Origin of the sequence: Bradyrhizobium diazoefficiens (genome assembly GCF_016612535.1) — a bacterium.
In the GTDB taxonomy this organism is placed as follows: Bacteria; Pseudomonadota; Alphaproteobacteria; order Rhizobiales; family Xanthobacteraceae; genus Bradyrhizobium; species Bradyrhizobium diazoefficiens_C.
The window spans coordinates 169,550-1,068,464 of sequence record NZ_JAENXS010000001.1 but is presented as its reverse complement, the minus strand read 5'-3'; the positions used below and the strand labels follow the sequence as shown (position 1 = coordinate 1,068,464).

The window sequence follows — 898,915 nt, the reverse complement described above, 5'->3', positions numbered from 1 at the left end:
TGGAATACACCGATGCACTCGGCAAGTTCCTGCCCGACCAGGACCGTCCGAACGAGGGCGTGTTCTCGTTCCAGGACGACGACGAGCAGTGGATCAGCTTGCGCTATGATCTGACCGCGCCGCTGGCGCGCTATGTCGGCGAGCGCTACGGGACCGACGCTCTCGTCTTGCCCTACCGCAGCTACCGCGTCGGCTATGTCTTTCGCAATGAGAAGCCCGGCCCCGGCCGCTTCCGCCAATTCATGCAGTTCGATGCGGATACGGTGGGCTCGGCAACGCCTGCTGCGGATGCCGAGATTTGCATGATGGCTGCCGACACGATGGAGGCGCTTGGTGTTGCGCGCGGCCAGTACGTGGTGAAGGTGAACAACCGCAAAGTGCTCGACGGCGTTCTCGAAGCCATCGGGCTCGCGGGTGAGGAGAACGCAGGACGCAGGCTGACCGTGCTGCGCGCGATCGACAAGCTCGACAAGTTTTCCGCCGACGAAGTGCGCAAGCTGCTCGGCCCCGGACGATGGGATGGCGGCGAAGAGGGCAAGGGTGACTTCACGAAAGGCGCCAATTTGAGCGTGGCGGAGGCTGACGTCGTTCTCGCCATCACCAAGCCTCGCGACAATTGGAAAGAGGCTATTGCCGCGGCGGAAACCTACCTTGCCAAGAGTGAGGTTGGTCAGGCCGGTGTGAGCGAACTGGAAGAAATCGCCAAGCTGGTCACGGCGTCGGGTTACGGTGTAGACCGCATCAAGATCGATCCGTCAGTCGTGCGCGGTCTTGAATATTACACCGGCCCCGTCTACGAGGTCGAACTCCTGCTCGATACCAAGGACGAGAAGGGCCGCCCGGTGCGCTTCGGCTCCGTCGGCGGCGGCGGCCGCTACGACGGTCTCGTCTCGCGCTTCCGCGGCGAGCCGGTGCCGGCGACCGGCTTCTCGATCGGGGTGTCGCGGCTCCAAGCCGCGCTGACGCTGCTCGGCAAGCTCGACACGCGTCCGGAATTCGGGCCCGTCGTCGTCACCGTGTTCGACCGCGACCGCGTCGCTGACTATCAGAAGATGGTGGCGTCCTTGCGCACCGCCGGCATCCGCGCCGAGCTCTATCTCGGCAATCCCAAGAACATGGGCAACCAGCTCAAATATGCCGACCGCCGCAGCAGCCCCTGCGTGATCATCCAGGGCTCGGATGAAAAGGCGAGCGGTGAGGTGCAGGTCAAGGATCTGATCGAAGGTGCCAAGGCTGCCGCTGCGATCGCTTCCAACCAGGAATGGCGCGAGAGCCGTCCGGCGCAGTTCTCGTGCAGCGAGGCCGACCTCGTCGCGAAAGTGCGCGAAGTCCTGGCGCGCCATGACGTGAGCTGGGGCTAGCCATTCGCAACTGCCGTCATGCCCGGGCTTGTCCCGGGCATCCACGTCCTGTTTGATGGCAAAGAACGTGGATGGCCGGGACAAGCCCGGCCATGACGGAGAGAGACAAGAGGGAGCAAACAAAATGCCTGAGATCACCGTCAGCATGGCCGTGGGCCGCACCGATGAACAGAAGGCCGGCATGATGCGCGACATTACCCAGGCACTGGTGAAGAATCTCGGCGTCGACGCCGACGCTGTCGTCATCCAGATCAACGAAGCCCCGCTCGCCCACAAAATGAAGGGCGGCAAAACCTTCGTGGAACGCGCGGCCGCGAAGAAGTAGGCGCGGCTGCAACCGGAATCACAGCTCTCGTCCCGGCCCCCGTGCGCAATTGCGCATTAGGCCGGGACGACACTGAGCAAGAACAATGGACGCACGCGACTTCATCAAGATCGGCATGAGCGCCGAGCGCACGCTGGTAGTGCCGGTGGAGCGCACGGTCGGGCATTTCGTGCCGGGCATGCCTTTTGTCTACGCCACGCCGATGATGATCCTGGAGATGGAGATGACCTCGGGCGATGCCATCCGCGCCGCGCTAAGGCCGGGCTGGGTCACCGTCGGCACCGAGGTCGACATTCGCCATCTCGCCGCAGCGCTCGTCGGTGCAACGGTGCGGACCACCGCGAGAGTTGTCGCGGTCGAGCGCCGCGTCATACGCTTCGAGGTTGAGGCGTTCGAGGGCACGCGCAGGCTCGGCGAAGGCCGCCATGCGCGCGGGCTCGTCAATGTCGAGATGTTCAACAAGCGGCTGGGGGCGAAATAGCGGCGGGCATCGGTATCGTAGGGTGGGTTAGTTAGCGAAGCGTAACCCACCGCTTCTGTCTCTGCGGAAACTAAAGAGGTGGGTTACGCCTTCGGCTAACCCACCCTACGACACCTCACTACTTCGCCAACTCCTTCGACCGCTTCGTCGCCGCGGCAATCGCGCGGATCATCAGGTCGCGCAGGCCGGGCTCGCCCATCAGCACCCCGAGCGCCGCGGCCGTCGTGCCGCCGGGCGAGGTGACGTTCTGGCGCAGCGTTGTGGAGGGCAGCTCAGACTGATGCAGCAGCTCGCCCGAGCCGGCGACGGTTTCGCGCGCGAGTTTCGTCGCCAATGCCTCGGGCAATCCCGCCTCGACGCCGGCGCGCGCAAGCTCTTCGGCGAGCAGGAACACATAGGCCGGGCCCGAGCCGGAGACCGCGGTCACTGCGTCCATCAGGCTTTCATCGTCGACCCATTCGACCGCGCCGGTGGCGCGCAACAGCGCATCGGCGACCGCGCGCTGCGCGACGCTGACCTCGTTCGCTGCGACCGCCACCGTGATGCCCCGGCCGATCGCAGCCGGCGTGTTCGGCATCGCGCGCACCACGGCGCCGCCGCAGACCTCTTTGAGCGAGGCGATCGTGGTTCCCGCCATGATCGAGACCACCGAGGTCTTGTCGGAGACGAACGACTTCAGCTTGGCCCCGGCCTCGCGGAACATCTGCGGCTTCACCGCGACGACCATCGTCTCGACTTGGCCTGCCGTCTTCACATCGGGATTGATCGCGACGCCCTTGGCGGCCAGCGCGGTGATCTCGGGCGAGATGTGTGGATCGACCACCGCGACGCGGCGCGGATCGAGCCCCCCCGCAAGCCATCCGGTCAGCATAGCGCCGCCCATCTTGCCGGCGCCGGCAAGCAGGATGGTGCCGGTGATGTTCTGGAGAGTGCTGTTAGCCACTGCGGTCACCACGAATTCGGTGTCGTCCCGGCGAAGGCCGGGACCCATAACCACGGGTGGTTCTAGTGGATGGAGGTGTTTGCAACAAGCAGTGTGCCACAAGGGGCATCACGCGGTATGGTCCCGGCCCCCCGTGCGCAATTGCGCACTAGGCCGGGACGACGGCGAGGAGAGAGCGGTGGCTCACTCACCGTGCTGAGGAAAACCTTACGCCTCGCCCACCGTATCGAACATCGCCGCGTCCATCGCTTCCGTCGTGGTCTTGCCCGCCCACACCACGAACTGGAACGCCGGGAAGTAGCGTTCGCAGGCGTGGATGGCGCCGGCGAGCATGGCTTCGCATTGCGCGGTCGACGCGATCAGTCCGCCCGGCAGCACCAGCGCCTGGCGGTGCATGATCATGCCGGTATTGGTCCACAGATCGAAATGCCCGACCCACAACTGCTCGTTGATCGCGGCAACTAGCCGCTGCACCTCGCCCCTGCGCGCGACAGGAATCTTCATGTCGAACGCGCAGGCAAGATGCAGCGCTTCGATCTCGCCCATCCAGGTGAATGAGATCTGGTAGTCGGTCCATTGTCCCTTCGAGACAATCGTCAGTTCGTCTTCGCCGGAGCGTTCAAACGGCCAGTTGTTGCTGGCAGCGATATCCTCGACCACCGCGAGCGGATGGCTCTTGGAATCGATAGTGCCTTCGAGCAGGGACATGCCGTCTCGACCTCTTGCCTTTTTGTTGTCTTTGATACGCACGCGGTTGGTCCGGCGCGCGCTTCCTCAACCTCGTTAAGGGCAATCTCCTCGGAGTCGCTTTAGCGATCCCTTCGGAGTCGCTGTTGCGATCTCTTGGGAGTCGCTCTTGCGATCCCTTCGGACCAGCGCGGGCTTGTCGCGGATCAACTGATGTGATTTGCGGAATCTGCGCAACCGGGTCCCGAGTCCGTCCACAAGTCAGGACTCGGTCGTCCACAGCTCATCTCGGACACAATTATTAATTTGAGAACAAATCGGAATCGGATCAGGCGACCGCAGGTTCAATCGTTAATTCCGCCCTGCGAGGGCCATACCCGCCATAGCGGAATGGGACCATGCAGGTTTTTGCTGCGGAACCCGCTTGCTGCCGCCCCGGACCGGCGTCATATTTGCTCCCAGGCCGTTCATCCCGGACGGCCGATGTTCTCAGGGCGGGGTGAAAGTCCCCACCGGCGGTAAAGGTCGAAAGGCCTAAGCCCGCGAGCGCCTTCCCCAAGGGTTTTCCTGAAAAGGATTTTGCCGAAGGGAAGGGTCAGCAGATTCGGTGCAACTCCGAAGCCGACGGTTAAAGTCCGGATGAAAGAGAACGGTCGGTGGCAGACGCATCGCAGGATGCGGCTGTTTGTCGTTCCGTGTGCCCTGATTCTGGTCCTTTGAAGGAAAGCCATGAATCAGATGTTGCAAGATCCCCAAGTCCAAGCTTCCGAAGTCAACCAACCGCCGGTTCCACAGGAGCCGGCGCCGAAGCACCCGCATTTCGCAAAACCGCAGCGGGTGGCCTTCGTGCAGGCCTGCTGGCACCGCGACGTGGTCGAGGAGGCCCGCATTGCCTTCATGAGGGAGGCAGAGGCCCGCCACCTCACCCATGTCGATGTGTTCGAGGTGCCGGGCTCGTTCGAGATCCCGCTGCATGCGCAGGTCCTCGCCAAGACGCGGCGCTATACCGCGATCGTCGCGGCCGGCCTGGTCGTTGACGGCGGCATCTATCGCCACGAATTCGTCGCCGACACCGTGATCAAGGCGTTGATGGACGTGCAGCTGCGCACCGAAGTGCCGGTGTTCTCCGCGGTGCTGACACCGCAGCAATTCCACGAGACCGAGGTGCACTACGATTTCTTCCGCAGGCACTTTGCAATCAAAGGCGTCGAGGTCGCGGCCGCCTGCGCGGAGACGTTGCTCGGCCTGGAGCGCTTGCGCGGCCAGGTCGCAGCGGGAATTGTGTGAGCTGCCCCTTCGCACGCCGCTGATTGTCAATTCCGCCGCCGTCCCTGTAAGGTCGGCGGCGGGAGGAGGCCGCTCCGTGGAGACGGGGCGGCCGACAAGATCATGTTCGAAGGACACGATCCCTATCTCGTCGCGCTCTCTGTAGCGATTGCGAGCCTGGGTGGCTACACCGGCTTTGCGCTTGCGGCTCGCATCCGCAACACGCCCGGCGCCAGCAACCGCCTGCTGCTCGCGGGTGCCGCGGCGTTTCTGGCCGTCGGCATCTGGACCATGCATTTCGTCGGCATGCTGGCCGCGCCGCTGCCGCCGGACACGGTCTATCTGGTGCTCCCCACCATCATCTCGTTCCTGATCTGCGCGTTGGTGGTCGGCATCTCGCTTTTCTTCGTCTCGATCGGCGAACCGTCCCTGAAGCGGGTGGCGTCGTCGGCCGTGCTGCTCGGCGTCGGCATCGCCAGCATGCATTATGTCGGGATCCATGGACTGGCCGGATCCTTCGCGATCGTCCACGACCCGTCGATGGTGCTGCTGTCGATCCTGGTTGCTGTCGTGTCCGCCTATGGCGGCCTGCGCGCCTTTCTGGCGCAACAGGAAGGTGTTCGCCTGATCGTCAGCTCGATCGTCTTCGGTGTCGCGGTCTCGGGCATGCACTACACCGCGATGCTCGGCATGCATTTCGAGCCGCTGACGGGGGCTGGGCATCACCATGTCAGCGGCGGCCTTGCTGCATCGCAGCAGGTGCTGTCGATCATCGTGGCCGTGCTTTGCTTTGTCATCGCCGCCGGGTTCTTGCTGTCGCTGGTGCCGGATCGGCGGCAGGCGCAGGTGTCTCCGGCGGCCGATCCGGTTTCGCCGTCAGTCGCCCCTGCCGAATCGATGGCCGCCGCCGCACCGCCGCGCCCGGTGGGGCCGCTCGGCGGCCTCGGTCAGCCGCCGCGCGCACCGGCGCCACGGCTGCCGGTCGAGAGTGCTGATGGAACGCATTTCATCGAGACGGCGACCGTGCGCAGCGTGCGGGCGGACGCACATTACACCCGCGTCCATGACGGCACCCGTGAGCGGATGTGTCCATGGTCGATCTCCGAAGCCGAGGCGCAGCTCGATCCCTCGCTGTTCCTGCGGGTGCACCGCAGCCATATCGTCGCCATCCCCCATGTCGCCCTGGTTCGGAAGGAGGGCGACGGCGCCGTGCTCGAGCTCGACGGCCCATCGCCGCACCGGGTGCCGGTGAGCCGGGCCAAGATTGCCGAGGTGAAGGCGCGGCTGGGGCTGGTGAACCGGCGGCAGGCCTGAGCTGCACTGGAGGTGCGCTCCCTCCCTCGCTTGCGGGGGAGGGTCGGGGAGGGGGTGCTTCCGCGTCGAGAGAGCCCCCAAGAGGGGAGAGCCCTCACCCGCCGCGCTTCGCGCGTCGACCTCTGCCGCAAGCGGGCGAGGTTGCAGCGAGATCGCGGCTCATACGTCGCTCCCCCTGACGCAATTCGTGCGTTCCCCGCCGCAACTCGTGCGAAATCCGCTGTTCCGTGCCGCTCGTGTTGCGGCTTCACCCCGCCCGGAGTGACCGTCCCCCAACGTCCGCGCCGTCACGCGCCAGAGGACGACGAGGAGGAGATGATGATCCCAGGCTCATTCAGCTATCACCGGCCGGCGAGCGTCACTGACGCCGTCAAACTCTTGGTCGACCTCGGCGAGGATGCGCGGCCGCTGGCCGGCGGGCATAGCCTGGTGCCGATGATGAAGCTTCGGCTCGCGACCCCCACTCATCTGATCGATCTCCACGGCATCGCCGCCCTGAAGGGCATAAGCCGGGACGGCAATCTCGTCATCGGCGCGATGACGACCCAGCACGAGCTGCTGGCCTCCGACGAGGTCGCCAAGTCGATGCCGATCCTGCACGAGGCGGCCCTGCTGATCGCCGATCCGCAGGTGCGCTACCGCGGCACGATCGGTGGCAATGTCGCCAACGGCGACCCCGGCAATGACATGCCGGCGCTGATGATGGCGCTGGGGGCGAGCTATCGCCTCGAAGGCGCCAGTGGTGCCCGCGACGTCCTGGCGGCCGATTTCTACCAGGGTGCCTATTTCACCGCGCTCGAGCCTGGCGAGATCCTCACCTCGGTCTCGGTCCCCGTGCCCGCCGCCGGCCACGGCTACGCCTACGAAAAGCTCAAGCGCAAGGTCGGCGATTACGCCACCGCGGCCGCCGCCGTCGTGCTGACGATGGCGGGCGGCAAGGTCGCGACCTGCACCATCGGTCTCACCAATGTCCACGAGACGCCGCTGCTTGCCGCGGACGCCGCCAAAGCGGTGATCGGCACCAGCCTCGATGCGGCCACGCTGAAGAAGGCCGCTGCGGCTGCCTCGGCGATCATGTCGCCGGCCGCGGATGCGCGCGGTCCCGTCGAATACCGCAAACATGTTGGCGGCATCATGGTGACGCGGGCTCTGCAGCGCGCAGCCAGCGTTGCGAAATAAGGGGAGGGGATCGATGGCGAAAACACATGTGACCATGAAGGTGAACGGCGCCGAGGTCGAAGGCCTCGTCGAACCGCGCACGCTGCTGGTGCATTTCATCCGCGAGAATTTGCAGATGACCGGCACCCATATCGGCTGCGAGACCACCCATTGCGGCGCCTGCACCGTCGATATCGACGGCATGTCGGTGAAATCCTGCACGATGTTTGCGGTGCAGGCGCAGGGTAGCGACATCATCACCGTCGAAGGCATGGCTAATGCCGACGGCACGCTGTCGGCGCTGCAGGAAGGTTTCCGCATGATGCACGGCCTGCAATGCGGCTTCTGCACGCCCGGCATGATTGTCCGCGCGCATCGGCTGCTGAAGGAGAATCCGTTGCCGAGCGAGCCGGAAATCCGGATGGGCATCTCCGGCAACATCTGCCGCTGCACCGGCTACCAGAACATCGTGAAGGCAATCCAGTACGCTAGCGCCAAGATCAACGGCGTGGAATTCCAGGAGGCCGCAGAATGAATGACCTCACTCCCACGCGGGAACAACGCACGGCCGCACTCGAAGGCATGGGCTGCAAGCGCAAGCGCGTCGAGGACATCCGCTTCACGCAAGGCAGGGGCAATTACGTCGACGATGTCAAGCTGCCGGGCATGCTGCACGGCGACTTCGTCCGCTCGCCGCATCCGCATGCGCGCGTCAAGAAGATCGACGACAGCGAAGCGCTGAAGGTCCCCGGCGTGCTCGCGGTCATCACAGCCGAGACGCTGAAGACCGTCAACCTTGCCTGGATGCCGACACTCGCCGGCGACGTGCAGATGGTGTTGGCTGACGGCAAGGTGCTGTTCCAGAACCAGGAGGTCGCCTTCGTCGTTGCCACCGACCGCTATGCGGCCGATGACGGCATCAACAAGGTCGTGGTCGAATACGAGCCTCTCCCCGTGTTGGTCGATCCCTTCAAGGCGATGGATCCCGACGCACCGGTGCTGCGTGAGGACCTCGTCGGCAAGATGTCCGGCGCGCATGGTCCGCGCAAGCACGACAACCACATCTTCGAGTGGACCGTTGGCGACAAGGAGCTGACCGACGCGGCCTTCAACAAGGCCGAAGTCACCATCAAGGAGATGATCTCTTATCACCGCACCCATCCGTCGCCGCTGGAGACCTGCCAGTGCGTCTGCTCCTTCGACAAGATCAAAGGCGAGCTGACGATCTACGGCACCTTCCAGGCCCCGCACGTGATCCGCACCGTGGTGGCGCTGATCGCAAAGCTGCCGGAGCACAAGATCCACGTGATCGCGCCCGACATCGGCGGCGGCTTCGGCAACAAGGTCGGCGCCTATCCCGGCTACATCTGCGCAGCCGTTGCCTCCATCGTCACCGGCAAGCCGGTGAAATGGGTCGAGGACCGTATCGAAAACCTGACCGCGACCTCGTTCGCACGCGACTACCACATGACGACCGAGGTCGCTGCGACCAAGGACGGCAAGGTCACGGGTCTACGCGTACACGTGCTCGCCGATCACGGCGCGTTCGACGCCTGTGCTGATCCGTCGAAATGGCCGGCCGGCTTCTTCAACATCGTCACCGGCTCCTACGACTTCCCGACCGCGCATCTCGCGGTGGACGGCGTCTACACCAACAAGGCGCCGGGCGGCGTCGCCTATCGCTGCTCGTTCCGCGTCACGGAGGCGGCCTATTGCATCGAGCGCGCCATGGATATTCTGGCGCAGAAGCTCGACATGGATCCGGCCGAGCTACGGCTGAAGAATTTCATCAAGCCGGAGCAGTTCCCGTATCACTCGGCCCTTGGGTGGGAATACGATTCCGGCGACTACCACACTGCCATGCGCAAGATGATGGAGACGACCGGCTACGCCGCGCTCCGCAAGGAGCAGGCGGAGAAGCGCGCCGCATTCGCGCGTGGCGAGACCCGCGACATCATGGGCCTCGGCATCTCCTTCTTCACCGAGATCGTCGGCGCCGGGCCGTCGAAGAATTGCGACATCCTCGGCATCGCGATGTTCGATTCCTGCGAGATCCGCATGCACCCGACCGGGGCCGGCATCGCGCGGGTGGGCAGCAAGAGCCAGGGCCAGGGCCACGAGACCACTTGGGCCCAGATCATCGCGACCGAGATCGGCATTCCCGCCGACAACATCATGGTCGAGGAAGGCAACACCGACACCGCACCCTATGGGCTCGGCACCTACGGCTCGCGCTCCACGCCCGTTGCCGGCGCCGCGATCGCCATGGCCGCGCGAAAGATCAAGGCCAAGGCGCAGATGATCGCGGCCTACAAGCTCGAGGTCCACGAGGACGATCTCGAATTCGACATCGACGGTTTCCGCGTAAAGGGCCTGCCGGAAAAGTTCATGTCGATGAAGGATATCTGCTGGGCGGCGTACAATTCGGTGCCGCCGGGCATGGAGCCGGGGCTGGAGGCGGTCAGTTATTACGATCCGCCCAACATGACCTATCCGTTCGGCGCCTATCTCTGCGTGATGGACATCGACGTCGATACCGGCGTGTACAAGGTCCGGCGCTTCTACGCGCTCGACGACTGCGGCACCCGCATCAACCCGATGATCATCGAGGGCCAGGTGCATGGCGGCCTCACCGAGGCCTTCGCGATCGCGATGGGCCAGGAGATCCGCTACGACGAGGTCGGCAATGTCGTCACCGGCTCGTTCATGGACTTCTTCATGCCGACCGCGGTGGAGACGCCGCACTGGGAGACCGACTTCACCGTCACCCCGTCGCCGCATCACCCCATTGGCGCCAAGGGCGTCGGCGAGAGCCCGAATGTCGGTGGCGTGCCGGCCTTCTCCAACGCCGTCAACGACGCGTTCTCGTTCTTAGGATCCACGCATATCCAGATGCCGCACGATTTCTGGCGCAACTGGAAGGCGGCGAAGGATCTGGGCGCGGTGGCGTAGCGATGAAAGGCCGTGACGAGATCGCGCAAGCTTTGGCTGCATCCGGCTACATCGCCGATGCGGATCTGGCGACCGCGATCTCGCTGATGCAATTGTTGCGGCGTCCGCTGTTGCTCGAAGGCGAGGCGGGCGTCGGCAAGACGGAAGTTGCGAAGGCGCTCGCCAAAGTCCACGCAACCGAGCTGATCCGGCTGCAATGTTACGAGGGCCTCGACCAGTCCTCCGCGCTCTACGAATGGAACTACCAGCGTCAATTGCTGGCGATCCAGGCGCATCGCGGCAGTGACAGCATCGAGGACCAGGTATTCTCCCAAAAATACCTGCTGGAGCGGCCCTTGCTCGCCGCGATCCGCCGCCCGAAGGCACCGGTGCTGCTGATCGACGAGATCGACCGCGCCGACGACGAGTTCGAGGCGTTCCTGCTGGAGCTGCTCTCGGACTTCCAGGTCTCGATCCCCGAGCTCGGCACCATTCCCGCAATCACTATTCCGCATGTGGTGCTGACCTCGAACGGCACGCGCGAGCTGTCCGACGCCCTGCGCCGGCGCTGTCTCTATCACTATGTCGACTATCCCGACGTCGATCGTGAGACCCGGATCATCCTGGCGCGCGTCATCGGTGCGAGCCCGTCGCTGTCGCTCCAGATCGCGCGTCTGGTCGAGGGCATTCGGAAAGAGGAGCTGCGGAAGGTCCCAGGTATCGCCGAGACGCTTGACTGGGCAGCCGCTCTCGTCGGACTCGATATAACCGATCTGCACGACGCTCCAGAGACCGTGCACGAGACGCTGATCTGCCTGTTGAAGACCCACGAGGACCGTGCACGCGTCACGCCGGAGGTGACGCAGCGCCTGCTCGGGAGGGTCGCATGAGCTGCTGCGGCTCCAGTCCCGGATATGACGATCTCGACGCGGTCTCGCGCCTGGTGTCCGCGAAGGTCGCCGCGTTCCTGCGCACCTTGCGCGATGCCGGCTTTCGGGTGGGGCTCGCCGAGGGGCAGGATGCGGCGACGCTGATGTCGGCAGGCTTTGCGGCGCGGCCAAATCTCCTACGCGCGGCGTTCAAGCATCTGTTCTCGGCGCGCAAAGCCGACTGGGACAAGTTCGATGGGCTGTTCGATGCGTTCTGGTTGGGCAAGCGAGTCCGCTCGCGGTCGCGAACCGTCGGCTCGTCGCAAGGCGCCAACAGCCCGTCGCTGAAGGGCTTGCAGGACAAGTCAGCAGAGCAGGGCGGCAGCCAAGCGGTCGCCGATCAGGTGCCGTCGTCGGACGACGCGCCCGAGGCGGGCAGCGGCGAGGGCCGCATGGAAGGTGCTTCGCGCACAGACAACCTCGCCGATGTCGATTTCAGAAAGCTCGGCGATCCCGACCTGGTTACGCAGGCCCATGAAGCCGCAGCGCAGCTCGCCAAGGCGATGCGCACGCGACTGACGCGGCGCGATCTGGCGCGCCGGCGCGGCTACCGGCTCGATCTCCGCCGCACCATTCATCGCAACATCAGCCATGGCGGCGTGCCGATCAGCCTCGTGAAGCGGCAGCGCAAGGACAAGCCGCTGCGGCTGGTCGTGCTGCTCGATGCCTCCGGCTCGATGAGCATGTACACGAGCGTGTTCCTGCGCTTCATCCACGGCGTGCTCGACCAGTTCCGCGAGGCCGAAGCATTCCTGTTTCACACGCGGCTTGCCTATGTGTCCGACGCGATGAAGGAAAAGGATGCCGGCCGCGCACTCGACCGGCTCTCGATCATGGCGCAGGGCGCGGGGGGTGGCACCAAGATCGGCGAGTCCTTGCAAACCTTCAATCGCTGGCACGCCGCGCGCGTCATCCATTCGCGCAGTTGCGTCATGATCGTGTCCGACGGCTACGAGACGGGCGATGCCGCATTGCTCGGCCGCGAGATGGCGGCGCTGCACCGGCGCTGCCGCCGCATCGTCTGGCTCAATCCGATGATGGCGTGGGAGGGCTATACGCCGGAGGCGCGGGGCATCAAGGCCGCGCTACCGCATGTCGATCTCTATGCGCCCGCGAATTCGCTGCAAAGCCTGCGCGCGCTCGAACCCTATCTGGCCAAACTCTGAGGACATGTCGATGACCGCTCATGTCGAAGTGCTGAATCTCGTGGCGCAGATGAAGGCCGCCGAGCGCGCCTTCGTGCTCGCGACGGTGGTGCGGACAGTGTCGGTGACCGCGGCGAAGGCTGGCGCCAAGGCGATCATCGCGGCCGACGGCACCATCGTCGCGGGTTGGATCGGCGGCGGCTGTGCCAAGGGTGCGGTGCTGAAGGCGGCGCGCGAGGCGCTCGCCGACGGCGAGCCGCGCATGGTGTCGGTGCAGCCGGAAAACCTGCTGGCCGAACTCGGCGTCAGCGCGGGCGAGAGCCGCGATGGCGTCCGCTTCGCCAGCAACATGTGCCCGAGCAGGGGCACCATGGACATTTTCGTCGAGCCGGTGCTGCCGCATCCCTCGCTGGTCATTCTCGGTGCGAGCCCGGTTGCGCTGTCGCTCGCGGCGCAAGCGCGTGCGCTTGGCTATCACGTCACGCTCGCCGCTCCTTCCGCCGACCTTACAGCGCAACCGGACGCCGACGTGATCATCGACGGCTACCAGCTCGGCGAGCTCAACGAGGCAAAACGCTTCGTCGTGGTCTCGACGCAGGGCAAGGGCGACGAAGCAGCCTTGCGTGCGGGCATCGCGACCAGGGCCGACTATCACGCCTTCGTCGGCAGCCGCCGCAAGATGGCCTCGCTGCGCGCCAAGCTGATCGCGGAAGGGACGAGTAGCGCCGCGATCGATGATTTCAAGGCGCCGGCCGGCCTCGATCTTGGTGCCATCACGCCGGAGGAGATCGCAATGTCGATCCTCGCAGAGATCACGAGGGAGCGCCGGCGCGGCCACCGCGCCGCCAATCAATCAGTCAATAGAGAGTGAGACACCGACCATGCAGATGAACGACAGCCAGCGTATCCCCGCCTCGCGCGAACAGGTGTGGGCGGCGCTGAACGATCCCGCTGTGCTGAAGCAGTGCATTCCCGGCTGTCAGTCGCTGGAGGTGACCGCGCCGCACGAGATGACGGCGACGGTGGTCTTCAAGGTCGGCCCGGTGAAGGCGACGTTCAGCGGCAAGGTGACGCTGTCCGATCTCGATCCGCCCAACGCCTATCGCATCTCGGGTGAAGGCTCCGGCGGTATCGCCGGCTTCGCCAAGGGCGGCGCGCTGGTGCGGCTGGAATCCGAGGGCGCTGATGTCACGGTGCTGCACTACGAGGTTGACGCCCAGATCGGCGGCAAGCTCGCCCAGCTCGGCGCGCGGCTGATCAACTCGACCGCAACGAAGCTCGCCGGTGAGTTCTTCAAATCGTTTGCCGAGGTGGTGAGCGCGAAAGCCGAGGCAGGTTAGGTGCCGTAGGGTGGATTAACCGAAGGCGTAATCCACCAGCCTTCCATCCACGTGCAAAGAGAGGTGGATTACGCTGCGCTAATCCACCCTACAACGGCCGCGCAGGCCGGTCCTCAACCCAGCGACACGCCCGCCTTGGCCCGGCTGATCCCGAGGGTCAGGATGCGATGCAGGAGATCCGGATATTTGAGCCCGGCATGTTGAGCCGCCGTGGCGAACTCCTGGCTCTTGGCGATCTCGGGGTTGGGGTTGGCTTCGATGAAATACGGCGTGCCGTCGGCGGCGAGGCGAAAATCGATGCGCGCGTAGCCATCGAGGCCAAGCGCCCGGTAGATGCGTTTCGCCGCGCGCTGGATGCGCGCGGTGATTTCGGGCGCAAGGTCCTTCGCCGGCCCGTCGACGATGCCGACGCGCTCCTGATAATCGGTGTCGTGCTTGGCTTTTTCGGTGGCGATGTGGCGTGACCTGTGCCCGCCCATGCTGCCGAATTTCAATTCCCAGATCGGCAGGACGCGTAGCCGGTTGTTGCCGAGCACGCCGACATACAGCTCTCGCCCCTCGATGAACTGTTCGGCGATGGCGGCGGATTCGACCCGCTCGTGGATGAAGGCGACCCGCTCCGCCAGCTTCTCGTCGGTATCGACGATGGACGCCTGCGAGATGCCGAAGGAGCCATCCATGTTCAGGCTCTTGACGATCAGCGGCAGTGCAAGACGCGTCGGACGTTTCACCTTGCGGCGCATCGGGAAGACGGCGAAGGCCGGCGCCGCAATCCGGCGGTAATGCACCAGCGTCTTGGACAAATCCTTGCCGCGCGCCAGGATCAGGCCGCGCGGATTGCACCCGGTATAGGGGACCTTCATCAGCTCGAGATAGCTGGCGATGTGCTGGTCGTAGGCGACGTTGTTGTGGAATTCCTCCAGCAACGTGAAAACCACGTGCGGCTTGAACTCCTCGATCGCCACGCGCACCGGCTTGATTTCGTCTTGCGCGCCGAGGGCGCGAACCTCGTGGCCGGCCGTGCGCAAGGTGCTCACCACGTCATATTCCGTTTTCCATGCGTTGATTTCCTGCGCGGTGTGTCCGTCGCTTGAATCCGGAGGCATGAAATCCGGATGCATGAGGACCAGAATGCGAAGGCGTCTCATAGCGCGATCCATTTGCGCCGAGACGGGCCAAACATCGCGTGCATCGTCTTGGCGGTCACGAGGACGGTGAAATCGAGAACGAGCTTCTGTTCGGGGCCAACCGCGCGCAGATCGAGCTCGCGGCAGCGGGAGATCATGTTGTCGAGCACGACATCGAGCGTGAGCTGGTTCTCGCCCGTCCATCGCGCGACCAGTTGCCTGATCTGGGCGCGGTGCCGCCGAATCAGGACCGCAGCCGGTTTTGACCGGTGATGCCGGGGATCGGCGGAAAAGAGCCTGGAGAGATCGCGGTCGTAGGTCTTCGGCGGGGTGAAAGCGTAGAATGCCTGTTTCTTCTTGTAGTGGTCTTCGAGCGTCTGGCTCAGACTTCGCAGCGGATCGATGCGCTCCCGCGTCGTGATCAGCGGCCGCTTTCCCGCGATCTCGCTCATCAGCTCGTCGACATATTCGAGCTTCTTCAGCGCGGGCCAGCCGGCATATCGCGTTCGCCAGTTCGAGCGCGGCCGCAGCCACACCGCAAACGTCTCGGCGAAGTCTTCGTCCGGGTGGCTTTGTGCGTACCAGAGCCGAAGGTGCTGGACGTAGCGCCTGCTGGCCGGATTGGGACGGTAGTAGCGCGGGTAGTGTTTCGACGACGGCCCGAACAGCTGCTGCCAGCGCCGGCGCCGCTGCAACTGGAAGCCGTGCTGCATGGCATGTCCAGCCTCGTGACGAAGGATAGCCATGCACTCGCGCCAGGTGCCGCCCTCGACGTCGAACATCATCTTCTTCTCGAGCTTCATCAGGCGGGGATGGGCGAGATAGAAGGGGATGGCGATGCCGGGCACACCTCCCGGGCTGAACCATTCGCTCGAGATCCATGTGTGCGGCCGTAGCCGGATGCCTCGCTCTTCCATCTCCTCGTGGAGCGTGCCGACACAATCTTCGAGCCAGGTGCCTTCGACCGTAACCCTCAGGCTGGAGAGGCGTTGCTTGAGCAACGCGTCATCCGACAGTTTTTCCCAAGCAAATTTCCGGTGCGGCATCAGGCGTCCAGAGGGCAGAGATGACTCGGTCTTTGGATGATGTCATGGGCGGCAGCCGGCAACAACCCGTGGGCGGGGACGTGCTGCGGCGCGTCAGAACGCAAGATCGTAGGGTGGGTTAGCCCTGCAGATGCGCGAAGCGCATCTGCTCGGCGCAACCCACCAATGTCTGTCTCCGCGGAAGCAAAAGAGGTGGGTTACACCCGGCGGCCTACGCTTCGCGCAGTCCGCAGGGCTAACCCACCCTACGGAGTCAGCGTGTTCAGTCGAACAGGCTCGACACCGACTCTTCCGCCGCCGTGCGCGCGATCGCGTCCGAGATCAGGCTGGCGATCGGGAGGGTGCGGATGTTCGGCGCCTTGGTCACCGCATCCGTCGGCAGGATCGAGTCGGTGATGACGAGCTCTTTCAGCTTCGAGCCGGCGATGCGAGCAGCCGCGCCGCCGGAGAGCACGCCGTGGGTGATGTAGGCGTAGACGTCCTTGGCGCCCTTGGCGATCAGCGCATCGGCCGCGTTCACCAGCGTACCGCCGGAGTCGACGATATCGTCGATCAGGATACAGGTGTAGCCGGAGACGTCGCCGATCACGTTCATGACCTCGGACTCGCCGGGACGCTCACGCCGCTTGTCGACGATCGCGAGCGGAGTGTTGATGCGCTTGGCAAGGCCGCGCGCGCGCGCCACGCCGCCGACGTCGGGCGAAATCACCATCGTCTTGGAGAGATCGAACTTCTCCTTGATGTCGCGCACCATCAGCGGCGCCGCGTAGAGATTGTCGGTCGGGATGTCGAAGAAGCCCTGGATCTGCAAGGCATGGAGGTCGAGCGTCATGACGCGGTCGACGCCGGCCTGTGTAATCAGGTTGGCGACGAGCTTGGCCGAGATCGGTGTGCGCGAGGCGGATTTCCGGTCCTGCCGGGCGTAACCGAAATAGGGGATCACCGCGGTAATGCGATGCGCCGAGGAGCGGCGCAGCGCGTCGGTGATGATCAGCAGCTCCATCAGGTGGTCGTTCGCGGGGAACGAGGTCGATTGGATGATGAAGGCATCCGAGCCGCGGACGTTCTCCTGGATCTCGACGAAGATCTCCATGTCGGCGAAGCGTCGCACCACCGCCTTGGTCAGCGGCAGGTCCAGCCCCTGCGCGATGGCTTGCGCGAGAGCGGGATTGGAGTTGCCGGAGACGAGCTTGATGGAGCCGTTCTTGGCTGACATGGACGCTTCCTTCCGCGCTTTGCTGGATACGACGTTCAACATCACAGAATACCCACTGGCAGCACGGTTACGACGGGCGAGGAAATATCAGGCCGGGGGCTCCAATGGCAACCCGGGATGCTACGTTTTCCCTTCGAAAATCCTGAGTCGGGCCAACAGCTTGGCCGCAAACTGGGCCCGTGGTTTAGCGGTGCTTATTGCTGGGCGTAGCCAAGCGCCGAGGCCGGCATCTCGGGTGCTGACGCCTCCGGTATCACGCTTGCCACGGCTGGTCCGCGCAGGCCCGGAACCGAGCCGGGCGTGTCCGGCGCTCCGTTGATCATATTGGAAAGTCCGCTGAATCCGGCCTGGGCGATCTTCCGCAGCACGAGGTCGTCGGCGGCTTGCCAAGGATCACGCGTCGCGTCGCGGCCGCCCTTGGCGGCGGTCAGTTCCTCGCCGGAGAGGCGCAGCGCTCGCTGCTGGTTGGCGTCATAGACGTCCCAGACCCAGGCGATCACGGTCTTGCCGCGCACCACCTGGGCGGAGAGGTAGCTGCGCACGCGGTAGGCAGCCGTCCCCTCGCGGGAGACGATCGAGAGGCTGCGCAGCTTGGATTCGCTGTCGAGCACGCCGACCATGCGGTCGAACACCTGCGGTGGAGGCCCGTCGATGGACTCGAAGGTAACCGTCGCCCCGGAGCCGGCGCTCGGCGCCATCGCGTAGGAATTGCTGGGTGCGTTGCCGCCGGCGCAGCCGGCCAGCACGGTCGCCGCTGCCAGCAGCATGACCGCCAGCACGCGCGAGCCCGCGCGGCGCAAGATGGATGACGCTTCCCTCATTATGGACGGCAGCGATATCGTTAAAATCGATTAAGGTCTAGGGCAGAGGCGCCACAGATCCGGTGCATAACGGGCGCCAAGCTTGCGCATCGCCCCGGAATGAAACGACGTTGCCGGTGTGTTCACCCCTCCAACGCGATCGCGTGGATGTGACGGCCGTAGTCCGGCTCCTTGCGATGCACGGAGCGGCGATAGCTGAAGAAGCGCTCGTCGGCATAAGTGTCGAGGCCGAGATCGTCGATCATCAGGATACCGGCGGCTTCCAGCCGTTTCCGGATGAAGCCGGCGAGGTCGAACATCGCGTGGCCCTCGCGCACCGACGGGATGAAGAACACTGCGTTGTCCGCATCCGCCTCGATGAAGCGCGCCACGAACTCGTTGCCGACTTCGTAGCTGTTCTGCCGGATCAAGGGACCGATCGCGGCGATGATGCCGCTGCGTGTGGCGCCGAGCTTCTCCATCGCCAGAATCGTGGATTCCAGCACGCCGGTCAGTGCGCCTTTCCAGCCGGCATGGGCGCCGCCGATCACGCGCGCATTGGGATCGACGAACAGCACCGGGCCGCAATCGGCGGTGGAGACGCCGAGCGCGATGCCCGGCGTTTTGGTCACCAGCGCATCGCCCTTCGGCCGCGGGCCATCTGGCCAGGGTGCGTTGGCGACGAGGACGTCGGGTGAATGGATCTGATGCAGGCTGAGAAAGCGCTCCGGCGCAACGCCGACATGCTCGGCCATGCGGCGGCGGTTCTCGGCGACATCGGCCGGGTCATCGTTGGAGCCGAGCCCGCCATTGAGCGCGGCATAGATGCCGTTGGAGACGCCGCCTTCGCGCGTGAAAAAGGAATGGCGCAGGCCCGGCACCGCCGACAGCAACGACGAAGCAAGAGTCATCAATTGCCTCCGGCCTGTTCGAGATCGCTGAGGCCCGCTAATCCCGCCAGCCGCGGCTCCGAGATGCCCAGCACCTTGAACATCGCGCCCATGCCGCTGCGGCCCGTATCGGTCAGCCGCTTCAGCGCCACGGAAATGTCGGTGGCCACTTCCGGCGTTGCTTTCTGCATCAGCGCCGCCGCGCGGGTCTCGATGCCGACGCGCTTGAGGAAATCGCCTTGCGTCACCGGGCCGTGCACGCGAGCGCCGACGTCCTCCGCCGCGCGCGCGAGCGCCTGGAAGTCGACATGGGCGGTGACGTCGGCCTGGCCCGGCGCCTTCAGGGGATCGGTGAAGGTGTGGCGTGCGATGGCCTGGAAGGTATCGCCGGCGTCGCTGCGTAGGTGGCCGTAATCGATGATCAGCGCCGCGCCGTCCTGGTCGCGCACCCGTGTGGCGAGCTTCATGATCTCGGAATCGGGGCGCCATTCGAACACCGCGCCGACCGGCGCTGCGCGCACCAGCGGCGGCAGCAGGACGTCGAAGCGCGGCGTCGGCTCGGATGCGGCGCCGAACTGAAGCTTGCCGTTGGGATCGATCTCGATCACCCGCTCGTGCCAGCCGTCCTCGCGCTTGACCATCTGGTGGATCGGCAGCACGTCGAAATATTCGTTGGCGAGGACGATGCTCGGGCCTTCAGGCACGTCGTCGATGCTGTCGTGCCAGGCGATATTGCGCACGTTCGCCAGCGTCGCGCTCTGCCGGTCGCGCAGCACTGGATTGACCTCGACCATGTGAACGTGAAGCGCCTGGTAGAGTGGCGGTAGCACGCGCAAGGCGCGCAACGCGTCCGCCATCATGGTGCCGCGGCCGGGGCCGAGCTCGATCAGCCGCAGGAATTGCGGCGAGCCCATCTGCTTCCAGACCGAGGCGGTCCACAATCCCAACAGCTCGCCGAACATCTGGCTGACTTCGGGCGCGGTGGTGAAGTCGCCCTCTCGTCCCAATGGATCGCGCGAGACATAATAGCCGTAGCGCGGATGCATCAGGCACAATTCCATGTATCGCCAGACCGGCATCGGGCCTGAGGATTTGATCAGTGCCTTGATCTCATTGAGCAGCGGCTGTTCGGTCACGATCTGTCTTCTCGGAATGAATTAACTGATGGTATCGAGCGCCTTCGGCGCACCGCGCCTGACAGCCCATACAATAAGTATACCGCCGACAATAAGCATGGGGATCGACAACAGCATGCCCATGGTTAATCCGCCCCAGAGAAAGCCGAGCTGGACGTCCGGCTCGCGGAAATGCTCGCCGGCGATGCGGGTCAGGCCATAGATCAGGATAAAGCTGCCGAGGATCATGCCCGGCCGTTTCAAGGCGCCAAAGCGGATCATGATGGCGAGCACGGTGAACAGCAGGATGCCCTCCATGCCGGCTTCATAGAGTTGGCTCGGATGGCGCGGCAAATGCGAGGGATCGTGGGGGAAGATCATGGCCCAGGGCACGCTCGCATCGGTGGCGCGGCCCCACAATTCGCCGTTGATGAAGTTGGCGATCCGCCCGAGGAACAGCCCGATCGGCCCGACTGCGGTGGTGATGTCACCGAGCGACAGGATCGAGATCCGGTTGCGGTGGGCAAACCACATCACCGCGACGACGCAGCCGAGGAAGCCGCCATGGAACGACATGCCGCCTTCCCACAGCCGGAAGATCGCGATGGGATGCTCGATGAAGAACGGCAAATTGTAGAACAGCACGTAGCCGGTGCGGCCGCCCAGGATGATGCCGAGCGTGACCCAGAGGATGAAATCGTCGACCTGCACCAGCGAGATCGGCGCCGGCCCGCCCCACAGGCGCTCGTTCTTCAGCAGCGAGCGTGCGTAGAGCCAGCCGATCACGATGCCGCCGATATAGGCCAGCGCGTACCAGCGGATCGCAAACGGCCCGATCGCGACCGCGATCGGGTTGAAGGACGGGAAGTCGATCAGAAGAAGCTGCATCGCGCCTTCTATTGCTGGACGAGGTTGCGGCGATAGAGCGCCAGCAGCCGCTCCCAATGCCGCTCGGCGGCGTCGCGGTCGTAGACCGGGCGCTTGGGAAAGGCGAAGCCGTGATGGGTGCCGGGATAGATCTCGACCTCGGCTTTCGCGCCGCTCATGCCCTCTTTGACCTTCTCGATAATCTCCGGCGGCGCGTAGACATCAGTCTCGGCGCAGGCGAAATAGAGCTCGGCCCTGGTCTTGCCTGGAGCCAGATGCGGGCTGTCGTCCTGCTCCGTCGCGAGTTGCACACCGTAGATCGAGGCGGCGGCCTTGACGCTTTCAGGGAAATGCGTGGCGGCGTTGATGGCGTAGCGGCCGCTCATGCAGTAGCCGACGGTGCCGATGATTTTGGTGTTCGCGGCCGGCTGGCCTTCGGCATAGGTGAGCAGCGCGCTTGTGTCGTCCATGATCAAGGGAATCGTGAGTGAGCCCATCAGCGCGAACATGCGCTTGCGCTCCGGTGCGTTCGGATCGGCCGGCAGCGCGCCGAGCTCCATCACGCCGGAGCGGTAATAGAGGTTCGGCAGCATCACGTAATAGCCCGATGTCGCGAGCCGGCGCGCCATGTCGCGTAGCTCTTCACGGATCGCCGGCGCGTCCATGTAGAACAGGATGACCGGGAACGGTCCGCCGCGCTCGGGATGGACGATGAAGGTCGCGGTGTGGCCGTCCTTGGTGGGAATTGCGATCTGATGCTCGATCATGTCTTGCGTTCCGCTTTGTGATTCTTGTTATGCAGGGACGTTGAATACGATTGCAAGGAAACCGAGGCATGACAAGGATACCGCCGCGCAGCCCTTGAACCGGCCTCCGCGGATTGCCATTGTCTTTCCGCGCGTTCGCGCAAAGTTTATCGGAGGCTGCCAGGAGACCGACATGACCCAGACCACCAACCGGTTTTTCGACGAGATCGGCCGCCTGATGAACGATGCCGCCGGTGCGGCCCAGGGCGCCAAGCGAGAATTCGATACCGTGCTGCGCAACCAGGCCGAAAAATTCCTGCGTGACATGGACCTGGTCAAGCGCGAGGAGTTCGAGGCGGTCAAGGACATGGCCCGCCTGGCGCGCGAGGAGAACGAAGCGCTGAAGGCGCGGATCGCGGCGCTGGAGGCCAAGCTCGGCGGGTAAAGCCGGTATGACGGCGCCAGGGTGGGAACCACCCCATTCTCCTTGTCATTTCTGCATCTTCCGGGTAAAAGCCCGCCAGTTCGTGGCCCCCGCACCCCTGGAGGCTTGCTGCGAACGATGCCATGGGCCGCGCTGCGGCCCATTAACTTTTGCAAAAACAAGGACTTAGACTATGGCGACGACCGTCAAGGAATTGAAGGCGACCGCACGTCCGAAGAGCGGCAAGGGGGCCGCCCGGGCTGAGCGTCGCGCCGGGAGAGTGCCCGGAGTGATCTATGGTAACAACCAGCCCCCGCTCCCGATCTCGGTTGACGATCGTGAACTGCGCCAGCGCATCCTCGCCGGCCGGTTCCTGACCACGCTGGTCGACGTCGAACTCGACGGCAAGAAGCACCGCGTGATTCCGCGCGACTACCATCTCGATCCGGTCAAGGACTTCCCGATCCACGTCGACTTCATGCGACTCGGCGAAGGCGCCACCATCCGCATCAGCGTCCCGCTGCATGTCGTGAAGGCCGAAGGTTCGCCCGGCGTGAAGCGCGGCGGCGCCGTCAACATCGTCGCCCATGTGATCGACCTCGAATGCGGTGTCGAGAACATCCCGCAGTTCATCGAGGTCGATGTCGGTTCGCTCGAAATCGGTCACTCGCTGCATCTGTCGGACGTCAAGCTGCCGGCCGGCGTGAAGGCGCTGACCTCCGCGGACGCGACCCTCGTCACCATCGTGCCGCCGTCCGGCTACGCCGAAGAGCAGAAGGCCGCTGCTGCGGCTGCTGCCGGTGGCGCTGCTCCGGCCGCGGGTGCTGCTCCGGCGGCAGGTGCTGCGGCTCCGGCCGCGGGTGCTGCTGCTCCGGCGGCTGCTGCCAAGGCTCCTGCTGCCAAGGCTCCCGCCGGCGGCGACAAGAAGAAGTAATCTCTCAAAGCTGGCGCGCGGTCTTTGATCGCGCGCCGAGCGAGGGGCGCGCCGCGTCATGCGACTGTTTGTTGGGCTCGGCAATCCCGGCGCGAAATACGCACGTAACCGGCACAATATCGGCTTCATGGCCGTCGACGAGATTGCGCGGCGTCATGGTTTCGCACCATGGCGCCGTCGTTTTCAGGGCGAGACCTCGGAAGGCGCGCTCGGACCCGAGCGCGTGATCCTGCTCAAGCCGACGACCTACATGAACGATTCCGGCCGCAGCGTTCAGGAGGCGGCAAGCTTCTTCAAGATCGCGCCGGGCGACACCACGGTGTTTCACGACGAGCTCGAATTGCCGCCGGGCAAGGTGCGGGTGAAGATCGGCGGCGGCATCGCCGGGCATAATGGCCTGCGCTCGATCTCGGCGCATATCGGCAACGAGTATCGCCGGGTGCGGCTCGGCATCGGTCATCCCGGCGTCAAGGAGCTGGTGCATGGCCACGTGCTGTCGGACTTCGCCAAGGCCGACAACGATTGGGTGGCGACGCTCTGCGATGCAGTTGCAGAGCACGCCGCACTGCTCGCCAAGGGCACGGACGCGACCTTCGCCAACAGGGTGCATCTCGCCATGCAGGCGAAGGGATTTTTGACCAAGGACGACAACGGCAAGGAATAACGCTCGTGGGATTCAAATGCGGGATTGTCGGGTTGCCCAATGTCGGCAAGTCGACCTTGTTCAATGCGCTGACCGAGACGGCCGCGGCGCAAGCCGCGAACTATCCATTCTGCACCATCGAGCCGAATGTCGGTGAGGTCGCGGTGCCCGATCCGCGGCTCGACAAGTTGTCGGCGATCTCCAAGTCGGCGCAGATCATTCCGACCCGGCTGACCTTCGTCGACATCGCCGGTCTCGTGCGCGGCGCCTCCAAGGGTGAAGGCCTCGGCAACCAGTTTCTGGCCAACATCCGCGAGACCGATGCCATCGCGCATGTCGTGCGCTGCTTTGAGGATTCCGACATCACCCATGTCGAGGGCAAGATCGCCCCGCTCGCCGACATCGAGACCATCGAGACCGAGCTGATGCTCGCCGACCTCGACAGCCTCGAGAAGCGCGTCGACAACCTCACCAAGAAGGCCAAGGGCAACGACAAGGACGCCAAGGAGCAGCTCGACCTCGTCAACCGCACGCTGGTGCTGCTGCGCGAGGGCAAGCCCGCGCGCCTCGTCGAGCGCAAGGCGGAGGAGGAGCGCGCCTTCGGCATGCTCGGCCTGCTCTCGTCAAAACCCGTGCTTTACGTCTGCAACGTCGAGGAAAGCTCGGCCGCCACCGGCAACTCGTTCTCCAAGGCGGTTGAGGAGCAGGCGGCGAAGGAAGGCGCGGTTGCCGTCGTCATCTCCGCCAAGATCGAATCCGAGATCGCTACGATCTCGCGTGACGAGCGCGCCGACTTCCTGGAGACGCTGGGTCTCGAAGAGGCCGGACTCGATCGTCTGATCCGCGCCGGCTACAGGTTACTCGACCTCATCACCTATTTCACGGTGGGCCCGAAGGAAGCGCGCGCCTGGACCATCTATCGCGGCACCAAGGCGCCTGGCGCGGCCGGCGTAATCCACACCGACTTCGAGAAGGGCTTCATCCGCGCCGAGACCATCGCCTATGAGGACTATGTTGCGTTCAACGGCGAATCCGGCGCGCGCGATGCCGGCAAGCTGCGCCTCGAAGGCAAGGAATACGTCGTCGCCGACGGCGACGTGATGCATTTCCGGTTTAATACCTGAGACGGTGGGTTACGCCTTCGGCTAACCCACCCTACGATTTCTGCGCGCGCCTCACCGCACCCCGCCGCCCTGGTCCCGGATCGCGCCGAGATGCTCGTTGATGCGGAATACGATCAGGATCAACTCCGCGGCGATGCGCGAGAACACGATTCCGACGACGACGCCCGCGATCGATTCCAGCACGACCAGAAAGCCCGCGAACGGACTGATCGCCATCGCGGTGAGGCCGGCGAAGATTCCGGAGAGTCCGAACAGGCAGATCACGCCGATCACCAGCCAGTAGAAAGTCTTGATGATCGTCGGCGTGATGAAGCGGTCCCATTGAAACAGATCGCTGAATGAAAACATCTCTCTCCCCCGGGCAAATCGTGTCCCCCGGCCGCGTCAATCCGACAATGAGGCAGGTCCGGCCCGACTCGCCGAATGTAGCACGAGCTATGCGAGCCGGCGGGTTGAGATTGCCGCAAAGTGCGGCCACAATCTGTCCTTCCCGCAAAGCATTGCCAAGATGACCCTGACCTTCGAAGATTTCCCGCCCGGCCGGTATGGAACGTTCGGCCCGCGCCATGTCACCCGCGACGAGATTTTGGCCTTTGCCGCCGAATTCGATCCGCAACCGATGCACCTCGACGAGGAGGCCGCCAGCAAGAGCATGCTGCGCGGCCTGTCCGGTTCGGGCTGGCACCTCTGCTCGCTGATGATGCGGATGATGGCCGATGGCTTCATCACCCGCGCCGCCTCGCTCGGATCGCCCGGCGTCGACGAGGTGCGCTGGCTGTCTCCGTTGCGGCCCGGCGACGACCTCATGCTCGACGTCGACGTCGTGGAAGCCCGCACCTCGAAGAGCAGGCCGAGCCTCGGCATCGTCAAGTTCAAATGCACCATGCGCAATGCCAAGGGCGAAGCGCTGTGTGAGATGACCTCGCCGATCCTAATCGGGCGGCGCGCGGGAGCGGTCTGATGGCATTCTTCGAGGAGATCGAGATCGGCGATCGCCGCGAGATCGGCGCCTATCATTTCACGGCGGAATCCATCAAGACCTTCGCCGCGAAATTCGATCCGCAGCGCTTCCATCTCGATGAGGAGGAAGGCAAGAACTCGCTGTTCGGCGGGCTCGCGGCGTCCGGCTGGCATGTCGGCTCGGCCTGCATGAGTCTGCTTGTCGCCGACGGCCAGCGTCTGGCGCGCGAGGCTGCTTCGCGCGGCGAGGAGATCGCGGTGTGGGGTCCGTCGCCGGGCTTTCGCGACCTGCGCTGGATCAGGCCGGTGCTCGCTGGCGACACGGTCTCCTACGCCAATGTCGTCATCGAGAAGCGCACCTCCGCCTCGCGCCCCGGCTGGGGCATTTTGTCGGCCCGCACCACCGGCACCAACCAACGCGGCGAAGAGGTCTATTCCATCACCGCCTCGGCCTTCGTGCCGATGCGCGGGAAACCCGGTTAGACCTGTTCCAAAATGAACAGCCGAAAAGAGCGCGCCAGTGTTGCCCGCGCGCTATGGACGCGATTCCGGCCGGCTGCCATAAGCCCTCCCAAGATGGCTGGTCCCTGCGAAGCAGCTGCCGGAACCATCGAGTTGCTAACCAATTATGAACCTGTCGCTGTCTATTTGAACGAACTGGGCAGACGACAGGGGACGAGCACAATGGCAGACCGCGGCGCACTCAAGCTGGTCGGATTTATCTTCGCTACCGCCACGCTGGCCGTGATGTTGATCGCCGGCATGGTGGTGAAGGGCTACGCCGATGGCGCCTACACCCTGGAAGCCTCGACGGTCGAAGCGAGCCGTTAAGAGTTCGTTAACTCCGCGGGGCCACGAAGCGGCCCCGCCCTCAGCGGCTATAGACGAACGCCAAAATCGCGATCGCAACAGCGAGCAGCCCGACAAAGCGCAGCATGATGGTTCCGAACTGGTTCGGCGCGGGCCGCAACGGTATCGGGTCCATGTTATCGGGCCGAATGCTTTCCATCTGAAAATATCCCCTCGCCCGGCCTTAGGCGGCACGAGCGCTTGGCATTGGTCGCCGGGAATGGGCGGACGGTTCAAGAGAGTGTGGCCCCAGAATCAAAACCACCGCGCCCCTTCCGGAGCGCGGCGGCTGGTGATGCTTGCTGCTTGCGATCAGCTGTTGCGCAGGCCGTCAGCGGCGCGCTTCCACTGGGCGACGTTGTCGGCGATCATGCGGGTCGACTTCATCGCGGCCTGGCTGAGCTGGGCGTAGCCGGAGATCTCGCGCTGGACGCGCTGGCCTTCGGCATGGAGCAGGTCGCGCAGGCTCTCGAGCTCGGAGATCAGATTCTCGATCTCGGCGAGCGAGGTGCCGGCGACGCGCTGGATCAGCGAGTTGACGTTGGTGACGGTGGCTTCCGCGCTCGGATCGAGCGGCGGCGCGTCGGCGGTGGTCGCGGCCGGCCGGCGCAGATAGGCGATGTCGTTGCGGACGAAATCGCGGATGCCGGCTTCGACTTCCGTCACGGCGGCGAGGTTGGTGTCGACCGTCTCGGTCTCGGTGGTTTCGGTCTTTTCCGGACGCATGGCGTTCATCGTTATTCCCCTGTTCGCGTTGAGCGCAGCGCGAGTGTCCCCCGCACGACGATGTATGTCAGGCCGGTCCATCAGGGCGTTGGATTTTGACCGCAACGGGGCCGAGATGCGGCAAGGGCGGACCATTCGGGGGCTTTGACGTGGCGCATGGTTACGAGAGTCTAAAGAAGATTCACCAGCTCTTCTTGAAGCCTGCGGTCAGGCTCTTGTTGATCGCGCCCTGCGAGGTCTCGCCGACCGAGCCGGAGACAGTGACGTTGTCGAACAGCTTCTGCTCGGCGCCGACCTTGCGCAGCCATTTGTCGTCGGTGGTCGACATGGTCTGGCCGGCGGTGATGCTGGTGCCGGTGTCGGTAATGGTGACCTTGGCGGACTGGTCGGTCTCGTAATTGCGGGTGATGTGCCCGCCGACGCCGGGCAGCGCGGTGGTGCCCTGCTGGTTGACGCTGTAGCCGTTCTGAAGCGTCAGCGAATAGTCGTTCGACAGCGGCACCGACTTGGTGAGCGAGGCGCCAAGCCTGCTCTGCTCGGCGCCGGGATCGACGCGGGCCTCGACCGCGGTCTTATCCCAGACGGGGCCCGCGCCCGGCGCGGTCGCGGCGGCCCAGGCGCTGCCGGAGGATTGCGGCAGGTTGCCGCCATTGGCGGCTTTCTCCGCCAACAGCTCCGACATTGTGGTCGGCTCTTTCGCGACTGTCATGTCGGCGCCGATGCGGGTGTCCCAGAACGAGGAGACCGACTGCTTCACGGTCACGGCCGAGGAGCCGTTGGCGTTGGCGTTGGTCGACCAGTTCATGCCGTTATTGGCGGCGGCCTTCGCGCGCTTCTTGGCGGCGATGATGTCGTTGAGCGTGCCGGCGTCGATGGCGAGCTGGCTCCAGTCGAGCTTGTCGACATCGATGCCTTTGAGCACGTCGGGATCGTTGACGTCGGCGGTATCAGCGGCCTCGCTCTCCTCGTCAGGCGCGGTGGCGGTGGGGGCGGGGGAGAAGGGCGGAATGATCTGCGCCTGGGCCGTCAGCACCGAGCCGAAAATGAACGCGGCCGCCAGCGGCAGCCTGATCCAGCCAAAACCTGTCGAGAATTCCATTGCCTTGCCCGCAAGCCCAGTTCGCGCAGAGGATGCGGAACTATCGTTGCAAAATTGTGGCGCCAACGACACCCCAAATAACGAACCAACGGGCCGCGCGAAAGTCGCGCGCCCGATGACGAGCTTCTCCACGACGGCATCCGGCGGGGCTGGAGGCCGGAACGCGTCGCGGCAGCATCAATCGATCGGTCCCGAATTGCGGAGCCCGTTGGTGTCCCCTTCAGCCGACGCTGGTCATCTTTGGCAGATGAATGGCGCGGCCGAGTGCCTGCTCGACCAGGTCGAAGGTGTCGATCAGCACACGCATGTTGATGAGCCGGTCCGCCCTGAACTGAGCGAACTGCGCGACCCGCAAGCTGATCGGCTTGTCGGAATCGAGCGCCGTCAGCGAATAGCGCAGCATCGAGGAGGCGGAATCGACGCCGAGCATGATGCTCTCGCGCTCGAAGCGGCGAACGTGGAAATTGTCGGCGAGCTGGCGGATGACCTGGAGCACCGCCGCCTTGCCCTCGCGTGCGCCCAGGAACGGAAACATGTCGATCGGACCATAGATCGCCCACGCGACGTCCTCGTCGATCAGGGCCTCGATGTCCTCGAACTGCCGGTCGTTGATCGCGCGGTGCAACGCGCGCGAGAAACGCCAGAGGCTGTGCTCTGTCATTTGGGGCGTCCTGAAACTGGCTTGCAAAAAAACGAAAAACAACCCCATGCACAGTAGGCGCAGCGGGGTCGTTCAATTCATTGGTGTACGAACAAATACGGGATTTCGGCCAAAACGCAATTCACGTTTTCGCAATGCAGAATTGAATGCGTTTTGTGAGATTTACAATAGAACCCCGTATTTTACCGGTCCCGGCCCGCCGACCGGTGCAGCGCACGGCGCGCCTTGCCGTGCAGGGAGCACTGGAACCCGAACGCGCCCGCGCCCGTTGAGACGCCGACACCGCATCCGGAGACATCGACCATGAAATCCCCGCTCATCGCCATCGCCGCAGTACTTCTCATCTGTGGCGCGACATCCGCCGCCGATGCCAAGGGCTGCATCAAGGGCGCCATCGTCGGCGGCGTCGCCGGCCATTATGCCGGCCATCACGGCATGCTCGGCGCCGCCGCCGGCTGCCTCTACGGCAGGCACCACGCGAAAGAGCAGCAGGACAAGCAGCAGCAACAGAGCCAGGCGAACGGGCAGGGCAAGCTGTAAGTTCTCGTCATTTGGGCCGCGCGAAGCCGCGAATGCACCGGCGGTCGGCCCCCTCGCCCCGCGCGCGGCGGGGCAATGGCAAATGAGTGAACTTGGCGGGAAGCTTGCCTGCCGCCATCCTTCGAGACGCCCGCCTCCGGCAGGCCCTCAGGATGAGGAGGGAGCGCGCGGCCGCAGCTTCCACGGCACCGATGCCACTTAGCCTCATCCTGAGGAGACCGCGGAGCGGTCGTCTCGAAGGACGAGGCGCGCGCTCAGACCGCCGATAAGACGTCATATGCGATCGCCCTCCGCAAGCGGGACGAGGTGAAGAGCAGCCCGTGACCCATCTCACATCATCCGTCTCCCCCTGCGGCTAATTTCATCCGCATGTCATCAGGGAGACGTGCCATGGCCATCATCGCCGCCGCGAGAAAGCCCCGCCTGCACAATGCGCTCGAAGCCTTTGCGCTGACCGCGATCCTCCAGAGCTTCCCGACCTTCGCCACCGCCGCGCTGCTGCTCAAGCTGTTCGGCAACCGCGACCTCGTCGGCGACCCCGGCGTCGCCATCTTCGTCGTGTTGGCCTCGGCGGTTCATGCGGTGATCGCGGTGACGCTGGGGCCGATGGTCCCGGCGCTCGCCAGGCTGCTCTACGAGCCGAGTTTCTTCGATCCCGATTTGTCGCTCGCCGACAAGATCACGGAATGGCGCACCCATCCGGCAGCCTCGATGCAGCTCGTCGCGATCGTGCTGATGCTGTCGGTGATGGCGGTGGTGACGGCGAGCGTGGGGTGAGGGGTGCTCTCCACTCGTTATTCCGGGGCGCCCAAGCGGCGAGCCCGAAATCCATTATACCGCTGCAAAAAACCTGACTATTCGGCCGAGTACGCTTCTTGGGCGGCTTCCTCCAATAGGCGCTTCACCTCAATCTCGTCTTCGCCGAACGTCACCATCACATCGGGAAAGCCGATTAGCAGCAGCGGGCATGGATTACCGACGCCGCGTTGTACGCGGTCGTGCAGCTTGCCCCAGTGCGTTGTTGCGGCCCCGAACTTGTCACTGACAAAGTGATCCACCCAAGCTTCGCGAAATGGCACCGGATTCTTCTTGCGCGTGACCCGCTTCGTGACTTCTGCAATTTGTCGCTTTGTTCGGTTTAGGCCGATCCGCTCCATGTCGTCGTGGGAGTTCACCTGATGCTCGTCGACGAAACGTCTGACCAATCGTTTCATCGCAGCTTGCAGGCTGCTTCCTCGAGTGATGATGATACCGAGCGAAATGGCACCATCGGAATGAAGTCTCTTGAAGTTCTCGAGGTCGCGATCGAAGAATGGACCTTGTTGTTCCATTCGATCTCGAGGGCGATCGTGCCGGCGTTGAACGTTCTTACGTGATCGATTTCGTGTGATTGCGCTTCGCGCTGCACGCCATCGATAATCCGTTGGACGACAAAATTGTGCTTGCGCCACTCGTGAGCCGCGAGCGCTCTTCGGAGCCGCTGTGTGCCCTTTGTCTCGCCACCCCCGGATCCAATAATTTCTTCAATCGGAATGGTCGAAGCTTCAAGTACGCTTTCGAGCTGCTCGGCGACCTCCGGGAAGTCGACGCTGAGGATAGCTTGGGCATGTGAACGGAATTCGACTTCAAATCCCCGTTTTCTGAGGCGATCAAACATCTGCTCTCGCAGTCCCCTACGAATCTCAAATAATTATCCACTATCCATCTTGAGAACGTAACATGAACACGCTATTATGCGCCCTGCTTGGCGCGTATATCGCTGGACATGGCTAAGACCTTGGAGTCGCCGATGCTTTCCGCCGGTGAAGATTTGCTGCGCTTTGCCGCAGATCGACGATTTTCGACAATCCTAGCAGACCCTCCGTGGCAATTTACGAACAAGACCGGAAAGGTCGCCCCCGAGCACAAGCGCCTTTCGCGCTACGGGACGATGAAACTCGACGAGATCAATGCGTTGCCGGTGGCGGATATAGCCACTCCGACCGCGCATCTGTATCTTTGGTGCCCTAACGCGCTGCTGCCCGATGGGCTGGCCGTGATGAAGGCGTGGGGCTTCAATTACAAGTCCAACATCGTCTGGCACAAGGTCCGGAAGGACGGCGGCTCGGATGGACGTGGCGTGGGGTTCTATTTTCGAAATGTTACTGAAGTGATCTTGTTCGGGGTCCGCGGAAAGAATGCGCGCACGCTTGCTCCCGGACGTCGACAGGTGAACTTGCTTGCAACGCGGAAGCGTGAGCACTCGCGCAAACCGGATGAGCAGTACGATATTATCGAAGCTTGTTCGCCTGGACCGTTTGTTGAGCTTTTCGGTCGCGGCACCCGCAAGGGGTGGAAGACATGGGGTGATCAGGCGGCGGATTATAAGCCTACGTGGAACACGTATGCCAATCACTCGCAGGCGGGCTTAACCGCGGCGGAGTGACTCCCGCCAAGTCGAGATGCTTCTTCACGTATCTGATGTCTTTCGCCGTAAGGTTTAGTTTTCGGCGGCCATTGACTTACGCAAGAGTAAGTGCCACGTTCAACGGGCTTCTGTGAGCTTCGTGCGCAGCTGTGCACTGAAGGGATCCGCAGAGTGAAACCGAAAGGACACTGCAATGACCGCTGGTCATGGCACCGCTACTGGTGCGTTTAAACTTCCCTACAGCTTGATTCGAAACCTGACGTCGCCTGACGAAAAGGCGAACGGCGTGCAGACGTGGTTCGCAAACGTCAGCGCGCGGGATGTTCTCAAGATTGGAACAGAAGATAATTTGCGTTCCTACATAGCGGAGCATGCGCAGTCGAAACGTAATCCGGTACACAAGCAGATTCAGAATACGATTGAAAATTTGCCTGATCGGTTCATCAATCGTAACTCGGGAATCACCATTACATGTACCGACTGCGAGGTCGACGATTCTAAGAAAGCTGCTCACCTTAGCAATGCGAGCATCATCAATGGGGCTCAGACGCAAGGCGAGTTGAGGCGCTACCTGACGAGTGACGAAGGTGAAGATGCCGATTTCATGGTGCGCGTTGAAATCATCATGGAGCCTGCTCACGATCAGATTGTAGAAATTGCTATCGCCCGAAACACAGCGACTTCGGTCAAAAGCGTTTCACAGGCGGGAGCTCGAGGCTACCTAACCGAACTGAAAACGTCGGTCGAAGGTGCGCTGCCAGGCGAAACCCTGCAGATGAGTGAAACCGATACCGCCGGCCTCAATACCCAGGCAGTATTGCAGTGGTCCCGGCTACTGATGCCGCAAAAGATGCTCGGAGCCGGCGCACCGCGAAATTTCGCGTACAAGCAAGGCGGCAAGTGCCTTACTGACTTCAGCAATTGGGCATCCAACGTAAAGTCTGATGCTGCAATGAAGAAAATGTATGACTTCACTGTTCAAATCGGCCCCATTGGTATTTGCGAATATCGCTATTGGGAGCAGCATGAAGGTTGGAATGGTCATCGGCTTCACGAATACGGAAAGAGAAGCGATAAGCCACACGGTGGGCGCCCGATAAAGCGCGACAAAACCAGTGGGAAGGTCGTATGGGTCGCGCCGGGGATCCTTTTTCCTATTATGTCCGCGTTAAGTGCGTTTGTTCGCCAAAAAAATGGCAAGTGGCTGCTGGAAAAGCCCAAACTCTTCAAAGAAGAAGAGTTAATTCGGCGAGCTGTCCAGCAATTCCGAGCTTTGGATCGGGATGTAGCCGTGATGGGTCGCAGTGAGGCAGCTTATGACGCCCTGAGCATCTACACCGAGACCATTGCTACCGTTTTGGCTGATAAATAGACGCAAAGATGGGGCGGTGTGTTTCGCCGCCCCATTTTTGGCAGATGTTTCGGCTGCTGCAATCAACTTAACGGCCCTACCTCTTCTTCCACCCACCCCGATGCCCCGGCGTCCCTCCGCTTGACCGCGGCGCTGGCCCGAACTCCGGCCCCGACTGCTTTGAGTCGGTCGGCTGGATGATCCGGCTCGTGCCGCCGAACGGCTTTGACGGCAGCGTCGCGCTCTCGCGATAGGGCAGCGATTCCGGGCCATGCATCTCGTCGAGATGCGGCTTGTGCACCTTCGAGCCGCTGCCGCCGCCGCCGCTCGCTTTCAGCGCCGAGCTCACGGTCTTCTTCTTCATCGCGTTGACCGGCAGGTTTGCCGCGTCGCCGTATTTCTTCGCACCCGCATAGGCGCCGGCCTTGCCTGCGACCGCGCGTTGCTTGACGGTGGGGTCGTCGACCACGGCGAGCTCGGTAGCGCGCAGGCGCTTGACTTCGTCGCGCAGGCGGGCGGCTTCCTCGAAGTTCAGATCGGCGGCGGCCTCGCGCATGCGGGTTTCGAGATCGCCGAGCACGGCTTCGAAATTGTGGCCGATCGAGATGATGTCGTCGGTCATGTCGTGGCCGCCGACCTCGACCAGCACGTGGTCGCGCTCATAGACGGAGTTGAGGATGTCGCCGATCTGCTTCTTCACGCTCTCCGGCGTGATGCCGTTGGCGGTGTTGTACTCGACCTGCTTTTCGCGGCGGCGGTTGGTCTCGGCAATGGCGCGCTCCATCGAGCCCGTCATCTGGTCGGCATAGAGGATCACCTTGCCGTCGACGTTGCGCGCGGCGCGGCCGATGGTCTGGACCAGCGAGGTTTCGCTGCGCAAAAAGCCTTCCTTGTCGGCATCGAGAATGGCGACCAGCGCGCATTCGGGAATGTCGAGGCCCTCGCGCAGCAAATTGATGCCGACCAGCGCGTCGAAGGCGCCGAGGCGCAGATCCCGGATGATCTCGATGCGCTCGATGGTGTCGATATCAGAGTGCATGTAGCGGACGCGAATGCCCTGTTCGTGCAGATATTCGGTGAGGTCCTCCGCCATGCGCTTTGTCAGCACCGTGATCAGCGAGCGGTAGCCGGCCTGGGCCGTGGCGCGCACCTCGCCGACGAGATCGTCGACCTGAGTGCGGGCGGGGCGGATGTTGACCGGAGGATCGATCAGCCCGGTCGGGCGGATGACCTGCTCGACGAACACGCCGCCGCTCTCGTTCAGCTCCCAGCCGCTCGGCGTTGCCGATACCGCGACCGTCTGCGGCCGCATCATGTCCCATTCCTCGAAACGCAGCGGGCGGTTGTCCATGCAGGAGGGCAGGCGGAAGCCGTATTCAGCCAAGGTCGCCTTGCGACGGAAGTCGCCGCGGAACATGCCGCCGATCTGCGGCACGGTGACATGGCTTTCGTCGGCGAACACCAGCGCGTTGTCGGGCACGTATTCGAACAGCGTCGGCGGCGGCTCGCCGGGGCGGCGTCCCGTCAGATAGCGCGAATAGTTCTCGATGCCGGCGCAGCTGCCAGTCGCCTCCATCATCTCGAGGTCGAAGGTGGTGCGCTGCTCCAGCCGCTGCGCTTCCAAAAGGCGGCCCTGGTCGTGGAGCTGGTCGAGCCGCATCTTCAATTCGGATTTGATCGACTTGATCGCCTGCACCAGCGTCGGGCGCGGCGTCACATAGTGCGAATTGGCGTACATCTTGATGAATTCGAGCTCGTCTTGCTTATGGCCGGTGAGCGGATCGAACTCCTCGATGGTCTCGATGGTGTCGCCGAACAAATTCACGCGCCAGGCGCGGTCCTCATAGTGTGCCGGAAAGATGTCGATGACGTCGCCGCGCACGCGGAAAGTGCCGCGGGTAAAATCGGCCTGGGTGCGCTTGTATTGCAGCGCGACGAGATCGGCGATCAGCTGGCGCTGGTCGATGCGCTCGCCCTTCTTCAGCGCGAAGGTCATCGCGGTGTAGGTCTCGACCGAGCCGATACCGTAGATGCAGGACACCGAGGCGACGATGATGACGTCGTCGCGTTCGAGCAGCGCGCGCGTCGCCGAGTGGCGCATGCGGTCGATCTGCTCGTTGATCGAGGAATCCTTCTCGATATAGGTGTCGGTGCGCGGAACATAGGCTTCCGGCTGATAGTAGTCGTAGTAGCTGACGAAGTACTCGACGGCGTTATCGGGGAAGAAGCTCTTGAACTCGCCATAGAGCTGGGCGGCCAGCGTCTTGTTCGGCGCCAGGATCAGGGCCGGGCGCTGCGTCTTCTCGATCACCTGCGCCATGGTGTAGGTCTTGCCCGAGCCGGTGACGCCGAGCAGCACCTGGGTGCGGTCGTTACGCTGGATGCCCTCGACCAGCTCGGCGATCGCGGTCGGCTGGTCGCCGCGCGGCTCATAGTGGGACTTGAGCTCGAAGCGCACGCCGCCTTCGGATTTTTCCGGGCGCGGCGGCCGATGCGGCGTCCACACATTCAGGGAGCCATCATCCTTGCGGAACTCCGGACGGCCCTCGCGGATCAGGGATTCCAGCGCTTCGGCCGTGGCCTTGACGCCGAGCGCCTCCATCTTGCTGCGCGGCGGCCGCGCCAGCGCCTCGGCGTCGTCTTCCTCGGTGGGAAGGCCGAGTTGGCGGGCCAGTTCGGGATCGAGTGTCGGGATCGTGGCGGAGGTTCCGTAGTTGGCCTGCGGGCCCTCGTCCAGCCCGCCTCCCGCGCGCGGGGGAGGGTTGGGAGGGGATGGAAAATCCTTTGGCGTCGACGCGCGCGCCCGATGCGCGGCGGCCTCGCCGCCGGCGCGGCGGTCGCGCGAATTGTCCGGCGGCGGCCGTAGCCCGGTGCCCGAGCCCATGCCGGCATCGCCGCGATTGATCGCGGGATTGAGCAGTTCGGCCAGCGCCGGCCCGATCGGCCGCACGTCAGGCCGGTGCGCCTTCGAGTTGGGAGCCTTCGAGGTCGATGTCTTGGATTTGGGGGATTTTGGGGGAGCAGGTTTCTTCGCCATGCTCCGAATATGGGACGAGTCCGCCGCTCAGAAAAGGGCGAAAGCCGGCCTGTGCGCAGGCTGCTGACAGCAGGTTGGCAGCAGGCCTTGCTCTCACGCCGCCGGCAGCGGCCCGTCGCCGTCCACGACCGTCAGGCGCGGCTCGAGGATGTCGAGATGGATCCCGCCGCAATCGGTGCAGCGCATGGTCCAGTACTCGCACCCGGCGCGGCCGCCGATCACACGCAACACCGTGAGATCGCCATCGCATTCCGGGCATATTGCCAGCACCTTGCGCGAATAAATTCTCGGCTGCGGAGCGTCTTCGAATTCGATGACTGACATGAACCTGTCCCCCTGTTGCGCCGCGCTGTCGCTCGGTCCTGTTGCCGTCTCGCAGGCTTACTCGTCGTCGCTGTCGTCGGCGCGCCGGCGGAAGCGATCGATGTGATGCTTGGCGTCGGCGATCGCAGCGTCCGGATCGGGCCAGGCGAAGCCGACTTCCATGGCCGGGAACAGCACGCCGTCGATGGCAACCGGGCTGAAATCGGCGCGCCGGATCCGGGCGTGCCACAGTCCCTTGCCAGCTTCGAAGGATTCGATGTCAAAGCCGTCGTAGAGGGTCGTCATTGGTAGTCCCCAAATGCTCTTGTCGGAGGGTTAGAGGACCACGTTTGCGGATTTCGGACTGTGAAGCCGTTCACAAGCCGCCGGCTTTTTCACCCGATCGGGTGAGGGGCAGAGCGTTTTCGAGCGAAGTGGATACCGGTTCGCGTGAAGAAAACGCGTCAAAACGAGATTCTAACCCCGTCCGGCGCGTCCGAGCCGCCGCGGGCGGGCCGCGGGTTCCGCCGCCACCCGCATGATCCAGCGCCGGAACGCGGCAAAGTCGCGCTGTTCGGTCTGGAAACTGCGGTAGAGCAGGTACCAGCGCATGCCCTTGGGCACCGAGAGGTCGAATGGCGCCACCAGCCGGCCGGCGGCGAGATCGTCGTCGATATAGGGCCGGATGCCCATGGCGATGCCGAGCCCGTCGGCGGCGGCTTGGAGTGCCTGGCCGTAGAACTGGAACTCGGGACCGCGCGCATTGATGCGCGTGACGCCTGCGGCCTTGAGCCAGATTGGCCAGTCCTCCGGCGAATGCGTGACGCGGATCAGGCCGGGCCCCTTGAGGTCGGCCGGCCGCTTCAGTCCGTTGGCAAGACGGGGCACGCAGACCGGCGTCAAATCGCCTGCGAACAAGGGTTCAGCCACGAGCCCGGGCCAGTCGCCGGTGCCAAGCTTGATGCCGCAACTCCAGTCCTCGCCGAACGGCACCTCGGCGCCGCCGGTGGTGAAGCGCACCTCGATGTCGGGCTCCTCGTTGCGAAAATCCGACAGCCGCGGGATCAGCCAGCGCATCGCAAAAGTGTGGCCGACGCCGATGGTGAGCACGCGCACGCTGGACGGCGCCGTCACCTGCGCGGTGAGGCTCGCGAGCGCATCGAAGATCGGCGTCAGTCCGTTCTGATAGGCGCGCCCCGCCTGCGTCAGCACCAGTCTGTTGGCCTTGCGCGCGAACAGCGCCACGCCGAGCCGCTCTTCCAGCAGATGCACCATGCGGCTGACGGCGGCCGCCGACACGCTGAGCTCGACGCCTGCCGCAGCAAAGCTGCCGGTCCGCGCCGCCGCCTCGAATGCCTTGATGCCGTTGAGAAAGAGCAGCCGCCGCAAACGCAAGACCCTCAGGAAAGCTGATGCCAGGCCAAGATAACTCAGTTTGCGCAGAAGGGGCAAGCGAGGCACGCTCTCTTCGCCTCTCCCCGCGTGCGGGGAAGAGGCCGGAATTTGCGACAGCAAATTCCGGGTGAGGGGGACTCTCCGCGAGTCCGTCTCGCACCGTCCCCGTTGAGACTCCCCCTCATCCCACCCTCTCCCCGCAAGCGGGGCGAGGGAGCGAAGCAGCTTGCGCCCCTTACGCGCCCACCACCGGAGAATTCCTTCGTGACATCAATTATGATCGCTGCCCTTGGATTGCTGATGGTCGCCACTGCATTCTTGTCGGGGCTGTTCGGCATGGCGGGCGGGCTGATCCTGATCGGCGTGTTGCTGGCCTTGATGCCGCTGCCGACCGCGATGGTGCTGCATGCGATCACGCAGATGGCCTCGAACGGCTGGCGCGCCCTGCTGTGGCGGGCGCATATCCGCTGGCGGCCGGTCGCGAATTATATGGTCGGCGCTGCCATCGCGCTCGGGGCGTGGTCGCTCACCCGCTACGTGCCGGACAAGCCGACGGCGTTGTTCTTGCTGGGTGCCACGCCGTTCATGGCGCGGCTGCTGCCTTCGAATATCAAGCCTGATCCCGATAGCCTCTGGCAGGGCACCGCCTATGGCACGATCTGCATGGGCTTGATGCTGATGACCGGCGTCTCCGGACCGCTGCTCGACACCTTCTTCCTCGGTGGCAATTTCGGCCGGCGCGAGAAAGTGGCGACCAAAGCGATGTGCCAGCTCGTCAGCCACTTCACCAAGCTGATCTATTTCGGCGGCGTGATCGACCAGGCCGCCACGCTCGATCCCGTGCTTGCCGGCGTCGCGATTCTCGCCTCGATGTTCGGCACCACGCTGGCGCGGCGCCTGCTCGAAGCCATGACCGACCAGCAATTCATTGCCTGGTCGAACAAGCTGATTACCACCATTGCCTGCTACTACATCGCCTATGGCGGCTGGTTGCTGCTTCGCACGCCGGTACTGGCTGCCTTCGACAAGGGAGGTTTGCAATGAGCGAGACGGCCGACCCGCTGGTGCTGGACTTCGTCGAATGGGTCGCGCGCGAGCCGCGCGCCTATGCCGAGGTGATCTCGACCTGGAAGACCTCCTGCCCGCGTCTCACGATCTGGGAGGACGCCGCGGATCGCGGGTTCGTCGCGCGCGAGACGCTGCCGGGCATCGGCCTGACCATCGCGGTGACCGCGGATGGCGAGAGGCTGTTGCGCGCGCACGGGCGATGACCTCACGCGCCCGTCATTGGCAAGACCATTGACTTGAGGCGGGCCCGGCGCGAGCTTCATGCAGCCGCATCTTCTTGCGAAAACCTTCCAGCCCGGGACATCCAGCCATGATCGATCTGTATTATTGGACCACGCCGAACGGCCACAAGATCACGATGTTCCTCGAGGAGACCGGCCTGAACTACAAGGTGATCCCGATCAACATCGGCAAGGGCGAGCAATTCAAGCCCGAGTTCCTGGCCGTCGCGCCGAACAACCGCATTCCGGCAATGGTCGATCACGAACCGAAAGGCGGCGCCAAGCCGCTGTCGATGTTCGAATCCGGCGCCATGCTGCTCTATCTCGCCGAGAAGACCGGCCGGTTTCTCCCGACCGATCTCTACGCGCATTACGACGTCATTCAGTGGGTTTTCTGGCAGATGGGCGGCCTCGGCCCGATGGCCGGCCAGAACCATCACTTCCGCAATTATGCGCAGGAGAAGATTCCTTACGCGATCGACCGCTACGTCAACGAGACCAATCGCCTCTACGGCGTGCTCAACAAGCGTCTCGCCGATCGCGAATTCGTCGCCGGCGACTATTCGATCGCCGACATGGCGTCCTACCCCTGGGTGGTGGGCCATGCCAATCAGGGCCAGAACATCGACGACTTCCCGCATCTGAAGCGCTGGTTGGAGGCCATCCGCGCCCGTCCCGCCACCGAGCGCGCCTACGCGCTGGCGAAAGAGATCAATCCGAACTTCGGCAAGCCCGCGATCCGCACCGACGAGGAGCGCAAGATTCTGTTCGGGCAGACGGCGTCGGTGGTGCGATAAGTTCAATTTCTCCGTGATGGCCGGCTTGTCCCGGCCATCACGCGTTGCCGCGCGTAGGGAAGACGTGGATGCCCGGGACAAGCCCGGGCACGACGACTGAAATTGTTGTACACGGTTGCTTCCATAATGACGGAACACTTGCCATGTCGCTCAAACTCTTCGAACTCGTCGGCACCGACGCCGCGCGTCCCTTCAGCCCCTATTGCTGGCGCACGCGGATGGCGCTGGCGCATAAGGGGCTGACGGCGGAATCGCTGCCCTGGCGCTTCACCGAGAAGAGCACGATCGCGCCGCACGGCTCAGAGAAGGTGCCGGTGCTGCTGCATCATGACGAACCGGTGGTCGATTCCTGGGCGATCGCGAACTATCTCGAAGACAATTTTCCGGACCGGGCGTCGCTGTTCGGCGGCGAGGGCGGCCGCGCCATGGCGCGCATGCTCAATGCATGGGGCGACATCGCCATCGTCGGCGGCATTTTTCCACTGATCATCGCCGACATCCCAAAGAATCTCGCCGAGGTCGACGCCACCTATTTCCGCCAGTCGCGCGAGGCGCGGTTCGGCAAGTCCCTGGAAGAAGTCCAGGCCAGCCGCGACACCGGCATTGTCGCGTTCCGCAAGTCGCTGGAAGTGATGCGGCAGACGTTCAAGACGCAGCCCTTCATCGGCGGCAGCGCGCCGAACTATGCCGACTACATCGTGTTCGGCGGCTTCCAATGGGCGCGCGTGGTGAGCCCGTTCAAGCTGCTCGAGGCCGATGATCCGGTTTATGCATGGCGCGAAAAACTGCTCGACGCGTTCGACGGCATGGCGCGAAAGTCGCCGGGGTTTCCGATTTAGCTGATCGCAGGGCGGTGGGGTTAGCCGGAGGCATAGCCCGACGTCCCGTCGTGCGGCTTTGCGTCAGAACTTGTAGGCGAGGCCGACGCGCCCGATGTCGCTGTGCAGCTTGGTCGAGACGTTGAAGGTGGCGGTGTTGAGGTTGCCGGTCGTGACCAGGCCGGAGGTCGAGACGGAGCCGAGGTCGACATGCAGGTACTCCGCGCTCAGCACCCAGTGCGGGGTGACCGCATAGTCGACGCCGGCGCCAACAGTCCAACCGACCCGGGTCTGGCTCACGGCGGCGGCCTCGAATTCGAAGCCGGCCCCGCGCGGCGAGAAGCCCACATAGGTGTTCGAATATTTGACGTCGCCGACGGCGAGACCGCCGGTGACGTAGAACAGCGCCGTGTTGACCGCATAGCCGAGGCGTGGGCGAATAGTCGCAAGCCAGTTGGTCGAGACGCTGGTGGAGAATGCCGCGGAGCCGGCGCCGAAGGCCAGGAACGGATTGCCGGCCGTTGCGGCTGTCTTGTTGAAGTGGAACCACGAAATGTCGCCTTCGAGCCCGGCGACGAAGCTGCCCCATTGCTGATTGTACCCGGCCTTGGCGCCGACGATCGCATTGGTGGCCGACAGGCCTGGTGAACCAAGTGCACTCAGGCCGGGAATGTCGGCCGGGAGATACAGCGGAGACGCCCCATTCACGATGCTGAGACTCGGATCGGCCTTGGTCCAACCCGCACCGGCCGTCCCGCCGACGTAGAAACCGGTCCAGCTGAACGGCGCGACCGCCGGGGCGGCCTTGTAGACAGGTGCCCGCATGTCGGCCGCCGACGCGGCAGTGACTGACAGCATTCCGCCCATAGCGGCCAGCAGCGCAAATCTGATGAAGCCGGTCTGTGCCATGAAAAATCCCCAACGATAAAATCTCAGGTAGAAAAACTAGCAAAAGTCTCGCCTGTTTGAGGTGACTGAAATGTCACGCTCTACCTCATTTATCGCGGCTCCCAGCGCCGCCGAGACCGGCGCGATCATGCTTGTAACGACGCAACAGAGATGGACGCGACAGAGATGTTACGAAATTGCGGGTTCCCGCCCGCAAGCCACATGGAAGTCTAAGAGCGACGTCAATACGCCACGAGCGCTGAGGCTACTTCGCCGCTTCCGCCGCCTCGCGCAGACAATTCCGGCACCGGCAGTCCTCGTGATCGACGGGCATCGGCAGGCGCGCCGCTTCCTCGGCGCACCAGCAGTCCGCCGACAGCCCGCAGCCGAATTCGGTGCCGCACCGGGAACAGGCGAGGCGGCGCGGGGCCGGTTGCGTGAGCGTGATTTCTTTCGGATTTGTCATGATTTACGTCGAAGCTTTGCCGTCATTTTCATGTCGGGTTCATCTGTCGCTGCGGTATATTAGACGCCGCACGCAGACCAGGGAAGCGGTTGGCAACGTGCGAAGGACACATCGATGGCCCGCGATTCGCAAGCCGCCCTCGTCGCGCTGAACCGCTTCGGCTTCGGCGCCCGCGGCGGAGCATCCGGCGATCTCATCAATGCGGCCTCCGATCCCCGAGGCTTCGTCAAGGCGGAACTGGCGCGCCCCTCAGGCGTGCTGCTGGAGGCGCCGGGCCTGCAATCGACGCCGCAGCTCGGTCAGGCCGTGTTCGCCTATCAGGACCAGGTCAAGCAGGCGCGCGAGGCAGCCAAGGCCGCCACGCCCGCTGAAGCGCCTCCGCAGGCGCCGGCCGATCAGAAGCCAGGGCTGCGCCGCAATCTCTCGCTGAATATGGTCGCGACCGAGATCGCCGGCCAGATGGCCGAGGCAAAACCTGCCGACAACAAGCCCGCCGACGCTGCGATGAAGCCCGACGGCATGCAGCCCAATGCCGCCGCGCCGGTTGCCGCAAAGCCGTCGCCGCAACCCCTCAACGTAATCCAGAATACCTTTCGCGCCGAGGCCCTGGCGCGGTTGCAGCGCGCGATGATGGCTGATTGCGGCTTCACCGAGCGCCTGGTGGCGTTCTGGTCCAATCATTTCTGCATCTCCGCGAGCAAGGGCGAGCTGGCGCGGATGTGGGCCGGCGCGTTCGAGCGCGAGGCGATCCGTCCGCACGTGCTCGGCCGCTTCGCCGACATGCTGAAAGCGGTCGAGCAGCATCCGGCGATGCTGTTCTTCCTCGACAACCAGCAATCGCTCGGACCGGATTCGCGCGCAGGCCAGAACCGCAAGCGCGGGCTGAACGAAAATCTCGCGCGCGAGATCATGGAGCTGCATACGCTCGGCGTCGGCGGCGGCTATACGCAGGAGGACGTCACCTCGCTCGCGCGCATCATCACCGGCTGGACTTTTGCCGGCCGCAAAGGTCAGCTCGGGGCGCCCGGCTCATTCGCGTTCAACGCCAATGCGCACCAGCCGGGGCCGCAAGCGCTGCTCGGCAAGACCTATGAGGCGACCGGCCTGGCGCAGGGCGAGGCTGCACTGGCCGACATCGCGCGGCATCCTTCGACTGCGACTTTCATCGCCACCAAATTTGTCCGGCACTTCATCGCCGACGATCCGCCGCCGACGCTGGTTGCGCGGCTGCGCGATGTCTTCGTCAGGACCGACGGCGACCTCAAGGCGCTCGCCACGGCCCTGGTCGATTCCAACAAGGCCTGGCAGGCGCCGCTGACCAAGATGCGCTCGCCTTACGATTTCCTGGTCGCGAGCGGCCGGTTGCTCGCGCGCGTGCCGGAGGATCCCGGCTTCTATCTCAACAGTCTGAACCTGCTCGGTCAGCCCTTGTGGACACCCGCGGGGCCTAACGGCTTTCCCGACACCGCCGCCGCCTGGGCCGCGCCGGAGGGCATCAAGCTCCGGCTCGATATCGCCTCGCAGATGGGCGCGCGGCTTGGCAACAACATCGATCCGCGCGATCTGCTGGAATTCGCCGCCGCCGACGCGGCGTCGGTTGAAACCCGGCGGACCATCGAGCGCGCGGAATCGCGCCAGCAGGCACTGGCGTTGTTGCTGATGTCGCCGGAATTGCAGAGGAGATGATGATGATCGACTGCGTCGAAAACCGGCTCCTCACCTCGCGCCGTGGCCTTCTGCTCGGCGGCGCCTCCTTCGCGGCCTGGGCTTATTTGCCGAAATTCGCGCGCGCCGCGGATGGACGCGATCCCCGGCTGGTCGTGGTGATCCTGCGCGGTGCGCTCGACGGGCTCGCCACCGTCGCGCCGATCGGCGATCCCGATTATGCCGGCCTGCACGGATCGATCGCGCTCACGGCGGATGGCGCGCATCCCGCGCTGATGCTCGACGGCTTCTTCGCGCTGCATCCGTCGATGCCGGAATTTGCGCGCATGTATCGCGCGCAGCATGCCGCGGTGGTCCATGCCGTCGCGACGCCCTATCGCGATCGCTCGCATTTCGACGGCCAGGACGTGCTCGAGAGCGGTTATGCCGGTCCCGGTCGCGTGCAGTCCGGCTGGCTCAACCGCGCCCTCGAAGCGCTGCCGCGCGGCGAGCGCGTGTCGAGCGGTCTTGCGGTCGGCCCCACCACGCCGCTGGTGCTGCGCGGCAATGCGCCGACCGTCGGTTGGGCGCCGGTGGCGCTGCCGCAGGCCGATGACGACACCGCGATGCGCCTCGTCGATCTCTATCGGCATCGCGATCCCGCACTGGCCTCGGCGCTGTCGCAAGGCCTGCAGTTAGAGAAGGCCGCCAGCGGCGATGAGATGAAGCCGAAGCCCGGCAATGCGGTTGCGCAAATGCGGCAGGTCGCGCGCGGCGCCGCCAAGCTGATGGCCGCCGACGACGGTCCGCGCATCGCCGCACTCGCTTTCGACGGCTGGGATACGCATGCCAATGAAGGCGGCCCGGTCGGGCGCCTCGCCTTCCTGCTCGGCGGTCTCGACGGCGCGCTCGCCGAGTTCGAGAGCGGCTTGGGTGAGCGCTGGCGCGACACCGTCGTCGTCGTCGCCACGGAATTCGGCCGCACCGCGCGCATCAACGGCACCGACGGCACAGATCACGGCACGGCGACCGTCGCGCTGCTCGCCGGCGGCGCGGTGAAGGGCGGCCGCGTCATCTCCGACTGGCCCGGCCTCAAGCCGGCCAACCTCTATGAAGCCCGCGATCTCAAGCCCACCATCGATCTGCGCTCGGTGATCAAGGGCGCGCTGCAGGGTCAGTTCGGCCTGTCGGATCAGGTGCTGGCCCAGACAGTCTTCCCGGACAGCGCCGCAGCGAGGCCGATGAAGGGGCTGGTGGCTTAGAAGCCGCCGCCGTCATTCCGTTCCCGCGCCTTGCGGCGCGTCACGGAATGACGACATGATCGCCTGAGCATCAGGAGAGACCACCCATGTACATCGCCATGAACCGCTTCCGCGTCAGCAAGGGCTCCGAGTCCGACTTCGAGCAGGTCTGGCTCTCGCGCGACACCCATCTCGACAAGGTGCCGGGCTTCGTCGAATTCCATCTGCTGCGCGGACCCGAGCTCGAGGACCACACGCTGTATGCATCACACACCGTGTGGGCCAATCACGCGGCGTTCGACGCCTGGACCAAGTCGGAAGCGTTTCGTGCCGCGCATCAGCGGGCCGGCGACAACAAGCCGCTCTATCTCGGCCATCCCCAGTTCGAAGGCTTCGAGGTGATGCAGACGGTCGGGCGCGGCGCCAAGTAGCGCCGTGCGCCAAAACGTCAGCCTCTGGTGATCTTGTCGATCTCCGCCATATCATCCGCGCAGAGCTGCCAGGCGATCGCCTTGACGTTCTGCTCGACCTGCTCGACGCGGGTGGCGCCGGCGATCACGCTCGACACTTGCGGGCGTGATGCGAGCCAGGAGAAGGCGAGCTCCAGCATCGAATGGCCGCGCGCTTTCGCAAAGGCCTGGAGCTTCTCGACGATGTCCTCGTTGCGCGGCGTGACGTAGCGGTCGCGCAGCGCCGGCGCCTTGCCGAAGCGCGTGTCGGCGGGGGCGGCAGTGCCGCGCTGGTATTTGCCGGTGAGCAGGCCACTCGCCAGCGGGAAGAACGGCAACAGGCCGAGCTTGTATTCCTGCGCGGCCGGCAGCAAATCCTTCTCGATGTCGCGAACGACGAGGCTGTACTCGTCCTGCGCCGAGACGAAGCGGCTGACGTTCATCGCGCGCGCGGTGAACTCGGCTTCCGCGATGCGCCACGCCGGAAAGTTGGAATGGCCGATGTAGCGGACCTTGCCCTGGCGGACGAGATCGTCGAGCGCGCGCAAGGTCTCTTCCATCGGCGTCAGCGGATCGTAATCATGCTGCTGGTAGAGATCGATGTAATCGGTCTTGAGCCGCGTCAGGCTGGCCTCGACCGCGTTCATGATGTAGCGGCGCGAGGCGCCCTGCTTGGTGCCGTCGGTCGCCATCGGCTTGGAATATTTGGTGGCGAGCACGATGTCCTTGCGGCGGTCGCCGAGCACGGTGCCGAGCACGGTCTCCGAGCCGCCCATGCCCGCATAGATGTCGGCGGTGTCGAATAGCGTGATGCCGAGATCGATCGCGCGGTGGATCACCTTGCGCGAGGTTTCCAGGTCGGTGCGCTGGCCGAAATTGTTGCAGCCGAGCCCGACTGCGGACACGCGCAGGCCGGAGCCGCCGAGATTACGAATTTCCATGGGAGGTCCTGTCAGGAGAAAAGCAGGGCCATTGTGACCGCGGTGCGTCGCAGCGGCAAGCACTTGCCTGCGTTGCAGCCATGCCGAAAGAAACGGCGGACAAAAAAATGCGGCCCCTGTCAGACGCGGCGACTGACGGGGACCGCTTGGAGCGCTTGATCGGTGACGGGGGGCCTGATCAGACGCAGGCGCAACCTAGTCCTCGAGTGTTACGCGCGGGTGACAGGCAAAGTTATCCACAGGCAGCATGAGCCGGAAAAGTGCGCAGCGGTTTTCCAAAAAGATCATGCTCAAAATACAAGCCTGGATCAGAAGATCTTGCGATAGACGATGAAACCGGAGCGTTCCGCGACCTTGTCGTAGAGGCTCTGCGCGGTGACATTGGTCTCATGCGTCTGCCAATAGACGCGCGGCGCACCTGCGAGCTTCGCGCGCTCATAGACGCCGTAGATGAGTGCCGAGCCGACGCCCTTGCCGCGCGCGGCCTCCGACGTGAACAGATCCTGCAGATAGCACGACGGCTCGATTGCCGTGGTGCTGCGATGGAACAGATAGTGCGTCAGCCCCAGCAGGCGGCCATCGCTCTCGGCGACCAGCGCATGCACCGGCTCGTAGGCATCGAAGAAGCGCTGCCAGGTCACGCGCGTGATCTCGCCCGAGAGCGCGGTCGGCCCGGAACGGCCGTAAAAGGCGTTGTAGCCGTCCCACAGCGGCAGCCATTGATCGTAATCCTGCCGTGTGACGGAGCGAACGGTGAGTGACATCTGGAAATTCCACGATCGATGAGGCGCCCCTTCATACGTGATGCGCGCCGTGTTGATCAATCGCGGTGTTGCGTTACTCGGCGACGCGCAGATAGCGGATCAGCTTGCTCCCCGTCGGATCGCGCAGCGAGCGATAATAGTCGGCGCGCGAGGGCGTATCGGTGTGGCGCACGAGGTCGGTGACCGGCGTGGTGCTCAGCATGCGGCCGCCGTCGGGCAGCGCGGTGCAGACGAAACGCAGGACCTCGCCATTGCGCAAGTTGATATTGATCGGCGTGGCGTCACCGATCCGCACCATCTCCATGCGCTGCGCGATGAAGACGCCCAACTCGTCCTCGGGCAGTTCGAACGCGCCGGTATCGCGGCCGTGATACATCAGCGCGATGAAGGGCGGCTTCTCGTCGGCTTTCTCGTTCGGCAGCGCGAAATAGTCGCGGAACGCGCGGTTGATGAATTCGGCGCGGGTCTCGGCATCGAGCAGGACGATGCCGATATCGACCTGGTCGAGCGCCGCCGACAGCCGCGCCGCGGTGGCGTGGTTGCGCCGCTCGGCGGCGAAGGTGCCGAGCAGGCGCTCGCGCATCAGGCCGGTGACGGCGGCCGTGCCGGCCGTCGTGAGCGCCAGCAGGCCGAGCCGCACGAGATCGGCCGTAGCAAGGCCCGGCAGGGCGGGGTGACTGAGCGCGAGCAGCGCCGCGCCGATCACGGCGATGGCCGCGCTGCCAAGCGCCGACGCGACGCCCGCGAGCGAACCGGAAAGCGCGACGATCCCGACGAACAGCGGCGCAAGCGAGAGAGCGGGAGCATGACGGTCGAGCAGGATCGCCAGCAGTGTGGTCGCTGCCGTCAGCACGGGACCGAAGATGGCACGCCATCCGAACCGCATGGGCCTGCCTCGTTCCTCCCCGAACCAGATAAGTCCGTCAGACTGACCGATGGTTACGCAAGCGCAATGCGATTTCGTACGGTACGCTTAAGAGGGGCTTGCGTGCGCGCCCAAAGCTTTCGGATGATTTTAGACCAAATGCGCGTGCATGATGCGCTGTTGCCGCGCGGGCGTGTTCAGCGTCGATGTGCCCGGGCCCTTGCGAGTGCCGACGAAAATCAGCAGTGACGCCGCGACCAGGATGGCCGCAGTCAGGGCGATTGCAACGATGACCACAGGCGATTTCATCGATGTCCCATCGCGATGCCGGTCGGCGCGGGCCGCGCGGCACCTTGAAGGCAGGTCCAGGATGAAACGGGGATCAGACCGCCAGGCCCATCGCCATGGTTGCCTTGGTCGTCAGCACTGTCAGGGTGACGATCAGGCACAGCGAGAGTGCGGCGACGGCGAGTGAGGCCGCAACCGCGTTGGTCAGCCGGGAAGACGAAACGGTATCGGTTTGGCCCTGAAAGCCTGCCGTGCCGGACGCCCGAATCATAGTCTAAATCCTTCAACGTGCGAGCGAATCACCCGCGACATCGAACAACTTCACAATTTCAACTGGCAATATTGCGGCGACTACCGCGCCGAAAATGGCGGGATTGCGGCAAAGGTTAACGCCATCCCCGCTATTTCTTAACGTCGCACCGGGTTTTCAGGCGGTTGCAGCTATGCTGGCGGGGTCGTCGACGTCCGCCGGCCGCCAGTCCATCGCCACGAACCCGGGTGCCGCCTCGACGCGCTTCAGCCAGTCCCGGACCGCCGGGAAGGTCGAGAGGTCGAAGTCGCAGCGGTCGGCGACATGGGTGTAGCCGTACAGCGCGATGTCGGCGACCGTGAGCTGGCGGGCCGCGAAATAGGCGTTGGTCTTGAGGTGGTTCTCCATCACCTGGAGCGCGCCATAGCCGCGCTCCATCCAGTCCTCCAGCGCGTGGGTCTGGAGGTCGCGGCCGCCCTTGACCAGCGACAGCCAGAAATAGGCGGCGCCGATGTTCGGCTCGAGCGCGTGCTGCTCGAAGAACATCCATTGCAGCGCGTCGGCGCGATCGATGCGGTTCTCCGGCGCGAGCGGCGTGCCGACGGCGACGTACCAGAGGATGGCGTTGGACTCGGCGAGATAGCGGTTGTCGCCGACCTCGAGCAGCGGCACCTGGCCGGACGGGTTCTTCGCCAGAAAGTCCGGCGTGCGGCTCTCGCCACGCAGAATGTCCACCTCGACCGCTTCGTAAGGCAAGTTCAACAGCGCCAGCGCAAGGCGGACCTTGTAGCTGTTGCCGGAGCGTTGCATCGAATAGAGCTTGTACATTCTGGGAGTTCGATTCCAAGGGAGGGAGGCGCGGCGCTTGTTGCCCCGCAACGCGGCTAAACAATGATGCCGATGCGAATCCGCCGCAAGGGCTGCCCCCCAGAAAAACTCGAAAACTCTACCGCACCGCAACGCCACGGAAGATCATTTTGGTGCGACGCTGCAAATCAGATCACGCTTGCGTCAACATGCACGACGCATCGCTCCGCGCGATCGTGCGCAGCGGTGAAAGGTCGTGATCCCTGCTCCGGGGCTGACCGATCAGTCGCAGATCTCGCAGGCGCAGGTCTCGCGCGTCAGCCCGCCGTCAGTCTTGTGGCGCTGGAGCGGCGCAAAATTGCTCCGAGGACAAGCCTTGGCGGATATGAGCGATTTCGGCGGCAGAGTTGCGGAATATTGCGGGAAAACGCGCCTCCAACCGCTCGAAATTCGTAAACTTTTTTGAGATCGGGCCGAAGTTTCTTGCGGTGCAGCGGCACACGTTTTAGGGTGGCTCCATTCCCACAATTGGAGTCGTGAGGCCAAAGGGTTCACGACGCTTGTCAGGAGATGACGATGTCCTTCCTTGCCGCTGCGCTCGACCGTGTGAAGCCGTCCGCGACCATCGCGGTCACGGATAAAGCACGCGCGCTGAAAGCGGCGGGCCGCAACGTCATCGGCCTCGGCGCCGGCGAGCCCGACTTCGACACGCCCGCCAACATCAAGCTGGCGGCGATCCGCGCCATCGAATCCGGCAAGACCAAGTACACCGCGGTCGATGGCATCCCCGAGCTGAAGGACGCGATCATCGCGAAGTTTCAGCGCGAGAACGGCGTCGTCTACAAGCCGAACCAGATCATCGTCGGCACCGGCGGCAAGCAGGTGCTCTACAACGCGTTGATGGCGACCATCAATCCGGGCGACGAGGTGATCATCCCGGCGCCCTATTGGGTCAGCTATCCCGAGATGGTGGCGCTCGCCGGCGGCGAGCCGGTGCCGGTGGTCTGCACCGCCGCGGCCGGCTTCAAGCTCCAGGCCGAAGCGCTCGAGCGCGCGATCACGCCGAAGACCAAATGGGTGATCCTGTGCTCGCCGTCGAACCCGACCGGCGCGGCCTACACCAGGGCCGAGCTCAAGGCGCTCACCGACGTGCTGGTGAGGCATTCCCATGTGTGGGTGATGACCGACGACATGTACGAGCACCTCGTCTATGACGATTTCCAGTTCACCACCGTCGCGCAGGTCGAGCCGAAACTCTATGACCGCACGCTCACCGTGAACGGCGTGTCGAAGGCCTATTGCATGACCGGCTGGCGCATCGGCTATGCCGGTGGTCCGGCACAGCTGATCAAGGCGATGTCGACGATCCAGTCGCAGTCGACCTCGAACCCGTCCTCGATCTCGCAATGGGCCGCGGTGGAAGCGCTGAATGGTCCGCAGGACTTCATCCCCGCCAACAACAAGGTGTTCAAGGAGCGCCGCGATCTCGTCGTCTCCATGCTCAACCAGGCCAACGGCATCGAGTGCCCGCGTCCTGAAGGCGCGTTCTATGTCTATCCGTCCTGCGCCGGCACGATCGGCAAGAAAGCGCCGTCGGGCAATGTGATTTCCAATGACGAGCAGTTCGTCACCGAGCTCCTGGAGACCGAAGGCGTCGCGGTGGTGCAGGGTTCGGCCTTCGGCCTCGGCCCGGCGTTCCGCATCTCCTACGCGACCAAGACCTCGGACCTCGAAGACGCCTGCAAGCGCATCCAGCGCTTCTGCGGTAACCTCCGCTAAGCTCGCAGTACCGATCCGACATGAAAGGGCCCGCGCTGAGCGGGCCCTTTTTCTTTCACGTCCGCGCGATCTGGCACGCCCACGACTAATGTGGCATAGACCATCGTGCGGCTTCCTGCCGCGCCCTCCAATGCTCGCATCACATTCATCGCCGGAGACATTTCATGCGCCGCTCACTCCTCCTCGCCGGACTCACCGTCGTGAGCCTGGTTGCCTCCGTTGCAAACAGCGGTGCGCAGCAGCGCATGGTGCGGGTCGGCGTGCTCGAATGCCGTGGCGGCGCCAGCGTTGGCTTCATCGTGGGATCGGTGACCAATCTCGGCTGCGTGTTGCGCGCCGACGGTTTGCCGGAGGATCGCTACGTCGCGACGATCCGTAAAGTCGGCCTCGACATCGGCATTACCCAGGAGACCACGCTCGCCTGGGGCGTGTTCGCGCCGGTCGACCGGCTCGGGCCCGGCGATCTCTCCGGCAATTATGCCGGCGCGCAGGGCAGCGCCTCGGTCGGCGTCGGCCTCGGCGGCAACGTGCTGGTCGGCGGCTCCAACAATTCGATCGCGCTTCAGCCGCTCAGCGTTCAGGGCCAGGTCGGCCTCAACGTCGCGGCCGGACTCGCGAGCCTGGAACTCCGTCCCGGCCGTTAGCCGAGATGTTCGTTCACCTCTCCCGAAGGGAGAGGTCGGAGCGCATCGAAAGATGCGATCCGGGTGAGGGGTTACAGTCTCACTGAATGCTGCGGCCCCTCACCCGGATTGCTGCGCAATCCGACCTCTCCCCGCTGGGGAGAGGTGGAACACCAGCCCTCAGACTTGATCTAACTGACGACGCACCGCAGCGACGTTTGACGCTTGCCAAATCTCGGGGACGGGCAGAGCATCTGCGCTTGCCGACCCAATCATGGGCCGAGCTCCACACCAAGGAGGCGGCGAAATGGGACAAGACGTCAGAAGTCCCCGAGGTCCACGGTGCATCGCGCTGGTGGGCCCTTTCCAAAGCGGTAAAACCACACTTCTCGAAGCGATCCTGGCGCGAACGGGCGCGATCCCGCGCGCCGGCAGCGTCGACGCCGGGACTTCGGTCGGCGACGCCAGTGCCGAGGCCCGTCATCACAAGATGACCGTTGGCCTGACTGCTGCCACCACGAGTTTCATGGGCGACAGCTACACCTTCCTGGATTGTCCCGGTTCCGTCGAGTTCGCCCACGACATGCGCGCCGCGTTGCCCGCGGTCGACGCCGCAATCGTGGTCTGCGAAGCCGACGAGAAGAAGCTGCCGCAGCTTCAGATCATCCTGCGCGAGCTGGAAGAGCTGAAGATCCCGCGCTTCCTGTTCCTCAACAAGATCGATCGCGCCAACAAGCGCATCCGTGAAACGCTCGCAACGCTCCAGCCGGCCTCGCGCGTGCCGCTGGTGCTGCGCCAAATTCCGATCTGGAAGGACGAGCTGATCGAAGGCTTCGTCGATCTCGCGCTGGAGCGCGCCTTCGTCTATCGCGAGCACAAGGCCTCCGAGGTGATTGCGCTCGATGGCGGCAATCTCGATCGCGAGAAGGAGGCCCGCTTCTCGATGCTGGAGAAGCTCGCCGATCACGACGACGCGCTGATGGAGCAGTTGCTCGAGGACATCCCGCCGCCGCGCGATGCCGTGTTCGACGATCTCGCACGCGAATTGCGCGAAGGATTGATCTGCCCCGTGCTCATCGGCGCCGCCGCGCGTGAAAACGGCGTGCTGCGTCTGATGAAGGCGCTGCGCCACGAGGCTCCGGGCGTTGCGGAAACCGCAAAACGTCTTGGCGTGCCCTCCACAAAGGATGCGCTCGGCTTCGTCTTCAAGACGCTGCATTCGCAGCACGGCGGAAAACTGTCGCTGACGCGGCTGCTCGCCGGCCATCTCGACGACGGTGCCACGCTGCAATCTTCCTCCGGCGGGTCGGGCCGCATCTCCGGCATCCTCGCCGTCAACGGCGCCTACGACACCAAGCGTGCCGCGGCGGAAGCAGGCGACACCGTGGCGCTCGCCAAGCTCGATGCGATCAAGACCGGCGACACCGTGTCGAGCGGCAAGACCGCGCCCGCGGCACTCGCCGCCACCGAGCCGACGCCGCCGGTGCTCGCAATTTCGGTTGCGGCCCCCGACCGCAAGGACGACGTCAAGCTCGGACAGGCATTGGCGCGGCTGCACGAAGAGGATCCCTCGCTCGTCGTCGTGCAGAACGCTCAGACCCATGACACCATACTGTGGGGACAAGGCGAGATGCATCTGCGCGTGGCCAGCGAGCGGCTGCGCGACCGCTTCGGCGTCAAGATCACCTCGCATCCCCCCGCGATCGGCTACCAGGAGACCATCCGCAAGCAGGTCACCCAACGCGGCCGTCACAAGAAGCAGTCCGGCGGTCACGGCCAATTCGGCGACGTCGTGCTCGACATCAAGCCGCTGCCGCGCGGCGAGGGCTTCAAGTTTACCGAGAAGGTGGTCGGTGGCGCGGTGCCGCGCAACTACATCGGGGCGGTGGAAGAAGGCGTCGTCGACGGATTGACGCGCGGCCCGCTCGGTTTCCCCGTCACCGATTTGCAGGTGACGCTGACCGACGGCTCCTATCACAGCGTCGATTCCTCCGACCTCGCCTTCCGCACGGCGGCGCGGGTCGGGCTCAACGAAGGCCTGCCGCTATGCCAGTCGGTGCTGCTGGAGCCGATCCACGTGGTCGAGATCGTCTGTCCGACCGACGCCACCGCCAAGATCAATGCGATCCTGTCGGCACGGCGCGGCCAGATCCTCGGCTTCGACACCCGCGACGGCTGGAGCGGCTGGGACAGCGTCCGCGCCATGATGCCGGAAGCCGAGATCGGCGAGCTGATCGTCGAGCTGCGTTCGGCCACGGCAGGAGCGGGCAGCTTCACCCGTCAGTTCGACCACATGGCCGAAGTCACGGGGCGTGCCGCCGACCAGATCATCGCCGCACATCAGCACGCAGCGTGATCGGCGTCGCGCGGTAAGGCGTGCACAGCTTTCTCCTTTCCTCGCCCTTGCGGGGAGAGGAGCAATAAGGCCGCACCCTCTCCACTCGTCATTGCGAGCGAAGCGAAGCAATCCAGGAGCTTTCCGCGGAGGGATTCTGGATTGTCGGCGCCGAACCTGTTGCTATGGGCGGCGCGCTGGTGTTGAGCGCGATCGTGGCCGCGGCGATGCGTCGCTCGCACGCTTGACAGATCCCGCGGGACGCGAAATGGATCGCCTCCGACACGACCCGAGGGAGGACGACTGTGACCAAGGCTCCCGCAGCCTGCTTGATCGGATGGCCGGCAGCGCATTCGCGCTCGCCGCTGATCCATCATTATTGGCTGCGCACGCTGGGCATCGACGGCGGCTATCTCATCGAGGCCGTCCCGCCCGAGGACTTGCGCGATTTCGTGCTGCGGCTGTCGCTGCGCGGTTTTGTGGGCGCCAATGTCACGATCCCGCACAAGGAAGGCGTGCTGGCGCTGTCGACGCCCGATGCACGCGCGCAGGCCGTGGGCGCCGCCAACACGCTGTGGTTCGCCGATGGCGAGCTGCGTTCGACCAACACCGATGTCGAGGGTTTTCTCGGCAATCTCGATGCCAGCGCGCCGGGCTGGGACAAGGTCGACGAAGCGCTGGTGCTCGGGGCGGGCGGCTCGTCGCGCGCGGTGGTGTTCGGCCTGCTCGAACGCGGCTTCAATCGCGTCCATCTCGCCAACCGCACTCTTGCGCGGGCCGAGGCGCTGGCCGCGCAGTTCGGGCCGAACGTGCATCCGCTTGCCTGGGACGGGATCAACGAAATCCTGCCGCGGGCAAAACTTCTCGTGAACACGACCTCGCTCGGCATGCATGGCCAGCCCGCGCTCGAGGTCGATATGGCGCGGTTGCCGCAACAGGCCGTGGTCGCCGACCTCGTCTATGTCCCGCTGGTGACGCCGCTGCTCGCGGCCGCCAGGGCCCGCGGGCTGAAGACCGCCGACGGGCTCGGCATGCTCCTGCACCAGGCGGTGCGCGGCTTCGAGCTGTGGTTCGGCCAGAGGCCGCAGGTGACAGCGGAGTTGCGCGCGCTGGTCGAGGCCGATCTCACAAAGACTTGAGAGAATAGTGTGCGGTCTCCGGCGTTCACTATCCGTGGGGACAATCGGAGACATTCATGAGGATCCAACGTGCAAATTTCACGCGCCCGCTCATCGCCGTCGCGATGGTGGCTGCGTCCACCCTCTGTGCAGTCGCGCAAAGGGCGCCGGTGCCAACGCGCGTGCGCGGCACCGTCGAGAGCGTCGAGGGCGACTCGATGCTGGTCAAGTCGCGCAGCGGTGAAGACGTCAAGCTTCACATTGCATCGGATATGCGCGTATCCGGGATCACCAGGATTTCGCTCGCCGACATCAAAACGGGTTCGTTCATCGGCGCGACGACCGTGCCCGGGCCGGACGGCGGCCAAAATGCCGTCGAGGTGCACGTTTTCCCGGAAAGCATGCGCGGTACCGGCGAGGGCTCCCGCCCCTGGGATCTGAAGCCGAATTCCAGCATGACCAATGCCACGGTTGCGGAAAGCGTCGTCGGCAACGACGGGCATACCCTGCTCGTCAAGTACAAGGACGGCGAGAAAAAGGTGTTCGTCTCGGCCGATACGCCTGTCGTCACGTATGTGCCCGGCGAGAAGTCCGATCTGAAGGCCGGCTCCAAGGTCATCGCCTTCGTCGAACAGCTCTCGGACGGATCGCTCGAAGCCAACCGCGTCAGCGTCGGCCGTGACGGACTGACGCCGCCGATGTGAGGGACGCGGACAAACTTGTAGGGTGGGTTAGGCGAAAGCCGTAACCCACCGCAAATGCGGATCGAAGTTGGTGGGTTACGCTCCGCGGCTGCGCGTCGCGCAGCCGCGGAGCTAACCCACCCTACGGCGCTACGGCGCCACCGCGATCACGTGATCGTCGATCTCGTCGATCTTGTTGACGCCGCACAGGCCCATGGTCGTGAGCAGCTCTTTCTGGATGATGTCGATCGCCTTGGCGACGCCGGCCTGGCCGCCGGCACCCAGGCCATAGGCGTAAGCGCGGCCGATCATGCAGGACTTTGCGCCGAGCGCCAGCGCGCGCATCACGTCCTGGCCGGAGCGGATGCCGCCGTCGAACATGATCTCCATCTTGTCGCCGACCGCATCGACAATCTCGGGCAGCACCTCGATCGAGGACGGCGCGCCGTCGAGCTGACGGCCGCCATGGTTGGACACGACGAGGGCCTGCGCGCCGGTCTTGGCCGCTTCCTCGGCGTCTTCGACGTCCAAAATTCCCTTGATGATGAGCTTGCCCGGCCAAATGCTGCGGACCCACTCGACATCCTTCCAGTTCAGCGACGTGTCGAACTGCGACGCGGTCCATTCGGCGAGCCGATTGAGATCCTCGGTATTCTTCACGTGACCGGCGATGTTGCCAAAGGTGCGGCGCTTGCCTTGCAGCACGCCGGCGACCCAGGCCGGCTTGGTCGCGAAGTCGATCAGCTTCGACAGCGACCATTCCGGCGGCACCGCCATGCCGTTCTTGATGTCGGCGTGGCGCTGTCCGATCACCTGCAAGTCGACGGTGAGCACCAGCGCGCTGCACTTCGCCGCCATCGCACGCTGGATCAATTCCTTGATGAAGCCGCGGTCCTTCATCACGTAGAGCTGGAACCAGAACGGCTTCTCGACATTGGCGGCGATGTCCTCGATCGAGCAGATCGACATCGTCGACTGTGTGAACGGGATGCCGGCGGCCTGCGCCGCGCGGCAGGCGTGGATCTCGCCGTCGCCATGCTGCATGCCGAGCAGGCCGACCGGCGCCAGTATCAGCGGCATGGCCGATTGCTCGCCGAGGATCATAGTCGAGGTATCGCGCTTGGAGACGTCGACAAGGATGCGCTGGCGGAACTTGATGTTCTGCATGTCCTCGCGGTTGGCGCGCAGCGTTTCCTCGGCATAGGAGCCGCGGTCGCAATAGTCGAAGAACGCCTTCGGCACGCGGCGCTGATGCAGCGCGCGAAGATCGTCGATACAGGTGATGTGCTTCATGAACGTTCCCCGGCCGTCTTGTATCGGAAAGTCTTGAATTCGGCGTCTTGCATCGGAAGGTTTCGAGGTCATCTAGCATGGTTGGATGCACAGCCAAATCGTTTGCGAGAGGGGCGCCATGACCAAGCCGCACGCCGCACCGACTCCGGAAGAGATCAAGGAAAAGCAGGATCTCGAAGACGCACTGGAAGAGGGTCTGGAAGAGACCTTCCCGGGCTCCGATCCCGTCAACGTCACCCAGCCGGCGCCGAGCCGCGGGGATAGTCATGTGAAGCGGTCGGACTAGGGCTGGTTCCGCCCCGTTCCGCCGATCAAACCGGAAATATAATGCTAACAATAAGTTACCGGGGTGATGGCGGCCCCGGTTCCGTAATGATTCATCATATTTTTTGAAGCCAATTTAGCCGCGCAGGCATTATAAGACCCCAGCAAATCAGGGATGCGGGTCCCGCCAGGGCACCCGAAGGTTGCAGTGGGGATCCCTGGTTGTTGCGTGGGGGACGATATGAGCCGCAAATATTTCGGGACGGACGGGATCCGGGGCCGCGCCAACGGACTGATCACGCCGGAGCTCGCGCTCAAGGTCGGCCAGGCCGCGGGCCTCGCGTTTCAGCGCGGTGACCACCGCCACCGGGTCGTGATCGGCAAGGACACCCGCCTGTCCGGCTACATGATCGAATACGCCATGGTCGCAGGCTTCACCTCGGTTGGCATGGACGTGCTGCTGGTCGGCCCGATGCCGACGCCGGCGGTGGCGATGCTGACCAAGTCGATGCGCGCCGATCTCGGCGTCATGATCTCGGCCTCGCACAATCTGTTCGAGGACAACGGTATCAAGCTGTTCGGCCCGCAGGGCTTCAAGCTCTCCGACGACGTCGAGAAGCAGATCGAGCAACTGCTCGACGAGCCCATCGACAAGAGGCTCGCACAGAGCGCGAGCCTCGGCCGCGCCCGCCGCATCGACGGCGTGCATGACCGCTACATCGAATTCGCCAAGCGCACGCTGCCGCGCGATCTGTCGCTCGACGGCCTGCGCGTCGTGGTCGATTGCGCCAATGGCGCCGCCTACAAGGTGGTGCCGGAAGCGCTGTGGGAATTGGGCGCCGACGTGGTGCCGATCGGCGTCGAGCCCGACGGCTTCAACATCAACAAGGATTGCGGCTCGACCTCCCCGGAAGCGCTGTCGAAGAAGGTGCGCGAGATGCGCGCCGACATCGGCATTGCGCTGGACGGCGACGCCGATCGCGTCATCCTGGTCGACGAGCGCGGTCATGTCGTCGACGGCGACCAGCTGCTCGCGGTGATCGCGCAGAGCTGGAAGGAAGATGGCCGGCTGTCGCGTCCGGGCATCGTCGCGACCGTGATGTCCAATCTCGGGCTCGAACGTTTCCTCAAAGACCAGGGGCTCGATCTCGTGCGCACGCCGGTCGGCGATCGCTACGTGCTCGAGCAAATGCTGAACGGCGGCTACAATCTCGGCGGCGAGCAGTCCGGCCACATCATCCTGTCCGACTACGCCACCACCGGCGACGGTTTCGTCGCCGCCTTGCAGGTGCTGGCCGTGGTGCAGAAGCTGCGCCGGCCCGTGTCCGAGGTCTGCCACCGCTTCGATCCGCTGCCGCAGATACTCAAGAACGTCCGCCACAAGGGCGGCAAGCCGCTCGACGATTCCGACGTGAAGTCGGCGATCTCCGATGGCGAGAAGCGGCTCAACGGCCACGGCCGCCTTCTGATCCGCTCCTCCGGCACCGAGCCGGTGATCCGCGTCATGGGCGAGGGCGAGGACCGCATCCTGGTCGAGGACGTCGTCGACACCATCGTCTTGGCGCTGGGACAAGCCGCGGCCGCTTGAGGCCGATCGCGAAGCACGATCGTAGCCCGGATGGAGCGAAGCGAAATCCGGGGTTCGCGGTCGCGGATACAGACGCCCCGGATTGCGCTGCGCTCCATCCGGGCTACGAACTCCCACAAAGTGAGAGGGTGAGACACGCGCATTCCAGACATTTGCGATTGGCGGTGGTTCCACCGCGGCTTGCATCGTAACTAGCAGCTCGCGGCAATCTGCCGCATCGGGATGCTCCAGTGAACAAGCCTGTCGTCGTCTCTGAGGAAACGCTGACCGAGCCCGTCGTCGGCGACGCGACACCTTCTGCCGCCAAGTCGGCCGCCGGGCCGGCCTATGTCGTGCTTGCCGGCATCAGCTTTTCGCACTTCCTCAACGACACCATGCAGTCGCTGATCGCCTCGGTGTATCCGATCCTAAAGGACACCTACGCGCTCGACTTCGCGCAGATCGGCATGATCACGCTGGCCTTCCAGTTCACGGCGTCGCTGCTCCAGCCGGTGGTCGGCCACTACACCGACAAGAAGGCGCAGCCTTATTCGTTGTCGATCGGCATGGCCTCGACCTTCTTCGGCCTGCTGCTGCTCAGCGCCGCGCACCAATATCTCGTCATCCTGATTGCCGCCGCCCTCGTCGGTCTCGGCTCGGCGGTGTTTCATCCCGAATCCGCGCGCATCGCCCGGCTCGCCTCCGGCGGCCGCTACGGGTTTGCGCAATCGGTGTTTCAGCTCGGCGGCAGTTTCGGCACCTCGATGGGACCTGTGCTCGCAGCCCTGATCGTGGTGCCGTTCGGGCAGGGCAGCATCGCATGGTTCTCCTCGATCGCGTTTCTCGCCATCGTCGTCCTCTGGCGCATCGGCCGCTGGTACGAGCCGCAGATCAAGGCGAAGAAGACGGCGGTGGTCCAGGCTCATCCTGACGCGCCGAGCTCGCGCCGCGTTGCCGTCGCGCTCGCCGTGCTGGTGGCGCTGCTGTTCTCGAAGCAGCTCTACATCTCGAGCCTGTCGAGCTACTACATCTTCTATCTGATCGACCGCTTCGGCGTGTCGACGCAGACGGCCCAGATCTATCTCTTCATCTTCCTGGCAGCGAACGCTGTCGGCGCGTTTTTCGGCGGACCGCTCGGGGATCGCTTTGGCCGCAAGATCGTGATCTGGATCTCGATCCTCGGCGCGCTGCCGTTCACGCTGGCGCTGCCCTATGCCGGGCTCGCTGCGAGCGCGGTGCTGTCAGTCGTCATCGGCCTGATCATCTCCTCGACGACGTCGTCGATCATCGTGTTCGCGCAGGAGCTGGTGCCGCATCGCTTCGGTATGATCTCGGGCGTGTTCTTCGGCGTCGCCTTCGGTATCGGCGGCCTGGGCGCCGCGGTGCTCGGCAAGCTCGCCGATCACACTTCGATCGAGTTCGTCTATCAGGTTTGCGCCTATCTGCCGGCGATCGGATTGCTTGCGGTGTTCCTGCCCAAGCTGCCGCGGCACGTGCGTTAACAGATCCTGATTTGCCGCATTGCGGCTTCATCAATCGTTAGCAATTGCGGCGCGCATCTGCCGCATTTTTGCAACGCTTCGGCCCGCATCCGCGTGTGGGTCAGAAAAAATCAACCTTAAAAATTAGGGTTAAGTGGCGCTTAAACATTTGGTGCGATCGTCCGCCTGTGAGTTTCCAGAAAGTGAGGTGCCCGTATTGCCTCACCGGCCCAAAAGGACGAAGCCAATGCGTAGCGTGAAGTCTCTCCTTGCCGCAGGCGCGGCATCACTGATCTCGTCGATGGCGTTCGCCGCCGATATGCCGATCGCGGCACCGCCCCCCATGTACGCGCCGGTCGCCCCGCCGTCCGACTTCGGCGGCTGGTACCTGCGCGGCGACGTCGGCATGACCAACCAGAGCGCCAAGCGCATCGACAGCGCGACCGCGGCTGCGTTCCCGACCACGACGAACGGGCTCGGCTTTGACTCCTCGCCGCTGTTCGATCTCGGCGTCGGCTATCGCTTCAACAACTGGTTCCGTGCCGACGTGATCGGCCAGTACCGCGGCAAGGCCAATCTGCACGGTGCGGACAACGTGATCGCGCCCGGCTTCGTCGGCTCCGACAGTTATTCCGGCAGCAAGTCCGAGTGGGTCGTCATGGCCAACGCCTATGTCGATCTCGGCACCTGGTGGTGCATCACCCCGTTCATCGGCGCCGGTGTCGGCGGCTCCTACAACAAGCTCAGCGGCTTCCGTGACGACGGCATCCAGATCGCTGGCGGCGTGCCCTCCAGCAGTGCGACCTACTTTGCCGACAACGGCAAGTGGAATTTCGCCTGGGCCGCCCATGCTGGTCTCGCCTACAAGGTCAATCCCGGCTTCACCGTCGAACTGGCCTACAGCTACATGGATCTCGGCGACGCGGCTCCGGGCAACTTCCGCGCCTACGACAACAGCATCTCGGGTGCGTCCACGATCAAGGTCAAGGACATCACCTCACACGACATCAAGCTCGGCGTCCGCTGGGAGCTCAACAGCCCGCCGGCCTATATGCCGCCGCCGCTCGTCACCAAGGGCTGATCGCAAGCCTCATCGCTTAACGTCTCTTAACGGCGCGGGATCATTCCGCGCCGTTTTGCTTTGCGTATTTTTCATGCTGCGGCAGCGACGACAGCCTCCGGCGCAACCATTGGTTAAGGTTAACGAGCCATGATCACGAGCGAAAGTTCGAGTTCGATGGAGCGTTCGATGCGTAGGCTTTTCTTGGCGGCGGTCATGTTGGGAACGGTGTCTGCCGTGCATGCGGCCGACATGCCGGATCTGCCCGTCTTGCGCGGCAGCTTCACCGACGGCCTGAGCACGGCCAGGGTCAACTGGGAGGGCTATTACGTCGGCGGCCAGGTTGGCCACGGCTCATCCGACGAGAATTTCAATGGTTCGACCAACAACATGGTCGCAGCATTGGTTGCCAATAACGTCATCCAGGAAACCGGGGTAGGGCAGTGGAATCTCAACCTTGGTAAGCAATCCGCCCGCTCGACCAGCTTCGGTGGATTTGCCGGATATAACTTGCAGTATGACGACGTTGTTATCGGCCTCGAGGGGTCGTATCTGCATGGAACGTTCGGCGGCGCGGCCAGAGCCAGCCAGGGACCGCTAACCTTCGGCCCGCTCAGCGACGCCTTCTACCATACGGTTGGTGCCACATCGACGTCTGCAATTTCCATTTCGGACCTGGCAACATTGCGAGCGCGGGCCGGTTACGCCTATGGAAACTTTCTGCCCTATGCCTTCGGCGGTCTCGCGCTTGGAAATGCCGACATCTCCCAGTCTGTCGTCGTCACGGACCGCTATGCCGCAACCTTTGCGGGCTCGCAATCGTCATGTTCGGGAGCGACCCCGCCGGTATGTTATTCGTTGAGTTCAACGAACGCCCAGCACAACCATCTCGTCTATGGCTACTCGGGCGGGCTCGGTGTGGACATCAATCTGTACGGCGGGTTGTTCGTGCGGGCGGAGTACGAATACATCCGCTTCACGTCCGCAGTCGACACCAGCATCAACACCGTTCGCGCCGGCCTCGGCTATAAGTTCTGACGGCTTCGCTACGCCGCGGTTGACAGGTTGGCTATGTCCTGATGCTCTGCCGCCCGACATGGGGCGGCAGCGATGCAGATTTACGGCGACAGCAATTCCGGCAATTGTCTGAAGGTGAAGTGGGTCTGCGACAAGCTCGCATTGCCCTATCGCTGGATCGAGATCGACACGCGCAAGGGCGAGACGCGCAACCCCCAATTCCTGAAGATGAACGGCGCCGGCCAGGTGCCGACCATAGCCTTCGACGACGGCCGCACGCTGGCGCAGTCCAATGCCATCATTCGCTATCTCGCCCGCGACAGCGCGCTCGTTCCGCGCGATGCCTTTGCCGCTGCCAAGATGGACGAATGGCTGTTCTGGGAACAGTACAGCCACGAGCCTTATATCGCGGTGTGCCGTTTCCAGCTGGTCTATCTCGGCAAGCACGTATCCGAGCTCGATGCGGACAAGGTCAAGCGCGGCTATGCGGCGCTCGACCGCATGGAGCAGCATCTCGCCGCGAGCCGCTTCTTTGCAGCCGAACAGGTTTCGCTCGCCGACGTCTCGCTGCTCGCCTATACCCGCCTCGCGCATGAAGGCGGCTTCGATCTCGGCCGCTATGCGGCCATTCGCCGCTGGATCGGCGAAGCCGAGGCGTATCTTGGTCTTTCGCCGGCGCGTTGAGTTCTGGAGTTTTTTCACATGAGCGATAAGTCCGTCACCATTCGTCGCGCGCGCCGCCAGGACGTCGCCGCGATTGTCGCGATGCTCGCCGACGATCATCTCGGCCGCGCCCGTGAGCGTATCGAGGACCCGTTGCCCGCTGTCTACTACCAGGCATTCGAGCGGGTCGAGCGCAATTCTGATCTCACGCTGGTGGTTGCCGAGAGCGAGGGCAGGGTGGTCGGTTGCCTGCAACTCGCTGTATTGCCGGGCATCAGCTCGCAAGGCGGCATTCGCGGTCTGCTCGAGGATGTCCGCGTTGCCTCTGATTGCCGCAGCCGCGGCATCGGCGAGCAATTGGTGCAATGGGCGATTGCGGAAGCGAAAGCGCGCGGCTGCAATCTGGTCGAATTGCTGACGCATCAAAGTCGCGTCGACGCGCAGCGCTTCTACAAGCGTCTCGGATTTGCATTGAGCCACGCCGGCATGACTGTCCGCTTTTAAAGCAGGTCGTGGCGGGCGTTGCACTGGCTGAAAAATCCGATCACGCATTCGTTCATCTTAAGAGCTGGTAAACTACCCGTCTGTCGTTCACGTTGTTCGAGGAACGAATGGTGCTACGCAGCGTCAGACACCGGGCTCGGTCGGTTCGGGGATTTCGATGACAAGCTATTCCATGATCAAGGTCGGCAACGACTACGTTGTGCAGGCCAATGACAAGTGCATTTTGAAAGTCGGCAGCCGCCGCAAAGCCGCGCAATTGATCAGCGAGGCCACGGACTTGCTGAACGCGCTCGCCTTGGTCGAAGCGCCGGACATTGCGCCGGAGGCGCCATCACTCCAGCGTGAGACGCCTGAACTTCCTTGACGACTCTCCCTGTTTCCCGTATCAGCCGCGGCGGGACACCTCCCCCCAACGGGAGGCTTACTATCTGGAAGGGTAGATCATGACTGTAGCGAAGCCCGCTTCGCGGCCCGACGTGCCGCATTTCTCCTCCGGTCCCTGCGCCAAGCGCCCCGGTTGGAACGCCCAAAATCTCAAGGACGCAGCGCTCGGCCGTTCGCATCGCGCGAAGGTCGGCAAGACCAAGCTCAAGCTCGCGATCGATCTGACGCGCGAAGTGCTTGAAGTGCCGGCCGATTACCGCATCGGCATCGTGCCGGCCTCGGACACCGGCGCGGTCGAGATGGCGCTGTGGTCGTTGCTCGGTGCGCGCCCCGTCACCACGCTCGCCTGGGAATCCTTCGGCGAGGGCTGGGTCAGCGACATCGTCAAGGAATTGAAGCTCAAGGACGTCACCAAGCTCAACGCGGCCTATGGTGAGATTCCCGATCTTTCCAAGGTTGACCCCAACAGCGACGTCGTCTTCACCTGGAACGGCACCACCTCCGGCGTGCGGGTGCCGAACGCCGACTGGATCAGCGCGACCCGCGAGGGCCTGACCATTTGCGACGCCACCTCGGCCGCGTTCGCGCAAGATCTCGACTGGGCCAAGCTCGATGTCGTCACCTTCTCCTGGCAGAAGGCGCTCGGCGGCGAAGCCGCGCACGGCATGCTGGTCCTGTCGCCGCGCGCGGTCGAACGGCTCGAGACCTACAAGCCGGCCTGGCCGCTGCCGAAAATCTTCCGCATGACCAAGAGCGGCAAGATCAACGAGGGCATCTTCGTCGGCGAGACCATCAACACGCCGTCGATGCTTTGCGTCGAAGACTATCTCGATGCGTTGAACTGGGCCAAGTCGATCGGCGGCCTCAAGGCGCTGATCGCGCGTGCCGACGCCAACACCAAGGTGCTGGCCGATTGGAAGGCGAAGACGCCGTGGATCGACTTCCTGGCCAAGGACGCCGCAATCCGCTCCAACACCTCGGTGTGCCTGAAGTTCACCGATCCCGCGCTCACCTCGCTCTCGGACGACGCGCAGGCGGAGTTCTCCAAGAAACTCGTCGCGCTGGTCGAGAAGGAAGGCGCGGGTTACGACTTCGCCTACTACCGCGATGCGCCGGCGGGCTTGCGGATCTGGTGCGGTGCGACCGTCGAGGCCAAGGACGTCGAGCTGCTGACGCAGTGGATCGACTGGGCCTTCGCCGAGACCAAGGCGCAGCTCGCCAAGGCGGCCTGAGTTTTCTTTCTTAGCCTCTCCCCGTTCTTGCGGGGAAAGGGAGAAGTGCTCCGAGACATTCACCCAATCCGGTCTAAGGCCCTTCCCTTGAGGAAGGCAGAGGACACATTCCCATGACCAAGCCCAAAGTTCTCATTTCCGACGCGCTCTCTCCGGCTGCCGTGCAGATCTTCAAAGACCGCGGCGTCGAGGTCGACTTCCAGCCCAACCTCGGCAAGGACAAGGACAAGCTCGCCGAGATCATCGGCAATTACGACGGCCTCGCGATCCGCTCCGCGACGAAGGCGACGGCCAAGATCCTGGAGAAGGCGACCAACCTCAAGGTGATCGGCCGCGCCGGCATCGGCGTCGACAATGTCGAGATCCCCGCCGCCACGGCCAAGGGCATCATCGTGATGAACACGCCGTTCGGCAATTCGATCACGACCGCCGAGCACGCCATCACCCTGATGCTGGCGCTGGCCCGCGAGATCCCGCAGGCCGACGCCTCGACCCAGGCCGGCAAGTGGGAGAAGAACCGCTTCATGGGCGTCGAGATCACCGGCAAGGTGCTCGGCGTCGTCGGTTGCGGCAACATCGGCTCGATCGTCGCCGACCGCGCGCTCGGCCTGCGCATGAAGGTGATCGCGTTCGATCCGTTCCTGTCGCCGGAGCGCGCCAAGGACATCGGCGTCGAGAAGGTCGAACTCGACGACCTGCTCAAGCGCGCCGACTTCATCACGCTGCACACCCCTCTGACCGAGAAGACCAGGAACATCATCGACGCGGCCGCGATCGCCAAGATGAGGAAGGGCGTGCGCCTGATCAACTGCGCCCGCGGCGGTCTCGTCGACGAGCAGGCCGTGGTCGATGCACTCAATTCCAAGCACATCGCGGGCGCCGCCTTCGACGTCTTCGTCGAGGAGCCCGCGACCGCGAACGTGCTGTTCGGTCATCCCAACGTGATCTGCACGCCGCATCTCGGCGCCTCCACCACGGAAGCGCAGGAGAACGTCGCGCTCCAGGTCGCAGAGCAGATGTCGGATTACCTCCTGACCGGCGCGATCTCGAATGCCGTCAACTTCCCCTCGATCACCGCGGAAGAGGCGCCGAAGCTGAAGCCGTTCATCGCGCTGGCCGAGAAGCTCGGCTCGTTCGCCGGCCAGCTCACCGAGAGCGGCATCCGCAAGGTCGAGATCACCTATGAGGGCAACGTCGCCGAGATGAAGATCAAGGCGATCACGTCCGCGGTGTTGTCGGGTCTGCTGCGGCCGATGCTGGGCGAGGTCAACGTGGTGTCGGCGCCCGTCGTCGCCAAGGAGCGCGGCATGGTGGTCGACGAGATCGTCCGCGCCGCCCAGAGCGACTATGAGAGCCTGATCACCGTGAAGGTCGCGACCGAACGTCAGGAGCGTTCGGTGTCCGGTACAGTCTATCACGACGGCAAGCCGCGTCTGGTCGACATCAAGGGCATCCGCGTCGACGCCGAGTTCGGCAAGTCGATGATCTACGTGACCAACGAGGACAAGCCGGGTTTCATCGGCAAGTTCGCGAGCCTGCTCGGCGATGCCAAGATCAACATCGCGACCTTCCATCTCGGCCGCGTCGCACCGGGCTCCGATGCCATCGCGCTGATCGAGGTCGATGGCGCCGTGCCGGCAGACCTGCTCGCCAAGGTGCAGGCGCTGCCGCAGGTCAAGCAGGTCAAGGCGCTGACGTTCTAGTCGAGCGCTCACCATTTGCCGTCATGGCCGGGCTTGACCCGGCCATCCACGTCTTGTTGCTCGGCACGAAGAACGTGGATGCCCGGGACAAGCCGCATGACGAGCGAATGGAGTGGTACTCGAGCGCCGCGGAATGACGCCCATCATATATTCCGACCTGCGGAACAACGCCGCCCGAAAGGGCGGCGTTTTTGTTGATGCAGCGCCGCGCTTTATTCTTCCCGCGATCCCCAAACTTTGTGTACCAATGGCGCCGAGAACGCCTCGTTCCAACGCCTCCGTACCAATGTTCGAAAGGGAGAAAACAATGCGTGAAGCCGTCATCGTTTCCTACGCGCGCACGGGCCTGGCCAAGTCCGGCCGTGGCGGGTTCAACATCACGCCGCCGATGTCGCTCGCGGCGCACGCCATCCACCATGCGGTCGACCGCGCCGGCGTCGAGAAGGATTACGTCGAGGACTGCTATCTCGGCAATTGCGCCCATGGCGCGCCGAACATCGGCCGCCAGGCCGCGCTGCTCGCCGGCATGCCGAAATCGACCGGCGGCGTCTCGGTGAACCGCTTCTGCTCCTCCGGCCTCCAGACCATCGCGATGGCCGCCAACTCGATCCGCTCCGACGGCGCCGACTGCATCGTCGCCGGCGGCGTCGAGAGCATCTCGATTCCCGGCGGCGGCTCGCCGAAGGAATGGGTCGACCCGGAGCTGCTCAAGACGGCGCCGGCGATCTTCATGGCGATGATCGACACCGCCGACATCGTCGCCGAGCGCTACAAGCTCAGCCGCGAATACCAGGACGAATACTCGCTGGAATCGCAGCGCCGTATGGCCGCAGCCCAACAGGCCAACAAGTTCAAGGACGAGATCGTCCCGATGAAGACCAAGATGAAGGTCGTCGACAAGGCAACCAAGGCCGAGAGCATCGTCGACTACGTGGTCGATCGCGACGAATGCAACCGTCCGGAGACCACGCTGGAAGGATTGGCGAAACTCGAGCCGGTGAAGGGCCCCGGCAAGTACGTCACCGCCGGCAATGCCAGCCAGCTCTCGGACGGCGCCGCCGCCGTGGTGCTGATGGAAGCCAAGGACGCCGAGAAGCGCGGCCTCAAGCCGCTCGGCCGCTTCGTCGCCTGGGCAGCCGCGGGCTGCGAGCCGGACGAGATGGGCATCGGGCCGATTTTTGCCGTGCCGAAGCTGTTGAAGCGTCACGGCCTGAAGATCGACGACATCGATCTCTGGGAGCTCAACGAGGCCTTCGCCAGCCAGTGCCTCTATTCGCGCGACAAGCTCGGCATCGATCCCGACAAGTACAACGTCAACGGCGGCTCGATCGCGATCGGCCATCCCTTCGGCATGACCGGCGCCCGTCTCACCGGCCATCTGCTGCAGGAAGGCGCCCGCCGCAAGGCCAAGTGGGGCGTGGTGACCATGTGCATCGGCGGCGGCCAGGGCGGCGCGGGCCTGTTCGAGATCTATAGCTGAGATCGCGCGATATGAATGTGAAAGGGCACGGCGCAAGCCGTGCCCCTTTTGTTTTTGGTCCCACCCAAAGCGAAATCGTTCGAGTTCAACCTGTGCGGGCATTGTGTATGGCAGGAACAGGCCGGCTCGCGCCCTCTCCTTATTCGCGATGCCGAGGAAATCTTTGCCTCGCCGGGCGTTAAGCGCGACGGGGCAGTTGGAGGAGAACGCTCATGCGGACAACAATGGCAGCAATCCTTATGACCGTCCCGCTCATCGCAGGACCGGCGCTCGCGCAGCAGACGACGCCGAACTCGAACCTGCAGAGCGAGGCGGACAAGGGCATCAAGACACAGAACTCCGGCGCCTCGGGCTATGTCGGAGAGCAGGACAAGCCCGGGGCGGCTGCGAACATGCCGGGAGATCGCAATCGCGCCGATACGACAAATGGGGTTGCCACCTCCCCCAGCGCGCAGAATTCAGGGGCAGGGATCGCGGGTGCTCCGGGCAACAAGAACGGTCCGCCCGCGCATACCGGAACCGTCGGTTCGAACTCCCAAAATAAGTCGGTCCAGGAGCAGGATCCCTCGAATGTAAAAGGTTTGCCCGGCAACAAGAGCGGTCCGCCGGCAAAGCGATAGCTGCGGCGCGCGAGCGGAACCCGCTCGCGAGCGACCGCGGAACGCGCGGCCGAGGATGCAAGATCGGTCCCGCCGGAGCTGAGATCGCACCATAGTAAATGCGAAAGGGCACGGCTCACACCGTGCCCCTTCTTGCTTGTGCGCTACACCAAGGCGCTTGCGTTTGAGGTCAGTGGGCGGGCGTTGCGGCCACGGAGACTGTGTCGCTGGGGCCGACGCCGGTCAGCCGGACGACCGCGGGTTCGGCGCGCGTGAAAGCGAAGTGCGGGGCACCACCCGGCTCGGTGTACAGGCCGCCGGTCGTGAGCGGCTTGACCGGCGCATCGCCCGGTCTGGAGCCATAGCCGAAGTACCAGGCGCCGGAAATCACGGTGGCGAAACGGTCGTCGCGGTGGGTGTGGGGCGCGATCACCGTGTTCGGCGGCACGTGAATCTCGAGCACGTACGGGCCGGGCTTGGCGGGGTCGCCATACAGCAGCACGGTGCGGATGCCGGTGATCCCCGAGGTACCCGCGCCGGCGCCGGACATCGGCATGGTCTGCGTCTGATCGAGCGACAGAGCCGTTTGCCCGAGATGTCCTTCCCTCTCAGCCGCCGGATGGCCATCGAGGAAGTCGTGGATCGACGCCACCGTGGCCGCCGGCTGCTCTTCCATGAGCCAGTGCCCGGAGTTCGGGATGACCCGCTCTTCGACATCGATGGCGGCTGCTTGTGCAACGACAGTCATCGTCGGACCGAAGGACTTTTCGCCACCGATCGCCAGGACCGGCATCGGGAGCTTTCCGTGCGCCGCGAGCCAGGCGCGGTTGTCGACGGCGTCCTGATCGAAGGCGGCGAACTGACGAAAGCCCGCGTGCATGCGCCCTGGCGCGGCGTAGAGTTGTGCGTAATGGGCGCGCAGGTCCTCGGGGAAATGCGCCGGGTCGGCTGAGAACTCGTTCCAGAAGCGGTCGAGGTAGATGCGCTCGCGCCCCGCGACCAGGCGCTCCATATCCGGTCCGCCGAACCGGAAATGCCAGAGTAGCGGGCTCTTCAAGATCTCGTCCCAGGGTCCGACGCCAGGCAGCGGCGCGTCCATCAGGACCAGCTTCGTCACCCGGTCCGAGTGTCGCGCGGCGAGAGCGTAAGCGACCATGTTGCCGATGTCGTGCGCCACCACATCCGCCCGCGGCGCATGCAGCGCGTCCATCACGCCGGCGATGTCCTCCGCCTCGTTCACCTTGTCGAACCCGGTATCGGCGCTGGCGGAAAGTCCCATGCCCCGAAGGTCGGGCACGATCACGGTGTGGGTTCGGGCGAGATCAGCCGCCAGCGGCGCCCACATGTCGCCCGTGTCGCCATAGCCGTGCAGCAGCACTACCGCCGGGCCCGTCCCGCCGACGCGGACATGGATGGTGGTCCCGTTGGTGGCGATCTCCTGGGTGCGGAAGTTTTGTGGGAAGTCGGCGCCGGCCCCGACGGCGGGGCTCGTCATCAGGGCGGTCACCGCAGCGCTCGCAAGGGCAACGCCGCGGAAAAGGCTCGGAAGGGTCATCACGTGATCTCCTGCTAGTCTAGTGCTTTTTCGTATGGTGCAGGGATAGACCGGACCACCAAGCCAGATTAGTGAGTATTTGGGCCAAACGTTTTTGAATGGAGCGCAAAGGTGGTCGCGAGCGGCGTTGATCGGGCGCGGGAACTTGAGGTGTTTGCCGCGGTCGCCGCCGGCGGCAGTTTCTCTGCCGCGGGGCGCGGCCTTTCGCTGACGCCCTCGGCGGTCAGCCGCACCATCGACCGGATCGAGGCGCGGCTGGGCGCGCGCCTGATGTTGCGAAGCACGCGTGCCCTGACCCTGACTGCCGAAGGTCAAACCTACCTCAGCGCGGCCCGCCGAATTCTGGCGGACATCGATGAAGCCGAACGCACCATCGCCGACCAGAGCGCGCCGCGGGGCCGGATCAGGGTCAGCGCCGCCGTCGCTCACGGAAGGATCTGCATCGTTCCGCTGCTCGAGGAGTTTGTTCGCCGCTATCCGAGCATCCTGATCGACATCAATCTCAGCGACGGGATCGTTGACGTGGCGGCGGGTCAGGCGGATGTGGCGATCCGATCGGGGCCGCTGGCGGACAGCTCTCTGACAGCTCGTCGCCTTGCCGAAAATGGTCGGACGATAGTCGCCTCACCCGGCTATCTGGCTCGGCACGGCACGCCTGCGGTGCCGGAAGACCTGCACAACCACAATTGCCTGAACTTCAACTTCCGCCGAGCCGAGCCGATGTGGCCGTTCCGCAAAGCGGGGACCGACTACGGGCTCACGGTTCACGGCACGATCCAAGCCAATAGCGGCGAGACGCTGGGTCAGCTGGCACTCGACGGCGTCGGAATTGCACGCGTCGGCAATTTCAGCATTGGCGATGCGATCGCCACCGGGCGGCTTGTATCCCTGCTGGACGCGTTCAATCCCGGCGATGTGGAGATATTCCACGCGGTCTTCGTGGGCGGCGCCAACATGCCGGCGCGAATACGTGTTTTTGTCGACTATCTGGTCGAGCGCCTTGCTGGCTCCCAGGCCAAGCCCACCAATAGACCGTGAACAAACGTACTTCCGTGTCCAGCCGCCAATCGGCGAGCTCTGGTCTCGTCTTTCTCAAGCCCGCGCCAGGGCCGGCGCGAACACCACCTCGATCAGCGTGCCGTGACCTGCGCTCTTGATGTTGAACTGGGCGCGGTTGGCTTCGACCAGGGCCTTGGTGAGGGAAAGAGACAGCGCCGAATTGTCCGCGGCATCTCCGGGCGGCGGGGTGCGGAACGGCTCCATGGCGGCGGCGACTTCCTTCTCGCTCAGGCCATGACCGGTGTCGCGGATGCGAAGCGCGATCTCACCGCGGTCGGACAGCGCGGTCGAGACGATGACTTGGCCGCCGGCGCTGGCGAGCCGGATCGAGTTCGAGATCAAATTCATGGTGACCTGGCGCAGCGCGCGCGCATCCGCCGTCACCTGCGGCAGCGCATGCGCGAGCGAGGTGCGGATGATGATGCGTTCGCGGTTGGCCTGCGGCTGCATCACCGTGACGCAGGCTTCGACGAGATCGTTGAGGTTGAGGTTGGCGAAATTGAGATCGAGCTTGCCGGTCTCGATCCGCGACAACTCGAGCAAATCGTCGATGATGGTGATGACGCGCTCGCCGGAGGCGCGGATGTCCTTCATGTATTCGCCATAGCGCTCGTTGCCGAGCGTGCCGAAACGTTCGGAGATCATCACCTCGGCAAAGCCGATGATGGCGTTGAGCGGCGTGCGGATCTCATGGCTGATCCGCGCCAGCATGTCGGCCTTGGCATTGGCGGCGCCATCGACCAGACGTCGCGCCTGCGAAAGCTCGCTCTCGCCCTTCTTGCTGTGCGAGAGATCGCGGAACACGGCGAAGAAGTTCGGGCCGTCGGGCCGGGTGCGGCCCATGATCATGGCGAGCGGAAGCACGCCGCCCTTCTTCTCACGCCCCAGCACCTCGCGGCCGTGGTCGAGCAGGCTTGCGATGTCCTGGCTCTTGAGGCTTTCGAGATAGTCGATGACGATTTGCTGGCTCTCCGGCGCGAACAGCGTCACCAGGTTCTGCTGCATCAGCGCCTCGCCGTCATAGCCGAACAGCGCTTCGGCGCTGCGGTTGCAGGCGTGGATGTTGCCTTCGGCATCGAACATGACGATGCCCTCGGCCGTGGTGTCGAGGATCGCGGCGAGATCCTCCGCATCCGCGTCGCCGGCTTCGAGCTCGGCCTCTGGCTCCGGCAGATCGGGGATCGCCACCACCGGCTGCGGCAGCGCGCAGATCAGCGCGTGCGCGCTTTCGCCGTTCCAGTCGATCGCGTGCAGATGCGCTTCAGTGGTCGCCAGCGGCTGCTCGCCATTGGCGAGCGTGGCGCTGATCGTCACCGGCGTGCCGGCCTGCGAGGTGCTGCTGGCTGACGATACGCCCGGCTCGACATAGAGCGCGTCGAGCCCGCCGGCATCTTCCAGCGCGGCCAGGCTGGCATGGCCCATGCGCGCGAGGAAGGCGGGGTTGGCGTAGAGCAGGCGATCGAGCCGGTAGATCAGGACGCCGGTCGGCACCAGATCGAGCAGCGTGCGGTCGCGCACGCTGTCGCCGCGCGGCGGCGGCGCGGGCTCGCTCAGCCATTCGACGGCGGCTGGCGGCACTTCAGGCTCCGGCGCCGTTGGTTCGGGCGTGATCTCCGCAGCCGGCGGTTCGGCCGCAATGGACGCCATCGTCTCGCGCTCGCGCTCGAGCCGCTCGGACAATTGCCGTGCGAGCTCGTTGAACGCGCTGTTCTCGACCGGCGTCAGCGTCGGCGATCTCTGATCACCAGGTGATCTCTGATCGCTGGGCGACCGGGGATCACCGGGGCTGCGGAACGGCAGGACATTCGGAGGCGTTTCCACTGGCGGTTCCGGATCGGTTGGATGTGAAGTCGCGTCGGTGATGGGGGCGGGCGGTTCAGGCTCAGTTGCAGTTTCGGGCTCAGGTTCTGGCGGCGGCGCGACCAGAGGCGGCGCCTCCGGCTCGGCGTCCGGCTCGACCGCATCTGCCGAAAGGCCTTGCGCCATGCGCGGCTCGGCGAACAGCTCGTACCGCCTAAGCGCATCGAGCCGGTTGAGGGCGTCGAGATCGCGGCAGACGCCAAAGCCCTTGAAGCCCGCAAAATTGCGCTCGCTGTCGTAGACCGGGAGACCCGCGAGCTCGACCGGCAAATGCTCGCCGCCATCGGCCGGCCAGTTCACGGTGATGCCGGCCCAGGTGTCGTGGCTCGCCAGCGCCTGCGCGACGCGCCCCTCGGGATCGAGCGAAAATTCGTCGGCGATCTCGCGCCAGGGCCGGCCGAAGCCGGCCGCGGTGTGCGGACCGATCAGGTGGATGAACTCGCTGGTTGCGAGCACGAAGCGCCCTTGCGCATCCATCTGCCACAGGAAGCGCAGCGGATGCTGGCGCGGTGCTTCCACATGTGCAGTCGGCGGCTCGACCATGGCCGCCGTATTCGGCGTGGCCTGCGGCGACACCATGGCCTCGGCCAGGTTTTCAACCGGAGATTCGGCCGGCGTTTCGACCGGCTCGGCGAATGGATCGAAGTCGAACACCGCAATTCCGGACGTGGCCTCGCTCGGCGGCGGCGGCGCGCTCGGCGTCTCGACAATCGGCCGTGCAGGCTCGACCGGAGCTTCGGGTGTGGCGGCCGGCGTGCTCTGAACCGCGACCTCTACCGGCACCGCGTCCGGAACGCTCTCCGCCGCCGGCGCGGCTTGTGCCGCCGCAGGCTCGATCAGCGCGACGAGCCCGATATCGGCACCGCTGCCCACCCGTTGCAGCACCATGGTGCCGATGCCGATCGGCAGCGCGACGCGGCCGTGGGCGAGCGCATCGCTGCGCGCCTGGTCGAGGCCGGCTTCGCCGAGATCGCGGAAGCCGAGCAGTGGGCGGGCGGCCTCGCTCGCGCCGACGAACAAACCATCCGGCGCAAAGGCCGCCATCGGCACGGCCGCGCCGTCGACGAGGCGATGCAGCCGCTCGACCAGCGGCATGGTGCGGCCGCTCGCCGCCATCGCGGTGACGAGCACACCAGAACTTCCATCGGCAAAATCGAGCCGCGCACAGGCGCAGGTCATCAGCGTGCCGAGCGCCGCGCCGAAGCCGCGCAGCCGCTCCAGCCGGATCGCGCCGCTGGCGGACAGCCGTCGCGCCAGTTGCGCGACCTGGCGGCGATGGCTGTCGGCGGGGCCGAAGGTCTTTTGGGCGAGGGCGGCCGCGTTATCGGCGCCGAAGAATTTTGCGCCGACCGCATTGGCCCACAGCACCCGCGTGCCGTCGAGCGACCAGAGCCACGCCGGCAGCGGCGCGGTCGCATGCACGGCCAGCCTGGGATCGCCGATGCCTCGCAACTGGAAATCCGAATTCGTCATCCGACCGGCTTCAAGTCTCGCTATCACGCGCAAGGCTGCCGGGAATGGCAGCCTTAAGAAAGGGTTAGTATCGCGCGCAGGCGCGGGCAGGTCCACGGCCCAGCCTATGAGGGGTGTCCTAATGCCGCGATAACCTTAATGTGGCTGAACCCGCAAGCCGCTGCGCAGTTGCATCCGCAGGATTCGCGATGACCGCGGGCGTCATACCGGCAATACCGTTCGCCGCTAGCCTCTGCCCGCGGGCGCGTGGGGACGGCCGAAAGGCCGAAGCAACAGCATAGGAGTGGCAATGACCGACCAGACACATTTCGAGCTTCCGCCGGAGATGCGATCCATGGCGGAAACGAGCTTCAAACAGGCCCGCGACGCATTCGAGAAGCTTCTCGGCAACGCCCAGGCCGCCGCCGGTTCGCTGGAGGAACACGGCGCGACCATGCGCGCCGGCGCCAAGGATCTCAGCACAAAGGCGCTCTCCTTTGCCGAGGCCAATGTGCAGGCCGCCCTCAACTACGCCCAATCGCTGGTTCACGCCAAGGACCTCTCCGAGGTGATGCGGCTGCACGGCGAGTACGTCCAGGCCCAGATGAAGGCGCTGGCCGATCAGGCCGGCGAAATGGGCCAGATCGTCCATCGCGCCGCCATGGATGCGACGACGCCGAAGCATTGAGCTGGGCGGCCGTTGGTGGCTTGAACTATCCGTGCCGCGGGCTCGGTCACCTCGCCCGCTTGCGGGAGAGGTCGGCGCGTTCCGGGCGATGCGAAGCATCGTCCCGCGCGCCAGGTGAGGGCTCTTTGCTCATCGGGGCTGTCCCATTGCGGAAACACCCTCTCCCCAACCCTCTCCCGCAAGGCAAGCGGGAGAGGGGGCGAACCGCCCCTCGCGGCTCGCATCGAGATACCTCAACCCCCGGTTCCCCCACCCGGGAACATCACCTTCACCGGGATTAAATTTCGCAACGCACCCCCGGATCGCGTTGCGCCGCACAATGTTGACATGTTAGGCAGGGATACTACTGGGCGCTGGACGAGCCATCTCGTTGTTTTGCGTATCCGGTCTTCGCATCGCTGAATTGAGGCCCAGATCGGGGCCCGGCGGGCGCGCCAGAAGGCTCACTCCATTTTCATTATCGTGAGGACAACCATGACAGGTGCGACTGATCCATTCTCTGCCTCCGTCATTCCGTTCGAGGTTCCGGAGCAGATGCGTGCGTTCGCCGAAAAGGGCGTTTCGCAGGCCCGCGAAAACTACGCCAAGTTCAAGGACGCCGCCGAAAGCCACAACGGCACCGTCGAAGCCGTGTTCGCCTCCGTCTCCAAGGGCGCGAACGAGTACACCGCCAAGCTGATGGAGTTCATGAAGGCCAACACGACGGCCCATCTGGACTTCACCCAGCAGCTGTTCGGCACCAAATCGCCGACCGATGCCTTCCAGCTGTGGACCGGCCACGCCAAGACCCAGCTCGAGACCTTCCAGGCCCAGGCCAAGGAGCTCGCCGAGATCGCCCAGCGCGCCGCGGCCGCGACCGCCGAGCCGATCAAGGCCGGCGCCGCCAAGCTCTACACGCCCCCCGCCGCCTGAGCGGATTGGCGTTGAATTGACTAAAAAACCCGGGCCGCAGGGCCCGGGTTTTTTCACCTCGCCCGTAGGGAGAGTTCGGATCGCCCCCCGGCGATGCGAAGCATCGTCCGGCGCGAGCCGGGTGAGGGGTTCAGGTCTCACGGGGTAAATCGTGGACAGCCGATCGAATCCAAGGATTTGTCGTCCTAGAGAGGCGCGATTATCGGGTTTTGCGGCCTTGCCAAAAACGGCCGTTGCACCTAGTTTCCGCCCCGTCCAGCCCCCAGGTTGCCGGCCCTCACCAGGGCGCCCCAGGGCGGCTCGCAAGGATGCAGTTGTAGCTCAGTTGGTTAGAGCGCCTGTCTGTGGAACAGGAGGTCGGTGGTTCGAGCCCACCCAACTGTACCAGTGCAATCAATACGCAGACTGAAATTCCCCCTAAGCCGCCCAAGGGTAGCGATGAGCGGTATTCGCTTTCTGTCGTTCTTGTGGTCAGGCCAAGGTTCGATTCCCGAGAACCTCCCCACAGCCCGCAAATGCTCTTTTCCTGGAGCAATATCGCCGCATTGTCCTGTCTCGATTTCGCCTGAATCCGAGCGCGGATGGAACCCATGGGAACCTCGCCATGGCCGAGATCTATGCGCTCTTTTCCGGTCGTGATTTTATCGTCCGCTACGTGGGCGAGACTGCCGGCACGCGCGAGGACCGATTTCGGGAACACCTCAAATATGCCAGCGGCGTGCTACGCCAATGGTTTCTAGAGGAATGGAAACAGGGTTATCCGATTCGATGCGCGCTCCTCCAGCGCTGCAACTACGGGGAACGGTTCGACACAGAGACCCTCTGGATCAATCGGTTTCCCACTCTGCTAAACGAACGCAAGCATTACCGCTGGTGCAGTCTCACCGCTCCGATTGTGCCAGCGATCGTCAAACACCGCCGTCGCTACCGATACAACGTAGCCGGCTTCCGTGGCGTGCACTACGATGTGCAGATGGATCGGTATTTCGTGCTTATCTATACTGGTCGCGGTGGACGCTGGGGGAGCGTTGAATGGGCGCGTGGCGATGAGGTGCCCGGCCTTACCGCCTCGCAAGGCGGCAACATTTGGTTCTCCGATCGCACATCCGCATTGATCGCCCGTGATAAGCAGCGCTGGTGGAGATCGGTGCAATATCTCCCCGATGTTCAGGTTGAACATGATTTCGAAGGGTAGGTTACGCGATGAGTTTAAGAGGTGTCGCTTTAAGCGCGATCAGTGAATTTGACCTCCAACGCCTGATCCAAGCACAGGTCCCGGAAAGGCGCGATATCGAATACAAAGCTAATGTTTATGGTGGGCAAGATAAGGACCTCAGTGAATTTCTCGCTGACGTATCATCGTTCGCAAATACTGCCGGTGGCGACATCATTATTGGAATGACGGAGCAGGCTGGTCTGCCTACGGCTCTTTCCGCACTCCAAATCGATGCTGATGCCGAGGTCTTGCGGCTAGAAGCCAGCGCGCGCACAGGACTGCAACCGCAAATTTTCGGCTTTGCTGTGCAAGCTGTGCCAATCACAGGGGGCGGGCACGTTTTGGTGCTCCGCATTCCGCGAAGCTACAATCAACCACACCGGGTCGTCCGTAAAGGAAGCAACAGATTTTGGGCGCGATCATCAGCTGGTAAATACGAGCCGAACGTTGACGAACTCCGTGGTCTCTTCACTCGGGCGCCGCAATTAGCCGATCGCATTCGCAATTTTCGCTTTGATCGTATTGCGAAGATTGTTGGCGGAGATACGCCGGTTCCGCTCATGGGCAGTCGCCCTCTCGTATTACACGTTGCTCCGCTGTCTGCCTTCGACGGCTCTCAGTCATTTCGTCTTGATATCAACCAGGCTCCACAGCAGCTCTTTACCGCGTTTTCACCAATAGGCGGCCAAGCCGGCGACTTCCGTATCAATATCGATGGTTGTTTGGTGCTCTCGAATCGTGGAGCAGATGGGCGAAGCCATCGCGCTTACGTGCAGGCCTATCACAATGGAATTGTTGAGGCTGTGGACTCCGTGTTCGCGACGGGTGGCGGAATAGGGCAAAATCCCGATCGTCTCACTTCGATCCGCACCGAAGGCACCATTGTCAGAGAGTCCCATGCCTATCTGCGATCGCTCGTTGCGCGCGATGCGGCTCCGCCCTATGTTCTGCTCGTCAGCTTGATCGGGGTGAAGGGCATTCCCTATTCTTTCGCCATGGAGCCCGGCACCTTATTCGAAGATCAAGCAGGAGTGCTTGATCGGGACCAGTTCCATTTCGCCGAGCAAATCATAGACGACGTGCCTCTCGATCCATACGAGTACGCGATATGTCTTCGGCCATTGCTCGACCAAATCGCGAATGCGGCTGGAAGGGCTAGAACGCCATCTTTCGATCAAGATGGCCGCTTTCGAGTTCGTATTTAAACCGACGTTTGCGCGAGTGTTGTTTAGTTGACAGTGCACAAAACTCAACGTCAATTTCATGCACTGTCACCGAGCTGCAGATATTCGGGGCTTTCGACGCTTTCCTTCTCCCTCACTCGTTCGCGTCGCCGGTGTCGTCATTGCTCGAGGATACTGGCCCGGAGTTACGGTGACAGTGCATGAAACTTCCACGTTCGGCACGACAGTGCACTTGATCGTTTATCGGGTAATCACGCAATCACCATCGTCGCGTCATCAAGATAGAACGCGCCCACACGCTCGATTCCGGAACTCCCTGAACATCCGTTCAAGAAAGTTTCCAGACGGAAACCGGAACGTCACCATGCGCGATTTGTTTTCCCGCCGAGGGGTAACTAACACTGGAGAAGGGAACATGAAGAAGCTGTCTTACGTTCTCGCCGCGGCTGGCATCGTGGCTGGTATGATCGCGACGCCGATCGGACGGTCGTGATCAGGCGACACCATCACTACGATTGGGACTAACCGGAAAAGGGCTCCCCGAGGGGAGCCCTTTTTTGTGGGTGCAGCACTTGTCACTGCACCACGTGTTCCCCTGCAAATGCGATGTGAGATTGATCCGCAGTGTTCCCGAAACCTTTGTTGGCTCGCGCAATCGCGAGCGGCGCGAGAGGAACGGTCGTCGGCGGCAGGGATTGGTTCGCGTGTCAATCGCAGACATGGAGAAAGACGATGACGCACTTGAAACGACTGAGCGTGGCTGCCGTGATGGCCGCGACTGTATCGCTCGCCGCATCAAGCCCGAGTCTCGCCGCGGGACGCGGACCCGGCTGGTGTACGCCCAGCAGCGAAAGCGCTGTCGGAGCCGCAGGCCCCGCAATGAACGGCGGCCAACTGGCAGCCGGCGTCGGTCAATGCCGGAGGCTTGGCAGCTATCACCACACCTACAGCTACCGAAGTCCCGGTTACGCGTATGGCTACGCCGAGCCCGGCTGGGGAGCACCGGTCGACGAGCCGGATTACTGGTAATCGAATCTGACGCTATGGCGCAGGGCGCGGCGCGGCTGGCACCAGCCGCGCCGCTGCCGCGATCGGATGTGCCCGATGCGGAGCAGATGACGCAACGGCACCTGCGACACCCAATTAATCAATGCCGTCACCGCAATCACGGACTGTCACCGTAATCGAAACGAGATCAGAGCCGGCTGAGCAATTCGGCCTTCTTCGCTTCGTACTCGCTATCCGTCAGGATGCACTTCTTGTGCAGTTCGGCGAGCTTTTCGATCAGCGAGACGATCTCGTCGTGCTGCACGGGCGGTGCGCCGAACTGGTTCGGCGGCGAACTCGCCATTGAACTCGCTATGGGCGGTGGCGGAGGCGGTGGCGGCGCTGGCATCGGCGGCGGCGCGCTCTGCGCGGGCTGCACCCAGGGATCGGGTTGGCTGGCATAGCTCTGCTGCGGGGCGGCGCCCGTATTCATGCTCCTGTTCATGGGGTTGACCCGCGGCAGGTCGGCGAGGCGCACCAGCCCGAACTGACTGGTGAAGGTGATCGACTGATCGCCGCTTTGCTGTTGCGAAAAACCGCCGATCTGGTGCTGGCCGGTATCATAGACCGATACCTGACCATTGATGTCGACGGCCAGCCGTCGCGCCGCGGGAAAATAGGCATAGCGCAGATTGTTCTGGCCGCCGGTCGAACCGGCCATGCCGAGATCGGCGGGCCACCAATTGTTCGATGCTGCGGGTACGAAAAGGCTCGCGCCGGTGTTGCCGTAGCCGTTGCTTTGCTGCTGGTGGCTGCCTCCGCTCTGGCCCTGCCAGCCGCCGCCACCACCGCCGCCTTGGGATTGGCTCTGGCTTTGGGCGGGGATCTGGAACAGCGGTTGGCCCTGGATCAGGCTCGACAATTCCTGGCACAGCGAATCGACACGGCCCTTCAGGTAGTTGTTGAACATGTCGCCGATCATGATCATCCCGCCCATCGACCATTGGCCCATGCCGCCGAATTCGGGATGATTGAACTGGGCCTGGTTGCCGTAACCGGCCGACACCGCGAGCAGCATGCACAATACGGCGTCACTCGAAAATCCGTGCCGGCGCGCCACATCATCGACGATCCGCCGACCTTCGTCCGTCAATTGTTGCATGAGCTAGCCTTACCTGGACGCGCGTTCGTCGCCGAACTGAGAGACGAGCAGGACCTATCACACAAGCGGCACCTCCGATAGGAACATCGGGTCAAACCCGACGTCGCCGTTCGCGCAAAACCACGTCGTCAGTCCGACACACAAGGAGAGGCACTATGGCGGGTACGATCCAATTCCAGCAGGTCATCCCGATCCTGCGTATTTTCGACGTTCCGAAAGCTGACGAGTTCTACCTCGGCTTCTTGGGCTTTGGCGTCGATTGGGAGCATCGGTTCGACGCGAATGCGCCGCTGTACCGGCAGATTTCTCGAAACGGGCTTGTCCTGCATCTGAGTGAACATCACGGAGACGGCTCGCCGGGCGTGCAGCTGCGGGTCATGATGCAGGGTGTTCGTGAGTTCAATCGCGAGATCAACGCGAAGGGATACCGCTACATGCGCCCGGGCCTGGAGACGACGGAATGGGGCACGATCGAATCCAGCGTTATCGATCCGTTCGGGAATATGATCCGCTTCTGCGAGCGGATCGAACGGCAGGAAACGTCGGTCGTCTCCACGACGTAGCGGGAGACAGCGATTGTCTCTCGCTACTTCGCTCCGGCTCGATGCCTTCTGCCTGATCGCGCGTCAGACAATGATGGCTTTGATGAGCGCGGTGTCCGCGAACTCGGTCAGCTCGATGATTTTGCCGTCCTGGAACTTGAAAAGATCCAGGACTTCGGTGTTGAAAACCTTCCCGCTTGGAGCGTGTCGGATGACAAGGCGGGACCGTATGGCAGCAGAATTTCCCTCAACCAGTTCGGCCAGGATCTCGCGTTTCTCGAAGGCGAAGTGCGCGATGAATTGACCGAAGGCCGCAAGCAATGGCTGGGTGCCTTGCACACGTCCTGTCAGGTGCAGTGCGCTGTTGTCGCCGATCAGGTTGAACAGGCCCTCGGGATGAAACTCTGCCACCAGGCCCTTGACGTCGCCATCACCGCGCGCAGCGTAGGCGCGCTTGATGACGTCGAGCATGTCCTCGCGAGGTCCCATATCCGCCTCCCAGTGGTGCATGTCACCGCAGGATAGTTACCTTTGCGTGCAAAAGCAAAATCTTGGCGCGGCTTACCTGGCCACCACCACCATCACCAGCAACGTCACCGCCGCCAGCAGCGTGCACAGCGCCACCGGACCCGAGACCGGGGTTCACCAGGCGCTGATACTGCACCGCAAAGATGTAGGCGTTGGCGCCGGTCGGCATCGCCGCGAACAGCACGACCACGCCTGTCACGATCGGCGGCAGGTTCAACAGCTTTGCGAGCACGAACGCGACCGCCGGCATCGCCAGCAGCTTGAGCGCGCTCATCGCGGCGACGCTTCTCATCTCGCCCTTTAACCTCGAACCGAAACAGCGTGATGCCGAGCACGATCAGCGCGGCCGGCGAGCCCGCCTGCGCAGTCTGGAGCGGCGCGGGTCTGTGTTGGTCTTCGGAAGCTGCGTTTTACCGCTGGAGATATCGGGCAGAGAATCTGGCGAGTGACTCCGTTGGAGATACCCGTTCTGGAGGGGATATTCGCCTGTAGGTCGTCAGCGAACGAGAGTTCGTTCCAGGTCTTGGCCAGATCGTGGGCGCGACGCTCGAGGTCTTTGGCGGCAACCAGGACGCCCGTTCCGACGACATCGATGGCCGCAGTGATACCTGCGGTCCGAACATCGCGGATTGCTTTCTGGCGCCAGGGCTTCCTGACCACGAGCGCCGTGAGGCCCGCAACGACGAGCGCAAGCAGCGGAAATAGCATTGCGATGATCGGGTTGGTCTGGCTCATTCCAGGCCTCCGAGGGGCAGCAAAATGTAGGCCACGCCTGCCAGAATGCAAATCCCGCCAATGCCATAGACCAGACCGACGTCAGTGTTTGCCGGCAGCACGCCGAACAGGAATTGGGCGGCTCGGACGAACAGGCCGGCGGTCAGAACGGCGGTGGCGAGGGTATTAAACCAGTTGGCCGTGAGCTTCAGGCGCTCGTTCTGGATCTCTTCCGGCGTCACGTTTCGCCCTCCAATTCCGGATCGTAGGTCGTCCTTATAGAGCTGCTCGCGTTCCGCTGGCGAGTCGTCGAAATGGGTCTCAACTAGATCAATCCGAGACACGTGGACGCTCTCGCGCATCTGCGTGTCGTAATTTATCCCATGACAAACGTGTTTTTGGACAAGGACCGGCGTCGTCACCTCACGCCCGTTACCACCATCACCACCACCGGCAACGTCACCGCCGCCAGCAGCGTCCCCAGCGCCACCGCGCCCGACACCGGGTTCACCAGGCGCTGATATTGAACCGCAAAGATGTAGGCGTTGGCGCCGGTCGGCATCGCCGCGAACAGCACGACGACGCCTGTCACGATCGGCGGCAGGTTCAACAGCTTTGCCAGCACGAACGCCAGCGCCGGCATCGCCAGCAGCTTGAGCGCGCTCATCACGACGACGCTTCTCATCTCGCCCTTCACCTCGAAGCGAAACAGATTGATGCCGAGCGCAATCAGCGCGGCCGGCGAACCCGCCTGCGCGAGCAGCTCGATCGTCTTGTCGACGACGGGGTTGAGGCCGAGGCCCGTGAAACGCCAGACGACACCGAAGCCGATCGCGAGCATCAGCGGATTGCGCGCGAGATCCGCAAGCACGGGGGCGATCACCGACAGCGCCGAGCCCGTCCGCTTGCGGCTGACAAGCTCCATCTGCAAAATGCCGCAGAGCCAGAGCAGCGGCGTGTTCACCGACAGGATCAGCGCCATCGGGCCGGCGGCCTCGTTGCCCAGCGCCGAGAGCGTCAGCGGAATGCCGAGCATGACGATGTTGCCGTAGACCGAGCCGATCGCGAACACGACCCCGTCCTCGCGGTCCTCGCGCCGTTCGCGCAAGACCGCCGAAATCGTCAGCGCCGCAATCCAAATGAGCGCGAGCGCACCGTAATAGGCGCCCCACATCCGCCAGGGGCTGACATCGGGGAATTCCGAGATGACGATGGTGCGGAACAGCAGCGCGGGGATCGCGATGCTGAAGGCGAATTCGGAGATGCCCTTGTGCGCGGTCTCGGAGACGAAGCGAAACAGCACCGCCGCATAGCCGGCCGCGATCAGGGCGAACACCGGCGCGACGATCAAAACGGTGGCCATGCGGTCCTCCCCTCACGGGGAGACAGGCCGACCACCCCACGCGCTTGTCGATGATGCCATCATGCCGGTGTTTTGCCCGACGTGTCAAAGGAAATTCGTAAAATCCGCAGGCGCGGGAAGGTTCGCAAGGCCGCCAGGGCCCTGGCTACGGTGCATGGGGTTGTTTTCGCGTTTTGACCGGAGGGGGCGCCCCACCCACCGCCATCATCCCCCGCGAAAGCAGGGATCCAGTACGCCGCGGCTTATCGAGGAACTACGGGGGCCTCTGGAATACTGGGCCACCCGTTCAAGGCGGGGTGGCGACAGCGGAGAAGACGGCAGGCCACCCGCCTGTTGCCCGGAGCGCACAGCTGCCCGTATTCGCCCCGGCCCTCGTTGCCAACCAACGCCCGTTCACCCACTATTCTCCCGACTCGCATTTTGGGAGGATCGATGCCGGCGTTTCGCTTGAAGACATCCTTGGCTGCGGCAACCTTTGGGATTGCCCTGGCCGTTCTGGTCCAGCCGGGCACGGGCTTCGCCTACACGCCCGAGCAGCAGCAGGCCTGCACGCCGGATGCGATGAACCTGTGTGGCGAGTTCGTTCCGAACGTCGATGCCATCACCGCCTGCATGATCCGGAAGAAGGCGCAGCTGTCGCCGCAATGCGCGATGTTCTTCCGGCGGGGGCCGGAGCCGGTCGCGGGTGCACCGACCAACATCAAGCCCGTCGTCGCCAAGAAGACCAAGCCGAAGGCCAGGAAGAAAAAGACCAACGACGGCTAGCGAGGCGCGTTCCCTTCGCGAAACTCTCGAGCCCCTCGCGTCAAAATGACGCGAGGCCGCACCAGCCACGCGACAGCCACCGGACTCGTTTTGTTCGCGTCCCTCGCGCGCGAACCTGCAGCAATTGCCGTTGCGTTCGATGGCAAAGACCAGCGCGAGAGTATGCCCGGTGAGGTTGCAGGCCCGCCTTTCCCGCGTGATTGCCTCAAAACGCACATTGCCTGCGTGAACGGCGATTCATGACGGTTCGTTTCCGTCGTCGCGCGGCGCAGTGTGACTCAAAAGCCAACACGCCTTGTTATTTCGTGGCTGTAACGCCACCGCCGACAAATTTTTCTTTCACGAATCAGCGCGGTGATTCATTTTCGCCATCTGGGGTCAATCTGGAGGCCAGAGGTATGAACGTTATTGTTTTTGCATCGCGTAAAGGCGGCTCGGGCAAGAGTACCCTGGCCGCACATCTCGCCGCGCAGATCAAGGCGACGAAGCCTATTCTGCTCGTCGATGCGGATCCGCAGGGCTCGCTCACGCTGTGGCACAAGTTGCGTGGCACCAACGAACCGCCGATCAAGTCGGCGGTGAACTCCGTCAGCGGCATCGTCTCGGCTGCCAAGCGCGACGGCTATGAATGGGTGTTGATCGACACGCCGCCGAACCTGTCGGCCGTGGTCGACGACGCCATCAAGAACGCGACCATGGTGGTCATTCCGGCGCGGCCTGGCGTGTTCGACGTCAACGCGGTGCAGGAAACCATCCAGATGTGCCGCGCGGCGCGCAAGCCCTATGCGGTCGTGCTCAACGGTGCACCGGCGCGTCGCGACGAATCCGAAAGCCCGATCGTCACGATTGCCCGCGAGGCGCTGGCGAAATTCCGCGCTCCGGTGTGGGGCGGTCAGATCACCAATCGTTCCGATTTGTTGATGGCACTCAGCCACGGTGAAGGCGCGCGTGAGTATCAGGCCGAGAGCCGTGCTGCTCAGGAAATTGCAAGGCTGTGGGCGGCGATCGAGCGTTCAGTGAAAGCTATTCGCGGCACGGTGTCGGCTTCCGGCGCAATGCACAAGCAGGCGGCATAATTTCATCAATCATTTCCCCGGACAAAAAACGCGCGGATGTCCGCGCGTTTTGCGTTTCAGGGACTGATGGTGAAGTTACGCCACCATCAGCATGTAGAACACGATGACCGGCGACAGCGTCAGGATCACCGACCAGATGCCGACGGCCCAGAGGATGTCCTCGGTGGAAAAACCCTGCTGTCCGGCGTCGTCAAAGCCCTGCTGTCCGGCGCCGTAATGCGACGCCGCATCATTCTGATTGTTCAAGTTCGCCCCCGCGATTTCTTCGCTTATGAGGTGAACGATACGGGGGATGTTTTAAGATTCCGGCTCGCAACTCCGCTCGCATTTTGAGCGCATTTGTGACCTCGGCTTAACCATGCAAGCGGTCTCTCGTCATCAGGCTAGCCAAACCCGAAACAGCAGCACCGGCATCAGGCCGAGCATCACGGCCCAGAAGCCGAACGACGACACCACCAGAATTCCCTGCAAGAGATCGGCGGGCGCGAAGATTTCAGCCGCCGTCGGGCGAGCACGTTGCCCCATGGTCGTTCCCCTGTTTGAAGACTTTGCGGCGGAACGATAGGCGCCCTTGCGTAAACGAGGCGTGGATGCGCCATGCGGCGGATGCGAAGGCCGTTCGCGCCGCGTTAACCACGGGCACGCTCTTTCACGCCCTCTCCCCGCGAACAGCGGGGAGATGCGACAGGAGGAGCTACGCCGCGATTTTCATTCGCCGCTCGATCTCGCGATCAAGTTGGGCTGCGAGCTCGCTGCTCACCTCCACCATCGGCAGGCGTACCTCGGGGCTGTCGATCAGGCCGCATCGCCACAGCCAGTACTTCGCCGGCGCCGGGCTCGGCTCGGCGAACAGCAGGCGCGTCAGCTCCGCGACCTCCTGCCAGCGCGTCAGCGCCGCATCCTGGTTGCCGTGCTTCAGCTCGGCATGGATGGCCGCGAATGTCGCGGTCTCGAGATGGGCAGACAGCAGAATGCCGCCGTCGGCGCCGTCACAGAGCGCCTCGAAATAATTCGCGTCCTCGCCGGTGAGCACGCGAAAGCCCGCCGGCCTGTCGCGCAGCAGCGCGATCGACTGCTCGCGGCTTGCGCCGCAATCCTTCAGCCCGACGATGTTGGGATGCTCGGCGAGCCGCAGCAGGGTCTGGTTGGTGATGCCGACGGCGCAGCGATAAGGAATGTTGTAGAGCGCGAGCGGCCAGGCGGCGTGATCGGCCAGCGCCTCGAAATGCGCGAGGATTCCGCGCTGCGACGGCCGCACGTAATAGGGGCTCGCAATCAGGTAACCGTCGATCGGCCAGTCCGCGGTCTCGTCGAGGCGGTCCTTCAGCCGCGACGTATCCGCGCCGGAGAGGCCGAGGCAAATCGGCACAGTGCGGCGGCCGGCCGCCATCTCGTCGCGGACGATGGCGACGAGGCGTTCGAGCTCGGCGTCACGCAGCGTCATGCCTTCGCCGGAGGTTGCCCCCAGGATGAAGCCGTCGACTGCCTGTGTGCAGTAGTGCCGCGTCAGCCGCCGCAGCGACGTCTCGTCGAGACGACTGTTCCGAAACGGCGTCACCAGCGGCAGCCACAGCCCGTGCATGTGTGTTTGCAGATCAGTCATGTTTCTTCTCCTTCTCTGAAAAAAAACCTGAGACGGAGGGCACATGAAAAAACCCCGTCCAGGCGGCGGGGTTTTCGGGACTTGTTGCGATGACGAAGCGTGTCTAGCGCGCGCAAAAATCCGAGGCCCCGGGATGGGGACCTTTTTTCGAGACGATGGCGCACGACTTCGTGATCATTGGCAAATGATGCTGGGTATGCCCAAAACTGTCAATACACGCGGAGGGCGAATACCGAATTGGACGGAAAAAAAGCCGGGCTCAAGAGAGCCCGGCTTAAGGTATTGGCCACGTGAGGCCGACACAATCACCTTCCAAGAGGGATTACTGAACTCCCGCGCCACTGGAGGAGGGGGACAAATGCGCAACGCGAAGGCTCAGCGTAGAAACATTATGGGCTTGACCCGCGCCATGCAGCAAGCGTCCAAGCCGCATGTCAGACATGCGGAAATCAGGAAGGCCAGCGCTGCGCCTTGCTCACCACGAAGTCGCGGAACACTTGCACACGCGCGACGGTCTTCAGCTCTTCCGGATAGACGAAATACGTATCGAGCTGGATCGAATCCGATTCGCCGAACAGTTGTACGAGACGACTCTGTTCTTCGATCAGATAATCCGGAAGCGCCGCGATGCCGAGGCCCTGCTGGCAGGCGCGGACGAGGCCGAGGATGTTGTTCACCCTGAAATAGGCCTCGCGCGGACCCGAGCCGTTGCGGCCGGCTTCGACCAGCCAGTTGCGGTTCTGCAGGTGCGGCGCGAAGTTGCCGTCGGCGAGCGTGATGATGCGGTGGGAGTCGAGCTCCTCCAGCGTCCGCGGCGTGCCGAAGCGCTTGATGTAGTCCGGCGAGCAATAGGCGTGGAAGCCCATCGCGAAAAGCTTGCGCTGGATCAGATCCGGCTGCGTCGGCTTGCGGGTGCGGATCGCGACGTCGGCCTCGCGCATCGACAGGTCGAGCTCCTCGTCGGTAACGATCAGCGAGATCCGGATCTCCGGATAGAGCGCGGTGAATTCACCGAGCCGCGGGATCAGCCAGTTGATGCCGACGCCGGGCGTGGTGGTGATCTTGAGATCGCCGCTCGGCCGCTCGCGGCTGTCGGTCAGTTTCGCGCGCGCTGCCTGGAGCTGCATGAACACGTCATGCGCGGTGCGGAATAGCAGGTCGCCTTGCTCGGTGAGAATCAGCCCGCGGGCGTGGCGGTGGAACAGCGAGACCGAGAGCTCCTGCTCCAGCGCCGAGACCTGGCGAGAGACCGCCGATTGCGACAGGCCGAGCTGCTCGCCCGCATGCGTGAAGCTGCCCGCTTCCGCCGCCGCGTGAAACACCTTCAGCTTGTCCCAGTCCATGTCCGTAAATCCGTCGCGTGTTCGAGGCATGATCGTTATTCCGCTGCCGCGCGCTCGCTGGCGCGCAGGGCCAAGAATCGTTCGGCCTCGAGCGCTGCCATGCAGCCCAGGCCTGCGGCCGTCACGGCCTGGCGGTAGGTCTCGTCGGCGACGTCGCCGGCGGCAAACAGGCCGGCCACCGAGGTCGCAGTCGAGTTCGGGGCGACCTCGACATAGCCCGACGATTTCAGCTTGATCTGGTCTTTCACGAGCTCAGTCGCCGGCGCGTGGCCGATGGCGACGAAGACACCGTCGGTCGGCAAATCGGTCAGGGCGCCGGTCTTGACGTTCTTTAATCGCACATGAGTGACCTTGTTCGGGTTCTCGGTTCCGCAGATCTCGTTGACGGCTGAGTCCCAGACCACCTTGATCTTCGGGTGCTTGAACAGACGCTCCTGCAGGATGCGCTCGGCGCGGAAGTGGTCGCGGCGATGCACGATGGTGACCTGCGAGGCATGGTTGGTGAGGTACAGGGCTTCCTCGACCGCGGTATTGCCGCCGCCGACCACCACGACTTGCTTGTTGCGGTAGAAAAAGCCGTCGCAGGTGGCGCAGGCCGATACGCCGCCGCCCTGGAATTTCGTCTCGGAGGGCAGGCCGAGCCAGCGCGCTTGCGCACCTGTGGCGAGGATCACGGTTTCGGCGAGGTAGACGTCACCCGAGTCGCAGGTGAGGCGGAACGGGCGCTGGCCGGTCTCCAGCTTGGTGACCAGGTCGGTGACGATCTTGGTGCCGACATGGACCGCCTGCTTCTCCATCTGTTCCATCAGCCAAGGGCCTTGGATCACGTCGGCGAAGCCCGGATAGTTCTCGACGTCGGTGGTGATGGTGAGCTGGCCGCCGGCCTGCATGCCCTGGATCAGGATCGGCTCGAGCATCGCGCGCGCCGCGTAGATCGCCGCGGTGTAGCCGGCGGGCCCTGAGCCGATGATGACGACCTTTGCATGAACAGGAGCGGACATTTCGACGGACGCCTTTCACGGGGGATTTGCAGCGCGGGCGCGGAACGTGCCGGGAGGCCTCACGGAGGCGCTGAAATATCAGAGCTAATCTAAGCCTTCTGGTGAGCTATGCAAGAATTGCATTCCCAATCGGCGGATTTTTCCAACAAGGAACAAAAGTCGGCTGGGGTGAACGCGCAATAAAATTGCGCAAGCGGGCGTGACTGGGCTATGAGGATTGCATCAGACCACCCGATACCGCCATAAAGGCCAGGAGTTCCAATCACGTGTCGCGGAACCTTGACGAGATCGACCTGAAAATTCTCACCGAGATCCAGGCCGACGGTCGAATCACCAATGTCGAGCTTGCCAAACGGGTCGGTATTTCGCCCCCGCCGTGCCTGCGCCGGGTCCGGGCGCTCGAAGAGGAGGGCTACATCCACGGCTACCGCGGGCTTCTGGATGCACGAAAGCTCGGCTTCGACGTCACGGTGTTCGCTGCCGTGCACCTCTCCAGCCAGGCGGAAGCGGATTTGCGCGCCTTCGAGGAGTTCGTCCGCGCCGAGCCGCTGGTTCGGGAATGCTGGATGCTGTCCGGCGAGGTCGATTTCATCCTGAAATGCGTGGCGCCGGACATGGCGACCTTCCAGGATTTCGTCACCCATCTGACCGCCGCGCCCCACGTGCGCAACGTCCGGACGTCGCTGGTGCTGCACAACTCAAAATACGAGGCGGCCGTGCCGCTGGATGTAAAGGGAAGAAGATAGCAACGGCAACGCAAAAACAAAAAGGCCGCGCAAATCGCGCGGCCTCTTCTAACTTCAGCGGCAAATCCTTACCGCCACTCCACCTTGGTGATTTCATACGCCTTGGCGCCACCGGGTGCGTTGACCTCGACGGTCGAACCCTTCTTCTTGCCGATCAGTGCGCGCGCCAGCGGCGAGGTGATGGAGATACGGCCCTTCTTGGCGTCGGCCTCGACCTCGCCGACGATCTGCCACACCGCCTTCTTCTCGGTGTCCTCATCGACCAAGGTCACGGTGGCGCCGAACTTGATGGTGTCGCCGGAGAGTTTGGAGATGTCGATAATGTCGGCGCGCGCGAGCTTGTCCTCGAGCTCGGCGATGCGGCCCTCATTGTGGGACTGCTCTTCCTTCGCAGCATGATATTCCGCGTTCTCCGACAGGTCGCCGTGCGAGCGCGCCTCGGCGATATGCTCGATGATGCGCGGACGGTCCTCGGACTGGCGCTTCTTCAATTCTTCCCCGAGCGCGGCAAAGCCGCCCGCTGTCATCGGAACCTTTTCCATCTTCTCTCTCGTCCTTCGATCGTGCGCCCCCAAAACGCGGATGGGCGCCCGCAACCTTGATTCGTCGGTCTTTCCGACGCTCGACGCCTGAGCGGCCGGACGTCGACAGATATGGGCTTGGCAACGGAACAGAACTGTCACATGATCGGACAGTTCCTCCGGCCAATGTGGCTTCATCGCCAGTCACTTAGCGGAGGCTGGGCCGTCGCTAATGATCAGGTCTCTGAAAAGTAGCTCTGTAAGGTCCGAACCTCAAGGTCCCCGCCCAGATAGGCCCTGATGCCCTGTGCGGCGGCCACCGCCCCGGAAAGAGTGGTGTAATACGGCACTTTATGCAAGAGGGCCGCGCGCCGCAGCGATCGGCTGTCGGCCAGCGCCTGCGGGCCTTCGGTGGTATTGAAGACCAGCTGGACGTCGCCGTTGGTGATGGCGTCGACGATATGCGGCCGGCCCTCCAGCACCTTGTTCACCTTCTCGGTCGGGATGCCTTCGTCGGTCAGGAAGCGCGCCGTGCCCGACGTCGCCAGCACCTTGAAGCCGAGTGAATGCAATTCGCGAACGGCTTCGGCGATTCGGGTCTTGTCGCTTTCGCGCACCGAGACGAACACCGTGCCCTTGCGCGGCACCCGCGTGCCGCCACCGAGCTGGCTCTTGGCAAAAGCAACTGCAAAGGAGCGATCGATGCCCATGACCTCGCCGGTCGAGCGCATCTCGGGACCGAGCACCGTGTCGACGCCGGGGAAGCGGGCGAACGGAAACACCGATTCCTTCACGCCGACATGCTTGAAGTCCGCCTTCTTCAATTTGAAATCGGCAAGCTTCTCGCCGGCCATGACGCGCGCCGCGATCTTCGCGACCGGCGTGCCGACCACCTTGGCGACGAACGGCACCGTGCGTGAGGCGCGCGGATTGACTTCGAGTACATAGATATCGCCATCCTTGATGGCATATTGCACGTTCATCAGGCCGACGACGTCGAGGCCGAGCGCCAGCTCGCGCGTCTGCCGCTCCAGTTCCTCGATCATTTTGGCATCGAGCGAGTGTGGCGGCAGCGAGCAGGCGCTATCGCCGGAATGGATCCCGGCTTCCTCGATGTGCTCCATGATGCCGACGATGAAGGTGTCCTTGCCGTCGCAGAGGCAGTCGACGTCGATCTCGGTCGCGTCGGACAGATAGCGGTCGAACAGCAGCGGGTTCTTGCCGAGCACGGTGTTGATCTGCCCGGTCTTGTCGTTCGGATAGCGCGCCTTGACGTCGGCCGGCACCAATTCCGGCAGCGTGCCGAGCAGGTAATCGCTGAGCTGGTTTTCCTCGCGGATGATCTGCATGGCGCGACCGCCGAGCACGTAGGATGGACGCACCACCAGCGGCAGGCCGAGATCGGTGGCGACGAGGCGGGCCTGCTCGACCGAGTAGGCAATGCCGTTCTTCGGCTGCTTCAGGCGGAGCTTGTCGAGCACGCGCTTGAAGCGGTCGCGGTCCTCGGCGAGGTCGATCGCATCGGGCGAGGTGCCGAGGATCGGCACTTCGGCGGCTTCCAGCGCACGCGCGAGCTTGAGCGGAGTCTGGCCGCCGAACTGCACGATCACGCCATGCAGCGTGCCGTTGCTGCGCTCCTTGGCGATGATCTCCAGCACGTCCTCGGCGGTGAGCGGCTCGAAATAGAGCCGGTCTGCGGTGTCGTAGTCGGTCGACACCGTTTCCGGGTTGCAGTTGACCATGATGGATTCATAGCCGGCATCATGCAGGGCGAAGCAGGCGTGACAGCAGCAATAGTCGAACTCGATGCCCTGGCCGATGCGGTTCGGGCCGCCGCCGAGGATGATGACCTTCTTCTTGTCCGAGGGCGCGCTCTCGTCCGCGGGCGCGCCTGCGAACGGCGCCTCATAGGTCGAGTACATGTAGGCCGTGGGTGAAGCGAATTCGGCGGCGCAGGTATCGATGCGCTTGTAGACCGGACGGACGGCGAGGGCGTGGCGCTTGGCTGTCACCTCCGCCTCAGTTGTTTCCGCGAGCACCGCGAGCCGCGCGTCGGAGAAGCCCATGGTCTTGAGCGAGCGCATGCCGAAGGCGTTGCCCGGAAGGCCGTTCTTGCGAACCTTCTCCTCTATGTCGACGATGCCACGCATCTCGCTGAGGAACCATGGATCGATCTTGCAGGAGTTGAAGATCTCCTCGTTGGACCAGCCGAGCCGCATCGCCTGCGCGACCTGCAACAGGCGATTCGGCGTCGGTGTTCCGAGCGCGGCGCGGATCGCGTTTTTGTCGTCGCCGTGGCCGAGGCCCTCGATCTCGATTTCGTCGAGGCCGGTTAACCCCGTCTCGAGCCCGCGTAGCGCCTTCTGAAGGCTCTCCTGGAAGGTGCGGCCGATCGCCATGACCTCGCCGACCGACTTCATCGACGTCGTCAGCGTAGTGGAAGCCCCGGGGAATTTCTCGAAAGCGAAACGCGGGATCTTGGTCACCACGTAATCGATCGTCGGCTCGAACGAGGCCGGCGTGGCGCCCCCTGTGATGTCGTTGGCGATCTCGTCCAGCGTGTAGCCGACCGCGAGCTTGGCCGCGACCTTGGCGATCGGGAAGCCCGTCGCCTTGGAAGCCAGCGCAGAGGAGCGCGACACACGCGGGTTCATCTCGATCACGACCATGCGGCCGTCTTCCGGATTGACGCCGAACTGCACGTTCGAGCCGCCGGTCTCGACGCCGATCTCGCGCAGCACCGCCAGCGAGGCGTCGCGCATGATCTGGTATTCCTTGTCCGTCAGTGTCAGCGCCGGAGCAACCGTGATGGAGTCGCCAGTGTGCACGCCCATCGGATCGAAATTCTCGATCGAGCAGACGATGATGCAATTGTCCTTCTTGTCGCGCACCACCTCCATCTCGAACTCTTTCCAGCCGAGCACGGATTCCTCGATCAGGACTTCGTTGGTGGGGGACGCGTCAAGGCCTCGCTCGATGATGTCGAGGAACTCTTCCTTGTTGTAGGCGATGCCGCCGCCGGTGCCGCCCATGGTGAAGGAGGGGCGGATGATCGCGGGCAGTCCGATCTCGGACAGCGCCATCAGCGCCTGTCCCAGCGCATATTCCTGATAGCGCTTGCGACGATCGCTCTCGCCCAGCGTCCACTGCCGATCGTGCTCTTCAAGCGCAGCCCCCGAGAGCTTCTCGCGTTCGGCCTGGCGTTTGTCGCGGAAGGACTTCTTCAGGGCGGAGGCGTTGGCAAGCCGCGACTTCGGCGTCTCAAGCCCGATCTTGGTCATGGCCTCGCGGAACAGCTGGCGGTCCTCGGCCTTGTCGATCGCGTCGGCGGTGGCGCCGATCATCTCGACGTCGAACTTGTCGAGCGTGCCCTGCTGACGCAGCGACAGCGCGCAGTTCAGCGCGGTCTGTCCGCCCATGGTCGGCAGCAGCGCGAAGCCGCCGGGAACGACGTGACGTTCCTTCTCGATGATCTTGGCGACGATCTCGGGCGTGATCGGTTCGATATAGGTCGCATCGGCCAATTCCGGGTCGGTCATGATCGTGGCCGGGTTGGAATTGACGAGGACGATGCGATAGCCCTCTTCCTTCAGCGTCTTCACCGCCTGCGTGCCCGAATAATCGAACTCGCAGGCTTGGCCGATCACGATGGGGCCGGCGCCGATGATCAGGATGGTGGTGATGTCTGTACGTTTGGGCATCAACTCTCGCCGAAGTGGAATTTGGGCACAAAAAAAGGGCGCGCGGCTGCGCGTCCCTGTGGCCGAGAGCGCGTTGGTCTCCCTCGCGCGCGGGTGGGTCTTAGACCAGTTTTCGGGGCGGCGAAACCCCGAAAAACGCCCCATCAACCGGCAATTTTGACGGATTTCGGCCGCGCCTGCCAGCCACGGGCGAGGTGTACCAGAAGCGAGGCCGCAACGCTCGATCCGCCGATCCAGCCGAGGTCGTTGGGCGAGAGGGCGGCCAGCACCGCGCCGCCCAGGGCGCCGCCGATGGCGAAGCCGAGATACATCGCGGAGGCGTTGAGCGAGAGCGCGATCATCGAGGCCTGCGGTTCGATCCGGATGATGCTGGCGACCTGGGCCGGATAGAACGCCCAGCCCGAGATACCCCAGAGGAAAATCGTGCCCAGCACCGCGTAATGCGCCTGCCCCGGCAAAAGCTTCAGGACCAGCGAATGCAGAATCAATGCGGTCGCCATGCCGGCAAGCCCGAGTGCTGCGGTGGTCGTCGTGCCCAGCCGGTCGGCCAAGACGCCGCCGAGCATGTTCCCGATCGCGGCTGCGCCGCCGAACACCAGCAGCGCCAGGCTGATCTGCGAGGCGTCGAAGCCGAGGCCGCGCAACGGCACCGCGAAATAGGTGAACACGGTGAAGCCGCCGAGCGCCCATAAAATCGTGATCACAAGCGCGATCAGGACATTGCTGTGACGGGCCACCGCCAGCCTTTCGCCGAGCGAGGCCGTGTTGCGCGGCAAGCCGCGGGGCAGGCCGAGCAGCAGGGCGGCGAGCGCCACCGCGCTGATGACAGCGACCATCGCAAAAGTCGCGCGCCAGCCGAACAGGCTGCCGACGAGATTGCCGAGGGGAACGCCAATGACGGTCGCAACCGTGAGGCCCGAGGTGACCAGCGCCACGACCCGGCCGCGCCGTTCGGGCGAGGCGACCGCCACGGAAACGGCGAGCGCCGTCGGCATGCAAAGCCCAGAGCCGAGGGCCATCAGCATGCGCGAGGCCAGCAGCAGGGCATAGCTGGATGCGACCACCGCCGCGAGATTTCCGGCGATGAAGGTCGACAGCGCCAGTGCCAGCACCGTGCGGCGGTCGATGTTGTTCAGCGCGACCGCCAGGATCGGCGAGCCTACGGCGTAGGTGAGGGCGTAGGCGGTGACCAATTGGCCGGCGGCCGGGACCGAAATCGAGAGATCGTTGGCGATTGCTGGTAAAAGCCCTGCGATCACAAAGCCTTCGGTGCCGATCGCGAAGGCCGCCAAGGCCAGCCAGAATACGCTCATTGGAGCCGATTCCTATGTTCAATGTTTATTGAACTATTAAACGCGGCGACTTGGGAGTCAATTGGTTCAAGAACTATTGAACATTGTGCCTGCATCGCTATGATTCCCGGGCCATGAGCCGCACACCTCTCCACCCCGCCCGCGAGCAGATCGAACTGCCGATGGTTCTGGATTGCCTCAGCGATCCGATCCGATTGGCGATCGTGTACCAACTCGCCCAGCAGGAACGTGTCGGCAGCGAACTCCGCTGCGGCGACTTCAATGGGCTCAGCGGCAAGTCGAATCTCGCCTATCATTTCGCCAAGCTGCGCGAATGCGGCCTGATGCTGACGCGTGTGGCAGGCACCAACCGGTTCATGCGGCTGCGCCGCGAGGATCTGGACGCGCGGTTTCCCGGCCTGCTCGATGCCGTGCTCAACTCCGCGGCCAAGGAGGCGGACAGGCTTCAGCTTATCGCCGAGTGCGATGTGGTTGAGACGGATTGAGGTTTGAGCGGGCAGTCCGTCTTCGCTTGCGCTTCGCTCCAGCTTCGCCGGACACGCTTCGCCCCTCTCGGGTCTTGCGTGGCTGCGCCACGCGTAGCCCGTAGGGCGAAGCGTGGAGACCCGGCCTGGATTTGAACCAGGATGAAGAGCGATGCACTGCTCTCGCGTAGACGCTTCCGCCACCGGGCCGCCGCGATCATTGCCGATCGGGCTGCGACAAGCCACCTCAGCCAATTGTTAAGATTAACGGACCCCGGGAGCTCAACGGACGAGAGGCGGCCGGGCGATGAAGGTCATGCGCCATCGGTTATGGCCGATATTGGTGTTGGCGCGCTGTGCCGCGAACCCGGCCGCTTTTAGCTTGGCCGAGATCTCGTCCTCGCTGTAGCGCTTGAGCCCGATACGCGCGCGCAGCTGACGGTAATCTGACAGCGCGGTGCTGATCAGTCCGACCAGCGCGTCCTTCAGGAAGCCGTGGCGCAGGCCCAGGGAGAGCAGCGCCGTCACATCCCGGCCCATGCCGACATGGGGTTGGAGGATGTCGCCGAGCACCAGCTTGCCGGACGGCTTCAGGATGCGCCTGACATTGATGAGCGCCGCATCGAGTTCCTCCGCCGTCATGTATTGCGCGACCGAGTTCATCACGACGAGGTCGATCGACTGGTCCTGCATCGTGCGGACGTCGTCGAGCGAGCGGACGCGGATCTTGGTGTTGGGCGCAAACCGCGCAATGAGCCGACCGCGCACACCGGGCGCGGGCTCGGCCAGGATCAACTTGCCGCAGGCATCTGCCACCTGGCTAGCCGACAGCGCCTCGCCGCAGGCATAGTCCAGCACGGTCGCCTCGGGCGAGGTGATGTAGCCGATGATGTCCCGCGCGATGATCTGGAAGTGCAAATCGCGATGCAGCTTGCTGACATAGATCGTATGCGTCGAGTCGTAATAGTCGATCCAATCGTCCATGATATCCCGCCCGGCGGTTCCTACCCAGGAACCGCGCTGCCCGCCTTGCGTTAGGGGTGCGACGGCGCGCCGTCAATGTCCGCGTCCTAACAGGAAGGTTTCCCGTGAGCAAAGCCCCCAGCAAGGTCTCGCCCGATCTCGACACCCCCACCGATCTGTCGCCCCAGGCGACCAAGAAGGTCTCGGAGGCGCTCAACGTGCTTTTGGCCGATGCCTTCGCGCTTTATCTCAAGACGAAGAATTTCCACTGGCATATCAGCGGCCGGCATTTCCGCGATTATCATCTGCTGCTCGACGAGCAGTCGGACCAGATCTTCGCCACCACCGACCAGCTCGCCGAGCGCGTCCGCAAGATCGGCGGTACGACGCTGAAGTCGATCGGCCAGGTCGCCAAGCTTCAGACCATCAAGGACAATGACGAGGACTACGTCCCGCCGCGCGAGATGCTGCGCGAGCTGATGCAGGACAACAAGCACGTGGCGGCTGCGATGCGCAAAGCGCACGAGGTCTGCGACGACGCCGGCGACGTCGCCAGCGCCAGCATCCTCGAGGTCTTCATCGACGAGACCGAGCGCCGGACCTGGTTCCTATTCGAAGCGACGCGGCAGGAAGGTGGCAATGAGGCGTAGGGCTTAAGGCGCGCTGCCGTAGGGTGGGTTAGCGAAGCGTAACCCACCAACCCTGCCGACGCGGAAATTGCCGACGCGGAATTAAAGAGGTGGGTTACGCCAGCAGATGCGCTTCGCGCATCTGCTGGGCTAACCCATCCTACGATGCCGTGCCGTGCCGTGCCGCTACCGCCACAGCCGCATCAACGCGCCGTGTTTGCCCGTCACCGGATCGGCCGGCGGCAGCGCGACTTTAGGAATCGTCTGCAACGCCTTGGCGTGGTTCTCCGGCGTCGCCCGCGCGATCTCCATCTTGCTTCCCGGCGGATAGGCGCCGATCACGCAGAAATCGTCGCTTGCTTCGATGCACTGATGCCCGGTGCCGGCGGGCAGGATCGCGACGTCGCCGGCCTTGATCTCAAGCTCCTGGCCGTGATCACCGCCAAAGCGAACGCGGGCATGGCCGCGCGCGACGCCGAGCACCTCATGCACCGTGGCGTGGTAGTGCAGGTAATCGTAGATGCCGTTGCGCCAGGTGCCGCCCCAATTGTTCGTTTCGAACAGGTTTTCGATGGTCTGCTCCGGCTGCTTTGGATCGAGCTGCACTGCGGCCTGGTAGACCAGGAAGGGGAGGATGTTGTTCGGCACGAGCCCGTCATCCTCAAAGACGATGGCGAGCGGTTCGGCATAGTCGCGGACGACGGACATGGCTGGGCTCCTGCGAAAGCCTGATGATCGTTAACGAAAGGCGTGAGACGCTGTTCCTTCCAACGAAAATGCCCGGGACCAGGCCCGGGCATGATGTCGTCCTAACGATTGCGAAGCATCGCAGCTTACGCGCTCTTCTTCTGCCGCATCAGATCGGCAAAGCGCTGGAACAGATAGTGGGAGTCGCGCGGGCCCGGTGAGGCCTCGGGATGGTACTGCACCGAGAACACCGGCTTGCCGTCGAGCTGGATGCCGCAATTTGAGCCGTCGAACAGCGAGATGTGGGTCTGGGTCGCGCCCTTCGGCAGCGTCGTCTCGTCCACGGCAAAACCGTGGTTCATCGAGGTGATCTCGACCTTGCCGGTGGTCTCGTCCTTCACGGGATGATTGGCGCCGTGATGGCCCTGATGCATCTTCCTGGTCTTGGCGCCGACGGCGAGGCCGAGCATCTGGTGACCGAGGCAGATGCCGAAGGTCGGCGTGCCCGACTGGATCACCTTCTGAATCACCGGCACCGCATATTTGCCGGTCGCGGCCGGATCGCCCGGACCGTTGGATAGGAACACGCCGTCCGGCTTCATCGCCAGAATGTCTTCAGATGACGTCGTCGCCGGCACCACCGTCACCTTGCAGCCGACGCCGGCGAGCAGGCGCAAAATGTTGCGCTTGATGCCGTAGTCGATCGCAACGACGTTGAATTCCGGATTCTCCTGCCGGCCGAAACCCTTGTCCCACAGCCAGGGCGTCTCGTCCCAGGTGAAGCGCTGGCCGGAGGTGACCATCGGCACGAGGTCCATGCCCTCGAGGCCGGGCCATTCGCGCGCTTCTTCCTTCAGGCCATGCAAATCGAACTCGCCGTCCTTGGCGTGCGCGATCACCGCGTTGGGCATGCCCTTGCCGCGGATCAGCGCGGTCAGTGCGCGGGTGTCGATGCCGGAGAGGCCGATGATGCCGCGGGCCTTCAGCCACTGGTCGAGGTGCTTGGTGGCGCGGTAGTTGGAGGGATCGGTGATGGCGGTGCGCAGGATCACGCCGCGCGCGCCAGGCGTCGCGGCCATGTTCACCGTCTCGATGTCTTCCTCATTGGTACCGACATTGCCGATATGAGGGAAGGTGAAGGTGATGAGCTGGCCGGCATAGGAGGGATCGGTGAGGATCTCTTCATAGCCGGTCATCGCGGTGTTGAAGCAGACTTCACCAACGGCGTGGCCTTCGGCGCCGAGACCAAAGCCCTCGAGCACCGTGCCATCGGCGAGCACGAGGAGCGCGGTCGGTTTGTGGTCCGGCCATGCGGTATCGTTGTCATGTTGTGTCATGAGCCCGCTTCATAAGGCCCCCACGCGCGCCCGTCAAAGCAGGAAACAACGGATTCACATGCGTTTTTGCATATTTGACAGGTGATCTCAGGCACTTAAGCTCGATTTGGCAATTTTGCGCCATTTTGGCCCGGCGACGGGGAAACAATAAACCATGCGTGACGGGTCCGGTATGGCCTCTTTCCCGCGAACGGCCTAGATCAGGCGTCGGATATTCGAAGGGATCACGATCATGTTGCGCGACGACATCAACAATGCGGTCAAGGAGGCCATGAGGGCCAAGGAAGAGCGCAAGCTCTCCACGCTGCGCATGGTCAATTCGACCATCAAGAACGCCGACATCGAAGCGCGCGGCAACGGCAAGCCGCCGCTCAGCGATGCCGATCTGCTCGGCGTCTTTCAGAAGATGATCAAGCAGCGCCAGGAATCCGTCGAGCTCTACGACAAGGGCGGCCGCGCCGAGCTTGCCGCCCAGGAGCGCGAGGAGATCGCGGTGATCTCGGCCTATTTGCCGAAGCAGATGTCGGACGACGAGGTGAAGAAGGCAATCGCGGACGCGATCTCGGAGACCGGCGCCGCCGGTATGAAGGACATGGGCAAGGTGATCGCGGTGTTGCGCGCGAAGTACGCCGGCCAGATGGATTTCGGCAAGGCCAGCGGTTTGGTGAAGGCCGCGCTGACGGGCTAGACGGCCGCTCCCGAAAGGCCTGCCAGGAGCTGACAGACTATCATCCTCGTCATGCCCGGCCTTGTGGCGGGCATCCACGTTCTTCAAAGTGGCGAGAAAGAACGTGGATGGCCGGGACGAGCCCGGCCATGACGAGAACCTCCGATGAGCAGGGCCTCTCCCATGAGCAACATCAAACCCTTCAAGATCGCCATCAGCGACGACATCCTCGCCGATCTCAAGTCACGTCTCGCCCGCACGCGCTGGCCGGAGGCGGAGCTGGTCGACGACTGGAGCCAGGGCGCGCCGCTGAAATGGATCCAGGAGATCTGCACCCATTGGGCCAACGGCTACGACTGGCGGGCGCGTGAGGCAAAACTCAACCGCTTCGCGCAATTCACCACCGAGATCGACGGGCTCGACATCCACTTCCTGCATGTCCGCTCGAAAGAGCCGTCCGCGCTGCCGCTGATCATCACCCATGGCTGGCCCGGCTCGATCGTGGAATTCCAGAAGGTGATTGCGCCGCTGGTCGATCCGGCCGCGCATGGCGGCGATCCCGCCGACGCATTTCACGTGATCTGCCCGTCGCTGCCGGGCTTCGGCTTCTCGGCCAAGCCAAAGACCACCGGCTGGGGTGTCGATCGTATCGCCGCGACCTGGGCGAAGCTGATGGGCCGGCTCGGCTATATCAGCTATGGCGCGCAGGGTGGCGATTGGGGCTCGGCGGTGACGACCTCGCTCGGCGCGCAGGATGCGGAGCATTGCGCTGGCATCCACATCACGCTTGCCTTCAACGCGGCGCCGAAAGTCGAGGGCGAGCCGACGCCAGAGGAGAAGCGCGCGCTCGCCGGCCTCAAGCACTATGTCGATCTCGATTCCGGCTACTCCAAGCAGCAATCGACGCGGCCACAGACACTCGGCTACGGCCTGACGGATTCGCCGAGCGGACAAGCGGCCTGGATACTGGAAAAATTCTGGGCCTGGACCGATTGCAACGGCCATCCCGAAAACATCTTTGACAAGGACGAACTGCTCGACAACGTCATGCTTTATTGGACGACAGCGACGGCGACGTCTTCCGCGCGGCTCTATTGGGAGAGCTTTGGCAAGCGCCGCACCAACCCCAAGGTCACCGTGCCGACGGGCGTCGCCGTATTCCCGAAGGAGATCATCACGCCGGTGCGGCGCTGGATGGAGCCGAATTTCCGCAACATCACGCACTGGAGCGAAATGGAGAAGGGTGGCCATTTCGCAGCCTTCGAGCAGCCGGGGTTGTATGTCGGCGAAGTCAGGAAGTTCTTCGCGACGGTGCGGTAGCTCCCACCGTCATGCCCGGGCTTGTCCCGGGCATCCACGGTCTTAAACTGATCGCCAAGAAGACGTGGATGGCCGGGACGAGCCCGGCCATGACGACGCTGCCGGGAAACGACCATGCTCACCGAAGCCAGGACCTACGACGAGCTCTATCAAAATTTCCGCTGGGACATTCCGGCGCGCTTCAACATGGCGGAGGCGTGTTGCGATCGCCACGCCGACGGCAGCGGGCGCCTTGCACTGGTCTATGTCGATGAGAATGGCGCCACCACGCGTACCTCCTTTGATGAGGTCGCCGAGGCGTCGCGCCGCTTCGCCAATGTGCTGAAGGCCGACGGTCTCGCGCGCGGCGACCGCGTCGCGGTGTTCCTGTCGCAATCGCTGGAATTGCCGGTGGCGCACATGGCGGCGTTCCGCTCAGGCCTGATCTCGATCCCGTTGTTCGCGCTGTTCGGCGAAGACGCGCTGGAATTCCGCCTGTCGAATTCGCAGGCCAAGGCCATCGTCACCGATGAAGGCGGCTGGGAGAAGCTCGCAAAAATTCGCGATCGCCTGCCGGACCTGAAGAATGTCTATGTCGTCGGCGAAGGCGCGCCCGCAGGCACGAAACCGTTCTGGGATGCGGTGAAGGCCGTTTCGCCCGACTTCGCCCGGGTCGACACCTCATGCGACGACCCCGCGCTGATCATCTACACCTCGGGCACCACAGGCAATCCGAAGGGCGCGCTGCATGCGCACCGCGTCGTGCTCGGTCATTTGCCGAATGTCGAGATGTGTCACAATTTCCTGCCCAGGCCCGGCGATCTCATGTGGACACCGGCGGACTGGGCGTGGATCGGCGGCCTGGTCAACGGCCTGTTCGCGTTCTGGTATCACGGCATTCCGCTGATCGGGCACCGCGCGCGAAAATTCGAACCGCAGGCGGCGATGCAGATGATGGCCGATCTCGGCGTTCGCAACGTCTTCCTGCCGCCGACGGCGCTAAAACTGATGCGGCAGGCCGGCGTGACGCATCCGGGCGTCAAGCTGCGCAGCATCTTTACCGGCGGCGAATCGCTCGGCGGCGAGCTGCTGGGCTGGGTGCGCGAGACCTTTGGCATCGACGCGCACGAGGTGTTTGGCCAGACCGAGTGCAATCTCGTGATCGGCAGTAACTCAAATCTGTTTCCGATCCGCCCGGGTTCGATGGGCAAGGCGACGCCCGGCTTCGACGTCCGCATCGTCGACGACAAGGGCGAGGAGCTGCCCACGGGCCAGCGCGGCATCATCGGCGTGCGCCAGCCATGTCCCGTCACCATGATCGAGTACTGGCGCAATCCGGAGGCGACCGCGAAGAAATATGCCGGCGCCTTCCTGCTGACCGGCGATCTGGGCGTGCAGGATCAGGACGGCTATTTCTGGTACGTCAGCCGCGAGGACGACGTCATCACCACCGCCGGCTATCGCGTCGGCCCGTCCGAGATCGAGCACACACTGATGAAGCACCCGTCGGTGGCGATGGCCGCCGTGGTCGGCATCCCCGATCCGATCCGCACGGAATCGATCAAGGCCTGGATCGTGCTGCGCCCGGGTTTTGCGGCGGGCGATGCGCTCGCGCGCGAGATCCAGGAGTTCGTGAAAGTGCAACTCGCAGCCCACGAATATCCGCGCTTCGTGGAGTTCGCCGAGACCTTGCCGATGACGGCGACAGGCAAGGTGCTCCGACGCGAGCTGAGGGCGAGGGGGTAGGCTCAATCATCGAAGGAGAGAGCCAGAGCTATCCCCCCGTGCCAGGCGGCGAATGCCGGATGAGGTCAGTTCGAGTTCGCCGAGCCGCCTGATCGCATACCGAGGTTGACCAGACGTTCGCCGCGCACTTGCGGAGTCTCGCCTTGCGCCTTCCTCAAAAGCGCTGCGCGCGCGAGAAAACGATAGCTAATTGCAGCGATTGCGCGCACGGTGTGCGAATGTCGGAAAAATCGGTCGTCTCTGCGCACACGCGGCGCCACGATTATGCGCGCGCGACGTGAAGCGACTCATTCCTCACATCGGCGCAGCCGACTCATCGCGACGGCGATCGTTGCGGATCTTGCCCGTTCCCGCGGGTCGGTCGGACGCGGCAGGCTCGTGCCCCAGATGCCAGAAAGATTCCATCGCCGTTCGGCATTGGGTCGAACGCCAACCGAAAGCACCCGATGCAAACTCTCTCTCCACGGCATGTCAAGACAAACGAAGCGCTCCGCCTCGGCGTGGCGTCGGGCTGGTACGCGATCAAGGTCAGTGGGACCTTTGTCTCGGGCCCGCACGACTCGGAAGGCGACTGTCGTCGCAAGATCGACGAGATTGATCCGCCGCCAGTGAAAAAGAAGCGATGAGGGCGCAGGGGCAGGCCGCTACGGCGTCTTGATCCCCATCGCCTTCAACGCTTCGAGCATCTTCATCGGCGGCACCATCTTGATCTGTGGCGCCTTGCCGGTTTCCAGGAGGCTCTTCAATCCCGACAGGATCGCGGGCCAGCCGGTGCGACCGCCCGACAGGATGTCGTCGCTGAGCTCGCGGTCGTGGCGTTCGCTCATGGTGAGACGGACGGCCTCACCGGCTGGCTCGACCTCGTAGGTGACGAGCGTGGTGCCGAGCTTTGCGACGAGGTCGGGCCAATTGACGTTCCACGTCACCGTCAGCTTGTTCGGCGGATCGTATTCGAGGATTTCGCCGGAGATGTGCTCAGAGCCGTCAGGCGCGCGCACGATGAACGTGCCGCCGAGCTTCGGCTCCATCTCCACCGCAAAGCCAGAGAAGTACTTTCGGCTGAACTCCGCTGAGGTCAGGGCCTGCCATACCCTCTCTGGCGTCGAGGCGATGTAGATGGTGTAGACCGTCAGCGGCTTGAATTGATCGAGATTCATTTTGGGTCGAACCCCTTGTTGAGCGCGGCGCGCGGAATGCCAAGCAGCTTGCCGGTCTCCAACAGGCTCTTGAGCTGGGACAGGATCGCCGGCCAGCCATTGGAGATGGCGCCGAGATATTTGCCACCCTCGACGAAGCCGTCATGCAGCACGGTCAAACGCACCAGCGAGCCGAACGGTTCGAGGGTGAAGACGACGCGTGAGATCGGCTCGCCGCGCAGCTCTTCGAATTTCTGGTGCTTGAAGCTGTAGGACAAGCGACGCGGCGGATCAGCCTCGAGGATTTCGCCGGAATCGGTTACCTCGCCGTCGAGCGTGAGCGCGAAGGGCGAACCGATCTTCCAGTCGGAGCGGACCTCGGTGTCGAACCAGTATTGCCTGGTGAACTCGCTCGATGTCAGCGCTTGCCAGAGCTTCTCCGGTGTGGTCTCGATGTAGGTGACATAGACGAATTGCGGCTTACTCATCGCGCTTCTCCAACTGGCGTTTCAACTCGCTGAGCGCGGCGAGCTTGCCGCGCTCGAATTTCCTGATCCAGCGCCCGCCGATCTGGTGGATCGGCACCGGGTTGAGATAATGCAGCTTCTCGCGTCCATGCCTGATGGTCGTGACCAGATTGGCCTCTTCCAGGATGACAAGGTGTTTCGTCACCGCCTGGCGCGTCATCTCCAGGCCTTCGCAGAGCTCGTTCAACGTCTGGCCGTTCCTGGCGTGAAGCCTGTCCAGCAGCGACCGTCGCGACGCATCGGCGAGCGCTTTGAAGACCTCATCCATGGCGGCGATAATAGGCAACCAAATGGTTGCATGTCAAGATGGTGTCTTGGGCGCGTGCAAATGGCTATGCTAGACTTGCATCTCAGCCAACGCAGATTGGTTCCGGGAGGACTTTGATGTTCCGTTGCGTCTTGACTGCTGTCGCTCTCGTCCTTTTCGCCGGCAGCACTTTCGTCCAGGCCCAGAAGCAGACCATCGGCGCGCCGCCCGAGGCGTCCAACATGAAGCTGGTCGGCACCAACGATCTCCAGGCGCGCAGCGCCTATCAGCCGACCATCCATCATCAGGGCGACCGCTGGATCGCCTATATCGGCCACCATGGCGGCACCGACGACGTGCCGGCCCCCGTCAATCCGATGACGGGCCAGGCGGAGCCGAACGGCACCTCGATCGTCGATGTCACCGATCCCGCGCACCCCAAATATCTCAGGCATTTGCCGGGTCAGGAAGGCAAGTATGAATCCGGCGGCGCGCAAATGGTGCGGGTCTGCGACGGCAAGTCGTTGCCAAAAGGCGATCCCAACGCGGTTTACATGCTGCGCACCTTCGGCAGCGAGGCGCATGAGATCTGGAACGTCGCCGATCCCGCCAGTCCCGTGCTGATCACCCGCATCGGCGGTTTGAAAGATACGCACAAGAGCTGGTGGGAATGCGATACCGGAATTGCCTATCTCGTCTCCGGTGCGCCTGATTGGCGTACGCGGCGTATGACCCAAGTCTATGACCTCAGCGATCCCGCGCATCCGCAGAAAATCCGCGACTTCGGTCTGCCCGGCCAGGAGCCAGGATCGACCGGGGCGGTGCCGACCGAGCTGCACGGGCCGATCTCGACCGGCCCCAATGGCAACCGCGTCTATTTCGGCTACGGCACCAACAAGGGCGGCATTCTGCAGATCGTCGATCGCGACAAGCTCCTGAACGGACCGAAGCAGCCGACGCCGGACAATCTGCGCTATCCCGAGATCTCGCGGCTGCCGATGTCCGCGTTCAATGGCGCCCACACCACGTTTCCGATGCTCGACATGCCCGTGGCGGAATTCGCCGCGGACAAGGACGGCAAGACCCGCGACATCGTCATGATCGTCGACGAGGCGATCCTCAACGAATGCGGTGAGGCGCGGCAGATGGTGTGGTTCGCCGATGTCACCACCGAAACGCGGCCGATGATGATCTCGAGCTACACCGTGCCGGAGGCAAGCGGGCAGTTCTGCCAGCGCGGCGGCCGCTTCGGCTCGCATTCCTCGAACGAGAGCATGGCGCCGGTCTATTACAGGAAGATGGCCTTCATCGCCTTCTTCAATGCCGGCGTGCGCGCGCTCGACATCCGCGATCCCTATCATCCCAAGGAGGTCGGCTACTTCATTCCGTCGATCACGCCAGCGACCGACAAGCGCTGCATCCCGGTCGAGGGCGGCGAGCGCTGCAAGGTCGCGATCCAGACCAACAATGTCGAGACCGACGACCGCGGCTACATCTACATCGTCGATCGCGCCAACACCGGCCTGCACATTCTCGAACTGACCGGGCCGGCCCGCGCCGTCGCCGGCCTGCCGAAGAATTGACGATGCGGTGCGTCGCGGCGATCCTGGCTGCGGTGATCGCGCTCGGCGCGTCCGGCGTCGGCGCGTATCAGCTTGCGTCGCAGCCAGCGCCGATATCAGCGCATTGGCGCGAACGCGCCTGGCCGTTCCCGCGCGACGGCTGGCCCGCGGGCCGTGCGTTTCGCTGCGAGGGCGGCGGCTGTGACGGCGCCGAGCTCTACGTCCGCGCCAAGCGCGGTTTCTGCAATTGCGACAGCGGCGTCGCCGATGACGACGAAGTCGATCGTGTCGCCGATCTCGATTTGATCGCCCCGCGCTTTACGGCGACTGCGCCCGGTGAAGTGGTGCATGTTGGTGAGATGCACGGTCGTGCGCGGCCCTATGAGCTCGCCATCTATGACGGTGCGCGCCACGCCGCGATCGGCATCGCCGTCTCACGACGCTGCGATCTCTTCGTCGCGGCGGCGCAAGGACGTGGCGAAGCCAGCGCGATGCAGCGTGCGGCGCTTGCGTTTCTGGAGACGCAGGAGATGAAAAATTGGGTCACGGCGGCGCTGGACGGAATGTGAGGGCCATGCCTTAATGCGCCAAACCACCCTCAGCTTGAGCCTTCCCAGATGTCCATGCAAGCCTATCTCGCCTTCGTCGCCGCCTGCATTGCGCTCGCGCTGCTGCCGGGGCCGATCGTCACCCTCGTGATCGCCAACGGCCTGCGCCACGGCACACGCGCGGCGCTGACCAACATTCTCGGCGTGCAGATGGGGTTGTTGATCGTCATTGCCATCCTTGCGGTGGGCCTCACCTCGCTGATGGCGACGATGGGCTATTGGTTCAACTGGGTGCGGTTTGCGGGCGCGGCCTATCTGGTTTGGCTCGGCATCAAGCTGATCCGCTCTCCAGTCGAGGGCGTCGACACCGACGCGCCGCCGCCTCCCCCTCGCGGTGGCTTCCTTTTGCAGGGCTTTGTCGTGGCGCTGTCGAACCCGAAGCTGCTGGTGTTCTTCGGCGCGTTCATTCCGCAATTCATGGACATGAGCAGGGATCATTTGTCGCAGGTCCTGGTGCTCGGCGTCACCTTCATGGTGCTCGCCGGCTTGACCGACGGGATCTACGCGCTGCTCGCCGGTCGGGCCCGCAGCTTTTTCTCGGCGCGCCGCACCCGCATGATGTCGCGCGTCTCCGGCGGCTTCATGATCGGCGGCGGCATTTGGCTGGCGCTGACCCGAGCCAAATGAGCTGACGGCACGGTTTGAACCTCTGCCCGCGGCGCTGCGTCCAAGGGAAGCATTGCCGCTGCCGAAGGATTTACCGTGCCGAATTTGCCTCCACTCGTTTACGCGATGCTGCTGGCGCCGCTCGCGCTGATCCTGGTTGCGGCAACCGTGAAGACCTGGCAGGCGCGTGAGGCGCGGAGCTGGCCACAGACCGCCGGCAAGGTCGTCACCTCCGCCGTCGAGCTGCGCGAGGTCAGGGTCCCCGACGCTGACCGCGAGGAGGGCTATCGCATGGACAGCCGCAACTTCGCCAACGTCGTCTACGAATACACCGTCGACGGCCGCAAGCTGAGCAGCAACCGTATCTCGATCGGCGAGGACCTTGGCAATTCCGAGATCGGCGAGAATCTCGCAAAATATCCGGCCGGCAGCATCGTCATGGTCTATTACAATCCGCGCCATCCCGATCAGGCGGTGCTGGAGCGCGATTTGCCCAAGGGCCTGTGGGGCTGTCTCGGTCTCGGCACGGCGATCGTGCTTGCGATCGTGTTCGGCTCGGTTTTCGGCCTCAACAAGATCTATCAGTATGTCGCCGGCCACGTCGCGCGGCCAGATCTGTCCGTCATGGTCGTCGTCTTCGGTGGGTTCGGCTTCCTCATCGCGCTGTTCGCGCTTGCGGTGCAGCGGCAGGCGTCGACGGCGAAGCGGTGGCCCGTTGTATCAGGCACGATCAAGCTGTCGAAGATGGAGCAATATCACGCGGCCACCGGGCCAGGCGGCGGCCGCGGTGTCGAGATGTTCGGCAAGCGCATGTTCTACACCTATAGCTACCAGAACGTCAGTTACACCAACGAGTGCGCGCGCGTCGCCGGCGAAACGCCGTCCGCTTCCGACAAGATGCTGCAACGCCTGCTGTCGCGCTACCAGGACGGCGCCAGCGTCGAGGTCCACGTCAATCCCGACAATCCGGCCGAGGCGAGCATCGATGCGGGCGGTGGCGGCGCTATCATCTATGTGCTGTGGGGCATCGCCGCGATCTTTGCCGCACTGGCGCTGTTCGTCGCGACGCGCCGTTAGCCGGCCAGTCTCTGCGCCCGCAGCTCCACCTCGATCTCCGCAAAGATCCGCGCCAGCCGCTCCGCCCATTGCTGCTGACCGGATTGCTCCGCGATCAGATCCTGGCGGATCTCGATGCCGGTGTTGACGAGGCCGCGGGCCTCGCCGTGCACGGGGATGGTGTAGTCGCTGAGATCGCTGACCGCATAGGGCTCGTTGTCGCCGACCACGAGATCGCCCTCGGCACGCAAATGTTTCAGCAGCAACTGCGACAACACCCTGTCGCGATTATAGAGCGCGCCGATGTGCCAGGGCCGGGCAACGCCGGCGTAAACCGGCGTGAAGCTGTGCAGCGACACCAGCACGGTCGGCCGCTTGTCGTGCAAGCGGCGGTTGATCACAGCGTCGATGCGGTGATGATAGGGCTCGAAAATCTCGCGCCGCCTTGCCGCGCGCTCGCCTTCCGAAATGCCTTCGTTGCGCGGGATCGCGGTTGCCTCGGATATCACCGGGATCGAGCTCGCCACGCCCGGCGGGCGGTTGCAGTCGATTACGAGCCGCGAATAGCGTTGCGCGATGAGATGTGCGCCCAGCATCTCAGCCAGCCGCTCGGCAACGCCGGCGATGCCGATGTCCCACGCGATGTGCCGCGTCAATTCGCTCTCGGCGACGCCGAGATCGCCGAGCGCGCGCGGCAGGATGCGGCCGTAATGGTCCGAGGTGAGCAGGAAGGGCGATGTGCCTGCCGCATTCACCTCATGCACTGGCGGAATGTCACCCTCGCCAAGGAGTTGATCCATCGCGTCGGCTGTGTCTAAAGCCATCCTGATTGCCTATGGAAGAAGCAGTCACCCCAAGAATCGGGCAGAATTGCTATAGATTGATCCGCCCAAACTCACCATGATTGACTGACGATGCCGCTGCTCACGATTCATCACAAGACCGAATATCGCTACAACCGCCCCGTGGCGTTCGGCGAACACAGGATCATGCTGCGTCCGCGCGACGGGCACGATCTGCGCGTGCTCGCCTCCAGGCTCAAAATCTCGCCCGAGCCGATGTCGCTGCACTGGATTCATGACGTGTTCGGCAACTCGGTCGCGATCGCCAATTTCGACGAGCGGGCCGAAACGCTGACCTTCGACTGGCACGTCACCGTCGAGCACAATCCGGTCGAGGAATTCGCGCTGACGCCGGACGATCCCGCTTTTTTCTACCCCTTCGTCTATGACGACGAGGAGTTTCCCGATCTCGTCCAGTACATCACGCCGCAATATGCCGATCCCGACGATGAGATCGCGGAATGGGCCCGCGGCTTTCTCGACGAGGAGGCGCCGTCGCCGACCTTCAAGATCCTGAGCGGCATGACGCACGGCATCCGTGAGCAGTTCAAATACCGCAAGCGCCATGAGCCTGGCACCCAGCATCCGCTCGAGACTTTGCAGTCGGGCACGGGAACTTGCCGGGACTATGCGCTGTTGATGATCGAAGCACTGCGCCATCTCGGCTTCGCCGCGCGTTTCGTGTCCGGCTACATCTTCGTGCCGGAGGATATCGAGCAGCATCATGTCGGCGGCGGTTCGACGCACGCCTGGGTGCAGGTCTATCTGCCGAGCGCAGGCTGGATCGAGTTCGATCCGACCAACGGCATCATCGGCACCCGTGACCTGATCCGGGTCGCGGTCGCCCGCGATCCGCGTCAGGCGATCCCGCTGCATGGCGTCTATATCGGCTCCGCGGGTGCTTTCGAGGCCATGGACGTCAACATCAGAGTGGTCTCTGACGATCAAGCGAGCGACGAAGTGATGGAGGCAGAAGTCACATAGATGGACATCAGGGTCGGCTTCGAGATCACCTACGCGGCAGAGCAGCCGACACCGATGGTGATCATGCTCAACATCCACCCCTCGCGTCAGGCCGACATCATCGGCACGGAGACGGTGGTCGCGGAGCCCGACGTTCCCATCCGCTTCTATCATGACGGCTTTGGCAATGTGTGCGGCCGCCTCGTCGCACCCACTGGCGGCGTGACGCTGAAGGGCAACGCACTGGTGCGCGACAGCGGCCGGCCCGACGACATCATGCCGGGCGCGCAGCAACTCCCGATCGAGCAGCTGCCGAACGAGTTGATGCTCTATCTGATGCCGAGCCGTTATTGCGAGACCGACAAGCTCACCGACGTTGCCTGGTCGCTATTCGGCAAGACCGAGCCCGGCTGGAAGCGTGTCGCCGCCATCACCGAGTTCGTGCACGAGCACGTCACCTTCGGCTACAAGCACGCCGATCACATGAAGTCCGCACACGACGTCTACCAGCAGAAGACCGGTGTCTGCCGCGATTTCGCGCATCTCGCTCTCACCTTCTGCCGCTGCATGGGCGTCCCCGCGCGCTACTGCACCGGATACATGGGCGACATCGGCATTCCCAAGGATCCGTCCCCGATGGATTTTTCCGGCTGGTTTCAGGTCTGGCTCTCCGGCCAATGGTTCACCTTCGATGCCCGCCACAACGCCCCCCGCAAGGGCCGCATCCTGATGGGAACGGGGCGCGATGCCGCTGATGTCGCGCTGTCCACGAGTTTTGGGAGGATGGAGTTAAAGAAGTTCGTGGTGGTGAGTGATGAGGTGGCCAGCGCGGATGTGAAGGTGGGGTGAAGTGTTGCTCCGCGCTCGTCATTGCGAGCGTAGCGAAGCAATCCAGTCTGTCTCCGCGGCGGAAGTCTGGATTGCTTCGTCGCAAGAGCTCCTCGCAATGACGGCGTTGAGAGTTTATAGAACCCCCATGACCTCCGATCGTCTCTTCGTCTACGGCACCCTGATGCGCGGCTTCGACCATCCGATGGCGCGGCTGCTTGCGCAGCATGCGGATTTTCTCGGTGAGGCGCGCTGCCGTGGCTGGCTCGTCCTCGTGAAGCACTATCCCGGACTTCTTCTCTCCGATGCGCCGTCCGACATCGCGCACGGCGAGCTCTTCAGCTTGCGCGCGGGCGACGAGCTCCTGCGCGAGCTCGACATGTACGAGGCCTGCGGCGAGGGCTTTCCGGAGCCGACCGAATATCTGCGCGGACTGGTCGACGTGACGTTGCCGGACGGCACCGCCGAGAAGGCCTGGACCTATATCTACAACTGGCCAGTGACGAATCTGCCGCGCATCGAGTCCGGCCGATTCCTCGAGCACTAAGCCGACAGCACTTCCTTCGCGACGCGAACGTCGACCTCGCGCTCGACATAGGTCCACTCTTCGGTCCGCCTGAGCATTCCGACCAGCTCCTCGAACAGCGAGGCATGGGCCGGCGCAAATTCAAACCAGGTCAGGAAATCGAAGGGCTCGCCGAGGTCACGACAGTGATAGAGTTGCCGCGCGATCGCAGGCAGAAAACGAAAACTGCTCGCGATGTGGTGCGACTTGTCCTCGAAGATCTTGCGCCGCTCTTCCTGCGTCAGCTCCCACCAGGCCTGCGATTTGCGGATCGGGATCAGCGCCGCGCAGGTGGCCTCTGGCCTGCCGAGGCCGGCCTGCACGCTCACGAGCTGCTGCTTCTCGGCGCGCTCGGTGTAGCGCAAGCTGCTCGGCACGCCGACCAGCCGCCACGCATTGCGCGAGGGCACCAGCGGCAATGAGACGGCGTCGCCGTCGATCACCGACAGCGCCGGCATGAAGGGCAGGGGCTCGCCCGTCACTGACGATACCGAGGTGACGCGCCAGCCCCCGCTCTGGCCACCCCGAAAGGTCCTGAACATGGCCCATGGAAGCGTGGAACCGGGCGGGGTTCAAGGCCTCTCTCCTGTCATTCCGGGGCGGGGCCCCTGAATCAGGCGCGCTTCTTCGGCTTGGACTTCTGCTGCATGTAGGAGCGCAGGACGGCATTCATGCGCCGTTGATAGCCCTCACCCTCGCGCTTGAAGAAATCGAGCACGTCTTCGTCGAGGCGGATGGAGATGGCTTTTTTCTTCGGCGGCATGACCAGGACGGCGTCCGACCAGTCGACGTCCTTGAATTCCGCCCAGTCAGGATCACTTGCGATCGAGGCTTCCAATTCCTCGTCCGTCATCGCATCGACACGGGCCCAATCAGTGTTTCCCTTGCGGCGATCGCCCCATCGACGCTTCACGATATGCTCTTTTTTCATCGGGCCTCGGCCGTCGCGCTGAAATGATGCGGATCGATTTGTTTCGTCGCGTAAAGATCACAGTCAGAATTTGATCGTTGAACTCTCCAATCGCGATCCATCGCTCCTCGTCGGCACAATCTGATGGTTTGATCACAATCGGGCCGTAGAAGATCTGACTAGCGTCATCAAAGCTGACGCCATGTTTGGCCAGATTGGCCCGGCCCTTCTCTTCGTCCCATTCAAACCCGGCAGGCGCGAGAGAGCTCAAATCCGGCATCAGTATCTCTGTATATACAATCGTATTTCTGGAATATCAAGCCTGTGGATATGGACGGAACATATGAGGAACATTAAATAAGCGATTGAAGCAAGGCAAGCGTTCGCCTTTCTGAGGTGGGCGCTTCATGCGGCCGAGCCTGACAGAGTTCCATTCCGCCATGCGCTTCACGCCCCAATTCCTCGACGAGCTGCGTGCCCGGCTTTCGGTCTCCGAAGTCGTGGGCAAGCGCGTCAAGCTGAAGAAGGCCGGGCGGGAGTGGAAGGGGCTGTCGCCGTTCCAGCAGGAGAAGTCGCCGTCGTTTTTCGTCAACGACCAGAAGGGGTTTTACCACGACTTCTCCTCCGGCAAGCACGGCGACATCATCAGCTTCGTGATGGAGACCGATGGCCTGCCGTTTGCCGAAGCCGTCGAGCGGCTCGCCAGCATGGCCGGCCTGCCGCTGCCGGCGGTGACGCCGGATGCGGCGCGACAGGAGCAGCGGCGTCGCACGCTGCATGACGTCATGGAGCTCGCCGCCAAATTCTTCGCCGAGACGCTGGCCTCGCGCGTCGGCGCCAAGGCGCGCGGCTATCTCGCCGACCGTGCGATCTCTCCGTCGACGCAATTGCAGTTCCGGCTCGGCTATGCGCCGCCACCGCCCGAGCGCTTCGCGCTGAAGGAGTATCTCGGCAAGCTCGGCGTTTCCGTCGAGGACATGATCGAAACCGGGCTCCTTGTCGCCGGCAACGACATCCCCGTGCCCTATGACCGCTTCCGCGATCGCGTGATGTTTCCGATCACGGATCTGCGTGGCCGCGTCATCGCCTTCGGCGGGCGCGCGCTGGAGAAGGACGTTCCGGCCAAATATTTGAATTCGCCGGAGACGCCGCTCTTCCACAAGGGCGACAATCTCTACAATCACCAGACCGCGCGCAAAGCCACCCATGACGGCAGCGCCCTGATCGTGGTCGAGGGCTATGTCGACGTCATCGCGATGGTCACTGCGGGTTTTGCCGGCAGCGTGGCGCCGCTCGGCACGGCGCTGACCGAGAACCAGCTCGCGCTGCTCTGGAAGATGGCGGACGAGCCGATCCTCTGCTTCGACGGCGACAAGGCCGGGCAGAAGGCGGCCTATCGCGCCGCCGATCTCGCGCTGCCATTCCTCGCGCCGGGCAAGAGCCTGCGCTTTGCGCTGCTGCCGGAAGGGCAGGACCCCGATGATCTCGCGCGCTCCGGCGGTCGCGGCGCGATCGAGGAGGTGATCGCGGCAGCGCGTCCGCTCGCCGACATGCTCTGGTCGCGCGAGCTCGAAGGCGGCAATTTTGCCACGCCTGAACGCCGCGCCGCGCTGGAAGCGCGCATCAGGGAGCTCTCCAACGGCATTCGCGACGAGGTGGTGCGCCGCTATTATCGCGAAGATCTCGCGCAGCGGCTTCAGCGCACCTTCTCGCCAGACAGCAACCGCGGCGGCTTTGCCGGCCGCGGCAATTTCCGCGGCAACGCCAGTCGCCCATTCCAGCCCCGCGGCGGGGGAAGTGCGAATCGATTCGGCAGCCAGGGATTTGGTGGGGGATTTGGGGGAGGCCGCCGCGGCTCGCCGGGGCCGACCCAGATTCCCTCCGGCCCCTACCAGGCCGCGAGCCCGCAGCTGGCGGCGAGCCCGATCATGCGGGGCCAGCGCAGCGCCATCTCCCGCCGGGAGGCCCTGATCCTGCAAAGCCTGATCAACCACCCCTGGCTGCTGCATGATCACCTCGAGGAGGTGGCTGCCCTGGAGTTCGCCCACCCCGAGGCCCACAAGCTCAGGGCAGGCATCATCGCCGCTTTCGCCAACGACCATCATCACTCGCCGGACCCCGGCGCGCAGGCCGAGAAGATGCGCGGCGACATCGAGAAGAGCGAATTTTCAAAGATTCTTCAAAGAGTTGAGGGTGGAATCACCACAGCGGCGGTGTGGGGGGCCCGGGAGGGTGCGGCACGGGACGACGTTCTTGCCACCTGGCATCAGCTCGTTGCCTTGCATCGGCAATACCATTCACTACTTAGAGAGCTGAAGGACGCCGAGCTGGCCTTGGGGGAGGACCCCAGCGAGGCCAATTTGGCGTGGTTGCGTGACGTGAAGGCCCGGCTGGCCGAGGTCGACGGCACCGAGGCCCTGATCGAGGGTTTTGGCGAGCTGTCGGGCCGGTTCCAGAAGAGCGTGTGATGAAAGAATCATGCGGACGGCCGGGACTGGAACCGCTAAAAGACTCGCCAAATCCAAGGTTTGGCGGCAAAAACAGGGTTAATCGAGGCTTAACGGTCTTGTAGCACTTTGGCCCCCAGGCGGCCGCAGGCAGAACAGACGCGTCAGGAATGAATCCGCGCAATAGCTGTTGGCACTTCACCTGCATCCGCTGCGACAAAGAGGCTCACGAAGCGTTAGGCAAATCCGGCGAGAGGAAGGTCGGGGTGGCGATATCTGTGCGCGCCGCCCTTTCCGTGTCGCGATCTGACGAAGCGAGAGCGTCGAGCAACAGGTTCAAGTGATTTCACGCGGGCGCGCGCGCGTCTGCATGAAACGCGTTTAGGAGCAATGGATGGCCACCAAGGCAAAGACGCTGCAGGCGAAGGACAAGGAAAAAGACGACAAGGCAGCGGATGCTCCCGAGAAGGATTCCCAGGACGCGCCCTCGCCGTTGCTCGATCTGTCCGACGCAGCAGTGAAGAAGATGATCAAGCAGGCCAAGAAGCGCGGCTTCGTGACCTTCGATCAGCTCAACGAAGTTTTGCCGTCCGACCAGACCTCGCCCGAGCAGATCGAGGACATCATGTCCATGCTCTCGGACATGGGCATCAACGTCACCGAAGCCGACGATTCTGAAGCCGAGGAAGACAAGGACGAAGGCGGCGAGGACGAGACCGACAACGAGCTCGTCGAGGTCACCCAGAAGGCCGTCACCGAGGTCAAGAAGAGCGAGCCGGGCGAGCGCACCGACGATCCCGTGCGCATGTATCTGCGCGAGATGGGCACGGTCGAGCTCTTGTCCCGCGAAGGCGAAATCGCGATCGCGAAGCGCATCGAGGCCGGCCGCGAGGCGATGATCGCGGGGCTCTGCGAAAGCCCGCTGACCTTCCAGGCCATCATCATCTGGCGCGACGAATTGAACGAAGGAAAGATCTTCCTTCGCGACATCATCGATCTCGAAGCGACCTATGCCGGCCCCGATGCCAAGGCCGGGATGAACACCGCGATGATCGCCGGTCCCAACGGCGAGAACGGCGGAGCCCCGGCCGAAGGCGGCCAGGCCGCAGCCGTCGTGGGCGCGCCCGCGCATGTCGCACCGCCCGCCGCACCGCCGTCGCCGACCCCGTTCCGCGCCGCGCAGCCCGGCGCCGCCAACGTCGAAGGCGAGAAGGATCCTGCGGAAGCCGCCGCCGAAGGCGACATGGACGACGACGACGAGTTCGAGAACCAGATGTCGCTTGCGGCCATCGAGGCCGAGCTCAAGCCGAAGGTCGTCGAGATCTTCGACAAGATCGCCGAGAGCTACAAGAAGCTGCGCAAGCTGCAAGAGCAGGACATCCAGAACCAGCTCGAGAGCACCTCGCATGGCCCCTCGCTGTCGCCGCACCAGGAGCGCAAATACCGCAAGCTCAAGGACGAGATCATCGTCGAGGTGAAGTCGCTGCGCCTGAACCAGGCGCGTATCGATTCACTCGTCGAGCAGCTCTACGACATCAACAAGCGCCTGGTCTCGCATGAGGGCCGCCTGATGCGTCTCGCCGACAGCCACGGCGTCGCGCGCGAAGATTTCCTGCGCAACTATCAGGGTTCGGAGCTCGATCCGCGCTGGCTCAACCGCGTCTCGAAGCTCTCGGCCAAGGGCTGGAAGAACTTCGTCCACCACGAGAAGGACCGCATCAAGGACCTCCGCCACGAGGTGCATCAGCTCGCGGCGCTGACGGGTCTCGAGATCGTCGAGTTCCGCAAGATCGTGCACTCCGTGCAGAAGGGCGAGCGCGAAGCCCGCCAGGCCAAGAAGGAGATGGTGGAAGCCAACCTCCGTCTCGTGATCTCGATTGCGAAAAAGTACACCAACCGCGGCCTGCAGTTCCTCGACCTGATTCAGGAAGGCAACATCGGCCTGATGAAAGCGGTCGACAAGTTCGAGTATCGCCGCGGCTACAAGTTCTCGACCTACGCCACGTGGTGGATCCGGCAGGCGATCACGCGCTCGATCGCCGACCAGGCCCGCACCATCCGCATCCCCGTGCACATGATCGAGACGATCAACAAGATCGTGCGCACGAGCCGCCAGATGCTCAACGAGATCGGCCGCGAGCCGACCCCGGAAGAGCTCGCCGAGAAGCTCGGCATGCCGCTTGAGAAGGTCCGCAAGGTCCTGAAGATCGCGAAAGAGCCGCTGTCGCTCGAAACCCCGGTCGGCGACGAAGAGGATTCACACCTCGGCGATTTCATCGAGGACAAGAACGCGATCCTGCCGATCGACGCCGCGATCCAGTCGAACCTGCGCGAGACCACGACGCGTGTGCTCGCCTCGCTCACCCCGCGCGAAGAGCGCGTCCTGCGCATGCGCTTCGGCATCGGCATGAACACCGACCACACGCTGGAAGAAGTAGGGCAGCAGTTCTCGGTGACGAGAGAGCGTATTCGCCAGATCGAAGCCAAGGCGCTGCGGAAGCTGAAGCATCCGTCGCGGTCAAGGAAGCTGCGGTCGTTCCTCGACAATTAAATTCGGATCGTCGAGTCGATCCATCCAAACAAAAACGGCAGGCTATATGGCCTGCCGTTTTTTTGCATCTGGCTGTCTGACGAACAGATTGTTCGCCGGACGAGGGCGTGTACTCATAAACGGTCGAATGAGAAGTCCCCCTAACAAGGCAAAGCGGACCAGATAGGTTATTGCGAGTATTGCCGCTTCTGGACCCATTGCGGACTAAAGCAAATTGCGCGATCTACGCCTTCGAGGTACATCAGGAAGGTTGCCCCTTCTTTGGCGCGAGTTGTCAGGAATGTTAGCTACGACTGATTTGGCTTTTCTTAGCACGCTCGAAAACTGGCTGCGCTCTCGTCCGGAAATCCTTGTGATGATCCGTTATTCAGCGGCAGCCGGAAGGAAAGAGTTTGAGTTCTTTTCCTCGTATGAATCTCTCGCTAGACTGCTCAACCAGCTACCGCCAATCACGTCGATCATCGCGTTTCGCGAGCCACAGCTTCCACTGCGAGGACTTGCAGACGCGCATTTCATCGCGACTTGCTTGAGTTCTCTTTCAGATAATTCGGAATTCCTGGTGGTGGAGACACAGGGAAGAGATAGATATTGGGCCGCTGGGGAAACCCACACCGAATTGCGCGACGAGTTGCAGGAGTTGATGGGCCGTCCAGTCGCCGTTGGGCCGTACCCGCCTTGGCTTGTTGACAACGATGAGGTGATCTCCGCTGTCGTGCCGGACGACGACGGCGTCGTTGAACGCGGTGTCTATTGAGCGCCGATCACGCTTATGCCTGATGCTGATGGGTGAGTGGCTTCCGCTCGTGGCCCTCAGCCGACCAAGGTGAGCCCGTTACAAACGTCGGCTATTGGTCGCAGACCGGAAGTCCCACCGCGCTTGCGCTGAGCGCTGCTTTTGACCCATAACGGACAATCGATGAGCATCTCGTCGAGAGTCGGCACATTTTCTGGGGTCGCCAATCCGTTCTCTCGCGGCGTGGGGGTACCGGCCTGTTTCGACCAACGGTGGGCTAGTTTCATTCTAGCGGCGGCTTAAGCTCCATCTCCGCCGCCGCCCATCCCCGGCAGATCGCTGCCACCGTTGTCTGTCCGATCTCGTGACGTCTTCGTGCCCTGCCGAACCGCAAAGCCGATAAACCCGACAAGAGCTATGAGGGCGAGGAGTGGTCCTATCCAATTTGGCATCAGCTTCTCCCGTTAGACCGCCTCAGTTGGCGACCTCTTTTATATCATCCTAAGCGTGCAATGTGGCCTGTTGGCCCAAAACGGACATGGTCACCCGGTGATGTCTGCTTTTTGCGGGTAAGCCGACATGCGGATTTAGAGTACATGCCCTAATACTTGCATTTCGCTCCGCCGAGCAGCGAAAGGTCACCCATGTCCGCGCCTAACCTCACCATCTACTACAACACCCGCTGCCCCGTCTGCGACGCCGGCATCGACTGGCAGCGCAACAAGCTGCTGGCGCTGGTGCGTGCGGGCACGGTCGAATTCAGGGACATCAACGAGCAGCCCGATGCGCTGGCGCAGTCTGGCGCTTCGCTCGACGATATCAGGCGCCGCCTGCATGCGACCGATGAGGCCGGCCGGCTCATCGTTGGTGCGGATGTCGCGATTGCGCTGTGGCGGCTGACGCCCGGCGAGGGGTGGCTCGCAGCGCTGTTCGGCAATCGCGTGGCGCTGCCGTTCACGCGGTTTGTCTACGACCGTTTTGCCGATCTGCTGTTTGCCTGGAACAAATGGTGCGGGCGCTGGTGAGCGCCTGCTAGTGTCGGCCTACTTCTCCTTCGCTCCCCCCTTTCGATCCATCCCATCCCTTTATTTGTCATTTTTTGACCGCGATCGCCCACCACGGTTCCCATCGTGCATCACGCTTCCGATCAATCGCCCCCGCCCGACGAGACCGCGATCGGCATCATGCCGGCGAGTGCCGCCGCGACTTGGCCGCCACTCCGCCGTTTCATCGTCCGCGAACGGCGCCTTGGGCGCATCATGGCACGCCGCCGATCGACGGCGGCCCTTTATGAATTCCTTCGCTTCGGCATCAAGCAGGGCTGGGCCTGCCTGTTCGGCGGCATTGCGGTTGCGCTGATGATTGCGACCTGGCGCTACTATCCCGCAACCGCGCCGCTGGCGCGTTACGATTTCCTGTTTCTCTGCATGATCGTCGTCCAGGTCATCCTGCTCGGGACGCGCCTGGAGACGCTGGATGAGGCGAAAATCATCTTGATCTACCATGTCGTCGGCACGGTGATGGAGATCTTCAAGACGTCGGTCGGCTCCTGGATTTATCCCGAGCCGAGCTTCTTCCGGATTGCCGGCGTGCCGCTGTTCACCGGGTTCATGTATTCATGCATCGGCAGCTATCTCTGCCGCGTGTGGCGGTTGTTCGATTTCCGCTTCGATCGGCATCCGCCGCGCTGGGCGCTCGTTGCGCTGAGCATCGCGATCTACGCCAACTTTTTCACCCATCACTACGTGCCGGACCTGCGGATTGTCCTGTTTGCCGCGGCCGCGCTGCTGTTCGCGCGCACGACGATCTATTTCAAAGTCTGGGACAATTACCGTTCGATGCCGCTTCTGCTCGGTCTCGCGCTGGTGACGCTGTTCATCTGGTTCGCCGAGAATATCGGCACCTTCACCAAGACGTGGCTCTATCCGTCGCAGCAGCAGGGATGGGCGATGGTTTCGCCGGCCAAATTCGGCTCGTGGTTCCTGCTGCTCATCATCAGCTACACGCTGGTGAGCCTGATCAACACGCCGCGTGTTTTGGCCGGATCGCGAAGGACGACTCCGGTCATGCCCGAGTTGGAAGCAGTCTAGTTCGGTCGGGCCAGCGGCCTCGCTCACGCAGAAGCACGAGCATCGCCGGCGCACGAGGGGCAATGCTTATGGCGTTACTTCTTCTTCGCCGCGACCCGATCGAGGCTCTTGATCTCCAGCGGCGGGCGGCCGGACTTTTCGGCGATCTCGCGGTCCTGCTCCATGATGAAGCCACGGGCCGGCTCGTCGCCGTCGAGCCCGCCAAGGAGCTCGGCCGGCACGCGCCGGTTGGAGCGCTGGGAGCCGTCTTCATAGAAGACGTTGAAAAAGGCGAATTCGCCCTTGGGATTGGTACCGGGTTTTTTGGCCATGGCGGGCTTGTCGTCGATAAGACGGCCGCAGTCAAATGACTTCGCGCGGTTGTCGACATTGGCGTCGCGGCCGAAGCTTCGGCGGAGCTGGCCGTGCAACCGTCTGATTGGGCTTGTTTTCCGGGGAGAGCTGCGGCCTGGAGCCTGCGAGCGGCCCTTCACCTCAATAAACGGCGGGCCGCAAAGCCCGCCGTTTATTTTTGGTCTTCAGCGTCGCCCGGGGCTGGCAGGGCAACAACCTAGAATAGAAGGCTATAGCGGGCGCCTTGCCATGGCAAGGTAAATCGTCGTGTCGCCGGTTGTCGCAGCAAGCGCATCAGATATGCAGGTGACGTCATCGCGGTTCCCGCAATTTCGAAAAAGCAAATGCTTGGATCATCGAAGCAGTTCGTTCATCTTGCCCGGTTCTCGCAATGCAGCGAGAACGCGCGCGGGTCGCCGGGATTGAGCGGCAGGAGGCCTGCGAGCACGCGTAGCGGGATGTCGGTGTCGTCGGACATGATGGTGGTTCGCGCTGCGCTCTCCGGATGGGCGCGGGCAGGCGTCGACCCCGGAGTCTGCGATGTTGGTACCATACCCCTGTTTTGCCCGACGGGTCAACCATGATTCGGAAAAATCGTAAGAGAGCGTCGCGGCGCTCCTACTGTGCATGGGGTTGATTTACGGTTTTTGTTTTGGCGCAGTTAATCGCGGATACCGATATGATCGGTGCTGTGTCGCTTTGACCCGAATCCCGTTCCCGGGCATGATCGCGCGCGCTTTCGCGGTCTATTGCATGAGGATTTTTTCGTATGTTGAGATTCGCCTTGATGGTCGGACGAGGCTTCGCCATCGCCTTCATCCTCTCGCTCGCCGGCGGGTCGGCTGAGGCCGCGCGTTGCGGCGGCGACTTCAACAGCTTCGTCGCCGGCATGGCGGCGGAAGCGCAAGCCGCAGGCGTCTCGGCGGGCGTGACCAGTGCGGCGTTCAGCGGCATCACCCAGGACGGCGCCGTGCTCGCCTTCGACCGGCGCCAGCGCTACACCTTCAACAAGACTTTTGAGCAGTATGTCTCGACCCGCGTTGGCCCCGGCCGCATCAATGGCGGGCGTGCGTTGCTCCAGCGTCATGCCGCGCTGCTGTCGCGCATCGAACAGCAGTTCGGCGTGCCCCGGCAGATCCTGGTCGCGATCTGGGGGCTGGAGAGCGATTTCGGCAAGGGCGACATGGGCAAGCTGCCGGTGATCCGCACGCTTGCGACGCTTGCGCATGATTGCCGCCGCACCGAGCTGTTCCAGGGCGAGCTGCTCGCTGCCCTCAAGATCGTGCAGCGCGGCGACCTGCCGCTGCGCGACCTCATCGGCGCCTATGCCGGCGAGATCGGCCAGACCCAGTTCCTGCCGTCGTCCTACATCAAATACGGTGTCGATTTCGACGGCGACGGCCACGTCGACCTCCGCCACAGCGCCGCCGACGTGCTCGCCTCGACCGCAAACCTGCTGCACACCAACGGCTTCAAGATGGGCCAGCCCTACGGTGAGGGCACACCCAATTTCGATGCGATGCGCGAGTGGAACAGGGCGGTAATCTACCGCAAGACGATCGGGTACTTTGCGGACCGGCTGGCGAGGCAGTGACTTTACCCTCCAGAGGAGGGTGGAAGAGTAGGCGCACTCACTTCCCCTTCGCCATCTTCTCCAGCTTCCGCTGCAACGGCGCCCAGTACGTCCCGGGGCGGAAGCGCTGCAAGACGTCCATGAAGCGGGCGTCGTTGCCGATCAGGATGCGCGGCTCGTTTCGCTCGATACCCTTGATGATGCGCAGCGCGGCGTCCTTCGGCGTGGTCCGCGCCGCGGTCTCGAACCGGTCGATCATCTGCGCGCGGCGCGCATTGTCGGTGACGCCGGTGCCGGTGCGGGAGCTGCGCGCGATCGCCGTGGCGACGCCGCCGGGATGCACCACCGACAGTCTGACGGGGCTGCCGGCGATCGCGAGCTCATGGCGCACGCTCTCGGAGAAGCCGCGCACCGCGAATTTGGCCGCCGCATAGGCCGACTGTCCGGGCGGCGCGATGATGCCGAAGATCGACGAGACGTTGACGATATGCGCCTCAGACCTTGTCTTCAGGTGCGGCAGGAAGGCGCGGGTGCCGTGCACCACACCCCAGAAATTGATGTCGAACAGCCAGTCCATCTGCGCCTGGTCGATCTCCTCGAATTGCCCGAGCAGCGCCACGCCGGCATTGTTGACGAGGATGCCGAGCGCGGGATGCGCCGCGATCGCTTCGCGCGCGAATTGCGCGATCTCGGCAGGCTCGCTGACATCGACGCGATGCACGCTGACCTTGCGCGCTTTGTCGCTTCCTTGGCCGATCTCGGCAGCGAGGCTCTTCAGCCCGGCCTCGTCGCGGTCGGCCAGCGCGAGGTCGCAGCCGCGGCTTGCGAGTTCGATGGCGAGCGCGCGGCCAATGCCGCTCGCCGCTCCCGTAATGGCGGCAGCGCCGCGAATCGCCGTCATGGATTCCCCCGTCAAGCCTCAGATAAGGAACTATGAGCTACATTTTTTCAGGATGGAACCGAACCGTATGCGAACTCGCTCCTTAACACACGTTAGCTGGACGAGGCGGCAGCATTGGGAGCCACCGATGGGACAATTAGAACCATTTACGGCAATAGCACTCGTCGTTGAAGATGACGCCATGCAGCGGGAGATGCTTTGTCTCCTGCTTGAAGAGAGCGGCTATCAGGTCATTCAGTGCGAAAGCGCGGAAGCCGCCGAGCTTGTGCTGGAGAAGAATGCCGGCGCACTTTGCCTGATGCTGACCGATGTGCAGCTTGCGGGCCGCATGAACGGCGTCGAGCTCGCGCACGTCGCCAGGGACCGCAATCCGAAGCTCGACGTCGTCGTCACCTCGGGCCGCCCCCTGATGCAGCCCTTGCCCGATGGCGCGAAATTCTGGGCCAAGCCGTGGGCGCCGCTCGACGTCCTGCGCGAGGCCGAGATCGCGCAGCTGAACTAAAGCGCGTTCGCGCCTTGGTTCTTGCTCGACCGGGCGACGCTGACCGTGTCGTGACTTCTCCGGGCCGGGCAGAGATGTTAGGGACAGGACATGTCCTGGTCTTTCCTGCTCACCTCGCTGATCGTCGTCGTGTCCCCCGGGACCGGCGTGCTTTACACGCTGGCTGCGGCGCTCACGCGCGGCTCCCGCGCCAGTGTGGCCGCCGCCTTCGGCTGTACGCTCGGGATCGTGCCACACATGATTGCGGCGATGCTGGGCCTCGCGGCTGTGCTCCACACCAGCGCGCTGGCCTTTGCGGCGCTGAAATGGTGCGGCGTCGTCTATCTGCTCTACATGTCCTGGCAGGCGCTGCGAGAGACGGGGACCCTTGCCGTCGACGGCGAGATCAAGGAGCGCTCGAGCGGCCGGGTCATCGTCACCGGCGTCCTGATCAACATCCTCAACCCAAAGCTCTCGATCTTCTTCCTCGCCTTCCTGCCGCAGTTCGTCGCGGCGGACGAAGCCCATGCGCTGGCGCGGATGCTGGAATTGAGCGGCGCCTTCATGGCGATGACCTTTGCCGTGTTCGTCGTCTATGGTCTCTGCGCGGCCTCGGTGCGCGAGCGCGTCATCTCCCGTCCGGCCGTGATGGGCTGGCTGCGCCGCTCCTTTGCCGCCGGCTTTGCTCTGTTAGGTGCCAAGTTGGCGTTTGCCGAACGTTAGCCAAAAAAAAGCGGGCCTCGCGCCCGCCGTTTTCAATCTCTCAAGCTGACCCAACGCCCGGGCGGAGCCAGGCTCCACCCGGACGAACAAAAAGAAGCAGCGTTACTTCTTCTTCGCAGCCTTCTTGGCCTTCTTCTTCGTCGCCTTCTTCGCCTTCTTCGCTTTCTTAGCCATAGTATCCTCTCAAGGGTTCATGGTTAAACGCGACACGAGGGATGCTCGGCGGAGGGCCAGCCTCGCAACATCCTCGGTGACGAACTCAGCAGATTCGCAGGTCTATGCCCCGCGCTGTCACATCTGTGTCATTACGTTATCCACAGCTCAGATGCATTTTCGGGTGATTTTTGGACGCGAATCCGCATCGCGATGCATGCACTGCGACAGTGCATGGACGCGGCGTGCCTAACGATCTGATAACCGAGACGCGCCGTTCATGAATCCAAAACCAAAGGCGTGCTTTCGACGATCTCAGTGAGGTTCCGTTAAGCGCAACCCGCGCATGATCCTCCGCAAGAACACGGGGACGGGTCATGGACAAACTTCTGCCAGCAAATGGGGGCGGGACGCTGCGCGTGGTGCAGGCGTCATGCTGAACGTGCCGACGCTTTGGATAGTCTTCGTCGTCAACTTCTCGGCGCTCGGCCTGATTTGGGCCTATGTGACGCGCTCCTATCCGAAATTCGAGGCAGCGCGATACTGGATGGCATCGGCGTTCGTCGGCGCGGCCGGCGCGATGACCGCTCTGGTCCGCATGTTCGTCACGTCTCCTGCGCCGCTTCTGTTCGGGGCCGCCGGCATCATCGCGGCGAGCTGCCTCGCCGCCATGGGCATCCAGCGCTTCTATGGTCGGCCGGTGTCCTGGCGCGCCATGATTACGACGAGCGTCTTCAGCCTCGGCGGCACGCTGTTCTTCCTGGTCGTCTTCGACCACATGCAGCTCCGCATGCTCAGCTATACGCTTGGTCAGTCCGTTCCGCTGCTGCTGGCGTTGCGCCTTCTGATGTCGCCGCAGGGAGGGCGCGTCAGTCCCGGCGCCTGGCTCGCCAGCATCGTCATCATCACCATCATCGCGATCTTCGTGGCCCGCGCGATCGGCAATCTGCTCGGCGGCGATTTCTCGGCGGTGGCCGGCAGCCAGAGCCATGCCGTCATGGTGCTCGGGCTGCTGTTCCTGTCGATGACTCTCAATTTCGGCTTCCTGCTGATGGCGATGGATCGGCTGCGCAACGAGGTCGCCGATCTCGCGCTGCTCGACGATCTCACGGGTGTCGCCAACCGCCGCCATCTGCTGCAGCGGCTGTCCGAGGAATGCGCCCGTTCGGAGCGCAGCGGCGAGCCATTCTCGCTGCTGGTGATCGATCTCGACGGCTTCAAGGCCATCAATGATACTCATGGCCATGCCGCGGGCGATGCCTGCCTCAAGCACTTCACCCTAATGGCGCAGACGCGGCTCAGGCCGGGCGACATGCTCGCCCGCACCGGCGGCGACGAGTTCTGCGTGGTGCTGCCGTCCTCCTCCATGCGCGAAGGAGCGCTGATCGCCCGTCGCGTGCTCGAGGTCTGTCGTCAAGATGCCGCCGGCTGCTCTGGTAACGACATCCCGATCTCGATCTCGATCGGGGTTGCGGAATGGGACCACGGCATCGGCCAATTCCCGGACCGGTTGATCGCCCACGCCGACCATGCCCTCTACGCCGCCAAGAAGAACGGCAAGAATGATTTTGCGATCTATGATCCGGCCCCATCGCTGTCGCCCGGGGCGCTCGGTTCGAACGAGGCCGCGCGCAAATTCGCGTAGGTCCTGCTAAGTTGGGTCCGTTGTTGGACCCCTGTGATGATGTCTCGCCTGTTCGCGGCCGTTTTCGCCGCATTCGCCCTGATCGCGCCCGCCGCCGCAATGGATGCCGAGCTTGCAAAGCTCGCGCGCAGCACCGGCACGCCCGACATTCCCGGCCTGAAAATCGTCTGGCTCGCGCCATGGGGCGATGTCCGTGACGCCCATCCCTGGCGCAACATCATCGTGCACCAGACCGAAGGGCCGGCGGGCTCGGCGCGTGGCGGCGCGCAAGAGCAGTCCAGGAATCCCACCCGGCGCGGCGTGATGGTCTGGGTCGAGACTGACGGCACCGTTTACTGGTCGGTCGCGGACAATCTGGTGCCGACCCATACCGACGGCGCCAACCGCAACGACAACAAGTACATCGACAACACGGCCACCTTTCATCAGGTGGTGCGCGACAATTCGATCGGCGTCGAGTTCGCCGGCAATTATCCCGACGTCACGATCGGCCCGACCACAGCGCAGGTCGCGGCCTGGAAGGTCCTGGTCCAGGTCCTGCGCGCGCGTTACGGCATTCCGCTCGATCACGTCTATGCCCACAACTGGATCGACTACAAGGATGCCCGCTATTGCGAAGGCTGCTGGCTCGCAACGCTGGCAAGGATTTGGGGGGAGTAGGAGGTGCACTCCCTCGCCCCGCTTGCGGGGAGAGGATTGGGGTGAGGGGGAGTCTCCGCAGGGATGGTGGGAGTTGGACTCGCGGAGAGTCCCCCTCACCCGAATTTGCGCTTTGCGCAGATTCGACCTCTCCCCGCAAGCGCGGCGAGGTGAAGAAGAGGCGCCGTGACCCTACACCGGCTGCGCCATCCAGCCGAACAAGCGCCGGATCAATCCCGGCTGCTCCGGCAATTCCGGCGGCCCGTCCGCGGCCAGCACGCGTTTGAAGAAGTAATCCAGAAAGACCATGTCGTTCGGCTCGGTGACGGTGAATTTTTCCTCGCCGAAATACACGCTGTAATTAAAGAAGAACGGCCCCATGATCGGGATCGTGGCAGTCGAGGCATAGTCCTTGGAGATCACGAACTCCGATGGGTCGAGGCCGTGGTCGCGCATGGTCTGCTCGACCAGCGGCAGCTTGCGCATGAACTGGGCGGAAAAGCCGCCGACGGTGGATTGCAGGATGATCGACACGGGTGCGTGTCCGTTCTCTGGATGTGGCCCGATAGTCTTGGGTCGGTCGACCCGTCAGGTGCGTTCAATGTGCCCCGCCGGTGTTTCCGCCAAAATGCTGCAGCTCACACACAAACAAAAAAGCCGGCGTTGCCGCCGGCTTCCTTGTCGATCCGCCAATTCCTGGCGCGGAAAAGCTTGCGCTCAGAGCGCGGCTTCCAGCGCGGCCTGTTCGGCCTTTGCAATCGTGCCCTTGACCGCGGACTGCACCTTCTCGAAGGCGCGGACCTCGATCTGGCGGACGCGCTCGCGCGACACGCCGAACTCGGCGGCAAGGTCTTCCAGCGTCATCGGGTCGTCCGCAAGGCGGCGGGCCTCGAAGATGCGGCGTTCGCGAGCATTGAGCACGCCCATGGCGCCGTTCAGCGCGTCACGGCGGTGATCATACTCCTCGTGCTCCGCCATCAAGGCTTCCTGGTTGGGCGTATTGTCGACCAGCCAGTCCTGCCATTCGCCGGCTTCGCCGTCGTCGCGGATCGGTGCGTTGAGCGACGCGTCGCCACCGAGGCGGCGGTTCATGTCGATCACGTCCTGATCGGTGACGCCGAGGCGCTTGGCAATGATCTTCACCTGGTCGGGGCGGAGATCGCCTTCGTCCAGCGCGTTGATCTTGCTCTTCGCCTTGCGCAGGTTGAAGAACAGCTTCTTCTGATTCGCAGTGGTGCCCATCTTCACGAGCGACCAGGAACGCAGGATGTACTCTTGAATCGACGCCTTGATCCACCACATCGCGTAGGTGGCGAGACGGAAGCCCTTCTCGGGCTCGAAACGCTTCACCGCCTGCATCAGGCCGACATTGCCTTCCGAGACGACCTCGGAGATCGGCAAGCCGTAGCCGCGATAGCCCATGGCGATCTTGGCCACGAGCCGGAGATGGCTGGTGACGAGTTGGTGTGCAGCGTCGCGATCATCGTGTTCGCGCCAACGCTTGGCGAGCATGTATTCCTGCTGGGGTTCCAGCATCGGGAACTTGCGGATTTCGCCGAGGTAGCGGGAAAGGCCGGATTCTCCATTAAGGACCGGCAGTGCAGCGGTACGGGCCATTGTTAGCCCCTCCAAAGGTTCAGGCCCCCGATAGCGGCGGGCCAGGCAGACGACCGCTTGGTTAAAGCCGATCGTAGCTGCGATGTTCCGCGTTGGTCATTTCCAACGCAGGCGCAATATACGCCATGGAGGGGCAAAAAGGGAAGGATTGCTGACGTCACGTCCCCGTGTGGCAGCTATAACTTTTTGTAAGGTAAGGGTTTTCTCAAAGCCCCTGCGTCATAGCGCCGCTTTCAGAGCGCCTTCAAGGAGAAGCAAATCCTCCGGCAGGCTCGCCTCCCAGTGGAGTAATTCTCCAGTCCTCGGGTGCTCCAATACCAGAAGGTAGGCATGCAAAGCCTGCCGGCCGAGGACGGTCAGGGCGGCCTGCGATTCCGGGCCCAGCTGGTTCGCCTTGGTCTTGAAATGCGGGCCATAGACCGCGTCGCCCATCAGCGGGTGGCCGATATGGGCGAGGTGGACGCGGATCTGGTGGGTGCGGCCGGTCTCGAGCTCGCAGGCCAGCAGCCCCGCGATCGGTTTGCCGTCGCGCCCGGCAAAACTCTCCAAAAGCTCCCAATGCGTCACCGCTTCGCGGCCGCCCTGGCGCACCGCCATCTTCTCCCGCGCATGCGGGTGGCGATCGATCGGCGCATCCACCGTGCCGCGATGGCGGCCCGGCAGCCCCCAGGCAAAGGCCATATAGCCGCGCCGCATTGATCCAGTGCGGCCGTGGTCGGCGAATTGCGCGGTCAGCGAGGCGTGCGCGAGGTCGTTCTTGGCGACCACCATCAGCCCGGTGGTGTCCTTGTCCAGCCGGTGCACGATGCCGGGCCGGCGCACCCCGCCGATCCCCGACAGCGAGGTGCCGCAATGGGCGATCAGCGCGTTCACCAGCGTGCCGGTCTCGTGGCCGGCCGCGGGGTGCACCACCAGCCCCTTCGGTTTGTTGATGACGATGATGTCGTCGTCCTCGAACACGATATCGAGGGCGATATCCTCGCCTTTCGGCTCCGGCGGGGCCGCCTCCGGCACGTCGATTATGATCGTATCGCCGGAGGCGACGTGATAAGCGGGGTCGCGGACCGGGGCGCCCCTGTGGCTCACCGCGCCCGCCAGAATCAGGGCTTTCAGCCTTGATCGCGACAGCTCGGGAAGGCGCGCCGCCAGCACGCGGTCGAGCCGGGTCGAGCCCTCGTCGCCTTCGACCACGACCTCCAACCTTTGCGCTGAACCTGAGCTTTCCATGACGATTTCTGATACCGCTGTTCCCGATCCGAGCCCCGAGCAGGCCGCGCTGTTTGCGCGGGTGCGGCGGATGATGCTGATCGCGGGGTTGACCACGGCGCTGGCCATCTGCGCCATGCTGATCGCGGTGGGCTACCGCCTTTTCAAGTCGGAGGGAAGGGCGGCCGAACCCGTGGGCGACGTCACCGCCACCCTGCCGAAGGGCGCCAAAATCGTCTCCACCGGCGTGGCCGGCGACCGCCTCGTGGTGACGCTGGATATCGGCGGGGTCACCGAGATCCGCACCTTCGACGCCCATACGCTGAAACCGGCCGGAAAGCTGAAATTTGGCAATGAGCCGTAAAAGGCAGGTTCAGTCCTTGCGGCGGACAAATTTCGAGGTTATTGGCTAGCCCTCACGCTCCCTTCGTCTAGCGGTTAGGACGCGGCCCTCTCAAGGCTGAAACAGGGGTTCGATTCCCCTAGGGAGCGCCACGCAAATCTTAAGCCCGAAAATCTTAAGCCATTGAAAAGTTGGACACTCTAAGCAACCATGTGAGCTTGGAGAGGCCGCCCTGCTACACACTCGTAGCCCGCAAGGTGGTCAGCAATGGCGACTTCGAACGACATGCATCGGCGTTCGTCCGGCAACGCGTTTCGCAACAGGCCGCCTGAAGCGCCGGTCGGAAAGTCCGCGCCCGCTCGCGATGAACCGAGCGCCGCAGCAGCTGATGTCTTGGCAGAGTTCAACCTCGCGGCCGTGACATGGCAATCCTGATCCCAAGCCTGGGTTTTGCTCGCTTCGACACCCGCGGCGAGCTGCGACTCGCGGAGCGCCTCAAGGACTTCCTCGAAGAGAACGCTGTCGTCTGGCACAACCTCCCGGTAGGCCCTCAAAGCCGGCATCCGGACTTCATCATCGTTCATCCAGCGAACGGCCTGCTCGTGCTTGAGGTGAAGGACTGGCGCCTGGAGTCGATCGTGTCGGCCGACAAAGCAAAGGTCGAGTTGTTGACGAGCCGTGGCATCGTGCGCGAGATCAGTCCCCTGGAGCAGGCTCGCAAGTATACGTTCGACGTCGTGCGCACGCTGGAGCGGGATGGGCAATTGCTGTTTCCGGCCGGCCACCGCTTGATGGGCCGACCGATTCTTCCGTTCGGCTTCGGGGCCGTATTCACGAACATCACGCGCAAGCAGTTCGATCAGACCCATCTCAAGGAGGTGTTCGCCGAGCATCTATGCATGTTCAAGGACGAAATGACGGAAGGGGCCGACCCCGAAGAATTCCGGTCCAGATTGTGGCGCATGGTTCATCCGCGTCTCGGAGAGCCGCTGTCCATGCCGCAGTTCGACCGGTTGCGTGCGCTGCTCTTTCCTGAAATCCGCATACGCCAGATTGCCCTGCCTCTGGACGAACCGGTGGCGCCCGATCCATCCGACCGGACGCTTGCGGTCATGGACATGCATCAGGAGCAGATCGCGCGCAGCTTGGGAGAGGGGCACCGAATCATTCGCGGCGTCGCCGGATCGGGCAAGACGCTGATCCTTGCCTTTCGCGCCGAATATCTGGCGCGTGCGGCGACAAAGCCGGTGCTGATCCTGTGCTACGCCAACGGCATCGCCGGGCGACTCGAGGATGCCATGCAGAATCGCGGCGTGGAGGATCGTGTTCAGGTCCTTACCTTTCATGCTTGGTGTTACCGGATGCTGCGGACTTACGGGATTGCCGTGCCATCCGAGCGGGAATATCCGGACTATGCCATACGACTGGCTGCGAGCGTTTCGGAGGTCATGAAGGCTGTAGATCAGGGGCATATCCCAGCGGAACAGTATGACGCCGTTCTGATCGACGAGGCACACGATTTCGAGCCGCAATGGCTCGCGCTCGCGGCCAGGATGGTGAACCCGCGCACGAAGGCGTTGATGGTCGTCTATGACGATATCCAGGCCATCTACAAGGGACGAGAGCGCCCGGTGTGGAAGCAACTCGGAATTGAAGCGACGGGCAGAACGACCGTACTGAAAGTCAATTACCGCAACACGGCCCAAATCGTTGCCTTCGCAAGACGCTTCGCTTCGGACGTTATTGGCGCTCCGGGCACGACGGCCGGCGACGAACACGCTATCCTGTTGCCCGAAGATGCCGGTCGACAGGGGCTGGAGCCAGACGTGCGGCGGTGCGTGAGCATCGATGCAGAAGCTCACTGTGTCGCCGAGTGGTTTCTCGACCGGAAAAAGGCTGGATACGAGTGGTCGCAAATGGCGTGCCTTTACCCGGAGCATTGGATCGGGGGGCGAGTCGCACAGATACTCGCCAGGCATGATGCGCCGATCGATGTGGCCAAAGACAATCGGAACAGGGTTTCGACCAAGCAAGTGGCCGTACGGTTTTTGAGCATGCACAGTGCCAAAGGGCTCGAGTTTCCGTGCGTCGCAATTGCAGGCTTGGGCTTTCTCGGCCGCCACGGCGAGACGGTCGAGGAATGTGTTCGCCTGACCTACGTTGGGGTTACCCGGGCGACTCACGAGGCGCTGTTGACGTACTCGAGTGAGTCGGCGCTGGTGCAGCGGTTGATCGCGTAGCCGATCAGGCCGACCGACGCCATCCTTCCGCAGTCAAAGCTTCCAGCTCAGCGAAATACTCATCATTCGGATCGTGGTCGGGCTTGGCATCGTCGCCGTCCAAATTGATTTCGCGCATCAGATCGTTGAGATATCCAATAAGCACCGAGCCGATCGCATGCACGGCTTCGTGGCGATCGAGCCCTTCGGACATCAGTCGCTGCGCCGCGCGTTGCACCGGCAGCTCGGCATCTGCAATCTGGTTCTCTACGATGGCGTGAATGACCGCGTGCAATTTCTCCCGCGGATGGCGGATCCCGGCACGTCGATGATAGCCCAGCACAGCGTCGATCCGTTCTTGTTCGTTCAGTGCAAGCCATTGATCGGGGATTGGCTCCGCGAACGGATCGTATCCTCCGATCGCTGCTTCCTACCAAAGCTCTGATCGGGCGACCTCACGCGCCTGCGGATCAACTTGACGCAGTCCGGATGATGGCTCGCTCGCACTTTGTGAGTTGAGGCAGCACTTCTTGAACTTCTTGCCGCTGCCGCAGGGGCAAGGGTCGTTTCGTCCGACGCCTTTATAAGGATCGACCATGGAGCATGCCTTCACTCATCCTCGCCCCAGCCAACCGCGTACTGCGGAAGGCCTCAATCTAGCGAATTCCTCGGCTGAGGACCATTGAGCGATTTCAGTTCCGCCACCGCTCATCCGGACCCGATGAGCGAGCCTAGCCGGGCTCGATATAGGCGAGACGATCCATGACGCCGTCGGCCAGTCCGACCTTGTAAACGGCTTCCGCGAAACGCCTGTCCTCGGCGACCTGGCTGAGCTTGCTGTCGGCCACGCGCCGCGGCAGCATCATGCAGATGGGCTTGAGCATTTCGATCTCGAAAGGAACGTTGACGCCGGCGGTCATCGAGAACGTCTCCGGAGTGAGCAGCCGGGTCGCGAATAATTCTCCCTCTTCCATCGAATGCTCGAGCCCGACGTCGATCAACCACACCTTGGAGTTCCGAAGGATATCGGTGGCGATCAGGCCTATAATGTCGTGACGGCGCTCGACCATGAGTATCGCAAATTGCGACGAGCGCATCGCTTCCAGCATTCGCCGCTCGTCGGACTGCGCTTCGAACCTGGCCGATTTCGCATAACGGTCGATCGCGCGGGAACGATCGGCCGGGGCGGTGTAGATGGCCAAGTCGTAGATGTAATAGGCCTCGTCCGGGTCGTCGAGAATCAACGTCTTTCCTTGCACCAATCCGAGGCGACGTGCGCGATCGAGCAGTGTGTCAGGAGATATGGACTTGAGCACCTTGTCATTAAGGTATTTTGAGAGTTCCCGCAGCTGGAGATACCGGGCGAGAAGATCGTCGCGTGTCGGGCGATTCTCACCATCCCAGGGCAAGGTCAGTTGCCGTTCGGTGCGGAGCGGGGCCCTGCGGTTCTCCCGAGTAGGACTGTTGCTCGACATGGTAGGCGCTCTCCACCGATTCGTGCAGCGGTGAATCTCCGAATTCGCCCCGAGAGCGCCAACGGATTTCACACGTCGTTTTCAAACCGCCGCAAAAGCCACGATCTTCTTGATCTGCGGTGCGAGCACGTCTTCCGCCGTTTCGAGGTCGAAACGCGTCTGAATGTTCATCCAGAACGCCGCTCCCGTCTTGAAGAACTTGCCGAGCCGCAGTGCGGTGTCGGCCGTGACGGGCTTTTCTTCGCGCGCAATGCGCTCGATCCGGGTGCGCGGCACGTTTAGAGCGGCTGCGACCGCGTAGGGCGTCAGCTTGAGCGGTACGAGAAATTCTTCACGCAGGATTTCGCCGGGATGAATCGGCGGAAGTTTTCTTGCCATCTGCGAACTCCTTTTGACTGGCCGCAGCCAACCGGCCCGACTAGTGATAGTCCACGATCTCGACGTCTTTGGGGCCTCGGTCGGTCCATCTGAACACGATCCGCGATTGATCGTTGATTCGGATCGAGTGCTTGCCCGCCAAGTCGCCCTTGAGAGCTTCGAAGTGGTTGCCGGGAGGCGATCTCAGGGCATTGAGAAAGCTGGCGGCGTCCAGCATGATGAGCTTCCGGCGTGCGACCTTTGCGAGGTCCGCCGGAAAACCCTTCGGGATCTTGCGATCCTGAAGGATCGGCCCGGCGAACTTCCCCTTGAAGCTCCTGATCATCGCTATACGTATCCTGTCGGGATACGTGTGTCAAGGCTATCGTATCTCCATGAGATACTAATTGCGAGCGGAGCGCTTGGCGCAGGTCCGCCAAGCGTACGGACCCACAATGATATGTTGTTCCCAAACCCTATCGCCGGATCAGCCGCACCACATCCTGCCTCAGCAGATAGAACGACACCGCCAGTAGAACGACGTCCTTCATCAGAAAGGGGACGTTGCCTGTCATCGCGGGGAATCCTCCCGCAGCGACGTCCCAGCCGTCGGGCATGAACGGAATGATCGTGACCGTCGCGATGAAGGTGCCGGTCGAGCCGAGGGCGCCGAGGATGCCGAGCCGCTTGTCCCAGAAGCCGGTGAGCAGCAGGATCCCGAACGTCCACTCCGAGGTGCCGAGGAAATAGCTGGCGCCGGCGTGGCCGAAGACGGGATAGAGCCACCAGATCAGCGGGCCGTTGCTGATGAACGGGACCAGTCTTTCGAACTCATACGGAAACCACTTCTGGTAGCCGAAGAAGAGAAACATGATCACCATCGAGGCTCGGACAAGGTGGTAGTCGAGATCTTCCGTAAGCAGGCCGGAGTTTTGCAGCGCGCGGACGAGCGGACTTTGCGCGGCGGTGGTCATCGTGGTCATGGTCGTGATCCCTTTCATTGATGATCGGACTTGGCGCGGTCGCTTCATGCGACCGCGGGGAAGTCGATCTCGGTGTCGTTGATGCGGTTGAACACGTTGGTGAAGACGGTGGTCGCAAATGCCAGGCTGATCTCGACCAGCTGCTTGTCGGTGTAGCCGGCAGCCTTGATGGCGGCGAAATCCTCGTCGCTGACCGTGCCACTGGATTGCGCGAGCTTGCGGACGAAGCGGATCAGCGCATCGCGCTTGTCATCGCCGGTCGCCCGGCGCTCGCGGATATTCTTCAACTCTTCGGGCTTCAGGCCCGCGAGCTTGCCGAGCAGGCTGTGTGCGGCGACGCAGTAGTCGCAACCGGCGACGCCGGAGATGACGAGCTTGATGGTCTCCTGGTCGCGCTTCGAAAGCGAACCCGAAGCGAGCACGCTGTCGGCGAGCAGGATGGACTTGAGCGCATCCGGCCCATGGGCGCCGATCGCGGCAAAGGTGTTCGGCACGCTGCCGATCGCCTTGTTGATCTGGCCATAGACTTCAGCGGTTGCGCCGGTTGCGGTGTCGAGACTGGGAACGGAAAGACGGGACATTGTTGGCACTCCTTGTTGGCGTCGGTGAACGTTTGCAGGGGTGACAATAGGGTCTCGTTTGATACTTTGAATGTCCATAAATCTCGAATAGATGCTCAATGGTCTCAAATTGGATCGTTCAGGAGATCGCGATGGATTGGCTGAGCCGGCTGCTCGAGATGATGCCCGTGCGCGGGCGGCTCGACCTGCGCTGCGCCTACGGCGCGCCATGGCGCATCGACCAGGGACCGGGCGAGCCGAACGAAATCCCGTATCACGCCGTGCTGGCCGGCTCGGCGACGCTGGACGATCCGGCAGGCGGCCGGCCGCTGCAGCTGAAATCCGGCGACATCCTGCTGCTCCCCGGCAATCCCCGACACGTCATGCACGACGGCAGCGGAGCCGCGCCGCTGCCGGCGCGCAACCGCGCCTCGCTTAATTTCACGATCAGCGAAAATCCCGGCGCCGGGCAACGGCTCGATCTGTTATGCGGACACTTCGCCATCGCGCCCCCGCATGACCGCTTGCTGCGCAGCTATTTGCCGTCGCGCCTCGTCGTGCATGCCGGCACCGATGCCGGCGAAACGGACACGGCGGGGCAACTCACAGGCCTCGTGACGCTGATGCGCAGCGAGTCCGCGGACGACCGTCTCGGCGGCCGCGCCATGCTGAACGCATTGTCGAGCGCGATGTTCGCGCTGGTGCTGCGGCTCGCCAGCCTTACGGACGCCGCGCCGCGCGGTCTGCTCGCCCTCGCCGGTCATCCGCGCCTCGCGCCGGCCGTGGCCGCCCTGTTCAATGAGCCCGCGCGCGCATGGTCGCTGCCCGACCTGGCGCGTCTGTGCGGCATGTCGCGGGCGACGCTCGTGCGGCAGTTCCAGGAGAAGCTCGGGCACTCAGCCGCCGATCTCCTGACCGACATCCGGATGGCGCTCGCAGCGAACGAGCTGAGAAAATCGTCGTTGTCGACCGGCGCCGTGGCGGAAACTGTCGGGTATCAATCCGAAGCCGCGTTCCAGCGTGCCTTCAAAAGCCACATGGGCGTCAGCCCGGCAAAGTGGCGCAAAAGCCAGGTGCCCGGCCCGGTCCAGTCCGTGCGAGCATAATGCATCGGCTTCAGTGGAGGTGGTCGTTGCTACCGGAATCTGCCTCTATGCGGCCTCAGCGCGGAGGAGTGTGACGATATGAGCGGTTTGGTGATCTCTGGCGGCCGGGTGGTGGATCCCGCGAGCGGAATGGATGCCGTCGGCGATGTGGCGGTGGTGGACGGCAAGATCGCCGCCGTCGGCTCCTCGCTCGGAGGCGCCGAGCGGGTCATCGATGCGACCGGGCTCGTGGTCGCGCCCGGCTTCATCGACCTGCACGCTCACGGCCAGTCGATCCCCGCCGACCGCATGCAGGCGTTCGACGGCGTCACGACGACGCTCGATCTGGAAGCCGGCGTGCTGCCGGTCGCCTCCTGGTATGAGCGCCAGGCGCGGAAAGGCCGCGTGCTGAACTACGGCGCCGCCACCAACTGGGCCTTTGCGCGCATCGGCGCGATGACGGGCTCGAACGCGGAAAGCTCGCTGGAAGCGTTCGGCAATGCCATGCGCGACCGCCGCTGGATCGACAACGTCGCGAGCGATGCGGAAGTCGCCGGCATCCTCGAGCGTCTCGCGCGCGGCCTGAACGAAGGCGGCATCGGCATTGGCATCTTGAATGCCTACGCGCCGGGCGCAGGCGTGCAGGAGTTGACCGCGGTGTGCCAGCTCGCCGCGCAGCATAACGTGCCGACCTTCACCCACGTCGCCTACATGTCGCGCATCGATCCCGAGAGCGCGGCGGAGGCCTATATCCGCCTGATCGGCTATGCCGGCGCGACCGGTGCGCACATGCACATCTGTCATTTCAATTCGTCGAGCAAGACCGACATCGAACGCTGCCGCGTACTGGTCGAGAAGGCACAGGCGCAGGGCCTGCCGATCACGGTCGAGGCCTATCCTTACGGCACCGGATCGACCGTGCTGGCGGCGGCCTTCTTCAGCGATCCCCAATTCGTCGAACGCAACGGCACCGGCTATGATTCCGTGCAGCGTGTGACCGACGGCTACCGCTTCCACGACCGCGAGGAGCTGCTCAAGGCGCAGGCCGAGGAGCCGTCCTCGCTGGTGCTCTGGCACATTCTCGACACCGAGAACAATTCGCATCATCGCGACCTGCTCGACATGTCGGTGCTCTATCCCGGCGGTGCGATCGCCTCCGACGCGATGCCGTGGACGCTGTCGGATGGAACCACCTACAAGGGCGATGTCTGGCCGCTGCCGGATGACGCCACCTCGCATCCGCGCTCGGCCGGTTGCTTCACGAAGTTTATCCGCGAATGGGTGCGCGAGCGCAAGACCGTGTCGCTGCTCGAAGGCGTGCGCAAATGCGCGCTGATCCCCGCAGACATCCTGTCGCAAAGCACGCCGGCGATGCACGCCAAAGGCCGGCTTGCGAAGGATGCCGATGCCGATATCGTGGTGTTCGACTACGAGAAGCTGTCGGATTGCGCGACCTTCACCGCGATGAACCGTCCGTCCGAAGGCGTCCGGCACCTCGTGGTCAGCGGCGAGATGCTGATTACCGATGGCGCGCTGGACGTCGCGGCGCGGCCCGGCCGTCCGGTGCGCCGTCCGGTCGTCGGGAGCTGATCCATGCCGGTCCCTATTCTCCTGGTGACGGGCTTTCTGGGGGCGGGCAAGACCACGGTCGTCAACCATCTGCTGGCCAACGCCGACGGGCGGCGCATTGCGGCCGTCGTCAACGATTTCGGCGCGATCAACATCGATGCGGAGTTGATCGCGGGCGCGAGCGACGGCGTGGTCAGTCTCGCCAATGGCTGCATCTGCTGCTCGCTCGAAGGCGACCTGCTGCGCACGCTCTCGAGCCTGCTGCGGCGTGATCCGAGGCCGGACTACATCGTCATCGAAACCAGCGGTGTCGCCGATCCCGCCGATATCGTGCGCAATCTGATGGATCCCGTGATTCTGCGCGAGGCCCCGCTGGAAACCGTGCTTTGCGTAATGGACGCCGCAACGTCGCCTTCTGCACTCGATGATGCGCTCCAGCGGTCGCAGCTGCGCGTCGCCGACATCGTGGCGTTGAGCAAGCTGGATCTGGCCGACGAAGGCGCGGGGGTGCGGATGCGGGAAGCCATCCGCGCGCAGCGCGTTCCTGCCGTGGTGGTCGATGCGCAACACGGCGAGATTCCGTCCGCGCTGCTCTTCCCCGCGAATGTCGATCGCGCGCCGGCTTCACGCGAGCCGGGACCAAAACGTCCGGCAGAAGAGCGCTTCGAGACGTTGAGCTGGACCTCGGACCGGCCGCTCTCGCTGCCGCGCTTGCAGCAGACGATCGGCAAGCTGGCGCCGAAGCTGGCGCGCGCAAAGGGCTTGTTCGAAACGATCGAGCAGCCCGGACGCCAGATGGTGTTTCAATTCGCCGGCGGCCGCGCGACACTCGCGCCGGGCGAACCGCCGACTGAAGGCGTGCCGCGTGCGCGCATCGTCTTCATCGCCGAGCTCGGGGTGCTCTCAAAGGCCGAGCTCGAGGGGATCATGGAGACGTGCGTTGTGGGCGGGTAGTACGATTCGCGCCAGGCGCAGGCGCACTACCTCAACTCTCCCGACGCCTCAATCCTCGACCGTCAGTCCGTTGCCGTGCACATACCATTCCGCACGCGACGACCACTGCACGTGCCGGTCGGGTGTCGCGCCCAGCGGCTCGTCAAACGCGCCGGCGTGGATGATCGCCTCGCGTCCGCTGCGTGTGAGGTGCGGCATCGGGCTGCCGCAGGTTTTGCAGAAGGCTGTGGCAAAACTGCGCGCGTTGGGCAGATCGAAACGGGCGACGGATGCTTCCCCGCGCAGCCAGCGTAGCGCGCTCGCATTCACGATCACCTCGCAAGCATGCGCGGTACCGGTTGCCTTGCGGCAGCGCGAGCAATGGCAGTTGAGGAAACGCTCGAAGGGACCATCGACCTCGAACGCCACCTCGCCGCACAGGCAGCTTCCGCGGAAAGGCGCCATGGTCACTCCCCCTCCGGCTCGGCCGCCTTCTCGGCCGCCTCTTCCGCGTGAACCGGCGCGACGCCGTGCGCGCCGCGCAGTCGGATCATCGTGTCGATCATGTCGACCTCGATCTTCAGCATGTCGAGATCGCGCGTCATCTCGCGCACCTCCTGGCCTTTGCGCGCCAGTTCCTCGGAGACGTCGACGGCCATCTTGCGTTCGGTCACGTTGCCCTGTGTGTTGACGAACAGCTTTGCGCGCATCCATTCGAGCCGCGCCCGCTGGGTATCGCGCTCGAATTTCCTCTCGGCGTAACGGCGCCGCGCCTCTGCGTAGGCGCCGACCAGCGCGGTTTCCGGCAGGGTCCACAATTGCTCGACGGACATGGTCATGCCGTTCAGGTCCCGGGTTTGGCTCGGCGGAGGTTTGCTCCGCGTCCGATCAGACCCTTCCGGCCGGCAATTCTCAAGAGGGCGGCGGCAGATCCGCGCCCGAAAAGCTTAGGCAAACTGTGCGAGGCCGTGGCCGACGGACCAGTTCTCCGCCGGCGCGTCCAGCACGTTGACGAACACGTCCTCGGGACGGATGCCAGGATCGTCGCCGAGCAGTTCCGCGATCCGGCGATACAGCGCCTTCTTTTGCTCGGGCGTCCGCGAGGCGAACACGGTGATCTGGATCAGCACGGCGTCGTCGCTGCGCTTGACGCCGTAGGCGTTGCCGCAGCGGAAGTTCGCAGGCGACAGCTCGCTGATGGTCATGAACTCGTCACCCTCGGGCACGTTCAGTGCCTCGCGCATGGCCCGGTAGAGACCGTCGAGGATCGCCTGCCGGTAGGCATCCGGCCTTCCGGCGCGCATCGAGATGTGAAGGAGAGGCATGATCTGGTCCGTTTGCATGCGGGCGATCGGCCAAGGCGCACGCAAGCGCCGGCCGTTCGGTCCATTGACGAAATGGGCTATCAATCCCAACTAGTTTTTTGACACGATGTCTAGAAAACATATTCTTGACGCCGTGTCAAATATTGCGAACGAGGCAGAGGAGCATGATTTGAGGCCGCGCGAATTCGATCACGACGACGTCCTGCGCATTGCGTTCGATCAGTTCTGGCGCAACGGCGTGCGCGGCACCTCGCTCTCGGACATCGCACGCGATGCCGGCGTCCAACGCGGCAGCCTTTACAATGCCTTCGGCAGCAAGGAGGCGCTGTTCCTCCAAGCCTATGAGCGCTACGCTGGCGATTATCTTGTCGCGCTGCGAAGGGCGCTCGGCGCAGGCTCGTTACGAAAGCGTCTCACCGCGTTCTTCGACCTGACCATCACGAATTTTCGCTCCGGCTCGCCGCCGCGCGGATGTCCGACGACGCGAGGCCTGATGGAGCTCGGCGCGACTGAAGGCGGGGGACTCGACGAAGATGCACGGAGGGCTTTTGCGAATCTCGTATCGCGCATCACCGCGCTGGTCCGCGACGCGCTGGCGGCGGGCACCGAGCGCGGCGAGTTCAGCGGCAATCCGGCAGCCGCGGCGCTGCACATCATCACGGTGACACGTGGCCTCGCCGTGCTCGAACGCGCCTTCGATGACGAGCCCCAGTTGCGCAAGATCGCCGCCCACACGATCGACCTCGTGCTCGGCAAGGGCGGGCGATAGGTGCCAGCAGAAAGCGACCGCGTTGACGGCCCGCAAATCGCTCCCAAATCATTTCGCGGGGCCTGGCGGAACCCGAATGCTTAACGCTTTGCTAAGGCGATCGGGATAATATGGCATATCAGCCCTGCCAATTTTTGCGAGCACCGATGATTTTCTCCCGCATCAGTTTCAAGCTGGTTCTCATTGTCGGCATCAGCCTCCTCGGCATGATCGCGCTGGCACCGATCGCGCTCTCGACCTTGCGCACGCAGATGATCGCGGATCGCCAGGCCAAGACGCAGCAGATGGTCGACGTCGTCTACGGCATTCTGACGCACCAACAGAAGCTCGAAAGCGAGGGAAAAGCCACGCGCGAACAGGCCCAGGCCGCCGCGATCGCCGAGATCAAGAGCCTTCGCTACGACAAGGTCGAGTATTTCTGGCTCAACGACATGAACGCGAAGATGATCATGCATCCGATCAAGCCCGAGCTTGACGGCAAGGATCTCTCCGACATGAAGGACCCGACCGGCAACCGGCTGTTCTCGGGCTTCGTCGATGTCGTCAAGAAGCAGGGCGCCGGCTTCTACAGCTACCTCTGGCCGAAGCCCGGCTTCGAGCAACCTGTTGCCAAGATCTCCTATGTGAAGGGCTTTGCGCCCTGGGGCTGGATCGTCGGCACCGGCATCTATCTCGACGACGTCGACGCCGTGTTCCGTCAGAATGCGATGACGTTTCCGCTGGTGTGCCTGGCCGTGTTCGCGCTCGTGCTCGGCGCCTCCTTCGTGATCGGCCGCAGCGTGACGAGGCCGCTGGCGAAGGTCACCGCGCTGACCGAGCGTCTTGCCGCCGGCGACAGCGCGTTCGACGTGCCTTACACGAACCGTCGCGACGAAGTCGGCGGGCTCGCCAAGGCGCTCGCCGTGTTCAAGGACAACGCGTCGGCGGTGGGCCGGATGCATGCCGAGCAGCACGAGGCCAAGCAGAGGGCCGACGACGAGAAGCGCAAGACGATGACCGATCTCGCCGGCAAGTTCGAGGCGAGCGTTCAGGCCGTGGTCCGCGACGTCTTCAGCGAGGCGCGCGCGATGCAGCAGGCAGCCCAGGGCATGTCGGAGACCGCGAACAAGGCGACCGATCGCGCGAGCTTCGTCGCCACCGCCTGCCAGCAGGCCTCGACCAACGTGCAGACGGTGGCTTCCGCCGCCGGGCAATTGTCGTCCTCGATCACCGAGATCAGCCAGCGGGTCGCGCAGGCCGCGTCAGTCGCCGACAAGGCCGCCGCCGATGGTCAGCGCACCAACGATACCGTGCAGGGGCTCGCTGCCGCCGCCCACAAGATCGGTGAGGTCATCGACCTCATCAACCAGATCGCATCGCAGACCAATCTGCTCGCGCTCAACGCCACCATCGAGGCGGCCCGCGCCGGCGAAGCCGGCAGGGGCTTTGCGGTGGTCGCGAGCGAGGTGAAATCGCTCGCGAGCCAGACCGCGAAGGCGACCGACGAGATCGGCGCGCAGATCACCGCGATCCAGGCCGAGACCAATCAGGTGGTCGGCAACATCGAGAGCATCCGCGCCACCATCATGGAGGTCAACGAGATCTCCTCGTCGATCGCAGCCGCAGTCGAAGAGCAGGGCGCGGCGACCGCCGCGATCGCCCACAGCGTGCAGGAGGCTGCCTCCGGCACCGACCAGGTCTCGCAAAACATCTCCGGCGTCAGCGATGCGACGGCCGAGACCGGCCAGGCTGCCGGCCTCGTGCTTCAATCGAGCGGGCGTCTGACCCAGAAGCTGCAATCGCTGGAGAACGAGGTCAGCGCCTTCGTTGCCGGCGTGCGGGCGGCCTGAAGCCACGACCTCTTCGCGTTTTTCCGCGTCACGGCATCGGCCGTGGCGCGGAAAACTGTTTTCCTTGACATGACCTCTGCCGTGCTCGACCTCTAACGATGTCGAAGGCACGCGTGTGCCCGCAGAAAAGCCACACGGGAAAGACGTCATGAGTGCAGGCCTCAACGAAAAGGACTACCTCGCCAACTTGCGCGGCCTGTGGGACAAGGCGTGGCCCAAGGGCATGCCGCGCTCGCCGAATTATCTGCATGGCGAAGTCCCGCTGACGGAATATCTGCGCGCCTGGGCGAAGCAGAGCCCGGCGCGACCTGCGGTGATCTTCTACGGCCACGTCACGACCTACGCCGAGCTTGACTGGCAGAGCGACCGCTTCGCGGCATTGTTGCAGGCGAAGGGCGTGCACAAGGGCGACCGCGTCGCCGTCTTCCTGCCGAACTGCCCGCAATTCCACATCGTGTTCTTCGGCATTTTGAAGCTCGGCGCGGTCCATGTTCCCGTGAGCCCGCTGTCGCGCGCGTTCGAGCTGTCCTACGAGCTCAACGACACCAAGGCCGAATTGATCGTGGCGCTCGACCAGCTCATCCCCGTCGTCGAGCAGGTTCGGGGCGAGGTGAGCCTGCGCGAGATCATCGTCACCAGTTTTGCCGATGTCGTTCCCGCCGCGCCCGCATTTCCGACGCCGGATTCGATCCGTGCGCCGCGTGTCGCGATATCAGGCGCGACCGATCTGTTGCCCGCGCTCGCAGCACAGCCCGCGCCAACGCCGCTGCCGCCGCCCGGCCTCGATGACGTCGCCGCGCTCAACTACACCGGCGGCACCACCGGCATGCCGAAGGGCTGCGTCCATACACATCGTGACATGGTCTATACGGCGGCCGCCAATTACGGCATCTCGGTGCTATCGGACGAGAGCAGCGTGTTCCTCTCGTTCTTTCCGGAATTCTGGATCGCCGGTGAGAATTTCGGCCTGATCTTCCCGCTGTTCTCCGGCGGGACGCTGATCCTGCTGGCGCGCTGGGATGCCGTCGGCGCCATGGCCGCGATCGACAAGTACAAGGTCACGATCACGGCGATGCCGGTCGATGGCGCGGTCGAGCTGATGGACCATCCGCGCTGGAGCGAGTTCGATCTGTCGTCGCTGAAGCAGGTGCGCGTGGTCTCCTTCGTCAAGAAGCTGAATGCCGATTATCGCAAGCGCTGGAAGAACCTCACCGGCACGATCCTGATGGAGGCGGCCTGGGGCATGACCGAGACCCACACCTCCAACACGTTCACATCAGGCTTCCAGCACGACGATTTCGATCTCAACAATCAGCCGATCTTCGTCGGGCTGCCGGTCCCCGGCGCCGAGTTCAAGATCACCGATTTCGAGACCGGTGAATTGTTGCCGCTCGGTGCGGAAGGCGAAATCCGAGTGCGGACGCCGTCGCTGCTCAAGAGCTACTGGAACAAGCCTGAGGCGACCGCCGAGTCGCTGATCGATGGCTGGCTGCGCACCGGCGACATCGGCGTGATCGACAAGGACGGCTTCCTGCACTTCCTCGGCCGCCGCAAGGAGATGCTGAAGGTCAAGGGCATGAGCGTGTTCCCGCCGGAGATCGAAGCCTTGCTGGGGCAGCATCCGAAAGTGCTGGGCTCCGGCGTGGTCGGGCGCGACGATCCCGACAAGGGGCAGGTGCCGGTAGCCTATATCCAGCTCAAGCCGGAGGCCGTCGGCACCGTCTCCGCGGAGGAGCTGCGCGCCTGGTGCGCCGAACGCATGGCCGTCTACAAGGTGCCGGAGGTGCGCATCATCGATGCCCTGCCTTTGACGGCCACGGGCAAAGTGAAGAAGCAGGACCTCGATCCCAACCGTCCCGCCGCCGTCTGAGTGAGAGATCTGATGTCGTTCAAAAAACTCCTGATCGCCAATCGCGGCGAGATCGCCATCCGCATCGCGCGCGCTGCGGCGGACGCCGGCATCGCCACGGTTGCGATCCACCCGGCCGATGACGCATTGTCGCTGCATGTGCGCGTTGCGGACGAGGCGGTCGAAATTCCCGGTCGCGGCGCGCGGGCCTATCTCGACATCGAAGCCGTGGTGAAGGCGGCGACGCGCGCCGGCTGCGATGCCGTGCATCCCGGCTATGGCTTCCTCAGCGAGAACGCGGCGTTCGCGAAAGCCTGCTCGGATGCGGGTGTTGCCTTCGTCGGGCCGAAGCCGGCTGCGCTGGAACTGTTCGGCGACAAGGTCGCGGCGCGGCAACTGGCTAAGCGTTGCGGCGTGCCGATCATCGCCGGCACCAGTGGTCCGTCCTCGCTCGAGGAGATCACCGCGTTCTTCACCTCGCTCGGCAGCCATGCGGCGATCGTGATCAAGGCGATGGCCGGCGGCGGCGGCCGCGGCATGCGCGCCGTCGAGAACGCAGCCGATCTCGCGGAGGCCTATGCGCGCTGCCAGTCCGAGGCCAAGGCCGCATTTGGCTTCGACGGCGTCTACGCCGAGCGGCTGATCCGGCAGGCCCGCCACATCGAGGTGCAGATCATCGGCGATCGTCACGGCGCGATCTCTCATCTCTGGGAGCGTGAATGCACCATCCAGCGCCGGCACCAGAAGCTGATCGAGGTGGCGCCGAGCCCGTCCCTGAGCGACGGTTTGCGCGGCCGTATCATCGAAGCGGCCAGGCAGCTGGCGACAGCCGCGGTTTACGACAATCTCGGCACGTTCGAGTTTCTCGTCGACGGCACTGCCGAGGACAGCTTTGCCTTCATCGAGGCCAATCCGCGGCTCCAGGTCGAGCACACCGTCACGGAAGAGGTGCTCGGCTTTGACCTTGTCCGCGCCCAGCTTGCGGTTGCCGCGGGCGCAACATTGGCCTCCCTTGGCCTGGCGCAGGGCTCGATCCCGAAGCCGCGCGGCTATGCCATGCAGCTCCGCGTCAACATGGAGACGCTGGACGAAACGGGTGCGACGCATCCGACCGGTGGCGTGCTCGCATTGTTCGAGCCGCCGTCAGGCCCCGGCGTCCGCGTCGATAGCTTTGGCTATGCCGGCTACAAGACCAGCGCGGCCTTCGACTCGCTGCTTGCAAAAGTCATCGTGCATACGCCGGGTAACGCCTGGCATGAGGTCGTGGCAAAAGCTTCGCGGAGCTTGCGCGAGTTCCGGATCGACGGCGTTGTCACCAACATCGCTTTCCTCCAGGCGGTGCTGGCGCACCCGGATTTCAGGATCAATCGCATCGCGACGGACTTCATCGATCGCAACATCGCAAAGCTGGTCGAGGCGGCCGATGGCGCGGCCAAGCCGCTGTATTTTGCCGCAGTTGAGCGAAGTGGCGCGCACGCCGCCGAGGCCCACGTCGCCCAAGTCGTACCTGAAGGCGCGGTGATGGTCGCTGCGCCCTTGCAAGGCACCATCGTCACCATTCAGGTCAAGCAAGGTGAGGTCGTGCGCCCGGGCCAGCAGCTCGCCGTGATCGAATCCATGAAGATGGAGCATCTGGTCATGGCCGAGCAGGGCGGCCGTGTCATGAAGCTCGTGGCCGGAGACGGCGTCACGCTGATGCATGGCGAGCCGATCCTCTATCTCGAACCGCTCGACGTCGCGGCCGATTCCTCGGCGGCGGAAGCCGCTGTCGATCTCGATCACGTCCGCCCGGACCTCGCCGAGCTGATCGCGCGCCAGGCCAACACGCTCGATGCGAACCGTCCGGCCTCGGTCGAGCGCCGCCGCAACACCAACCAGCGCACGGCGCGCGAGAATGTCGCGCAGCTCGTCGACGACGGTTCGTTCATGGAATACGGCAGCCTTGCGATCGCGGCGCAGCGGCGCCGGCGCAAGCTCGAGGATCTTATCAAGAATACGCCAGCCGATGGTCTTGTGATGGGCGTTGCCACCGTCAATGCAGAGAAGTTTGGCCCCGATGCCGCGCGCTGCATCGTCGTGGCCTATGACTACACCGTGCTCGCGGGCACCCAGGGCCACATGAACCATAAGAAGATCGACCGCATGCTCACGCTTGCGGAAGATTGGCGCGTGCCGCTGGTGTTTTATGCCGAGGGCGGCGGCGGCCGGCCCGGCGACACCGACCGCCTCGGCATGACCGGCCTCGACGGTCCGTCCTTCGTGCAGTTCGCAAGGCTCTCCGGCCTCGTGCCGGTGATCGGCGTCGTCTCCGGCTATTGCTTCGCCGGCAACGCCGCGATGCTCGGTTGCTGCGACGTCATCATCGCCACCAAGAATGCCTCGATCGGCATGGGCGGTCCCGCCATGATCGAGGGTGGCGGGCTTGGCGTCTATCATCCGGCCGAGGTCGGCCCGGTCTCATTCCAGTCGCCGAACGGCGTCATCGATATCCTGGTCGAGGACGAGGAAGAGGCAACGTCCGTCGCGCAAAAATACCTGTCCTATTTCCAGGGCGCGGTGACAAATTGGGAAGCCGCCGACCAGCGCCTGCTTCGTCGCGCCATCCCGGAGAACCGCCTGCGCGTCTACGATATCCGCACGGTAATCGACCTCGTTGCCGACAAGGACAGCGTGCTGGAGCTGCGCCGCGACTACGGCGTCGGCATGATCACCGCGCTGATCCGCATCGAGGGCAAGCCGTTTGGCCTGATCGCCAACAATCCGCGTCACCTCGGCGGCGCGATCGACGCGGACGCCGGTGACAAGGCCGCGCGCTTCCTCCAGCTCTGCGACGCCTTCGACTTACCCGTCGTCTCGCTGTGCGACACGCCCGGCTTCATGGTCGGCCCGGAAGCGGAGAAAACCGCGATCGTGCGCCACGTCTCGCGTATGTTCGTTACCGGCGCCAGCATCACCGTGCCCTTGTTCGGCATCGTGCTGCGCAAGGGCTATGGGCTGGGCGCGCAGTCGATGATCGGCGGCGGCTTCCATGCCTCGTTCTTCACGGCGGCCTGGCCGACCGGCGAGTTCGGCGGCATGGGTCTGGAAGGCTATGTCCGCCTCGGCTTCCGCAAGGAGATGGAGGCGGTCGCCGACCCCGCCGAGCGCGAGACCTATTACCGCAACAAGGTCGCCGAGCTCTACGCCAACGGCAAGGCGGTCTCGATCGCCTCGGTGTTCGAGATCGACAACGTGATCGACCCCGCCGAGACGCGGCGCTGGATCATGGCGGGCCTCCGCTCGGTGCCGAAGCCGCCCGTGCGGACGGAGAAGAAGCGGCCGTGTATCGACACGTGGTGAGGGCACTGCAGCAAGGCTTGCGTCCCGGTTCCCAATTGACATCCCCGCCTGTGGTGCCAGACTTTGCATAATAATACAGGGTGGAGACGTCCGCGATGGCCAGCCTTTCGGCCTCGAACCATGTCGCCCGTGTCTTGTCCGTCGCCAATCATGTGGCCGATGTCGACGCGGAGTCGCGGATCGCGACCTCCTGGCGGCGGTGTCTGATCGGCCACAAGCTCGACCCCGCCCGTCAGGGCCCACCGCAGACGCTGACCGAGGCCGAAGTCCGGCACGTTGTCGAGCCGATGGAAGAGACCATCCGGCTGCTGACGCCCGAGCTCGACGATCTCGCCCGCGTGCTGCGCGACGCCGGCTATTGCGTTAATCTCGCTGACGCGAATGCGACGATGCTGTTCAGCCGCCTGCCCGGTGAGGCCGACGCGCGGATGTTCATGGACTGGAAGATCTATACCGGATCGAACTTTGCCGAAACGTGCGAGGGCACCAACGGGCTCGGCACCTGCCTTGCCGAGCAAAAGCCGATCCTCGTGCATCGCGACGAACACTTTCGCGCGCAGTGGCACATGTTCTCCTGCGCGGTGGCACCGCTGTTCGATCAGGCCGGGCGTCTCGCCGGCGCGGTCAACATCACCTCCTGCCGCGAGGATCTCGAACGGGCCGCACATCAGCTTGCGCTGGCGGTGACGATGGAGGCGACGCGGCGGATGGAGGGTGCGATCTTCCGCGATCATTTTCGCGACGCCTGGATCGCGACCGTGCCGGGCGACGGCGGCAGCGGCCTGCTCGCCTATGACGACGACCATCGCATCGTCGGCGCCTGTCGTTCGGCGCGTGCATTGCTGGGCCTCACTGACGGCCTGATCGCATCCGGCATCGATCTGTCGCGCTACATCAAGCTCGATCATGCGCGCAACTCGGACGAAATCGTCGAGCTGCGCCGCGCCGATGGCCGCCCGCTCGGCCAGGGCCATGTCGCCGCGCCGCAGCGCGCAAAATCCGCCGCGCTACGCCGCGATGCCTCCGTCGATCGGTTCGATGCGTTGCATCGGCTCGCAGGCAATGATCCCGGCCTGGTCAAGAGCGTGAAGCGGCTTCGCAGCATCGGCGATCACAATCTGCCGGTGCTGCTGCATGGCGAGACCGGCGTCGGTAAGGACGTGTTCGCACGCGCCATTCACGCCGCGAGCAACCGGGCCCGCAACAATTATGTCGCGCTGAACTGCGCGGCGATGCCGGAAAGCCTGATCGATGCCGAGCTGTTCGGCTACGAGGCCGGCGCCTTCACCGGCGCGCGCCGCGACGGCTCGAAGGGCCTGATCGTGCAGGCCGACGGCGGCACGCTGTTTCTGGACGAGATCGGCGACATGCCGATCGCGCTCCAGACGCGGCTCTTGCGCGTGCTGGAGAACCGCGAGGTGTGGCCGCTCGGTGCGCTCAAGCCGGTGCCGGTTGACATCCGATTGATCAGCGCCACCCATCGCGATCTCGGCCGCATGGCCGAGGAGGGCGCCTTCCGCGCCGATCTCTATTTCCGCCTGCGCGGCATGGATGTGCGGCTGCCGGCCCTGCGCGAGCGTGCGGACAGGGATGATATCATCCGCCAGATCGCGCGCGAGGAGGCGCCGAACTGCCGCCTGTCGGATGAGGCCTGGTCGTTGCTCTCAGCCTATCCCTATCCCGGCAACATGCGCCAGCTCCGCCACGTGCTGCGGCTCGCCGGCTGCACGGCGGAGGAGGGTGTGATCACCGATGCCGACCTCGATCTGCCGCCGTTTGGCGGGAGGACGGTGGGAACCGATCTCGAAGCCGCCGAACGCGCGACGATCGTCGAGGCGCTGCGCAAACACGGCGGCCGCGTCACGGAGGCCGCCCGCGCGCTGAAGCTCAGTCGTGCCACGCTGTATCGGAAGATCAAGCAGCTGAAGATCGAGACTGCGCAGTAAGCGCTGTGCTTTACGAAAAGTCGCTCCAGCTCAGATGCCGCGAATCGAGGTCGCCGACTGAAACGGTGCCACGGATCTCGTGAGGCACGTGGAAACTGCTGCGCAGATACACCAGCGGTGCTGCTCCGTCGGAATGCGACGCACTGCGCACCTCGCCGACGAAGATCGAATGCGTCCTGGTCTCGAATTCCTGCGCCAGCACGCAGTCGAATGCCGCGACCGCATCCGTCAGCACCGGCGCGCCGGTCTCACCGCGCGTCCACTGGCCGAACGCAAAGCGGTCGTCGCCGTTGACGCCTTTCTGGCCGCTGAAGGTCAGCGCCAGCAGCGCGTGATCCTCGTGCAGAAAATTGATCGCGAAGGCGCCTTCCTCGCGGATGCGGGCATGCGCGCTGGCGTTGCGGTTGACGCAGACGATCAGCGACGGCGGATTGTCCGACAGCGAGCAGGCCGAGGTCACCGTCAGGCCGGTGCGCTTGCCGTGCTCGGCGCCGACCGTGACCAGTGCGACCGCGCCGGCGCATTGGCGCATCGCCTGCTTGAAATCCTTGGCGTCGACGCTCACGCGGAAATCTCCGAAAATCAATGCGGGTGCGGCAGGTTCGCGCCGCACCCGCATCGGGTCAAGCCGCCTTCTTCGCGGAGCCGAGATGCTTCAGGCGCGGCATCACTTCGTTCTTGAGCAGCGAGAGCGAGTGGTGCCAGGCTTCCGACTTGTGCTTGTAGTCGAAGCCGAACACGCAGAGCACGCCGAAGCCGCCGACCTCGTCATAGATCTTCTCGATCTTTTCGGCGACGGTCGCGGGCGAGCCGACGACCCAGTTCCGCTTGGCGCAATATTCGACGGTGACGTCGCTATCCGGCACGTCGGGGGTGTGCTTCAGATAGTCCTTGAAGCCGAAATGGCCGAGCAGCGGCAGGAAGTACTCGCCCATCATCCGGCCCATCATGTCGCCGGTCGAAAGCTTCCAGGCCTCCTCGTCGGTGTCGGCGACAAAGACTTCGCGCACCAGACGCCAGTCCGCGCGGTTCGGCTTGCGGCCGGTCTTGGCGGCCCCGATCTCGACGGAGTCCCAATGGCTGCCGACATAGGCCGGGTTGAGGTTGAGGCTCATCGGGATGAAGCCGCGCTCGCCCGCGAGCTTCAGGGTGTCCGAGTTCTTCGACAGCCCGGCAACGCCGATCGGCGGATGCGGCGCCTGCAACGGCTTGATGTGGGGTTTCAGGAAGTCGAACATCGTGTCCGGCTTGGTCACCGTCCAGAACTTGCCCTTGTGGGTAAAGGGCGCAGGATCGGACCAAAGCTTCAGGATGATCTCCAGCGCCTCCCGGGTCATGTCGCGGTTCTGCCCGCTCATGCCGTCGACGTTGAACATCGCCCAGTCGCTCGGTAGCCCCGATGCCGCGACGCCGAAATTGAGCCGGCCCTCGGAGAGATGGTCCAGCATCGCGACGCGGTTGGCGAGCTCCGCCGGGTGATGATAGGGCAGCAGGAAGCCGCCGGGTCCGATGCGGATCTTCTTGGTCTGCATCAAGGCCTGCGCGATCAGCAGGTCCGGCGTGGGATTGGGTTCCCAGGGCGCGGTATGGTGCTCGCCGATCCAGGCTTCCTGATAACCGAGCTCGTCGAGCCAGCGCAGGACCTGCAGGTCCCAATCGTGTCCTTCCTTCAGGCCGCACTCCGGCGGATGCGAAGGCATCGTGAAATAGCCGATCTCCATGGGTTTCCTCATCTGATGTTGACGCGTCTTGTCGCGCGTTCCGGGACGTAAACAGATCAGCTTCAGCAAGCGGTGTGCCAGCGCGTCCGGCGCCTCAGACCTGCGAGAAAAGGCTGGTTTAGGGGGGCAATAGCCGATATCCCGGGGCAGATTTGCGGGAAGCCCGTCTCATTGTCGCGAGACGGCGTCTTGGCCGTGAGACTTAAAGGATACGATTCGAAATGACCGAACCCGCTTTTGTCGCGGTGGACTGGGGCACCAGCAGTTTCCGGCTGTGGCTGGTCGATCACGCCGGCCAGGTGCTGACTGAGCGCCGCAGCGACGAGGGCATGATGGCGGCGGCCAAGGCCGGCTTTGCCGCCGTGCTGCAGTCGCACCTTGCCGCGATCGAAGCGCCCAATCATCTGCCCATTCTGGTCTGCGGCATGGCCGGCGCGCGCACCGGCTGGGTGGAGGCCGGCTATGTCGACACGCCGGCGCCGCTCGCTGCGCTCCTGAAGCAGGCGGCGCGTGTGCCGGGCGAGGCGCGCGACATCCGCATCCTGCCCGGCATCGCGCAGCGCGACACGAAAGCGCCGGACGTGATGCGCGGCGAGGAGACGCAGCTGCTCGGTGCGCTCGGCCTCGATGCCATGGGCGAGGCGCTGGTCTGTATGCCCGGCACCCACTCAAAATGGGTCCGGGTGAAGGACGGCACGGTCGAACATTTTTCGACGTTCATGACCGGTGAGCTCTTCAGCGTCGTGTCGCGCGAGACCATTTTGTCGCTCGCGGTCGCAGGCGCCGATGATTCCGAGGACGTCGCGAGCTTCAAGGCGGCGGTGAAAGCCGGCTACGAGGCGCCGGCCTTTGCCGCAAACCTCCTGTTCGGTGCGCGCTCGCGTCAGCTGCTGTTCGGCGGCACGCCGGCCGCGGCGCGCGAGACGCTGTCGGGCACGTTGATTGGCGTCGAGCTCGCGGCAGGCCTTTCCGGTGCGTTGCCGGAAGCCGGCATCACGCTGATCGCTTCGGGGCGGTTGGCGATGCTGTACCGGCTGGCCTTCGACGCGTTGTCGGTGGCTGTGAACCCGATCGATGCGGATGAAGCAGTGCGTCGCGGCCTGTCGATGGCCGCCGCGGCGATCTGGACCAAATGAGAGGACCTTTGCGATGACCGTTCCCTTTCCGCCGATGAAACGTCCGCTGGTCGCGATCCTGCGCGGCGTCAAGCCCGAGGAGACCGAGGCCATCGTCAGCGTGCTGATCGAGGCCGGCATGACCGCGATCGAGATTCCCCTGAACTCGCCGGACCCGTTCCGCTCGATCGGCACCGCCGTGAAGCTCGCACCGGCCGGCGTGCTGATCGGCGCCGGCACGGTGCTGGCCACCGCGGATGTCGATCGTCTCAACGACGTCGGCGGCACGCTGATGGTCTCGCCGAATGTCGATACGCAGGTGCTCGCGCGCGCGCACCAGTACGGCATGATCACGCTGCCCGGCGTGTTCTCGCCGACGGAAGCGCTGCTTGCGGCGCGTTCGGGCGCGTCGGGCCTGAAGTTCTTTCCGGCGGGCGTGCTCGGCGCATCCGGCATTGCCGCAATTCGCGCGGTGCTGCCGGCCGGCGTGATGATCGCCGCTGTCGGCGGCGTCTCCGACCAGAATTTTGCCGAATACATCAAGGGCGGCGTGACGGCGTTCGGGCTCGGTTCCAGCCTCTACAAGCCCGGCATGAATGCGGCGGATGTTGCCGATCGCGCAAAGGTGACAATCGCGGCCTATGATCGGGCAATTGCGAAAGACTGAAGCTGCAATAAACAAGCCGTGATGCCGTCACGGCCGGCTTCTATCCTATCTTGCGCTGCCGGCGAGATCAGGAGACCAACATGGCGATCAACAACATAGCCGATCTGTTCGTGGCAACGCTCGAGCAGGCCGGCGTCAAGCGCATCTACGGCATCGTCGGCGACAGCCTGAACGGCTTTACCGAGGCACTGCGCCGCCGCGGCACCATCGAATGGATTCACGTCCGCCACGAGGAGGTCGCGGCGTTCGCCGCCGCCGGCGAAGCCGAGATGACCGGGAGCCTTGCCGTGTGTGCAGGCTCCTGCGGCCCGGGTAATCTGCATCTGATCAACGGCCTGTTCGACGCGCATCGCAGCCGCGTTCCCGTGCTGGCGATCGCAGCGCAGATTCCGTCGGCCGAGATCGGCGGCGGCTATTTTCAGGAAACCCATCCGCAAAACCTGTTTCGCGAATGCAGCCATTATTGCGAGCTGATCTCGGATCCGAGCCAGCTTCCCTTCGTGCTGGAGAACGCGATCCGCGCAGCGGTCGGCCTGCGCGGCGTCGCCGTCATCGCCATGCCCGGAGATGTCGCCTTCCGCGCGCCGCCGAAGCGCGCGATCTCGACGAATCGCGGGCTCGCGCTCGCCGCACCGAAGGTCGTGCCGCAGGCCGACGAGCTGAAGGCGCTCGCGGATCTCCTCAACGGCGCCGAGCGCATCACCCTGTTCTGCGGCCGCGGTTGCGCCGGCGCACATGCGCCGCTGATGCAGCTTGCGGAAGCGCTGAAGAGCCCGATCGTGCATGCGCTCGGCGGCAAGGAACACGTCGAATACGATAATCCCTACGATGTCGGCATGACCGGCTTCATCGGCTTTTCCTCGGGCTATGCCGCCATGCACGCCTGCGACGCGCTGGTGATGCTCGGGACTGATTTCCCCTACAAGCAGTTCTTCCCGACCGACTGCCAGGTCGCGCAGGTCGATATTCGGCCGGAGAATCTCGGCCGGCGTTGCCGGATCGATCTCGGCCTTGTCGGCGACGTCAAGGCAACCATCGAGGCGCTGCTGCCGCTGCTCAAGACCAAGACGCAGCGCAAGCATCTCGACGACGCGGTCGCGCATTACAAGAAGGCGCGGGAGGGGCTGGACTCGCTCGCCAAGGGCACGCCCGGAGCCAAGCCGATCCATCCGCAATATCTCGCAAAAGTCATCAGCGATCATGCAGCCGACGATGCCGCGTTCACCGCCGATGTCGGCACGCCCACGGTGTGGGCGGCGCGCTATCTCGACATGAACGGCCGCCGCCGGCTGATCGGCTCGTTCGTGCATGGCTCGATGGCCAACGCCATGCCGCAGGCGATCGGCGCGCAGGCCTCGCAGCCCGGCCGTCAGGTGATCTCGCTCTCCGGTGACGGCGGCTTCACCATGCTGATGGGCGATCTGATCACGCTGACGCAGATGAAGCTGCCGGTGAAAGTGGTCGTCTTCAACAACGGCGTGCTCGGCTTCGTCGCGCTGGAGATGAAGGCCGCCGGCTTCGTCGACACCAATGTCGATCTGGAAAATCCAGACTTCGCCGCGATGGCGCGCGCGATGGGCATCTTTGCCAGGCGCGTCGAGGACCCCGGTGAGCTCCCGGGCGCGATGAAGGAGATGCTGGCCCATAACGGCCCGGCACTGCTCGACGTCGTCACCGCCAAGCAGGAGCTGTCGATGCCGCCGACCATCACGACCGAGCAGGTCAAGGGCTTTAGCCTCTGGGTGATACGCGCGGTGATGAACGGCCGCGGCGACGAGGTGCTCGATCTCGCGAAGACGAATCTGCTGCCGCGCTAATTTCGGCTGAGGGCGTTTGCTTCACCTCTCCCCAACGGGGAGAGGTAACTCCGACTGCGCTTCCTCAGCCCCGCTTCGCTGACGGCACGGGCAGCCGTTCGTGGCGGCGCTGGAAGCGCTGCCAGTGCAGCACGATGCCGATCAGCAGGGCCGGGATGAAGCCGAGCACGATCAGGAAATGCGGCAGCTCAGTCGGTGAGATGAATGCCATGGCGATGTCGGAGATGATCCACAACGCGGCAAACATCACGGCGAAATCCGTCCGCGGGCAACGGAGATAATAGAATACGGCGGTGATGACGATGGCGGGGCCGATCGCAATGCCGATCATGACCGCCGTCAGCTCCTTCGGCGTCAGCGCGTCGAGCACCATCGACGCCAGCAGCCAGAGCGCGGCGAACATGGCAACGATGTCAAGCGGATGCCGCAACCCAATACCTCTCGCGGGGAACGCGCTATCGTTGTGGCCGGAACTGCGGCCGTCAAGTAAAATACGCCTATTCCTCGTCGTTTCCAGGCGTCGGGCGCAGCATGAAATGACCGAAGGCAGAGGCGATCGGCTTGTCCGGATCGTCCTGCCAGGCCCGCGCCTCGAACGCGACGATACGCCGGCCCTGTTTCACGATCGAGACATTGGCAATGGTGTCCAGCGCACGGCCGGAGCGCAGATAGTTGATCGTTAACCCGATCGGCTTGGGCAGCGTCGCGATGCCGAGCTCGCGCCGCACGCCGAGGATCGCGGTGGTCTCGAGGAAGGCGCCGGTCATGCCGCCGTGGATCGCGGGGAGGATCGGGTTGCCGATGATCTTTGGCGAGAACGGCATCGTCAGCGTGCCGTCGTCGTTGACGCGAATGCCGAGACAGCGCGCGAACGGGCTGTTGGCGAACGGGCCGTCCGGATCCTCCGGCGCCTCCAGCGTCGGAATGCTGCGCGACTCCATCCTGCGGTCCGCAAGCATGTTGGTGCGGTTGGCGCCGATCATGAAGCAGGCTGTCGCGGTCGCCACCGGATCATCCTCGGAGTCCTGGTAGGCCGTGGAGCGCACGAAGGCGATCGAGCGGGTGGTGCGGGTGCAGACCGAATGCGCCTTGATGGCGAGGCCGGGCGTCGCCGGTTTCTGGTAGTCGATGCGCAAATCGAGCGTCGCGATCGCGCTGGTGCCGTCGAGCGCGAGCTGCACTGCCATGCCGCAGCTCTCGTCCAGCATCGCGGTGACGACGCCGCCATGCAGCACGCCGGTCTCGGTGTCGCCGACGAAGACCGGCCGATAGGGCAGGCTCGACCAGGCCTCGCCCGGCGCGAACCGGTCGAGCTGGAGCCCGCTGATATGGCCGTAATCGGAGCGGCGGCCCTTGATGGCCTCGGCGAGTTCCTCGAAGGGAAGCGCGGACGGTGATGTGGACATGGTGACGTTCTAGACCAGTGCCGTGCGCCGCGCAAAACCCGCATGCGTCGCCGGACAGTGGGTCTGCAAGGTCGGCTTGCAAGCCCGGTTTGGCCTCGACAGGGCCGGCCGAAGCAACGATGGTGGGCGTCCGTTCCCTGCCCGCGAGGAGTATTCCATGGCTGACCCCGAAACACCTGCCGCCAACCAGGGGCCCGTCACCATTTCGAGCTCCAGCTCCGAGCGGGCGCCGATCATCTATTTCGACGGGGCCTCCTGCTTCGGCCATCATAACGGTGCCATCCAGATCGAGCTCGCCGCGAACCTGCTGCTGCCGGTCGGCGCCGCCGTCAGGGTCGACGTGGTCCAGACCGCGCATCTGCGCTGCAGCCCGGCCGCGGCGCTCGCCTTGCGCGAAGCGCTCGATAAGGCGCTCGCAATGTTGAAGCTAGGGCAGCAGCAGCCGATGGAGGCGATCCCGGCGATGAAGAATTGAGATCGCGATTGACAGCCATTTGTCTTTGCGCCACCTTTTACGCAGGTTGATACGACCTGCCGGTTGCCCCCTCGTGGAATGGTGAACGTATCGAGCCCTGATCGGCTTCCCTTTGCCCGAGCGACCGGGTCAGCAACGCAACCACCTGACACTCCTGGATCGCTCATGCAGAGGACCAACCGATGCGCGATTTTCGCGATGCCAAGGCCATGGCGCAGACCCTGCGCGAATCCCTGACCACCAAGACCGTCACCATCAGTCACAGCGAGAGCCTCGAACTGGTGTCGAGGATGCTCGGCGTTGCCGACTGGAACACGTTGTCGGCCCTGCTTCACGCCGAGCGCCGTGACACGGCTGTGCCGATTGCACAGTTGAAGACGACAACGGCGGTCTATCCGGCCATTCCGTTGCGCGATCTCGTTCCATTTCCGAACGCGACCTACCCGCTGTACGTGGCACGCGAGAAAACGGTCCAGGCCCTGAACCAGGCGTTTGAAGGCGGTCGGGAGGTCGTGGTGGCGATCCAGCGAGAGGCGACCGTCGATGAGCCTCGTCTTGCGGATGTGTACGAGATCGGCATCCTGGCCCAGCTGCTCGAACTCGAACCGCTCGGCGACGGCACGCTCAGGGTGCTGACGCGTGGACTTCGACGTGTTGCGCTACGCAGCTTTGCCGCCGAAACGGTCGCCTATCAGGCCGAAGTCGCTGACGTCGCCGAGGGAGCGGTCCGCGATGCGCGGGATCTGATCCGACGGATCTATCAGCGCTTTCAGGATTACACGGCGGCGCACGGAATTCTGGTGCCTGACATCTGGCTGTTCTTCGATCAGACCCGTGATCCCGGACAGATCGCTGATATCGTTGCGACGAGGATGAAGTTGCCGGTCAGGGACAAATACGAGCTGTTGGCGACGCTTGATCCCGTGAACCGGCTCGAACGCATCGAAGCATTGCTCGACCTGCCGCAGCGCCCGGTTTCAGCAAATTACGCGGTCACGCTACGGAAGGCGCTCAATCACGCTGATCGGCGTCACCATCAATACGCAACGCTTGAGCATCTGCTACTCGCCCTGATCGATGATGCGGAAGCATCCGCTGTGATGCGGGACTGCGACGCCGATCTCGCGGGCCTGAGGCAGGGCCTCGTGCAATATCTCGACAACGATCTCAAACATATCGTAACCGAGGTCGGTGGCGCCGAGCCCACGGCGGCATTCAATCGCGTCGATCAGCGCGCCGCGCTCCACGCCCAGGAGGTGGGTTACACCGCCGTGACCGGCGCGAGCGCACTAATTGCCCTGTTTCCGGAAACGCGAAGTCCTGCGGCGCGTCTGCTCGCAGAACATGGCGTCTCGCGCGGGCGTGCTGACAAGGCGATTGTACGGATGGCCGGCAAAGACAAAGGCTAGCGCAGCTACGCCTTGGTCACGTGGACCTTCGGCGTCTTCCCGCCATTCCACTTGCCTTCGAGCGCGCGCTCGATCTGGGCGGCGAGCTGCAGCAGCAGGCCGTCATTGGCCTGCTTCCCGATCGCCTGGATACCGAGCGGCAGGCCGTGGTCTTGTGCCGCCATCGGCATCGAGATCGCCGGCATGCCGCAGAGATTGGCGAGCGGCGTGAATGCGAAGAAGCGCCAGAGATTGCCGAACCAGTCGAGCACGTCGGGATTGTCGGAGATGGTGAGATATTCCTTGGTGCCGACCTTCGGCGTCGGCAGCGCGGTGATCGGCGTCAGGATCACGTCCCACTGCTCGAAGAAGCTGCCGAAGGCACGCGAGGTCGTGTTGAACACGCCTTGCATCTTCGCCCGATCGGCGAAGCTGGTGTGCCGGCCGGCTTCCCAGATCCGGATGTTCATCGGTTCGATCAGATCTTCCGGCGGCCGCTCCAGCCCGCGCGCGGCCAGCATGTTGGAGATCACCACCGAAAAATTCGAGATGTAGCAGGTGGTCTGCGCCGCGAAGGCGGCGCGGAAATCGAGCTCGGGCAGCGCGTAGTCGACGTGATGGCCGAGGCCTTCGAGGAAGCGGCCGGTCTTCTCGAGCTCGGCTGCGATCTCAGGCGTTGCGGTGTAGTCGCCCCAGGTGTGGGACAGCGCGATGCGAAGTTTCGACGGATCGCGCTTGATCATCTCGGAGTATGGCTGCGCCGTGGTCCAGAACGGCATGAACTCGCCGGGCGCGGGCCCGCGGGCGTGGTCGACGAAGGCTGCCGTGTCGCGCACCGAGCGCGACTGGCAGCCCTGGATCGAGACCAGGCCAGTGAGATCGGACATGTGCGGCGCCAGCGAGAACACGCCGCGCGAGACCTTCAGCCCGATATTGCCGTTGACGCCGGCGGGAATGCGGATCGAGCCGCCGCCGTCGGTCGCGTGGGCGATTGGCACCACGCCGGCCGCAACCATCGCGGCGCTGCCTGCCGACGAGCCGCAGGTGGTGTAGTCGGTGTTCCAGGGATTGCGGGTGACATAGACCGCCGGATTGTCGGCCGAGCTGCAGACGCCGAATTCCGGCGTCGTGGTGCGCCCGATCAGGTTGAGGCCGGCCTGGCGGAGTTTGCCGGTCAGGAAGGTGTCGGCGCTCGCGCGATTGCCGCGCATCAGCAGCGAGCCCATCTCCTGGAGCCGGCCTTTCATGGTCGGACCCAGATCCTTCATCAGGAAGGGCAGGCCGGCGAACGGGCCGGCGAGATTGGCACCGTCCCTGGCGGGATCGGCGATCACGTCATCGAACAGCTCGACGACGCCCGACAGCGCCGGATTGACCTTGGCAACGGCGGCTGCGGCCTGCCGTGCCAGGTCCTTTGCCGTCAGCTCGCCCTTGCGGACTCGCGCCGCCAGGCCAACGCCATCGTGCTGCGCCCATTCATTCCAGCTCATCGGCAAAGTCATGAAGTCCAATCCTCAAGGTGCAGCGTCACCTTTTTCGCAAGGGCGCGGGTGAATCAACTGAGCCGGCGCGAAGGGCAGGGTTGCACCGGGCGGAGGGGTCCGCGTCAGTAAGACAGTCGCGCGATCACCGCAACCGGGCCGCCGCCAGCCGGCCCCTGATGCTCGGCACCGCCGGAGACGTAGACTGCGCCGCTCCCGGCAAGGCCGGCGATCAAGCCGCCGACCGCGGCGCGGGCATGGCGTGTCGAGCTGATGTCGGTGTCTTCCAGCATGGTGTGGCGGTAGCCGCGCACGGTGCCATCAGGCGAAGCTTCGGCTTTGGCGAAGATGTTGACGAGCTCGCGGCCAGCGGCAGCTTGCGGGGCGATGCCAGGATCAACACCAAGATCCACACCAAGATCCACACCAAGGCCAACACTCTTCATCGCTGATACCACCGCAGGCGCGTCGATCGCGTCGCTCATCACGGCATGCCCGATCTCGAATTCGCTCACGGATGCGTCCGAATTACCGAGCACGATGACGACATTGTGCATCAGCTCGATCCCTGATGAGGTCGAGGCGACGTTCGAGAACAAATCGTAGCGCCGCAGCACGTCCTCGTCACGGATGTCGGAGGTAACCTCGCCGAGCGCGACCGCAACGCCGAGCGCGGAGGCGCCGCGCGAATAGGCCATCGAGCTGTAGGCGCTGGTCGTCGCGGTCTTGTTGCCGCGCATTGTCGCCGCCTCGATACGCTCGCTGGTCAGCAGCGGGCACTTGATCTGGACGAAATGGACATCAGTGGCATCGCTGATGCCGGCCTCTTCCATTGCGGCCTTCACCGCCTTGGCGGTCTCGGCGATCTGCGCGGAGCGGCCGAGCTCCTCAGGCAGGAAATCGCGGGTCTGCGCCATGCCGATGCTCAGGCGCTTGCCGGAGATACCGGCGGGCGGCCTCTCAACCTCGTAGCGTGTGAACACCGCGATGTGCGGGCTGAGCACGCCCTCGGTCCCGCCCGATATCACGAAGGCGATGCGCTGCTCGACCTCATGCGGCGTCAGGCCGAGCTTTGGCGCCAGCGCCGTGCACAGCGCGGCGACCGCATATTCCCGGGTGAAGTCGTTGACGCCGCCATTGCCCTCGGTCTTGCCGAGGATCGCCAGGATGGATGCCGGATCGATGGTGCCGGACCTGATCAGGCTCATGAGGCCGGAGACGTCGCCGGGGCCCCTGGTGGCGACCTTGAAGACGCCGACCGATGAAGTGCGCATTGATAGTCCTCAGAGTTCGGTGGTCCGGCGGAGCAAACAGCCGTGGAAGCGGGCCGGATGTCAAGCCGCAAGCCGTAGCCCGGATGGAGCGAAGCGCAATCCGCGGTGGCGTCCCCGCATTCCGCTTCGCTTCATACGGGTTACAAGGGATTGCGTTGCCCGAAGAGACTGAGCAAGAACTACTAATTATCGAAGTCAGGCCAGCGTGGGCCGGCTGACTGCGAGGGGAAGCTCTATATTTGTCCAGAGAGCGGCTAGAGCAACCTGGATGCACGTCAAAAGGGCTACGCGGGTCCATCGGCAAGTAGCACGCGTCTTTGCGAGCGCGGCCAGAAGCCCGTCGAACCCAAGAATGTTGAGCACGCGGGTGAAATTGTAGCAGAGCGCCATCAGACTCCACTCGCCGCGGACCTTGTCGAGGCCGCGGACCAGGAAATGACGATAGCCGGCACGGCATTTGAGCGTGCCAAACGGATGTTCGACGATGCCAAAACGACGGCGCATCAGCTCGCCCGCGCCCTGCATCCGCGCGCGATGACGTTCGAGAACGTCTTCATGCTCCCAGCGACCTATCGTCCGGTAAGCCGCGTTCGAGCCGAGGCAACGGACCTTGAGCGGGCAGGTCCTGCAGATCGCCCCGCGCGCCGCGTAGCGGATCTCGATGCGGCCACTGGTGTTCTCCTGCCTGCTCTTCATCGGATGTAGCTGATGGCCGCCGGGACAATGATAGGTGTCGGATGCGCCATCATAGTTGAAGTCCTTGAGGGCGAAGCGGCCTTGCTTTTCGAGCCGGGCGTTGCCCTCCGGCACCGGCACATAGGCCGTGATGCCATCGTCCTCACAGGCCTTCAGTTCGCGACTGCTGTAATAGCCCTCATCTGCCAGCGCCTGCAGGGTCTTGACCTCGAGGGCTTCCTTTGCCGCCATGGCCATCGCATGGAGCTGGCCGACATCGCTGCTGTCGTTCACCACCTCGCTGGCGACAATGAGCTTGTGCTTGTCGTCGACGGCGGTCTGCACGTTATAGCCTGCGACCCCCTGGCCGCTCTTGACCAGAAGCCGGGCATCCGGATCGGTCAGGGACAACTGCGTCTGGCCATTCTCTTCCAACCGAGCAAGATCGGCTTGTGCGCGCGAGCGCTTCGCCATCAGTGCCGCGACCTTCGCCCCGATGTCGCCGCCATCTTCACCGCCGCCATCGGGCCCATCCTTGACCGCCTTCTTGGCTTCCGCGGCGTCATTGTCCTCAAGGGACTTGCCGTAAGCCTCGATCTCCTGGTCAAGCTTTGCGATCTGATCGGCAAGCCTCTTGCGCGTAAAGATGCTGGCCTTGCTGGCGTCACCATGGAAGAACGAGCCGTCAATCGCAACAACGCTGCCGCCGACAAGACCGAGTTCGCGCATCAGCAGCACGAAGCTGCGGTTGGCCGCCTTCAGAGCCGCCCAGTTCTCCTTGCGGAAGTTGCCGATCGTCCGATAACCCGGCTTCAGATTCTTCAGCAGCCAGATCAGTTCCAGATTGCGGCAGGCCTCCCGCTCCAACCGACGCGACGACCTGATTCGGTTGATGTAGCCGTAAAGGTAGAGCTTCAGCAGATCGGCCGGATCGTACGGCGGCTGGCCGACCTCTTCAGCCTTGCGCTCAGCATGGCGAAAGCCGAGCTTGGCAAGGTCGAGGACACGAACGAAGCTCTCGATCGCCCGGACCGGGTTGTCCGCCCCGACATAGTCCTCAATCCGGGCAGGAAGCAGACTGGCCTGGTCGCGGCTCTCGCCGGTCTTGAATGTGCGATTCGTCATGAACAGAATCGTACATCAACTCCCCAAAATGACGAGTTCTTGCTCAGTCTCGTCGGGCAAAACACCCAATCGCTGGTCAATCCGTCGCTCCAAAAATATTCCACTTTATCGAAATTCGGATTTGTCGTATGTATCCGCCCATCCTGATCCGGCGAAGAGGGGCGGTCGTACGTCGTCACGAGCCGCGGATCGGGCTGCGGTGGACGCGAGCGGCGCCGTCGCGGATGTGAGCGCAGGGCGGGGCAGTGGATTGAGCCGAGCCCCATGAGCGACTTGCAAGCCGCGTTGTACGAACGGCGCCCAATGCCTGTGACGCTCTCGGGCGAAGCGGGACTTGTCCGGCGAAGCCTTTTGGCGAAGCGGGATGCTTGCGTACGGCAAAACCGTGTGGTCCTGGCCGTCGTCGCTACGGCCAAGTCTTGCGGAGGCGGCATTGGCGTCAACCGGCGCGGTGCCGGCGAATTCCGTGAGGTGACGGAGGCAAAAAGAACTCGTCTCCGGGGTGAGCACGGCATAAGCCGTCCGACCATCGCGCAGGGAAGGCCGTGTGTTTGGCTACACCTGTATGCTGCTGTGCGGTCTCTTTGCGCTACACATTCGCGCAGCAGACCGCGGGTGCGAGGTCAGCACCCGGCCTTCCCTGCGCCCTTTCTGTCGAGAGGGCGATGAGGAGAGCAAAACTCGGGCGAAACGCGCCGCGAGAGCGAGAAGGTGTGTCTGCCAGTTAAAATGTGCATTGGAGGATGCGATGCCGCCCCTCGCTCCGTCATTGCGAGCGCAGCGAAGCAATCCAGAGTCCTTCCGCGGAGGGATTCTGGATTGCTTCGTCGCAAGGGCTCCTCGCAATGACGTGTGGAGGGAGCGTGCGCCTCAACTTCTGCTATCTGGCCCCGCGACATTCCCACGATTGTGGCGAGATCGCATCGGTTCGACCAAAAAACCTCTGTCGACGGTCTGTCGCAGTACCTTGATGAATCAACCCCGGTTGGTCCATAAGCGGCGTCCCGCGGTCGGATTTCGGTCTGCGTCGCGGGCTTGGCTATAGAGGGATCGTCGCGTGGCAAATATCAATCAGAAAATTGCGCAGGAGCTTGGGGTCCGGGCGGAGCAGGTCGAGGCGACGGTGACGCTGCTCGACGGCGGCGCCACGGTTCCCTTCATCGCGCGCTACCGCAAGGAAGCGACCGGTGCGCTCGACGACGCGCAATTGCGCACCCTGGAGGAGCGCCTCGGCTATTTGCGCGAGCTCGAAGACCGCCGCAAGGCCATCCTCGAATCGGTCCGCGAGCAGGGCAAGCTCGATGCTGCGCTGGAAGCTTCCATTCTTGCCGCCGACAGCAAGGCGCGCCTCGAAGACATCTATCTGCCGTTCAAGCCGAAGCGCCGGACCAAGGCCGAGATCGCCAAGGAAGCCGGCCTCGAGCCGCTCGCCAACCAGTTGATGGCGGAGTCCGGCAACGATCCCAAGCTCGTCGCCGAAGCCTACGTCAACGCCGAGAAGGGCGTTGCGGATGCGGTAGCCGCGCTCGACGGCGCCCGCGCCATCCTGGTCGAACGTTTTGACGAAGACGCCGATTTGATCGGCGTGCTGCGTGAGGAGATGTGGACCAACGCGCGCATGGCGTCCAAGGTGCGCGACGGCAAGAAGACCGAGGGCGAGAAGTTTGCCGACTATTTTGATTTCTCCGAGCCGCTGACCAAGCTGCCGTCGCATCGCATCCTCGCGATGTTCCGCGGCGAAAAGGAAGAGATCCTCGACTTGCAAATGCAGGCCGAGGCCGAAGCGCCGCCGCCCGGCGTGCCGGGTGCCTATGAGCTGAAGATCATGAAGCGGTTCGGCATCGCCGATCTCAAGCGCGCCGGCGACCGATGGCTGATCGACACCGTGCGCTGGGCCTGGCGCACCAAGATCCAGGTGCATCTCAACATCGATTTGCGCATGCGGCTGTGGAATGCGGCCGAGACTGAGGCCGTGCGGGTGTTCGCCTCGAACCTGCGCGACCTGCTGCTGGCAGCGCCCGCGGGCACCCGCGCCACCATGGGTCTCGATCCCGGCTTCCGCACCGGCGTCAAGGTCGCGGTCACCGACGCGACCGGCAAGGTGGTCGATACCGCCGTGATCTATCCGCACGAACCGCAGCGGCAGTGGAACGAAGCGCTCGCAATCCTCGGCAAGCTCGCGCTGAAACATCGTGTCGAGCTGATTGCAATCGGCAACGGCACGGCCTCGCGCGAAACCGACAAGCTCGCGGCCGATCTCGTCAAGGGCCTCGCCGAACTGAAGATGTCCAAGATCGTGGTGTCGGAAGCCGGCGCGTCGGTCTATTCGGCCTCGGCTTTCGCTTCCGAGGAATTGCCTGATCTCGACGTCACCTTGCGCGGTGCCGTCTCGATCGCCCGCCGTCTCCAGGATCCGCTCGCCGAGTTGGTCAAGATCGAGCCGAAGGCGATCGGCGTCGGCCAGTATCAGCACGATCTCGGCCAGGCCAAGTTGGCAAAGTCGCTCGATGCCGTGGTCGAAGACTGCGTGAACGCGGTCGGCGTCGACGTCAACACGGCCTCCGCACCGCTTCTGGCGCGCGTGTCGGGCGTGGGCGCGGGCCTTGCCCAGAGCATTGTGGCGCATCGTGACGCCAACGGCCCGTTCAAGTCGCGCAAGGCGCTCAAGGAGGTGCCGCGCTTGGGTCCGAAGGCGTTCGAGCAGTGCGCCGGATTCCTGCGCATCCTCGGCGGCGAGGACCCGCTCGATGCCTCCGGCGTGCATCCGGAAGCCTATCCAGTGGTCCGCCGTATCCTTTCCGCCACCAAGAGCGACATCAAGGCGCTGATCGGCAGCAGCGAGATCGTGCGCACGCTGAAGCCGAAGGATTTCGTCGACGAGACCTTCGGTCTGCCGACCGTGACCGACATCCTGCGCGAGCTCGAGAAGCCCGGCCGCGATCCGCGCCCCGCGTTCAAGGCCGCAGTGTTCATGGAAGGCGTCGAGGAGATCAAGCATCTCAAAAAGGGCATGATCCTCGAGGGCACCGTCACCAACGTCGCCGCGTTCGGCGCCTTCGTCGACATCGGGGTGCATCAGGACGGCCTCGTGCACATCTCGGCGATGTCTAAGACCTACATCAAGGACCCGCGCGAGGTGGTGAAGCCTGGCGACATCGTCAAGGTCAAGGTGCTGGACTTCGAGGTCGCACGCAAGCGCATCTCGCTGACCTTGCGTCTCGACGACGAGGTCGGCGCCAAGAAGGATGCCCCCGGCATGCAGCGCGACAACAATTCTCGCAGCCCCGCCCGCATGACCTCGTCGGCCCCGCGCCAGCAGGAATCCTCTGGCGGTGGCGGCGCGCTCGCCGAGGCGCTGCGTCGCGCGGCGGAGAAGAACGGCGGCAAGCGGGTTTGAGGCGTTTGGGGCGAGGTCTCGCGGCTTGCTCACCTCTCCCGCAAGCGGGAGAGGGAGCGAGAGAGCTTGCCTCCCTAACATCCGCGTCAGAATCTGGCGCATTTGTAAATTGAAGGCGCCTGCCCATTCGTCTCATCTGATCATCCTCGTGCGGCGCGGTCACCGCCGCACTGCAAGGAGGATGGTTCGATGAACAACAGGATGCTCAAAGGTCTCACTGCGGCGACGATTGCGGCAGTCATGGCGATCGCTTCGCCCGTGCTCGCCCGAGGCGGAGGTGGAGGCGGCGGCCATGGCGGCGGTGGTTTCGGCGGCGGCGGTCATGGTGGTGGTGGCGGCTTCGGTGGCGGGATGCACGGCGGAGGCTTTGGTGGCGGCATGCACGCTGGCGCCTTCAGTGGCATGCATGTCGGCGGCATGGGCGGCGCGCACTTCGCTCATGTCGGTGGACCAGGCCTTAATGGAGCTGCCTTCGGCGGCGCGCGGTTCGCGCATGCGGCGATCGGGCCGCGCTTCGCCGGCGCCGGCAGGCCCTTCATCGGCCGTCACGCCTTCTTCTTCCACCACCATCATCTCCGCCGTTTCGCCGTGTTCGGCGCGCCCTACTACTATGACAATTATTACGACGATGGTTGCTGGCGCAGGAGCTTGACGCCCTCCGGGTGGCAATGGGTCAATGTGTGCGGGGATTCTTGGTACTAGCATCGCCGGACCGCACCATTGTCGCGGTCGCCACCGGGCGGTTCCGTCCAGCCCCGGAACGGGATAGCCTGGTGGTGATCGTCGCGCGGAGTTTGTCATGAGCGGAGGCCACCGCCGTATCCTCGTCGTCGAGGACGATCCGGAAACCGCAGGCCAGCTCGTCGAGGAGCTGACGATTTCCGGCTATGACGTCGATCTCGCCGCGACGGGCCGTGAGGCGCTGAGCCACAGCGCTGCCCGCGATTATGCCGTGATCACCATCGACCGAATGCTGCCCGACATCGACGGCATCACCGTCATGAGGCAATTGCGCGATGACGGCGTTGCGGCCCCCTTCCTGATCATCTCCGCGCTCGGCGAGGTGGACGACCGCGTGCGCGGTTTGCGCGCCGGCGGCGACGATTATCTGGTCAAGCCGTTCTCCTTCGTCGAGCTGCTCGCACGCCTCGAGGCGCTCGGCCGCCGCAGCGAGACCATCGCCAAGGAAACTATCTTGCGCGTCGGCGATCTCGCCGTCGACCTGATCGCGCGCAACGCCAGCCGCCGCGGCCGCAAGATTCCGCTGCTGCCGCGCGAGTTCCAGCTGCTCGAATATCTCGTGCGCAACGAGGGCCGCGTGGTGTCCCGCGCAATGCTGCTCCAGCATGTCTGGGACCTGCATTTCGATCCCTCCACCAACATCATCGACGTCTATGTCGGGCGTGTCCGCCGCAAGGTCGACGATGCCCAGGCCTATCCATTGATCCACACCATTCGCGGCATCGGATATTGCCTCCGTGCTCCTGGCTAATACGCTTCGTTCCTCGACCTTCCGCCTGGCGCTGATCGCGATCGCGATCTTCGGCCTGATCGTGGCGGCGATCATGGCCTATGTCTATTTTGGCACGCTCGCTTATGTGCGGAGCCGGGCCGGCGATGTCGGCGACCACAGCGGCTTCATCGCGATGCTCGAGCTCGCGATGATCGCGGTTGCCGTGCTGCTGGTCGTGCTTGCCGGCCTCGCCGCCGTGCTGGTGACGAGGCGTACGGTCGGGCGGATCGAGGAGATCAACGCCACCAGCCGCGCCATCATGCTGTCCGGGCTCGACCGGCGCATTCCCCTGCGCGGCAGCCACGACGAATGGGACCGTGTCGCCGAAAACCTCAACCAGATGCTCGATCGGATCGAGACGCTGATGGGCGAGGTCAAGCAGGTCAGTGATAATGTCGCCCACGATCTGCGCACGCCGCTGACGCGCATGCGGGGCCGGCTGGAAAAGGCCTATCATGCGCCGCGCGGGGATGAAGCCGATGCCGCGCTGATCGGCGACACCATTGCCGATCTCGATGCCGTGCTCGGCATGTTCGCTTCCATCACGCGGATCTCGGAGATCGAGACCCGCGCCCGCCGGCGCGCCTTCCGCGCGCTCAACTTGGCCGAAATCGCAGGCGAAGTCGTCGAGCTCTACGACGCTGCCGCCGAACAGGTCGCGACGCGCCTGACCCTTGGCGGCCACCGCGATGTCGCCGTGACCGGCGATCGCGACCTCTTGTTCGACGCCATCGCCAATCTGGTCGACAATTCGATCAAGCACGGCCGCGCCGGAGGAAAGGTGACCGTGACCTGCCGCAATGCCGCCGACGGCGCGATGATCGCCGTCACCGATGATGGCCCGGGCATTGCCGCCGATCAGCACGATCACGTGTTCAAGCGCTTCTACCGGCTCGAGCAGAGCCGCTATACCCCGGGCAATGGCCTGGGCTTGAGCCTTGTGGCGGCGGTGTCGCGCCTCCATGGCGCCGAGATCGCGCTGCATGACAATGCGCCGGGCCTGACGGTCCAGCTCAGCTTTCCGGTCGCGCTATAGCTCGATCACGCCGCGGCGTGCTGCATGCGCCACCGCATCGGTGCGGCCGGTGGCATCAAGCTTGTCGAGCAGCGAGCCGACGTGGAATTTTACCGTATGCACGGAGATGTTGAGCTGCCGCGCGATCATCTTGTTGGAGGCGCCTTCCGCCATCAGCGCCAGCACGTCGATTTCGCGCTGCGTCAGCGCGATGTCGTCGGGCATGACGCGCGGATCGCGGGCGACGATCGTCGCCGTGGCCTGCTCGCCAGGCACGGCAAGGCGAAGCCCCGCGACACTGCCGAGCAGCGTGGCGAGGCGGTCGGCGAGCGCGGGATCGTCAATCTCCAGCGACAGCACGATCTCCGGCGTCTTGTCCTCGCTCACGCCTCCGGCCTCTCGCCGATCGTGACCTTGAAGCTCGCCGGCTCGCCGCCGCGGCGGACCGCGACGTCGACCACCTGGCCGACGCTCGCAGGTCCCAGCGTCCGCAACAACGCGCGCACGCCGGACAGCTTCTGGTCGTTGACCGCGACGATGACGTCACCCTGGCGGATGCCGGCCGCGGCCGACGGGCCGGCCTTGTCGACATTCATCACCATCGCGCCGATGCCGTCGTCGAGCCGCAGCGGCTGCAGCCCGAGCCCGAGATAGCCGCGGGCGATGCGGCCGCGCGTCTCGAGCTGCGCCGCGACGCGCTCGATCGTCGCCGTCGGGATCACCAGCACGCGCCGCGGCCCGAGCACGGCCATGCCGAAGGCCTCTCCGGATGCGTCGAGGGCAAGGCCGCCCTCCTGGCTCGGACGCAGGCGGACATCAAGCTCGATCCGCGCATCGATCTCGCCGCCGCGCAGGGAGCGCCAGCCTTGGCCGGAGAGCGACACCATTCCGAGCGTCGCGCTTGACGCGTCGCGGTTGGTCGCGACCACGACCGAGAGTGTGCCGAGGGCAGGGATCGTCGATGCCAGCTTGACTGGGGCGACGTTGGTATCGGCACGCAGCAGCGCGATATCGGTCGTGTGGTCGCGGCCGACGATCCTGGCAGCAGCGGTGCTGCCGTCGGCAAGGACGATCTGAACGTCGCCCTCGTCGGCCAGCGCCTCGTCGGCAGTCACGATCAGGCCGGGCTTCCAGACGAAGCCGGTTGAGCGGGAGCGATGCGAATGCACGGAGACGACGGATGGCGCGATGCGCGCCACGACATCCGCGATCGCGGACGACAATGAGGACAGAGGAGTGGGATCGGTCATGCAAGACTCCTTTGAGCTGTAGGGCTCCTGTAAGCTGTCCACAATCTGGGATGTCGCGGGCGTTTGCGAAACTGCCCGGGTGGCCAGTCCTCCGAAGGAGCCACGGCCGACGAACATGTGATTGGGAGCCGCTCACGGGAACGTGTAGCAATCCCCAAATTGCGCCTTACGGCCTCAAACCCTTTCAGCGAGTCTCAACCGATGACCATCGACCTCACCCGCCGCACCCTGCTGCAACTCGCCGGCGCCACTTCGCTCGCGATGGCCGCGGTGGCTGCCGCGCGCGCCGAGGGCCATCCGCAAGGCGGCGGGCCGACCTATGCCAGCCGCACGCCGATGCGGGTCGGCATGTTGACGTTGCGTGTGAAGAATCTCGACAAGGTGGCGGACTACTACCGCGACGTGATCGGGCTCACCGTGATGGAGCGCTCGGCCACCGCTGCTAGGCTCGGCACGGCCGGCATCACGCTGCTGGTGCTGGAAGCCCGTCCCGACGCTGCGATCGAGCCGCGCAATGCCGCCGGCCTCTACCACACCGCCTTCCTGATGCCGACGCGCAAGGACCTCGCGCGCTGGTTGGTAGCAGCCGCCTCGCATCGCGTGCCGTTGTCGGGCTTTGCCGATCACCTCGTCAGCGAATCCGTCTATCTCGACGACCCCGAAGGCAACGGTATCGAGGTCTATGCCGACCGCGATCCCTCGCAATGGCAGTGGAGCGAGGGCAGCGTGAAGATGGCCACCGACGAGCTCAACATCCCCGACCTGTTGTCGCTGACCAACACGCGCGTCAGCGACTATGCCAGGGCCCCGGAGGGGCTGCGCGTCGGCCACATGCATTTGCGTGTCGGCGATCTCGTGCAGGCCGAGCGCTTCTATCACGGTGCGATTGGCCTCGACCCGACCCGCAGCCGCAACGGCGCCGCGTTCCTGTCGTCGGGGCGCTATCACCACCATCTCGGCATGAATATCTGGCAAAGCCAGGGCGCCGGCCAGCGCGACGACACCACGACGGGGCTCGCCTGGTTCTCGCTGGTGACCGAGAAACCGGAGCTGCTCGCCGCGCAGCAAGAGCGCCTGCGCCAGGGCGGCGCCCGGGTAGTGCAGCTGCCCGATGGCCTCGAGGCGATCGATCCCTGGGGCACGCGGGTGCGGCTGCTCAAGATTTGATCAACGGCGCAAGCATTGGTAATACCCGTCAGGCGCAAACCAGCTTTCCGGAGTCCGCATCTGACATGTCCGACTTCCACGGCGTCTTCCCCTATCTCGTCTCGCCCGTCGATGCCGAGGGCGCGGTGCGGACGAACGTCCTTGCAAAGCTCTGCGACGACCTGATCGGCGCCGGGGTTCACGGGCTGACGCCGCTCGGTTCGACCGGCGAATTCGCGTATCTCGACGCCGCGCAGCGCACCGCGGTCGTGCAGACCACGATCGAGGTTGCGAACGGCCGCGTGCCTGTCGTGGCGGGCGTTGCGTCGACCTCGACGGCGGATGCGGTGGCGCAGGCGAAGGCCTATCAGAGGCTCGGGGCCGACGGCATTCTGGCGATCCTCGAGGCATATTTCCCGCTCGCCGATGCCCAGGTCGAATCCTATTTCCGCAGCATTGCGGATGCCGTCGACATTCCGGTCGTCATCTACACCAATCCGCAATTCCAGCGCTCCGATCTGACCCTCGACATCATCGCGCGCCTCGCCGAGCATCCGCGCATCGGCTACATCAAGGATGCCTCGACCAACACCGGCCGGCTGCTCTCGATCATGAATCGCGGCGGCGATGCTCTGCGCGTCTTCTCGGCCTCCGCCCATATCCCGGCCGCGGTAATGCTGATCGGCGGCATTGGCTGGATGGCGGGACCGGCCTGCATCATCCCGCGCCAGAGCGTCGCGCTCTACGACCTCTGCAAGGCCGGCCGCTGGGATGAGGCTATGGGGCTCCAGCGCCGGCTGTGGCGGATCAACGAGGCCTTCGCCCGCTTCAACCTCGCGGCCTGCATCAAGGCCGGGCTGGCGATCCAGGGCTACGACGTCGGCGATCCCGTCCCGCCGCAGGCCGCACTGACGGCTGATGCGCGCAAAGTGGTGGAAGCGGCGCTGCGGGAGCTTGCTTAAGCCTCTCCGTAGTCGTCATGGCCGGGCTTGTCCCGGCCATCCACGCCTTGCTCCTCCAAAGACAGAACGTGGATGCCCGGGACAAGCCCGGGCATGACGAAAGTGTGGGATTGGCCGTCCAAAAGCGCGGCTGGTCTCGCCTGCCTCGATCCGCTAAAAGGCAGCCCGCATTTCAAGAGACCCTGAGGACGAGAGCGGAATGAACATTCTTCCCGGCAATTTGCGTTTCGGAGCGGGCCAGCCCGTCAAGCGTTTGGAAGACCAGCGGCTGCTCACCGGGAAGGGGCAATTCATCGACGACAAGCCGGCGGACGGCGCGCTGTGGTTGCATGTGCTGCGCTCGCCGCATGCGCATGCGAAGATCGTCTCGATCGACACCAGCGCCGCGGCCGCGATACCCGGCGTCACCGCGATCTATACCGGCGCCGATCTGATCAAGGACGACGTCGGCACCATTCCGACCCTGAGCATCTTCAAGCGTCCCGACGGCAAGCCGATGACGGTGCCGCCGCGCCGGCTGCTCGCCCATGAGGTTGTGCGCTACACCGGCGAGGCGGTCGCGGCGGTGGTTGCCTCGTCACGCGCAGAGGCCCAGAGCGCGGCCGAAGCGATCGTCATCGAGTATGACGTGCAGCCGGCGGTGGTCGATCCCGTCGAGGCGGTGAAGCCCGGCGCGCCGGTGGTATGGCCGGATGCGCCCGACAACATCGTCGGCGCCATGAGCTACGGCGATGCCGCCAAGGTCGACGAGGTCTTTGCGAAGGCGGCGCACACGGTCGAGCTCGATCTCGTCAGCCAGCGCCTGGTGCCCTCGGCCATGGAGCCGCGCTCGAGCATTGCCGAGATCGATAGGGCGACCGGCCGGCTGCTCCTGCATGTGCAATCGCAAACCCCGGCGTCGACCCGCGACGTGCTGGCGGAAGCCGTGCTGAAGCGTCCGAAGGACAGCGTCCGTGTGCTGGTCGGCGATATCGGCGGCGGCTTTGGCCAGAAGACCAACCTCTATCCCGAAGACGGCATCGTCGCCTATGCCGCGACCAAGCTGAACAGGAAGATCCGCTGGCGCGGCGACCGCACTGACGAGTTCGTCGGTGGCACCCATGGCCGCGATCTCACCTCGACCGCCTCCTTCGCACTGGACGAGAAGGGCAAGGTGCTGGCCTATCGCGTCAAATCGATCGGCTGCACCGGCGCCTATTCGTCCGGAGCGGGCAACATCATCCCCCTGGTGCTCGGGCCCTTCGTGCAGACCGGAGTTTACGACCTGCCGCTGGTGCATTTCCAAGTGAAGTCGGTGATGACCCACACCGCGCCTGTCGGCGCCTATCGCGGCGCTGGCCGCCCCGAAGCGGTGTTCATCGTCGAGCGCCTGTTCGACGCCGCCGCGCGAAAAATCGGCATGGATCCGCGCGCGATCCGGAAAGTGAACTACATCAAGCCGGGCCAACTGCCCTATACCAACGCGGCCGGCCAGGTCTACGATTCCGGCGCCTTCGCTCACATGCTCGATCGTGCCGTCAAGCTTGCGGACTGGGACGGCTTTGCCGCGCGCAAGAAGGCGGCGAAGAAAAAGGGCCTGCTCTATGGCCGCGGGCTCACCTCCTACATCGAGTGGACCGGCGGCCGCGCCCATACCGAAAAGGTCAGCCTGCACGCGACCTCACAGGGCCGCGTCATCCTGCATTCCGGCACCATGGCGATGGGGCAAGGGCTGCAGACAACCTACACCCAGATGATCTCCGATACGCTCGGCATCCCCATGGACAAGATCGACGTGGTCCAGGGCGACACTGATCTGGCGATGGGTTTTGGCAGCGTCGGCTCGCGCTCGCTGTTCGTCGGCGGCACGGCCGTGGCGGTCTCCTCCAACGATCTGATCCAGAAGGCGCGCGAGAAGGCGGCGAACGTACTGGAGACTTCGGTCGAGGATATCGAATATCAGGGCGGCATGCTCACCGTGGTCGGCACCGACCGCCGCATCAGCCTGTTCGACATCGCCGAGAAGGAGACCGGCGCCAAGCTCAGCGTCGATTCCGAGGGCGAGGTTGACGGGCCCAGCTGGCCCAATGGCACGCATATTTGCGAGGTCGAGATCGATCCGGAGACCGGCGTGTCCAAGGTGGTGCGCTACACCACCGTCGACGACGTCGGCGTCGCCGTGAATCCGATGCTGGTCACCGGCCAGATCCATGGCGGTGTCGCGCAGGGCATCGGCCAGGCGCTGTATGAGGGCGTGTCGTATGATGCCGACGGCCAGCTGCTGACCGCGAGCTACCAGGATTACTGCATCCCGCGCGCCGACGACGTTCCGCCGATCGTGGTGACGCTTGACGATTCCGCGCCGTGCCGCACGAATCCGCTCGGCGCCAAGGGCTGCGGCGAATCCGGTGCCATCGGCGGCCCGCCCTGCGTCACCAACGGCGTGATGGACGCGCTTGCCGAACTCGGCATCACCCAGCTCAACACGCCGCTGACGCCGCAGAAGATCTGGCAGGCAATCAAGGACGCGAAGGTGGGTTGACAGCCCGGTGGCATAGCCCGGATGGAGCGCAGCGAAATCCGGGGCCGCCCGCGGTTGTTGTCCCGGATTGCGCTTCGCTCCATCCGGGCTACAAGTGCTAAATCCCCAACATCATCTTCGCGATGATGTCGCGCTGGATCTCCGACGTGCCGCCGAAGATCGTGTAGGCCCGGCCGTTGAGATATTCCGGCACGATTGTCAGCATGTCCTCAGGCAAAACCGGCTCGTGGTTGAGCTTGTAGAGCGGGCGCATCGGCTCGACCGCGAGCGCGTCGTGGCCGATCACGTCGACGCCGAGGCGCGTCACGGCTTGCCGGATTTCGCTGTTGCGCAGCTTCAGGATCGACGACACCGCGCCGGGGTTCTGCCCGGTCTGGAGTGCCGAGAGCACGCGCAGCTCGGTCATTTCCAGCGCGTCGATGTCGATTTCGACCTCGGAGATGCGCGTGGCGATATCGGGGCTGTCGATCGCGCGACCCGTCAGATCCGACTCTGCCAGATCTGAGATCGCCTTCAGGCCCTCGCGCAGCTTGGCGGACGCAATCCCGGAGCCACGCTCGAATTCGAGCAGATATTTGCCGTAAGTCCAGCCCTTGCCTTCCTCGCCGACGCGGTTCGTCACGGGTACGCGCAAATCGTCGAAGAACACCTGGTTGACTTCGTGATCACCACCGATGGTCAGGATCGGCCGCGTCGTAATGCCCGGCGTCTTCATGTCGATCAGGATGAAGCTGATGCCGTCCTGCTGCCGTGGCCCGTCGCCGGTGCGTACCAGCGCGAACATGCGGTTGGCGTGGTGCGCATGCGTCGTCCAGATCTTGGTGCCGTTGATGATGTAGTCGTCGCCGTCGCGCACGGCGCGCGTCTTCAGCGAGGAGAGGTCGGAGCCGGAGCCCGGCTCGGAATAGCCCTGGCACCAATAGTCCTCGCCGGAGAGAATCCGCGGCAGATAGAAATTCTTCTGCTCGGGCGAGCCGAAGCCGATGATGACGGGCCCGACCATCTTCACGCCCATCACGTTGACGTTCGGCACGCCGGCGCGTGCGGATTCGGTCTCGAAGATCCAGCGCTGGGCCGGCGTCCAGTCCGGGCCGCCATGCTCGACCGGCCAGCCCGGCGCGCCCCAGCCGCGGCTGTGCAGCGCGCGCTGCCAGGCCATGCCGATATCGGGATCGGAGAATACCGAGGGCGTCAGAGCTGTCGCGCGCTTCATTTCGTCGGTGAGATTCTTGGCAATAAAATCGCGCACCTCGCTCTGGAAGGCGCGCTCCTCAGTGTTGAACGACAGGTCCATGATGCGCTCCTTGTGTCAGGCAGGCTGGGTGGTGCGGCCAAGCTGGGCGTAGCGGGCATAGTGGTGCGCGCTGCCACCGAACAGCGTGTCGAAGGCGACCAGGCGCTTGAAATAGGCGCCGACCTCGAGCTCCTCGGTGACGCCCATGCCGCCGTGCAACTGGATCGACTGCTCGCCGACAAAACGTGCGCACTTGCCGATCTTCGCCTTCGCGGCCGACGCGGCGCGGGCACGCTCGACGTGCGGGGCATCTGCCTTCAGCGCGGCGCGCAGCGCCATCGCGCGCGCTTCGTCGACCTGGATCGCCATGTCGGCAAGGCGATGGCGGATCACCTGGTTGGCGGACAGCGGTCGGCCGAATTGCTTTCGGATCTTGGTGTAGTCCAGCGTGGTATCCAGCAGCGTCTGCATGATGCCGACGGCTTCCGCGCCCAGCGCAGCCATGGTGCGATCGACGGCCCATTCGATCGCCGGCAGCGCATCCTTGCCGCCGCCGAGCAGTGCGTCCTCCGGCAGCTGCACGTCCGAGAGTTCGATGTTGCAGGCGCGCCCGCCACCGAGCCGCGGATAGTCGGAGATCGCGAGGCTTGGTGCCGTTGCCGGCACCAGAAACAGGCCGATCCGCCCCGATCGTGCCTGATGATCATGGATATGCGCGGAGACGATGATCTCGTCGGCGGCGTGGCCGTCGAGCACCGCGATCTTGCTGCCCGCGAGACGCCAGCCCTGCGCCGTCTTGTTCGCGACGGTTGCGATCTTGGCGAGATCGAACCGCGCGGCGCGCTCAGAATGCGCAAACGCAAGTTTCAATGATCCGTCCGCGATCTTGGGGAGGCTGGCCTGCTTCTGGGCTGTGCTGCCGCATCTGTCGATCAGTGCGGCCCCGAGCACGACAGTCGCGACATAAGGCTCGGACACCAGCCCGCGGCCAAAGGCTTCCATCAAGATGCCGATCTCGACCGGCCCGCCGCCGAGGCCGTCAAACTCTTCCGGGATCGGTAGCGCCAGCCAGCCGAGCTCAGCAAACTGCTTCCACACCGCCGGGCTGAAGCCGAGCGGATCGTTCGCCGTCTTGCGGCGGTGCTCGGCATCGTAGCTCTCGGCCACGAAGCGCTCCGCGCTCTCGCGCAGCAGCCGTTGCTCGTCACTGAGGTTGAGGTCCATGGCGTCTACTCCGCGGCCGCCGGCTTGCGCACGGAGGGATGCAATCCGGACGGATCGACCACCATGCCGAATTCTTGGAGATTGTGGGCGTGACAGAGCTGATGCAACGCAAAGGCCTGGTCGATCGCGGCGGGCTGCCCCATCACGTCGACCGAGCGGTTCACCGCCTCCTTGGTCAGCTTCAGCGCAAAGGACGGCTTTGATGCGATCCTTCGCGCCAGCTCCAGTACCCGCGCCGACAATTCCGCGCGTGGCACGACCTTGTTCACCATGCCGAGCTGATGCGCCTCCTCGGCACTCCAGCTATCGGCCGTGAACAGAAATTCCTTGGCCTTGCGCGGGCCGAGCTCCCAGGGATGCACGAACCATTCGACGCCGCAGACGCCCATGGTGACGACGGGATCGCAGAACCGCGCATCGTCGCTGGCGACGATGAGGTCGCAGGCCCAGGCCAGCATCAAGCCGCCGGCGATGCACTTGCCGTGCACCTCGGCTATCATTGGCTTGGCCAGATTGCGCCAGCGCCGGGTGATCTGGAGATAAATTTCCTGCTCGCGCGCGAAGCGGCCATGCGCGTTCGCCTCCGCAAAGCCACCCCAATTTCCAATCGGCGGAAAATCGACGCCGGCTGCATTCTTGCCGCCGGGGCGCAGATCATGGCCGGACGAGAAATGCGGCCCGTTGCCGGCGAGGACGATGACCTTGACCGTGTCGTCCTGCACCGCCGCGTCAAAGGCGGCGTTGAGGTCGTAGGTCATTTGCAGGTTCTGCGCATTGCGCGCGTCGGGCCGGTTCATCACGACCCGGGCAATCGCCGGCTCCGGCCGCTCCACGAGGATGGTCTCGAACGAGGACATGGCGCGCTCCCTGCTGTTTTTGTCTTGTTTGCCAAGATTGTTTTGCCAAGAGTTGACTATGTCGCCCGGTGATAGGCAAGGGGCTTGCGTCAGCCGGCTGCTTTTCGCCGTCCGCGTGGGATAGCTGGCGCCATGCGCGTTCAATCTGGTAGTTTGCGCCCGATTCCACCGGGAGAAATTTGATGCGCAAGATCCTGACCGTGCTGGCAGCGCTGGCCTCGCTCAGCCTCACCAATTGCGGCTACAACGCGATCCAGAGCCAGGATGAGCAGATCAAGGCCAACTGGTCCGAGGTCGTGAACCAGTATCAGCGGCGCGCCGATCTCGTGCCCAACCTCGTCAACTCGGTGAAGGGCTTTGCGCAACAGGAAAAGGACGTGCTGCTCGGCGTCACCAATGCGCGCGCCAAGGTCGGCAGCATCCAGGCGACGCCCGAGGTGCTCAACGACCCCTCCGCCTTCCAGAAATTCCAGGCCGCGCAAGGCGAGCTCTCCAGTGCATTGTCGCGACTCCTCGTGGTCACGGAGAATTATCCGCAGCTCAAATCGGACACCCTGTTCAGGGACCTGATGTCGCAGCTAGAGGGCACCGAAAACCGCATCACGGTCGCGCGCAACCGCTACATCAAGTCGGTGCAGGATTATAACGTCACCGTCCGGTCGTTCCCGAACAACCTCACCGCGATGATGTTCGGCTACAAAGAGAAACCGAACTTCTCGGTCGAGAATGAGAAGGAAATCTCGACCGCGCCGAAGGTCGATTTCAACCCGGCGCCCGCGCCGTCGAAGTAAGCGCGTCCGGCTCCGATGCGCGCTGTCAAGGCCTTCCTGCTTACACTGCTGCTTGGCTGGGCGTTCTCCGCTTTGGCCGATGTCGCCGTGCCGCAGCTCACCGGCCGTGTCGTCGACCGGACCGGCACGCTCTCCAGCGGTGACATCGCCGCGTTGTCGCAAAAGCTCAGCGATTTCGAGACAAAGAAAGGCAGCCAGATCGCCGTGCTGATCGTGCCGACGACAGATCCTGAGACGATCGAGCAATTCTCGATCCGTGTTGCCGAGGCCTGGAAGATCGGCCGCAAGAAGGTCGACGATGGGGCGATCCTAGTCGTCGCCAAGAATGATCGCCATCTCCGCATCGAGGTCGGCTACGGCCTCGAGGGCGCGCTCACCGACGTGACCTCGCGACGGATCATCGACGAAGTCATCACGCCGAAATTCAGGGAGGGCGACTTCGCCGGCGGCATCTCGGCCGGCGTCGACCGGATGATGCGCGTCGTCGATGGCGAGCCGCTGCCGGTTCCGTCGCGCAGCGTGAATTTCGCCAATCTGGACGAGATCGGGCCGATGGTCCCGGTCGCGCTGTTTGCTTCGCTCGTTGTCGGCGGATTTCTGCGCGCGCTGCTAGGGCGATTGCTGGGCTCGGTTGCGACCGGCAGCGTGATCGCCATCCTGGCGTTGCTCATCATCGGATCCGCAGGATGGGCCTTACTCGCCGGCATCGTCGGCTTCGTGTTGTCCTTCATCGCCGATCTGTTTCCGGCATCGACGGGGTCGTCGCGCGGCGGTTCGTGGTCAAGCGGTTCGTCGTCGGGAGGCGGCTGGAGCAGCGGATCATCGTCCAGTGACAGCGGCAGCTTCAGCGGGGGCGGCGGCGGCTTTGGTGGCGGCGGCGCGTCGGGGAGCTGGTAGTCATGAGCATTGGGCGCATCACCCGGCATCTCCTCCAGCACCATTGGCGCGCCAGGCGAGTGTTTCCGCAAAGCGTGCTCGATCGCATCGAGCAAGCGATCGAGCAGAGCGAGACGACGCATTCCGGCCAAATCCGCTTCGTCGTCGAAGGCGCGCTCGACGGCTGTCCGCTGTTTGGCAATCAACATGCACGCGAGCGCGCGCTTGATGTGTTCTCGCATTTGCGGATCTGGGATACCGCGCACAACAACGGCGTGCTGATCTACCTGCTGCTCGCCGACCGCGACGTCGAGATCATCGCTGACCGTGGCATCGATGCGAAGGTCGGCGCGGCGGGTTGGGAAAACATCTGCCGCGCGATGGAGACGGAGTTCAAGTCCGGCCAATTCGAGCGCGGCGTGATCGACGGCATCGCGGCGGTGTCGCGCGAGCTGGCAAAGCATTTCCCGCCGAGTGGCCCGCATCCGAACGAGCTGCCGGACAAGCCGGTGGTGATGTAGCCCAGTGTCGTCCCGGCCTAGTGCGCAATTGCGCACTTGGCCGGGACGACATTGTGGATCAATCATCCAGCTTGTTCAGATCCCGCACCGACTGCATGATCGGCTCGAAGTTCGAGCGCGCGTCCAGCGCGTCGAACAATTGCGCGGTGTCCTCGAGCAAACCATGCGACCGTGCAATGGCGATGCGGACGTCCTCCTGCGGCGTGTCCGACAGCCTTCCGTGTCCCGACAGCAGGATACTGGTGCTCAGCCCCTTGATTCGCTCCAGCGATTGGATGTAGTCGGAGATGCTGCCGGAGCCGAACACGCCGCCCATCACGCCGCCGGGCATCAGCGTGTCGGCGGCGAACAGCAGGCCCTTGTCCTGCTCAAACAGCGTGATGCAGGCCGAGGTGTGGCCCGGCGTGTACATCACGTTGAGGCGGAAATTGCCGAGGTCGATCAGATTGCCTTCCTCGAGCCAGATGTCGATGTTAACGGGCACGTTCGGCTCGTTGAACATCTTGCGCAGCATCGAGAAATCGTCGCGCAGCATGATCTTGTTGGCGGCGAGGCGATGGGCTGCGACGTAGGTGCGCCGCTCGTTGAAGTGCCAGGCCGCGCCGATATGGTCGAGATGCTCGTGGCTCAGCACCACCATGTCGATCTTCTCCGGCGGGCAACCGACGAAGTTGAGGCACTCGACCATCGCCGGATAGTTCGAGGACAGGCCGACATCGATCAGGATCGTTCGTGCCGAGCCGCGCACCAGATAGGCGTTGGCGGCGCGGTTGGAGAAGCGGATCTGGTAGACGTCATCGGCAGCCTGGATCAGCGAGCAGGTGTCGTTCTTCGTCAGGATCGGGAACGAGGTCGGCTTGCGGTCGCTCATGGTTGCGCCGCCTGGTAGATGACGGCGTTGGAAGCGCGCAGGCGCTTGGAAAGCGCGTCCATCACCATCAGCGCAAACGCCGGCTGCTGGCTGACGAGATAGACGAAGCGGGCGTGGTTGATCCTCATCACCTTCGTGTTCGGCGCGGAAGCAATCGCCGTCGCCGAGCGCGCCGAACCGTCGATCACGGCCATCTCGCCGAAGAACTCGCCCTTGCCGAGCTTGATGATGCTGGTCTTGCTGGCGCCATTGAACTTGGCGATCTCGACCTCGCCGTCGAGGACGACGAACAGTTCGCGGCCGGTCGAGCCCTCCTCGAAGATGATGTCATCGACACCAAAGGCCTTAATGCACTTCTCGATCGCCATGGCACTCCCAAAGCCCCTTCTGGAGTTCTTCTGGATGACGGAACGGCCCATGTTAGCCGGGGAACGGTGACGCGCAAACAGCCCCTTCGGCTGAGATGGCTGCCTACCGCAGGGCAACATGGGCTGACAAATTGTTGCACGCCGCCACGCCGGTTCCTCTTTCCGGACCCAATTCGGCCTCGGACGAGTTCCTAAAATTTCGGTAAGCGGGTCCCGAGGTAAGGAATTCGCAAGCAATGAAAGTTACCAAAAGGTCAACCTAGACTGGAGTATTTGAGCCGTGACCGAAGCAACGCCCGAATTGGCCGGCCAAAAGGCTGGTGAGCGGACTGGTGAAGCCGCCGCATCCGCGCCGCAGGCCGTCGAGGCTGCCGCCGGCATTGAGGCCCCGTCGATCGCCCCCGACCATGAGGCACCGCCCAAGCCCGATCCGGTCATGCCGGACGCTCCGAAGGTTGAGCCGCCAAAGCTCGAGGCTTCAAGGATCGAGGTGCCCAAGATCAACGCTGCGCCTCAGGCCGCACCCGAGTCCGAGCCCAAGCCCGGCAAGCTGATTGTCATGGCGCCCTCGGAGCGGTCCTGGGACCGTGAAGAGTTTGCCCCGCATGTGAAGGCGGACGATTTGCGTGACACCGGCGGCAAGCGCCGCCTGTCGGCGATGGCCGCGGTCGTGGCGATCGCAGCCAGCGTCGGCGCCATCAGCGGCGCGCTCGCGACCGCCGGCATGATGCATTTCGCCAGCCCGGCACCGGCGCAGGTGGCGGATACCAGCGCGCTGGATGCGTCCGTCGCCCGGATCGATGCCGACGTCGTGGCGCTCAAGGCCAATGTCGAGCACACCTCCAAGACCGGCCTCAGCCAGTTCAACCGGGCCAACGACCGTCTCGACAAGCTCGAGAAGGCGCAGGCCGAACCGATGGCCAAGCTCGCAAAGCTGTCCGAGACTGTCGACAAGTTGCGTGCCACACCGCCCGCTGCCCCCGCGCAGGCTGCAGCCGCAGCGCCCGCCAAGGAGACCACCGGCTCGATCGCGCCGACCCAGGTTGCGACGGCCGCTGCCGCGCCGGCTCCTGTGCCGGCCGCACCCAAGACGGAAGTCGGCCGGCTGCCGACCATCGAAGGCTGGAGGCTGCGCGATGTCGCCAATGGCGGTGCGCTGATCGAGGGCCGGAATGGCCTGTACGAGGTCTATGCCGGCGATCCCATCCCCGGCCTCGGCCGCGTCGATGCGATCCGCCGCCAGGACGGCCGCTGGGTGGTCGTCACCGCCAAAGGCCTGATCGTCGCGCGCTAGACTAAGCGTCCGATTTCCGACTCATCACAAGAGGCGCTTCACCACCGCGTGAAGCGCCTTTTTACTTGAATACGCAAAGCCCCGCGGTGTTAGTGGAGGCATGAGCCGCGCGTTGCGAATTGTCGTTGCTATCGCCGTATTGTTCGGCGGGGGTAAGTCGTCAATGGCAGCGGAGAACGCGCCGCTCGTACGCGGCACCGCGATCACCGATCCCGATCTCCTGAAGAAGCTCGACCAGAACGATGCGCTGACGATCTCGCGTCTGTTGCAGCCGGAGCGGAACGCGAATGTTCCGCTGACGAGTGATCTGCTGTTCGCATCGCTGCCCCAGCTCAAGGAAATTCCGCCGGCGATCGACGCGGAGTTCGATCGCTACATCGGGCAACACAAGCTGGCTTCGCCGAGCGAGACCATCGGCGTCGGTGAAGGCTTCGACGTCCAGCTGTTCGACCGGGCCAACCTGAAATCTGCCAACACGCGCTTCGTGCTGGCCGGCATCGTCAACCGCATGGACCGCGCCTATGTGTCGGAGGAGTCGTGCGGTGAAATCCGACTGATCTATCGCCTGGCCCGCTTCGAGACCCAGCCGGACGGCAGCAAGACGGCGACGCGCCTGCCGATGACGTTCAACCTAGTGATGAAGGCGCGCGATGCGGGCCAGACCGATCAGAGCGGCAAGCCCATCACCTGCGCCGAGGTCGCGCGGCGCTGGCTCGACAATGGCGATTGGCAGGGGCTGATCGGCAGCCGCTCAGCCCCCTACGACGCGATGATCGACCGCATCGAGACCAATATCCAGATCTCGATCTCGCCAAAGTCGGCGCTGCACGATTTCCGCTCCGACTATCTGCTCAAGGTGTTCAAATACGACGCGGCGACGAAGATTTTCGTGGAATCAACGCTGGAGAACCAGATCGACCGCGACCGCATCATGGCCGACGACGCGCTCCGGCGCGACTTCAAGGCCTGGCTGCTTACCCCTGCGAATTTTCGCGACTTCGATCGCGGCACCGTGCTGATCCCGGAGAAGTATCTCGCCAAGGCTGCGATCGCGCCGACACCGGCCGGCTTCGATGCATCGGATCTGCAGCCAGAATTCGGGATGATGCAAGGGGAGGGGAAAGGGGAAGGCAAAGACGATCCAGTCTTCACCGACAACGATGTGGTCGGCGCGCTGAAGCAGGCGGCCACGCGCGGCATCACCATGGAGAACATCCGCTCGGTCGCAGGCTTCCAGCGCCGCCTCAACGATGTCACGTGCTCGGGCTGCCACCAGACCCGGGGCATCGGCGGCTTCCATTTCCCGGGCGTGGACTGGCTCGCGGACAAGCCGTCGAACTCCACCATCGTGCCGGCCTCGCCGCATTTTGTCGGCGATCAGCCCCGCCGCCGCGACATCCTGACGGCCTTTGCCGCCGGCAAACGCCCTGATTTCTCACGCGGTTTCGCCAGCCGCCCGCAGACCCGCGGCAGCTCGGAGCTCGCCGGCACCGAGTACCAGGATGGCTGGGGCGCGCATTGTTATTTGCAAGGTCCGGGATCGGGAACGTCCGACAAGAGTTTTACGTCATGGACCTGTGCTAAAGGTCTCACCTGTCAGGCTGCTTCGGCATCGAGCCGCATCGGCATGTGCTTCATCAAGACGCGTTAGCAAAATAACGATTTGGATGGCTCATGACGGATACCAGCGAAGCCAACAAGGAGCGCAATTGCGAGATCGCGCGGAACGAGGAAGCCAAACAGGTCACCGGCAGCATCCGCGTCAGCGCCACAGCTGTCGCGGTGGTCGTCATCATCGGCGGGATCCTGTTCACGCTCGGCTGGCTGGCGCTGAAATAGTCGGGATTCTCATTTCGCGTAATTCGTCATCCGCTTGCCGGGCAGGAGATCATAGGCTGATTTCCAGCCGGGTAGCGCGGCCATGCGGCCGAGCCAGGCGTGGATGGCGGGATGGCTCGTCGCAAAATCGAAGCCATGCTCGTCGCTCGGATAGTGCAGATAGGCCATCATCGAGATATCGGCGACCGTCGGCTTGCCGCCGATCGCAAAGGCGTTGTGCTGGAGATGCCCGTCGAGAATGCCGAGGAAATCCTCGAGGCGCCGGCGAAAGTGCTTCAGCACCTGCGGATCGTTCTTCTCGGTGAAGTCCCGCATGAAGCGATAGGTCGCCATGTAGCCGGTTAGCTTGTGGTTGTCCCAGAACAGCCAGCGCAGCAGCTCGAACTTTTCCTGCTCCGTCTCTGCGCCGAAACGCCCATATTGTTCCGCGAGCTTCAGCAGGAGCGGCGCAGTCTGCGTCATCTTCACGCCGTCGACTTCGAGCACGGGAATTTCGCCCATTTCGTTGACGGCCTTGCGCCACTCTGCCGTGCGGGTCACGCCGCCGCCGAAGTCGGTCCAGACCGGCTCGAACATCTCGCCGCAAAGCGTCAGCATCAAAGCCAGCTTGTAGCTGTTGCCGGATTCGGGGAAGTAGTGCAGGCGATAGCTGGGCATGGGACCTCACGCGGCGCGATGTTGCCGCGAGGTTATAGCGGGATAGCACGGCATCGTCATTGCGAGCGTAGCGAAGCAATCCAGCAATGCATCTGTGATCGAGGCGTTGCCACACACTCAGTGTCGTCCCGGCGCAGGCCGGGACCCATACCGCGTGATTTATCGATTGTGATCGGTCGGACTACCGAACAACCAGTCTTCGCCAAACTACTCCCTGGGGTTATGGGTCCCGGCCTTCGCCGGGACGACGGCGGAGTATGCGGTGAGCATTCGCCGCTTACCCCACCGCCCCCTTAGACCTCAGCTGCTTGATCGCGGCCTCGTCGTATCCCACACCACGCAAGATCTCGTCACTGTGCTCGCCGACGCCGGGCGGCTTGCGCGGTTGCACCTTCTTGGTGCCGTCGATCCAGATCGGGCTGGAGATGGTGAGCATGGTGTCGTTCTCGAACGGCACCAGCACCTCGTTGTCGAGCATCTGCTTGTCGTTCGGAATGTCGTCCAGAATGCCGACGATGCCGAACACCAGCCCGTTGCCGTCGAGGATCTTGCGCCATTCGGCGAGATCCCTGGTGGCAAAGGTCTCGTCAAAAATCTTGATCAGCTCGATCGAGCGGGCGTGGCGGTCCGGCTTGGTGGCAAAGCGTGGATCACTGATCAGGTCCTCGCGTCCGAGGCATTTGGCCAATGTCGGAAACTGCTTCTCCTCGCTCAGCAGCGACAGGATCAGCCAGCGGCCGTCCCTGCACTGATAGTGGTTGGCAACGGCATTGAGCGCGCGCTCGCGCGGGCGCCGCTCGCCGAACTTGGCGCCGCAGAGTTTGGCCTGTGCCAGCACGCTCGCAGCCCACACGCCGTTGGCCATCAGGTTGGAGGCGACATGCGAGCCCTTGCCGGTCTTCTCGCGCTGATAGAGCGCGGTGACGATCGCGCTGTACAGCGCCATGGCGCAGGGATGGTCGCCCATGCCGGCGACAGAGCGGGCCGGTGTCGTGTCGATGTCGGCGCGGACGAGGTCCATCAGGCCGGAGCGCGCCCAATAGGCGTTGCTGTCGAAACCGGGCTTGTTGGCTTCCTCGCCCTTCTCGCCATAGCCGGTGAAGGAAGCGTAGATCAGCCGGTCGTTGAGATGGGCGAGATGGTCGTGGGTTATGCCGAGCTTGGCGCGTACCGGCGGCGGCATGTTGGTGATGAAGACGTCGGCCTCTTCGACCAGCTTGTAGAGCACGGCCTGCGCCTCCGGCTTGGAGAGGTCGAGCGCGAGGCTCTTCTTGTTGCGGGCTTCCAGTAGCCACGCGAAATTGTGCTCGCCGGTGGGATAGCCGGGCAGGTTCGGCAGATTGCGGTAGGGGTCGCCGGCGCCGGGCGGCTCGATCTTGATCACATCGGCGCCGAAATCCGACAGCACGGTCGCAGCCGCGGGGGCCGCGATGAAGCTCGCGCAGTCCAGAACCTTGAGCCCCGCAAAAATGCCTTTTTCCATCGCGGCGTTGCTCCCTCGCTCTTGTTGTTTCCCGCTGGCTGGAATTCGCGCGGGCAGGTCATGGAAGCATTAGACTGATGTTTCGGCGGGATGCAACGCTCCTCGCGGGCCTTACTCCTCCCCTGCCAGCAAGGCTGCATTGCCGCCGGCCGCGGCCGTGTTGATGGTGACAGTCTGCTCGGTGGCGAAACGCGCGAGATAATGCGGGCCGCCCGCCTTCGGACCGGTGCCGGACAGGCCGTTGCCGCCGAACGGCTGCACGCCGACGACGGCGCCGATCATGTTGCGGTTGACGTAGATGTTGCCGACCTGAACGCGGTCGATGATGGCCTCGACCGTGTCGTCGATGCGGGAGTGGATGCCGAGCGTCAGCCCGTAGCCGGTGCGCTCGATCGCCTGCAACACGTGCTCGAAGCTTTCGGCGCGGTAGCGCACCACATGCAGGATCGGGCCGAACACCTCCTCGGTGAGCTGGCCGGCATCACGGAGTTCGAAGATGTGGGGCGCGACGAAACAGCCCTCCGGCGCGATGCCTGCGAAATGCAGCCGCGCTTCGCTCTTCATTCGGGCAATGTGCGCATCAAGCCGCTGCCTGGCCTCGAGGTCGATCACGGGGCCGACATGGGTCGCGACATCAGCCGGATCGCCGATTTGCAGTTCGCGCGCCGCGCCCGCGATCATCTCGATCATGCGGTCGGCAACGTCCTCCTGCACGAACAGCAGCCGCAGCGCCGAGCAGCGCTGGCCGGCGGAACGGAACGCCGACATCACGACGTCGTCGGCGACCTGCTCGGGGAGTGCGGTGGCATCCGCGATCATGGCGTTGATGCCGCCGGTCTCCGCGATCAGCGGCACGATCGGCCCGTCCTTGGCAGCGAGAGTCCGGTTGATGGTACGCGCAACCTCGGTCGAGCCGGTGAAGACGACGCCAGCAATGTCGGCGTGCGCGGTCAACATGGCGCCGAGGCGGCCGTCGCCGGTGACAAGGTGCAGCGCGCTCTTGGGAATGCCGGCCTCGTGCAGCAGCCGTACGGCCTCGGCCGCGATGCGCGGCGTCTGCTCGGCCGGTTTTGCCACGACGCTATTGCCGGCCATCAGCGCGGCAGTGACCTGGCCGAGGAAAATCGCCAGCGGAAAATTCCACGGCGAGATCGCAACGAAGACGCCGCGGCCGCGCATGGCGAGCGCGTTGCTCTCGCCGGTCGGGCCCGGCATCGCCGTCTCGTGGCCGAACAGCTTGCGGGACTGCGCGGCATAATAGCGGCAGAAATCGGCGGCTTCGCGCAGCTCGGAGAGCGCGTCGTCGAGCGTCTTGCCGCCCTCGCGCTGCAACAGAGCGATGAACTGCGCGCCGCGGCTCTCCAGCAGATGTGCGGCCTGCTCCAGCGCCGCTGCGCGCGTCGCCGCGGGGGTCCGGCTCCAGGCCGCAAATCCTGCGCGTGCCGCCGCGATCGCCATGCCGGCCTGCTCGGGCGTTGCGTCAGTGACCGGCTTGAGTTCGGGGGTTGCCGCCTTGACGCCGGCCAGCAGCCGGTCGAGTGCCGCGCGTTCGCCGAATTCGATGCCGCCTGAGTTGTGGCGCTCCGGCGCGAACAGATCGCCGGGCAGCGGGATTTTTGCGTGATGCGCGTGATCGGGACGGACGATGATGTCCACCGGACGCTTCAAGAGCGCCGTGACCGGCACGCGGTAGTCGGCCGCCTGCGCCACGAAAGACGAGTTGGCGCCGTTCTCGAGCAGCCGCCGCACCAGGTAGGCGAGCAGGTCGCGATGGCTGCCGACCGGCGCGTAAGTGCGGTAGGCGATGTCGGGGTGATCCTTGGCAAGCTGCTCGTAGAGCGCCTCGCCCATGCCGTGCAGGCGCTGGAATTCGAAGTAGCCGGCATCGCCGGCGAACTCCAGCACAGTTGCGACGGTGAGGGCGTTATGGGTCGCGAACTGCGGGAAGATGCGCGGCCGCAGACCCAAAAGTTTCGCAGCGCAGGCGACGAAGTTCAGATCCGTCATCGCCTTGCGCGTGAATACCGGATAGCCGTCGAGCCCGCGCTCCTGCGCACGCTTGATCTCCGTGTCCCAATAGGCGCCCTTGACCAGCCGCACCATCAGCTTGCGGTCATGCGCGCGCGCCAGCTCGTGAATGTAGTCGATCACCGCGCTGGCGCGCTTCTGATAGGCTTGGATCGCAAGCCCAAAGCCGTCCCAACCCCTGAGCGAGGAATCGGCGAGCGTTGCGGCGATCACGTCGAGCGACAGCTCGAGGCGATCAGCCTCTTCGGCATCGACGGTGAAGTTGAGGTCATACGCTCTAGCGCGTCGGGCCAGATCGAGCAGTTGCGGCACGAGTTCGGCCATCACACGGTCATGGCTGATCGCCTCGAAGCGCGGATGCAGCGCCGAGAGCTTGACGGAGATGCCGGGCCGGTCGGGCAGGGATTGGTTGCCGGCCGCCTTCCCGATGGTTTCGATCGCGCTGGCATAGGCGTCGAAATAGCGCTTTGCGTCGGCCGCCGTGCGTGCGCCTTCGCCGAGCATGTCGAAGGAGTAGCGCGGCCTCTCGCCGGAGCGCGCCTTACCTCGCTCCAGCGCCTGCTCGATGGTCTCGCCCAGTACAAAATGATTGCCCATCAGCCGCATCGCCTGGCGTGTGGCGGTGCGCACCGCGGGTGCGCCGAGCCGCTTCACCAGCCGGCCGATGGTGCCATCGGGCGTCTCGCCGGGCTGGATCACCCGCGCCGACAGGCCGAGCGCCCAGGCGGAGGCGTTGACCAGGAACGCCGTGGACTTGGTCTCGTGATGGATGAAATCGCCTTCGCCGAGCTTGTCCTCGATGAACTGGTCGGCGGTGCGCGCGTCCGGCACGCGCAGCAGCGCCTCGGCCAGCACCATCAGCGCCAGGCCTTCCTTGGTCGAGAGCGCAAACTCCCGCAGCATATCCTCGACCCCACCGAGGCGGTCGTCGCGCTTGCGGATCGCCTCGATCAGCCGTGTCGCGTTGCGGTCGATCTGCGCTTCCTGCGGCGGGGCGAGATGCGCGGACGGCAACAGGCGCGCGGCGATCTCGGCGTCATCGGGCGCATAGGGGGCGGAGAAGGGCGGTGGGATGATCGGCATGGCGTGTCCTGGGGCTGGAGGGCCAGAGTAACGCCCGCACCGTGGCGGTTCGATAGTCAAATCAGGGTGATGGAGGAGATCAAGCGCGACGCACCGTTGCCGGTGGGCTGACGACATGCGGTCGCGATTGTCATTGCTGCGGCGTTGATCGAGCGGTCTTCGCGGGAAAATAGCTATCCTTGTGCAATCGCAACGCCTGTCGTCGAATGCACTGAACCGTCTTTTAAAATTTTCTTGGCCTCACTCCCGGACCGAGCCGGGAGGCAGCAGGAGCCGCGGGCTTATACTTTGAGGTTCTCTGCGGATGTCTTGCCCCGGTTTGCGATCTCTTCATATTCAACCGTCTGTCCCTCGTTCAGCGAGGACAGGCCGGCTTTCTGCACTGCCGAGATATGCACGAACACATCCTTGCCGCCCGACGCAGGCTGGATAAATCCATAACCCTTCGTCGGGTTGAACCACTTGACCGTACCTTTAGCCATCACGACTTCTCCGCGGGTCTTCCTCCGAGATCGCGAACCGCCAGTCCCCGCCAACCGGCCGGTTCGGTCCTAACAGGATACGCGGAATGTGGCGGGCTTGGTAGATCAAACCACATCGGCAATTCGCGGAAATTCGCTCAACTTCGCGGCGTTTTTGCCGGTTTTGCCCGTTTCACGGTGAATTGGCCCGCGCACGTCGGGCCCTTTGTCAATAAGTCGCGGCGAGATAGTCCACGATCTTGCCAACGTCTGCATCGTCGATCGGTGCGCCATAGACCTTGATCATCTTGGTCACCTCGGCCTGCCAAAACCCCTTCTTGTCCTTCATCGGTGGCTGCGTGCCGATGTAATCGGCCGAGTGGCAGGCGCTGCAATTGCCCTGCACGATTTCGAGATTGGGGCCAGGCTTGAACGCGGCGACCTCGTTGGGGAGCTGGTAGTTGACGGGGGCCGCGATCGTGGCGCCCAGGCCGGTGGTGAGGGCAAGCGAGACGATGAGGAGAACGGTGCGCGGCATGATAATTCTCCTCAGGCGACGCTGACGCGGGTGGTTTCGACGACGTTGCGCAGATAACCCGCCGGGTTCCAGCGCGGCGTCTCCGGCTGTGTCTCGCCGGAATTGCTGGTGGCGCGCACCTTGAGCTCGTAGCTCCCTGCCGCGAGCCTCACCGGCAGCTTCCATTCCCGGAACGAGTAGTTGCCGAGGTCCTTGCCGAGCTTGGCGGCTGTCCAGATCTTGCCGCCATCAGTGGAGACCGACACGTCCTTGATGCCCTTGCCGCCGTCGAAGGCGATGCCGCGTAGCGTCGTGCGTCCCGGCTTCAGCTTGGCGCCGTCGGGAATGCTGGTGATAAAGGAGCGGATGGTGAAGCGGTTGATCGGGATCGTTGCCTTCGGCGCGGTGCCGGGCTCGATCGAATTGTTCGGCGTATCGGGGATGCGATAGGCCGATTTCATCCAGAAGCCGTCATAGACGTTGTCGACGACGGTGATCTCGTTGAGGTGCTTGACCCAGTAGGTGCCGTAATAGCCGGGCACGACCAGGCGCAGCGGAAAGCCGTTGAGGAACGGCAAATCATCGCCGTTCATGCCGTAGGCCAGCATCACCTCGCCATTGGTGGCGTGATCGAGGTCGAGCGCCTTGGCGAAGTCAGGCGTCTTGTCGCTGACCGGACCGTCCATGCCGCCAAACACGACCTGTTTGGCGCCGGCCTGCACGCCGGCCATCTCCAGCACCGTCTTCAGCGGGACGCCGCGCCAGCGCGCATTGCCCATCGCGCCATTGGCGAGCTGGCCGCCGGCGACGCGCGGCTCGAAGAGGCCGCGGCTGTTGCCGGAGCACTGGTTGACGGCGACGATCTCGGTCGCCTTCATCTTCCGGATGTCCTTCAGCGACAACTTCAGCGGCTTGTCGACCTTGCCCTTGACCTCGAGGGTGAACTTGTCGGGGTCGAGATTGTAGGGGATGTCGGCGAGGTGATAGCGCACGAAGAATGCGTTGTTTGGCGTGATCGGGCCGTCGTTGAACACCGCGAACGGCGTCTCGAGCTGCGGCGGCCGGCTGGTCAGCCCGATCATCGGCCGCTTCTGCGGATATTTCACCAGCGGCCGTTCGCCATTGGCGAATGGTAGGGTGACGGTGTCGAGTGCCAGCGCTTTGGTGGAATTCAGTGTGGCCGTAAGTGCGGCAAGGCCCGCTCCTTTGAGCAGGTCGCGTCGATCGAACATGTCGTCTCCTCCCGGAGCATTTCGTTGGCTCGCGGTCATCACCGGGAAGCCTGCTCCCATCTGTCGCAACGACTCAGGTGAAGTCAATTCGTGCTTTCGCAGCAAACCCATGCCGTTGCGCTGCAACAAGCCGGTGTTACGTTTGCAGCGAGATTGCGCCGAGCTGTAGCCGCGTCGGACCGTGTGCTCCCTCGCCCCGCTTGCGGGGAGAGGGTTGGGGTGAGGGGGAGTCTCCGCGGGGACGGTGAGAGTTGGATTCGTGGAGAGTCCCCCTCACCCGGAATCCGCGCTACGCGCGAATTCCGACCTCTCCCCGCAAGCGGGGAGAGGTGAAGAATCAGGCCGCGACGCGCTCGTCGCCGGCGATGAGAGCGGACAATGCTCGTGTATCCGCAACCACCCGCACGACCATCGGCTCGTCGCGGCCGCGGATCGCGACCTCCTGCTTCGGCAGCGCATCGTCTTGAAGGCCGGCGGTGCGGCGGATCTCTTCGGAGACGATCGCCTCGCAGGCGAGCGTCTTGGTCATGTCCTGGAGACGGGCTGCGACGTTCACGGCATCGCCGAGCGCGGTGAAGACGATGTGGTCGCGATAGCCGATGTCGCCGATGATGACCTCGCCGCCGTGGACGCCGATCCCGAAGCGGATCGGCTGGCGCAGGTCGTGGCTCAGGAGCTCGTTGAGTTCGTCCACATGGGTCGCAATGCCGGCGATGGCTTTCAGCGCCTGCCGGCAGGCGGTCTGCGGGTCGCTGCTGAGGCCGAACAGCGCCAGCATGCCGTCGCCGACGAACTGGTTTGGCTGGCCGCCATTCTCGATCACGGCCTGCGACACCGCGCCAAGGAAGCGATTGACGATGAACACGGTGTCGAACGGCAGCCGCTTCTCGGCGAGCTGCGTCGAACCGCGCATGTCGACGAACAGGCTGACGAGATAGCGCTCCAGGCCGATTCTGGCAGGCGAGGACGCATGCGCGTTGGCCGACAGCATCTGCGGCATGAACAGCTGGAAGAAGGACAGATCGGAGTTCGGCCGCAGCTGGCAGGCGAGGCGGATCGAGGGATCAGCAGTGCCGACGCGGGCTAGCACGAAGGCCTCGCGCTGCGACGGTTCGGGCAATGTGCCGTGGTCGCCGATGATGCGGATGCGGCAGGTCGAGCAGCGGGCGCGGCCGCCGCAGACGCTGGCATGCGGCACGTTGTGGCGCAGGCTCGCTTCCAGCACCGAGAGCCCCTTGGGCACGCGCACCGTCTTGCCGTTGCCATAGGACAGCGCGATCATGCCGCCGCGCCGCTCACGCCAGCCGCGCACGCCGCGCCCGAGCAGCACCAGCCCGAGCAGGCCGAAGTAACCGATCGTCAGTCCGCCGGTAATGCGGTCGAGCGTATCGGCCTGCGCGAACGTGCCGACCTCGCGCCGCGTGTAATTATGCGCGCGCCATTCTCCGTCCTCGCTGTCGGCGGCGACACTGCGGCCGCCCTGGTAGATGCCGAGCAGCGCCAGCGTCGGGATCAGTACCGCTGCCGCCAGCAGATACGGCGCCGCGCGAACGAAGAACGGTTTCAGCCGGAGCCAGAAATAGATGCCGATGCAGCCGTGCACCCAGGCGACGATCAGCAGGGTCGTCATCGTCCACAGCCGGCCAGGTGCCACGACGAAGAACAGATACAGCTCCTGCGGATAGAGCTTCTCGTGCCCGTACAGGGTCTGGCCGAGCCGCACGCCGATCACATGCGCCATGACCAGCGCCGGTATGCTCAGCCCCAGCACCAGCTGCAGCGGCTCGATCGTCTTCCAGCGGAACTGCCGGCGCTGGAACAGCGCATAGACGCCAAGGCCCATATGAGTCAGCGCGGCGCCATAGAACACGATCGCCACGGGCAGGAACTGCCAGAACGCCGTATGGTAGTAGACTCCGATCTGCATGGCATCGACCGAGATATTGCCGAGCGCATGGTTGAGGAAATGGCTGACCACGTAGGAGAACAGGATGACGCCGCAGACCAGCCGCACCTGCCGCGCACTGGTCGAGCGGACGAGTTCGGGCAATCGTGAAAGGGCGGTCGCGGCCATGATTCGGTTGTACCAGTTCACTGAGGAGAACAGCCAGCGGAGAGTTAAATTCCGCGGGCGAACGGCCAGCCGGATCACTTAAGCGGCAAGATGACGAAATCGGGTGGGCAAAGGCGCCTTGGCGCCGTGCCCACCATTCCTCCATCACTCCCAATGGTGGGCACGCTTCGCTTTGTCCACCCTACGATTCCCGGCACGACGGACACACGCAGCAACACCCCCCACATTGACTCCCCCTCCCAAGTCGGGGAAAAGCGCGGCCGTGACGATCGCTCCCGACATCACTGTGAAGCCCGACGGCGCGTCGCGCCGGCCACTCGTCATGGCCGTGCTGGTGATCGCCGCGATGACGGTGCTGCGCATCGTCTATGCCTCCGCGATCGAGTTGCGCACCGACGAGGCCTATTACTGGACCTGGTCGAAGGAGGCGGCGTTGAGCTTCCTCGATCATCCGCCCGGCATCGCATGGCTCATCCGCTTCGGAACCGCGATCTTCGGCGACACCACGCTCGGAGTCCGCTTCGGCGGCATCGTCGCGATGCTTGTGACGCAGCTTTTGCTCGCCGACATCGTCCGTCGCCTCACCCATGATGTGCGCGCGATCGTGGTTGCCGTGTTGATGCCGGAGGCCGCGCTCTATTACGGCCTGCTGATGGCCAAGGTCGCGCCCGACGTCGCCATGATCCCGTTTGCGGTGGCGATGATGTGGTCGCTGGTGCGACTGGCGCAGAGCGGGGACGGCCGCTGGTGGCTCGCGGCCGGCCTGTTCGCGGGCCTGTCGCTGCTGTCGAAATTCACCGCGATCATGTTCGCGCCTGCGGTCGCGGCTTTTCTGCTGGTGCCGGATTGGCGCTGGCGCTGGCTGCGCAGCCCCTATCCTTATCTCGCGGTGCTGGTCGCGATCGCAATGTTCTCGCCGGTGCTGATCTGGAACGCGCAGCACGATTGGGCCTCGTTCCGCTTCCAGGGCGTGCGCGCCACCGCCAATTACGGCATCTCGCTGCGCACGATTGGCGATTATATCGGCCTGCAATTCGGCCTCGTCGGTTTCGTCATGCTGCCGGTGGTGCTGTCAGGCCTCGCCATGACAGCGTGGCGCGGCTATCGAACGCGCGAGCCGGTGGCGATCCTGTTGTCGACCGCAGTGCTGGTGCCGTTCGCTTATTTCTTCTTCAAATCGTTGACGCTCAGGGTCGGCGATACCTGGCCGATGTTCATGTGGCCGACAGGCTTCGCCGCTGCCGCGGTGAACCTCGCAATGATGCCGAAAGAAGGTTGGTCGGTGCGGACGATCCGGTCGAGCATCTTCTGGGTGAAGGCGGCGCTGGTTCCGGGGATCGCCTTCGTCGTGATTGTGTTCCTCTATTACGTCGCCGCGCCCTGGAATTTCCTCGGCAAGATGGATCCGGTCGGCGCCGAGGCCGGCTACGAACAGGTCGCGGCGCGCGCGCAGGCCGCACTCGACGAGACCGGTGCGACCTGGATCGCGACCACGGATTACCGCACCTACGCCATGATGCGCTGGCTGTTCCGCGGCCGGGTGCCCGTGGTCGAAATCAACGAGCGTGGGCGCTTCCAGGATTTCCGCGATCCCGGCATGGACCGGATCAGGGGGCACGCCGGGATCTATATCGGCCGCCAGCCCGATGATCATTCGCCTCTCTGGGAGTCGATTTCCGCGACGCGCGCACCACTGGGACAGGTCGAACGCCGCTGGCGCGGCGTCCTGATCGACACCTACACAATCGACAAGCTTACCGGATGGACCCCGGAGCTGTCTCCGTCAAAGGACTCGCCGCTGTTTCAGTGGCGGGTGCTGGCGGGGGAGTTTGAAGCGCGTTCGCACGCCTAGCGCGGCTCTTCTTCCTCTTTCCTTCGCAGCAAATCCGTCGCGAGATCCGACAGTTTTGGCGGCGGCAGCGCTGCAAACGGCAGCGGCCTCGTGACGTCGATCGCGGCCAAACCCAGCCGCGCCGTCAACAACCCGTTGAGCATGCCTTCGCCCAGCCGCTGCGACAGTTTTGCTGCAATCCCGTGGCCGAGCATCTGCTGCACCAGGCTGTCGCTGGCGGCGAGGCCGCCGGTGATGGCGAGGTGGGCGATGACGTGGCGGAGCAGGCGGATCATGCCGAGTGCGCCGGGCCGACCGCCATAGAGGCGGGCCAGCTGACGGATCAGCCGGAGCGAGGCCACGAACACGAACAGCACGTCGAACAGTGCGCGCGGCGAAACGGCGGTGACGATCGACACCCGCTGCGCGGCCGACGACACCAGCCGCCGCGCCTCCGCATCCAGCGGCGACATCAGCTCGCGCTCGGCGAGGCGGATCATGTCGGCGCCGTCGATGATCTCGCCGGCATGGCTCTCCAGCGCGGCGCGGGCGCGCGCGAGCCGCGGATTCTGGTGCGCGATGACGATCAGATCCCGCACGATGGCGCGGCTCTCCTTGCGATCGTCGCTGGCGAGCACCTCTGCGGCGCGCCGATGCAGCTTCTCGATCGTCGCAAGACGCGCGAGCCCGAACGCCTCGCGTCCGATCACCACTGCAAGCGCAAGCGTGGTGACGAAGGCGAGCGCAAGCCCGACAAAGCCGAGACTCTCGCTGCGCGCAAACAGATCCTCGATCAAATGCACGACGCCGAGCCCGGTACCGAGCAACGTCAACCCGGCGACGCCAGACCAGAACAGCGCGCCCCAGGGGAAGCCGCGTCGCGCAGGAATCGCGGTTTCGACGGGTACGGGCAGCGTGGCCGGATCGGGCTCCGGCGTGATCAGGATCGTGGCGCGACTGACACGGCTCGTCTCGTCCGCTTCGGTGACGACGACGCCGGGATCGTCGAGCCGGAACGTCGCCGGTCGTCGCGGCTTGGATCGATCGTTCATGCGAGCTTGTCTCCGATCAGGAACTGCAAGGCACGGTCGAGGCGGATGTGAGGCAGTGTCGGCTCGTTCGTTCCCTCGCGCTCGAGCTTTGGCGGACGGAAGCGCAGGAAGCGGAAGTCGCTTTTCTCGGCGGCTTGCGTCGACAATCCGCGAAACGCATCGGTGCCGTTGAACAGCGGTTCGGGATCGAGCGGCAGGTCGCCCGGAAAGGTCGCGACCTCCGTGTTGCCGTCGAAGAACTCGCCACCGGCGCTTTCGCCTGCGGCCGGTGTTCCCAGGATCGAGGGTAATTTGTCGCGGCCGTGCGCGACCTCCGCCTCGCGTGTGGCGCGGACGGCGGCGAGTGCCACCACATCGATGCTCGCCCCGGTGTCTTCCGCGCGTGCCGCGGCGCGGGTGACGGCACGGCGCAGCACGGCCTCGAGCCGGTCGTGGCTGGAATGATGCAGATGATCAGCCTTGGTCGCTGCGAACAGGATGCGGTCGATGCGCGGACGGAACAGGCTGGTGAGGAACGTGCTGCGACCGATGCGGAAGCAATCGAGAATGCCGGCGAGCGCCGCTTCGAGATCGTGCAGCGCCTCGGGACCCGAATTGAATGCGGCGAGCGCATCGGCGAGCACGATTTGGCGATCGAGCCGGGCAAAATGATCGCGGAAGAACGGCCGCACCACGACGTCCTTGTAGGCCTCGTAGCGGCGCACCATCATCGCCCAGAGCGATCCGTCCGGCGCCTGCCGGCCTGCGGGTACGTCGAGCGGTGCAAAAGTCAGCGCCGGCGTGTCGGCGAGATTGCCGGGCATGAGGAAGCGGCCGGGCGGCAGCAGGCTCATCGCAAAGCGCTCGTCGCGGCAGGCGCGCAGATAATTGGTGAAGAGCTTTGCGGCTGTCAGCGTCGCCTGCTCGTCCTCGCGCGCTTCGGGCTTGAGCGTTGCCAGATGCGCGTGCCAGTCCGCGGCCAGATGCGCGCGCGGCGCCTCGCGCGACAGCGCCAGGCTCTCCGCCGACCATTGCTCAAAGCTCTTCTGAAGCAGCGGCAGGTCGAGCAGCCATTCGCCGGGATAGTCGACGATGTCGAGCGTCAGGGTGCGGTCGGCGCCGTTCTGGCGCTGGTAGTCGATGACGAGACGCAGCTCGCTGATGTCAACCGTCGAGTTCGGCCAGCGCCGCGCCTCGATCAGCGCGCGCAGATGGCTTTCATAGGAAAAGCGCGGCACGGCGTCGTCCGGCTGCGGCGCCAGGTCCGCCCGCGCGATCCGGCCCGAGGCATAGGCCTCGAACACCGGAAACCGGCCGCCGCGCGTCAGCCCGTGGATCAATGCGGTGATGAATACAGTCTTACCGGCCCGCGACAGGCCGGTGACCCCAAGCCGCACCGTCGGGTTGAAGAAGTGCCCGCCATAGTCGATCAGCGCCCGGGTCGACAGGCGCGCCTCTTCGACCATATCCTGGAAACTGAATGCCATATGAACGTTGATCGATCTCGGGCGGGGCAAATACGCAAAATGGACTAGTCACAAAAGTGGCAACTGCCTGACGAAAATCAAGCTTCATACTTCCACCGCCTTCTTGGGCAAAGCAGCCATTGAACGCTGCGTTAACTGCGAAAGACCAATATTGGACACTGATCGACGCTTTCGGACCGCCATGCCCGTCTTTACGCTGAAACAGTTCGCCTCGAACTCCGTCCATGCCGCCGCCGATGCGATGGGCTGGAACTACGACCGCGCCGAGGTCATCGCTGACGGTATCATCCATGCCATCGGCGTGCTCTCCGGCGTCATCGCCGCGACCGTTCTGGTGGTGCTGGCGGCGATCTATGCCGATGCGACCGACATCGTCGGGGTCTCGATCTATGTCGCCGGCCTGCTGTCGATGCTGGTGCTGTCGGCGACCTATAATCTCTGGCCGGTCTCGCCGGTGAAATGGCTGCTGCGGCGGTTCGACCATTCCGCGATCTATCTCCTGATCGCCGCGACCTACACGCCGTTCATCCTGGAGGTGAAGGACAGTGTGTTCGCGCTGATGCTGCTGGTCTGCGTCTGGTGTGTCGCGATCGTCGGCATCGTGCTGAAGCTTCGCTATCCCGGCCGGTTCGACCGTGTCGCTGTCGGCATCTATCTTGTGATGGGCTGGAGTGGGATGATGCTCTATGGCCCCGTGGTCAAGGCGCTGCCCGCGCTGGTGCTGGGTTTCATCCTGGCGGGCGGCGTTCTCTACAGCCTCGGCGTAATCTTCCACGCCTGGCGGCGGCTGCGTTTCCAGAACGCGATCTGGCACGGCTTTGTCTTGGCCGGCGCGGCGTGCCACTATACCGCGGTGCTCGACCTCGTGTTGAGCTGAGCGCGTCCCGCGCAGCGGGATAAGACAAATCAAGAAAACAGGAGACGTCGCATGCAGGTGACCGGCAAGGTCGTGGTCGTCACGGGCGGCGCCAACGGCATCGGCAAGGCGCTGTGCGAGGCCTTTCACACGGCGGGGGCGGCCAAGGTCGTGGTCGCGGACATGGACGCTGCGAATGCGCGGGCCGTCGCCGCCACGGTGGATGGCGCGGCCTTCAAATGCGACGTTGCGCAGGAGAAAGATGTTTCGCACGTCATCGATGAGACCGAGCGGCAGTTCGGCCCGATCGAATTGTTTTGCTCCAACGCCGGCATCGGCGGCGGCTTCGATCCGATGTCGGCGAATGCCGGCGGTGCCTCCGACGAGCCATGGCAGCGTAGCTGGGCGATCCACGTCATGGCCCATGTCTATGCGGCGCGGCATCTTGTCCCCCGCATGAAGGCGCGCGGCGGCGGTTATTTCCTCAACACGATCTCGGCCGCGGGCCTGCTGTCGCAGGTCGGCAGCCCGGCCTATTCCACCACCAAGCACGCCGCGGTGGGTTTTGCCGAGAACCTCGCGATCTCGCACAAGGCTCACAACATCAAGGTCTCGATCCTCTGCCCGCAGGGCGTCGACACCAACATGCTGCGCTCGATCCCGAAGGGCCCGCAGTCCGGCGACGGCGACCTCACGCCCGAGCAGGTGGCGAAGGATGTGCTGGCCGGCCTCGAGCAGGAAACCTTCCTGATCCTCCCGCACCCCCAGGTGCTCGGCTACATGCGCAAGAAGACCGAGAATTACGACCGCTGGATCGGCGGCATGGCCAAGATCCAGGCGAAGATGCGGGAGGAGTTCGGGAAGTAGAATCTTGTAGCTCGGATGGAGCGCAGCGCAATCCGGGAATCACCCCCGAAGAGACAGCCCCGGATTTCGCTTCGCTCCATTCGGGCTACGGCACCGTCAATGCTTCTGCCCGTACAGCACCGGCACCGCCGAATCGACGACGACCTCGACCAGGCTCGTCCCCTCGTGCGCCATCCCGCGCTTCAGTGCCTCGCCAAGCTCCGCGGCCTTGCTCACGCGCACGGCATGGCAGCCCATGCCTTCGGCCAGCCGCACGAAATCGATCCCCGGCAGCTCCAGTCCCGGTACGTTCCTCACCTGCATCACCTGGCTGAACGAGCGCATCGCGCCGTAGCCGGAATTGTTGATGACGACGATGGTAAGCGGCAGGTTGCGCTGCGCGGCGGTCCACAGCGCCTGGATCGAATACATCGCCGAGCCGTCGCCGATCAGGCACACCGTGCGGCTGTTCGGCTTGCCGAGCGCCATGCCCACGGCAGCGGGCAGGGAATAGCCAAGGCCACCGCTCGCCATGGTGTAAAAACTGTCCTGGCCGCGCATCGGCATGAACTTTTGCATCGCTGGCCGATGTGACGGGACTTCCTCGACCAGCGACGCGCCATCCGGCATCGCCTGAGACAGCGAATGCAGCAGGAATTCGACCGGCAGCGGATCGGCTGCCTGCGGCGCCAGCGGCAAGGTGCGTCCCTTTGGCGTGGCGCGTTTGCTCTCCGGCAGCATGTCGAGGAGCGTAGCCAGCGCCGGCTTCATGGTCGCGATGATGCTGGTGCCGACCGGCGTCACGGCGGCGGCGTCTGGATCATCGGTGATCTGGAAGATCGTCGCGCCGCCATCGAAGATCGCCGCATGGCCCTCGACATGGAATGTGAACACGGGCGCGCCGATCACGACAACGACATCGTGCTCGCGCAGCGCATCGGAGAGTTGCGCCGGTGACGCATGCAGGAAGCCCGCGAATTGCGGATGCCGCTCGGGGAACGAGCAGCGCGCCGAGAACGGGCTGACCCAGACGCTCGCCTTGGCCTTCTCGGCCACGCGCACCATCAAATCGACCGCACCGGCGCGATCGACGCCGGGGCCGACGACGAGGGCAGGGTGTTTTGCGGAACCGAGGGCTGCGACCAGCGCTTTCATCGCGTCGGGCTCGGGCCCGATCTCGCGGCTGACTTTGCGCGCCTCGATCGGCGCTGCCGCATGCGCCCAGTCGTCGACCGGGATCGACACGAAGGTCGGCCCGCAGGGCGGCTGCATGGCGGTGTAATAGGCCCGCGCGATCGCGGCCGGCACGTCCTCGGGCCGCGCCGGCTCGACGCTGTACTTCACATAGGGGCGCGGAAATTCGGACGCGCGCTCGGCGTAGAGAAACGCCTGCAACGGCAGGATCGAGCGCGCCTGCTGGCCCGCGGTGATGACGAGCGGCGTCTGGTTGCGATGCGCGGTGTAGATGTTGCCGAGCGCGTTGCCGACGCCGGCTGCCGAATGCAGATTGACGAAGCCGGCATTGCGGGTCGCCTGCGCATAACCGTCGGCCATGCCGACGGCGGAGGCTTCCTGGAGCGCCAGCTCGTAATCGATGTCATCGGGCCAGTCGCTCAGGAACGGCAGCTCGGTCGAGCCGGGGTTGCCGAACACGCGTCTGATGCCGAACGAGCGCAGCAGGTCGAGCGTGGCCTGCTTGACGGTGACGGACTTGCTGCCGGTCTTGCCGTTCTTGGACATGGTTTCCATCCCCTGTTGTTTGTTGGCGCGCTACCATCCCCCGTCCTTGCGAGGAGCCCTTGCGACGAAGCAATCCAGAATGTCGCCGCGGGAAAGGTCTGGATTGCTTCGCGGAGCCTGTCATCGGGCCGCGCTTTGCGCGGACCCGTTGGCTCGCAATGACGGGGAGGACGCAGCGGTGTTCTACCACACCGCCGTGCCTTTCATCGTCGGCTGCCCCTCTGCGTTCGCCGTCCACAGCTCCATGCTGTCGCCGGCATCGTTGGCGTTGATGGAGAATTCTGACCCCTCGAACAGCGGCTGCACGCCGCGATAGGTAAACTTCTTCGGCGGCTTGCCGCTGCGGAGTTTTGCCGCCATCTCGACGATGAGCGCCGCCTGCAAGGGCCCGTGGAAGATCAGGCCCGGATAGCCCTCGACCTTGGTGACATAGTCGCGGTCGTAATGGATGCGATGGCCGTTGAAGGTCAGTGCGGAGTAGCGGAACAGCAGCACGGGATCCGACACATGCGTCTCGCGATGCTGCGCCTTCGGTGGCGGCGGCGCGGTTTTGGCCGTTGCCGGCGCGCTGCTCGTCACCTCGCGATAGACGATGTCCTGCCGCTCATGGATGGCTGCGCCGCGTGGCGAGGAGATGCTGTGCTCGACCGAGACGAAGCACAGCGTTCCGGTCGATCCGGTCTTCACCTGCACGTCGGCAATGCGCGAGGTTCGCGTCGATTCATCGCCGACGCGCAAGGGTTGCAGGAACTCGATCTCGCCGCCGGCCCACATCCGGCGCGGCAGCGGCACCGGCGGCAGGAAGCCGCCACGGGTCGGGTGGCCGTCGGGGCCGAGCATCGACATCGGAAACACCGGCTGCGCCAGGCACCAATGCACCGTGAACGGCGCGGCATCGCCCGCCTTGGGCTCGCCGACCTCCTGGAATAGCGTCGCGCGCAGGCCCATCACGAGCTGCGCGGTGACGATATCGGTGGCTTCCGTGCTGCGGCCGATCCATTGCCGCAAATGATCGATGTCGAGCTTCTCGGTCATGACGCCTCGCTCTTGTTATGACTTCTTGGCAGGTTTCTCGCCGATCGCAGGCACCGCGCCGTAAGCGCGAGTCTCGCCGACGACGATCGGCGCCGGCGCGGGATAGCTGACGCGGCCGTTCGGCGTGTCGACCTCGATGCGGCGCAGATGCGGATGATTGGTGAGATCGGCCATGGTGTTGACCTCGGCAAACGCGATGTCGGCGTCCGACAGCCGCTTCAACAGTTCGTCGCGCGTCATCTTGCCGAAGATATCGGCAACCGTCGTGTCGGTGAAGTCGCGGTTGCGCACGCGCTCGACCATGTTGGCGACGCGGGGGTCCTTGGGCAGGTCGGGCTGGTCCAGCACCTCGGCGCAGAGCGTCTTCCACTCACGCTCGCTCTGGATCGAGATCAGAATGTCCTTGCCGTCTTTCGAGGTGAACACGCCATAGGGCGCGATCGAGGGATGACGCAGCCCCATGCGTTTGGGCGGATTGCCGGCCTCGGAGTTGAGCAGCGGCACGGTGCACCAGTCCGCCATCACGTCGAACATGGAGATGCGGATGTCACAGCCCTTGCCGGTCCGTCCGCGTGCGATCAGCGCCTCCAGGATCGCCGCATGCGCGGTCGCGCCGGTCGCAACGTCGACGATCGACATACCGACGCGCGAGGCGCCGTCGGGATTGCCGGTGATCGAGGCAAGGCCACTCTCGGCCTGGATCAGCAGATCATAGGCCTTGCGGTGCGCGTAGGGGCCCTCGTCGCCATAGCCGGTGATGGTGCAGGAGATCAGCTTGGGATAGTCCTGCAAAAGCCGCTCGCGCGAAAAGCCGAGCTTGTCCATCGAACCCGGCTTGAGGTTCTGGATCAGCACGTCTGCGCTCGCGATCAGCTTCTCCAGCTCGGCGCACCCCTCTTTGGTGGCGAGGTCGACCACCGCTGATTGCTTGCCGCGGTTGAGCCAGACGAAATAGCTGCTCTGGCCCCTGGCAGCCGCGTCGTAGCCACGGGCGAAATCGCCTTCCGGCCGCTCGATCTTGATGACCTCCGCGCCGGCATCCGCCAGCCGCGACGAGCAGAACGGCGCCGCCACCGCCTGCTCGACCGCAATCACCCGAATCCCGTCCAATGCTCCCATGATGGCTGCCTCAGTACGAGCGGGGCATGCCGAGCACGTGCTCGGCGAGGAAGGACAGCACGAGGTTGGTCGAGATCGGCGCCACTTGATACAGCCGCGTCTCGCGGAATTTGCGCTCGATATCGTACTCCTCGGCGAAGCCGAAGCCGCCATGGGTCTGGACGCAGGCATTCGCCGCCTCCCAGGACGCATCCGCCGCGAGCATTTTTGCCATGTTGGCTTCCGCGCCGCAGTCGAGCCCGGCTTCGTATTTGCGCGTGGCTTCCTTCACCATCAATTCAGCCGCGCGCATCGCGGCGTAGGCCTTGGCGATCGGGAACTGGACGCCTTGATTCTGGCCGATCGGCCGGCCGAACACGCTGCGTTCCTTGGCGTAGCTCGTGGCCTTGGCGATAAACCATTTGGCGTCGCCGATGCATTCGGCGGCGATCAGGATGCGCTCGGCATTCATGCCGGAGAGGATGTAACGAAAACCCTTGCCTTCCTCGCCGATCAGGTTTTCCGCCGGCACCTTCATGTCGGTAAAGAACACTTCGGTGGTGGCGTGGTTCATCATGGTGCGGATCGGCCGGATCTCCAGACCGTTGTTCCTGGCCTCGCGCATGTCGACGATGAAGACCGAAAGTCCATCCGTGCGCTTCTTGACCTCATCCTTCGGCGTGGTGCGCGCCAGCAGGAGCATCAGGTCGGAATGCTCAGCGCGGCTGGTCCAGATCTTCTGGCCGTTGACGATGTAGCCGGCATTGCCGTTCTTGCGCGCAAACGTCTTCAGCGACGTCGTGTCGGTGCCGCTGGTCGGCTCGGTGACGCCGAACGCCTGCAGGCGCAATTCGCCGCTCGCGATCTTCGGCAGGTATTTTGCCTTCTGCTCGTCATTGCCGTGCCGCAGCAGCGTGCCCATCGTGTACATCTGGGCGTGGCAGCCGCCGCCGTTGCAGCCGGCGCGCTGGATCTCTTCGAGGATTGCCGCGGCGGCCGAGAGCTTCAGACCCGCGCCGCCATATTCCTCGGGGATCAGCACGGAGAGATAGCCGGCCTGCGTCAGCGCATCGACGAAGGCCTTGGGATAAGCCATCTCGCGATCGAGCTTGCGCCAATATTCGCCGGGAAACTGCGCGCAGAGTTTTGCGACGGCTTCGCGGATGTCGGCGTGATCTTCGCTGTGGTGGTCTTCACTCATGGCGTTTCCCGTTGATAGCGGCAGTTAAGATAACGCCGGCCGATCCTCTGGCGTTGTGAAAACAATGCCAGCCCCCTATGCTCATTTGCTATAGCGTATGGGGTAGCCTTCCAGGATTGGCAAGCATGGATTTCCGGCAGCTCAGGACCTTCAGTTGCGTGGCGGAGCTCGGCAGTCTCTCGAAGGCCTCCGACACGTTGCGCGTGGCGCAGCCGGCGCTCAGCCGCCAGATCAAGCTTCTCGAGCACGAGCTGCGCGTCGAACTGTTCACCCGCAACGGTCGCGGCATGGTGCTGACCGAGGCCGGCCGGCTTCTGCTGGCGCGCACCTCCGGCATCGTCCGCCAGATCGACCAGATCCGCGACGACATCCAGTCGGTCAAGGGACCGCCGTCCGGCCAAGTCGTGCTGGGCCTGGTTCCGACCGTAAGCTGTGTGCTGTCGGCGCGCTTTGCGCGGCGCTGCGTCGAAAAATTTCCCGGCATTTCGCTGCGCATCGTCGAGAGCTATAGCGGCCATATCGTCGAATGGCTGCATCGCGGCGAGATGGATCTCGCCATCCTCTACGGCCGTTCCGCCGATCTGCATCTCGACGTGCAAAGTCTCGGCCGCGACAACATCGTCGCCGTCGGCCCGCGCGGCTGCGGTCTCGCGCGCAGGAAGAGCGTCGATATCGGCTGGCTGCTGCGGCAGAGGCTGGTGCTGCCCAGTCATTCCCACGGCCTCCGCGCGCTGATCGAGCACGCCGCCGCCCAGCGCAAGATCAAGCTCAACGTCCAGTTAGAAGCAGATTCGTTTCGCGTGCTGACGAGCCTCGTCGAGGAAGGTCTCGGCTTCGCGCTGCTGCCGCCCTCGTCGGTGCACGGCGAGGTCGCGGACGGACGGCTCGAAACCGCTGTCGTCTCCAAACCGATGACGCGCGAGCTCATTTTTGCCTCTCCGATCGACCGCCCGGCCTCGACGGCGTCGCTAGCCGTCACCGCATTGCTGCGCGACGAAGTCGCCGCCTGCCGCAAGGAGGGCGTGTGGGACATCCGGCTTGCCTAAGGTCGTCATGCCCGGGCTTGTCCCGGGCATCCACGTTCTTTGTGCCGCTGGGCAACGCGTGGATGGCCGGGACAAGCCCGGCCATGACGCCGTAGACAGCTGGGGTTCCTTCAACGCGGTTTAGGACAGAAGGCCGCGAGCGACCCCATCGCATGTTGTGCGAGCTGTCATGCCGAAATTTTATAGCTGTAGGTGTCGCAGCGTTCGCCGCCTGAAGTGTGACGCGCATACGCATCCAAAATCTCGTCATTACGAGCGCAGCGAAGGAATCCAGATTGTCTCCGCGGTGGGATTCTGGATCGCTTCGCTGCGCTCGCAATGACGGAGGAGAGAGCCTACCCCGGAATCCTTACCGGCAGCGACTCGTATCCCTTGATGAAGCTCGAATAGATCCGCTTCGGCTCGCCCACCACCTCGATGCGGTCGAACCGCTTCAGCATCTCCTCCCAGACGATCTTGAGCTGGAGCTCGGCAAGCCGCATGCCGACGCAGCGGTGGATGCCGAAGCCGAAGGAGAGATGGGTGCGCGGCCGCGGGCGGTCGATGATAAACTCGTTCGGCTTCTCGATCATCTCCTCGTCGCGGTTGCCCGAGACGTACCACATCACGACACGGTCGCCCTTCTTGACGTGCTTGCCGCCGATCTCGGTGTCCTGGAGCGCGGTCCGCCGCATATGCGCGAGCGGGGTCTGCCAGCGGATCACCTCCGGCACCATAGTGTCGATCAGCGCTGGATTGGCGCGCAGCTTGTCGTACTGCTCGGGATTCTCGTTCAGCGCCAGCACCGAGCCGGTCATGGTGTTGCGCGTGGTGTCGTTGCCGCCGACGATGAGCAGGATGATGTTGCCCATGAGATTGTCGGGGTCCATGAAGCGCGTGGCGTCGCTATGCGCCATCAGCGACAGCAGATCGTTGCGCGGCGCCGAATTGACGCGCTCGTTCCACAGCTTCGACATGTAGGCGTAGCACTCGTCCATCTCGCGGCGGCGCTGTTCGGCGGATTCGACGATGCCGCTCTTGGGCAGCGCGGTGGAGACGTCGGACCAGCGCGTCAGCTTGCGCCGCTCTTCCCAGGGGAAGTCGAACAGCGTCGCCAGCATCTGCGTCGTCAGCTCGATCGAGACCCGCTCGACGAAATTGAAGGTCTCGTTGCGGGGAAGATTGTCCAGCACGGTCTGCGAACGCTGGCGGATCAGCTTTGCCAGCTCGTCCAAATGCGTCGGCGTGAACATCGGCGACACGGTCTTGCGCTGCGACGAGTGCTTGGGCTGGTCCATGGCGATGAAGCTCGGCCAGTCGTAACCCGCCGGCACATCGCGGATGCCGATGCCGCCGAGCGTCGAGTCCGAGGAAAACATGCCGTGACTGGTGTCGACATGCATGATGTCGTTGTATTTCACAACCGACCAATAGGGCTCGATCGGCGCATTGGTGCAGTAATGCACCGGCTCTTCGTTGCGCAGCCGCTCGAACCACGGCCACAGCGTGTCGTCCTGGAACAGCCGGGGCGCACCGGGGTGGAATTGTGCCAGCGGCGTCGAATAGGCCTCCTCGCGGGCCCGGCGCATGCGTTCGGCCTTGTCCACTTTAACCGGCGCTTGGACGTTCATGGTGGTGGCTCCCAGTTGTTCTTTCGCCTCTCCCCCCGCGCGGGGAGAGGCCGGAATTCGAGCGAAGCTTGAATTCCGGGTGAGGGGGACTCTCCGCGATCCGGTTCTCACCGCGTTCGCGGATAGAGCCCCTCACCCCAACCCTCTCCCCGTAAGAACGGGGAGAGGGAGTTGATTCACGCCGCAATCTTCACCGGCAGCGTTTCCAAACCCTTTACGAAACTCGAATACACCCGCTTGGGTTCGCCGACCACGTCGATTTGGTCGAACCGTTTCAGGATCTCTTCCCAGATAATCTTGAGCTGAAGTTCGGCGAGCCGCAAGCCGACGCAGCGGTGGATGCCGAAGCCGAAGGAGAGGTGGGTGCGCGGGCGGGCGCGGTCGATGATGAAATCGTAGGGCCTCTCGATCGCCTCCTCGTCGCGGTTGCCCGAGACGTACCACATCACGACCTTGTCATCTTTCTTGATCTGCTTGCCGCGGAATTCGAAATCGGCGAGCGCAGTGCGGCGCATATGCGCCAGCGGCGTCTGCCAGCGGATCACCTCCGGCACGAAGCTGTCGAGCAGCGCAGGATTTTCGCGCAGCTTACGATATTGCTCCGGATGCTGGCTCAGCGCGAGAAGCGAGCCCGACATGGTGTTGCGCGTGGTGTCGTTGCCGCCGACGATCAAGAGGACGAGATTGCCGAGGAAGTTCCTCGCGTCCATGTCGCGCGTTGCGGGGCCATGCGCCATCATCGAGAGCAAATCGCTCTTCGGCGGCTGCTCGCCGCGATCCTTCCACAGACGCGCGAAATAACCCGCGCATTCCGCGAGCTCGGCCTGACGTTCGTCCTCGGTCGCGACCAGTCCGTCGGGACCGGGAATGGTGGTGGCGATGTCCGACCAGCGCGTCAGCTTGCGACGGTCTTCCCAGGGAAAGTCGAACAGCACCGCGAGCATCTGCGTGGTGAGCTCGATCGAGACCTGGTCGACCCAGTCGAAGACCTTGCCGCGCGGCAGATTGTCCAGGCACTCGGCCGAGCGCTTGCGGATGTTGAGCGCGAGATTGTCCAGATGCGTCGGCGTGAACATCGGCGCCACGGTCTTGCGCTGCGCGGCATGCCGTGGTGGATCCATCGAGATGAAGCTCTCGCGGCGCAGGTCGGGATCGATGTCGCGGATGGTGATGCCGCCGAGCGCGGAGGCGGAGGAGAACACCGAATGATTGGTCTCGATCTCCATGATGTCGTTGTAGCGGGTCACCGACCAGTACGGCCCGAACATCGAATCCTTGCAATAGTGCACGGGATCTTCGCGGCGCAGGCGATCGAAATAGGGCCAGAACGTATCGGTCCTGAACAATTCGGGATCGCCCGGATCGAATTGCGCAAGCGGCAATGTCGATGCCCGCTCGCGCAGTGCGTCGAGCTTGGCCGCGCTCTCGATGGTCCCGTGCATGACCGTTCTCCCTGGCGTGAACCGCGCGATTTTCTTGAATTCTGCTCTGCGGTATTTGGCTTGCAATTACAGCCGGTTGTCTGCGTCGGAGCAAGAGCGAGTTTTACCACATCCAACCGTCGCGAGAGGTGGGGAGAGGTGCGTAGGCCGCCATTGATGCTGTCCCGGATTACGCTTCGCTCCATCCGGGCTACGAAACGTGACCCGCGGCACGCCGGTCAATCTGCACCATGCGAGAAATCGATCGAAACCGGGGTAAAATCGAACCCGGCCATCTTGGGGATCGACTAATCTCTGATCTATAGTTTGATCGAGCCAACTCCGCATCCCGAGGTTGCCGCCGTGAACGACATGCAATGGGCCCCCACCGGCTCCGAACCGGTCCCGCCGCCGCTGCCGCCCACGCGGGTCGACTTCACCGGCAATCGCTCCGAGTTCCGAAAAATGGTCACCAAGGGTGCCATGCTGGAGCTCGTCACCTTCGGCTTCTACCGGTTCTGGCTCGTCACCGACATTCGCCGGCATCTGTGGTCGAACACTGCGGTCGACGGCGACGCCGCCGAATACACCGGCCGGGGCAAGGAGCTCTTGATCGGCTTCCTGTTCGCGCTTGCGATCCTGGTGCCGATCTACCTTGCATACTTCCTGGTCGGCATCGAGTTCGAGCGCTGGCAGGGCTTTGCCTCGACGCCGCTGTTCATCTCTTTCTACGCCTTCGGCCAGTTCGCGATTTTTCGCGCGCGACGTTATCGTTTGACCCGCACGGTCTGGCGTGGTGTGCGCTTCTGGATGGACGGCTCAGGCTGGGTCTATTCGTTCCGCGCGATGTTGTGGGGTCTGCTGGTGTTCCTGACGCTCGGCCTGGCGCTGCCGTGGCGCGAGGCGTCGCTGGAGCGCTACAAGCTGCGACATACGCATTTTGGCGACCTCCAAGGCGATTTCGAAGCCGACGGCTGGACGTTCTTCAAACGCGGCTGGTGGCTGTGGCTGCTCAGCCCGATTGCAATCGTGATCTTCCCGCTCGCACCGTTCTTCTACGCCGAATTCAAAGCGCGCGAATGGCGCTGGTGGCTCGACGGCATCCGCATCGGCGGCGTGAGCCTGTCCTCGAGCTTGCCGCACCACGCGTTCTACGGCTTGTACTGGAAGGTGGTCGGCTGGTGGCTGCTGCTGAGCACGATCTTTGGCCTCTACATTGCCGGGGTGATGGCGCTCGCGGTCAAGCTGAGTGGCCTTCCGGTCGAGCAGGTCCTCGGGCCCGGTGGTCACGCCAAGAGCATTCCCATGCTGGTCATGATGGTGGTCGGCTATTTCGCCGTTGCGCTTGCTCTCAACATCGTCATGCGCGTCTATCTCCAGCGCGATCTCTGGGCCAAGGTGCTGGAAACCGTCGCGGTGCACGATATCGGAGCGGCGGCCGATGTCCGCGCCAGCGGCGAGCTCGCCAGCGCACTCGGCGAAGGCTTTGCCGATGGTCTCGATGTCGCGGGATTCTGAGCTGTGAGTGAATTGTCCACCGAGGCCCCGGCGCAGTCGGCCAAGCCGACGATCTTCTTCGACGGCGTGTCGAGCCGCCGGCGGCAGGTGACGTTGGCCCTCGGCGAAGCACTCGAGATTCTCGAGGACGGTGGTACGCCAGTTCGCTGGGTCTACGCAGACATTCGCCGCGCCGACAGTCCCTCCGGAATTTTACGTCTGGCCTCGACATCCGCACCGCCGCTGGCGCGGCTCGAAATCCGCGACGCCGCACTCGCCGCAGACGTGACCGCCCGCTGCATGCGTCTCGACGAGCACCAGACCTCGCGCCGCGGTGTCGCAAAAATCGTCGGCTGGTCGTTGGCTGCCGCCATCTCAATCGTCTGCGTCGTGCTGTTCGGTGTGCCGCTTGCCGCGGATCGCCTGGCGCCGCTGGTGCCGAAACCGATCGAGCGGCGGATCGGCGATGCGTCCGAGGTTCAGATTAAGACCATCTTCCGCGGCGGCGCCTGCAGCGAGCCAGCCGGGCAGGCCGCCTTTTCCAAGCTCGTCAACCGCCTGCGCGACGCCGCCGGGCTCGACGACGACTCCATGACGGCCGGCGTGCTGCAGACCTCGGTGCCGAATGCATTTGCGCTGCCCGGGGGCAAGGTCTTCGTGCTGAGCGGTCTGCTCGACAAGGCCGACAATCCGGACGAGATCGCCGGCATCCTCGCCCACGAGCTCGGCCATCTCAAGCATCACGACAACATGCGCGGCCTGATCTACAACGGCGGCACCTCGTTCCTGATCGGCCTGTTGTTCGGCGACGTCACCGGTTCGTCCGCCGTGATCTTCGCCTCGCGCAGCGTGGTCGAAGCCTCCTATTCGCGCGAGGCCGAGACCAACGCCGACACCTTCGCGATCGAGATCATGCACAGGCTCGGCCGCTCGCCGAAACCCGCGGCCGAATTGATGTTCCGCATCACCGGCAAGGAAGGCGGCTCGAGCTTTGCGACGCTGCTGGCGAGCCATCCGCTCACCGAGGACCGTCTCGCCCGCATGACGAGGGAAGACCGTCCCGCCAGCGGGCCGCCGCTGCTGACGGACAAGGAGTGGCAGGCGCTGAAGGGGATTTGCGGCAGCGGGAAGATCTAGAGCGTTTTCGAGCGAAGTGGATGCCGGTTCGCGTAAAGAAAACGCGTCAAAACAAGAATCTAGAGCCCCGTTCCGATTCCATCGGAACGGGGTTGTAGGCGCCCGCGCTGCTATCTCGTTCCGTAAGCGCGATCGCCGGCGTCGCCGAGGCCCGGCAAAATAAAGCCGTTCTCGTCGAGACCTTCGTCGACCGCGGCCGTCCAGATCCGCACGTCCGTATGCAGGCCCCGCAGCCGCTCGAGTCCTTCCGGCGCGGCGATCAGGCAGGCGAGGCGGATGTCCTTGGCGCCGCGCTCCTTCAGCCGGTCGATCGCGGCCACGGCCGTATTGGCGGTCGCGACCACCGGCGTCACCACGATCGCCAGGCGCTCGCCGAGATCGGACGGCGATTTGAAGAAATATTCGACCGCGGCAAAACTGTGCGGCTCGCGGTAGAGCCCGATATGGGCGACGCGCGCGGTCGGCACCAGATCCATCATGCCGTCGACGAACGTGGTGCCGGCGCGCAGCATCGGCACGAACACCAGCTTCTTGCCGGCGATCTTGGCCGAGTGCATCGTCGCCAGCGGCGTCTCGATGACGGTGTCGGTGAGCGGCAGGTCGCGCGTCACCTCGTAGCACAAGAGCATGCCGATCTCCTTGATCAGCTCGCGGAACGACTTTGTCGAGATCGATTTGTCGCGCACCAACGTCAGCTTGTGCTGGACCAGCGGATGATCGACGATCGTGACGCCTTCCATGATCGGATGCTCTTGCTTCTTCCCTTCTCCCCCTGTGGGAGAAGGTGGCGCGAAGCGCCGGATGAGGGGTCAGAAAACCGTGCCGTCGCTGATCACCTTGAGCGGCGGGGCACCGTCGGGACGGCGCGCGAACGCGATGGCCCGGCCTGCGGCCCAGGTGCCGCCTTCCAGGACGCTGGCGAGCGGCAGGGACTCCGGCGTGCGGCCGAGCTTGGCGCGCACCAGTTCGGCCAGACGGTCCAGCAGCGCAACAGTGAGCGCACGCCATTCCACCACGAGCATCGAATCCACCGCATGCGCGCGATCGGCGTCCGCTGCATCGCGCAGGCGCAGCACCTCGTGATCCACGAACAACCCGCCATTGCGGTATTCGGCGAGCCCGGTCAGGCCGTCGATGTCAATGACGTCAAATCCGGCGCGCTGGAGCGGCTCGATCAGCGAATAGCTCAGCCATTGCGATAGCTTGTGCAGCGGCACGAGGCCTGCCGTCCCGTCCTCCGCCCTAAGCGCCGGGTGGCGCCAGCAATCACCGAGCGGGACGCCTGCGAGCTCGAGCCGTGACGGCCAGATCGGCCCGAGCTGGTTGAGCACCGCGGACAGGATCGCGGGCGCGGGGATGGCGCCGCCCACAGCCTGTGCCGCGATGTGGTCGAACAAGCCGCCCGGCCGCGGCGAGTCCTGCGTGCCGAAAACATCGGCGCGCGCCGCCACCTGCCGGCCCAGTCGCCGCAGCAGATCGGTGCGCCCGTCGAGGCCGAGCAGCGGGTTGGCGTCGCTCGCTTGAAATGCAGACGTCAGTGCGGCGAGCGGCAGTTTTGCGAGCACGCCGGCATCGACCCTGAAGGGCGCGCGCGCATCACCCGAAAACAGGCCGCCGGCAAACATGTCGAGGCTTGCGATCGCGAGCCCCTCGGATCGGCCAATGCCTTGTCCGGTCACAGCGTCCCGATATCGCCACGCGGCACCCGCGCCGGCGTCGAGCAGCACGCTGACGATGGCGAGGTCGAACTCCGCGCGCGCGCGCGCCGCGCGATCAGGCCACGATGCCGCGTCGGCCAGCTGGGCCCAGCGGTCGACGCCGCCGAACACAAAGTGCCGCCATCGCGCGTGGAAGGGAATGTCGAGCGCCGGATAGGCTTTGCGCGTGACAGCCAGCACGGCTTCCGCGACGCCGTCCATCCGATCGAGATCGATGGTGAAATGGGTGAGCCGATCGCTCAGGGCCAGCTCGAGCATTTGTCCGGCACGCGTGCGAACCGCCTTTGCGGTGAGCAACGCACGTGCCTCTCGTTCCAAAGCGTCCGCCATCAATCGATCAATATTTTTCCAGCGAACGCCCGACCACGCCGTCGACGTCCTTTTCCGGCGCAATGTCGGTGGTGTAGTAGCCGGCGGCTTTCTTGGCGGCGATCTCGACATGGGCGTCGGCGGGGATCAGCTCCAGCGGGATCGGCACGCGCTCGACGATGTCGATGCCCTGCGAGGTCAGCGCATCATATTTCATGTCACTCATCGACAGGAAACGGTCGATGCGCTTCAGCCCGAGCCAGTGGATCGTATCCGGCATCAGCTGCTGGAAGCGTGCGTCCTGGACGCCGGCGACGCATTCGGTGCGTTCGAAATAGGCGGCCGCCGCATCGCCGTCCTCCTGGCGCTTGCGTGCGTTGTAGACCAGGAATTTGGTGACCTCGCCGAGCGCGCGGCCTTCCTTGCGGTTGTAGATCACGAGCCCGAGCCCGCCCTCCTGCGCGCCGCGCGCGGATTCCTCGATGCCGTGGATCAGATACGGCCGGCAGGTGCAGATGTCGGAGCCGAACACGTCGGAGCCGTTGCACTCGTCATGCACGCGGCAGGTGATCTTGGTGCGATGGTCCGGCAGTTTGGTCACGTCACCGAACATGTACACGGTGGTGCCGCCGATCGGCGGCAGAAAAACCTTCATGTCCGGTCGGGTCACGAGCTCAGGGAACATGCCGGCGGTCTGCTCGAACAGCGTGCGGCGCAGCTCGGTCTCATTGGTTTCGAAGCGCTCGGCGAGGCCCGGCAGATACCAGACCGGATCGATCGCGATCTTCACCACCGAGACGCTGCCGTTGGCGTGCACGACCTCGCCGTCGGCGCGCAATCGCTTCGCGGCCAGCGCCTCACGGATCTCTGGCAGATCCAGCCGCGCCCGCGTCACCGCGATGCTCGGGCGGATATCGATGCCTTCGGCGATGTCCTTGCCGAAATTCTCCGCGACCAGATGCCCCCAGGGATCGAGCGCGACGATTTTTGCGGGATCGCGCCATTGCTCGAACGGCCCGACGGTCGCGGCCGGAAACGTGTTGGTGAGGTCGGGACGCCGGATCGGGTCGAGCGCGCCGGCGGAGACGGCGAGCGCGCGGTACATCGCATAGGAGCCGCCATGGCTGCCGATGACGTTGCGGTCCTGCGCGCGCGACACCGTGCCGATGATCGGTCCGCGGGCGCGCGCGTCGGCTGCACCCCAGTGAATCGGGAAGGCGGCTTTCCGGCCCGGCTCCGGATGGGAGGTGAGGCGGATGTGGTCGGTACGGTTCGCGCGGCTCATGGCCAAACTCCCAAAAAGCCAACGGCCCGCCGCTCGGACGGGCCTGGCTCACTCGCGCTACCGGAACAGAGCTCCGGCGACGCAATCCAACATATTGTAGCGGCCAGCCACGACAGACAAGTTAATCGTTCGGGGTGGCCAGCGGCCATCCCAGCGCTCGTCCTGATGGGCGAACGGCGCCGGAATGCATCCTATATGTATGTAATTGTTTGAATTTTTGAAGGGCCGCCCCGGCACCCTCCAAACAGGCGACTGGATAAAACCTGCATATTCGGACATATCGACCGGATCGGCTCTGCCCCCGGAGAACACCATGCCCAGCGCCAGCTACATCGATCCCCGCAACGGAAAGCTCTATCCGCTCGACCAGCCGCGCTGGTGCTCGGACGAGCGCACGCCGCTGCTGGTGACGCCGCGAGCGGGGATTTCGCGCGACGACATCGACGGCCGCACGCGGTCGCTCTGGCGCTACCGCGCGGCGCTCTCGGTCGAGATCAAGAATCCGATCACGCTTGGCGAAGGCTGCACGCCGCTGGTGCAGCAGGCTTGGGGCGACCTGCGTCCGTTCTTCAAGCTCGAATGGTTCAATCCGACCGGCAGCTTCAAGGACAGGGGCTCGGCCGTGATGCTGTCCTTCCTTCGGCAGATCGGCGTCGACGCCATCCTGGAGGACAGCTCCGGCAATGGCGGTTCGTCCATGGCAGGTCTCGGTGCGGCAGGCGGCATGCGCGTGAAAATCCTCGCGCCTGCCTCCACGTCGCCAGCCAAGATCGCGCAGGTGCGCGCCTACGGCGCCGAGGTGCAGCTGGTCGAGGGCCCGCGCGAGGAGTCGGAGGCCGAGGCCATCCGCCAGTCGAGCCAGACTTTCTATGCCAGCCACAACTGGCAGCCCTTCTTCCTCGAGGGCACGAAATCGCTCGCCTATGAGATCTGGGAAGATCTCGGTTTTCGCGCGCCCGACAATGTCATCGTTCCCGTCGGCGCTGGCAGCAGTCTGCTCGGCTGCGCCTTCGGCTTCCGCGAGTTGTTGAAGGCGGGCCAGATTGCAAAGCTGCCGCGCCTGTTCGCGGCTCAGCCGCTGAATTGCTCGCCGATCGATGCAAGCTTCAGGGCCGGCGTCGATACGCCGGTCGCGCGCGAGGTCAACAAAACCATCGCCGAAGGCACCGCGATCAAGAATCCGCTGCGTCTGCGCGAGATCATCGGCGCCCTGCGTGAAAGCGGCGGCGGCACCGTTGCGCTCACCGAGGACGAGATCGTCGCCGCGCTGCGGCGCCTCGCCCGGCAGGGCCTGTTCGCCGAGCCCACCAGCGCGAGCGCAGCTGCGGCGCTGGAGAAACTGTCTGCTGTTGGAGCCATCAAGGCGAGCGAGACCACGGTGTCCGTCCTCACCGGCACCGGCCTGAAAGCCGCAACCACCGTCGCCGATCTCGTGCAGTAGGGTGGGTTAGCCGTGCGGCTGCGCGAAGCGCAGACCGCTTGGCGTAACCCACCGCGTCTCTCGACGCGGGCGACGAAAGAGGTGGGTTACGCTGACGCTAACCCACCCTACGCGCCGCGCTCGCAATGACGCACCTCACTCCTTCAGATCGTTCACCCTCTTCACCCAGGCGCGCACGTCGGTGAGGACTTCGGGCAGCACCGACCTCACCTCCAGCACGGTCATGCCGGGCTTGATGCGAGGATCATAGAGCAGATTGAGGATGTACTGGTCATAGACGTCGAAATAGCCCATCGACACATTGTCGTTGAACATGGTCCACGGCACGCTCGCGGTGTCGTTGATAGGCCCAAGCGCTTGCAGCAGCTCCTCATAGGCGCAGTCGAGGAAGGTGAAGTCGCTGACGTCGACGGTGAGGATGACGTCGGAATGCTCGATCTCGAAATTGTCGTTCTTGCGGAAACCGGACAGGCATTGCGGGTCGAGCGAGGTGCGGATATCGCGCGCCTTCTCCGCGCCGTAGAAGCTCGTGATGGTGCGGTAGAGGTCGCGGTCGCGCACGAGCTTGACCCGGACATTCGCGGCTTCGGCGGTGTCGATCATGGCGATGTCGAGATGCTGCACGCGGGTGCCGATGTCGGCCACGACTTTAGCGAGCTGCGCCTTGCGGTCGGCGCGGTCGGTCTCGGCGAACACGCGCACCGGCCCGTCGAACTTGCGGATGCGGTCGACGCGGCCGGCGAGGTGGTATTCGGCCCCGAAGGCGGTCTTCAGAAAGCCGTCGACGATCTCGGCGTCGGTGAAGCTCTTCTTCTCGGCGCGTTGGCGCGAAACGATCGCAGGCAGTTCGCCGGCGGCGGTCATGGGTGCGATGTTAGGCACGCATGTGAGCGCTGCAAGCGTCAGCAGGGCGAAGCGAAGGGCGGGCGAGGGCGGGTTGAGTGCGCTCATCGTTACGCAACGCTGCCGTATTCGCTGCCTGCGCACAAGCCTGCAAATTCACGCGCTGCGGGTTCCCATAGTGCGTCGCGCTCCGCTCAACCTCTCCCGCTTGCGGGAGAGGTCGTCGCGTAGCGGCGGGTGAGGGTTCTTTCCTCTGGGAGATTGTCCCGTTGTGGAGAGACCCTCTCCCCAACCCTCTCCCGCAGGCGGGAGAGGGAGCGCACTCGTGCATGGAGGCAATTGCGCCTCAGTTGTTGAGCACCACGACGGTGGTGCCGACCCCGACGCGGCCGTAGAGGTCGGTGACGTCGTCATTGGTCATGCGGAAGCAGCCAGAGGACACGGCTTGGCCGATCGTCTCCGGCTCGTTGGAGCCGTGGATGCGGTAGAGCGTCGATCCCAGATACATCGCGCGGGCGCCGAGCGGATTTTCGATGCCGCCCTTCATGTGGCGCGGCAGGTCCGGCCGGCGCGCGATCATCTGCGACGGCGGCGTCCACTCCGGCCATTCCTTCTTGGCGGTGATCTTGTGCACGCCACCCCAGCGGAAGCCGTCGCGGCCGACGCCGATGCCGTAGCGCAGCGCCTGGCCGTTCTGCAGCACCAGATAGAGCCGCCGCTCGGCGGTATTCACCACAATGGTGCCGGGGGCATAATTGCCGTTGTACATGACGGTGGTGCGGGGGACCGGGTTGGCGCCGCCGCGGAAGAAGTTCGGGCCGCCGCCCATGATGTCGCGGGTGTCGAACTCCTCGGCGAACGCGCCGCCAGCGGTGGCGGTCAGCAGTGCGATGGCGGCAATTGGTGCGGCAAAAAACCGGATCATTGTATCCCCCAGCAAAAGATCTTCTCAACCAACGCCAGAGGCCATATTCGCCGGCATTTCGCAAGCCACGGCCCCGTGAGGGCCGTCGTCTCCCGCGGTTGGCGTTACCAAATCGGCAACCGCGCCAATTTGCTGAAAAAGCTTTACCGGCGCGTCGTCATGCGGGGCAGGGCCGCGATGCCGGCACTTGCTTTGACCGGGCTCGCGAACAATGATTGATCGGACGGATCACTGGAATTGGCCGGTTGCGGGAGCCTTGGAATGACGGGAGCCTTGGAATGAACGGTGCGGAAAGCCTGGTGCGGACGATGGTCAAGGGTGGGGTGGACGTCTGCTTCACCAACCCGGGCACCTCCGAGATGCATTTTGTCGCAGCGCTCGACCGCGTGCCGGGCATGCGCTGCGTGCTCGGCCTGTTCGAAGGCGTGGTGACGGGGGCGGCCGACGGCTATTTCCGCATGAAGGGCACGCCGGCCTCGACGCTTCTCCACCTCGGCCCCGGCCTCGCCAACGGCCTGGCCAATCTGCATAACGCCAAGAAGGCGAATTCCGGCATCGTCAACATCGTCGGCCAGCACGCGGTCTATCACATCGGCTATAACTCGCCGCTGACGTCCGACATCGAGGGCCTGGCCCGGCCGATGTCGTCCTGGGTCCGCACCTCGCCGGATTCGAAATCGATCGCCGCTGACGGCGCCGCGGCCATCGCCGCCGCCAAGAGCGCGCCGCCGCAGATCGCGACCCTGATCCTGCCCGCCGACACCGCCTGGAACGAGGCCGACGGCATTGCCGAGGTGCCGGCCGAGCAGCAGCGTGCCAGCTACTCGCCGCAAGCGGTCGAGCAGGCCGCAAGGATTTTGCACGGCGACGGCGAGGGCACGCTGCTGCTGATGACCGGCAGTGCGCTGAGCGAGCAGGGCCTGGCGCAGGCCGAACGCATCGCCGCCAAGACCGGCTGCACCGTGATGGGCCCGACCTTCCGCCCCAGGATGGCGCGCGGCCGCGGCCGCTTCTCGATCGATCGCATCCACTACGTGATCGAGAACGCGTTGTCGATGTTGGCCAAATTCCGTCACATCGTGCTGGTCGAGTCCGACGATCCGGTGGCGTTCTTCGCCTATCCGAACAAGCCGAGCATTCTGAAGCCCGAGGGCTGCGACGTGCATCGCATGACCTCCTGGGGCGAGAATTCGGTCGCGGCGCTGGAAGCCCTGGCCGGCGCCGTGAAGGCCAGCGCGAAGGACGTCAAGCCGCAGGCCTTGGCTGAGCTGGTCAAGCCGACCGGTGCGCTGACCCACGCCTCGATCGCGCAGGCGATCGCCTACGCGATTCCCGAGAACGCGATCATGGTCGACGAGTCCCTCACCACCGGCCGCGCCTTCTTTCCGCCGACGGCGGCCGCCGCGCCGCACGACTGGCTCCAGAACATGGGCGGCTCGATCGGCTTCTCCACGCCGCTGTCGATCGGCGCCGCGATCGCCTGCCCGGACCGCAAGGTGATCTGCATGGTCGGCGACGGCAGCGCGATGTACACGATCCAGTCGCTGTGGACGCAGGCGCGCGAGAACCTCAACATCGTCACCATCGTGTTCGCCAACCGCATCTACCAGATCCTGCGCGGCGAGTTCGACAATGTCGGCGCCGGCGAGCCCGGCCAGCGCGCCAACGACATGCTGCGGCTCGACCGGCCGACGCTGGATTTCGTGGCGCTGGCCAAGGGCATGGGCGTGCCCGGCCGCGCCGTCACCAATGCCGACGAGTTCAACAAGGCGCTGACTGAGGCCGTCGCCGAGCCCGGACCGCGGCTGATCGAAGTGCAGATGTAGGGCGGGTTGGCCAAGCTTTCTCTCCACGTCGTCCCGGCGAAGGCCGGGACCCATAACCCCAGGGAGAAATTTGGCGAAGACTTAGGGGGCTGGTACGCGCACTGCGTACGCTCGATAGACCTCGCGGTATGGGTCCCGGCTTTCGCCGGGACGACACCGAGGGTGTGACGCGCACGCGCGCTTCTCGCCCCGGAAGTGGTAGACGGCGCAACTGAGCGCACGTGATGGGCCCGGAGGCACGATGCAGACCGAGCTGAACAAGGTGATCGCGGCGCTCCGGGACTTCTACACCCATGAAGGATTCCTGTTCGAGAAGGATATCGGCGAGCGTGCGATCACGCACCGTTTCGCCGTCCATCTCGAGCGGCAATTTTCAGGCTGGGCGGTCGACTGCAATTACGACCGGCTTGGCGAGCGCACGCTGCATTTGCCGCACGGCACCATCATCTCGACCGACGATCATCTCGGCAAGTCGATCTACCCCGACGTCGTCGTGCACCAGCGCGAGATTCCGAACAATCTGCTCACGATCGAGATCCGCAAGGCGAGCAATCACACGCCGCTCGAGCACGACCAGCACAAGCTGAAGGCGCTGACCGATCCGCATATCTGGTTCGCCTATTGGATCGGCGTGCTGCTGGTGCTGGCGAAGGACGACGTCACCATGTCGGAGGTCTATGTCGGCGGCGTCGTTGATCAGCCGATCTCGCTCTGGTTTGCGACGCGGCTGAAAGAGATTGGCCTCGGGGCTGCGCATTAGGGCCTGTACTCATAAACGTCAGATTTTGAGGATAAAGCGGAAGTCGCTCCGCTTGATCAGCATCGACTGTTTATGACCCGAAGCGGACCTGCCAAGATTGGCGACCGGCGAAGTCAGGCAGTGCCTTTTACCGCCCAAGCGATACTTGCAAATCCACGAGGGCCATCGTTGTCGCCAGCAAGATAGGCCGCTCGCACTCCGCTGCGGATTCGATCGCGCCTCGCCTCAGGTAGTCCGTCAAAAAGAGTTCCAAATGATCCTTGGCCATAGACCATTGGGTGCCAGAAATCGTCGAAGTTGATGTAGTCCATACGGATCGCGAGCATCGTGTCCACGACTTCCTTGAAGCCTGCACTCTCGAATGCGGAGCGCAACTCGCCTTCGCTTGTCATTGGCCGCTTGCGGGGTATTGCGTCGGTTGCCTCAGGCTCAAGCGCCCGGACCGTGTCCCAGAACAAGCGCCAACTCGGCATACCGCCGTATGTGTCCCATACGGTCGCCGCAGCCGTGGCTCCGGGCCGTAGGACTCGCCGCATTTCCCGGATTGCTCGATGTGCATCAGATACGAAATGGAGCACCAGAAGGGAATAGACGCAGTCAAACGTTTCATTTGCATATGGCAGCGCGCAGACGTCGCCTCTTTGTGCTGTAATCCGCGGATCGGAGGTGCGTGCGCGCAAAGCTGCTACGAAGTTTTCGTCAAAATCCAAAGCTTCAATCGCTGTCAGGCCGCGGTGAGCCGCCAATGCCTGGGTTAGGCTACCGGTGCCGCACCCGGCGTCCAGAACGCAGCCCTTGGCCGGCACATCTGAAAACTTAAGAAAAGGGATGGCCAACCGTCGGCTCCAGCGTCCCATGATGGCTTCGTAACCATCCGCACTTTTAGCGACAAAGTTCGATGGCATGTCATCCCCAGAACTGACGTTATTCGATCTCCTCAATGAGACCGCCTGGATCGCCAACTATGGCAGATGCGACGGGACAGTCCACAACAACCGTTAGGCGCCAGGACGCCCCGCTTCTGGCCCGTAGCGGACTTCGACGCCACCCGGCCGACTGTCGGCCTTTGACCCAACCCGGACATCGGGCGGCATCGGAAATTCAGGCGAAAAAGACCGCATCGTCGCTTACACAAGCTGTCCTTTGGCAGTACTGTCCCCCGTCCGCGATATGCAACAGTGTCGTTACGAAACAGCGTCATGACAATTCGCTTAGTGCTTTTCATCGTCGCAATTTACGCAATGTTTTCCGCCAGCGCCGAGGCCGAGGATCGTCCGAAGCCGTCCAGAATCGGAATGCTGCTGCCGGGATCGGAGGCGTCTTCCGGCTATCTGAAGGGTCTTTATCAGGGGCTCGTCGAACAGGGATTGATCGAGGGAAAAAACATTTCCCTTGAACGCCGCTATGCGAACGGACGAATCGATCAATTGCCTGCGCTTGCAGCCGAATTGGCCGCTTCGGGTGTCAATCTGATTTTCACGAGCGGCGATCAGGCAGCGAAGGCAGCGAAGCAGGCAACCGACAGGATACCCATCATCGCTGTGACCTGTGATGCGCTCGCGGCGGGGCTTGTATCGAATCTTTCCCGGCCGGGCGGAAATCTGACCGGGGTCACCTGCATTAATGCCGACTTGGACGGCAAGCGCGTCGAGCTTATCAAGGAGATTCTTCCATCGATCTCCCGGCTGGTCGTCATGCTCAACCCGGATGATCAGCGCTCGGTGGCCGAATTTAAACAAATCGAACTGGCAGCGAAGGCAAGCTCGATAGAATTGCTGCGGCAGTCCGTCCTTAAACCCGAAGAGATCGTTCCGGCTTTCTCGCAGGCCGCCAGCGCCGGCGCCACCGGCGCAATCGTCATCTACGATCCGATGTTCTTTCTTCGCCGGCGTGAACTGAACGAAATCGCGGTGAGCAAAGGCATCGCGACAGTTTTTAATTTCAGGGAATTTGTGGAGGCCGGTGGGCTGATGTCCTATGGTCCCAACGTGCAGGACATGTGTCGCCAATCCGCGCGACTTATCAAGAAGGCCCTTAGCAGCGAGTCAGCCGGCGAGACGCCGATGGAGCAGCCCACAAGATTCGAACTCGTCATCAATCTTGGCACCGCGAAGAAGATCGGCCTGGTGGTTCCGTCCGCTCTGATCGGGCGGGCCGACGAGGTGATCGAATAGATCCCGATGTTTGTTGCGCTGCATGAGTCCGTCATTGGCCCAATGCCGGTCGCCGTCGGGTGAGGCGAACCACAGACAGCCCGAGAACCTGATTTCATCCACGTTTTAGCTGGCAAGGCCGCCCACGGGACGCGAGCGGCCTTGTCGTCAATTGTCACCAGCTCAATGCAGCGGAGCGCCCTGGCCGAGCGCGTAGGTCACGAGATCCTTCAGCTTGAAATCCGGACCGGTTACCGGCGCCCAGTTCGGGTCGAGTGACAGCATGGAGGAGGCGTCGCCGAACATCATGCCGAGGAAGACTTCGGCGAGGATGCGTCCACCGACCGGCCCGAGCTGCGGCGTGTTGATGCCGCTCGCCGGCGCACCGGTGGCCGGGATCGTGACCGCGGTCTGGAACTGGCGAGCTTCCGCGAGGATGTAGGTCCAGAGCGGGCAGTTGCCCCTGAACACGCCGTTCGCAATCGACGCGATCGGCACTTGCGGATCGCCTGTCGGGTCGGGGCCGTCGACGGCCCGGCCGATGACGATCTGCTCGTCGGTCAGCGGCGTCTGGTGCATCGCCCTGGCAACCGCCTGGCCCGACGGCAGTCCGAGCCGCCAGCCGCGCTCGAGATTGCGCAGCGCCAGCGACGACGGATTGGAGGCGATCTCCGGCGGCAGCTTGCGTAGCGGATCGACCAGGGAGGTGTCGATGCGATAGGCGAACTGCAGCCGCCGCTTGTTGTCCGTATTGGTGCTGTCGTCTTCGACGCCATAAGCGCGGGTGTCGATGTCGATGAACCGGCCCCAGTCGATGGCGCGGCCCGGACCCATCGCGCGGAAGCCGGTCAGCGCGTTGTTGTCGGGGTTGTTGGGATCGGGGAAGATCTGCAGCAGCATGTTGTCGGCGTCGTTCAGCCGATAGCCGGGCCGGATCATCGAGTGCCCGAGCCGATAGGCCGCGACCGAAAACTCGACCGGCATGTAGGGATACGTCTTCCAGTGATAGTAGGCGAGCTTGCTGTGGTCGTAATGGCCGCCGGTCCTGAGATCGTTCAGCACGCCGGCATTGACGATCCGCGGCAGGAAGTCGTTCAGCACGACGTATTGATAGTGGAAGCGGACGCGCTGCTGCACGGTCTCGAAGGAGAGCCCTTCATTGTCGTCGACCATGCGGTTGTGGAAGCGCAGCATCAACCCCTGGAACTGCGAGACGATGCTGTTCTCGTCGTTGCGGGGATCGCCGATGAGCGCGCGGCCCTTGAAGCGCGGCAGGTCGAAGGCGTTGGACACGCCGGTGCCGGTCAAGTTTTCGCCGAGGAGAAACTTGCCGCTATTGTCGTACATATAGGGCTGGTCGTTCGGGCCACGCCCGTAGAGATTATCGAGATCGAGCGCCGGCGTGCGGAAATCGACGAGCCCGTCCGGGTCCTGTTGCTTGGTCAGCGAGCTCACCGGGTCGAAGGTGATGTCGTGATCGACGAATTGGCTGAAATAGGTATAGAGCGCGGGAATTCCGCTCTCCTCGGCGTCGGGGCTGTCTTTGGGGGCGTCGAAATCGCCGACCATGTTGTCGGCGAGCGCAGCGAGATTTGCGATGTTGTCGGCCTCGTTCGGGCCGAATTTCGCCGGCGTCAGAGTGCGAAACATGCGGCCGAAGCGGCCTTGTGACAACGGCGAGCGGGTGGCGTTCAGACCGCGCGGGGTAATGGCGTGACGACTGCTCATAAAGTACCTCCTCCATGAAAAGTGACGACGGCAAGCAACTAAAGCTAAAGTTGTTCATCATAAAATATGCAGGCGAAGCTAGATCGGGGATTTTGGCGTCACAAGCCTCTGCTTCACACATCGCGCGACGTCGATGCGGTTCCAGGAGCAAGCGTTGCGATCAAGCTGCGGATGTGCTTTGCAAATTTTTCCCGCATCGATGCCGAATAACATTCTCGTCATCGAAATTTTCGTCGCGAAGCAATGTCAGCTTCGCCGACCTAATCGGCGAAGCGACTTGTCGTAGCGAACATCGTGTTCGCGTAAAAATTGTAGCGGCACGCGTACGCTGCCTCGCAGGCCAAGCCGTCCCGGGATGTGATCTCGGCCACAGTTTGCAGCCCGGGTCCCGCCTATGGTCGGCGGACTTGCACGCGACGATCCCGCGGGACTACGCTTCCGTCATTGGGGATCAGACATTTTGGAGGTTCTGATGCAAAGATCATATTTGTTGGCTGCGACTGCGGCGCTGGCGCTCATCCTGCAAACATCGCTCGCGCTGGCGCAGACCGCACCGGCCGCAGGTGGCGCGGCGCCGGCCGCCGCGGCCACCACGCCGCCTGCTGCGACCCCTGCACCTGCCGCGACCACCCCGCCGGCTGCGACCACCGACAATTCGGCCCCGCCGGCCGGCTCGAAGAGTGCAGGGAAGAAGCCAGCGAAGAAGAAGATGACGCGGCAGCAGGAGATCGATCATTCGGTCGACAGCGGCACCGTTCCGGCGCGCTATCGCAGCTCCGTGCCGAAGCAGTACCAGCAATATATTCCGTTCGAGAAGCAGTGACGGATCGCACCGCGGCGCCAGGTGCTGTCCGTCTTGCTCCCCGTCTTGCGCCGCGGTGGGACTGGTTGGGAGCCATGCAGGAGCGATGGTTCGATCCGATCGGCTGACCCTGTGGCGGCCTACGGTGCCGGTGTTACAGTAGGCCAAGCCGGGGGGAAGCTGTGATGAGCGACGATGCGAAGGATGCTGGCCTTGTGGCCATGATCAGCAGCATCCTGGGCGGCAACAAGCGTGCAGAGGCCGCCAGCCCGCCGCCGCTTGCTGACGTCATGCCGGCCGCGCCGGCGGCCGAACCAGCACCGGACGTGGCCCAAATCCCGGAAGCGGAGTCTCCGAAGCTCCAGGATGCACCCGATGAAGCGGTGACCGCTGCGAAGCCGGTCGCGCCTGCCAGTCAATCCCTGACGCCCGATGGCAAGCGACTTCTGCCGGCGGACGCGATTGCCGATCTCGTGCTCGGCGAGTTGCGCAAGATCGAGGATTTTCCGGCGTCCGGCGTCTCGGTCACGGTCTACGGCTATCGGCACTGGAATGCGATGATCACGTTCGCGCCGTTCTCGACCAATTTCCGGAACGCAACCCGGTTCCGCCAGGCGCTGCCCGACATCGTCTTCAAGCTGCGCCGTTTCGTCGAACTTGAGTTATAGTCCGGGACTCCAAAACAGTTCGACGGGATATTCGAGTTGAGCGTCGCCTTTACCAAAGAAGAGAGCGCCGAGACGGCGTCCGAAACGCTGTTGCCGGATCGTCCGATCTCGCCGCATCCAAATCTGGTGACGGAAGCGGGCCTGCAGGCGTTGCAGACGCAGCTCCAAGACGCGCGCGCGGCCTATGAGGCCGCGCAAGCTATCGACGACGTCAACGAAAAGCGCCGGCAGTCGGCGGTGCCCTTGCGCGACGCGCGCTATCTGGCCGAACGGCTGCGCACGGCGCAACTGGTCCCCGATCCGGTGTCAAACGAGACGGTCGCCTTCGGCAGCACGGTGACCTTCAGCCGCGCCGACGGCCGCGTGCAGACCTATCGCATCGTCGGAGAAGATGAAGCCGATCCGAAGGCGGGGTCGATTTCGTTCGTGTCCCCGGTTGCGAGGTCGCTGATGGGGAAGGGCGTCGGCGATGTCGTGGGGGCGGGCGCGCAGGAGATCGAGGTTTTGTCGATCAAGTAGGTCGGATGATGCCATCCTGCCGGTGTTTTGCCCGACGTGTCAAATCTAATTCGGAAAATTAGAAACCCATTAAATCCGACTGATGTCGGCTACTGTGCATGGGGTTGTTTTCGACTTTTCGTTGGAGCGGGTGACAAAAGCCGCCACGCCTCAGCGATCGTCCGCAACCGGTCAGTGTCACGACGATGAATGGTGGGCGCACAAGGGATCGAACCTTGGACCTCTCCCGTGTGAACCACAATTTGTAGACCGCAACCAACCAAATTCCGCCATAGTAAAATTGCAAAAACCCCTGCGATATGGGGTTAATAATCCACATGCGACCATAGTTGGCCATGGCTGGACATCCCATATTTTGTATGCCCCCGCTGTGCCCCTCCGTGATTTTTCCCTCCGGGCACAAAAGAGCCGGGAACATGGAGCGAACGGGGTTGTGACCCATTTCTCGGGCCTCCTCTGGGCGTGTCGCGGGGGACACTGAGAGGGCAGGGAAGATGGAAGCGAGCGACAAAGACCTCAGCGCTGGAGTGAGGACGAACTACCTGAGGCTTACCGACGCGGTGATCCGTGCGGCCACGCTGCCGTCGGGCAAGTCGCAGCACTATCTGCACGACACAGAGCAGCCTGGGCTGGCGATCAGGATGCGCGCCACTGGCGGCCGGACTTGGGTCTACCTGTTCACCAAGCCTGGGGCGAGGGGCACGCATCGCAAGACGTTGGGTGCATGGCCCAAGTTCAATGAGAAGGCGGCGCGCCAGGCCGCCATCATCGCCGCTGGCGAGGTGGTCAAGGGGGGCGATCCGAACGACGCCAAGCGTGAGGCCAAGCGGCAACAGCTGGCCGAGAGGGAGCGCACGACGCTGGCGAACCTGATCATTGAGGACGGCCCCTACGAAACGTCCCTGACTGGACGCCAAGTCGTCAATTGGAAGCCAGCAATGTCGGCGCTGCGACGGGGTCTCAAGGTCCATGTGGATCTGGCCATCGGCGACCTGACGCGGCGGCAAATCATGGCGGCGGTGGACAAGATCGCCAACACCGGCAAGCGCGGCGCAGCTAAGGACTTGCGCAAGCACGTGCACACGTTCCTCGAATGGTGTGTCGGCGAAGGTTACGTCGAGCATAACGTGCTCGCCGGCTATCGCGCGCCCAAGGAAACCCGTGCGCAGAGGATTGGACGCCGATCCAAGGGCCGCGCGCTGACCGATGAGGAGATCATCAAGGTCTGGCATGCATCCGGCAAGCTCGGAGCTTTCGGGCTATTAGCACGCCTGTGCCTGCTCGGTGGTCCGCGTCGTAGCGAGCCAACAATGATCCAGTGGTCGAAGCACGTCATGGAGGACCGCATTACCTTCGATGAGGCATGGACCAAGATGGGGCTGCACCACGATGTGCCCCGCACTCACCTCGTCGACGAGGTGCTTGCAGCCGCAAAGCATTTCCAGCGCGCAACCTCCGACCACGTCTTCCCGTCACCGAAGACCGGCGGCCAGATGTCGGGTTTCACCAAGATGGTCAGCCGCCTAATCAAGGAAGCGAGCGTCGCCAGGTTTACCATGCATGACTTGAGGCGCAGCTTGCGCACCATCATGTCCCGATGCGGTTATGACAACGAAATTCAGCGGCTGTGTGTCGGACAAAAGCCGCGCGGAATCGATCAGGTCTACAATCACGACGAACAGTGGATCATCCGCAAGATGGCGTTCGAAGCCGCTCACGACTACATCGCACAGTTGGTCGGCGCGAAACGGGTCGGCAAGGTTGTGCGCCTGCAGCGGACCAATCCGCTCGACTCCATCAAAGCCGAACTGCTTGGTCGTCTCCGCGAGCACTATGCGGCTGAGGGCGCTTAGTGCTCTTATCGCGCCCAGCCAGATAGTCGCGCACTGCGTCGGCGCGATAGAGCGGGCGCCCGTCGACGTAACGCCATTTCAGCGCGTGGTTCGGATCGCGCCGTCACTGCTCCAGCGCTCCGGGCGTGCGCCGGATGACCGCGGCCACCTCCAATGCCGTCAAATTGGAGCTGCCTGGCAGCGTATCGATATCAAACGTCGCGGGCGGCGGCATGCCACGATTCTTGCGACGACGCTTCATAGTACCTGGCAATCTAAATACCTCGATCCGAGTGGTTTCGTCCTTGTTATGGTGCCCGAGGAGCGCGCGGGCGACTTCAGGCAAAAGCCGGCTTATCTCCTCGGGGCGGCGGTCGGATCGGGACATCGCACCGGCGCCATTCCGCACAATTCACCGCTCTATGCCTGTGCCAGCTTCGAGACGGTAGCGCCGGACCTTTACCGCATGGCTGGTCTTGGCCCCTCCGATGTCGGCGTGGTGCAGGCCAACGAGAATTTCACTGGTGGCGTGGCGATGGCCTTGGCCGATCATGGCTTCTTCAACCCGGACGAGGCGAATGAATTCCTTAGGCTCGAGAACCTCATCGCGCCGTCCGGACGGCTGCCGCTCAACACCAGCGGCGGTAATCTTGCCGAATGCTACATGCACGCTGGTGCTCGAGGCCGTGCGCCAGGTGCGTGGTACCTCGACCAATCAGGCGACGCGAAACGAGGCGGCGATGGTCATCGGCGGCGCCGGCCAGCAATCTCCTTCTCGGCTCAGAGGCGACGCTATGAGTGGCCGCAGAAGTCCGACCTATCTTCCCGACGCCTGCCGATTCCGGTGGCGGAGCCGGACGGGCTGTCCGCCCCGTACTGGGCGGGACTGCGCGAGAGCCGCCTGATGGCGCAACGGTGCAGTCATTGCGACTCATGGCAATTCGGGCCGGAGTGGGTCTGTCACCGGTGCCATGCTTCGATCCCGAATGGATCGAGATCGAATCACGCGGCCGGATCTTCAGTTGGGAGCGCGTCTGGCATCCCTCCCACGCCGCGCTCAGGCACCATGGTCCATACGTCGCCGTCCTGGTGGAGATACCTCATGCCGGCGGCGTGCGAATGATCGGCAACCTGCTGGGCGATCCCATGCAGGCCGTCATCATCGGCGCCGGCGTCGAGGGTGTGTTCGAACATCACGTCGAATCCAGGCCGCCTTTTTCGTTGCTCCAGTGGCAGCTCACCGCAGCCTGACCGCGGTGAGCTGGCGCCCAGGATCGAACGAAACTAGCCTCTGAGATCTCCGAGCGCCCGCAGTAACGCGAGAACCTTATCCAGTCCGTGCGGAGTGCCATCCCATACGCCGGCGACGGCGCGCGCCGCCAGTTCGCCAACGATTGATCTGTCAGGCAGACTGCACGCCACAAATAGCTATTTGGTGTCAGGTCAAACCCAGAAAGTATTGGACCGTGTCCTCGCTCAATGCGCGCGTCGATCCGAAGGCGACGGGAGTGCCGCATTTTCTGCAATGCACGGTATCCTGCCGATCCTAAGGCGAGCTTGCGTTCGTCAGACGTATTGCCGGACGCTCGCACATTCAACCTGCATGCTCGCCTCCCAATTTCCGTCCAGTCCACTGTTTCGGTGGATGCACCTGTACGGTTGCCGGTTTTCCTTCCAACTGTGCCTGTCGGTCTAGGCTCAGCATGTCCGATGGTCACATGGTGATTTTGCCACCCGGCAAAAAGGCTACCGTACATAAAATATGGAGCGGCTGGCTTCGGCGTTTCCGCCCGGAACTATGCCACCGAGATAACCGGGTAATCCAGGTCACGCTCAACCGATGAGATGCTGCACGGTGACATATAAAACTACTTCGCCAACTCAGCGGAATATGTTTGCGCCTGCAGAGAAGGCGATATGGGAGTTCTATTGCTGAAATCGATAGCCGTCTTCGATCGGCGAGCGCGACAACATGAATGCAGCTATGGGTCAAGAATCGTCGAAGTCCGACAAATGTAGCGAAGTCGAGCTTGAGCGAGCGCTGGTGCGCTTTCGTTTATCGCAGAAGCTGATCAGCGATGGAATCTGGGATATCGAATTCGCATCTAATGGAAAGGACCATGCGTATTGGTATTCACCACAGTACAGAGTTTTGCTAGGATTTCAAACAACGGCTGACTTTCCAGACAGCCTTGAGAGTTGGTCTTCACGTTTGCATCCCGGCGATAAAAACAGGGTGGTTCAGGACTTCAACCAGCACCTTTCGATCCTCGACAGGAAATATGACGTCGAGGCGCGCATGCGATGCGCTGATGGCGTCTACCGATGGTTCAGGTCGCAAGGGTCTACACATCGTTCCGCCAGTGGAGCACCGCTGCGTACGGTCGGCGTCATGACGAATATACAGGCAGAAAAGGACCGGGCATCGCTCATCGAGCAGCAGACTGAACGACAGGGCCGCCTTGAAGAAGGTCTCGCCAGAATCAACGGAATTGTCGGCGAAATTCGCACAATATCCCGTCAGACAACTATGCTGGCTTTTAACGCCGCCATTGAGGTGACCCGCGTGGGTGAAGTCGGCCAGGGCTTTGGCGTGCTCGCGAACGAGCTCAAGATACTCGCCCAACGAATCAATACCGCGACGCTCAAAGCGTCGTCGATTCATGGCGTACTAAGCCAGTCGACTGATGAATTGCTTGACCCGAAGTAGTATGAGCTTGGCCCCACCGAAATGAGCGTCGATATTGGAAACAGACTGCGGTACTTGCGTCTGCGTTGCAAGGTCTCACAGCGAGAGCTTGCCAAGCGAGCGGGCATTCCAAACTCGACCATTTCGTTGATCGAGTCGAACCAAACGAATCCGTCAGTCGGAGCTCTCAAACGGATACTGGACGGGATACCGATTGGACTGTCTGAATTCTTCGCGCTCGAACCTGAGCGAACGATCAAGACTTTCTATCAATCAGATGATCTCGTTGAAATTGGGAAGGGCAAGATTTCGTACCGACAAGTCGGTGAGAACCTATTTGGGCGCACTCTCCAGTTACTGAAGGAGCGTTACTCACCGGGCGCGGATACCGGCAAGGTCCCGCTTACGCACGACGGAGAAGAAGGTGGGATCGTGCTGACTGGTCGACTCGAAGTGACTGTCGGCGATGAACGAAAAATTCTCGGACCAGGAGACGCATACTATTTCGAGAGCCGGCGGCCCCACCGATTCCGATGCGTGGGCCCCGTTGCTTGCGAAGTGATCAGCGCGTGTGCTCCTGCATCGTTTTAGATCGCCGTGGCACAGCGCGATGTCTTCTACAGGACGGGTCACGGTCGGTGGCCATAATGCACCACTCCCCACTGGGCTGAGGAAACCATAGGCCAGCTCTCTCTGCGTCTTGCGTGCGCGGCGATCTGGCCTGATATCAGTTTCACCAAGATGCTTGTCTTGACTGGTCGGAGGCGATCTAGCGATCGAGCCTTCCACACTACTGCGACAGCAATCGGCAGTTTAGCGGAATCGTAGACCAAACTTCAGGAAGTTCGTTAAGTTGCGTGCTTAAGCCTAATTCCCCGACGGGTGCTGCATATCTCGCGTCGAGCAAATCACTAGCCCAATTGTCAATTGTCTAGCACGACAGATCCGCAAGCCACAAACGATACCGCCCACTTTTCCAAATCGCGGTTGGCGTCGGAGCACGACGCCGACACGCGCATTGCCGCGTACTTTTGTGAGCCGTAACAAGTCAATCGAGCGTCCCGTCTTCCAGATCGATGGTCTCTAGGTGTTTGTGTTGTTCGCTATTTGCAACACTCTTGAAGATGACACCAAGGATTTCAACAGGGTGCAGCTAAGAAGAAAAGGACTTGTTGCGAGACGAAGAACGTGTGCTCTTTCGCTCAACTCAAAGGGAGTCGAAACATGAGCACGCGTGTCGTCGCCAATATGCCTGACCTGTCGTCCTATTGGATGCCCTTCACCGCAAATCGTCAATTCAAGGCCGCACCGAGGCTTCTCTGCTCGGCAGACGGAATGCACTACACCAGTATCGACGGTCGAAGGATTATGGATGGGACGGCTGGCCTATGGTGCGTAAACGCGGGCCACGGCCGTGAAAAGATAGTTCGCGCGGTCGAACGTCAGTTGACGTCGCTGGACTATGCGCCGTCGTTTCAGATGGGGCATCCGATCGCTTTCGAGTTCGCGGAGAAATTGGCGGCTCTGGCGCCGAAAGGCTTGGATCGCATCTTCTTCACTGGTTCGGGGTCCGAATCTGTCGATACCGCTTTGAAGATCGCCATCGCCTACCAAAGAGCCATCGGCCAGGGCGCGCGGACTAGACTGATTGGCCGCGAGAGAGGCTATCATGGTGTTGGCTTCGGAGGGATCTCGGTTGGCGGCATCGTCAATAACAGACGAGTATTCCCTCAGTTGTCTGGAACCGATCACTTGCGTCACACCCATGACCCTGTGCGCAACAGCTTCTCGAGAGGATTGCCCGAATACGGCGTCGAATTGGCCGACGATCTCGAGGGCCTTGTTGCACTGCATGGGAGTGAGACGATTGCGGCCGTGATCGTCGAGCCGTTGGCTGGATCGACCGGAGTCTTGCTTCCTCCCAAAGGGTACTTGCAGCGGCTCCGTGAGATCTGTGACCGACACGGCATCCTTCTGATCTTCGATGAGGTGATCACGGGTTTTGGCCGCCTCGGAGCTCCCTTCGCGGCAGACTATTTCGGCGTCACGCCGGACATCATTACGACGGCGAAAGCCCTGACGAATGGGGTGATTCCGATGGGCGCCGTGTTGGCGAGCCGAACGATCTACGATGGTCTGATGCAGGGTCCCGAGAGTCAGATCGAGCTGTTCCACGGATATACATATTCGGGACACCCTGCGGGCTGTGCCGCCGGCTTAGCCATGTTGGAAATCTGTCAGGCGGAGGGACTACTCACTCGGGCGCAGGAAGTAACGGGAGAGTGGCAAGATGTTGTTCACAGTCTCCGAGAATTCCCCAACGTGATCGATATTCGAGCGATCGGACTGGTCGCCGGCATCGAATTGAAAGGGAGGGACGGAGCGCCAGGCGATCGCGCCTACGACGCCTTCCTCGATTGCTTCGAGAAGGGGCTGTTGATTCGGACCACCGGCGACACAATCGCGTTGTCGCCGCCGCTGATTGTCACCACGGCTCAAATCGATGAAATCGTGACCGTTCTCGGCAACTCGCTTCAAACAATCGCTTAGTCAGCCAGCAATCATAGGAAGGATATCACCTGATGCCCAAGCAAATCGCTCACTATATCGGCGGACGAAGAGTTGTCGGCGAAGGCACGAGAACTTCTCCTGTCTTCAACCCTGCGACGGGCGAGCAAACCGGATCGGTGAGGCTTGCGAGCAAGAACGACGTAGACCGCGCCGTGACGACGGCCTCCGCAGCATTCGCAGACTGGTCGGCTAAGACGCCTCTGCGGCGCTCGCGAATTCTAAACCGGTTCTTGCGAATCCTCGAGGAGCGTACGCAAGAATTGGCCGCCGTGATTTCGTCGGAGCACGGGAAAGTGCAATCGGACGCGGCTGGCGAAATTCAGCGCGGCATGGAAGTCGTGGAGTTCTCGACCGGCGCGCCACAGCTTCTCAAGGGCGAGATTACCGAGAACGTTGGGTCCAGGGTGGACAGTTACTCGCTCCGACAGCCGCTTGGTGTCGTCGCAGGTATCACGCCATTCAATTTTCCTGCCATGGTCCCGATGTGGATGTTTCCGGTCGCCCTTGCTTGTGGCAATTGCTTCGTCCTGAAGCCTTCGGAGCGGGATCCGTCCGCTTCGCTGCTGATCGCGGAGTGGCTGAAGGAGGCTGGATTGCCTGATGGTGTCTTCAACGTGGTCCAAGGAGACAAAGAAGCAGTCGACGGTCTCCTGGAGCATCCCGACGTGGCTGCGATCAGCTTCGTGGGGTCTACGCCGATAGCCAAGTATATCTACGAATCGGCTGCTTCAACTGGAAAGCGATGCCAGGCGCTCGGCGGCGCCAAGAACCACATGATAATAATGCCGGATGCCGACATGGATCAGGCAGTCGACGCCTTGATGGGCGCGGCATATGGTTCTGCCGGCGAACGTTGCATGGCGATCTCGGTAGCGGTCCCGGTCGGCGAGCAGACAGCGAATGAACTGGTAACCCGGCTGACGCCCAGAATTCGCGGTCTAAAGATTGGACCTGGCACGGATCCGGAAGCGGAGATGGGTCCTTTGGTGACGGACCAGCACCTTGCGAAGGTTCGCAAGTACATCGACATTGGGGTCAAGGAAGGAGCCGAGCTTGTCGTCGATGGCCGCGACTTCAGGATGCAAGGCTTTGAGCGTGGCTACTTCGTTGGTGGAACGTTGTTCGATCACGTCTCGCCGGACATGACGATCTACAAGGAAGAGATCTTCGGCCCTGTCCTATCGGTGGTGCGGACCAAGGACTATAGCGAGGCCGCGAGCCTGATCAACAAGCACGAGTTTGGCAACGGAACTGCGATCTTCACACGGGACGGAGATGCCGCCAGAGAGTTCGCGCATCAGATCAAGGTAGGGATGGTCGGAATCAATGTTCCAATCCCGGTCCCGATGGCGTTTCATTCCTTCGGCGGTTGGAAGGCGTCGCTCTTCGGGGACCATCACATGCACGGGCCGGAAGGTGTGCGCTTTTACACGCGATTGAAGACGATCACATCGCGATGGCCGACTGGAATTCGAGCAGGAGCCGATTTCGTCATGCCAACCATGACGTGAGTTCTGCTCACCACGGGTCGTTTGCCGATGAACCGCCGACCTAATGTCGGCGGTTCATCGCGTTGTTGTCCTCACAATTCAGGAGCGAGATTTCAGATTGACCCGCGCGAGGCTCTCTTGCGCTGCTGCGTTCTGAAGATCGCCGGTGGCACTACACGGTCCACCACGCTGCGGATCGCAAAGCTCGACTGGATGCGAGCTACGCGAGGCAAACGGGATAGTTCTGTCCTATGGATTCGTTCGAAGTCCTCGATGTCCTTCGCCAAGACTATGGCGAGATAGTCGTCGCTGCCCGACATCAGGAAACATCGGGTGACCGACGGACACTTGAGCACTCCGTCCTCGAAAGCCTTCAAAGCGTCTTCGCTTTGGCTGTCCAACGCGATTCTGACCAGGACAGTTGTGCGCAATCCGAACAGGCTCAGTTCGAGGACGGCCTGATATCCTCTGATGAAGCCGTTCTCCTCGAGGGCCTTTTGGCGCCGGGCGACAGCGGTCCCGGACAAGCCGACCCGACTTGCCAATTCGATCTGGCTGGCGCGTGCGTTGGCCGACAGTTCGGCCAATATCGTCGTATCGATCTTGTCGAGCTCCATGTTTGAAATCCTGCGCATCTGTGACGAAATGGTTTGAAAAGCGGCGTATTGTAGCAAGTCAGGTTGATCTTTGCACAACATCCAACTTCGACAATTGATACAGAAGATCATTCTCAATTGACAAGGATCATTTAGATGCTGGTCGGGGTCCCGAAGGAAATCAAAACGCACGAGTATCGGGTCGGCCTTACGCCGGCCGCGGTGCGTGAATACGTCGCCGCAGGACATCGTGTCGTAGTCGAAACTAATGCCGGTGCGGGAATAGGTGCACCTGACGACGTCTACCGCAAAGCGGGCGCGGCGATCGTCGATACGGCGGAAGAGATCTTCGCAGGCGCCGATGTGGTGGTGAAGGTGAAGGAGCCACAGCCGAGCGAATGGCGCCGACTACGTGAGGGGCAGATCCTCTTCACCTATCTTCACCTTGCGCCCGATCCGAATCAGACGAAAGGGCTCATAGGCTCGGGCGTCACGGCGATCGCCTACGAGACGGTTACCGATTCGCAAGGAGCGCTTCCTCTCCTGGCGCCGATGAGCGAGGTTGCCGGACGGCTCTCGATCGAGGCCGCCGGAAGCGCGTTGAAGCGCTACGCCGGCGGTTGCGGTCTCCTGATGGGAGGTGTCCCGGGAGTTCGGCCTGCGAAGATCGTCGTAATCGGCGGCGGGGTTGTCGGCACGCATGCTGCCCGGATGGCCGTCGGGCTGGGCGCAGAGGTGGCGATTCTCGACCGATCAATTCCCCGTTTGCGGGAGTTGGACGAGCTCTTCCAAGGAAGAGCGATCACTCGCTTTTCGACGATCGATTCGATCGAGGAGGAGGTGTTCTCGGCCGATGTCGTCATCGGAGCAGTCCTCGTGCCGGGAGCTACTGCTCCAAAACTGATTACGCGGCAGATGCTTGCTGCAATGAAGCCGGGAGCGGTCCTCGTCGATGTCGCCATCGATCAAGGCGGTTGCTTTGAAACATCCCGAGCAACGACGCACGCTGAGCCTACATATGACTGCGAGGGTATCATTCACTATTGCGTTGCGAATATGCCCGGAGCGGTCCCGCTCACGTCAAGCCAAGCGTTAAACAACGCAACACTGCCGTTTGGCCTAGCTCTGGCAACGAACGGGCTCGCTGCGGTCCGGGAAAACCCACATTTGCGCGCCGGCCTCAACGTGCATCGTGGTCGGGTTACGAACAGGGCTGTGGCGGAAAGCTTGGGAATCGAATTCTCACCGGCGGTGTTGGAAGAGGCCGCGTAGTCTTCCATTTCTTATAGGGACCTCCCTGACTGGGCTGCTCTTTGGAGCAGCCCTCATTTTTAGAGAGCCGAATTCGGAAGCGTCCATGAAGATCGCCGTTGCCAAGGAAATCGATCCGTCGGAGCCGCGCGTTGCCGCTTCGCCCGATACGGTGAAGAAGTTCAAGGCGCTGGGCGCCGAGATTGCCATCGAGCCGGGCGCCGGCCTCAAATCGGGCCTGCCCGATTCCGAATTCACCGCAGTAGGCGCCACCGTCAGCGCCGATGCGCTGAAGGACGCCGACATCATCATCAAGGTGAAGCGTCCCGAGGCCTCCGAGCTTGCGCAGTACAAGCGCGGCGCGCTCGTCATCGCCATCATGGATCCCTACGGCAACGAGGCCGCGCTGAAGACGATGGCGGATGCCGGTGTCTCCGCCTTCGCGATGGAATTGATGCCGCGCATCACGCGCGCGCAGGTGATGGACGTGCTGTCGTCGCAGGCAAATCTCGCCGGCTACCGCGCCGTGATCGAGGGCGCCGAGGCCTTCGGCCGCGCCTTCCCGATGATGATGACCGCGGCGGGCACCGTTCCGGCCGCAAAGGTGTTCGTGATGGGCGTCGGCGTCGCCGGCCTGCAGGCGATCGCGACCGCGCGCCGCCTCGGCGCCATCGTCACCGCGACTGACGTGCGGCCCGCGACGAAGGAGCAGGTCGAATCGCTCGGAGCAAAGTTCCTCGCCGTCGAGGACGAGGAGTTCAAGAACGCGCAGACCGCCGGCGGCTACGCCAAGGAAATGTCCAAGGAGTACCAGGCCAAGCAGGCCGCGCTCACCGCCGAACACATCAAGAAGCAGGACATCGTGATCACCACCGCGCTGATCCCGGGCCGGCCGGCGCCGAAGCTGGTCTCGGCCGAGATGGTCAGGTCGATGAAGCCGGGTTCGGTGCTGGTCGATCTCGCCGTCGAGCGCGGCGGCAATGTCGAGGGTGCCAAGGCCGGCGAAGTCGCCGACCTCGATGGCATCAAGATCGTCGGCTACACCAATGTCGCCGGCCGCGTCGCCGCGTCGGCCTCCAGCCTTTACGCGCGCAACCTGTTCAACTTCATCGAGACCATGGTCGACAAGGCCAGCAAGGCGCTCGCCGTGAACTGGGACGACGAACTCGTCAAGGCCACCGCGCTGACCAAGGATGGCGCCGTGATCCACCCGAACTTCCAGCCGAAGGTCTAAGGAGAGCCGCCATGGAGCATGCTGCACAGGTCGTCGACCCCTTCATCTTCCGGCTGTCGATCTTCGTCCTCGCCGTCTTCGTCGGCTATTTCGTGGTGTGGTCGGTGACGCCGGCGCTGCACACGCCGCTGATGAGCGTGACCAACGCGATCTCCTCGGTGATCGTGGTCGGCGCGCTCCTTGCCGGCGGCGTCGCCAACGTATCGAGCGGTTCGGGATGGGCGCGCGCCTTCGGCTTCGTCGCGCTGATCTTTGCCTGCATCAACATCTTCGGCGGCTTCCTGGTCACCCAGCGCATGCTGGCGATGTACAAGAAGAAGTCGAAGTAAGCGGCCACCTCGGGCTGATGGGACAGATGGGGACCTGAGATGAGCGCTAATTTCTCTGCATTTTTGTATCTCGTGGCGGGGGTGCTCTTCATCCTGTCGCTGCGAGGATTGTCGAGCCCGGCCTCGTCGCGCCAGGGCAATCTGTTCGGCATGATCGGCATGGCGATCGCGGTTGCCACGACGCTCGCCAATCATCCGCCGGCGGATGGTCTCGCCTGGGTGCTCGTCATTCTCGGCATCGCTATCGGTGGCTCGATCGGTGCCGTCGTCGCGCGCCGCGTGCCGATGACGTCGATGCCGGAATTGGTTGCCGCCTTCCACTCGCTGGTCGGCATGGCTGCGGTGTTGGTCGCGGCCGGAGCGTTCTACGCGCCCGAGGCCTTCGACATCGGCACGCCCGGCAACATCCATCCGCAGAGCCTGGTCGAGATGTCGCTCGGCGTCGCCATCGGCGCGCTGACCTTCACCGGCTCGGTGATCGCGTTCCTGAAGCTGTCCGCGCGGATGAGCGGCGCGCCGATCATCCTGCCGTTCCGCCACGTCATCAACATCGCGCTCGCGATCGCGCTCGTCGTCTTCATCGTCGGTCTGGTGATGTCGGGCAGCGCGCTCGACTTCTGGCTGATCGTCATCATCGCGCTGGCGCTGGGCGTGCTGATGATCGTCCCGATCGGCGGCGCCGACATGCCGGTCGTGATCTCGATGCTGAACTCCTATTCGGGATGGGCCGCGGCCGGCATCGGCTTCACGCTCGGCAATTCGGCGCTGATCATCACCGGCGCGCTGGTCGGCTCGTCCGGCGCGATCCTGTCCTACATCATGTGCCACGCGATGAACCGGTCGTTCATCTCGGTCATCCTCGGCGGCTTCGGCGGCGAGACCGCCGCAGCAGGTGGTGCAACCGGCGAGCAAAAGCCCGCCAAGCTCGGCTCGGCCGACGACGCCGCCTTCATCATGAAGAATGCACAGAAAGTCATCATCGTGCCCGGCTATGGCATGGCGGTGGCGCAGGCCCAGCACGCACTGCGTGAACTGGGCGATATTCTGAAGAAGGAAGGCGTCGAGGTGAAGTACGCCATTCACCCGGTCGCGGGCCGCATGCCCGGCCACATGAACGTGCTGCTGGCCGAAGCCAACGTTCCCTACGATGAGGTGTTCGAGCTCGAGGACATCAACTCCGAATTCGCGCAGGCCGACATCGCCTTCGTGATCGGTGCCAACGACGTCACCAACCCGGCGGCCGAAGAGGACAAGACCTCGCCGATCTACGGCATGCCCGTGCTCCAGGTCTGGAAGGCCGGCACCGTGATGTTCATCAAGCGGTCACTGGCGTCGGGTTATGCCGGTATCGACAATCCGCTGTTCTACCGCGACAATACCATGATGCTGCTCGGCGACGCCAAGAAAGTGACCGAGAACATCGTCAAGGCGATGTGATAAAGGCGAGCGGTGACAAACTGTCTAATATCGCCATCATCGGAGCGGGGAAGGACCGTGTGCTGCGTCATGGACGCTGTTGTTGGGGTGGCTGTTTTGCCAGTTCGCGTCGGTGCGGCCGCATATTGTTTATCGGGCGAGACGAGGGTGAATCCAGAAATGGTCTTATCGTATTTAGAATCAGTTGCGATAGGGTCGCCCGAGCTTGGTCGAAGTCGGCGTCTGATAGCGGTCGCCGATCGAGGATGAGCTCCATCTGGGCTGAGAAGTCGGCATAGGATTGCGTTGCAGCCCAAATTATAAAGAACAGATGTTCGGCGCTTAACGAGGACGGTCCGTTCGGTTTAATTGACCGGTTCAGAGCTGCAATATCATCTCGCAAGGCTGGAACCACTTTTGCCTTCAGTTCCTTACCGTAATTCTTGGCCCCGCCAATGACCTCGAGCGCGAACACGCGCGATCCGAAGGGACGGCGGCGGGAGAACTCGAATTTCGCATTGATGTAGTCAATGAGCGCCAAATCGATAGGCCGCGATGAGTGCGCAAAAGTCTGCATGCAACGCAACCAATCTTCCAAGACATCCGCCAAAACGCGCTTGTAGAGTGCGAGCTTCGTCGGAAAGTAATACATCAAATTCTGTTTTGAGATATCGGCGGCGGATGCAATTTCTGCAACCGAGCTGCCAGCAAATCCCTTCTCGGCGAAGATTTTTTCGGCCTCAAGCAGGATTTTGCGCTCCAAATCGTCTCGCAGTTTCGCACGCCGGCTAATCGCCCCTGTGAACAAGCTCTGCTTCTTGGATGAAGAGTGCTTTCCGTTCGACTTGGTTTTTGAGTTCTTGTTCATTTTTCCGACTTTCCAAAGAACCCGTCCTGCCACCGGACAAAAAAGCGATGAAGCAACGGATTATCGAGGTGCGCAACATTGAAACGGAACCATGGCGCGTCGACGTTCCGGGAAAACAGAGAGGCCGGGGCCAACAGGAGGCCCTGCGCCGCTGCGCATTGAGCAATCCAGTTGCCGCTCGTGGGAGCACCGTTTGCACTAACGAGGCTTGCTGCGATGAACATGCCGCCCTGCGGCTGGGCCAGGGGCATCAATCCCATGGCCTCGAGACGCTCCAATCCTCTCGTGAGCGAACTCTCCAACCTGGTCTGGAGACGCGAAACCGCTCTTCTATATTCTCCCGAAGCCATGGCACAGTAGGCGACTCGTTCGTCCAGCTCCGACGACGTCAAACCGGTCACCATCTTCACCCTGGTCAACTCGACAATCAATTTGTCAGGCGCGCAGATCGAGCCAACCCGCACAAAGGGTGAGAGCGTCTTGGACGTGCTGTCGACGCGTATCACGCGACGGAGGCCATCCATCGCCGCTAAGGACGGAGCCCCCGACACCGAAAGCTCCCGGAAGATATCGTCCTCCACGAGCCAGAAGTCGAACTGTTCGGCCAACTTCAACAAGCGGTGTGCTTGGGCGGCGTCTAACGTGGTGCCCAACGGATTGTGCAGGACGGTCGTAATGAAAGCCAATTTGGGCGCCATTTCCCCGGCCGACTTCTCCAACCCGTCGATATTAAGTCCGGAGGAGTTACGAGGGACCGGAATGGGTACGCAACCATGATGTTCGATCAACGCCAAGAGTGGCGGATACCCCGGATCCTCGACCAGCACACTGTCGCCAGGCTGCGTGAGAGCTTGCAGCAGAAGATCAAATGCGTGAGTTGCGCCACGGGTCAGCAGGATGTTGTCCGGTTCGACGCCTGGAATCGATTGCTGCCATTTTCTGGCAAGTAGCGCACGTAGTTCGAAGAACCCGAGAGAGTGTCCGTAGCCCTGTAAAAGATCTGGATGGACGCGCATCGCTTGGCGGGCAGCGTCCCGAAGCCAACCATCTCCGTACCATTGGGTGGGCAACCAACCAACACCAGCCGGCACCTTGCCGCTGTTTGCCATGTAAAGGTCAGGGGACAACGCTGACAACGACACGGATTCAGAGGATATCCCGGGATCATTTGCGGGCCGCCTGGCGCCCAGGGTCGAGTCTCGCCTCGCTACGAAATATCCGGAGCCACGCCGGGAAATCAGACAACCAGCCGCGATCAACCGCTCATATGCTTCCACAATTGTGAAAGTGCTTACCTCGAGATGCCTGGCGATATTTCGCACGGACGGCATTCGTTCGCCCGCCGTCAAGGCTCCGCCGCTCACGAGCGATTCAATAGCAGCAACGATTTGCGCCACCAGACTGCCTCGAATCGATCGATCCAGGACGATCGCCTGCAGCGTCCGTGCGATCCGCAGATCGGTATTCCTCGCGGTTAGAGACTGCATCGCTTTGCCGTGAAGGTCTGATGACTGTGGAGGTCAAATAGTCAGTACGGTTTGCCTACTTTCAAATGACTGTGACTGTCGCCACCAGGGCGGCTGTCACATTGTTTTGAAGAGATTTTACCACATGGCAAAAAATAGGCCAGTGGGAAAATTGCAGGGTGACGAGCTGTGAGGCGGTAGACCGCACGGGAGTCATTGGGGCCTCAGGCTCAAACGCCTGAGCTATCGAGTCGCGTCACAACCAGGGGGACTACATGTTGAAACGCTCATACCTAGTCGGCGCAATCATGCTTGCGGCGGCAGCCGTGCCAGGACCGAACTCGGCCACGGCCGCCGACCTTCCGGCCAAGGCCATCAAGAAGGCACCAGATATTCCGTTCTTCTTGGTGATCGACGACCGGGTTTCATTTTCCTGGATGCCCAAGGGCACTGACCCCGGGATGTTTTCAATCCGCCCGGACGGCAGCATCAACGGCACCACTGCCAAACAAGTCTATTCCTTTACCCATTTCGATCTTTGGGCCTACGGCTCGAACTTTTTCACGATCTCGATGTTCAAGTCGGATCACAATGATCCGGCAAATCCCTGTACCAATGCCGGCGTGGTGTTTAATCCAGGCTTGGGAGTGGCGACGGGCGCCAACTGCGCTGGGGCTACCGAAATCTACGGTCTGTTTCGCTCCACCCTTGGCTGGAATGAAATCTTCGAGACGAAGGCGTTCGCTGTCGGGCCATTGCACAACGTCTCCTTCGAAGTCGGCATGGACGCCAGTACCGAGAATACGTATCTGGCGCCGGCCAAGCGCGACGTAGTAGCGGGTCTCCAGTTCGGCTTCGACCTGCCGTACAAGGGCTATTTCAACGTGTCGCCGCTGTTGTATTGGGAATATTACAACCGCAATGCCTTCACCCAGTGCGGCGGCGGTTTCGCGGGCGCGGTCCCGGGAGTGAGTTGCCTCACGGATGGTGAACGCAGCTTCAATCCAACATGGGCCGTTGAGACCAACTACTACATGGACCTCGGCTTCCTGCCCGAGACAATGCAGTTCTGGTCGATCAGTGGGCGCGCCGGCTGGTACGGTCAGAAAGGTAGCGAGAACAACCCGCTGCCGGGTACCAAGACTGCGGTGGAATTCAATTCCGAGCCGATCCGCCTGACGTTCGATGCTTCGAAGGCGGCCTGGGGCGCGAAGTACTCTCATTTCGTCGACGTCTGGGTCGCCTATCGCTACTGGCAGAACAAATTCGGCATCGATCATAAGGCCAGCGCGGTCTGCAACGTCGCGCCCGGCGTAAGCAACAATTCCTGCACCGAGGAGACGGTGTACGGCGGAATCACCGTGAAATTCTGACCACCTGACGATCTCCGGGTGAAAGGAATGGCGCTGCGATGACCCCCGCGGCGCCATTCTGGTTTTGACGTTCTTCCCGCCGCTACTCCGCGTCGGAACGGCGGGGTGGATAGCTGTATTGCTCTGTCCACCAATACGGATGGTGAAAATCCCAAGAACTGTATCTGTCCCGGATGCCGGAGTCTCATAGTCTAAGTTTTGCCAATCGGCAAAAGTTGGGCCGATTGGAAAGAATAAAAGACGCGCAGCGTCGCGAGGAAACGGTGGGGTGTCAGCAAGTGCGCGGCTCGGCGTCGCGCAGAAGCAGGCATCTCCTCAAGACTGTGGCAGAAGAGCATGAGTATTCTCATTCGTGGCGGAACGGTCGTTAATGCCGACGGAGAGCGTCGTGCCGACGTCTTATGCCTCGAGCACAAGATCGTCGCTGTAGGTACGGATCTTGATGTCCCCAGAGGCGCCGAGATCGTGGATGCGGGAGGAGGCTATGTTCTTCCCGGGGGCATTGACCCGCATACTCACATGCAGCTCCCATTCATGGGAACCGTAGCTGCGGACGATTTCTTCACAGGCACCGCAGCTGGCCTTGCCGGCGGCACCACGACCATCATCGATTTCGTCATTCCCAGTCCGCAACAGAGCCTGCTTGATGCTTTTCACACCTGGAGCGGCTGGGCTGAAAAATCAGCCGCCGACTACAGCTTCCATGTCGCCGTCACGTGGTGGGACGAAAGCGTTCACGAAGACATGGGCGTTTTGGTGCGTGACCATGGCGTCAACAGCTTCAAGCACTTCATGGCATACAAACACGCTATCATGGCGGACGACGACGTTCTTGCCAAAAGCTTCGCCCGGGCACTTGAGTTGGGGGCAATTCCCACAGTTCACGCCGAGAACGGCGATCTCGTCTACGCTCTTCAGCAAAAGTATCTCAATCGCGGTGTGCGGGGACCTCAAGCTCATCCCCTGTCGCGTCCGCCTGCTCTGGAGGGAGAAGCGGCGAACCGCGCAATAGCAATCGCCGAAGTGCTTGGGACCCCGCTCTATGTGGTCCACGTGTCCTGCGCAGAATCGGTCGATGCCATCGCTCGCGCTCAGCTACGAGGTCACAGAGTCTATGGCGAAGTGTTGGCCGGCCATCTCACCATCGACGATGCCGTGTATCATGATCGAGACGTCGCGACAGCCGCGGCACACGTGATGAGTCCACCGTTTCGGGCAGCCGAACATCAAGTGCGCCTGTGGCAAGCGCTTCGAAGCGGCATCCTGCACACCACCGCGACAGATCACTGCGCTTTTTGCGCAGAGCAAAAGGCGATGGGGAAGGATGACTTCACGAAGATCCCAAATGGCTGCGGTGGAGTTGAGGAGCGAATGGCGATCATTTGGGATGGCGGTGTAAATAGCGGACGAATCACCCGCTCTGAATTCGTCAAAGTCACGTCAACCAATGCCGCCCAACTCTTCAACATCTATCCTCGCAAGGGGGTCGTGGCGGCAGGGGCGGACGCCGATCTGGTGGTATGGGATCCCGATGCGACCAAGACCTTTTCCGCCAAGACGCAGTTTTCGAAGGGCGATTTCAACGTCTTCGAGGGACGCACTGTTCGTGGCGTACCTGTCCGAACGATCAGCCGAGGTAGGTTGGTTTTTAGCGACGGCCAACTGTCGGCGACTGCCGGCGCCGGCCGATATGTGAAGCGTCCAGCGTTTGCTCCGCTACTTGGCGGGGTCGATCGTCTCACGACAGATCAACCAATGGAATCCGCTATCTAATTCACGCGTGACATTGTCGCCTTTTGTGGTTCTCCCAATGACCAAACGTAGCTTGAGAGAGACATGGCTGTCCTTTGGTGACGCAAGCGGCGCAGCACTGCACGCATTGATGGCGGAGGCGGTCGAGCTGCGCGACGCCAAATGGGGCAAGGTGACGACCTATTCCCGCAAGGTTTTCGTCCCGCTCACCAATCTCTGTCGATCGGCGTGCGGCTACTGCGTCTTCGCAAAGCAACCCGGTGAACCCGGTGCTGGATATCTACTTCCGCGCCAGGTGATGGACATCGTTTTGCGAGGGGAGGAGCTCGGATGCAAGGAAGCGCTGTTCTCCCTTGGAGAACGCCCGGAGCTACGCCACGGAGAGGCTCGCCAGACGCTAAGCAACCTGGGTTATGCCAGCACGATCGACTACGTCGTGGTCATGTGCGGTCAGGTGTTGAACGACAGCAGCCTCGTTCCCCACGTGAATGCAGGCACCTTGCGGCCCGATGAGATGCAGAAGGTTCGCTCGGTCGCCGGTAGCATCGGACTCATGCTGGAGAATTCCAGTCGCCGCCTGACGAAGAAGGGCATGCCGCATCACGGTTGTCCCGATAAGGCCCCTCTGCTGCGGCTGCGAACGCTGGAGCTGGCTGGCGAATGGTCCGTGCCGACGACAAGCGGCATCCTTATCGGCATCGGAGAGACCTGGGCTGAGCGGATCGATAGCCTGCTCGCTCTTGCCGAGATTCAAGCCAGATACGGAACCTTGCAGGAGGTGATTGTTCAAAACTTCCGCGCCAAGGCGGGCACGCCGATGTCCGATGCGCCTGAGCCCGATCTCGATGACATGCTGCGGACCCTGGCCGTAGCCCGCCTGATCCTGCCAGTCGAGGTATCCTTGCAGGCGCCGCCAAATCTCGGCGATGCCTTTGAACGCTACATCGACGCGGGCATCAACGACTGGGGCGGCATATCGCCTTTGACTGCTGATCACATCAATCCCGAGCGAGCGTGGCCGGCCGTGGATGAGGTTGAGCGTCGCTGCCACCAAAAAGGAATGGGCCTGGCGGAGCGCCTTACCACATACCCGTCGTACCTCCGCGACGGTGAGCGCTTCCTTGCGCCTGCTCCACGAAGCGCGCTGTTTCGGCTGGCCGGGGAAAACGGATGGCCTCGGAAGCAAGTGCATTGTTTGACGGAGGAGGCGCGGCCATGAACATCGAATACGTGCTTTCCACGGCGTCCCCCACCGTCCGCGAAATCCTGGAACGGGCGTTGAGCGGGCATGAGATAACGCGTGAGGACGGTGAAATCCTGCTGAACGGCCTTCCCACAGATGCTCCGGCAATTGCTGCTGCTGCCGATCACGTACGTCGAGCGAGGGTTGGAGACGTCGTCAGCTTCGTCGTTACCCGAAACATCAATTTTACGAACGTCTGTTACATGGGCTGTCGATTTTGTGGTTTCGCGAAAAGGCGCGAAGACGCCGATGCTCAGTGGATCGGCATGGAAGAGGTGGCGCACCGGGCTCAAATCGCCTGGGACCGCGGCGCAACGGAAGTCTGCATGCAAGGCGGGCTGCACCCGGATCTGCCACCCCATTACTACAGCGATCTGGTGCGGGCCGTTAAGGGGCAGGTGCCGGGGCTACACGTTCACGCTTTCTCGCCCTTCGAAATCTGGCACGGCGCCCGCAAGCTGAGAGTGCCCGTCATAGAGTTGTTGCAGGAACTGAAGGAGGCGGGTTTGGGCTCGATACCCGGAACAGCTGCCGAGATTCTCGACACCGAAATCCGCAGGCAGTTGACCCGAGACAAGCTGACGGCCGATGCCTGGGTGGAGACGATACGAGCCGCTCATTCGATCGGGCTTCGAAGCACTTCGACGATGATGTACGGCCACATCGACGCGCCGCGCCATTGGGCGTCGCACATCGAACTGCTCCGATCAATTCAAAAGGACACCGGCGGCTTCACCGAGTTCGTTCCGTTGGGATTCGTGCACGCACAGGCCCCTCTGTTCGTAGAGCGCTTGATACCGGGGGTGCGCCCGGGAGCGACAGGCGACGAACACCTCAAGGTGCACGCGGTGGCGCGGCTCATGCTCGCCGGATGGATCGACAATATTCAAGTCTCCTGGGTCAAGCTCGGAGCGGAAATGGCGTCGGGTCTCCTCAATGCAGGTGTCAACGACCTTGGTGGAACGTTGATGGATGAATCCATCTCGAAGTCAGCCGGAGCAAACTATGGCGAGGAAGTCACTGCGTCGGAGATGGTGCGACTCATACGAGCCGCCAATCGGACTCCCCGTCGAAGAAGCACGTTGTACGATGCGTTGGAGGATTACAGGGAGCACGATCCTGCAGAGCATGGTCCGCTCAAGCCCCGTGCGTCAGATCCTCTCGCGTTCCTGAACCGATCGGGCAGTCGCGATTTGACGGAGATGCGGCATGGCTAACATTTATGCCGGAAGGACGGGCCATAGGAAAAATATCCTCGTGGCAATGCCTATGAAGGCCCTGATGCGAGCGAAAACCCGTCTCCAAAGGGCAGTCGGTGCGCAGGGACGCCAGCGTCTAGCTCTGGCGCTCTTTCATGAGAGCCAAAGGTTCTTTACAGCCTGTTACCCCGAACTGGAGCGTCTCGTGGTGACGCCAAGTGCGGCGATCGCGCGCCGAGCGCAGACTCTCGGCGCAAGCGCTTTGCTCGAACCGTGTGAGAGCGGGCTCAATCTGGCCGTGGAGCGGGCAGCAGAGTGGGCGGCGACACGCCGCTACGAGCGGATCCTTGTCGTGCCCTGCGATATCATCAGTTGGCGCCAGGAAGAGTTGGCGCAAGTGCTCGATCAAGCCGATCGCCATCAAGTCGTCGTTGTCCGCTCCGCCGATGGTGGAACCAACGGCCTGTGTCTTCCTATCCCTGGTTCATTCACGTTTCGGTTTGGCAGAGGGTCGGCGGATCGGCATTTGATCGAAGCCCAACGCTGCGGATTATCCCCGGTAAGCCTGCATCTTCCAGCACTGTCTCGAGATCTGGATACGCCGCTCGATTATTCGTGGGGGCAGGTTGCGTTGGCGGGTGTGATCGATCGAGCTCGGCACATCGATTGTGACATTGCCAGTATGTCCAGCGGCAAGACGGCGCCCGCGGCTTACGTTGCCGAGCGATCCCTTGGAAAAGAAATCGAAATCGCAGCATCGATCGTAGAGGCGCACAGATGAGCATCGCTATCTTGGGCGGCACCGGACCGCAAGGCCAAGGCCTGGCACTTCGCTTCGCACGCGCGGGCGTAAGCGTCACGCTTGGCTCGCGAGACGCAGGCCGCGCCGCAGAGATTGCGGGTGAGCTGAACCGGAAACTGGCGGATTGTCCGGCTGCGGTCCGAATAGAAGGAAGCGACAACTCGGGGGCCCTTTTGGCCGCAGAGCGGTTCGTCTTTCTTGCCGTGCCATTTGCGGCTCACAATGAAACCCTGCGTGCTCTAAGCGCGGAACTTGCCGGCAAGATTCTTGTCGACCTTGCCGTTCCGCTGGCACCTGACAATCCGCGGATCGTGATGATGCCCCCGGAAGGATCCGCAACAGAAGCCGCTCAAGCTCTTCTTGGCCAGAGCGTGCCGGTCGTCGGCGCTCTACACAACGTATCGGCGCATTGCCTGTCGCATCTCGATCAGAGCATCAACTGCGACGTCCTGGTCGTCGGCAATTCGCTTGAAGCGAAGACAGAGGTCATGGATCTCATTCAGAAGCTCGGCGTGACCTCCTACGATGCAGGACCGGCCGAAAGTGCCAGGTGCGTTGAAGCGATTACCGCAATTCTGATCCGCCTAAACATCAGCAAGAAGGTGCCTTTCACGCATGCGGGGATACGGATCTGGCGGCCGAATCCGGGCGTGAAAAGCCACATTCAATAGCTTCGAGCCTCGATTTCAGGGAGACGACTTATGGACTTCGGGATCTGCTTCAAGGGCTTCATTGAAGCCGACCGCGCGCGCTATCTGGTCAGGATGGCTGAACACGCAGGTTTCAGTCACTGCTGGTTTTACGACTCGCACGTGCTATGGCGAGACTGCTATCCGGCCATCGCCATGTGCATGGAGCACACGTCGAACATGCACTTTGGGCCTCTCGTCACCAACCCCGACGTGCGAGACTGGTCGGTCGCCGCCTCGATGTTCGCCTCGCTTGCGAAGCAGGCCGGGGGCAGGTTCGAAATCGCGGTGGGTCGCGGCGACAGTTCGCGCCGTGTGATGGGTAAGAAGCCGGCGTCCCTGGAGCGAGTTGCCGAGTTCGTTCAATCGGTCAAAGCCATGGTTCGGGGCGATGAGGTGAGGTACGATGGCGCTCCAAGCGCCGTGAAATTTCCCTGGGCGGTAGGCTATGAACTTCCCACCTGGATCGGGGCCTATGGTCCGATGGCACTTAAGTGTGCCGGTGAGAATGCGGACGGCGTCGTTCTTCAGATTGCCGAGCCCGGCCTATGCAAATGGTTTGCCGAGCAGTGCCGTGCTGCCGCGAAGAGCGCCGGGCGCGATCCGACCAAGTTCAAGGTGATGTCTGCGGCGCCGGCGTTCTTTGGCTCGCAGGAGGAGTGCTTCGAGGCCACCAAATGGTTCCCGGCCATGGTCGGCAATCACGTGGCCGACATTGTCGAAAAATATGGCAAGGAGACGGACCTCGTCCCCCGCACCCTGACTGCTTACGTCGAAAAGCGCCAGGGCTACGACTATTCCAAGCATGGACAGAGCGACAATCCGTACTTGGAATTCATTACGCCGGATGTCGTCGACGCATTCTGTGTACTTGGCAGCCCGAACGATCACATCGAGAAGCTGACTGCGCTCAGGCGATCGGGCGTAACGCAGTTCAACATCTATCTGGATAACGGAGACGAGGAGAACATCATCGCGACGTACGGCCAGAAGATCATCCCCGCGTTTCGCGCCTAGTTGAGCCCCTCCGATGCAAGCAACAGAGTCCAATCTCACCATCAACGGACAACGTCTCTGGGACTCCCTGATGGAGCTGGCGCGTTTGGGCGCAACGCCGAAGGGCGGCGTCAATCGCCTGACGCTTACCGACTTGGACAAGCAAGCGAGAGATTTGCTGATTTCTTGGGGCGAGGCGGCGGGCCTGAAAACCACGATTGACCAAATCGGCAACATCTTTATGCGCCGGGAAGGGGCAGACAACTCGCTGCCTCCGGTCGTCGCCGGCAGCCATATCGATACCCAACCGACAGGCGGGAAGTTCGACGGATGCTACGGCGTGCTTGCTGCGCTCGAGGTCGTGCGCACGCTCAATGACCATGGCATACGAACGCGAGCCCCGATCGAGGTTGCATCCTGGACAAACGAAGAAGGGTCGCGATTTGTCCCCGTGATGATGGGATCCGGCGTATTCTGCGGTGCTGTCGACCTGGAGCGCGCGTACGCTGCTACCGATACGGACAGCAGGACGGTCGAGGCTGAACTTGAACGGATCGGCTACGTCGGGCCAGAGATTCCGGGCCACCATCCGATCGGCGCGTATTTCGAGGCTCACATCGAGCAAGGCCCAATTCTCGAAGATGAAAACAAGGTCATCGGCGTCGTGCCGGCCGTGCTGGGCCTGACATGGTACGATTGCGAGGTCATTGGCATGGAGGCGCATGCCGGACCGACGCCGATGGCGCTGCGGAAGGATGCCATGCAGGTCGCTGCTCGGATCATGCAGCAGGTGGTCGTGATTGCCGACCGCTATCAGCCCCATGGCCGCGGCACCGTAGGGATGGTGCAGGTCCATCCGAACAGCCGAAACGTCATCCCGGGAAGCGTCAAGTTCTCCATCGACCTTCGGCATGCCGAAGAGCAAGTCCTGGTGCAGATGCACGAAGAGATGCTTCAGTGCGTGGAGGACGAGCGCAGAAAGAGCGGCCTCGAGATCAACATCGAGCGCGTTTCGTACTATCCGCCTTGTCCGTTTCATGTCGACTGCATTCAAGCGGTTCGCGAAGCAGCAAAGCGATTCAATTATCCGACGATGGACGTGATTTCTGGTGCTGGCCACGACGCAGTCTATGTTGCCCGAGTTGCACCAACAGGAATGATCTTCGTGCCATGCAAGGATGGCATTAGTCACAACGAGCTGGAATCAGCCAAGCCTGAGGATCTGACCGCAGGCGGCAATGTGCTTCTTCACGCGGTGTTGGAGCGTGCTGGCTACGAGAGTTGACTGTGGGCAGCGGGCAGAAGACTCGCCGCTGGTTGTTTTGGGGACGAATGTAATCGGAGGAAATCAAATGACTGATAGTTATTTTCCCGCTTGGAGACTGCCGAAATCCGGCACGGGCCAAATCATCGGCCCGGATGAACGACTGCCCTGGCCCCAGATGATTGCCATGGGAATGCAGCACGTCGTCGCAATGTTCGGTGCGACGGTCATTGCGCCGCTGCTCATGGGATTTGATCCGAATGTCGCGATCCTGATGTCGGGCGTTGGGACTCTCATCTTCTTCGTCGTCGTGGGAGGGCGCATTCCCAGCTATCTCGGTTCGAGCTTCGCTTTTATCGGCTCCGTGATGGCTGCAACCGCGTATGCCGGACCCGGAGCGAACGCGAATATCGGACCTGCTCTTGGCGGAATCATCGTATGCGGTGCCGCGTACGCAAGCATTGGCTTGCTCGTCACGATGACAGGCACCAAGTGGATTGAAAGATTGATGCCGCCCGTTGTGACGGGCGCCGTCGTTGCGGTTCTCGGGCTCAATCTTGCGGGGGTCGCCATCAAGAACGTCGGCACGGGGGTGTTTGAGACGACGTTCGCCCTGCTCACGGTCGTAACGATCGGGTTCGTGGCTGTTGCGATGCTGGGGCTAACGCGTCGATTGATGCTGCTGGTTGGGGTGTTGGGCTCCTACGCCTTCTACGTGGTCCTCGCCAATGTCGGTGGAATGGGGAAGCCGATCGACTTCACCTCCGTCGCTAACGCAGCATGGTTCGGCGTGCCGGCATTTTCGACTCCGACGTTTACAGCGAGCGGCATTACCTTGCTCGTGCCGATTGCCTTGATTCTCGTGGCCGAGAACCTCGGTCATGTGAAGGCGGTCGCTGCTATCACCGGTCGGAATCTTGATCGGTATGTCGGACGCGCATTTATCGGCGACGGTCTGGCAACAATGGTTTCCGGAATGTTCGGCGGTACGGGCGTTACGACCTATGCGGAAAACATCGGCGTCATGGCCGTTACCAAGATATACTCCAGCCTGGTGTTTGTGATCGCAGCACTCATGGCGCTGGTCTTGGGTTTTTCACCGAAGTTTGGTGCGCTCATCATGACGATTCCATCGCCGATACTGGGTGGCGTGTCCATCGTCGTGTTCGGGCTAATCGCGGTGACCGGCATGCGGATCTGGATGAATCATGGGGTTAACCTCACGAGCAACAGGAACCTCATTGTTGCCTCTGCGATCATGATCATGGGCACGGGTGACTTCACGCTTCAGATCGGAAGCTTCTCGCTTCACGGTATTGGCACAGCGACATTTGGAGGAATCGCCTTGAATGCGTTGCTGGCAGCACTTGAAAGGCAGGAAGTGCAGGGATCTGTCGAGGATGGCAAGCTAGTTCCGGCGGAGGAAGGCCTGGCCGCCGAATAGGGGCAAGGAGACAGCGCAGCGGCGCCGCGGACAATGCGGCGCTGCCGCGATCGTGAAGGTCGTGCGGAAGGAAGGCAGCGCTCCTGACGATTGTGCGTATCTCGTGCGTCTTCGAAGCTCTTAACGTTGGAGCTCTCAAATATGCCGCGCAGGGCCCGGCCAATTTGCCAGTCGCTGATGGAGGGTAGTGTCGTGACGTCCTACGCGAACATTGTGCTGTGCTTGTTGGCCGTTGGAGCCGGCTTGAGCTCGGCGGTTCAGCAAATTCTAAACGCTAATCTGAAAGCGGATCTCGGCTCGCCGTGGTGGGCCGGGCTGGTGAGCTTTGCCACGGGTACCCTCGTTATGTTCATTGTTGCGGTCCTGTCGGGGAGCCCCTGGTCCTCCGGTGCCGGCGTCCAGAAATTGCCCTTGGTCTCCTGGGCGGGTGGAGTGTTCGGCGCGATCTTTATCGGGACGACGATCGTACTCACGCCGCGGTTAGGAGTTGCGGCGGTCCTCGCGCTCATCGTCGTCGGACAAATGCTCGGGGGGTTGGTCTTCGATCATGTGGGCCTGCTGGGAATACCTCAACACCCGGCGACGGCGGTAAGAATTCTCGGTGCGATCGTGCTCATCGTCGGCGCGGTAATGATCGGCCGCTGAGCCAGGAGATCAAACAGCAATGGCTAAAAAGCTCACTCTATCGGCCATATCGGACATTCCGATGATCGAGCCCGGCGACGACGTCGCGGCGATCATAGTGACTCGCTTACGCAGCGATGGGATCATCCCGAACGATGGTGACGTGATCGTCATCGCTCAGAAGATCGTATCAAAGGCCGAGGGGCGCTATGTAAATCTAGCCGATATTGCGCCAGGGCCGAAGGCCCTTGAGCTTGCCAAGGCGACCGGCAAAGACCCCAGGCATGTTGAGGTCGTTCTTTCCGAATCGACAGCGGTACTGAGATATCGAACGAATGTGCTGATCGTCGCTCATCGGCTGGGCTTCGTTATGGCCAACGCTGGTATCGACGAGTCCAATATTGATCATTCGCGTGGCGACCCTCTCGTACTGCTGTTACCATCAGATCCCGATGGCTCTTGCGCCAAGATCAAGCAGACGATCGACGCAGAGTTCAAGGTTTCCATTGGAGTCATCATAAACGACTCGTTCGGCAGGCCGTGGCGGAACGGCGTGGTTGGCGTGGCGCTGGGGTGCGCCGGCGTACCATCGATCGAAAGCCTCGTTGGCAGGCCAGATTTATACGGGCGTCGCTTGCAGATAACGGAAGTTGCGGTTGCAGATGAACTGGCTGCTGCGGCGTCGCTCATGATGGGGCAGGCTTCGGAAGGGATGCCGGTTGTCCATATCCGCGGATTTGATCGTCCTGCTGAAAACAAGCCTGCCCGGGCCCTTGTGCGACCCAAAGAGCTGGACATGTTCAGATGACGGCCAAACAGGAAGGGCGAGATAACAGCGGCGAAGTCATCGCACTATGTGGCGGAGTGGGAGGGGCCAAGCTTGCTCTGGGTCTTCAGCATGTTCTCGGTGATCGACTAACAGTCATTGTGAACGTCGGCGACGATTTTGAACATCTCGGCCTCCGTATCTGCCCCGACCTCGACACCGTGCTCTACACCCTGTCGGGTCTGAGTGACCATTCGCGAGGCTGGGGACGGGCCGGCGAAACGTGGCAGTTCATGCAGGCTCTCGCGGAACTGGGCGGCGAGACATGGTTCAGCCTCGGCGATCGCGATCTAGCCGTGCATGTCGAAAGAACTCGACGCTTGCGGGCCGGGGAAGCTCTCACGGACATAACGGGCGATCTGGCTCGAAGGTTGGGCGTTCGCGCAAGAGTGCTTCCGGCGACGGATGACGTCCTCCAGACGAAGGTGCTCACCTCCGAAGGAGCATTCGATTTCCAGAGATATTTTGTGAAGGAGCGTTGCGAGCCGAGGATCAGCGGCGTCGCCTTTGAAGGCGCCGATGGAGCTCGAATCTCGCAAGCGGTTTCCGACGCGATGGGATCGGATAGCCTGACGGGAATTGTGATTTGCCCGTCCAATCCATACCTCAGCATCGATCCCATACTATCCATACCACCGATACAGGAAGGGCTTAGGAAGAGATGCGTTCCGGCGATTGCCGTGTCGCCGATAATCGCTGGAAAGGCAGTCAAGGGTCCCACTGAAAAGATCATGAATGAACTTGGCGTCGAACCGACATCTGTAGCTGTCGCGCGGCACTACGCAGGTTTGATCGACGGCCTCGTTCTCGATCACAAAGATGCGGCAAGCGTGAACGAACTGGATCTGCCTGCCGTCGTCGCCAATACGTTCATGACTGATCTCGATAGCCGCATCAAGCTGGCTGAGGTGGTACTAGGTTTTGTGGCGCAGCTATCGACGTCCGGATGCCGGTAGCGAATGAGGCGGCCTCCTATCGTCGACGATTAGGCCGGCTTGCTGCCATCCTACCAATCACAGCTACGAATTTCGTCGCATCTTGGCCAGCAGCGCCGCCCACTGATCACCGCGCGCGTCGTGGCTGAGCTGCGCTACTCAGCGACGAGTTTTCTTCGGATTGCTTACTCGCTCAAGTAAGTCTCCGCTGGCGTCTTTGTCGGATACGTGCATATCGCGCTGTAAAATAATGGAAAACTGGCGCACCAACCGAGATAAAGATGGGCACCGTGACTATTGGCAAATTTCCGTTGAACTCTAGCATTTGACGAGCTGCCCTGGCGATCAACCTAAGCCTCGCGGGCAGGGTAATCGGGTGAAGAAGTACGTGACAAACGGGTGATGTGCTGATTCTGTTGTGATCCACTGAAGATCATCGCGGCGCTGCAAGCTGAATTTGCGACGAGGCGAGAGCGCGCGATCGATTTCATAAAAAAGACTTGTCCGGGCAAGCCTTACTAACTTTTTGCTTCGGCGGATTTTTTTATCGGGTCTAGTTGTTACCGATCTCTTTGTAGAATTGCTGGATTCTCGCGAACTCTCCAGACTGAAAGGGTCCGAGTGTCACTGACTGAACTCCCGGAATGGTATCCGATTTCAAGGTCGCAATGGCACGAGAGCCGTCCAGCGCAATCAGGAAAACAAACATGTTCGCTCCGCAATCGTGCGGTTTGCAAACCGATCCTCCGCGATAGGTCTTACCATTCCACTCAATGGTCTTGAGCGCCGATGCGACCCCTTTCAGGTCATAAACCCATTCAACGGACTTTAACCCGTCTGGGATGATCGAACGCAGTACGGCCATGTCACCCGGGTATTTCTCCGGAAGTTGATAGGCGAAGTCGGGCAGATTCGCCGGGGTTGATGGAGTTGAAGAGGATGCAACTGGCGAGTTCTGCGCCGCACGGGTCGAGGCTAGAGGTGGGTTCGGCCCCGGTCTGAAGTAAGGCGTAAAATACCACAGACCCGCCCCGACGAGGGCGATCCCGGCAAGAACCGCAAGCCCTCCCGCTATCCGTTTTGGAGCAGTACGTCGGACTTCTTCCAATCGTTGCGCATAGTCAGCTTGTATTCGCGCATCGTGCGCTTCCAACAGCTGCCTTTCGGCATCCTCGCGGTCACGTTCCGCCCTGGCATCGAGCATGATTTTTCTCGCTATCTCCGGCAAATACCTTTTGTCGTTGATAGCGAGATAATCAGAGGCTAATCGGTCGGACCATTTCTTTCCTAGGGGTTCTAATAGAGCCGCGATCCTCGCAAGTTCGTCATCGTATTTCAGCAGCGCGTCCCATTTCCGCGCGTCATAACCCGATTGAGGTGCTGCGATGAGGCCCACTTCCGGGCCATGAGAATTGTCCACCTCATAGGCATTGCGATCTATTTGAATTCTTGAAACACGGATATCGCTGGAATCTTGAGACTTCGTTTGACTGCCGGCTGCCCCGATTGCGAGCAGGCCTGCAAGACCATCAAGGATCATGGTTGTTGCCGTAACTACGTTAAATCCGTAGCCGAAATTTGCCCCGATAATATACCAGCCTGCAGCACTTCCGAGCAGTAGCAACGCGCTAAGGCCGGCCTGAGAAAATGCCAGGCCGGCTCCGACAAACGAGGCAATCGGAAGACCATATAGCAGGAGTTTCGCAGCATCCTGCTGACCTGTTGGCATGCCGCCGAGGCCACCCACAATCGCCACCGCGACGTGCCCATAGACCGCCAGTGATAATCCTGACAGCCCGCCAAAAATACCCAGCAAAAGTGCCGCCAGCCTCATCGGTCGTCCCCAGTCCGGTAACAATTTTGGCGCTATTTGCGCCGGCTTACAATCGAAATAGCGCGCAGACGTAAGAGGAAATGTGGTGCAACCATCGCCAACCCAGCACGTTTCAGGACGCAATCGAGCGACTGTCACCACCGTTAAACCCTTGCGTGTGATCAGGAACCGGAGATAATTCGACATATTTCAGGGGGGGAGGACGGTTATGCGGACCATAGCGCTGGGTTTCGCCGGTTTTGGAATAGCTTTTGGCATTGCGACTACAGCGCTTGGTGAACCTCTCGATGAAAAGGACCTAGCTGGAGCCTTTGAATTGAGTAAAGCGTGCTCGAACGAATGTAAGAATGAATCATTCAACATGGTTCGTCTTGTTCTGCCAAACGGTAAAGTCGGGTTTCTGATAACCACAAACGATCAGGACTTTTGTGGGAGTGGTGGGTGTTCAAGCGCGGTTGCTGTGGTCTCAGGGGGCAAGTTCGTAAAGATCAAAGAGGGCTTAGGTATTACAAAAGCTCAGGCCGTCGTATTGGCGTCCAGTGAAGGATTGCCTCAGTCAGCAGAGTCTCTCGAATGTTCCAAGCAGGCTGACGCCCAAGGGCTTCATGGTGCCGAGCGACTTGTTATTAGGTCGCAGTGCAAGGCGAATGTAGCGGCTGAAGCGTCCGCATCGCTTGCACCTGCAAGTCCCTCCTCCAACAGCAAGATCATCTATCCCATTGAAGTATCGTCGGCCTATTCGCAAGAAACTGAAGGGCGGGCCCGCATGCTCACGTGCCGCGACCAATACAACGCGAACAAGGGCATAAACGCGAACGGCGGATTGCAATGGATCGCTGCAGGCGGAGGCTATTACTCCGCTTGTAACGAACGCCTGAAGGTAACGAGCCCGGCGCCATCGCCATCACCGGCGACAGAACCTGCCAGTCCGTCCGTTGCGGACAATCAAAAAGAAGCGATCGTCCAGCGGATCACGACGCAGGAATGCGCTGCTAGATATCAGGCGGCACAGGCTGCCGGGACTCTCGCTGGAAGGAAGTGGATAGAATTTCGCAGTACCGAATGCAGTTCAACTAGCCAACCCACGTCATCGGCCAGACAAGGTCAGCTCAGTTCCAATTCGTCCCCCGGGGCCTCCCTGTCTTATGTCGCAAATACTGAGCCGCCAGACGCCTATCTTTCATTAAGAACTGATCCGGCTTCGTCACGCGGACAACGACTTATGGCGATGCCCAACGGTACTTTGCTGGAGGTATTGAAGCGGCAACCTGATGGATGGTGGTACGTCCGAGTGGTCCCAAGAGGTGAGACGGGTTGGGCCCTCAGCAGTGGTCGCGACAGGCAGTGGATTGAGTGCTGCAAAACAGCATCGGGGGCTGATACATCGGTCGCATCTGCTGAAACACCTGCGCCATCCAATAAGCCAAGTTTTAATTGCGCGACGGCCAAGAGTGCATCAGCACGGCTGATTTGCAGCGATGCAGAACTAAGCAATGTGGACGCCGCGCTCGGCAAGGCGTTTCACAACGTCGTCAAAACCTTGAATGGCGATGAGAAGAAGATGAAGATTCAGGATCAAGTTAGGTGGATACGCGATCGTAACATGCGATGCCAACTGGATAACAAACCTGCGGTGCCGGTAGCAGAACTCCAAGAGAAGAAGCCTTGCCTGCTCGAAGCGATAAATTCTCGAATAGTTGAATTAGGCGCGCCGCTAGACCCGCCAGATAGCGCTCCAACCGCATCTCCATCCAATACCAACCAGACCTTGTCCCGTGAGGAAATGAATGCATTGACGACGAAACTCCTCACCGTATGGCGTGTACCCGCAACGCAGGGCGTTGGACCAGAAGAGCTTGTTGTCGATGTCCGCATAAGGTTGAAGCCGGATGGAACGCTCGCGGCGCCGGCCGAAGTCGTCAAACCAAAGAATAGCCCACAATTTGCGTTAGTGGCCGAAAGCGTGATCAACGCAGTCACGAAGAGTCAACCTTACTCGATGCTCAAACCAGAGAGCTACGATAACTGGAAAGATATTATTTTTACGTTCGACCAGAGGCAGACGGCAAATGCAGCCGGTGCAGTGCCCGCGAGTGGTAGTGCGAACGCTGGTGAAAAAGCGGAGTCGCCGACATCGGACGAGCAAAGCGATTTCATTCGATGGACCAAAACGATGAAGATGGGGATCAAATGTGATGGCTTTTACGGTGATGGATACGACTTTCCGCCAGTAAACGGCCCGTTGATGCGCTTTTCCGGTCGAGTCGATCCGTCAATCAACATCAGAGAATTCGTCAACCCTACTAAAATGGACCATTTCCTTATTCATTTATACGACAACGTAAAGAAGACGTGCGACGACCAAATTCAAGCGGGAAAGGTGAAAGGCCAACGTTTGCAGAGTATGACCATCGCTCTTGATTACGACCAATACGTCGATAACGCTGCTCGGGGTGGCGCGAGCTTCGGCGTCTTTACCCAAGATGGAAAGCAATTTTTCAGGATTCAGCGATCGAACGGCGCTACCTTTTCAGAAGTTGCTGCCTTGGCTCTTAAGTTCGACGCAGACCAGGTGAATGCGAGACAGGCACAACAGGCGGTGCAAGAGCAAGCCGCTCGAATCCTAGCTCAACGACGGGCTACCGCGGAACGTTTTGCTAGCGCCCATCCTGTTACAACTTCAGGCCCTTATTCGAGCGAAGTGCTCCAATGTGCACGCGGGATATTTACGAAATCGGGTGTCTCTATGCCAATGTTTAAAGAAGAGCCATGCTCCGATTACATGAACCTCTATGATGTCACGACGGTCGATTCTCGGGAAATTTCGGGAGGGATTGAGGTGGTAAGCCAAATAACTCTGCAGGTCGCTCAACCAATCGTCAGCGATAGCATGATGGCGCAAGCATGTTATGGCGGGACGAAAAATAATCTCAATCCTGGCGACAAGGTCACGGTCAACGGCCGCCTGAGGTTTGAGAAATGGAACTCCGGACTACGGTGCACTTCGACAACCTGGCAATAGGCGCTAGTTGCGGCGAGGAAGCACCCACTGAGGTAAGGAGCACCTCGCCGATGCTTGACACCGAATTGATGTCCAACGGCGTCCCATTATGGGCGCTGTAGCCAATGACGCCAACCAACGAAAACAATGCGAGCCGGCAGAGCCACGTTGAAGCGCCTTTCGATGTCGCCTAAGCGCCGTTGCTCGGTTACTTTGATTAGGTACGCCCCGACGCCCTGACTCGTCGGGTGGGGCATGGTTTTTCGTCCTACCGTCTGGAGTTGTGGTTTCAGGTAGAGGCGGTTGACGCCTACAACCGCATTCGACAGAATGCTGCATTTAGGGGACAAAATTGTTGGACGGGCACATCGTGTTTGCGTTCGCGGCCAGTGCTCTTTTGGGGGGCTGCGGACTCGTTCCCAAGGAAAGTGTGAGCTTTGAACCTAGCCCACGACAGGAAATATCAAGCCAGGACGGCAGTAGCTTAATCGTGTCGAGGGGAAGAACGACAGTCGTTTCAATGCGACCGACGGAGGCGCAGTTCACGTTCGACACGCGCCCGTCCTTTATCGTCGGAATTCAGAATGCCTCGGCACAGCCAATCGAATTTAACCTCAATAACGTTTCAGCCACGGAAATTATCAATGGTCGTCCGACCGGAAAATTAAAAGTGTACTCGGACAAAGAGCTAATCAGTGAAGAGGAAACGCGAAGGTTTGGCCGCGAACTTCTCGCTTCGATGCTTGCCGGAGTGAGTGACGGGCTGGGAAACGATCCGAGCAATGGCAATGCCATTAGTAGCAATGCGGAACAGGTCCATGCCGACCGAGTAAACGAACTTCAAGAAATCGCACTCGTTGATCACATCCTTCAGCCGGGCGGAACGTATGCTGGGAAACTGGAGATCGACAAGCCGGCTACGACCAGCGCCGGCATGAGAAGATATTCAATTGCGATAAAGCTAGGCTCCGATCTGCACGAGATTCAAATTGCGCAGACCCAACTTCCAGTACAGCCCATCATACAGGCCCCTCGCCTAGTCATAGCATCTCCTTCGTCTCAGTAGACAATTTCCGGGAGGAAAAAATGCGAAAAGGACTCGCTCTCGCCGTTGCTGCAATCTCGTTCGTGAGCGGGTTCGTCAGTGACGGACAAGCCGGATCGACTGTGGCCAATTCGACCACTTCTGCTCCCAAAACCGCTGTTGTGCCTCAAGTCCAAAAAGTTATTTCGGCATCGCCGGGCGCAAAAACCGCGCCTCAACACATCCAATCGAACGTTCCTACATCGCAGGCGCCTATCGCACATTCAAACGGTGCGAACCAATCCGCAAGACAGCAGCTTTATCAGAGTGTCGCGCCGTCCGCAGCGCCGGCTGCGCCTCGCTTTATCGCAAACTCGAATGGGACCGTGACGGTGACACGCCCAGACGGGAGCCAGAATTTCATGTCGCCTCAACAGGCTGCTTACCAATACGGCTATCAGATACCGAACGCCAATCAGCCTTCCAATATAGGCAGTACAACCGCCCCGAATATTTCGGTCGGCACCTCCACAGCTGCGACGAGTCCAACCGGACCAACGCCCCCTCAGCAAAATATTCAGCCGCCGGTTAGTATTTCGCCAACCGTCAGCCCGACGGCGGCGCAGCCGCGCTTGGGCTCCTCGGGCATCGCGAATACGACGGCGGCGATCATGCCGAACCAAACCCGGGGCATTGTTCCGACGGCTAACGCTATAGTCGCCGGGCCGGCTGCGCCGACGATACAAGTCCCTCAACGACCTACCCGTATCACCGTGACGCCGGCGAATTCAGGAATGATCAATTCACAGCAGTCCAAGGCGCAATCCGTAGCCCAGATAGCGGCGAACGAACAAAAGACGGCGATACGCGGGTGCAGCACTTCGGCGGGCGTCGTATGCATGACACCCAACTTGGCGACGACGCCACAGAACAACAATAACTGCGTTTCGTTCGTTCGCAATGATTTGGGCACCAAACTGCCGCCGGGACTGGTTACTCTCGCTGACAAACAAAACGCGATCAATGTCCACCTTTCTGAAATGCCGAAAGTAGGAGATGTGGCGGTTATCCCGGTGAGCAATCCCGAGGATGCTCCATACGGGCATGTGGCAAAAGTGACGAATGTATCGGTAAATAGCATTACTATCGTAGAGGCGAACTACCATCATGATCCGATCACGGGTCAAGGAATCGTCGACTCCCGAGTTTCTACGGCTGCAACTCTTCAACAGGCGGAGCAACAGCTCAATATTGTGGGCTTTATCCGACCGAGTTCTCAATGACGCGGATTCTAAATTCTAAGAGTGAACGTTGCCGAATGCGCCGACGAGTTTTAAATACCTGACCTGTGCAAACGCTGCACTTAAGGGCAAACAAGCATGCCCCGGTCAATCGATTCGCATGGACAAAATCGACGAGATCGTTCTCAAAGCCGTTGAGGAAAAGGTCTTCGAGCCATCCCGTCTGGCAATCCTGCTTGGCAGCATGTTTGATCGTTCCGAAGCCGGTCGAGAGAAGATTGATGCTGAAATTCTGCGCCAGCGCGCCGCGATTACCGACGCCACGTCACGTCTGCGCCGCATCTATGACGCGATCGAGTCGGGGCTAACAGATATCCATGACCCCCTGATCAAAGAGCGGGTCGATGGGCTAAAACTTCAGCGCAGTGAGGTCAGCCGTTCGGTCGATGAACTCGCGAAGCGACGGAATATGAGCGCCGGCAAGCTTGACCCAAATAAGGTTAGAGCTTTCTCAATTGCCGTTCGCGAACGACTTCGGAACGGCGATCCCGCCTTCCGGCGGGCGTGGCTCCATCGATTTGTCGATAAAGTAGCTATCAGCCCGGACGAAATCCGCATTAGCGGGCCCAAGGAACCCCTTGTCTCCATGCTCAGCGAGCCTGAGGCTAGCGTTGCTGCCATGGTGCCCACTTTTGCCCGAGAATGGCGCACCCGACACGATTCGAACGTGTGACGCGACGACAGATCATGGCTGCGGTCGACAAGATTGCCAAGACCGGCAAGCGCGGTGCAGCCAAGGACCTGCGCAAGCACGTGCATACCTTGCTCGAATGGTGCGTCGGCGAGGGCTATGTCGAGCACAACGTGCTCGCCGGCTATCGCGCGCCCAAGGAAACCCGCGCGCAAAGGGTCGGACGCCGAACGAAGGGCCGCGCGCTGACCGATGAGGAAATCATCAAGGTCTGGGATGCATCCGGCAAGCTCGGCGCTTTCGGTCTCCTGGCACGCATGTGCCTGCTCGGCGGTCCCCGCCGCAGCGAGCCTACCATGATCGAGTGGCGCAAGCACATCATGGACGACCGGATCACCTTCGATGCGGCGTGGACCAAGATGGGGCTTCACCACGATGTGCCGCGCACTCACCTGGTTGACGAGGTGCTCACGGCCGCGAAACATTTCCAGCGGGCAACCTCCGACTATGTCTTCCCATCACCAAAGACCGGTGGCCAGATGTCCGGCTTCACCAAGATGGTCAATCGCCTGGTCAAGGAAGCGAGCGTCGCCAAGTTCACCATGCACGACTTAAGGCGCAGCTTGCGCACCATCATGTCGCGTTGTGGCTACGACAACGAAATCCAGCGGCTGTGTGTTGGGCAAAAGCCAAGCGGAATTGATCAGGTCTACAATCACGACGAACAGTGGATCATCCGCAAGATGGCGTTCGAAGCGGCCCACGACTACATTGCGGAGTTGGTTGGCGCGAAAAGGGTCGGCAAAATCGTGCGCCTGCAGCGGACGAATCCGCTTGACTCGATCAAGGCCGAGCTCCTCGGCCGTCTCCGTGAGCATTATGCGGCTGAGGCGCCTTAGTGGTCCTATCGCACTTGGCCAGATAGTCGCGCACCGCATCGACACGATAGAGTGGCCGGCCATCGACGTAGCGCCATTTCAGCGGGTGGTTCGGATCGCGCCGCCACTGCTCCAGCGCTCCGGGCGTGCGCCGGATAACCGCGGCCGCCTCTAATGCCGTCAAATTAGAGCTGCTCGGCAGTGTATCGATATCGAACGTCGCCGGTGGCGGCAAGCCACGGTTCTTGCGGCGCCGCTTCGTGGCAGGCTGCATTTCACCACTCCTTGGCGACCCTATTGCCTCGGTCGGAGGCTTCTTGTCTTCGCCGTTCATGCCTCCGCCCCAAATCCTGATCGGTTTGAGGCATTAAGATCGCAGGCGTCGGCAGCAATACAGGAATCGAACGAGCAGGTATGGCTGCTGGGTAGCTGTGGCGTACAAATAGGACGAACCGTTCCTGTTTTCGCAGGGCTTCCCGGTTAATCAAAATCCTTGCCCAAGCTGGGGGGGCGCCGGAATAGTAGGTTAAAACTAGCGCCCAGCCTTTGGAGCCAAGATGAATTTAGATGAAGAAGCAGCGCGATTCGCGCGGTTGCTCGACGAAGAACGCGAGGAGCAAGCGTACCAAGCTTACCTTGAGCAGAACACACGTTTCATCCCGCGGGAGTTCGTAGAGAACCACGGTATCGGACTTAGCATTGTTCTTCGCAAGCTCTCTTTCGGCGCCGACTACAAAACCGATTTCTTCTACTTCTCGAAGAGCACGGATGACTGGAACGCCGTCTTTATCGAGCTGGAAAAGCCGTGGTCGCGCTTTTTCACGAACGAGTATCACGGCGATTTTTCGCGCGCGTTGCAGCAGATTAATCAGTGGAAGGCGTGGTTTCTCTCGGACCAGAACGAGGCGGGCTTTTTGGCGTCCGTCAGCGCCGTCCAGGTGCCGCGGCATATGGCCAGCAATCCTACTTATAACAAGTACGTGCTCGTCTTCGGGCGACGCGCGGAATACGAAGGCAACGCGGATCGCCGGCGGCTCGTGAGAGCCGCTGAAACGGATGATTTCAAGATCATGACGTTCGACAGCCTTGCCGAGGGCCTTAGCCAAAAAGGAGAGCTCGCGGTCGGCAGTCGGCATAATCAGTTCATCGATATCCTCTCAGACGAGGTCATTGATGCTGGGATGTACACGTGGATGGAGCCGACACAGCTTCGGGTAAGCAAGGCGCTCCGCGAGAAGCTCAGCCAGGGAGGCTCCAATCACTTTCTCTTCCAAGATGGGCAGCGCCATGAGGTCCTGAGCTACGTCGCTCCGCTGGTCAGGGTGCGAGCTGCGTGATGGAGGCGATGCCCGCTTGCCGGGGTGCCTTGCATTCTGAAACGCCGCGCTGCAAGTTGATCTGCTTAGGTTCTGTGCGACGATGCTGGAATCCCAACGTATCGTGAGAAGCAATAGCTGGCCCGGCTTATGGGTCGGAGGTGTGACGAATGCGGAAGGCAAAACTCTTGAAACCTCCTCGCAAGTCGGACGTGGAAGCCACGATCAATGCGTGCCTCGCAAATGCATCGCGCTTGATGGACGAGAGGCGATCGCGTCCTCCGGCTGAAGCGCCCAAAAAGCCACGGCTGGCATGACGCACAAAGAAGAAATCGGCGCAAGCCACACTGACCTACGTGGCCTCATTTCAGCGGATTGCGGGTTTTTCGATCAGATGCGGAATATAAGCGCGAGCCAAACATAACGTCAGTTGTTCTCCGCGAATACTGAGCCGGTCGATCCATTCCGTCGGCATCGCGTTGAAATCGGTCGGATACAAATGAGCCTCCTCCCGGCGTACCAGGTCCGAAGGTGGGTCCGGGAGGGTTTTGTCGAGTTGGCCGAGATAGGGAAAGATGAAGTGCTTGATCTGCCCCGAGCGTTGCGCCTCATGCAGTCGGTGGATCGAGGCATTCTGCGCGCGATCGAACAGCGCGCCGAAGACACTCGACATCCGCGCGAGCATGAACTGGCTCGGAGGCTCCTGCCGTAGGCCGTATCCCGCCGAGCAGCAGATGATCGTATCGACTGGCGTCACGTTCAGGCTGACGTCCGGCGAGCGGTCTGGCCAAAGGCAGCCGAGACCGAGATTATCGTAGATCCCGCCGTCCGTCAGGACCACGCGCTCGGCTCGTGTGCCCTTGTGGTCGAACGTGAATGTTTCGTCGAAGGCCGGAAGAAACAGCGGGTAGGCGGCCGACGCGGCGACGGCGTGCGCGACCGACACGTCGTTTCGATGCAACTTCCCCCAACGCCACGAGCCCGATTCCTTGGTCCCGAACCGGAAGGCCGAACCGGTTCTAAGCTCGGTGGCATTGATGACAAGACGAGGCTTCGGCCGCAGGTCGCTCATCGAAGCGCCGCCGAAAAGAAGCTCGTCCAGCACCGCTTCGAGCAGGCTGGTTCGGCTCGCGAAGCGATGAAGAGGTGATCTGACGTCGAAGGATTCGAAATGCCGTGCGAGTGACTCAGGCATCACCAGCTTGAGCAGACCTACCATCGTCCTGATCAGTGCCACGATGACGGCGACGATGCCAATCAGCGCGAAGGCCGCAGCCACCTTGAGGCCGAGCGGGCCGAACAGTTTCCGGCACATGCGCTTGGCGAGGCCTCGAGACAGAATCTCGCGCATTTTCGCTTCGAACGAAGCGAAGTCGCCGTCGTATGCGTGGAAGTATACACCGATGACGCTGCCGCCGGATACGGTCGAGAGAACATCGATCCGATGCAACAGCCCGAGCCGGTCGAGCGCTCTTAGACAACCGAGATGGAATGCCATTGCCCGGGAGCCGCCCCCCGATAGAGCCAATCCGATTTTGGGCGAGATCGCTTCTTCCATCCTAAACTCAATCGTGCCCACGGTGAATGGCGACCCTGAGGATGCGTCCTTCCCCCCGGCAGAGCGACGGGTCGAAGCTGAGAAGCGAGAAGTCCCCATGATGGGCTGCGATGGCCATCAGGCCGGGCAGTCCGTCCGCCGCGAGCTCGCCGCCCAGATAAGCGAGTTGGGCGATGTCGGTATCGCTCGGTCGCGCGTTCGCATAACGCGGGTGGGAATGCCATTCGCCGAGATACCGCACTTGGTGCATCGACCGGCGGGTGACGTCGTCGATGGATTGGACCAAGCCGACCACGCCGCGCTCGAAACACGTCGGGCTGCCGAGACTATCTTCCGGCTGGGGGAACGCATGAGCGAGATGAAGAGATTTGCGGCTGAAGTCGGCGAGGCCGACGATGGCTCCGCCGGTCTCGTTGGGCAGACGCACGTCGCGTAGCGCGGATAGCTGATCCAAGAACCCGCGATCGTAGCTCACATGCCAAGCGCCAATCTCGGCGCGCGTGACGGGTTCGCCGTTCTGCTGCACGACGGAGACCGAACCATCCGCGCCAAGCGTCCAGACCGTCACCTTAGCATCATCGCGCAGAAGCGAGTCGGCGATGCCCCTTGCGGCCAGTGCGCTCAGGAGCGCGGCTCGGGTCGCAGGGATCCTGTTGGTCAGTGAGCGGCACGAGCCGCTGTAGCGCACGCCACACTGCGAGACGTCGAGATGCTCGGCCAGAGAAGGCTCGCTTAGGATCAGACGATGGTATTGCGCCTCGAGATCGCGCAACGTGATGTTGCGCCCTGCATCTTCCGTTAGGAGGACGACGGCGGTGCCGGAAGGATTGAAGAAGGCACAGACGCGCCGTGCCGCAAAGGGCAGATCGCTCAAATGGCGGGCGACGCCGACCGACGCCGATGCGTCGATGATGACGGAGGCGGCTGCGTAGGCGGCATCCAGCGCCTTCTGCTGATCCGCGTTCGGCGCGAGCACGCCGGCGACGATCGCGGATTGGGCCTCGTTCAGCAGTACCGAAATCTGCCTGGCCAACGCGTTGGCCTTTGGCGCGCCGATCTCGTCAGCCAACAGCGCATGCCGAGCCATGTTGTGCGGCAACAGCGCGTCACCGTCCACGATGGTCCACTCGAACGCGCCCTCGCGGGCGAGATCCATGCCGAGTTGGGAGCCGAGCGAACCGGCGCCGATCATGACGGCCTTCCTTCGGTCCGCGACCGCGTTGCCGGCGATCGAAGCCGCGAGGTCTCGATCGAAAGCGAAATGAACCTGCGCCGGCGCGACAGGTAACGAAGCTCTACCGATCGGCGCTTCAGGGAACGCCCGGACGTAACCCTTGCCGATGTTGCTGTTGTTGGCGTGCAATACGCCCAGCAGGACCCCGATCTCGCCCGCGGTGTGGGCGGTGATGAAGGCCCGGAAGTCGTCTGCCCCGCGACCTCCTTCGGTGGTCATGGGGAGACCGACGACGATGGCGAGCCGGCCGGCCATCCGCCTGGCGCCGTCGGCGGCGATACTGGTCCAGGCCTTCAATCTCTCCTTGATCTCGTCGAGCAGCTTGAGGCCGGTCGGCGCGAGTTCCGCTGCCAGACTTTCCAGGGTCCGAGGCAGGCGCCGGATCGAGGTCATGATCTGCGGCGGGAGCGCGAAAGCCATCACCGTCAGCGTGATACCGCCCGGCGCGGCCTGCTTGGATGGAATGGCGAACACCAGGCCCTGGTTGTCGGCACGCACGAAGCCAGCGAACTCAGAGGTCGTGCAGCCGGCCTCGAAGACGCTGCGCGGCAAGACCACAGCCATGTCCGCGCCGTAAAAAAGCGGATCCGGCGGTTGCGCCGGATCGTGGAGCTCGCCGCGCGCAGCCTTGGCGAGCCAAAGCTGGATGAGCCGCGAGAATTCCGTCGGCGTGTGGGTGAGGCGGGCTTCGGACCAAGGCCGATCGTCCACGCACAGCGAGAACGGCATCTCTTCGGGCACGCCGTTCTGATGCATGGTGTGCGGGAAGTCGTCCCGCAGCGCCAGCACCGCGGGACGGACGTGCGGCGACGAGAAGAGAACGCCGATCGGCTCTCTGGCGCGGATAGGGTAGGCGAGGTCCTGGGGGCGTTCCACGTCGATCTCGACATGGACGCCGACATACCCGGTCGTCCTGTCCTCCTTGATCTCGACGAGCGTGGTCGCCGGGAGCCCGGCGAGCGCGGCTTCCATGAACGAACGCGCCGGCCCAGAGGCGATGCCGTCGATCGTCACCGCCGCGCCGAAGGCCGTCCACCAGGTGTGGATCGCCATGGCTAGCCCGCCCGCACCGGGGTCGCCGCGACGCTCACTGCGCCGGCCCCCGTGGCCGAAACGAGCAACAACTGGGCTCCCCGATCGGTGATCTCGATGGTGCTCGGTTTGGGCTTGCTCTTCGAAGGCAGATCCATGGTGACCTTGAACTGGCCGTCCTTGAGATCGGCGACCGACCGATAGTAGCCCGCGGCCTGGCGGTGCGGCGGCTGCGGATCGAGGTCCTCGTCGCTGCCCTTGGACGGGATCGACCAGCTGGTGGATATCATAATGGACCGCTCGCGCCCCCGAGTCTCGCACAGCCACTTGACCTCGTCGGTCGGCTTGGTGACGTCGATGCCCTTTTCCGGCCCAATCGAGAGGTAGGAGCAGTGGTGTGGGATCTTGAAGATATCCCACAGCAGCCGATCCTGGTTACCGTGGCGCTTGGACGTGATCACGATCTGGTTGATCGAGTCGTAGTTGATGTCCGACATGAACAGCGCGCAGGTTTCGCGGCGTCCCTCCAGGAAGGTCGCCTGAAAAACCACGCTGTGCTGGTTGCGGTCGATGATCTCGCTCTCGTTCTGATGCCAGCCGAAGGGGCTATGGACGAAGAACTGGACGCGCTCGGGACCGAACATCGAAAAGCCGGGCACGTACTGGCCCGCGTCGGTGATGAGGTGCGCGCGCGATTCCAGCGTCAGACCCTGCTTTTCCAGCCATTCCTTGAGCTTGGTCGGGCGCGAAAAGACGCGGATACCCTTGCCGATGCGCAACCGGTGCCGCGCCTCCTGACGGAGGATGCGGGCGCTATCCTCACAGCCGTCCTCCAGGATCGCCGCGGCCGGCACCCACAACTCGTCGATCTTGATCCGGCCTTCACCTTGATACTTCGCGGCATGCTCCAGCCAGAAGAAGTCGCCCGAACCGCAACAGTGGTCGTCGTCGAGGTGGGTGAAGCAGACCACATCATAATAATCGCGCTTGGCGGCGCGCAGGTCGGCCTTGAGCACCTCGGGCAGGTCGATGCGGGCGTCCCACATGTCGGCGGGATTGCGCATGTCTGCGTAATCGACCAGCATCTTGCGGCCGTTGGCCATGTCAATGCGGGTGCAATCGGCATTTCCGAGAGGATGAAAGGTCAGCTTGGCTGTCATATCGTTCTTTCTGGATGGTGTTCCGGCTCGAAGTGAGCCCCTACCTTCCAAAGCTCGCGACCGGCGCGAAGTCGGACGCGAAATTCGCTAAATCTTATTTCCGACTTCGCTCGATTCGCGAGCTATGGCTTTCGGAGGAAGCCGATTGACCGATCAATTTCCCAAAGCGGCGGCATTGCTGACGCTCTCCGCGGACCAGCGGAAGAAGCTGGCTGCCTTGGCGCGGGTGAAGGCCCGCGGCACCACCTTGGAGGCGGACGACCTCCTGCAGGGCGCCAAGGCGCGATGGCTGAATCCGGATTCGACGGCCGGAAACGATGCGTTCGAAGTTCTGTCGGGCGCGGTGAACAGCATCGCGTCCAATGATCGGCGCCGAAGCGCCACGGTCCGTCGTGGTGAAGGGAAACGGCTCGTCGCCGCGTCCATCGATGCGCCAGATCCGATCGAACTCGCACAGGACCTGGGCCCCTCCCAGGATGACGCGTACCTCCGCGAGCAGATCTACCGGATGTGCGACGACGAGGAGATAAAAACTCTGCTGCTCCTCCTGGATGACAATGCGACGCGGGCGGAAATCCTTGCCGAAACTGGCTGGGACGTGACGAACTATGAAACCGTCAGGAAGAGAATGAAGAAGTGGGGTGCTTCCCTATACAAGGAAGGGAAATTGTGATGGAGACCGATCGTGAACTTTCGTTTCGCGAAGAGCTCCTGGAAGAGATACAGCAGGAGATTCTTTCGCTCGAAGGACCCGCGTTGGACGAGTACCTGCTCGCCTTGGGTATGGATCCGAACCATCTTCTGGAAAGCTTTGACGCGGTTTTTCAGGATCCGGAAATCGCCGCGAAGCGCCGGAAATTCGCAGCTGCCCGGCAGCGTTCGCGTGAATCCCAAGCCCCCCTCAGCGCCTCGGTCTTGTCGTTCGAGCCATCGAAAAAGCGCGAGATACTCGCTGCCCTTACGAAAAGAGTTGACCTCACCGGCGACATGACCATCGCGGCGCGAAACCGACGCATCGAATCCGATGACGATCTCGACAGCTTCCTCGAAGCTTGTCTGCGGCTAGGCCTTATTGACGAGTCCGGCAAGCTGAAGGAATGACCTCTTGCGGCCAGCCGAACAACTCCTCGTGGAACTCGGCGTTTCCGAGGCCAAGGAAATCGACCTTCTCGCCATCGCCGATTGCGTCGGCGCGCAAGTTCTCTACAGGCGGCTCGTCGGCTGCGAGGCTCAGATCATCGGCTTCAAGGATCGCGCGATCATTCATGTGAGCGATGGGGCGAGACCGAACAGGAAAAGGTTCAGCACCGGTCATGAGCTCGGGCATTGGCATCACCACCGAGGCCAGTCGTTCGTCTGCCGTTCCGATGACATCGGTCGTCCCTTGGACGAGCGCTCGCGAAATGCCGAGCGAATGGCCGACGTCTATTCCGCCGACCTCATCCTTCCTCCATACCTCATTAAGCCGAAGCTTCATGCGATCGGAGAGGTTTCGCTCGACGCGATAGTCGGACTTGCGCACGAGTTCTCGGCCAGCCTGGCCGCGACCGGCATCCGGATCATGCGGATGACGCGCGAGCCTTTGATCCTGATCGCAAAGGATCTGGCAGGCACGAAATGGCAATGGCCGGGAATCACGGTCGGAGGTCTCAGGGTTCGGGACGATATCGATCTGAGATCTAGCGTGAGCGTGTCGCTCGCAGGCGTCAACCGGGTCGGACCCGTCAAGAAGGAGTCGGCGAGCTATTGGTTCGATCGCCGACACATCGAGCAATTCGACGTCAAGGTTCAAAGCGTCCGGACAATAGAAGGCGAAGCGCTCACGCTTCTGCGGATCCCGGATCTCAAGATGATCGAAATCTACGGGTGATGCGACGATTTCGCGAGTTGCGCAGCTCTCTCTTTAATAACCCTGATCGGGAGCCGCCGGTAAGGTCAGCATCTGGCGTCGAAGAACGGTCACGCCGTATTGAGCATCCATATGCCGTTGAAATAGATCGAACAGGGCCTGGACGTTTTCGGTCAAAGCAGGGTCGTCGATCGGCGATAGAGTTGCCTGGTGCTCCTGAGCCGTGCCCCAGAGCCATCTTTGGAAACGGTCGAGGTTCGCGTCGCCCACGAAGATCGTGGCGGCCACCCACAAACCCATCATCCAGTCATAGAATGCACGCGCCACTTTCGGGTCGAGAAGACGGAAAAGGAGATTCATCGCGATCCTCCGTCAGGCCCCAGCGAACCGCTACAATGTAGCCGATTCGGCGAAGCGCGATCTTGTGAATATTGGGGATTGCCGAGGTCGGAAGAGCGGGAATGTGTGGGTGAGAGATGGGTTATTGTCTGATCTGTAAGACACGCTCGGATTCCAGCAGAACGTTCTTGCTTGGTCGGGGCCGCCGTCGGCCCACTTCAAGGTGAAGCACCTGTTGCGCCAGCGAACGCTCATTCCGAAGAAGTCCGGCGAATGGAGCTGAATGACGTTTGCGATCGGTCCGGCGTCATCGGCTGGAGACTGTGTCGGCCGACGAGCCGGCGACGACATGCCCCTTGAGCCAGCTGCCGATCCCCATGCTACCTGCCTCGCCAGGAAGCAGCGTTGCTGTGCGGGTGCGAGCTGGCTGAAGGGCGCATCAGTCAATTGTCTGCTCTTGATCGGTGCGGGATAGGCTGCGGATTGTGCAATCTCGATGCCTGCCAGGGCGACTGACAGGATTCGCTCATCCGCATTGTCGGCGACCATCGTTCCAGGTGCAGCTGGAATTGGCATCCACGCGAACGGCGGCCTTGGTGCAAGCAAGTATATGCGTCGATTGCCGCGCCGACGGCGATGATCAAATTGGGTGTGGATTCTGGATTGCCGGCCGACCGCGCTAAGTGGACGCGATCATCACGCCGATAATCAAGTCATTGTATTCCCTAGTACATCGGAGATATGGCGCCTTTAGGCGCCGATATCGCCGTTTGCGGAAGCTTAAGGCGCCAAAAAATTGACACACAGCGAAAAAGCGATTACAATACTGGGACCATAAGACGCCAAAAAGGCATTTAAGGAGCCTTAAGACGCCATGCCTCCTCGCAGCCAACTGATAAGTGCGCCTCCCTCGGCCGTCCAGGAGGCGATCAAGCGCCTAGGAAACAACCTTCGGACCGCACGCCTCCGCCGCAACCTCAGCCACGCGGAGCTGGCAGCCAAGTTGGGGGTAGACCGTCACGTCATCGCTGACGCGGAGAACGGCAAATTGAGCACGAGTGCCGGCGTGTATGTTGGCATGCTGTGGGCAATGAACCTGCTCGCGTCGCTTGCCGACGTTGCCAATCCGAAGAACGATGAGGAGGGGCTTGCTCTAAGCGGCCTCGATGAGCGTGAACGTGCGCGACAAGGGGGAGGGCCAAGCAATGCCTTCTGAGGAGTGTTTCGTCTACATCACGCTGCCAAGCCAGACAGAACCGGTTACGGCGGGGCGGTACCAGCTCGACACGACACGCCAAGGTGCTGCTGTCGGACAATTCGTCTACGGCCGCAGCTACCTTGAGCGAAAGGATCGCGTCGAGTTCGACCCGGTCGAGCTCAAGATTCAAGTCCCTCCGTTCCTGACAACGAAGCTGCGCGGCAATTTTGGGGCGTTGCGGGACAGCTCTCCGGACGCATGGGGCCGCAAGCTCATCGAAACTCGTTTGGGTAATCCATCGCCGAGCGAGATTCAATATCTGCTCAATTCACCCGATGATCGCGCCGGCGCTTTAGGCTTCGGTCTCAACGTGCAACCGCCGGCACCTGCTCGTGCGTTCAACAAAAGGCTGGACTTGGCGCGGTTGATCGAAGTGGCCGACCAGATCGTCGCCGCAGAAAAGGATCCGGCAGCACCCGCACCAGCTGGTGCTGACGCCGAACAGGCCGAGGCCTTGATGCGCGCGGGCACCTCGATGGGAGGCGCGCGGCCGAAGGCTACCGTCGAAGACGAGGATGCGCTTTGGCTCGCGAAATTCCCGCATCGCGACGATCGATGGAATAACCCGCGGGTCGAACATGCCATGCTGACCCTTGCTCGCGAGTGCGGGATCTCGTGCGCGGAGAGCCAGATGACCACGATCGGCGACAAGGACGTCGTCTTGATCAAGCGGTTCGATCGCAACAAGGCCGGGAAGGGGTACCTTCGCAGTAGGATGGTGAGCGCCTTGACGCTGCTCGATGCCGATGACATGCCCGACACTGTCGATAAGCGTCAAAAATGGTCGTATCTTCTGCTGGCCGACGAAATCCGACGAGCCGCATCCGGAAGTCAGTCGAAGGATCTGCCAGAGCTGTTTCGGCGGGTGTGCTTCAATGCTCTCATCTCCAACACCGACGATCATCCACGCAACCATGCCATTTTGGCAAAGGATCAGGCCTGGTCGCTCTCGCCGGCATACGACCTCACACCGAACCCGATGATTGCCTTGGAGCGCCGGGACCTGGCGATGGCCTTTGGCAACTGGGGACGATACGCCAACCGGCTCAATTTGCTGTCGCAGTGTGAACGTTTTCTCCTGTCCAAAGAAGAGGCAACCGCAGTCGTCGACTGCATGAAAGCGACCATTGGGGAGTCCTGGTATCGGGTCTGCCGACAGGTGGGCGTCAGCGAGCGGGACTGCGAATTGATCCGCAGCGCGTTCGTTTACGAAGGCTTCGGTTACGATCTGGCGGATCCGACGATCGCAACCGACGACGCCGAAGAACTGCCGACAACCCGCCCGCGCTAAGCCGCAGCTGCTTGATGCTGCGAACGAGGCACCTGCGAACCTGCAACTGGTATTTTTCGAATGATTCAGATATCGTCAACGGCCGTTCCCGGAATCCTTGGAGGTGGGCAGTAGTCTGCGGTCGGCAGCTTGCCGCCAGCGTTTGCGCGGCGCTCGACGGATGCTGCCGTCGTCACGAAGATTGGCAAACGCCGGGGCGGTCCGGTAAGTGTAACGCCGAGCCGCTCCGCGGTGGACAAAAGCGGGGGCTCTCTTTGGACGCTCGGGCCTTCTGCAGATCGCACGATCGCGAAAAATCTACGGTGCAGGCGGAGAGCGACTTGCCCCAGCTGGGAGACTCACTCTAAGCACAAAACACGGTATAACTTCCTGGCGATCTGAAGAATGTCGAAACCTGGCCTTAATTTACCTGCGAGCGGGTATGCAATCATCGTCGATGGTCACGTGAAAGCCGAGTTCGCGACCAGAGACGGCGTAGAAGGTGGGGCGCAGGATTTGAAGCGCCGATTTCCCATGCTGCAAGTCGAGATCTACGATGCAGCCGCGCAAGCCGCGCGGCATGTGAGTGCACCGTAAATTGCCGGTGTGACAACCCGGCATTTAGGTTCGATCAACCGGCATCCAATTTTTTTTGCTAAGTCAGGTCATGGCAAAGGCCGAATCAGAGCGCGCAGTTCGAGCTTTGGCAACGACGTGGTATGACACGCTTGCCGAAGAGGACCGTAAGCATCCGAGCTTCTCTGCGTTCAAAACGTGGCTCTCCAGCAACCACTATTCGCACTTCCTGAATTTCCGCTCCCGCATGGGAGCGGACTACGACGCTGAGATGTGGTTCGACGACGAACTCGAGCAGACGTGGCGGAGGTGAGGCTTGGGCCAAGAGACACGGCGCCCGGAATGGGGAAACATTTCGCAGATCATATCTGCGCTCTGCGCCGTGGCGCTGGCCATCTTGGCCATTTACGGGTTCTTCTTTTCGAAGACCTCGCAGGCGTTCGTGAGCTACCTCCAATCGGAGTTGGCATTGCGCAATATACGTATTGTGAGCCTGGAGCAGACCGAAAAGGACCTGCAGCGCTCCATTGCGGAAAGCCAGGTGAGCTTGAGCAGCTTGACCGAACAGAAAGCCACGCTGGAACGGCAGATTGCCGAGCTCCAGATCGCGCAACAAGCTTACGCCAAGCAAGTGCAGGAACTCGGTGCCCAGCTCGTCGGCACGACGTTCTCGCTCGTTCGGGAAAAGATACTGGTCAGCAAGGCGACCCTTCTATCGGAGCTGGACGTTGTGGAATTGAAAATACAGACAGACTGGTACGACAAGGGCGTACCGGTACAGACGGTCAGGCCCTGGCAATCCTACCTCAAGACGCTCCAGAACAAGATGTCGGAGCTTCCTGAAGCGGATAGAACAATGGGCAAAGCGGTCCTGGATAAGTTCATTCAGCAGTGTAACAGCTTAAGCTCAGTCGTGATCCAAGTGCCGGCCATGCGGGTCGCCTCAAGCGAGAGCTTATCTGCCTATGATTACAATATCGACAGGCATCCGGTCGGAGTTCGCGCCAAGGCAATAGCCAATCAGATCCGCAAGGCGGAGGACGACATGCAAGCCTGCTTCAAATCCCTCGCTCAATAGAAGCTGGGGGCATCGCCAGTGCCAGCGAGCCTGCTGAACGGCTTTGACTCTGCTCGCAAGCAGCGTCTCGAATTGCCGCTTTGCCGAAGCGCCTTCAAAAGCATTTCAGTGTCGCCCGGAAACCCCGGTGATGTCGATTTCGAACGGCGTCTCAAGCACCGTTTCGTTCAGCACACGGACGAATGTCGTCAGGGCAGACCAGAACTCGTCCCACTCCGGCCAAGTGGCATAGCCAAGCGGCACGCCCTTCCGGATCGCATTGTGATCGGCACGGGCGATCAGCTTGTTGCGGGCGGCCCTTGTCTTGTCGCGCAGCTTGTACATGGTTTGCCTGCTGGAACCGTGCGGAGTTCGGCGAGAAGCTGTCGACGAAACTCGATGGTGAATTTCTTGCGGCCGTTTGCCGGATCGGTAATCTCCGGGCTAAGGTGAAAGGGGAGGCGACTTTTCGGATTGCTTCCGCGGCGCGGCGGCCCGTCAGGCGATCGGAGTCGTGTTGCTCCCGGCGACGATGAGGTCGAATCTTTGAACGGCCGCTTGGCGGGATGGCTACAATTTAAGCCATCAGAAGACAGCGGCCATGACAAAGCCTTTCATCGAAAACAATTCGTTGATGCAGCGACGAGGTCGTGCGTCGCCTTTCATACTGTTCGCTCAGGACGAACCGACGGCCAGCCCGACGGGAAGGCCGTCGGCGCCCTCCGTTAAATCTCTGGAAGTCTTACGAAGAGCAGAAACGCGGAAGCGAGGGAGTGCCGATGCCGGAATTCGCGGACGAGAATCTTGCAACTTTGGTCAGGCGGATGATGCCGTCGAGGCCAATCGATTGGATCGTGCAGGTGACGGACAATCACGACGATGATTGCGCATTGTTCAATCGCAACGTTCTTCGCGTACACCCGCTTTCGGCGAACCACGTCTTCGATGCAGGGCTGCACTTGGTGCCGAAGCACCACCCGCTCAGACTGAGGCGGGTCAACTCCGAGATATTGCCGGGCGTGGCATCGCGCATCGCCGTCGACATGTGGGAAGCTCGCTTCGTCAAGAGCCACAAGGGCGCTTGACCGAGAAACACGTCTACCTGGCGCGTACCCTTGATCGAGAATACGTCGCGTTTGGGGAATGCGCGGCAACGGCCGAGCTACACGCACTCCGCGAACTGAGGAGCGCCATCTCCAAACAAGCGCGTCTGGCCAGAGCCCGAGCTAAGCGGGCCGAGGACTATTAGGCACTCCTCCGTAGCCGTTGTGCCCGGGGCCGGTACGACAGCGCTCACCGGGTCGACCTTGCCAGCTAAGAACGATGGCTGCCGAAACATCTGAGAGAAGCTTTCAGGCACTACGAAAAAGGCCTCTCCCTGCGGGTGATCGAAAACGAAGCGGTCGACCTAGTGCCTTCGTTGGACGATCGCACTTGGCAGATCTGATCTATCAATTAGACCGCGATGTTGCGCGCGCGGAAGAGGAAACCGATAGACAGGCGCTGGACCGCCGGTTTGGTGGAGGGGGGTAGCAAAGCGCGATGAAGGGAGACGAAGTTCCCGGTTTCAACAGTTTGGCGTCATGCGCGATGGAGCTGTTGAAACCTTTGGTTTTCAATGATAAATAGGGTTTCAACAGTAGGGCAACTAAAACTGATCGAAGTGTTGAAACCATGGATTTTCAAGAGCTTAACAATGATCAGCGCCGCGAGGTGGTCAATAGCCAGCAGCGCTTTCAGGCCCTGCGAGATGCCAAGGAGGCGTACGATACTCATCGCGGTTCCCTGACCTGGGTGGAGTCCAAGGGCCGCGAATACCTCGTCCGGAGCTACTACGACAAAGCCGGGCTCCGGAAGCAAGCCTCGCTGGGCCCGCGTTCCCCCGAAACTGAAAAGATGAAGGCCGACTTCGAAGCTAAACGCGCTGCGGCAGACGACCGCGTAAAGAACTTGCGCGACACCATGGAGCGGCAGGCCGCAGTCAATCGTGCGCTCGGCTTGGGTCGTGTACCGTTGATCGGAGCCCGGATCATGCGCGCTCTCGACAGCTTCGGAATGTTAGGTTCTGGCATTCGGATTCTCGGGACGAACGCGATCTACGGATATGAAGCCTCTTCCGGTGTCAGACTCGATCCGGGCTTGGCCACGACTGAAGACATCGATCTGCTGTTCGACGCGCGCGGCGGGCTTATGTTTTTCGCGGACGACGACGTCTCCGAGTCATCGCTCCTGAAGATACTCAAGCGAGTGGACACCAGCTTCGAACGCGCCAAGCAGACGTTCCGTGCTGTAAACAGGGACGGCTATCTCGTCGATTTGATTAAGCCAATGCAGAGCCCACCTTGGAAGAAAGGTCCCGACAAGATCGGCTCTGACCCGGAAGATTTGACCGCCGTGCAAATCGAAGGACTCGATTGGCTGCAGAATGCTCCCGCCTTCGAGGCGGTCGCGATCGACGAAAAGGGCGAACCTGTGCGCATCGTCGCTCCAGACCCGCGGGTTTGGGCTGCGCATAAGCTTTGGCTGTCCCGGCGTGCGGACAGGGAGCCGCTTAAGCGACAACGAGACGCAGCGCAGGCGGAAGCTGTCGGGGCTCTGGTCGCGAACTATCTCACTCATCTGCCATTCGACGCAGAACAGCTGAGGATGCTTCCGAAAGAAGTGGTAGACAGCGCGGAGCCGCTTTTCGTTAAGAAAGACACCGCGGCCCGAGCCTAACAGTAGGTCTCGAACGACCAAGGCCGGCATATCCGGTGCCGACCATTGCGGCACCATGCCGATGATCGGCATGATGCTGCTGCTCATCGGCGTGCCGACCATCATCATGGCGGCATCATCACCGTCATCATCATCCTCAGCACCAGCACCCAGCACCAGCACCCAGCACCAGCATCGCGATGGACCACCGGCATTGCTGGCAGTCCAGCGGCTGCTGGCGCCAGAGAACGATCAATAATCGATTGCGATCACCGCAGGCGAAATCTTCGCGGCGTTAATGTTTGGCTTCCGAGCTGGCCGCTGATTTCCGATGACTGGGCATCGACTTACAAAATCGAGTCGTTCTAAAACCCCGGAATAGAGTCGCTCTTATAGCTCAAGCGAGTCGTTCTTAAGTGGACGTCAGGAGGCTGCTGCATGCATAACAGAAGCTGGTGGGCCCGCCTGGATTCGAACCAGGAACCAGACCGTTATGAGCGGCCGGCTCTAACCATTGAGCTACAGGCCCCGACGCTGAAACGCGGCCGCGTTGTGCGCCATGATCGTTTACAGGTTGGCCGGCATTCCGGCAATCCTCTAAAGTTTCAAGCAAACTAGGAATTTGCACGCAGTCCGCGCTTAGCTTTGCAGGGTCAAACCTCGCGAGCCTCTGCCGGTCGGGATCATGATCTCGCGTTGTGTATTGCCGACGAAATCAAGTATCAGGCGCTTGCCATCGATGAGCACCGCAACGACTTCGCTCCGACGCTGTGGGACGTTCGTCACCCGAAACATCCGAACAGCATCGCCCAACCGCGCCCGCTCTCCGGCGTTGAGCAGCGCTGGTTTGTAGGTGCCCACGCAAATGTTGGGGGCGGCTAGGCTTTGTGCCATCGCGCAGGCGGCCCGTGCCCTCAGGAATAGAGGCAACTACTAGACTTAGTAGGTTTGTTGTTCCCGAGTCTTAGCTAACTGAAGAGAGCCGTTTGGCAGATACGCCTAGTGCAACATAAGGCAGAACAGCCAGGCTGTCCCGCAACCTTAAACTGTCGCAATCGGCCGCTGACAGAAAGGTGCGGCCGGACCGAGGAGAAAACTCTATGCTGTTCGATTTAACCGCGCTACGCCAAATCCCTCTCGCGCTGGCCCTACTTGCGTGCAGCGTAACGGGGAGCGCCGGCGCCGACGATCCGCCGCCGCGTCCCGACGCCCAGACGCCGGTCGGCCAGAAGGGAGGGCCCGGCGCGCGCAACGCCAGCGCGCCGACTTCCCCGTCGGGGGCCGAGCAGCATCGTCTGCCGCCGGATTCCACCATCAAACAGACGCTGGAGCTGCCCGGGCGGACGCTTCGTTTCATCGCGACTGCGGGCTCGATTCCCGTGTTCGACCACAAGGGCGAGCCGCAGGCCGACATCGCCTACACCTCCTATCAGCTCGACGGCACAGATCGCCTCACGCGTCCGGTGACGTTCCTCTTCAACGGCGGCCCGGGATCATCCTCTGCTTGGCTGCAGTTCGGCAGTGCCGGGCCATGGCGGCTGCCGATCGATGCGGAAACTGTCACCGCGTCGGCCTCGCCCGAGGTCAGGCCCAACGCCGAGACGTGGCTCGATTTCACTGACCTCGTGTTCATCGATCCCGTCGGTACTGGCTATAGCCGGTTCGTGGCGACGGGCGAAAATGTGCCCGGGCAATTCTATTCGGTCGATGGTGACGCCAGTTCAATCGCGCTTGTGATCCGCCGCTGGCTCGAGAAGCACGAGCGGCTCTCCTCGCCGAAATATGTCGCGGGCGAAAGCTATGGCGGCATTCGCGGACCGAAGGTTGTGCGCAATCTGCAGATGGAGCAGGGCGTCGGCGTGAAGGGCCTGATCCTGCTGTCGCCGTTGTTCAACTACCGAGAGTTCACAAGCACGAGCCTTCTGGGATTTGTCGCAACGCTGCCAAGCTATGTCGCGGTGGCCCGCGAAGCCAAGGGCGAGGACAGGGGGACGGTCAAACGCGCCGATCTCGCCGATGTCGAAGCTTACGCGCGTGGCGAATTTTTGGCCGACCTCATCAAGGGCGAAGCAGACGAGGAGGCCACCAACCGTCTCGCCGACAAGGTCGCCGCTTTGACCGGCATTGACAAGGCCGTAAGCCGACGGCTCGCCGGGCGCTTTGACCGCGGCGAATTCCGCCGCGAGTTCGACCGCAAGAGCGGCAAGGTGACCGGCGGTTACGACGCCTCGGTGCGCGGCCTCGATCCCTATCCGGACTCGGATAGCTACCGCTTCGGCGATCCCTCGGGCGATGCGCTAGCGGCGCCGTTGAGCAGTGCCGCCGTCGATGTCCTGACGCGCAAGCTCAACTGGCGGCCGGACGGCTCGTATAAACTGCTCAACCGCGCGGTCACACGGGCCTGGAATTTCGGACACCAGAGCCTACCGGAGTCGCTTTCAGAGCTGCGCGAGATCCTTGCCACGGACGCGAAGATGAACGTCATGGTCGGGCACGGCCTGTTCGATATTGTTACGCCCTATTTCGGCTCGAAGCTGGCGCTCGATCAGTTGCCGCCCTTTGCGTCGGCGCCGCGGGTCAAACTCGCGGTTTATCCGGGCGGCCACATGTTCTATTCACGCGACGCCTCGCGCCAGGCCTTTCGTGCCGAGGTCGAATCGATGATGAAGTAGGGCGTGTATGCGCGGCGAGAGTCTCCAAGGTAAGCTCTCAGTTCGCGGAACTACCATGGAAGTCGAAAATCTTTCAGCGTGCCTGGCTGTGGCACTCAAATACGAAGGTGGATACTCGAACACTCGAAATGATCCGGGCAATTGGACCGGCGGCCAACTCGGCATCGGAGCTCTCAAAGGAACCAAATACGGGATCGCAGCTCATGTGTATCCGGCTCTCAAAATCAAGAACCTGACGCTTGAAGACGCAAAGTCGACTTATGAAAGAGACATTGGAGAAAGTGCGCGGTGATAGTCTGCCTTACGGCGTCGATCTTGCGATTTGACGCTAGCGTGATGTCCGGACCTCGGCGAGGCGTTCGGTGGTTGCAAGGGGCGGTCGAGGCTAACAGGATGGAATCGTCGGAATGAGACGATTGCGAAGGCGCTTGCCGCCAACAGCAAAGCGACGATCCAAAGCATTTTGCGCGAAACATCGAGGCTTTGTGCAATTCCTTTTATCGCGAGCACATTTCGGTCGGGGCTGGTCACGGCGCATCGCTGAGGTTGAGGCGAAGGCCGTCGCCATGTGCCTGACGCGCGGAACAGGGTAGCTAGCGCAGGAGGACCAGGCGGAGATAAGGCAGCATGGTATCGCTGCACGCGGTAGATGCGCGCGCATTTGATCGCTCATGCTTTCGGAAGAGCTCGTATCCGAGCGCGGACATCCCCTCAAGCTGACGGCCGAGACGATGTGAGGTGTGATTTGCCGACTGGACGTTCGAGGTGGGGTCTGTGCGCGATTGGCGCGCTTCTCGTGGCCAAAGCTCGGCGGTCTGAAGCCCTGGCAGGCAAACTCGTACGGATGGGCCGATCATTGAACCTGGGTTGCCGGTCATTGCAAGATGCTCCGTCATCGCCTTGTTCGCCGACAACACGGCCCGTTCCCGCCCCTGACTCTCTCTATCTGGGAGCCGGCCGACCTATTGTATCCCAGCCACGTTTTTCGTTCTGCTCTGTGCTTTCACGATCATCAGCCACACACGTCAGCGTCCCTCTGCGCCATGGAACGAACGTCTGCGAGGGCTTCGACGCGTGCCGAGCGGCAGCGGAAACTTTGGCGTTGGGAGCCCCTCACCAAAATTCCATGTGCATCCCAGGCAAGGTTCAAGCTGAAGCGATTGGCGCTTGCTCAGCAACTGCCTCTGTGCGAGTCGAGGAGTTCCCGAAGTGCGATAGGAGGAATCTTCCTGTGACAGGCTCTCTTGATGGCGAAATTCGCGACGGTCGGCATCAAATGCGCGTCCGCGTTTTTTTCGAAGACACTGACTCCGGCCAGATTGTTTATCACGCCAATTTTTTGCGCTTCATGGAACGCGGCAGAACAAATTACTTGCGTTTGCTCGGAATGAATCAGCAGGAGCTCCTGAAAGAAGCGCGGAGAGATGCGCCGGGCTTTGCCTTCGTTGTCCGTTCAATGAGTATCGACTTTCTAAAGCCGGCAATCTTGGATGACCTGCTTGAGGTTGTCACGGTTCCAGAAGACGTGAGGGGCGCGTCGATTACCCTGCTGCAAGAATGCAGGCGTGCAGACGATCTCTTAGTCACAGCCCGCGTGCGCGTTGCCTTTATCTCAGGCGGAAAGGCGCAACGCATCCCGAAGGCGCTGCGGCTCGCCATGGAAGGGGCGTAGAAAAATCTACGCTTGTTCACGCTGCCGCCCTCCAGCGTCCCAGCGGAATCAAGCAGCTAGTATCCTGTTGTGATATCGTCAAACCAAAAGAACAGCCTTTTTGACTTTCACGCTTCTGCAATCGTCCAGTAGCTTTTGCAGCTTGCGGGGACTGAGGTTGCGCATGTCGGCCTGGTGGAAGCTCTCGCTATTCGGCAACTCTTTGAGCAGTTCAAGCAACGCATGCTCGGGCGATGACACGGTCAGCGGCCATTCGCTCTCGCCCCATATCTGCTTGAATGGGCCGCCTGGAATTCATCGGCGGCGGTGCCCGTATTGCTCTGGACATTCCAGGTGCAGTTCTTGAGCCCCTTCGTCACCGGATCGGCTTGGAAGGCGTTGTGCTCTCGCGGAATGTGAAGCGCTCATTGAGCGGAAGCTTGAAGAGCCATCCAGGCGGAGCATCGGGACCGTACAGATAAACGACTGTCGGCCCTTCAGCCCGGAAGTAGTGCGAAAAACCTTGCAGTTCGAGCGCGGTTCGCCCTCTGACGATCAGGGGGCGCGCAAGCGGGGTCTGAAGCGATATGACGGCCTTCTGCCATGTCAGGGTGCCAAGCGGACGGTTGAAAGTCCCACGCGACAGCTGAACCAGCCAGCCGAGACATATTGGCTGCGCAGACCTGTCGAATAGCCATGCTTCGTCATCCACTCGGCATCGACCAAGAGACCTTCCGGGAGGGTATGTTCAAGAAAGTTTAGCTTTCCGCCAGAAGACTTAGTCATGCTTAGCGATACAGCAGAACTTTAAACACTGGAAAGTTCATAGATTTGCAAATTCGGTAAGTCTGACTAGCAGAAAACTCATAATCAAACCTGGCTCGTCGACCACGCCAATCACACTTCGATCTCCAATGCGCAGCCATGGGTGAAGCGAAGCGGAGAAGGGAAGCCGTCTTAAACGGCCCGTGTCCATGCGGCTCGCAGAAGACCGCGCGTCTCTGTTGCTTCACCGGCCAGGGCTGGCACAAGCCGCACGCTGTCCTTGGACTTAAAGCGCTGCCTGCCACGGGACGTGTCGAAAAATGCTACATCCAGGAGCTGGATCCAGCGTTGCACCCATCTCCGCCGAACACATCATTTCGGATTCCGTCTGCCGCGTCTTGAGGGGCGACGGTGAGTTTTCGATCTCAGGGGCTGCGACTTCACATCAACTTCGATGGCCGCTTCAACTTGTACGACGCCAACTTTGCGCGTCTCGGGCACCGCATCTACCCGGAACGGATCATCATTCCGTGGGCAGGGAAAACCGGTTCACATGTCCGGATCTGCTCAAGGGGTCCGCGTCAGCCTCTGCACCGGCGGAGCCCGACGGTTAGAAAGCGGTCGAGCATGGCATTGACCTGATCTGCAACCTCGATCGTGTTGTAGTGTCCGGCGAGCATCGTCTTCGCTATGACCAGCTGTGGACAGATCTCCTGGAGCCGATCGAGATCGCGCGCCATGTTCACGAGCGGAACATCGGCCGAAATGTAAGCCATGGGAATCCAGCAGGCCTCTGCAGCCGGGACCGGATCATAGTTCAGGATAGCGTTCCGAATCATTGAATGAGCCACATGCTGTGGCGTCCTCTCGCAAGACGGACGTACATAGGTTTCGTAGATCATCTTTCGTCGGGCAGGATCTTCGAAATCGCAGCCCAGTTCCCATGCGTTTGCTTTTAAAACCAGCAGATAGTTGGGCCCGCCGATACCTTCCAGAAGTGCTCGAACTCCGGGAGATTCGCGCAAGATCGGGGGCGGCATGATGATCGTATCGATCATCACCATGCCCGAGGCCAGATCCGGATAGCGGCCGCATAGTTCGAGCGCGATCCGGCCTCCCATGCTGTGGCCAATCACAACCGGCTTGTGTAGTTCCAGTTGAGCGCATTGCCAAGCGATGTCGTCCGCAAATCCTGCCATGGTATAGTCTTGCTGGGGTCCATCGCTGGAGCCGTGACCGCGAAGATTGACGGCCACGACGCGACGGCTTTGAGAGAAGTGGGCGATCTGGGGCGTGAAGATGCCGTGGTCGCCTGTCCAGCCATTGACAAGGAGCAGCGGAGGAACTTCCGCGGCTACAGGTCCGGCCTCAACATGTGCCAAACGTACACCGTCGCGGCTCAACAGAACGGGCCTCAACTTGTGATAAGAGATCACGGTCACTTTCCTCCTGGGCTGGGCTTGCCTTCCATGGACTTCGGCTCAGCCTTCGGCCGGAAGACCGGGGGCGCTCCCAAGCTCATGAGACTCGCCAAACCCAGTTCGGCCGAGGTCGTTGCGAGATCGTCTCCCGTCGCCGAAAGGCTTGGGACGGGCGCGTCAATGCCAAACATCGGCAAGCAAGCCATAAGACCAAGTAACAAGGTGAAGGCAAATGAATCGGGATAAATGCGCAAGGCATCCTTCTCTTTGATCGGCCATTGCGCCAGCCTGGCGCGTGGAGATGTTTCCACCAGCAAGAGGCAATTCATCGAGCAGTGGCCGTTTCGCTGATCGTTTGGCCGGTTCGCGATGGACTCAAATTCATGAGTGGCTACGTCGCTGACGTCCGACAGCGGCGAGAAGCTCCATCTCGTTGACAAGGCCAGAGGTATCAATATCGGCTTTAATAGCCTCGCCAAGCCTCCGGGCCGCGACTTTGAATTGCGGTTCCGTGATCAGCCGGTTTATGGCTGCCGCAATATCCGGTTCAGAAGCCGTCGGCCCCAATCGAAGTCCCACGCCCTTCGCCTCGACCCGCGCAGCGTTGGCCAACTGGTCTCGCGCCATTGGCAGAATCAGTTGCGGCAAAGCGTTGATCAGTGAACGGGTGACGGTGCCGTGGCCGCCTTGTGATATGACCATGGAAACGTCCCTCATGATGGAGTCATGGGGAGCACCGCACATCAAATGCACGTTCTGCGGAGCTCGAAAGTCGGCCACGTCCAGACTCGGACCTGTTGTAAACACAGCGTCGATCTCAACCTTTCCGACGGCGTCGATGACGCGCTGGAACAGATCGCGCTGGTTCTGCGCACCCGTGCTACAGGCGATCAGCGCGCGAGAACGATCAGACTGCCCGGGCCATGGAGCCTGCCACGACTTCGACCAATTCGGCACATCGAGCAACGGTCCAATATAGCGAAAATTGTCCGGAAGAGAGGTGGCTTCGAAGTCAAAGGCCCGACTGGTCGCGAGCAGAACGCGGTCAGCCCGGTCGAACAGATCCATAACGTCGGGAAGAACGGGAAGTCCGCAATCAACGCGGGCCCGATTGAGGATAGGAAGAGACGCATTCATCGCGCCATGGAGAGCGGCACAGGCTGCTGCCACCTCGGCCTGCTCCTCTGGCGTTTTCGGTTGCCCCAATCCGGACGTAGCCGGCGGCATTCCCGGCAGGATCCGAAGGCTGACGTGAGGCGAAAGAAACGCGAAAGGTACGCCGGACGCTTCCGCCCCAAGTGCCGCTCCGAACAGAAAATCGAGGCTAAGGACGGCATCCGCTGGTAAGCGGCCAATTTCGTCCCCAATATCTCTCGCGTAGGCAGAGCAAGGCTCAAAGACGACCCTGCGCATCCGATCTTGCAGGTTCGAGACATCTGTTGGATCCGCAGCCTCCCCGATTGGGGCGCTTCGCCATGACACGAACTCGAAATCGGCGGCGTCGACTTCTGCACGCATGGCGGGGTCCGCAATGACCCGAACATGGTGACCATGCCCGCGCAACCGCCGGGCCGCGGTGAGGAGCGGACTGAGGTTTCCCAACGTGCCCCACGAGGCGAGGAGAAAACGGTAATACATCACAGAAGTTCAACTCCTTCGCTTCAAAGAAGGCGGCGCTGTCGCCACTTGCTAAGATCGGCTGCGCGCGTGCGCGGACCTGAGAGGGCCGCAACGTGCCACGCGACCACCCAGTGCGGCGCACGCCTCACCCACATAGGCGCCCCCTCGTTACGGGCGGCCGGCCGCCCCAAGCGCTTCCACGGACTGATTTACCGCTACGGCGCACCTCTACGAGCCCTCTTGGCTTTGTGAGATGTTCGATCTGCCTTGACTCCGATCTGTTTCGGCCTGCCATCAAGCGAAGTGACGCGGGCCCTCGAAAAGCACGCTGACTGAAAGCGTCACGAGGATGCCCGCGCTTCATGCGTTTCGAAGACATGTATCTCTCAATGCTCACGTGGCGTGGCACTCAAATGTGAGTTGCCAATGAGCAATCGACGCGCCTGCAGGGGTGTGGCTTTTGTCAACATTTTTCAAGCCTACAACGTAACGCAACGTGAGATTCAAGCTGTTTTTGTTGAGTCCCAGAACCTCATTCGATTTCTGCCGCGAGCGAGGTGCATGCTCCCGAAGTGCGATAGGAGGAATCTTCCTGTGACAGGCTCTCTTGCTGGCGAAATTCGCGACGGTCGGCATCAAATGCGCCTCCGCGTTTATTTCGAAGGCACCGACTCCGGCCAGATTGTTCATCACGCCATTTTTTTGCGCTTCATGGAACGCGGCAGAACAAATTGCTTGCGTTTGCTCGGAATGAATCAGCAGGAGCTCCTGAAAGAAGCGCGGAGAGATGTGCCGGGCTTTGCCTTCGTTGTCCGTTCAATGAGTATCGACTTTCTAAAGCCGGCAATCTTGGATGACCTGCTTGAGGTTATTACGGTTCCAGAAGACGTGAGGGGCGCGTCGATTATCCTGCTGCAAGAATGCAGGCGTGGAGACGATCTTTTAGTCACGGCCCGCGTGCGCGTCGTCTTTATCTCAGGCGGAAAGGCGCAACGTATCCCGAAGGCGCTGCGGCTCACCATGGAAGGGGCGTAGAAAAATCTACGATTGTTCACGCTGTCGCCCTCCAGCGCCCCAACGGAATCAAGCAGTTAATATCCTGCTGCGATATCGTCAAACCAGAGTTTTCCGGCATCGTCTATCACGCCAATTACCTGCGCTATATGGAACGTGGGCGCACCAATCATCTGCGGCTGATGGGCGCCGAGCAGCAGGCGCTGTTCGAACAGGCCGAGACGGAAGGCACCGGCTTTGCCTTCGTCGTGCGCTCGATGCATCTCGATTTCCTCAAGCCCGCGCGGATGGACGACGTGCTCGACGTCGTGACCTGGCCGGTCGCGGTGAAGGGCGCCTCCATCATGCTGGCGCAGCAGGTGCGGCGTGGCGAAGACGTGCTGGTCAAGGCCGAGGTACGCGTCGCCTTCATCAGCGGCGGCCGGGCGCAACCAATCCCGAAATCGATCCGCACGCTGATGAAGGCCGATCTGATTTCCTGATCGCCCGATAAGTGATCGGCCGGTAGGTAACGGCCTATCGACTCCGCCAACTGCAGCGATAGATTGCGGCCCCGACCAACCGATGAGGCCATGATGTCGCGCCCGCCGCTTCCGCCCTTCACCCGAGAGACCGCCGCGCAGAAAGCGCGCATGGCCGAGGACGCCTGGAATTCGCGCGATCCGGTGCGTGTCTCGTTCGCCTATACCGAGGACAGCCGCTGGCGTAACCGCTCTGAGGTATTTCAGGGACGCGAGGCGATCGTCGCATTCCTCACCCGCAAATGGGAGAAGGAGCAGGAGTACCGACTGATCAAGGACCTTTGGGCCTTCGACAACAATCGCATTGCGGTGCGCTTCCAGTACGAATGGCACGATGCGGGCAGCCAGTGGCATCGCTCCTACGGCAACGAGCAGTGGGAGTTCGACGAGTACGGCCTGATGCGGCGCCGTGAGGCCTCGATCAACGACATCGCGATCGCGGAGAAGGACCGTCGGTTTCACTGGCCGGCACCGGGGCCGCGCCCGGCCGATGTGGCGGGGCTGGGAACCGATCCGTTCTGAGGCGCTTCTTCTCCCTCTCCCCGTTCTTGCGAGGCGAGGTGAAATCACCGTCGCGCCAGAAACCTCGTAATCGCCCCACCCAGCCTGGCGCTGTCCAGCGGCTGTGCCAGCGAATCCCTGGCCGTCGCAACGACATCCTCCGGCGCCTTGCCGTCGCGCAGCTCGCAGCACACCTGCGCGAACGCCACATCGAACTCGGGATGCGGCTGCACGGTCAGCGTTGCGCCATTGGCGTAGAGCAGGCCGGCATGCGGCGTGAATTCGGACGAGAGGATCGTCAGCGCGTCGTTCGGAGCTTCGATCACTTGGTCCTGATGCGAGCAGGCGATGGCGACCGCTTCGCCGTCGACGACGCCGTTCTCCGGCAACACCTGATAGACGTGCCGGCCGATGCCCCAACCCTTCTCCGATTTGCGCACGGTGCCGCCCAGCGCCTGCGCGATCAGCTGATGGCCGAAGCAGATTCCGACCATCGGCGTCTTGTTGGCGTAAGCGGTCCGCACGAATTCTTCCAGCGGCGCGATCCAGTCGAGCCCGTCATAGACGCCGGCAGCAGCACCGGTGATCAGCACGGCCTCGAGCTTGCTCGGATCCGGCAACGCGTCGCCATTGGGAATGCTGACCACGTCGACCATGGCCGTCGGGTCCTCGGTGCGAACCATGCGCTCGAACATGTCCGGAAATGAGCCATGCTGCTCGCGATATTTTTGCGGAACCTGCCCGGTCTCGATGATGGTGATGCGTCCCATATGCCCCTCGGGTCAAAGGTTGCGAAGCTCAGTCGCTTCCCGCCCCATGTTGCTGGTGTGGCGGTGTGCGCTCCAGCAGCGCGCTCTCCTTGCGGATCTCGCCGAGAAAGGCTTTGGCCAGGCGCGACAGCGGCTCCGCTTCCGACCATAGCATGTAGGCGACCGCGCGGGTCGTCGGCGTGAACGGCCGGACGACGAGGCCGTGGCCGCCGTTCTGGCGCGGCGAGAAGGGATCGACCACGGCGGCGCCGACGCCGGCGGCGGCCAGCACGCAGGCGGTATTGCAATAGCGCACCTCGACTGTCGGCTGGAACGGCGCGCCGGCGCGGGCAAAACTGTCGCGCACGGCTTCGCCGAGCCGCGTGCCGCGCTCGAGCCCGATGAAGGGGAGGCCGGACAGATCCGCGGCCGAGATCACGGATCTGTCGGCGAGAGGATGCAGCGGCGGCAGCACGCAGACCATTTCGCCGGTGTGCACCACCTCATGCGCGATGCCGGGATGATGCGTCAGCCCGAGCGCGAAGCCGAGCTCTGCGACGCGGCTGAGCACGCCCTCGATGATGCCCTCATAGCGCCGGACGTCGAAGAACACGCGTGTCTCCGGACGACGGCGCAGGAAGCCCGACAGCGCGGTGGGGATGATGCTGTAGGCGAGCGGCGGCGTCGCCACGATCGCAAGATGCCCGCTGCGGTTCTCGCGCAGATCGCGCACGCGGCTCTCGAGCTTGGCGTGCAGCGCGAAGATCGCTTCGCTCTCCTTGTAGAGCGCCATCGCCTCCGCGGTCGGAAACAGCCGATTGTTGACCCGCTCGAACAGCGCAAAGCCCGCTTGCGCCTCCATCGTCTTCAGTGCGTTGCTGACCGCGGGCTGCGACAGTGCCAGCTCGTCCGCCGCCGCCACCGTAGTGCGATGGCGGATGACGGCACGCAGGATCTCGAGCTGGCGCAGGTTCATATCACTGCCGATTATACTCAGGACCAAAACATCATAGCACGATGAATTGCGTTTGCAGCCCTTCTTGCGCCTAATGGTTGCGGATTTGCATGCTGGATCAAAGGGTTCATTAGCCCATTGAGGCAGCACTGCGCACAGATTGGAGGCAATCTTGGTTCGTGTCCTGCGCGCCGCCGCCGCCCAGATGGGGCCGACGCAAAGAGCCGATACGCGTGAACATACCCTATCGCGGATGCTCGCCATGCTGGAGGAAGCGGCGAGCCGCGGCGCCAGCCTCGTGGTGTTCCCTGAGCTTGCCTTCACAACGTTCTTTCCGCGCTGGCTTCTCGAAGGCGATGCGCTCGACCACTATTTCGAGCACGGCATGCCGAATCCCGCCGTGACAAGGCTGTTCGATCGCGCGCGGGCGCTACGCGTCGGCTTCTATGTCGGCTATGCCGAGCAGACCGCCGAAGGCCGCCGCTACAATTGTGCGATCCTGGTCGATCGCGATGGCGAGATTCTCGGACGCTATCGCAAGGTGCATTTGCCGGGCTCGGTCGAGCCGAGGGAGGGTGCCCGCTACCAGCAGCTCGAGAAGCGCTATTTCGAATATGGCGATCTCGGCTTTCCCGCCTTCCGCGCCGGCTCGGCCTGGGCGCATGCAATCCTGGGTATGATGATCTGCAACGATCGCCGCTGGCCGGAATCCTGGCGGGTGCTCGGCCTGCAGGGCGTCGAGCTTGTCTGCATCGGCTACAATTCGGCCGCTTATGATCCCAATGGCGGCGCGACGGAGGACGGGGCGCTCCGCACCTTCCATTCGATGCTGGTGACGCAGGCCAATGCCTACATGAACGCGACCTGGGCGATCTCGGTGGCGAAGGCGGGCGAGGAGGATGGTTCTGGGCTGATCGGCGGTTCGTGCATCGTGGATCCCAATGGCCGCATCGTCGCGCAGGCCGCGACCCTGACCGACGAGGTGATCGTCGCCGACATCGATCTCGACCTCTGCCGCCAGGGCAAAGACAAGATGTTCAATTTCGCCGCCCACCGGCGGCCCGAGCAGTACCGTGTGATCACCGAACGCGCCGGCGTCATCGAGCCGGCCGTGCTCGACGCGGACTGACCATCTGGCATGGCGCTGGCAAAGGACAGCGCTGGTAAAGGACTGCACAGCAAAGGGTTGGCAAAGGAGCTGACATGACACGCCTCTCGCTTTCTCTCGGATTTGCAGCGTTCGCTGCCATCGCTTCCGCATCGACCGCCGAGCTCCCGGCGGAGATCAAGCAGGCGGGCGCGCTAAAACTCACAGTCAACTCGACCTACGCGCCGATGGAATATCGCGATCCCGCCAGCAACGAACTGGTCGGGCTCGATATCGACCTCGCCAACGAGCTCGCCAAGCGGCTCGGCGGTCTCAAGATCGTCTGGAGCGAGACGCCGTTCGCCGAACTGATCCCATCGCTCCAGACCAAGCGCGCGGATTTCATCATCTCCGGCATCTCCGATCGCGCGTCGCGGCGGGAGACCGCCGATTTCGTCGACTATCTCACGACGGGGCCGCAGTTCTTCGCGATGGCGGAGAGCGAGGCCAAGGCTGCGACCGATCTCTGCGGCAAAAAGGTCGGCACCACCCGCAGCACCAGCTTTCCGGTCGAAATCGAGAAATGGAGCAAGCAGAACTGCGAGCCGGCCGGCAAGCCGGCGATCCAGTACGTGCCGGGTGAGAACTCGATCGATGTCCGCAACCAGCTCAAGCAGGGCCGCATCGACGCCGCGGTCCAGGGCAGCGAGACCTTGCCCTATGCGCAGACGCAGGAGCCCGGCAAATACCGCGTAATCGGCGCGCAGTTGACCATCGGCTACCAGGGCATCATGTTCCGCAAGGATGATGCAGCCTTGCGCGAGGTCGTGACGGAGAAGTTGACCGCGATGATTGCGGACGGCTCGTACAAGGCCGTTCTCGACAAATGGGGCTTGGGTGCGAATGCGGTCACCCAGCCCCTGCTGAACGCGGCGCCGCAATGAGGCCAGTGCCGGCAGTCGCGAAGGGTTTTCCCGATCTGTCGGGGATGCGGATCGCGCGCGAGCCGCACTGGTTTCGCTGGCTCAGCGCGGCCCTGATCATCCTCGTGCTCGCCGCGATCGGGCGGGCCTTCGCCGGCGGCCAGATCGAATGGTCCTATGTCAGCCGCTTCCTGACCGTAAAGGTCATCCTCGAAGGCATCGTCAACACCATGGTGATGGCAGTGCTGGCGATGGCGCTCGGCATCCTCCTCGGCATCGTCGTTGCGATCATGCGGCTGTCGCCCAATCCGGTGCTGAAGACCGTTGCTGCCGGCTACACCTGGTTGTTCCGCGGCACGCCGCTGATCCTGCAATTGCTGCTGTGGTTCAATCTCGCACTGGTGTTTCCGACCATCGGCATCCCCGGCCTCTGGAGCGCACGCGCCGTTGACGTCATGACGCCGTTTCTCGCCGCGCTGCTCGGGCTCGGAATCAACCAGGGCGCCTATACGTCGGAAGTGATGCGTGCCGGCATGCTGTCGGTCGACATCGGGCAGTATGAGGCGGCGCAGGCGATCGGCATGGGTCGGCTGCGCGCGCTGCGCCGGATCATTCTGCCGCAGGCGATGCGTGTGGTGATTCCGCCGCTCGGCAACGAGTTCATCGGCATGGTGAAGGCGACCTCGCTCGCCAGCGTGATTCAATATCCGGAAGTGCTGCACAACGCGGAAAACATCTATTACGCCAATTCCCGCGTGATCGAGCTCTTGATCGTCGCCGGGCTCTGGTATCTGCTCGTGGTCTCGATCCTGACCCCGCTTCAGATGCTGCTCGAACGCCGCTTCGCGCGTGGCACCATCCAGTTCGCCAGATGACAAAGCCCCTCGTTGCGATCCGCTCCGTCAGCAAAAATTTTGGAGAGTTCCAGGCTCTCAAAAGCATCTCGCTCGACGTCTGGCCCGGCGAGGTGATGTGTCTGATCGGTGCCTCCGGTTCGGGCAAGACCACGCTGCTCCGCTGCATCAACCAGCTCTCCGTCATCGATAGCGGCGGCATCTGGCTCGACGGCGAGCTCTTGGGTGTGCGGGAGCAAAGCGGACGACTGCATCGCCTCACCGAGCGCGAGATCGGGCGGCAGCGGCTGAAGACCGGCATGGTGTTCCAGCGCTTCAACCTGTTTCCGCACAAGACGGCGCTCGAGAACATCATCGAAGGCCCGCTTCAGGTGCAGGGCCGCAAATCCGACCAAGTGTGCGCCGAGGCGCACGAGTTGCTCCGTCGCGTTGGACTTGCAGCCAAGGCCGACTCGTATCCCGCGCAACTCTCCGGTGGTCAGCAGCAGCGCGTTGCGATTGCGCGCGCGCTCGCGATGAAGCCGATGCTGATGCTGTTTGACGAGCCGACCAGTGCGCTCGATCCCGAGCTCGTCGGCGAGGTGCTCGCCGTCATGAAGGAGCTGGCGAAGAGCGGCATGACCATGATGGTCGTGACGCACGAGCTCGGCTTCGCGCGCGAGGTCGCCGACCGCGTCGTTTACATGGACCAGGGTGCGATCGTCGAGCAGGGGCGCGCGTCCGACGTGCTGGGCGCGCCGCGCGAGGAGCGCACCAAGGCATTTCTTTCGGCTGTGATCTGAAGATGGGGGCGTGTCGATGAAGAGAGTTTTGGTTGCGGCGGCGCTGTTCGGTGCCATGACTGTTTCGACTCTAAGTGTTCAGGCTTGGGCTATCGAGCTGCCGCCGGAGATCAGCAAGCGCGGCAGCATCAAGGTGGCGCTGGTGCCGAACTATCCGCCGATGGAGTTCCGCGATCCCGCCACCAACGCGCTGTCCGGCTTCGACATCGATCTTGGCGATGCGATCGGCCGCAAGCTCGGCCTCAAGATCGAATGGCAGGAGACGAGCTTTGACCAGTTCATGCCGTCGATTGCGACCGGCCGTGTCGATGCGATCCTGTCAGGCTTCTCCGACTATGCCAGCCGGCACGAGACTGCGTCTTTCGTCGATTATTTGCGCAGTGGTCCGCGCTTTTTCGTGCAGCAGTCCCGCGCGACCGAGTTCAACGACATGGCCTCCCTCTGCGGCAAGAAGGTCGGCGCCAGCCGCCGCACCAAGTTTCCGGCCGAGATCGCGGCGTGGAGCGAGAAGCATTGCGCCAGTAGTCCGATTGTCTTTGTCGGCACGGACGGTTCGGCGGACGCCCGCACCCAGCTCAAGCAGGGCCGTATCGATGCCGCCGTCCAGGGCAACGAGACGCTGCCTTACATCATGGATCTCGAGCCCGGTGCGTACACACCGGTCGGCGGCGCCATCTCGTCCCAGTTCACGGGCATTGCCCTGCCGGTCAAGGAAAAGGCGCTTGCGCAGGCCATGCTGGAAGCGGTCGACGCGCTGATCGCCGACGGCATCTACAAGACGCTGCTCGCCAAGTGGAAACTGACTGACAACGCAATCGAAAAGGCGACTATCAATGCTGGACAGTAAGGCCCTCCAGAGCATCCCGCTCACCCCAGCCAATAGCGCGGACCCCGCGCCGGAATACCCGTGGCCCAAGCCGTACAAATCGGCGATGTTCCTCTCCTTCGACGTCGACGCGGAGAGCGCATGGACCAGCAAGGACGCGGTACATGCGCAGCGGCTCATCACCATGAGCTATGGCGGCTATGAGGCGCGGGTCGGCACGCCGAAACTGCTGGAGCTGCTCGACCAGCTCGATCTCAAGGCGACGTTCTTCGTTACGGGGTGGTCGGTCGATGCGCATCCGGCGATGGCCGAATCCATCCTCAAAGCCGGCCACGAGATCGGCCACCACGGCTATCACCATCTGCTGCCCGATCCCGGCGATCCCTGGATCGAGGAGGAGCTGGAGCGCGGCTTCGAGGCGCTGAAGCGCCGGCTGGGCGTGAAGCCGACCGGCTACCGCGCGCCCTACGGCGAGTTCACTGAGGAACTGCGTGTGTCGCTGGTGCGTCACGGGATCGTCTACACGTCCTCGTTCCGCGACGACGTCAGGCCCTATCGCCATCGCCTTGCCGACGGCAAGCCCGGCACAATCGAGTTGCCGGTGACGGCGAGCTATGACGACTGGATGCACGGTCTCTCGGCACGTTTCAGTCCGCGATCGATCTTCCCCAAGGAGCACGTGCTCTCGATCTGGAAGGACGAGCTCGACGAGACCAGGGACTGGGGCGCCATGGTGACGACCGTGCTGCATCCGCAATGCAGCGGCCGTCCGATGCGGCTGCGTCTGCTGCGCGAGTTTCTGACCTACGCGAAATCGTGCCCGGACGTCTGGATCACAACCGGCGAGAAGATCGCGGCCAACTTCCTGCGCCACGAGGCCGGCAACCGCTGAGCAGTGTCATGACCCGTATCCTCGTCATCAACCCCAACTCCTCCGCCTCGGTGACGCGGGCGATCGACGACGCGGTCGCACCGTTGCGGATCGCCGGTGGGCCGGAGATCGAGGTGATCGGTCTTGCCGAGGGACCGCCGAGCATCAGCTCGCAGCGCGATGCCGACAGTGTCGTCATGCCGCTGGTGAGCCGTGTCGCGCGCGACAACGCGGATGCCTTCGTGCTCGCCTGCTTCAGCGATCCCGGCCTGCATGCGGTGCGTGAGGCAACGGGCGGTCGCCCGGTGCTGGGCATCGCCGAATGCGGCATCTTTCGCGCGCTGATGCTCGGCGAACGTTTTGGCATCATCGCGCTGTCGCCGTCGAGTATCCGCCGCCAGCAGCGCATGGCGCGGGTGATGGGCGTCGACAGCCGCTATGCCGGTAGTTGGTCGGTCGGTGCAAGCGCGGCGGAGACGGTAGGTGCCGATATCCGCGGGCGGCTGATCGAAGCCGGTCGCGCGCTGGTCACGCAATGCCGCGCTGATGTCGTGGTCATGGGCTGCGCCGGCATGGCCTCGCATCGTGCGGCGATTGCGGATGCGATCGGCGTCCCCGTGATCGAACCGGCGCAGCAGGCGGTTGCGGCTGCGATTGGCGCGGTCTTGTTGAATACGTAAGATCCTTCAGGAGCCTCTTCTAATGCCTATCTCCCGCCGCTCGCTCCTCAAGGCCGCCGCAGCGATGCCGGCGCTGTCTTTCCCGGGCATCGTACGCGCCGAGTCCCAGACCACGCTGCGCTTCATTCCCGTCATCGACCTCGCCTTTGTCGATCCCATCTATTCGACCGCGCAGGTGTCGCGAAACCATGGCTTCATGGTCTACGACACGCTCTATGGCATGAGCTCCTCGCTCCAGGTCTCGCCGCAGATGCTGTCGGGCCACGCCATCTCCGGCGATGGGCTGCAATGGGACCTCAGCCTGCGTGACGGCCTGTTCTGGCACGACGGCGAGCGCGTGCTGGCCCGCGACTGCGTCGCCAGCATCCGCCGCTGGGCCGCGCGCGACGGCTTTGGCGGCGAGCTGATGGCCGCGACGGATGAACTCTCGGCCGCGGACGATCGCACCATCCGCTTCCGCCTCAAGCGTCGGTTCCCGCTGTTGCCGCAGGCGCTCGGCAAGGCCGCGATCAATGCCTGCTTCATGATGCCGGAGCGGCTGGCGAGCCAGGATCCGTTCAAGCCTCTCACCGAAGTCATCGGCAGCGGCCCGTTCCGCTATCTCGCCGACGAGCGCGTGCAGGGCGCCCGCAATGCCTACGCCAAATTCGACCGCTACCAGCCGCGCGCCGACGGCAAGCCGGATTGGACGGCGGGGCCTAAGATCGTGCACTACGACCGCGTGGTCTGGACCACCACGCCCGATGCCGGCACCGGCGTCGCGGCGCTCCAGACTGGCGAGCAGGACTGGCAGGAGACCACGCCGCACGATCTATTGCCGATCATCAAGGCCGCAGGCGACATCGAGACGCGAATCCTCGATCCCCGCGGCTACGCGTGCATGCTGCGCCTCAATCATCTCCAGCCGCCGTTCGACAATCCCGCCGTCCGCCGCGCGCTGTTGGGCGCGATCGACCAGTCCGCGTTCATGACTGCGGTTGCCGGCACCGATCCGGCCTTCCAGGTGTCGCCGATCGGCTACTTCGCGCCGGGAACGCCGATGGCGAGCGAAGTCGGGCTCGACGTCTTCCGCGGCCCGCGCGACTACGCCAAGGCGAAGGCCGATTTGAAAGCGGCAGGCTACAATGGCGAGAAGATCGTGCTGCTCGTTCCCACCAACTCGCTCGCGCAGAAGCCGCTCGGCGAGATTGCTGTCGACAGTTTGCGCAAGGCCGGCATGAACGTCGAATATGCCGGACTCGATTTCGCCGTCGTGTTGCAGCGCCAGCTCAAGAAGGACCCGATCGGGCAGGGCGGCTGGAGTGCCGCGGTCGGTAACTGGCAGGGCATCGACTGGCTCAACCCGGCCGGCAATACCAACATCCGCGGCGAGGGCAAGGTCGCCGGCTGGTATGCGAGCGAGAAAATGGGGCCCTTGCGCAGCCAGTGGCTGGCGGCCTCCGAGCTCGCCGAGCAGCAGCGCATCTGCCGCGAGATCCAAGCGGTGGCGTTCGAGGAAATCCCCTATATTCCGATCGGCCTGTACAAGCAGCCGACCGCCTATCGCAAGGCCATCGCCGGCATTCTCGACGGCACCGCCGTCTTCTGGAACGTACGCCCCGCATGAGCACGACAGCAATTTTCGGCAGCTATGTGCTGTCGCGGAAAGACGGCACGCAGGACGTGCTGCGCGACCATTGGGTTCTGGTCGAAGGCAAGACAATCGCCGCGATCACGCGCGACAAGCCGCGCGCGGACGAGGTGCATGACCGTCCCGGCCGCTTCGTTCTGCCGGGCCTGCTGAACCTGCACAATCACTGCTTCTCTGAAGCCGTGGCGCGCAGCCACACCGAGGACGGCAACGGCCGCCGCAACAACCAGAGCATCGTCTATACGGTGCTGCTGCCGCTCACCAAGCGCGGCGCCGATCTGCTGTCGGCGGAAGAGCGCATGGCGGTGGCGCGGCTCGGCATCCTGCAACTCCTGAAGGGCGGCGCCACCACGGTGATGGAGCCGTTCCGGAACTCGATCCCGGAGATGTTCGACGCTGCTGAGGAGATGGGCATCCGCTTCTACGGCGCGCCGTATCTGTTCTCCACCTCCGATGCCAAAGCCGGTGCCGACGGCGTGGTCCACTATGCCGGCGACGATGGCGCCGCCGACATGGCGACGTGGGATGCGCTCTATCAGAGCTGGAACAACCGTGGCGACGGTCGCATCGGTCTCGCCATGAGCCCGCATGCGACCGACACTTGCAGCCCCGATTTGCTCAAGGCTTGCGCCGCACGAGCGCGAGAGCTTGGCGTGCCCATTACAACGCACATGGCGCAGAGCCGCGCCGAGGTCGAAACCATCGGCAAGCGCTATGGCGGCCGCACCCCGGCGCAGTATTTGGACTGGCTCGGCCTGCTCGCGCCGGACCTGATGGCGGCGCATTGCATGTTCAGCTCAGACGATGATCTCAAGCTGATGGCCGCGCGCGGCATGACCGTGCTGAACTGTCCGCGCGTGTTCGCGCGTGCCGGCGTCACCGCCGCGTTCAGCCGCTTCGCCGAGCATCGCGTCCGCACCGTCGTCGGCACCGACGGCTACAACATGGACCTGCTCGGCGAGCTCAACGCCGCTTCGCTGATCTCCAAGATCACCTCGCAGCGCACAGATGTTGCCAATTCGCCCGAGCTGATTGAGGCTAACACGGCGGTGGCCGCCGACGTCATCAAGCGGCCGGATCTCGGCCGGATCGAGCCGGGCGCGACCGCTGATCTCACTGTTGTCGATCTCACCCATCCGCATCTCCAGCCGCTGTTCGATCCGCGCCGCGCGCTGATCGCGCTCGCCAACCGCGCCAATATCGATCAGGTCATGGTCGACGGCCGCATGCTGGTCGATGCCGGCCGTTATCTCGGTGCAGACGAGGCGGCGATCATTGCAGCCGGCACTGCTGCGATCGGCAAGATCTGGGACCTGCCGGAGGCGCAGGCCGCGTTCAACGGCTAGCTGTCGAATTCGGCGAGCGACTTGCGCATGGTCTCGACCAGATCGAGCGCCACCGGCGAGGGGCTGCGCTGTGCCGGAAACACCGCGGAGAACTCGAAGTCGATGCGCGGCAGGAAGCGGCGCACGACGACGCCGCGGGTGGAGAACTCCTGCGCGGTGAAGGGATCGCAGATCGCAACCCCAAGTCCCGACGAAACCATGCCGCACATGATCTCCGATAGCGCGGTCTCCACCCGCAGCACGCGGCGGACATCATGACGGTGGAAGATCTGGTCGACGAGGTGCCGGCTCGACGATCCCGCCGACAGCGAGATGAAGGTCTCACCCTCGAAATCGTGCGGCTCCAAAACTTGCTTTTCCGCGAGGCGGTGGCCTGTCGGCAGCACCGCGACGCGCGCGGGCGCTGGCAACTTCTGGCTCGGCAGGCCGGAATGCGCGATCGGCACCTCCGCAAAGCCGACGTCGCATTGATTGTTCAGTACCCAATCGACCACGATCGGCGAGATCACGCCGAAAAACGCAAGGTTGAGGTTCGGCCGTTGCTTCAGAAAATGTCCGGTGAGCCGCGGCAGATAGCCGTTCGACAGCGCCGGCAGCGCTGCGATCCGCAGCGAGCCTGTGCGGCGGCCGCGGATTTCTTCGGCTGCCGCGGTGATGCGTTCGAGACCGACGAACGAACGCTCCACCTCGGTATAGAGCGCCATTGCCGCGGCAGTCGGCACCAAGCCGGTACCGCGCCGCTCGAACAGCTCCATCTTCAGCAGCGCCTGGAGGTCGCGCAACAGCCGGCTGACCGCCGGCTGCGTCACGGTCATCAGCGCCGCCGCCTCGGTGACGCTGCCGGTCAGCATCGTCGCGCGGAAGGCCTCCACCTGCCGCGAATTGATCCGCGCCATCTTGGTTTCCATTCATAACATTTCGGCATGCAAATGGTGCCATTATTCATTGGACGATGGAAGCCGAGGTTTGCGATCTTTTTCATCAGAGCTGGAGACAGCCCGCTTTCTTGGCAGATTGGAGGGCTTAGACCTCCAAATCGCAGCAAATCCGCGGAGCAGGGGCCGGAGCCCTGCTTGGCGGGATAGGTGCGGAAGGAAATGCGGCAACGCGCTTTGGCTAACGAGGCTTGTCGGCACGTCACCTCATCCCGGTATTGGAGATCGGACCACATGAAGACTCTCAGCCTTCTGACCGCGGTCAGCATCGCGGCGCTCATCGCCGTCCCGGCTTCGGCCCAGCAAAAGACGCTCTATGTCGCCGGCTATGGCGGATCGTTCGAGAAGACCATCCGCGACGAGGTGATCCCGATCTTCGAGAAGGAAAATGGCGTCAAGGTCGAATACGTCGCCGGCAACTCCACCGATACGCTGGCAAAGCTCCAGGCGCAGAAGGGCAACCAGCAGATCGACGTCGCCATCGTCGACGACGGTCCAATGTACCAGGCGATCCAGCTCGGCTTTTGCGGCAAGCTCGACGGCCTGCCGGCCGCCGATCTTTACGACACCGCCCGCTTCAAGGACGATCGCGCGGTCGCGATCGGCATCGTCGCCACTGGCCTGATGTACAACACCAAGGTGTTTGCGGAGAAAGGCTGGGCGCCGCCGACCTCGTGGAACGATCTGAAGGACACGAAATACGCAAAGCAGCTCGTCATCCCGCCGATCAACAACACCTATGGCCTCGAAGCGTTGGTGATGCTGTCGAAGATGAACGGCGGCGGCGAGTCCAATGTCGATTCCGGCTTCAAGATCTTCAAGGAGCAGATCAATCCGAACGTGCTCGCCTATGAGCCGTCGCCGGGCAAGATGACCGAGCTGTTCCAGTCCGGCCAGGCCGTGATCGCGGTCTGGGGAACGGGCCGTGTGCAGAGCTTTGCCAATACCGGTTTCCCTGTCGACTTCGTCTATCCGAAGGAAGGTGCGGCAACACTGCTGACGACGGCCTGCCCGATCGCCAAGCCGAATGCCTCGCCGCTCGCGTCAACCTTTGTCAAGATGTTGCTCGACCCGAAGATTCAGCTCGTGCTGCTGAAGGATTACGGCTACGGCCCGGTGCTGAAATCGGTCGTGGTGCCGCCGGGGCTCGGCAAGATGGCCCCGATCGGCGAGCGCGCGGCAAAGCTCTACAATCCGGACTGGACGGTCATCAACGACAAGCGCGAGGAGTGGACCAAGCGCTGGAATCGCGAGGTCGAGCGCTGATCTGATCGTTCGCAGCGGAGAGAGAGCCATGGTCTATCTCGAGCTCGATCGGGTCGCCAAAGAGTTCGGTGCGCAGACCGTGGTCGACGACTTCAGCCTGTCGGTGGGGAAGGGGGAGTTCATCTCCTTCCTCGGCCCCTCCGGCTGCGGCAAGACCACGACCCTCCAGATGATCGCGGGCTTCCTCGATCCCACACGCGGCGCGATCCGCCTCGAGGACAAGGACCTCGCCGCGATCCATCCGGCCAAGCGCGGGCTCGGCATCGTGTTCCAGAGCTACGCGCTGTTTCCCCACATGACGGCGGCGGAAAACGTTGCGTTCGGCTTGGAGATGCGGAGCGTGCCGCGCGCGGAGCGGGCCGAGCGGGTCCGCGCCACGCTCGCGATGGTCGGCCTCGCCGGTTACGAGGATCGCCATCCGCGCCGCATGTCCGGCGGCCAGCAGCAGCGCGTGGCGCTGGCGCGCGCGCTGGTGATCAAGCCGAGCGTGCTCCTGCTTGACGAGCCGCTGTCCAACCTCGACGCAAAATTGCGCGAAGAAATGCAGATCGAGCTGCGCCAGATCCAGCGCGCCATCGGCACCACCACGATCCTGGTCACCCACGACCAGAACGAGGCGATGTCGCTGTCCGACCGCATCGTGGTGATGAGCCAGGGCAAGATCGAGCAGATCGGCACGCCGCAGGAGACCTATGAGAAGCCGGCCTCGGCTTTCGTCTCGCAGTTCCTCGGCAAGACCAACGATTTTGCCGCGACCATTGATCGGACCGTCACGCCGGCAAGGGTGGTCGCAGGCTCATGGAGCACGCCGGCGCCGGCCGGCCTCAACGGAACCGTGACCGTCAGCATTCGCCCCGAGCGGATAGGATTTGGCGACGCGGGTCTCGCTGCGAAAATCGTCACGCGCATCTTCCAGGGCAATCACTGGCTGTTCCAGTGTGACAGCGAATGCGGTCCGGCAATCGTGATCCGTCAGAATGACGGCCAGGCGCAGCCGGCCGAAGGCGAGGCCGTCCACCTCGCCTGGCGTCCAGAGGACATGAGTGTGCGCGGCGGAGCTTCTGCATGAGCACGGTCGCCGAGGAACGTAACGCGCGCGCGCCATGGGCGCTGACGGCGCCTGCCTTGATGCTGTTCGTCGGCGTGCTGTTGATTCCACTGGCGATGACCGTGATGCTGTCGTTCCACGACTGGGGCCAGTACAAGGGCATCGAGCCGGTCTTCATCCTCAAGAACTGGAAGGAGATCGCGACCGATCCCTATTACGCCGAAATGTTCTGGCGGACGTTTCGCATTGCGATCCTGACGACGCTGCTCACCGCCGCCCTTGGCGCGCCGGAAGCCTATATCCTCAACCGCATGGGCGGTCGCTGGAAGAGCATTTTCCTGCTCGTGATCCTCGGGCCGCTGCTGATCTCCGTGGTCGCGCGCACGCTCGGCTGGGCGCTTTTGTTTGGCGGCAACAACGGCCTCGTCAACAAGCTGCTGATGTCGGCCGGTCTGATCCGCTTCCCCATCCCCTTCATGTTCACCGAGACCGGCATGGTGGTTGCGCTCGCGCATGTGATGATGCCGTTCATGGTGCTGTCGGTGTGGGCGGCGCTGCAACGCCTCGATCCGCAGATCGAGAACGCCGCAATGTCGCTTGGCGCCGGCCCAATCACGATCATCCGCCGCATCATCATGCCGCAGATCATGCCGGGCGTGCTATCGGGCGCGATCATCGTGTTCTCGCTCTCGGCCAGCGCCTTTGCGACGCCCGCGATCATCGGTGGACGCCGGCTCAAGGTCGCGGCGACGCTTGCCTATGATGAATTCCTCAACACGTTGAACTGGCCGCTGGGTGCGGCGGTCGCGACGTTGCTGCTTTTGGCGCTGGTGCTGATCGTCGTCGGCAGCAACGCGCTGATCGAACGCCGTTACGCCGAGGTGTTCCGATGAGACGGAACGGCCCGCTGGCGCTGATCTTCCACACCGTCTTCGTCACCGTCATGGTGGCGCCGATCCTGGTGGTCTGCCTCGTCGCCTTCACGCCCGAAGGCTTTCTGTCGCTGCCGACCAACGGTTTCTCGCTGCGCTGGTTCAAGGCCATCGCGCAATATCCGGAATTCATTCATGCCTTCTGGATCAGCTTGGGGCTCGGTGCGCTCTCGTCCTTCGTGGCGCTGTTGTTCGCGGTGCCGGCGGCGCTTGCGATTGCGCGCTACCGCTTCCGCGGCCGAGATGCGCTTGCGGCACTGTTCCTGTCGCCGCTGATGATCCCGCACGTCGTGCTCGGCATCGCCTTCCTGCGTTTCTTCACCTCGGCTGGCCTCGGCGGCAGCTTCCTGGCGCTGATCATCGCGCATGTCATCATCGTGTTTCCGTTCGCGCTGCGGCTGACGCTGGCGGCGGCGACCGGCATGGATCTTTCAGTCGAGATGGCCGCGGTTTCGCTCGGCGCCGGCGGCTGGACGCTGTTTCGCCGCGTGACCTTGCCGCTGATCCTGCCGGGCGTCATCAGCGGCTGGGCGCTCGCCTTCATCCAGTCCTTTGACGATCTCACCATGACCGTCTTCCTCGCGGCACCCGGCACCGAGACGTTGCCGGTGCGCATGTTCCTCTACATCCAGGACAACATCGATCCGCTGGTGACGTCGGTCTCGGCCTGCGTGATCGCTGTTACCATGACCGCCCTCATTTTGCTCGACCGCTTCTACGGGCTCGACCGTGTGCTTGCCGGCAAGGGCGATACGGGACGATAGGAGAATTCATGCGAACAGATTACGACGTCGCCGTCGTCGGCGGCGGACTGCTCGGCTCCGCCATTGCCTGGGGCCTTGGCCGGCTCGGCAAGCGCGTCGCCGTGCTCGACGAGGGCGACATCACCAAGCGTGCCTCGCGCGCGAATTTTGCGCTGGTCTGGGTGCAGAGCAAGGGGCTCGGCATGCCGGCCTATACGGTCTGGACCGTGCAGGCGTCCCAAGCGTGGGGCCGGCTTGCGTCCGAGCTGAAGCAACAGACGGGACTTGACGTCGCGCTTCAGCAGAATGGCGGCTTCCATCTGACGCTCGGCGAGGACGAATTCGGCCAGCGCACCGAACTCGTCAAGCGCATGCATAATCAAGCCGGCGCGGCCGACTACAACATGGAGATGCTGTCCGCATCCGACGTGAAGAAGTCGCTGCCGCTGATCGGCCCGGAAGTGTCCGGCGGCAGCTATTGTCCGCTCGACGGCCACGTCAATTCGCTGCGCACCTTTCGCGCGTTCCACACCGGCTTCCAGGCATTCGGGATCGACTATTTCCCGGAGCGGCCGGTCTCGGCGATCAGCAAGAGCGGCGGCGAATTCCGTTTGACCACGCCAAAGGGCGAGCTTCGCGCTGCCAAAATCGTGCTCGCCGCCGGCAATGCCAACCAGACGCTGGCGCCAGTGGTCGGCCTCTCAGCGCCGATGGGCCCGACCCGCGGCCAGATCGTGGTGACCGAGCGCACCATGCCGTTCCTGCCGCATCCGCTGACCACGATTCGCCAGACCGACGAGGGCACCGTGATGATCGGCGACAGCAAGGAGGACGAGCTCGACGATCGCACGCTGAAGCATTCGATCAGCGCCGTGATGACCGATCGCGCCCAGCGGATGTTCCCGCATCTGGCTCGGCTCAACGTGGTCAGGAGCTGGGCCGGCATCCGCGTCATGCCGCAGGACGGTTTTCCAATCTACGACCAGTCGGAGACCCATCCCGGCGCCTTCGTCGCCTGCTGCCATTCCGGCGTGACGCTCGCTTCGAACCACGCCTTCGAGATCGCGCGCATGGTGGCGCAGGGCGCGCTCGAGCCGGAGCTGGTCGGCGCGTTCTCCGCGAGCCGCTTTGGCGGCGCGGGATCAGCGAACAACAGCGGTTACTAGAAATACTGAAGGAGCCAAGAGGCATCCCATGTTTAGACGATCCGAACAGGACAAGCGATCGCAGGTCCAAATCTTCGTCGACGGCGTTGCCGTTGCGGCGCGCCAGGGCGACACCGTCTCCGCGGCGCTACTGGCCTCCGGTGAAGACGCGCGTCGCTCCACCGCGGTGAGCGGCGCGCCGCGGTTGCCCTATTGCATGATGGGCGTGTGCTTCGACTGCCTCGTCACCATCGACGGTGTCGGCAACCGCCAGGGCTGCCTCGTGCCGGTTGTCGAGGGTATGCAAATCGAGATCCAAAAGGGCAAGCGGGAGGTCGGAAAATGACCATGGCTCCCCAGCGCGAAGAATACGATGTCGTGGTGATCGGCGCCGGGCCGGCAGGCCTCGCCGCCGCCGCAACCTCCGCCGAAGCTGGTCTCACGACGCTGCTGCTCGACGAGAACATCGGCCCCGGTGGACAGGTGTTTCGCGCGATTTCTTCGACACCCGTGACCGAGCGCAGCCAGCTTGGCGCCGACTATTGGGTCGGAGCCGATCTCGTGCAGTCGCTCCGCGCCAGCAACGCCGAGGTCATTCATCTCGCCACGGTCTGGAGCCTCGATCGCAATCTCGACATCGCCGTCTCCATCGGCGGCGCCTCGGCCTTCGTCAAGGCCAAGCGCGTGATCCTCGCGACCGGAGCGCTGGAGCGGCCGTTTCCGATTCCCGGCTGGACATTGCCGGGCGTGATGACGGCGGGCGCGGCGCAGATCATGCTGAAATCGTCGGCGCTGGTCCCGGATGGCCGCACCGTGATCGCGGGGCAGGGGCCGTTGCTCTGGCTGCTTGCTGCGCAGATCCTGCGGCTCGGCGGCCGCATCGACCGTATCCTCGACACCACCGAGCGCGGCAACTATTTCGCCGCGCTGCCGCACGCCTTCTCCTTCCTGACCTCGCCCTATTTCACCAAGGGCCTGTCGATGATGCGCGAGGTGAAGGCGAAGGTGCAGGTTGTCTCCGGCGTCACCGAACTTGCGGCGTCCGGCGACGGCCAGCTCGCGAGCGTCAGCTATGTCTCGGGCGGCAAGCGCGAGGCCATTCCCGCCGATCTCCTGCTGCTGCATCAGGGCGTCGTCCCTAACGTCAATCTGGCGATGTCGGCTGGTGTCGAGCACGGCTGGGACGATCTGCAATTGTGCTGGTCGCCAGTGCTCGATGCCAGCGGCAACTCGTCGGTCGCCGGCATTGCGATCGCCGGCGACGGCGCCGGCATCGGTGGCGCAAATGCAGCGGTGGTGCGCGGCCGCATCGCGGCGTGTGCGGCGCTGGAGGCACTGGCGCCAGCAGCCGCTGCGAAGCTTCCCGCGATGGCCACATTGCGGGCGGATCTCGCCAAGGCCGAGCGAGGTCGCACCTTCCTCGACACGTTGTTCCGCCCCGCGCCGCAATTCCGTATCCCCTCGGGCGACACCGTCGTCTGCCGCTGTGAGGAAGTGACGGCCAAGGACGTCCTCGACTCCGTCGCGATCGGCGCGACGGGGCCCAACCAGCTCAAGGCCTATCGCCGCACCGGCATGGGTCCGTGCCAAGGCCGGCTCTGCGGCCTTACCGTCACCGAGCTGATGGCACAGGCGCGCGGCAAGACCCCGCAGGAGATCGGCTATTACCGGCTGCGCGCGCCGGTCAAGCCGATCACCTTGGCCGAGCTCGCCGCCGTTCCGAAGAGCGAGGCCGACGTCAAGGCGGTGGTGCGCGGATGACGAAAAATGTGGATGCAATCGTCGTCGGCGGCGGCATCCACGGATGCTCGACCGTGTTGCATCTGTGTCTCGCCGGCCTGAAGCCGGTGCTGATCGAGAAGGACTATGCCGGCCGGCACGCTTCGGGAGTCAACGCTGGCGGCGTGCGCCAGCTGGCGCGGCACATTCCCGAAATCCCGCTGTCGATCCGCTCGATGGGGATCTGGGAAAAGATCAAGGATCTCGTCGACGACGATTGCAGTTTCGAAAGCTACGGCCAGGTGCTGGTCGCGGAGAATGAGGAGGAGCTCGCGGTCTGCCGTGCACGTGTGGCCGAGCTCAACGCGCTCGGCTTCACCCATGAGGAGCTGATCGACGGAGCCGAGTTGCGGCGGCTGGTGCCCGCCGTGGCCGAGACCTGTCCCGGCGGTGTGGTCTCGCGCCGCGACGGCGCCGCCAATCCGGCGCAGACGACGACCGCGTTCCGGCGCAAGGCCGAGCGGCTCGGGGCGACCGTGCGCGAGGGCGTGGCGGCCAGCAATATCCGGTGCAGCGATGGCCTCTGGCACGTCGATGTCGGCGCCGAGAGTTTCGCTGCGCCGGTGCTGGTCAATGCTGCCGGTGCCTGGGCCGGGAACATTGCCGCCGCCCTCGGCGAGCCCGTTCCGGTCGAGACCGTGGCGCCGATGCTGATGATCACCTCGCGCGTGCCGCATTTCATCGACCCCGTCGTGATCCTGCGCGGCCGAAAACTCTCCTTCAAGCAATTCAAGAACGGCACCGTGCTGATCGGCGGCGGTCATCTGGCGACGCCCTATCAGGACCGCAACGAGACGGTGCTGGACTGGAAGAGCCTTGCGATCAGCGCGCGCACCGTGTTCGAGCTGTTTCCTGTTATGCGCGATGCGACGATCATGCGCGCCTGGGCCGGCATCGAAGCGAAGATGAAGGACGACATTCCCGTGCTCGGGCCGAGCAGCCGCCACAAGGGGCTCTATCACCAGTTCGGCTTCTCGCTGCACGGCTTTCAGCTCGGCCCCGGCGCCGGCGCCGTGATGGCGGAGCTGATCGTCAACGGGGGCACCCAGACCCGCGTCGGGGATCTCGGCATCGACCGCTTCCATCCTTCCACGCTCTAACGAGAGAACATCATGAGCATCACCCGCAGCATCCGTACGCCCATCATGCATCGCGCCGTCGAAGCCAACGGCTTCGTCTTCGTCGGCGGAACCATCGCCGATGACACCTCCGTCTCGATGGGCGACCAGACCCGCAATATCCTCGGCAAGATCGCCGGCTATCTGAAGGAAGCCGGAACCGACAAGTCGCGTGTCGTCAGCGCTTCGATCTTCGTCACGGATCTCCCCAAGAAGAAGGAGATGGACGCGGCCTGGATCGAGTTCTTCGGTGACAATTTGCCGACCGCGCCACCGTCGGCGTCGCTGATCTCGGCGGCGGCGCGCTGATCGAGGTGGTCGTCACCGCGCTCAAGGGCTGATGCGGCGGGCCGACGGGGACGTCAGCGCTCCCAGCACGTGGCGACAATTCTTCAAAAACCCGACGCCCTGCCCCAGCGCGTCGGGTGGAAAGAATGAGTATCAATCGGTGATCCCAACGCCGTTGTTGTGACGCGTGCCTCACCAATTGACTATTCCGGGAAACTACCGCATCGGAACCGGGCCGCGCCTGCTCCGCGGCTCGGCTTTACGCGCTGCCGCCAGGCTCCAGCGCCTCGCCCATCTCCAGCGGATGCGCCATGGTCTCGTGCAGCGCGTCGCGATCGAGCTCGCCCTCGGAGATGCTGATGACGACGCAGGCGACGCCGTTGCCGATCAGGTTGGTCAGCGCGCGGCATTCGCTCATGAACTTGTCGATGCCGACCAGGATCGCAATCGACTGGATCGGGATGTCAGGCACGATCGAGAGCGTGGCGGCGAGTGTGATGAAGCCGGCACCGGTGACGCCGGACGCGCCCTTCGAGGTGATCATGGCGATGCCCAAAATGCCGAGCTCCTGCCAGATGGTCAGGTGCGTATTGGTCGCCTGCGCCAGGAATAGCGTCGCCAGCGTCATATAGATGTTGGTGCCGTCGAGGTTGAAGCTGTAGCCGGTCGGGATGACGAGGCCGACCACCGAGCGCGAGGCGCCGAGATGCTCCATCTTCTGGATCATCTGCGGCAGCACCGTCTCCGACGACGAGGTGCCGAGCACGATCAGGAGCTCGTCCTTGATATAGGCGATGAAGCGCAGGATCGAGAAGCCGGCCAGCCGCGCGATCGAGCCCAGCACGATCAGCACGAACAGGATGCTGGTGAGATAGAACGTGCCGATCAGCGCGGCGAGGTTGAGCAGCGAGCCGAGGCCATAGGCGCCGACGGTGAATGCCATCGCGCCGAAGGCGCCGATCGGTGCCACGCGCACGATGATGCGGATGATGCCGAAGAACATCTTTGCGGCCTTGTCGATCGCCTCCGCGATCGGCTCGCCGGCCTTGCCGAGGAAAGCGATGGCGAAGCCGGAGAGGATCGAGACCAACAGCACTTGCAAAAGATCGCCACGCGCGATCGCGCCGACATAGCTGTCGGGAATGATCGCCATGAGATGGGCAACGATGCCGTCTTGGTGGGCCTTGGTAACATAGGTCGCTACCGATTTCGGATCGATTGTCGCGGGATCGATGTTGAAGCCGTGCCCCGGCTGGAGCACCTCGCCGACCAGCAGGCCGATCGCGAGCGCGACGGTCGAGACCGTCTCGAAATAGATCAGCGATTTCAGCCCGACCCGGCCGACGCGCTTGAGGTCGCCCATCGAGGAGATCCCGTGCACCACGGTGCAGAAGATCACCGGTGCGATCATCATCTTGATCAGCGCGATGAAGCCGTCGCCGAGCGGCTTCAGAGCCTTGCCGAGGTCCGGATAGAAATAGCCGATGAGCACCCCGAGCGCGATCGCAATCAGCACCTGGACATAGAGGATCTTGTACCAGGGCTGGTGCCGGCGGTGAATGGCTGGCTGGATCGCAATCTGTGTCATAGTGTGGGCCCCGGAACGCATTGATCTTGCATGATTTACATCATGTGATGATCGCCGCATAAGCAACAATCACGTTTTTGTCGGATCGCACGAAGATCAGCCGCTGCACCGCAAATGGGGGGAACATGTCGACCGCAACGGGCACGGACGAGCAGGCGCAAGACCGTCTTTCGCAAGGCTATTTTCCGCATTGGAAGCTCAAGACCTCGGGCGTGATCATGCCGGAGGAGCGGCTGTCATGGGGGCAGACCATTGTCTCCGGTCTCCAGCATTGCGTTGCAATGTCGGGGTCGACGATCATCGCACCGCTGCTGATGGGGTTCGATCCCAATGTTGCAGTCCTGTTCTCCGGCATCGGCACGCTGATCTTCTTCGTCATCGTCGCGGGGCGCGTGCCAAGCTATCTCGGTTCGAGCTTCGCATTCATCGCCGTCGTCCTCGCCGCCACCGGCTATGCCGGACATGGGCCGAACCCGAACCTGTCGGTTGCACTCGGCGGTATCGTCGGAGCCGGGGTGCTGTACGGCCTGATTGCGCTGATTGTGATGTGGTCGGGAGTCGGCTGGGTCGAGCGGCTGCTGCCGCCGACCGTCACCGGCGCCGTGGTTGCCGCGATCGGCCTCAACCTCGCGCCCGTGGCGGTCAAGGCGGTGAGCGTCGGCGCGTTCGACACCTGGATCGGGCTCGCCACCGTCTTGATCATCGGCGTGGTTGCCGTGGCCGCCCCGGGCCTGTGGCGCCGCCTGCCGATCATCCTTGGCGCGATCGGCGGATATCTTTTGGACCTGCTGTTCGCGAACGGCCTCGGCTTCGGCAAGCCGATCGACTTCGCGCAACTCTCGGCCGCGCCATGGCTGGGCCTGCCGCACTTTGCTGCGCCGACCTTTCATGCCGATGCAATTGTCCTGATCGCGCCGGTTGCAATCATTCTCGTCGCCGAGAACCTCGGTCACATCAAGGCCGTCGGCGCCATGACGGGCCGGAGCCTCGACGGCTATCTCGGCCGGGCCTTGTTCGCCGACAGCCTCGCGACGATCGTGGCGGCGTGCGGCGGCGGCACCGGCGTCACCACCTATGCCGAGAACATCGGCGTCATGGCGGCGACGAAGGTCTATTCGACTTTGCTGTTCGCGTTCGCGGCCACGGTGTCGATCCTGCTCGGCTTCTCGCCGAAATTCGGCGCCCTCATCCTGTCGATCCCCGGTCCCGTCATCGGCGGCCTCTCGATCGTGCTGTTCGGCTTGATCGCGGCGATGGCGGGCCGGATCTGGGTCGAGAACAAGGTCGACTTCGCCAATCCGGCCAACCTGATCACGGTCGCCGTCGCGCTAACCGCCGGTGCCGGCGATCTCACCCTCAAATTCGGCGTGTTCACGATCGGCGGGATCGGCACCGCAACCTTCGGCGCCATCATCCTTTATCAGATCCTGACCTCGCCGCTCGCGCGCAGCGCGGAGTGAATCCCGGCAATCCGCTGGGAAGATGGAACCAAACATTGGTTCCATCGATGATGATGCATTCCGGAGAAAGCAGATGCCACAAACTGATCGCCCGACCGCATTTCCGTCTCGTCTCGTCGGCCAATACGCGCTGGTGACAGGCGCCTCACAGGGTATCGGCCGGGCCGTCGCCATTCGGTTCGCCCAGGAAGGTGCGGCGGTGGCGATCAATTATTTCGGTCATCCCGAGAAGGCCGAGGAGACGCTTGCGCTGGCGCGAACCGCATCGGGTGATCGCGGCCACGGCAAGCCTGATCATGTCATCGTCAAGGCGGACGTCGGCAGCGAACAGGAGATCGCCGCGATGTTCGAGACGATCCTGGCGCGCTGGAAGCGCCTCGATTGTCTCGTCAACAATGCCGGCTTCCAGCGGGAATCGCCGAGCGAGGCGCTCGACATCGAAACCTATCGCCGCATCATCGACGTCAATCTCAACGGCGCCGTGATCTGTGCGCAGAAGGCGCTCGCGCATTTCGTCGCGCGCGGCGGAGGCGGCAGCATCATCAATTGCTCCAGCGTCCACCAGATCATTCCGAAGCCCGGTTATCTCGCCTATTCGATCAGCAAGGGCGGCATGGCCAACCTGACGCGCACGCTGGCGCTGGAATTCGCCGGCCACGGCATTCGCGTCAATGCGGTCGGACCAGGCGCCATCGACACGCCGATCAACGCAGCCTGGACCGGTGACGCCGAGAAGCGCGGCGTCGTCACCAGCCACATTCCGCTCGGCCGCGTCGGCACGCCGGAAGAGATCGCGGCTGTGTTCGCCTTCCTGGCCTCGGATGATGCCAGCTACATCACCGGGCAGACCATCTATGCCTGCGGCGGCCTGACGCTGTTCCCCGAATTCCGCGAGAACTGGGCGAGCTAAGACGGCGCTGACGATCTTCCGGTGCAGATCAACCTTCGGCAGGCCGGTCGAATCCGGCAATCAGTTTGATCAAGTCACTCTGTCGTGCCGTGCCGGTCTTGCGAAAGAGGTTGTGGAGATGCGTCTTGACGGTTGCCTGCGACGATCCCAGCATATCGGCCAGGGCGCGTACACCGCTGACTTTCGCGATGCCGTCGAGCACGCGGATTTCACTCGCCGTGAGCCCGTACAGTTTTGCCAGCGCTTCCAGCAGCGGCGGGCTGGCCGGCGATGTCCTGCGAACGAACACTGCCGCAACCGCGGAGTGCACCGCGCCGGCCCGCTGGCGGTCGCCTGATGTCAGTGGCAAGACATGCGCGAACCAGCGGCGAGCCGGTGCATCCGAAAGCGGTATTGCCGCGCCATGGCTCCCGCCCGCCACGTCTCCGCTCTCGGCGGCCGCGAGCAAGTCGCGGAGCACGCGCTGCGCCTCGGGTGCGACAGCCGCCAACGTGCCCCGCCGCTCGCGCAGCAGTGTGCCCTCGTCGAGCATCGTGCGCCCCAACTCATTGACGAGGACGACCCGGCCGTTCAATCCCACCAGGAAGATAGCAGCCTCGACGTTGTCGAGCGTTTCGGTCAGAACCGCCTGCGCCGTCTTGCGCTGATCGAACAACCTGCCTATCGCGACCGCGCGCTGAAAATGCGGCACGATCAGCGCCGCTCTTCGTCTCACCGCGTCGTCGACGCCGCCGTGCGCCTCCTCCCTGCGGATATTGAGCACGGAGGAACTTGTCGCGCTCTTTTCCAGGTTGACGCAGATTACGTCGGTGATGCCCTGCGGTTCGACCCATTCCCTGTGGAAACGCGTATCGAGGAGCTCCGCTTCGGGAACGATATCGGTCGGCGTGTAGATCAATCCGGGTTCGACAAAGGTTGCCGCCGGGAATACCGGGTTCATCGGCATGTATTTCTCGAAATAGAGCCGCGTGTAGTGCGGGTCGTCGTTGAACAAATGCAGTGCGGCCGAACTTTCGCTGGCGATATCGTGCCAATAGAGCACGGACGAAGAGCCACCGACGAAATGGCACGAGTGTTCCAGCGCCCGCATCCACAAGGTCGGATCAAGTGCGGCGTCGTAGATGTCGCCGATCAGCTCTGAGAGCATCGAGGTCTCAGAGGTCACGGCCAACCCAAATCGTATCGAACCTGCATTCGCAATATTCTCGGCATTTGCGCCTGACTGTAATCGCGTAACACGCGACCGCAAACCATCCGCGCGAATATTGCAAAATACTTCCACAATTCAAAGAGACGAGATCGTGAGAATCAGATCGCTCGGCTCCTCGTTATTTGCCGCTTCTTTGGGCATTGTGACGGATGTTCATCGATGATGATTCGTCCTGACCTTATTGCGCTCTGGCCTCGCGCTAGAACTCGCCACCGATGCCGACATAGGCGGTGTGCTCGGTGCCGCCACCATTGCCGTAGCCGCCGACCACGCTCAGCGGCATGGCGGTGTTGAGGCGGTGGGCGAAGCCGAAACCGAAGCCGCCTTCGCCGTGATAGACCGAGCCGCGCATCTGCCAGGTGGTCTTGCCGGGCGCCGACGGCATCGGCGCAGTTGCGGTCGCGACTGCCGCGGCGATGCCACGCCGCGCTTCGGTCTGGTTGTCCCAGATCTGCGACTGCAACCCGGAAAGCTGCGACTGGAAGCCTGAAGACATGCCGCTCAGCTGACTCATGTTGACCGCGTCGGTCGGATTGACGCCCGCCGCGACGTTGGTCAGCCGCCGCTCGTTGCCGGCCGTGCCGAACGACACCGTGTTGGCGGCGCTCGCCACCGAGCCTGCGCCGATCGCGACCGAGTTCGATGCAAGCGCCTGCGCCCCAACTCCCAATGCCGTCGCGGCAGCGCCGCTGGCGACACTGGATTGGCCAATCGCGGTCGTGGCGTCGCCGTTTGCCGTGCTTGACACGCCGTAGGCGCTCGCTGCCGCGCCGTTTGCAACGCTGAGTGCGCCGGTCGCCGTTGCGTTGACCCCCGTTGCGGTGCTTTGAGCGCCCGTCGCGGTTGCGAAACTGCCGGTGGCATTGCTGCCAGCGCCGATTGCAGTCGCCGAGGCGCCGTCCGCGGAGGCCCCGCTGCCAAGCGCGGTCGCGACGATTCCGCTAGCGGTCGCGTTGCCGCCAATCGCCGTGGCGATTGCGCCGGTTGCCATGGCGGCCTGGCCCACCGCCGTGGCGGCGCTGCCGCTCGCAGTGGCTTGTTCGCCGAAGGCTGATGCGGCAGCACCGTTCGTAGTGGCCAAGCTTCCCACCGCGGTCGCATTACCTGCGACGCCATTGTTCGCGCCGCCGCCCGCAGCGTAGTCGGCCGCCGCTGCGGCGCTGGTCGCCAGCAAGGGGGCCGCTGCGGCCACAAGGACGAAACCTGCCGATAGCACGCGGTGGACGAAGTCTGCGAGGTGCACCGTGGACCGCGCGCTCGCGCGTTCGGTTTGACGTGCGTGGTTCTGTCCGCGAAGCAACCGAAATGACATCGTTCAAGCGCCCCTTTTCATTATTGACGCAGGGTGCGGAAAGCGCGTCGAGGGCGCATCAGCCGTTGGGTTGAAGGCAGCCCCATACCGTGATGCTGAGGTTGGCTTTTCCGCCGGGTGTTGCAGAATTGCCCGCGCCCCGTGGAACCGGCGTAGCCTTTTCCGGGATGCACTTCGGCAACAGACCGGCGAAAAGCGGCTGCCGGAGATCGGCACTGCATCGACTTCAGCCGAACGGTTGATGTGCGGCGGGCGGTCTCAGGCCACTTTCGTTCGGAGTCGGATGATGGCGCCCACGAATGCGGGGTCCGTTTCGCCAGAGTCCGGCCCACCGATCGGGATTCTGCGGCAGGAAGAACGCGTTCGCCATGACGCTGCGTTGGTTGAGTGCGGCCCTTGGGCTTGTGATTTTTGGACTCCTGATCGTGGGTGCTGTGACGACGTCCGCGCAGCAGACACCGCCGCAACCGCATCAGGCATCGCCACAGCAGCAACAGGCAGCCAAGCCTGCCAATATCGACCGCAACGGCATCCTCATGCTGATCCGGTCGACCCTGCTCGCGCTCGACCACGCCAACAAGACCGGCAACTACACCGTGCTGCGCGACCTCGGCGCGCCGGGCTTCCAGGTCAATACCGCCGCTCGGCTCGCGGAAATCTTCGCCAAGCAGCGCGGCGACAAGCTCGATCTCTCCGGCGTCGCGGTCATCGATCCGCAACTGTCGCTGTTGCCGCAGATCGAGCCCAATGGCCTCCTGCACATGGCAGGACTTTTTCCGTCGGCGCCATCGCAGGTGAATTTCGAATTGTTGTTTGCGGCCGTCGAAGGACAATGGCGTGTCTTCGGCGTGTCGCTGTCGGTCGGCCAGTCCTCGCCGGTAGCGCCGGCCGCGCCTGAAACTGTTCCCAAGGCTGTGGCCTCGCAAAAGAAGACTGGGCCGCCGAAGCCCAGTATCCCTTCGAAATAATCAACGGCCGTTCCGACGTCGAGAAATGTTGCTCAACGAAATAGCAACTCGATCACAACGTAAGCCACCCGCAATTCCACCTCGTCGCTTCGCGCATGAAGCCGTGCGTCATACGGTTGAAGGTTCGCAATGGTTATGTTGTGATAGTGTGTGACTGAAGCGCCAATGCCCCGCATGTTGTTTGGAATGAAGAGTTGGTCGTGACGTCTGAAGCTGCTCTTCTATCAGAGCTGATCGGCCTGGTTTATGACGCCGCGCTCGATCCAACCCTGTGGCCGCGCGCCTTGGAGCAGGCTTGCGTGTTCGTCGGCGGCTCCTCCGGAAACCTGTTCTGGCACGATGCGGCGACCGGACAATCCGCGGTGTTGCATCTCTTCAACGAAGAGCCGCAGTACACGAAACTCTATTTCGAGAAGTATCTTCCCCTGAACCCGTGCTTTCCAGCGGCTGCTTTCTCCGAGGTCGGTGTCGTCTATGCATCGACCGACTTCGTCCCCTTCGAGGAGATGGTGGAGACGCGCTTCTATGAAGAATGGATGAAGCCGCAGGGCATGATCGACGCGCTCGGGGCGAATTTGGAGAAGGGGGCGACCAATTCATCGATCGTCAGCGTCCGGATGCATGAGAAGGATGGCTTCGCCGACGCCGATCTGCGCCGCCGGTTTGCGCTGATCGTGCCACATTTTCAGCGGGCGGTGTCGATCGGACGTCTGTTCGATCAGAGTAAGGCGGCGCAGGCGGTCCTGACCCAAACGCTCGACAATATCTCGGCCGCGGTCTTCCTGGTGGGCTCCAACGGACGCCTTGTCCTCAGCAACCTGCCGGGACGCATGATGCTGGACGAGGCCGTGCTACTGACCGAACGAAACGGAGTGTTGTTCGCCATTGAACCAGAAGCGCAGCGCGGGCTACGCGATGCGCTTCTGGTTGCTGATCGCGGCGACGCAGCAGCGGACGGTGGCGACCCGATTTCGCTCTCGGCTGCGCTGCCCGGCCACTGGTTTGCCAATGTGCTGCCGCTGACCTCCGGCGACCGCCAGCGCACCGGCATGTTGCACTCCGCCGCTGCCGCAGTTTTCGTCCGCAGGACCTCGCCGGCAAGCCCGCCGCCGCTGGAGGTGCTCGCAAAACTCTACAAGCTGACCGCAAGCGAAGTCCGCCTGATCGACGGCGTTATGAAGGTCAGCGGGGTGAAAGCCCTGGCCGAGCTGCTCGGGCTGAGGCAGGCCACCGTCAAGACCCATCTCCACAACGTCTTCCGCAAGACCGGCACCGCGCGGCAGAGCGAGCTCGTGAAGCTGATTGCCGGCTTCGAACCGTCCGAGCGCGGGTGATCTGGCAGAACCGGACGGCGCGGACTACATCTGTGCCATGACAAATGCTCCGCCGGCAAACCACCCGCTCCAGGATTTCGTCGACCGGCACCAACGCTTGTTCGTACTGACCGGCGCCGGCTGCAGCACCAATTCGGGCATTCCCGACTATCGTGACAGCCATGGCAATTGGAAGCGGACCCAGCCGGTCAACTTCCAGGCCTTCATGTCGGAACAGCATACGCGCCAGCGCTATTGGGCGCGCAGCCTGATCGGATGGCGGCGGTTCGGCCGGGCCCGGCCAAACGATGCGCATCATGCGCTGGCTCGGCTCGAGGCCAATGGTCGCTGCGAGATGCTGCTGACCCAGAATGTCGACCGGCTGCATCAATCTGCCGGCCATCGGGAGGTGATCGATCTGCACGGCCGGCTCGATCTGGTCCGCTGCATGGGTTGCGGCGGGAAGACGCCGCGCGACGAATTCCAGGACGCGCTTGGTCGTGCCAACGCGGAATGGTTGACGCTCGATGCTGCGGACGCGCCGGACGGCGACGCGGATCTGAAGCACGCGGATTTTTCGTCGTTCAAGGTGCCGGTCTGCGAAGCCTGCGGCGGCATCCTCAAGCCGGACGTCGTGTTTTTCGGCGAGAACGTTCCACGCAACATCGTCGCCACCGCGCAGGACCATCTGTCGCAGGCCGACGCCATGCTGATCGTCGGCTCCTCGCTGATGGTCTATTCCGGCTTCCGCTTCGTAAAGGCTGCGGCGGAACGGCGGATTCCGATCGCTGCGGTCAATCTCGGCCGTACCCGCGCCGACGATCTCCTGACGCTGAAGGTCGAACAGCGCTGCGAAGCGGCGCTTGCATTCCTGCTCTGATCTCGCCCCAGGCGAACGCGCCTTGCCTATTGCGGCCTTGCCTATTGCATAGGTGCCAAGCAGAATGGCCGGATGCGGCGCTGTCAGTATGCCCGATGGCATGGAAATTGCTGCGCTTTTGACCTCAGTCTCGACGACCAGCACGGAGAGTTTGGAATGCTTGAGGGAGCCGAAGTGCGGCTTGCCGTCGATATCGGTGGCACGTTCACTGATATCGTGCTGGACGTGGGCGAGGCACGCAAAACGCGCAAGGTGCTGACGACGCCGCAGCGGCCTGAACAGGCCGTGCTGGATGGAATGCGTCTCATTCTCGCCGATGCGCGTGCCCATATCAGCGACATCGACGTCTTCATTCACGGCACGACGCTCGCGACCAACGCCATCATCGAGCGACGCGGCGCCAAAACCGCGCTGATTGCGACCGATGGATTTCGCGACGTGCTCGATATCGGCACCGAGAGCCGCTACGATCAGTACGATCTCACCATCGACAAGCCGAAGCCGCTGGCGCCGCGCAGCCTGCGCTTCACCGTGCCCGAGCGCATCGACGCGCATGGCGCCGTCCGTCTCCCGCTCGACGAAACAGCCGTGCGCGCACTCGCGCCGAAATTGCGTGAGCTGAAGGTCGAGAGCGTCGCGATCGCCTTCCTGCACTCCTACGCCAATCCCGAGCACGAGCGCCGCACCGCCGCGATCATCAGTGAGGAGATGCCCGGCATCTCCGTGACGGTATCGTCTGCGGTGTGTCCCGAGATCCGCGAATACGAGCGCACCTCCACCGCGGTCGCCAACGCCTATGTGCAACCGCTGATCGACGGCTATCTCGCCCGCATGTCTGATGCCCTGCAGGTCGAGCAGTACCGCGGTGCGATCTACCTCGTCACCTCCGGCGGTGGCGTCACCTCGATCGAGACGGCGCGGCGCTTTCCGGTTCGGCTGGTCGAATCCGGTCCCGCCGGCGGCGCGATCTTCTCGGCGCAGATCGCCGCGCGTCTCGGCGAGAGCAAGGTGCTTTCCTTCGACATGGGCGGCACCACGGCAAAAATCTGCCTGATCGAAAAATACCAGCCCGAGACTTCGCGCGTGTTCGAGGTCGATCGCGCCGCGCGCTTCCTCAAGGGTTCGGGCCTGCCGGTGCGTATCCCCGTGATCGAGATGGTCGAGATCGGCGCCGGCGGCGGCTCGATCGCCCATGTCGACGCGATGAAGCGTGTGACCGTCGGTCCTGAGAGTGCCTCGTCGGAGCCGGGACCTGCCTGTTATGGCCGCGGCGGCCAGCGGCCGGCGGTGACCGATGCGGACGTAGCCCTCGGCATGATCGATCCCGACGCCTTCGCGGGCGGGACGATCAAACTCGACCCGGAACTCGCGAAGCAGGCGCTGCTGCGCAGCGTCGGCGAGCCGCTGGGTCTCTCGGCCGAAACCGCAGCCTATGCCGTGCACGAGGTCGTTTGCGAGAACATGGCGAGCGCGGCGCGCGTGCACGCGGTCGAGCGCGGTGAAATCGTCGGCGAGCACACGCTGATCGCGTTCGGTGGTGCCGCGCCGCTGCATGCGGCGCGTGTCGCCGAGAAGATCGGCGTCTCCCGGGTGATCGTGCCGTCGAATGCCGGCGTCGGATCGGCCGTCGGATTTCTCGCGGCTCCGATCGCCTATGAATTGGTGCGCAGCCGTCACGTCCGGCTCGACGATTTCGACACCGAGGCGGTTTCCGACCTGCTCCAGGAGATGGTGACCGAAGCCCGCGCGCTGGTCGAGTCCGGTGCGGCCGGCGCGCCGGTGCGCGAGCGCCGCGCCGCGTTCATGCGCTATGTCGGCCAGGGGCACGAGATCACGATCGAGCTGCCGAACCGGCGGCTGACATCAGCCGATCTCGCCGGGTTGCGCCAGAAGTTCGAGGCCGACTATTCCGGGATGTTCGAGCGGTCGATTCCGGGCGCGGCGATCGAGGTGTTAAGCTGGTCGGTGCTCGCGACCACCGACGCACGCAATCCGTCGGTCGTCGCAAGCGTGACGCGCAAGCCAGCGGGCAAGGCCTCCGGCAGTCGAAAGTTCTTCGACGGCCGGGCGGGGGAGGTGATCGAGATCCCGCTCTATCGCCGCGAGGACATGGCGCCGGGCGCGACGATTGCGGGTCCCGCCGTGATCGCAGAGGACGAAACCTCGACCTTCGTCTCCACCAGTTTTGACGCCCATATCGACGGTGCCGGCAGCATCGTCATGGAACGGAAGGCGGCCTGATCATGAGCAAGGCAAAAGGCACGAGCCTGATCGACCTCCAGATCATGTGGCACCGGCTGATCGCCGTGGTGGAGGAGCAGGCGCAGGTGCTGCTCCGCACCGCGTTCAGCCCGATCGTGCGCGAATGCGGCGATCTGTCGGCCGGCGTGTTCGACCTCGAGGGGCGGATGCTGGCGCAGGCGGTCACGGGCACGCCCGGTCACGTCAACTCGATGGCGGAATCGGTCAAGCACTTCATCGCCCATTTCCCGATCAAGACGATGAAGGAGGGCGACGCCTACATCACCAACGATCCCTGGATGGGCACCGGCCATCTCAACGACTTCGTCGTCACCACGCCCTGCTTCAAGGACGGCAAGCCGGTCGCGCTGTTCTCCTGCACCAGCCATCTCATGGACATCGGTGGCATCGGCTTCGGGCCCGACGCCACCGACGTGTTCATGGAGGGGCTCTACATCCCCATGCTGAAGCTGATCGACCAGGGCGTCGTCAACGAAACGCTGATGGCGATGATCCGCACCAACACGCGGCTGCCGATCGACACCGAGGGCGACACTTATTCGCTCGCCGGCTGCAACGACGTCGGCTGCGAGCGTCTGGTCGAGATGATGACCGAATTCGGCATCGACACGCTGGATGAGCTCGGCGACTACATCTGCGACCGCTCGCGCGAGGCCGTGCTGGCCGAAATCGCAAAACTGCCAAAGGGCAGCTGGCACAACACCATGGTTGTCGACGGCTATGACGCGCCGGTGACGCTCGCCGCGACGTTGACGATCTCAGAGACGCGCATCCACGTCGATTTCGACGGCACCACGGGTGCCTCGAAGTTCGGCATCAACGTGCCGCTCTCCTACACCACGGCCTACACCGTGTTCGGCCTCGGCTGCGTGGTCGCCTCGCAAATCCCCAACAATGCCGGTTCGCTCTCGCCGCTGACGGTATCGGCGCCTGCGGGTGCGATCCTGAATGCGCCGAAGCCCGCGCCGGTCGCCTCGCGCCACATCATCGGCCAGATGCTCCCCGACGTCGTGTTCGGCTGCCTGCGTCAGATCATTCCCGAGCGCGTGCCGGCGGAAGGCACGTCATGTCTGTGGAATCTCAATGTGCGCGGACAGACGCGCAGCGGCGCCGGCGGCAATTACGGGTTCTCGATGGCGGTGACCTCCAATGGCGGCACCGGCGCGCGCTTTGCGAAGGACGGTCTGTCTGCGACCGCCTATCCCAGCGGCGTGCGCGGCACGCCGGTCGAGATCGCGGAGACGCAGACGCCGCTGATCTTCTGGCGCAAGGAGCTGCGACCGGATTCCGGCGGGGCAGGGCGCACCCGTGGCGGTCTCGGCCAGATCATCGAGGTCGGTAGCGGCGTCGATGCGCCGTTCGACATTCTCGCAGCGTTCGACCGCATCGAGCATCCGCCGCGCGGCCGCGATGGCGGCCAGAACGGCGAGGCCGGCTATGTCGGTCTCAAGTCTGGCAAGAAGCTGCGCGGAAAGGGCTTTCAGCAGGTGCCGCCGGATGATCGCCTCGTGGTGCTGACGCCCGGCGGCGCCGGCATCGGTGCGCCCACCGAGCGGGATCGTGCGGCCGTCAATGACGACGTCGAGAGCGGCCTCGTGTCGTCGGACAATGCAGTTGCGGTTTATGGATTCGCGCGGTGACGAGCCGGAAGCTACGCGCGCTAACGAGATGGAGAGATTGATGATCACGCGACGAAGCTTTACCGCAGGCGCAGCGACGCTATTAGCGGCAAGCCAGATCCCCACCCGCGCGCGCGCTGCGACGGTGAGCTGGGACATGTCGACGGTCTGGCCCGACGCCAATTTCCACACCCAGAACGCGTTTGCGTTTGCCGCGGAAGTCAAGAAGCAGACCGAGGGCGCGGTCGCGATCACGGTGAAAGCCGGCGGTCAGCTCGGCTTCAAGGGGCCGGAACATCTGCGCGCCGTGCGTGACGGACTCGTGCCGCTCGCCGACGTCCTCAACATCCAGCAGATCGGCGACGAGCCCTTCATGGGCGTCGAGAGCATTCCGTTCCTCTGCGGTTCGGTGGACGAATTGAAGGTGCTGCACAAATATGTGCGGCCCGAATATGAGAAGATCGCCGCGCGCAACAACCAGAAGATCCTCTACGTCGTGCCGTGGCCGACGCAATATCTACACCTCAAGGTGAAGGTTGCCGACGTCGAGGGACTGAAGAACATCAAGATCCGCGTTCCCGACAAGGGCGCCGTCGACATGCTGGCCGCCATCGGCATGGCGCCGATCATGATTCCCTGGGGCGAGACGATTCCGGCGCTGGCCTCCGGCGCGGTCTCTGGCGTCTCCACCTCGGCGGTGTCGGGCGTCGACGGGAAATTCTGGGAGTTCCTGAAATACATCTACCCGACCAATCACGTCTGGTCGTCGCAGATGCTGACCGTCAATCTCGACTCCTGGAAGGCGCTCTCGACTGACCAGCAGAATCTTGTTGCCGGCATCGCCGCCAAGATGGAGCCCGGCTTCTGGGCGAACTCGCTCAGGGCCGACGTCGACAGCCTCAACCGCATGAAGGAAGGCGGCATGGAGGTGGTGCCGGTTCCGGATGCGATGATGACCGAGATCCGGGCCAAGACCGCGCCGCAGCTCGAGGCCTTCCTCAAGCGTGTGCCGGCCGCCGACAAGCCGGTGCGGGCCTATCTTGCTGAAATGAAGCGCTGAGGACCGGACGGTGGTGAGCATCTCGCCGGAAGCGCCACAGAGCCTCAATGCCGCGGCGCCGGCGCCGCTGCGCCTCCTGCTCGACGGCATCGATCGTCTCGGCCGGCTCGACGGCTGGATCGGCGGCGGCTGTCTGCTCATGCTGACGCTGCTGATGCTGTGCGAGGTCGCAACGCGCTTCCTGTCGAACTTCCTGCCGTTCTTTCCCCCGACGATCTCGATTGCGTGGGAATATTCGTCCTATCTGATGGCGGCGTGCTTCACCTTCGGCGCCGCCATGACGCTGCGCGTTGGCGGCCACATCCGCGTCGTGTTGTTGCTGAAGAACGTTCCGGCGCCATTCCGGCGTGCGCTCGAGGTCCTCGCAGCAACGGGAGGCTTCCTCTTCATGGCTTTCCTGTCCTCCTCCATGGCGAAGTTCGCCTTCGGCGCCTTCATTCGCGGCCAGGTGTCGACCTCGAGCGACACGCCGCTGTGGTTTCCGCAAGCCGTCGTCGCCTTCGGCATGCTGCTGCTTACGCTCCAATTCCTGGCGCGCGCGATCCAGGCGGCGCTTGGCCTGCCGCTGGAAGATCACCGCATGAAGGCCACCCCCGTCGAATGATCGCGCTCGCACCTGCCATCGGACACCGGATCCCATGACCATCGAAGTCGTCGCGCTCTTTGCGATCCTGTTCGCGCTTCTGGCGTGCGGCATGTGGATCGGACTGACGCTCGCGCTCACCGCGACGCTGCTGCTCGCAATGTTCCGCTCGATCCCGCTCGACAAGCTGTTGCCGCAATACGCCTGGAACATCCTGACGACGCAGGAGCTGCTGGCGCTGCCGTTGTTCATCCTGATGGGCGAGCTGTTGTTTCGCACCCGCCTGTCGCGTTCGCTGTTCCAGGGGCTTGCGCCCTGGGCAGGCTTGCTGCCGGGCCGGCTGCTGCATGTCAACGTGATCGGCTGCACCATCTTCGCGGCGATCTCGGGCTCTTCGGCGGCGACCACGCAGGTGATCGGCCGCATGTCGCTCAACGAGCTCACACGCCGCGGCTATTCGCGCGACATCGCGATCGGATCGCTCGCCGGCGCCGGCACGCTCGGCTTCCTGATCCCGCCGTCGAACATCATGATCATCTACGGCGTGCTCGGTGACGTCTCGATCCTGAAGCTGTTCACCGCGGGCGTGCTGCCGGGCCTGCTGCTGGCCGCGACCTTCATGGGCTGGGTGATGCTGCACACCACACTCGACCGCACGATGGTGCCGGAGAGCGAAGCCAAGCTCTCGCAGGTGCCCTGGGGCGCGCGCTTCGCCGCGCTGAAGGACCTCGCGCCGGCGCTGTTCCTGATCGCGTGCGTGCTAGGCTCGATGTATGGCGGGCTCGCAACCCCGTCGGAAGCCGCCGCCGTCGGCGTGCTCGGCGCAGCCCTGGTCGCCCGGGCTCAGGGCTCGATGTCGCAGCAGGTGATGCGCGACGTGCTGATCGGCTCGGTCGTGACCTGCTCGATGATCGCGCTGATCGTGCTCGGCGCCTCGATCCTCGGCAACGCGGCGGCCTTTCTCGGCGTCCCGCAGGCGGTCGCAGTCTTCGTCAAGGGGCTCGGCCTGTCGCCCTTCATGCTGATCGTCGTGCTGATCATCTTCTACCTGATCCTCGGCTGCTTCCTCGACGGCTTCTCGATGATCGTGATGACGCTGCCGATCGTGCTGCCGATCGTGAAGGGGGCGGGCTTCGACGAGATCTGGTTCGGCATCTTCCTCGTGCTCGCGGTCGAAATGGCGCAGATCACGCCGCCGGTCGGCTTCAACCTGTTCGTCATCCAGGGCCTCACGGACGACGGCCTCGGCTACATCGCACGCGTCACGATGCCCTATCTCGTCATCATGGTCGGCTTCGTACTGCTGCTGACGCTCTGGCCCGGCATCGTCACGATTCTGCCGCGGGTGCTGTACGGAGGGTAGGTTCGCGCCGTCCCGGCCCTGAGGTCGGGACGGCGTTTCGATCCTTTTGGCTTATGCCGCCGCCTTCTTCCGCGCCTGCTCGGCTTTGTACAACTCGAACTCCTCCGCGATCGCCTTCGCGATTGACGGCCGCTGGCGCAACCGCTCGTAATAGGCTTTCACGTTCGGCCACTTCGCGAGCTCAATCGGCGGCGTCGCCATGGTCCAGTTGATCACCGTGACGAGATAGGCATCGGCGACGCTGAAATGATCGAGCAGGAACTCGCGTCCCCCAAGATAATTGTCCAGATAGTCGAGCCGCGACAGGTTCTTCTCGATCACATAGGCTTTCATCTCCTGCGGCGCCTTGCGGTCGAGCACGGGGATGAACAGCCCCTTGTGCAGCTCGGTGCCGATGAAGCAGAGCCATTGATGCAGGCGGGTGCGATCGATCCCCGCTGTGGCGCCGAGACCGGATTGCGGGAAACGGTCGGCGACATATTGCAGGATCGCGGCGTTCTCGGTCAGCACCACGCCCTCGTCGGTGCGCAGCGTCGGCACGAGGCCGATCGGGTTGACGGCGCGGAAGTCCGTGCCGTCCTGCAGCACGGTCTTGGTCGGGGAATCGACTTCGAGATAGGTTGCCTCGGCGCCGGCTTCGTAGAGCGCAACGCGCGTCGCCATGGAGCAGGCGAGCGGCGAGAAATAAAGATCCATCTTGGGCCTCCTTGGGCAATTCCTCTTTGTGAGTGTCGCTCAACCTGGCCAGATTGATTTTTGTACTGTCTTGCATAATATGGGATCGGTCAAGGATTAATTTGCGACATGGTACAAAAATCAAAGCCGCCAACTGCCGCCAGTGAGCACGAGCGCCGCGGTGAACCCAAGCGCCGCGGCCGTCCGCGCGCCTATGAGCCCGAATTCGCACTCGGCAAGGCGCTGGATTTGTTTCGCAGGCAGGGCTTTGCAGCGACCTCGCTCGATGATCTCAGCGAAGCCACCGGCATGAACCGCCCGAGCCTTTACGGTGCCTTCGGCGACAAGCGCGAGCTCTACATCAAGAGCTACCAGCGCTACCGTGAGGACGCACGCGCATCGGTGGTCGAGATCTTCCGCCAAGAGATGCCGGTGCGTCAGCGGCTGGAGCGCATCTACGCTGCGGCGCTGAACATCTATCTCTCCGGAGAGACCGGCCCGCGCGGCTGCTTCACCGTGGTGACTGCCGCATCGGAAGCGGTGGGCGATCCCGAGATTCGCGCCATGGTACTGGAGGGGCTCTCCGACCTGGACAAGGCCTTTGCGAGTTGCTTCCGCCGCGCCAAGGAGAAGGGCGAGTTGCCTGACAGCGCTGATCCCGCGGTTCTGGCGCAGCTTGCATCCGCTACTGTGCATTCGATTGCCATCCGCTCCCGTGCGCGCGTGTCACGCAAGGACCTGGAGGCGATCGTGAAAGGCGCGATTGATGTGATGGTGGGAGTCAAACCCTGAGCCGTCGCCGGGACGACGCCGTTGCTTGATCTCGCCGGATTATGCCGCGCGGATTTGCGCCAGGAACCGGTCCACCTCATCGCGCAGGCGCTGCGACTGCTTCGATAATTCGATCGCCGAGACCAGCACCTCTTCCGCGGCCGTGCCCGTTGCCGCGATGCCGTCGGTGACGCCGGCGATGTTCTGCGAAACCTCGCCGGTGCGCGCGGCGGCCTGCTGGACGTTCTGCGCGATCTCCTGTGTCGCGGTGCCCTGCTGGCCGACGGCTGCCGCAATCGCGGCGGAGATTTCGTCGACCTGCTGGATCGTCGCACAGATCGACTGGATACCGTCGACGGCGCCGGTGGTCTCGCCCTGAACGGCCGTCACCTGCGCGCCGATCTCTTCCGTCGCCTTCGCGGTCTGGGTCGCGAGCGCCTTGACCTCGGAGGCGACCACCGCAAAGCCGCGGCCGGCCTCGCCGGCGCGCGCCGCCTCGATCGTCGCATTCAGCGCCAGCAGATTGGTCTGCCCGGCGATCCCGTTGATGAAGGAGACGACGTCGCCGATTTTCTGCGCGGCGTCGGCGAGGCTCTGCACCCGCGCGTTGGACTCCCGTCCATCGCTCGCGGCCTTGCCCACCACCTCGGTCGCATGCGCGAGCCGGCGGCTGATTTCGGTCATCGACGAGGACAATTCTTCTGCCGCGGCCGCGACCGTCTGCACGTTCTCCGAGGCCAGCGCCGAGGCCGACGAGACCGCACGGGTCTGACTGCGCGACTGTTCGACGATATCGGACATCGAGCGCGCGGTGTGCTCCATCTCGACTGCGGCGGAAGACACCGTGGTGACGACGTCGCGGATGCTGGCCTCGAAATTGTCAGCGAGCGCGGCGAAAGCACGCCGCTTCTCCGCTTCGGATTGCGCCTTGGCCTCGAGCTGGTCGGCCTGGAGCTTGTCGAAGTTGACGGCATTGTCGCGGAACACCGCGACCGCCTTCACCATCGCGCCGACCTCGTCATTCGCCTTGCTTTCGGGAACGGCGACCTCGAGGTGGCCGTCGGCAAGTTCGCGCATCACGTTCGTAATGGACAGGATCGGCCGCGAGATGCTGCGCGCGATGAGATAGCCGACGATCGCGGCCAGCACGAGCCCGAGCGCGGCGATGGCGATCGCAAGCATCCAGGCCCGGTCGGCCGAGGCCACGTAATCGGCGTTGTCCATCACCAGCTCGACCGCGCCGAGCGGTTTTCCGGAAAAGTCCTTGATCGGCCCGAGCAGCGCGGCGACCGGCGTGGCGTCGAACTTGACCTGCTTCACAGTGAAGCTGCCGCCGGTGGCGCGGCCGTAATCCGCCGCGTCGAAGAAGCTCTTGCCCTTCAACGTCCCGCCGAACAGCTTGAAGTTCGAGCCGTCGGCGAGATGGAAGGCAATGTCGACGTGACGGTTGCTCTTGAAATCATCGAGGAAGGACTGGCCGAATGTCAGGCCGAATTCCACCGAGCCGAGATGCTTGGCCCCTTGCGCGATCGGCACCACGCCGCGGATGCCGAGCCCGGCGACGCCGCCTTCGAGGCCGACCACGACCCTGTGCTCCTGATTGGCGTCGACGACGGTCTTGCGGAAGCCCGAGAGGTCGTCGCCGAACTTCGCCGGCTGGTGCACGCGCAGGAAGGACGTCGCGGGCGGCGTATGGAACTGGAACTGTTCGACGCCGTACTCCGACTTGGTGGCGGCAAAGACCGGCCCGAACAGGGCGACCAGGGCGCTGCGATCCTGCTTGGCCATCGCCTCCTGCGTCGCCGGCATCGCGGCAACGACCGCGCTCATGGCGGCGGCGCGGTGGGACTCTTCGGCGATCCGCGACAGCAGCGCATCATAATGGCTGCGCAGTTCCCGCTGGTCGGCGCGGTCGATGATCCCCGCGATGATCCACATGGCGCCGAGCACGGCAATCAGCGCAGTCGCCGCCGCCGTCAGCGCAAGCGCCACCGTGATCCGCATCCTGAGGCCGAGGTTCGCCCGCATGTGTCCGACTCGTCGTTTGAGCGTTGGTTAACAACGCCTATCAACTTCTCGCTAAGAGAGGGTGAACGAGGGAGGGGAAGGGGGTTGTGGTGCGGGCGCCGGCTATTGGTCAAACCAAAGGTGTCGTCCCGGCGAAGGCCGGGACCCATAACCGCAGGGATGTAGTTAGGCGAAGACTCGGAGTTACAGCTTTGCGCCATAACTCCTCCCTGGGGTTATGGATCCCGGCCTTCGCCGGGACGACACCGAATATGGGGCGCCTGCGTTCTCGAAAATCTCGACTCCTAATACCCTCTTCCCCGGTCCACCACGTTCTCCAGCTCCCCACCCGCCTCGAACCGCGCGATCTGCTCGGCGACATAGGCCGAGATCGCGTCCGCATCGGTGTCGGCGGCGTTGTGCGGGGTCAGCACGACCTTGGGATGGGTCCAGAACCGGCTGTCCTTGGGCTGCGGTTCCTGGACGAAGACGTCGAGCGAAGCGGCGCCCAGCGTGCCGTCGTCGAGGCAGGCCAGGATGTCGGCTTCGTTCTGCAAGCCGCCGCGGCCGGCATTGATCAGCACCGGCGCGCCGAACGGGCCCTTGCGGTTGAGCTTGGTGAAGACGTCGCGATTGAGGATGCTGTGCGTGTCCGGAGTCAGCGGCAACAGGCTGACGAGGATGTCGGTCGCGCGCAGGAAGGCGTCTATCCCGGCCGCGCCATGGAAGCATTCGACGCCCGCGATGGTGCGCGGGCTGCGGCTCCAGCCGACGACGCGAAAGCCGAGCCGCCGCAGCACGTCGGCCGCATCGGTCCCTAACGTGCCCAGTCCCATGACGCCCACCGTCACGGCGCTGGCCGGCCACTGATATTTCGGCTCCCAGCGTTTTGCGCGCTGCGAATCCCGCAAGTACAGCTCCTGGCGGTGGTGCATCAGCACGTGCAGCACGACATATTCGGTCATGCGGTTGGTCAGGTCAGGCACGGCGACGCGCACCAGCGGCACGTTGGGCAGGCTCTTGTCGGCCATCAGCGCATCGACGCCGGCGCCGAGATTGAAGATCGCCCGCAGATTGAGGAAGGAGCCGAGGTCGCCCGGCACCGGCTTCCACACCGCGGCATAGTGCACCTCGGCCGGGTCGAGCCTGGCATCGGGCAGCAGCACCACGCGGCGGCCGCTAGCGACCGCATCGAACCGGACCTTCCAGCGCTCCGGCAGCCAGTTCTGCTGCGTGCTGTTGATCAGGACGGCCAGTGTGCCTTTGGTCATTTCGAAGTGCCTCGTCGGGTTCCGCTTGAAGGCCCTTCCTTGGCACGATCTGCCGGATTTTTCTTGCAAATTTTTTCCGCAGCCCTGTCGGGGCGGGGCATATTGGATCGTCTTCAAAACAAGCGTTCAGGGAAGGGCTGCCCATGCTTTATGCGATCCTTTGCTATCATGACGAGGACTTCGTCGGCTCCTGGAGCAAGGACCAGGACGAGGCCGTGATGAAGAAGCTCGCCGTGGTGCAGGAAGGTCTCGCCAAGCAGGGGCGGCTCGGCCCGGTAGCGCGGCTGCTGCCGACCACGGCGGCGGCGACGCTACGCAAGGAAGACCCGCCGCTGGTGCTCGACGGCCCCTATGCGGAGACCAAGGAGCAGCTGCTCGGCTTCTACATCGTCGATTGCAAGAATCTCGACGAGGCGCTCGACGTCGCGCGCGACCTCGGCGCCGCCAATCCCGGCGGCGCCTATGAGGTGCGCCCGGTCGGCGTGTTCAGACCGGGGGGAAATCTGACGTGAGCGAAGCCGACACCGCCTGGATCGAGACAGCGCTGACCTCGGCGCGTCCGCAGGCGGTCGGCGCACTGCTGCGCTATTTCCGCGATCTCGATACCGCCGAGGAGGCGTTTCAGAACGCCTGCCTGCGCGCCCTGAAGACCTGGCCGCAGAATGGGCCGCCGCGCGATCCCGCGGCCTGGCTGATCATGGTCGGCCGCAACGTCGCGATCGATGAGGTGCGCCGGACCCGCAAGCAGCAGCCGCTGCCGGAGGACGACCAGGCGATCTCCGATCTCGATGACGCCGAAGGCGCGCTCGCCGAACGCCTCGACGGCTCGCACTATCGCGACGATATTTTGCGGCTAATGTTCATCTGCTGCCATCCGCAGCTGCCGGCGACGCAGCAGATTGCGCTGGCGTTGCGTATCGTCTCCGGTCTCACCGTGAAGCAGATCGCGCGCGCCTTCCTGGTCTCGGAAGCGGCGATGGAGCAGCGCATCACGCGTGCCAAGGCCAAGGTCGCCGACGCCGGCGTTCCCTTCGAGACGCCCGGCGCGATCGAGCGTTCCGACCGGCTCGCCGGTGTCGCCGCGATGATCTATCTGATCTTCAACGAGGGCTATTCGGCGAGCGGCGACACCGCCGAGATCCGCAAGCCGCTCTGTGAGGAGGCGATCCGGCTGGCGCGGTTGTTGTTGCGCCTGTTCCAGAGCGAGCCGGAGATCATGGGCCTGACGGCTCTGATCTTGTTGCAGCACGCTCGCAGTGCCGCGCGCTTTACCGCGGACGGCTCGCTCATTCTCCTGGACGACCAGAACCGTTCGTTGTGGAACGGCACCATGATCGCCGAAGGGCTGGCGCTGATCGACAAGGCGATGCGTCACCGCCGCAGCGGGCCTTACCAGATCCAGGCCGCGATCGCCGCGCTGCATGCGCGCGCAGCGACGCCGGAGGAAACCGACTGGACCGAGATCGACCTGCTCTACGGCGTGCTCGAGCTGGTGCAGCCTTCGCCAGTGGTGACGCTCAACCGTGCGGTTGCGGTCTCCAAGGTGCGCGGGCCGCAAGCCGCGCTCGATCTGATCGAGCCGCTGGCGCCGAAGCTCGCTAATTATTTCCACTTCTACGGCGTGCGAGGCGCGTTTCTCATGCAGCTCGGTCGCAACGACGAAGCCCGCGTCGCCTTCGACCGCGCCATCGCGCTCGCCAACACCTCGGCGGAAGCCGCCCACATCCGCATGCACATCGACCGCCTCATCCGGGACAGCCAGCCGAAGGCCGGCAACGGGAGCGCGAAACAGGGTGCGAAGGCGAAGTGACGCCCAAAAAAGTTCCGCCAAATGTCGGCCTCAGCCCGCTCCCTTCGTCCTTAGCCCGTAGCCAGGGAGCCACGTATGCTGAAAGCCATTGCCATCATCGCCGTCGTGCTCGCGGTCGGGATCGCGGCCGTCCTCGTCTTCGCCCTGACCAAGCCCGACACTTTTCGTGTCGAGCGCTCGCTTGCCGTGAAGGCACCGGCCGCTGCGATCTATCCGCTCGTCGCCGATTTCCACTTCTGGGTCAGCTGGTCACCTTATGAGGAGCGCGATCCCGACATGAAGCGCAGCCTCGGTGGAACTGCGTCAGGAAAGGGCGCGACCTATGCCTGGGACGGCAACAACAATGTCGGCGCCGGCCATATGGAGATCCTCGAGGCGACCACGCCTTCGAAACTGCGCATCAAGCTCGATTTCGAGCGGCCGTTCGAGGGGCACAACACCGCCGAGTTCACGTTTGTGCCGCAAGGCGATGCCACACTGGTCACATGGACGATGTACGGTCCGGCTCTCTTCATGTCCAAGGTGATGCAGGTCTTCATCAACATGGACACCATGATCGGCAAGGATTTCGAAACCGGCCTCGCCGGTCTGAAGAAGCTCACGGAGAAGTAAGGTCGTCACGGCACAAGGAGAGAAACAATGCTCAACGCCTATCTGTTCTATCAGGACACCTGCGAAGCCGCGTTCAATTTCTACGCCAAGGTTCTCGGCGGCAAGATCGAGGCCATGATCCGCTCATCGGAGGCGCCGCCGGACATGCCTGCCACGCCCGGCCGCGAGAAGATGATCATGCATGCGCGAATGTCGCTGCCTGACGGCGGCGTGCTGATGGCTTCCGACGTGGCAGCCGAACACTTTCACAAGCCGCAGGGCTTCTCGATCTCGCTCCAGGTCGCGGACCCCGCCGAGGGCGAACGCAAGTTCAACGCGCTCGCCGACGGCGGCGCCGTCACCATGCCTTTCGCCAAAACGTTCTGGGCCAGGGGCTTTGGCATGTGCGTCGACAAATTCGGCATTCCCTGGATGGTGAACTGTCCGGCCGAGGGAATGTGACAGACGCGATCGCCAAGCGCTGATCCCCTCTCTCCAGTTGCGGGAGAGGGGACGCATCTGCAGACGCCGATTGGCCTTGTGTTCTCTCAGCGGATCGATCCGGTCGCGTCCCCGCTCGGCGGCGACTGAGCGCAGTGACGGCAGATCACGAGCTTGGCACCGAGTCGCCTCTCCTTCTCCGCTTCGATCTCGTCATGGACCGCCCACCATGCCTCGGAATACGGGCGTAAGGTGCCTAGCACTTTTTCCCGCTCATGATTGGGATCACTCTCCGCAGGAGTTTGGCTTGCCACGCGGCGCGTTGTGACGGAGGGGCGCTTCGGAACTTGGTTCGGATTCTGGCCGAGGCCGTCCCACGCAATCGGACGACGTTCCTGCGCCGGCGCCGCGGCGCAGCCCATGAGCGCGGCGCAAAAAGCGAGCGAAATGAAGCCGTGTCGCATCATGCCGGACTTTCATAGCGGTACGCGCCACGCAAAATCCGCGTGGGAGATTTTGCATCACGCCGAATCAAGTGGAACCTAAGGCAAACGAAATGGCCGGCATGGCCGAATATGGGTTTTCGATTCGCATCACTTTGCGAGAGCAGTGAGGCCGGATCGTGAAATGGCGCGGACCGCATCGCACAACAACTGGCGCAATATTAGGCTGTAAAATCCGCGACAGAGTCGCTAATCATTCCTTCATAAAAGCTACAAAATAGGGTGGGGGCGACTTGGAAGGGGAGCGACCGATGGCGGCGGCGCTGCAGATCAATTTTGCACTTTGGGGTATGCTCATCTGCGCGAGCATGGAATTGGCGCAGATGATCCAGGGGTTCTACTAGGACATCACATCAGCTGGTTCGCCAGAAACGCGATGAGCGGAACTGATGTGCACGACAAAGAATTCCAGCCGCGATATAGTCATGCCGCGGCTCGTGTCCGCCTGCCTCCTCATCGACAGCGCGGATAAATCGCGGCGAGGTCGCGCCCCTTCAGCAAGAGCAACCGCGAGGTGAGGCCGCCGCGGCGGCTGATCCAGTCGCGGACCGGGCCGGGATAGGCTTGGAGCACGGCTTCGGATGCTTCCGGCTCGGCATAGAGGCGCCCGCGCCGGTCGACCGAGCGCGCGGCATGGAAGCCGAGCACGGCGCGCTTGGTGACGCAAATGCGCTCGCCCGGAACGATGCTCAGCACCAGCGTGCAGGCGGACAGGCAGGGACCGTCGATCACCACGCGCTCGCCGCTCTCGCGCACCTTCTCGAACAGATCGAGGAACGGTCCCACCTGTCCGCCGGGGCTCTGGATGATGCGGATTTCGGCGGCCGCAGGCGTGGCGGCGAGCAGGGCGGATGCGAGCGCAAGGGCCTTGAGGAAGGTGACGCGTTGCATGAACTCTCCACCAACTCGATCTGTAGGGTGGGTTAGCCGAAGGCGTAACCCACCACGTCTTTCGCCGCGCGAGAAGAGGTGGGTTACGCTTCGCTAACCCACCGTTCTATCCATTCCGCCGTTCGCCGCGCAGCGTCGGCAGGCCGATACCCGCCGCATCGAAGCCGCCATCAACGGCCAAAATTTGACCCGTGATGTAACTCGCGCGCTCCGAGCACAGGAAGTAGATCGCTTCCGCGAGTTCCTCCTCCAGGCCATAGCGGTTGAGCGGGATGGCGTCGTGATAGTCGGCGCGGATTTCCGGCGTGTGCACCTGCTTCGCCATCGCGGTGTCGACCGGCCCCGGCGCGACCGCGTTGACGCGGATGTTGAGCGAGGCGAGTTCGACCGCGAGCTGCTTGGTCAGGTGCGCCAGTCCGGCCTTGCTGGTGCCGTAGGCCGAGCGCAGCGTCGAGGCGCGCACCGCCGAGATCGAGGTGATGTTGACGATGGCGCCACCGCCCTGCTCGCGCATCAGCGGCGCGGCCGCCTTGGTGCACAGGAACGGACCGGTGAGGTTGACCGCCACGATCCTGTTCCAGTCGGCGTCGCTGGTCTCCAGCACGGGTGCGAACACCGCGACGCCGGCATTGTTGACCAGCGCATCGAGCCGTCCGAAGCGGCTCATGAGCCCTGCCATTGCAGCTCCCACGGCGGCTGGGTCGGATACGTCGCAGGTGATCGCCAGCGTGTGATCGGGATTTTTCAGCGCCGCCACTGCGCTCGCCTGCAGCTCTCCCGCGATATCGAGCAGCGCCACGCGCCACCCGTCGGCGAGAAAGCGCTTCGCCGTCGCCAAGCCGATCCCGCGTGCGGCGCCGGTGACGAGGGCAACTTTGGCGGGCGAAGAAATCATGACGCGGTCCTTTGCACGGGATCGCGGCATGACAGTTTGGCCGGTCCCCCGCAAGGAACTACCATCTGCGTGATTTGCCGCAATGACCTCCGAAATAATTTTAACGGCCGTGTCGGCTTGGTAGAACGTCATTCGTCTTACGAGGTGAGCGCGGGTCAGGCGGCCCGCTTATCCGGCCATCATTCCGTGGCTGCGTTTCGCGGCGCATGTCGCTATGTGGAACGACGAGGCAAGTGAGGAACCGCATGCGATTCATGATGCTGATGATCCCGCTCGGCTACGAGACCGCGCCGGCGGACGTGCAACTCGATCCCGAACGCGTCGCCGCGATGATGCGCTACAACGAGGCGTTGAAGGACGCCGGCGTGCTGATCACGCTGGACGGCCTGCATCCGCCGTCGATGGGCGCCCGTGTTTCGTTTGCCGCCGGCATACCGGTCGTGACCGACGGCCCGTTCACGGAAGCCAAGGAAGTGCTGGGCGGCTACTGGATGATCGATGTCGCCTCGCGCGAGGAGGCGATTGCCTGGGCCAAGGAGTGCCCGGCGTTGGCCAATGAAATCATCGAGATCCGCCAGGTGCAGGAAATGTCCGATTTTCCGCCGGAGGTGCAGGCGGCTGCCGCCGGCTTCGACGACCTGAAGAGTTAGCCACCCGGTCGCGATGGAATCGCGGCTGTCGCCAATCGATCAACAAAGGGAGAGAACCGATGAGCACCGAACACAAATTCCTCGCCGTCTATCTCGGCAGCATGACCGGCGAGAAGATGAAGGCCTGGCATGCGATGCCCGAGGCCCAACGCAAGGCCAAGGAACAGGAGGGCATGGCCGCCTGGCACGGCTGGGTCGAGAAGCACAAGGACGTCATCGTCGAGATCGGTGGCCCGCTCGGCAAGACCCGCAAGATCGACACCAGCGGCGTCACCGAGGTCAGCAATGCGCTGACCGGCTTCACGGTGGTGCGGGCGGCCTCGCAAGAGGCGGCCGCCAAACTGTTCGAGAACCATCCGCACTTTGCGATCTTTCCCGGCGAGGCCGTCGAGGTCATGCCCGTGCTGGCCATCCCGCAGATGTAGGTCCGAGAAAGTCGTGTCCGGGCGCGATGCCGACGCATCGCCCGGCATGACCGTGGAAGTACGGGGTTCATCACGCCCCCTTCGCCGCTAGTGACCTTCACGCCCGGCTCATGTTAAAGCCGTTCACATGAGCTGGCGCAAGGAAGAGCGCCGCGCCGAGCGCGGCTATCACCACGGCAATCTGAAGGAAGCCCTGTTGCAGGCCGCCCTCGGGCTGATCGCCGAGAAGGGTGCGGCCGGCTTCACCTTTGCCGATGCGGCGCGCATGGCCGGCGTCAGCGCGGCTGCGCCTTACCGGCATTTTCGCGATCGTGACGAATTGCTGTCCTCGATCGCCCAACGCGGTTTTGAGCAGTTCGAATCGCGTCTCACCGCGGCCTGGGACGATGGGCGCCCCGACACCGTCACGGCGTTCGAGCGTGTCGGTCGGGCCTATCTCGCCTTCGCCCGCGAAGAGCCCGCTTTCTACAACGCGATGTTCGAATCGGGCCTGCCGGTCGATGCCAATGCAGCGCTGCAGGCCGCAAGCGAGCGCGCATTTAACGTCATTCGCGCCGCCGCGGAGCGCCTTGCTGCGCTCGCCCCGCCCGGTGCGCCACGTCCGCCGGCGATGATGATGGCGCTGCACATCTGGTCGATGGCACACGGAATCGCCTCGCTGTTCTCGCGCGGTGACGCGGCACGACGCAAACTGCCGATGTCGCCGGACGAGCTGTTAGAAGCCGAGGTGCTGATTTATCTGCGCGGCCTCGGCTTCCCGACCGACCGCAGGCCGCAGGCGAAAAGCGCCGAGCCGCCGCCGGTGCCGCCGGAGGCTCCCTCCGGTTCTGGCGTGGCCTCCGGCGGACCTCCAGCCGGTCCTTGGGGCAAGCCGAAATAAAGTTGCGCAAATAATTCGGCCGACCTGTCACGCCCCCAGCTTGACAAAATCGCGGGATGATCTAGCTATGTAAATGTTATTTACATTCACAACGGCGCTGATGCCGTGATGGAGAAGGGAAATGGCCTACACCGCTGATGTCAATCGCTGGCGCGGCCCCTCGGACCAACAGCAGCAATACGAGCGGCCCCGCATGCTCGATACACCCTGGCATCCTGGCTGGATTGCCGTGACCATTCTCGGCTTCATCGTCTGGTGGCCGATCGGACTTGCCCTTCTCTTTTTCACACTCGGGAGCAGAAGAATGTCGTGCTGGAGCAACCAGGATCGCTGGCAGAGCAAGATGGAGCGGATGCAGTACAAGATGGACCGCATGCGCGGTCGTATGGAGCGCCGTGGCTTCGGCTTTGGCTTCGGCCCGCCGTCCTCGGGCAATCGCGCCTTCGACGAATACCGCACCGAGACGCTGCAGCGTCTCGAGGAGGAGCAGGTCGAATTCAAGAACTTCCTCGACCGTCTGCGCCACGCCAAGGACAAGGAAGAGTTCGACCAGTTCATGGCTCAGCACAAGACGCGTCCGACCCCGCCGCCGACTGATCAGCCGCAGGGGTGATCGAAACACCTCTCAAAGCCTTCAAGCCCATGCCCCCAAAGTCCTGATGGCCCCGAGCCGCCCGTCTGCGCACCCCGCAGGCGGGCGGTTTGGTTCTGGGGCACAGCATCCGGGCTCCTTGCCTCAGCGGCCGAGGAAGCAGTCGAACTCGATGCTAATGCACGGGCTCCGCGCCGGCTGAAACGTCCGGCTGCGATTTGCGTTCAGTGTAATGGAGGCGTAGGCCCGTCCTGCCATCGCGCCGCGAATGCCGTGCGCCTCCGCACCATCCACTCCTGCGAACCGAGGTCAAATGATGACAAGAGCCCGCCTGCTGATCGCGACCTCTCTTTGCGCCTGCCTCGTTGCCGTTCCCCTCGTCACCGCTATTGCCATGCAGCGCGACGAGCCCGAGGTCGCCGAACTCGGCCTGATCGGGGGCGTCATCCAGCTCGTGCATCGCGCCTACGTCCACCCGATCGGCTCGGACGAGCTGACCAACGACGTGCTCAAGGGCATGCTCAACCGCCTCGATCCGCACTCCGACTACATGGATGAGGGGGAATTCAAGCAATCGCAGGCCGACATGGCCGGCCGGTTCGGTGGGCTGGGCATCCAGATCAGCGAGCAGGACGGTTTGCCGAAGGTGATTTCACCGATCGACGGCACGCCTGCGGCGCGGGCCGGGATCGAGCCGGGTGACCAGATCCTCTTGATCGACCATGCCAGCGCACGCGGCATGCCTCTGAGCAAGGTGGTCGCGGTGCTGCGTGGCGATCCCGGCTCGACCGTGACGCTGACGTTGCTCCGCGGCAAGCAGGAGCCGCTGGACGTCACCTTGACGCGGGAAATCATCAAGGTGGAATCCGTCAAGTCGAAGCTGGAGCCGGATGGCGTCGGCTATGTTCGCATCAGCCAGTTCGGCGGAGACACCTCCGGCGGATTCAAGAGCGCGATCCAGGATCTCCAGCACCAGGCCAATGGCAAGCTGAAAGGACTTGTGGTCGATCTGCGCAACGATCCGGGCGGACTGCTGACGGCCGCAATCGATGTCGCCGGCGACCTGCTCGACGGCGGCACGGTGGTGAGCATCCGCGGTCGGGATGCCAGCGAGAACCAGAGCTTTGGCGCACCTGCACACGGTGACCTGCTTGCCGGCGTTCCGGTCGTGGTTCTCATCAACGGCGCTTCCGCTTCCGCCTCTGAAATCGTGGCCGGCGCTTTGCAGGACCGTCATCGCGCCAAGGTGATGGGCACGCAGAGCTTTGGTAAAGGATCGGTGCAAACCGTGATCCCGCTCAAGGGGCACGGTGCAGTCAGGTTGACGACGGCCCTCTATTACACGCCGTCCGGACGCTCGATTCAGGATGAAGGCATCACGCCCGACGTCGTTGCCGAGGCGCCCAAGGAGCAGCAGATCGCGGGCGGCGTCGTGCTGCGGGAGAGCTCGTTGACTGGGGCACTCGCCAATCCCGGCACGCTCAACGGCAGCGCGGCGCAGGCGCAAGCCGGGCAGGCCAAGCCGATCTCTTCACCGCCAATCAAGGCGGAGCTGATCGGCAAACCCGATGACGCCCAGCTCAAGCAGGCGCTGGCCTATCTCGATCACGGCAATCAAACCAACGGGCAGGCGCAGTGAGATCGCGCGAAAATCGCTTTGGCCGCGGCGAGAAACTCATCGCGGGTCGGCAGCAACAAAGGATTCTGGATACGAAAAACCCGCGGATGTAGCCTTACGGGGGACCATGCGGGCCGCTGGTGCGGCGTGGCGCGCGGGCGGCCCCGGGCCTATATTCAACACGCGCGAAGAAGGAGGCGGCGACGATGGCGGCTGCGACCTCGGCGAATGATGGTCTCTGGCAGGAGATCCGTGCTGAGGCACAACGTGCAATGGCGGCCGATCCTGTCTTTGGCAAATCCCTTGGCGAGACAGTCCTCGTCCATGACGATCTTGCCGCTGCCCTGGCAGATCTGATCGGCCGCAGACTTGGCGGTTCTGCAGCGGAGCGAGCGCGCTTCGTGGCCTTTGCCCTCGACGCGTTTCACGGCTCACCGGACCTGATCGAGACGTCCGGCCGCGATTTGCAGGCGATCGCGATCCACGATCCCGCCATCACCGGGCTGTTGTCACCGCTGCTACACTTCAAGGGGTACGCCGCGCTGCAAGCTTGGCGCGTCTCGAACTGGCTTTGGCATCGCGGCCATGTCGATGCCGCGCTCTTGTTTCAGAACGAGTCTTCCAATCTGCTGCAGGTCAGCATCCATCCCGCCGCGAGCATCGGTTCGTCGGTCTATCTCGATCACGCCACGGGCATCGTGATCGGCGCCAATGTGCTGATCGGCGAGGGGACCACCATCCTCCAGAATGTCAGCATCGGTCGCCGCAATGAACTGCCGGCGCGTTCGCCGCGCATCGGCCGCGGTGCCTACATCGGCGCCGGCGCGACCATCCTCGGCGACATTAGTATCGGCGATTTCGCGAAGATCGGCGCCGGCACGGTCGTGACATCAAACGTGCCCGGCGGCTGCACCGCGGTCGGCAATCCCGCGCGACTGACCAACTGCCCGGAGCCGGCCCCAGCGGCCTGACGCGCCGATCGGATCTATCCCGCCGCTTTCTCCGAAGGCCACGATTATCAGCCTCTGTCGCGGACAAGTCGAAACTCTCTAGCAATGGCGTTTTTCTGCACGCTTGGCGGAGCGGGAAGCGATCAGGCCTTCGGCCAGATGCGGGAGCTCGGGGGCAAAGCGTTCCGTCGATTGTCTGTCCGTCATGGCCGGCGACGTGGCATCGGCGAACGATGCGCCAAAGCTCGCAACCTTCGTTGCGGCGTTGCAGCGGGTACTTGCGACGACCGACGCGGCCTGAGTGCTGCCCGGCAGCTACGCACGGGTGCTTCGCGGCAAAATTGCCGCTGGAGGCAATTTCCCCGCCAAATCACTGGCCTGCCACCCTTTCCCGCAGCCAAATTCGCCTGCGGTAACCTCGCATTAACCATCGCCGGGCTTGGTAATCATGGACAATCGCGCCCAAAGCTGTCGTCGAGGCCCATAGTTTTGACATCTTGGCAGGGAATGCAGGCGGCGGCTTTGGACGAGCCCCTGCACCCCAGAAAGACAAGGCTTTGAGCGGGCTTGCCCCCGCGCCGGTGCTAGCGCGGCTGTTGGGGAACCGGCGGCGATTTAGCGCGCCGGGACATTAGGTAACGATCGCCAAGTAACGATCGCGTTGAGAGGATACTGCTGATGAATCCGGCCGACGTGGCTCAGTCCGCCCTTCCGGTTGCCGCCTCCGCCGACGTGTCGCTGATCGCGCTGTTCTGGCAGGCTCACTGGATCGTGAAATGCGTCATGCTGGGCCTGTTGTCCTGCTCGGTCTGGGTCTGGGCCATCGCCATCGACAAGATCTTCCTTTTTTCCCGCACCCGCCGCTCGATGGACCGCTTCGAGCAGGCGTTCTGGTCCGGCGAGTCGATCGAGGACCTTTACCGTACCCTCTCGGCTAAGCCGACGCACTCGATGGCGGCCTGCTTCGTCGCCGCGATGCGCGAGTGGAAGCGTTCCTTCGAGAGCCATGCCCGCTCGGTCGCGGGCCTGCAAATGCGGATCGACAAGGTCATGAATGTCTCGATCTCGCGCGAGGTCGAGCGGCTGGAACGCCGGCTGCTGGTGCTCGCTACCGTCGGCTCGGCCGGCCCCTTTGTCGGCCTGTTCGGCACGGTCTGGGGCATCATGTCGAGCTTCCAGTCGATCGCGGCGTCGAAAAATACCTCTCTGGCGGTGGTGGCGCCCGGTATCGCGGAAGCGCTGTTTGCCACCGCGGTCGGCCTTATCGCCGCCATTCCTGCCACTATTTTCTACAATAAGTTCACCTCCGAGGTGAACCGGCAGGCCCAGCGGCTCGAGGGCTTCGCCGATGAATTTTCAGCCATCCTGTCCCGCCAGATCGACGAGCGGGGCTGACGGACGGCATGTATAGTGTGAAGGCGAGATTGGGCATCAAGCCATGGGCATGAACGTAGCCAGTTCGTCCGGAGGCGGCGGGCGCCGCAGCCGGCGCAAGCCGGTCATGGCCGAGATCAACGTCACGCCGATGGTCGACGTGATGCTGGTGCTGCTCATCATCTTCATGGTGTCGGCGCCGCTGCTCACGGTCGGCGTCCCGCTCGACCTGCCGCAGACCCAGGCCAAGTCTCTCGACCAGAACGACCAAAAGCCGCTCCAGATGTCGGTCGACATCAAGGGGAAGGTATTCATCAACGATACCGAGGTGGCGCTGACCGATCTGATCCCGAAGCTGAAGGCGATCACGGATGCGCGCGGTGGACTCGAGGAACGCATCTATCTGCGCGCCGACAAGAAGGCGGATTACGGCACGGTGGCCAGGGTGATGGGCCTGTTGTCAGGTGCAGGATTCAAGAAGCTGGCGCTCGTCACGGAAGCGGATCAGGGGTCCTAAGCAGGTGAAGGTGAACGTCGACAAAACACTCGTTGCGTCGATTGCTCTCCACGTCCTCGTGATTGGATGGGGCTTGCTCACCTTTAGCAGCAGGGCCTTCATCGCACCGGAAGAGTCGCTGCCGATCGACATCATTTCCACCGACCAGCTGGCGCAGATCACCAACGGACAAAAGACCGGCAAGAAGGAAGAGCCGAAGCCCAAGGTCGAGAAGATCGCCGAGGCCAAGCCGGAGGAAGATGCCGTCGGCAAGGTCACCGAGAAGAAAGAGCTGATCAAGACCAACTCGACTCCCGACACGCCGCCGCCGAAGCCTGTCGAAAAGCCGGTCGAGAAGAAGCCCGATCCGCCGAAGCCGGTCGCCGAGACCAAGCCCAAGGAAGAGCCGAAGCCGCAGGAGAAGAAGCCTGATCCGGCCAGGGAAGATCCGATCGCGGAACTGCAGAAGAAGCTGGAGACCAAGAAGCCGCCGCCCAAGCCGGTGGAGCAAAAGGTCGCGGCCGTCCAGCCGCAGCAGCAACCGAAGCCCAAGGAGCGCACCTTCGATCCCGCGCAGATTGCCCGCGACCTCGACAAACGTGCCGCGACCCGACACGAGCTCGCTGGCTCAGCGCTGAATGCGTCCGCCTCGTTGGGCTCGACGTCCGGGACGGCCGCCACCAATGTCGCGACTTGGCAAGGTGCATTCCAGGGCGCGGTCAAGCGCTGCTTCACGCCCACCTACAACGGCCAGGACGCCAACCAGTACGAAGCCGACATCGACATTCCCATGAAGATCGACGGATCGCTCGCCTCGGAGCCCGTCATCGTTGCGGTGCGAGGACCGTCGCGGTCGATCGCCCAGGCAGTCGCCGAGAGCGCCAAGCGCGCCATAGTGCAGTGCCAAGTCTATTCGTTCCTGCCGAAGCAGCAATACGACACCTGGAAGCTCATTCCGATGACTTTCGGCCTGAAAGACATGTTGTGACATCCGAACAAAAGAATTTTGCGATGAATGACGTTCGATCGATGAACCGCCGCCGCTTCATGACCCTGACCGGATCGACGCTCGCGCTGCTCGGGGGCGGACAGGCCTTCGCCCAGCAGCCGCAGGGGCGGCTCCGTATCGATCCCACGGAGTTTCGGCCGATTCCGATCGCGATCACCAACTTCGTGCCGGGTTCGCCCGCCGACGGCGATGTCGGCAACGGCGTCACGCAGGTCATCACCAACAATCTGAAACGCTCGGGCCTGTTTGCCCCGATCGACCAGGCCGCCTTCATCGAGCGCATCAACAACATCGACGTCGCGCCGCAATTCCAGAACTGGAAGACCCTCAACGCACAGGCCCTCGTCACCGGCCGCATGACGCGGCAGCCGGACGGCCGGCTCAAGGCCGAATTCCGTCTGTGGGACGTGGTGACTGGCCAGCAGCTCGCCGGCCAGCAATATTTCACCTCGCCGGAATATTGGCGCCGGATCGCCCACATCATCTCCGACCAGATCTACGAGCAAATGACCGGCGAAAAGGGTTATTTCGACAGCCGCGTCGTGTTCGTCGACGAGTCCGGGCCGAAGGAGCGCCGCGTCAAGCGGCTCGCGATGATGGATCAGGACGGCGCCAATGTGCGCTATCTGACCCGCGGCGCCGACCTCGTGCTGACGCCGCGCTTCTCGCCGAACTCGCAAGAGATCACCTATATGGAGTTCGGGCAGGGCGATCCGAAGGTCTATCTCTTCAACATCGAGACCGGCCAGCGAGAGATCGTCGGCAACTTCCCCGGCATGACCTTTGCCCCAAGGTTCTCGCCGGATGGCCAGCGTGTCATCATGAGCCTGCAGCAGGGCGGCAATTCCAACCTGTTCGCGATGGACCTGCGCTCGCGCTCGACCACGCGCCTCACCGACACGCCGGCGATCGACACGTCTCCGTCCTACTCACCGGACGGCACCCGCATCTGCTTCGAATCCGATCGCGGCGGCAGGTCGCAGATCTATGTGATGGCGGCGGGCGGCGGAGCGGCGCAGCGCATCTCCTTCTCCAAGGACGACAACAACGCCACCTATTCAACGCCGGTATGGTCGCCGCGTGGCGATTACATCGCCTTCACCAGGCAAGGCGGCGGGCAGTTCTCGATCGGCGTGATGAAGCCTGATGGCACCGGCGAGCGGCTCCTCACGTCCGGCTTTCACAACGAAGGCCCGACCTTCTCGCCGAACGGGCGCGTGCTGATGTTCTTCCGCGATCCCGGCGGCAATAGCGGACCGTCGCTGTTCTCCGTCGACATCTCCGGCCGCAACGAGCTGAAAGTGCCGACGCCGGGTTTCGCCTCCGACCCAGCGTGGTCGCCGCTGCTGTCCGCGACCGCGGGCCAATAGATCGATTGCGCGTTAGCGACGCGCGATCTTTTCGAAAAGAAAAAGTGCGGATTTTTCGGGTTTCGGCGCGCGCGGCAAGCTTTCCTTCACCTTGTGCCCGGCAAGGCTTGCCTAGTTGCTTGATATTTCAGCAGAAATAGGTTCGCTATTGCCGAAAAACAACTCGACTTTAACGATGTTCCCTCAGAAAGGCTTCATCTGGTCTGGGTAAAAGTACGCTCCAAACAGGACGCGCGTACAAACCAAAATGCAATTCGCAGACCAGACCGGCGGGATAGATCAAAAGCCGACGAAGCTTTCGGCAGCGCTGATCGATTCGCTGTTCGAAGCGTCCGGCCCGCTGCTTGCGGGCGTCGTCTTCGTCTCCTTTGCAGCGGGCCTGACCGCGCTGAAGACCGGACAAAGCCTGCTGTGGGGGTGCGTCCTGTTTCTTGTCGTTGCGGGCGCGATCCGGGTGTTCTACCTCCAGCGCTTCGGCTCCCACAAGCCAGACCTCACAGCCGAAGAGGCCGGCAAGTGGCAGAAGCGCTATCGTGCTGGAGCGCTCATTCAGGCTGCCGCGATCGCCACATGGTGCTCGACCGCCTTATTGAGCAGCGACGATGCCGTCGTTCACCTCATTGCGCTGTCCGTCACCACCGGGATCGTGGCGGGAGGCGCGGGCAGGGCGTACGGACGTCCCTGGATATTCCACCAGCAGGCCCTGCTGCAATTCGGTCCCATCGTGATTGCCCTCGCAATCCGCGGCACGCCCTACTACATCGCGATGGCCTTCGTGAGCGCGGCGTTCCTGCTGGCGATCATGCAGCTCTCGGCCAATCTGCACAGAATCTTCATGCGGGCGGTCGTGGCTCGTGAACGCGAGGCGGCGCTCGCCGGCCAGTTCGATACCGCCCTGAACAACATGCCGCACGGTCTGTGCATGTTCCGCGTCGACAGGCAGCTCGCGGTGATGAATCACCGTTTCAGCGAGATGATGGACCTTCCCAACGATCTCGTTCGGAGCGGCTCCACCGCGCGCGATATCGTGGCCGCGTGTGTCAGCTCCGGCTCGATATCGGCTACCAGCGGCGAGATGATCATCGCCGATATCGAGAATTCGCAGGCGAAGGAGATCGTGACCGTCGATCCCGACGCGGAGAGAAACCGGTCATTGTCCTGGACGGTCCAGCCGATGGCCGACGGAGGCGCGGTGGTGCTGCTCGAGGACGTGACCGAGCGGTGCAATGCCGAGGCCAAGATCACCCATCTTGCCCGTTACGACGAATTGACGGCGCTGCCCAACCGCGTCCATTTCCGCAACGAGATCGAATCTCTGCTGGCCGCCTCGCATCACGCTGAGCGCCTCTCCGCGCTGCTGTTCATCGACCTCGACCAGTTCAAGCAGGTCAACGACACGCTCGGCCATCCCTGCGGCGATCAGCTCCTCTGCGCGGTCGCCAACCGCCTGCGCGAGATGCTGCGGCCGGACGATTTCGTCGCCCGCTTCGGCGGCGACGAGTTCGTCGTGTTCCAGCAGAACATCAGCGCGGCCGAGGACGCCGCGAGCCTTGCCCGCCGCGTCGTCGAGCGCCTGAGCGAGCGCTATCGGATCGACAATCATCTGGTCGAGATCGGTGCCAGCGTCGGCATCGCGCTGACCCCGCCGGAGGGCGCCAGCGCCGACACGCTGCTCAAGAACGCCGACATGGCGCTCTACCGCGCCAAGGCCGACGGCCGTGGCACCTTCTGCTTCTTCCGCGACGAGATGGCGGCGATCGTCGAAGCCCGCCGCATCCTCGAACTCGACCTGCGCAAGGCTCTCGCCAACGAGGAGTTCGAGCTGTTCTACCAGCCGCTGGTCAATCTGAAGTCCGGCAGGATCTCCACCTGCGAAGCGCTGCTGCGCTGGAATCATCCGGTGCGCGGCACGGTCTCGCCGGTCGACATCATCCCCGTCGCCGAGGACATGGGTCTGATCGTCGATCTCGGCCGCTGGATCCTGCGCCGCGCCTGCATGGAATGCATGAAGTGGCCGGAGGGCGTCAGCGTCGCGGTCAACTTCTCGCCGCAGCAATTCCACCAGCGCGACGTGCTGAGCGAGATCCGCTACGCGCTCGAAGTGTCGGGCCTGCCGGCGCACCGCCTCGAGATCGAGATCACCGAATCTTCGCTGCTGCGCAACACCCAGCTCACCCACGACATCCTGTCCCAGCTGCATGCGCTCGGCGTGCGCATTTCACTGGACGATTTCGGCACCGGCTATTCGAGCCTCAGCTATCTGCACAACTTCCCGATGCAGAAGGTCAAGATCGACCGCTCCTTCCTCGAGGGCATCGACACCGACCGCCCGCTGACGCTGCTTCGCGGCGTGGCGCGGCTGTCGGCCGACCTCGGCATGGCCGTCGTGGTCGAGGGCATCGAGACCAGCGAGCAACTCGACTTGATCAGCGCCGATGGCACCGTCACGGAAGGACAGGGCTACCTGTTCAGCCGTCCCGTCCCCGCCGCGCGGGTCCGTCAATTGCTCAGTGCTTCGCATGGCAATCGCTTGCAGGAGCAGTTGATCCTAGTCTCCTCGCGATCACTCGCCTAAGCTTCACGCGACGCCCAATCCTGTCTCGATATTGCGGGCCGTATCCGTGGTTTTCCGGCCTCCAAAGGTTAACCCTAACCGTTCTAAGGCTTTGCAATTGCGTTAAGGAACCTTTAATCTTTCAGTACTCGCGGAAGTTGTTTGGAAGTTTTGGAGTATCGGATGTCGTCTCAAGGCGAGCTACGCAGGCCCTCGCCAGTACGCGGGGCAGCGCTGTTCGATCGTATCGACTACCGCCTGATCGAGAGTCCCGAAGACAGAGATTCGATCTTTCATCTTCGCTACAAGGCATATCTGAATGGTGGTTTGATTTTACCATCTGAGACTTGTCAGGTCCGTGATGTCTATGACGACGCGCCCAATGTCTGGATATTCGGGGTTTACGTCGACGGAGAGCTGTGCAGCTCCGTCCGCATTCATGTCCTGACGCAGGAATGCCGCTTATCCTATTCGACCGAATTGTACGGCGATGTTCTCCACAGGCGGCTGGATCAAGGCGAGGTTTTCGTCGATCCGGCGCGGCTTGCTGCCGATCCCGACAAAGCCAAGCGACTTCCAGAACTCCCTTACCTTACGCTGCGGCTGGCCTATCTGGCTTGCGAGTATTTCAATGCCGATACCGGCCTCGCGATGGTGCGTCCCGATCACCAGCCGTTTTATCGTCGTGTCTTTTTGCATGAGCCCGTGGCCGAGCCGCGCGCGTTCCCCGGCTGGCATACGATGAAGACGTCGTTGATGGCGTCGGATTTCCGGAACCTGCGGGAAAAGGTGCTGACACGCTTTCCCATCATGCGTTCGAACGCGTTTGAACGGCGGATGCTGTTCGAACGCGTTGATCAACGACCGGCCGTGCTCCGGCAGGTGCTCGTTTCAGCGCCGCTCAGTCCGTCAGCCGCGCCCTTGGCCTGATCGGCGCCGGTTCCCCCCCCGTCGCCGCCTTGCGGTCCCGCAAAAGCACACCGTCCCGCAAAACCGGCGTTTCGCCGGTTAACGCGGCTTGCCTTCACCCTTGCGCCACATTTACAACCCATTAACCATGACGGGTGCTTTTCGCTGGTTGGGGGCTTTTGATCGGCTGAGGCAAGGTTCCGTCAAGGTTGACGGAACGTTCGCTTAACCAACCCCCTGTAGACCGGACAGCAGTGGACGAACGTGAGCGTGGAGGCTCCGGAATGAAATATCCTATGCGTATCCTCCAGGGATTGAAGCTGGCCGCGGTGCTTGCCATCGCCCTGTCGATGGGCGCCTGCGCCAACAAGAACTTGGGTATGGACGCCAATGCGAGCGCGGCGACGCCGGGCAGCCAGCAGGACTTCGTCGTGAACGTGGGCGACCGCGTATTCTTCGAGAGCGATCAGACCGATCTGACCCCGCAGGCGATCGTGACGCTGGAGAAGCAGGCGCAGTGGCTGCAGACCTATCCGCGCTACTCCTTCACCATCGAGGGTCACGCCGACGAGCGCGGCACCCGCGAATACAACATCGCCCTCGGCGCCCGCCGCGCCCAGTCGGTGCGCGCGTTCCTCGCCTCGCGCGGCATCGATGCGAACCGCATGCGCACGATCTCCTACGGCAAGGAGCGCCCCGTCGCCGTCTGCAACGACATCTCCTGCTGGTCGCAGAACCGTCGCGCTGTGACCGTGCTGAACGCGAGCTCCTGACCTTCAGTCAGCCGCTGTTCATCTTCAGAAACCGATGATGCCGGCGCCCTCTCGGGCGCCGGTTTCGTTTCAGCGATCTGTGACCGAAACCCCGTGGTGCCAGCCACATTTTTGGCGTACTGCCTTTCAAAGTGTGGCGCGTCGCATGTTCCGTTGCAGATTTTGTTTTCGTCGTCAGGGCAAGATGTCATCCAGATTCAAGGCAATTAACGGCACCGTGGCGTTCGCCGCGCTGCTCTCTTTGCGCGCGTTGTGCGCGCCCGCCTTCGCCCAATCGGACGACGGCGACCCCGAGATGCGGATCGAGCGGCTGGAAAACCAGCTGCGCCAGCTCACCGGCCAGAACGAAGAGCTGCAATATCGCAACCGCCAGCTCGAAGAGCGGCTGCGGGCGCTCGACGGCGGCGCGCAAAGCGCGACGCCCGGACAGCCGGCCCAGCCCAATGTCGCCGCCATGCCGCCCGCGCAGGTCGCTCCCGGCTATCGCCAGCCGCCGCCGCAGCAACAGGCCACGCAACCGAATTACGAGCAGCCGCAGATCGCGGCTCCCGCGCCGATCGTTCAGGAACAGCCGGGCCCCGGCGCCCCCGGCACGCGCCGCCGCGGCGATGCCTTCGATCCGAGCCAGAATCCAAGTGCGCCCGGCGCGCCGCGTGCGCTCGGTGGCGGCCAGCAGCCGATGTCGGCAGGGGGTCAGGGTGGCGCGCCCGGTGGCCGCAGCCCCGGCGAGCCGCTCGATCTCAGCAACAATGGCGGTCGCTATCCGCAGGCCGCAGCTCCGGCCCAGCCCGGCTATCCGCCGCAAGCCGGCGGGACGGGTCTTACGACCCTGCCGCCCTCGGCCAGGCCGCGCGACGAGTTCGACCTCGGCATCGGCTACATGCAGCGCAAGGACTATGCGCTCGCCGAGCAGACCATGAAGAACTTTGCGCAGAAATATCCGAGCGACCCCTTGCTCGGCGATGCGCAATATTGGCTCGGCGAGAGCTATTTCCAGCGCCAGCAATATCGCGACTCCGCGGAGGCCTTCCTCGCCGTCACGACAAAGTACGACAAATCGGCCAAGGCGCCGGATGCGCTGTTGCGGCTCGGCCAGTCGCTCGCCGCGCTGAAGGAGAAGGAGGCCGCCTGCGCCGCCTTCGGCGAGGTCGGCCGCAAATATCCGCGTGCGTCGGCCGGCGTCAAAGCCGCGGTCGACCGCGAGCAGAAGCGGGTGAAGTGCTAGGGCATGATCCGGACCCGAAGGGCCGCGTTAGCGCAAAGTGTGCAGCGGTTTTCCGAAAGGATCATGCCCCAACTAAAATCGCGCTTGGCGTGCGGCGGCGCTCGCTGACAAGGCAGAGGGCGCTGCGCTAGAGTTGCGCCCGCCATCCGCCTGCCATTGCTGGGCCGCGTCATGTCAGACGACGACAATTCTCCGATCTCGGCGCGCGCGGCGAAGCAGCTCTTCGCCGAGCTGAAAAGCGCGCCCGCGCTGGTGCTCGCGGTCTCCGGCGGGCCCGACTCGGTCGCGCTGATGTGGCTCGCGGCGCGCTGGCGGCGCAGCCTTGCCCGCGGTCCGGAGCTCACGGTCGTCACCGTCGATCACGGCCTGCGGCCGGAGGCGGCGCGCGAGGCGCGCGAGGTCAAGCGGCTCGCGGCCGAGCTTGGCCTGGTGCACCGGACCCTGCGCTGGCGTGATGCAAAGCCGAAGACAGGATTACCCGCCGCGGCGCGCGAGGCCCGCTACCGCCTGCTTGCCCAGGCCGCGCGCAAGGCCGGCGCGAGCCACGTGCTGACCGCCCATACCCGTGACGACCAGGCCGAGACGCTGCTGATGCGGCTGCTGCGCGGCAGCGGCATTGCCGGGCTGGCGGCGATGGCGCGCCTCACGACGCGCGACGACATTGTCTTGGCGCGGCCGTTGCTCGACGTCCCGAAGTCGCAGCTCATCGCGACCCTGAAGCGGGCGAAGGTCGGCTTCGCCGACGATCCTACCAACCGCGACGCTGCCTTCACGCGGCCCCGGTTGCGGGCGCTGCTGCCGCAGCTCGCAGCCGAGGGCGGCGATGCCCGCACGCTGGCGCGGCTGTCGGCGCGGCTCGCCCGCGCCAATGCCGCGGTCGAGGTGCTGACTGACGGTGCCGAGCGCTTCGTTCGATTGCGGGATCGCGGCGATGCGCCGCAGCATGACGTTCGCAGCTTCGTGGCCACGGCCTTTGCCACCTTGCCGGAAGAAGTCCGGCTGCGGCTCTTGCTGCGGGCGATCGGCGCGCTCGGGCACGAAGGGCCGGCGGAACTCGGCAAGGTCGAGACTCTCCTGGCCACGCTCGATCGGGCCATCGCGACTGATCTGGCCACGGATTCCCGTGCACCCGCAAATGGCCGTGCCATCCTGAAGCAGACCCTGGCGGGAGCCTTGATCAGCTTGGCCGGGGGGCGTATCCACATCGCGCCTGCGCCGGCCCGGCGGTCAAAAGGCGGATGAGGGCGGATCATGACACCGGCCGTTTCCGCAGGCCTTCCGTCAGGACGCCTTAACCAGGCAGGAAAAACCCCGGCCTCGACGCCATTATTTCCGCGGGAATCGCTTTAAGATGGGATAAATAGTCCCATCTCGTTCCCTTGGCAGCGACCGGGGCGGCACCTAAATTGTATGCGTCTAACCGAGAGGATTCCTTGGGGATTTTCTCTAGTCTGCCCAAGGTTGAGGCCGCGATCCGCGCGACCACGAAGGAAGATCGATGAACGCCAATCTGCGCAATTTCGCCCTCTGGGTCATCATTGTTTTGCTGCTGTTGGCGTTGTTCACGCTCTTCCAGAATCCGGGTCAGCGCGCCTCCTCGCAGGACATCGCCTTCTCGCAGCTGCTGAGCGAGGTCGACCAGGGCCATGTCCGCGACGTCGTGATCCAGGGTCCCGAGATCCACGGCACCTTCACCAACGGTTCGAGCTTCCAGACCTATGCGCCGAGCGACCCGACGCTGGTGAAGCGCCTCTATGACAGCAAGGTGCAGATCACCGCGAAGCCGCCCGGCGACAACGTGCCGTGGTTCGTCTCGCTGCTGGTCTCCTGGCTGCCCTTCATCGCGCTGATCGGCGTCTGGATCTTCCTGTCGCGGCAGATGCAGGGCGGCGCCGGCAAGGCGATGGGCTTCGGCAAGTCGCGTGCAAAGATGCTGACGGAGGCCCATGGCCGCGTCACCTTCGAGGACGTCGCCGGCGTCGACGAAGCCAAGCAGGATCTGCAGGAGATCGTCGAATTCCTCCGCGACCCCGGCAAATTCCAGCGCCTCGGTGGCCGCATTCCGCGCGGCGTGCTGCTGGTCGGCCCTCCCGGCACCGGCAAGACCCTGATCGCGCGTGCGGTCGCGGGCGAAGCCAATGTGCCGTTCTTCACCATCTCGGGTTCGGACTTCGTCGAAATGTTCGTCGGCGTCGGCGCCTCTCGTGTGCGCGACATGTTCGAGCAGGCCAAGAAGAACGCGCCCTGCATTATCTTCATCGACGAAATCGACGCCGTCGGTCGCCACCGTGGCGCCGGCCTCGGCGGCGGCAATGACGAGCGCGAGCAGACGCTGAACCAGCTGCTGGTCGAGATGGATGGCTTCGAGGCCAACGAGGGCGTGATCCTGATCGCCGCGACCAACCGTCCCGACGTGCTCGATCCCGCGCTCTTGCGTCCGGGCCGCTTCGACCGCCAGGTCGTGGTCCCCAATCCGGATGTCGTCGGCCGCGAGCAGATCCTCAAGGTTCACGTCCGCAAGGTGCCGCTGGCGCCGGATATCAACCTCAAGACCATCGCGCGCGGCACGCCCGGGTTTTCCGGCGCCGACCTGATGAACCTCGTCAACGAAGCAGCCCTCACCGCCGCCCGCCGCAATAAGCGGATGGTGACCCAGGCCGAGTTCGAGGAAGCCAAAGACAAGGTGATGATGGGCGCCGAACGCAAGTCGCTCGTCATGACCGAGGAAGAGAAATTGCTGACGGCCTATCACGAGGGCGGCCACGCCATCGTCGGCCTCAACGTCGTCGCGACCGACCCGATCCACAAGGCGACCATCATTCCGCGCGGCCGTGCGCTCGGCATGGTCATGCAGCTGCCCGAGCGCGACAAGCTGTCGATGTCGCTCGAACAAATGACGTCGCGTCTGGCCATCATGATGGGCGGCCGCGTCGCCGAAGAGCTGATCTTCGGCCGCGAGAAGGTGACGTCGGGTGCGTCCTCCGACATCGAGCAGGCCACGCGCCTTGCGCGCATGATGGTGACGCGCTGGGGCCTGTCCGAAGCGCTCGGCACCGTGTCCTATGGCGAAAACCAGGACGAGGTTTTCTTAGGGATGTCGGTGTCGCGCACCCAGAACGCGTCGGAAGCGACGGTCCAGAAGATCGACACCGAGATCCGGCGCTTCGTGGAAGAGGGCTACAACGAAGCGACGCGCATCCTCACCGAGAAGCGCGCCGATCTCGAGGCGCTCGCCAAGGGCCTGCTCGAGTTCGAGACGCTCTCCGGCGACGAGATCATCGACCTGCTCAAGGGCAAGAAGCCGAACCGCGAGTCCGTGCTCGAGCCGACCACGCCGCGCGCCTCCGCCGTGCCGCCGGCCGGCAAGCCGCGCCCGCGGCCCGATCCGGATCCCGGCCTGGAGCCGCAGCCGCAGGCCTGAAGCCCGCGTCGCATGGCCGGCTATTCCGGCAAACCGATTGTGCAAAAGCTCGGGATCAAGCCGGGCTTTTGTATTTTTGTGGACGGTCTTGCGACTGACTATCGCGATGTCGTGGGTGAGCTGCCTGCCGATGTGACCATCGCGAAGACCGCCAAGGCGCCGCTCGATGTCGTGCATCTCTTCGCGACCGAGGCGAAGGGCCTCGCCGCGAAACTGCGTGGCTACCGCAAGGCGGTCGCGCCCAATGGGATGATCTGGGCCTCCTGGCCGAAGAAGGCGTCCGGCGTTGCGACCGACGTCACGGAAGCCTTGGTGCGCGAGACCGCGCTTGCTAACGGCCTCGTCGACATCAAGGTCTGCGCCGTCGACGAGGTCTGGTCCGGACTGAAGCTCGTGATCCCGGTCAAGGACCGCGCGAAGCTCGCGAAATAGCACCGGCTCCGTAGAGTCGGTTAGCCCTGCGGCTGCGCGAAGCGCAGTTGGCTCGGCGTAACCCACCTCTTCTGTTTCCGCGGCGATGGACAATGGTGGGGTGCTTCATCGCGACGTCGAGGCCGATGAACTGGCACGCAGCCGAGAGCGACGATTTGGTCACGCGTCTTAGATCGAAATTTACCATCAGGCCGGCGCAACTCTCGATCGCTGATTAAGCCGCCATTAGCGTTTGCCGCTTAATTCTGCTGTCGTCTATCTTCGTCGCTCCGCAGGCTCGGGCCGGCCAGACGCTTGAAAGCGGGCGCTAGACACGACGCTCAACCGAGGCTGATCCGCAGCCGTCACTTCCTTCGGTGCCCGAATGGCGGACGTCAACGTCACCTCTGACTTGGGTTGCCGCGGTCGCGCGGCCAGCATCCCGAACTTCTGGGCCGAGACGCTTTCGGTCGCCGTGTTCGCGTCGGCGATATCCGTCTTGCGCACGGGGTTTGTCTTCGGACTAACCAATAACATTAATTATCTGCCGATCGTCGCCGGTCTCTACAATGAGCCGCAGTATCATGACGACGGGTTTATCCAGTCGTTGCGCTACTTTGCTTCCGGCGTCTGGCTGATGTTGAGCGGCGCCGAAAAATATATCGACAATATTCCGTTGCTGTTCTTGGTTCTGTTTTTCCTCTCCCGGCTGCTCAGCTTCGTCGGCTTCCTCTGCTGCGCCTCCCTGCTCGGGGTGACGGAAAGACGCGACAAGATCGTCTTCAGTCTGATTGTCTGCTTCATCGCGTTTCTTGATGGCTACAGCTATGCCGGCTCCGGCGGCCTGTTCATCAACTACTTTAGCCATTCGGAGATAGCGAATGGCGTGGCGCTTCTGGCGATCTACTTTGCCGCTCGAGGCCGCTACACGGCAGCAGTCGTCGCTGCGGGCATAATATTCTTCATCAATGCCTTCTTTGCGGTCTGGCTCGTGCTGCCGCTGATGCTGATTGGGATCTGTCACCTGTCGCAGCGGAAAGCGACGATCGGTCAAATCTCCTCGCGCGTGCTGATCGGCCTCGTCCTGTGCTCGCCGCTTATACTTGTTGTGGCCAACGGGTTTCTCGCAAACCCGGAGTTTGGTCGTCCGTCCAGCCTCGACCTTGCGAGTTTCCTTCACGAGTATTACCCAGGCCACGTGCTGATTGATTCGATTTCGCTCGGCGACATCATGGGGCTCTTGGGAGTCACCCTCATCGGAGCGCTTGCGCTGTTTTGGCCGAGGCAGGCCGCCGCTTCCGATTTGCGGGCAGCCTATGTGGGCGCAATTCTGGTCTATCTGATCGGCATCGTCGTTCCGTTCGTGACCCGATCGTCGCTAATGCTCAACTTTCATCTCCTGCGATCGAGCACGATCATTCACCTGCTTGCCGCCCTGGCGATCGCGGCTTTGGCGACGAACTGGTTGAGGCGCGACAAGGAGGCGGTTTTCCTTCCGGGCTGTCTTATCGTGCTGTTCTTGACCTTTGACGGCTGGGCCGGTCTGGGTTTTGTCACAGCCGTTTTGATATTTACTCTTCTAACAATTGTGCCGAGACCGGTCCCATCCTATCAGCGTGCCATGGGCTATCTGGTGCTTGCCACGGCTGTTTGCGTCGCAGCCCCACTCGCGATCCGGTCCGGCCTCGAGTTCCAACGAATCTGCAGCGAGGCGGTCGCAGAGTGGACCGAAATTGGCAAGTGGGCGCGCAATAACACGCCATTGACCGCAACATTCCTCATTCCAAGAAGGCCGGAGCTTGACGGTCGAGCCGAAGTGAGCGTCGCCGATATGGCGCTAGATCACCAAGGCGTATTTGAATTCGTATCACATCGCCGCATCTGGGTCGATTTCAAGCGTGGCGGATCAGTGGTGTTGACGCCTTCGTATTATCCGACCTGGCGAAGCAGGTTGACGGATGTCGAGGGCTTGAATTCGCTGGCGGAGCGAATGGCTTATGCATCGCGCAATGGCATCGGCTATGTCATCGATATCTGTCAGAGTCCGGAAGCGCCGAACCGTGTGATCTATCGAACGAAGCGGCTCTGCGTATTTTCAACGGACGCAAACGCGCCCGTGGGACGGAAGGACGCGCCGCCGTCGACGGAGCGATTTGCCGGTTGAGCAATCGAACGCTCCCGCTTGGAATCCGACGCGACCGGCTCACGCCAACGCGCGTGGTCAGCCCGCATGGGCAAATGGAGAAACGTTAAACAAGAACTTAACGCTTGCGCTCTAATTTCGCCCGCCATGAGTGACCAGGCCGTCCACAGCGAGGTTCAACCGTTTTCGGCGCGTGCGGCCTTGCCCTGGCTGGTGAGCCTTGGCCTCTATTTCATGCTGCTGGTCCTCGGGCAGCGGATGCTCAACGATCCCGACAGCTATTCTCACATCGAGGTCGGGCGCTGGATCATCGCGCATGGTACCCTGCCGTCGAGTGACCCCTTTTCCTTTTCAAGGCACGGCGCGCCCTGGATAACTTTCGAGTGGCTCTCGGAGGTCATCTATGCCGGAGCTTATGCGCTGTCCGGCTGGTCGGGTGTCGTCGTCCTCGCCGCGGCAGCGATAGCGCTCGCCTTCGGCCTGTTCACGTTCTTCCTGCTGCGCGAGCTTTCGCCAACTCTGACTTTTCTCATGGTGATGGCGGCCGTCATCCTGCTGGCGCCGCATATGCTGGCACGGCCCCACGTGCTCGTGCTGCCCGTCATGGTGACCTGGGCAGGGGCCCTGGTGCGCTGCATGGATCGTGGGGGGCCTCCCCCATACTGGGCGCTGCCGCTGCTGGTCCTGTGGGCCAATCTGCACGGCAGCGTGGTGCTTGCGCTTGGGCTGATCGGCCCTGCGGTGCTTGAGGCGCTGCTGCGTGAGGGGCGGAGCGAATGGCTGCACGTGATCCTGCGGTGGCTGCCGTTCACGGCACTCGCGGTCGCAGCCTCCTGCCTGACGCCCTACGGGCCGGAACCGTTGCTGATGCCGCTGACGACACTCGGCCTCGGCCCGGCTCTTGCCTGGATCGCGGAATGGCGCCCGCAGGATTTCAGTCACATAGGTGGCTTCGAGTTGCTGCTGCTGGCTGGCATCTTTGCGCTCGCGCGCGGCGTGACGCTGCCGGTCGTGCGGGCCTTGGTGGTGATCGGCTTGCTCCATTTCGCGCTAGCGCAAATACGCAACGCGGATCTGCTGGCCGTGCTGGCGCCACTCTATCTGGCGGCCCCGCTGGGTCGGAAGTTCGGCAGACCGGCCGCGGACGATGCGGCGGTCTCGTCGCGCAGCCTGAATCTGGCTGGGATCGGTGTGTTGATCGCGATGAGCGGTGTGGCCTTGGCGCGTGACGTCAGACCGGATCCGATCATCACCCCGCAGGCTGCCATCGCCGAAGCCAACCTCGCCAAGGCGGGGCCCGTGCTCAATGACTATTCTTTCGGTGGCTATTTGATCTTTGCCGGCATTCCCACCTTTATCGATGGTCGTGGCGAACTGTACGGGGCACCGTTCATCGACCGCTACAATCGTGCCCTGGCGCTGATCAACCTCGGAGACTTTCTCAAGCTGCTCGACGACTACAACATCGGCGCGACGCTGCTCGCCCCGCGCACACCGGCGGTAGCGATGCTCGACCGGCTGCCCCAGTGGCGGCGCGTCTACAGCGACGATGTGGCGGTTGTGCACAAGCGGCAGGATACGCCGCAAAGATAAGTCAAGCGGTACCGAAGGCGGCGTATTGGCCTCCGAGCGACAGGCCGCTCAGGGCATCTTCGAGGCGCCGCGCCGGTTTGGTGTCCCAGGGGAGCAGCAGGAAATGGCGCGTGCCGATCTCGCGTAGGCCGCCCGCAGCCATCAATTTCCGGGTTGTGCCAGCACCGAGCAGGACAGCGTCCCGGTCGAACTCACAGCGCGCGACGGCCAGGCGGGTCAGCGGGTTGTACGGATTATGTTCGATCACGCAGACGAGCCCTCCGGGACGCACCACTCTCCGCATCTCGGCGACGAAATGCGCCCATTCGGTTGGCGCGATATGGTGCATCACGCAGATGGCGGTGACCAGATCGAAGCTTGCATCGTCGAAAGGAAAAGTGCGCCCGTCGAACTCGCGGTAGTCGACCGCACCGTTGCCAGCGCGCGCCTGTGCCAGGCTGGCCGACGAAACGTCGATACCGCTCAAGCGGCCGACCACGCCGTGCAGCAGGGGATGAAGGCTGCCGACGCCGCAGCCGACGTCCAGCATTTCGGGTCTCTGCGCGTCCAGCCGCTGCGCGATCAGATCGCCCAAGAGATCGGCTTTCGCGCGCATGAAAAAATGATGCGGCAGGCCGGAGAAGTCGATCGAGGATTGGACCACATCGCGGTAGTTGTCATGATAGCCGTCGAAGAGTTCGGTCATGCGCTCGGTCACTCGTTGACGGCGTGGATCGCGGGTGTCGCCGCCGTCTCGTCGCGATCGAAGCCAGCGCGTGTCTGCACCACATAGAGCGGGCGCCGCTTCACCTCGGCATGGATGCGACCGACATAGAGCCCCACGATGCCCGTCATCAGCATGTTGATTCCGCACAGCAGGGACACGACGACGATCGTCGAGGACCAGCCGGTCACGAGATGACTGTCCTTGCCGAGCCACAACACCATCACCCAGCCGCCGTAGAGCAGTGCGAGTCCCGAGACCGTCAATCCGCACCAGATTGCAAGCCGTAAGGGCAGATCGGAAAAGCCGAGCGCGGCGTTCATCGCCAGCCGGATCATCTTGAACAGCGGGTATTTGGTTTCGCCCGCTGCGCGCTCGAGGCGGTGGAAGGCGACCTCGGTCTGCCGAAAGCCGAGCCAGGCGATCATGCCTCGTACGAAGCGGTCCTGCTCCGGCATCTGCCGAAGCGCGTCGAGCACCTTGCGATCGATCAGGCGGAAGTCGCCGACATCGGCGGGGATGCCGACGGAGGACATCCTGCCGAGGAGCCGATAAAACAGATGCGCCGTCGCACGTTTGAAACGGCTTTCGCCGTCGCGCGACAAACGGCGGGCATGGACGATGTCGTTGCCTTCCTGCCATTTTGCGATCAATTGCTCGATCACTTCGGGCGGATCCTGCAAATCGGCATCCATGACAATGATCGCGTCACCTTGCGCGGCGTCCATGCCGGCGGTGATGGCGACCTGATGGCCGAAATTTCGCGACAAGCCGATATAGCGAAAGCGCGGGTCGCGCGTGGCGAGTGCCTTTAGCACGATCGAGCCGGAATCGCTGCTGCCGTCGTCCACGAAGATCGCTTCTGCCGGCCCGTCGAGCCGGGACAATACCGTGTCGAGCCGGCGCAACAGGACCGGCAACACGGCTTCCTCGTTGAACACGGGGATGACGAGGCTATAGCGGATCGATTTGGAACTGGCCGCCATGTGAAAGAGCCCAACTCGGTTGCAGGAGCAGGACTCTAATTCGTCGCTGGTTAAAGTGGCCTTGCTACAATTGTTAGGGGTCTAGGTCTCTGGAGACGGCGCGGCGGGTTGGGGTCGCCCGAGGGCGATTGGAGGCGGCAGGCGGGGGATGGTGATGCCAGATTGACCACGCTGTGCAGCCGCGGCTTCGGTCCAGGACCGGCGGCGGATCTTGTAGAGAACAAATCGCTCTGAGGCGTCCAACACCTCCAGCAGGTCCGGCAGCGGGTTCGCGGCCAGCGCGGCAACGTGTTGCAGCGCGTCCGGGACACGGGAGGGACGCGTGTCGTCACCCCGAAGGCACCGCGCCTTCGTGACTCCGACGCACCCCGGCGTCGTGCGCGCATCATTCTCGAGCGCCGATTAATCCGCCATTAGCGTTTGCGACTTATTTCTGATGTCGTTCGTCTCATCGCCCGCGGGCTCGGACCAGTCAAACGCGTGAAAGCGGGGTGGCAAACACGGCGCTTAACCGAGGCTGATCCTCAGCCGTCGCTTCCTCCGGCAATTCGAATGGCAGATCTCCACATCGCTTCTGAAACGATCTGCCGCAACCGCGCGGCCGGTATTCCGAACTCCTGGGTCGAGACAATTTCGGTGGCCGCCGTCGCGTCGGCGGTGTCGGTGTTGCATACCGGATTTGTTTTCGGGATCATCAACAACTTGTACCATTTGCCGGTTGTCGCCGGTCTCTACAACGAGCCTCAGTACCACGACGACGCATTCATCCAATCGCTGCGCTATTTTGCCTCCGGAGTCTGGCTGGTATTGAGCGGTACGGAAAGATATTTCGACAACGTTCCGTTGCTGTTCTTCATTCTGAACTATCTCTCCCGGCTGCTCAGCTTTGTCGGGTTCCTGTGCTGCGCCTCGCTGCTGGGCATCACCGAACGCCGCGACAAGATCGTCTTCAGCCTGATCCTCTGCTTCATCGCCCTTCTCAACGGCTACAGCTATGCCGGCACCGGCGGGCTGTTCATAAACTACTTCACCCATTCCGAAATCGCGAATGGCACGGCTCTTCTCGCCATCTATCTCGCCGCAAGAAGCCGCTTTGCTGCGGCGGCCGTCGCCGTCGGAGTGACGTTCTTCATCAATGCGTTCTTTGCGGTTTGGCTCGTGCTGCCGTTGGTTCTGATCGCGATCAGTCTTCTGATGCAGCGGAAGGTGACCGTCAGGGAGGTCCTTTCGCGCACGCTGGCCGGTCTCGTTCTCTGCGTGCCACTTGCGGCTTTCGTCCTGTACGGCTTCGTCTCGAATCCGGAATTCGGAAGTCCGTTCGGCTTCGACTATGCGACGTTCCTTCGCCAGTATTTTCCAGGTCATGTGCTGATCGATTCGATACAGGTCGGTGATATCCTGGCGCTCCTGGGCGTCACGCTTGTCGGCGCGGCCGGACTCCTTTGGTTCGGGCGGGGCGCCAGGCAACTTCAGGTGGCCTATCTTGGCGCGATCCTGGTTTATGGAGTCGGGGTCGGCGTCCCGTTCGTGACCGGCTCGCATTTCGTTCTCAACCTTCATCTGTTGCGGTCAGGCACGGTCATTCATCTGTTGGCCGGCCTGGCCATGGCCGCATTGGCGACAAACTGGCTGCGCCGCGACAAGGAAGGGACTTTCCTGCCGGCCTGTCTCATTGTGCTGTTCCTGAGTCTTGATAACCTCGCCAGCCTGGCTTCCATCCTGCTCATTTTGACCTTTGTCTTTCTGAGGGTTGCACCTGGTCCCGCTCCGACCTACCAGCGCACGATGGGTTATCTTGTGCTGGCCGCCGCCGTGATCGCGGTTTGGCCGCTCTCGACGTGGTACAACGCCAAACTCAATCGGCTCTATACCGACGCAGTTGAGGAGTGGACCGACGTCGGCAATTGGGCGCGCAATGCAACTCCTCCGACGGCCATGTTCCTCGTTCCGAAGACGCCCCGGTTTGATCCGGCGTCGGAATCGAGCCTTGCCGACATCGCGCTCTCGCGGGCCGTCGTTTTCGAGTTCATTTCGCATCGCCGCATCTGGATCGATTTCAGGCGGGGAGGGTCGGCGATGTATATGCCCTCGTACCATGAAGTATGGCGCAGCAGATTGGCCGAAGTCGAAGGTCTGAATTCGCTCGCGGAGCGACGGGCCTATGCGTCACGTAACGACATCGGCTATGTCATCGATATCTGTCAGAATCCGGAATCGCAGAGCGGCACCATCTATCGAACGAAACGGCTCTGCGTATTTTCGACGGACGCGAACGGGCCTGCGGTGCGGAAGGACGCATCGCCGGCGACGGAGTAATTTTGCGGGTTGAGCAATCGAGCCCCCGCGCGCCGATCCGCGCCGCCAGCCGATCCGAACCCGGTTCAACGCGCTGGAGCGTGGACTCGCAAATCCGATCAGCCTGCGAACGCACGTCATGTCCGCTACGCCCTCAGGAGCGGAGCAGGTCAACTCGCTCTAGCGTGTCGGTACCCGAGCCTCGCTGCCATAGCCATGTCCTGCGATTGATGAGCCCTACCGGTACTTATAGATGATGGCCACTACGAGCGACGCGAACATTAACCAGTAAGAGAACTGCGAATTGGAAATGGTCTCTACTGGCCATTTTAGAATTGATGGAGGCTCGCGCAAATTATTTGCGTCTAATGACCGCAGCCGAACATATACAAACCCGGTCCCGAGATAAGCCGCGCCGATAAGGGTAACCAGCTGCCAAAAAATCAAAACGGGCCTCCATCTGTGAGCGGAAGCGGCCATCTCACGTGTACGCGTACCCGCCCGGAAGCTACGCCCTCACTTCGACGGCGTCGCGGCTGCGCTCTCCGAACTCTCCCGCACATGGATCACCGCGATGTGATCCGCATAGATCCGCTTCCAGCCCTTGAGGTGATCGAGGATCTGCGGGCCCGGCGCATCGGCCACCAGCAGCGTTGCGTCGATCTTGTACTCGTCGAGCAGGCGCGGCAGCAGCTCGGGCTTTTTCCCTTCCGTCGCCTTGAAGAAGTCCATGACGAATTTCTCGCCATAGAGCTCGGCGCGGCCATCGACGAAGACCGGGACGTTGCGCGAGATCAAATAGCCGCCGAACTGATAGGCATTGAAGATGCGCTGCACCTTGCGTTGCTGGAGCAGGTCGACGGCGGCGACCGGCGTCTGGTCCATCGTGAAGGTAAAGCGGTGATGCGACATGTAGATCGAGGTCGAGGTCCAGGCCGCGGCCGCAATCATCAGAGCGCCGGTGACGGTGACGTAGCGAGCCGGCCAGCTCTCGCTACCGTGCGCATCAATTTGCGGCAGCGGCGACTTTTCGCCGAGCGGCTTGGCCAGCACCAGCGGCACCAGGAAAGCGAAAGCCTCGATGCTCCTGACATGGGTGAGACCCATCCAGGTGAAGAGCAGGACCAGGAGGATGCGCGGCGGCGACAGCGTGAGGCCGCGAAACAGGCCGATCGCGATAAGGCCGAAGATCGCACCTTCGAACCCGGAGAACGAGGCGAAGTTCGCCGGCATCCATTCCGAGATGACCGACAGCAGCTCGCCGAGATTGAGGATGTTGGTCGCGCCCAACAGCGTGCGCCAGCCATAGGGCGTGACGCAGGCAGCCGCCATCGCGCCGACGCCGAACAGGAACCAGCGCGCAAGCAGCCGGACCTGCTTGCCGGAATCGAGGGTCCAGATTGCTTCGAGCGCTATCGGGCCGATCAGCGCGAGGCCGAGCACGAAGCCGCCGTGCAAGTTGGCCCACAGCGACATCAGCGGCAGCCAAACCCAGGACGGCGCGACCTTGCGGTCGGCCGCATGCATCAGCACGCCGACCCACGCGATCATCACGGGCAGCGCCAGGATGTGCGGCCGCGCCAGGATGTGATGCAGCGACAGCGTCACGGCCAGCATCGCGAACAGCACCGAGCGCGGGATTTCGAGATGGGCGTCGAGCAGGTAGACGAAAATTGCGGCCGACGTCGCGATTGCGAGCGCGGTGAGGATCACCGGTCCCGCCCAGTCCCACTGCGCGTAGGAGGCGGCGAACAGAATCTGCGACAGCCAGGACGTCGAGATCCAGGGCTCCCCTAGCCGCGTGAAGGAATAGATGTCGGCATAGGGCAGGGCGTGATGATCGAGAATCCACTGCCCGATCTTGATCTGCCAGAACGAGTCGGAGTCCTGAAGCAGCGTGTCGCCGATAGTGAGGAAGAAGAGATAGGCGCCTGCGCCGACGCACAGCGGCACCAGCGCGCGCGCGCGGCTCTGCACTGCGATGCTGTTGGTGAAGGAAAGGGACATGCCGCCTCGTCTTGTTCTTAGGTGTGTTGGCCGAGCGGGCGGCATTGGACCATGGCGGTCATAACTTCCAGTAAATCGCCGTGTGTCCGTGCAATTTAACCGATTGTTTTAGATTTCGGTTTACCATCGGCGACTACATGCAATCCGTTCCGTGTTTCCGCAGTCGAATTAACTGTGGCGAAATTCTTTGCCCTTACGTTCGGTTCCATGGTCGGGCGGCGCTGGGAAGCCGAAAAGACCAGACCAGTTGAAGCCACGTGTATCCTTTGGAGCAGTCTATGAAGAACCTCGTTTCGCGTTTCGTGAAGGACGAATCCGGCGCCACCGCCATCGAATACGGCCTGATCGCAGCCGGCATCGCGCTGGCGATCATCACCGTCGTCAACAATCTCGGCAGCACGCTGAACACCAAGTTCGGCTCGATCTCGTCCAGCCTCAAGTAAGAGCTGACGAAGCCTGAATTCAAAGAGCCCCGTCCTCGGACGGGGCTCTTTCTTTTGGCCCACGGCATCATCTCAATCTAGCTCGTTGCCCCCCTTTCCGGAAATTGCCATTCTCCGATCGGGTGCTTGCAATGGAAGGTCATCGATCCCGTGAAAAATTCCATCCCCGCGCTTTTGTCGCGCGGCGAGGGCCACCAATTTCTCCTGTATGGTGACTCCTGCTCGGGCGTGCCTGGCGCATTGCACGAGGAGACCTTCGCTTCGGTCAACGCCGTCGTGCAACGCCTGCGACCGCAGCCCGAGTTCATTCTCTTCCCGGGGGATGAAATCATCGGTCTGACGCCGGATGCCGATGCTCTCCGCGCGCAGTGGCGATATTGGCTGGAAACGGAAATGGCATGGCTCGACCGCGCGGCCATTCCCATGTGGCACACGACCGGCAACCACACGACCTACGACGTGATGAGCGAGATGGTGTTTCGGACCGTTCTCGGTCTGCCGGACAACGGACCGTCCGGGCAAACCGGCCTCTCATACTTCGTGCGGCGCGGCGATCTTCTGATGGTGTTCGTCAATACGCTCTGGAGCGGTCTCGGGGGCGAGGGACATGTCGAGATCGAATGGCTCGAAGCGACGCTGAAAGGACATGGCGACGCCCGACACAAGCTCGTCATCGGCCATCACCCGGTATTCCCCGTCAACGGCTTTTCCGGCGCATATCAACGCGAGATCGGTCACGAATATGCCCGGCCGTTCTGGAATATCCTGGTGAACGGAAACGTGCTGGCTTATGTGTGCAGCCACATCCTTGCCTTCGATGTGCAGGCGCACCGGGGCGTCCTGCAGATCTGTACCGCAGGTGCGGGAACGGCGCACAGAATGCCGGAAGGTGTCGAGTACCTCCATTGTGTTCAGGCGGCGCTCGACGCGCGTGGCCTGCGCTATCAAGTGCTCGATACCGATGGTGTCATCAGGGAGAGGCTGGAATGGCCGATGCCTGATCCCGTTTCGGGCCAGTGGGCGCAACTGCCGCTCGGAGAAGCGAAGGCGCTTTTCAGTGGACCCTTGCGGTCCGGGCGCAGCATCGAGCTGAGATTGACAGGGCAGGGCGCGACGATCGATGCGGCACCGGCGCAGACGCTCTTTACGGCTTTCGAGCCCGGTTCAATCGCGCCATTCTGGCTTGGACTTCGCGGTCCTGCGCAAACCCTGACAATGATCGTCGGTCGCGATCCCGGGCGCAGTCCGGCGTATTGGCGCGGACCTGATCTTGCCGCAGGTGTCCCCTTCGATATCCACGTCAGGATATATCCGGATATGGGACCCGGCGGTCTCCTGTATCGTCACCACGACGATTCCCGTTGGTCGTCTTTGAGCTCTGCGACGGCGCGCGGGGTGGAAGAGCTGTCATGGCCCCGGCACTGGGCGATCGGTCACGGGCAAGGCGGTATTGAAGATCGTCCTTTCAGAGGTGCCGCGCTGAGTGTCCAGCTAGCGCAGATCCAGCATTGAATTGGATAGCTCGAAGCGCGGGCAAAGCGGTGCGTGCCACCGTCACGACCACGCAGTAGATGGCGGGCACGGCGGTAGCTGAAGACGTGATTGATCGTGGCGAGACCCGCAGCCTTTCGCGCTCGCTATTCGGCGAGGCTGGGCTGCCAGACCGCTGACGTAGCGGGCGCTGCGGAGACCTGCGAAGCGCGGCCCATCCATTCCAGATAAGCCTTCGCGGCCCAGATCGAGGCTACAGCGAGCGCGATGCCGCCGGCGACGTCGACGATGTAATGCGCGCCGATCACCGGCGTTGCCGCGATCATCAAAAGACTGAGTGCAGCCACGATGCCGCCGATGCCGCGCACCGGCCACAGCGCCCACATGTAGAGCACGGCGGACGCGGCGTGGAAGCTCGGAAACGAGACGATGCCGGAAAGCATGAACAGCTTGAGCTCGTGCAGGCTGCCGTCGCGCAGCGCCAGGATGTCGCGCAACTGTCCGGCGTAGACTGCGGTATTGATTTCGGGGAAATGGGCCGCCGGCAATTGCAGCCCGTAATAGGTGCCGATGGCCGGCACCAGCGCCGAGATCGCGATGGTGATCGCGAGCGCGAGGCTCATCGCGAGCATGAACAATTGCAGCCGCACGTAACGCGCGGTCAACGTCAGCACGACGGGGATGCCGAGCAGCGGCCATTTGATCAGTCCGTAGCCGCGGGAGAGGACGTCCGAGAGCCAGGGATGATCGTTGACGAAGCTTGCGATTGGTTCGGGATCGAGGCCGAGCGCGCGATCGATCGCGAGCAGCGCCTGATCCTGGAGCGGCCAGCCCATCTTGCCGGCAACGTAGCTGAGCGGGCCGACGATGGCGCAGGTGATGATGACCTGGCCAATCGTGCCGAGAGAGAAGATCAGTTTCGGATCGGCGCGATCGCCTTTGACGATGCGGTGACAATAGGCGATGGCGACGAAGGAGGCCGCGATCGCAAGCGTAATGCCGTAGGCGACCGGCTCGAGCCTGAGCCCGGTGACGGAGAGGCCAAGCGCCAGCAGGCTGCCCATGGCTGCGATGGGAAGCCAGTTCAAATGGAAAAGCTGCCAGGCAGTTTTGGTTTCCGTGTCGACCATGCTGCACCGCGTTGGATCGCAGCCACCTTCGCGGAGGCGCTTTAAGACCGCGGTAAGAATCGTGGTCAGCCGTTTACCAATTGATTCGCTGCAATTTGAACGGTCTGCAGCCCAGCCTCGCGAGTGTGACGGTTCACACATTTGCTTCTTGTCATCCCCCCTGAATAGTTGTTCAGTCCTTGCGGGGCGATTTGCAGCAGTTCGGTGACGAAGCGTTCGGCCGCGGCGTGCGGGCGGCGTGTGGGATGGGAAGCGCGCCATGGTTTATCGGCGAACGCATCAAGTGGTGAAGCGCCTCGCGGCTCGGCGCAGCGCCATCCTGGCGGCGGCAAGGGAAGCCGCGGCCGAAGGCGGCATGGCGGCAGTGCAGATCGCGCCGGTCGCGGTCCGGGCCAATGTGGCGGCGGGCACCGTCTATCGCTACTTCCCGTCCAAGGCCGAGCTGATTTCCGAATTGATTTCCGAGGTGTCCCGCGACGAGCTCGCGGCGATCCGCCGCGCGGCCGATGCCGCGCCCGGACCGTCCTCGGCGCTGGCGGCCGCGGTGACCACGGTTGCCGTCCACACCCTGTCGCAGCGCAGGCTCGCCTGGGGCATCCTGGCCGAGCCGGTCGATGTCGATGTCAGCGCTTCGCGCCTGGCCAGCCGGCGCGAGATCGCGGGCGAGATGGCCGGGCGGATCGACGCCGCCGTGCGCGCCGGTCATCTGCCGGCGCAGGACACGGCTTTGGCCGCGACCGCGCTGCTGGGCGCGCTACATGAGTCCCTCGTCGGTCCGCTCGCGCCCGACAATCTCGACGATCCCGTCAAGATGCGCGACGCGGTGCAGACCGTGACCCTGCTGGCGCTGCGTGCCGTCGGCGTCATGGACGCCCGCGCCCGCGGCCTGGTGGTGCAGCAGACGCTGCTGCCGACCGCGAAAGCGCTGGTCGGGGCCTGAGCTCGAGCCTAATGCGCGCCGCGCGCTGATTGGCCCGACGGGTCAATGGTTTCGCCCAATCCGCAAGCCATCATGCCGTCACTTGACGGCTACTGTGCATGGGGTTGTTTTCGACTTTTGTCGGACGATCGCCGGAACGGCGAAAGTCTAGATATCCGCGTTGCCCTCGGGGCCGACGGAGGCGATGCGCACCATGTTGGTGGTGCCGGGAATGCCGAGCGGCACACCGGCGACGATCAGCACGCGCTGGCCGGCACGGACGAAGCCATCCCGGAACGCGATCTGGCCGGCGCGGCTCACCATGTCGTCCTGGTCGCGCGCATCTTCCGCCACCACGCAATGCACGCCCCAGACCACCGCGAGCCGGCGTCCGGCGGTGATGTTCGGCGTGATCGCCACGATCGGCGGCTTCGGCCGCTCACGCGCCACGCGCACGGCGGTCGAGCCGGAGCTGGTCCAGCAGATCAAGGCGGGCAGGTCGAGCGTCTCGGCGATCTGCCGCGCAGCGTCCGCGATGGCATCGCCAGCGGTGGATTCCGGCGCGGGGCGCTGTGCGGTGATCACCGAGCGATAGATCGGGTCGCGCTCGACCTCCTCGCCGATGCGGTTCATGGTCGAGACCGCCTCGACCGGGAATTTGCCGGCCGCCGATTCCGCCGACAGCATGATGGCGTCGGCGCCCTCATAGACCGCGGTGGCGACGTCGGAGACTTCGGCGCGGGTCGGCACCGGTGACTGGATCATCGATTCCAGCATTTGCGTCGCGATCACCACCGGCTTGCCGGCGCGGCGCGCCATGCGAGTCATTTGCTTCTGGAGGCTCGGCACGCGCTCCAGCGGCAGCTCGACGCCGAGGTCGCCGCGCGCCACCATCAGCGCGTCAGAGGCCTCGATGATGTCGGCGAGGCGGTCGATCGCCTGCGGCTTCTCGATCTTGGCCATGACGGCAGCCCGGCCGCGGATCATCTTCTTGGCCTCGATGACGTCGTCGGCGCGCTGCACGAAAGACAGCGCGATCCAGTCGACGCCGGTGACCAAAGCGGCCTCGAGGTCGGCGCGGTCCTTCGGCGTCATTGCCGAGACCGCGAGGTCGGTGTCGGGCAGGCTGACGCCCTTGCGGTCGGACATCCGGCCGCCGACCACGACGCGGGTCACGGCGTGCTCTTTCGTGGTCTCCTCCGCGATCAGCCGCACCTTGCCGTCGTCGAGCAGCAGCGCATGGCCGGGGCGTAGCGCAGCCAGGATCTCCGGATGCGGGAGCTGGACGCGAGTGGCGTCGCCCGGTGTCTTGTCGGAATCCAGCGTGAAAGTCTGGCCGTTCTGGAGCTGGACCGCGCCTTCGGCGAAGGCGCCGAGCCGGAGCTTCGGGCCCTGCAGGTCGACCAGGATGCCGATCGGGCGGCCGTAGCTCGATTCGACGTTGCGGATGGTTGCCACCAGCTCCCGCATTTTGTCATGCGGGGTATGGCTCATATTGATGCGGAACAGGTCGGCGCCGGCCTCGAACAGGCGGCGGATCATCGCGAGGTCTGAAGAGGCGGGTCCCAGAGTCGCGAGAATCTTGATACGGCGAAGACGCCTCATGGCTTATTCCCAGGCGAGGGGGGAGCTGCGGCCGGTGGCAGGCCGGACGAGCCCGGGGGCGTAGCACCCGGCGGGCTGTTGGGCAAACCCGGAACGCCGCCACCCGGGCCCACAGGGCCGGGCATGCCGGGGACACGCGGCTGCGTCGGCAACTCGTTGGCGTCGGTGAGCTGCACCGTCCAGGCTCGCTGCTCGCCGGTATCGACCTCGAAATAGCCGGTCCGGTCGTAGCCGCGCGCCAGGCAATCCTCGGTGCCGCGGATGGTGAATTCCTTGTCGCGTGAGCACATGAAGGCCTGGCCGGACCATTCACCGCCGCGGTCATAGTCGATTCCGTAGATGTAATAATAGCGGGCGACCAGCGTACCCCGCAGCAGGGTCTCGCAGGAGCGGGAGGAGATGTTCCACCAGCCCTCGGTGGTCCAGCCATCGGCATCCTTGTACCCGAGCGCAATGCCGACCCGGCTCGAGGTGTTGTTGCACAGCCGGAAATCGGCGGAAGCCGGGCTGGTCCAGAGGCATAGCAAAGCAACCACCAGCACCGGGACCAACCGGGCGAGCAGGCGAAGGGGGGAGCGGGGAGATTCGGCGATCATTGTCGCGGAAGCTATATCAGATCATTGACGATTTGGCGTAGGGGGCCAGCGGAACCGGTCCGGGCCGGCCTCGGGTCCGTTTGCGCCGCGATATGGCAAAATCTGTGACAGGGTTTACCTGATCTCGTAAGGGTGACCCATCAGAACCGAGGGATCCAGCCATGGCAATTGACGACAAAACCAGAACGGAGCTCGAGGCGACCGCTTTCCGGCGCCTGATCGATCATCTGAAGACGCGGACCGACGTCCAGAACATCGATCTGATGAATCTGGCGGGCTTCTGCCGCAACTGCCTGTCCAACTGGCTCAAGGACGCCGCCGACGCCCAAGGCGTTGCTCTCAGCAAGGACGAGAGCCGGGAGGTCGTCTACGGCATGCCCTACGAGACCTGGAAATCGAAGCACCAGGACGCGGCCACGCCCGAGCAGCTCGAGGCGATGAAGAAGGTTCATCCCGGGCATTGAGTGGGGCGAGCCCTGAGTCGCACCACACAACAGCTTTCTTTGCTCCCTGCAGGAAGGTGTGGGCGCGCTGTGGACGAGCGCGATGCTTGCTTGAACGCAGTCGGCGGCAACCCTAAGGGTTCTCGCAGCACGCGCGGTGAGGATGCCGGCGTCACCTCGTTTTGCCAGTTCCATTTGGAGTACCAAGATGGCCACCACCGCCGCCGTCCGCGACGACGAGCCCGCGACGAAATTTGCCAAGGACCAGCTCAAATCCATCATCGAGCGCATTGAGCGGCTGGAGGAAGAGAAGAAGGCGATCTCCGACGACATTCGCGACGTCTACGCCGAGAGCAAGGGCAACGGCTACGACGTCAAGGCGCTGCGGACCATCGTGCGCATGCGCAAGCAGGATCCCAACGAGCGCGCCGAGGCCGAGACGATTCTCGAGACCTACATGCAGGCGCTGGGGATGCTCTGAGGCGTTTGCGCCTCGGACATCGCTCGGGCTACAAATTGCGGCTGTCGCACTTCATTTGTGAACGGAGACCGCTGTGATTGCGCCGCCGCTGCCGCGTGAGGTGAACCGTGCCTTCGGCGCGCTTCCGGCGCCGATCGGCAAGCGGTTGCTCCAGGTGCGCGACCTGATCTTCGCGATCGCTGCGGCGCACGACAATATCGGCCGGCTCACCGAAACGCTCAAATGGGGCGAGCCTGCCTATCTGACTGATGAGACCGGCAGCGGCTCCACGATCCGGCTTGGCTGCCTCAAGGACTCCGAGCACGCCGCCGTCCTGTTCAACTGCAAGACGACGCTGGTGGACACTTTTCGCGAGCGCTTTCCCGAACAGTTCGAGTATCGGCAGACGAGGGCGTTGTTGCTGCCGGTGGCGGGCAAGCTGCCGAAGCAGGAGCTATCGGTCTGCCTGTCGCTGGCGCTGACGTACCATCTGGATCGGCGGACCAAGAAGGCGCGGTAGGCTATCAGCCTCAGCGCAAGGCGGCAGTGCGCATGACGAACGACGTCGTCTCGAGCTTCGCGGTGGCGCTGCCCGAGAAACTGTCGCAGGACAGGCCGTGCATGGGATCGTCGACGAAGCCCATCACAACCACGGTCTGCGGCTTGACGAAATAGGCGCGCATCGCGGTCATGTCGATCTCGCCCATCAGCGTTACCGACATCGCGCGGCTCGCGCTCGGTGACAGCATCACGATCTTGAGCCAGATACTCTCGCTCTTGGCGGCGGAGAGCCGGGTTGCGGTCGCGATCATACCGTCGGTGCTCTTGCCCACGACGGTGTTGATTTCGGTGGCCGGCGCGGAGTTGCGGGCCGCTGACACCGGACGCACGCCACGCGGGATCGGTGCAGAGGCAGCGACGACGTTGGCGCGGTCGACTGGCGAAGCGGCAGCCGGCGCATAGGCCAGCGCCTGATAGGCGGCGTTGGATACGCTCGCGGTCGGTCGCGGATCGGTCGCAGCGGCGAGCGCCTGACGCGCCCTCAGGGCTGCGACCTGGGCCGGTGTCGCCTGCTGCGGCGTGGCCGGGGCGTCCCAGAAGCCACGGGCGTTGATGATGTCGGCCGGGGTTTCGGGCTTTCCGTCAGAAGACTTGCTGGCAGCCGGCTTGTCAGCCACGGGCGCGGGCTTTGGCGCGACGAGCTGAGCGTCGGCCGAGGCGAGCTGGATCGTGGCGGCGACCGACGGCTTGGCACGGGGCATTGGTACCGGATCGACCGGCTTCGCAGCGGCTGCGACAAGGGTCGGCGCCGCTGGCTTCTCGGCAGGCGCCCCCTCGTCATCCTCGTCGGCGCTGGCCGCTGGGGCCTGCTTGCTCTTGAACAGGGCAGCGAAGAAGCTCGGCTTACCCACGGTCGCGGCGCCATCGCCATCGCCGCGGCGCTCGATGTCTGCCTTGGCGAGCTCATATCCCTTCAGCGGCACGCCATCGGTCGGGACATGGACCGTGCGACCGTCCGGGAACACGCGGGCGAGCTGGTCATGCGTCATGCGCGGCCAGTGCCGGATGCTGCCGGTGTCCAGATGCACGAAGGGCGAGCCCGAGGTCGGGTAGAAGCCGACGCCGCCACGTTGCAGCCGCAGGCCGGCGAAGCGGATTTGCTCCAGCGGTACGCCCGGAATGTAGAAATCCATCGCATGGCCCAGCATGTGCTGGCTGAAGCGCGCCACGCCCGTATGTGCGGAGCGGCGGCGGAGCATGGCGTTGGTGGCCGGGGAGCGGTAGGAGGAGATGATCTGGATCGGCTGCTTGCCGTCGACGTCGCGATAGACTTCCCAGAGGATGTCGAAGAGGTGACGGTCCATCACCGTCTCGTCCTGGGTGCGCCAGTCGCGCAGGAAGTGGTTGAGCGTCTTCAGCGCGGCTTCGTCATAGCGGCCGTCGCGCTTGAAGGTGACGGTGAGGTCTTCGCCGGAATGGGTGTGGTGGAAGGAGAGCGTCTTGGTTTCGTTCAGCGCCGCGGCGTTATGAACCGAACCGGCAGCCGCAAGCAACAATACGGAAGCGAGGCCGACCCGGGATCCGGCCTTCACGCCCGCATGGGACAACGACAACGAAGTAAATTGGCGTGCGAAACCAGCCAGCACGTATGAGCCCACCCAGTCGACCAGCGTTCAAAATGGACTCTCCCGCCAACCCCGTTGGCGCGCGAAAGAGGGTGAACGCTTTCTTAAAGCGAGAAGGTTAATTCGAGGTTGACCTTCCCGCCCCCCAAACCAAGTCAGAACACCGACCTAAGCGGCCTAGTGTGGCGAAAAAACGCCCGCTGCCCGGGCACGGGTGGAGAATGGTTGACATTAAACGACCCCATCCAGGGATGGGGTCGCTGATCTTGCTGAGAATTTCAGGAAAAGGAGGTCGGACTCCCGGACTCAGCGGGTGAACACCCGCTGCGGCCGGCGGCCGACCGGAGCCGGCGGCGGGGTCGGCGCCCCGAACAGCCGCTCGAAGAAATTGGGACTGGACGAGCTGAAGCCGCCGCCATTGTTGGCCACTGCCACGCCTGGGGGCAGCGTCGTCGCCGGGTGCGAATAACTCGGCTGGGAATGCGCCACGACGTTTTCGAGGTCCTTGCCGCGGCTGTTCTTCAGGATGTTGATCATGGTCGCGTCGCGGCCATAGACGTCCTTGCGGAATTGCAGCTTGCCGCCGTCGTCCACGAACGCGGTCTGGTAGGTGATGTTGACCGGGATCGGGGTGGGGAATTTCAGATCGACTTCACCCGAACCGTACATGCTGCGCACGCGCTCCGGCGTGTACTTGTCGCCCGGCAGGGCGATGTTGAGCAGCACGGAGGCGTACTGGTCCGGATTCTGCACCCGCATGCAGCCATGGCTGAAGGCGCGCTCGTCCTTGGCGAACAGGTACTTGTCCGGCGTGTCGTGCTGATAGACCAGGAACTTGTTCGGGAAGTTGAAGCGGATACGGCCGAGCGCGTTGGCTTCACCGGGCGGCTGTGAGATGTGCACCGAGCCGTCGCGGTTCTGCTCGAGCTTCAGGCCCATGCGCTGAAGCACGGTCGGGTCCTGCTGCAGCGCCGGCAGATATTCGCCATAGACGATCGACGGCGGCACGTTCCAGGTCGGGTTGACCGTGATGTACTTCATCGTCTCGGTCAGCAGCGGCGTGGCGTGCTGGCCCGGCTTGCCGGTGACGACGCGCGTGGTCCAGACCTGCTGGCCGTGTTGCATCACTTTCAGCGTAAAGTCGGGAATGTTGAGGATGACATAGGCGTCGCCCAGCGAGGGCACGCCAAGGTCGCGCGGCAGCCAGCGCCAGCGCTCCATATTCACCAGCACAGTGTCGATCTGCTTGTCGCGCTTCGGGCTGTTCAGTGCCCTGACTGTTTTGTCGTCGAGGACGCCGGTCGCCTTCATCTCGACGCCATCCTGGAACTTTCGCACGGCTTCGGCGACGGTGGCGTCGTAGTGCGTGTCGCTCGCGTTCTCGGTAATGCCGAGCTTGGCGCGGAGCTGCGGCACACGCGGATCTTCCACGACGACTTCCGCCTGCTTCTTGCCGCGGGCCGGGGTGTATTTCAGCGCCGGACCATCGGCGATCTCGATCACCGGACCTTCGCCCTGGCCTCGGAGCTGCGCAAGCTTCGCCTTCAGCTCCTTGAAGAGCTTCTGCGGCGGGTTGTAGCTGTCGAGCGCCGCGGACGCGTCGGCTGCGGTCGTGACCTTGGTGAGCACTTCGTTCGGATCGACCGGATGCTCGGGATAGAGGATGTCGGCGCTGACCTGCGACCAGTGCATGCGGCCGCTCTGCGCCTGGCGCGCGTAGTCGAACATGCTGGCGGTGAGCTTCAGCTCGGCATCGGCGAGCGCATCAGGGGTCGTGGCGGCGGCGAAATCCGGCACCGGATAATCGACGGGATTGAGACCTTCGGAGGCGGCATCCTTCAGCCGCGCGATCACGCCCTTGGCCGCGGCGGTCAGATTGCCGCCCTGGGTCCAGACCGGTGCGAAGTCGCGTGCGCCGTAGAACTTCTCGACGGCGGCGCGTTCGTGCTTGCGGTCGAAATGACGCGAGGTCTTGGCGCCGATGATCTCCTTGAGCTTGTCGGCCACCGGCTGGTCAGCGGCGGGGACGTTGCTCGCGGCCTTCACCGGCTCGGCGGTCGGGGGCGCTGCTGCAGCCGCAGGGGCGGCGGGGACGGCCGCCGGCGCTGCTGCGGTGTCGGCCTTGGCCGGCTCGGATTTGGCGGGTTCAGTGTTCGCGGGTTCAGTCTTGGCGGTCTCGCTCTTGGGCGCATCAGCCGGGGGCGTGGCGGCGACGTCGGAGGGCTTGGTCTCGACCTTGTCGGGGGCTGGAGCAGCGTCAGCCTTCGCGGGCTCCTTGGCTGCTTCCTGCACCGTGGCGGTGGTGTCGAGCTTGATGTCGGCGGCGGTCGGGGGCGGGACGTTGGCGGGCTCGGGGCGCGGGATCGCGGCTTCGATCGCGAGCTCGGCGGCGCTGCTGCGCGCCTGATCCTGTGCCAGTGCTGAGCCGGCCGATACCGTGAGGAAGGTTGCTGCGACCGTCATCAAAACACGGTCAAAGCCTGCACGGTGGTTCAAACAGTCACGCATTGTGTCGCACCCCTTGGGTGAACTGTCCCCCGTGGAACAGCTTCGTTATCGCCTATTGAGTTTCGGCTAAACCGCGCCGGCCTCTCGAAAGTTGCACGCCTGCACGCAACGATTCTCACGCAGACGATATACAGGCCCCGATTTTGCGGCCAGCGCTACCCGGGACAACTCACGACAAACTGACTTCAAGAAAGCCCGTTTGCAACGAATTGTGCGCCCTCACCACGCGCTTTCCCTGCGTCTGTCACTTCCAAGTCACGGTTCCGGCGGCAGGTGAAATCCCCGCAATGCGAACGGCTTACGGCGACATCGCACCGTCAGGCAAACCGCCGTTCATAGTACGGTTCAGTGCGTCTCTTCGCCGCTTTTCCCGCCATGGCCGGGAACGCCGGCTTCGTCGAGTTTGCGATAAAGCGTGGACCTGCCAATTTTGAGGCGACGTGCCACCTCCGACATCTGTCCCCGGTAGTGCGAGATCGCGAAGCGGATGATCTCGTTCTCCATGTCCTCGAGCGGGCGGACATCGCCGGTGGGGGTCAACATCGAGAGGGCCCCCGCAATCGGGAGCGGTGCGATCGGTATTTCACTACCCGACACGACGGAGGGCGCCGCGATCGGCTCGATCATCAGTGGCGCGGTCGGAATCTCGGCTGCGGTGTGCGGATGCGACGCCAGCAGCGGAAAATCGTCGAGACCGAGCTGGTCGCCCTCGCTCATCACCACCGCGCGGTAAACAGCGTTTTCGAGCTGGCGGATGTTGCCGGGCCAGTCGAGCTGGGCGAGATGCGCCACGGCCTCGCCACTGATGCCGGAGATCGGGCGGTTCTCCTCGGCGGCAAAGCGCGCCAGAAAATGGCGCAGGAGGTGCGGGATGTCCTCGCGCCGGGCCCTGAGTGAAGGAATCGTCAGCGGCAAAACGTGCAGGCGATAGAACAGGTCTTCGCGGAAATGACCCTGCTTGACCCGCTCCAGAAGCTTGCGATTGGTCGCGGAGATGATGCGGACGTCGACCTTCAAGGGCTTGCGGCCGCCGACCGCTTCCACTGCGCCCTCCTGGAGCGCGCGCAGCAGCTTGACCTGAGCTGTCAGCGGCAGTTCGCTGACCTCGTCCAGAAACAGCGTGCCGCCATGGGCCTCGAGGAATTTGCCCATGTGCCGCTCGGTCGCGCCGGTGAAGGCGCCCTTCTCGTGGCCGAACAGGATGGACTCGACGAGATTGTCGGGGATGGCGCCGCAATTGACCGCGATGAACGGCTTTGCCTTGCGTTCGCCGCTGCCATGGATGGCGCGCGCGAACATCTCCTTGCCGACGCCGGAGTCGCCCTCGATCAGCACGGGAATCGTGGAGTTGGCGGCCTTCTGTGCAGCGCGCATCGCGCTCGTCATCGCTTCGGCGCGCGTGATGATGTCAGAGAAGGTCAGCCGGCCCTCGCGGCTGTGGCGGATGCGCTGCAATTCGCCCTTGAGCGCGGAGGCGTTGAGCGCGTTACGCAATGAAACTTGAAGGCGCTCCACGCCGACTGGCTTGACCACGAAGTCGGCCGCACCCGCGCGCATCGCCGAGATCACGTTGTCGATGCCGCCATGAGCGGTCTGCACGATGACTGGCACGCTGAGGCCCGCCTCGCGGATTTTCGCCAGCACGCCCATGCCGTCAAGGCCAGGCATCACGAGATCGAGGATGACGGCATCGATGGCCAGTGCGTCGGGGGCGGTGAGGGCGGCAATTGCGGCGTCGCCGGACTCCACGACGACCGTCTCATAGCCGCATTTCTGCACCATGTTTTCGACCAGGCGGCGGGCTACTGCGTCGTCGTCGGCAATCAAAATACTGGCAGCCATGGTGCTCCCCGCACGCTACTACTATCTGTCTCGAATCGGGTCACTCTGGCCGAAGCCGATTAACGCCCTCTTAAACCTTAATGCCCCCGCCCGCCGTCGCGATTGTTGAACACAGGTTTCCCACACAATGAATTCGCGCTCCAAATCTGCCTTGACGAAGTCCGCCAGCAAGCCTGCTTCCAGCAAGCCCGCTCTCCGCAAGCCAAGCACGAAGAAATCCGCTGCCAAGGTAAAGCCCTCCAAGCCTTCGCTCGCCAAGACTGCGCTCGCCAAGACTGCGAGCAAGACCGGTAAGCTTCCGGAGTGGAACCTCGCCGATCTCTATTCCGGGATCGACGCGCCGGAAGTGGCGCGCGATCTCGAAATGATGGATGCCGATTGCGTCGCGTTCGAGACGGACTACAAAGGCAAGCTCGCAACAGGCACAGCAAACGAAGATGGCGGAAAATGGCTCGCTGAGGCCGTGCGGCGGTATGAAGCAATCGACGATCTCGCCGGCCGCCTTGGCTCCTTCGCCGGTCTCGTCCACGCCGGCGACAGCGTTGATCCCAAGATTTCAAAGTTTTACGGCGATGTGTCGGAGCGGCTGACGGCGGCGTCGACGCATCTTCTGTTCTTCGCGCTCGAGCTCAACCGCGTCGATGACGATATTTTGAACCGCGCGATGCAAGCCGCGGAGCTCGCGTACTACCGTCCCTGGATCGAGGACCTGCGCAAGGAGAAGCCGTATCAACTCGACGACAAGCTTGAGCAGCTGTTCCTGGAGAAGGCGCAGACCGGCTATTCCGCGTTCAACCGGCTGTTCGACCAGACCATCTCGGGTCTCCGCTTCAAGGTCGGTGCCAAGGAGCTCGCGATCGAGCCGACGCTCAATTTCCTGGCCGACCGCGACGGCGCCAAGCGCAAGAGCGCAGCCGAGGCTCTGGCGAAAACCTTCAAGGCCAATGAGCGCACCTTTGCGCTGATCACCAACACGCTCGCCAAGGACAAGGACATCTCGGACCGCTGGCGCGGCTTCAAGGATGTTGCCGATTCCCGCCATCTCAACAACCGCGTCGAGCGCGAAGTCGTGGATGCGCTGGTCGCTTCTGTGCGCGCGGCCTATCCGAAGCTGTCGCATCGCTATTATGCGCTGAAGGCGAAATGGTTCGGCAAGAAGCGGCTCGCTTATTGGGACCGCAACGCGCCGCTGCCGTTCGCGGCAACCGACACGATCGGCTGGCCCGATGCGCGGAACATGGTGCTGTCCGCCTATCGCGGCTTCTCGCCCAAAATGGCCGACATCGCCGAGCGCTTCTTCACCGATCGCTGGATCGACGCACCGGTGCGCCCGGGCAAGGCGCCGGGCGCCTTCTCGCATCCGACCACGCCGTCGGCGCACCCTTACGTTCTGATGAACTACCAGGGCAAGCCGCGCGACGTGATGACGCTTGCCCATGAACTCGGCCACGGCGTGCACCAGGTGCTGGCGGCGAAGAACGGCGCGCTGATGGCGCCGACGCCGCTGACGCTCGCCGAGACCGCGAGCGTGTTCGGCGAGATGCTGACCTTCAGGCGACTGTTGGCGCAGACCAAGAGCGCAAAGCAACGCCAGGCGTTGCTCGCCGGCAAGGTCGAGGACATGATCAATACCGTGGTGCGGCAAATCGCGTTCTATTCGTTCGAGCGGGCGGTCCACACCGAGCGCAAGAACGGCGAGCTGACCGCAACGCGGCTCGGTGAACTCTGGCTGTCGGTGCAGGGCGAGAGCCTGGGGCCGGCAATCGAGATCAAGGCGGGCTACGAGAACTACTGGATGTACATCCCGCACTTCATCCACTCGCCGTTCTACGTCTACGCCTATGCTTTCGGCGATTGCCTCGTGAACTCGCTCTATGCCGTCTACGAGAATGCGGCCGAGGGCTTTGCCGAGCGCTATCTCGACATGCTCGCCGCCGGCGGCACCAAGCACTATTCCGAACTGCTGCGGCCGTTCGAGCTCGACGCCAAGGACCCGAAATTTTGGGACGGCGGGCTCTCGGTCATTGCCGGGATGATCGACGAACTGGAGGCGATGGGCTGATACGGACCGGCAGCGTTCTCTTGGAATGCACGTAAAACTTTTGTTGAACTTTGCTGTCAAATGTTGTACATTTGTATAACGAGGTGCAGTCATGAACGAGAACGCGACCCCCAAAGACCTGAAAAACGAATCCACCGCTCTTCAGGTGCGCAAGATCGGCAATTCTATCGGCCTCATTTTGCCGAAGGAGTTGGCTGCCCGTCTCAACCTCAAAGAGGGCGACAAGCTCTTTCCGGTTGAGCAATCGGACGGGGCATTGGTACTGACATCTTACGATCCCGATTTCGAAAAAGCGATGGAAGTCGCGCGGCGAGGCATGAAGCGTTACCACAACGCTCTCGCCGAGCTCGCCAAATGAACGAACCGTTTTGGCTGACGCGTCAAATGGTCGTCGCCATCCACGACGAGCAACTTGCGATCCATGGTGGCGCAAGCGGTTTGCGCGACGAGGGCATGCTCGAATCCGCGCTCGACCGTCCGAAAAACAAGTGGTCCTATGAGAATGCTGATCTCGCTGAATTAGCCGCAGCCTACGCCTTCGGCGTTGCGCGCAATCATCCCTTCGTTGACGGCAACAAGCGCACTTCGCTCCTTGCGCTCTATACCTTTCTCGGCGTGAACAGCATCGACTTTGTCGTCCCAGAGGCTGAAGCTGCTGCGATGATCCTCTCCCTCGCGGCCGGTGAAGTCAGTGAGCAGAGCCTCGTCCGCTGGATCCGCGACAATCTGAATTCCGAATGAGCCGATTTGCGGGAAAACCGCGCCTCCGTGCCGTTGCCCTGCCCGAAGGTTTAAGGTATCCCAGCCCGAGAATTCGACTTTCGACTGGGGACAATCGATGGCTGACCATAGCGAAATGGCCTACACCACGGCCGACGGCAACGACTACGTTGCCCACGAGCAGACCTATGAGGGCTTCATCAAGCTGGTGAAGTACGGTACGGCCTCGGTCGCGCTCATCGTGATCCTGATGGCGATCTTCCTGACCTGACCATCGCCGGTTGCATCCGCCAGCGCCGGCGGCTGCTTATAAAATTTGCATACAAGCCGGTTCCAAAACCGGTATCCACCGTTGCGGGAGTGACGCCAAGTTCGCGTGCGCGTTTTTGCCCGCGTCGCCGGAGGGCCTATGAAGATCGCCGTTGCCAAGGAAATCGATCCGTCGGAGCCGCGCGTTGCCGCTTCGCCCGATACGGTGAAGAAGTTCAAGGCGTTAGGCGCCGAGATTGCCATCGAGCCGGGCGCCGGCCTCAAATCGGGCCTGCCCGATTCCGAATTCACCGCAGTAGGCGCCACCGTCAGCGCCGATGCGCTGAAGGACGCCGACATCATCATCAAGGTGAAGCGTCCCGAGGCCTCCGAGCTTGCGCAGTACAAGCGCGGCGCGCTCGTCATCGCCATCATGGATCCCTACGGCAACGAGGCCGCGCTGAAGACGATGGCGGATGCCGGTGTCTCCGCCTTCGCGATGGAATTGATGCCGCGCATCACGCGCGCGCAGGTGATGGACGTGCTGTCGTCGCAGGCAAATCTCGCCGGCTACCGCGCCGTGATCGAGGGCGCCGAGGCCTTCGGCCGCGCCTTCCCGATGATGATGACCGCGGCGGGCACCGTTCCGGCCGCAAAGGTGTTCGTGATGGGCGTCGGCGTCGCCGGCCTGCAGGCGATCGCGACCGCGCGCCGCCTCGGCGCCATCGTCACCGCGACTGACGTGCGGCCCGCGACGAAGGAGCAGGTCGAATCGCTCGGAGCAAAGTTCCTCGCCGTCGAGGACGAGGAGTTCAAGAACGCGCAGACCGCCGGCGGCTACGCCAAGGAAATGTCCAAGGAGTACCAGGCCAAGCAGGCCGCGCTCACCGCCGAACACATCAAGAAGCAGGACATCGTGATCACCACCGCGCTGATCCCGGGCCGGCCGGCGCCGAAGCTGGTCTCGGCCGAGATGGTCAGGTCGATGAAGCCGGGTTCGGTGCTGGTCGATCTCGCCGTCGAGCGCGGCGGCAATGTCGAGGGTGCCAAGGCCGGCGAAGTCGCCGACCTCGATGGCATCAAGATCGTCGGCTACACCAATGTCGCCGGCCGCGTCGCCGCGTCGGCCTCCAGCCTTTACGCGCGCAACCTGTTCAACTTCATCGAGACCATGGTCGACAAGGCCAGCAAGGCGCTCGCCGTGAACTGGGACGACGAACTCGTCAAGGCCACCGCGCTGACCAAGGATGGCGCCGTGATCCACCCGAACTTCCAGCCGAAGGTCTAAGGAGAGCCGCCATGGAGCATGCTGCACAGGTCGTCGACCCCTTCATCTTCCGGCTGTCGATCTTCGTCCTCGCCGTCTTCGTCGGCTATTTCGTGGTGTGGTCGGTGACGCCGGCGCTGCACACGCCGCTGATGAGCGTGACCAACGCGATCTCCTCGGTGATCGTGGTCGGCGCGCTCCTTGCCGGCGGCGTCGCCAACGTATCGAGCGGTTCGGGATGGGCGCGCGCCTTCGGCTTCGTCGCGCTGATCTTTGCCTGCATCAACATCTTCGGCGGCTTCCTGGTCACCCAGCGCATGCTGGCGATGTACAAGAAGAAGTCGAAGTAAGCGGCCACCTCGGGCTGATGGGACAGATGGGGACCTGAGATGAGCGCTAATTTCTCTGCATTTTTGTATCTCGTGGCGGGGGTGCTCTTCATCCTGTCGCTGCGAGGATTGTCGAGCCCGGCCTCGTCGCGCCAGGGCAATCTGTTCGGCATGATCGGCATGGCGATCGCGGTTGCCACGACGCTCGCCAATCATCCGCCGGCGGATGGTCTCGCCTGGGTGCTCGTCATTCTCGGCATCGCTATCGGTGGCTCGATCGGTGCCGTCGTCGCGCGCCGCGTGCCGATGACGTCGATGCCGGAATTGGTTGCCGCCTTCCACTCGCTGGTCGGCATGGCTGCGGTGTTGGTCGCGGCCGGAGCGTTCTACGCGCCCGAGGCCTTCGACATCGGCACGCCCGGCAACATCCATCCGCAGAGCCTGGTCGAGATGTCGCTCGGCGTCGCCATCGGCGCGCTGACCTTCACCGGCTCGGTGATCGCGTTCCTGAAGCTGTCCGCGCGGATGAGCGGCGCGCCGATCATCCTGCCGTTCCGCCACGTCATCAACATCGCGCTCGCGATCGCGCTCGTCGTCTTCATCGTCGGTCTGGTGATGTCGGGCAGCGCGCTCGACTTCTGGCTGATCGTCATCATCGCGCTGGCGCTGGGCGTGCTGATGATCGTCCCGATCGGCGGCGCCGACATGCCGGTCGTGATCTCGATGCTGAACTCCTATTCGGGATGGGCCGCGGCCGGCATCGGCTTCACGCTCGGCAATTCGGCGCTGATCATCACCGGCGCGCTGGTCGGCTCGTCCGGCGCGATCCTGTCCTACATCATGTGCCACGCGATGAACCGGTCGTTCATCTCGGTCATCCTCGGCGGCTTCGGCGGCGAGACCGCCGCAGCAGGTGGTGCAACCGGCGAGCAAAAGCCCGCCAAGCTCGGCTCGGCCGACGACGCCGCCTTCATCATGAAGAATGCGCAGAAGGTCATCATCGTGCCCGGCTACGGCATGGCAGTGGCGCAGGCCCAGCACGCGCTGCGCGAGATGGCGGACGTGCTGAAGAAGGAAGGCGTCGAGGTAAAATACGCCATTCACCCGGTCGCGGGCCGCATGCCCGGCCACATGAACGTGCTTCTGGCCGAGGCCAACGTGCCTTACGACGAGGTGTTCGAGCTCGAGGACATCAACTCCGAATTCGCGCAGGCCGACATCGCCTTCGTGATCGGTGCCAACGACGTCACCAACCCGGCGGCCGAAGAGGACAAGACCTCGCCGATCTACGGCATGCCCGTGCTCCAGGTCTGGAAGGCCGGCACGGTGATGTTCATCAAGCGGTCACTGGCATCGGGTTATGCCGGTATCGACAATCCGCTGTTCTACCGCGACAACACCATGATGCTGCTCGGGGACGCCAAGAAAGTGACCGAGAACATCGTCAAGGCGATGTAACGCGGCTGCCGCTCTCCTTGAGCATCAGGGCTGAAGTCGTCAGATTGCTCAAGGGCCGCCGCAAGGCCTGAATTTGGAGCGGCGGCGCAGCGATGACATTCCTTAAATGGATCGCGATCGTCCTTGGAGCAGGTTATCTCGCCGGTCTTGCCCTGCTCTATGTGAAGCAGCGCGACATGCTGTTTCCGATTCCGACGACCGAGCGCAAGGCGCCCGCCGCGGCCGGATTTCCGGAGGCCGAAGAACACATCCTCACGGCATCCGATGGCGAGAAGGTCATCGTCTGGCATGTGCCGGCCAAACCCGGCCGTCCCATGGTGCTGTTCTTTCCGGGCAACGGCGACTTCCTGGCGGGACGTGTCAGCCGCTTCAAGGACATCGTTGCCGACGGCACCGGCCTCGTCGCGCTGTCCTATCGCGGCTATGCTGGCTCGACGGGCGCGCCGAGCGAGCAGGGCCTCTTGCGGGATGCCGCTGCGGCCTACGCCTTTGCGACCAAACGTTATGATACGCGACGCATTGTCGTCTGGGGCTTTTCGCTCGGCACGGGCGTGGCGGTCGCAGTCGCAGCCGAGCATCCGGTCGGCAAGCTGATTCTCGAAGCTCCCTACACGTCAACGGTTGATGTTGCGGCCTCGCTGTTTCGCTTCGTCCCGGTTCGCCTCTTGATGCGTGATCAATTTCGCTCCGACGAGCGTATCGCCCGGGTTACGGTGCCATTGCTGATCATGCACGGGACCAACGATCCGGCGATCTCCATCGGATTTGGCGAGCGCCTGTTTGCCCTTGCGCGCGAGCCGAAGAAGCTGGTGCGGTTTTCAGGCGGTGGGCACGAGAATCTCGATAATTTCGGAGCACTGGAGACGGCGTGCGAATTCATCAACGGCGGCAAGGGCTGACGGGCGCGATGTTCTCGCGCATAATCGGTCGCCCTATTGAAGGAATCGCCTGCATGAGTGCACACGGACCGATGCCGAGGTCGTCCTGGATCTTTCCCGCTCTGGCGGTGCTGCTGTTCCTGATCGTCACGGTGACCGGCTACGGCTTTACTCTGTCGACCGGTGGTGGCCTGTTCGCGGTTGTCCTGCTGGTGATCCTGTTCGGCACCGTGTTCGCGGCCGTGCATCATTCCGAGGTGATCGCGGAGCGGATCGGCGAGCCCTACGGCACGCTGCTGCTGACGCTCGCGGTCACCATCATCGAGGTCGCGCTGATCACCACGATCATGCTCGGCGACAAGCCGGCGCCGGAGCTCGCGCGCGACACCGTCTTCGCGGTGGTGATGATCGTCTGCAACGGCCTCGTCGGCCTCTGTGTCTTCATCGGAGGCCTGCGCTATCGCGAGCAGGGCTTTCAGGTCTCCGGCGCCAACGTCTATCTCAGCGTGCTGATTGCGCTCGCGACGCTGACGCTGATCATGCCCAATTATACGATGACGACGCCGGGCCCGAGCTATTCGACGCTCCAGCTCGGCTTCGTCGATCTCGTGACGATCGTGCTCTATGGCGTGTTCCTCTATACTCAGACCGTCCTGCATAAGGATTACTTCGTCCATGAGAGGGCGGACGGCGAGGGCGGTGAGGCTCGTTTGTCGGGCAAGGTGCTGGGGCTCAGCATCGCGTTGCTGTTGGTCTCGCTGCTGGCCGTCGTTCTCCTCGCCAAGAAGTTCTCGCTGGTGGTCGACGCCGTCGCGGCCCAGATCGGCGCCCCACCGGCTTTCGCCGGCCTTGTGGTCGCCCTCCTGATTCTGATGCCGGAGGGCGTCTCGGCGATTGCGGCCGCGCGCAAGAACGACCTCCAGAAGAGCATCAATCTGGCGCTCGGGTCATCGCTTGCGACCATCGGCCTGACGATTCCGGCGGTCGGGCTGGCCGCCTATGCGCTCGACCAGCCGCTGGTCCTGGGCCTCAATCCCCAGAATACGGCGCTGATGTTCCTGACATTCCTGCTGAGCATGCTGACCTTCGGCACGGGCAGGACCAACATCCTGTTCGGACTGGTCCATATGGTGGTATTCGCGGTCTTCGTGTTCATGGTTTTCGTGCCCTAAAGCGCGACCGCGCTTTGGGTTATTGTTTGGGCGTGATCTTTCAGGAAAGCCGCTGCACGCTCTTCCGGATCACGCCGCAGAAGGAACTGCCAATGCTTGCCGCCAAGTCCGAGGTTCAGATCGAAAATGAAGAGGTCCGGGTGACCGAATGGCGGCTCGCCCCGGGCAGCGCGACCGGGCATCACACCCACGGGATGGACTATGTGATCGTCCCCGTCGTCGCTGGTGAAATGACCATCGTGGCGCCGGGCGGGGAGCGTTCCAAGGCGCAGCTTGCAGCCGGAAAATCCTATTTTCGCAAGGCCGGCGTCCAACACGACGTACTTAACGAAACCTCAACCGAGATCGTGTTCCTTGAGATCGAGCTGAAGGCGTAAGGCACGCGTAACCTTTGCCATCGATCCGTCGCAGTTGATCCCTTACAATGCCCCAAAGTTCCCGCATCAGATCGCGCGGGGAGTGGCCGAGAAATGCTGAAGTACCTCGCTAAGATTTCGATGGATATTTTCCCCTCGGTGCTCGCAACGATCATCGGGGCCTACATTGTTAATCACTACATCAACGCCAGGCCGGCGGCGGATACCCCAGCCGCGGTGATGGCGCCTGCCGGCAAGAACGGCAAGCCGGCCGATGTGGCCAACCTGCCGGCCCCCGGCGTCAAGGCCAAGGGTATCTCTGAGAAGAGCATTTCCGAGAAAAACCTGTCCGAGAAGGCGGCAGTTGAGAGGGCTGCCAACAAGTCGGCCGATCAACCTGCTGCCGAGACCAAGGCTGCCGAGACCAAGGCTGCCGAGACTAAGGCTGCCGACGTGGCTCCCGCCGAGACCGCCCCTCGCGGTCGCCCCTCCGCGCGCGAGAAGGCTGTTGCCAAGTCGACTCCAGCGTCCACTCCGGCCGTTGCTGCTCCCGCCACCGTTCCGGTGGTCGAGGCTAACTCCGGCCCGACGGCTGCTACGCCCGATGCCAACGATCTGGCGCGCGCCGCGATCGAGCGCCTGCGCAGATCCCCCGAGGGCAAGTCTCTTGAGGGTAAGTCTCTTGAGGGTAAGTCTCTTGAGGGCAAATCTGCTGAAGCCAAATCTGCCGAGAAGTCGCCTGAAGCTGCGCCGCAGGAGGCTGCTCGCATGCCGGAGGCGTTCCGCGTTCAGGAAGCCCCGCGCGTCGTGACGGCGGTGCCGTCGGCCCTGCGTCCGCTGCCGCCGCCGATCACGGTCTCGACGCCATTGACCGAGGTGCCTGCGAACCCGCCGCCTTACACCGCCTCGGTCGGTAATGACGACCCGAATCGGCTGACGCCGCCGGCCGATATTCCGGTGCCGATGATCGCGCCACCGCTCGATCTGCGCGCCGACGCAGGCGCGACGACGCCGCGGCCGAAGACGAATGTTGCCGACGACATGCTCTCAGGCATGAAGTCGATGTTCCACGCGGTTCTGCCGAAGAGCGCCACCCCCGATTGAGACGGCGCCTGCGCCGTCCCATCGCGCTTTCGAGCGAAGTGGATACCGGTTCGCGTCAAGAAAACGTGCCAAATCCAGGCTTAGAAGACTGTCAGCCGCCGACGCGGGCCAAGCCGGTGCGGGCGGCATCGTCGCGTGGGCGCAGGCTGACGGCCTTGTTGTAGGACGCTGCCGCCTTGGTCTTATCTCCCAGCCGCTCATAGGCCTGCCCCCGAATCGTCCAGACCTGGGCGTTGTGCGGATCGGCCTCGGAGGCCTCGTCGAGATCGGCGACCGCCTCCTTGACCTTGCCGATGGCGAGATAGCTGACGGCGCGGCCGAGCAGCGGTTCGGCCTTCTGCGGATTGAGCCCGCTTGCGGCACCGAAATCGGCGATCGCGAAGTCGTGCTCGTTGTTGCTCTGATAGAGCAGGGCGCGGCCGTAGAGCGCCTGCGCATTATAGGGATCGAGTGCGACGGCGCGATCGAACTCATCCAGCGCTGCCGCAGTCTCTCCCGATTTCGCCAGGGCCTGGGCTTTTGCCGTATGGGACTGGGCCTCGGTGACGTTGGCAGCACTGACGGCGCTATCCGGCGCGGCAACCGCCTTCGGCGCTTCCTGCGGCTTGTCCTTCTCCGGCATCAGCGAGCCCAGATCGAAGGAACAGCCGCACAGTGCGATCCCCATCAAGGTCAGCGTGAGCGGCTGGCGCCAGATTTGGCGTAGCCGCACCAAGCCGCGCTCGGGGAAAGGGGAAGCCATCTACGGTTCGCTCGCGCTAGAGCATGATCCGGAAAGTGTGCAGCGGTTTTCCCTCGCGACAAACGCGGAACGCGTTTGCGCGGAGATCATGCTCAAACAACAACCTAAAGCGCGATGACAATTAATCCCAGTGTCATCGCGCTTTGGCGCCGCATCTGTAGTGCCCGTCCCAGAAAAGACACTGCTCACAAAATAATGACGCGGGCCCGGGGCCCGCGTCATCGAAAACTCAGTCCTGCAATGTCGGCAAGATCAGCGCGGTCCGCGCGGACCTGCACCTGCACCAGCTCCTGGGCCGCCGCGGCCGCCACGATCACCACCGGGACCTGCGCCGAACACCGGCTTCGGCTTCATCGGCAGCAGGCCTTCGCGCTGCAGCTTCTTGCGGGCCAGCTTGCGCGCGCGGCGCACGGCTTCGGCCTTTTCGCGGGCCTTCTTCTCGGAGGGCTTTTCGTAATGGCCGCGGAGCTTCATCTCGCGGAAAATGCCCTCGCGCTGCATCTTCTTCTTCAGCGCCTTGAGGGCTTGGTCGACATTGTTATCGCGAACGAGAACCTGCACGCGGCATCCTCTTCAGTGGATCGGATTTGAATTCTGGTAAGTCTAAGGGGATGGCTAAACGCCCGGCCCTTAACCTTGAGGGCGCGGATGTATCAGACAAAACCCGGTATGTCCACCTGCCAAGCGGGATTTCGGGCCAAGTTCAGCCACTAAATGCGGCGAAAATGCTCCATGCGGCTCCCGATTTGGGTGATTTGGCGCTGAGAGGGGCCGCAGCGGACATTGTTCCGGAATCTTTGAAATCAGGGGAGACGCCACATGGACATGAAGAAATACGCGGCCGAGGCCATCGGCACATTCTGGCTCACATTCGCAGGCTGCGGCAGTGCGGTGATCGCAGCCGGTTTTCCGCAGGTCGGTATCGGTCTGGTCGGCGTGTCCCTGGCCTTCGGGTTGAGCGTCGTCACGATGGCCTATGCGATCGGCCACATCTCGGGCTGCCATCTCAATCCGGCCGTCACGGTCGGCCTGGCCGCCGGCGGGCGCTTCCCGGCTGGCCAGATACTGCCTTACGTGATTGCGCAGGTCTGCGGCGCGATCGTCGCTGCCGAACTGCTCTATGTGATCGCCAGCGGCGCTCCCGGATTCGACCTCGCCAAGGGCTTTGCTTCCAACGGCTATGACGCGCATTCGCCCGGCCAGTACAGCCTGGTCGTCTGCTTCGTTACCGAAGTGGTGATGACCATGATGTTCCTGTTCGTCATCATGGGCGCCACCCATGGCCGTGCACCCGCGGGTTTCGCACCGCTTGCGATCGGACTTGCGCTGGTGATGATTCATCTCGTCAGCATCCCCGTCACCAATACGTCGGTGAACCCGGCGCGCAGCACCGGCCCCGCGTTGTTCGTTGGCGGTTGGGCGCTGTCGCAACTCTGGCTGTTCTGGGTCGCGCCGCTGATCGGCGGCGCCCTGGGCGGGGTGATCTATCGTTGGCTCAGCGAGGAGCCCACTGGCATCGTCGCGGGCGTGAAGACGGCTTGATGGCGAAGGGGATCGCGGGCGCGGCCCGCGGTCCCCTCACTTGCCCTTCGAAGGGTGGACTTCGGTGACGTGGCCCATCTTGCGGCCGGGGCGCGGCGCGCCCTTGCCGTAGATGTGGACGGTCGCGCCCGGCACGCTCAGCCATCTCTCGTAATCGTTGATCTCGTCGCCGATCAGATTGGTCATGGTGACAACCTCACCGTGGCGCACGGGCTTGCCGAGCGGCCAGCCGGCAATGGCGCGGATGTGCTGCTCGAACTGGGAGACGGACGCGCCGTCGAGCGTCCAGTGTCCGGAATTGTGCACGCGCGGGGCGATCTCGTTGACCAGCACCTTTGGTCCAGAGCCATTGGCGAGCACGAACATCTCCACCGCCAGCACGCCGACATAGTCGAGCGCGGTCGCGATCTTGCCAGCGATGCTGCGCGCCTCTTCGGCCAGCGCGTCCGAAATCGGCGCAGGCGCGCGGGAAATCTTCAGAATGTGGTCGCGATGCTCGTTCTCGGTGACGTCGAAGCATTCGACCTGGCCCGCCGCCGAGCGCGCGGCGATCACGGAGATCTCGCGCTCGAACGGCACGAAGGCTTCCAGGATCGCCGATTTGGTGGCGAGGCTGGTCCAGACCTTGGCGATGTCGTCGCCCTCGCGGATGATAGCCTGGCCCTTGCCGTCATAGCCGAAGCGGCGGGTCTTCAGCACGGCTGGCAGGCCGATCTTGGCGATCGCCTCGCGCAATGACGCGACCGAGGTGACATTGGCATAAGCCGCGGTACGGATGCTGAGCCGGGTGACAAAATCCTTCTCGGCGAGCCGGTCTTGGGTGGTCTCGAGGATCCTGCGGTTGGGCAACACCGGGCGGCGCGCGTCCAGCACCATGGCGGCTGCGGCCGGCACGTTCTCGAATTCATAGGTGATGACGTCGACGTCGTGGGCGAACAGTTCGAGCGCCTCGACATCGGCATATTCGGCGCAGGTTGCGTTCAGCACGACGTCGAAGGCCGGCGAATCCGGATCGGGCGAGAACACCTGGCAGCGCAGGCCGAGCCGTGCCGCGGCCATCGCCAGCATCCGACCGAGTTGTCCGCCGCCGAGGATTCCGATGGTGTCGCCGGGCTTCAGCTTCACCTGCTTTGCGTCAGTCACGCCTTGTCCTCCGGGCGCTCGGCAACCGCATCAGTCTGTGCCTTGCGCCAGGCGGCCAGGCGATCGGACAGGGCCGGATCGGACAGCGCCAGCACAGACGCCGCGAGCAGCGCGGCGTTGATCGCGCCGGCCTTGCCGATCGCGAGCGTGCCGACCGGAATGCCGGCGGGCATCTGGACGATCGAATAGAGCGAATCGATGCCCTTCAGCGTCCTCGATTCGACGGGCACGCCGAACACCGGCAGTTCCGTCAGAGCCGCGGTCATACCGGGCAAATGCGCGGCGCCGCCGGCGCCGGCAATAATGAGCTTGAAACCGGCCGCCTTGGCGCCCTTGGCGAAGGCAAACAGCCGATCGGGGGTGCGGTGGGCCGAAACGACGCGGGTGTCGCAGGCAACGCCGAGCGCGGCGAGCGTGTCGGCGGCGTGCCGCATCGTCTCCCAGTCCGACTGGCTTCCCATGATGATGGCGATCGGCGCGGTCATGACGTCAATTGTGCTCGGAAAACAGAAAGATAGGCCAGATTAACGGTTCCGGCCGGTGGCTCGCAAGGCGGTGGCAAGGAGAAGGGAATGCACTATCCTGTCTTGGTGAATCCCCGCAAGCCTTCATTGAGCAGGATGCCCATGAAGAAACCAAAAAGGGCGACCGCTGCGAAGGCCAAAAAGGCCCGAAAAACCAGTGGGCGCCGAACGAAAACTGCACCCAAGCGGTCCAAGGCTGCGGGGTCCAAGGCTGCGGGGTCCAAGGCTGCGGGGTCCAACGCTGGGTCCAACGCTGGGTCCAAGGCTGCGGCGCCGCGCCGCGCGTCCGCCGCCGGCGGCGCCAAGGAAACCAACAAGGAAACCAGCAAGGCGGCCATTCGTGGCCTGCGGACCAAGCTCACGCAGGCGCTGCGGCGCGTCGCCGAACTCGAGGCGGCGGCTGACACCGATTTCCTGCTCGATATACCCAACCGGCGCGGTTTCGAGCGCGAGCTCCATCGCGCGATCGCCTACATGAAGCGCTACCGCGCCAGCGGCGCGCTGATCGTGCTCGACGTCGACCGGCTGAAGCCGATCAACGATTCTTTCGGCCATGCTGCCGGCGACGAGGTGCTGAAGGCGATTGCCGCAACGCTGACGCGGCAGATCCGCGCCTCCGACGTGGTCGGCCGTCTCGGCGGCGACGAGTTCGCGCTGCTGTTGTGGAATCTCAGCGAGACCGATGCCAAGGCAAAGGCCCTCATCTTCGAGCAGGCGGTGGACGAATTGTCCTTCGTCTTTCGCGGCCAGCACGTGACGGCGGGCGCCTCCGCCGGTGTCGCGCTGCTTGGTGCACAGTCCGATGCCGCCCGCGCGCTGGAGGAGGCCGATGCCGCCATGTATGTGCGCAAGGCGCACCGGCGGCACGAGCCTCGGATCAGGTTCGTGAGCAATTAGAGCATGATCCGGAAAAGTGTGCAGCGGCTTTCCGAAAAAGATCATGCTCAAACAATAATGCTTTACAGCGTGGCCAGATCTTCCGGCACATTGCCGAATTTGCGCAGCAGCGTGGCATCACCGAATTCGCCGGTCATGGGATCGCCGCTGCGGCTGAACGCGACCGCGCCGATATGGCCGGCGCCGTGCGCCAGGGCTTCGGCGCGCCGCAACGCGGCCGTCGAACTCTGGCATTCCTCGGCCGCGCCCGCGACAGGCGATCCGTCCGCATCGATCAGAAAAGGCATTGCAACGTAATACGTGACGTCAGACATGGCGTTGCTCCAGTGATGAATTTATGCGGCGCTGCTTTTGCTCCGCGCCCTGCTGCGCGAGGTCTCCGGAACGCAGCCGGCCGAAATGGCCGCCTGCAATTCTTCCAACTCGGCTTCCAGATATTCGTTGGCCATGATCAGCGCCTTGATCGTGCTGCGCAGATTGCCGTCGCACATCGCGATCGCCTGATCGCAGGCCTGTTCATAATGGCTGTTGTCGAGAAGGGCGGGGACTGACATCTGCGTTGTCATTGGCGTGCTGTCCTTGGGCGTTTTCCGGGGCATCGGGGGTGAGATTAATGTTCCTCTTTTGTTCTTTTGAGTCAAGCAGATTCCGACGCGGCAATCCGCGACCGCTCACGGATCAGGCGATGATATCCGGCGTGATCTGGTCTTCGATGAAGGCGATACGGTCGCGCAACAACAGCTTGCGTTTCTTCAACCGCTGTAACCGCAATAGGTCGGGGGCGGGCGATTGATGCAGTGCATCGATCGCCGCATCGAGATCTCGGTGTTCCTGCTGCAACCGGGTGAGCTCGGATTCGAGCTCACGCTCGTCTTCATTGGTCATGTCTGCGGTGGCCGAAAACCCATAGGCTTAAGATTAAGGCTGTGGATGCCCTGTGGAAATTATCGTCCTTGCGCGGCGTGATCGCAAGCGATCTGCGGCCTTCGCTTACCGCTCCCTCGCAAGATATTTCAACGATTCGCAGCAGTGTCGTGCAAGCGCATTGATATCATGGATTTTTCACCGCGTGGTTCCTTACTCACGCTTCGTTACATATGAATTCTCAAAAATGACACTGCGACGACGGATACCCATCGACAGAACGAATCGGTGATGTACACTTCCTCGTCCGGATCGAATCCAAGGTTCACCCCTACCGAGGAGGTTTCGAATGACAATTCAGGCACATCTGGTTGAATTGGAACGGAAGCATAAAACTCTCGAAAACGAATTGCACGAAGCTCTCGTGCACCTTTCAACAGACGACCTGCAAATTGTTGAGTTGAAGCGCCGGAAGTTGCTGGTCAAGGACCAGATCGAGCGTCTGAGGCACGGTAACACGCTCCACTAGTACCCCCCGTAACACCGTAGAGTTGATCGTACCCTTTCACGCAGGGATGAGGGCTGTCGCGCTCGTCCCTGCGGCAAGGTGTGCACTGCGCATGCATATTTGCGCGGTGCCTAGAGCCCTGAGAGCTCGGCGACGTGGTCCGCGATCGCGAGCGACGACGTCAGTCCCGGCGATTCGATGCCGAACAGATTGATCAGGCCTGCGACGCCATGGTCGCGCGGACCCTGCATCAGAAAATCCTGCGTGGCCACGGCCGGCGGCACGATCTTCGGGCGGATGCCCGAATAGCTCGGCATCAGCGCGCCATCCGGCAGCGTCGGCCAGTATTTGCGGATCGCCGGATAGAAGCGCTCGGCGCGCGACGGGTCGACCTCATAGTCGATCGTCTCGATCCATTCGACGTCGGGGCCGAAACGCGCCTGTCCTGCCATGTCCAGCGTCAGATGCACGCCGAGCCCGCCGGGCTCGGGCACCGGATAGATCAGGTGCGAGAACGGCGCGGGCGCATTGCAGCTGAAATAGTTTCCCTTGGCGAGATAGGCCGGCGGAATCCGGTCGATCGGCATGCCGTCGATGTGGCGGGCCACGGTCGTCGCCGAGAGCCCGGCAGCGTTGACGAGAAGGCCGCATTGCAGCGTCATCGGCGCTTCGCCGCCGGCTTCGATCTCGATCATTCCGGCGTCCGCCTTGGCGCGGATCAGCGGCGTGTGAAACGCAAAGGCCGCGCCGGCTTCCTCGGCCTCGCCGCGCAGCGAGAGCATGTAGGCATGGCTGTCGATGATGCCGGTCGACGGCGAGAGCAGCGCGGCGTCGCAGGCCAACGCCGGTTCCAGTGCGCGCGCGGCCTCGCCCGAGAGCAACTGCATGTCGAGCACGCCGTTGGCCTCGGCATGCGCCTTGATCGATTGCAGCTTCTCGGTTTCCTTGGCATTGGTGGCGACGATCAACTTGCCGCAGTTCTTGTGCGGGATGCTGCGCTCGCCGCAATAGCGGTACAGTGCATGCTTGCCGCTGACGCACATGCGCGCCATCCAGCTTCCCGCGCGATAGTAGATCCCGGCATGGATCACCTCGCTGTTGCGTGAGGAGGTGACGGTGCCGATGGCCTCGGCTTCCTCGAGCACGATGACCTCGCGCCCCGCCTGTGCGAGCTTCCGGGCCACCGCGAGCCCGACCACGCCGGCTCCGATGACGACGCAGTCGACCCTATCCATGGTTGCGCAGAAGTCCCGCTGAAGGTGCCGATGGCGCCGGTTTGCCTGGGAAACCGGTCGTGCAGCCGTTTTCCGTTAAGGAAGCATTTATCATGTCAGGGCAATTGCCGTATTTCACGTCACATTTTTCTGTTGAGCGTACAGGCGTTTACCCGATCCAAACCCGTGAAGCCAGACAATCCGCAGTTGAAATCGCGGGTGGCTGATGGCTGAGAAGAACTGGCACGCGGGCAGCACCATTCTGATTGCTGTGCAGGTCGTGTGCCTGGCAGGAGCGATCACGCCTGCGCGCGCCGAATCATCGGCTCTGTCGGCCTATCTCGACGGGCTCGAACCCAGCCTGGTCTGGGAGGCCGTGATCTGCGGCGCTGCCTTTTGCGGTCTGCTGACGGCCACCGCCCTGTGGATCAATTCCGCATTGCATCGCGCCAGGCGGTCGCAGCTGCGTCGCAACGCCTTCGTCTCCTCCGCCATGAACAATCTCAACCAGGGCGTGGTGATGACGGATGCGCAGCGCCGCATCATCTTCTGCAACGACCGCTATCTCGAGATCTATGGCCTGGCGCGGTCGGACCTCTGGGCCGACATGACCGGCTACGACATCCTCGAACTGCGGCGGCAGCGCGGGGTCCTCGGCGTCACCGACGACGAGTTCTACGAGAAGGCGGCAAGCACGAACGGCCTGATCACCGAGCTGCCTGATGGCCGCGCCATCCTGGTGAAATATTTCAAGCTGCCGAACGGCGGCTCGGTGGCGACGCATCTCGACGTCAGCGAGCAGCGCATGCTGTCGCGGCAACTCGCCTCCACGAAACAGTTTCTGGAAAGCGTGCTGGACAACGTGCCGGCCTGCGTCGCTGCGAAGAGCATCGAGGACGGCCGCTATATCTTCGCCAACAGTGCCTATGAGCGGTTCTGGGGCTTTTCGCCGGACCAGGCCGTGGGCAAATGCGCGCGCGAGCTGTTTGAGCCGAACTCGGCGGCCAGCATCGAGGCGACCGACCGGGCGGCGCTGGTGGCACCCGACGGCCAGTACCGCAACGAATTCGAGATCGAGCGCGGCTCGGAGCGCCGCATGGTCGCCTCGATCCGCATCGTGGTCCGCAACGAGAGCAACAAGCCGGAATTCCTGCTGCTCGTGTTCGAGGATATCACCGACCGGCGTTCGCTGTCGCAGGAGCTGGAGAGCACCAAGAAGTTCCTCGAGCTCGTGGTCGACAACATCCCGGTGGCTCTGATCGTGGAGCAGGTCAAGGATGGCCGCTACCTGCTCGCCAATCGTAGCGCGGAGACGATCCTCAACCGCAAGCGCGAGGAAGCCACCGGCCTGACGGCGTCGGACATCTTCAATGCCAAGGAAGCCAAGTTGATCATCGCGCGCGACGAGGCCGCGATCAAGAAGCGCGGGATGATCACCGAGGAGCATCCGATCTCCACCAAGGACGGCCTGCGCCTGTTCCTGACCCGGCGTGCCACCGTGCTCAACGACGCCGGCGAGCCGCAATATCTGATCAAGACCCACGAGGACGTCACCAACCGTCGGCAGACCGAGTCGCGCATGGCGCACATGGCCTATCATGACGGCCTCACCGACCTGCCGAACCGCGCCGCCTTCCTTCAGGCGTTGACCCAGATGATCGAGGCCTGCGAAGGAACCGACGAGGAATTCGCGGTTCTTTGCGTCGATCTCGACGGCCTCAAGGAAGTCAACGACGTGTTCGGCCACGCGCTTGGCGACAAGCTGCTGATCGAGGTGGCCCAGCGGTTCCAGGACACGGCACGCGGTGGCCTGGTGGCGCGCCTCTCCGGCGACGAATTCGGCCTGATCATCGACGGCAAGCAGCCCGATGCGGGCCTCGCGCTGGCGCATAAGCTTGGTGAGGCGCTTGCGCCGGAATTCCACATCGACGGCCGCGCGGTCCGCGCCGGCATCACCACCGGCATGTCGATCTTCCCGCACAACGGCCCCGACGGAGCCTCGCTGCTCGCCAATGCCGGCGCTGCGCTGTTTCGCGCCAAGCAGAAGTCGCGCGGCACGATCAGCCTCTACCAGCCCGAGATGGACCAGCAGATCCGCGACCGCCGCGTGCTGCACCAGGACCTGTCGATGGCGATCAAGAACGGCGAACTGTCGCTTGCCTTCCAGCCGCAGGGGATCGCGCGCAACAGCGTCGCCGAGAGCGAGATCATCGGTTTCGAGGCCTTGGCGCGCTGGCAGCATCCGGTGCGCGGCCAGGTCTCGCCGGCCGAATTCATCCCGATTGCGGAGGAAAGCGGCCTGATCGTCGAGATGGGCGAATGGATCTTGCGCCAGGCCTGCCGTGAGGCGGCGTCATGGCCGAAGCCGCTCCAGGTCGCCGTCAATCTGTCGCCGGCGCAGTTCATGCACGGCGATGTGGTCGGGCACGTCCATTCGATCCTGATCGAGACCGGGCTCGCGCCCGGGCGGCTCGAGCTCGAAATCACCGAGGGCGTGCTGATCGAGGACTTTGATCGCGGCTTGGCGCTGCTGCGCCGCCTGAAAGCCCTCGGGGTGCGCATCTCGATGGACGATTTCGGCAGCGGCTATTCCTCGCTGAGCTATCTTCAGGCGTTCCCGTTCGACAAGATCAAGATCGACCGCGCCTTTATCATGAACCTCGGCCGCAACCCGCAATCGGCAGCAATCGTGCGCGCCGTGATCGACCTCGGCCACGGCCTCGGAATGTCGATCATTGCCGAGGGCGTCGAGACAATCGACCAGCTCGCCTTCCTCGCCAAGGAGGGCTGCGACGGTGTTCAGGGCTATCTGCTCGGCAAGCCGCTGCCGATCGGGCAATATGCCGGCCTCGTCGGCCGCGCCGAGGCCATGGAGCTTGCACTCAAGACCGGCTAGTGGTGTTGGGCACTTACCTCGCTCCCACTCGACGGCTTCATGGCGGATTACGACCTCGCGATCATCGGCGGCGGCCTGAACGGCGTCAGCCTCGCCCGCGATGCCGCCGGCCGCGGCCTGCGGGTGATCCTGATTGAGCAGGGCGATCTCGGCAACGCCGCGTCGTCGGCGACACCGCGGTTGATCCATGGCGACCTTTCGGTGCTGGAGCGGCGCGGCTTCTGGCGGGTGCGTCGGGCGCTCGCCGAGCGGGCGACCTGGCTCCGGATCGCGCCGCATCTGGTGCGGCCGATGAGCTTCGTGATCCCCGCCCATTCCGACGAGCGTCCGCCATGGCTGTTGCGCACCGGCCTGTATGTTTATGACGCGCTCACGAACCGCGGCGGGCTGCCGCGATCGACCACGCTCGACATCACGCACCATCCGGTCGGCAACGCGCTGAAGCGCCCGTTTGGCATCGCCTTCGAATATGCCGACTGCGTCGTCGACGATTCGCGCCTGGTGGTGCTCACGGCACTGGATGCCGCCGAGCGTGGCGCCGCGATCCGGACCGGGGCACGTTGCGTGCGTGCCGACAGGACCGACGTCTGGCGGCTCGCGCTGATCGACCGCGGCCATCGCCGGGTGATCACGGCGCGGGCGCTCGCCAATTGCACCGGCGGCTGGACGTCGATGGTCGCGGAGACCGTGTTGCGGCAGCCGCAACCGGCAATGGCGGCCGTGCAGATGAGCCAGATCGTCGTGCCCAGGCTGTTCGAGTCCGACAACGTTTACGTCTTTCAGAACAATGACGGCCGGCTGATTTTTGCCGCTCCGTTCGAGCGCGATTTCACGCTGGTCGGCACGGTCACGCACGATTTCACCGGCGATCCCGCCATCGTCGCGATGCCGGGTGCCGATGTCAGCTATCTCTGCGAAGCCGCCAGCCGCTATTTTCGCGAGCGCATTGCTCCGACCGACGTGGTGCGCACGGTCTCCGGCGTCAATTTGACGCCCGCGTCCGCGCGACGACGCGACGGGACGACCTTATTCCACGCACGGCGGCGCAAGGCGCCATTGCTCACGATGTTCGGCGGCGACGTCACCACCTCGCGGCTGCGTGCGGAGCGGGCGGTGACCCGGCTGACGCCGTTCTATCCGATGACGCCGCGTTGGACCGCCGGCGCCGCGCTGCCCGGCGGAGATTTCGCCTGGGATCGGTTCGAGAACGAAGTCGACCTCGCGCGCGACCGCTGGCGCTTCCTCGGGGAGCCGCAGGCCCGGCGCCTGGTTGCGGCCTATGGCTCACGATTGTCGGCCGTGCTGGGCGAGGCGAAGACACGCGATGAGCTCGGCCCTGCCTTTGGTCCCGACCTGACCGGCGCCGAAGTGCGCTATCTCATGACCTGCGAATGGGCGCGTTTCCCCGACGATATCCTGTGGCGCCGCTCCAAGCTCGGCCTGACCATGCCGGCGGCGGACCGTGACGCGCTGGCTGTGTTCATGGCGTAGCCCGGATGGAGCGAAGCGCAATCCGGGAAAGTCTCACCGCCGATGCGCTGCCCCGGATTACGCTTCGCTCCATCCGGGCTACAGGACTGTAGTGGAAGTTACGGCCGAACCGGTTGAGCGAAGGACGATCCGCCGCTAGCGTGCGGCGGCATCGGGGTTGGCAGGGACCATGACTGACGAGTTGCCCAGAACGGAAGCCGCGGTGAATGCGGCTGGGGATGTGCATCCGACCGCGGGCCAGCCGCTGCTGCGCATCGAGGGCGTCGCCAAGACGTTCGGCTCGTTCCGCGCGGTCGATGGCGTGTCGCTCGACATCAAGGCCGGTGAATTCTTTGCGCTGCTGGGTCCGAGCGGGTGCGGCAAGACCACGCTGTTGCGCATGCTTGCCGGATTCGAGTCCCCGGACGAGGGCCGCATCCTGCTCGGCGGCAAGGATATCGCGCAGGCGCTGCCACATGAGCGTCCGATCAACATGATGTTCCAGAACTACGCGCTGTTTCCGCATCTCTCGGTGCGCGACAACATCGCCTTCGGCCTCAAGCGCGCCGGCATGGCACGCGCCGAAATCGCAACGCGCGTCGCGGAGATGGTCGCGCTGGTGAAGCTCGATGGGCTGGAGAAGCGCAAGCCCGACCAGCTGTCCGGCGGTCAGCGCCAGCGCGTCGCGCTCACCCGCGCGCTGGCGCGTCGGCCGCAATTGTTGCTGCTCGACGAGCCGCTCGCGGCACTCGACAAGAAGCTGCGCGAAAACACGCAAGGCGAGCTGATGGAGCTGCAGCGCCGACTCGGCATGACCTTCGTCGTCGTCACCCACGACCAGGAAGAGGCGATGACGATGGCGAGCCGGATCGGCGTGATGAACGCCGGCAAGCTCGCCCAGGTCGCGAGCCCTCGCGAGCTCTACGAGGCACCGCGCTCGCGCTGGATCGCGGAGTTCGTCGGCGACATCAATCTGTTCGACGCCGAGTCCAAATTGCGCGACGGTCATCGTCTGGTCATAGGCACGCGTGATGCCGGTACGCTGGTGGTGGCCGAGCCGCGCGAGCCGGTCGGTGAGGCAAAATTTTCGGTCGCGATCCGCCCCGAGAAAATCAAGCTGTCGCGCCGCGGCCCGGTGAGCGAGGCCGGTCATGAAACCGCGGTCAATCGGCTGGACGGCGTGATCGCCGACATCTGCTATCTTGGCGGTACCACCACCTACAAGGTGAAGCTCGATACCGGCGGCGTGGTGCAGGCCTCGGTGGCGAATAATGCGCGGCTCGACGTCGACGCCTACAGCATGAACCAGCAAATCGTCGCCTGGTTCACGCCCGACGATTGCGTGGTGCTGCCGTCATGAGCGCGCGCCGGATTTTTGCCAGACCGGCGCGCATCGCCGCGATCGCGCCCTATGTCTGGATGGTGCTGTTCTTCCTGGTGCCGTTCGGCTTCGTGCTGAAGATCAGTCTGTCGCAGACGGCGATCGCGCAGCCGCCTTACGAGCCGGTGTTCGACCTGACGGCGGGGTGGACGGCAATCCGGGCGGCCTTTGCCGCACTGTCGCTCGACAATTTCAAGCTGATCGCCTCCGACGACCTCTATGTGTTCGCATACCTGCGCAGCCTGACCGTTGCGATGACGGCGACCGCATTGCTGCTGCTGATCGGCTATCCCATCGCCTATGGCATGGCGCGGCTGCCGAAGCGCTGGCAGGCAGTGGCAATGGTGCTGGTGATCGTGCCGTTCTGGACCTCGTTCCTGATCCGCATCTATGCCTGGATCAACATCCTCCAGCACGACGGCCTGCTCAATCGGATCCTGCTGGCGCTGCACCTGGTCAGCCAGCCGGTGGTGTGGCTCTCCACCGACACCGCAATGTATATCGGCATCGTCTATTCCTATCTGCCGTTCATGATCCTGCCGCTCTACGCCACGCTCGCCAAGATGGAGCCGGCGCTGGAGGAGGCGGCCTCCGATCTCGGCGCGCCGCCGTGGCAGGTGTTCTGGCTGGTCACTTTCCCGCTGTCGCTGCCCGGCGTCGGCGCTGGCGTGCTTCTCTGCTTCATCCCCATCGTCGGCGAGTTCGTGATTCCGGATCTTCTCGCCGGCTCCGACTCGCTGATGATCGGCCAGACGTTGTGGCTCGAATTCTTCACCAACAAGGATTGGCCGGTGGCATCGAGCGCGGCAATCGTACTGCTCGTGGTGCTGCTGCTGCCGCTTCTGCTCTACGAGCGGCTCCAGCGGCGGCAGTTGGAGGAGCGGTGAGATGCGAAAAGCGTCCCGACTGTCCCGCTTCAACATCGCTTCGCTCGCGCTGGGGCTCGCCTTCCTCTATCTGCCGATCCTCATTCTCGTGATCTATTCCTTCAACGCCTCGCGGCTGGTGACGGTGTGGGGCGGCTGGTCGCTGCGCTGGTATCACGAGTTCTTCAATGATCGCGCCATGATCGAGGCGTCCTGGATGAGCTTGCGGGTCGCGGTCACGTCAGCGACCATCGCCACGCTGATCGGCACGCTGGCCGCGGTGGCGCTGTCGCGCGGCGAGCGCTTTCGCGGTCGCACGCTGTTCTCGGGCATGCTCTATGCGCCGCTGGTGATGCCGGAGGTGATTAGCGGATTGTCGCTGCTGCTGTTGTTCGTGGCACTGAACGCCGAACGCGGCTTCTGGACGGTGACGATCGCGCATACCACGCTGACGATGTGCTTCGTCGCCGTCGTCGTGCAGTCGCGCCTCGGCTCGTTCGACCGGTCGCTGGAGGAGGCGGCGATGGACCTCGGCTGCGATCCCGTCCGCGCTTTCCTGTCCGTGACGCTGCCGCTGATCGCGCCCGCAATCGTCGCCGGGTGGATGCTCGCCTTCACGCTCTCGCTCGATGATCTCGTGATCGCGAGTTTCACAACCGGCCCCGGCTCGGCGACCCTGCCGATCCGGATCTATTCCGAGGTGCGGCTGGGGGTGAAGCCCGAGATCAATGCGATCTGCACGCTGGTGATCGGCCTGATCGCGGTGGTCATCGTCATCGCTTCGCTGGCTTCAAAGCTGTCGAGCTCGCAGGGCGAGAGCGCGGCGCCGCTGTAGAGCTGCGTAGCCCCGGATGGAACGAAGCGCAATCCGGGAATCGTGCAATAGGCGATCAGGCCCGGGATTGCGCTTCGCTCCATCCGGACTACGCTTGGACCAACTCCTGCTAGGACTTCACCGCACCTGCCGTGAGCCCGCCCACCATGTAGCGGCGGAAGGCGTAGTAGATCGCGGCCGGCGGCAGTGCGTAGATGAAGCCGGTGGTCATCAAGAGCTCCCAGGGCGAATCGTCGGCGGCGAGGAAGTTACCGAGCGCGACGGGGAGCGTGATATCGCGGTCGTTGGAGAGCAGCAGGAACGCGTAGAGATATTCGTTCCAGGCCAGCAGCACTGCATAGGTGCCGATCGCGACCAGCGAGGGCATCATCAGCGGCAGATAGACGAGCCGGAAAATCTGGGGCGTGGTGGCGCCGTCCATCACCGCGGCCTCGTCGAGCTCGACCGGTAACTTGTCGGAGGCCTGCTTCAGCACCCAGATCGCGTAGGGCGATGCGATCGTCACCATCGCCAGGATCAGCGCCCAGTGATTGTTGAGCAGTCCGTAATTACCCATGGTGCGGTACATCGGCACGGCCAGGAACGCCGCCGGTATGAAATATGTGAAGAGTGCGAGGTTCATCACGACGCGCCCACCGGGCACGCGCAATCGCGAGATCGAGAACGCCGCGGCCGTGGCGATGACCAGCGTCAATACGCCGACGGCGGCCGCAATCACCAGCGAATTCCAGAACTGGGCGTAGAAGTCGCGCAGGAAGTAGTGCTGTTGCTTGAACACGATTTCGAAATTGTGCAGCGTCGGATGGTCCGGCCACAGCTTGCCCGAGAACGCGTCCTCCTTCGGGGAGATCGCGAACAGGAACATGTGGTAGATCGGAATCATCGTCCACAGGAAGACGGGAATGCCGATCAGCAGCAATCGCGCTTCGGTCGCGACGTCGCGCCAGGAAAATTCGCCTACGCCGGGAAGCTTCATCGCGACAGCCGTTTCATCATGAAGTACACGAGCGGCAGGACGAACGGCATCGCGCAGACGATGGAGGCCATCGCGAGCGAGAGCTGGTCGAGCCGGAGGTAGCGGATGCCGAGCGTTGACAGGACGTGCGTCAGGTCGGCCGGGCCGCCGCCGGTGAGCAGGTAGACGCTGTTGAAATCGCCGAGCGTCCAGATCATCGAGAGCAGCGTGCAGGTGATGTAGAGCGTCTGCATCGACGGCCAGGTGATGTAGCGGAACTTCTGCCACCAGCTCGCACCGTCGACCTCGGAGGCCTCGAACAAATCTTGCGGGATCGCAAGGCGCCCCGTGATCAGGATCAGCGTCCAGAACGGCAGCGACTTCCAGATGTGTACGGCGATCGCCATGGTCAGCGCCACCGTCGGGTCGTTCAGCCAGTTCGGGCCGTCGGCGCCGGTGAGGTTGAAGATGATGTGGTTGACCATGCCCCATTCGGGATTGAGCATGAAGCGTACCGACAGGATGGTCGGGATCGAAGGCATCGCCCAGGGCAGGATGAAGATCACCGAAAGCCATTTGATCCAGGTGCGCTGTTGCGCGAAGAAGCCTGACAGGAACAGCGCGATCAGCATCTTGATGTTGATGCCGATGACCAGGAAGATCAGCGTGTTGACCGCGGCGCGCGCGAAGATCGGGTCGTTGTACAGCGCGACATAGTTCGCCGGGGCCCGCGCCAGCCACAGCCCGTAGCAGACGGGATAGACGACGAAGGCCAGGAAGACGAGCAGATAGGGCGCGAGCAGCACGATGCCCCAGACCTGCGCCGGGGTCAGCCGCGGCGACAAGGGTGCGCTCGGGACATCGGATGCTGAGAGTGTAATCGCCATGGTCGCCTACTCTTGGAACGAGATGCCGGCCGCCGCATCCCCGTCGTCCCGGCGAAGGCCGGGACCCATACGCCGCGGCAGTCTTTTGGAGCGCCGTTGGTCGTTGGCTTTCGCGCTACAACTCAAGCCGGGGGTTATGGGTCCCGGCCTTCGCCGGGACGACGGGGAAGAAGCTGTGACGGCGGCCGGCATCGTCATCGTTAGCCCGCGACCTGCTTGATGCGGGCGATCAGTTCGTCGACGGCCTTGTCCACCGGGACCTTCTCGCTGACGACCCGGTTCATCGCCTTGGCCCAGACGTTCTCGTTGTTCAGGATCGTGAACTTCCAGTTCTTGGTGAAATCGAACGGCGCGGTACCGCCGGTGAACTGGGCGTATACCGCCCTGCGGTGCTTGTCGGACTGCCAGAACGGACTCGCTTGGCTCGCCTTGGTCACCGGGAACCAGCGGCCAAGCGCACCCTCGATATAGGGACGGACGTTCTCTTCCTGGAGCAGGAAGCTGATGAACTGCTTGCCCTCAGCCTTGTTCTTGGCCGCCGCGAACATCAGTCCGGTCTTCACGTCGGAGCGGTACCGGATGGTCGAACCATCCGGGGCCTTCGGGAAGGACGCCGTGATGATGTCCTGCTCATAGGCCTTCTTGCCGGCGTCGCGCTGCTCCTGGGTCAGCGCCGGATTGATCGAATCCTCGTACCATTTCGCCGCGATCGAGATCGTGAAATTGTGTGTCATCACGATCGTCTTGTTATGGAAGGCGACGTTGTTGTCCGGATCCTTCCAGGTCGTCGAGGAGGGCGGGGTGCAGCCCTTGATGTAGGTGTCGGTGTAGTCCTTCATCGCCTTGATCAGGTTCTCGCGCACCTTGGGATCGTCGACCGTGAGCTTGCCGTCATCATCGACCAGCTTGACGTGATAGGCGTCCATGAAGGTGTAGAACGACTGGAAGGAGTCGGTGGATTCCACGCCCATCGGCTGGCCCACGGCGTAGATGCGCTGGCCGGTGGCCTTGCGGATCGCCGGCTGCACCTTGTCGCACCAGAACGTCCAGTAGCCGGTCCAGTCGGTCGGAATGTCGCTCTGCTTGAAGCCGGCCTTCTCCAGCATGTCGTTCCAGATCTGGACATGCATGCTCTGCTGCTTCAGCGGAAAGCCGTAATAGGCCTTCTTCTTGGTGACGTCGTTATAGAGGATCGAGGCGTCCAGCGTGTTCTGCACGAACCGGTCCTTGATCGGCTCCATGACGTCCGTGAGATCCTCGAGCTTGCCCTCGAAGGCCCATTTGCCCTGTGCCTGCACGTCATAGGAATCGGAGTAGGCGACGTCGGGCACGGTGCCGGCGTCGAGCGCTGCGACCGTCTTCGGAATCATGTCCTGGATCGCGTACTGCGACAGTTCGACCTTGATGCCGGTTTTTGCTTCGAACTTCTTGATGGTCTCGATCAGTGCATCGTCTTCGGACCTGTAGAAGCCCTTGGCAAACCACACGGTAATCGTCTTTTGCTGCGCAAATGCAGGTGCGGCGGCCGCAAACAGCCCGGCCGCAGCGACCGCCAGTGATACAGCGCCTATAATTTTGGATTTCACGTTTTTCTCCCTCAAGCCGCCGGCGTTTTAACCGGTCGGATAAAACACTAGCGCATGGCCGCCAGCCGATCTAGCGGCATGTTGTCAGACCTAGGTCGAGGGATATCGGGCTCTCGGAGATGCTTAACGCGCGCATCGATGCGATCGCCGCATCAATTCGTGGCAATCAATTCGCCTCTTGCGTTTCCGGCTTCGTCTGACACATCCGCTAGTCCACAGACCTGCGGGTTCTATGCGGTATGAGCACTGAACGCAACGCAAGTGGCCGGCCCACAGTGCTCCGGCCACAGAATTCGAAAATGCCATCGAGAATATGGCGGGCCGGACCCGAGGAGCCCCAGTTCAAAGGGAAGCGGTCTTGCACCGCTGCACGGGCGAGCTATCAGCGCTTGCCCTTTATGCCGATCGACACGCCCTTCGAACTTGCCTCGGCGGACCGGGACCGCGGCTTGCCTTGCCCGCTCGTCCCTGAAGGAGAGCGCCACGCCTGAAGAAGCATCTTGAGAAACTGGCTGGCATGAGGAGATAGTGTCGTCCCGTGCCGGCGCACGATTCCGATCGTCCGCGACACTTCCGGCTCGATCAACCGAATGGTGTGAATGATCGGATGACCCGCGGCCGGCGTCGCAAGCCTCGGTAGCACGGCGATGCCCAGTCCTGCTTCGACGAGACCAAGCGAACCGGAGAGGTGAGCGACTTCGTAGGACCAGTTCAGCTGCAGGCCGTGTCGCGCCAGCGCATTGTCGATCAGCGCGCGATTGCCGCTGTTGCGACCGACAGTGATAATTCGGTGCGATACGATCTCCGACCAACTCACCTGTTTGCGCGATGCCAACGGATGGTCATGACGGCAGGCCAGGACGAAAGGATCCTCGACCAGTTTCTCAAATTCGATTTCGGCATGCGAGGCACCAATGAAATTGATGCCGAAGTCGGCTTCTCCGCGCGCGACCGCTTCCAATCCCTCATTGGCTCCGATGTCCAGAATCCGGATGCGGATGCGCGGATACGCTTCCGCGAACCGGCCGATCGCACGCGGCAGGAAATAGAACACGGCTGTCGGCACCGCCGCCACCGAGACCAGACCTGAACTTCGCGCGCCGATATCGTGAATGGCGAGCACCGAGGTCTCGAACTCGTCGATGAGGCGACGCACTTTCGGCAGGAAGTCGCGGCCCGTCATGGTGAGATTGACGTGGCGCGTCGACCGTTCGAGCAACGGCGCGCCGAGGCTTTCCTCCAGTTTTTGAATGCGCCGGCTGAGCGCCGGCTGCGAGAGGTTCAGCGCCCTGGCGGTCCGGACGAAGCTTCCCGTTTCCGCCACGGTGATGAACGCTTTGAGGTCGAGCAGTTCTGCGTTCACGGCATGCTCCATTATACCGGTATACGAAACAATACCTCAGATATTTGCATTTCACAAAAGAGTTCTGACGAACGATGCTTCGGTTCGAGCGCAGATGTCGACGAACGGAACGGATCCATGAACGATCAGATCGCTATTCCCTGTGTGGTCATGCGCGGGGGCACCTCACGCGGGCCGTTTTTTCTGGCCAGCGATCTTCCGGCCGACCCGAGGTTGCGCGACGCCATCCTGCTGTCCGTGATGGGAGGTGGGCACGATCTTGGAATCGACGGTATCGGCGGCGGCAATGCCGTCATCAACAAGGTTGCGATCATTGGACCCGGATCGGTGGCGGGCGCCGATGTTGACTACCTGTTTGCCCAGGTGCGGGTTCGTGAAGGCATCGTCGATACCTCGCCCAATTGCGGAAATATGGTGGCGGCGGTGGGGCCGTTCGCAATTGAAGCCGGCCTGGTAGCCGCCGCCTCAGATCGCACCCATGTGCGCATCCACAATGTCAACACCGGCAAGCTGATTGACGCGATGGTTGCCACCCCCGGAGGACGGGTGACCTACGAGGGCGAGGCGAGGATCGATGGTGTGCCGGGAACGGCCGCGCCCGTCGAATTGTCGTTTCCCGACGCGGCCGGCGCACGCACCGGTCGCCTGCTACCCACGGGGCGACCGATCGACTGCATCGAAGGGATCGATGTGACCTGCATCGACGCGGCCATGCCCGTGATGCTGGTCCGCGCGGCGGATCTTGGCTGGAGCGGCCGCGAGGCACCCTCGGATTTCACCGACAGCTCCTTCCGCACGCGTCTCGAAGGCCTGCGCATCGAGGCCGGACGCCGGATGGGCTTTCCGAATGCTGCGGCAATGGTGATCCCGAAACCGGTTCTGATTGCGCCCGCGAGCGAGGCGACGTTGAATGTCAGGTACTTTATGCCACACGAGTGCCATAGCGCGCTGGCGGTGACCGGTGCTGTCGCGATTGCGACTGCCTGTGTCACGCCCGGAACGATCGTCGCAGAGATGGTGGGACCGCTGGTGCCGCCGGTGCCGATCACGTTGGCCCATCCCTCCGGCCAGCTCGTCGTTCGGCTGGAGCCCGGCCCGGTTGCCCGGGTGCAGCGGACAGCTCGGCGAATCTTCGAGGGCCACGTCTTCGCCCGTCGGTCGCACATTCCTCATTCAGTCCTGGCGGCCTGAAGCCGACGCCGCCTCCGAAGCCATCAAGAAATCAGAACTATGGAAGAAACGAGAATGCAGAAGCAAACGCTGGTTGAGCATGCGAGCATCGACGCGCGAAAGCCGTTCTACCGGGTTCTCTACGTTCAGGTGCTGATCGGTGTCATGCTGGGTGTCCTCGCGGGCCATTTCTGGCCTGAACTTGGCGCCGCGCTGAAGCCCCTCGGAGACGGCTTCGTGTTGGCCCGCGAACTGGGACAGAACGGCACGCTCGAGGTCGAGGCGGGAGCGAAGATTGGCGGGGCAGCAGCGCTGCAGGAGGACAAGGTCTGGATTTCAACGACGCAGTCCGCCGCTTGACGCCGCGTCTGGATGAATCGGGCGCAGTATTGGCACGTCGAACTCGTGGCGCGCAGGCTGCCAACCCCAAAGAGCGACGTTGGTCACTCTAGTTGGATTTGGCGTTGTCCTTAGCGTTCTCCGCCGTCGGAGATCCCTCCGGCGCCTGCCGCTTTCCGCCGGTGATGCGCTGCTTCAAGAGGTCGAGGAAGGGAGATGCCGCCGGCGAGTGGCGGATCAGGGCCTCGGGATCGGGGAAGATCAGCGGATCATCCCAGGGACCCTGCACCATGAATGGCAGTTGAAAGCCCGATGCCGTATTGAGGCTCGCCACGCCCTTCATGTCGTATTCGCGCGTCGGCACCGACGCGGTGCCGGTCATCGTGATCTTTGCAGCCGGCCCTTCGATGCGGATGTCCTCGGCGGTGGCGATCCCGTCGGCGAATTTCACCGCGATGGTGAGGTTGTCGTAGGGCGTCGAGCCATTGCGGAAATTGCCGCCGCCGGACAGCGGCCGCCGCTCCAGCCGCTTCAAGAGCTGCTCGGCATTGAAGCCCGCGATCGCGCCGTCGTGGCCGGTCACGGTGGCGGTGCCGTCGAGCGACTGCACCAGGCCGAACGGGCTCGAGCCGGAGGCGACGAGGGACACGTTGACGTTGCCGCGGCCAGACAGCTTGTTGAGGCCGAACAGTTCGGCGGCGCAGGCCTGGAGGTCGACGTCGGTGAACTGGAATTGCGCCTTGATGTCGGCGACCGTGTCGGAGCGCGAGATGCCGAACGAGCCCTTGGCGATGCCGCCATAGACCTGGGCCTCGCCGACCGAGAGCGCCAGCGTGCCGTTGCGTAAGTTCGCGCCGATCGCGGTGCGGCCAAGCTTCGAGGGCCCGACGGTCAGCTTGGCTGCCGACAGGCGCATGTCGAGGTCTGTGGTCGAGAGGCCATTGAGGTCGAACAGCTGCCTGTTCCAGTCGCGCGCGCCGCTCGCGAGCAGGCGGAAGGTGGAGATATAAGGCGTGAAGTCGAGCGCGTCGGCGGCGAGCGTCGCCTGCAGCGTCTGCCGCCCGTTATTAGCATAGGTCATCACACCTTCGGCGGTGTTGCCGTCGAGCTCGACATTGACGTTGGTGAGCGCGATCGAGGCGCCGACGACATTGGCGCGTGCCTTCAGCGCGAAGCGGCCGAAGCCGCCGCTGCCCGGCTGCGGTTGCCCGGTCCAGCGCAGCGCGTTGCGCAAGGACGGGCTGTCGATGGTCAGCGTGCCCTCCATCATCGGGCTGGTGCGGTTGGCGACGCTGCCGTCGAAGGCGAGCTTGAGCGGCGCGCTGGCAATCCGCGCCTTCAGGCCCGAGCGGTCGCCGGACAGCGCCGCGACGAAATCGGCAAAGCTGATCGAGCCGTCGACGCGCTCGCCGCGCCAGTCGAATTGTCCGGTCGCGGCAAAGGAGCGCGAGATCGAGGGCCAGGCCAGCGACAGGTCGATGTCCTCGAGCTTCTCGGTGGCGTGGGTGGCGACGTCCTCGTAATCGAGCACGCCGTCCTGGATCCTGATCTCGGAGAACGACACCTGGTTGTCGGCGCCGGGCTTCATCGTGCGCGCGATGGTCTGGATGAAGGGTGTCCAGTTGCTCTCGCCGTCCGGCTTCAGGCTGACATGGATGTGCGGCCGCAACAGCGACAAATCGGCGATCTCGAACCGCTGCAAGAGCAGCGGCAGCAGCCGCAGATTGGCGGTGAGCACGTCGACATGGAGCGCGGGGTCGCTGGTGCCGCCGCCCTTCAGGCCGACGTCGTGGAAGGAGATGTAGCTCGCTGGCAGCACCGAGATGTCGATTGCGCCATCGACGCTCAGTTCGAGCCCGGTGACGTCGCGGATCTGCGCCTCCACCGCTTTGCGCAGCGCGTCGCGGTTGACGAGCCAGGAGGTCGCGATCAGGGCGATCAGCGCGACGCCGAGCAGCGCCGCGATCGGCGTCCCGAGGCGCTTCATTCCTTGGGCCATGGTCAATGGCATGTCCTGATCGGGTTGGTCGTTGGAGCCAAAAGGGCGGGACGGGAAACCTGCGTACCCAACGCCCAAGCCTTGTTATGTTAAGTGCTGCAACTTGATGGGTTTTCTTGTCGCTTTCAAGGCCGCGGGCGGGTCTGCCCACGGCGTGGGCAGCTTCTACCACCGGCTCCCGGAACGGAGAACCCCGTATCATTGACGGCTTCGGACGATTTCGCCTAATAATCGCCGCCAACAAGGCGCTGCGCCTGCAAGCCGAAGGTTCGAGGGTTTTTGCATGAACAAGGTCTATCCCGACGCCAAGTCGGCGCTTGAGGGCGTTCTCAAGGACAACATGATGATCATGTCGGGCGGCTTCGGCCTCTGCGGCATCGCCGAGGCGCTGTCGGATGCGATCCGCGAGTCCGGCGTCAAGGGCCTGACGGTGGTCTCCAACAATGCCGGCGTCGACGGCATCGGGCTCAGCCGTCTCCTGGAAACCCGCCAGATCAAGAAGATGATCTCGTCCTATGTCGGCGAGAACAAGCTGTTCGCCCAGCAATTCCTCGCCGGCGAGCTGGAGCTCGAATTCAATCCGCAGGGGACGCTGGCCGAGCGCATCCGCGCCGGCGGCGCCGGTATCCCGGCCTTCTACACCAAGACCGGCGTTGGCACGCTGATCGCCGAAGGCAAGGAAGTGAAGGAGTTCGACGGCGAGAAGTACCTGATGGAGCGCGGCCTGTTCGCCGACCTCGCCATCGTGCACGCCTGGAAGGGCGACACCGCCGGCAACCTGATCTATCGCAAGACCGCGCGCAACTTTAACCCGATGATGGCGACCGCGGCCAAGGTCACCGTGGCCGAGGTCGAGCATCTCGTTCCCGCCGGTGAGCTCAATCCCGACCACATCCACACGCCCGGCATCTTCGTGAAGCGCATCGTCGAGGTCGGCTCGGCCAAGAAGCGCATCGAATTCCGCAACACCCGCCCGCGCCCGACCAGCGCGTTGGCGGCCGGCACGGGAGTTGAAATCTGATGGCCTGGACCCGCGAACAAATGGCGGCGCGCGCCGCGAAGGAATTGCGCGACGGCTACTACGTCAATCTCGGCATCGGCATCCCGACGCTGGTCTCGAACTACATTCCGGACGGCGTCGACGTCAGCCTGCAGAGCGAGAACGGCATGCTCGGCATGGGCCCGTTCCCCTATGAGGGCGAAGAGGACGCAGACCTCATCAACGCCGGCAAGCAGACCGTGAGCGAGCTACCGACGACCTCCTATTTCTCCAGCGCAGATTCCTTCGGCATGATCCGCGGCGGCCACATGGATCTGTCGATCCTCGGTGCCATGCAGGTGGCCCAGAACGGCGATCTCGCCAACTGGATGATCCCCGGCAAGATGGTCAAGGGCATGGGCGGCGCCATGGACCTCGTCGCCGGCGTCAAGCGCGTCGTCGTGGTGATGGAGCATTCCGCCAAGGACGGCCCCAAGCTGCTCAAGAAGTGCAACCTGCCGCTGACCGGCGAGCGGGTCGTCGATATGATCGTCACCGATCTCGCGGTCTTCACCATCGATAAGCATGGCGACGGCGGCATGGCGCTGATCGAACTCGCTGACGGCGTTACGCTCGACGAGGTCAAGGAAAAGACCGAAGCCGAATTCCGCGTCGCGCTGAAGAATACGTAAGGTCTTCGCAAATGGGGCGCGCATGACGATACGGTCTGCGCGTCCCGAAGACGCGGATTTCATCGCACAGACTATCCTGTCGGCGCAGCGCGGCTATCGGCCGCGTGGCTGGTTCGACGTTGCGCTCGGCTGGCCTGATGCGCAGTGCCGCGAATTCATCGCGCGGATCGCGGTCGCACGCGCGGCGTCGATGTGGCATGTCTCGCGATTCCTGGTCGCCGAGATCGATGGCAAGCCTGCCGCCGCGTTATGCGCATTGCCAGCAGCCGGCACGGGACCCGCGGCTTGGCGCGCGATCGAGGAGATCAGTGCTGCGACCGGACTTGCCGCTTCAAAGCTGGACGCGATCCGCCGGCGCGGCACCTACACGCGTACCTGCTGGGTTCAGGGCGGCGAGGGCGATTGGATGATCGAGCATGTCGCGACCGATCCCGCCTACGGCGGCCGCGGCCTGGTGCAGGCGCTGATCGTGCACGCGCTGGATCGGGGGCGGGCGGCCGGATTTGCCCGGGCGACGGTCTCGTTCCTGATCGGTAACATGCCTGCCGAGCGCGCCTACTCCAAGGCCGGCTTTGCCTTCGTTGAAGAGAAGCGCGATCCCGCATTCGAGGCGATCATCGGTGCACCGGGGTTTCGCATGTTCGCGCGGATGATTTGACCTCGCCGCCTACACCTTAATCCAAGGCGCCAACACGCTCGCCACCCATGACGTCTCCTCGCGCACCAGACGGAAGCCGAGATTGGAGGGCGGAACGCCTTGCGCGCAGCCGCCGGCGCGGGCGTCGCGGATGAAATCGGTGATGTAGGCGCGGTGTGCGCCTTCGGCGACGCGGACGCCGCAATTCACGGTCGGGTGGCCCGCCTTTCCGGCTTCGTCGACACGCGAGCGCACGAAGCAGGTTGACGTCCACTCCCAGACATTGCCGGCGAGATCGGACACGCCGCGCTCGTTCAGGCCGAACTTTCCGAATGGATAGGCCGTGGTGTCGGAGAGGTCGCGCTCGGATTCGCGTTCATAGCGGCTGATCCAACGCTTCGCCGGATCGTCTGCGTCCACCGGCGTGCCGTCATCCCTGAACCTGGAGCCCGCCGCAAAAGCCCATTCCGCATCGCTCGGCAGGCGGTAGTGGTGACCGGTCGTGCGCGACAGCCAGTCTGCATAGGCCTGCGCATCGTGCCAGCTCACCTGCACAACGGGACGATCGGGAGCAATCGCGACCCCGCGATCGAGCGCGTGGCAATCGCCGTCCTGCACGCAAAGCTGATAGTCGGCGGAGGAGACCTGCTCGCGCATGATGTGAAGCGGCTGCGTGAATTGCAGTGTGCGTAGCGGCGCCTCGGCCTGCTGTCCGGCGCGCGTGAAATCGCCGGCCTCGCGGTAAGAGAAGTTGCCCGCGGCGATCTCGACGATCGCCGGCTCTTGCGCGCCCCGCGTCGTCATCTCCGAGACCAAGGGCGCAACGGCGAGCGGTCCGGCAAACCCGGCCGCACAAGCAAGTGCCAGTTTGAGCTTGAATGCAATCAGCATGGTGATTCCCCCGAAAGAACGAGGGGCCGGCGCTGGCCGGCCCCTTGTCGCCGCTAGTTGGTGTTGGCGGCCGGTATGTCCGCAGGCGCCTTCACCTGGGTCATCAGATCGTCGTTCCACTTGCCTTCGACCTTGAAGTGCGCCGTGGCGCCGAGGTCCGCGGCCTCGATCAGATTATGCGTGACATAGGCGTAGATGCCGGGCTGCAGGAACTTGTACATCGCCGCCCCCGCCGAGCCGCCGCGGATGAACCAGGTTTCGAGCCCGGTTTCCGGCGGGTTGGAGAACTTGCCTGTCTCCCAGACATAGTCGCCATGGCCGCCGATCAGATGTGGACGGCTGTCGCGGTTGGCCTGCGAATGCACGATCAGCACGTTCTCGCCGACATTTGCGGTCAGTGCGTTCTTGCCGGTGAGGGCGCCGACCTTGCCGTTGAAGACGACGTGGGAAGGGATCAGCTTCTTCATCACCTCTTCGGTGTCGGTGAAGGCTTCGCCCGGCGAGTCGTAAGACTTGAAATTGCCTTTCTCGTCGCGCGGCACGTACATGTCCTGCTCGCCGACATAGTAGACCTTGTCGTATTTCAGCGCGTGGCCCTTGCCGTCGTTCAGTCCGTCGCGCGGCAGCACCATCACGGCGCCGTTCATGCCGGAGACGACGTGCCAGGGGATCATCGGACCGCCCGGGGCGCAGTGATAGACGAACACGCCGGTCCGCGTCGCTTTCCAGCGCAGCACGACCTGCTCGCCGGGGTTGACCAATGTGAGCGCGGCGCCGCCGAGCGCGCCGGTCGCGGCATGGAAGTCGATGTTATGCGGCATGGTGTTGGTCGCGGGATTGACCAGCGTCACCTCGACGTAGTCGCCCTCATGCGCGACCATCAGCGGGCCCGGCATCGAGCCGTTGAAGGTCATGGCCTGGAAGGTGGTGCCCTTCTCGTCGATGACGACCTTCTTCTCCTCGATGGTGAGCTTGAACTCCAGGATCTTGGGACCCTGCTTGGTCGCTTGCTCGTGTGCGTGCACGAAGGGTGGTGCGACCAGCTCCACCTTCTGGCGCGGCAGTTTCAGATCGTCGGCGGCGAAGGCGGGGGTTGCCAGCATCAGGGCGGTCGCGGCGGCGCTGATCAATGCGGCTCTGCGGGTGAACATCGGAAGCATCCTTCATCTGAAAGGGTTTTGATGACGGACGCAGTCTGCGCCTGTTGCGGCAAGTATGTTTGCGCTGCGACAAGCTTTTGCCGGATTCGCCTCCGGTCAATTCCTTAAGAGGTTTGCCGAAGCATCGGTGACGCGGATGGCACGACTGCGCCTCGTGCGATATCGCCCGCGTCAGCGGCAAATCATTCGCATGTTCAGCGGCGTTCGATCTTGAAATGCTTGGATGGGTTCGATCAGAGAAGCTCGATCGCAATCCAGACCGTGCCCCAGACCGCGAGCGACAGTGCGGCGAGCACGGCTGCGACGATGGCCAGCACGCGCACGACATGAGTTGCGCCGGTGGTAGGCGCGACGGGGACGGGACGAAAATCGTCGAAGCGCGGGATGTGGCCGCGAATACCGGCAAGCCAGAGAACGAGATCGAGCACGAGCGACGCCATAGCCTATCTCCCAAAATGGCCTATCTCCCAAGGGGGCGATGATTGAACGTCACCATGGCCGCAATCCGGCGCTCAGACTTTGAGCGGGCGCAAGGTCGTCCGGCGGAAAACGGGTAATCTCGTGCCATCCGGTCCGCCCGCAAGCGGCATCAATTTACGAATGGGTAAGACATGAGGATTGATCTCGCAGAAAGCTACGGGGAAGAGAGGTTGCCGCGCTACACGAGCTATCCCACCGCGCCGCATTTCTCGACGGCGATCGGCGCAGATACCTACGCCGGCTGGCTGGCCGCGCTCCCTGGCGGTAGCAGCGCGTCCCTCTATCTGCACGTTCCGTTCTGCCGCGAGATGTGCTGGTATTGCGGCTGCCATACCCAGATCGTCCGCCGCGACGAGCTTGTTGCGGCCTACCAGCGGACCCTGCTTGGCGAGATCGCGCGTGTCGCCGACACCATCGGCCGACGCATCAAAGTCGAGCACATTCATTTCGGCGGCGGCACGCCGACGATCATGGCACCGGAGGCTTTTGCAGAGTTGATGGCGGCGGTGCGCCACGCGTTTTTCGTGCTGCCGTCGGCCGAAATCGCGGTCGAGATCGATCCGCGCACGTTGACCCCCGAGATGGTCGAGGCGATGCGGCTCTCCGGCGTCAACCGCGCCAGCCTCGGCGTGCAGAGTTTCGATCCCGTCGTACAGCGTGCGATCAACCGTGTGCAGAGTTTTGAGCAGACCGCCTCGGTCGTCGATATGCTCGGACGGGCCGATATTGCAGGAATCAACTTCGACCTGATCTACGGCCTGCCGCATCAGACCATCGCATCCTGCCTGGATACCGTGCGGCGTTCGCTCGAGCTCGGGCCGGCCCGTTTCTCGGTGTTCGGCTATGCGCATGTGCCAAGCTTCAAGAAGCACCAGCGCATGATCAATGAGTTTCATTTGCCCGACGGTCTTGCGCGTCATGACCAAGCCTGTGCCATCGCCAACGCCCTGAAGGAAGCCGGGTATGTACAGATCGGCCTCGATCATTTTGCGCGGCCCGACGATGCGATGGCCGTGGCGCTCGAGCAAGGGACGCTGCGGCGCAATTTCCAGGGCTATACCACCGACCAGGGCGAGATCCTGCTCGGCTTCGGCGCCAGCGCAATCGGACATTTGCCGCAGGGCTATGTCCAGAACGAGGTGCAGATCGGTGCGTATCAGCAGAGCATCGCGGATGGCCGCCTCGCCACCGTGAAGGGCTATGGGCTCACCGACGACGACCGGCTGCGCGCCGACATCATCGAGCGGATCATGTGCGAGTTCGGCGCCGATCTCGGTGACATCTGCGCGCGTCATGGCGCAGAGCCTGAGGCAATGTTGCAATCGGCGTCGCGCCTGAAGCCGCTGATCTCGGACGGCGTGGTGAGGTTGGACGGCGACCGTCTCGCGGTCGCGAACGACTCGCGCTTCCTGATCCGCAGCGTCGCGGCCGCGTTCGATGCCCATCTGGATCCGGGGAAGCAGTTGCACAGCCGGGTGGTCTAGAAGACACTCTTCTTGCTTGTGCTTCGACAAAGAGATTCCGGCCAGCTCCGCTATCGTCGCTTTGGAACGGAGTTGTCCATGCCTTTCCGATCTGACGATCTGGTCGATGACATCATGCGTACGGCGCCACACGCGATCCGCGTGTTCCTCGCCTTCAGGATGGCCTGTGTCGGCTGTCCGATCGCAACCTTCCACACCGTGGACGACGCCTGCCGCGAGCACGGCATCGATCGCGATAAATTCCTCGCCGCACTCTGCGACTGCGTGCCGGTGTGAGGGGAATCGGAATCTGCGCGGGGCGCGTGCGGAGTCCCGGGTGAGGGAGAGCTTTCGCCGCAAGCGGAAGTGCCCTCACCCCTATGGTCAGGCCGCGCCGCTGTCCGGGTTCCGCTCCGCCAGCACGACGATCCGGTGCGGCTCGCGCAGGATGATGCGCTGGCGACCGCTCTCGACGAGGCCCTGTTGCTCCCATCCGCTTAGGATTCGGCTCACGGTGTGCAGCGTGGTGCCGGTCATCTGCGCGATGTCCTGGCGGCTGATCGGGAAGTCGATCTCGATGCCGTGGTCGAGCTTCTTGCCGGATTGGCTGGCGAGCCGCAGCAGCGCGTGCGCGACGCGCTGCTCGACCTGCTGGGTCGACATTTCCAGGATGCGGGTGTGGCTCTCCTGGAGCCGCTTGCCGACGGTCTGCATCGTGTTGGCAGCAAGCGCCGGAAATCGCTCGATCAGCCTCGGCCAGGCCGAAGTCGGCCAGATCAGCGCCACGCTGTCGTCGACCGCCATCGCGGTCGCCGGATAATGCGCCGCTCCGATCGCCATTGCGAGCCCGAAGGTCTCGCCGGGTGCGACATAGCGCACCACGATCTGTTCGCCGCTCGGCGTGGTCTTGGCGGCGCGGACATGGCCGTGCAGCAGCAGGAAGAAGGATTGCGCATCCGCGCCCTGCTCGAAAATGGCGCTGTTCTTGGGATAGCGCGCCGAGCGGGCCTCGCGCAGAATCTCGTCGAGATCCTCGGGCTTGACGCCGGCAAACAGCGGCAGATGCGCAACCAGCGATGTGTCGACCTTGGCCATTCTGCCTCCTTGGCGCTCGGCAGTGTGATGGCACCTGCAATCGTCCTGGTGTTTGCGATAGCGCAAAACGGGCCGGCCGGGCGGCAGTATTTTTCCAAGTGACTATCCAAGTAACGGTCCAAATTCGCAGGAGTTGCCCATGGCTGGCGCCCGATCCCGTAATTTTCAGGGCTGGCCGCTGTTCGCGAACAGCTTTCGGCCGTTCTTCCTGCTCGCCGCGATCCAGACAGGGCTGTCGATCCTGGTCTGGCTGCCGATGTTTTATGGCGAGCTGTCGATGACATCGGCCTTCGTGCCGCGGGACTGGCATGTCCACGAGATGCTCTTTGGTTTCCTGCCCGCTGTCATCACCGGGTTCCTGTTCACGGCGATCCCGAACTGGACCGGACGGCTGCCGATCCAGGGGAGTTCGCTGGGCGCGCTGCTGGTGGTCTGGCTCGCCGGACGCGCCGCGGTGGCACTGTCCGCCGAGATCGGCTGGGCGTTCGCGCTTCTCCTCGACGCCGCCTTCCTGGCGCTGGTCGTCGCCGCCGCAACCCGCGAGATCTTGGCGGGCGGCAATTGGCGCAATCTGCCGGTGGTGGTGCTCGTGCTGGGGCTGTTCGCCGGCAACGTCGCCTTCCATCTCGAAGCGCATTACGAAGGTGCAGCCGATGTCAGCATTCGCGTCGGAATCAGCGTGGTCGTGCTGTTGATCGCGTTGATCGGCGGCCGCATCATCCCGAGCTTCACCCGCAACTGGCTGGTCAAGTTCAATCCCGGCCGCCTGCCGGTGCCGTTCGGACGTTTCGACGGCGCGGTGATCGGATTGAGTGCGCTGACGCTCATCGCGTGGATCGTGACGCCGTTAAACATGATCACCGGCGTGGTGATGGCGCTCGTCGGCGCCTTGCACCTGGTGCGGCTTGCGCGTTGGGCTGGCGATCGCACGCTGCGCGAGCGGCTGCTCGTGATCCTTCACGTCGGCTACACCTTCGTGCCGCTCGGTTTCCTCCTGAACGCCTTGGCCGCCTTCGGCGTACTGCCGCCGAGCGCCGGCATTCACGCCTGGATGACGGGCGCGGCCGGAACCATGACGCTGGCGGTGATGACGCGCGCGAGCCTCGGCCATACCGGACAGGCGCTGACGGCATCGCCGGCGACGCAAGCCATCTATGCCGCGATCATCATCGCGGCACTGGCGCGGGTCTCTGCCGTCGTCTTGCCCGCGTATAGCGATGTGCTGCTGCACATTGCGGCCTGCGGCTGGATTGTCGCGTTCCTCGGCTTTGCAGCCGCGTTCGGCCCGTTGCTCGCCGGCAGCCGCCGGCGTGCACTGGCCATCATGGGCGTGCCGGCTCCAGCGCGCTGAGTCTTAAGCGGCTGATGCCGACGCTAAGCTGTCAGGCTGCGCCAGCGGCCGGACGCCCTTGCGCCAGTCGGTGATGGTGCAGCCGAAGCGGCCGCGGAACCAGCGGGCCATGGCGCTCTGCGCAGAGAAGCCGAGCTGTACGGCGATATCCGCGAGCGGCCGGGCGGGGTCCTCGATCAGCTGGATCACGAGATCGGCGCGCTGCGCGTCGAGAATGGCCGAGAAGCTGGTGCCGGCTTCGGCGAGATGACGGTGGATGGTGCGGCGGGTGCAGGCGAGATGCTCGGCGACGCGTTCGACGGTGCAGTCGCCGCCCGCGAGCAGGCTGCGCACCACCTCGTCGACCTTTTCCTCCCAGCTTGCCGGCCGATTTTCGATCGCCTCGATCCGCTTGCGCAGATAACGCGCGATCAGGGGATGAGCGCTCGGGATCCGCCGCTCCATGTCGTGGACCGACAGCAGGATCGCGTCCTTCTCCGCGTTGAAAATCACGCGGCAGCCGAAGAATTCGCGATAGCGTTGGCGGTCCTGCGGCGGCGGATAGTGCAGGTGGACCTCCTGCGGCCGCCAGTCGCTGCCGAACAGCGACTGAATGATGCGGTGGACACTGCCGAGTGCCATGTCGATCGACTGGCGGGATGCGGTCGGCTGCCTCCCGCGCAGCTGCAGCGTGATGGTGACGGTTTGGTTGTCGCGCGTCACGTCGAGCTTCATGCCATCGTGATGGATATGGATGAAGCGGGAGAACGCTTCGATCGCCTCGCCGACGGTCGCCTGCTCGCGCACGATCAGGCCGACCGCGCCGAAATTGGTCAGGCCGCCGCGCTCGGCGAGCCGTAAGCCGAAATCTTCGGCACCGGACGCCTCTGCCGACAATTCGAGCAAGCGACGCAGACTTGCGACCGCGATGGGAGTATCGGGCGTGTCAAGGATGGCCAGCGGCAGCCTGGCCTTGCGCATCATCTGTTTGGGGTCGAGCCCGACCGACCGGGCGACCTCCGGGTAATAGCTCAAGCCTGCGCTGCGAATGAGGTCGGTCATGCGACCCGTTCCTGTCAGCCATTCCCGCAGATGTCCCGAAATGTAAAGTTTCTGTCCCGGTCCGTCAAATCCGGGAACAGGGTGGAACATACATAAGGAAGAACGAAGCACTGGCGCGAATGCCGTGCTCATGGCGGCGCGGCAGGGCGGTTGGCCCCGCGGCCGTCCCATTTCATTTGACCAAGACATATTGCTGGATCGGGATTATGCCGGGGAACATGCTTTCCAAGGGTGAGGTATTCGTCATTGATACTGACGCCGCCTCCCGCGAACAATTGTCCAACGCGCTCCAACAGAGCGCTTATGACGTGATCTGCTTTGCCGACGGCGCATCGCTGCTGTCGGAAGCGAAGACGCGGATGCCGGCCTGCGTGCTGCTGGAGATGCCGCCGGATCGCTCCGCGCTCGACGTGCTCAGGCGCTTGCGCGAGGAAAATTGCATGGCGCCGGTGCTGGTGACGTCGGCGAACGGCAGCATCGCCATGGCGGTCGATGCCATCAGGAGCGGCGCGGCCGACTTCATCGAGAAGCCGTTTCGTACCCACGACGTCGTCGACCGGATCGATGCCGCCATCGACGAGTCCGCCCAGCCCGATTCAAGCCGGCAGCGCTGGCTGCCCAGTTGCGAGCCGCTGACCGCGCGCGAAGCCGACGTGCTGGCGCATCTCGCGGCCGGCCTGACCAATAAGGAAGTCGCCCGGCGGATGCGTCTGAGCGCTCGCACCGTCGAGGGTTATCGCGCCAGCATCCTGAAGAAGGCCGGCGCTCGCAACGTGACGGATCTGCTCCGCCGTATTTTCGGCCAGGGCTCGCCCGACCAGGTCTGAGGTTCGACTTCCTCGCTGCCGCGGCGCGATGACGCGTTCGCAACGGCCACGATTTCCCGATTCGTGCTGCGATCGAAGATCAGTTGCCGTGATCGTGCCGTCGGGCTAGTTCTTACCCGCCTCACTCTTCCTCCCCTGTCATGCCCCGCGCAGGCGGGGCATCCAGTACGCCGCGACCTCTCCGTCTCATACAGGCGTCTCGGCGTACTGGATCGCCCGGTCAAGCTGGGCGATGACACAGCGCGTGGGAGAAAGAGCCGGGCCTTACTTCGCCTTCAGGAAGTCCGCGACGTCGAGCAGCACGAACTCGTTGTCGTCGGCCTTGTTGGGATCGCGGCTCGACGAGAACGGCAAATTGTTGTCGTTGCCGACGATGATGTGGCTCTCGTCGACGCGGTCGACGTTCTCGATGGTGAAGAACGGGAAGGTGTAGACGCCGTCATTGAGCGGCTTGCGCGCGTTCTTGTCGGGATCCTGGATCTTCAAGAGGTCGATGTAGCCGATCTTGCGCACGGGCTTGCCGACATTGGCGTCCGACAGCTCGATCTTGTAGACGCGCTTGAATTTGGCGATATCCGGAAAACAGTTCTCGCCGCGGGTACCCGCCGGGCAGGCCTTGTCGGCCGTGCCTTCGCCGTTGTCGCGCTCGATGACGAGGCCGGCGCTCGGGTCGATCATATTGAAGTCACCGATGGCGTTGCCGTTCTGCTCGAACACATATTGCCAGTAGCGGCCGGTGAACCTTTCCGCGGCGACGTCGAATTCGAGGATGCGCGAGGCTTCCTTGCCGTCGACCCGCTCCCAATCCTTCTTGTCGGCATCCCACAGCGGTCCCTCGAGCAGACCGTAGAGGAATTTACCGTCCTTCGACGACGCAAAGCCCTCAAAGCCCTTGGAGCGGCGGAGGTTGACGTTGGTGTAGGTCGCCCCCGGCGCGCTCGGGGTCGCCACCGCCCAATGGTCGGGCGAGCGCACCGTCTTGCCGTCGGCGATGGTCTCGAACATTGCGAGGATCTTGCCTGATTTGTCGGCCTTCAGGATGTAGGGGCCGAACTCGTCGCCGATCCAGAAGGTGTCGCCGATGATCTGGAAACCTTCGGTGTCGAAGTCGGCGCCGGTGAGATAGCGCCTCTCGGTGTCCTCGTGGACGATGCGGAAGGGCACCTTCTTGTCGGGATCGTGCAGGAAAATCGTCTCCTGCCGCTCGATCTTGCCGCTCGCCCAATCCATCTTGTAGTGGTTCAGGTACAACATCGAGTCCATCGAATTGGCGCGCGCGCCCATGCCGTTGTCGGTGATGACCCAGAAGGTGCCGTCGGGCATGGTCTTGATGCCGGAATGGCCCTGCAGCGGCTGGCCCTTGAACGGCAGCGAGATGCCGGTCGGGCGCTCGGCGGACTTGCCCATCACCGTGCCGAGCGCGTCGACGCGCTTGCCGGTGGTGTACTTGCCCGAGGTCTTGAGATCGGGCGGCGCATCGGCCGGCGCGTCGATGAAGGTCGCGGCCGGCATCACCACGTGCCCGGCGAGCTTGGCCGGAAATTCGCCTTCGCTCTGCGCGAGCGCGGTGCTCGCGGTGAGAATGATCGTTGCGACGGAGGCAAGAAAAGTCGCGCGCATGTGCGTCTCCTGTTGGCGGACGCACGCGTTATGCGGATCGCTGATTGCAGATTTGTGAAGCCGGGCCGAACGCCGCAGGCGGCGGTTACTCCTTTACCGCACCGGTCAGCGAGGACACGTAGTAATCCACGAACAGCGAGTAGAAGATCGCAACCGGCAGCGAGCCGAGCAGCGAGCCCGCCATCAACGCGCCCCACTGGTAGACGTCGCCGGTGACGAGCTCGGTCAGGATCGCGACCGGCACGGTCTTGTTGGCGCCGCTCTGGATGAAGGCGAGCGCGTAGATGAACTCGTTCCAGGACAGCGTGAAGGAGAAGATGCCGGCCGAGATCAGCCCGGGCACCGCCAGCGGCAGCGTGATCCGCCGCAGGATCTGCAGCCGCGTGGCGCCGTCGACCAGCGCGCATTCCTCGAGCTCGTAGGGGATCGACTTGAAATAGCCGATCAGGAGCCAGGTGCAGAACGGCACCAGGAAGGTCGGATAGACCAGGATCAGCGCCAGCGGCGAGTCGAACAGGCCGAACTGCACCACCACGGTAGCGAGCGGGATGAACAGGATCGACGGCGGCACGAGATAGGCGAGATAAATGCCGAGGCCGACATAGGGACTGCCGCGGAAGCGCAGCCGCTCGATGGCGTAAGCAGCTAACGTGCTCGCGATCAGCGACAGCGTGGTCGCCCCGATCGCGACCAGCATCGTCGTCCATAGCCAGCGTGGATAGTCGGTGTCGAACAAGAGGTGCTTGATGTGCGCCAGCGTCGGTGAGGTGATCCAGAACGGATTGTGCTCCTTGTAATTCATCAGCTCCGCGTTGGGCTTGAACGACGTGATCGCCATCCAGTAGAACGGAAACAGCAGGATCAGCACGAAGCAGCCGAGCGGCAGATAGATCATCATCAGGCGGCGCAGCCCGGAATCCCAGGCCATGGTGTCGGGTGCGGCTTTGGCATTGGCGACGGCCGAGGCTCGCGTAACGGTGTCAGTCATTGGCCTCTCCCTGCTGCCATTTGCGGCGCGCCAGGCCGAAATAGGAGAACAGCGTCGCGAACACCAGGAACGGGATCATCGACACCGCGATCGCCGCACCTTCGCCGAGCTCGCCGCCGGCAATGCCGCGCTGGAACGCCAACGTGGCCAGCAGATGGGTCGAATTGCCGGGACCGCCGCGGGTGATGGCGTAGACCAGCTGGAAGTCGGTGAAGGTGAAGATGATCGAGAAGGTCATGACGATGGCGAGGATCGGCATCATCATCGGAAAGGTGATGTAGCGGAAGCGCTGCCAGGAACTGGCGCCGTCGAGCATCGCGGCTTCGTAGAGCGAGGGCGAGATGGTTTGCAGGCCAGCCAGCAGCGAGATCGCGACGAAGGGAATGCCGCGCCAGATGTTGGCGGCGATCAGCGAAAACCGCGCTGGCCAGGGCGAGCCGAGAAAGTCGATATTGCTCGTGCGCCAATGCAGCACGTCGACCAGCAGGTAGGAGATGATCGAGAATTGCGGATCGTAGATCCACCAGAACGCCAATGCCGAGAGTACGGTCGGCACGATCCAGGGCAGCAGGATGATCGCGCGCAACAGGCTCTTGAACGGAAAATGGTTGTTGAGCAGCAGCGCGAGCCAGAAGCCGAGCGCGAATTTCCCGAAGGTCGCGATCGCCGTGTAGATCACGCTGTAGAACACTGCGTTCCACCACAGGGAGTCCGTGAGCAGATACTGGAAATTATCGAGGCCGACGAAGATGCCCTTCCGGCCGATCGTGGTGTCGGTGAAGGCGAGCCAGATGCCGAGCCCCAGCGGATAGGTCAGGAACACCGCGAGCAGCCCGATCGCGGGCGCGAGGCACATCACGACCAGAAATGGCTTGTAGTCGAACAGGCGCACCAGCCACGATGGCTGCCGTTGTGCGAGTGCAGGAGAGGAGAGGGTGGTCACGGACATCAGGGCGTTGTCCTGTCGTTAAAAGTCACCACGCCGTCATTGCGAGCGAAGCGAAGCAATCCAGTCTGTCTCCGCGGCTGCGGTCTGGATTGCTTCGTCGCTTCGCTCCTCGCAATGACGGCCGCGCTGTCGGTCGCTACTTCTGCCGCCTAAAATACCGCTTGCAGCGCTGCTCGGCTTCGGCAGCCGCGGCCTCCGGCGTCGCGGCGCCGGTGGCAACCGACGCGCACATCTGGATCAGCACGTAGTCGGCGCTGACGGCGCCGGTCGCCGTCGAGATCGGGCCCGCATAACCGTCGTAATAGGTGCTGTTCATGGTGTCCTTGAACAGCTTCACCTTGGGGTCTTGCGACCACACGGCGGCGTCGGCATAAGCGGCGAGCGGCTGGGCCCAGTAGCCGGAGTTGGCGTTGAGCCACGGCTCGTACTGGTCCTTTTCCAGCATATATTGGAGGAAGGCCTTTGCGGCGTTGGGATACTGGCTGTGCTTGAACACCATGGCGTTCAGCGTAAGGCCCGCCATCGGCGAGATCTTGGCCACCCCCTTCGGCAGCAATTGATGTTCGGTATCGTCGGCGATCGCCTTGGTCGCCGGATCCTTCTTCAGCGAGAAATAAAGCGAGACGCCGTTGGCGGTCAGCGCGATTTCCTGCGCGGCATAGGCGCGATTGTTGCTGACGTCATTCCAGGACGTCGTCCCGGCGATGAAGGTCGGGTAGAGCTGCTTGACCCAGTTCAGCGCGGCAATCGTCTCCTTGCTGTTGATGGTGAGGTTGCCCTCTTCGTCGAGCAGGGCCGCGTTGTGCGACCACAGCGCCCAGTTCGCAAAACCGTTGCCGTCGCCCTTGGCGTTGCCGAGCGCGAAGCCCGCCGGCTTGCCGGCCTTTTGCAGCTTCTGGCACAGGTCGAGGATGCCGGCATGGTCTTCCGGCACCTTGTCGAAGCCGACCGATTGCAGGATCGATTTGCGGTAGACCAGTGGCCCCCCGCTGGCGCCGAACGGCAGACCGATCCAGGTGTCGCTCTTGTTCTTCTTGCCGTAGCGCTGCGCCAGCGGCAGCCAGCCGCCGTAACGCTTGCCGACATAGTCGGCGACATCGGTCAGCTCGATCAGCTTGTCGACATAGATATGCGGAGCGTCGGAGAAGCCGATGATGATGTCGGGGCCGGCGCCGGAATTGGCGGTGACCGCGGTCTGCTGGTTGATGTCCTCCCAGCCGACGAAATCGACCTTGACCTCGACCCCGGTGTCCTTGGTGAATTTTGCCGCATTGGCGCGGAACACGTCCTCGTCGGCCTGGACGAAGCGCACCGGCCGCAGCATGCGGAGCGTTGCGCCCTTCTCGATCGGCAGTTTCGGTGCGGGGACGTCGGCAGCCTTGATCGCGGATTGAGCGTGCGCTGCAACACCTGTGGCAGCGACCGTTGCAGCGGACAGGCCCAGCGCCAAGGCATCACGACGTGTGATGTCGTTCCTCATCAGTTCCTCCCTATGATGTCTCCCTTCCCGGCGTTGATCGCCGGTGAAGGGCCGTTTCGTTCATTTGCCGGTCTTCGGCGCGCTTTGCGCCGGCCGCCTCAGCTGTTCGGGCCGCGATCCATGCTGACGGGCTGCCAGCGGCGGAGCGCGGTGTCTTGCAGCACCGACGGGTTGACGCAGCTTACCGGCCACATGCCCTGAAGCACCAGTGACAATTCGTAGCCCACCCGGCGCTTGCGTGCCTCGTCGAACCGTGCCGAGGCCGAGGCGACATGGGCGGTCAGGGTCACATTCTCCATGCTGAGGATGGGGTTGTTGTGCGACGGCGGTTCCTTCTCCAACACGTCGAGGGCGGCATGCGCGATCCAGCCCTCCTGGAGCGCCTTGACCAAGCTTTCCTCGTCCACCGTCGCGCCACGTCCGGTATTGATGAAGATCGAACCCTTCTTCATCTGCCGAAAATGCTTCTCGGTCAGCATGTGATGCACTTCGGGCCGGGCAGGGGCGTGCATCGAGACGAAGTCGGATTGCGACAGCACCTCGTTCAGTGTCGCCGGGACGACGCCGTGGTCCCACATCAGCGTTTCCTGGATGAAGGGATCGTAGGCCATCATACGCAGGCCGAACGGAGCAGCGCGCTTCGCAACTGCACGCGCGACGCGGCCGAACGAGACGAAGCCGAGCGTCTGGCCCATCAGCCGCGGGATTTTCAGCAGCGCCGGACGGCCCTCGGCCCAGCGGCCGGTGCGCACCATGCGGTCCTGCTCGACCAGGCGGCGGAAGCCGGCGAGCAGCAGCATCATGGCGTGGTCGGCGACCTCCTCGATGAAGGTGTCGGGGATGTTGGTGACGGGAATGCCGCGCGCGGTCGCGGCCTTCACGTCGACGCTATCGACGCCGACCGAGCCGAGCGTGATGACCTTGCAGCTCTCAAGTGCATCGATGATCGACTTGGTGATCGGGATGCCCTTGGCGTAGATGGCGTCGGCATTCTTCGCGGCGGCGATGAACTCGGCCTCGTTGGCGGGGGCCTCGATGATCTCGGCATCGATCGGATCGAGCGCCTCGCGCTCGTACGAATAGTCGCTGCCCGCGACCGTGAAGCTCGCGCCCTTCGGCGTCACCACCCTGTATTTCGGCATGTTCTGCTCCCGATTTGGTTTGTCGGTTCTTGTTGCGGCCCGGCCTTCGTGGCGGGCCTTTGCGTCTTTTACGCGAAATCGAAGCGGTCGCGTACAATCGGCGGTTGCCGCTGCGGCATTTATTCGGCTGATTTGGCCTTTCCTCGGGGCTTCTACGGAGCCCCCGTAACATGTTGCTAAGGGGTCTCACATTAAAAACTGCTTCAATTTGTAGCGATTCACTCGCGCGTCATATCTCTTTTGCCGGAGTCCACCCCTTGAAGTTGAGCAATCTGAAGATCGCCCCCAAGCTGGGCATCCTTGTCGGCGTCACTCTGTTTGGCCTCTGCATCTCCGGGGTGCTGGCGGGCTATCTGATGAAGCAGGAGATGGTGAATGCCCGCATCGATCAGGCCAAGGCGATCGTTGAGATGGGGCGCAACTACGCCGCGGCCTTGAAGAAGCGCGTCGATGCCGGCGAGGTGACCAAGGATGCGGCGATGGCCGAACTTCGTCGCTATGGCAACGCGATGACCTACGACAACGGTTCGGGTTATTTGTTCGGCACGTCCTATGACGGAATTACGCAACTCGCGCCCGACCCGAAGCAGGTTGGCACCAACCGCATGGAAGTCGAGACCAATGGTCGCAAGCTGTCCAAAGAGCTGATGGACGGCGTCAAGACCAATGGCCACATCCTGCTGTACTATGAATATGTGAAGCCCGGCCAGGAGAAGCCGATCCGCAAGCTTGGTTATGCGGTGGCGGTCCCCGGCTTCGACATGTATCTCGGCACCGGCGCCTATCTTGACGACATCGACGCCAAGATGGCCCCGGTGTTCTGGTCGCTCGGCCTCGCCATGCTCGCCATCGTCCTCGCGGCCGGCGGCGTTGCCTGGCTGATCGGTCGTAGCATCAGCGGTCCGCTGGCGCTGCTCGGCACCCGCATGAAGGACCTCGCGGACGGCAAGCTCGAAGGCGACATCCCCGGCGTCGGCCGCGGCGACGAGGTTGGCGCAATGGCCTCGACCGTCCAGATTTTCAAGGACAACGCGGTCCGTATCCGTGGCCTCGAAAAGACCGAGGCCGAAGCCAAGGAGCGCGCCGCGGCGGAACGTCGCAGCGCGATGGAGGGCATCGCCAGCGACTTCGAACGCAGCGTCAACGGCATCGTCCGCTCGGTCTCCTCGGCCGCGACGGGTATGCAGGCCACGGCGCAGTCGATGACCGCGACCGCCAGCGATGCCAGCTCACGTGCGGCCACCGTCGGCGCGGCCTCGCAGAGAGCGTCCGGCAATGTCGGCACGGTTGCGGCCGCGGCCGAAGAGCTGTCGAGCTCGGTTACGGAAATCTCCCGCCAGGTGACGCGCTCGACCGAAGTGGCGAGCCGTGCCGTCAGCGACGCCGAGCGCACCAATGCGACGGTGCAGGAGCTCTCCACTGGCGCCGAGAAGATCGGCGAGGTGGTCAAGCTCATTCACTCGATCGCCGCGCAGACCAATCTGCTCGCGCTCAACGCCACCATCGAGGCGGCGCGCGCCGGTGAATCCGGCCGCGGCTTCGCCGTCGTCGCCTCCGAGGTCAAGGCGCTGGCCAACCAGACTGCGAAAGCGACCGAGGAAATCTCCGCACAAGTGGCCGCGATGCAGACTTCGACCAGCGATGCGGTCGCAGCGATCGGCGGCATCACCCAGACCATCGCCGAGATGAGCGAGATCACCGCCGGCATCTCGGCCTCGATCGAGCAGCAGGGCGAGGCGACCCGCGAAATCGCCCGCAACATCCAGTCGGTCGCCGCCGGATCGAACGAGATCAACGCCAATATCGGCAGCGTCACCTCGGCCGCGGAAGCGACCGGCACCGCGGCCGGCGACGTACTCACCAACGCCCGCGAGCTGGACAGCCAGTCGGGCGCGTTGCGCAACGCGGTGGACGGCTTCCTCGCCAAGGTCCGCGCGGCGTAACTCGCCGCACCACCAAACACGCTCGTCATGCCCGGGCTTGTCCCGGGCATCCACGTTCTTGGCGACCGCGTGTGAGGATGCACGTGGATGGCCGGGACAAGCCCGGCCATGACGGAGAACGCAGAGTTTGTCGCCCTGCCTCCGCAGCGCGGAATTACTTCACCGCCGAGCCCTGCCGTGACGCGATGACGACGCCGGCGAGCACCAGCGCGTAGCCGATCAGATGAAACGGCTGGAGCTTTTCGCCGAGCAGCAGGATCGCCATCGCCGAGCCGAACACCGGCACCAGATGGAAGAACGGCGCGGCGCGGTTCGGCCCGATCAGCGCGACGCCGCGGTTGAAGAAGAGATAAGCGAGCGTCGAGGGGAAGATCAGGACGTAGCCGAGCGTCATCAGCGTCACGGTGTCGAATTGCATGACATTGCCGGACCACACCTCCCAGACGGCCGCCGGCAGCAGCATCATGGCGCCGCAGCAGGTGGTAAAGGACAGAAACGACAGCTGGTGAACCTTCGGCCGGCGCGGGATGAAGGCGGAGTAGATCCCGAACGCTACCAGCGAGGAGGCGAACATGATGTCGCCCCTGTTGAACGAGATGCTCGCCAGCGCCGCGAGATCACCGCGCAGGATGATGATCAACACGCCGGCCAGCGAAATCGCAATGCCGGCAAGCTGGCCGCTGGTCAGCCGCACGCCGAACAGCACCAGCGACCACAGCGCCACGAACAGCGGCCCGGCCGATTGGATCAAGAGCGCGTTGAGCGCCTCGGTATATTGCAGGGCCCAGTAGGAGATCGCATTGTTGAACGCGAAGCCCACCAGCGACAGGAACAGCATCAGCGGCAGGCTCTTGCGCAACGCGGGCCAGTCGCGCTTCAGATGCGGCCAGGAAAACGGCAGCAGGATCAGGAACACGCCGAACCAGCGGATCGTCGTCACCGTCAGCGGCGGCACATGCGCGCCGACATGGCGCGCGAGCACGATGTTGCCAGCCCAGAACAGCGAGCTCAGGCTCAACAGCAGATAAGGCTGGTTATTGAGCCAACGGGCCGGATTCGAGGCCGGTGGCGCGGGTGAAGCGATCGTCATTGGCGTTGCATACGAGCTTGCGCCGGAATGCCGTTGTGGCACAAGTCACGCGGCCGCAACGCTACAATGCAGGCATGATCCAGGGAGGTGTCATTGGCGGTTAATATGTTGAACGTCGAAGGCCTTGAAGGGCTCGACCAGCATGCGCCGGTGGTGATGCTGAACCTGATGCGCTTCCATGAGCACTCGATGGACGGCGACGGCTCCGGCTGGGACGCATATTTGCGCTACAGCGCGATCACCGTGCCCATGATCAAGGCGCGCGGCGGCACGCTGCTCTGGACCGGCGAGGCCAAGGCGGTCGCGCTCGGCCCGCATGCGGGCAACGAATGGGATTTCGTCGCGCTGGTCTCCTATCCATCCGTCACGGCGTTCCTCGACATGATGACGTCGGAGGCCTACGAGCGAGAGGCCGATCCGCATCGCGTCAACGGCTGCGCCGAGCACGTCATCATCGCGACCGGCGAGGTCTACAGCAAGTTCAAGACGAGTTAGTCGTCTGTTTCCTCGAGGCCGCGAACACGCCCGACAGCACCAGCGCGAAGCCGATGAAGTGGAAAGCTTGCGGCCGTTCACCCAGGAAGGCCATCGCCATCACCGAGCCGAACACCGGCACGACGTGGAAGAACGGTGCAGCGCGGTTGGCGCCGATCAGCCTGACACCGCGGTTGAAGCAGAGATAGGCGAGCGTCGAGGGGAACACCGCGACATAGAACAACGTCAGCAAGTTCGGCCCGTCGAGCTTCATGATGGGGCGCGCCGACAATTCCCAGATCTCCAGCGGAACGAGGCAGGCCGCACCCGCGCCGAAGGTGAAGGCGAGGAAGGACAGGCCGTGGATCGGCGGCCGCTTCAAGGTCAGCACCGAATAGAGCGCGAAGATGATCAGCGCGACGATGAAGATCAGGTCGCCCTTGTTGAAGGCGATGTTCGACAGCGTGGTGAGATCGCCGTGCAGCAGGATGATGAGCACGCCGCACATCGAGAGCACCACGCCGAACGCCTGCGCCGCGGTAAGGCGGATGCCGAGGATGACCAGCGACCACAGCGCCACGACCAGCGGCGCCGCCGATTGCAGCAGCAGCGTGTTGAGCGCCTGGGTATGCTCCAGCGCCCAATATTGCAGGGTGTTGAAGGCGCCGATGCCGGTGATCGACAGCACGATCATCAGGCCGAGTTTCTCGCGGATGGCCGGCCAGTCCTGGGCGAGATGCTTCCATGCGAATGGCAGCACCAGCAGGAAGGCGAAGGTCCAGCGCAGGAACGACAGCGTCACCGGCGGGATGTGGCCGGCGGCGAGGCGGCCGACAATGGCGTTGCCGGCCCAGCACAGCGCGGTGATGCTGAGCAGGAGATAAGGCTGGTTGGCAATCCAGTGCTGGCCGGATGATTCGGCGCTCGTGGTCTGGCCGGTGGCGGACATTGTGATTGTTATGGCCCCGCGTCATATGCCGAGGCCTCCGGCCCGGCGACCCGGGCCGGTTGGTACCCGGCTCATCCAAAGACACGGAAATCGGCGCCGTTTCAATGGGGCTGCACGCATCGCGTCCATGCACCGGCCTGATGCGGCAGGAACCCGCTTAGCGCTTCCGTCCCGTGCGGATCGCAAACGACTTCAACAGCTCGGCACAGACGAGATAAATCACGACCAGAGCCGCGATGCCGGCCATCATGATCGGGGGCGGCGTGACGAAGCCGAACCAGGTGCCGATCGGCGTGAACGGCATCACCATTGCCACCAGCAGCGCAATCAGCGACGAGGCGGACAGCACGGGATCGGGCCAGTTGCGCCAAGGCCGTCCATTGGTGCGGATGATGAAGATCACCGGGATCTGCGTCGCCATGGACTCGATGAACCATGCGGTGCGGAATTCTTCCGGCGAGGCCTTGAACAGCCAGATCAGCGCGCCGAAGGTCAGGAAGTCGAACACCGACGATAGCGGTCCCATGATCCCGGCAAAGCGCACCAGTCGCGTCATGCTCCAGACCTGCGGCTGCGCGGTCGCGGCCGGCGAGACCCGGTCGAAGGGAATGCCGAGCTCGGAGAGATCATAGAGCAGATTGTTGAGCAGGATCTGCGTCGGCAGCATCGGCAGGAACGGCAGTGCCATCGAGGCTACCGCCATCGACAGCATGTTGCCGAAATTCGAGCTCGCGCCCATCCGGACATATTTCAGGATGTTGGCGAAGGTACGCCGACCCTCCTCGACGCCGTCGGCGACGACTTCGAGATCCGAAGCAAGCAGGATCATGTCGGCGGCGGCCTGGGCGACGCCGGTCGCGCCTTCGACCGACAGCCCGATATCGGCGACCTTCAGCGCCGGCGCGTCGTTGATGCCGTCGCCGAGGAAGCCGACCACTTCGCCGCTCGCCTGCAATGCTTTTACGATGCGCGATTTCTGGTCCGGCGCGAGCCGGCCGAAGGCGTCGGCGGAGCGCACCTGCACGACGAGCGCCTCGTCGCTGAGCTCGGCGATATCGGTCCCCGACAGCACGCGCTCGGCGTTCAGTCCGACCAGACCCGCGAGCCGCTTCACCACCACGGGATCGTCGCCCGACAGGATCTTCAGGCCTACGCCGCTCGCGGCGAGCCGGGCGATGGCGGCCGCGGCCGTCGGCTTCGGCGGATCGGCGAAGGCGCAGAGACCCTCGAAGGCGAGATCGGCCTCGTCCTCGGTCTCGACCTCGCGCGTGGCGCCGGTCCAGACGCGCGAGGCGATCGCGACGCAGCGCAAGCCGTCCGCCGCGAGCTGATGCACGCGCGCCATCGCGGTCGCCCGCGCGCTGTCGCCGATCACGCCGCTGCGCTGCGTCGTGCACAATTCGAGCACGGATTCCGGTGCGCCCTTGACGATCAGCAGCGCGCCTTCCGGGCCGGTCGCGAGCACCGACCCCAGCCGCCGCGAGAAATCGAATGCCTGTCGGCCGGCAAGCGTCCAGCCTTGCGCGGCATCCGCCTGGCCGGCAGCGAGCGCCGCGTCGAGCGCGCCGCGGTCGCCGCCCAGCGCCGCCACGATTGCGCCGAGCCGCGCGGCGCGGGCATCGTCGTTTCCGTCGGCATCGAGGCTTTTCGCCAGCGTGATCTCGGCCGAGGTCAGCGTGCTCGTCTTGTCCGTGCACAGCACCGTCATGGCGCCGAGATCGTGGATCGCGGCAAGCCGCTTCACGATCACCTTGCGGCCGGCCATGCGCAGCGCGCCGCGCGACAGCGTGACCGTGGTGATCATCGGCAATAATTCCGGCGTCAGCCCGACCGCCAGCGCCACCGCGAACAACAGCGAGTCCAGCACCGGGCGGCCGAACACCACGCGGACGGTGAGTACGATCAGCACCAGCGCGAATGTCGCACGCGCGACCACGAGGCCGAATTCGCGCAGGTCGCGCTCGAACGGCGACGGCGCCTGCGCTTCCGCGAGCGCAGATGCGGCCGCGCCGAACACCGTGTCGCGCCCGGTGCGCACGGCGAGCGCGATTGCCTCGCCGGTCTGCGCCACCGCGCCGCGAAACAGCGCATTCGACCTATCGTCGGGATCGTCGGCAGGGCCGGCGCGCTTCGCCACCGGATAGGGCTCGCCGGTGAGCGCCGCTTCGCCGGCGGTGAACGCCGTGCTCTCCAGAATCAGCGCATCCGCCGGAATGATATCGCCGGCGCGGACGCGCAGGAGATCGCCGGGGACGATCTGCTCGACCTCGATCTGGCCGAATGCGCCGTCGCGCTTGACCTCGGCCTTCAACGCCACCGAACGGCGGAGGATATCGGCGGCGCGGATCGCATGGCCCTCCTGGACGGTGTCGAGCCCGATCGAGAGCGTCAGGATCAGGACGATGATCAGCCCGCCGATCTCGTCGCCGGTCAGCATCGAGATGATGCCGGCCACCAGCAGGATCAGCGACAGCGGCTCCAGCAGCCGGCGCAGGATCGCGCGCATCGCGCCCTCGATGCGCGGCGGTGCGTCGCTGTTTGGCCCGAAGCGGTCGAGGCGTTTGGCGGCTTCGGCCGCGGTCAGGCCCTGCAAAGAGCAGCCGAGCTGCGCGCAGAGCGCCTCGGCAGACAGACGCCAGAAATGGTTTGCTAGGCTGTTCGATGGCTTGGTCACGGTACGTCCAAAAAGGGGCCTGCTGGCCAGGTGGAAGGTAGACCGCGGAAGTGACGGCCAACCCTTGGCGCAATCGCAGGCCTGGACGGTTGATACGTGTCAATTCCGTCTCATGCGGGCGGCGAAGGTTTCAAGATTTTAAGGGGATATCAAAGGCTTGGATCGCGCCTTGGGTCGTCAAAAAGCCCCGTTCTTGCTTGCCTAGAGAGGCTGCTTCCTTTATCCGGTTGGCTGCCTCGCGTACGAACGGCCCTGGGCCGGGACTTGGGCTGGGCGCAGGCTTGAATCTTAGGAAAAGCGGCTCCCGGTTTTCCGTTCGGTTCGTGCCACCTACAGAGAAAATCTTCGAAGGATTACCCGCGAATGGCCAATGTTGTCGTCGTCGGCGCCCAGTGGGGCGACGAAGGAAAGGGCAAGATCGTCGACTGGTTGTCGGAGCAGGCGGACATCGTCGCGCGCTTTCAGGGCGGGCATAACGCCGGCCATACGCTGGTCATCAACGGCGAGACCTACAAGCTCGCGCTGTTGCCCTCGGGCGTGCTGCGCCCGTCGAAACTGGCGGTGATCGGCAACGGCGTCGTGTTCGATCCGCAGGCCTTCCTCGACGAGGTGTCCAAGCTGCGCGGGCAGGGCGTCGCGGTCGGCCCGGAGAATCTGCGCGTTGCGGAGAACGTGACCCTGATCCTGCCGCTGCATCGTGAGCTCGATGCCTTGCGCGAGTCCGCCAATTCCGCGACCGCGATCGGCACCACACGCCGCGGCATCGGACCTGCCTATGAGGACAAGGTCGGCCGCCGCGCGATCCGGCTGATGGACCTCGCTGACCTCGACACGCTGCCGCACAAGATCGACCGGCTGCTGGCTCACCACAACGCATTGCGTCGCGGCCTCAACCTGCCTGAGTTCGACGGCAAGGAAATCCTGGCCGAGCTGACTGCATTCGCGCCGCAACTGCTGCCGTACGCGGAGACCGTGTGGCGGTTGCTCGACATCGAGCGGCGCGCGGGCAAGCGCATTCTGTTCGAAGGCGCGCAGGGCGCGCTGCTCGACGTCGACCACGGCACCTATCCCTACGTCACCTCGTCGAACACCGTGGCCGCGCAGGCCGCGACCGGAACGGGTCTCGGTCCGAACGCGGTCGGCTACGTGCTCGGCATCTGCAAAGCCTATACGACCCGCGTCGGTCAGGGACCGTTCCCGACCGAGCTCCTCAACGAGATCGGCGAGGAGATCGGCCGTCGCGGCCGCGAGTTCGGGGTCAATACCGGGCGCAAGCGCCGCTGCGGCTGGTTCGACGCCGTGCTGGTCCGCCAGACCGTGCGAACCTGCGGCATCACCGGCCTGGCGCTGACCAAGCTCGACATTCTCGACGGCTTCGATTCGATCGAGGTCTGCGTCGGCTACAAGCTCGACGGCAAGGAGATCGATTATTTCCCGGCCGGCGAGGGCGCGCAGGCCCGGGTCGAGCCGATCTGGGAGACCATCGAAGGCTGGAAGGAGCCGACCGCCGGCGCGCGGTCCTGGGCCGACCTGCCGGCCCAAGCCATCAAATATGTCCGCCGGATCGAGGAATTGGTGGGGTGCCCGGTCGCGCTGCTTTCCACCAGCCCCGAACGCGAGGATACTATCTTGGTGCAAAACCCGTTCGAGGCTTAACGATCTCTTACCAGGACGCGCGTATAGTTGAGTTGAAATGGCTGATTACTATCCGCTGATCGCCCGCGCTATTGCCGCCTTGGACCCCAACGCTCCCGGCGAAAGCCGGCGCGCGCTCTATGAGCGGGCGCGCACGGCCCTGATCGCGCAGCTCCGCAGCGTGCAGCCGCCGCTCTCCGAATCCGAGATCACCCGCGAGCGGCTGTCGCTGGAAGAGGCCGTCCGCAAGGTCGAATCCGAGGCCGCCCAGCGTGCCCGCGAAGCCTCGCGCCCCGGTGGCGGCGCCCGCAGCAGCGGCAGCGGCGACGCCTTCCGCCGGGCCAGCGCGCGTGCGGCCGAAAACGGCCCGCCCGCGTCTGCTCAGCCGAGCGCGCCGCCGCGGGCTCGTCCGGCTGCGCCGCCGCCGCGCAACGAGCGCCCGCCGCTCGGCGGCGACGACCAGAACGATGCCCCGCGTCCGCCGCGCGCCCCGCGTTTCGATGCGCCGCGCCAGCCGGCTGCGCCGGAGCCACCGGCCGGGCGCTCGCCCCCGCGCCGGCCGCCGGATGCCGGACCGCCGCCGCCATTGCCGCCGGCGCCGGGTGTGCGCGGTTTTCGCGACATCACCGCCGACGTCAACGATCTCGGCGGCGCCGCCGCGCAGGCCAACCGCGCCGCGCGCCGCACCTACGCCAACGTGCCCTCGCCCTCGCCGGAATTCGACCGGCTCGAGCCGAGCCTGGAAAACCGCGCCGCCGAACCCGAGGCGCCCTATTCCTATGACGAGTCGATGGAGGAGGCTGAGCGCTACGCGCCGCAGCAGCCGTCGCCGCGTCCGCGGATCGCGCCCGACCGCAATGCCAGGAAGCCCAAGCGCGCCGGCTCGATCTTCCCGTTCAAGAGCGCGATCGCCATCGGCATCGTGCTGATCCTGGTCGGCGCCGGCATCCTCTGGGGCAAGTCGCTGGTCCAGACCGCGACCAATTTGTTCAAGTCCTCGCCCACTCAAATGGTGGAGGCGCCGAAGGATGCCTCACAGCCGCAGAGCAAGCCGAAGATTCCGGATCGCGTCGGCCAGCCCTCGGCGAGCGACCAGCCGGTCGCGCCGGTGGCGCAGAAGGTCGTGCTCTATGACGAGGATCCGTCCGACCCGAAGGGCAAGCAATATGTCGGCTCGGTGGTGTGGCGGCTCGAGCCGATCAAGGCGTCGGGCAACCAGAAGGCCGACGTCGCCGTGCGCGCCGACATCGAGATCCCCGAGCGCAAGTTCAAGATGACGATGTCGTTCCGCCGCAACACCGACTCGTCGCTGCCGGCTAGCCACACGGCCGAGCTGACCTTCATCCTGCCGCCGGATTTTCCGGGCGGCGGCGTCGCCAACGTGCCGGGAATCCTGATGAAGTCGAACGAGCAGGCGCGTGGCACGCCGCTCGCGGGCCTCGCGGTCAAGGTCACCGACGGCTTCTTCCTGGTCGGCCTCTCCAATGTCGACGCCGACCGCAGCCGCAACATTCAGCTCCTGAAGGAGCGCTCCTGGTTCGACGTGCCGCTGGTCTACGCCAACCAGCGCCGCGCCATCATCGCCATCGAGAAGGGCGCCCCCGGCGAGCGCGCCTTCAACGATGCCTTCGCGCAGTGGGGCGAGTAAGCTCCCACCTCTCCCCAGCGGGGAGAGGTGAAGCAAGCCCTCGCCGCCAGCTATCTGGTCGAGATTGAATCGGCGCTATTGCGCCGCAGCTTCCCGCTTGCGCGCGGCTGCGTGCTCGCGCTCCATCACGGCTCGGCAGCCGGGGCTGACATGCGCCCTGTTTCGCACCATGCAGGCGGTGATCCGCGAAACGTCGGGTATTTCACTGGAGCAGAGCCGCATCGCGTCGCCCGAGCACATCTGCTGCGCTTCGGATGAGAAGGCGAGACCCGGCGATGCCGGCAATGCGACGGTGGCAAAGGCGAAGAGCGTGGCGATGGTCTGATAGCGTGTCATGTCGAATGCATCCCCGAGTTCCGCGGATTGAACCGCTTGATTTTGGGGCGCCGCACGCGGCTTGATCTGCCGCACGTCACAGCCTTCACGCCGGGAACTCAATCCCGCATGTGGTCGCTCGATCTCTTGCTGCTCGAATCGAAAAGTGCTGCGCCGCCCGATTCGAGTATGCGCGATTGTTGCGAAGCTTCAATGGGAGACGCAAAGGAATCTGCAATTGTTGCGCGTCCGTCACGCACAACACGCGCGCTCACATGCCAATCTTGCTCTTACATGCCGTGGCTCTCGAACACCTTCTTGCAGGACCGCGACAGCTTCGCCCGGTGAGCTTGCAGGCAGCCTTGCACCGCACCGTCATTGCCGAGATCCTTGCGGCAGAACCGCGAGGCATCGCGCGAGCAGGCATTCTGCTCCTGCGGTGTGCCCATATGGCCCTGTGCAAAGGCGGGCGCATTCGACAGGCCGCCGAGGGCTGTGAGCGTGATCGTCGCCAGGAACAAGAGTTTGCGGGACATCGGCGGCTCCAAATCTGACAGGTGAATTTCAGGTCCTGTCAGAACCCGCCGCCTTGCCACATGTTCCCACCAACAGCCTGTAACCCCGCTATCCAAGGTTCCCGGCACACTGCTATAAATGGCCGCTGCGTATGAGGAGTTCTTGATGAAACGCTATCTGGTGTTTGCGCTCGTTGGCCCGTTCGTCGGCGGATTCCTGCTGCTGCTGACGACGACCTACCAGTCCGGCTACTGGAGCCAGACCAATCTCGGCGAGGTCGGCAAGCTGTTCGCGGTGTTCTTCAAGACCCTGCAATACAGCTATCTGTTCGGCTTCCTGCCGTCGCTGATGATCGGTGCGGTGGACGACATCCTGATCCACGTCAGGCGGATCGGTCCGGTGCTGCGGATGCTGCTGGTCGGCCTGTTCGCCTTCATCCTCGCCGCGTTCACCTACAGCTCACGCGGGGCGGAGTCGGGCGCGGTGCAGTTCATCCTGTACGGCCTGGTTGGCTTCGTGCCGGCAGTGCTTTCATCCTGGCTCGTGCATCGCTATGTCGAGGAGCCGCTGCCGACGCAGGCGGCGACCGGCTGAGCGCGCGACCTTCAGACGCGGCGCAGCAACCTCCGCCGCGCTCGTGCGTTTCCTCCAGGCCATGACCATGCCCGACGACGACATTCTTGCCCCGCGCAGGTCCCGCTCCGGGGCGCAGTCGCGCGCCGGTTTCTCGGGCCGCGAGGCGCGCGGGCCGATCATCGATCAGGATGGCCACGAGATCCGTCCTGAAACCCAGGAGCAGGGGTTTAGCGAGCAGGGGTTTCGAGAGTTTCGCTTCGAGTTCGGCAAAGACGGTCGGTTCGCCGGCAATCCGTTCGGCAATCTCACACGCGAGCAGCGGATCGCGCGGCTCGAGACTCTCGCGAAGCTACTCGACGTCGCCTTCATCCTGCCCGGCACCAATATCCGTTACGGCATCGACGGGCTGATCGGCCTGATCCCGGTCATCGGCGACATCATCACCACGGCGATCTCGCTCTGGCTGGTGCGCGAGGCCCGCGCGATCGGCGCGCCGTGGTACGTCACCGCGCGCATGCTCGGCAATGTCGCGGTCGATGGCGTGGTCGGCATGGTGCCGTTCGCAGGCGACGCCTTCGACGTCATGTTCCGCGCCAACATGCGCAACGTGCGCCTGTTGCGCCGCTGGCTCGACAAGCAGCCGCGGATCTGAGGGGGCCGCCTTCTTCGGGCCGAGATAGGTCGTCGTGCCCGGGCTTGTCCCGGGCATCCACGTTCTTCGTGCGGTGTGGCAAGGCGTGGATGGCCGGGACAGGGCCCGGCCATGACGCTGTGGAAGCTTCGGCGCTCCAAATCCCAGAAACGCAAAAAGCGCGACAACCTTTCGGCCGTCGCGCCTTCAGCGCACATCGGAGGCTTGCGAAAAGAACTTACGCCGCGTCGGCGTCGGCCTCAGCGACCGGCTCGGGCTTGCGGTGACGGGGCAGCGGGAACGCCTCGCTCTCATAGAGCGAGCGAATGCCGTTCTGGTCGAACCGGGCTTCCTCGACCTGGAGATAAGCGCCATTCAGCGAATCGGTCGGCAACTGCTCCATCGCAAACTGCACGGCTTCGGCCGCGGTGCCGAACCGCCGATACGTGAAACCCGCGCGCTTCTTCTTGCGGATCGCAGCGGGGAAGAGTTCGGCGGACGTGTTGAAGTTGAACGGACGCAGTGGACGCATGGTCAAAGACCTCGTGATCTTCTCTGGGGCTTTAAGCGCGTGGGGTTCAGGACGGCCGAGGCCACAATCGTGTGGGCCGCCGCACATGTCATTTTCGTCCACTAATATAGGCCGATTTGACAAAATTGCGACCCCTGCGATGGGAGATGATGAATCCGCGCATGGCAGGCCCGCAATTGCTGAAAGTATAATAGTTACAATTGCTTATATGGCTTACAGCTTGCCAAGAAGCAGCAGGACGAGCAGCACCACCAGAACGACGCCGCCGATCCCCATGCCGGAATGGCCCATGCCGTAGCCGTAACCGCCGATCCGGCCCGACCAGCCGCCCAGCAGATAGATGATGACCAGGATGATCAGGATGGTCCCGAGTGACATGGCATCCTCCTTGGCGGCCGCCGGATTGCGTTCATCCGCCGCACCGCCAGGAGAGAAAAGCACAACGGACCGCCGGGTTCCATGAGGGAACTCTGCGGCCCGCAACCTTATTTCGGGTCGAGCTTCAGCGCCGCCGAGTTGATGCAGTAGCGCAGGCCGGTGGGCCCAGGTCCATCCGGGAAGACGTGGCCGAGATGGCCGCTGCATTTGGAGCAGAGCACCTCGGTGCGGATCATGCCGTGAGTGACGTCCCGCTCTTCGTCGATATGGCTCTCGGCAGCCGGCTGGGTGAAGCTCGGCCAGCCGCAGCCGGAATCGAATTTGGCGTCGGACTCGAACAGCACATTGCCGCAGCCGGCGCAGACATAAGTGCCGGCGCGGTGGTCGTGCTCATATTCGCCGGAGAAGGGACGCTCGGTCGCCTTCTCGCGCAGCACCGCGTACTGCATCGGCGACAGCTCGCTGCGCCACTGCTCTTCGCTCTTGATGACTTTGTCGTTTGTGGTTTTCGTCGCTGTGGTTTTCGTCTTGGCGTCGGGCATGGGTCTCCCGTTTCTTCTGATGATCTCGCGATCAGTTGGTGGCCTTGCTGGCACTCACCAGCGTCGGCTTCTCAATGTAGTTATCCGCGAACAGCTTTTTCAGGTTCTCGACCTTCGGGATGTCGTTGTAGGCGATATAGGGCTGGCTCGGATGAAGGGTCAGATAGTCCTGGTGGTAGGCCTCCGCCGGATAGAACGCCTCCAGCGCGCCGACCTTGGTCACGATCGGCTTGCTGTAGACCTTGGCGCTGTTGAGCTGGGCGATATAGGCCTCCGCCACCTTCTTCTGCTCGTCGGAGGTGGTGAAGATCGCCGAGCGATATTGGGTGCCGCTGTCGGGTCCCTGGCGGTTGAGCTGGGTCGGGTCGTGCGCCACCGAGAAGTAGATCTGGAGGATCTTGCCGTAGGAGATCTTCTTCGGGTCGTACTTGATCTCGACCGACTCGGCGTGGCCGGTCGTCCCGGTCGAGACGGTGTGGTAGTCGGCGGTCGCCTTGCTGCCGCCGGCATAGCCGGAGACGGCGTTGACGACGCCGGCGGTGTGCTGGAACACGCCCTGCACACCCCAGAAGCAGCCGCCGGCGACCACGGCGGTCTGGATGCCGTTTGCGGGAGTGGCGTCCATGGCGGGGGCGGGGATCACGACCGCGTCCTCCGCGGCCCGGGTCGGCGCGGCAAAGGCCAAAGACAGGGCGGTGGTGGCGGCGAGCAGGGACAGGACGGAGCGGCGCATGGCGGATCCTCTTTCGGAAGGCCTGACAGTTTAGGGCGGTTGAGGGCGGGCGAACAGCCTGCCCGGCATTTTCAGACACTGGAGATACGGGCGGACCCGCCGGTTGTTACGGCCGGAGAGACACGAGTCCGTGAAAAAAGCCGCATCCAGCGGCCCGGCTTGGCGGGCTAGGGAACTCCGGGCTAGATGAACCGGCGCGATCGCTGACCGACTTAAAAATGTGGTGACTGGAGCTGATCTGACAACATGCTGCGCGTCGTCCCCCTGATATCAGTCATGCTCGTCTCCGGCGTCGCGATCGCCGCGGCCGAGCCGCAAGCCGGCGACGACCTCGCCACCTGCCGCGACCGCCAGGCGGACCTGCAGGCACGTGCGGGGGCTTGCGAGACTCTGCTCAACGCCGACCGGGTCACCGGCAAGGACAAGGCGGTCGCGCTCACCGTGCGCGGCAATACGATGATCAACAAGCGCGACTACGTCCACGCGATCGAGACCTTGTCCACGGCCGCGGGTCTCGATCCCGACAATGTCGTCACGCTCAACTTGCGCGGCCTCGCCTATGAGCGCACCGGCCAGGACGACCTCGCGTTGGCCGACTACAATCTCGCGCTCCAGAAGCGTCCGACCTATGGCGTTCCCTACAACAATCGCGGCGTCATCCAGCTGCGCCGGGGCGCGCTGCAAAGTGCGCTCGACGATTTCAGCCTGTCGATCAAATTCACGCCCAAATTCGTGCTCGGCTGGACCAATCGCGCCCGCGTGCGCACGCTGATGAAGGATTATGACGGCGCGATCGCCGATTTCGCGGAGGCCGAGAAGATCGATCCGACCGCGCAGCAGATCCCCGGCAACCGCTGCATCACCTACGGTATGATGGGCAAGTACGATTTGGCTTTCGCCGACTGCAACGGCCTGATCGAGAAGCAGCCCAGGAACGTTTACGCGCTCAACAATCGCGCTGACGTCAGCATGATGAAGGGCGATCTCGACGCCGCGCTGAAGGACTACACCACCGCTATCCAGCTCAATCCGAACAATATCCGCGCCCATTCCGGCCGCGGCCAGATCTACGAGCGCAAGAAAGATCTCGCTCAAGCCCGCGCCGACTATCGCGCGGCGGCGTACTCGCTCACGAAGTTCGACGAGATCGACGTCGCGCGTGCCCGCGCCGTCGCACAGCAGCGGCTCGCCGCGCTGACGCCGCAAACGCTGGGGGGCGCGCCCACGGGCCGCCGCGTCGCGCTGGTGATCGGCAACGGCGCTTACAAGAACGTCCACGCTTTGCCCAATCCGCCGCGGGATGCGAAATTGATCGCGAGCGTGCTGCACGATGTCGGTTTCCAGACCGTGATATCGGTCAGCGATTTGACCCGCGACAAGTTCTTCGACGCGCTGAAGACCTTCGCGGATGAGGCGGAGAAGGCCGACTGGGCGGTGGTCTATTACGCCGGCCACGGCTTCGAGATCGGCGGGGTGAACTATCTCGTTCCCGTCGACGCCAAGCTTGCCGCCGACAGGGACGCCGAGGCGCAGGCGGTTGCACTGGAGCAGGTGATCGCCGCCGTCGGCGCTGCACGAAAAGTACGGCTGGTGATACTGGATGCCTGCCGCGACAATCCGTTCGCGCCGACGATGCAGCACACTTTGTCGCTGAAACTGGTCGACAAGGGCTTTTCCAACATCGAGCCCGGTGCCGGCTTCATGGTGGTCTACGCCGCCAAGCACGGCGAGACCGCGATCGACGGCGACAACGGTGCCGACAGCCCGCTCTCGACGGCGCTCGCCCGCGAGATCAAGGAGCCGCGCGTCGAGCTTCGAAAGCTGTTCGACATCGTCCGCGACGACGTCTGGTCCGCGACCAAACACGAGCAGCAGCCGTTCACCTACGGCTCGCCGCCGGGACGCGAGGATTTTTATTTCGTGGTGGGGAAGTGAGGCTTCGTAGGGTGGGTTAGCTCACGGCCGCGCGAAGCGCGATCCGTTAGCGTAACCCACCACTTCTGCAGCCAGCATTGAGACAAGAGGTGGGTTACGCTTCGCTAACCCACCCTACGCAGCACAGCACTACACCACGATGCTCAACCGCTTCGCCGCGCGCGTGATGCCGGTGTACAGCCACCTCGCGCGGCTCTCCTGAAACGCAAAGCTCTCATCGAACAGCACGACGTCGTCCCATTGCGAGCCCTGCGATTTGTGCACGGTCAGCACATAGCCGTAGTCGAACTCGTCATAGGGCTTGCGCTGCTCCCAGGCGATCGCCTCGACGCCGCCCTCGAAGCAATCGGCGCGCACCGACACCTTCGTCACCTTGTGGCCGAGATCCTCGTCCGGCGAGAGCCGCATGCTGAGGATGCGCGATTTCGAGCGCGAGGTGTTGCGCGATTTCACGCGCCACAGGCCGCCGTTGAACAGGCCCTTCTTGCGGTTGTTGCGCAGGCAGACCAGCTTGTCGCCGGCGACCGGAAAAACATCCTCGATGTTCTGCCGCTGGCGCACCCGCATGTTGTACGCGCGTCGCGTGTTGTTGCGGCCGACCAGCACCTGGTCGGCGGCCATGACGCGGTCGGGATCGAGCTCTTTCCGCGACACCACCTCGCTCTCGCCGTAGCGGCCGATGTCGAGCTCGCGGCCCTCGCGCACGTCCATCGACATCCGCACGATGGGGTCGTCCTGGGCCTGGCGGTGCACCTCGGTCAGCATCGCGTCGGGCTCGGTGTTGGTGAAGAAGCCGCCGCCCTGGATCGGCGGGAGCTGCGCGGGATCGCCGAGCACCAGCAGCGGGCAGTCGAACGACATCAGGTCGCGGCCGAGCTCGGCGTCAACCATCGAGCATTCGTCGATCACTATCAGCTTGGCCTTCGACGCCGGCGCGTCGTCCCACAATTCAAAGCTCGGCTGCTCCTCGCCGGATTCGCGGGCGCGGTAGATCAGCGAATGGATGGTGGAGGCCTCATCACAACCCTTGTTGCGCATCACCAGCGCGGCCTTGCCGGTGAAGGCGGCGAATTTCACCTCGCCGTCGACGCCGTCGGCGATGTGCCGCGCCAGCGTGGTCTTGCCGGTGCCGGCAAAGCCGAACAGGCGGAAGATCGGCGGCGTGCCGTTGCGTCCGGGCTTGGCTTTGAGCCAATCGCCGACGGCCTTGAGCGCGGCATCCTGATGCGGGGTGAAAGTGGCCATGTCTGTCTTGAGAGGTGCGAAGCGAGGCGATTCGCCATCCCTCAAAACTAACCATTCGCCCCGCTGGTTCAAGCGGGGCAAATCCGTCTGCCTTCGGCCCTATTGCCAGCCGGGAACGCCGCGCATGTCCGGCAGATGGTGGGCGATGCCCTTGTGGCAGTCGATACAGGTCTTTTCGCCCGTGAACAGGAAACGCTGGTGAGCGACCGAGGCCCGCGGCGACTGTTTGGTGATGTCCATGGAATCGGCGCTGTGGCAGTTGCGGCATTCCAGCGAATCATTGGCCTTGAACCGTGCCCATTCATGCGCCGCCAGCTCGAGCCGGTGATCCCTAAATTTTTCCCGTGTGTCGATCGTGCCGAAGATCTTGCCCCAGACCTCCTTGGAGGCCTGCATCTTGCGCGCGATCTTGTCGGTCCATTTGTGCGGGACGTGGCAGTCGGGGCAGGTCGCGCGCACGCCGGAGCGGTTGCTGAAATGGATCGTCGACTTCAGCTCGGCGAAGACGTTTTCGCGCATCTCGTGACAGCCGGTGCAGAATTTCTCGGTGTTGGTCAATTCCAGCGCGGTGTTGAAGCCGCCCCAGAAGATGACGCCTGCCACGAAGCCCGCGAGCACGAGCGTGCCGAGCGCGAAGACGGAGCTCGGCCGGATCAGCACTTGCCAGAGCTCGAGCGCGAAGTCCCGGCAGCGCGGGACAATGCCGCGCTTGGCTTTCGGTTCGTCGGCGGTCGTCGTCATCGCCGGCCACCTGGGCTTGCGCGCGAGAGCAGCGTGTCGATGTCGGTGAAATCGTTGCTGACCGGCGGCGTGGCGGTGTTCTGCGGCACGTGGCATTCCGTGCAGAAGAACCGCCGCGGCGAAATCGAAGCCAGGAACTGGCCGTCGCGGTCCATGAAATGCGTGATCGAGACCATCGGCGCTTGCGATTCGGAGATGCGCGAGCGCGCGTGGCAGGACAGGCATTTGTTGCCGTTGAGGTCGATCTGGTAGCCGTCGATGGTATGCGGGATCACCGGCGGCTGCTCCGGATAGTTGCGCACCTCCCGCTCGGAGGTATTGCGGTTCGGCAGCATCGGCGGCGCCGGGCCCTCGTCATTGAGCGGGGTCGGGCCGCGCAGGCCGGACGTCACGGTCTGCGCGGCGAGCGAACTCGCACCCGCGGCGATCGCACAGGCGAGCAGCACAATTCCAAATCGTCTGGTCATGACAGGCCCACCCGCTCGATGCGCACGGCGCATTTCTTGAAGTCGGTTTGCAGCGAGATCGGATCGGTGGCGTCCAGCGTCACCTTGTTGATCAGCTTGGATTCGTCGAACCACGGCACGAACACCAGGCCGCGCGGCGGCCGGTCGCGGCCGCGCGTCTCGACCCGGACGCGGATGAAGCCGCGGCGCGAGACGATTTTCACCTCGTCGCCGCGCCGGAGTTTCGCTTCCTGTGCGTCGTCGGGATGCATGAAGCAGACGGCCTCGGGGAACGCCTTGTAGAGCTCGGGCACGCGACGCGTCATGGTGCCGGAATGCCAGTGCTCCAGCACGCGGCCGGTCGAGAGCCAGAACGGATAGTCGCTGTCGGGCGATTCCGCCGCCGGCTCGAAAGGCAGCGCGAAGATGCGCGCCTTGCCGTCGGGATAGCCGTAGAACTGCACCTCGGCACCTTGCTTGACGTAGGGGTCACTGCCCTCGCGGAAACGCCAGCGCGTCTCCTGACCGTTCACCACGGGCCAGCGCAGCCCGCGCTCGCGGTGATAGCTCTCGAAGGGTGCGAGGTCGTGGCCGTGGCCGCGGCCGAAGGTCGCGTATTCCTCGAACAGGCCCTTGTGCACGTAGAATCCGAACGCTTTGGATTCGTCGTTGAGGTAGCCTGGCTCGATGTCGGAGATCGGGAATTTGTCGACCTGGCCGTTCTTGTAGAGCACGTCGAACAGCGTCTTGCCGCGAACCTCGGGCTGCTTGGCGATCAGCTCCTCCGGCCAGACGTCCTCGATCCCAAAGCGCTTCGAGAACTCCATGAGCTGCCAGAGATCGGACTTCGCCTCGCCGGGGGCGGACACCATTTGATGCCAGAACTGCGTGCGCCGCTCGGCATTGCCGTAAGCACCTTCCTTCTCCACCCACATCGCGGTCGGCAGGATGAGATCGGCCGCAAGCGCCGTCACCGAGGGATAGGCGTCCGAGACCACGATGAAATTGTCGGGGTTGCGGAAGCCGGGATAGGTCTCCTCGTTGGAATTTGCGCCGGCCTGGAGGTTGTTGTTGACCTGCACCCAATAGGCGTTGATCAGGCCGTCCTTCAGCATCCGGCTTTGCAGCACGGCGTGAGCGCCGGGCTTGTCGGGAATGGTGCCCTCGGGCAGCTTCCAGATATGCTCGGCCTTGTCGCGATGCGCCTTGTTGGTGACGACCATGTCGGCGGGCAGGCGGTGCGAGAAGGTGCCGACCTCGCGCGCGGTGCCGCAGGCGGAGGGCTGGCCGGTGAGCGAGAACGGGCTGTTGCCGGGCGAGGAGATCTTTCCGGTCAGAAGATGGATGTTGTAGACGAGGTTGTTGCACCAGACGCCGCGGGTGTGCTGGTTGAAGCCCATGGTCCAGAACGAGACCACTTTTGTCTTGGGGTCCGCATAGAGGTCGGCCAGCGCCTCCAGGCGATTGAGCGGCACGCCGGACATCTCCGCCGCCTTCTCCAGCGTGTACTCCGAGACGAACTTGACGTACTCGTCATAGCTCATGTCGGTGGAGTCGTTGGCCTTCGCAGCGCCCGTCGCCTTCTTCTGCAGCGGGTGCTCGGGCCGCAGGCCATAACCAATGTCGGTCTGGCCGCGCCTGAACACTGTATGCGCGGCGACGAAGTCCTTGTTGACCCGGCCGGTCTTGATGATGTGGTTGGCGATGGCGTTAAGCAGATAGAGATCGGTCTGCGGCTTGAACACCATGCCGATGTCGGCGAGATCGAACGAGCGGTGCTCGAAGGTCGAGAGCACGGCGACGCGGACATGCGGCGCGGACAGCCGGCGATCGGCCACGCGCGTCCACAGGATCGGATGCATCTCCGCCATGTTGGAGCCCCACAGCACGAAAGCGTCTGTCGCCTCGATGTCGTCGTAGCAGCCGGGCGGCTCGTCGATGCCGAAGGTGCGCATCATGCCGGCAACGGCCGAGGCCATGCAGTGGCGCGCATTGGGGTCGATGTTGTTGGTGCGGAATCCGGCCTTGAATAGTTTCGAGGCGGCATAGCCTTCCCAGACCGTCCACTGGCCGGAGCCGAACATGGCGACGCCGTTCGGCCCGCGCTTCTTCATCGCCTCCTTCCACTTCAGCTCCATGATGTCGAAGGCTTCGGTCCAGGTGACAGGCGTGAATTCGCCATTCTTGTCGTACTTGCCGCTCCTCTTGCGCAGCATCGGCTGGGTCAGGCGGTCATGGCCGTACATGATCTTGGAGAGGAAGTAGCCCTTGACGCAGTTGAGGCCGCGATTGACCTCGGCCTTGATGTCGCCGTGGGTCGCGACGACGCGGTTGTCCTTGATCGCGACCATCACCGAGCAGCCGGTGCCGCAGAAGCGACAGGCGGCCTTGTCCCATTTCAGTTCGCTCACTTCGCGCTCGGCGACGAGATTGGCGGCGAGCGAAGGCCGCGGCATGCCCGCGGCGGCCATCGCGATTGCGGCGGCCTCGAGCTTCAGCATCTGGCGGCGGTCGAGCTTGGGCGATGTCATGATGGCTCTCCCGGCCCTTAGGCGGTTTCGATGGCGTGGAAAACCAGCGCTGCGGAATAGACGTCCGGCAGCGACTGGATGGTGTTGAGCATGGTGCCGAGGCTGCCCGCATCCGGCGCTTCGGTCACGACGACGAGTTTTCCGCGTGCGTCGCGGCCGTGAATCTCGCAGCCGGGCAGCGCGGCAATCGCGGCTTCCAGTTCGGCGAGGCGCTCGGGGCGGGCCTGCACGATGATGCTGGCGATCTCGCAACCCGGGGGCGGCACGATGCGGTCGGTGCTGAGCACCCGGCCGGTGATCAGTGCACGGCGGTTGAGCGTGGCTTTGTTGAGTGAGCCTTGAGCCATGATGCCTGTCTTTCTCTTGTGGGAAGATCAATGCGGGGAGGTTGGCGGGCCGGGAGGGCCGGCGAACATCTGGTAGATACAGACGCCGAGGCCGTAAGAGCCGACCGTTCCGACCGCGAGGACGGGCATCACGACTGCGGTCAGGAACAGGAACGCAAAAACCTCCATGCGCTTACGGCGCACGCGCGAAGTCGTGTCGTCAGGGGCCGACATGTTCGGTCTCATTGAAATTTTGGGAATCGGGACGGCATCCGGGCCGTTGCCTTGCTGCACTTTAGATGCATCAGGCCGGCTGCCGCGTTGATCTGGATCAACGGGCAAATTGCGATGATCGTTGCCGCCGCGACCAAAAGCGCAAGTTTAGATTGTGCAGGCGCGAAGGCGATGCGAAAATTGAGCTCTCGAACGGAGACGACAGGGTGTGAATGGGATGGGGCTGACGGCCATCGATCTCGGGTTTCGCGGCGCGGCGAGCGGCGTGTTCCTGTTGATCGCTCTCGTGGCGTTGCAGCGTCGCGCCACCAATCAGAACGCTTTGCTGGGCATCGCGATGTGCGCGGGAGGCATGTTCTATGCGATCGTGACCGCCCCGTTCTTTCCCAAAGCGTCCTGGTGGTGGACAATGCCGATTGTGTCCTCGCTCGCCGCCTTATTCTGGTTATGGGCGCGTGCAGCGTTCGACGACGATTTCGTGCTCAGGCGCTGGCACGGCGCCGTGTGGCTGGCCGTCGTTGCTTGGGGATTTGCAGTGTCGCTCGCTTGGCCGCAATGGCCCGCTTTGGCGAAGTCCGGCGGTAAGGCCCTGACGTTGGTTGTCCTGGGGCTCGCGCTGGCCGCCGCGATCCAGACGGTCAAGACCTGGCACGTGGATCTGGTGATGCGGCGGCGCCGGCTGAGGTTGGCGGTGCTCACCATCAATGTCGTGACCATCGGACTCGTCGCCGTCGCGGCCTTCGCCGATATTCCCGTTGCGGCGCCCGGCGCTTCCGGCAGTCTGCCGACCGCGCTCAGCCTGTTCGTGATGTCGATGCTAGCGGCCCTTGGCCTACTCAGTCCGCCGGTGGTGGCCGTCGGCGACGCCACGGCCGCGATCGCATCAGGCGAAGCGGAGAGGCCGACCCGGGTCGCCGACCGCGCGGCCGCGGAACGGGTCGAAATCGATCCCATCCTGCTGCGGCGTCTCGACCATCTGATGACGGTAGAGCGGACCTACCGGCAGGAAGGACTTGCGATCGGGGCGCTCGCGGCGAGGCTCGACGTTCCCGAGCACCGGTTGCGTCAGGCCATCAACGAAGGCCTCGGCTACCGGAACTTCAATGTGTTTCTTAATCGCTACCGCATCGAGGACGCCAGGCTGGCGCTGTCTGACGCGACGCAAGGGGAGGTCCCGGTGCTGACCATCGCCATGGATGCGGGCTTCCAGTCGATCGGCCCCTTCAATCGCGCCTTCAAGGCCGAGACCGGCGTCACCCCGACCGAATTCCGCCGCGAAGCGCTGAGCCGGCCCGACGGGGCTGACGTCAGCGAGCCGCGTCGAGAAATGGGCTAGCCGATTTTTGGATCGGGCGAGAGGGCCGCGCCCCGATGGGGCAGACTGTCCGGCGAGAAACCTCACGCCAGCCGGAATGAGCCCGCCCATGTCTGCTTCGACCGACGCCGCGCCTGCATCGGAACGACTCCACGCCCTCGATGCGCTGAGGGGTATCGCGCTGCTGCTTGGCATCGTCCTGCACGCAGCCATGTCGTTCGTGCCTATCGCGCCCCGGATCTGGCTCATCCAGGACACCCACCCAAGCCTGCTGCTGGGCCTGCTGACCTTCACCATCCATGTCTTCCGGATGACGACCTTCTTCCTGATGGCGGGCTTCTTCGCCCACATGAGCTTTCATCGCCGAGGCAGCATGGGCTTCGTCAAGGACCGGTTGCAGCGGATCGCCCTGCCGCTCGTGATCGGCTGGCCGCTCGTGTACGTGCCGATCGCGCTGATTGTCATCTGGGCGGCGAACTTTCCGAATGGTGGGCCGCCGCACGGCGCGTTCGGCTGGATGCCGCCACTGCCGAATTTCCGCCTGACCCATCTCTGGTTTCTCTACGTTCTGCTGGAACTCTATGTCGCCATATTGCTGCTGCGCGGGGCGATCGTCTGGCTCGATGCGTCAGGCACCTTGCGAACGCTCATCGACCGCCTCTTCGCACGGATCATCCGCAATCCGCTGGCGCCACTCGTCCTGGCGATCCCAATCTGCATCGCGTTCTGTCTCGATCCGCGATGGGGCCATTCGATGGAGGTGAGGACGCCGGATCAGTCGCTCATTACCAATGCGCAGGCCTGGATCTGTTTTGGTGCCGCCTTCGGCGTCGGCTGGCTGCTGCATCGGCAGGTCGATCTGTTGCGGCTGATCGAACGGCGCTGGCTTCCGCATCTCGTGCTCGCGGTCGGCCTGATCCTGATCTGCTTCGTGCTCGCGGGTGTGATGTTATCTGCGCCGGGCGCGCCGAAATTGCCCTATAGTTTCGCGACATTGAGGCTTGTCTCCGCCATCCTCTATGCACCGGCAATCTGGATTACGACCTTCGCGGCCATCGGCCTCGCGCTCCGCTTCATGTCGGGCTTCAGCCCGGCCTGGCGCTATCTCGCCGATGCGTCGTATTGGCTCTACCTGATCCATCTGCCGATCGTGATGGCGCTGCAGGTCGCGCTGTCGCAGCTCGACTGGCCCGGGCTGATCAAGTTCGCCGTCATTCTCGTCGTTGCGCTTCCACCGATGCTGGCGAGCTATCATCTGCTGGTGCGTTTCACCTTCATCGGTGCGGTGCTGAATGGCCGCCGCGCCGAAAAGCGCGTTCTCCCGCATGGCGGAATTGCGACTGCGTAGACAGCGCCGCCGCACGCACTAAGATGCCCGCAACAAAAATAAGCGGGAGAAGCGTCATGAAGTTCGGCATCTTCTACGAGCTGCAACTGCCGCGGCCCTGGGTGGCCGGCGACGAGCTCGCCCTTTACCAGAACGCGCTCTCGCAGATGGAACTGGCCGACAAGCACGGCTATGACCACGCCTGGGTGGTCGAGCATCACTTCCTCGAAGAGTATTCGCACTCGCCGTCGCCGGAATCCTTCCTCGCAGCGGCGAGCCAGCGTACGAAGAACATCAGGCTCGGCCACGGCATTCTCCAGCTCACGACGAACCATCCTGCGCGCGTCGCCGAGCGCGTCGCGGTGCTCGATTTACTCTCCAATGGCCGCTGCGAATTCGGCATGGGCGAGAGCGCCTCGATCACCGAGCTGACGCCATTCGGCCGCGACATGGAGACCAAGAAGGAGGTGTTCGAGGAGGCGGTCAGTGCGATCTTCCCGATGTTCAAGGATGCGGGCTCGGAGCATCACGGCAAGTATTTCGACATCCCCTTGCGCAATGTCGTACCAAAACCGGTGCAGAAGCCGCATCCGCCGTTGTGGATGGCCTGCTCGCAGCTGCCGACCATCGAGCGCGCGGGGCGTCATGGCTTTGGCGCGCTCGGCTTCCAGTTCGTCAGTGCGGATGCCGCGCATGCCTGGGTGCACGCCTATTACAATGCGATGACCAAGCGACTGAACAAGCTCGCCGACTACGAGATCAATCCGAACATGGCGCTGGTGTCCTTCTTCATGTGCGCCAAGACCGACGAGGAGGCGCGTGCGCGTGCCGATGGTGCCACCTTCTTCCAGTTCGCGCTGCGCTTCTACGGCGCCTCGCAGAACCGCCAGCGGCCAGCGCCCTACACCGTCAACATGTGGGACGAATACAACAAGTGGAAGCGCGACAATCCGGAGGCGCAGGAGGCGGCCTTGCGCGGCGGCCTGATCGGCTCGCCCGAGACGATCCGCAAGAAGCTCAAGCGCTTTCAGTCTTCGCATATCGACCAGGTCATCCTGCTGAATCAAGCGGGCAAGAACAGCCACGAGCACATCTGCGAGTCGCTCGAGCTGTTCGGCCGCGAGGTGATGCCGGAGTTCCAGAACGACCCGGCGCAGGCCACCTGGAAACAGGGCGTGATGAGCGGCGAGATCAAGCTGGAAGAGATCGACACTCAGGCCTTCACCGACCGCTACGGCAAGCTCGCGGTCAACGTTCCGCCGGCGAAGGCTGCGGCGGGGTAACGCTTCGTATCCGGCATGGGCCTCGGCTCAGCAGCGCAGCGTTTCACGCTGCGCTGCGTCCGGGGCACGAGACTGTACGCGAAGCGCCAACTCTCGTGTCCCGGACGTGCTGCGTAGCGTTGCTGCGCAGAGCCGGGACCCGAAGCAGCATACGCCGGCCCAGCCGACTTTCAGTAAAACCCCGCTGCTGCTATCGTCCGCCAAAAGAACTTCGGCGGAGGACACCCATGCGGCCCCACGCGACGGCCTCAGATCCAGCAGCCGGCGACGTTACGCCCGCGGTGCTCGCCATCGGTCGTCCGGACTTCCCAACGATCCTGATTGATACGTTGCGTAGCCAAGCCGGCGTCGGCCATTGCATGGTGTTCGCTCTGACGCGCGCCGGCGCGGCAAGCTGTCTGCTTGATATCGGCAACATCCCGACCGGCGGCGATCTCGGCGCCGCCTATGCCGGCCAGTTCCACGAATCCGATCCCAACCGCGATGCGCTGTTCGAGAGCGAGGGCAACGCGTCGATCGTGCTGCCGTCGTTCACGCCGCGCATGTATGGCGCGCGCTACCGGAAAATCTTCTTCAACGACTCCCACATTGTCGACAAATGCGCCACCGCGATCTGGACTGGCGACACTTGCTTCTACGTCAATTTCTACCGCGTCACCGCCCAGGGCCGTTTTGGCGATGCCGAGCGTGCACGGCTCCAGGCGATCGCGCCGGCGATTGGCGCCAGCGTCGCGCGTCATCTCCAGCAGGCCGCAGCGCCCGACCAGAACCTCGCCGCGCTGTTCGCGACGCGCGCGCCACTCTCCGCGCTGACGCCGCGCGAGCAGGAAGTCTGCCGCCGCATCCTGCTCGGTCTCAGCTCAGAGGCGATCTCGCAAGCCCTCGGCATCAGCCTGCATTCGACCCTGACCTACCGCAAGCGCGCCTATGAGCGGCTCGGCATTTCCTCGCAGAACGAGCTGTTCTCGATCGTGCTACGGCTGCTGGCCGGGCCTTGGCACCTGAACTAAGGGGTACGCCAAGTTCGCGATCTCTGCTTCCCAGAGAGTAAAGCGACCTAATTGTCCTTTTGAGGGAGTCTGCTCGGCAACATCCAAAAGCCGAGCTTGCAAAGTCTCGGCAATATGGAACTATGTAAAAATTGAGCACCCGTCTCGGTTTCCCTTTCGGGCATACTTCGGAGGAGCGATACATGCGCGAACTCCATCCGGCCGCACCCCATCATCTGCCTGGCTTTATCACCGCCCCCGGCGATGTTGACGTGTTGATGATTGTCGTCGGCATCGTTCTCATTGCTGCCCTCGTTGCTGTAGGCAACATCTACCTGCATCTGCATTCGCTACCGGAGCGGATGGCGCACAAGTCGCAAAAGCTTCAGTTCGAAGTCGTGGCGGTGTTGGGCCTGCTGTCGCTATTTACTCATAATCACCTGTTCTGGGTGATCGGCCTGCTGCTCGCCATGATCGATTTGCCGGATTTCAGCACGCCGCTGCGCCGGATTGCAGGATCGGTCGAGCACATGGCCGGCGTCCCCCCGGAAGAAGACTCGACCGAGCCGCCGCATATTGCAGCCGGCCACGGCGACGCGGTGAACCCGGACGTCCCCAAGAACGAGGTGCAGCGCCATGCTTGAGCTGCTTCTCTGCTCGATGCTGACGATTTTTCCAGACTACCTCTATCGCCGCTACCGGCAGGGGAAACGTCTTGGCCGCGAGATCACGCTGTATTCGGTGTGGTTCGAGCTGCGGTTCGGCATCATCGCCTGCCTGATGCTCACCGTCGCGCTGATCACGATGATCTTCTATTATCACCCGTCGACCTCCTCGGCGACGTTGTACTATCGAACCATTCCAATCGTTCCTGAAACCAGTGGGCGCGTGGCAGAAGTGCACCTTGATTTCACCGCACCGGTGAAGAAGGGCGACGTGATCTTCCGACTCGACAGCTCGAAGCAGGAAGCGTCGCTGCTGACGGCCAAGCGCAAGATCGCGGAAATCGATGCCGCGATGCTTTCGGCACAGGCCGATATTCTGAAAGCGGAAGGCCAGCTTCAGGAGGCAAAGGGCGCGTTGCAGCAGGCAACGGACGAACTGGATGTCAAACGTGAACTTCAGAAGCGCAACTCGGGCATCGTGCCGCAGCGCGATATCGAAAAGCTGCAAGTGGCCGTCGATGGCCGCCAAGGCTCGCTCGATGCGGCGACCGCCGCAAAACAATCCGCGACGACGAGGTTGAGCGCGCTTCTCCCGGCCGAGAAGGCGAGCGCCGAGGCGGCGATGGCCGAAGCGCAGGTCGACCTGGATAAAACCTACATCCGCGCCGGCGTGGATGGACGCGTCGAACAGTTTCTGCTGCGCCCCGGCGATATCGTCAACCCGGTGATGCGATCGGCCGGCATCCTCATTCCGGAGGGCGCAGGTCGCCGCGCTCTTGCAGCTGGATTTGGACAGATCGAAGCGCAGGTGCTGAAAGTCGGAATGGTGGCCGAGGCGACCTGCATCTCCAAGCCGTGGACGATTATCCCAATGGTGATCACGAGCGTGCAGGACTACATCGCAGCCGGCCAGTTTAGGGGCGGGGAGCAATTGCTCGAGGCGCAGAACACGGTCCGGCCCGGTACTGTGCTCGTTTTCATGGAGCCGATTTACGAGGGAGGCCTGGAGGGCGTGACACCCGGCAGCAGTTGCATCGCCAATGCCTATACCAGCAATCACGAGAGGATCGCCTCAGGCAAAGTCGGGGCATTCAAGAGCTTTGCGTTGCATGTGGTCGACGCAACCGGCGTCGTACACGCCATGCTGTTGCGCATCCAAGCGCTCGTGCTGCCGATCCAAACGCTGGTGCTAGGCGGGCATTGAGAGAGAGTGTGTGTGCGAGACAACGTTTGCAGATACGCTGGTCGTCTGAACTGAAGGATACGCCAAGTCCACGAAAGCGCGCGGCAAAATCGCGCATCCGTCACTCATGCTGGACCATCCAGGTCGGAGGGGCAATTGTTTTCGCTACGCCATCGAATATGCTCTTCAAGTGCTTGACCACTTCCTCGGAGCGTTGCGGATCGGGGTCCGCATCCGTGAAACTGCTTTCTTCGGTGCCACCTACCACGACGCAGTCCGCGCGCGGAAACACGTAACCGCTCCCGCTGAAGAGATATTGAAGTCGGGGTTGCGCCGGCAACCACACCAGTTGACCTTTGATCGGCGTCAAATCGGGGTCGTGCCAGATCGCGTCTGAACCCGCTCCCGGTGCAATTGACAATGATGCTCTGTGTAAGGTCGTGAACCTGTTTTTCATCGAAGAACTCTCTGGGCACGAACTGCACGCCATTCTTCTGCAGTTCCTGCTGGAGTTTGCTCAGAAATATCGGAGGTTCGACCAGCAGGGTCGAATATTTCCACCCAGGTTTGTTCATCGGTGTGAACGGCAGCCGGCTTAGTTGGGTGCGAGGAACGAGATCGGGCGGGACATTGTCGAACGCAGGCAGCGGATTGACAGAGTAGTTTTCGCGAGGGGAGACGCCATAGGCGTTGCCGCGCAACCCATGTTCCTTGTGTGCGCGTCGCAGGATACGGACAAATTTGTCCTTTTCTGCATTCAGAAACGCAACTTTCGAGGCAGCCCACTGGCCGCCGGCTACGTTCGAGGTCGTCTGCGGAATGAAATGCTTGGCGAACACCGTCACTTGCATTCTCAGTTTTTCGGTCAACCATGTCGCCGCCGTAAGGCCCATGACGCCGGCCCCCAGAACTGCAACCGGCTTTCCTGCCGGATCCGAATACTGCGCCGTCAAGATGTCTGCGACCTCCTGCGCACATCCCCAACTCATCGTGATGCCGGCGCCGCCATGTCCGTAATTGTGAACCACGAACTTGCCGTCGCTCAGCACTTCTTTCTCCAGCCGGTACGTGTTTTTTCGGTACGGCCGCAGTCCCACCTTGAGCGGGGTGAGTCCAGGGACGTAGGTGAAGTCAGGATTTGGCTCGATGGCCGCGAACGAATCGGCGGTCTGAGAACTTTCGGCGGACTGGCTCCAAGCCGCGCGCGATAGCGCCGGCGCTGCCAGCCCTCCCCCGATCGCGCGCAAAAAACTCCGACGTGCCAGCGTCATCGCACACTCTCCTTTGCCATGAAAATAAAGGAGCACCGCGCCCTAAAGCCAACCACGCGCAGGGCGGATTGCTCCGACAGTCGTTGAACGGATTCAAAATCTCGGGCAGCCGCAAATCAAAACCGAACGCGCCTCCTCAAGCCGTCTTGCTCTCAGGGAATCTCGGTCCCTTGCATGCCGATCAGCCCCTCATAGGCCCGAATAAGCGTCCAGTAGGGGGACGACGTGCAACCAAAGCCCCCGCATGTTTCGCTTTGCGATCGAATTTCGAAGTGCAGATGTGCCGTCGTGCCGTTGGGCTGGGTTTGCATCCAATTGCCGACCTCGCCGATCTTTTGCCCACGATTGCGGTGAACCAATTGGCCCTGCTTCAGGCCGGCGCCTGCGAGGGCATCCGGGCTCATGTGCAGGTACACAAAATAGACGCCCGTATCGTCATCGGCGATGAATTTCACGTTGTTATTGGCTTTCCAGAGTGCGGATCCGTTGGTCACAGCGACGACGTTGTACAGGTTGATCTTGCAACGCGTGCCGTCATATTGGCACGCAGGGGGCCGGATGTCCTGGCCTTCATGAGCCAGCTTTCCGGCCGGGCAGTCCCTGGGCTCCCGCGTCGTGTCATTTCGTTCCTCGCAGTAATTGTCGCGCCACGGATAGGCGTAGTTCTCCATGTTGTCTTCGCGAGGCTCGAGTATTTTGCCTGGGTTTTCCTGGCATTTGTACCGACCGTGATCCAGGGGGATCTTGTGGCCTAGGCAATCGCCTCCATGCATGAAGGTTTGTGAATTTGCGTAGGCTGGATTCAACTCAATCGGGAAACGCAAATCGCTCGCGCCCCACAGGATTTTCTGCGTCACGCCTCCGAGGTCGCCCTGGCTTGTCCCCGGCAGAAGATTGCCTGGCGCATAGTATGTGAAACTGGGACTTTTCTTTGCGGGACGCGGCGATAGGCTCCCGGTCGCATGAGGAACGGGGCCTGGTAGGCCACCAACGAGGCGGAGATCGCGAAGCACCGTCCGGAGAAGTCCCTCGACCTCCTTACAAGGGAAATCCGTAACGAACGGCGGATCCTTGGCACAGGATATGTTCGCGAAGTAGAATACGCCGTATTTGAAGAACGTGTACGTCAGACCATCATCGCTGACGTTGCGTCGAAGCCGCGGATACATGTCCTGCAGCGCCTGGTCCTCGACAACATCGCCTCGCAGCGCATCCCCGCCGCTCTTGTTCTCGTTGTTGACGTCATACAGCAGGCCGGTCCCGCCGAGATGAATCTGCACGAGATTTGCGTTCACCTTGTAACCGCGGGGGAGCAGTGACGGCTTGACGGTGAGGATCGCGTCATAACCGGTCGTCTTGGCGAGGAACTGCATTCTGCTGATTGTCGGGCTGAGAAAGTCACTCGTTGCTTTCAGCCCGAGGCCACGCGAGCTTGCAAATGCGGACACATATCGAGAGCTGTCGATGGGTGCTAGCACCGGAATTGGTACCTTCGCTAAGTGCGAATTGACGCCAGCCGTCATCGCATTGAGCAACACCAGAGGTCGCAACGCTTCCTTTTCCGCAAAGACAAAGCGGTCGAGTTGTCGATCAATGTCGCGCAATCGCTTCGCTGCAAGGCTGTTTGGCGGAGCCCCGAGTTCGGGTGCAATCGCCAGAGCGCCTCGAGCCACCTCCGGCCAATCAATGTTCGCGACCCTCGCGGTCGGGATGGTTTCGCTTTGTGCCATCACAGGGACGCGAATGGCGAAGGCCGCGAGTCCCAGCCCTATCGCCACCATCCGGGAATACCAGCCTTGCATCGGCATCCTCCCACGTCGGTCAATCACGATTGCTCGGTGCACACGCCTTCACGAAGCCCCGAAACACTTGATTGCCAGGGTGATCGGCAGCGAAGAACCGTTCCTGATGCCACTGAAGGCCGAGCGCAAAGCTATGCGCTGGAATCTCGATCGCCTCGATGACCCCGTCATCGGAACGAGCGCTGGCGATCACGGACGAGGACAACTCTCCAACGGCCTCCTGGTGGAAAGTATTCACGAGCATTGTGGGCACGCGAACCAAGGCCGCCAATTTCGAATGGGGGGTGAGGGTCACCCGGTGTAGTGAACCCTGCTTGTCGTGCTCGATGATGGCGGGCCCGGAAGCCTGAACGTCAGACCACAGTCGACAGCCATGAAGGCCGGCAAGCAGTTGCATGCCGGCGCAAATCCCGAGAACGGGCTTGTCCCGGCGCAGGTAACCGTCGGTGATTTCGCGCTCAATGGCCAATCTCTCCGAAGGCGGAGCCCTCGATGGCTTGCCCTGGAGATACCAGTCGTCAGGGTAAGAAAATCGTCCCCCAACGCAAAGCAGGCCATCGAATTCTTCAACGACCGGCGCCACGATTTCGGAGAGGTAGGGGATTCCGAAGGGCAGGCCGCCGGCATCCCGGATCGCCGCGAAATAGCTCTTCGAAGCCTCGTACCGGCTTCCATCACCGCTGGTATTCTCGTCGAGGATCACCGCGATCCGTGGCTTGCGCTTCATGGCGACTTCCTATGCGACTACAGCTCCAACCTGTAGCTTGGCCCACATGAGCGGAGTCATGATCGTTGCATGCTCTTCGACGCGGGCCAGTTCGGCGGAGAGGGCGGCGTGCTCCGCCGATCCTTCGAGAATAGTCCTGCAAAAATTCCTTGGATGCGCGGCCTTTGTCTCGACTGGTCCATCGACATAGACGCAGGAGACGGTTGGCTGCCAGTAGGCCTTCGGATTTCCAAAAGTCAGAACCGCGCCACGCATCTTAATTTTGGATTTGCCGAGTCTTTCGGGCTGCACGAGGGTCAGTCTCACCTGTCCCTCGAAATGCGCGGGCATGCTGAGAACGTTGCGCTCCTGATTCATATGAACATTTCCAGAATAATGGACCTCGTCTCGCGCACCTGAGTCAGAGACGTAATAGTGCAGTTCACTGAACGCGAGACAGTCGTGGCTCTCGCTTGGCCGGATGTCCAGGACGCTGCAGGTAATGTTACGGGCGGTTAGAAAGGAGCGCCTGTACAGAAAAAATCGACCGCACAGATGGTCGTAGTCGCTCGTATGATATCCTCCGAATGGCGACGATTGGCTCGGAAGAGCAATCGAGAGCCCGTAGTCTCGCGGATTCAACCCTGCGTTGGCAAGGATATTGAGAAGGGTATGCCTTTTCAGTGAAAGTCGGTCACTGTCCGGCTGCACGCATTTCTTGAAGGTGTTGAGCGAAATCTTGAGAATTTGGTCAGCGTATTCAGCATCATTGAGCGAAGACGTGGCCCGATGGGCCTGTAGATCTGCGCTGAAGCGAACGAGATGGACTCCGGAAAGACTGGTCGACATTGGGCGCTCCAGCACCTGTCTCGCGGGCGTTGTGACACAAACTAACACTACCTGATAGAACTTGACAGCCAAATAGCTATCATTGCCAAGCCAGTTGCTGATGGCGATCGCAAGATGCTGTTTTCGCTCGAGGGCTGTGCGCTCAATCTGCAAGTGCAGGCTGATCATCCGACCAGCTGAATCGGACGCAGAGAGGTTACGTCATGGACACCGCAAGTCTGACTGCTATCCCCTCGATCATAGACGTTTGGGAGCCTGCGTGCCGGACGTCCCCAACGCGGGAAGTCGTGCGGGTCGAGCGCACGGCGGTCCTGTTCGCCGATATCATCGGGTTCACCTGCATGACAGAAGAATGGTCACCCGCAGAGCACATGAATTTTTTGCACAATTACCAACACCGTATGGCGACGCGAGTCATTCAGCATGAGGGCAACGTCATACAGTACCAGGGCGACGCTATCGTAGCGATATTCCGTGACTCCCATGATACGCGCGACGCGGCCGGTCATGCCCTCTCCTGCGCCTTCGGCATGCTGGACACGATTGCGGCCTGGAGCGCCGACCGCAGGGCTCGCGGAGAATTGCCTCTGAGCGTTGGCATCGGCGTACATTTTGGCTCGGTGGGCATGGGCCAAATTGGAGTGGAACAACATCTGGAGCAGACGATCGCCGGCGACACGGTCAACGTGGCGCGCAAGCTCGAAACGCTCACGCGGGGGCTTGGCGCATCCCTCATCGTGAGTGACGAGCTGTTTGGCGCAATCTCGCGAGACGCTCATCATGGGTCGGTGGTTGATCAACTGAAACCACATGGCTGCTGCCGAATTGCCGGCCGGGCAAACCCGATTTCGATCTGGCTGTTACCGCGGGAGCCGCTCTCGGCCTGATGTTCGCTCCACTTGTTGCCGACCAAAAGTTCGGCGTTAACCATCGCTAACGTTTCCGCTCCGAGGGGAATCGCTTCGAAGTTTCTTAAATCTTGCCGGGTACCTCTTCAGGTCAGAAGTGACCTGGAGAAAGATTATGGGCAAGCGGGCCAAACGCGGAAAGGCACAGACGCTCGCACTGCCGATGGCCGCGCGAGTTGCCATTGGCGCCGTGGCCGTCGCCGTCGTGGGGTACGGTTTGCTGTCCCCCCCGGCGAGCGTGCAACCGATACGGAAGCCGTCCGCGCACGAAGCCCTGGCATCGTCAACGCCGGTTTACGTGGCGACTCCCGCTCATGTATCAGCGTCAGCTCCGGCTCCGGCTCCGGCTCCGATTCCGGCCCCGGCACCTCTGGTCGAACCACCAAAAGCCGCTGATGGTCCCGGAGCATTTGTCCGGCAGGTGGTCGACTACGCCAGCCACCAGACGCCGGGCACCGTGATCATCGATACCAAGAACACGTTCCTCTATTTCGTTCTGAACGACGCGCAGGCGATGCGCTACGGCATCGGTGTTGGCCGCGAAGGTTTCGCATGGTCCGGCGAACAGACTGTGGCCCGTAAAACAGAATGGCCGGATTGGCGTCCGCCTGCCGAGATGGTCGTGCGTCAACCTTATCTGCCGCGGTTCATGGCAGGCGGTCCCACCAACCCGCTCGGCGCCCGGGCGATGTATCTGGGCGAGACCGAATATCGAATTCACGGCACCAACAAGCCCGATACGATCGGGAAGCGGGTGTCGTCCGGCTGTATCCGGTTGACCAATGAGGACGTCACGGACCTCTATGAGCGGGTGAAAGTCGGAGCGAAAGTGATCGTGCTTCCGGCATCGCCGTCGAACCGGCCCTCGGCAACCAACGCGCAGATGTTGTCATCTGGACCGAGAATAGCCGAGGCTCAGTAACCCAGTCCTCCGTCCTTTAGTCTCCTTCGATCCAAATCCCCGCTTCACTCAGAGCGTTGAGAACGCGTTCAATGTCTTCGGGGTCGAGTTCTCTGCTGTCACATTCGATTCGTCGAAGGCAATCTTGCCTTTGCGTTCGTCGATTTCGATGGCACGTCGAATGATTTCCGCCACGCTCATGTTCTCTCAGTTCGGGCGGGTCTGGCGCGAAACCCCGACTAAGCCGACGGTCGCTTCTCCAGAGCCGCGGCGATCCGTTCCAACCCTGCGTTCGTTCGGCGCGTCTCGGCAATCTGCTGCTCATATAGATCAATCATTGTGGCGCCGGACGAGGTACGTTGGCGCATCGCACGCATCGCTAGGATCGATCCACCCACGATCAGGATGAACGGCCACCAAGAGTACATCGCAAGCAGAATATCGCTCACGGTCATTCAGAACCTCCTAAGCCAGGTAAACGATCAGTTCCTGTGGTTTTTCTCGAGAACAGCTGCGATCCTGTCCATCGCAGCACTCGTCCGATATGTTTCTATGAGGTGCTGCTCCCGCAACTCGATCATCGATGCCCCGGAAGCCGCGCGTTCTCGGCACAATCGCCCTAACACGATCCATCCCAGGGGTATCAAGATGACTGGCCACGCATAGTACAGGACAACAGCCCAATCGGATGGTTGCATGCGATTTGCACCGAAGCTTTCGATCACACCAACTGCAACTTTAGCGATAATCGATCAAACCGCACGTGAGGTGCGCGCTCACGATTAATAGATCGTTGCTGGGGCTTTTGAGCACTCTTATGGATACACGTCCCAATGTCGTCTGTCCCTATCGCTAGGGACAGACGCCGGCGCCTCGGTTCGCTAGTCTGGCCTGAATCACACGAGAATCCAGGGAGGCCGCCTTGAGCACCGCGCCACGCATCGACATCGACCTCGCGTCGTTCTGGGCCGATCCCTATCCGATGCTTGCGAAGCTGCGCAAGGAAGCGCCGATCGCCTTCGTGCCGCAACTCGGCTCGACGTTGCTTTCGACCCGCGACGACATCTCGATCTCGGAGAAGCAGATCGACGTATTCTCCTCGCACCAGCCGGCCGGCCTGATGAACCGGCTGATGGGCCATAACATGATGCGCAAGGACGGCGAGGCGCATCAGGTCGAGCGCCGCGCGATGTTTCCGACGGTGTCGCCGAAGACGGTGAAGGCGCACTGGACCGCACTGTTCCGGGCTCATGCCGACCGCATCATCGACGCGATCGTATCAGGTAGCCGGATCGATTTCATGGCCGACTTCGCGCTGCCGTTCTCCGGCGAGTGCCTGAAATCGATCACCGGCCTCACCAACATCGGTTTCGCCGACATGGATGCCTGGTCGCAGGGCATGATCGAGGGCATCGCCAATTACGGCGGCGACACGGGCGTCGAGGCGCGCTGTCATGCGGCGACATCGGGCATCGATGCTGCGATCGACGACATCCTGCCGGTGATGCGCAAGAATCCCGACCGGAGCATCCTTGGCGTGCTCCTCGCCGCTGATATGCCGATGGAGAGCGTGCGCGCCAACGTCAAGCTTGCGATCTCCGGCGGCCAGAACGAGCCGCGCAAGGCAATTGCCGGCACGGTGTGGGCGCTGCTGAGCCATCCCGAGCAGCTCGATCTCGTGCGCAAGGGCGAGGTGACGTGGCTGCAGGCATTCGAGGAATACGCCCGCTGGATCTCGCCGATCGGCATGTCACCGCGGCGCATCGCCAAACCGTGGTCGATCCGCGATGTATCCTTCGAAACCGACGAGCGCGTGTTCCTGATGTTCGGCTCCGCCAATCGCGACGAGAAGCACTTTGAGCGCGCCGACCAGTTCGACGTGCGGCGTGATACCTCCAAGAGCGTGGCCTTCGGCGCCGGGCCGCATTTCTGCGCCGGTGCCTGGGCCTCGCGCGCCATGATCGCCGACGTCGCGTTGCCGACTGTGTTCGCGCGTGCCAGGCATATCGAGATCGCCGACGACGAGCCGGTGCGGATCGGCGGCTGGGCGTTCCGGGGCTTGCAGAATTTGCCGGTGCGTTGGCTGCAGTAGCGGGTAGGGGCCGTCCATCCCCAACGCCGCCATCATGTCATCTTGCTCCTGTTTTGCCCGACGTGTCAACTTAATTTCGGATTATGCGCAAGCTAGAGTTTTCGCACATCCGGCTACTGTGCATGGGGTTGTTTTGCGGATTTTTGTGATCCGGTGCCGAGAGCCGCGGACCAGGTTCATGCGACCACATCCTGGGCCACCTTTTATCCGCGGACGATCGCACCTAAATAGACGAGAACCCCGCCTCCGGGCGCATGCCATGAATGTAGTCCCGCGCGATCTCATGACCGAAATCCCCGTCTCGTCTGCCGATTTCCGCGGCGCCATGCGCCATCTCACCGGCGGGGTCAGCGTGATCACCACCGGACGGGGCAAGGACATCACCGGCATGACGGTGACCTCCGTGACCTCGCTGTCGGTTGAGCCGCCGACCCTGCTGGTCAGCATCAACCGCGATGCGTCGTCGCTCCCGCTGATCCGGCGCCACGGCGCCTTCGGCGTGAACATACTCGCAGCCGATCAGCTCGATGTTGCCGAGCGTTTTGCCGGCAAGGGTGGCCTGAAGGGGGCAGATCGCTTTGCCGGCGCCCGGTGGGTCACCTCTGTTTCCGGCGTTCCGCTGCTGGTTGGCGCCTTGTCCGCCGTCGATTGCGAGGTCGAGGAGATCATCGAGCGGCATTCGCACGGCATCGTCATCGGCCGCGTCAGGGGCATCAAGAACTCGGCCCGCACCGCGGCGCTCGCCTATTGGCACGGCCAGTATGTGGCGGTGGACCAGGACGAGGACGCCGCAGGGCTCGCGGACGTCAGCGTGCCCGCGCGCGGTCGCCGCGGCGTTTGATCGACGCAGGTTTCAGGCCGCGCAGGCTGGCCTTTTTCTCATCATCGCTCTAGAAGCGCCCTCGAGCCTCCCATCCGGGGCGGCCATGGAGCGGAACGATGAAGCGCGTCGGGACCTGGGCCTTCTATGTCGTCAGCGCGCTGGCGATCGCCTATCTCGCGCTTTATGCCTATGCGATGTTCCGCGGCCAGCCGTTCGTGCCCGGCGATCCCATCCACATTTTTCGCAAGCCGGACGCGCCGAATTATTCGTAGAACTTGGTCGGTCTCGTAGGGTGAGTTAGCCGAAGGCGTAACCCACCACTGTTCGTTTCCTTGGAAAATGAAAGAGGTGGGTTACGCTTTGCTAACCCACCCTACGGCACTTCCGCTCATCCCCGCAAAATCGCCAGCGCCAGCGTCTGCGCGCGCGGCACGATGCTGTCGAGCTCGAGATATTCCTCCGGCGTGTGTGCGAGGCCTCCGACCGGCCCGACGCCGCAGATGGTCGGCGTGCCGACCGCGGCGGTGAAGCCGGAATCGGCGCAGCCGCCGGAGAACTCGCCTTGCAGCGTGGTGAGGCCGGCCTGCCTGGCCGCAGCCTGGTAGCCTTCGAACAGCGCCTTGGAAGCCTCGCTCTGCACCACCGGCACGAACTCGCCCCTGATGGTCAGCACAGCACGCGTGCCGGGCACGGAGGGCGTCGCGACGATCCGTTCGATCTCGGCCATCACGGTGGCGCGGTCCTTCGGATCGACGTAGCGCATGTCGATCTGTCCCTCGGCGTACGGCGCGGTCGTATTGACCGACTGACCGCCCGAGACAAGGCCGACATTGAGCGTGATGCCCTTGGTGAGGTCGGTCAGCGCGTGGATCTGGATGATCTTGTGCGCGAGCTCGCCGATCGCGCTGATACCCGCGGCGAAATTCGCGCCGGAATGGGCCGCCCTGCCGGTGATGGCGAGATGCATGAAGATGCCGCCCTTGCGGCTGGTGACGACGTTGCCGGTCGGCCGGCCGGGCTCGGAATTGAACACTGCGCGCGCGGCGCGCCCTTCGCGCTCGATCACGGGCCGCGACGAGGGCGAGCCGATCTCCTCGTCCGAGGTGATCAGCAGCTTGATCGGATGCGGTGCGCCGCCGAATTTGTGGAAGGCGGTGGCGACGAAGATGTTCATGACGACGCCGGCCTTCATGTCGGCAACGCCGGGCCCGTAGGCGCGCGTCTCCTTGATCGTGAACGGACGGAGGGTGGCTTCGCCCTTGCCGAACACGGTGTCGCGATGGCCCATCAACAGCACCGGCTTCTCGTTGCTGCCGGGCTTGGCGACCTCGGCATGGATGGCATCGCCAAAACTGTCGTGGCTCTCGCGCCGGAACGGAATGCCGTGCTCGGAAAAATGCCGCTCGAACCGCGCACCGACCGCATCGACGCCGGCCTTGTCATAGGACCCGGAATCGATGTTCACGACATCGCGCAGCAGATCGATCATCGCCTGCCGCTGCGACGCCAGCCAATCCGTGATTTGAGCTTCAGACATGTGTTTCCTCGCGTGGGTCTCATGCGGGGTTATAAGGCGTTGCGCGGGCGCGACCTAGTCGCCGGATGCGGTGCCGCCATGTGTTGGGCCCCGTAGCCCGGATGGAGCGAAGCGAAATCCGGGAATTCCGATTGCGGAGCTAATCCCGGATTGCGCTTCGCTCCATCCGGGCTACGAGACCGCCCCCTGTGCCCCACAAAACAAAACGCCCGGGACTGAGCCCGGGCATTCGCATCCTCTCGATATCTGCGGGAGCCCTACGCCCCCACCATCGGCATCCGCGGATATTCACCCGGCGTGCCGGCCGGCGTGATCGGGATGCCGCCGTCGGAATATTCGTTGAGCTTGTTGCGCAAGGTGCGGATCGAGATGCCGAGGATGTTGGCGGCATGGGTGCGGTTGCCGAGACAGTGCTTCAGCGTCTCCAGGATCAGGTCGCGTTCGACGTCGGCGACGGTGCGCCCGACGAGCGCCCGCGTCACCTGCTCGGCGGCCATGGTGGCATGCGCCACCGCCGGCACCGTCTTGGCGAGGTCGAGGCGGTCGCCGTCCGGCGTGAGGATTGCGTCGGGCCCGATCTCGTCGCCCTGCGCCATCAGCACCGAGCGGTGCATGGTGTTTTCGAGCTCGCGGACGTTGCCCTGCCAGCGATTGGTGGAGAGCACGCGGCGCGCTTCGGCCGAGACCGGCCGTACCGGCACGCCGTTCGCCTCGGCATATTTCTTCACGAAGTGCTGGGCGAGCTCCAGAATGTCGGCGGGGCGCTCGCGCAGCGGCGGGATCTTCAGGTTGACGACGTTGAGGCGGAACAGCAGATCCTCGCGGAACGTGCCTTCGCGCACAGCCTCAGCCAGGTTGCGGTTCGACGTCGCGATGATGCGGATGTCGACCGGGACCGGCTTGGTGCCGCCGACGCGATCGATCACGCGCTCCTGGATCGCGCGCAGCAGCTTCGATTGCAGGCGGACGTCCATCTCGGAGATTTCGTCGAGCAGCAGCGTGCCGCCGGTCGCCTCCTCGAACTTGCCGATGCGGCGCGCGATCGCGCCGGTGAAGGCGCCTTTCTCGTGACCGAACAGTTCGGATTCCAGCAGGTGCTCGGGGATCGCGGCGCAGTTGATCGAGATGAACGGACGCTTGGCGCGGGCCGAGCGGGTGTGGACGTAGCGGGCCAGCACTTCCTTGCCGGTGCCGGATTCGCCGGTGATCATCACCGAAGCGTCCGAGCCCGCGATCTGCTGGGCGAGCTTGACGACCTTCGCCATGGCTTCGTCGCGATAGATCAGCTCGCGGGAATCGTTGGCAACGGCGGCCAGCACCGCGGCGATCAGCTCCGGATCGGGCGGCAGCGGGATATATTCCTTGGCGCCGGCATGGATCGCGGCAACCGCAGCGCGGGCGTCGTTGGTGATGCCGCAGGCGACGATCGGGGCGTGGATGTGCTCGGCCTCCAGCCGCATCACGAGGTCGCGGATGTCGAGGGCGACGTCGACCAGCAGCAGGTCGGCGCCCTTGCCGCCGCGCAGCACGCGCATCGCCTGCTCGTGATCCTCGGCATGGGTCACGGTGGCGCCGTTCTCCATCGCGATCTTGGTGGCGGTGGTGAGCTGGCCCTTCAATGTGCCAACGATGAGAAGCCGCATGTCAGTCTCCTGTCCGTCTGGTCGCGCTGCCGCGCGTCATTCCCTGCAATTATTTAACCGCGTTCGGTCCTGATGATTTCCGTCATGGTCACGCCGAGCTTGTCCTCGACCAGCACCACCTCGCCGCGAGCGACGAGCTTGTTGTTGACGTAGATGTCGATGGCCTCGCCGACGCGCCGGTCGAGCTCGAGCACGGTGCCCGGTCCGAGCTTCAACAGGTCGGCGACGTCCATCTTGGAGCGGCCGAGCACGGCCGAAACCTGCACCGGCACGTCGAACACGGCCTCGAGGTCGGCGGCGACGCGCGCCGCATATTCGTCCTCGTTGTAGCCGACGTCTGCACCGGTCGGCGGCAGCGGGCCGTTAAGATCGGGCAGCGGGACTTGTCCGTCGGTGTCGCTCATGGCTTAATTCCCCCTGCGGGACGCGATATAGCGTCCGACCATGTCGTCGATCTTGGCCGCGATGGCGCTGCGCTCCAGCACGACGCCGCCGTCGGCCCATTCGATCCGGCAGTCGCCGGTGGCAATCTCGGGCTCGGCCAGGATCACCAGCCGTCCTTCGAAGCCGCTCTGCTTGGCGAGCCGCTCGATCTTCTCACGCGCGCTGTCGTAGAGCGCGTCGTTGATGCGGACGACGAGATGTGGCGTCGCGACCAGATGCGAGAAGCAGTCCTTGACCAGCGCCATGATCTCGCCGAGCGGCTCGGCGGCGACCAGGTCGGCGCACAGCTTGCGTGCGACAGCGACCGCGACGTCGACCGCTTCGGTCTCCATCTTGCTCTCGATGTTGCCGATGCCCGAGGCAATGCCCCGGATCGCTATGTTGATTTCTTCCATGGCGAGGGCGACGCGGCGGTCGCTTTCCGCCTTGGCTTCGCGTTGGCCGGCGGCAAAGCCGTCCCGATAGGCACGCGCTTCGGCTTCCGCGACCTTCTGGGCGATCTCGGCCGCGGTCGCGGCCTTCTCGCGCGTCCGGTCGGGTGCGGCGAAGTCGGTGTCGAACAGGAATTTTGCCGGAGCGCCCATCAATACACCAGTTCGTCGTCGGCGCGGTTCTTGGTCAGCATGATCTCGCCCTTGGCGGCGAGGTCCTTGGCGAGGTTGACCAGCAACGCCTGGGCCTCGTCGACATCGCGCAGGCGCACCGGGCCCATCGCCCCCATGTCGTCCTGGAGCATCTTGGCCGCGCGCGAAGACATGTTGCCGAAGAAGAAGTTGCGGACGTCCTCGTTGGCGCTCTTGAGCGCGACGCCGAGCTTGTCCTTGTCGACATTGCGCATCAGCGTCTGCGCCGAGCCCGAATCGAGCTTCACGAGGTCGTCGAAGGTGAACATCAGCGCCTTGATGCGCTCGGCCGATTCCCGGTTATCTTCCTCCAGCGAGGTGATGAAGCGGGTTTCGGTCTGGCGGTCGAAATTGTTGAAGATTTCCGCCATCACTTCGTGGGCGTCGCGGCGGCGGGTCTGCGAGAGGTTGGACATGAATTCGGTGCGCAGCGTCTTCTCCACGCTCTCGATCACCTCCTTCTGCACCGCCTCCATCTTCAGCATGCGGTTGACGACGTCGAGCGCGAGATCCTCGGGAAAGATACCGAGCACGCGCGCGGCGTGTTCCGGCTTCAGCTTCGAGAGCACGACCGCGATGGTCTGCGGGTATTCGTTCTTGAGGTAGTTGGCGAGGACCTCTTCCTGCACGTTGGAAAGCTTCTCCCACATGTTGCGGCCGGCGGGGCCGCGGATCTCGTCCATGATGCCGTTGACGCGCTCGGGCGCCAGATATTGCTGGAGCAGGCGCTCAGTGGCGTCGAAATTGCCCATCAGGGCGCCGGAGGCCGACATGCGCGAGACGAATTCGAGCAGCATGTCCTCCACCGTGTCGACCTCGACGGTGCCGAGCGTCGACATTTCCAGCGAGAGCTGGCGAACCTCGTCGTCGTCGAGCAGCGACCAGATCTTGCCGCCATATTGCTCGCCGAGCGCCAGCATCAGGATCGCAGCGCGCTTCGGTCCCGCCACCGCCTCGACCTTGGCGCCGCCCGCCGCGCGGGTGCCGGCACGCTGACCGAGCGTGGAGATCACGCTGGTGATGTCGTTGGAGTTGGCGTTCTGCAAGCTGGCGGCCATGTCAGTTCACTTCTCGATCATTTCGCGGGTTCGGTCAGCCATTGACGGATGATGGCGACGGTTTCGTTAGGATTGCGCTCGGCGAGCTCGCCGACGCGATGAACGGACTGGGCGTGGACCTGGCCCTGGATGGTGGCGACGTCGATCGCGCTGGCCGCACCGCTCGGCAGCAGCGCCTGGCCGGCGGCCGGCGCGACTTCTTCCGAAGCGGCGGGGCCGGAAAGGACGCCGGAGATGGCGGCGGCGACTTCGTCGGAGGCGAGGATGCGCTTGACCAGCGGGCGGATCACCATGAACATCACGACCAGGCCGAGCAGCATCATCACGCCGAGCTCGACGAAGTACATGACGTCGTCCTTGGTGAACTGGAGCATGCCGAGGAAGCCGCTTGGCTCCGCAATGGGGGCGGTGGAGGGGGCGTCCGCGAAGCGCAGATTGACGACCTCGACCTGGTCGCCGCGCTTCTGATCGAAGCCGATCGCCGAGCGCACCAGGGTGGCGATGCGGTCGAGCTGCTCCTTGGTGCGATCGGTGTAGGCGAGATCGCCCTTGTCGTTCTTGGTGTAGATGCCGTCGACCAGCACCGCGACCGAGATGCGGTTGACCCGGCCTGCCTCGGTCACCTCGGTCTTGGTGGTGTGGGAGATCTCGTAATTGTTGGTCTCTTCGCTCTTCTTGCTCTGGTCCTTTGCCGCCGCGCCGCCATTCTGCTGGTTGCCGGGGAGCTCGTTGTTGACCGTGACCTGGCCGTTGTTGTCGGCGGTCATGCTCTGCTCTTCGCGGGTCTGACTCGAACGCAGCACGCGGCCTTCGGGATCGAACTTGTCCGAGGTCTGGGTCACTTTGTTGAAGTCGAAATCGGCGGAGAGCTGGACGCGGGCGCGGCCCGAACCGACCACGGAGGAGACGATGTCCTCGACCTGCTTGCGCAGCCGCTTCTCGTAGGCGGTGCGACGCTCGTCGCCGATCTCCTGGTCCGGATCGGTCTGGGCGCCGTCGGCGAGCAGCTGGCCGGCCTCGTCGACGATCGAGACCCGCTGCGGCTTCAAGCCGTTGACGGCGGAGGCGACGAGGTGGCGGATGGCGCGGATCTGCTGGGGTTCGAGCGAGCCGCGGACCCGCACCACGATCGAGGCCGACGGCTCCGGCGCCTCGCGCGCGAACAGCGGCCGCTCCGGCAGCACGAGGTGGACGCGGGCGGCCTGGATGCGGTCGATGGCGCGGATGGTGCGGGCGAGCTCACCCTCCAGCGCGCGCAAATGATTGATGTTCTGGACGAAAGAGGTGGTCCCGAGCGCGTCCGACTTGTCGAACACTTCGTAGCCGACGCCGCCGCCCTTGGGCAGGCCGCCCTCGGCGAGCTTCATCCGGAGACGGGTGACCTTGTCCTTGGGCACCATGATGATGGTGCCCTCATTGCGCAGCTCGTACTGGATGCCTTGGCGCTCCAGGTCCTTGATAATGCCCGAGGAATCCTCGACGCTGAGGTCGGTGAACAGCGTCGTCATCTGCGGCGTGGTAACGCGCATGATGACGAAGGCAAAGAAGCCGATGAGCGCAGCGGTGACCGCGATCATCGCCCCGAACCGGGCGGCGCCGATACCTTTTAAAAAGTCCGCAAGACCTTGCAAGCAACCGCCCCGAAGCTTCGATCCGCAACTGAGCGGCCGACTGGGCAATTATTGCCTAGGTGATGGTTTCGATATGGTTAACGAAGATTAAGAGCTCGGACAAAAGTATCGCCAAAAGGAAACATGAAAAAAATCGGCCTCGCGGAGCGAGGCCGATTTTCGTCAAAAGCCGCAGAATTCCGGATCGCTTACTGGCGATATTGCTGAATGCGGGTGGTGCGAAGACCCGCCAGACCATGCTGGTCGATGGAAAACTGCCAGGAGAGGAATTCGTCGACCGTCAGGGTGTAACGGCTGCAGGCCTCTTCAAGGGACAGAAGACCGCCGCGAACGGCAGCGACGACTTCAGCCTTGCGGCGGATGACCCAGCGTTTGGTGCCGGGTGCGGGCAGATCGGCGATCGTCAGCGGACTGCCGTCCGGCCCGATGACGTATTTTACCCTCGGGCGATGGGGTTCTGTCATGGCGTACTCACAAACTCTCAACCACTGAACTCACGCCGTAACCCTACGCACGCCGGCTTAAAAATCCGCTAAGCCTAAGGCTTCAATACAATTCTCGTTGAAACTTGCGGGAACGCGACCGGCCCGGCGGGCTGAAAACACAATTTCAGCGAGGCGAGCGGGTCTTCGTAAATACTTTACTAACGAACAGAGGCCTGGGCAGCGATGCTGCAGGGCCCCCTGCCGTCGTCCCGGCGAAGGCCGGGTCCCATAACCACAGGGAGTAGTTTGGCGAAAACTCGTGGTCGAGAAGTCTTTCCCGGTACTGCCACCTGCGTCTGATAGATAGATCACGCGGTATGGATCCCGGCCTTCGCCGGGATGACACCGTATGTGTAGCGTAACCGCGCCGCTTCAGCTGCCGCTGCTGGTCGCGACGACGCTCTTCACCTGGCTTAGCGTATAGCTGGTGCCGTCGATGGTGAGCAGCGGCGGCGACTGAGTCAGGTCGACCGACGACACCGTGCCCTGCACCTGCGCTGCGATGCCGACATTGTTGCCCGAAGTGTCCTTGCCGGTCGCCGTGATCGTGTATTTGCCGTCCGGCCATTGCGTGCCGTCATTGCCCTGGCCGCCCCAGGTGAAGGGAACGTCGCTGGCAGCACCCGCGGTATATTTGCCGGTGAACACGGTCTGACCGCTGGAATTGGCGACGGAAATGTCGACGGTCGCATCGGTCGGCACGTTGAGATGCCAGGTCGCCGAGGAATTGGTCATGGTGGCCGTGGTGCCGTCGACCACCGCGGTCTTGCCGACGTAATCCAGCGCCTGAGTCGCCTGCGTGGTTTGCTGCAGGGTGACGAGTTGCGAGAGCGAATCGTTGGTCTTGAGCTGCTGCTCGACGCCGGCGAACTGCACCAGCTGCTGGGTGAACTGGTTGGTGTCGAGCGGATCGAGCGGGTTTTGGTTCTGCAGCTGCGTCGTCAGCAGCGTCAAAAAGGTCTGGAAGTTGCCGGCGAGCGTCGCGCCCGTGGACGAGCCCAGACTCGAGCTCGACGATGACGACGACGTCTGCGTCGTTCCGGAGACGACGGCAGGCGAAGTGGCGGCATTCGTGGTCGTCATAAGCGAATACTCCTCACACTCTGATGTCGACGCCGCTGCTCGATCCGAGCATGCGGCCATAGCTGCGGCTGACGGGCGCGGCAGCGGCAGTATCGTCTTCGCTGATGATCAGGCGGCGGGAATTGCCGCCGTTGTCGTTGTTCTGGCCGGAGTTCTGTCCCGACGAATTCTGGTCGCGCAGGCTGAACGACAGGCCGTTGCTGCCGGTCTTGAGGCCGGCATCGTCGAGCGCGCGCTGCAATTGCGGCGCATCCTGCCGCAGCATCTGCAGCGTCTCCGGCTTCTCGACGGTGAGATGCGAGGTGACCTGGCCGTTGCGGTCGACATTGATGCGGACGTCGATGCGGCCGAGATCGACCGGATCGAGGCTGATGTCGAAGCGGGTCTTGCCGGACCGCGCGGCGGCCGCGATCTCGACCGGAATGCCGCTGATCGGCACAGCGTTCGAATTCGCCGCAGTCGCGGTGAGGGTGGCAGTGGAGGCGGTGGCCGTCGACGTGGTCGTGGTTAGCGGCGCTTGTACGGCGGAGGCCGCCTGCGCGCTGGCGTCGGTCGTCGCGCTAGCGGCGGCCTGCGTATCGGCATGCGCGTGCGGGGTCGGCGCGGCCGGCGTCGCATCAGCCGTGCGATTGGCAGCATCGGCCTTGGCGTCGGCAGCAGTTGCGTCAGCCTGCGGCTTTGCGGCTTGCGGATGTGCGGCGGCGTTGGTGGCCGCAGTCGTCGCGGGATTTTGCGGAGCGGCTGACGCCGCGGTCTTGCCCGGGTCCTGGCCGATATTGGAGACGTCGGCCTGTCCTTGCGCGGTTGCTGCGGCCTTGAACGAGGTTTTGGGCGTACCCTGGTCGACCGCCGTGAGCTGCGCGGCGTTCGCCGTCGCATCGGTTGCGGTCGCATCCGTCGTCGTGGTCGCCGCATCGCCAAGCGCGGCCTTCGCATCGGTGGTCTTGGCATCGCCGGTCTTGCCGTCCGTCTTGGCGGTCTTGCCGGTGGCATCTAGCTTGGTGCCGGCGATCTGCGCCGCGGTCGAGGCACTGGCGGCGATGCCGGCCGCGGCGATCGTCAGCGGCGAGCTAGCGGTGCTGGCGGCCTGGTTCGCGGCCGCATTTGGATCGACGGGAACGACGGGCGTGGCAATTGCGATCGCGTTCGGATCGGGCAGGGCGGTTTGCGTCTGCGGGGCTGCCGAGGCGTCGACCGCGGCGGCGAGGCCGTCGGTCTTGTCACCCTTCGCGTCCTTGGTGTCTTTCGAAGCTTTGGAATCTTGGGACTTGTCGCCCGCCGTGGTGGTGGACGCGTCGGACTTGTCCTTGGTCTTGGCCGTTGCCTTCGCCGGATCGGTCGACGTGTCGCTGGCGGCCTGCGACGAGGAATCGGTGCTGTCGCTCGCCTGGCCCTGCGAGGAGGGGTCGCGCGCGGACGAGTCGCGCGTGCTCCGGTCGGACGAGGAGGACGACGAAGACGACGAAGAATCAGTCCGCCGCGGCGCATTGTCCTGCGACGAGGACGACGCGTTGTTGCTGATGGCCTGGGTGTTGCTGTCGACCAGCGACCCGAAGGAATCGCCGGGGGTGGTGTCCTTGGTGCTCTGCGATCGAGCAGGCTTTTGCTGCGCGCTGGAGACCTGCGCGCTTGCCGCTACGTCTGACGTGACACCAACCACAGGCGACCCCTTGAAACCATCTTAGGACCAGAAGGTCAGCAAGGAGCGGGCCAACCCTCGAATGTGAGATTTTATCCAGCAAAATCAGCAGCTTGATAAATCGAGGCTGGCGCCGTCAGCCCCCGCCAGCCCCGCCATTTCTGCCGCCCCGGCAAGAATTGCCCCAAGCTCGAGGCTCGCGCGATTGCTTCACCGGAATGCCACCTATATTAAAGGGTGCTCTCAGCCGCTTTCGACCGGGCAAGCCGTGCCCTTCGAGAACCTCTCAGTTCCCGGGGACGCCGATGTCCCGGCCAAGGCACAGAAAATCGCCGAACGCCGCCGCCAACTCGTAAAACCCATGCTCAACAGTCTGGATCTCGAAGGCCGTCCTGAGGATACCAGGGTCGTCGTTGCCATGTCGGGCGGCGTCGATTCCTCGACGACGGCTGCGCTGTTGAAGGCGGAAGGCTACGACGTCGTCGGCATCACGCTGCAGCTCTACGACCATGGTGCGGCGACCCACCGCAAGGGCGCCTGCTGCGCCGGTCAGGACATCCACGACGCCCGCGACGTCGCCGCCAAGCTCGGCATCCCCCATTACGTGCTCGACTACGAGGACCGCTTTCGCGAGTCCGTCATCGACAACTTTGCGGACTCTTATGCTCTCGGCGAGACGCCGGTGCCGTGCATCGAGTGCAACCGCTCAGTCAAATTCCGCGATCTCCTGAAGACCGCGCGCGAGCTCGGCGCGCAAGCGCTCGCCACCGGCCATTACGTTGCTTCGCGCCGCCGCGACGACGGCTCGCGCGCGCTGGTCTGCGCGGCCGACAGCGACCGCGACCAGAGCTATTTCCTGTTCGCGACCACGCAGGCCCAGCTCGATTTCCTGCGCTTCCCGCTCGGCGACATGACCAAGCCCGAAACGCGCGAGCTCGCGCGCCGTTTCGGTCTCTCCGTTGCCGACAAGCACGACAGCCAGGACATCTGCTTCGTGCCGACCGGCCGCTACACCGACATCATCACCCGGCTCCGTCCCAACGCGATGGACCCCGGCGACATCGTCGATCTCGACGGCCGCGTGCTCGGCCGCCACAACGGCATCGCCAATTTCACCATCGGCCAGCGCCGCGGCCTCGGCATCGCGGCCGCCGCACCGCTGTTCGTGGTGCGGCTGGACGCCACCAATCGCCGCGTCATGGTCGGCCCGCGCGAGGCGCTGAAGATGCACCGCATCAGCTTGCGCGACGTCAACTGGATCGGCGACGGCGACATCGACCGTGCGATTGGTTCTGGCCTCGAGCTGTTCGTCCGCGTGCGCTCGACCCGGGCTCCCCAGCCGGCATGGCTGCGCGGTGCCGACGGCCAGTACGAGGTCGAGCTCGTCGCCGGCGAAGAGGGCGTCTCGCCGGGCCAAGCCTGCGTGTTCTACGACGCGCCCTCGGGGCAAGCGCGCGTGCTCGGCGGCGGTTTTATCCAGAGCGCCGCGGCGAAGGTCGCAGGCCACACGGCAAGGCCGCTGGTGGAAGCGGTCCGCGGTTGAGGGATGACGAAATTTAGCGCAACTGGTTGGGCTGGGTCTACCTCTCCCCGACGGGGAGAGGTCGGATTGCGAAGCAATCCGGGTGAGGGGCCGCAGCTGTTTTTGAGACCGCAACCCCTCACCCGGATTGCATCTTTCGATGCAATCCGACCTCTCCCTACGGGAGAGGTGAAGTAAGGGCAGGGGGCATGGCAGCAGACATCTCGCGGGCCGGGGTCGAGAAAGCCTATGGCCGCTGGGCGCCGGTCTATGATCTCGTGTTCGGCAAGGTGTTCGACGCCGGACGGCAGTCGACCATCGCGGAGGCCGACCGCATCGGCGGCCGCATCCTCGACGTCGGCGTCGGCACCGGGCTGTCACTGTCGGACTATTCGCGCACCACGAAAATCTGCGGCGTCGACATCTCCGAGCCGATGCTGCGCAAGGCGCAAGCGCGCGTGCGGAGCTTGCGACTCTCCAATGTCGAAGTGCTCTCGGTGATGGACGCCAAGAACCTCGCCTTTCCCGACAGCGCCTTCGATGCGGTGGTCGCGCAATATGTCATCACGGCGGTGCCCGATCCCGAAGGCACGCTCGACGAGTTCGTGCGCGTGCTCAAGCCCGGCGGCGAGCTGATTCTCGTCAACCACATCGGCGCGGAAAAGGGTCTTCGCAAACTCTCCGAGCTCGCCTTCGCGCCGTTCGCCCGCCGCCTCGGCTGGCGCCCGGAATTCCCGTGGCAGCGCCTGGTCGACTGGGCCGCCAAGCACGGCGGCATCACCCTCGCCGAGCGCCGCCCCATGCCGCCGATGGGCCATTTCTCGCTGATCCGCTACCACAAATCGTGATCGCGTAACGGGAACGCAGGGCGAGCCCTTCGCGTTTCCATTCCATGCGCACGACATCAAACATCATCTTGGCTAGCCTCGTCATCGCCGCCTCAGGCGCCGCGATCGCGCAGGCCCCGCCGCTACCTGCGACGCCGCCGCAAGCGACCGCGCCGCCATCCCCGCAACACACGGCGGACTGCACGCCACAGGACCGCCCGAACCGCGCCACCGCACCGGACGGCACCACCACCGGCCAATCCCGGGAACCGCTCGGCGACAAACTGGCCAAATCCGACGGCGTGCTCTGCCCGCCCGCCGGCGTCGACCCCGAGATGCATGCCCCCGCGCCCAGCACGGGCGGCACCATGCCGGTCATCCCGCCCCCCGGCAGCCCCGGCGGCGACCCGACGGTTCGGCCGAAATAGCAGACCTTCGCCTCTCCCGTCCTTCGCCTCTCCCCGCCGGGGAGAGGCCGGAATCCGCGCAAAAGCGCGGATTCCGGTGAGGGGGACTCTCCAGGAGTCTGGCGTCGAAAAATCGCAGATTCTGTTGCCAAATCAGCCCGCGACGGCCTTCTTGCGCGTTGGTTTGAGTAAACGCGGATTGACAGCCCGCCGCCCTCTTCCTTATATGCCGCGCGTTCGCGAGATCGGCCTGTTTCGGCCCTCGCGACGCTGTGGCGGGGTAGCTCAGCTGGTTAGAGCACGGGAATCATAATCCTGGGGTCGGGGGTTCGAGTCCCTCTCCCGCTACCACACTCCGGATAAATCCCTGAAATTCCTCGACTTGCCTGATGGCTGTTGCGCACGAGGGAATGTACCAACGATACAGGCGCGCGAACGTCTCAGCAATGGCCGTAAGGACCAATCCTCCGCTATGGCGTCGAGATGGTGATTGTCGGAGTAGACGGATTGATCCTGCTCACTGCCGGCGCTGGCGGTCAGACGGGATAGCTCAATCCATTTGCCTACGCACGTGCCGTCCGAGAAATCTTCGACGGACCGATTGTGCTTGCTGGAGGCATAAGCGACGGGGTGGCGCTACGCGCCGCTGAGGTTTTGGGATGCGATCTCGCCTATATGGGAACTAAGTTCATTGCCGCGCGCGACCCGAGTGGGCCATGTGGTTCTGAGCCGAGGTTGCCGTGGTCGGCCGTGCCGCTGACGGCAACGAGGAGATCGTCGCCTTTGTGCAATTGCTGCCGGGGTCTCGCACGGCGCCCGACGATCTGATGAGCTTCATCCCATCTCAACTCACCTCGTACAAGCGTCCGTCCGAAATAGTCATCCTCGATGCCTTGCTGGCGACCTCGGCCGGCAAGATACTCAAGCACAGGCTGGTGGAGTCCTTCCGCGGTGAAGGTGGCGAAGCTCCTCCGACGGAGACGTTCGAATTCCGCAAGCGACAGATCTAACCTCACCGGGAGAACACCCTTGCAAAAGAGAAACGCGACCGTGGCCGTGATCGGGGCCGGAGACTATATCGGTGGCGAAATCGCCAAGAAGTTCGCCTCTGAAGGGTTTACGGTGTTCGCCGGGCGCCGCAACGGCGCCAAGCTCGAGCCGCTCGTGAAGGAAATCGAGGAAGCCGGCGGCGAAATTCACGCGCGCTCGCTCGATGCGCGCAAGGAGGAGGAAATCATCTCCTTCCTTGGCGATGCCGACAAGCACGCACCGCTTGAGGTGTGTATCTTCAACATCGGCGCCAACGTCAACTTTCCGATTTTGGATACGACCGAACGCGTCTTCCGCAAAGTCTGGGAAATGGCCTGCTATTCCGGCTTTCTCGCCGGCCGCGAGGCGGCTCGCCTTATGCTGCCGCGGGGCAAGGGCAATATCTTCTTCACCGGCGCGACAGCAAGCCTCCGTGGGGGCTCCGGATATGCGGCCTTCGCCAGCGCCAAGTTCGGCCTGCGAGCTGTCGCCCAGGCGACCGCACGCGAGTTGGGTCCCAAGAATATTCACGTGGCGCACCTCATTATCGATTCCGGCGTCGACACCGAATGGGTGCGCCAACGTCGGATCGAGGCTCTCGGTCCGAATGCGCTGGATGATCCCGACCTCCTCATGCCGCCATCGTCGGTCGCTGAATCCTACTGGCTGCTCTATCAGCAACCCAAAAGTGCTTGGACCTTCGAACTGGAGATCCGCCCCTTCGGCGAGAAATGGTAGCGGAGCCGATCGCGATGGAGCTCAACCTTTCCAGCGGGACGCCGCGTTTCGTGACGAGGTGCGCGGTTTCATTGCGGAGAACTATCCGCGGGAAATGCGCGTTCCCAATCCGGAGACCGAATTGACCAAGGAGCAGGCCTCGGATCGCGCCGGGTTCCGCGCTCACGCGGGAAAAAGGAACTCTTGCGCATGATCGCGGCTTGAATCCGCGGGCCAGCCTCGCCGCCGATGGCTGGTCTGCGCGGCCCCGCCCCCCAGCCCCCATAGCCCCCCGCGACGGGCCGCGCTTTTGGTTTCAAACCAGGAGATGCAATTGTCCGAGCCCGCCGAGCAAGACATCCGAGAGCGCGCCCACCGTCTCTGGGAGCAGGCCGGCAAGCCCGCAGGCCGAGAGGACGAATTCTGGCGCGCGGCCGAGCAGGAGCTGCGCAATGAGGACAAGTCGAACACGCTGCGAACGCCGGACACGCTGTGACCGCCGGGACGTGCCACTTCTGCTTCGGTCTGGGGTGGGTCTGCGAGAGCCATTAGCTTTGGGCCTGGAGTGAAAATCCGGGCGGCTGTCGATAATTACGGTGACAGTGCACTTAATTCGCGCGGTCGCGATCAATTAACGCGCGGCCGCGATCGATTTGGTCCGAGACTTTGATCCCTCGCTTCCTCGATCTGCGAGGTCTCCTGGAAATTACGCGGCTGAATTAATTGCACTGTCAGCGCAATTCCGGCGTCTGGGCCGAAGCTAATTCGGTCGAGATTGTGCGGGAGTTCGTGTAGCAAGGCCGCACCGATCAAATCCGGAGCGAACCGATTCCCCAGCTCATATTCGGCCTGGCCTATCTGCTGATCCTGACCCGCTTTATCTGGCCGCTGCAACTGCCGCTCTCGATCAAGATCGTGGCGGCGGCGCTCGTTCTGGTCGCATTGCAGTTTCACCGGTGGAGCAAGCTCTCGTCGGGTTCGGTATTCTCTCCGGAGTTTCCACGTCCGGTGGTCGCTCTCTTCAACTGGGCGTTCGGCGCGATCGTCCTGCTGGCGTTGCTGCAACTGCTGCTCGATGCCGGACTTCTGGTCGCAATGCTGATTCATGGCGGCATCGTGAGCGCGCCCGATGGTATCCGCTACGGATTGGCGGGGTTGGCTGCCGTCGCAGCCGCCATCGGCGTCCAGCAGGCGATGCGGATTCCGCCGCTGAAGGACATCGAAGTCGGCATCCGCGGCCTTCCGCGACAATTCGACGGCTACACCATTCTGCAATTGACCGATCTCCACATCAGCCGGCTGTTTCCCGCGTCATGGGCGCGCGCCGTCGTCGCGCGATCGAACAAGCTCGGCGTCGACCTGATCGCGATCACAGGGGACCTGATCGACGGCACGCCCGAGGCCCGGCGCGCCGACATCGAGCCGTTGCGGGACTTGCAGGCGACCGACGGCGTCTACGTGGTCTCGGGCAATCATGAGTACATTTTTGGTCACAGCGCATGGATGGCGCGCTTCGTTGAACTGGGACTGCTGTCGCTCGAAAACAGCAGCATCGTTCTCGATCGCAACGGCGGCAAGCTGGTTGTCGCCGGGATCACCGACCGGGCGTCGCGCCACAGCGGACCGCATTCTATCCGGGACCTGGCCGCGGTCCTCGAAGGCGCCCCCAACGGCGTCCCCGTCATCCTGCTCGATCACCAGCCGAGCGACGCGCGGCACGCTGCCGAACTCGGCGTGGCCCTGCAACTGTCCGGACATACGCACGGCGGATTGATCCGCGGGATCGACTGGCTGGCCGCACGCGCCAACGCCGGCTTCGTATCGGGTCGCTACGACGTGGACGGGATGACGCTTTATGTGAACAACGGCACTGCGTTGTGGCCGGGCTTCGCGCTGCGACTCGGTCGCCCCTCCGAATTGACCCGGATCACGCTGCGCCCAGCGGGCACCGCCTGACCGTATATTTTTCGTTCCGATGAGAATTACGGCGACGGCTCGTAGGATGGGTCGAGCACTTGCGAAACCCATCATACTTGGTCGTCGACAAGACTTTGATGGGTTTCGCTTCGCTCTACCCATCCTACGAGCTTGGAATAACAGCTTGCGCGATTGGTGGAGGGCTTGTGAGGCCGTAGTGTTTGAGCGTCAAATCGGATTGAAGTCACTGAAGAGCTTTCGATAGTCATCCTCGAATAGCTCCTTGCGAGGCTCCTTGAAACACCTTGAAAGATATGGGCGCCACTCCCAATCGTGGTGCTCGCCGTCGAGCAGTTTGCCATCCATTACGGTTGCTACAGAAGATTCATTCATGACTTGAAGTCCAAGCTCGAAGTCGTCGATTGGCCAAATTGAATAGGGCATCTCTGTGAGATATGCTTCGGGCAAGCCCTCTTCCTTCATCCTTATCTTCACCTGCTCACGGAATACGCCGTACATAACAGGCCCGTGCATATGCCAGTTCTCAAGCGTCGCTATGCACGGGTAGATTTTTTTGCTTCGTCGGTCGCGAGGTGAGGATAGTGACCCGCTAGATAATCTTGGAGCGTCCGGTATATCTGCACCACTGCCGAGGCCATATAGCTAATGTCTTGCTCCAGAGGTCCCGTATCATTAAGTGATTGCTTCGTGTCCCATCTCAATCGCTTCACTTTGCATTCCACGAAGAGTGCTGACTTGTCGGCGTCGGATACGATCCAATCTACGGATCGCTTCTCGCGGCTACCAATTTTGTAAATGCGCTCATCACGGAGAGTGAGTTTTGGTGCGGCCGCCCGGATAGCTTCGCCAACGTATGCCTGGTACGAATCGCCGAATAGATTTGCAAAGGCGGGGACGCCTATAAAATCGTAGTAGAGGCCGGACGTAAACCGCCAGAATAGAAGCGTCGGTATTGGGCAGATCGCCACCTCTGACGCTCCTGAGCACATGAGAACGATTGGCCGCGTCCGGAGTGAATTGTAGGCATAAGCGAAGCTTTCGTTGTATTGTTGCTCGCTCTTCAATTTAGTCTTCAACGGAGCAATATCGTCTCCCATCAGAGCAAGTGCCGCCTTGAATTTTTCGACCGGCAGCTCGACGATCTGACTCGTCAAGGGTAGTCGCAGTACGTGAGAGCCGAGAAAGTGGCCTAGCATGGCAACGCCGCAGGCCATCACTTCGTATAGGGTTAGTCCGATTTTCTGTTCGCAGATCTCGCTAATCTCCGGTGTGTTGAGGATCTTGTGATAGCGAATGATCGCGCGTGCGGTGGGCCCGTTGCCCTGCCACTCAAAGGTTCTGTGAGCTATTCGGATGAGTTCAACCAAAACATTGTCTGGCGATCCGAACTCTTTGTAGATCTCACCTTCAAGCTTGTTGATTCGGTCGACTGTTGCCGCGAGCGTGTTCCAAACTCGAAGGGACGCGCCCGTTTTTGCGACAGGCCCGCAGTGCAGAATGACCTCCTTTGCTAGCAACATCAAAAGCCATTCGTTGATCCACGCGCGCTGCACCTCTCGCTCGTAAAACCGACGGGATTTTGAAGTTGGGCACTTGGAGATATTGCGTATACGCCCAGATGACGCGTAGAGAATCCTCTCGCGCCAATTGGCTGATCTTTCCTCTAAGTTGCTTGTATAGGTCGTAGACCTTATGTGAAAACATTGTCTAAATATGGGAGGTGCGGAGAGAAGCGCAGTTTGCTTAGTAAGGAGTATACCGTGATTCTAACGCGACGTGGACCATAGTGGTGCACCGGAAAGTCGCGATGGCGCCCGCCGGGCAAAACACCCGCCACCCGTCAACCCCTCCTCGCAAAAATATTCCACTTTACCGAAATTCGGAAACGGCGTATGTATCGCGGCATCCCGGCTCATCCTTGAGGGGCGATCTCGTGTCGTCTTGATTGCGAGCCGGGCTTGCGGTGGACGCGGGCAGCGTCGGGTGCGAGAGGTGCGGGCAGGGCGGGTAGTCCCTGTGAGCCCGAAACCGCGTGCCGACGAGCGGCGCTGTCAGGTTCGTCTCGCCAGCATTCTCCGGGCAATGTCGACAAGGTCTGGAGATAATGCGGCGAACAAGCGGGCCGTGCGTACGGCAAAACCGTGTGGTCCTGGCCGTCGTCGCTACGGTCAAGCTTTCGCGGAGATGTGGAGCGCCCAACCGGGTCAACCGCATCGCTAATTCGCGGGGCGAGGGAGGCCAGAGGGAACTCGGCTCCCGGGAGAGCACGGCATAAGCCGTCAACCCACTGCGCAGGGAAGGCCGAGTGACTGGCACCACCTGTATGCTGCTGTGCGGTCTTTTTGCGCACCATCTTCGCGCAGCAGACCGTGGGTGCGAGGTCAGCACCCGGCCTTCCCTGCGCCCTCTCGGCTTGAGAGGGTGGAGAGATCAAGCAAAGCTCGGGCGAATTCCGCCGCGAGAAGGAAAAGGTGTGTCTGCTGTTTGAGAGGCTAGGATGGGTAGAGCCCTTGCGAAACCCATCATGCTCGACCATCGACCGCTGATCGGTTTCGCTCCGCTCTACCCATCCTACAAGCTACGAGCTCCGATACCAGCTCGCCAGATTCCACGTCGTCACATCCCACCCCGAGATATCGGTCATGAGGTTGTTGACGGCGCCGCCGACGATGTAGCGCGAGAGCAGCGGCAGGAACACGTTGGCCTCGCAGAAGATCTCGTTGACCTTGATCAGCAGCGCGGCGCGCTTGACCGGGTCGAGCTCCTTCTGCGCGGCCTTGTAGGCCTTGTCGGCTTCCGGATCGGACCAGCGCGAGATGTTGCGACCGAGCCATTTGTTGTCCTTGTTGGCGATCTCCCAGGAGACGCACTGGTTCAGGAACCGCTCCGGATCGGGCTGCGGCATCGTCGTGTTGTACATCTCCATGTCGCAATAGAATTTCGAGTAGGTGTCGGGGTTGCCGACATCCGACGAGAAGAACACCGAAGGGGTCACCGATTTGAGCTCGATCTCGATGCCGGCCTTCTGGCAGGCCTGCTTGATGATGGCCTGCGTCTTCTGGCGTGGGGCGTTGATCGAGGTCTGGAAGACATATTTGAGCTTCTTGCCATCCTTCTCGCGGATGCCGTCCGTGCCCATCTTCCAGCCGGCCTCGTCGAGGATTGTGCTCGCCTTGTCGACGTTGAACGCGTAGGTCAGCTTGCTCGACTTGAACTGCGCGGGCTGGTTGACGAAGCTCGCGGTTGCGATGGCGCCGCGGCCGTAGATGAACTTCTGGATTCCCTCGCGATCGATCAGCAGGTTGAGCGCCCGCCGCACGGCCGGATCGGACAGCGTCGGGTGTTTGGTCCTGGCGTTGGACCGTTCGCCGTCGACTTCGGTCCACGGGTCCGTCGTGTTGAGGATGATGAACTCGACGCCGCCGGAAATTGTGAACTCCACCTTGCCTTTCCCGCCCGCCTCCATGCGCTTGAGAACCTCATCCTCCACCAGCAGGTTCCAGGCATAGTCGTATTCGCCGGTCTGGAGCACGGCGCGCGCCGCAGAGACCGCGTCGCCGCCGCCCTTGATCTCGAACGTGTCGAAATAGGGCTGGTTCTTGACGTGATAGTCGAGGTTGCGTTCGGCCCGGACCAGATCGCCCGGCTTGAACTCGACGAACTTATACGGACCGGTGCCGACCGGCTTCAGATTGCCGGGCGCGTCGCGCGACTTGGCGCCGGCATAGTCGCCGAAGTGATGCTTTGGCAGGATCTGGCCGACCGAGCCGACGAAGGGATCGGCCCAGAACGGGGTCGGGGCCTTGAAGATCACCTTGACGGTATGGTCGTCGATCTTCTCGACAATGATGTCCTTATAGGATCCCGTGGTGTACGCGGCGGTCGCGAGATCCGCGGCATAGCTCCAGGTGAAGACGACGTCGTCAGCCGTGAAGGGCATGCCGTCATGCCATGTCACGCCCTGCTTCAGCCTCCAGATCACGCTGCTGCCGTTGGCCGAAAGGCCGCCGTTCGCCTTGGTCGGGACCTCGGCGGCAAGGCAGGGGATGAGGTTGCCCTCCTTGTCCCAGCCGGCGAGCGGTTCGAAGAAGACGCGCGAGGCGACCTGGTCCTTGGTGCCGATCGCGAAATGCGGATTGAGCAGCGTCGGGGCCTGCCAGAGCAGGAGTTTGAGCGGACCGCCGCCGCCGGCCTTGGTCGGCTTGTAGGCAAGTGTGGCGTCCGCCATCGCCACATCGTTCCAGAGCAGGATCTGACCCGCGATGGGAGCCGCAATCCCGACCGCCGCCATGGTGCGGACGAACGCGCGCCGCGAGAGCGTGCCCTGCTTCACCTCGGCGACCAGGCCGCGGATGTCGTTCTCGTCCATCGGATGACCCCATCTTTCGAAGAAAAATCATCACCGGCGACCCATCATGTTGCATCATGGACGAGGCGGCAATGGCGGCGAGGCCGCAAAGCCCTGCGGCGAAGTGACGAATGGGCGTGCGACCGTTGCGGCTGCGGGCCTTGCGGCCTGCGCGAGGCCGCCATGCTCCCGGTTCCAGGCGTCGGTAATCCGTTGCTCTTCACGAGACGGCTTCATTATATTGCCTCGATGATTGCAACTGGAGCGCGCCTCGCGCGGCGCTCCGCGATGAGGGCCACGCGATGGACGATACGATCGGCTTCCCCGACCCCGGCCTCGATTTGTCGGACGGCTTCAAGCCGCACGCCTCGCATTGGGGAGTGTTTTCGGCGCGCAACGGCGAGGCCGGGCTCGAGGTCAGAGCGTATGGCGGCGATCCCGATCCGAGCGGCATCATCGACAATTTTCCCGGCGCCTTGCGCCACCAGGCGCGCATCGCCCAGCCCGCGATCCGCCGCGGCTGGCTCGAGCGCGGGCCCGGCCCCGACGACCGGCGCGGCCGCGACGAATTCGTCTCCGTCAGTTGGGAGAAGGCGCTGGATCTGCTCGGCGACGAGCTGGCGCGCATCCGCGACACGCGCGGCCCCGGCGCCGTGTTCGGCGGCTCCTATGGCTGGTCGAGTGCGGGTCGCCTGCATCACGCGCAGAGCCAGGTGCATCGCTTTCTCAACATCGCGATGGGCGGTTATGTGCGCTCGGTGAATTCCTATTCCTCGGGTGCGTCCTCGGTGCTGCTGCCGCAGATCATGGCGGGCTACGAGGACATCACCAGGCGCAACGTCACCTGGGAGCAGATCGTGGCCGAGACCGAGATCGTGCTGGCGTTCGGCGGCATGGCGCTGAAGAATTCGATGGTGGCCGGCGGCTCGATCAGCAAGCATGTCGAGCGCGGTGCGATGGAAGCGGCGCGCAAGCACGGCTGTGAGTTCATCCTGATGAGCCCGCTGCGTGACGATTTGCCTGTCGAGGCCGGCGCCGAATGGATGACATGCACGCCCGGCACCGACACCGCGCTGATGCTCGGCATCGTCCACACGCTGGTCAGTGAAGACCTGCACGACCAGGCCTTCCTCGATCGCTACACCGAAGGCTGGCCGGTGTTCTTGCGCTATCTCACCGGCGAAGGCGATGGGCAGGCCAAGGACGCCGCATGGGCCGCCGCCATCTCCGGCGTCGACGCGGACACGATCCGCACGCTGGCGCGACGCCTTGCCGGCAAGCGTGCGCTCATCACCGTCTCGCATTCGCTGCAGCGCGCCGAACATGGCGAGCAGCCGGTGTGGATGGGCATGGTGCTGGCGGCAGCCCTCGGCCAGATCGGTCTTCCCGGCGGCGGCTACGCCTACTCGCTGGGCGCGATCGGCTATTACGGCCGCCGCGTCAACGACATTCCCGCACCGACGCTGGGGCAGGGCCGCAACGGCGTCCGCGATTTCATTCCGGTGGCACGCATCGCCGACATGCTGCTCAATCCCGGCAGCACCTATCGCTACAATGGCGAGACGCGCACCTATCCGGACATTCGCCTGGTCTATTGGGCCGGCGGCAATCCCTTCCATCACCATCAGGACATCAATCGCCTGCGCAAGGCGTTCGCGAAAGTGGACACGCTGGTGGTGCACGAGCTCGCCTGGACCGCGACCGCGCGGCACGCCGACATCGTGCTGCCCTCGACCATGACGCTCGAGCGCGAGGACATCGGCTATTCCACCAACGATCCCTTGATGGTCGCGATGCACCGGATCGCCGAGCCGTTTGGCCTTGCGCGTGACGACTACGAGATCTTTGCCGATCTCGCCGATCGCCTCGGTGCCCGCGAACCCTTCACCGAAGGGCGCACGTCAAGGGAATGGCTGGAGCATCTCTACGAGCCGACGCGCGCCTCACTCGCCAAGCGCGGGCTCGAAGCCCCCAGCTTCGAGGAATTCTGGCAGCGCGGCAGCCTGGTCGTGCCGCAGCAGCCCGACGATGGCGGTCGGCTGCGCAGTTTCCGTGAGGATCCGGTCGCGCATCCCTTGCCGACGCCAAGCGGACGCATCGAGATTTACTCCGCGAAGATCGCCGGTCATGGCGACGCCGATTGTCCGGGCCATCCGGTCTGGCTCGACAAGACCGACATGCCCAAGCCCGGCGCGCCATGCTTTCTCGTCGCCAACCAGCCGATGACGCGGCTGCACAGCCAGCTCGATTTCGGCGGACATTCGCAAGGAGCGAAACATCGCGGACGCGAGGTCGCGCGCATGAACTTGCGCGACGCCGATGCGCGAGGCATCAAGGACGGGGATATCATCCGCCTGTTCAATGAACGCGGCGCCTGCCTTGCCGCGGTGAACGTCACCGATGGCATCGCGCCCGGCGTCGTGCAGCTTCCGACCGGAGCCTGGTACGATCCGATGGACCCCGAAGACGAGGCGCCGCTCTGCGTCCACGGCAATCCGAACGTGCTCACGCGCGACATCGGCACCTCGTCCTTCGCGCAGGGCTGCACTGGCCAGCTTACGACGGTAGAGGTGGAAAAGTTCACCGGCAATCTGCCGCCGATCCGCGCGTTCGATCCGGTCTAAGGTTGAGCCGACGACAGGAGTTGATGTCGCGGCGAGGCCGATATTCCCGACCGACGGTTCCGATGCGGGAACAAACGTGCCTGATTCGAGGGGATATTGTCGCAATACTGCAACGTTCCCGGAGAAAACGACGATCTGCAGGCCTGATTGAGGAGGTTGTCGTCGGGGATTCGCGCCGCGCGGTGTAACATTTGGACATATTGATTTTGGTTTGACTGGTTGGAGGGCACTTCCATGCAGTTGCGACTGACCTCGATTTTAGCATCATTGATGTTGGTGGCTGGCCTTGGGGCCGCTTCGGCCGCGGACATGGCCGTCAAGGCGCTGCCGCCTCCACCAGTGGTCGATAGCTGGACCGGCTTTTACCTGGGCCTCAACGCTGGAGGAATCTGGGGGAGCAATCATTTGACCGCCACGCCCGCAGACCCTGGCACGACAGCTTTTTGGGGCCCGTGCTTCGGCGCCGGCGCCTGCCCGCGCGATCATGGCCGCAACACCGGCACAAGCGGCGAAGTCGGCGGGCAACTGGGTTACAACTGGCAGGTGAGGTCATTCGTTGTCGGTGTTGAGACCGACATTCAGTGGACGGATGTAAAGTCCGCTCCATCGGTCGCTCTGACCAACCTCGGAACCGGATTTGTCGCTTACAACGGCGCGGCGAGCGCGAAGCTCGAATGGTTTGGAACCACCCGAGGCCGGCTCGGCTTCCTCGCGATGCCTAACCTTCTGCTTTATGGCACCGGTGGCGTGGCCTACGGTTCGGTCGCGAGTTCCTGGACGGCCAGCTTCGTTCCACCGGCCAGCCAGTTCGTCGCTGGTTTCGACAGATCGAACCGGGTTGGTTGGGTCGCCGGTGCGGGCGCCGAATGGAAGTTGAATCGCAACTGGATCGTTGGCGTCGAATATCTCCATATGGAGCTGCAATCGCGGTCGTTCGGCGCGACAGGATTTGGCAGCCCCGGCTGTACAGCGTCGGACTGTAATTTCACTGTCAACGCAAACGACTTCAAGACCGACACGGTCCGCGCAAGGCTGAGCTACGAGTTCGCAGGCGGCCCGGTGCTTGCGAAATACTGAGCCGTCCCAAGCGACGCTCGAAATCCCGAAGCCCCGGCCTAACCGCCGGGGCTTATCTTTTTCATCTCGGCGCGGTACCAGTCGCCGATCTCGCTCGCCGTCATCAATGCGACGCCGTCGTGGCCGATGACGTAGTCGAGCAGCTGTTCGAGATATTTGATCCGGTGCGGCACGCCGGTGATGTAGGGATGGATCGAGATCGCCATCACCCGCGCATTGTCGGCGCCTTCGAGATAAAGCCGGTCGAATTGATCGATGCCGCGCTTCAAAAACTGGTCGGACGGCAGATGCTGGAGCGCGTGGACGACGATGTCGTTGGTCTCGACCGTATAGGGGATGGTCGTGATGGTGCCATGCGGGGTTGCGATGTCCTGCGGCAGATCGTCGATCACCCAGTCGGCGACATAGTCGATGCCGTTGAGGCGCAGCAGGTCGAGCGTCTCTTCGGTCTCGGTCAGTCCCGGAGACTCCCACGAACGCGGTGCGAAGCCGGTAAATTCTGCGATGGTCTCGACCGCGCGCTTGATCGCATCGGCCTGGTCGGGAAGCCTGTGCATTGGTTCTTGCATGAAGCCGTGGCCCATGAACTCGAAGCCGGCCTCGCGCGCGGCGGAAGCGACGCGCGGATAGGCGTTGCAGACATCGGCATTGGCGGCCAGCGTGACCTTCATGTTGCGATCCGTCAGCGCCTTGAATTGGCGCCAGAAGCCGGCGCGCATGCCGTATTCGTGCCATGACCAGTTCGGAACGTCGGGCAGCAGCGGCTGTCCCATCGGCGGGCTCAGCAAGACGCGCGGCATCGCGTTCTCGATCCGCCATTCCTCGACATTGAGGATCACCCACACCGCGAGGCGCTTGCCGTTCGGCAGCTTCAGCTTCGGCCGGTCAATCAGGGCCTGATACGGAATGCGGTCACTGAGGGCCATCGTGAGCCTCCTTCGTGCTGAGGTCTGAAACTATCTTGTGCCGGCGGTGACGCGCGGCATCACCTGCTCTGCCATCAGGATCATCGAGCGGCGTCCGAGCTCGCGGTCGCGCCAATCCTTGCCGGCGTAGAGCAGTGTGCCGAATTGCCCGACCTCCTCCTGAAGCGCCAGGATCTGGTCGGCCACGCTGTCGGGCGTGCCATAGATGATCAGCTTGTCGCAGACGGATTCGAGCGTGACCTCGTCATCCGGCTGGTCGCGCCGCGTCTTGAACAGCTCGATGCGGCCGTTGCGCTTCAGCTTGGTGAAGAGCGAGTGGTAGTAATACACGTAAGGACTGTCGGGATCGGTGGCATAGGCCCTGGCGGTCGCCATGTCGCTCGCCACGAACACGCTCTTGGCCACCCGCCAGTTATTGAAATCGACGGTCCTGCCGACGCGCTCGCAGCCCTCGACATATTTCGGCCAGTGGCTCTTCACCCACATCGGCATCAGGAAATTGGCGGAGATCGGATCCCAGCCGCGCGCGGCGGCCTCGGTGACGCCCTTGGAGAACGGTGCGACGGCGGTGACGACGATCGGCGGATGCGGCCGCTGCAGGGGGCCGGCGATGAAGCCCTGGCCGATATCGGCCATCAGCGTCTTCTCGGTCGTGATATTCCAGAACTGGCCCGCGATATTGTAGGGCGGCTCGCTCGCCCAGATTTGCAGGACCTGGTTGATCGCCTCGAGGAACATGGCGTTGCGATCGAGCTCGAGCGTGCCAAACAATTCCGCGTCCGAGAGCAGGCCGCCCGGGCTGATGCCGAAGATCAGCCGCCCGTCGAGCATGTGATCGAGCATTGCGATGGTGGCGGCGACGGTCGCCGGATGGACGTTCGGCATGTTGACGGTGCCGGTGCCGAGCTTGATCTGCTTCGTCGCCGCAGCGATCCAGGCGAGGAAGGCGATGCAGGAGGTGATGTTCTCGGCTCGGTCGGTGACGTGCTCGCCGACATAGGCCTCGCTGAAGCCGAGCTCGTCGGCGAGCAAAAACGCCTCGCGATCCTCCTGCAGGGACTGTCGCCAGTCCTTGTCCAGCGGATGGATCGGCATCGTGAAGAAGCCCAGTTTCATGGCCGGCACCCTATTGTTTTTGCGTTGACCTCAGGCCTGCGTTCCCATCAGCTTGTCCACGGTGGTTCGCAGATGCCGGCGCATCGCCTCCATCGCCTTGACGCGATCGCGTTGCTCAATCGCATCGATCAGCGCGTCGTGCTCGGCAAAAGACGAATAATCCTCCGGCGGGCGCACCGGCCTGGTATCGAGCCATCGCCAGACCACCGCGCGTCTGACGTCGTCGACCGTCTGAAGGATCGCCGACAGCAGCGGATTTCCGGTCGCCTCCGCGATCAGGCGGTGCAGCCGCCCGTCCAGCGTCTCGTAATCTTTCCACGTCCCCGCCTCGCGCATCTGCCGCGCCAGCACGCGCATGCCTTCGATCTGCTTGAAGGTGGCATTGACCGCGGCGAGGCTTGCGATCTCCGGCTCGAGCACGAGTCTCGCTTCCATCGCGTTGCGCGGGCTAGTGCTGTCGCGTAGCGCGTCGAGATTGGAGGTACCGGTTTCCGCGGGCGCGCGGATGAATGTGCCGCGGCCGACCTCGCGCGAGAGCCGGCCGTCCAATTCGAGGCGCGCAAGCGCCTTGCGGATCTCGTTGCGCGAAACGCCGAACTGTGCCGCGAGTTGTCGCTCCGGAGGAAGGCGCGTACCGGGACCGCCTTCAGTCAATCGGGCCAACAAGTCGAACACCGCTCAATCCCCCTCGCAACCAATACCCAACCAATCTGTATTTAACGCGCGCGGTGTTCACAAATGCAAGACCAAAACCACGGTGCTGGAAGTTAGGCGTTGACAGTGGCGGATTTGAAAGCGAGGCTTCAACCAATCAAAAAGCCAATTGCAAAATTGGTTGACCAATAGGTGAGGGTCGTTGCGATGGTCGAGGCCGCCGGCGTTCGCGCGTCAACTGGCATGCCGATTCCCGACACGATGAAAGCCTGGGTGTTGGGCGACCCCGGCCAGCTCCGCCTCGCCGAAAAACCGGTGCCGACGCCGAAGCGCGCGGAGGTGCTGGTGCGCATCGATGCGGTTGCGATCTGTGCAACGGATCTGGAGATCATCGAGCATGGAACGCCGGCGCTGATCCAGGGCGGACCACCCTTCAACAAGAACTTCACGCCCGGCCATGAATATATGGGCACGGTCGCAGCGCTCGGCCCCGGTGTCGACGAATACAGGATCGGCGAGCGCGTCACGGTCGAGATCCACGCCGGCTGCGGCCAGTGCAAGCGCTGCCGCCAAGGCATGTACACCTCCTGCCACAACTACGGCCTGAACTACGGCGATGTCGACAAGGGCCATCGCGCCAACGGCTTCACGACCGATGGCGGCTTCGCCGAATACGCCGTCAACCACATCAACACGCTGTCGCGCGTGCCCGATAACATGAGCGACGAAGAGGCGACTTTGGTCGTCACCGCCGGGACCTCGATGTACGGCCTCACGGAGCTCGGCGGCCTTGTTGCCGGCGAGAGCGTGGTCGTGACGGGGCCGGGTCCGATCGGGCTTCTCGCGGTGGCGGTCGCGAAGGCGCTTGGCGCGAGCCCGGTGATCCTGTCGGGCACCCGCGACGCCCGGCTTGCCATCGGCACCAAGCTCGGCGCCGACCGCGTCGTCAACGTGCGCAACGAGGATCTCGTCTCTGTCGTCAAGGATATGACGGGCCGCGGCGCCGACTATGTCGTCGAATGTGCCGGCACCGACACGGCGATCAACGAAGCCGCCAAGATGGTCAATCGCGGCGGCAAGATCTGCCTCGCCGCGTTTCCGCACGAGCCGGTGCTCGCCGACATCGGGGCTCTCGTGAAGAACAACATCTACGTCTATGGCATTCGCGGTGAGGGCAAGAGTGCGACGCACCGCGCCATGGCGCTGATGGCGGAGAAGCGATTCGACGCCACGCTGATCCATACCCACACATTCCCGCTCACGGATCTGCCGATGGCGCTGCACTACGCGCGCAATCGCATCGACGACGCCATCAAGGTCGTCATCAAGACCCGCGGTGCGGTGACCCAGACAAGGAAGGAAGTGGCGTGATCACGCCGCTTGATCGGGATCGCCTGAATTATTGCTGCGACAGCGACTAGCATCTGGAAGGAAACGGTTCATGTCGGACTCAAATCCCCGCGCCCATTGGCCTGACGAAGTGCAGCGCGAATACCAGGAGGGGCGCAATAGCGGCTGCGTCGGCAGTGTGCTGGTGTCGGAGACCGATCGCGTGCGCGTCTGGCACCTGTCGATTGCGCCCGGCAAGCGCTGCGGCTTCCATCGCCACGTGCTGACCTATTTCTGGACCGCGCACAACCCGGGCAAGGCGCGCGGCTATTTCGAGGACGGCCGCGTCGTCGATGTCGAGCACTACAAGGGCGAAACCAGGCATCTCGCCTTCGGTGCTGGCGAGTCCATGGTTCATGCGGTCGAGAACATCGGCCCCACGGACCTGCTATTCACCACGGTCGAGTTCCTCGACAGTGCCAACACCCCCCTCTCGCTGCCCGACAGCGTGCGGCTGGCGATTCCGCAAGGTGCTGACATCAAGATGGCATCGTAACCGGGCGGAATTGGCACACAGGAATTGGGCATGGGTACGAAAGCCAAAGCAGTTCGCATGGCCGCGCAGGGCGGGCCGGACGTCCTGAAACTGGAGACGGTCGAGCTCGCCGCACCCGGCAAGGGCGAGGTGCTGATGCGGCAGACCGCAATCGGCCTCAACTTCATCGACGTCTATTTCCGCGACGGCTCCTATGCGCTGGATCTGCCGGCGGGCTTGGGTGCGGAAGCGGCCGGCGTGGTCGAGGCGGTCGGCGAGGGCGTCACCGAGTTCAAGATAGGTGACCGCGTTGCCTATGGCGGCTCCGCGCCCGGCGCCTACGCGACCCATCGCCTGATGCCGGCCGCACGCCTCGTCCCCATCCCGCAATCCGTCAGCGACGAGGCCGCAGCCGCCGTGCTGATGAAGGGCATGACGGCGGAATACCTGCTGAACCGGTGCGTTGCGGTCAAGCCGGGGCAACAAGTGCTGTTCTACGCGGCTTCGGGCGGCGTTGGCCTGATCGCCGGTCAGTGGGGCAAGCATCTCGGCGCCCGCATGATCGGCGTGACCAGCGGCGGGGAAAAAGGCGGCGCTGGCGCTCTCGCACGGCTACGATGCCGTGATCGATCGCAAGACCGAACGCATCCCCGATCGCGTGAAGGCGCTGACCGGCGGCAAGGGCGTCGCGGTTGCCTATGATTCCGTCGGCAATGATAGTTTTGAAGCCACGCTCGCCTCTCTGGCCCCGCGCGGATTCTTCGTCACCTTCGGTGCCACGACCGGCGCGCCGCCGCCGCTCGAGGCGGCGTTGCTGCAGAAGAACGGATCTCTCTATTATACGCGGCCGACGCTTGCGACCTACATCGCCGCGCGCGACGATCTGGTAGCATCGGCGGCCGCCGTGTTCGACCTGGTCGGCAAGGGCGTGATCAAGCCGATGATCGGGCATCGCTATGCACTGTTGGAGGCGGCGGCCGCGCACCGTGATCTCGAGGCTGGATTGACCAGGGGTTCGTCGCTGCTGATGCCCTGACCATATTGATGGAGGCGGAAAGCTCCCGCCTCCATGCGACCGCAGAACAACCAGAACAATAATTTCGGTTGGGTACGTCAACAGGAGGAGACTGGCAGCGGATGGGTCTATACGCAGGACTGTTGCTCGATTCCATCGTGTCCGGCGTTCTCGTCGGAGGCTTCTACGCCGCCATGGCGGTCGGCATCTCGATCGCGTTCGGCATGCTCGGCATCAGCAATATCGCCCATCCGGCGCTCATCCTGCTCGGGTCGTTCATCGCCTATGTGCTGAACTCCCGGTTCGGCTGGGATCCGATCCTGGTCGGCGTGCTCGCGACCGTTCCATTCTACTTCCTCGGCGCGCTGCTCTATACGGCCTATGAATTCGCCTTCGAGCGGCGCGGCACGCAGCTGATCCGCGGCCTGGCGTTCTTCTTCGGCCTCCTCTTCATCACCGAGGTCGGCCTTCAATTGATCTTTGGCGTCGATTATCGCCTGGTCGAGGCGCCCTATATCGGGCCGTCCTACAATATCGGGCCGGTGTCGCTGCCGGTCAGGATGCTGATCCCGTTCCTGGCTTCCGTGCTGCTCCTGATCGGCCTGCAACTGTTCTTCACGCGCACCTTCACCGGGCGCGCGATCATGGCGGTGGCGCAGGACAAGTTTGCGCTTCAACTGATGGGTGCCGCGCCCGTTCGCATCAAGCGGATTGCGTTCGGCATCTCGACGGCAACGGCGTCGCTGGCCGGCGCCTTCCTCATCATTCTTCAGCCGGTCGAGCCGTCGATGGGACGCGACTATATCGGGAGAATTTTTGCGATCTGCGTCCTCGGCGGCATCGGCTCGCTGCCGGGTACCTTCATTGCGGCCGTGATCGTCGGCGTCGCGGAGAGCATCACGGCGACCTTCTACGGGCCATCATGGTCGCCCGCGATCGCCTTCGGCTTCCTGCTGATCGCGCTGGTGGTCAGGCCGGCCGGCCTGTTCGGGAGAGCTTGATGTCGAACGGGCGCTTCATCCTGCTCGCCTGCCTGGTCGGCGTTGCACTGGTCGGTGCCAGCACGTTTGTGACCAATGAATATTATGTGTTCGCGGCGTACTTCGTCCTTCAATACGTCGTGCTGGCGACGGCCTGGAACATCCTCGGTGGCTATGTCGGCTACGTCAATTTCGGCACGACGGCGTTCCTCGCCATTGGCCTCTACAGCGCAGCCGCGCTGAACAAATGGCTCGATCTGCCGATTCCGGTGCTGATCCCCATTGCAGGCGTGCTGTGTGGCGCTGTCGGCCTCGCCATGGGCTATCTGACGATCCGGCTGCGCGGCGTCTACTTCACCATCGCAACGCTGGCGCTCTCCGTCGTGGTCCAGACCTTCATCACCAATTGGGACTACGTCGGCGGATCGCGCGGCATCTACATCATGCGGCCGAGCGAGATTCCGGTGTTCGGCACCTACGTCGCCTATCTGTTCTTCCTCATGACGGTGCTCGCGGTCGCAGCAGTCGTGACGGCGCGCGTCATCGAGCGCTCAACCTTCGGCTTCGGCCTCGCCGCCATTCGCGATGATGAAACGGCGGCCGCCGCCTCCGGCGTTCCCGTGCTGCGGCTGAAGCTAATCGCCGCCGCCATCAGCGGCGCTTTGATGGGGATGGCCGGCGCGCCGCTGCCGTTCTACCTGACCTATGTCGAGCCGACCTCCTCGTTCAGCCTCGCCTATACCGTGAACAGCGTCGCGATGCCGCTGGTCGGCGGCACCACGAGCTGGCTCGGACCGGTGATCGGCGCGGTGCTGCTCGGCACCATGCAGCAGGCCATGACGGTGTTGATCTCGTCGTCGGTCAATCTGCTCGTGGTCGGCGTGCTGCTCGTGATCTTCGTGATCGCCGCCCCGAACGGGATTTTGGGATTGATCCGCTCCATCCGCGGCAAGAAGCCGGATCCGGAGACGAATCCTCTCGCGGCGATGCTCGTTGCCGAGAAGCGGAGCAGCCAATGACGACGACCGAGACGCGCGCTTCGGCGGCAAGCGATCTTCTCCTGGACGCGCGGGGCATCACCAAGCGCTTCGGCGGCTTCGTGGCGCTGAACAGGATCGATCTCGCAGTCCGGCCCGGTGAGCGGGTCGGTCTGATCGGCCCGAACGGCTCGGGAAAAAGCACGTTCACCAATTGCCTTTGCGGTGCGCTCCAGACCGATGCCGGCTCGATCGCGTTCGCTGGCAGGAACATCGACAAATTGTCCTCCTATCAGCGCGCGCGGCTCGGGCTGGGCCGTAGCTTCCAGTTGCCGCGCCCGTTTCATAGCCTGTCGCTGCTCGACAATCTCCGCATTCCGCTGGTCTATGCCGTCAATGCGCGCGGCGGCGCTCATCTGACCGAGCCACAGATCCGCGCGCGCAGCACGGACTTGCTCGGCGAGTTCGGTCTCGGCGGCAAGCTGCATCGCCTGCCCGGCGATTTGACTCAAGTCGAGATGCGCAAGCTGGAGCTCGCGCGCGCCATGGCGACGGATCCGACGCTCCTGGTGTCGGACGAAGCGCTGGCGGGCCTGTCGCATTCGGAGGTGGACGAGATCCTGGCGCTGCTGCTCGCGCTGAACGAACGCGGCGTCGCCGTGATCTTCATCGAGCACATCATGCGCGCGGTGATGGCGTTTTCCGGGCGGCTCGTGGTGCTCGTCGCCGGCGAGAAGATCGCCGATGGCACGCCGAAGGATGTGATTGCCGATGAGCGGGTGATAGGGGCGTATCTTGGCCAGTAGCATCCGCATCGACAATGTCTCTGCCGGATACGGAGCGGTGCGCGTTCTTCATAACGTGTCCATGAACGTCGCCCCGCGCGAAACGGTGACGCTGCTCGGCACCAACGGCAACGGCAAGAGCACGCTGATCAAGACCATCATGGGCGCGCTGCGGCCGACCTCGGGGCGTATCGTCGCGACCATCGACGGCAAGGATCATGATCTCATCGGCAAGGAGACCGAGGAGATCGTCGACCTCGGCGTGGCCCTGGTGCCGGAAGGACGGCGGCTGTTTCCGCGCCTTACGGTCGAGGAGAACCTTCTTCTCGGCGCCTATCGCCCGACCGCGCGGGCGCGTCTGAAGGAGAATATGGCCTATTGCTATGAGGCGTTTCCGCGGCTTGCGGAGCGCCGCGCGCAGCTTGCGGGCACGATGAGCGGCGGCGAGCAGCAGATGCTGGCGCTGGGGCGGGCGCTGATGTCGGCCCCAAGCATCCTGATCGTCGACGAGCCCTCGGTCGGGCTGGCGCCGCTGTTCGTCAGCCGCACCATCGACATGATCGCGCAGCTCAAGGAGCGCTATCATTTGACCGTGCTGATGGCGGAGCAGAATTTCACGCAGGCGATGCGGATCGCCGACAAGGGCTATGTGATCGTCCACGGGGAGATCGCGTTCCGGGGCGAAAGCCCCGAACAAATGCAGCAAAGCGATCTGATACGGCAGCATTATCTCGGCATGTAGAACTCGACATAATAAACCAGGGAGGAAGACGTGAGGATGTTTCGGCTGAACGGCTTGGGGGGCGTCGCATTGGCGCTCTCGACAATGATCGCGGCGCATGTATCGATCGACGCGGCGCGCGCGGCGGATCCGATCAAGATCGGCTTCGGCATGCAGTTGACCGGTCCGCTCGCCGGCAATGGCAAGGCGGCGCTGCTAGGCGCGCAGATCTGGGCCGACGAGGTCAACAAGGCCGGCGGCCTGCTCGGCCGGCCAGTCGAGCTCGTGGCTTATGACGATCAGAGTAATCCCGGCCTCGTGCCTGGCATCTATTCGAAGCTGCTCGACGTCGACAAGGTCGATCTGCTGCTGTCGAACAACACCAACCAGACCGCGCCGGCGATGCCGATGATCATCCAGCACAAGCGCTTGATCATGGGCATGTTCGCGCTCGCGATCAACGAGCAGTTCAAATATCCCGGCTATTTCCAGATCCAGCCCTATGGACCGAACGGCAAGGATTCGTTGACGCGGGGCTTCTTCGACAACGCGATTGCGATGGATCCGAAGCCCAAGACAGTGGCGCTGGTCGGAGCCGACGCTGAATTCGCCAAGAATGCGCTCGAAGGCGCCCGTGCACATGCCAAGCGCCTCGGGCTCACGATCGTCTACGACAAGGTCTATCCGCCGACGACGGTGAATTTCACGCCGGTGCTGAAGGCGCTGCAGGCGACGTCGCCGGACCTGGTGTTCGTCGCCTCCTACCCGTCCGACACCGTCGGCATCATCCGCACCGCGCACGAGATCAATCTCGAGCCAAAGGTGTTCGGCGGCGCCATGGTCGGGACCCAATATGCCGCGATCAAGCAGCAGCTCGGCGAGGCCCTCAACGGCGTCGTCTCCTTCGAGCAGTACATCCCCGAGCCGACGGTCAAATTCCCCGGCATCGAGGACATGCTGAAGAAGTATCAGGCCAAGGCGGCTGACGTTGGTGTGGACGCGCTCGGCTATTACGTGCCGGCCTTCGTCTACTCGGCGCTCCAGATCCTCGGCGAGGCCGTGACCAAGACCGGCGGTGTCGATCAGCAGAAGCTGATCAGCTACATCCACGGCAACACGTTCCACACCGTGGTCGGCGACATCACTTTCGGTCCGGACGGCGAGTGGGTCGAGCCCCGCATGTTCGCGGTGCAGTTCCGCAACATCAAGGGCAATGACATCCAGCAGTTCACCCAGGCTGGCAAGGAAGTGATCATTTTCCCGCCGAAGTACAAGTCCGGCGATTTGGTCTATCCGTTCGCGAATGCGCAGAAGGCCGCGCAGAACTGAAGCCGGGTACGTTAATCAAAAGAAGAAACGAGGCGTCATGACTGAAACGATCGGCATGCTCGGCATCGGGATCATGGGCTTCGCCATGGCGCGGAACCTGATCAAGGCGGGCTTTGCCGTGGTTGGATACGATCCCGTGCCGGCGGCACGGGATCGTCTTTCCGATATGGGCGGCAGAGCGCTGTCCTCGCCAAAGGATGTGGTCGAGGCCACTGCGATCAGCTTTGCCTCGCTCCCGAGCGCAGCCGCTCTCGCCGAGGCTGTCGAAGGATCGGCAGGCGTCGTTTGCGCGAGCGGCGTCGGCCAGATTGTGATCGAATGTTCGACGCTGCCCCTCGCCGCCAAGCGTGCGGCGTTCGCAGCAATGGAGAGCGCGGGAAAGATCCTGCTCGATTGTCCGGTCAGCGGCACCGGCGCGCAGGCCGCGACCGGCGATCTGGTGATCCTCGGAAGCGGCGACGAGCAGGCGTTCAAGCGTTGTGGGCCGGCCTTCGCCGGGATGTCGCGGCGGCAGGTCTATCTCGGCGGGTTCGGTACCGGCAGCATCATGAAATACATCGCCAATCATCTGGTGACGATCCACAATGCCGCAGCAGCCGAGGCGATGCTGCTCGGCATGAAAGCGGGAATCGATCCTGGCCTGGTCTACGACACACTGGCCGACAGCGCGGGAACATCACGCATGTTCCAGATGCGCGGGCCGCTGATGCGCGACGAGAACTACGACAATCCGACCGCGACAATTCGAACGCATCTGAAAGATCTCTCCATCATCTCGGGCTTCGCCGCCGAACTCGGTTGCGCGTTGCCGGTGTATGCCGCGGCAGAGCAGCTCTATCACGCCGGCGAGGCGCTGGGATTTGCAGCGCGCGATACCGCGTCGATCTGCGCTGTGCTCGAACGAATGAACGGTTTCGAGCGTCACAGCGGCGCGGATGCGCCTGCCGTTTCGTCCTCCCAATTGTAAAGGAAGAGCCATGTCTGCCTATTGGTGCGCACGCGTTCACGTGACCGATCCCGAGACCTACGGGAAGTACGCGGCTCTCGCCGGCCCCGCTGTCGAGAAGCATGGCGGCGTATTTCTCGCGCGCGGTGGCAAGCAGGTGATCCTCGAGGGCGGCCAATACGAACGCAGCATCGTCGCGCGCTTCCCGGACCTGGATTCCGCGGTGAAATGCTACAACTCGCCCGAATATGGCGAGGCGCTCAAATACACCATTGGCACGTCCGAGCGCCACATGGTGGCGGTCGAGGGACTTGACTAGACTGTCTTGAAGGAAACTGGACCGTCGCCTGACGGCAGGTTCAGGCGACGGGTCCAGTGCGAACTCAGCGAACTTGGGGAAGTTGTAAGGCCGCACGCAGACGCTAGCGTGGCAGATGCTGGCACATCAAGTTTCGCTGTGTTGCAACGGCTGGAGAATCATTTCAGCCGTCTCCAAACCGCCACAGATGGCGGCCGCATTTTCGAATGCGTCAGCGGTCGTTCGCAAGAGCGATCGCCGCCTCCACCGCATGCTCCAGGATCTCGTCGGACAATTGCTTGTCGTTCACCGCGCGCGCCAATTGCAGCGCGCCGACCATGGTCGCGTAGACCGTGATCGCCTTACGCCGCCGCTCTTCCGCGGAGCCCTGCCGGATCTGCTCCGCCATCAGCGTGATGATGTCGGAGACCTTCTCGGTAAAAGCGTCACGCGTCGCCTTCGGGTGCCGCGCGATCTCGGCGACCAGCGCGGCGGTCGGGCAGCCCGTTCCGGCGTGGTCGCGGTGTCGCGTCGAGAGGTAATCGCGGATCGTGGTCTCCAGCGCGACGCCGTTTTCCAAATTGGCCTTGTGCCGCGCCTCGCGCCGGATGAGCGCATCCCTCAGCACCTCCCGCACCAGGTCCTCCTTGGAAGCGAAGTGCGTGTAGAAGGCGCCGTTGGTGAGGCCCGCCTCCGACATGATGCCGGCGAGGCCGACTGCGGCAATGCCGCTCTCGCGGAACTGCGCCGAGGCGACATCGAGAATGTGCCGGCGAGTCGTGTCGCTGTGTCCCTTGTCGTAGCGCGCCATGGCGTCCTCCTGCGAACCGGGCACCCCTAGGCCGCAAAATCGTGAGGGCCGCCCTATTGCATTACGATCATAATAATACATTATGGTCATAATGCAAATGGAGCGGTCGATGGACCGTGCCTTCAGGGAATCACAGGATCGTACCCATGTCAGTCGAGGATGCCGCCGCGCCGGCTCTGTCCCCCACGCCAATCGCGGCCCGCGCCGCGTCACCCCTCCGCCATGCGGCGACATCCGCTCCGAGCGCCGCCGAGCAGCGGCGCGCCGCGCTATTGACCGCGCCGATCCTGCCGACCCTGCTCAAGCTCGCCGCGCCGACGGTGACGGTCCTGGTGGCGCAGACCGCAGTCAACATCGCGGAGGCCTATTATGTCGGCTATCTCGGCACCGATGCCTTGGCCGGCGCCGCGCTGGTGTTTCCGATCTTCATGCTGATGACGATGATGTCGAATGGCGGGTTCGGCTCCGGCGTCGCCTCGTCGGTTGCACGTGCGATCGGTGCAGGCCGTCGCGACGATGCAGATGCGGCGCTGTTTCACGCCATCGTGCTCGCCATCATCGCCGGCGGGCTGTTCACGCTGGGTACGATCCTCGGGGGACCTGCGCTGTTTCGCACGCTCGGCGGCCGCGATGGGGCGCTCAACGCCGCGATTACCTATTCCAGCTATCTCTTCGCGGGTGCTATTCCCGTCTGGATCGTCAATCTCCAGGCGGCGGCGCTGCGCGGCTCGGGCAACGTCAAGGTGCCGGCGCTGGTGACGCTGATCGGCGCGATCGTGACCATCCCGGTCTCGCCGCTGCTGATCTTCGGCTTTGGTCCGGTGCCGAGCCTCGGCATCGGCGGCGCCGGCATCGCCTTCGGCCTTTATTACGGCGCGGCGATGCTGTTTCTGCTGCGCTATATGTCCACGGGCGCGGCCGGCCTGACCCTGCGCATCGTGCCGCTACGTGCAAACATCTTCGGTGACATGCTGAAGGTTGGCATTCCCACCGCGTTCAACGCCGTGCTGACCAACCTCACCGTCATCCTCGTCACCGGCGCGGTCGGCCTGTTCGGGACCTCGGCGCTTGCCGGCTACGGCATCGCCTCGCGGCTCGACTACGTCATGATCCCGCTGCTGTTCGGCATCAGCACCGCGACGCTGACCATGGTCGGCGTCAACATGGGCGCAGGCCAGGCCGCACGGGCGCAGAGGATCGGCTGGCTCAGCGGCGCCGCCGGCATGATCATGACCGGCGCGATCGGCCTCCTGGTCGCGATCTTCTCGACCGCCTGGCTCAATCTCTTCAGCCACGACGCCGAGGTCGTGAACGAAGGCATGACGTACCTGCACATCGTGGCGCCAGCCTATGCGGCGCTCGGCTTCGGCTTCGTCGCGTCCTTCGCTGTCCAGGGCACAGGCCGTGCACTGGGTCCATTGGCCGGCTCGTTCGCGCGCATCCTGATCGCGGCCGGCGGCGGCTGGATCGCCGTGGCAAGCTTCGGCACGGGAATGGCCGGGCTCGCCACCATGGTCACGGTGTCGATGGTCGCCTATGCTGCGATCTGCATGGGGATCATGCTGTCACCGTCGACCTGGCGTGCGGAGCCGCGCGCTTAGCGCGTGTCAGCGGATGCTGCGGCCGTTCGTTTCCCGTTTGACGGCGGATGGAGAAGCGTCGTCCGCCGCGGGCGGCAATTATGAATTTTCATTTCATTGATTTCGTCCGCCGGGCAGGGAATTCATCCTTACCAAGTCAGCGGCGCGGTGGTGCCAAGCTGGTAGGCAGTCTGCCTCCAACCTGGAGGCAGGGAGGATATCCGGGCGAATTGGCAGCCCTGCGCATTGCCCGCTTGTCTCGGGCTCTCGCAACGGACATCATCGGGGGCCGTGGCCATCCTCGCCCGACTGGGATCGTATGAAACGCTTTGCAAACCTGAAACGCCTGGGATTTTTCACGCGGCTGCTCGACGAGGCGCCGCCGGCGGAGCGATATCGCTTCGCCGCCGAGCAGATCGTGCGCGCCGAGGAGGCGGGTCTCGATTCCGCGTGGATCGCGCAACACCATTTTCACGAGCGCGAGGGCGGGCTGCCGTCGCCCTTCACCTTCCTAGGTTACGTCGCCGCGCAGACCTCGCGCATCCGTCTCGGCACCGGCATCGTCACCTTGCCGCTGGAGAACGCGGTACGGGTGGCGGAGGACGCCGCGGTGCTCGATCTGCTGTGCAACGGCCGCTTCGAGCTCGGCGTGGGCACGGGCGGCAACCCGTCCGCCTTTGCCGCCTTTGGCCTCGACGGCACCCAGCGCAACGAGATCTTTGCGCGCAATCTGGAGGTCGTCCGCAAGGCGCTGACCGGCAAACAACTCGATGGCGGCGACACGCTCTACCCGCAGCGGCCGCAACTGGACAAGCGCATCTGGCAGGCGACGTTCTCCGTGACGGGCGGCGCGCGCGCCGGCAAGGCCGGCGACGGCCTGTTGCTGTCGCGCACCCAGCCGCGGGCCAAGGACGCGCCAAACACCACGCTCGCCGAGATCCAGAACCCGATCATCGACGCCTATCTCGCAGCGCTGCCGCCGGGCGCCGAACCGCGCATCATGGCATCGCGCAGCGTGTTCGTCGCCGACGATCATCGCGAGGCGATGCGGCTCGCCGATATCGGGCTGCGACGCGCATTGCCGCAGTTCATGAAGAGCGGCCACCTGCCGCCGGGCGAGACACTGGAAGAGATGATCGCGGCGTTCGACACCCATGTCGGTGCCGCCGACGAGGTGATCGCGTCGCTGCGCACCGACGCGACGCTGGAGCGGGTGACCGATCTGGTCTTCCAGGTCCATTCGGTCGATGCGCCGCACCCTTACGTCCTGCGCTCGATCGAGCTGGTGGCGGACAAGGTTGCGCCGGCGCTGGGATGGACCAGGACGGCGCCCGAAGTCGCCTTGGCGGGCTAGGCGGGATTTTATGGATTGCACGAGGCTTTATGATGAGTACGCCTGACATCATCGACATGCTTGCCGGGATCAAGCCGGGATCGGCCCTCGACGCCATTCGCGCGCGGCGTCTGCAGGCGCGTGAGAATGCGCAGAAGAGCTATCTCTCGCTGTTCGAGCCGATCGACGCCGGCGACTTCTCGTTGCTTGAGCGAGCCGCGGTCGCGGCCTTCGTGACCGGGCTGCACGGCGAGTCCCCCGTTGCCGCCTTCTATCGCGAGAAGCTTGCGGCGAACGCGGATGGCGCGCGCCTGGTCGAGGCGATCGCCGCAGAGATCGCGCGGGGCGAGACCTCCGGTCCCTATGGCTCCTTTCCGGCCGGTCCGCTATCGGTCGAGAACGCGGCGGGCTTGATTTACCGCATGAGTGCGGAGGGCAAGTCGGTCCTCGGCACCAGGCTTGCAGCGGCGCTCGAGCATGCGCACCTCCTGGTGTTCCGGCCGCGCGATGCGGCATCTGCCGATATGAAGGCGCTGCTCGCCGCCGGCTGGTCGAACACCGGCATCGTCACCTTGTCCCAGCTCGTCGCGTTCCTGTCGTTTCAGGCGCGGGTCGTCAGCGGCCTGCGCGCGCTCGCGGCAGTGAACGCATAAGAGGAAGCCGCATCATGAGCGCCGCCGTCAATCCGCCCGTCGCCTTCACCCAGGATGAGCTCGGCTGGGTCTCCTGGATCGAGCCGCTGCCCGAGGCCGAGCTCACCGAGCGGCATTTCGCCGGCCTCGTCGATCGCGCCCGCGCCAAGTCGGAATATTTCCGCCTGCTGGTGCGCGATCCCGAGGTGCTGGAAGCCCGCACCAGGACCGACAAGGACATCTTCTACAACGTCGCCGACGGCTTGCCGCGCGCCGAGCGCGAGCTCGCCGCGGCTGCGACCTCGCGCTACAACGGTTGCATCTATTGCGCCTCGGTGCATGCGCGCTTCGCCAGCACCTATTCCAAGCGTCGTGAGGACGTGCAGCGCCTGCTTGATGAGGGCACCGGTGCCGATCTCGGCGGACGCTGGAACGCCGTGGTCAAGGCCTCGGTGGCGCTGGCGGCGACGCCGATCGCGTTCGGCCCTGACAATATCGAGGCGCTGCGCAGTGCCGGCCTCGACGATGCCGAGATCGTCGACGTCATCAACGGCGCCTCGTTCTTCAACTGGGCGAACCGGCTGATGCTGTCGCTGGGCGAGCCCTCGAAATAGGCAATCTGACCGGCACAAGACTTGCTGCTTGTTTGTAACACCTGACTGGATGGAGCCGTGCATGAGCAACATCAATCGCCGAACCTTGGTCAAGGGCTCGCTGGCCGCCGCAATTGCGGGAACAGCACTCTCGCGTGCTGCCTTTGCCGACACCGCCGAGCCGATCCTGCTCGGCGTCAGCGGTCCCCTGACCGGGCCGAACGCACAATATGGCACGCAATGGAAGCAGGGCTTTGATCTCGCGCTCGACGAGATACTGGCCGCCGGCGGCATCAACGGCCGCAAGCTCGCTTACAGTTTCGAGGACAGCCAGAGCGACCCGCGGCAATCGGTCGCGATTGCGCAGAAATTCGTCTCGGATCCCCGCATCGTCCTGGAGCTTGGTGATTTCTCGAGCCCCGCATCGATGGCGGCCTCGCCGATCTATCAGCGGGCCGGTCTCGTGCAGTTCGGCTTCACCAATTCGCACCCCGACTTCACCAAGGGCGGCGACTTCATGTGGAGTACCTCGGTCAGCCAGGCCGACGAGCAGCCGCTGCTGGCGGCCTATGCCGTGAAGAAGCTTGGCCTGAAGAAGCTCGCGGTGCTGCACCTCAACACCGATTGGGGCCGCACCAGCCGCGACTATTTCGTCAATGCTGCCAAGGAGTATGGCGCGGAGATCGCCGTCACCGAAGGCTACATCGCCGAGGAGCGCGACTTCCGCTCCACGCTGGTGCGCGTCCGCGACGCCAATCCGGATGGACTGGTCCTGATCTCCTACTATTCCGATGGTGCGCTGATCGCGCGCCAGGCGCGCCAGGTCGGACTGAAGCAGGTGATCTGCGCCGCCAGCTCGGTCTACTCGCCGAAATTTTTGGAGCTCGGCGGCGACGCCGTCGAGGACGTCCACGTTGGCACGCGCTATTTCCCGGAAGATCCGCGGCCCGAGGTGCAGAAATTCATCACGGGCTTCAAGAAAAAATACAACGGGCTGGAGCCCGACGCCTTCAACACCTACGCTTACGACGCCATGAACATGGCGGCCGCCGTGGTGAAGATCGGCGGCACCGACCGGCGTGCCATCCGCGATGCCTTCGCCAAGGTGAAGGACGTCCCGAGCGTCATCTTCGGTCGTGCGACGTTTGACGTCGCGACCCGCCGCGTCAAGGGCGCCATGAACGCCGAGCTCGTCGTGCGCAAGGGGCATTTCGCGCTTTGGGACGGCAAGCCGACCTGACATCATGGCCGGAGCTCTCGCTCCGGCCTTTCTCGCTTCAATAGGAACGCTGCGTGTCTTCCTGGCTCGACTACACGATCAACGGGCTGATCGTCGGCAATGTCTACGCCCTCGTTGCGGTCGGGCTGGCGCTGATCTTCGGCGTCAGCCGGCTGATCAACTTCGCGCAAGGTTCGATCTATCTCGTCGGCGCCTATATCGGCTGGGTCGCGGTGGTGCAGCTGCACACGCCGCTGCCGCTCACCATCATTTTCGTCGCGGTGGTGGCCGCGCTGGTCGGGCTGATCATCGAGCGATTCGGCCTGCGACCGCTGCAAAACTCCGTGCGCATCGCGCCGCTGCTGGCGACCATCGGCATCAGCTTCGTGCTCGATCAGCTGGTGATGCTGACCTTCTCGCCCAACCCGCGCGCATTGCCGAGCCAGTTGCCGGACGTGCGATTCCAGGTCGGCGGCGGCACGATCGGACCGCTTGATCTCCTCATCGCCGGCGTCGGCATCACCAGCGCGCTCTCGCTGTTCGTGTTCCTGCGCTACAGCAAGCTCGGCTGGGCGGTGCGCGCGGCCTCGCAGGATCGCGACGCCGCAATGCAGATGGGCGTCGACGTCAACCGCGTCAATCAGGCGGTGTTCGGCATCGCGGCCGCGCTCGGCGGCGTTTCCGGCTTGCTGGTCGGCATGTACTACAACCAGATCGACACCGCGATGAGCCTGCAGGCGACGCTCAAGGGCGTCGTGGCCGAGGTGGTCGGCGGCGCCGGCAACGTGCCCGGCGCCGTGGTCGGCAGCCTGCTGCTGGGCCTGGTCGAGAGCTACGGCGTCGCCGTGTTCGGCACCAGCTACCGCAATCTATTCGCCTTCCTGCTGCTGGTGGTCGTGCTCGTGCTGCGGCCGAACGGCCTGTTTGCCAGCGCCCGGCAGGCGCCGCCCGAGCCGCTCACCGGCACCTTCATCGCGCCGAGCCGGCCGGTGCGCATTCCGCGCTGGGCCTTGCTGGTCGCAGTCGCAGTGTTTGCGATCCTGCCATTGCTGCCGGTGTCCTTCTACGTGCTCCAGACCCTGATCAACGCCTGGCTGCTCGGCATGCTCGCGCTCAGCCTCACGCTGGTTGCGGGCACGATCGGGCAGGTCTCGCTCGGACACGCCGCGCTGCTCGCGATCGGTGCTTACACCTCGGCGCTGCTGTCGCTGACATTCTCCGTGCCCGTCGGCCTTGCCATCATCGCCGGCGGCCTGATGAGCGCGGCGCTCGGCACGATCCTGATCTCGCCGTCGTTCCGACTGCGCGGCCACTACGTGTCGATCGCGACGCTCGCGATCGGCGAGATCGTGTCGCTGGTGATTTTGAACTGGGAGAGTGTCACGCGTGGTCCGATCGGCATCTCGGGCATCCCGCCGCTGTCGCTGTTCGGCTACGATCTGATCAGCGCCTCGTCCGTGTACTGGTTCAGCTTCGTGGTGATGGTCGTGCTCGCGCTGCTGCAGGCGCGCTTGCTCTCATCGCATCTCGGCCGCAGCTTTCGCGCCATCCGCGACGACGACATTGCCGCGCGCGCCTACGGCCTCAGCCTGAACCGCTACAAGTCGCTCGCCTTCATCTTCGGCGGGTTCGCCGCCGGCGTCAGCGGCGGCATCGCGGCGCATCTCTATTCCTACATCAACCATGAGACCTTCAACACGCAGCAGTCGATCCTGGCGCTGACGGTCGTGATCCTCGGCGGTCTCGGCAATGTCCTCGGCGCCGTCGTCGGGTCGGTGGCGCTGGTCGGGCTGCCGGAATTGTTTCGGGTCGCGGCCGAGTACCGCATCCTGATCTACGGCATCGTGCTGCTGCTGCTCGTGCGGTTCAGGCCGCAGGGCCTGTTGGGGACGATCTGATGGCGGAGGCAATCGCGCCGCTGTTGTCCCTGCGCGGGCTGACGCGCCGCTTCGGCGGTCTGACCGCCGTCGACGGCATCGATCTCGATCTCGCCAAAGGCGGGCTCGTCAGCATCATCGGCCCGAACGGAGCCGGCAAGACCACGCTGTTCAATCTCGTCACCGGACTCGACCGGCCGGATGCGGGCGAGGTTCGTTTCGAGGGGCGGGACATCACTGGTTTCTCGCCGGAACGGCTGGCGGCGCAAGGCATCGCGCGCACCTTCCAGCTCGGCCGCGTCTTCGGCAATCTCAGCGTCATGGACAACGTCCTGATCGGCGCCCATACGCGGCTGCGTGCGGTGAAGCCGGCCGTTCCGCTGATCGGCCCGCTGCTGGAGTTGGGGCTGGCGCTGCTGCGTCCCGCGAGCGTCACGGCCGAAGAAGAGCGGCTGCGCGAAGAGGTCAAAACCATTCTCGCCCGCTTCGGCGAGCGGCTGTTGCCGCGGATCGACCAGCCGGCCTACAGCCTGTCCTACGCCAACCGCCGCCGCGTCGAGATCGCGCGCGCGCTCGCACTCAAGCCGCGCCTGCTGCTGCTGGACGAGCCGACCGCCGGCATGAACCCAAGCGAGACCGCGGAGATGCAAGGCCTCGTCGCCGAGCTGAAGGCGGAAGGGCTCACCATTCTCCTGATCGAGCACAAGCTGGAGATGGTGATGCGGCTCTCCGACCGCGTCATCGTCATGGACGAAGGCAAGAAGATCGCGGAAGGGCCGGGCGATCAGGTGCGCAACGAACCCAAGGTGATCGAGGCCTATCTCGGCCACGGCCTGTCGGGGACGGCGGAGCAGGAGAGCGCGGCATGACCACGAGCGCACCGGAACCGCTGTTGACGCTGACGAATGTCAACACCTTCTACGGTCAGGCCCAGGTGCATTTCGACCTGTCCATCAATGTTGGCCGCGGCCACATCGTCTGCCTGCTCGGCGGCAATGCCAGCGGCAAGTCGACCACGATGAAGATCATCCTTGGCCTGGTGAAGCCGCGCTCGGGCGAGGTGACGTTCGACGGCGCCTCGCTGATCGGGCTTACCACGCCGCAGATCGTTCGCCGCGGCATCGCCTCGGTGCCGGAGGCGCGGCGGCTGTTCGCGGACATGAGCGTGCGCGAAAACATCTTGATGGGCGCCTTCGTGCGCAATGACCGCGGCGCCGTGGCGCAGGATCTCGACAAGATGCTGACGCTATTCCCGAAACTTGGCCAGCGGCTGTCGCAGCGCGCCGGCTCCTTGTCGGGCGGCGAGCAGCAGATGGTCGCGATGGCGCGGGCGCTGATGAGCCGGCCGCGGATGATCGTGATGGACGAGCCGACCATGGGCCTGTCGCCGCTCTATGTCGACCGCGTGCTGGAGCTGATCCGCACCATCAACCAGGAGGGCGTGTCGGTCTTCATGGTCGAGCAGAACGCCAGCCTCGCGCTCGAGATCGCGCATGAGGCCTATGTGCTCCAGACCGGCAAGATCGTGTTGTCGGGGTCGGCGCGGACGCTGAAGGACGATCCCCGCGTGCGTGACGCCTATCTCGGTGGGTCCGAGGCGGCGTAAGGCGATGCTCTGACGTCTCCACATCGTCATGGCCGGGCTTGACCCGGCCATCCACGTCTTCAACGCGGCACGAAGAACGTGGATGCCCGGGACAAGCCCGGGCATGACGACCTCTTTCGGTGCTGGTCAGTGTGATCATTCTATGAAAAGCTCATACCGTTGAACGCAATGGGCGGCGGCGGAATGAGTGTCGTGACGAGATGGTCTTTGCGGGCGCTCGAGCCCGGCATGGTGCTGCTGTTCGGCGGGCTGATCGCCGCCAATGTTGCCGCATGGGCCTGGACCTTCGCGCTGTTCGGCGACCGCCCCACGGTGATGGCGACTGCGCTGCTTGCCTGGGTGTTCGGTCTGCGTCACGCCGTCGATGCCGACCACATCGCCGCCATCGACAACGTCGTGCGCAAGCTGATGCAGGCGGGCGATACGCCGCGCAACGCCGGCCTGTATTTCGCGCTCGGTCATTCCAGCGTGGTCGTGGTCGCGACCATGCTGCTCGCGTTGGGCGTGGTCAGCCTGGGTGGGGACAGCCTGCTTAAGGACATCGGCGGCTTCATCGGCACGTCGGTGTCGGCACTGTTTCTGCTGGTGATCGCGGCCACCAATTTCGCCATCTTCGCCGGCCTGTGGCGGACGTTTCGTGCCGCGCGGGACCACGGCATTCACAACGCAGCCCAGCTCGACGCACTGCTCGCCAACCGCGGCTTTCTGGCGCGCCTGCTCGGCCCTATGTTCCGCCTGGTGACTAGGCCCTGGCACATGTTTCCGCTCGGCCTGTTGTTCGGGCTCGGCTTCGACACCGCGACCGAAATCGGCTTGCTCAGCATCTCCGCCACCGAAGCCGCGCGCGGTGCGTCGCTCGCCGATGTCCTGGTCTTCCCCGCGCTGTTCGCGGCCGGCATGGCGCTGGTCGACACTGCCGACTCCGCGCTGATGGTCAGCGCCTATCGCTGGGCCTTCGTCGATCCGATGCGAAAGCTCTGGTACAACCTCACCATCACGGGTGCGTCCGTCGCGGTCGCGCTGTTGATCGGCGGCATCGAGGCGCTACGCTTGGTCGCCGACCGGTTTGGTTTGACCGGCGGCGTGTGGGCGCTGGTCGATGCGCTGAACGAGTCGCTGGCCAATGTCGGCTTCGCGGTGATCGCGCTGTTCGTGATCGCCTGGCTCGTCTCGAGCGTGCTCTACCGCCGCATGTTCGCCAGCGACGGGACTGATCAAGCCGAAGCCGCGGTCTGAACCGGCTCCCCCGGCACATCGTCGCCATTGGGATCGCCCGGTGCGGTCGCCCAGGCCAATTCCACCAGCGTCACGAACCGGCGTCCACCGCCATCGAGCTGGACGACGATGAGGCCCTGCTCCTCCATATAGCCGAGCAGGCGCTGCGCCCGGCGCAGCGAATGCGAGCCATAGGCGCGCGCGATGGCGGCATCGCCGGGGCAGGGCCAGCCTTCTTTGGCGGCGCGCGCGATCATCATGAACACGCCCTGCATATCGTCGGGCAGGATCGAAGCGCGCACCGTCACCTCCTGCCAGGAATCGTCTTCGGCGAGGTCAGTGCCGAGTCCGGCGCGGGCATGGGTCAGCATGCGGCGGAATTCGCCGAGGTCCGGGACGGCCGCGCCGAGGCCTTCGATGCGGCAGCGGACCACGAATTCCTGATACAGCACGCCGATGGCGCGGAAGCCGGCATCGGGCGCGGCGAGCACGGCCCGAAGCGTACGATCCACGCGGTCGCGCCGTTCTGCGAGCTCCTCGGCACTGACGGGGACCTCGACCAATTCGGGGCTGACTTCGGGCGCCGCCGCCTTTGCCGCGCGGAGTTGTTCGAGCAGGTCCGGTGCCGGCCGGCGCTGCGGCCGGCTGGCATCCGGCGGCGGCGCGGCCAGGATCACGGCGCGCGCGTCTTCCAGCATCGCTTCGGGCATCGGCATCAGCCGTGGCGTCGAATTGCGCGGGGAGGTCGCGGTCGGGCCGATGTTCAGCCGCAGTGGACGGCGCGATAGCGCGGGTCCGAGCGCCATGAACTGTCCACGCTCGAGATCGCGAAAGGCTTCTGCCTGCCGCCGCTCCATGCCGAGCAGATCGGCGGCGCGCGCCATGTCGATGTCGAGGAAGGTCCGGCCCATCAGGAAGTTCGAGGCTTCGGCGGCGACGTTCTTGGCGAGCTTTGCCAGACGCTGGGTCGCGATGACGCCGGCAAGGCCGCGCTTGCGGCCGCGGCACATCAGATTGGTCATGGCGCCGAGCGAGAGTTTTCGCGCTTCGTCCGATACTTCGCCGGCAACCGCGGGTGCAAACAGCTGCGCCTCGTCGACGACCACTAGCATCGGGTACCAATGGTCGCGGTCGACGTCGAACAGACCGCCGAGGAACGCGGCCGCGCGCCGCATCTGGTTCTCGGCATCCAGCCCTTCGAGATTGAGCACGGTAGAGACCCGGTGCAGCCGCGCACGTTCACCCGCGACCTGAAGACCGCGCTCGGTGTGATCCTCGCCCTCGATCACCAGATGGCCGAATCGCTCGGCCAGCGTGACGAAATCACCTTCGGGGTCGATGATGGCCTGCTGCACCCAGGGTGCGCTCTGCTCCAGCAGGCGCCGCAACAGATGCGATTTGCCGGAGCCCGAATTGCCCTGCACCAGGAGGCGGGTCGCCAGCAGTTCCTCGAGGTCCATGGCCGCCGCGGCGCCCGCAATGGTCTGCCCCATCTCGATCGCAACCGTCATGTCCCGACTCAAGTCCCCGCCATTCGCGGAGTGGGGCTTATCAACCGAAGCAGGATGCGTCGAGCGAAACAGGGCCAATCACGCTGCGTTGCCCACGACGGATTTCAACCGTGATTCGAAAGCCGTAGCAGTGCGGGCCGGTACGAGGGCCGATGACGGGCGAATCTCAACTTCGGTAAAGCCGCAGTTGCCGCGAAGGAGCCAAGCCGTCGGCTCCGTCCGGGCGACGGAATATCCGCGGTCTCCTTGTATGCATTATCCCAGTTGCCATCCTCGGCCAGTTTGCCTTAGATGCTGCAACGCATCCGAGGATGACGCCCGGGGCCCAAAAAACCGTACAAGTTGTCGAGGGAACGAACATGGCGCGCAACGTACTGATTCTGGGAGCTTCCTACGGCTCCCTGCTGGGCACGAAGCTGCTGATGGCCGGGCATAACGTGACCCTGGTCTGCCGCGCCAAGACCGCGGAACTGATCAACCGCGACGGTACCGAGGTGCGCATCAAGCTGCGCGACGAGGCCGTGCACCGTGCCATTTTCTCGCGTGACCTGCCCGGCAGACTGGACGCGGTGACGCCCGCCGATGTCGACGTCTCCCGCTACGATTTGGTCGGCCTGGCGATGCAGGAGCCGCAATACACCAACCACACGGTCCGTGTGCTCATGGTCAAGATCGCCGCGGCCAAGCTGCCGTGCCTCTCGATCATGAACATGCCGCCGCTGCCTTATCTCAAGCGCATCCCGGCGCTCGCCGACATGGATCTCGAGGAGGCCTACACTAATGCGCAGGTGTGGGAGCGGTTCGAGCCGGGGCTGGTGACGCTGTGCTCGCCCGATCCGCAGGCCTTCCGTCCGCCGGAGGAAGCGGCGAATGTGCTGCATGTCGGCCTGCCCACGAACTTCAAGGCCTCGGCCTTCGCCGACGCGAAGCACAACAAGGTGCTGCGCGAGCTCGAAGCCGACATCGACGCGGTAATGCTCGACGGCCACGACGTGCCGGTGAAGCTCAAAGTGTTCGAGTCCCTGTTCGTGCCGCTGGCGAAATGGTCGATGCTGCTCACCGGCAACTATCGCTGCATCACGCCGCACGAGCCGCAGTCGATCCGCGATGCCGTGCATGGCGACCTCGCGCGCTCGCAGACGATCTACGACCATGTCGACGCCATCGCCCGCCGGCTCGGCGCCGATCCGCAGGACCAGGTGCCGTTTGCGAAATACGCCAAGGCAGCGGAAAGCCTGCTGAAGCCGTCATCGGCGGCGCGGGCCGTGGCCAGCGGCGCGCCGTTCATCGAGCGGGTCGATCTTCTGGTGAAGCTGATCTCGCATCAGATCGGCGCGCCCAATGCCGAGATCGACCGCACGGTCGAGACCGTCGACCAGAAGCTGAACGAAAAGATCGTGCAGGGCGGATCGGGCGCGCAATAGCGCTATCCCATTTCCAGACGTCGAATATTCGACCTTGGTCGCGCGACGGAGACGCATGTCACGCGCGCGTTGCAATCGCCGATTCATGCCTGCATGTACCGGCAAGGAGTTCCCGGTGTGGCGCAAAACCAACGCGCCGCCAACTCTGCCGATTTTCGATAGAGGCTGCGTGCATCAACGACAGGGACCGCTGCTCTCGCACCTTATCGATCACGAGAACGTGTTGTTTGCGCTTCTCTTCGTGTGCACCCGCAAGTATCACGACTGCGTGACGTCGATGCATGCTGGACGTCATATCTCGACGCGTAAGAAGGCGAAAGCGACTTGTTTGCGCGCGAATTGAGCCAAAGCGCACGCGACGTTGCCCTTTCGTGCATGCATATGAGGTCTTTCACTTCGCGCGTGATCCTCCATTTGCGCAAGCGCTGCATGCACGCGTGTCGGGCCGCCCTCGTTGTCTCGCAAATGGGAGAAAGATAGCTTTCCGCCTAAGCCATCATGCAATGCCTGCGTCAGGGAGCGGACGCAAACGACAAGAACAGAAAATGGATCAGGCAATGCTGAGCGTCGTCCGCGCGGTAGAGGCAGGCGCGACGACGATGAAGGGCGTGATTGACGCCACCGGACTATCTCGTCTCAAGATCGAACGTGCGTTGAATGCGCTGGAGAAGCAGAAGCTCCTGGTTCGCGACGGCCAGGGCTTTCGTGCGACCGGACTGCCGAAGACGGCGCGGCCCGCGCGGGAATGCGGGTCGTGCAATGCCTGCTGCGATATCCTCGAGGTGGCCGCCGTCGACAAGCCGGTGAACCAACTCTGCAAGCATTGGCAGACGGGCACGGAGTGTACCATCTACGACCGCCGTCCGCAAATGTGCCGGTCCTTCGTCTGCGCCTGGCTGCAAGGCCATCTGGACGACGACTGGTTCCCTGCGAAGTCGGGCATCATCGTGCATTTCAGCCAGGACGCCGTCAACGTCACCGTCGACGACGATTGCCCCGATCGCTGGCGCGAAGAGCCCTATTTCAGCAAGCTCGCCGAATGGTCGCTGAACGGGATCAGGCGAACCGGCAACCGCGGCTATGCGACTCTCGTCGTCTCGGGCGCCAATCGGTTCCTGTTGCTTGGACGCACCATCGTTTCCGAGCCGACGCCGTTCGGAACGGCCTTCCTGCCGCTCACCGCCGACACCTTCCGGTTCTGGCGGGCGACATCGGCCGAGCATTTGCAGCGGCTGCACGAGCGCATCGCCGAGATCGAGCGGGTCAGGCGGGAATTCGGCTCCTGCGCCATCCCGGATGGCGACGATGACGATCCCCGAGCTTCATCGCGCGAAGCGGAGACGGAGTGACGATCGCGCGGACCGAGTGCGATGCGGCTGGGTCCGGCACAAGTCCGGGCAGGCGCCATTCGGGGGCAGGGATGGAAGGTGATCATTGGCCTCACGGCTCCTGCGACGGCGCCGGGCGAAACCTGGCACGCCTGCGGAATCGTGCGTTCCGGATTCTTCGAAAGCCTGTCCGTCGCAGAACTGGTGCGCCATTCGCACAGGCAGCTGTGGATTTCGGACTCAGCGCAACCGGTAATATCTATCCAAGCATCTGAACAAACACCCGGCGGGAACCGCCGGGTGTTTTTGCTGCCTGGGTCGATTCGTGACCGGACGGAGCGACTTGTCGCCACAGCTCGAAGGGTGAAGGCGGAAGCGTAATCCGGGATCGGCGACGGGCAAAACACCCGCCACGCCGTCAACCCCTCCCCACAGAAATATTCCACTTTACCGAAATTCGGAAACGGCGTATGTGTCGTGGTATCCCGGCTCATCCTTGAGGGGCGATCTCGTGTCGTCTTGATTGCGAGCCGGGCTTGCGGTGGACGCGGGCAGCGTCGGGTGCGAGAGGTGCGGGCAGGGCGGGTAGTCCCTGTGAGCCCGAAACCACGTGCCGACGAGCGGCGCTGTCAGGTTCGTCTCGCCAGCATTCTTCCGGCAATGTCGACAAGGCCGGGAGATAATGCGGCGAACAAGCGAGCCGTGCGTACGGCAAAACCGTGTGGTCCTGGCCGTCGTCGCTACGGTCAAGCTTTCGCGGAGATGTGGAGCGCCCAACCGGGTCAACTGCATCGTCAATTCGCGGAGCGAGGGAGGCCAGAGGGAACTCGGCTCCCGGGAGAGCACGGCATAAGCCGTCAACCCACTGCGCAGGGAAGGCCGAGTGATTGGCACCACCTGTATGCTGCTGTGCGGTCTTTTTGCGCTACTTCGCGCAGCGGACCGCGGGTGCGAGGTCAGCACCCGGCCTTCCCTGCGCCCTCTCGGACAAGAGGGTGGCAAGAGACTAAAGAGATCAAGCAAAGCTCGGGCGAATTGAGCCGCGAGGACGCGAAAGCGTGTCTGCAAGTTGAGATGCGATTTTGAAGATTGCGATAGTGCCCCTTGCTCCGTCATGGCTTCGCTGCGCCTGCAACGACGACGAAGGGAGCGGGCGACGCTCCTCGCAACCACGATGGAGAAGCAGTTGCGCGCAACTGGCCCAGTATCGTCTCGCCGACCGCTCAGGTCCCGCGCTGGTGCTTCAACCCTGGCTTGCGATGCGCGCGCGGTCGAGGTGTTCCTCGATCTTGGGCCGGTCGCGGGTGCGCTCGAAGCTCGTGCAGAGTAGCTCCGTTTCCTCTAATGGATGTTGCGACGCAACGCGACCGCGCGGTTAAATCGGGCGAACAGATCGGGGAATTCAAGAGTGTCATCGGGAAACGAGCAATTTAGGCCCTTCCACGCCAAGCCCTTCAGCGTCAAGCGCGCGGCCTTGGCCGCTACCGTCGGCAACATGCTCGAGTTCTACGACTTCATCACCTACAGCTTCTTCGCCATCCAGATCGGCCACGCCTTCTTCCCGACCGGAAGCGAGTACGGCAGTCTGATGCTGTCGCTGGCGACCTTCGGCGCCGGCTTCGTGACCCGGCCGATCGGCGGCATCGTGCTCGGCATCTATTCCGACCGGATCGGCCGGCGGCCCGCCATGCTGCTGAGTTTTGCCCTGATGGGGGCGGCAATCCTGACCATCACGTTCACTCCGTCGTACAATTCGATTGGGCTCGCGGCGCCGATCATCGTGATCGCGGCCCGCATGGTGCAGGGCTTCGCGCTCGGTGGCGAGGTCGGGCCGACCACCGCCTATCTGATCGAGATCGCCCCGCCGGAGCATCGGGCGCTGGTGGTCGCATGGCAGCCGGCGAGCCAGGAGATCGCCGCGACGGCCGGCGCGCTCGTCGGCGTCATTCTCAGCAAGACGATGGCGCCGGAGATGCTCGACGCCTATGGCTGGCGGGTGGCGTTTCTGATCGGGGCGGTCTGCCTGCCGTTCGGCATCTGGATGCGCCGGACCCTGCCGGAAACGATCCCGCAGGCTGAACCCGGGGTCGCTGCGAACGAAAGCACGGGCCGCCTCTCGCAGGTCCGCAGCCATACCGGCCTGATCGCGCTGGCGCTGATGGTCCTGGCCAGCGGCACCATCTCGACCTATGTCACGCAATATATGACGACCTATGCGCAGAATACGCTGCATGTCCCGTCCACACTCGCTTTTGCCGTCTCGCTCGTTAGCAACGGCATTCAGTTCGCAGGCGCGCTGGTCGGCGGCTGGCTCGCCGATCGCCTCGGTCGCAAGCCGGTCATGATCTGGCCGCAGCTCGCAACGCTCCTGCTAACCTATCCGGTCTTCCTGTGGATCGTGCATTCGCCGGACGCGCTGTCGCTGCTGGTCGGCTTCGGTGTGCTCTCAATCATCGGCTCACTGCCATTCACCGCGTTCTACGCGACGTTCACCGAAGCGCTGCCCCAGCACATCCGCGGCGGCGTGTTCGCCACTGTCTATGCACTCGCGATTGCGAGCTTCGGCGGAACCGCGCAGCTCGTGGTCACCTGGCTGCTCCATGTCACCGGCGACCCGCTGGCACCGGCTTGGTACCTGCTGCTCGCGGCGATCGTCGGGCTTGGCGCGATGAGCCTGCTCCCCGAGACTGCGCCGGTGAAACAGCGTCAGGGCCAAATCTGAAAAACCAGCCTGGCCGCGGCGAGCGCTCGCAGGCTGGTGATTTGCGTTTCGCCGGCAATTATTGGCGAATGCGTCGCCTGAAGGATCAGTGCGAGATACCAGGGCAAGATGCCAGGCAAGGCATCAGGAAGGACAAGCGATGAGTATCGAAACCACCATCACATCCGACGTCATAGGGCTGATCAAGCCGCCTCCGGTGTCGCGACGCGGCTTCATGAGCGCCACCGCGGCGGTCGCCGCCGGCTACACGCTTGCGGCAGGTCCCGTCCGCGCCGAGGTGATCACGACGGACACCAGCGGCCTCCAGGCTGGCGATACCAAGATCAAGGTCGGCTCCGAGGAAATGCCCGCCTATTTCGCGCGGCCCGCGGGCAGCACCAAGGCGCCGGTGATCATCGTCGCGATGGAGATTTTCGGCTTGCACGAATACATCAAGGACGTGACGCGTCGCCTCGCCAAGCTCAGCGCCTTCGCCGTCGCGCCCGACTATTATTTCCGCAAGGGGAAGGATCTCACCAAGATCACCGACATCAAGGAGCTGCTGCCGATCGTCAATTCGAAGCCGGATACCGAGCTGCTGTCCGATCTCGATGCGACGGTGGCGTGGGCGGGATCGCAAGGCGGCGACACCGCGAAGCTCGGCATCATCGGCTTCTGCCGCGGCGGCCGGACCGTCTGGGAATATGCCGCTCATAACGGCACGCTCAAGGCCGGCGTCGCCTTCTACGGTCCGCCAGTCGATCCGCCCAATCCGCTCTGGCCGAAGAGCCCGCTGCAGCTCGCTCCCGAAATGAAGGCGCCGGTGCTCGGCCTCTATGGCGGGGCCGATACCGGCATTTCCGTGGCCCAGGTCGAGCAGCTCAAGGCGGCGCTCGAGCAGAACAAGAAGACGGCCGAATTCAAGATCTATCCGGACGCGCCGCACGGCTTCCATGCCGACTACCGCGGCAGCTACCGCAAGGAGGCGGCGGAAGATGCCTGGAAGCGGGCGCAGGCCTGGTTCAAGAAGTACGGCGTGCTGAGCTGACGCTGAATTTCAAGAGGGCGGCCCGAGCGGCCGCCCTGTTCTATTTCAACGCGACGCTCTCACCCCACCATCGCGCCACAGCGCATCGAGGCCATGCCGATAAGTCGGATAGGCCAGCGTGACGCCGAGCTCGCGCTTCAATCTCGCGTTGGAGACGCGGGCGCTGCTGGAATAGAAGCTGCGCGCCATCGCCGACATCTCGGCGGTCGCGAACGCTTCTTCGGCCGGCGGCGCAACGCCCATCAGCTGCGCGGCATAGGCGATCACGTCCTGCGGCGGCGCGGGCTCGTCGTCGCAGACGTTCCAGGTCCCGCTGCCCTGATGCTGGACCGCGGCCATGATCGCGCTGGCGATATCGTCGACATGGATGCGGTTGAAGACCTGGCCTGGCTTGATGATGCGGCGCGCCGTGCCGCCGCGCAGTGTCACCAGCGCGTTGCGGCCGGGGCCGTAGATGCCGGCAAGCCGCAGGATCGCGACATTGCCCTGCGCCATGTCCGTCCAGGCTTGCTCCGCCGCGACCCGCATCCGCGCGCGGTCGAGAGCGGACTGGGGCGGCGTGCTCTCGTCGACCCATCCGCCGGCGTGATCGCCGTAGACGCCGATGGTGGAGAGATAGACGACCTTGCGGCGGCCCGCCGCCAGCACGTGGCCGAACGCCGCAATGGCGGGATCGCCGGTGCTGCCCGGCGGGATTGATACGAGGACGACATCCGCGTCGCTGACACGGTTGACCGTCTCGTCAGCCGGACGGTCACCGGAAAAGCCATGCACCTCGATGCCGGCGAGATCGTCCCGCTTTCCGGGATCGCGCACCGTGCCGGCGACATGCGAGAAGCTGCCGCCGAACTTGCGGACGAAATGCCGGGCGCTATAGCCGAGGCCAAGGATGAAGAGCCGCATGCGTCTCCCGTGCAGGTCGGAGTTCCCGTCCGCGCGAGCCGCGCGTCCCCGCTCATAAGAGATTTTTCGGTCCGGCAAAAGATATTGCGGTTCCCCGGTGCAAGCGATGGTCGCGCTCGCCATCAAACAAAAAGCCGCAAAACAACCCCATGCACAGTAGAACGCCGCCGCGGTCAGTGCACCCGGTGGCTCGCTCTATCGTCCTCGGCTTGCTCGACAATCTGCGCGATCGGGCTCGACTGGTGATGCACCAGGCGCCAGCCGTCGCCGATGCGCCGAAAATGGTTGGCGGCGGCCAAGGCAGTGCCGTCGACGATCTCGATGCAGAGCACGCGGGCACTGTCGCCGTCGACGATCGCCTGCGGCTCGGCGCAGACGATCTGCGGACGTTCGGGGGTTCTTTAGGATATCGCGCCAGCTGCCGATCACGGTGTCGTGGCCGACGATCGCCGGCCAGCCGGGATGAATGCAGGAAATGGCGTCGTCATCCGCCCACATCCGCTTCATCTCGTCAAAATCGCCGGTCGAAAAGGCGGCGTAGAAGGCCGCGTTCGCGGCGATGACCTTGCTGTCCTCTGCCATGCCTCTCGGGTGCGGCAACCGCACGCAAAAATCAAGCGCAACTTCCGTTCGACTTTGGGTTCGATTGGACCGCAGTGCAGCATTGCCCGCTTTGTGGTCAGGCGGAGACGAGCGTCTCCACCGCGCGCCGCGCGCCTTCCTTGTAGAGACGGCCGAGCGCCGCGGTCACGGCCTCGCGCAGGCGCGGCTCGGCACCGAGCGGCCCGAACACTTGTGTGACGCCGAGCAATGCGGGCGCGAGCCGTTCGGCGACGGGACCGGCCTCGCGCGCCAACCTCGCGAGCTCGGCGGCGAGCGGATCGCGCACGTCGATGGTGCGGCCCTTCTCGTCGAGCGCGGTGACGTAGCGCATCCAGCCCGCGACCGCGAGCGCGTGCGTCGCGATCGGCAGGTTCTTGGCGAGGCGATCCTGCATCGCACCGAGCAGACGCTGCGGCAGCTTTTGCGAACCGTCCATCGCGATCTGCCAGGTGCGGTGATGCAGCGCCGGATTGGAAAAGCGCTTGAGCAGCGAGGCGCGATAGGCAGCGAGATCGGTGCCAACAGGCATCGTCAGCGTCACCGCGGCCTCTTCCATCACCTGCGCGGCCAGCCGCGCGAAATGCGGATCCTGCATGGTGTCGGCGATGGTCTCGTAGCCGGCGAGATAACCGAGATAAGCGAGCGCCGAATGGCTGGCGTTCAGCAGCCGCAGCTTCATCAGCTCGAACGGCTTGACGTCGCTGACGAGTTCGACGCCCGCGGCGGCGAGATCGGGTCTTCCGGCCGAGAAGCGATCCTCGACCACCCATTGCGTGAACGGCTCGGTCATGACCGGCCATGCGTCGCGCAGGCCGAGCGCAGCGGCGACCGCATCACGGTCGGCCTCTAGCGTTTCCGGCACGATGCGGTCGACCATAGTGCAGGGGAAGGCGACGTTGTCCGCGATCCACTTGCCGAGATCCTTCGACCGAAGTGCTGCGAATTGCGTGACGATCCGTTGCACGGTATGGCCGTTGGCGGCGAGATTGTCGCAGCACAGCATGGTGAACGGTGAAAGCCCCTGCGCTCGCCGGCGCGCCAGCGCCGCCACGATGAAGCCGGGCGCGGAGCGCGGTGCGTCGAAATTGTTGAGATCGTGCTCGATGTCCGGATGCCGCTCGTCGAGATCGCCGGTCTGCGGCCTGTGGCAATAGCCCTTCTCGGTGACAGTCAGCGAGACGATGCGGATGGCGGGATCGGCCATCCGCTCGACCAACGCGGCCGGCTTCTCGCGCGCGACGACGCTGTCGAGCAGCGCGCCGATCACGCGATGCTCGGTGCCCTCAGTGGCACGCACGGCAACCGTATAGAGATGATCCTGCGGGGCGAGGGCGTCGCGCGTGTCGGGACTGCGCAGACTCGCGCCGACGATGCCCCAGGCGCTGCTGCCTGCGGCAAGGCAATCGTCGATGACGACGGCCTGGTGGGCGCGATGAAACGCGCCGAGGCCGAGATGCACGATACCGGGTGTGATGCGCGAACGGTCATAGGCCGGGCGGCGGATGGCCGGCGGCAGCCGGTCGAGATTGGCGCGGCCAAGGCGCTTTGAATCAAGACGCATTGAATTAAGCCGCATGCCCGTCTCTCCCCGTGTTTGGCCGCTGCTTGACACGGCGCCCGACCTCGGTCAATGCTTCGGTCAATTGGTAAGGCCAATTAGCCAAAATTGGCAGACCGCCGGATCCATCGGCGTGATCCTGGGGAGGCCAGCGTGCCGCTGGAAGCTGTGGAGGCGAGACGGCTCTATCGCCAAATCGCCGATCAATTGCGAAGCCTGATCGACAGCGGCGAGTACGCGGTCGGCAGTCGCTTGCCGCCCGAGCGCGAACTAGCTGACCAGCTCAGGGTGTCGCGGCCAACGGTGCGCGAAGCCCTGATCGCGCTCGAAGTGGAAGGGCGCGTCCGCATCCGCGTCGGCTCCGGCATCTATGTGATCGAGCCCGCAGGCGCCGCGCCCGTGTCGGCAGCCGCCATCATCGAGGGGCCGTTCGAACTTCTGCGCGCCCGCGAATTCCTCGAAAGCGCCATCGCCGAGCAGGCTGCGCGCGTCGCGACGAAGGATGACGTCGCGCGCATCGATGCCGCGCTCGTGGCGATGGAGAATGTCGACCATCCCGGTGAAGCCTCGATGGTCCATGACCGTGCCTTCCATGTCGCGATCGCCGGATGCCTCGGCAACGCTGTGCTGGTGCGCGTGGTCGGCGAGCTGTTCGACCAGCGCCTCAATCCCTATTTCGCGCAGCTTGCGCATTACTTCGAGAACCCGGGCACCTGGCGCACGGCGCTCGACGAGCATCGGGCCGTGCGCAATGCGATCGCGGCGCGCGAGCCACAGGCTGCCCGCGAGGCGATGCGCGATCATCTCGCGCATTCGCAGGAGCGCTTTGCACAGAATTTCGGCGCCGAGAGTTCGGCAGGATCGCCCGCGGCGCGGAAACGTGCAGTGCGATCTCCGGCAAAACCGGCAGCAACAAAACGACCGTCGAAGAAGCGGAGCAAGGAGGCCGTGAAGAGCGGCGGCCCGCGGCGGCGATGAGATTGGCGGCTCGTCTCCGCTTCGGGACGGGCGAACAAGAAGCAGACTTAAGTCAGTGGAGGATATTCAGTGCTGAAGAAAATGACGATGGTGCTGGCGATTTCGGTCGCCGCAATGTTTGCGACGATCCATGCCGGCATGGCGCAGACCAAGCTGAAATGGGCCCATGTCTACGAGACCTCGGAGCCGTTCCACACCGCCTCGGTCTGGGCCCGCGCAGGAGATCGGCAAGCGAACCAACGGGCGCTACCAGATCGACGTCTATCCGGCGTCGCAGCTCGGGAAGGAGGCCGACATCAACCAGGGCCTCTCGCTCGGCTCGGTCGACATCATCATCTCCGGCTCGAGCTTCGCGGCCAAGAGCTTTCCGCCGATCGGCGTGACCTATTATCCCTACACCTTCCGCGACGCCGATCATCTCCTCGCCTACACCAAGAGCGACATCTTCAAGGAGCTCGCCAAGGGCTATGAGGACAAGAGCGGCCACCACATCATCGCGGTGACCTATTACGGTGTGCGCCAGACCTCGTCGAACAAGCCGATCAAGACCTGCGCCGATATGAAGGGCCTGAAGATGCGCGTGCCCGACGTTCCGGCCTATCTGGCGATGCCGCGCGCCTGCGGTGCCAACACCGCGCCGATCGCGTTTGCCGAAGTCTATCTCGCGCTCCAGAACGGCACTGTTGAAGCCCAGGAGAATCCGCTGACCACGATCGAGGCCAAGAAGTTCTACGAGGTACAAAAGCACATCGTGCTGACCGGCCACATCGTCGACCACCTCAATACGGTCGTCGCCGGCGCGCTCTGGAAGAAGCTGAGCGACGAGGACAAGAAGATATTCACCGAGGTGGCGCAGGAGGCTGCTGCCAAGGCGACCGAGGAGATCAAGCAGAAGGAGGCCAAGCTGGTTGCCTTCTTCAAGGAGAAGGGCCTGACCGTGACCGAGGTCGACAAGAACGAGTTCCGCGACACCGTGCTGAAGAACGTCCCGTTCGAGACCTTCGGCTATCGCAAGGCCGACTGGGAACGGATCCAGGCGATCAAGTGACTGCAACTCTCCCCGTCGTCCCGGCGAATGCCGGGACCCATACCGCGTAATCAATCGAAAGAGGCGCGGTGCTGGCCACGGACGTTCGGAACGACGAGCGGGCGCTACAGCTATGGGTCCCGGCCTTCGCCGGGACGACCGGGAGGGTGACGCGAGGGCGGCGCATTTTGGCCGCCTCCGCAATGACGTTCGGTACCTTTGAGGAGTAACCACATGTCGACCGCCGAAGTGCACCGGCAGATCACCGGCGACGAGATCGCCCACACATTCGAGGAGGAAGCGACGCCGAAGATCGATCTCGGCATCTACGCTTTCGAGGACTGGGTGGCGCTGGCGATCTTCTGGGTGATGGCACTCGCCGTCTTCCTGCAGTTCTTCACCCGCTACGTGCTCAACGACAGCTACGCCTGGACCGAGGAGATCGCGACCTACTGCCTGATCGGGGTGGTCTTCATCGGCGCCTCGATGTGCGTGCGGCTGTCGCGGCACATCCAGGTCGACCTGATCTATCGCTATTTGCCGCAATTCGTGGCGCGCGCGTTGTCGACGGTGATCGACCTGATCCGGATCGCCTTCTTCGGCTACGCCGTCAAGCTGGTCTGGGTCTACATCCAGATCATCGGCGACGAGTCCATGACCACGATCAACTTCCCCAAGAACTACGTCTACTACGCCGTGCTGCTCGGCTTCGTGCTGATGTTCGTGCGCTCGGTGCAAGTGACGCTGCAACATCTGCGACAGGGCTATTCGATCCTCGAACGTCCCGGCGCTTACGACGGTTTTGAAGGGTAAGTTCATGCTGCTGTTGCTCGGAGGCTTCCTCATCCTGATGCTGCTCGGCGTTCCCGTGGCGATTGCCATGGCGTCGTCGTCGCTGCTCTACATCCTGGTCAGCGGCGTGACGCCCGACGTGACGCTGGCGCAACGCATGATCGCGGGCGTCGAGAGCTTTCCGCTGCTCGCCGTGCCCTTCTTCATCCTGGCCGGCAACCTCATGAACATCGCCGGCGTCACCGGACGCATCTACAAATTCGCCGTCGCGCTGGTCGGCTGGATGCGCGGCGGGCTCGGCCACGTCAACATCATCGGCTCGGTGATCTTCTCCGGCATGTCCGGCACCGCGATCGCCGACGCAGCCGGCCTCGGCACCATCGAGATCAAGGCGATGAAGGACCACGGCTACACCACCGAGTTCTCGGTCGGCGTCACCGCGGCCTCGGCGACGCTCGGCCCGATCATCCCGCCGTCGCTGCCCTTCGTGATCTACGGCATGATGGCCAACGTCTCGATCGGCGCGCTGTTCCTGGGTGGCGTCATTCCCGGAGTGGTCCTGACGCTGCTGATGATGGCGACCGTCACCTACTTCGCGTACAAGAACAAGTGGGGCAGCGATACGCCATTCTCTTGGCCGCAGCTCGGCTCTGCCGGTCTCGAGATCGTCATCGTATTCTCTTTCCCGCTCGCGATCTGGCTGATGACGCTGGCCGGCATGTCGACCAACCTCGCGGTCGTCATCGGGCTCGGTGCGCTGCTCGCGATCGACTGGTACTTCGACTTCTCCGCGGTGATGGCGCTAATGGCGCCGGTGATCCTGATCGGCGGCATGACGCTCGGCTGGTTCACGCCGACCGAAGCCGCGGTTGCCGCCGTGATCTGGTCGCTGTTCCTTGGTCTCGTGCGCTATCGCACCATGACGCTGAAGACGGTGGCGAAAGCGACCTTCGACACCATCGAGACCACGGCCTCGGTGCTGTTCATCGTCACCGCGGCCTCGATCTTCGCCTGGCTGCTCACGGTGTCGCAGGCGGCCCAGCTGCTCTCGGACTGGATGCTCAGCATCACCCACAATAAATGGGTGTTCCTGGCGCTCGCCAACGTGCTGATCCTGTTCGTCGGCTGCTTCATCGACACCACGGCGGCGATCACCATCCTGGTGCCGATCCTGCTGCCGATCGTGCTCAAGCTTGGCATCGATCCGATCCATTTCGGTCTGATCATGACGCTGAACCTGATGATCGGCCTGCTGCATCCGCCGCTCGGCATGGTCCTGTTCGTTCTCGCCCGCGTGGCAAAGCTCTCGGTCGAGCGCACGACGGTCGCGATCCTGCCTTGGCTGGTGCCGCTGATGCTCGCGCTGATCGCGATCACTTACGTTCCCGAACTGACTCTCTGGCTGCCGAAATACATGGGACTTTCCAAATGACCTCCACTTCTTTCGCCGCAACCCTGTTCGGCCCCGAAGATCTGCGCATGATCGAGCATCCGCTCGACAAGCTGGCCGCCGGCATGGTGCGTATCCGCTTTGGCGCCGGCGGCATCTGCGGCTCGGACATGCATTACTTCCGTCACGCCCGCACCGGCGATTTCGTGGTGAAGTCGCCGCTGGTGCTCGGTCACGAGATCTCGGGCCAGGTCGTCGAGATCGCCGGCTCCGCGGCGAATTTGAAGGTCGGCGACCGCGTCGCCGTCAATCCGTCGCGCTGGTGCGGCGATTGCGTGGCCTGCCGTGAGGGCCGGCAAAACCTCTGCGAGAATATCTATTTCATGGGCTCGGCGTCGAAGACGCCGCACATGCAGGGCGGCTTTGCCAATTATTTCGACGCGATCCCGGCGCAGTGCGTGAAGATTCCGGACCACGTGTCCTATCAGGCCGCGGCGCTCGCCGAGCCGCTGGCGGTCTGCCTGCACGCGGTCGCCCGCGCCGGCAACATCGAGGGCAAGCGCGGCATCATTTTTGGCGCCGGCCCGATCGGGCTTCTGACCATGCTCGCCGCGCGCCGCGCCGGCATGGCTGACATCACCGTGGCCGACATCGCATCTGCACCGCTCGCCTTTGCGACGCGGCTTGGTGCCTCTCACGTCGAGAACATCGTGGGCGGCGAGGAAGGCCTGAGGGCGCAGGCCGCTGCGCGCCCCTATGATGTCGCGTTCGAAGTCTCGGGCACGGCAGCGGGGCTTGCGAGTGCGATTGGCATTGTGCGGCGCGGCGGCGTGGTGGTGCAGATCGGAAATCTGCCGGGCGGCCAGATTCCGACGCCCACGAATGCGGTGATGGCCAAGGAGATCGACCTGCGCGGCTCGTTCCGCTTCGGCTTGGAATTCATGACAGCGGTGGAACTGATCGGTGCCGGCAACGTCGATGTGCTGTCGCTGGTCACCGCCGAACGGCCGCTGTCGACCGCGCCAGATGCGCTGCGGCTGGCGCTCGACCGCTCGCAGAGCGTCAAGGTCGTGCTGACCGCGAACTAATCCGGGAGAATTCCGATGATGCTCGAGGGATGGCGCTGGTACGGGCCCGATGATCCCGTGTCGCTGGATGACGTCAGGCAGGCCGGGGCGACGGACATCGTCTCGGCCCTGCACCAGGTGCCGATTGGCGAGGCCTGGACCCGCGAGGCGGTGGAGGAGCGCAGGAATTTCATCGAGCGCGGCCAGCCCGGCCGCTCGCAGCTGACCTGGTCGGTGGTGGAATCGATTCCGATCCCGGACGACGTCAAGCGCCTCGGGGCCAGGGCGGCGCAATCGATCGAAGCGTGGATCGCGAGCCTGGAGGCGGTCGCCGCCTCCGGCATCAAGATCATCTGCTACAATTTCATGCCCGTCGTCGACTGGTGCCGCACCGACCTGGAATGGGAGCTGCCGAACGGCGCCCGTGCCATGCGCTTCGACCACGACCGCTTTGCCGCCTTCGAGCTGCATATCCTCAAGCGTCCTGCAGCCGTGCAGGAATATTCCCCCGACCAGCAGGCGCGCGCGAAAACGCTGTTCGACAAGATGAGCCAGGCGGACATCGACTATCTCATCATGACCATCGCCAGCGCGCTGCCGGGCTCGACCACCGAGCCGATGACGATCCCGCAATTCCGAGACCGCCTGGAGACCTACCGCGACATCACGCCGAAGATCCTGCGACAGCATCTCGCGGAATTCCTGGGACGCGTCGCGCCGGTGGCGGAGCAGCTCGGCGTCTCGTTGACACTGCATCCGGACGATCCGCCACGCCCGCTGTTCGGCCTGCCGCGCGTTGCCTCGACCGCCGACGATTATCAGGCGCTGTTCGACGCCGTGCCCTCGAAAGCCAACGGCATTTGTCTCTGCACCGGCTCGCTCGGTGTACGGCCTGAGAACGATCTGCCTGCGATGGCAGAGCGTTTCGGCCCGCGGATTGCGTTTGCGCATCTCCGTGCGACCAAGCGCGAGGCCGATGGCCTGACCTTCCACGAGTCGGACCATCTCGACGGCGACGTCGACATGGTCGCCGTGTTGAAGACGCTGTTGAAAGAGAACGCGCGGCGCCCGCCCGACAGGAGAATCGTCTTCCGTCCCGATCACGGCCACCGCATGCTGGACGATCTCGCCGCAACCAAGCGCAACAATCCCGGCTACACTGCGATCGGTCGCCTGCGCGGCCTCGCCGAGCTCCGCGGCGCGATCCGTGCGATCGAGCATCATTGAGGCGCGGTGCGCTGGATGGCTCCTTCGCCTCTCCCCGCCTGCGGGGAGAGGCCGGAATTCGCGCGGAGCGCGCGGATTCCGGGTGAGGGGGACTCTCCGCGAGTCTCACTCTCACCGTGATCGCGGAAGCAGCCCCTCACCCCGACCCTCTCCCCGTAAGAACGGGGAGAGGGAGAACGTCCTTCCTCGACTGTTCGCCGCTTAATAACACGCGGCCATCGCGCCGAGCTTCGGATAGAGCTTGTCGATCGCGGCGATCTCGCTTTGCATCTGCGCGATGATCCAGTCGCGGATCTCGGCCGCGATCGGGCGCATCGGCCGGTTGCGCGGCGGCAGGAATTCGCAGATGCGGCGCGTGGTGGTGAACCTGTCGGAGGCTGGTACCAGTGCGCCGGTCAACAACCAGTGCGAGGCCACCGTCAGCCAGCCGAGCGCGATGCCCTGGCCGAGCAGGGCGGCCTGCATCACGACGGCATAGTCGGTGAAGCTCAGCGCCTTGGCCGCGCCACGGCGACCGGTGAGCAGCGATGCGTAATCCGCGGCCCAGTCGCCCGGCGTCTCGGCGAGACGGATGATGGTGTTGCCATCGGCAGCTACGGTGCCGTCGAGATAAGCCGGGCTGCACACCGGCAGCATGACCTCCTTCATTACCAGCGTGCCGCCGGAGGAGGGTTCTTCGCGGTCGCGAAAGCGCATGCCGAGATCGACATTCTCGACCGGCCCGCGCAGTGCGCCGGAGATCAGCTGGAAGCGCAGATCGACCTGCGGAAACTGGCGCTGGAGCTTGTCGATGCGCGGCATCAGCCAGTGCGTGGTGAAGGCGGAGGAGACCGACAGGGTCACCGTCTCGGTGCCCTTGCGGCGGCGCTCCATCTCGACGAGACCGGTCTCGATGCTGCGAAAGCCCTCGAGCACGCGGCGATAGAGGAGCTCGCCTTCCTCGGTGAGCACCGCGCGGCCCGCGGTGCGGTCGAACAGGCGCACGCCGAGATGCTCCTCGAATTGTCCGAGCATGCGGCTCACCGCCGGCTGCGTGACGTTCAGTTCGGCGGCCGCCGCCGTGAAGCTGCCATTGCGCGCCGCTGCGTCGAAGACGAACAGGGCGTTACTTGAAGGCAGCATCCGGCGCAGCTCTGGCATAACCTCATGTTATGAGCCGAGTGAGAATTTGGCAATTGCCGAGTTTTGCCAAGTCTGGTGTCATTGGCATCACAGCCTAAAGACAGGGGTGTTCGGGAAAAGATTTGGTGCGGCGCACGCTGCGCCGGCAAATGCTTCAGAACGCTGTCTATAAAGCAGGCTTATGGCGTGCAGTGAGGCACGCCAGGCAAGGGATATGGCGAGGTCGATCGTTGGACAAACGAGCGGAAAGCGTCGAGATCAGGTCCGCGAGCAAGGCGTACGGCGCCATTCGCGCTCTCGACGACGTCTCGCTCAATGTCGGCGCCGGCGAGTTCGTCTCGCTGCTCGGTCCCTCCGGCTCCGGCAAGACCACGCTGCTCGGCATTCTGGGCGGCTTCGTCCTGCCGACATCAGGCACAATTCTCTTCGGCGGCCGCGACATCACCTACATGCCGCCGCACAAGCGCGACATCGGCGTGGTCTTCCAGAACTACGCATTGTTCCCGCATATGAACGTCGGCGAGAACGTCGCCTTTCCGCTGCGCGCGCGCCGTCTGCCGAAGGCAAGCTGGCCCGACAAGGTGCGCGCGGCGCTCGCAATGGTGGGTCTCGCCGGCTATGAGGAGCGCGGCATCGCGCAGCTCTCCGGCGGCCAGCGTCAGCGCGTGGCGCTCGCACGCGCCATGATCTTCGAGCCGCGGCTGATCCTGATGGACGAGCCGCTCTCGGCGCTCGACAAGCAGCTCCGCGAATCCATGCAGATCGAGCTCCGCGCGCTCCATAAGCGCATCGGCGCCACCATCATCTACGTCACCCATGACCAGCGCGAGGCGCTGACCATGAGCGACCGCGTCGCCGTGATGAAGGACGGTCGGCTGATCCAGATCGACGTGCCCGAGCGGCTGCACGATCATCCTGCCGATTCCTTTGTCGCAAGCTTCATCGGCGAGGCGAGCATGCTGCCGGTTCGCCGCGTCGATGCCTCCAGCGTTGCGCTCGGCAATGCGCTGCTGCGCAGCGCCCGCGCCATTCCGGACGGCGATGCGCTGATGCTCGCAGTGCACAGCGAAAAACTCCTGATCGACGACGGCGCGCAGGACGCCACCTGCAACCGGCTGACCGGGACGGTCACCGACATCGTCTACCAGGGCGAGAGCCTGCGCATCTTCCTGGCGCTCGCCGACGGCATCGCACTCAGCCTGCGCCAGCCGAGCTACCACCAGGCCTATCACCGCATCCCGCCGCTCGGCGGCAGCCTCACCGTCACCCTTCACCCCGAGGACACCATCGTCGTGCCCAGGGTGGACTGAACTCAAGCCTTGTTTAACCTGAGAGAAGAAACCGATATGTCGACCCAAGCCGCGTTCAGCAATTTCAAGATCCTCACCTTCGACGTCGTCGGCACCCTGATCGATTTCGAAACCGGTGTGCTCTCCGCCGTGCGCAGGATCTCCGGCAAGACGCCGGCCGAGCTCAGCGACGACAAGATATTCGAATCCTACAAGCGCGGCCGCGACAAGCACCATGAGCGCTCGAGCGAGGTGATGTTCCACGTCTATCGCCATCTCGCCACCGAGCTCGGGCTGCCTGCCGACGATGCGTCCTGCGACGTATTCCAGCTTGCCGTGCTGCGTTGGGGTCCGTTCCCGGACTCGGTCGAAGCGCTCAAGCGCCTGCGCACGAAGTTTCGCCTGGTGGCGATGACCAATGCCGACCGTGTCGCACTGTCCTGCTACGCCCATGCGCTCGGCAATCCCTTCGACGACACCGTCTGTGCCGACGAGACCGGCGTCGCGAAACCCGATCCAGAATTCTTCGCCTACAACAAGGGCCGCCAGTCCGCCTTCGGCTACAAGCAGTCCGACATCCTCCACGTCGCGCAGAGCCAGTACCACGACATCGGGATCGCGCGGAAACTCGGCTACAAGGTGTGCTGGATCGAGCGCCGTCAGGGCATCGCCGGTTTCGGCGGCACGCCGGCGGTGGAGACGCTGACCAAGCCGGACTTCCATTTCCCGACCTTGAAGGCGCTCGCCGACGCCGCCATCGGGCCGGTGGCGTAAGGCATGGGCGCCGACATGACACGAGACTGGAGCGCGCGGCCATCGGCAAACTCGCTGTGGGAAGCCACGCCGGAGCCGGCGCGCGATTTTCCCGTGCTGTCGGGCGACCAACAGGCCGATGTGGTGATCATCGGCGCCGGCTATACTGGTCTCTCCGCCGCGCATCACATCGCAAAAAGCGGGCTGGCGCCCATCGTGCTCGAGGCCAACCGGCCCGGCTGGGGTGCGAGCGGCCGCAATGGCGGGGTGATCACCGCAAAGTTTCGGCTCTCGTTCCGCGAGATCGACGCCACCCATGGCCGCGCCATGGCAAAGCGCATGTACGAGATCGCGCATGAATCGACCGACATCGTCGAAGAGCTGGTCTCCGAATTCGGCATCACCAGCGCAAACCTGACGCGCACCGGCCAAGTCAAGGCGGCGCATAACGAGACGACGCTGAAGGCCGCGGTCGACGAAGCCAACTGGATGACGCGCGAGATGGGCTCGGCCGAGGTCCGTATCCTCGACAAGAGCGGCGTGCGCGAGGAGACCGGCTCCGACAGCTTCGTCGGCGGCGTGCTCAATCCCGGCTCCGGCGGCATCCATCCGCTGAACTATCTGCGCGGCCTCGCCGATGGCGTGGCGCGCCGCGGCGTTCCCGTTTTCCAGGAGTCGCCGGTCGTAAAACTCCGGCGTGAAAGCGGCGGCATCGTCGCCGAGACGCCGCAAGGCGTGGTGCGGGCGAAGCGGGCGATCATCGCCACCAACAGCTACTCTGATCTTACCGGTGCGACCGCGCATCTGCAGCGCACGCTGATTCCATTCCGCAGCGCCATGGTCGCGACCGAGCAGTTGCCGCGCAATCTCGCGGGAAAATTGATGCCGACGGGGCGCACCTACACCGAGACCAAGCGCATGATGCGCTGGTTCCGCATGGTCGACAATCGCGTCATCTTCGGCGGCCGCGGCGCCTTCGGCAAGCAGGATTCGCAAGCCGCCTTCGATGCCTTGCGCAAGGCGATGGTCGGCATCTTCCCCGATCTGGCCGATGTCCCGCTCGCCTACAGATGGTCGGGCTTGGTCGGCATGACGCTGGACTCAGTGCCGCATATCGGCCGGCTCGGCGAGCGCACGCTGGTTTCGATGGGCTACAACGGCGCCGGCGTTGCCATGTCGAGCCTGATGGGCCGCTATCTCGCCGCCTTCGTGCGCGGCGAGACGCCCGAGGTCGGCCTGCTCGATATCAGGCGCATGAAGGCGATCCCGTTCTATCCGCTGCGCGAGCCCGCCGTGCGCCTGGTCGCCGGCTGGTACCAGTTTCTCGATGCAATCGGTCAGTGAGATCTTTTTGGTGATGGAGGAGGCGAGGATGAATACGACACGGAATTTTGGATTTGGCTACGCGCTGGTGGGCGCGATGGTACTCAGCGGCACTGCGGCCAACGCCGCCGGGCAGATCACCTTCGTTTCGCAAGGCGGCGCCTATCAGCAGGCGCAGACGGTGGCGATCCTCGATCCCTCCGCCAAGAAGCTCGGCATCACCATCAATCAGGACTCCATTCCCGATGCCTGGCCTGCGATCAAGACCCAAGTCGGCAGCGGCAAGCCGATCTGGGATGTCGTGGACACCCCGACCGGCTATTGCCTGCGTGGCGGCGAGCAGGGGCTGATCGAGAAGCTCGACTTCTCGAAAATGCCGAACGCGGCGGCGATGCCGGAGGCGTATCGCAGCCCCTATTCGGTGTCCTACGAATTCTATTCCAGCGTGCTGGCCTACAGCCAGAAGACGTTTCCGAAGGACGCGCCGAACAGCTGGGTCGATTTCTGGGACGTCAAGAAATTCCCGGGCCGGCGCGCGCTGCGCAACCATCCGATCGCCACGTTGGAGGCCGCGTTGATGGCCGACGGCGTCGCGCCTGACAAGCTCTATCCGCTCGACGTCGACCGCGCCTTCAAGAAGCTGGAAGAAATCAAGCCGAACATCACGGTGTGGTGGACATCGGGCGCGCAATCGGCGCAGCTCCTCAACGACGGCGAGGTCGATATGGAGATGGCCTGGAACGGCCGCGTCAGCGCGGTTGCCAAGGAAGGCGCCAAGGTCGCCTTCACCTACAACCAGGGCATCTTGCAGAGCACCTCGCTCTGCATCCTCAAGGGCGCGCCGAACCTCGACACCGCGGTGAAATTCCTCAACGAAGCCGTCGATCCCGTGCACCAGGCCAATCTGCCGCTCCACATCGACTACGGCCCGGGCAATCCGAAGGCGTTCGAGACCAATGTGATCAAGCCCGAGCGCGCCGCGCAATTGCCGAGCGAGCCGGCGAATGCGGCCAAGCAGGCGCTGATGTCCTACGCCTGGTGGTCATCGCCGGCCGGCGAAGCCGCCGAGAAGCGCTGGGCGTCGTTCATGCAGAAGTAAGACGAGGCAGCATTGACGACATCCGTGCCAGATTCCTCCCAAAAGCATCAGCGCCGCGAGCACGGCCTGATGCTGGCATTGGTGTCGCCGGCGCTGCTGGTGATCCTGCTCCTGATCGTGCTGCCGGTCGGCTGGCTGGCCTGGCAGTCGATCTACCATGACGGTTTTACGCTGGAGAACTACCGCCGCGTCTTCACCGAGGACATCTACTGGCGCAGCTTCGCGCTGACCTTCGAGATCAGCCTCGCGGTCACAATGATCGCGCTGCTGCTCGGCTATCCCGTGGCCTATCTCGCGAATTCCGTGCCTAAGGGATGGAGCATCCTGATCCTGTCGCTGGTCGTGCTGCCGTTCTGGACCAGCGTGCTGGTGCGCGCCTATGCCTGGCTGGCGCTGCTCCAGCGCACCGGCGTAATCAACCAGTTTTTGCGTTATCTCGATGTGATCTCCGAGCCACTCGCGCTGGTCCACAACACCTTCGGCACCGTGGTTGCGACCGTGCACATCCTGCTGCCGTTCATGGTGTTGCCGCTCTACGCCACGATGCAGAAGATCCCCGGCGACCTGATGCAGGCCGGCGCCAGCCTCGGTGCGAGCCCGTCGCTGACGTTCTGCCGCGTGTTCCTGCCGCTGTCGCTGCCGGGCGTGCTCGCCGGCTGCACCATGGTGTTCGTGCTCTGCCTCGGCTTCTATATCACGCCAGAGCTACTGGGCGGCGGCCGCACCGTGATGGTGTCAATGCTGGTGAGCCGCAACGTCGAGCTCTACAACCAGTTCGGCGCCGCGAGCGCGGTCGCTGTCGTGCTTCTCCTGAGCGTGTTCCTGATCTTCTTCGCCGTCAGCCGCTTCATTTCGCTGGATCGCGTGTTGGGGCAGAAATGACGCGCATTTCGCCCGCCCGCATTGCCCTCTACGTGATCAGCGCGCTGGTGCTGGTCTATCTGATCCTTCCGGTTCTGATCATCGCACCGATCTCGTTCTCCAGCGCGCGCTTCCTGACCTTCCCGCCGCCGTCGTTCTCGCTGCGCTGGTATCAGCAATATTTCGCCAACCCCGCCTGGATGCAGGCGACGCGGGTGACGCTGACGGTCGCGCTGCTGACTGTGGTGATCGCGACGCCGCTCGGCGTTGCCGCCGCCTATGCCATCAGCCAGTCGAAGCTGCGCATCATGCGCGTCATCCATATGGCGCTGCTGCTGCCGTTGGTTGTGCCGATCATCATCACCGCGGTCGGCATCTTCTTCGTCTATGCCAAAGTCGGCCTGGTTGCGACCTTGCCGGGCCTCGTGCTGGCGAATGTGATGCTGGGACTACCCTACGTCGTCATCTCCGTGCTCGCCGGCATGCAAAGCTTCGACCCGGCGCAGGAGATGGTGGCGCGCAGCCTCGGCATGAACCGCCCGCGCAGCTTCTTCGCGGTGACGCTGCCGCAGATCAAGTCGAGCGTGATCGCCGGCGGCATCTTCGCCTTCATCTCGGCGATGGACGAGACCATCGTCGCGCTGTTCATCTCCGGCGGCCAGTATCAGCCGCTGACCAAGCGCATGTTCACCGCACTTCGTGATGAGATAGACCCGACCATCGCCGCGATTTCAACGTTGATGACCGCGGCGTCATTCATGCTGGTGCTGCTGGCGAGCACGCGGCAGAGGAGAACGGGTGAGGGCGGTCGCTAAACCTTCTCCCCCAACCACGCCAAAATCATCTCCACGATCTGGCTCCTGCTCCTCGCCAGCACCTTGGGCTCGCTGAGGTCGCGATCGAACAGCGCCCCAAACGTATGACGGTTGGCGACGCGGAAGAAGCAGTAGGAGGAGATGGCCAGATGCAAATCGATGGCGTCGACGTCGTCGCGGAACGTCCCTTCCGCGCGGCCGCGCTTCAAAATCCCGTCGAGCGTTGCGATCACGCTGGCGTTGAGCTGGCGGAGGTGCAAATTCTGCTTGAGGTGCTTGCCGTGATGGATGTTCTCGATCGAGACGAGGCGGATGAAGTTCGGGTTGCGCTCGTCATGGTCGAAGGTCGCCTCGATCAGGCGCCGCAAGCCCTCGCGCGCATCGCAGCTGGCGATGTCGAGCTGGTCCTCCAGCGCCCGGATGCTGCGATAGGCCTCCTCCAGCACCGCGAGGTAGAGCTGCTCCTTGCCGCCGAAATAATAATAGATCATCCGCTTCGAGGTGCGCGTTCGCGCCGCGATGGCGTCGACCCGCGCGCCGGAATAGCCTTCCGAGGCGAATTCGGCCATCGCCATTTCGAGGATGTCGCGCTTGGTGCGCTCGGGGTCGTTGGTGCGCTTCGATGGGGGCGGCATGCGCTTGAGCATCACAATTTCTCCCGTCGGTTCTATGGATCACCTTGAAGGTGAAGGCAAATTTCGCCCAATCCGACAACCCTTGGCGCCGACTTGCATAAACGTACTAGTTCGTACATTATGGATCCAAACCAAGGTTGCGGCAACCAAAAGCAAAAAGCACGTGCAAGGCCGGACGGGCCGAAAGCGAGCTGCAACCGCCATCGCATACGGGGAGGAATTTCATGAGCTTGACCTCAATCGCATCGCTGCACGCGCCGTCCGTAATGGACGCACCGCCAAGCAAGCTGCCGAAGCGCGCCGCGCTCGTCAGCTTCGTGGGCAGCATGCTCGAATACTACGACTTCTTCATCTACGGCACCGCGGCCGCGCTGATCTTTCCAAAAGTGTTCTTCGTCAATGTCGATCCGTCGACAGCGTCGTTGCTGGCGCTGCTCACGTTCGGCATCGGCTATATCGCGCGTCCCGTTGGTGCCGTCATCCTCGGCCATTTCGGCGACCGCATCGGCCGCAAGACCGTGCTGCTGTTCACGCTGGTGGTGATGGGCGCCTCGACGCTTGCGATCGGCCTGCTGCCGGATGCCAAGACCATCGGCAGCGCCGCGCCCATCATCCTGACGCTGTTGCGTCTGTTGCAGGGCCTGTCGGCGGCCGGCGAGCAGAGCGGGGCGAACTCGCTGACGCTGGAGCATTCCGCCAATTCTAATCGCGCCTTCTTCACGAGCTGGACCTTGAGCGGCACGCAAGCCGGCGCGATCCTGGCGACGCTGGTGTTCATTCCCGTCGCCAGCATGCCGGAAGACCAATTGCTGAGCTGGGGCTGGCGCATTCCGTTCCTGCTCTCGTCCCTCGTGCTGCTGGTTGCCTATCTGGTGCGGCGGACTATGCCGGAAACGCCCGTGTTTGAAGACATCAAGGGCAAGGCGCAAGTCGCGCGCTTCCCTGTCGTCGCGCTGCTGCGCGACTACTGGCCGGACGTGCTGCGCGTGATCGTCTGCGCGCTGATCGCGACCGTCAGCACCATGACCGCTGTATTCGCGCTCGGCTACGCCACCAGCAAATTCGGCGTGCCGCGCTCGACCATGCTGTGGGCTGGCGTGCTCGGCAACGTGGTGGCGTTGTTCGTGCAGCCGCTCTGGGCCTTGCTCGCCGACAAGATCGGCCGCAAGCCGGTGTTTATCGGCGGCGTGCTCGGCTGCGCGGTGCTGCTGTTCCCGTACTTCATGCTGATCACGTCGGGCAGCACGATCGCGATCTTCGCCGCCGCGGTGATCCTGTCCGGCGTCGTCTACGCCGCGCCGAACGCGATCTGGCCCTCGTTTTATGCCGAGATGTTCGAGGCGCGCGTGCGTTATTCCGGCACCGCCATCGGCACCCAGCTCGGCTTTCTCGCCGCCGGCTTCACGCCGCTGGTGAGCGCGAGCCTGGTCGGCGAGGGACCGAACGGCTGGATCCCGGTTGCGATCTTCGTCGCCGGTTGCTGCGTCGCCTCGGCATTGGCCGCATCGACCGCGCGCGAAACCCACAGGGCCGACATCGCCGATCTCGGCAAGCGGCGCGCGTAAGTGAAAGACAGGATGGCGATCGCATGCTGACGAAAGCAATTCCGACCACGCACGGCCCCGTCATCGGGGCCGAGCAGGGAGCCGTCCGCGCCTTCAAGGGCGTGCCGTTCGCGAGCGCGCGGCGCTTCGCCAAAGCGACGCCGCCGCCCGCTTGGACGGAGCCGCGCCGCTGCACGGACTACGGCGCTTATGCGCCGCAGCCCGGGCATGCGCCGCAGCCCGGGCATCTCGATCAGGCCGAGGAGTCCTGTCTCAGTCTGAACATCTGGTCGCCGGCCGGGGCTGATCGCACGCTGCCGGTGCTGTTCTTCGTCCATGGCGGCGCCTTCGTCACCGGCGGCGGCGCCGACTATGACGGTGCTTTCCTCGCCGCGCACGGCCCGGCCGTCGTCGTCACCATTAACTATCGGCTCGGCCCGCTCGGCTTCCTGCAACTGCATCGGCACGGATTGCGCGAGGCCAACAATCTTGCCATCTCGGATGCGGTGACGGCGCTCGATTGGGTCCATGGCAATATCGCCAATTTCGGCGGCGATCCTGACCAGGTGACGCTCTCCGGTCAGTCGGCCGGCGCGTCGATGGTGATTGCGCTCGCAACCCTGCCGCAGGCAAAGGGCAAGTTCGCCCGCGCGCTGGCGCTGAGTGCGCCGGGGCGCAACATCATGAGCGCGGACCATGCCGACAATGTCGCACGCCGTCTGATCGAAGAGCTCGAGCTTGGACGCGATCCGAGCGCGATGGCCTCGGTCCCGCTGCCAACGCTCTTTGCGGCCGTCGAGCGTGTCGGCCGCAGGATCGCGGACGAGACCTCGTCAGGCACCGTATTCGGCCCGGTGCTCGACGGCACCGTGATCGCGCGCGAGCCGCGCAAGGCCTTTGCCGACGGCACCTTGCGCGACATTCCGCTCTGGCTCGGCTCCTGTCGCGACGAGATGGTGATGTTCCTGAAGAGCACGCCGCCGGCCGCGATGATCCGCACGACCGAGCGCAATGTGCGTACCGCTGTCGGCGACACCGGCTGGGAGCGCTTGCTCTCGTGTTATCGTGCGACCGCACGCGTCGACGAAGATCCCTACGAAGCGCTGTTGTCGGATGCGTTCTGGCATCGCCCGATGGCCGATCTCGCGCGGCTTCAGTCAGCCGCAGGCGGCGCGGTGTGGTTGAGCCGGTTCGACCATTGCCCGGCGCTGGAACCCTTTCTGTCGCAAGGACCTACCCATGGCGCCGACAATGCCTGCCTCTGGGCGCATCTGCCAAACTTCATCGATCGCCCGATCCTGAAGCGCAAGGGCGGCCCAATGACACCGGCCGATATCGACGTCGCGGCGCAGTTTCAGACGAACCTGTTGCGGTTCGTCACGACCGGCATGCCTGACGTGGCAGAAGCTTGGCCGCGGTTCGAGCCGGCTAAAGAGTCTCTCGCAATCTTCGGTCAGCCGTTTCATATTGTGCCGCTCAACGAAGGTGCGCGCGTCCGCCTGTGGGCGGAGCTGAGCACGAGTCCCAACGACAAGAACAAAATGAGAGAAGCCGGATGAGCAGCTCGAACAGGGGCACCGCGCGTTCAGTGACGGTCCGAACGCATGCTGGATAGGCTCTTCGCCTTCGAGCGAACCGGCAATCCCGCCATACCAACGACGCCGCGGCCGCAATGGAAGCAGGACGCGCAAAATATCGAGTTCGGCGACGAATCGGGCATGCGCGAATAGAACTGGTCGCGGCTCGATTTCCACTGCTTGCGAATGTCACGCCCTCGACGCCCTCGGTCTAACAGCCAAGCCGCGCGATCGCGACAAGCGGCAATTTTGCAACACGGCGCAGAAAATCTACCGGCGCTAGCAGACTCCCGTTCGATCTAAACCGTACGGTTGATGCGTCGAAGGTCCCGGAAGCTACGTTCCCGCTGCTCGAACGAGCTGAAAGAGGATTGGGAGCTTGGGAATGCGGGAGAAAATTGCGAGCTTGGCGGCTGTGGTGTTCAGTCTTGGTGTTGCATCGAGCGCTTCGGCCGCCGACTTGACGACAACGGCGCCCTACACCGCAGCGGACACCGTGTTCTCCTGGTCGGGTGCCTATGTCGGGCTGCATGCCGGATACAGCTGGGGGGCGAACCGCTGGACATCGGGCGGCGTGCTCGAAGATCCAACCATTGTCGTGAGCCCGGTCAGCCCCGCCACCAACAGCGCGCTAGGGGGCGTCCAGGCGGGCGCCAACTACCAGACCGGCAACTGGGTTCTCGGCTTCGAGTGGGATTTTGCAGTGCTCGGTCACAAGAGCAGCGCCGCGGGAACGCTGAGCCAGCTTGGCTTCGTGTTCCCAACGACAGCGACATCCAAGCTCGATTGGCTCACCCAATTCACGGGCCGGGCGGGTTTTGCCTTCGACCGCACGCTCACGCTTCGCGAGACCATTGAACACAAGCTTCAGATCGTGAAGGTCGGAGCAAACTACAAGTTCTAGCCCTCGCGCGGGGCACCTGTAATCTGCTTCACAGGCAGACGCGCCGATTTGCGCTAGATGAAGTCAGGCCTCGCGTCCGCGCGGCCGGCTTCGGAGTTGGCGATGATTGCTGCACTGGCAAGAGCAATATCCCGCGCGACGGGAACCAATGTCGATGTCGAAACTCTGAAGATCCTGGTGATCTTCTCCGGCGCGGGCCTGCTGGTCTCGCTCGTGGCCGCGATGATCTACGGACAGGCTTTCAACGCCGCTCTGTTCTGAGCGCGTTGCAATCCGTCAGGCCACCGGATCCCTGGAACGGCTCCGATCAACGGGCGCCAGCGGTGGCGCGCGCTTCAGGGGAGCGTTCTCTTGTGGTGCTGTGTCACGGCCTGGGACCTGTTCGACCGGCGCGGAGCCGGTGTCGCGATAAGCGACGATCCAGATTAGAAAGCCCAGAAGCGCCAGCGCGGCGCCGACGGGACCGGTGGAGGTCCAGCCGAGTCCTTGGCGAATGGCGAGGCCGCCGAGGAATGGGCCGAGCGCATTGGCGGTGTTGAACGCTGAATGATTGAGCGCGGCAGCGAGCGCCTGTGCGTCTCCCGCGACGTCCATCAGCCGCGTTTGCAGCACGGCACCGAGTGCCACGCTGTCACCGATCGCGAAGATGTCCACCGCGAGGAGCCAGGGATTGCCGGCCGCAAGCGGAAACGCCAGAAGTGCCACACCTGCAAACAGCAGGATGCTGCCCGCCGTCGGCATCAGCGCGCGGTCGGCAAAGCGCGGCACGACGAGATTGCCGAGCGTGGCGCCGACGCCGAATATCGCCAGGAAGAACGGAATGACCTCGGTGCTGACCTTGGTGACCTCGATCAACGTCGTCGCCAGATAGGTGTAGACGGCGAACATACCGCCGAAGCCGATGGCGCCGATCGCAAGCGTGATCCAGACGCGGCCGCTTCGGAGTGCGCCGAGCTCGCGCAGCGGATCCGTTCGGCCCGCCTGGTCGCGCGGGGCGAACAGCGCGCACAGCAGCACCGTGAGCAGCGCCAGCAACGACACGAGGCCGAAGCTTGCGCGCCAGCCGACCGCCTGGCCGATCAGATTGGCGAGTGGCACACCGATGATGGTGGCGCCGGTCAGGCCGAGCATCACCTGGCCGATCGCCTGCGAGCGACGATGTTGCGGGACGAGCGAGGCGGCCACCAGCGCGGCGACGCCGAAATAGGCGCCGTGCGGCAGCCCTGAGAGAAAGCGGGCGGCGATCATCCAGCCAAAGCCAAGGGCAAGCGCGGTGAGGGCGTTGCCGAGTGCGAACACGGCCATCAGCACCAGCAGCTGCGTGCGCCTAGCGAACCGCGCGCCGAGCACGGCGATCAGCGGCGCGCCCAGCACCACGCCGAGGGCGTAGGCGCTGATCGCGTGTCCGGCGGTCGGCTCGTCGATATGAAGGTCGGCCGCGAAGAACGGCAGCAGGCTCATCGATGCGAATTCGGTCGTTCCGATCGCAAAGCCGCCCATCGCGAGCGAGAACAGGACGATGGCAAGATGAGGGGGCGCGGAAGCCGAGGTCGATTTCGTGCTTGGCGAGGTCGCGTGAGGCGAGGTCGTCATGAGTCCTGCATTGGTGGCGGCAACGGGAACCAGCCCCGCGAACGTCGCCACCCCTGCAGTATTTATCTCCACCTACTTAAACGCGTATCTGATCGCGTCAACAGCGGAGGGCCGGCTGCATATCAGCATCCCGGCTAACTCGGGGCGCGCGCGAGACCCGCGACCACCCTGGTCACCGTGCAGAACGGTGCCGGGCAGCTGTTTCGGCCTTGCACCTTATTTCCGCCTGTCCTACGCCACCTCGGAACAAATCTGCGCGAGGCCATGATGCGCATCGCCAAAGCCTGCAGGGAGCTGTCATGACCATTCGCAACACCCGCACCGGAGGCCAGATCCTGATCGATCAGCTCGTCGCCCAGGGCGTCGAGCGCGTCACCTGCGTGCCGGGCGAGAGCTATCTCGCCGCACTCGACGCGCTGCATGACAGCCCGATTGACGTCATGATCTGCCGCGCAGAGGGCGGCGCGGCCATGATGGCGGAGGCCTATGGCAAGCTCACGGGGCGGCCCGGAATCTGCTTCGTCACCCGCGGCCCCGGCGCGACCAATGCCAGCCATGGCGTCCACATCGCGATGCAGGATTCGACGCCGATGATCCTGTTCGTCGGCCAGGTCGACACCGGCATGCGCGAGCGCGAGGCGTTTCAGGAACTCGACTACAAGGCGGTGTTCGGCACCATGGCGAAATGGGCAATCGAGATCGATCGTCCCGACCGCATTCCGGAGCTGGTCGCGCGCGCCTTCCGCGTCGCGATGCAGGGCCGTCCCGGCCCCGTGGTGATCGCGCTGCCGGAGAACATGCTGACCGAGACCGCGGCCGTTGCCGATGCCATGCGCATCGAGCCGGCGGTGAGCTGGCCCGCGCCCGATGATGTCGAGCGCGTCGGCGCCATGTTGGCGAGCGCCAAGGCACCGCTCGTCATTCTCGGCGGCTCGCGCTGGACCGATGAAGCCACCAAGAGCATCGCGCGCTTTGCCGAACGGTTCGACCTGCCGGTCGCGACCTCGTTCCGCCGCGCGTCTCTGATCGACGCTGATCATTCGCACTATGCCGGCGATCTCGGCATCGGGCCGAGCCCGGGCCTGAAGGCGCGCATCGACAACGCCGATGTCATTCTGCTCATCGGCGGCCGCATGTCGGAGATGCCGTCCTCGTCCTACACGCTGCTCGACATTCCGACGCCCAAGCAGAAGCTGATCCATGTGCATCCGGGTTCGGAAGAGCTTGGCCGCATCTATCAGCCGGAGCTTGCGATCCAGGCGACCCCGGCCGCGTTCGCCGCCGCCGTCGAGACGCTGAAGCCTGCGGCCGCGCCGGTGTGGAAGGGCGAGGCGACGAAAGCGCATGCCGATTATCTCGCCTGGACCGGCAAGGCGCGCGAGCTGCCGGGCACGTTCCAGTACGGTCAGGTCATGACCTGGCTGCGCGACCGGCTGCCGAAGGATGCGATCGTCTGCAACGGCGCCGGCAATTATGCCGGCTGGATTCATCGCCATCACCGTTTTCACAGCTTCGCATCGCAGCTCGCGCCGACCTCGGGCTCGATGGGTTATGGCGTGCCGGCAGGCGTGCTGGCCAAACGGCAATTTCCGGATCGCACCGTCGTCGCTTTTGCCGGCGACGGCTGCTTCCTGATGAACGGCCAGGAGTTCGCGACCGCCGTGCAGTACGACGCGCCGCTGATCGTGATCGTCGTCGACAATTCGCAATACGGCACCATCCGCATGCATCAGGAGCGCGACTATCCCGGCCGCGTCGTCGGCACCCAGCTCAAGAACCCGGACTTTGCCATGTATGCCAAGGCATTCGGCGGCCATGGCGAGCGGGTCGAGCGCACCGAAGAGTTCGCGCCCGCCTTCGAGCGCGCGCTCGCTTCGGGCAAGCCGTCGATCCTCCATTGCATCATTGATCCGCGGGCACTGTCGGTCGGCAAGGACTTTGCGCCGGCGGTGAAGGCTTAGCCGATGCCGGAAGGCCGCCACGTCGCCATCATCGGAGCCGGCGCGATCGGCGTGATCAGCGCCATCGAGGCGCTGCGCGAGGGTCATCGCGTCACGCTGATCGATCCGGCCGAGCCCGGTGGCGAACAGGCGGCGAGCTACGGCAATGCCGGCTGGTTGTCGTCGCATTCGGTGATCCCGCCGGCGGAGCCGGGCATCTGGAAGAAGGTGCCTGGCTATCTCTTGGATCCGCTCGGGCCGCTCGCGATCCGCTGGTCTTATTTGCCGAAGGCGCTGCCCTGGCTGGTCAAGTATCTGCTGTCGGGCTGGACCGAGGCGCGCGTCGAGAAGACGGCCTTTGCGCTGCGCGATCTCCTCAAGGACGCGCCGCTGCTGCACCGGAAGCTGGCGGAAGAGGCCGGCGTGCCTGAACTCGTCGAGCGCAACGGCGTGATGCATGTCTTCCCGTCGCGCGGCAATTTCGACAATGATCTCGGCTGGCGCCTGCGCAAGAAGGTCGGCGTCGAATGGCTGGAGCTCAATGCCGACGAGATGCGCCAGCGCGAGCCGGACCTGCATCCGCGCTACACCTTTGGCGTGGTGGTGGAAGAGGCCGGCCGCTGCCGCGATCCCGGCGCTTACGTTGCGGCCCTCGCTCAGCATGCGATCGCCAGCGGTGCCAGGCTCGTCCATGCCCATGCGACAGGCCTCAAGCTTTCCGGCAACAACCTCGTGGCCGTTCTCACTGACCGCGGCGAGATTCCCTGCGATGCCGCAGTCGTCGCCGCCGGTGCGCATTCGAAGCGGCTGACCGCGTCGGTCGGCGATTCCTTGCCGCTTGAAACCGAGCGTGGCTATCACGTCATGATCGAGAACCCGGAGTCAGGCCCGCGCAGCTCGATGATGGCGTCGGACGCCAAGATGGTGGTGAACTGGACCGACAAAGGCCTGCGCGCCGCGGGCACGGTCGAGATCGCCGGCCTCGAAGCCGCGCCGAACTGGAAGCGCGCCGAGATCCTGCGCGCAAATCTCTTCAGCATGTTCCCGAGGCTGCCGAAGGACATTCCGACCTCGCGCATCAAGACCTGGTTCGGTCATCGACCGAGCATGCCGGACGGCCGGCCCTGCATTGGCTATGCACGCGCGTCGCGCGACATCGTCTATGCTTTCGGCCACGGCCATGTCGGCCTGGTCGGCTCGGCTCGCACCGGCCGCCTCGTCGCCCAGCTCCTGAGCGGCAAGCAGCCGGAAATTCCGCTCGAGCCGTTCGCACCCACTCGCTTCCTCTGAGATCGCACCATGACCCATCCAGCCAATTCGTCTTCCCGGATTGCCCGTGGCGGCAAAGCCATTTATGGCGCGCCGCTCGGGATATTGATGCTGGAAGCGCGCTTCCCCCGCATTCCCGGCGACATGGGCAACGGCACGACCTGGCCATTTCCCGTGCTCTATCGCGTGGTGAGCGGCGCCTCGCCGGAGAAGGTGGTGCTGAAGGGCGCCGCCGGCCTGCTGCCTGATTTCATCGACGCAGCGAAGGATCTGGTGCGGTTAGGGGCCGAAGCCATCACCACCAATTGCGGCTTCCTCTCGCTGTTCCAGAAGGAGATCGCGGCAGCGGTCGGCGTTCCCGTTGCGACCTCGTCACTGATGCAGGTGCCGTGGGTGCAGGCGACCTTGCCGCCGGGCAAGCGCGTCGGCCTCGTCACGGTCTCAGGTTCGACTTTGACGCCGGCCCATCTCGAAGGCGCCGGCGTGCCGCTCGATACGCCGCTGGTCGGCACCGAGCATGGCAAGGAGTTCTTCCGCGTCCTGATCAAGGCCGAGAAGGACGACATGGACATCGCGCAGGCCGAACGTGACGTAGTCGAGGCCGGCAAGCAGCTGGTCGCCAGGAACCCGGATGTCGGCGCGATCGTGCTGGAATGCACCAACATGCCGCCCTATGCAGCGGCGCTTCAGACCGAGGTCGGATTGCCCGTCTATGATATCTATTCCATGATTACGTGGTTTCATGCCGGACTGCGGCCGCGTCAGTTTGGCTAGAGCTCGAGAAGCTGCCCATGAACAAGCACCTGGACCCTCCCTCCGACAGCATCGTCGATCGCGTCTATGAACAGCTCAAGGCGATGGCCGTGAGCTATGAGATCAAGCCGGGCGAGCGACTCAACGAGGGCGAGCTGGCAAAGCGCCTCGGCGTCAGCCGCACGCCGCTGCGCGAGGCGCTCAATCGCCTCAATACCGAAGGCTTCCTGCGCTTCACGCCCGGCAAAGGCTTCTTCTGCCGCGAGCTCGACGCCCACGAGATCTTCGATCTCTACGAATTGCGCAAGTCGATCGAGGTTGCCTCGGTCCGCCTCGCCATCAAGCGCGCAAAGGATGAAGACATCGACGCGCTGCTGAAATTCCTCGAAGCCACCGGTCCCGATCCCGGCGAGCGCTCCTCGGTGGAGCTGGTCGAACTCGACGAGACCTTTCACGAGCGGCTGATGGGGATGTCTGATAATGCCGAGATGCTGCGCGTGCTGCGCAACGTCAACGCCCGCATCCGCTTCGTCCGCTGGATCGATATGGACAGCATTAACCGCTCCAACACCCAGGCCGAGCACCGCGCGGTGATCGAAGGGTTGAAAGCGCGTAACGAAGAGGCTTGCGTCTCGGTTCTGGAAAAGCACATCGACCGCCGCCTCGATCGCATCACGTCCGCGATCAAGGAAGGCTACGCGCAGATTTATATGCCGGCCACGGCGAGGTCCGCGGCGAACTGAGGTTCTCTTCACCTCGCCCTGCAAGCTGGGCGAGGGGGCAGAGGCACCGCCGCTGCGGTCAGCAGCAGCTATACAATCCCTCGATATCTGCTCATCCCAGACGGTCAGAGCTTTCGTATCGGAACATCGCTAGCGTGCCGCTCGAAATTCACGGAGACACGCGGTGCACAGCCCCAAACCCAATCCCGAAGCGCGCAGCAGCGACGACTGGCCGTCCGAGCTCTATCGCATCCTGAAAGCCGCCGACGTCCGGCAGATGTCCTACGTGCCGGATGCCGGCCACAGTGAGCTCATCCGCATGTTCTCCGCGGATCGCGACGTCACCACCAACGTGCTGACGACGGAAGAGGAGGGCATCGCGATTGCCGCGGGTGCCTGGCTCGGCGGTCAGCGCAGCGTGGTGCTGATGCAGTCGAGCGGGGTCGGCAATTGCATCAACATGCTGTCGCTGTCGGCGATCGGCCGCTTTCCCTTGCTGATGCTGGTGACGATGCGCGGCGAATGGGCCGAGTTCAATCCCTGGCAGGTGCCGATGAGTCGCGCCACGCAGCCCTCCCTGGAGGCGATCGGCATGAAGGTGATGCGCGCGGAGACGGCGGAGGATCTGGTCGAGACGGTCGAATCCGCCGCGGCGCTCGCCTACGACTCCGATCAGCAGATCGCGGTCCTGATCGGACAACGCCTGATCGGCAAGAAGAAGTGGTGATGCCAATGCAAGCTCAACTCGATCGCCGTGCGGCCGTCGCCACTCTCCTCAGGAGTCGCAAGGATACGCTGATCGTCTCCGGCCTCGGCTCGCCCACCTATGACCTTCATTCCGTCGGCGAGCACGACGGAAACTTCTATCTCTGGGGCGCGATGGGTGGCGCCGCGCTCATTGGTCTCGGCCTCGCTCAGGCCCAGCCAGGAAAGCGCGTTATCGCCCTGACCGGCGACGGTGAACAATTGATGGGAGTTGGCGGTCTTGCCACCATCGGCGTTGCGCGCCCGCGCAATCTCGACATCGTCGTGATCGACAATCAGCATTTTGGCGAAACCGGGATGCAGGCGAGCCACACCGGCCGCGGCGTCGATCTCACCGCCATCGCTGCGGCCTGTGGCTTCGCTGCGACCGGAACCGTCCGGACGCTCGAGGAGGTCGAACGTCTCGCGGCGCAAATCGCCCAGCCGGCCGATGGCCCGCGGCTCTTTGTCGTCAAGGTTTTGGCCGAAAATCCGCCGCGCTCGCTACCCTCGCGCGATGCCGTCTTTATCAAGAACCGGTTCCGTGCTCATCTCGGCTTCGCGGCGGCTTGAACCGGAGCCTTGTCCGGGGTAGCCGCTCTCAGCAGCTATCCTGGAGCGAGACCCATGAAACTATCCGGCAAGGTCGCCGCCATCACCGGTGCCGCACGCGGCATCGGCAAGGCCTGCGCGAAAAGATTCCTGGACGACGGCGTCAAGGTCGTCATCTCGGATGTCGATGCCGAAGGCTTGGCTGCAACGGCGGCCGAACTCGGGCATCCGGATGCCCTGCGCGCGATCGTCGGCAACGTTGCAAGGCGCGCGGACGTCGACGAGCTCGTTGCGACCGCAGCGAAAGAGTTCGGCCGTCTCGACATCATGGTCAACAATGCCGGCGTCGCCCGCAACCGGGACTTCCTCGAAATTTCCGAAGAGGAGTTCGACGAAATCATCGGCATCAACCTGAAAGGCGCGTTCTTCGGCGTGCAGGCGGCGGCGAAGCAGATGATCGCGCAGGGCAGCGGCGGCGGGGTCATCATCAACATGTCCTCGGTCAACGCGCTGCTGGCGATCCCGGCGCTTGCGACTTATGCGATGTCCAAGGGCGGCATGAAGCAGCTCACCTCGGTCGCCGCAGTCGCGTTCGCCCCGCACAACATCCGCGTCGTCGCGGTCGGGCCGGGCACGATTTTGACCGACATGGTGGCGTCCTCCATCTATACCTCCGAGGATGCCCGCAAGACCGTGATGTCACGCACGCCAGCCGGCCGTGGCGGCGAGCCAAGCGAGGTGGCGTCGGTCGTGGCGTTCCTTGCGAGCGATGATGCGTCCTACATCACCGGGCAGACGATCTATCCGGATGGTGGCCGGTTGATCCTGAACTACACAGTGCCGGTGAAGGACAGATAGCCTTCACTCCGCGGCGATCGTCATGCCGGACCCGAGCCGCTTCGAGATGCCGCCGGCGCAATCGCGCAAGGCATGAGCGATCGCGCTGTCCCAGCGGGCATCAAACGTGCCTTCCGGTCCCATCGCGGTGATCACCAGCGCGACATGGCCGGCATGATCGAACACCGGCGCGGAGAACGCATTCACGCCGGGCAGCGGATCGCCGAGGGCGCGGGCAAGCCCGTGCTTGCGGATTTCAGTGAGCATCTCGGCGATCTTGGCGCCTTTCACCGGCCGCTTCGGATTGTAGCCGATGCCCTGGCGATCGAGGCCGCTTTCGAGCGCGGCGTTGATCGTCTTCTCCGGCAGGAAGGCCGCGAAGGCGCGGCCAGTCGCGGTTTCCAGCAGTGCCATCACCGAGCCGGCGCGCATCACGATGTGCACGGGCTGACCGGGCTCCTCTAACTGCACCACGGTCGGGCCATGTGTGCCCCAGACCGCGAGCGACACCGCGTGCCCGATCTGGCTCGCGAGCGCGGCGATCTTCGGCTGCGCGATGCGGACGCCCGAGAGCCGGCGCAGGCTGATCAGGCCGAGCTCGAGCGCCAGCGCTCCGATCTCGTAGCGGCCGGTGGTTTCGTCCTGCTCGATCAGTCCGATGCGGGAGAAGCTGGCCAGATATGGATGCGCCTTAGCCGGCGTCATGCCCGCCTCGCGCGCGAGATCGCGCAGCATCATCGGCTCGCCGCTTTTGGCGAGCGCACGGAGCAATTCTCCGCCGACCTCGATCGACTGGATGCCGCGGCTTTCTCTCTTCATGCGCCTCCTGGCGTGTGGTTACGCCGCGTCGCGCTTGGCGGCGCTGTCGGCAAGGTGTCGCCCGGCAATGTAGCCGAAGGTCAGCGCCGGCCCAAGCGTGATGCCCGCACCGGGATAATTGCCGCCCATGATGCTCGCCATGTCGTTGCCGGCGGCATAGAGGCCGGGAATCACCCGGCCTTCGCCATCGAGCGCACGTGCGTTCTCGTCGGTGACGATGCCGGCATAGGTACCGAGATCGCCGATCACCATCTTGATGGCGTAGTACGGGCCGTTTTCGATCGGCGCGATGCAGGGATTGGGACCATGCATCGCGTCGCCCTGGTAACGGTTATAGGCTTTTGAACCTTTGCCGAAGGCGGCATCGTGTCCCTGCGGTGCGGTGGCGTTGAACTGCTTGACTGTCTCGGCGAACGCTTTGGCATCGATGCCGGCTTTTGCCGCAAGCGCCTCCAGCGTATCGCCGCGCAGGAGATAACCCGTGTTGAGATGATGGCCGAGCGGCATCGGGAACGGCGGGACGCAGCCGAGGCCGTATTTGCGCAAGGTCTGGTGATCGCAGACGAGATACGACGCGATCTCCTCGCCAGGTTTTGCCGCTTTGACCATCGCTTGGACGAAGTCGTGATAGGAATTGCCTTCATTGGTAAAGCGCTTGCCGTCACGCATCACGGCGATCACGCCGGGTTTGGCGCGGTCGATGAAATGCGGCATCACGCCCTTCGATCCGTCCTTGCGCGTGGTCAACGATACCGGGACCCAGGCCGCCGCATTCGGCAGGCGGTTCTCGACGTGTCCGCCGGCGCTCTCCGCAAGGCGCAGGCCGTCGCCGGTGTTGCCGGTCGGGCCAGGCGAATAATGCTCAGTGCCGGTCGGCGCGTGCGGGAACATCTTCTTGCGCCGCTCGACTTCGTGCGGAAACCCGCCGCACGCGAGCACGACGCCTTGTCTTGCGCGGACACGCACGTCGCGTCCCTCGCGCGACACGATCGCGCCGGTGACAGCGCCGTTCTCGACCGTCAGCTCGCGCATCGGCGAGGACAACCACATCGGAATCTTCAAATCCTGCGCGGATTTGGCGAGACGTCCGGCCAGTGCATTGCCGTTGGTTAAGGTCATGCCGCGGCCATAGCGCAGCACGTCCATCAAATGGCGCGACAGGCGTTTGGCCACATACATCGCCGAAGCCAGCGACTTCGTCACCCGCATGAAATGGATGATCTCCTTGCCGCTTCCCAGCATCATGCCGAACACGGTGAGCTCGGGCAGCGGCATGCCGAGCGTCTTGATCTGCTCGCGGAGCTCGCGGCCATCGAACGGGCGCGTCACCATCGAGCGGCCGCCCTGCGCGCCCCCGGGCGCCTCGGCGTGGTAGTCGGGAAATACCAGCGGCATGTCGAAGCGCAGTGCGGTCTTGGTGGTGAAGAAATCCACTGCCTCGGGGCCGGCGCTGAGGAACGCATCGACGCGCGCGGCGTCGAAATTGTTGCCGGCTTCGTGCCGTAAGTACGTGCGCGCCTGCTCCGGCGTCTCCTCAATGCCATAGGCCTTTGCGAGTGACGTGCCGGGGATCCAGAGCCAGCCACCGGAGCGTGCGGTGGTGCCGCCGAAGCGCGGCTCCTTCTCGACGATCAGCACGTCGAGGCCGCGATAGCGCGCGGTGATCGCGGCCGACATGCCGGAAGCACCCGATCCGGCCACGAGCACATCGCACTCGTATGTTTCGCTTGCGTTGTGCTCGTTGCCGGTCATGTCAACCTCACTTCTTCAGCAGCGGACATTTGGATTCGGAGAGCGGGCGATAGGCGTCCTCGCCCTTCACGGTCTTGATGATCTCCAGATAATCCCAGGGCTCCTTGGACTGCTCGGGCGACTTCACCCTAGCCAGATACATGTCGCGGACGACGCGGCCGTCCTCGCGCAACTTGCCGCCATGCACAAACGTATCCTCGATCGGCAGCTCGCGCATCTTGGCCATCACCTTGGCGGGGTCGTCGGTGCCGGCCGCCTTGATCGCCTTGAGATAATGCAGCACCGAGCCGTAGACGCCGGTCTGGATCATGGTCGGCATCACCTTGGTGCGCTCGTAGAATTTTTTGGACCAGGCGCGGGTCTGCTCGTCCATGTTCCAGTACGAAGCCGTGGTCATATAGGTGCCCTGCGCGGACTTCAGCCCAATCGCATGCACGTCGGTGTCGAACATCAAGAGGCCGACCAGCTTCTGGCCGCCCTGCACCAGTCCGAACTCGCCGGACTGCTTGATGGCGTTGTCGGTGTCCTGGCCGGCATTGGCGAAGGCGACCACGTCAGCCTTCGAGCTTTGCGCCTGCAGCGCGAAGGACGAGAAGTCCGCCGTATTGGTCGGATGCTTGACGCCGCCGAGCACCTTGCCGCCCATCTCGTTGATGAAGCGGGTTGCGTCCTTCTCGAGCTGCTGGCCGAAGGCGTAGTCCGCGGTGATGAAGTACCAGGATTTGCCGCCCTCCTTGATCACGGCGGAGGCCGTCACCTTGGACAGCGCATAGGTGTCGTAGGTGAAGTGCACGGTGTTCGGGCTGCACAGCTCGTCGGTCAGCGAGCTCGCGCCGGGGCCGGAGAGCAGCGCGATCTTGTTGCGCTCGCGCACCATGTTGTGGACGGCGATGGCGATGCCGGAATTGGGGATGTCGGCGACGGCGTCGACCTTGCCGTTGTCGAACCAGCCGCGCACGATGTTGACGCCGACGTCGGTTTTCATCTGGTGATCGGCGCTGATGATCTCGATCGGCTTGCCGAGCACGGTCGGTCCAAACTCTTCCACCGCCATCTTGGCAGCCTCGACAGAACCCGGCCCGCTGTTGTCGCGACCCCAGCTCGACAGATCCGTCAGCACGCCGATCCGCACCACGTCGTCGGACACTTGCGCGCGCGCAGCTGTGATGATGGCGGCAGACGTCATGGTTGCGAGCATGGCGCAGGCCAAAAACCCTCTCATCGTCGTTCCCTCTCTTTATGGGCCGCTTGGCGCGGACGGTTGTTCTGAAGATAAATTAGATATTAGCGAATGAATTTGTCAATGGAGAATAACGAGGCTGAGAAAATCGCGCGAAAATCTCGCATCGCGATCCTGCGCACAATGAATACCTCCGCAGGTTGCAGTCGACATGGCGATTGGCCATGATGCACGCGGAATCTTTTGGGGCGCATGCAATGACGGCAGCAATGGGGGTCTCCGACGCGACGGAGCGATCGACGACGGCGCATGTGGTGTGGGCGAGCGCGCTCGGCACCGCGATCGAGTGGTACGACTTCCTGATCTACGGCACGGCCGCAGCTCTGGTGCTCAACAAGCTGTTCTTCCCGAGCTTCGATCCCTTCGTCGGCACGCTCGCGGCCTTCTCGACCTATGCGGTCGGCTTCGTCGCGCGGCCGATCGGCGGCGCCATCATCGGGCATTATGGCGATCGGCTCGGGCGCAAGACAATGCTGGTCGCGACCATGATCGCGATGGGGCTCGGCACCTTCCTGATCGGATGCCTGCCGACATACAGCCAGATCGGCGTCTGGGCGCCGATTTTCCTCGTCATCCTGCGCTTCGTCCAGGGCATCGGTCTCGGTGGCGAATGGAGCGGCGCGGTGGTCATGGTGGCCGAGCACGCCGGCAACCGCCGCGGCTTCTATGGCAGCCTGGTGCAGATCGGTTTTCCGGTCGGCGTTGCCGCCTCCACCGGCATCTTCGGGCTGATGACGCAGCTGCCCGAAGCGGAGTTCCTGAGCTGGGGCTGGCGCGTGCCGTTTCTGATCAGCATCTTGCTGGTCGGGGTCGGCTTCATCGTGCGGCTGAGACTTGCAGAGACGCCGCATTTCAAGGAAGTGGTCGAGCGCAAGGAAGTTCTGGCGCAGCCGGTCTGGGAAGTGATCCGCCGCGACTGGCGCAGCTTCCTACTCGCGATCGGCATCACGGTGTCGGAAGTCGGACTGGCCTATCTCCTCACGGTCTTCATCGTGCTCTATGCCACGACGAAGCTCGGCCTGCCGCGTCGCGTGATCCTCAATGCGGTGGTCTATGCCGCGATCGTCGAGTTCGCGACGTTGCCGCTCGCGGGCTGGCTGTCGGACATCTTTGGCCGCAAGGCGCTCTATCTCGCCGGCGGCGTGTTCTCGGTGGCGCTGGCGTTTCCGCTGTTCTGGTTCCTCGATACCAAGGAGCCGGCGCTGATCACGCTCGCCCTCGTGGTCACGATGACGCTGACGCATGCGCTGCTGTTCGGACCCAAAGCCGCGTTCATGCCGGAGCTGTTCCGCACTCAGGTGCGCTACAGCGGTGCCTCGCTCGGCGCCAATGTCGCAGCCGCGCTGAGCGGCGGCTTCTCGCCGCTGATCGCGACCGCGCTGCTCGCCTCGGCCGGATCTTACTGGCCGGTGTCGCTCTACATCATCGCGCTGTCGATCATCACCATCATCGCGACGCTAATGACGCCGGAGACGGCGCGTGAGACGCTCAAATCCTGAAAACCGTCGCGCGGCAACTTTCTCGTTGCCCGTCGCGCCCAACGTTGTGGCAACCAGTATCGCAATCGTGATCGCGCCTGCCGTGCGAGCGGGCCGACGCAGTCTCGTGCCTTGCCTTGCATACACGTGTTGACGCCTTCTTATGCGCACTGCCGAAAGCAAATGCATCGGCCCGATCCATTAGCCGCGTTTATACGACGAATTTTTACTTCCAATTTTACTTCGCAAAATCTCAACCCTAGCCTCGCGCGCAACTTGATCACATCGCGGCCGGTCAATGGCGATCGGTGCGGGGCGTTCATCGTAACCAATGAGGGTTGCCATGTCTGATGGGACTAACGTGTCTGATGGGACTAAGGGGACGTTCACTTCCGATCCGGCGGGAATGGAGGCCAAGGCGAACGTCAGATCGACGAAAAAGCTGAGCCGGCGCACGCTGTTGAAGGGCGCCGCCGCAATTGCGGGCGCGGCCGTCGGGTCGGATGCGATCCGCGGATTCCCGACCATCTGGGCGCAGGAGATCAAGGACATCGAGCTACGCCATGTCGGCGTCTCCTATTCCGTGGTGAAGGCGATCGGCGACCAAGCCGCCAAGGATCTCGGCTTCAAGGTGACGATGCAGAACCTCGACACGTCGGCTGCCATCAATCGCTTCATAAGCCAGCCTGATACGGTCGATATCGCCGATCTCGAGGGCTGGCAGGCCAAGCTCGCCGCCAAGCGCAAGGTCATCCAGGGCATCGAGGTCAAGAAGATCAAGGAATTCGACAACATCCTGCCGATCTTCACCAAGGGCGAGATCGACGGCCACAAGATCCCGCGCCAGGGCATCTCGCCCTACGAGGCCATGTACATCTCCAAGCCCGACTCGACCGACCTGCATGACGGCGTCACCGAATGGGCGACCTTCCTGCCGCAGGTCTACAACGCCGACTCCATCGGCTACCGTCCCGACCTCGTCGGCCACGAAGTGACCGAGTGGAAGGATCTGATCGATCCCAAGTTCAAGGGCAAGGCCGCGATCCTCGACGTGCCCGCGATCGGCATCATGGACGCCGCGCTCTGCTTCGAAAGTGCCGGACTGATCAAGTACGGCAACAAGGGCAACATGACCAAGGAGGAGATCGACTTCACCTGCAACAAGCTGATCGAGCTGAAGAAGCAGGGCCAATTCCGCGCGACCTGGACCACTTTCGACCAGTCGGTGCAGCTGATGGCGGCGGGCGAAGTCGTGATCCAGTCGATGTGGTCGCCGGCGGTCGCCGCCGTCCGCGTCAAGGAAATCCCTTGCGTGTACGCACCGGTCAACATCAAGGACGGCAAGGAAGGCTATCGCGGCTGGTGCAACGGCATGGGCCTGATGAAGCATCTCTCGGGCAAGAAGCTCGATTCCGCCTACGAATATCTCAACTGGTATCTCTCGGGCTGGCAGGGCGCCTTCGTCGGCCGCTACGGCTATTACAGTCCGGTGCCCTCGACGGCGAAGAAGTTCCTGACCGCTGCCGAATGGGACTTCTGGTACGACGGCAAGCCGGCGCCGGAAGTGATCAACGATCCCTATGGCGTGGCGATGGAGAAGGCCGGCACCAAGCGTGACGGCGGCTCGTTCCTCGACCGCGTCAAGAACATCTCGTGCTGGAACACGCTGATGGACGAGGCCGCCTACATGAACAAACGCTGGAACGACTTCAAGGTGGCCTGAAACCTGCTTTCCCTGACCTAAACGAAGCACCGGCGCCGTCACGCGCCGGTGCGACAAGATCGACTTCGAGGCATTCGCTGATATGCAGCCCAGTCCAAAACCAGCTCAAACGCCACCACGCGCAAATCTCGCCGGCTGGCTCTATGTCTCGCCGCTGGTTCTGGTGCTCGTTCCGTTCTTCGTGGCCCCGATCCTCGTCGTGCTGGCGGCGAGCTTCTTTTCGACCGACGGCTTTGGCGGGCTGACGCCTGAGTTCACGCTTGCAAGCTATGTCGACGTGCTGCATTCGGCGCTGACGCTGAAGCTCTATCTGGCGACCATCAAGTTCACAGTGCTGACTTGGGTCTTCACGCTGATCATCGGCTTCTTTGTCGCTTATTTTCTCGTCTTCCACGTCCGTAACCAGCTGCTGGCGATCGGCCTGTTTCTGCTGTGCACGGTGCCGTTCTGGACCTCGAACATCATCCGCATGATTTCGTGGATTCCGTTGCTCGGCAAGGAAGGCCTAATCAACCAGGCGCTGCTGGCACTGGGCGTGATCCATCAGCCGCTGGAGGTGCTGCTGTTCTCTGATTTGGCGGTGGTCATCGCCTATGTCCACCAGCTCACGATCTTCATGATCGTGCCGATCTTCAATTCCATGGCGCGGATCGACAAAAAGCTGATCGAGGCCGCGATCGATGCCGGCGCCAGCCGTTTCGACATCCTGCGCCTGATCGTGGTGCCGATGTCCAAGAGCGGTATTGCGCTCGGCACCATCTTCGTGGTCTCGATCGTGATGGGCGACTTCTTCGTCGTCAAGGTGATGTCCGGCGGCGGCTCGGCCTCGGTGGTCAGCGCGTTCTACGAGGACGTCGGCGTGCTGCAATACCCGACCGCGGCCGCAAGCGCTGTGCTGTTGACGCTGGTGCTGGTAGGGATCGTCTCGCTGATCCTGCGCACCGTCGACATCAGGCAGGAGATCACGCGATGAGCGCGGTTCTCGCTGACGTGCCTGAAGCGGTCGCGCCCGCGGCGACCAAGGCGATCGCGCCGAGAAAGGGCGGCCGGCCCTGGACGTTCTACGTGCTGGCGACGCTGTTCGGGCTTTATGTGATCGCGCTCTACGGCCCGATGTTCTGCATCTACATCCTGTCGTTCCAGGATATCCGCGGCGGCCTCGTGTTTCCGATGAAGGGGCATTCGCTGCACTGGTTCGTCGATCTCTTCACCCAGGTGCGGACCGGCGACGTCAAGGGCTCATTTGATCGCTCGATCAAGCTCGCGGTCATCGTCACCGTCATCACGGTGGTGGTCTCCTTCCTGGCCGGGCTCGGTTTCCGCAAGCGCTTCCGCGGCGACACCGTCGTCTTCTACATGATGATCGGCAGCCTGGTCGCGCCCGGCCTCGTGCTCGGCCTCGGCACGGGGCTTCTGTTCCAGGCGCTCGGGCTGAATGCGAGCTGGTACACATCGGCGCTCGGCTCACAGCTGTCATGGACGCTGCCGTTCGGTGTGCTGGTGATGTTCGCTGTGATGTCGCGCTTCAATCACGTCTGGGAGGAGGCGGCCTACGATCTCGGCGCCAGCCGCTGGCAGTCGATCCGGCTGGTGATGATTCCGGTGCTCGCGCCGGGTCTCGTCGCGGTGGCGTTGTTCGGCTTCACGCTGTCCTATGACGAGTTCGCGCGCAGCCTCCAGACCGCAGGTTCGCTGAACACGCTGCCGCTGGAGATCTGGAGCATGACGCTGAACGTCACCTCGCCCTCGCTCTATGCGCTCGGCACCGTGACCACCATCGTCTCCTTCGTCGTCATCGGCGCAAGCCTCGGCAGCATCGTCCTGATCCAGAAGAAGCGCGGCAGTCAGGCCAAAGGTTGAGCAAGGGTTGAGTTGGGAATGAAGAGCGATCGCGGCGATATCGAACTGGCAGGCGTCTGCAAGAGCTTTGACGGCGCGACCTACGTGGTCGACGGCGTCAACCTCAGGATTGCCGATGGCGCCTATTGCTGCTTCATCGGCCCGTCCGGCTGCGGCAAGACCACGATTCTGCGCATGATCGCCGGTCATGAGGACCCGACCGCGGGGGAGATCGTGATCGGCGGTCAGAACGTCGTCGGTCTCGCGCCGGTGCAGCGCCGCACCGCGATGATGTTCCAGTCCTACGCGCTGTTCCCGCATCTGACCGTGCGCGACAACATCGCCTTTGCCTTGCGCGTTCGTGGCCAGTCGAAGTCCGATCGGCTTCGGGCGGCCGACGCCATGATCGAGAAGGTGCGGCTGACGCAGTTCGCCGACCGGTTGCCGGCACAGCTCTCCGGCGGCCAGCAGCAGCGCGTGGCGCTGGCGCGGGCCGCGATCACCGAGCCGCGGGTGCTGCTGCTCGATGAACCGCTGTCCGCGCTCGACGAACAGCTCCGCGTGCAGATGCGTCAGGAGCTGCGGCGGATGCAGCGGGAGCTCGGCATCACCTTCATCCACGTCACCCACACCCAGCTCGAAGCGATCGCACTTGCGGATTTAGTGGTCGTGATGGAGCAGGGCAAGATCAAGCAGGCGGGCGCGGCGCGGGACGTCTATGCCCACCCGCACGACCGCTATGTCGCGGAGTTCATGGGCGGGCAGAACGTGCTGTCTGGCCGTGTCGAGAAGGTCAACGGTGCCAGCTTCACACTCGCGCAGGCCGCTCCTGATGGCATCGAGGTGCCGCTTCAGGCGCGCCCGGCTGTCAGCGTCGGCGACAAGGTCGATATCGCCGTTCGCCGCGACGATGTCGCGCTGGTCAGGCCGGGCAGGGACCTGCCACCCGGCTGCGCCACGGCGTTGCCGAGCCGCGTGGTCGCGATCGAGTACCAGGGCTATTTCGTCAAGGTGATGCTCGACACCGTGCCGGACGATGAATTCGTGGCCTACGTGCCGGAAAAGACCTTCTTCGCAGATCCCTTTACCGTCGGCGATGTCGTGATGGCCACATGGGCCACCGGCAGCGCGTTGCCACTCGCCTAAAACCCCGTCGCGCACAGGAGTATGACCGTGCAGATATCCTTCACACTCAACGGCCGGCCAACCAATGTGGACGTCGAACCGGCGACACTCGTCGCCGAGCTCTTGCGCGAGCAGCTCAATCTGACAGGGACCCATATCGGTTGTGACACCAGCCAGTGCGGCGCCTGCGTCGTGCATCTCGACGGGCTGCCCGTGAAGAGCTGCACGTTGCTCGCCCCCGCCCTCGACGGCGCGACGCTTCTCACCATCGAAGGCCTGCAAGGCGCGCCCGGCTCGAACCAGATGCATCCGATGCAGGAAGCCTTTCGCGAACATCACGGCCTGCAATGCGGCTTCTGCACGCCCGGCATGCTGATGACCGCGATCGCACTCGCCGCCGAGAAGCCGGACCTGACCGAGGCCGATGTCCGTCAAGGCCTCGAAGGCAATATCTGCCGCTGCACCGGCTACCAGAACATCGTCGTCTCGGTGATGGCAGGCGCTGCCGCCATGCACGCCGCCGAGGGAGAGTGACCATGGGCAATGTGATCGGTATCGGCGCCGCACCGAAGCGCAAGGAAGACCAGCGCTTCCTCACCGGGCGCGGCAATTACGTCTCCGACATCAAGCGTCACGGCATGGCGGCGGGCGTGTTCGTGCGCTCGCCGCACGGGCATGCGGTCCTGCGCGGCATCGACACGAGTGCGGCGCTGGGCTCGCCGGGCGTCATCGCGGTCCTGACCGGGGAGGATGTCAAGGCCGATGGTCTCGGCTCGCTGCCCTGCGGTTGGGGCATCTCGGACGCCAAGGGCGTGCCGATGAAGGAGCCGCCGTTCCCGATGCTGGCGCAGGGCAAGGTGCGCTTCGTCGGCGACATGGTGGCCTTCGTCATCGCCGAGACGCCGGAGCAGGCGAATGCTGCGGCCGAACTCCTGACGATCGACTACGAGGTGCTGCCGTCGGTGGTCGGCGTGCTCGAAGCGGTCAGGCCCGGCGCGCCGCAATTGTTCGACGACGTCCCGAACAACATTTGCTGCGACTGGGAGCTGGGCGACAACGCCGCGGTCGAAACCGCGTTCCGCAAAGCCGCGCATGTCGCAAAGCTCAGCCTCGTCAACAACCGCCTGATCGGCAATCCGATGGAGCCGCGTGCGGCGATCGCGGCATACGAGCCCGGCACCGATCGCTTCACGCTGTGGACCACCAGCCAGTTCCCGCATGTCGTGCGCTTCCTGATGGGCGCGCTGGTGCTGAACATTCCACAACACAAGCTGCGGGTGGTCGCGCCGGATGTCGGCGGTGGCTTCGGCGTCAAGCAGTTCCATTACGGCGAGGAGGCCGTGATTACCTGGGCCGCCAAGCGCGTGATGCGGACGATCAAATGGGTCGCGAGCCGCTCGGAGGGCTACGTGTCCGACCGTCACGGCCGGGATCACGTCACCGAGGCTGAGCTGGCGCTCGACGAGACCGGAAAGTTTCTCGCCTTCCGCGTCAATACGCTCGCCAATATGGGCGGCTATCTCTCGACCTTCGGGCCGAACATTCCGACCAATCTTTACGGCCCCTTGCTTGGCGGCGTCTACACCACGCCCGCGATCTACTGCAATGTGAAGGTGGTCTTCACTAACACCGTGCCGGTCGATGCCTACCGCGGCGCGGGCCGCCCAGAGGCCACCTTCGTGCTGGAGCGCATCGTCGATGTCGCAGCCAGCGAGATGGGCATCGACCGCGTCGAGATCCGCCGTCGCAACATGATCCCGAAGGAGGCCTATCCCTATCAGACGCCCGTACTTGTACAGTACGATTCCGGCGATCCGATGGGCTGTCTCGACGGTGCGCTGGTTGCGGCCGACGTCCAAGGTTTTGGCATCCGCAAGGCGGCCTCCGCCAGCAAGGGCAAGTTCCGCGGGCTCGGCTATTCCACCTATGTCGAGGCGTGCGGCCTTGCGCCCTCGCGTTTCGCAGGACGGCTGGGCGCACGCGGCGGCCTCTATGAAAGCGCCACGGTGCGCGTGCATCCGACCGGCCAGGTGACGGTCATGATCGGCACGCACAATCACGGCCAGGGCCACGAAACCACCTTCGCGCAGATCGTTTCCGAAAAGCTCGGCGTGTCCTTCGAGAATGTCGACATCGTGTTCGGCGACACCGATCGGGTGCAGTTCGGCATGGGCACCTATGGCTCCCGATCGCTGGTGGTTGGTGGCGCCGCACTGTCGAAGGCGACCGACAAGGTGATCGCCAAGGGCAAGAAGATCGCCTCCCATCTGCTCGAGGCGGCCGAGGTCGACATCCAGTTCGAGAGTGGCAAATTCTCGGTTGCGGGAACGGACCGTACCAAGACGTTCGAGGAGATCGCGGGCGCTGCCTATGTGCCGCACAATTATCCGCTTGAGGTGCTGGAGCCGGGGCTTGAGGAGCAGGCCTATTACGACCCCGTCAACTTCACCTATCCCGGCGGCTGCCATATCGCCGAGGTCGAGGTCGATCCGGAGACCGGCACGGTAACGCTCGTGAATTACACCGCGGTCGACGATGTCGGCACGGTCATCAATCCGATGATCGTCGAGGGCCAGTTGCACGGCGGCATCGTGCAGGGTGTCGGCCAGGCGCTGTTCGAGAACGCCGTCTATGACGAGGGCTCCGGCCAACTCCTCTCGGGCTCGCTGATGGACTATTGCATGCCGCGCGCCGACCACATGCCGATGATGAAGGTTACGACCCACTCGACGCTCTGCACGCACACGCCGATGGGCGTGAAGGGCTGCGGCGAGGTCGGCACCATCGGCTCGCCTGCCGCCGTCATCAACGCCGTGGTCGACGCGCTCGCACATCTCGGTGTCACCCATGTCGACATGCCGGCGACCCCGAACCGGATCTGGCGACTGCTGCAAAACGCGTCGCTGCCGGTCGCCGCGGAATAGGGAGGACAACATGAAGCCATTTACTTATCACCAGCCCAACCAGATTCCCGACGCGGCGAAACTCCTGACCTCGATCGAGGACAGTAAGCTCGTTGCCGGCGGCATGACGTTGATCCCGACGCTGAAGCAGCGGCTGGCCAATCCGCCTGCACTGGTCGATCTCTCCAAACTCGCAAATCTCAAGGGCATCACCGACGATGGCGCCACCATCACCATTGGCGCGATGACGCCGCACGCGGTGGTGGCGGCCTCGCAACTGGTGCAGTCAAAAATCCCCGGGCTCGCGGCGCTGGCCTCGATGATCGGCGACCCCGCTGTGCGCAACCGCGGCACCATCGGCGGCTCGGTCGCCAACAACGACCCGGCGGCGGATTATCCGGCCGGCGTGCTCGGCCTTGGCGCCACCATCGTCACCAGCACGCGTGAGATCGCGGCCGACAAGTTCTTCCTCGGCCTGTTCGAGACGGCGCTTGAGGTCGGCGAGATCATCACCGCGATCCGTTTTCCTGTGCCGCTTAGGGCGGGCTACGCAAAGTTCAAGGCGCCGGCATCGCGTTATGCGCTGGTCGGCGTGTTCGTCGCGAAATTCGCCGATGGTGTTCGCGTCGCCGTGACTGGCGCAGGCTCCGGCGTATTCCGCGTGCCGCCGATGGAAGCGGCGCTGTCGGGCAATTTCGATCCGTCCGCGATCGCGGCGATCAAGATCGACACCGACGGTCTCACCTCCGATATCCACGCCGAGGCCGATTACCGTGCGCATCTCGTCACGGTGATGGCCAAGCGCGCCGTCGACGCGGCGCTCAGCTAGCTCTTTAGGGTCGATGATGACTGATGGTTCCGGCCGAACGGCCTTCCCGCCGGCGCCGACTGGCCTTGGCGCGCTTTCTGCAACCGAGATCATGGCCGGCTACCGGCGCAAGGCGTTCACCCCACGCGACGTCGTCGACGATACCATCGCCGCGCTTCAGGCCGCGAACGAAGCCTGCAACGCGGTGGTGACGCCGATGTACGAGCAGGCGCGGGCGGAGGCCGATCGTCTCACCAGGCAGATGCGCGCGGGCGAGGCCAAGGGGCCGCTCGCCGGCGTGCCGGTCACGATCAAGGACCTCGTTTTCGTCGCGGGCGTGCCGGCCTATGGCGGCTCGCCCATGAACAAGAGTTTTGTGCCCGAGGCCGATGCCGCCGTGGTGTCGGCGCTGAAGGCTGCGGGTGCAATCATCACCTGCAAGACTACGACCTGCGAGTCCGGTTACAAGCTCACGGCGGACAGTCCGGTCACGGGGACCACGCGAAACCCCTGGAATCCCGGTCGCACCAGCGGCGGGTCCAGCGGCGGCGCGGCGGCGGGCGTCGCGGCCGGCTGCGGCCCGATCGCGATCGGCACCGATGGCGTTGGCTCGGTCCGCGTGCCGGCATCCTTCTGCGGCGTGTTCGGGTTGAAGCCGACCTTCGGCCTCGTGCCGCGCTCGCCCGGTTTCTCGCCGCCGTCCTGGGCGTCGCTCGCGCACACCGGACCGATTACGCGGACAGTCGCGGATGCCGCGCTGACACTGGAAATTATCGCCGGCTACGACATGCGCGATGCCGCAAGTCTGCCCGTGCCCTCCCGCCGTTTCGATACGAACGCGGGACGCCTGGATGGCATTCGCATCGGCGCCAGCGCCGATCTCGGCTACGCCGCCGTCAGTCCCGACGTGTGCGCAGCATTTGGCAAGGCACTCGCGATTCTCGATTCCTGCGGCGCGCAGGTCACCATGGATGGTCCCGGGCTCGATCCGGGCATCCTGGACCACACGCTGAAGCCGATCGCCTTCACCGAGCAGGCGGCGGCGGTCGCGACCAGGACCACAGCCGATCTCGCCAGCTCCGAAGCCGATTATCGCGCTGTTGTTGCGGCCGGGCGTCATTACAGCGGCACGGACTATGTCGAGGCTGGCTATCGCCGCGGCCAGGCGCGCAGCGCCTTCGTGAAATTGTTCGAACGCGTCGACGTGCTGGTAACGCCGACGGTCGCGGTGACCGCGTTCGAGGCCGGCCGGATCGGCATCGACACGGTCGACGGCAGCAAGGTCGATCCGCATCTCGGCTGGTCGCCTTTCACTTGGCCGATCAATCTTGCTGGTCTTCCGGCGGCGACGCTGCCCTGCGGCTTCGATCGCGATGGCATGCCGATCGGGCTTCAGATCATCGCGCCCTGGCTCGACGAGCCCACCATCTTCCGCATCGCCGCAGCGTTCGAGCAGGCGCAGCCCTGGGCAAAATTCTGGCCGTCGCTGGTGCTGCGCGAGGAGGGACGGGCGCGGACCAAGGCGTGAAGGAGCTCCGAGGGGGAGGACCCCCTTGTCTTGCTGATCCGGGCCTGGAAATTTTTGACTGGCCCTCTTGAAATCATTTTCCGCTTTTCTAAGTGGTTTTTCGCCGCGAGAGCGGTGTACCGGACGCCAGATCGGGTCCGGTGCGGGCGCTGGGCCGGTGTTCTCGGATAAACACAGTCCCGCGCTCCTTCGTATCCATCTTGCTCTTTGGAGGACTTGGTTATGAGGACCACATTCGACTTTGCGCCGCTGTGGCGCTCCACCATCGGCTTCGATCACCTGGCCGATCTCGTCGACAGCACGCTTCGCCAGACGACCGAAGACAGCTACCCCCCTTACAACATCGAGCGGTCCGGCGAGGACCATTACCGGATCAGCCTCGCCGTGGCGGGGTTCGGCGTCGACGACATCACGGTGACGGCCGAGCAGAACGCGCTCACGATCGAAGGCAGGAAGCCTGACGGCGCCGCGCGCGAATACCTCTATCACGGCATCGCGGCGCGGCCGTTCCGGCGGGTCTTCAACCTCGCCGATTATGTCCAGGTGAAGCAGGCGTCCTTCCGGGACGGTCTCTTGATCATCGACCTGTTCCGCGAGGTTCCGGAAGCGATGAAGCCGCGTCGGATCCAGATCGGGGGCGGGGATTTCCCTGCCGCTCAGATCGAGCAGAAGGCAGCCTAACCGCTTTATCGAGGAATTGGCGGGACGTGGCGTGCGAAGCCGCGTCCGCGCTCCGGATGCATGAAGGAGAAAACAATGGCATTTCGTGATCTCATTCCCTGGTCGGGGAAACAGGAGCTTGCACCTGTCCGCGACAGCTTCGACCCGTTCCTGACGCTTCATCGCGAGATGAACCGGCTGTTCGATGACGTGTTTCGCGGCTTCGCCGGGACCAACCTTTCCCCGATGATGGAGGGTCGTTTCGGCTGGCCCAAGGTCGAACTCAGCGAGACCGACAAGCTGCTGACCGTCACGGCCGAACTTCCGGGCCTGACGGAGAAGGACGTCGAAGTTGAAATCGCCAACGGCGTCCTCACCCTCCGCGGTGAGAAAAAAGCCGAGCGCAATGGCGAAGGCAGGTATTTCACCGAGCGCTACTACGGCGCCTTCGAGCGGCAAGTCCCGCTCGACGGCGTCGAGGAGGACAAGGCCGAAGCGTCGTTCAGGAATGGCGTGCTGACCGTCTCACTGCCCAAGTCCGGAAAGCCGCGCGAAGGCGTCAAGCGCATCGCGATCAACACGCAATAGCACGAACCCGGGTGGCGGCGATGTTCACCGCCACCCGATTATCAGACATACACTTGCCTTTCGAAAGGAGCATTAGAGGAGGCACAACCGATGACCAAAGCGAACACGAATGCCGGCAATCTCAATCCGCTGTTTCATCCCGCGGCACATTACGGCTCGCCTGCTGAGGTCCTGGACGCAGAGGAGCTGTCTGCACCGGAGAAGCGGATCATCCTGTCGTCCTGGGCCTCCGACATGTACGCGGTCGAATCCTGCCCAGCTTTGCGCGAAATTCCCGGCATGAGCCACACCGTCCGACTCGCCGATATTCTCGCAGCCTTGCGCCGGCTCGACGCGACAATGATGACGACCGGCCGCGCGGGGGCGGCGTCTCGATGCGGTTGCGTCGGCCTTGGTGGCTTCGAACTCGGCCCGCCGCAGAACGGCGAGGCGCCTGATGCTCACGCCGACTGTCCTGGGGCTGGTGCTGCTCGGCCAGGTTTCGCCGGCGTGGGCCGTGCCATTTTTGGCCCTGCAAGGCTGGATCTTCTCGGCCCGCGATAGCGCGTGAGGCAGCTGTCCGGTGCGCTTGTCGTCGCAAGATGTTCGAGAGAAACGCTGAATTCGGGCTTGGGCGCGCTCACGAGAGCTCAATCGGACCGCCGCGGCCGCTGAGCTCTTCGTCGAGGCGCAGATAGTGGGCGAGATAGTCGTGCAGCGCGGTTGCCGCCTTCGAGGTCGCGCCGCTCGATTTGTAGAGCAGCAGCTCGATCTTCGGCAGCGGCGGCAGGCCTTCATTGGGGCCGATCTCGCGCATCGCCGGCACCAGCGCACTGCGGCCGAGCACGGTGACGGCCATGCCGGCGAAGGCCGCCGCTTGCAGGCCGCCGACGCTTTCGCTGACGCAGGCGATGCGCCAGCGCAAATTCGCGCGTTCCAGCGTATCGATGGCGTAGTCGCGATAGATGTTACCGGGCGGCAAGAGCGCCAGCGGGATCGGGCGTTCCTGGTGCGCGGCAGAGTGCTCGCCGGTCATCCAGACCAGCTGCTCGCGGCGTACCACCTGGCCGCCGGTGAAATCATTCATGCGGGTGACGAGTGCGATGTCGACGTCGCCGCGCTTGACGAGACCGACCAGCGGCGTCGACAGCGCGCAGTTGAGCTCGACTTGCACGCGCGGAAACGATTTTCGGAACACGCTCAGAATCTGCGGCAGCATGAACGCCGCATAGAGGTCGGGCGTGCCGAGCACGACCTGGCCCTCGATCTCCTGCGACGCCAGTTGCGAGATCAGCTCGTCATGCAACCGCAGGATGGATTTGGCGTAGGTGAGAACCGTCGTGCCGTCGTCGGTCAGCATCAGCCTTCGCCCGGCATGCTCGAATAATTGCTTGCCTGTGAGCTCCTCTAGCCGCTGCAATTGCAATGTGATTGCCGGTTGGGTGCGACCCAGCCGTCGTGCGGTCTCGGTGATGCTGCCGGTCTCGACCACCGAGATCAGCGACCGGAGCATGCGGATGTCGAGACTGATGAGGTTCATGCAGCGTCCATATCGCCCGGAATTTATGCAAGTTCCATGCTAGGGCGGACCGACGAGGGCGTCGCCTTGAAGACCTGAACGGGCCGGCCATTGGCCCGCTGCTCATTTGGTCCTATGACTTACCCGAATCAGACGACGAAATCAGGGAGTGAAGCCATGACACGGACCACCCGACGCAGGGTGCTCACTGCGGCAGCCGCGATGACCGCGGTCAGCCTCGTAGACACGGCCCCGGCTGCAGCGCAGGCCGCACCGAAGCCGATCTTCCCGGTGCCGATGGTCACGATCCCGATCGTCGGCGAGACCCAAGTGTTCCAGGTCCGCCGCATCTACTGCATCGGGCGCAACTACGCCGCGCATGCGATTGAGCGCGGCTCGGATCCGAACCGCGAGCCGCCGTTCTTCTTCCAGAAGCCGACCGATGCAATCCAGAACGTCGCGATCGGCGAGGTCGCCGATCATCCCTATCCGTCGCTGACCAAGAACTATCATCATGAGGTCGAGTTGGTCGCTGCGCTGAAATCCGGCGGCACCAACATCCCGGCCGAGAAGGCGCTAGATCACGTCTATGGCTATGCGCTCGGTCTCGACATGACCCGACGCGATCTCCAGAACGGCATGGCCGCGGAGAAGAAGCCGTGGGAGATCGGCAAGAGCTTTGACCATGCTGCGGTGCTCGGTCCGATCCATCCTGCGAGCAAGACTGGTCACTTCGACAAGGGCGCGATTTCGCTCGCGATCAACGGCACGGTGAAGCAGAGCTCGGATCTCAGCAAGATGATCTGGAGCGTCGCCGAGCAAATCGCAAAACTGTCGGAAGCGTTCGAGCTGAAGGCCGGCGACATCATCTATTCCGGCACGCCGGAGAATGTCGGCCCCGTGGTGAAGGGCGACGTGCTGTTGTGCAAGCTTGAGGGCCTGCCGGACATGTCGATCAAGATCGTGTAGTTTTTCGCCTTCCTCGTAGGAACCGCGCGAGGGAGTGGACTACCGGCGCGGCCTCTACGCCGCGGCCTTCGGCCGCAGCCGGTCAACCGTCCGCGCGATCAGCGACGCGACCTCTGCCACCTTCGGCCCGATGCGAAACTCCGGCCCTGCAACGACGACGGAGAGCCTGCGATCACCGATCGGCAGCGGGATCGCGGCTCCAGCGAGATCGCGACTGTAGTCGGCAAAACTCTGGCAGTAGCCGCGCGCGATCGAATTGCGCAGCTCCGCCTCCACCGCCTCGATGCTGATCGGCGTCGACGGACCATATTGCTTGAACTCGATCTTGCGATAGACGGAGTCGCGTTCTTCCTGTGAATATTGCAACAGCAGTGCGCGGCCGCTGGCGGTGGCGTGGATCGGCACGCGGTGGCCGATGGTGGCGAAATAGCGGATCGCGGCTTGGGATTCGACGACGTCGATGAATACTGCCATGACACCCGCCGGTGCCACGATGGACGCGGTCTCGCCGGTCTCGGCCGACAGGTCGGCGATCAGCGTATGTGTCCAGGGCGGCAGCGGCTCGACCTCGGAGATCATCCGCGCCATCGCCAGCCACCGCGGCGTCGGATAGAAGCCGGCGCGGGGTCGCGGCTCGTAGAGATAGCCCTTCTCCGACAGCGTCGCGAGCAGGTTGAAGGTCGACGAACGCGGCCAGCCGAAATGATCGGCGATCTCGGCAAGCGTCGCGGGCTTCCTCGTTTGCGCGAAGAATTCCATGATCTCCAGGACGTTTGCGGCTTGGCGAACGATCATGGCGGGCTTTGCGTCCTGCTCTAGGGCTGGCCGAGGATTTTCTTCGCGGCACGAAGATGCGGCTTGTCGATCATCTGGCCGTCGAGCCGCAGCGTGCCGGAGTTCGGATTGCTGGCGAAGGCTGCGATCACCTTCTCTGCCCAGGTGCGCTCGGCCTCTGTCGGTGCGAACGCCGCGTTGACGACGTCGACATGCTTCGGATGGATCAGCGCCTTGGCCGAAAAGCCGTCGCGCCGCGCCGCGCGCGTTTCCTGCTCGAGGCCAGCGAGATTGTCGATGTCGGTATAGACGGTGTCGATTGGCGCAACTTCGGCCGCCGCCGCTGCCATCAGGCAGAGATCGCGCGCGAGGCGATAGGGACTGTGGAACACGCCGCCTGAAGCCTTCTCGGTGGCGCCGAGCGAAGCCGAGAGATCCTCAGCGCCCCACATCAATCCGGCAAGGCGAGGGGAGCAGCCCTTGTAGCTGCCGAGCCCGAAGATCGAACCGGCAGTTTCAGTCGCGACGCAGACGATGCGCGTCGTGCCAACCGCGATGCCGGCTGCAGCTTCCAGGGCTTCGAGCCAGGTTGCGACCTGCCGCACGTCGTCGCCGCCCTGCGATTTCGGCAGCACAATGCCGTCGGGTCTGCCCGGCATCACCGCGGCGAGATCGGCGAGCGTCATGCCGGTGTCGAGTGCGTTGACGCGGACATAAAGCTGGTGCGGGCCACGCCGGCCCTTCAGCATCGTCAGCGTCAGCCCGCGTGCCTCCGGCTTCTTGTCGGTGACGACAGAGTCTTCGAGATCGATTATCAGCGCGTCGGCCTTGCCTTCGCTTGCCTTCTCGAATTTGCGCGGGGAATCGCCCGGTACGAACAGCATCGAACGCATCAGACCGGCCTCTTGTGCATCATCGCCATGCGGCGGCATTTTCCGACGATCTCGTCGTTCTGGTTCAAGGCGTGGTGCTCGAACTCGACGATGCCCGCCTTGGGGCGCGATTTGGATTCCCGCAACGACAGCACCTTCGTCGTCGCCCGCAAGGTGTCGCCATGGAAGACAGGTTTCGGAAAAGTCACGTCGGTCATGCCGAGATTGGCGACGGTGGTGCCCATGGTCGTATCATAGACCGTCATGCCGATCATGATGCCGAGGGTGTAAAGGCTGTTGAAAATGCGCTGCCCGAATTCGGTCTTCTCGGCAAAATGCGCGTCGATGTGCAGCGGCTGCGGATTGAGCGTCAGCAGGCTGAACATGGTGTTGTCCATCTCCGTGACGGTCCGGGTCAGCGGATGCCTGAACTCCTGACCCACGGAAAAGTCCTCGAAATAAAGTCCTGCCATCGCGGTTTCCTCCCTCTTGTCATGCGATTTGGCCCGCGCTGCGATTAAGGCGGCGCAGTCAGGTGAACTGCTTTTTGCTCCGCGAGCCGCTCGATCTCCTCAGGCGAGAAGCCCGCCTCAGCCAAGATGTCGCGGCCATGCTGGCCGAGCGTCGGCGCGGGGCCGGCGGGCTCGGGCTGGGTCACGCTCCAGGTCGAGGGCACGCGCATCTGGCGGATGCGGCCTTCCACGGGATGATCGACCGTCCTGAAGAAGTCGATTGCCTCGAGGTGCGGATCGTCCAAAATCGTCTCCAGCGTGTGCATCGGCATCACCGGAATGTCGGCGCACTCCAGCAGCTCGCGCCACTCCGCGGTCGTGCGCGTGAGGAAAATGTGGCCGATTTCTTCGTAGATCTCGTCGATGTGCTTGGTGCGCGCGGCATGGTTGGCAAAGCGCGGCTGCTGCAAGAATTCCACCCGGCCGATCGCCTCGAAGAAGCTGCGCCAGTGCTTGTCGTTGTAGATGAGAACGCAGAGATAGCCGTCGCTGGTCTTGTAGGGGCGGCGATAGCGCGATAGCAGGCGGGTGTAGCCCCCATGGTCGAGCGGCGGATCGTAGGTGAGCCCGCCGAGATGATCGACCAGCACGAACTCCGTCATGGATTCGAACATCGGCACGTCGATGCGCTGCCCGATGCCAGTGCGTTGTTGGTGCATCAATCCGCCCATGATGGCATTGACCATCATCAGACCGACGATGCGGTCGGCGATGGTGACGGGAACGTAGCGCGGTGTGCCGTCACCGGCCGCCGCGAGCAGCGTCGGAATCGTCGCCGCGCCCTGGATCAGATCGTCATAGGCGGGCTTTGCCGCATAGGGGCCGGACTGGCCGTAGCCGAACGCACCGACATAGACGATCGTGGGATTGATCGCGGCCAACGTCTCGTAGTCGAGGCCAAGCCGCGCCATCGCTTGCGGGCGCACGTTATACACCAGCGCGTTGGCGCGCTTGGCCAACTGCAGCAGCGCGTCGCGCCCTTCCTTCTTCTTGAGGTCGAGCACGATGCTGCGCTTGCCGCGGTTGGCATTGAGAAACATCCCGCCCATGCCGGGCGTGCGGCCGGGACCGATCTGGCGAACGATGTCGCCCTCGGGGCTTTCGACCTTGATGACATCAGCGCCCATGTCGGCCAGCACCTGGGTGCCGTAGGGGCCCATCAGCACGGAGGTCAGGTCGAGAATGGTGAAGCCGGCGAGCGGTCCCATGGGGCCTCGTTGGATGAATTCATATATGTGGAATTAGAATTCATAAATCTGGAAAGTCAATCCAAACGGTCCCCGTTGGAGCCGCATGGCTTCCTGCACAATTCATATACTTGACAGATAAATTCACATACATGTATTTTTAACTCAAGCAAGAATTGGAGTGAGGGACCGACGGCTGGCAGCGACAGGCTGCCGCCTTCGGCGTGGGGGCGCGTCAAGGAGAAGCAAATGAAGAAGAATCTGGTCCGGGCTACAGCCGTGCTCGCGCTTTCGCTGCCGGTTTCGATGACGTCGGCGCAGGCGCTGGAGCTGAAGGTCGCCGATAGCTTCCCCGCCGGACACTATCTCGTCCGCCTGATGCTCAAGCCGTGGATGGACGACGTTACCAAGCGCACCAATGGCGCGGTGACCTTCACCTATTATCCGAACCAGCAGATCGGCAAGGCCGCCGACATGCTGCGGCTGACGCAATCCGGCGTCGTCGACATCGGCTACATCGGGCCGTCCTACGTCTCCGACAAGATGCCGCTGTCGGAAGTCGCGCAATTGCCGGGTGCGTTCGCGACCAGCTGCCAGGGCACGCTCGCTTATTGGAAGACCGCGCGCGAGGGCGTGCTGGCTAAACAGGAATACGCACCCAACAAGATCAAGTTGCTGATGGCCGTGGTGTTGCCGCCCTACCAGGTGTGGACCGTCAAATCGAAGGTCGAAACGACCAAGGACATGAGTGGCCTGAAGCTGCGTACCACCGGCGGCGCGCAGGATTTGACGCTGCGCGCGCTCAGCGCGGTGCCGGTGCGCATGGCGGCGCCGGATGCTTACGAGTCTCTGTCGCGCGGCACGATGGACGGACTGCTGTTCCCGATGGAGAGTGTCGTGGCCTATGGCTTGGACAAGCTCGTCAAGCACGCCACCGAAGGCGTCAGCTTCGGCAGCTTCATCGTCGCTTACTCGATCAACCAGTCGGTCTGGGACAAATTGCCTGACGACGTGAAGAAGGCGATGAACGAAGCCTCTGACGCGATCGAGCCAACGGCCTGTGCGCAGGTCGACAAGGAGACGGAGACGACCAAGAAGCATCTCCAGGACGAAGGTGTCAGCTTCGATCCGTTGCCGGAGGCCACGCGCACCGAGATGAAAGACAAGCTCAAGGGCGTCGGCCAGGAGTGGGCGTCCGGGCTTGATAGCCGTGGCAAGCAGGCCTCCGCCGCGCTGAAGGAGTTCGAAGGTCTGCTCGCAGCCGGCGGCACGAAGTAATCGTCAACGCGATATCGATGAGGGGGAGGCGCGTGAAGTGATCAAGCGGGCAGGAGACGTGCTCGGCGCGCTGGAGCGCGCGCTGACGGTGATCGCGGTGGCGTTCATGTTTGTGATCATGATGCTGGTCGTGACCGACGTGTTCATGCGCTACGCGCTGAACAGTCCGTTCTCCTTCACCTATGATCTGATCGGGCTTTATCTCCTCGCCGGCGTGTTCTTCTTCACGGTCTCGGACGCTCTGCGCGAGCACGTCCATGTCGGTGTCGATATCCTGCTGTCGCGCTTCTCGCCGGCGGGACGGCGGCTGTCGGAGATCGTCACCGCGCTTGTAGGCCTGTTCGTCTTCGTCCTGATCTGCAAGGTCGGCCTCGAGCGCGCGATCGAAAATTACGAGCAGCAGGATGTGCTGGCCGGCGCCATCCCCTGGCCGACCTGGGTCTCGGCGGCGCTGGTGCCGCTCGGCTGCGGCGTGCTGGTGCTGCGACTGGCGTTGCAACTCGTCGGCAACATGCTGAGCCTGGTGACCGGGCGCGACCTTTATCCGCTGCCGCCAGTGACCGGCATCGGCGAAGCCAGATCCTTTGAGTAGCGGCAGGCATTCATGACACCTTTCATCGTTCTCGCCTTGCTCTTTGCCCTGCTCGCGCTCGGAACGCCCGTTGGCTTTGCGATGGCTTTTTCAGGCTCGGTCGGCCTCGTCATGGTGGGCGGTTGGGGGACGCTGTTCGGCATCCTGCAGACCGCACCGCTCTCGACTGTGTCCTCGTACGAGCTGATCACGATCCCGATGTTCCTGCTGATGGCGGACCTCGTGCTGCTGTCCGGTGTCGCCGACGATCTTTTCAAGACAGCCTCGGCCTGGGTCGGCCGCATTCCCGGCGGGCTCGGTATGGCGACGGCGCTCGCCGGCGCGGGCTTTGGCGCGATCTGCGGCACCTCGACCGCATCGGCCGCGACGCTGTCCTCGACCAGCCTGCCGGCGATGATCCGTCAGGGCTATGAGCCCAGGATGGCCGCGGGTGTCGTCGCGATCTCCGGCACGCTGTCGATGCTGCTGCCGACCAGCGTCGCGCTGGTGATCTTCGGCCTGCTGGCCGAGGTGAACATCGGCAAGCTCCTGATCAGCGGCATCATCCCGGCGATCCTGGTGACGTTCACCATCATGGCCACGATCTACTTCCTGGTCTGGCAGGATCCGTCGCGCGCGCCCGCCGCCAAGTCGGTGCCGTGGCGTGAGAAATTTGCGCTGCTGTGGCAGGTCTCGCCGATGGTGGTGCTGTTCTCCATCGTCACAGGCACGATCTATCTTGGCGTCGCGACGCCGACGGAGGCCTCGGCGTTCGGTGCGTTCGGCGCCTTCCTGCTCGCCATCGTCAAGGGCAAGATCACGCCGACCTCGCTCTACAAGACGCTGCTGCGCGCCTGCCACGGCACCTGCATGATCATCATGATTTTGGTCGGCGCCTCGATCTTCGGCTATTTCTTCACGCTCACTCATGTCACCCAGGACCTCGTTGCCTGGATCGGTTCGCTGCCGACCTCGCGCTGGGTAATCATCACACTGATCCTGTGCGGCTACATCGTGCTCGGCTCCTTCATGGACCAGATCGCGATCCTGGTGCTGACGGTGCCGATCGTGCTGCCCCTGATCAAGACGCTCGGGTTCGACCCGATCTGGTTCGGCGTCATCAAGATCGTCACCGCCGAGGTCGGCATGATCACACCGCCGGTCGGGCTGAACTGCTTCATCGTCGCCCGCTATGCCAAGCGGCCGGTGGCGGAGGTGTTCCACGGCACCCTCCCGCATTTTATCGCACACCTGTTCGCGATCGCGATCCTGGTGGCGTTTCCGTCTATCATCCTCTGGCTGCCCTCGCAGATGGGGCGCTAGGCCTAACGAGCCTCCACAAGGAGACCATCATGGATTTCGCGCTTACCGATCAGCAGGAAGCCATTCGCGACGCCATCGCAAAGATCTGCGAGGGTTTTCCCGACGCCTATTGGTTGAAGAAGGACCATGATGGCGGCTTCCCGCACGATTTTCACAAGGCGCTGGCTGATGCCGGCTGGCTCGGCATCTGCGTGCCGGAAGCTTACGGCGGCTCGGGGCTCGGCATTACCGAAGCCGCGATCATGATGCGCACGATTGCGGAGTCCGGCGCCGGCATGTCCGGCGCTTCTGCCGTGCATATCAACGTGTTCGGCCTCAACCCGGTGGTCGTGTTTGGCACCGAGCAGCAGCGCAAGCGCATGCTGCCGCCAATGGTGGAAGGCCGCGAGAAGGCGTGCTTCGCCGTCACCGAACCCAACACCGGCCTGAACACCACGCAGCTGAAGACCCGTGCGGTCGCCAAGAACGACCGCTACATCGTCAACGGCCAGAAGGTGTGGATCTCGACAGCGCAGGTGGCGCACAAGATTTTGCTGCTGGCGCGCACCACCCCGCTGGAGGAGGTGCGCTCGCCGACGCATGGTCTGAGCCTGTTCTATACGGACTTCGACCGCAACAAAATCAAGGTTCATGAGATCGAGAAGATGGGCCGCAAGATCGTCGATTCCAACGAGCTGTTCTTCGAGGATTTCGAGATCCCGATGGAGGATCGCATCGGGGAAGAGGGCAAAGGCTTCCAGTACATCCTCGAAGGCATGAACCCCGAGCGTATCCTGATCGCGGCGGAAGCCGTCGGCCTCGGCAAGCTGGCGCTGTCGCGCGCGACCGAATACGCCAAGACGCGGGTGGTGTTCAACCGTCCGATTGGCAAGAACCAGGGTATCCAGTTTCCGCTTGCGACCAATTGGGTCGAGCTTGAAGCTTCCTGGCTGATGGTGATGTCGGCGGCCTGGCAATACGACAAAGGCATGGCTTGTGGCGCTGCCGCCAATGCCGCGAAATATCTCGCGGGCGAGGCCGGCTACCATGCCTGCGAGCAGGCGGTGATGACCCATGGCGGCTTCGGTTACGCCAAGGAGTTCCACGTCGAGCGCTATTTGCGCGAAGTCCTGATCCCGCGCATTGCACCGGTCAGCCCGCAACTCGCGCTCAGCTTCATTGCGGAAAAGGTACTAGGGCTCGCCAAGTCATATTAGGACTCAGAGCTCGGGAGGATCGCCATGAACCTCGCTCAACATCTCCTGCGCGCCGCCAGGGCCGACGCGTCCGCGCCGGCGCTGTTCAAGGGCCTAACGCCGGTCGCCGATTACGGTCGGCTCGCCGCGACGGTGTCCTCGCTCGCCGCATCGCTCCAGCAGCGCCTAGGCCTCGCCAAGGGCGGTCGCGTCGCGCTATTGATGAAGAACGTGCCCGACTATGTCGCGTGCCTCTATGCCTGCTGGCATGCCGGGCTGGTCGCCGTTCCCATCAACGCCAAGCTGCACCCGCGCGAGATCGCATTCATTCTCGACAATTCCGGCGCCGCGGTCGTGTTCGTGACCGAGGACATGGCGAACGTGGCGTCGGAAGCGTTGGCGCTCGGCACGGCCAAGCCGCGCATCATCGAGATCGGCTCAGTCGAACATCGCGGCCTTGAGAAAGTCGACGGCATCGCCATTGCGGATGTCGCCATTACCGATCCCGCCTGGATCTTCTACACCAGCGGCACCACCGGCCGGCCCAAGGGCGCGGTGCTCAGCCATCGCAACCTGCTTGCGATGTCGCTGAACTATCTCGCCGAGATCAACCCGGTCGTATCAGGCGAAGCGCTGCTACACGCCGCGCCGATGTCACATGGGTCCGGCCTCTATATGCTGCCCCATGTGCTCGGCATGGGCGCGCAGATCATTCCGGAGAGCGGCCGCTTCGAGCCGGACGAGATTTTGGAGCTGACGGCAAAGCGCAATGGCATCTCGTTCTTCGCCGCGCCGACCATGGTGCGGCGCTTGTCGGTCGCGGCGGAAGCTACGGGTGCGTTCGCGCCGGGGCTGAAGACCATCATCTATGGCGGCGGCCCCATGTATGTCGCCGATTGCAAGGCTGCACTCAGCGTGTTCGGGACGAAGCTTGTCCAGATCTACGGTCAGGGCGAGACACCGATGACCATCACTTATCTACCGAAATCCATGCATGTCGATGCGGGGCATCCGCGCCACGAGGAGCGCTTGGCCTCGGTCGGCATCGCGCAGGGCGTCGTGCAGGTGCGAACGGCGGACGAAACGGGCCGAGACGTTGCGCCGGGCGAGATCGGCGAGATCATCGTGCGCGGCGACACCGTCATGTCCGGCTATTGGCAGAACCCGGACGCCACCGCGAGCACACTCCGCGATGGCTGGCTCTACACCGGCGACATGGGCGCCTTCGACACCGACGGCTTCCTCACGCTGAAAGACCGCTCCAAGGACGTCATCATTTCCGGCGGCACCAACATCTATCCACGCGAGGTGGAGGAGGTGCTGCTGCGGCACGAGGGCGTCGCCGAAGTCTCCGTGATCGGGAGGCCGCATCCGGACTGGGGCGAGGAGGTGGTGGCTGTCGTCGTTCCCGTCGTGGGCAGGGCGGTCACGCGGGACGAGCTCGACCAAATGTGCAATGCCTGGATCGCGCGCTTCAAGCGGCCGAAGCATTATTACCTGACCGGCGAATTGCCCAAGAACAGCTACGGCAAGATCGTGAAGACGGAGCTACGCACACTGCTAGGCGAGTCCTCTCCGCGTCTTATGCTGATGGACTGAGGCGGCGATGCCCGAGGCTGTCGCGTCCATCAACTTCTCCGGCCTGATCCGTGAGAGCGATCTCGTCGTGTGCGGGCAGGCGACGGCGGAGCCGATCACCCTGACCAAGGTGCTGATGTCGCAGGCCCCGGATCTTCCGCCATTCCGCATGATGGTCGGGCCGGTGTTCTCTGACACCTTCTCTCCGTCGTGTGCGCCGAGCGTATCGTTTCAGAGCTATGGCGTGATCGGCAATGCGCGGCGGCTGGCCAAGGCCGGACGGCTGGATGTGATCCCGAGCAATTACAGCGCCTTCTGCGCCGACTTTGCGTCGCGCCGTCATCGGGCCGACGTCGTCCTGGTGCAGCTTGCGGAGTCCCGGAGAAGACTCAGTGCCAGCTTCTCCAACGACTATGTCATCGATGCCGCGCGGGGCGCGCGCCTCGTCATCGCTGAAATCAATCCGGATGCGCCGTTCACGTTCGGCGCGGAATGGCCGGACGACGTGCCGATCCACGTGCGGGTAGCGGCTCATCGTCCTCCGGTTGAATGGACGTCGCCGCAGCCCGACGACATCTCTCGACGCATCGCAGCGCACGCGGCAGAGCTGGTCTTCGACGGCAGCACGCTTCAGTTCGGCGTGGGTCGGATTCCGGACGCGATCCTCGCATCCCTCTCGCACGCACGCAATCTCGGCATTCATTCCGGCCTGATCAACGATGCCATCGTCGATCTGATCGAGCGCGGCGCGGTCACGAACGCGGAGAAGGGGATCGATCGGGGAATCTCCGTCACCAATCAGGTGATCGGCACGAAGCGGCTTTATCGGTTCGTGCACGAGAACAAGGCCGTTTCGGTGCGGCCGACGTCCTATACGCACGGTCCGGGCGTGCTGGCGCGGATCAACCGGCTGGTCGCGATCAACTCGGCGCTTCAGGTCGGGCTCGACGGTAGCGTGAACTCCGAGACGCTAAACGGCATCACGATCGGCGCGATCGGCGGGCAGCTCGATTTCGTGCGCGGCGCAAATGTCTCGCACGGCGGGAGAGCCATCATCGCGTTGCCGGCGACGGCATCGGACGGATCCAGCCGGATCGTCGTGAACGTCGAGACGGTGACGACGCCCCGCGCCGACGTCGATGCCATCGTCACCGAATGGGGCATTGCCGAGCTGCGCGGCTGCGGCCTCGCCGAGCGCGCGCGCCGCATGATCGCGGTCGCGGCGCCCGCACACCGCGACGGGCTGTCGGCGCAGCTCCGCGGCGCGGCGCGCTAGCTCAGTTCAACATCGAAAGCGCCGGACGCCGGCCATCGTTGGACCCAATGATGCCGGGGAGTTCCACTGCGCCGCCGGCGATCATGTCCGACATCCGCCAGAACAGATGGGCAAGGCGGGAGAACACCAGCCGCTCACGCTCGGCGGCAACGGTGCCGTCCGGGATCGTCACCGTTTCGAGGCCGACCACCTTCTTGAAATCCGGCCAGATCATCATCGACTGTGCGATTACGGAGTAGCAGCGCGGATCCTCGTCGCTCTCGTCGGGCGCCGGTGGCAGCCCCGGATATTGCGTCGCCGCGGCGTAGAATTTGTAGGCGCCGTAGCCGAGCCCGAGCAGGAATTTTTCAGGGACGGCGACGTTCGCGGCGAAAGACACCAGCCGCGCCTCTGTCAGGACCTCCGGTTCGATAGCGCCGAGATCCTCCGCGCGTAGCGCCGAGCAAAACGCCAGCTCGCGATTGTGCTCGCGGAGCAGGTTGGCCAGCGGCTGCTGCTGTTGCACGGTGTCGGTGAGCAGGATGATGGTTTTGAGCATCGCGTGATGTCCCTCAGGGAAAGAGATGGCGGGCGGTCATGACTGCGTCGTCGGCCGCGCAATGAGCGAAGAAATCGTTGGCGATGCGTTGTCCCGGCGCGATCTCCAGGATGCGGTGGCGCGCCAGCGCCGCCGCATCCCGCGCCGCGCCGACGTCCTCCTGCCAGGCGCAGAGCGACAATTCGAGGCGGCCGTAGCCGCCGCAATCGGCGGCATAGGCGCCGGTCACCGCTTCGACGGTCGCGGCGACCGCGCCGGCGTCGCTGGCCGAGATATTGCGCAGGATCACCGAGATGCCGTTGCCGGCCTCGGCCGTCGAGGTCACCACCATAAAAGCGTCGCGGGCCCCGGTGCGGCCGGCGCGGCGAGGCGTGCGCACGAGGCCTGCGAAGGCGGGATCGGGTCCGAGCTCGAGCGTCGTCGTCTGCTGGCTGTGCAGAACTGTGGCGCGTGTCGCGCCGAGATCGCCCGTGAGCGCGTGATAGGACCGCGGCAGCCACACCGTGTCGAGCGGCATCTGCGAGGAAGTCAGGCTCCAGGCCTGGTCGAGCAGATAGCCTTCCCAGATCGCGGGATAGGACGCGGCAAGATGCTGCCAGCTGCGCAGCAGCATCTCCGCAGCCCCGGTGCGGCCGAGATAGAGCGTCCGCGCCGACATCTCCCAGCGATTCCATTTGTGGAGCGCAACGTCGCAGCCGAGGAAAGACGGCAGCAGCGGCGCCTCGCGGAGTACGGCCCCGGCCTCGACGAACAGCAGCGGCTCGCGATATTTGTGCCACATCCGCAGCATGAACTCTGCCTTCTCGAAGCAGAGCAGGCGGTCGCCGAGCTGGGTATCGATCGGCTCGATATGGCAGGCGAGACCAAACCGCTCGAGCGAATGCCGGAGCGCGAAGGCTGTGGTCGCGTCACCGCCGTGCGGATAGCAGGAGACGATCCGCGGGCGGATCGTAGATGCACCGGCGGCGGCGAGGAATTTCGACCAGCCGATGCCGCCCCACCACATCTCGTGCGGGCCATCCGCGCCGCTGGGGCCGACGGTGCCGAACTCGGTCAGCTTAGACTTGAGGAAGTCGAAGCCGGGATTTTCGCTTCGGGGAATGACGACAGCGCAGCCGGGATTGAGCGAGCGGTAGAACAGTTCGGCCGCAGCACCGCTCGGCGGTTCCTTGAGGATGATGACGCCGCTGCGCCGCCCCCCGGGGCGGTCGTCCAGCGTGGCGGCACCATATTGGCCAGTCAGCCAGCTCAGGCGAGCGCGCTGGGCTTGGCCGAACCGGATGCCGCCGGATTGCAGCAGGTCATCAAGGTTTGCGTGCGTCCCGTCCGTCAATTCCATGCCCCCTCGCGTCGCCAGCGCCTGGAGTCCTGCCCTTGAATTCCAGACCTTGGACTTCAACGGCCGGGGCGACGCGATCAGGCGGACTATTTGAAACTGGAACCGAGCGGGGTGATCGCAACCGAATAGATCGCGATGTCGTGCGTCATCGAAGCGACCGGGATCAGCAGGCAGGCGTCGTCGTTCTCGATGCGATAGTGGGCGCCGTTGTGCTGCATGCCGGCGTAGACCAGGCTTTCGGGGGCGAGGCCGGTCACATCCTGGCTCTTGGCGGCATCGCGAAGGTCGTCGGCGGATTGGATGGTCACGCCATGAAGGAGGCCTTCGGCGGCGAATTTCGGCAGTGGCAGTGCAATCATCGCGACATCCATGGCGCGCGAAATCGGAATCCGCAGGCGCAGTTCGCCAAGGCCGGTGCGGTAGAGGGTCACGGTGTCCAGCGTCGCTTCGGTGTTGGCGCCGAACAGCCCGATCTGGACCTGGCCGCAGGGGCTCTCTTCGAAGACGTCGGCGGGCAGGCGATTGGTCCCGAACAGCGTGTAGAGATAGGCGTTCGATGGCGACAGGTCGGCAAAGCTGCCTGCGAGCCACATCGGTGGCGCGGTCGATGTGCAGGCGGCGGAAAAACCGCGGGCGGTGATCTGCCGGCGGATGAAGTCGCTGTCGATCATCGGCGCCAGCGCATGCGTGCCGAGATTGACGTCGTGCTTCAATCCGCCGAGCATCCCGAGTTCGTCCTCGTGCGGCAGCAGCAGGAGCCGCGCCAGCGTCGCGGTACACCAGCGCGCGGCGATTTCGGGCGCGGCGTAGGGGCTGAGACAAAAGTCGAGAGCGACATTCTCGGCGCTTTCGGCAAAGGCGAGGGCGCCGGCCTGGATCTCCGCGGTCAGTGCGATCTGGCTTGCCGGGCGCGGATTGATCTCGCGCAGAACCTGATCGCCGTCATAATCGCGGACGGAACCGTCGCCGGAGCAGCAGACCTGCTCCAGCAGGGCGACATTGCGGATCAGCATGCGCTTGACGTGGGGTGTCACCACGAGGTCGGAGATGAAGCCCGCTGCGCTGTCCTCGTCGGAGAGATCATCGAAGGCATCGTCGAGCGAAAGCAGATAGGCGCCGTGAAGGCGGATCTTAAGGCCTGCCAGGTCGAAGACGCGACGGAGCGCCTTCTGCACGCTGCCGGAATAGCCGAGATCTGCGAGCACGAGGTCGGTACAGTCGTCGAAGCCGGGGATCATGTGGCGCAGATAGGTGAGGAGCCGCGCGCGCAAGGTCGCAGCGAGCTCGACGATCTCACCGGCATCCATCAGTTCCGGCAAAGCTTCGGCGAGATCCTCGCCGGGAGCAATTCCGTCAGGGAAGGCCGCGAAGAACGCGGCGGCCTTCGGCGGCAGGATCTTGACCATGTCGCGGAAGGTCGCCGCATCGATCTTCAGGACTTTGCTGAGAAGGTCGACGAGCGGCTGCATCGTGTCGGCGGACGCGATCAGGCTGACGCGGCGGTTGATCTCGAGATAGGCCGAGGTCGGACCGTGCAATTCCTGCCAGATCCGGTGTGGCAGAAAGCCGTCGCGGCCGAGAAAGCCGAGCGCAACCCTGCGGCCTGAGCCCGCAACCTCCTCGCAGCGCCGGCCGATGAAGGCGTCGAACGCCGTCATGACCGGACCAAGCACGGTCATGCCGAGGTGAAAGGCGGGCGACTTTTCGGCGCTGCGCGCGGCGACCATGCGTCGCAAGGTGCGGGCGCCGTAATCGAGTTGGGGCGGCGCGCCCTGGCACAGCAGCTCGAACAGAGTGGTTTCGCGCTGAAAGGTCGAAGCGAGTTGCGGGGTGGCCTGCGGACAATAGCGCGGCCGAATGCCATGACGCTTCGCGCCCTTGATGTCAGCCCGGTCGTTGTCGCCGACGTGAAAGGAGGCGCTGGCGTCGATGCCTTCGTTGGCCAGGTATCTTGCGAACAGCGTCTCGCTCTTGCTGCTGCCGTGGTCGCAGGAGGCGTAGAGGAAGTCCCAGGTCAGTGCGGGACGGCAGGTCCGCAGCAGCCGCGCCAGCGAAGTGGAATCCCAATAGGTGTCGGAGATGAATCCGACGCGATGGCCAGCACGCTTCATGTCCAGATATTGCCGAAGCATGTCCGGGTTGGCGCGGCAGAGCTCGAGCTCGGCTGCGAACTCTGATTCGACGAGGTCGTTCAGGTGATGGCGCGCGAGGCCGAACAGCCTGGACGGAAAACAGGAATAGATCTCTTCGATGCGAACTTCACCTGCGCCGCGCTTCTCCTTCGCCGTCCTCCGCGCGCGTGCTTCGGCCTGGATACGATGCTGAACGAAACTCGCGGAAACATTCGGACAAGTTTTTGAAATACCGGAAAGCTCGTAAGTCCTTTCAAATACGCCATCCGGCGTCGTGCAGGCGCGAACGAGAAATGTATCGAAAACATCGAATGACCAAGCAGAAACAATTTTCGCACGGCGCTCTGCGCCGGCCGTAGCGATCGCCATGCCGAGATTCCCCATCACTCAGTACGATTAACGCGCGCATCGGTGCAGTCAGGCGCAGCAAGTGCGAAAAAAGATCATGCACGATTCGAAATCGCGTTCGTCGCGACTGACAGATTCAAAAAAATCGCTAGGTTCGAAAAAGGTGATTCGGAAAAAATTGCCGAGTGAGGAAGTCGTCTCGCGTCCATTCACACTCGGAAACAATCGCTTCTTGATGCGCTGCTCGCGCGTCGCCTTGATCACCCAGTGCCGCGTAACTTCAGCGTTTTTCCCGAGTGCATCTGTTCAGGATGGATGATCCGCCATGGCGCGAGACGATGTCGATGATTGCAGGACGAAGGCGCGAAACCTCGCGCAGTCGGCAATTATTGCCCGATGCTCGGCAAAACATTCCGGCTAACATATTGAAAAGCAACGAAAATTATCCGCCTGGATTGTTTTGGCCCCCCGTTCAACGCCTGGAAGCCGTGTGGCATGTGCGTCGCCGGCATTGCGGGTTGGAGATTGCGGGATGAGTTACGCACTTGATGTCTGGGCTCCCGCCGAGGCCGAGATCACGACGACGGTGCCGGCTGAAGAGATCGTGCCCGTGATGCCGTCAGTGCCGCTGGCACCGGACAGCGCACCGGTCGCCGCCGCAATCGTCTTCGACGAGGACAGCGAACTTCTGGACAGGCTCGCCACCGGCGACGAGGCCGCGTTCCGCATGCTGGTCGAGCGTCACATCGATCGCGCCTATGCGATTGCGCTGCGCATCGTCGGCAACGCCGCGGACGCCGAAGACGTGGTGCAGGACACCATGCTCAAGATCTGGAGCCATCGCGGACGCTGGCAGCACGGCCGCGCCAAGTTCTCGACCTGGCTCTACCGTGTCATCTCCAATCGCTGCATCGATCTGCGTCGCAAGCCGCGCAACGAGAATGTCGAGACGGTGCCGGAAGTCGCCGACGGCCAGCCCGGAGCCGTCGAGATCATCGAGCGCAACGAATTGAACGGCATGCTGGAGTTCGCGATGCAGCGTCTGGCCGAGCAGCAGCGCATCGCGGTGATCTTCTCGTATCACGAGAACATGAGCAACGGCGAGATCGCCCAGGTCATGGACACCACGGTGGCGGCGGTGGAGTCTCTACTCAAGCGCGGGCGCCAGCAACTTCGTCAGCTGCTGCGCAAGCACGAACGCGATATCCGCACCGCGTTTACCGATTGCTAACCATAAAATTGGCTCTGCGAAAATTTTCGCGCCTGATCTCCTTGCGCTTCTTCGTTTGAGCGAACGGACGGGGCTGCGCCCGCGTCGTCAGTCTTCAACGATGCGGCACGCCTTGCCCATCAGCACAGGAGCTTCCAATGCCCGCAATCAACACCAATACCGCCGCAAATTCCGCGGTCCGCTACCTCAACATCAATTCGGCACAGGAGAGCAGCTCGCTTGCAAAACTGTCGAGCGGCTCGCGCATCACCTCGGCCTCTGACGATGCCGCGGGCCTTGCCATCTCCACCCGAATCTCCTCGGACGTCACCACGCTCCAGCAGGCCGCGACCAACGCCTCGCAGGCGAACGCGATCCTCCAGACCGCAGACGGCGGCGCCTCAAACATCTCGGACATCCTGGCGCGAATGAAAGCGCTGGCTTCTGAATCCGCGTCGGGCACGACGACCGACTCCAGCCGGGGCTACATCCAATCGGAATTCTCGCAGCTCACGAGCGAAATCGATTCGATTTCGACCGGCACGCGCTATTCCAGCCAGAGCTTGCTTGACGGCTCCAGCGTGTTCGCCTCGGGCGTTTCGGTTCTGGTGGGCTCCTCCGGCTCGGACACCATCACCATTACGCTCACCAGTCTGACGTCGTCGACGCTCGGCGTATCCTCGCTCGACGTCAGCACGCTGTCGGATGCGGCCTCGGCACTGACCGTGCTCGACAGCGCGATCGACACGGTGTCCGCCGCGCGCGCCAGCATCGGCGCGCAGGAATCGCGGTTCAACTTCTCGTCCGACTCGATCTCGACCCAGACCCAGAACCTGCAGTCCGCGAATTCGGCGATCAAGGACGTGGATATCGCGTCAGAGCAGGCCAAGCTTTCCTCGGCCGAGGTGAAGACGCAGGCCGCGGTGTCGGCGGAATCCGCGGCGAACCAGATGCCGCAGTACCTGCTCAAGCTGCTCGGCTAAGCGCTAGGCGTAACGATCGCCGGGCCGGCTTGATGCCGGCCCGGTTCACTCTGGAATGGATCGGGCAGCACAGTGACGTCAGTCAGTTCGAGCACCAGCAGCACTGCGAGCACGTCGAGCGCGTCCACGGTGACCACGACCGGCACCACCACATCAACCAGCCTCGACTGGAGCGCGCTGATCACGGCGGCGGTAAACGCCAAGCTCACCCAGGCGACCACGATCTCGACCAGGATCACCAACAACGAAGCCAAGGTCTCCGCCTACCAGACGCTCCAGACCGACCTCTCGACATTGTCGAAGGGCTTATCGTCGCTCGCAACCGCCGTGGTCAACTCACTGGCAACCAACGCGTTTGCGACCCGTGCGGCGACCCTCAGCTCGACCGGTGACGTGAGCGCATCCTCTGCGCTCTCGATGTCCGTCAGCAACGGTGCGGCGACCGGCGACCACACGCTGACGATCAGTCAGGTGGCAGCCGCGCAGAAGGTGGTCGGCACTGCGCAGTCGAGCGAGACCTCCGAGCTCGGCTATTCCGGGACGTTCTCCCTGGGCCTCGGCAGCGGCAGCACCGCGGACATCACCGTCACCAGCACGATGTCGCTCGAGGACATCGTCGACGCGATCAATGCCCAGACCTCGACCACTAATGTGCAAGCCTCGATCGTCGAGGTCTCGAGCGGATCCTATGAAATGGTGCTGTCGGGCACCGAGGACGCCGCCGACATCGCCTATTCCAGCACGTCCGGAGACGACGTCCTGAACGAGCTCGGCGTGACCGACAGCTCAGGCGCCTTTGCCGACGTGCTGCAAACGTCGCAGGCGGCCGAGTTCGCCCTCGACGGCATCTCGATGACGCGGGATACCAACGACATCACCGACGTGCTCACCGGTGTGACGTTCAACCTGCTTCAGGCAACGACCAGCGGAGCTACGATCAACATCAGCATCGAGGCCGATACCAGCCAGATCGAATCGGCGGTCCAGACCTTCGTCACCGACTACAACACATTTCGCGATGCGGTGATCGCGCAGCAGGCAACCGATTCGGACGGAACGGCGTCCTCGAGCGCTGTGCTGTTCGGTGACGGCACGATGCGTGACATCATGGATACGCTGCAGAACGCGATGAACAGTACCGTGGGTGGCCTCACCATGGCGGACCTCGGCCTCTCCTTCAACGAGAACAACGAACTCGAGCTCGACACCTCGACGCTTTCGGAGATCCTGAGCACGAATCTGAGCGGGGTCACAACGCTGCTGTCGGCGCAGACCAAGACCTCGTCGAGCCAGCTCACCGTCGTCAACACCGGAACGTCGCCGCAATCCTTCACGCTGGATCTGACCGTCGATTCCTCCGGCAATCTCGCGTCGGCATCGGTCGGCGGCGACGCCTCGCTGTTCACGATTAGCGGCACCACGATCATCGGCAATGCCGGAACGGACTATGCCGGCATGGCCTTCACCTATTCGGGATCGACTTCGCAGTCGATCACTGTGACTTCGACTTCCGGTCTCGCCACGCAGGTCTACCAGTTCGCCAAGAATTATTCGTCGAGCTCGGGCGCACTGCAGACGCTGATCACGAATCTGACCGACCGCGACACCGATCTCCAGCAGAAGGTCGATGACATCGAGAGCGCTGCGTCCGCCTACCAGACGCAGCTTCAGGCTCAATATGCGAAATATCAGGCCGCGATCGAGAGCGCCAACAACACGCTCACCTATCTCAAAGCCCTGCTTAACTCCAGCTCGAGTAGTTGATGATGCATAATCCGATGGCGTACATGGCCAATCAGGCCTATCGGGGCGCGGCCACCAGCGTGCCGCCGCTGAAGGCGGTCTCGATGCTGCTTGGCGGTGCGATTACCTTCCTTCAGAAGTCGCTGGCGGCGCAGGAAGCGCGGCGCTTCGAGGAGGGGCACGACTACCTGCTGAAGGCGACCGCGATCCTGCGCGGACTCAGCCACAATCTCGACTTCACCAAGGGTGGGACGGTGGCCGAGCGCCTGTTCCAGACCTACAACAGCTTGATCGTGGCGAGCCACAAGGCGTTCGGCCGGCCGCACGCCTCGACGAGTTTTCGGCGGATCATCGCGGCCGTGACCGAGTTGCGGGAGGCCTGGGAGCACGTCGATGCGACGGTGCGGGGCGGCAAGATCACGCCGGCCGATTCGGCTCGCGCGCGCTGAAACCACGGGCGCCCGGACTGCGGAAGCGTTCCGGCGACCGCCCGCCCCGCAGTTTAGGCCCGTTTCCGTAGTGCTCCGGGGCTTTTGGCGCGTGAAGCTGCCGGAAATCGGTTTTCGCCGCATCTGCAATGCTTTATGAGGGGCCTGACCGAGGCGGGATCGGCGGGCGATGGACGTCACCGAGTTTGAGGAACTGATCGACCGGCTGGGCGAGGATCTCTCCCTCTGGCCCGACGACCGGCGCTTGCCTGCCGAAGAGCTGCTGAAGCGTTCCTCCTCTGCCCAGGCCTTGCTGGAGGAGATGCGCGCCCTGCGCCAGGCGCTCGCGGCACCTCCAGTGCGGGCACCCGCAGGGCTCGCCGACCGTATCGCCGCGGCGGCTGCGAAAATGACAAGCGACACGGCCGAGCCGCGCACCGAAGGCGAGACGGCAGGGAGCTGAACGGCTCTTTTTCTGACATTCCGATCCGCATGATTTTGCGCGCGCCGACACGAGCGAGCGGCTGCGCATTTTCGTCAGCGCGACACTGCGCACGCGGCAGATTTTTCCGTGTCGAAAGCAATTTTCGCAACGGCGAATCCCCGCCTGAATCGGCGCGACCACGCGTTTCATCAGCACACAGATTTCAAGCGCACTGACCGACATCCCTGTCGGTGGCTGCACGAGAAAGCCGGAGTTTCTGATGACAGTTTCCGCAACGAGTTCTGCAACGACTGCGACCACGACGACATCGTCTTCGTCGAGCACGTCGTCCAGCTCGACGCTGACGTCGAGCGATTTCCTGAGCCTGCTCGTCAGTGAGCTTCAGAACCAGGATCCGCTGAACGCGACGTCGACCACCGATTTCATCAACCAGCTCTCGTCCTATGCCAATTTCAGCCAGCAGCAGTCGATCAACTCCAATTTGACCTCGTTATCGAGCGCTTTCTCGAGCCTCGTGACGCTGAACTCCGTCAACTATATCGGCCACACCGTCGAGGCAAAGACCGACACGTCGACCTTGAGCAACGGCTCGGCGACGTTCGGCTACTCGCTGTCCTCGGCCGCCTCGAACGTCTCTATCAGCGTTTCGGATTCCTCGGGCAACGTCGTCTACACCGGCACCGGGACCGGCAATTCAGGCTCGAACACTTTCACCTGGGACGGCAAGAATTCCAGCGGCACCCAGCTCACCGACGGTGGCCAGTACACTATCGCGGTGACCGCGACGGACTCCGCCGGCAACTCGGTGCTCAACTACACGACCGTCACCGGCACGGTGACCGGCATCGACACTTCGACATCCACGCCGTCGCTGACCGTGAACGGCGTCTCCGTCAGCGCCGCCGACATCATCGGCGTGACGTCCTGATCCCGCGACCCGATTTCCCTGGAGTTACATCATGAGTCTCACCGGTGCCCTCTCTTCGGCGATCTCAGCGCTCAGCGCGCAGAGCCAGTCCCTGTCGATGATCAGCGACAACATCGCCAATACCAGCACGACGGGCTACAAGACGACGTCGGCGATGTTCGACGACCTCGTCACTGCGTCGAGCAACGCGACCTCCTATGCCTCGGGCGGCGTCACCGTCTCAGGCCGGGCCAACATCACCCAGCAGGGCCTACTCGCCGCGACCTCTAACGCCACCGACATTGCGATCCAGGGCTCCGGCTTCTTGGTCGTGACCAGTGCCACATCGGGCGGCATCACCTCCTACACCCGCAACGGCGCCTTCTCGACCGACAATGCCGGCTATCTCGAGAACAACGGCAGCTACCTGGAGGGATGGCGCACCGATTCAGACGGCAATGTCGTCGGCAATGAATCGGCGAGCAATCTCCAGGCGATCAACACCCAGATCGCTTCGACCAGCGGCAGTGCGACGACCAAGACCACGATTGCGGCGAACCTGCCGTCGGATGCCGCGACCGGCGACACCTATACAAGCTCGATGACCGTCTACGATTCGCTGGGTGCCGCGAATTCGATGCAGGTCACCTGGACCAAGACCGGCACCAACGCCTGGAGCGCGAGCTTCGCCGATCCGACCTCGACGTCGGATACCACGACCGCGACCGGCACGGCCTCCGGCACGATCGCCATCACCTTCAACAGCGACGGCTCGCTTGCCAGCACCAGCCCCAGCCCGGCAACCGTCGCGGTCACGGGCTGGACTGACGGCGCGGCTGACAGCACGATCACGATGAATCTCGGTGCGGCCGGAGGCACCGACGGCCTGACGCAATACGCCTCCGGTGAGACCACGCCGACCGTCAACGTCACCAGCATCGATTCGGACGGCTTGTCCTACGGCAAGCTGTCCAGCATCTCGATCGGCAAGAACGGCGTGGTCGACGCCACCTATTCCAATGGCCAGACCATCGCGATCTACAAGATCGCGGTGGCAACCTTTGCCGATCCAACCGGGCTTTCCGCCGCCAGCGACGGGCTCTATTCCGAGACCGTAACGTCGGGAAATGCCGCGTTGCAGGCGTCGGGCGAGAACGGCGCGGGCACGATCTACGGCAGCGAGCTGGAGAGCTCGACCACCGACACCTCCAGCCAGTTCTCGAGCATGATCTCGGCGCAGCAGGCCTATTCGGCCGCCTCCCAGGTCATCTCCACCGTGGACAAGATGTACGACACCCTGATCTCGGCGATGAGGTGAGGCATGCGCGGTGAGGAAGCCAAAGCGGCGGGAGAAGCGCTGCTGCGCAAATTGCGACGACTGGTCGCGCGGGCAGGAACGGTCAAGGGCAACGACCAGAAGCGGTTGCTGGCCTTGATCGACGACGTCGAGACGACCCGCCGAAGCCTCTTGAAGGAATGCGCGATGGTCGAGGGCGAGATGAGGCAGGCAACCGTCAGGACGACGGCGATCGGTGCGTATCTGCGCAACTCGCAGGTCGCCCGCGGCAAACGGCATAACTAGAAGAAGGCGATGATCATGACTGTAGCCCAAGCCAAAAGGACCAACGCCGCAGATAGCGATGCGCGGATCAAGTCGCTGATCGCGTTGATCGACATGTTAACCGCGCTGGTCGCGGAGGAGAATGCCGAGCTTGCCAAGGGGCTGCCGGCCTCACGCCTGAAGCAGGTCGACGAGAAGAACCGCCTGGCGGGGATGTTCGAGCGGACCGTCGCCGAGTGCGCGGCCGGTACGGCCACCCTGAACGTGCGCGACCGGATCCTGCGCGAGCAGCTTTTGGATCGGATCCTGAAGCTGCGCGCGGCAATGGACGAAAACCTGGTGCGCCTGCGCGCGGCGATCGAGGCCAGCAACCGCCGGATCGAGGCCGTCATGCAGGCGATCCGCGAGCAGATCGCCGCGGTGTCACCCTATGGCGCCTCCGGCCGCGTCGCCGCACGTGCCGTCTCCAGCGGCACCAGCCGCAGCGCCTGACGGTTCGAGGAGCCCGCCGTGTCGCTCGATATCGCACAATCGATCGCCTTCAGTGGCCTGTCGTCCACGTCGGTCCAGATCAGCGTGACGTCGTCGAACATTTCGAACGCCGACACGACGGGCTATACCAAGAAGACCGCAAATCAGTCGAGCAGCGTCACCAACGGCGTCGGTACCGGCGTTACGGTGACGGGCATCACCTCGACCATCGACAAACTGCTGCTGAAGTCGCTGGTCAGTGCGACGTCCGATCTCGGCTCAGCGGACACGACGAATACCTATCTGACCTCGCTCGAGAAACTCTACGGCTCGACCAGCAGCACCGATAGCTCGTCGACCGGGACCTCGCTTGCCAACAGCATCGCCTCGCTGGAATCGGCGCTGTCGTCGCTGGCGAGCACGCCCAGCAGCGCCTCGCTGCAATCCAATGTCGTCAGCGCGCTCGACGACGTCACCAGCCAGTTGCGGGAGACCTCGAGCGGCATCCAGAAGCTCCGCTCCAATGCCGACCAGGACATTTCGTCCTCGATCGACGACGTCAACTCGGACTTGCAGAACATCGCGGATCTGAACGCGGAGATCAAGCAGACGGCCGCAACCGGCCAGTCGACCGCGGACCTGGAGGACCAGCGCAACACGGCGCTGCAGGACGTCGCCTCCAAGATGAACGTCAGCTATTATACGGCGTTGAACGGCGATCTCCAGATCTACACGACGACCGGGCAGGCGCTGGTCGATAGCTCCGCGCACAAGATCAGCTATACGGCCGCAGCCAATGTGTCGTCGTCGACGACCTACACGGCCGGTTCTTCGTCGAGCGGTTTCAGCGCGATCACGGTGAACGGCGTCGACATCACCTCCCAGATCACCGGAGGCGACGTCGGCGCGCTCATTGCGCTGCGCGACAAGACCCTGCCGGCGGCGCAGTCCCAGCTCGACCTGCTCGCAACGCAGCTTGCCTCCGCGGTCAACTCGGTCTCGAACAGCGCGTCCCCGGTGCCGGCGCCGACGGCTCTGACAGGGACGACCGACGTCACCAGCAGCACGGCGCTGTCTGCCACCGGTACGGTGCGCCTGGCCGTCACCGACCAGAGCGGCAATCTGGTCTCCTACGGCGATCTCGATCTCTCGTCCTATTCCACGGTCGGCGATCTCGTCACCGCCATCAATGGCATTTCCGGGATGTCGGCGTCGGTCGATGCGAACGGCCATCTCTCGATTACGGCCACCGCCTCGGGCAACGGCGTCGCCATCAACGAGATGACCAGTTCGGTCGGCAGCTCGAGCGAAGGATTTTCCGACTATTTCGGTCTCAACGATCTCGTGACCGGAACGAGCGCGTCGGATATCGCGGTCAACACCAGCGTCTTGTCCGGCACCGACGGGCTGCAGCTCGCGACGCTGGACTCCTCGTCGAGCCTCACGGTCGGCAGCAATGTGCTGACGTCAGGGTCGGCGACCGTGGTCAACGCGTTCTACAGCGCATTGACGGCCTCCCGGAAGTTTTCGTCCACCGGAGGGCTCGCCGCCACCACCGGCTCCTTTGCCGACTACGCCTCGACCATCGTGGCGGACGTCGCGAGCAAGTCCTCGCAGGCGTCCACCAATTACACCGCCAAGGAGACGGCGCAGTCGACCTATGCAAGCTCGCTGTCGTCGCAGTCGGGCGTCAATCTCGACGAGGAATCGGCCAATCTGAGCACGCTCCAGAACCAGTATTCGGCGGCATCCGCGCTGATCTCGGCCATCAACACGATGTTCTCGGCGCTTATGACCGCCGTGCAGTCGTCCTAAAGCGCGGGGAGCAAGCCCATGGTCGCGATGCGGATTGCCACATTCGCCCAGTCGAGCAAGATGATTGCGGATGCGATGCGCGTCGAATCGGTGATGGCCAACGAGCAGGTCCAGGAATCGTCGGGCGTCGTCTCGACCGATTTCGGCGGTTACGGCTCGAACGCGCAGCATGTCGTCAATCTCCAGGTCTCGGTGACGCGCGCGCAGTCCTATGTCGATGCGGCCAGCCTCGCCGACAGCAAGGTCCAGGTGATGTATTCGGCCGTCGGCTCGATGACCGACATCATCACGCAGCTCCGCTCGCAGCTGAGCGCCGCCTCGACCGGAAGCTCGACAGAAACGACCTCCGTGATCTCGTCCGCCCAGCAGATGCTGGAAGAGATGGGCTCGCTGATGAACACGCAGTATGACGGCCAGTACGTCTTTGGCGGCGGCAAGACCAACACGGCGCCGGTCGATCTCACCAGCTTTGCATCGGGCACCGGCTCCACCACGACAGCCGACACCAGCTACTACAACGGCGATGATGAGATCGCCTCGGTGCGCGTCGCGGCCGACGATACGGTGTCCTATGGCGTCACCGCCGACAATTCGGCGTTCGAGGAGGTGATGCGGGTGCTGAAATTCGTGGCCAATAGCACCTCGTTGTCGTCCTCGGACATCTCCAGCGCGCTCAATCTCGCCAGCACAGCGCTCGACGATACCGCCGCCGTGCAGGCGAAGCTCTCCAGCTCGGCGTCCGCGATCGAGACGGCGAGCGCCCGCCAGAGCGACTACAAGAGCTATGCCGAGAGCGTGTCGAACGACCTCACCGGCGTCGACGTCGCGGCCATCACCGCGCAGCTCTCGACCTATCAGGCGCAGCTCAGCGCGTCCTATTCGGCAATGTCCAAGATCCTCAGCATGAATCTCGCGAGCTATCTGAAATAGGCCTATTCGGCCGCGATCCGTTCCATCGCCATGGCGCGGAGCCGGACGCGCTGGATTTTGACGCCGTTGGCGCTGTCGGTGACCGGGAAGGTATCCACGGCATAGATCCGCGCCGGGATCTTGTAACCGGCGAGCCGCTCGCGCAAGCGCGCGACCAACGTCTCCTGCTGTGGCGGCGCACCAGCCGGAATCACGAAGGCGACGCAGCGCGCCTGGCCCTCGAGATCGACCGCAACGACCTGGGCATCGGCAACACCGGCACACAGCTTGAGTTCGTCCTCGATCTCGCCGGGCCCGACCAGGAAGCCGCCGAGCCGCATGGCATCGCCCGCGCGAGTTTCATAGACGAAGGCGTCGTCGCGAAGCCGGCCGATGTCGCCGGTACGGAAGAAGCCGTCGGCGGTGATCGCATCGCGTGTTGCCTCGGGGTTGTTGAAATAGCCGAGGAAGCACGATGGCGCCCTGATCTCGATCTCGCCGGAGATGCCGTCGGCCGCAAGCTCACCGGTCTCGGTGTCGCGTATGCGCACCTTGGCGTCGGGTGACATCGGCCAGCCGCCGCCCTCGATGCGATCGGCAAAGGCGTCGCTGGCGCGGGCGATCGCGAACAGCGCCTGCACCTCGCTCGAGCCATAGAGACCGTGTAACGGCATGCCGCGCGCATCGGCTTCATTGGCAAGCTCGCGCCAGCCGGGCTGGAACGCGGCAAAGCCGCAGACTTCGAGATGCGGGAACGGCCGCGGCGCGTCGGTAAGAGCGAGGATGCGGCGGAACATCTCGTCGGAGCCGAAAGTATGCGTGATCTTCCGTTCGCTGAGAATTGTCAGCGCCGGCGCCGCCTCGAACGCATCGAGCGCGTGGACGGCCGCGCCCGCAGCGATGAAGCCGAGCAGGCTGGTCATGCCGAACGTGCCGCAGAACGGCAACATCGCCAGCAGCGAATGGTGTGGCGGGGACAGCTGCAGCGCCTTGGCAACGGAGTTGGCGTGGGTTGCCAGCGTCCGCTGCGAATGCGCGACCAGTTTTGGTCCTTTGGTCGTGCCCGATGTGGTGTAGAGCAGCACCGGGAGATCGACGTCATCCTGGGTGGGTGCCGATGGATAAGGCTGATCGAACGCATCGAACTGAATGCACGGCCATTGCGCGGGGATTGCATCTGCGCCGACCACCGCGAGCTTTTGCAGCGCGGGCACCACGTCCCTCGCGATGTCGGCGAGAATGGCCGCGAAATCGATCGCGCGGAACGCCGCCTCCATCACCAGCAGCTTGGCGCCGGAAAGTTTTAGGAGATGCGCCACTTCCGCGCTGCGGTAGCGCGTGTTGACGGCGGCGACGACCGCACCCAGCCGGGCGGCGGCGAACAGCAGCGCGATCCATTCGACCCGGTTGACCAGCCAGATCGCCACCACGTCGCCGTTGCCGATGCCCTGCGCGGCAAGCCATGCCGTGGTCTGCTCGACCTTGCGCGAAAATTCCGCGCGCGAGATGGGCTGGCCCTCGAACACGAAGGCGGGATCGGTGGCGGTCTTCGATCCGATCAGCGAATGCAGTGAAACATCGTCGGCGTGCATGACGACCGGAGTAGCCCGATCGCGCAAACCTGTTTACTTGGTGCCGAACATCCGGTCGCCGGCATCGCCCAGCCCCGGCACGATGTAGCCGTGATCGTTGAGCCGTTCATCGATCGCGGCGGTCCAGACCGGCACGTCGGGATGTTCGCTCTGGAACTGCGCGATGCCCTCGGGCGCTGCCAGAAGGCACACGAAGCGGATGTCGCGGGCGCCGCGATCCTTGAGCAGGGACGCGCCGGCGCAGGCCGAATTGCCGGTCGCCAGCATCGGGTCCATCAGGATCACGGTGCGGTCGGACAGGTCCTGCGGCGCCTTGAAGTAATATTCCACGGCCTGCAATGTATCGGGGTCGCGGTAGAGCCCGATATGGGCGATGCGGGCCGAAGGCATCAGCGCCAGCATGCCGTCGAGGAAGCCGACGCCAGCACGCAGGATCGGCGCCAGCGTGAGCTTCTTGCCGGCGATCTTCGGCGCCTGCATCGGCGAGATCGGCGTCTCGATCTCGACCAGCTCCAGCGGCAGGTCGCGCGTCACCTCGTAGCCGAGCAGCATCCCGATCTCGTTCAGGATCTCGCGAAAGCTCTTGGTCGAGCGATCCTTCTCCCGCATCAGGGAAAGCTTGTGCTGGACCAAGGGGTGGGCGACGACGTTGACGCTGCTTGTGCTCATGAAATCGATCTACACGGTTCCGCGAAACTGCGCCAGATCGGCCGGGCGTTTTCCGCAAGATGGGACGCCTACCCCGGGCATCGCAACCGCCGTTCGCGCCCGGTTGCTTGCCTCGTAGGCAGCCATGGTCAATTCGCGGTCGATCGCTGTCTGAGAAGCCCTAGACGCCGAGGCCGCGCGCCGCGAGCGTGATCACGATCGTCAGGACCGCACCCCAGACCAGGCTCAGCGTCATGGTCAGGATGGCCGTTGTAACCGCGTGCTCGAGATATCCCTTGAAGAGCTGCACGCTAGCCATCCGAGCCGGGCGCTGCCGTGACGCGCAGGCCGAGCAGCAGCGTACCCACCAACGCGAGCAGCATGGCGATCTTGAGCTCGATCATGTCGGTAACCTCGCGGCAAGGCGTGCAACTAACCGCCCGACTTGCGCTGCCAGCGCGATCAGAGGATTGCCGCGGTTCTCGATGTCGAGCTCGAAGGTCTCGGCGGGAAACACCAGCGCCGGCGCGCTCTGGCGGTTGGCGATCACCTGAAATTCTCGCAGGCGGCCGGCTCGTAGAGCGGATCCGTGGCGGGACGCAGGTTGGGAACGCTCGGCCGCGACGCTTCCGCGGTGAGTGCGCGAACCTCTACGAAAGCCGAGAGCAGCGCGATCGCGAGGTCGCCATGGCATTCCTCGACAGCGGCCTCCAGCCAATCCGGCAGTTCGCGCTCACGCGAGAGCGCGCAATGCCATTCGCCCTCGTCATAAGCGATGCGTCGGACCTGCCACAGCGGCAGCTCGAGCTCCATGAGCGCTAGCGCAGCATCGGTCCAGGCCCCCGCATCGATCAGGTGCACGAGGCGAGCCGTTCGCTCGCTCCGGCCGAGCGACGGGATGCGCCGGCAGGCGTTGTCGATGACCTCGCGCATGAGCGGGCGCGTCATCACCTGCGCATTGCGCAAACGGTCGCCAAGCGAGGGTAGATCGTGGGGGCGGAGAGCGGCGGTCATGTCAGCCTCCTGAAATTGGCGTCGGTCAGTCGGCCGGCCTTTTCAGGATGGCTGGGAGGACATTTGAAAGCGAGATGGGGGAAGGCCGCGAGATATAAGGATTTCATAAGTGTGGGGCAGGCCCCGGGGAGGGCGACGCATTGCGAGCCGGCAGCCCTATGGGATTCCTATAACGTCGCCATAGCCCTCATCTCGAAAACCTATGCCCAGGGTGGCACTTCAGCACGGTCAAAAGTTCCGGCTGATGGCGCCGAAATGCGTTTCGTTTCTTGTCCGCCATTGCCTGCCGGAACCACGTCAACGGTTGCGCCGAACATCTGGGCGCAACGAGGAGCATTGCCATGATGGACATTCTGATGCTGGCGCTGGGCTTCGCCTTCTTCGTCCTTGCGATCGGCTACGCCTATGCCTGCGAACAGCTGTGACGGAGCGGATCATGATTTTCGATTACGCGCTCGCCGGCGCCGTCTCGTTCGGCCTCCTGGTCTACCTCACCTATGCGCTGCTGCGGCCCGAGCGGTTCTGACCGGTGCTGCTGCTTCTAAAATCGCTGCTGCCGGATGCCGTGCTCGTCGCGGGCTTGCTGGCGGTGCTCCTGCCGATGCTGCGGCGGACACCGAGCCTAAGGGGTTAATGCCATGACTGTGATCGGTTGGCTCCAGATCATTCTTTATTGCGCCATTGTCGTCGCGCTGGCCAAGCCGCTCGGCTGGTACATGACGCGTGTATTCAACGGCGAGCGGACGGTTCTCTCGCCTGTGCTGCGCCCGATCGAAGCCGGCATCTACTGGTTCTCCGGCGTTGACGAAAAGCGCGAGCAGCACTGGCTGACCTATACGGTCGCCATGCTGCTGTTTCATGTCGGCGGCTTCCTGACCATCTACGGCGTGATGCGATTGCAGGCCGTGCTGCCGTTCAATCCGGCCGGGCAGGGCGCGATTGCCGAGGACCTCTCCTTCAACACCGCGATCTCCTTCATCACCAACACCAACTGGCAGAACTACGGCGGCGAGAGCACGATCTCCTATCTCGTGCAAATGCTGGGCCTGACGCACCAGAATTTCCTGTCGGCGGCGACCGGCATCGCGCTCGCGGTGGCCTTGATCCGCGGCTTCTCGCGTGCCTCGATGCGCACGGTCGGCAATTTCTGGGTCGACGTCACCCGTTGCACGCTCTACGTGTTGTTGCCGATCTGCGTCGTCTACTGTCTGTTCCTGGTCTCGCAGGGTATGCCGCAGACGCTCGGGGATTATGTCCAGGCCACGACGCTCGAAGGCGCCAAGCAAACCATCGCGGTCGGCCCGGTGGCGTCGCAGGTCGCGATCAAGATGCTGGGTACCAATGGTGGCGGCTTCTTCAACGCCAATGCTGCGCATCCCTTTGAGAACCCGACCGCGCTGTCGAACTTCGTTCAGATGATCTCGATCTTCACGCTGGGCGCCGCGCTGACCAACGTGTTCGGTCGCATGGTCGGCAATCAGCGCCAGGGCTGGGCGATCCTCGCCGTGATGGGCGTGCTGTTCGTCGCAGGCGTGGCCGTCACCTATTGGGCGGAAGCCAATGGCACCTCGACGCTCCAGGCGCTCGGCCTGACCGGCGGCAACATGGAGGGCAAGGAGGTCCGCTTCGGCATCGTCGCATCCTCGCTGTTCGCCGTGATCACCACGGCCGCCTCCTGCGGTGCGGTCAATGCCATGCATGACAGCTTTACTGCCCTCGGCGGCATGATCCCGCTGATCAACATGCAGCTCGGCGAGATCATCATCGGCGGCGTTGGCGCCGGTCTCTACGGCATGTTGCTGTTCGTCGTGCTCGCGATCTTCGTGGCGGGCCTGATGGTCGGCCGCACGCCGGAATATGTCGGCAAGAAGATCGAGGCGCGCGAGGTCAAGATGGCGATGCTCGCGATCCTGGTGCTGCCGCTGATGTATCTCGGCTGGACCGCGGTCGGCGTGGTTTATCCGCCCGCCGTCGCCTCGATGGCGAATGCCGGCCCGCACGGCTTCACGGAAGTGCTCTACGCCTACACATCGGCTACCGGCAACAACGGCTCGGCCTTCGCGGGCCTCACCGGCAATACCTTCTTCTACAATCTCACGCTCGCCAGCGCGATGTTCGTCGGCCGCTTCTTCATGATCATCCCGGCCATGGCGATCGCGGGCTCGCTGGCCGCCAAGAAATCCATTCCGCCGTCGGCAGGCACGTTCCCGACCACCGGCGGATTGTTCGTCGGTCTCGTCGTCGGCGTGATCCTGATCATCGGCGGTCTCACTTTCTTCCCGGCGCTCGCGCTCGGCCCGATCGTCGAGCATCTCGCGATGAACGCGGGCCAAGTGTTCTGACCAACAGCCTTCTGATTGTTTGGAGTGACCTCCATGGATACCATGAAACTGCAAAAACGCGCTTCAGTGTCGGCGATGCTCGATCCCAAGATCGTCGTCCCCGCGATCCGCGCGTCGTTCACCAAGCTCGATCCGCGGCTGATGATCAAGAACCCCGTGATGTTCGTGGTCGAGATCGTGGCCGCGCTCACCACGGTGATCTTCCTGCGTGACCTCGCTTCTGGCGGTGGGAATCTCGCCTTCACCTTCCAGATCATCCTCTGGCTCTGGTTCACGGTGCTGTTCGCCAACTTCGCCGAAGCCGTTGCCGAAGGGCGCGGCAAGGCTCAGGCTGATTCGCTGCGCAAGACCCGCACCGAGAGCCAGGCCAAGCTCCTGACAGGTGCGGGCCAGGACTTCAAGCTGGTGCCGGGCACCAGCCTGAAGGTCGGTGACATCGTGCTGGTCGAGGCGGGCGAGACCATCCCCTCCGATGGCGAGGTGATCGAGGGCGTCGCGTCCGTCAACGAGGCCGCCATCACCGGTGAGTCCGCCCCCGTGATCCGCGAGTCCGGTGGCGACCGCTCGGCGGTGACCGGCGGCACCCAGGTGCTGTCCGACTGGATCCGCGTCCGCATCGCGGCCGCGCAAGGCTCGACCTTCATCGATCGCATGATCAAGCTGGTCGAGGGCGCCGAGCGGGCGAAAACGCCGAACGAGATCGCGCTGAACATCCTGCTCGCCGGCCTCACCATCATCTTCGTGTTCGCCACCGTCACCATTCCGAGCTATGCCGCCTATGCCGGCGGCTCGATCTCGGTGATCGTGCTGGTCGCGCTGTTCGTGACGCTGATCCCGACCACGATCGGCGCGCTGCTCTCGGCGATCGGCATCGCCGGCATGGACCGTCTGGTCCGCTTCAACGTGCTGGCGATGTCCGGCCGTGCGGTGGAAGCCGCTGGCGACGTCGACACGCTGCTGCTCGACAAGACCGGAACGATCACGCTCGGCAACCGTCAGGCGACCGCGTTCCGTCCAGTGCGTGGCGTCAGCGAGCAGGAGCTTGCAGACGCCGCCCAGCTCGCTTCGCTTGCCGACGAGACGCCGGAAGGCCGCTCCATCGTCGTGCTGGCCAAGGAGAAATACGGTATTCGCGGCCGTGACATGGCCGAGCTGGGCGCGACCTTCATCCCGTTCACGGCGCAGACCCGCATGAGCGGCGTCGATGCCGGCGGCTCGTCGGTGCGCAAGGGCGCGGTCGATGCGATGTTCAACTATGTCGGTGGCGGAGCGTTGCTGACCGTGGCGTCCGGCAACACGGCGCGCGCCATCCAGCCTGCGGCACTTTCGGATATGGGCCGCGAGGTCCAGACCATCGCGGACGAGATCGCCAAGGCCGGCGGCACGCCGCTCGCGGTTGCCAGGGACGGCAAGCTGCTCGGCGTCATCCAGCTCAAGGATATCGTCAAGGGCGGCATCCGCGAGCGTTTCGCTGAGCTGCGCCGCATGGGCATCCGCACCGTCATGATCACCGGCGACAACCCGATGACGGCGGCTGCGATCGCAGCGGAAGCCGGCGTCGATGATTTCCTGGCGCAGGCAACGCCCGAGGACAAGCTCACGCTGATCCGCGACGAGCAGGCCAAGGGCAAGCTGGTCGCCATGTGCGGCGACGGTACCAACGATGCGCCCGCGCTCGCGCAGGCCGACGTCGGCGTCGCCATGAACACCGGCACGCAGGCCGCGCGCGAAGCCGGCAACATGGTCGACCTCGACTCCAACCCGACCAAGCTGATCGAAGTGGTCGAGATCGGCAAGCAGCTGTTGATGACGCGCGGTGCGCTGACGACCTTCTCGATCGCCAACGACGTCGCAAAATACTTTGCGATCATCCCGGCGATGTTTTTGGCGTTCTACCCGCAGCTGAACGTGCTCAATGTCATGCACCTGTCGAGCCCGCAGAGCGCCATCCTGTCGGCGATCATCTTCAACGCGCTTGTCATCATCGGGTTGATCCCGCTGGCACTGAAGGGCGTCGCCTATCGCGCCGTCGGCGCCGGCGCGCTGCTTCGCCGCAACCTGCTGATCTATGGCCTCGGCGGCATCATCATTCCCTTCATCGGCATCAAGGCGATCGATCTCGTGGTCGTTGCCTTGCACCTGGCTTGATCGTCGTCGCCGGAGCGCGCAGCGCGCCCCGGGCTTCGACGAAGACATAGGAGACCCAACATGCTCAGAGAAATCCGCCCCGCCATCGTCCTCTTGCTGTTGCTCACCGCCATCACCGGCCTGGCCTATCCGCTCGCCATGACCGGCATTGCCGGTGCGATCTTCCCCGCAATGGCGCAAGGCAGCCTGATCGAGAAGGACGGTAAGGTGGTCGGCTCCGCTCTGATCGGGCAGGAGTTCAAGGAGGACAAATATTTCCACGGCCGCCCCTCGGCGACGCTGGCGCCGGACCCGAATGATTCGACCAAGACGGTGTCGGCGCCCTACAACGCCGCCAATTCGGGCGGCTCCAATCTTGGCCCGACCAGCAAGGCACTGGCCGACCGGCTGAAGGACGACGTGGATCAGCTGAAAGCCGAGAACCCGAACACTGCCGTTCCGGTCGATCTGGTCACGACCTCGGCCAGCGGTCTCGACCCCGACATTTCCCCGGAAGCGGCGCAATTCCAGGTGCCGCGCGTTGCGAAGGCGCGCAATGTATCGGAAGACCAGCTCAGGCAGCTCGTTGCCTCCAACACTCAGGGCCGCACGCTCGGCCTGCTTGGCGAACCCAAGGTTAACGTTCTTGCGCTGAACCTCGCACTGGATCGTGCAACCACGAAGTAGCGGTCTAGGCTCGCGGCACACTGATGATTATAGTCTTCGGCGCAGCCTTTCTTCTCCCTCTCCCCGCTTGCGGGGAGAGCCGAAGTAAAAGGCGGAGAACGTAACGGATGAACAAGCCGTCCTGATGGCCCGAGAGCGCCGCGATCCCGAACAACGTCCGTCGCCCGATGCGCTGCTGGATGCCGCGCGCCGGGAGGAGAGCGCAAGCGGTAAGCTGAAGATCTTCGTCGGTGCCGCTCCCGGCGTCGGCAAGACCTACGAGATGCTGCAGAGCGCCCATGCCAGGCGCAAGGCCGGTATCGATGTCGTGGTCGGCTTCGTCGAGACCCATGGCCGCGCCGAGACCGAGGCGCTGGTGCTGGGGCTGGAAGTGATCCCGCGCAAGAAGCTCGATTACCGCGATCAGGTCGTCGAGGAGATGGACCTCGACGCCGTGATCGCGCGCCGGCCGAAGATCGCATTGGTCGACGAGCTCGCCCACACCAACGCAACCGGCAGCCGGCATCCCAAACGCTATCTGGATGTCGAGGAGCTGCTCTCCCACGGCATCGACGTCTATACCGCCGTCAACATCCAGCACATCGAGAGCCTGAACGACGTCGTCGCCCAGATCACCCATGTGCGGGTGCGCGAGACGGTGCCGGATTCGGTGTTCGACCGCGCCGATGCGATCGAGCTGATCGACCTCACGCCTGACGATCTGATCCAGCGGCTGAGGGAAGGCAAGGTCTACGTCCCCAAGCAGGCCGAGCGGGCGCTGGAGCACTATTTCTCGCCGGGCAACCTCACGGCGCTGCGCGAGCTTGCATTGCGACGCACGGCCGAGCGGGTCGACGAGCAGCTTCTCAATCACATGCAGGCGAATGCGATCGCCGGCCCCTGGGCCGCCAGCGAGCGTATTCTGGTCTCCGTCAGCGAGGATCCGCGCGCGGCCGGGCTTGTGCGCTACACCAAACGGCTGGCCGACCGGCTGCATGCACCTTTCACCGCGATCTCGATCGAGACGCGGCGATCCCTGCAACTGTCCGACGAGGAGCGCGACCGCCTCGCCGATACGCTGCGGCTCGCCGAATCACTGGGCGGCGAGGCCTTGACCATTCCCGCCGTCGGACGGCGCATCGCCGACGACATCATCAATTTCGCGCAAGGCAACAACGTCACCCAGATCGTGATCGGCAAGTCGACGCGCTCGCGCTGGTTCGAGATGACGCGCGGCTCCGTCGTGCATGATCTGGTGCGCCGCGCCGGCAATATCAGCGTTCACGTCATTCCCGGCGAAGATGTGCCCGGCGAGTCGGCGCCGAAAACCGGGGTGCAGACGGCGGCCAAATCGGAGCCGTTCGACCCGCGGTCCTACCTGAAGGCTCTCGGCATCGTGCTGATCGGGCTCGGCGCCGCCGAGTTCATCCAGCCCTACTTCGGCATCGAGAACGTCGATCTCGTGTTGCTGACTGCGGTGGTAACGGTCGCGGTCCGCTATGGCCTGTGGCCTTCGCTGCTTGCCACTGTTGCGGCATCGCTCTGCTACAATTTCTTCTTTATGCCGCCACTCTATACTTTCACCATTGCTGATCCGACCAACATCGCGGCCTTCGTTCTGTTCATGGCGGTCGCGATGATCGTGTCCAACGTCGCGGCGCGTGTGCGGACCCAGGCCGATACCGCGATCGGTCGCATCAGGACCACCGAACAGCTCTATGCCTTCAGCCGCAAGCTCGCCGGCACGGGAACGCTCGACGACGTCTTGTGGGCGACGGCCTACCAGACCGCGCTGATGTTGAAGGTGCGCGTGGTGCTGTTACTGTCCGAAGAGGGCCTGCTCATCGTGAAGTCGGGCTATCCGCCCGAGGACGAATTGGATCAGGCCGACCTTGCCGCGGCCAATTGGGCCTGGAGCAACGATCGCCCTGCCGGCCGCGGCTCGGACACGTTGCCGGGAGCCAAGCGGCTATTTCTGCCGATGCGCACCGGCCGCGGACCGATCGGCGTCATCGGCATCGACAACGATCGCGCCGGTCCCTTGCTGACACCCGACCAGCGCCGTCTGTTAGACGCACTGGTGGATCAGGGCGCACTCGCGATCGAGCGCGTGCTGCTGGTCGAGGACATGGACCGCGTCAAGCGCACCGTCGAATCGGAACGGCTGCGCTCGGCGCTATTGACCTCGATCTCGCACGATTTGAAGACGCCGCTTGCCTCGGTATTGGGTGCAGCCTCCACAATGCGCGATCTCGCGGGCGCGTTGTCCGACACCGAGAAGCGCGACCTGCTTGCGACCGTGATCGACGAGTCCGAGCGACTCAACCGCTTCATCGCCAACCTGCTCGACATGACCAAGCTCGAGTCCGGCGCCATCGTGCCCAACACGGGGTTGCACGATCTCGGCGAGATCGTCGGCAGCGCGCTGCGGCGGGCATCCAAGATCCTCGCCGGACACAAGGTGGAACTGGTGTTGGCTGCCGATCTGCCGATGCTTCAGCTCGATGCGGTACTGTTCGAGCAGGTGCTGTTCAACCTGCTCGACAACGCCGCGAAATATTCGCCGCCCGAGACGACGATCTCGATCAGGAGCCAGCGCGAACGGGATCAGGTGGTGCTCCAGGTTGCCGACGAGGGCGACGGCATTCCGCCCGACGAGATCGAGAGCGTCTTCGACAAGTTCTATCGCGCGCAGAAGGGGGATCGTGTCCGCCCTGGCACCGGGCTCGGGCTCGCCATCTCCCGCGGCTTCGTCGAGGCGATGGGGGGTACGATCTTGGCCGCCAACCGCAGCGACCGGAGCGGTGCTGTTCTCACCGTCCGTCTGCCCGTCCCGGCACAGGCCCACGCATTGGATACCGCCGCATGAGTGCTGCCCCGATCAAGGTTCTTGTCATCGATGACGAGCCGCCGATCCGCAAATTGCTGCGAATGGGACTTTCGACGCAGGGCTACGAGATATTGGAGGCGTCGAATGGCAAGACCGCGCTGGAAAAGCTCGCGGAGGAGCCCGCACTGATCATTCTCGATCTCGGCCTCCCCGACATCCAGGGCCATGAGCTGCTGCGCACCATCCGTGCCCGCAATGAGGGCGTGCCGATCGTGGTGCTGTCGAGCCGGGGCGACGAGGCCGGCAAGGTGCAGGCGCTGGATCTCGGCGCCGACGATTATTTGACAAAGCCGTTCGGCATGGACGAGCTCTTGGCGCGCCTGCGCGCCGCGTTGCGGCATCAGCTTCAGGTGCAGGGCGAGCGCCCGATCTTCCGCACCGGCGATCTCTCGGTCGATCTCGTGCGCCGGATCGTCAAGGTCGCCGAACGCGACATAAAGCTGTCGCCGAAGGAGTACGATCTGTTGCGCGTGCTGGTGCAGCACGCCGGCAAGGTACTGACTCATCGCTTCCTGCTCAAGGAGCTCTGGGACGAGCTGACCGACGCACAATATCTGCGCGTTTATGTCCGCCAGCTCCGCCAGAAGATCGAGGCCGATCCGGAACGGCCGCAATATGTGCTGACCGAGACGGGGATCGGGTACCGGCTGAAGGCGGCAGATTGACGGGGCTCTTCATCCCGTCTTTCTGTGCCGCGCCGTCGATCGGTGCGCCTTTTTTGCGGCTTGCCGTCGTCCCGTCGCGCGGCGTGCATGCGATTTCGCCGCCGGCTTCTTCCCGCCACGCCCCTTCAGGCTCTGCTTCAGCGCATCCATCAGGCTGACGACGTTGCTCGGCCGCTCCTCCGGCTCCGGCAACTCGATTGTCCTGCCGCTCGCCTTGCGCTTCACCAGCGCTTTCAGCGCGGTCTCGTACTCGTCCTTGAACTTGCTCGGATCAAAATGCGCCGCCTTGGTGCGCAGGATGTGACCGGCGAGTTCGACCATGTCCTTGGTGACCTTCGGGCTCTTGATGTCGTCGAAGAACTGGTCTTCGTCGCGCAGCTCGTAGGGAAAGCGCAGCGTGGTGCCGAGCAGGCCCTGGCCGAGCGGCTCGATCGCGATGATGTGCTCGCGGTTGGTCAGCACGATCTTGGCGAGCGCGACGCGCCCCTCGTCCTTCATGGCGTCGCGGATCACGGCAAAGGCGTCGATCGCGGCCTTGCCGTCCGGCGCGATGTAATAGGGGTGGTTGAGATAGCGCTGGTCGATCTCCTCGCGTGGCACGAAGCTCTCGATGTCGATGGTGTGGTTGCTCTCGATCTGGACCGCCTCGAGCTCCTCCGGCTCGATCTCGACATATTTGCCCTTGCGCAGCTCATAGCCGCGGCCCTTCTGATCGCTCTCGACGATGTCGCCGGTCTCCGCATCCACCATCTGCTGCTTGAGCCGGTTGCCGGTCTCGCGGTTGATCATGTGAAACCGCGTCTTCTCGGCCGCGGTGGTCGCGGGATAGAGCACGACCGGGCAACTGACCAGCGAGAGCTTCAACGTTCCCTTCCAATAGGCGCGCGGGGCCATTCCATTCTCCAGCGTTTTCAAGGCGTTTTGGAACCCCAACCGTCCCACAGGGTTTTGGTTCCGGGCGGGACTTTCGCCGTGATAGGCTGAATGCCGAAAGAGAAGCGGGACCGGTCGTGCTGCAAAAACTCTCCACTTACCGAAAGAAGCGTGATTTTGAGAAGACGCCCGAGCCCTCGGGCAAGACCGCGGTGGCGCCCTCGAAGCAGCGGCGCTTCGTGATCCAGAAGCACGATGCGACCCGGTTGCATTATGATCTTCGGCTCGAATTTGAGGGCGTGTTCAAGTCCTGGGCCGTGACGAAAGGGCCCTCGCTCGATCCGCACGACAAGCGGCTGGCGGTCGAGGTCGAGGATCATCCGCTCGACTATGGCGATTTCGAAGGCACGATTCCGCAAGGCCAATACGGCGGCGGCACGGTGATGCTGTGGGACCGCGGCACCTGGGAGTGCGATGACCCGGAAGCCGGGTTCAAGAAGGGCGATCTCAAGTTCACGCTCCACGGTGACAAGCTGCACGGAAGCTGGGTGCTGGTGCGCATGCGTAACCGCGGCGACGAAAAGCGCACCAACTGGCTGCTGATCAAGCATCGCGACGAATATGCCAGCGAGGGCGAGGATATCTTGGCGGAGGACAAGTCGGTGGCCTCCGGCCGCGCCATGGACCAGATTGCCGGCGGCAAGGGCCGCGCGCCAAAGCCGTTCATGCTCGCGAAGGGCAAGGGCAAGGCCGATGCGGTCTGGCAGTCCAACCGTGTCGAGGAAACTAAGGGGCGGACCGTCAAACCCGCGCCTCGCGCAGCGTTGAAGATCAGCAAAACCGGAAAAAAGAAGGCCACGACCGCGACCACGGCCAAGAAGGTCTCGGAGATGCCGGACTTCGTGGCGCCGCAGCTCTGCACGTCGGTCGAGCGGCCGCCCGCGGCCGATGGGTGGTGCCACGAGATCAAGTTCGACGGCTACCGTGTGCAGCTTCGCGTGGAGGACGGCGAAGCGACGCTCAAGACGCGCAAGGGCCTCGATTGGACCGACAAATTCGCTTCGATTGCAAAGGAGGCCAGTGCGCTGCCGGAGGTGCTGATCGACGGCGAGATCGTCGCGCTCGACCATAACGGCGCTCCAAACTTTTCCTCACTACAGGCCGCGTTGTCGGACGGCAAGACCGAGGATTTGATCTTCTTTGCCTTCGACCTGCTGTTTGCCGAGGGACTCGACTATCGCCGCCTGCCGCTCGGCGAGCGCAAGGAGCGTCTCAAAGAATTATTGGAGGCGCGCAAGCAGAAGACGAGCCAGATCCGCTATGTCGAGCACTTCGAGAGCGGTGGCGACGCCGTGCTGCAATCGGCCTGCAAGCTCGAGCTCGAAGGCATCGTGTCGAAGAAGCTTGATGCGCCCTATCGCTCCGGCCGCACCGAGAGCTGGACCAAGGCAAAGTGCCGCGCCGGCCATGAGGTGGTGATCGGCGGCTACAAGACCACCAATGGTAAATTCCGCTCGTTGATGGCCGGCGTGCATCGCGACGACCATCTCGCCTTCGTGGGGATGGTCGGGACCGGATTTGGCGCTGACAAGGTCAAGCGTATCATGCCGGCGCTAAAAGCCGTGGAGGCCAAGGAAAGCCCCTTCGTCGGCAAGAACGCGCCGAAGAAGACCCGCGAGGTGCATTGGCTGAAGCCCGAGCTCGTCGCCGAAATTGAATTCGCCGGCTTCACGGCCGACGGCAACATCCGCCAGGCTGCGTTCAAGGGCCTGCGGCAGGACAAGCCGGCCGAGGAGGTCGAGGCGGAAACGCCGGCTGATACAGAACTCGCGGAACCGTCCGTCAAGCCGGGTACGAAGAGGAAGGTCGCCAAGCCGTCGAAGGCCGGCACTGCGGAGGTGATGGGCGTCGTCATCTCCAAGCCCGACAAGGAGCTCTGGCCTGATGACGGCAATGGTGATCCCGTTAGCAAGCTTGATCTTGCACGCTATCTCGAAGCCGTCGGCGAATGGATGATCGTGCATCTCAAGGGCCGGCCATGCTCGCTGATCCGTGCCCCCGACGGCATCAAGGGCGAATGCTTCTTCCAGCGCCATGCCATGCAGGGAACGTCGAACCTCCTGGAGCTCGCGCGGGTCTCGGGAGATCGCAAGCCCTACCTTCAGATCGATCGTATCGAAGGACTTGCAGCGGTCGCGCAGATCGGCGGCGTGGAGCTGCATCCCTGGAATTGCGCACCTTACGCCTATGACACGCCGGGCCGGCTGGTGTTCGATCTCGACCCGGCGCCGGAGGTCGACTTCGCCAACGTCGTCGAGGCCGCCAAGGAGATGCGGCAGCGACTCACTGAGCTCGGCATGGACAGCTTCTGCAAGACCACCGGCGGCAAGGGCCTGCACGTGGTGGTGCCGCTGCTCCATGGCGCGCGCGACAAGGTGAGCTGGAAGGAGGCCAAGGCGTTCGCGCAAGGCGTCTGCCAGTGGATGGCGGACGATGATCCCGAGCGCTATCTGCTGAACATGTCGAAGAAACTGCGCAAGGGGAAGATCTTCCTCGACTATCTGCGCAATGACCGCATGTCGACGGCGGTGGCGCCGCTGTCGCCGCGTGCGCGCGTGGGCGCCACGGTGTCGATGCCGCTGACCTGGGCGCAGGTGAAGAGCGATCTCGATCCGAAGCGCTACACGCTGCGGAGCGTGCCGGGCCTGCTGCCGCGCTCCAAAGCCTGGGAAGGCTATGACGATGCGGCGGCATCGATCAAGGCGTCGATCAAGAAGCTGGCGGGGAAAATGAAGTAGGTGGGTTAGCCCTGCGGATGCGCGAAGCGCAGTCCGCTTGGCGTAATCCACCACTGTCTGTTTCCGCGGAAGCAAAAGAGGAGGGTTACGTCAAGTGGCTAACCACCCTCCGCAGTCCTGCTCTTGGCTAGATCCGCCCCATCAGCAGCAGGATCAGCAGAATGACGATGACGAGCCCGAGGCCGCCGCCGCCATAATAGCCGGTGCCGTAGAACGGGCCGCCCCCAATGCCGCTGAAGCCGCCGAGCAGCGCGATGACCAAAATGATCAGAATGATCGTACCGATAGACATGCCAATCTCCTCCACCCCTTCGTTGAAAGGGTCGTTTGCACCTGTCCCGTTGAGCGAGGGCAACTTGCCGCAGGTTTTAAAGTTCCGATGATGAAACACCGGTCGCAGGCGCGACGCGCATGGAACCTTTGCCACTCTGGCCGGAATGACTATGTGAGGATGAGCCACAACAGGGCAGGACCATGTCAGCACCGCTTGTCGTTTCCATCCCGCACCGTCTCGGCCGTGAGGAGGCGGTGCGCCGGCTCAAGACCGGGCTCGGCCGCGCGGCGGCCAGCATTCCCGTGATGCAAGTGGAGGAAGAGCGCTGGAGCGGCGACACTCTGGCTTTTCGCGTCCGCGCGCTCGGGCAGATCGCAAGCGGACAGGTCGATGTCGGCGACGATCATGTCAAGGTTCAGGTGGTGCTGCCATGGCTGTTGCAGCGCTTTGCCGAGATGGCACAGGCGACGATCCGCAAGCGCGGACAGCTGCTGCTGACCAAGGACGAAGGAAAGTAGGCGTCAAGCACCCGCGCGCCGCCGCGGGCGCCTGATGGCGCTGGCCGCGCGGGCCTCGATGACCGCAGCAGGAAAATCACGGAAAGCCTGCGCAAGCGGCAATTCGTTGCCCGCAAGGCCCGGCGCGGTGTAACCGCTGACGTCGACGGTCGCGTCAAAACCTTCGAATGTGGGCCATTCTCGGCCCGCTTGTGTGAAGGGGGCGAACTGGCGCCCGACCACGACGATCGCCGCAGCACGGCCGTGCCCGCGGGCAAAAGCAATGACATGATCGGCATGCGCGCCGCGGACTTCGAGCGGCTGGTAGTTGCCCTGTGCGAAGACGTCGGCCAGTCCGTTGCGCAGCTTGAGAAGGCGTCGCGTCCAGGCGAGCTTGAGTTGCCCGTCCGGCCAGGACTTGATCAGGCTGGCCCAATCCGGACTGTCCAGCGAGCCCAACACCGCGTGCCGCGCCGCAAAATCCACCGGCCGGCGGTTGTCCGGATCGACCAGCGACAGGTCCCAGAACTCAGTGCCCTGGTAGAAGTCGGGGACGCCCGGCAGTGTCGCCTTCAGCGTGAGCTGGCTCAGCGAGTTCAGCGCGCCGAGTAGCGCGACCCGGCGGGCCAAGGTTTGCAGCGCCTCGAGGAATTCGCCTGACAGCGCCGGATCGAGGATCTTCGCGATGAAGCCCTTTATGCCATTCTCATAGGCCTCATGCGGATTGAGCCAGCTCGTCTCTTCCTTGCCCTCGCGCGCCGCCTTGAGCGCATAGGCCTGGATGCGCTCGACGAAGCCGGTATCGACCGGCTGCTGCAGTGGCCACGCGCCGAGCAGGGTCTGGTAGAGCATGTATTCGAACGTCGCCGACGGCGCGCGCAGATTGCCGTGGAGCGCCAGATGCGGCGCATTCAGCACCTTCCAGCGCGCCACCGCGCTGGTCCATTCGCCAGGTATTTCGCTGAGCGCCGCGATCCGTGTACGCGCATCCTCGCCGCGTTTGGTGTCGTGGGTGGCGGTCGCCGTCATGCCTTGTGGCCATTCCTTGGCACGGGCGCGCATAGCCTCGTGGAAGGCGGGAATGGTGAGGCCCTTGCTCGCGGGATCGCCGCCGACCTCGTTCAGTGCAAGCAGCCGGTGGAATTGATAGAAAGCCGTGTCCTCCAGCGACTTCGCCATCATCGGCCCGGTGAATTGCTGCACCTTCAGCGCGAAGCGGCGCACACGCGGGACGCCGTGTGGCGGGCGACCAGGCTTGAGCAGGTCCATGGTCAGCGCATCGCGCAGGAAGTCGAAAATACCTTCGTCGGCAGCGAACCATTCGGTGCGGGCGCGCGCGATGGTGTCGTCGATCAGTTTTCGGTCGAGCGCAGTCGGGCCACTGTGAGTCAAATAAGTGCGGTAGACCGGGAAGTGCAGCACGTACAATTCCAGTGCCTGCCGCAAACTGTCGGCGGAAAAATCGCGGGTCGAGTAGTGGCCATTGGCGATGCGGGCGAGGAGCCGGGTCAGCACGGTGAATTCGCTGGTGAGCAACGTCTCCAGCACGCGCCGCTTGGCGTCCTTGACATAGGGCGCGAGCCGCGGCGGCCGGTTGCTGATCTGCCGCCAGGTCTCGTCGAGCGCCTCCAGCCCCCCGGCATTGACCAGCACCTGGGTGATAGCGTTCATCGACTCATAGCCGGTGGTGCCCTGGACTCCGGCGAAGTGCGGCAGGCGCTCGTGCTCGCACAGGATCTTCTCGATTACCGTGTAGAACGGCTTTGCGTTGCCCTGCGCGTCGCGTACCAGCCGGCGCAGCCGCTGGCAATATTGCGCGGGATCGCGCAGGCCATCGATGTGATCCAGGCGAATGCCCTGCAGCTTGCCCTCGGTGACGAGCTGCTTCACCAGCCGGTGCGTGGCGGCGAAGGTGCTCGCGTCCTCGACGCGCAGGCCGGCGAGCCCGTTGACGTCGAAGAAGCGGCGATAGTTGATGTCGCTGGAGGCAAGCCGCCAGTGGCCGAGCTTGTAGTTCTGCCGCTCCAGCAGATGATGCAGCGCCAGCGTCTGCGCCGGGCGATCTTTCGCTGAGCGGTAGGCAGCCAGGCCGTGCGTGATGATGTCGGCGGCACCTGCGATGTCCTTCAGCTCCGCTTTGAAGCCGGGCGCTTCCTTACGGTTCGGCCGGCGCAAGCCTGTGTAGCGCGCGGCGAGCGAGAGCAGGCCCTCGCCGGCTTCCGTCTCGGCGGCGTCCGCCTCCTTCACGATCATCCGCAGTATCTCGCCATAGCGCTCCGGTGCGATCGGCAGGCGATGCTCGAAGTACCAGGCCGAAAAGCTGCCTTCGCTGGCGTCGTAGCGCAGCTCGATGTCGCCGCGCTCGAGCGCTTCGCCATAGGACGAGCCGAGGATAGGCAGCAGCACGCCTCCGCGGGCGCGGTAGGGCAGCAGATCCCAGTCTATGTCGAAGGAGACCGCATGCGGCGAGGTTTGGCCCCATTCCAGCACGTCCAGCCACCAGGGATTGTCGGCGAAATGCACGCCGACATGGTTCGGCACGAAATCGATGATGAGGCCGAGGTCGTGCTCGCTCAGCGCTTCGCTCAGCCGTGCAAAGCCGGCCTCGCCGCCGAGCTCGGGATTGAACTGGCTGTGATCGACGGTGTCGTAGCCATGGGTCGAGCCCTTGCGGGCCTTCATCACCGGCGATGCGTAGAGATGCGTGATCCCCAGCGCTTTCAGGTAGGGTACCACCGCGGCGGCCTTGTCGAAGTCGAAATCCGCGGTGAGCTGAAGCCGGTAGGTCGCAAGAGGAATGGCAGGAGGCATATCAACCTCCGAGATGCCAGACCACCGACCAGGGCGGAAGCCGGTCGCCGCTTGCGCCGCCCCAGATCGGCGTGCCCGCATGGCTCCTGGACGGCGTGATTTCGCTGCCCGACAGATTGGCTGCCAGACGTAGCGTCGTGCCATCGCCCAAGCGCCAATGCGCGGTCAGCAGGCCGTTGTCAGTGGCCTCGGCGTCGCCGAAGCTCGCGCCCTTCAGTCGCGGTGCGATCTCCTTGCGGCGAAGTGAAAGCAGCTCCCGCACCAGCGCCAGCCGCGCCTCCTGCTCCGGCGTGTGGCCGCTCCAGTCGAGCACGGCCGATTGCAACGTTGCCGGATCCAGCGGGTCGGGCACCTCGTCGCCGTATTTCTCGTAGGCCCAGGCATATTCCTGCTTGCGCCCCTTGCGCACAGCATCGGCCAGCCCGCCCCGGAAGTCGCAGAAGAACGGGAAGGGCACCGTCGAGCCCCATTCCTCCCCCTGAAACAGCATCGGCACCATCGGCGCAAGTAGCGTCACCGCCAGCGCGACCTCGATCTGTTTGGGCGGTGCCAGGCTCTCGAGCCGGTCACCCAGCGGCCGGTTGCCGATCTGGTCGTGATTTTGAAGGAAGTTAACGAAGGTCGCCGGCGGCAGCTCGCCGCTTGCCTCACCGCGCGGCTTCTTGCCCCAAAATTCCGAGATCTCACCTTGATAGACGAAGCCCGAGGCGAGCGCGCGCGCCAGATCCATGCGCGGCGTCTGATAGTCGGCATAGTAACCGGCGAGCTCGCCGGTCAGCATCACATGCCAGGCGTGGTGATAGTCGTCGTTCCACTGCGCGCGGTATTTGCCGTTTGGCGGCTCCTGCGCGGCGTCGAGCAGGCTCGCGCGGTTGTCGCCGTTCTCCAGCACCAGATGAATGTGCCGCCCGGTGGCCTTGGCAAGCTCGCCGGTGGTGACGCTGAGGTCGTGCAGCATCGACTGCTCGCCGGGAATCGCCATGATGTGGTTGGCGGCATCAAGCCTCAGCCCGTCGAAACGATAGTCGGTGAGCCAGGACAGCGCGTTCTCGACCGCGAAGGCGCGAACCTGCGGCACGCGATAGTCGATCGTGCTGCCCCAAGGCGTGTGCGCGTCGGTGAAGAAGGTCGGTGCGTAGCGGCCGAGATAATTTCCCTCGGGGCCGAAGTGATTGTAGACGACGTCCAGAAACACCATCAGCTCGCGCTGATGCGCTTCGTCGATCAACGTCTTCAGCTCTTCAGGGCGACCATAGGCGCTGTCGGGCGCATACCACAGCACGCCGTCATAACCCCAGCCGCGGCGTCCGGCGAAATCGGCCAGCGGCATCAATTCCAGCGCGGTGATACCGGTCGCGACGAGATGGTCGAGCTTGTCGATCATGGCGCGATACGTGCCTTCACCCGTGAAGGTGCCGACATGGGTCTCGGTCAGCACTGTCTCCTCCCAGGGGCGTCCGCGCCAATCTTTCGCACGCCACGCGAAGGAATCGTGATCGACCACCTCGCTCGGGCCGAACACATCCTCGGGTTGGAACGCGGATGCCGGATCCGGCACGTCGATCTCGTCGTCGATCCTGAACTGGTAAGGACTGCCGATGGGTAGGCCGGCAATCTCGGTAACGTACCAGCCATCTTGCCGACGCTGCATCGCGTGTCGCCTGTCGAGCAAGAGATCGACGCGCCGTGCAGCCGGCGCCCACAGGCGGAACGATACGCCGTCCTTCGTCGGCCTTGCGCCGAAGGATGGCCTCATAGCGCCCCCGCGAAGGCGAGCACGGAGCGCGGCGGCGCCTTGCTGTCGCTTCCGGGCTGGAAATCAACGCTGTTCAGCTTGGCATCCGTGGTGTTCAGGATCTGCTGCCAGCTCTTGTATTCAGGCATTTTTGGCAATTTGAATGCGATCTCTTCGGGGGCGGCGTTCAGTACGATAAAGATCGCCGCGCTGCCCGGTTCCATCGGCCCCATCACATAAGAGAGGAACCGGCCGTCCGGAAATGTCCAGTCGCTCTCCGTCATCTCGTCGCCGGCAGGCGTCAGCCACAGTGCGCCGTAGGAGATGCCGTCCTTGGGCCGGCCGTCGAGCCAGCGATGGCTGCGAAGCTGCGAGAAGCGACGGCGGACGTCGGCAAGATGGGAGACGAAATCCACCATGTCGTCGCCGTCCTTGCCGAGATTGTCCCAGCCGATCCAGCCGACCTCGTTGTCCTGGCAATAGGCGTTGTTGTTGCCGGACTGCGAGTTGCCGACCTCGTCGCCGGCAAGCATTAGGGGAATGCCTTGGGCCAGCATTAGGCAGGCCAGCACATTCTTGCGAAGCTGCCGGCGCAGGCTGAGGATATTCGGATCGTCGGTCGGGCCCTCGACACCGCAATTGTTGCTGTGGTTGTCGTTGGAACCGTCGCGATTGTCCTCGCCATTGGCCTCGTTGTGCTTCTCGTTGTAGCTGAAGAGATCGGCGAGCGTAAAACCGTCATGCACTGTGATGTGATTGATGCTGGCGCGCGGCCGCCGTCCGTCGTGGTTGAACAGGTCGGAGGAGGCCGTCATGCGGCTGGAGATGTCGCCGATCAGGCTGCCTTCGCCGCTCCAGTAGCGGCGCATGGCGCTGCGATAGCGATCGTTCCACTCCGACCATTGCGAGGGGAAAGCGCCGACCTGATAGCCGCCGAGGCCGAGATCCCAGGGCTCGGCGACGAGCTTGACGGACTGCAGCACGGGATCCTGCCGCACGGCAGTTAGGAACGAGCTGCCGCGATCAAAACCGTTCGGACCGCGCGCGAGCGTGGTGGCGAGATCGAAACGGAAGCCGTCGACATGGCAGACTTCGACCCAGTAGCGCAGCGAATCCATCACCATTTGCAGCATGCGTGGATGGGTCAGGTTCACCGACGAGCCGCAGCCGGTGAAGTCGTCATAGTAGCGCGGGTTCTCGCGGTTCAGCCAGTAATAGGATGCGTTGTCGATGCCGCGGTAGCACAGCGTCGGGCCGAGGTGATTGCCTTCGGCGGTATGGTTGTAGACGACGTCGAGCATCACTTCGATGCCGGCATCGTGCAGCCGCGCGACCGTGGTACGGAAGGAATCGAGCGCGTTGTCCTGGGCGTAGCGCTGCTCCGGCGCGAAGAAGGACAGGGTGTTGTAGCCCCAATAGTTCGCGAGCTTCTTCTCGACCAGCACGCGGTCGTCGACGAAGCTATGGATCGGCAGAAGCTCGACCGTGGTGACGCCGAGCCTCTTCAGATGCTCGATCATTGCCGGCGACGACAGGCCGCCATAGGTGCCGCGCAGATTCGGCGGCACGTCGTCGCGCTTCTGCGTCAGGCCCTTGATGTGGGCTTCGTAGATGATGGTGTCTTCCCAGGGGATGTTGGGCCGGATCTCGCGGCGGCCCCAGTTGAAGGTCTCGTCGACCACGACCGCCTTGGGCATGCCGCGCGCGTTATCGCGCCGGTCGAAGGACAGATCCTCGCGCGCGCTGCCGGTGCGGTAGGCGAAATGGGCGTCACTCCACACCAGCCGACCGGTGAGCCGCTTGGCGTAGGGGTCGAGCAGCAATTTGTTGGCGTTGAAGCGGTGGCCGTGCTCGGGCTCGTAAGGGCCGTGCACGCGATAACCATAGAGCTGGCCCGGCGAAACGTCGTTGAGATAACCGTGCCAGACATCTTCGGCGCGCTCCGGCAATTCGATGCGTTCGAGTTCGCGCCGGCCCTGGCTGTCGAACAGGCACAGCTCGATCTTCTCGGCGTTGGCGGAAAACAGCGCGAAGTTGGTGCCGCGTCCGTCCCAGCTTGCACCGAGGCGTGCGGGCGATCCAGCAGTCAGGCGCATGTGTCAGCTTTCCGGAACGAGGAAGATCGCGGCGAGCGGCGGAATGGTGAGGCGCAGCTCAGGCGTCTTGCCGTCAACGGCCTGGACCTCGCCGATGTTCCCGACATTGGTGCCGCCATAATGGGCGGAGTCCGAATTGAAGACCTCTTTCCACTTGCCGGCAAAGGGCACGCGAACGCGGTAGTTGCGGTAGACGTTGGGCGAGAAGTTGACGATCACCAGGCACCGCGCGTGCTCGTCGATCCCCTTGCGCAGCCAGGCAAAGACGTTCCGGTTGGCGTCATCCGTGATCAGCCATTCGAAGCCGGCCTGGTCGCAATCCATCTGATGCAGCGCGGGGACGGCGCGGTAGAGCCGGTTGAGATCGCGGATCAGAGACTGGATGCCGGAGTGATACTTGTACTCCAGCAGGTGCCAGTCGAGCGATTGGTCGTGGTTCCATTCGCGGCTCTGGGCAATCTCCGCGCCCATGAACAGCAGCTTCTTGCCGGGATGACCGAACATGAAGCTGTAATAGGCGCGCAAGTTCGCAAACCGTTGCCACTCGTCGCCGGGCATGCGGCCGAGAATCGAGCGTTTGCCATGCACGACCTCGTCATGCGACAGCGGTAGGATGAAATTCTCGGAGAATGCGTAGTGCAGGCCGAACAGGATGTCGCCGTGATGATGCTTGCGGTGGATCGGATCCTTGCTGATGTAGTTCAGCGTGTCGTGCATCCAGCCCATATTCCACTTGTAGCCGAACCCGAGTCCGCCGAATTCGACCGGGCGCGAAACCTGCGGCCATGCGGTGGATTCCTCGGCGGCCGTGGTCGCCTGCGGGAAGCGCGCAAACAGTTCGGTGTTGAAGCGGCGCAGAAAGTTTATGGCCTCGATGTTCTCACGCCCGCCATACTGGTTCGGAATCCAGGCGCCGGGCGGCCGGCTGTAGTCGAGATAGAGCATGGAGGCGACCGCGTCGACACGCAGGCCGTCGATGGCGTAGCGCTCGAGCCAGAACAGCGCGTTCGACACCAGGAAGTTGGTCACTTCGGTGCGACCGTAATTGTAGATCAGCGTGCCCCAATCGAGGTGGCGGCCCTGGAGCGGATTGGCGTGCTCGTAGAGCGAGGTGCCGTCAAAGCTGCCGAGCCCGTGCGGATCGTCGGGGAAATGACCGGGCACCCAGTCGAGCAGCACACTGATGCCTTCGCGGTGGCAGGCATCGACCAGCGCGGCAAAATCCTCGGGCGAGCCGAAGCGGCTGGTCGGCGCATAAAGGCCGGTCGGCTGATAGCCCCACGAGCCGTCGAAGGGATGCTCGCTCACGGGCAGGAATTCGAGGTGCGTGAAGCCCATGTCGCGCGCATAGGCCGGCAGCATCTCGGCGAGCTCGCGATAGGTCAGCCACTCATTGTCGCCCTTGCGCCGCCACGAGCCGAGATGAACCTCGTAGATCGACATCGGCGCCGACAGCGCGTTGATGCCGTCGGGCGCCTGGCGCGGCCGCGGCAGGTGCGCCTCGTCGAAGACGATGGAGGCCGTCTTCGGCCGAACCTCGCTGGCAAAGGCCAGCGGGTCGGATTTCAGCGGCAGCAGATGGCCGTGTGGCCCGATGATCTCAAATTTGTAGTGGTCGCCGACCTTGGCGTTCGGGATGAATAATTCCCAATAGCCGGCGCCGCGCACCCGCATCGGGTGACGCCGCCCGTCCCAGAAATTGAAATCACCGACCACGGACACGCGTCGCGCATTCGGCGCCAGCACGACGAAGCCGATGCCGTCGATGCCTTCGAGCCGCATCGGATGCGCGCCGAGCTTGTCGTAGATGCGCTGATGGGTACCTTCACCGAGCAGATAGAGATCGAAATCGGTCAGGATCGGCGGGAAGCGGTAGGCGTCCTCGAACTCGACGACGTTGTCGCCGAATTTTGCGCGGAGCTGATAGTGCTTAGAGCCGTTCGGCAGGGCGCCGATGAACAGGCCGGAATCGTGGACGCGATCGAGCTTCGCCACCTCACCATGCTCGCCGACCGCCTCGACATTGGTGGCCTCGGGCAGGAAGGCGCGCACCACGCTTTTGCCGCCCTCGGGATGCAGCCCGAGATAGTGGAAGGGGTCGGAGTGACGGCCCTCGATGATCGCATAGGCCTCGGCAGGCAGTTTAGGCATGGGCTCCGCTCTCGGCACTGGACAGAATGCGAAGCAGACCGGTCAGCGGTGCATTAAGCCCCTCCGGCCGGTGAGACAGCTCGTACTCTACTTCGTCGAACGCTTGATCAAGCAGGAAAAACCTTAACATGCTCTCCGCGGAATTCCTCTCCTCCGGCCAGAGCCGCCGGTCGGTCATGGCCTCGCGATAGGCGGACAGGAAGGTCGCGGTGGCGCGTTCGCGCCATTCGTCGAGCGCGGCCGTGAGCCGGCCCTGTTCGTCGCTGCCCCCTGAGAGCGCCCGGTGAAGTGCGGCGTTAACCGAAAGATCAATCGATCGGATCAGCCCAGCGACGTCGCGCGCGGCAGGTAGCTTGCGCCGCTTGTCGGCCAGCGCGAGATGCGGATCGCCGTCGAAATCGATGATGAAGATGTCGTCCTTCACGATCAGAATTTGCCCTAGGCGGAAGTCGCCATGATGACGGATGTTCAACCCGCTCATGTCTGATGGCAAGAGCGCGTTGATATGGTCCGGAAGGGTCGCACGTACCGCGACCAACTGGTCGATCAGGGGACGGTCGCCCTCGCGCAGGCCGTCCCGGCTGTCGGTGAGCCGGTCGAAGACCCGCTCGGCCCGTCCCTTGAGGTCGGACGCCCAGCGCTTGACGTCCGCAGGACCAATCGTTGCAGGGGCAAGTTCGGCGGACTTTGCTGCGGCGAGCGCCACATGCAGCTCGGCGAGCCGCCGGCCGGTCTGCGCCATGAAGTGCAGATAGGGCGCCTGCTCCTGGGTGACCCGCGGCATCTCGCCCACCGGCCCTAGCCGCTGCTCATCGATGTAGCGGTCGAGATAGCCGATGGTCACGGCCCAACCGTCGCCCTGATTTTCGACATAGGCGTGCAAAACGCCGACCGCGCCGTGGCTGTTGCCCTCGACAAGCTCGACGCTGCCAAGCAGCGCCGGCGCGTTGGCAAAGCCGGCGACCTCGGTCAGGTAACGGCCGATCTCGATCTCGGGATTGATGCCGCTTTCGAGCTGGCGATGGATCTTGGCGACGTACTGGTTATCGACCAGCGCCGTGCTGTTCGACTGTTCGATCGCACGGATGCGTCCGGGCTCCTTGATGGTGTAATCGGCGAATCGGCTGGTGGCCTTGAACTCCAGTCGGAGATTGTTTTCCTCCACAACGAGGTTTTGCGACAGGCCGCGCAGGAACAACCCGATGAAGATCTGATCCGTGGCGACGTCGAGCAGCGTGCCTTCGCGCGCGCCCTGGCGCACGGCAGCAAGTGCCTTCGGGTTGAAGCGCTCGCGGTCGAAGCGTACCCATTCGATCTGCATCGGCAGCACGTAGCGCGTCGTGACGTCGTCCTGCGTCGTCTCGAAGAACGCAATCCAGGGCCGGTTGTCGCCGATATCGCTGAACGGCACAGCTGAGGTCAGCGTGGGCTTGATGTGCTTTGGATTGTTCTCGGGATACCACCGCGTGCGCGACAGGAATCCCGGCAGCACGTCATGCTCGAACACGCCGCGCTCGCGGGCGAGTGAGACCCAGGTCGAATTGACCGGGACCACCAGCGTCTCGAATTCCGGCACCGCGCGCAGCGTCACCGGCTCGGACTTGTCGCGCTCGGTGAGCTGGAACCAATAGAAGCCGTAGGGCCCGAGCGTGATCATGTAGGGCAGCTCGCCGATCGCCGGGAAGCGCGTGCGGCCGAGCATCTCCTGCGGGATGCGGTCCTTCCACGGCGACAGGTCCAGCTCGGTCGCCTGCGCCGCGCGCGAGAGGTTGGCGACGCAGAGGATGACCTCGTCGTGATATTGCCGGACGTAAGCGAGCACGGCCCGGTTGGCCGGGCGGATGAAGGTCATGGTGCCGCGGCCGAAGGCGAGCGTCGACTTGCGTACCGAGATCAGCCGTTTGGTGGCACTGAGTTGCGAGGACAGGCTGCGCGACTGCGCCTCGACATTCACCGAATCGTAGCCATAGACGGGATCCATGATCGGCGGCGCGTAGAGCCGGGCGGGATCGGCGCGGGAGAAGCCGCCATTACGGTCCGGGCTCCATTGCATCGGCGTGCGCACGCCGTTGCGGTCGCCGAGATAGATGTTGTCACCCATGCCGATCTCGTCGCCGTAATAGATGATCGGCGTGCCCGGGAATGACAAAAGCAGCGAGTTCATCAGCTCGATCTTGCGCCGGTCATTGTCCATCAGCGGCGCAAGACGCCTGCGGATGCCGACATTGATGCGCGCGCGCGGATCGTTGGCGTAAGTGGTCCAGAGATAGTCGCGTTCCACGTCGGTGACCATCTCCAGCGTCAGCTCGTCATGGTTGCGCAGGAACAGCGCCCATTGGCAGCTCGCGGGAATGTCCGGTGTCTGGCGCAAAATGTCGGTGATCGGAAAACGATCCTCCTGCGCGATCGCCATATAGATGCGCGGCATCAGTGGGAAGTGGTAGGCCATGTGGCACTCGTCGCCGCGGCCGAAATATTCCTGCACGTCCTCCGGCCATTGATTGGCCTCGGCCAACAGCAACTTTCCCTTGGCGTAGGCATCGAGCTCCTGGCGCAGGCGCTTGATGATCGCATGCGTCTCGGGGAGGTTCTCGTTCGAGGTGCCCTCGCGTTCGCAGAGATAGGGAATCGCATCGAGCCGGAAACCGTCGACGCCGGCGTCGAGCCAGCGTTTCATCACCTGGATGAGGGCGCTGACGACGCGCGGGTTGTCGAAATTGAGGTCCGGCTGGTGCGAGAAGAAGCGGTGCCAGTAGAATGCGCCGGCTTCCGGGTCCCAAGTCCAGTTGGATTTCTCGGTATCGGTGAAGATGATCCGCGTGCCCTGGTATTTCTGGTCGGTGTCGCTCCAGACATACCAGTCGCGGGCGCTCGAGCCCGCCGGGCTGCGCCGCGCACGCTTGAACCAATTGTGCTGGTCGGAGGTGTGGTTGACGACGAGCTCGGTGATGACGCGCAGGCCGCGCTTCTGCGCCTCCTGGATGAAGCGCTTGAAGTCCTTCATCGTCCCGAAATCGGGATTGATCGAGCCGTAGTCGGCGATGTCGTAGCCGTCGTCGCGGCCGGGCGAAGGATAGAACGGCAGCAGCCACAGCGCGGTGACGCCGAGGTCCTGGAGATAGGGCAGCTTCTCGGTCAGGCCGGCGAAATCGCCGATGCCGTCATTGTTGCTGTCGGCAAAGGCCTTGACGTGGAGCTGGTAGATGATGGCGTCCTTGTACCAGAGCTCATCCACGATTTCGGCAGCCTCGGCCTTCTTGGTATCAACGGAAGACAGCACATTCATGGCGTGATCCTTACGCCAGGCAGCGGAACAGCAGCGCCGGATCGCGGTCGGGATCGATACGCAATTTGATCCCGCCCCATTCGATGCGGGACTGCTCGCCGGTGAGGAGATTTTCGAGTGTGGTGACGTGGCGGCATTCGCCGTCGACGAGGATGGTGAGGTCGCCGAGCGGCAACCAGAATTCGCGCGCATGGCGCGAGAGGGCGATGGCCACGACGATCGTGTTGGCCGGTTCAGCCGCCTCTTTCACGAAGGCGATAGTCTCGCCGTCATCGACACCGAGGGAGCGCAAATTGGTCGTCTGCTGAAGCGCCGCGTTGTCGTTGCGGATGCGGTTGAGCGCGGCAATGTAGGGCTTGATGTTGCCGGGCTTGTCCCAGTCGCGCTGCCGGATCTGGTACTTCTCGGAGTCCTGATATTCTTCATGGCCGGGGACAGCCTCGTGCTCGAGCAGCTCGAAGCCGCTATAGAGGCCGTAATTGCCCGACAGCATTGCGGCCAGCGCGACGCGCGACTTGAAGGCCCAGGCCTCGCCGCTCTGGAGATGATAGGGCAGCAGGTCCGGCGTGTTGACGAACAGGTTCGGACGATAGAAGTCCCGCGCGGGATAGCGGGTGAGTTCGCCGAGATATTGCTCCAGCTCCTGCTTCTCCGTCCGCCAGGGGAAATAGGTGAAGGACTGCGCAAAGCCGAGCTTCGCGAGCCCCTTCATCAGCTTCGGTCGCGCGAACGTCTTCGAGAACAGGATCACGTCGGGATGCCGCTGGCGAATGTCGCGGATCAGCCACTCCCAGAACGGAAGCGGCGCCGTGTCGTGATTGTCGATTGCGAAAATGGTCACACCATGGTCGATCCAGAACAGCATAGCGTCGCGGAATGCGTTCCACAGCCCGATCCTGTCGACAGAGGCGAAATCGGGGATGACGATATCTGAATAGGGGCCGTCCGCCGTTCGCACCGACCGGTCCGGCCGCCATTTGAACCATTCCGGGTGCTGCGTCAGCCAGGGATGATCCGGCGAGCATTGCACGGCGAAATCGAGCGCGAGCTCGATGCCGTATTCGAGGCAGGTCGCCACCAGCGCGCGGAAATCCTCAATGGTACCGAGCTCGGGATGCAGCGCATCATGCCCGCCTTCGGCTGAGCCGATCGCATAGGGCGAGCCGGGATCGCCCTCGGTTGCCACCGGCGCATTGTTGCGGCCCTTGCGGCGGGTGCGGCCGATCGGGTGGATCGGGGTGAAATACAGCACGTCAAAACCCATCGCCGCGATGTCGGGCACGCGCGCGATACAGTCGCGCAACGTGCCGTGCTGGCCCGGCACTGCGCTTTGGCTACGCGGCATCATCTGATACCAGGCACTGAAGCGCGCCTTGTCGCGATCGATGACCAACGGGAAGTTCGGCGAGCGGGTCAGGTCGGGCCGCGCCTGGCTTTCGGCCATGGCCTCGCCGAGCTCGGCCGCAAGCAGCGGCGCGACATCGCCGCTGCCGAGATAGTCCTCGCATTGCCTGATGATGACGGCTGCGGCATCCTGCCGCGCGCCATGCGCCTTGGTCAGCAGGCCGGCGCCCTCGATCGCATCGAGCGTGACGTCGCCGCCGGAGAGCTGCTTGCGTTCGAGCCCGTGACGCCAGGTGGCAAATTCGTCGGTCCAGGCTTCGATGGCATAGACATATTGGCCGGGCTCGGTGGGCACGAACGCGCCGGACCAGCGGTCATCAATGTGATGGGTCATTGGTTCGCGCCGCCATTCCCGGTCCTGTTCGCCACGCCAGATCAGCGCGGCGCTGATTGTGGCGTCGCCGTCGCGGTAGATGTCGGCCCACACCTCGACCCGATCGCCCGCGATCCGCTTCACGGCGAAGCGGCCGCCATCGACCGAAGGATAGACGTCTTCGATCAGGAAAGCGCTGCCGGCAGCGGCACTCTCGACAGTTTGAATTGTCTTGTTCACGGTGATGCCATTGACAAGAAAGCAGGGCCCGTTTCCCTTGTCGGGAACCTACGCTTGATACCTATATAGAAAGCCGCTTGTGTGTCATTAGTTCCCCTTGGGAACGGCAGCCGCGGTTTGCGACTTAACCCTGACTAACGTCTTCCGCGACCTCGTTAAAATCGATGCCCCCGGCCAGAAGATGGCCTGCAAGCTGCGTGCCGAATGGATCTTTTAGCTCAAGCCCGGATCAAGGGCGTTCAATCCGAATTCGTCGATGCCCTGGGAAAGCTGCGGGTCACCGCGCCCGAGGCGCTCAAATCCATCCTCGATGCCCTGCCGGAGAAGCGAGTCTATCGTTTCGTCAACGGGCCGGTCGTGGTGCGTGCCCTGGGCAATCCGCGCACCGAACTGGCGGCCCTCGGTGCTGCGCCGCTGCAATGGCAAGTCACTGGCAACGGCCATATCCGCGGCAAACCTAACGTGATCGCGCAAGGCGAGACCCGCGAACCTGTGATCGCCTGGCCCGCCGGCCTGCCGCTTGGTTATCACCGGCTGACGCTGACAGATTCCAAGGGCGTGTCGGAAGAGGTGCCGATGATTGTGGCACCGGAGCGGGCCTTCGGCGGCGATTTCGACCGCGGCTGGCTGTTGGCCGTGCAGCTCTACAGCGTCCGCTCCGACCGCAATTGGGGCATCGGCGATTTCACCGACCTGGCCGGCCTGGTCAGGCTCGCCAAGCAATTGGGTGCCGATGGCGTCGGGCTCAATCCGCTGCATGTGCTGTTCGACAACCAGCCGGGCGATTGCAGCCCGTATTCGCCGAACAGCCGGCTGTTTCTCAACCCGCTCTATATCGACGTCGAGGCGATCCCGGAGTTTTCGGCCGATCTCGTCCCCGATGCTGCGGCAACCGCCGCGCGGCTTCGTGAAGGCGATCGCGTGCCCTACGTGGACATGGCGGCGCTGAAATGGCTGGGCTTGCGCGCGGCATTTGACAGCTTCGTGAAAAGCGCGAGCGGTGTCCGCCGCAATCAGTTCGATGCCTTCCGCGCGGACCGGGCGCCGTTGTTGTCCCGCTTTGCCTGTTTCGAGGTGCTGCGGCATCATTTCAACGGGCCGTGGTGGGAATGGCCGGTAGAATGGCAGCAACCGGACGAGACCAAATGCGCGGGCTTGCGCAACGGTCGAGACAAACGCGAGGTCGAGTTCGTCGAATTCGTGCAATGGACTGCGGATTTGCAGTTGCGCGCGGCCAAGGAGCTTGCCTCCGAGCTCGGCATGCGGGTCGGGCTCTATCTCGACGTCGCCGTCGGCGTCCAGTCCAACGGCTTCGACGCCTGGAACGAGCAGACGGCGATTTCCCGCCACCTTGCGGTCGGCGCGCCGCCCGACGTGCTCAACACCGTTGGCCAGGATTGGGGCCTGGCCGGCTTCAATGCGGGCGGTCTCGAGGCGCAATCTTTCGTGCCGTTCGCCAACATGCTGGCCGCCTCGATGCGGCATGCCGGTGCGATCCGGCTCGATCACGTGCTGGGGCTGAAGCGGCTTTATCTGGTGCCGCGCGGCTTCAAGCCCGACAACGGCGCCTATGTGCAGATGCCGCTCGAGGCGCTGCTGGCTGCGGTCGTCCGCGAGAGCGTCACCCATCAATGCATCGTGATCGGCGAAGACCTCGGCACCGTGCCGGAAGGTTTTCGCGAGACCATGCAGGATTTCGGCATCTGGTCCTATCTTGTCATGATGTTCGAGCGGGACGATGCCGGCCATTTTCGCAACATCGACCATTACCGGCCCAATGCGCTGGTGACGCTGAACACGCATGATCTCTGCACCTATGCCGGCTGGCGCTCCTTCAGCGATCTCAGGATGAAGCTGTCGCTCGGGCTCGATCCCGGCGAGGACGATCAGGCGCGCTGGGATGCGCTCGGCCAGCTCGACGAGATTTTGCGCCAGAACGGCATCAATACCAACGACCTCTATTCGGTGCTTGGCTTCCTGTCGCGCACGCCGTCGCGGCTGCTGGCGGTGTCGCTGGAAGACCTGCTCGGCGTAATCGACCAGCCCAACATTCCCGGCACGATCGACGAGCATCCGAACTGGCGCCAGCGCCTGCCGGTTACGCTCGACAAGATCGCGTCCAAGGTCGATCTTAAGGCTTTGAAGGCCGCGACGCGGGAACGTTCCATGGCGGGCGGGAGTTGAACGGCCGAAGGTTTTCAGGCTCGCAAAACGTCTCCAGGCTCGCGAAACATTGTCAGAGAAGATCGAAGACTATGCTTTGATCGGCGACTGCGAGACCGCAGCGCTAGTCGGGCGCAACGGCTCGATCGACTGGCTGTGCTGGCCGGCCTTCGATTCCGACGCCTGCTTTGCCGCCATCCTCGGCACCCACAAGAACGGCCGCTGGCTGATCGCGCCGAACGAAGACATCACGGCAACGTCCCGCTGCTATCTCGGCAACACCCTGATCCTCGAGACGCGCTTCGAGACGAAGGGCGGTACCGTTGTGCTGATCGACTTCATGCCGCCGCGGGGCAAGGCGTCCGACATCGTGCGGCTGGTCCGAGGTATCAGTGGTTCGGTGAAGATGCGGATGGAGCTCATCATCCGCTTTGGTTTCGGCGTCGACGTGCCCTGGGTGCGCCGTTGCGAGGATGGATCGCTGCTGGCGATCGCCGGCCAGGACATGACGGTGCTGCGGACGCCCGCCAAGATCCGCGGCGAAGATCTCACGACAGTCTCCGAATTCGAGGTGACGGCCGGCGAGACCGTGCCGTTCGTGCTGACCTATGGTCCCTCGCATCTCCATCCGCCTGAACCGATCGATCCGGAGGTTGCGCTCCAGGAGACCGAGGCATTCTGGAAGGAATGGTGCAGCCGGTGCACGCGCGACGGCGAGTATCACGATCTCATCCTGCGTTCGCTGATCACACTGAAGGCCCTGACCTTCGCTCCGACCGGCGGCATTGTCGCCGCGCCCACCACTTCATTGCCGGAAAAACTTGGCGGCGCCAGGAATTGGGACTACCGCTTCTGCTGGCTGCGCGACGCTACCTTCACCCTGCTGGCGCTGATGAACTCGGGCTATACCGAGGAAGCCTCGGCCTGGCACAATTGGCTGCTGCGCGCGGCTGCCGGTTCGCCCGCCAACATGCAGATCATGTACGGTATCTGGGGCCAGCGGCGGCTCTTGGAATGGGAAGCAGGCTGGCTCGACGGCTATGAAGGTGCGCAGCCCGTGCGCGTCGGCAACGCCGCGCATGCGCAGCTCCAGCTCGACGTTTACGGCGAATTAATCGACGCCTTCCATCAGTCGCGTATGGCCAAGCTCAAGCTCGACGACGAGACCTGGGCGATGGAGTGCAATGTGCTCAGCCATCTCGCCGAGGTCTGGGACCAGCCCGATCACGGCATCTGGGAGCGCCGCGGGCAGCCCAGGCACTACGTCTTCTCCAAGGTCATGACTTGGGTTGCTTTCGACCGCGGCATCAAGAGCGCCGAGACCTTCGGCTTCAAGGCGCCGCTCCTGCATTGGCGCGCGCTCCGCGACGCCATTCATCGTGACGTCTGCCACAGGGGCTTTGACCCTGAGGAGGGTGCCTTCGTCGAGTCCTATGGTTCAAAAATGTGCGATGCCAGCTTGCTGCTTTTGCCGGCGGTCGGCTTTCTGCCGGCCCACGACCCGCGCATCCGCGGCACCATCGCAGCCGTCGAGAAGCACATGATGCGCGACGGCTTCGTGCTCCGGCATGATCCCCGCGAGATTTCCGAGGAGAAGCAGCCGATCGAGGGCGCATTTCTGGCCTGCACCTTGTGGCTGGCCGACGCCTACGTGCTCTCTGGCAATCTCGACAAGGCGCAGGCGCTGTTCGATCGTATCGCGGCGCTCGCGAACGATGTCGGACTATTGGCCGAGGAATATGATTCCGTCGCGCGCCGCCAGACCGGAAATTTCCCACAGGCGCTGACCCACATCGCGCTGATCAACACCGCGCACAATCTCTCGGCGGCGCGGCACGCGAGCGAGAAGCCGGCGATGCAGCGGTCGAAGCAGTAACTTAAGCGACCCCGTTCCGCTTCAAGATCATCTCTATCGCTTCCGCAAACCCGTCCTGCTCGTTGGTCGCGGTGACGTGGGTGGCCAGGTCCTTGACGCTGTCGGTGGCATTGCCCATGGCGATCGAGGTGCCGCTGACGCGGAACATCGCGAGATCATTCTGCATGTCGCCGATGGTGGCGACGGCATCGGTGGAAATGCCGAGGCGCTTGGCCATGGCCTGCACGAACGTGCCCTTGTTGAAGCCGGGCGGGGTGATGTCGAGATAATAGGTCTGCGAGCGGACCGCGGTCGCCTCGCTGCCGAGCGCTTCCTGCATCGCCTTTTCGCAAGCCTCGAGGCCCGCCGCATCGGCGCTGGCGCCGACGATCTTACAGGCGCTCGCAAGATACGGCGAGAAATCGGTCACGATGGTGGGATCGGAGCGGATCGTGTGCTGCTCGTGCGCGACGTAGCTGCCGTTGGGGTTGTCAATCAGCCATTTGTCGGCGGTGAACAGCCAGACGTCGGCGCCGTAGTCGCGGAGGATCTGCAAGGACCGCTCGGCCGCGCTTTTGGGAATCAGATGCTGCTCGACCGGCCTCATCTCGGGGTCGATGATCGAGGAGCCGTTGAACGGGCCGACCGGCAGCCACAGCGCCAGCGGCTCGATCAGGAAGCGCATGCCGATGGCGGGGCGGCTGGAGGTGATGGTGAAGCCGATGCCGGCCTGGTGCAGCCGCTGCACTGCGGACCTCGCGCGTTCGGTCAGCGTCTTGTCCTTGGTCAGCAGCGTGCCGTCGACGTCGGAGACGACCAGTGAGATTTTCGTCATGTGATGGCCTTGCTTGTCCCGCCGTCGATTTTGAGCTGCCGCACGATGCCGTCCACGATCGCCTCGACGGTCTCGTCGATCGAAGCCGTGATGACATGCTCGCTTGCCTCCGGCGGCTCCAGCGTGTTGAACTGGCTGGTCAGGAGCCCGGGCGGCATGAAATGGCCCTTGCGGTGTGCGAGCCGGTCGGCGATCAGCTCTTGCGTGCCCTTCAGGAACACGAAGCGCACGTCATCGCGTCCGCGCAGCAGCACGTCGCGATAGGTGTGCTTCAACGCCGAGCAGGCGATGATGATTTGCTCGCCCTTGTCGCAGGTCCGCGCGATTTCGTCGGCGATGGCGTTGAGCCAGGGCCAGCGGTCCTCGTCGGTGAGCGGGTGGCCGGCCTTCATTTTCGCGACATTGCTGGCGGGGTGAAAGCTGTCGCCGTCCTCGAATCGCCAGCCGAGGCGCTTTCCGAGTAGTTCCGCAATTGTGCTCTTGCCCGAGCCCGATACGCCCATCACGATCAACGCACAAGGTGCTTTAACGCCCGCCACGAATTCCCTCCGGAAGCGCGGCCTGGTCGACCAGCCAGACGGTCTCACCATTCGAGCGCGCGCGTACGGCCGGCAGAGTCTCGCCATTAAGGAGGCGCGTCAAGATCGGTTGCTTGTCGTGGCCCGCAATCTCGAACAGCATTTCGCGGCAGGACGCCAAAGCGGGCAGCGTCAGCGAGATCCGCGGCACGAACGGGGCGACATTGGCCTTGGGCACGCCGACGACCCAGCGCTCGGTCTCATTGATCTCGGGGTAGCCGGGAAACAGCGAAGCGGTGTGGCCGTCCGGGCCCACGCCCATCAGGACCATGTCGAACAGCGGTCGCGCTGGATCGAGGCTTTCGGCGCCGTAGAAGGACTGCAGCTCGCGCGCATAGGCCGCGGCACTGGCATCGGGATTTTCGGCCGCCGTCGGAATCGGATGGATATGGTCGGCGGGCGCGTTGCGGTCGAGAAACGTGGCGCGCGCGACCGCCATGTTGTTGAGGGGATCGCTCTCGGCGACAAAACGCTCGTCGCCAATGAACCAGTGCACGCGATCCCACGGGATCTTGCCGCGCCAGGCGTCGCTGCCGAGCAGCTGATACAGCTTCTTCGGGCTCGATCCGCCGGTGAGGCAGATAGCGATCCGACCGGGATGGGCTGCAATCCGTGCCATCACCCGTTCGGCGGCGGCCTGGGCGAGGGTATCGGCATCGGCGACGACGATCAGCTTGGGCTGGTCGGCGGCGGCCATCACGAAAACTTCCGCCAGCTGCGGCCGTCGCGCCGCAGCAGTTCGTCGGCGCAGGCCGGGCCGTCGCTGCCGGCCTTATAGGTCTCGATGCCGTTGGTGCCCGCGTTCTTCCACGCATCGAGGAACGGCTGCACCGCCTCCCATCCGGCCTCGATGCCGTCGGCGCGCTGGAACAGGATGTTGTCGCCGATCATGCAGTCGTAGATCAGCGTCTCGTAGCCGGTGGAGGGATCGGCGCGGAAATAGTCTCCGTACTTGAACTTCATCTCGACGCCGTCGATGGTGATGCTCGGTCCCGGGATCTTGGCGTTGAACTGAAGCTCGATGGTCTCGGTCGGCGCGATGCCGATGGTGAGGAAGTTTTGCGAGAGACGGTCAACGGTCGTGCCGTTGAACATCGACAGCGGTGCCTGCTTGAACTTGATTGCGACCTCGGTGCGCTTGTGCCCCAGTGCCTTGCCGGTGCGCAAATAGAACGGTACGCCGGCCCACCGCCAATTGTCGATCATCAATTTGAGCGCGACAAAGGTCTCTGTGGTGCTGCCCGCCTTGACGTCCTCGGTCTTGCGGTAGTCCGGGATTTCGTCGTCGCCGATCCGGCCCGCAAGATATTGCGCGCGCACCGAGTTTCTCAGCGCTTCCTCTTCATTGGGTTGCTGGACCGCGGCGAGGACTTCGGCCTTCTCGGAGCGCACGGAGTGCGCGTCGAAACGCGCGGGTGGCTCCATCGCGACCAGCGACATCAACTGGAACAGATGGTTCGGCACCATGTCGCGCAGCGCTCCGGTGGCATCGTAGAAGCCGCCGCGATGGCCGACGCCGAGCTTCTCCTCCACCGTGATCTGGATATGGTCGATGTGGTTGCGATTCCAGATCGGCTCGAACATGCCGTTGGCGAAGCGTAGCACCAGAATGTTCTGCACCGTCTCCTTGCCGAGGTAATGATCAATCCGGTAGATCTGGTGCTCGTCCATAATCTTCAGGAGTTCGGCGTTGAGCGCGCGCGCCGAGGCGAGATCAGTGCCGAACGGCTTTTCGATCACCAGCCGCCGCCAGACGCCGTTCTCCTTCATCATGCCGGTGCGGCCGAGTTCGCGCGCGGTCGGTGCGAACGCAGCGGGCGGGGTCGCCAGATAAAACAGGCGATTGCCGCCGGTGTCCTGCGCACATTCCAGGGTGTCGAGATGCGCGTGCAGTCGGTCGAATGACGGCGGGTCGTTCGCATCGGCTTCGACGAAGCTCACGCGCTCCAGGAGTTTCTTCGCGATATCATCGTCCACGGGACGAGTCGCGAATTCGCGCAGCCCTTTCATCAGACTGTCGCGGAGCTCGTCGTCCGACATGGCGTTGCGGCCCACACCGACGACGCAAAACTTCTCCGGGAGCAAATGTTCTGCGGCAAGATTGTAAAGCGACGGGATCACGAGCCGGTGCGTGAGATCACCGGTGGCACCGAAAATGACGAAGGCGCAATTCTCCGGCTTGCGCTTGGGCTGCTGGTCTTTTGTCACGAATGCTCGACCTTCGCGTTGTTGCTATTACTTGGCTTCGAGGCTACTTCGGTTTCGAAGCGTCCGGCTGCTTCGGCTCCTTGTGGCCGCCGAAACCCGCGCGCATCGCGGAGAGAATTTTTTCGGCGAAGGTGTGTTCCTTGCGGGAACGGAAACGTGCGTACAGCGCCGCGGTCAGGACCTCGGCCGGCACGGCCTCGTCGATCGCCGCATTCACGGTCCAGCGACCTTCGCCGGAATCTTCGACGAAGCCGGAATATTCCGACAGCGTCGGGTTGTCGGCGAGTGCGGTCGAGGTGAGGTCGAGCAGCCAGGACGGGATCACGGAGCCGCGCCGCCAGACTTCGGCGATGTCGGCGAGGTCGAAATTGTAGCGATGGTCCGCCGGCAAGGCCTCGATGTTGGCATTCTTGAGAATGTCGAACCCTTCGGCATAGGCCTGCATCAGGCCGTACTCGATGCCGTTGTGGATCATCTTGACGAAGTGGCCGGCGCCAACGGGGCCGGCATGGATGTAGCCCTGTTCGATGCGGTGATCGCGCCCCTCACGTCCCTCTGTGCGGGGAATGTCGCCGGCACCGGGGGCCAGTGCCGCGAAGATCGGATCGAGCCGGTCGACCACCGGCTTCTCGCCACCGATCATCATGCAATAGCCGCGGTCGAGCCCCCAGACGCCGCCGGAGGTGCCGACGTCGACATAATGGATGCCGCGATCTTTCAAGGCCTTGCCGCGGCGGACGTCGTCCTGCCAGAAGGTGTTGCCACCGTCGATGACGACATCGCCGTCCTGCATCACGCCCGCGATCGTGTCGATCGTCGTCTCGGTGATGCGGCCGGCGGGCAGCATCACCCAAGCCGTCCGCGGCCGCTCTAGTTTTGCGATGAACTCTTCGAGCGTCGCGGAGCCCACTGCGCCGTCCGCGGCCAGGCCGGCGACGGCCTTGGCATCCTTGTCATAGACCACGGTCGAATGGCCGTGGCGCATCAGCCGGCGAACGATGTTGCCGCCCATCCGGCCGAGGCCGATCATGCCGAGTTGCATTTGCGATATCCTCTTTAATTCAGCGCATCCGTGAGAGCGGCATTGAGTGCGGCGAGACCTTTCTTGAGCGGACCCTTCAGGTGCACCCGGAGCGCGCGCCGGCCGCGCTCGGTGAGCACGTCGAAATCGCCGCGGGCCTGCGCCGCCTTGATCACGCCGAAGCTCGCCTTCTGGCCGGGCACGGCCAGGTCCTTGGCATCGTCAGCGGTGATCTGGAGGAACACGCCGCTGTCGGGCCCGCCCTTGTAGGCCTGCCCCGTGGAGTGCAGGAAGCGCGGTCCGAACTCGGCCGCGGTTGCCAGATGCCGCTTCTCGAGCACGGCCGTCCGCATCTGCTGGAGCGCCTCGATCGTGGCCTTGTCGCGCGCGATGTAGCCGAGCAGGGCAAAATAGTCGCCGCGCCGCGAGCGCGTAATATGCGCCTTCAGCCAGGAGCTGAGATCGCCATTGGCGCCCATCGCACGTAATGCGGCGGCGTTGGTGTCGTTGGTGTAGAGGTCGGCCTCCGCGGTACGGACCACGGGCTGTTCCGGCGGCAGCGTGCCGGTCTTCTCGAAGGAAGCAGTGAGCTCGCGGGTCTTGATCTTGGCCGCTTCCACGTCCGGCTGGTCGAACGGGTTGATGCCGAGGATGCTGCCCGCAACCGCCGTCGCCATCTGGAAGCGGAAGAACTCCTGGCCGAGATGGTCGATCGATTTCATGACGATGCGCACCACGGGATGGCCGGCCGCTTCGATTCCGGCAAGCGCCGAATCGTGTGCGGCGTCTGTCTCGCCCTCGGTGCGGATGTCGATGAAGAAGCGGTCGTTGCCGTAGAGCGAGGATTCGCCCAGCGGTTCACCGGCGATCGGGATCAGTCCCTTGCCCTCCTTGCCGGTCGACTCCGCGATCAGCTGCTCGGCCCAGGCGCCGAAATCGGCGATCTTCTTCGACGACAGGATCGTCACCTTGTCGCGGCCTTCGAGGCCGGCAAGGCCCATCGCAAGCCCGAGCTGTACGCCAGGGTTCTCAGCTGGCGGCACGTCCGGTCCGCAGGAGCGCGCCATCGAGAGCGCATGCTTGATGAAGGCCTTGACATCGATGCCGGCGGTTGCCGCCGGCACCAGGCCGAACGGCGACAGCACCGAATAGCGTCCGCCGATCGAAGGCTCGCCATGGAAGATGCGGGCATAGTTCAGCGTCTTCGCCGCCTTCTCCAGCGAGGAGCCCGGATCGGTCACCGCGATGAAGCGGAAGCCGGTCTTGAGCTTCGGGCCGAGCGCCTGCGCGACGCGCTCGTGGAAATAATCCTTCATCGCGTTCGGTTCGGTGGTGCCGCCGGACTTGCTGGAGACGATGAACACGGTATTGGCGATGTCGATCTTGGCCTCCATCGCCCGCACCTGCGCCGGGTCGGTGGAATCCAGCACGTGCAGCTTCGGGAAGCCCGGCTTCCGCGCAAAGGTCTCGGCCAGCACTTCCGGCCCGAGGCTCGATCCGCCCATGCCGAGTACGACGGCATCGGAGAATTTCTGTCCCTTCACGCGGTTGGCATAGTCCTCATAGTCGGCGAGGTCGACCTTGGCCGCGCTGTCGAGCCAGCCGAGCCATTTGTCCTCGTCCATCCCGGTCCAGACCGATTTGTCGCGCTGCCACAGCCTGCGGATCTTTGCAGACGCGCGCCATTCTTCGGTGCTTCTGGCGACCGACTTGCCGAGCCCGTCGCCGAGTGACAATTGCTGGCGGTCGATTGCGGGCCCGAGCACGGTGGCGCGCTTATGAGCGACCGCACCGTACAGCTTGTCGGCGGCATCCGCGAACTGCTTGACGCCGTCCTTGACGAGCTCCTCGGTGATGGCATCGAGCGAGACGCCGGAGCGCTCCAGCTCTTCCAGCAGGCGGCGAGCGTCATCGACATTCTCCTCGAGGCTGTCGCGAAGCTTGCCGTGGTCGCGGAACGCATCGAGGGTTGCCGGCGGCATGGTGTTGATGGTGTCCGGACCGATCAGCTCCTCGACATAGAGGACGTCGCTGTAGTCCTTGTTCTTGGTGCCGGTCGAGGCCCAGAGCATGCGCTGCGGCTTGGCGCCCTTGGCCGCGAGCTTCTCCCAGCGGGGGCCCGAGAACAGCCGTTTGTAATCCTGATAGGCGACCTTGGCATTGGCGATCGCGACCTTGCCCTTCAGCGCGGTGAGGCGCTCCTTCTCGGACGGGTCGTTGGCCCGCGCGATCTTCTCGTCGAGCTGCTTGTCGACCATGGAGTCGATGCGGCTGACGAAGAAGCTGGCGACACTTGCCACATGCGACGGATCGCCGCCGCCGGCGACGTATTTTTCGAGACCGGCGAGATAGGCCTCCGCGACCTCCAGATAAACCGCCTTCGAGAACAGCAGCGTAATGTTGATGCTGATGCCGTCGCCGATCAGCGTTTCGATCGCCGGCAGGCCCTCGGACGTCGCCGGCACCTTCACCATCAAATTCTTGCGGTTGACGTCCTTCCACAGCCGCCGTGCTTCAGCGACCGTGCCGGCGGTGTCCATCGCCAGATAGGGCGAGACTTCGAGGCTGACATAGCCGTCATGACCCCTAAGGCGGTCATAGACCGGGCGGAGCACGTCAGCAGCGTTCTGGATGTCCTCGATCGCGACCGCCTCGAACAAATCCGCCACCGTCCGGTCGCCGCGCTTCAGCGCCTTGCCGATCGGGGCGTCGTATTCGTCCGAGCTGCCGATCGCCTTCTCGAAGATCGAGGGGTTGGAGGTGACCCCCTTGACGCCGTCGGTGTCGATCAGCCGCTTCAGGTCGCCCTTGGCGATGAAGCCGCGGGCGAGGAAGTCCAGCCAGACGGCTTGTCCGTGCTTTTCCAGTTCTTTGACGGGATTCATGATGCTTATTTATCTCCAAGCCTGCGGGCGGAGGGGGTTTCCGCGCCGGTCCTGACGCGCTATCCTCTAGCTAACATGCTCCCGGGAGGGAACCAATCAAGGGTATCGGCGTCATACTCCCAGTGTAACTCCGTCGCGATCATGACGATCCAGGCGGCGGCAGTGGTTTTGCGTAATAAAAATTTCGCCGGCATGGTTCGGCCGAGGTTCTGTTGCGTGAGGTCTATCTGTCGCGTTGCGGAGTGTCGTCAGGGGGAACGATCCGCCTGACGTTCATTGGCTGGGTCGCGAATGGCCATGCTGGGGGAAAGCATGCACGCACGTCTTGATGGTGCTGCCATCACTGATGACAGGCAACCGAGCGCGTCGGCCGTCTGCATCGATGCATCCCATGATCTCGAAATCGGTCCATGCGTCATGCGTCTGCGGCTGCTGGTCGCGGCGGGCTTCGCGATGACGCTGCTCAGCGCTAGCCTTGCTTTCAAGTCAAGCCTTGCCTTCAAGTCGGGCCTTGCTTTCGACTGGTGGGGCGACATCGGCGCCTACGATACGACGATGGGCTATCTCGGCGTGGCGCTGTTCGGCCCTCTCACCTGCTGGCTGATCTGGATGCTTCCGACAGAGCGCGGGCCGGTCGTGATCCTCACCCCCTACGGCATCCGCGATCTGCGGATCGGCAATGAATTTCTGCCGTGGGACTCCATTGCGGATGTTTCGGCCGAGGAAGGCCCGGGACACAAGGTGATCGTGCTGACGCCGACACCCGCCCTGCAGCGACAGCTCTCCTGTATCCGGGCCGACGCGCAGAACGATCGGATTGTTATCCGTTCGGAGGGTTTGGCGACCGATTTTGACACACTGCTGAGTGCCTGCCGCGACTGTCATGCTGCAAGCAACCAAGCCGCTGCATTGCAGCAGGAAGATGAACGCGGCACGCAAGGCATCGCCCTGCAAGCGTCATAAGTTTGCCGCTCGCAAATCGTCATGTTGCGGTGCCGGAGGGGCTCTTCCCCCGGTATTGCCCGGATGTGGCGAGCGAGTGACAATTTCTGGAAATGAGCGAAGATGGATATAGATTCGCACAAATTACAGGCAAGTGCCTGTTCGTAATTCACCGAGTGCCTACCTTGTGCGTTGCGTCACGTCTGCACCCGGGTGTCCAATGATCGTCATGTGCTCACGCTGATTCGAAAAGCGGCCTGAGGAACGGTCCAGTAACTGCTTTCGTTTCAGCTTGTAGCGGAACTCACGCGGAGAGGGATCATGTACAACGATTCTCTATTCAACGCTTTCGCTCGGTCGTTCGAGGCGAGAAGCCAGCACGACATGTCGATGGCGGAATATCTGGAATCGTGTCGAAGCGATCCCATGAAATACGCGAATGCGGCCGAACGATTACTGGCGGCGATCGGTGAGCCCCAGACGATCGACACGGCCAAGGACCCACGCCTTGGCCGTATTTTTTTGAATCGCACGATCCGGACTTATCCGGCCTTTGCCGGCTTCTACGGCATGGAAGAAACCATCGAGCGCATCGTCGGGTTCTTCCGCCACGCCGCGCAGGGCCTGGAGGAGCGCAAGCAGATCCTCTATCTGCTCGGGCCCGTCGGCGGCGGCAAATCCTCGCTCGCCGAGCGGCTGAAGTCGCTGATGGAAGTGCAGCCGATCTACGTGCTCAAAGCCGGCGACGAACTCTCGCCCGTGTTCGAGAGCCCGCTCAGCCTGTTCGATCCCGATCATCTCGGGCCGATGCTGGAAGAGAAGTACGGCATTCCGCGCCGGCGCCTCACCGGCCTGATGAGCCCGTGGTGCTACAAGCGACTCGAGGCTTTCGGCGGCGACATCTCGCAATTCCGCGTCGCCAAGATCCAGCCGTCGCGGCTGCGCCAGATCGCTGTCTCCAAGACCGAGCCGGGTGACGAGAACAACCAGGACATCTCGTCGCTGGTCGGCAAGGTCGATATCCGCAAGCTCGAGACCTACGCGCAGAACGATCCCGACGCCTACAGCTATTCGGGCGGCCTCAACCGCGCCAACCAGGGCATCCTTGAATTCGTCGAGATGTTCAAGGCGCCGATCAAGATGCTGCACCCGCTGCTGACCGCAACGCAGGAAGGCAACTACATCGGCACCGAGAATATCGGCGCGATCCCGTTCACCGGCGTCATCCTCGCGCACTCCAACGAGGCGGAGTGGGCGAGCTTCAAGGCCAACAAGAACAACGAGGCCTTCATCGATCGCATCTGCGTGATCAAGGTGCCCTACTGTCTGCGGATCACCGAAGAGCAGAAGATCTACGAGAAGCTGATCCAGGGCTCCGAGCTCGCGGCCGCTCCCTGCGCACCCTCGACCTTGGAGACCCTGGCGCGGTTCTCGGTGATGTCGCGCCTGCGCAAGCACGAGAACTCCACTATCTTCGCCAAGATGCGGGTTTACGACGGCGAGAGCCTGAAGGAATCCGATCCAAAGGCGCGCAGCGTCCAGGAATATCGCGATGCCGCCGGCGTCGACGAGGGCATGGACGGCGTCTCCACTCGCTTTGCCTTCAAGATCATGGCCGCGACCTTCAACCACGACCCGCAGGAGATCGCCGCCGACGCCGTGCACCTGATGTACGCGCTGGAGCAGTCGATCAAGCGCGAGCAGCTGCCCGAGGAAGTCGAGAAGCGCTATCTCGAATTCATCAAGGCCGACCTGGCACCGCGCTATGCCGAATTCATCGGCAACGAGATCCAGAAGGCCTATCTGGAATCCTACTCGGATTACGGCCAGAATCTGTTCGACCGCTACGTTGACTATGCCGATGCATGGATCGAGGACCAGGACTTCAAGGATCCCGACACCGGCCAGCTGCTTGATCGCGAACTCTTGAACCAGGAATTGACAAAAATCGAGAAGCCGGCGGGCATCGCCAACCCCAAGGACTTCCGCAACGAGGTGGTCAAATTCTCGTTACGGTCTCGGGCCCAGAACGGTGGCAAGAATCCGACCTGGACTTCCTACGAGAAGATTCGCGATGTGATCGAAAAGCGGATATTCTCTCAGGTCGAGGACCTGCTTCCGGTCATCTCGTTCGGGTCGAAGAAGGACGGCGAGACGGAGAAGAAGCACGGCGAGTTCGTCGCACGCATGGTGGAGCGCGGCTACACTGAGCGTCAGGTTCGCCGACTGGTCGAATGGTACATGCGCGTGAAGCAAGCCGGTTGAGGCGGATGAGAAAGTGGCCATTCACATTATTGACAGGCGCCTGAATCCAGGCGGCAAGAGTCTTGAGAACCGCCAGCGGTTCTTGCGTCGGGCCAAATCCCTGGTGCAGGGCGCCGTCAAGAAGACCTCGCAGGAACGCGACATCAAGGACGTCCTGGAGGGTGGTGAGGTCACGATCCCGCTCGACGGTATGCACGAGCCGCGGTTTCGCCGTGAAGGCGGAACACGCGACATGGTGCTGCCCGGCAACAAGAAGTTCATCGAGGGCGACTATCTCCAGCGCTCCGGCCAGGGCAGCGCCAAGGATTCCGGTCCGGGCGAGGGCGACAGCGAAGACGCGTTCCGCTTCGTGCTCAGTCGCGATGAATTCGTCGATCTCTTCCTCGACGATCTCGAACTGCCCGATCTCGCCAAGCGCAAGATCGCCCAGACCGAGAGCGAAGGCATTCAGCGCGCCGGCTACACCACGTCGGGCTCGCCATCCAACATCTCGGTGAGCCGGACGGTCCGGCTGGCGCTGGCGCGCCGGATCGCGCTCAAGCGTCCGCGCAAGGACGAGATCGAAGAGCTGGAAGCCGCAATCGCCGCATGCACGGACGAGGACGAACGCTTGGTGCTTCTCGCCCAGCTCGAAAAGCTGAAGGCGAAGTCCAAGCGCATCCCCTTCATCGATCCGCTCGACATCCGCTACCGCCGCTTCCAGACGGTGCCGAAGCCGGTGGCGCAGGCCGTGATGTTCTGCCTGATGGACGTCTCCGGTTCGATGTCCGAGCACATGAAGGATCTGGCAAAACGCTTCTACATGTTGCTCTACGTGTTCCTGAAGCGGCGGTACAAGCATGTCGAAATCGTGTTCATCCGCCATACCGACCGCGCCGAGGAGGTGGACGAACAGACCTTCTTCTACGGCCCGGCCTCCGGCGGCACGCTGGTCTCCAGCGCGCTGCAGGCGATGCACGAGATCGTGCGCGAGCGCTTCAGCCCGGCGGACTGGAACATCTATGCCGCTCAGGCCTCCGACGGCGACAATTCCTATTCCGACGGCGAGCTTACCGGCCTGCTGCTGACCGAAAAGATTTTGCCGGTCTGCCAGTTCTTTGCCTATCTCGAGGTTGGGGAGGCAGGCGGCAGCGCCTTCGATCTCTCCGATTCCTCGCTCTGGACCCTCTACGAGCGCCTGCGCAACAGCGGCGCACCGCTCTCGATGCGCAAGGTCAGCGAACGCAGCGAGATCTTTCCGGTGTTCCACGATCTGTTCCAGCGCCGCGACACCACCCAGGAGAAAGCCGCTCCATGACGGAACGCTTGTTCGAAGGCGCCGATTGGGATTTCCACACCTTGCAGCGCATCACCGATGCCTGCGAGGAAGTGGCGCTGAAGGATCTCGGGCTCGACGTCTATCCGAATCAGATCGAGGTCATTACCGCCGAGCAGATGCTGGATGCCTATTCGTCCGTCGGCATGCCGCTGTTCTACAAGCACTGGTCGTTCGGCAAGCACTTCGCGTATCACGAGGCATCCTACCGCAAGGGCCTGATGGGGCTCGCCTATGAGATCGTGATCAACTCCTCGCCGTGCATCTCGTACCTCATGGAGGAGAACACGGCGACGATGCAGACGCTGGTGATCGCGCACGCCGCCTTCGGCCACAACCATTTCTTCAAGAACAATTATCTATTCAAGCAGTGGACCGATGCGGACGGCATTCTGGACTACCTGGATTTCGCCAAGAAGTACGTCGTGCAATGCGAGGAGCGCTACGGCCGCACCGAGGTCGAGCGCACGCTGGATGCTGCGCATGCGCTGATGTCGCACGGCATCGACCGCTATCCCGGCAAGAAGAAGCTGGATCTGCGCGAGGAAGAGAAGCGGGCAGGGCGCCGCCGCCAGCATGAAGAGGAAGTCTTCAACGATCTCTGGCGCACCGTGCCCAAGGGCGCGTCGAAGACCCGCTCCGCGATCTCCCTCGAACGGCGCCGCAAGCTGCTCGGCCTGCCGCAGGAAAACCTGCTCTACTTCCTGGAGAAGAGCGCACCAAGACTGGCGCCCTGGCAGCGCGAGCTCTTGCGCATCGTCCGCCACATCGCGCAATATTTCTATCCGCAGAGCCAGACCAAGGTGATGAACGAGGGGACGGCGACCTACGTCCACTATCGCATCATGACCAAGCTGCACCAGCAGGGGCGCATCAGCGACGGCAATTTCCTCGAATTCCTGGGCTCGCACACCAACGTGGTGTTCCAGCCCGAATTCGACGACCAGCGTTTCTCGGGCTTCAATCCCTATGCGCTCGGCTTCGCCATGATGCAGGACATCGAGCGCATCGTCACCAATCCGGAAGACGAGGACCGCGAGTGGTTTCCGGATATCGCCGGCAAGAACGACGTGATGGGCGTGCTGCGAGACGTCTGGGCGAACTACCGCGATGAAAGTTTCATCGCCCAGTTCCTGAGCCCGAAATTGATGCGGCACTTCCGCATGTTCCATCTGCACGACGATCCCGAGGAGCGCGCCGGCATCCGTGTCGATGCCATCCACGACGAGCGCGGCTTCCGTCGCGTGCGGCGCGAACTGGCGCGGCAGCACGATGTCGGCTACATCGACGCCAATATCGAGGTGGTCGATGTCGACCTCTCCGGCGACCGCCGGCTGATCCTGCATCACCGCGTCATCAAGGGTTCGCAGCTCAACGAGACCGATGCCAAGCGCGTGCTCCAGCATCTGGCCGATCTATGGACTTATGACGTCGCGCTGATCGAGGTCGACGCCAACGACAAGGTCTTGCGCGAATACGTCGTCAGCCCGCGTCCGATCACGGCGGCGGCGTAACACCGCTGACTGTGCGGAACGGCGAGATGCATGTCGATATGCCCTCGCCCCTTGTGGGAGAGGGCAGCGACGCCGGTAGATACGAGCTCACTGGGGTGAGGGGTATCTCTCCGCACTTTCCCGTGGCGATAGAGACCCCTCATCCGGCGCTTCGCGCCACCTTCTCCCACAAGGGGAGAAGGGAAAGGCATCGTGGCCGTATCTAAGCCGATTGCTTCTTGGCAGGCTTCTTCGCCTTGGACGTATTCAGCTCCACCGCCGCGCGGATCAGCGCCTTCAATGCCTTCTCCTTGATCTCCCCGCCCTCGTGAAAATCGATGGCGCGTCGCACATTGCCGTCGAGGCTGGAGTTGAACAGGCCGGCCGGATCCTCGAGCGCCGCGCCTCTGGCAAACGTCATCTTCACGACGGCCTTGTAGGTCTCGCCGGTGCAGATGATGCCGTCGTGCTCCCACACGGGAACGCCGCGCCACTTCCATTCCTCGACCACATCAGGATCGGCCTCCTTGATCAGGCCGCGGATCCGCCCAAGCGTCTCGCCGCGCCAGTCGCCGAGCTCCTTGATCCGGCCGTCGATCAGCTTGGAGGGGGAGCCTCCAATGGTGTCTTTTGCAGCGCTTGTCTTCGCCGTCACGGCCTTCTTCATGATCTCGCCTCGGTTCGACGGCCGAGATAGGGCAGCGCGAACAGATACAACCCGGTGGCGAGCAGCGGAATCAGCGGCACGAAGGCCAACAGCCCGATCCATGTCGCCTGAATCTGCATGATCAGCGCAACGATGTTGGCGATGACGGCGAGCGTAAAGGCGATCGACAGCCAGCGATGGATCTGCCGAATCCACATGTTCGAATTCAATGAAACCTCCTCTGAGACATGATCGGTGGTGAGGCTACTCGGCTCGCGCCAGCAGCTCGTCCAGCTTGGTGAGAAACTGTTTCCAGCCGGCATGCGCGCCGCCATAGGCCTGCTTCTGGCTTGGACGGAAGCCCGCCTGCTCGACGCGCAGATGCGTGGCCGTTCCTTGCGGGGTGAGCGTGAACGTCACCACGCTCTTGAGGTCGTAGGCCGCGTCCTCATGCGTGAAATTCCAAGTGTAGGCGAGGACGCGCTGCGGCTCGATGGCGAGCACCTCGCAATCGAGCACGCCGCCCCACTCGCCGCGAAGATTGAAGCGATGGCCGACCTCGGGCTTGAAGTCGTTCTTCATCAGCCATTCCTCGATCAGATGCGGCTGCGTCAGCGCACGCCACAGCCGCTCCGCCGGAAAGGCAAATTCGCGCTCGATCATCACGGATCGGGTCTCAGTCGCAGCTTCAGTCATTGGTCCATCCTCTTCAGGAGATCGTCGAGCGCATCGAGCCGGTTCTGCCAGAAGCCGGCCATCTGGCTGGTCCAGTCGATCAGCGGATTGAGCGCACCGGGTTGCGCCCTGTAATGGGTCTGGCGTCCCTCGTGGCGGTCGCTGACCAGGCCCGCCTGCTTCAGCGCGCCGAGATGTTTCGAGACCGCCGGCTGGGAAACGCCCGACCGCGCCGTCAGTGCCCCGACCGTCTGCTCGCCCTCGCGGCACAGCCGCTCGAAGATCGCCCGCCGCGTTGGGTCGGCGAGCGTCCGAAACAGGAGATCGGAGGTGGTAGACATGCGAAGTCCATAACCAGGAAGTTATGGATCAATTCATAACCGTAGAGTTATGGATAAGTCAAGCGGGATGGGAGGACAAGGGCTCAACCGTCTCCCCGTCATTGCGACGAGCCCTTGCGACGAGCAATCCAGTTTGTCTCCGCGGACGGAGTGGATTGCTTCGCTTCGCTCGCAATGACGGAGGAGGTGGCGGCGCGCCTACGGCCGATATCCCTGCGATTGAAGCTCCGCCAAACGAACCACGCCGCCTTTCTCCGCGCTGACGAACCCCGGCAGCAGATCCGTCAGCGTGATGTTCTGCGCCTTCATCGTGTTGCCGCAGGCGGCGAGCTCGACACCGTCCTTGGAGAAATCACTGACGCGCTTGCTGATCTCAGGGTTGGCTTGCGCCGCGTGAAACGCCTTCAGCGCAGAGCCGTGGATCACCAGCGCAAGCGTGACATGGTCGGGACCGCCGACGCCGTCGATGTGGTTCTGGATGTTGCCGAGCACGAAATTGACTTTGTCGGCGTCGCTGAGGTGATAGACGACCTTCAGCTTGCTCGATGGCGCGGCTTCGGCCGCGGCGTTGGCGCGCGAGGCAGCAAACGCTGCGCCCAGCGCCGAGATAGCGCTCCACAAGATGTTCCGGCGATTCATGGCGACCTCCTTCGAAGCATGATCCGGAAAAGTGCGACGCGGTTTTCCGGAAAGATCATGCGCAAACAGCAGCTACGCCCTGCCTTTGCCGGAGACATATCACTTGTGACGGAGTGCGGCGAGGTCCTTGCGGTCGGTCACGAGCGCGGCGCACTCGCTGTTGTCGGTCCGGTCGAGCCGAAAAATCCCGTCGTCGCTGCCTGCAACGAGTGATCGCTCGGCATCTTCATCCGGCTTGTTGTGCTGCCAGACCCTGACGCTCGCGAGCCGCACGATGGCTGATTTGTCGTCCTTCGACAGTGCGACGCCGATGCCGCCGCCCTCGCAGTCGACGCCGCAGCCGAGGCGGACTTCGTTGCCGTCCTTGGTGAACACCGTGTGGTGACAGGAGCCGCTGGAATCGAAATCGCCGCCGCGGTGGCGATATCGGAAGCCGAGCCGGAAGGAGTTGTGGAGCTGCTTGTCCTCCTCGTCGATCTCCGCCGAGACCAGCAGCTTCATCGAAGCGACCTGCTGCTTCGGATGCCGCGCCAGGTGCTCGGCATCGTAGCGGCGGACGAAGCAGGCATAGGCCGTCTTGCCGGGCGTGCCCGCGTATATGCGCGCGTTGAAGGCCTCGGCTTCGGTCTTGCTCGCCTCGCGGATGTCGTCGGCCTCCTCGGCCCGGGCGAAGCCGACGAAGGCCGCAAGGGCAAGGGGAAGAATGAGGGCAAGCTTCATGATCGCACCGGGCACGTCCGCCAATCAAGGCCCGCATCGGGAGGGTGGGGGCCAACTGGCGGTTAGTCGCAAGTCGAAAACCACGCGTTCAATTGCACCCCCGCGGGCAGCCTCGCGCAAGGTTCCAGGCTTAACCCTAGAGGGAGGGGAGGGCTAAACCCCAGATTGTTGCAAATGGCTGGAGGCGGTCGAACATGTCCGAAAGTCAGAACCTGCCCAATCTTGCGATCGGCTATTCCCGGGCCCGGTTGCTGATGTTTTTCGGCGGCAGCCTGCTGCTGACGCTGCTCTGCGCCGCACTCGCATTCACCTGGCAGGAAGGCACGAACGTCACCACGTTCCAGGTCGCCGCCTGCTATATCGGCGCGGTGTTTTTCGGCCTTGCCACCTGCAGGATGCTCTGGAGATTGCTCTCAGCCAGAGAGCCGGTGGTCTTCATCAGCCGTGTCGGCATTCGCGACACCAGGCTCGCCGACGAGACCATCGCCTGGAGCGCCGTGCGAAAGATCATGCTCTGGAAACAGCGCGCGCAGAAATTCGTGGTGCTCAAGGTCGATCCCCTTGTCGCGAGCGATTCTCCGGAGGACTTCTGACGCAGGCCTTGTCGATGATGAACAAGGCGCTTGGCGCTGACGGCGTGATCGTCAACGCGGGCGGCCTGACCATGGACGCCGAAAAATTGATCGAGACCTGCAAGCAATATTGGGGTGCCGGTCGACCGGCCCACGCGGACCAGGCCGTACCGGCGCCTGAGGCTGTATCCAAGCCCGAGCCTGTCAGCTAAGCGCGCGATGAGTATGGTTGAGCCTCAGAACACCTCTCCCCGACAGGGAGAGGTAAGAGGACAGCGCCTCACCGCAGGCTGGCGTTGAACTTGTCCAGCGCCGCCGAGCCCGGGCACAGCGTGTCCGCTTCTAGCGAGTTGAGCGGCGTTTCGACCGTGTTGAGATGGGCATGCAGATCTTCCGCGTCGGGATCGACGTAGAGCAGCCCGGTGACGATCTGGCCCTTGGCGGCGTGCTTCTGCAGGAAGGTCTGGGCGCCTAGCCGGTCATGCGGATCATAGTCGGCGTCGATCTTGCGCAGCGCGATCTTGCTGCCGTCATGTTGCTCGACCACCTGCACCGTGCCCGGCGCGTAGTCGACGGCGATCGGATCGCGGCCGACCAGCACGTCGAGCCGGTTCACGGCGTCGTTGTGCTCGCGAACATAGTCGAAGCTCTTGGTCGAGCCGGCGTGGTTATTGAAGGCGATGCAAGGGCTGATGACGTCGATGAATGACGCGCCCTTGTGGCCGATCGCGGCCGCGATCAGCGGCACCAGCTGGCTCTTGTCGCCGGAGAAGGAGCGCGCCACGAAGGTGGCACCCAGCTGCAGCGCGATCGCGACGAGATCGATGGCGTTGTCGGTGTTGGTGACGCCTTTCTTCGACTTCGAGCCGCGGTCGGCCGTGGCCGAGAACTGCCCCTTGGTCAGGCCGTAAACGCCGTTGTTCTCGACGATATAGGTCATGTTGACGCCGCGCCGGATCGAATGCGCGAACTGGCCGAAGCCGATCGAGGCGGAATCGCCGTCGCCGGAGACGCCGAGATAGATCAAATCGCGATTGGCGAGGTTGGCGCCGGTGAGCACGCTGGGCATGCGGCCATGCACGGAGTTGAAGCCGTGCGAATTGCCGAGGAAATAGTCCGGCGTCTTCGACGAGCAGCCGATGCCGGAGATCTTGGCTACGCGATGCGGCTCGATCGAGAGCTCGTAGCAGGCCTCGATGATCGATGCCGTGATCGAATCGTGGCCGCAGCCGGCGCACAGCGTCGAGATCTTGCCCTCGTAATCGCGATGGGTGTAGCCGAGCTCGTTCTTCTTCAGCCCGGGATGATGGAATTTCGGTTTTGCGATGTAGGTCATGACACGGCCTTGCGGAGCGGGGTCACCTTGAGGTGATCCTGGTGGTCGCCAATGGCTTTTGCGATGTAGCGGGCGGTAATGGGTGTGCCGTCATAATGCACGATCGGCACGAGACGCACCGGATCGATGCCGTTCTCGTTGACGATGAGCTGGCGGAGCTGGCTGTCGCGGTTCTGCTCGACGACATAGACGAAGTCGTGCTCGGCGAGGAAGCTCGCTACGCTGGAGTGGAACGGGAAGGCGCGGATGCGCAGGCGGTCGAGCTGGTGCCCGCGCGTCTCCAGCAGTCCGATCGCCTCGTCCATGGCCGGTGAAGTCGAGCCGAAATAGATCACGCCATATTTGGTCGGCTTCGCTGCGTTGGCCTGGAGCGGCCGCGGCACGAGGTCCTGCGCGGTCTCGAACTTGCGCACGAGGCGTTGCATGTTGTCGGCATAGACCGAGCCTTCCTCGGAATAGCGCGCATAGCGATCACGCGAGGTGCCGCGGGTAAAATAAGCGCCCTTGGTCGGATGCGTGCCGGGATAGGTGCGGTAGGGAATGCCGTCGCCGTCGACGTCGAGATAGCGGCCGAAATCGCGGCCCTCGTCCAGCATTTCCGCGGTCATCACCTTGCCGCGGTCATATTGTTTGGAATCGTCCCATTTCAGCGGACGGCAGAGCCGATGGTTCATGCCGATGTCGAGGTCGAGCATCAGGAAGATCGTGGTCTGGAGCCGCTCGGCGAGATCGAACGCGGCGGCCGCGAACTCGAAGGCCTCAGCCGGATCTTCCGGAAACAGCAGCACGTGCTTGGTGTCACCATGCGAAGCATAGGCGCAGGCGATGATGTCGCATTGTTGGGTGCGGGTCGGCATGCCCGTGGAGGGGCCGGCGCGCTGGATGTTCATGATCACGGCCGGGATCTCGGCAAAATACGAGAGGCCGATGAATTCGGTCATTAGGGAGACGCCGGGGCCGGAGGTCGCGGTAAAGGCGCGGGCGCCGTTCCACGACGCGCCGATCACGATGCCGATCGAAGCCAGCTCGTCCTCGCCCTGGACGATGGCGTACTTCGCCTGTCCGGTTGCGGGATCGTGCCGGTACTTCTTGCAATGGGCGGTGAAAGCCTCCGCCACCGACGAGGACGGCGTGATCGGATACCACGCGCACACGGTGGCGCCGCCATAGACGGCGCCGAGCGCGGCTGCGCTGTTGCCTTCGATGAAGATGCGGTCGCCGACCTTGTCAGACTTCTTCACCCGCAGCCCGATCGGACATTTCAGGTTCTGCAATGCCCAGTCGCGGCCGAGATGCAGCGCGTGGACATTGGAGGACAGGAGCTTCTCCTTGCCCTTGTACTGCTCGCCGATCAGCTGCTCGATCAGCTTCGGGTCCATGTCGAGCAACGCCGAGAGGCTGCCCAGATAGATGATGTTCTTGAACAGCTGGCGCTGCCGCGGATCGGTATAAGTCGAGTTGGTGATCGCGGTCAGCGGCACGCCGATCACGGTGATGTCGTCGCGAAACTTCGTCGACGGCATCGGCTTGGTGGAATCATAGAACAGATAGCCGCCGGGCTCGATGCCGGCGATGTCCTTGTCCCAGGTTTGCGGATTCATCGCCACCATCATGTCGACGCCGCCGCGGGCGCCGAGATGGCCGGCTTCCGTCACCCGCACCTCGTACCAGGTCGGCAGGCCCTGGATGTTGGAGGGGAAGATGTTGCGCGGGGAGACCGGCACGCCATGGCGCAGGATCGCGCGCGCGAACATCTCGTTGGCGCTGGCCGAACCCGAGCCGTTGACGTTGGCGAAGCGGACGACGAAATCGTTTACGCTGCTGATCGGCTTTTTGTCGGGCATGCTGAACCTGCGTGGGTCATATTGATCAAGTATTTCTGCATGTCCCAGGCTCCGGTGGGACAACGCTCGGCGCACAGCCCGCAATGCAGGCAGACATCCTCGTCCTTCACCATCACGCGCCCGGTCTTGAGATCAGACGAGACGTAGAGGTCCTGGTCGGGATGCGGCGAGGGCGCCTTCAGGCGCTGGCGCAGATCGGTTTCCTCGCCGTTGTCCGTGAACGTGATGCAGTCCATGGGACAGATGTCGACACAGGCATCACACTCGATGCAGAGCGAGGTCGAGAACACGGTCTGGACGTCGCAGTTCAGGCAGCGCTCGGCTTCGCCCAGCGCCAGCTTGATGTCGTAGCCGAGCTCGACTTCGGTGCGGATGTCCTTCAGCGCGATCACCTTGTCACGATGCGGCACCTTGAAGCGCTTGTCGTTGGAGATGTCGTTGTCATAACTCCATTCGTGGATGCCCATCTTCTGCGAGGAGACATGCACCTCCGGCAGCGGGCGCTCGGTGATGTCCTCGCCCGAGAGCAGCTTGTGGATCGACAGCGCCGCGTCATGGCCCTGCGCCACCGCCCAGATGATGTTCTTGGGGCCGAACGCGGCATCGCCACCGAAGAACACTTTTGGATTGGTCGAGACGAAGGTTTTGGGATCGACCTTGGGCATGTGCCATTTGTCGAACTCGATACCGCAATTCTGCTCGATCCAGGGGAAGGCGTTTTCCTGGCCGACCGCGACCAGCACGTCGTCGCATTCAATCGTCTCGTCGGGCTCACCCGACGGAACCAGATTGCGGCGGCCCTTGGAATCGTATTCGGCCTTCACCTTCTGGAAGATGATGCCGGTGAGCTTGCCGTTGTCGTGGATGAACGAGACGGGAACGAGGAAGTTGAGGATCGGAATGTCCTCGTGGATCGCATCCTCCTTCTCCCAAGGCGAGGCCTTCATCTCCTCGAAGCCGGAGCGTACGATCACCTTGACGTCTTCGCCGCCGAGGCGGCGCGCGGTGCGGCAGCAATCCATCGCCGTGTTGCCGCCGCCGAGCACGATCACGCGCTTGCCGATCTTGTCGGTGTGGCCGAACGAGACCGACGACAGCCAGTCGATGCCGATATGGATGTTGGCCGCTGCCTCTTTCCGGCCGGGAATGTCGAGCTCGCGGCCGCGTGGTGCGCCGGAGCCGACGAAGATCGCGTCGTATTTCTCCGCGAGCAGCGCCTTCATGCTCTCGATCCGGTGACCGCCCTTGAACTCGACGCCGAGACCCAGGATGTAGCCGGTCTCCTCGTCGATCACCGAATTGGGCAGGCGGAATTTCGGGATCTGCGTCCGCATCATGCCGCCGGCTTCGGGGTCGCCGTCGAATACGGTGCAGTGATAGCCGAGCGGCGCGAGATCCCGCGCCACCGTCAGCGAGGCCGGGCCACCGCCGACGAACGCAACGCGCTTGCCGTTCTTCGCAGCGGGTCGCGGCAGGCGCTGCGTGATGTCGTCCTTGAAATCGGCGGCGACGCGCTTAAGGCGGCAGATCGCCACCGGCGTTTCCTCGACGCGTCCGCGCCGGCACGCCGGCTCGCATGGACGATCGCAGGTGCGTCCCAGAATTCCGGGAAACACGTTCGATTGCCAATTGATCATATAGGCGTCGCTGTAGCGGCCTTGCGCGATCAGTCGGATGTATTCGGGAACCGGGGTGTGCGCAGGACAGGCCCATTGGCAGTCGACCACTTTGTGAAAGTAGTCGGGGGCCGCGATATCGGTTGGTTTCATTCCTACCCTGTCCGCGCAGGCCCAAAGACCCCGCGGCCTTTTCTTGAGCTTGTCGTACGCTTAACGCGCGGCAATCTGGTTTCTGAATGACGTCATTGGGTTAGCTTATTAGAACCGGTCCGAAGTACAACGGCAAATTTTCGCGCTTCCCCTCTTTCATGGGAGCTGCGCGCAGACAGCATTAACGGCCGCGCTGTCATGCGGCGGTGCAATATGTTGCGTTGCGGATGGCGCTTAGTGCTTGGAGTCATAACGCGCGGCCAGCATGGCCGGAGAAATCCGAGTTAGACGAGACGGGTTGGGGACGCGGTCGCCAGCAGCGGCAAGGTTACCATCCCCTGGTCAAGTCATCGGCGAAGCGGATAGCATATGCCCATTGAGCTTTGGGGCGGACATGCGGCGCAGGGATCTTCTTTGTATTCTGGGTGGTGCGGCAGCTTGGCCGCTTGTGGCGCGCGGCCAAACGGACTTGCCAATTGTCGCCGTGCTGGTGCCGGGACCGGCGAAGAACGCCGAGAACCGGATCGTGGCCATCCGTCAGGGCATGCGGGAGGCCGGCCTCACTGAGGGCATCAACTATAGTTTTGCTTCGCGCCATGCCGACGGAGTTTTCGACCGATTGCCTGCACTCGCTCTTGAACTCGCCGCGCTCAAACCGCGTGTCATCGTTGCTTCGGGGCCCGCCGCGCCGATCGTGCACAAGGTCCTGCCTAACCTACCGCTGATCTTCACATCCTATGCCGCCGACCCCATCAAGGCTGGATTTGCGGAAAGCTATGTACACCCGGGCGGCCACGCCACCGGCAACGTGATGAACGCGGTTGGCGGCGAGGAGGCGCTGACCCAAAAGCGCATGAACCTGTTCAAGGAACTGGTGCCCGACCTGAAGGCGCTCGGCTTCATCGGCTCATCGTCGATTCTTGCCACAGCCGAGCTCAAGGCATTGCAAAGCGTCGCTGGTCAATTTGGCTTTGAAGTCGTGCGTCATCCACTTCAAGGGCTCGACGATGTCGAGGGAGCGGTGTCGGCAAGCGTCCGCGGTGGCGTTGGCGCCCTTTACGTTTCCGGCGAGCCGCTGCTGTACAACAACATGCCGCGCGTGTTGCCGTTGGTGATGGCGTCGGGAAAACCCACGGTCGGCACCTATCCGGAGTGGGGCCGGGCAGGGCTCCTAATGTCCTATTCGGCTGATCTGATCGACGACTTCCGTCGCGCCGGCATCTATGCCGCGAAGGTTCTCAAGGGCGAGAAGCCGGCGGACCTGCCGATTGAGCAGGCCAGCAAGTTCGTGCTCGTGCTCAACCTCAAGGCAGCGAAATCTCTGGGGATCGCTGCACCTGATCGTCTAGTGACGGTGGCCGACGAGGTCATCGAGTAGAAGCTTCGAAATCGGAGCTTGGCCTGGAGCCGTCGATAATTTGACGACGTCGCAATCTCTCAGAGTGGGAAGATTGTGTCTGCTTTCCGGGACTTGCGGCCATGGCGCGATCTGGGGTCACTCCAAGTCCATTGCCAAGTCCATTGCCAAGTCCACCGCGATTGACCCAAAGCGCTCATATGATCTCTTTGATCCGTGCCCAAACTTACATACGTTCTGATCCGGAGCATCAGCGGCGGGGACCAGCAATGAAGCGGCGCGAGTTTATCAAGCTGGGAGTTGGTGCGGCCGCCAATAGCTGGTCATATGCCGCGCAAGCGCAGCAGTCATCGATGCCTGTGATTGGCTTCCTGAGCGCCCGCTCGCCGTCCGAGGCCGCCTCGGTCTTGCGCGCATTCCAAGACGGCTTGGGAGAACACGGCTATTTCGAAGGAAAAAATGTTGAATTTGAGTATCGGTGGGCCGAGGGCCGATACGACCGACTCCCGGAGTTGGCTATCGAGCTGGCCGTCCGTCAGGTTAATGTGATTGCCGCCACCGGTGGAGACCCTTCTCCGCTTGCAGCAAAGCTAGCCTCAACCACCATCCCAGTCGTCTTCACGATGGGGGGTGACCCGATCAAGGCCGGTCTCGTCACAAGCCTGAACCGACCGGGAGGCAATATAACCGGATCAACACTTATGGGGGTGGAGCTTGGGCCGAAGCGGCTCGAACTGATTCGCCAGCTCATTCCAAAAGCCACCACAATTTCATTTCTCGTGAATCCCAATTTTCCGCAAACAGCGTCGGAGGTGCAGGAAGTGGAGGCGGGTGCGCACGCCCTCGGGATAAAAATAAGTGTTTTGCCTGCCAGCACTGAAGGCGAGATCGAAAAAGCTTTTGAGAACATCGCACAACAGGGGGCAGATGCAATGATTATTGGCACTGATCCGTTTCTGTTGTCACGACGAGATCAACTCGCGCGTTTGGCAATAGGCCACGCTCTCCCCACGATGTCCCATCTGCGTGAATTCGTTGTCGCGGGTGGGTTGATCAGCTACGGCCCAAGCATCATCGCAGCCTATAGGCAAGCCGGATCGTACACCGGACTCATCCTCAAGGGCGCAAAGCCCGCAGATTTGCCGGTTTTGCAGCCGACGAAATTCGACCTGGCCATCAACTTGAAAACCGCAAAAGCTCTTGGCCTGACAGTCACGTCCACGATACTCGGACTAGCCGATGAGGTGATCGAATGAGGTCGCCTGCTTTCCCATCGCAACATACTTCGCCGCCGCACGAGCTTGGTCCCTATCGGAGCGCATCGGACATAGTCACCGGTCAGATGAGGCCGCCGGGTCTATAGGTGCACGGCTTAGCTGTGCGCGATGTCGCTCTTCGCGAGATCCCACATCAGGCTGTAAGTGCCGACAGAGACGGGCAGCGGGAAGGGTGATGCGGCGGGGCCGGTGAAGCGCTCGGCGATCACGGCGGAGACGGCGCCGACATGCGTGCCGTCGATCAGCACGAACCAGTCGCGCGCGCCTTCGTTGCGCATCGCGGGAATTTCCGCGGTCGCGCCTGACAATTCAGGCTCGCTCTCAAGCAGGTGCATGGAGATGATGCCGTCGCGCGTTTCCGGCGCTAGCTTTTCCTGCAATGCATCACGCCACGCCCCGGCATTATCGGGCGTCGGCCGCAGCCGGACCACGCCGAGCGCGGCGCCGCGACCGGTGCCGTTGCTGACGGTGATACGGGCGACCACACGCAGCATGTTCTTGAAGCGCGCCATGGTCTGTCGCGACCAGTCGGTCGGACTCGCGAGCCGCGCCTTGTAGGCGGGACTGTCGAGCACGTCGAGCGTCGCTGTCGAATAGAGGCAGAGATATTTGGGATAGGCCGCGTGGGCGACATACCGCCTCGCTTCGAGAAAGCCTTCGATCGCGACGCGCTCTTCCAGATGCTCGCGATCGTACCAGCGGTTGAAATCGGCTTCATCCGCGGCGTCGATGTTCATCGACGTCAGCAGCATGCCAGTCCCGGCGAGCGGCATTTTTGTTGTCCCTTTTTCGCGCGTTAACGCGCGGCCTTCGACGCGAGGTCGGCGATCGACTTCATGACCGCGTCCCTCACGCCGGCATCATAGAGCGAATGCCCGGCTTCTTCCACGATCCGAATCTCGGAGCCGGACCAGACTTTCGCAAGCCGCTCGGATGTCTCAGGAGGGCACAGCAAATCGTAGCGGCCCTGCACGATAATGCCGGGAATGCCTTTGAGCCGGGGAGCGTTTCGCAGCAACTGGTCTTCGCTCATGAAGGAATTGTTGACGAAGTAATGCGCTTCCATGAACGGCGTCGCCGGCAGCGTGCGCCAGACGTTGAGCGAAGCCAGATCGATCCGCGTCTTGGTGGCCTTATGCTCCGACAACGCGCGCTCGGTGTCGTGCCAGGCGCGCGAGGTCGGACCATGCACGGCCGGATCGGCATCGAGGATACGGCGAGAGTAGGCTTCCACCGGTTGCGCACGTTCCTCTAGCGGCAGCACGCTCAAAAAATCTTCGTACAGCGCGGGATAGAATTGCGCCAGGCGCGAGGTGAAGGCCGTCTCGACCTCTGCCCGCGTGCCCAGGAAGGTCGCGCGCAGCGCGATGCCGGAGACGCGCTCGGGATGGGCTTGCGCATAAGCCAGCGCCAGTGTCGCGCCCCAGGAGCCGCCGACCACCATCCAGCGGTCGAAGCCGAATTTTTCGCGGATCCTTTCCATGTCCGAGATCAGATGCGCCGTCGTATTGTGTTCGCGCGATCCCTTTGGCCGACTGCGGCCGCAGCCGCGCTGGTCGAACAGCACGGCGCAGAAGCGATCCGGATCGAACAGCCGGCGATGATCCGGCTGGCAGCCGCTGCCGGGGCCGCCGTGCAGATAAACGGCAGGAATCCCGTCAGCGCGGCCGACGCTCTCGACGTAGAGCTCGTGGCCATCGCCGACATCCAACATATCAGAGGTCAGCGGCGCAAACGGATCGGCGCGTCTGGCCGATGCGGCCGCGTCGGCGTCAGGCGTCATTCCCGGATTCCAAAGTGCCGCCGGCAAAATTGCGATAGAGGAAGCGGTTGGTCGCGCCCTCGGCCTCGCGCTCGGCCTGCTTGAAGATGGTCTCGTGCAGCGGCGACAGCGCGCAGGCCGGGTCGGTATTGGCGGCATCGCCCGTCAGCGCAAAGGCCTGGCAGCGGCAGCCGCCGAAATCGATCTCGCGGAATTCGCAACTCTTGCACGGCTCCTTCATCCAGCCGGTGCCGCGATAGCGGTTGAAGGCGTCCGAGTTCTGCCAGATCCAGGCGATCGAATGATTGGAACGCACGGACAAGAAGTCGAGCCCCGTGATGCTCTCGGCGGCGTGGCAGGGCAGCACCTTGCCGGCCGGCGAGATGTTGAAGAACTGCCGCCCCCAGCCGCCCATGCACTTCTTCGGCCGCAGCGCGTAATAGTCGGGCACGACGTAGTCGATCGCAAGCGTTCCCTTGAGCCGCTCGCGCGCCTCTTCGACGATACGGGTGCACTCGTCGAGTTGCGCCACCGTCGGCATCAGCGCGGCGCGGTTCCTCAGCGCCCAGCCGTAATATTGGACATTGGCGACCTCGAGCCGGTCGGCGTCGAGATCGATCGACATCTGGATGATATCGGGGAGCTGATGCAGGTTTTGCCGGTGCATCACCGCGTTCACGGTGAGCGGCAAGTCGAGCTCGCGCGTCCATTTGGCGACTTCGAGTTTCTTGCGATGCCCGCCTTGATAGCCGGCGACGCGATCGGCGAGGCCTTCTTCGATGCCCTGGAAAGAGATCTGCACGTGGCAGAGGCCGGCGTCCGCCAGCTCGCTCAGTCGCTCGCGCGTCAGCAGCACGGCCGAGGTGATCAGATTGGTGTAGAGGCCGACGTCGCTGGCATGCCTGACCAGCTCGACGAGATCCTTGCGCGCCGTCGGCTCGCCGCCGGAGAAATGCACCTGGAGCACGCCGATTTCGGCGAGCTCGCTCAGCACCTTCTTCCACTCGTCCGTGGTCAATTCCTTGCCGGAACGGTCGAGTTCGACCGGATTGGAGCAATAGGGACATTGCAACGGACAGCGATGGGTGATCTCGAGCAGCACCGCGAGCGGGATGCCGAAGGTCTCGGCCGTCGAACGGCTCTTCTCCAGCACCGCGAGGCTGTCGCTTGTCTCGGGCGGGATGGTCGGGAGCACATCGCTCATGGCGTCTTCTCCCGGGCTTCAGTGAGAAAGCCCTTGTCGGCGAGATCCTGCAGCATCACGATGACGTCGGCGAGGATCGCCTCGCGCGGTGCCGCGTATTTCGCGGCGAGCTGATCGGACATTTCGCCGACATTGCGCTCGCCGTTGCAGAGCTGCAAGACCTCGACCGCGATCTCGTCCGGCGCCAGCACCCGTTCCGGGGCCAGGATCACCCAGACTTTCCGCGTCTCGTCGTATTTCAGCTTGGCATGCCGCGGCAGCACCGGGCGGCTTGCCTCGCTGACGCTGATGTTCCGCGGCCCGGCCATTGCTCTTGTCCCTCAGCTCGCCTTTTTAGTTTCTTGGGGCACGAACGCGCCCGGCGGAATGTTGCCTTCGACATAGGCGTGCTGGAGCGCATCCAACTGCACCCACAGCACGTTGGTCTTGAAGATCAGCGCGTTGCACACCTGCGCGCGCTGCTCCGGCGTCGTGGCATGCGCCTTGACATAGTCGAGCGCGAATCCGGCATCGCGCGGCGCCTGTGCCAGGCGGCGCTTGAAGTAGCTCATGATGTCAGGATTGACGAAGTCATAATGCTCCAGCATGCCGGAGATGCGCTCTTCGTGCAGGTTCGGCGCAAACAATTCGGTCAGCGAGGAGGCGATCGCCTCCAGCGGGCTTTTTTCGCGGCAGTAGTGGACGTAAGCCTCCACCGCGAAGCGCGTCGCCGGCAGAATGCCTTCGGTCGATTCCACGTAAGCAGTATCGAGGCCGAGGCCCTCGGTCAGCTTCAGCCAGCGCTCGATGCCGCCTTCGCTGCCGACGTCACCGTCATGATCCTCGATGCGATGGCGCCATTCCAGCCGCGTGGCGCGGTCGCGGAAGCGCGAGATCACCACCGCGTCCTTGATCGGGATCGTGCTCTGGTAATAGTAGCGGTTCAGCGCCCAGGCCTGCACTTGGCCCTTGTTCAGCTTGCCGCCGTGCAGCAGCTTATGGAACGGGTGCAGGCTGTGATAGCGAGTGGCGCCAATGTGGCGCAGCGTCGCCTCCAGCTCCTCGGCGTTAGTGAGCCTGATGTCCTTGCCGATCGAGAGCGCGGTCATTCCAGTCATCGACATGGCATTCACAGCACGATCTCCGTTCCGTCGGCGGGTATCTGCCATCCCGCCTGCTCGAGCGCTTTACGCTCCGGTGAAGCGGGCAGCAGCGCCGGGTTCGAGTTGTTGATATGCAGAAACATCTTCCTGTCGATATTGAGATCGGCCAGCCGCGCGATTGCGCCATCGTGACCGGACATCGCGACATGGCCCATGCTCTTGCCGGTCTTGTGGCCGAGCCCGGCCTTGATCATCTCGTCATCCTGCCAGACCGTGCCGTCGAAGAACACCAGCGCAGCACCGTCGATCTCGGCCTTGAGCCCGTCGGTGACCTCGGCGCAGGCGGCGATGAAATAGAAGCACTTGCCGGTCGCCTTGTCGGTGATCTTCAGGCCCAGCGTATCGCCGTCGCCGCTCTCGCCGCCCGGATGCGACTTGCCTTCGAGGTACCAAGCCGATTTGCCTGGTACCGCAAAGGGCAGCACCTCCAGCCCCGAGCGCGTGCCATCTAGCAGCCGCGGCTCGAAGGGCTCGCTGATGCTGATCGGCTGGCGCTTGACGTTCTTCTCGTTCAGCACGTTGAAGATGCTGTTACTGGCAAGGATCGCCAGCACCTTTTCATGCGCATAGACCGTGAAGGGCGAACCCTCGCGCATCGAGAGCAGCCCCGTCACCGCATCCACTTCGCTGTTGGTCAAAATCACGCCGGCAATCGGCGTATGGCGCAGTGCGCCGGGCTTCGGATGCAGCTGCGGCGTGGCGTTCAATTGTTGGCGGAGGTCGGGGGAAGCGTTGATCAGGAACCAGTGCTCGCCGTCGCCGCTGAAGGCAACCGACGCCTGAGTCCGACAAAGCTCGTGGCCGTGGCTGCGTGCCGTCCGGCAGCCCTCGCAACCGCAATTCCATTGCGGCACTCCGCCGCCGGCCCCGGCGCCCAGGACGACGACGCGAAGCATGATCCGTCTCCTGGAAGGAACGTCGCGAGGTGGATCTCAGGTCAAAAAAGCTTGGGCCGACACAGTTTCCATCGTCCGGAAACCTCTCGTGACCGAAAGACCCACCTGCGCAAAGCGCGTGCTCACCCACCGCTTACTTGCGGGTGGCGCTCACATACATGTTGATTTCCATGCCGCAGGGCACTTCGACGATCTTGGGGGTTTTCCAGGCCATTTTGGCTCTCCATTTCGCGAACTCGGACGTGTACGCCCATGGGTTAAAGTACTGCGAGCACAAAAGTTCGCCAGTGATATTTTCCCGAGAAGGTCATGCTGCGCCGCGAAAAATGTGATTGGAACGTCGGTTCCGGCGACGCAGCATTGCGCGTGGCGCATTCGGTCGCGAACCCTGTCCTGATAAAGCAGTTGTGAGTGGAGTGCCGCTTTGAATCCGATACAGGCGACTTTAGCTGGATCTCGTGATGCCCAAATATTTCTTCAACACCCGTATCGGCGACGAATTGATCGTGGATCCCGACGGCGAGGATCTGCGCAATCCCGACCGCGCCTGGGAAGTCGCCCGCCAGATGATCCTGGAGGTGCTGAAATCGGAGGGGACCCAGCCGGCGCTGATGGAGGCGGTCATCGAGGTGACCGACCTCGAGGGCGAGATCGTGCTGGAATTCCCCTTCACTGAGGCGCTCCTGGACGTGCCGGACCAATCCGCGACGAGGCATTAGGAGCCCGGCTCCATCCGCCGTCATTGCGAGCGTAGCGAAGCAATCCAGAATCTCTCCGCGGAGGCAGTCTGGATTGCTTCGTCGCAAGGGCTCCTCGCAATGACGGAAATGAGGCGCCACCGGGCACCGACCCACCCTCCGCTCCCTGCGAAATCCGCATGGCTTTGGCCCGTTCCCGGCGCTAAAAGACGCCGGTCATACGGAGCAAATCATGCAAGATCTCTGGCGCCTGTCGGCCGCCGACCTCGCTACCCTCGTCAGGTCCAAAAAGGTGTCCGCCCGGGAGGCGGCCAAGGCCGGCCTCGCCCGCCTGGATGCGGTCAATCCCCAGCTCAATGCCGTGATCGACCACCGGCCCGAGGACGTGCTCAAGCAGGCCGAGGCCGTCGATGCCGCCATCGCACGGGGGGAAGACCCCGGCCTGCTCGCCGGCGTGCCCGTCACCATCAAGGCCAATGTCGATCAGGAAGGCTTTGCCACCACCAACGGCCTCAAGCTTCAGCGCGATTTGATCGCGCGCGAGGATAATCCGGTGGTTGCCAATTTCCGCAAGGCCGGCGCGGTTCTCCTTGGGCGCACCAATTGCCCGGCCTTCTCCTATCGCTGGTTCACCACCAATCTGGTCCATGGCGACACCAAGAACCCCCGCGATGCGTCGCTGACGCCGGGCGGCTCGTCCGGCGGCGCCGGCTCGGCGGTCGCGGCCGGCATCGGCCACATTGCGCATGGCACCGATATCGCCGGTTCGATCCGCTATCCCGCCTATGCCTGCGGCGTGCACGGCCTGCGCCCGACCCTGGGCCGCATCCCCGCCTTCAATCCGGCGCTGCCCGAGCGGCCGATCGGGCCGCAGATCATGGCCGTCTCGGGCCCGCTGGCGCGCACCGTGAACGATCTGCGCATCTCGCTCGCCGCGATGTCGGCCCGCGACGTCCGCGATCCCTGGTTTGTGCCGGCGCCGCTGGAAGGCCCGGCAGTGCCGAAGCGCGCTGCGGTCTGCCTCAACCCGGACGGCCTTGCGACCACGCCGGAGGTGAAGGCCGCCGTGACCGACGCCGGCAAGCGGCTGGAGCGCGCCGGCTGGACCGTCGAAGTGATCGAGAACACCCCGCCGATGCGCGAAGCTGTCGAGTGGCAGCGAAAGCTGTGGCTGGGCGACGGCTACGAGGCGCAGCTCGAGATGGCCGAGCGTGAGGGCGATCCCGGTGCGCTGGCATGCTTGCGCGGCATTCGCGCCAAGGTCACGCCGATGGACCAGGCGAATTACGCCCAGGCGCTGACCCGCCGCGCCACGCTGACCCGCGACTGGATGCTGTTCTTCGAAAGATATGCCGTGGTGCTGACGCCGGTCTCCGGCGAATTGCCGTTCCCCGATCATCTCGACCGCAAGGACGCCGCCTCTTTCGAGCGCGTCTGGGAGGCGCAGCTGCCGCAGATCGCGACCCCCTTCATGGGGCTGCCGGGCCTCGTGGTCTCCACCGGCCTCGTCGGCAAGATTCCGGTCGGCGTGCACATCGTCTCCGGCCGCTATCGCGAGGATCTGTGTCTCCTCGCCGGCGAAGCGATCGAGGCGGGCGGTGTGCCGCCGTCGCCGATCGACCCCGTGGGTTAGCGATGTCTGTTATCTACGACTTCAAGGCCAATTCGCTTGCCGGCGACGAGGTCGCCCTGCGCCAGTTCGAGGGACAGGTGCTGCTGATCGTCAACACCGCGAGCAAATGCGGCTTCACGCCGCAATATCGCGGGCTGGAGGATCTGCATCGCGATCTCTCGCCGCGCGGCTTTTCGGTGCTCGGCTTTCCCTGCAACCAGTTCGGCGCGCAGGAGCCGGGGAAGGCAAGCGAAATCCAGGCGTTCTGCTCGACCAATTACGACGTCACCTTTCCCCTGTTCGAGAAGATCGACGTCAACGGCGCTCACGCGCATCCCTTGTATGAGTACCTGAAACGCCAGCAATCCGGGCTGCTGGGCGCCTCCATCAAATGGAATTTCACGAAATTCCTGGTGGACCGTGCCGGCCGGGTGATCGCGCGCTACGCCCCGACCGCGCGGCCCGAAGGATTGCGGCAGCAAATCGAGACCCTGTTATGAGCGAGACAATCATGAGCGACGAATTTCCGGACCGCCTGTCGGTCGATCCGAAGAGCCCCTATTACAACGCGGACATCCTGGCGCGCGACGTCGGCATCCGTTTCAAGGGCGTCGAGAAGACCAATGTCGAGGAATACTGCATCAGCGAGGGCTGGGTCCGCGTCTCCGCAGGCAATGCCAAGGACCGCTACGGCAACCCGCTGACCATCAAGGTGCATGGTCCGGTCGAGCCGTATTTCCGGGGTAAGAAATAGGTCATGTCCGTCCGCATCATCGACGTCCGCGAGATCACAAAACCGATCTCCTCCCCGATCCGCAACGCCTATATCGACTTCACCAAGATGACGACGAGCCTGGTTGCCGTCGTCACCGACGTCGTACGCGACGGCAAGCGCGTCGTCGGCTATGGCTTCAATTCCAACGGCCGCTACGGCCAGGGCGGCCTGATCCGCGAGCGCTTTGCCTCGCGCATCCTCGAGGCCGAACCGAAGTCGCTGTTGAATGCGGCCGGCGACAATCTCGACCCCGACAAGGTCTGGGGCGCGATGATGGCCAACGAGAAGCCGGGCGGCCATGGCGAGCGCTCGGTCGCGGTCGGCACCCTCGACATGGCGGTGTGGGACGCGGTGGCGAAGATCGCGGGCAAACCGTTGTTCCGTCTGCTGGCCGAGCGTCACGGCGTGAAAGCCAACCCGCGCGTCTTCGTCTACGCCGCCGGCGGCTATTACTATCCCGGCAAGGATCTCTCGATGCTGCGTGACGAAATGCGCGGCTATCTCGATCGCGGCTACAACGTCGTCAAGATGAAGATCGGCGGCGCTGATATCGACGAGGACCGCACGCGCATCGAGGCGGTGCTGAAGGAGATCGGCAAGGACGCGCAGCTCGCCGTCGATGCCAACGGCCGCTTCAACCTCGAGACCGGCATCGCCTACGCCAAGATGCTGCGCGATTATCCGCTGTTCTGGTACGAGGAGGTCGGCGATCCCCTCGATTATGCGCTGCAGGCCGCACTCGCCGAATTCTATCCCGGCCCGATGGCCACGGGCGAAAACCTGTTCAGCCACCAGGATGCGCGTAACCTCATCCGCTACGGCGGCATGCGCCCCGACCGCGACTGGCTGCAATTCGACTGCGCGCTGTCCTACGGCCTGTGCGAATACCAGCGCACGCTGGAGGTGTTGAAAACCTACGGCTGGTCGCCGAGCCGCTGCATCCCGCATGGCGGCCACCAGATGTCGCTCAACATCGCCGCCGGCCTCGGTTTGGGCGGCAACGAAAGCTACCCCGACCTGTTCCAGCCCTATGGCGGTTTCCCCGACGGCGTCCGCGTGGAGAACGGCCACATCACCATGCCTGATCTCCCGGGCATCGGCTTCGAAGGCAAGTCCGATCTCTACAAGGAGATGAAGGCGCTGGCGGAGTAGGTCACGCCGCTCGCGCCCGGCCCGTCGCCAGCATTGGCTGCCGCACGCCGTACATCAACGACCGCCATAGCCATTCGAGCGGGCCGTAGCGGTAGTGGCGCAGCCACCAGGCGCTGAACAGCACCTGTCCGACATAGACGGCGATGCCGACGGCGAGTGCCTCCGTGATACCAAGCCGGGCGAACAGGCCGAGCCCATAGCCGTAGAAGATCCAGCCGAAGATGATGGATTGCGCGACGTAGTTGGTGAAGGCCATCCGTCCCAGCGGCGCGGCCCAGCCGAGCAGCTGCTTGCCGCGCTCGAAGCTGGCGATGCCGAGGATGGCGGCACCGTACCCCAGCGCCAGCGCGATGGTGCCGAGCGGCTCGGTGACGCCAAAAAAGCCGGCGCCGAGAGAGATCGCGGCAAGCGCGATAGCGAACAGTCCACGGGTGTTTTGCACAATGCCGCTGCGCCAGGCGAGCGCACCGACAAGAAACAGCCCGATCGTGCGCAGGAAGACGAATGCGTGCAGGGGCGCGATGAGGGCGAGTTCGCGCAGGCGGAACGCCGCCACGTCGAGAAAGCCGCCGGTCGCATAGATGCGATTGGCGTCCATCACGTCGCGCCAGATCGCGGCTCTGCTGGGAAACAATCCCGCTGGCGGAAAGTCCTGCATCGCCAGATACAGCGCGAGAAACATCAGCGCGGCAAGAGTGAGCAGCCAGCGCGGACCAAACAGCAACGGCAGCACGATGAATCCGGCCAGCGCATATTCGGTGAGGATATCGCCGTTCCAGATCAAGCACAGATGAATGATTCCGAACACCAGCAGCACGGCGAGCCGGCGCACGAGCAGCACAGTGCGGCGTTCGCTGGTTGCGAGCCGGTCGAATTGAATGGCAAGGCCTGCGCCGAACAGCAGCGAAAACAGCGCGAACGCCTTGAGTTCGACGGCCTGGCTCAGGATTGCGTCGATGACGCGGTCGATCGGCGATGCGAACGTCTTCGGACCAAGAAACTGCTCGAAGATCGAGACGCGAAATTCCATGACGAGGTTGATCGCCATGACGCCGAACAGGGCGATGCCGCGCAACACGTCAATGGCGTCAATTCGATCCGATGGATTTGTCGGCCGGGAAGATGCGGCGCTATCGGAAGTCATTGCATGAATTCCAATTGCACTCTGGCCGCTTCGCGCCCGCCCTACGACAGCCGCATGTCCAGCAGCCGCCGTCCTTCGCCCTTCAACAGCTTCTTCACCGCGCTGGACGCCACGACCTCGCCGTCATTGGCGTAGGCTTCGTGGTTCTTCTCGATGTCGTCGAGGCGATAGAGGTAGTTGACCATCACGCCGGCCGATTCCCGCACGCCCTTCGGCGAGAGGTCGCCGAGCCAGTCGATGCGCTCGAGGCGGGCGCCGTTGCCGAGATGGAAGCGGGCGACGGAATCGATCAGCTTGCCCTTCGGCGTGCGCGCCTTCAGGAAATAATGCGCCGCGAGCGGCTCGATCACGCCCCGCAGCTGCGCGGTCGTCTCGGGATTCTCGAACCATTTGGGATCGTCGAGACGCTTCAGGATCTCGCGGTCCTCGTCCGACAGCGGCAAATCCTTGTCCTGCCTGATCCACGGCATGAAGCCCGGCACCGGCGACAGCGTCACGAAGGTGTCGAGCTTCGGCGTTTCGCGGCGCAGCTCCTCCACCACCTGCTTGATCAGGAAGCTGCCGAAGGAAATGCCGCCAAGGCCGCGCTGGGTGTTGGAGATCGAGTAGAACACGGCGGTGCGCGCCTTCTCGATCGGAAGGTACTGGCGATCGACGGTGAGCAGCGGCGCGATCGCACCCGGGATAGTCTCGGTCAACGCCACCTCGACGAAGATCAGGGGCTCGTCGACCATTGCCGGATGGAAGAAGGCGTAGCAGCGGCGGTCGACCGGGTCGATGCGGCGGCGCAAATCGTCCCAGTCGGAGATCTCATGCACGGCTTCGTAGCGAATGATCTTTTCGAGGATGTTGGCCGGGGTCGACCAGTCAATCCGGCGCAGCACGAGAAACCCCCTGTTGAACCACGACGAGAGAAGATGCGAGACGTCGCGATCGAGCGCGGCGAGATCGGTGTGTCCGTTCATCATGCCGAGCAGATCGGCACGCATGGCAACGAGATCGCCGGTGCCGCCCGGTGCGCGGTTGAGGCGACGGATCAGTTCCTGCCGCCGCGGCTCTGAGGCGAAGTGAAGGGCGCTGGCGTCCTCGTCGGCCGGCTTGGCGCGCCACTTTTCGATCGCCTTGGCCAAACGTTCCCGGTCCGGGCCGAAATCGCGCACCAGCCCCTCAAAGAAGGCGCGGCGTCCGGCCGCGTCCAACTCCCCGTAGATGTCGAGCACCTCGCGCGCCATGGCGGTGCCGGAGGCCTCGCCCCGGCCCGACAGCAGCGCACCGCAGAGCTCGATCAGCCCGTCGGCATCGTGTTTGGTATCCGAGGCGTCACCGCGGCGAAGCAGCGTGCGGCCGCGCTCGGAGATGGTGGCGAGCAGGTCGGAGAAGAAGGCGTTAGCCATCTGGGCCTTTCGAAACCGGTTTGTGCGGTGCGGGGAAGCTTACACGGGATTTAGGCGAAAGCCGATCACAATCAAGGAGGAGGATTTGGCATCTTTAGCTGGGCCATAGGGCGTCCAGAGGCCACGTCGGCAATTGACCCACTTGCTGGGCCGAGCAATCGTTTCGGTCAACGAAACCGGGTTCAAGACAGGAAATAGAGGCCAACGGCGATACCACGGAGTGCAATCAAATCGGTGTGGCCGAACGGACCATAAATCAAGAGCGGCGGCGGGCGTTGCTTGCCGCCACGTTAGCCGGCCTCGCGCGCGCATCGCAGCAACGATCGCTTGTCGTATACGATCGTCGTATATCGCGATTTGCGTGGCGATCGTCATAATCGCGACTACGCTGATGTCCGACTATAGCGACGGTCAACAATGCGTTTTCGCGACTTTGATCGCTCTGCGTCCGTCAAGAGACGCGTCCTCATAAGGGTCCTCAAACTGAAGTTCGGGTCTGCATTGGTTGGCCGCTCAAACAACTCGACCGATGCTTGATCCAGAACGTTTGACGGCAAGTAGCTGAGATCCGGAGAAATATCCCGATTTAACAATGACAGCAGGGAGGTCGGAAATGTCTCATTTCAATATCCCGATTGGGCGGCGTACGCTGATCAAGGCGGGGGTGGCGCTTGGCGCCAGCCAGGTCATTGGCGCGCCATTCATCGTCACCGCGCTTGGCGAAGAGCCGGTCAAGATTGGCATGGTCAATCCGTTGACCGGCGTGCTGTCGGCTCTCGCGCAAAGCGAGGTCGATGGCGCCAGATACGCCGAGGCGGAAATCAACAAGAACGGCGGAATTCTTGGTCGCCAGGTCCAGCTCCTGGTCGAGGACTCGGCCAACGATGTCGGCACCGGTGTGCAAAAGACGAGCAAGCTGATCGACCGTGACAAGGTCGCGGTGATCCTTGGCGACGTGAACTCCGGCATCGCTTATGCAATGTCGCAGGTGACCTCCGAGAAGAAGGTGTTCCATATCGTCCCCGGCGGCCATACCGATCCGATCACCGGCACCAATTGCAAATGGAATGTGTTCCGGGTCTGCAACACGACGACCATGGATGCGGCAGCGATCACGCCGGAGCTCGTCAAGCGGTTCGGCAAGAAATGGTTCTTCATCACACCGGACTATGCTTACGGCCATACGCTTGAGGATGCCTTCATCAAACAGCTGAAGAAGCTGGGGGGCACCTTCGAAGGCGACTACCTGCCGATCAACAACACCGATTTCTCGGCGACCCTGATCAAGGCCAAGGGTTACAAGCCAAATGTCCTGCTCAACAACATGGGCGGGCTGACGCAGATCAACTGCATGAAGCAATTCACCCAATTCGGCATGCAAAAGGAAATGGCGCTTGGCGGCGCGCTGTTCGAGTTGGAGACGGTCAAGGCGCTGCAACCGGATGCGCAGGCCGGCTGGTGGGACATGGAGTGGTGGTGGAACCAGCCCGATGTGCCCGAGGTCGTGAAGTTCGTGAAGGATTACCGCGCGGCCACCAAGAAGACGCCGTCGGCACGCGACTGGTTCGGTTATGTGTCGATGCACACGGTGCGGCTTGCGGCGGCAAAGGCAAATTCGCTGGATGGGCCGAAATTGGCGATGGCCGTCGAAGACCTCGAGCTGCCGCCGGAAGTTGCACTTCAGCCGGGCAAAGTGCGCTACCGCGCCGGCGATCACGAATTGATGCCCAATATCTTCATCGGCGAAGTGCACCCGCCAAAGAGCGGTCCGGACGACGTCTTCACGATCGCCGGGAGGGTACCCGGCGAGCAGGCTGCCGGTTCGGTGGCCGATACCGGATGCAAGATGGTTCATCCGGCCTGATCCGTTGCTGCCGGCGGCGAAATCCCAAGCGAGGAGCGGCGGATGAGGGACGTCATACTTTTCAACGTCACCAATGGACTGATCATCGGTGCATTTTACGTGCTGATGGCGCTCGGGCTTTCGCTGATCCTCAATCTCAGCAACGTCATCAACTTTGCGCACGGAAATTTCCTGGCGCTTGGCGGCTATCTGGCGTTCACCCTGTCACCGACGCTGGGCTACTGGGGCGCGCTTCTGGTATCGCCGCTGCTAACGGCGCTGATTGGCGTCGCCGTCGAGCGGCTCATGATGCGCCGGGTCTACAACCGGGACCCGGTCTACAGTTTGTTGCTCACCTTTGGTCTTGCGTTCGTGATGCAGGACATGGCCCGCTATATCTGGGGTCCGAATGGTCTGCCGATGGGATTGCCCGCCGCCTTGTCGCAGCCGATCAATGCCGACCTGTTCTTCGTGACGTGGTACCGTGTTTTCATGGTGGCGGTCGTCATTGTATCGGTGACCGGGCTGTTCGCCTTCCTGCGCTATACCCGCGTGGGACTGCGCATCCGCGCCGGGACGCTCGATCTGGAAACCGTGGCATCGCTCGGCATCAACGTCCACTTTCTGCGGACGTTCAATTTCGCGGTGGGTTGTCTGTTGGCAGGCCTGAGCGGCGTACTCGCCGCCGGACAGATCGGCCTCAATCCCAATATGGGCGATGACCTGCTGATGCCGAGCTTCATTGCAATCATCGTCGGCGGTGTGGGCAGCCTGATCGGAACCTTGTTCGGCGGACTGTTGATAGGCATGGCGTCGGCGCTCACCACGGTCGTTTACCCCTCCGCCAGCGAGGCGGTGATCTACGCGATATTGATGATCGTGCTTCTGGTCCGTCCGCGCGGCATCATGGGCGAGGAGGGAATGCTGTCATGACTGCGGCAATCGCGACCGTCGAAGCGCGGCGTCTCTCGCCGCGGCGCTGGCTGATGCTTGCCGCCATCTGGCTGACGCTGCTCACCGTGCCTCTCTGGCTGCCGCTGCTCGGCGGCTACACCGCGCTCGCCGCGCGCGTGCTGGTGTTCGGGCTGGCGGCCATGGGACTCAATCTGCTGCTGGGATTTACCGGCGTCCTGAGCTTCGGCCATGCGGCCTATTTCGGGCTGGGTGCGTATGGCGCCGGGCTCACGCTGCGATATCTCGTGCACAGCACGCCGCTTGCGATCCTGGCCGGTACATTGCTCGGTGGGCTGGCCGGAACGCTCTTTGGCATGCTGATCGTGCGCCGGCGCGGCGTCTATTTTGCAATGTGCACGATCGCTTTCGGGCAACTCTGGTATTACCTCGCTTATAGCTGGAACGACTTTACCGGTGGATTCGACGGGCTGCGCGATTTTCACCGCGAGCCGATCGGGCTCGGCCCGGTGACCATCGATATTACCGGCGGCGGACCGACGTTTTATTATTTCCTGCTGGGGATATTCGCCGTCGCGGTGACGTTGATGGGTATTCTCATCCGCTCTCCCTTCGGCCACAGCTTGCGTGCCATCCGCGAGAACGAGCGGCGCGCGCGCTTTCTGGGCATTCCGGTGGAGCGGCAAATCTGGCTGTCGTTCTCGATTTCCTGCTTCTTCACCGCCCTGGCAGGCAGCCTCTACGCACTGCTGAACAATTTTGCCGATCCTTTGTCTCTGCATTATTCGCTGTCGGGCTATTTCGTCGTCATGACGGTGATGGGCGGCATGGGCACCTTCTGGGGGCCGCTGGTGGGCGCCGCCCTGTTCGTTTCGTTGCAGGACTACATTTCTTCGATGACCGTGAACTGGATGTCATTCGTCGGAGTGATCTTCGTTCTGGTCGTACTGTTTTTCCCGCGCGGTCTGCTTGGCATGCGGCTACGAGGAGGGGCTGCATGACGATGCTCGAGGTTCGCGACATCTCCAAGAATTTCGGCAGCCTGGCCGCGGTACGAAACGTATCGATGTCGGTGCAGCCCGGCGAACTGCGGGCGATCATCGGCCCGAACGGAGCCGGCAAGACCACTTTCTTCAACTTGATCTGCGGTTCTTTTCCGCCCACCAGCGGCACCATTGTGTTCGACGGAACCGATGTGACGCAGCTTCCGGCCCACAATCGAATCGGGCTCGGCATGGCACGCACCTTCCAGATCACCGAAATATTTCCAGCGCTGACGGTGCACGAGAACGTGCTCAGTGCCGCAGAGGTGGCTGCGGGACAGACGCTCAAAATGTGGACCTCTCGCGCCGATGCGGAACGCACCGAAAAGGCAGTCGTCGAGATGCTGGAGCTCGTCGGACTTTCCGACAAGGCCGACCGGCTGGTCGGCGAGCTCGCGCATGGCGATCAGCGGGCGACGGAAATCGCGATGGCGCTGGCGCTGCGGCCGCGGCTTCTTCTGCTCGATGAGCCGACCGCCGGCATGGGAGATCAGGAGACCTATGAGATTGCGAAACTGATTCGGCGGCTGCACCGCGACAACAAGTTTACCGTCGTGCTGATCGAGCACGACATGCGCCTTGTTTTTCACCTCGCCGACCGCATCACCGTGCTCGATCAAGGCCGCCTTCTGGCGGAAGGAACGCCAAAGGAGATCGCCGCGTCGGAAGCGGTCCAGTCGGCCTATCTCGGGGAAGTCGCATGAAACCGTTGGAAGCGGCTGGCCTACAGACCTTCTACGGGAGAAGCCACATTCTGAATGGCGTGGGATTGGAGGTCAACGAGGGAGAGATCGTCGCTCTGCTCGGCCGCAACGGCGCGGGCAAGACGACGACGCTGCGCAGCATCATGGGCTTGACGCCGCCGCGCGAAGGCAGCGTCAAATTGTTCGGGCAGGAAGCGACCCGGATGCCAACCTACCAGATCGCAGCGCTTGGCGTCGGTTACGTCCCGGAAGGCCGGAAGATCTTCCCCAATCTTTCGGTGGAAGAGAATCTGAAAGTGCCGCTGGTCCGACCCGGTTCCTGGACCATCGAACGCGTCTTCAAGTATTTTCCAGCGCTCGCCGAACGGCGCCGCAACCTCGGTCGGCAGCTTTCGGGCGGCGAACAGGAGATGCTCTCGATCGGTCGCGCGCTGCTGCTCAATCCCAAGCTCCTGATCCTCGATGAACCGAGTCAGGGCCTGGCGCCGCTCATCGTCAAGGAGGTGTTCCGCATCATCGCGCTGATGCGGAACGAGGGCATCGCGGTTCTGTTGGTCGAGCAGAACGTGCGCGTCAGCCTGGCCATCGCAGACCGCGCCTATGTGCTGAATGACGGCGCGGTGATCTATAGCGGCAATGCTGCCGAGCTTGCCAAGGATGACGAACGCGTCCGCGCCATGGCCGGTGCCAGCGCCGAGGAATGGACGGTGGATGCCTAGCGCAACCCGAAAGACTTGATCAGCAGACGAAGATTGGCAGCCGCGAAGCGCACGAAGCTTCGCCGATAAAAGCTAAGGCACCAAGCCTTCCGATCTGCCGGTTGAGCAGCCGACCAAATTCGAACTGTGATCAACATGAAGACCGCCAAAGCGCTCAGCCTCACACCGTACGCCCCCGCAGACCTTTGAGAACCGCCGCCCAGCAGCAAAAGGGCCGTCGGGCGGACGTCTGCTTTTGGCCCATGGCTGACCTTTTTGCACTGCTCGTGCAACGTCGGCTTATGACCCCCTAGCGGACAATCCAGTCACCTGTGTTAAGGCCGTCGATACAGTCCTACGCCGATAGTGCCTTTGGTTTTCCTGCATGGGGTCCAGCGATGATCCGGTCTGTTGTGTTCGGCGCACTTGGGCCGATGGCGGGATACTTTATGTTCCTCGGTCTTGGGGGCGGCTTCAGAGGCTCCAGTTCTGCTGGGATCGCGTTCGCCATGTTGCTGCCGGTCGCCTGGGTTGCGGGCGTGGTGCCAGCCTTAGTGACGGCCACATTTGATCTGTTGTTCGAACGACTTGGAGCTAAGTCAGTCCAACGATACCTGTTAACAGCACTCGTCGGATACGCCTCCGCATACCTGTTGATGTTGGCAAATCTTGTCGAAGCAGAGCCTCTGTTTCGTTTCAATTTACGTGGGGCCTGATCGGAGCTGTCCCTGCTGTCCTTTGCTCGTTCGCAACTGAGAGGCTCGAATTGCCGGTTTGATCAGGACGTCACAATCTTGATCACTATGGGCATGTGCCTCGCGGATGCCACGTCGGCTTCTGGGCCCTTTGCCGAAGACCGCATGGCTCATCCGTAGGTCGGCTCACTGAGATTAACCGGACATGCTCGGTCTGAGCCGGATCGCCGCTTTTGATCCGAAGCGGTCTTCGAGCGAGGTGATCAGATTACTTGCCGGCTATTGAAATTATTTCGGCGATCGCCTCGTTGATCGGGTGCATGGAGGCCATTTCTGCTGCGATGTTTTGTGCGCCCGTGCGAATGGATTCAGTTGTAAGGACAGCACGGATCGCCCTCGCGATCTGTTCGGCATCATGCGTGAACACCGCCAACCCGGCTCCGGCGGCTTCCGCCGCACGTGCGTTGGCGGATTGGTCGGCAAAAAGCGGAATGACGACAAGCGGGCACCCTATGGCGAGTGTGCTCAACAAAGTCCCCGAACCGCCATGGCAGACGACGGCGCTGGTGTGCGGCATAATATCCACCTGAGGCACGAAATTCTCCACGCGAACGTTGTCGGGGATCGCTCCGAGTTCTTCGCGCGGCATGACGGGACCGGTGGTCAGCAGAGCCTTCACGGGCAGGGAGCCGACCGCTTCCAGGAGGACCCGATAAGCGTTTCTCACGCGCTCCGAACGGCCCGCGACCGTCCCGAAGGTCATAAACAGGAATGGCTTGTCTCCGGCAGGCATCCAATCGGCCTGCAACGCGCTGGCGACGTGCCGAAGCGGAATCTCCTGCGCGACCCGGAAAGCCGCGGGCCGGTCAGGTAATGGCGGACCGCGGTCGAATGACGGCGGAAAACACGTGAAGGTGCGCTGGCTTCGCTGGGCATACCCGTCGTCGGGCTTCAGGCCAACCAGAGTGCGGAGCTGGTCGACCGCTCCGGCGACCTGTGCTGCGATCCAGGACTCGTATTCGCTGCAATACACGGCGACACCGGCCTGCGGAACGCCCGCCGCCTCCGCGGCAACCAGCGAGGCAAACTCGGCAGATTCGCGGATGACGATATCCGGACGAAACTCCCGAATGGTCCGCTGAAGTTCGGCATTGCAGCACGCGCGGCGATGCCGGCAAAGCCTTCGCGGAAGGCAAAAGCGATCGCTTCTTCTCCCTTTAGTTCATCCACACGTTTCATTACCCCTTGCAGTTCGTCAGGTGTTGGACGATCAAATGGTTCGTGCGCCAATCCGGCTTTATTCAGCGCCGCCACAGCGCCTTCGTCCGTCGAGGTGGCGACCCGTACCTCGTGCCCAAGATCGCGCAAGCTTCGCGCATAGGGCACGAGGGGTGTCACGTGGCCAATGTCTTTGATGGTGGAAAACAGGATACGCATAGAATGATCCAAACGGTTAGCAGGAGCAATGGTGAGGGTGATGGCTTGTCTGCTCAAGCGCCCTAGGCCCGCCAAGGCAACTCATGGCCCGAACGCGGAGTAGGAATGCGGCCTTGGCGATTATCGCAGCAAGACTAACACAACTATTCTGCAGCGAAAATACTGGCGATCACTGCATACCCGATGCGACACCTGGCGGAAAAGCCCAGAAGCTCGCTCAAGCCGCCTGGGTTCAAGGACTCGATTTCAAATCATTTTCCGTGTGCCAAGCACCTCTGAACAAACCAGCTCCATCCTGGCCCAAGATGTCTCGGGACGTTTGGAAAAGTTTGCGCAGACCGTTGCGGCCGCCGTCCTTTCGGGCGGTCAGCGAACGAGGTGAGTTCTGCGACCCACTAACGCGCGATTTGCGATGGCAAGCCACTTCCGCTTCTGGCTGCTTCTGAGAAATTACCTGACGGGCCGCGAGATGGCCACTACTTCGCGTTTTGACCCAGAGCAGACTTTCGGTGTTTCAGAACGAACGCTACTCGATCACTCTGTCCGCCAGTAGGAGCACTTGCTCTTGAACAGCCAAGTGCAATGCTTTGGCCGTTTGAAGATTGATCACGAACTGGAATTTCGTCGGTTGCTCGACCGGCAAGTCCGCCGGATTCGCGCCTTTCAGGATCCGATCTGCGTAATCGGCCGCTAGCAAAAAAAGAGCCTTGATGTCTGGCCCATAAGCCATCAACCCGCCTAAGTCTGGGTAGTTGGTAACCTGATAAGCCGTCGGCAGCCGGTATTTGAGTGCGATTGATGGCAATGCTTGGCGCGGCGGGTCTGCGAGCACGTAAACAACCTCGCAACCCGCCGCTTGCATGTCGGCGAACGCTTTATCAAGGTCCTCGGGGTTGGGTGCAACGAATAGCTGGGCTGCAATGCCTATAGCGCCTGCTGTCGTGGCCGCTATTTCCGCCAGCGCCGGATGCGTCGGATTGTCTGAAGTGAGCACACCGATTTTCTGCACCTTGGGAAAAAGAAGGCGAACGATGTCGAGCGTCTTCGCTGTGAGATCACCGAACATGTTCGCGACGCCAGTGATATTCCCACCGGGCTTTGCAAAACTCTTGACGAAGCCAGAGCCGATGGGATCAGTCGATGGCGACATGATGATCGGAATCGTCGAGGTCGCTCGTTGTGTTGCTGCTATTGCGGGTGTCGCTTCAGCAATTATGACATCCGGCCTTAGCGCAACGAGTTCATCAACCAGATTCGGCAACAGGGCGTAGTGCCCCTTCGCTTCGCGTAGCTCGATTATGAGGTCCTTTCCCTCGTGATATCCCTTTGCTTTGAAAGCTTCCCTGAACCATCCGATGATTCGATCGCCTTGTCCGGAGGTAACCAGTCCAATGCGCCTTGGCTGGGATGGATCGGCGTTCGCCATGGCGGCAACGGCAACCGAACAGGCTGTCGTAAGCAAGATACGACGCGTCATTAAATGAGCCACGTGTCCCTCCTTCAGTCCGCACTGCGAGGTTAGCACAGGTGCTTTTTCAAAGAATATGGTCTCGCTTGCTGACACGACCAAGACCCACAGCAGTCATAACCTATGCCGACTTATTGCTACGCCGTAGGTTGATGCGCCGGTCGCCAGGAGCTGGTAGTCTCGGCATCACCTCTGCTGTAACGGGGATTCAATGAGGCGGCGGGAGTTCATCGGCATTCTCAGTGGCGCTTTGACGGGGGGTGCTCCCGTGGCGCGGGCACAGCAATCACTAGAAAAGACCATTGCGATGGTCGCTCCCCACCGTTCCGTCGAGGAGCTGAAAAGTCACCCTTACTACCGGGCGTTCATGGATCAATTGAGCCGTCTCGGCTTCGTCGAAGGGCATAACCTGGTTGTTAATCGCTATACTGGAAACAACCAAATGGGCACTTATCGTGACCTCGCGGAAGCTGTGGTTAGCACTAGTCCCGACGCCATCTTATCGGTCGCAAGTCCTTTGGCTTTTGCCTTCAAAGCAGCGACACAGACCATTCCGATTGTCGCGGTTATAGGTGATCCGGTCGCGTCAGGACTTGTATCAAGCTTAGCTAGACCGGGAGGCAATTTGACTGGCGCAACGGTCGACGCTGGTGTGGAGCTTTACGGCAAGCGTCTGGAACTCCTGGTCGAGCTACGGCCTAGTGCGTCGAGAATTGGGTATCTCGCGTCATCTCAGAATTGGAGCACTACCCAAGCTGCGGGCGCAAGGGCGGCTGCGCATCGGTCAAATATTACGCTAACTCATCTGAACCTAGGCGAGACCCTGAGCAAGCCCGCATATCTAGCAGCGTTCGGCTCACTGAAGGGAGCACCCATCGACGGACTCCTGGTGTCGGATGAGCCCGAGCACCTCGAAAACAGCAAGACATTGGTGGATCTTGCAGCGGATGCGCGGACTCCGACGATGTATCCATTTCGCGACCTCGTCGTAGCGGGCGGGTTGATGGCTTACGCGGTCGATTTTATTGAGGTCTTTAGAAGCGCGGGGCGTGAGATGGCTGCTATACTGCGAGGCCAAAGCCCAGCCGAAATTCCGGTTTATGAGCCGACGAAATTTCTGCTCATCATCAATACAAAAGCTGCGCGACGGATAGCGCTTGATCTCTCACCCACCATCCTCGCCAGCGCCGACGAGGTGATCGAATAAGCACGCACTGCTGCGGTGCATGAGTCTGCTGTTGGCCCTTAGCGGAACTGCAAGTCGTTGCCACTGACGTCCGCTTTCGCGGGTAGCGCGGACATGGCCTGCGGTAACCGAAGTCGTCGCATCGGACGTCTCGCGAACGTTGCTCGTGCGCAATGGCGGCTATGCTTTCCGCGCAAACTCCGTCGGCGTCCGCCCCGTCACCTGGCGAAACGCGGCCGAGAACGCCGGCACGCTGGCATAGCCGAGCTGGGTCGCGAGCTGCTTCACCGACACGCTCGTATCCGTCGACAGCCGCTGGATCGCCGCCGCGATGCGGGCGCGCTGGCACCAGCTCTTGAAGCTCAGTTGCGTCTCCGTGGAGAACAGCCGCGACAGCGTGCGCGTGGAGGTTCCGACCTCGCGCGCCAGCGTGTCGATGTCGTGCAGGCCGGTGGGGTCATCGAGCACGATCATCGCGGCGCGCCGGCAGCGGGGCTCGTGCGGCAGCGGCACGAAGGTCGCGGAATCCTCGGCCTGGTGCAATTCCAGCATCACCAGGCGCACCAGCAGCTCGGTGCGTTCCTCGGTGTTGCGGGCATCGAACAGCGCGATGATCGCCTGGTGCAGCAGCGGCGATACCCGCACCACGAATTCCCTGGTCAGTCCCTCATAGCGCTGCTCGCTCTTGAGCCAGGGCAGGTCGAAATACAGCGTACGCATCTCGATGTCGGCGAGCACGTCGATGGCGTGCTCGAGATGAGCCGGCACCCAGACCGCGCGGTCCGGCGGCACCAGCCAGCGTCCCCCGGGCGTGGTCACCTGCATGGTGCCCTTCGCTGCATAGACGAGCTGCGCTTCGCGATGCATGTGCGGATCGAGCCGCAGGCCTTTCGGGTAGTCGCGCGCGACCAGGTGCACCCCCGCGGTCGAGCGGTGGTTGCTCCGGACCTCCCGGATTGGCGTTTCGGCGACAGTCATTGGCAGCATCCCGTCATGCCCAGGACATATAACTCATTTTGGAGCAGGAGAAGATTCGTATGAACAGCCCCAGCCGGGTCATCAGTTTCGTCAACGCGGGCCATTTCATCGACCATTATGCGATGCTGATCTTCGCCGCCGCGGTGATCATCATGGGGCCGGCGCTCGGCATGGCCTATTCGGAACTGCTGCCTTACGCGACGCCGGGTTTCATCGCCTTCGGCGCCGGCTCGCTGCTCACCGGCTGGCTGGGTGACCGCTGGAGCCGCCGCCACATGATGCTGATCTTCTTCATCGGCATCGGCCTGTCCATGATCTCGGTCGGCTTCGTGCAGACCCCGAAGCAACTCGGCGCGGCGCTGTTCGCGATCGGCGTCTTCGCCTCGATCTACCATCCCGTCGGCACCGCGATGATCGTGTCCTATGCCGACCGGCTCGGCCGCGAGATGGGATTGAACGGCGTCTGGGGCAATCTCGGCGTTGCCTCGTCCGCGCTGGTCACCGGCGTGATCGGGCAATATTTCGGCTGGCGCTTGGCCTTCATCGTTCCCGGCATCGTCACCATCCTGATCGGCATCGCCTTCGCGATCATGGTCGTGCATGAGGACCGCAAGGGTTCGAAGCAGGCGGCAGCGCAAGCGCGGGTGGCCAAACAGGACATGTGGCGTGTAGTGCTGTCGCTCTTGATCGTCGTGATCGCGATCTCGACGACCTTCAACGCCGTGACCGTCGCGCTGCCAAAGCTGTTCGCGGAGCGGCTCGCGGACCTGACCAAGAGCCCGGCGCTGCTCGGAATCATCGCGGCCTGCGTCTACGTGTTCGGCGCGATGACACAGTACACGATCGGCCGGCTGCTCGACCGCTATTCGCTGAAGACGGTGGCGCTGCCGCTATCCTTCATGCTGGCGCCGTTCCTTTATCTCGCCGCGAGCCTGTCCAATCTGCCGCTGATTTTGGTTTCGATCGGCATCGTCATGGGCGCGTTCGGACAGGTCACGGTCAACGACGCCATGGTCGGAAAATACACCAGCGAGGAATGGCGCTCGCGCGCCTATGCGGTCCGCTATTTCATCGGCTTCACCGCCGCCGGCGCCTCGGTAGGCTTGGTTGCCTGGCTCTACGAGCAGGGCGGCTTCGTCACCATGCTGCACGCCTTTGCCGCGCTCTGCCTGCTCGCGATTGCGGCGGCGATCATCCTGCCGCGCGAGATCCGGACACCGCAGGTGGCGTAATGCCGGAAAGGCGGAGGGACGTCGCGGCGCGTCGCGCACGCCACCCATGATGCCATTATGCCGGTGTTTTGCCCGACGGAGCAAGTGATTTCGGTAAGACCGAAATTTCTCGAGCTTGTTCAACGCCATCTCTACTGTGCATGGGGTTGTTTTCGCGCTCTTTGCCTTCGCCCCCTTAAGCCCGCCGCTAAGCGGGGGAACCCACTCGGCCTCCCGCGGGTTCTACTGTCTCGCCACCGACATCTCGCCGGGGCGGATCAAGGGGGAAAGACACCCGCATGCAGTGGAGCCTGCTCCGACCGGTCGGCCTTGTCCCCACAGCGCTTGTCCTCACCACCATTGCGGCCGCTGCCGAGGGCGGCAAATCCACCGGGCCGTCCGAATTCCTGCTGGTGGCGCAGACCGTGCTGCTGATCGCGGTGGGCCGCGGTCTCGGCGAGATCATGCAGCGCATCGGCCAGCCCTCGGTGATCGGCGAATTGCTCGCCGGCATCTTGCTCGGGCCGTCGCTGTTCGGCTGGATCTGGCCGGACGCGCAGCACGCGATCTTCCCGAAGACCCCCGAGCAGAAGGCGATGATCGACGGCATCGCCCAGTTCGGCATCCTGCTGCTGTTGCTGCTCACGGGGATGGAGACCGATCTCAAGCTGGTCAAGAAGGTCGGCAAGGCGGCGATCGCGATCTCGATCGCCGGCATCCTCGTGCCCTTCGCCTGCGGCTTTGCGTTGGGTGAGTTCCTGCCGGATGCGCTATTGCCCAAACCCGAGCAGCGCCTGGTGGCGTCGCTGTTCATGGGCACGGCGCTGTCGATCTCCTCGGTGAAGATCGTCGCCGTGGTCGTGCGCGAGATGAATTTCATGCGCCGCAATGTCGGGCAGATCATCGTGGCGACTGCCGTCATCGACGATACCATCGGCTGGATCATCATCGCCGTCATCTTCAGCCTCGCCTCGCAGGGCACGTTGGATGTCGCCTCGGTGGCGAAGGCCGTGCTGGGCACGCTGGCCTTCCTCGCCATCAGCTTCACCATCGGCCGGCGGCTGGTGTTCCAACTGATCCGCTGGGCCAACGACAACCTCGTCAGCTCCGCGGCGGTCGTCACCGTGATCCTGCTGTTGATGGGCGTGATGGCGCTGATCACGCATTTGATCGGCGTCCACACCGTGCTCGGCGCTTTCGTCGCCGGCATCCTGGTCGGGGAGTCGCCGATCCTGACACGGCAGATCGACGAGCGCCTGCGCGGCCTGATCTCGAGCTTCTTCATGCCGGTGTTCTTCGGTCTCGCCGGCCTCAGCGCCGATCTTTCGGTGCTGCGCGATCCCAACCTGCTGATGCTCACCGGCCTGCTGGTCGTGATCGCCAGCGTCGGCAAGTTCGGCGGCGCTTTTGTCGGCGGCACGCTGGGCGGCTTGAACAGGCGCGAGTCGCTCGCGCTCGCGAGCGGCATGAATGCGCGCGGCTCCACCGAGGTGATCATTGCCACCATCGGCCTGTCCATCGGTGTGCTCAGCCAGAACCTGTTCACGATGATCGTGACCATGGCGATCGTGACCACGATGGCGATGCCGCCGATGCTGCGCGCGGCACTGGCCGGGCTGCCGATGAACGAGGAGGAGAAGGAGCGGCTGGAGCGGGAGGAGTTCGAGAGGCGCGGCTTTGTCGCCAATCTCGAGCGCCCCCTGCTGGCGGTCGACGAAAGCGTCAACGCCACCTTCGCTTCGCACATTGCGGGCCTGATCGCCGGCATGCGCGGTTTTCCGGTGACCGTGCTGCATATCGGCAAGGGCGCCAAGGAGCAGGTGAAGGGTCGCGATGAGAAAGAGAGCCACGAAGCCGTGGTGAAGAAGGCCGCCGAAACCGTCTCCGCCAATAGCGATGAAGATACCGGCAGCGTCGATGTCGTCACTCGTGCCCGGCGCGCGGAGCTTGGCGAGACCATCGCCGACGAAGCGCGCAAGGGTTTTGACCTGCTCGTCATCGGCGTCGACAAGGTCACCGCGAGCAAGGATCGCTTCGATCGGAAGATCGAGGACATCGCCGCAAAATTCGATGGCCCACTCGCGATCGTCGCGGCCAAGGGCAAGCATCTGAAGCAACCGCTGCCCGAGGCGCTCGACATCCTCGTCCCGGTCTCCGGCAGCGGCGTCTCCAAGCGCGGCGCCGAGATCGCGGTCGCGCTGACGCAGGCCGGATCAGGCTCGCTGCGGGTGATCTATGTCGCGACGACGCGGGACAAGGGCGCCCAGCGCGGCGCCTCTCGCGGTCTTAGCCAGGAGACCGGCATCCTGAAAGACGCCAGCGATCTCGCCGCCCGCTATGACGTCGACATCACCACCACGCTGCGCGTGAACCGGGCACCGGAGGCCGCGATCCTGCGCGAGATCGACACCACCGACGTCGATCTCGTCGTCATGGGCGTCGACCGCATCCAGGGCGACCATCTCTCCTTCGGCGGCGTCGCCGACGCCGTGCTCAGGCAGTCGAAGGTCTCAGTGCTGCTGGTGTCGAGCGGCGAGGCGCGGCAGGCGTCCACCGAGCAGGCCTAGGACTTCACCTCCGCGGCTGGCTGCGCCTTCGACTTCTTGCGCGATTCAAGCCAGTTCTCGAAGCGCTGCACCACCACGAAGAAGGCCGGCACGAACAGCACCGCGAGGCAGGTCGAGGCCAGCATGCCCGAGAACACCGTGATGCCGATCGACTTGCGGGCGCTGGCGCCGGCGCCGGTCGCGATCACCAGCGGCACCACGCCGAGGATGAAGGCGAACGACGTCATCAGGATCGGGCGGAAGCGGGCGCGCGCCGCCTCGATCGCACTTTCCAGCACCGGCTTGCCGTCGCGGCCGTGCAGCTCGAGCGCGACCTCGACGATCAGGATGGCGTTCTTGGCCGACAGCGCGATCAGCAGGATCAGGCCGATCTGGCAATAGAGGTTGTTGTCGATCTTCAACCCGGAGAGGATCAGCATCGGCCCGAGCAGCGACAGCGGCACCGCGAGGATCACCGAGATCGGTGCGTACCAGCTCTCGTACTGGCCGGCGAGCACCAGATAGACCAGCAGCATCGCAAGGCCGAACACCCAGTAGATCTGGTTGGAGACCGCCTTCTCCTGATACGACATCGCGGTCCATTCGAAGCCGGTGCCCGGCGGCAGGGTCTTGTCGCCAATCTCCTCCATCAGCTTCAGCGACTGCCCGGACGAATAGCCCTGCGCCGGCAGCCCGACGATGGTCGAGGACGGATAGAGGTTGTAGAGGCTGATCAGCGACGGGCCGGTGACCGGCGTGATCTTGGCGACGGTGCCGATCGGGACCATGTCGCCATTCTGGTTGCGCACCTGCATGTTGGCGATGTCGCGCTCGGTGACGCGGAACGCCGGATCGGCCTGGGTGTAGACCTGGAACACGCGGCCGAACTTGTTGAACTGGTTGACGTAGGACGAGCCGAGATAGGTCGACAGCGCGGAGAAGACGGCGTCCGTGGTCACGTGCAGGGTCTGGGTCTTGACGCGGTCGATCTCGACGTTGAATTGCGGCACCGACGAGCGGAACGAGGAGGAGACGCGCTGCAGCGCGCTCTGGCTCTGGGCGTTTGAGACCATCGCGCCGGTGATGGCTTGCAGCTTGCCGAAATCGCTGTTGCCGTCGCGCAGCTCGACCTGCATCGAGAAGCCGGCTGCGTTGCCGATGCCCTGGATCGGCGGTGGCGGCAGCACCAGCGTGCGCGCCTCCATGATGGTCGCAAGCTTGTCGTTGAGCCCGTAGACCAGCGAGCGCAGATCCTCGCCGGGGCCTTTGCGCGCCTCCCAGTCCTTCAGGATGATGTAGGCGACGCCGGCATTGGCAAGGCTCGCGCTGCTGTCGAGCGCGGAGATGCCGGCGATGGTGATGACCTGCTGGACGCCCGGCGTCTCCTTGATGAGCTCGCTCGCTTTGTCGAGCACGGTCTGGGTCCGCTCGAGCGAGGCGCCGTCGGGGAGTTGCACGGCGGCGATCAGATAGCCCTGGTCTTCGATCGGCAGGAAGCCGGTCGGCACCCGCGACAGGCCATAGCCGCCGATCCCGATCAGCACCAATGCAATCGCGACCGAGACCGTGGCGTGCCGGCACAGGAAGCCGATCCCGGCCACATAGCGACGCTCGAGCCGGCCATAGACGTTGTTGAAGCCGCGGTAGAAGAAGTTGCGTTGCTCCGGCGGCACCGCCGGCCGCAGCCACAGCGCGCACTGCGTCGGCTTCAAGGTCGCAGCGTTGATGGCTGACAACAGCGCGGTCGCCGCGATCACCAGCGCAAATTGCGAGTAGATCCGCCCGGTGAGGCCGGCGAGGAACGAGGCCGGCAAAAACACCGAGATCAGCACCAAAGTAATGCCGACGATCGGCGCGAACAGCTGGTCCATCGCCTTGATCGCGGCGTCGTGGCCGTTCATGCCCTGCTCGATATTGTGGGCAGCGCCTTCGACCACGACGATGGCATCGTCGACGACGATGCCGATCGCCAGCACGATCGCAAACAGCGTCGACATGTTGATGGTGAAGCCAAGCGCTGCCATCGCGGCGAAGGCGCCGATGATGGTGACAGGCACCGTGGTCGCCGGCACCAGCATCGCGCGCCAGTCCTGCAGGAACACCAGAATGACGACCAGCACGAGCAGGCCGGCCTCGATCAGCGTCATGTAGACCTCGTGCACCGAGGCCTCCACAAACTTCGTGGTGTCGAACGGCGTGTCGTATTTGATGCCTTCCGGAAAGCGCTTGGCGAGCTCCGTCATCTTCTTCTCGACGGCCCGCTCGACCTCAAGCGCGTTGGCACCGGGCGACTGGAATACGCCGATGCCGACCGCGGGCTGTTTGTTCAGAGAGAAGATCTGGCTGTAGGTCTGCGCACCGAGCTCTACCCAGCCGACGTCGCGCACGCGCGTGACGTCGCCGCTGGTGCCGGTCTTGACGATGATGTTCTCGAACTGGCTGGTGTCGTCGAGCCGGCCGTTGACGTTGAGCGTGTACTGGAAGGCCTGTCCCGGCGGCGTCGGCGGCGCGCCGACTTGTCCTGCGGAAACCTGCTGGCTTTGCTGCTGGATCGCCTGGATGACGTCCTGCGGCACCAATCCTCGCGCCTGCAGCTTGTTCGGATCGAGCCAGATCCGCATCGAATACTGACCGGCGCCGAACACCGTGACGTTGCCGACGCCGGGCAGGCGCGACAGCTCGTCGCGCAGATTGATGGTAGCGTAGTTGCTCAGATACAGACTGTCGAACCTGGAATCCGGCGAGGTCAGCGTCACGAACAAGAGGATCGAGGTCGACTTCTTCTGGACGGTGACGCCCTGGTTCTGCACCGATGCCGGCAGTTGCGACAGCGCGCTGGACACGCGGTTCTGCACCAGCACCTGCGCGAAGTTGAGGTCGGTGCCGATCTTGAAGGTCACGGTCAGCGTATAGGTGCCGTCGGAGCCGCTGTAGGACTGCATGTAGAGCATGTCCTCGACGCCGTTGACCTGCTGCTCAATCGGCAGCGCCACCGTGTCGATCACGGTCTTGGCGCTGGCGCCGGGATAGCGTGTGGTCACCTGGACCGTCGGCGGCACCACGTCCGGATATTGCGCGATCGCGAGGTTGAACAACGACACGCCGCCGATCAGGATCATCAGCAGGGCGATGACGTTCGACAGGACGGGCCGCTCGATGAAGAATTTGGAGATCATGACCGGCGGCCCCTTACTTGGCTGATGCCTGCGGCTGCTCGATCTTGGTTTGCTGCGGGTCGATCTTCTGGCCCGGGATCACCCGCAAGAGCCCCGCGATGACGACGCGGTCGTCCGGCTTCAGGCCGGTTTCGATGACGCGCAGGCCGTTGTCGACAGCCCCAATCTGCACCTTGCGCTGCTCGACCGCGTTGTCCTTGTTGGCCACCAAGAGATAGCGGCCGCCCTGGTCGCTACCGAGCGCGGTGTCGGGGACGAGAAGGGCGTTCTTGTCCTGGTCGAACGGCACGCGGACGCGGACGAAATAGCCGGGCAGCAGCACCCGCTTGTCGTTGGGCACGAGGCCGCGCACCGCGAGCGTTCCCGTCGATGAATTGATGGTCGGCGCGACATAGTCGAGGTGGCCTTCGTGCGGATAGCCGGTCTCGGTCTGGAGGCCCACCTGAATTGGGAATTGCTTGAGATCGACGGCGGTCAGCCCGCGCCGTTGCGCTTCGGCCCGGATGCGCAGCACATCCTGCTCGTTGACAGTGAAGTTCACATAGACCGGATCCATCGCGACGATGGTCGCGAGCTGGGTTGGCGAAGCGACGCCGACGAGCTCGCCGATCGAGACCATGTGGGCGCTGACGATGCCGTCGAACGGAGCGCTCACCTTGGTGTAGCCGTAATTGACCTCGGCAATCCTGGTATTGGCCTGGGCCTGCTGAAGATTGGCCTGGGCGTTGTCGCGGGTCGAGGTCGAGGTGTCGAGCGTGGCCTGCGACACAGCCTGCCGCTGCACGAGGTCGCTTTGCCGCTTGAAATCGGCCTCCGCCTGCCGGAGCGAGGCCTGTGCACCGGCCTCGGCGGCCTGCGCCTGGTCGAGCTTCAGCTTGTAGGTCTCGGGCTCGATCGTGAACAGCTGGGTGCCCTGTTTCACGAAGGTGCCGTCCGTATAGTCGATCGATTGCAGGAAGCCTTGGACGCGGGCCACGAGATCGACGCTCTTGATCGGCGCGGTGTTGCCGGTGGCCTCGACATAGCGCGTCACCGGGCGCTGCACGGGCGTGGCGACGTCCACCTTGGGCGGCGGCGGAGCCACGAAGGTGTTCTTGTCCTCGCAGCCGGCGAGTGCGGCCACGGCCGCCGTCGCCGCCAGCGTCAGACCGATATGTCTCCACTGTCCGTAGTGTCGAGCGGGACGAGCCGGATTCGTGCAGGTCATTCGATGGCCCCGATTTGCGGTCTGTCGGTGCGGCACGCTAGCAACAAATGGCCGGGCGTGGAACACCATAGCCATGGCAGTCACAGGCCCTGCACTGCAAGCGGACTGAGGTTTGTCGTGAGAAGCCGCTTTTCACGGAGCGCATGATCGGCCAGAATTGGCCGAAGGCCGCGCGATGGGCGCGAGACGGACGGAATGAAGCGGACACAAAAGAAGAAATGTGAGGAGCCAATGACATGCCAACGTCACTCTGGTCGGCCTGCGCCGGCCTCGCTCTTGCGGCATTGGTCGCTATGCCCGCGCTAGCCGATGGCCTGAAGGACGAAATCGCGCCAACAGGCAAGCTGCGGGTCGCGATCGCGATCAGCCCGGCGGGCGGCGCGTTCTGGTCGACCAAGACCGAAACAGGCTACGCCGGCGTCCCCGTCGATCTCGGCAAGGAGATGGCCGCCCAGCTCGGCGTCGGCGTCGAATATGTGGTGCATCAGAATTCCGGGCAGATCACCGATGCGGCCGGTAAAGGCACCTGGGATGTCACCTGGTTACCGAAAGATCCCGAGCGCGAGACCAAGATGATGTTCGGTCCGATCTACGAGGTCGCGGACGCCACTTACATCGTCAAGGCGGGTTCGAGCGTCACCAACTTCGCCACGCTCGACCAGCCCGGCATCAAGGTCGCGGCCGTCAACGCCACGACCACGATGCGGGGCGCCGTTGCCCATCTGAAGAATGCGAAGGTCACGGGCTATCAAACCTATGACGAAATATTCGCGCTTCTGAAGAGCGGCGAGATCGACGCCTTCGCGCTGTCGCGCGACCAGCTCAACAAGATGGCGGAGAAGATCCCGGGGACAAAGGTGCTGGACGAGACGTTCAAGAAGACGGTGACGGCCATCGCGGTCCCGCTCGGCCACAGCCAGTCGCTTGCCTTCGTCACAAAATTCATGAACGACGCCGTGACCAACGGCACCCTGCGCAAGGCCTATGATCATAACGGGCTGAAGGACGCGCCGATCCGCACCGAATAGGTTCGTCCTTTGCCGGCCACATTGGATTTCAAGCGGGCGCATATGCTTGGAGGTTGGGTTGCAGCCTCGCGCTCGCGATCTTCACCCGCGGCTCCGATGTCGGCCGCAATCAGCTCAGGTCCTGGTCGTTCTCGACCGAGGCGCATTGGCTGCGCGACAATGGATTTGCGGTGCTGGCGCTGATGCGTCGGCCGCCAAGGTCCCGCAGCTCTGGCTCTATGCCGATAGCGACCGCCTCTACAAGGAAGATCTCATCCGCGAATATCACCAGGCGTTTGTAGCCGCCGGCGGCAACACGCGCTTCGAGCTGCTTCACGGCGTCCCCGACGACGGCCATTTGCTGCGGCTTTATCCTGACCGGTGGCGAGCGGCCGCCGACGAATTCCTGGCCTCGCTCGACCGGCAACATTAGCGAGATTTGTTTTTGTTCGACAAAAAACAACCGGCGCGATTGCGCAACAATTCCGGAGCCTTCGATCTTTGTGTTCCGAGCAACCGTGCAAACGGTCTCTTGCGTCAAACTGACACAGACCTGTCACCGACCGTGTTTAGAATATTTCTGCTCAAAAACATTCTTACTTCCTTCCGGGGCGTCAAAAAATGAAATCCAAATTCCTGACGACAGCTGCGATTTTCGCGGCTGCGACGACACTTGCGTGTGCCATTCCGGTGCTCGCCAATGATCGCGACCACGATCGCGATCATCATGCGCATAACCTTCACACGGAAACGCCGATCAAGCATCTCGTGGTGCTCTTCAACGAGAACCGCTCGTTCGATCATTACTTCGCGACCTATCCGAAAGCGGGCAATCCATCTGGATCGATTGCCTTCGTGCCGAAGCCGCATACGCCGAAGGTGAACAACCTCGCCAACGCCAACCTGCTGACCAACAACCCGAACACCAACGCGGCCAACGGCGACGGCGCGACGGATCCGTTCCGTCTCGACCGCACCCAGGCCAACACGCAGTCCCAGAACCACGCCTATACTGCGGAACAGCAGGCCTATGACAACGGCAAGGCTGATCTGTTCCCGAAATATACCGGGCGCGGCACGTCGGGCGGCGTCGGGGCCTTCGGCACCACCGGCCAGGTCATGGGCTATTTCGACGGCAACACGACCACCGCGTTGTGGAACTACGCGCAGAACTTTTCGATGAGCGACAACGCCTACACCGACACCTATGGTCCGTCGACGGTCGGCGCGCTCAATGTGATTTCGGGCCAGACCAATGGCGCGGTGGCGGTGGTCGGCAATTCGACTTCCAACATCATCTCCGACGGCCAGGGCGGCCTGACGGTGATCGGCGACCCCGGTCCGGGCTATGATCCTTGCAGCACCCCGGGCTATACGACGCAGGTCACCATGACCGGCAAGAACATCGGCGATCTGCTCAATGATGCCGGCATCAGCTGGGGCTCGTTCATGGGCGGCTTCGATCTGTCGGTGACAAACACGAACACCACGACCGGTTGCGCGCGCAGCACGTTCTCGACCGTCACCGGCGGCACCAAGGCGGACTATGTTCCGCATCACGCCTGGTTCCAATACTACAAGTCGACCGCCAATTGGACCCATGCGCGGCCGAGTTCGGTTGACGCGATCGGCCACACCTACGAAGCGGACGGCAAGACCGCCGATCCCGCCAATCACGGCTACGATCTCGAGGATTTCTATGCGGCCGTGAAGGCAGGCAATTTCCCGGCAGTGTCCTACGTCAAGCTGCCGGCCTACCAGGATGGCCACGCCGGCTATTCCGATCCTCTCGACGAGCAGCAGGGAACGGTCGACCTGATCAACTTCCTCCAGACGCGGCCCGAATGGCGTGACACGGCCGTCATCATCACCTACGACGACTCCGACGGCTGGTACGATCACGCTTACGCCAAGCCGACCAGCGCCTCCTATGACTCGACCGCTGATCAACTCAACGGCCCCGGCCTGTGCGGTCGCGGCGTCGCCAAGCAGCCTCAACTGAAAGGCGTCGGCGGCAATCCGGTGAACGGCCGTTGTGGTCCTGCCACCCGCGTGCCTTTCATCGTGATCTCGCCCTATGCCAAGACCAACTTCGTCAGTCATACCGCCATTTCGCAGGCTTCGGTGGTGCGGTTCATCGAGGACAATTGGCTGAAGGGCAAGCGTCTTGGCGGCGGCTCGTTCGACGCCACCACCGGATCGATCATGGACCTGTTCGACTTCGACCAGGACCACAGCCACGATTTCCGGACCGACGCGCTGTTCCTCGATCCGACCTCTGGCACGGTCGTTGTCAGCCCGCCGGACGAGCACCACCACCACCACCACTAGTCCAACGGGACCTTATTATGCACAGCCGCACTTTGTGGCTCCTCGGCGCCGGCCTGCTCTCGCTGGCCGGCGCTGTCTTTGCGGTCGAGACGCAGGGGCTGGCCGAGGCGACTCCGTCGGGCGTCAATCCGAACCCGGTTCATCTCTATCGTCCGCCAGTCGCGCCACTGTCCGCGATGGCTCTCCTCGGCAAGGAGATTTTTTACGATACCTCTCTCTCGTCCTCAGGCAGGCTCTCTTGCGCGTCCTGCCACAGCCCGGATCACGCCTACGGCCCGCCTAATGACGGACCGGTGATGCTCGGCGGCGCCACGCTGTCGCAGCAAGGCGCACGCGCGGTGCCGTCGCTGACCTATCTTGAGCGCCAGCCGAATTTCAGCATCGGCCCCGACAAGGGCGACGACGACAATATCATTGACCTCGCGCAGATGGCCGCGCTCGGTCAGCGGGCCGCGCGCACGACCAAGACCGCGGGCGGCACTGGCGCGTCGGCGAACATCGTGCCGCAGGGCGGCCTGTTCTGGGACGGTCGCGCCGATACGCTTCAGGGCCAGGCGCTGTTTCCGCTGCTCGATCCCAACGAGATGGACGGCGGCAGGGTCGAGATCGTTGTGGACAAGCTGCGCCGTGCACCTTACGTCCAGCGCTTCGTCGAGTTGTTCGGCGCGGGTGTACTCAAAAACCAGCGGCTCCTGATCGCGGAGGCGATGTTTGCCGTCGCGCGCTACCAGGTTGAAGAGCAGAGCTTCCATCCCTACAGCAGCAAGTATGACTACTGGCTTGAAGGTAAGGCGCGGCTGTCCGAGAGCGAACTGCGCGGCCTGCAATTGTTCAACGATCCCGACAAGGCCAATTGCGCCGGCTGCCACATCTCAGCGCCGACCCGCGACAGCCTGCCGCCGCTCTTCACCGACCACCAGTACGAGGCGCTCGGCGCGCCGCGCAATGCCGCGCTCGCCGGCAATCGCGAGCCGAATTATTTCGATCTCGGCGTCTGCGGCCCGCAACGCACCGACGTCGCGGAACAGACGCAATATTGCGGCATGTTCCTGACGCCGACGCTGCGCAACACCGCGACCCGCCACGCCTTCTTCCACAACGGCGTTTTCAGCACCCTCGAACAGGTGATGGATTTCTACAATTTCCGCGACACAGATCCAGAAAAGGTGTTCGCGCATGCTGCCGACGGCACGGCGCAGAAATACGACGATTTGCCGCAAAAGTATCACGCCAATGTCGACGTGACCGATCCGCCCTTCGATCGTCACCTCGGCGACAAGCCGGCGATGACAGATCAGGATATGACTGACATCATCGCGTTCCTGAAGACGCTGACGGACGGCTACAAGGTGGAGAACTAGAAGGCGCGTCCAGCGCAGCGTTGGAGCGCGCTCTGCTGCTAGCGCGGCTTGATCTCCGCATACTTCGCCATTGCCTTCTGGAACTTCCGCTTGAACAGCCACATCGCACCGAGGATCTCGCGGAAGCTTGCCGAATTGCGTGCCCGGTCGGCTTGTCCAAAAGCAAAAATGCTGTTGTTGCGCAGGTGCTTCATGATGGTGGGACTGGACACCCTGTAGTTCAGCAGGTCGCCCGATTTCAGCGCGGAGCGAGTCGGCGTCGGGATGATCTGGATCAGCTCGAACAGCTTCATCTGGTCGATCGGATCGGGCAGCGTCTTCACGATCGCGGGGATCTCGGCAAACAGCTCCGCATGCGCGTTCATGAGGCCGTCGCGCACATTGGTCCAGTGATTGAAGCGGCGATCCGTGCCGCGGGATCGTGCCTCTTCCTTGTCGTCACGTGCGTTCAGTGCGGGATCGGCGGCCGCGATCGCGCCCTTGATGGCCTCCCATTTCCGCTGGCCATTCCGATCTTCGGACGGGCCGGTCTGCAGGCTGCCCATGTAGGTGTTCGAGCGCCCGTTGCGGACGTTCTGCTTGCCGTTCGTCTCGGCATAGAACAGTCCCAGGCTGATGCGGCCTGCGGCGGCTGCGTCAGCCGGCCCAAGTCCTTTCGCCCGCGCAATCGCAGCGCCGAGATCGACGACGTCCTTGAATGGTGTTGCCGAATTCTGCGCGTCGGTAGGGGGCGCCTCCATGATCTCGAAGAGCGTGGCATATTCGTCGACCAGCGGCTCGATCTCGGCATCGAAATAGGCCGGGGGAATTTCGAACCTGTTCGGCTTTCCAATCCGCGACGGCATCGCGTCGGTGAGATCCTTGTATGTGCTGATCACCGCGACGCGCGCGAGATAAAGAGCCTGTCCCGGCAGGTTCGGCAAAGGCTGCTTTGCCTCGATCTGGCTGCGCCGCTCGGCAAGGACCGATTTGAAATCGCCGAGCGCGCGGTCGTAAGCCGCGAGCGCATCCGATTGCTTCGGCGTGAGCACTTGCGTCTGGCTCGCGGCGGGCGTCGTGAGGAGCAAGGCAAGCGCTGCGACGGCCGCAGCGGCATGAGGTCCTGGTCGCATCGCGTGTTCCATCGGCTGTCGATTCGGGGGCTGTGCAGATCGTAAGCATCTGCGCCGCGCCGGTCGAGGAGGGTCTGCTCTTATCTCCGTAGAACAACGGATGAGCCGGGGCGAGCTTACCGGAGGCTGACGAAACCCCTTTACGTTTCAGTAGCTTCGCATCGGCATAATGCACGCCTCGCACGAGGGGCGACGCGAGTCGTCCTGCGCGAAGTTCATCATTTTCGCTACCGCGCGTTGGTCCTGGCGTCAGTTTCGTATCATCTTCCTGCAATTCATCTCGGTCATTTCAGAACGAACCGTCGAGCGGGGGCTTGGCAATGGCAATTCTCGAAACGATCGTCCGTATTGGACGACTCATGCCGCGGTTGAAGCGCGACACCAATGCCAATACCGCCGTCACTTTCGCAATCGCCCTCGTGCCGATCATCACGGCGATCGGATGTGCCATCGACTACAGTATGGCGACGCGCGTCAAAGCCAAGCTGCAGAGCTCGTCGGATTCGGCCAGCGTCGCCTCGATCTCGATAAACTCGGCTGGGTATAACGCTGCGATGGCGATGACCTCGAACGGTTCGGTTTCCGCCGGCGTCACGGAAGCGAACAACATCTTCAACGGAAATGTTTCGTCGTTCTCCGGCAGCTACACCAACCTGGCTGTGACTAGCACCGTCACCAAGACCGGAAACAAGCTGGCGTCGAACGTGCAATTCAGCGCCGACGTTCCTGTCACCTTCATGCAGCTTCTCGGCTACAAGAAGTTGACCGTGACCGGCAGCTCGTCGTCCTCCACGACCTTGCCCCTTTATCTCGATTTTTATCTCACGCTGGATGTTTCGGGATCGATGGGCCTGCCGTCGACCACCGCCGAAGCCCAGCGCATGCAGTCGATCAATCCGGACAACTACCGGCAATACCCGACGGGCTGCACGCTCGCCTGCCATTTCTCGCCGCAGAACAGCGCCTGCACGGATTCCGGAACACAGGGCTACCCCACGAACAATTACTGTCTCGGCTATGCGATCTCGCGCGTCAGCCAGAGTGGATACAAGGGCCTTCTCACCACGAAGGCCAGCAACCCTATGGGCGTTCAACTGCCGTCGTCGATCGTCTCCGGCCTGCCGAATTCGCTCTACTCGAATCTTTCAACGGTGGCGAACTGTCCGACGGACGGGACTGACTCGTGCATTCAGCTGCGTCTGGACGCCGTCGGCTATGCGGTGAACCAGTTGTTCGCCACAGCTAACAGCACCGAGAAGGTGGCGAACCAGTTTCGCATCGGCCTCTATCCCTTCATCCAGTATCTCTATTCGTATTTTCCGCTGACCAGCAGCATCAACGGTTCGACCACCAATCCCTCCACCATCAACTACGCCGCCGCCAATCTGGCAACGCTGCTCGATACCAATACGAATGCGAATCTGGGCTCCGGCGGCACGCATATCGACAACGCGCTGTCCGGAGTGAATACGCTGATCGTCAGCGTGGGCGATGGCAGCGCGTGGAACAACACGTTGCCCTATGTCTTCCTTGTGACCGACGGCGCGCAGGACCCGCAGATGAAGGGTGTTCCGAACGGCTCCTGGTCCGGCAGCAACCACGCCACGACGATCAACCCAGCCACGTCGTGCACGTCTTTGAAGAATCGCGGGATCATCGTCTCCGTGTTGTACATTCCCTATCAGAAGATCGATCCCGTCAACACATCCTTCGCCGGCGACGAGGACGATTACGCCAACTGGAACATCCCGAATATTCCGACGAGCCTGCAGAACTGCGCCTCGCCCGGCTTCTTCTACACCGCGAACACGCCGGCCGACATCACGGCGGCGCTGAACGCGATGTTCAATCATGCGGTGTCCGAAGCCCGCATCACCAACTAGCCTAGTCGTTGGCCTCCGGCGGCAGGAAGTCGACCTCATGCAGGGCCGAGATGCGCACGACCTCGGCCGGGTCGGTCAAATTGTGGAGCTGGGTGAACAGCGCTTCCAGCTTCTGCATTGGCGAGACCCAGAACAGCGCGCGGGCCGGTTTGTCGGATTTGTTGAAATAACCGTGCGGGATGCCGCGCGGCAGGCGCACGAGATCGCCGGCATGGGCCTTGACCCATTGGCCGTCGAGCTTGAGGTCGAGCGTGCCCTCCTGCACCAGGATGAACTCGTCCTGGGTCGGATGGATGTGTACGGGCACGAACTGGCCGGGCTCGCTGTTGGTCTCGAACGCGAAGGTGGATTCGGCGACGGCCTTGGGGAAATAGACCTGGCCGAGGATGTTCCAGCTCTTGTCGCCAAAACCGGTGCCGTTCGCGGTAATGCCTTTTTCAAGTGACGTCATGGCTCGCCTCCATTGGGAAATTCCGGCTCTACCGGAGTGTTGCCCAGGCTCGGTGCGGAGTCCATCCGCGCTAGCCGTCGCGATCCGACGACTGCTTGCGCAAAAAGCCTTCCAGCTCGGCCTGCACCGAATAGGGCGTCGGGATCTGGTCTCCCGCGGCATCGACGGCGGTGTCGAGCGAGCGGCGCAGCATGCGTGCGAGCTCGGCCTAGCGATAGAGTTTGGTCAGCAGCGGCGCACCCATGGTGATGCCTCCTGGTGCGTGCTGGGAGTCGTGGGCGTAGCCCGACGTGAATAGCACCCGGAGCGAGGGCCGCGCCGCCACCATCTGCTCGGCGAGCTCGCGCCCGTTGATGCCGCCGGGCATCACGGTGTCGGTGAACAGCAGGTCGAACGGCGTGCCGTCGGCGGCGATGGCAAGCGCTTCGGTCGCGCTGGCGGCAGGGACGACCTTGTAGCCGGGGCTTTTCAGCTGCACCCGTGACGTATCGGCGGACGCCGCGGTCGTCCTCGACGCAGAGGATGGTCTCCGTTCCACGCACGATCTTGCGCGCGTCATAGCCTGCGGGGCGAAGGGCGCTGGTCTCGGCCTTCGGCAGATAGATCGTGAATGTCGTGCCGCGGCCTTCTTCGACTCTCTGCGGCGAGGTCGAGGGCAACTTCCGGCGTTATCGGGGCGCGGGCGTTCCGCGGGGCTCAACCTGCCGGCGAATCGGTCTGCTGCAACGTCGTGACCCAGATCACGCGCGCGGCCTGCTGGGTCGGGTTGTCGAACATGTGCGGCACGATGCTCGGAAAACGAAAACTGTCGCCGGCCTCGAGCACATGCGCCTGGTTGTCGAGCCAAAGCCGCAGGCTGCCGGAGAGGATGTAGCCGGCCTTCTCGCCGGTGTGTTGCAGAAAGTCGGTGCCGGACGAGGCGCCGGGATTGAGCGTCAGCTCGTAGAGCTCGAGCTGGCCTTTGCCTTCGGGCGTCAGCGCCTCCTTGACGACGCCGCTGGCGGTGAGCCGCAACAGCCGCCGACTGTTCTTGCGCACGATGTACTGCTGCACATCGGCGGTATCGGTTGTTTCGAAGAAGTAGGAGATGGGAACCTCGAGCGCGATGCTGAGCAGGCGCAGCGTGCGGATCGACGGCATCGCGCGCGCGCGTTCGAGCTGGCTGATCATGCCGTTGGAGAGGCCGGTCCTGGTGGCGACGTCCTGGATCGAGAGGCCGGCGCGCTGACGCAGCAGCCGCACCGTCTCGCCGAGGCGCTGGTCGATCGCACCGTCGGCCTCGATCGTCGGGACGCCCTTCGGTCCGTTGGTGTTGCCGCGACCGTCCATGTCGCTCTCCCGTGCATGATCTCGCCGCCGGAATGGCCGGCTGCGGTGTGAAATGGTCGCGCATCTTAGCAAGGTGATTGACAGCTGTATTTAGTCGTGATGAAATTTTGGCTGAAAAATTTAGAAGCACTAAAGCCCACTCCTGTCCCTTTGCCGGGGTTTCGGGACGCGGGAGACGGTGCCGCGTGCGAAAACGGAGAGTGGTCATGGCGGACGACACCGGGAAATTCGGCGTTGGGGCACTGCATCTCGGCATTCCGAATCGCCGTCAGTTCTTCCAGCTCGGCGCAGGCGCCGCGGCAGGATGGAGCCTTGCAGGCAACGCCTTTGCACAGACCGAGCGTCCGGGTAATCCACCGGACAAGCCAGGCGGGCAGGTGATTGCGGCGCTGTCGCAGGAGCCGACCGTCTTCCATCCCTTGATGCCCGGCATCGAGGTCGACCAAGGCGTCTGGTGGCAGGTGTTCTCGCCGCTCTGGTTCATCGATCCCGACGGAAAATTCGTTCCCGACCTTGCGCGCGAAGTCCCCACCATCGAGAACGGCGGCCTATCGGCCGACGGCCTGACCTGGAAGATCAAGCTGCGCAGCGACGTGAAATGGCACGACGGCACGGCCTTCACGGCCGATGACGTCAAATTCTCGCTCGACCTGATCAACAATCCGGACTTCCGCGCACGCAGTCGCGTCGGCCACAGCCTGGTCAAGGACATCAAGGTCGTTGCGGCCGACGAGATTCACTGGCGCATGGAGGCGGCGTACTCGCCTTACATGTCCATCCTGGGATCGCTCACCTTCATCGTGCCAAAGCACATCCTGGAGAAGGTGTCCGACCCGAATTCGTCGCCGTTCCACAATGCGCCTGTCGGCACCGGGCCGTTCCGCTGGGGCGAGCGCGTGCCCGGCGACCACATCCTGCTCAATGCCCACACCGGCTACCACGGCAAGGGGCCGTACGTCGAACGCGTGGTCTTCAAATACATCCCCGACCTCACCGTGCTCTACACGCAGTTCCGCACCGGCCAGGTCGATTACACCGGCCTGCAAGGCATCCTGCCGAACTTCGTCCAGGAGGCGAAGACGCTGAAGGGGCACAAGATCGTCGTCTCGGCGACATCGTCGGTGGAGCACATCGCGCCGAACCTGGAATTCGGCCCCTTCGCCGACCGCGCGGTGCGCGAGGCGCTCTACCTCGCCATCAACAAGCAGGCGATCATCGATACGCTGAACTACGGCCTGCCGACGCAGACCGAGAGCTTCGTGCCGCAGCAGGCGTGGTCGTTCCAGCAGGGGCTGCCGCAGCACAAATACGATCCGACCAAAGCCAATGCGCTGCTCGATGCGGCCGGTTGGGTTCGCGGCACCAGTGGCGTGCGCGAGAAGGGGGGCGTCAAGCTCGAATTCGCCAACTCGACGACCTCAGGCAATGCGGTGCGCGAGCAGACCCAGCAGCTCCTGATCCAGGATTGGCGCGCGATCGGTGCGACCATGCGCGTCAACAACATGCCGGCCGCCGTGATCTGGGGCGACTTCTGGCAGCAGTCGAAGTTCAACTCGGTGATCGTGGGCGTGAACTTCATGCTCGGCAGCGATCCCGACGTGACGCCGCGCTTCGGCTCCGGCGCTATCCCAGCCAAGGGCGGCCGCGGTTACAACACTTATCAATACCAGAGCGCGGAGGCGGATCGGCTGCTCGCGCAAGGCGCCAAGCAATTCGATCTCGCCCAGCGCAAGACCACCTATGGCGACCTGCAAAAGCTCATCCGCAACGACCTCGCGATCCTGCCGCTGTTCCAGGGCTTCATCGCCGAGGGCGTGAAGGAGGGACTGCAAGGCTTCCGTCCCAACATCAACACCTCGATCAATTGCTGGAACATCCGCGAATGGTACTGGGCCTGATGCATCCGGCGCGCTGGATCGCCTGACATGGCCCGTTACATCGCCAATCGCCTGGCGCAAGCGGTCATGCTGCTGGTGATCGTCTCCGCAATCGGCTTCGCCATCCTGCATCTGGCGCCCGGCGGTCCGCTCTCGCAATACGCCGCCTCGGCGCAGATGACGCAGGAGGATCTCGACCGCGTCAGCAAACAGCTCGGGCTCGATCGTCCGCTGCCGATCCAGTATCTCGACTGGTTCGGCCGCATGCTGAAAGGCGATTGGGGCAAGTCCTATCGCGACGGCGAGGCGGTGCTGTCGGTGATCTCCTCACATCTCGGCGCCACCCTGGAGCTGATGGCGACGGCGACCATCATCGCGGTGCTGCTCGGCTGCTGGATCGGCATCCTCGGCGCGCTGCGGCGATACTCGCTGTTCGATACGCTTGCAACGGTCGGCGCCATGATCGCGCTGTCGATCCCGACCTTCTGGTTCGGCCTCGTCACCATCTACGTGTTCTCGGTGACGCTCGGCTGGCTGCCAGCCGGCAACCGCGAGACCGTCGGCGACGGCTCTTTCCTCGATCTGCTGCATCATCTGATTGCGCCAGCGATGGTGCTGGCCCTGGTCGAGACCGCGATGTGGGGCCGCTTCATGCGCTCCTCCATGCTGGAGGTCATCAATCACGACTACATCCGCACCGCGCGCGCAAAGGGCATGCCGGAATGGCGCATCCTGACCGTGCACGCGCTTCGCAACGCGATGCTTCCGATGATCACGGTTGCTGGCCTTCAGTTTCCGACGCTGCTCGGCGGTGCGCTGGTCGCCGAGACCGTGTTCACCTGGCCGGGCATGGGACGTCTGTTCCTCGATTCCATCGGCTACCGCGACTACCCCGTGGTGATGGGCATCCTGATGTTCTCGGCGATGATGGTGCTGATCGGCTCGCTGCTCGCAGACATCCTCTATGCCGTCGTCGATCCGCGCATCCGGGTGGGCTAGGCGATGACGACCGCGACGCTCTCGACTGTCCAGCCCGCGCCCGGCCAGGCCGCGTGGCGGCGATTCCGCCGGCATCGGCTCGCGCTCGCGGGCGCCGTCATCATTCTGGTGCTCGTCTTCGGCTCGGTCCTCGGCCCTTATCTCCTGCCATTCGACGACACCTATATCGATATCCTGAAGCGGTTCGCGCCGCCGCTTTCCGGCGCGCATATTCTCGGTACGGACGAACTCGGCCGCGACGTGCTGGCGCGGCTGGTGATGGGCGGGCGCATCTCGCTGTCGATCGGCATCGTCGCGATGGTGATCGCGATGGCAGTCGGCATCGTGGTTGGCGCCTTCGCCGGCTTCTATGGCGGCGCGGTTGGCGCGGTCCTGATGCGGCTCGTCGACGCCGTGCTGTGCTTTCCGACGATCTTCCTGCTGCTCGCGCTCGCGGCGCTGACCGAACCGGGCCCTGTCACCACCACGGTGCTGATCGCGGCCACCGCCTGGATGGCGGTGGCGCGCGTCGTCGAAGCCCAGGTCCGCTCGCTGCGCGAACGCGAGTTTGCAGTGGCGGCGCTCGCCTTCGGTTCGTCGAACCTGCGGATCATGTTCCGCGAGCTCGTGCCCAACGCGATGGCACCGATCGTGGTGGCGGCGACGCTCAACGTCGCCAAGGCGATCCTGCTCGAATCCTACGTCAGCTATCTCGGCTACGGCATCCAGCCGCCGGCCGCCAGCTGGGGCAACATGCTCAACAACGCGCAGATCTATCTCACCAGCGCGCCGTGGCTCGCGATTGCGCCGGGCCTCGCCATCACGCTCGCGGTGACGAGCTTCAACTTCCTCGGTGACGGCCTGCGCGACGCGCTCGACCCGCGGATGAACATCCCATGATCTGCAAACACATGACGAGCCAATTTGCTTCGATCGAACTGAATATCTGGAGTGTCCCATGTCCCCGCCGCTCAATCGTATAAACAGCGACGAACGCCTGCCGGCGCAGGTGGACGTCGTCGTCATCGGCGGCGGCGTCATCGGCGTCTCCGCGGCCTATCATCTCGCGAAGAAAGGCCTCTCCGTCGCGCTGGTCGAGAAGGGCCATGTCGGCGGCGAGCAGTCGAGCCGCAATTGGGGCTGGTGCCGTCAGCAGGGGCGCGCGCGTGAGGAAATTCCGTTGGCGCGTGAGGCGCTGCGGCTGTGGGAGGACATGCAGAACGATGCCGGTGTGGATGCCGGCTTCCGCCGCACCGGCGTGCTGTTCCTGACCAAGAGCAAGGACGAGCTTGCGAGCTGGGAGCGCTGGGCGGCGATGGCACGCGAGATGCAGGTGCATTCGACCGTCCTGACGCCGGCCGAGATCGCCGAGCGCATGCCCGGCAATACCGACAAATGGGTCGGCGGCCTGCATACGCCGAGCGACGGACGCGCCGAGCCGTCGATGGCGGTGCCGGCGCTTGCCACCGCCGCGCGAAAGCACTCCGTCACGATCCATCAGGGCTGCGCCGCGCGCGGGCTGGAGACGCAAGGCGGACGCGTCAGTGCCGTCGTCACCGAGAAGGGCACCATTCGTACGCAATCCGTGCTGCTGTCGGGCGGCGCATGGTCGTCGCTGTTTTGCCGCCGCCACGGCATCGAGCTGCCGATCGGCCTCGTCAACGCCACCGCATGCCGGACCACGCCGGGCCCGGAGATCACCTCCGGCGCGCTCGGCACCGATTTCTACTGCATTCGTCGCCGCCTCGACGGCGGCTTCACACTCGCGCTGCGCAACCGTGGCACGGTCGAGCTCTCGCCCGATCTGTTCCGCTACGCCCGCACCTTCTGGCCGACCTATTTGCATCGCCGCAATGGCTTGAAGATATCGTTCGGCAAGTCGTTCTTCGACCAGATCGTGCGCGGCACCAGCTGGGGCTTCGACAAGCCGTCGCCCTTCGAGACGGAGCGCGTGCGCGATCCCGCACCGGACATGTCGCTGGTCAATGCGGCACTCGCCGCGCTGATCAAATCGAACCCGGAATTGAAGGACATCGAGATCGCAGAAGCCTGGGGCGGCACCATCGACTGCACGCCCGACACCATTCCCGTGATCTCTCCGGTCGACGCGCTGCCCGGCTTCTTCCTCGCGACCGGTTTCTCCGGCCACGGCTTTGGCATCGGTCCCGCGGCCGGCAAGCTCGCCGCCGACATCGTGACGGGCTCGACGCCGCTGGTCGATCCCGCGGCCTACAGCCACAAGCGCATGATCGACGGCCGGCGGCTCGCGCCGGTCAGCCCGTTCTAGGGGCGCTCGCGGCATGACGGTTCTCTACAAGGCCAACATGGTGCGCGGCGCGGAGTGGGCGATCTTCTTCGCGGAGCGCGCGCCGCATCTGCCGTTCCGGCTGTGGCCCGACATCGGCAATCCCGCGGATGTTCGCTACCTCGTGGCGTGGGTGCCGCCGGACGACATCGCCGCGACGTTCCCCAATCTCGAGCTGGTCTTTTCGGTCGGTGCCGGTGTCGATCAGTTCGACGCCACAAGAGTTCCACTGCACATCCCGCTCGTTCGCATGCTGGAGCCCGGCATCGCCGAGACCATGGTCGAATACGTCACCATGTCCGTGCTCGCCCTGCATCGCGACCTTCTCGACTTCATCTCTCTGCAGAAGGAACAGGTCTGGCGCGAGATCCGCATCACGCCGGCGAAGCGGCGCCGTGTCGGCGTGATGGGGCTTGGCCAGCTCGGCCAGGCCGTGCTCGAACGCTTCAAGGCGTTCGGTTTTCCGCTTCTAGGCTGGAACCGCTCGCCGCGCGAGATCAAGGGCGTCACCTGTTATGCGGGCATCGATAAATTGCCCGACTTCCTCGCGCAGACCGACATTCTCATCTGCCTGCTGCCCTTGACCGACGATACGCGCGGCATCCTGAACGCAGACCTGTTCGCACGCCTGCCGCGCGGCGCTTCCCTCGTCAATGTCGGGCGTGGCCCGCATCTCGTCGAAGCCGATTTTCTCGCAGCGCTCGACAGCGGCGCGCTGTCGGGTGCGGTGCTCGACGTCACCGATCCCGAGCCGCTGCCCGCGGGCCATCCGTTCTGGAGCCATCCGCGCATCCTGCTGACGCCGCACAATGCCAGCATGACGAGCCCGGACACCGCCGTCGACTACGTGCTCGACGTCATCGCACGTCACCGCCGCGGCGAAGAGCTGCCCGGGTGCGTCGATCGTAGTCGCGGCTATTAGGACATTCGCATGAACATCGGCGCAAGCGTACCTGACCAAGTCGCAGCCGAGGCGCAGGCGCCGGTGTTGTCGGTTGCCGGCCTCACCACGTCCTTCATGCGCGAGCGGCAATGGATTCCCGTGGTTCGCAACGTCTCGTTCGACATCGCGCCTCGGGAGACCGTGGCGATCGTCGGCGAGTCCGGCTCGGGCAAGAGCGTCACCGCGCTCTCGATCATGCGGCTCGTTCCGAAGGAGAGCGGTTGTGTCGAGGGTCGCGTCACGCTTGCCGGCCGCGACCTGCTGACGCTGCCTGAAGCTGATATGAAAGATATCCGCGGCAACGACGTCGCCATGATCTTCCAGGAACCGATGACGAGCCTCAATCCGGTGCTCACCATCGGTTTCCAGATTGCGGAAGCTCTGATCCAGCATCGCGGCCTGTCGCCGGCGGCGGCCGAGGCCGAGACCATCCGTCTGCTCGACCGCGTCCGGATTCCCGCGGCGAAATCGCGCTTTCACGAGCATCCGCATCGCTTCTCCGGCGGCATGCGCCAGCGTGTGATGATCGCGATGGCGCTCGCCTGCAAACCAAAACTCCTGATCGCGGACGAGCCAACCACGGCGCTCGACGTCACAATCCAGGCCCAGATCCTGGAACTCTTGAAGCAGCTCCAGCAGGAGGAGGGGATGTCGATCCTCTTCATCACCCACGACATGGGCGTGGTCGCCGAGATCGCGGACCGCACCGTCGTGATGTATGGCGGGCAGGCGGTGGAGACCGACACGACCTCGCGTATCTTCGCCGCGCCCTCGCATCCCTACACGCGCGCACTGCTCGCAGCCGTGCCGCGGCTCGGTTCGATGGACGGCCGCGTGCGGCCGATGCGTTTTCCGATCGTCGACAAGGTGACGGGCACCTCGGACGAACCGACGGAGACGCCGGATACGGTCTCGATCGCCGAGCGGCCGCTGTTGGAGGTGTCAAATCTCACGACGCGCTTTCCGATCCGCTCAGGCATTTTCGGCAAGCTCTCGGGCCGCGTCCACGCGGTCGAGAACATCTCCTTCACTCTGCGTGCCGGCGAGACGCTGGCGCTGGTCGGCGAATCCGGTTGTGGCAAGTCGACCACCGGCCGCTCGATTCTCAAGCTGACTGAGCCGAACGCCGGCACCGTCCTGATCGACGGCCAGGACGTGCTCGCCATGAACGGCCGCACCTTGCGCGGCTTCCGCAAGCATATGCAGATCGTGTTTCAGGATCCGTTCGCAAGCCTCAATCCACGGATGTCGGTGGGAACGGCGATTGCGGCCCCGCTGCTCGCCAATGGGCTCGCCACGGCGTCGCAAGCGCGCGAGCAGGTCGCCGACCTGCTCGTTCGCGTCGGTCTCACCACCGACATGGCCGCGCGCTTTCCGCACGAATTCTCCGGCGGTCAGCGCCAGCGCATCTGCATCGCGCGGGCGCTCGCGCTCGGACCAAAACTGATCGTCGCGGACGAAGCGGTCTCGGCGCTCGACGTCTCGGTCAAGGCGCAGGTCGTCAATCTGATGCTCGACCTTCAGGCCAGCATGGCGCTCGCCTACCTCTTCATTTCCCATGACATCGCGGTGGTGGAGCGGATGAGCCATCGCGTCGCGGTGATGTATCTCGGCGAGATCGTCGAGACCGGCCCGCGCGCAGCTGTATTCGGCAATCCCCAGCATCCCTATACGAAGAAGCTGATGGCTGCCGTGCCGGTGCCAGATCCCTCGCGCCGTGGCACCAAGCGCGGGGTCGCGAACGACGAGATCAGAAGCCCGGTGCGCGCGCCCGACTACCAGCCGCCGGTCCGGCAATACCGTGAAGTCTCGCCCGGCCACGTCGTCCAGGTCTGGGGCGAGGAGTGGTCGGCCTGATGGGCCGCCGCCTCACGAATTGACGTGCACGAAATCCCGCAGCAGCGGATAGATCTCGTTGTTCCAGCGCTTGCCGGAAAACACGCCGTAATGGCCGACGCCGGCCTGCATGTGGTGGACGCGGCGATAGGCGCGGACGCCGGTGCAGAGGTCCTGCGCTGCGAGCGTCTGGCCGATCGAACAGATGTCGTCCTTTTCGCCCTCGACCGTCATCAGCCCCATGCGGCCGACGGCCTTGGTGTCCACGGGGCGGCCACGGTGCATCAGCTTGCCCTGCGGCAGCAGGTGCTCCTGGAACACGTCGCGCACGGTCTCGATGTAGAACTCGGCCGGAAGATCCATCACCGCGAAATATTCGTCGTAGAAGGTCTTGATGCTCGCGGCCTTCTCCTTCTCGCCCTTGGCGATGTGGTTGGCGAGATCCATGTGCTGCTTGATGTGGCGCTCGAGATTCATCGAGACGAACGCGGTGAGCTGCACGAAGCCGGGATAGACTTTGCGCAGCGCACCGCGGCACTGCACCGGTACGTAGTTGATCAGGTTCTGCTCGAACCAGTCGATTGGCTTGCTCTTGGCGAAGTCGTTGACCTTGGTCGGCTGGATCCGCGTGTCGATCGGCCCCGCCATCAGCGTCAGCGTCGCGGGCCGCGAGGGATGATTGCCTTCGCACATGACAGCGGCGGCCGCGAGCGCCGAAACCGAGGGCTGACAGATCGCGACCATGTGCGGGCGCGGGCCGAGCTGTCCCAGGAAGTCGATCAGGTGATCGGTGTAGTCGTCGAGCCCGAAGCGGCCCTCGTTGCGCGGAATGTCGCGCGGATTGTGCCAGTCGGTGATGTAGACGTCGTGGTCCTGCAGCAGCGTCTTCACGGTGCCGCGCAGAAGCGTCGCGAAATGGCCGGACATCGGCGCGACCAGCAGCATGCGCGGCTGCTCGGTGACGCCCTCCTTCCTGAAATGCAGCAGCGAGCCGAACGGCGTCGCGTAGGCAACCTCTTCACGGACCGCGATCTCGCGATTGCCCACTATCACGCTGTCGATGCCGTAGGCCGGGCGGTCGTAGGTGAGCGTGGAGCGCGAGATCAACTCCAGCGCCGCCGAAAGCCGGCCGACGACCTGGTGGGACACGCCCTGGGGCACCAGATTGAGGAATTTGAGCGCGGACGAGGCGCCCGCCCGAAACGGCGCCGTCAAATCCATGTGATTCTGAAAAGCCTGATAATACATCGACATCATTCTGAAACGCCCAACTGTCCCCGTGTTGCTATGCAATATCGAAGCCAAGCTGGAGTCAAATCGCCCTCAAAATTGGCACGTCGCTTGCTGTTGAAGCGGGGTGTTTCGTGGGAAGCACAGGTCATGAGCAGCCCGGCGGGCCGGGCGAGGTGCTGCTCACAGGCGTAAGGGAAGGGCCATATGGCGAAAGCGACACTGACCATCAGCAGCAAGAACTACTCGTCCTGGTCGCTGCGTGGCTGGCTGCTGACGAAGTTTTCCGGGCTCGATTTCGAGGAGATCGTCACCGCGCCGGACGACGCGTCGGCACGTGCCGAAATCCTGCTGCTGTCGTCGTCGATCCTGGTGCCCTGCCTGCGCCACGACGGCGCCACGGTCTGGGATACGCTCGCGATCGCCGAATATCTCAACGAGGCGATGCCGGACGCCGGGCTCTTGCCGGCGGACCGCATCCAGCGCGCGCATTGCCGCTCGATTTGCGGCGAAATCCATTCCGGCTTCACCACGCTACGCGCCTCGCTGCCGGTCAATCTGAAGGGGCATTTCCCCGGCTTCAAGATCTGGTCGCGCGCCCAGGCCGACATCGATCGCGTCTGGGCGATCTGGCGCGACTGCCTGGAGAAATCAGGGGGGCCGTTCCTGTTCGGCGACAAGCGCACCATTGCGGATGCGATGTACGCCCCCGTGGTGACGCGCTTCGTGACCTATGACGTCAGGCTCGAGCCGCGGCTGAAGGCCTATGCCGACACCATCATGGCCATGCCCGAGATGAAGGAATGGATCGCGGCGGCGAACGAAGAGCCGGCCGAGATCGAGGAGCTTGAGGTCGAATATTAGGCAGGTCTGGTTCGGCGCTGCCTGTTTCCGGGGCGGCGACCAGCTAGGTCCTCGCCGACCTCTAAGACATTGCCATCGTTAACCTTTGGCGCCGGTCGGCGGCGCGGGCGGCATGTCCGCTGCGCATATCTTGTGCGCCTCGGCAGGGCCGTGTCGACATCTAGCCGTGAACAGCCGCGTACGGGGCCAAACGGCTGATTCGGACGTGATTCGTTCGGGCCGCGTTCCGAAGGTTAAGCCTGAGCGCGACCCCGTTGCATTTTGAGACAGACGCGCGCCGTCAGGCCACGCCGGAATGCTTCATGCGCGGCACGCGCCAGCCGATGACGGTGGCTTCCACCGGGACGCCGGCCGCGTCGTTTTGCCAGCGACCCTCGACATAGCGGCAGGCGAACGGCAGCTGATACGTTCCGCTATGGTCCTCGCACAAGACTTCGACCGGCAGGCCAGGTGGTGGTTCGCCGGCGCCATCGAATTCCGCCAGACGTCTATCGCGCGTTGCCATTCCAAAAATCTCCCCTAATCAAAGCCGCGGAGAGAGCGCCCACTTCTTCCGCGCGCGGTTCACTGCTCCCCGTCCAAGGGAACACGCCAAGCTCAACGCGAGAATGCGGTGCGAGTGTGGTAGCTTCACGCAGCTCTGCGCGAAAGGCGCAAATTGCCGTGATCGATTTGAAGAGGAACCTGGATGCCGCGCCGGATCGCTGCCGTTTGTTTCGCCGTGTTACCGCTCGTCGCGCTGGCGCACGTGCCGGCGCACGCGCAGGACGTGCCAGGCATCGAGATCTGCACGGTCGAGAAGACCATGGAGCGGCGCACCAGCTGCCTCCAGAGCAATGTCGATTTCCTCCAGAAGACGATTACCAAGCTCAATCTCGATCACCAGCAGAAGCTCGACGCCGCCAACCGCCAGATCGATGCGTTGAAGGTGACGCTCGCCGGCTTGCAAAAGACGCTCGGCGATCTGCAGACGGCACAAGTGAAGACGGCGGAGGATGTGAAGAAGAAGCAGGACGCCCCGCCGCCGAAGGATGCGAAGGACAAGTAGGCTTGTAGGGTGGGGTAGCCCCGCGGCTGCGCGAAGCGCAGTCCGCTGGGCGTAACCCGCCATGTTTCAGCGAATGCGGGACGAAGTTGGTGGATTACGCCTTCGGCTAATCCACCCTACGATTCTGCCGGACCGCAACGCCGATCAAGCGCATCCTCTTGCATTCGCCTAAACCGGCCTTGCTTCGAACGAGAGTCGTAACCGATGAACCCAGCCCAGCGCGCGCTCTGGTACATCGAGAGCCATCTGGCCGAGCCGATGACGCTCGACGAGATTGCGGCGATCGGAGGCGTGTCGCGGTTCCACATGGTGCGTGCGTTTGCCGCAGCCACCGGTCTGCCGGTGATGCGTTACGTGCGCGCACGGCGGCTGAGTGAAGCGGCGCGCACGCTTGCGAAGGGCGCGCCGGACATTCTGTCGCTGGCGCTGGAGGCGGACTACGGCTCTCACGAAGCATTCACCCGCGCGTTCCGCGACCAGTTCGGCACCACGCCCGAAGCGGTGCGGGCCGCGACATGCGCCAACCATCTTCAGCTTCAGGAGCCGATCCTCATGAAGTCCACTATATCAGACAATCTCAAAGCACCGCGTTTCGAAACCGCAAAGGCTTTCCTCATCGCCGGTCTCTCCGAGCGCATCACTTGCGACAACGGCGCCGTCATACCGGGCCTGTGGCAGCGCTTCCACCAGGAGGTCGCCGATATCCCTGCGCGCGTCGGCGATGTCGCTTACGGTGTCTGCTGCAACGGCGACGATTCCGGCAATTTCGATTACATCGCCGGCGTCGAAGTCGGCGACTTTTCCGATCTGCCGCGCGGGCTCGGCCGCATCCGCGTCCCCGGGCAGCGCTATGCGGTGTTCACCCACACCGACCACGTCGCCTCGATCCGCAGCACCGTCAACACGATCTGGAATCAATGGTTGCCGGCCTCCGGCCTGAAGGCTGCGGACGCACCGAATTTCGAGCGCTACGACGAGAAGTTCGACCCGGTGACCGGCAATGGCGGCTTCGAGATTTGGGTGCCGGTGCGGGAATAGCGCGCAACGCAGCATTGCGCCCGCTTGCTTGGCAAGGGGGACCTACTTTGTCATAACCGCTGGCAAAACTTGCCAGCGGGGCCCGTGCCGGACATCCCGAGCAAGCCATAACAAGCAGCCGGGAGGGTCCCCCAAATGTCCACTGCCACGCCCAACGTCCGCGTTCTCGCCACCGACCTCGAATTTCCCGAAGGGCCGGTCGTGATGCCTGATGGTTCGGTGGTGCTGGTGGAAATCCGCGGCCAGCGCCTGACCCGCGTTCATCCCGACGGCCGCAAGGAGGTCGTTGCGAAAGTGCCGGGAGGCCCGAATGGCGCCGCGCTCGGGCCCGACGGTAAGATCTACATCTGCAACAATGGCGGCTTCTCCTGGATTCCGACCCGCAACATGATCATGCCGGGTCCGCAGCCCGAGGATTATCTCGGCGGCTCGATCCAGCGCGTCGACCTGCAATCCGGCAAGATCGAGACCGTCGTGACCAGATGCGGCGAGCACGATCTGCGTGGGCCCAACGATCTCGTGTTCGACAAGCACGGCGGCCTGTGGTTCTCCGATCTCGGCAAGCGCCGCGCGCGCGAGATGGATGTCGGCGGCATGTACTATCTGAAGCCCGGCATGACCGAGATCGTCGAAGTCGTGCACGGCGTGCTGCCGGCGAATGGCATCGGCCTGTCGCCGGACGAAAACACCGTCTACATCGCGGAGACGCCCACGGGGCGGCTCTGGGCCTATGAGCTTTCCGCGCCCGGCACGCTGAAGCCGCGCGACGTGATCTATCGCGGCGAGCGGGGCAAGCCGATCTGCGGCCTCGGCGGCTACCAGATGTTCGACTCGCTCGCGGTGGAAGCAGGCGGCAATGTCTGCGTCGCCACCCTCGTTTCCGGCTGCATCTCGGTGATCGCGCCCGACGGCACCCTGGTCGAGCAGGTCCCGACCGGCGACCGCGTCACCACCAACATCGCCTTCGGCGGCCCCGAGCTCAAGACCGCCTACATCACGCTGTCAGGCAAGGGCGAACTCGTCGCCATGGACTGGCCGCGCGGCGGTTTGCCGTTGAATTTTTTGAACAAGTGAGCCAAGCCGTCATTGCGAGGAGCGAAGCGACGAAGCAATCCAGGCTGCCTCGGCGGTAAGAGTCTGGATTGCTTCGCTTCGCTCGCAATGACGAAGGAGAGACTTCAATGCCCTGGCCTGATCCCGTCACCCTGCGTGGACAGCACGCCCGTCTCGAGCCGCTGTCGAAAGAGCATCGCGAGGGGCTGGTGGAGGCCGTGAAGGACGGCGAGCTCTCCACGATCTGGTACACCGCGATCCCCACGCCTGAGAACATGGCCAAGGAGATCGACCGTCGCCTCGGCCTCCAGGCCGCGGGCTCGATGCTGCCGTTCACCGTGTTCGACGCCGGCGGCAAGATCGTGGGACAGACCACCTACATGAACATCGATGCCGCCAACCGCCGCGTCGAGATCGGCTCGACCTGGTATGGCAAGAGCGCGCAGCGCGGCCCGCTCAACACGCAGTGCAAGCTGCTTTTGCTCACGCACGCCTTCGAGACGCTGAACTGCATTGCGGTCGAATTCCGCACGCATTTCTTCAACCACCAGAGCCGCCGCGCCATCGAGCGCCTTGGCGCCAGGCAGGACGGCATTCTGCGCAGTCACCAGGTCGCACCGAACGGTACGTTGCGCGACACCGTCGTGTACAGCATCACCGCGGCCGAATGGCCGACGGTGAAGACGCATTTGAATTATCAACTCAACGACAAGCCGCGCTAAAGGCGGCCGAGGCATCATGGATAGATTTGACTATGTGATCATCGGCGCGGGCTCCGCCGGTTGCGTCCTCACCAGCCGCCTCAGCGAGGATCCGAATACCAGCGTCTGCGTGCTCGAGGCGGGTCCGAGCGACTGGCACCCCTACATCCATCTGCCGGCGGGCTTCATCAAGACCTTCCATATGAAGAGCATCAACTGGGCCTATCAGCAGGAGGTCGGCCCCTACACCGGCGGGCGCAGCATCTACGCGCCGCGCGGCAAGACGCTCGGCGGCTCGTCCTCGATCAACGGACACATCTACAATCGCGGCCAGCGCATGGATTTCGACACCTGGGCGCAGATGGGCAATCGCGGCTGGGGCTATGCCGACGTGCTGCCCTACTTCAGGCGGCTGGAAAAACGGGTCGGCGAGGGCGAGGACACGTTCCGTGGGCGCGACGGCAAGCTCACCGTCACCACCATGGATTGGCGCGATCCGCTCTGCGAAGCCTTCATGGAAGGCGCGGTCTCGCTCGGCATTCCCCGCAACCCCGATTACAACGGCAGGATTCAGGAGGGCGTCTCCTATTGCCAGCGCACCATCGACAAGGGCCTGCGCGTGTCCGGCTCGACCGCGTTCCTGAAACCCGCGATGAAGCGGCCCAATGTGCATGTGCAGACGCATGCGCATGCGACCGAGATCCTTTTCGAGGGCAAGCGCGCCGTCGGCGTGCGCTACACCAAGGGCGGCAAGGGCGGTACACCGGTCGAAGTTCGCGCCAACAAGGAAGTGATCCTGTCCGGCGGCACGTATAACTCGCCGCAGCTGCTCCAGCTCTCCGGAATCGGCTCGCCGAATCTGCTGGGCGCCCACGGCATCCAGGTGCGCCAAGCGCTGCCCGTCGGCGAGGGCCTGCAGGACCATTACGCACCGCGCACGGTGGCGCGCGTCAAGGATATCAAGACCATCAACGAGCTTCGTCGCGGTTTCTCGCTGTGGATCGAGGCACTGAAATGGGCGACCACGCGCGGCGGCCTGCTGTCGCTGTCACCGACCATGGTCTATTGCTTCTGGCACTCCGGCGAGAGTGCCGACAGCTCTGATCTCCAGCTCACCTTCACGCCCGCGTCCTACAAGGAAGGCGTGCAGGGTCAGCTCGAGGACGAGCCCGGCATGACCGTCGCCTCCTGGCAGCAGCGCCCCGAGAGCCGCGGCTATGTCCGCATCCGCTCATCTGATCCGTTCGCGCCGCCGATCATCCAGACCAACTATCTCGATGCCGAGCTCGACCGCCGCGTCATCGTCGGCGGCATGAAGCTCGCACGGCGCCTCCTGAAGAGCGCGCCGCTGTCGCCCTATTACGCCTACGAGGATTTCCCCGGCCCCAACATCAACACCGACGACGAATTCCTCGCCGCCGCGACCGAGCGCGGCACCACCACCTTCCACCCCGGCTGCACCTGTCGCATGGGCCCCGCGGACTCGAGTTGGGCGGTGGTCGACGATCAGCTCCGCGTCCACGGCCTCGAAGGCCTCCGCGTGATTGACGCCTCCGTGATGCCGCGCATGATCTCGGCGAATTTGAATGCCTCCACGATGATGATCGCCGACCGCGCCTCGGACCTGATCCGCGGCAAGGCGCCCATGGAAGCCGCGCGCGTTCCGGACGTTGCGGTGGCGTAGCGCACAGCTGCGTAGGGTGGGTTGGCCCCGCGACTGCGCGAAGCGCAGTTCGCGCGGCGTAACCCACCGCTTCTCTCGCTACGGAGACAAAAGAGGGGGTACGCCGACGCTAACCCACCCTACGAAGTCGTTATCTTGTAGCTACAAAAATCTTTGACGGCCGGCTAAATTGTAACTACACTTAAAGCTGATGAAAATCGTCTGGGATGAACCCAAGCGTCTTGCCAACCTCAATAAGCACGGGTTGGATTTCGCCGATCTCAACGAGACATTTTTCGACAATGCGCTGGTCGTTCCCTCGCATAACAAGAGCAAGCGCTGGGTCGCGATCGACGTAAGCATCCGGGGTGTCATTGTTGTGGTGTTCGCCCGGCTGGGGCGCGAGGGCGTCAGCGTCATCAGCATGCGGCCTGCCAGCCTTAGCGAAAGGAAACTCTATGCCGAGCGCTAGAAAGAAGTCAGGCTACACTAAAAAGGATCTGCGCGAGGTCAGTGACAATCCGGAGCTGACAAAGGCGGATTTCGCCAAGGCCCGGCCGTTCTCCGAAGTCTTCCCTGACCTCAGCGCATCCATTCGGAAGGGCCGAGGTCCGAACAAATCGCCGACCAAGAAGCTCGTCTCGTTGCGTCTCAGCCCGGAGGTGGTCGAGCATTTCAAGTCGACCGGGCCGGGTTGGCAATCGCGGATCGACGAGACCTTGCGCAAGGCGGTCAAGCGCAAGGCGTCGTGAGTGGAAACGATGCTATTTCAGGTCGGATGTTTTCGACCGGCAAGTGCGGAAGCAAAAGAGGTGAGTTACGCTGACGCTAACCCACCCTACGAGCCCTTCATCCAACGGACACAACCCCGATGCAGGACGCAGGCGACGTGCTTGAACGGTTGGAGCGCTGGTATGCGGCTCAATGCAATGGAGATTGGGAGCACACCTACGGCATCACGATCGAGACGTTGGACAATCCCGGCTGGAGTTTCAAGGTGGAACTTAGGGACACATATTTGTCCGGCCGCACCTTCGAAGAAATTGCCAAACCGCAATCAAGCGATCACCGGGAATTCTTCCATTGTAACGTGAAGGACGACATATTCGCGGGTGCGTGTCCTCCCAACAGGCTTCGTGAGGTGATCGCGATCTTCCTGCACTGGGCCGAAACGGCAGCGCAGAGTCGTGAATGAAAGCTTCGCGTCCGTCGGGCAAAACACCCGCCACCCCGTCAACCCCTCCCTGCAAAAATATTCCACTTTACCGAAATTCGGAATTGCGGCATACATCGAAACAGCCCGGCCCGACGAAGAGGGGCGGTTCGCGAGTCGTTCGAAACGCGGGCCGGGTTGCGGTGGACGCGGCAGCGTCGGCACGAGATGGGGCGGGCAGGGCGGGTAGTCCCTGTGAGCCCGAAAACCCGCGTGCGGACGAGCGACGCTGAAACGCGTACGGCAAAACCGTGTGGTCCCGACCGTCGTCGCTACGGTCAAGCCCTTCGCGGAGGTGTGGAGCGCCCGACCGGGTCAACCACATCGTCAATTTGCGGGGCGAGGGAGGCCAGAAGGAATTCGGCTCCCGGGAGAGCACGGCATAAGCCGTCAACCCATTGCGCAGGGAAGGCCGTGTGTTCGGCCGCACCTGTATGCCGCTGTGCAGTCCTTTTGCGCTACATGCGCACAGCGGACCGTGGGTGCCAAGCCGGCACCCGGCCTTCCCTGCGCCCTCTGTTTGAAGAGGGTGTTGAGTGCAAGCAAAGCTCGGGCGAGATGCGCCGCGAGGATGCGGACGTATGTCTGCGGACCACAATGCGAATTGGAGAGCGACATCATTGGCCATTGCTCCGTCATTGCGAGCGCAGCGAAGCAATCCAGAGTCTTGCCGCGGAGGGATTCTGGATTGCTTCGCTGCGCTCGCAATGACGAGTGGTGAGAGCTAACGCCACCCCAACGTCGTCCTGGCAAAAGCCAGGACCCATTACCCCAGGGAGTGGTTTGGTGAGCGGTACTGGCCCCGAAGTCTTATCGATAGATCACGCGGTATGGGTCCTGGCTTTCGCCAGGACGACCCCGTGGGGGCACCGTGCCTCGACCTTCGCAGCGAACGTGCACCGCCGGCCTACACTTCCCGTCGGCTCAAGAACGCCAGCCGCTCGAACAGATGCACGTCCTGCTCGTTCTTGAGCAGCGCGCCGTGCAGCGGCGGGATCAGTTTGCGCGGGTCGCGTTCCCGCAATTGCTCGACGCTCATGTCTTCGTTGAGCAGCAGCTTGAGCCAGTCGAGCAGCTCCGACGTCGACGGCTTCTTCTTCAGGCCGGGCACTTCGCGCACCTCGAAGAAGATGCGCAGTGCTTCCTCGACCAGGCGCTTCTTGATGCCGGGGAAGTGGACGTCGACGATCCGGCCCATCGTGTCGGCGTCGGGGAATTTGATGTAGTGGAAGAAGCAGCGGCGCAGGAAGGCGTCCGGCAGCTCCTTCTCATTGTTGGAGGTGATCATCATGATCGGGCGCTGCTTGGCCTTGATCGTCTCGCCGGTCTCGTAGACATGGAATTCCATGCGGTCGAGCTCGAGCAGCAAATCGTTCGGAAATTCGATGTCGGCCTTGTCAATCTCGTCGATCAGCAGCACCGGGCGCTGCTCGGCGGCGAAGGCGTCCCACAGCTTGCCGCGCTTGATGTAGTTCTTGATGTCGGACACGCGGCTATCGCCGAGCTGGCTGTCGCGCAGGCGCGACACCGCATCGTATTCGTAGAGGCCCTGCTGCGCCTTGGTGGTGGACTTGATGTGCCAGGTCAGAAGCGGTGCGTTCAGCGCCTTCGCCACTTCCTCGGCCAGCACCGTCTTGCCGGTGCCGGGCTCGCCCTTGATGAGGAGCGGGCGCTCCAGCACGATCGAGGCGTTGACCGCGACCTTGAGATCGTCGGTCGCAACATAGTCCTTGGTGCCGGTAAATTTCATTGCGCGTCCTTGAGGTATCGTCGGCGCGAGGCTGTCGCCCCGGTCACGACAAGGGAACGGCCGCTCATGGCGGCCGTTCCTGGTTCGGTCAGGCTTTCAGACCCGTTTTATCAGCGAAAGGATGACGAGCACAATCACCGCGCCGACCGTGGAATCCACGATGGCGCCGACCGTGCCGGTTGCGAGCTCGATATGGAGCTGCGGCAGCACCCAGCCTGCGACCAGCGCACCGATGATGCCGACGACGATGTTGCCGATCAGCCCAAATCCCGCCCCGTGGACAATCTTGCCGGCAAGCCAGCCGGCGATTGCGCCGATGATGAGCGCTGCGAGAATTCCCATTGCAAACGTCCCCAAAACAACCCCTTGAGACGGTCAATTCTAGAGCAAAAAGCTTCCCGGTCCATGTTGAATTGGTTCGCCGAGGCGCGTGGTTCACCTCTCCCCAGTGGGAGAGGTCGGATCGCGTCAGCGATCCGGGTGAGGGGATCAGGTCCCACGAGAGAGCGAAGCCCCTCGCCCGCGCCTTCGGCGCAACCTCTCCCAATGGGAGAGCTGAAGCGCCCCTTGACGTTCGCCATCCGACGGGCAATCTGTCTCCCATGTTCCTGCAATTCTTCACCTCTCTGCGCGATGCGCAGGTCCCCGTGACGCTGCGCGAATACCTCACGCTGATGGAGGCGCTCGACGCTGATCTGTCGGACTATTCTGTCGAGAATTTCTACTATCTGTCGCGCACCTCGCTGGTGAAGGACGAGCGTAACCTCGACAAGTTCGATCGCGTCTTCGGCACGGTGTTCAAGGGGCTGGAAAGCCTGCTCGACGCCATGGAAGGGGCCGAGATCCCCGAGGAATGGCTGAAGAAGCTCGCCGAGAAATACCTCACCGACGAAGAGAAGAAGCAGATCGAGGCCATGGGCTGGGACAAGCTCATGGAGACCTTGAAGAAGCGGCTTGAGGAGCAGAAGGGCCGGCATCAGGGCGGCTCGAAGTGGATCGGCACGGCAGGCACCTCGCCGTTCGGCGCGCATGGCTACAATCCCGAAGGCGTCCGCATCGGCCAGGAAAAGAACCGCAACAACCGCGCCGTGAAGGTGTGGGACAAGCGCGAGTTCAGGGATCTCGACGGCAACGTCGAGCTCGGCATCCGCAACATCAAGGTGGCGCTGCGTCGCCTGCGCAAATTCGCGCGCACCGGCGCGCCGGACGAACTCGATCTCGACAACACGATCCGCGAGACCGCCAACCACGGCTATCTCGACGTGGTCATGCGTCCGGAGCGGCGCAATGCGGTGAAGCTGCTGGTGTTCTTCGACATCGGCGGCTCCATGGATTCGCATATCGAGCAGGTTGAGGAGCTGTTCTCGGCGGCGAAGAGCGAGTTCAAGCACATGGAATATTTCTACTTCCACAACTGCCTCTATGAAGGCGTGTGGAAGCAGAACAAGCGCCGCTTCACCGACCGAACGCCGACCTGGGACGTGCTGCACAAATATCCACACGACTACAAGGTCGTGTTTGTCGGCGACGCCTCCATGTCGCCTTACGAGATCATGGTGCCCGGCGGCTCGGTCGAGCACGTCAACGAGGAGCCCGGCTCGATCTGGCTCGACCGCATCATCCGCACCTATCCGCATTCGGTCTGGCTCAATCCGGTCGCGCAGAAGCACTGGGATTATTCGGAATCGACCACCATCATCAAACGCATCTTTGCCAACCGCATGTTCCCGATCACGATCGAGGGTCTGGAAGGTGCGATGAAGGAATTGACGCACTAGCACGCGCGCTCCGGAACGACGACAAGAGGGAGAACCACATGCCCCAAAACATCACCCGCGGCATCAAGGCGCTGATCGACGAGGCCAATGCCGAAATCGAGACGCTCACCGCCAAGGACGCCATCGAGATATCCAGGAACGGCGACGTCGTCATCGTCGACATCCGCGATCCCCGCGAGATCGAGCGCGACGGCCGCATCCCCGGTGCGTTCGCCTGCACCCGCGGCATGCTCGAATTCTGGATCGATCCGCAGAGCCCGTATGCGAAGCCGATCTTCCAGGAAGACAAGAAGTTCGTGTTCCATTGCGCCGGTGGCCTGCGCTCCGCACTCGCAGCCAAGACCGCGAAGGACATGGGCCTCAAGCCCGTCGCCCACATCGCCGGCGGCTACGCCGCTTGGCGTGATGCCGGCGGTCCGACGGAGCAGTGGGAGCCGAAGAAGAAGGGGTGAGGTGAGCGCCTTTCTCGCCACATACTCCGTCATGCCCGGGCTTGACCCGGGCATCCACGTCTTTGCTGCGAAGAAGAACGTGGATGGCCGGGACAAGCCCGGCCATGACGGCTAAGCAAACTGCCGGAGCAGACAATGACCCCCACCGATCCCCTCGTCTCCACCGAATGGCTCGCCGCTCATATCAACGACGCCAACGTCAAAGTGCTCGACGCCAGCTTCAAGCTGCCTGGTGTGCTGCCGCTGCCGAAGGACGACTATCTCGCCGCGCATCTGCCCGGTGCTGTGTTCTTCGACGTCGATGCGGTGTCCGATCATTCCAACCCGCTGCCGCACATGTATCCGAGTGCCGAGCAGTTCGGCCGCGATGTCGGTAATCTCGGCATCGGCAATGCCGACACGGTTGTGCTCTACGATGCCGGCGGCTGGGTCGCCGCGCCGCGCGCGTGGTGGATGTTCCTGGCTTTCGGCCATAGCAATGTGCGCATCGTCAATGGCGGCCTGAAGAAGTGGCGCGCCGAGGGACGCGCCGTCGAGAGCGGTGAGGTGAAGCCGAAGCCCGCAAGCTTCAAGGCGAGCTACGATCCAAAGCGCGTGCGCAGCATGCAGCAGCTGATCGCCAACGTCGAAAGCCGGGCCGAGCAGGTGATCGATGCGCGCGCGGCCGATCGCTTCGAAGGCCGCGCGCCCGAGCCGCGGGCCGGCATCCGCTCCGGTCACATCCCAGGTGCGCGTAACGTGCCCTACAGCCAGCTGTTCGATGCCGCCACCGGCACGATGAAGCCGCTCGACGATCTCCGCGCTGTCTTCACCGGAGCAGGCGTGAAACTCGATGCGCCGATCGTCACGAGCTGCGGCTCCGGCGTCTCGGCCGGCGTGCTGACGCTCGCGCTCTATCGCTTAGGGGTTACCGACACCGCGCTTTATGACGGCTCGTGGTCGGAATGGGGCCAGGAAAAAGGCCCGCCGATCGCAACCGGGCCCGCGTAGATCTTATTGGCGCGCGCGCTTGGCCGTCGCGGTGAGCGTCGGCTGTTGCGTGAACGGATCGATTGCCTGCTGAACCGGCTGAGGCGGCGGGCGACGCACGATGCGGTGACGCCTCTTCGGCTTGTGCGCACGCGGCTTGGCCGCGTTGCTGTCGGGCCTCGCCCTGTCGGCCTTGGTCTTCCGCGGTGCAAGGTCGTTCAGCGCGGCCATTCTAGCTGCCGCGATGTCGCTCACGTGCGATGCCAGCGCTGGTGTCGCTGTGCGCGGCACGTCGGTGGCGCTGACGGTTGGTGCGGGCGTTGTCGTCGCGGTGGAAACCGTCGTGTCGGCCGGGGTGAGGGTGTCAGCGGGCGCGGGAGGCGCAGCCTCGTCTGCAGCCAGGCTCTTGGCTGGCTCAGGGGCTGGCGCTTCGGCGGCGAGCGGAGCGGGCGGTGCGACGGCAGCCTGAGACTCAGATTGAGGCTCAGGCTGGGCGTGGTTCTCGAGCGTGACCGCGGCCATCTGCTCGGGCGTGGTTTCGACCGTGGGCAGCCCGACGCTCGGGACCTGGTCGTCCTGCTTCGCAGGCGTCGCCTCATCGGCGACCGGCTCGACGCGCAGCACCGCGAGCACCGGTTGGGCCGGCTCGGGTCCTTGCGCGAACACCTGCTCCTGGGGGCCATTCCGCCAGGACGGGTTACTGACATACTGCTCATGAGTCGTCCGCAGCAGCGCGGCGGCCCCTAAGCCGAACACCAGGATGGAGGTTGACAGCAGGATCGCGGCAAGCAGGAAGCGAAAGCCGGGAAGCATTGACGGATTGCGAATTTCCGCCCCGGCGGGGTGTGGCCAGGGCCCATGAGCCATCTGAACGCGGTGACGGTACTGATTGCCGCGTTCGCCACGCGGGATTCGAGCTCAAAGCGGTGGCGAATCAGGCTGATTCGACCATATCGCAACGCCTCCGCGCCGTTCCGTAAAAAATCGGGCGGAAGACTCCGGCAATTTACGGCGTGATGCGATTTCCCGCCCCGTGATGCAACGGAGCAACTGTGTGCGATTGCATCACAAATCGCTAATTCAGGCGCGAATGCGCCTGTTATGTCTTGAATGTGCCGCTATCTTCGGTCATCTGGCCGTTAACGGCTCGGACGGGGCCCGGGGACTATACAAGAACGATGATGATCAAACATTTTCTGACGATATGCGCTGCTGCAACAGTCGCTGCGGCGGGAACCGCGCTCGCACAGGCCCAGAGCTATCCGGTCCAGCAGGCGCCGAGCTACGGCGCCCCGGCCGAATATCGCCCCGGCGACCGCGCCCCGAATTTCGACGCACTGGAAGATGACGACGACGCAACGCCGCAGGCGTCGCTGCCGCCGCCCGGTCCGGCCGAAGATCCGCGCTACGGTCGTCCGCCCGCCGGCGCTCCGCCTGTCTATTCCGCTGCTCCGCCGCAGGGTCCGGTGATGTCGCCGGATGATCCCCGTTATGGCCGTCCCGCCGGCGCGCCGGTCTATTCAGCCGCCCCGCCCCAGGGTCCGGTGATGTCACCCGACGATCCCCGCTACGGCCGTCCCGCCGGCCCGCCCGCGGTGATCTATGCCGACCGACCGGGCCAGGCGCCCAGTGATGGCATGCGTCCGCCGGAGGCCCTTGGCGGCCCCCCCGCGACCGGCGCGGTTTCGCAGCAGTCCGCCGCTGGCCCCGATGGCCGGCCGATGTCGGTGGCCTCATTGCCGCCCGAGGAGCAGCCTGACGCGGCGCCGGCGCAGTTGGCGCCGAACCTGCGTCGTCAGGAAGTGTCGCTGGCAACCAAGGAGCCGGCCGGCACGATCATCGTCGATACCCCGAATACCTACCTCTATTATGTCCTCGGCAATGGCCGCGCGATCCGCTATGGCGTCCGCGTCGGCCGCGACGGGTTCACCTGGACCGGTGTGCAGAAGATCACCCGCAAGGCCGAGTGGCCGGACTGGCATCCGCCTGCGGAAATGATCGAGCGCCAGCCTTATCTGCCGCGCTTCATGGCCGGCGGCCCGGGCAATCCGCTCGGTGCGCGGGCGATGTATCTCGGCTCGACCGTCTATCGCATCCACGGCACCAACCAGCCGTCGACGATCGGCAAGTTCGTCTCCTCCGGCTGCATCGGCATGCTGAACGACGACGTGTCGGATCTGTTCGACCGCGCCAAGGTCGGCACCCGCGTGGTGGTGATGCCGGGCGGTCCGCCGCCGGGTACGGCGACCGCATCAGCTGCGCCTGCGCCCGGTGCTGCGCCGGCTCCGATGGCCGCCCAGGCAGGTCCCGTGCCGGGTACCCAGCCGACGGTCGTGCCGCCGCTGCCCGCGCCGGTCACCGTGCGCTAATTCGATACGTCAGAATTGATTGACAAGCGGCGCGCGTACTTCGGCCCGCGCGCCGCTCGTTCTTGTGCGACCATCCGCATTTGGTCCGCCTGCTTGAATTCATGTTCGCCTCGCCTACCTGCCGAGGGGCTGGCGAATAGCAGGAGCACAGGATGAGAATCTTTGTTGCTGGCGCCACCGGCGCCGTAGGCCGGGAGTTGGTTCCCGCGCTGATCTCGGCAGGTCATTCCGTTGTCGGCTCGACGCGAACCGCAGCGAAGGCCGATCTTCTCAGGCGCATGGGCGCCGAGCCTGTTGTCGCGGATGGTCTCGATGCAGCCAGCATGCGCGCGGCGATCATTTCGGCGAGGCCGGACATCATCATCGATCAGATGACGGATCTTGCGGCTGTGACCGACCTGCGGCACTTCGATCGAGCCTTTGCCACGACCAACGAACTGCGTACGCGAGGGACCGACATCCTGCTGGCGGCGGCGCGCGAAGCTGGCGCAAAACGGCTCGTCGCGCAGAGTTTCTGCGGCTGGACGTTCACTCGCCACGGCGGTGCGGTCAAGAGCGAGACGGATGAACTCGATCCCAATCCGCCGGAGGAGCTTCGCCGCACGCTCGAAGCGATCCGATATCTGGAGCGTACCGTCACGGCGTCATCGGAACCCGAAGGTATCGTGCTGCGCTATGGGTCATTTTACGGGCCGGATACCGGGATGCTCTCGTCCGCAATGATCGATCAGCTTCGCCGCCGCCGCGTGCCGCTGATTGGCGACGGCGGCGGCTGGTGGTCATTCATCCATACCGAGGACGCTGCGTCCGCGACCGTTGCAGCCATCGACAAGGGCAGGCCGGGCAGCATCTACAACATCGTCGATGATCAACCGACGCAAGTCAGGAACTGGCTTCCGGCGCTTGCCGAGTTACTAGGTGCGAAGAGGCCGCTTCACGTGCCGGCATGGCTCGGCCGGCTGCTTGCGGGCGAGCATATGGTCCTGATGATGACGCAGGTGCGCGGTGGCTCCAATGCGAAAGCTAAACGTGAACTCGGTTGGCGGCCGGCGTACCCGATCTGGCGAGACGGGTTCGCAGCAGTCGCTGGGGAGTTGCGGATTGAGCGCTCAGCCGCTTGACTCTCACACCAGCCGCCGCGGCAGTTCGCGGCCTTTGGTGAAGGCGTCGATCGCCTCGACCATCTGGCCGTAATGGATGCGCAGGCCGTCCTCGGTTGCGTAGCCGAGATGCGGTGTCAGCACGAGGTTGTCGAGCTTGCGGAAGGGATGATCGACCGGCAGCGGCTCGACCGAGAACACGTCGATGCCGGCGCCCGCGATCTTGCGCTGCTGCAAGGCCTCGAGCAGCGCCTGCTCGTCCACGATCGGCCCGCGCGCGGTGTTGACGAGGAAGGCGGTCGGTTTCATCCGCGCGAGATCGTCGCGGCCAACCAGACCGCGCGAGCGCTCGCTCAGCACCACATGGATCGTGACGATGTCGGCCTTGGCGAACAGCTCCTCCTTGGTGGCATAGCCGACGCCCGCCGCCGCGCACTTCTCAGGCGTGAGGTTCGGGCTCCATGCGATCACGTTCATGCCGAATACCTTGGCAATGCCGGCCATCTTGCTGCCGAGCTTGCCCAGCCCGACGATGCCGAGCGTCATTCCCTCGATCTCGACCCCGGCAAAGGTCTGCCAGGGCTGGCCGGCATGCATGCGCGCGTTCTCGCGGCCGATGCCGCGGGTCAGTTCCAGGATCAGGCCCATGGTGAGCGGGGCGGTCGGATCGCGCGAATATTGCGTGCCGCCGATGGCGACGCCGCGCGCCTTCGCGGCCTCTATGTCGATCGAGGCGTTGCGCATGCCCGACGTCAGCAGCAGCTTCAGCTTCGGCAAGCTCTCGAACAGGCTCTTTGGGAAAGCCGTGCGCTCGCGCATGGCGCAGACGATGTCGAAGTCTGCGAGCGCGCTGGCTGCGGCCTGCTCGGAGGTAAAGGGATGGCTGAACACGGTGGCGTCGACGCGGTCGGAGAGTTTCGGCCAGTCGGCGACGTTGAGAGCGAGGTCAAAATAGTCGTCGAGAATTGCACAGCGCAGCCGCGTCATCAGCGTTCTTCCATGGCGATAGGAGATGGCGTTAAGTGAGGCGCGCCATCGTCGGAACCGGGCCATGGTTGCGCGCAATCACACCTGCGCGCAAGACGCTTGGGTCTTCAAAAATCCGCTAGGCCATAATCCGATCGGGAAGGGCAGCTCAGAGGTCGCGGGGCTTCAGCCGGATCGGCGCATTCATGCCGTGCTTGGCGCGCCAGGCGGGGCCGGGGCCGCGCATGTAATGCAGTTCGGGCCGGTAAGGGTTGAACGCCGTGGCGAAGAAGCGCTTCCAGAAGCCCTTAACTTCCGAGGCGAGCGCGGAGGCGCGGCCGGCTCCTGCCGGAACGGGAAGAGAATTGGTCTCGATCAGAGCCATGATGGGCCTCGCTGTGCTCCCCGTTCATTCTGAGCGGGTGGCGCTGTTGCCGCGCGAAACCGAGCTTTGGCCTGATTTATTAAAAGATGGTTTCAATTGTCCGGATCGAGGCCCGGATGGTGTCCGTCCAGTATTCATCCGTGGTGAACGGAGGGAAAACATTGCCCTTTGGGGGCGGGATCGCTACATCGGCAGCAAGCAAATATCCTCAAATTGAAGGTTTCACGGGACCGATGGCGCGCCAATTTGTCTACTTCATGGACGGCCTGACCAAGAGCTACCCGACCCGCAAGGTGCTCGACAACATCCGCCTCAGCTTTTACCCGGACGCCAAGATCGGCGTTCTCGGCGTCAACGGCTCCGGTAAGTCGACCCTGCTCAAGATCATGGCGGGCCTCGACAAGGAATACACCGGCGAGGCCTGGGTCGCCCAGGGAGCGCGCGTCGGCTATCTCGAGCAGGAACCGCAGCTCGATGCGACGCTCTCCGTGCGCGAGAACGTCATGCTGGGCGTCGCCAAGCAGAAGGCCATCCTCGATCGCTACAATGAGCTGGCGATGAATTATTCCGAGGAGACCGCCGACGAGATGACCAAGCTGCAGGACGAGATCGAGGCCCAGGGCCTCTGGGATCTCGACAGCAAGGTCGACCAGGCCATGGACGCGCTACGCTGCCCGCCCGACGATGCCGATGTGACGAAGCTCTCTGGCGGTGAGCGCCGCCGCGTCGCGCTGTGCAAGCTGCTGCTCGACCAGCCCGAGCTTCTGTTGCTCGACGAACCGACCAACCATCTCGACGCCGAGTCCGTATCGTGGCTGGAAGGTCATCTGCGCAGCTATCCCGGCGCGATCCTGATCGTCACCCACGATCGATATTTCCTCGACAACGTCACGAGCTGGATCCTCGAGCTCGACCGCGGCAAGGGCATTCCCTACGAGGGCAATTATTCGTCCTGGCTGGTGCAGAAGCAGAAGCGGCTGGAGCAGGAAGGCCGCGAAGACGCCGCGCACCAGAAGACGATTGCACGCGAGCAGGAATGGGTCGCCTCCTCGCCGAAGGCGCGTCAGGCCAAGTCCAAGGCGCGCTACCAGCGTTACGAGGATCTGCTCAAGCAGGCGAGCGACAAGCAGAGCCAGACCGCGCAGATCATCATCCCGGTCGCCGAACGTCTCGGCGCCAACGTGGTCGACTTCGAAGCCCTGAGCAAAGGCTATGGCGATCGCCTCCTGATCGACGATCTCACCTTCAAGCTGCCCCCGGGTGGCATCGTCGGCGTGATCGGCGCCAACGGCGCCGGCAAGACCACGCTGTTCAAGATGATCACCAAGCAGGAGCAGCCGGACAAGGGCACCATCACGGTCGGCGAGACCGTGCATCTTGGCTATGTCGACCAGTCGCGCGATGCGCTCGATGGCAGCAAGAACGTGTGGGAGGAGATCTCCGGCGGCAACGAGCTGATCCTGCTCGGCAAGAAGGAAGTGAACTCGCGCGGCTATTGCTCGTCGTTCAACTTCAAGGGCGCTGACCAGCAGAAGAAGGTCGGCGCGCTCTCCGGTGGTGAACGTAACCGCGTGCATCTCGCCAAGATGCTGAAGTCCGGCGCCAACGTGCTGCTGCTCGACGAACCGACCAACGACCTCGACGTCGACACCCTGCGCGCGCTCGAAGAGGCGCTGGAGGATTTCGCCGGCTGCGCCGTCATCATCAGCCATGATCGCTGGTTCCTCGACCGCATCGCGACCCACATCCTGGCCTTCGAAGGCGAAAGCCATGTCGAATGGTTTGAAGGCAACTTCCAGGATTACGAGAAGGACAAGATGCGCCGGCTCGGCCAGGACAGCATCATTCCGCACCGCGTGAAGTACAAGAAGCTGACGCGGTGATTTCGCCATGATATGGCGGGCTTTCATCGTTGCGGTGATTGTCGCCACCTGCGGATGGTCGTCCGCCCACGCCACCGACGCCGCCTTCACCCAGTTCATCGCCTCGCTCTGGCCTGAAGCGCAGGCCGCGGGCGTCTCGCGTGCGACGTTCGATCGGGAGACGCGCGGACTGGAGCCGGATTACAAGCTGCCTGATCTGATCCTGCCGGGGCGCCCCGCGACCGGCGCACCGTCGCAGGCCGAATTCGTGCAGGTGCCGGCGGACTATGTCAGGGAAGCCTCGATTGCCAATCTTGCGGGCGAAGGGCAGCGGCTGCTGCAGAAATACAGTGCCGCACTGACGAAGATCGAGAAGAGCTCCGGTGTACCCGCGACCGTGATGCTTGCGATCTGGGGACGCGAGACCGATTACGGCCGCTATACGCTGCCTTACGATCTCGTCCGCGTGCTGGCGACCCAGGCCTATGTCGGCCGGCGCAAGGACACCTATCGTAACGAGTTCATCCTCTCGCTGAAGATCCTCGGCGAGGGCGTGGTGACGCGCAAGGACATGCGCTCGTCCTGGGCCGGCGCCACCGGGCTCACGCAGTTCCTGCCGTCGGAATATTACAAGCATGGCGTCGATTTCGACGGCGACGGCCGCATCGACATCTGGCACTCGGTGCCCGATGCGCTGGCCTCTGCCGCGCAGCAGCTCGTCAACAAGGGTTGGCAGAGCGGCGTGCGCTGGGCCTATGAGGTGAAGGCACCGGCAAAGGTCGACTGCACCACCGGCGTGCCCGAAGTGACCAAGCCGATAGGCCAGTGGCTGCGTGAAGGCTTTGTGCCGGTGCGCGGCGAGAAGCTCAGCGCGGCCGAGCAGGCGCAGCCGGCGTCACTGCTCCAGCCGGAGGGCATCTATGGTCCGGCGTTCCTGACCACGAAGAACTACTTCGTCATCAAGGAATACAATTTCTCCGACCTCTATGTGCTGTTCGTCGGTCATCTCAGCGACCGCATGACAAGCCCGCTCCCCTTCGCGACTCCATGGTCCGCGTCGAAGCAGTTGCGCACGAAGGACGTCGAGACGATGCAGCGCGGGCTCACGCGCGCGGGGCTCTACAAGGACAAGATCGACGGCAAGGCCGGCATGCAGACGCGCGCTGCACTTGGCGCCTATCAGAAGTCGGCCGGGCTCAAGGTCGATTGCTGGCCGAGCGAAGAGGTGCTGCGTTCGATCCAGGCGGCGCGCTAGTCTGCTCAGCAAAAGAAAAAAGCCCGACCGATGGTCTCGGCCGGGCTTCGATCGCGGCGCTTAATCAGCGCCGTGCGATCAGATTAGTAGCAAACGCGAACCGGGCGGACGGTCCAGCCGTAGCCGTCCCAGTAGCGCTGGCGCTGCCAATAGCAGGGCGGCGGGGGCGGGCCGGGCTCGGCGACGTAAACCGGACCACCGTAGGCGGGTCGGCTCGACGCGATGGCGCCGCCGATGATCGCGCCGCCGAGCAGGCCGGCCGCGATGCCGACACCGACGCCGTCATGGGCCTGGGCGGACGGTGTGGCGGTCACCAGCGAACCGGCGATCGTCGCAACCGTGAGGGCGGCAACTAAAGTCTTCTTCATGCTCTTGGCTCTCCTGAGAGATGGACGCACCTTGTCAGGAACGTCCGGGGTTCAAAGGTTCACGCAGACTCTGATGGAATTGGCCTTGCGGGTAGGAAGCGCGCAAATGGTCAATCCGCGGTAAACGCGCGCAGAGCTGTGACGAGAAAAAGCGGTCTTTTTCAGGCCCCGAGATGAACGGCACATCCGTAGCGAACCTGTTAGCGTCTCAGCCACAGACTCTGACGCGGCGGACGCGCCAAGCATAGCCGTCCCAGAAGCGCTGCTTCTGCCAGATGCAGCCGTCGCCGTAGTAGCCGTCCGCAGCGTAACCGGGACCCGGCGCATAGTAGCGGGGCGGATAGTAGCCGGGGCCGTAGCCCGGACCATAGGCGTAGCCTGGGCCTGGTCCGTAATAATACGGGGAAGCCAGTGCGCCACCGACGATGGCGCCACCGATGATTCCCGCGGCGACACCGGCAGCGACACCGCGCTGTGCATGGGCCGGCGTTGCCATCGTCAGGACCAGGGTGGCGGCGGCAGCGACTGCCGTAAGCGTCTTCTTCATTGGCTCGACCTTTCACAGCGAACGCGAACTCTTGCGGCCAAAGTTCCATACTTCGTTTGAACGATCAATGAACGGCATATCCGTCGGGTGCGACCAATTGGTAGAAATCGCGGCTTTCAAGCCCGGGAGGCGACGATGAACGTCCTGGCCAATGCCCTCATCGTCCTCGCGGCCGTCGGCGTGGTTGGCTATGCCCTGATGAGCCATTTGCAGAATCGCGCACCGCGTCCGCGCGCCAGAGCAGGAGGCGACGGCGGATGCAGCGACAGCTATTCGGATACGACGAATGAAGGCTTCTCGCTGGGAAGCTGGTTTTCCAGCGGCAGTTCCGACAGCTCGACCGACAGCGGCAGCTGTTCCACGAGCGATGGCGGCGGGGGTGGAGATTGCGGTGGCGGCGGCGATGGTGGGGGAGGCGGGAGCAGCGATTAGGCCCCGTTCCGGCATCATCTTGATCCAGCGCAACCCCTTATTTCAGAGCCGTTCTAGGCTGTTTCCGGGCCAGTTTGGAATAGCTTGAAATACCCGTTTTTCCTTTTGCATCCGGACGGCCCCTTAAATATCGATGATGTCGCATCACCGAAGGGCCTGCCGCTTCCATGATCGTTTGTTCCTGTAACGTGCTGAGCGATGACGACATCCGCGCCGCCGTCGCCGAGTCCGACGACGCTGTGCGCCATGCCAAGCAGGTCTATGGATGCCTCGGCTGCAGTGCCGAGTGCGGCCGTTGCGCCCGCACCATCAAGACCATTATCGACGAAGCGCTTGGCCCCTGTGCCGCGTCCTGCTGCTCCGGCTGCCCGCACAGCCACACGGTCGCCGCCAACGACGGAGCGGCCGAGCCGGCTCAGTTCGCCCTCGCGGCCTGCTGAAAACCTTCCTACTATGGGCTGAGCTTTCCCCGGCTGCTTCCCGGTCGCCGGTTGCCCTCGCTCTTGAACGGACTTAGAAGCGTTCTAAAGTCGAGTAGGGCCGATTTGGACTGCAAGAGCTGGAGTGAACCATGCAGGGCGACGCAAAAGTCATCGATTACCTCAACAAGTCATTGCGTCACGAGCTGACTGCGATCAACCAGTACTGGCTGCACTATCGCTTCCTCGACAATTGGGGCCTCCTGGAGATGGCCAAGGTCTGGCGCAAGGAGTCCATCGAGGAGATGGAGCACGCCGACAAGCTCACCGCGCGCATCCTGTTTTTCGACGGCTTCCCGAACATGCAGGTGCTCGATCCCCTGCGCATCGGCCAGAACGTCAAGGAGATCATCGAGTGCGATCTCGCCGCCGAGATGAGCGCGCGCGCGCTCTACCAGGAAGCGGCGACCTACTGCCACGGCGTCAAGGACTACGTCACCCGCGACTTGTTCGAGAAGCTGATGAGCGACGAGGAGCACCACATCGACTTCCTCGAAACCCAACTCGATTTGATCGGCCGCATCGGCCTCGAGCTCTACACGCAGAAGCATGTCGGCGGGCTCGAGGGCGAAGGGCACTAAGCTCGGCCTCGCCACGCAACTCAGCGTCGTTCCGGCGAAGGCCGCGACGACGCTGTGATTCAGAGCTGCGCCTTGTAGCGCTCTTCCACGATCTCCTGGCTCTCCGGCTCGCCGAGGCTGGTCTGGTCGTGGATGACCTGGCTGATGCTCGGCATTACAGAGCGCTGCACCTTTTCCGGCGACCACAGCTTTGAGCGCATCAGCGCCTTGCCGCAGTGGAAATAGACTTCGCTGACGGCGACGCTCAGGACCGCGCGCGGCGGTTTGCCGAATTCCACCATTGAGGCGAGCAGATCCGGATCGGCCGACAGCGTGCCGCGGCCGCCGACGCGCAGCGTCTCGTCGATGCCAGGCACGAAGAACAACAAGTGCACGAAGCCCGAGCCTTCGACGACGTTCCGAAAACTGTCGATGCGGTTGTTGCCGGCGCGGTCGGGCATCAGCAACTGGTTCGGGCCGGCGACATGGACGAAGCCGATGCCGCCGCCCCGCGGCGAGACGTCGACGCTGCCATCGATGCCTGATGTCGCGAGAACGCAGAACGGCGACATCTCGATGAACTTCTTCGCATGGACGTCGATGCCGGGACGCGCTTTCGCGATCACGCGCGGGGTCGGCTTCGCATAGATGGTGGATAGGTCTTCGGCGCAAAGGTTGGTCAACGGCGTGTCTCCGCTTCAGCTTCGCTTCAAACTACCGGATCGGGCCGTCTCCAGCCAACGAAATCCGGCCTGCCGTCTGCTACACCGCGTCTGCCGGCACGAAGCAGCTGATGATGATGGCGCCGCGGTGGTGGGCGTACCACACCACGGCTTGGCCGATCGGATTGCCGCGATCGCGGATGATGGCGCGCTCAGGCACCTCCATCCATTGTCCCTCGATCGGCACCCAATACGTGCCTTTGCGGACGTCGTATTCGGTGCGATGGCCGTCGGAGATGTCACAGCAGGGCACACCGTTCGGCGCCATCACGCTTTTGATGTCTCGGTGCTTGGCTGCGTGGGGGGACCTTAGCAGAAGCGCCCGGAAGGATGTAGGATTTCGGCTCTGCCGATCGTCTTATGGGAAATCCTCGGGAGAGATTGCATGTGCCGCAACATCAAGACGCTGTTCAATTTCGAGCCGCCGGCGACGGAGGATGAGATCCATGCCAGCGCGCTCCAGTTCGTGCGAAAACTCTCCGGATTCAACAAGCCATCACAGGCCAATGAGGCGGCCTTCGACCGCGCGGTGGCCGAGGTCTCGGAGGCTGCGCGACAGCTGCTGATCTCGTTGCACACCCACGCGCCGGCGCGCGACCGCGAGGTCGAGGCGGAGAAAGCGAAGGAGCGTTCGCGGCTGCGCTTCGGCTGACCAAAGCCGCTCCGTGATCTGGCTCACGGAAAAAGCGATCTCCGCGCGCGATGATGTTCGCCGGGGTTTTGACAGCCCGGAGCACGACCATGAGCCGCCCCCTTCTTCCGCTGAAAGCAGGTGCCATCGTCTTCACGCTGCTATGGACCGCGTGGATGATGTGGTGGAGCGGCTCGTTCTCGAGCGCGAACGTGGTGATCCTGGCGCTGTGCGGCGCGGCGGTCGGCTATCTCTGGTACCGCGCCATGCGCTGGCAGTTCGAGCGCATGGGCATGTTGCCGCGGCGCGAGGACCAGGCGAAGTAGCCGGTAATCCTAGTCTAGTGGCCGTGCTTCTTCTTTTTCTTCTTTTTCTTGTCGTCACCTTCTCCGTCGTCGCTCTCGTCGGAAGGTGCATCTTCAGCCTCGTGCACGGCGGCTTCGAGCGCGGCGCGCTCGGCGGCTTCCTGTTCGCGCTGGCGGCGGCGCTCGTCCCAGGCGTCGAACAGCTGATCCAGCCACGGCAGCACCTGCTCGATCGACGGCAATTGGCCGGGCGGCCCCGCCTCGCCGCGCGGGCCTTGCGGGCCGGCGGGGCCCTGCGGTCCAGCAGCTCCCCGCGGGCCAGCTTCGCCCGGCTTGCCCGGCAGGCCGGCCTTGCCTTGCGCTCCTGCCTTGCCGACGGGACCGGGCTTGCCCTGCGGACCCGGCTTGCCGCGCGTGCCGTCCGGCCCCCGCTTGCCCGGATGACCCTGCGGCCCTGGTCGCCCCGGTTCGCCCTGCCGCCCGCGCGGACCCGGAGGTCCCTGCCGTCCCTGATCGTCTGCCACGCCACGACTCCCTTTGCGCAAAGCAAGCTACTTAGCGGCGTTTGACGACAGCAGCAATTCCGCTCGCGCATCTGGCCGGGCTTGATCAACATCAATCGGCGGCACGGGGGGCCGTGTCATTGATCGCGGCCACAACTCAGCGAGGAGCGATCGATGCGCGCAGCCTGGAAAATTTTTTGCCTGTCCGCGATCACCCTTCGTGGCCGCGCTCGGTCTCGCTCATCTGATCGTGCCCGATGTCGTGCCGGTCGGCCACGCCGAGGAGCCGCAGGCTTCATGGGCAGTCCTGACAGCCTTCCTGCTGCGCGCGATCGCGCTGACCGCAGCCTGGGTCGCGATCATCGCATTGTCGCTGCTGGCCGGCACCAAGCTGTATCAGATCTTCTCACGAGCGGCGCCGCGCGCGGAATGATCGCGCCGTCACGCGCTAGTCGTGATAGGCCGGCACCTCGATGCCGGAGGCGGCGTAGAGCCTGATCTTGTTGCGCAGCGTGCGCACCGACAGGCCGAGCACGCGCGAGGCGCGCGTGCGATTGCCATCGCAGCGCGCGAGCGTCTGGAGCACGAGCTCGCGCTCGACCTCGCCGACGGTCGCGCCGATCAGCAGTGGAACGATCTCGTTGGGGGCAAGGAATTGCGCGCCCTGCTCGGACGCTGCGACATGAACAGTGGTCATCAACATACTCCCCGATCAACGCCCGCTTCCACCGCAGGAAGCGGATCGAGAACAAACGACCCCCAAGCCGTAGATCTACGGTGGGCGGGTTTGGTTAATGAAAAGTTAATTGCGAGCGACCGCACGAATTGACCTTGGGAATGCCGCCGCGTCGCCGCGATTGGCACGAGATGCATAGCAAGGCGGACCGATCTCGATCACACCGTGCGATATCCGCCATCGACCATTACGATCGTTCCGGTGACGTAGGATGACAGATCGGAGGCAAGGAAGATCGCGGGACCAACGATGTCCTCCGGCTTGCCGGTGCGCGCGAGCGGGGTGTGATCGACGAAGGCCTGCACCAGCGCGGGATTGGTGGCGCGCACATTGGCGTTGATGTTGGTCTCGATGAAGCCTGGCCCGATCGCGTTGACGCGCACGCCTTCCTTGCCGAGCTCGACCGCAAGCGCCTTGGTGAAGCCGAGCACGCCATGCTTCGAGGTGGTGTACGCCGCCGAACTCGGCGTGCGCAGGTGCACGAAGGACTGGATCGAGGCGATATTGACGATGCGGCCTTTGCTCGCGCGCAGGGGCGCGAGGAAGGCCTGCGTCGTGTTGAAGACGCCGTTGAGATTGAGCGAGATGATGTCGTCCCAGTCCTTCGCCACCGTCTCGGGCTCGGCGGTGAAGGCATTGCGGCGGGTGATGCCGGCATTGTTGACGAGGATCGAAACCTGCCCGACCTTGTCCGCGATCTGCTTGGCCAGCGCAAAGCAATCGTCACGCCTGGTCACGTCGAGCGCAAAGCTCTCGGCCTTGCCGCCAGCCTCGCGGATGCCCTCGGCGGCCTCCGCGACCGTGTCGGCATTGACGTCGAGCAGCACGATCTGCGCGCCCTCGCGGGCGTAGCCGGCTGCGATCGCCCGGCCGATGCCGGAACCGGCGCCGGTGACGACAGCGATGTGGTTTGCGAGCAATGCCATGACATTTTCCTCCCGAATTCGCTTCTAAATTTCATGAAAGGCTAACTCGAAATTAAGGGGTCGGAAACGGCGGCCTTGGCATACTGATCTTCATTGCTAAACGTTGCGCGCATGATGGAACGACTTGAATCCTGGAAACTGGCGCTCGAGCGCCTGCGGTCGGCGGAATTCGCCGACTGGACCGAGGCGGGCCGGTTGGTGGCCGAGATCGCGCGGATGAGCACCGATATCATGCTGCGGCAGGCGGCCGAGCAGGCGCTTCCCGTGCTGCGCCAGGCCGTGGACAATGACGATCGCACCGTCGCGCTGGCGGCGCAGCGCCGGGTCGGGGTCGTCCTCGACGTTGTCCACGATCTGACCGCGCCGCGCTTCGGCCGCCGCAACGCGGCGCCGAAAAAACTGTCCAGCGAGGATCGCGCCCGCCAGATGCTGGGCCTGCCGCTCGCGGTGCAGCTCACCTGCGAGGACATCAACCAGGCCTATCGCCGCGCCGCCAAGGGCAAGCATCCCGACCAGGGCGGCAGCGCGCAGGCTTTCATCGACCTCGCCGCCGCGCGCGATGTCCTGATCCATCCCGGCGCGCACAAGGACGCGTAAGGGGCCTCAGCGCTTGTTTACGCAGCTCGGATAGGGCGCGGCTTCGCCCGGCATGATCGGACAGAGGTCGATCGGGCTCAGGTCGTGCAGGCGCGCCTGCCAGCGGTCGTCGTTGAGCGGCGGCTCGTCGCTTTCGGGGCCGCGCTCGGCCCATTGGATGGTGTAATAGCCGGTCGCGCCTTTGAGCGTGATTAGGAGCGCGGTCTCGCTGTGCCGCGTCGGGCCGCTGTCGATGCGGCCGCAACCGATCACCGCGACAAACCCCTCGAAGCGGCCGAAGGTCATAGCGCCGAAGGGCCTCGCCGCAAAACTGTCGGGGCAAGCTGATTTGAACCCGCCGGCGATCGTGCCCGCGAAGATCTGCGGCGAGCTACCTGGCGTCAACGTCATGCCCTTCTCGCCGGTGACCGTGATCATCTGCGTCCAGCGCTCGGGCGTCTCGCCCTTGAGCACGGCCTCGCGGATGTAATGGCCGTCCTTGGTGTTCTCGAACGCTGCGACAAAATCCGACGGCATCGCGAAGCTGACGAGCTGGCCGAAGATCGGCGAGATCACCCGCAACGATTGCGGCGCCTGCGCCTGCGCCGCTGCACCGAGCAGGAGTGATGCGGCGAGAGCGGCTACCGTCGTCGTCCGTGCGCGCATCGACCTGCTCCATATTGGCGAGGTGAAAAAAAGACCGGGCAAGGATGCTAGCATCGCATCCTTGCCCGGCCCTTGTCGTTGCAAAAGACTTGTCGTCGCAAAAGAAGAGGGCGGGCTGCTCGCGCAACCCGCCCTCGAATGGGACTGGCCGATCGGCTCAGAGCGTGCAGCGGCGCTCGGCGCGCATCTTGATCTGGAGCTCGGAGGCGGCCGTGAAGGTCGGGAGCGGCTTGCTGACCACCTTGTAGGTCGAGACGCCCCACTGGAACGGCTTATACTTCAGGCCCTCGTTCCAGACCTGGCAGATGCCGGTGTTGTCCCAACGGATCACGTAATAGCCGACCGCTGCGGACGCGGGCACGGCGAACACGGAGGTGGCGATGCCGGCAACGGCACAAAGAGCGAGAACGCGACGCATGAAAAATCTCCTGATGGGACGTGTGACGCAAAATTCGTGCGGTAAAAGCAGATCCTTTGCAAGCCGAGGAGCGGCCGTTCACGGATATGTCAGAAGAAGCCGGGCACTTGGTTCGGCCGAGTGCCCGGCAAGACACACGCGCCTGGCGCGGCTCACCGCGCCAGCGAGGCCACCGCCTCGATCTCGATCAGCATCTTCGGATCGGGCAGCGCCTGCACCACGCAAGTTGTGCGGGCAGGATAGGGCGGCGGACCGAACGCGCCGGCATAGAGCGCGTTCATGGGGGCCACATCGGAAGCGCGAGTCAAGAGCACGTTGACCTTGACGAGGTCGCGCGTCGTGGCGCCGGCCTCGTCCAGCACGCGCCTGATGTTGACGACGACATTGGCGAACTGCGCCTCGAAGCCGTCAGGCAGCGCACCCTGGGCATCGAAGCCGGGAATGCCGGAGACGAACAGCAGGTCGCCGACGCGCGCCGCAAAGGACAGCGGCGGCGCCTTGACGTGCGGCGGGGGTGCGAAATGCTGGATCGGCATGGGGTCGCCTCGAACGGTGATGGAGTTCGCCGCAGCGTAGCGGCACGCGGGGCACGCTCCAACAGAAAACGCGAAAACAACCCCATGCACAGTAGAAATGATTGGCAAAACTTGAATTCGGGAAGGCAGAAATATTTGGTTGACCCGTCGGGCAAAACAGGGGCAGGATGGCATGGTGGGGTTGGCGCGTCGGTGTGCGGAAGCGATCCTTGCTTCGCCTCTCCCCGCGCGCGGGGAGAGGCCGGAATTTGCGTCAGCAAATTCCGGGTGAGGGGGAGTCTCCGCGAGTCCAACTGTCACTTATTTTGCGGAGGCAGCCCCGCACCCCAACCCTCTCCCCGTAAGAACGGGGCGAGGGAGCAGACCGAGCGCACCGCCGCCATCATGTTGCCGCCGCGATCGATCGGATAGATTGCAGCGTCTGATTCGATTGCTTTCGATTCCCCTGCCTTGAAAAATAGCCCCCGGAGACGCCCCATGAAGATTGCTTCCACCTTGCGTGCCGCGCTCGTCGGCATTGCCGCACTGGCCGGCCTCTCGACCGCGGCGCAGGCCGACGGCGGCACCGTGGTGCTGACGATCTACAAGGCGGGCTGGATCATCGGCGGTTCGGGCGGGGGCGGTACGCTGAACTTCCGCGGCCGCTCCTATTCGCTCTCGGCCGGCGGGCTCGATTACGGCCTCGTCTTCGGCGGCTCCAAGACCGTGCTGCGCGGCCGCGTCTCCAACATCAACCGTCCCTCGGACGTCGCCGGCGTCTATGGCGCCGCAGGTGCCGGTCTCGCGGTCGGCCGCGGCGCCCGCGCCATCGTGCTGACCAACCAAAAGGGCGCGGTGCTGGAGCTGACCGGCACCCAGGTCGGCCTGATGGCGAACGCGGATCTGAGCGGGCTTGCGATCACGATGCGGTAGGAAGAGGTGCGTAGGGTGGGTTAGGCGAAGCCGTAACCCACCTCTTCTGTTTCCGCGGATAGGAACAGTGGTGGGTTACGCCAGCGGACTTCGCTTCGCGCAGCCGCAGGGCTAACCCACCCTACGAAGTACGATCTACGAACTCACCATCGCATGAATCCGCTCGCAATGCGCGATCAGGTTCTCGTGCGCCTCGACGAACGCTTTCAGCGGCGTCGGAATCGGCAGATAATAGATATTCGCGATGAAGCCGTAGATCCCGGCATCGCAGCTGGTCGGCCGCTCGCCATCGACGAAATCGTGCGCCGGCACGATCTCGGTCAGCACCTGTAAATCGGAAAGTCCCCGCGCATAGGCCTGCTCGGGCCTGTAGCGGCCGATGCCCTGAAAATGATAGCGCTGTGCATTGTAGGCTTTTGCCTTCTCGAAGCCATCGGCGTCGATCTGCGGATGCTGGGCGATGAAGCCGTCGCGAAACGCCGGATAGTAGCGCTCGTCCTTCCAGCGTGAATACGACATCACCCAGTAGAGATCGTCCAGCATGCGCGTGACGAGATGATGGGTGCGGCGCTGCGCCGGTGATAGTGCGGCATCGATAGTCAGATGATATTTCGCGATCGCGTGCGCGATGATCGTCTCGCTGTCGCCGATGATCTCGCCGTCATCGACGATGTAGGGTAGTTGCCCGCGCGGCGCGGTGGAGGCATCGAACACGTGCTCGTGCACGAAAGGAACGCCGGCCAATTTCAGGAAGGCGTAGACCTTGAGCCCATAGCCGTTGTTGTCGGCGACGCCGAACAGCTCCGGATACGAATAGAGGGTCAGCATGGTCGCTCCCTTCAGCGTGCAGTCTGCTTGGCCTTGTCGTCAGTCGTGACCGCCTGCGCGGGCTTGCTGGAGCGAATCATCAGGAACGATCCGGACGTATCAGGCAGCCGCCAGCGTCCGTCGATCTCGGTCGCCTCTCCATTCATGATGCCGTCGTAGTGGACGATGTCGAAGCCGTAACCCGGCGGCTCGTAGCGTTTGACGAACGACACGACGCGGCCTGAGCGATGGCCCGTGATCGAAGCGCTGTGGGTGCGCAGCGGGCAGCGCGGATTCGAGCAGGGCTCGGTGACGTGGCCTTCGAGCGCACCGCCGGCCTCGACCAGCGTCGCGGTGAACGTGACCATTCCCGTGCCGGGTTGGATGTAAGTGCCGTCCCAGACACCGGAGAGATCGTCGGTCATGGCGGCGGCTTCCTCGACATGATGTGCGCCGGTTGAGGCCCGGCTGTTCCACGTTCTGAGTTCTTCCGTCCAAGTCGTATCGCCGGCATGACCCGCTTGCAATAGTCTGCGCGCGACGTCGATCGATCGGAGGATGCCCGATCAACTGTTTGGCGTATGGAAACAAACTGCGGGTCAGGTCGTTGCGCTTGTCGACTGACGCCAGCTCATCTGTTGTTCGTGCCAACCGCATAACAGCTGCGCCCAGTTCCGTAACACGGTATCCACTGGCTGGAATTGCTCTCCCAATAGACGTTATACGTGGCACATGGGTGGCTGGGATCGCCGCATCGGCCTGTCTCTGCCTCCGCGGTGCGGAGGAATTGCTGGGTCGCAATCATGCAAAGCGCTGCTGCAATTACCGTAAGTACAGATTTGGTATATCTGTCGGCCATGTCAAATCCCCTCCAATACCGTCGCAAATGTTAAACCTATGGTAGTGCAGGCTAACAGCGCTCCCCGATGCAAGGCAAGCGTGTAGCATTGCTCGATCGGAGTGAAACCCATTTAGCGAACTGCCGGGGCCGAAAATTCCCGTGCTGCTGTCAGAACGTCGCGCCCTGCTTCGTCCTCGGGACGACGCGCGAAGGGTACAGGGTGGGGTTAGCCAAGCAGATGTGCGAAGCGCATCTGCTTGGCGTAACCCACCAGTTCTGAATCCGCAGCGACAGACTTGGTGGGTTACGCCTAGCAGTTTGCGCTTCGCGCAATCCGCTACGCTAACCGACCCTACGAAGTGTTCCACTTCGCCAATTCGCCTGGCATCGCTATACTTCCGAGCTCAACTGAATGGTGATCTCATGGCAAGAGAATTGGACGGCAAGGTAGCTGCCGTGACCGGGGCCGCATCGGGCATCGGGCTCGCGAGCACTGAAGCGATGCTGGCCGCGGGCGCGCGCGTGGTGCTGATCGACCGCGACGAGGCTGCGCTGACCGCGCTTGGCAACAAGCATGGCGACGCCGCGATCCCGCTGGTCGTCGACCTGCTCGATCCCAAAGACTGCGCCACGCTGCTGCCGCGCGTTCTGGAGAAGGCGGGCCAGCTCGACATCCTGCATGCCAATGCGGGCGCCTATGTCGGCGGCGACCTCGTCGATGCCGACACCACGGCGATCGACCGGATGCTGAATTTGAATGTCAACGTCGTGATGAAGAACGTGCACGACGTGCTGCCGCACATGATCGAGCGCAGGACCGGCGACATCATCGTCACGAGCTCGCTGGCGGCGCATTTTCCGACGCCCTGGGAGCCGGTCTATGCGTCGTCCAAATGGGCGATCAACTGCTTTGTCCAGACGGTGCGGCGCCAGGTCTTCAAGCACGGCATTCGCGTCGGCTCGATCTCGCCCGGCCCGGTCGTCACCGCGCTGCTCGCGGACTGGCCGGCCGAGAAGCTGAAGGAAGCAAGGGATTCGGGAAGCCTGCTGGGGGCCGGCGAGGTGGCTGACGTGGTGATGTTCATGCTGACGCGGCCGCGCGGCATGACCATCCGCGACGTGGTGATGATGCCGACCAATTTCGATCTGTAGGGCGTGTGCTTTTGTAGGGTGGGCAAAGGCGCGCCCTTCGCGCGCCGTGCCCACCGTTTGACCGGATTTGTGGAGAGATGGTGGGCACGGCGCAAGGGCGCCTTTGCCCACCGAAGCTCAATGGATCGCGTGGCGCATTCGAGGCCATTGCGGATTGGCTATGGTCGAATAGGATGCCCTCGACATTGCTCTGCGCGAGGTCACGATGGCCATCAATAAGGACAAGATCGACGACGCCGCGTTGGCGTTGCTTTATTTGACCCTGCACGATGGCTATCGTGCATGGAAAGGCTTTGATTGGGGCGTGCTCGGACGCCTGCATGACAAGGGGATGATCCTTGACCCCGTCGGCAAGGTAAAGTCTGTCGTGTTCACCGACGAGGGACTCGAACGCGCGGAAGCATTGTTCAAAGAGTTGTTCGAGGAATAAGAGCGCTCTCGTAGGGTGGGTTAGCGATGCGTAACCCACCATGCTTCCGCGATTGCCGGACGAACCTGGTGGATTACGCTTCGCTAATCCACCCTACGAGCTACGAGCTAATTGAGGGGTCGATCGGCGTCGCGCGCAATTAGCCCTGCTTCGCTCATTTCCTTCTCGTATATTCCATCAGTGCAGTGACCTGTCAAAAGGTCGAGTTGGAACGGCGCCCAATAGTTGCCGTTCGGAGTGTATGCTTCGCCCAAAAGCGTCGCTTCGTGGACTTCAATGTTGCGAAAGCCGTCCCAGGAAATGCGTGGGCTGTGCCATCCGGAGTTGTCATCCCGTATCGCGATGAAGTCGGTCAAGCGCTGAAATACGACGGACCCAAGCGACGAAACCGAAATAACCTGTTTGATATCGCCCGCGATACGATCGAGCACGATACGGCGCTCGGGATCGAGAATGCAGGCATCACCTTGCGCGACGACGATGACATAATCCCCACCAGGATAATCGAGGACGGCATTGCAGGCAGACATCCCGCCGACGAAATTCCCGACCCACGGCTCGGAGTTCTTTGGATAGAAGCGGACGACCAGTCCTTCCCGGTGCTCGCGCGGGCCGTGAACACTGAAGTTCACAGCCATGGGACCATATGGCGGCAGACCGGGCAGAATCTCAAACCGCATGAGTATCGCTCTTGATCCAGGCCGCGAGTTCGCGCCACGGCTCCAGCGTCCAGTGACCGGAAGCGGCACCGGACGGCGACGGTAGCACGAATATCTCGGCTGGGCCTTCGTCGCGCATCTGCCGCCCCAGCGAAATCCCGTTCGATGGCCTGCCATAAAACAAGCTCGCCGCCTTCTTGCTCGTGAACGCAATCGTTCGCGGTCGATACTTTTCGATCTTGGCCCTGAAGCCGGGCACGTCGATCGTCTCAGCCGCGATCTGGTGATCCATCCCGGCGCCCGATTTGGAGAGATCGGTGAAGCCGATCCCGAGCTCGATCAGCGCGGCGAACTCGCCCGGCTGATAGCGCCGCGGCGTGATGCCGGCCTCATGGATCGCACGCCAAAAGCGGTTGCCGGGATGGGCGTAGTAGTGACCGAGTTCGGCCGAGCGCGTGCTGGCGGCGGTGCCGACGAAGACGAGGCGGAGGTTGGGACGGAGTTGGTCGGGAAGGCGGTGAGGGGCGGGTGCAGGCAAATCGACTAACTCTAGTGTTGTGGCTCGCATTAGCGTCAGCGGCGCGCGGGTCAACTGTCAATCGGATGTTGCTTTGCTTCATCCGGATTACGCTTGCCGACGGAGATCGGTGGGTTACCATCCGCCACTGATCAAGCGAATCAGCCTGCGAGGCAGCGACCACTGCAATCCGCGCGACATGGACACATGCCAAAAGAACGAACATCTGTGCCCGAGGACGTGAGCGCCGAAGTATTATTTTTGCAAGATCATACCTGTTGTATCTGCCGCGAGCCAGGTAAGCGGATCCAAATTCATCATATTGATGGCAATCCAACCAACCATTTTGTGAATAATCTTGCAGTACTTTGTTTCGACGACCACGATCGGACTCAAGTTCGAGGTGGGTTTGGAAGAACGTTGCTCGCGGCCGAAGTAGAAAAGTATCGCGTCGATTGGATAGCGAGAGTGGCGGACCGCCGCGCGAGGGCTGACAATATCGCCATTGCTTCGATGTCGCGAACGATGAAGCCCGATTTGAGCGCTGAATGGAATCGTCCGTCCGACACGCAGTTAATCGCATATATCGAGCACCTCCCAAGCTTGCGCAAGGTTGCTCATGACCGAGCGCGTAATGACTGGGACTCTGGCGTTACTGGCCAAATGCGTGGTGCGGCCTTGGAAATCATCGATATCCTGGAACGGGTCCTGCTTCATCTATCCGCGTGGTATCCTCCGGATCATTTTGGACCAGATGGTGCCGGCAAATACTTCAACGACTATGTTGCTTCGCGTTATTTGTGGCACCGATCTGTCAGTGAGCCGGCCGGTCCGGGGAGCGGCGGCACGATGATACATATTCTAACCGCTCACGGGGTTATGGAAGATTTGTCGAGAACTGTTGAAGACATGGTTGAAGCCCTGGGGATGGGCGAGATCAATCTACCCCTTTGGCGGACAAAGTGGAGGGTGGCGGGTCGGTTTGCTCCATCTATCTTGGAACGTTTGTCCGAATTTTCGTCGCGCTTATTTTCGTGGCTGTCATGAGGTGCGAGGGTAGGTAAAGACCTCGGATGCTGCGACCTCATCTACTCCGACGCCTGCTTCGCCGCGAAATATGACCAGCACGCGGGAGACAATCTCGCGCGTGAACTGGCTTCGCTGAACTGGCAGCGTAAGGTTGGTTAGCCGCTCACAAGTGTGGTCGTTCAACACTCGACGGCGCAAGGCGTAACCCAACCTACGGGCTAAGTACATCCGGCGCCGCCGTAGATAGTTCGTATTGAACTTCGATCACGAAACTCGAACTGCTTAAGATCGAAACTATAGAGTAGCATGCCATTTCCCGTAGAGCGCAAAAGCTTACGGCTGAGGCATTCACCCGACTGAAGATACATGGCCTGAATGCCTTCGTGGTTTCGAATTTCGTACTTGAGCCACATCTTTCCGGAGATATGGCAGAATATCACAGCGTTTATAATTACGGCGATAAGAAAACTCTTCTGGTCCATTTGGTGTCTTCGATAACTCGACAAAGTGAAATCGAAGATGAACCAAAATAGGATAGCCCACGGCAAGAACTCGATAGTGAAGATCTCGTTATTTATCGCGTTGAGATGGATATCGTTCAGTATCGCCGTTGCGGCAAAAAGGGCGAGTGCTACCAAGGGGAGCAAGTCGACGCTCCAAGCGGGCAAAGGAGCTACTGCAACAAGCTTGTCCAATCCCTTCGAGAGAAAATGTTTTGGGATTGAAAACATGAGGGACAGGACGCAATAGGTTGTGTAGACGCCGATAACGTATTGCAATATCGGAATGTTAGCGTTCACCAAATCCGAGAAAGAGAATAGCTCCACGAAGCGACTTGGTACGAGATCAAAGTAGCCTGCGTTGAAAGATGCGACGGCCAATACATATCCGAGTGTAGTGGCAGCTAGTCCTTCTCCCAGCGTAATCTTGATGTTGAACATGAGAGCGCTCCTTAGACGCCGTCGGACGCTTAAGATGTTTCGTGTGAATGGCTTTGCGAATCAGGCTGCTAGAATAGCAAACGTGGCGATCGATTGACTAACTCAGCGTGCCTAGTACTGCTGCATCAGCCTTGGGATGTGAGTCATTTGGATAAGTTGGCGCTTTCTTGTTGGAAATAGTCCCACAAGAATATGAGAAGTAAAAAAGAGGCCGGGCTATTGCCCGGCCTCTTTCATCGTCGGATGAGTACAGCTCCCTCTTCACAACACCCGATTGCTCTCCTTCACCTTCTCCGCATCCAGATACACGCTGCTCCCCATCTCCTTGAACTTCGCGCTCATCTTCGCCATGCCGTCTTCGGCCGTCCCGCTCATCGACATCCCCACCGCAGCCGGATCATTCAGCGTCGCCGCATAGTCCCGCACGTCCTGCGTGATCTTCATCGAGCAGAACTTTGGTCCGCACATCGAGCAGAAATGGGCGACCTTGTGGGCTTCCTTCGGCAGGGTCTCGTCGTGGAAGTTTTTTGCGGTCTCGGGGTCGAGGCCGAGGTTGAACTGGTCGGTCCAGCGGAAGTCGAAACGCGCGCGGGAGAGCGCGTCGTCGCGGAGCTGGGCTGCGGGGTGGCCCTTGGCGAGGTCGCTCGCATGCGCGGCGATCTTGTAGGTGATGACGCCGACCTTGACGTCGTTGCGATCGGGCAGGCCGAGATGCTCCTTCGGCGTGACGTAGCAGAGCATGGCGCAGCCGAACCAGCCGATCATGGCTGCACCGATGCCCGAGGTGATGTGGTCGTAGCCCGGCGCGATGTCGGTGGTCAGCGGTCCAAGCGTGTAGAACGGCGCTTCGCCGCATTCCTTGAGCTGCTTGTCCATGTTGATCTTGATCTTGTGCATCGGCACATGGCCGGGGCCTTCGATCATGACCTGGCAGCCCTTGGCCCACGCGATTTTCGTCAGTTCGCCGAGCGTCTCGAGTTCAGCAAACTGTGCGCGGTCGTTGGCGTCGGCGATCGAGCCCGGGCGCAGGCCGTCGCCGAGCGAGAACGAAACGTCATACTTGCGCATGAGATCGCAGATCTCGTCGAAATGTGTGTAGAGGAAGCTTTCCTTGTGATGCGCCAGGCACCATTTCGCCATGATCGAGCCGCCGCGAGAAACAATGCCGGTGACGCGGTTGGCGGTGAGGTGGATGTAGGGCAGGCGCACGCCGGCGTGAATGGTGAAATAGTCGACGCCCTGCTCGCACTGCTCGATCAGCGTGTCCTTGTAGAGCTCCCAGGTCAGTTTGACCGGATCGCCGTCGCACTTCTCCAGCGCCTGATAAATCGGAACGGTGCCGATCGGCACCGGCGCGTTGCGCAGGATCCATTCGCGGGTGGTGTGGATGTTGCGGCCCGTCGAGAGGTCCATCACGGTGTCGGCGCCCCAGCGGATCGCCCACACCATCTTCTCGACCTCCTCCTCGACCGACGAGGTCACCGCGGAGTTGCCGATATTGGCGTTGATCTTGGTCAGGAAGTTGCGGCCGATGATCATCGGCTCGAGCTCACTGTGATTGATGTTGCAGGGGATGATGGCGCGACCGCGCGCGATCTCGGAACGCACGAACTCCGGGGTGATGAAGGCGGGGACTTCTGCGCCAAAGCTTTCGCCGTCGGCGAGCGCCTGTTCGGCGCGTTCGAGCTGCTGCTTGCGGCCGAGATTTTCGCGGGCGGCGACGTAGATCATCTCCTTGGTGATGATGCCGGCCCGCGCAAATTCGAGCTGGGTGATCTTGTGGCCGTCCAGCCCGCGCAGCGGCTGGTGATAGGCGGAGAAGGAGCGCGCGGCCTTGTCCGCGGAGACGCTGCCATTGTCCTCCGGCTTGATCTGGCGTCCCTCATATTCCTCGACGCCGCCGCGCTCCAGCACCCATGATTTGCGGCCGCGCGCGAGGCCGGCGTTGACGTCGATGGTGACGCTCGGGTCGGTGTAGGGGCCGGAGGTGTCGTAGACCGGCAGGTTCGGCTCGCCGGCGCCTTCGGAGAGGATGATCTCGCGCAAGGGCACGCGCATGTCGGGCGCGGCGTCGGGCGAGGCAAAGATTTTTCGCGAGGACGGCAGCGGGCCGGTGGTGACGGCGGGGACGGTCTTGTCGGGGTTGGAGCGGATGTTCATGGAATCCTCCGGTTTAATTGGTATGCGTGTGCGTCTGGGCGACGCTGGTGAGTTCTTGCTCCGTCATTGCGAGGAGCACTTGCGACGAAGCAATCCAGGCTGCCTCTGCGGAGAGACTCTGGATTGCTTCGCGTCGCTCGCAATGACGAGTGGAGAGAGTGTGTGTCACGCCGCCTCCTTCGACTGGCCGAGCCATTGTTTGACCCGCGCATCCGGGTCGGCATTTTGAGTAACGTCGGACACCACGGCGATGGAATCCGCGCCGGCGGCAAAGATCTCCGCGGCGTGTTCGAACTTGATGCCGCCGATCGCGACCAGCGGGATCGCGCCGACGCGCTTCTTCCACTCCGTGATTTTGGGAATGCCTTGCGGTTCGAAGCGCATCGACTTCAGCGTGGTGAAGAAGATCGGGCCGAGCGCGACGTAGTCGGGTTTTGCGGCGAGCGCAGTCGCAAGCTCTTCTTCGTCATGGGTGGAGATGCCGAGCGACAGGCCGGCCTCGCGGATGGCTGTCAAATCCGCGTCCGCCAGATCCTCCTGGCCGAGATGCAGGTACTTCGCCCCGGCGACGATCGCCGCGCGCCAATAGTCGTTCACGACCAGCTTGGCCTGCGTGCCCTTGGTGATCGCCAGCGCGTCGGTGACGATCTGGAGCGCGTCGCCGTCGTTCAAATCTTTTGCGCGCAGCTGGATCGTGCCAACGCCGAGCTTGGTCAGGCGCTCGACCCAGGCGAGGCTGTCGACGACGGGGTAGAATCGATCAGGATACGGCATGCCAGAACGGGGTCCCAACGACAGGGGTGGAGGGGCAGGCGAAATCGCGGGCGTTCATCAGCCCGGCTTCGTAAGCGGTGCGGCCGGCATCACAGCCGAGGCGGAAGGCGTTGGCCATGGCGACGGGATCGGCGGCCTTGGCGATGGCCGTGTTGAGCAGCACGGCATCGTAGCCGAGTTCGAGCGCCTCGGCCGCATGCGAGGGTGCGCCGATGCCGGCATCGACCACCAGCGTGACGTCGGGCAGGCGTTCGCGCATCAGCTTCAGCGCATCGCGATTGGTGATACCCTTCGCGCTGCCGATCGGAGCGGCCCACGGCATCACCACCTTGCAGCCGGCGTCGACCAGGCGGTTGGCGACCGAGAGGTCCTCGGTGCAATAGGGGAATACCTCAAAACCGTCCTTGATCAGGATCGCGGCGGCCTCGACCAGGCCGACGACGTCGGGCTGCAGCGTGTCGTTGTCGGCGATGACTTCGAGCTTGATCCAGGATGTGCCGAACAATTCGCGCGCGAGCTTTGCGGTGGTCACGGCTTCGCGCACGCTGCGGCAGCCGGCGGTGTTCGGCAGCACGGTGACGTCGAGCTCGCGGATCAGATTCCAGAAGGCGTCACCGGTCTTGCCACCGGCGGATTCACGGCGGAGCGAGACGGTGACGATGTTCGCGCCGGAGGCGCGGATCGCGCCTTGCATGATCGCAGGCGAGGGATAGAGCGCGCTGCCGATCAGCAGGCGGGAGGCGAAGGTTTTGCCGTAGAAGGTCACCATGTGGGAGGTGTCTCCTCAATCAATGCCGTCGTCCCGGCGAAGGCCGGGACCCATAACCACAGGCTTGCGTTGTGACGGTCGGTCTTTCTCCGCGCGCCCCAAGCGAGATCACGCGGTATGGGTCCCGGCCTTCGCCGGGACGACTCGTGGAGAGAGCTTGCCTGCAACATCCTCACCCTCCCTGCCGCGGCGTGATGATCTCGATCTCGTCGCCGGCCTTGAGCGCGGTCTCGGACCAGCGGCTTTTCGGAACGACGTCGTAATTCAGCGCGATCGCGAAATGGGTGCCCTCGTAGTCGAGCTCGCTGAGCAGTGCGTCCACACTCGCTGAGCTGATTTCGCGCTGCTCGCCATTGACGATCACACGCATTGCATCACCTCATTGTCGATCTGGCCGCGCTCGACGTAATTGAGCGTCAGCTCGGCGAGCGCCGGCGCGAGCAGGAAACCGTGGCGGTAGAGTCCGTTGACGCTGATCTTGCCGCCACGCACGCCGATGCGGGGCAGATTGTCGGGGAAGGCCGGACGGAGACCCGAGCCGAATTCGACGATGCGGGCCTCGCCAAAGGCAGGATGCACGGCATAGGCCGCGCCCAGCAGCTCCAGTGCGGAGCGGACGCTGACGCCGGTGTCCTCGGCCTCGATCGAGGTGGCGCCCAGCATGAACAGATTGTCCTCGCGCGGGATCACGTAGAGCGGCCAGCGCGGATGGATCAGCCGCACCGGGCGCGCCAGCTGCACCTCGTCGCTCTCGATCAGGATCATCTCGCCCTTGACGCCGCGCAGCTCCGGCTGTTCGTCGCGCGCGCCAAGGCCGCGGCAGTCGATCACGATGCCTTTAGGATTAAGGTTTGCGAGATCGGCGGCGCTGACGTCGCTTCCGAACTTGATGGTGCCGCCGGCGGCAACGATGCGCGCGTGCAGCTTCGGCAGCACGCGGCGCGGCTCGACATGGCCCTCGGTCGGGAAGAACAGCGCATCGCGGAAGCGGCCTTCCAGCGACGGCTCGAGCGCGGCGAGGCCGCTCGCATCGAGCCGGCGATGGCCTTCTGTCATCCGCGCAAAGCGCTCGAAATCGTTGCGCTCGCGCGGATGCGCCACGACCAGCGAGCCGTTGAAGGGCGTGTCCGGCAATTCGCGCCGCCAGATGTCGAGCGAGCGCAGGCCGAGCCTGGAGATGATGGGTTCGGCGACCTCCGCCTCGCAATACGGCGCGAGCATGCCGCCGGCCCAGTGGCTGGTGGCGTCGGTCATGCCTGCGTCACTGCGCTCGTGTAAGGTCACGGCATGGCCGGCCTGCGCGAACAACAGCGCCTGCCAGGCTCCGGCTATGCCTGCACCGATGATGGATACCGTGGAATCCGGTCGCTTGGTCGTCTGCAACATCCCTGTCCCTTCGCCGGCATGACCCGGATCAGGTTCAAAGGGTCACCGCGGTCCTGGGCGTTCCCATCTTCGGGATTGCCCATTTAGCGGTATCTCAGCTCCTCCTCGGAGCACCCCTCGGAACGGCTCTAATGTAGGCCAGTCGCGGCCTGTGTCAACGCATGTTCCCGGGAACCTGCGCCCGCGCGTTGCGGATGCGCTGCGCCAGCTTGCGATGCGGCAGAGGGCCGAACATCGGCTGCGGATTGCCGTTCGGCTCCAGTTGGGTCTCGAAGCTCGCCTCTCGCACGGCTTGCTGGCGCTGCTGCTTTGCAACGTAGTAATAGCCGCCCGCGAAATAACGAATGGCTCGGGCGTGGTCGCCGTTCGCCGCGTGATAGGCGCCGGCGAGGTACTTCACCGCATAAGTGAGATTGGTGTCGGGATCGCGCAGGCCGGCGGCATCGCCGGTGTAGCCGAGGCCGCGGGCGGTCGCGAGCTTGATCTGCATCAGCCCGATGGTGCCGCCATGGCCGACCAGGCCGGGTTGATAGCGGCTTTCGCGCATGATGACGCGATGCACCAGCGCTTCCGGCACGCCGTTGGCGCGCGCGTGGGCCGCGACCATCTCGGCATATTCGGCCTCACCCGCGAAGGCGGCCTGCGACGACACCAGTCCGGCCGCGAGCAGCGCGGCGACGCGCAAAATTTTCATCAGATACCCCGGATTGCCTGAATGGCTCGCGCCAAGCTGCCGTTAGGCCTCCCGAACGCGGCGATGATGTGACCAAACGCCGCCGTCGGCGATTTCGCGGGCCCCGAGCCGTCGTGATGACTCAATGCTGGCGCAGGGATCCCTCGGGCGAACGAACCCGCTCGCGACAGCACGCCTGTCTATTCGCGCTGCTCGGCGAAAGCGAGTATGAAAGCCGTTGCGAATCGGGAGAGGTGCCATGACAAAAGCCAACACGGCGGCAGCACACACCGGCGACATCCCCAGACAGAACCCCTGTGCCCAATGCGGCACGCCGATCCAACGGCCGGACTGGATCGAGCCGGGCGAGGGACGCATCTCTTATCTCTGGAATTGCCGCGCCTGCGGCTATCGCTTCGAGGCGGTGGCGATCTTCGACGAGGCGGCTATCGCGCTGGCGGCTTAAGCCGCCAGCCGCGGCTGCTGCCACACCGGCAATTGCATCCGCACGATCAGCCCGTGCGGCTGGCGGTCGTGCAGCGACAACTCGCCGCCATGGGCGAGCGCGATCGCGCGCGCGATCGACAGGCCGAGGCCGAAGCCGGTGGAATCGTCCATGGTGCGCGCGTCGTCGCCGCGCACGAACGGCTCCAGCATCTCCTGCTTGCGCGCATCCGAAATGCCGGGGCCGTCGTCCTCGACGTCGATGACGAGCTTGGTGCCGGAGACATCGAGGCGGATCGTCACCTCGGCGCCGAAGCGCACCGCGTTCTCGACCAGATTGGTGACGCCGCGATGCAGATCGTCGGGACGGGCGGCGGCGGTCGCCGACAGCGGTCCCTCGTAATGCACGACATGGCCCATGTCGCCGAACTGGTCGGCGATGAGCTGCAGCGTGCTCGCGATGTCGACCAGCGTCACCGCCTCGACCTTGCGGTCGTTGCGCAACAGCGACAGCACGCTTTCCAGCATCGAGCGCATCTGGTCGAGGTCGATCAGCATGCGCTTGCGGTTGCCCTCGTCCTCGATGAACTCGGCGCGCAGGCGCAGTCGCGTGATCGGGGTGCGCAGATCGTGGCTGATCGCCGCCAGCATGCGGGTGCGATCCGACATCAGGCCGGCGATCCGCTCATGCATGCGGTTGAGCGCACGCGCGACCAGGCGGATCTCCTCCGGTCCGCGCTCGGGCAGCGGCTCGGCGGTGCCGTCCAGGCTGAAATTCTCGGCGGCCTTGGCAAAGGCCGACAATGGCGTCGCCAGCGCGCGCGCCGCCCACACGCCGAGCACGCTGATACAGATGAAGGCCGTCATCAGCGTGATGAGCCACGGCCCGCCCCAGAACCACGGCCGCGGGCCGTTCTCGACATGGCCCGCGATCACGGTGCCGTCGGGCAATTGCACGCCGATGCGATGTACGCCGCCCTCGGGCGCGAGCTGCACCACCTTGTAGCCGCGGCCGAGATGGCGGCGGAGCCCGTGCAGGTGCTGGCTTTCGCTGTCCTCAATCACCGTCGCCGTGCCCGGTGCTGATGTCTCGAGGTTGAGCTTCGGGAAGGCGCGCGCGAGATCTGCGGTGAGGCGCGGCCGGTCATCCGGCTCGGCCGAGCCGAGCAGCAGCGCTGCATCCATCAATTGGGGCGCGCCGTCCGGCGGCGCGTCCGGGCGGTCGGGCCGGTTGATCAGGAAGGCGGTGGTGACGACGAGATGCAGCGCGACCGTCGAGGCCAGCACCAGCGCGGCAATCTGCCCGCCGATGCCCTTGAGGTGGAAGAACCCAAACGGCCTCATCGCCTTAACGCCCCGTCAGCTGCTCGGGGGCGTCGTAACCGCTTCCGTGCTCGCTACTTCAGTTCTTGGCGTAAACAGGTAGCCGCCGGACCGCACCGTCTTGATGAGGGTCGGATCGGCCGGATTGGGCTCGATCTTGCGGCGGATGCGGCTGACCAGCACGTCGATGGAGCGCTCGAACGAGCCGGTGTTGCGCCCCTGCGTGAGGTCGAGCAGGCTGTCGCGCGACAGCACGCGGCCGGGCCGCTCGCAGAACGTCCTGAGCAGGTCGAACTCGGCGCTGGTCACCGCGACGCGGGCGCCTTCCGGATTGCGCAACTCGCGCAGCCGCAGGTCGATACGCCAGCCTTCGAAGGCGAGCGTGGATGCGCCCTCGATCGAGCTTGCGGCCTGCGCGGAGGCCTGGCGCCGCAGCACCGCGTTGATGCGGGCGAGCAGCTCGCGCGGGTTGAACGGCTTCGGCAGATAGTCGTCCGCGCCCATCTCGAGGCCGACGATGCGGTCGACGTCCTCGCCGCGCGCGGTCAGCATGATGATCGGCGTCTGCGCCTCCGAGCGCACCTTGCGGCACAGGCTGAGACCGTCCTCGCCGGGCAACATGACGTCGAGGATGATGAGATCAACGCGGTGGTCGGACATGGCGCGCGACATCTCGCGGCCGTCGCTCACGGCGGTGACGTTGCAGGCGTTGTTGCGCAGGTACTTCGCAATCAACGTCCGCGTTTCGCGGTCGTCCTCGACGACCAGGATGTTGGGAGAAGGAATGGCCATGAGCTTTGTTTGTCCAAGATTCGGGCCAAAAGGCGAAGATTTTTGTTACAGTTTGTTTCCGGATATGTTTCCGCAACACCCCGCAACGACCGCGTAGTCGCACGGCAAGGTCTCGTTAAGGCCGTTAACCATACCGTGGCGCAGGAATGTACGAAACCCCGCAAAAGCCACGGTGCCCTCATGACCTCGATTTCGGCGGCCTCCGCCGGTAACTACCAGTCGCCGCTGCAAAAGCTGCAGCAGGAATTGCAATCGGAAGTTTCCGACGGCACGATCTCCTCGTCGGACCAGTCCGCGCTCACGACCGCGCTGCAAGACATCGATACCTCGCTCCAGCAGAGCCGCTCCAGCGACCAGTCCAGCGGCACCAAGCCGTCCAAGGATGGCCTGAAGTCGAAGATCGACGACCTCATCGCGGGCGAAGTCTCGAACGGGACGCTGACGTCGAGCCAGGCCGACGAACTGAAAGGTGTGTTTCAGTCCGCCTTCGCCAAGGGGCCCGGTGGTGCAGGTGGCCCGCCGCCCGGTCCGCCGCCGTCGGACGACGGCTCTTCGGATTCCGCGTCGTCGACGGATTCGACGAGCAGCAGCTCGACCGAGTCCAGCACGGCCAAGATCCTCGAGCAGTTCCTCCAGGCGCTGCAGCAGTCGCAGTCCTCGAGCTCGTCCTATGGCGCCAATGGCAGCACCACGAGTTCGTCGAGCAGCTCGGATTTCTCCGCGCTTCTGATCGACTACCAGAGCTGACCTGAGCGACGCAGGTCGGCGCGTTCCTCGCCGCGATCGTGCTACATCCCAGGGCGCAAGATCGTCGGCGGGGAACCGCACAACGTTCCTGTGTGACGCAGGAACCTTCGTCGCAACGCAGCACCGCATTGCGCAACGAAATTGCCGCAGCTCAGGAACTGCACGTGCTCGTGGCTGTTCTCCCCGCACAAGTTTTCTGCTGAAGGAGAGGACAACCATGTTGATGAAATCGATCGCCGCCGGTCTTGCCGGCACCGCTTTGCTTGCGACCGTTGCGTTCGCGCAAAACCCGACCACCACCACCGACAAGACGCCCAATGCGGCTAACACCGCAACCACCACAACCACGAGCGCATCGGGCGAATGGCGTGTGTCGAAGATGGCGGGCGTGAAGGTCTATAACGAGTCCAACGAGAACATTGGCTCGATCAACGACCTGCTGATGGACAAGAGCGGCGCCGTGAAGATCGCCGTGATTGGCGTCGGCGGCTTCCTCGGCATGGGCGAGCATCTGGTCGCCGTGCCGTACGAGAAGCTGAAATTCGTCAATGAGGCCGTGGCCTATACCGGCACCGGCGCGAACCCGGGCGCCAAGCCCGCCGCGTCCACCACCACCGGCGCTGCGACCGGCACCGAGAAGACGACCACGACGACGTCGTCGGGCTCAAAGTGGTATCCGGACCACGCCGTGTTCAACGCGACCAAGGACCAGCTGAAGAACATGCCCGAGTTCAAGTACTCGGAGTGATGCGGAGCACGTGATGGCCTAAACGCAGCACGCCCGGTTTTCACCGGGCGCGCTGTCGTGTCTCTTGTTACCTCGCCCCGCAAGAGCGGGGCGAGGGGGAAGATTTTTTACTTCACCAGCGGGCAGCCGCCCTTGTCGAGCGGGCGGAAGGCCTCGTCGCCGGGCACGGTGGCGATCAGCTTGTAGAGGTCCCACTCGCCCTTGGACTCGTCCGGCTTCTTCACCTCGAACAGATACATGTCGTGGACCATGCGGCCGTCGATGCGGATCTTGCCGTTTTTGGCGAAGAAGTCGTTCACCGGCGTGGCGCGCATCTGCGCCATCACCTTCGGCGCCTCGTCGGTCTTGATGGCGTCGATCGCCTTCAGATAGTGCATGGTCGCCGAATAGAGGCCGGCCTGGATCATGGTCGGCATGTGGCCGACCTTCTCGTTGAAGCGCTTCGAGAAGGCGCGCGTCTCGTCGTTCATGTCCCAGTAGAATGCGTCGGTGACGATCAGGCCCTGGGTGGCCTTGACGCCGAGGGAGTGGACGTCGGTGATTTCCAGCAGCAGCGCGATCATCTTCTGACCGCCTTGCATCAGGCCGAATTCGGCGGCCTGCTTCAGCGCGTTGGTGGTGTCGCCGCCGGCATCCGCCAGTGCGACCACCTTGGCCTTGGAAGCCTGGGCCTGGAGCAGGAAGGAGGAGAAGTCCGACGAGTTGAGCGGATGCCGGACGTCGCCGAGCACCTTGCCGCCGCTCTCCTTGACCACGTTGGCGGCGTCGCGCTCGAGCGCCATGCCGAAGGCGTAGTCGGCAGTGATGAAGAACCAGGTGTCCTCGCCGCGCTTCACCATCGCCTTGCCGGCAACGTTCGACAGCGCATAGGTGTCGTAGGTCCAGTGCACCGTGTTCGGCGAGCACGCCGTGCCGGTGATGTCGGAGGAGCCGCCGCCGGAATTGATGTTGATCTTGTTCTTCTCGCGCGTCAGCGCCGAGATCGGCAGCGCCACTGATGATGTCGGCACGTCGAAGATCGCGTCAACCTTCTCGTTGTCGTACCAGTTGCGGGCGATGTTGACGCCGACGTCGGGCTTGTTCTGGTGGTCGGCGGCGACCACTGCGACCTGCTTGCCGGCGACCTTGCCGCCGTAATCGGCGACCGCCATCTCGACGGCGGCGAGCGAGCCCTTGCCGGTCGCATCCGCATAGAGGCTCGACATGTCGGTGAGCACGCCGATCTTGACGATTTCGTCGGAAATCTGCGCCTGCGCCGTGCCGCAGCTGGCGGCGATGGCGAAGCTGGCCGCGACCGCGGCAATGAGTTTATGCATGTTATTTCTCCCTTTGTGTTGTTGTTTGGGCATTGTTGCGGGGACGTTCTAGCCGCAATCGACGCTGCCGCAAAGCCAGGGGGGTGCAAGGGCGTCGGGAGTAAACGGGTGGCTCCGTTATTCCGGCGCACGAATTATGATGCGCAATTGTGCATCTGAGAAACCATTCATCCGCTCACCGCTCAGGCGCTGCTGCCTTTGAGCCGTTCGTTGCGTCGGCGCAAGCCCTCCAGGGTGGCGAGGAGGATGACCGAGACCGTCGTCAAAATCACTGCCGCGGCCGTGATGGTCGGGCTGATGTTCTCGCGGATGCCGCTGAACATCTCGCGCGGCAGGGTGCGCTGCTCGGGACCGGCCATGAACAGCACGATCACTACCTCGTCGAAACTGGTCGCGAAGGCGAACAGCGCGCCTGACGCGATCCCCGGCAGGATCAGCGGCAGGATCACGCGGCGGAACGCTTGAAGCGGCGAGGCGCCGAGCGAGGCGGCGGCGCGTGCCAGGTTGGTGTCGAAGCTTTGCAGCGTCGCACCGACCGTGATCACCACAAAGGGCGTCGCCAGCGCGGTGTGGGCCAGGATCAAGCCGAGATAACTGCCGGTCAGTCCGATCGGCGCGAAGAAGAAATACAGGCCGACCGCGGTGATGACACCGGGCACGACGACCGGCGACAGCACGAAAGCCAGTACCAGCGGCTTGAATCGGCTCTTCCATTGCGCCAGCCCCAACGCGGCGAGCGTGCCGAGCACCATCGACACCACGGTCGAGGCTACGCCGATGATCATGCTGTTCTTCAGCGAATTCATCCAGCGCGGCGAACTGATGAAATCGTCGTACCAGCGCAAGGAGAGGCCCGGCAGCGGATAAGTGAGGTACGAGCCCGAGCTGAAGGACAGCGGCATGATCGCCAGGATGGGCGCGATCAGGAAGATGAACACCAGCGTCGAGATGGCGATGGTCGCGGTCCATGCGATGCGCTGGCTGGGCGTGCGCAGGGAAGGGGTGTCGCTCAATTCTTCATGCCTCCCGTGACCTGCTGGCCCTGCACCAGCTTGCCGTAGACGAGCGCGAGCAGAATAGTCGCCAGCAGCAGCACCGCACCCAGCGCCGAAGCAAGGCCCCAATTGGCGGTCTCGGTGGTGTAGAGCGCGATGAAGTAGCTGATCATCTGATCGGCGGCGCCGCCGACGAGGGCGGGCGTGATGTAGTAGCCGAGCGCCAGGATGAAGACGAGCAGGCCTCCCGCGCCGATGCCGGGCAGGGTTTGCGGCAGATAGATCCGCAGGAACGCGGTGAGGGGTGGCGCACCGAGCGAGGCGGCGGCACGCATGTAGGCGGGCGAGATCGCCTTCATGCTGCTGTACAGCGGCAGGATCATGAACGGCAGGAGTACGTGGGTCATGGCCACGCAGACACCGAAGCGGTTGTAGATCAGGCGCAACGGCTCGTCGATGATGCCAAGCCAGTGCAGGCTGTCGTTAACGACACCCTTGCTCTGCAACAAGACGATCCAGGCGCAGGTGCGGACCAGAAGCGACGTCCAGAACGGCAGCAGCACGAATATCATCAACAGGTTCGAGCGCCGGGGCGGCAGCGTCGCCAGCAGGTAAGCGACCGGGAAGCCAAGGATCAGGCAGAGTACGGTGACACCGAGGCTGATGAGGAAGGTGCGGGCGAAAATTTCGCGGTAGATGGCCTGATCCGGTGGGGCCGAGACGATCGCGCCGTCCACGTTCCGCGTCAGGTCGAGCGCCGCCAGAAGGTAGAAGCCGGTGACGGGACCACCGGCGTCCTTGATCGTGGTCCAGGTGGTGCGTTCGCGCCAGGCTGGGTTGATCTTGCCCAACGTCTCCTTTGCCGTGTCGGGCTCCGGCGCCGTCTTCAGATGGCGCGCGGTGCCGGTCAGAATCGTGCGAAATCCATTCAGGGCGTAATTGAGCCGCTTGGCCGCAATCGCAATGGTGCCGGCTCCGCGCGCGGACAGGATGTCGCTTGCCAGTGCCGCGTAGGCCTTTTCGTCCGGCAGGTCCTTGCCATCCCAATTGGCGAGCGCCGCGACAGTTTTCGGCAGCGCCTGACGCACCTCCCGGTCGTCGACCGCGCGCCACAGCATGCCGGCGATCGGGCCTGCGAAGGTGAAGAGCAGGAAGACGAGAAGCGGGGCTACCAGCGCCAATGCCTTGACCTGGCGCGTCCGCTCGGCACGCCTCAATCGGCGCTTGAGCGGCACCTCGGTCGACGCATCGGCACCGGTCAGGAGCGCATCCGTCATTGCTCGGGCCTTGGGGCTGCGCTATTTCGCGGCCCATTTGTTGAAGCGCTCGGTCAGGCGGTCGATGTTCTCGAGCCAGAAGGCAACGTTGATCTCGACCGCGTTCTTGATGTTGTCAGGTGCCGTCGGCAGGTTCTTCAGGACGGCCGGCTGGATCAGAGCGGCGGCGTCCTTGTTCGAGGTGCCATAGGCAATGTTCTCCGACAGTTTCGACTGGTTTTCCGCCTTGCCTGCGAAGTCCAGGAACTTGTAGGCCGCGTCCTTGTTCGGGCTCCCCTTCAGGATGACCCAGCTGTCGAGCGTGAAGAGCGCGCCGTCCCACACCATGCCAAAGTTTTTCTTCTCGTTCTTGTTCGCCATGTCGATGCGGCCATTGTAGACCGAGGTCATCACCACCTCGCCGGAGGCGAGCAATTGCGGCGGCTGGGCGCCGGCCTTCCACCAGACGATGTCGCCCTTGATGGTGTCGAGCTTCCTAAACGCGCGCTCGATGCCCTCGTCGGTCGCCAGCACCTTGTAGACGTCCTTCGGTGCGACGCCGTCGGCCATGAGCGCGATCTCCAGCGTGGTCTTCGGGCCCTGCCGCAGGCCGCGCTTGCCCGGAATCTTCTTGGTGTCGAAGAAGTCGGCCCAGCCCTTGGGGGCGTCCTTCAGCTTGTCCTTGTCGTAGCCGAGGACGAAATCGTAGAGGATGGCGCCGACGCCGCAGGGGTTGACGGATGGCGGGATATAGGCGGCCTCGCCGCCGATCTTGGAATAGTCCAGCTTCTCGAACAGGCCTTCCTCGCAGCCGACCGCCAGTTCGTCGCTCTCGACCTGGACCACGTCCCAGGTGGCAGCACCACCCTGCACCTTGGCGCGCAGCACGCCGACGCCGCCGTCCCAGGACTCGTCGTTCATGCCAACGCCGGTCGCCTTCTTGAACGGCTCGAAATAGACCTTCTTCTGGGCATCCTGATACGCGCCGCCCCACGACACGATTGTGAGGTCACGCGCCTGCGCGACCGTGGCCAGCGCAGCGCTGGCGCTGAACGCCGCGGCGAAACCCAGAGCAATCTTGCCAGTCTTGCGCTTCAGCATGGTCTTCGTTCCTTCTTCATGTGCGTTGCGTTGAGGTTGATTGATGCAGGTTCGCTTGCGTTGGGATCAGACGGGGTCGAGCGCGAGGCAGTCCTCGGGGCGGAAGGTGATGAACACGCTTTCGCCGTGCCGGAAGCTATCATGCGCCCCCGGCTGAAGCTTGACCATGAACTCGGCATTCCCTGCGACATCGAGCACGGCCAGCGCGTGGTCGCCGAGATAGATGGTGTTCTGCACCTTGGCCGGCAGCCGGTTCGGTCCGTCGCTGGAGCTGCCGTCCGGGACAATCGCGATCCGCTCGGGCCGCACCGACAGCGACGTCGATGCGCCTGCGCCTGATACGTTGACCGCACGGGCCACGACGGAGCCGCCGGCCGCCAGCGCGACGCGGCAAGAGTCCTTGTCGACCGTCTCGACGGTGCCGGCCAGCACGTTGTTCTCGCCGACGAAGTTGGCGACGAAGCTGTTGACCGGATGCTCATACAGGGCGTCGGGCCTGTCGATCTGCTGCACGATGCCGTCGTTGAACACGGCGATGCGGTCCGACATGGTGAGCGCTTCACTCTGATCGTGGGTGACGTAGACGATTGTGACGCCCATCGTCTCGTGCAGCTGCTTGATCTCCAATTGCATCTGCTCCCGCAGGCGCTTGTCCAGCGCGCCCAGCGGCTCGTCCATCAACACGAGCTGCGGATTGAAAACCAGCGCGCGGGCCAGCGCCACGCGTTGCTGCTGACCACCGGACAGCTGCCCGGGCCGCCGCTGCGCCAGCGTTTCCATCTTGATCATGCGCAACGCCGCCTTGACGCGGTCCTGCGCTTCCGCCTTGTTCGTGTTGCGAACGGAGAGCGGGAAGGCGATATTCTCGGCGATCGTCAGGTGCGGAAACAAGGCATAGTTCTGGAACACCATGCCGATGTCGCGCTTATGCGGCGGCACGTTCTTGATCGGCCGTTCGGCGAGATAAATCTCGCCCTGGGTCGGAACCTCGAAGCCAGCCAGCATCATCAGCGTGGTGGTCTTGCCCGAGCCCGACGGGCCGAGCAGGGTGATGAACTCGCCCTTCCTGATGTCGAGATCGAGGTTCTTCACCACGAGATGCTCGCCGTCATAGGTCTTCTGAATGCCGGAAAAGCGCACCAGCGCCGGCGCAGGCGTGACCATGCCGGCTTCCATCTTTGTCCTCGCGTGTCCCCTGCAATGCCGTCTGCAGCCTCCTTCGAGGCTGCGAGAAACAGCTTAGCACCCTCGGACGGGAATGCCAGTGGCGCGCGGGGCGGCAGGTGCCGCGAACATGTGCTACATCCCGGACAGCTTGGTCACGTACACGTTGAGTGTACCGCCGGCTTCGGCGACCACACGGAGCGTCTTGGAATCGAAGGCGATGTCGGCCAGCGTCAGGCTGCTGATATCGGCCTCGACCTTGACGCCGTCCTCGCTCTTCTGGAAGTCGGCGATGACGGCCGCGATCTTCTCGCGCGCGTTGGCGGCGATCGGCTTCAGGTCGAGCGTCGCCTTCTGCACCAGCGCCTGCTGCATCTGCGGCACCACCGCGCGTGCGGCGGCGCCGAGCAGGCCGAAGGCTGCCTCGGACTCCACCGCGAGCTGGATGTCGGCAAGCCGCAATGTCTGCTGCGCCTGGTCGAGCATCGGCCGGCCCCAGATGTGCACGGTGGCCTCGGCGCCGAGCCCGAGCCAGCTCTTCTTCTCCTTGGCGCGCACCAAGAGCGAGATCAGCAGCCGCTCGCCGGACGGGACGACGTTGACGCCCTTCACCGTGACCTCGACCGGACCGGAGCCGTCCTCGGGATAAGTGTGGCCGACCATTTGGGCGGCGATTAGCTTGTTGATCTCGGTGAAGGGGACATCGATGGGCACGCCGATGTTCACGCCGGTGCCGGTCGGCGGCACGATCGAGATCTTGTCGGGGAACGGGCAGTCCGGCTTGGTCGGCGTCGAGGTCACGCGCGTCTCGGCCTCCAGGCCGAGCAGCAGCGTCACGTTCTGCGCATCGACGCGCGGCTGCGCCGCGATGGCGCGGGTCGGCTTCATCTCGAGCCAGAGCGGCGGAAGTGCGGCCGAGGAACCGCTGCCTTGCAGCGGGATCGAGCGGCAGGCCTTGGCCCATTGCACCTTCGCGTTCTCGCGCAGGCTGGGGTCGTTCCGAATACGCTCGGAGACGATGTTGAGCTGCTCGCTGACGTTCTTGTCGATCAGCGGTTTGACCTGCGCCGGCACATTGACCTTGGCGCCCGCGAGCGAGAGGTTGGTGTCGCCGAGATTGACCTGCGCGCCGAGATTGGGCTCGAGATGCCAGGCGGCTGCGATCTTCGGACGCGAGGTGACGACCACGTTGCCCTTGATCTCGGCGCTGGCATTCAAGTTCTTGATGTTGACCGCGCCGATCCGTTTCGCCGCGTCGCCGCCGAGCACGCTGCCCAGCGCCTCACCGAGCGCGCCGGTGGCCTTCGACGACAACGATCCCGTCACGTTCAGCTTGCCGGTGAGCGGCGTCGACAGTGTCAGCACGTCCTTGTCGCCGGTGGCCGACATCGGTCCGCGGACGGCCGTCCAGCCGATATCGGCGTCCTGCAGGATCTGCGAGATCGGGTTCTCGGCCTTGCCGGCGAAATTGTGCGGCGAGGCCTTCTCGGCCTGGTCGCGGATCGCCGACAGCGCGATGGCGACCGGCGCCACCACGATCGAGCTCTTGGACACCGGCGGCAGCGGCGGCAGCTGCGCGACCGGCGGCGCGGAATTGGTCGCGCGCGGCGACAGCCAGTCCATCACCTTCAGGCTGACGAAAAACGACGCCGCGAGCACCGCAACCGCAATCAGGACAGTCTTCAAGTTCAACGTCAGTCGCATCAATCCCCCAGGCTGCCCGGGCCGAAGTCTACAGGGCAGGCGAGGAGGGCGCTAGAGCGCACCGATGGGGTGGAATTGCGGCAAACGGGTTAACGGCTGCGGCCGCGCCGTACCCGTCGTTCGGGCCGTCAGCGCACCTCACTGCGCCTGGGCCGGCGGACTGCTCTTACCTTGCCGGCCTCGCCGCCGCCGCAGAACAAGCGATCGCCGCCGTCGGACTCGAGCCCTGAAACCATCGTCCCGGCGGGCAGGTCGAGCTGTTCCAGCACCTTGCCCGTGTCAGGGTCGATCCTCCTGATGTCGCTGTCGTCGCCTTCCCAGGTGCCGTGCCAGAGCTCGCCGTCGACCCAGGTGACGCCGGTCACGAAGCGCTTGCTTTCGATGGTGCGGAGGACAGTCCCCGTGTCCGGATCGACCTGATGGATCTTGCGCTCGCGATACTGCCCGACCCAGAGCGAGCCCTCGGCCCAGGCCAATCCGGAATCGCCACCACCGCCCGGCGCCGGAATCGTGCTGACGACCGCGCCGGTCACCGCGTCGATCTTCTGGATGCGATCCTCCGCGATCTGGAACAGGTGGCGGCCGTCGAACGCCGTGCCCGCATGCGCGGCGACATCGAGCGAGCGCGCGACCTTGCCGTTGGCTGGGTCGACCGCGTTCAATCTGTCGCCGGACGCGAACCAGACATGGGTGCCGTCATAGGTGACGCCATGCACGGCATCGACGCCCGGAAAAGGCCCGTACTCCCTGACGATTTCCGCGGCGGAACGCTTCATGTGCTCGATCCCGGTGATTGCGGCCAACCTACGCCTTCAGCAGCGGTCCGGGGAGTAACAAGCGTGTCGGGAATCCCGGAACCGGCGGGGTCAACCAGCGGCGCGCCCGGCCGCGTCCGAACGACTGCACCTTGTTCGACCGCGCCAGCTCTTCGAGGGCGCGCTGCACCGTGCGCGCGCTCATGCCGAGCGCGAGTGCGAGCGCCGAGCTCGACCAGGGTTCGCCATCAGCAAGACAGGCGAGCACGGCAGCATGCTTTTCCTCGACGGGCCGCGCCAGCACGAGGACGTCGCGTGTCTTGCGCGGCGCCAGCACAAAACCCTGCTTCGTCGCGCTGATGTCGGCCAGTGGTCTGAGCTGGGTGCGGAGCCGCCCGATCTCGACGCGTAATCGCGCGCGGTGCGACTCGTCGACGTGCCTGGCCTGAAACGCCCCTGATATCAACGCCTCTCGTGAGACATCCGCGGGCCACGCCTGCGCCAGAAGACGGGCGAGCGCGAACAGCACGGGCCGCGTCCCGAGCCGCACGACGGCGCCTTGCCTGCGTACGACATGATGGAAGGTGTCGACGACGAGCGCCGTCGAGGTCGCCAGTCTCTCGACCTCTCCGAGCAATAGCGGGTGTTCGCTGCCGCGCGCGATCAGGCGTGCGGCCGGCGTCTCGAGGACGAGATTCGCACTGTCGACCTCGGCGACGAGTGCGGGGATTTTTGCCTGCCGCGCTGCCTTCGCCGCCAGGTCGAGCGCCGCGCGCGCGTCTTTGGTTTTCAGCCGCCGGATGGCGATGCCAGCGACCACGAGCTCGCGAACGACCAGAGATGCGGGCGGCAGCGGAGAAACATTGATCCCGGCCAGCGTGCGCTCGGCCTCGTCGATGCGTCCGAGCAGGAGAAGACGGCGGGCCTCGATATGGCCGGCATGGGCGGCATTGGCGAGATCGCCATGCTGTTCGAGCGTCGCCCGCGCGCCCGCGAGCGTCTTGGCCGGCCAACTCAGGTCGCGCGAGACCAGCGCGATCTCGGCCTCGGCCACCACGCACCTGGCGCGCGCCACCGCCTCTTTCTGCCCGAACGCGCGTGTGGCGCTCCGCAGCAGCGTCTTCGCCTTCGCGAGATCGCCGAGCTGCGCCATCGCGATGCCGCGCAGCGCCAGCGAGGGCGCATCGTTGCGCAACGCCACGCGGTTCAGGGCACCGAGCGGATCGCCGGCCTCTAAGGCGCGCGCCGCCGCAATGATCAGCGACTCCATGAAAATCCCGCCACACTTGTTACTCCCACCGCGCCCTCGTCCGGTGCGAGAACTCGCTCACGGCCGACGATATGCGGCGAGACGCGCTTCGGTCTGCGCACGCGAGGCGCAGGACGATCGCCCAAGCAAGAGGTTTGGAGAGCCATGACGACAGAAACTCAATCAGCCAAAGACGGACAGAACAACGGACAGCCCGCCATGCAAACACCGCCAGTGGTGTCGCCGCAGGACTGGGAGGCAGCCCGTCAGCAACTGCTCGTGAAGGAAAAGGCGCACACCCGCGCCCGCGACGCACTCGCCGCCGAACGCCGGCGCATGCCGTGGATGGAAGTCGACAAAACCTACGCATTCGAGGTGCCCTCGGGCAAGGCCAGTCTGCTCGATCTGTTCCAGGGCCGGCGGCAGCTGATCCTGTACCGGGCCTTCTTCGAGCCCGGCGTGTTCGGCTGGCCCGACCACGCGTGCCGCGGTTGCTCCATGGTGGCCGACCAGGTCGCCCATGTCTCCCATTTGAATGCCCGCGACACCACGCTGGTGTTCGCTTCGCGCGCGCCGCAAGCCGACATCGCGCGGCTGAAGCAGCGGATGGGCTGGGAGATTCCGTGGGTCACCATCACGGATAGCTTCGACGCCGATTTCGGCGTCGGCGAGTGGCACGGCACCAACGTGTTCTACCGCGACGGGACGCGCATCTTCCGCACCTATCTGATCAAGAGCCGTGGCGACGAGCAGATGGGCGGCACCTGGAACTATCTCGACATTACCCCGCTCGGCCGCCAGGAGCCTTGGGAGGATTCGCCGGCCGGCTATCCGCAGAGCCCGACCTACAAATGGTGGAACTGGAACGACAGCTACGAGGCAGGCGCCGCGCCCGACAAGAAATGGGTCGAGGTGTCGGATGCCGGAGAGATCGCGCTTCGCACGAAGGGCGCGCAGTGAGCGAGACCTGCTCAGTCAACCCGGCCGCCGTTGGCGGTCGCGGTGGCCGGGAGACGGTGGTCGCGTCGTACCTCGCCCGATGGCTCGGTCTTGCGGCCACCCCGACATTCGCGGTGATGGCCGCACTGACGGCCGTGCTCGGCGGCGGCCCGGCGGACATGCTCTGCGCCGCCGGCCACGGCTCTCTGCTGGGCGGGATGGTGCCGATGTATCTGCTGATGAGCGCGTTTCATGCTTCGGCGTGGCTGAGGCTGATCTCGCAGCGGCGAGGCGGGAGCGGAGGGTGAAGGCGTTCCGCCGGTGATCGGCGGTATTCCACGTCGGGAGGCTGGTCACCGTCATGGACCGCGTCAGCGTTCCTTGCTGGCGGACCAGCCCAACGCCTTACGGCTTTTCGCCAGAAAGTGGGTGATCCGATCGCCGAAGGAGAGATCCGGGCGCAGCTTCGACGATTCGAGGATGTGTGTCAGATGCAGGTGATCAGTTGGAATGCTGCTGATTTCCGCATCGAGCGCGGCCTGGAGGGCCGTCATCAGGTCCTGCAGGCGTTTGCCCCAGCCCGATCCCGTCAGGTCGATCCGTTCCCTCACGGCCTGTTCGATCTTGTAGATGTCGCCGACGATCTCCTTCGCCTGAACCATGCGATTGTTTCGTAACGCAAAGAGCAACAGCAAGCGCTTCTCGTCGATCTGATCGAGCACCATCGAAACGGCGATCGCGTAAGGGGTGGCTGCGATCTCCGCCGGCGTCCTGCTTCCGGCGGGTATGGTCGCCAGAAGCATCAATTCCCGCGGTCTCTCCAGGCGCCCTGCGATGATCGTCAACGCGAACGGCACCGCATCGCTGCGTTTTGACTTCAGCGCTCCCAACAGTTTGAGAACATTGGCAAGCACCGGGCCATCCAGTTTTGGAATCTTCGGCGCCAGGGCGCGGGTGAAGTCCGCAAGCTCCGGCCGGGCGCACAGGAAGTGCCGCATTTTCATCAGATCATCGAAGGTCGCGTGGGAACTGGTATAGGCCATGAGCCCTGCGCGCACCTCGGCCGCTCCATCGGGGAGGCCGAGCGTTCCGTCCAGATAGGTCAGGACCTTTTTCTGGAACGTCGCCGCGATCCGCCTCGTCTCGCCGAGATCGTTGGCGGCGATCGTGCCCTTCGCATTCGCGACGTAGTCCGCGGCCATGCTCGGCAGCAGCTTTTCACTTACGAAGCTCCAGATCGGCCCGAGCGATCCTCGCGCGATCTGCCCGCTATTGGCGCGCTCGGGCGCGCCGTCCACCAGCACGGGCTCGAGGGGCTCGAAGAAATAGCGGGACGGATTTCCGGCGCGGTAGTGATTCTGGCCCGTGCCGCGGAATTCGGCGCGCAACGCTGCAATCAATGGCTCCGAGTGCGGAATGTCCTCGCCCAGAAGATGCAATCGCTCCAGCTCAACCAACAGGCGGCCGCGTACCTGCGGCGTCAGCCTTTGCAGATACTGTATCAGATGTTCGCCAGTCCGATGCGGCCCGGCCATCGCGATCAATGCCTCCTTGCACATGCATTGCAGTGCACCGACTTGCGATTCCCACCTTCGCAGACTGTCATCGCACCGTTTTCGCGGGGGTAAATGCCGCATGCGATCTCAACCGGTGGTTATCAACCGGTGAATATTACCACCGGTTTCCCGCAAGTCGACGATCTTGCTCGCTCACGCCTCCGCGCGAATGGACCAAGCTTGCCGTGGCTGCGGGGTCGTCAACTTCGTGTTTAGATAGCTTGCTAAGGATCGCTTAGAACCTCGGCGTAGCCTCACCATGGACGCAATCTCCGCAGATGCGCCGAGCCTCGCCGGCATCGCGATGCAGACAGGTCGTCCCTGTACACCAACGACCTTCCGAGGGCGGAGCGAGCGAGGATCCGGCGCGCGATGGGCATGCCCGCCCACATCGGTGCCGCCGCCGCCGTGCCGATCGTCAGAAACCAGTCCGTTGCGGGACCTCTTCTGCTGTTCTTGGCGGGGTGGCATTCGCTCGATCACGCAAACTTTCGCCATCGGGCGAGTTGAATGACCGGAACGGCCGGGAATACCAGTGCCGTTCATCCCGATCTGGTTCTGCGCCCTACCGCGTCGCAGCTCCGAGCTCCGCTCTCCGCTCCGTCATCGGCAGCACGATCACCTTGGTGCCGACGTTGACGCGGGAGTAGAGGTCGGAGACGTCGTCATTGGTGAGGCGGATGCAGCCGGAGGAGACGTGCTTGCCGATCGTGTCGGGGGCGTTGGTGCCGTGGATGCGGTAAACGGTGCCGCCCAGATACATGGCGCGGGCGCCGAGCGGATTGCCGGGCCCGCCGGCCATGTGGCGCGGCAGATAGGGCTGGCGCTGGATCATTTCCGGCGGCGGCGTCCAGTCCGGCCACTCGGCCTTCTTGGTCACCGATTGCGTGCCGGACCAGGTGAAACCGTCACGGCCGACGCCGATGCCGTAGCGGATGGCCTGACCGTTACCGAGCACGTAATAGAGATAGGTGTTGGGCGTATCGATGATGATGGTGCCAGCCGGCTCGCGCGTCGCGTAAGCGACGGCCTGACGGCGGAAGCGGGCCGGCATTTCGACGGCGTCCTGATCCTCGGACGGCGCAGCCTGGTAAGGCGTCGCCTGATAGGGCTGTGGCGCGGTCATCGTCGGCAGCGGCTGGAAGAACGGAAACAGCTGCACAGGCGCGGCCTTGGCCGGGCCGGCAAACGCGATTGCGGCAACAGCCACTGCACTGACAGCAACGGCGCGCGAATAATTCCTGAACGTGTCCAGATTGAACATTGGCCGCCCCTGTTTGCTTGGTGTTTCTTGGTCACCCCGGCACCGTTTCGGTGCTCCGTTGCCTAATTCACTAACGGCAAAAAGTTTCGCGACGTTTGCGCGGAAAACCGAAAACGGTTTCGTCGCGGCAAGGATTGTTTCATGACAGTTTCGTGGCCAGGGGGCCCCGTTAACAAACAAAACAGCGCGCCGACATTTATATGACGTCACACGCCTGAAATATCCGTGGTTGATGGTCCTAAGCCGAGAATCATCAAACTCTCGGGATTTCCCCATGCGGGTATTAATCGCGACTGACGCCTGGCATCCGCAGGTCAATGGTGTGGTCCGGACGCTGACCTCGCTGGCGGCCGCCGCCAAGGCCCTCGATGTCGAGATCGACTTCCTGACGCCGGACGGCTTCCGCTCCTGGCCGCTGCCGACCTATCCGGGCCTGCGCGTTGCGCTGCCGAGCGGAAAAGAGATCGCGCGGCGGATCGAAAAGGCGGCGCCCGAAGCCTTGCACATCGCCACCGAAGGTCCGATCGGCTGGGCCGCGCGCGCCTATTGTCGCCGCAACGGCCTCGCCTTCACCACCTCCTATACGACGCGTTTTCCGGAATACGTCTCGGTGCGGACCGGCATCCCGGCGGCGGTCGGCTATGCCGTGCTGCGCCACTTCCACGATGCCGCCGCCATGACCATGGTGGCGACGCCGTCGCTGCGGCAGGAGCTCTCCGGGCGGGGCTTCAAACGACTCGGCTTCTGGGGGCGCGGCGTCAACACCGAGCTGTTCCATCCTGATTCGCCGGCCAAGCTCGATCTGCCCGGCCCGATCTTCATGACCATGGGTCGCGTGGCGGTGGAGAAGAATCTCGAGGCCTTCCTGTCGCTCGATCTGCCCGGCACCAAAGTCGTCGTCGGCGATGGTCCGCAGAAGGCGGCGTTGGAGAAGAAATATCCGGACGCCGTCTTCCTCGGCGAGAAGAAGGGCGCGGATCTGACCGCGCATCTCGCCGCCGCGGATGTCTTCGTGTTTCCGAGCCTCACCGACACGTTCGGCGTGGTGCAGCTGGAAGCGCTCGCCTGCGGCACGCCGGTTGCGGCGTTTCCGGTGACGGGTCCGAAAGACGTCATCGCCGATCATCCGATCGGCGCGATCGACAACGATCTGCGCGCCGCCTGCCTGCGCGCGCTCACCATGTCGCGCGACACCTGCCGCAATTTCGCGCTGGAGCGCTCCTGGGAAAACAGTGCGCGCCAGTTCGTCGGAAACCTCACCTCACTTCAGCCCAGCCGCATCCTGCGCGCCTCGCCTCGCATGGCGCGGCGGCCGGTGCGCGGTTGATCCTACCTTTGACCCACAGCGAGAACCTCATCGATGTCTAAGATCATGAACCTTGACGGCACCCAGCAGCTCGACCTCACCCGCGGCACGGTCGAGCAGGCCTATGATCGCTGGGCGCCGGTCTACGACCTCGTGTTCGGAGGCGTGTTCGCCAAGGGCCGGGCGGCGGCGATCGCCGCCACCAACAAGATCGGCGGCCGCGTGCTCGAGGTCGGCGTCGGCACCGGCATCTCGCTGCCGATGTACGCGCCGCATCTGCGGATCTTCGGCACCGACATTTCGGAAGCGATGCTGGACAAGGCGCGTCAGCGCGTCACCGAGGGCGGGCTGAAGAACGTCGAGGGCCTCGCGGTGATGGATGCCGAGAAGCTCGAATTCCCGGACAATTCCTTCGACGTCGTGATGGCGCAATATGTCGTCACTGCGGTGCCGAATCCGGAAATCGCACTCGACGAATTCGCCCGCGTGCTGCGCCCGGGCGGCGAGCTGATCATCCTCACCCGCGTCAGTGCGGACGCCGGCGTGCGTCGCTTCATCGAGCAGAAGCTCCAGCCGGTGGTGCGCCCGCTCGGCTTCCGCACGGCCGAGTTCGCCTGGTCGCGCTACGCCAAATGGCTCGCCGGCGCCAACGGCATCGAGCTCGCCGAGCGCCGCCTGATTCCGCCGCTCGGCCATTTCTCTCTGGTGCGCTTCCGCAAGATCGACGTCGCGAAAGCGGCCTGATCCGAGGCTCCCCGCGTCGTGTGCGTCATCGCGTCGCCGCGCGTCGTCATATGACAAAATGATGATGTCACACGGCGGACATCGAATCTCTGTAAATCCCTCACCCGAAAGCATTTTGGGGAATAGCATGATCAAGAATTATCTCGAGCAGCTGCGGATCCAGCGCTGGGACGACCATCGCTACTATCACCACAGCCGCATCAATCAGAGCCTGCACTTCGTCAGCGCGCTGAGCTTTCTCTTCGCCTATCTCTGGCTGTTCGTCGACCCCATGCTCTCGGCGCTGGTCGGCTGGCTGGTCTCGATGACGTCGCGCCAGGCCGGTCACTTCTTCTTCGAGCCGCACGATTTCGACCACATCAACCAGGCCACCCACGAGTACAAGGAAGACATCAAGGTCGGCTACAACCTTCAGCGCAAGGTGGTGCTGATGGCGATCTGGGCGCTGTCGCCGCTGGTGCTGTTCGCCGATCCCACCCTGTTCGGCCTGTTCACGCCCTGGGCCAGCGCGGCCGACTTCATGCGGCAGGTTGCCAAGATCTGGCTCGTGATCGGCGGCGGCGGGCTGATGTTCCGCACCGTGCACCTGTTCTTCATCCGCGACGTCGAGACCGGCCTCGTCTGGATGACCAAGATCCTAACCGATCCCTTCCACGACTTGATGCTCTATCGCAATGCGCCGCTGGCGCTGATGCGCGGCGAGCTGATGGATCCCGGCCTGCACCTCAACCCCGAGCACACGCTGGGCTTCATCGACGAGCCCACGCTCGAAGAGCAGCACGCCTGAGCGCGCTGCGCACACACAACACTCCGATGTCTGATGGTTGCGTCATGCCCGGCCTCGTGCCGGGCATCCACGTCTTGGGGGATACCTTCAAAGTGACTCAAGCAAGCGGCGGCGTGCTCTCTTCACCTCGCCCCGCTTGCGGGGAGAGGTCGGATTTGCGCGTAGCGCGAAGCCGGGTGAGGGGGAGTCTCCGCGGGGGTGCTGCCAGCGGATCGTTCCTCAACCCGCACCGCGCGCGCGGAGAGTCCCCCTCACCCCAACCCTCTCCCCGCAGGCGGGGCGAGGGAGAAGAAGCCTCAGCGCCCAAGACGCTTGGCCAGCATCTCTTTCAGGATCTGCCGCTTGATGTTCTTGTTGGTGAGTACACCATCGTGCCACCAAAACCCGTCGGCCTTCATCTTCTCGGCGGCGCGAACGAAGCGTTCGGCGACCTCGGCGAAGTCGGCGTCGGTGTAGTTGAGGCTGAAGATCAGCCGGCCGGTGCCGACCCAGCTCAGCGACAGGCCTTCGGCGCGCAGGTAATACTGCAGCATCCAATTGTAGCGGGACGGCGTGGTGTATTTCACCGTCCAGATCGACGAGAGATTGGCGAACCGCACCGGCAGGCCTGCGCTCTCCATCATCTTGTTGAGCCTCTCGGCACGGCCGTTCCAGGTCGCATCCAGCCCGTCATAGATGGCGCGGAAGTTCGGGCTGGCGAGCCGGCTCAAGAACTCGTCCATCGCCGTCATGACGTAGGGATGCGAGTTGAAGGTGCCGCGGGCGAAGCAGACGTCGGCGGGGCGGTCGTCGCGGAAGCGGCGCATCAGCTCGCGTTTGCCGCAGACCACGCCGACCGGAAGGCCGCCGGCGAGGCTCTTGCCGTAGGTCACCATGTCGGCCTTGACGCCGAAATACTCCTGGGCGCCGCCGGCGGCGAGGCGGAAGCCGACGAAGACCTCGTCGAAGATCAGCACGATGCCGCGCTCGGTGCAGACCTCGCGCAGCTTCTTCAGCCATTCGGTGTAGGCCGCGCGATCGAAATTGCCGCCGCGGGACGAGTCGACCAGCGAGGAATCGCCGGGCGCATTGCCGTTCGGATGCAGGCCCTGCAGCGGATTGACCAGCACGCAGGCGATGTCCTTGCGCGTGCGCAGCACGTGCAACGTCTTATCCGACATCTCGGCGAGGGTGTAGGTCTCGCGCGCGGGGATCGGGTTGCCGACGCCGGGCTGCACGTCGCCCCACCAGCCATGATAGGCGCCGGCGAAACGAACCAGATGCGTGCGCTTGGTGTGGTAGCGCGCAAGCCGCACCGCCTGCATCACGGCTTCGGTGCCGGACATGTGGAACGAGACCTCGTCGAGGCCCGAGATCTGGCAGAGCCGCTGCACGTTCTCGAGGATGACGGGATGGTAGGGGCCGAGCACCGGACCGAGCGCGTGCGCCCGCTTCTCGGAACCCTCGATGCACTCCTTGTAGAAGTCGTTGCCGAAGATGTTGACGCCGTAGGACCCCGTGAGGTCGTAGGACGTGTTGCCGTCGACATCCGTGACGGTGACGCCGCTCGACGATTCCATGAAGGTCGAGGTACCCAGATGTTCGCGGACGAGGCGCGAGAACTGGAACGGCACACGATAGCTTTCGGTGAAGTTGAGATCGGAGATCGTCTCGGCCGCTTCCTTGGTCATCGCGCGACCCCTAGGGTAGCGATCGGCGTAGATTCGCGCGAGACGGAAGAAGGCCTCCTTGCGCTGCATCACCACGTTCGCCGGCGCGCCGTCGCAGCCGAAATATCTGTCGCCTTCGAACTCGTAGAACGGCAGCAGCCGGGCCACCCGGCGCGACATCTTGGAGTGGCCGGCAAGCGAGCGGTGCTTGGCGCGAGACAGTGCGATCCGCGCCTTCAGCTTCGGGAAGGCGGCGGCAGCGGACGCTGCAGCGGCCACGGAAAATGAGAGAATCGGGAGTGTCGTTTCCATGACAACAAGCGCTAATACTGCGAGCTGACAGATTCATGACAGTCAAAGCCCTCATCGCCTCTTTCACCCAGCAGGAAGACCTCAACTTCCTGTTGACCAATCGCATCCCCCGCGCGGCGCTGACCCGCTTCATGGGCTGGTTCTCCAAGATCGAGAACCCGCTCATTCGGGACGGCTCCATCGCGCTGTGGAAGCTGTTTTCCGATCTCGATCTGTCGGAGGCTCGCAAAACCCATTTCAAGAGCCTGCACGATTGCTTCACCCGGGAGCTTAAGCCAGGCCTGCGCCCCTTTGACCCGGACCCTTCGGTTGTCGCGAGCCCCTCCGACGGCATCGTCGGCGCCCATGGCCGGATCGCCGATACCGAGCTGTTCCAGGTCAAGGGTGCGCCCTATTCGCTGCTCGATCTACTCGGCGATCCCGCGCTGGTCGAGCAGCACCGCAACGGAAGCTTCGTGACGCTGCGGCTGACCTCGAGCATGTATCACCGCTTCCACGCGCCCTACGATGCGCATATCGAGCGCGTCACGCTGATCCATGGCGACGTCTGGAACGTCAACCCGATCGCGCTGAAGCGGGTCGAGCGTCTCTTCTGCAAGAACGAGCGCGCCGTGATCCGCACGCATTTGTCGACCGGCGAGGTCGTGACGCTGGTGCCGGTGGCCGCGATCCTGGTCGCGAGCATCCGGTTGCACTTCCTCGACATGGTGCTAAACGCGCAGACGAAAGGCCCGGTCAATTTCGCTTGCGACGTCAACGTGGCCAAGGGCGAGGAGCTCGGCTGGTTCGAGCACGGCTCGACCATCATCATCCTCGCGCCCGGCGACTTTTCGTTCTGCGACGGGATCGGCGAGGGGACGCGCATCCGCGCAGGTCAGGCGCTGTTGAGTAAAAAGTAGCCTTCAATCCGCCGTGTCGGCGGCCTATATCGTCCGTAGGGACAATTCGATCGACACGGATCTGGTATGGCGCGGGCGCCGGTGATGGCGGCGGGTGGTATTGTGCTGCGGCGTGGCGAAACGCCGCTGATCGCAGTCGTGCGCCAGCGCAAGCGCAACGAATGGGTTTTGCCCAAGGGCAAGCTCGACGACGGCGAGACTCCGAGGGAGGCCGCGCATCGCGAGGTGCTGGAGGAGACCGGCCACGAGGTCGCCATCCACGAATTTCTGGGCACGCTCGTGTACCACTCGGGCGGGCGCTCAAAAGTCGTGCATTTCTGGCGGATGGAGGCTGATGGCGGTCCCGTCCGCAAGCTGATGAACGACATCAAGGCGGTCGACTGGGTGACGCTGGACGACGCACTCGCGCGCCTGTCGCGCGAATATGAGCGCACTTTCCTCACCCAGGTCGGACCGATCGCGATCGCCGCGGCCGGCCTCGCGTCGTCGCCTGCGCCTGAACCGACGCCAACGCTGGCGGCGGACGACATCGACGCGGCGTTGCAGACGCTGACACCGGCCGAGGCTGCCTCCGTCGACGAGCTGCGGCACGGTCTGTTGCAGAAGGTGCGAACCTGGCTGCGCGGCGAGGCGTAAGTATCTTCACCTCGCCCCGCTTGCGGGGAGAGGTCGGATTGCATCGCCAGATGCAATCCGGGTGAGGGGGACTCTCCGCGAGTCCGTCTCTTACCTTCTGTGCTGAAGCAGCCCCTCACCCCAACCCTCTCAGCGCGAGCGAAGCTCGTCGCGGCCCCGTAGGAACGGGGCGAGGGAGCGCACCAGCGCTGCTGACGCGCTTTGCGCTCTACCGCTTCTTCTTCTCCTTCGGCGCCGGCGCAGGTTTGCGCGGCGCGGCCGGCCGTTGCGCGCCAGGCAGGCGCTGCTGCAAGCTGGGCAGGCGCTGCACGCCGCCTCGTTGCGGCTGGACGGCCGGCTGCGCGCCGGGCTGGCCGGGCTGCAATCCGGTGCGCGGCGTTTGTGGCGCAGTCCCGTTCGGTTGCGCAGGCGCGGCGCCGCCGGGCTGCGTGCCCTGTCCGGTGCGTGGCCGGCCGGCCGGCTGTCCCGTACCTTGCTGCCGTCCCGGTTGCTGCTGACCCTGGCCCGCGCGCGGCGTTCCCGGCTGCGCGGCGCCGCCCTGCCGTTGCGGCGTCTGCGTGCCCGGCTGTTGCCGACCCGGACGGTTGTTCTGACTGGGCTGGCCGCTCGGCCGTTGCGGCTGCTGGTTCGGTGCCGTGTTGGGACGCAATTGCTGTTGCTGCGGCGGCTGCGCCGGCCGCGGAATGCGGCTGACCGCGGCCGGATTGGCGCGGCGGAAGTCGCGCTGCTCGGTGACGATCTGGCGGCCGGTGGTCTGCGCCGCATGCACCTGGCTGACGAAGCCGCGGTCGCGCGCGATCTGCTGCGGCGGGATCGTGATCGGCACCGCGGCAAAGCGCATGCCGCCGCCTGCACCCGGCCGGATCGCAAAGCCGCTCGCTCCTTGCGTCAGCGCGCCAAGCCGCGCGCCGCTCGTGCGGTCGTTGACATCGATATGGCCGACCCGGCCGTCGGCGTCAGGATAGAGTTTGATGTTGACATTGTTGGCACCGCTCGCGGTCGCGTTCTCGGGCACGTCGACGACGCCGGTGGTGCCGCGGATGCCGAGCGTCGCGGTCGGGGTTGCGATCTTCATGTCGCCGGTCTTCGCTACCGCCGCCGCGACGAAGGCGACCGTGCCCTTGCCGATGTCGAAGATTGCCGAGTTCTGCTTGCCGCCATCCTCATAGACGTAATTGTCGATGGTGATCTTGGCGCTGGCGGAGAGGTTGAACGTGGTGGCGTCGTTGAAGGTGATGCCGAGCGACGAGTTCGATGAGGTCTGCACGACGTCGTCGAGATAGATGTCGTCGCGCACCTTCAGCGGATACGAGTTCCTGTCGCGGATCACGGTCGCGATTCCCGTCACGGTCGCGACATTGCCGATCGGCTCGACGGTGGCGGGTTGTGCGTCGGCAGCCGGCGCGGGCGAGGCCGATGGCGCGGGGGAGGGCGCTGGCGACGGTTGTGCTTGCGGCTGCGCCTGCGCAAGCTCGATCGTGTCGGACGCGCATGCAATGTGCGCGCCGGCCAGCGGCAGCGCCAGCAGCGGCAAAGCAAACATGACGCGGCGCCAAGCCACCATCAAAGCCACGAATGAGGTCCCGGTGAGAACACGAGGCGAGATTGGCCGATATCAGCCGGAGCCGGCTGAATGGCGGATGAACGTCTGTCGCATGGAAGGGCCGAACGTTCAAACGCCACGTCCCGTGTCAGGGACGTGGCGCCATCATAAGAACAAGAAGGCTTGTCAGCCGCGAGATCCTCGACCTCAACTCACGCGCTTCCAGGTCTGGCCGCCGCAGAACATGCCGCCGAAGGCGCAGCCCTGCACGCGCATCGCGTTCGGCCCCTTCATGGCGATCGTCGAGTCGTAGTTGCGGCCGGAGTCGGGATCGTGAATGCGGCCGCTCCACTTGGCGCCGTCGGGCTTCATGTTGATCAGGATCCGCTCGTTGGTCTTCGCGGCATAGCCGCACAGATTGGTGCCGCACTGTTCGACGCGGACATTGCCCTTGTTCTCTTCGGTCGCCCACACGCCGAGCGGCGTGTTCGCGGCCTGCACGGGCGCGGCGGCCACCGGAGCCGGAGCGGGCGCATAAGCGGGAGCAGCAGCGACAGGCGCGCGTTCGGCAACGGGGGCAGGAGCCGCGACGGGCTGCATGGTCGTGTCGACGGACGGCGCGGCGGCAACGGTCGCCGCCGGGGCAGTGGGAGCAACAACGGGCGCGGTCGCCTGCACCGGCGTCTGCGGCACGGGCTGCTGCTGCACCGGAGCCGGCGCGGGCTGTGCCGTCGTCGTCGACGGCGTGGTGTCGTCATCGTCCTTGGAGCCGCCAAGGCCGTTGAGATTGATGTTGTTCAGCTTGATCGGTTTGTTCGACAGGCCCGGCGCTACGATGGTGACGCAATCGAGCGAGGCGCAGTTGCGCGGCGTCTCGATGCGGATGCGCTGGCCTTCGACCTGGAACGAGATCGAATTGCCGGCATGCGCGACGGCGGTCGAGGCGAGGAAGAGTGCAGTGGCGGCGATGGTGAGCTTGTTCATGACAACCTCCGAAATGGCGTGCGTCCCGAGATGGACTGGAGTCGGTCGGGGACCGGATGTGGTTCGACCCTACGCCTGATGCGTCCGGGCCTTCTGTGATGGGCGTCACAACGGCTGAGTGGGTGAGCCAGCGCACATTCGACCACCGTTCATCTGCGTAACGTCGCCGTGACAGAGAGGGAGGCGTCGGCGAAGCGGCTTGCGACTTCGCTTGGCCCAGTGATCGCACTGACGGCGTCATAAGCAACGCGGAAGCCGCTCTGTAAGCCGCCGTCTGCGGTCGCGCGCGGCCGGCATGGTTAACCAAAGCTGAAATCAAGACGTTGAAGAGTCTTTAAGTAAATTCACCGAACCTGCCGCGCATGACGCGCGGAGTTCGTTTGTATCTCGTCGGCTCCATCGTCCTCGTTTCGCTCGCGGGTTGCGGACGCGGCTTGTTCCAGGCCGGACGTGAACCGTGGCGAGCCGAGGCCGAAGCGGCGTGCCTGAAATCGGGCGCCGTGAAAGAGAGTGCGGACATCGTCCGGATCGAGCCGATCTCCGGCCCCGGCATGTGCGGCGCCGAGTTCCCGCTGAAGGTCGCCGCCATCGGCGACCCTTCATCGAGCTACGGTTTCGCCGACGAGGAGCTGCGCCCGCCCGGCAGCGTCGGCAACCAGCCGCGCTGGCCGGTGAGGCAGCCGCAATCGAACTATCCGGCATCCCCCTATCCGCAGCGGTCGAATTATCCCGAGAGCGCGGTGCGTCAGCCCTCCGGCTATGGCGCGTCCGGTCCGGTGTCGCTCAGCGCGCCCGGCGTGGCGCCGCAGGAAGACGAGATCGACCTGCCGCCCGAGGGCACCGATGCCGCGGGTGCGGCGCGCTACATGAATGCGCCGAGCTATCCAGCGCGGCAGCCCGGGCCTGCGCCTTATTCGCAAGCGCCCGCGCCACAGCCACCGCCGCGACTCGGCCCGGCGCAGGGCGACCCCGTCGCCGCCGTCGGTCCCGTCGCGATCAAGCCGACCGCGACGCTGGCCTGTCCGATCGTGTCCGAGCTCGACCGCTGGTTTGCCGACAGCGTGCAACCGTCGGCGATGCGCTGGTTCGGCCAGCGCGTGGTCGAGATCCGGCAGATCTCGGCCTATTCCTGCCGCGGCATGAACGGCAACCCACACGCCCACATTTCGGAGCACGCCTTCGGCAATGCGCTCGACGTCGCCGGCTTCACTCTCGCCGACGGCCGCCGCATCTCGGTGAAGGATGGTTGGCGCGGCCTGCCGGAAGAGCAGGGCTTTCTGCGCGACGTGCAATCCGGCGCGTGCGCGCATTTCACCACGGTGTTGGCGCCGGGCTCGAACGTCTATCACTACGATCACATTCACGTCGACCTGATGCGCCGCGCCAGCCGTCGCCTGATCTGCCAGCCGGCCGCCGTCTCCGGTGAAGAGGTCGCCGCGCGCGCCCAGCAGCGCAGTCCTTATGCCAACAACCGTGATTCCTCCGTGACCGGCGCGCTCGGCACGCGCAAGAGCGGCAAGCACGAGAAGATCAACGAGGAAGACGAGTTCTCGGACGATTAGCGGACACGACCCAAAATGCCCTCCGATCTCGTCCGCTATCTCACCCACCCGCAGGTGCAAATCGATCCCGCCGTGCCCGTTCCGCAATGGAGCCTGAGCACGGTCGGACGGGCGCGAACCGAGATGATCGCGAACGCAGGCTGGCTTGCGGGCACCACGCAGATCGTCGCCAGCGGCGAACGCAAGGCGATCGAAACCGCGGAGATCATCGTGAGCCGGCTCGGAATCATGATCGAGATCCGGCAGGCCATGCACGAGAACGATCGCTCGGCGACGGGTTTTCTAAAGCCTGCCGAGTTCGAAGCGGTTGCCGATCAGTTTTTCGCAGAGCCAAATCTCAGCGTGCGCGGCTGGGAGCGTGCCATCGACGCACAGGCGCGCATCGTCCGCGAAGCCGAAGCGGTGCTGGCACGCAATCGGCGGGGCGATATTCTGTTCGTCGGCCACGGTGCCGTCGGCACGCTGCTGTTCTGCCACATTGCCGGTCATCCCATCGACCGCGTCCACGATCAGCCGGCCGGTGGCGGCCATGTCTTCGCCTTCGCGCGCAACACGCGCCAGGTCCTGCATGCCTGGCGCAAGATGGAAGAGAGCGGGGCCTGGCTCTGCTGAGCTAGAACATCATTTCGATGTCGGCTTCGACGGTGCCGGGGCGAACCCCATGCACAGCTGCACCTCGGCCGGGACGTTGTAGGTTCGCATGATATGGCGGCTGTCGCGCAGGCCAGTCGCCTCACGTTGCACCACGAACATCCAGAGCGCCTGGCCGGCTTCCATCACCAGCTTGCGCCTGGCCGGCTGCATCGAGGCCGGTATTTCCGAGTGCGCGTGCGCCTCCGAGAGCGCGTGGGCATCATCGAACGCGCGCAATTGCGCCAGCGCCTGTTCGAGCGTGCGGCCCATTCGTCCAAGCGCTGAGGCCTGTTCCTGGACGATCTCATAATGAAGGACATCGACCGGCGGGCGAAGATCACGGGACATGGCGCTCAATATAATGCGGCGCGAGCCGCATGCGCAACGCGTGGCCGGCTTCAGCTCACTTCGCCCGGTATGCCGCCAGAAACATCCGCGTTGCGCTGTCGATCACTTCCATCATGCGTTGTTCCGACGGCGGCGGCGCGGCCTGGAAGACGAAAGGCAGGAAGAGTGAGGCCTTGCACAGTTCCATGAATTGCGAGGCGGCAAGGTCGCAATCGTCGATCGCGAGATCGCCGGGGGCGACATGGGCTTTGAGATATTCGGACAGCCGGCTGATGGTCTTGTCCAGCACGCAAAAATAATAGCGGCGGCCGACGTCGGGCATGCGCTCGGCGATCGCCATCACGGTGCGGATCGCCGACCCGCCGCCGGGGCGGCAGAGCAGGCGATTGTAAGCGAGAGCGAACTCCCTCAACGTGGTCTCGGCGTCGCGGGCGGGGTCGAAATTGAACACGACTTGGCCGTGCTGGAGCGCCTCCTCCTCGAGGATGGCTTCGAACAGCGCGCTTTTGTCGGCGAAGTAGACGTAGAGGGTGCCCTTGGAGACGCCCGCCGCCCGCGCGATCTCGCCCATGCTGGCCCCGTCAAAACCCAGATCCATGAACACCTTACGGGCGCCGGCCAGGATCTGGCGGCGTTTGGAGCTGTCCTCGTCCGGGAGCGCGTGAAGTTGTTCGCGGTTGGGTGCAACCATTGGTTTAGGGTCTCGGAAGGTTTTGGAGCGGGGCTTGGACTAGGAAACGCAAATAAAGGATTCGGGCCAGTAGGGTCCGACCTGGGAATATTAAGTATATTGACCGAACCGTTCGGTCAATGGTATTTGGGGTGGGCGAGCGGGACAGCGGCCGTGCGACGGCCGCCCCGGGTCGCATTTTTATTGGGGAGGCCTTTATGGCCACGTCGAGAGACCAGGCTGCGCGCGTCCTTCGCCAGGAAGCGGTGGAGACGACGGCGGCGGACGATGAAGCTGCGACCGGGACATCCGTAGCCCTCGCCGGGCAGCTGCGCTCTCATGTGGCCGAAGAAACCAAGCGTCGCACCAACGAGGCGCCGGAGAAGCCCGTGACCGACCAGCCGGCCCCGACCGCATCCGTCGCTGCCGCGCCGAAATCCGGCAAGCGCAAATTCGTCATGATGGGCATCGGCCTCGTGCTGGCGCTCGCGGCGGCAAGCTATGCCGGCTACTACACGTTGGTCGGCCGCTTCTTCGTTTCCACCGACGACGCCTATGTCCGCGCCAACAACACCATGCTGGGCTCGCGGGTGGCTGGCCATATCTCCTCGATCCTCGTCGGCGACAATGCGCTGGTGCATGCCGGCGACACCGTGCTGCGCATCGATGACGGCGACTACAAGATCGCCGTCGATGCCGCCGCGACCCGGATTGCGACCCAGCAGGCCACCATCGACCGCATCGGCCGCCAGATCGCGGCGCTCGACAGCCAGGTCGCGCAGGCCCAGGCGCAGCTCGTCTCCGCGCAAGCGGGCCTCAAGCGCGCCGATCTCGACTATGAGCGGCAGCAGGAGCTGAGCAACAAGGGCTTTGCCTCGCGCGCCACGTTCGAAACCTCGCAAGCCGGACGCGACCAGGGCGCTGCCGCAGTCGCGGCCGCGCAGGCCGCCTACGACGTCGCCGTCAGCAATGTCGATGTCGCCAAGGCACAGCAGGCCGAAGCCCGGGCGCAGCTCGCCGAGCTCAAGACCACGCTCGCCAAGGCCGAGCGTGACCTTTCCTTCACGGCGGTGCGCGCGCCGGTCGACGGCATCTTCTCCAACCGTCTCGTCAGCGCCGGCGATTTCGTTGCCGTCGGCCAGCGCCTCGGCAATGTCGTGCCGCTCGACGATGTCTATATCGACGCCAATTTCAAGGAAACGCAGCTCAAGCGCATCCGCCCCGGCCAGCCGGTGACGATCAAGGTCGACGCTTACGGCATGCGCAAGTTTTCCGGCGTCGTCGACAGCATCGCGGCAGGTTCGGGCTCGGTGTTCACGCTGCTGCCGCCTGACAATGCCACCGGCAACTTCACCAAGATCGTGCAGCGCGTGCCGGTCCGCATCCGCGTGCCAAAGGCGGTCGCCAGGCAGAACCTGCTCCGCGCCGGCATGTCGATCTACGCGACCGTCGACACCAACAAGGGTGCGCCCGACGCCGACAGCGAGATCGATCTCGACGATCCCACCATGATCCATCCGCAGTAAGCGCGGGAGGACAACTATGCTCGGCGCGAGCACCGCTTCGTCCTTCACCTCTCCCGTAGGGAAAGGTCGGATCGCATCGCTTGATGCGATCCGGGTGAGGGGCTTCGCTCTCTCGTGGGACCTGAGCCCCTCACCCGGCGCTACGCGCCGACCTCTCCCCGGCGGGGAGAGGTGTACTCAACTCGCAGCCTGCTCCAACCCGAGCTAACCACCATGGCGAACGCCACGACTGCTTCACCTGCCATGATGGCGGCCGCCGCTTCGGAGCGCATCGCGCCGAAGCGGATGATCGCCTTCATCATCATGGTGTTCGGGATGTTCATGTCGATCCTGGACATCCAGATCGTCTCGGCCTCCCTCAGCGAGATCCAGGCCGGCCTGTCGGCGAGTTCGAGCGAAGTCTCCTGGGTCCAGACCGCCTATCTGATCGCCGAAGTCATCGCGATTCCGCTGTCGGGCTTCCTGTCGCGCGCTTTCGGCACGCGTCTGCTGTTTGCGATCTCGGCGGCCGGCTTCACCGTATCGAGCCTGCTTTGTGGTTTTGCCACCACCATCGAGGAGATGATCCTCTGGCGTGCGCTCCAGGGCTTTCTGGGCGCCGGCATGATCCCGACGGTGTTCGCCTCGGCCTACACCGTCTTTCCGCGCTCCAAATTCCACATCGTCGGTCCCATCATCGGGCTGGTCGCGACGCTGGCCCCGACCGTCGGGCCGACGGTCGGCGGCTACATCACCGATCTGATGTCATGGAACTGGCTGTTCTTCATCAACGTCGTGCCCGGCATCGGCATCACACTCGGCGTGTGGGCGCTGGTCGATTTCGACGAGCCCCATTTCGAATTGCTCGACCGCTTCGACTGGTGGGGCTTGATCTTCATGGCCGGCTTCCTCGGCACGCTGGAATACGTGCTGGAGGAGGGGCCGCAATATGAGTGGCTGCAGGACACTACAGTGGCGATCTGCGCCTGGATCTGCGTCGTCTCCGCGATCGCGTTCTTTGTGCGCGTCTTCACGGCGGCCGAACCGATCGTCGATCTCCGCACCTTCTCCAACCGCAATTTTGCGGTCGGCAGCACGCTGCAATTCTGCATCGGCATCGGACTCTACGGCCTGACCTACATCTATCCGCGCTATCTTGCGGAGGTGCGTGGCTACAGCGCGCTGATGATCGGCGAGACCATGTTCGTCTCGGGCATCACCATGTTCCTGGTGGCGCCGCTGGTCGGCCGGCTGATGGCGAGCGTCGACATGCGCTACATGGTCGCGTTCGGGTTGATCGTGTTCGCACTCGGCTCCTATCAGATGACCTGGATCACGCGCGACTATGATTTCTACGAGCTGTTGATCCCTCAGATCCTGCGCGGCATCGGCATGATGTTCGCGATGGTGCCGACCAACAACATCGCGCTCGGCACGCTGCCGCCGGAGCGGGTGAAGAATGCCTCAGGCCTCTTCAACCTGATGCGCAACCTCGGTGGCGCGGTCGGTCTTGCCGTCATCAACACCGTGCTCAACGACCGCACCGACCTGCATATCACGCGCCTGCAGGATCGCGTGACCTGGGGCAATGCGACGGCGACCGAAACCCTGACGCTGCTCCAGCAGAAATTCCAGGGGCTCGGCGACTCCACGCTGATGGCGATGAAGCAGCTCAGCCAGATCGTGCACCGCCAGGCGGTGGTGATGAGCTTCGGCGATGCCTTCTTCATTCTGACGCTGTTCTATCTCGGCCTCAGCGTGCTGGTCACGCTGCTGAAGAGGCCCGCCTCGCCGTTCGGCGCTGGCGGCGACGCGCACTAGGTCCACGTCTACGCGCACCAAAATGCAACACTCGCGCGTGATCTCGCGCGAGCCAGGTTGCCATCGCGAACGGTACATCTATAAAGCGCTTCGTCGTAGCTCGAACCGGGGAGGATTTGCATGATTTCGTCATCTTCGCAGATCGCACACTCGCGTTCGATGTTTTTGCTCGGTGTGTGTTCGGCCCTTTAGAGGCCCTTTCCGCCAGCTTCGATTGGGTTCTGTTTCCCGATCGCTTCGCTTCCCAAGCCAACATTAGCTGACGCCGTCCCGGCCCCTCGCGGCCGGCCCGCGTCCATCGATGGAGCCGGCCCGCGCCAAAGCGGCCGGACGAGGCCATGACCGCTCTGTTAAAAAAGCCCGCGGCTATCCGCGTGGTCCTGCCCTTCGTGTTCCGGCACTGGCTGAAGCAGCCGGGGCGCACGCTTGCCATCGCCGCCGGCCTGTTAGGGGCGACCGTCGCCGACCTGTTCATGCCGGTGTTCTCAGGGCATCTGGTTGACGCGCTGACGCGCGGGCCGTCCGATCCCGCGGCGCGCCATGCCGCGCTGGTGGCGCTGGGCGGCATCGTCGCGCTAGGCGCGGCCTCCATGGTGCTGCGCCTGACCGGGCTCCAGCTGATCGTGCCGTTCACGTTGAAGATCATGTCCGACGTGGCGCAGGACGCCTTCCTTCGCGTGCAGCGCTTCTCGACCGACTGGCACGCAAACTCCTTCGCAGGCTCGACCGTGCGCAAGATCACGCGCGGCATGTGGGCGCTCGATTTGTTGAACGACACCATCCTGCTGGCCCTGGCGCCATCGCTGTTCGTACTGATCGGCTCGATGATCCTGCTCGGCGTGCACTGGGCCTCGCTCGGCGTGGTGATCGCGCTCGGCGCGCTCTCTTATGTCACGATGACGGCGCTGTTCTCGACGCGCTATATCGCGCCGGCCGCGCGAATCTCCAATGCCTGGGACACCAAGGTCGGCGGCACGCTGGCGGATGCGCTGACGTGCAACGCGGTGGTGAAGTCCTTCGGCGCCGAAACGCGCGAGGATGCGCGGCTTGCCCGCGTCGTCAAGCGCTGGCGCACGCGCGTGCGTCGCACCTGGTTGCGCTACAACTACACCGCCATGTCGCAGCTCTCGCTGCTGCTGTGCCTGCGTGCCTCCGTGATCGGCGGATCGGTATTGCTGTGGATGTCAGGGCGCGCTTCGCCCGGCGATGTCACTTATGTGCTGACGAGCTATTACGTCATCCACGCCTATCTGCGCGACGTCGGCATGCACATCAACAACCTCCAGCGCTCCGTCAACGACATGGAGGAACTGGTGGCGATCCATGACGAGCCGATCGGGATCGCGGATGCCGCCGATGCGCGGCTGATTGCGATTGCGGGTGGCGAGATCGTGTTCGACGACGTCACTTTCCACTATGGCGGTCATCACGCGCCGCTGTACGACGGGCTGTCGGTCCGGATCCGTCCCGGCGAGCGTGTCGGCCTCGTCGGTCGCTCCGGCTCCGGCAAGACGACCTTCGTCAAGCTGGTGCAGCGGCTCTACAACGTCACCGGTGGTCGTGTGCTGATCGACGGGCAGGACATCGCGCTCGCCACGCAGCAATCGCTGCGCAGCCAGATCGCGATCGTGCAGCAGGACCCGATCCTGTTTCACCGCTCGCTCGCTGAGAACATCGCCTATGGCCGGCCGGGCGCGAGCCTGGAGGCGATCGAGCAGGCGGCGCGGCTGGCGAATGCGCATGACTTCATCCTGCGCCTGCCGAAGGGCTACGGCACGCTGGTCGGCGAGCGCGGCGTCAAACTGTCGGGCGGCGAGCGGCAGCGCGTGGCGCTGGCGCGTGCCTTCCTGGCGGACGCGCCGGTGCTGATCCTGGACGAGGCGACGTCGAGTCTCGATTCGGAATCGGAGGCGCTGATCCAGCAGGCGATGGAGCGGCTGATGAAGGGCCGCACCTCGATCGTGATCGCACACCGGCTGTCGACGGTGCGCAGTCTCGATCGCATCCTGGTGTTCGACCGTGGCGAGATCGTCGAGCAGGGCACGCATGCCGTGCTGGCGGGCAAGTCCGGTGGAATCTATCGCAGCCTGTTCGAGCGCCAGGTGGTGGAGCTCGGGCAAATCGCAGCAGCGGAATGAGGCGCGCGGCGGCGGGGCGAAAGTCCCGCCGTCACGTCGCCAGAGGAAGAAATGTCATGAAAGACCTGACGAACGGTTCAATCGTGAGACACATCCTGGCGATGGCGCCGCCGATCATGGCCGGCATGGTCTCGATCATGATCTGCCAGCTGGTCGATCTGTACTTCGTGTCGGGATTGGGCGATGCCGCGGTGGCGGGCGTAGCCGCGGCCGGCAATGCCGGCTTTCTCATCAACGCGCTGATGCAGGTACTTGGCGTCGGCACGGTGGCGCTGATTGCGCACGCCGTGGGGCGCAAGGACCGGTCGGACGCCAACCTGATCTTCAACCAGGCGGTCGCGCTGTCGATGCTGTTCGGCCTCTTGACCTTGGTCGCGGGAGCGGCGCTGTCGCGCCTCTATATGCGTTCGATTGCCGCGGACCAGGCGACGATAGAGGCGGGAACCACTTATCTGCTGTGGTTCATGCCGGCGCTCGCGCTGGAATTCGTCATGCAAGTGATTGCATCCGCGCTGCGCGCGACCGGCATCGTGCGTCCCGCCATGTTGGTGCGGGTCGTCGCGGTCGTCATCAATATCGCGCTGGCGCCGGTGCTGATCTCGGGCTGGGGCACCGGCTATGCGCTCGGCGTTGCCGGTGCGGGGCTGGCGAGCTCGATTGCGGTCGCTATCGGTGCCCTGATGCTGCTTGCCTATTTCCGCAAGGTCGAGCGTTATGTTGGCTTCAATGCGACGCAGTGGCGTCCGCAGCCTCGCCAATTGAAGCGCATCCTCAATGTCGGCCTGCCTGCCGGCGGCGAGTTCGCGATGATGTTCATCCTCATGGCGGTGGTCTATTACGTGCTGCGCGATTTCGGTGCGGCGGCGCAGGCGGGATTCGGGATCGGGCAGCGGATGCTCGGCCTGATCCAGATGCCGGCGCTTGCGGTTGCGCTGGCGGCCGGGCCGATCGCCGGCCAGAACATGGGCGCTGCAAACGGCGCGCGCGTGCGCGAAACCTTCGTCAAGGCGGCGCTGACGACCACCGTCATCATGATCGGCTTCATGATCCTTGCGCAGCTGAAGCCGGAGCTCTTGCTCGCGGGGTTCTCGAACGACCGGGAGACGATGGCGATTGCCTACCTGTTCTTGCGGATCATCTCGCTCAACATGGTGGCGCAGGGGCTGATCTTCACGTGCTCGAGCATGTTCCAGGGCCTCGGCAATACCAAGCCGGTGCTCCTGAGTTCGGCGACGCGGGTCCTCACCTATTCGCTGCCGGCGATCTGGCTCTCGACGTGGCCGGGCTTCCGCATGGAGTATGTCTGGTACCTGTCGATCGCGGCGACCACGCTCCAGGCTGTTCTCAGCCTGTGGTTGCTGCGCCGCGAGTTCAGGAAACGTCTTGCGTTGCCGCCGAAGGAGAAAGCTGCTGAGCCAGCGAGCCCCGAACCCGTCGCGCCTCTCGCCCGCGAGCCGGCGTAACGACAGCTTGTTCCATCCCCGCGGCTCCGGTTAATTTGCCGGGCTGCGGGGATGGTGGGCTCCAGAAGGACTGAATGAACGGAGTGACGAACGAGCAGCGGCCGACGTCCTGGCTCTCGGCGATCTGGGCGGCCCGCTACCGCACGCCGGCCCGCTTCGCCGCGTTGGTCGCGCTGCTGCTGCCATGGACCACGACTGGGCTGACTTTTGCACTCGTGCCCTGGCTGATCGCCTTTGCCTTCATCGATCTTCGCGAATTTCCGCGCGCGTCGCTTCGCCCGGTCTGCCTGCTGCCGATCGCGCTCGTCGTCCTCGCCGCTGCAGGCACGCTCTGGTCGGACGCACCCTGGCCGGAACGAATCCATGCGATCGGGCCAGTGGCAAAGCTGCTGGTGATCCCGCTCCTGATCTACCAGTTTGAGCGTTGGCCCTATGGTAACTGGGTGTTTTCCGCGTTCCTGGCATCCTGCGCGCTGCTGATGCTGTACTCCTTCGCCGTTGCGATCGATCCCGACCTTTCGCTGAAACTCTATCTGTCGCGCGGACCCTACAAGATCGAGAGCGGGGTCGCCGTGCGCAACTATATCGACCAGAGCCAGGAGTTCGGGCTCTGCGCGATCGCGCTGGTCTATCCGATCGTGACCCTGTTTCGTGAAGGCCACGCACGCATCGCGGCGCTTCTTGCGACGTTGTCGCTCGGCTTTCTCGTCAACATGATGTTTGTCGTGGTCTCACGGACGGCGCTGGTCACGCTGCCGGTCCTGGTTGTGGTATTTGCTCTGCTGCATCTTCGCCGGCGTACGGCTTTGCTCGCCGCGAGCGGGATGATGTTGATTGCGGTCGCTCTCTGGGCCGTCTCGCCGCATCTGCGCGCGACCGTTGCGAAGTTCGGGGATGACTATGAGACGAGTGTGCAGGACAAACAGGTCAGCGGCATGGGCTCGCGTCTGGAATATTGGCGGAAATCGCTCGGGTTCATCGCCGACGCCCCGCTCATCGGCCACGGCACCGGCTCGATCCGCGGCCTGTTTGCGAGCGTCGCTGCTGATACGGAGGTCGATCCGTTGCGCGGCGAGATCGTCGGCAATCCACACAATCAGACGCTCAGCGTTGCCGTGCAGTGGGGCGTGGCGGGCGTGCTCGTTCTCTACGCGCTGTGGTTTGCGCATTTACTGATGTTCCGCGGCGAGGGGCTGGCCTGCTGGATCGGCCTGCTGGTCGTGGTGCAGAACATGCTGTCCTCGCTGTTCAACACCCATCTGTTCGATTTCACGCCGGGCTGGATCTACGTGCTCGGCGTCGGCGTCGCCGGCGGCATGGCGCTCGCGAAGAAAACGAAGGGCTAGAGCCTTTCGCGTTCCGATGGAATCGGAACGGGGCTCTAGATTCTTGTTTTGACGCGTTTTCTTGACGCGAACCGGTATCCACTTCGCTCGAAAACGCTTTAGAGCGTACCGAGGCTGTTCCAGACCAGGGAGGCGCCCGACAGGAACAACAGACCGAGCACGACATCGCCGAAATGCTTGTCGCTCAGCGCGTGATAGACGCGCGCGCCCAGCCATGCGCCGATCAGCGTGCCCGGGAATGCGACCATCGCCAGCCAGACCACCTTGAATACGACAAGGCCAGAGGCCGTCTGCAATACCAGCGCGGTCGCGAGCACGGTGAAATTGAAGAGCTGGAAGATGCCGCGCCGCTCGTGCTTGTTCCAGCCGCGGATGTTGGCCCACAGGATCGGCAGCGGCCCGGACAGTCCCGCAAGGCCACCGAGGATGCCGCCGGCAAAGCCGATCGCGCCGTCGGCGATACGGCCGCCGAAGGTGATGGCGAGCGGCTTCTTGTTCAGGTACAGCGCGCTGGAGAAGATCAGCAGCAGCACGCCGACGCTCAGCTTGAACACTTTCGGGTCGGCGGAGGCAACCAGCATGGTCCCAATTGGCACGCCGATCAGCCCGCCAATCAGGAACGGCCATACCAGCGAGAGGTCAAAACTCTTCCACATCGACGGCAGCGTCGAGGTCTGCGCGATCACCGAGCAGATCAGCACCAGCGGCACTGCGAGCGAGGGCGGCAGCACGTAGAGCCAGATGCCGAGCGCCATCAGCGCCGTGCCGAATCCTGCCAGTCCGGAGACGAAGCCCCCGGCCAGCGCGCCGAACAGGATCAGCGCGTAGTAGGACGTTTCCACCAGTCAATTCCTGTCGTTACCGGCGATCCCGAAGCGGTGATCGCCGCTTCGCGCATAGCACAGATGCGGCCGCCGAGGTCAATTTCAAAACCGCACGCAAGCGTGATCCGGAGGCGCCGAAAAGTGCGGGCGTTTCCGGAAGGCGCGCCTACATCGACAGCGTACAGCAATTCTTCGGACACCTGCCGCAAGTCACATCGCGCTTGGATCCGGGTGCCCGTTAAATGATGGAGCATGATCATGACCCGCACGAGCATTGCCATTGCGGCCGCGCTGTTGTCGGCGGCGACCTTGATGCCGAGGTTGGCGCAGGCGCAGTTTTCCGAGCCGGCCGCCTATCAGGCCGCGCATCCCGATCGTGACGTGCTGAACGGCGGGCAGCTCACGCCGGCGGGGCGCGCTGCCCGCGGCGAACCGGTCGTGTCGAGCGATGCCTACGCGGCCTATCCGTCGCCCGTTGCGCCAGCCGTCCGCACCCGCCATCGCCGCCAGCATCGGTAATTTTTGCTAGACGATCTGCCTCGTATCGGCGGGCTTGTGCAGCGCGCCGACGAGGATGCGCAGAGCCTCGGTCAATTCCGATCTGTTGCGCGCGGCGCCGAGCGAGACCCGCGCCGCGTGCGGCGGTGGTCCGTCGATCGCGAACGCGTCGCCGGCAACGATCGCGAGCCCGTTGCGCAGGAGATACGCCGCGACGTCCGGTCGCCCCTCCGGCAGTTTCAGCCACAGATGATGCGCGGCCGGCTTCGCCTGGTACTGAAAACCCTTTAACGCGCGCTGCGCCAATTGCTGGCGGCCGATGGCCTCGTTGCGGATCGCGGTGATGATGCGGTCGGCGACGCCGGTCTCGAGCCAGTGCGTCACCAGTGCGACCATCAGCGGTGCCGGCATCTGCACGGTTGCTTGCAAATGGCCGCGCATCTGCAGTTGCGCGCCGCTGTCGGGCGTCAGCAGATAGGCGACGCGCAACGCCGGTGCGATGCATTTCGACAGGGTGGTCGCAAGATATGTCCGCTCCGGGATGAGATTTGCGATCGGCGAGGCCGAGCGATCGAGCAGCCCATAGGCATCGTCCTCGATCAGAACCGTGTCGGCATCGCGGATGATCTTCGCGATCGCGCCGCGCCGCTCGGGGGCAAGCGTCGCGGTGGTCGGATTGTGCAACGTCGGGATGAGATAGACGGCCTTCGGCCTGTGCGTGCGGCAGGCCTTCGCCAGTGCATCGGGCAGGATGCCGCCGTCATCCATGGCGACGCCGACAAGCCTGACGCCCAGCTGCGCCGCCGCGGCCTTGATGCCGGGGAAGGTGAGGGCTTCCGTGAGTACGACGTCGCCAGGCCGTGCGAGATGGGCGAGCAGGTTGAACAGGATCGTCTGCGCGCCGGGAAAGATCACGAGCTTATCGGCGTGTGCGTGCGGAACGCGGGCTCGCAGCCATCGCGCAGCGACCTCGCGCTCATGCGCGCTGCCACCGGGCGGCTGGTAATTGAGGAATGCGGTCAGGCCCGATTGCGCGCGAATGGCTTCGAGGCCAGCGATGATGCGCTCGTCGAGCTGGGCTTCCAGCGGATGCGGCGGCACGTTCATCGAGAGGTCGATCGCGACCGGATGTGGCAGGTCGACCGCACGGCGCGCGCTGGTCTCCGACACGAACGATCCCTGGCCGACGCGGGCCTCCATGATGCCGCGGCGCCGCGCTTCGGTGTAGGCGCGCGTCACCGTGGTGAGGTCGATGCCGAGCGCCCTGGCCAGCGATCGCTGCGTCGGCAGTTGCTGTCCTCGCACCAGCCGGCCTGCGGCGATGTCGGCTTCCATGGCTTCGACGATGCGCTGGTAGCGCGGCCCGCTCAGCTCCGAAATTGTAGGGGTCCAGTCCATGCAATTTAGGCCCGTACCTTTGAATGTATGGATGCAAGATATTATTGTATGGATCATCAGAACGGAAGAGGTGTCGTCATGGCGACCGGTTCAGTCTCTCTGGCAAGGGCGATGTGGCGCGGCTTTCGCGGCAAGTGCCCGAACTGCGGCGAAGGACATATGTTCGGCCGTTTCCTCAAAGTCGCTGGCGCTTGCGATCGTTGCGGCGAGGAGCTGTTCCATCAGCGCGCCGATGATTTCCCCGCCTATCTCGTCATGGTCGTGGTCGGACATCTCGTGGTGCCGGCGATCCTCGTGGTCGAAACCGCCTATGCGCCGCCGGTCTGGCTGCAGTTGGCCGCGTGGCTGCCGCTGACGCTGTTTGCCTCGCTCGCATTGCTGCAGCCGACCAAGGGCGCCATCGTCGGCCTGCAATGGCAGATCGGCATGCACGGCTTCGAGGCGAGCAAGCTGCGGCGCCAACCCGGTCAGCTGGCGCCCGTGCTGGTGAAAGCGCCGCGCGCAGCCTGACGCGCGCCGCGGCGTTTACATCGCGCGTTCGGCCGCTACACTCCATCGGATCAAACAAGAACGATGGAAACGCCGATGGTCTCACGCGCAAAAACCTTCCTGCTCTGTCACGGCGCGTGGTCCGGCGGATGGGCCTGGAAGAAGATGCATCCGCTGATGGCGCAGGCCGGCCACCGCCTGGTGGCACCGACCTACACCGGGCTCGGCGAACGCGCCCATCTCGCCAGTCCCGCGATTGATCTCGAGACGCACATCCAGGACATCCTCAACGTCATCACATTCGAGGATCTCAGCGACATCGTGCTGCTCGGCCACAGCTATGGCGGCATGGTCGCGACCGGCGTTGCCGATCGCGCACGTGATCGGGTGACACAACTGATCTATCTTGACGCCTTCGTGCCGCGCGACGGCCAGTCGCTGTTCGACTTCAATGAAGACGGGCGCGAGCCGAGGCGCAAGGCGGCAGCCTCGGGCGACGGCTATCGCATTCCGCCGAACCCGCCGCCGCCGGATACCCCGCAGGCCGATCTCGATTGGCTCAACGCGCGCCGCATCAACATGCCGATCAAATGTTTCCAGACCAAGCTGAAGCTCCAGCACGGCGAGCCGGCCATGCCGCGCAGCTACATTTATTGCAAAGGCATTCCGCCGGGCGACGTGTTCGGGCAGTTCGCGAAGCGCGCGAAGAGCGAGGAGGGCTGGCGCTATTTCGAGCTCGACGCGAGCCATGCGCCGAACGTGACCGCGCCGGAGGCGTTGATGGGCGTGTTGGAGAAGATCGTCGCCTGACCACGCCCCGAAATGGTGAGGGGTCCGATGCGTTGGCATCGAACCCCTCGTCACTTCTAGTAACACGCGTTTTCTTCATGCGAACCGGAAAACCACTTCGCTCGAAAACGCTTTAGAATATCAGCCGGCCTGTAAGCCGGGTTCTGTAAGGCACCGTCCGCTTGCGCAAACGATACGTGACGGCCATTCCTCTGGGACCATGTTTGCACATGGCCTCGAGCAACCTACCCGGACGGCGGGCCTGACATCGCCCCGCGGCGTTATCGCTTGCGCGATCGGCCCGCATTTGCCGTCCCTATTCGGTTTTGCTCCCGGTGGGGTTTACCATGCCGGCTCCGTTGCCGGACCCGCGGTGCGCTCTTACCGCACCTTTTCACCCTTACCCGCCTACGCTGCTTGCGCAGCGACGGCGGGCGGTTCGTTCTCTGTGGCACTTTCCCTAGGGTTGCCCCCGCCGGACGTTATCCGGCACCGTATGTCAAGGGAGCCCGGACTTTCCTCTCCGACGGCCTTTCGGCACCTGCCGGAGCGGCCGTCCGGCCGACTGACGGCCTAGGCAATGGGCATTTATGACGGTTTCGTCAAGCAAAGATCGCCGCGCACGCGGCAGCGTAAATAATTTATCCTGAACATGTCGTCGGGCGCGCCCCCCGTTCGACTGGATGCCGGCGATCCAGCCGAACAACAGGAGTTGAGCGATGCAGTATCTGTTGCTGATCTACCGGAACGAAGCGGAATTGAGCAAGATGACCCCCGCAGACCGTCAGGCGATGTCGGCGGAGTACGGCACTTACACGCAGTCCATCGTCCAGAGCGGCCATTTCAAGGCCGGCGACGGGCTTCAGCCGACCACGACGGCGACCACCGTGCGCGTGCGCGACGGCAAGACCCTGACGACCGATGGTCCGTTCGCTGAGACCCGCGAGCAGCTCGGCGGCTATTATCTGGTCGAGGCCAAGAATCTCGACACCGCCATCGCGCTGGCTGCGCGGATTCCCCACGCCAAGGAGGGATCGATCGAAGTCCGGCCGGTGATGATCTACGACAAGTGATCTCGCCCGCTCACATCGACAAGATCTTCCGCGACGAGGCGGGGCGGGCGCTGGCCACCCTGATCCGCCTCGTCGGTGATTTCGATCTGGCCGAGGATGCGCTCCAGGATGCGTTCGCGGTTGCGCTCGAACGCTGGTCGGCGTGCGAGCTGCCGGACAACCCGCGCGCCTGGCTCGTCAATGTCGGCCGCAACAAGGCGATCGACCGCATCAGGCGGCAAGCGGCCTTTCGCGGCAAGCAGCAGGCGCTCGTGCACGAGCTCGAGTCGAATGCGCAGGCATTTGATGAGCCGCCGGCGATGCTCGACGACGACATGCTGCGGCTGATCTTCACCTGCTGTCATCCTGCGTTCGCGCCCGAAGTCCAGGTCGCGCTGACGCTGCGCACCGTCTGCGGCCTCTCGACCGCGCAGGTCGCACGCGCATTCCTCGTCAGTGAGGATGCGATGGGGCAACGGCTTGTGCGCGCCAAGCAGAAGATCAGGCTTGCCGGCATTCCCTATGAAGTGCCCGAGCGCGACGCGCTGGCGCCGCGGCTCGACGGCGTGCTCGCCGTGATCTACCTCGTCTTCACCGAAGGCTATGTCGCAACCTCAGGCGCGGACCTGATGCGGCCCGATCTCGCGGTCGAGGCAATCAGGCTCGGCCGCCTGCTCGATCGGCTGATGCCCGATCGCGCCGCGATCAAGGGCCTGCTGGCGCTGATGTTGCTGCACGATGCGCGCCGCGCCGGGCGCGAGACCACGGCCGGCGACATCGTGCTGCTGGAAGAGCAGGACCGCTCGCTCTGGGATCGCGCGCAGATCGCGGAAGGCTTGCGTCTCGTCGATGACGCGCTGCGCGTGCCGGGCCGGCCGCAGCCCTATGCGGTGCAGGCCGCAATTGCCGCGCTGCATGCCCGCGCGCCGAACTTTGAGGAAACCGACTGGCCGCAGATCGCCGGGCTTTACGAAGTCCTGCTGCGCATCAATCCGTCGCCGGTGATCGAGCTCAACCACGCCGCCGCAGTTTCGATGGTCGATGGGCCTGCGCGCGCGCTCGATCTGGTGGACGCGATCGCTGCGCGCGGCGGGCTCGATGGCTACGCGCTGTTGCCGGCCGTCCGCGCGGATTTGCTGCGACGGCTGGAGCGGAAGCAGGAAGCGCACGAGGCCTATGCTGCTGCGACAGAGGCGACGCAGCTCGAGCCGTTGCGACGGCTATATGCGCGGCGGGTGAGGGAGATGGACAACTAGCGCCGTCACGTCGACGCGACAGCGGTCCCATCCGCCGGCAGGCTCGCCAGCAGCGCCTGCAAGGTTGACAGCGTCGAGTGATCGGCGACGCCGTCCAGGCGCGCCGGACGGAAGTGGCGCTGGAAGGCGGTGACGACTTCCATCGTCGATGCGTCGTATTTGCCGGTCAGCGGCACCCCATAGCCATAGCGTGCCAGTGCCTGCTGAAGGCTCAGCACCTCGTCGCTGATAGTGCCGAGCATCAGGGTTTCGGCGCGCACGATCGGCGCGGGCGTCACCCAGTGACCGACGCCGGAATTGGCCAGCGAATGCCAGGGAAATTTTTCGCCAGGATCCTTCTTGCGCGCGGGCGCGACGTCGGAATGACCGAGCACCCGTTGCGGCGCCACCTTGCGGCGGAGCATGATGCCGCGACAGAGCGCGATCACGGCGGCGATCTGGCGCAGCGGATATTCCGGATAGCCCCAATCGTGCCCGCGATTGATGATCTCGATCCCGATCGAGCAGGAGTTGATGTCGTCCTCGCCAGCCCAGGACGAGACGCCGGCGTGCCAGGCGCGCCTGGCCTCCGGCACGCATTGCACGATGCGGCCGTCCTCCAGCACGACATAGTGGGCCGACACTTCGGTGCCCGCCGTGCACAGCCGCGCCAGCGCGCCCTCGACATCGGGCATGCCGGTGTAGTGCAGCACGATCATGTCGGGCTGCCGTCCCTTGTTGCGCTCGCCATGATTGGGCGAGGGGATGATGTCGGAGACGATCGACGAATCCGGCTCGAATGTCCGCATGTTCGCCGCGGCCTTGGGAACCGGGAGAACGCGCTGACGCTTCGAATCAGTGCCGGATGGCGTGGAACCGGACGACATAAGCAGCTCAAGTCGGACAGGAGAGTGGGCCAAGCCCTTCTCTTTACTATTTCTTTACCGTCCGGTCCGCGCAATCGCGCGACGCGGTTAACGGGCGCATTTTGGGCTCAGTGTGTGGATGACGCATCACCGCCCAATGACGTTTTCGACTTGTAAGGAGCCGATCAACGCTTTCTTAACGCTAAGGGCCGTTACTGAGGGTGAAGAGCCGACCCGCGCCCTGAGGCGGCCAAAAGCGTTTTTGGCTCGAAATCCGATGGCTGCCCGACAAATTCCACTGGGAACACCGGGTTTGCAGCCTGGGACGACCGGGCTCGGCAACCGTGCTGGACAGGGGTTGGGTCGTGGAACCGCCGCGACGCGGAATTATTCGAGGCGTGATGGGCTGGCTCGCCGCCAATTTCAGCTGTGTGTTCGGCAGGCGCGGCGCATGAGCTCCACGTCTCACATTCCTGTGCTCGGCCGCGAGGCAATCGATCATCTCGCGCCGGGCGAGGGTGCCGTCTATGTCGATGCCACCTTCGGCGCCGGCGGCTATAGCCGCGCGATTCTCGACGTGCCGGGAACCCGTGTGATCGCGATCGATCGCGACCGCACGGCGATCGCCGGCGGCGCCGAGCTGGTCGACAGCGCTGCGGGCCGCCTGACGCTGGTCGAAGACCGCTTCTCGAATCTGGCCGAGGTCTGCGCCGCGCAAGGTATCGATGCGGTCGATGGCGTCGTGATGGACGTCGGCGTCTCCTCGATGCAGCTCGATCAGGCTGGCCGCGGCTTCTCCTTCCGCCTCGATGGCCCGCTCGACATGCGGATGGGACAGACGGGGCCGACCGCGGCCGATGTCGTCGCGCGCGCCTCGGAAGGCGATCTCGCCGACATCATCTATCTCTTCGGCGAGGAGCGCCATTCGCGCCGTGTCGCCCGCGCCATTGTAGCGGACCGGCAGGAGACGCCGTTCACGACGACGCGCGCGCTCGCTGATCTCGTCGGCAGGGTCGTTCGTTCAAAGCCCGGAGATATTCATCCGGCGACGCGGACGTTCCAGGCCCTGCGCATCTTCGTCAACGAAGAGCTCGAGGAGCTCCAGACCGCGCTCGCGGCGGCCGAGCGCGTGCTCAAGCCCGGCGGCCGCCTGGTGGTGGTCTCGTTCCATTCGCTGGAAGACCGTATCGTCAAGAATTTCCTCTCCGAGCGTTCCAAGACCGGCGGCGGCTCGCGGCATCTGCCGGAGGTGGCGCAAGGTGCGCCGAGCTTCCAGCTCCTGACGCGGCGGCCCGTGATCGCCGGGGAGGCGGAGCTTGCGCATAATCCGCGTGCCCGATCGGCAAAACTGCGCGCCGCCGAGCGCACCTCGGCGCCCGCGCACGACGATGCCGAGCCGTCGTCCTGGCCAAGACTCTCCGACGTCATGAGGGGTGGCTAGCGCATGCGCATCATCCACCTGCTCGTCATCGGCGCGCTCGTTTTCGCAGCCGCCTATGTCTACCGGATCAAGATGGACTCCACCGCTCGCACCGAGAAGGTGCTGCGGCTGCACGCAGAGATCCGCGAGCAGCGCGACGCGATCGCGCAGCTGCGCTCCGAATGGGCCAAGCTCGATGCGCCCCTGCGCCTGCAGGGCCTCGCCGAGCGGCATCTGCCGCTCAAGCCGATCAACGCCACGCAGTATGATTCACTGAAGAACCTGCCGGACCGTCCGCCGCGGATGTTCAGGCCGGGCGAGCCCGATCCGATCGGGTCCATGATCAACACCATCGAAGCCGCGAGTGATCCGGATAGCGTGACGGGCTCCGTGCCTCAGCCCGAGGACAAGCAATGAGCGGTACGCCTCCGGCCAAGCCAATTGAAAAGCCGACTGAGCCTTGGCGGCAGCGTCTGATCCGCAGCCTGCTTTACGGACGCAATGTCGATCGCGCCGCGAAGGCGCGCGCGCGCGTTGGGCTGGCGATGCTCGCCTTCGCCGCGGTCTATGCGATGATCGGCGGCCGGCTCGTGATGTTCGCGATTGGTGCCGACGCTCATGGCGCGCGGCGCGCCGCTTCGCAGGAGGTGGTCGCGACTGCGCGGCCCGACATCGTCGATCGTAACGGCGCGATCCTTGCGACCGACGTCAAGGCGGCCAGCATGTTCGGCGAGCCCCGCCGCATCATCGACAAGGACGAGGCGATCGAGCTTCTGACCGCGACCGTGCCCGACCTCGACGAAGCCGAGGTGCGCGAGCGCCTGTCGTCGCGCAAGGGTTTCGTCTGGCTGAAGCGCGAGATCACGGCGAAGCAGCAGCAGGACATCCACAAGCTCGGCCTTCCCGGCATCGGCTTCCTGCGCGAGAACAAGCGCGTCTACCCGACCGGCAACGAGGTCGCCCACCTCATCGGTCTGGTCAATATCGACAACCAGGGCATCGCCGGCATGGAGAAGTGGCTCGACAATCAAGGGCTCGCCGATCTCCACCGTGCGGGCTTTGCCACCGACCGCCTGCAAAAGCCGGTCGAGCTCTCGGTCGATTTGCGCGTCGAGCACGCGCTGCGCGACGAGCTGCTCAAGGCCAAGGAGAAGTTCCACAGCAAGGCGGCTTCCGGACTTGTCACCAACGTCAACACTGGCGAAATCATCGCGATGGTCTCGGTGCCGGATTTCGATCCGAACAACCCGAAGGAAGCCCACGACCCCGATCGCATCAACCGCCTGACCACCGGCGTCTACGAGATGGGCTCGACCTTCAAGGCCTTCACGCTGGCGATGGCGCTCGACACCGGCAAGTACGGCCTCGACTCGCTGTGGGATGCGCGCGGGCCGCTGCACTACGGCAAGTTCGCGATCCATGACGACGAGCCGAAGGGCCGCTTCCTCAACATGAAAGAGGTGTTCACCTTCTCCTCCAACGTCGGCGCGGCGCGGATTGCGCTGTCGCAGGGGGTGGAAGCGCACAAGGCGTTCCTGCGCAAAATGGGGCAGCTCGATCGGCTGCGGACCGAGTTGCCGGAGAGCGCCTCGCCGATCCTGCCGCGGCGCTGGAGCGAGCTGAACACCATCACCATCGCATTTGGCCACGGCATTGCGGTCGCTCCGTTGCAAGCCGTGATGGGCGTCAGCGCGCTTGCGAACGGCGGGCTTCTGATTCCCCCGACGTTCCTCAAGCGCTCCGAAGAGGAGGCGCGGGCGATCGCCAAGCGCGTCATCAAGCCCGAGACCTCGGACAAGATGCGCTTCCTGATGCGGCTGAATGCCGAGATCGGCACCGCCAAGAGGGCCAACGTTCCCGGTTACTATATCGGTGGCAAGACCGGCACTGCCGAAAAGGTGGTCAACGGCCGCTATGCCAAGAAGAAGGTGCTGACCGCGTTCACCGCCATCATCCCCGCGGACAAGCCGCGCTACCAGCTCCTGATCATGCTCGACGAGCCGCAGCCGCTCAAGGAAACCTACGGCTTCATCACGTCGGGCTGGAACGCCGTTCCGACCGCAGGCAACGTCATTAGCCGGATCGGGCCGCTGCTCGGCATCGAGCCGCGCTTCGACCTGCCGCCTGCGGACCGCCTTATTCTTGCAGCATCCAGGACAACCCAGTAATCAATCGGGGAGGCCGCAGCCGCTGCTGAGTCGGGGATTTGCCTCCGGATTCGGCTTTCCGGCACGGCGACTGGACGACCATGAAGCTGCGCGATCTTCTAGGCAATGACGTCGCAATCGAGCCCGCTGTCGCGGCGCTCGATGTGAGCGGTGTTGCGCTCGACAGCCGCGTGGTCAGGCCGGGCGATCTCTTCTTTGCCCTCGCCGGCAGCAAGACCGACGGCGCGCGCTTCATCGATGCTGCGATCGCGGCCGGCGCGGTGGCGGTGGTCGGCGATCATGCGCCCGATGGCTGCAAGGTGCCGTTCGTCGCTGTTGCCAATCCGCGCCGCGCGCTGGCGCTGGCTGCCGCGAAATATTTCCCGGCGCAGCCTGCGACGATCGCGGCGGTAACCGGAACCAGCGGCAAGACGTCAGTGGCCGCGTTCACGCGCCAGATCTGGGAGCGGCTGGGGCATGCCTCCGCCAGCATCGGCACTATCGGCCTCGTCTCGCCGAAACGCACCGTCTACGGCTCGCTGACGACGCCGGATCCGATCGCGCTGCACCGGCAGCTCGACGAGATCGCGCGCGAGGGTGTGACGCATCTTGCGTTCGAGGCATCGTCGCATGGTCTGGATCAATATCGCCTCGACGGCGTGCGCGTCTCCGCCGGCGGCTTCACCAACCTCTCGCGCGACCACATGGATTACCATCCGACCGTCGCGCATTATCTCGCGGCAAAACTCAGGCTGTTCCGCGATCTGGTGCCGCCGGGTGGTGCTGCGGTGATCTCGGCCGATCATGATTGCTCGGCGGAGGCGATCGACGCGGCGAAGACGCGCGGCCTGCGCGTGATGGCGGTCGGTCGTCACGGCGATGGGGCAGGCGAGGGCATCCGTCTCACTGAGGCCGTGGTCGAAGGGTTCTCGCAAAAGCTCGCACTCGAACATCGCGGCAAGCGTCATGCGGTCCACCTGCCGCTGGTCGGCGAATTCCAGATCGAGAACGCGCTGGTCTCGGCCGGCCTTGCGATCGGCACCGGCAGCGATGCGGCAAAAGTCTTTGCGAGCCTCGAACATCTCGAAGGCGCCAAGGGCCGTCTCGAGCGCGTCGGCGAGCGCAACGGCGCGCCGATCTTCGTCGACTACGCGCACAAGCCCGATGCGCTGGCAAAGGCGCTGCAAGCGTTGCGGCCTTACGCGAAGCGCAGGCTGGTCGTCGTGTTCGGCGCCGGCGGCGATCGCGATGCCGGCAAGCGTCCGATCATGGGCGAGATCGCGGCCGAGAATGCCGATCGCGTCATCATCACCGACGACAATCCGCGCAGCGAGAAGCCGGAAGCCATTCGCGCCGCGATCCTCGCGACCGCCAAGGGCGCCCGCGAAATCGGCGATCGTGCCGCCGCGATCCGTGCCGCGATCGAGGAACTCGAAGATGGCGATGCGCTGCTCGTTGCCGGCAAGGGCCACGAGACCGGGCAAATCGTCGGCAGCGAGGTCCTGCCGTTCAGTGATCACGAGGCGGTTGCCGCCGCATTAGCATCGAGGGTCGCATGAGCGCGCCATTGTGGACGGTTGCCGAGGTGGCGCGTGCGCTGGGCGCGGCCGGATCATTCCCGGACACCGCCATCGACTTCGTCACCCAGGACAGCCGCTTGGTGAAGCCGGGCAGTCTCTTCGTTGCGCTATCCGGCACGCCGACCGGCGGGTTCGTTTCGGCCTTCGCCAGCGGGCGCGACGGCTGGGAGTTCGCCGACAAGGCGGAAGCCTCCGGCGCGGTCGCGATGATCGTGCCGCACGAGATTGCGGGCGTTCGTATACCGCAGATCGTCGTGAAGGACACGCTGATCGACGGCCTCTGGGGCCTCGCGCGTGCCGCACGCGCGCGGTTCAACGGGCCGGTGATCGGCCTCACCGGCAGCGCCGGCAAGACCAGCACCAAGGAGTTCCTGGCGGCTTATCCGCAAGCCTATGCGAGCCCCTCGAGCTTCAACAATTTCTGGGGCGTGCCGCTGACGCTGTGCAATGCCCGGCCCGACGCCAGCCTCTGGGTCGTCGAGATGGGCATGAACCAGACTGGCGAGATCGCGCGGCTCGGCGAACTGACGCGGCCGACGGTCGCGCTCGTCGTCAACGTCCAGCCCGTGCATCTGGAAAAACTCGGCTCGCTCGACGCGATCCGCCGCGAGAAGGTGTCGATCGCGCTCGGCCTGCCGTCGGATGGCGTGCTGGTGCTGCCGGCCGGGATCAAGGCGCCCGACTGGAAGGGCAAGGTGGTGCGCTTCGGCGAGAAGGCCGAGGTGCACGAGGTTGCGCACGCCCCGCATGGCGAGAGCTGGCAGGTCGTAGCCGCGATCGGCAAGAAGGAGATCGCCTTCAGCCTGACGCCGGGCGCGCCGCACCGCGTGCAGAATGCGCTCGCCGCGCTGGCCTCGATCCATGCCGCCAAGCTCGATGCCGCGACGCTCGCGATCAAGCTCGACCGTGTCGGCATCATGAGCGGCCGCGGCGTCGAGCAGGCGGTCGGCGGTGTCACCGTGATCGACGACAGCTTCAACGGCAATCCGGCGAGCGTCGCTGCTGCGCTGCAAAGCCTGCAGGCGCGCAACATGACCGGCGGCCGCCGCATTGCGGTGCTCGGCGACATGCTGGAATTGGGCGATGACGCACCCGGCTATCACACCGGCCTCGCCACGCAACTCGACGGCATCGACGGCATCTACTGCGTCGGCCCCTTGATGCGCCACCTCTATGACCTGTTGCCCGCCGGCAAAGGGCTCGGCTGGCACGACGATCCCGCCACGCTGAAACCGGGCGAGGTCGCGGGCTTGCTGAAGGCAGGCGATGTCGTGGTTGTCAAGGGCAGCAAGAAGATGTTCTGGGTCAACAAGTTTGTGCCGGGCCTAGTGGCCGCCTTGCAGGCAAAGGCGTAAACTGCTTGGAAGGCGCTGTTCCCGAATCCCACCCTTTGCGGCGCGCCGCCGTCCGGATTCTTTGAGGTGCCCGACCCATGATGAAAACCAGCGAATGGGCGTGAGGCAGAATCTGCGTCTAAAAAAGGCCGCCTGCGAAAGGCGCCATAGGACCGTCTGAATGTTTTACTGGCTGATCGAGTTCTCCAACACATTTCCGAGCTTCGGTGCAATCCGCACCGTCCTGAACGTCTTCCGCTACATCACGTTCCGCACCGGCGGCGCCATCGTCACCGGCGCGCTGTTCGTGTTCCTGTTCGGGCCTTGGATCATCGATCATCTGCGCATCCGCCAGGGCAAGGGCCAGCCGATCCGGACCGACGGCCCGCAATCGCATCTTGCCAAGAAGGGCACGCCCACCATGGGCGGGCTGATGATCCTGTCCGGCCTCACGGTTGGCACGGTGCTGTGGTGCAATCCGCTCAATCCCTATGTCTGGATCGTGCTCGCGGTGACGCTCGGCTTCGGCTTCGTCGGCTTCTATGACGACTACCTCAAGGTGACAAAGCAGACCACGAGCGGGTTCGGCGGCAGGCTGCGCCTGCTGATCGAGGGGCTGATCGCGCTGGTCGCCTGCTATGCGCTGGTACGGCTGAACCGCGATCCCGCGTCGACCGCGCTGACGATACCCTTCCTGAAGGATACCGTGCTGCATTTCGGCTGGTTCTTCGTTTTCTTCGGTGCGTTCGTCATCGTCGGCGCCGGCAATGCGGTGAACCTCACAGACGGCCTCGACGGCCTGGCCATCGTGCCGGTGATGATCGCCACCGCGAGCTTCGCCATGATCGCCTATCTCGCTGGCAATTTGGTGTTCGCCGACTATCTCCAGATCAAATATGTCGCGGGCACCGGCGAGCTGGCGGTGCTCTGCGGCGCGCTGCTCGGCGCCGGTCTCGGTTTTCTCTGGTTCAATGCCCCACCAGCTTCGATCTTCATGGGCGACACCGGCTCGCTCGCGCTCGGCGGCATGCTGGGTTCGATCGCGGTGGCGGTGAAGCACGAGATCGTGCTCGCGGTGATCGGCGGCCTCTTCGTGCTGGAGGCGGTCTCCGTCATCGTGCAAGTGGTGTCGTTCAAGCTCACGGGCAAGCGCATCTTCCGGATGGCGCCGATCCACCACCATTTCGAGCAACTCGGCTGGACCGAGCCGCAGATCGTGATCCGGTTCTGGATCATCTCGGTGATGCTGGCGCTCGCCGGCCTGTCGACCTTGAAGCTGCGGTGATCGATCGATGATCCCGGTGACCTCCTTCGCCGGCAGGACGGTCGCGGTGTTCGGCCTCGGCGGCTCCGGGCTCGCGTCTTGCCACGCCTTGAAGGCTGGCGGCGCCGAGGTCATCGCCGCCGACGACAATGCCGAGAATGTCGCTAAGGCGGCGCAGGCCGGCTTCGTCACCGCCGATTTGCGCAACGTCTCCTGGTCGAAATTCGCGGCGCTGGTGCTCGCGCCCGGCGTGCCGCTGACCCATCCGGTGCCGCACTGGAGCGTGTTGAAGGCGCGCGAGGCGGGCTGCGAGGTCATCGGCGACATCGAGCTGTTCTGCCGCGAGCGCCGGCGGCACGCGCCGGATGCGCCGTTCGTCGCCATCACCGGCACCAACGGCAAGTCGACCACGACGGCGCTGATCGCGCATCTGACCAAGGTGGCCGGCTACGACACCCAGATGGGCGGTAATATCGGCACCGCGATCCTGTCGCTGGAGCCGCCGGGCATGGGCCGCGTCCACGTCATCGAGATGTCGTCCTACCAGATCGACCTCACGCCGTCGCTCGATCCCTCCGTCGGCATTCTGCTCAATGTCAGCGAGGATCACATCGACCGTCATGGCACGATCGCGCATTACGCCGCGGTGAAGGAGCGGCTGGTCGCCGGCGTGCAGGCAGGCGGCACTTCGATCGTCGGTGTCGATGACGGCTATTGCCGCGACATCGCCGACCGGCTCGACCGCGCCGGCAAGAATGTGGTGCGCATCTCCGTCAGGAATCCGCTGGCTTCAGGCATTCACGTCGAGCACGGCACCATCGTGCGCACCGCGGGCGGCGCCCGCAGCGAGATCGCCACGCTTGGCGGTATCGGCTCGCTGCGCGGCTTGCACAACGCGCAAAACGCGGCCTGCGCTGCCGCCGCCGCCCTCGCAATGGGCATCAGTCTTGATGTGCTGCAGAACGGCCTGCGCAGTTTTCCGGGCCTTGCCCACCGCATGGAGCAGGTCGGTCGCCGCGGCAACGTGCTGTTCGTCAACGACTCCAAAGGCACCAACGCCGACGCCACTGCGCATGCGCTGTCGTCCTTTGCCAATATCTTCTGGATCGCCGGCGGCAAGCCGAAGGCGGGCGGCATCACCGGCCTGACCGATTACTTCCCGCGCATCCGTAAAGCCTTTCTGATCGGCGAGGCCGCGCCGGAGTTTTCGGAAACGCTGGGCACGCAGGTCGCGCACGAAATCAGCCAGACGCTCGACGTCGCGGTCGCCAACGCCGCGCGTGATGCAGAAGCTTCGGGGATCACCGACGCCGTCGTATTGCTGTCGCCCGCATGCGCATCGTTCGATCAGTACCGCAACTTCGAAATCCGCGGCGCCAAGTTCCGCGAGCTGGTTCAGGCGCTGCCGGGTGTGAGGCCGGTGGTGTGAGGATGTCGCGGCGGCGCTGGATTGCAATTGCCGTCGCTGCTCTCGCTGTTCCCATCGGTTTCCTCTGTGTTGTCCTCATTGACAGCGTCATGCAGGAATTCGGCGGGTGTCGTGTGGTTCGCCAGAAGTTGTTTGCCTCCCCAAGCGGCAGCAAGTTGGTTGTCGTGGTCTGGAAGACCTGCGGAACGACGGTGCCCGACAGTACGCAAGCCAGCATCGTGGCGCGCGGTCGGACGTTCTCGCCGGAGAGCACGCCGACCTTTGTCAGCGTGCGCGGGCATCTTGATGTCGTCGTCGTCTGGAGTAGCGAGCGGGCGGTCAGGATCGGTTTCATTCCCGGGGCAGACCAGATCTACAAGCGCGATCAGCACGCGGGGGATGTCACGATCAACTACGAATAAGGCTCTCGTGTCCCTGACGCGGTGCGGCACGAAGTGACGCTCCGCAGAGCCGGGACCAAGAAGCCGCAATGGGCCCAGGCTCTGCAGCGCACCACACCGTGAAGAAGCGGCGCGCTGCGCTGCGTCCGGGGCACGGGACTTCTTCAAAACTTGAACGGTCCCTTAACCTCCCGGTAACCAACCTCGGCGACCAATGGACCGACCTCTGTCCGAAAGCGGCCGCCCATGCTCTCCCGTGAAGAACGCACCCCCTTTTCCGAGTGGTGGTGGACCGTCGACAAGCCGCTGTTCGGCGCGATCCTCTTGCTGATGCTGACCGGCGTCATCCTGTCGCTGGCGGCGAGCCCGTCCGTCGCGACCCGCATCGGGCTCGATCCGTTCCATTTCTTCAGCCGCCACGTGATGTTCCTGGCGCCGTCCTTCATGGTGCTGCTCGGTGTCTCCTTCCTGTCGCCGCGCGCTATCAGGCGCTCCGCGCTGATCATCTTCGCGGTCAGCATCATCCTGATCGTGGTGACGCTCGCCGTCGGCCCGGAGGTCAAGGGCTCACGGCGCTGGATCACGTTGCTCGGGGTGAACATCCAGGCCTCTGAAGTCGCGAAGCCTTCGTTCGTCGTCATTGCCGCCTGGCTGTTTGCGGAATCGACCAAGCGGCCGGAGATGCCGGCGACCTCGATGGCGCTGGTGTTGCTGTTGATGCTGGTCTCGCTGCTGGTGATGGAGCCGGACTTCGGCCAGACCATGCTGATCCTGATGGTGTGGGGCTCGCTGTTCTTCATCGCGGGCATGCGCATGATCTGGGTATTCGGCCTCGCCGGCATCGGTGCGGCCGGCCTGTTCAGCGCCTATCTCTTCGTTCCCCACGTGGCTGGACGCATCACGCGCTTCATGAACCCGGGCTCAGGCGACACCTTCCAGGTCGATACCGCGATGGAGGCCTTCTACAATGGCGGCTGGTTCGGGCTCGGGCCGGGCGAGGGCATCGCCAAGCGCAGCCTGCCGGACAGCCACACCGACTTCGTGTTCGCAGTCGCTGCCGAAGAGTTCGGCATCATCCTGTGCCTCGCCATGCTGGCGCTGTTTGCCTTCGTCGTCATGCGCGCGCTGTCGCGCGCCTATGCCAACGAGGACATGTTCTCGCGCTTCGCGGCCTCTGGGCTGGCGATCCTGTTCGGCGTGCAGGCGGCGATCAACATGTCGGTCAATCTCCAACTCATCCCAGCCAAGGGCATGACGCTGCCGTTCATTTCCTACGGCGGCTCCTCGATCGTGTCGCTCTCCTATGGCGTCGGCATGATGCTGGCCCTGACGCGGCTGCGCCCGCGTACCGAGGTCGAGGCCAGCGGCCACGCCGAGGCGATGCGCAGCTACGCGTGACCGCTCTCGTGTCCCGGACAAGCGAAGCGCAGATCCGGGACCCAGACTGCCGCAAGCATGGCCCCGGTTCAGCAACGCACCATGCCGCGAAGATGCGGCGCGCTGCGCTGCGCCCGGGGCACGAGCACCCGGCTCGCAATGACGACAAAGGCCTTGTAAAAGGGCGGTTATGGACAGCTCCCCCCTGATTCTTCTCGCCGCAGGCGGCACCGGCGGCCATCTGTTTCCGGCTGAGGCGCTGGGCGTCGAGCTGATCCGGCGCGGCTTTCGGGTGCGCCTCGTCACCGATGAGCGCGCGCTGCGTTACAGCGGGTTGTTCACCAAGGACATGATCGACGTCGTCGCGAGCGAGACCGCGCGCGGCCGCAATCCGTTGCAGCTCGCTTATGCCGGCCTCACGCTCGCCACCGGCACACTGTCCGCTTACAGCCTGATCAGGCGATTGAAGCCCGCTGCCGTAATCGGCTTCGGCGGCTATCCGACACTGCCGCCATTGGTGGCGGCAAAATTCGCGGGCGTGCCCGGCATCATCCACGACGCCAATGCGGTGCTCGGCCGCGCCAACCGTTTCCTGTCGAGCCGCGTCCGCGCCATCGCAACGTCGTTGCCCGGCGTGCTCGACCGTGATCCAGCGCTATCAGGCAAGACCACGACGGTCGGCACGCCGATGCGGCCGGCGATCCTTGCCGCTGCCGGCGTACAATATGCCGCACCCGAAGCGAACGGCCCGCTCCGCCTGCTCGTCGTCGGCGGCAGCCAGGGCGCGCGTATCATGGCCGACATCGTGCCGGGCGCGATCGAGCGGCTCGAGCCCGCACTGTGGGGCCGGCTGATCCTCACCCAGCAAGTGCGCGACGAGGACATGGCGCGCGTGCGCGCGGTCTACGATAAGCTCAAGATCAATGCCGAGCTCGCGCCGTTCTTTACCGATTTGCCGGCGCGGCTCGCATCCAACCATCTGGTGGTGTCGCGCTCCGGCGCCGGCACCGTGGCCGAGCTCGCCGCGATCGGCCGGCCCTCGATCCTGGTGCCGCTGCCGGGCGCGATCGACCAGGACCAGTTCGCCAATGCCGGCGTGCTGGTCAAGGTCAATGGCGCGATCCGCATCCCGCAGACCGAGTTCACCTCGGACCGGCTGGCCGCCGAAATCTCCGCCTTCGCCGCCGAGCCGGCGCGCCTTGCCGCCATGGCTGCCGCGGCGAAAGGGGCAGGCCGGCTCGATGCGGCCGAGCGGCTGGCCGATCTGGTGGTCAAAGTCGCGGGAATCTGACGCGAAAAAGCCCTTGTCTTCGCCTTCTAAAGCGGGGCATCCAGTAGGAAAGGTGCGCGGCTGATTTGGCCGTGACCTTTGCCAGAGCCGCCTGCGCAAGGCGGCGAGGTCAGGGAACAGAGCATGAGACTGCCGCGCGAGATCGGACCCATCCACTTCGTCGGGATCGGCGGGATCGGCATGAGCGGTATCGCCGAGGTGCTGGTCAATCTCGGCTATGCCGTGCAGGGCTCGGATGCCTCCGACAACTACAATCTCGACCGCCTGCGCAAGAAGGGCGCAAAAGTCTCGGTCGGTCACAAGGCGGAGAATGTCGACGGGGCCGACGTCGTCGTGGTGTCGAGCGCGATCAAGCGCGACAATCCGGAATTGATGGCGGCGCGCGAGCGGCGCATTCCCGTGGTGCGTCGCGCCGAGATGCTGGCCGAACTGATGCGGCTGAAGAGCTGCGTCGCGATCGCCGGCACCCATGGCAAGACCACGACGACCACGATGGTCGCAACCCTGCTCGATGCCGGCGGGCTCGATCCGACCGTGATCAACGGCGGCATCATCAATGCCTACGGCTCCAATGCGCGTCTCGGCGCAGGCGACTGGATGGTGGTGGAAGCCGACGAGAGCGATGGCACGTTTTTGAAATTGCCGACCGAGGTCGCGATCGTCACCAATGTCGATCCCGAGCATCTCGACCACTTCAAGACCTTCGAGGCCGTGCAGGACGCCTTCCGCCATTTCGTCGAGAACCTGCCGTTCTACGGCTTTGCCGTGATGTGCATCGATCATCCCGTGGTGCAGACCCTCGTCGGCAAGATCGAGGATCGCCGCATCATCACCTATGGCGAGAATCCGCAGGCGGATGTGCGGTTCGTCGACCTGACCCCGATGGGGGGCGGCTCGAAGTTCAAGGTCGCGTTCCGTGATCGGAAAACCGGCGCTTTGCATGAGATCGCCGATCTCATGCTGCCGATGCCGGGCCGTCACAACGCGTCCAACGCCACGGCCGCGATCGCTGTCGCGCGCGAGCTCGGCGTGTCGGACGATGCGATCCGCAAGGCGATCGCAGGCTTCGGCGGCGTCAAGCGCCGCTTCACCAAGACCGGCGAGTGGAACGGTATCACCGTGATCGACGATTACGGCCATCACCCGGTCGAGATCGCAGCCGTGCTGAAGGCGGCGCGGGAATCCACCAACGGCAAGATCGTCGCCGTGGTGCAGCCGCATCGCTACACCCGCCTGCAATCGCTGTTCGAGGAATTCTGCACCTGCTTCAACGACGCCGATGCGGTTGTTGTCGCCGACGTCTATGCCGCAGGCGAAGCACCGATCGACGGCATCGACCGCGATCATTTCGTCGCCGGCCTGCGCGCGCACGGCCATCGTGAGGTGATCCCGTTGCCGGCAGCCGCCGAGCTTGCGGGCATCGTCAAGGGACTCGCGAACTCCGGCGATCTCGTCGTGTGTCTCGGCGCCGGCAACATCACGCAATGGGCGTATGCGCTGCCGGACCAATTGAAGGCGCTGGGGTAGGGCAGTGGGCTTCCCCGATATCACGCCCGAACTCAAGGCCGCGATGCCGCAACTTCGTGGCCGGCTGCTCGCCAAGCAGTCGCTCGCCGAACTCACCTGGTTTCGCGTCGGCGGCCCGGCGCAGGTGCTGTTCACGCCGGCGGATGAGGATGATCTCGCCTATTTTCTCGCGCATCTCGCCAGCGACATTCCCGTCTATGTCGTCGGCGTCGGCTCCAACCTCATCGTGCGTGACGGCGGCATTGCGGGCGTCGTGATCCGGCTTGCGCCGCGCGCTTTCGGCGAGGCAGCCGCGAGCGGCGATATCGTCACCGCCGGTGCGGCCGTGCTCGACAAGCGCGTGGCGGAAGTGGCGGCGAGTGCCAATATCGGCGGGCTCGAATTCTATTTCGGCATTCCCGGCACCATCGGCGGTGCGCTGCGCATGAATGCGGGCGCCAATGGCGGCGAGACCAAGGACGTGCTGATCGAAGCGCGCGGCGTCGGGCGCGACGGCACCAAGCACGCCCTCTCTAACGCCGACATGAAATTCGTCTACCGCAACAGTGGCGTGGATCCCTCCATCATCTTCACGTCCGCGCGCTTTCGCGGCGAGATCAGGGATGCGGAGGCGATCCGCGCGCGCATGGCGGAGGTGCAGGCCCATCGCGAGACGGCGCAGCCGATCCGCGAAAAGACCGGTGGCTCGACCTTCAAGAATCCGCCGGGCCATTCCGCCTGGAAGCTGGTTGACGCTGCCGGCTGTCGCGGCTTGCGCGTCGGCGGCGCTGAGGTCTCGGAGATGCACTGCAATTTCCTGATCAACACGGGCGATGCCACCGCGCACGACATCGAGACACTAGGCGAGACGGTGCGCGAACGTGTGAAGGCAAATTCCGGAATTGAGCTACACTGGGAAATCAAGCGGATTGGAATTCCCGACTAACCTGAGGCGACGAGAGAACATGCGCACCACCATCCTCTTCGGCGGCTCCAACCGCGAGCGTCTGGTTTCCGTCGCCTCAGCCCAGGCGCTGCATCAGGCGTTGCCTGAGGCCGATCTCTGGTGGTGGGACGTCGAGGACAAGGTGCACGTCGTGCAGTCCAGGCAGCTGCTCGAACATGCCCGTCCGTTCGAGGATGAGTTCAAGCCGGGCACATCAGGCATTCCGCTCGCGCAGGCGCTCGACCAGGCCAAGGCGGAAGACCGCGTCCTCGTGCTGAGCCTGCATGGCGGATGCGCCGAGAACGGCGAATTGCAGGTGATGTGCGAGACGCGCGGCGTGCCGTTCACCGGCTCCGGCTCGGCCTCCTCGCATCTCGCCTTCGACAAGATCGCGGCCAAGCGCTTTGCCGCGCTCGGTGGCGTGACGCCGCCCCTGGGCATCGCGCTCGACGACATCGACGACGCCTTCGCCGAATACGGACGGCTGATCGCAAAGCCGGCGCGCGACGGCTCGAGCTATGGCCTGATCTTCGTCAACGCCAAGCAGGATCTTGTCGCCGTCCGCAATGCTGCAAAGCACGAGGAGTACGTGATCGAGCCCTACATCGCCGGCGTGGAGGCGACCTGCGGCGTGCTGGAGCGGCCGGACGGGTCGCTCATCTCATTGCCGCCGATCGAGATCATTCCGGGCGAGGGCAATTTCGACTACGCCGCAAAATATCTGCTGTCGACAACCCAGGAGATCTGCCCCGGCCGCTTCACCGCCGAGGTCACCGCCGCGCTCAAGACGCAGGCGATGCTGGCGCATCGGGCGATGTCCTGCACCGGTTATTCCCGCTCCGACTTCATCGTCTCGGCGAAGGGGCTGATCTATCTCGAAACCAACACGCTGCCCGGGCTGACCAAGTCCTCGCTCTACCCCAAGGCGCTGAAAGCCGAAGGCATCGCGTTCGTGGACTTCCTCCACGGCCTGATCGAGCTGGCCGCGCGGCAGGTGCGGAAATAGTTAGGATTGGTTAACGGCTGAACCGGCGGAAACGGCCGATTTGGTGGCCAAAACCGGTAAAATACCGGACATCGTGGCATAACTGCCTCACCAGCCTGCGCAAAAAGCATCCCGCGTTAACGAACTTTACCTTTTGTTTACCAGGACGTCCGAAGGTTAACGCTGGCGGCGCATATGGCGTTTTGGCTGCCGGCGCGTGAGCCGTTTCGGATTGTCCCCGATCGGCGAACGCTTTGAAGGGGAGCGGTTTCTTCTACCGAAGACCATTACCCGGCCCGGCACGTCCGAGACGTCATGTTCGCCAGGACCCGCGCGAAGTCGCGGGCAAACTGTTGACGAGCTCGTGCAATGGATGGTGCAGGAAGCCTCACCCGGTCGTTTTTGAGATCGCTGAGGCCCCAAGCTGACCTGAAGGCGGCCGCTATCGGAGCGGTCGTGCTTCTGCGCGAGTGGGTGCAGGACAGGCGCCGGGAAGGACTTCACGAGACGCGCGCCGCCGCCAAGGACAAGATCAAGAAGATCAAGGCCAAGGCCCTCGTCGAGCGCGAGCCGCCGCCGCGCATCGTCGCGCTGGTCGAGCGCTATCTGCCGCGCCGGGTCGGAATCAGCATGACGGTGCTGCTGCTGATCGGCAGCTGTGGCCTCGGCATCGTCAAGGGCGGCCATCTCCAGGATTTCATCACCGCCGTCAGCGACGCGCGCAATGCGATGGCCAATTCGGCTGGCTTCCGCATCACCTCCGTCGTGATCAACGGCCGCAAGCAGCTCAGCCAGGACGAGATCCTCGCGGTCGGCGGCGTCAGCGGCCGCTCCTCGCTGTTGTTCCTCGATGCCGACGGCGTCCGCGACAAGCTCAAGGCCAATCCCTGGATCGCGGATGCGACCGTGCTGAAGCTCTATCCGGGCCAGCTCATGATCGAGATCACCGAGCGCAAGGCGTTCGCGCTGTGGCAGGAGGCCGGCCGGCTCTCCGTCATCGCCGACGACGGCGCACTGCTCGAACCCTATGTCTCGCGCCGGTTCCTGTCGCTGCCGCTCGTGGTCGGCAAGGGCGCCGACACGCAGGCCCGCGACTTCCTCGCGCTGCTCGCGCGCTATCCGCAGGTGAACTCGGCGACCAAGGCCGCGATCTTCGTCGGTGAGCGGCGCTGGAATTTGAGGCTGAAGGACGGCCTCGACGTCCGCCTGCCCGAGCAGGACGTCGGCAACGCGCTCGCCGCCCTCTCCAAGCTCGACAAGGACGACAGGCTGTTCTCGAAGGACATCGTCGCGGTCGACATGCGCCTGCCCGATCGTCTGGTGGTGCAGCTGTCCGACGACGCCGCCAAGGCGCGCGAGGACCTGTTCAAGGACAAGAAGAAAAAGAAGGCCGGGGACGCCGCATGACCGGTCTTGATCGCACCCAGACGCCGAAGATGCGCCCGATGCCGCACAAGCGCGGCGGCCTCGTCGCCTGTCTCGATATCGGCACCAGCAAGATCGCCTGCATGATCGCGCGGCTGAAGCCGTCGGCGCCAAGCGAAGCCCTGCGCGACCGCACCCATGCGGTCGAGCTGATCGGCTACAGCCAGATCCAGTCGCGCGGCATGAAGGCCGGCGCGGTGGTCGACCTCGCCGAATGCGAGCAGGCGGTGCGCCAGGCCGTAGGGCTTGCCGAGAAAATGGCCAAGGTCCGGGTCGAGTCCGTGCTGCTGTCGGTCTCCGGCGGTCGTCTTGCGGGCCAGCTGGTCGAGGCTGCCGCCGATATCCGCGGCGGCGCGGTCACGCCGGCCGATGTCAGCCGCGTCACCTCCACCGGAATGCGCCACGCCACCGGCGAGGGCCGCACCGTGCTGCATGCGCTGCCGGTCGGCTACACGCTCGACGGCGTCAAGGGCATTCGCGATCCTCGCGGCATGGTCGCGCATCAATTTGGCGTCGATATGAACGTCGTCACCTGCGACGCCACCGTGGCGCGGAATCTGATGCTGGCGGTGGAACGCTGCCATCTCAACGTCGAAGCCATGGCGGCGAGCCCCTATGTGGCCGGCCTGTCGGTGCTGACCGATGACGAGGCCGATCTTGGTGCCGCCGTGGTCGAGATGGGCGCGGGTACCACCACGATCGCGGTCTTTTCCGGCGGCCGCTTCGTGCACGCGGCCGGATTTGCGGTCGGCGGGCAACACATCACGATGGATCTCGCGCGCGGACTCTCGGCGACCATTGCCGATGCCGAGCGAATCAAGACGTTATACGGCACGGTCCTCACCGGCGGATCGGACTCGCGTGAGCTGATGTCTGTACCGACGGCCGGTGACGAGCAGGATCTGCCGCAGATCGTTTCGCGCGCCACCATCGCCAACATCGTCAAGCACCGTGCCGAGGAAGTCTTCGAAATGGTTCGGGACAAGCTGAAGGATTCGCCCTTCGCGGCAGAGCCCAAGGGCCGCGTCGTGCTCTCGGGCGGCGCCTCGCAGCTCACCGGCCTCGTCGAGCTAGGAACCCAGATTCTCGGCCGGCCCGTGCGGGTCGGACGTCCGCTCGGTTTCGGCCGGCTGCCCAACGAGGCGAAGAACGCCGCGTTCGCGGTGCCGGCCGGACTTCTCGTCTACCCGCAATATGTTCACCACGAACATGTCGAACCGCGGCATACGCGGCAGCAGGTCAAGACAGGGACCGGCGGTTATTTCGGAAAGGTCGGACGATGGCTACGCGAGGGCTTCTGATGACTCTTCTCCGCAATTCCCGACTTTCACCAACTCCCGCGGCCGTCGGCCGGGGCGAACCCACGCGCGCGTGATCGAGAGGCAAACATGACCATCAGCATCAATGTTCCTGATATTCACGAACTGAAGCCCCGGATCACCGTATTCGGCGTCGGCGGTGCCGGCGGCAACGCCGTCAACAACATGATCACGGCCGGCCTCCAGGGCGTCGACTTCGTGGTCGCCAACACCGATGCGCAGGCGCTGACGATGTCGAAGGCGCAGCGCATCGTGCAGATGGGCACGGCGGCGACGCAAGGCCTGGGCGCAGGCTCGCAGCCGGTCGTCGGCGCGGCCGCGGCCGAAGAGGTGATGGACGAACTTCGCGACCATCTCTCCGGCGCCAACATGGTGTTCGTCACCGCAGGCATGGGCGGCGGCACCGGCACCGGTGCAGCCCCGGTGATCGCCAAGATCGCGCGCGAGATGGGGATCCTCACCGTCGGCGTCGTCACCAAGCCGTTCCACTTCGAGGGCGGGCGCCGGATGCGCACTGCGGAGGCCGGCATCAACGAACTGCACAAGGTCGTCGATACGCTCCTGATCATCCCGAACCAGAACCTGTTCCGGGTTGCCAACGAGAAGACCACCTTCGCCGACGCCTTCGCGATGGCCGACCAGGTGCTCTATTCGGGCGTCGCCTGCATCACCGACCTGATGGTCAAGGAAGGCCTGATCAACCTCGACTTCGCCGACGTGAGAGCGGTGATGAGAGAAATGGGCAAGGCGATGATGGGCACGGGCGAAGCCTCCGGCGACAAGCGCGCGCTGACCGCCGCTGAAGCCGCGATCGCCAACCCGCTGATCGACGACAGCTCGATGAAGGGTGCCAAGGGCCTGCTGATCTCGATCACGGGCGGCAAGGACTTGACCCTGTTCGAGGTCGACGAAGCCGCGACCCGCATTCGCGAGGAAGTCGACCAGGACGCCAACATCATCGTCGGCGCCACCTTCGACGAAGCGCTCGACGGTCTGATCCGCGTCTCGGTCGTCGCCACCGGCATCGAGCAGGCGGCGATCGCCCGCAACAGCCAGGGCACCAGCGCTCCGGTCGCGAATGCCGCGCCGCAGGTGCAGCAGGCGCCCGCGGCTCCGGCCGCTGCCGCCGAGAGCCGTCTCGCCGACCTGACCGCGCGCCTCCGCGCCGACAATCAGCGCATGGCCGAACGCGCCCAGAAGCTGGAATCGCAGATCCCGGCCGCAGCAGCGGCCGCGCCGCGTCCTAATGTCGAGCGTGCGGCCCTTGCGGCCATCGCGGCTGCCGTTGCCGAAGTTCCGCAGGCGCCCGCACCGATGCAGACCTATGGCGACGTCACCGTGCGCCCGATCGCGCAGAAGCCCACGCTATTTCCGGAGCCCGAGCAGGCGCCGCTTGCCATGCACGAGCCAATGACGCCGGAAACCTTCATCCCGCCGCAGGCCGAGCGCGCCCCGGCGCGTGCGCCGCGGATGCCGCGCCTTGAGGAGCTGCCGATGCCGGCCCAGGCCGAGATTCGTCAGGCCCGTGGCGAGGTGGAAGACGAGACTCCGCAAAAGACCCGCCTGTCGCTGCTGCAGCGCCTCGCCAATGTCGGCCTCGGCCGTCGCGACGAGGAGAGCGAGGCGCCGATCGCCGCCCGTAGCACCGGTCCCGCAATGCCGGCGCTGCCCGAGCGCAAGCCGCAGCGGAGCGTGGCGCAGCAGATCGCAGCCAGCGAACCGGTGTCGGAATATGCCCGCCGGCCCGCGCCGCAGGGGCTGGACGCCCACGGCCGCCCGGCACCTGTTGCGCCGGCGCCACAGGGAGACGACCATCTTGATATCCCGGCCTTCCTGCGGCGGCAGGCGACCTGAGGATTGTTACAATAGGGCGGACGCAAAAAGGTCCCGGTGAGATGCTCGCCGGGACCTTTCTCTTGGCCTCGTGTATATCCGGATTGCGCGTTCAAGCAACTGATTTTAAATCATTAATTACCTGTTGGGTGTTTCAGTAAAGCTGCCGATAATGGCCCTGAACGCCGGCGCAATTTGGTTAAGCCTTGGCGCGAATACGGCAGGTTTGGGGTAACAATCGGTAAAAAAGCGTGAGTTGGCGCTGTTTGAGGCAGTGACTATGGTTTGGTGTGACTTGGGGATACGGAGATTCGGACGGTCGATCTCGATCGATCAGTCGGGTCTAGTATAAGTCGCAGTTGGTCGTAGTGGGGCGGTTCCTGATGAAATTTAGCCGGCAAACAACGCTTCGTGCGCAAGCCACTGTGGCTGGCGTCGGCGTTCATTCCGGTCTTCCCGTCACCCTCACGCTTGGACCTGCACCTGTCGACGCAGGTTTTATTTTTGTCCGCACCGGCCTTGAGGGAAGCGACCGTGAGATTCAGGCGACCGCCGAGCAGGTGGTCGCGACGGATCTGGCGACCGTGCTGGGCGACAGTGAGGGACCGCTTGTCTCGACTGCCGAGCACGTCTTGGCAGCCTTGCGCGGCATGGGCGTCGACAACGCCACGATCGAGGTCGATGGCGCGGAAGTGCCGATCATGGACGGCAGTGCGGCGGCCTTTGTTGCTGCGATTGATCAGGCCGGTATCGTAACTCAGTCGGCGCAGCGCCGCTTTATCCAGGTTCTAAAGCCGATCTCGGTCGCGATCGGTGATTCCTTCGGCGAAATCCGGCCTTATGCCGATGGCTTCCGCGCCCAGATCGAGATCGACTTCGCTAATCCCGTGATCGGCCGGCAGAATTATGCGTTCGAGTTGGTGCCGGAACGCTTCCGCCGTGATATCGCGCGTGCCCGGACCTTCGGTCTGATGTGCGATCAGGCGCGGCTCTGGGCCGCGGGCTACGGTCGCGGTGCGTCCTTCGACAACACCATCGTGTTCGATGAAGAGCGGCTCCTCAATCCAGAGGGCCTGCGCTACGCGGACGAATGCGCTCGCCACAAGGTGCTGGACGTGATCGGCGATCTCGCGCTGGCCGGACTGCCGCTGCTGGGCGCCTATCGCTCGGTGCGTGGCGGCCACAAGCTGAACCACGCCGTCCTGACCGCGCTGCTCGCCGACCGTACCGCCTGGCGGGTGGTCGAGGGCGAGGCGGCCCGCCGCACCACGCGTCCCGTGGTCGAAGTCGGCAGCGGCATCGTTGGCGGCCGGATCGCCGCGGCCTACGGGCCGGACGTGTCCTGAAAAGCCCCGCTGCGGCGGGCAATTGCTCGGCTTTCTCCGGGAAACTCTTGGTAACCATGATCCCCTGGGATTGCGGCAAGTTCGCCTTAATCCGGGCGGAATGCCTGCCTATCCGGTAGGTTAACGATCGTTTTTCGGTTACACCGACGTGGTCGCATGGCAGGCACCACGATTACATTTCGCGCCCGTGACGGGGATCATGGGCTGGCGGGCACCGCATCACAGGGCGTCAGGTCTTAAATTCATGTCGGCACAGCGTATGACGCGCGGATATCTCTTGGTTTCGCCAAAGGCTCCGGTCGGGAGCCGCCGGCTGCTCCAGGCGGCAACCCTGTTGCTGCTCGCGCTGCCGCTGGCCGGCTGCGGCACCGGCGCGCTCTGGGACAAGTTCACCGCCAAGGACGACACCTTCGTCGAGGAGCCCGCCGACAAGATCTACAATGAGGGCCTGTTCCTCATGAACGAAAAGAAGGACATGAAGGCGGCGAACAAGAAGTTCGAAGAGGTCGACCGCCAGCATCCCTATTCCGATTGGGCGCGCAAATCGCTGCTGATGTCGGCCTACGCGTCCTACCAGGGCGGTGACTATGACGGTTGCATCGGCGCTGCGACCCGCTACGTCACCCTGCATCCCGGCAGCCCGGACGCCGCCTACGCGCAATATCTGATCGCCGCCTCGCACTACGACCAGATCCCGGATGTCAGCCGCGACCAGGCCCGGACCGAGAAGGCGATCGCCTCGCTGGAAGAGGTGGTGCGCAAATATCCGACGTCCGAATATGCGACCTCCGCCAAGGCCAAGATCGAGGGCGCGCGCGACCAACTCGCCGGCAAGGAAATGAACGTCGGCCGCTACTACATGCAGAAGAAAGACTATACGGCCGCGATCAACCGCTACAAGGCCGTGGTCACACAGTACCAGACCACGCGCCACGTCGAGGAGGCGCTGTATCGGCTCACCGAGGCCTATACGGCGATCGGCATCGTCGGCGAGGCCCAGACGGCGGCGGCCGTGCTCGGGCACAATTTTCCTGACAGCCGCTGGTACAAGGACGCCTATAATCTTGTAAAATCCGGCGGTCTCGAACCGAGCGAGAATCAGGGGTCCTGGATGAGCAGGGCCTTCAAGAAGATAGGCCTCTAGGTCTCGGCTAGGAAATCTGGTTCCATGCTGGCGCGTCTGTCGATCCGCGACATCGTCCTGATCGAACGGCTCGATATCGAATTCGCCACCGGACTTGCGGTTTTGACCGGCGAGACCGGTGCGGGCAAATCCATCCTGCTCGATGCCTTTGCGTTGGCGCTCGGCGGCCGCGGCGACGCCGGCCTCGTGCGCCATGGTGCGGAGCAGGGCCAGGTCACGGCCGTCTTCGATATCCCCAAAAATCACCCCGCGGCGAAAATCCTCGCCGAGAATGGCCTGGACGATACCGGGGAGATGATTCTTCGTCGTGTGCAACTCGCCGACGGCCGCACCCGCGCCTTCATCAACGACCAGTCGATCAGCGTGCAGACGCTGAAGGCGGTCGGCGCGGCGCTGGTCGAGATCCACGGCCAGCATGACGAGCGCGCGCTGGTCGATGCCGCCACCCATCGCCGGCTGCTCGATGCCTTCGCCGGGCTCGAGAAGGACGTCACAGCCGTCGAAGCGCTCTGGGACGCACGCCGCACCGCGAATACCGAGTTGGACGATCATCGCGCCGGCAAGGAGCGTGCCGCGCGCGAGGCGGATTATTTGCGCCATGCCTCCGACGAGTTGAAGCAGCTTGCGCCAAAGGACGGTGAAGAAACCTCGCTCGCCTCCCGCCGCACCACCATGATGCAGGGCGAGAAGATCGCCTCCGATTTGCGCGAGGCGCAGGAAGTCGTCGGAGGCCACCATTCGCCGGTTGCGGCGCTGTCGGCCGCCGTGCGCCGGCTGGAACGTCGCGGCGTCAATTCGCCAACGCTGGTCGAGCCCGCGGTGAAGGCGATCGATATCGCCATCAACGCACTGGAGGAGGCCGACCAGCATCTCCAGGCCGCGCTCGCCGCAACCGATTTCGACCCGGCCGAGCTCGAGCGCATCGAGGAACGGCTGTTCGCGCTGCGCGCCGCTTCGCGTAAATATTCGACGCCGGTTGATGGCCTCGCCGCGCTCGCCGCCAAATACGCCGCCGACGTGGTGCTGATCGATGCCGGCGCCTCGCGGCTGAAGAAGCTGGAGCAGGCCGCGATCGAGGCCGATGCCCGCTATGCGACTGCTGCGAAAAAGCTCTCGGCGGCGCGGCAGAAATCGGCCGAGAAGCTCAACAGGGCGGTCAATGCCGAACTCGCACCGCTCAAGCTCGAGCGTGCAAAGTTCATGACCCAGGTGGCGACCGACGAGGCCGCGCCGGGCCCGCAAGGCTTCGACCGGGTCGAGTTCTGGGTGCAGACCAATCCGGGCACCAGGGCCGGTCCGATGATGAAGGTCGCCTCCGGCGGCGAGCTCTCCCGCTTCCTTCTGGCGCTGAAAGTCGTGCTGTCCGACCGCGGCTCGGCGCCGACGCTCGTGTTCGACGAGATCGACACAGGCGTAGGCGGCGCCGTCGCCGATGCCATCGGCGCGCGACTGGCGCGGTTGGCCGGCAAGGTGCAGGTGATGGCCGTGACTCATGCCCCGCAGGTCGCCGCCCGCGCCGACCAGCATCTCCTGATCTCCAAGGATGCGCTGGACAAGGGCAAGCGCGTCGCCACCCGCGTCAACGCACTTGCCGCCGACCACCGCCGCGAAGAAATCGCCCGCATGCTCGCCGGCGCCGAGATCACGGCCGAGGCAAGGGCGGCCGCGGACCGGCTGCTTAAGGCGGCGACGGCTTAGGCTGCGCCTCCCGGACGCAGCGCGTTGCGCTGCATCCGGGGCAACAAGATCTCAACGTGCCTTTACCCCTGCGCCCGCTCCGTCGTATCCAAGCACCATGGCAAGAGCAGCAAAATCCAAACCGCTTCGCGACGTCGCCGACCTCACCAAGGCGCAGGCCAAGGTCGAGCACATGCGGCTCACGCTCGAACTCGAAGAGCACGACAAGCGCTACTATCAGGACGACGCACCCACCGTCACCGACGCCGAATATGATGCATTGCGTCATCGTCTCAACGCGATCGAAAAACGCTTTCTGGAATTCGTCAGCGCGGACTCGCCGTCACAGAAGATCGGCGCGGCGCCATCCGGGCGCTTCAAGAAGGTCCGGCATTCCGTTCCCATGCTGTCGCTGGACAACGCCTTTGCCGAAGAGGACGTGCGCGACTTCGTCGGCCGCATCGTGCGCTTCTTGAAGCTCGATGACGACAAGGTCAATTTCTCCGCCGAGCCGAAGATCGACGGCCTCTCGATGTCGCTGCGCTATGAGGGCGGCGAGCTCGTCACTGCTGCGACGCGCGGCGACGGTGCGGTGGGCGAGGACGTCACCGCCAATATCCGTACGCTCGAAGACGTGCCCGAGAGGCTGAAGGGCCGCAACGTCCCCGACATCTGCGAGGTGCGCGGCGAGGTCTACATGACTAAGAAGGCCTTCCTCGCGCTCAACGAGCGACAGAAGGCGGCCGGCGATACCGTCTTCGCCAATCCGCGCAACTCCGCCGCGGGCTCCTTGCGGCAGAAGGATCCGACCGTCACCGCCTCGCGTCCGCTCGGCTTCTTCGCCTATGCCTGGGGCGAAATGAGCGCGATGCCGGAAGAGACGCAGAGCGGCATGATCCACTGGTTCGAGCGCTGCGGCTTCAAGACCAATCCGCTGACGAAACTGTGTCACTCCGTCGAGGAGCTGATCGCGTTCCATCAGAGCATCGAGGAAGCGCGCGCCGAACTCGACTACGACATCGATGGCGTCGTCTACAAGATCGATCGCATCGACTGGCAGGAGCGGCTCGGCTTCGTCTCCCGCACGCCGCGCTGGGCCATCGCGCACAAGTTTCCGGCCGAGCGCGCCATGACGGTGCTCCGCGACATCGAGATCCAGGTCGGCCGCACCGGCTCGTTCACGCCGGTCGGCAAGCTCGAGCCGGTCGGTGTCGGCGGAGTGATCGTGCAGAACGTCACGCTGCACAACGAGGATTACATCAAAGGCATCGGCAACAAGGGTGAGGTGCTGCGCGAGGGGCGCGACATCCGGATCGGCGACACGGTGGTGATCCAGCGCGCCGGCGACGTGATCCCGCAGGTCGTGGATATCGTCCTCGACAAGCGGCCGACGAGCGCCAAGGCGTTTCACTTCCCCAAGACGTGCCCGTGTCCGCTGCACACCGACGTCGTGCGCGGGGAGACGGCCGCCGGCGAAGAGGAAGCGCGTGCCCGCTGCACCGGCGAGTTCGCCTGCCCCTACCAGAAGATCGAACACCTCAAGCTGTTCGTGTCGCGGCGCGCCTTCGACATCGATGGTCTCGGCGAGAAGCAGCTCCAGTATTTCTTCGACAAGGGGTGGGTGAAAGAGCCTGCCGACATCTTCACGCTGGAGAAGCGCAACGCAAAGCTCAAGCTCGAGGAAATCGAGGGCTACGGCGAAACCTCGGTGCGCAATCTGTTCGGCGCGATCGAGAGCCGGCGCAGAATCGCGCTGGAGCGTTTTATCTATGCGCTCGGCATGCGCCATGTCGGCGAGACCACGGCCCTGGCACTGGCGCGCGGCTATGGTTCCTGGGACGCCTTCCACGATGCCTGCCTCAAGGTCGCCAAGGGCGACGAGGAGGCGATGGCTGAGATGGACGCGCTCGACCAGATCGGCGACACCGTGATCAAGAGCATCGCCGATTATTTCGGCGAGGACCACAACCGCGGCATTGTCGAGCGGCTGACCAAGGAGGTCGAGATCGTCGACGCCGAGAAGCCGAAGAGCAACTCGGCCGTCGCCGGCAAGACGGTCGTGTTTACGGGCTCGCTGGAGAAGATGACGAGGGACGAGGCCAAGGCCACGGCAGAAAGGCTCGGCGCAAAAGTGTCCGGCTCGGTGTCCAAGAAGACCGATATCGTCGTCGCCGGTCCAGGTGCGGGTTCGAAGCTCACAGAAGCCAACAAGCACGGCGTCAAGGTGCTGACTGAGGATGAGTGGCTGACGCTGATCGGAGAGTGAGCTCTCTCCCCGTCATTGCGAGGAGCTCTTGCGACGAAGCAATCCAGATTGCCGCCGCGGAAAGATTCTGGATTGCTTCGCTGCGCTCGCAATGACGAGGAGAGGGCGTGCCGTCCCTCAGATCATCCCCGCCTCGTCCTCCTCGGCCTGCCCGATCAGCGTCTCGCTCACCACCAATTCGCGGCGAGGGACGACGAAGATCATCGTACAGGCGCAGAGCAGCGAGACGGCGAGGACGGCCGAGGTCAGCGGCAGCGTCGTTGCGGAGTGGCCGCCGAGATAGGCGCCGAATTGCGACATCAGGGCGCCGATCCCCTGTTGCAGAAAGCCCATCGCACCTGACGCAGTGCCGGCGGCTTCGGGACGGATGCTGATGGCGCCGGCTGCGGAATTCGCCATCACGAAGGCGTTGCCGACCATCACGATCATCTGCGTGCCGAACAGCCAGGCGGGAGCCTCGTTCCAGCCGCTGAAACTCCACAGCAGGTTCAACAGGCTGCCGCAGAGTTGCAGGCCGAGCCCGAACCAGATCAGTTTCTCCAGCGAGTGTCGCGGCGCGAAGCGCACGCAGAGCAGATTGCCGACCAGATACGCGAATCCCGTCGTGGCGAACCACGCGCCGTATTCGGCGCTGGTCCGGCCCATCTGGGTCACCACGATGTAGGGGCCGCCGCCGGCGAAGGTGAAGATGATCTGCGACGCCAGCACCTGGCACATCACGTAGCCGATGAAGGCGCGGCTCTTGATCAGGGTGCCGACGTCGCCGCGAAAACCGCTGCCGGCCACACGGTCGCGACGCGTCTCGGGCAACGCGATCGCGATGCCGATGGCGACCGCGAGCGCGCCGACCGTGACGGCGTAGAAGATCGCCCGCCAGCCGAACGCGGTCTCGATCAGGCCGCCGGTGAGCGGCGAAACCATTTGTCCGATCATCAGGGCGGCGACCACAAGGCTGATCATGGAGGCGACCCGGTCGCGCGCGTAGATGTCGCGGATGATGGCGCGGCTTACCACCATGCCGGAGGCGCCACCGAGCGCCTGGAAGAAGCGCGCGGCAATCAATTGCGGCAGGGTTTCGGCGAAAATGCAGGCGACGCTCGCCGCGACCATCAGGGCGAGGCCTCCGAGTAGCACCGGGCGTCGGCCGAATCTGTCCGACAGCGGCCCCATGATCAGCTGCGACAGTGCGATGCCGACCATGTAGAGCGACACCGTCATCTGCGCGATCGAGATGTCGCGCCCGAATGTCGTGGCCAGTACCGGCAGCGCCGGAACCAGGATGTAGAGCGAGATCGGCGCGATCCCGGTCATGACGACCAGCAGCAGCAGCACCACGCGCGAGGTCGCGAGGTTCTTTGTCGCCATTCCCGGCGGCTTGCTGATCATGCCGTGCATGCTGGACACTAGCCGCTTCGCGATTGCTGCGAATATGGCCGTTTCGTCATGCGGCTATGCGCAATACTCGCGCCGCATAATTGGTGTCAGCACCCGCGAAAGCGGGTGATCCAGTATTCCAGAGGGTTGTGATTGACCGAGAAGCCGCAGCGTACTGGATTCCCCGCTTTCGCGGGGAATGACAGCCGAGATTGCGAGCAGCCTTGCACAAATCGCGTAGCGGCATGCGCGGCGCTACGTCAGCTCCGCCGTGGCCTGATCGAGCCAGGCCTTCGTCGCTTCGTCCAGAGCCGGCCCCACCTCGGCGCGAACGCGCGCGTGGTAAGCGTTGAGCCAGGCGAGCTCGTCGCGGTTCAGCATCGCCGTATCGATGAGCCGGCGGTCGATCGGCGCCAAGGTCAGCGTCTCGAACGCGTTCATCGATTTCTCGGCGCCCTTGATGTCGGCGGCGACCACCAGCTCGAGGTTCTCGATGCGGATCCCGAAGGCGTCGGTCTTGTAATAGCCGGGCTCATTGGAGAGGATCATGCCGCGCTTCAGCGGCGTGGTGCCGAGCTTCGAGATCCGCGCCGGCCCTTCGTGGACCGAGAGATAACTGCCGACGCCGTGGCCGGTGCCGTGCTCGAAATCGACGCCGGCGGCCCAGAGATATTGCCGTGCCAGGGTGTCGAGCTGCGCGCCGGTGGTACCGTCGGGAAACACCGCGCGCGCGATTGCGATATGACCGCGCAGCACGCGGGTGAAGCGGTCGCGCATCTCGGGCGTCGGCTCGCCCACCGCCATGGTGCGGGTGATGTCGGTGGTGCCGTCTTCATATTGCGCGCCGGAATCGATCAGCAGCAAATCGCCGCGCGCGATCCGCCGGTTGCTCTTGCGGGTGACACGGTAATGCACGATGGCCCCGTTCGGCCCGGTGCCGGAGATGGTCGGAAACGACACGTCCTTCAGCGCGCCGGTGTCGCGGCGGAACGTCTCCAGCGCCTCCACGGCGTCGATCTCGGTGAGCTTGCCGCTTTCCGCCTCGCGGTCGATGAAGGCGAGGAAGCGCGCGAGTGCGATTGCGTCACGGCGGTGTGCCGTCTGCGTGCCCTTGATCTCGGTCGCGTTCTTCACCGCCTTCAGCAGCGCAATCGGATCGCTGCCGCGCACCGGCTTGCCGCCGCCGCCTGCGATCAACCGGCTTAGGGCGTCGGCCGCCGTGGCGTTGTCGAGCGCGATCGCCGCACCGCTCTTGGCGAGCGCCATCAGCGTCGGCGCCAGTGCATCCGGCTCGCGCACGTCGGCCGATTGCTCGAGATGGTCGCGCGTCAGGTTGGAGAGCTTGCGGTTGTCGATGAACACGGTCGGTCGGCCGTCCCTGGGCACCAGCGCGTAAGACAGCGGCAGCGGTGTGTGTGCGACGTCGGCCCCGCGGATGTTGAAGGTCCAGGCGACGGCATGACTGTCCGACAGCACCAGCGCGTCGGCGCCGAGCTTGTCGATTTCGCTCTTGATCTGCGTCACCTTGTCGGCCTCGGCGACGCCGGCATATTGCAGGCCGTGGATCGCGATGGGGGCGATCGGCGGCTGCGGCCGGTCCTGCCAGATGGCGTCGACCGGATTGCTGTCGACCGCCACCAGTTCGGCACCGGCCTTGGCGCAGGCCGCGGAGAGGCGCTCGGCTGCCGCAAAAGTGTGCAGCCATGGATCAAATCCTAGGCGATCACCGGATTTGAGGTGCGCCGAGACCCAGCTCTCCGGTGGCGGATCGATCAGCGATTCCACCGCCCACGCCTTGCCGTCGACCTGCTTGGCCGCCTGGATCGTGTAGCGGCCATCGACGAAGACGGCGGCCTCCTGGGTCAGCACCACCGCGAGTCCCGCCGAGCCGGTAAAGCCGGTCAGCCAGGCGAGCCGCTCTTCGGAGGGCGCCACATATTCATTCTGCTGCTGGTCGGCGCGCGGAATGACGAAGCCGGTCAGCCTGCGGCGGGCGAGTTCTTCACGAAGTGCTGCGAGGCGCGCCGTCAATGCGACGCCGGCCTCGGGCTCCTCGAATGTCTGGAAGTGCGCTTCGAACATGGCTCAGTTTAGGATCATGGCGATCAGTCCGCAATCTAGACGCATTTGGGGTCGCATCTGGCATGGACTGTGCTTGAAATAGTTCCATTCGAATTGAGTGGAGTAAAGGATGCGGCTGTTGCGCTTCGTCCACAAAACAGGGAAATTCGAGCAAGTGGTTCATCTCAACGGCGAGGGGACACACGATGCCAGCGTTCACGTTTGAGAAGATCTCGCCGCCGGTGCGCCGCGCACCCGCAGCCACGCCCCCGAAGAAGCCGCGCGGTCTCATCAGCCAGATGATCAGCCGTTTCGCAGAGCGTCGCGCGAGGCGGGCATCGCGCGCATCCGTGCGTGGTGACGAGAAACCGGCGAAGTAGAGCTTTCACCCCATCTTCCGCAGCAACAGGCTGCTCCACCCCTCGATCCGCAGATGCCGCAGTGGCACGAGGCCGCGCGCGCGATAGGCGGCGATCACGGCGGGGGCCTGGTGCGTCAACAGGCCGGAGAGGATGATTCGGGCGCCGGGCGCAAGATGTCGGGTCATCGGCCCCGCCAATTGCCGTAACGGATTGGCAAGGATGTTGGCCAGCACCAGGTCGAACGGGCCGCTTTTGGCAAAGTCCGGCGCGGCGAAGCCGATGGCGTGGATCACCCGCACATGTTGACCCACCTCGTTCAGGGTAGCGTTCTCGGCCGCGACCCGCACTGAAGGCGGGTCGATGTCGGAGGCCAGCACTGCGCGATGCAGCGCCTTCGCCGCCGCGATCCCCAGCACGCCGGTACCGGTGCCGAGATCCAGCACGCGCTTGGGGCGCGCATGTTTCAGGACATGGTCAAGCAGCAGTAAACAGCCACGCGTGGTTCCGTGATGGCCGGTGCCGAAGGCCAGCGCCGCTTCGATCTCGATTTTGAGCTTGTTTGGCGCCACGCGGTCGCGGTCGTGGCTGCCATGGACGACGAAGCGCCCGGCCGGCACCGGGACGAGATCCTCCAGGCTTGCCTTGACCCAATCCTTGGCCTCTATCGTGTCGAAGGAAAGCGTCGCGGCGATGTGATTTCCTGCTGAAGTTGCAACGAGTTCGCGCAGCAATTTCTGATCCGGCGCCTCGGCAAAATGCAGCGTGACGTCCCATTGTCCGTCCGGCCGCTCGAAGGCGGCGACCGCAGCATCGCCATCGAAAACGACCTCCGTGAGGATGTCGACAACACGTCTGGCAGCAGCCTCGTTGGGAAGCGAAAAGCTGGCGCGATGGGTAGGGGATGGCTGCATTCCAGGGTTCCGTCAGGTTCAATTTTTGGAACTTTTGTTCTCAATTTTCCGTACAACTTGCAGTTCCCCGGTTAACTTGACCGTAGGCTGTCCACCGTAGATTCCCGGATGTTGGAACCAACCAACACACCCTGGAATAGAAATGGAGGCTAGTCTTGAAGCGCGTGGTTTTGAAGTTTTGGTCCGATGAGTCCGGCGCAACCGCGATCGAATACGGTCTGATCGCGGCCGGGATCGCGCTGGCGATCATCACCGTGGTGAACAGTCTGGGCAGCACGATGAACGACAAGTTCGGTTCGATTAGCAGCTCCTTGAAGTAATTTCTGCCTCCCATTCCCGGCGGGGGCGCCTTTCTTCATAGACGGCTTTTTCGACGACCGCCCGCTGGGGGAATAGCCCTCCGGCGGGCGAAGTCATTTTGGGGAGGCAAGCGAGACCCGTCATCGCTGCCCCTGTCTACAGGCTGTTAACTTATGATCCGGGGGCCATCCACCGACTTATGCCCAACTTATCCAGTCCTTTTCCACAGCCTGATCCGTGCTTGTACAAAGCCGTCGCGTCAGGCTTCCCCGGCTTCAACACGGCTTGCCAACAGGCAATCCACGCCCCGTCCACAGACCTATCCACGGCTTGCGAACAGGCTGCGGTGATCCCTTAAAATCGCTTGTGCCGCGTTGTGGCCGGGGGCGCCGGTGACGCCGCCGCCGGGGTGGGCACCGGAGCCGCAATGATAGAGGCCCTTCAGGGGGCCGCGATAATCGGCATGGCCCAGCATTGGGCGCGCCGAGAACAGCTGGTTCAAGGTCAGCGCGCCGTGGAAGATGTCGCCGCCGAGCAGGCCGAACTGCCGCTCGAGGTCGAGCGGCGAGAGGATCTGGCGCCCGAGCACGCTTGCTGCAAAGCCCGGCGCGTAGCTGTCCACCGTTGCAATCATGAGATCGGCGACCTCGTCGCGATGGTCGTCCCAGGACTTGCCGTCGGGCAGTTCAGGCGCGACATGCTGGCAGAACAGGCTCGCGACATGCTTGCCTGCGGGCGCGAGCGTGTCGTCGAGCGTGGAGGGGATCAGCATCTCGACGATGGGCTGACGGCTCCAGCCCTGCGCCCGCGCATCGAGATACGCCCGGTCCATGTAGCCGAGGCTCGGCGCCAGGATGATGCCGGAGGAGAGGTGATCGCCCTCGCCCGGCAACGCCGTGAACGAGGGCAGGCGGTCCAGCGCCACGTTCATGCGGAAGGTGCCGGAGCCGTTCTTCCAGTGGCGGATGCGGGCGAGGAAATCGGCGGGCAGTGCGTCGGGCGCGATGAGCTGCGTATAGAGCAGCTTTGGATTGACGTTGGCCGCGACATATTTGGCGCGGATCGTCTTGCCGTTCTCCAGCACCACGCCGATGGCGCGGGCGCGTTCGACGATCACCTCGCGCACGGCAGCGTCGGTGTCGATCGTGACGCCGCGATCGCGCGCGGCGCGCGCCATTGCCTGCGTGATCGCGCCCATGCCGCCGATGGCGTGGCCCCAGACGCCCTTCTTGCCGTTCACCTCGCCAAAGGCGTGATGCAGCATCACATAGGCCGAGCCGGCCGCGTAGGGGCTGGCATAATTGCCGACGATGGCATCGAAGCCGAACAGCGCCTTGACCAGATCGTGCTCGAACCGCTCGTCCAGCATCTCGCCGGCCGAGCGGGTGAAGAGATCGAGCAGGCTGCGGCTTCTCTCCAGCGTCAGGCCGCGCAGGATGTTGGCCGTCGTCAGCGCGTTCGCGGCCTCGCGGATGGCGCCAATGCCAAAACTGTCGAGCAGGTTCGGCGGTGCGCGCAGCACGAACTGCCGCAGCACATCCGCGATGTCCTCGAGCTCGCGCGAAAACCCGTCGAGCGCATCGGCATCGCGCGCGCTGAGCCGCGCGACGGAGGCCTTCGTCCGGCCCTCGCCGGTGAGGAGATAGTTGCCCTCGGGCGCGGGCAGAAAATTCTGCGCGCGCCGCTCGACCACGCGTAGGCCCTGCTCGGCAAGGCCCAGATCGCGGATGACCTGCGGGTTGAGCAGACTCACGGTGTAGGCCGCGACCGAGTTGCGGAAGCCCGGATGAAATTCCTCGGTGACCGCGGCCCCGCCGACCACCTTGCGGCGCTCGACCACATGCACGCGCAAACCCGCCGCCGCAAGATAGGCTGCGCAGGTGAGGCCGTTATGGCCGGCTCCGATGATGACGACGTCGGTTTCGGTCATGACAATTTCTGAATGTTCCGTGGTCGTTCCGAGGTCGCCCGAAGGACCCGCAACGACGTTCTATATCAGGCATTTCTCGCGGCATCATCACGAGACCATTTATTGCCCGTTCAGGCGGCTTGTGCTCCATTGCGCGCGCCCCGGCCGCCCGCCGGGAGTAAGCCGGAGCTCCCATGGATTCGATCGTGCAACCCGCCGCCACGGAGCAACCGTCCTCGTCGCGCAACCGGCTGCTGCTGACGGTCTACACCGCCGCGATCTTCGTCAGCGCGCTGCTGCTGTTCTCGGTGCAGCCGCTGTTCACGAAAATGGTGCTGCCGCGGCTCGGCGGCTCGCCGGCGGTGTGGTCGGTGGCGATGGTGTTCTTCCAGTCGCTGCTGCTCGCGGGCTACGCCTACGCGCATCTGCTGATGCAGATCAAGAACCGCGTCGTGCCCGTTGTAGTGCATCTGGTGCTGCTAGTGCTGGCCTTCGCGACGCTGCCGCTCAGCATCGCCAGCGCCTATGGCGAGCCACCTAGCGCCGGCTACGCTTTCTGGCTGCTCGGCCTGTTCGTGATATCGATCGGGCTGCCGTTCTTCGCACTCGCCGCCAACAATCCGCTGCTGCAAGCCTGGTTCGTCCGCACCGGCCATCCTGACGGTCGCGATCCCTACTTTCTCTATGCTTCCTCCAACATCGGCAGCTTCCTCGCGCTGTTGTCCTATCCGTTCCTGCTGGAGCCGATCTTCACGTTGCACACGCAGAACCGGCTCTGGACCGGCGGCTATGGCCTTTTGATCCTGCTGATCGCCGCTTGCGGCGTGTTGCTGTTGCGTTCGCCGAAGCTGGCTGTGACTGACACGCAGGCTGAGAACGCCGACGCGCCGGCGCCGACCTTGGTCACGCGGCTGCGCTGGATCTTCCTCGCCGCGGTGCCGTCGGGCCTCCTGATCGCCGTGACCGCGCATATCTCGACCGACGTCGCGGCCGCGCCACTGCTGTGGGTGCTGCCGCTGTCGCTGTACCTCCTGACCTGGGTGGTGGTGTTCCAGTCGCGGCCGCTGCTGCCGCACAAATGGATGCTGATGCTGCAGCCGGTCGCGATCGCGGGCGTCATCTTTCTGCTGGCTTTCGGCGGCGAGCAGAATTTGCTGCTCACGCTCGGCGGCCATCAATTGTGCTTCTTCATTATCGCCATGGCATGCCATGGCGAATTGGCGCGGACCCGCCCGCCAGCCAAATATCTCACCGGCTTCTATGTTGCGCTGTCATTCGGCGGCATGGTCGGCGGCCTCTTTGCCGGCCTCGTCGCTCCCTTCACGTTCTCCTGGATCGCCGAATATCCGATCCTGGTCGCGCTTGCCGCGCTGTGCCGGCCTTCGGCGAACGAGCGTCTTGCGGGCGTCGTGCGATGGTATTGGCTGGCGCTCGCCGCGCTTGCCGTCGCGCTGGTTGCGCCGTCTTACATGACGGGCGATCTCTCGACCTGGTTCGAGGACCACCGCGTCTGGATCGCCGGCGCCGTCGGCGTGCTCGGGGCGCTTCTGGCGCTCGCGCTCAATGCCGATCGCTGGAAGATCTTTGCCACTGTCGCGCTGGCGCTGGCCTTGATGCGGATCTATCCGGCCGACGAAGGTCGCGTCACCACCGTGCGCAGCTTCTTCGGCGTCCACAAGATCGTGGTGACGCCGGGCGGCTATTTCCACGTGCTGATGCACGGCACCACGATCCATGGTGCCGAGCGCTTCCTCAACAATGACGGCACGCCGGTCACCGGCCGGCCCGAGCCGATCACCTATTATCACAAGGACGGCGGCATCGGTCAGGCCATCACCGCGATCCGCGAGCGCAAGGGCGCGCCGTTGAAGGTCGCGGCGATCGGCGTTGGGTCGGGCACGCTCGCCTGCGCCGGCGAGCCCGGCGAGAGCTGGAAATTCTTCGAGATCGACCAGTCCATGGTCGATGCCGCGCGTGACCCGAAGAATTTCCGCTACATCTCGAGCTGCCAGCCGGACCTCAAGCCGGTGATCGGGGACGCACGCCTCACCTTCGCCAAGGAGCCCGACGGCGTCTACGACCTCATCATCGTCGATGCCTATTCGTCGGATGCGATCCCGATCCATCTCGCCACCGAAGAGGCGATGAAGATCTACAAGGACAAGCTCGCTCCGCACGGCGCCGTGGTGATGCACGTCTCCAACCGGCATCTCGATCTCGAGCCTGTCGTGGTTGGCATCGCCGATGCCAACGACCTGAAGAGCTGGGTCTACGACGAGGATTCCGGCCGCGACGCCGACTACATCTTTTCCACCGACGTCGTCATCTCCGCCCGCGAGGCGGCGGATGTCGGCAAGCTCGCCTCCTCCAAGCAGTGGGAGGAGACCGATCCCGACGAGAAGGTGCGGGTCTGGACCGACGACTATTCCAACATCCTCGGCGCGCTGTACCGGCGTTTGCGGTATGGCGAGCAGTAGCGCTTCGCTGCCTGGGTGGAGGCTTACGGCTTGACCGGTGTCCCCGCAGGCAGCGCAAGCCCCTTCTCGCCGACGACCTGCCGCAACAGGTCCGGCCGGTCCGAGATGATGCCGTCGATGCCGATCTCGATCATCCGCGCCATGTCGTCGGGCTTGTTGACGGTCCAGACCACGACGCGCAATCCCTGCGTATGCGCTTCAGTGACGAGCGCCGCCGTCACGTCGCCGAAATAAGGCGACCACACCGTGCCGCCCGCGGCCTTGATCGTGCGCGGCAGCGAGCCGCCGTGATCGGCCGGGCTGAAGCCCGCCGTCCAGCTGGTCGCCTTGTCGAGGACGTTTGTTGGCGCCGAGCCGCGCTGGAGTGTCAGGTACACGGTTGGAATTTTCGGTGCCTGCTGCTGGACCAGCAGCAGGGTCCGCCAGTCGAACGACTGGATCATGACGCGGTCGGAAAACTTCTCGTCTTCGATCACCCCGAGCAGCTTCGCGACGAAGGCCTGCGGCTCCAGCGATTGATCCGCATGATCCGGATCGATCTTGGTCTCGATATTGAAGCGCACGCGTTCGTTGCCGGATTTGCGCACCAGCGCGAACAGCTCCCTCAGCGTGGGAATGCGGATCCCCGGCACGGCGCGCTGGTCGGGAAACTGCTTTGCATAGGCGCTGTCCGGCCGGATTTGACCGACGTCATAGGTCCTGACCTCGGCGAACCGCAGCTTTGCGAAAGGCGTGCCTGGCGGAGCGACATAGGCGCCGTTCGTGTCCCGCGCGAGATCCGGATTGAGGCCGCGCTCATGCGACACGACGACCTCCCCGTCGGAGGTCACGCCAACGTCGAGCTCGAGCGTGTCCACGCCCATCGAGAGCGCATTGGCAAAGGCCGGCAGGGTATTTTCCGGCATCAGCGCCCGCCCGCCGCGATGCGCCTCGAGGTCGAAGGCCATGGCTTTTCCCGTCGTGAGAATCGAAAGCACGATCAGAATTGTCGCAGCATGTGATGGCATCACAATTCGCAGCCCAAGTGAAAGGAAAAGCATATGAAATCTTCGCTTGTTTCGTCCAGTACTGCGGTTGACGGCGACCGAAGAAAGCCGAAACTGCTCTCAAAAAGGGACCGGGAGCAATTCACATGCGGCTCATCTTCATCGCAACGATGGCGGCTCTGATGGTTGGGCAGGTGGCGGCCAAGGACGTGTTGTCAGGCGCGAGCCTTTATGCGGATGTGGGGCGCTACGCATCCTTCGGCCTGCACCGCTTCGGCTCGCCCGGTGATCGCGCGACCGCCGACTGGATCGCCGGCGAGCTCTCCGAGGCCGGCTTCGCGATCAAGTTCCAACCCGTCGTGCTCGGCCGGCAATATGTCGTGGAGCGAGCCAGTGTGGCGGCGGCCGGCGCGGCTGTCGAGGCGACGCCGTTCTGGTGGCCGCCGGAGGACAAGGCCAGCTTCCATCTCTCCGCGCCGCTCGCGCGCGACGGCGACGTCGCTGGTAAGATTCTCTGGATCGACCTGCCATTCGATCGTGGGGCCTATCTCGGCCCCGCCCATCGCGCGGCGATTGCCGAGGCGGCCGCGAAGAAGCCCGCCACCATTCTGCTGATGATCGGCAATCCCGCCGATGATCGCTTTGCCTACAATGTCACGCAGGAGGATGCACCCTGGCCGGTGCCGGTGATGGTGGTAGGCGCCAAGGCGCGCGGCACCTTCGATCGCGCGTTGGCATCAGGGGCGCCGGTGACGTTCGACGTTGCCGGGCATTACGATCGCAACGTGTCGGGCCGGAATGTCATCGCCGAGACCGGCATCGGCCGCGGGCCGACCATCGTCGTCTCCACGCCGATGACCGGCTGGTATACTTGCGTCTGCGAGCGCGGCCCCGGCATCGCCAACTTCCTGGCGCTGGCGCGCACGACGGCTGCGGAAAAATGGCCGGCGCATTTCGTCTTCATCGCCACCGCCGGTCACGAGATCGGCCATGGCGGCATGGAGTTGTTCCTGAAAGACGGCGCGCCCGCGCCGAAGGACACGCTGGCCTGGATTCATTTCGGTTCGTCGAATGCGTGTTACGCCTTTGCGGACGGAGCCCGCACCGTGCGTCCCCAAGAGGAGCGCGCTCTCGTGCTGAGCAAGTCGGCCGTCGCGCTGACCGACGAGGCCTTTGCTGCAATTGCGGCAAAACGCCTGGTGGCGGAGAAGCAGGCGATCGGTGAGCTGCGCGACGTCCATGCGGCGGGCTACGCCAATTTCCTCGGCATGGCCGGCCGCCATCAAACGTTCCACACGCCCGCAGATGATCTCAGGGCGACCGGGCCCGAGATCCTCGAGCCGGTCGCCCGCGCCTTCGTCGATGCTGTTCGGAAGATCGTCGAACGCGGCGACGCCGCGTTCAGATAGAGCATGATCCGGAAAAGATCGGAGCGGTTTTCCGAAAGGATCATGCTCAAATCATAGCGTCAGTTTTGGTAGTAGCCCCGCGGCTGATAGTACTGGCGGGGCTGCTGCTGATAATAGTAGCCCTGCTGGCCATAACCCTGATCGTAGGACGGCTGCTGTTGCTGGTAGACCTGCGCGCGGTTGATCGGGCGCGGCGCCGGATAGCGCGCGCCGGTGTCGCTGCCGTCGGCCGGATAGATGTAGTTGTCATCCTGCGGCATGTAACGGTGCGCGGGCTGCACCGACGGCGTCAGATTCACGGGATCGCCTGAGGTGGCGTACTGCTCCTCGGCTGGCTGCGGGGCGCGGGCCACCGCTGTGGTGTTGCGGCCCCGCGGATTGCGGGCCAGCGCCACCTGCGCCGAGCCGGTCAAGGTCACCGTGGTGTTGAGCACGCCCTGCTCCTGCACCAGCGCGTAGAGCGTCGAGGCATTCTGGCGCGACAGTCGCACGCAACCATGCGAGGCGGGCGTGCCGAGACGACCGACCGAGTCGGTACCGTGGATGGCGTGCCCGACCTTGGTGAAGAAGATCGAATGCGGCATCGGCGCGTCGTCGAATTCCTTGGAGTAGTGGTCCTCTTCCATCCGGAAGGCGCGGAAGCTGCCGTTCGGCGTCTCGCGTGAGGGGATGCCAGTCGACACCGGCCAGTGATAGCGCGTGACGCCGTCGACCGCGACGGTCATCTGCTGATTGTCCTTGTCGATGGTGATGTCGACCTTGGCCTGCGCGGCGCCCGCGCTCAAAAGCATCAGGGAAGCAAAAGCGATGAAAAAGGAACGCATCTGACGTCTGGCCTCCGGCCTGTTCTCGCAAGCGCCGCGGCTCTCCGTCCCCGGCATGCACTATGCCCGCAATCCGGCTTTCGTTCCAGCGGCCTGCCGGCCCATCGTTAACGTGATGCCGGGCGTAAGCAAGGCCGCTTTGTGCCGCGCGGACCGCGGCGGTGCTGACATTTTCGCGAGCGGGAGAGGCGTTCACAACACCGACAATTCGTCACAAAGGCGCAACCATTTGGTCGGCCTGCGCGTTAAAGATCGCTTGCCTCCAGGTGGCTATCGCCGCCGCTCACCCCTTAAAGCGTGATGGCATTAAGTTCGATATCCTGAATTTTTGAGGTAGTTGGCGCATTCCACGGGTGTGAAGGCATCGAGTGCGTGGCCGATTGCAGCGCAGACCGCATCGACAGTTCGCGCGGCAGCTTTGCGAAGCAGGTGCTTGAGCTTGGCAAAGACCTGTTCGATCGGGTTCAAGTCGGGCGAGTATTTTGGCAGGAAGAACAGTTTGGCGCCGACCGAACGGATGAGCTGGCGAACTGCTTTGCTCCTGTGGCTGCCGAGGTTGTCCAAGACGACGATATCGCCGGGCCGAAGGACGGGCAGTAGAACCTTTTCGACATAGGTACGAAAGCTCGCGCCATCGATCGGCCCCTCGATGAACCATGGCGCATCGATCCGATCATGCCGCAGAGCCGCCAGGAAGGTCATGGTCTTCCAGCGGCCGTGGGGCACTTTGGCGTGAAGTCTGTCTCCGCGCGGCGCCCATCCCCGCAAGGGCGCCATATCGGTCCTGGTCCAGGTCTCGTCGATGAAGACCAGGCGCTCAGCTTCGACGCGATCTTGATACTTTGTCCACTGGGCTCGCCGCCGCGCGACCTCGGGTCGATCGCGTTCGCCAGCCGCCACGCTTTTTTTTGAAGCTGAGCTTCTCGGCATGCACGAAGTCCCACACCGAGTGGTAATCGACCTTCAGGCCGCGTCCGGCAAGCTCGGCAACGAGCCCGCGTATGGTGAAATCGCCGGCCTTGATCCGTTGCGATAGCCAGACGGCGTGGTCTCCCGAAACCGCCTTCGGCTTGTGACCGCCCATCTGGCCAGGCTCGACGCTGCCGGTCTTCTCGACCCGCTTCATCCAGCCAATTGCCGTGCTGATTGCCACTCCGAACCGCTTGGCGGCTTGATTGCGGGACATCCCGCCCTCAATAGCGGCCACGACACGCTTGCGAAGATCCAGAGAATAAGGCTTGCCCATCCATGCTGGCCTCCGCCCAGCCAGCATGGTGAATCAGAAACAAGCTGATTTGGGAATCCCAAATCGATTCAAGCTAACACCATCCCGCTTTAGGACCGAAAATGAACAAAGCACGTATCGCCGCTGCGCACTCGCTGGCAGGTCTGCCCGCCCGCCTGCTGTTCGCGGCCGCCGCCGTCCTCCTTGCCGTGGCTTGCTCGCCGCAACCTGGCCACGCCCAAGGCATTGTCCGGGGTGCCCAGGAGGGGTCTTACCAAGGTAACCGCATCGCCGGCCCCGTCGGCGGCGCGGTCGGGGGTGTTGTTGGCGCTGGTGTCGGCGGTGCTGTCGGCGCGGTGGATGGTATCTTGGGAATTCCCTATCACGGCCACCGTCACTGCCGCGGCTATTACGACGGGTACCACCACTTCCGCTGTTACAGGTGATGCCGTCCTGTAGCCCGGATGGAGCGAAGCGTAATCCGGGGATGCTCGTGACCGACGCGATGCCGGATTTCGCTTCGCTCCATCCGGGCTACGGGCCTGCAATCAATTCTTCAGCCGATAGCCCGTCCGGAAGATCCACCAGATCACGACCAGGCAGGCCACCAGGAACGCCAGCGTCATGGCGATGCTGACGGATACGCTGACATCGGCGATCTCATAGAAGCTCCAGCGAAAGCCCGAGATCAGATAGACGACGGGGTTGAGCAGCGCCACGGAGCGCCAGGCCGGCGGCAGCATGTCGACGGAATAGAAGCTGCCGCCGAGGAAGGTCAGCGGCGTCACCACCAGCATCGGAATCATCTGCAGTTTCTCGAAGCCGTCGGCCCAGATGCCGATGATGAAGCCGAACAGGCTGAAGGTGACGGCCGTCAGCACCAGGAAGATCAGCATCCAGATCGGATGGTGAATATGCAATGGAACGAAAAGCCCGGCGGTCGCCAGGATGATGAGGCCCAGAATGATCGACTTGGTGGCGGCGGCGCCGACATAGCCGAGCACGATCTCGAAGTAGGAAATCGGCGCCGACAGGATCTCGTAGATGGTGCCGACGAATTTCGGGAAGTAGATGCCGAACGAGGCGTTCGCGATGCTCTGTGTCAGCACCGAAAGCATGATCAGGCCGGGCACGATGAAGGTGCCGTAGCTCACGCCCTCGACCTGGCTGATGCGCGAACCGATCGCGGCGCCGAACACCACGAAATAGAGCGAGGTCGAAACCACCGGCGAGACGATGCTTTGAAACAGCGTGCGCCAGGTGCGCGCCATTTCGAAGAGATAGATGGCGCGGATCGCGCGGTGATTCATGACGTCCTCACGAGGTCGACGAAGATGTCCTCGAGCGACGATTGCGTCGTGTCGAGATCGTTGAAGCGGATGCCGGCGTCGCGCAAATCGCTGAGCAGGCTGGTGATGCCGGTGCGCTCGCCCTTGGTGTCGTAGTCGTAAATGAGGGTCGCGCCGCTGTCGCAAAGGTCGAGTTCGTACTGAGCGAGGCTCTCCGGCAGGGCGCTGAGCTTGCCCTGCAAGTGCAGCGTCAACCGCTTCTTGCCGAGCTTCTGCATCAAGGTCGCCTTGTCCTCGACCAGCACGATCTCGCCCTTGTTGATGACGCCGATGCGGTCAGCCATCTCCTCGGCTTCCTCGATGTAATGGGTGGTCAGGATGATGGTGACGCCGGATTGCTGAAGCGTGCGCACCACCTCCCACATGCCCTTGCGCAGCTCGACGTCGACGCCGGCGGTCGGCTCGTCCAGGAACAGGATCTGCGGCTCGTGCGACAGCGCTTTCGCAATCATCACGCGGCGCTTCATGCCGCCCGAGAGGGTGATGATCTTGTTGTCCTTCTTGTCCCAGAGCGAGAGGTCCTTCAGCACCTTCTCGATATGGGCCGGGTTCTTCGGCTTGCCGAACAGGCCGCGGGAGAAGCTCACGGTCGCCCACACGCTCTCGAAGGCATCGGTGTGCAGCTCCTGCGGCACCAGGCCGATCAGCGAGCGCGCCTTGCGGTAGGAGGTCTGGATATCCTCGCCGCCGACGAGGACCGTGCCCTCGCTCGGATTGGCGATGCCGCAGATGATCGAGATCAGCGTGGTCTTGCCGGCGCCGTTGGGACCGAGCAGTGCGAAGATCTCGCCGCGCTTGATGTCGAGATTGATGTTCTTGAGCGCCTTGAAGCCGGACCCATAGGTCTTCGACAGATTGGCGACGGAAATGATGGAGGACATGAGGGCCGGTCAAGGGGTGGGGGGAGGCGCCGGAACCCGCACCATGGCGGGCGGACCGGCGGAGCCCTGAAATAGGAATGGCCTTGCCTGGCCGCAAGCTCGGAGAAAAATGGTCTCAAAACAGGCGCTTACGTGGCCGGGTTTCGGGCAAGTGTTGCGCGATGGTCACGGGTTGCGGCTAAGATCGTCGCTCACGCGGCTCTTTGTTGCATCTGCGAGCAGGCCGTGGCTACGATTCCGGCCAATCGCGAAGCGTATGTCCCCCAGGGAAAAGATCGATGAGACCGAACGGCCGTCACACAGCCGGCGCCAGCCAGTTGTCCACTCTGCGCATGTGGGCGATCTGCCTGCTCCTGCTGTCAGCTGTTACCATGAACCCGACCACCGCGAAGGCGGCGCCGAGCCAGGCCGCCGCGACCACGCATGTCTATCTGCTTCGCGGCGTGCTCAACATCTTCTCGCTCGGGCTCGACACGATCGGTGCAAGGCTCCAGGCGCAAGGCATCCCGGTGACTGTCGCGAACTTCGTGTCCTGGTCCTCGCTCGCCGACGAGGCCGCGGCGGACTATCGGGCCGGCCGACTCAAGACCATCGTCCTGGTAGGGCACTCCTCGGGTGCGACTGCGCTGCCCGACATGATCGCCAAGCTCAACCAGCTCGGCGTGCCCGTGAAGCTCGCGATCGGGCTCGACTCCGTGTTCAAGACCAAGCTGTCGACCGGCGCCGAGCGCTACATCAACATCTATGTCGGCGACGGCCCGGGTGAACCGGTGCGGGCCGCGGCCGGCCTCCGCGGCAAGCTCGACAATGTCGACGTGCGTGGCAGCGGCGTCGGCCACATCACCATCGACAAGAACGAGGCGATCCAGCGCCGCGTTATCGCCGAGATCGACGCCGCAATCGCGCGCTCGCGCGGTCCGGCACCGATGGCCGAACCCCGCGCACCGCGGGCCGCGCGCTCGGCGGCGGCTGTGGCACCGGCGAGGAACTGAGACCTCGTCGGCAACGGCTGAGATCATCGAGCCGCTGTCGACTCGATTGTCGGCGGCGGCATTGTCGTGTCCGCATTGCCGCCGGGATGTGAGAAGGGCCCGCTGCGAGTGCAGCGAGCCCTCCCCAGATGTGGATCGCGACGAACCAGCTGATCGCACGCCAATGGGGCGGTTGACTCGGCTGCGCAGAGGCCGCACCGGACGTTTCCGGGTTCCGTGCCCCAAAAACCACCCAATCGGTCGTCACTACGCCCTTGGGGGAGGCGTCTGCCTCCTGTGGTGGGACTGCGGGACTTGATGATTGATCCAAGGCGACTTGTGGTGCTGGCAGCGGTTGCGTTGCTCGCCTTGAACCCCGGCATGGCAACAGCCTCGCCGGCCAAGCCGAAGCCGGCTGCGACCCCGAGCGCGGTGCCGCCTCCACCTCCGCCGGCCGAGCCGTTGCCGCCCCCGAAAATCTACCTGTTCCGTGGCGCGATGGGGCCGATCTTCTCGACCGGCATGGACCGGCTCAGCGAGAAGCTGGCGCAGGCCGGCTTTTCGGCCGACGTCTACGAATTCACCGTCTGCCGCTGGATCGGCGATCGTGCCATCGCGAGCTACAAGGAATCGCCGGCGCCGATCGTGCTGATCGGCCACTCGATGGGTGGCCTGTGCTCGGTGATCATCTCAGAGATGGCGGCCAAGGAGAACATCCCGATCAGCCTCGTCATCACCATCGACCCTGCGCATGCGACCGATGACGTGCCGGTCAATGTCGAGCGCTTCATCAACATCTTCCTCTCCGACAGCGTGCTCGGCGGTGGCAATGTGGTCGCGGTGCCGGGCTTTCGCGGCCATTATGCGAGCTACGACCTCAAGGAAAACTCGCGGGTCTCTCACATCAACATTGAGAAGTCCGACGACATCCATCGCCAGATCGTCGAGATGGTGACGCGGTTGCCGCGGATCCAGGCGGCGCAGACCGAGGCCGATGCGGTGCCGCTACGCTATCTCGTGCCCGGCGACACATTGGTCGAATTGTGGGATTCTGGCGTGCGGCTGCCGGTCCGGCGCGGCGACACCATGGAGAGCATCGCCGCCGTCAATCGCGTGCCGCTGTGGTCACTCGCGCAGAGCAATTCGTTGCCGGAGAACGCAACGCTCACCCCCGGCCAGTCCATTGTCGTTCCGCGCCATCTGACGCCGCCGGACGTCGCGGCCGCGATAGCGGTGCCAGCGGCGCCGGGTCGGCGGTAGGAGCTCAAGGCCGGAGGCGGGACGCCGGCCAATGCCTGCTCCGACCGCCGTCCAGCCTCGTTGCCGTCATTCACGCAGTCGCCTTGCGGCCGAGGTCGCAAGCGATGAGCGCGCCAGGGCCGGAGGTTGGCTCGCCGGGCGATGGGGCGCGGACAGAAGCATGAGAAACAGCGCCCTCTCAGCAGCATATTTCGCTGCGGGGCGGCCGTTTTCCAATCCGTCCACGACGAGGCGCCCTTCCGTCGTGCATAGACGCCAGCGCCAGGTCGTTCGGCCGCGTTTCTTCAAGAACACTTCGAAAGTCGGGAATTGGTCAGGCATGGATTTGGCCTTGGCTGCAAGCTGCTCGTGGCGGATCTGCGTTCCTGATGGCCCCGACCTGAGCCTGGAAGCTCATCGGGAACGTCGCGGCAGCGATCTTCTCCATCGCTGACCGTTCCTCAGACACACGCTTCTCGATGAAATGCCGCTCGACCTCCGTCAGCTCGGTCTTGAGCAACCGGTGGTAACGGCGGATGTTGTTGCGGTGCGCACGCAACAGGGCCAGCTTTTCGTTCATCGTGGTCATCCGTTTGAACAGTCGGTCTGCTAGGCTGCGAGCCCGGCACGTGAGGTCGATCGCAAACGCGCAGGCTTGCCGCCGGGAGGTCCCTTCGGGTGGTGGTCCAGCGTGGCGAGCGCGTCGAGAATCTCGTCGATGGTTACGAGTTTGTTCGAACCGGGCAGTTCTCTAAGCGCCGGGTTTGACGCAACGCTGGCCGCGTCCGAAGCCCAGGACGCGAGGATCGCACGCTTCGTGGCGATCGACATCGTCGGATCCTGGACGACATCGCGGGGATGACCATAGACAGAGCCGGGATGCAATATCGCGTTGAGGTCGATAACGTTGTCGGCATCGTAGATCATGAGAGGACCTCCTTCTCCTTTCGTAGAAGCCTCTGGATTGAGTTCGGGCTGCAGTCGCGGACAGGTAGCTCCCGCCCGGGCACCGGGCGGGAAGCATTAACCTCCAACAGGTGAGAATTTACGCGGCGGCCTTGCTTTCGAGCTGATGCACATTGTCGCTCGATGCGCCGTTGATGGCGATGCGCCGCGGCTTCATGGCCTCGGGGATTTCCCGGACCAGCTCGATCTTCAGCAGACCGTTCTCGAACGCGGCGCCCTTCACCTGAACATAGTCAGCGAGGTTGAACTGCCGCTTGAACGGCCGTGCGGAAATGCCGTGATAGAGATATTCGCGTTCGGTCTTGTCCGCCTTGTTTCCCTCGACGATGACCGCATTCTGCTCGGCAATCACCGAGACCTCGTCGGGCGAAAAGCCGGCAATCGCGAGCGAAATCTGGTAGCGATCCTCGCTGACGCGTTCGATGTTGTAAGGGGGATAGTTGTCCTCGCCGGCACGCTGTGCCGTTTCAACGAGGTCAAAGAGGCGGTCGAAGCCAATGGTCGAGCGCCACAGAGGAGAGAAGTCGTAAGTGCGCATAGCCAGATCCTCCAAAGAGCAAAATGGATACAGCGGCACCGGACACGACCGGTGCCCGTCTCAGCTATCCCCAACCCATCAGGCGTCGGGGACACCACCTCTCGGCGGCAACGAAAAAATAAAAAAACGCGGTTTTGGTTTCAAGAGGGGAGTCAAAAAATTTTAGAGCCTCCCCGGCTTGGTCCCGGAGGCGATCGCCTCCGCATTCCGGGTGAGAGATGACTCTGCGCGCACCCGCCTGCCACCTTGGTATCGACGAATAGCCCTCTTCCTGGTCCTCTCAGCCCTAAGAAGCGGGAGAGGAAATGACTACACGTTCGAGCCGTGGATCGCGTCGATCACGGCATCGGTCACTTCCTTCGTCGTCGCCTTGCCGCCGACATCAGGCGTCAGCACGCCGGCGGCGCAAACCTGCTCGACGGCCTTCATCAACCGCACGGCGGCGTCCTTCTCGCCGAGATGCTCGAGCATCTGCGCGCCGGTCCAGAATGTTGCGACCGGATTGGCGATGCCCTTGCCGGTGATGTCGAAGGCCGAGCCGTGGATCGGCTCGAACATCGAGGGGAAGCGGCGCTGCGGATCGATATTGGCGGTCGGCGCCACGCCGAGGCTTCCGGCCAGCGCGCCGGCGAGATCGGAGAGGATGTCGGCGTGGAGATTGGTCGCCACGATGGTGTCGAGGCTCTTCGGATGCAGCGTCATGCGCACGGTCATGGCGTCGACCAGCATCTTGTCCCAGGTGACGTCGGAGAATTCGGCCGCGACTTCGGCCGCGATCTCGTCCCACATCACCATGCCATGGCGCTGTGCGTTCGACTTGGTCACCACGGTCAGGAATTTGCGCGGCCGCGACTGCGCGAGCTGGAACGCATAGCGCATGATCCGCGTCACGCCGACGCGGGTAAAGACCGCGACTTCGGTGCCGACCTCTTCCGGCAGGCCCCTGTGCGCGCGCCCGCCCATGCCGGTATATTCGCCTTCCGAATTCTCGCGCACGATCACCCAGTCGAGATCGCCAACGCCGACATTGCGCAGCGGCGAAGAGACGCCCGGCAAAATCTTGGTCGGCCGCACATTGGCGTATTGGTCGAAGCCCTGGCAGATCGGCAGGCGCAGGCCCCACAGCGTGATGTGATCGGGCACGTCCGGCGCGCCGACCGCGCCGAAATAGATCGCATCAAATTTCTTCAGCTCAGCGAGGCCGTCCGCGGGCATCATCACGCCGTGCTTCTTGTAATAATCCGAGCCCCAGTCGAAGGTCTTGATGTTGAAGGCAAGGTCGCCGCTGCGCATTGCGAGAGCCTCCAACACGCGGATTCCTGCCGAGATGACCTCGGGACCGATCCCGTCGGCGGGGATCGCTGCGATCGAATGGGTGCGCATGAAAATGCTCCGTTTGGGATTCTAGTGGGATTGCGGAACGGGTTCGACGGGCGCGGTTTGCGCGCGCGACAATAGCAGGGTCAGGACTGCGGAGAGGACGAGCAGTCCGGCGACGAAATAGAGGCCGCCGACAAAACTGCCGGTCTGGTCCTTGATCCAGCCGATTATGGCGGGACCGACGAAGCCGCCGAGATTGCCGATCGAGTTGATGGTGGCGATGCCGGCTGCGGCCGCGGGGCCGGACAGGAACAGCGTCGGCATGCTCCAGAGCGGCGGTTTTGCGGAAGAGATGCCGATATTGACCAGCGTGAGCGCCACCAGCACCGTGACGACACCGGTCGCAAGTCCTGCATAGGCGAGGCCCGCGGCGGCGATCAGGCAGGCCCACACCACATGCCAGGTGCGCTCGCCGGTGCGGTCCGAATGCCGCGCCCATAGCACCATGATGACGACGGCCGCAGTCGCCGGCAGCGCATTGAGGAAACCGACCTGGAGCGTGGACAGGCCGAACTGCTTGATGATCTGCGGCGCCCAGACGCCGAGCGTATAGAGGCCAGCCGAAGTGCCGAAATAGATCAGCGCCAGCGCCAGCACACGCGGGTCGGCGAGCCCGCGCCAGATGCTGTGGCTCGCGGTCGCGGCCTTGCTGGTGGTCTCCTCGTTCATGGTCTCGACCAGCCAGCGTCGCTCGTCATCGGTGAGCCATTTTGCCTTGTCGGGCCGATCGGTCAGGAACGCCAGCACGACGAAGCCGAGCAGCACGGCCGGCAGCGCCTCCAGCACGAACAGCCATTGCCAGCCCTTGAGGCCGAACATTCCGTCCATCTCCAGCAGCGCGCCGGAGACCGGCGAGCCCAGCACCGTCGAGAGGGGAGCGGCCGCCATGAACAACGCGGTCACCGCGGCGCGCTGACGCGCCGGGAACCAGTAGGAGAGATAGAGGATGATGCCCGGAAAGAAGCCGGCTTCGGCGATTCCGAGCAGGAAGCGCAGGATGTAGAAGCTGGTCGCGCCTTGCACGAACGTCATCGCCGCCGAGACGAGGCCCCAGATGATCATCACCCGCGCGATCGAGATCCGCGCGCCGACCTTGTGCAGGATGATGTTGGAGGGCACCTCGAACAGGAAATAGCCCCAGAAGAAGATGCCGGCGCCAAACCCGTAGACGGTCGGCGACAGGCCGATGTCCTTGTTCATCGTCAGCGAGGCGAAGCCGATGTTGACGCGGTCGATGAAGGCCACGAAGTAGAGCAGCATGATGAAGGGAACGATGCGCCAGGTGATCTTGCGCAGCACGCGCCTCTGAATCTCGCTCGCCACCTCTGGCCTCCCTGAAACCCGATTTTCATTGTCTGGCAGTGAGCCTAGGCGGCACGGGAGGCGGACTCAATTGGCGCTGGTTTATACAAAAAAATGATATAATCCTGTCGGGGCGAGAGGATTTGCGCATGGAATTGCATCAACTGCGATGCTTCGTGGCGGCGGCCGAGCAGCTGCATTTCGGCCGCGCCGCGCAGCATCTCCAGATGCTGCCGTCCGCGCTCGGCCGCCAGATCAGGTTGCTGGAAGAGGATTTGGGGACGCGGCTGTTCGCGCGCACCACCCGTGCCGTCTCGCTCACCGAGGGCGGCACCACGTTGTTGCGCGATGCCCGGGTCATCCTCGCCCGTGTCGAGGCCGTCGAGAGCAGTCTGCGCAACCGCTCGCGCGCAGGCGCCGGTCGGCGGTTGCGGGTCGGCGCCATCGACAGCGCCGCAGCAGGGCTGCTACCGCCGTTGCTGCGTGATTTCCGCATCAAGCATCCGGAAGTCGCGGTGCAGCTTCTCGAAGACAAGACGGTCCGGCTCTTGCCAAAGATTCTGACTGGCGCTCTCGATCTCGCTTTCGTTCGTCCACCCGACCGGCCGGACAAGCGGCTCGAATTTCGCGCTCTGCTCCAGGAGACCGCGATCGTGGCCTTCCCCCAACGCCACGCGCTCGCGGCGCGCAAGTCCATCACGCTGGCCGACATCGCGGACGAGCCGATGCTGGTGCCGGATCGCCGCTCGCGACCGCACAGCCACGACCTCACGATCAAGCTGTTCGAGCAGGCCGGGCTCGCGCCGCGCATCGTGCAGGTCGCCGACGAGAAGCAGACCATCATCCATCTGGTGGCCACGAAGCTCGGGGTCGCGATCGTGCCGCGCTGGACGACGCGGATGGCGGTCTCAGGCGTGCGCTTCGTGTCGCTCCGGCCGAAACAGACCGGCCCCGTCGGTCGGCTGCCGCTGGCTGCGGCGTGGCTGCGCGGCTCCCGCGACCCGGCGCGCGATGCGATGCTGGCGGTGCTCGAAGCGCGCCTGCGCAGCTATGCGCGAGAGGCGTGAGGCGCTAAGACCTGAGCTTGGACAGAAGGTGGATGCGATGACTGAACAGAAAGCGTCGAGCGAGTTGCGGGTTGCCATCGCAGGCCTGGGCTCGATCGGCACCAAGATCGCGATGGCACTCGATCAGGGCATCGAGGGACTGGCGCTGTCAGCCGTAGCTGTGCGCGATGCCGCCAAGCATCAGGGATTCCTCAGCGGCTTGCGCCGCAAGCCGCAAATCTTGCCGATCGATCAGCTCGGTGAGACCGCCGACATCGTGGTCGAGTGCGCGCCGAGCAGCCAATTGCGCGCGATCGTCGAGCCTGCGGTGAAGCGCGGCAAGGCGGCGGTCGTGGTCAGCGTCGGCGGGCTGCTCGAGAATTTTGATCTCGTCGATCTCGCCCGCGCCCATGGCGGCCGCATCATCGTGCCGACCGGGGCGCTGATCGGGCTCGATGCGGTCAACGCCGCCGCGGTCGGCACCATCCATTCGGTGAAAATGGTCACGCGCAAGCCGATCGACGGCTTGAAGGGCGCACCGTTCATCGTTCAGAACAACATCGACATCGACAATCTGCGCGAGCCGCTCAAGCTGTTCGAGGGCACCGCGCGCGAGGCCGCAAAGGGCTTTCCGGCCAACCTCAACGTCGCGGTGGCGCTGTCGCTCGCGGGCGTCGGACCTGATCGCACCATGGTGCAGATCTGGGCCGATCCAACCGTGACGCGCAACGTTCACCGGATCGAGGTCGACGCGGATTCGGCGCGGTTCTCGATGTCGATCGAAAACATCCCGTCCGAAAACCCCAAGACCGGGATCATCACGGCGCTCTCGGTGATCGCGCTGCTGCGCAAGCAGCGCGCCACGCTCTGCGTCGGGACTTAGAGCATGATCCGGAAGAGTGTGAAGCGGTTTTCCGAGAAGATCATGCTCAAAAAATAAGGCTTCAAGCGCCGGTGACGCGCCAGATCACGTTGCCGACGTCGTCGGCCATCAGCAGCGACTTCCTGTCGGGTCCGATCACGACGCCGACCGGACGGCCGTAGGATGCCTTCTCGTCGGGCGCCAGGAAGCCCGAGAGGATGTCGCGCGCAGGGCCGGAAGGTTTTCCGTTCTCGAACGGGACGAACACCAGTTTGTAGCCGGACAGCGTGCTGCGATTCCACGAGCCGTGCTGGCCGATCACCATGCCGTCCGGAAAACCGGGGAGCGTGCCGGCGGGCATCCAGCACAGGCCGAGCGAGGCGGTGTGGCCGCCGAGGGCATAGTCCGGCGTCAGCGCCTTGGCGACCATCGCGGCATCCTGCGGCACGCGGTCGTCGACCGTCTTGCCCCAATAGCAATAGGGCCAGCCGTAGAAGCCGCCATCGCGCACCGAGGTCAGATAATCCGGCGGCGTCTCGTCGCCGAGCCCGTCGCGCTCGTTGACGACGGTCCAGAGTACACCGGTCGTCGGCTCCCAGGCCAATCCAACCGGGTTGCGCAGGCCGGCACCGAAAATGCGATGCGTGCCGGCGACGAGATCGAGCTCGTAGACCGCGGCGCGGCCTTCCTCAACCTCCATGCCCATCTCGGCGATGTTGCTCAACGAGCCGACGCCGGCATAGAGCTTCTTGCCGTCGGGGCTCGCGAGCAGGCTGCGCGTCCAATGGCCGCTCGGCTTGAAATTCGTGAGCCGCTTGCCCGGCGCGGTGATGCTGTCGGCATTCGCAACATAGGGAAAGGCCATCACGCCGTCGGTGTTGCCGACATAGAAGGTGTCGCCGACCAGCGCCATGCCGAACGGCTGGCTCAGGTTCTCCATGAAGGCGCCGCGGACTTCGGCGACACCGTCGCCGTCCTTGTCGCGCAGCAGCGTGATGCGATTGGCGCTGACGCCGAGTGCTGCGGCGCGCCGCATCGTCGCCTGCATGGCGTAGTGAAACACGCTCCTCGGCGCGCCAGCGATCTGCGTCGCTTCCGCGATCAGCACGTCGCCATTGGGCAGTACCTCGATCCAGCGCGGATGGTCGAGGCCGGTCGCGAATGCGTTGACCTTGAGCCCGGGCGCAGCGGTCGGCTTCTGCCCTTCGCTCCAGCCGCGTGCGGTCGGCATTTTCAACGTCGGCAGTGCGCCTTGCGGCTTAGCTTCGGGAATCGCCGGTGTCTGGCCCCAGGCCGGCGCGGGTGTGGTGCCCGACAGCTTCCGCCATTGCAGCGCGACGCCGCCGAGAAACGCGACGAACTGCGCGAAGATGCTGGAAAAGGTCATGAAAATCCCCTGTCGAACGTGCGGCATTGTCCAACGACGGATTGTCCAGGATTCGTCCAAAACCCCGTGCGGGCCAGGACTCAATCTTTGCCTGATCGTCGACCTCTCCAGATCCACGATGGAATGTCGTCGTGCCTCGTTGCGGGCGCATCCAACTGGGTCGCGGTAAAAAGGTCAACATGCGTCAGCCCGCATCGGGCCGTTTAGGCGCCGTGCAGATGGCTGCACGCCGAATTTGCATGGCAAGGATGCGGTTGCGCAAAACTTTCGGTGTCGTCCCGGCGAAGGCCGGGACCCATACCGCGGAATCTATCGATTGTGAGTGATAGCAGCACCAAACGACGAGTCTTCGCCAAACCACTCCCTGTGGTTATGGGTCCCGGCCTTCGCCGGGACGACACACGAGGGTTGGGCGGCTCGTTAGATCACCGCGGCGACAGGAACGGGATGATCATCGGCACGCGGCGGCAATAGGCGCCGTAGGCGTCTTCGCCGAGCTCCTTGGACAGGAACACCTCTTCCATCCGGCCCTTCTGCCACATGCCGAGCGAGATCAGGATGGCGCCGAGCATCGCGGTGACGGTGCCCACGGCGACGCCGGTGACCAGCATGCCGAAGATCAGGCCGGTGTAGATCGGGTGACGCACGATGCCGTACGGGCCGGTGTCGATGACGCGGTGGTCTTGCTTGTGGGTGATGGTGTTCGACCAGAACTGGCCGAGATGCAGCCGTCCCCACCAGGTGAAAGAGATGCCGGCGAGCACGATCAGCGCCGTGATGTAGACGCCGGTATTGCTGAAGACCCAGAGCGGCTTCTCGCCGAGCATTTCCGCCGTCCACGGCGTGAACAGGATGCCGCCGACCAGGATCGGGATGCGATAGCGGCCGGACTCCAGCGTCATCACCTGCTTCTGGGTGCGGCCCTGCCAGAACGAGGCGCCAACCCAGCTGGCAAGCCAGGCGAGCCAGATCAGGGCCAGCAGTTGCGTCGGCCAGGTCGTGGTCCAGCCGCCCCAGGCGACAGAGAGAAGCTTGCTGAAATCGAAGGACATGCGGAAAGGTTCTTTGGGTTGGGGAGCAGATCAGCTCGCGCGCGACGACAGCGCGTGATGCTCGATGGCATTGGACGCGGCCTGGCCGCCGCGGCCGAGCAGATGGGTGATGGTTTCGCGCAGCACCGGCTCGATCGGGCGCGGCGCATAGCCGAGCTCGTTACGGGCCTTGCCGATCGAGAGGTCGCTCGCGGCGAGCGCGATGCGCACGCCCTCGGCGGTGCCGTTGGGCGGCCGGCGCGTGATGTGGTCGGACATATATTCGAGCATGGTCGCAGAGAGCTCGGCGATCTTGCCGGGCACGACGACCGGAAACTGCCGCCGCCCGCTCATCGCCGACATCATCCGCAGGATCTGGCCGAGCCGGACGCAATCGCCACCGAGGATGTAGCGCTGGCCGATGCGGCCGCGCTCCATCGTCAGCATAAGGCCCGTGGCGACGTCGCGGACGTCGACGAGGTTGACCAGGAAGTCGAGATGCGGCTGCACCTTCTTCTGGAGGAAGTACCACAGCATCGCCGTCGGCGGCGTCAGATTGTGGTCGGCGGGGCCGATCGGCATGGTCGGGGTGCCGATCACGAGCGGGAAGCCGCTGGCCGCGGCCTTCGCGGCGTGGTGCTCGGCAAGCGACTTCGACCGCGTATAGGCACCGGGCATCGCGTCGGCCGGCTGCAGCGCTTCCTCGGCGGCGACGCCGTTGAGGTTCGCGTAAGGGAACAGGATCGATTCCGTGGAGCAGTGCAGGAAGCGCGACACACCGCGCTTCATCGCAGCCGCAAGCACGATTTCGGTGCCGCGGAAATTGACGTCGTGAAAGTCCCGCTTGTTGGCGACCCACATGCCGGGCAGGCCGGCGAGGTGATAGACCTGATCGACCCCCGAAAGCGCAGCATCGACTGCGGCGCCATCCAGCACCGAGCCGTGGACATAGTCGACGTCCGCGTTCGCCGTGGCCGGCGGCCGGACGTCGAGAACACGCACCCGCTGCCCACGGGCGCGGAGCGCTTCGACGAGATGCTGTCCGATGAAGCCGCTGCCACCGGTAACCAGGACGAGAGCCATGCAGTAGGTTTTGCTGTTCCGCTTTGAGAAAGCTATCGGGTTGAAAGGGAGTTGGCCGGAAGAGGCGCGAGAATCGCGGCAAGGTCGCGACGAAAACCCAGTGCAATGAACAATTTTGCCATGACGAACATCGGTCCAAGCAGGAAATGCGTAGGGTGGTCGACCATCGACGGCTGCCGCTCCTCGAAAACCTTGTGGCCGATGATCTGCGATGCGACGCCAAGCCCGATCAGCATCGCAAAAATCGACCACATCATGGCAATCGAGACCTGATTGCCGATTGCGGTTGCGACCGAAAGCAGCACGATCATCGCTGCGAGGATGCCGAGCCCGACCCCGGCGTCGAGCATCAGCCAGTAAACCAGGACCGGCAGGGCCAGGATCACCGCCAGGCTCACCTCGACCCCGAACACAGGGAAATGGACCAGCGTCAGCGGCAGCGTCGCGCCGGTGAAGAGCAGGAGAATGCCGACCACATGCATCGCGCAATTCCAGGGATCGCGGTGGTATTCGACATAATCGGCCAGTTGGCGTTGAAAATAGCCAGCCATCTCGGTCTCGTGCGCACGGGGTCTGGGAAGGACGAAGACAGCCTATAGCACCGGACTGGGCAGTGCACAAACCGGCGCTATTGTCGCGCGAAACCGTGCTGTCGCGCTGTGAGACAGGTCACAAAACAGTCAGAAGTTCGACGGGTTCCGCCAGGGACAGTGCGCGTGCGCTCAATGCTTCTTGGCGGGCCTTTTCGCCGCAGGCGCAGGCGCTGCTGCGGGACGCGCCGGCGCATCCTCGGGCACCTTGGCAAAGGTCAGGATTTGCAACTGGCCGTTGACCGCCGAGGTCGGCTTTGCGCGATCGAGGAACTGCTCCTCGCCAAGGCCGATCGGCTGCAGCCGCTTGGTCGAAATCTTGAACGTGTTGACCAGCACGTCGCGGATCGCGTCGGCCCGGCGCTGGCTCAGGATCGCGTTGGCTTCCCGCGTCTTCTGATTGGACTCGACATGCCCGACGATCAGGAACGTGTAGGGGAGCAGCGAGGCGTGAACCATCGCGTCGGCGATCCGGCCGACGGTCTGGTAGGAGTCCGGCTGGATGATCGGCGTGTCGGCGTCGAACTGGATCTGAGCGTTGAAGGCGGGCAGCTTGGCGAGGTCGGGCGCGATCAGCGGCCGGTTCACCGGACCCGGATCGTTCTTGATCCTGGCCTTGGCCCGCTCCATCACCTGCTGCTTCAGCGCGGGAAGATCGACCTCGGCGGCCTCCTCGAAATGATTGAGCTTGCCGACGATGTCGTCACGGGTTGGCGCCGTCTGCGCGCCGGCTGTGCCCGCGAGCAAAGCGAGGCCCAATGCGATGCCAATTCCGGCGGTGACGTGCCCGGTTGCACGCATCATCGATACCCCGCGTCGTCAACGACCTTCAGGCAATTGTTGCTGATGCCCTTGGGCGTCGAGATCAGGCAGGGGACCGACTTGCTGGTCTCCTTGGTCGAGCCGCCGCAGACCTTGACGATCTCGCGCTGGCAGGCGTTCGCCACCGTGACGCGGGCGGCGACGCGCTTCTGGATGGCGTCGAACGCGGCGAGGTAGTCGCTCTGGCATTGCTGGGAGAGCACGTCCCGGTTGCGGGACAGGCACTCCTTCAGGCGGGTGGAGTCCGGATTGACGCCGCGGCAATTGGCGATGATTTCCGCACCGCAACTTTTCGCCAGCAGCCCGAGCGAATCGCCAAAGCTCATGGTCTCCGCGGTCGCCAGCGACGGCATCGCCAATGCAAGCACGATGAATGTGACAAAGCCCCGGACCATGGTTGCATCTGATACGGGGAAGTTCGCCATGGTCAAGAGGCGTTCAACGAAGAAAGGCGGCGGCGTTACGCCGCCGCAACAGGGCAGGGGCCTCACGCCCGCTGCACAAAGCTGTCCACGACCTTCTTCTCGCCGGCCCTGTCGAAGGCAATGGTGAGCTTGTTGCCGTCGATCTTGGTGACCCGGCCGTAGCCGAATTTCTGGTGGAAGACGCGGTCGGAGAGCGAGAATTCCGACGTCGTACCGGTCGATTTGGCGACCAGCTCGCCCTCGATCGTCATGGGACCGCGGCGGCGCGAGGCAAAGCTGCCGAAATCGGGTCCGGATGACGAGGCGGACGAGAACGTCGAAGCCTCTTCCTCGAAGCCGCTGCGACCGCCGCCGTTGCGGCCGCCGCCACGGTTGCGATTGCCTTCTCGGTTTGCCTGGGCGCGCTGCCAGCCGGGCGTGGAGTACGTCGATCCGAACGCTTCCATGTCGTCGAAGCGCGAGGCGCCATAGCCGCCGGTGCCGCCCCAGGCCGAGCCGCCCTTGGATTCCGTGATCTCGACATTGGCCGCCGGCAATTCGTCGAGGAAGCGCGACGGGATCGTGGTCGACCAGGTGCCATGGATCCGGCGGTTGGTCGCAAAATAGATTTTCGCGCGCCGCCTCGCGCGCGTGAGGCCGACATGGCCGAGGCGGCGCTCTTCCTCAAGCCCGGCCCGGCCCTGTTCGTCCAACGTGCGCTGGCTCGGGAACAGGCCTTCCTCCCAGCCGGGCAGGAATACGTTGTCGAATTCGAGCCCCTTAGCCGAGTGCAGCGTCATCAGCGACACCGCGTCGTCCTCGGCGCCGCTCTCGCGGTCCATCACCAGCGAGATGTGCTCGAGGAATCCTTGCAGGTTCTCGAACTCCTCCATCGAGCGCACCAGCTCTTTCAGGTTCTCCAGCCGGCCTGCGGCGTCCGCCGAACGGTCCTTCTGCCACATTTCGGTATAGCCGCTCTCGTCGAGCACGATCTGGGCGAGATCAGTGTGCGCGGTGACCTCGCGCGCGGCGCGCCAGCGGTCGAACTGGGCGACGACGTCGCGCAGACTTCCGCGCGCCTTCGGCTTCAGCTCGTCGGTCTCGACCACCGCGCGCGCTGCCTCGAACAGCGGAATGCGGCGCTTGCGGGCGTGGTCGTGCAGCATCTGAACGGTGGCGTCGCCGAGGCCGCGCTTGGGGACGTTGACGATGCGCTCGAAAGCGAGATCGTCGGCCGGCGAGTTGATCACGCGCAGATAGGCGAGAGCGTCGCGGATTTCGGCGCGCTCGTAGAAGCGCGGACCGCCGATCACGCGATAGGGCAGGCCGAGCGTGACGAAACGATCTTCGAACTCGCGCATCTGGTAGGAGGCGCGCACGAGAATGGCGATCTCGTTTAACTTGTCGCCCTGCCGCTGGATCTGCTCGATCTCTTCGCCGATGCCGCGGGCTTCCTCCTCCGAATCCCAGGAGCCCGTGACCGTGACCTTCTCGCCGTCCTGATCCTCGGTGCGCAGCGTTTTGCCGAGCCGGCCTTCGTTATGCGCGATCAGATGCGAGGCGGCGGCGAGGATGTGGCCGGTCGAGCGGTAATTGCGCTCGAGGCGAATGACCTTGGCGCCGGGAAAATCATGGTCGAAGCGCAGGATGTTGTCGACCTCGGCACCGCGCCAGCCATAGATCGACTGGTCGTCGTCGCCGACGCAGCAGATGTTTTTGACGTGGGCTTTCTCCCTCTCCCCGCTTGCGGGGTCGCGACGAGCTTCGCTCGCGCTGAGAAGGTCGGGGTGAGGGGGAGTCTCCACGAGCGCGGTGCTCGGAGAGTCCCCCTCACCCGGATTGCTTTGCAATCCGACCTCTCCCCGCACGCGGGGAGAGGTGAAGGGAGACGACGGCGCCTGCGACAGCAGCCGCAGCCACAGATATTGCGCGACGTTGGTGTCCTGATATTCGTCGACCAGGATGAATTTGAAGCGCTGCTGGTACTGCCGGAGAATGTCCGGGTGCTCGCGGAAGATGCGGATGTCTTCCAGCAGCAGGTCGCCGAAATCGGCGGCGTTCAAGATCTTCAGCCGCTCCTGATAGCTCGCATAGAGCTTGCCGCCCTTGCCGTTGGCGAAGACGGCGGCTTCGCCCGACGGCACCTGCGACGGCGTCAGGCCGCGGTTCTTCCAGCCGTCGATCAGCCCGGCCAGCATCCGTGCCGGCCAGCGCTTATCGTCGATGTTGTCGGCTTGCAGCAGCTGCTTGAGCAGACGCACCTGGTCGTCGGTGTCGAGCACGGTAAAATTCGACTTGAGCTGCGCCAGCTCCGCATGGGCGCGCAGGATGCGGCCGCCGATGGAGTGGAAGGTGCCGAGCCACGGCATGCCTTCGACGGCATGGCCGAGCATCTGGCCGAGCCGGTGCTTCATCTCGCGCGCGGCCTTGTTGGTGAAGGTCACCGACAGGATCTCGGCGGGGCGGGCGCGGCCCTGGCTCAGGATGTGGGCGATGCGCGTGGTCAGCACACGCGTCTTGCCGGTGCCGGCGCCGGCCAGCACCAGGACCGGGCCATCCAGCGTCTCCACCGCCTCGCGCTGCTCGGGATTGAGCCCGGAGAGGTATTTCGGCCCCACCGAGGCGCGCGCACGCGCGGCGATGCCGCCGGCGGCGGGCTGGTGGTCGGGGACGCCTGTGATCTTGCTCGGCTCGGTCATGCGAATCATTTGCCCACGATGGCACCACGCCGTCGCGGGAGGGAGCCTTCATAACAGGGATTGGAGCCTATATGGGGCGGCGGGGAGGGTTTTTCCACGTACCGCGGCGGGCCGATTTGTTCCAAACGCCCCTGCGAATTTCCACCGCTGGTGCGCCGGAACCTTCGTTTCCACGTCGAGATTGTCTGGGCAAGCGAGGTGCGGCCAGCCGCGCCGATCGCAGAGAAACATCAAGACGAGGGTTTTGACTATGCTTGGCTGGGTTGTGACGTTTCTGGTTATCGCACTGATCGCCGGCATCCTGGGCTTTGGCGGCATCGCCGGCGCCTCGGTCGAAATCGCGAAAATCATTTTCTTCATCGCGGTCGTGCTGTTCCTGGTCTCGGCAGTGGTGGGCCTCGCCCGCGGCCGCAACAGGGTATAGCGGCGTTACTGCTTCAAGGGCATCGCCACGTGTCGGCCAATGCCCGCGGGCCGCGGCAGAGCGCTGTGAGCGTTGGCGACCTCGGCGATACGCTGCTGAATGTCGGGCGGAAACGGCGCAACGCGCCGCACGTTCATGTCCATGTGCAGCGACATGTTCTCGGAGGTGGCTGACAGCCAGCCTTCGGCGGCGTGCCGCATCTCCTCGAACGTATGCAGCCGCTTGTCGTCGGCGGCGAGCAGCCAGACCAGAATCTGCACGGGATCGCCGAGGTGGATCTCGCGCAGATAGCGCACATGGCATTCGGCGGTAAAGGTCGAACCGTTGCGTTCCTGCTTGTAAGTAGGCCCGATCCCGAGCTCGAGCCAGAGCTGGTCGATGGCACGGTCGAACATCACGTTGTAATAGGCCATGTTGAGATGGCCGTTATAGTCGATCCATTGCGGCTCGATCTGCATGATCGCGGCGCGGAATGGCGCGGCAGTTTTGGGCATGTGTCTTTCCCCGCTTATGCATCCGGCCGCTTGACTTGACCGGTGAGATGTCCTTTGCCACGGTTTCGTCTGTCGGGAGGACCATCCGTGGGTACGACCATCACCAATAATCCGCCGCGGCCGGAGCCGAAAGCCCTCGCAAGCGCGCTGGAGCAGCTTGCCGCACGCTTCGGCAATCGCCTCATCACCTCGCAGGCCGTCCGCGAGCAGCACGGCCACACCACCACGTGGATCGTCAACCAGCCGCCGGACGGCGTGGTGATGGCGCAGGAGACCGCCGACATCCAGGACGTGGTGCGGATCTGCGCCAAGAACGGCGTGCCCGTCATTGCGTTTGGCACCGGCACCTCGCTCGAGGGCCAGGTCAATGCGCCCGCCGGTGGCATCTCGATCGATTTGCGCGACATGAACAAGGTGCTCGCGGTCCATGCCGAGGACCTCGATTGCGTGATTCAGCCCGGCGTCACCCGCAAGGCGCTCAACGAGCATCTGCGTGACCAGGGCCTGTTCTTCCCGATCGATCCCGGCGCGGACGCCTCGCTCGGCGGCATGGCCTCGACCCGCGCCTCCGGCACCAATGCGGTGCGCTACGGCACCATGCGCGATAGCGTGCTGGCGCTGAAGGTGGTGCGCGGCGACGGCGAGATCATCACCACCGGCACGCGCGCCAAGAAGTCGTCGGCCGGCTACGACCTGACGCATCTCTTCGTTGGCGCCGAAGGCACGCTCGGCGTCATCTCCGAGCTGACCATTCGGCTCCGTGGCATTCCCGAAACCATCGCGGCGGGCGCAGTGTCGTTCGAGACCGTGCAGGGGGCGTGTCAGGCCGTGATCCTGGCGATCCAGACCGGCATTCCGGTGGCGCGCATCGAGCTGCTCAATGCCGCGCAGGTGAGGGCCTGCAATGCGTATTCGAAGCTGACGCTGCCGGAGACGCCGCTGCTGCTGATGGAATTCCACGGCAGCGAGATCGAGGTCGCCGAGCAGTCCAAGGCGTTCGGCGAGATCGCCAGGGACTGCGGCGGCGGCGATTTCTCCTGGACCACCAAGCCCGAGGATCGCACAAAATTGTGGCAGGCGCGGCACGACGCTTACTGGTCGGTGAAGGCGCTGCGGCCCGGCGACAGCATCGGCGTGGTCGCAACCGACGTCTGCGTGCCGATCTCGCGGCTCGCCGATTGCGTCAACGAGACCGAGGAAGATCTCATGCGCCTCAACCTGTTGTCGCCGATCGTCGGCCATGTCGGCGATGGCAATTTCCACTGCTCGCTGGTGTGTGACACCAACGATGCCGACGAGATGGCGCGCGGCGAGGAGTTCATGCATCGCCTGGTCGAGCGCGCGCAGGCGATGGACGGAACCTGCACCGGCGAGCACGGCATCGGCCAGGGCAAGCAGAAATACCTCAAGGCCGAGCTTGGCCCCGAGGCGCTGGATGCGATGCGTGCGCTGAAAAAGGCACTCGATCCGCAAAACATCTTCAACCCCGGCAAGATCGTGCCGGAGCCGTAGCGCGCGGCATTGCCTTTCGTTTATGCTCGCTCCATCACGGCGGAGCGAGGCAATGCAGTGGTTCGCGCGCAAAACGCGGAAGGACATCTGGGACGAAGCGATCGCATGGCCGCTCGGCGATATCGAGGCCGCCGCGCGCATCCGCGCCATCTGTGACGCTGCGGCCCAGAGCGCCGCAGGTTCCGCCCGTAACGACAAGAGCGAGAGTGCACGCTATGAGCGCGCCGCAAAGGTCGCGATGGAAATCGCGATGAAGATCTCCGACAGCCTGATGCGCGACGACGCGGTGCATCGCATCGTCGATCTCTGCATGACGGCGAACGACCTCAAGACCGCACAGATCCTGTTCCGCGCGATCCACGCCAGCTGGATCCGCGAAGAGGCGCAGCGGGATCATCCCACATTGTTGCAGTGAGCAGCTATTTGGCGAGCTTGCGCACCGCCTCGTCGACGCTGTGGAAGACGTGCTCGCGGGGCAGGACGTCGAACAGCCGGAAGCGCTCGAACGCGTCCTGCGCGCGCACCGATTCCAGCCGCGCGAGCGCGACCGTCACGCTCTGCTCGCGGCACGCCTTGAAGACGTCGAGCAGGATCTGTGCGGCTGTGAAATCGATCTCGACCATGCCGCTTGCCTCCAGCACCAGCAATTGCGGTGTCGCCGTGCCGAGAACCTTGTCCACGTCGCTGCGGAAGCTGGGTGCGTTGAGGAAGGACAGCGGCGCCTGGAGCCCGATCACGGCGACGCCGGCGATGCGCTCGCCGGTGATGTGCGGGTGCGCCGGCCACCAGATCGTGGTGCCCGGCACGCGCTCGAATTCGACCAGCCGCGCGCGCGTGGTGCTCCAGATGCCGTGCAGCAGCGACAGCACGATGCCGAGGAATGCGCCCTGCTGGATCGGCAGCGCGATGATCATCGCGGCGGTGGCGATGATCAGCAGAAACTCGCTCGGGGATTGGCGATAGATCGTCACGATCTGCTTCAGGCGAATGATCCGCAGCGCGACGAACAGCAGGATGCCGCCGAGCGCCGCGTCCGGAACGTGCCGCAGCAGGCCTGTTCCGAACGCGAGCAGCAACAGCACGATCAGTGCCGCGGCAAGGCCCGCGAGTTGCGATTGTCCGCCGGTCTCGGCGACGATTCCTGTGCGGGGCGGGCTGGCATTGACCGGAAACGCGCCGAACAGGCCGGCGAGCACGCTGCCGGCGCCGGTGCCGAGGAAGTCGCGATCGACATCGGCGGGCTTGTCGGGATTGGACGGAAACGATCGCGTCGTGGCTGCGGTCTGCACCATCACCACGACCGTGATCAAGAAGGCGAGCGGCACCAGGTGCACCCACTGCTCCGGCGCAAGCATGGGCAGCGTCAGATGCGGCAGCGTGCCCGGTACCGCGCCGACGACGTTGACGCCCTTGCTCTCCAGCCCAAGTGCGATCACGGCCAGCGTCGCGGCGACGAGCCCGATCAGCGCGCCGGGGATTTTGGCGCTGATTTTCTCGGAGATGACGACCACCGCAAGCACGCCGAAGCCGATGCAAAGCGTTACGGGATTGGTACGGCCAATTTCGCTTGCGAGCACGCCGATGCGATCGAGCGTCGGACCATCAGGCGATGCCAGCCCCAGCACGCCCGGCAATTGCGACACGATGATGTGGACGGAGATGCCGGCGAGGAAGCCGACCATCACCGGCATCGACAGCAGATTGGCGATGCCGCCGAGCCGAAATGCGCCGCCGGCGAGCATCATCGCGCCCACCATGAGCGCCAGCGCGATCGCGAGACCCTGATATTCGGGTGAGCTGGCGGTGGCGAGCGCGGCGAGGCCACCGGCAAAGATCGGCGTGATGGTGGAATCGGCGCCGCAAGACAGGAAGCGATTGCCGCCGAGCAGCGCGAAGCCGAGCGAGCCCGCCATGAAGGCGAAGAAGCCGATCTGCGGCGCGAATCCGCCCAGCCGCGCAGTCGCCATCTGCTCGGGGATGGCGATGGCCGCGAGCGTCAGCCCGGCCATGAGATCGCCGGGCAGAGAATAGGACGCAAGCGAGCGGAAGACCGGCCATGATCTGTTTAGTGATCCCTTGGCGTGAGCGTCGTTTGGCATCAGTGTCTAATCCCCGGAAAGCGCGTCGGTCGATCAGACTACCGCATTTCCGGGAAGTGACAGGTGGAGAATATCCGCGCCTCTCGTGTCCGGGACGCGCTGCGTCCGGCGCACGAGAGGCGGCCGAGCGGCAGTCTCAGTACCTGCCGCGCTCGTTGTGATACTCGCCGCCGCCACGGCCTCCTCCGCCCATACCCATGCCGATACCAATCCCGATGCCGATGCCTTGCATGACGGCGCCGGGCGGCGGACCGGACGGCGGCGCGCGCTCGACGACGACTTCGTCAGGCGGCGGCCGGCGCTTCGGCGGCGCGTCGACCACCTTGCGCTTCGGCGGCGTGTCGTCGACGCGCCTCTTGATGATGGGAGCGACCGTCGGGTTGATCGGCGTTGCCGGTGTCGTCGGCGCGGTGCACGGACAGGTAGGCGCCATCGCGACGGCGACGGGAAGCGCGGCGGCCGCAACCGGCAGGCTGTAATTGCGGTTCTGCACGCGCAGCAGCAGCCGGCGCGCGGTCGCGGCGAGATCGCTGTTGTCCCAGTTCGCGAGATAGGCCTCATAGGATGCGCGGGTGTTGATCGCCACCGCGCGATCCCACGCCAGCATCTGGCGCCGGCGCTCCAGCACCGTGCGCAGGCGCGGCGTGTGGGCGTCCTGCGCGTAGAGCTCGATATAGGCCTGATAGGCGGGAACGGTATCGTCGGCGATCACGAGCTCATAGGCGACCCTGGGGTCCTTGCCCTGCAAATCCTTGCGCCAGTCCTCGACGCTGCGCGTCGCGCTCGCGAGCGCCATCGCGCCTGCGCCCGGCGCGGGAGGCTGACCGCTGCTGCCGTTACCGCCGAAGAATTTGAAGTCGGTCGTCAGTGACGAGCTCTCCCAGGGGATCTGCCGTCCGTCGGTCGATTGCACCACGGCGACGCGGATGCGTTTGAAGACTTCCTCGATCGGGACGTTCGGTTGCTTGGCGACGGTCAGGGCTGCCGTGGTGTAGGGACTGTCGGCGCCGGAGCCGTCCTCGGCCTCCGAACCGGGCGAGGTCGAATAGGAAATGAAGGAGCCCGGCGCGCCCGCCTTGGTGTCGACGATCGCCAACCCGTGGCCGGCGCCGCTCAACGCCGGGAACGGATTGTTGCGGCAGGCATCGAGCATGAAGATGCGCGCCCGCGTCGGCAGCGCGCCGAGCGTGTTGAGCAAATCGTTCAGTCGCACGCCCTGCAGCGGAATGTCGGCTTCGCGCTTGGGATCGAGATCGACCGGCACGAGATAGTTCTCGCCGTCGATCTGCAAGCCGTGGCCCGCATAGAACACCAGCGCGATGGTGTCGGCGCCGCTGGCGCTGACCTTGCCGGCGAAATCCGAAATCGCCTGCCGCATCTCGTTCTGCGACAGATTGGGCGCCGCGGTGACGTTGAAGCCGGCATTGCCGAGCAGCTCGGCCATGCCCTTGGCGTCATTGGCGGCGTTGGGCAGCTCCGGCACCGTGCGATAGGCGGATTGGCCGATCACCAGCGCAAGCCGCGCTTCGGCCGCGGCATCCGTCGGCGTCATCAGTTGCGTGAGCGCAAGGAGACCAGAGGCAAGGATCAAATTACAAAAGAGAGGACGGCGCATGGTGTCACCTCCATCGGCAATGGGTGCGAGGATGTCACCTTTTCTAATCGCGCACCATGACTCTGTCTGTGCGCTATCTCACGCTCCCGCGTGCGGCAAAATGGGGCAGGGGGTCTGCCGGAGGTGCCGCGTCATGCCATGCGATGTCAGAACAATCCGCGGTCCCAGGGCGGGTCTGGTGAAAATTGCGCGGCGAGAAAATCGATGAAGGCGCGCACCTTGGCCGGCGGCCTTCGATCGGGCAGGTAGACCGCGTGCACCGCGGACGACTGGATCTCCGGCTGGTCGAGCGGAAGCGCGACCAGCGTGCCGGCGCGGAGATCGTCGGCGACGATGAAGGTCGGCTGCCGTGCCAGTCCCTGGCCGGCCAGCGTCGCTGCGCGCAGCGCATCGCCGTTGTTGGCGCGCAGATTGCCGGAGACCTGAACGCGGATCTCGCCGTCCGCGCCGAACAGCCATTCCGCTGCGCTTGCCTGTTGCGAGAGCGTGTAGCCGAGACAATTGTGAGTGGCGAGGTCGGCGACGCGGCGCGGCGCGCCGTGCTTGGCGAGGTATGAGGGGGAGGCACAGACGACCAGGCGGTTCGGCGCGAGCTTTCGCGCCACCATGCTGGAGTCGCGCAGCTTGCCGATGCGGATCGCGAGGTCCCAGCCTTCCTCGGCGAGGTCGACGAGGCGGTCGTTGAGGCCGAGCTCGACCGTGACTTCGGGATGACGTTCGGAGAATTCCGCGATCAGCGGTGCGATCTGACGTGTGCCGAACACCACGGGCACGTTGACCCGCAATGATCCGCGCGGCTCGATGCGTTCGCGCGCGACCGCGGCATCTGCCGTCTCCATGTCGGCGAGAATTCGCTCGGAGGATTCCAGATAGAGGCGACCGGCCTCGGTGATCGACAGCCGCCGCGTGGTGCGGTGGAACAGCTTGATGCCAAGCCGCGCCTCCAGCGAGGCCACATGCTTGGTCACCATGGTCTGCGACAGGCCCATCGCCCGCGCCGCGCCGGACAGGCTGCCGTTTGCTGCCACCTTGGCGAAGACCTCCAGGCTGGTCAGGCGGTCAAGCATTTATCTCACTCTAATGGTGTGAAGTATTTTTCCAAAATAGCAGATTATCCTCGAAAATAGAATAGGTCATGTTGCGGTACAAAGGAGACTGCCATGATCGATTCCCGTACCGCCCCCTACGCCGCGCTGGTGCTGCGCGTGACCTTGGGCGCGCTCTTCCTGGCCCATGCTAGCCTGAAACTGTTCGTTTTCACTCCCGCCGGCACCGCCAAGTTTTTCGGTAGCCTCGGCTTTCCACCCGAGCTCGCCTACCTCGTGATGACCGTAGAGGTTCTCAGCGGCATTGCCCTGATCCTCGGCGTCTGGACCCGCTACGCGGCGCTGGCCGGCATTCCGGTCCTGCTCGGTGCGATCTTCACCGTCCATGGCGCGGCCGGGTTCTTTTTCACTAACCCGAAGGGTGGCTGGGAATTCCCCGCCTTCTGGGCGATTGCGCTGGTGGCGCAGGCTCTGCTCGGCGACGGCGCCTTCGCGCTGAGGCCCTCGCGTGATGTCGCGGCGGCAAGCGGACGGCTCAGCGTCGCAGCGTCGCGCTAAAATCATCGTATCGTTGAGATACGAAGCTGCGGGATTTCGATCCCGCAGCTTTTTGTTGCCTGCCCTATCAATCTGCGCTCGGCATGGATCGATACCTGAATTGGATCGATCTGAGTTAATCTTGCCCAGCCCGTCATTCGGTCGCGATGTGGCATGATCGAAAACATCGACAATCGCCGGCATTCCGCTGCGGTTTCGCCATCGCGCCTGTCTCTCGCGCCGCCGTAGCGGCCCGGCCGCAACCCTTGCCTGCCCCGTCGCTTTGGCCATACAGTCCCGCGCAACAGGCCACAGGCGACGACCGTGGCCGCGAACAAAAAATATCGGGGAGAGACATCATGACCATCGTGCCCGTCAGCCGTCGCACGTTCATCAAGTCGTCGACGGCAGTGACCGCCGGCCTCGTGCTCTCTCCCGCCATCATCGGCCGCGCCGAAGCTGCGACGCTGAAGCTGAAATGCTCCTCCTCGCTGCCGAACGATCCCAAATTCGCCAACGGCCGCGTCTACTACGACAACCTCGTCAAGAATCTGAAGGGCAACGGGCTCGGCGAGCAGGTCGAGGTCGCCTTCTTCCCCGACAACCAGTTGGGGCAGGAGATCGACGTCATCAATTCGGTGAAGCTCGGCGTCATCGACCTCATGGTGTCGGGCTCGTCGATCTCGGCCAATCTGGTGCCGCTGGTCGGCACCTACGATCTCGGCTTTCTGTTCTCGAGCTTCCCGCAACAGACCAAGGCGTTCGATGCCGGCGCCGCCAAGCCGATCGAGGACGCGCTGCTCAAGGGCAGCAACATCCGCATCATCGCCTGGGCCTATAATTTCGGCTCGCGCAGTGTTCTTGCGAGGAAGCCGGTGAAGACGCCGGAGGATCTCGCCGGCCTCAAGATCCGCACCCTGCCGAATCCCGTCATCACCGAATGCCTGCGGCTGATGGGCGCTGCCGCCACGCCCCTGGCGTTCGGCGAAATCTACACGGCGTTGCAGGCCGGCGTGCTGGATGGCCTGGAGCACGATCCTCCGACGATCCTCGCGAGCAAGTTCTTCGAAACGGCCAAATTCTACGCGCTGACGCAGCACAATTTCTCGCCGCTCGCGATCTACTTCAGCGACATGACCTACAATCGCATGGATCCGAAGCTGCGCGACGGCTTTCTCGACGCCGCGAAGAAGGCCGCCGTCGACACGCGCGCCCATGGGCTCGCCGTCGAGAAGGAGGCACTGGCGGCCCTGACCGAGAAGGGCGTGACGGTCGCCGAATGCGACCGCGAGGCATTCAAGAAGCGCGTGGCGCCACAGATCGATAACTTCATCAAGGCGCGGCCGGAGTCCAAGCCCGTCATCGACATCATCCGCGCGACGCAAGCTTGAGATGGCGAAATCCGAGTTGGCAAGGACAGGCGCCGTGCCGCTCTCGGGCAGTCGACACGGGAGCATTGCATTGCTGCTTCGCCTGAGCGACACGATCGCAGCCATTCTTCTGACCGCCGATCTCGCGGTCGTCTGCGGCTCCGTGCTGCTGCGTTTCTGCTTCAACGCGCCGGTCGAATGGTCGGATGACGTCGCGCGCGGATTGATGGTCGGATCGGCCTTCTTCGGCGCGGCGAGCGCGCTTGCGCGCGGCGAGAATGTCGGGGTGTCCTTCTTTCGCGATCTGCTGCCACAGCGGTTGCGCACCCTGGTCGATTCCGCCAGTGCCGTGCTCGTCGTGCTGATCTCCGGTTATGTCGCCTACAACGCGATCAAGTTGGGATCGTTGACGGCGGGACAGACCACCGGGTCCGGTCTGCCGCTGGAGTTGACCTTCTACCCCATGGGCATTGGCGCGCTGTTCATGACGGTGTTCGCCATCGATCATCTCTGTGCCAGGCCGCTTCCTGATATCGTCAGAGGCCTTGTAGCGGTCGCCGTCGTCACCGGCCTCTATCTCGCCTGGGATTATCTGTCGCCGTCGTCGGTGCCGTCGGCTGGCGTGCTGATGCTGATAGGCTTCTTCACCACGCTGTTCGGCGGGTTGCCGATCGGCTTTGCCCTGGCGCTGGCCGCGCTGATTTTCATCTGGGTCGAAGGCACGCTGCCCGGCGTCATCTTCGCCCAGCAGATGGCGCGCGGCATCGACAATTTCGTGTTGCTCGCGATCCCTTTCTTCATCCTCGTCGGCTACCTCATGGAAGCCAACGGCATGTCGGTGCGCCTGATCGAGTTGCTGCAGCGTGGCGTCGGCCGCATGCGCGGCGGCCTTAACGTCGTCATGGTAGCCTCGATGGTGCTGTTCTCCGGCATCTCGGGCTCGAAGATGGCCGATGTCGCGGCCGTCGGCTCCGTGCTGATTCCGGCGGCGCGCCGCTCGAAGCAAAATCCGGGCGGCGCAGTGGCGCTGCTGGCCGCGTCCGCGGTGATGGCGGAGACCATTCCGCCCTGCATCAACCTGATCATTCTGGGCTTCGTCGCGAACCTGTCGATTGGTGGCTTGTTCATGGCGGGGTTGCTGCCGGCGGCGTTGATGGCGGCGGTGCTGATCGCCTTCTCGATCATCTTCGGGAAGACGCCGGCGGATGCCGAGGAGGTCGAGCCGCAGATGCCGGTATTGGGTCTGTGGAGCGGCGCGATCGCATCGTTCGGCCTGATCTTCATGATCTTCTTCGGCTTCAAGAGCGGCTTTGCCACGGCCACGGAGATCTCCGCGTTCGCCGTGGCCTATGCGCTCGTGGTCGGCAGTGTCGTGTTCCGCGAGCTCAGCTTCAAATCGGCTGCTCACAGTTTCGTCCAGGCGGCGACGCGCGCGGGACTGGTGCTGTTCATCGTTGCCGCCGCGCAATCGTTGGCCTTCACGCTGACCTTGCAGCAGGTGCCGCATGCGGTCGGCGACTTCATGCTGGGAATGTCCAAGACCTCAGGCGTCTGGCTGTTCATCCTGCTTGCAATCGCCGTGCTGATCGTGATGGGCTCGGTGCTGGAAGGTGCGGCCGCCCTCATCATCTTCGGGCCGCTGCTATTGCCGGTCGCGGTGCAGCTCGGAATCGATCCCCTGCATTTCGGCGTGGTCCTCGTGATCGCGATGGGCATTGGCCTGTTCGCGCCGCCGCTCGGGCTTGGGCTCTACGGCGCCTGCCTGATCGGCAATGTGCCGATCGAGCAGACGGTGAAGCCGATCATGGGCTATCTGGGCCTGTTGTTCCTCTGCCTGCTGGTCATCGCCTTCGTGCCATGGCTCTCGACCGCGTTGCCGCGTGCGTTCGGCTACTGAAGGAGTGTTGCCGTGAAAGTCCTGCTGGCCCACACGCCGGAGATGCGCCGCAATTATTACGGCGATCGCAGCCTGAACGGCCTGCGCGCAATTGCCGAATTGACCCTGCACGAGGGCAATCAGGCGCTCGATGCGGTGAGCCTCGTGAATGCGGCGAAGGACGTCGACATCATCGTCGCCGATCGCATGACCGAAGGGCACGGCAAGATCTTTGCACAACTGCCGCATCTGCGCGCCTTCGTTCGCTGCGCCGTCGACATCCGCAACGTCGATGTGGATGCCGCTTCGCAAGCCGGCGTGCTGGTGACGCGTGCCGGTCCCGGCTTCGTGCAGGCGGTCGCCGAGCTCGCGGTCGGCTTCATGGTCGACCTGTCGCGCGGCGTGTCGCGGGCCACAGCCGATTACCATGCCGGCCGCAAGCCGGAAGCGCGGATGGGCCGCCAGCTCGGCGGCAGCACGATCGGCATCATCGGCTATGGCAGCATCGGGCGCTATCTCGCCGAGATCGCAAAAGTGCTGCACATGGAGATATTGGTCGCCGATCCCTTCGCCAGCGTCAGCGACAGCGCGATCAGGCAGGTCACGCTGGACGAGCTCCTGGCCGGATCGGATTACGTCGTCTGCCTCGCCATCGCCAATGAGCAGACCGAGAAGCTGATCGGGGAGGCGGCGCTGGCGCGCATGCAGAAGCATGCCGTCTTCATCAATCTCTCGCGCGGCAATCTCGTCGACGAGGCCGCGCTCGCGAAGGCTCTGCTGGAGAACCGCATCGCGGGTGCTGCGATGGATGTCGGCCGTGCGCCCGACCAGATGCCGACGCCGGAGCTGGCGAAGCTGCCGAACGTCATCGCGACGCCGCACGTCGGCGGGCTGACGCCGCAGGCGATCGAATATCAGTCGCTCGAAACGGTGCGGCAGGTCGACGCCATCATCAAGGGCGAGGCCCCGCAGGGCGCCGTCAACGCCGACCGTTGGACGCGGCGGCCGTGAGCTGCTTTACAGCCGATCCACGGCCTTGAACGTCCCGTCCTTTTGGATCACGGTCAGGAACACCTTTGGCGGCGTGTCGATGGCGCGTGCGCCGACGGTGATCACGTCGCCGCTGATGTCGAATCGGCCGATGTCGTTGATGACGCGCAGCAGTCCCGCGCGTGTCGGATTGGGTCCGAGATCATCCAGGGCCGCCGCCGTGAGGCGACCGGAGAGATAACCTTCGAGCGACACGAAGTCGGGCGTCAGCGTCGGGTCGAACGCCTTCTGTGCGGCCTGGTAATCAGCGACGAGCTTGAGCGAGCGATCCCAGGGAAACGGCACGACTTGCGCGACGACCACACCTTCGCCGTCTTCGCCGAGCTCCTTGGCGAGTGCAGTTGCGCCGACGAAGGAGATGTTGGCGAATGTCGGATAGACACCGCTGCGGTGTGCGAGCTTGATGAATTCGGCGCTGGGTCCGTAGGTCCCGACCATGACGATCGCCTCGGGCTCGGCGCGTTTCAGTGTGCGCCAGGCCGCGCCGACCGCACGGGTGTTGCGCTCGAAGGTGCCTTCGGCGGCGAGCTCGAGACCCCGCTTGGCGAGCGCATTCTTGACGCCCGCAAGACCGTCGCGACCGAACGAATCGTCCTGGTAGAAGATGCCGATCCGGGTGAAGTGGCGATCCTCGGTGAGATGCCTGATCAGGGTCTCGGTCTCGGCGCCGTAGCTTGCGCGGATGTTGACGACGTTCGGAAGTTCGAGGTTGCGCAGGAATGCGGCGCCGCTGAACGGGCCGATGAAGGGAATGTTGCGACCGCTCGTGATGGGGATCGTCGCCATCGCGGTCGGCGTGCCCACCGCGCCGATCAGCGCGAATACCTTGTCGTCCTCGATCAGCCGCAGGGTCTGCGCCACCGAACGGTCGGGGTCGTAACCGTCGTCGCGGCTGATCAATTTCAGCTTGCGGCCGTGGATGCCTCCCTTGGCGTTGATTTCGGTGAATGCGGCCATGATGCCATGCCGCAGATGCTGGCCGAGCTGCGAAGACGGGCCTTCGAGCGCAGCCGCTTGGCCGAACAGGATTGCGTCGTCGCTCACGCCGACCTCTTCGCCCTTCGCCGCGAGCGTGGTCGTGGCCAGGAGGGCGATCGTCAGGACGATGCGTGTCGCTGATCGAAATCGATACATCGGGGACGTCTTGCCGGGTGCATGGAGAAGGTCCCGGGACGATATCCCGGCAGGCTGAATAGCTCGCTAACCGGCGATGGTTCGGCGGCTCCGTAATACACCGGGTAAATCTTGCAACTTACTTCCATAAGGCCGGTTCATGCCCTCACTTCGTTAACTAATCCGCGCAATGCGGAACGGCCGGGTTCCGAAATTGTGCAGTTCTTAACCGCGGTCCTTGTCCGATAGTGGCTACGACGGCTCAACCAGAGGTTCGGCCGTCGCGCAGAGGGGACGGCGGACTTTAGGATGGGCGCTCGCGATCAGAATGATCCGGATCGGAAACGCGTGACCGGATGGTGGCGTGCGGCGCCGCTGCTCGGGCTCTATCGTCCCGCGCTCGTGGCAGCCGGCGTCGGGCTGCTGTTCTCGATTGTCGGCGCGGCCGCGGTGGCGCGCTGGGAAGACCGCGTCAACAAGCTCGAGTTCGAGAACGCGGCCGAGACCGAATCCATCGTCATGCAGAACGGCATGAACGAATATATCAGCCGCCTCGTCGCGCTGCGGACGCTGTTCGAATCGACCAACGAGGAAATCACCCGCAGCGAGTTCGAGACCTTCAGCGCCCGGCTGTTCGAGCATCATCCGGGCATGCTGCGCATCGCCTGGCTGCCGCGGGTCAACCGCAAGGAACGCGCCGAGTACGAGGCCGCCGCGGTCACCGACGGGATCTCCCGCTATCACGTCAGGTCGCTCCAGGGCGACAGTTTCGCGATTGCTCCCGAGAGCGACGAGTATTTTCCTGTCTTCTACTCGACCCAGCCGAAGACCTCTTCGGTCTATGGCATGGACCATGGCAGTGTTCCGGAACGTCGCGTTGCGCTCGAACGCGCACGCGACAACGACCGGATCGTTGCGATCCGCGCGCGCCTCTACGCAGAGCGTGAGAACAGCCGTCAGCCCGACGTGATCGTCTCCGTGCCTGTCTATGCCAAGGGCACCTCGCGCGAGACGATCGCGGACCGCCGCCGCAACCTCGCGGGCTACGTGGTCGGTGCATTCGACCTGCCGCTGCTGATGCAGGCCATTCGCACCACGACCGGGACAAACCCTGCCGTCAGCGTCAATATCTATCCGCCCTTCACCGGACGCATCGTCAGTCTCGAGGAGGCGGTGCCGGACTATGCATCGGCTTCCACGGCGCCCCAATCGATGCGCGATGTCGCGCGAGAAAGGCACTGGGCGGGCCATCTCAGGATCGGGGATGCCGACTGGCAGGTGCGCGCCATGCCGACGGCCGGCGGTTCGCTGGAGACGTCCTACGACCGCGCGGCCGCGGTCCTCGTCGTCGGCATGCTGCTGACGCTCTCGCTGTCGACCTATCTGATGCTCGCAAGCCGCAATTCGCGGCGGCTGTCGCTGGCCAACCGGCGCGTGCTCGAGCTGGCGCAGACTGACGTCCTGACCGGATTGCCGAACCGCGCCTTTTTCCTCGCCCGGCTCGACGAGCTCAAGGGCGAGCTGAAGGGCGGCGGTCCGACCTTCTCGATCCTGATGCTCGATCTCGACCGCTTCAAGAACGTCAACGATTCCCTTGGTCATGGCGCCGGCGATGCCTTGCTGCGGCTGGTGGCGCAGCGGCTGAAAGCCGCGGTACGCGCGACCGACGTGTTGGCGCGGCTCGGCGGCGACGAATTCGCCATCATCCAGGAAGGCTGCGAGGATCAGCGCGACTGCTCGACCGAGCTCGCGGCGCGGCTCGCCAAGCTGGTGACCGAGCCGTTCCTGCTGCCGGGACATCGCGTCGAGATCGGCACCAGCATCGGCATCGCGATCGCGCCGGATCATGGCACTGACCAGGAGCAGCTGCTGAAGAAGGCCGACCTTGCGCTCTACCGCTCGAAATCGGCCGGCCGGAACTGCTTCACCATCTACGACGAGGCGATGTCGGCCGAGCTAGAGGCGCGCAATACGCTCGAAGGGGATCTGCGCGATGCCATCGCGCGCTGCCAGCTGGAGGTGCACTATCAGCCGTTCATGGATGCCAGAACCGGCGCGCGGCGCGGCTTCGAGGCGCTGGTGCGCTGGCGGCATCCTGCCCGCGGCCTGATCCCGCCGGATCAGTTCATCCCGCTGGCCGAGGAGACCGGGCTGATCGTGCCGCTCGGCGAATTCGTGCTGCGTCGCGCCTGCGCGGATGCGGCGGCCTGGCCCTCCGATCTGATGGTCGCGGTCAACCTGTCGCCGATCCAGTTCAAGGAAGCCGATCTGTTCGACGTCATCTGCGCGGCCTTGCGGGATTCCGGCCTGTCGCGGCAGCGGCTCGAGATCGAGATCACCGAATCCGTGCTCTTGGAGCGCGGTGCCGAGAACCACGCCTTCATGGAGCGGCTCAAGAGTGTCGGCATCGAGCTCGCGCTCGACGATTTCGGCACCGGCTATTCCTCGCTGAGCTATCTCACCGCGTTTCCGTTCGACAAGATCAAGATCGACAAATCGTTCATCCGCAACCTCACGCATCAGCCGCGCAGCGCCGCCATCATTTCCTCGATCGTGACGCTGGCGCGCGGGCTCGACATGTCGGTCACCGCCGAAGGCGTCGAAACGGCCGAGGAGTTCGAGCGGCTGAAGGCGCTCGGCGTCAATTTTGCGCAGGGCTATCTGTTCGGTCGTCCGCTGCCGATCGACAAGATCGAGCTCGATGGACCCATCGCGCGTTCGCAGCGCGACGCCGCCTGAGCCGGCCACTCGAGGCGCATTCGCGAAAATCGCTTGACCCAGCTATCCTCAGATGGTCCGAAGGATCGTCCAGGGATGAAATAGAGAAAAATGCGGCTTCCGTTCTTCTACGGCTGGGTCATCGTCGCGGTGACCTTCGTCACCATGGCCATCGGCGTCAACGCGCGCACCGCCTTCTCATTGTTCTATCCGCCCATTCTCTCAGAATTCGGATGGGAGCGCGGCGTCACGGCGGGCGCCTTCTCGTTTGGATTCGTGGCGTCGGCGATCGCCAGCCCGCTGATTGGTCGGCTGATGGATCGCGCGGGGCCGCGCGCGGTGATGGAGCTCGGCGTGATGCTGATGGGTGGCGGGCTGCTGCTGGCGCCGCTCACCAGCCAGCCCTGGCACCTCTATCTGACGATCGGTGTCATGGTCGGCGCCGGCTCGGTCTGTCTCGGCTATTCCGGCCAGTCGCTATTCCTGCCGAACTGGTTCATCCGCAAGCGCGGCTTTGCCATCGGCATCGCCTTTGCCGGCGTCGGCATTGGTTCGGTGACCCTGCTGCCTTGGGTGCAGCACTTGATCGAGCAGACCGGCTGGCGGACCGCCTGCACCGCGATGGGCCTGATGATCCTGATCGTGCTGGCACCGATCAACCTGCTCCTGCACAAGCGCCCCGAGGACATCGGCCTTCGGCCCGATGGCGACGCTGCGCCGGCCGCAGGTAGCGCAACGCCAATCTCCAACGTCGTCGATCCCGTCTGGGCCAACACCGACTGGACGCTTCGGCGCGCGCTTGCGACCGCGCGGTTCTGGTGGATCGCGCTCGGCTATTTCGGTGGCCTGTATATCTGGTACGCGGTGCAGGTGCACCAGACGAAATTCCTGCTCGACATCGGCTTCAGTCCAGGCGTCGCGGTGTGGGCGCTCGGCACCGTCAGCCTGCTCGGCATCCCCGGCCAGATCCTGCTCGGTCATGTCTCCGACCGGATCGGGCGGGAATGGGTCTGGGCGATCAGCTGCGCCGGCTTTGCGATCTGCTTCGCGGCGCTGATCGCGCTGAAATACCAGCCCTCGTTCTGGCTGGTCTGGCTGATGGTGTTCACGCAAGGTGCGCTCGGTTACGGCCTGACCTCGATCATGGGCGCGGTGGTGTTCGAGATTTTTCAGGGGCGCCACCAGGGCAGCATCTTCGGCATGATCATGCTCGCGGCGCTGGCGGGCGGTGCGGCCGGCCCCTGGCTCACGGGTTTCCTCTATGATCGCACCGGCGACTACACGCTCGCTTTCGCCATCGCCATGGTTGTGAGCGGCTTGTCGGCGCTGTCGGTATGGCGGGCATCGCCGGGCAAGGTGCGGGCGGTGGCCGGCCGGTTGCACAAGCTCAAGCTGGGGGCTGCCGCAGAATAGGTTCCGTACACATCAAGATACCTTCGCCGCTTTTGCGGAACGTTAAGTATGTCGCCTCTTGGCCGGAGGCGAGCGGATTGCAAAAACGTCTTGGACCCCATCGGCGCGTTAGCCTCGGACCGATTGCCGCATCTTCCCGATGCGCCCGGGTCAGACGATGTTCGCCTCCGATAGCCTTGTGACAGAACTTCCGGACGTGCTGCGCGCCGCGCTCGAATGCGCCGACGACGCTATCGTCATCGTCGATAACGCGCATCGCATCACGCATTTCAATCCCGCCGCGGAGCGGATATGGAAGCTTGCGCGCACCGAGATGCTCGGTCGCGATGCCGCCGTTCTCGCGCTCAAATGCCTTCAGGCCGATCCGGTTGCCGACTTCCGCGACGAGATCAGTCTCGTGCGCCATGACGGCAGCCGCATCAGGGCGACTGTCGCGCTCTCGTCCGTGATCATCGACGGCGCCAATCATCACATCGTGTTCGCGCGCGACGTCACCGCTGAGGCCGAACGCCGCGCGCGGATCGGCCTGCTCGATACCGTTGCGGACCAGACCAATCGCGCGGTGATCATCACCGACGTCGAACAGAACATTGTCTACGTCAACTCCGCCTTCACGACGCTGTTCGGCTATACGAGCGAGGAGGCCGAGGGACGCCGCGCGGGCGAGCTCATCGCCGGCTTCCACACCGATCGCAAGGCAATCGCCAAGCTCGTCAAGCGTCTGATGCATGGCGGCCGCCGCGGCGAGGCCGAGGTGCTCGCCTACGACAAGGACGGTGAGGAGATCTGGGTCTGCGCCCGGATCGATGCCTTCCGGGACAAGAAGGGCCGGGTCAAGCATATCTTCGCGCTGCTCGAGGACATCACCGAGATCAAGCAGCTCCGCTCGCTCCAGCAGCTCATCATGAGCTCGCTTGCAGACGAGGTTCCGATCGCCGACATCGCCGACAGGCTGTGCCGCCGGGTCGAAGAGATCGCGCCCGACGTGGTCTGTTCGCTGCTGCATGTCGATGCCGCCGGCCTGATCCATCCGCTCGGCGGCCCCAGTCTGCCCGAGGACTATTCCCGCGCACTCGACGGCATCGCGATCGGCCCCAGTGTCGGCTCGTGCGGCACGGCCGCCTTCTACGGCGAGCCGGTGCTGGCGACCGACCTCGGCACCGATCCGCGCTGGCAGCCCTACAAGGCGATGCCGCTCGCGATCGGCCTGCGCGCCTGCTGGTCGACCCCGGTCAAGGCCAAGGACGGCCGGGTCATCGCCACCTTCGCCTTTTACTATCGGGAGTCCCGCGCGCCGAGCAAATGGCACCGCCGCATCGTCGAGGCCTGCGTCAATCTCGGTGCCTTCGCGATCGAGCGCAAGGAAGCGCGCGCCGAGATCGCGCGGCTCGCCTATCACGATATTCTCACCGGCCTGCCGAACCGCGCCCAGCTGCGGCACCTGATCACGACGGCAATCGAGGCCTGCCCGGCCGGCAGCCATGTCGCGCTCGCGTTCCTCGATGTCGACCATTTCAAGGACGTCAACGACACGCTTGGTCACGCCGCCGGCGACGAACTGCTGGTCCAGCTCGCGCAGCGTCTGCGCGAGCACATCGGGCCCGAAGACATGCTGGGACGGCTCGGCGGCGACGAATTCGTCATCTTGCTGCCGCAACGCACCGCCGAGGGCGCCGAACGCGTCGCGGCCGGGATCACCGAAGCGCTGTCCGCGCCGCTGCGGCTTGGATCCAAGCAGTTGCAGATGTCGGCGAGCATCGGCATCAGCCTCTATCCCGATCACGCGACCGACATCGACACCTTGATGCAGCAGGCCGACGCCGCCATGTACATGGCCAAGCAGGCCGGGCGCTCGACCCATCGCTTGTTCAGCGCCGAAATGAATGGGCTGACCGAGCAGCGACTGGCGCTGATCGCGGCGCTGCGCCGCGCCATCGCGGAGGGCGCGCTGAGCCTGAGCTATCAGCCACAGATCCGCAGCTGCGACGGCGCCATTCACGGCGTCGAGGCGCTGGCGCGCTGGCACGATGCCGTGCTCGGCGATGTCTCGCCGGCAAAATTCATCCCCCTTGCCGAGGAGTGCGGCCTGATCGAGCAGATCGGCCTGTGGTCGGTGCGCGAGGCCTGCCGGCAGATGGCGAGCTGGCGCCGCGCCGGGCTCGACATTCCCTGCGTGTCGGTGAACCTGTCGCCGATCAATTTCCGCAACGTCACGCTGGCCGCGCGGCTCAAGGACATCCTCTCCGAACATGATCTGCCGCCGGATGCACTGATGCTCGAGATTACCGAGGGCGCGTTCATGCAGGACAGCGTCGCCGCGCTCGAGACGATGAACGCAATCCGAGAGCTCGGCGTCGGGCTCTCGGTGGATGATTTCGGCACCGGCTATTCCAGCCTCAGCCGCCTCGCGCATCTGCCGATCCGCGAGCTGAAGATCGACCGCAGCTTTATGCGCGACATCGAGCGCGACGCAGGCGCGCTCGCGATCGCGACCGCCGTGGTGCGCGTCGGCCAGGGCCTCGGCATGACCGTCGTCGCCGAGGGCGTCGAGACCGAGGGCCAGCGTAAGACCCTGGCCGAGCTCGGCTGCGACGTCGTCCAGGGCTTCCTCTACGCGCCTGCGCTCGCGCCGGTCGCGTTCGAGCGCTGGCTGATCGAGCACTGCGCCGAGCAGGCGAGGGCGATGCTGGGCCGGCTGGACATTGCGGGGGCGGGGCGCGACGCGGTGAAGCGGTCGGCGTAGAGAACCCGAGCTGTCGGCTCACGCATTCGGTTGCAGGAATGGGCCATATTGCTTGCTCGTGACGACCTCCACGGCGGCCTGTCCAATGGCACGCATTGCGGCCAGCATCGGCCAAGGCCCAAGGCTCACCCGTCGAACTCCGACGCGGGCGAGATCCGGGATCGTGGGAACGCCTTGCGTCACCATGATATTGACCGGCAGCGGCGTGAGTTGAACGAACCTCTCGATAAGCGCGAGGTCGGTGAGGCCGGGTACAAAAATTCCGTCGGCGCCGGCGTCGGCATAGACCTTCGCACGCCTTGCCGCTTCGTTCAGGCATTCATCCGGCGATCCGAATTTCAGCAGAAACGGATCTGTTCTCGCATTGATGAACAGACGAACGCCGAGTTCTTGCGCAGCGTTGCGCACGGCTTTGATCTTCGCTGCGTGCTGTTCGGGACTGGTGAGTTGCCGCTTCCCCCCGGATAGCCCGTCTTCGATATTGATGCCGACCGCGCCGGCTTGCAGTACCCTGGCCGCCGCCGCCGCCGCAGCGTCCGGGGTGTCGCCATATCCTGCCTCCAGATCGATCGATACCGGAACCGACACGGAAGCGGTTATCCGCGACACCAGACCTGTCACCATGTCGAGCGGGACGTTTTCGCCATCCACATATCCAAGTGCGGACGCGACCGCCCCGCTGCTGGTCGCGATGGCCGGAGACGCCTTCGCGATGGCTTTGGCGGTGGCGGCGTCCCAGGCGTTGAACAGGACGAGCGGATCTCCTGTTCTGTGAAGACCGTGAAATGTCTCGGCGTATTGCTGCTGTGTCTTGACGTTCATCGCGCGCACTCCTGGTCAGAGATTTCTGAAGACGGTCGGGCGGCGCCGTTCGGCGTCCGCGATAGGTTGTTCAGTCGGGCGCGTGCGTCTTGAACCAGTCCATGATCAGACCGGTGACTTCGGCCTCACGCTCGAGGTGCGGGAAGTGCCCGACATCCGGCAGGACAATGCGCTTGTGCGGTCCCTTGAAGAGCGGCTCCTCCTTCACCGAATATCTCGCTGTCGGATCGTTGCTGCCATAGATCGTCAGCGTCGGCGTCTGCATGTCACTGATCGGCAGCCGGCCCATACGTCCCGCATCGGTCAGGCCTCCATAGTATTTGAGCGCCGCGGCCATGGTGCCGGGAGAGCTGAGCGTCTCCTTGATCGAACGGATGTGTTCGGCACCGTTGAATGTCGGTGACCACAGCTTCCAGAGATAATCGACGAAGGGAAGTCCTTCGATATTGACTGCGGATTCGGCATAGGCCAGCTGGAAGAAGTAGACGTGGAAGATGGATCGAACGATTTCCGGATCCCGCCTGATGCTCGAGAACGTAATCGGATGGGCCGTGTTCATCACCACCGCGGCCTTAATCGCCGATGGCGCCGTCGCGAGCGCCTGAAAGGTCGACGTGCCGCCCCAATCCATGCCGACGACGCGGGCCTGTCCATCCTCGCTCAGCGCCGCGATCAGTGCTTCCAAGTCCTTGCCCAGTGCGATCGGATCGAAAATGCCGTCAGCCGGGATCTCGGTCGGCGCATAGCCGCGCAGGAACGGCGAGACTGCACGATATCCCGCATCCGCGAAGGCTTGCAGCTGCTTTCGATAGGACCAGGCGTTGTCGGGAAAGCCGTGCATGAACATCACAAGAGGCCCGCTCACCTGTTCGAGATAGGCGAACCGCACGCCATTGGCTTGCACGTATTTCAGGGCGGGTTCGCTGCCGGTGTCCTTCGGCGTTGGTAGTGCGGTGCTCCGGATATTCATCGCCATTCTCCCTCGTCATCATCGTTGCTCAAATATGTGCGTAGCGCACATATAAGGTCAAGTTGTTTTTTGTGCGCAGCGCACATATTATTCATCGCATGGAAACTGGAATCGCGAATTTGCTGGGAGCGCTCTCGCTCGCGGTCATGGATCGGATCGAGCAGGGGGCGCGCGAGGTCATAGGCCGTGGCGGTGAGACGCCGGCAGCGCTCGTCGTCATTGGGTATGGTCAGGGCATGACCAACGACAACCTCCGCCGCATTCTTGGCCTGTCGCATTCCGGAACGGTCCGGCTGGTCGATCGTCTGGTGTCGGACCGGCTTGTCGAGCGCCGGCCGGGAAAGGACGGCCGTGAGGTCGCGTTGCACCTGACGGCCACTGGCGCTGCGACCCGGAACGAACTGATGACCTCCCGGATTTCGGCCGTTGCGTCACTTCTGGATGTGCTATCGCCGGCCGAGACGAAGGTGCTCGAAAAGCTGATCCACAACCTGCTGGCAAGGCAGGACACGTCCGAGATGGACCGCTTCACGATCTGCCGGATGTGCGACGACAGCGTCTGCACGAACTGCCCATTGCCGACAAGCAAGGGCAAACGCATTCGCTAGCACGAGGTGCCTTCTTGCCGCGGGCCTTTCGTCTCGATTTTTACGCGACATCGAGAGGGATACAGACGTGCTCGCGATCGCCACCGGCGTGTTGCGCGTAGAGCAGGGCCTCGGCATGACAATCGTCGCCGAAGGCGTCGATACCGAGGGGCAGCGAAAGATGCTGGCCGAACTCGGTAGCGACGTCGCGCAAGGCTTCCTCTACGCCCCTGCGCTCCCGCCGGTCGCCTTCGAGCGCTGGCTGATCGAGCACTGCGCCGAGCAGGCAAGGGGGCTGCTGGGGCGGTTGGATCTCAAGCCGGTGGGTGGGGCGCGACGAGGCGGTCGGCGTAGGGCGTGTACTCCTGGGTCCGAATTAACAAAGACGTTGTATATCCGTTCGGTCCTTGGGAGCGGAAGAGCAACTGACCATGATGGGCAGGCCAGAAGGAATAGTCAGCGCTTGCTGGCAAACAACCGCCGCTGCGCAGAATTAATCGCTCGTTCGTCCCAGTCAACCTCTCGCTTTGTTGCCGGCAAGTGATGTCGCCGGTCTTCATATTCGCAGTAGAGAGTTCCTTGGATGCCATGTGCATCTCGCTTTAGAATAGGCCGCTCCCAGATTGGCCCTAGAATTCGTTCCGACTGGTCTCCATAGCGTCCGACGAAATCTTCCCAAAGCTCGATGTCTTGGCCATCCAATGGGAAGATGGCCCGAAATTCCTCTTCAGTCGCTTGAAACACGCTGAATGTCGCGTTCGCCGCACGATCAATGACCTGTATATTCTTCAACGCTCGAACTCCGGTGCCAGGGCAGGCGCCATCTTCTTGCATCTATATGTGCCGTGTGCAGCGGGTCAACTGCCCTCACTCCGACGCCAACCCCGTCCTCCGCCGCAAATCCGTGATCGCGCGCAAGAAGCTGTCGGCCGGCGTGGTCTCCGGGTCGATCAACCGGTGCAGGCGAAAGCCGTCTTCCAGCGCCAGCACGACGGAGGCCATCCAGGGCGGGTTCAGTGTCTCGCCGTTGGCGTTGCTCTTCAATGTCGCCTCGACGATGTCGGCGATCAGCTTGCGCCGCGCGCGCAGGCGTTTTGCAAGTTCGGGCCGGCGCTTCTCGGCGCGCGCGACGAAGAGGATCATCTCCATGTGCAGCAGCGGCGAGCGGCCGAGCGGGTCCTGCCGCGTGCGATCCATCGACTTCAAGGCCGCGATGAAATCGTCGAGATTCTTGTGCTGCGCCAGGATCTCCATGTTGCGCCGGATCGACTGCTCGACATGGTCCTCGAGCATGGCGATGATCAATTCGTCCTTGCTCTTGAAGTTCGAATAGAACGCACCGCGGCTGAAGCCTGCCGCCGCCGCGATCGCCTCGATGCTGGCGCCGCCGATGCCGCCTTCCTCGAACACGCGCGCAGCCGCTTCGAACAGCTTGTCTCGCGTGTCGTCCCTGGTCGGCCTGGTTCTCACCCTTGACATCGGCGCAGTTTAGGGCAGAATGCAATTCGATACAATAATGTATCGAGTTGGTAATCGAGTTCAAGGGATGGTTACGCCAGGCATGGGGCAGCCTCGCGTATTCGTATCATGCGGCAACCGATGTGAGGTCACCATGAACGAGCAAGTGCAACCCGCCGGCGATCCGCTGTTCAATCCGCTGGCGCCGGACTTCATCCGCAACCCCTATCCGCATTACGACCGGCTGCGCACGATCGATCCGATCCATGTCACGCCGTTCGGCCAGTTCGTCGCCAGCCGTCATGCCGACGTCAGTCTGGTGATGCGCGACAAGCGTTTCGGCAAGGATTTTGTCGAGCGCACGACGCGCCGCTATGGCCCGGACATCATGAAGGAGCCGGTGTTCCGCAGCATGGGCAACTGGATGCTGCAGGCCGATCCGCCCGATCACACCCGCCTGCGCGGCCTCGTCGTGAAGGCCTTTACTGCGCGCCGGGTCGAAGACATGCGGCCGCGCATCCAGGAGATCGTGGACCAGACCATCGACGCGGTGATCGATCGCGGCCACATGGACCTGATCGAGGATTTCGCCTTCCGCCTGCCGGTCACCATCATCTGCGACATGCTCGGCATCCCGGAGGACCATCGCGAGGTCTTCTATAAGAGCTCGCGCGATGGCGGGCGGCTGCTCGATCCGGTGCCGATGACGCCCGAGGAGATCGCGAAGGGCAATGCCGCCAACGCGATGGCGCAGATGTATTTCCAGCCGCTGTTCGAGCTGCGACGTCGCAATCCCGGAGACGACCTCATCACCCAGCTGGTGCAGGCCGAGGAAGATGGCAACAAGCTCACCAATGAGGAGCTGACGGCCAACATCATCCTGCTGTTCGGCGCCGGCCACGAGACCACCGTCAATTTGATCGGCAACGGCCTGTTGGCGCTCCATCGCAATCCGGACCAGCTCGCGTTGCTGAAGGCGCGGCCGGATCTGATGACGAACGCGATCGAGGAATTCCTGCGCTACGATTCCTCGGTGCAGATGACCGGGCGCGTCACGCTGGAGGAGATCGACGATCTTGGCGGCAAGCGGATCCCCAAGGGCGAGTCCGTGCTCTGCCTGCTCGGCTCGGCCAATCACGATCCGGCGGTTTATCCCGATCATCCCGATCGGCTGGACATCACCCGGCCGAATGTCCGGCCGCTCTCATTCGGCGGCGGCATCCATTTCTGCCTCGGTGCCCAATTGGCGCGCATCGAGGCCGAGATCGCCATCGCCACGCTGTTGCGCCGGCTGCCCGACCTGCGCCTCGACGACGTCGAAAACCCGGAATGGCGCCCGACCTTCGTGCTGCGTGGCCTGAAGCAGCTGCCGGCGAGCTGGTAAGGCCCGGGCGCGTTAACCTCCGCGCGCAACAGTCGCTGTGACTTCGCCACACTTCCCCCTATATAAGGGGCTGTTCCGGCGCGCCTGAAGCTTGGTTGTAGGCTTGGGTTTGACCCGGGTGCCGGCTTGGTCGAGAGGAGACCCGTGCAGACGACGCTGCTCGGATTGGCGATTGCCTTTATTCTGGCGCTGCTAGCCGCGCTGATCGGGCCTTACTTCGTCGACTGGAACCAGTTCAGGCCCCAGTTTGAGGCGGAGGCGAGCCGGATCATCGGCGTGCCCGTGCGCGTGGCGGGCGAACTCGATGCGCGGCTGCTGCCGGCGCCGACGCTACGGCTGCGCGCGGTCACCTTCGGCGGCAACAACGATCTCGGGCGGTTGCGCGCCGACAAGCTCGACGTCGAGTTCAGCCTGAGCTCGCTGATGCGGGGCGAATGGCGCGCCACCGAGCTTTCGGTCGGCGGCATGGCGGTGGATCTCGGCCTCGATGCCAAAGGGCGGGTCGATTTGCCGTCCACCGCGAGCGGCACTTTCAACCTGGCCTCGCTTGCCATCGAGCGGCTGAACCTCACCGGCCGCATCGCGCTTCACGACGCCGCCAGCCGCTCGACGCTCGAGCTCAACGACATCGTCTTCTCCGGCGACGTGCGCTCGCTCGCGGGCTCGGTGCGCGGTGATGGCAGTTTCACCGCGGCCGGGACGCGCTATCCGTTCCGGATCTCCTCCGGGCCGAGCCCCGACGGCAGCGCCACCCGTCTGCACCTCAATATCGATCCCGGCGAGCGCGCGATCCTGGCCGATCTCGAAGGCGTGCTCGCCTTCGACAACCGCCAGCCGAAATTCGACGGCGCGCTGACGCTGGCGGTGCCGCCGACGAAGGAGCCGGGTAAGGCGGGACCGACACCCTGGAGGGTCGCCGCGAAACTCAAGGCCGATCCGGCCGGCGCCAAGTTCGACCAGGTCGAGGCGAGCTTCGGCCCCGAGGACGCTGCGCTGAAGGTCGGCGGCGTCGGCGACCTCAGGTTCGGCGCTGCGCCCTTGCTGCGCGCGGTGCTGTCGGCGCGGCAGATCGATGCCGACAAGCTCGCCGGCCGGGACGATGCCGAGCCGCTGCGGATTCTGCCAGCGCTGCGCGCGGGTCTCGCGGCGATCCCGCAGGCGCCGATCCCGGCACAGATCGAGTTCAACTCCGACCAGATCATGCTGGGCGGCCGTCCGCTGCAGAACATCGCGGCTGAGCTCAAGACCGATGGCAAATCCTGGACCTTCCAGCGGCTCGAGCTGCGCGCGCCCGGCATGACGCAGCTTTCGCTCAACGGCGCCACGCCCGGCGCTGACAGTTTTAGCGGCCGCCTCAGCGTCGAATCCTCCGATCCCGATACGCTGGTGGCCTGGCTCCAGGGCCGCAGCGAGATCAACCGCCGCAGCACGCGCCCGCTCCGCCTTGCCGGCGACGTGACGATCGCCGCCAATCATCTGGCCATCGACAGGCTGAAAGCTGACATCGAGGGCGGCGCGGTCGAGGGCCGCATTGCCTACGTGCAGACCGGCGCAAACAAAGGCTCGCGGATCGACGCAGAGCTGAAGGCGGACCGGCTTGATCTCGACGCCGCCGCGAGCTTTGTCCGCGCACTCGCCGGACCGCAGGGCGAATGGCCGGAGGAGGCGAAGCTCTCGCTCGACATTGGCCGGGCGATTTCGGCCGGACAGGAGCTGCGGCCGTTCGCGGCCAAGCTCGGCTACGGTCCGGCGACGCTGTCGCTGGAGCAACTGCGGTTCGGGCAGGCCAGCGGCGTGACCACAGAGGCGAGCGGCCATTTCGATCGCACCACGGCCACCGGCAAGCTCGCGCTGAAATCGTCGGCCAATTCGCTGCGCGATCTCACGGCGCTGCTCGAGCCGATCGCACCTGCGCTGCGCGCACGTTTCGATGCGATCGCGCCACTGCCCGGCGCGACGCGCCTGAAGCTCGACCTCAGCCTCGACAAGAATGCCGAACATTCCGATCGCAGCAACGCACGCGCCGTGTTCGATCTCGATGCGCCGCAGCTCAAGGCCACCGCGACGCTCACCGCGCAGACGCCGGTGGCGGCCCTCAACGGCATCGACATCGAAAAGCTGCGCAACAGCGACTTCACGTTGGAATCGAAGGTGTCGACGCCGCAGGCCGCCTCGCTGACGGCGCTGCTCGGTCTCGATCGCATGGTCGCCGCAGGCGAGGGCGCCTCGCAGATCGAGGGCAGACTGAGCGGCGCGTGGCGCCGGCCCGTGCTGCTGAACGCCAAGCTCAGCGGCGGCGGGCTGGATGCGGATGCGCAGGGCAGCGTCGAATTGTCGGCGCCGGAGCCGAAGGCCAGCGTGAATCTGCGCGTGCGCAACGCCAATCTGGCACCGCTGTTCGGAATCAGTCCGGCCGACAAATCGGCCCAGAATGTGAGCCTGTCCGCGCGCGTCGGGCTATCGGGCAATCGCCTGACTTTCGACGATCTCGACAGCACCGCTTCCGGCTCGCATCTGCGCGGCCATCTCGCCATGACGTTGGATCAGGAGAAGAGCGTTGACGGTGAAGTCGGGCTCGACACGCTCGATCCCGCGCCCGCGCTCGCGATGGCGATCGGCGCGGCCGGACATGACGCCGCCGCTCCGTTGGGCGCAGGTCTCGTCAGTGGCTGGCGCGGCCGGATCGCGTTCCAAGCGTTGCGCGGCAGCCTGCCGGGCGGAATCGAAATGCGCCCATTCAGCGGCACGATCAGGGGCGACGGCCAGTCGCTCGCGCTCGATGCGCTCAAGGGCGGCGTCGGTGGCGGCGAGATGACCGCAAGCCTTGATGCGCGCAACGGCGCCAACGGCCTGGCGCTCAACGCGCATCTCGATCTCAGCAATGTCGATGCGGCATCGTTGCGCTACCGCGATCTCGCGCTGCCCAAGGGGCGTGCCTCGGTGCAGATGTCGCTGACGAGCCAGGGCCGCAGCGTCTCGGCTCTGACCGGCGCGCTTGCCGGCAACGGCACGGTGACGCTGGATTCGGCTGAAATCTCGGGCCTCAATCCGCGCGCCTTCGAGATTGCCATCCGCGCCAGCGACGGCGGCCAGGTTTCCGACGACAACCGGCTGCGCCAGCTGGTCGAGCCCGCATTGTCGGCGGGGCCCATTTCGGTCCCTTCGGCGCAGATCGCGTTCACGATCCACGACGGCCGCCTGCGCGTCGGCGCAACCCCGCTGGAGGCGAAGAACGCGCGCGCGATCGTCTCCGGTGGTTACGACATTCCCGCCGACCAGGCCGACATCCGCGCCAGCCTGACGCCAATCATGACCGGCCTCTCCGGCGCGCCGCCGGAGATCCAGCTGTTTGCGGCGGGTCCCCCCGACAAGCTGAACCGTACCGTCGATCTCACGCCGCTGTCATCCTGGCTTGCCGTGCGCACGATCGATCGCGAGACGCGAAGGCTGGATGCCATCGAGCGCGGCGAGCCGCCGCCGGCGACTGCCGCGCTGCCGACACTGGTTTCGCCCGAGCCCGCGCGGGAGCCGGCGCTCACCGACGTGCCGATGCCGGGCCGCGATCCGCGCCGCGCGCCGCCGAAGCCGAGGGTTGAGCCCAGGGCTGAACCAAAGGCCGCCCCGACGCCGAAGCCGGCGCTTGCGGCCCCGGCGGCGCCGAGCCCGCCGCTTGCGAGCCAGCAGATCGCGCCCCTGCCGCCGCCGATCGAGGTGAGACCCGCCCCGGGCCCGCCGCCCGCAAGACCCCGGCCGAAGCCGCCGCTGGTCCTGACGCCGTCGAATCCGTAGGAAGCTCGTCTTGCCCGGGCTTGTCCCGGGCATCCACGGTCTTCGTACCGTGCGGAAAGGCGTGGATGGCCGGGAACGAGCCCGGCCATGACGCCGGAGAGGCATGAGTGCCTCAAGCGCAGCGCGGGCGTTACGCAGCGGTAACCGAATTCGCTCGCATTTGAATGAATTTTCGTCGGCAAAACTGAACTGCCGATTTTACTGGATTCTCGCGTTTGATCCCTAGTGTCGGTTCCCAGAGGAATCCGGCGTCCTGCCCGCACAGGCAGGATGGCTCACCAAGAACTGGGGTATCGAGATGAACGGGGCGACAACGCTTCTACAGGATCTGGACGACGCGATCGCGCGCGGTACCGACGAAAGCCGGGCGAAGGCATTGTGGCATGCGACCGATCTCTTGATCACCGGTCGCTACGTCGACGACGAGATCAGCATGTTCGGCGAGGTCATCGGGCGGCTAGCCGACGAGATCGAGGTCGAGGCGCGAGCGCAGCTCTCCGAATTGATGGCGGGCTGCGATCATGCTCCGCTCAACGTCATCGAGAAGCTCGCCTTCGACGACGAGATCGCGGTCGCAGGCCCGGTGCTGCGCGACTCGACCCGGATCGACGAGAAGCTGCTGGTCGCGAGCGCCTTGACCAAGGGCCAGGCGCATTTGCTCGCGATCTCCCAGCGCGAATCGATCGGCGAGGCCGTGACCGACGTTCTCGTCAAGCGTGGTAACCAGGAGGTTGTCACCGCGGTCGCCAGGAACGAGGGCGCGCGCTTCTCCGGCTCGGGCCTGCTGCACATGGTCCGGCGCGCCGAGGGCGATTCGATCCTCGCCGAGCAGCTCGGCCTGCGCAAGGACGTGCCGCGCCATGTCTTCCAGCAACTCATCTCCAAGGCATCTGAAGACGTCCGCCGCCGGCTCGAGACCGAGCGCCCGGAAATGATGTCGCAGATCCAGAGCTCGGTGACCGAGGTCACCGGCGATTTGCAGTCCAAGTTCGGCCCGTCCTCGCGCAGCTATTTCGTCGCCAAGCGCGTGGTGACGACGCAGTACCGGCAGGGCAACCTCAACCAGGTTTCGATCTCGAACTATGCGCGCCAGCACCGTTTCGACGAGGTGCAGATCGGCCTGTCGCTGCTGTCGTCGCTGCCGGTCGACGTGATCGAGCGCGCGCTGATGGACCGCAACCGCGAGATGATCCTGGTGCTGTGCAAGGCGCTCGACTTCTCCTGGGACACGACGATGTCGCTGCTGTTCCTCGGCGCCAAGGATCATTTGATCACGGCGCGCGAGCTCCACGACAACGAGCGCGATTTCGGTCGGCTCAAGATCGAGACCTCGCGCAGCATCTTGAAGTTCTACCAGTCGCGCAAGAACAGCGCCGGCACCGATCCCGCGACGGGTCGTCAGCCCGAGCTCCAGGTTCACTGAGCTTCATCCGGGAATTGGCAGGGAGTATCTGCAATGTTGCCTCAATTCGGCACCGCTCTTCGCAAGAATCCGAACAAGACCAAGCGCCTCAACAACAACCTCGCCGCCGAGACCGGCGGACCGGCTCCGGAGAAGGCCACGGTCGACGCCGCATGGCTGGTGCTGGAAGCCGCCAACGATCTCGGCGACCACGCCGCGATCGAAGCCTGCCGCCGCGTCATCGACGCCGAGCTGAACGGCACGGTCGCCGCCAGTGCGGATACCGATCTCGTGCTGGGGTATTTCAGGTAAGAGCGCAGAGCCCGGCGGCTCAGCCGCAATTCCAGACCGCGCCGATCGGCGTCCGTGTCCAGCACGGGCCGAAGCTGCCGCCATTGTAGCGGGGGCCGGCGAAGCCGGGCCGGCCGAAATAATGCCATTCGCCGTCGAAGTAGCGGTAATAGACCGGCACGCGATCGATATACCAGGGGCGCTGGTTTTCGCGCGCGTAGCGCCTGAAGCCGTTTTTCTGCGCGTAGAGCGGCTGGCTGTTGCTCAGCGGCTGGCGATAGCCCGGCAGGAAGCCGTAGCCGTGCCAGGTTTGCTTGGGCTTCTTAGCGGCCGACGCCGCGCGTGCAACGACCGGCAGCAGCGACAGGATAACAGCAACAAAAAGACATATAAGACGCGACATGAATCGACAATAAACAGCCGATCGCGGGAACGCCATTCAAATTCCAGTGGAACGCGTTTGGAAATTCGCGCGAACTTGATCGAAACGGTGTCTTCCAGGGCATGGCCGTCCAGGCCAAGGACGGCGAACTGAAAGGTGCAGCCGAGGCGGCGATGGTCGCGTGGCCGGGCGGAGAGAGGCAACGCGGTTACAAACGAAAGCGTCTTTGCGGAAGCGGCGGACGCCAGGCATCGACGCGAGGTGTGCGATCAGTTCACGCTTGCGAGGAAGCCCGCCAGAATTTTCCGGCTCTGGCTGAGTGTTTCGATTCGTTCGTCGATCAGGCCGACCTGCTGCGCGAGTATTCTGCGCAGCTCGTTACATGGCGTGAAAGCCGGATCGTTGTTTTGCACGCACGGCAGTAGCCGCTGGATCGTTTCGAGCGTCATGCCGGCGGAGCCAAGCATCTTGATCCGCCGCACCGTTTCCTCTTCGGCCGGGCCATAGTCGCGATAGCCGGAATTGGTTCGCAGGGGAGCAAGCAGTCCTTCGCCTTCGTAGTAACGCAGCATTCGGACGCTGACGCCCGTCCGCCGGGAGAGTTCACCAATCTTCACCTGAAAACCTCTTGACCCTGACAGCGCTGTCAGACCTTACAGACTCTGCTCATCCAGGTGAATACCCCCTTGCGAAGGAGCGACGATGAAAGCCTACCATCTCAATAGCGGTGCTGGTGCGGGCGGCCTTGTGCGAGCTGATGTCAGCAAGCCCGAGCCCGCAAACGGAGAGGTCCGCATCCGGGTCGAAGCGGCAAGTCTCAACTACCGCGACCTGCTGATCCGCGATCGCGTAGGTCAGGGTGCGCTCAACGGCCGCGTGCCGCTCTCCGATGGTGCAGGAATCGTTGACGCAATCGGCTCCGGCGTCGTGCAATGGCAAGTGGGCGACCGCGTTGTCGCATCGTTCTTTCGCGATTGGATCTCGGGGCCGTTCAAGGCCAGCTATGTTCCGTCAGCCCTCGGTGGCGACACGATGGACGGAATGTTGGCGGAGTACGTCGTGCTGCCGGCAACGGCACTCGTCTCCGTGCCGGCGCATCTCACCTCGATCGAGGCCGCGACATTGCCCTGTGCCGGCGTCACGGCCTGGCACGGCCTCATCGCACGCGGCGCCATGGGCAAGGGCGACACGCTGCTGGTCCAGGGAACGGGTGGCGTCGCGCTGTTCGGGCTTCAGTTCGCAGCGGCGCTGGGCGCGCGTGCGATCGTGATATCCTCCTCGGATGAAAAGCTCGCCCGTGCCAAGGCGCTGGGCGCCTCGATCCTCATCAATTACCGTGACACGCCGGACTGGGATGTCGCCCTGATGAAAGCGACCGATGGCGAAGGTGCCAGTCATATCCTCGAACTCGGCGGTCCCGGCACCTATGACCGATCGCTGCGATCGGTCGCGTCGGGCGGCAACATCGTTCAGATCGGTGTTTTGACCGGGTTCGGCCCGAAGCCCGACCTCGCGCGCCTTCAGTGGGAGAATGCCGACATCATCGGCGTCACCGTCGGGTCAGTCGAACATTTCGCAGCGATGAACCGTTTCCTGATCGAACACGCGATCCACCCGATCCTCGATCGGGTCTACGGCTTCGACGAGGTCCCCGAAGCCTATGCCCACCTCCGGACCGGCTCACATTTCGGCAAGGTCGTTGTAAAGCTTTAGCCTAGGAGTCGGCGCGCCGATGACAACTCAATGCAAGACGAGAAAGGTCCCCAATGGCTGAACGTCCCGACGCTCACGCAAGCGCGCAGCAGGCAGGCTTTGCCGGTGTCACGCGCAAAATTCTCGAACGTCTTCCATTGCCCGGCCAACAGCAGGAGCTCATGGTTGTCGAGGTCACCTATCCGCCCGGTGGTGTCGCTCCGCTTCACCGGCATCCCGTTGCAGGCGCGGTCTACATCGTCGAAGGCGTTGCCGAGTCCGCGTATGGCGATGACGAGCCGCGACAGTATCGTGCGGGCGAAACGTTGCAGGATCGGGCGGATGTCCAGCATACCTTGTTTCGCAATTGCGACCCGGACCATCCGCTCCGCTTTCTGACCATCTACGTGCTCGAGCCTGGGCGCTCCTACACGTTGGAGCCATGAGGCTGCGGAGCCATGAGGCGGCTGCGGCGATCCGGGTGGGCGCGTTTCAGCGCGGATCTCACGCTGCGGCTCGTACACGCGCAATGCACGCGGCTGTGATCGATGGAACTCCGGAGACGCGTAACGACGCAAGCTCCTCCTCGTAGAGCAACTTGGCGAGCGCATGTTTCGCTCGCCGAAGCATTTGCAATCCGGGGAGACATCGTCATATGCAGGGGTTCAACGTCGCCGAGGACGGAGGCGGTTCTTATCGTCCTCTCGCCATTCTCCGCTGGGTCATGGTGATCATCTTCGTATCGTTCGGGATGCAGAAATTCACGCTGCAGTCGGCACAGGGCATTGCTCAGTTCATCACCAACAGTCCCTTCATCTCCTGGCTGTCGATATTCGGGCTGAGAGGCGAGGCGTATGTCCTCGGTGTGTCTGAATTCGTGATTGCGGCGCTGCTCGCGGCCGGCGCGTTCAGCCCTGTCTTGTCCGCTCTCGGTTCATTCATGGGCATCGTGACCTTCGCGATCACGTGGTCGTTCTTCTTCACGACGCCGGGCGTCGTCAGATGGAGCCTCTCAGCCGATCCGATGGCGTGGAACTTGACCGGCGAGTTCCTGTTCAAGGATATCGTTCTGCTGTGCGTCTGCGCCGTGCTGTTTCTCGCGTCGTTGCCGCAGTCGGTGGTCCGGCTGCGCGCCGGCTGAGCGTCGCGGCCGTCTCTCGTCCCACAGGATGGGCCGGCTCTTGCGAAACCAGTGGCCCTGGGATGAAACCAAGTCTGACGGACTTCGCTAAGAGCTGACGTCAGGCAGCGAAGCCGTGCTGCGGAATCGTCCGATCCAGACGGTGTGCCGGCCGCATTCGGGATCTTCGACCACATGATCGACGACGTCGAAGCCGTTACTGTCGAGCAATTGGCGATATTCAGCCGCGTGGAGAGTCGCATGATAAAGCGGCTCACCCTCGAAACTCCCGATGGCTTCCCCGAACGACGGGCCGCTGGTAAACATCAGCGCCGCGTCGGCGTCGGCATGCCGCCGAAAAATCGGAAACATGTGGCGTTGGTCGTCGGGGCTTAGATGGAATAAGCTATCCCAGGCCAGCAAGCCGTCGAACCTCGCATTCAAATTCAGAGAGCGCATGTCTGAAACGAGCCAGGTTGCGCCGGGAAAAGTGTCTTTTGCAATATCGATCATTTCCGGAGCAGCATCGATCCCCGTCACGGTACACCCCGTTTCGAGCAAATAGCGCGCGATCGGCTCTCCGGGACCGCATCCGATATCCAGCACTTTAGGTTGCGCCGGCAACTGCGCGATCAATCGATCGAGCCATTTGCGCTCGATCAGATGTCGTTCCCGCTGGTGCAGCCATGCAGCCGCATGTCGGCGATACAATCTGACGATGTTCTCCGCATCCGAATTCATTCAACGTCATTCCTGGCCCGACTGATCATGTTGGGCTGTCCGATCCCGCCAAGCCGTTTCTCATCTCCGGATACGGTAGATCACGACGTCCTCGCCATGATGCGTCGTGCTCTTCTCGAGCACGTAGTTCGATTTCTCTAGCACGCGGCGGGATGCGCCATGCGCGACGAAGACCAGGCCGATGAGAGACGGCAGCGCGAGTTGCGACAGACCGATCTCCGTCAGCGCAGTCGCGATCTCGCTTGCAAGCCCTTGGCCCCAGAGATCTCGCTTGAACGTGTAGGCGATCTCGATCTCGTCTATGCCCTCGACGAGGATGTGCCGGATGCCTGCCCGTCCGGCGAAGGCTCCGTCTTTCGTTCGTAGCACCCACAACCCGAAGCCGTGCTGATCCCAATGCGCCATGTTGGTGGCAAGATAGGTCTTCGTCGTCTCCGCCGAGCGTACGCCGCCGAGATAGCGGGACACCTCGGCATCGAGATGCAACGCGACCAGGTCGGGGAGATGGTCCTCGCGCAGTTTATCGGCGGTCAATCTGTCGGTGCTGAAGTGATCCATGGAGATAGATAACCGCTGCTAAGGCCTGTCGTCGATCCTTTCGCAATGCGAAACCGTGTGACATCAGTGCCGGTTGGATCGCTTGGATTCTGCGTCGAGCCTAAGTTCCGACTTCACCGCGCTGAGCGCCGCGCCCAGCTCGTCGATATGATATGGTTTGGGCAAAATCCGGATGCCCGCCTGTTCGGCTTCGTGAACCGCGGCTTCGGAGTATCCGCTGGTCAGAAGGACGGGGATGTCGCTGCGTCTTCTTTTGATCTCATGCGCCAACTCGACCCCATTCATGCCGCCCGGCATCATGATGTCGGAAAAGATGAGGTCGACTGCGCGGCCGTCGGCCAGGGCACCGAGGGCGGCGGCACCGCTCGCAGCACGTGTGACCTCGTAGCCGAGCTGCGCAAGCATCTCGCTCACCAGTGCCGCAACTTCGTCGTCGTCTTCGACCAGCAGGATCCTGCCATGGTTGTCCTTTTTCGGCCGCACCATGTTGAGATCGATGAGGTGCCGCTTCTTGGGCGGGACGCCGTGGGATCGCGGCAGGTAAAGCTCGATGCTGGTGCCCTGGCCGACTTGCGATCGAATGCGGACCGTCCCCCGTGACTGCGTCGCAAATCCATGGACCTGGGCAAGGCCCAGTCCAGACCCCTTTCCAACTTCCTTGGTCGTGAAAAACGGTTCGAAAACGCGCGACAGAATCTCCGGCTCCATGCCGATGCCGGTATCGACGACGGACAGGCGCACGTAGTCGCCAATGATCTGCTCGTCATTCATATCCGGGAGATTTTCTCCTCGCACGACAATCGTGCCGCCGTTGGGCATCGCGTCCCGGGCGTTGACCGTGAGGTTGAGAATCACGAGCTCGAGCTCGCCAGGATCGACCTCCACCGGCCAGAGCGTGTCCGGAAAATCGAACTCGACGTGGACGTCGCCTCTCAGGCTTCGATCGAGCAGTTCGCGCATGCCGCCCATCTGCAAGACGACGTCAACGGGTACTGGCCGGAGCGTCTGCCGCCGAGAGAACGCAAGAAGCTGCCTGGTCAGGCTGGCCCCGCGCTGCGCAGCCTGGACCATGCCGTCCATCAACCGGCGACGGCGGTTTGGGTCTGTCTGACGGTCAAGCATGTCCAGGCCACCGGAAATGACCATCAGCAGATTGTTGAAATCATGCGCCACCCCCCCGGTCAACTGGCCGATGGCTTCGATCTTCTGAGCCTGGCGGAGCGTCTCCTCGACCCGGGCGCGCTCGTTCATTTCGAGGCGCAATTGTTCATTGGCTTCCTTCAGCGCGCGGGTGCGGTCGACGACCAGTTTTTCGAGTTGCTGGGCTGTCTGCTCGCGAGCCGCGAGCAATGTCCGGATCTCGTATTGACGCCTCCGGGCTCGCATCGCCGACTGAATGGCGCTTGTCAGCGTCATCGGCTGGATCGGTCGTTCAAGCAGTGAGACGTTTCGGAGAAGTGAGACGACGCCGCGGCGCCATGCGACGACGGCGGGATGCTCGCGATGGCTGGTGAGAATGACGAAAGGAAGGTCGGACCATGGTGGCTGGTTCGCGATCCATTGCGCCAGCGGCGCTGTGTCCTTTCCGAACAAGCCTTCCTCGGCAAGCAAAACCGCGCCCACGCCAGCGGTCATCTCGGTGACAAGTTCGGAAAGACTTCGGCAGATGATCGTTTCGAGGTTCGAGCTGCGGAAAAGCTCCGCGGCGGCCAGTCCGTCGCGTCCTATCGGAGCAAAGACGAGAACATGATGATCTCGCTCGACGTTCATTCAGCCGGTCCTTCAGGCATTGCGGTACCAGTATAACGCGGATTGCCCGAAAAGATGCCGCTGAATTCCTTGAGCGGCGGACCCAGCTTGATGCCGGCGCTGCTGAGGCGAAACTCGCGGATCGTGTGCTCGTGATGACCGCTGCGCTTCTTGACGACCGACAAGGCGCGCCGCACCGTGCCGCCCACCTCGAAATATCGCAGCATGATCACAGCGTCGCTCAAATAGCTGATGTCGAGTGGCGTATCCATCGGGCCGACCAGCCCATGCTGAGCGAGAACCAGGATCGTCAGCACGCCTTGCTGCGCAAGATAGCTCAGGAGCTCGTGCATCTGCAGGATGAGAAAGCGCTCGTCCGGCATGGCATTGAGGTACCCATTCAAGCTGTCGATGATGACGATGCGCGCGTTGTCGCATTCAACGCTTTTTCTCACGTTTGCGGCGAACTCGCCCGGCGACAGTTCGGCCGGATCGATCTGTTGAAACCGGACAAGTCCGGACTCGATGTGTTTTTCGAGAGGCAAACCGAGCGTCCTGGCCCGCGCTTCGACCGTGCCGCGGCCTTCATCGAAAGCGAAAAAGACGGCGTGTTCGCCGCGTTCGGCCGCCGCTATTGCATAGGTCAATGCAACGGATGACTTGCCGACGCCGGCGGCGCCTATGAGGAGCGCGTTGGTGCCGCGCTCGAGGCCACCTCCCAAAAGCTGATCCAGTTCGGCGTTGCCGCTGGGAGTGTACTCACCGCGAAAAGGCTTGTGATGCTCGGCGGCGACCAGCCTGGGAAAGATATGCAGGCCGCCTTGTTCGATCGTGAAATCATGATAGCCGCCGCGAAACTTGATGCCGCGCATTTTGATCACGCGAAGCCGCCGCCGCTCCGCGCCGTAATCGATGGCGAGCTGTTCGAGCATCACGACGCCGTGCGCAATGGAATGCAGTTGCAGGTCGTCCTGGGACGAAGAGAGATCGTCGAGAAGCACGACGGTGCAATTGCGGTTGGTGAAGAAGTGCTTCAGCGCCAGGACCTGGCGTCTGTATCGAAGCGGGTTCTGAGCAAGGAGCCGCAGTTCGGACAGGCTGTCGAGCACCACGCGGGTCGGATTGATGCGCTCGACCTCCTTGAAAACAAGGTTCGTCGTTTCGCCCAATTCCATCTCGGCGGGATGGAACACCGTGAGTTCGCGGTCCGGATCGAGCGTCGTCTCCGGTGGCACCAGTTCAAAGATGTCGACACCTTCGAGCGACCAGCCATGCCGTTTCGCGACGAGATCGAGCTCGCGCTTCGTTTCGGACAGGGAAATGTAGAGCACGCGTTCGCCACTGTGGACCCCGCGCAGCAGGAACTGGAGCGCCATGGTGGTCTTGCCGGTGCCCGGTCTGCCCTCGTACAGGTACATCCGGTTGGCGTCGAAGCCCCCTCCGAGAATGTCATCGAGCCCAGCGCTGCCTGTCGAAATTCGCGGCAAATCCTTGGGCTCACCGTCTTGATCGGCGCTGGGTTTATTGATCATCGAACTTCCTGACGCTTTCACCCCGAAAAGGGCGCCATCGGTGTTAAAGGCTCCGGCCGAAAAAGGATGCCGATAAGGAACTCGAAGGAAGGCGCCGGGTTCCATGCGGAGAAGCGGCGGCCTGGCTCGCGAGGCTGGCGCAGTACGCGCCTCACCGAGGAACCGGTGCAGGGACGAGTCGCTGCGGAATTTCCGATAATGCCATTGTGCCGGTGTTTTGCCCGACGGGTCAACCGGTATGTGGCGCTTCGCGGCCGTGACAGGCATCACCCGGACAGCCCCGGTCTACTGTGCATGGGGTTGTTTTCGCGTTTTGGTTTTGCGGGAGGCTAGCCGGCCCCTAACGCCACAGCGACATTGTACGTCACGAGGCTTGCTGCATAGGCCAGCACCAGCATGTAGGCGAAGGTTGCAGCCATCCATCGCCAGCTCCCGGTCTCGCGCCGGATCACGGCGAGCGTCGAGGCGCATTGCGGGGCGAAGATGTACCAGGCGAGCATCGACAGCGCGGTGGCAAGCGACCACTTCGTCGCCAGCACCTGGCCGATCTGCTCGGCCGCCTCCTTGCCGCCTTCGATCGCATAGACGGTGCCGAGCGCTGCGACCGCGACTTCGCGCGCCGCCATGCCGGGAATCAGCGCGACCGCGATCTGCCAGTTGAAGCCGACGGGGCTAAGTAGCGGCTCGATCGCCTTGCCGATGATCGCAGCTAAGCTGAAGTCGATGGCAGGCTCCGTGCTGCCCGCCGGCGGCTGCGGGAACGAGGCGAGGAACCAGATCAGCACCATCATCGAGAAGATCGTGGTGCCGGCGCGGTGGAGGAACATCTTGGCCCGCGTGGTGACACCGATCGCGATCGATTTCAGGCGGGGCACCTTGTAATCCGGCAGCTCCAGCATGAACGGCGCCGGCGCATAGTCGCGCAGCATGAAGAACTTGATCAGGAACGAGACGGCGAGCGCGCTGACGATGCCGGTGGCGTAGAGGCCGAACATCACGAGGCCCTGGAGGTTGATGAAGCCCCAGACGTCCTTGGCCGGAATGAAGGCCGAGATGATCAGCGTGTAGACCGGTATGCGCGCCGAGCAGGTCATCAGCGGCGCGATCAGCATCGTGGTCAGCCGGTCGCGCTTGTTGTCGATCACGCGCGTCGCCATGATGCCGGGAATGGCGCAGGCAAAGCTCGACAGCAGCGGAATGAAGGCGCGGCCGTGCAGCCCTGCACCGCCCATGATGCGGTCCATCAGGAAGGCGGCGCGCGCCATGTAGCCGAAATCTTCCAAGAGCAGAATGAACAGGAAGATGATGATGATCTGCGGCAGGAACACGATGACGCTGCCGACGCCCGAGATCACGCCGTTCTGGAGGAAGCTCTGCAACAGGCCGGCGGGTAGCGTGGCGTGCACGAACTCGCCGAGCGCATCGAAGCCGGATTGCAGCAGCTCCATCAGCGGCTGTGCCCACGCGAACACCGCCTGGAACATCACGAACAGGATAGCCGCCAGCACCACGAGCCCGCCGACGGGGTGCAGCACCACGGCATCGATCCGTGCGGTCAAGGTGTCGGGCCTAGCCGGCAGGCTGACGCAGTCGGAGATGATGCGATCGGCCTCGCGCTGGGTGGCGCGCAGCTCGGCAACGCTGAGCGCGCGCCAGTTGTTCTCCGCAGGCTCGGCGGCGAGCTTCGCCGAGATCTCGTCGGTCAGGTTCAACAGATCGGCCGTGCCGCCCTTGCGCACCGCGATCGAGGTGACCACGGGCACGCCGAGCTCCTTGGCGAGCCGTTCGACGTCGACCGAGATGCCGCGGCGGCTCGCGATGTCGAACATGTTGAGCACGAGGATCATCGGCCGTCCGGTGCGCTTCAGCTCCAGCAGCAGGCGGATGGTCAGGCGCAGATTGGTCGAGTCGGCCACGCACAGCACGAGGTCGGGCACGGTCTCGCCGGTGGCCTTGCCGAGCACGAAGTCGCGAGTGATCTCCTCGTCCGGGCTGCGGCCGCGCAGCGAATAGGTGCCGGGGAGGTCGACGACGGAGACCTGGCGGCCGAGCGGGGTGACGAAGAAGCCTTCCTTGCGCTCGACGGTGACGCCCGGATAGTTCGCGACCTTCTGCCGGCTGCCGGTCAGCGCATTGAACAGCGAGGTCTTGCCGCTGTTTGGCGTGCCCACCAGGGCGAGATGCAGCAGGGGTAATTCCATGGACTCGAATTTCCGGTCGCGATTCTCAGGCGACGATGATGGCCATGGCCTCGCGGCGACGCACCGCGATGGTGATGTTGTCGACACGCACGGCGATCGGGTCGCGCCCGACCAGCCCCTCGTGCAGGATCTCGACCCGGGCGCCCTCGACGAAGCCGAGCTCGATCAGCCGGCTCTCGAGCTCGATGTCCGAGAGTGCCGAGCCCGCGTCCTTGGCGGAGAGGTGCTGAATGACGCCGGTGTAGCCGCGCTGGGCCAGGCCCAGCGGCATCTCGCGGCGCGTATCATGGGTGTCGGTCATGCCCTGTATTTTCAACGCAGGGCATGCAGGTCAAGCGCGCACGCGCTCCGAAACTGCACCTTAGAGCGATTTTAAAGTGCAGATCACGAAGGCGTGGGCAGAGCGCCTCGGCACTACTGGGCCGGGACCTTTTCGGGCTGGATGGCGGCCATGGCGCGGCTCTTGAAGTAGTCGAGCACGAACAAGCGGATCGCCGAGGACAGATTGCCCTGCTGGCGGCCGCAGTCGATTTCACCCACGAGCTCGGACAGCGTCATGTTGCGCAGGCCCGAGATCTCCTTCATGCCATTCCAGAACGCCTCTTCCAGGCTGACGCTGGTCTTGTGGCCGGCGACTACGATCGAACGCTTCACGACGGGCGACTTCATGGCTGCTCCTCGCGATCGATCCGGTGCTGGTCCAGATGCGCCTTCGCCTGGTCCGCCTGCGTCTCCTCCACCGATCGCTCGGCCTTCGTGCGGCCGAACTTCGCCCGGTTGGCGTCCGCCTGCTTCGCCGAGGCTTCCCGCTCGGCGCGCTTCCGGAAGCGGTTCAGGTTGATGACGTTCCCCATGCCGCGTCTCCATCATCCGATCCTTTTCAGGCTAGATGAAACATTCAGAAACCAGGCGCCACGTCGCGCCCCATGAGATTTGATCGCCATTCGCTTGTCCTCGTCAATCGGCCGCTCGGCCATCAAACGATGAATTTGCCCCCGCACTCGGGGAGAGAGAATGGGTAGCACGCATCCTCTCTGCGACATTGACGGTAATCAAATCCTGCCCTTTAAGCCCTAAATTTATGAGCCTTGGGGCTCCGTATCATTACGGATGACTATCGGAATTCGGAATTCATCCGGGCCTCGTCATCTTTTCCGGCTGCACCAGACGGTCGAACTCGTCGGCCGAGACGAAGCCGAGCCGGAGCGCCTCCTCCTTCAGCGTCGTGCCGTTGGCATGCGCGGTCTTGGCCACCTTGGCCGCGTTGTCGTAGCCGATCTTCGGCGCGAGCGCGGTCACCAGCATCAGCGAACGCTCCATCAGCTCCTTGATGTGCTTTTCGTCGGCGCGGATGCCGCTGACGCAATGCTCGGTGAAGGACCGCGCGGCGTCAGCCATCAGCCGGATCGAGTGCAGCATGTTGTAGGCCAGCACGGGCTTGTAGACGTTGAGCTCGAAATGGCCCTGGCTGCCGGCGACCGTTATTGTCGTCTGATTGCCGAACACCTGGCAGCACACCATGGTCATCGCCTCGCACTGCGTCGGATTGACCTTGCCCGGCATGATCGATGAGCCCGGTTCGTTCTCCGGCAGGATCAGTTCGCCGAGGCCCGAACGCGGGCCTGAGCCGAGCAGGCGGATGTCGTTGGCGATCTTGAACAGGCCTGTCGCGACGGAATTGATGGCGCCGTGGGCCAGCACATAGGCATCGTTGGAGGCCAGGGCCTCGAATTTGTTGGCGGCGCTGATGAAGGGGAGTTTCGTGATCGAGGCCACGTGCTTTGCGAACAATTTTGCAAAGCGCGGCTTGGAATTGAGGCCGGTGCCGACGGCTGTGCCGCCCTGCGCCAACGGATAGAGGTCCTTCACCGCGACCTTGAGCCGCGCGATGCCGCTTTCGACCTGCGCGGCATAGCCTGAAAATTCCTGGCCGAGCGTCAGCGGCGTCGCATCCTGGGTGTGGGTGCGGCCGATCTTCACGATCCTGGCAAACTCCTTCTCTTTCTTGCGGAGTGCGCGGTGCAGCTCGCCGAGGGCCGGGACCAAATCGGCATTGACGCGGCTTGCCGCCGCAATATGCATCGCGGTGGGAAACGAGTCGTTCGACGACTGGCTCATGTTGACATGATCGTTGGGGTGCACCGGCTTCTTGGCGCCGAGCTCGCCGCCGAGCATCTCGTTGGCGCGGTTGGCGATCACCTCGTTGAGGTTCATGTTGCTCTGGGTGCCCGAGCCGGTCTGCCACACCACCAGCGGGAAATGGTCGTCCAGCTTGCCTTCGATCACCTCGCGCGCGGCACGGATGATGGCGTTGGCCCGGCGCTGGTCCAGCAGGCCGAGCTCGAGGTTGGACTGTGCGGCCGCAAGCTTGACGATGCCGAGCGCATGCACGAGCGAGATCGGCATCCGGTCGATGCCGATGCGGAAATTCTGGCGCGAGCGTTCGGTCTGCGCCCCCCAATAGCGGTCGGCGGGGACCTCGATGGGACCAAAACTGTCGGTCTCGATGCGGGTCGCGGGGCGGACGGTGTTCGAGCGAGCAGTCTTTGCCATAGCACATCCATTCTGCCGCACGAAACGCCGTGCGGCTTTCTCATGTGCACTTTTATACAGGCAGTTTAGCCGCGCGCGACGGCCTCGCGGCCAACCTGGATCATTTCTTGCGGAAACGATCGAGCCGCACGACTTCGGCGCCGCCCTGGTTCGGCGGGGTCGGTTCTTCCGCGGTCTCCGCCGTTTCGCTGGCCGGCGCGGGCACAGCTATGGCTGACGGGGCAGGGGCGGCCGGCAATGTCTCGGGCGCGTCCTCGGCGACGTCGGAGGTATCGAACTGGAGTCCAAACTTCACGGACGGGTCGAGGAAGCTCTTGATGGCGCTGAACGGCACGATCAGCCGCTCCGGAATCCCGCCAAAAGACAGGCCGACCTCGAAACGGTCCTCGAGCACGGTCAGATCCCAGAACTGGTGCTGGAGGATGATCGTCATCTCTTCCGGATATTGCGCCAGCAGTCGCGGCGAGATCTTCACGCCCTCGGCCTTCGAGACGAAGGTGATGAAGAAATGGTGCTCGCCCGGCAGTCCATGGGACGCGGCATCGGTCAGCACCTTGCGCAGCACGCCGCGCAGCGCGTCGCGGGCCAGCACATCGTATCGGATATGATCGGTCGCCATGGTGGTCCTGTTGCATTCCAGGAGACGGGCCCTGCCGGCCCGACTCGCCAAGCCGCAATAGTACCGCGCCTGACGGGTCAGCAGGAGTCCCCGCCGGGAAGGAAATCAGAGGTAAGTGGAGGCTTCTGTTGCCAGGTGCCTCCGAACCCCGCCTAACGGAGCTTAACCCGTTAGGACTTCAGAATGGTCTTTCAAACTGCGTTACGCAGCCTGAGCAACCGGAGCAAAGTTGTCGTTGGCAACTATTGCATAGCCCGATAACGGCGGAACAATACCGGGAAAAAGTTCGCCCTTTACGCCCTCGTCGATCCTATTTCGCCCCCGCCGAAGCTCACTTGTCCGTGGGCCAAGCTCGCCGAACGATGAGCTTTGGTGGAGGCGCCGGGTACCGCCCCCGGGTCCGAATGGTTTATTGCGACGACCGTTTATTTCCATAGCCGGCGAACCGGCACCCCCAATATAGGGGGCAAAGGTTTCAAATGACAGGTGTTTCGAGCGGGCTTGGCGAGGTTCCCTTTGGATAGGTTCCGGAGGCTCTTGGCTGCACCGTGGCCCACGTTCTAAGCTCCTGACATGTCCTCGGATTCAGCACCGGCCGCCCAAGAGCCGGATATCCTCGCCACCCACGCCCCTCCACCCGGCCTCGCCGCGCTGTTCCTGGCCTTCGCCAGGATGTCGCTGGCCGGTTTCGGCGGGGTTCTGGTGTTTGCGCGGCACGCCATCGTCGATCAGCACCGCTGGATGACGGCGGACGAGTTCAACGAGACTTTTGCGCTCTGCCATTTCCTCCCCGGGCCCAACATCGTCAATCTGTCGATGGTGTTCGGGTCGCGGCTGCGCGGGATGGCGGGCGGCGTTGCCGCTTTCACGGGGCTGCTGCTGCCGCCGACGCTGATCATGACCGTGCTCGCGATCATCTACGCGCGGTTTGGGGACGTGGAGGTACTGCGTCGTATTCTCGCAGGCATCTCCTGCGCGGCGGTCGGCCTGCTGATCGCGGTGGTCTTCCGCATGATGACGCCGCTGGTCAGGCGGATAAACGTCGTCGCGCTCACCATGATGCTCGGCGTGTTCGTTGCCATCGGCGTGCTTCGCCTGCCGCTCCAGGCGGTGCTGCTGGTCGCAATCCCGGTCAGCATCGGCGTCACATACCTGATGCAGCGGAAGGTAGCAGCATGAGCAGCGAGAACCCGGTCTGGGCGCTGATCTCCACCTTTGGTCTGATGTCGCTGTTCGCGGTCGGCGGCGCGGCGGCCGCTGTGCCCGAGATGCACCGCATCGCGGTCGACGTGCATCACTGGATGACCGACAAGCAGTTCGCCGACGCCTATGCGATCGCACAGCTCTCGCCAGGCCCGAACGTGCTTATCGTCACGTTGATCGGCTATGCCGTCGCCGGCATCCCCGGCGCGCTGGCCGCGACGCTGGCGATGTGCCTGCCGACGGCACTGCTTGCCTATTATGTCAGCCGGCTCCTCAACCGGCCGAGCCAATCGCGCTGGCCCGCCCTGATTCAGGCTGCATTGGTTCCGCTCTCGATCGGATTGATGGCAGCCAGCGCCCTGATCCTGGCCCAGTCGACCGATCGCACCATTGCTGCGCTGCTCCTGACCGCGACGGTCGCGGTGATCGCATCCGTCTCGCGCATCAATCCGCTGTGGCTGCTGCTCGCCGGGGGCCTGTTGGGTTTTGCTGGCATTGTGTAGTGAAAATCGCTAGGCAGTGATCCGGGCGAGGATCCATTTTCCAGCCGATTAGAACAACAGTGCTCGTGACTTACGGGTCGCGGAGGAGACATGCATGGCCGATACAATGGGCCACTCGGCGACAGCCACAAGAAACACGTCGGTGGCGATCGGCTTTTGCCTGCTTGCCCTGGCGCCGCAGATTTTCGAGTTCATCTGGTCCATCGGGACGATCTTCGGCTGGGGCGCCGGACGCGGCCCGGCTACGGTCGTGATCAGCCACGCCACGGCGCTGGTTGCCGGGGCTCCCGGTGCATTGCTCGGAGCGGTCAGCGGTGACACCAAGAAGGCGTCATCCGATGTGCTGCTGGCGCTGATCTATTCGTATCCGCTGTTTGCGGTGGCGATCCTTACGGTTTTCATGACGATCAGATCGGCACAAGACTATGTCGGCGGAATCGTTCTGATGGCGCTCGCCTTGTTCGCGCTGTGGGCCTCCAGCGATCTGCAGGGGATGCGCGGCTTCTCCTTTGGCGCGGGCACCGCGCCGCGGATGTTTGGCGGGCTCCTCGTCGCGCTTGGCGCCGGCATTGCTTTGACGGGGCTGTTGGCGGATGGACCGGCGATGGCGCACTACGCCTGGCGCGGGCCGCTGTTCGTGATGGTCTCGATCGTTTTCTTCGCCTTGGCGATCCGTCCGCTCGGGGTCGTGGTTTCGGCGTTCACGAGCTTCCTGATTGCGGCGATGGGAACGCATGAAACGCGGTGGATCGAAACGATCATCGTCGGCGCTTGCCTGACGCTCGGCTGCGCACTTCTCTTCCCCTACGTGCTCGGGCTGCCGATGCCGATGTTCCCGCGCTTCCTGGTCCAGTGAGGCTGTCATGGATATCTTTGCCAACCTCGCTCACGGTTTTGCCGTCGCGCTTTCTCCGATCAACCTTCTGATGTGCCTGATCGGCGCGCTCGTCGGCACGCTGGTCGGCGTGCTGCCGGGCATCGGCACCATTGCGACCGTCGCGATGCTGCTGCCGATCACCTTCGGACTGCCGCCGGTCGGTGCGCTGATCATGCTCGCCGGCATCTATTACGGCGCCCAGTATGGCGGCTCGACCACCTCGATCCTGGTCAACATTCCCGGTGAAGCGACGTCGGTGGTCACCGCCATCGATGGCCACGCCATGGCCAAGCAGGGCCGTGCCGGCCCGGCG

853 protein-coding genes, 4 tRNA genes, 2 other RNA genes, 14 pseudogenes and 2 riboswitches (2 of these 875 cut by a window edge) are annotated in these 898,915 nt (G+C 63.7%); of the genes and pseudogenes, 508 read left to right on the top strand and 365 right to left on the bottom strand.

What is annotated here, in order from left to right; translation table 11 throughout:
* The 3 genes from hisS to JJE66_RS05075 all read left to right on the top strand — a co-directional run.
* Window positions 1-1,361, top strand: the 3' portion of a protein-coding gene (gene hisS / locus JJE66_RS05085; protein ID WP_200512998.1) for a histidine--tRNA ligase. 160 nt of this gene lie to the left of the window's left edge; only the last 1,361 of its 1,521 coding nucleotides appear in the window; its start codon lies off the left edge, out of view; it ends in the stop codon at window positions 1,359-1,361.
* A 124-nt stretch (window positions 1,362-1,485) separates the two neighbouring features.
* Entirely contained in the window at window positions 1,486-1,686 is a 201-nt protein-coding gene (locus tag JJE66_RS05080; protein ID WP_200512997.1) for a tautomerase family protein, read from the top strand.
* Between the two features lie 85 nt (window positions 1,687-1,771).
* Window positions 1,772-2,167 (top strand): thioesterase family protein, encoded by a 396-nt coding sequence (locus JJE66_RS05075; RefSeq protein WP_200512996.1) that lies wholly within the window; start codon window positions 1,772-1,774, stop codon window positions 2,165-2,167.
* Between the two features lie 118 nt (window positions 2,168-2,285).
* Here JJE66_RS05075 and proC read toward each other — a convergent pair whose 3' ends face one another.
* Together proC and JJE66_RS05065 are read right to left on the bottom strand one after the other, a co-directional pair.
* Window positions 2,286-3,158 carry a pyrroline-5-carboxylate reductase gene (gene proC, locus JJE66_RS05070; protein WP_200515273.1) on the bottom strand — a complete coding sequence of 291 codons (873 nt, stop codon included), beginning with the start codon at window positions 3,156-3,158 and terminating at the stop codon, window positions 2,286-2,288.
* 159 nt (window positions 3,159-3,317) lie between these two features.
* Window positions 3,318-3,818 carry a YbjN domain-containing protein gene (locus tag JJE66_RS05065; RefSeq protein ID WP_200512995.1) on the bottom strand — a complete coding sequence of 167 codons (501 nt, stop codon included), beginning with the start codon at window positions 3,816-3,818 and terminating at the stop codon, window positions 3,318-3,320.
* Between the two features lie 460 nt (window positions 3,819-4,278).
* Window positions 4,279-4,452: riboswitch (FMN riboswitch) on the top strand.
* Between the two features lie 74 nt (window positions 4,453-4,526).
* On the opposite strand from JJE66_RS05065, the gene JJE66_RS05060 reads away from it, so the two are divergent.
* The 9 genes from JJE66_RS05060 to JJE66_RS05020 all read left to right on the top strand — a co-directional run bounded on the left by JJE66_RS05060 (window position 4,527) and on the right by JJE66_RS05020 (window position 13,880).
* Window positions 4,527-5,084, top strand: coding sequence for a 6,7-dimethyl-8-ribityllumazine synthase (locus tag JJE66_RS05060; protein WP_200512994.1), 558 nt, complete (start codon window positions 4,527-4,529; stop codon window positions 5,082-5,084).
* A gap of 102 nt (window positions 5,085-5,186) precedes the next feature.
* Entirely contained in the window at window positions 5,187-6,377 is a 1,191-nt protein-coding gene (locus JJE66_RS05055) for an MHYT domain-containing protein (protein WP_200512993.1), read from the top strand.
* A gap of 318 nt (window positions 6,378-6,695) precedes the next feature.
* Window positions 6,696-7,556: a xanthine dehydrogenase family protein subunit M gene (locus JJE66_RS05050; RefSeq protein WP_200512992.1), complete on the top strand. Its 861-nt coding sequence runs from the start codon at window positions 6,696-6,698 to the stop codon at window positions 7,554-7,556.
* 13 nt (window positions 7,557-7,569) lie between these two features.
* Complete coding sequence (locus JJE66_RS05045) at window positions 7,570-8,070, top strand: (2Fe-2S)-binding protein (protein ID WP_200512991.1); 501 nt, start codon at window positions 7,570-7,572, stop codon at window positions 8,068-8,070.
* Complete coding sequence (locus JJE66_RS05040) at window positions 8,067-10,487, top strand: aerobic carbon-monoxide dehydrogenase large subunit (protein WP_200512990.1); 2,421 nt, start codon at window positions 8,067-8,069, stop codon at window positions 10,485-10,487. The genes JJE66_RS05045 and JJE66_RS05040 overlap by 4 nt, the downstream gene beginning before the upstream one ends.
* Window positions 10,488-10,489: 2 nt before the next feature.
* Window positions 10,490-11,356 (top strand): MoxR family ATPase, encoded by an 867-nt coding sequence (locus tag JJE66_RS05035; RefSeq protein WP_200512989.1) that lies wholly within the window; start codon window positions 10,490-10,492, stop codon window positions 11,354-11,356.
* On the top strand, window positions 11,353-12,561 hold the full coding sequence (locus JJE66_RS05030) for a VWA domain-containing protein (protein ID WP_200512988.1): 1,209 nt from the start codon (window positions 11,353-11,355) through the stop codon (window positions 12,559-12,561). Before JJE66_RS05035 ends, JJE66_RS05030 begins: the two co-directional genes overlap by 4 nt.
* A gap of 10 nt (window positions 12,562-12,571) precedes the next feature.
* Complete coding sequence (locus tag JJE66_RS05025) at window positions 12,572-13,411, top strand: XdhC family protein (protein WP_200512987.1); 840 nt, start codon at window positions 12,572-12,574, stop codon at window positions 13,409-13,411.
* A 10-nt stretch (window positions 13,412-13,421) separates the two neighbouring features.
* On the top strand, window positions 13,422-13,880 hold the full coding sequence (locus JJE66_RS05020; protein ID WP_200512986.1) for a carbon monoxide dehydrogenase subunit G: 459 nt from the start codon (window positions 13,422-13,424) through the stop codon (window positions 13,878-13,880).
* 113 nt (window positions 13,881-13,993) lie between these two features.
* Here the strand turns inward: JJE66_RS05020 and JJE66_RS05015 are convergent, their stop codons facing one another.
* From JJE66_RS05015 to JJE66_RS04980, 8 genes are all read right to left on the bottom strand, one after another.
* The gene (locus tag JJE66_RS05015; RefSeq protein ID WP_200512985.1) at window positions 13,994-15,028 is read right to left on the bottom strand and encodes an ATP-grasp domain-containing protein; all 1,035 of its coding nucleotides are present in this window, start codon (window positions 15,026-15,028) and stop codon (window positions 13,994-13,996) included.
* Window positions 15,025-16,053 carry a putative zinc-binding metallopeptidase gene (locus JJE66_RS05010; protein WP_200512984.1) on the bottom strand — a complete coding sequence of 343 codons (1,029 nt, stop codon included), beginning with the start codon at window positions 16,051-16,053 and terminating at the stop codon, window positions 15,025-15,027. The genes JJE66_RS05015 and JJE66_RS05010 overlap by 4 nt, the downstream gene beginning before the upstream one ends.
* A 262-nt stretch (window positions 16,054-16,315) precedes the next feature.
* Window positions 16,316-17,269: a ribose-phosphate pyrophosphokinase gene (locus JJE66_RS05005; protein ID WP_200512983.1), complete on the bottom strand. Its 954-nt coding sequence runs from the start codon at window positions 17,267-17,269 to the stop codon at window positions 16,316-16,318.
* Between the two features lie 194 nt (window positions 17,270-17,463).
* Window positions 17,464-18,090, bottom strand: coding sequence for a hypothetical protein (locus tag JJE66_RS05000; RefSeq protein WP_200512982.1), 627 nt, complete (start codon window positions 18,088-18,090; stop codon window positions 17,464-17,466).
* 122 nt (window positions 18,091-18,212) lie between these two features.
* Complete coding sequence (pgeF, locus tag JJE66_RS04995; RefSeq protein ID WP_200512981.1) at window positions 18,213-18,980, bottom strand: peptidoglycan editing factor PgeF; 768 nt, start codon at window positions 18,978-18,980, stop codon at window positions 18,213-18,215.
* Entirely contained in the window at window positions 18,980-20,095 is a 1,116-nt protein-coding gene (locus JJE66_RS04990) for an SAM-dependent methyltransferase (protein WP_200512980.1), read from the bottom strand. The genes pgeF and JJE66_RS04990 overlap by 1 nt, the downstream gene beginning before the upstream one ends.
* 21 nt (window positions 20,096-20,116) lie before the next feature.
* Window positions 20,117-20,962, bottom strand: coding sequence for a prolipoprotein diacylglyceryl transferase (lgt, locus tag JJE66_RS04985; RefSeq protein WP_200512979.1), 846 nt, complete (start codon window positions 20,960-20,962; stop codon window positions 20,117-20,119).
* An 8-nt stretch (window positions 20,963-20,970) separates the two neighbouring features.
* Window positions 20,971-21,708 (bottom strand): dienelactone hydrolase family protein, encoded by a 738-nt coding sequence (locus JJE66_RS04980; protein WP_200512978.1) that lies wholly within the window; start codon window positions 21,706-21,708, stop codon window positions 20,971-20,973.
* A 172-nt stretch (window positions 21,709-21,880) separates the two neighbouring features.
* Between JJE66_RS04980 and JJE66_RS04975 the strand changes: the two genes are divergently transcribed.
* From JJE66_RS04975 to ychF, 4 genes are all read left to right on the top strand, one after another.
* Complete coding sequence (locus JJE66_RS04975) at window positions 21,881-22,132, top strand: accessory factor UbiK family protein (RefSeq protein ID WP_128953911.1); 252 nt, start codon at window positions 21,881-21,883, stop codon at window positions 22,130-22,132.
* Window positions 22,133-22,304: 172 nt separating this feature from the next.
* Window positions 22,305-23,045 carry a 50S ribosomal protein L25/general stress protein Ctc gene (locus JJE66_RS04970; RefSeq protein ID WP_200512977.1) on the top strand — a complete coding sequence of 247 codons (741 nt, stop codon included), beginning with the start codon at window positions 22,305-22,307 and terminating at the stop codon, window positions 23,043-23,045.
* Window positions 23,046-23,103: 58 nt separating this feature from the next.
* Entirely contained in the window at window positions 23,104-23,709 is a 606-nt protein-coding gene (pth, locus tag JJE66_RS04965; protein WP_200512976.1) for an aminoacyl-tRNA hydrolase, read from the top strand.
* Window positions 23,710-23,714: 5 nt separating this feature from the next.
* A complete protein-coding gene (gene ychF, locus JJE66_RS04960; RefSeq protein WP_200512975.1) occupies window positions 23,715-24,812 on the top strand; it encodes a redox-regulated ATPase YchF in 1,098 nt (365 codons plus the stop codon).
* 51 nt (window positions 24,813-24,863) lie between these two features.
* Here ychF and JJE66_RS04955 read toward each other — a convergent pair whose 3' ends face one another.
* Window positions 24,864-25,160: a DUF4282 domain-containing protein gene (locus JJE66_RS04955; RefSeq protein WP_045003742.1), complete on the bottom strand. Its 297-nt coding sequence runs from the start codon at window positions 25,158-25,160 to the stop codon at window positions 24,864-24,866.
* A gap of 160 nt (window positions 25,161-25,320) precedes the next feature.
* Here JJE66_RS04955 and JJE66_RS04950 point away from each other — a divergent pair, with 160 nt between their 5' ends.
* From JJE66_RS04950 to JJE66_RS04940, 3 genes are all read left to right on the top strand, one after another.
* Window positions 25,321-25,773 (top strand): MaoC family dehydratase, encoded by a 453-nt coding sequence (locus JJE66_RS04950; protein ID WP_200512974.1) that lies wholly within the window; start codon window positions 25,321-25,323, stop codon window positions 25,771-25,773.
* Window positions 25,773-26,255: a MaoC family dehydratase gene (locus JJE66_RS04945; RefSeq protein ID WP_200512973.1), complete on the top strand. Its 483-nt coding sequence runs from the start codon at window positions 25,773-25,775 to the stop codon at window positions 26,253-26,255. Before JJE66_RS04950 ends, JJE66_RS04945 begins: the two co-directional genes overlap by 1 nt.
* Window positions 26,256-26,456: 201 nt before the next feature.
* Window positions 26,457-26,603 (top strand): hypothetical protein, encoded by a 147-nt coding sequence (locus JJE66_RS04940; RefSeq protein WP_200512972.1) that lies wholly within the window; start codon window positions 26,457-26,459, stop codon window positions 26,601-26,603.
* Between the two features lie 40 nt (window positions 26,604-26,643).
* Here the strand turns inward: JJE66_RS04940 and JJE66_RS04935 are convergent, their stop codons facing one another.
* From JJE66_RS04935 to JJE66_RS04920, 4 genes are all read right to left on the bottom strand, one after another.
* Complete coding sequence (locus tag JJE66_RS04935; RefSeq protein WP_200512971.1) at window positions 26,644-26,781, bottom strand: hypothetical protein; 138 nt, start codon at window positions 26,779-26,781, stop codon at window positions 26,644-26,646.
* 152 nt (window positions 26,782-26,933) lie between these two features.
* The gene (locus tag JJE66_RS04930) at window positions 26,934-27,356 is read right to left on the bottom strand and encodes a hypothetical protein (protein WP_200512970.1); all 423 of its coding nucleotides are present in this window, start codon (window positions 27,354-27,356) and stop codon (window positions 26,934-26,936) included.
* Window positions 27,357-27,528: 172 nt separating this feature from the next.
* Entirely contained in the window at window positions 27,529-28,446 is a 918-nt protein-coding gene (locus tag JJE66_RS04925; RefSeq protein ID WP_200512969.1) for a hypothetical protein, read from the bottom strand.
* Window positions 28,447-28,666: 220 nt separating this feature from the next.
* Window positions 28,667-29,107 carry a nuclear transport factor 2 family protein gene (locus tag JJE66_RS04920; RefSeq protein WP_200512968.1) on the bottom strand — a complete coding sequence of 147 codons (441 nt, stop codon included), beginning with the start codon at window positions 29,105-29,107 and terminating at the stop codon, window positions 28,667-28,669.
* A gap of 303 nt (window positions 29,108-29,410) precedes the next feature.
* Here JJE66_RS04920 and JJE66_RS04915 point away from each other — a divergent pair, with 303 nt between their 5' ends.
* Both JJE66_RS04915 and JJE66_RS04910 read left to right on the top strand, forming a co-directional pair.
* Window positions 29,411-29,647 (top strand): hypothetical protein, encoded by a 237-nt coding sequence (locus JJE66_RS04915; protein ID WP_200512967.1) that lies wholly within the window; start codon window positions 29,411-29,413, stop codon window positions 29,645-29,647.
* Between the two features lie 390 nt (window positions 29,648-30,037).
* Complete coding sequence (locus tag JJE66_RS04910) at window positions 30,038-30,424, top strand: hypothetical protein (protein WP_200512966.1); 387 nt, start codon at window positions 30,038-30,040, stop codon at window positions 30,422-30,424.
* A 77-nt stretch (window positions 30,425-30,501) separates the two neighbouring features.
* Here JJE66_RS04910 and JJE66_RS38830 read toward each other — a convergent pair whose 3' ends face one another.
* Entirely contained in the window at window positions 30,502-30,909 is a 408-nt protein-coding gene (locus JJE66_RS38830; protein WP_409362825.1) for a hypothetical protein, read from the bottom strand.
* Entirely contained in the window at window positions 30,858-31,304 is a 447-nt protein-coding gene (locus JJE66_RS38825) for a BglII/BstYI family type II restriction endonuclease (protein WP_210349638.1), read from the bottom strand. Before JJE66_RS38825 ends, JJE66_RS38830 begins: the two co-directional genes overlap by 52 nt.
* Before the next feature lie 132 nt (window positions 31,305-31,436).
* On the opposite strand from JJE66_RS38825, the gene JJE66_RS04900 reads away from it, so the two are divergent.
* Together JJE66_RS04900 and JJE66_RS04895 are read left to right on the top strand one after the other, a co-directional pair.
* On the top strand, window positions 31,437-32,072 hold the full coding sequence (locus tag JJE66_RS04900) for an MT-A70 family methyltransferase (RefSeq protein WP_200512965.1): 636 nt from the start codon (window positions 31,437-31,439) through the stop codon (window positions 32,070-32,072).
* A gap of 175 nt (window positions 32,073-32,247) precedes the next feature.
* Window positions 32,248-33,426, top strand: coding sequence for an AIPR family protein (locus tag JJE66_RS04895; protein ID WP_200512964.1), 1,179 nt, complete (start codon window positions 32,248-32,250; stop codon window positions 33,424-33,426).
* A 76-nt stretch (window positions 33,427-33,502) separates the two neighbouring features.
* On the opposite strand, the gene uvrB is transcribed toward JJE66_RS04895, so the two are convergent.
* The 4 genes from uvrB to JJE66_RS04875 form a co-directional block, all read right to left on the bottom strand.
* The gene (gene uvrB, locus JJE66_RS04890) at window positions 33,503-36,442 is read right to left on the bottom strand and encodes an excinuclease ABC subunit UvrB (protein WP_200512963.1); all 2,940 of its coding nucleotides are present in this window, start codon (window positions 36,440-36,442) and stop codon (window positions 33,503-33,505) included.
* Between the two features lie 93 nt (window positions 36,443-36,535).
* A complete protein-coding gene (locus JJE66_RS04885; RefSeq protein ID WP_200512962.1) occupies window positions 36,536-36,766 on the bottom strand; it encodes a hypothetical protein in 231 nt (76 codons plus the stop codon).
* A 57-nt stretch (window positions 36,767-36,823) separates the two neighbouring features.
* A complete protein-coding gene (locus tag JJE66_RS04880; RefSeq protein ID WP_027534256.1) occupies window positions 36,824-37,051 on the bottom strand; it encodes a hypothetical protein in 228 nt (75 codons plus the stop codon).
* A 171-nt stretch (window positions 37,052-37,222) separates the two neighbouring features.
* On the bottom strand, window positions 37,223-38,134 hold the full coding sequence (locus tag JJE66_RS04875) for a LysR substrate-binding domain-containing protein (protein ID WP_200512961.1): 912 nt from the start codon (window positions 38,132-38,134) through the stop codon (window positions 37,223-37,225).
* A gap of 270 nt (window positions 38,135-38,404) precedes the next feature.
* Between JJE66_RS04875 and JJE66_RS04870 the strand changes: the two genes are divergently transcribed.
* From JJE66_RS04870 to JJE66_RS04855, 4 genes are all read left to right on the top strand, one after another.
* Window positions 38,405-39,184 (top strand): sulfite exporter TauE/SafE family protein, encoded by a 780-nt coding sequence (locus tag JJE66_RS04870; protein WP_200512960.1) that lies wholly within the window; start codon window positions 38,405-38,407, stop codon window positions 39,182-39,184.
* Window positions 39,181-39,411, top strand: a complete 231-nt coding sequence (locus JJE66_RS04865; RefSeq protein WP_200512959.1) for a hypothetical protein — start codon at window positions 39,181-39,183, stop codon at window positions 39,409-39,411. Before JJE66_RS04870 ends, JJE66_RS04865 begins: the two co-directional genes overlap by 4 nt.
* A 107-nt stretch (window positions 39,412-39,518) precedes the next feature.
* The gene (locus tag JJE66_RS04860; protein WP_200512958.1) at window positions 39,519-40,226 is read left to right on the top strand and encodes a glutathione binding-like protein; all 708 of its coding nucleotides are present in this window, start codon (window positions 39,519-39,521) and stop codon (window positions 40,224-40,226) included.
* A 143-nt stretch (window positions 40,227-40,369) separates the two neighbouring features.
* Window positions 40,370-41,065 (top strand): glutathione S-transferase family protein, encoded by a 696-nt coding sequence (locus tag JJE66_RS04855; RefSeq protein WP_200512957.1) that lies wholly within the window; start codon window positions 40,370-40,372, stop codon window positions 41,063-41,065.
* Between the two features lie 63 nt (window positions 41,066-41,128).
* Here JJE66_RS04855 and JJE66_RS04850 read toward each other — a convergent pair whose 3' ends face one another.
* Together JJE66_RS04850 and JJE66_RS04845 are read right to left on the bottom strand one after the other, a co-directional pair.
* Entirely contained in the window at window positions 41,129-41,953 is an 825-nt protein-coding gene (locus JJE66_RS04850) for an outer membrane protein (RefSeq protein WP_200512956.1), read from the bottom strand.
* Window positions 41,954-42,197: 244 nt separating this feature from the next.
* A complete protein-coding gene (locus JJE66_RS04845; RefSeq protein ID WP_200512955.1) occupies window positions 42,198-42,398 on the bottom strand; it encodes a hypothetical protein in 201 nt (66 codons plus the stop codon).
* A 114-nt stretch (window positions 42,399-42,512) separates the two neighbouring features.
* On the opposite strand from JJE66_RS04845, the gene JJE66_RS04840 reads away from it, so the two are divergent.
* The 3 genes from JJE66_RS04840 to JJE66_RS04830 all read left to right on the top strand — a co-directional run bounded on the left by JJE66_RS04840 (window position 42,513) and on the right by JJE66_RS04830 (window position 45,714).
* Entirely contained in the window at window positions 42,513-44,084 is a 1,572-nt protein-coding gene (locus JJE66_RS04840; RefSeq protein ID WP_200512954.1) for a DUF1800 domain-containing protein, read from the top strand.
* Between the two features lie 2 nt (window positions 44,085-44,086).
* Entirely contained in the window at window positions 44,087-45,304 is a 1,218-nt protein-coding gene (locus JJE66_RS04835) for a DUF1501 domain-containing protein (RefSeq protein WP_200512953.1), read from the top strand.
* 86 nt (window positions 45,305-45,390) lie between these two features.
* Entirely contained in the window at window positions 45,391-45,714 is a 324-nt protein-coding gene (locus tag JJE66_RS04830; RefSeq protein WP_200512952.1) for an antibiotic biosynthesis monooxygenase, read from the top strand.
* 17 nt (window positions 45,715-45,731) lie between these two features.
* Here the strand turns inward: JJE66_RS04830 and JJE66_RS04825 are convergent, their stop codons facing one another.
* The 6 genes from JJE66_RS04825 to JJE66_RS04800 form a co-directional block, all read right to left on the bottom strand.
* Window positions 45,732-46,673 (bottom strand): aldo/keto reductase, encoded by a 942-nt coding sequence (locus tag JJE66_RS04825; protein ID WP_200512951.1) that lies wholly within the window; start codon window positions 46,671-46,673, stop codon window positions 45,732-45,734.
* Window positions 46,674-46,981: 308 nt separating this feature from the next.
* The gene (locus JJE66_RS04820; protein ID WP_200512950.1) at window positions 46,982-47,437 is read right to left on the bottom strand and encodes a GNAT family N-acetyltransferase; all 456 of its coding nucleotides are present in this window, start codon (window positions 47,435-47,437) and stop codon (window positions 46,982-46,984) included.
* 73 nt (window positions 47,438-47,510) lie between these two features.
* Window positions 47,511-48,323 (bottom strand): PAS-domain containing protein, encoded by an 813-nt coding sequence (locus tag JJE66_RS04815; protein WP_200512949.1) that lies wholly within the window; start codon window positions 48,321-48,323, stop codon window positions 47,511-47,513.
* A 129-nt stretch (window positions 48,324-48,452) separates the two neighbouring features.
* Window positions 48,453-48,611, bottom strand: a complete 159-nt coding sequence (locus JJE66_RS04810; RefSeq protein ID WP_200512948.1) for a hypothetical protein — start codon at window positions 48,609-48,611, stop codon at window positions 48,453-48,455.
* 73 nt (window positions 48,612-48,684) lie between these two features.
* A complete protein-coding gene (locus JJE66_RS04805) occupies window positions 48,685-48,861 on the bottom strand; it encodes a hypothetical protein (RefSeq protein ID WP_200512947.1) in 177 nt (58 codons plus the stop codon).
* Between the two features lie 156 nt (window positions 48,862-49,017).
* Window positions 49,018-49,668 (bottom strand): glutathione S-transferase family protein, encoded by a 651-nt coding sequence (locus JJE66_RS04800; RefSeq protein ID WP_200512946.1) that lies wholly within the window; start codon window positions 49,666-49,668, stop codon window positions 49,018-49,020.
* A gap of 555 nt (window positions 49,669-50,223) precedes the next feature.
* On the opposite strand from JJE66_RS04800, the gene JJE66_RS04795 reads away from it, so the two are divergent.
* The 5 genes from JJE66_RS04795 (at window position 50,224) to JJE66_RS04775 (ending at window position 56,206) form a co-directional block, all read left to right on the top strand.
* On the top strand, window positions 50,224-51,426 hold the full coding sequence (locus JJE66_RS04795; RefSeq protein ID WP_200512945.1) for a pyridoxal phosphate-dependent aminotransferase: 1,203 nt from the start codon (window positions 50,224-50,226) through the stop codon (window positions 51,424-51,426).
* A gap of 164 nt (window positions 51,427-51,590) precedes the next feature.
* The gene (locus JJE66_RS04790; protein WP_200512944.1) at window positions 51,591-52,070 is read left to right on the top strand and encodes a DUF992 domain-containing protein; all 480 of its coding nucleotides are present in this window, start codon (window positions 51,591-51,593) and stop codon (window positions 52,068-52,070) included.
* 286 nt (window positions 52,071-52,356) lie between these two features.
* Window positions 52,357-54,405 carry an elongation factor G gene (locus JJE66_RS04785; RefSeq protein ID WP_200512943.1) on the top strand — a complete coding sequence of 683 codons (2,049 nt, stop codon included), beginning with the start codon at window positions 52,357-52,359 and terminating at the stop codon, window positions 54,403-54,405.
* A gap of 284 nt (window positions 54,406-54,689) precedes the next feature.
* The gene (locus tag JJE66_RS04780) at window positions 54,690-55,523 is read left to right on the top strand and encodes a shikimate dehydrogenase (protein WP_200512942.1); all 834 of its coding nucleotides are present in this window, start codon (window positions 54,690-54,692) and stop codon (window positions 55,521-55,523) included.
* Between the two features lie 56 nt (window positions 55,524-55,579).
* Window positions 55,580-56,206, top strand: coding sequence for a hypothetical protein (locus JJE66_RS04775; protein ID WP_200512941.1), 627 nt, complete (start codon window positions 55,580-55,582; stop codon window positions 56,204-56,206).
* A 129-nt stretch (window positions 56,207-56,335) separates the two neighbouring features.
* Here the strand turns inward: JJE66_RS04775 and JJE66_RS04770 are convergent, their stop codons facing one another.
* The gene (locus JJE66_RS04770; RefSeq protein WP_200512940.1) at window positions 56,336-57,478 is read right to left on the bottom strand and encodes an alpha-hydroxy acid oxidase; all 1,143 of its coding nucleotides are present in this window, start codon (window positions 57,476-57,478) and stop codon (window positions 56,336-56,338) included.
* A 118-nt stretch (window positions 57,479-57,596) separates the two neighbouring features.
* Between JJE66_RS04770 and JJE66_RS04765 the strand changes: the two genes are divergently transcribed.
* The 12 genes from JJE66_RS04765 to JJE66_RS38585 all read left to right on the top strand — a co-directional run bounded on the left by JJE66_RS04765 (window position 57,597) and on the right by JJE66_RS38585 (window position 69,453).
* Window positions 57,597-57,764, top strand: coding sequence for a hypothetical protein (locus JJE66_RS04765; RefSeq protein WP_200512939.1), 168 nt, complete (start codon window positions 57,597-57,599; stop codon window positions 57,762-57,764).
* A 219-nt stretch (window positions 57,765-57,983) separates the two neighbouring features.
* A complete protein-coding gene (gene glmM / locus JJE66_RS04760) occupies window positions 57,984-59,330 on the top strand; it encodes a phosphoglucosamine mutase (protein WP_200512938.1) in 1,347 nt (448 codons plus the stop codon).
* A 230-nt stretch (window positions 59,331-59,560) separates the two neighbouring features.
* Window positions 59,561-60,811, top strand: a complete 1,251-nt coding sequence (locus tag JJE66_RS04755) for an MFS transporter (protein WP_200512937.1) — start codon at window positions 59,561-59,563, stop codon at window positions 60,809-60,811.
* Between the two features lie 226 nt (window positions 60,812-61,037).
* On the top strand, window positions 61,038-61,871 hold the full coding sequence (locus tag JJE66_RS04750; protein WP_200512936.1) for an outer membrane beta-barrel protein: 834 nt from the start codon (window positions 61,038-61,040) through the stop codon (window positions 61,869-61,871).
* Between the two features lie 168 nt (window positions 61,872-62,039).
* Window positions 62,040-62,888, top strand: a complete 849-nt coding sequence (locus JJE66_RS04745; protein WP_200512935.1) for an outer membrane protein — start codon at window positions 62,040-62,042, stop codon at window positions 62,886-62,888.
* A gap of 72 nt (window positions 62,889-62,960) precedes the next feature.
* Window positions 62,961-63,551 carry a glutathione S-transferase family protein gene (locus tag JJE66_RS04740; RefSeq protein WP_200512934.1) on the top strand — a complete coding sequence of 197 codons (591 nt, stop codon included), beginning with the start codon at window positions 62,961-62,963 and terminating at the stop codon, window positions 63,549-63,551.
* Window positions 63,552-63,569: 18 nt separating this feature from the next.
* Window positions 63,570-64,034: a GNAT family N-acetyltransferase gene (locus tag JJE66_RS04735; protein ID WP_200512933.1), complete on the top strand. Its 465-nt coding sequence runs from the start codon at window positions 63,570-63,572 to the stop codon at window positions 64,032-64,034.
* 172 nt (window positions 64,035-64,206) lie between these two features.
* The gene (locus JJE66_RS04730; protein ID WP_246756084.1) at window positions 64,207-64,398 is read left to right on the top strand and encodes a hypothetical protein; all 192 of its coding nucleotides are present in this window, start codon (window positions 64,207-64,209) and stop codon (window positions 64,396-64,398) included.
* 79 nt (window positions 64,399-64,477) lie between these two features.
* Window positions 64,478-65,650 carry a phosphoserine transaminase gene (locus JJE66_RS04725; RefSeq protein WP_200512931.1) on the top strand — a complete coding sequence of 391 codons (1,173 nt, stop codon included), beginning with the start codon at window positions 64,478-64,480 and terminating at the stop codon, window positions 65,648-65,650.
* A gap of 113 nt (window positions 65,651-65,763) precedes the next feature.
* Window positions 65,764-67,353, top strand: a complete 1,590-nt coding sequence (gene serA / locus JJE66_RS04720) for a phosphoglycerate dehydrogenase (RefSeq protein WP_200512930.1) — start codon at window positions 65,764-65,766, stop codon at window positions 67,351-67,353.
* 307 nt (window positions 67,354-67,660) lie between these two features.
* Window positions 67,661-68,833 carry an acetyl-CoA C-acyltransferase gene (locus tag JJE66_RS04715; protein WP_200512929.1) on the top strand — a complete coding sequence of 391 codons (1,173 nt, stop codon included), beginning with the start codon at window positions 67,661-67,663 and terminating at the stop codon, window positions 68,831-68,833.
* A gap of 392 nt (window positions 68,834-69,225) precedes the next feature.
* Entirely contained in the window at window positions 69,226-69,453 is a 228-nt protein-coding gene (locus tag JJE66_RS38585; RefSeq protein ID WP_409362824.1) for a hypothetical protein, read from the top strand.
* 592 nt (window positions 69,454-70,045) lie between these two features.
* Here the strand turns inward: JJE66_RS38585 and JJE66_RS04705 are convergent.
* Window positions 70,046-70,987: pseudogene (locus JJE66_RS04705) on the bottom strand (alpha/beta fold hydrolase); the annotation flags it as partial.
* A gap of 111 nt (window positions 70,988-71,098) precedes the next feature.
* Between JJE66_RS04705 and JJE66_RS04700 the strand changes: the two are divergent.
* On the top strand, window positions 71,099-72,025 hold the full coding sequence (locus tag JJE66_RS04700; RefSeq protein WP_200512927.1) for a LysR substrate-binding domain-containing protein: 927 nt from the start codon (window positions 71,099-71,101) through the stop codon (window positions 72,023-72,025).
* 54 nt (window positions 72,026-72,079) lie between these two features.
* Here JJE66_RS04700 and JJE66_RS04695 read toward each other — a convergent pair whose 3' ends face one another.
* Window positions 72,080-75,379, bottom strand: a complete 3,300-nt coding sequence (locus JJE66_RS04695; RefSeq protein ID WP_200512926.1) for a PAS domain-containing protein — start codon at window positions 75,377-75,379, stop codon at window positions 72,080-72,082.
* A gap of 289 nt (window positions 75,380-75,668) precedes the next feature.
* Between JJE66_RS04695 and JJE66_RS04690 the strand changes: the two genes are divergently transcribed.
* The 6 genes from JJE66_RS04690 to JJE66_RS04665 all read left to right on the top strand — a co-directional run bounded on the left by JJE66_RS04690 (window position 75,669) and on the right by JJE66_RS04665 (window position 80,387).
* Complete coding sequence (locus JJE66_RS04690; RefSeq protein WP_200512925.1) at window positions 75,669-76,046, top strand: phasin family protein; 378 nt, start codon at window positions 75,669-75,671, stop codon at window positions 76,044-76,046.
* 474 nt (window positions 76,047-76,520) lie between these two features.
* A complete protein-coding gene (locus JJE66_RS04685; protein ID WP_200512924.1) occupies window positions 76,521-76,958 on the top strand; it encodes a phasin in 438 nt (145 codons plus the stop codon).
* Window positions 76,959-77,268: 310 nt separating this feature from the next.
* Window positions 77,269-77,345, top strand: a tRNA-His gene (locus JJE66_RS04680).
* Between the two features lie 217 nt (window positions 77,346-77,562).
* Window positions 77,563-78,153 carry a hypothetical protein gene (locus tag JJE66_RS04675; RefSeq protein ID WP_200512923.1) on the top strand — a complete coding sequence of 197 codons (591 nt, stop codon included), beginning with the start codon at window positions 77,563-77,565 and terminating at the stop codon, window positions 78,151-78,153.
* 8 nt (window positions 78,154-78,161) lie between these two features.
* Window positions 78,162-79,379, top strand: coding sequence for a helix-turn-helix domain-containing protein (locus JJE66_RS04670; protein ID WP_200512922.1), 1,218 nt, complete (start codon window positions 78,162-78,164; stop codon window positions 79,377-79,379).
* A 711-nt stretch (window positions 79,380-80,090) separates the two neighbouring features.
* A complete protein-coding gene (locus JJE66_RS04665) occupies window positions 80,091-80,387 on the top strand; it encodes a hypothetical protein (RefSeq protein ID WP_200512921.1) in 297 nt (98 codons plus the stop codon).
* A 166-nt stretch (window positions 80,388-80,553) separates the two neighbouring features.
* Here JJE66_RS04665 and JJE66_RS04660 read toward each other — a convergent pair whose 3' ends face one another.
* Window positions 80,554-81,507: an SHOCT domain-containing protein gene (locus JJE66_RS04660; RefSeq protein WP_200512920.1), complete on the bottom strand. Its 954-nt coding sequence runs from the start codon at window positions 81,505-81,507 to the stop codon at window positions 80,554-80,556.
* 155 nt (window positions 81,508-81,662) lie between these two features.
* Here JJE66_RS04660 and JJE66_RS04655 point away from each other — a divergent pair, with 155 nt between their 5' ends.
* A complete protein-coding gene (locus JJE66_RS04655; protein WP_200512919.1) occupies window positions 81,663-82,070 on the top strand; it encodes a glyoxalase superfamily protein in 408 nt (135 codons plus the stop codon).
* Window positions 82,071-82,133: 63 nt separating this feature from the next.
* Here JJE66_RS04655 and JJE66_RS04650 read toward each other — a convergent pair whose 3' ends face one another.
* The 5 genes from JJE66_RS04650 to JJE66_RS04635 form a co-directional block, all read right to left on the bottom strand.
* Window positions 82,134-82,520: a nuclear transport factor 2 family protein gene (locus JJE66_RS04650; protein ID WP_246756082.1), complete on the bottom strand. Its 387-nt coding sequence runs from the start codon at window positions 82,518-82,520 to the stop codon at window positions 82,134-82,136.
* 40 nt (window positions 82,521-82,560) lie between these two features.
* On the bottom strand, window positions 82,561-82,869 hold the full coding sequence (locus tag JJE66_RS04645; RefSeq protein ID WP_246756079.1) for an AEC family transporter: 309 nt from the start codon (window positions 82,867-82,869) through the stop codon (window positions 82,561-82,563).
* 8 nt (window positions 82,870-82,877) lie between these two features.
* Entirely contained in the window at window positions 82,878-83,312 is a 435-nt protein-coding gene (locus JJE66_RS37875) for a hypothetical protein (protein WP_246756078.1), read from the bottom strand.
* Window positions 83,309-83,533 carry a hypothetical protein gene (locus tag JJE66_RS04640; RefSeq protein ID WP_200512917.1) on the bottom strand — a complete coding sequence of 75 codons (225 nt, stop codon included), beginning with the start codon at window positions 83,531-83,533 and terminating at the stop codon, window positions 83,309-83,311. The genes JJE66_RS37875 and JJE66_RS04640 overlap by 4 nt, the downstream gene beginning before the upstream one ends.
* Window positions 83,534-83,709: 176 nt before the next feature.
* Window positions 83,710-84,654, bottom strand: coding sequence for an AEC family transporter (locus JJE66_RS04635; RefSeq protein WP_200512916.1), 945 nt, complete (start codon window positions 84,652-84,654; stop codon window positions 83,710-83,712).
* 432 nt (window positions 84,655-85,086) lie between these two features.
* Between JJE66_RS04635 and JJE66_RS04630 the strand changes: the two genes are divergently transcribed.
* Together JJE66_RS04630 and JJE66_RS04625 are read left to right on the top strand one after the other, a co-directional pair.
* On the top strand, window positions 85,087-85,419 hold the full coding sequence (locus JJE66_RS04630; RefSeq protein ID WP_200512915.1) for a hypothetical protein: 333 nt from the start codon (window positions 85,087-85,089) through the stop codon (window positions 85,417-85,419).
* Between the two features lie 398 nt (window positions 85,420-85,817).
* Window positions 85,818-86,495, top strand: a complete 678-nt coding sequence (locus tag JJE66_RS04625; protein WP_200515271.1) for a ParA family protein — start codon at window positions 85,818-85,820, stop codon at window positions 86,493-86,495.
* 75 nt (window positions 86,496-86,570) lie between these two features.
* Here JJE66_RS04625 and JJE66_RS04620 read toward each other — a convergent pair whose 3' ends face one another.
* From JJE66_RS04620 to trxB, 5 genes are all read right to left on the bottom strand, one after another.
* Window positions 86,571-86,741, bottom strand: a complete 171-nt coding sequence (locus tag JJE66_RS04620; RefSeq protein ID WP_200512914.1) for a hypothetical protein — start codon at window positions 86,739-86,741, stop codon at window positions 86,571-86,573.
* Window positions 86,742-86,873: 132 nt separating this feature from the next.
* Window positions 86,874-87,020, bottom strand: a complete 147-nt coding sequence (locus JJE66_RS04615; RefSeq protein ID WP_200512913.1) for a hypothetical protein — start codon at window positions 87,018-87,020, stop codon at window positions 86,874-86,876.
* Between the two features lie 169 nt (window positions 87,021-87,189).
* The gene (locus JJE66_RS04610) at window positions 87,190-88,098 is read right to left on the bottom strand and encodes a 4-hydroxy-tetrahydrodipicolinate synthase (protein ID WP_200512912.1); all 909 of its coding nucleotides are present in this window, start codon (window positions 88,096-88,098) and stop codon (window positions 87,190-87,192) included.
* 449 nt (window positions 88,099-88,547) lie between these two features.
* Window positions 88,548-89,471 (bottom strand): LysR family transcriptional regulator, encoded by a 924-nt coding sequence (locus tag JJE66_RS04605; protein WP_177234815.1) that lies wholly within the window; start codon window positions 89,469-89,471, stop codon window positions 88,548-88,550.
* A gap of 5 nt (window positions 89,472-89,476) precedes the next feature.
* Entirely contained in the window at window positions 89,477-90,442 is a 966-nt protein-coding gene (trxB, locus tag JJE66_RS04600; RefSeq protein WP_200512911.1) for a thioredoxin-disulfide reductase, read from the bottom strand.
* Between the two features lie 266 nt (window positions 90,443-90,708).
* Here trxB and JJE66_RS04595 point away from each other — a divergent pair, with 266 nt between their 5' ends.
* Window positions 90,709-91,188 carry an Lrp/AsnC family transcriptional regulator gene (locus tag JJE66_RS04595; RefSeq protein ID WP_027547667.1) on the top strand — a complete coding sequence of 160 codons (480 nt, stop codon included), beginning with the start codon at window positions 90,709-90,711 and terminating at the stop codon, window positions 91,186-91,188.
* Between the two features lie 68 nt (window positions 91,189-91,256).
* Here JJE66_RS04595 and greA (JJE66_RS04590) read toward each other — a convergent pair whose 3' ends face one another.
* From greA (JJE66_RS04590) to JJE66_RS04580, 3 genes are all read right to left on the bottom strand, one after another.
* Window positions 91,257-91,730, bottom strand: coding sequence for a transcription elongation factor GreA (gene greA, locus JJE66_RS04590; RefSeq protein ID WP_027534300.1), 474 nt, complete (start codon window positions 91,728-91,730; stop codon window positions 91,257-91,259).
* 215 nt (window positions 91,731-91,945) lie between these two features.
* Entirely contained in the window at window positions 91,946-95,410 is a 3,465-nt protein-coding gene (gene carB, locus JJE66_RS04585) for a carbamoyl-phosphate synthase large subunit (RefSeq protein WP_200512910.1), read from the bottom strand.
* A gap of 143 nt (window positions 95,411-95,553) precedes the next feature.
* Window positions 95,554-96,723: an MFS transporter gene (locus tag JJE66_RS04580; protein WP_200512909.1), complete on the bottom strand. Its 1,170-nt coding sequence runs from the start codon at window positions 96,721-96,723 to the stop codon at window positions 95,554-95,556.
* A gap of 113 nt (window positions 96,724-96,836) precedes the next feature.
* Here JJE66_RS04580 and JJE66_RS04575 point away from each other — a divergent pair, with 113 nt between their 5' ends.
* Window positions 96,837-97,208 carry a helix-turn-helix transcriptional regulator gene (locus JJE66_RS04575; RefSeq protein ID WP_200512908.1) on the top strand — a complete coding sequence of 124 codons (372 nt, stop codon included), beginning with the start codon at window positions 96,837-96,839 and terminating at the stop codon, window positions 97,206-97,208.
* Window positions 97,209-97,469: 261 nt separating this feature from the next.
* On the opposite strand, the gene JJE66_RS04570 is transcribed toward JJE66_RS04575, so the two are convergent.
* A complete protein-coding gene (locus JJE66_RS04570) occupies window positions 97,470-98,171 on the bottom strand; it encodes a class I SAM-dependent methyltransferase (protein WP_200512907.1) in 702 nt (233 codons plus the stop codon).
* Window positions 98,172-98,275: 104 nt separating this feature from the next.
* Between JJE66_RS04570 and JJE66_RS04565 the strand changes: the two genes are divergently transcribed.
* Window positions 98,276-98,800, top strand: a complete 525-nt coding sequence (locus tag JJE66_RS04565) for a Dps family protein (protein WP_200512906.1) — start codon at window positions 98,276-98,278, stop codon at window positions 98,798-98,800.
* Window positions 98,801-98,965: 165 nt separating this feature from the next.
* Here JJE66_RS04565 and JJE66_RS04560 read toward each other — a convergent pair whose 3' ends face one another.
* Window positions 98,966-99,487 (bottom strand): cupin domain-containing protein, encoded by a 522-nt coding sequence (locus JJE66_RS04560; protein WP_200512905.1) that lies wholly within the window; start codon window positions 99,485-99,487, stop codon window positions 98,966-98,968.
* A 125-nt stretch (window positions 99,488-99,612) separates the two neighbouring features.
* Window positions 99,613-100,803, bottom strand: a complete 1,191-nt coding sequence (gene carA, locus JJE66_RS04555) for a glutamine-hydrolyzing carbamoyl-phosphate synthase small subunit (protein ID WP_200512904.1) — start codon at window positions 100,801-100,803, stop codon at window positions 99,613-99,615.
* A gap of 232 nt (window positions 100,804-101,035) precedes the next feature.
* Between carA and JJE66_RS04550 the strand changes: the two genes are divergently transcribed.
* The 4 genes from JJE66_RS04550 (at window position 101,036) to JJE66_RS37870 (ending at window position 105,141) form a co-directional block, all read left to right on the top strand.
* On the top strand, window positions 101,036-101,491 hold the full coding sequence (locus tag JJE66_RS04550; RefSeq protein ID WP_200512903.1) for a GatB/YqeY domain-containing protein: 456 nt from the start codon (window positions 101,036-101,038) through the stop codon (window positions 101,489-101,491).
* A 162-nt stretch (window positions 101,492-101,653) separates the two neighbouring features.
* The gene (locus tag JJE66_RS04545; RefSeq protein ID WP_200512902.1) at window positions 101,654-102,790 is read left to right on the top strand and encodes an epoxide hydrolase family protein; all 1,137 of its coding nucleotides are present in this window, start codon (window positions 101,654-101,656) and stop codon (window positions 102,788-102,790) included.
* A 114-nt stretch (window positions 102,791-102,904) separates the two neighbouring features.
* Window positions 102,905-104,515, top strand: a complete 1,611-nt coding sequence (locus tag JJE66_RS04540) for an acyl-CoA synthetase (RefSeq protein WP_200512901.1) — start codon at window positions 102,905-102,907, stop codon at window positions 104,513-104,515.
* A gap of 446 nt (window positions 104,516-104,961) precedes the next feature.
* The gene (locus JJE66_RS37870; protein WP_246756076.1) at window positions 104,962-105,141 is read left to right on the top strand and encodes a hypothetical protein; all 180 of its coding nucleotides are present in this window, start codon (window positions 104,962-104,964) and stop codon (window positions 105,139-105,141) included.
* Between the two features lie 18 nt (window positions 105,142-105,159).
* On the opposite strand, the gene JJE66_RS04535 is transcribed toward JJE66_RS37870, so the two are convergent.
* The 3 genes from JJE66_RS04535 to JJE66_RS04525 are packed head-to-tail and all read right to left on the bottom strand — an operon-like array spanning window position 105,160 to window position 106,446.
* Entirely contained in the window at window positions 105,160-105,672 is a 513-nt protein-coding gene (locus tag JJE66_RS04535; RefSeq protein WP_200512900.1) for an SRPBCC family protein, read from the bottom strand.
* Window positions 105,669-106,139, bottom strand: a complete 471-nt coding sequence (locus tag JJE66_RS04530) for an SRPBCC family protein (protein ID WP_200512899.1) — start codon at window positions 106,137-106,139, stop codon at window positions 105,669-105,671. The genes JJE66_RS04535 and JJE66_RS04530 overlap by 4 nt, the downstream gene beginning before the upstream one ends.
* On the bottom strand, window positions 106,132-106,446 hold the full coding sequence (locus JJE66_RS04525; RefSeq protein WP_200512898.1) for a helix-turn-helix transcriptional regulator: 315 nt from the start codon (window positions 106,444-106,446) through the stop codon (window positions 106,132-106,134). The genes JJE66_RS04530 and JJE66_RS04525 overlap by 8 nt, the downstream gene beginning before the upstream one ends.
* Before the next feature lie 116 nt (window positions 106,447-106,562).
* Between JJE66_RS04525 and JJE66_RS04520 the strand changes: the two genes are divergently transcribed.
* The 4 genes from JJE66_RS04520 to JJE66_RS04505 all read left to right on the top strand — a co-directional run bounded on the left by JJE66_RS04520 (window position 106,563) and on the right by JJE66_RS04505 (window position 110,278).
* Window positions 106,563-108,008 carry an LVIVD repeat-containing protein gene (locus JJE66_RS04520; protein WP_200512897.1) on the top strand — a complete coding sequence of 482 codons (1,446 nt, stop codon included), beginning with the start codon at window positions 106,563-106,565 and terminating at the stop codon, window positions 108,006-108,008.
* 2 nt (window positions 108,009-108,010) lie between these two features.
* Window positions 108,011-108,556 (top strand): hypothetical protein, encoded by a 546-nt coding sequence (locus JJE66_RS04515; RefSeq protein WP_200512896.1) that lies wholly within the window; start codon window positions 108,011-108,013, stop codon window positions 108,554-108,556.
* 48 nt (window positions 108,557-108,604) lie between these two features.
* On the top strand, window positions 108,605-109,222 hold the full coding sequence (locus tag JJE66_RS04510) for a LysE family translocator (protein WP_200512895.1): 618 nt from the start codon (window positions 108,605-108,607) through the stop codon (window positions 109,220-109,222).
* A gap of 75 nt (window positions 109,223-109,297) precedes the next feature.
* Window positions 109,298-110,278, top strand: a complete 981-nt coding sequence (locus JJE66_RS04505; RefSeq protein ID WP_200512894.1) for a DUF3592 domain-containing protein — start codon at window positions 109,298-109,300, stop codon at window positions 110,276-110,278.
* On the opposite strand, the gene JJE66_RS04500 is transcribed toward JJE66_RS04505, so the two are convergent.
* Window positions 110,275-111,081: an N-formylglutamate amidohydrolase gene (locus JJE66_RS04500; protein WP_200512893.1), complete on the bottom strand. Its 807-nt coding sequence runs from the start codon at window positions 111,079-111,081 to the stop codon at window positions 110,275-110,277. The two genes, JJE66_RS04505 and JJE66_RS04500, sit on opposite strands and share 4 nt — an antisense overlap.
* A gap of 90 nt (window positions 111,082-111,171) precedes the next feature.
* Here JJE66_RS04500 and JJE66_RS04495 point away from each other — a divergent pair, with 90 nt between their 5' ends.
* The 3 genes from JJE66_RS04495 (at window position 111,172) to JJE66_RS04485 (ending at window position 113,437) form a co-directional block, all read left to right on the top strand.
* On the top strand, window positions 111,172-112,083 hold the full coding sequence (locus JJE66_RS04495) for a transglutaminase family protein (RefSeq protein ID WP_200512892.1): 912 nt from the start codon (window positions 111,172-111,174) through the stop codon (window positions 112,081-112,083).
* Window positions 112,084-112,911 carry a transglutaminase family protein gene (locus JJE66_RS04490; RefSeq protein ID WP_200512891.1) on the top strand — a complete coding sequence of 276 codons (828 nt, stop codon included), beginning with the start codon at window positions 112,084-112,086 and terminating at the stop codon, window positions 112,909-112,911.
* A 127-nt stretch (window positions 112,912-113,038) separates the two neighbouring features.
* A complete protein-coding gene (locus JJE66_RS04485) occupies window positions 113,039-113,437 on the top strand; it encodes a gamma-glutamylcyclotransferase (protein ID WP_200512890.1) in 399 nt (132 codons plus the stop codon).
* Here JJE66_RS04485 and JJE66_RS04480 read toward each other — a convergent pair.
* The 3 genes from JJE66_RS04480 to JJE66_RS04470 all read right to left on the bottom strand — a co-directional run bounded on the left by JJE66_RS04480 (window position 113,434) and on the right by JJE66_RS04470 (window position 114,645).
* Window positions 113,434-113,997, bottom strand: coding sequence for a chlorite dismutase family protein (locus tag JJE66_RS04480; RefSeq protein ID WP_200512889.1), 564 nt, complete (start codon window positions 113,995-113,997; stop codon window positions 113,434-113,436). The genes JJE66_RS04485 and JJE66_RS04480 overlap by 4 nt on opposite strands.
* 71 nt (window positions 113,998-114,068) lie before the next feature.
* Window positions 114,069-114,368: a BrnA antitoxin family protein gene (locus tag JJE66_RS04475; RefSeq protein ID WP_311979826.1), complete on the bottom strand. Its 300-nt coding sequence runs from the start codon at window positions 114,366-114,368 to the stop codon at window positions 114,069-114,071.
* Window positions 114,328-114,645, bottom strand: a complete 318-nt coding sequence (locus JJE66_RS04470; RefSeq protein WP_200512887.1) for a BrnT family toxin — start codon at window positions 114,643-114,645, stop codon at window positions 114,328-114,330. Before JJE66_RS04470 ends, JJE66_RS04475 begins: the two co-directional genes overlap by 41 nt.
* A gap of 160 nt (window positions 114,646-114,805) precedes the next feature.
* Here JJE66_RS04470 and dnaG point away from each other — a divergent pair, with 160 nt between their 5' ends.
* The 5 genes from dnaG to JJE66_RS04445 all read left to right on the top strand — a co-directional run bounded on the left by dnaG (window position 114,806) and on the right by JJE66_RS04445 (window position 122,186).
* Window positions 114,806-116,833 (top strand): DNA primase, encoded by a 2,028-nt coding sequence (gene dnaG, locus JJE66_RS04465; protein WP_200515270.1) that lies wholly within the window; start codon window positions 114,806-114,808, stop codon window positions 116,831-116,833.
* Window positions 116,834-117,206: 373 nt separating this feature from the next.
* Window positions 117,207-119,363 (top strand): RNA polymerase sigma factor RpoD, encoded by a 2,157-nt coding sequence (gene rpoD, locus JJE66_RS04460; protein WP_200512886.1) that lies wholly within the window; start codon window positions 117,207-117,209, stop codon window positions 119,361-119,363.
* Between the two features lie 280 nt (window positions 119,364-119,643).
* Window positions 119,644-120,117 carry a hypothetical protein gene (locus tag JJE66_RS04455; protein ID WP_200512885.1) on the top strand — a complete coding sequence of 158 codons (474 nt, stop codon included), beginning with the start codon at window positions 119,644-119,646 and terminating at the stop codon, window positions 120,115-120,117.
* Window positions 120,118-120,740: 623 nt separating this feature from the next.
* Entirely contained in the window at window positions 120,741-121,121 is a 381-nt protein-coding gene (locus tag JJE66_RS04450) for a thiol-disulfide oxidoreductase DCC family protein (RefSeq protein WP_200512884.1), read from the top strand.
* 159 nt (window positions 121,122-121,280) lie between these two features.
* Window positions 121,281-122,186 carry a DUF817 domain-containing protein gene (locus JJE66_RS04445; RefSeq protein ID WP_200515269.1) on the top strand — a complete coding sequence of 302 codons (906 nt, stop codon included), beginning with the start codon at window positions 121,281-121,283 and terminating at the stop codon, window positions 122,184-122,186.
* Between the two features lie 74 nt (window positions 122,187-122,260).
* Here JJE66_RS04445 and JJE66_RS04440 read toward each other — a convergent pair whose 3' ends face one another.
* Window positions 122,261-122,497, bottom strand: coding sequence for a hypothetical protein (locus JJE66_RS04440; protein ID WP_200512883.1), 237 nt, complete (start codon window positions 122,495-122,497; stop codon window positions 122,261-122,263).
* Window positions 122,498-123,306: 809 nt separating this feature from the next.
* Between JJE66_RS04440 and JJE66_RS04435 the strand changes: the two genes are divergently transcribed.
* A complete protein-coding gene (locus tag JJE66_RS04435; protein ID WP_409362823.1) occupies window positions 123,307-124,113 on the top strand; it encodes a lytic murein transglycosylase in 807 nt (268 codons plus the stop codon).
* 37 nt (window positions 124,114-124,150) lie between these two features.
* Here JJE66_RS04435 and JJE66_RS04430 read toward each other — a convergent pair whose 3' ends face one another.
* On the bottom strand, window positions 124,151-124,993 hold the full coding sequence (locus JJE66_RS04430) for an SDR family oxidoreductase (protein WP_200512881.1): 843 nt from the start codon (window positions 124,991-124,993) through the stop codon (window positions 124,151-124,153).
* Between the two features lie 127 nt (window positions 124,994-125,120).
* On the opposite strand from JJE66_RS04430, the gene JJE66_RS04425 reads away from it, so the two are divergent.
* The 4 genes from JJE66_RS04425 (at window position 125,121) to JJE66_RS04410 (ending at window position 128,655) form a co-directional block, all read left to right on the top strand.
* A complete protein-coding gene (locus JJE66_RS04425; RefSeq protein WP_200512880.1) occupies window positions 125,121-125,495 on the top strand; it encodes a response regulator in 375 nt (124 codons plus the stop codon).
* A 90-nt stretch (window positions 125,496-125,585) separates the two neighbouring features.
* Entirely contained in the window at window positions 125,586-126,197 is a 612-nt protein-coding gene (locus JJE66_RS04420) for a LysE family translocator (RefSeq protein WP_200512879.1), read from the top strand.
* Window positions 126,198-126,783: 586 nt separating this feature from the next.
* Entirely contained in the window at window positions 126,784-127,995 is a 1,212-nt protein-coding gene (locus JJE66_RS04415) for a GGDEF domain-containing protein (RefSeq protein WP_200512878.1), read from the top strand.
* Window positions 127,996-128,031: 36 nt separating this feature from the next.
* On the top strand, window positions 128,032-128,655 hold the full coding sequence (locus JJE66_RS04410) for a peptidoglycan recognition family protein (protein ID WP_200512877.1): 624 nt from the start codon (window positions 128,032-128,034) through the stop codon (window positions 128,653-128,655).
* A 171-nt stretch (window positions 128,656-128,826) separates the two neighbouring features.
* Here JJE66_RS04410 and JJE66_RS04405 read toward each other — a convergent pair whose 3' ends face one another.
* The 3 genes from JJE66_RS04405 to JJE66_RS04395 form a co-directional block, all read right to left on the bottom strand.
* Window positions 128,827-129,168, bottom strand: coding sequence for a hypothetical protein (locus JJE66_RS04405; RefSeq protein ID WP_200512876.1), 342 nt, complete (start codon window positions 129,166-129,168; stop codon window positions 128,827-128,829).
* Window positions 129,169-129,351: 183 nt separating this feature from the next.
* Window positions 129,352-130,251, bottom strand: coding sequence for an RNA polymerase sigma factor RpoH (gene rpoH / locus JJE66_RS04400; protein ID WP_200512875.1), 900 nt, complete (start codon window positions 130,249-130,251; stop codon window positions 129,352-129,354).
* Window positions 130,252-130,470: 219 nt separating this feature from the next.
* The gene (locus tag JJE66_RS04395) at window positions 130,471-131,478 is read right to left on the bottom strand and encodes an RluA family pseudouridine synthase (RefSeq protein WP_200512874.1); all 1,008 of its coding nucleotides are present in this window, start codon (window positions 131,476-131,478) and stop codon (window positions 130,471-130,473) included.
* Here JJE66_RS04395 and JJE66_RS04390 point away from each other — a divergent pair.
* The 3 genes from JJE66_RS04390 (at window position 131,477) to JJE66_RS04380 (ending at window position 134,040) form a co-directional block, all read left to right on the top strand.
* Window positions 131,477-131,821, top strand: a complete 345-nt coding sequence (locus tag JJE66_RS04390) for a hypothetical protein (protein WP_200512873.1) — start codon at window positions 131,477-131,479, stop codon at window positions 131,819-131,821. The genes JJE66_RS04395 and JJE66_RS04390 overlap by 2 nt on opposite strands.
* 56 nt (window positions 131,822-131,877) lie before the next feature.
* Window positions 131,878-131,952, top strand: a tRNA-Glu gene (locus JJE66_RS04385).
* A gap of 270 nt (window positions 131,953-132,222) precedes the next feature.
* Complete coding sequence (locus JJE66_RS04380) at window positions 132,223-134,040, top strand: DEAD/DEAH box helicase (protein ID WP_200512872.1); 1,818 nt, start codon at window positions 132,223-132,225, stop codon at window positions 134,038-134,040.
* Window positions 134,041-134,044: 4 nt separating this feature from the next.
* On the opposite strand, the gene JJE66_RS04375 is transcribed toward JJE66_RS04380, so the two are convergent.
* From JJE66_RS04375 to JJE66_RS04345, 7 genes are all read right to left on the bottom strand, one after another.
* Window positions 134,045-134,362, bottom strand: coding sequence for a hypothetical protein (locus tag JJE66_RS04375; RefSeq protein ID WP_200512871.1), 318 nt, complete (start codon window positions 134,360-134,362; stop codon window positions 134,045-134,047).
* An 87-nt stretch (window positions 134,363-134,449) separates the two neighbouring features.
* Entirely contained in the window at window positions 134,450-134,617 is a 168-nt protein-coding gene (locus JJE66_RS37865; RefSeq protein WP_409362792.1) for an SEC-C metal-binding domain-containing protein, read from the bottom strand.
* A 133-nt stretch (window positions 134,618-134,750) separates the two neighbouring features.
* Window positions 134,751-135,263 carry a hypothetical protein gene (locus JJE66_RS04365; protein WP_200512870.1) on the bottom strand — a complete coding sequence of 171 codons (513 nt, stop codon included), beginning with the start codon at window positions 135,261-135,263 and terminating at the stop codon, window positions 134,751-134,753.
* A gap of 312 nt (window positions 135,264-135,575) precedes the next feature.
* A complete protein-coding gene (locus JJE66_RS04360; protein WP_200512869.1) occupies window positions 135,576-135,872 on the bottom strand; it encodes a HigA family addiction module antitoxin in 297 nt (98 codons plus the stop codon).
* Window positions 135,873-135,912: 40 nt separating this feature from the next.
* The gene (locus JJE66_RS04355) at window positions 135,913-136,197 is read right to left on the bottom strand and encodes a type II toxin-antitoxin system RelE/ParE family toxin (protein WP_200512868.1); all 285 of its coding nucleotides are present in this window, start codon (window positions 136,195-136,197) and stop codon (window positions 135,913-135,915) included.
* A 130-nt stretch (window positions 136,198-136,327) separates the two neighbouring features.
* Window positions 136,328-136,825: a YkgB family protein gene (locus JJE66_RS04350; protein WP_409362822.1), complete on the bottom strand. Its 498-nt coding sequence runs from the start codon at window positions 136,823-136,825 to the stop codon at window positions 136,328-136,330.
* A gap of 53 nt (window positions 136,826-136,878) precedes the next feature.
* Complete coding sequence (locus JJE66_RS04345; protein WP_200512866.1) at window positions 136,879-137,415, bottom strand: carboxymuconolactone decarboxylase family protein; 537 nt, start codon at window positions 137,413-137,415, stop codon at window positions 136,879-136,881.
* Window positions 137,416-137,546: 131 nt separating this feature from the next.
* Here JJE66_RS04345 and JJE66_RS04340 point away from each other — a divergent pair, with 131 nt between their 5' ends.
* The 3 genes from JJE66_RS04340 (at window position 137,547) to JJE66_RS04330 (ending at window position 141,002) form a co-directional block, all read left to right on the top strand.
* Window positions 137,547-138,500: an AraC family transcriptional regulator gene (locus JJE66_RS04340; protein WP_200512865.1), complete on the top strand. Its 954-nt coding sequence runs from the start codon at window positions 137,547-137,549 to the stop codon at window positions 138,498-138,500.
* A gap of 78 nt (window positions 138,501-138,578) precedes the next feature.
* Window positions 138,579-140,069, top strand: coding sequence for an amidohydrolase family protein (locus JJE66_RS04335; protein WP_200512864.1), 1,491 nt, complete (start codon window positions 138,579-138,581; stop codon window positions 140,067-140,069).
* 3 nt (window positions 140,070-140,072) lie between these two features.
* A complete protein-coding gene (locus JJE66_RS04330; protein WP_200512863.1) occupies window positions 140,073-141,002 on the top strand; it encodes a GTP-binding protein in 930 nt (309 codons plus the stop codon).
* Window positions 141,003-141,050: 48 nt separating this feature from the next.
* Here JJE66_RS04330 and JJE66_RS04325 read toward each other — a convergent pair whose 3' ends face one another.
* The 3 genes from JJE66_RS04325 to JJE66_RS04315 form a co-directional block, all read right to left on the bottom strand.
* Window positions 141,051-141,446, bottom strand: coding sequence for a GFA family protein (locus tag JJE66_RS04325; RefSeq protein ID WP_200512862.1), 396 nt, complete (start codon window positions 141,444-141,446; stop codon window positions 141,051-141,053).
* Window positions 141,447-141,448: 2 nt separating this feature from the next.
* The gene (locus JJE66_RS04320; RefSeq protein WP_200512861.1) at window positions 141,449-141,820 is read right to left on the bottom strand and encodes a hypothetical protein; all 372 of its coding nucleotides are present in this window, start codon (window positions 141,818-141,820) and stop codon (window positions 141,449-141,451) included.
* 108 nt (window positions 141,821-141,928) lie between these two features.
* Complete coding sequence (locus tag JJE66_RS04315; protein WP_200512860.1) at window positions 141,929-142,306, bottom strand: tautomerase family protein; 378 nt, start codon at window positions 142,304-142,306, stop codon at window positions 141,929-141,931.
* A 169-nt stretch (window positions 142,307-142,475) separates the two neighbouring features.
* Between JJE66_RS04315 and JJE66_RS04310 the strand changes: the two genes are divergently transcribed.
* The 5 genes from JJE66_RS04310 to JJE66_RS04290 all read left to right on the top strand — a co-directional run bounded on the left by JJE66_RS04310 (window position 142,476) and on the right by JJE66_RS04290 (window position 152,038).
* A complete protein-coding gene (locus tag JJE66_RS04310) occupies window positions 142,476-143,075 on the top strand; it encodes a TetR/AcrR family transcriptional regulator (protein ID WP_200512859.1) in 600 nt (199 codons plus the stop codon).
* Between the two features lie 146 nt (window positions 143,076-143,221).
* On the top strand, window positions 143,222-144,904 hold the full coding sequence (locus JJE66_RS04305; RefSeq protein ID WP_200512858.1) for a methyl-accepting chemotaxis protein: 1,683 nt from the start codon (window positions 143,222-143,224) through the stop codon (window positions 144,902-144,904).
* Between the two features lie 148 nt (window positions 144,905-145,052).
* A complete protein-coding gene (locus JJE66_RS04300; RefSeq protein ID WP_200512857.1) occupies window positions 145,053-146,774 on the top strand; it encodes an AMP-binding protein in 1,722 nt (573 codons plus the stop codon).
* 12 nt (window positions 146,775-146,786) lie between these two features.
* Window positions 146,787-150,092, top strand: coding sequence for a carboxyl transferase domain-containing protein (locus tag JJE66_RS04295; protein ID WP_200512856.1), 3,306 nt, complete (start codon window positions 146,787-146,789; stop codon window positions 150,090-150,092).
* Between the two features lie 95 nt (window positions 150,093-150,187).
* Window positions 150,188-152,038 (top strand): sigma-54-dependent Fis family transcriptional regulator, encoded by a 1,851-nt coding sequence (locus JJE66_RS04290; protein WP_200512855.1) that lies wholly within the window; start codon window positions 150,188-150,190, stop codon window positions 152,036-152,038.
* Between the two features lie 10 nt (window positions 152,039-152,048).
* Here the strand turns inward: JJE66_RS04290 and JJE66_RS04285 are convergent, their stop codons facing one another.
* Together JJE66_RS04285 and JJE66_RS04280 are read right to left on the bottom strand one after the other, a co-directional pair.
* The gene (locus JJE66_RS04285; RefSeq protein WP_200512854.1) at window positions 152,049-152,603 is read right to left on the bottom strand and encodes a flavin reductase family protein; all 555 of its coding nucleotides are present in this window, start codon (window positions 152,601-152,603) and stop codon (window positions 152,049-152,051) included.
* 58 nt (window positions 152,604-152,661) lie between these two features.
* Window positions 152,662-153,759 (bottom strand): LLM class flavin-dependent oxidoreductase, encoded by a 1,098-nt coding sequence (locus tag JJE66_RS04280; protein WP_200515268.1) that lies wholly within the window; start codon window positions 153,757-153,759, stop codon window positions 152,662-152,664.
* 221 nt (window positions 153,760-153,980) lie between these two features.
* Here JJE66_RS04280 and JJE66_RS04275 point away from each other — a divergent pair, with 221 nt between their 5' ends.
* The 3 genes from JJE66_RS04275 (at window position 153,981) to poxB (ending at window position 157,358) form a co-directional block, all read left to right on the top strand.
* Window positions 153,981-154,895 carry a 2-dehydro-3-deoxygalactonokinase gene (locus JJE66_RS04275; RefSeq protein WP_200512853.1) on the top strand — a complete coding sequence of 305 codons (915 nt, stop codon included), beginning with the start codon at window positions 153,981-153,983 and terminating at the stop codon, window positions 154,893-154,895.
* Window positions 154,896-154,908: 13 nt separating this feature from the next.
* Complete coding sequence (locus JJE66_RS04270) at window positions 154,909-155,541, top strand: 2-dehydro-3-deoxy-6-phosphogalactonate aldolase (RefSeq protein WP_200512852.1); 633 nt, start codon at window positions 154,909-154,911, stop codon at window positions 155,539-155,541.
* Window positions 155,542-155,621: 80 nt separating this feature from the next.
* Window positions 155,622-157,358 carry a ubiquinone-dependent pyruvate dehydrogenase gene (gene poxB / locus JJE66_RS04265; protein ID WP_200512851.1) on the top strand — a complete coding sequence of 579 codons (1,737 nt, stop codon included), beginning with the start codon at window positions 155,622-155,624 and terminating at the stop codon, window positions 157,356-157,358.
* A 64-nt stretch (window positions 157,359-157,422) separates the two neighbouring features.
* Here the strand turns inward: poxB and JJE66_RS04260 are convergent, their stop codons facing one another.
* A complete protein-coding gene (locus JJE66_RS04260) occupies window positions 157,423-157,788 on the bottom strand; it encodes a hypothetical protein (protein WP_200512850.1) in 366 nt (121 codons plus the stop codon).
* Between the two features lie 67 nt (window positions 157,789-157,855).
* The gene (locus JJE66_RS04255; RefSeq protein WP_200512849.1) at window positions 157,856-158,764 is read right to left on the bottom strand and encodes a PaaI family thioesterase; all 909 of its coding nucleotides are present in this window, start codon (window positions 158,762-158,764) and stop codon (window positions 157,856-157,858) included.
* A 157-nt stretch (window positions 158,765-158,921) separates the two neighbouring features.
* Here JJE66_RS04255 and JJE66_RS04250 point away from each other — a divergent pair, with 157 nt between their 5' ends.
* Window positions 158,922-159,239 (top strand): hypothetical protein, encoded by a 318-nt coding sequence (locus tag JJE66_RS04250; protein ID WP_200512848.1) that lies wholly within the window; start codon window positions 158,922-158,924, stop codon window positions 159,237-159,239.
* Between the two features lie 182 nt (window positions 159,240-159,421).
* Window positions 159,422-160,648, top strand: a complete 1,227-nt coding sequence (locus tag JJE66_RS04245) for an LON peptidase substrate-binding domain-containing protein (protein ID WP_200512847.1) — start codon at window positions 159,422-159,424, stop codon at window positions 160,646-160,648.
* 5 nt (window positions 160,649-160,653) lie between these two features.
* Here JJE66_RS04245 and JJE66_RS04240 read toward each other — a convergent pair whose 3' ends face one another.
* The 3 genes from JJE66_RS04240 to JJE66_RS04230 form a co-directional block, all read right to left on the bottom strand.
* Window positions 160,654-162,129 carry an amidase gene (locus JJE66_RS04240; protein WP_200512846.1) on the bottom strand — a complete coding sequence of 492 codons (1,476 nt, stop codon included), beginning with the start codon at window positions 162,127-162,129 and terminating at the stop codon, window positions 160,654-160,656.
* Window positions 162,130-162,233: 104 nt separating this feature from the next.
* Window positions 162,234-163,382, bottom strand: a complete 1,149-nt coding sequence (locus JJE66_RS04235) for a ring-opening amidohydrolase (RefSeq protein ID WP_200512845.1) — start codon at window positions 163,380-163,382, stop codon at window positions 162,234-162,236.
* 195 nt (window positions 163,383-163,577) lie between these two features.
* A complete protein-coding gene (locus tag JJE66_RS04230) occupies window positions 163,578-165,182 on the bottom strand; it encodes an IS1182 family transposase (protein ID WP_200512844.1) in 1,605 nt (534 codons plus the stop codon).
* A gap of 1,057 nt (window positions 165,183-166,239) precedes the next feature.
* Here JJE66_RS04230 and JJE66_RS04225 point away from each other — a divergent pair.
* The 4 genes from JJE66_RS04225 (at window position 166,240) to JJE66_RS04210 (ending at window position 171,128) form a co-directional block, all read left to right on the top strand.
* A complete protein-coding gene (locus tag JJE66_RS04225; RefSeq protein WP_200512843.1) occupies window positions 166,240-168,579 on the top strand; it encodes a Tex family protein in 2,340 nt (779 codons plus the stop codon).
* A gap of 189 nt (window positions 168,580-168,768) precedes the next feature.
* Window positions 168,769-169,281, top strand: coding sequence for a hypothetical protein (locus tag JJE66_RS37860; RefSeq protein WP_246756066.1), 513 nt, complete (start codon window positions 168,769-168,771; stop codon window positions 169,279-169,281).
* A 97-nt stretch (window positions 169,282-169,378) separates the two neighbouring features.
* A complete protein-coding gene (locus JJE66_RS04215; RefSeq protein WP_200512841.1) occupies window positions 169,379-170,071 on the top strand; it encodes a response regulator transcription factor in 693 nt (230 codons plus the stop codon).
* Window positions 170,058-171,128: a HAMP domain-containing sensor histidine kinase gene (locus tag JJE66_RS04210; protein WP_200512840.1), complete on the top strand. Its 1,071-nt coding sequence runs from the start codon at window positions 170,058-170,060 to the stop codon at window positions 171,126-171,128. The genes JJE66_RS04215 and JJE66_RS04210 overlap by 14 nt, the downstream gene beginning before the upstream one ends.
* On the opposite strand, the gene JJE66_RS04205 is transcribed toward JJE66_RS04210, so the two are convergent.
* Both JJE66_RS04205 and JJE66_RS04200 read right to left on the bottom strand, forming a co-directional pair.
* On the bottom strand, window positions 171,123-171,494 hold the full coding sequence (locus JJE66_RS04205) for a response regulator transcription factor (protein WP_200512839.1): 372 nt from the start codon (window positions 171,492-171,494) through the stop codon (window positions 171,123-171,125). The two genes, JJE66_RS04210 and JJE66_RS04205, sit on opposite strands and share 6 nt — an antisense overlap.
* The gene (locus tag JJE66_RS04200) at window positions 171,491-172,357 is read right to left on the bottom strand and encodes a S1C family serine protease (RefSeq protein ID WP_200512838.1); all 867 of its coding nucleotides are present in this window, start codon (window positions 172,355-172,357) and stop codon (window positions 171,491-171,493) included. Before JJE66_RS04200 ends, JJE66_RS04205 begins: the two co-directional genes overlap by 4 nt.
* Before the next feature lie 201 nt (window positions 172,358-172,558).
* Here JJE66_RS04200 and JJE66_RS04195 point away from each other — a divergent pair, with 201 nt between their 5' ends.
* The 3 genes from JJE66_RS04195 (at window position 172,559) to JJE66_RS04185 (ending at window position 176,986) form a co-directional block, all read left to right on the top strand.
* Entirely contained in the window at window positions 172,559-173,524 is a 966-nt protein-coding gene (locus JJE66_RS04195; protein ID WP_200512837.1) for a VOC family protein, read from the top strand.
* A gap of 65 nt (window positions 173,525-173,589) precedes the next feature.
* Window positions 173,590-174,465: a dihydrodipicolinate synthase family protein gene (locus JJE66_RS04190; protein WP_200512836.1), complete on the top strand. Its 876-nt coding sequence runs from the start codon at window positions 173,590-173,592 to the stop codon at window positions 174,463-174,465.
* Window positions 174,466-174,664: 199 nt separating this feature from the next.
* A complete protein-coding gene (locus JJE66_RS04185; RefSeq protein WP_200512835.1) occupies window positions 174,665-176,986 on the top strand; it encodes a xanthine dehydrogenase family protein molybdopterin-binding subunit in 2,322 nt (773 codons plus the stop codon).
* Window positions 176,987-177,083: 97 nt separating this feature from the next.
* Here JJE66_RS04185 and JJE66_RS04180 read toward each other — a convergent pair whose 3' ends face one another.
* The 3 genes from JJE66_RS04180 to JJE66_RS04170 are packed head-to-tail and all read right to left on the bottom strand — an operon-like array spanning window position 177,084 to window position 180,301.
* Window positions 177,084-178,280, bottom strand: coding sequence for an acyl-CoA dehydrogenase family protein (locus JJE66_RS04180; protein ID WP_200512834.1), 1,197 nt, complete (start codon window positions 178,278-178,280; stop codon window positions 177,084-177,086).
* Window positions 178,281-178,295: 15 nt separating this feature from the next.
* Window positions 178,296-179,444, bottom strand: coding sequence for an acyl-CoA dehydrogenase family protein (locus tag JJE66_RS04175; RefSeq protein ID WP_200512833.1), 1,149 nt, complete (start codon window positions 179,442-179,444; stop codon window positions 178,296-178,298).
* 5 nt (window positions 179,445-179,449) lie between these two features.
* Window positions 179,450-180,301, bottom strand: a complete 852-nt coding sequence (locus JJE66_RS04170) for an enoyl-CoA hydratase (protein ID WP_200512832.1) — start codon at window positions 180,299-180,301, stop codon at window positions 179,450-179,452.
* Between the two features lie 182 nt (window positions 180,302-180,483).
* On the opposite strand from JJE66_RS04170, the gene JJE66_RS04165 reads away from it, so the two are divergent.
* Genes JJE66_RS04165 through JJE66_RS04155 form a run of 3 tightly spaced genes read left to right on the top strand, consistent with a single transcriptional unit; the run spans window position 180,484 to window position 182,489 of the window.
* Window positions 180,484-181,092 (top strand): LemA family protein, encoded by a 609-nt coding sequence (locus JJE66_RS04165; RefSeq protein ID WP_200512831.1) that lies wholly within the window; start codon window positions 180,484-180,486, stop codon window positions 181,090-181,092.
* Between the two features lie 15 nt (window positions 181,093-181,107).
* Window positions 181,108-181,989 (top strand): YgcG family protein, encoded by an 882-nt coding sequence (locus JJE66_RS04160; RefSeq protein ID WP_200512830.1) that lies wholly within the window; start codon window positions 181,108-181,110, stop codon window positions 181,987-181,989.
* Window positions 181,990-181,991: 2 nt separating this feature from the next.
* Entirely contained in the window at window positions 181,992-182,489 is a 498-nt protein-coding gene (locus tag JJE66_RS04155) for a TPM domain-containing protein (protein WP_200512829.1), read from the top strand.
* 58 nt (window positions 182,490-182,547) lie between these two features.
* On the opposite strand, the gene JJE66_RS04150 is transcribed toward JJE66_RS04155, so the two are convergent.
* Window positions 182,548-183,360, bottom strand: a complete 813-nt coding sequence (locus JJE66_RS04150) for an MBL fold metallo-hydrolase (protein WP_200512828.1) — start codon at window positions 183,358-183,360, stop codon at window positions 182,548-182,550.
* On the bottom strand, window positions 183,357-183,728 hold the full coding sequence (locus tag JJE66_RS04145; RefSeq protein ID WP_200512827.1) for a Crp/Fnr family transcriptional regulator: 372 nt from the start codon (window positions 183,726-183,728) through the stop codon (window positions 183,357-183,359). Before JJE66_RS04145 ends, JJE66_RS04150 begins: the two co-directional genes overlap by 4 nt.
* A 280-nt stretch (window positions 183,729-184,008) precedes the next feature.
* Here JJE66_RS04145 and JJE66_RS04140 point away from each other — a divergent pair, with 280 nt between their 5' ends.
* From JJE66_RS04140 to JJE66_RS04130, 3 genes are all read left to right on the top strand, one after another.
* Entirely contained in the window at window positions 184,009-185,022 is a 1,014-nt protein-coding gene (locus JJE66_RS04140; RefSeq protein ID WP_311979825.1) for a hypothetical protein, read from the top strand.
* A gap of 100 nt (window positions 185,023-185,122) precedes the next feature.
* Window positions 185,123-186,673: a hypothetical protein gene (locus tag JJE66_RS04135; RefSeq protein WP_200512826.1), complete on the top strand. Its 1,551-nt coding sequence runs from the start codon at window positions 185,123-185,125 to the stop codon at window positions 186,671-186,673.
* Window positions 186,674-186,696: 23 nt separating this feature from the next.
* Window positions 186,697-186,861 (top strand): hypothetical protein, encoded by a 165-nt coding sequence (locus JJE66_RS04130; RefSeq protein ID WP_200512825.1) that lies wholly within the window; start codon window positions 186,697-186,699, stop codon window positions 186,859-186,861.
* A 9-nt stretch (window positions 186,862-186,870) separates the two neighbouring features.
* On the opposite strand, the gene JJE66_RS04125 is transcribed toward JJE66_RS04130, so the two are convergent.
* The 7 genes from JJE66_RS04125 to JJE66_RS04095 all read right to left on the bottom strand — a co-directional run bounded on the left by JJE66_RS04125 (window position 186,871) and on the right by JJE66_RS04095 (window position 196,396).
* Window positions 186,871-187,518, bottom strand: coding sequence for a glutathione S-transferase family protein (locus JJE66_RS04125; protein ID WP_200512824.1), 648 nt, complete (start codon window positions 187,516-187,518; stop codon window positions 186,871-186,873).
* A gap of 277 nt (window positions 187,519-187,795) precedes the next feature.
* Window positions 187,796-189,001, bottom strand: a complete 1,206-nt coding sequence (locus JJE66_RS04120) for a CaiB/BaiF CoA-transferase family protein (protein WP_200512823.1) — start codon at window positions 188,999-189,001, stop codon at window positions 187,796-187,798.
* Window positions 189,002-189,112: 111 nt separating this feature from the next.
* Window positions 189,113-192,112 carry a bifunctional proline dehydrogenase/L-glutamate gamma-semialdehyde dehydrogenase PutA gene (putA, locus tag JJE66_RS04115; RefSeq protein WP_200512822.1) on the bottom strand — a complete coding sequence of 1,000 codons (3,000 nt, stop codon included), beginning with the start codon at window positions 192,110-192,112 and terminating at the stop codon, window positions 189,113-189,115.
* A gap of 281 nt (window positions 192,113-192,393) precedes the next feature.
* The gene (locus tag JJE66_RS04110) at window positions 192,394-192,594 is read right to left on the bottom strand and encodes a cold-shock protein (RefSeq protein WP_008134691.1); all 201 of its coding nucleotides are present in this window, start codon (window positions 192,592-192,594) and stop codon (window positions 192,394-192,396) included.
* A 208-nt stretch (window positions 192,595-192,802) separates the two neighbouring features.
* Window positions 192,803-193,111, bottom strand: coding sequence for a cytochrome c (locus JJE66_RS04105; protein ID WP_200512821.1), 309 nt, complete (start codon window positions 193,109-193,111; stop codon window positions 192,803-192,805).
* A gap of 11 nt (window positions 193,112-193,122) precedes the next feature.
* Complete coding sequence (locus tag JJE66_RS04100; protein WP_200512820.1) at window positions 193,123-194,322, bottom strand: molybdopterin-dependent oxidoreductase; 1,200 nt, start codon at window positions 194,320-194,322, stop codon at window positions 193,123-193,125.
* 337 nt (window positions 194,323-194,659) lie between these two features.
* Window positions 194,660-196,396 carry an adenylate/guanylate cyclase domain-containing protein gene (locus JJE66_RS04095; protein WP_200512819.1) on the bottom strand — a complete coding sequence of 579 codons (1,737 nt, stop codon included), beginning with the start codon at window positions 196,394-196,396 and terminating at the stop codon, window positions 194,660-194,662.
* Window positions 196,397-196,718: 322 nt separating this feature from the next.
* Between JJE66_RS04095 and JJE66_RS04090 the strand changes: the two genes are divergently transcribed.
* Window positions 196,719-198,248, top strand: coding sequence for a glycosyltransferase family 39 protein (locus tag JJE66_RS04090; protein ID WP_200515266.1), 1,530 nt, complete (start codon window positions 196,719-196,721; stop codon window positions 198,246-198,248).
* On the opposite strand, the gene JJE66_RS04085 is transcribed toward JJE66_RS04090, so the two are convergent.
* Both JJE66_RS04085 and JJE66_RS04080 read right to left on the bottom strand, forming a co-directional pair.
* On the bottom strand, window positions 198,245-199,279 hold the full coding sequence (locus JJE66_RS04085; protein WP_200512818.1) for a YcjF family protein: 1,035 nt from the start codon (window positions 199,277-199,279) through the stop codon (window positions 198,245-198,247). The two genes, JJE66_RS04090 and JJE66_RS04085, sit on opposite strands and share 4 nt — an antisense overlap.
* The gene (locus tag JJE66_RS04080; protein WP_200512817.1) at window positions 199,276-200,745 is read right to left on the bottom strand and encodes a YcjX family protein; all 1,470 of its coding nucleotides are present in this window, start codon (window positions 200,743-200,745) and stop codon (window positions 199,276-199,278) included. Before JJE66_RS04080 ends, JJE66_RS04085 begins: the two co-directional genes overlap by 4 nt.
* 181 nt (window positions 200,746-200,926) lie before the next feature.
* Between JJE66_RS04080 and trhA the strand changes: the two genes are divergently transcribed.
* On the top strand, window positions 200,927-201,622 hold the full coding sequence (gene trhA, locus JJE66_RS04075) for a PAQR family membrane homeostasis protein TrhA (protein WP_200512816.1): 696 nt from the start codon (window positions 200,927-200,929) through the stop codon (window positions 201,620-201,622).
* 51 nt (window positions 201,623-201,673) lie between these two features.
* Window positions 201,674-202,468: an SDR family oxidoreductase gene (locus JJE66_RS04070; RefSeq protein ID WP_200512815.1), complete on the top strand. Its 795-nt coding sequence runs from the start codon at window positions 201,674-201,676 to the stop codon at window positions 202,466-202,468.
* A 96-nt stretch (window positions 202,469-202,564) separates the two neighbouring features.
* On the opposite strand, the gene mdlC is transcribed toward JJE66_RS04070, so the two are convergent.
* The 4 genes from mdlC to JJE66_RS04050 all read right to left on the bottom strand — a co-directional run bounded on the left by mdlC (window position 202,565) and on the right by JJE66_RS04050 (window position 207,521).
* A complete protein-coding gene (gene mdlC, locus JJE66_RS04065) occupies window positions 202,565-204,187 on the bottom strand; it encodes a benzoylformate decarboxylase (protein WP_200512814.1) in 1,623 nt (540 codons plus the stop codon).
* Between the two features lie 183 nt (window positions 204,188-204,370).
* Window positions 204,371-205,222, bottom strand: a complete 852-nt coding sequence (locus JJE66_RS04060; protein WP_200512813.1) for a MaoC family dehydratase N-terminal domain-containing protein — start codon at window positions 205,220-205,222, stop codon at window positions 204,371-204,373.
* A gap of 15 nt (window positions 205,223-205,237) precedes the next feature.
* Complete coding sequence (locus tag JJE66_RS04055) at window positions 205,238-206,341, bottom strand: CaiB/BaiF CoA-transferase family protein (protein ID WP_200512812.1); 1,104 nt, start codon at window positions 206,339-206,341, stop codon at window positions 205,238-205,240.
* Window positions 206,342-206,351: 10 nt separating this feature from the next.
* The gene (locus JJE66_RS04050) at window positions 206,352-207,521 is read right to left on the bottom strand and encodes an acyl-CoA dehydrogenase family protein (RefSeq protein WP_200512811.1); all 1,170 of its coding nucleotides are present in this window, start codon (window positions 207,519-207,521) and stop codon (window positions 206,352-206,354) included.
* Window positions 207,522-207,646: 125 nt separating this feature from the next.
* Between JJE66_RS04050 and JJE66_RS04045 the strand changes: the two genes are divergently transcribed.
* Window positions 207,647-208,567 (top strand): LysR substrate-binding domain-containing protein, encoded by a 921-nt coding sequence (locus JJE66_RS04045; RefSeq protein ID WP_200512810.1) that lies wholly within the window; start codon window positions 207,647-207,649, stop codon window positions 208,565-208,567.
* Window positions 208,568-208,902: 335 nt separating this feature from the next.
* On the opposite strand, the gene JJE66_RS04040 is transcribed toward JJE66_RS04045, so the two are convergent.
* Window positions 208,903-210,177 carry a cytochrome P450 gene (locus JJE66_RS04040; protein ID WP_200512809.1) on the bottom strand — a complete coding sequence of 425 codons (1,275 nt, stop codon included), beginning with the start codon at window positions 210,175-210,177 and terminating at the stop codon, window positions 208,903-208,905.
* A 176-nt stretch (window positions 210,178-210,353) separates the two neighbouring features.
* On the bottom strand, window positions 210,354-211,619 hold the full coding sequence (locus tag JJE66_RS04035; protein WP_200512808.1) for a cytochrome P450: 1,266 nt from the start codon (window positions 211,617-211,619) through the stop codon (window positions 210,354-210,356).
* Between the two features lie 351 nt (window positions 211,620-211,970).
* Here JJE66_RS04035 and JJE66_RS04030 point away from each other — a divergent pair, with 351 nt between their 5' ends.
* Window positions 211,971-213,116 (top strand): YjgN family protein, encoded by a 1,146-nt coding sequence (locus JJE66_RS04030; protein ID WP_200515265.1) that lies wholly within the window; start codon window positions 211,971-211,973, stop codon window positions 213,114-213,116.
* Window positions 213,117-213,119: 3 nt separating this feature from the next.
* On the top strand, window positions 213,120-214,232 hold the full coding sequence (locus tag JJE66_RS04025) for a M48 family metallopeptidase (protein ID WP_200512807.1): 1,113 nt from the start codon (window positions 213,120-213,122) through the stop codon (window positions 214,230-214,232).
* A 110-nt stretch (window positions 214,233-214,342) separates the two neighbouring features.
* Here the strand turns inward: JJE66_RS04025 and upp (JJE66_RS04020) are convergent, their stop codons facing one another.
* The 3 genes from upp (JJE66_RS04020) to JJE66_RS04010 form a co-directional block, all read right to left on the bottom strand.
* Window positions 214,343-214,972, bottom strand: a complete 630-nt coding sequence (gene upp, locus JJE66_RS04020) for a uracil phosphoribosyltransferase (protein ID WP_200512806.1) — start codon at window positions 214,970-214,972, stop codon at window positions 214,343-214,345.
* A 69-nt stretch (window positions 214,973-215,041) separates the two neighbouring features.
* Window positions 215,042-216,280 carry a URC4/urg3 family protein gene (locus JJE66_RS04015; protein WP_200512805.1) on the bottom strand — a complete coding sequence of 413 codons (1,239 nt, stop codon included), beginning with the start codon at window positions 216,278-216,280 and terminating at the stop codon, window positions 215,042-215,044.
* A gap of 7 nt (window positions 216,281-216,287) precedes the next feature.
* Window positions 216,288-217,544 carry a GTP cyclohydrolase II gene (locus JJE66_RS04010; RefSeq protein ID WP_200512804.1) on the bottom strand — a complete coding sequence of 419 codons (1,257 nt, stop codon included), beginning with the start codon at window positions 217,542-217,544 and terminating at the stop codon, window positions 216,288-216,290.
* A 313-nt stretch (window positions 217,545-217,857) separates the two neighbouring features.
* Here JJE66_RS04010 and JJE66_RS04005 point away from each other — a divergent pair, with 313 nt between their 5' ends.
* The gene (locus JJE66_RS04005; protein ID WP_200512803.1) at window positions 217,858-218,985 is read left to right on the top strand and encodes a threonine synthase; all 1,128 of its coding nucleotides are present in this window, start codon (window positions 217,858-217,860) and stop codon (window positions 218,983-218,985) included.
* 135 nt (window positions 218,986-219,120) lie between these two features.
* Here JJE66_RS04005 and JJE66_RS04000 read toward each other — a convergent pair whose 3' ends face one another.
* Together JJE66_RS04000 and JJE66_RS03995 are read right to left on the bottom strand one after the other, a co-directional pair.
* The gene (locus JJE66_RS04000) at window positions 219,121-219,936 is read right to left on the bottom strand and encodes a DUF2927 domain-containing protein (protein WP_200512802.1); all 816 of its coding nucleotides are present in this window, start codon (window positions 219,934-219,936) and stop codon (window positions 219,121-219,123) included.
* A gap of 238 nt (window positions 219,937-220,174) precedes the next feature.
* Entirely contained in the window at window positions 220,175-220,753 is a 579-nt protein-coding gene (locus JJE66_RS03995; protein ID WP_200512801.1) for a L,D-transpeptidase, read from the bottom strand.
* A gap of 278 nt (window positions 220,754-221,031) precedes the next feature.
* Here JJE66_RS03995 and JJE66_RS03990 point away from each other — a divergent pair, with 278 nt between their 5' ends.
* Both JJE66_RS03990 and JJE66_RS03985 read left to right on the top strand, forming a co-directional pair.
* On the top strand, window positions 221,032-222,579 hold the full coding sequence (locus tag JJE66_RS03990) for an acetolactate synthase large subunit (protein WP_200512800.1): 1,548 nt from the start codon (window positions 221,032-221,034) through the stop codon (window positions 222,577-222,579).
* Between the two features lie 241 nt (window positions 222,580-222,820).
* Entirely contained in the window at window positions 222,821-223,339 is a 519-nt protein-coding gene (locus tag JJE66_RS03985) for a hypothetical protein (protein ID WP_200512799.1), read from the top strand.
* Between the two features lie 113 nt (window positions 223,340-223,452).
* Here the strand turns inward: JJE66_RS03985 and JJE66_RS03980 are convergent, their stop codons facing one another.
* The gene (locus tag JJE66_RS03980) at window positions 223,453-224,244 is read right to left on the bottom strand and encodes a class I SAM-dependent methyltransferase (RefSeq protein ID WP_200512798.1); all 792 of its coding nucleotides are present in this window, start codon (window positions 224,242-224,244) and stop codon (window positions 223,453-223,455) included.
* Between the two features lie 294 nt (window positions 224,245-224,538).
* On the opposite strand from JJE66_RS03980, the gene JJE66_RS03975 reads away from it, so the two are divergent.
* The gene (locus JJE66_RS03975) at window positions 224,539-225,513 is read left to right on the top strand and encodes an ABC transporter substrate-binding protein (RefSeq protein WP_200512797.1); all 975 of its coding nucleotides are present in this window, start codon (window positions 224,539-224,541) and stop codon (window positions 225,511-225,513) included.
* Window positions 225,514-225,675: 162 nt separating this feature from the next.
* On the opposite strand, the gene JJE66_RS03970 is transcribed toward JJE66_RS03975, so the two are convergent.
* Complete coding sequence (locus JJE66_RS03970) at window positions 225,676-227,220, bottom strand: heme peroxidase family protein (protein ID WP_200512796.1); 1,545 nt, start codon at window positions 227,218-227,220, stop codon at window positions 225,676-225,678.
* A gap of 472 nt (window positions 227,221-227,692) precedes the next feature.
* Here JJE66_RS03970 and JJE66_RS03965 point away from each other — a divergent pair, with 472 nt between their 5' ends.
* The 4 genes from JJE66_RS03965 to JJE66_RS03950 all read left to right on the top strand — a co-directional run bounded on the left by JJE66_RS03965 (window position 227,693) and on the right by JJE66_RS03950 (window position 231,062).
* Window positions 227,693-228,043, top strand: a complete 351-nt coding sequence (locus tag JJE66_RS03965; protein ID WP_200512795.1) for a hypothetical protein — start codon at window positions 227,693-227,695, stop codon at window positions 228,041-228,043.
* Between the two features lie 164 nt (window positions 228,044-228,207).
* The gene (locus JJE66_RS03960; RefSeq protein ID WP_200512794.1) at window positions 228,208-228,690 is read left to right on the top strand and encodes a hypothetical protein; all 483 of its coding nucleotides are present in this window, start codon (window positions 228,208-228,210) and stop codon (window positions 228,688-228,690) included.
* 36 nt (window positions 228,691-228,726) lie between these two features.
* On the top strand, window positions 228,727-229,209 hold the full coding sequence (greA, locus tag JJE66_RS03955; RefSeq protein WP_200512793.1) for a transcription elongation factor GreA: 483 nt from the start codon (window positions 228,727-228,729) through the stop codon (window positions 229,207-229,209).
* Window positions 229,210-229,703: 494 nt separating this feature from the next.
* The gene (locus JJE66_RS03950; protein WP_200512792.1) at window positions 229,704-231,062 is read left to right on the top strand and encodes an integrase arm-type DNA-binding domain-containing protein; all 1,359 of its coding nucleotides are present in this window, start codon (window positions 229,704-229,706) and stop codon (window positions 231,060-231,062) included.
* 103 nt (window positions 231,063-231,165) lie between these two features.
* On the opposite strand, the gene JJE66_RS37855 is transcribed toward JJE66_RS03950, so the two are convergent.
* Window positions 231,166-231,429 (bottom strand): hypothetical protein, encoded by a 264-nt coding sequence (locus tag JJE66_RS37855; protein WP_246756064.1) that lies wholly within the window; start codon window positions 231,427-231,429, stop codon window positions 231,166-231,168.
* Between JJE66_RS37855 and JJE66_RS38820 the strand changes: the two genes are divergently transcribed.
* From JJE66_RS38820 to JJE66_RS03915, 6 genes are all read left to right on the top strand, one after another.
* On the top strand, window positions 231,352-232,164 hold the full coding sequence (locus JJE66_RS38820) for a thiolase C-terminal domain-containing protein (RefSeq protein WP_409362821.1): 813 nt from the start codon (window positions 231,352-231,354) through the stop codon (window positions 232,162-232,164). The genes JJE66_RS37855 and JJE66_RS38820 overlap by 78 nt on opposite strands.
* The gene (locus JJE66_RS38815; RefSeq protein ID WP_409362820.1) at window positions 232,056-232,292 is read left to right on the top strand and encodes a hypothetical protein; all 237 of its coding nucleotides are present in this window, start codon (window positions 232,056-232,058) and stop codon (window positions 232,290-232,292) included. The genes JJE66_RS38820 and JJE66_RS38815 overlap by 109 nt, the downstream gene beginning before the upstream one ends.
* Window positions 232,293-233,013: 721 nt before the next feature.
* Window positions 233,014-233,751 (top strand): PAS domain-containing protein, encoded by a 738-nt coding sequence (locus tag JJE66_RS03930; protein ID WP_200512791.1) that lies wholly within the window; start codon window positions 233,014-233,016, stop codon window positions 233,749-233,751.
* A gap of 21 nt (window positions 233,752-233,772) precedes the next feature.
* Entirely contained in the window at window positions 233,773-234,321 is a 549-nt protein-coding gene (locus JJE66_RS03925) for a cupin domain-containing protein (RefSeq protein ID WP_200512790.1), read from the top strand.
* 633 nt (window positions 234,322-234,954) lie between these two features.
* Window positions 234,955-236,280: an aspartate aminotransferase family protein gene (locus tag JJE66_RS03920; protein ID WP_200512789.1), complete on the top strand. Its 1,326-nt coding sequence runs from the start codon at window positions 234,955-234,957 to the stop codon at window positions 236,278-236,280.
* A 32-nt stretch (window positions 236,281-236,312) separates the two neighbouring features.
* On the top strand, window positions 236,313-237,812 hold the full coding sequence (locus JJE66_RS03915; protein ID WP_200512788.1) for a CoA-acylating methylmalonate-semialdehyde dehydrogenase: 1,500 nt from the start codon (window positions 236,313-236,315) through the stop codon (window positions 237,810-237,812).
* 92 nt (window positions 237,813-237,904) lie between these two features.
* Here the strand turns inward: JJE66_RS03915 and JJE66_RS03910 are convergent, their stop codons facing one another.
* On the bottom strand, window positions 237,905-238,408 hold the full coding sequence (locus tag JJE66_RS03910) for an Lrp/AsnC family transcriptional regulator (RefSeq protein ID WP_200512787.1): 504 nt from the start codon (window positions 238,406-238,408) through the stop codon (window positions 237,905-237,907).
* A 135-nt stretch (window positions 238,409-238,543) separates the two neighbouring features.
* Between JJE66_RS03910 and ald the strand changes: the two genes are divergently transcribed.
* The 4 genes from ald to JJE66_RS03890 all read left to right on the top strand — a co-directional run bounded on the left by ald (window position 238,544) and on the right by JJE66_RS03890 (window position 242,638).
* Entirely contained in the window at window positions 238,544-239,659 is a 1,116-nt protein-coding gene (ald, locus tag JJE66_RS03905) for an alanine dehydrogenase (protein WP_200512786.1), read from the top strand.
* 85 nt (window positions 239,660-239,744) lie between these two features.
* The gene (locus JJE66_RS03900; protein ID WP_200512673.1) at window positions 239,745-240,872 is read left to right on the top strand and encodes a Re/Si-specific NAD(P)(+) transhydrogenase subunit alpha; all 1,128 of its coding nucleotides are present in this window, start codon (window positions 239,745-239,747) and stop codon (window positions 240,870-240,872) included.
* A gap of 11 nt (window positions 240,873-240,883) precedes the next feature.
* Complete coding sequence (locus tag JJE66_RS03895) at window positions 240,884-241,201, top strand: proton-translocating transhydrogenase family protein (protein ID WP_014492434.1); 318 nt, start codon at window positions 240,884-240,886, stop codon at window positions 241,199-241,201.
* A 39-nt stretch (window positions 241,202-241,240) separates the two neighbouring features.
* The gene (locus JJE66_RS03890; protein WP_200512785.1) at window positions 241,241-242,638 is read left to right on the top strand and encodes an NAD(P)(+) transhydrogenase (Re/Si-specific) subunit beta; all 1,398 of its coding nucleotides are present in this window, start codon (window positions 241,241-241,243) and stop codon (window positions 242,636-242,638) included.
* Window positions 242,639-242,705: 67 nt separating this feature from the next.
* Here JJE66_RS03890 and JJE66_RS03885 read toward each other — a convergent pair whose 3' ends face one another.
* Both JJE66_RS03885 and JJE66_RS03880 read right to left on the bottom strand, forming a co-directional pair.
* A complete protein-coding gene (locus JJE66_RS03885) occupies window positions 242,706-243,485 on the bottom strand; it encodes a TetR/AcrR family transcriptional regulator (protein ID WP_200512784.1) in 780 nt (259 codons plus the stop codon).
* Entirely contained in the window at window positions 243,482-244,972 is a 1,491-nt protein-coding gene (locus JJE66_RS03880) for a PLP-dependent aminotransferase family protein (RefSeq protein WP_200512783.1), read from the bottom strand. The genes JJE66_RS03885 and JJE66_RS03880 overlap by 4 nt, the downstream gene beginning before the upstream one ends.
* Before the next feature lie 287 nt (window positions 244,973-245,259).
* On the opposite strand from JJE66_RS03880, the gene JJE66_RS03875 reads away from it, so the two are divergent.
* The 12 genes from JJE66_RS03875 to cofD all read left to right on the top strand — a co-directional run bounded on the left by JJE66_RS03875 (window position 245,260) and on the right by cofD (window position 258,119).
* Window positions 245,260-246,324 carry a hypothetical protein gene (locus JJE66_RS03875; protein ID WP_246756290.1) on the top strand — a complete coding sequence of 355 codons (1,065 nt, stop codon included), beginning with the start codon at window positions 245,260-245,262 and terminating at the stop codon, window positions 246,322-246,324.
* A 336-nt stretch (window positions 246,325-246,660) separates the two neighbouring features.
* A complete protein-coding gene (gene hydA, locus JJE66_RS03870) occupies window positions 246,661-248,097 on the top strand; it encodes a dihydropyrimidinase (RefSeq protein ID WP_246756063.1) in 1,437 nt (478 codons plus the stop codon).
* A gap of 37 nt (window positions 248,098-248,134) precedes the next feature.
* Window positions 248,135-249,295 (top strand): 7,8-didemethyl-8-hydroxy-5-deazariboflavin synthase CofG, encoded by a 1,161-nt coding sequence (gene cofG, locus JJE66_RS03865; protein ID WP_200515264.1) that lies wholly within the window; start codon window positions 248,135-248,137, stop codon window positions 249,293-249,295.
* A complete protein-coding gene (cofH, locus tag JJE66_RS03860; protein WP_200512781.1) occupies window positions 249,292-250,536 on the top strand; it encodes a 5-amino-6-(D-ribitylamino)uracil--L-tyrosine 4-hydroxyphenyl transferase CofH in 1,245 nt (414 codons plus the stop codon). The genes cofG and cofH overlap by 4 nt, the downstream gene beginning before the upstream one ends.
* Window positions 250,529-251,299 (top strand): 2-phospho-L-lactate guanylyltransferase, encoded by a 771-nt coding sequence (cofC, locus tag JJE66_RS03855; protein ID WP_200512780.1) that lies wholly within the window; start codon window positions 250,529-250,531, stop codon window positions 251,297-251,299. The genes cofH and cofC overlap by 8 nt, the downstream gene beginning before the upstream one ends.
* Window positions 251,296-251,991, top strand: coding sequence for an NADPH-dependent F420 reductase (gene npdG, locus JJE66_RS03850; protein WP_200512779.1), 696 nt, complete (start codon window positions 251,296-251,298; stop codon window positions 251,989-251,991). The genes cofC and npdG overlap by 4 nt, the downstream gene beginning before the upstream one ends.
* Before the next feature lie 30 nt (window positions 251,992-252,021).
* A complete protein-coding gene (locus JJE66_RS03845) occupies window positions 252,022-253,026 on the top strand; it encodes a TIGR03842 family LLM class F420-dependent oxidoreductase (protein ID WP_200512778.1) in 1,005 nt (334 codons plus the stop codon).
* Window positions 253,027-253,039: 13 nt separating this feature from the next.
* Complete coding sequence (locus JJE66_RS03840; protein WP_200512777.1) at window positions 253,040-254,290, top strand: Zn-dependent hydrolase; 1,251 nt, start codon at window positions 253,040-253,042, stop codon at window positions 254,288-254,290.
* 67 nt (window positions 254,291-254,357) lie between these two features.
* A complete protein-coding gene (locus JJE66_RS03835; RefSeq protein ID WP_200512776.1) occupies window positions 254,358-255,713 on the top strand; it encodes a solute carrier family 23 protein in 1,356 nt (451 codons plus the stop codon).
* A gap of 192 nt (window positions 255,714-255,905) precedes the next feature.
* Window positions 255,906-256,358 (top strand): DMT family transporter, encoded by a 453-nt coding sequence (locus tag JJE66_RS03830; protein ID WP_311979823.1) that lies wholly within the window; start codon window positions 255,906-255,908, stop codon window positions 256,356-256,358.
* Window positions 256,359-256,377: 19 nt separating this feature from the next.
* On the top strand, window positions 256,378-257,145 hold the full coding sequence (cofE, locus tag JJE66_RS03825; RefSeq protein WP_200512775.1) for a coenzyme F420-0:L-glutamate ligase: 768 nt from the start codon (window positions 256,378-256,380) through the stop codon (window positions 257,143-257,145).
* Window positions 257,142-258,119, top strand: coding sequence for a 2-phospho-L-lactate transferase (gene cofD / locus JJE66_RS03820; RefSeq protein ID WP_200512774.1), 978 nt, complete (start codon window positions 257,142-257,144; stop codon window positions 258,117-258,119). The genes cofE and cofD overlap by 4 nt, the downstream gene beginning before the upstream one ends.
* 532 nt (window positions 258,120-258,651) lie before the next feature.
* On the opposite strand, the gene JJE66_RS03815 is transcribed toward cofD, so the two are convergent.
* Window positions 258,652-259,932, bottom strand: a complete 1,281-nt coding sequence (locus JJE66_RS03815; protein WP_200512773.1) for an Ivy family c-type lysozyme inhibitor — start codon at window positions 259,930-259,932, stop codon at window positions 258,652-258,654.
* 208 nt (window positions 259,933-260,140) lie between these two features.
* Here JJE66_RS03815 and JJE66_RS03810 point away from each other — a divergent pair, with 208 nt between their 5' ends.
* From JJE66_RS03810 to JJE66_RS03785, 6 genes and pseudogenes are all read left to right on the top strand, one after another.
* Window positions 260,141-262,954 carry an SH3 domain-containing protein gene (locus JJE66_RS03810; protein WP_200512772.1) on the top strand — a complete coding sequence of 938 codons (2,814 nt, stop codon included), beginning with the start codon at window positions 260,141-260,143 and terminating at the stop codon, window positions 262,952-262,954.
* A gap of 334 nt (window positions 262,955-263,288) precedes the next feature.
* Complete coding sequence (locus JJE66_RS03805) at window positions 263,289-263,999, top strand: hypothetical protein (RefSeq protein ID WP_200512771.1); 711 nt, start codon at window positions 263,289-263,291, stop codon at window positions 263,997-263,999.
* 20 nt (window positions 264,000-264,019) lie between these two features.
* On the top strand, window positions 264,020-265,240 hold the full coding sequence (locus JJE66_RS03800) for a CHAP domain-containing protein (RefSeq protein WP_200512770.1): 1,221 nt from the start codon (window positions 264,020-264,022) through the stop codon (window positions 265,238-265,240).
* 28 nt (window positions 265,241-265,268) lie between these two features.
* Window positions 265,269-265,931: a zinc ribbon domain-containing protein gene (locus JJE66_RS03795; protein ID WP_200512769.1), complete on the top strand. Its 663-nt coding sequence runs from the start codon at window positions 265,269-265,271 to the stop codon at window positions 265,929-265,931.
* A pseudogene (locus JJE66_RS03790) lies at window positions 265,928-266,788 on the top strand (tyrosine-type recombinase/integrase); the annotation flags it as partial. The gene JJE66_RS03795 and the pseudogene JJE66_RS03790, both read left to right, overlap by 4 nt.
* Before the next feature lie 536 nt (window positions 266,789-267,324).
* Window positions 267,325-268,104 carry a Shedu anti-phage system protein SduA domain-containing protein gene (locus JJE66_RS03785; protein WP_200512768.1) on the top strand — a complete coding sequence of 260 codons (780 nt, stop codon included), beginning with the start codon at window positions 267,325-267,327 and terminating at the stop codon, window positions 268,102-268,104.
* Between the two features lie 346 nt (window positions 268,105-268,450).
* Here JJE66_RS03785 and JJE66_RS03780 read toward each other — a convergent pair whose 3' ends face one another.
* Genes JJE66_RS03780 through JJE66_RS03770 form a run of 3 tightly spaced genes read right to left on the bottom strand, consistent with a single transcriptional unit; the run spans window position 268,451 to window position 273,010 of the window.
* Window positions 268,451-269,641 (bottom strand): patatin-like phospholipase family protein, encoded by a 1,191-nt coding sequence (locus tag JJE66_RS03780; RefSeq protein WP_200512767.1) that lies wholly within the window; start codon window positions 269,639-269,641, stop codon window positions 268,451-268,453.
* Window positions 269,642-269,648: 7 nt separating this feature from the next.
* On the bottom strand, window positions 269,649-271,928 hold the full coding sequence (locus JJE66_RS03775; protein ID WP_200512766.1) for a Mov34/MPN/PAD-1 family protein: 2,280 nt from the start codon (window positions 271,926-271,928) through the stop codon (window positions 269,649-269,651).
* Window positions 271,929-271,930: 2 nt separating this feature from the next.
* The gene (locus tag JJE66_RS03770) at window positions 271,931-273,010 is read right to left on the bottom strand and encodes a hypothetical protein (protein WP_246756055.1); all 1,080 of its coding nucleotides are present in this window, start codon (window positions 273,008-273,010) and stop codon (window positions 271,931-271,933) included.
* Between the two features lie 202 nt (window positions 273,011-273,212).
* Between JJE66_RS03770 and JJE66_RS03765 the strand changes: the two genes are divergently transcribed.
* From JJE66_RS03765 to JJE66_RS37845, 4 genes and pseudogenes are all read left to right on the top strand, one after another.
* Window positions 273,213-273,740, top strand: a complete 528-nt coding sequence (locus tag JJE66_RS03765; protein WP_200512764.1) for a hypothetical protein — start codon at window positions 273,213-273,215, stop codon at window positions 273,738-273,740.
* Window positions 273,740-274,168 (top strand): hypothetical protein, encoded by a 429-nt coding sequence (locus JJE66_RS03760; RefSeq protein WP_197967210.1) that lies wholly within the window; start codon window positions 273,740-273,742, stop codon window positions 274,166-274,168. Before JJE66_RS03765 ends, JJE66_RS03760 begins: the two co-directional genes overlap by 1 nt.
* Window positions 274,169-274,196: 28 nt before the next feature.
* A pseudogene (locus JJE66_RS38810) lies at window positions 274,197-274,568 on the top strand (ImmA/IrrE family metallo-endopeptidase); the annotation flags it as partial.
* A 66-nt stretch (window positions 274,569-274,634) separates the two neighbouring features.
* Complete coding sequence (locus tag JJE66_RS37845; protein ID WP_246756054.1) at window positions 274,635-274,937, top strand: hypothetical protein; 303 nt, start codon at window positions 274,635-274,637, stop codon at window positions 274,935-274,937.
* Between the two features lie 33 nt (window positions 274,938-274,970).
* On the opposite strand, the gene JJE66_RS03750 is transcribed toward JJE66_RS37845, so the two are convergent.
* Window positions 274,971-275,276, bottom strand: coding sequence for a hypothetical protein (locus JJE66_RS03750; RefSeq protein ID WP_200512762.1), 306 nt, complete (start codon window positions 275,274-275,276; stop codon window positions 274,971-274,973).
* An 853-nt stretch (window positions 275,277-276,129) separates the two neighbouring features.
* On the opposite strand from JJE66_RS03750, the gene JJE66_RS03745 reads away from it, so the two are divergent.
* The 5 genes from JJE66_RS03745 (at window position 276,130) to JJE66_RS03725 (ending at window position 279,437) form a co-directional block, all read left to right on the top strand.
* Entirely contained in the window at window positions 276,130-276,471 is a 342-nt protein-coding gene (locus JJE66_RS03745; protein ID WP_200512761.1) for a helix-turn-helix transcriptional regulator, read from the top strand.
* Window positions 276,461-277,804, top strand: coding sequence for a type II toxin-antitoxin system HipA family toxin (locus JJE66_RS03740; protein ID WP_200515262.1), 1,344 nt, complete (start codon window positions 276,461-276,463; stop codon window positions 277,802-277,804). The genes JJE66_RS03745 and JJE66_RS03740 overlap by 11 nt, the downstream gene beginning before the upstream one ends.
* Window positions 277,805-278,188: 384 nt before the next feature.
* Window positions 278,189-278,380, top strand: coding sequence for a hypothetical protein (locus JJE66_RS03735; RefSeq protein ID WP_197967215.1), 192 nt, complete (start codon window positions 278,189-278,191; stop codon window positions 278,378-278,380).
* 70 nt (window positions 278,381-278,450) lie between these two features.
* Window positions 278,451-278,672 carry a hypothetical protein gene (locus JJE66_RS03730; RefSeq protein ID WP_200512760.1) on the top strand — a complete coding sequence of 74 codons (222 nt, stop codon included), beginning with the start codon at window positions 278,451-278,453 and terminating at the stop codon, window positions 278,670-278,672.
* A gap of 3 nt (window positions 278,673-278,675) precedes the next feature.
* Window positions 278,676-279,437, top strand: coding sequence for a hypothetical protein (locus tag JJE66_RS03725; RefSeq protein ID WP_200512759.1), 762 nt, complete (start codon window positions 278,676-278,678; stop codon window positions 279,435-279,437).
* A gap of 105 nt (window positions 279,438-279,542) precedes the next feature.
* On the opposite strand, the gene JJE66_RS03720 is transcribed toward JJE66_RS03725, so the two are convergent.
* A complete protein-coding gene (locus JJE66_RS03720; RefSeq protein WP_200512758.1) occupies window positions 279,543-279,761 on the bottom strand; it encodes a hypothetical protein in 219 nt (72 codons plus the stop codon).
* 434 nt (window positions 279,762-280,195) lie between these two features.
* Between JJE66_RS03720 and JJE66_RS03715 the strand changes: the two genes are divergently transcribed.
* The 3 genes from JJE66_RS03715 (at window position 280,196) to JJE66_RS03705 (ending at window position 282,372) form a co-directional block, all read left to right on the top strand.
* Window positions 280,196-280,501 (top strand): hypothetical protein, encoded by a 306-nt coding sequence (locus tag JJE66_RS03715; protein ID WP_200512757.1) that lies wholly within the window; start codon window positions 280,196-280,198, stop codon window positions 280,499-280,501.
* 589 nt (window positions 280,502-281,090) lie between these two features.
* On the top strand, window positions 281,091-282,134 hold the full coding sequence (locus tag JJE66_RS03710; RefSeq protein ID WP_200512756.1) for a nucleotidyltransferase domain-containing protein: 1,044 nt from the start codon (window positions 281,091-281,093) through the stop codon (window positions 282,132-282,134).
* 55 nt (window positions 282,135-282,189) lie between these two features.
* Window positions 282,190-282,372, top strand: a complete 183-nt coding sequence (locus JJE66_RS03705) for a hypothetical protein (RefSeq protein WP_200512755.1) — start codon at window positions 282,190-282,192, stop codon at window positions 282,370-282,372.
* A 194-nt stretch (window positions 282,373-282,566) separates the two neighbouring features.
* Here JJE66_RS03705 and JJE66_RS03700 read toward each other — a convergent pair.
* Window positions 282,567-282,642, bottom strand: a tRNA-Ile gene (locus tag JJE66_RS03700).
* 116 nt (window positions 282,643-282,758) lie between these two features.
* On the opposite strand from JJE66_RS03700, the gene JJE66_RS03695 reads away from it, so the two are divergent.
* The 4 genes from JJE66_RS03695 (at window position 282,759) to JJE66_RS03680 (ending at window position 286,457) form a co-directional block, all read left to right on the top strand.
* A complete protein-coding gene (locus tag JJE66_RS03695; protein WP_200512754.1) occupies window positions 282,759-282,995 on the top strand; it encodes a DUF2235 domain-containing protein in 237 nt (78 codons plus the stop codon).
* Window positions 282,996-283,213: 218 nt separating this feature from the next.
* Window positions 283,214-284,785 (top strand): S10 family peptidase, encoded by a 1,572-nt coding sequence (locus tag JJE66_RS03690; RefSeq protein ID WP_200512753.1) that lies wholly within the window; start codon window positions 283,214-283,216, stop codon window positions 284,783-284,785.
* A gap of 55 nt (window positions 284,786-284,840) precedes the next feature.
* On the top strand, window positions 284,841-285,077 hold the full coding sequence (locus JJE66_RS03685; protein WP_200512752.1) for a glycosyl hydrolase 108 family protein: 237 nt from the start codon (window positions 284,841-284,843) through the stop codon (window positions 285,075-285,077).
* A gap of 939 nt (window positions 285,078-286,016) precedes the next feature.
* On the top strand, window positions 286,017-286,457 hold the full coding sequence (locus JJE66_RS03680; protein ID WP_200512751.1) for a YbgC/FadM family acyl-CoA thioesterase: 441 nt from the start codon (window positions 286,017-286,019) through the stop codon (window positions 286,455-286,457).
* 78 nt (window positions 286,458-286,535) lie between these two features.
* Here the strand turns inward: JJE66_RS03680 and JJE66_RS37840 are convergent, their stop codons facing one another.
* From JJE66_RS37840 to JJE66_RS03660, 5 genes and pseudogenes are all read right to left on the bottom strand, one after another.
* Window positions 286,536-286,676 carry a type IV toxin-antitoxin system AbiEi family antitoxin domain-containing protein gene (locus tag JJE66_RS37840; protein WP_246756051.1) on the bottom strand — a complete coding sequence of 47 codons (141 nt, stop codon included), beginning with the start codon at window positions 286,674-286,676 and terminating at the stop codon, window positions 286,536-286,538.
* Between the two features lie 136 nt (window positions 286,677-286,812).
* A pseudogene (locus tag JJE66_RS37835) lies at window positions 286,813-287,144 on the bottom strand (AbiEi antitoxin N-terminal domain-containing protein).
* Window positions 287,145-287,782: 638 nt separating this feature from the next.
* Window positions 287,783-288,637 (bottom strand): alpha/beta hydrolase, encoded by an 855-nt coding sequence (locus JJE66_RS03670; protein WP_311979822.1) that lies wholly within the window; start codon window positions 288,635-288,637, stop codon window positions 287,783-287,785.
* 2 nt (window positions 288,638-288,639) lie between these two features.
* Window positions 288,640-288,939, bottom strand: a complete 300-nt coding sequence (locus tag JJE66_RS03665) for a hypothetical protein (protein ID WP_200512750.1) — start codon at window positions 288,937-288,939, stop codon at window positions 288,640-288,642.
* 64 nt (window positions 288,940-289,003) lie between these two features.
* A complete protein-coding gene (locus tag JJE66_RS03660; RefSeq protein ID WP_200512749.1) occupies window positions 289,004-290,260 on the bottom strand; it encodes a glycosyltransferase in 1,257 nt (418 codons plus the stop codon).
* A gap of 576 nt (window positions 290,261-290,836) precedes the next feature.
* On the opposite strand from JJE66_RS03660, the gene JJE66_RS03655 reads away from it, so the two are divergent.
* From JJE66_RS03655 to JJE66_RS03645, 3 genes are all read left to right on the top strand, one after another.
* Window positions 290,837-291,277, top strand: a complete 441-nt coding sequence (locus JJE66_RS03655; protein ID WP_200512748.1) for a YbgC/FadM family acyl-CoA thioesterase — start codon at window positions 290,837-290,839, stop codon at window positions 291,275-291,277.
* Window positions 291,278-291,324: 47 nt separating this feature from the next.
* Window positions 291,325-291,738: a thioesterase family protein gene (locus JJE66_RS03650; RefSeq protein WP_200515261.1), complete on the top strand. Its 414-nt coding sequence runs from the start codon at window positions 291,325-291,327 to the stop codon at window positions 291,736-291,738.
* Between the two features lie 93 nt (window positions 291,739-291,831).
* Window positions 291,832-292,299: a nuclear transport factor 2 family protein gene (locus JJE66_RS03645; RefSeq protein WP_200515260.1), complete on the top strand. Its 468-nt coding sequence runs from the start codon at window positions 291,832-291,834 to the stop codon at window positions 292,297-292,299.
* A gap of 44 nt (window positions 292,300-292,343) precedes the next feature.
* Here the strand turns inward: JJE66_RS03645 and JJE66_RS03640 are convergent, their stop codons facing one another.
* Window positions 292,344-293,048: a type 1 glutamine amidotransferase gene (locus tag JJE66_RS03640; RefSeq protein WP_200512747.1), complete on the bottom strand. Its 705-nt coding sequence runs from the start codon at window positions 293,046-293,048 to the stop codon at window positions 292,344-292,346.
* 28 nt (window positions 293,049-293,076) lie between these two features.
* Window positions 293,077-294,003, bottom strand: coding sequence for a LysR family transcriptional regulator (locus JJE66_RS03635; protein ID WP_200512746.1), 927 nt, complete (start codon window positions 294,001-294,003; stop codon window positions 293,077-293,079).
* A gap of 151 nt (window positions 294,004-294,154) precedes the next feature.
* Between JJE66_RS03635 and JJE66_RS03630 the strand changes: the two genes are divergently transcribed.
* The 9 genes from JJE66_RS03630 (at window position 294,155) to JJE66_RS03590 (ending at window position 302,981) form a co-directional block, all read left to right on the top strand.
* Window positions 294,155-295,111 carry an N-carbamoyl-D-amino-acid hydrolase gene (locus tag JJE66_RS03630; RefSeq protein WP_200512745.1) on the top strand — a complete coding sequence of 319 codons (957 nt, stop codon included), beginning with the start codon at window positions 294,155-294,157 and terminating at the stop codon, window positions 295,109-295,111.
* A gap of 74 nt (window positions 295,112-295,185) precedes the next feature.
* Complete coding sequence (locus tag JJE66_RS03625; RefSeq protein WP_200512744.1) at window positions 295,186-296,013, top strand: ABC transporter substrate-binding protein; 828 nt, start codon at window positions 295,186-295,188, stop codon at window positions 296,011-296,013.
* Window positions 296,010-296,867 carry an amino acid ABC transporter permease gene (locus tag JJE66_RS03620; RefSeq protein ID WP_200512743.1) on the top strand — a complete coding sequence of 286 codons (858 nt, stop codon included), beginning with the start codon at window positions 296,010-296,012 and terminating at the stop codon, window positions 296,865-296,867. The genes JJE66_RS03625 and JJE66_RS03620 overlap by 4 nt, the downstream gene beginning before the upstream one ends.
* On the top strand, window positions 296,864-297,628 hold the full coding sequence (locus JJE66_RS03615; RefSeq protein ID WP_200512742.1) for an amino acid ABC transporter ATP-binding protein: 765 nt from the start codon (window positions 296,864-296,866) through the stop codon (window positions 297,626-297,628). Before JJE66_RS03620 ends, JJE66_RS03615 begins: the two co-directional genes overlap by 4 nt.
* Before the next feature lie 16 nt (window positions 297,629-297,644).
* Window positions 297,645-298,475 (top strand): ABC transporter substrate-binding protein, encoded by an 831-nt coding sequence (locus tag JJE66_RS03610; protein WP_200512741.1) that lies wholly within the window; start codon window positions 297,645-297,647, stop codon window positions 298,473-298,475.
* Window positions 298,462-299,346 carry a polysaccharide deacetylase gene (locus tag JJE66_RS03605; protein ID WP_200512740.1) on the top strand — a complete coding sequence of 295 codons (885 nt, stop codon included), beginning with the start codon at window positions 298,462-298,464 and terminating at the stop codon, window positions 299,344-299,346. Before JJE66_RS03610 ends, JJE66_RS03605 begins: the two co-directional genes overlap by 14 nt.
* An 8-nt stretch (window positions 299,347-299,354) precedes the next feature.
* Window positions 299,355-300,005, top strand: coding sequence for an aspartate/glutamate racemase family protein (locus JJE66_RS03600; RefSeq protein WP_200512739.1), 651 nt, complete (start codon window positions 299,355-299,357; stop codon window positions 300,003-300,005).
* 22 nt (window positions 300,006-300,027) lie between these two features.
* Window positions 300,028-301,611 carry an ABC transporter substrate-binding protein gene (locus JJE66_RS03595; protein ID WP_200512738.1) on the top strand — a complete coding sequence of 528 codons (1,584 nt, stop codon included), beginning with the start codon at window positions 300,028-300,030 and terminating at the stop codon, window positions 301,609-301,611.
* Window positions 301,608-302,981, top strand: a complete 1,374-nt coding sequence (locus JJE66_RS03590; protein ID WP_200512737.1) for an amidohydrolase family protein — start codon at window positions 301,608-301,610, stop codon at window positions 302,979-302,981. The genes JJE66_RS03595 and JJE66_RS03590 overlap by 4 nt, the downstream gene beginning before the upstream one ends.
* Here JJE66_RS03590 and JJE66_RS03585 read toward each other — a convergent pair.
* Window positions 302,978-303,877, bottom strand: a complete 900-nt coding sequence (locus JJE66_RS03585; RefSeq protein WP_200512736.1) for a LysR substrate-binding domain-containing protein — start codon at window positions 303,875-303,877, stop codon at window positions 302,978-302,980. The two genes, JJE66_RS03590 and JJE66_RS03585, sit on opposite strands and share 4 nt — an antisense overlap.
* Window positions 303,878-304,150: 273 nt before the next feature.
* On the opposite strand from JJE66_RS03585, the gene JJE66_RS03580 reads away from it, so the two are divergent.
* The 9 genes and pseudogenes from JJE66_RS03580 to JJE66_RS03540 all read left to right on the top strand — a co-directional run bounded on the left by JJE66_RS03580 (window position 304,151) and on the right by JJE66_RS03540 (window position 312,288).
* Window positions 304,151-305,182 carry an ABC transporter substrate-binding protein gene (locus tag JJE66_RS03580; RefSeq protein ID WP_200512735.1) on the top strand — a complete coding sequence of 344 codons (1,032 nt, stop codon included), beginning with the start codon at window positions 304,151-304,153 and terminating at the stop codon, window positions 305,180-305,182.
* Window positions 305,183-305,210: 28 nt separating this feature from the next.
* Window positions 305,211-306,251, top strand: a complete 1,041-nt coding sequence (locus JJE66_RS03575; RefSeq protein WP_200512734.1) for an ABC transporter ATP-binding protein — start codon at window positions 305,211-305,213, stop codon at window positions 306,249-306,251.
* Entirely contained in the window at window positions 306,248-307,123 is an 876-nt protein-coding gene (locus JJE66_RS03570) for an ABC transporter permease (RefSeq protein WP_200512733.1), read from the top strand. The genes JJE66_RS03575 and JJE66_RS03570 overlap by 4 nt, the downstream gene beginning before the upstream one ends.
* Window positions 307,120-307,926 (top strand): ABC transporter permease, encoded by an 807-nt coding sequence (locus JJE66_RS03565; RefSeq protein ID WP_200512732.1) that lies wholly within the window; start codon window positions 307,120-307,122, stop codon window positions 307,924-307,926. The genes JJE66_RS03570 and JJE66_RS03565 overlap by 4 nt, the downstream gene beginning before the upstream one ends.
* Before the next feature lie 8 nt (window positions 307,927-307,934).
* Window positions 307,935-309,071: an FAD-binding oxidoreductase gene (locus JJE66_RS03560; RefSeq protein ID WP_200512731.1), complete on the top strand. Its 1,137-nt coding sequence runs from the start codon at window positions 307,935-307,937 to the stop codon at window positions 309,069-309,071.
* A gap of 28 nt (window positions 309,072-309,099) precedes the next feature.
* Complete coding sequence (locus JJE66_RS03555; protein WP_200512730.1) at window positions 309,100-309,396, top strand: (2Fe-2S)-binding protein; 297 nt, start codon at window positions 309,100-309,102, stop codon at window positions 309,394-309,396.
* Complete coding sequence (locus JJE66_RS03550; RefSeq protein WP_200512729.1) at window positions 309,393-310,811, top strand: NAD(P)/FAD-dependent oxidoreductase; 1,419 nt, start codon at window positions 309,393-309,395, stop codon at window positions 310,809-310,811. Before JJE66_RS03555 ends, JJE66_RS03550 begins: the two co-directional genes overlap by 4 nt.
* Window positions 310,808-311,929: an FAD-binding oxidoreductase gene (locus JJE66_RS03545; RefSeq protein WP_200512728.1), complete on the top strand. Its 1,122-nt coding sequence runs from the start codon at window positions 310,808-310,810 to the stop codon at window positions 311,927-311,929. The genes JJE66_RS03550 and JJE66_RS03545 overlap by 4 nt, the downstream gene beginning before the upstream one ends.
* Before the next feature lie 12 nt (window positions 311,930-311,941).
* Window positions 311,942-312,288, top strand: a pseudogene (locus tag JJE66_RS03540) (RidA family protein).
* 206 nt (window positions 312,289-312,494) lie between these two features.
* Here the strand turns inward: JJE66_RS03540 and JJE66_RS03535 are convergent.
* Window positions 312,495-313,823: a dicarboxylate/amino acid:cation symporter gene (locus JJE66_RS03535; RefSeq protein WP_200512727.1), complete on the bottom strand. Its 1,329-nt coding sequence runs from the start codon at window positions 313,821-313,823 to the stop codon at window positions 312,495-312,497.
* A 125-nt stretch (window positions 313,824-313,948) separates the two neighbouring features.
* Between JJE66_RS03535 and JJE66_RS03530 the strand changes: the two genes are divergently transcribed.
* Together JJE66_RS03530 and JJE66_RS03525 are read left to right on the top strand one after the other, a co-directional pair.
* On the top strand, window positions 313,949-315,283 hold the full coding sequence (locus JJE66_RS03530) for a solute carrier family 23 protein (RefSeq protein WP_200512726.1): 1,335 nt from the start codon (window positions 313,949-313,951) through the stop codon (window positions 315,281-315,283).
* Window positions 315,284-315,356: 73 nt separating this feature from the next.
* Window positions 315,357-316,193 (top strand): SDR family oxidoreductase, encoded by an 837-nt coding sequence (locus JJE66_RS03525; protein WP_200512725.1) that lies wholly within the window; start codon window positions 315,357-315,359, stop codon window positions 316,191-316,193.
* Between the two features lie 28 nt (window positions 316,194-316,221).
* Here JJE66_RS03525 and JJE66_RS03520 read toward each other — a convergent pair whose 3' ends face one another.
* Together JJE66_RS03520 and JJE66_RS03515 are read right to left on the bottom strand one after the other, a co-directional pair.
* Entirely contained in the window at window positions 316,222-317,340 is a 1,119-nt protein-coding gene (locus tag JJE66_RS03520; protein WP_200512724.1) for a LuxR C-terminal-related transcriptional regulator, read from the bottom strand.
* 262 nt (window positions 317,341-317,602) lie between these two features.
* Window positions 317,603-318,646: an adhesin gene (locus JJE66_RS03515; protein WP_311979821.1), complete on the bottom strand. Its 1,044-nt coding sequence runs from the start codon at window positions 318,644-318,646 to the stop codon at window positions 317,603-317,605.
* 437 nt (window positions 318,647-319,083) lie between these two features.
* Between JJE66_RS03515 and JJE66_RS03510 the strand changes: the two genes are divergently transcribed.
* The 8 genes from JJE66_RS03510 (at window position 319,084) to JJE66_RS03475 (ending at window position 328,763) form a co-directional block, all read left to right on the top strand.
* Window positions 319,084-319,683 carry a hypothetical protein gene (locus JJE66_RS03510; protein WP_200512722.1) on the top strand — a complete coding sequence of 200 codons (600 nt, stop codon included), beginning with the start codon at window positions 319,084-319,086 and terminating at the stop codon, window positions 319,681-319,683.
* Window positions 319,684-319,883: 200 nt separating this feature from the next.
* Complete coding sequence (locus JJE66_RS03505; RefSeq protein ID WP_200512721.1) at window positions 319,884-321,017, top strand: LuxR family transcriptional regulator; 1,134 nt, start codon at window positions 319,884-319,886, stop codon at window positions 321,015-321,017.
* Between the two features lie 37 nt (window positions 321,018-321,054).
* Window positions 321,055-321,876 (top strand): NAD-dependent protein deacetylase, encoded by an 822-nt coding sequence (locus JJE66_RS03500; RefSeq protein WP_200512720.1) that lies wholly within the window; start codon window positions 321,055-321,057, stop codon window positions 321,874-321,876.
* A gap of 156 nt (window positions 321,877-322,032) precedes the next feature.
* Window positions 322,033-324,117, top strand: coding sequence for a hydantoinase/oxoprolinase family protein (locus tag JJE66_RS03495; protein ID WP_200512719.1), 2,085 nt, complete (start codon window positions 322,033-322,035; stop codon window positions 324,115-324,117).
* A gap of 2 nt (window positions 324,118-324,119) precedes the next feature.
* Window positions 324,120-325,778, top strand: a complete 1,659-nt coding sequence (locus JJE66_RS03490; protein WP_200512718.1) for a hydantoinase B/oxoprolinase family protein — start codon at window positions 324,120-324,122, stop codon at window positions 325,776-325,778.
* 40 nt (window positions 325,779-325,818) lie between these two features.
* Window positions 325,819-326,817 carry a TRAP transporter substrate-binding protein gene (locus JJE66_RS03485; protein ID WP_200512717.1) on the top strand — a complete coding sequence of 333 codons (999 nt, stop codon included), beginning with the start codon at window positions 325,819-325,821 and terminating at the stop codon, window positions 326,815-326,817.
* Window positions 326,818-326,827: 10 nt separating this feature from the next.
* Window positions 326,828-327,421 carry a TRAP transporter small permease subunit gene (locus tag JJE66_RS03480; protein ID WP_200512716.1) on the top strand — a complete coding sequence of 198 codons (594 nt, stop codon included), beginning with the start codon at window positions 326,828-326,830 and terminating at the stop codon, window positions 327,419-327,421.
* 34 nt (window positions 327,422-327,455) lie between these two features.
* Window positions 327,456-328,763: a TRAP transporter large permease gene (locus tag JJE66_RS03475; RefSeq protein WP_200512715.1), complete on the top strand. Its 1,308-nt coding sequence runs from the start codon at window positions 327,456-327,458 to the stop codon at window positions 328,761-328,763.
* Between the two features lie 51 nt (window positions 328,764-328,814).
* Here the strand turns inward: JJE66_RS03475 and JJE66_RS03470 are convergent, their stop codons facing one another.
* Window positions 328,815-329,459: a glutathione binding-like protein gene (locus JJE66_RS03470; RefSeq protein WP_200512714.1), complete on the bottom strand. Its 645-nt coding sequence runs from the start codon at window positions 329,457-329,459 to the stop codon at window positions 328,815-328,817.
* Between the two features lie 108 nt (window positions 329,460-329,567).
* Here JJE66_RS03470 and JJE66_RS03465 point away from each other — a divergent pair, with 108 nt between their 5' ends.
* Entirely contained in the window at window positions 329,568-330,230 is a 663-nt protein-coding gene (locus JJE66_RS03465) for a TetR/AcrR family transcriptional regulator (RefSeq protein ID WP_200512713.1), read from the top strand.
* Window positions 330,231-330,269: 39 nt separating this feature from the next.
* Here JJE66_RS03465 and JJE66_RS03460 read toward each other — a convergent pair whose 3' ends face one another.
* Both JJE66_RS03460 and JJE66_RS03455 read right to left on the bottom strand, forming a co-directional pair.
* Window positions 330,270-332,237 (bottom strand): methyl-accepting chemotaxis protein, encoded by a 1,968-nt coding sequence (locus JJE66_RS03460; protein ID WP_200512712.1) that lies wholly within the window; start codon window positions 332,235-332,237, stop codon window positions 330,270-330,272.
* 284 nt (window positions 332,238-332,521) lie between these two features.
* On the bottom strand, window positions 332,522-333,487 hold the full coding sequence (locus JJE66_RS03455; protein WP_200512711.1) for a glyoxylate/hydroxypyruvate reductase A: 966 nt from the start codon (window positions 333,485-333,487) through the stop codon (window positions 332,522-332,524).
* Between the two features lie 143 nt (window positions 333,488-333,630).
* Here JJE66_RS03455 and JJE66_RS03450 point away from each other — a divergent pair, with 143 nt between their 5' ends.
* The 4 genes from JJE66_RS03450 to JJE66_RS03435 all read left to right on the top strand — a co-directional run bounded on the left by JJE66_RS03450 (window position 333,631) and on the right by JJE66_RS03435 (window position 336,350).
* A complete protein-coding gene (locus JJE66_RS03450) occupies window positions 333,631-333,999 on the top strand; it encodes a YciI family protein (RefSeq protein WP_074121342.1) in 369 nt (122 codons plus the stop codon).
* Window positions 333,996-335,297 (top strand): RNA polymerase sigma factor, encoded by a 1,302-nt coding sequence (locus JJE66_RS03445; protein ID WP_200512710.1) that lies wholly within the window; start codon window positions 333,996-333,998, stop codon window positions 335,295-335,297. The genes JJE66_RS03450 and JJE66_RS03445 overlap by 4 nt, the downstream gene beginning before the upstream one ends.
* A 75-nt stretch (window positions 335,298-335,372) precedes the next feature.
* Window positions 335,373-335,909: an SRPBCC family protein gene (locus tag JJE66_RS03440; RefSeq protein ID WP_200512709.1), complete on the top strand. Its 537-nt coding sequence runs from the start codon at window positions 335,373-335,375 to the stop codon at window positions 335,907-335,909.
* Between the two features lie 27 nt (window positions 335,910-335,936).
* Entirely contained in the window at window positions 335,937-336,350 is a 414-nt protein-coding gene (locus tag JJE66_RS03435) for a VOC family protein (protein WP_200512708.1), read from the top strand.
* An 86-nt stretch (window positions 336,351-336,436) separates the two neighbouring features.
* Here the strand turns inward: JJE66_RS03435 and JJE66_RS37830 are convergent, their stop codons facing one another.
* The 3 genes from JJE66_RS37830 to JJE66_RS03425 all read right to left on the bottom strand — a co-directional run bounded on the left by JJE66_RS37830 (window position 336,437) and on the right by JJE66_RS03425 (window position 338,618).
* The gene (locus JJE66_RS37830; protein WP_246756050.1) at window positions 336,437-336,796 is read right to left on the bottom strand and encodes a hypothetical protein; all 360 of its coding nucleotides are present in this window, start codon (window positions 336,794-336,796) and stop codon (window positions 336,437-336,439) included.
* A gap of 489 nt (window positions 336,797-337,285) precedes the next feature.
* Window positions 337,286-337,723: a hypothetical protein gene (locus tag JJE66_RS03430; RefSeq protein WP_200512707.1), complete on the bottom strand. Its 438-nt coding sequence runs from the start codon at window positions 337,721-337,723 to the stop codon at window positions 337,286-337,288.
* 106 nt (window positions 337,724-337,829) lie between these two features.
* Window positions 337,830-338,618 (bottom strand): SDR family NAD(P)-dependent oxidoreductase, encoded by a 789-nt coding sequence (locus JJE66_RS03425; RefSeq protein ID WP_200512706.1) that lies wholly within the window; start codon window positions 338,616-338,618, stop codon window positions 337,830-337,832.
* A gap of 245 nt (window positions 338,619-338,863) precedes the next feature.
* Between JJE66_RS03425 and JJE66_RS03420 the strand changes: the two genes are divergently transcribed.
* The 19 genes from JJE66_RS03420 to JJE66_RS03330 all read left to right on the top strand — a co-directional run bounded on the left by JJE66_RS03420 (window position 338,864) and on the right by JJE66_RS03330 (window position 361,011).
* Window positions 338,864-339,268 carry a YciI family protein gene (locus tag JJE66_RS03420; RefSeq protein ID WP_200512705.1) on the top strand — a complete coding sequence of 135 codons (405 nt, stop codon included), beginning with the start codon at window positions 338,864-338,866 and terminating at the stop codon, window positions 339,266-339,268.
* A 59-nt stretch (window positions 339,269-339,327) separates the two neighbouring features.
* Entirely contained in the window at window positions 339,328-339,693 is a 366-nt protein-coding gene (locus JJE66_RS03415; RefSeq protein ID WP_200512704.1) for a YciI family protein, read from the top strand.
* Between the two features lie 127 nt (window positions 339,694-339,820).
* Complete coding sequence (locus JJE66_RS03410) at window positions 339,821-340,573, top strand: TetR/AcrR family transcriptional regulator (RefSeq protein WP_200512703.1); 753 nt, start codon at window positions 339,821-339,823, stop codon at window positions 340,571-340,573.
* Window positions 340,574-340,694: 121 nt separating this feature from the next.
* Complete coding sequence (locus tag JJE66_RS03405; RefSeq protein ID WP_200512702.1) at window positions 340,695-341,186, top strand: DUF2852 domain-containing protein; 492 nt, start codon at window positions 340,695-340,697, stop codon at window positions 341,184-341,186.
* A gap of 292 nt (window positions 341,187-341,478) precedes the next feature.
* The gene (locus JJE66_RS03400; RefSeq protein ID WP_246756048.1) at window positions 341,479-342,804 is read left to right on the top strand and encodes a S41 family peptidase; all 1,326 of its coding nucleotides are present in this window, start codon (window positions 341,479-341,481) and stop codon (window positions 342,802-342,804) included.
* A 185-nt stretch (window positions 342,805-342,989) separates the two neighbouring features.
* Window positions 342,990-343,754 carry a DapH/DapD/GlmU-related protein gene (locus JJE66_RS03395; RefSeq protein WP_200512701.1) on the top strand — a complete coding sequence of 255 codons (765 nt, stop codon included), beginning with the start codon at window positions 342,990-342,992 and terminating at the stop codon, window positions 343,752-343,754.
* 657 nt (window positions 343,755-344,411) lie between these two features.
* Window positions 344,412-345,128, top strand: a complete 717-nt coding sequence (gene tolQ / locus JJE66_RS03390; protein WP_200512700.1) for a protein TolQ — start codon at window positions 344,412-344,414, stop codon at window positions 345,126-345,128.
* A gap of 43 nt (window positions 345,129-345,171) precedes the next feature.
* On the top strand, window positions 345,172-345,624 hold the full coding sequence (tolR, locus tag JJE66_RS03385; protein ID WP_128964211.1) for a protein TolR: 453 nt from the start codon (window positions 345,172-345,174) through the stop codon (window positions 345,622-345,624).
* 4 nt (window positions 345,625-345,628) lie between these two features.
* The gene (locus JJE66_RS03380) at window positions 345,629-346,591 is read left to right on the top strand and encodes a protein TolA (RefSeq protein ID WP_200512699.1); all 963 of its coding nucleotides are present in this window, start codon (window positions 345,629-345,631) and stop codon (window positions 346,589-346,591) included.
* A 41-nt stretch (window positions 346,592-346,632) separates the two neighbouring features.
* Entirely contained in the window at window positions 346,633-347,982 is a 1,350-nt protein-coding gene (tolB, locus tag JJE66_RS03375; protein WP_200515258.1) for a Tol-Pal system beta propeller repeat protein TolB, read from the top strand.
* 247 nt (window positions 347,983-348,229) lie between these two features.
* Window positions 348,230-350,557, top strand: a complete 2,328-nt coding sequence (locus tag JJE66_RS03370; protein WP_200512698.1) for a bifunctional diguanylate cyclase/phosphodiesterase — start codon at window positions 348,230-348,232, stop codon at window positions 350,555-350,557.
* Window positions 350,558-350,719: 162 nt separating this feature from the next.
* Complete coding sequence (locus JJE66_RS03365) at window positions 350,720-351,466, top strand: N-acyl amino acid synthase FeeM domain-containing protein (RefSeq protein WP_200512697.1); 747 nt, start codon at window positions 350,720-350,722, stop codon at window positions 351,464-351,466.
* A 263-nt stretch (window positions 351,467-351,729) separates the two neighbouring features.
* Window positions 351,730-352,218: a peptidoglycan-associated lipoprotein Pal gene (gene pal, locus JJE66_RS03360; RefSeq protein WP_200512696.1), complete on the top strand. Its 489-nt coding sequence runs from the start codon at window positions 351,730-351,732 to the stop codon at window positions 352,216-352,218.
* A gap of 184 nt (window positions 352,219-352,402) precedes the next feature.
* Window positions 352,403-353,443 carry a tol-pal system protein YbgF gene (ybgF, locus tag JJE66_RS03355; protein WP_200512695.1) on the top strand — a complete coding sequence of 347 codons (1,041 nt, stop codon included), beginning with the start codon at window positions 352,403-352,405 and terminating at the stop codon, window positions 353,441-353,443.
* A 171-nt stretch (window positions 353,444-353,614) separates the two neighbouring features.
* Entirely contained in the window at window positions 353,615-354,685 is a 1,071-nt protein-coding gene (gene tilS, locus JJE66_RS03350) for a tRNA lysidine(34) synthetase TilS (protein WP_200512694.1), read from the top strand.
* A gap of 256 nt (window positions 354,686-354,941) precedes the next feature.
* Window positions 354,942-356,864, top strand: a complete 1,923-nt coding sequence (gene ftsH, locus JJE66_RS03345; RefSeq protein ID WP_200512693.1) for an ATP-dependent zinc metalloprotease FtsH — start codon at window positions 354,942-354,944, stop codon at window positions 356,862-356,864.
* A 12-nt stretch (window positions 356,865-356,876) separates the two neighbouring features.
* The gene (locus tag JJE66_RS03340) at window positions 356,877-357,296 is read left to right on the top strand and encodes a DUF3052 family protein (protein WP_200512692.1); all 420 of its coding nucleotides are present in this window, start codon (window positions 356,877-356,879) and stop codon (window positions 357,294-357,296) included.
* Between the two features lie 364 nt (window positions 357,297-357,660).
* A complete protein-coding gene (locus tag JJE66_RS03335; protein WP_200512691.1) occupies window positions 357,661-359,439 on the top strand; it encodes a DUF6798 domain-containing protein in 1,779 nt (592 codons plus the stop codon).
* Window positions 359,440-359,565: 126 nt separating this feature from the next.
* The gene (locus tag JJE66_RS03330; protein WP_200512690.1) at window positions 359,566-361,011 is read left to right on the top strand and encodes a hypothetical protein; all 1,446 of its coding nucleotides are present in this window, start codon (window positions 359,566-359,568) and stop codon (window positions 361,009-361,011) included.
* Between the two features lies 1 nt (window position 361,012).
* On the opposite strand, the gene JJE66_RS03325 is transcribed toward JJE66_RS03330, so the two are convergent.
* Together JJE66_RS03325 and JJE66_RS03320 are read right to left on the bottom strand one after the other, a co-directional pair.
* The gene (locus JJE66_RS03325) at window positions 361,013-361,696 is read right to left on the bottom strand and encodes a class I SAM-dependent methyltransferase (RefSeq protein ID WP_210349634.1); all 684 of its coding nucleotides are present in this window, start codon (window positions 361,694-361,696) and stop codon (window positions 361,013-361,015) included.
* 8 nt (window positions 361,697-361,704) lie between these two features.
* Window positions 361,705-362,700 (bottom strand): glycosyltransferase family 2 protein, encoded by a 996-nt coding sequence (locus tag JJE66_RS03320; RefSeq protein WP_200512688.1) that lies wholly within the window; start codon window positions 362,698-362,700, stop codon window positions 361,705-361,707.
* 480 nt (window positions 362,701-363,180) lie between these two features.
* Between JJE66_RS03320 and JJE66_RS03315 the strand changes: the two genes are divergently transcribed.
* Window positions 363,181-365,016 carry a hypothetical protein gene (locus JJE66_RS03315; protein ID WP_311979820.1) on the top strand — a complete coding sequence of 612 codons (1,836 nt, stop codon included), beginning with the start codon at window positions 363,181-363,183 and terminating at the stop codon, window positions 365,014-365,016.
* A 495-nt stretch (window positions 365,017-365,511) separates the two neighbouring features.
* Here JJE66_RS03315 and JJE66_RS03310 read toward each other — a convergent pair whose 3' ends face one another.
* Complete coding sequence (locus tag JJE66_RS03310; protein ID WP_200512687.1) at window positions 365,512-367,002, bottom strand: hypothetical protein; 1,491 nt, start codon at window positions 367,000-367,002, stop codon at window positions 365,512-365,514.
* Window positions 367,003-367,280: 278 nt separating this feature from the next.
* Here JJE66_RS03310 and JJE66_RS03305 point away from each other — a divergent pair, with 278 nt between their 5' ends.
* Window positions 367,281-367,445, top strand: coding sequence for a Flp family type IVb pilin (locus tag JJE66_RS03305; protein WP_128949876.1), 165 nt, complete (start codon window positions 367,281-367,283; stop codon window positions 367,443-367,445).
* Between the two features lie 126 nt (window positions 367,446-367,571).
* Complete coding sequence (locus JJE66_RS03300; RefSeq protein WP_210349633.1) at window positions 367,572-368,957, top strand: metallophosphoesterase; 1,386 nt, start codon at window positions 367,572-367,574, stop codon at window positions 368,955-368,957.
* Window positions 368,958-369,082: 125 nt separating this feature from the next.
* Here the strand turns inward: JJE66_RS03300 and JJE66_RS03295 are convergent, their stop codons facing one another.
* Window positions 369,083-370,066, bottom strand: a complete 984-nt coding sequence (locus JJE66_RS03295) for a phosphatase PAP2 family protein (RefSeq protein ID WP_200512686.1) — start codon at window positions 370,064-370,066, stop codon at window positions 369,083-369,085.
* 259 nt (window positions 370,067-370,325) lie between these two features.
* On the opposite strand from JJE66_RS03295, the gene JJE66_RS03290 reads away from it, so the two are divergent.
* Window positions 370,326-371,006: a TetR/AcrR family transcriptional regulator gene (locus tag JJE66_RS03290; protein ID WP_200512685.1), complete on the top strand. Its 681-nt coding sequence runs from the start codon at window positions 370,326-370,328 to the stop codon at window positions 371,004-371,006.
* 147 nt (window positions 371,007-371,153) lie between these two features.
* Here the strand turns inward: JJE66_RS03290 and pyk are convergent, their stop codons facing one another.
* Both pyk and JJE66_RS03280 read right to left on the bottom strand, forming a co-directional pair.
* The gene (gene pyk / locus JJE66_RS03285) at window positions 371,154-372,590 is read right to left on the bottom strand and encodes a pyruvate kinase (RefSeq protein WP_200512684.1); all 1,437 of its coding nucleotides are present in this window, start codon (window positions 372,588-372,590) and stop codon (window positions 371,154-371,156) included.
* Window positions 372,587-373,186, bottom strand: a complete 600-nt coding sequence (locus JJE66_RS03280) for a DUF1036 domain-containing protein (RefSeq protein WP_200512683.1) — start codon at window positions 373,184-373,186, stop codon at window positions 372,587-372,589. The genes pyk and JJE66_RS03280 overlap by 4 nt, the downstream gene beginning before the upstream one ends.
* Before the next feature lie 161 nt (window positions 373,187-373,347).
* Here JJE66_RS03280 and JJE66_RS03275 point away from each other — a divergent pair, with 161 nt between their 5' ends.
* The 3 genes from JJE66_RS03275 (at window position 373,348) to JJE66_RS03265 (ending at window position 374,609) form a co-directional block, all read left to right on the top strand.
* Window positions 373,348-373,650: a DUF1244 domain-containing protein gene (locus JJE66_RS03275; protein WP_200512682.1), complete on the top strand. Its 303-nt coding sequence runs from the start codon at window positions 373,348-373,350 to the stop codon at window positions 373,648-373,650.
* Between the two features lie 187 nt (window positions 373,651-373,837).
* Complete coding sequence (locus tag JJE66_RS03270) at window positions 373,838-374,110, top strand: DUF2312 domain-containing protein (protein ID WP_094976882.1); 273 nt, start codon at window positions 373,838-373,840, stop codon at window positions 374,108-374,110.
* A gap of 73 nt (window positions 374,111-374,183) precedes the next feature.
* Window positions 374,184-374,609, top strand: coding sequence for a DUF1801 domain-containing protein (locus JJE66_RS03265; RefSeq protein ID WP_200512681.1), 426 nt, complete (start codon window positions 374,184-374,186; stop codon window positions 374,607-374,609).
* A gap of 10 nt (window positions 374,610-374,619) precedes the next feature.
* Here the strand turns inward: JJE66_RS03265 and JJE66_RS03260 are convergent, their stop codons facing one another.
* The 3 genes from JJE66_RS03260 to JJE66_RS03250 all read right to left on the bottom strand — a co-directional run bounded on the left by JJE66_RS03260 (window position 374,620) and on the right by JJE66_RS03250 (window position 380,565).
* A complete protein-coding gene (locus JJE66_RS03260; protein WP_200512680.1) occupies window positions 374,620-376,248 on the bottom strand; it encodes a DUF882 domain-containing protein in 1,629 nt (542 codons plus the stop codon).
* A 273-nt stretch (window positions 376,249-376,521) separates the two neighbouring features.
* The gene (locus JJE66_RS03255) at window positions 376,522-378,723 is read right to left on the bottom strand and encodes a murein L,D-transpeptidase (RefSeq protein WP_200512679.1); all 2,202 of its coding nucleotides are present in this window, start codon (window positions 378,721-378,723) and stop codon (window positions 376,522-376,524) included.
* A gap of 345 nt (window positions 378,724-379,068) precedes the next feature.
* Complete coding sequence (locus JJE66_RS03250; protein WP_200512678.1) at window positions 379,069-380,565, bottom strand: sigma-54 dependent transcriptional regulator; 1,497 nt, start codon at window positions 380,563-380,565, stop codon at window positions 379,069-379,071.
* A gap of 127 nt (window positions 380,566-380,692) precedes the next feature.
* Between JJE66_RS03250 and JJE66_RS03245 the strand changes: the two genes are divergently transcribed.
* The 11 genes from JJE66_RS03245 to JJE66_RS03195 all read left to right on the top strand — a co-directional run bounded on the left by JJE66_RS03245 (window position 380,693) and on the right by JJE66_RS03195 (window position 390,160).
* Entirely contained in the window at window positions 380,693-382,627 is a 1,935-nt protein-coding gene (locus tag JJE66_RS03245) for a M3 family oligoendopeptidase (RefSeq protein ID WP_200512677.1), read from the top strand.
* 91 nt (window positions 382,628-382,718) lie between these two features.
* On the top strand, window positions 382,719-382,985 hold the full coding sequence (locus JJE66_RS03240; RefSeq protein WP_200512676.1) for an AbrB/MazE/SpoVT family DNA-binding domain-containing protein: 267 nt from the start codon (window positions 382,719-382,721) through the stop codon (window positions 382,983-382,985).
* Window positions 382,982-383,368: a type II toxin-antitoxin system death-on-curing family toxin gene (locus tag JJE66_RS03235; RefSeq protein ID WP_200512675.1), complete on the top strand. Its 387-nt coding sequence runs from the start codon at window positions 382,982-382,984 to the stop codon at window positions 383,366-383,368. The genes JJE66_RS03240 and JJE66_RS03235 overlap by 4 nt, the downstream gene beginning before the upstream one ends.
* A gap of 97 nt (window positions 383,369-383,465) precedes the next feature.
* The gene (locus tag JJE66_RS03230; RefSeq protein WP_200512674.1) at window positions 383,466-383,618 is read left to right on the top strand and encodes an aa3-type cytochrome c oxidase subunit IV; all 153 of its coding nucleotides are present in this window, start codon (window positions 383,466-383,468) and stop codon (window positions 383,616-383,618) included.
* A gap of 138 nt (window positions 383,619-383,756) precedes the next feature.
* The gene (locus JJE66_RS03225) at window positions 383,757-384,884 is read left to right on the top strand and encodes a Re/Si-specific NAD(P)(+) transhydrogenase subunit alpha (RefSeq protein WP_200512673.1); all 1,128 of its coding nucleotides are present in this window, start codon (window positions 383,757-383,759) and stop codon (window positions 384,882-384,884) included.
* Window positions 384,885-384,895: 11 nt separating this feature from the next.
* A complete protein-coding gene (locus JJE66_RS03220) occupies window positions 384,896-385,213 on the top strand; it encodes a proton-translocating transhydrogenase family protein (protein ID WP_014492434.1) in 318 nt (105 codons plus the stop codon).
* Between the two features lie 39 nt (window positions 385,214-385,252).
* A complete protein-coding gene (locus JJE66_RS03215) occupies window positions 385,253-386,650 on the top strand; it encodes an NAD(P)(+) transhydrogenase (Re/Si-specific) subunit beta (protein ID WP_200512672.1) in 1,398 nt (465 codons plus the stop codon).
* 92 nt (window positions 386,651-386,742) lie between these two features.
* Complete coding sequence (locus JJE66_RS03210) at window positions 386,743-387,549, top strand: alpha/beta hydrolase (protein ID WP_200512671.1); 807 nt, start codon at window positions 386,743-386,745, stop codon at window positions 387,547-387,549.
* A 53-nt stretch (window positions 387,550-387,602) separates the two neighbouring features.
* Window positions 387,603-388,700: a calcium:proton antiporter gene (locus JJE66_RS03205; RefSeq protein ID WP_200512670.1), complete on the top strand. Its 1,098-nt coding sequence runs from the start codon at window positions 387,603-387,605 to the stop codon at window positions 388,698-388,700.
* A gap of 92 nt (window positions 388,701-388,792) precedes the next feature.
* Window positions 388,793-389,077 carry a cupin domain-containing protein gene (locus JJE66_RS03200; protein ID WP_200515255.1) on the top strand — a complete coding sequence of 95 codons (285 nt, stop codon included), beginning with the start codon at window positions 388,793-388,795 and terminating at the stop codon, window positions 389,075-389,077.
* 93 nt (window positions 389,078-389,170) lie between these two features.
* On the top strand, window positions 389,171-390,160 hold the full coding sequence (locus tag JJE66_RS03195) for a hypothetical protein (protein ID WP_200512669.1): 990 nt from the start codon (window positions 389,171-389,173) through the stop codon (window positions 390,158-390,160).
* Window positions 390,161-390,251: 91 nt separating this feature from the next.
* Here JJE66_RS03195 and JJE66_RS03190 read toward each other — a convergent pair whose 3' ends face one another.
* Both JJE66_RS03190 and rpsU read right to left on the bottom strand, forming a co-directional pair.
* Window positions 390,252-390,902, bottom strand: a complete 651-nt coding sequence (locus JJE66_RS03190; protein ID WP_200512668.1) for a tetratricopeptide repeat protein — start codon at window positions 390,900-390,902, stop codon at window positions 390,252-390,254.
* A 252-nt stretch (window positions 390,903-391,154) separates the two neighbouring features.
* Window positions 391,155-391,463, bottom strand: coding sequence for a 30S ribosomal protein S21 (gene rpsU, locus JJE66_RS03185; RefSeq protein WP_014439827.1), 309 nt, complete (start codon window positions 391,461-391,463; stop codon window positions 391,155-391,157).
* 258 nt (window positions 391,464-391,721) lie between these two features.
* Here rpsU and aqpZ point away from each other — a divergent pair, with 258 nt between their 5' ends.
* Window positions 391,722-392,444: an aquaporin Z gene (gene aqpZ / locus JJE66_RS03180; RefSeq protein ID WP_200512667.1), complete on the top strand. Its 723-nt coding sequence runs from the start codon at window positions 391,722-391,724 to the stop codon at window positions 392,442-392,444.
* 36 nt (window positions 392,445-392,480) lie between these two features.
* Here the strand turns inward: aqpZ and JJE66_RS03175 are convergent, their stop codons facing one another.
* Both JJE66_RS03175 and purE read right to left on the bottom strand, forming a co-directional pair.
* Window positions 392,481-393,587 (bottom strand): 5-(carboxyamino)imidazole ribonucleotide synthase, encoded by a 1,107-nt coding sequence (locus JJE66_RS03175; protein WP_200512666.1) that lies wholly within the window; start codon window positions 393,585-393,587, stop codon window positions 392,481-392,483.
* A complete protein-coding gene (gene purE / locus JJE66_RS03170) occupies window positions 393,584-394,072 on the bottom strand; it encodes a 5-(carboxyamino)imidazole ribonucleotide mutase (RefSeq protein ID WP_200512665.1) in 489 nt (162 codons plus the stop codon). The genes JJE66_RS03175 and purE overlap by 4 nt, the downstream gene beginning before the upstream one ends.
* Before the next feature lie 141 nt (window positions 394,073-394,213).
* On the opposite strand from purE, the gene JJE66_RS03165 reads away from it, so the two are divergent.
* Window positions 394,214-395,008: a GGDEF domain-containing protein gene (locus tag JJE66_RS03165; protein ID WP_200512664.1), complete on the top strand. Its 795-nt coding sequence runs from the start codon at window positions 394,214-394,216 to the stop codon at window positions 395,006-395,008.
* 62 nt (window positions 395,009-395,070) lie between these two features.
* On the opposite strand, the gene JJE66_RS03160 is transcribed toward JJE66_RS03165, so the two are convergent.
* The 3 genes from JJE66_RS03160 to JJE66_RS03150 all read right to left on the bottom strand — a co-directional run bounded on the left by JJE66_RS03160 (window position 395,071) and on the right by JJE66_RS03150 (window position 395,893).
* A complete protein-coding gene (locus tag JJE66_RS03160) occupies window positions 395,071-395,322 on the bottom strand; it encodes a hypothetical protein (protein WP_148753968.1) in 252 nt (83 codons plus the stop codon).
* Window positions 395,323-395,343: 21 nt separating this feature from the next.
* Window positions 395,344-395,562, bottom strand: a complete 219-nt coding sequence (locus JJE66_RS03155; RefSeq protein WP_200515254.1) for a hypothetical protein — start codon at window positions 395,560-395,562, stop codon at window positions 395,344-395,346.
* 124 nt (window positions 395,563-395,686) lie between these two features.
* Complete coding sequence (locus JJE66_RS03150; RefSeq protein WP_008131174.1) at window positions 395,687-395,893, bottom strand: YdcH family protein; 207 nt, start codon at window positions 395,891-395,893, stop codon at window positions 395,687-395,689.
* A gap of 328 nt (window positions 395,894-396,221) precedes the next feature.
* Between JJE66_RS03150 and JJE66_RS03145 the strand changes: the two genes are divergently transcribed.
* Complete coding sequence (locus JJE66_RS03145) at window positions 396,222-396,401, top strand: YdcH family protein (protein ID WP_200512663.1); 180 nt, start codon at window positions 396,222-396,224, stop codon at window positions 396,399-396,401.
* Between the two features lie 110 nt (window positions 396,402-396,511).
* Here JJE66_RS03145 and JJE66_RS03140 read toward each other — a convergent pair whose 3' ends face one another.
* Complete coding sequence (locus JJE66_RS03140) at window positions 396,512-397,615, bottom strand: NAD(P)/FAD-dependent oxidoreductase (RefSeq protein WP_200512662.1); 1,104 nt, start codon at window positions 397,613-397,615, stop codon at window positions 396,512-396,514.
* A 205-nt stretch (window positions 397,616-397,820) separates the two neighbouring features.
* Here JJE66_RS03140 and JJE66_RS03135 point away from each other — a divergent pair, with 205 nt between their 5' ends.
* The 5 genes from JJE66_RS03135 to JJE66_RS03115 all read left to right on the top strand — a co-directional run bounded on the left by JJE66_RS03135 (window position 397,821) and on the right by JJE66_RS03115 (window position 405,042).
* Window positions 397,821-400,490, top strand: coding sequence for an EAL domain-containing protein (locus tag JJE66_RS03135; RefSeq protein WP_200512661.1), 2,670 nt, complete (start codon window positions 397,821-397,823; stop codon window positions 400,488-400,490).
* 39 nt (window positions 400,491-400,529) lie between these two features.
* Window positions 400,530-401,981: a glycerol-3-phosphate dehydrogenase gene (locus JJE66_RS03130; protein ID WP_200512660.1), complete on the top strand. Its 1,452-nt coding sequence runs from the start codon at window positions 400,530-400,532 to the stop codon at window positions 401,979-401,981.
* 169 nt (window positions 401,982-402,150) lie between these two features.
* Complete coding sequence (locus JJE66_RS03125) at window positions 402,151-403,320, top strand: ABC transporter ATP-binding protein (protein ID WP_200512659.1); 1,170 nt, start codon at window positions 402,151-402,153, stop codon at window positions 403,318-403,320.
* Window positions 403,317-404,228: an ABC transporter permease gene (locus tag JJE66_RS03120; RefSeq protein WP_200512658.1), complete on the top strand. Its 912-nt coding sequence runs from the start codon at window positions 403,317-403,319 to the stop codon at window positions 404,226-404,228. The genes JJE66_RS03125 and JJE66_RS03120 overlap by 4 nt, the downstream gene beginning before the upstream one ends.
* A gap of 1 nt (window position 404,229) precedes the next feature.
* Window positions 404,230-405,042 carry an ABC transporter permease gene (locus JJE66_RS03115; RefSeq protein WP_200512657.1) on the top strand — a complete coding sequence of 271 codons (813 nt, stop codon included), beginning with the start codon at window positions 404,230-404,232 and terminating at the stop codon, window positions 405,040-405,042.
* 109 nt (window positions 405,043-405,151) lie between these two features.
* Here the strand turns inward: JJE66_RS03115 and JJE66_RS03110 are convergent, their stop codons facing one another.
* From JJE66_RS03110 to JJE66_RS03095, 4 genes are all read right to left on the bottom strand, one after another.
* Entirely contained in the window at window positions 405,152-406,018 is an 867-nt protein-coding gene (locus JJE66_RS03110; RefSeq protein WP_200512656.1) for a carbohydrate ABC transporter permease, read from the bottom strand.
* A complete protein-coding gene (locus JJE66_RS03105; protein ID WP_200512655.1) occupies window positions 406,015-406,884 on the bottom strand; it encodes a carbohydrate ABC transporter permease in 870 nt (289 codons plus the stop codon). The genes JJE66_RS03110 and JJE66_RS03105 overlap by 4 nt, the downstream gene beginning before the upstream one ends.
* Before the next feature lie 200 nt (window positions 406,885-407,084).
* A complete protein-coding gene (locus tag JJE66_RS03100; RefSeq protein WP_200512654.1) occupies window positions 407,085-408,470 on the bottom strand; it encodes an ABC transporter substrate-binding protein in 1,386 nt (461 codons plus the stop codon).
* Window positions 408,471-408,852: 382 nt separating this feature from the next.
* Window positions 408,853-409,845, bottom strand: a complete 993-nt coding sequence (locus tag JJE66_RS03095) for a LysR family transcriptional regulator (protein WP_200512653.1) — start codon at window positions 409,843-409,845, stop codon at window positions 408,853-408,855.
* A gap of 105 nt (window positions 409,846-409,950) precedes the next feature.
* On the opposite strand from JJE66_RS03095, the gene JJE66_RS03090 reads away from it, so the two are divergent.
* Together JJE66_RS03090 and JJE66_RS03085 are read left to right on the top strand one after the other, a co-directional pair.
* Window positions 409,951-411,024 (top strand): 4-oxalomesaconate tautomerase, encoded by a 1,074-nt coding sequence (locus JJE66_RS03090; protein ID WP_200512652.1) that lies wholly within the window; start codon window positions 409,951-409,953, stop codon window positions 411,022-411,024.
* Between the two features lie 54 nt (window positions 411,025-411,078).
* Window positions 411,079-411,243, top strand: a pseudogene (locus tag JJE66_RS03085) (dicarboxylate/amino acid:cation symporter); the annotation flags it as partial.
* A gap of 208 nt (window positions 411,244-411,451) precedes the next feature.
* On the opposite strand, the gene JJE66_RS03080 reads toward JJE66_RS03085, so the two are convergent.
* On the bottom strand, window positions 411,452-413,341 hold the full coding sequence (locus tag JJE66_RS03080) for an AsmA family protein (RefSeq protein WP_200515253.1): 1,890 nt from the start codon (window positions 413,339-413,341) through the stop codon (window positions 411,452-411,454).
* Window positions 413,342-413,624: 283 nt separating this feature from the next.
* Between JJE66_RS03080 and JJE66_RS03075 the strand changes: the two genes are divergently transcribed.
* The 3 genes from JJE66_RS03075 to JJE66_RS03065 are packed head-to-tail and all read left to right on the top strand — an operon-like array spanning window position 413,625 to window position 415,670.
* The gene (locus JJE66_RS03075; RefSeq protein ID WP_200512651.1) at window positions 413,625-414,362 is read left to right on the top strand and encodes a CoA transferase subunit A; all 738 of its coding nucleotides are present in this window, start codon (window positions 413,625-413,627) and stop codon (window positions 414,360-414,362) included.
* Entirely contained in the window at window positions 414,362-415,012 is a 651-nt protein-coding gene (locus JJE66_RS03070; RefSeq protein ID WP_200512650.1) for a CoA transferase subunit B, read from the top strand. The genes JJE66_RS03075 and JJE66_RS03070 overlap by 1 nt, the downstream gene beginning before the upstream one ends.
* Window positions 415,013-415,034: 22 nt before the next feature.
* The gene (locus JJE66_RS03065) at window positions 415,035-415,670 is read left to right on the top strand and encodes a GNAT family N-acetyltransferase (RefSeq protein ID WP_200512649.1); all 636 of its coding nucleotides are present in this window, start codon (window positions 415,035-415,037) and stop codon (window positions 415,668-415,670) included.
* A gap of 9 nt (window positions 415,671-415,679) precedes the next feature.
* Here JJE66_RS03065 and JJE66_RS03060 read toward each other — a convergent pair whose 3' ends face one another.
* From JJE66_RS03060 to JJE66_RS03050, 3 genes are all read right to left on the bottom strand, one after another.
* Window positions 415,680-416,540, bottom strand: a complete 861-nt coding sequence (locus JJE66_RS03060; protein ID WP_200512648.1) for an SUMF1/EgtB/PvdO family nonheme iron enzyme — start codon at window positions 416,538-416,540, stop codon at window positions 415,680-415,682.
* A 53-nt stretch (window positions 416,541-416,593) separates the two neighbouring features.
* Window positions 416,594-417,691 carry a copper-containing nitrite reductase gene (gene nirK / locus JJE66_RS03055; protein WP_200512647.1) on the bottom strand — a complete coding sequence of 366 codons (1,098 nt, stop codon included), beginning with the start codon at window positions 417,689-417,691 and terminating at the stop codon, window positions 416,594-416,596.
* 242 nt (window positions 417,692-417,933) lie between these two features.
* Window positions 417,934-418,140 carry a hypothetical protein gene (locus JJE66_RS03050; RefSeq protein ID WP_200512646.1) on the bottom strand — a complete coding sequence of 69 codons (207 nt, stop codon included), beginning with the start codon at window positions 418,138-418,140 and terminating at the stop codon, window positions 417,934-417,936.
* A 171-nt stretch (window positions 418,141-418,311) separates the two neighbouring features.
* Here JJE66_RS03050 and hemN point away from each other — a divergent pair, with 171 nt between their 5' ends.
* Window positions 418,312-419,664, top strand: coding sequence for an oxygen-independent coproporphyrinogen III oxidase (gene hemN, locus JJE66_RS03045; RefSeq protein ID WP_200512645.1), 1,353 nt, complete (start codon window positions 418,312-418,314; stop codon window positions 419,662-419,664).
* A 78-nt stretch (window positions 419,665-419,742) separates the two neighbouring features.
* Window positions 419,743-419,940 carry a DUF1858 domain-containing protein gene (locus tag JJE66_RS03040; protein WP_200512644.1) on the top strand — a complete coding sequence of 66 codons (198 nt, stop codon included), beginning with the start codon at window positions 419,743-419,745 and terminating at the stop codon, window positions 419,938-419,940.
* Window positions 419,941-420,027: 87 nt separating this feature from the next.
* Here the strand turns inward: JJE66_RS03040 and JJE66_RS03035 are convergent, their stop codons facing one another.
* Window positions 420,028-420,738, bottom strand: coding sequence for a Crp/Fnr family transcriptional regulator (locus tag JJE66_RS03035; RefSeq protein ID WP_200512643.1), 711 nt, complete (start codon window positions 420,736-420,738; stop codon window positions 420,028-420,030).
* A 139-nt stretch (window positions 420,739-420,877) separates the two neighbouring features.
* On the opposite strand from JJE66_RS03035, the gene JJE66_RS03030 reads away from it, so the two are divergent.
* Complete coding sequence (locus tag JJE66_RS03030; RefSeq protein WP_200512642.1) at window positions 420,878-422,089, top strand: NnrS family protein; 1,212 nt, start codon at window positions 420,878-420,880, stop codon at window positions 422,087-422,089.
* 3 nt (window positions 422,090-422,092) lie between these two features.
* Here the strand turns inward: JJE66_RS03030 and JJE66_RS03025 are convergent, their stop codons facing one another.
* Window positions 422,093-423,130 carry an AraC family transcriptional regulator gene (locus JJE66_RS03025; RefSeq protein ID WP_200515252.1) on the bottom strand — a complete coding sequence of 346 codons (1,038 nt, stop codon included), beginning with the start codon at window positions 423,128-423,130 and terminating at the stop codon, window positions 422,093-422,095.
* Window positions 423,131-423,336: 206 nt separating this feature from the next.
* On the opposite strand from JJE66_RS03025, the gene JJE66_RS03020 reads away from it, so the two are divergent.
* Complete coding sequence (locus JJE66_RS03020; RefSeq protein WP_200512641.1) at window positions 423,337-423,957, top strand: response regulator transcription factor; 621 nt, start codon at window positions 423,337-423,339, stop codon at window positions 423,955-423,957.
* 264 nt (window positions 423,958-424,221) lie between these two features.
* On the opposite strand, the gene JJE66_RS03015 is transcribed toward JJE66_RS03020, so the two are convergent.
* The 5 genes from JJE66_RS03015 to JJE66_RS02995 form a co-directional block, all read right to left on the bottom strand.
* Window positions 424,222-425,577, bottom strand: a complete 1,356-nt coding sequence (locus tag JJE66_RS03015; RefSeq protein WP_200512640.1) for an esterase-like activity of phytase family protein — start codon at window positions 425,575-425,577, stop codon at window positions 424,222-424,224.
* Between the two features lie 85 nt (window positions 425,578-425,662).
* Window positions 425,663-426,505, bottom strand: a complete 843-nt coding sequence (locus tag JJE66_RS03010; RefSeq protein ID WP_409362819.1) for a carbohydrate ABC transporter permease — start codon at window positions 426,503-426,505, stop codon at window positions 425,663-425,665.
* 52 nt (window positions 426,506-426,557) lie between these two features.
* A complete protein-coding gene (locus JJE66_RS03005; RefSeq protein WP_200512638.1) occupies window positions 426,558-427,514 on the bottom strand; it encodes a carbohydrate ABC transporter permease in 957 nt (318 codons plus the stop codon).
* A 136-nt stretch (window positions 427,515-427,650) separates the two neighbouring features.
* Window positions 427,651-428,994, bottom strand: a complete 1,344-nt coding sequence (locus JJE66_RS03000) for an ABC transporter substrate-binding protein (RefSeq protein ID WP_200512637.1) — start codon at window positions 428,992-428,994, stop codon at window positions 427,651-427,653.
* A gap of 98 nt (window positions 428,995-429,092) precedes the next feature.
* Window positions 429,093-430,136 carry a C-terminal binding protein gene (locus JJE66_RS02995; RefSeq protein WP_200512636.1) on the bottom strand — a complete coding sequence of 348 codons (1,044 nt, stop codon included), beginning with the start codon at window positions 430,134-430,136 and terminating at the stop codon, window positions 429,093-429,095.
* Window positions 430,137-430,393: 257 nt separating this feature from the next.
* Between JJE66_RS02995 and JJE66_RS02990 the strand changes: the two genes are divergently transcribed.
* Window positions 430,394-432,079, top strand: a complete 1,686-nt coding sequence (locus JJE66_RS02990; RefSeq protein WP_200512635.1) for a methyl-accepting chemotaxis protein — start codon at window positions 430,394-430,396, stop codon at window positions 432,077-432,079.
* Between the two features lie 154 nt (window positions 432,080-432,233).
* On the opposite strand, the gene JJE66_RS02985 is transcribed toward JJE66_RS02990, so the two are convergent.
* Window positions 432,234-433,169 carry a DMT family transporter gene (locus JJE66_RS02985; protein ID WP_200512634.1) on the bottom strand — a complete coding sequence of 312 codons (936 nt, stop codon included), beginning with the start codon at window positions 433,167-433,169 and terminating at the stop codon, window positions 432,234-432,236.
* A 105-nt stretch (window positions 433,170-433,274) separates the two neighbouring features.
* Between JJE66_RS02985 and JJE66_RS02980 the strand changes: the two genes are divergently transcribed.
* Window positions 433,275-433,664 carry a DUF1330 domain-containing protein gene (locus JJE66_RS02980; RefSeq protein ID WP_200512633.1) on the top strand — a complete coding sequence of 130 codons (390 nt, stop codon included), beginning with the start codon at window positions 433,275-433,277 and terminating at the stop codon, window positions 433,662-433,664.
* Here JJE66_RS02980 and JJE66_RS02975 read toward each other — a convergent pair.
* Window positions 433,651-434,592: a DMT family transporter gene (locus JJE66_RS02975; RefSeq protein ID WP_200512632.1), complete on the bottom strand. Its 942-nt coding sequence runs from the start codon at window positions 434,590-434,592 to the stop codon at window positions 433,651-433,653. The two genes, JJE66_RS02980 and JJE66_RS02975, sit on opposite strands and share 14 nt — an antisense overlap.
* A 157-nt stretch (window positions 434,593-434,749) precedes the next feature.
* The gene (gene mgtA, locus JJE66_RS02970) at window positions 434,750-437,266 is read right to left on the bottom strand and encodes a magnesium-translocating P-type ATPase (RefSeq protein WP_200512631.1); all 2,517 of its coding nucleotides are present in this window, start codon (window positions 437,264-437,266) and stop codon (window positions 434,750-434,752) included.
* A gap of 363 nt (window positions 437,267-437,629) precedes the next feature.
* Here mgtA and JJE66_RS02965 point away from each other — a divergent pair, with 363 nt between their 5' ends.
* Window positions 437,630-438,922, top strand: a complete 1,293-nt coding sequence (locus JJE66_RS02965; protein ID WP_200512630.1) for an adenylosuccinate synthase — start codon at window positions 437,630-437,632, stop codon at window positions 438,920-438,922.
* Window positions 438,923-438,959: 37 nt separating this feature from the next.
* On the top strand, window positions 438,960-440,549 hold the full coding sequence (locus JJE66_RS02960) for a hypothetical protein (protein WP_200512629.1): 1,590 nt from the start codon (window positions 438,960-438,962) through the stop codon (window positions 440,547-440,549).
* A gap of 75 nt (window positions 440,550-440,624) precedes the next feature.
* On the opposite strand, the gene JJE66_RS02955 is transcribed toward JJE66_RS02960, so the two are convergent.
* Together JJE66_RS02955 and JJE66_RS02950 are read right to left on the bottom strand one after the other, a co-directional pair.
* Window positions 440,625-440,885 (bottom strand): hypothetical protein, encoded by a 261-nt coding sequence (locus tag JJE66_RS02955; RefSeq protein WP_210349631.1) that lies wholly within the window; start codon window positions 440,883-440,885, stop codon window positions 440,625-440,627.
* 269 nt (window positions 440,886-441,154) lie between these two features.
* Window positions 441,155-441,400, bottom strand: a complete 246-nt coding sequence (locus JJE66_RS02950) for a cysteine rich repeat-containing protein (RefSeq protein WP_200512627.1) — start codon at window positions 441,398-441,400, stop codon at window positions 441,155-441,157.
* A gap of 145 nt (window positions 441,401-441,545) precedes the next feature.
* Here JJE66_RS02950 and JJE66_RS02945 point away from each other — a divergent pair, with 145 nt between their 5' ends.
* Window positions 441,546-441,974 carry a DUF5413 family protein gene (locus JJE66_RS02945; RefSeq protein ID WP_200512626.1) on the top strand — a complete coding sequence of 143 codons (429 nt, stop codon included), beginning with the start codon at window positions 441,546-441,548 and terminating at the stop codon, window positions 441,972-441,974.
* Between the two features lie 61 nt (window positions 441,975-442,035).
* Window positions 442,036-442,608: a DUF4112 domain-containing protein gene (locus JJE66_RS02940; RefSeq protein ID WP_200512625.1), complete on the top strand. Its 573-nt coding sequence runs from the start codon at window positions 442,036-442,038 to the stop codon at window positions 442,606-442,608.
* Window positions 442,609-442,825: 217 nt separating this feature from the next.
* Here JJE66_RS02940 and JJE66_RS02935 read toward each other — a convergent pair whose 3' ends face one another.
* The 4 genes from JJE66_RS02935 to msrA form a co-directional block, all read right to left on the bottom strand.
* Window positions 442,826-443,119 carry a hypothetical protein gene (locus JJE66_RS02935; protein ID WP_148754538.1) on the bottom strand — a complete coding sequence of 98 codons (294 nt, stop codon included), beginning with the start codon at window positions 443,117-443,119 and terminating at the stop codon, window positions 442,826-442,828.
* 213 nt (window positions 443,120-443,332) lie between these two features.
* Window positions 443,333-443,497 (bottom strand): DUF3309 family protein, encoded by a 165-nt coding sequence (locus JJE66_RS02930; protein ID WP_187436663.1) that lies wholly within the window; start codon window positions 443,495-443,497, stop codon window positions 443,333-443,335.
* Window positions 443,498-443,604: 107 nt separating this feature from the next.
* Entirely contained in the window at window positions 443,605-444,039 is a 435-nt protein-coding gene (gene msrB / locus JJE66_RS02925; protein WP_200512624.1) for a peptide-methionine (R)-S-oxide reductase MsrB, read from the bottom strand.
* Between the two features lie 31 nt (window positions 444,040-444,070).
* Complete coding sequence (msrA, locus tag JJE66_RS02920; protein WP_200512623.1) at window positions 444,071-444,772, bottom strand: peptide-methionine (S)-S-oxide reductase MsrA; 702 nt, start codon at window positions 444,770-444,772, stop codon at window positions 444,071-444,073.
* Window positions 444,773-445,018: 246 nt separating this feature from the next.
* Here msrA and JJE66_RS02915 point away from each other — a divergent pair, with 246 nt between their 5' ends.
* Window positions 445,019-446,707 (top strand): caspase family protein, encoded by a 1,689-nt coding sequence (locus JJE66_RS02915; protein WP_200512622.1) that lies wholly within the window; start codon window positions 445,019-445,021, stop codon window positions 446,705-446,707.
* A 129-nt stretch (window positions 446,708-446,836) separates the two neighbouring features.
* Here JJE66_RS02915 and JJE66_RS02910 read toward each other — a convergent pair whose 3' ends face one another.
* From JJE66_RS02910 to napE, 6 genes are all read right to left on the bottom strand, one after another.
* On the bottom strand, window positions 446,837-447,952 hold the full coding sequence (locus JJE66_RS02910) for an ATP-dependent RecD-like DNA helicase (RefSeq protein ID WP_200512621.1): 1,116 nt from the start codon (window positions 447,950-447,952) through the stop codon (window positions 446,837-446,839).
* 99 nt (window positions 447,953-448,051) lie between these two features.
* The gene (locus tag JJE66_RS02905) at window positions 448,052-448,693 is read right to left on the bottom strand and encodes a NapC/NirT family cytochrome c (protein ID WP_210349630.1); all 642 of its coding nucleotides are present in this window, start codon (window positions 448,691-448,693) and stop codon (window positions 448,052-448,054) included.
* On the bottom strand, window positions 448,690-449,160 hold the full coding sequence (locus JJE66_RS02900) for a nitrate reductase cytochrome c-type subunit (protein ID WP_200512620.1): 471 nt from the start codon (window positions 449,158-449,160) through the stop codon (window positions 448,690-448,692). The genes JJE66_RS02905 and JJE66_RS02900 overlap by 4 nt, the downstream gene beginning before the upstream one ends.
* Window positions 449,157-451,670: a nitrate reductase catalytic subunit NapA gene (gene napA, locus JJE66_RS02895; protein WP_200512619.1), complete on the bottom strand. Its 2,514-nt coding sequence runs from the start codon at window positions 451,668-451,670 to the stop codon at window positions 449,157-449,159. The genes JJE66_RS02900 and napA overlap by 4 nt, the downstream gene beginning before the upstream one ends.
* Window positions 451,671-451,687: 17 nt before the next feature.
* The gene (locus tag JJE66_RS02890) at window positions 451,688-452,017 is read right to left on the bottom strand and encodes a chaperone NapD (protein WP_200512618.1); all 330 of its coding nucleotides are present in this window, start codon (window positions 452,015-452,017) and stop codon (window positions 451,688-451,690) included.
* A gap of 27 nt (window positions 452,018-452,044) precedes the next feature.
* A complete protein-coding gene (gene napE, locus JJE66_RS02885; protein ID WP_200512617.1) occupies window positions 452,045-452,230 on the bottom strand; it encodes a periplasmic nitrate reductase, NapE protein in 186 nt (61 codons plus the stop codon).
* Between the two features lie 217 nt (window positions 452,231-452,447).
* Between napE and JJE66_RS02880 the strand changes: the two genes are divergently transcribed.
* From JJE66_RS02880 to JJE66_RS02855, 6 genes are all read left to right on the top strand, one after another.
* Window positions 452,448-453,566: an AraC family transcriptional regulator gene (locus JJE66_RS02880; RefSeq protein WP_200512616.1), complete on the top strand. Its 1,119-nt coding sequence runs from the start codon at window positions 452,448-452,450 to the stop codon at window positions 453,564-453,566.
* Window positions 453,567-453,654: 88 nt separating this feature from the next.
* On the top strand, window positions 453,655-454,893 hold the full coding sequence (locus JJE66_RS02875; RefSeq protein WP_200512615.1) for an acyltransferase family protein: 1,239 nt from the start codon (window positions 453,655-453,657) through the stop codon (window positions 454,891-454,893).
* A 56-nt stretch (window positions 454,894-454,949) separates the two neighbouring features.
* A complete protein-coding gene (locus tag JJE66_RS02870) occupies window positions 454,950-456,155 on the top strand; it encodes an LLM class flavin-dependent oxidoreductase (RefSeq protein ID WP_200512614.1) in 1,206 nt (401 codons plus the stop codon).
* Window positions 456,156-456,382: 227 nt separating this feature from the next.
* Window positions 456,383-457,165, top strand: coding sequence for a LuxR C-terminal-related transcriptional regulator (locus JJE66_RS02865; protein WP_200512613.1), 783 nt, complete (start codon window positions 456,383-456,385; stop codon window positions 457,163-457,165).
* A gap of 182 nt (window positions 457,166-457,347) precedes the next feature.
* Window positions 457,348-457,788: a hypothetical protein gene (locus JJE66_RS02860; RefSeq protein WP_200512612.1), complete on the top strand. Its 441-nt coding sequence runs from the start codon at window positions 457,348-457,350 to the stop codon at window positions 457,786-457,788.
* Complete coding sequence (locus JJE66_RS02855) at window positions 457,781-459,013, top strand: HlyD family secretion protein (protein ID WP_200512611.1); 1,233 nt, start codon at window positions 457,781-457,783, stop codon at window positions 459,011-459,013. Before JJE66_RS02860 ends, JJE66_RS02855 begins: the two co-directional genes overlap by 8 nt.
* Before the next feature lie 100 nt (window positions 459,014-459,113).
* Here JJE66_RS02855 and JJE66_RS38805 read toward each other — a convergent pair whose 3' ends face one another.
* The 5 genes and pseudogenes from JJE66_RS38805 to JJE66_RS02835 form a co-directional block, all read right to left on the bottom strand.
* Window positions 459,114-459,449, bottom strand: a complete 336-nt coding sequence (locus JJE66_RS38805) for an FAD-dependent oxidoreductase (protein WP_409362818.1) — start codon at window positions 459,447-459,449, stop codon at window positions 459,114-459,116.
* Window positions 459,433-459,981 (bottom strand): annotated as a pseudogene (locus JJE66_RS38800) (FAD-dependent oxidoreductase); the annotation flags it as partial. The gene JJE66_RS38805 and the pseudogene JJE66_RS38800, both read right to left, overlap by 17 nt.
* Window positions 459,982-460,415: 434 nt before the next feature.
* Complete coding sequence (locus JJE66_RS02845; RefSeq protein ID WP_200512609.1) at window positions 460,416-462,065, bottom strand: M23 family metallopeptidase; 1,650 nt, start codon at window positions 462,063-462,065, stop codon at window positions 460,416-460,418.
* 19 nt (window positions 462,066-462,084) lie between these two features.
* Window positions 462,085-462,792, bottom strand: a complete 708-nt coding sequence (locus JJE66_RS02840) for a gamma-glutamyl-gamma-aminobutyrate hydrolase family protein (RefSeq protein WP_200512608.1) — start codon at window positions 462,790-462,792, stop codon at window positions 462,085-462,087.
* A gap of 9 nt (window positions 462,793-462,801) precedes the next feature.
* Entirely contained in the window at window positions 462,802-463,788 is a 987-nt protein-coding gene (locus tag JJE66_RS02835) for a hypothetical protein (RefSeq protein ID WP_200512607.1), read from the bottom strand.
* Window positions 463,789-463,907: 119 nt separating this feature from the next.
* On the opposite strand from JJE66_RS02835, the gene JJE66_RS02830 reads away from it, so the two are divergent.
* Window positions 463,908-464,507 (top strand): adenylate/guanylate cyclase domain-containing protein, encoded by a 600-nt coding sequence (locus tag JJE66_RS02830; RefSeq protein ID WP_200512606.1) that lies wholly within the window; start codon window positions 463,908-463,910, stop codon window positions 464,505-464,507.
* A gap of 136 nt (window positions 464,508-464,643) precedes the next feature.
* Window positions 464,644-465,450: a L,D-transpeptidase gene (locus tag JJE66_RS02825; RefSeq protein WP_200512605.1), complete on the top strand. Its 807-nt coding sequence runs from the start codon at window positions 464,644-464,646 to the stop codon at window positions 465,448-465,450.
* Window positions 465,451-465,498: 48 nt separating this feature from the next.
* On the opposite strand, the gene JJE66_RS38395 is transcribed toward JJE66_RS02825, so the two are convergent.
* Both JJE66_RS38395 and JJE66_RS02815 read right to left on the bottom strand, forming a co-directional pair.
* On the bottom strand, window positions 465,499-465,630 hold the full coding sequence (locus JJE66_RS38395) for a hypothetical protein (protein WP_283818432.1): 132 nt from the start codon (window positions 465,628-465,630) through the stop codon (window positions 465,499-465,501).
* A 38-nt stretch (window positions 465,631-465,668) separates the two neighbouring features.
* On the bottom strand, window positions 465,669-465,884 hold the full coding sequence (locus JJE66_RS02815; RefSeq protein WP_200512604.1) for a hypothetical protein: 216 nt from the start codon (window positions 465,882-465,884) through the stop codon (window positions 465,669-465,671).
* Between the two features lie 467 nt (window positions 465,885-466,351).
* Between JJE66_RS02815 and JJE66_RS02810 the strand changes: the two genes are divergently transcribed.
* The 3 genes from JJE66_RS02810 (at window position 466,352) to JJE66_RS02800 (ending at window position 468,616) form a co-directional block, all read left to right on the top strand.
* Window positions 466,352-467,521, top strand: coding sequence for a cytochrome P450 (locus JJE66_RS02810; RefSeq protein ID WP_200512603.1), 1,170 nt, complete (start codon window positions 466,352-466,354; stop codon window positions 467,519-467,521).
* Window positions 467,522-467,780: 259 nt separating this feature from the next.
* The gene (locus JJE66_RS02805; protein ID WP_200512602.1) at window positions 467,781-468,362 is read left to right on the top strand and encodes a flavin reductase family protein; all 582 of its coding nucleotides are present in this window, start codon (window positions 467,781-467,783) and stop codon (window positions 468,360-468,362) included.
* A gap of 98 nt (window positions 468,363-468,460) precedes the next feature.
* Window positions 468,461-468,616, top strand: coding sequence for a hypothetical protein (locus tag JJE66_RS02800; protein WP_200512601.1), 156 nt, complete (start codon window positions 468,461-468,463; stop codon window positions 468,614-468,616).
* Window positions 468,617-468,732: 116 nt separating this feature from the next.
* Here the strand turns inward: JJE66_RS02800 and JJE66_RS02795 are convergent, their stop codons facing one another.
* The 9 genes from JJE66_RS02795 to JJE66_RS02755 all read right to left on the bottom strand — a co-directional run bounded on the left by JJE66_RS02795 (window position 468,733) and on the right by JJE66_RS02755 (window position 478,508).
* Window positions 468,733-469,881: a M20 family metallopeptidase gene (locus JJE66_RS02795; protein WP_200512600.1), complete on the bottom strand. Its 1,149-nt coding sequence runs from the start codon at window positions 469,879-469,881 to the stop codon at window positions 468,733-468,735.
* 257 nt (window positions 469,882-470,138) lie between these two features.
* Window positions 470,139-471,524 (bottom strand): sigma-54-dependent Fis family transcriptional regulator, encoded by a 1,386-nt coding sequence (locus JJE66_RS02790; protein WP_200512599.1) that lies wholly within the window; start codon window positions 471,522-471,524, stop codon window positions 470,139-470,141.
* A 53-nt stretch (window positions 471,525-471,577) separates the two neighbouring features.
* Window positions 471,578-471,928 carry a flagellar motor switch protein FliN gene (fliN, locus tag JJE66_RS02785; protein ID WP_200512598.1) on the bottom strand — a complete coding sequence of 117 codons (351 nt, stop codon included), beginning with the start codon at window positions 471,926-471,928 and terminating at the stop codon, window positions 471,578-471,580.
* Between the two features lie 3 nt (window positions 471,929-471,931).
* Window positions 471,932-472,552: a FliH/SctL family protein gene (locus JJE66_RS02780; protein WP_200512597.1), complete on the bottom strand. Its 621-nt coding sequence runs from the start codon at window positions 472,550-472,552 to the stop codon at window positions 471,932-471,934.
* Entirely contained in the window at window positions 472,552-473,649 is a 1,098-nt protein-coding gene (gene fliG, locus JJE66_RS02775) for a flagellar motor switch protein FliG (RefSeq protein ID WP_200512596.1), read from the bottom strand. The genes JJE66_RS02780 and fliG overlap by 1 nt, the downstream gene beginning before the upstream one ends.
* Before the next feature lie 17 nt (window positions 473,650-473,666).
* Window positions 473,667-475,280 (bottom strand): flagellar basal-body MS-ring/collar protein FliF, encoded by a 1,614-nt coding sequence (fliF, locus tag JJE66_RS02770; protein ID WP_200512595.1) that lies wholly within the window; start codon window positions 475,278-475,280, stop codon window positions 473,667-473,669.
* A gap of 188 nt (window positions 475,281-475,468) precedes the next feature.
* Window positions 475,469-475,744, bottom strand: a complete 276-nt coding sequence (locus JJE66_RS02765) for a DUF1153 domain-containing protein (RefSeq protein ID WP_002714638.1) — start codon at window positions 475,742-475,744, stop codon at window positions 475,469-475,471.
* Between the two features lie 393 nt (window positions 475,745-476,137).
* Complete coding sequence (locus JJE66_RS02760; RefSeq protein ID WP_200512594.1) at window positions 476,138-476,848, bottom strand: flagellar hook assembly protein FlgD; 711 nt, start codon at window positions 476,846-476,848, stop codon at window positions 476,138-476,140.
* A gap of 13 nt (window positions 476,849-476,861) precedes the next feature.
* Window positions 476,862-478,508, bottom strand: a complete 1,647-nt coding sequence (locus JJE66_RS02755) for a flagellar hook-length control protein FliK (RefSeq protein WP_200512593.1) — start codon at window positions 478,506-478,508, stop codon at window positions 476,862-476,864.
* Window positions 478,509-478,848: 340 nt separating this feature from the next.
* Here JJE66_RS02755 and mnmA point away from each other — a divergent pair, with 340 nt between their 5' ends.
* From mnmA to JJE66_RS02715, 9 genes and pseudogenes are all read left to right on the top strand, one after another.
* The gene (mnmA, locus tag JJE66_RS02750) at window positions 478,849-480,030 is read left to right on the top strand and encodes a tRNA 2-thiouridine(34) synthase MnmA (RefSeq protein WP_200512592.1); all 1,182 of its coding nucleotides are present in this window, start codon (window positions 478,849-478,851) and stop codon (window positions 480,028-480,030) included.
* 188 nt (window positions 480,031-480,218) lie between these two features.
* Complete coding sequence (locus JJE66_RS02745; RefSeq protein WP_200512591.1) at window positions 480,219-480,857, top strand: class I SAM-dependent methyltransferase; 639 nt, start codon at window positions 480,219-480,221, stop codon at window positions 480,855-480,857.
* A 44-nt stretch (window positions 480,858-480,901) separates the two neighbouring features.
* The gene (locus JJE66_RS02740; RefSeq protein WP_200512590.1) at window positions 480,902-481,264 is read left to right on the top strand and encodes a hypothetical protein; all 363 of its coding nucleotides are present in this window, start codon (window positions 480,902-480,904) and stop codon (window positions 481,262-481,264) included.
* 253 nt (window positions 481,265-481,517) lie between these two features.
* Window positions 481,518-481,594 (top strand) — tRNA-Met (locus JJE66_RS02735).
* 141 nt (window positions 481,595-481,735) lie between these two features.
* Window positions 481,736-481,948: pseudogene (locus tag JJE66_RS37825) on the top strand (nitronate monooxygenase); the annotation flags it as partial.
* A 35-nt stretch (window positions 481,949-481,983) separates the two neighbouring features.
* Window positions 481,984-482,253, top strand: coding sequence for an AMP-binding enzyme (locus JJE66_RS02730; RefSeq protein ID WP_200512589.1), 270 nt, complete (start codon window positions 481,984-481,986; stop codon window positions 482,251-482,253).
* Window positions 482,254-482,272: 19 nt separating this feature from the next.
* The gene (locus JJE66_RS02725) at window positions 482,273-483,010 is read left to right on the top strand and encodes an SDR family oxidoreductase (RefSeq protein ID WP_200512588.1); all 738 of its coding nucleotides are present in this window, start codon (window positions 482,273-482,275) and stop codon (window positions 483,008-483,010) included.
* Window positions 483,011-483,317: 307 nt separating this feature from the next.
* Window positions 483,318-483,485 carry a DUF2934 domain-containing protein gene (locus JJE66_RS02720; protein WP_409362791.1) on the top strand — a complete coding sequence of 56 codons (168 nt, stop codon included), beginning with the start codon at window positions 483,318-483,320 and terminating at the stop codon, window positions 483,483-483,485.
* Between the two features lie 332 nt (window positions 483,486-483,817).
* Window positions 483,818-484,945, top strand: a complete 1,128-nt coding sequence (locus JJE66_RS02715) for a metallophosphoesterase (RefSeq protein WP_200515250.1) — start codon at window positions 483,818-483,820, stop codon at window positions 484,943-484,945.
* A 189-nt stretch (window positions 484,946-485,134) separates the two neighbouring features.
* Here the strand turns inward: JJE66_RS02715 and JJE66_RS02710 are convergent, their stop codons facing one another.
* The 3 genes from JJE66_RS02710 to JJE66_RS02700 form a co-directional block, all read right to left on the bottom strand.
* Window positions 485,135-485,389, bottom strand: a complete 255-nt coding sequence (locus JJE66_RS02710; protein WP_200512586.1) for a hypothetical protein — start codon at window positions 485,387-485,389, stop codon at window positions 485,135-485,137.
* Between the two features lie 71 nt (window positions 485,390-485,460).
* Window positions 485,461-486,480, bottom strand: a complete 1,020-nt coding sequence (locus JJE66_RS02705) for a hypothetical protein (protein WP_200512585.1) — start codon at window positions 486,478-486,480, stop codon at window positions 485,461-485,463.
* A 1,025-nt stretch (window positions 486,481-487,505) separates the two neighbouring features.
* On the bottom strand, window positions 487,506-489,296 hold the full coding sequence (locus JJE66_RS02700; RefSeq protein WP_200512584.1) for a peptide ABC transporter substrate-binding protein: 1,791 nt from the start codon (window positions 489,294-489,296) through the stop codon (window positions 487,506-487,508).
* Window positions 489,297-489,577: 281 nt separating this feature from the next.
* Between JJE66_RS02700 and JJE66_RS02695 the strand changes: the two genes are divergently transcribed.
* Both JJE66_RS02695 and JJE66_RS02690 read left to right on the top strand, forming a co-directional pair.
* Window positions 489,578-491,899: a molybdopterin guanine dinucleotide-containing S/N-oxide reductase gene (locus JJE66_RS02695; RefSeq protein ID WP_200512583.1), complete on the top strand. Its 2,322-nt coding sequence runs from the start codon at window positions 489,578-489,580 to the stop codon at window positions 491,897-491,899.
* A 234-nt stretch (window positions 491,900-492,133) separates the two neighbouring features.
* Window positions 492,134-492,976, top strand: coding sequence for an outer membrane protein (locus tag JJE66_RS02690; protein WP_200512582.1), 843 nt, complete (start codon window positions 492,134-492,136; stop codon window positions 492,974-492,976).
* A 38-nt stretch (window positions 492,977-493,014) separates the two neighbouring features.
* Here JJE66_RS02690 and JJE66_RS02685 read toward each other — a convergent pair whose 3' ends face one another.
* Genes JJE66_RS02685 through JJE66_RS02675 form a run of 3 tightly spaced genes read right to left on the bottom strand, consistent with a single transcriptional unit; the run spans window position 493,015 to window position 495,693 of the window.
* Window positions 493,015-493,902, bottom strand: coding sequence for a polysaccharide deacetylase family protein (locus JJE66_RS02685; RefSeq protein WP_200512581.1), 888 nt, complete (start codon window positions 493,900-493,902; stop codon window positions 493,015-493,017).
* Between the two features lie 30 nt (window positions 493,903-493,932).
* Window positions 493,933-495,018 carry an LLM class flavin-dependent oxidoreductase gene (locus JJE66_RS02680; RefSeq protein ID WP_200512580.1) on the bottom strand — a complete coding sequence of 362 codons (1,086 nt, stop codon included), beginning with the start codon at window positions 495,016-495,018 and terminating at the stop codon, window positions 493,933-493,935.
* A 30-nt stretch (window positions 495,019-495,048) separates the two neighbouring features.
* Window positions 495,049-495,693: an FCD domain-containing protein gene (locus JJE66_RS02675; protein ID WP_200512579.1), complete on the bottom strand. Its 645-nt coding sequence runs from the start codon at window positions 495,691-495,693 to the stop codon at window positions 495,049-495,051.
* Between the two features lie 186 nt (window positions 495,694-495,879).
* Between JJE66_RS02675 and JJE66_RS02670 the strand changes: the two genes are divergently transcribed.
* The 10 genes and pseudogenes from JJE66_RS02670 to JJE66_RS02625 all read left to right on the top strand — a co-directional run bounded on the left by JJE66_RS02670 (window position 495,880) and on the right by JJE66_RS02625 (window position 504,608).
* A complete protein-coding gene (locus tag JJE66_RS02670) occupies window positions 495,880-497,043 on the top strand; it encodes a zinc-binding dehydrogenase (protein ID WP_200512578.1) in 1,164 nt (387 codons plus the stop codon).
* 70 nt (window positions 497,044-497,113) lie between these two features.
* Window positions 497,114-497,557, top strand: coding sequence for a hypothetical protein (locus JJE66_RS02665; RefSeq protein ID WP_200512577.1), 444 nt, complete (start codon window positions 497,114-497,116; stop codon window positions 497,555-497,557).
* A gap of 30 nt (window positions 497,558-497,587) precedes the next feature.
* Window positions 497,588-498,572 (top strand): annotated as a pseudogene (locus tag JJE66_RS02660) (quinone oxidoreductase family protein).
* Window positions 498,573-498,673: 101 nt separating this feature from the next.
* Window positions 498,674-499,552 carry a branched-chain amino acid ABC transporter permease gene (locus JJE66_RS02655; RefSeq protein WP_200512576.1) on the top strand — a complete coding sequence of 293 codons (879 nt, stop codon included), beginning with the start codon at window positions 498,674-498,676 and terminating at the stop codon, window positions 499,550-499,552.
* Entirely contained in the window at window positions 499,552-500,550 is a 999-nt protein-coding gene (locus JJE66_RS02650) for a branched-chain amino acid ABC transporter permease (protein ID WP_200512575.1), read from the top strand. Before JJE66_RS02655 ends, JJE66_RS02650 begins: the two co-directional genes overlap by 1 nt.
* Window positions 500,547-501,314 (top strand): ABC transporter ATP-binding protein, encoded by a 768-nt coding sequence (locus JJE66_RS02645; protein WP_200512574.1) that lies wholly within the window; start codon window positions 500,547-500,549, stop codon window positions 501,312-501,314. The genes JJE66_RS02650 and JJE66_RS02645 overlap by 4 nt, the downstream gene beginning before the upstream one ends.
* Window positions 501,304-502,035 carry an ABC transporter ATP-binding protein gene (locus tag JJE66_RS02640; protein WP_246756043.1) on the top strand — a complete coding sequence of 244 codons (732 nt, stop codon included), beginning with the start codon at window positions 501,304-501,306 and terminating at the stop codon, window positions 502,033-502,035. Before JJE66_RS02645 ends, JJE66_RS02640 begins: the two co-directional genes overlap by 11 nt.
* Before the next feature lie 36 nt (window positions 502,036-502,071).
* Window positions 502,072-503,343 carry an amino acid ABC transporter substrate-binding protein gene (locus JJE66_RS02635; RefSeq protein ID WP_246756261.1) on the top strand — a complete coding sequence of 424 codons (1,272 nt, stop codon included), beginning with the start codon at window positions 502,072-502,074 and terminating at the stop codon, window positions 503,341-503,343.
* Window positions 503,344-503,380: 37 nt separating this feature from the next.
* The gene (locus JJE66_RS02630) at window positions 503,381-504,310 is read left to right on the top strand and encodes an NAD(P)-dependent oxidoreductase (protein ID WP_200512572.1); all 930 of its coding nucleotides are present in this window, start codon (window positions 503,381-503,383) and stop codon (window positions 504,308-504,310) included.
* A 10-nt stretch (window positions 504,311-504,320) separates the two neighbouring features.
* Window positions 504,321-504,608, top strand: coding sequence for a DUF1330 domain-containing protein (locus JJE66_RS02625; protein ID WP_200512571.1), 288 nt, complete (start codon window positions 504,321-504,323; stop codon window positions 504,606-504,608).
* A gap of 211 nt (window positions 504,609-504,819) precedes the next feature.
* Here the strand turns inward: JJE66_RS02625 and JJE66_RS02620 are convergent, their stop codons facing one another.
* The gene (locus JJE66_RS02620; RefSeq protein WP_200512570.1) at window positions 504,820-505,398 is read right to left on the bottom strand and encodes a TetR family transcriptional regulator; all 579 of its coding nucleotides are present in this window, start codon (window positions 505,396-505,398) and stop codon (window positions 504,820-504,822) included.
* Between the two features lie 146 nt (window positions 505,399-505,544).
* Here JJE66_RS02620 and JJE66_RS02615 point away from each other — a divergent pair, with 146 nt between their 5' ends.
* From JJE66_RS02615 to JJE66_RS02575, 9 genes are all read left to right on the top strand, one after another.
* Entirely contained in the window at window positions 505,545-506,999 is a 1,455-nt protein-coding gene (locus tag JJE66_RS02615) for an MATE family efflux transporter (RefSeq protein WP_200512569.1), read from the top strand.
* Window positions 507,000-507,297: 298 nt separating this feature from the next.
* Window positions 507,298-508,332 carry a putative FMN-dependent luciferase-like monooxygenase gene (locus JJE66_RS02610; protein ID WP_200512568.1) on the top strand — a complete coding sequence of 345 codons (1,035 nt, stop codon included), beginning with the start codon at window positions 507,298-507,300 and terminating at the stop codon, window positions 508,330-508,332.
* Window positions 508,333-508,364: 32 nt separating this feature from the next.
* Entirely contained in the window at window positions 508,365-508,964 is a 600-nt protein-coding gene (locus tag JJE66_RS02605) for a CMD domain protein (protein ID WP_200512567.1), read from the top strand.
* Window positions 508,965-508,978: 14 nt separating this feature from the next.
* On the top strand, window positions 508,979-509,557 hold the full coding sequence (locus tag JJE66_RS02600) for an alkylhydroperoxidase domain protein (RefSeq protein WP_200512566.1): 579 nt from the start codon (window positions 508,979-508,981) through the stop codon (window positions 509,555-509,557).
* A 61-nt stretch (window positions 509,558-509,618) separates the two neighbouring features.
* Complete coding sequence (locus JJE66_RS02595) at window positions 509,619-510,776, top strand: ABC transporter substrate-binding protein (RefSeq protein WP_200512565.1); 1,158 nt, start codon at window positions 509,619-509,621, stop codon at window positions 510,774-510,776.
* 53 nt (window positions 510,777-510,829) lie between these two features.
* Entirely contained in the window at window positions 510,830-512,653 is a 1,824-nt protein-coding gene (locus tag JJE66_RS02590) for an ABC transporter permease (RefSeq protein ID WP_200512564.1), read from the top strand.
* Window positions 512,653-513,501, top strand: a complete 849-nt coding sequence (locus JJE66_RS02585) for an ABC transporter ATP-binding protein (RefSeq protein ID WP_200512563.1) — start codon at window positions 512,653-512,655, stop codon at window positions 513,499-513,501. Before JJE66_RS02590 ends, JJE66_RS02585 begins: the two co-directional genes overlap by 1 nt.
* On the top strand, window positions 513,498-514,238 hold the full coding sequence (locus tag JJE66_RS02580) for an ABC transporter ATP-binding protein (protein WP_200512562.1): 741 nt from the start codon (window positions 513,498-513,500) through the stop codon (window positions 514,236-514,238). The genes JJE66_RS02585 and JJE66_RS02580 overlap by 4 nt, the downstream gene beginning before the upstream one ends.
* Window positions 514,239-514,421: 183 nt before the next feature.
* Window positions 514,422-515,474 (top strand): HoxN/HupN/NixA family nickel/cobalt transporter, encoded by a 1,053-nt coding sequence (locus JJE66_RS02575; RefSeq protein ID WP_246756041.1) that lies wholly within the window; start codon window positions 514,422-514,424, stop codon window positions 515,472-515,474.
* Here the strand turns inward: JJE66_RS02575 and JJE66_RS02570 are convergent.
* Window positions 515,453-516,964, bottom strand: coding sequence for an ATP-binding protein (locus JJE66_RS02570; RefSeq protein ID WP_200512561.1), 1,512 nt, complete (start codon window positions 516,962-516,964; stop codon window positions 515,453-515,455). The two genes, JJE66_RS02575 and JJE66_RS02570, sit on opposite strands and share 22 nt — an antisense overlap.
* A 359-nt stretch (window positions 516,965-517,323) precedes the next feature.
* On the opposite strand from JJE66_RS02570, the gene JJE66_RS02565 reads away from it, so the two are divergent.
* Entirely contained in the window at window positions 517,324-518,388 is a 1,065-nt protein-coding gene (locus tag JJE66_RS02565; protein WP_200512560.1) for a ketopantoate reductase family protein, read from the top strand.
* Window positions 518,389-518,933: 545 nt separating this feature from the next.
* On the top strand, window positions 518,934-519,737 hold the full coding sequence (locus JJE66_RS02560) for a YkgJ family cysteine cluster protein (protein WP_200512559.1): 804 nt from the start codon (window positions 518,934-518,936) through the stop codon (window positions 519,735-519,737).
* Window positions 519,738-520,959: 1,222 nt separating this feature from the next.
* Here the strand turns inward: JJE66_RS02560 and JJE66_RS38580 are convergent.
* A pseudogene (locus JJE66_RS38580) lies at window positions 520,960-521,061 on the bottom strand (MarR family transcriptional regulator); the annotation flags it as partial.
* A 150-nt stretch (window positions 521,062-521,211) separates the two neighbouring features.
* Between JJE66_RS38580 and JJE66_RS02555 the strand changes: the two are divergent.
* The gene (locus JJE66_RS02555; RefSeq protein ID WP_246756260.1) at window positions 521,212-522,438 is read left to right on the top strand and encodes an MFS transporter; all 1,227 of its coding nucleotides are present in this window, start codon (window positions 521,212-521,214) and stop codon (window positions 522,436-522,438) included.
* A 139-nt stretch (window positions 522,439-522,577) separates the two neighbouring features.
* On the top strand, window positions 522,578-523,465 hold the full coding sequence (locus JJE66_RS02550) for a dienelactone hydrolase family protein (protein WP_200512557.1): 888 nt from the start codon (window positions 522,578-522,580) through the stop codon (window positions 523,463-523,465).
* Window positions 523,466-523,510: 45 nt separating this feature from the next.
* Here the strand turns inward: JJE66_RS02550 and JJE66_RS02545 are convergent, their stop codons facing one another.
* The 3 genes and pseudogenes from JJE66_RS02545 to JJE66_RS02535 form a co-directional block, all read right to left on the bottom strand.
* Window positions 523,511-524,368 (bottom strand): SDR family oxidoreductase, encoded by an 858-nt coding sequence (locus tag JJE66_RS02545; RefSeq protein WP_200512556.1) that lies wholly within the window; start codon window positions 524,366-524,368, stop codon window positions 523,511-523,513.
* Window positions 524,369-524,541: 173 nt separating this feature from the next.
* A pseudogene (locus tag JJE66_RS02540) lies at window positions 524,542-524,950 on the bottom strand (nuclear transport factor 2 family protein).
* A gap of 97 nt (window positions 524,951-525,047) precedes the next feature.
* The gene (locus JJE66_RS02535; protein WP_200515247.1) at window positions 525,048-526,532 is read right to left on the bottom strand and encodes a mannitol dehydrogenase family protein; all 1,485 of its coding nucleotides are present in this window, start codon (window positions 526,530-526,532) and stop codon (window positions 525,048-525,050) included.
* Window positions 526,533-526,682: 150 nt separating this feature from the next.
* On the opposite strand from JJE66_RS02535, the gene JJE66_RS02530 reads away from it, so the two are divergent.
* The 6 genes and pseudogenes from JJE66_RS02530 to uxuA all read left to right on the top strand — a co-directional run bounded on the left by JJE66_RS02530 (window position 526,683) and on the right by uxuA (window position 533,010).
* A complete protein-coding gene (locus JJE66_RS02530; RefSeq protein WP_200512555.1) occupies window positions 526,683-527,507 on the top strand; it encodes a FadR/GntR family transcriptional regulator in 825 nt (274 codons plus the stop codon).
* 87 nt (window positions 527,508-527,594) lie between these two features.
* Window positions 527,595-528,555, top strand: a pseudogene (locus JJE66_RS02525) (sialic acid TRAP transporter substrate-binding protein SiaP).
* A gap of 213 nt (window positions 528,556-528,768) precedes the next feature.
* Window positions 528,769-529,347: a TRAP transporter small permease gene (locus JJE66_RS02520; protein ID WP_200512554.1), complete on the top strand. Its 579-nt coding sequence runs from the start codon at window positions 528,769-528,771 to the stop codon at window positions 529,345-529,347.
* Between the two features lie 4 nt (window positions 529,348-529,351).
* The gene (locus tag JJE66_RS02515; RefSeq protein ID WP_200512553.1) at window positions 529,352-530,758 is read left to right on the top strand and encodes a TRAP transporter large permease; all 1,407 of its coding nucleotides are present in this window, start codon (window positions 529,352-529,354) and stop codon (window positions 530,756-530,758) included.
* Window positions 530,755-531,804: an L-idonate 5-dehydrogenase gene (locus JJE66_RS02510; protein WP_200512552.1), complete on the top strand. Its 1,050-nt coding sequence runs from the start codon at window positions 530,755-530,757 to the stop codon at window positions 531,802-531,804. The genes JJE66_RS02515 and JJE66_RS02510 overlap by 4 nt, the downstream gene beginning before the upstream one ends.
* Before the next feature lie 15 nt (window positions 531,805-531,819).
* Complete coding sequence (gene uxuA / locus JJE66_RS02505) at window positions 531,820-533,010, top strand: mannonate dehydratase (protein ID WP_200512551.1); 1,191 nt, start codon at window positions 531,820-531,822, stop codon at window positions 533,008-533,010.
* Window positions 533,011-533,211: 201 nt separating this feature from the next.
* Here uxuA and JJE66_RS02500 read toward each other — a convergent pair whose 3' ends face one another.
* Window positions 533,212-534,150, bottom strand: a complete 939-nt coding sequence (locus tag JJE66_RS02500; RefSeq protein WP_200512550.1) for a LysR family transcriptional regulator — start codon at window positions 534,148-534,150, stop codon at window positions 533,212-533,214.
* Window positions 534,151-534,362: 212 nt separating this feature from the next.
* On the opposite strand from JJE66_RS02500, the gene JJE66_RS02495 reads away from it, so the two are divergent.
* The 6 genes from JJE66_RS02495 (at window position 534,363) to JJE66_RS02470 (ending at window position 540,272) form a co-directional block, all read left to right on the top strand.
* The gene (locus JJE66_RS02495; RefSeq protein WP_200512549.1) at window positions 534,363-535,442 is read left to right on the top strand and encodes an ABC transporter ATP-binding protein; all 1,080 of its coding nucleotides are present in this window, start codon (window positions 534,363-534,365) and stop codon (window positions 535,440-535,442) included.
* A 36-nt stretch (window positions 535,443-535,478) separates the two neighbouring features.
* Window positions 535,479-536,195 carry an HAD family hydrolase gene (locus JJE66_RS02490; RefSeq protein ID WP_200512548.1) on the top strand — a complete coding sequence of 239 codons (717 nt, stop codon included), beginning with the start codon at window positions 535,479-535,481 and terminating at the stop codon, window positions 536,193-536,195.
* A gap of 3 nt (window positions 536,196-536,198) precedes the next feature.
* Window positions 536,199-537,518, top strand: a complete 1,320-nt coding sequence (locus tag JJE66_RS02485; RefSeq protein ID WP_200512547.1) for an FAD-binding oxidoreductase — start codon at window positions 536,199-536,201, stop codon at window positions 537,516-537,518.
* A 28-nt stretch (window positions 537,519-537,546) separates the two neighbouring features.
* The gene (locus JJE66_RS02480; protein ID WP_200512546.1) at window positions 537,547-538,596 is read left to right on the top strand and encodes an ABC transporter substrate-binding protein; all 1,050 of its coding nucleotides are present in this window, start codon (window positions 537,547-537,549) and stop codon (window positions 538,594-538,596) included.
* 69 nt (window positions 538,597-538,665) lie between these two features.
* Entirely contained in the window at window positions 538,666-539,478 is an 813-nt protein-coding gene (locus tag JJE66_RS02475) for an ABC transporter permease (protein ID WP_200515246.1), read from the top strand.
* Entirely contained in the window at window positions 539,475-540,272 is a 798-nt protein-coding gene (locus tag JJE66_RS02470; RefSeq protein WP_200512545.1) for an ABC transporter permease, read from the top strand. The genes JJE66_RS02475 and JJE66_RS02470 overlap by 4 nt, the downstream gene beginning before the upstream one ends.
* On the opposite strand, the gene JJE66_RS02465 is transcribed toward JJE66_RS02470, so the two are convergent.
* Window positions 540,269-540,919 carry a TetR/AcrR family transcriptional regulator gene (locus tag JJE66_RS02465; protein ID WP_200512544.1) on the bottom strand — a complete coding sequence of 217 codons (651 nt, stop codon included), beginning with the start codon at window positions 540,917-540,919 and terminating at the stop codon, window positions 540,269-540,271. The two genes, JJE66_RS02470 and JJE66_RS02465, sit on opposite strands and share 4 nt — an antisense overlap.
* 212 nt (window positions 540,920-541,131) lie before the next feature.
* Here JJE66_RS02465 and JJE66_RS02460 point away from each other — a divergent pair, with 212 nt between their 5' ends.
* The 5 genes from JJE66_RS02460 (at window position 541,132) to JJE66_RS02445 (ending at window position 545,193) form a co-directional block, all read left to right on the top strand.
* Window positions 541,132-542,472 carry an MFS transporter gene (locus tag JJE66_RS02460; RefSeq protein WP_200512543.1) on the top strand — a complete coding sequence of 447 codons (1,341 nt, stop codon included), beginning with the start codon at window positions 541,132-541,134 and terminating at the stop codon, window positions 542,470-542,472.
* 23 nt (window positions 542,473-542,495) lie between these two features.
* Window positions 542,496-544,010 carry a carboxylesterase/lipase family protein gene (locus JJE66_RS02455; protein ID WP_200512542.1) on the top strand — a complete coding sequence of 505 codons (1,515 nt, stop codon included), beginning with the start codon at window positions 542,496-542,498 and terminating at the stop codon, window positions 544,008-544,010.
* A 45-nt stretch (window positions 544,011-544,055) separates the two neighbouring features.
* Window positions 544,056-544,181 (top strand): hypothetical protein, encoded by a 126-nt coding sequence (locus JJE66_RS38390; protein WP_283818431.1) that lies wholly within the window; start codon window positions 544,056-544,058, stop codon window positions 544,179-544,181.
* A gap of 232 nt (window positions 544,182-544,413) precedes the next feature.
* Window positions 544,414-544,932, top strand: coding sequence for an outer membrane protein (locus JJE66_RS02450; protein ID WP_200512541.1), 519 nt, complete (start codon window positions 544,414-544,416; stop codon window positions 544,930-544,932).
* A gap of 102 nt (window positions 544,933-545,034) precedes the next feature.
* Window positions 545,035-545,193 (top strand): hypothetical protein, encoded by a 159-nt coding sequence (locus JJE66_RS02445; RefSeq protein WP_200512540.1) that lies wholly within the window; start codon window positions 545,035-545,037, stop codon window positions 545,191-545,193.
* 15 nt (window positions 545,194-545,208) lie between these two features.
* Here JJE66_RS02445 and JJE66_RS02440 read toward each other — a convergent pair whose 3' ends face one another.
* A complete protein-coding gene (locus tag JJE66_RS02440) occupies window positions 545,209-546,525 on the bottom strand; it encodes an MFS transporter (RefSeq protein WP_200512539.1) in 1,317 nt (438 codons plus the stop codon).
* Window positions 546,526-546,824: 299 nt separating this feature from the next.
* Here JJE66_RS02440 and JJE66_RS02435 point away from each other — a divergent pair, with 299 nt between their 5' ends.
* From JJE66_RS02435 to JJE66_RS02405, 7 genes are all read left to right on the top strand, one after another.
* A complete protein-coding gene (locus JJE66_RS02435) occupies window positions 546,825-548,486 on the top strand; it encodes a thiamine pyrophosphate-binding protein (RefSeq protein ID WP_200512538.1) in 1,662 nt (553 codons plus the stop codon).
* A 3-nt stretch (window positions 548,487-548,489) separates the two neighbouring features.
* Entirely contained in the window at window positions 548,490-549,755 is a 1,266-nt protein-coding gene (locus JJE66_RS02430; RefSeq protein ID WP_200512537.1) for an FAD-binding oxidoreductase, read from the top strand.
* 9 nt (window positions 549,756-549,764) lie between these two features.
* Window positions 549,765-550,508, top strand: coding sequence for an aspartate/glutamate racemase family protein (locus tag JJE66_RS02425; RefSeq protein WP_200512536.1), 744 nt, complete (start codon window positions 549,765-549,767; stop codon window positions 550,506-550,508).
* Between the two features lie 17 nt (window positions 550,509-550,525).
* On the top strand, window positions 550,526-551,230 hold the full coding sequence (locus JJE66_RS02420; protein ID WP_200512535.1) for a GntR family transcriptional regulator: 705 nt from the start codon (window positions 550,526-550,528) through the stop codon (window positions 551,228-551,230).
* A gap of 163 nt (window positions 551,231-551,393) precedes the next feature.
* Window positions 551,394-551,936 (top strand): thiamine pyrophosphate-binding protein, encoded by a 543-nt coding sequence (locus JJE66_RS02415; RefSeq protein WP_200512534.1) that lies wholly within the window; start codon window positions 551,394-551,396, stop codon window positions 551,934-551,936.
* Window positions 551,936-552,526 (top strand): thiamine pyrophosphate-dependent enzyme, encoded by a 591-nt coding sequence (locus JJE66_RS02410; protein WP_200512533.1) that lies wholly within the window; start codon window positions 551,936-551,938, stop codon window positions 552,524-552,526. Before JJE66_RS02415 ends, JJE66_RS02410 begins: the two co-directional genes overlap by 1 nt.
* Before the next feature lie 54 nt (window positions 552,527-552,580).
* On the top strand, window positions 552,581-553,363 hold the full coding sequence (locus tag JJE66_RS02405) for an SDR family NAD(P)-dependent oxidoreductase (RefSeq protein WP_200512532.1): 783 nt from the start codon (window positions 552,581-552,583) through the stop codon (window positions 553,361-553,363).
* Between the two features lie 3 nt (window positions 553,364-553,366).
* Here JJE66_RS02405 and JJE66_RS02400 read toward each other — a convergent pair whose 3' ends face one another.
* From JJE66_RS02400 to JJE66_RS02390, 3 genes are read right to left on the bottom strand one after another with little or no spacing between them, the layout of a single operon-like run.
* Complete coding sequence (locus tag JJE66_RS02400) at window positions 553,367-554,161, bottom strand: IclR family transcriptional regulator (protein WP_200512531.1); 795 nt, start codon at window positions 554,159-554,161, stop codon at window positions 553,367-553,369.
* Between the two features lie 18 nt (window positions 554,162-554,179).
* Window positions 554,180-555,913, bottom strand: a complete 1,734-nt coding sequence (locus tag JJE66_RS02395; protein ID WP_200512530.1) for an FAD-dependent oxidoreductase — start codon at window positions 555,911-555,913, stop codon at window positions 554,180-554,182.
* Window positions 555,914-555,920: 7 nt separating this feature from the next.
* The gene (locus JJE66_RS02390; protein WP_200512529.1) at window positions 555,921-557,135 is read right to left on the bottom strand and encodes an ABC transporter substrate-binding protein; all 1,215 of its coding nucleotides are present in this window, start codon (window positions 557,133-557,135) and stop codon (window positions 555,921-555,923) included.
* 215 nt (window positions 557,136-557,350) lie between these two features.
* On the opposite strand from JJE66_RS02390, the gene JJE66_RS02385 reads away from it, so the two are divergent.
* From JJE66_RS02385 to JJE66_RS02330, 12 genes are all read left to right on the top strand, one after another.
* Window positions 557,351-558,652: an MFS transporter gene (locus tag JJE66_RS02385; RefSeq protein WP_200512528.1), complete on the top strand. Its 1,302-nt coding sequence runs from the start codon at window positions 557,351-557,353 to the stop codon at window positions 558,650-558,652.
* 340 nt (window positions 558,653-558,992) lie between these two features.
* On the top strand, window positions 558,993-560,354 hold the full coding sequence (locus JJE66_RS02380; RefSeq protein ID WP_200515245.1) for a PotD/PotF family extracellular solute-binding protein: 1,362 nt from the start codon (window positions 558,993-558,995) through the stop codon (window positions 560,352-560,354).
* A gap of 82 nt (window positions 560,355-560,436) precedes the next feature.
* On the top strand, window positions 560,437-561,327 hold the full coding sequence (locus JJE66_RS02375; RefSeq protein ID WP_200512527.1) for an ABC transporter permease: 891 nt from the start codon (window positions 560,437-560,439) through the stop codon (window positions 561,325-561,327).
* Window positions 561,324-562,214 carry an ABC transporter permease gene (locus JJE66_RS02370; RefSeq protein ID WP_200512526.1) on the top strand — a complete coding sequence of 297 codons (891 nt, stop codon included), beginning with the start codon at window positions 561,324-561,326 and terminating at the stop codon, window positions 562,212-562,214. The genes JJE66_RS02375 and JJE66_RS02370 overlap by 4 nt, the downstream gene beginning before the upstream one ends.
* 18 nt (window positions 562,215-562,232) lie before the next feature.
* The gene (locus JJE66_RS02365) at window positions 562,233-563,339 is read left to right on the top strand and encodes an ABC transporter ATP-binding protein (protein ID WP_200512525.1); all 1,107 of its coding nucleotides are present in this window, start codon (window positions 562,233-562,235) and stop codon (window positions 563,337-563,339) included.
* Between the two features lie 21 nt (window positions 563,340-563,360).
* The gene (locus JJE66_RS02360) at window positions 563,361-563,852 is read left to right on the top strand and encodes a (2Fe-2S)-binding protein (RefSeq protein WP_200512524.1); all 492 of its coding nucleotides are present in this window, start codon (window positions 563,361-563,363) and stop codon (window positions 563,850-563,852) included.
* Between the two features lie 2 nt (window positions 563,853-563,854).
* Window positions 563,855-566,242 carry a xanthine dehydrogenase family protein molybdopterin-binding subunit gene (locus JJE66_RS02355; RefSeq protein ID WP_200512523.1) on the top strand — a complete coding sequence of 796 codons (2,388 nt, stop codon included), beginning with the start codon at window positions 563,855-563,857 and terminating at the stop codon, window positions 566,240-566,242.
* 10 nt (window positions 566,243-566,252) lie between these two features.
* Complete coding sequence (locus JJE66_RS02350) at window positions 566,253-567,050, top strand: xanthine dehydrogenase family protein subunit M (protein ID WP_200512522.1); 798 nt, start codon at window positions 566,253-566,255, stop codon at window positions 567,048-567,050.
* 16 nt (window positions 567,051-567,066) lie between these two features.
* On the top strand, window positions 567,067-568,557 hold the full coding sequence (locus JJE66_RS02345) for an amidase (RefSeq protein WP_200512521.1): 1,491 nt from the start codon (window positions 567,067-567,069) through the stop codon (window positions 568,555-568,557).
* 222 nt (window positions 568,558-568,779) lie between these two features.
* Complete coding sequence (locus JJE66_RS02340; protein ID WP_200512520.1) at window positions 568,780-569,238, top strand: Hsp20 family protein; 459 nt, start codon at window positions 568,780-568,782, stop codon at window positions 569,236-569,238.
* A gap of 75 nt (window positions 569,239-569,313) precedes the next feature.
* The gene (locus JJE66_RS02335) at window positions 569,314-569,805 is read left to right on the top strand and encodes an Hsp20/alpha crystallin family protein (RefSeq protein WP_200512519.1); all 492 of its coding nucleotides are present in this window, start codon (window positions 569,314-569,316) and stop codon (window positions 569,803-569,805) included.
* 90 nt (window positions 569,806-569,895) lie between these two features.
* Complete coding sequence (locus JJE66_RS02330; protein ID WP_246756039.1) at window positions 569,896-570,348, top strand: hypothetical protein; 453 nt, start codon at window positions 569,896-569,898, stop codon at window positions 570,346-570,348.
* 76 nt (window positions 570,349-570,424) lie between these two features.
* Here the strand turns inward: JJE66_RS02330 and JJE66_RS02325 are convergent, their stop codons facing one another.
* Complete coding sequence (locus JJE66_RS02325; RefSeq protein WP_200512518.1) at window positions 570,425-571,324, bottom strand: LysR substrate-binding domain-containing protein; 900 nt, start codon at window positions 571,322-571,324, stop codon at window positions 570,425-570,427.
* 156 nt (window positions 571,325-571,480) lie between these two features.
* Here JJE66_RS02325 and JJE66_RS02320 point away from each other — a divergent pair, with 156 nt between their 5' ends.
* On the top strand, window positions 571,481-572,272 hold the full coding sequence (locus tag JJE66_RS02320) for a fumarylacetoacetate hydrolase family protein (protein WP_200512517.1): 792 nt from the start codon (window positions 571,481-571,483) through the stop codon (window positions 572,270-572,272).
* A gap of 54 nt (window positions 572,273-572,326) precedes the next feature.
* On the opposite strand, the gene JJE66_RS02315 is transcribed toward JJE66_RS02320, so the two are convergent.
* From JJE66_RS02315 to JJE66_RS02300, 4 genes are read right to left on the bottom strand one after another with little or no spacing between them, the layout of a single operon-like run.
* The gene (locus tag JJE66_RS02315; RefSeq protein WP_200512516.1) at window positions 572,327-573,067 is read right to left on the bottom strand and encodes an IclR family transcriptional regulator; all 741 of its coding nucleotides are present in this window, start codon (window positions 573,065-573,067) and stop codon (window positions 572,327-572,329) included.
* 20 nt (window positions 573,068-573,087) lie between these two features.
* Window positions 573,088-573,939 (bottom strand): CoA ester lyase, encoded by an 852-nt coding sequence (locus JJE66_RS02310; RefSeq protein ID WP_200512515.1) that lies wholly within the window; start codon window positions 573,937-573,939, stop codon window positions 573,088-573,090.
* Window positions 573,939-574,436, bottom strand: a complete 498-nt coding sequence (locus JJE66_RS02305) for a MaoC family dehydratase (protein ID WP_409362817.1) — start codon at window positions 574,434-574,436, stop codon at window positions 573,939-573,941. Before JJE66_RS02305 ends, JJE66_RS02310 begins: the two co-directional genes overlap by 1 nt.
* On the bottom strand, window positions 574,436-575,638 hold the full coding sequence (locus JJE66_RS02300; protein WP_200512514.1) for a CaiB/BaiF CoA-transferase family protein: 1,203 nt from the start codon (window positions 575,636-575,638) through the stop codon (window positions 574,436-574,438). Before JJE66_RS02300 ends, JJE66_RS02305 begins: the two co-directional genes overlap by 1 nt.
* 228 nt (window positions 575,639-575,866) lie before the next feature.
* On the opposite strand from JJE66_RS02300, the gene dctP reads away from it, so the two are divergent.
* From dctP to JJE66_RS02270, 6 genes are read left to right on the top strand one after another with little or no spacing between them, the layout of a single operon-like run.
* Window positions 575,867-576,895 carry a TRAP transporter substrate-binding protein DctP gene (gene dctP / locus JJE66_RS02295; protein WP_200512513.1) on the top strand — a complete coding sequence of 343 codons (1,029 nt, stop codon included), beginning with the start codon at window positions 575,867-575,869 and terminating at the stop codon, window positions 576,893-576,895.
* A gap of 37 nt (window positions 576,896-576,932) precedes the next feature.
* Window positions 576,933-577,487 (top strand): TRAP transporter small permease, encoded by a 555-nt coding sequence (locus JJE66_RS02290; protein WP_200512512.1) that lies wholly within the window; start codon window positions 576,933-576,935, stop codon window positions 577,485-577,487.
* Window positions 577,488-577,499: 12 nt separating this feature from the next.
* Entirely contained in the window at window positions 577,500-578,789 is a 1,290-nt protein-coding gene (locus JJE66_RS02285; RefSeq protein ID WP_200512511.1) for a TRAP transporter large permease, read from the top strand.
* A gap of 29 nt (window positions 578,790-578,818) precedes the next feature.
* A complete protein-coding gene (locus JJE66_RS02280; protein ID WP_200512510.1) occupies window positions 578,819-579,985 on the top strand; it encodes an acyl-CoA dehydrogenase family protein in 1,167 nt (388 codons plus the stop codon).
* A gap of 24 nt (window positions 579,986-580,009) precedes the next feature.
* Window positions 580,010-581,563, top strand: coding sequence for an AMP-binding protein (locus JJE66_RS02275; protein WP_200512509.1), 1,554 nt, complete (start codon window positions 580,010-580,012; stop codon window positions 581,561-581,563).
* A gap of 7 nt (window positions 581,564-581,570) precedes the next feature.
* Window positions 581,571-582,818, top strand: coding sequence for an acetyl-CoA hydrolase/transferase family protein (locus JJE66_RS02270; protein WP_200512508.1), 1,248 nt, complete (start codon window positions 581,571-581,573; stop codon window positions 582,816-582,818).
* Between the two features lies 1 nt (window position 582,819).
* On the opposite strand, the gene JJE66_RS02265 is transcribed toward JJE66_RS02270, so the two are convergent.
* The 3 genes from JJE66_RS02265 to JJE66_RS02255 form a co-directional block, all read right to left on the bottom strand.
* Entirely contained in the window at window positions 582,820-583,356 is a 537-nt protein-coding gene (locus JJE66_RS02265) for a hypothetical protein (protein WP_200512507.1), read from the bottom strand.
* A 13-nt stretch (window positions 583,357-583,369) separates the two neighbouring features.
* Window positions 583,370-584,689, bottom strand: coding sequence for a hypothetical protein (locus JJE66_RS02260; RefSeq protein ID WP_200515244.1), 1,320 nt, complete (start codon window positions 584,687-584,689; stop codon window positions 583,370-583,372).
* Between the two features lie 92 nt (window positions 584,690-584,781).
* Window positions 584,782-587,196 carry a hypothetical protein gene (locus tag JJE66_RS02255; protein WP_200512506.1) on the bottom strand — a complete coding sequence of 805 codons (2,415 nt, stop codon included), beginning with the start codon at window positions 587,194-587,196 and terminating at the stop codon, window positions 584,782-584,784.
* A gap of 511 nt (window positions 587,197-587,707) precedes the next feature.
* Here JJE66_RS02255 and JJE66_RS02250 point away from each other — a divergent pair.
* Window positions 587,708-588,406, top strand: a complete 699-nt coding sequence (locus tag JJE66_RS02250; RefSeq protein ID WP_200512505.1) for an RNA polymerase sigma factor — start codon at window positions 587,708-587,710, stop codon at window positions 588,404-588,406.
* Between the two features lie 137 nt (window positions 588,407-588,543).
* Complete coding sequence (locus JJE66_RS02245; protein ID WP_200512504.1) at window positions 588,544-589,368, top strand: flagellin; 825 nt, start codon at window positions 588,544-588,546, stop codon at window positions 589,366-589,368.
* Here JJE66_RS02245 and JJE66_RS02240 read toward each other — a convergent pair.
* Window positions 589,365-589,505, bottom strand: coding sequence for a hypothetical protein (locus JJE66_RS02240; RefSeq protein ID WP_200515404.1), 141 nt, complete (start codon window positions 589,503-589,505; stop codon window positions 589,365-589,367). The genes JJE66_RS02245 and JJE66_RS02240 overlap by 4 nt on opposite strands.
* Here JJE66_RS02240 and fliD point away from each other — a divergent pair.
* The 9 genes from fliD to JJE66_RS02195 all read left to right on the top strand — a co-directional run bounded on the left by fliD (window position 589,441) and on the right by JJE66_RS02195 (window position 597,668).
* Window positions 589,441-591,132 carry a flagellar filament capping protein FliD gene (gene fliD, locus JJE66_RS02235; protein ID WP_200512503.1) on the top strand — a complete coding sequence of 564 codons (1,692 nt, stop codon included), beginning with the start codon at window positions 589,441-589,443 and terminating at the stop codon, window positions 591,130-591,132. The two genes, JJE66_RS02240 and fliD, sit on opposite strands and share 65 nt — an antisense overlap.
* Window positions 591,132-591,560, top strand: coding sequence for a flagellar export chaperone FliS (gene fliS / locus JJE66_RS02230; RefSeq protein WP_200512502.1), 429 nt, complete (start codon window positions 591,132-591,134; stop codon window positions 591,558-591,560). Before fliD ends, fliS begins: the two co-directional genes overlap by 1 nt.
* A gap of 169 nt (window positions 591,561-591,729) precedes the next feature.
* Window positions 591,730-592,002, top strand: a complete 273-nt coding sequence (locus JJE66_RS02225; RefSeq protein ID WP_200512501.1) for a hypothetical protein — start codon at window positions 591,730-591,732, stop codon at window positions 592,000-592,002.
* A gap of 241 nt (window positions 592,003-592,243) precedes the next feature.
* The gene (locus JJE66_RS02220; protein ID WP_200512500.1) at window positions 592,244-592,912 is read left to right on the top strand and encodes a flagellar hook assembly protein FlgD; all 669 of its coding nucleotides are present in this window, start codon (window positions 592,244-592,246) and stop codon (window positions 592,910-592,912) included.
* 31 nt (window positions 592,913-592,943) lie between these two features.
* Window positions 592,944-594,209: a flagellar hook protein FlgE gene (gene flgE / locus JJE66_RS02215; protein ID WP_200512499.1), complete on the top strand. Its 1,266-nt coding sequence runs from the start codon at window positions 592,944-592,946 to the stop codon at window positions 594,207-594,209.
* Window positions 594,210-594,212: 3 nt separating this feature from the next.
* A complete protein-coding gene (locus JJE66_RS02210; RefSeq protein WP_200512498.1) occupies window positions 594,213-594,473 on the top strand; it encodes a hypothetical protein in 261 nt (86 codons plus the stop codon).
* A 15-nt stretch (window positions 594,474-594,488) separates the two neighbouring features.
* Window positions 594,489-594,944 (top strand): flagellar protein FlgN, encoded by a 456-nt coding sequence (locus JJE66_RS02205; RefSeq protein ID WP_409362790.1) that lies wholly within the window; start codon window positions 594,489-594,491, stop codon window positions 594,942-594,944.
* 18 nt (window positions 594,945-594,962) lie between these two features.
* A complete protein-coding gene (gene flgK / locus JJE66_RS02200) occupies window positions 594,963-596,738 on the top strand; it encodes a flagellar hook-associated protein FlgK (RefSeq protein ID WP_200512496.1) in 1,776 nt (591 codons plus the stop codon).
* Between the two features lie 18 nt (window positions 596,739-596,756).
* Complete coding sequence (locus JJE66_RS02195; protein WP_200512495.1) at window positions 596,757-597,668, top strand: flagellin; 912 nt, start codon at window positions 596,757-596,759, stop codon at window positions 597,666-597,668.
* 2 nt (window positions 597,669-597,670) lie between these two features.
* Here JJE66_RS02195 and JJE66_RS02190 read toward each other — a convergent pair whose 3' ends face one another.
* The 5 genes from JJE66_RS02190 to JJE66_RS02175 all read right to left on the bottom strand — a co-directional run bounded on the left by JJE66_RS02190 (window position 597,671) and on the right by JJE66_RS02175 (window position 600,901).
* Entirely contained in the window at window positions 597,671-599,239 is a 1,569-nt protein-coding gene (locus tag JJE66_RS02190) for an AMP-binding protein (RefSeq protein ID WP_200512494.1), read from the bottom strand.
* Between the two features lie 33 nt (window positions 599,240-599,272).
* Window positions 599,273-599,908: a uracil phosphoribosyltransferase gene (upp, locus tag JJE66_RS02185; RefSeq protein ID WP_200512493.1), complete on the bottom strand. Its 636-nt coding sequence runs from the start codon at window positions 599,906-599,908 to the stop codon at window positions 599,273-599,275.
* Between the two features lie 160 nt (window positions 599,909-600,068).
* Window positions 600,069-600,197: a hypothetical protein gene (locus tag JJE66_RS38385; RefSeq protein ID WP_283818507.1), complete on the bottom strand. Its 129-nt coding sequence runs from the start codon at window positions 600,195-600,197 to the stop codon at window positions 600,069-600,071.
* A gap of 90 nt (window positions 600,198-600,287) precedes the next feature.
* Window positions 600,288-600,437 (bottom strand): hypothetical protein, encoded by a 150-nt coding sequence (locus tag JJE66_RS02180; protein WP_200515403.1) that lies wholly within the window; start codon window positions 600,435-600,437, stop codon window positions 600,288-600,290.
* Complete coding sequence (locus JJE66_RS02175; RefSeq protein WP_200512492.1) at window positions 600,434-600,901, bottom strand: hypothetical protein; 468 nt, start codon at window positions 600,899-600,901, stop codon at window positions 600,434-600,436. The genes JJE66_RS02180 and JJE66_RS02175 overlap by 4 nt, the downstream gene beginning before the upstream one ends.
* A gap of 269 nt (window positions 600,902-601,170) precedes the next feature.
* Here JJE66_RS02175 and JJE66_RS02170 point away from each other — a divergent pair, with 269 nt between their 5' ends.
* The 7 genes from JJE66_RS02170 (at window position 601,171) to JJE66_RS02140 (ending at window position 609,591) form a co-directional block, all read left to right on the top strand.
* A complete protein-coding gene (locus JJE66_RS02170) occupies window positions 601,171-601,326 on the top strand; it encodes a hypothetical protein (RefSeq protein ID WP_200512491.1) in 156 nt (51 codons plus the stop codon).
* A gap of 11 nt (window positions 601,327-601,337) precedes the next feature.
* Window positions 601,338-601,427 carry a K(+)-transporting ATPase subunit F gene (locus JJE66_RS02165; protein ID WP_018641117.1) on the top strand — a complete coding sequence of 30 codons (90 nt, stop codon included), beginning with the start codon at window positions 601,338-601,340 and terminating at the stop codon, window positions 601,425-601,427.
* Between the two features lie 112 nt (window positions 601,428-601,539).
* Window positions 601,540-603,243, top strand: a complete 1,704-nt coding sequence (kdpA, locus tag JJE66_RS02160; protein WP_200512490.1) for a potassium-transporting ATPase subunit KdpA — start codon at window positions 601,540-601,542, stop codon at window positions 603,241-603,243.
* A gap of 33 nt (window positions 603,244-603,276) precedes the next feature.
* Entirely contained in the window at window positions 603,277-605,391 is a 2,115-nt protein-coding gene (kdpB, locus tag JJE66_RS02155) for a potassium-transporting ATPase subunit KdpB (protein ID WP_200512489.1), read from the top strand.
* 60 nt (window positions 605,392-605,451) lie between these two features.
* The gene (locus JJE66_RS02150) at window positions 605,452-606,057 is read left to right on the top strand and encodes a K(+)-transporting ATPase subunit C (protein WP_200512488.1); all 606 of its coding nucleotides are present in this window, start codon (window positions 605,452-605,454) and stop codon (window positions 606,055-606,057) included.
* A 124-nt stretch (window positions 606,058-606,181) separates the two neighbouring features.
* Entirely contained in the window at window positions 606,182-608,905 is a 2,724-nt protein-coding gene (locus tag JJE66_RS02145) for a sensor histidine kinase KdpD (protein ID WP_200512487.1), read from the top strand.
* A complete protein-coding gene (locus JJE66_RS02140; RefSeq protein ID WP_200512486.1) occupies window positions 608,902-609,591 on the top strand; it encodes a response regulator in 690 nt (229 codons plus the stop codon). Before JJE66_RS02145 ends, JJE66_RS02140 begins: the two co-directional genes overlap by 4 nt.
* A 9-nt stretch (window positions 609,592-609,600) precedes the next feature.
* Here JJE66_RS02140 and JJE66_RS02135 read toward each other — a convergent pair whose 3' ends face one another.
* Complete coding sequence (locus JJE66_RS02135) at window positions 609,601-610,485, bottom strand: Ku protein (RefSeq protein ID WP_200512485.1); 885 nt, start codon at window positions 610,483-610,485, stop codon at window positions 609,601-609,603.
* A 116-nt stretch (window positions 610,486-610,601) separates the two neighbouring features.
* Between JJE66_RS02135 and ligD the strand changes: the two genes are divergently transcribed.
* Window positions 610,602-613,262, top strand: a complete 2,661-nt coding sequence (ligD, locus tag JJE66_RS02130; protein WP_200512484.1) for a DNA ligase D — start codon at window positions 610,602-610,604, stop codon at window positions 613,260-613,262.
* A gap of 127 nt (window positions 613,263-613,389) precedes the next feature.
* Here the strand turns inward: ligD and JJE66_RS02125 are convergent, their stop codons facing one another.
* A complete protein-coding gene (locus JJE66_RS02125) occupies window positions 613,390-613,554 on the bottom strand; it encodes a DUF3309 family protein (RefSeq protein ID WP_018318514.1) in 165 nt (54 codons plus the stop codon).
* 182 nt (window positions 613,555-613,736) lie between these two features.
* Here JJE66_RS02125 and JJE66_RS02120 point away from each other — a divergent pair, with 182 nt between their 5' ends.
* The gene (locus JJE66_RS02120; RefSeq protein WP_200512483.1) at window positions 613,737-614,054 is read left to right on the top strand and encodes a polyhydroxyalkanoic acid system family protein; all 318 of its coding nucleotides are present in this window, start codon (window positions 613,737-613,739) and stop codon (window positions 614,052-614,054) included.
* A 3-nt stretch (window positions 614,055-614,057) separates the two neighbouring features.
* Here the strand turns inward: JJE66_RS02120 and treY are convergent, their stop codons facing one another.
* Genes treY through JJE66_RS02090 form a run of 6 tightly spaced genes read right to left on the bottom strand, consistent with a single transcriptional unit; the run spans window position 614,058 to window position 628,069 of the window.
* Window positions 614,058-616,844, bottom strand: a complete 2,787-nt coding sequence (treY, locus tag JJE66_RS02115) for a malto-oligosyltrehalose synthase (protein ID WP_200512482.1) — start codon at window positions 616,842-616,844, stop codon at window positions 614,058-614,060.
* 1 nt (window position 616,845) lies between these two features.
* Entirely contained in the window at window positions 616,846-618,600 is a 1,755-nt protein-coding gene (treZ, locus tag JJE66_RS02110; protein ID WP_200512481.1) for a malto-oligosyltrehalose trehalohydrolase, read from the bottom strand.
* Window positions 618,597-620,675, bottom strand: a complete 2,079-nt coding sequence (glgX, locus tag JJE66_RS02105; protein WP_200512480.1) for a glycogen debranching protein GlgX — start codon at window positions 620,673-620,675, stop codon at window positions 618,597-618,599. Before glgX ends, treZ begins: the two co-directional genes overlap by 4 nt.
* Before the next feature lie 3 nt (window positions 620,676-620,678).
* Window positions 620,679-622,826, bottom strand: coding sequence for a 1,4-alpha-glucan branching protein GlgB (gene glgB / locus JJE66_RS02100; protein ID WP_200512479.1), 2,148 nt, complete (start codon window positions 622,824-622,826; stop codon window positions 620,679-620,681).
* Entirely contained in the window at window positions 622,819-626,112 is a 3,294-nt protein-coding gene (gene treS, locus JJE66_RS02095; protein ID WP_200512478.1) for a maltose alpha-D-glucosyltransferase, read from the bottom strand. Before treS ends, glgB begins: the two co-directional genes overlap by 8 nt.
* Before the next feature lie 10 nt (window positions 626,113-626,122).
* A complete protein-coding gene (locus JJE66_RS02090) occupies window positions 626,123-628,069 on the bottom strand; it encodes a maltotransferase domain-containing protein (protein WP_200512477.1) in 1,947 nt (648 codons plus the stop codon).
* 204 nt (window positions 628,070-628,273) lie between these two features.
* Here JJE66_RS02090 and malQ point away from each other — a divergent pair, with 204 nt between their 5' ends.
* Together malQ and JJE66_RS02080 are read left to right on the top strand one after the other, a co-directional pair.
* Window positions 628,274-630,253 (top strand): 4-alpha-glucanotransferase, encoded by a 1,980-nt coding sequence (gene malQ, locus JJE66_RS02085; RefSeq protein WP_200512476.1) that lies wholly within the window; start codon window positions 628,274-628,276, stop codon window positions 630,251-630,253.
* 49 nt (window positions 630,254-630,302) lie between these two features.
* Entirely contained in the window at window positions 630,303-632,108 is a 1,806-nt protein-coding gene (locus JJE66_RS02080) for a glycoside hydrolase family 15 protein (RefSeq protein WP_200512475.1), read from the top strand.
* A 1-nt stretch (window position 632,109) separates the two neighbouring features.
* Here JJE66_RS02080 and JJE66_RS02075 read toward each other — a convergent pair whose 3' ends face one another.
* From JJE66_RS02075 to JJE66_RS02050, 6 genes are read right to left on the bottom strand one after another with little or no spacing between them, the layout of a single operon-like run.
* Window positions 632,110-632,922: an HAD family hydrolase gene (locus JJE66_RS02075; RefSeq protein ID WP_200512474.1), complete on the bottom strand. Its 813-nt coding sequence runs from the start codon at window positions 632,920-632,922 to the stop codon at window positions 632,110-632,112.
* The gene (locus tag JJE66_RS02070; RefSeq protein WP_200512473.1) at window positions 632,919-633,461 is read right to left on the bottom strand and encodes a gluconokinase; all 543 of its coding nucleotides are present in this window, start codon (window positions 633,459-633,461) and stop codon (window positions 632,919-632,921) included. The genes JJE66_RS02075 and JJE66_RS02070 overlap by 4 nt, the downstream gene beginning before the upstream one ends.
* Window positions 633,448-634,197 (bottom strand): 6-phosphogluconolactonase, encoded by a 750-nt coding sequence (gene pgl, locus JJE66_RS02065; RefSeq protein WP_200512472.1) that lies wholly within the window; start codon window positions 634,195-634,197, stop codon window positions 633,448-633,450. The genes JJE66_RS02070 and pgl overlap by 14 nt, the downstream gene beginning before the upstream one ends.
* Window positions 634,197-635,708 (bottom strand): glucose-6-phosphate dehydrogenase, encoded by a 1,512-nt coding sequence (gene zwf / locus JJE66_RS02060; RefSeq protein WP_200512471.1) that lies wholly within the window; start codon window positions 635,706-635,708, stop codon window positions 634,197-634,199. The genes pgl and zwf overlap by 1 nt, the downstream gene beginning before the upstream one ends.
* Window positions 635,709-635,751: 43 nt before the next feature.
* On the bottom strand, window positions 635,752-636,750 hold the full coding sequence (gene gnd, locus JJE66_RS02055; protein WP_200512470.1) for a phosphogluconate dehydrogenase (NAD(+)-dependent, decarboxylating): 999 nt from the start codon (window positions 636,748-636,750) through the stop codon (window positions 635,752-635,754).
* Between the two features lie 14 nt (window positions 636,751-636,764).
* Window positions 636,765-639,614, bottom strand: a complete 2,850-nt coding sequence (locus JJE66_RS02050) for a bifunctional transaldolase/phosoglucose isomerase (protein ID WP_200512469.1) — start codon at window positions 639,612-639,614, stop codon at window positions 636,765-636,767.
* Window positions 639,615-639,905: 291 nt separating this feature from the next.
* On the opposite strand from JJE66_RS02050, the gene JJE66_RS02045 reads away from it, so the two are divergent.
* The 4 genes from JJE66_RS02045 (at window position 639,906) to JJE66_RS02030 (ending at window position 645,650) form a co-directional block, all read left to right on the top strand.
* Window positions 639,906-640,577 carry an STM3941 family protein gene (locus JJE66_RS02045; protein ID WP_200512468.1) on the top strand — a complete coding sequence of 224 codons (672 nt, stop codon included), beginning with the start codon at window positions 639,906-639,908 and terminating at the stop codon, window positions 640,575-640,577.
* A 300-nt stretch (window positions 640,578-640,877) separates the two neighbouring features.
* Window positions 640,878-642,821 carry a PrkA family serine protein kinase gene (locus JJE66_RS02040; protein WP_200512467.1) on the top strand — a complete coding sequence of 648 codons (1,944 nt, stop codon included), beginning with the start codon at window positions 640,878-640,880 and terminating at the stop codon, window positions 642,819-642,821.
* A 19-nt stretch (window positions 642,822-642,840) separates the two neighbouring features.
* Entirely contained in the window at window positions 642,841-644,118 is a 1,278-nt protein-coding gene (locus tag JJE66_RS02035; RefSeq protein WP_200515243.1) for a YeaH/YhbH family protein, read from the top strand.
* The gene (locus JJE66_RS02030; RefSeq protein ID WP_200512466.1) at window positions 644,115-645,650 is read left to right on the top strand and encodes a SpoVR family protein; all 1,536 of its coding nucleotides are present in this window, start codon (window positions 644,115-644,117) and stop codon (window positions 645,648-645,650) included. The genes JJE66_RS02035 and JJE66_RS02030 overlap by 4 nt, the downstream gene beginning before the upstream one ends.
* 202 nt (window positions 645,651-645,852) lie before the next feature.
* Here JJE66_RS02030 and JJE66_RS02025 read toward each other — a convergent pair whose 3' ends face one another.
* The 6 genes from JJE66_RS02025 to JJE66_RS02000 form a co-directional block, all read right to left on the bottom strand.
* On the bottom strand, window positions 645,853-646,296 hold the full coding sequence (locus tag JJE66_RS02025; protein WP_200512465.1) for a DUF1801 domain-containing protein: 444 nt from the start codon (window positions 646,294-646,296) through the stop codon (window positions 645,853-645,855).
* Window positions 646,293-646,505, bottom strand: a complete 213-nt coding sequence (locus JJE66_RS02020) for a hypothetical protein (RefSeq protein ID WP_200512464.1) — start codon at window positions 646,503-646,505, stop codon at window positions 646,293-646,295. Before JJE66_RS02020 ends, JJE66_RS02025 begins: the two co-directional genes overlap by 4 nt.
* Window positions 646,506-646,539: 34 nt before the next feature.
* Window positions 646,540-646,971: an SRPBCC domain-containing protein gene (locus JJE66_RS02015; protein WP_200512463.1), complete on the bottom strand. Its 432-nt coding sequence runs from the start codon at window positions 646,969-646,971 to the stop codon at window positions 646,540-646,542.
* A complete protein-coding gene (locus JJE66_RS02010) occupies window positions 646,968-647,291 on the bottom strand; it encodes a helix-turn-helix transcriptional regulator (RefSeq protein WP_200512462.1) in 324 nt (107 codons plus the stop codon). Before JJE66_RS02010 ends, JJE66_RS02015 begins: the two co-directional genes overlap by 4 nt.
* 198 nt (window positions 647,292-647,489) lie before the next feature.
* Window positions 647,490-647,930 (bottom strand): DsrE family protein, encoded by a 441-nt coding sequence (locus JJE66_RS02005; RefSeq protein ID WP_200512461.1) that lies wholly within the window; start codon window positions 647,928-647,930, stop codon window positions 647,490-647,492.
* Between the two features lie 99 nt (window positions 647,931-648,029).
* On the bottom strand, window positions 648,030-648,650 hold the full coding sequence (locus JJE66_RS02000; RefSeq protein ID WP_200512460.1) for a hypothetical protein: 621 nt from the start codon (window positions 648,648-648,650) through the stop codon (window positions 648,030-648,032).
* Window positions 648,651-648,844: 194 nt separating this feature from the next.
* Here JJE66_RS02000 and JJE66_RS01995 point away from each other — a divergent pair, with 194 nt between their 5' ends.
* Window positions 648,845-649,243 (top strand): STM3941 family protein, encoded by a 399-nt coding sequence (locus tag JJE66_RS01995; RefSeq protein ID WP_246756035.1) that lies wholly within the window; start codon window positions 648,845-648,847, stop codon window positions 649,241-649,243.
* A 14-nt stretch (window positions 649,244-649,257) separates the two neighbouring features.
* On the top strand, window positions 649,258-649,434 hold the full coding sequence (locus tag JJE66_RS37820; protein ID WP_246756033.1) for a hypothetical protein: 177 nt from the start codon (window positions 649,258-649,260) through the stop codon (window positions 649,432-649,434).
* Window positions 649,435-649,502: 68 nt separating this feature from the next.
* Here the strand turns inward: JJE66_RS37820 and JJE66_RS01990 are convergent, their stop codons facing one another.
* Genes JJE66_RS01990 through JJE66_RS01980 form a run of 3 tightly spaced genes read right to left on the bottom strand, consistent with a single transcriptional unit; the run spans window position 649,503 to window position 654,171 of the window.
* Window positions 649,503-650,558 carry a 2-oxoacid:ferredoxin oxidoreductase subunit beta gene (locus JJE66_RS01990; RefSeq protein ID WP_200512459.1) on the bottom strand — a complete coding sequence of 352 codons (1,056 nt, stop codon included), beginning with the start codon at window positions 650,556-650,558 and terminating at the stop codon, window positions 649,503-649,505.
* Window positions 650,555-652,402, bottom strand: coding sequence for a 2-oxoacid:acceptor oxidoreductase subunit alpha (locus JJE66_RS01985; RefSeq protein ID WP_200512458.1), 1,848 nt, complete (start codon window positions 652,400-652,402; stop codon window positions 650,555-650,557). The genes JJE66_RS01990 and JJE66_RS01985 overlap by 4 nt, the downstream gene beginning before the upstream one ends.
* The gene (locus JJE66_RS01980) at window positions 652,372-654,171 is read right to left on the bottom strand and encodes an FAD-dependent oxidoreductase (RefSeq protein WP_200512457.1); all 1,800 of its coding nucleotides are present in this window, start codon (window positions 654,169-654,171) and stop codon (window positions 652,372-652,374) included. Before JJE66_RS01980 ends, JJE66_RS01985 begins: the two co-directional genes overlap by 31 nt.
* A 394-nt stretch (window positions 654,172-654,565) precedes the next feature.
* Between JJE66_RS01980 and JJE66_RS01975 the strand changes: the two genes are divergently transcribed.
* Window positions 654,566-655,549: an ABC transporter substrate-binding protein gene (locus JJE66_RS01975; RefSeq protein ID WP_200512456.1), complete on the top strand. Its 984-nt coding sequence runs from the start codon at window positions 654,566-654,568 to the stop codon at window positions 655,547-655,549.
* A 248-nt stretch (window positions 655,550-655,797) separates the two neighbouring features.
* Window positions 655,798-656,784, top strand: a complete 987-nt coding sequence (locus tag JJE66_RS01970; protein ID WP_200512455.1) for an ABC transporter substrate-binding protein — start codon at window positions 655,798-655,800, stop codon at window positions 656,782-656,784.
* A gap of 116 nt (window positions 656,785-656,900) precedes the next feature.
* On the opposite strand, the gene JJE66_RS01965 is transcribed toward JJE66_RS01970, so the two are convergent.
* The 7 genes from JJE66_RS01965 to pqqA all read right to left on the bottom strand — a co-directional run bounded on the left by JJE66_RS01965 (window position 656,901) and on the right by pqqA (window position 662,023).
* Window positions 656,901-657,578, bottom strand: coding sequence for a DUF4286 family protein (locus tag JJE66_RS01965; protein WP_200512454.1), 678 nt, complete (start codon window positions 657,576-657,578; stop codon window positions 656,901-656,903).
* A gap of 23 nt (window positions 657,579-657,601) precedes the next feature.
* Window positions 657,602-658,588 (bottom strand): prolyl aminopeptidase, encoded by a 987-nt coding sequence (gene pip, locus JJE66_RS01960; RefSeq protein ID WP_200512453.1) that lies wholly within the window; start codon window positions 658,586-658,588, stop codon window positions 657,602-657,604.
* Window positions 658,578-659,771: a pyrroloquinoline quinone biosynthesis protein PqqE gene (gene pqqE, locus JJE66_RS01955; RefSeq protein ID WP_200512452.1), complete on the bottom strand. Its 1,194-nt coding sequence runs from the start codon at window positions 659,769-659,771 to the stop codon at window positions 658,578-658,580. Before pqqE ends, pip begins: the two co-directional genes overlap by 11 nt.
* A complete protein-coding gene (gene pqqD / locus JJE66_RS01950; RefSeq protein ID WP_200512451.1) occupies window positions 659,768-660,079 on the bottom strand; it encodes a pyrroloquinoline quinone biosynthesis peptide chaperone PqqD in 312 nt (103 codons plus the stop codon). The genes pqqE and pqqD overlap by 4 nt, the downstream gene beginning before the upstream one ends.
* A gap of 12 nt (window positions 660,080-660,091) precedes the next feature.
* On the bottom strand, window positions 660,092-660,859 hold the full coding sequence (gene pqqC, locus JJE66_RS01945; protein WP_210349699.1) for a pyrroloquinoline-quinone synthase PqqC: 768 nt from the start codon (window positions 660,857-660,859) through the stop codon (window positions 660,092-660,094).
* 20 nt (window positions 660,860-660,879) lie between these two features.
* Window positions 660,880-661,809, bottom strand: a complete 930-nt coding sequence (pqqB, locus tag JJE66_RS01940; protein ID WP_200512449.1) for a pyrroloquinoline quinone biosynthesis protein PqqB — start codon at window positions 661,807-661,809, stop codon at window positions 660,880-660,882.
* Between the two features lie 133 nt (window positions 661,810-661,942).
* Window positions 661,943-662,023: a pyrroloquinoline quinone precursor peptide PqqA gene (gene pqqA, locus JJE66_RS01935; RefSeq protein WP_045002119.1), complete on the bottom strand. Its 81-nt coding sequence runs from the start codon at window positions 662,021-662,023 to the stop codon at window positions 661,943-661,945.
* A gap of 247 nt (window positions 662,024-662,270) precedes the next feature.
* Between pqqA and JJE66_RS01930 the strand changes: the two genes are divergently transcribed.
* The 5 genes from JJE66_RS01930 to tarD all read left to right on the top strand — a co-directional run bounded on the left by JJE66_RS01930 (window position 662,271) and on the right by tarD (window position 666,046).
* On the top strand, window positions 662,271-662,528 hold the full coding sequence (locus tag JJE66_RS01930; RefSeq protein WP_200512448.1) for a DUF6894 family protein: 258 nt from the start codon (window positions 662,271-662,273) through the stop codon (window positions 662,526-662,528).
* 211 nt (window positions 662,529-662,739) lie between these two features.
* On the top strand, window positions 662,740-664,140 hold the full coding sequence (locus tag JJE66_RS01925) for an amidase family protein (RefSeq protein WP_200512447.1): 1,401 nt from the start codon (window positions 662,740-662,742) through the stop codon (window positions 664,138-664,140).
* A gap of 2 nt (window positions 664,141-664,142) precedes the next feature.
* Window positions 664,143-664,619: a glutathione peroxidase gene (locus tag JJE66_RS01920; RefSeq protein ID WP_200512446.1), complete on the top strand. Its 477-nt coding sequence runs from the start codon at window positions 664,143-664,145 to the stop codon at window positions 664,617-664,619.
* Window positions 664,616-664,873 (top strand): DUF3297 family protein, encoded by a 258-nt coding sequence (locus tag JJE66_RS01915; protein ID WP_200512445.1) that lies wholly within the window; start codon window positions 664,616-664,618, stop codon window positions 664,871-664,873. The genes JJE66_RS01920 and JJE66_RS01915 overlap by 4 nt, the downstream gene beginning before the upstream one ends.
* Before the next feature lie 3 nt (window positions 664,874-664,876).
* Window positions 664,877-666,046, top strand: coding sequence for a D(-)-tartrate dehydratase (gene tarD, locus JJE66_RS01910; protein WP_200512444.1), 1,170 nt, complete (start codon window positions 664,877-664,879; stop codon window positions 666,044-666,046).
* 1 nt (window position 666,047) lies between these two features.
* On the opposite strand, the gene JJE66_RS01905 is transcribed toward tarD, so the two are convergent.
* Together JJE66_RS01905 and JJE66_RS01900 are read right to left on the bottom strand one after the other, a co-directional pair.
* Window positions 666,048-667,190, bottom strand: coding sequence for a DUF418 domain-containing protein (locus tag JJE66_RS01905; RefSeq protein WP_200512443.1), 1,143 nt, complete (start codon window positions 667,188-667,190; stop codon window positions 666,048-666,050).
* Between the two features lie 41 nt (window positions 667,191-667,231).
* A complete protein-coding gene (locus tag JJE66_RS01900) occupies window positions 667,232-668,584 on the bottom strand; it encodes a malonyl-CoA decarboxylase (protein ID WP_200512442.1) in 1,353 nt (450 codons plus the stop codon).
* A 613-nt stretch (window positions 668,585-669,197) separates the two neighbouring features.
* Here JJE66_RS01900 and JJE66_RS01895 point away from each other — a divergent pair.
* The 6 genes from JJE66_RS01895 to JJE66_RS01870 all read left to right on the top strand — a co-directional run bounded on the left by JJE66_RS01895 (window position 669,198) and on the right by JJE66_RS01870 (window position 674,500).
* Entirely contained in the window at window positions 669,198-670,448 is a 1,251-nt protein-coding gene (locus tag JJE66_RS01895) for an ABC transporter substrate-binding protein (RefSeq protein WP_200512441.1), read from the top strand.
* 42 nt (window positions 670,449-670,490) lie between these two features.
* Window positions 670,491-671,360, top strand: coding sequence for a branched-chain amino acid ABC transporter permease (locus tag JJE66_RS01890; RefSeq protein ID WP_200512440.1), 870 nt, complete (start codon window positions 670,491-670,493; stop codon window positions 671,358-671,360).
* A 53-nt stretch (window positions 671,361-671,413) separates the two neighbouring features.
* Entirely contained in the window at window positions 671,414-672,340 is a 927-nt protein-coding gene (locus tag JJE66_RS01885; protein WP_200512439.1) for a branched-chain amino acid ABC transporter permease, read from the top strand.
* The gene (locus JJE66_RS01880; RefSeq protein ID WP_200512438.1) at window positions 672,337-673,086 is read left to right on the top strand and encodes an ABC transporter ATP-binding protein; all 750 of its coding nucleotides are present in this window, start codon (window positions 672,337-672,339) and stop codon (window positions 673,084-673,086) included. The genes JJE66_RS01885 and JJE66_RS01880 overlap by 4 nt, the downstream gene beginning before the upstream one ends.
* Entirely contained in the window at window positions 673,083-673,805 is a 723-nt protein-coding gene (locus tag JJE66_RS01875) for an ABC transporter ATP-binding protein (protein ID WP_200512437.1), read from the top strand. The genes JJE66_RS01880 and JJE66_RS01875 overlap by 4 nt, the downstream gene beginning before the upstream one ends.
* Before the next feature lie 377 nt (window positions 673,806-674,182).
* A complete protein-coding gene (locus tag JJE66_RS01870; RefSeq protein ID WP_200512436.1) occupies window positions 674,183-674,500 on the top strand; it encodes a hypothetical protein in 318 nt (105 codons plus the stop codon).
* Between the two features lie 247 nt (window positions 674,501-674,747).
* On the opposite strand, the gene JJE66_RS37815 is transcribed toward JJE66_RS01870, so the two are convergent.
* From JJE66_RS37815 to JJE66_RS01855, 3 genes are all read right to left on the bottom strand, one after another.
* Window positions 674,748-675,512 carry a nucleotide disphospho-sugar-binding domain-containing protein gene (locus JJE66_RS37815; RefSeq protein ID WP_200512435.1) on the bottom strand — a complete coding sequence of 255 codons (765 nt, stop codon included), beginning with the start codon at window positions 675,510-675,512 and terminating at the stop codon, window positions 674,748-674,750.
* On the bottom strand, window positions 675,431-675,916 hold the full coding sequence (locus JJE66_RS01860; protein WP_200512434.1) for a hypothetical protein: 486 nt from the start codon (window positions 675,914-675,916) through the stop codon (window positions 675,431-675,433). Before JJE66_RS01860 ends, JJE66_RS37815 begins: the two co-directional genes overlap by 82 nt.
* Before the next feature lie 526 nt (window positions 675,917-676,442).
* Window positions 676,443-677,405: an ABC transporter substrate-binding protein gene (locus JJE66_RS01855; protein ID WP_200512433.1), complete on the bottom strand. Its 963-nt coding sequence runs from the start codon at window positions 677,403-677,405 to the stop codon at window positions 676,443-676,445.
* Window positions 677,406-677,652: 247 nt separating this feature from the next.
* On the opposite strand from JJE66_RS01855, the gene JJE66_RS01850 reads away from it, so the two are divergent.
* Window positions 677,653-678,591 carry an ABC transporter substrate-binding protein gene (locus tag JJE66_RS01850; protein ID WP_200512432.1) on the top strand — a complete coding sequence of 313 codons (939 nt, stop codon included), beginning with the start codon at window positions 677,653-677,655 and terminating at the stop codon, window positions 678,589-678,591.
* 159 nt (window positions 678,592-678,750) lie between these two features.
* On the opposite strand, the gene JJE66_RS01845 is transcribed toward JJE66_RS01850, so the two are convergent.
* Complete coding sequence (locus JJE66_RS01845; RefSeq protein WP_200512431.1) at window positions 678,751-679,548, bottom strand: helix-turn-helix transcriptional regulator; 798 nt, start codon at window positions 679,546-679,548, stop codon at window positions 678,751-678,753.
* A gap of 59 nt (window positions 679,549-679,607) precedes the next feature.
* On the opposite strand from JJE66_RS01845, the gene JJE66_RS01840 reads away from it, so the two are divergent.
* The gene (locus tag JJE66_RS01840) at window positions 679,608-680,780 is read left to right on the top strand and encodes an MFS transporter (RefSeq protein WP_200512430.1); all 1,173 of its coding nucleotides are present in this window, start codon (window positions 679,608-679,610) and stop codon (window positions 680,778-680,780) included.
* A gap of 278 nt (window positions 680,781-681,058) precedes the next feature.
* Window positions 681,059-683,326 (top strand): cation:proton antiporter, encoded by a 2,268-nt coding sequence (locus JJE66_RS01835; protein WP_200512429.1) that lies wholly within the window; start codon window positions 681,059-681,061, stop codon window positions 683,324-683,326.
* On the opposite strand, the gene JJE66_RS01830 is transcribed toward JJE66_RS01835, so the two are convergent.
* Window positions 683,323-686,481, bottom strand: a complete 3,159-nt coding sequence (locus JJE66_RS01830) for an efflux RND transporter permease subunit (protein WP_200512428.1) — start codon at window positions 686,479-686,481, stop codon at window positions 683,323-683,325. The two genes, JJE66_RS01835 and JJE66_RS01830, sit on opposite strands and share 4 nt — an antisense overlap.
* Before the next feature lie 13 nt (window positions 686,482-686,494).
* Window positions 686,495-687,688: an efflux RND transporter periplasmic adaptor subunit gene (locus JJE66_RS01825; RefSeq protein WP_200512427.1), complete on the bottom strand. Its 1,194-nt coding sequence runs from the start codon at window positions 687,686-687,688 to the stop codon at window positions 686,495-686,497.
* Window positions 687,689-687,924: 236 nt separating this feature from the next.
* On the opposite strand from JJE66_RS01825, the gene JJE66_RS01820 reads away from it, so the two are divergent.
* Complete coding sequence (locus JJE66_RS01820) at window positions 687,925-688,716, top strand: ABC transporter substrate-binding protein (RefSeq protein ID WP_200512426.1); 792 nt, start codon at window positions 687,925-687,927, stop codon at window positions 688,714-688,716.
* Between the two features lie 109 nt (window positions 688,717-688,825).
* On the opposite strand, the gene JJE66_RS01815 is transcribed toward JJE66_RS01820, so the two are convergent.
* Window positions 688,826-689,236, bottom strand: coding sequence for a hypothetical protein (locus JJE66_RS01815; protein ID WP_200512425.1), 411 nt, complete (start codon window positions 689,234-689,236; stop codon window positions 688,826-688,828).
* 80 nt (window positions 689,237-689,316) lie between these two features.
* Between JJE66_RS01815 and JJE66_RS01810 the strand changes: the two genes are divergently transcribed.
* Both JJE66_RS01810 and JJE66_RS01805 read left to right on the top strand, forming a co-directional pair.
* The gene (locus JJE66_RS01810; protein ID WP_200512424.1) at window positions 689,317-691,026 is read left to right on the top strand and encodes a phospholipase C; all 1,710 of its coding nucleotides are present in this window, start codon (window positions 689,317-689,319) and stop codon (window positions 691,024-691,026) included.
* Between the two features lie 17 nt (window positions 691,027-691,043).
* On the top strand, window positions 691,044-692,387 hold the full coding sequence (locus JJE66_RS01805; protein WP_200512423.1) for a cytochrome-c peroxidase: 1,344 nt from the start codon (window positions 691,044-691,046) through the stop codon (window positions 692,385-692,387).
* Between the two features lie 38 nt (window positions 692,388-692,425).
* On the opposite strand, the gene JJE66_RS01800 is transcribed toward JJE66_RS01805, so the two are convergent.
* Window positions 692,426-693,499: a hypothetical protein gene (locus JJE66_RS01800; protein WP_200512422.1), complete on the bottom strand. Its 1,074-nt coding sequence runs from the start codon at window positions 693,497-693,499 to the stop codon at window positions 692,426-692,428.
* 320 nt (window positions 693,500-693,819) lie between these two features.
* Between JJE66_RS01800 and JJE66_RS01795 the strand changes: the two genes are divergently transcribed.
* A complete protein-coding gene (locus JJE66_RS01795; RefSeq protein WP_200512421.1) occupies window positions 693,820-695,382 on the top strand; it encodes a Tad domain-containing protein in 1,563 nt (520 codons plus the stop codon).
* Window position 695,383: 1 nt separating this feature from the next.
* Here JJE66_RS01795 and JJE66_RS01790 read toward each other — a convergent pair whose 3' ends face one another.
* The 3 genes and pseudogenes from JJE66_RS01790 to JJE66_RS01780 all read right to left on the bottom strand — a co-directional run bounded on the left by JJE66_RS01790 (window position 695,384) and on the right by JJE66_RS01780 (window position 697,162).
* Window positions 695,384-695,833 (bottom strand): cupin domain-containing protein, encoded by a 450-nt coding sequence (locus JJE66_RS01790; protein ID WP_200512420.1) that lies wholly within the window; start codon window positions 695,831-695,833, stop codon window positions 695,384-695,386.
* Window positions 695,834-695,903: 70 nt separating this feature from the next.
* A pseudogene (locus JJE66_RS01785) lies at window positions 695,904-696,465 on the bottom strand (response regulator); the annotation flags it as partial.
* Window positions 696,466-696,529: 64 nt separating this feature from the next.
* Window positions 696,530-697,162 carry a helix-turn-helix domain-containing protein gene (locus tag JJE66_RS01780; RefSeq protein ID WP_200512419.1) on the bottom strand — a complete coding sequence of 211 codons (633 nt, stop codon included), beginning with the start codon at window positions 697,160-697,162 and terminating at the stop codon, window positions 696,530-696,532.
* Window positions 697,163-697,368: 206 nt separating this feature from the next.
* On the opposite strand from JJE66_RS01780, the gene JJE66_RS01775 reads away from it, so the two are divergent.
* Genes JJE66_RS01775 through JJE66_RS01750 form a run of 6 tightly spaced genes read left to right on the top strand, consistent with a single transcriptional unit; the run spans window position 697,369 to window position 705,122 of the window.
* Complete coding sequence (locus JJE66_RS01775) at window positions 697,369-699,060, top strand: peptide ABC transporter substrate-binding protein (RefSeq protein WP_200512418.1); 1,692 nt, start codon at window positions 697,369-697,371, stop codon at window positions 699,058-699,060.
* 27 nt (window positions 699,061-699,087) lie between these two features.
* Complete coding sequence (locus JJE66_RS01770; RefSeq protein ID WP_200512417.1) at window positions 699,088-700,038, top strand: ABC transporter permease; 951 nt, start codon at window positions 699,088-699,090, stop codon at window positions 700,036-700,038.
* A 3-nt stretch (window positions 700,039-700,041) separates the two neighbouring features.
* Complete coding sequence (locus JJE66_RS01765) at window positions 700,042-700,917, top strand: ABC transporter permease (protein ID WP_200512416.1); 876 nt, start codon at window positions 700,042-700,044, stop codon at window positions 700,915-700,917.
* Window positions 700,918-700,975: 58 nt separating this feature from the next.
* Window positions 700,976-702,304, top strand: coding sequence for an FAD-binding oxidoreductase (locus JJE66_RS01760; protein ID WP_200512415.1), 1,329 nt, complete (start codon window positions 700,976-700,978; stop codon window positions 702,302-702,304).
* Between the two features lie 13 nt (window positions 702,305-702,317).
* A complete protein-coding gene (locus JJE66_RS01755; RefSeq protein ID WP_200512414.1) occupies window positions 702,318-703,244 on the top strand; it encodes a glyoxylate/hydroxypyruvate reductase A in 927 nt (308 codons plus the stop codon).
* 9 nt (window positions 703,245-703,253) lie between these two features.
* Window positions 703,254-705,122 carry an ABC transporter ATP-binding protein gene (locus JJE66_RS01750; protein ID WP_200512413.1) on the top strand — a complete coding sequence of 623 codons (1,869 nt, stop codon included), beginning with the start codon at window positions 703,254-703,256 and terminating at the stop codon, window positions 705,120-705,122.
* A gap of 12 nt (window positions 705,123-705,134) precedes the next feature.
* Here JJE66_RS01750 and JJE66_RS01745 read toward each other — a convergent pair whose 3' ends face one another.
* Window positions 705,135-706,358, bottom strand: coding sequence for a polyhydroxyalkanoate depolymerase (locus JJE66_RS01745; protein ID WP_200512412.1), 1,224 nt, complete (start codon window positions 706,356-706,358; stop codon window positions 705,135-705,137).
* Between the two features lie 180 nt (window positions 706,359-706,538).
* Here JJE66_RS01745 and JJE66_RS01740 point away from each other — a divergent pair, with 180 nt between their 5' ends.
* Complete coding sequence (locus JJE66_RS01740) at window positions 706,539-707,195, top strand: glutathione S-transferase family protein (RefSeq protein WP_200512411.1); 657 nt, start codon at window positions 706,539-706,541, stop codon at window positions 707,193-707,195.
* A gap of 280 nt (window positions 707,196-707,475) precedes the next feature.
* Here JJE66_RS01740 and JJE66_RS01735 read toward each other — a convergent pair whose 3' ends face one another.
* Entirely contained in the window at window positions 707,476-707,700 is a 225-nt protein-coding gene (locus JJE66_RS01735) for a hypothetical protein (RefSeq protein ID WP_027529381.1), read from the bottom strand.
* A 183-nt stretch (window positions 707,701-707,883) separates the two neighbouring features.
* On the opposite strand from JJE66_RS01735, the gene JJE66_RS01730 reads away from it, so the two are divergent.
* The 8 genes from JJE66_RS01730 to JJE66_RS01695 all read left to right on the top strand — a co-directional run bounded on the left by JJE66_RS01730 (window position 707,884) and on the right by JJE66_RS01695 (window position 713,893).
* On the top strand, window positions 707,884-708,243 hold the full coding sequence (locus tag JJE66_RS01730; protein ID WP_200512410.1) for a hypothetical protein: 360 nt from the start codon (window positions 707,884-707,886) through the stop codon (window positions 708,241-708,243).
* A gap of 204 nt (window positions 708,244-708,447) precedes the next feature.
* Window positions 708,448-709,281: an AraC family transcriptional regulator gene (locus tag JJE66_RS01725; protein ID WP_200512409.1), complete on the top strand. Its 834-nt coding sequence runs from the start codon at window positions 708,448-708,450 to the stop codon at window positions 709,279-709,281.
* Between the two features lie 135 nt (window positions 709,282-709,416).
* Entirely contained in the window at window positions 709,417-710,355 is a 939-nt protein-coding gene (locus JJE66_RS01720) for an SMP-30/gluconolactonase/LRE family protein (RefSeq protein ID WP_200512408.1), read from the top strand.
* Window positions 710,356-710,462: 107 nt separating this feature from the next.
* Entirely contained in the window at window positions 710,463-711,056 is a 594-nt protein-coding gene (locus tag JJE66_RS01715; RefSeq protein ID WP_200512407.1) for a GNAT family N-acetyltransferase, read from the top strand.
* Window positions 711,057-711,072: 16 nt separating this feature from the next.
* A complete protein-coding gene (locus JJE66_RS01710) occupies window positions 711,073-712,719 on the top strand; it encodes a GMC family oxidoreductase (protein ID WP_200512406.1) in 1,647 nt (548 codons plus the stop codon).
* Between the two features lie 190 nt (window positions 712,720-712,909).
* Complete coding sequence (locus JJE66_RS01705; protein WP_200512405.1) at window positions 712,910-713,170, top strand: BrnT family toxin; 261 nt, start codon at window positions 712,910-712,912, stop codon at window positions 713,168-713,170.
* Window positions 713,157-713,450: a BrnA antitoxin family protein gene (locus tag JJE66_RS01700; protein ID WP_200512404.1), complete on the top strand. Its 294-nt coding sequence runs from the start codon at window positions 713,157-713,159 to the stop codon at window positions 713,448-713,450. The genes JJE66_RS01705 and JJE66_RS01700 overlap by 14 nt, the downstream gene beginning before the upstream one ends.
* A 119-nt stretch (window positions 713,451-713,569) precedes the next feature.
* Window positions 713,570-713,893, top strand: a complete 324-nt coding sequence (locus JJE66_RS01695) for an immunity 53 family protein (RefSeq protein WP_200512403.1) — start codon at window positions 713,570-713,572, stop codon at window positions 713,891-713,893.
* A gap of 925 nt (window positions 713,894-714,818) precedes the next feature.
* On the opposite strand, the gene JJE66_RS01690 is transcribed toward JJE66_RS01695, so the two are convergent.
* Both JJE66_RS01690 and JJE66_RS01685 read right to left on the bottom strand, forming a co-directional pair.
* Window positions 714,819-715,661, bottom strand: coding sequence for a MoxR family ATPase (locus tag JJE66_RS01690; RefSeq protein WP_200469484.1), 843 nt, complete (start codon window positions 715,659-715,661; stop codon window positions 714,819-714,821).
* Between the two features lie 96 nt (window positions 715,662-715,757).
* Window positions 715,758-716,003, bottom strand: coding sequence for a GlsB/YeaQ/YmgE family stress response membrane protein (locus JJE66_RS01685; RefSeq protein WP_200512402.1), 246 nt, complete (start codon window positions 716,001-716,003; stop codon window positions 715,758-715,760).
* 260 nt (window positions 716,004-716,263) lie between these two features.
* On the opposite strand from JJE66_RS01685, the gene JJE66_RS01680 reads away from it, so the two are divergent.
* The 3 genes from JJE66_RS01680 (at window position 716,264) to sseA (ending at window position 718,881) form a co-directional block, all read left to right on the top strand.
* Complete coding sequence (locus JJE66_RS01680; protein WP_200512401.1) at window positions 716,264-717,439, top strand: VWA domain-containing protein; 1,176 nt, start codon at window positions 716,264-716,266, stop codon at window positions 717,437-717,439.
* Window positions 717,440-717,477: 38 nt separating this feature from the next.
* The gene (locus JJE66_RS01675) at window positions 717,478-717,891 is read left to right on the top strand and encodes a rhodanese-like domain-containing protein (protein WP_200512400.1); all 414 of its coding nucleotides are present in this window, start codon (window positions 717,478-717,480) and stop codon (window positions 717,889-717,891) included.
* A 135-nt stretch (window positions 717,892-718,026) separates the two neighbouring features.
* Window positions 718,027-718,881 carry a 3-mercaptopyruvate sulfurtransferase gene (gene sseA, locus JJE66_RS01670; RefSeq protein WP_200512399.1) on the top strand — a complete coding sequence of 285 codons (855 nt, stop codon included), beginning with the start codon at window positions 718,027-718,029 and terminating at the stop codon, window positions 718,879-718,881.
* 3 nt (window positions 718,882-718,884) lie between these two features.
* Here sseA and JJE66_RS01665 read toward each other — a convergent pair whose 3' ends face one another.
* The gene (locus JJE66_RS01665) at window positions 718,885-719,673 is read right to left on the bottom strand and encodes a hypothetical protein (protein WP_200512398.1); all 789 of its coding nucleotides are present in this window, start codon (window positions 719,671-719,673) and stop codon (window positions 718,885-718,887) included.
* 368 nt (window positions 719,674-720,041) lie between these two features.
* Between JJE66_RS01665 and JJE66_RS01660 the strand changes: the two genes are divergently transcribed.
* Together JJE66_RS01660 and JJE66_RS01655 are read left to right on the top strand one after the other, a co-directional pair.
* Window positions 720,042-721,229, top strand: a complete 1,188-nt coding sequence (locus JJE66_RS01660) for a L,D-transpeptidase (RefSeq protein ID WP_200512397.1) — start codon at window positions 720,042-720,044, stop codon at window positions 721,227-721,229.
* A gap of 152 nt (window positions 721,230-721,381) precedes the next feature.
* Window positions 721,382-722,350 carry an NAD(P)-dependent oxidoreductase gene (locus JJE66_RS01655; RefSeq protein ID WP_200512396.1) on the top strand — a complete coding sequence of 323 codons (969 nt, stop codon included), beginning with the start codon at window positions 721,382-721,384 and terminating at the stop codon, window positions 722,348-722,350.
* Window positions 722,351-722,353: 3 nt separating this feature from the next.
* Here JJE66_RS01655 and JJE66_RS01650 read toward each other — a convergent pair whose 3' ends face one another.
* Together JJE66_RS01650 and JJE66_RS01645 are read right to left on the bottom strand one after the other, a co-directional pair.
* Window positions 722,354-723,316, bottom strand: a complete 963-nt coding sequence (locus tag JJE66_RS01650) for a D-2-hydroxyacid dehydrogenase family protein (RefSeq protein ID WP_200512395.1) — start codon at window positions 723,314-723,316, stop codon at window positions 722,354-722,356.
* Window positions 723,317-723,464: 148 nt separating this feature from the next.
* Window positions 723,465-723,680, bottom strand: a complete 216-nt coding sequence (locus JJE66_RS01645) for a hypothetical protein (RefSeq protein WP_200512394.1) — start codon at window positions 723,678-723,680, stop codon at window positions 723,465-723,467.
* Here JJE66_RS01645 and JJE66_RS01640 point away from each other — a divergent pair.
* From JJE66_RS01640 to JJE66_RS01630, 3 genes are read left to right on the top strand one after another with little or no spacing between them, the layout of a single operon-like run.
* Window positions 723,679-723,897 (top strand): hypothetical protein, encoded by a 219-nt coding sequence (locus tag JJE66_RS01640; protein ID WP_200512393.1) that lies wholly within the window; start codon window positions 723,679-723,681, stop codon window positions 723,895-723,897. The two genes, JJE66_RS01645 and JJE66_RS01640, sit on opposite strands and share 2 nt — an antisense overlap.
* Before the next feature lie 16 nt (window positions 723,898-723,913).
* On the top strand, window positions 723,914-725,563 hold the full coding sequence (gene ettA, locus JJE66_RS01635) for an energy-dependent translational throttle protein EttA (RefSeq protein WP_200512392.1): 1,650 nt from the start codon (window positions 723,914-723,916) through the stop codon (window positions 725,561-725,563).
* Between the two features lie 7 nt (window positions 725,564-725,570).
* Complete coding sequence (locus tag JJE66_RS01630; RefSeq protein ID WP_200512391.1) at window positions 725,571-726,797, top strand: lytic murein transglycosylase; 1,227 nt, start codon at window positions 725,571-725,573, stop codon at window positions 726,795-726,797.
* 83 nt (window positions 726,798-726,880) lie between these two features.
* Here the strand turns inward: JJE66_RS01630 and JJE66_RS01625 are convergent, their stop codons facing one another.
* Window positions 726,881-727,165, bottom strand: a complete 285-nt coding sequence (locus tag JJE66_RS01625; protein ID WP_200512390.1) for a hypothetical protein — start codon at window positions 727,163-727,165, stop codon at window positions 726,881-726,883.
* A 208-nt stretch (window positions 727,166-727,373) separates the two neighbouring features.
* Window positions 727,374-727,712, bottom strand: a complete 339-nt coding sequence (locus tag JJE66_RS01620) for a hypothetical protein (RefSeq protein WP_200512389.1) — start codon at window positions 727,710-727,712, stop codon at window positions 727,374-727,376.
* Window positions 727,713-727,847: 135 nt separating this feature from the next.
* On the opposite strand from JJE66_RS01620, the gene JJE66_RS01615 reads away from it, so the two are divergent.
* From JJE66_RS01615 to bfr, 3 genes are all read left to right on the top strand, one after another.
* Window positions 727,848-728,144, top strand: coding sequence for a hypothetical protein (locus JJE66_RS01615; RefSeq protein ID WP_200512388.1), 297 nt, complete (start codon window positions 727,848-727,850; stop codon window positions 728,142-728,144).
* A 167-nt stretch (window positions 728,145-728,311) separates the two neighbouring features.
* A complete protein-coding gene (locus JJE66_RS01610) occupies window positions 728,312-728,584 on the top strand; it encodes a bacterioferritin-associated ferredoxin (protein ID WP_200512387.1) in 273 nt (90 codons plus the stop codon).
* 131 nt (window positions 728,585-728,715) lie between these two features.
* Window positions 728,716-729,204: a bacterioferritin gene (gene bfr, locus JJE66_RS01605; RefSeq protein WP_200512386.1), complete on the top strand. Its 489-nt coding sequence runs from the start codon at window positions 728,716-728,718 to the stop codon at window positions 729,202-729,204.
* Window positions 729,205-729,263: 59 nt separating this feature from the next.
* On the opposite strand, the gene JJE66_RS01600 is transcribed toward bfr, so the two are convergent.
* Both JJE66_RS01600 and JJE66_RS01595 read right to left on the bottom strand, forming a co-directional pair.
* Window positions 729,264-729,866, bottom strand: coding sequence for an MSMEG_1061 family FMN-dependent PPOX-type flavoprotein (locus tag JJE66_RS01600; RefSeq protein ID WP_200512385.1), 603 nt, complete (start codon window positions 729,864-729,866; stop codon window positions 729,264-729,266).
* Between the two features lie 79 nt (window positions 729,867-729,945).
* Window positions 729,946-730,182, bottom strand: a pseudogene (locus JJE66_RS01595) (hypothetical protein); the annotation flags it as partial.
* Window positions 730,183-730,290: 108 nt separating this feature from the next.
* Between JJE66_RS01595 and JJE66_RS01590 the strand changes: the two are divergent.
* Window positions 730,291-730,557 (top strand): DUF2277 domain-containing protein, encoded by a 267-nt coding sequence (locus JJE66_RS01590; RefSeq protein ID WP_200512384.1) that lies wholly within the window; start codon window positions 730,291-730,293, stop codon window positions 730,555-730,557.
* A gap of 89 nt (window positions 730,558-730,646) precedes the next feature.
* A complete protein-coding gene (locus tag JJE66_RS01585) occupies window positions 730,647-730,862 on the top strand; it encodes a hypothetical protein (RefSeq protein ID WP_200512383.1) in 216 nt (71 codons plus the stop codon).
* Between the two features lie 14 nt (window positions 730,863-730,876).
* Here JJE66_RS01585 and JJE66_RS01580 read toward each other — a convergent pair whose 3' ends face one another.
* A complete protein-coding gene (locus JJE66_RS01580) occupies window positions 730,877-731,365 on the bottom strand; it encodes a collagen-like protein (protein WP_200512382.1) in 489 nt (162 codons plus the stop codon).
* Between the two features lie 199 nt (window positions 731,366-731,564).
* Between JJE66_RS01580 and JJE66_RS01575 the strand changes: the two genes are divergently transcribed.
* A complete protein-coding gene (locus tag JJE66_RS01575) occupies window positions 731,565-731,777 on the top strand; it encodes a hypothetical protein (RefSeq protein ID WP_246756031.1) in 213 nt (70 codons plus the stop codon).
* A 15-nt stretch (window positions 731,778-731,792) separates the two neighbouring features.
* Here the strand turns inward: JJE66_RS01575 and JJE66_RS01570 are convergent, their stop codons facing one another.
* Both JJE66_RS01570 and JJE66_RS01565 read right to left on the bottom strand, forming a co-directional pair.
* Window positions 731,793-732,041 (bottom strand): helix-turn-helix domain-containing protein, encoded by a 249-nt coding sequence (locus JJE66_RS01570; protein WP_200512381.1) that lies wholly within the window; start codon window positions 732,039-732,041, stop codon window positions 731,793-731,795.
* Window positions 732,042-732,238: 197 nt separating this feature from the next.
* Entirely contained in the window at window positions 732,239-733,006 is a 768-nt protein-coding gene (locus tag JJE66_RS01565; protein WP_200512380.1) for an SDR family NAD(P)-dependent oxidoreductase, read from the bottom strand.
* Window positions 733,007-733,117: 111 nt separating this feature from the next.
* Between JJE66_RS01565 and JJE66_RS01560 the strand changes: the two genes are divergently transcribed.
* Window positions 733,118-733,603, top strand: a complete 486-nt coding sequence (locus tag JJE66_RS01560) for a J domain-containing protein (RefSeq protein WP_200512379.1) — start codon at window positions 733,118-733,120, stop codon at window positions 733,601-733,603.
* 6 nt (window positions 733,604-733,609) lie between these two features.
* Here the strand turns inward: JJE66_RS01560 and JJE66_RS01555 are convergent, their stop codons facing one another.
* The 3 genes from JJE66_RS01555 to JJE66_RS01545 all read right to left on the bottom strand — a co-directional run bounded on the left by JJE66_RS01555 (window position 733,610) and on the right by JJE66_RS01545 (window position 735,202).
* A complete protein-coding gene (locus JJE66_RS01555; protein ID WP_200512378.1) occupies window positions 733,610-734,248 on the bottom strand; it encodes a hypothetical protein in 639 nt (212 codons plus the stop codon).
* 157 nt (window positions 734,249-734,405) lie between these two features.
* Window positions 734,406-734,666 (bottom strand): hypothetical protein, encoded by a 261-nt coding sequence (locus tag JJE66_RS01550; protein ID WP_200512377.1) that lies wholly within the window; start codon window positions 734,664-734,666, stop codon window positions 734,406-734,408.
* A gap of 152 nt (window positions 734,667-734,818) precedes the next feature.
* Entirely contained in the window at window positions 734,819-735,202 is a 384-nt protein-coding gene (locus tag JJE66_RS01545) for a RidA family protein (RefSeq protein WP_200512376.1), read from the bottom strand.
* Between the two features lie 477 nt (window positions 735,203-735,679).
* On the opposite strand from JJE66_RS01545, the gene JJE66_RS01540 reads away from it, so the two are divergent.
* Window positions 735,680-736,114 (top strand): hypothetical protein, encoded by a 435-nt coding sequence (locus tag JJE66_RS01540; RefSeq protein WP_200512375.1) that lies wholly within the window; start codon window positions 735,680-735,682, stop codon window positions 736,112-736,114.
* 135 nt (window positions 736,115-736,249) lie between these two features.
* Here the strand turns inward: JJE66_RS01540 and JJE66_RS01535 are convergent, their stop codons facing one another.
* Window positions 736,250-736,942, bottom strand: a complete 693-nt coding sequence (locus JJE66_RS01535; RefSeq protein ID WP_200512374.1) for a glutathione S-transferase family protein — start codon at window positions 736,940-736,942, stop codon at window positions 736,250-736,252.
* An 11-nt stretch (window positions 736,943-736,953) separates the two neighbouring features.
* The gene (locus JJE66_RS01530; protein WP_200512373.1) at window positions 736,954-737,346 is read right to left on the bottom strand and encodes a hypothetical protein; all 393 of its coding nucleotides are present in this window, start codon (window positions 737,344-737,346) and stop codon (window positions 736,954-736,956) included.
* Between the two features lie 839 nt (window positions 737,347-738,185).
* On the opposite strand from JJE66_RS01530, the gene JJE66_RS01525 reads away from it, so the two are divergent.
* Window positions 738,186-738,914: an SDR family oxidoreductase gene (locus JJE66_RS01525; protein ID WP_200512372.1), complete on the top strand. Its 729-nt coding sequence runs from the start codon at window positions 738,186-738,188 to the stop codon at window positions 738,912-738,914.
* Window positions 738,915-739,119: 205 nt separating this feature from the next.
* Window positions 739,120-739,344, top strand: a complete 225-nt coding sequence (locus JJE66_RS01520) for a DUF6429 family protein (protein WP_200512371.1) — start codon at window positions 739,120-739,122, stop codon at window positions 739,342-739,344.
* 107 nt (window positions 739,345-739,451) lie between these two features.
* On the opposite strand, the gene JJE66_RS01515 is transcribed toward JJE66_RS01520, so the two are convergent.
* Window positions 739,452-740,024 carry a hypothetical protein gene (locus JJE66_RS01515; protein ID WP_200512370.1) on the bottom strand — a complete coding sequence of 191 codons (573 nt, stop codon included), beginning with the start codon at window positions 740,022-740,024 and terminating at the stop codon, window positions 739,452-739,454.
* The gene (locus JJE66_RS01510; protein ID WP_246756030.1) at window positions 740,014-740,541 is read right to left on the bottom strand and encodes a mismatch-specific DNA-glycosylase; all 528 of its coding nucleotides are present in this window, start codon (window positions 740,539-740,541) and stop codon (window positions 740,014-740,016) included. The genes JJE66_RS01515 and JJE66_RS01510 overlap by 11 nt, the downstream gene beginning before the upstream one ends.
* Window positions 740,542-740,727: 186 nt before the next feature.
* On the opposite strand from JJE66_RS01510, the gene JJE66_RS01505 reads away from it, so the two are divergent.
* Entirely contained in the window at window positions 740,728-741,567 is an 840-nt protein-coding gene (locus JJE66_RS01505) for an HNH endonuclease (RefSeq protein WP_200512368.1), read from the top strand.
* A gap of 200 nt (window positions 741,568-741,767) precedes the next feature.
* Here JJE66_RS01505 and JJE66_RS01500 read toward each other — a convergent pair whose 3' ends face one another.
* From JJE66_RS01500 to JJE66_RS01470, 7 genes are all read right to left on the bottom strand, one after another.
* On the bottom strand, window positions 741,768-742,490 hold the full coding sequence (locus JJE66_RS01500; protein WP_200512367.1) for a hypothetical protein: 723 nt from the start codon (window positions 742,488-742,490) through the stop codon (window positions 741,768-741,770).
* Between the two features lie 261 nt (window positions 742,491-742,751).
* Window positions 742,752-744,650 (bottom strand): phosphomethylpyrimidine synthase ThiC, encoded by a 1,899-nt coding sequence (thiC, locus tag JJE66_RS01495; protein ID WP_200512366.1) that lies wholly within the window; start codon window positions 744,648-744,650, stop codon window positions 742,752-742,754.
* Between the two features lie 165 nt (window positions 744,651-744,815).
* A complete protein-coding gene (locus JJE66_RS01490; RefSeq protein ID WP_200512365.1) occupies window positions 744,816-745,424 on the bottom strand; it encodes a thiamine phosphate synthase in 609 nt (202 codons plus the stop codon).
* Entirely contained in the window at window positions 745,411-746,193 is a 783-nt protein-coding gene (locus tag JJE66_RS01485; protein ID WP_200512364.1) for a thiazole synthase, read from the bottom strand. The genes JJE66_RS01490 and JJE66_RS01485 overlap by 14 nt, the downstream gene beginning before the upstream one ends.
* Before the next feature lie 172 nt (window positions 746,194-746,365).
* Complete coding sequence (gene thiS / locus JJE66_RS01480; protein WP_200512363.1) at window positions 746,366-746,563, bottom strand: sulfur carrier protein ThiS; 198 nt, start codon at window positions 746,561-746,563, stop codon at window positions 746,366-746,368.
* Entirely contained in the window at window positions 746,554-747,579 is a 1,026-nt protein-coding gene (locus JJE66_RS01475; RefSeq protein ID WP_200512362.1) for an FAD-dependent oxidoreductase, read from the bottom strand. Before JJE66_RS01475 ends, thiS begins: the two co-directional genes overlap by 10 nt.
* A riboswitch (TPP riboswitch) is annotated at window positions 747,567-747,707 on the bottom strand. (Overlaps the previous gene by 13 nt.)
* A 26-nt stretch (window positions 747,708-747,733) precedes the next feature.
* Window positions 747,734-748,273 carry a lytic transglycosylase domain-containing protein gene (locus JJE66_RS01470; protein ID WP_200512361.1) on the bottom strand — a complete coding sequence of 180 codons (540 nt, stop codon included), beginning with the start codon at window positions 748,271-748,273 and terminating at the stop codon, window positions 747,734-747,736.
* A 238-nt stretch (window positions 748,274-748,511) separates the two neighbouring features.
* Between JJE66_RS01470 and JJE66_RS01465 the strand changes: the two genes are divergently transcribed.
* On the top strand, window positions 748,512-748,718 hold the full coding sequence (locus JJE66_RS01465; RefSeq protein ID WP_200512360.1) for a hypothetical protein: 207 nt from the start codon (window positions 748,512-748,514) through the stop codon (window positions 748,716-748,718).
* On the opposite strand, the gene JJE66_RS01460 is transcribed toward JJE66_RS01465, so the two are convergent.
* The gene (locus JJE66_RS01460) at window positions 748,715-750,040 is read right to left on the bottom strand and encodes an ATP-binding protein (RefSeq protein ID WP_200512359.1); all 1,326 of its coding nucleotides are present in this window, start codon (window positions 750,038-750,040) and stop codon (window positions 748,715-748,717) included. The two genes, JJE66_RS01465 and JJE66_RS01460, sit on opposite strands and share 4 nt — an antisense overlap.
* 15 nt (window positions 750,041-750,055) lie before the next feature.
* Window positions 750,056-750,811, bottom strand: a complete 756-nt coding sequence (locus tag JJE66_RS01455; RefSeq protein ID WP_200512358.1) for a response regulator — start codon at window positions 750,809-750,811, stop codon at window positions 750,056-750,058.
* Window positions 750,812-750,991: 180 nt separating this feature from the next.
* Here JJE66_RS01455 and JJE66_RS01450 point away from each other — a divergent pair, with 180 nt between their 5' ends.
* Together JJE66_RS01450 and JJE66_RS01445 are read left to right on the top strand one after the other, a co-directional pair.
* Window positions 750,992-751,558: a hypothetical protein gene (locus tag JJE66_RS01450; RefSeq protein WP_200512357.1), complete on the top strand. Its 567-nt coding sequence runs from the start codon at window positions 750,992-750,994 to the stop codon at window positions 751,556-751,558.
* A gap of 217 nt (window positions 751,559-751,775) precedes the next feature.
* Window positions 751,776-752,306 carry a PRC-barrel domain-containing protein gene (locus JJE66_RS01445; RefSeq protein WP_200512356.1) on the top strand — a complete coding sequence of 177 codons (531 nt, stop codon included), beginning with the start codon at window positions 751,776-751,778 and terminating at the stop codon, window positions 752,304-752,306.
* A gap of 107 nt (window positions 752,307-752,413) precedes the next feature.
* Here the strand turns inward: JJE66_RS01445 and JJE66_RS01440 are convergent, their stop codons facing one another.
* The 8 genes from JJE66_RS01440 to JJE66_RS01405 form a co-directional block, all read right to left on the bottom strand.
* Window positions 752,414-753,622 carry an ABC transporter substrate-binding protein gene (locus JJE66_RS01440; protein ID WP_200512355.1) on the bottom strand — a complete coding sequence of 403 codons (1,209 nt, stop codon included), beginning with the start codon at window positions 753,620-753,622 and terminating at the stop codon, window positions 752,414-752,416.
* A gap of 182 nt (window positions 753,623-753,804) precedes the next feature.
* Window positions 753,805-754,635: an ABC transporter permease gene (locus tag JJE66_RS01435; protein WP_200512354.1), complete on the bottom strand. Its 831-nt coding sequence runs from the start codon at window positions 754,633-754,635 to the stop codon at window positions 753,805-753,807.
* Window positions 754,632-755,894, bottom strand: a complete 1,263-nt coding sequence (locus tag JJE66_RS01430; RefSeq protein WP_200512353.1) for an ABC transporter permease — start codon at window positions 755,892-755,894, stop codon at window positions 754,632-754,634. The genes JJE66_RS01435 and JJE66_RS01430 overlap by 4 nt, the downstream gene beginning before the upstream one ends.
* Window positions 755,895-755,915: 21 nt before the next feature.
* Entirely contained in the window at window positions 755,916-756,974 is a 1,059-nt protein-coding gene (locus JJE66_RS01425) for an ABC transporter substrate-binding protein (protein WP_200512352.1), read from the bottom strand.
* Between the two features lie 66 nt (window positions 756,975-757,040).
* Complete coding sequence (locus JJE66_RS01420; protein ID WP_200512351.1) at window positions 757,041-758,150, bottom strand: ABC transporter ATP-binding protein; 1,110 nt, start codon at window positions 758,148-758,150, stop codon at window positions 757,041-757,043.
* A gap of 123 nt (window positions 758,151-758,273) precedes the next feature.
* Complete coding sequence (locus tag JJE66_RS01415) at window positions 758,274-759,842, bottom strand: DUF4403 family protein (protein ID WP_200512350.1); 1,569 nt, start codon at window positions 759,840-759,842, stop codon at window positions 758,274-758,276.
* Between the two features lie 128 nt (window positions 759,843-759,970).
* Window positions 759,971-760,618, bottom strand: a complete 648-nt coding sequence (locus tag JJE66_RS01410; protein WP_200512349.1) for a DUF6923 family protein — start codon at window positions 760,616-760,618, stop codon at window positions 759,971-759,973.
* A 28-nt stretch (window positions 760,619-760,646) separates the two neighbouring features.
* On the bottom strand, window positions 760,647-761,867 hold the full coding sequence (locus JJE66_RS01405; protein WP_200512348.1) for a helix-turn-helix domain-containing protein: 1,221 nt from the start codon (window positions 761,865-761,867) through the stop codon (window positions 760,647-760,649).
* 144 nt (window positions 761,868-762,011) lie between these two features.
* On the opposite strand from JJE66_RS01405, the gene JJE66_RS01400 reads away from it, so the two are divergent.
* Window positions 762,012-762,806, top strand: a complete 795-nt coding sequence (locus tag JJE66_RS01400; protein ID WP_200512347.1) for a thioredoxin family protein — start codon at window positions 762,012-762,014, stop codon at window positions 762,804-762,806.
* A gap of 56 nt (window positions 762,807-762,862) precedes the next feature.
* Window positions 762,863-763,093, top strand: coding sequence for a hypothetical protein (locus JJE66_RS37810; RefSeq protein WP_200515242.1), 231 nt, complete (start codon window positions 762,863-762,865; stop codon window positions 763,091-763,093).
* A gap of 63 nt (window positions 763,094-763,156) precedes the next feature.
* On the opposite strand, the gene JJE66_RS01390 is transcribed toward JJE66_RS37810, so the two are convergent.
* Window positions 763,157-764,329 (bottom strand): hypothetical protein, encoded by a 1,173-nt coding sequence (locus JJE66_RS01390; protein ID WP_200512346.1) that lies wholly within the window; start codon window positions 764,327-764,329, stop codon window positions 763,157-763,159.
* A 577-nt stretch (window positions 764,330-764,906) separates the two neighbouring features.
* A complete protein-coding gene (locus JJE66_RS01385; protein WP_200512345.1) occupies window positions 764,907-765,605 on the bottom strand; it encodes a L,D-transpeptidase in 699 nt (232 codons plus the stop codon).
* Between the two features lie 274 nt (window positions 765,606-765,879).
* Between JJE66_RS01385 and JJE66_RS01380 the strand changes: the two genes are divergently transcribed.
* The 3 genes from JJE66_RS01380 (at window position 765,880) to JJE66_RS01370 (ending at window position 768,442) form a co-directional block, all read left to right on the top strand.
* Window positions 765,880-766,932 carry a glycosyltransferase family 1 protein gene (locus JJE66_RS01380; protein ID WP_200512344.1) on the top strand — a complete coding sequence of 351 codons (1,053 nt, stop codon included), beginning with the start codon at window positions 765,880-765,882 and terminating at the stop codon, window positions 766,930-766,932.
* Between the two features lie 33 nt (window positions 766,933-766,965).
* Window positions 766,966-767,655 (top strand): methyltransferase domain-containing protein, encoded by a 690-nt coding sequence (locus JJE66_RS01375; RefSeq protein WP_200512343.1) that lies wholly within the window; start codon window positions 766,966-766,968, stop codon window positions 767,653-767,655.
* Window positions 767,656-767,782: 127 nt separating this feature from the next.
* Window positions 767,783-768,442 carry a hypothetical protein gene (locus JJE66_RS01370; RefSeq protein ID WP_200512342.1) on the top strand — a complete coding sequence of 220 codons (660 nt, stop codon included), beginning with the start codon at window positions 767,783-767,785 and terminating at the stop codon, window positions 768,440-768,442.
* Window positions 768,443-768,738: 296 nt separating this feature from the next.
* Here JJE66_RS01370 and JJE66_RS01365 read toward each other — a convergent pair whose 3' ends face one another.
* Window positions 768,739-770,403: an aminotransferase class III-fold pyridoxal phosphate-dependent enzyme gene (locus JJE66_RS01365; protein ID WP_200512341.1), complete on the bottom strand. Its 1,665-nt coding sequence runs from the start codon at window positions 770,401-770,403 to the stop codon at window positions 768,739-768,741.
* Window positions 770,404-770,438: 35 nt separating this feature from the next.
* Between JJE66_RS01365 and asd the strand changes: the two genes are divergently transcribed.
* Window positions 770,439-771,302, top strand: a complete 864-nt coding sequence (gene asd / locus JJE66_RS01360) for an archaetidylserine decarboxylase (protein WP_200512340.1) — start codon at window positions 770,439-770,441, stop codon at window positions 771,300-771,302.
* Between the two features lie 66 nt (window positions 771,303-771,368).
* On the top strand, window positions 771,369-771,938 hold the full coding sequence (locus JJE66_RS01355; RefSeq protein WP_200512339.1) for an NUDIX hydrolase: 570 nt from the start codon (window positions 771,369-771,371) through the stop codon (window positions 771,936-771,938).
* Window positions 771,939-772,146: 208 nt separating this feature from the next.
* On the opposite strand, the gene JJE66_RS01350 is transcribed toward JJE66_RS01355, so the two are convergent.
* Both JJE66_RS01350 and JJE66_RS01345 read right to left on the bottom strand, forming a co-directional pair.
* Window positions 772,147-773,502 (bottom strand): FecR domain-containing protein, encoded by a 1,356-nt coding sequence (locus JJE66_RS01350; protein ID WP_200515241.1) that lies wholly within the window; start codon window positions 773,500-773,502, stop codon window positions 772,147-772,149.
* Window positions 773,503-773,688: 186 nt separating this feature from the next.
* Entirely contained in the window at window positions 773,689-774,465 is a 777-nt protein-coding gene (locus JJE66_RS01345) for a DUF2147 domain-containing protein (protein WP_200512338.1), read from the bottom strand.
* Between the two features lie 362 nt (window positions 774,466-774,827).
* Between JJE66_RS01345 and JJE66_RS01340 the strand changes: the two genes are divergently transcribed.
* Window positions 774,828-776,027, top strand: a complete 1,200-nt coding sequence (locus JJE66_RS01340) for an extensin family protein (RefSeq protein WP_200512337.1) — start codon at window positions 774,828-774,830, stop codon at window positions 776,025-776,027.
* Window positions 776,028-776,042: 15 nt separating this feature from the next.
* Window positions 776,043-776,639, top strand: coding sequence for a histidine phosphatase family protein (locus tag JJE66_RS01335; RefSeq protein WP_200512336.1), 597 nt, complete (start codon window positions 776,043-776,045; stop codon window positions 776,637-776,639).
* Window positions 776,640-776,648: 9 nt separating this feature from the next.
* Here JJE66_RS01335 and JJE66_RS01330 read toward each other — a convergent pair whose 3' ends face one another.
* Entirely contained in the window at window positions 776,649-777,008 is a 360-nt protein-coding gene (locus JJE66_RS01330) for a DUF6665 family protein (protein ID WP_200512335.1), read from the bottom strand.
* A 55-nt stretch (window positions 777,009-777,063) separates the two neighbouring features.
* Window positions 777,064-777,699 carry a TetR/AcrR family transcriptional regulator gene (locus tag JJE66_RS01325; RefSeq protein WP_200512334.1) on the bottom strand — a complete coding sequence of 212 codons (636 nt, stop codon included), beginning with the start codon at window positions 777,697-777,699 and terminating at the stop codon, window positions 777,064-777,066.
* Window positions 777,700-777,896: 197 nt separating this feature from the next.
* Between JJE66_RS01325 and JJE66_RS01320 the strand changes: the two genes are divergently transcribed.
* From JJE66_RS01320 to JJE66_RS01300, 5 genes are all read left to right on the top strand, one after another.
* A complete protein-coding gene (locus tag JJE66_RS01320) occupies window positions 777,897-779,204 on the top strand; it encodes an HlyD family secretion protein (protein ID WP_200512333.1) in 1,308 nt (435 codons plus the stop codon).
* 213 nt (window positions 779,205-779,417) lie between these two features.
* Window positions 779,418-781,004 carry a DHA2 family efflux MFS transporter permease subunit gene (locus JJE66_RS01315; protein ID WP_200512332.1) on the top strand — a complete coding sequence of 529 codons (1,587 nt, stop codon included), beginning with the start codon at window positions 779,418-779,420 and terminating at the stop codon, window positions 781,002-781,004.
* Between the two features lie 338 nt (window positions 781,005-781,342).
* Complete coding sequence (locus JJE66_RS01310; protein WP_200512331.1) at window positions 781,343-783,142, top strand: ABC transporter ATP-binding protein; 1,800 nt, start codon at window positions 781,343-781,345, stop codon at window positions 783,140-783,142.
* A gap of 56 nt (window positions 783,143-783,198) precedes the next feature.
* Window positions 783,199-784,605: an MATE family efflux transporter gene (locus JJE66_RS01305; protein ID WP_200512330.1), complete on the top strand. Its 1,407-nt coding sequence runs from the start codon at window positions 783,199-783,201 to the stop codon at window positions 784,603-784,605.
* A 74-nt stretch (window positions 784,606-784,679) separates the two neighbouring features.
* Window positions 784,680-785,951: an O-antigen ligase gene (locus JJE66_RS01300; RefSeq protein WP_200512329.1), complete on the top strand. Its 1,272-nt coding sequence runs from the start codon at window positions 784,680-784,682 to the stop codon at window positions 785,949-785,951.
* Window positions 785,952-786,049: 98 nt separating this feature from the next.
* Here JJE66_RS01300 and JJE66_RS01295 read toward each other — a convergent pair whose 3' ends face one another.
* Entirely contained in the window at window positions 786,050-786,793 is a 744-nt protein-coding gene (locus JJE66_RS01295; RefSeq protein ID WP_200512328.1) for a sulfite exporter TauE/SafE family protein, read from the bottom strand.
* A 240-nt stretch (window positions 786,794-787,033) separates the two neighbouring features.
* Between JJE66_RS01295 and JJE66_RS01290 the strand changes: the two genes are divergently transcribed.
* Window positions 787,034-787,294 (top strand): hypothetical protein, encoded by a 261-nt coding sequence (locus JJE66_RS01290; protein WP_200512327.1) that lies wholly within the window; start codon window positions 787,034-787,036, stop codon window positions 787,292-787,294.
* A gap of 6 nt (window positions 787,295-787,300) precedes the next feature.
* Here JJE66_RS01290 and JJE66_RS01285 read toward each other — a convergent pair whose 3' ends face one another.
* The gene (locus tag JJE66_RS01285) at window positions 787,301-788,671 is read right to left on the bottom strand and encodes a PLP-dependent aminotransferase family protein (protein ID WP_200512326.1); all 1,371 of its coding nucleotides are present in this window, start codon (window positions 788,669-788,671) and stop codon (window positions 787,301-787,303) included.
* Between the two features lie 78 nt (window positions 788,672-788,749).
* Between JJE66_RS01285 and JJE66_RS01280 the strand changes: the two genes are divergently transcribed.
* Together JJE66_RS01280 and JJE66_RS01275 are read left to right on the top strand one after the other, a co-directional pair.
* On the top strand, window positions 788,750-789,181 hold the full coding sequence (locus tag JJE66_RS01280) for a DUF983 domain-containing protein (RefSeq protein ID WP_246756027.1): 432 nt from the start codon (window positions 788,750-788,752) through the stop codon (window positions 789,179-789,181).
* A gap of 75 nt (window positions 789,182-789,256) precedes the next feature.
* Window positions 789,257-789,970: an alpha/beta fold hydrolase gene (locus tag JJE66_RS01275; RefSeq protein ID WP_200512324.1), complete on the top strand. Its 714-nt coding sequence runs from the start codon at window positions 789,257-789,259 to the stop codon at window positions 789,968-789,970.
* Between the two features lie 116 nt (window positions 789,971-790,086).
* Here JJE66_RS01275 and rnpB read toward each other — a convergent pair.
* An RNA gene (gene rnpB / locus JJE66_RS01270) (RNase P RNA component class A) lies at window positions 790,087-790,518 on the bottom strand.
* A gap of 150 nt (window positions 790,519-790,668) precedes the next feature.
* On the opposite strand from rnpB, the gene JJE66_RS01265 reads away from it, so the two are divergent.
* Window positions 790,669-791,022: a YciI family protein gene (locus JJE66_RS01265; protein WP_200512323.1), complete on the top strand. Its 354-nt coding sequence runs from the start codon at window positions 790,669-790,671 to the stop codon at window positions 791,020-791,022.
* Complete coding sequence (locus JJE66_RS01260) at window positions 791,022-792,257, top strand: RNA polymerase sigma factor (RefSeq protein WP_200515240.1); 1,236 nt, start codon at window positions 791,022-791,024, stop codon at window positions 792,255-792,257. Before JJE66_RS01265 ends, JJE66_RS01260 begins: the two co-directional genes overlap by 1 nt.
* A gap of 5 nt (window positions 792,258-792,262) precedes the next feature.
* On the opposite strand, the gene JJE66_RS01255 is transcribed toward JJE66_RS01260, so the two are convergent.
* A complete protein-coding gene (locus JJE66_RS01255; protein ID WP_246756025.1) occupies window positions 792,263-793,045 on the bottom strand; it encodes an N-acetylmuramoyl-L-alanine amidase in 783 nt (260 codons plus the stop codon).
* Between the two features lie 508 nt (window positions 793,046-793,553).
* On the opposite strand from JJE66_RS01255, the gene rsmH reads away from it, so the two are divergent.
* The 20 genes from rsmH to ligA all read left to right on the top strand — a co-directional run bounded on the left by rsmH (window position 793,554) and on the right by ligA (window position 819,771).
* Entirely contained in the window at window positions 793,554-794,543 is a 990-nt protein-coding gene (rsmH, locus tag JJE66_RS01250) for a 16S rRNA (cytosine(1402)-N(4))-methyltransferase RsmH (protein ID WP_200512321.1), read from the top strand.
* Between the two features lie 3 nt (window positions 794,544-794,546).
* Window positions 794,547-794,939 (top strand): hypothetical protein, encoded by a 393-nt coding sequence (locus JJE66_RS01245; RefSeq protein WP_200512320.1) that lies wholly within the window; start codon window positions 794,547-794,549, stop codon window positions 794,937-794,939.
* On the top strand, window positions 794,936-796,690 hold the full coding sequence (locus JJE66_RS01240; RefSeq protein ID WP_200512319.1) for a penicillin-binding protein 2: 1,755 nt from the start codon (window positions 794,936-794,938) through the stop codon (window positions 796,688-796,690). The genes JJE66_RS01245 and JJE66_RS01240 overlap by 4 nt, the downstream gene beginning before the upstream one ends.
* 80 nt (window positions 796,691-796,770) lie before the next feature.
* Complete coding sequence (locus JJE66_RS01235) at window positions 796,771-798,228, top strand: UDP-N-acetylmuramoyl-L-alanyl-D-glutamate--2,6-diaminopimelate ligase (RefSeq protein ID WP_200512318.1); 1,458 nt, start codon at window positions 796,771-796,773, stop codon at window positions 798,226-798,228.
* Window positions 798,225-799,604 carry a UDP-N-acetylmuramoyl-tripeptide--D-alanyl-D-alanine ligase gene (murF, locus tag JJE66_RS01230; protein ID WP_200512317.1) on the top strand — a complete coding sequence of 460 codons (1,380 nt, stop codon included), beginning with the start codon at window positions 798,225-798,227 and terminating at the stop codon, window positions 799,602-799,604. Before JJE66_RS01235 ends, murF begins: the two co-directional genes overlap by 4 nt.
* A 160-nt stretch (window positions 799,605-799,764) precedes the next feature.
* Window positions 799,765-800,868, top strand: coding sequence for a phospho-N-acetylmuramoyl-pentapeptide-transferase (gene mraY, locus JJE66_RS01225; RefSeq protein ID WP_200512316.1), 1,104 nt, complete (start codon window positions 799,765-799,767; stop codon window positions 800,866-800,868).
* Between the two features lie 7 nt (window positions 800,869-800,875).
* Window positions 800,876-802,276: a UDP-N-acetylmuramoyl-L-alanine--D-glutamate ligase gene (murD, locus tag JJE66_RS01220; RefSeq protein WP_200512315.1), complete on the top strand. Its 1,401-nt coding sequence runs from the start codon at window positions 800,876-800,878 to the stop codon at window positions 802,274-802,276.
* Window positions 802,277-802,278: 2 nt separating this feature from the next.
* Window positions 802,279-802,677, top strand: coding sequence for a hypothetical protein (locus JJE66_RS01215; protein ID WP_200512314.1), 399 nt, complete (start codon window positions 802,279-802,281; stop codon window positions 802,675-802,677).
* 225 nt (window positions 802,678-802,902) lie between these two features.
* On the top strand, window positions 802,903-804,054 hold the full coding sequence (gene ftsW, locus JJE66_RS01210) for a putative lipid II flippase FtsW (protein WP_200512313.1): 1,152 nt from the start codon (window positions 802,903-802,905) through the stop codon (window positions 804,052-804,054).
* A gap of 169 nt (window positions 804,055-804,223) precedes the next feature.
* Window positions 804,224-805,324 (top strand): undecaprenyldiphospho-muramoylpentapeptide beta-N-acetylglucosaminyltransferase, encoded by a 1,101-nt coding sequence (murG, locus tag JJE66_RS01205; protein WP_200512312.1) that lies wholly within the window; start codon window positions 804,224-804,226, stop codon window positions 805,322-805,324.
* A 123-nt stretch (window positions 805,325-805,447) separates the two neighbouring features.
* The gene (gene murC / locus JJE66_RS01200) at window positions 805,448-806,851 is read left to right on the top strand and encodes a UDP-N-acetylmuramate--L-alanine ligase (protein ID WP_200512311.1); all 1,404 of its coding nucleotides are present in this window, start codon (window positions 805,448-805,450) and stop codon (window positions 806,849-806,851) included.
* A gap of 4 nt (window positions 806,852-806,855) precedes the next feature.
* The gene (murB, locus tag JJE66_RS01195) at window positions 806,856-807,776 is read left to right on the top strand and encodes a UDP-N-acetylmuramate dehydrogenase (RefSeq protein ID WP_200512310.1); all 921 of its coding nucleotides are present in this window, start codon (window positions 806,856-806,858) and stop codon (window positions 807,774-807,776) included.
* A 19-nt stretch (window positions 807,777-807,795) separates the two neighbouring features.
* Entirely contained in the window at window positions 807,796-808,782 is a 987-nt protein-coding gene (locus JJE66_RS01190; RefSeq protein WP_200512309.1) for a D-alanine--D-alanine ligase, read from the top strand.
* 348 nt (window positions 808,783-809,130) lie between these two features.
* A complete protein-coding gene (locus JJE66_RS01185; protein ID WP_200512308.1) occupies window positions 809,131-810,168 on the top strand; it encodes a cell division protein FtsQ/DivIB in 1,038 nt (345 codons plus the stop codon).
* Window positions 810,165-811,487, top strand: a complete 1,323-nt coding sequence (gene ftsA, locus JJE66_RS01180) for a cell division protein FtsA (RefSeq protein WP_200512307.1) — start codon at window positions 810,165-810,167, stop codon at window positions 811,485-811,487. The genes JJE66_RS01185 and ftsA overlap by 4 nt, the downstream gene beginning before the upstream one ends.
* 87 nt (window positions 811,488-811,574) lie before the next feature.
* Window positions 811,575-813,359 (top strand): cell division protein FtsZ, encoded by a 1,785-nt coding sequence (gene ftsZ, locus JJE66_RS01175; RefSeq protein ID WP_200512306.1) that lies wholly within the window; start codon window positions 811,575-811,577, stop codon window positions 813,357-813,359.
* A 362-nt stretch (window positions 813,360-813,721) separates the two neighbouring features.
* Window positions 813,722-814,684 (top strand): UDP-3-O-acyl-N-acetylglucosamine deacetylase, encoded by a 963-nt coding sequence (gene lpxC / locus JJE66_RS01170; protein WP_200512305.1) that lies wholly within the window; start codon window positions 813,722-813,724, stop codon window positions 814,682-814,684.
* A 244-nt stretch (window positions 814,685-814,928) separates the two neighbouring features.
* Complete coding sequence (locus JJE66_RS01165) at window positions 814,929-815,828, top strand: outer membrane protein assembly factor BamD (protein ID WP_200512304.1); 900 nt, start codon at window positions 814,929-814,931, stop codon at window positions 815,826-815,828.
* Window positions 815,829-815,852: 24 nt separating this feature from the next.
* On the top strand, window positions 815,853-817,526 hold the full coding sequence (recN, locus tag JJE66_RS01160) for a DNA repair protein RecN (protein WP_200512303.1): 1,674 nt from the start codon (window positions 815,853-815,855) through the stop codon (window positions 817,524-817,526).
* 97 nt (window positions 817,527-817,623) lie between these two features.
* Complete coding sequence (gene ligA / locus JJE66_RS01155; protein WP_200512302.1) at window positions 817,624-819,771, top strand: NAD-dependent DNA ligase LigA; 2,148 nt, start codon at window positions 817,624-817,626, stop codon at window positions 819,769-819,771.
* A gap of 117 nt (window positions 819,772-819,888) precedes the next feature.
* On the opposite strand, the gene JJE66_RS01150 is transcribed toward ligA, so the two are convergent.
* From JJE66_RS01150 to JJE66_RS01140, 3 genes are all read right to left on the bottom strand, one after another.
* Window positions 819,889-821,166: a multidrug effflux MFS transporter gene (locus JJE66_RS01150; RefSeq protein WP_200515239.1), complete on the bottom strand. Its 1,278-nt coding sequence runs from the start codon at window positions 821,164-821,166 to the stop codon at window positions 819,889-819,891.
* A 234-nt stretch (window positions 821,167-821,400) separates the two neighbouring features.
* Window positions 821,401-823,227 carry an aminopeptidase P family protein gene (locus JJE66_RS01145; protein WP_200512301.1) on the bottom strand — a complete coding sequence of 609 codons (1,827 nt, stop codon included), beginning with the start codon at window positions 823,225-823,227 and terminating at the stop codon, window positions 821,401-821,403.
* Window positions 823,228-823,591: 364 nt separating this feature from the next.
* Window positions 823,592-824,479: a 50S ribosomal protein L11 methyltransferase gene (locus JJE66_RS01140; RefSeq protein WP_200512300.1), complete on the bottom strand. Its 888-nt coding sequence runs from the start codon at window positions 824,477-824,479 to the stop codon at window positions 823,592-823,594.
* Window positions 824,480-824,634: 155 nt separating this feature from the next.
* On the opposite strand from JJE66_RS01140, the gene JJE66_RS01135 reads away from it, so the two are divergent.
* Window positions 824,635-824,799, top strand: coding sequence for a Flp family type IVb pilin (locus JJE66_RS01135; RefSeq protein ID WP_200512299.1), 165 nt, complete (start codon window positions 824,635-824,637; stop codon window positions 824,797-824,799).
* Between the two features lie 299 nt (window positions 824,800-825,098).
* On the opposite strand, the gene JJE66_RS01130 is transcribed toward JJE66_RS01135, so the two are convergent.
* On the bottom strand, window positions 825,099-826,709 hold the full coding sequence (locus JJE66_RS01130; RefSeq protein ID WP_200512298.1) for an NAD(P)/FAD-dependent oxidoreductase: 1,611 nt from the start codon (window positions 826,707-826,709) through the stop codon (window positions 825,099-825,101).
* Between the two features lie 173 nt (window positions 826,710-826,882).
* Here JJE66_RS01130 and JJE66_RS01125 point away from each other — a divergent pair, with 173 nt between their 5' ends.
* Window positions 826,883-829,165, top strand: coding sequence for a spermidine synthase (locus tag JJE66_RS01125; RefSeq protein ID WP_200512297.1), 2,283 nt, complete (start codon window positions 826,883-826,885; stop codon window positions 829,163-829,165).
* Window positions 829,166-829,188: 23 nt separating this feature from the next.
* Here the strand turns inward: JJE66_RS01125 and JJE66_RS01120 are convergent, their stop codons facing one another.
* Window positions 829,189-830,172 (bottom strand): glycerophosphodiester phosphodiesterase, encoded by a 984-nt coding sequence (locus tag JJE66_RS01120; protein WP_200512296.1) that lies wholly within the window; start codon window positions 830,170-830,172, stop codon window positions 829,189-829,191.
* A 125-nt stretch (window positions 830,173-830,297) separates the two neighbouring features.
* Between JJE66_RS01120 and JJE66_RS01115 the strand changes: the two genes are divergently transcribed.
* Window positions 830,298-831,560 carry a hypothetical protein gene (locus JJE66_RS01115; protein WP_200512295.1) on the top strand — a complete coding sequence of 421 codons (1,263 nt, stop codon included), beginning with the start codon at window positions 830,298-830,300 and terminating at the stop codon, window positions 831,558-831,560.
* A 59-nt stretch (window positions 831,561-831,619) separates the two neighbouring features.
* Here JJE66_RS01115 and JJE66_RS01110 read toward each other — a convergent pair whose 3' ends face one another.
* Both JJE66_RS01110 and JJE66_RS01105 read right to left on the bottom strand, forming a co-directional pair.
* Window positions 831,620-832,384 (bottom strand): L,D-transpeptidase, encoded by a 765-nt coding sequence (locus JJE66_RS01110; protein WP_200512294.1) that lies wholly within the window; start codon window positions 832,382-832,384, stop codon window positions 831,620-831,622.
* Between the two features lie 306 nt (window positions 832,385-832,690).
* Window positions 832,691-833,630, bottom strand: a protein-coding gene (locus JJE66_RS01105; RefSeq protein WP_409362789.1) for an IS630 family transposase whose coding sequence is annotated in 2 segments (ribosomal slippage) — window positions 832,691-833,293 and window positions 833,295-833,630 — 939 coding nt in all. Because the reading frame shifts where the segments join, the coding sequence is not laid out codon by codon here.
* Window positions 833,631-833,731: 101 nt separating this feature from the next.
* On the opposite strand from JJE66_RS01105, the gene JJE66_RS01100 reads away from it, so the two are divergent.
* Entirely contained in the window at window positions 833,732-834,055 is a 324-nt protein-coding gene (locus JJE66_RS01100) for a hypothetical protein (protein WP_200512292.1), read from the top strand.
* A 102-nt stretch (window positions 834,056-834,157) separates the two neighbouring features.
* Here JJE66_RS01100 and JJE66_RS01095 read toward each other — a convergent pair whose 3' ends face one another.
* Window positions 834,158-834,919 (bottom strand): ABC transporter permease, encoded by a 762-nt coding sequence (locus tag JJE66_RS01095; protein WP_200512291.1) that lies wholly within the window; start codon window positions 834,917-834,919, stop codon window positions 834,158-834,160.
* The gene (locus tag JJE66_RS01090; protein ID WP_200512290.1) at window positions 834,916-835,839 is read right to left on the bottom strand and encodes an ABC transporter ATP-binding protein; all 924 of its coding nucleotides are present in this window, start codon (window positions 835,837-835,839) and stop codon (window positions 834,916-834,918) included. Before JJE66_RS01090 ends, JJE66_RS01095 begins: the two co-directional genes overlap by 4 nt.
* A gap of 278 nt (window positions 835,840-836,117) precedes the next feature.
* Here JJE66_RS01090 and JJE66_RS01085 point away from each other — a divergent pair, with 278 nt between their 5' ends.
* The gene (locus JJE66_RS01085; protein ID WP_200512289.1) at window positions 836,118-836,831 is read left to right on the top strand and encodes a hypothetical protein; all 714 of its coding nucleotides are present in this window, start codon (window positions 836,118-836,120) and stop codon (window positions 836,829-836,831) included.
* A gap of 297 nt (window positions 836,832-837,128) precedes the next feature.
* Window positions 837,129-838,070, top strand: coding sequence for a LysM domain-containing protein (locus tag JJE66_RS01080; protein WP_200512288.1), 942 nt, complete (start codon window positions 837,129-837,131; stop codon window positions 838,068-838,070).
* A gap of 313 nt (window positions 838,071-838,383) precedes the next feature.
* Here JJE66_RS01080 and JJE66_RS01075 read toward each other — a convergent pair whose 3' ends face one another.
* The 5 genes from JJE66_RS01075 to JJE66_RS01055 all read right to left on the bottom strand — a co-directional run bounded on the left by JJE66_RS01075 (window position 838,384) and on the right by JJE66_RS01055 (window position 842,256).
* The gene (locus tag JJE66_RS01075; protein WP_409362788.1) at window positions 838,384-838,629 is read right to left on the bottom strand and encodes a hypothetical protein; all 246 of its coding nucleotides are present in this window, start codon (window positions 838,627-838,629) and stop codon (window positions 838,384-838,386) included.
* Window positions 838,630-838,658: 29 nt separating this feature from the next.
* Window positions 838,659-838,976, bottom strand: coding sequence for a hypothetical protein (locus JJE66_RS01070; protein ID WP_200512286.1), 318 nt, complete (start codon window positions 838,974-838,976; stop codon window positions 838,659-838,661).
* 118 nt (window positions 838,977-839,094) lie between these two features.
* Window positions 839,095-839,553, bottom strand: a complete 459-nt coding sequence (hspD, locus tag JJE66_RS01065) for a small heat shock protein HspD (protein WP_200512285.1) — start codon at window positions 839,551-839,553, stop codon at window positions 839,095-839,097.
* A 309-nt stretch (window positions 839,554-839,862) separates the two neighbouring features.
* Window positions 839,863-840,936, bottom strand: a complete 1,074-nt coding sequence (locus JJE66_RS01060; RefSeq protein ID WP_200512284.1) for a tartrate dehydrogenase — start codon at window positions 840,934-840,936, stop codon at window positions 839,863-839,865.
* A 21-nt stretch (window positions 840,937-840,957) separates the two neighbouring features.
* Window positions 840,958-842,256, bottom strand: a complete 1,299-nt coding sequence (locus tag JJE66_RS01055; RefSeq protein ID WP_200512283.1) for an MFS transporter — start codon at window positions 842,254-842,256, stop codon at window positions 840,958-840,960.
* Window positions 842,257-842,384: 128 nt separating this feature from the next.
* Between JJE66_RS01055 and JJE66_RS01050 the strand changes: the two genes are divergently transcribed.
* Window positions 842,385-843,302 carry a LysR family transcriptional regulator gene (locus tag JJE66_RS01050; RefSeq protein ID WP_200512282.1) on the top strand — a complete coding sequence of 306 codons (918 nt, stop codon included), beginning with the start codon at window positions 842,385-842,387 and terminating at the stop codon, window positions 843,300-843,302.
* Between the two features lie 37 nt (window positions 843,303-843,339).
* Window positions 843,340-844,164: an aspartate dehydrogenase gene (locus JJE66_RS01045; RefSeq protein WP_200512281.1), complete on the top strand. Its 825-nt coding sequence runs from the start codon at window positions 843,340-843,342 to the stop codon at window positions 844,162-844,164.
* A 61-nt stretch (window positions 844,165-844,225) separates the two neighbouring features.
* Here JJE66_RS01045 and JJE66_RS01040 read toward each other — a convergent pair whose 3' ends face one another.
* The 7 genes from JJE66_RS01040 to JJE66_RS01010 all read right to left on the bottom strand — a co-directional run bounded on the left by JJE66_RS01040 (window position 844,226) and on the right by JJE66_RS01010 (window position 852,168).
* Window positions 844,226-845,530: a sorbosone dehydrogenase family protein gene (locus JJE66_RS01040; protein ID WP_200512280.1), complete on the bottom strand. Its 1,305-nt coding sequence runs from the start codon at window positions 845,528-845,530 to the stop codon at window positions 844,226-844,228.
* Window positions 845,531-845,955: 425 nt separating this feature from the next.
* Window positions 845,956-846,582: an isoprenylcysteine carboxylmethyltransferase family protein gene (locus JJE66_RS01035; RefSeq protein ID WP_200512279.1), complete on the bottom strand. Its 627-nt coding sequence runs from the start codon at window positions 846,580-846,582 to the stop codon at window positions 845,956-845,958.
* 30 nt (window positions 846,583-846,612) lie between these two features.
* The gene (locus tag JJE66_RS01030) at window positions 846,613-847,644 is read right to left on the bottom strand and encodes an NAD-dependent epimerase/dehydratase family protein (protein WP_200512278.1); all 1,032 of its coding nucleotides are present in this window, start codon (window positions 847,642-847,644) and stop codon (window positions 846,613-846,615) included.
* Between the two features lie 32 nt (window positions 847,645-847,676).
* On the bottom strand, window positions 847,677-848,195 hold the full coding sequence (locus tag JJE66_RS01025; protein ID WP_200512277.1) for a DUF962 domain-containing protein: 519 nt from the start codon (window positions 848,193-848,195) through the stop codon (window positions 847,677-847,679).
* Window positions 848,196-848,366: 171 nt separating this feature from the next.
* Window positions 848,367-849,035 carry an OmpA family protein gene (locus tag JJE66_RS01020; RefSeq protein WP_200515238.1) on the bottom strand — a complete coding sequence of 223 codons (669 nt, stop codon included), beginning with the start codon at window positions 849,033-849,035 and terminating at the stop codon, window positions 848,367-848,369.
* Entirely contained in the window at window positions 849,035-849,451 is a 417-nt protein-coding gene (locus JJE66_RS01015) for a hypothetical protein (protein ID WP_200512276.1), read from the bottom strand. Before JJE66_RS01015 ends, JJE66_RS01020 begins: the two co-directional genes overlap by 1 nt.
* A 92-nt stretch (window positions 849,452-849,543) precedes the next feature.
* Window positions 849,544-852,168 carry an ATP-dependent helicase gene (locus tag JJE66_RS01010; protein WP_200512275.1) on the bottom strand — a complete coding sequence of 875 codons (2,625 nt, stop codon included), beginning with the start codon at window positions 852,166-852,168 and terminating at the stop codon, window positions 849,544-849,546.
* Between the two features lie 241 nt (window positions 852,169-852,409).
* On the opposite strand from JJE66_RS01010, the gene JJE66_RS01005 reads away from it, so the two are divergent.
* Entirely contained in the window at window positions 852,410-852,583 is a 174-nt protein-coding gene (locus JJE66_RS01005; RefSeq protein WP_200512274.1) for a DUF1328 domain-containing protein, read from the top strand.
* A gap of 5 nt (window positions 852,584-852,588) precedes the next feature.
* On the opposite strand, the gene JJE66_RS01000 is transcribed toward JJE66_RS01005, so the two are convergent.
* Complete coding sequence (locus tag JJE66_RS01000; protein ID WP_200512273.1) at window positions 852,589-853,077, bottom strand: thioesterase family protein; 489 nt, start codon at window positions 853,075-853,077, stop codon at window positions 852,589-852,591.
* 87 nt (window positions 853,078-853,164) lie between these two features.
* On the opposite strand from JJE66_RS01000, the gene JJE66_RS00995 reads away from it, so the two are divergent.
* Window positions 853,165-854,589 carry an FAD-binding oxidoreductase gene (locus JJE66_RS00995; protein WP_200512272.1) on the top strand — a complete coding sequence of 475 codons (1,425 nt, stop codon included), beginning with the start codon at window positions 853,165-853,167 and terminating at the stop codon, window positions 854,587-854,589.
* Between the two features lie 52 nt (window positions 854,590-854,641).
* Window positions 854,642-855,004 carry a hypothetical protein gene (locus JJE66_RS00990; RefSeq protein WP_200512271.1) on the top strand — a complete coding sequence of 121 codons (363 nt, stop codon included), beginning with the start codon at window positions 854,642-854,644 and terminating at the stop codon, window positions 855,002-855,004.
* A gap of 4 nt (window positions 855,005-855,008) precedes the next feature.
* On the opposite strand, the gene JJE66_RS00985 is transcribed toward JJE66_RS00990, so the two are convergent.
* The 3 genes from JJE66_RS00985 to JJE66_RS00975 form a co-directional block, all read right to left on the bottom strand.
* Window positions 855,009-856,688, bottom strand: coding sequence for a SulP family inorganic anion transporter (locus JJE66_RS00985; protein ID WP_200512270.1), 1,680 nt, complete (start codon window positions 856,686-856,688; stop codon window positions 855,009-855,011).
* Between the two features lie 136 nt (window positions 856,689-856,824).
* On the bottom strand, window positions 856,825-858,303 hold the full coding sequence (locus JJE66_RS00980; RefSeq protein ID WP_200512269.1) for a caspase family protein: 1,479 nt from the start codon (window positions 858,301-858,303) through the stop codon (window positions 856,825-856,827).
* 146 nt (window positions 858,304-858,449) lie between these two features.
* Window positions 858,450-859,370, bottom strand: coding sequence for a LysR family transcriptional regulator (locus JJE66_RS00975; RefSeq protein WP_200512268.1), 921 nt, complete (start codon window positions 859,368-859,370; stop codon window positions 858,450-858,452).
* A 93-nt stretch (window positions 859,371-859,463) separates the two neighbouring features.
* Here JJE66_RS00975 and JJE66_RS00970 point away from each other — a divergent pair, with 93 nt between their 5' ends.
* The 4 genes from JJE66_RS00970 (at window position 859,464) to JJE66_RS00955 (ending at window position 864,143) form a co-directional block, all read left to right on the top strand.
* Window positions 859,464-859,907: a DoxX family protein gene (locus JJE66_RS00970; RefSeq protein WP_200512267.1), complete on the top strand. Its 444-nt coding sequence runs from the start codon at window positions 859,464-859,466 to the stop codon at window positions 859,905-859,907.
* Window positions 859,908-860,245: 338 nt separating this feature from the next.
* A complete protein-coding gene (locus tag JJE66_RS00965) occupies window positions 860,246-861,277 on the top strand; it encodes a TRAP transporter substrate-binding protein (protein WP_200512266.1) in 1,032 nt (343 codons plus the stop codon).
* Between the two features lies 1 nt (window position 861,278).
* Complete coding sequence (locus JJE66_RS00960; RefSeq protein ID WP_200512265.1) at window positions 861,279-863,153, top strand: TRAP transporter large permease subunit; 1,875 nt, start codon at window positions 861,279-861,281, stop codon at window positions 863,151-863,153.
* A 12-nt stretch (window positions 863,154-863,165) separates the two neighbouring features.
* Window positions 863,166-864,143: a hydroxyacid dehydrogenase gene (locus tag JJE66_RS00955; RefSeq protein ID WP_200512264.1), complete on the top strand. Its 978-nt coding sequence runs from the start codon at window positions 863,166-863,168 to the stop codon at window positions 864,141-864,143.
* 6 nt (window positions 864,144-864,149) lie between these two features.
* On the opposite strand, the gene JJE66_RS00950 is transcribed toward JJE66_RS00955, so the two are convergent.
* The gene (locus JJE66_RS00950; protein WP_200512263.1) at window positions 864,150-865,316 is read right to left on the bottom strand and encodes an ABC transporter substrate-binding protein; all 1,167 of its coding nucleotides are present in this window, start codon (window positions 865,314-865,316) and stop codon (window positions 864,150-864,152) included.
* A 288-nt stretch (window positions 865,317-865,604) separates the two neighbouring features.
* Between JJE66_RS00950 and JJE66_RS00945 the strand changes: the two genes are divergently transcribed.
* The 3 genes from JJE66_RS00945 (at window position 865,605) to JJE66_RS00935 (ending at window position 872,169) form a co-directional block, all read left to right on the top strand.
* On the top strand, window positions 865,605-868,034 hold the full coding sequence (locus JJE66_RS00945) for an EAL domain-containing protein (protein WP_200512262.1): 2,430 nt from the start codon (window positions 865,605-865,607) through the stop codon (window positions 868,032-868,034).
* A gap of 90 nt (window positions 868,035-868,124) precedes the next feature.
* Window positions 868,125-869,426 carry an MFS transporter gene (locus JJE66_RS00940; RefSeq protein WP_200512261.1) on the top strand — a complete coding sequence of 434 codons (1,302 nt, stop codon included), beginning with the start codon at window positions 868,125-868,127 and terminating at the stop codon, window positions 869,424-869,426.
* Window positions 869,427-869,583: 157 nt separating this feature from the next.
* The gene (locus tag JJE66_RS00935) at window positions 869,584-872,169 is read left to right on the top strand and encodes an EAL domain-containing protein (RefSeq protein WP_200512260.1); all 2,586 of its coding nucleotides are present in this window, start codon (window positions 869,584-869,586) and stop codon (window positions 872,167-872,169) included.
* Between the two features lie 18 nt (window positions 872,170-872,187).
* Here the strand turns inward: JJE66_RS00935 and JJE66_RS00930 are convergent, their stop codons facing one another.
* Complete coding sequence (locus JJE66_RS00930) at window positions 872,188-872,991, bottom strand: isocitrate lyase/phosphoenolpyruvate mutase family protein (protein WP_200512259.1); 804 nt, start codon at window positions 872,989-872,991, stop codon at window positions 872,188-872,190.
* Window positions 872,992-873,061: 70 nt separating this feature from the next.
* Window positions 873,062-873,961, bottom strand: coding sequence for an alpha/beta fold hydrolase (locus JJE66_RS00925; RefSeq protein ID WP_200512258.1), 900 nt, complete (start codon window positions 873,959-873,961; stop codon window positions 873,062-873,064).
* 98 nt (window positions 873,962-874,059) lie between these two features.
* Here JJE66_RS00925 and JJE66_RS00920 point away from each other — a divergent pair, with 98 nt between their 5' ends.
* Window positions 874,060-874,569, top strand: a complete 510-nt coding sequence (locus tag JJE66_RS00920) for a MarR family winged helix-turn-helix transcriptional regulator (RefSeq protein WP_200512257.1) — start codon at window positions 874,060-874,062, stop codon at window positions 874,567-874,569.
* Window positions 874,570-874,636: 67 nt separating this feature from the next.
* Window positions 874,637-875,092: an EAL domain-containing protein gene (locus tag JJE66_RS37805; protein WP_311979819.1), complete on the top strand. Its 456-nt coding sequence runs from the start codon at window positions 874,637-874,639 to the stop codon at window positions 875,090-875,092.
* Here JJE66_RS37805 and JJE66_RS00910 read toward each other — a convergent pair.
* Window positions 875,005-875,340 (bottom strand): hypothetical protein, encoded by a 336-nt coding sequence (locus JJE66_RS00910; protein ID WP_200512256.1) that lies wholly within the window; start codon window positions 875,338-875,340, stop codon window positions 875,005-875,007. The two genes, JJE66_RS37805 and JJE66_RS00910, sit on opposite strands and share 88 nt — an antisense overlap.
* 75 nt (window positions 875,341-875,415) lie before the next feature.
* Window positions 875,416-876,027, bottom strand: a complete 612-nt coding sequence (locus JJE66_RS00905; protein ID WP_200512255.1) for a TetR/AcrR family transcriptional regulator — start codon at window positions 876,025-876,027, stop codon at window positions 875,416-875,418.
* A gap of 133 nt (window positions 876,028-876,160) precedes the next feature.
* Here JJE66_RS00905 and JJE66_RS00900 point away from each other — a divergent pair, with 133 nt between their 5' ends.
* From JJE66_RS00900 to JJE66_RS00885, 4 genes are all read left to right on the top strand, one after another.
* Complete coding sequence (locus JJE66_RS00900) at window positions 876,161-877,390, top strand: cytochrome P450 (protein ID WP_200512254.1); 1,230 nt, start codon at window positions 876,161-876,163, stop codon at window positions 877,388-877,390.
* 144 nt (window positions 877,391-877,534) lie between these two features.
* Window positions 877,535-881,179, top strand: a complete 3,645-nt coding sequence (locus tag JJE66_RS00895; protein WP_200512253.1) for an AsmA family protein — start codon at window positions 877,535-877,537, stop codon at window positions 881,177-881,179.
* A 298-nt stretch (window positions 881,180-881,477) separates the two neighbouring features.
* Window positions 881,478-882,602 (top strand): DUF2336 domain-containing protein, encoded by a 1,125-nt coding sequence (locus JJE66_RS00890; RefSeq protein WP_200512252.1) that lies wholly within the window; start codon window positions 881,478-881,480, stop codon window positions 882,600-882,602.
* 33 nt (window positions 882,603-882,635) lie between these two features.
* Complete coding sequence (locus JJE66_RS00885) at window positions 882,636-882,893, top strand: hypothetical protein (RefSeq protein ID WP_200512251.1); 258 nt, start codon at window positions 882,636-882,638, stop codon at window positions 882,891-882,893.
* A gap of 19 nt (window positions 882,894-882,912) precedes the next feature.
* Here JJE66_RS00885 and JJE66_RS00880 read toward each other — a convergent pair whose 3' ends face one another.
* Both JJE66_RS00880 and JJE66_RS00875 read right to left on the bottom strand, forming a co-directional pair.
* Entirely contained in the window at window positions 882,913-883,311 is a 399-nt protein-coding gene (locus tag JJE66_RS00880) for a hypothetical protein (RefSeq protein ID WP_246756023.1), read from the bottom strand.
* Window positions 883,312-883,523: 212 nt separating this feature from the next.
* Window positions 883,524-883,871 (bottom strand): MerR family transcriptional regulator, encoded by a 348-nt coding sequence (locus JJE66_RS00875; protein ID WP_200512250.1) that lies wholly within the window; start codon window positions 883,869-883,871, stop codon window positions 883,524-883,526.
* Between the two features lie 85 nt (window positions 883,872-883,956).
* Here JJE66_RS00875 and JJE66_RS00870 point away from each other — a divergent pair, with 85 nt between their 5' ends.
* From JJE66_RS00870 to JJE66_RS00860, 3 genes are all read left to right on the top strand, one after another.
* The gene (locus tag JJE66_RS00870) at window positions 883,957-884,967 is read left to right on the top strand and encodes an NAD(P)-dependent alcohol dehydrogenase (protein ID WP_200512249.1); all 1,011 of its coding nucleotides are present in this window, start codon (window positions 883,957-883,959) and stop codon (window positions 884,965-884,967) included.
* A gap of 53 nt (window positions 884,968-885,020) precedes the next feature.
* Complete coding sequence (locus tag JJE66_RS00865; RefSeq protein WP_200512248.1) at window positions 885,021-885,392, top strand: cupin domain-containing protein; 372 nt, start codon at window positions 885,021-885,023, stop codon at window positions 885,390-885,392.
* Window positions 885,393-885,601: 209 nt separating this feature from the next.
* Window positions 885,602-886,087 (top strand): YkgB family protein, encoded by a 486-nt coding sequence (locus tag JJE66_RS00860; protein ID WP_200512247.1) that lies wholly within the window; start codon window positions 885,602-885,604, stop codon window positions 886,085-886,087.
* 87 nt (window positions 886,088-886,174) lie between these two features.
* On the opposite strand, the gene JJE66_RS00855 is transcribed toward JJE66_RS00860, so the two are convergent.
* The 11 genes from JJE66_RS00855 to ssrA all read right to left on the bottom strand — a co-directional run bounded on the left by JJE66_RS00855 (window position 886,175) and on the right by ssrA (window position 896,508).
* Window positions 886,175-886,807, bottom strand: a complete 633-nt coding sequence (locus JJE66_RS00855; protein ID WP_200512246.1) for a trans-aconitate 2-methyltransferase — start codon at window positions 886,805-886,807, stop codon at window positions 886,175-886,177.
* Window positions 886,808-886,867: 60 nt separating this feature from the next.
* The gene (locus JJE66_RS00850; protein ID WP_200512245.1) at window positions 886,868-887,365 is read right to left on the bottom strand and encodes a GNAT family N-acetyltransferase; all 498 of its coding nucleotides are present in this window, start codon (window positions 887,363-887,365) and stop codon (window positions 886,868-886,870) included.
* Between the two features lie 63 nt (window positions 887,366-887,428).
* Window positions 887,429-889,135 carry an ATP-binding protein gene (locus tag JJE66_RS00845; RefSeq protein WP_200512244.1) on the bottom strand — a complete coding sequence of 569 codons (1,707 nt, stop codon included), beginning with the start codon at window positions 889,133-889,135 and terminating at the stop codon, window positions 887,429-887,431.
* Window positions 889,132-890,646, bottom strand: a complete 1,515-nt coding sequence (locus JJE66_RS00840; RefSeq protein WP_200512243.1) for an ATPase domain-containing protein — start codon at window positions 890,644-890,646, stop codon at window positions 889,132-889,134. The genes JJE66_RS00845 and JJE66_RS00840 overlap by 4 nt, the downstream gene beginning before the upstream one ends.
* Before the next feature lie 329 nt (window positions 890,647-890,975).
* Window positions 890,976-892,847, bottom strand: coding sequence for a ferrous iron transporter B (locus JJE66_RS00835; protein ID WP_200512242.1), 1,872 nt, complete (start codon window positions 892,845-892,847; stop codon window positions 890,976-890,978).
* Between the two features lie 25 nt (window positions 892,848-892,872).
* The gene (locus JJE66_RS00830; RefSeq protein ID WP_200512241.1) at window positions 892,873-893,148 is read right to left on the bottom strand and encodes a FeoA family protein; all 276 of its coding nucleotides are present in this window, start codon (window positions 893,146-893,148) and stop codon (window positions 892,873-892,875) included.
* A gap of 113 nt (window positions 893,149-893,261) precedes the next feature.
* Entirely contained in the window at window positions 893,262-893,516 is a 255-nt protein-coding gene (locus JJE66_RS00825) for a ribbon-helix-helix domain-containing protein (protein ID WP_200512240.1), read from the bottom strand.
* Window positions 893,513-893,701 (bottom strand): DUF4169 family protein, encoded by a 189-nt coding sequence (locus tag JJE66_RS00820; protein ID WP_200512239.1) that lies wholly within the window; start codon window positions 893,699-893,701, stop codon window positions 893,513-893,515. The genes JJE66_RS00825 and JJE66_RS00820 overlap by 4 nt, the downstream gene beginning before the upstream one ends.
* Before the next feature lie 277 nt (window positions 893,702-893,978).
* Window positions 893,979-895,400 carry a class II fumarate hydratase gene (gene fumC, locus JJE66_RS00815; protein WP_200512238.1) on the bottom strand — a complete coding sequence of 474 codons (1,422 nt, stop codon included), beginning with the start codon at window positions 895,398-895,400 and terminating at the stop codon, window positions 893,979-893,981.
* 100 nt (window positions 895,401-895,500) lie between these two features.
* Window positions 895,501-896,019 (bottom strand): SspB family protein, encoded by a 519-nt coding sequence (locus JJE66_RS00810; RefSeq protein ID WP_200512237.1) that lies wholly within the window; start codon window positions 896,017-896,019, stop codon window positions 895,501-895,503.
* 114 nt (window positions 896,020-896,133) lie between these two features.
* Window positions 896,134-896,508: a transfer-messenger RNA gene (gene ssrA, locus JJE66_RS00805) on the bottom strand.
* An 84-nt stretch (window positions 896,509-896,592) separates the two neighbouring features.
* Here ssrA and JJE66_RS00800 point away from each other — a divergent pair.
* From JJE66_RS00800 to JJE66_RS00785, 4 genes are all read left to right on the top strand, one after another.
* Window positions 896,593-897,198: a chromate transporter gene (locus tag JJE66_RS00800; protein ID WP_200512236.1), complete on the top strand. Its 606-nt coding sequence runs from the start codon at window positions 896,593-896,595 to the stop codon at window positions 897,196-897,198.
* Entirely contained in the window at window positions 897,195-897,725 is a 531-nt protein-coding gene (locus JJE66_RS00795) for a chromate transporter (RefSeq protein WP_200512235.1), read from the top strand. Before JJE66_RS00800 ends, JJE66_RS00795 begins: the two co-directional genes overlap by 4 nt.
* Window positions 897,726-897,819: 94 nt before the next feature.
* Window positions 897,820-898,581: a tripartite tricarboxylate transporter TctB family protein gene (locus JJE66_RS00790; protein ID WP_200512234.1), complete on the top strand. Its 762-nt coding sequence runs from the start codon at window positions 897,820-897,822 to the stop codon at window positions 898,579-898,581.
* A 7-nt stretch (window positions 898,582-898,588) separates the two neighbouring features.
* Window positions 898,589-898,915, top strand: the start of a protein-coding gene (locus JJE66_RS00785; protein WP_200512233.1) for a tripartite tricarboxylate transporter permease. Its footprint extends 1,188 nt past the window's final position; only the first 327 of its 1,515 coding nucleotides appear in the window; the start codon lies at window positions 898,589-898,591; the stop codon falls past the right edge of the window.

Excerpts from the sequence above, each read along its gene's own strand:
- JJE66_RS05080 (WP_200512997.1), top strand. The coding sequence starts at position 1,486 with ATGCCTGAGATCACCGTCAGCATGGCCGTGGGCCGCACCGATGAACAG.
- JJE66_RS05075 (WP_200512996.1), top strand. The coding sequence starts at position 1,772 with ATGGACGCACGCGACTTCATCAAGATCGGCATGAGCGCCGAGCGCACG.
- proC (WP_200515273.1), bottom strand. The coding sequence starts at position 3,158 with ATGGGTCCCGGCCTTCGCCGGGACGACACCGAATTCGTGGTGACCGCA.
- JJE66_RS05065 (WP_200512995.1), bottom strand. The coding sequence starts at position 3,818 with ATGTCCCTGCTCGAAGGCACTATCGATTCCAAGAGCCATCCGCTCGCG.
- JJE66_RS05060 (WP_200512994.1), top strand. The coding sequence starts at position 4,527 with ATGAATCAGATGTTGCAAGATCCCCAAGTCCAAGCTTCCGAAGTCAAC.
- JJE66_RS05055 (WP_200512993.1), top strand. The coding sequence starts at position 5,187 with ATGTTCGAAGGACACGATCCCTATCTCGTCGCGCTCTCTGTAGCGATT.
- JJE66_RS05050 (WP_200512992.1), top strand. The coding sequence starts at position 6,696 with ATGATCCCAGGCTCATTCAGCTATCACCGGCCGGCGAGCGTCACTGAC.
- JJE66_RS05045 (WP_200512991.1), top strand. The coding sequence starts at position 7,570 with ATGGCGAAAACACATGTGACCATGAAGGTGAACGGCGCCGAGGTCGAA.
- JJE66_RS05040 (WP_200512990.1), top strand. The coding sequence starts at position 8,067 with ATGAATGACCTCACTCCCACGCGGGAACAACGCACGGCCGCACTCGAA.
- JJE66_RS05035 (WP_200512989.1), top strand. The coding sequence starts at position 10,490 with ATGAAAGGCCGTGACGAGATCGCGCAAGCTTTGGCTGCATCCGGCTAC.
- JJE66_RS05030 (WP_200512988.1), top strand. The coding sequence starts at position 11,353 with ATGAGCTGCTGCGGCTCCAGTCCCGGATATGACGATCTCGACGCGGTC.
- JJE66_RS05025 (WP_200512987.1), top strand. The coding sequence starts at position 12,572 with ATGACCGCTCATGTCGAAGTGCTGAATCTCGTGGCGCAGATGAAGGCC.
- JJE66_RS05020 (WP_200512986.1), top strand. The coding sequence starts at position 13,422 with ATGCAGATGAACGACAGCCAGCGTATCCCCGCCTCGCGCGAACAGGTG.
- JJE66_RS05015 (WP_200512985.1), bottom strand. The coding sequence starts at position 15,028 with ATGAGACGCCTTCGCATTCTGGTCCTCATGCATCCGGATTTCATGCCT.
- JJE66_RS05010 (WP_200512984.1), bottom strand. The coding sequence starts at position 16,053 with ATGCCGCACCGGAAATTTGCTTGGGAAAAACTGTCGGATGACGCGTTG.
- JJE66_RS05005 (WP_200512983.1), bottom strand. The coding sequence starts at position 17,269 with ATGTCAGCCAAGAACGGCTCCATCAAGCTCGTCTCCGGCAACTCCAAT.
- JJE66_RS05000 (WP_200512982.1), bottom strand. The coding sequence starts at position 18,090 with ATGAGGGAAGCGTCATCCATCTTGCGCCGCGCGGGCTCGCGCGTGCTG.
- pgeF (WP_200512981.1), bottom strand. The coding sequence starts at position 18,980 with ATGACTCTTGCTTCGTCGTTGCTGTCGGCGGTGCCGGGCCTGCGCCAT.
- lgt (WP_200512979.1), bottom strand. The coding sequence starts at position 20,962 with ATGCAGCTTCTTCTGATCGACTTCCCGTCCTTCAACCCGATCGCGGTC.
- JJE66_RS04980 (WP_200512978.1), bottom strand. The coding sequence starts at position 21,708 with ATGATCGAGCATCAGATCGCAATTCCCACCAAGGACGGCCACACCGCG.
- JJE66_RS04975 (WP_128953911.1), top strand. The coding sequence starts at position 21,881 with ATGACCCAGACCACCAACCGGTTTTTCGACGAGATCGGCCGCCTGATG.
- JJE66_RS04970 (WP_200512977.1), top strand. The coding sequence starts at position 22,305 with ATGGCGACGACCGTCAAGGAATTGAAGGCGACCGCACGTCCGAAGAGC.
- pth (WP_200512976.1), top strand. The coding sequence starts at position 23,104 with ATGCGACTGTTTGTTGGGCTCGGCAATCCCGGCGCGAAATACGCACGT.
- JJE66_RS04955 (WP_045003742.1), bottom strand. The coding sequence starts at position 25,160 with ATGTTTTCATTCAGCGATCTGTTTCAATGGGACCGCTTCATCACGCCG.
- JJE66_RS04950 (WP_200512974.1), top strand. The coding sequence starts at position 25,321 with ATGACCCTGACCTTCGAAGATTTCCCGCCCGGCCGGTATGGAACGTTC.
- JJE66_RS04945 (WP_200512973.1), top strand. The coding sequence starts at position 25,773 with ATGGCATTCTTCGAGGAGATCGAGATCGGCGATCGCCGCGAGATCGGC.
- JJE66_RS04940 (WP_200512972.1), top strand. The coding sequence starts at position 26,457 with ATGGCAGACCGCGGCGCACTCAAGCTGGTCGGATTTATCTTCGCTACC.
- JJE66_RS04935 (WP_200512971.1), bottom strand. The coding sequence starts at position 26,781 with ATGGAAAGCATTCGGCCCGATAACATGGACCCGATACCGTTGCGGCCC.
- JJE66_RS04930 (WP_200512970.1), bottom strand. The coding sequence starts at position 27,356 with ATGAACGCCATGCGTCCGGAAAAGACCGAAACCACCGAGACCGAGACG.
- JJE66_RS04925 (WP_200512969.1), bottom strand. The coding sequence starts at position 28,446 with ATGGAATTCTCGACAGGTTTTGGCTGGATCAGGCTGCCGCTGGCGGCC.
- JJE66_RS04920 (WP_200512968.1), bottom strand. The coding sequence starts at position 29,107 with ATGACAGAGCACAGCCTCTGGCGTTTCTCGCGCGCGTTGCACCGCGCG.
- JJE66_RS04915 (WP_200512967.1), top strand. The coding sequence starts at position 29,411 with ATGAAATCCCCGCTCATCGCCATCGCCGCAGTACTTCTCATCTGTGGC.
- JJE66_RS04910 (WP_200512966.1), top strand. The coding sequence starts at position 30,038 with ATGGCCATCATCGCCGCCGCGAGAAAGCCCCGCCTGCACAATGCGCTC.
- JJE66_RS38825 (WP_210349638.1), bottom strand. The coding sequence starts at position 31,304 with ATGTTTGATCGCCTCAGAAAACGGGGATTTGAAGTCGAATTCCGTTCA.
- JJE66_RS04900 (WP_200512965.1), top strand. The coding sequence starts at position 31,437 with ATGCTTTCCGCCGGTGAAGATTTGCTGCGCTTTGCCGCAGATCGACGA.
- JJE66_RS04895 (WP_200512964.1), top strand. The coding sequence starts at position 32,248 with ATGACCGCTGGTCATGGCACCGCTACTGGTGCGTTTAAACTTCCCTAC.
- uvrB (WP_200512963.1), bottom strand. The coding sequence starts at position 36,442 with ATGGCGAAGAAACCTGCTCCCCCAAAATCCCCCAAATCCAAGACATCG.
- JJE66_RS04885 (WP_200512962.1), bottom strand. The coding sequence starts at position 36,766 with ATGTCAGTCATCGAATTCGAAGACGCTCCGCAGCCGAGAATTTATTCG.
- JJE66_RS04880 (WP_027534256.1), bottom strand. The coding sequence starts at position 37,051 with ATGACGACCCTCTACGACGGCTTTGACATCGAATCCTTCGAAGCTGGC.
- JJE66_RS04865 (WP_200512959.1), top strand. The coding sequence starts at position 39,181 with ATGAGCGAGACGGCCGACCCGCTGGTGCTGGACTTCGTCGAATGGGTC.
- JJE66_RS04860 (WP_200512958.1), top strand. The coding sequence starts at position 39,519 with ATGATCGATCTGTATTATTGGACCACGCCGAACGGCCACAAGATCACG.
- JJE66_RS04855 (WP_200512957.1), top strand. The coding sequence starts at position 40,370 with ATGTCGCTCAAACTCTTCGAACTCGTCGGCACCGACGCCGCGCGTCCC.
- JJE66_RS04850 (WP_200512956.1), bottom strand. The coding sequence starts at position 41,953 with ATGGCACAGACCGGCTTCATCAGATTTGCGCTGCTGGCCGCTATGGGC.
- JJE66_RS04845 (WP_200512955.1), bottom strand. The coding sequence starts at position 42,398 with ATGACAAATCCGAAAGAAATCACGCTCACGCAACCGGCCCCGCGCCGC.
- JJE66_RS04840 (WP_200512954.1), top strand. The coding sequence starts at position 42,513 with ATGGCCCGCGATTCGCAAGCCGCCCTCGTCGCGCTGAACCGCTTCGGC.
- JJE66_RS04835 (WP_200512953.1), top strand. The coding sequence starts at position 44,087 with ATGATCGACTGCGTCGAAAACCGGCTCCTCACCTCGCGCCGTGGCCTT.
- JJE66_RS04830 (WP_200512952.1), top strand. The coding sequence starts at position 45,391 with ATGTACATCGCCATGAACCGCTTCCGCGTCAGCAAGGGCTCCGAGTCC.
- JJE66_RS04825 (WP_200512951.1), bottom strand. The coding sequence starts at position 46,673 with ATGGAAATTCGTAATCTCGGCGGCTCCGGCCTGCGCGTGTCCGCAGTC.
- JJE66_RS04820 (WP_200512950.1), bottom strand. The coding sequence starts at position 47,437 with ATGTCACTCACCGTTCGCTCCGTCACACGGCAGGATTACGATCAATGG.
- JJE66_RS04815 (WP_200512949.1), bottom strand. The coding sequence starts at position 48,323 with ATGCGGTTCGGATGGCGTGCCATCTTCGGTCCCGTGCTGACGGCAGCG.
- JJE66_RS04810 (WP_200512948.1), bottom strand. The coding sequence starts at position 48,611 with ATGAAATCGCCTGTGGTCATCGTTGCAATCGCCCTGACTGCGGCCATC.
- JJE66_RS04805 (WP_200512947.1), bottom strand. The coding sequence starts at position 48,861 with ATGATTCGGGCGTCCGGCACGGCAGGCTTTCAGGGCCAAACCGATACC.
- JJE66_RS04800 (WP_200512946.1), bottom strand. The coding sequence starts at position 49,668 with ATGTACAAGCTCTATTCGATGCAACGCTCCGGCAACAGCTACAAGGTC.
- JJE66_RS04795 (WP_200512945.1), top strand. The coding sequence starts at position 50,224 with ATGTCCTTCCTTGCCGCTGCGCTCGACCGTGTGAAGCCGTCCGCGACC.
- JJE66_RS04790 (WP_200512944.1), top strand. The coding sequence starts at position 51,591 with ATGCGCCGCTCACTCCTCCTCGCCGGACTCACCGTCGTGAGCCTGGTT.
- JJE66_RS04785 (WP_200512943.1), top strand. The coding sequence starts at position 52,357 with ATGGGACAAGACGTCAGAAGTCCCCGAGGTCCACGGTGCATCGCGCTG.
- JJE66_RS04775 (WP_200512941.1), top strand. The coding sequence starts at position 55,580 with ATGAGGATCCAACGTGCAAATTTCACGCGCCCGCTCATCGCCGTCGCG.
- JJE66_RS04770 (WP_200512940.1), bottom strand. The coding sequence starts at position 57,478 with ATGAAGCACATCACCTGTATCGACGATCTTCGCGCGCTGCATCAGCGC.
- JJE66_RS04765 (WP_200512939.1), top strand. The coding sequence starts at position 57,597 with ATGACCAAGCCGCACGCCGCACCGACTCCGGAAGAGATCAAGGAAAAG.
- glmM (WP_200512938.1), top strand. The coding sequence starts at position 57,984 with ATGAGCCGCAAATATTTCGGGACGGACGGGATCCGGGGCCGCGCCAAC.
- JJE66_RS04750 (WP_200512936.1), top strand. The coding sequence starts at position 61,038 with ATGCGTAGCGTGAAGTCTCTCCTTGCCGCAGGCGCGGCATCACTGATC.
- JJE66_RS04745 (WP_200512935.1), top strand. The coding sequence starts at position 62,040 with ATGCGTAGGCTTTTCTTGGCGGCGGTCATGTTGGGAACGGTGTCTGCC.
- JJE66_RS04740 (WP_200512934.1), top strand. The coding sequence starts at position 62,961 with ATGCAGATTTACGGCGACAGCAATTCCGGCAATTGTCTGAAGGTGAAG.
- JJE66_RS04735 (WP_200512933.1), top strand. The coding sequence starts at position 63,570 with ATGAGCGATAAGTCCGTCACCATTCGTCGCGCGCGCCGCCAGGACGTC.
- JJE66_RS04730 (WP_246756084.1), top strand. The coding sequence starts at position 64,207 with ATGATCAAGGTCGGCAACGACTACGTTGTGCAGGCCAATGACAAGTGC.
- JJE66_RS04725 (WP_200512931.1), top strand. The coding sequence starts at position 64,478 with ATGACTGTAGCGAAGCCCGCTTCGCGGCCCGACGTGCCGCATTTCTCC.
- serA (WP_200512930.1), top strand. The coding sequence starts at position 65,764 with ATGACCAAGCCCAAAGTTCTCATTTCCGACGCGCTCTCTCCGGCTGCC.
- JJE66_RS04715 (WP_200512929.1), top strand. The coding sequence starts at position 67,661 with ATGCGTGAAGCCGTCATCGTTTCCTACGCGCGCACGGGCCTGGCCAAG.
- JJE66_RS38585 (WP_409362824.1), top strand. The coding sequence starts at position 69,226 with ATGCCGGGAGATCGCAATCGCGCCGATACGACAAATGGGGTTGCCACC.
- JJE66_RS04695 (WP_200512926.1), bottom strand. The coding sequence starts at position 75,379 with ATGACGAATTCGGATTTCCAGTTGCGAGGCATCGGCGATCCCAGGCTG.
- JJE66_RS04690 (WP_200512925.1), top strand. The coding sequence starts at position 75,669 with ATGACCGACCAGACACATTTCGAGCTTCCGCCGGAGATGCGATCCATG.
- JJE66_RS04685 (WP_200512924.1), top strand. The coding sequence starts at position 76,521 with ATGACAGGTGCGACTGATCCATTCTCTGCCTCCGTCATTCCGTTCGAG.
- JJE66_RS04675 (WP_200512923.1), top strand. The coding sequence starts at position 77,563 with ATGGCCGAGATCTATGCGCTCTTTTCCGGTCGTGATTTTATCGTCCGC.
- JJE66_RS04670 (WP_200512922.1), top strand. The coding sequence starts at position 78,162 with ATGAGTTTAAGAGGTGTCGCTTTAAGCGCGATCAGTGAATTTGACCTC.
- JJE66_RS04665 (WP_200512921.1), top strand. The coding sequence starts at position 80,091 with ATGACGCACTTGAAACGACTGAGCGTGGCTGCCGTGATGGCCGCGACT.
- JJE66_RS04660 (WP_200512920.1), bottom strand. The coding sequence starts at position 81,507 with ATGCAACAATTGACGGACGAAGGTCGGCGGATCGTCGATGATGTGGCG.
- JJE66_RS04655 (WP_200512919.1), top strand. The coding sequence starts at position 81,663 with ATGGCGGGTACGATCCAATTCCAGCAGGTCATCCCGATCCTGCGTATT.
- JJE66_RS04650 (WP_246756082.1), bottom strand. The coding sequence starts at position 82,520 with ATGCTCGACGTCATCAAGCGCGCCTACGCTGCGCGCGGTGATGGCGAC.
- JJE66_RS04645 (WP_246756079.1), bottom strand. The coding sequence starts at position 82,869 with ATGAGAAGCGTCGCCGCGATGAGCGCGCTCAAGCTGCTGGCGATGCCG.
- JJE66_RS37875 (WP_246756078.1), bottom strand. The coding sequence starts at position 83,312 with ATGAGCCAGACCAACCCGATCATCGCAATGCTATTTCCGCTGCTTGCG.
- JJE66_RS04635 (WP_200512916.1), bottom strand. The coding sequence starts at position 84,654 with ATGGCCACCGTTTTGATCGTCGCGCCGGTGTTCGCCCTGATCGCGGCC.
- JJE66_RS04630 (WP_200512915.1), top strand. The coding sequence starts at position 85,087 with ATGCCGGCGTTTCGCTTGAAGACATCCTTGGCTGCGGCAACCTTTGGG.
- JJE66_RS04625 (WP_200515271.1), top strand. The coding sequence starts at position 85,818 with ATGAACGTTATTGTTTTTGCATCGCGTAAAGGCGGCTCGGGCAAGAGT.
- JJE66_RS04615 (WP_200512913.1), bottom strand. The coding sequence starts at position 87,020 with ATGGGGCAACGTGCTCGCCCGACGGCGGCTGAAATCTTCGCGCCCGCC.
- JJE66_RS04610 (WP_200512912.1), bottom strand. The coding sequence starts at position 88,098 with ATGACTGATCTGCAAACACACATGCACGGGCTGTGGCTGCCGCTGGTG.
- JJE66_RS04605 (WP_177234815.1), bottom strand. The coding sequence starts at position 89,471 with ATGCCTCGAACACGCGACGGATTTACGGACATGGACTGGGACAAGCTG.
- trxB (WP_200512911.1), bottom strand. The coding sequence starts at position 90,442 with ATGTCCGCTCCTGTTCATGCAAAGGTCGTCATCATCGGCTCAGGGCCC.
- greA (WP_027534300.1), bottom strand. The coding sequence starts at position 91,730 with ATGGAAAAGGTTCCGATGACAGCGGGCGGCTTTGCCGCGCTCGGGGAA.
- carB (WP_200512910.1), bottom strand. The coding sequence starts at position 95,410 with ATGCCCAAACGTACAGACATCACCACCATCCTGATCATCGGCGCCGGC.
- JJE66_RS04580 (WP_200512909.1), bottom strand. The coding sequence starts at position 96,723 with ATGAGCGTATTCTGGCTGGCCTTGGCGGCCTTCGCGATCGGCACCGAA.
- JJE66_RS04575 (WP_200512908.1), top strand. The coding sequence starts at position 96,837 with ATGAGCCGCACACCTCTCCACCCCGCCCGCGAGCAGATCGAACTGCCG.
- JJE66_RS04570 (WP_200512907.1), bottom strand. The coding sequence starts at position 98,171 with ATGGACGATTGGATCGACTATTACGACTCGACGCATACGATCTATGTC.
- JJE66_RS04560 (WP_200512905.1), bottom strand. The coding sequence starts at position 99,487 with ATGTCCGTCGTCCGCGACTATGCCGAACCGCTCGCCATCGTCTTTGAG.
- carA (WP_200512904.1), bottom strand. The coding sequence starts at position 100,803 with ATGACACAACATGACAACGATACCGCATGGCCGGACCACAAACCGACC.
- JJE66_RS04550 (WP_200512903.1), top strand. The coding sequence starts at position 101,036 with ATGTTGCGCGACGACATCAACAATGCGGTCAAGGAGGCCATGAGGGCC.
- JJE66_RS04545 (WP_200512902.1), top strand. The coding sequence starts at position 101,654 with ATGAGCAACATCAAACCCTTCAAGATCGCCATCAGCGACGACATCCTC.
- JJE66_RS04540 (WP_200512901.1), top strand. The coding sequence starts at position 102,905 with ATGCTCACCGAAGCCAGGACCTACGACGAGCTCTATCAAAATTTCCGC.
- JJE66_RS37870 (WP_246756076.1), top strand. The coding sequence starts at position 104,962 with ATGCAAACTCTCTCTCCACGGCATGTCAAGACAAACGAAGCGCTCCGC.
- JJE66_RS04535 (WP_200512900.1), bottom strand. The coding sequence starts at position 105,672 with ATGAATCTCGATCAATTCAAGCCGCTGACGGTCTACACCATCTACATC.
- JJE66_RS04530 (WP_200512899.1), bottom strand. The coding sequence starts at position 106,139 with ATGAGTAAGCCGCAATTCGTCTATGTCACCTACATCGAGACCACACCG.
- JJE66_RS04525 (WP_200512898.1), bottom strand. The coding sequence starts at position 106,446 with ATGGATGAGGTCTTCAAAGCGCTCGCCGATGCGTCGCGACGGTCGCTG.
- JJE66_RS04520 (WP_200512897.1), top strand. The coding sequence starts at position 106,563 with ATGTTCCGTTGCGTCTTGACTGCTGTCGCTCTCGTCCTTTTCGCCGGC.
- JJE66_RS04515 (WP_200512896.1), top strand. The coding sequence starts at position 108,011 with ATGCGGTGCGTCGCGGCGATCCTGGCTGCGGTGATCGCGCTCGGCGCG.
- JJE66_RS04510 (WP_200512895.1), top strand. The coding sequence starts at position 108,605 with ATGTCCATGCAAGCCTATCTCGCCTTCGTCGCCGCCTGCATTGCGCTC.
- JJE66_RS04500 (WP_200512893.1), bottom strand. The coding sequence starts at position 111,081 with ATGGCTTTAGACACAGCCGACGCGATGGATCAACTCCTTGGCGAGGGT.
- JJE66_RS04495 (WP_200512892.1), top strand. The coding sequence starts at position 111,172 with ATGCCGCTGCTCACGATTCATCACAAGACCGAATATCGCTACAACCGC.
- JJE66_RS04490 (WP_200512891.1), top strand. The coding sequence starts at position 112,084 with ATGGACATCAGGGTCGGCTTCGAGATCACCTACGCGGCAGAGCAGCCG.
- JJE66_RS04485 (WP_200512890.1), top strand. The coding sequence starts at position 113,039 with ATGACCTCCGATCGTCTCTTCGTCTACGGCACCCTGATGCGCGGCTTC.
- JJE66_RS04480 (WP_200512889.1), bottom strand. The coding sequence starts at position 113,997 with ATGTTCAGGACCTTTCGGGGTGGCCAGAGCGGGGGCTGGCGCGTCACC.
- JJE66_RS04470 (WP_200512887.1), bottom strand. The coding sequence starts at position 114,645 with ATGCCGGATTTGAGCTCTCTCGCGCCTGCCGGGTTTGAATGGGACGAA.
- dnaG (WP_200515270.1), top strand. The coding sequence starts at position 114,806 with ATGCGCTTCACGCCCCAATTCCTCGACGAGCTGCGTGCCCGGCTTTCG.
- rpoD (WP_200512886.1), top strand. The coding sequence starts at position 117,207 with ATGGCCACCAAGGCAAAGACGCTGCAGGCGAAGGACAAGGAAAAAGAC.
- JJE66_RS04455 (WP_200512885.1), top strand. The coding sequence starts at position 119,644 with ATGTTAGCTACGACTGATTTGGCTTTTCTTAGCACGCTCGAAAACTGG.
- JJE66_RS04450 (WP_200512884.1), top strand. The coding sequence starts at position 120,741 with ATGTCCGCGCCTAACCTCACCATCTACTACAACACCCGCTGCCCCGTC.
- JJE66_RS04445 (WP_200515269.1), top strand. The coding sequence starts at position 121,281 with ATGCCGGCGAGTGCCGCCGCGACTTGGCCGCCACTCCGCCGTTTCATC.
- JJE66_RS04440 (WP_200512883.1), bottom strand. The coding sequence starts at position 122,497 with ATGGCCAAAAAACCCGGTACCAATCCCAAGGGCGAATTCGCCTTTTTC.
- JJE66_RS04435 (WP_409362823.1), top strand. The coding sequence starts at position 123,307 with ATGGTCGGACGAGGCTTCGCCATCGCCTTCATCCTCTCGCTCGCCGGC.
- JJE66_RS04430 (WP_200512881.1), bottom strand. The coding sequence starts at position 124,993 with ATGACGGCGATTCGCGGCGCTGCCGCCATTACGGGAGCGGCGAGCGGC.
- JJE66_RS04425 (WP_200512880.1), top strand. The coding sequence starts at position 125,121 with ATGGGACAATTAGAACCATTTACGGCAATAGCACTCGTCGTTGAAGAT.
- JJE66_RS04420 (WP_200512879.1), top strand. The coding sequence starts at position 125,586 with ATGTCCTGGTCTTTCCTGCTCACCTCGCTGATCGTCGTCGTGTCCCCC.
- JJE66_RS04415 (WP_200512878.1), top strand. The coding sequence starts at position 126,784 with ATGCTGAACGTGCCGACGCTTTGGATAGTCTTCGTCGTCAACTTCTCG.
- JJE66_RS04410 (WP_200512877.1), top strand. The coding sequence starts at position 128,032 with ATGATGTCTCGCCTGTTCGCGGCCGTTTTCGCCGCATTCGCCCTGATC.
- rpoH (WP_200512875.1), bottom strand. The coding sequence starts at position 130,251 with ATGGCCCGTACCGCTGCACTGCCGGTCCTTAATGGAGAATCCGGCCTT.
- JJE66_RS04390 (WP_200512873.1), top strand. The coding sequence starts at position 131,477 with ATGACGATTTCTGATACCGCTGTTCCCGATCCGAGCCCCGAGCAGGCC.
- JJE66_RS04395 (WP_200512874.1), bottom strand. The coding sequence starts at position 131,478 with ATGGAAAGCTCAGGTTCAGCGCAAAGGTTGGAGGTCGTGGTCGAAGGC.
- JJE66_RS04380 (WP_200512872.1), top strand. The coding sequence starts at position 132,223 with ATGGCAATCCTGATCCCAAGCCTGGGTTTTGCTCGCTTCGACACCCGC.
- JJE66_RS37865 (WP_409362792.1), bottom strand. The coding sequence starts at position 134,617 with ATGGTCGATCCTTATAAAGGCGTCGGACGAAACGACCCTTGCCCCTGC.
- JJE66_RS04360 (WP_200512869.1), bottom strand. The coding sequence starts at position 135,872 with ATGGCAAGAAAACTTCCGCCGATTCATCCCGGCGAAATCCTGCGTGAA.
- JJE66_RS04355 (WP_200512868.1), bottom strand. The coding sequence starts at position 136,197 with ATGATCAGGAGCTTCAAGGGGAAGTTCGCCGGGCCGATCCTTCAGGAT.
- JJE66_RS04350 (WP_409362822.1), bottom strand. The coding sequence starts at position 136,825 with ATGACCACCGCCGCGCAAAGTCCGCTCGTCCGCGCGCTGCAAAACTCC.
- JJE66_RS04345 (WP_200512866.1), bottom strand. The coding sequence starts at position 137,415 with ATGTCCCGTCTTTCCGTTCCCAGTCTCGACACCGCAACCGGCGCAACC.
- JJE66_RS04340 (WP_200512865.1), top strand. The coding sequence starts at position 137,547 with ATGGATTGGCTGAGCCGGCTGCTCGAGATGATGCCCGTGCGCGGGCGG.
- JJE66_RS04335 (WP_200512864.1), top strand. The coding sequence starts at position 138,579 with ATGAGCGGTTTGGTGATCTCTGGCGGCCGGGTGGTGGATCCCGCGAGC.
- JJE66_RS04330 (WP_200512863.1), top strand. The coding sequence starts at position 140,073 with ATGCCGGTCCCTATTCTCCTGGTGACGGGCTTTCTGGGGGCGGGCAAG.
- JJE66_RS04325 (WP_200512862.1), bottom strand. The coding sequence starts at position 141,446 with ATGGCGCCTTTCCGCGGAAGCTGCCTGTGCGGCGAGGTGGCGTTCGAG.
- JJE66_RS04320 (WP_200512861.1), bottom strand. The coding sequence starts at position 141,820 with ATGACCATGTCCGTCGAGCAATTGTGGACCCTGCCGGAAACCGCGCTG.
- JJE66_RS04315 (WP_200512860.1), bottom strand. The coding sequence starts at position 142,306 with ATGCCTCTCCTTCACATCTCGATGCGCGCCGGAAGGCCGGATGCCTAC.
- JJE66_RS04305 (WP_200512858.1), top strand. The coding sequence starts at position 143,222 with ATGATTTTCTCCCGCATCAGTTTCAAGCTGGTTCTCATTGTCGGCATC.
- JJE66_RS04300 (WP_200512857.1), top strand. The coding sequence starts at position 145,053 with ATGAGTGCAGGCCTCAACGAAAAGGACTACCTCGCCAACTTGCGCGGC.
- JJE66_RS04295 (WP_200512856.1), top strand. The coding sequence starts at position 146,787 with ATGTCGTTCAAAAAACTCCTGATCGCCAATCGCGGCGAGATCGCCATC.
- JJE66_RS04290 (WP_200512855.1), top strand. The coding sequence starts at position 150,188 with ATGGCCAGCCTTTCGGCCTCGAACCATGTCGCCCGTGTCTTGTCCGTC.
- JJE66_RS04280 (WP_200515268.1), bottom strand. The coding sequence starts at position 153,759 with ATGGAGATCGGCTATTTCACGATGCCTTCGCATCCGCCGGAGTGCGGC.
- JJE66_RS04275 (WP_200512853.1), top strand. The coding sequence starts at position 153,981 with ATGACCGAACCCGCTTTTGTCGCGGTGGACTGGGGCACCAGCAGTTTC.
- JJE66_RS04270 (WP_200512852.1), top strand. The coding sequence starts at position 154,909 with ATGACCGTTCCCTTTCCGCCGATGAAACGTCCGCTGGTCGCGATCCTG.
- poxB (WP_200512851.1), top strand. The coding sequence starts at position 155,622 with ATGGCGATCAACAACATAGCCGATCTGTTCGTGGCAACGCTCGAGCAG.
- JJE66_RS04255 (WP_200512849.1), bottom strand. The coding sequence starts at position 158,764 with ATGTCCACATCACCGTCCGCGCTTCCCTTCGAGGAACTCGCCGAGGCC.
- JJE66_RS04250 (WP_200512848.1), top strand. The coding sequence starts at position 158,922 with ATGGCTGACCCCGAAACACCTGCCGCCAACCAGGGGCCCGTCACCATT.
- JJE66_RS04245 (WP_200512847.1), top strand. The coding sequence starts at position 159,422 with ATGCGCGATTTTCGCGATGCCAAGGCCATGGCGCAGACCCTGCGCGAA.
- JJE66_RS04240 (WP_200512846.1), bottom strand. The coding sequence starts at position 162,129 with ATGACTTTGCCGATGAGCTGGAATGAATGGGCGCAGCACGATGGCGTT.
- JJE66_RS04235 (WP_200512845.1), bottom strand. The coding sequence starts at position 163,382 with ATGCGCACTTCATCGGTCGGCGTCTTCAAGGTCGCCACCAGGGGCCCC.
- JJE66_RS04230 (WP_200512844.1), bottom strand. The coding sequence starts at position 165,182 with ATGACGAATCGCACATTCAAGACCGGCGAGAGCCGCGACCAGGCCAGT.
- JJE66_RS37860 (WP_246756066.1), top strand. The coding sequence starts at position 168,769 with ATGAACAACAGGATGCTCAAAGGTCTCACTGCGGCGACGATTGCGGCA.
- JJE66_RS04215 (WP_200512841.1), top strand. The coding sequence starts at position 169,379 with ATGAGCGGAGGCCACCGCCGTATCCTCGTCGTCGAGGACGATCCGGAA.
- JJE66_RS04200 (WP_200512838.1), bottom strand. The coding sequence starts at position 172,357 with ATGACCGATCCCACTCCTCTGTCCTCATTGTCGTCCGCGATCGCGGAT.
- JJE66_RS04195 (WP_200512837.1), top strand. The coding sequence starts at position 172,559 with ATGACCATCGACCTCACCCGCCGCACCCTGCTGCAACTCGCCGGCGCC.
- JJE66_RS04190 (WP_200512836.1), top strand. The coding sequence starts at position 173,590 with ATGTCCGACTTCCACGGCGTCTTCCCCTATCTCGTCTCGCCCGTCGAT.
- JJE66_RS04185 (WP_200512835.1), top strand. The coding sequence starts at position 174,665 with ATGAACATTCTTCCCGGCAATTTGCGTTTCGGAGCGGGCCAGCCCGTC.
- JJE66_RS04180 (WP_200512834.1), bottom strand. The coding sequence starts at position 178,280 with ATGGACCTGTCGTTCAACACTGAGGAGCGCGCCTTCCAGAGCGAGGTG.
- JJE66_RS04175 (WP_200512833.1), bottom strand. The coding sequence starts at position 179,444 with ATGGACCTCAACCTCAGTGACGAGCAACGGCTGCTGCGCGAGAGCGCG.
- JJE66_RS04170 (WP_200512832.1), bottom strand. The coding sequence starts at position 180,301 with ATGTCCTCGTTCGAGACCATCCTCGTGGAGCGGCCGGAGCCGGCGATT.
- JJE66_RS04165 (WP_200512831.1), top strand. The coding sequence starts at position 180,484 with ATGCGCAAGATCCTGACCGTGCTGGCAGCGCTGGCCTCGCTCAGCCTC.
- JJE66_RS04160 (WP_200512830.1), top strand. The coding sequence starts at position 181,108 with ATGCGCGCTGTCAAGGCCTTCCTGCTTACACTGCTGCTTGGCTGGGCG.
- JJE66_RS04155 (WP_200512829.1), top strand. The coding sequence starts at position 181,992 with ATGAGCATTGGGCGCATCACCCGGCATCTCCTCCAGCACCATTGGCGC.
- JJE66_RS04150 (WP_200512828.1), bottom strand. The coding sequence starts at position 183,360 with ATGAGCGACCGCAAGCCGACCTCGTTCCCGATCCTGACGAAGAACGAC.
- JJE66_RS04145 (WP_200512827.1), bottom strand. The coding sequence starts at position 183,728 with ATGGCGATCGAGAAGTGCATTAAGGCCTTTGGTGTCGATGACATCATC.
- JJE66_RS04135 (WP_200512826.1), top strand. The coding sequence starts at position 185,123 with ATGAGCCGCGCGTTGCGAATTGTCGTTGCTATCGCCGTATTGTTCGGC.
- JJE66_RS04130 (WP_200512825.1), top strand. The coding sequence starts at position 186,697 with ATGACGGATACCAGCGAAGCCAACAAGGAGCGCAATTGCGAGATCGCG.
- JJE66_RS04125 (WP_200512824.1), bottom strand. The coding sequence starts at position 187,518 with ATGCCCAGCTATCGCCTGCACTACTTCCCCGAATCCGGCAACAGCTAC.
- JJE66_RS04120 (WP_200512823.1), bottom strand. The coding sequence starts at position 189,001 with ATGGAAAAAGGCATTTTTGCGGGGCTCAAGGTTCTGGACTGCGCGAGC.
- putA (WP_200512822.1), bottom strand. The coding sequence starts at position 192,112 with ATGCCGATCATCCCACCGCCCTTCTCCGCCCCCTATGCGCCCGATGAC.
- JJE66_RS04110 (WP_008134691.1), bottom strand. The coding sequence starts at position 192,594 with ATGGCTAAAGGTACGGTCAAGTGGTTCAACCCGACGAAGGGTTATGGA.
- JJE66_RS04105 (WP_200512821.1), bottom strand. The coding sequence starts at position 193,111 with ATGCCGCGCACCGTTCTCCTCATCGTCTCGCTTGCCCTCACCACCGGC.
- JJE66_RS04100 (WP_200512820.1), bottom strand. The coding sequence starts at position 194,322 with ATGTTCGATCGACGCGACCTGCTCAAAGGAGCGGGCCTTGCCGCACTT.
- JJE66_RS04095 (WP_200512819.1), bottom strand. The coding sequence starts at position 196,396 with ATGGCCGCGACCGCCCTTTCACGATTGCCCGAACTCGTCCGCTCGACC.
- JJE66_RS04090 (WP_200515266.1), top strand. The coding sequence starts at position 196,719 with ATGGCCGTGCTGGTGATCGCCGCGATGACGGTGCTGCGCATCGTCTAT.
- JJE66_RS04085 (WP_200512818.1), bottom strand. The coding sequence starts at position 199,279 with ATGAACGATCGATCCAAGCCGCGACGACCGGCGACGTTCCGGCTCGAC.
- JJE66_RS04080 (WP_200512817.1), bottom strand. The coding sequence starts at position 200,745 with ATGGCATTCAGTTTCCAGGATATGGTCGAAGAGGCGCGCCTGTCGACC.
- trhA (WP_200512816.1), top strand. The coding sequence starts at position 200,927 with ATGCCCGTCTTTACGCTGAAACAGTTCGCCTCGAACTCCGTCCATGCC.
- JJE66_RS04070 (WP_200512815.1), top strand. The coding sequence starts at position 201,674 with ATGCAGGTGACCGGCAAGGTCGTGGTCGTCACGGGCGGCGCCAACGGC.
- mdlC (WP_200512814.1), bottom strand. The coding sequence starts at position 204,187 with ATGTCCAAGAACGGCAAGACCGGCAGCAAGTCCGTCACCGTCAAGCAG.
- JJE66_RS04060 (WP_200512813.1), bottom strand. The coding sequence starts at position 205,222 with ATGACCGAGAAGCTCGACATCGATCATTTGCGGCAATGGATCGGCCGC.
- JJE66_RS04055 (WP_200512812.1), bottom strand. The coding sequence starts at position 206,341 with ATGGGAGCATTGGACGGGATTCGGGTGATTGCGGTCGAGCAGGCGGTG.
- JJE66_RS04050 (WP_200512811.1), bottom strand. The coding sequence starts at position 207,521 with ATGAGTGAAGACCACCACAGCGAAGATCACGCCGACATCCGCGAAGCC.
- JJE66_RS04045 (WP_200512810.1), top strand. The coding sequence starts at position 207,647 with ATGGATTTCCGGCAGCTCAGGACCTTCAGTTGCGTGGCGGAGCTCGGC.
- JJE66_RS04040 (WP_200512809.1), bottom strand. The coding sequence starts at position 210,177 with ATGAACGTCCAAGCGCCGGTTAAAGTGGACAAGGCCGAACGCATGCGC.
- JJE66_RS04035 (WP_200512808.1), bottom strand. The coding sequence starts at position 211,619 with ATGCACGGGACCATCGAGAGCGCGGCCAAGCTCGACGCACTGCGCGAG.
- JJE66_RS04030 (WP_200515265.1), top strand. The coding sequence starts at position 211,971 with ATGCAATGGGCCCCCACCGGCTCCGAACCGGTCCCGCCGCCGCTGCCG.
- upp (WP_200512806.1), bottom strand. The coding sequence starts at position 214,972 with ATGGAAGGCGTCACGATCGTCGATCATCCGCTGGTCCAGCACAAGCTG.
- JJE66_RS04015 (WP_200512805.1), bottom strand. The coding sequence starts at position 216,280 with ATGGCGGACGCTTTGGAACGAGAGGCACGTGCGTTGCTCACCGCAAAG.
- JJE66_RS04010 (WP_200512804.1), bottom strand. The coding sequence starts at position 217,544 with ATGAGCCGCGCGAACCGTACCGACCACATCCGCCTCACCTCCCATCCG.
- JJE66_RS04005 (WP_200512803.1), top strand. The coding sequence starts at position 217,858 with ATGCCCAGCGCCAGCTACATCGATCCCCGCAACGGAAAGCTCTATCCG.
- JJE66_RS04000 (WP_200512802.1), bottom strand. The coding sequence starts at position 219,936 with ATGAGCGCACTCAACCCGCCCTCGCCCGCCCTTCGCTTCGCCCTGCTG.
- JJE66_RS03995 (WP_200512801.1), bottom strand. The coding sequence starts at position 220,753 with ATGATCCGGTTTTTTGCCGCACCAATTGCCGCCATCGCACTGCTGACC.
- JJE66_RS03990 (WP_200512800.1), top strand. The coding sequence starts at position 221,032 with ATGAACGGTGCGGAAAGCCTGGTGCGGACGATGGTCAAGGGTGGGGTG.
- JJE66_RS03985 (WP_200512799.1), top strand. The coding sequence starts at position 222,821 with ATGCAGACCGAGCTGAACAAGGTGATCGCGGCGCTCCGGGACTTCTAC.
- JJE66_RS03980 (WP_200512798.1), bottom strand. The coding sequence starts at position 224,244 with ATGCCATCGAACTTTGTCGCTAAAAGTGCGGATGGTTACGAAGCCATC.
- JJE66_RS03975 (WP_200512797.1), top strand. The coding sequence starts at position 224,539 with ATGACAATTCGCTTAGTGCTTTTCATCGTCGCAATTTACGCAATGTTT.
- JJE66_RS03970 (WP_200512796.1), bottom strand. The coding sequence starts at position 227,220 with ATGAGCAGTCGTCACGCCATTACCCCGCGCGGTCTGAACGCCACCCGC.
- JJE66_RS03965 (WP_200512795.1), top strand. The coding sequence starts at position 227,693 with ATGCAAAGATCATATTTGTTGGCTGCGACTGCGGCGCTGGCGCTCATC.
- JJE66_RS03960 (WP_200512794.1), top strand. The coding sequence starts at position 228,208 with ATGAGCGACGATGCGAAGGATGCTGGCCTTGTGGCCATGATCAGCAGC.
- JJE66_RS03950 (WP_200512792.1), top strand. The coding sequence starts at position 229,704 with ATGGAAGCGAGCGACAAAGACCTCAGCGCTGGAGTGAGGACGAACTAC.
- JJE66_RS38820 (WP_409362821.1), top strand. The coding sequence starts at position 231,352 with ATGGTGCCCGAGGAGCGCGCGGGCGACTTCAGGCAAAAGCCGGCTTAT.
- JJE66_RS37855 (WP_246756064.1), bottom strand. The coding sequence starts at position 231,429 with ATGTCCCGATCCGACCGCCGCCCCGAGGAGATAAGCCGGCTTTTGCCT.
- JJE66_RS03930 (WP_200512791.1), top strand. The coding sequence starts at position 233,014 with ATGAATGCAGCTATGGGTCAAGAATCGTCGAAGTCCGACAAATGTAGC.
- JJE66_RS03925 (WP_200512790.1), top strand. The coding sequence starts at position 233,773 with ATGAGCGTCGATATTGGAAACAGACTGCGGTACTTGCGTCTGCGTTGC.
- JJE66_RS03920 (WP_200512789.1), top strand. The coding sequence starts at position 234,955 with ATGAGCACGCGTGTCGTCGCCAATATGCCTGACCTGTCGTCCTATTGG.
- JJE66_RS03915 (WP_200512788.1), top strand. The coding sequence starts at position 236,313 with ATGCCCAAGCAAATCGCTCACTATATCGGCGGACGAAGAGTTGTCGGC.
- JJE66_RS03910 (WP_200512787.1), bottom strand. The coding sequence starts at position 238,408 with ATGGAGCTCGACAAGATCGATACGACGATATTGGCCGAACTGTCGGCC.
- ald (WP_200512786.1), top strand. The coding sequence starts at position 238,544 with ATGCTGGTCGGGGTCCCGAAGGAAATCAAAACGCACGAGTATCGGGTC.
- JJE66_RS03900 (WP_200512673.1), top strand. The coding sequence starts at position 239,745 with ATGAAGATCGCCGTTGCCAAGGAAATCGATCCGTCGGAGCCGCGCGTT.
- JJE66_RS03895 (WP_014492434.1), top strand. The coding sequence starts at position 240,884 with ATGGAGCATGCTGCACAGGTCGTCGACCCCTTCATCTTCCGGCTGTCG.
- JJE66_RS03890 (WP_200512785.1), top strand. The coding sequence starts at position 241,241 with ATGAGCGCTAATTTCTCTGCATTTTTGTATCTCGTGGCGGGGGTGCTC.
- JJE66_RS03885 (WP_200512784.1), bottom strand. The coding sequence starts at position 243,485 with ATGAACAAGAACTCAAAAACCAAGTCGAACGGAAAGCACTCTTCATCC.
- JJE66_RS03880 (WP_200512783.1), bottom strand. The coding sequence starts at position 244,972 with ATGCAGTCTCTAACCGCGAGGAATACCGATCTGCGGATCGCACGGACG.
- JJE66_RS03875 (WP_246756290.1), top strand. The coding sequence starts at position 245,260 with ATGCTTGCGGCGGCAGCCGTGCCAGGACCGAACTCGGCCACGGCCGCC.
- hydA (WP_246756063.1), top strand. The coding sequence starts at position 246,661 with ATGAGTATTCTCATTCGTGGCGGAACGGTCGTTAATGCCGACGGAGAG.
- cofG (WP_200515264.1), top strand. The coding sequence starts at position 248,135 with ATGACCAAACGTAGCTTGAGAGAGACATGGCTGTCCTTTGGTGACGCA.
- cofH (WP_200512781.1), top strand. The coding sequence starts at position 249,292 with ATGAACATCGAATACGTGCTTTCCACGGCGTCCCCCACCGTCCGCGAA.
- cofC (WP_200512780.1), top strand. The coding sequence starts at position 250,529 with ATGGCTAACATTTATGCCGGAAGGACGGGCCATAGGAAAAATATCCTC.
- npdG (WP_200512779.1), top strand. The coding sequence starts at position 251,296 with ATGAGCATCGCTATCTTGGGCGGCACCGGACCGCAAGGCCAAGGCCTG.
- JJE66_RS03845 (WP_200512778.1), top strand. The coding sequence starts at position 252,022 with ATGGACTTCGGGATCTGCTTCAAGGGCTTCATTGAAGCCGACCGCGCG.
- JJE66_RS03840 (WP_200512777.1), top strand. The coding sequence starts at position 253,040 with ATGCAAGCAACAGAGTCCAATCTCACCATCAACGGACAACGTCTCTGG.
- JJE66_RS03835 (WP_200512776.1), top strand. The coding sequence starts at position 254,358 with ATGACTGATAGTTATTTTCCCGCTTGGAGACTGCCGAAATCCGGCACG.
- cofE (WP_200512775.1), top strand. The coding sequence starts at position 256,378 with ATGGCTAAAAAGCTCACTCTATCGGCCATATCGGACATTCCGATGATC.
- cofD (WP_200512774.1), top strand. The coding sequence starts at position 257,142 with ATGACGGCCAAACAGGAAGGGCGAGATAACAGCGGCGAAGTCATCGCA.
- JJE66_RS03815 (WP_200512773.1), bottom strand. The coding sequence starts at position 259,932 with ATGAGGCTGGCGGCACTTTTGCTGGGTATTTTTGGCGGGCTGTCAGGA.
- JJE66_RS03810 (WP_200512772.1), top strand. The coding sequence starts at position 260,141 with ATGCGGACCATAGCGCTGGGTTTCGCCGGTTTTGGAATAGCTTTTGGC.
- JJE66_RS03800 (WP_200512770.1), top strand. The coding sequence starts at position 264,020 with ATGCGAAAAGGACTCGCTCTCGCCGTTGCTGCAATCTCGTTCGTGAGC.
- JJE66_RS03785 (WP_200512768.1), top strand. The coding sequence starts at position 267,325 with ATGAATTTAGATGAAGAAGCAGCGCGATTCGCGCGGTTGCTCGACGAA.
- JJE66_RS03780 (WP_200512767.1), bottom strand. The coding sequence starts at position 269,641 with ATGGAAGAAGCGATCTCGCCCAAAATCGGATTGGCTCTATCGGGGGGC.
- JJE66_RS03775 (WP_200512766.1), bottom strand. The coding sequence starts at position 271,928 with ATGGCGATCCACACCTGGTGGACGGCCTTCGGCGCGGCGGTGACGATC.
- JJE66_RS03770 (WP_246756055.1), bottom strand. The coding sequence starts at position 273,010 with ATGGCCAACGGCCGCAAGATGCTGGTCGATTACGCAGACATGCGCAAT.
- JJE66_RS03760 (WP_197967210.1), top strand. The coding sequence starts at position 273,740 with ATGGAGACCGATCGTGAACTTTCGTTTCGCGAAGAGCTCCTGGAAGAG.
- JJE66_RS37845 (WP_246756054.1), top strand. The coding sequence starts at position 274,635 with ATGACGCGCGAGCCTTTGATCCTGATCGCAAAGGATCTGGCAGGCACG.
- JJE66_RS03750 (WP_200512762.1), bottom strand. The coding sequence starts at position 275,276 with ATGAATCTCCTTTTCCGTCTTCTCGACCCGAAAGTGGCGCGTGCATTC.
- JJE66_RS03745 (WP_200512761.1), top strand. The coding sequence starts at position 276,130 with ATGCCTCCTCGCAGCCAACTGATAAGTGCGCCTCCCTCGGCCGTCCAG.
- JJE66_RS03740 (WP_200515262.1), top strand. The coding sequence starts at position 276,461 with ATGCCTTCTGAGGAGTGTTTCGTCTACATCACGCTGCCAAGCCAGACA.
- JJE66_RS03735 (WP_197967215.1), top strand. The coding sequence starts at position 278,189 with ATGTCGAAACCTGGCCTTAATTTACCTGCGAGCGGGTATGCAATCATC.
- JJE66_RS03730 (WP_200512760.1), top strand. The coding sequence starts at position 278,451 with ATGGCAAAGGCCGAATCAGAGCGCGCAGTTCGAGCTTTGGCAACGACG.
- JJE66_RS03720 (WP_200512758.1), bottom strand. The coding sequence starts at position 279,761 with ATGTACAAGCTGCGCGACAAGACAAGGGCCGCCCGCAACAAGCTGATC.
- JJE66_RS03715 (WP_200512757.1), top strand. The coding sequence starts at position 280,196 with ATGCCGGAATTCGCGGACGAGAATCTTGCAACTTTGGTCAGGCGGATG.
- JJE66_RS03710 (WP_200512756.1), top strand. The coding sequence starts at position 281,091 with ATGGATTTTCAAGAGCTTAACAATGATCAGCGCCGCGAGGTGGTCAAT.
- JJE66_RS03705 (WP_200512755.1), top strand. The coding sequence starts at position 282,190 with ATGCCGATGATCGGCATGATGCTGCTGCTCATCGGCGTGCCGACCATC.
- JJE66_RS03690 (WP_200512753.1), top strand. The coding sequence starts at position 283,214 with ATGCTGTTCGATTTAACCGCGCTACGCCAAATCCCTCTCGCGCTGGCC.
- JJE66_RS03685 (WP_200512752.1), top strand. The coding sequence starts at position 284,841 with ATGGAAGTCGAAAATCTTTCAGCGTGCCTGGCTGTGGCACTCAAATAC.
- JJE66_RS03660 (WP_200512749.1), bottom strand. The coding sequence starts at position 290,260 with ATGTATTACCGTTTTCTCCTCGCCTCGTGGGGCACGTTGGGAAACCTC.
- JJE66_RS03645 (WP_200515260.1), top strand. The coding sequence starts at position 291,832 with ATGTCGCGCCCGCCGCTTCCGCCCTTCACCCGAGAGACCGCCGCGCAG.
- JJE66_RS03640 (WP_200512747.1), bottom strand. The coding sequence starts at position 293,048 with ATGGGACGCATCACCATCATCGAGACCGGGCAGGTTCCGCAAAAATAT.
- JJE66_RS03635 (WP_200512746.1), bottom strand. The coding sequence starts at position 294,003 with ATGAACCTGCGCCAGCTCGAGATCCTGCGTGCCGTCATCCGCCATCGC.
- JJE66_RS03625 (WP_200512744.1), top strand. The coding sequence starts at position 295,186 with ATGACACGCCTCTCGCTTTCTCTCGGATTTGCAGCGTTCGCTGCCATC.
- JJE66_RS03620 (WP_200512743.1), top strand. The coding sequence starts at position 296,010 with ATGAGGCCAGTGCCGGCAGTCGCGAAGGGTTTTCCCGATCTGTCGGGG.
- JJE66_RS03615 (WP_200512742.1), top strand. The coding sequence starts at position 296,864 with ATGACAAAGCCCCTCGTTGCGATCCGCTCCGTCAGCAAAAATTTTGGA.
- JJE66_RS03610 (WP_200512741.1), top strand. The coding sequence starts at position 297,645 with ATGAAGAGAGTTTTGGTTGCGGCGGCGCTGTTCGGTGCCATGACTGTT.
- JJE66_RS03605 (WP_200512740.1), top strand. The coding sequence starts at position 298,462 with ATGCTGGACAGTAAGGCCCTCCAGAGCATCCCGCTCACCCCAGCCAAT.
- JJE66_RS03600 (WP_200512739.1), top strand. The coding sequence starts at position 299,355 with ATGACCCGTATCCTCGTCATCAACCCCAACTCCTCCGCCTCGGTGACG.
- JJE66_RS03595 (WP_200512738.1), top strand. The coding sequence starts at position 300,028 with ATGCCTATCTCCCGCCGCTCGCTCCTCAAGGCCGCCGCAGCGATGCCG.
- JJE66_RS03590 (WP_200512737.1), top strand. The coding sequence starts at position 301,608 with ATGAGCACGACAGCAATTTTCGGCAGCTATGTGCTGTCGCGGAAAGAC.
- JJE66_RS03585 (WP_200512736.1), bottom strand. The coding sequence starts at position 303,877 with ATGGCGCGGATCAATTCGCGGCAGGTGGAGGCCTTCCGCGCGACGATG.
- JJE66_RS03580 (WP_200512735.1), top strand. The coding sequence starts at position 304,151 with ATGAAGACTCTCAGCCTTCTGACCGCGGTCAGCATCGCGGCGCTCATC.
- JJE66_RS03575 (WP_200512734.1), top strand. The coding sequence starts at position 305,211 with ATGGTCTATCTCGAGCTCGATCGGGTCGCCAAAGAGTTCGGTGCGCAG.
- JJE66_RS03570 (WP_200512733.1), top strand. The coding sequence starts at position 306,248 with ATGAGCACGGTCGCCGAGGAACGTAACGCGCGCGCGCCATGGGCGCTG.
- JJE66_RS03565 (WP_200512732.1), top strand. The coding sequence starts at position 307,120 with ATGAGACGGAACGGCCCGCTGGCGCTGATCTTCCACACCGTCTTCGTC.
- JJE66_RS03560 (WP_200512731.1), top strand. The coding sequence starts at position 307,935 with ATGCGAACAGATTACGACGTCGCCGTCGTCGGCGGCGGACTGCTCGGC.
- JJE66_RS03555 (WP_200512730.1), top strand. The coding sequence starts at position 309,100 with ATGTTTAGACGATCCGAACAGGACAAGCGATCGCAGGTCCAAATCTTC.
- JJE66_RS03550 (WP_200512729.1), top strand. The coding sequence starts at position 309,393 with ATGACCATGGCTCCCCAGCGCGAAGAATACGATGTCGTGGTGATCGGC.
- JJE66_RS03545 (WP_200512728.1), top strand. The coding sequence starts at position 310,808 with ATGACGAAAAATGTGGATGCAATCGTCGTCGGCGGCGGCATCCACGGA.
- JJE66_RS03535 (WP_200512727.1), bottom strand. The coding sequence starts at position 313,823 with ATGACACAGATTGCGATCCAGCCAGCCATTCACCGCCGGCACCAGCCC.
- JJE66_RS03530 (WP_200512726.1), top strand. The coding sequence starts at position 313,949 with ATGTCGACCGCAACGGGCACGGACGAGCAGGCGCAAGACCGTCTTTCG.
- JJE66_RS03525 (WP_200512725.1), top strand. The coding sequence starts at position 315,357 with ATGCCACAAACTGATCGCCCGACCGCATTTCCGTCTCGTCTCGTCGGC.
- JJE66_RS03520 (WP_200512724.1), bottom strand. The coding sequence starts at position 317,340 with ATGCTCTCAGAGCTGATCGGCGACATCTACGACGCCGCACTTGATCCG.
- JJE66_RS03510 (WP_200512722.1), top strand. The coding sequence starts at position 319,084 with ATGACGCTGCGTTGGTTGAGTGCGGCCCTTGGGCTTGTGATTTTTGGA.
- JJE66_RS03500 (WP_200512720.1), top strand. The coding sequence starts at position 321,055 with ATGACAAATGCTCCGCCGGCAAACCACCCGCTCCAGGATTTCGTCGAC.
- JJE66_RS03495 (WP_200512719.1), top strand. The coding sequence starts at position 322,033 with ATGCTTGAGGGAGCCGAAGTGCGGCTTGCCGTCGATATCGGTGGCACG.
- JJE66_RS03490 (WP_200512718.1), top strand. The coding sequence starts at position 324,120 with ATGAGCAAGGCAAAAGGCACGAGCCTGATCGACCTCCAGATCATGTGG.
- JJE66_RS03485 (WP_200512717.1), top strand. The coding sequence starts at position 325,819 with ATGATCACGCGACGAAGCTTTACCGCAGGCGCAGCGACGCTATTAGCG.
- JJE66_RS03475 (WP_200512715.1), top strand. The coding sequence starts at position 327,456 with ATGACCATCGAAGTCGTCGCGCTCTTTGCGATCCTGTTCGCGCTTCTG.
- JJE66_RS03470 (WP_200512714.1), bottom strand. The coding sequence starts at position 329,459 with ATGGATCTTTATTTCTCGCCGCTCGCCTGCTCCATGGCGACGCGCGTT.
- JJE66_RS03465 (WP_200512713.1), top strand. The coding sequence starts at position 329,568 with ATGGTACAAAAATCAAAGCCGCCAACTGCCGCCAGTGAGCACGAGCGC.
- JJE66_RS03460 (WP_200512712.1), bottom strand. The coding sequence starts at position 332,237 with ATGCGGGCGAACCTCGGCCTCAGGATGCGGATCACGGTGGCGCTTGCG.
- JJE66_RS03455 (WP_200512711.1), bottom strand. The coding sequence starts at position 333,487 with ATGACCAAAGGCACACTGGCCGTCCTGATCAACAGCACGCAGCAGAAC.
- JJE66_RS03450 (WP_074121342.1), top strand. The coding sequence starts at position 333,631 with ATGCTTTATGCGATCCTTTGCTATCATGACGAGGACTTCGTCGGCTCC.
- JJE66_RS03440 (WP_200512709.1), top strand. The coding sequence starts at position 335,373 with ATGCTGAAAGCCATTGCCATCATCGCCGTCGTGCTCGCGGTCGGGATC.
- JJE66_RS03435 (WP_200512708.1), top strand. The coding sequence starts at position 335,937 with ATGCTCAACGCCTATCTGTTCTATCAGGACACCTGCGAAGCCGCGTTC.
- JJE66_RS37830 (WP_246756050.1), bottom strand. The coding sequence starts at position 336,796 with ATGATGCGACACGGCTTCATTTCGCTCGCTTTTTGCGCCGCGCTCATG.
- JJE66_RS03430 (WP_200512707.1), bottom strand. The coding sequence starts at position 337,723 with ATGCAACGCGTCACCTTCCTCAAGGCCCTTGCGCTCGCATCCGCCCTG.
- JJE66_RS03425 (WP_200512706.1), bottom strand. The coding sequence starts at position 338,618 with ATGATTTCTTCGCCCGCCAAAGTTGCCCTCGTCACCGGCGCCGCACGC.
- JJE66_RS03420 (WP_200512705.1), top strand. The coding sequence starts at position 338,864 with ATGCGATTCATGATGCTGATGATCCCGCTCGGCTACGAGACCGCGCCG.
- JJE66_RS03415 (WP_200512704.1), top strand. The coding sequence starts at position 339,328 with ATGAGCACCGAACACAAATTCCTCGCCGTCTATCTCGGCAGCATGACC.
- JJE66_RS03410 (WP_200512703.1), top strand. The coding sequence starts at position 339,821 with ATGAGCTGGCGCAAGGAAGAGCGCCGCGCCGAGCGCGGCTATCACCAC.
- JJE66_RS03405 (WP_200512702.1), top strand. The coding sequence starts at position 340,695 with ATGGCCTACACCGCTGATGTCAATCGCTGGCGCGGCCCCTCGGACCAA.
- JJE66_RS03400 (WP_246756048.1), top strand. The coding sequence starts at position 341,479 with ATGATGACAAGAGCCCGCCTGCTGATCGCGACCTCTCTTTGCGCCTGC.
- JJE66_RS03395 (WP_200512701.1), top strand. The coding sequence starts at position 342,990 with ATGGCGGCTGCGACCTCGGCGAATGATGGTCTCTGGCAGGAGATCCGT.
- tolQ (WP_200512700.1), top strand. The coding sequence starts at position 344,412 with ATGAATCCGGCCGACGTGGCTCAGTCCGCCCTTCCGGTTGCCGCCTCC.
- tolR (WP_128964211.1), top strand. The coding sequence starts at position 345,172 with ATGGGCATGAACGTAGCCAGTTCGTCCGGAGGCGGCGGGCGCCGCAGC.
- tolB (WP_200515258.1), top strand. The coding sequence starts at position 346,633 with ATGAACCGCCGCCGCTTCATGACCCTGACCGGATCGACGCTCGCGCTG.
- JJE66_RS03370 (WP_200512698.1), top strand. The coding sequence starts at position 348,230 with ATGCAATTCGCAGACCAGACCGGCGGGATAGATCAAAAGCCGACGAAG.
- JJE66_RS03365 (WP_200512697.1), top strand. The coding sequence starts at position 350,720 with ATGTCGTCTCAAGGCGAGCTACGCAGGCCCTCGCCAGTACGCGGGGCA.
- pal (WP_200512696.1), top strand. The coding sequence starts at position 351,730 with ATGAAATATCCTATGCGTATCCTCCAGGGATTGAAGCTGGCCGCGGTG.
- ybgF (WP_200512695.1), top strand. The coding sequence starts at position 352,403 with ATGTCATCCAGATTCAAGGCAATTAACGGCACCGTGGCGTTCGCCGCG.
- tilS (WP_200512694.1), top strand. The coding sequence starts at position 353,615 with ATGTCAGACGACGACAATTCTCCGATCTCGGCGCGCGCGGCGAAGCAG.
- ftsH (WP_200512693.1), top strand. The coding sequence starts at position 354,942 with ATGAACGCCAATCTGCGCAATTTCGCCCTCTGGGTCATCATTGTTTTG.
- JJE66_RS03340 (WP_200512692.1), top strand. The coding sequence starts at position 356,877 with ATGGCCGGCTATTCCGGCAAACCGATTGTGCAAAAGCTCGGGATCAAG.
- JJE66_RS03335 (WP_200512691.1), top strand. The coding sequence starts at position 357,661 with ATGGCGGACGTCAACGTCACCTCTGACTTGGGTTGCCGCGGTCGCGCG.
- JJE66_RS03330 (WP_200512690.1), top strand. The coding sequence starts at position 359,566 with ATGAGTGACCAGGCCGTCCACAGCGAGGTTCAACCGTTTTCGGCGCGT.
- JJE66_RS03325 (WP_210349634.1), bottom strand. The coding sequence starts at position 361,696 with ATGACCGAACTCTTCGACGGCTATCATGACAACTACCGCGATGTGGTC.
- JJE66_RS03320 (WP_200512688.1), bottom strand. The coding sequence starts at position 362,700 with ATGGCGGCCAGTTCCAAATCGATCCGCTATAGCCTCGTCATCCCCGTG.
- JJE66_RS03310 (WP_200512687.1), bottom strand. The coding sequence starts at position 367,002 with ATGTCCCTTTCCTTCACCAACAGCATCGCAGTGCAGAGCCGCGCGCGC.
- JJE66_RS03305 (WP_128949876.1), top strand. The coding sequence starts at position 367,281 with ATGAAGAACCTCGTTTCGCGTTTCGTGAAGGACGAATCCGGCGCCACC.
- JJE66_RS03295 (WP_200512686.1), bottom strand. The coding sequence starts at position 370,066 with ATGGTCGACACGGAAACCAAAACTGCCTGGCAGCTTTTCCATTTGAAC.
- JJE66_RS03290 (WP_200512685.1), top strand. The coding sequence starts at position 370,326 with ATGGTTTATCGGCGAACGCATCAAGTGGTGAAGCGCCTCGCGGCTCGG.
- pyk (WP_200512684.1), bottom strand. The coding sequence starts at position 372,590 with ATGAGGCGTCTTCGCCGTATCAAGATTCTCGCGACTCTGGGACCCGCC.
- JJE66_RS03280 (WP_200512683.1), bottom strand. The coding sequence starts at position 373,186 with ATGATCGCCGAATCTCCCCGCTCCCCCCTTCGCCTGCTCGCCCGGTTG.
- JJE66_RS03275 (WP_200512682.1), top strand. The coding sequence starts at position 373,348 with ATGGCAATTGACGACAAAACCAGAACGGAGCTCGAGGCGACCGCTTTC.
- JJE66_RS03270 (WP_094976882.1), top strand. The coding sequence starts at position 373,838 with ATGGCCACCACCGCCGCCGTCCGCGACGACGAGCCCGCGACGAAATTT.
- JJE66_RS03255 (WP_200512679.1), bottom strand. The coding sequence starts at position 378,723 with ATGCGTGACTGTTTGAACCACCGTGCAGGCTTTGACCGTGTTTTGATG.
- JJE66_RS03250 (WP_200512678.1), bottom strand. The coding sequence starts at position 380,565 with ATGGCTGCCAGTATTTTGATTGCCGACGACGACGCAGTAGCCCGCCGC.
- JJE66_RS03245 (WP_200512677.1), top strand. The coding sequence starts at position 380,693 with ATGAATTCGCGCTCCAAATCTGCCTTGACGAAGTCCGCCAGCAAGCCT.
- JJE66_RS03240 (WP_200512676.1), top strand. The coding sequence starts at position 382,719 with ATGAACGAGAACGCGACCCCCAAAGACCTGAAAAACGAATCCACCGCT.
- JJE66_RS03235 (WP_200512675.1), top strand. The coding sequence starts at position 382,982 with ATGAACGAACCGTTTTGGCTGACGCGTCAAATGGTCGTCGCCATCCAC.
- JJE66_RS03230 (WP_200512674.1), top strand. The coding sequence starts at position 383,466 with ATGGCTGACCATAGCGAAATGGCCTACACCACGGCCGACGGCAACGAC.
- JJE66_RS03225 (WP_200512673.1), top strand. The coding sequence starts at position 383,757 with ATGAAGATCGCCGTTGCCAAGGAAATCGATCCGTCGGAGCCGCGCGTT.
- JJE66_RS03220 (WP_014492434.1), top strand. The coding sequence starts at position 384,896 with ATGGAGCATGCTGCACAGGTCGTCGACCCCTTCATCTTCCGGCTGTCG.
- JJE66_RS03215 (WP_200512672.1), top strand. The coding sequence starts at position 385,253 with ATGAGCGCTAATTTCTCTGCATTTTTGTATCTCGTGGCGGGGGTGCTC.
- JJE66_RS03210 (WP_200512671.1), top strand. The coding sequence starts at position 386,743 with ATGACATTCCTTAAATGGATCGCGATCGTCCTTGGAGCAGGTTATCTC.
- JJE66_RS03205 (WP_200512670.1), top strand. The coding sequence starts at position 387,603 with ATGAGTGCACACGGACCGATGCCGAGGTCGTCCTGGATCTTTCCCGCT.
- JJE66_RS03200 (WP_200515255.1), top strand. The coding sequence starts at position 388,793 with ATGCTTGCCGCCAAGTCCGAGGTTCAGATCGAAAATGAAGAGGTCCGG.
- JJE66_RS03195 (WP_200512669.1), top strand. The coding sequence starts at position 389,171 with ATGCTGAAGTACCTCGCTAAGATTTCGATGGATATTTTCCCCTCGGTG.
- JJE66_RS03190 (WP_200512668.1), bottom strand. The coding sequence starts at position 390,902 with ATGGCTTCCCCTTTCCCCGAGCGCGGCTTGGTGCGGCTACGCCAAATC.
- aqpZ (WP_200512667.1), top strand. The coding sequence starts at position 391,722 with ATGGACATGAAGAAATACGCGGCCGAGGCCATCGGCACATTCTGGCTC.
- purE (WP_200512665.1), bottom strand. The coding sequence starts at position 394,072 with ATGACCGCGCCGATCGCCATCATCATGGGAAGCCAGTCGGACTGGGAG.
- JJE66_RS03165 (WP_200512664.1), top strand. The coding sequence starts at position 394,214 with ATGAAGAAACCAAAAAGGGCGACCGCTGCGAAGGCCAAAAAGGCCCGA.
- JJE66_RS03160 (WP_148753968.1), bottom strand. The coding sequence starts at position 395,322 with ATGTCTGACGTCACGTATTACGTTGCAATGCCTTTTCTGATCGATGCG.
- JJE66_RS03155 (WP_200515254.1), bottom strand. The coding sequence starts at position 395,562 with ATGTCAGTCCCCGCCCTTCTCGACAACAGCCATTATGAACAGGCCTGC.
- JJE66_RS03150 (WP_008131174.1), bottom strand. The coding sequence starts at position 395,893 with ATGACCAATGAAGACGAGCGTGAGCTCGAATCCGAGCTCACCCGGTTG.
- JJE66_RS03145 (WP_200512663.1), top strand. The coding sequence starts at position 396,222 with ATGACAATTCAGGCACATCTGGTTGAATTGGAACGGAAGCATAAAACT.
- JJE66_RS03140 (WP_200512662.1), bottom strand. The coding sequence starts at position 397,615 with ATGGATAGGGTCGACTGCGTCGTCATCGGAGCCGGCGTGGTCGGGCTC.
- JJE66_RS03135 (WP_200512661.1), top strand. The coding sequence starts at position 397,821 with ATGGCTGAGAAGAACTGGCACGCGGGCAGCACCATTCTGATTGCTGTG.
- JJE66_RS03130 (WP_200512660.1), top strand. The coding sequence starts at position 400,530 with ATGGCGGATTACGACCTCGCGATCATCGGCGGCGGCCTGAACGGCGTC.
- JJE66_RS03125 (WP_200512659.1), top strand. The coding sequence starts at position 402,151 with ATGACTGACGAGTTGCCCAGAACGGAAGCCGCGGTGAATGCGGCTGGG.
- JJE66_RS03120 (WP_200512658.1), top strand. The coding sequence starts at position 403,317 with ATGAGCGCGCGCCGGATTTTTGCCAGACCGGCGCGCATCGCCGCGATC.
- JJE66_RS03115 (WP_200512657.1), top strand. The coding sequence starts at position 404,230 with ATGCGAAAAGCGTCCCGACTGTCCCGCTTCAACATCGCTTCGCTCGCG.
- JJE66_RS03110 (WP_200512656.1), bottom strand. The coding sequence starts at position 406,018 with ATGAAGCTTCCCGGCGTAGGCGAATTTTCCTGGCGCGACGTCGCGACC.
- JJE66_RS03105 (WP_200512655.1), bottom strand. The coding sequence starts at position 406,884 with ATGGCGATTACACTCTCAGCATCCGATGTCCCGAGCGCACCCTTGTCG.
- JJE66_RS03095 (WP_200512653.1), bottom strand. The coding sequence starts at position 409,845 with ATGGAGCATGCCGTGAACGCAGAACTGCTCGACCTCAAAGCGTTCATC.
- JJE66_RS03090 (WP_200512652.1), top strand. The coding sequence starts at position 409,951 with ATGAACGATCAGATCGCTATTCCCTGTGTGGTCATGCGCGGGGGCACC.
- JJE66_RS03080 (WP_200515253.1), bottom strand. The coding sequence starts at position 413,341 with ATGGCCCAAGGAATGAAGCGCCTCGGGACGCCGATCGCGGCGCTGCTC.
- JJE66_RS03075 (WP_200512651.1), top strand. The coding sequence starts at position 413,625 with ATGAACAAGGTCTATCCCGACGCCAAGTCGGCGCTTGAGGGCGTTCTC.
- JJE66_RS03070 (WP_200512650.1), top strand. The coding sequence starts at position 414,362 with ATGGCCTGGACCCGCGAACAAATGGCGGCGCGCGCCGCGAAGGAATTG.
- JJE66_RS03065 (WP_200512649.1), top strand. The coding sequence starts at position 415,035 with ATGACGATACGGTCTGCGCGTCCCGAAGACGCGGATTTCATCGCACAG.
- JJE66_RS03060 (WP_200512648.1), bottom strand. The coding sequence starts at position 416,540 with ATGCTGATTGCATTCAAGCTCAAACTGGCACTTGCTTGTGCGGCCGGG.
- nirK (WP_200512647.1), bottom strand. The coding sequence starts at position 417,691 with ATGTTCACCCGCAGAGCCGCATTGATCAGCGCCGCCGCGACCGCCCTG.
- JJE66_RS03050 (WP_200512646.1), bottom strand. The coding sequence starts at position 418,140 with ATGGCGTCGCTCGTGCTCGATCTCGTTCTCTGGCTTGCCGGTATTCGC.
- hemN (WP_200512645.1), top strand. The coding sequence starts at position 418,312 with ATGAGGATTGATCTCGCAGAAAGCTACGGGGAAGAGAGGTTGCCGCGC.
- JJE66_RS03040 (WP_200512644.1), top strand. The coding sequence starts at position 419,743 with ATGCCTTTCCGATCTGACGATCTGGTCGATGACATCATGCGTACGGCG.
- JJE66_RS03035 (WP_200512643.1), bottom strand. The coding sequence starts at position 420,738 with ATGGCCAAGGTCGACACATCGCTGGTTGCGCATCTGCCGCTGTTTGCC.
- JJE66_RS03030 (WP_200512642.1), top strand. The coding sequence starts at position 420,878 with ATGGCTGGCGCCCGATCCCGTAATTTTCAGGGCTGGCCGCTGTTCGCG.
- JJE66_RS03025 (WP_200515252.1), bottom strand. The coding sequence starts at position 423,130 with ATGACCGACCTCATTCGCAGCGCAGGCTTGAGCTATTACCCGGAGGTC.
- JJE66_RS03020 (WP_200512641.1), top strand. The coding sequence starts at position 423,337 with ATGCCGGGGAACATGCTTTCCAAGGGTGAGGTATTCGTCATTGATACT.
- JJE66_RS03015 (WP_200512640.1), bottom strand. The coding sequence starts at position 425,577 with ATGCGCGCGACTTTTCTTGCCTCCGTCGCAACGATCATTCTCACCGCG.
- JJE66_RS03010 (WP_409362819.1), bottom strand. The coding sequence starts at position 426,505 with ATGGCCTGGGATTCCGGGCTGCGCCGCCTGATGATGATCTATCTGCCG.
- JJE66_RS03005 (WP_200512638.1), bottom strand. The coding sequence starts at position 427,514 with ATGTCCGTGACCACCCTCTCCTCTCCTGCACTCGCACAACGGCAGCCA.
- JJE66_RS03000 (WP_200512637.1), bottom strand. The coding sequence starts at position 428,994 with ATGAGGAACGACATCACACGTCGTGATGCCTTGGCGCTGGGCCTGTCC.
- JJE66_RS02995 (WP_200512636.1), bottom strand. The coding sequence starts at position 430,136 with ATGCCGAAATACAGGGTGGTGACGCCGAAGGGCGCGAGCTTCACGGTC.
- JJE66_RS02985 (WP_200512634.1), bottom strand. The coding sequence starts at position 433,169 with ATGACGATCGCTTCACCCGCGCCACCGGCCTCGAATCCGGCCCGTTGG.
- JJE66_RS02980 (WP_200512633.1), top strand. The coding sequence starts at position 433,275 with ATGTTGAACGTCGAAGGCCTTGAAGGGCTCGACCAGCATGCGCCGGTG.
- JJE66_RS02975 (WP_200512632.1), bottom strand. The coding sequence starts at position 434,592 with ATGTCCGCCACCGGCCAGACCACGAGCGCCGAATCATCCGGCCAGCAC.
- JJE66_RS02965 (WP_200512630.1), top strand. The coding sequence starts at position 437,630 with ATGGCCAATGTTGTCGTCGTCGGCGCCCAGTGGGGCGACGAAGGAAAG.
- JJE66_RS02960 (WP_200512629.1), top strand. The coding sequence starts at position 438,960 with ATGGCTGATTACTATCCGCTGATCGCCCGCGCTATTGCCGCCTTGGAC.
- JJE66_RS02955 (WP_210349631.1), bottom strand. The coding sequence starts at position 440,885 with ATGACACGCTATCAGACCATCGCCACGCTCTTCGCCTTTGCCACCGTC.
- JJE66_RS02950 (WP_200512627.1), bottom strand. The coding sequence starts at position 441,400 with ATGTCCCGCAAACTCTTGTTCCTGGCGACGATCACGCTCACAGCCCTC.
- JJE66_RS02945 (WP_200512626.1), top strand. The coding sequence starts at position 441,546 with ATGAAACGCTATCTGGTGTTTGCGCTCGTTGGCCCGTTCGTCGGCGGA.
- JJE66_RS02940 (WP_200512625.1), top strand. The coding sequence starts at position 442,036 with ATGACCATGCCCGACGACGACATTCTTGCCCCGCGCAGGTCCCGCTCC.
- JJE66_RS02935 (WP_148754538.1), bottom strand. The coding sequence starts at position 443,119 with ATGCGTCCACTGCGTCCGTTCAACTTCAACACGTCCGCCGAACTCTTC.
- JJE66_RS02930 (WP_187436663.1), bottom strand. The coding sequence starts at position 443,497 with ATGTCACTCGGGACCATCCTGATCATCCTGGTCATCATCTATCTGCTG.
- msrB (WP_200512624.1), bottom strand. The coding sequence starts at position 444,039 with ATGCCCGACGCCAAGACGAAAACCACAGCGACGAAAACCACAAACGAC.
- msrA (WP_200512623.1), bottom strand. The coding sequence starts at position 444,772 with ATGCGCCGCTCCGTCCTGTCCCTGCTCGCCGCCACCACCGCCCTGTCT.
- JJE66_RS02915 (WP_200512622.1), top strand. The coding sequence starts at position 445,019 with ATGCTGCGCGTCGTCCCCCTGATATCAGTCATGCTCGTCTCCGGCGTC.
- JJE66_RS02910 (WP_200512621.1), bottom strand. The coding sequence starts at position 447,952 with ATGGCCACTTTCACCCCGCATCAGGATGCCGCGCTCAAGGCCGTCGGC.
- JJE66_RS02905 (WP_210349630.1), bottom strand. The coding sequence starts at position 448,693 with ATGACGACGACCGCCGACGAACCGAAAGCCAAGCGCGGCATTGTCCCG.
- JJE66_RS02900 (WP_200512620.1), bottom strand. The coding sequence starts at position 449,160 with ATGACCAGACGATTTGGAATTGTGCTGCTCGCCTGTGCGATCGCCGCG.
- napA (WP_200512619.1), bottom strand. The coding sequence starts at position 451,670 with ATGACATCGCCCAAGCTCGACCGCCGCCAGATGCTGAAGCTCGAGGCC.
- JJE66_RS02890 (WP_200512618.1), bottom strand. The coding sequence starts at position 452,017 with ATGGCTCAAGGCTCACTCAACAAAGCCACGCTCAACCGCCGTGCACTG.
- napE (WP_200512617.1), bottom strand. The coding sequence starts at position 452,230 with ATGTCGGCCCCTGACGACACGACTTCGCGCGTGCGCCGTAAGCGCATG.
- JJE66_RS02880 (WP_200512616.1), top strand. The coding sequence starts at position 452,448 with ATGGGGCTGACGGCCATCGATCTCGGGTTTCGCGGCGCGGCGAGCGGC.
- JJE66_RS02875 (WP_200512615.1), top strand. The coding sequence starts at position 453,655 with ATGTCTGCTTCGACCGACGCCGCGCCTGCATCGGAACGACTCCACGCC.
- JJE66_RS02870 (WP_200512614.1), top strand. The coding sequence starts at position 454,950 with ATGAAGTTCGGCATCTTCTACGAGCTGCAACTGCCGCGGCCCTGGGTG.
- JJE66_RS02865 (WP_200512613.1), top strand. The coding sequence starts at position 456,383 with ATGCGGCCCCACGCGACGGCCTCAGATCCAGCAGCCGGCGACGTTACG.
- JJE66_RS02860 (WP_200512612.1), top strand. The coding sequence starts at position 457,348 with ATGCGCGAACTCCATCCGGCCGCACCCCATCATCTGCCTGGCTTTATC.
- JJE66_RS02855 (WP_200512611.1), top strand. The coding sequence starts at position 457,781 with ATGCTTGAGCTGCTTCTCTGCTCGATGCTGACGATTTTTCCAGACTAC.
- JJE66_RS38805 (WP_409362818.1), bottom strand. The coding sequence starts at position 459,449 with ATGAAAAACAGGTTCACGACCTTACACAGAGCATCATTGTCAATTGCA.
- JJE66_RS02845 (WP_200512609.1), bottom strand. The coding sequence starts at position 462,065 with ATGCAAGGCTGGTATTCCCGGATGGTGGCGATAGGGCTGGGACTCGCG.
- JJE66_RS02840 (WP_200512608.1), bottom strand. The coding sequence starts at position 462,792 with ATGAAGCGCAAGCCACGGATCGCGGTGATCCTCGACGAGAATACCAGC.
- JJE66_RS02835 (WP_200512607.1), bottom strand. The coding sequence starts at position 463,788 with ATGATCAGCCTGCACTTGCAGATTGAGCGCACAGCCCTCGAGCGAAAA.
- JJE66_RS02825 (WP_200512605.1), top strand. The coding sequence starts at position 464,644 with ATGGGCAAGCGGGCCAAACGCGGAAAGGCACAGACGCTCGCACTGCCG.
- JJE66_RS38395 (WP_283818432.1), bottom strand. The coding sequence starts at position 465,630 with ATGAGCGTGGCGGAAATCATTCGACGTGCCATCGAAATCGACGAACGC.
- JJE66_RS02815 (WP_200512604.1), bottom strand. The coding sequence starts at position 465,884 with ATGACCGTGAGCGATATTCTGCTTGCGATGTACTCTTGGTGGCCGTTC.
- JJE66_RS02805 (WP_200512602.1), top strand. The coding sequence starts at position 467,781 with ATGAATGTAGTCCCGCGCGATCTCATGACCGAAATCCCCGTCTCGTCT.
- JJE66_RS02800 (WP_200512601.1), top strand. The coding sequence starts at position 468,461 with ATGAAGCGCGTCGGGACCTGGGCCTTCTATGTCGTCAGCGCGCTGGCG.
- JJE66_RS02795 (WP_200512600.1), bottom strand. The coding sequence starts at position 469,881 with ATGTCTGAAGCTCAAATCACGGATTGGCTGGCGTCGCAGCGGCAGGCG.
- JJE66_RS02790 (WP_200512599.1), bottom strand. The coding sequence starts at position 471,524 with ATGCGGCTTCTCATCGTTGGCACATTGAAGGGCCAGCTCACCACCGCC.
- fliN (WP_200512598.1), bottom strand. The coding sequence starts at position 471,928 with ATGAGCGACACCGACGGACAAGTCCCGCTGCCCGATCTTAACGGCCCG.
- JJE66_RS02780 (WP_200512597.1), bottom strand. The coding sequence starts at position 472,552 with ATGGGCGCTCCGGCAAAATTCCTGTTCGACACCGACTTCGCCGCACCC.
- fliG (WP_200512596.1), bottom strand. The coding sequence starts at position 473,649 with ATGGCCGCCAGCTTGCAGAACGCCAACTCCAACGACATCACCAGCGTG.
- JJE66_RS02765 (WP_002714638.1), bottom strand. The coding sequence starts at position 475,744 with ATGACAGAACCCCATCGCCCGAGGGTAAAATACGTCATCGGGCCGGAC.
- JJE66_RS02760 (WP_200512594.1), bottom strand. The coding sequence starts at position 476,848 with ATGACGACCACGAATGCCGCCACTTCGCCTGCCGTCGTCTCCGGAACG.
- mnmA (WP_200512592.1), top strand. The coding sequence starts at position 478,849 with ATGCTCAACAGTCTGGATCTCGAAGGCCGTCCTGAGGATACCAGGGTC.
- JJE66_RS02745 (WP_200512591.1), top strand. The coding sequence starts at position 480,219 with ATGGCAGCAGACATCTCGCGGGCCGGGGTCGAGAAAGCCTATGGCCGC.
- JJE66_RS02740 (WP_200512590.1), top strand. The coding sequence starts at position 480,902 with ATGCGCACGACATCAAACATCATCTTGGCTAGCCTCGTCATCGCCGCC.
- JJE66_RS02720 (WP_409362791.1), top strand. The coding sequence starts at position 483,318 with ATGCAATTGTCCGAGCCCGCCGAGCAAGACATCCGAGAGCGCGCCCAC.
- JJE66_RS02710 (WP_200512586.1), bottom strand. The coding sequence starts at position 485,389 with ATGAAGGAAGAGGGCTTGCCCGAAGCATATCTCACAGAGATGCCCTAT.
- JJE66_RS02700 (WP_200512584.1), bottom strand. The coding sequence starts at position 489,296 with ATGGACGAGAACGACATCCGCGGCCTGGTCGCCGAGGTGAAGCAGGGC.
- JJE66_RS02695 (WP_200512583.1), top strand. The coding sequence starts at position 489,578 with ATGGACGATACGATCGGCTTCCCCGACCCCGGCCTCGATTTGTCGGAC.
- JJE66_RS02690 (WP_200512582.1), top strand. The coding sequence starts at position 492,134 with ATGCAGTTGCGACTGACCTCGATTTTAGCATCATTGATGTTGGTGGCT.
- JJE66_RS02685 (WP_200512581.1), bottom strand. The coding sequence starts at position 493,902 with ATGGCCCTCAGTGACCGCATTCCGTATCAGGCCCTGATTGACCGGCCG.
- JJE66_RS02680 (WP_200512580.1), bottom strand. The coding sequence starts at position 495,018 with ATGAAACTGGGCTTCTTCACGATGCCGATCCATCCGCTGGACAAGGAC.
- JJE66_RS02670 (WP_200512578.1), top strand. The coding sequence starts at position 495,880 with ATGGTCGAGGCCGCCGGCGTTCGCGCGTCAACTGGCATGCCGATTCCC.
- JJE66_RS02665 (WP_200512577.1), top strand. The coding sequence starts at position 497,114 with ATGTCGGACTCAAATCCCCGCGCCCATTGGCCTGACGAAGTGCAGCGC.
- JJE66_RS02655 (WP_200512576.1), top strand. The coding sequence starts at position 498,674 with ATGGGTCTATACGCAGGACTGTTGCTCGATTCCATCGTGTCCGGCGTT.
- JJE66_RS02650 (WP_200512575.1), top strand. The coding sequence starts at position 499,552 with ATGTCGAACGGGCGCTTCATCCTGCTCGCCTGCCTGGTCGGCGTTGCA.
- JJE66_RS02645 (WP_200512574.1), top strand. The coding sequence starts at position 500,547 with ATGACGACGACCGAGACGCGCGCTTCGGCGGCAAGCGATCTTCTCCTG.
- JJE66_RS02635 (WP_246756261.1), top strand. The coding sequence starts at position 502,072 with ATGTTTCGGCTGAACGGCTTGGGGGGCGTCGCATTGGCGCTCTCGACA.
- JJE66_RS02630 (WP_200512572.1), top strand. The coding sequence starts at position 503,381 with ATGACTGAAACGATCGGCATGCTCGGCATCGGGATCATGGGCTTCGCC.
- JJE66_RS02625 (WP_200512571.1), top strand. The coding sequence starts at position 504,321 with ATGTCTGCCTATTGGTGCGCACGCGTTCACGTGACCGATCCCGAGACC.
- JJE66_RS02620 (WP_200512570.1), bottom strand. The coding sequence starts at position 505,398 with ATGGCGCGCTACGACAAGGGACACAGCGACACGACTCGCCGGCACATT.
- JJE66_RS02615 (WP_200512569.1), top strand. The coding sequence starts at position 505,545 with ATGTCAGTCGAGGATGCCGCCGCGCCGGCTCTGTCCCCCACGCCAATC.
- JJE66_RS02610 (WP_200512568.1), top strand. The coding sequence starts at position 507,298 with ATGAAACGCTTTGCAAACCTGAAACGCCTGGGATTTTTCACGCGGCTG.
- JJE66_RS02605 (WP_200512567.1), top strand. The coding sequence starts at position 508,365 with ATGAGTACGCCTGACATCATCGACATGCTTGCCGGGATCAAGCCGGGA.
- JJE66_RS02600 (WP_200512566.1), top strand. The coding sequence starts at position 508,979 with ATGAGCGCCGCCGTCAATCCGCCCGTCGCCTTCACCCAGGATGAGCTC.
- JJE66_RS02595 (WP_200512565.1), top strand. The coding sequence starts at position 509,619 with ATGAGCAACATCAATCGCCGAACCTTGGTCAAGGGCTCGCTGGCCGCC.
- JJE66_RS02585 (WP_200512563.1), top strand. The coding sequence starts at position 512,653 with ATGGCGGAGGCAATCGCGCCGCTGTTGTCCCTGCGCGGGCTGACGCGC.
- JJE66_RS02580 (WP_200512562.1), top strand. The coding sequence starts at position 513,498 with ATGACCACGAGCGCACCGGAACCGCTGTTGACGCTGACGAATGTCAAC.
- JJE66_RS02575 (WP_246756041.1), top strand. The coding sequence starts at position 514,422 with ATGAGTGTCGTGACGAGATGGTCTTTGCGGGCGCTCGAGCCCGGCATG.
- JJE66_RS02570 (WP_200512561.1), bottom strand. The coding sequence starts at position 516,964 with ATGACGGTTGCGATCGAGATGGGGCAGACCATTGCGGGCGCCGCGGCG.
- JJE66_RS02565 (WP_200512560.1), top strand. The coding sequence starts at position 517,324 with ATGGCGCGCAACGTACTGATTCTGGGAGCTTCCTACGGCTCCCTGCTG.
- JJE66_RS02560 (WP_200512559.1), top strand. The coding sequence starts at position 518,934 with ATGGATCAGGCAATGCTGAGCGTCGTCCGCGCGGTAGAGGCAGGCGCG.
- JJE66_RS02555 (WP_246756260.1), top strand. The coding sequence starts at position 521,212 with ATGCTCGAGTTCTACGACTTCATCACCTACAGCTTCTTCGCCATCCAG.
- JJE66_RS02550 (WP_200512557.1), top strand. The coding sequence starts at position 522,578 with ATGAGTATCGAAACCACCATCACATCCGACGTCATAGGGCTGATCAAG.
- JJE66_RS02545 (WP_200512556.1), bottom strand. The coding sequence starts at position 524,368 with ATGCGGCTCTTCATCCTTGGCCTCGGCTATAGCGCCCGGCATTTCGTC.
- JJE66_RS02535 (WP_200515247.1), bottom strand. The coding sequence starts at position 526,532 with ATGCGTCTTGATTCAAAGCGCCTTGGCCGCGCCAATCTCGACCGGCTG.
- JJE66_RS02520 (WP_200512554.1), top strand. The coding sequence starts at position 528,769 with ATGTCGACCGCCGAAGTGCACCGGCAGATCACCGGCGACGAGATCGCC.
- JJE66_RS02515 (WP_200512553.1), top strand. The coding sequence starts at position 529,352 with ATGCTGCTGTTGCTCGGAGGCTTCCTCATCCTGATGCTGCTCGGCGTT.
- JJE66_RS02510 (WP_200512552.1), top strand. The coding sequence starts at position 530,755 with ATGACCTCCACTTCTTTCGCCGCAACCCTGTTCGGCCCCGAAGATCTG.
- uxuA (WP_200512551.1), top strand. The coding sequence starts at position 531,820 with ATGATGCTCGAGGGATGGCGCTGGTACGGGCCCGATGATCCCGTGTCG.
- JJE66_RS02500 (WP_200512550.1), bottom strand. The coding sequence starts at position 534,150 with ATGCCAGAGCTGCGCCGGATGCTGCCTTCAAGTAACGCCCTGTTCGTC.
- JJE66_RS02490 (WP_200512548.1), top strand. The coding sequence starts at position 535,479 with ATGTCGACCCAAGCCGCGTTCAGCAATTTCAAGATCCTCACCTTCGAC.
- JJE66_RS02485 (WP_200512547.1), top strand. The coding sequence starts at position 536,199 with ATGGGCGCCGACATGACACGAGACTGGAGCGCGCGGCCATCGGCAAAC.
- JJE66_RS02480 (WP_200512546.1), top strand. The coding sequence starts at position 537,547 with ATGAATACGACACGGAATTTTGGATTTGGCTACGCGCTGGTGGGCGCG.
- JJE66_RS02475 (WP_200515246.1), top strand. The coding sequence starts at position 538,666 with ATGCTGGCATTGGTGTCGCCGGCGCTGCTGGTGATCCTGCTCCTGATC.
- JJE66_RS02470 (WP_200512545.1), top strand. The coding sequence starts at position 539,475 with ATGACGCGCATTTCGCCCGCCCGCATTGCCCTCTACGTGATCAGCGCG.
- JJE66_RS02465 (WP_200512544.1), bottom strand. The coding sequence starts at position 540,919 with ATGCTCAAGCGCATGCCGCCCCCATCGAAGCGCACCAACGACCCCGAG.
- JJE66_RS02460 (WP_200512543.1), top strand. The coding sequence starts at position 541,132 with ATGAGCTTGACCTCAATCGCATCGCTGCACGCGCCGTCCGTAATGGAC.
- JJE66_RS02455 (WP_200512542.1), top strand. The coding sequence starts at position 542,496 with ATGCTGACGAAAGCAATTCCGACCACGCACGGCCCCGTCATCGGGGCC.
- JJE66_RS38390 (WP_283818431.1), top strand. The coding sequence starts at position 544,056 with ATGCTGGATAGGCTCTTCGCCTTCGAGCGAACCGGCAATCCCGCCATA.
- JJE66_RS02450 (WP_200512541.1), top strand. The coding sequence starts at position 544,414 with ATGCGGGAGAAAATTGCGAGCTTGGCGGCTGTGGTGTTCAGTCTTGGT.
- JJE66_RS02445 (WP_200512540.1), top strand. The coding sequence starts at position 545,035 with ATGATTGCTGCACTGGCAAGAGCAATATCCCGCGCGACGGGAACCAAT.
- JJE66_RS02440 (WP_200512539.1), bottom strand. The coding sequence starts at position 546,525 with ATGACGACCTCGCCTCACGCGACCTCGCCAAGCACGAAATCGACCTCG.
- JJE66_RS02435 (WP_200512538.1), top strand. The coding sequence starts at position 546,825 with ATGACCATTCGCAACACCCGCACCGGAGGCCAGATCCTGATCGATCAG.
- JJE66_RS02430 (WP_200512537.1), top strand. The coding sequence starts at position 548,490 with ATGCCGGAAGGCCGCCACGTCGCCATCATCGGAGCCGGCGCGATCGGC.
- JJE66_RS02425 (WP_200512536.1), top strand. The coding sequence starts at position 549,765 with ATGACCCATCCAGCCAATTCGTCTTCCCGGATTGCCCGTGGCGGCAAA.
- JJE66_RS02420 (WP_200512535.1), top strand. The coding sequence starts at position 550,526 with ATGAACAAGCACCTGGACCCTCCCTCCGACAGCATCGTCGATCGCGTC.
- JJE66_RS02410 (WP_200512533.1), top strand. The coding sequence starts at position 551,936 with ATGCCAATGCAAGCTCAACTCGATCGCCGTGCGGCCGTCGCCACTCTC.
- JJE66_RS02405 (WP_200512532.1), top strand. The coding sequence starts at position 552,581 with ATGAAACTATCCGGCAAGGTCGCCGCCATCACCGGTGCCGCACGCGGC.
- JJE66_RS02400 (WP_200512531.1), bottom strand. The coding sequence starts at position 554,161 with ATGAAGAGAGAAAGCCGCGGCATCCAGTCGATCGAGGTCGGCGGAGAA.
- JJE66_RS02395 (WP_200512530.1), bottom strand. The coding sequence starts at position 555,913 with ATGACCGGCAACGAGCACAACGCAAGCGAAACATACGAGTGCGATGTG.
- JJE66_RS02390 (WP_200512529.1), bottom strand. The coding sequence starts at position 557,135 with ATGAGAGGGTTTTTGGCCTGCGCCATGCTCGCAACCATGACGTCTGCC.
- JJE66_RS02385 (WP_200512528.1), top strand. The coding sequence starts at position 557,351 with ATGACGGCAGCAATGGGGGTCTCCGACGCGACGGAGCGATCGACGACG.
- JJE66_RS02375 (WP_200512527.1), top strand. The coding sequence starts at position 560,437 with ATGCAGCCCAGTCCAAAACCAGCTCAAACGCCACCACGCGCAAATCTC.
- JJE66_RS02370 (WP_200512526.1), top strand. The coding sequence starts at position 561,324 with ATGAGCGCGGTTCTCGCTGACGTGCCTGAAGCGGTCGCGCCCGCGGCG.
- JJE66_RS02365 (WP_200512525.1), top strand. The coding sequence starts at position 562,233 with ATGAAGAGCGATCGCGGCGATATCGAACTGGCAGGCGTCTGCAAGAGC.
- JJE66_RS02360 (WP_200512524.1), top strand. The coding sequence starts at position 563,361 with ATGACCGTGCAGATATCCTTCACACTCAACGGCCGGCCAACCAATGTG.
- JJE66_RS02355 (WP_200512523.1), top strand. The coding sequence starts at position 563,855 with ATGGGCAATGTGATCGGTATCGGCGCCGCACCGAAGCGCAAGGAAGAC.
- JJE66_RS02350 (WP_200512522.1), top strand. The coding sequence starts at position 566,253 with ATGAAGCCATTTACTTATCACCAGCCCAACCAGATTCCCGACGCGGCG.
- JJE66_RS02345 (WP_200512521.1), top strand. The coding sequence starts at position 567,067 with ATGACTGATGGTTCCGGCCGAACGGCCTTCCCGCCGGCGCCGACTGGC.
- JJE66_RS02340 (WP_200512520.1), top strand. The coding sequence starts at position 568,780 with ATGAGGACCACATTCGACTTTGCGCCGCTGTGGCGCTCCACCATCGGC.
- JJE66_RS02335 (WP_200512519.1), top strand. The coding sequence starts at position 569,314 with ATGGCATTTCGTGATCTCATTCCCTGGTCGGGGAAACAGGAGCTTGCA.
- JJE66_RS02330 (WP_246756039.1), top strand. The coding sequence starts at position 569,896 with ATGACCAAAGCGAACACGAATGCCGGCAATCTCAATCCGCTGTTTCAT.
- JJE66_RS02325 (WP_200512518.1), bottom strand. The coding sequence starts at position 571,324 with ATGAACCTCATCAGTCTCGACATCCGCATGCTCCGGTCGCTGATCTCG.
- JJE66_RS02320 (WP_200512517.1), top strand. The coding sequence starts at position 571,481 with ATGACACGGACCACCCGACGCAGGGTGCTCACTGCGGCAGCCGCGATG.
- JJE66_RS02315 (WP_200512516.1), bottom strand. The coding sequence starts at position 573,067 with ATGATCGTTCGCCAAGCCGCAAACGTCCTGGAGATCATGGAATTCTTC.
- JJE66_RS02310 (WP_200512515.1), bottom strand. The coding sequence starts at position 573,939 with ATGCGTTCGATGCTGTTCGTACCGGGCGATTCCCCGCGCAAATTCGAG.
- JJE66_RS02300 (WP_200512514.1), bottom strand. The coding sequence starts at position 575,638 with ATGGGACCGCTCGCCGGCTTCACCATTCTCGACCTGACCTCCGTGCTG.
- dctP (WP_200512513.1), top strand. The coding sequence starts at position 575,867 with ATGAAGAAGAATCTGGTCCGGGCTACAGCCGTGCTCGCGCTTTCGCTG.
- JJE66_RS02285 (WP_200512511.1), top strand. The coding sequence starts at position 577,500 with ATGACACCTTTCATCGTTCTCGCCTTGCTCTTTGCCCTGCTCGCGCTC.
- JJE66_RS02280 (WP_200512510.1), top strand. The coding sequence starts at position 578,819 with ATGGATTTCGCGCTTACCGATCAGCAGGAAGCCATTCGCGACGCCATC.
- JJE66_RS02275 (WP_200512509.1), top strand. The coding sequence starts at position 580,010 with ATGAACCTCGCTCAACATCTCCTGCGCGCCGCCAGGGCCGACGCGTCC.
- JJE66_RS02270 (WP_200512508.1), top strand. The coding sequence starts at position 581,571 with ATGCCCGAGGCTGTCGCGTCCATCAACTTCTCCGGCCTGATCCGTGAG.
- JJE66_RS02265 (WP_200512507.1), bottom strand. The coding sequence starts at position 583,356 with ATGCTCAAAACCATCATCCTGCTCACCGACACCGTGCAACAGCAGCAG.
- JJE66_RS02255 (WP_200512506.1), bottom strand. The coding sequence starts at position 587,196 with ATGGCGATCGCTACGGCCGGCGCAGAGCGCCGTGCGAAAATTGTTTCT.
- JJE66_RS02250 (WP_200512505.1), top strand. The coding sequence starts at position 587,708 with ATGAGTTACGCACTTGATGTCTGGGCTCCCGCCGAGGCCGAGATCACG.
- JJE66_RS02245 (WP_200512504.1), top strand. The coding sequence starts at position 588,544 with ATGCCCGCAATCAACACCAATACCGCCGCAAATTCCGCGGTCCGCTAC.
- fliS (WP_200512502.1), top strand. The coding sequence starts at position 591,132 with ATGATGCATAATCCGATGGCGTACATGGCCAATCAGGCCTATCGGGGC.
- JJE66_RS02225 (WP_200512501.1), top strand. The coding sequence starts at position 591,730 with ATGGACGTCACCGAGTTTGAGGAACTGATCGACCGGCTGGGCGAGGAT.
- JJE66_RS02220 (WP_200512500.1), top strand. The coding sequence starts at position 592,244 with ATGACAGTTTCCGCAACGAGTTCTGCAACGACTGCGACCACGACGACA.
- flgE (WP_200512499.1), top strand. The coding sequence starts at position 592,944 with ATGAGTCTCACCGGTGCCCTCTCTTCGGCGATCTCAGCGCTCAGCGCG.
- JJE66_RS02210 (WP_200512498.1), top strand. The coding sequence starts at position 594,213 with ATGCGCGGTGAGGAAGCCAAAGCGGCGGGAGAAGCGCTGCTGCGCAAA.
- JJE66_RS02205 (WP_409362790.1), top strand. The coding sequence starts at position 594,489 with ATGACTGTAGCCCAAGCCAAAAGGACCAACGCCGCAGATAGCGATGCG.
- JJE66_RS02195 (WP_200512495.1), top strand. The coding sequence starts at position 596,757 with ATGGTCGCGATGCGGATTGCCACATTCGCCCAGTCGAGCAAGATGATT.
- JJE66_RS02190 (WP_200512494.1), bottom strand. The coding sequence starts at position 599,239 with ATGCACGCCGACGATGTTTCACTGCATTCGCTGATCGGATCGAAGACC.
- upp (WP_200512493.1), bottom strand. The coding sequence starts at position 599,908 with ATGAGCACAAGCAGCGTCAACGTCGTCGCCCACCCCTTGGTCCAGCAC.
- JJE66_RS02175 (WP_200512492.1), bottom strand. The coding sequence starts at position 600,901 with ATGACCGCCGCTCTCCGCCCCCACGATCTACCCTCGCTTGGCGACCGT.
- JJE66_RS02165 (WP_018641117.1), top strand. The coding sequence starts at position 601,338 with ATGATTTTCGATTACGCGCTCGCCGGCGCCGTCTCGTTCGGCCTCCTG.
- kdpA (WP_200512490.1), top strand. The coding sequence starts at position 601,540 with ATGACTGTGATCGGTTGGCTCCAGATCATTCTTTATTGCGCCATTGTC.
- kdpB (WP_200512489.1), top strand. The coding sequence starts at position 603,277 with ATGGATACCATGAAACTGCAAAAACGCGCTTCAGTGTCGGCGATGCTC.
- JJE66_RS02150 (WP_200512488.1), top strand. The coding sequence starts at position 605,452 with ATGCTCAGAGAAATCCGCCCCGCCATCGTCCTCTTGCTGTTGCTCACC.
- JJE66_RS02145 (WP_200512487.1), top strand. The coding sequence starts at position 606,182 with ATGGCCCGAGAGCGCCGCGATCCCGAACAACGTCCGTCGCCCGATGCG.
- JJE66_RS02140 (WP_200512486.1), top strand. The coding sequence starts at position 608,902 with ATGAGTGCTGCCCCGATCAAGGTTCTTGTCATCGATGACGAGCCGCCG.
- JJE66_RS02135 (WP_200512485.1), bottom strand. The coding sequence starts at position 610,485 with ATGGCCCCGCGCGCCTATTGGAAGGGAACGTTGAAGCTCTCGCTGGTC.
- JJE66_RS02125 (WP_018318514.1), bottom strand. The coding sequence starts at position 613,554 with ATGTCTATCGGTACGATCATTCTGATCATTTTGGTCATCGCGCTGCTC.
- JJE66_RS02120 (WP_200512483.1), top strand. The coding sequence starts at position 613,737 with ATGTCAGCACCGCTTGTCGTTTCCATCCCGCACCGTCTCGGCCGTGAG.
- treY (WP_200512482.1), bottom strand. The coding sequence starts at position 616,844 with ATGCCTCCTGCCATTCCTCTTGCGACCTACCGGCTTCAGCTCACCGCG.
- treZ (WP_200512481.1), bottom strand. The coding sequence starts at position 618,600 with ATGAGGCCATCCTTCGGCGCAAGGCCGACGAAGGACGGCGTATCGTTC.
- glgX (WP_200512480.1), bottom strand. The coding sequence starts at position 620,675 with ATGCGCCTGACTGCTGGATCGCCCGCACGCCTCGGTGCAAGCTGGGAC.
- glgB (WP_200512479.1), bottom strand. The coding sequence starts at position 622,826 with ATGCCTAAACTGCCTGCCGAGGCCTATGCGATCATCGAGGGCCGTCAC.
- treS (WP_200512478.1), bottom strand. The coding sequence starts at position 626,112 with ATGAATGTGCTGTCTTCCGTTGATACCAAGAAGGCCGAGGCTGCCGAA.
- malQ (WP_200512476.1), top strand. The coding sequence starts at position 628,274 with ATGGATCTTTTAGCTCAAGCCCGGATCAAGGGCGTTCAATCCGAATTC.
- JJE66_RS02075 (WP_200512474.1), bottom strand. The coding sequence starts at position 632,922 with ATGACGAAAATCTCACTGGTCGTCTCCGACGTCGACGGCACGCTGCTG.
- pgl (WP_200512472.1), bottom strand. The coding sequence starts at position 634,197 with ATGGCCGCCGCCGACCAGCCCAAGCTGATCGTCGTCGCCGATGCCGAT.
- gnd (WP_200512470.1), bottom strand. The coding sequence starts at position 636,750 with ATGCAACTCGGCATGATCGGCCTCGGCCGGATGGGCGGCAACATCGTT.
- JJE66_RS02050 (WP_200512469.1), bottom strand. The coding sequence starts at position 639,614 with ATGAATCCCGTCAAAGAACTGGAAAAGCACGGACAAGCCGTCTGGCTG.
- JJE66_RS02045 (WP_200512468.1), top strand. The coding sequence starts at position 639,906 with ATGGCCATGCTGGGGGAAAGCATGCACGCACGTCTTGATGGTGCTGCC.
- JJE66_RS02040 (WP_200512467.1), top strand. The coding sequence starts at position 640,878 with ATGTACAACGATTCTCTATTCAACGCTTTCGCTCGGTCGTTCGAGGCG.
- JJE66_RS02030 (WP_200512466.1), top strand. The coding sequence starts at position 644,115 with ATGACGGAACGCTTGTTCGAAGGCGCCGATTGGGATTTCCACACCTTG.
- JJE66_RS02025 (WP_200512465.1), bottom strand. The coding sequence starts at position 646,296 with ATGAAGAAGGCCGTGACGGCGAAGACAAGCGCTGCAAAAGACACCATT.
- JJE66_RS02015 (WP_200512463.1), bottom strand. The coding sequence starts at position 646,971 with ATGACTGAAGCTGCGACTGAGACCCGATCCGTGATGATCGAGCGCGAA.
- JJE66_RS02010 (WP_200512462.1), bottom strand. The coding sequence starts at position 647,291 with ATGTCTACCACCTCCGATCTCCTGTTTCGGACGCTCGCCGACCCAACG.
- JJE66_RS02005 (WP_200512461.1), bottom strand. The coding sequence starts at position 647,930 with ATGAATCGCCGGAACATCTTGTGGAGCGCTATCTCGGCGCTGGGCGCA.
- JJE66_RS02000 (WP_200512460.1), bottom strand. The coding sequence starts at position 648,650 with ATGAAGCTTGCCCTCATTCTTCCCCTTGCCCTTGCGGCCTTCGTCGGC.
- JJE66_RS01995 (WP_246756035.1), top strand. The coding sequence starts at position 648,845 with ATGTCCGAAAGTCAGAACCTGCCCAATCTTGCGATCGGCTATTCCCGG.
- JJE66_RS37820 (WP_246756033.1), top strand. The coding sequence starts at position 649,258 with ATGATGAACAAGGCGCTTGGCGCTGACGGCGTGATCGTCAACGCGGGC.
- JJE66_RS01990 (WP_200512459.1), bottom strand. The coding sequence starts at position 650,558 with ATGACCTACATCGCAAAACCGAAATTCCATCATCCCGGGCTGAAGAAG.
- JJE66_RS01985 (WP_200512458.1), bottom strand. The coding sequence starts at position 652,402 with ATGCCCGACAAAAAGCCGATCAGCAGCGTAAACGATTTCGTCGTCCGC.
- JJE66_RS01980 (WP_200512457.1), bottom strand. The coding sequence starts at position 654,171 with ATGAAACCAACCGATATCGCGGCCCCCGACTACTTTCACAAAGTGGTC.
- JJE66_RS01975 (WP_200512456.1), top strand. The coding sequence starts at position 654,566 with ATGCGGCGCAGGGATCTTCTTTGTATTCTGGGTGGTGCGGCAGCTTGG.
- JJE66_RS01970 (WP_200512455.1), top strand. The coding sequence starts at position 655,798 with ATGAAGCGGCGCGAGTTTATCAAGCTGGGAGTTGGTGCGGCCGCCAAT.
- JJE66_RS01965 (WP_200512454.1), bottom strand. The coding sequence starts at position 657,578 with ATGCCGCTCGCCGGGACTGGCATGCTGCTGACGTCGATGAACATCGAC.
- pip (WP_200512453.1), bottom strand. The coding sequence starts at position 658,588 with ATGACGCCTGACGCCGACGCGGCCGCATCGGCCAGACGCGCCGATCCG.
- pqqE (WP_200512452.1), bottom strand. The coding sequence starts at position 659,771 with ATGAGCGATGTGCTCCCGACCATCCCGCCCGAGACAAGCGACAGCCTC.
- pqqD (WP_200512451.1), bottom strand. The coding sequence starts at position 660,079 with ATGGCCGGGCCGCGGAACATCAGCGTCAGCGAGGCAAGCCGCCCGGTG.
- pqqC (WP_210349699.1), bottom strand. The coding sequence starts at position 660,859 with ATGACCGCGCTCTCGATCGGCAAGGACATCAGGCTCACTAACGCCGAG.
- pqqB (WP_200512449.1), bottom strand. The coding sequence starts at position 661,809 with ATGCTTCGCGTCGTCGTCCTGGGCGCCGGGGCCGGCGGCGGAGTGCCG.
- pqqA (WP_045002119.1), bottom strand. The coding sequence starts at position 662,023 with ATGGCCTGGAAAACCCCCAAGATCGTCGAAGTGCCCTGCGGCATGGAA.
- JJE66_RS01930 (WP_200512448.1), top strand. The coding sequence starts at position 662,271 with ATGCCCAAATATTTCTTCAACACCCGTATCGGCGACGAATTGATCGTG.
- JJE66_RS01925 (WP_200512447.1), top strand. The coding sequence starts at position 662,740 with ATGCAAGATCTCTGGCGCCTGTCGGCCGCCGACCTCGCTACCCTCGTC.
- JJE66_RS01920 (WP_200512446.1), top strand. The coding sequence starts at position 664,143 with ATGTCTGTTATCTACGACTTCAAGGCCAATTCGCTTGCCGGCGACGAG.
- JJE66_RS01915 (WP_200512445.1), top strand. The coding sequence starts at position 664,616 with ATGAGCGAGACAATCATGAGCGACGAATTTCCGGACCGCCTGTCGGTC.
- tarD (WP_200512444.1), top strand. The coding sequence starts at position 664,877 with ATGTCCGTCCGCATCATCGACGTCCGCGAGATCACAAAACCGATCTCC.
- JJE66_RS01905 (WP_200512443.1), bottom strand. The coding sequence starts at position 667,190 with ATGACTTCCGATAGCGCCGCATCTTCCCGGCCGACAAATCCATCGGAT.
- JJE66_RS01900 (WP_200512442.1), bottom strand. The coding sequence starts at position 668,584 with ATGGCTAACGCCTTCTTCTCCGACCTGCTCGCCACCATCTCCGAGCGC.
- JJE66_RS01895 (WP_200512441.1), top strand. The coding sequence starts at position 669,198 with ATGTCTCATTTCAATATCCCGATTGGGCGGCGTACGCTGATCAAGGCG.
- JJE66_RS01890 (WP_200512440.1), top strand. The coding sequence starts at position 670,491 with ATGAGGGACGTCATACTTTTCAACGTCACCAATGGACTGATCATCGGT.
- JJE66_RS01885 (WP_200512439.1), top strand. The coding sequence starts at position 671,414 with ATGCTTGCCGCCATCTGGCTGACGCTGCTCACCGTGCCTCTCTGGCTG.
- JJE66_RS01880 (WP_200512438.1), top strand. The coding sequence starts at position 672,337 with ATGACGATGCTCGAGGTTCGCGACATCTCCAAGAATTTCGGCAGCCTG.
- JJE66_RS01875 (WP_200512437.1), top strand. The coding sequence starts at position 673,083 with ATGAAACCGTTGGAAGCGGCTGGCCTACAGACCTTCTACGGGAGAAGC.
- JJE66_RS01870 (WP_200512436.1), top strand. The coding sequence starts at position 674,183 with ATGATCCGGTCTGTTGTGTTCGGCGCACTTGGGCCGATGGCGGGATAC.
- JJE66_RS01860 (WP_200512434.1), bottom strand. The coding sequence starts at position 675,916 with ATGCGTATCCTGTTTTCCACCATCAAAGACATTGGCCACGTGACACCC.
- JJE66_RS01845 (WP_200512431.1), bottom strand. The coding sequence starts at position 679,548 with ATGACTGTCGCCGAAACGCCAATCCGGGAGGTCCGGAGCAACCACCGC.
- JJE66_RS01840 (WP_200512430.1), top strand. The coding sequence starts at position 679,608 with ATGAACAGCCCCAGCCGGGTCATCAGTTTCGTCAACGCGGGCCATTTC.
- JJE66_RS01835 (WP_200512429.1), top strand. The coding sequence starts at position 681,059 with ATGCAGTGGAGCCTGCTCCGACCGGTCGGCCTTGTCCCCACAGCGCTT.
- JJE66_RS01830 (WP_200512428.1), bottom strand. The coding sequence starts at position 686,481 with ATGATCTCCAAATTCTTCATCGAGCGGCCCGTCCTGTCGAACGTCATC.
- JJE66_RS01825 (WP_200512427.1), bottom strand. The coding sequence starts at position 687,688 with ATGACCTGCACGAATCCGGCTCGTCCCGCTCGACACTACGGACAGTGG.
- JJE66_RS01820 (WP_200512426.1), top strand. The coding sequence starts at position 687,925 with ATGCCAACGTCACTCTGGTCGGCCTGCGCCGGCCTCGCTCTTGCGGCA.
- JJE66_RS01810 (WP_200512424.1), top strand. The coding sequence starts at position 689,317 with ATGAAATCCAAATTCCTGACGACAGCTGCGATTTTCGCGGCTGCGACG.
- JJE66_RS01805 (WP_200512423.1), top strand. The coding sequence starts at position 691,044 with ATGCACAGCCGCACTTTGTGGCTCCTCGGCGCCGGCCTGCTCTCGCTG.
- JJE66_RS01800 (WP_200512422.1), bottom strand. The coding sequence starts at position 693,499 with ATGCGACCAGGACCTCATGCCGCTGCGGCCGTCGCAGCGCTTGCCTTG.
- JJE66_RS01795 (WP_200512421.1), top strand. The coding sequence starts at position 693,820 with ATGGCAATTCTCGAAACGATCGTCCGTATTGGACGACTCATGCCGCGG.
- JJE66_RS01790 (WP_200512420.1), bottom strand. The coding sequence starts at position 695,833 with ATGACGTCACTTGAAAAAGGCATTACCGCGAACGGCACCGGTTTTGGC.
- JJE66_RS01780 (WP_200512419.1), bottom strand. The coding sequence starts at position 697,162 with ATGGACGGTCGCGGCAACACCAACGGACCGAAGGGCGTCCCGACGATC.
- JJE66_RS01775 (WP_200512418.1), top strand. The coding sequence starts at position 697,369 with ATGGCGGACGACACCGGGAAATTCGGCGTTGGGGCACTGCATCTCGGC.
- JJE66_RS01770 (WP_200512417.1), top strand. The coding sequence starts at position 699,088 with ATGGCCCGTTACATCGCCAATCGCCTGGCGCAAGCGGTCATGCTGCTG.
- JJE66_RS01765 (WP_200512416.1), top strand. The coding sequence starts at position 700,042 with ATGACGACCGCGACGCTCTCGACTGTCCAGCCCGCGCCCGGCCAGGCC.
- JJE66_RS01760 (WP_200512415.1), top strand. The coding sequence starts at position 700,976 with ATGTCCCCGCCGCTCAATCGTATAAACAGCGACGAACGCCTGCCGGCG.
- JJE66_RS01755 (WP_200512414.1), top strand. The coding sequence starts at position 702,318 with ATGACGGTTCTCTACAAGGCCAACATGGTGCGCGGCGCGGAGTGGGCG.
- JJE66_RS01750 (WP_200512413.1), top strand. The coding sequence starts at position 703,254 with ATGAACATCGGCGCAAGCGTACCTGACCAAGTCGCAGCCGAGGCGCAG.
- JJE66_RS01745 (WP_200512412.1), bottom strand. The coding sequence starts at position 706,358 with ATGATGTCGATGTATTATCAGGCTTTTCAGAATCACATGGATTTGACG.
- JJE66_RS01740 (WP_200512411.1), top strand. The coding sequence starts at position 706,539 with ATGGCGAAAGCGACACTGACCATCAGCAGCAAGAACTACTCGTCCTGG.
- JJE66_RS01735 (WP_027529381.1), bottom strand. The coding sequence starts at position 707,700 with ATGGCAACGCGCGATAGACGTCTGGCGGAATTCGATGGCGCCGGCGAA.
- JJE66_RS01730 (WP_200512410.1), top strand. The coding sequence starts at position 707,884 with ATGCCGCGCCGGATCGCTGCCGTTTGTTTCGCCGTGTTACCGCTCGTC.
- JJE66_RS01725 (WP_200512409.1), top strand. The coding sequence starts at position 708,448 with ATGAACCCAGCCCAGCGCGCGCTCTGGTACATCGAGAGCCATCTGGCC.
- JJE66_RS01720 (WP_200512408.1), top strand. The coding sequence starts at position 709,417 with ATGTCCACTGCCACGCCCAACGTCCGCGTTCTCGCCACCGACCTCGAA.
- JJE66_RS01715 (WP_200512407.1), top strand. The coding sequence starts at position 710,463 with ATGCCCTGGCCTGATCCCGTCACCCTGCGTGGACAGCACGCCCGTCTC.
- JJE66_RS01710 (WP_200512406.1), top strand. The coding sequence starts at position 711,073 with ATGGATAGATTTGACTATGTGATCATCGGCGCGGGCTCCGCCGGTTGC.
- JJE66_RS01705 (WP_200512405.1), top strand. The coding sequence starts at position 712,910 with ATGAAAATCGTCTGGGATGAACCCAAGCGTCTTGCCAACCTCAATAAG.
- JJE66_RS01700 (WP_200512404.1), top strand. The coding sequence starts at position 713,157 with ATGCCGAGCGCTAGAAAGAAGTCAGGCTACACTAAAAAGGATCTGCGC.
- JJE66_RS01695 (WP_200512403.1), top strand. The coding sequence starts at position 713,570 with ATGCAGGACGCAGGCGACGTGCTTGAACGGTTGGAGCGCTGGTATGCG.
- JJE66_RS01690 (WP_200469484.1), bottom strand. The coding sequence starts at position 715,661 with ATGAAATTTACCGGCACCAAGGACTATGTTGCGACCGACGATCTCAAG.
- JJE66_RS01685 (WP_200512402.1), bottom strand. The coding sequence starts at position 716,003 with ATGGGAATTCTCGCAGCGCTCATCATCGGCGCAATCGCCGGCTGGCTT.
- JJE66_RS01680 (WP_200512401.1), top strand. The coding sequence starts at position 716,264 with ATGTTCCTGCAATTCTTCACCTCTCTGCGCGATGCGCAGGTCCCCGTG.
- JJE66_RS01675 (WP_200512400.1), top strand. The coding sequence starts at position 717,478 with ATGCCCCAAAACATCACCCGCGGCATCAAGGCGCTGATCGACGAGGCC.
- sseA (WP_200512399.1), top strand. The coding sequence starts at position 718,027 with ATGACCCCCACCGATCCCCTCGTCTCCACCGAATGGCTCGCCGCTCAT.
- JJE66_RS01665 (WP_200512398.1), bottom strand. The coding sequence starts at position 719,673 with ATGCTTCCCGGCTTTCGCTTCCTGCTTGCCGCGATCCTGCTGTCAACC.
- JJE66_RS01660 (WP_200512397.1), top strand. The coding sequence starts at position 720,042 with ATGATCAAACATTTTCTGACGATATGCGCTGCTGCAACAGTCGCTGCG.
- JJE66_RS01655 (WP_200512396.1), top strand. The coding sequence starts at position 721,382 with ATGAGAATCTTTGTTGCTGGCGCCACCGGCGCCGTAGGCCGGGAGTTG.
- JJE66_RS01650 (WP_200512395.1), bottom strand. The coding sequence starts at position 723,316 with ATGACGCGGCTGCGCTGTGCAATTCTCGACGACTATTTTGACCTCGCT.
- JJE66_RS01640 (WP_200512393.1), top strand. The coding sequence starts at position 723,679 with ATGATGGGCCTCGCTGTGCTCCCCGTTCATTCTGAGCGGGTGGCGCTG.
- JJE66_RS01645 (WP_200512394.1), bottom strand. The coding sequence starts at position 723,680 with ATGGCTCTGATCGAGACCAATTCTCTTCCCGTTCCGGCAGGAGCCGGC.
- ettA (WP_200512392.1), top strand. The coding sequence starts at position 723,914 with ATGGCGCGCCAATTTGTCTACTTCATGGACGGCCTGACCAAGAGCTAC.
- JJE66_RS01630 (WP_200512391.1), top strand. The coding sequence starts at position 725,571 with ATGATATGGCGGGCTTTCATCGTTGCGGTGATTGTCGCCACCTGCGGA.
- JJE66_RS01625 (WP_200512390.1), bottom strand. The coding sequence starts at position 727,165 with ATGAAGAAGACTTTAGTTGCCGCCCTCACGGTTGCGACGATCGCCGGT.
- JJE66_RS01620 (WP_200512389.1), bottom strand. The coding sequence starts at position 727,712 with ATGAAGAAGACGCTTACGGCAGTCGCTGCCGCCGCCACCCTGGTCCTG.
- JJE66_RS01615 (WP_200512388.1), top strand. The coding sequence starts at position 727,848 with ATGAACGTCCTGGCCAATGCCCTCATCGTCCTCGCGGCCGTCGGCGTG.
- JJE66_RS01610 (WP_200512387.1), top strand. The coding sequence starts at position 728,312 with ATGATCGTTTGTTCCTGTAACGTGCTGAGCGATGACGACATCCGCGCC.
- bfr (WP_200512386.1), top strand. The coding sequence starts at position 728,716 with ATGCAGGGCGACGCAAAAGTCATCGATTACCTCAACAAGTCATTGCGT.
- JJE66_RS01590 (WP_200512384.1), top strand. The coding sequence starts at position 730,291 with ATGTGCCGCAACATCAAGACGCTGTTCAATTTCGAGCCGCCGGCGACG.
- JJE66_RS01585 (WP_200512383.1), top strand. The coding sequence starts at position 730,647 with ATGAGCCGCCCCCTTCTTCCGCTGAAAGCAGGTGCCATCGTCTTCACG.
- JJE66_RS01570 (WP_200512381.1), bottom strand. The coding sequence starts at position 732,041 with ATGACCACTGTTCATGTCGCAGCGTCCGAGCAGGGCGCGCAATTCCTT.
- JJE66_RS01565 (WP_200512380.1), bottom strand. The coding sequence starts at position 733,006 with ATGGCATTGCTCGCAAACCACATCGCTGTCGTCACCGGCGCCGGTTCC.
- JJE66_RS01560 (WP_200512379.1), top strand. The coding sequence starts at position 733,118 with ATGATGGAACGACTTGAATCCTGGAAACTGGCGCTCGAGCGCCTGCGG.
- JJE66_RS01555 (WP_200512378.1), bottom strand. The coding sequence starts at position 734,248 with ATGCGCGCACGGACGACGACGGTAGCCGCTCTCGCCGCATCACTCCTG.
- JJE66_RS01550 (WP_200512377.1), bottom strand. The coding sequence starts at position 734,666 with ATGCGTCGCGTTCTCGCTCTTTGTGCCGTTGCCGGCATCGCCACCTCC.
- JJE66_RS01545 (WP_200512376.1), bottom strand. The coding sequence starts at position 735,202 with ATGCCGATCCAGCATTTCGCACCCCCGCCGCACGTCAAGGCGCCGCCG.
- JJE66_RS01540 (WP_200512375.1), top strand. The coding sequence starts at position 735,680 with ATGAAGATTGCTTCCACCTTGCGTGCCGCGCTCGTCGGCATTGCCGCA.
- JJE66_RS01535 (WP_200512374.1), bottom strand. The coding sequence starts at position 736,942 with ATGCTGACCCTCTATTCGTATCCGGAGCTGTTCGGCGTCGCCGACAAC.
- JJE66_RS01530 (WP_200512373.1), bottom strand. The coding sequence starts at position 737,346 with ATGACCGACGATCTCTCCGGTGTCTGGGACGGCACTTACATCCAACCC.
- JJE66_RS01525 (WP_200512372.1), top strand. The coding sequence starts at position 738,186 with ATGGCAAGAGAATTGGACGGCAAGGTAGCTGCCGTGACCGGGGCCGCA.
- JJE66_RS01520 (WP_200512371.1), top strand. The coding sequence starts at position 739,120 with ATGGCCATCAATAAGGACAAGATCGACGACGCCGCGTTGGCGTTGCTT.
- JJE66_RS01515 (WP_200512370.1), bottom strand. The coding sequence starts at position 740,024 with ATGCGGTTTGAGATTCTGCCCGGTCTGCCGCCATATGGTCCCATGGCT.
- JJE66_RS01505 (WP_200512368.1), top strand. The coding sequence starts at position 740,728 with ATGCCAAAAGAACGAACATCTGTGCCCGAGGACGTGAGCGCCGAAGTA.
- JJE66_RS01500 (WP_200512367.1), bottom strand. The coding sequence starts at position 742,490 with ATGTTCAACATCAAGATTACGCTGGGAGAAGGACTAGCTGCCACTACA.
- thiC (WP_200512366.1), bottom strand. The coding sequence starts at position 744,650 with ATGAACATCCGCTCCAACCCCGACAAGACCGTCCCCGCCGTCACCACC.
- JJE66_RS01490 (WP_200512365.1), bottom strand. The coding sequence starts at position 745,424 with ATGCCGTATCCTGATCGATTCTACCCCGTCGTCGACAGCCTCGCCTGG.
- JJE66_RS01485 (WP_200512364.1), bottom strand. The coding sequence starts at position 746,193 with ATGGTGACCTTCTACGGCAAAACCTTCGCCTCCCGCCTGCTGATCGGC.
- thiS (WP_200512363.1), bottom strand. The coding sequence starts at position 746,563 with ATGCGTGTGATCGTCAATGGCGAGCAGCGCGAAATCAGCTCAGCGAGT.
- JJE66_RS01475 (WP_200512362.1), bottom strand. The coding sequence starts at position 747,579 with ATGTTGCAGACGACCAAGCGACCGGATTCCACGGTATCCATCATCGGT.
- JJE66_RS01470 (WP_200512361.1), bottom strand. The coding sequence starts at position 748,273 with ATGAAAATTTTGCGCGTCGCCGCGCTGCTCGCGGCCGGACTGGTGTCG.
- JJE66_RS01465 (WP_200512360.1), top strand. The coding sequence starts at position 748,512 with ATGACAAAAGCCAACACGGCGGCAGCACACACCGGCGACATCCCCAGA.
- JJE66_RS01460 (WP_200512359.1), bottom strand. The coding sequence starts at position 750,040 with ATGAGGCCGTTTGGGTTCTTCCACCTCAAGGGCATCGGCGGGCAGATT.
- JJE66_RS01455 (WP_200512358.1), bottom strand. The coding sequence starts at position 750,811 with ATGGCCATTCCTTCTCCCAACATCCTGGTCGTCGAGGACGACCGCGAA.
- JJE66_RS01450 (WP_200512357.1), top strand. The coding sequence starts at position 750,992 with ATGACCTCGATTTCGGCGGCCTCCGCCGGTAACTACCAGTCGCCGCTG.
- JJE66_RS01445 (WP_200512356.1), top strand. The coding sequence starts at position 751,776 with ATGTTGATGAAATCGATCGCCGCCGGTCTTGCCGGCACCGCTTTGCTT.
- JJE66_RS01440 (WP_200512355.1), bottom strand. The coding sequence starts at position 753,622 with ATGCATAAACTCATTGCCGCGGTCGCGGCCAGCTTCGCCATCGCCGCC.
- JJE66_RS01430 (WP_200512353.1), bottom strand. The coding sequence starts at position 755,894 with ATGACGGATGCGCTCCTGACCGGTGCCGATGCGTCGACCGAGGTGCCG.
- JJE66_RS01425 (WP_200512352.1), bottom strand. The coding sequence starts at position 756,974 with ATGCTGAAGCGCAAGACTGGCAAGATTGCTCTGGGTTTCGCCGCGGCG.
- JJE66_RS01420 (WP_200512351.1), bottom strand. The coding sequence starts at position 758,150 with ATGGAAGCCGGCATGGTCACGCCTGCGCCGGCGCTGGTGCGCTTTTCC.
- JJE66_RS01415 (WP_200512350.1), bottom strand. The coding sequence starts at position 759,842 with ATGCGACTGACGTTGAACTTGAAGACTGTCCTGATTGCGGTTGCGGTG.
- JJE66_RS01410 (WP_200512349.1), bottom strand. The coding sequence starts at position 760,618 with ATGAAGCGTTCCGCCGCGGAAATCGTCAGGGAGTACGGGCCTTTTCCG.
- JJE66_RS01405 (WP_200512348.1), bottom strand. The coding sequence starts at position 761,867 with ATGGAGTCGCTGATCATTGCGGCGGCGCGCGCCTTAGAGGCCGGCGAT.
- JJE66_RS01400 (WP_200512347.1), top strand. The coding sequence starts at position 762,012 with ATGACGACAGAAACTCAATCAGCCAAAGACGGACAGAACAACGGACAG.
- JJE66_RS01385 (WP_200512345.1), bottom strand. The coding sequence starts at position 765,605 with ATGTTCAATCTGGACACGTTCAGGAATTATTCGCGCGCCGTTGCTGTC.
- JJE66_RS01380 (WP_200512344.1), top strand. The coding sequence starts at position 765,880 with ATGCGGGTATTAATCGCGACTGACGCCTGGCATCCGCAGGTCAATGGT.
- JJE66_RS01375 (WP_200512343.1), top strand. The coding sequence starts at position 766,966 with ATGTCTAAGATCATGAACCTTGACGGCACCCAGCAGCTCGACCTCACC.
- JJE66_RS01370 (WP_200512342.1), top strand. The coding sequence starts at position 767,783 with ATGATCAAGAATTATCTCGAGCAGCTGCGGATCCAGCGCTGGGACGAC.
- JJE66_RS01365 (WP_200512341.1), bottom strand. The coding sequence starts at position 770,403 with ATGGAAACGACACTCCCGATTCTCTCATTTTCCGTGGCCGCTGCAGCG.
- asd (WP_200512340.1), top strand. The coding sequence starts at position 770,439 with ATGACAGTCAAAGCCCTCATCGCCTCTTTCACCCAGCAGGAAGACCTC.
- JJE66_RS01355 (WP_200512339.1), top strand. The coding sequence starts at position 771,369 with ATGGCGCGGGCGCCGGTGATGGCGGCGGGTGGTATTGTGCTGCGGCGT.
- JJE66_RS01350 (WP_200515241.1), bottom strand. The coding sequence starts at position 773,502 with ATGGTGGCTTGGCGCCGCGTCATGTTTGCTTTGCCGCTGCTGGCGCTG.
- JJE66_RS01345 (WP_200512338.1), bottom strand. The coding sequence starts at position 774,465 with ATGAACAAGCTCACCATCGCCGCCACTGCACTCTTCCTCGCCTCGACC.
- JJE66_RS01340 (WP_200512337.1), top strand. The coding sequence starts at position 774,828 with ATGACGCGCGGAGTTCGTTTGTATCTCGTCGGCTCCATCGTCCTCGTT.
- JJE66_RS01335 (WP_200512336.1), top strand. The coding sequence starts at position 776,043 with ATGCCCTCCGATCTCGTCCGCTATCTCACCCACCCGCAGGTGCAAATC.
- JJE66_RS01330 (WP_200512335.1), bottom strand. The coding sequence starts at position 777,008 with ATGTCCCGTGATCTTCGCCCGCCGGTCGATGTCCTTCATTATGAGATC.
- JJE66_RS01325 (WP_200512334.1), bottom strand. The coding sequence starts at position 777,699 with ATGGTTGCACCCAACCGCGAACAACTTCACGCGCTCCCGGACGAGGAC.
- JJE66_RS01320 (WP_200512333.1), top strand. The coding sequence starts at position 777,897 with ATGGCCACGTCGAGAGACCAGGCTGCGCGCGTCCTTCGCCAGGAAGCG.
- JJE66_RS01315 (WP_200512332.1), top strand. The coding sequence starts at position 779,418 with ATGGCGAACGCCACGACTGCTTCACCTGCCATGATGGCGGCCGCCGCT.
- JJE66_RS01310 (WP_200512331.1), top strand. The coding sequence starts at position 781,343 with ATGACCGCTCTGTTAAAAAAGCCCGCGGCTATCCGCGTGGTCCTGCCC.
- JJE66_RS01305 (WP_200512330.1), top strand. The coding sequence starts at position 783,199 with ATGAAAGACCTGACGAACGGTTCAATCGTGAGACACATCCTGGCGATG.
- JJE66_RS01300 (WP_200512329.1), top strand. The coding sequence starts at position 784,680 with ATGAACGGAGTGACGAACGAGCAGCGGCCGACGTCCTGGCTCTCGGCG.
- JJE66_RS01290 (WP_200512327.1), top strand. The coding sequence starts at position 787,034 with ATGACCCGCACGAGCATTGCCATTGCGGCCGCGCTGTTGTCGGCGGCG.
- JJE66_RS01285 (WP_200512326.1), bottom strand. The coding sequence starts at position 788,671 with ATGGACTGGACCCCTACAATTTCGGAGCTGAGCGGGCCGCGCTACCAG.
- JJE66_RS01280 (WP_246756027.1), top strand. The coding sequence starts at position 788,750 with ATGGCGACCGGTTCAGTCTCTCTGGCAAGGGCGATGTGGCGCGGCTTT.
- JJE66_RS01275 (WP_200512324.1), top strand. The coding sequence starts at position 789,257 with ATGGTCTCACGCGCAAAAACCTTCCTGCTCTGTCACGGCGCGTGGTCC.
- JJE66_RS01265 (WP_200512323.1), top strand. The coding sequence starts at position 790,669 with ATGCAGTATCTGTTGCTGATCTACCGGAACGAAGCGGAATTGAGCAAG.
- JJE66_RS01255 (WP_246756025.1), bottom strand. The coding sequence starts at position 793,045 with ATGCGGACATTCGAGCCGGATTCGTCGATCGTCTCCGACATCATCCCC.
- rsmH (WP_200512321.1), top strand. The coding sequence starts at position 793,554 with ATGAGCTCCACGTCTCACATTCCTGTGCTCGGCCGCGAGGCAATCGAT.
- JJE66_RS01245 (WP_200512320.1), top strand. The coding sequence starts at position 794,547 with ATGCGCATCATCCACCTGCTCGTCATCGGCGCGCTCGTTTTCGCAGCC.
- JJE66_RS01240 (WP_200512319.1), top strand. The coding sequence starts at position 794,936 with ATGAGCGGTACGCCTCCGGCCAAGCCAATTGAAAAGCCGACTGAGCCT.
- JJE66_RS01235 (WP_200512318.1), top strand. The coding sequence starts at position 796,771 with ATGAAGCTGCGCGATCTTCTAGGCAATGACGTCGCAATCGAGCCCGCT.
- murF (WP_200512317.1), top strand. The coding sequence starts at position 798,225 with ATGAGCGCGCCATTGTGGACGGTTGCCGAGGTGGCGCGTGCGCTGGGC.
- mraY (WP_200512316.1), top strand. The coding sequence starts at position 799,765 with ATGTTTTACTGGCTGATCGAGTTCTCCAACACATTTCCGAGCTTCGGT.
- murD (WP_200512315.1), top strand. The coding sequence starts at position 800,876 with ATGATCCCGGTGACCTCCTTCGCCGGCAGGACGGTCGCGGTGTTCGGC.
- JJE66_RS01215 (WP_200512314.1), top strand. The coding sequence starts at position 802,279 with ATGTCGCGGCGGCGCTGGATTGCAATTGCCGTCGCTGCTCTCGCTGTT.
- ftsW (WP_200512313.1), top strand. The coding sequence starts at position 802,903 with ATGCTCTCCCGTGAAGAACGCACCCCCTTTTCCGAGTGGTGGTGGACC.
- murG (WP_200512312.1), top strand. The coding sequence starts at position 804,224 with ATGGACAGCTCCCCCCTGATTCTTCTCGCCGCAGGCGGCACCGGCGGC.
- murC (WP_200512311.1), top strand. The coding sequence starts at position 805,448 with ATGAGACTGCCGCGCGAGATCGGACCCATCCACTTCGTCGGGATCGGC.
- JJE66_RS01190 (WP_200512309.1), top strand. The coding sequence starts at position 807,796 with ATGCGCACCACCATCCTCTTCGGCGGCTCCAACCGCGAGCGTCTGGTT.
- JJE66_RS01185 (WP_200512308.1), top strand. The coding sequence starts at position 809,131 with ATGGATGGTGCAGGAAGCCTCACCCGGTCGTTTTTGAGATCGCTGAGG.
- ftsA (WP_200512307.1), top strand. The coding sequence starts at position 810,165 with ATGACCGGTCTTGATCGCACCCAGACGCCGAAGATGCGCCCGATGCCG.
- ftsZ (WP_200512306.1), top strand. The coding sequence starts at position 811,575 with ATGACCATCAGCATCAATGTTCCTGATATTCACGAACTGAAGCCCCGG.
- lpxC (WP_200512305.1), top strand. The coding sequence starts at position 813,722 with ATGAAATTTAGCCGGCAAACAACGCTTCGTGCGCAAGCCACTGTGGCT.
- JJE66_RS01165 (WP_200512304.1), top strand. The coding sequence starts at position 814,929 with ATGTCGGCACAGCGTATGACGCGCGGATATCTCTTGGTTTCGCCAAAG.
- recN (WP_200512303.1), top strand. The coding sequence starts at position 815,853 with ATGCTGGCGCGTCTGTCGATCCGCGACATCGTCCTGATCGAACGGCTC.
- ligA (WP_200512302.1), top strand. The coding sequence starts at position 817,624 with ATGGCAAGAGCAGCAAAATCCAAACCGCTTCGCGACGTCGCCGACCTC.
- JJE66_RS01150 (WP_200515239.1), bottom strand. The coding sequence starts at position 821,166 with ATGCACGGCATGATCAGCAAGCCGCCGGGAATGGCGACAAAGAACCTC.
- JJE66_RS01145 (WP_200512301.1), bottom strand. The coding sequence starts at position 823,227 with ATGTTCGAAGCGCACTTCCAGACATTCGAGGAGCCCGAGGCCGGCGTC.
- JJE66_RS01140 (WP_200512300.1), bottom strand. The coding sequence starts at position 824,479 with ATGCAGCCATCCCCTACCCATCGCGCCAGCTTTTCGCTTCCCAACGAG.
- JJE66_RS01130 (WP_200512298.1), bottom strand. The coding sequence starts at position 826,709 with ATGACCGAAACCGACGTCGTCATCATCGGAGCCGGCCATAACGGCCTC.
- JJE66_RS01125 (WP_200512297.1), top strand. The coding sequence starts at position 826,883 with ATGGATTCGATCGTGCAACCCGCCGCCACGGAGCAACCGTCCTCGTCG.
- JJE66_RS01120 (WP_200512296.1), bottom strand. The coding sequence starts at position 830,172 with ATGCCATCACATGCTGCGACAATTCTGATCGTGCTTTCGATTCTCACG.
- JJE66_RS01115 (WP_200512295.1), top strand. The coding sequence starts at position 830,298 with ATGCGGCTCATCTTCATCGCAACGATGGCGGCTCTGATGGTTGGGCAG.
- JJE66_RS01110 (WP_200512294.1), bottom strand. The coding sequence starts at position 832,384 with ATGCGTTCCTTTTTCATCGCTTTTGCTTCCCTGATGCTTTTGAGCGCG.
- JJE66_RS01100 (WP_200512292.1), top strand. The coding sequence starts at position 833,732 with ATGAACAAAGCACGTATCGCCGCTGCGCACTCGCTGGCAGGTCTGCCC.
- JJE66_RS01095 (WP_200512291.1), bottom strand. The coding sequence starts at position 834,919 with ATGAATCACCGCGCGATCCGCGCCATCTATCTCTTCGAAATGGCGCGC.
- JJE66_RS01090 (WP_200512290.1), bottom strand. The coding sequence starts at position 835,839 with ATGTCCTCCATCATTTCCGTCGCCAATCTGTCGAAGACCTATGGGTCC.
- JJE66_RS01085 (WP_200512289.1), top strand. The coding sequence starts at position 836,118 with ATGAGACCGAACGGCCGTCACACAGCCGGCGCCAGCCAGTTGTCCACT.
- JJE66_RS01080 (WP_200512288.1), top strand. The coding sequence starts at position 837,129 with ATGATTGATCCAAGGCGACTTGTGGTGCTGGCAGCGGTTGCGTTGCTC.
- JJE66_RS01075 (WP_409362788.1), bottom strand. The coding sequence starts at position 838,629 with ATGAACGAAAAGCTGGCCCTGTTGCGTGCGCACCGCAACAACATCCGC.
- JJE66_RS01070 (WP_200512286.1), bottom strand. The coding sequence starts at position 838,976 with ATGATCTACGATGCCGACAACGTTATCGACCTCAACGCGATATTGCAT.
- hspD (WP_200512285.1), bottom strand. The coding sequence starts at position 839,553 with ATGCGCACTTACGACTTCTCTCCTCTGTGGCGCTCGACCATTGGCTTC.
- JJE66_RS01060 (WP_200512284.1), bottom strand. The coding sequence starts at position 840,936 with ATGCGCACCCATTCGATCGCAGCGATCCCCGCCGACGGGATCGGTCCC.
- JJE66_RS01050 (WP_200512282.1), top strand. The coding sequence starts at position 842,385 with ATGGAATTGCATCAACTGCGATGCTTCGTGGCGGCGGCCGAGCAGCTG.
- JJE66_RS01045 (WP_200512281.1), top strand. The coding sequence starts at position 843,340 with ATGACTGAACAGAAAGCGTCGAGCGAGTTGCGGGTTGCCATCGCAGGC.
- JJE66_RS01040 (WP_200512280.1), bottom strand. The coding sequence starts at position 845,530 with ATGACCTTTTCCAGCATCTTCGCGCAGTTCGTCGCGTTTCTCGGCGGC.
- JJE66_RS01035 (WP_200512279.1), bottom strand. The coding sequence starts at position 846,582 with ATGTCCTTCGATTTCAGCAAGCTTCTCTCTGTCGCCTGGGGCGGCTGG.
- JJE66_RS01030 (WP_200512278.1), bottom strand. The coding sequence starts at position 847,644 with ATGGCTCTCGTCCTGGTTACCGGTGGCAGCGGCTTCATCGGACAGCAT.
- JJE66_RS01025 (WP_200512277.1), bottom strand. The coding sequence starts at position 848,195 with ATGGCTGGCTATTTTCAACGCCAACTGGCCGATTATGTCGAATACCAC.
- JJE66_RS01020 (WP_200515238.1), bottom strand. The coding sequence starts at position 849,035 with ATGCGTGCAACCGGGCACGTCACCGCCGGAATTGGCATCGCATTGGGC.
- JJE66_RS01015 (WP_200512276.1), bottom strand. The coding sequence starts at position 849,451 with ATGGTCCGGGGCTTTGTCACATTCATCGTGCTTGCATTGGCGATGCCG.
- JJE66_RS01010 (WP_200512275.1), bottom strand. The coding sequence starts at position 852,168 with ATGATTCGCATGACCGAGCCGAGCAAGATCACAGGCGTCCCCGACCAC.
- JJE66_RS01005 (WP_200512274.1), top strand. The coding sequence starts at position 852,410 with ATGCTTGGCTGGGTTGTGACGTTTCTGGTTATCGCACTGATCGCCGGC.
- JJE66_RS01000 (WP_200512273.1), bottom strand. The coding sequence starts at position 853,077 with ATGCCCAAAACTGCCGCGCCATTCCGCGCCGCGATCATGCAGATCGAG.
- JJE66_RS00990 (WP_200512271.1), top strand. The coding sequence starts at position 854,642 with ATGCAGTGGTTCGCGCGCAAAACGCGGAAGGACATCTGGGACGAAGCG.
- JJE66_RS00985 (WP_200512270.1), bottom strand. The coding sequence starts at position 856,688 with ATGCCAAACGACGCTCACGCCAAGGGATCACTAAACAGATCATGGCCG.
- JJE66_RS00980 (WP_200512269.1), bottom strand. The coding sequence starts at position 858,303 with ATGCGCCGTCCTCTCTTTTGTAATTTGATCCTTGCCTCTGGTCTCCTT.
- JJE66_RS00975 (WP_200512268.1), bottom strand. The coding sequence starts at position 859,370 with ATGCTTGACCGCCTGACCAGCCTGGAGGTCTTCGCCAAGGTGGCAGCA.
- JJE66_RS00970 (WP_200512267.1), top strand. The coding sequence starts at position 859,464 with ATGATCGATTCCCGTACCGCCCCCTACGCCGCGCTGGTGCTGCGCGTG.
- JJE66_RS00965 (WP_200512266.1), top strand. The coding sequence starts at position 860,246 with ATGACCATCGTGCCCGTCAGCCGTCGCACGTTCATCAAGTCGTCGACG.
- JJE66_RS00960 (WP_200512265.1), top strand. The coding sequence starts at position 861,279 with ATGGCGAAATCCGAGTTGGCAAGGACAGGCGCCGTGCCGCTCTCGGGC.
- JJE66_RS00950 (WP_200512263.1), bottom strand. The coding sequence starts at position 865,316 with ATGTATCGATTTCGATCAGCGACACGCATCGTCCTGACGATCGCCCTC.
- JJE66_RS00945 (WP_200512262.1), top strand. The coding sequence starts at position 865,605 with ATGGGCGCTCGCGATCAGAATGATCCGGATCGGAAACGCGTGACCGGA.
- JJE66_RS00940 (WP_200512261.1), top strand. The coding sequence starts at position 868,125 with ATGCGGCTTCCGTTCTTCTACGGCTGGGTCATCGTCGCGGTGACCTTC.
- JJE66_RS00935 (WP_200512260.1), top strand. The coding sequence starts at position 869,584 with ATGTTCGCCTCCGATAGCCTTGTGACAGAACTTCCGGACGTGCTGCGC.
- JJE66_RS00930 (WP_200512259.1), bottom strand. The coding sequence starts at position 872,991 with ATGAACGTCAAGACACAGCAGCAATACGCCGAGACATTTCACGGTCTT.
- JJE66_RS00925 (WP_200512258.1), bottom strand. The coding sequence starts at position 873,961 with ATGAATATCCGGAGCACCGCACTACCAACGCCGAAGGACACCGGCAGC.
- JJE66_RS00920 (WP_200512257.1), top strand. The coding sequence starts at position 874,060 with ATGGAAACTGGAATCGCGAATTTGCTGGGAGCGCTCTCGCTCGCGGTC.
- JJE66_RS00905 (WP_200512255.1), bottom strand. The coding sequence starts at position 876,027 with ATGTCAAGGGTGAGAACCAGGCCGACCAGGGACGACACGCGAGACAAG.
- JJE66_RS00900 (WP_200512254.1), top strand. The coding sequence starts at position 876,161 with ATGAACGAGCAAGTGCAACCCGCCGGCGATCCGCTGTTCAATCCGCTG.
- JJE66_RS00890 (WP_200512252.1), top strand. The coding sequence starts at position 881,478 with ATGAACGGGGCGACAACGCTTCTACAGGATCTGGACGACGCGATCGCG.
- JJE66_RS00885 (WP_200512251.1), top strand. The coding sequence starts at position 882,636 with ATGTTGCCTCAATTCGGCACCGCTCTTCGCAAGAATCCGAACAAGACC.
- JJE66_RS00880 (WP_246756023.1), bottom strand. The coding sequence starts at position 883,311 with ATGGCGTTCCCGCGATCGGCTGTTTATTGTCGATTCATGTCGCGTCTT.
- JJE66_RS00870 (WP_200512249.1), top strand. The coding sequence starts at position 883,957 with ATGAAAGCCTACCATCTCAATAGCGGTGCTGGTGCGGGCGGCCTTGTG.
- JJE66_RS00865 (WP_200512248.1), top strand. The coding sequence starts at position 885,021 with ATGGCTGAACGTCCCGACGCTCACGCAAGCGCGCAGCAGGCAGGCTTT.
- JJE66_RS00860 (WP_200512247.1), top strand. The coding sequence starts at position 885,602 with ATGCAGGGGTTCAACGTCGCCGAGGACGGAGGCGGTTCTTATCGTCCT.
- JJE66_RS00855 (WP_200512246.1), bottom strand. The coding sequence starts at position 886,807 with ATGAATTCGGATGCGGAGAACATCGTCAGATTGTATCGCCGACATGCG.
- JJE66_RS00850 (WP_200512245.1), bottom strand. The coding sequence starts at position 887,365 with ATGGATCACTTCAGCACCGACAGATTGACCGCCGATAAACTGCGCGAG.
- JJE66_RS00845 (WP_200512244.1), bottom strand. The coding sequence starts at position 889,135 with ATGAACGTCGAGCGAGATCATCATGTTCTCGTCTTTGCTCCGATAGGA.
- JJE66_RS00840 (WP_200512243.1), bottom strand. The coding sequence starts at position 890,646 with ATGATCAATAAACCCAGCGCCGATCAAGACGGTGAGCCCAAGGATTTG.
- JJE66_RS00835 (WP_200512242.1), bottom strand. The coding sequence starts at position 892,847 with ATGGAATTACCCCTGCTGCATCTCGCCCTGGTGGGCACGCCAAACAGC.
- JJE66_RS00830 (WP_200512241.1), bottom strand. The coding sequence starts at position 893,148 with ATGACCGACACCCATGATACGCGCCGCGAGATGCCGCTGGGCCTGGCC.
- JJE66_RS00825 (WP_200512240.1), bottom strand. The coding sequence starts at position 893,516 with ATGAAGTCGCCCGTCGTGAAGCGTTCGATCGTAGTCGCCGGCCACAAG.
- JJE66_RS00820 (WP_200512239.1), bottom strand. The coding sequence starts at position 893,701 with ATGGGGAACGTCATCAACCTGAACCGCTTCCGGAAGCGCGCCGAGCGG.
- fumC (WP_200512238.1), bottom strand. The coding sequence starts at position 895,400 with ATGGCAAAGACTGCTCGCTCGAACACCGTCCGCCCCGCGACCCGCATC.
- JJE66_RS00810 (WP_200512237.1), bottom strand. The coding sequence starts at position 896,019 with ATGGCGACCGATCATATCCGATACGATGTGCTGGCCCGCGACGCGCTG.
- JJE66_RS00800 (WP_200512236.1), top strand. The coding sequence starts at position 896,593 with ATGTCCTCGGATTCAGCACCGGCCGCCCAAGAGCCGGATATCCTCGCC.
- JJE66_RS00795 (WP_200512235.1), top strand. The coding sequence starts at position 897,195 with ATGAGCAGCGAGAACCCGGTCTGGGCGCTGATCTCCACCTTTGGTCTG.
- JJE66_RS00790 (WP_200512234.1), top strand. The coding sequence starts at position 897,820 with ATGGCCGATACAATGGGCCACTCGGCGACAGCCACAAGAAACACGTCG.